The sequence below is a fragment of the Sphingobacterium sp. G1-14 genome, from assembly GCF_002196555.1.
GTDB lineage: Bacteria > Bacteroidota > Bacteroidia > Sphingobacteriales > Sphingobacteriaceae > Sphingobacterium > Sphingobacterium siyangense.
Genome location: NZ_CP021381.1, coordinates 2,191,515 through 3,114,260, shown reverse-complemented (window position 1 = coordinate 3,114,260; position 922,746 = coordinate 2,191,515). Strand labels below are relative to the sequence as shown.

General features: G+C 40.4%; 786 protein-coding genes, 7 tRNA genes, 11 pseudogenes and 1 riboswitch (2 of these 805 running past the window's edge). Of the genes and pseudogenes, 357 read left to right on the top strand and 447 right to left on the bottom strand.

Annotated elements, in window-relative coordinates; translation table 11 throughout:
• From CBM24_RS13105 to CBM24_RS13085, 5 genes are all read right to left on the bottom strand, one after another.
• Positions 1-15: the start of a TatD family hydrolase gene (locus tag CBM24_RS13105; RefSeq protein WP_157698453.1), read on the bottom strand. The gene continues 651 nt to the left of window position 1, outside the view; only the first 15 of its 666 coding nucleotides appear in the window; the start codon lies at positions 13-15; its stop codon lies beyond the left edge, outside the window.
• A 61-nt stretch (positions 16-76) separates the two neighbouring features.
• Positions 77-1,363 carry an anthranilate synthase component I family protein gene (locus tag CBM24_RS13100; protein ID WP_088161562.1) on the bottom strand — a complete coding sequence of 429 codons (1,287 nt, stop codon included), beginning with the start codon at positions 1,361-1,363 and terminating at the stop codon, positions 77-79.
• A 3-nt stretch (positions 1,364-1,366) separates the two neighbouring features.
• Positions 1,367-2,644: an adenylosuccinate synthase gene (locus CBM24_RS13095; RefSeq protein WP_070564133.1), complete on the bottom strand. Its 1,278-nt coding sequence runs from the start codon at positions 2,642-2,644 to the stop codon at positions 1,367-1,369.
• Between the two features lie 128 nt (positions 2,645-2,772).
• On the bottom strand, positions 2,773-3,264 hold the full coding sequence (locus tag CBM24_RS13090; RefSeq protein WP_075992626.1) for a Fur family transcriptional regulator: 492 nt from the start codon (positions 3,262-3,264) through the stop codon (positions 2,773-2,775).
• A gap of 110 nt (positions 3,265-3,374) precedes the next feature.
• Entirely contained in the window at positions 3,375-5,594 is a 2,220-nt protein-coding gene (locus tag CBM24_RS13085; RefSeq protein ID WP_070564136.1) for a RelA/SpoT family protein, read from the bottom strand.
• A gap of 151 nt (positions 5,595-5,745) precedes the next feature.
• Here CBM24_RS13085 and CBM24_RS13080 point away from each other — a divergent pair, with 151 nt between their 5' ends.
• The 3 genes from CBM24_RS13080 to bshB1 all read left to right on the top strand — a co-directional run bounded on the left by CBM24_RS13080 (position 5,746) and on the right by bshB1 (position 7,795).
• Positions 5,746-6,378 carry a DUF4294 domain-containing protein gene (locus tag CBM24_RS13080; protein ID WP_088161561.1) on the top strand — a complete coding sequence of 211 codons (633 nt, stop codon included), beginning with the start codon at positions 5,746-5,748 and terminating at the stop codon, positions 6,376-6,378.
• 19 nt (positions 6,379-6,397) lie between these two features.
• A complete protein-coding gene (locus CBM24_RS13075) occupies positions 6,398-6,889 on the top strand; it encodes a glutathione peroxidase (protein ID WP_075992623.1) in 492 nt (163 codons plus the stop codon).
• A gap of 174 nt (positions 6,890-7,063) precedes the next feature.
• Entirely contained in the window at positions 7,064-7,795 is a 732-nt protein-coding gene (bshB1, locus tag CBM24_RS13070; RefSeq protein WP_088161560.1) for a bacillithiol biosynthesis deacetylase BshB1, read from the top strand.
• Between the two features lie 305 nt (positions 7,796-8,100).
• Here the strand turns inward: bshB1 and CBM24_RS13065 are convergent, their stop codons facing one another.
• From CBM24_RS13065 to CBM24_RS13050, 4 genes are read right to left on the bottom strand one after another with little or no spacing between them, the layout of a single operon-like run.
• On the bottom strand, positions 8,101-8,910 hold the full coding sequence (locus CBM24_RS13065; protein ID WP_075992621.1) for a phosphate ABC transporter ATP-binding protein: 810 nt from the start codon (positions 8,908-8,910) through the stop codon (positions 8,101-8,103).
• A complete protein-coding gene (locus CBM24_RS13060) occupies positions 8,868-9,719 on the bottom strand; it encodes a PstA family ABC transporter permease (RefSeq protein WP_075992620.1) in 852 nt (283 codons plus the stop codon). The genes CBM24_RS13065 and CBM24_RS13060 overlap by 43 nt, the downstream gene beginning before the upstream one ends.
• On the bottom strand, positions 9,712-10,608 hold the full coding sequence (gene pstC, locus CBM24_RS13055) for a phosphate ABC transporter permease subunit PstC (RefSeq protein ID WP_075992619.1): 897 nt from the start codon (positions 10,606-10,608) through the stop codon (positions 9,712-9,714). Before pstC ends, CBM24_RS13060 begins: the two co-directional genes overlap by 8 nt.
• Position 10,609: 1 nt before the next feature.
• Entirely contained in the window at positions 10,610-11,527 is a 918-nt protein-coding gene (locus CBM24_RS13050) for a PstS family phosphate ABC transporter substrate-binding protein (RefSeq protein ID WP_232475782.1), read from the bottom strand.
• A 199-nt stretch (positions 11,528-11,726) separates the two neighbouring features.
• Between CBM24_RS13050 and CBM24_RS13045 the strand changes: the two genes are divergently transcribed.
• From CBM24_RS13045 to CBM24_RS13005, 9 genes are all read left to right on the top strand, one after another.
• Positions 11,727-13,832 (top strand): HEPN domain-containing protein, encoded by a 2,106-nt coding sequence (locus CBM24_RS13045; protein WP_088161558.1) that lies wholly within the window; start codon positions 11,727-11,729, stop codon positions 13,830-13,832.
• A gap of 12 nt (positions 13,833-13,844) precedes the next feature.
• Positions 13,845-14,603 carry a uroporphyrinogen-III C-methyltransferase gene (gene cobA, locus CBM24_RS13040; RefSeq protein WP_088161557.1) on the top strand — a complete coding sequence of 253 codons (759 nt, stop codon included), beginning with the start codon at positions 13,845-13,847 and terminating at the stop codon, positions 14,601-14,603.
• 2 nt (positions 14,604-14,605) lie between these two features.
• Positions 14,606-15,184, top strand: coding sequence for a bifunctional precorrin-2 dehydrogenase/sirohydrochlorin ferrochelatase (locus CBM24_RS13035; protein ID WP_088161556.1), 579 nt, complete (start codon positions 14,606-14,608; stop codon positions 15,182-15,184).
• Entirely contained in the window at positions 15,174-15,875 is a 702-nt protein-coding gene (locus CBM24_RS13030) for a phosphoadenylyl-sulfate reductase (RefSeq protein WP_088161555.1), read from the top strand. Before CBM24_RS13035 ends, CBM24_RS13030 begins: the two co-directional genes overlap by 11 nt.
• A gap of 53 nt (positions 15,876-15,928) precedes the next feature.
• Positions 15,929-16,819, top strand: a complete 891-nt coding sequence (cysD, locus tag CBM24_RS13025; protein ID WP_088161554.1) for a sulfate adenylyltransferase subunit CysD — start codon at positions 15,929-15,931, stop codon at positions 16,817-16,819.
• 29 nt (positions 16,820-16,848) lie between these two features.
• The gene (locus CBM24_RS13020) at positions 16,849-18,093 is read left to right on the top strand and encodes a sulfate adenylyltransferase subunit 1 (RefSeq protein WP_088161553.1); all 1,245 of its coding nucleotides are present in this window, start codon (positions 16,849-16,851) and stop codon (positions 18,091-18,093) included.
• 580 nt (positions 18,094-18,673) lie between these two features.
• On the top strand, positions 18,674-20,005 hold the full coding sequence (gene gdhA, locus CBM24_RS13015) for an NADP-specific glutamate dehydrogenase (RefSeq protein ID WP_075992613.1): 1,332 nt from the start codon (positions 18,674-18,676) through the stop codon (positions 20,003-20,005).
• 102 nt (positions 20,006-20,107) lie between these two features.
• A complete protein-coding gene (locus CBM24_RS13010) occupies positions 20,108-20,353 on the top strand; it encodes a hypothetical protein (protein ID WP_075992612.1) in 246 nt (81 codons plus the stop codon).
• On the top strand, positions 20,331-20,696 hold the full coding sequence (locus CBM24_RS13005; protein ID WP_232475781.1) for a hypothetical protein: 366 nt from the start codon (positions 20,331-20,333) through the stop codon (positions 20,694-20,696). Before CBM24_RS13010 ends, CBM24_RS13005 begins: the two co-directional genes overlap by 23 nt.
• A 28-nt stretch (positions 20,697-20,724) precedes the next feature.
• Here the strand turns inward: CBM24_RS13005 and CBM24_RS13000 are convergent, their stop codons facing one another.
• The 3 genes from CBM24_RS13000 to CBM24_RS12990 all read right to left on the bottom strand — a co-directional run bounded on the left by CBM24_RS13000 (position 20,725) and on the right by CBM24_RS12990 (position 24,606).
• Positions 20,725-21,381 (bottom strand): MgtC/SapB family protein, encoded by a 657-nt coding sequence (locus tag CBM24_RS13000; RefSeq protein ID WP_075994794.1) that lies wholly within the window; start codon positions 21,379-21,381, stop codon positions 20,725-20,727.
• A gap of 63 nt (positions 21,382-21,444) precedes the next feature.
• Positions 21,445-23,814, bottom strand: coding sequence for an endonuclease MutS2 (locus CBM24_RS12995; RefSeq protein WP_088161552.1), 2,370 nt, complete (start codon positions 23,812-23,814; stop codon positions 21,445-21,447).
• 21 nt (positions 23,815-23,835) lie between these two features.
• Positions 23,836-24,606 (bottom strand): DUF4296 domain-containing protein, encoded by a 771-nt coding sequence (locus tag CBM24_RS12990; protein ID WP_088161551.1) that lies wholly within the window; start codon positions 24,604-24,606, stop codon positions 23,836-23,838.
• 73 nt (positions 24,607-24,679) lie between these two features.
• Between CBM24_RS12990 and CBM24_RS12985 the strand changes: the two genes are divergently transcribed.
• The 10 genes from CBM24_RS12985 (at position 24,680) to CBM24_RS12940 (ending at position 32,620) form a co-directional block, all read left to right on the top strand.
• Positions 24,680-25,372: a YggS family pyridoxal phosphate-dependent enzyme gene (locus tag CBM24_RS12985; RefSeq protein ID WP_088161550.1), complete on the top strand. Its 693-nt coding sequence runs from the start codon at positions 24,680-24,682 to the stop codon at positions 25,370-25,372.
• Positions 25,365-25,817, top strand: coding sequence for a GNAT family N-acetyltransferase (locus CBM24_RS12980; protein WP_088161549.1), 453 nt, complete (start codon positions 25,365-25,367; stop codon positions 25,815-25,817). Before CBM24_RS12985 ends, CBM24_RS12980 begins: the two co-directional genes overlap by 8 nt.
• Positions 25,818-25,880: 63 nt before the next feature.
• Positions 25,881-26,630: a DUF3298 and DUF4163 domain-containing protein gene (locus CBM24_RS12975; RefSeq protein WP_183044003.1), complete on the top strand. Its 750-nt coding sequence runs from the start codon at positions 25,881-25,883 to the stop codon at positions 26,628-26,630.
• A 23-nt stretch (positions 26,631-26,653) separates the two neighbouring features.
• Positions 26,654-27,916 (top strand): aspartate kinase, encoded by a 1,263-nt coding sequence (locus CBM24_RS12970; protein WP_088161547.1) that lies wholly within the window; start codon positions 26,654-26,656, stop codon positions 27,914-27,916.
• Positions 27,917-29,104 (top strand): THUMP-like domain-containing protein, encoded by a 1,188-nt coding sequence (locus tag CBM24_RS12965; protein WP_088161546.1) that lies wholly within the window; start codon positions 27,917-27,919, stop codon positions 29,102-29,104.
• A 46-nt stretch (positions 29,105-29,150) separates the two neighbouring features.
• Entirely contained in the window at positions 29,151-30,140 is a 990-nt protein-coding gene (locus tag CBM24_RS12960) for an LLM class flavin-dependent oxidoreductase (RefSeq protein WP_088161545.1), read from the top strand.
• A gap of 58 nt (positions 30,141-30,198) precedes the next feature.
• The gene (locus tag CBM24_RS12955) at positions 30,199-31,011 is read left to right on the top strand and encodes a hypothetical protein (protein ID WP_088161544.1); all 813 of its coding nucleotides are present in this window, start codon (positions 30,199-30,201) and stop codon (positions 31,009-31,011) included.
• 11 nt (positions 31,012-31,022) lie between these two features.
• A complete protein-coding gene (locus CBM24_RS12950; RefSeq protein ID WP_088161543.1) occupies positions 31,023-31,679 on the top strand; it encodes a DUF1345 domain-containing protein in 657 nt (218 codons plus the stop codon).
• A gap of 43 nt (positions 31,680-31,722) precedes the next feature.
• Positions 31,723-32,109: a hypothetical protein gene (locus CBM24_RS12945; RefSeq protein ID WP_088161542.1), complete on the top strand. Its 387-nt coding sequence runs from the start codon at positions 31,723-31,725 to the stop codon at positions 32,107-32,109.
• Between the two features lie 91 nt (positions 32,110-32,200).
• Positions 32,201-32,620, top strand: coding sequence for a c-type cytochrome (locus CBM24_RS12940; RefSeq protein ID WP_088161541.1), 420 nt, complete (start codon positions 32,201-32,203; stop codon positions 32,618-32,620).
• Positions 32,621-32,827: 207 nt separating this feature from the next.
• On the opposite strand, the gene CBM24_RS12935 is transcribed toward CBM24_RS12940, so the two are convergent.
• Positions 32,828-32,907, bottom strand: a tRNA-Leu gene (locus CBM24_RS12935).
• Between the two features lie 182 nt (positions 32,908-33,089).
• On the opposite strand from CBM24_RS12935, the gene CBM24_RS12930 reads away from it, so the two are divergent.
• Positions 33,090-34,043, top strand: a complete 954-nt coding sequence (locus tag CBM24_RS12930; RefSeq protein WP_088163548.1) for an aldo/keto reductase — start codon at positions 33,090-33,092, stop codon at positions 34,041-34,043.
• A gap of 244 nt (positions 34,044-34,287) precedes the next feature.
• Here the strand turns inward: CBM24_RS12930 and coaD are convergent, their stop codons facing one another.
• Genes coaD through CBM24_RS12915 form a run of 3 tightly spaced genes read right to left on the bottom strand, consistent with a single transcriptional unit; the run spans position 34,288 to position 36,093 of the window.
• Positions 34,288-34,764, bottom strand: a complete 477-nt coding sequence (gene coaD, locus CBM24_RS12925) for a pantetheine-phosphate adenylyltransferase (RefSeq protein WP_075992599.1) — start codon at positions 34,762-34,764, stop codon at positions 34,288-34,290.
• 1 nt (position 34,765) lies between these two features.
• Positions 34,766-35,305, bottom strand: a complete 540-nt coding sequence (rsmD, locus tag CBM24_RS12920; RefSeq protein WP_088161540.1) for a 16S rRNA (guanine(966)-N(2))-methyltransferase RsmD — start codon at positions 35,303-35,305, stop codon at positions 34,766-34,768.
• A complete protein-coding gene (locus CBM24_RS12915) occupies positions 35,296-36,093 on the bottom strand; it encodes a DUF3822 family protein (RefSeq protein ID WP_088161539.1) in 798 nt (265 codons plus the stop codon). The genes rsmD and CBM24_RS12915 overlap by 10 nt, the downstream gene beginning before the upstream one ends.
• Before the next feature lie 85 nt (positions 36,094-36,178).
• Here CBM24_RS12915 and CBM24_RS12910 point away from each other — a divergent pair, with 85 nt between their 5' ends.
• The 3 genes from CBM24_RS12910 to CBM24_RS12900 all read left to right on the top strand — a co-directional run bounded on the left by CBM24_RS12910 (position 36,179) and on the right by CBM24_RS12900 (position 40,727).
• The gene (locus CBM24_RS12910) at positions 36,179-37,603 is read left to right on the top strand and encodes an ATP-dependent RecD-like DNA helicase (RefSeq protein WP_088161538.1); all 1,425 of its coding nucleotides are present in this window, start codon (positions 36,179-36,181) and stop codon (positions 37,601-37,603) included.
• Positions 37,604-37,690: 87 nt separating this feature from the next.
• Positions 37,691-40,177, top strand: a complete 2,487-nt coding sequence (locus tag CBM24_RS12905; RefSeq protein ID WP_088161537.1) for a S9 family peptidase — start codon at positions 37,691-37,693, stop codon at positions 40,175-40,177.
• A gap of 7 nt (positions 40,178-40,184) precedes the next feature.
• Complete coding sequence (locus CBM24_RS12900; RefSeq protein ID WP_088161536.1) at positions 40,185-40,727, top strand: hypothetical protein; 543 nt, start codon at positions 40,185-40,187, stop codon at positions 40,725-40,727.
• Between the two features lie 20 nt (positions 40,728-40,747).
• Here the strand turns inward: CBM24_RS12900 and ruvB are convergent, their stop codons facing one another.
• The 5 genes from ruvB to pdxH all read right to left on the bottom strand — a co-directional run bounded on the left by ruvB (position 40,748) and on the right by pdxH (position 45,231).
• Positions 40,748-41,770: a Holliday junction branch migration DNA helicase RuvB gene (gene ruvB / locus CBM24_RS12895; RefSeq protein WP_088161535.1), complete on the bottom strand. Its 1,023-nt coding sequence runs from the start codon at positions 41,768-41,770 to the stop codon at positions 40,748-40,750.
• 11 nt (positions 41,771-41,781) lie between these two features.
• Entirely contained in the window at positions 41,782-42,519 is a 738-nt protein-coding gene (locus CBM24_RS12890) for a polyprenol monophosphomannose synthase (RefSeq protein WP_088163547.1), read from the bottom strand.
• 365 nt (positions 42,520-42,884) lie between these two features.
• Positions 42,885-44,081, bottom strand: a complete 1,197-nt coding sequence (locus tag CBM24_RS12885) for an NADH-quinone oxidoreductase subunit D (protein ID WP_088161534.1) — start codon at positions 44,079-44,081, stop codon at positions 42,885-42,887.
• A 5-nt stretch (positions 44,082-44,086) separates the two neighbouring features.
• Entirely contained in the window at positions 44,087-44,575 is a 489-nt protein-coding gene (locus CBM24_RS12880; protein WP_088161533.1) for an NADH-quinone oxidoreductase subunit C, read from the bottom strand.
• Positions 44,576-44,577: 2 nt separating this feature from the next.
• Positions 44,578-45,231: a pyridoxamine 5'-phosphate oxidase gene (gene pdxH / locus CBM24_RS12875; RefSeq protein WP_088161532.1), complete on the bottom strand. Its 654-nt coding sequence runs from the start codon at positions 45,229-45,231 to the stop codon at positions 44,578-44,580.
• 152 nt (positions 45,232-45,383) lie between these two features.
• On the opposite strand from pdxH, the gene CBM24_RS12870 reads away from it, so the two are divergent.
• The 3 genes from CBM24_RS12870 to CBM24_RS12860 all read left to right on the top strand — a co-directional run bounded on the left by CBM24_RS12870 (position 45,384) and on the right by CBM24_RS12860 (position 48,329).
• On the top strand, positions 45,384-45,947 hold the full coding sequence (locus CBM24_RS12870; RefSeq protein WP_088161531.1) for a YqgE/AlgH family protein: 564 nt from the start codon (positions 45,384-45,386) through the stop codon (positions 45,945-45,947).
• Between the two features lie 171 nt (positions 45,948-46,118).
• Positions 46,119-48,008 carry a molecular chaperone HtpG gene (gene htpG / locus CBM24_RS12865; protein WP_088161530.1) on the top strand — a complete coding sequence of 630 codons (1,890 nt, stop codon included), beginning with the start codon at positions 46,119-46,121 and terminating at the stop codon, positions 48,006-48,008.
• A gap of 247 nt (positions 48,009-48,255) precedes the next feature.
• Positions 48,256-48,329, top strand: a tRNA-His gene (locus CBM24_RS12860).
• A gap of 147 nt (positions 48,330-48,476) precedes the next feature.
• Here CBM24_RS12860 and CBM24_RS12855 read toward each other — a convergent pair.
• Together CBM24_RS12855 and CBM24_RS27750 are read right to left on the bottom strand one after the other, a co-directional pair.
• Entirely contained in the window at positions 48,477-49,277 is an 801-nt protein-coding gene (locus tag CBM24_RS12855; protein WP_232475800.1) for a glycoside hydrolase family 130 protein, read from the bottom strand.
• A 106-nt stretch (positions 49,278-49,383) separates the two neighbouring features.
• Positions 49,384-49,629, bottom strand: a complete 246-nt coding sequence (locus tag CBM24_RS27750) for a hypothetical protein (protein WP_232475780.1) — start codon at positions 49,627-49,629, stop codon at positions 49,384-49,386.
• Positions 49,630-49,922: 293 nt separating this feature from the next.
• Between CBM24_RS27750 and CBM24_RS12850 the strand changes: the two genes are divergently transcribed.
• From CBM24_RS12850 to CBM24_RS12840, 3 genes are all read left to right on the top strand, one after another.
• Entirely contained in the window at positions 49,923-50,675 is a 753-nt protein-coding gene (locus CBM24_RS12850; protein WP_088161529.1) for a DeoR/GlpR family DNA-binding transcription regulator, read from the top strand.
• Positions 50,676-50,686: 11 nt separating this feature from the next.
• Complete coding sequence (rpiA, locus tag CBM24_RS12845) at positions 50,687-51,418, top strand: ribose 5-phosphate isomerase A (protein WP_088161528.1); 732 nt, start codon at positions 50,687-50,689, stop codon at positions 51,416-51,418.
• A 62-nt stretch (positions 51,419-51,480) separates the two neighbouring features.
• Positions 51,481-52,509 (top strand): Gfo/Idh/MocA family oxidoreductase, encoded by a 1,029-nt coding sequence (locus tag CBM24_RS12840; RefSeq protein WP_088161527.1) that lies wholly within the window; start codon positions 51,481-51,483, stop codon positions 52,507-52,509.
• Positions 52,510-52,565: 56 nt separating this feature from the next.
• Here the strand turns inward: CBM24_RS12840 and CBM24_RS12835 are convergent, their stop codons facing one another.
• Entirely contained in the window at positions 52,566-53,459 is an 894-nt protein-coding gene (locus CBM24_RS12835; RefSeq protein WP_075992585.1) for a cation diffusion facilitator family transporter, read from the bottom strand.
• Between the two features lie 94 nt (positions 53,460-53,553).
• Positions 53,554-54,114 carry a TlpA family protein disulfide reductase gene (locus CBM24_RS12830; protein ID WP_088163546.1) on the bottom strand — a complete coding sequence of 187 codons (561 nt, stop codon included), beginning with the start codon at positions 54,112-54,114 and terminating at the stop codon, positions 53,554-53,556.
• A gap of 402 nt (positions 54,115-54,516) precedes the next feature.
• On the opposite strand from CBM24_RS12830, the gene CBM24_RS12825 reads away from it, so the two are divergent.
• Complete coding sequence (locus CBM24_RS12825; RefSeq protein ID WP_157698452.1) at positions 54,517-55,713, top strand: retropepsin-like aspartic protease; 1,197 nt, start codon at positions 54,517-54,519, stop codon at positions 55,711-55,713.
• A 155-nt stretch (positions 55,714-55,868) separates the two neighbouring features.
• On the opposite strand, the gene CBM24_RS12820 is transcribed toward CBM24_RS12825, so the two are convergent.
• The 3 genes from CBM24_RS12820 to CBM24_RS12810 all read right to left on the bottom strand — a co-directional run bounded on the left by CBM24_RS12820 (position 55,869) and on the right by CBM24_RS12810 (position 59,037).
• Complete coding sequence (locus CBM24_RS12820; protein ID WP_075992582.1) at positions 55,869-56,090, bottom strand: heavy-metal-associated domain-containing protein; 222 nt, start codon at positions 56,088-56,090, stop codon at positions 55,869-55,871.
• A gap of 142 nt (positions 56,091-56,232) precedes the next feature.
• A complete protein-coding gene (locus tag CBM24_RS12815; RefSeq protein WP_088161525.1) occupies positions 56,233-58,650 on the bottom strand; it encodes a heavy metal translocating P-type ATPase in 2,418 nt (805 codons plus the stop codon).
• 126 nt (positions 58,651-58,776) lie between these two features.
• Positions 58,777-59,037, bottom strand: a complete 261-nt coding sequence (locus tag CBM24_RS12810; protein ID WP_157626086.1) for a hypothetical protein — start codon at positions 59,035-59,037, stop codon at positions 58,777-58,779.
• Between the two features lie 167 nt (positions 59,038-59,204).
• Between CBM24_RS12810 and CBM24_RS27290 the strand changes: the two genes are divergently transcribed.
• From CBM24_RS27290 to CBM24_RS27740, 5 genes and pseudogenes are all read left to right on the top strand, one after another.
• The gene (locus CBM24_RS27290; RefSeq protein ID WP_157698451.1) at positions 59,205-59,345 is read left to right on the top strand and encodes a hypothetical protein; all 141 of its coding nucleotides are present in this window, start codon (positions 59,205-59,207) and stop codon (positions 59,343-59,345) included.
• Between the two features lie 145 nt (positions 59,346-59,490).
• Positions 59,491-59,634 carry a hypothetical protein gene (locus CBM24_RS27285; protein ID WP_153848663.1) on the top strand — a complete coding sequence of 48 codons (144 nt, stop codon included), beginning with the start codon at positions 59,491-59,493 and terminating at the stop codon, positions 59,632-59,634.
• An 87-nt stretch (positions 59,635-59,721) separates the two neighbouring features.
• Positions 59,722-60,090 carry a hypothetical protein gene (locus CBM24_RS12805; RefSeq protein WP_075992579.1) on the top strand — a complete coding sequence of 123 codons (369 nt, stop codon included), beginning with the start codon at positions 59,722-59,724 and terminating at the stop codon, positions 60,088-60,090.
• Between the two features lie 12 nt (positions 60,091-60,102).
• Positions 60,103-62,148 (top strand): annotated as a pseudogene (locus CBM24_RS27745) (lantibiotic dehydratase family protein); the annotation flags it as partial.
• A gap of 24 nt (positions 62,149-62,172) precedes the next feature.
• On the top strand, positions 62,173-63,213 hold the full coding sequence (locus CBM24_RS27740; RefSeq protein ID WP_232475799.1) for a thiopeptide-type bacteriocin biosynthesis protein: 1,041 nt from the start codon (positions 62,173-62,175) through the stop codon (positions 63,211-63,213).
• Here the strand turns inward: CBM24_RS27740 and CBM24_RS12790 are convergent.
• Positions 63,183-63,887, bottom strand: coding sequence for a LytR/AlgR family response regulator transcription factor (locus CBM24_RS12790; RefSeq protein WP_088161522.1), 705 nt, complete (start codon positions 63,885-63,887; stop codon positions 63,183-63,185). The two genes, CBM24_RS27740 and CBM24_RS12790, sit on opposite strands and share 31 nt — an antisense overlap.
• A gap of 28 nt (positions 63,888-63,915) precedes the next feature.
• Positions 63,916-65,025 (bottom strand): sensor histidine kinase, encoded by a 1,110-nt coding sequence (locus tag CBM24_RS12785; protein ID WP_157698450.1) that lies wholly within the window; start codon positions 65,023-65,025, stop codon positions 63,916-63,918.
• 491 nt (positions 65,026-65,516) lie between these two features.
• Here CBM24_RS12785 and CBM24_RS12780 point away from each other — a divergent pair, with 491 nt between their 5' ends.
• The 3 genes from CBM24_RS12780 (at position 65,517) to CBM24_RS12770 (ending at position 68,095) form a co-directional block, all read left to right on the top strand.
• Complete coding sequence (locus CBM24_RS12780) at positions 65,517-65,969, top strand: DinB family protein (RefSeq protein WP_088161520.1); 453 nt, start codon at positions 65,517-65,519, stop codon at positions 65,967-65,969.
• Positions 65,970-66,253: 284 nt separating this feature from the next.
• Positions 66,254-66,724, top strand: coding sequence for an OsmC family protein (locus tag CBM24_RS12775; RefSeq protein ID WP_088161519.1), 471 nt, complete (start codon positions 66,254-66,256; stop codon positions 66,722-66,724).
• Between the two features lie 135 nt (positions 66,725-66,859).
• Positions 66,860-68,095, top strand: coding sequence for a TCR/Tet family MFS transporter (locus CBM24_RS12770; protein WP_333888926.1), 1,236 nt, complete (start codon positions 66,860-66,862; stop codon positions 68,093-68,095).
• Positions 68,096-68,186: 91 nt separating this feature from the next.
• On the opposite strand, the gene CBM24_RS12765 is transcribed toward CBM24_RS12770, so the two are convergent.
• From CBM24_RS12765 to ribB, 3 genes are all read right to left on the bottom strand, one after another.
• Entirely contained in the window at positions 68,187-68,756 is a 570-nt protein-coding gene (locus CBM24_RS12765; protein WP_088161518.1) for a Crp/Fnr family transcriptional regulator, read from the bottom strand.
• 70 nt (positions 68,757-68,826) lie between these two features.
• Positions 68,827-69,585, bottom strand: coding sequence for a siderophore-interacting protein (locus CBM24_RS12760; RefSeq protein ID WP_088161517.1), 759 nt, complete (start codon positions 69,583-69,585; stop codon positions 68,827-68,829).
• Positions 69,566-70,240: a 3,4-dihydroxy-2-butanone-4-phosphate synthase gene (gene ribB, locus CBM24_RS12755; protein WP_088161516.1), complete on the bottom strand. Its 675-nt coding sequence runs from the start codon at positions 70,238-70,240 to the stop codon at positions 69,566-69,568. Before ribB ends, CBM24_RS12760 begins: the two co-directional genes overlap by 20 nt.
• Positions 70,241-70,498: 258 nt before the next feature.
• Between ribB and CBM24_RS12750 the strand changes: the two genes are divergently transcribed.
• Positions 70,499-71,734 carry an MFS transporter gene (locus CBM24_RS12750; protein WP_088161515.1) on the top strand — a complete coding sequence of 412 codons (1,236 nt, stop codon included), beginning with the start codon at positions 70,499-70,501 and terminating at the stop codon, positions 71,732-71,734.
• Positions 71,735-71,849: 115 nt separating this feature from the next.
• Here CBM24_RS12750 and CBM24_RS12745 read toward each other — a convergent pair whose 3' ends face one another.
• Positions 71,850-72,719: a pirin family protein gene (locus CBM24_RS12745; RefSeq protein ID WP_088163545.1), complete on the bottom strand. Its 870-nt coding sequence runs from the start codon at positions 72,717-72,719 to the stop codon at positions 71,850-71,852.
• Positions 72,720-72,965: 246 nt separating this feature from the next.
• Here CBM24_RS12745 and CBM24_RS12740 point away from each other — a divergent pair, with 246 nt between their 5' ends.
• Positions 72,966-73,835, top strand: a complete 870-nt coding sequence (locus CBM24_RS12740; RefSeq protein WP_088161514.1) for an alpha/beta hydrolase — start codon at positions 72,966-72,968, stop codon at positions 73,833-73,835.
• Positions 73,836-73,877: 42 nt separating this feature from the next.
• Here CBM24_RS12740 and CBM24_RS12735 read toward each other — a convergent pair whose 3' ends face one another.
• Entirely contained in the window at positions 73,878-74,804 is a 927-nt protein-coding gene (locus tag CBM24_RS12735; protein ID WP_232475779.1) for an SRPBCC family protein, read from the bottom strand.
• A 40-nt stretch (positions 74,805-74,844) separates the two neighbouring features.
• Positions 74,845-75,159, bottom strand: coding sequence for an EthD family reductase (locus CBM24_RS12730; RefSeq protein WP_088161512.1), 315 nt, complete (start codon positions 75,157-75,159; stop codon positions 74,845-74,847).
• 167 nt (positions 75,160-75,326) lie between these two features.
• Between CBM24_RS12730 and CBM24_RS12725 the strand changes: the two genes are divergently transcribed.
• Both CBM24_RS12725 and CBM24_RS12720 read left to right on the top strand, forming a co-directional pair.
• Entirely contained in the window at positions 75,327-76,316 is a 990-nt protein-coding gene (locus CBM24_RS12725; protein WP_088161511.1) for a GlxA family transcriptional regulator, read from the top strand.
• Positions 76,317-76,323: 7 nt separating this feature from the next.
• Positions 76,324-77,124: a GNAT family N-acetyltransferase gene (locus tag CBM24_RS12720; protein ID WP_088161510.1), complete on the top strand. Its 801-nt coding sequence runs from the start codon at positions 76,324-76,326 to the stop codon at positions 77,122-77,124.
• Between the two features lie 62 nt (positions 77,125-77,186).
• On the opposite strand, the gene CBM24_RS12715 is transcribed toward CBM24_RS12720, so the two are convergent.
• On the bottom strand, positions 77,187-78,389 hold the full coding sequence (locus CBM24_RS12715) for an MFS transporter (protein WP_088161509.1): 1,203 nt from the start codon (positions 78,387-78,389) through the stop codon (positions 77,187-77,189).
• Between the two features lie 170 nt (positions 78,390-78,559).
• Between CBM24_RS12715 and CBM24_RS12710 the strand changes: the two genes are divergently transcribed.
• A complete protein-coding gene (locus tag CBM24_RS12710) occupies positions 78,560-80,158 on the top strand; it encodes a sulfatase (protein ID WP_088161508.1) in 1,599 nt (532 codons plus the stop codon).
• Between the two features lie 42 nt (positions 80,159-80,200).
• On the opposite strand, the gene CBM24_RS12705 is transcribed toward CBM24_RS12710, so the two are convergent.
• The 5 genes from CBM24_RS12705 to CBM24_RS12685 all read right to left on the bottom strand — a co-directional run bounded on the left by CBM24_RS12705 (position 80,201) and on the right by CBM24_RS12685 (position 89,362).
• Complete coding sequence (locus CBM24_RS12705) at positions 80,201-80,998, bottom strand: GIY-YIG nuclease family protein (protein ID WP_088161507.1); 798 nt, start codon at positions 80,996-80,998, stop codon at positions 80,201-80,203.
• Between the two features lie 183 nt (positions 80,999-81,181).
• Positions 81,182-83,215 (bottom strand): heavy metal translocating P-type ATPase, encoded by a 2,034-nt coding sequence (locus CBM24_RS12700; protein ID WP_088161506.1) that lies wholly within the window; start codon positions 83,213-83,215, stop codon positions 81,182-81,184.
• Positions 83,216-83,239: 24 nt separating this feature from the next.
• Positions 83,240-84,550 (bottom strand): efflux RND transporter periplasmic adaptor subunit, encoded by a 1,311-nt coding sequence (locus tag CBM24_RS12695; RefSeq protein ID WP_088161505.1) that lies wholly within the window; start codon positions 84,548-84,550, stop codon positions 83,240-83,242.
• A 7-nt stretch (positions 84,551-84,557) separates the two neighbouring features.
• The gene (locus tag CBM24_RS12690) at positions 84,558-88,880 is read right to left on the bottom strand and encodes a CusA/CzcA family heavy metal efflux RND transporter (RefSeq protein ID WP_088161504.1); all 4,323 of its coding nucleotides are present in this window, start codon (positions 88,878-88,880) and stop codon (positions 84,558-84,560) included.
• Between the two features lie 152 nt (positions 88,881-89,032).
• Positions 89,033-89,362, bottom strand: a complete 330-nt coding sequence (locus tag CBM24_RS12685) for a DUF6660 family protein (protein WP_145330541.1) — start codon at positions 89,360-89,362, stop codon at positions 89,033-89,035.
• 512 nt (positions 89,363-89,874) lie between these two features.
• On the opposite strand from CBM24_RS12685, the gene CBM24_RS12680 reads away from it, so the two are divergent.
• Positions 89,875-91,479 (top strand): fimbrillin family protein, encoded by a 1,605-nt coding sequence (locus CBM24_RS12680; protein WP_088161503.1) that lies wholly within the window; start codon positions 89,875-89,877, stop codon positions 91,477-91,479.
• An 80-nt stretch (positions 91,480-91,559) separates the two neighbouring features.
• Positions 91,560-91,730: a hypothetical protein gene (locus CBM24_RS27560; protein ID WP_167512273.1), complete on the top strand. Its 171-nt coding sequence runs from the start codon at positions 91,560-91,562 to the stop codon at positions 91,728-91,730.
• A 103-nt stretch (positions 91,731-91,833) separates the two neighbouring features.
• Here CBM24_RS27560 and CBM24_RS12675 read toward each other — a convergent pair whose 3' ends face one another.
• From CBM24_RS12675 to CBM24_RS12645, 7 genes are all read right to left on the bottom strand, one after another.
• Positions 91,834-92,493, bottom strand: a complete 660-nt coding sequence (locus tag CBM24_RS12675; protein ID WP_088161502.1) for a DUF6266 family protein — start codon at positions 92,491-92,493, stop codon at positions 91,834-91,836.
• Positions 92,494-92,865: 372 nt separating this feature from the next.
• On the bottom strand, positions 92,866-94,032 hold the full coding sequence (locus CBM24_RS12670) for an alpha-hydroxy acid oxidase (RefSeq protein WP_075992560.1): 1,167 nt from the start codon (positions 94,030-94,032) through the stop codon (positions 92,866-92,868).
• A gap of 99 nt (positions 94,033-94,131) precedes the next feature.
• Positions 94,132-94,902 carry an SDR family NAD(P)-dependent oxidoreductase gene (locus tag CBM24_RS12665; RefSeq protein ID WP_075994786.1) on the bottom strand — a complete coding sequence of 257 codons (771 nt, stop codon included), beginning with the start codon at positions 94,900-94,902 and terminating at the stop codon, positions 94,132-94,134.
• Positions 94,903-94,959: 57 nt separating this feature from the next.
• Positions 94,960-96,603, bottom strand: coding sequence for a sodium:solute symporter (locus CBM24_RS12660; RefSeq protein ID WP_088161501.1), 1,644 nt, complete (start codon positions 96,601-96,603; stop codon positions 94,960-94,962).
• 9 nt (positions 96,604-96,612) lie between these two features.
• Positions 96,613-97,833 (bottom strand): enolase C-terminal domain-like protein, encoded by a 1,221-nt coding sequence (locus tag CBM24_RS12655; RefSeq protein WP_088161500.1) that lies wholly within the window; start codon positions 97,831-97,833, stop codon positions 96,613-96,615.
• Between the two features lie 48 nt (positions 97,834-97,881).
• Complete coding sequence (locus CBM24_RS12650) at positions 97,882-98,928, bottom strand: alpha-L-fucosidase (RefSeq protein WP_088161499.1); 1,047 nt, start codon at positions 98,926-98,928, stop codon at positions 97,882-97,884.
• A 45-nt stretch (positions 98,929-98,973) separates the two neighbouring features.
• Complete coding sequence (locus tag CBM24_RS12645) at positions 98,974-99,402, bottom strand: L-rhamnose mutarotase (protein WP_232475778.1); 429 nt, start codon at positions 99,400-99,402, stop codon at positions 98,974-98,976.
• A gap of 162 nt (positions 99,403-99,564) precedes the next feature.
• Between CBM24_RS12645 and CBM24_RS12640 the strand changes: the two genes are divergently transcribed.
• A complete protein-coding gene (locus CBM24_RS12640; protein WP_088161498.1) occupies positions 99,565-100,446 on the top strand; it encodes an AraC family transcriptional regulator in 882 nt (293 codons plus the stop codon).
• 236 nt (positions 100,447-100,682) lie between these two features.
• A complete protein-coding gene (locus tag CBM24_RS12635) occupies positions 100,683-101,066 on the top strand; it encodes a low affinity iron permease family protein (protein WP_232475777.1) in 384 nt (127 codons plus the stop codon).
• A gap of 221 nt (positions 101,067-101,287) precedes the next feature.
• On the opposite strand, the gene CBM24_RS12630 is transcribed toward CBM24_RS12635, so the two are convergent.
• A complete protein-coding gene (locus CBM24_RS12630) occupies positions 101,288-101,878 on the bottom strand; it encodes a ferritin-like domain-containing protein (RefSeq protein WP_075992554.1) in 591 nt (196 codons plus the stop codon).
• Between the two features lie 261 nt (positions 101,879-102,139).
• Between CBM24_RS12630 and CBM24_RS12625 the strand changes: the two genes are divergently transcribed.
• From CBM24_RS12625 to CBM24_RS12615, 3 genes are all read left to right on the top strand, one after another.
• Positions 102,140-102,391 (top strand): hypothetical protein, encoded by a 252-nt coding sequence (locus CBM24_RS12625; RefSeq protein ID WP_157626078.1) that lies wholly within the window; start codon positions 102,140-102,142, stop codon positions 102,389-102,391.
• Between the two features lie 324 nt (positions 102,392-102,715).
• On the top strand, positions 102,716-103,237 hold the full coding sequence (locus tag CBM24_RS12620; RefSeq protein ID WP_088161497.1) for a DUF4142 domain-containing protein: 522 nt from the start codon (positions 102,716-102,718) through the stop codon (positions 103,235-103,237).
• 165 nt (positions 103,238-103,402) lie between these two features.
• The gene (locus CBM24_RS12615; protein WP_075994784.1) at positions 103,403-103,903 is read left to right on the top strand and encodes a hypothetical protein; all 501 of its coding nucleotides are present in this window, start codon (positions 103,403-103,405) and stop codon (positions 103,901-103,903) included.
• Between the two features lie 33 nt (positions 103,904-103,936).
• On the opposite strand, the gene CBM24_RS12610 is transcribed toward CBM24_RS12615, so the two are convergent.
• Together CBM24_RS12610 and CBM24_RS12605 are read right to left on the bottom strand one after the other, a co-directional pair.
• Entirely contained in the window at positions 103,937-104,164 is a 228-nt protein-coding gene (locus tag CBM24_RS12610; RefSeq protein ID WP_157698448.1) for a hypothetical protein, read from the bottom strand.
• A 132-nt stretch (positions 104,165-104,296) separates the two neighbouring features.
• Positions 104,297-104,827 (bottom strand): DUF421 domain-containing protein, encoded by a 531-nt coding sequence (locus tag CBM24_RS12605; protein ID WP_088161495.1) that lies wholly within the window; start codon positions 104,825-104,827, stop codon positions 104,297-104,299.
• Between the two features lie 183 nt (positions 104,828-105,010).
• Between CBM24_RS12605 and CBM24_RS12600 the strand changes: the two genes are divergently transcribed.
• The 4 genes from CBM24_RS12600 to CBM24_RS12585 all read left to right on the top strand — a co-directional run bounded on the left by CBM24_RS12600 (position 105,011) and on the right by CBM24_RS12585 (position 107,518).
• A complete protein-coding gene (locus tag CBM24_RS12600; RefSeq protein WP_088161494.1) occupies positions 105,011-105,754 on the top strand; it encodes a nucleotidyltransferase in 744 nt (247 codons plus the stop codon).
• 1 nt (position 105,755) lies between these two features.
• On the top strand, positions 105,756-106,490 hold the full coding sequence (locus CBM24_RS12595) for a metallophosphoesterase (protein ID WP_088161493.1): 735 nt from the start codon (positions 105,756-105,758) through the stop codon (positions 106,488-106,490).
• A 135-nt stretch (positions 106,491-106,625) separates the two neighbouring features.
• On the top strand, positions 106,626-107,192 hold the full coding sequence (locus CBM24_RS12590) for a type 1 glutamine amidotransferase domain-containing protein (protein ID WP_088161492.1): 567 nt from the start codon (positions 106,626-106,628) through the stop codon (positions 107,190-107,192).
• 74 nt (positions 107,193-107,266) lie between these two features.
• Complete coding sequence (locus CBM24_RS12585) at positions 107,267-107,518, top strand: Rho termination factor N-terminal domain-containing protein (protein ID WP_088161491.1); 252 nt, start codon at positions 107,267-107,269, stop codon at positions 107,516-107,518.
• A gap of 63 nt (positions 107,519-107,581) precedes the next feature.
• Here CBM24_RS12585 and CBM24_RS12580 read toward each other — a convergent pair whose 3' ends face one another.
• Positions 107,582-107,785: a hypothetical protein gene (locus CBM24_RS12580; RefSeq protein WP_157698447.1), complete on the bottom strand. Its 204-nt coding sequence runs from the start codon at positions 107,783-107,785 to the stop codon at positions 107,582-107,584.
• 281 nt (positions 107,786-108,066) lie between these two features.
• Here CBM24_RS12580 and CBM24_RS12575 point away from each other — a divergent pair, with 281 nt between their 5' ends.
• Positions 108,067-108,282, top strand: coding sequence for a hypothetical protein (locus CBM24_RS12575; protein WP_088161489.1), 216 nt, complete (start codon positions 108,067-108,069; stop codon positions 108,280-108,282).
• A 134-nt stretch (positions 108,283-108,416) separates the two neighbouring features.
• Here the strand turns inward: CBM24_RS12575 and CBM24_RS12570 are convergent, their stop codons facing one another.
• Positions 108,417-108,977 (bottom strand): DUF4230 domain-containing protein, encoded by a 561-nt coding sequence (locus CBM24_RS12570; RefSeq protein WP_075992545.1) that lies wholly within the window; start codon positions 108,975-108,977, stop codon positions 108,417-108,419.
• A gap of 202 nt (positions 108,978-109,179) precedes the next feature.
• Between CBM24_RS12570 and CBM24_RS12565 the strand changes: the two genes are divergently transcribed.
• Positions 109,180-109,253: transfer RNA gene (locus CBM24_RS12565), tRNA-His, on the top strand.
• Positions 109,254-109,349: 96 nt separating this feature from the next.
• Here the strand turns inward: CBM24_RS12565 and CBM24_RS28080 are convergent.
• On the bottom strand, positions 109,350-109,511 hold the full coding sequence (locus CBM24_RS28080; RefSeq protein ID WP_312460305.1) for a transposase: 162 nt from the start codon (positions 109,509-109,511) through the stop codon (positions 109,350-109,352).
• 40 nt (positions 109,512-109,551) lie between these two features.
• Positions 109,552-110,229 carry a class I SAM-dependent methyltransferase gene (locus CBM24_RS12555; RefSeq protein WP_198386110.1) on the bottom strand — a complete coding sequence of 226 codons (678 nt, stop codon included), beginning with the start codon at positions 110,227-110,229 and terminating at the stop codon, positions 109,552-109,554.
• A 174-nt stretch (positions 110,230-110,403) separates the two neighbouring features.
• Between CBM24_RS12555 and CBM24_RS12550 the strand changes: the two genes are divergently transcribed.
• The 9 genes from CBM24_RS12550 to CBM24_RS12510 all read left to right on the top strand — a co-directional run bounded on the left by CBM24_RS12550 (position 110,404) and on the right by CBM24_RS12510 (position 117,416).
• Positions 110,404-111,360: a helix-turn-helix domain-containing GNAT family N-acetyltransferase gene (locus CBM24_RS12550; protein WP_088161488.1), complete on the top strand. Its 957-nt coding sequence runs from the start codon at positions 110,404-110,406 to the stop codon at positions 111,358-111,360.
• A 153-nt stretch (positions 111,361-111,513) separates the two neighbouring features.
• Positions 111,514-112,047 (top strand): RNA polymerase sigma factor, encoded by a 534-nt coding sequence (locus CBM24_RS12545; RefSeq protein ID WP_088163544.1) that lies wholly within the window; start codon positions 111,514-111,516, stop codon positions 112,045-112,047.
• Positions 112,028-112,300, top strand: coding sequence for a hypothetical protein (locus CBM24_RS12540; protein WP_145329060.1), 273 nt, complete (start codon positions 112,028-112,030; stop codon positions 112,298-112,300). The genes CBM24_RS12545 and CBM24_RS12540 overlap by 20 nt, the downstream gene beginning before the upstream one ends.
• Before the next feature lie 12 nt (positions 112,301-112,312).
• The gene (locus tag CBM24_RS12535) at positions 112,313-112,996 is read left to right on the top strand and encodes an ATP-dependent Clp protease proteolytic subunit (RefSeq protein WP_088161486.1); all 684 of its coding nucleotides are present in this window, start codon (positions 112,313-112,315) and stop codon (positions 112,994-112,996) included.
• A 96-nt stretch (positions 112,997-113,092) separates the two neighbouring features.
• A complete protein-coding gene (locus tag CBM24_RS12530) occupies positions 113,093-113,503 on the top strand; it encodes a VOC family protein (RefSeq protein WP_088161485.1) in 411 nt (136 codons plus the stop codon).
• Positions 113,504-113,587: 84 nt separating this feature from the next.
• Complete coding sequence (locus tag CBM24_RS12525) at positions 113,588-114,688, top strand: DNA alkylation repair protein (protein ID WP_088161484.1); 1,101 nt, start codon at positions 113,588-113,590, stop codon at positions 114,686-114,688.
• 118 nt (positions 114,689-114,806) lie between these two features.
• Positions 114,807-116,348 (top strand): M20/M25/M40 family metallo-hydrolase, encoded by a 1,542-nt coding sequence (locus CBM24_RS12520; protein ID WP_088163543.1) that lies wholly within the window; start codon positions 114,807-114,809, stop codon positions 116,346-116,348.
• 2 nt (positions 116,349-116,350) lie between these two features.
• The gene (locus tag CBM24_RS12515; RefSeq protein ID WP_088161483.1) at positions 116,351-116,923 is read left to right on the top strand and encodes a Crp/Fnr family transcriptional regulator; all 573 of its coding nucleotides are present in this window, start codon (positions 116,351-116,353) and stop codon (positions 116,921-116,923) included.
• Between the two features lie 76 nt (positions 116,924-116,999).
• On the top strand, positions 117,000-117,416 hold the full coding sequence (locus tag CBM24_RS12510) for a DUF4440 domain-containing protein (protein WP_088161482.1): 417 nt from the start codon (positions 117,000-117,002) through the stop codon (positions 117,414-117,416).
• A gap of 121 nt (positions 117,417-117,537) precedes the next feature.
• On the opposite strand, the gene CBM24_RS12505 is transcribed toward CBM24_RS12510, so the two are convergent.
• The gene (locus tag CBM24_RS12505) at positions 117,538-118,266 is read right to left on the bottom strand and encodes a CPBP family intramembrane glutamic endopeptidase (RefSeq protein WP_198386109.1); all 729 of its coding nucleotides are present in this window, start codon (positions 118,264-118,266) and stop codon (positions 117,538-117,540) included.
• A gap of 131 nt (positions 118,267-118,397) precedes the next feature.
• Positions 118,398-119,162, bottom strand: a complete 765-nt coding sequence (locus CBM24_RS12500) for a hypothetical protein (RefSeq protein WP_088161481.1) — start codon at positions 119,160-119,162, stop codon at positions 118,398-118,400.
• 412 nt (positions 119,163-119,574) lie between these two features.
• On the opposite strand from CBM24_RS12500, the gene CBM24_RS12495 reads away from it, so the two are divergent.
• The 3 genes from CBM24_RS12495 to CBM24_RS12485 all read left to right on the top strand — a co-directional run bounded on the left by CBM24_RS12495 (position 119,575) and on the right by CBM24_RS12485 (position 124,131).
• Entirely contained in the window at positions 119,575-120,927 is a 1,353-nt protein-coding gene (locus tag CBM24_RS12495) for a DUF3472 domain-containing protein (RefSeq protein WP_088161480.1), read from the top strand.
• Between the two features lie 251 nt (positions 120,928-121,178).
• Positions 121,179-122,327, top strand: coding sequence for a serine hydrolase domain-containing protein (locus tag CBM24_RS12490; protein ID WP_157698446.1), 1,149 nt, complete (start codon positions 121,179-121,181; stop codon positions 122,325-122,327).
• Between the two features lie 283 nt (positions 122,328-122,610).
• The gene (locus CBM24_RS12485) at positions 122,611-124,131 is read left to right on the top strand and encodes a glycoside hydrolase (RefSeq protein WP_088161478.1); all 1,521 of its coding nucleotides are present in this window, start codon (positions 122,611-122,613) and stop codon (positions 124,129-124,131) included.
• Positions 124,132-124,239: 108 nt separating this feature from the next.
• Here CBM24_RS12485 and CBM24_RS12480 read toward each other — a convergent pair whose 3' ends face one another.
• On the bottom strand, positions 124,240-124,647 hold the full coding sequence (locus CBM24_RS12480) for a putative quinol monooxygenase (RefSeq protein ID WP_088163541.1): 408 nt from the start codon (positions 124,645-124,647) through the stop codon (positions 124,240-124,242).
• A gap of 733 nt (positions 124,648-125,380) precedes the next feature.
• Positions 125,381-126,007: a response regulator transcription factor gene (locus tag CBM24_RS12475; protein ID WP_158638910.1), complete on the bottom strand. Its 627-nt coding sequence runs from the start codon at positions 126,005-126,007 to the stop codon at positions 125,381-125,383.
• Positions 126,008-126,313: 306 nt separating this feature from the next.
• Here CBM24_RS12475 and CBM24_RS12470 point away from each other — a divergent pair, with 306 nt between their 5' ends.
• The 3 genes from CBM24_RS12470 (at position 126,314) to CBM24_RS12460 (ending at position 128,544) form a co-directional block, all read left to right on the top strand.
• Positions 126,314-126,502, top strand: a complete 189-nt coding sequence (locus CBM24_RS12470; protein ID WP_075992531.1) for a hypothetical protein — start codon at positions 126,314-126,316, stop codon at positions 126,500-126,502.
• 38 nt (positions 126,503-126,540) lie between these two features.
• The gene (locus CBM24_RS12465; RefSeq protein WP_088161476.1) at positions 126,541-128,025 is read left to right on the top strand and encodes a hypothetical protein; all 1,485 of its coding nucleotides are present in this window, start codon (positions 126,541-126,543) and stop codon (positions 128,023-128,025) included.
• Between the two features lie 282 nt (positions 128,026-128,307).
• A complete protein-coding gene (locus tag CBM24_RS12460; protein WP_075992529.1) occupies positions 128,308-128,544 on the top strand; it encodes a hypothetical protein in 237 nt (78 codons plus the stop codon).
• A 503-nt stretch (positions 128,545-129,047) separates the two neighbouring features.
• On the opposite strand, the gene CBM24_RS12455 is transcribed toward CBM24_RS12460, so the two are convergent.
• Complete coding sequence (locus CBM24_RS12455; RefSeq protein ID WP_088161475.1) at positions 129,048-130,133, bottom strand: hypothetical protein; 1,086 nt, start codon at positions 130,131-130,133, stop codon at positions 129,048-129,050.
• Positions 130,134-130,285: 152 nt separating this feature from the next.
• Between CBM24_RS12455 and dapB the strand changes: the two genes are divergently transcribed.
• A complete protein-coding gene (gene dapB, locus CBM24_RS12450) occupies positions 130,286-131,089 on the top strand; it encodes a 4-hydroxy-tetrahydrodipicolinate reductase (protein ID WP_088161474.1) in 804 nt (267 codons plus the stop codon).
• Between the two features lie 16 nt (positions 131,090-131,105).
• On the opposite strand, the gene CBM24_RS12445 is transcribed toward dapB, so the two are convergent.
• A complete protein-coding gene (locus tag CBM24_RS12445; RefSeq protein ID WP_088161473.1) occupies positions 131,106-133,280 on the bottom strand; it encodes an ATP-binding protein in 2,175 nt (724 codons plus the stop codon).
• Positions 133,281-133,901: 621 nt separating this feature from the next.
• Between CBM24_RS12445 and CBM24_RS12440 the strand changes: the two genes are divergently transcribed.
• A complete protein-coding gene (locus tag CBM24_RS12440) occupies positions 133,902-134,372 on the top strand; it encodes a hypothetical protein (RefSeq protein ID WP_088161472.1) in 471 nt (156 codons plus the stop codon).
• Between the two features lie 124 nt (positions 134,373-134,496).
• Entirely contained in the window at positions 134,497-134,907 is a 411-nt protein-coding gene (locus CBM24_RS12435) for a DUF6157 family protein (protein WP_088161471.1), read from the top strand.
• A gap of 34 nt (positions 134,908-134,941) precedes the next feature.
• Here CBM24_RS12435 and CBM24_RS12430 read toward each other — a convergent pair whose 3' ends face one another.
• Complete coding sequence (locus CBM24_RS12430; protein ID WP_088161470.1) at positions 134,942-135,409, bottom strand: NUDIX domain-containing protein; 468 nt, start codon at positions 135,407-135,409, stop codon at positions 134,942-134,944.
• Positions 135,402-136,187, bottom strand: a complete 786-nt coding sequence (gene xth / locus CBM24_RS12425) for an exodeoxyribonuclease III (RefSeq protein WP_088161469.1) — start codon at positions 136,185-136,187, stop codon at positions 135,402-135,404. Before xth ends, CBM24_RS12430 begins: the two co-directional genes overlap by 8 nt.
• Before the next feature lie 232 nt (positions 136,188-136,419).
• On the opposite strand from xth, the gene CBM24_RS12420 reads away from it, so the two are divergent.
• From CBM24_RS12420 to CBM24_RS12405, 4 genes are all read left to right on the top strand, one after another.
• Positions 136,420-136,896, top strand: a complete 477-nt coding sequence (locus CBM24_RS12420; RefSeq protein ID WP_088161468.1) for a hypothetical protein — start codon at positions 136,420-136,422, stop codon at positions 136,894-136,896.
• A 298-nt stretch (positions 136,897-137,194) separates the two neighbouring features.
• A complete protein-coding gene (locus tag CBM24_RS12415; RefSeq protein WP_088161467.1) occupies positions 137,195-138,376 on the top strand; it encodes a glycosyltransferase in 1,182 nt (393 codons plus the stop codon).
• A gap of 94 nt (positions 138,377-138,470) precedes the next feature.
• Entirely contained in the window at positions 138,471-138,785 is a 315-nt protein-coding gene (locus CBM24_RS12410) for a hypothetical protein (protein ID WP_088161466.1), read from the top strand.
• A 21-nt stretch (positions 138,786-138,806) separates the two neighbouring features.
• Positions 138,807-139,661 carry a hypothetical protein gene (locus CBM24_RS12405; RefSeq protein ID WP_088161465.1) on the top strand — a complete coding sequence of 285 codons (855 nt, stop codon included), beginning with the start codon at positions 138,807-138,809 and terminating at the stop codon, positions 139,659-139,661.
• A gap of 78 nt (positions 139,662-139,739) precedes the next feature.
• On the opposite strand, the pseudogene CBM24_RS12400 reads toward CBM24_RS12405, so the two are convergent.
• Positions 139,740-140,092 (bottom strand): annotated as a pseudogene (locus tag CBM24_RS12400) (winged helix-turn-helix transcriptional regulator).
• A gap of 499 nt (positions 140,093-140,591) precedes the next feature.
• Here CBM24_RS12400 and CBM24_RS12395 point away from each other — a divergent pair.
• Positions 140,592-141,626 carry a metallophosphoesterase gene (locus CBM24_RS12395; RefSeq protein WP_157698445.1) on the top strand — a complete coding sequence of 345 codons (1,035 nt, stop codon included), beginning with the start codon at positions 140,592-140,594 and terminating at the stop codon, positions 141,624-141,626.
• Positions 141,627-141,702: 76 nt separating this feature from the next.
• Here the strand turns inward: CBM24_RS12395 and CBM24_RS12390 are convergent, their stop codons facing one another.
• On the bottom strand, positions 141,703-142,095 hold the full coding sequence (locus tag CBM24_RS12390; RefSeq protein ID WP_232475776.1) for a DoxX family protein: 393 nt from the start codon (positions 142,093-142,095) through the stop codon (positions 141,703-141,705).
• Between the two features lie 283 nt (positions 142,096-142,378).
• Here CBM24_RS12390 and CBM24_RS12385 point away from each other — a divergent pair, with 283 nt between their 5' ends.
• A complete protein-coding gene (locus CBM24_RS12385; RefSeq protein ID WP_088161462.1) occupies positions 142,379-142,912 on the top strand; it encodes an O-acetyl-ADP-ribose deacetylase in 534 nt (177 codons plus the stop codon).
• A 12-nt stretch (positions 142,913-142,924) separates the two neighbouring features.
• Here CBM24_RS12385 and CBM24_RS12380 read toward each other — a convergent pair whose 3' ends face one another.
• From CBM24_RS12380 to CBM24_RS12360, 5 genes are all read right to left on the bottom strand, one after another.
• Entirely contained in the window at positions 142,925-143,398 is a 474-nt protein-coding gene (locus tag CBM24_RS12380) for a hypothetical protein (RefSeq protein WP_088161461.1), read from the bottom strand.
• Between the two features lie 376 nt (positions 143,399-143,774).
• The gene (locus CBM24_RS12375) at positions 143,775-144,905 is read right to left on the bottom strand and encodes a cytochrome-c peroxidase (RefSeq protein ID WP_088161460.1); all 1,131 of its coding nucleotides are present in this window, start codon (positions 144,903-144,905) and stop codon (positions 143,775-143,777) included.
• Positions 144,906-144,959: 54 nt separating this feature from the next.
• Complete coding sequence (locus CBM24_RS12370) at positions 144,960-146,513, bottom strand: DUF6850 family outer membrane beta-barrel protein (protein ID WP_157698444.1); 1,554 nt, start codon at positions 146,511-146,513, stop codon at positions 144,960-144,962.
• A 65-nt stretch (positions 146,514-146,578) separates the two neighbouring features.
• On the bottom strand, positions 146,579-147,895 hold the full coding sequence (locus tag CBM24_RS12365; RefSeq protein WP_088161458.1) for a DUF4876 domain-containing protein: 1,317 nt from the start codon (positions 147,893-147,895) through the stop codon (positions 146,579-146,581).
• Positions 147,896-147,912: 17 nt separating this feature from the next.
• Positions 147,913-150,678: a TonB-dependent receptor domain-containing protein gene (locus CBM24_RS12360; RefSeq protein WP_088161457.1), complete on the bottom strand. Its 2,766-nt coding sequence runs from the start codon at positions 150,676-150,678 to the stop codon at positions 147,913-147,915.
• A 221-nt stretch (positions 150,679-150,899) separates the two neighbouring features.
• On the opposite strand from CBM24_RS12360, the gene CBM24_RS12355 reads away from it, so the two are divergent.
• Positions 150,900-151,394, top strand: a complete 495-nt coding sequence (locus CBM24_RS12355; protein WP_088161456.1) for an efflux RND transporter periplasmic adaptor subunit — start codon at positions 150,900-150,902, stop codon at positions 151,392-151,394.
• A 215-nt stretch (positions 151,395-151,609) separates the two neighbouring features.
• On the opposite strand, the gene CBM24_RS12350 is transcribed toward CBM24_RS12355, so the two are convergent.
• Together CBM24_RS12350 and CBM24_RS12345 are read right to left on the bottom strand one after the other, a co-directional pair.
• Positions 151,610-152,413 (bottom strand): DNA alkylation repair protein, encoded by an 804-nt coding sequence (locus tag CBM24_RS12350; RefSeq protein ID WP_088161455.1) that lies wholly within the window; start codon positions 152,411-152,413, stop codon positions 151,610-151,612.
• Positions 152,410-153,045, bottom strand: coding sequence for a peroxiredoxin-like family protein (locus CBM24_RS12345; protein ID WP_088161454.1), 636 nt, complete (start codon positions 153,043-153,045; stop codon positions 152,410-152,412). The genes CBM24_RS12350 and CBM24_RS12345 overlap by 4 nt, the downstream gene beginning before the upstream one ends.
• Before the next feature lie 93 nt (positions 153,046-153,138).
• Here CBM24_RS12345 and CBM24_RS12340 point away from each other — a divergent pair, with 93 nt between their 5' ends.
• Entirely contained in the window at positions 153,139-153,480 is a 342-nt protein-coding gene (locus CBM24_RS12340; protein WP_075992508.1) for a winged helix-turn-helix transcriptional regulator, read from the top strand.
• Between the two features lie 62 nt (positions 153,481-153,542).
• Here CBM24_RS12340 and CBM24_RS12335 read toward each other — a convergent pair whose 3' ends face one another.
• The 8 genes from CBM24_RS12335 to CBM24_RS12300 all read right to left on the bottom strand — a co-directional run bounded on the left by CBM24_RS12335 (position 153,543) and on the right by CBM24_RS12300 (position 162,070).
• Positions 153,543-154,169: a class I SAM-dependent methyltransferase gene (locus tag CBM24_RS12335; RefSeq protein ID WP_088161453.1), complete on the bottom strand. Its 627-nt coding sequence runs from the start codon at positions 154,167-154,169 to the stop codon at positions 153,543-153,545.
• A 51-nt stretch (positions 154,170-154,220) separates the two neighbouring features.
• On the bottom strand, positions 154,221-155,078 hold the full coding sequence (locus tag CBM24_RS12330) for a penicillin-binding transpeptidase domain-containing protein (protein ID WP_088161452.1): 858 nt from the start codon (positions 155,076-155,078) through the stop codon (positions 154,221-154,223).
• A gap of 268 nt (positions 155,079-155,346) precedes the next feature.
• The gene (locus CBM24_RS12325; RefSeq protein WP_075992506.1) at positions 155,347-155,997 is read right to left on the bottom strand and encodes an HD domain-containing protein; all 651 of its coding nucleotides are present in this window, start codon (positions 155,995-155,997) and stop codon (positions 155,347-155,349) included.
• Positions 155,998-156,093: 96 nt separating this feature from the next.
• Positions 156,094-156,948, bottom strand: coding sequence for a helix-turn-helix domain-containing protein (locus tag CBM24_RS12320; RefSeq protein ID WP_088161451.1), 855 nt, complete (start codon positions 156,946-156,948; stop codon positions 156,094-156,096).
• A gap of 39 nt (positions 156,949-156,987) precedes the next feature.
• Positions 156,988-158,508, bottom strand: coding sequence for a phosphoethanolamine--lipid A transferase EptA (gene eptA / locus CBM24_RS12315; RefSeq protein ID WP_088161450.1), 1,521 nt, complete (start codon positions 158,506-158,508; stop codon positions 156,988-156,990).
• Complete coding sequence (locus CBM24_RS12310; RefSeq protein WP_088161449.1) at positions 158,495-159,328, bottom strand: phosphatase PAP2 family protein; 834 nt, start codon at positions 159,326-159,328, stop codon at positions 158,495-158,497. The genes eptA and CBM24_RS12310 overlap by 14 nt, the downstream gene beginning before the upstream one ends.
• Before the next feature lie 331 nt (positions 159,329-159,659).
• Positions 159,660-160,586: an NAD-dependent epimerase/dehydratase family protein gene (locus CBM24_RS12305; protein ID WP_088161448.1), complete on the bottom strand. Its 927-nt coding sequence runs from the start codon at positions 160,584-160,586 to the stop codon at positions 159,660-159,662.
• Between the two features lie 131 nt (positions 160,587-160,717).
• The gene (locus tag CBM24_RS12300) at positions 160,718-162,070 is read right to left on the bottom strand and encodes a Gfo/Idh/MocA family protein (RefSeq protein ID WP_088161447.1); all 1,353 of its coding nucleotides are present in this window, start codon (positions 162,068-162,070) and stop codon (positions 160,718-160,720) included.
• 194 nt (positions 162,071-162,264) lie between these two features.
• On the opposite strand from CBM24_RS12300, the gene CBM24_RS12295 reads away from it, so the two are divergent.
• Positions 162,265-163,065 carry a CPBP family intramembrane glutamic endopeptidase gene (locus CBM24_RS12295; RefSeq protein ID WP_088161446.1) on the top strand — a complete coding sequence of 267 codons (801 nt, stop codon included), beginning with the start codon at positions 162,265-162,267 and terminating at the stop codon, positions 163,063-163,065.
• Between the two features lie 621 nt (positions 163,066-163,686).
• Here CBM24_RS12295 and CBM24_RS12290 read toward each other — a convergent pair.
• From CBM24_RS12290 to CBM24_RS12275, 5 genes are all read right to left on the bottom strand, one after another.
• Complete coding sequence (locus CBM24_RS12290) at positions 163,687-164,133, bottom strand: VOC family protein (protein ID WP_088161445.1); 447 nt, start codon at positions 164,131-164,133, stop codon at positions 163,687-163,689.
• Between the two features lie 78 nt (positions 164,134-164,211).
• On the bottom strand, positions 164,212-165,450 hold the full coding sequence (locus tag CBM24_RS27550) for a TonB-dependent receptor (RefSeq protein WP_410528387.1): 1,239 nt from the start codon (positions 165,448-165,450) through the stop codon (positions 164,212-164,214).
• A gap of 63 nt (positions 165,451-165,513) precedes the next feature.
• Positions 165,514-166,545, bottom strand: a complete 1,032-nt coding sequence (locus CBM24_RS27545; RefSeq protein ID WP_232475775.1) for a TonB-dependent receptor plug domain-containing protein — start codon at positions 166,543-166,545, stop codon at positions 165,514-165,516.
• Positions 166,478-167,188: a hypothetical protein gene (locus tag CBM24_RS12280; RefSeq protein WP_088161444.1), complete on the bottom strand. Its 711-nt coding sequence runs from the start codon at positions 167,186-167,188 to the stop codon at positions 166,478-166,480. The genes CBM24_RS27545 and CBM24_RS12280 overlap by 68 nt, the downstream gene beginning before the upstream one ends.
• Before the next feature lie 121 nt (positions 167,189-167,309).
• Positions 167,310-168,332 carry an IS5 family transposase gene (locus CBM24_RS12275; protein WP_157698597.1) on the bottom strand — a complete coding sequence of 341 codons (1,023 nt, stop codon included), beginning with the start codon at positions 168,330-168,332 and terminating at the stop codon, positions 167,310-167,312.
• Between the two features lie 1,056 nt (positions 168,333-169,388).
• On the opposite strand from CBM24_RS12275, the gene CBM24_RS12265 reads away from it, so the two are divergent.
• Entirely contained in the window at positions 169,389-169,667 is a 279-nt protein-coding gene (locus CBM24_RS12265) for a winged helix-turn-helix transcriptional regulator (protein ID WP_088161442.1), read from the top strand.
• Here CBM24_RS12265 and CBM24_RS12260 read toward each other — a convergent pair.
• From CBM24_RS12260 to CBM24_RS12245, 4 genes are all read right to left on the bottom strand, one after another.
• Complete coding sequence (locus CBM24_RS12260; protein WP_088161441.1) at positions 169,656-170,753, bottom strand: DUF2891 domain-containing protein; 1,098 nt, start codon at positions 170,751-170,753, stop codon at positions 169,656-169,658. The two genes, CBM24_RS12265 and CBM24_RS12260, sit on opposite strands and share 12 nt — an antisense overlap.
• Positions 170,754-170,785: 32 nt before the next feature.
• The gene (locus CBM24_RS12255; RefSeq protein WP_088161440.1) at positions 170,786-171,475 is read right to left on the bottom strand and encodes an SIR2 family NAD-dependent protein deacylase; all 690 of its coding nucleotides are present in this window, start codon (positions 171,473-171,475) and stop codon (positions 170,786-170,788) included.
• A gap of 77 nt (positions 171,476-171,552) precedes the next feature.
• On the bottom strand, positions 171,553-172,008 hold the full coding sequence (locus tag CBM24_RS12250; RefSeq protein ID WP_088161439.1) for a hypothetical protein: 456 nt from the start codon (positions 172,006-172,008) through the stop codon (positions 171,553-171,555).
• Positions 172,009-172,168: 160 nt separating this feature from the next.
• Positions 172,169-174,007 carry an alpha-L-fucosidase gene (locus CBM24_RS12245; RefSeq protein ID WP_088161438.1) on the bottom strand — a complete coding sequence of 613 codons (1,839 nt, stop codon included), beginning with the start codon at positions 174,005-174,007 and terminating at the stop codon, positions 172,169-172,171.
• A 428-nt stretch (positions 174,008-174,435) separates the two neighbouring features.
• Between CBM24_RS12245 and rnhA the strand changes: the two genes are divergently transcribed.
• On the top strand, positions 174,436-174,930 hold the full coding sequence (gene rnhA, locus CBM24_RS12240; protein ID WP_075992491.1) for a ribonuclease HI: 495 nt from the start codon (positions 174,436-174,438) through the stop codon (positions 174,928-174,930).
• A 45-nt stretch (positions 174,931-174,975) separates the two neighbouring features.
• On the opposite strand, the gene trxB is transcribed toward rnhA, so the two are convergent.
• The 7 genes from trxB to CBM24_RS12205 all read right to left on the bottom strand — a co-directional run bounded on the left by trxB (position 174,976) and on the right by CBM24_RS12205 (position 181,923).
• A complete protein-coding gene (trxB, locus tag CBM24_RS12235; protein ID WP_075992486.1) occupies positions 174,976-175,932 on the bottom strand; it encodes a thioredoxin-disulfide reductase in 957 nt (318 codons plus the stop codon).
• Between the two features lie 28 nt (positions 175,933-175,960).
• On the bottom strand, positions 175,961-176,914 hold the full coding sequence (locus CBM24_RS12230) for a 3'-5' exonuclease (protein ID WP_088161437.1): 954 nt from the start codon (positions 176,912-176,914) through the stop codon (positions 175,961-175,963).
• Positions 176,915-176,985: 71 nt separating this feature from the next.
• A complete protein-coding gene (locus CBM24_RS12225) occupies positions 176,986-178,308 on the bottom strand; it encodes a M16 family metallopeptidase (protein ID WP_088161436.1) in 1,323 nt (440 codons plus the stop codon).
• Positions 178,298-179,557, bottom strand: coding sequence for a M16 family metallopeptidase (locus tag CBM24_RS12220; protein ID WP_088161435.1), 1,260 nt, complete (start codon positions 179,555-179,557; stop codon positions 178,298-178,300). The genes CBM24_RS12225 and CBM24_RS12220 overlap by 11 nt, the downstream gene beginning before the upstream one ends.
• 21 nt (positions 179,558-179,578) lie before the next feature.
• Positions 179,579-180,475, bottom strand: a complete 897-nt coding sequence (gene hemF, locus CBM24_RS12215) for an oxygen-dependent coproporphyrinogen oxidase (protein ID WP_075992482.1) — start codon at positions 180,473-180,475, stop codon at positions 179,579-179,581.
• 19 nt (positions 180,476-180,494) lie between these two features.
• Positions 180,495-181,499: an NAD(P)H-dependent glycerol-3-phosphate dehydrogenase gene (locus CBM24_RS12210; RefSeq protein WP_070560849.1), complete on the bottom strand. Its 1,005-nt coding sequence runs from the start codon at positions 181,497-181,499 to the stop codon at positions 180,495-180,497.
• A gap of 88 nt (positions 181,500-181,587) precedes the next feature.
• A complete protein-coding gene (locus CBM24_RS12205; protein ID WP_075992481.1) occupies positions 181,588-181,923 on the bottom strand; it encodes a Rieske (2Fe-2S) protein in 336 nt (111 codons plus the stop codon).
• Positions 181,924-181,991: 68 nt separating this feature from the next.
• Here CBM24_RS12205 and ychF point away from each other — a divergent pair, with 68 nt between their 5' ends.
• Positions 181,992-183,092: a redox-regulated ATPase YchF gene (gene ychF / locus CBM24_RS12200; RefSeq protein ID WP_075992480.1), complete on the top strand. Its 1,101-nt coding sequence runs from the start codon at positions 181,992-181,994 to the stop codon at positions 183,090-183,092.
• Positions 183,093-183,417: 325 nt separating this feature from the next.
• Here ychF and CBM24_RS12195 read toward each other — a convergent pair whose 3' ends face one another.
• Positions 183,418-183,714, bottom strand: a complete 297-nt coding sequence (locus tag CBM24_RS12195) for a DUF2892 domain-containing protein (protein WP_046676248.1) — start codon at positions 183,712-183,714, stop codon at positions 183,418-183,420.
• A 134-nt stretch (positions 183,715-183,848) separates the two neighbouring features.
• Between CBM24_RS12195 and CBM24_RS12190 the strand changes: the two genes are divergently transcribed.
• The gene (locus CBM24_RS12190) at positions 183,849-184,694 is read left to right on the top strand and encodes an ATP cone domain-containing protein (RefSeq protein WP_075992479.1); all 846 of its coding nucleotides are present in this window, start codon (positions 183,849-183,851) and stop codon (positions 184,692-184,694) included.
• Positions 184,695-184,771: 77 nt separating this feature from the next.
• Here CBM24_RS12190 and ispE read toward each other — a convergent pair whose 3' ends face one another.
• The 5 genes from ispE to CBM24_RS12165 all read right to left on the bottom strand — a co-directional run bounded on the left by ispE (position 184,772) and on the right by CBM24_RS12165 (position 189,908).
• On the bottom strand, positions 184,772-185,587 hold the full coding sequence (gene ispE / locus CBM24_RS12185) for a 4-(cytidine 5'-diphospho)-2-C-methyl-D-erythritol kinase (protein WP_075992478.1): 816 nt from the start codon (positions 185,585-185,587) through the stop codon (positions 184,772-184,774).
• Positions 185,588-185,617: 30 nt separating this feature from the next.
• A complete protein-coding gene (locus CBM24_RS12180; protein ID WP_046676245.1) occupies positions 185,618-186,145 on the bottom strand; it encodes an adenine phosphoribosyltransferase in 528 nt (175 codons plus the stop codon).
• Entirely contained in the window at positions 186,132-187,094 is a 963-nt protein-coding gene (locus CBM24_RS12175; protein ID WP_075992477.1) for a helix-hairpin-helix domain-containing protein, read from the bottom strand. The genes CBM24_RS12180 and CBM24_RS12175 overlap by 14 nt, the downstream gene beginning before the upstream one ends.
• A gap of 107 nt (positions 187,095-187,201) precedes the next feature.
• On the bottom strand, positions 187,202-188,506 hold the full coding sequence (locus CBM24_RS12170; RefSeq protein ID WP_075992476.1) for an efflux RND transporter periplasmic adaptor subunit: 1,305 nt from the start codon (positions 188,504-188,506) through the stop codon (positions 187,202-187,204).
• A gap of 22 nt (positions 188,507-188,528) precedes the next feature.
• Positions 188,529-189,908, bottom strand: a complete 1,380-nt coding sequence (locus CBM24_RS12165) for a TolC family protein (protein ID WP_172840684.1) — start codon at positions 189,906-189,908, stop codon at positions 188,529-188,531.
• 114 nt (positions 189,909-190,022) lie between these two features.
• Here CBM24_RS12165 and CBM24_RS12160 point away from each other — a divergent pair, with 114 nt between their 5' ends.
• The gene (locus tag CBM24_RS12160; RefSeq protein ID WP_410528385.1) at positions 190,023-190,574 is read left to right on the top strand and encodes a polysaccharide deacetylase family protein; all 552 of its coding nucleotides are present in this window, start codon (positions 190,023-190,025) and stop codon (positions 190,572-190,574) included.
• On the opposite strand, the gene CBM24_RS12155 is transcribed toward CBM24_RS12160, so the two are convergent.
• The 4 genes from CBM24_RS12155 to CBM24_RS12140 form a co-directional block, all read right to left on the bottom strand.
• Complete coding sequence (locus CBM24_RS12155) at positions 190,571-191,368, bottom strand: DUF4249 family protein (RefSeq protein WP_075992473.1); 798 nt, start codon at positions 191,366-191,368, stop codon at positions 190,571-190,573. The genes CBM24_RS12160 and CBM24_RS12155 overlap by 4 nt on opposite strands.
• 6 nt (positions 191,369-191,374) lie before the next feature.
• Positions 191,375-193,699, bottom strand: coding sequence for a TonB-dependent receptor domain-containing protein (locus tag CBM24_RS12150; protein ID WP_075992472.1), 2,325 nt, complete (start codon positions 193,697-193,699; stop codon positions 191,375-191,377).
• 137 nt (positions 193,700-193,836) lie between these two features.
• A complete protein-coding gene (locus CBM24_RS12145; RefSeq protein WP_083663817.1) occupies positions 193,837-194,763 on the bottom strand; it encodes an alpha/beta hydrolase in 927 nt (308 codons plus the stop codon).
• 4 nt (positions 194,764-194,767) lie between these two features.
• On the bottom strand, positions 194,768-195,649 hold the full coding sequence (locus CBM24_RS12140; RefSeq protein WP_075992470.1) for a hypothetical protein: 882 nt from the start codon (positions 195,647-195,649) through the stop codon (positions 194,768-194,770).
• A gap of 39 nt (positions 195,650-195,688) precedes the next feature.
• Between CBM24_RS12140 and CBM24_RS12135 the strand changes: the two genes are divergently transcribed.
• Both CBM24_RS12135 and CBM24_RS12130 read left to right on the top strand, forming a co-directional pair.
• Positions 195,689-196,582 (top strand): DUF4377 domain-containing protein, encoded by an 894-nt coding sequence (locus CBM24_RS12135; RefSeq protein ID WP_075992469.1) that lies wholly within the window; start codon positions 195,689-195,691, stop codon positions 196,580-196,582.
• Positions 196,583-196,835: 253 nt separating this feature from the next.
• Positions 196,836-197,789, top strand: a complete 954-nt coding sequence (locus CBM24_RS12130; protein WP_088161433.1) for a glycoside hydrolase family 43 protein — start codon at positions 196,836-196,838, stop codon at positions 197,787-197,789.
• 80 nt (positions 197,790-197,869) lie between these two features.
• Here CBM24_RS12130 and CBM24_RS12125 read toward each other — a convergent pair whose 3' ends face one another.
• Positions 197,870-200,089 (bottom strand): NADP-dependent isocitrate dehydrogenase, encoded by a 2,220-nt coding sequence (locus CBM24_RS12125; protein WP_075992467.1) that lies wholly within the window; start codon positions 200,087-200,089, stop codon positions 197,870-197,872.
• 273 nt (positions 200,090-200,362) lie between these two features.
• On the opposite strand from CBM24_RS12125, the gene CBM24_RS12120 reads away from it, so the two are divergent.
• The 4 genes from CBM24_RS12120 to CBM24_RS12105 all read left to right on the top strand — a co-directional run bounded on the left by CBM24_RS12120 (position 200,363) and on the right by CBM24_RS12105 (position 204,390).
• A complete protein-coding gene (locus CBM24_RS12120) occupies positions 200,363-201,202 on the top strand; it encodes an aldo/keto reductase (RefSeq protein ID WP_075992466.1) in 840 nt (279 codons plus the stop codon).
• Positions 201,203-201,381: 179 nt separating this feature from the next.
• Positions 201,382-202,230 (top strand): helix-turn-helix domain-containing protein, encoded by an 849-nt coding sequence (locus CBM24_RS12115; RefSeq protein ID WP_075992465.1) that lies wholly within the window; start codon positions 201,382-201,384, stop codon positions 202,228-202,230.
• A gap of 84 nt (positions 202,231-202,314) precedes the next feature.
• Positions 202,315-203,655, top strand: a complete 1,341-nt coding sequence (locus CBM24_RS12110; protein ID WP_088161432.1) for a TolC family protein — start codon at positions 202,315-202,317, stop codon at positions 203,653-203,655.
• A gap of 99 nt (positions 203,656-203,754) precedes the next feature.
• On the top strand, positions 203,755-204,390 hold the full coding sequence (locus CBM24_RS12105) for an HdeD family acid-resistance protein (protein WP_075992464.1): 636 nt from the start codon (positions 203,755-203,757) through the stop codon (positions 204,388-204,390).
• Positions 204,391-204,442: 52 nt separating this feature from the next.
• On the opposite strand, the gene CBM24_RS12100 is transcribed toward CBM24_RS12105, so the two are convergent.
• Positions 204,443-205,084, bottom strand: coding sequence for a peptidylprolyl isomerase (locus tag CBM24_RS12100; RefSeq protein WP_088161431.1), 642 nt, complete (start codon positions 205,082-205,084; stop codon positions 204,443-204,445).
• A gap of 219 nt (positions 205,085-205,303) precedes the next feature.
• Here CBM24_RS12100 and mgrA point away from each other — a divergent pair, with 219 nt between their 5' ends.
• Complete coding sequence (gene mgrA / locus CBM24_RS12095) at positions 205,304-206,335, top strand: L-glyceraldehyde 3-phosphate reductase (RefSeq protein ID WP_088161430.1); 1,032 nt, start codon at positions 205,304-205,306, stop codon at positions 206,333-206,335.
• A 101-nt stretch (positions 206,336-206,436) separates the two neighbouring features.
• Here mgrA and CBM24_RS12090 read toward each other — a convergent pair whose 3' ends face one another.
• The 3 genes from CBM24_RS12090 to CBM24_RS12080 all read right to left on the bottom strand — a co-directional run bounded on the left by CBM24_RS12090 (position 206,437) and on the right by CBM24_RS12080 (position 207,902).
• Positions 206,437-206,964 (bottom strand): DUF1697 domain-containing protein, encoded by a 528-nt coding sequence (locus CBM24_RS12090; protein WP_088161429.1) that lies wholly within the window; start codon positions 206,962-206,964, stop codon positions 206,437-206,439.
• Between the two features lie 9 nt (positions 206,965-206,973).
• Entirely contained in the window at positions 206,974-207,276 is a 303-nt protein-coding gene (locus CBM24_RS12085; RefSeq protein ID WP_088161428.1) for an MGMT family protein, read from the bottom strand.
• Positions 207,277-207,407: 131 nt separating this feature from the next.
• Positions 207,408-207,902, bottom strand: a complete 495-nt coding sequence (locus CBM24_RS12080; RefSeq protein ID WP_088161427.1) for a hypothetical protein — start codon at positions 207,900-207,902, stop codon at positions 207,408-207,410.
• Positions 207,903-208,644: 742 nt separating this feature from the next.
• On the opposite strand from CBM24_RS12080, the gene CBM24_RS12075 reads away from it, so the two are divergent.
• Together CBM24_RS12075 and CBM24_RS12070 are read left to right on the top strand one after the other, a co-directional pair.
• Positions 208,645-209,223: a TetR/AcrR family transcriptional regulator gene (locus CBM24_RS12075; protein WP_088161426.1), complete on the top strand. Its 579-nt coding sequence runs from the start codon at positions 208,645-208,647 to the stop codon at positions 209,221-209,223.
• A gap of 25 nt (positions 209,224-209,248) precedes the next feature.
• A complete protein-coding gene (locus tag CBM24_RS12070; protein ID WP_088161425.1) occupies positions 209,249-209,632 on the top strand; it encodes a hypothetical protein in 384 nt (127 codons plus the stop codon).
• 84 nt (positions 209,633-209,716) lie between these two features.
• Here CBM24_RS12070 and CBM24_RS12065 read toward each other — a convergent pair whose 3' ends face one another.
• On the bottom strand, positions 209,717-210,478 hold the full coding sequence (locus CBM24_RS12065; RefSeq protein ID WP_088161424.1) for an NADPH-dependent F420 reductase: 762 nt from the start codon (positions 210,476-210,478) through the stop codon (positions 209,717-209,719).
• Between the two features lie 279 nt (positions 210,479-210,757).
• On the opposite strand from CBM24_RS12065, the gene CBM24_RS12060 reads away from it, so the two are divergent.
• The 6 genes from CBM24_RS12060 to CBM24_RS12035 all read left to right on the top strand — a co-directional run bounded on the left by CBM24_RS12060 (position 210,758) and on the right by CBM24_RS12035 (position 218,193).
• Complete coding sequence (locus CBM24_RS12060) at positions 210,758-211,105, top strand: winged helix-turn-helix transcriptional regulator (protein ID WP_088161423.1); 348 nt, start codon at positions 210,758-210,760, stop codon at positions 211,103-211,105.
• A 139-nt stretch (positions 211,106-211,244) separates the two neighbouring features.
• Positions 211,245-212,009, top strand: coding sequence for an SDR family NAD(P)-dependent oxidoreductase (locus CBM24_RS12055; RefSeq protein ID WP_088161422.1), 765 nt, complete (start codon positions 211,245-211,247; stop codon positions 212,007-212,009).
• 44 nt (positions 212,010-212,053) lie between these two features.
• On the top strand, positions 212,054-212,662 hold the full coding sequence (locus CBM24_RS12050; RefSeq protein ID WP_088161421.1) for a TetR/AcrR family transcriptional regulator: 609 nt from the start codon (positions 212,054-212,056) through the stop codon (positions 212,660-212,662).
• Between the two features lie 45 nt (positions 212,663-212,707).
• Positions 212,708-214,069 carry a TolC family protein gene (locus tag CBM24_RS12045; RefSeq protein ID WP_088161420.1) on the top strand — a complete coding sequence of 454 codons (1,362 nt, stop codon included), beginning with the start codon at positions 212,708-212,710 and terminating at the stop codon, positions 214,067-214,069.
• Between the two features lie 6 nt (positions 214,070-214,075).
• Positions 214,076-215,122: an efflux RND transporter periplasmic adaptor subunit gene (locus CBM24_RS12040; RefSeq protein ID WP_088161419.1), complete on the top strand. Its 1,047-nt coding sequence runs from the start codon at positions 214,076-214,078 to the stop codon at positions 215,120-215,122.
• An 11-nt stretch (positions 215,123-215,133) separates the two neighbouring features.
• Positions 215,134-218,193, top strand: a complete 3,060-nt coding sequence (locus CBM24_RS12035; RefSeq protein ID WP_088161418.1) for an efflux RND transporter permease subunit — start codon at positions 215,134-215,136, stop codon at positions 218,191-218,193.
• Positions 218,194-218,265: 72 nt separating this feature from the next.
• Here CBM24_RS12035 and CBM24_RS12030 read toward each other — a convergent pair whose 3' ends face one another.
• The 3 genes from CBM24_RS12030 to CBM24_RS12020 form a co-directional block, all read right to left on the bottom strand.
• Positions 218,266-219,645: a site-specific integrase gene (locus CBM24_RS12030; RefSeq protein ID WP_088161417.1), complete on the bottom strand. Its 1,380-nt coding sequence runs from the start codon at positions 219,643-219,645 to the stop codon at positions 218,266-218,268.
• A gap of 232 nt (positions 219,646-219,877) precedes the next feature.
• Positions 219,878-219,965 (bottom strand) — tRNA-Ser (locus tag CBM24_RS12025).
• Between the two features lie 55 nt (positions 219,966-220,020).
• Entirely contained in the window at positions 220,021-220,539 is a 519-nt protein-coding gene (locus CBM24_RS12020; protein ID WP_088161416.1) for a YceI family protein, read from the bottom strand.
• Between the two features lie 185 nt (positions 220,540-220,724).
• Here CBM24_RS12020 and CBM24_RS12015 point away from each other — a divergent pair.
• Positions 220,725-220,798, top strand: a tRNA-Arg gene (locus CBM24_RS12015).
• Between the two features lie 369 nt (positions 220,799-221,167).
• On the opposite strand, the gene CBM24_RS27735 is transcribed toward CBM24_RS12015, so the two are convergent.
• Both CBM24_RS27735 and CBM24_RS27730 read right to left on the bottom strand, forming a co-directional pair.
• The gene (locus tag CBM24_RS27735; RefSeq protein ID WP_232475797.1) at positions 221,168-221,980 is read right to left on the bottom strand and encodes a glycoside hydrolase family 3 C-terminal domain-containing protein; all 813 of its coding nucleotides are present in this window, start codon (positions 221,978-221,980) and stop codon (positions 221,168-221,170) included.
• Between the two features lie 147 nt (positions 221,981-222,127).
• Positions 222,128-223,128 (bottom strand): annotated as a pseudogene (locus CBM24_RS27730) (glycoside hydrolase family 3 N-terminal domain-containing protein); the annotation flags it as partial.
• Positions 223,129-223,764: 636 nt separating this feature from the next.
• Here CBM24_RS27730 and CBM24_RS12005 point away from each other — a divergent pair.
• Positions 223,765-224,514, top strand: coding sequence for an NUDIX hydrolase (locus tag CBM24_RS12005; protein WP_075992442.1), 750 nt, complete (start codon positions 223,765-223,767; stop codon positions 224,512-224,514).
• Between the two features lie 142 nt (positions 224,515-224,656).
• Here the strand turns inward: CBM24_RS12005 and CBM24_RS12000 are convergent, their stop codons facing one another.
• The 5 genes from CBM24_RS12000 to CBM24_RS11980 form a co-directional block, all read right to left on the bottom strand.
• Positions 224,657-225,022, bottom strand: coding sequence for a response regulator (locus tag CBM24_RS12000; protein WP_075992441.1), 366 nt, complete (start codon positions 225,020-225,022; stop codon positions 224,657-224,659).
• A 73-nt stretch (positions 225,023-225,095) separates the two neighbouring features.
• Positions 225,096-225,926 (bottom strand): CheR family methyltransferase, encoded by an 831-nt coding sequence (locus tag CBM24_RS11995; protein ID WP_075992440.1) that lies wholly within the window; start codon positions 225,924-225,926, stop codon positions 225,096-225,098.
• A complete protein-coding gene (locus CBM24_RS11990) occupies positions 225,927-226,298 on the bottom strand; it encodes a response regulator (RefSeq protein WP_088161415.1) in 372 nt (123 codons plus the stop codon).
• A gap of 13 nt (positions 226,299-226,311) precedes the next feature.
• Complete coding sequence (locus tag CBM24_RS11985) at positions 226,312-229,914, bottom strand: response regulator (RefSeq protein ID WP_088161414.1); 3,603 nt, start codon at positions 229,912-229,914, stop codon at positions 226,312-226,314.
• Positions 229,904-231,388, bottom strand: a complete 1,485-nt coding sequence (locus tag CBM24_RS11980; protein ID WP_088161413.1) for an ATP-binding protein — start codon at positions 231,386-231,388, stop codon at positions 229,904-229,906. The genes CBM24_RS11985 and CBM24_RS11980 overlap by 11 nt, the downstream gene beginning before the upstream one ends.
• Positions 231,389-231,530: 142 nt before the next feature.
• Here CBM24_RS11980 and CBM24_RS11975 point away from each other — a divergent pair, with 142 nt between their 5' ends.
• From CBM24_RS11975 to pdeM, 4 genes are read left to right on the top strand one after another with little or no spacing between them, the layout of a single operon-like run.
• Entirely contained in the window at positions 231,531-232,529 is a 999-nt protein-coding gene (locus tag CBM24_RS11975; protein WP_088161412.1) for a ligase-associated DNA damage response exonuclease, read from the top strand.
• 8 nt (positions 232,530-232,537) lie between these two features.
• On the top strand, positions 232,538-234,118 hold the full coding sequence (locus CBM24_RS11970) for an ATP-dependent DNA ligase (protein ID WP_088161411.1): 1,581 nt from the start codon (positions 232,538-232,540) through the stop codon (positions 234,116-234,118).
• 22 nt (positions 234,119-234,140) lie between these two features.
• Complete coding sequence (locus CBM24_RS11965; RefSeq protein ID WP_198386102.1) at positions 234,141-236,603, top strand: ligase-associated DNA damage response DEXH box helicase; 2,463 nt, start codon at positions 234,141-234,143, stop codon at positions 236,601-236,603.
• Positions 236,600-237,268: a ligase-associated DNA damage response endonuclease PdeM gene (pdeM, locus tag CBM24_RS11960; protein WP_075992434.1), complete on the top strand. Its 669-nt coding sequence runs from the start codon at positions 236,600-236,602 to the stop codon at positions 237,266-237,268. The genes CBM24_RS11965 and pdeM overlap by 4 nt, the downstream gene beginning before the upstream one ends.
• 29 nt (positions 237,269-237,297) lie before the next feature.
• On the opposite strand, the gene CBM24_RS11955 is transcribed toward pdeM, so the two are convergent.
• The 4 genes from CBM24_RS11955 to CBM24_RS11940 form a co-directional block, all read right to left on the bottom strand.
• A complete protein-coding gene (locus CBM24_RS11955) occupies positions 237,298-238,260 on the bottom strand; it encodes a helix-turn-helix transcriptional regulator (RefSeq protein WP_075992433.1) in 963 nt (320 codons plus the stop codon).
• 91 nt (positions 238,261-238,351) lie between these two features.
• On the bottom strand, positions 238,352-239,143 hold the full coding sequence (locus tag CBM24_RS11950; protein ID WP_088161410.1) for a heme ABC transporter ATP-binding protein: 792 nt from the start codon (positions 239,141-239,143) through the stop codon (positions 238,352-238,354).
• A gap of 33 nt (positions 239,144-239,176) precedes the next feature.
• Positions 239,177-240,208 (bottom strand): FecCD family ABC transporter permease, encoded by a 1,032-nt coding sequence (locus tag CBM24_RS11945; protein ID WP_232475773.1) that lies wholly within the window; start codon positions 240,206-240,208, stop codon positions 239,177-239,179.
• A gap of 5 nt (positions 240,209-240,213) precedes the next feature.
• Positions 240,214-241,071 carry a hemin ABC transporter substrate-binding protein gene (locus tag CBM24_RS11940; RefSeq protein ID WP_075992430.1) on the bottom strand — a complete coding sequence of 286 codons (858 nt, stop codon included), beginning with the start codon at positions 241,069-241,071 and terminating at the stop codon, positions 240,214-240,216.
• A gap of 312 nt (positions 241,072-241,383) precedes the next feature.
• Here CBM24_RS11940 and CBM24_RS11935 point away from each other — a divergent pair, with 312 nt between their 5' ends.
• The 10 genes from CBM24_RS11935 (at position 241,384) to CBM24_RS11890 (ending at position 252,273) form a co-directional block, all read left to right on the top strand.
• Positions 241,384-243,762, top strand: a complete 2,379-nt coding sequence (locus CBM24_RS11935) for a TonB-dependent receptor (protein ID WP_232475772.1) — start codon at positions 241,384-241,386, stop codon at positions 243,760-243,762.
• A 47-nt stretch (positions 243,763-243,809) separates the two neighbouring features.
• Positions 243,810-244,565: an HmuY family protein gene (locus CBM24_RS11930; protein ID WP_083663609.1), complete on the top strand. Its 756-nt coding sequence runs from the start codon at positions 243,810-243,812 to the stop codon at positions 244,563-244,565.
• 29 nt (positions 244,566-244,594) lie between these two features.
• The gene (locus CBM24_RS11925) at positions 244,595-245,218 is read left to right on the top strand and encodes a hypothetical protein (protein ID WP_075992429.1); all 624 of its coding nucleotides are present in this window, start codon (positions 244,595-244,597) and stop codon (positions 245,216-245,218) included.
• Between the two features lie 273 nt (positions 245,219-245,491).
• Positions 245,492-246,232 carry an HmuY family protein gene (locus tag CBM24_RS11920; protein WP_088161409.1) on the top strand — a complete coding sequence of 247 codons (741 nt, stop codon included), beginning with the start codon at positions 245,492-245,494 and terminating at the stop codon, positions 246,230-246,232.
• Positions 246,233-246,271: 39 nt separating this feature from the next.
• A complete protein-coding gene (locus CBM24_RS11915) occupies positions 246,272-247,258 on the top strand; it encodes a hypothetical protein (RefSeq protein WP_088161408.1) in 987 nt (328 codons plus the stop codon).
• Positions 247,259-247,325: 67 nt separating this feature from the next.
• Positions 247,326-247,895, top strand: a complete 570-nt coding sequence (locus CBM24_RS11910) for a hypothetical protein (RefSeq protein ID WP_075992426.1) — start codon at positions 247,326-247,328, stop codon at positions 247,893-247,895.
• Positions 247,896-248,057: 162 nt separating this feature from the next.
• Positions 248,058-248,972: a hypothetical protein gene (locus tag CBM24_RS11905; protein ID WP_157698443.1), complete on the top strand. Its 915-nt coding sequence runs from the start codon at positions 248,058-248,060 to the stop codon at positions 248,970-248,972.
• Between the two features lie 8 nt (positions 248,973-248,980).
• Positions 248,981-250,123, top strand: coding sequence for a cytochrome-c peroxidase (locus tag CBM24_RS11900; RefSeq protein ID WP_232475771.1), 1,143 nt, complete (start codon positions 248,981-248,983; stop codon positions 250,121-250,123).
• Between the two features lie 197 nt (positions 250,124-250,320).
• The gene (locus CBM24_RS11895) at positions 250,321-251,568 is read left to right on the top strand and encodes a S41 family peptidase (RefSeq protein WP_088161406.1); all 1,248 of its coding nucleotides are present in this window, start codon (positions 250,321-250,323) and stop codon (positions 251,566-251,568) included.
• Between the two features lie 141 nt (positions 251,569-251,709).
• Entirely contained in the window at positions 251,710-252,273 is a 564-nt protein-coding gene (locus tag CBM24_RS11890; RefSeq protein ID WP_088161405.1) for a biliverdin-producing heme oxygenase, read from the top strand.
• 571 nt (positions 252,274-252,844) lie between these two features.
• Here CBM24_RS11890 and CBM24_RS11885 read toward each other — a convergent pair.
• The 7 genes from CBM24_RS11885 to CBM24_RS11855 all read right to left on the bottom strand — a co-directional run bounded on the left by CBM24_RS11885 (position 252,845) and on the right by CBM24_RS11855 (position 261,723).
• Entirely contained in the window at positions 252,845-253,825 is a 981-nt protein-coding gene (locus CBM24_RS11885) for an IS3 family transposase (protein WP_157698357.1), read from the bottom strand.
• On the bottom strand, positions 253,822-254,199 hold the full coding sequence (locus CBM24_RS11880; protein WP_075993755.1) for a hypothetical protein: 378 nt from the start codon (positions 254,197-254,199) through the stop codon (positions 253,822-253,824). Before CBM24_RS11880 ends, CBM24_RS11885 begins: the two co-directional genes overlap by 4 nt.
• A gap of 10 nt (positions 254,200-254,209) precedes the next feature.
• Positions 254,210-255,259, bottom strand: coding sequence for a metallophosphoesterase (locus tag CBM24_RS11875; protein WP_088161404.1), 1,050 nt, complete (start codon positions 255,257-255,259; stop codon positions 254,210-254,212).
• 9 nt (positions 255,260-255,268) lie between these two features.
• Entirely contained in the window at positions 255,269-256,918 is a 1,650-nt protein-coding gene (locus CBM24_RS11870) for a RagB/SusD family nutrient uptake outer membrane protein (RefSeq protein ID WP_088161403.1), read from the bottom strand.
• Between the two features lie 94 nt (positions 256,919-257,012).
• A complete protein-coding gene (locus tag CBM24_RS11865; protein ID WP_088161402.1) occupies positions 257,013-260,051 on the bottom strand; it encodes a SusC/RagA family TonB-linked outer membrane protein in 3,039 nt (1,012 codons plus the stop codon).
• Positions 260,052-260,056: 5 nt separating this feature from the next.
• A complete protein-coding gene (locus CBM24_RS11860; protein ID WP_232475770.1) occupies positions 260,057-261,160 on the bottom strand; it encodes a FecR family protein in 1,104 nt (367 codons plus the stop codon).
• Between the two features lie 38 nt (positions 261,161-261,198).
• The gene (locus CBM24_RS11855) at positions 261,199-261,723 is read right to left on the bottom strand and encodes an RNA polymerase sigma factor (protein WP_088161400.1); all 525 of its coding nucleotides are present in this window, start codon (positions 261,721-261,723) and stop codon (positions 261,199-261,201) included.
• Between the two features lie 271 nt (positions 261,724-261,994).
• Between CBM24_RS11855 and CBM24_RS11850 the strand changes: the two genes are divergently transcribed.
• The 3 genes from CBM24_RS11850 to CBM24_RS11840 all read left to right on the top strand — a co-directional run bounded on the left by CBM24_RS11850 (position 261,995) and on the right by CBM24_RS11840 (position 264,885).
• Entirely contained in the window at positions 261,995-263,137 is a 1,143-nt protein-coding gene (locus CBM24_RS11850; RefSeq protein WP_088161399.1) for a DUF4932 domain-containing protein, read from the top strand.
• A 147-nt stretch (positions 263,138-263,284) separates the two neighbouring features.
• The gene (locus tag CBM24_RS11845; protein WP_088161398.1) at positions 263,285-264,340 is read left to right on the top strand and encodes a 3-oxoacyl-ACP synthase III family protein; all 1,056 of its coding nucleotides are present in this window, start codon (positions 263,285-263,287) and stop codon (positions 264,338-264,340) included.
• A gap of 353 nt (positions 264,341-264,693) precedes the next feature.
• Positions 264,694-264,885, top strand: a complete 192-nt coding sequence (locus tag CBM24_RS11840) for a cold-shock protein (RefSeq protein ID WP_070566486.1) — start codon at positions 264,694-264,696, stop codon at positions 264,883-264,885.
• Positions 264,886-265,025: 140 nt separating this feature from the next.
• On the opposite strand, the gene CBM24_RS11835 is transcribed toward CBM24_RS11840, so the two are convergent.
• The 10 genes from CBM24_RS11835 to CBM24_RS11800 all read right to left on the bottom strand — a co-directional run bounded on the left by CBM24_RS11835 (position 265,026) and on the right by CBM24_RS11800 (position 278,189).
• Positions 265,026-265,619: a TlpA family protein disulfide reductase gene (locus CBM24_RS11835; protein WP_088161397.1), complete on the bottom strand. Its 594-nt coding sequence runs from the start codon at positions 265,617-265,619 to the stop codon at positions 265,026-265,028.
• A gap of 603 nt (positions 265,620-266,222) precedes the next feature.
• Positions 266,223-266,381, bottom strand: coding sequence for a hypothetical protein (locus CBM24_RS27280; protein ID WP_157698442.1), 159 nt, complete (start codon positions 266,379-266,381; stop codon positions 266,223-266,225).
• A gap of 500 nt (positions 266,382-266,881) precedes the next feature.
• On the bottom strand, positions 266,882-268,309 hold the full coding sequence (locus CBM24_RS11830; protein WP_088161396.1) for a phytoene desaturase family protein: 1,428 nt from the start codon (positions 268,307-268,309) through the stop codon (positions 266,882-266,884).
• Positions 268,310-268,329: 20 nt separating this feature from the next.
• A complete protein-coding gene (locus CBM24_RS27275) occupies positions 268,330-268,491 on the bottom strand; it encodes a hypothetical protein (RefSeq protein ID WP_153847574.1) in 162 nt (53 codons plus the stop codon).
• 193 nt (positions 268,492-268,684) lie between these two features.
• Positions 268,685-269,356 (bottom strand): hypothetical protein, encoded by a 672-nt coding sequence (locus CBM24_RS11825; protein ID WP_088161395.1) that lies wholly within the window; start codon positions 269,354-269,356, stop codon positions 268,685-268,687.
• 32 nt (positions 269,357-269,388) lie between these two features.
• Positions 269,389-270,840 (bottom strand): MBL fold metallo-hydrolase, encoded by a 1,452-nt coding sequence (locus CBM24_RS11820; RefSeq protein WP_088161394.1) that lies wholly within the window; start codon positions 270,838-270,840, stop codon positions 269,389-269,391.
• 21 nt (positions 270,841-270,861) lie between these two features.
• Positions 270,862-272,331: a hypothetical protein gene (locus tag CBM24_RS11815; protein ID WP_088161393.1), complete on the bottom strand. Its 1,470-nt coding sequence runs from the start codon at positions 272,329-272,331 to the stop codon at positions 270,862-270,864.
• A gap of 23 nt (positions 272,332-272,354) precedes the next feature.
• Complete coding sequence (locus CBM24_RS11810) at positions 272,355-273,704, bottom strand: beta-carotene 15,15'-monooxygenase (RefSeq protein ID WP_088161392.1); 1,350 nt, start codon at positions 273,702-273,704, stop codon at positions 272,355-272,357.
• A 38-nt stretch (positions 273,705-273,742) separates the two neighbouring features.
• Entirely contained in the window at positions 273,743-275,110 is a 1,368-nt protein-coding gene (locus tag CBM24_RS11805; protein ID WP_088161391.1) for a RagB/SusD family nutrient uptake outer membrane protein, read from the bottom strand.
• Between the two features lie 25 nt (positions 275,111-275,135).
• A complete protein-coding gene (locus CBM24_RS11800) occupies positions 275,136-278,189 on the bottom strand; it encodes a SusC/RagA family TonB-linked outer membrane protein (protein WP_088161390.1) in 3,054 nt (1,017 codons plus the stop codon).
• Between the two features lie 407 nt (positions 278,190-278,596).
• On the opposite strand from CBM24_RS11800, the gene CBM24_RS11795 reads away from it, so the two are divergent.
• From CBM24_RS11795 to CBM24_RS11765, 7 genes are all read left to right on the top strand, one after another.
• The gene (locus CBM24_RS11795; protein ID WP_232475769.1) at positions 278,597-279,460 is read left to right on the top strand and encodes a helix-turn-helix transcriptional regulator; all 864 of its coding nucleotides are present in this window, start codon (positions 278,597-278,599) and stop codon (positions 279,458-279,460) included.
• A gap of 41 nt (positions 279,461-279,501) precedes the next feature.
• The gene (locus tag CBM24_RS27725) at positions 279,502-280,152 is read left to right on the top strand and encodes a hypothetical protein (protein WP_088161388.1); all 651 of its coding nucleotides are present in this window, start codon (positions 279,502-279,504) and stop codon (positions 280,150-280,152) included.
• Positions 280,153-280,246: 94 nt separating this feature from the next.
• Positions 280,247-280,609 (top strand): serine hydrolase domain-containing protein, encoded by a 363-nt coding sequence (locus CBM24_RS27915; protein WP_088161387.1) that lies wholly within the window; start codon positions 280,247-280,249, stop codon positions 280,607-280,609.
• On the top strand, positions 280,597-281,637 hold the full coding sequence (locus tag CBM24_RS11780; protein WP_088161386.1) for a serine hydrolase domain-containing protein: 1,041 nt from the start codon (positions 280,597-280,599) through the stop codon (positions 281,635-281,637). Before CBM24_RS27915 ends, CBM24_RS11780 begins: the two co-directional genes overlap by 13 nt.
• Positions 281,638-281,769: 132 nt before the next feature.
• The gene (locus CBM24_RS11775) at positions 281,770-281,991 is read left to right on the top strand and encodes a hypothetical protein (protein ID WP_088161385.1); all 222 of its coding nucleotides are present in this window, start codon (positions 281,770-281,772) and stop codon (positions 281,989-281,991) included.
• Positions 281,992-282,033: 42 nt separating this feature from the next.
• Positions 282,034-282,687: a DUF4998 domain-containing protein gene (locus tag CBM24_RS11770; protein ID WP_262507997.1), complete on the top strand. Its 654-nt coding sequence runs from the start codon at positions 282,034-282,036 to the stop codon at positions 282,685-282,687.
• A gap of 220 nt (positions 282,688-282,907) precedes the next feature.
• A complete protein-coding gene (locus CBM24_RS11765; RefSeq protein WP_088161383.1) occupies positions 282,908-284,638 on the top strand; it encodes a tetratricopeptide repeat protein in 1,731 nt (576 codons plus the stop codon).
• Positions 284,639-284,713: 75 nt separating this feature from the next.
• Here the strand turns inward: CBM24_RS11765 and CBM24_RS11760 are convergent, their stop codons facing one another.
• The 3 genes from CBM24_RS11760 to CBM24_RS11750 form a co-directional block, all read right to left on the bottom strand.
• Positions 284,714-285,622, bottom strand: coding sequence for a fimbrillin family protein (locus CBM24_RS11760; RefSeq protein ID WP_088161382.1), 909 nt, complete (start codon positions 285,620-285,622; stop codon positions 284,714-284,716).
• A gap of 80 nt (positions 285,623-285,702) precedes the next feature.
• Positions 285,703-287,409, bottom strand: coding sequence for an SUMF1/EgtB/PvdO family nonheme iron enzyme (locus tag CBM24_RS11755; protein WP_198386101.1), 1,707 nt, complete (start codon positions 287,407-287,409; stop codon positions 285,703-285,705).
• A 62-nt stretch (positions 287,410-287,471) separates the two neighbouring features.
• On the bottom strand, positions 287,472-289,115 hold the full coding sequence (locus CBM24_RS11750) for a fimbrillin family protein (protein ID WP_198386100.1): 1,644 nt from the start codon (positions 289,113-289,115) through the stop codon (positions 287,472-287,474).
• Between the two features lie 739 nt (positions 289,116-289,854).
• On the opposite strand from CBM24_RS11750, the gene CBM24_RS11745 reads away from it, so the two are divergent.
• Positions 289,855-291,417 (top strand): TlpA family protein disulfide reductase, encoded by a 1,563-nt coding sequence (locus CBM24_RS11745; protein ID WP_088161379.1) that lies wholly within the window; start codon positions 289,855-289,857, stop codon positions 291,415-291,417.
• Between the two features lie 31 nt (positions 291,418-291,448).
• Here the strand turns inward: CBM24_RS11745 and CBM24_RS11740 are convergent, their stop codons facing one another.
• Positions 291,449-292,456 carry a S41 family peptidase gene (locus tag CBM24_RS11740; protein WP_088161378.1) on the bottom strand — a complete coding sequence of 336 codons (1,008 nt, stop codon included), beginning with the start codon at positions 292,454-292,456 and terminating at the stop codon, positions 291,449-291,451.
• Positions 292,453-292,926 carry a DinB family protein gene (locus CBM24_RS11735; RefSeq protein WP_070566524.1) on the bottom strand — a complete coding sequence of 158 codons (474 nt, stop codon included), beginning with the start codon at positions 292,924-292,926 and terminating at the stop codon, positions 292,453-292,455. Before CBM24_RS11735 ends, CBM24_RS11740 begins: the two co-directional genes overlap by 4 nt.
• Positions 292,927-293,125: 199 nt before the next feature.
• Between CBM24_RS11735 and CBM24_RS11730 the strand changes: the two genes are divergently transcribed.
• The 4 genes from CBM24_RS11730 (at position 293,126) to CBM24_RS11715 (ending at position 295,639) form a co-directional block, all read left to right on the top strand.
• Positions 293,126-293,422 (top strand): hypothetical protein, encoded by a 297-nt coding sequence (locus tag CBM24_RS11730; protein WP_139145001.1) that lies wholly within the window; start codon positions 293,126-293,128, stop codon positions 293,420-293,422.
• A gap of 295 nt (positions 293,423-293,717) precedes the next feature.
• A complete protein-coding gene (locus CBM24_RS11725) occupies positions 293,718-294,059 on the top strand; it encodes a PAS domain-containing protein (protein ID WP_088161377.1) in 342 nt (113 codons plus the stop codon).
• A complete protein-coding gene (locus CBM24_RS11720; RefSeq protein WP_088161376.1) occupies positions 294,037-295,269 on the top strand; it encodes a sensor histidine kinase in 1,233 nt (410 codons plus the stop codon). The genes CBM24_RS11725 and CBM24_RS11720 overlap by 23 nt, the downstream gene beginning before the upstream one ends.
• Positions 295,270-295,273: 4 nt before the next feature.
• Positions 295,274-295,639, top strand: a complete 366-nt coding sequence (locus tag CBM24_RS11715; RefSeq protein ID WP_088161375.1) for a response regulator — start codon at positions 295,274-295,276, stop codon at positions 295,637-295,639.
• Between the two features lie 93 nt (positions 295,640-295,732).
• On the opposite strand, the gene CBM24_RS11710 is transcribed toward CBM24_RS11715, so the two are convergent.
• From CBM24_RS11710 to CBM24_RS11695, 4 genes are all read right to left on the bottom strand, one after another.
• A complete protein-coding gene (locus tag CBM24_RS11710; RefSeq protein WP_088161374.1) occupies positions 295,733-296,095 on the bottom strand; it encodes a PleD family two-component system response regulator in 363 nt (120 codons plus the stop codon).
• Between the two features lie 171 nt (positions 296,096-296,266).
• Positions 296,267-298,468 (bottom strand): ATP-binding protein, encoded by a 2,202-nt coding sequence (locus CBM24_RS11705; protein WP_088161373.1) that lies wholly within the window; start codon positions 298,466-298,468, stop codon positions 296,267-296,269.
• 301 nt (positions 298,469-298,769) lie between these two features.
• Entirely contained in the window at positions 298,770-300,776 is a 2,007-nt protein-coding gene (locus CBM24_RS11700; RefSeq protein WP_232475768.1) for a BCCT family transporter, read from the bottom strand.
• Positions 300,777-300,833: 57 nt separating this feature from the next.
• Complete coding sequence (locus CBM24_RS11695) at positions 300,834-301,682, bottom strand: mechanosensitive ion channel family protein (RefSeq protein ID WP_088161371.1); 849 nt, start codon at positions 301,680-301,682, stop codon at positions 300,834-300,836.
• Between the two features lie 259 nt (positions 301,683-301,941).
• Here CBM24_RS11695 and CBM24_RS11690 point away from each other — a divergent pair, with 259 nt between their 5' ends.
• Positions 301,942-303,234: a TIGR00341 family protein gene (locus CBM24_RS11690; RefSeq protein ID WP_070566540.1), complete on the top strand. Its 1,293-nt coding sequence runs from the start codon at positions 301,942-301,944 to the stop codon at positions 303,232-303,234.
• 2 nt (positions 303,235-303,236) lie between these two features.
• On the opposite strand, the gene CBM24_RS11685 is transcribed toward CBM24_RS11690, so the two are convergent.
• Complete coding sequence (locus tag CBM24_RS11685; protein WP_070566542.1) at positions 303,237-303,914, bottom strand: potassium channel family protein; 678 nt, start codon at positions 303,912-303,914, stop codon at positions 303,237-303,239.
• 72 nt (positions 303,915-303,986) lie between these two features.
• Positions 303,987-305,369 carry a TrkH family potassium uptake protein gene (locus tag CBM24_RS11680; RefSeq protein WP_198386099.1) on the bottom strand — a complete coding sequence of 461 codons (1,383 nt, stop codon included), beginning with the start codon at positions 305,367-305,369 and terminating at the stop codon, positions 303,987-303,989.
• Between the two features lie 231 nt (positions 305,370-305,600).
• On the opposite strand from CBM24_RS11680, the gene CBM24_RS11675 reads away from it, so the two are divergent.
• The 8 genes and pseudogenes from CBM24_RS11675 to CBM24_RS11650 form a co-directional block, all read left to right on the top strand.
• Positions 305,601-307,058, top strand: a complete 1,458-nt coding sequence (locus CBM24_RS11675; protein ID WP_088161369.1) for an alanine/glycine:cation symporter family protein — start codon at positions 305,601-305,603, stop codon at positions 307,056-307,058.
• Complete coding sequence (nhaA, locus tag CBM24_RS11670) at positions 307,042-308,217, top strand: Na+/H+ antiporter NhaA (RefSeq protein WP_088161368.1); 1,176 nt, start codon at positions 307,042-307,044, stop codon at positions 308,215-308,217. Before CBM24_RS11675 ends, nhaA begins: the two co-directional genes overlap by 17 nt.
• Before the next feature lie 132 nt (positions 308,218-308,349).
• On the top strand, positions 308,350-310,149 hold the full coding sequence (locus tag CBM24_RS11665) for a chloride channel protein (protein ID WP_088161367.1): 1,800 nt from the start codon (positions 308,350-308,352) through the stop codon (positions 310,147-310,149).
• 273 nt (positions 310,150-310,422) lie between these two features.
• A pseudogene (gene msrA / locus CBM24_RS28075) lies at positions 310,423-310,998 on the top strand (peptide-methionine (S)-S-oxide reductase MsrA); the annotation flags it as partial.
• Positions 310,999-311,031: 33 nt separating this feature from the next.
• Positions 311,032-311,529: a peptide-methionine (R)-S-oxide reductase MsrB gene (msrB, locus tag CBM24_RS28070; RefSeq protein WP_198386142.1), complete on the top strand. Its 498-nt coding sequence runs from the start codon at positions 311,032-311,034 to the stop codon at positions 311,527-311,529.
• Between the two features lie 244 nt (positions 311,530-311,773).
• Complete coding sequence (locus CBM24_RS11655; RefSeq protein WP_088161365.1) at positions 311,774-312,499, top strand: ferritin-like domain-containing protein; 726 nt, start codon at positions 311,774-311,776, stop codon at positions 312,497-312,499.
• A 20-nt stretch (positions 312,500-312,519) separates the two neighbouring features.
• Positions 312,520-312,684, top strand: coding sequence for a hypothetical protein (locus CBM24_RS27715; RefSeq protein ID WP_232475767.1), 165 nt, complete (start codon positions 312,520-312,522; stop codon positions 312,682-312,684).
• Between the two features lie 23 nt (positions 312,685-312,707).
• Positions 312,708-313,076 (top strand): annotated as a pseudogene (locus CBM24_RS11650) (ferritin-like domain-containing protein); the annotation flags it as partial.
• Between the two features lie 108 nt (positions 313,077-313,184).
• On the opposite strand, the gene CBM24_RS11645 reads toward CBM24_RS11650, so the two are convergent.
• The 4 genes from CBM24_RS11645 to CBM24_RS11630 all read right to left on the bottom strand — a co-directional run bounded on the left by CBM24_RS11645 (position 313,185) and on the right by CBM24_RS11630 (position 317,315).
• Entirely contained in the window at positions 313,185-314,036 is an 852-nt protein-coding gene (locus tag CBM24_RS11645; protein WP_088161364.1) for an anti-sigma factor domain-containing protein, read from the bottom strand.
• A gap of 2 nt (positions 314,037-314,038) precedes the next feature.
• Positions 314,039-314,605: an RNA polymerase sigma factor gene (locus tag CBM24_RS11640; protein WP_088161363.1), complete on the bottom strand. Its 567-nt coding sequence runs from the start codon at positions 314,603-314,605 to the stop codon at positions 314,039-314,041.
• Positions 314,606-314,731: 126 nt separating this feature from the next.
• Positions 314,732-315,925, bottom strand: a complete 1,194-nt coding sequence (locus CBM24_RS11635) for a DUF1501 domain-containing protein (protein ID WP_088161362.1) — start codon at positions 315,923-315,925, stop codon at positions 314,732-314,734.
• A gap of 16 nt (positions 315,926-315,941) precedes the next feature.
• On the bottom strand, positions 315,942-317,315 hold the full coding sequence (locus CBM24_RS11630) for a DUF1800 family protein (protein ID WP_088161361.1): 1,374 nt from the start codon (positions 317,313-317,315) through the stop codon (positions 315,942-315,944).
• A 483-nt stretch (positions 317,316-317,798) separates the two neighbouring features.
• Between CBM24_RS11630 and CBM24_RS11625 the strand changes: the two genes are divergently transcribed.
• Positions 317,799-318,839, top strand: coding sequence for a linear amide C-N hydrolase (locus CBM24_RS11625; protein ID WP_088161360.1), 1,041 nt, complete (start codon positions 317,799-317,801; stop codon positions 318,837-318,839).
• A 241-nt stretch (positions 318,840-319,080) separates the two neighbouring features.
• Here CBM24_RS11625 and CBM24_RS27910 read toward each other — a convergent pair whose 3' ends face one another.
• Entirely contained in the window at positions 319,081-319,203 is a 123-nt protein-coding gene (locus tag CBM24_RS27910) for a hypothetical protein (RefSeq protein WP_262507995.1), read from the bottom strand.
• Between the two features lie 134 nt (positions 319,204-319,337).
• On the opposite strand from CBM24_RS27910, the gene CBM24_RS11620 reads away from it, so the two are divergent.
• The 5 genes from CBM24_RS11620 (at position 319,338) to CBM24_RS11600 (ending at position 324,681) form a co-directional block, all read left to right on the top strand.
• Entirely contained in the window at positions 319,338-320,438 is a 1,101-nt protein-coding gene (locus tag CBM24_RS11620) for a S41 family peptidase (protein ID WP_088161359.1), read from the top strand.
• A 201-nt stretch (positions 320,439-320,639) separates the two neighbouring features.
• Positions 320,640-320,888: a hypothetical protein gene (locus tag CBM24_RS11615; protein WP_088161358.1), complete on the top strand. Its 249-nt coding sequence runs from the start codon at positions 320,640-320,642 to the stop codon at positions 320,886-320,888.
• A 670-nt stretch (positions 320,889-321,558) separates the two neighbouring features.
• Positions 321,559-321,750, top strand: coding sequence for a cold-shock protein (locus CBM24_RS11610; RefSeq protein ID WP_070566563.1), 192 nt, complete (start codon positions 321,559-321,561; stop codon positions 321,748-321,750).
• A gap of 243 nt (positions 321,751-321,993) precedes the next feature.
• Positions 321,994-322,353, top strand: coding sequence for a two-component system response regulator (locus tag CBM24_RS11605; protein ID WP_070566565.1), 360 nt, complete (start codon positions 321,994-321,996; stop codon positions 322,351-322,353).
• A 168-nt stretch (positions 322,354-322,521) separates the two neighbouring features.
• On the top strand, positions 322,522-324,681 hold the full coding sequence (locus CBM24_RS11600; RefSeq protein ID WP_232475766.1) for an ATP-binding cassette domain-containing protein: 2,160 nt from the start codon (positions 322,522-322,524) through the stop codon (positions 324,679-324,681).
• 381 nt (positions 324,682-325,062) lie between these two features.
• Here CBM24_RS11600 and CBM24_RS11595 read toward each other — a convergent pair whose 3' ends face one another.
• The 17 genes from CBM24_RS11595 to CBM24_RS11515 form a co-directional block, all read right to left on the bottom strand.
• The gene (locus tag CBM24_RS11595) at positions 325,063-328,107 is read right to left on the bottom strand and encodes a SusC/RagA family TonB-linked outer membrane protein (protein ID WP_088161356.1); all 3,045 of its coding nucleotides are present in this window, start codon (positions 328,105-328,107) and stop codon (positions 325,063-325,065) included.
• Positions 328,108-328,177: 70 nt separating this feature from the next.
• Complete coding sequence (locus CBM24_RS11590) at positions 328,178-329,992, bottom strand: RagB/SusD family nutrient uptake outer membrane protein (RefSeq protein WP_232475765.1); 1,815 nt, start codon at positions 329,990-329,992, stop codon at positions 328,178-328,180.
• 16 nt (positions 329,993-330,008) lie between these two features.
• The gene (locus CBM24_RS11585; protein WP_088161355.1) at positions 330,009-333,116 is read right to left on the bottom strand and encodes a SusC/RagA family TonB-linked outer membrane protein; all 3,108 of its coding nucleotides are present in this window, start codon (positions 333,114-333,116) and stop codon (positions 330,009-330,011) included.
• A 25-nt stretch (positions 333,117-333,141) separates the two neighbouring features.
• Positions 333,142-334,131: a DUF4961 domain-containing protein gene (locus CBM24_RS11580; RefSeq protein ID WP_088161354.1), complete on the bottom strand. Its 990-nt coding sequence runs from the start codon at positions 334,129-334,131 to the stop codon at positions 333,142-333,144.
• An 82-nt stretch (positions 334,132-334,213) separates the two neighbouring features.
• Complete coding sequence (locus tag CBM24_RS11575; RefSeq protein WP_232475764.1) at positions 334,214-334,666, bottom strand: DUF5004 domain-containing protein; 453 nt, start codon at positions 334,664-334,666, stop codon at positions 334,214-334,216.
• Positions 334,667-334,679: 13 nt separating this feature from the next.
• The gene (locus CBM24_RS11570) at positions 334,680-336,407 is read right to left on the bottom strand and encodes a RagB/SusD family nutrient uptake outer membrane protein (protein ID WP_088161353.1); all 1,728 of its coding nucleotides are present in this window, start codon (positions 336,405-336,407) and stop codon (positions 334,680-334,682) included.
• Between the two features lie 86 nt (positions 336,408-336,493).
• Entirely contained in the window at positions 336,494-338,770 is a 2,277-nt protein-coding gene (locus CBM24_RS11565; protein ID WP_088161352.1) for a GH92 family glycosyl hydrolase, read from the bottom strand.
• A 29-nt stretch (positions 338,771-338,799) separates the two neighbouring features.
• Entirely contained in the window at positions 338,800-341,493 is a 2,694-nt protein-coding gene (locus CBM24_RS11560; protein ID WP_088161351.1) for a glycosyl hydrolase 2 galactose-binding domain-containing protein, read from the bottom strand.
• A complete protein-coding gene (locus CBM24_RS11555) occupies positions 341,490-343,829 on the bottom strand; it encodes a GH92 family glycosyl hydrolase (protein ID WP_088161350.1) in 2,340 nt (779 codons plus the stop codon). Before CBM24_RS11555 ends, CBM24_RS11560 begins: the two co-directional genes overlap by 4 nt.
• Before the next feature lie 23 nt (positions 343,830-343,852).
• Positions 343,853-346,426 (bottom strand): glycoside hydrolase family 38 C-terminal domain-containing protein, encoded by a 2,574-nt coding sequence (locus CBM24_RS11550; protein WP_088161349.1) that lies wholly within the window; start codon positions 346,424-346,426, stop codon positions 343,853-343,855.
• Positions 346,427-346,430: 4 nt separating this feature from the next.
• Complete coding sequence (locus tag CBM24_RS11545; RefSeq protein WP_088161348.1) at positions 346,431-347,840, bottom strand: SGNH/GDSL hydrolase family protein; 1,410 nt, start codon at positions 347,838-347,840, stop codon at positions 346,431-346,433.
• Between the two features lie 225 nt (positions 347,841-348,065).
• Positions 348,066-349,706 (bottom strand): DUF6377 domain-containing protein, encoded by a 1,641-nt coding sequence (locus CBM24_RS11540; protein ID WP_198386098.1) that lies wholly within the window; start codon positions 349,704-349,706, stop codon positions 348,066-348,068.
• Positions 349,707-350,092: 386 nt separating this feature from the next.
• Positions 350,093-350,377 (bottom strand): hypothetical protein, encoded by a 285-nt coding sequence (locus tag CBM24_RS11535; protein WP_088161347.1) that lies wholly within the window; start codon positions 350,375-350,377, stop codon positions 350,093-350,095.
• 156 nt (positions 350,378-350,533) lie between these two features.
• Entirely contained in the window at positions 350,534-350,938 is a 405-nt protein-coding gene (locus CBM24_RS11530) for a DUF5675 family protein (RefSeq protein ID WP_088161346.1), read from the bottom strand.
• A gap of 2 nt (positions 350,939-350,940) precedes the next feature.
• Positions 350,941-351,585: a DUF6266 family protein gene (locus CBM24_RS11525; RefSeq protein WP_088161345.1), complete on the bottom strand. Its 645-nt coding sequence runs from the start codon at positions 351,583-351,585 to the stop codon at positions 350,941-350,943.
• A gap of 490 nt (positions 351,586-352,075) precedes the next feature.
• On the bottom strand, positions 352,076-352,483 hold the full coding sequence (locus CBM24_RS11520; protein WP_157698441.1) for a helix-turn-helix transcriptional regulator: 408 nt from the start codon (positions 352,481-352,483) through the stop codon (positions 352,076-352,078).
• 1 nt (position 352,484) lies between these two features.
• A complete protein-coding gene (locus CBM24_RS11515; RefSeq protein WP_232475763.1) occupies positions 352,485-353,549 on the bottom strand; it encodes a hypothetical protein in 1,065 nt (354 codons plus the stop codon).
• Positions 353,550-353,866: 317 nt separating this feature from the next.
• Here CBM24_RS11515 and CBM24_RS11510 point away from each other — a divergent pair, with 317 nt between their 5' ends.
• The 3 genes from CBM24_RS11510 (at position 353,867) to CBM24_RS11500 (ending at position 356,048) form a co-directional block, all read left to right on the top strand.
• Complete coding sequence (locus tag CBM24_RS11510) at positions 353,867-354,268, top strand: hypothetical protein (RefSeq protein ID WP_088161342.1); 402 nt, start codon at positions 353,867-353,869, stop codon at positions 354,266-354,268.
• Between the two features lie 51 nt (positions 354,269-354,319).
• Positions 354,320-355,330 (top strand): helix-turn-helix domain-containing protein, encoded by a 1,011-nt coding sequence (locus CBM24_RS11505; protein ID WP_088161341.1) that lies wholly within the window; start codon positions 354,320-354,322, stop codon positions 355,328-355,330.
• Positions 355,331-355,826: 496 nt separating this feature from the next.
• Complete coding sequence (locus CBM24_RS11500) at positions 355,827-356,048, top strand: hypothetical protein (protein ID WP_088161340.1); 222 nt, start codon at positions 355,827-355,829, stop codon at positions 356,046-356,048.
• A 59-nt stretch (positions 356,049-356,107) separates the two neighbouring features.
• Here the strand turns inward: CBM24_RS11500 and CBM24_RS11495 are convergent, their stop codons facing one another.
• Genes CBM24_RS11495 through CBM24_RS11480 form a run of 4 tightly spaced genes read right to left on the bottom strand, consistent with a single transcriptional unit; the run spans position 356,108 to position 362,572 of the window.
• The gene (locus CBM24_RS11495) at positions 356,108-357,310 is read right to left on the bottom strand and encodes a TlpA family protein disulfide reductase (RefSeq protein ID WP_088161339.1); all 1,203 of its coding nucleotides are present in this window, start codon (positions 357,308-357,310) and stop codon (positions 356,108-356,110) included.
• 1 nt (position 357,311) lies between these two features.
• Positions 357,312-358,673 carry a RagB/SusD family nutrient uptake outer membrane protein gene (locus CBM24_RS11490; RefSeq protein WP_088161338.1) on the bottom strand — a complete coding sequence of 454 codons (1,362 nt, stop codon included), beginning with the start codon at positions 358,671-358,673 and terminating at the stop codon, positions 357,312-357,314.
• A 19-nt stretch (positions 358,674-358,692) separates the two neighbouring features.
• On the bottom strand, positions 358,693-362,169 hold the full coding sequence (locus CBM24_RS11485) for a SusC/RagA family TonB-linked outer membrane protein (RefSeq protein ID WP_088161337.1): 3,477 nt from the start codon (positions 362,167-362,169) through the stop codon (positions 358,693-358,695).
• A 16-nt stretch (positions 362,170-362,185) separates the two neighbouring features.
• Complete coding sequence (locus tag CBM24_RS11480) at positions 362,186-362,572, bottom strand: hypothetical protein (RefSeq protein WP_198386097.1); 387 nt, start codon at positions 362,570-362,572, stop codon at positions 362,186-362,188.
• 938 nt (positions 362,573-363,510) lie between these two features.
• Between CBM24_RS11480 and CBM24_RS11475 the strand changes: the two genes are divergently transcribed.
• The 7 genes from CBM24_RS11475 to CBM24_RS11445 all read left to right on the top strand — a co-directional run bounded on the left by CBM24_RS11475 (position 363,511) and on the right by CBM24_RS11445 (position 373,305).
• The gene (locus CBM24_RS11475; protein ID WP_088161335.1) at positions 363,511-364,185 is read left to right on the top strand and encodes a hypothetical protein; all 675 of its coding nucleotides are present in this window, start codon (positions 363,511-363,513) and stop codon (positions 364,183-364,185) included.
• Between the two features lie 577 nt (positions 364,186-364,762).
• Entirely contained in the window at positions 364,763-365,806 is a 1,044-nt protein-coding gene (locus CBM24_RS11470) for a hypothetical protein (protein WP_088161334.1), read from the top strand.
• Positions 365,807-365,837: 31 nt separating this feature from the next.
• Positions 365,838-368,123 carry a DUF262 domain-containing protein gene (locus CBM24_RS11465; protein ID WP_088161333.1) on the top strand — a complete coding sequence of 762 codons (2,286 nt, stop codon included), beginning with the start codon at positions 365,838-365,840 and terminating at the stop codon, positions 368,121-368,123.
• A gap of 18 nt (positions 368,124-368,141) precedes the next feature.
• Complete coding sequence (locus CBM24_RS11460; RefSeq protein WP_088161332.1) at positions 368,142-370,376, top strand: DEAD/DEAH box helicase family protein; 2,235 nt, start codon at positions 368,142-368,144, stop codon at positions 370,374-370,376.
• A complete protein-coding gene (locus CBM24_RS11455) occupies positions 370,369-370,602 on the top strand; it encodes a hypothetical protein (RefSeq protein WP_088161331.1) in 234 nt (77 codons plus the stop codon). Before CBM24_RS11460 ends, CBM24_RS11455 begins: the two co-directional genes overlap by 8 nt.
• Complete coding sequence (locus tag CBM24_RS11450; protein WP_088161330.1) at positions 370,599-372,737, top strand: AAA family ATPase; 2,139 nt, start codon at positions 370,599-370,601, stop codon at positions 372,735-372,737. The genes CBM24_RS11455 and CBM24_RS11450 overlap by 4 nt, the downstream gene beginning before the upstream one ends.
• Position 372,738: 1 nt before the next feature.
• The gene (locus tag CBM24_RS11445) at positions 372,739-373,305 is read left to right on the top strand and encodes a glycoside hydrolase family 15 (RefSeq protein ID WP_088161329.1); all 567 of its coding nucleotides are present in this window, start codon (positions 372,739-372,741) and stop codon (positions 373,303-373,305) included.
• Positions 373,306-373,327: 22 nt separating this feature from the next.
• Here the strand turns inward: CBM24_RS11445 and CBM24_RS11440 are convergent, their stop codons facing one another.
• From CBM24_RS11440 to CBM24_RS11405, 8 genes are all read right to left on the bottom strand, one after another.
• Positions 373,328-373,723: a nucleoside 2-deoxyribosyltransferase domain-containing protein gene (locus CBM24_RS11440; RefSeq protein WP_088161328.1), complete on the bottom strand. Its 396-nt coding sequence runs from the start codon at positions 373,721-373,723 to the stop codon at positions 373,328-373,330.
• Between the two features lie 125 nt (positions 373,724-373,848).
• Complete coding sequence (gene istB / locus CBM24_RS11435) at positions 373,849-374,568, bottom strand: IS21-like element helper ATPase IstB (RefSeq protein ID WP_088160576.1); 720 nt, start codon at positions 374,566-374,568, stop codon at positions 373,849-373,851.
• Between the two features lie 27 nt (positions 374,569-374,595).
• The gene (gene istA, locus CBM24_RS11430) at positions 374,596-376,143 is read right to left on the bottom strand and encodes an IS21 family transposase (protein ID WP_088160577.1); all 1,548 of its coding nucleotides are present in this window, start codon (positions 376,141-376,143) and stop codon (positions 374,596-374,598) included.
• 335 nt (positions 376,144-376,478) lie between these two features.
• On the bottom strand, positions 376,479-377,132 hold the full coding sequence (locus tag CBM24_RS11425; RefSeq protein WP_088161327.1) for a hypothetical protein: 654 nt from the start codon (positions 377,130-377,132) through the stop codon (positions 376,479-376,481).
• Between the two features lie 9 nt (positions 377,133-377,141).
• Positions 377,142-378,251 (bottom strand): phosphoadenosine phosphosulfate reductase family protein, encoded by a 1,110-nt coding sequence (locus CBM24_RS11420; RefSeq protein WP_088161326.1) that lies wholly within the window; start codon positions 378,249-378,251, stop codon positions 377,142-377,144.
• Between the two features lie 14 nt (positions 378,252-378,265).
• The gene (locus CBM24_RS11415) at positions 378,266-381,502 is read right to left on the bottom strand and encodes a hypothetical protein (RefSeq protein WP_088161325.1); all 3,237 of its coding nucleotides are present in this window, start codon (positions 381,500-381,502) and stop codon (positions 378,266-378,268) included.
• Positions 381,489-382,361, bottom strand: coding sequence for a DUF4007 family protein (locus CBM24_RS11410; RefSeq protein ID WP_088161324.1), 873 nt, complete (start codon positions 382,359-382,361; stop codon positions 381,489-381,491). Before CBM24_RS11410 ends, CBM24_RS11415 begins: the two co-directional genes overlap by 14 nt.
• 21 nt (positions 382,362-382,382) lie before the next feature.
• Complete coding sequence (locus CBM24_RS11405) at positions 382,383-383,522, bottom strand: cysteine desulfurase family protein (protein ID WP_088161323.1); 1,140 nt, start codon at positions 383,520-383,522, stop codon at positions 382,383-382,385.
• 275 nt (positions 383,523-383,797) lie between these two features.
• Here CBM24_RS11405 and CBM24_RS11400 point away from each other — a divergent pair, with 275 nt between their 5' ends.
• From CBM24_RS11400 to CBM24_RS28065, 5 genes and pseudogenes are all read left to right on the top strand, one after another.
• Entirely contained in the window at positions 383,798-384,664 is an 867-nt protein-coding gene (locus tag CBM24_RS11400) for a hypothetical protein (protein WP_157698439.1), read from the top strand.
• 220 nt (positions 384,665-384,884) lie between these two features.
• Positions 384,885-386,045 carry a hypothetical protein gene (locus CBM24_RS11395; RefSeq protein ID WP_088161321.1) on the top strand — a complete coding sequence of 387 codons (1,161 nt, stop codon included), beginning with the start codon at positions 384,885-384,887 and terminating at the stop codon, positions 386,043-386,045.
• A 424-nt stretch (positions 386,046-386,469) separates the two neighbouring features.
• Positions 386,470-386,673, top strand: coding sequence for a helix-turn-helix domain-containing protein (locus tag CBM24_RS27525; protein ID WP_198386096.1), 204 nt, complete (start codon positions 386,470-386,472; stop codon positions 386,671-386,673).
• A 127-nt stretch (positions 386,674-386,800) separates the two neighbouring features.
• Positions 386,801-387,025 (top strand): annotated as a pseudogene (locus CBM24_RS11385) (IS66 family transposase); the annotation flags it as partial.
• Positions 386,971-387,462, top strand: coding sequence for an HNH endonuclease signature motif containing protein (locus tag CBM24_RS28065; protein WP_088163533.1), 492 nt, complete (start codon positions 386,971-386,973; stop codon positions 387,460-387,462). The pseudogene CBM24_RS11385 and the gene CBM24_RS28065, both read left to right, overlap by 55 nt.
• 433 nt (positions 387,463-387,895) lie before the next feature.
• Here CBM24_RS28065 and CBM24_RS11375 read toward each other — a convergent pair whose 3' ends face one another.
• Both CBM24_RS11375 and CBM24_RS11370 read right to left on the bottom strand, forming a co-directional pair.
• A complete protein-coding gene (locus tag CBM24_RS11375) occupies positions 387,896-389,851 on the bottom strand; it encodes an ATP-binding protein (protein WP_157698438.1) in 1,956 nt (651 codons plus the stop codon).
• Between the two features lies 1 nt (position 389,852).
• On the bottom strand, positions 389,853-390,914 hold the full coding sequence (locus tag CBM24_RS11370) for a DNA cytosine methyltransferase (protein ID WP_088161318.1): 1,062 nt from the start codon (positions 390,912-390,914) through the stop codon (positions 389,853-389,855).
• A gap of 235 nt (positions 390,915-391,149) precedes the next feature.
• Between CBM24_RS11370 and CBM24_RS11365 the strand changes: the two genes are divergently transcribed.
• On the top strand, positions 391,150-391,632 hold the full coding sequence (locus CBM24_RS11365) for a very short patch repair endonuclease (protein ID WP_088161317.1): 483 nt from the start codon (positions 391,150-391,152) through the stop codon (positions 391,630-391,632).
• A gap of 5 nt (positions 391,633-391,637) precedes the next feature.
• On the opposite strand, the gene CBM24_RS11360 is transcribed toward CBM24_RS11365, so the two are convergent.
• The 3 genes from CBM24_RS11360 to CBM24_RS11350 form a co-directional block, all read right to left on the bottom strand.
• The gene (locus CBM24_RS11360) at positions 391,638-392,597 is read right to left on the bottom strand and encodes an HNH endonuclease (protein ID WP_088161316.1); all 960 of its coding nucleotides are present in this window, start codon (positions 392,595-392,597) and stop codon (positions 391,638-391,640) included.
• A 38-nt stretch (positions 392,598-392,635) separates the two neighbouring features.
• Positions 392,636-392,842, bottom strand: a complete 207-nt coding sequence (locus tag CBM24_RS11355; RefSeq protein ID WP_088161315.1) for a hypothetical protein — start codon at positions 392,840-392,842, stop codon at positions 392,636-392,638.
• A 280-nt stretch (positions 392,843-393,122) separates the two neighbouring features.
• Complete coding sequence (locus CBM24_RS11350) at positions 393,123-394,283, bottom strand: PD-(D/E)XK nuclease family protein (protein ID WP_088161314.1); 1,161 nt, start codon at positions 394,281-394,283, stop codon at positions 393,123-393,125.
• Between the two features lie 365 nt (positions 394,284-394,648).
• Between CBM24_RS11350 and CBM24_RS11345 the strand changes: the two genes are divergently transcribed.
• Entirely contained in the window at positions 394,649-395,044 is a 396-nt protein-coding gene (locus tag CBM24_RS11345) for a (deoxy)nucleoside triphosphate pyrophosphohydrolase (RefSeq protein ID WP_088161313.1), read from the top strand.
• 423 nt (positions 395,045-395,467) lie between these two features.
• On the opposite strand, the gene CBM24_RS11340 is transcribed toward CBM24_RS11345, so the two are convergent.
• From CBM24_RS11340 to CBM24_RS11320, 4 genes are all read right to left on the bottom strand, one after another.
• Entirely contained in the window at positions 395,468-395,719 is a 252-nt protein-coding gene (locus CBM24_RS11340) for a hypothetical protein (protein WP_088161312.1), read from the bottom strand.
• Between the two features lie 380 nt (positions 395,720-396,099).
• Entirely contained in the window at positions 396,100-397,515 is a 1,416-nt protein-coding gene (locus CBM24_RS11330; RefSeq protein ID WP_157698436.1) for a hypothetical protein, read from the bottom strand.
• A 70-nt stretch (positions 397,516-397,585) separates the two neighbouring features.
• A complete protein-coding gene (locus tag CBM24_RS11325; RefSeq protein ID WP_088161309.1) occupies positions 397,586-398,182 on the bottom strand; it encodes a hypothetical protein in 597 nt (198 codons plus the stop codon).
• A gap of 205 nt (positions 398,183-398,387) precedes the next feature.
• A complete protein-coding gene (locus CBM24_RS11320; RefSeq protein WP_088161308.1) occupies positions 398,388-399,719 on the bottom strand; it encodes a C1 family peptidase in 1,332 nt (443 codons plus the stop codon).
• 265 nt (positions 399,720-399,984) lie between these two features.
• On the opposite strand from CBM24_RS11320, the gene CBM24_RS11315 reads away from it, so the two are divergent.
• The 5 genes from CBM24_RS11315 (at position 399,985) to CBM24_RS11295 (ending at position 401,997) form a co-directional block, all read left to right on the top strand.
• Positions 399,985-400,257 (top strand): hypothetical protein, encoded by a 273-nt coding sequence (locus CBM24_RS11315; protein ID WP_088161307.1) that lies wholly within the window; start codon positions 399,985-399,987, stop codon positions 400,255-400,257.
• Positions 400,250-400,627 carry a hypothetical protein gene (locus tag CBM24_RS11310; protein WP_088161306.1) on the top strand — a complete coding sequence of 126 codons (378 nt, stop codon included), beginning with the start codon at positions 400,250-400,252 and terminating at the stop codon, positions 400,625-400,627. Before CBM24_RS11315 ends, CBM24_RS11310 begins: the two co-directional genes overlap by 8 nt.
• A gap of 7 nt (positions 400,628-400,634) precedes the next feature.
• Positions 400,635-401,147, top strand: coding sequence for a hypothetical protein (locus CBM24_RS11305; protein WP_157698435.1), 513 nt, complete (start codon positions 400,635-400,637; stop codon positions 401,145-401,147).
• A gap of 55 nt (positions 401,148-401,202) precedes the next feature.
• Positions 401,203-401,622 carry a GtrA family protein gene (locus tag CBM24_RS11300; protein WP_088161304.1) on the top strand — a complete coding sequence of 140 codons (420 nt, stop codon included), beginning with the start codon at positions 401,203-401,205 and terminating at the stop codon, positions 401,620-401,622.
• A gap of 105 nt (positions 401,623-401,727) precedes the next feature.
• The gene (locus CBM24_RS11295; RefSeq protein WP_088161303.1) at positions 401,728-401,997 is read left to right on the top strand and encodes a hypothetical protein; all 270 of its coding nucleotides are present in this window, start codon (positions 401,728-401,730) and stop codon (positions 401,995-401,997) included.
• Between the two features lie 25 nt (positions 401,998-402,022).
• On the opposite strand, the gene CBM24_RS11290 is transcribed toward CBM24_RS11295, so the two are convergent.
• The 5 genes from CBM24_RS11290 to dinB all read right to left on the bottom strand — a co-directional run bounded on the left by CBM24_RS11290 (position 402,023) and on the right by dinB (position 409,011).
• Positions 402,023-402,820 (bottom strand): SOS response-associated peptidase, encoded by a 798-nt coding sequence (locus tag CBM24_RS11290; protein ID WP_088161302.1) that lies wholly within the window; start codon positions 402,818-402,820, stop codon positions 402,023-402,025.
• A 111-nt stretch (positions 402,821-402,931) separates the two neighbouring features.
• Complete coding sequence (locus tag CBM24_RS11285) at positions 402,932-403,405, bottom strand: hypothetical protein (protein ID WP_157698434.1); 474 nt, start codon at positions 403,403-403,405, stop codon at positions 402,932-402,934.
• A 460-nt stretch (positions 403,406-403,865) separates the two neighbouring features.
• Positions 403,866-404,780: an Rpn family recombination-promoting nuclease/putative transposase gene (locus CBM24_RS11275; protein ID WP_088161299.1), complete on the bottom strand. Its 915-nt coding sequence runs from the start codon at positions 404,778-404,780 to the stop codon at positions 403,866-403,868.
• A 132-nt stretch (positions 404,781-404,912) separates the two neighbouring features.
• Positions 404,913-407,849 carry a DNA polymerase III subunit alpha gene (locus CBM24_RS11270; RefSeq protein WP_088161298.1) on the bottom strand — a complete coding sequence of 979 codons (2,937 nt, stop codon included), beginning with the start codon at positions 407,847-407,849 and terminating at the stop codon, positions 404,913-404,915.
• Positions 407,830-409,011, bottom strand: coding sequence for a DNA polymerase IV (gene dinB / locus CBM24_RS11265; RefSeq protein WP_088161297.1), 1,182 nt, complete (start codon positions 409,009-409,011; stop codon positions 407,830-407,832). The genes CBM24_RS11270 and dinB overlap by 20 nt, the downstream gene beginning before the upstream one ends.
• A gap of 211 nt (positions 409,012-409,222) precedes the next feature.
• Between dinB and CBM24_RS11260 the strand changes: the two genes are divergently transcribed.
• Both CBM24_RS11260 and CBM24_RS11255 read left to right on the top strand, forming a co-directional pair.
• A complete protein-coding gene (locus CBM24_RS11260) occupies positions 409,223-409,378 on the top strand; it encodes a hypothetical protein (RefSeq protein WP_157698433.1) in 156 nt (51 codons plus the stop codon).
• 497 nt (positions 409,379-409,875) lie between these two features.
• The gene (locus CBM24_RS11255; RefSeq protein ID WP_088161295.1) at positions 409,876-411,033 is read left to right on the top strand and encodes a zinc-dependent alcohol dehydrogenase; all 1,158 of its coding nucleotides are present in this window, start codon (positions 409,876-409,878) and stop codon (positions 411,031-411,033) included.
• 138 nt (positions 411,034-411,171) lie between these two features.
• On the opposite strand, the gene CBM24_RS27905 is transcribed toward CBM24_RS11255, so the two are convergent.
• A complete protein-coding gene (locus CBM24_RS27905) occupies positions 411,172-411,297 on the bottom strand; it encodes a hypothetical protein (protein ID WP_262507993.1) in 126 nt (41 codons plus the stop codon).
• Positions 411,298-411,628: 331 nt separating this feature from the next.
• Between CBM24_RS27905 and CBM24_RS11250 the strand changes: the two genes are divergently transcribed.
• From CBM24_RS11250 to CBM24_RS11215, 7 genes are all read left to right on the top strand, one after another.
• Positions 411,629-413,098 carry an ATP-binding protein gene (locus CBM24_RS11250; RefSeq protein WP_088161294.1) on the top strand — a complete coding sequence of 490 codons (1,470 nt, stop codon included), beginning with the start codon at positions 411,629-411,631 and terminating at the stop codon, positions 413,096-413,098.
• An 8-nt stretch (positions 413,099-413,106) separates the two neighbouring features.
• Entirely contained in the window at positions 413,107-416,691 is a 3,585-nt protein-coding gene (locus tag CBM24_RS11245; protein ID WP_088161293.1) for a response regulator, read from the top strand.
• 7 nt (positions 416,692-416,698) lie between these two features.
• The gene (locus CBM24_RS11240) at positions 416,699-417,070 is read left to right on the top strand and encodes a response regulator (protein WP_088161292.1); all 372 of its coding nucleotides are present in this window, start codon (positions 416,699-416,701) and stop codon (positions 417,068-417,070) included.
• Between the two features lie 2 nt (positions 417,071-417,072).
• A complete protein-coding gene (locus CBM24_RS11235) occupies positions 417,073-417,444 on the top strand; it encodes a PleD family two-component system response regulator (RefSeq protein WP_070568401.1) in 372 nt (123 codons plus the stop codon).
• A gap of 210 nt (positions 417,445-417,654) precedes the next feature.
• Positions 417,655-417,984 (top strand): hypothetical protein, encoded by a 330-nt coding sequence (locus tag CBM24_RS11230; protein ID WP_088161291.1) that lies wholly within the window; start codon positions 417,655-417,657, stop codon positions 417,982-417,984.
• 433 nt (positions 417,985-418,417) lie between these two features.
• Positions 418,418-419,299 carry a DJ-1/PfpI family protein gene (locus tag CBM24_RS11220; RefSeq protein WP_088161289.1) on the top strand — a complete coding sequence of 294 codons (882 nt, stop codon included), beginning with the start codon at positions 418,418-418,420 and terminating at the stop codon, positions 419,297-419,299.
• A 91-nt stretch (positions 419,300-419,390) separates the two neighbouring features.
• Positions 419,391-419,648, top strand: coding sequence for a hypothetical protein (locus CBM24_RS11215; RefSeq protein ID WP_088161288.1), 258 nt, complete (start codon positions 419,391-419,393; stop codon positions 419,646-419,648).
• Positions 419,649-419,855: 207 nt separating this feature from the next.
• Here CBM24_RS11215 and CBM24_RS11210 read toward each other — a convergent pair whose 3' ends face one another.
• Positions 419,856-420,668, bottom strand: a complete 813-nt coding sequence (locus CBM24_RS11210) for a PD-(D/E)XK nuclease family transposase (protein WP_088161287.1) — start codon at positions 420,666-420,668, stop codon at positions 419,856-419,858.
• Here CBM24_RS11210 and CBM24_RS27260 point away from each other — a divergent pair.
• Both CBM24_RS27260 and CBM24_RS11200 read left to right on the top strand, forming a co-directional pair.
• The gene (locus CBM24_RS27260) at positions 420,613-421,083 is read left to right on the top strand and encodes a hypothetical protein (protein WP_145330432.1); all 471 of its coding nucleotides are present in this window, start codon (positions 420,613-420,615) and stop codon (positions 421,081-421,083) included. The two genes, CBM24_RS11210 and CBM24_RS27260, sit on opposite strands and share 56 nt — an antisense overlap.
• A 219-nt stretch (positions 421,084-421,302) precedes the next feature.
• The gene (locus tag CBM24_RS11200) at positions 421,303-421,830 is read left to right on the top strand and encodes a DUF4468 domain-containing protein (protein ID WP_088161285.1); all 528 of its coding nucleotides are present in this window, start codon (positions 421,303-421,305) and stop codon (positions 421,828-421,830) included.
• Between the two features lie 81 nt (positions 421,831-421,911).
• Here CBM24_RS11200 and CBM24_RS11195 read toward each other — a convergent pair whose 3' ends face one another.
• Complete coding sequence (locus CBM24_RS11195) at positions 421,912-422,658, bottom strand: hypothetical protein (RefSeq protein WP_088161284.1); 747 nt, start codon at positions 422,656-422,658, stop codon at positions 421,912-421,914.
• A 261-nt stretch (positions 422,659-422,919) separates the two neighbouring features.
• Here CBM24_RS11195 and CBM24_RS11190 point away from each other — a divergent pair, with 261 nt between their 5' ends.
• Positions 422,920-427,428 (top strand): AAA domain-containing protein, encoded by a 4,509-nt coding sequence (locus tag CBM24_RS11190; RefSeq protein ID WP_088161283.1) that lies wholly within the window; start codon positions 422,920-422,922, stop codon positions 427,426-427,428.
• 284 nt (positions 427,429-427,712) lie between these two features.
• Here the strand turns inward: CBM24_RS11190 and CBM24_RS11185 are convergent, their stop codons facing one another.
• On the bottom strand, positions 427,713-428,108 hold the full coding sequence (locus CBM24_RS11185) for a hypothetical protein (RefSeq protein ID WP_088161282.1): 396 nt from the start codon (positions 428,106-428,108) through the stop codon (positions 427,713-427,715).
• A gap of 3 nt (positions 428,109-428,111) precedes the next feature.
• On the bottom strand, positions 428,112-429,284 hold the full coding sequence (locus CBM24_RS11180) for an FAD-dependent monooxygenase (RefSeq protein WP_157698431.1): 1,173 nt from the start codon (positions 429,282-429,284) through the stop codon (positions 428,112-428,114).
• Positions 429,285-429,367: 83 nt separating this feature from the next.
• On the opposite strand from CBM24_RS11180, the gene CBM24_RS11175 reads away from it, so the two are divergent.
• The gene (locus tag CBM24_RS11175; protein ID WP_075992241.1) at positions 429,368-430,321 is read left to right on the top strand and encodes a helix-turn-helix domain-containing protein; all 954 of its coding nucleotides are present in this window, start codon (positions 429,368-429,370) and stop codon (positions 430,319-430,321) included.
• Between the two features lie 95 nt (positions 430,322-430,416).
• Here CBM24_RS11175 and CBM24_RS11170 read toward each other — a convergent pair whose 3' ends face one another.
• The 3 genes from CBM24_RS11170 to CBM24_RS11160 form a co-directional block, all read right to left on the bottom strand.
• Positions 430,417-431,649, bottom strand: a complete 1,233-nt coding sequence (locus CBM24_RS11170; RefSeq protein WP_088161093.1) for an IS256 family transposase — start codon at positions 431,647-431,649, stop codon at positions 430,417-430,419.
• 61 nt (positions 431,650-431,710) lie between these two features.
• A complete protein-coding gene (locus CBM24_RS11165; protein ID WP_157698430.1) occupies positions 431,711-431,938 on the bottom strand; it encodes a hypothetical protein in 228 nt (75 codons plus the stop codon).
• 147 nt (positions 431,939-432,085) lie between these two features.
• Positions 432,086-432,322, bottom strand: coding sequence for a hypothetical protein (locus CBM24_RS11160; RefSeq protein WP_075992239.1), 237 nt, complete (start codon positions 432,320-432,322; stop codon positions 432,086-432,088).
• Between the two features lie 343 nt (positions 432,323-432,665).
• Here CBM24_RS11160 and CBM24_RS11155 point away from each other — a divergent pair, with 343 nt between their 5' ends.
• Positions 432,666-433,133: a hypothetical protein gene (locus CBM24_RS11155; RefSeq protein ID WP_088161279.1), complete on the top strand. Its 468-nt coding sequence runs from the start codon at positions 432,666-432,668 to the stop codon at positions 433,131-433,133.
• A gap of 26 nt (positions 433,134-433,159) precedes the next feature.
• Here the strand turns inward: CBM24_RS11155 and CBM24_RS11150 are convergent, their stop codons facing one another.
• The 3 genes and pseudogenes from CBM24_RS11150 to CBM24_RS28060 form a co-directional block, all read right to left on the bottom strand.
• Positions 433,160-433,606: a hypothetical protein gene (locus tag CBM24_RS11150; RefSeq protein WP_075992237.1), complete on the bottom strand. Its 447-nt coding sequence runs from the start codon at positions 433,604-433,606 to the stop codon at positions 433,160-433,162.
• 119 nt (positions 433,607-433,725) lie between these two features.
• On the bottom strand, positions 433,726-433,983 hold the full coding sequence (locus CBM24_RS11145) for a hypothetical protein (protein WP_088161278.1): 258 nt from the start codon (positions 433,981-433,983) through the stop codon (positions 433,726-433,728).
• A 4-nt stretch (positions 433,984-433,987) separates the two neighbouring features.
• Positions 433,988-434,095, bottom strand: a pseudogene (locus CBM24_RS28060) (DUF3606 domain-containing protein); the annotation flags it as partial.
• 167 nt (positions 434,096-434,262) lie between these two features.
• Between CBM24_RS28060 and CBM24_RS11135 the strand changes: the two are divergent.
• The 3 genes from CBM24_RS11135 (at position 434,263) to CBM24_RS11125 (ending at position 435,940) form a co-directional block, all read left to right on the top strand.
• A complete protein-coding gene (locus tag CBM24_RS11135) occupies positions 434,263-434,463 on the top strand; it encodes a hypothetical protein (protein ID WP_088161276.1) in 201 nt (66 codons plus the stop codon).
• A 10-nt stretch (positions 434,464-434,473) separates the two neighbouring features.
• A complete protein-coding gene (locus CBM24_RS11130; protein WP_088161275.1) occupies positions 434,474-435,247 on the top strand; it encodes an Fpg/Nei family DNA glycosylase in 774 nt (257 codons plus the stop codon).
• 198 nt (positions 435,248-435,445) lie between these two features.
• Positions 435,446-435,940, top strand: a complete 495-nt coding sequence (locus tag CBM24_RS11125; RefSeq protein ID WP_232475760.1) for a hypothetical protein — start codon at positions 435,446-435,448, stop codon at positions 435,938-435,940.
• A gap of 67 nt (positions 435,941-436,007) precedes the next feature.
• On the opposite strand, the gene CBM24_RS11120 is transcribed toward CBM24_RS11125, so the two are convergent.
• The 9 genes from CBM24_RS11120 to CBM24_RS11075 form a co-directional block, all read right to left on the bottom strand.
• Positions 436,008-436,280, bottom strand: coding sequence for a hypothetical protein (locus tag CBM24_RS11120; protein ID WP_088161273.1), 273 nt, complete (start codon positions 436,278-436,280; stop codon positions 436,008-436,010).
• Between the two features lie 283 nt (positions 436,281-436,563).
• Positions 436,564-438,129: an ABC transporter permease/substrate-binding protein gene (locus CBM24_RS11115; protein ID WP_088161272.1), complete on the bottom strand. Its 1,566-nt coding sequence runs from the start codon at positions 438,127-438,129 to the stop codon at positions 436,564-436,566.
• The gene (locus tag CBM24_RS11110; protein ID WP_088161271.1) at positions 438,126-439,046 is read right to left on the bottom strand and encodes an ABC transporter ATP-binding protein; all 921 of its coding nucleotides are present in this window, start codon (positions 439,044-439,046) and stop codon (positions 438,126-438,128) included. Before CBM24_RS11110 ends, CBM24_RS11115 begins: the two co-directional genes overlap by 4 nt.
• 1 nt (position 439,047) lies before the next feature.
• Complete coding sequence (egtB, locus tag CBM24_RS11105; RefSeq protein ID WP_232475759.1) at positions 439,048-440,241, bottom strand: ergothioneine biosynthesis protein EgtB; 1,194 nt, start codon at positions 440,239-440,241, stop codon at positions 439,048-439,050.
• Positions 440,242-440,253: 12 nt separating this feature from the next.
• The gene (locus tag CBM24_RS11100; protein WP_088161270.1) at positions 440,254-441,255 is read right to left on the bottom strand and encodes an L-histidine N(alpha)-methyltransferase; all 1,002 of its coding nucleotides are present in this window, start codon (positions 441,253-441,255) and stop codon (positions 440,254-440,256) included.
• Between the two features lie 551 nt (positions 441,256-441,806).
• Complete coding sequence (locus CBM24_RS11090) at positions 441,807-442,280, bottom strand: hypothetical protein (protein WP_088161268.1); 474 nt, start codon at positions 442,278-442,280, stop codon at positions 441,807-441,809.
• Between the two features lie 16 nt (positions 442,281-442,296).
• The gene (locus CBM24_RS11085; RefSeq protein WP_088161267.1) at positions 442,297-442,899 is read right to left on the bottom strand and encodes a DUF4375 domain-containing protein; all 603 of its coding nucleotides are present in this window, start codon (positions 442,897-442,899) and stop codon (positions 442,297-442,299) included.
• Between the two features lie 439 nt (positions 442,900-443,338).
• On the bottom strand, positions 443,339-443,824 hold the full coding sequence (locus CBM24_RS11080; RefSeq protein ID WP_088161266.1) for a CinA family protein: 486 nt from the start codon (positions 443,822-443,824) through the stop codon (positions 443,339-443,341).
• 79 nt (positions 443,825-443,903) lie between these two features.
• Positions 443,904-444,560 (bottom strand): response regulator transcription factor, encoded by a 657-nt coding sequence (locus tag CBM24_RS11075; protein ID WP_088161265.1) that lies wholly within the window; start codon positions 444,558-444,560, stop codon positions 443,904-443,906.
• Positions 444,561-444,944: 384 nt separating this feature from the next.
• Between CBM24_RS11075 and CBM24_RS11070 the strand changes: the two genes are divergently transcribed.
• The gene (locus tag CBM24_RS11070; RefSeq protein WP_088161264.1) at positions 444,945-445,256 is read left to right on the top strand and encodes a hypothetical protein; all 312 of its coding nucleotides are present in this window, start codon (positions 444,945-444,947) and stop codon (positions 445,254-445,256) included.
• A gap of 113 nt (positions 445,257-445,369) precedes the next feature.
• Positions 445,370-446,251, top strand: coding sequence for a DJ-1/PfpI family protein (locus CBM24_RS11065; protein WP_088161263.1), 882 nt, complete (start codon positions 445,370-445,372; stop codon positions 446,249-446,251).
• A gap of 216 nt (positions 446,252-446,467) precedes the next feature.
• Here the strand turns inward: CBM24_RS11065 and CBM24_RS11055 are convergent, their stop codons facing one another.
• Both CBM24_RS11055 and CBM24_RS11050 read right to left on the bottom strand, forming a co-directional pair.
• Complete coding sequence (locus CBM24_RS11055; RefSeq protein WP_088161261.1) at positions 446,468-448,009, bottom strand: DHA2 family efflux MFS transporter permease subunit; 1,542 nt, start codon at positions 448,007-448,009, stop codon at positions 446,468-446,470.
• A gap of 229 nt (positions 448,010-448,238) precedes the next feature.
• Positions 448,239-448,499, bottom strand: coding sequence for a hypothetical protein (locus CBM24_RS11050; RefSeq protein ID WP_088161260.1), 261 nt, complete (start codon positions 448,497-448,499; stop codon positions 448,239-448,241).
• Between the two features lie 207 nt (positions 448,500-448,706).
• Between CBM24_RS11050 and CBM24_RS11045 the strand changes: the two genes are divergently transcribed.
• From CBM24_RS11045 to CBM24_RS11010, 9 genes are all read left to right on the top strand, one after another.
• Positions 448,707-449,303, top strand: coding sequence for a TetR/AcrR family transcriptional regulator (locus CBM24_RS11045; RefSeq protein ID WP_088161259.1), 597 nt, complete (start codon positions 448,707-448,709; stop codon positions 449,301-449,303).
• A gap of 100 nt (positions 449,304-449,403) precedes the next feature.
• Positions 449,404-449,838 (top strand): GNAT family N-acetyltransferase, encoded by a 435-nt coding sequence (locus CBM24_RS11040; protein ID WP_075992211.1) that lies wholly within the window; start codon positions 449,404-449,406, stop codon positions 449,836-449,838.
• A gap of 52 nt (positions 449,839-449,890) precedes the next feature.
• The gene (locus CBM24_RS11035; RefSeq protein ID WP_088161258.1) at positions 449,891-450,343 is read left to right on the top strand and encodes a VOC family protein; all 453 of its coding nucleotides are present in this window, start codon (positions 449,891-449,893) and stop codon (positions 450,341-450,343) included.
• A 15-nt stretch (positions 450,344-450,358) separates the two neighbouring features.
• The gene (locus CBM24_RS27900; protein WP_262507991.1) at positions 450,359-450,487 is read left to right on the top strand and encodes a hypothetical protein; all 129 of its coding nucleotides are present in this window, start codon (positions 450,359-450,361) and stop codon (positions 450,485-450,487) included.
• Positions 450,488-450,627: 140 nt separating this feature from the next.
• Positions 450,628-451,167 carry an alpha/beta hydrolase gene (locus CBM24_RS11030; protein WP_157698429.1) on the top strand — a complete coding sequence of 180 codons (540 nt, stop codon included), beginning with the start codon at positions 450,628-450,630 and terminating at the stop codon, positions 451,165-451,167.
• A gap of 10 nt (positions 451,168-451,177) precedes the next feature.
• Complete coding sequence (locus tag CBM24_RS11025; RefSeq protein ID WP_075992208.1) at positions 451,178-451,708, top strand: DinB family protein; 531 nt, start codon at positions 451,178-451,180, stop codon at positions 451,706-451,708.
• A gap of 67 nt (positions 451,709-451,775) precedes the next feature.
• Complete coding sequence (locus CBM24_RS11020) at positions 451,776-452,249, top strand: PaaI family thioesterase (RefSeq protein WP_075992207.1); 474 nt, start codon at positions 451,776-451,778, stop codon at positions 452,247-452,249.
• Positions 452,250-452,291: 42 nt separating this feature from the next.
• Positions 452,292-453,140, top strand: coding sequence for an alpha/beta fold hydrolase (locus CBM24_RS11015; RefSeq protein ID WP_088161256.1), 849 nt, complete (start codon positions 452,292-452,294; stop codon positions 453,138-453,140).
• A 350-nt stretch (positions 453,141-453,490) separates the two neighbouring features.
• Complete coding sequence (locus CBM24_RS11010; protein ID WP_088161255.1) at positions 453,491-454,633, top strand: TlpA family protein disulfide reductase; 1,143 nt, start codon at positions 453,491-453,493, stop codon at positions 454,631-454,633.
• Positions 454,634-454,982: 349 nt separating this feature from the next.
• Here CBM24_RS11010 and CBM24_RS11005 read toward each other — a convergent pair whose 3' ends face one another.
• Positions 454,983-456,035 (bottom strand): DUF5694 domain-containing protein, encoded by a 1,053-nt coding sequence (locus CBM24_RS11005; RefSeq protein WP_088161254.1) that lies wholly within the window; start codon positions 456,033-456,035, stop codon positions 454,983-454,985.
• 851 nt (positions 456,036-456,886) lie between these two features.
• Between CBM24_RS11005 and CBM24_RS11000 the strand changes: the two genes are divergently transcribed.
• The 7 genes from CBM24_RS11000 (at position 456,887) to CBM24_RS10970 (ending at position 465,788) form a co-directional block, all read left to right on the top strand.
• Positions 456,887-457,282, top strand: coding sequence for a hypothetical protein (locus tag CBM24_RS11000; protein ID WP_088161253.1), 396 nt, complete (start codon positions 456,887-456,889; stop codon positions 457,280-457,282).
• A 170-nt stretch (positions 457,283-457,452) separates the two neighbouring features.
• Positions 457,453-461,796, top strand: a complete 4,344-nt coding sequence (locus tag CBM24_RS10995; RefSeq protein ID WP_088161252.1) for a CusA/CzcA family heavy metal efflux RND transporter — start codon at positions 457,453-457,455, stop codon at positions 461,794-461,796.
• A gap of 2 nt (positions 461,797-461,798) precedes the next feature.
• Complete coding sequence (locus tag CBM24_RS10990; RefSeq protein WP_088161251.1) at positions 461,799-462,947, top strand: efflux RND transporter periplasmic adaptor subunit; 1,149 nt, start codon at positions 461,799-461,801, stop codon at positions 462,945-462,947.
• Positions 462,948-462,958: 11 nt separating this feature from the next.
• Entirely contained in the window at positions 462,959-463,408 is a 450-nt protein-coding gene (locus tag CBM24_RS10985) for a thioredoxin family protein (RefSeq protein WP_088161250.1), read from the top strand.
• Complete coding sequence (locus CBM24_RS10980) at positions 463,405-464,331, top strand: FAD:protein FMN transferase (protein WP_088161249.1); 927 nt, start codon at positions 463,405-463,407, stop codon at positions 464,329-464,331. The genes CBM24_RS10985 and CBM24_RS10980 overlap by 4 nt, the downstream gene beginning before the upstream one ends.
• Positions 464,328-464,558 carry a DUF4266 domain-containing protein gene (locus CBM24_RS10975; RefSeq protein ID WP_198386094.1) on the top strand — a complete coding sequence of 77 codons (231 nt, stop codon included), beginning with the start codon at positions 464,328-464,330 and terminating at the stop codon, positions 464,556-464,558. Before CBM24_RS10980 ends, CBM24_RS10975 begins: the two co-directional genes overlap by 4 nt.
• A 30-nt stretch (positions 464,559-464,588) precedes the next feature.
• Entirely contained in the window at positions 464,589-465,788 is a 1,200-nt protein-coding gene (locus tag CBM24_RS10970; protein ID WP_088161248.1) for a DUF3570 domain-containing protein, read from the top strand.
• Positions 465,789-465,889: 101 nt separating this feature from the next.
• Here the strand turns inward: CBM24_RS10970 and CBM24_RS10965 are convergent, their stop codons facing one another.
• The 12 genes from CBM24_RS10965 to CBM24_RS10910 all read right to left on the bottom strand — a co-directional run bounded on the left by CBM24_RS10965 (position 465,890) and on the right by CBM24_RS10910 (position 479,733).
• Complete coding sequence (locus CBM24_RS10965; protein WP_088163530.1) at positions 465,890-466,627, bottom strand: sulfite exporter TauE/SafE family protein; 738 nt, start codon at positions 466,625-466,627, stop codon at positions 465,890-465,892.
• 57 nt (positions 466,628-466,684) lie between these two features.
• Entirely contained in the window at positions 466,685-468,055 is a 1,371-nt protein-coding gene (locus CBM24_RS10960; RefSeq protein ID WP_088161247.1) for an MBL fold metallo-hydrolase RNA specificity domain-containing protein, read from the bottom strand.
• 22 nt (positions 468,056-468,077) lie between these two features.
• A complete protein-coding gene (locus CBM24_RS10955) occupies positions 468,078-468,485 on the bottom strand; it encodes an Hsp20/alpha crystallin family protein (RefSeq protein WP_232475758.1) in 408 nt (135 codons plus the stop codon).
• Between the two features lie 159 nt (positions 468,486-468,644).
• Entirely contained in the window at positions 468,645-469,796 is a 1,152-nt protein-coding gene (locus CBM24_RS10950) for an FAD-dependent oxidoreductase (protein WP_088161245.1), read from the bottom strand.
• 34 nt (positions 469,797-469,830) lie between these two features.
• Positions 469,831-470,586 (bottom strand): helix-turn-helix domain-containing protein, encoded by a 756-nt coding sequence (locus tag CBM24_RS10945; protein ID WP_088163529.1) that lies wholly within the window; start codon positions 470,584-470,586, stop codon positions 469,831-469,833.
• Positions 470,587-470,718: 132 nt separating this feature from the next.
• Complete coding sequence (locus CBM24_RS10940) at positions 470,719-471,087, bottom strand: nuclear transport factor 2 family protein (protein ID WP_088161244.1); 369 nt, start codon at positions 471,085-471,087, stop codon at positions 470,719-470,721.
• Between the two features lie 179 nt (positions 471,088-471,266).
• Complete coding sequence (locus CBM24_RS10935; RefSeq protein WP_088161243.1) at positions 471,267-472,460, bottom strand: MFS transporter; 1,194 nt, start codon at positions 472,458-472,460, stop codon at positions 471,267-471,269.
• Positions 472,461-472,550: 90 nt separating this feature from the next.
• Positions 472,551-473,510 (bottom strand): helix-turn-helix domain-containing protein, encoded by a 960-nt coding sequence (locus CBM24_RS10930; protein WP_088161242.1) that lies wholly within the window; start codon positions 473,508-473,510, stop codon positions 472,551-472,553.
• 138 nt (positions 473,511-473,648) lie between these two features.
• Positions 473,649-476,492, bottom strand: coding sequence for a PAS domain-containing hybrid sensor histidine kinase/response regulator (locus tag CBM24_RS10925; RefSeq protein WP_198386093.1), 2,844 nt, complete (start codon positions 476,490-476,492; stop codon positions 473,649-473,651).
• Positions 476,493-477,503: 1,011 nt separating this feature from the next.
• Positions 477,504-478,454 (bottom strand): Rpn family recombination-promoting nuclease/putative transposase, encoded by a 951-nt coding sequence (locus CBM24_RS10920; protein WP_088161240.1) that lies wholly within the window; start codon positions 478,452-478,454, stop codon positions 477,504-477,506.
• Between the two features lie 222 nt (positions 478,455-478,676).
• Positions 478,677-479,126, bottom strand: a complete 450-nt coding sequence (locus CBM24_RS10915) for a hypothetical protein (RefSeq protein ID WP_157698428.1) — start codon at positions 479,124-479,126, stop codon at positions 478,677-478,679.
• 73 nt (positions 479,127-479,199) lie between these two features.
• Positions 479,200-479,733, bottom strand: coding sequence for a hypothetical protein (locus tag CBM24_RS10910; protein ID WP_157698427.1), 534 nt, complete (start codon positions 479,731-479,733; stop codon positions 479,200-479,202).
• Positions 479,734-480,022: 289 nt separating this feature from the next.
• Between CBM24_RS10910 and CBM24_RS10905 the strand changes: the two genes are divergently transcribed.
• Positions 480,023-481,090: an outer membrane beta-barrel protein gene (locus tag CBM24_RS10905; RefSeq protein ID WP_088161237.1), complete on the top strand. Its 1,068-nt coding sequence runs from the start codon at positions 480,023-480,025 to the stop codon at positions 481,088-481,090.
• Between the two features lie 194 nt (positions 481,091-481,284).
• On the opposite strand, the gene CBM24_RS10900 is transcribed toward CBM24_RS10905, so the two are convergent.
• From CBM24_RS10900 to CBM24_RS10800, 21 genes are all read right to left on the bottom strand, one after another.
• A complete protein-coding gene (locus tag CBM24_RS10900) occupies positions 481,285-482,526 on the bottom strand; it encodes a glycosyl hydrolase family 28-related protein (protein ID WP_088161236.1) in 1,242 nt (413 codons plus the stop codon).
• A 60-nt stretch (positions 482,527-482,586) separates the two neighbouring features.
• Positions 482,587-483,996 carry an alpha-L-fucosidase gene (locus tag CBM24_RS10895; protein WP_198386092.1) on the bottom strand — a complete coding sequence of 470 codons (1,410 nt, stop codon included), beginning with the start codon at positions 483,994-483,996 and terminating at the stop codon, positions 482,587-482,589.
• Position 483,997: 1 nt separating this feature from the next.
• On the bottom strand, positions 483,998-485,266 hold the full coding sequence (locus tag CBM24_RS10890) for a glycoside hydrolase family 88 protein (protein WP_232475757.1): 1,269 nt from the start codon (positions 485,264-485,266) through the stop codon (positions 483,998-484,000).
• 83 nt (positions 485,267-485,349) lie between these two features.
• Positions 485,350-486,276: a DUF5017 domain-containing protein gene (locus CBM24_RS10885; protein WP_088163527.1), complete on the bottom strand. Its 927-nt coding sequence runs from the start codon at positions 486,274-486,276 to the stop codon at positions 485,350-485,352.
• A 23-nt stretch (positions 486,277-486,299) separates the two neighbouring features.
• Positions 486,300-487,877, bottom strand: a complete 1,578-nt coding sequence (locus tag CBM24_RS10880; protein WP_088161234.1) for a RagB/SusD family nutrient uptake outer membrane protein — start codon at positions 487,875-487,877, stop codon at positions 486,300-486,302.
• Between the two features lie 4 nt (positions 487,878-487,881).
• On the bottom strand, positions 487,882-491,010 hold the full coding sequence (locus CBM24_RS10875; protein WP_088161233.1) for a SusC/RagA family TonB-linked outer membrane protein: 3,129 nt from the start codon (positions 491,008-491,010) through the stop codon (positions 487,882-487,884).
• Between the two features lie 169 nt (positions 491,011-491,179).
• Positions 491,180-495,166, bottom strand: a complete 3,987-nt coding sequence (locus CBM24_RS10870) for a two-component regulator propeller domain-containing protein (RefSeq protein WP_088161232.1) — start codon at positions 495,164-495,166, stop codon at positions 491,180-491,182.
• A gap of 244 nt (positions 495,167-495,410) precedes the next feature.
• Positions 495,411-497,249 carry a carbon starvation protein A gene (locus tag CBM24_RS10865; RefSeq protein ID WP_198386091.1) on the bottom strand — a complete coding sequence of 613 codons (1,839 nt, stop codon included), beginning with the start codon at positions 497,247-497,249 and terminating at the stop codon, positions 495,411-495,413.
• Positions 497,250-497,280: 31 nt separating this feature from the next.
• On the bottom strand, positions 497,281-498,930 hold the full coding sequence (locus CBM24_RS10860; RefSeq protein WP_088161231.1) for an FAD-dependent oxidoreductase: 1,650 nt from the start codon (positions 498,928-498,930) through the stop codon (positions 497,281-497,283).
• Between the two features lie 6 nt (positions 498,931-498,936).
• Entirely contained in the window at positions 498,937-500,940 is a 2,004-nt protein-coding gene (locus CBM24_RS10855) for an FAD-dependent oxidoreductase (protein WP_232475756.1), read from the bottom strand.
• Positions 500,941-500,948: 8 nt separating this feature from the next.
• Positions 500,949-502,640, bottom strand: coding sequence for a RagB/SusD family nutrient uptake outer membrane protein (locus tag CBM24_RS10850; protein WP_088161229.1), 1,692 nt, complete (start codon positions 502,638-502,640; stop codon positions 500,949-500,951).
• A gap of 11 nt (positions 502,641-502,651) precedes the next feature.
• Positions 502,652-505,693, bottom strand: coding sequence for a SusC/RagA family TonB-linked outer membrane protein (locus tag CBM24_RS10845; protein ID WP_088161228.1), 3,042 nt, complete (start codon positions 505,691-505,693; stop codon positions 502,652-502,654).
• A 67-nt stretch (positions 505,694-505,760) separates the two neighbouring features.
• The gene (locus CBM24_RS10840; RefSeq protein ID WP_088161227.1) at positions 505,761-506,843 is read right to left on the bottom strand and encodes a FecR family protein; all 1,083 of its coding nucleotides are present in this window, start codon (positions 506,841-506,843) and stop codon (positions 505,761-505,763) included.
• Positions 506,844-506,932: 89 nt separating this feature from the next.
• Complete coding sequence (locus tag CBM24_RS10835) at positions 506,933-507,526, bottom strand: RNA polymerase sigma factor (protein ID WP_088161226.1); 594 nt, start codon at positions 507,524-507,526, stop codon at positions 506,933-506,935.
• Positions 507,527-507,716: 190 nt separating this feature from the next.
• Complete coding sequence (locus CBM24_RS10830) at positions 507,717-508,508, bottom strand: hypothetical protein (protein ID WP_088161225.1); 792 nt, start codon at positions 508,506-508,508, stop codon at positions 507,717-507,719.
• A 31-nt stretch (positions 508,509-508,539) separates the two neighbouring features.
• A complete protein-coding gene (locus tag CBM24_RS10825; RefSeq protein WP_088161224.1) occupies positions 508,540-508,740 on the bottom strand; it encodes a hypothetical protein in 201 nt (66 codons plus the stop codon).
• A gap of 245 nt (positions 508,741-508,985) precedes the next feature.
• Positions 508,986-510,104, bottom strand: coding sequence for a TlpA family protein disulfide reductase (locus CBM24_RS10820; protein WP_088161223.1), 1,119 nt, complete (start codon positions 510,102-510,104; stop codon positions 508,986-508,988).
• 132 nt (positions 510,105-510,236) lie between these two features.
• Positions 510,237-510,947 carry a 6-phosphogluconolactonase gene (gene pgl, locus CBM24_RS10815; RefSeq protein ID WP_088161222.1) on the bottom strand — a complete coding sequence of 237 codons (711 nt, stop codon included), beginning with the start codon at positions 510,945-510,947 and terminating at the stop codon, positions 510,237-510,239.
• 17 nt (positions 510,948-510,964) lie between these two features.
• Positions 510,965-512,446, bottom strand: coding sequence for a glucose-6-phosphate dehydrogenase (gene zwf, locus CBM24_RS10810; protein ID WP_088161221.1), 1,482 nt, complete (start codon positions 512,444-512,446; stop codon positions 510,965-510,967).
• An 8-nt stretch (positions 512,447-512,454) separates the two neighbouring features.
• Complete coding sequence (gndA, locus tag CBM24_RS10805; RefSeq protein ID WP_088161220.1) at positions 512,455-513,873, bottom strand: NADP-dependent phosphogluconate dehydrogenase; 1,419 nt, start codon at positions 513,871-513,873, stop codon at positions 512,455-512,457.
• 586 nt (positions 513,874-514,459) lie between these two features.
• A complete protein-coding gene (locus CBM24_RS10800; RefSeq protein WP_075992175.1) occupies positions 514,460-514,777 on the bottom strand; it encodes a hypothetical protein in 318 nt (105 codons plus the stop codon).
• Between the two features lie 192 nt (positions 514,778-514,969).
• On the opposite strand from CBM24_RS10800, the gene CBM24_RS10795 reads away from it, so the two are divergent.
• Positions 514,970-515,326, top strand: coding sequence for a hypothetical protein (locus CBM24_RS10795; protein ID WP_157698426.1), 357 nt, complete (start codon positions 514,970-514,972; stop codon positions 515,324-515,326).
• A gap of 16 nt (positions 515,327-515,342) precedes the next feature.
• Complete coding sequence (locus CBM24_RS10790) at positions 515,343-515,894, top strand: hypothetical protein (RefSeq protein ID WP_088161218.1); 552 nt, start codon at positions 515,343-515,345, stop codon at positions 515,892-515,894.
• A gap of 406 nt (positions 515,895-516,300) precedes the next feature.
• Here CBM24_RS10790 and CBM24_RS10785 read toward each other — a convergent pair whose 3' ends face one another.
• Together CBM24_RS10785 and CBM24_RS10780 are read right to left on the bottom strand one after the other, a co-directional pair.
• Complete coding sequence (locus CBM24_RS10785; RefSeq protein WP_088161217.1) at positions 516,301-516,540, bottom strand: hypothetical protein; 240 nt, start codon at positions 516,538-516,540, stop codon at positions 516,301-516,303.
• A gap of 482 nt (positions 516,541-517,022) precedes the next feature.
• Positions 517,023-517,355: pseudogene (locus CBM24_RS10780) on the bottom strand (PD-(D/E)XK nuclease family transposase); the annotation flags it as partial.
• Positions 517,356-517,553: 198 nt separating this feature from the next.
• Between CBM24_RS10780 and CBM24_RS10775 the strand changes: the two are divergent.
• From CBM24_RS10775 to CBM24_RS10760, 3 genes are all read left to right on the top strand, one after another.
• Entirely contained in the window at positions 517,554-518,012 is a 459-nt protein-coding gene (locus CBM24_RS10775; protein WP_088161215.1) for a tetratricopeptide repeat protein, read from the top strand.
• Between the two features lie 728 nt (positions 518,013-518,740).
• Positions 518,741-519,298, top strand: a complete 558-nt coding sequence (locus CBM24_RS10765) for a TetR/AcrR family transcriptional regulator (protein ID WP_088161213.1) — start codon at positions 518,741-518,743, stop codon at positions 519,296-519,298.
• Positions 519,299-519,312: 14 nt separating this feature from the next.
• Positions 519,313-520,158 (top strand): sialate O-acetylesterase, encoded by an 846-nt coding sequence (locus CBM24_RS10760; RefSeq protein WP_088161212.1) that lies wholly within the window; start codon positions 519,313-519,315, stop codon positions 520,156-520,158.
• A 194-nt stretch (positions 520,159-520,352) separates the two neighbouring features.
• Here the strand turns inward: CBM24_RS10760 and CBM24_RS10755 are convergent, their stop codons facing one another.
• Both CBM24_RS10755 and CBM24_RS10750 read right to left on the bottom strand, forming a co-directional pair.
• On the bottom strand, positions 520,353-521,069 hold the full coding sequence (locus CBM24_RS10755) for an FAD-binding oxidoreductase (protein WP_088161211.1): 717 nt from the start codon (positions 521,067-521,069) through the stop codon (positions 520,353-520,355).
• A 76-nt stretch (positions 521,070-521,145) separates the two neighbouring features.
• A complete protein-coding gene (locus CBM24_RS10750) occupies positions 521,146-522,003 on the bottom strand; it encodes a helix-turn-helix transcriptional regulator (RefSeq protein ID WP_088161210.1) in 858 nt (285 codons plus the stop codon).
• A 315-nt stretch (positions 522,004-522,318) separates the two neighbouring features.
• On the opposite strand from CBM24_RS10750, the gene CBM24_RS10745 reads away from it, so the two are divergent.
• On the top strand, positions 522,319-522,540 hold the full coding sequence (locus CBM24_RS10745) for a hypothetical protein (protein WP_088161209.1): 222 nt from the start codon (positions 522,319-522,321) through the stop codon (positions 522,538-522,540).
• Between the two features lie 416 nt (positions 522,541-522,956).
• Here CBM24_RS10745 and CBM24_RS10740 read toward each other — a convergent pair whose 3' ends face one another.
• Positions 522,957-523,904: an alpha/beta fold hydrolase gene (locus CBM24_RS10740; RefSeq protein WP_088161208.1), complete on the bottom strand. Its 948-nt coding sequence runs from the start codon at positions 523,902-523,904 to the stop codon at positions 522,957-522,959.
• 378 nt (positions 523,905-524,282) lie between these two features.
• Between CBM24_RS10740 and CBM24_RS10735 the strand changes: the two genes are divergently transcribed.
• The 9 genes from CBM24_RS10735 (at position 524,283) to CBM24_RS10695 (ending at position 531,924) form a co-directional block, all read left to right on the top strand.
• Positions 524,283-525,581, top strand: coding sequence for an epoxide hydrolase family protein (locus CBM24_RS10735; RefSeq protein WP_088161207.1), 1,299 nt, complete (start codon positions 524,283-524,285; stop codon positions 525,579-525,581).
• A 136-nt stretch (positions 525,582-525,717) separates the two neighbouring features.
• Positions 525,718-526,176 (top strand): protein-disulfide reductase DsbD N-terminal domain-containing protein, encoded by a 459-nt coding sequence (locus tag CBM24_RS10730; protein WP_088161206.1) that lies wholly within the window; start codon positions 525,718-525,720, stop codon positions 526,174-526,176.
• 33 nt (positions 526,177-526,209) lie between these two features.
• Positions 526,210-526,983, top strand: a complete 774-nt coding sequence (locus CBM24_RS10725; protein WP_088161205.1) for a DUF1223 domain-containing protein — start codon at positions 526,210-526,212, stop codon at positions 526,981-526,983.
• A 127-nt stretch (positions 526,984-527,110) separates the two neighbouring features.
• A complete protein-coding gene (locus CBM24_RS10720) occupies positions 527,111-528,091 on the top strand; it encodes a heme-binding domain-containing protein (protein WP_088161204.1) in 981 nt (326 codons plus the stop codon).
• Positions 528,088-528,528 (top strand): hypothetical protein, encoded by a 441-nt coding sequence (locus tag CBM24_RS10715; protein ID WP_088161203.1) that lies wholly within the window; start codon positions 528,088-528,090, stop codon positions 528,526-528,528. Before CBM24_RS10720 ends, CBM24_RS10715 begins: the two co-directional genes overlap by 4 nt.
• Positions 528,529-528,571: 43 nt before the next feature.
• Complete coding sequence (locus CBM24_RS10710) at positions 528,572-529,615, top strand: alpha/beta fold hydrolase (protein WP_088161202.1); 1,044 nt, start codon at positions 528,572-528,574, stop codon at positions 529,613-529,615.
• Positions 529,616-529,641: 26 nt separating this feature from the next.
• Complete coding sequence (locus CBM24_RS10705) at positions 529,642-530,040, top strand: DoxX family protein (RefSeq protein ID WP_088161201.1); 399 nt, start codon at positions 529,642-529,644, stop codon at positions 530,038-530,040.
• Positions 530,041-530,216: 176 nt separating this feature from the next.
• Positions 530,217-531,179, top strand: coding sequence for a sensor histidine kinase (locus CBM24_RS10700; RefSeq protein WP_198386089.1), 963 nt, complete (start codon positions 530,217-530,219; stop codon positions 531,177-531,179).
• Positions 531,160-531,924, top strand: a complete 765-nt coding sequence (locus CBM24_RS10695) for a LytR/AlgR family response regulator transcription factor (protein ID WP_075992157.1) — start codon at positions 531,160-531,162, stop codon at positions 531,922-531,924. The genes CBM24_RS10700 and CBM24_RS10695 overlap by 20 nt, the downstream gene beginning before the upstream one ends.
• Positions 531,925-532,046: 122 nt before the next feature.
• On the opposite strand, the gene CBM24_RS10690 is transcribed toward CBM24_RS10695, so the two are convergent.
• Both CBM24_RS10690 and CBM24_RS10685 read right to left on the bottom strand, forming a co-directional pair.
• A complete protein-coding gene (locus tag CBM24_RS10690) occupies positions 532,047-533,114 on the bottom strand; it encodes a DNA polymerase beta superfamily protein (protein ID WP_088161199.1) in 1,068 nt (355 codons plus the stop codon).
• A complete protein-coding gene (locus CBM24_RS10685; protein ID WP_075992155.1) occupies positions 533,111-533,857 on the bottom strand; it encodes a DNA polymerase beta superfamily protein in 747 nt (248 codons plus the stop codon). The genes CBM24_RS10690 and CBM24_RS10685 overlap by 4 nt, the downstream gene beginning before the upstream one ends.
• A gap of 274 nt (positions 533,858-534,131) precedes the next feature.
• Between CBM24_RS10685 and CBM24_RS10680 the strand changes: the two genes are divergently transcribed.
• Positions 534,132-534,611 carry a hypothetical protein gene (locus CBM24_RS10680; protein WP_075992154.1) on the top strand — a complete coding sequence of 160 codons (480 nt, stop codon included), beginning with the start codon at positions 534,132-534,134 and terminating at the stop codon, positions 534,609-534,611.
• Positions 534,612-534,620: 9 nt separating this feature from the next.
• Complete coding sequence (locus tag CBM24_RS10675; RefSeq protein ID WP_088161198.1) at positions 534,621-535,562, top strand: hypothetical protein; 942 nt, start codon at positions 534,621-534,623, stop codon at positions 535,560-535,562.
• 187 nt (positions 535,563-535,749) lie between these two features.
• On the opposite strand, the gene CBM24_RS10670 is transcribed toward CBM24_RS10675, so the two are convergent.
• Positions 535,750-537,390, bottom strand: a complete 1,641-nt coding sequence (locus CBM24_RS10670) for a hypothetical protein (protein ID WP_157698425.1) — start codon at positions 537,388-537,390, stop codon at positions 535,750-535,752.
• A gap of 124 nt (positions 537,391-537,514) precedes the next feature.
• On the opposite strand from CBM24_RS10670, the gene CBM24_RS10665 reads away from it, so the two are divergent.
• Positions 537,515-537,985: a DinB family protein gene (locus tag CBM24_RS10665; protein WP_088161196.1), complete on the top strand. Its 471-nt coding sequence runs from the start codon at positions 537,515-537,517 to the stop codon at positions 537,983-537,985.
• A 90-nt stretch (positions 537,986-538,075) separates the two neighbouring features.
• Here CBM24_RS10665 and CBM24_RS10660 read toward each other — a convergent pair whose 3' ends face one another.
• From CBM24_RS10660 to CBM24_RS10635, 6 genes are all read right to left on the bottom strand, one after another.
• A complete protein-coding gene (locus tag CBM24_RS10660; RefSeq protein ID WP_088161195.1) occupies positions 538,076-538,783 on the bottom strand; it encodes an MBL fold metallo-hydrolase in 708 nt (235 codons plus the stop codon).
• 54 nt (positions 538,784-538,837) lie between these two features.
• The gene (locus CBM24_RS10655) at positions 538,838-539,425 is read right to left on the bottom strand and encodes a Crp/Fnr family transcriptional regulator (protein ID WP_088161194.1); all 588 of its coding nucleotides are present in this window, start codon (positions 539,423-539,425) and stop codon (positions 538,838-538,840) included.
• Positions 539,426-539,699: 274 nt separating this feature from the next.
• Positions 539,700-541,289 carry an MFS transporter gene (locus tag CBM24_RS10650; protein WP_088161193.1) on the bottom strand — a complete coding sequence of 530 codons (1,590 nt, stop codon included), beginning with the start codon at positions 541,287-541,289 and terminating at the stop codon, positions 539,700-539,702.
• 2 nt (positions 541,290-541,291) lie between these two features.
• On the bottom strand, positions 541,292-542,338 hold the full coding sequence (locus CBM24_RS10645) for an HlyD family secretion protein (RefSeq protein WP_075992146.1): 1,047 nt from the start codon (positions 542,336-542,338) through the stop codon (positions 541,292-541,294).
• A gap of 10 nt (positions 542,339-542,348) precedes the next feature.
• Entirely contained in the window at positions 542,349-543,683 is a 1,335-nt protein-coding gene (locus CBM24_RS10640) for a TolC family protein (protein WP_088161192.1), read from the bottom strand.
• On the bottom strand, positions 543,670-543,921 hold the full coding sequence (locus CBM24_RS10635; protein ID WP_075992144.1) for a hypothetical protein: 252 nt from the start codon (positions 543,919-543,921) through the stop codon (positions 543,670-543,672). Before CBM24_RS10635 ends, CBM24_RS10640 begins: the two co-directional genes overlap by 14 nt.
• 92 nt (positions 543,922-544,013) lie before the next feature.
• On the opposite strand from CBM24_RS10635, the gene CBM24_RS10630 reads away from it, so the two are divergent.
• Positions 544,014-544,793 carry an AraC family transcriptional regulator gene (locus CBM24_RS10630; RefSeq protein WP_075992143.1) on the top strand — a complete coding sequence of 260 codons (780 nt, stop codon included), beginning with the start codon at positions 544,014-544,016 and terminating at the stop codon, positions 544,791-544,793.
• A gap of 12 nt (positions 544,794-544,805) precedes the next feature.
• The gene (locus tag CBM24_RS10625) at positions 544,806-545,219 is read left to right on the top strand and encodes a hypothetical protein (RefSeq protein ID WP_088161191.1); all 414 of its coding nucleotides are present in this window, start codon (positions 544,806-544,808) and stop codon (positions 545,217-545,219) included.
• Between the two features lie 153 nt (positions 545,220-545,372).
• On the opposite strand, the gene CBM24_RS10620 is transcribed toward CBM24_RS10625, so the two are convergent.
• Positions 545,373-546,524: an iron-containing alcohol dehydrogenase gene (locus CBM24_RS10620; protein WP_088161190.1), complete on the bottom strand. Its 1,152-nt coding sequence runs from the start codon at positions 546,522-546,524 to the stop codon at positions 545,373-545,375.
• Positions 546,525-546,656: 132 nt separating this feature from the next.
• Entirely contained in the window at positions 546,657-547,541 is an 885-nt protein-coding gene (locus CBM24_RS10615; RefSeq protein WP_157698424.1) for an AraC family transcriptional regulator, read from the bottom strand.
• Between the two features lie 461 nt (positions 547,542-548,002).
• Between CBM24_RS10615 and CBM24_RS10610 the strand changes: the two genes are divergently transcribed.
• The 5 genes and pseudogenes from CBM24_RS10610 to CBM24_RS28055 form a co-directional block, all read left to right on the top strand.
• Positions 548,003-548,881, top strand: a complete 879-nt coding sequence (locus CBM24_RS10610; RefSeq protein WP_088161188.1) for a helix-turn-helix domain-containing protein — start codon at positions 548,003-548,005, stop codon at positions 548,879-548,881.
• An 88-nt stretch (positions 548,882-548,969) separates the two neighbouring features.
• On the top strand, positions 548,970-550,025 hold the full coding sequence (locus CBM24_RS10605; RefSeq protein WP_088161187.1) for an alpha/beta hydrolase: 1,056 nt from the start codon (positions 548,970-548,972) through the stop codon (positions 550,023-550,025).
• A 46-nt stretch (positions 550,026-550,071) separates the two neighbouring features.
• Positions 550,072-550,650 (top strand): sugar O-acetyltransferase, encoded by a 579-nt coding sequence (locus tag CBM24_RS10600; protein ID WP_075992137.1) that lies wholly within the window; start codon positions 550,072-550,074, stop codon positions 550,648-550,650.
• Between the two features lie 132 nt (positions 550,651-550,782).
• On the top strand, positions 550,783-551,184 hold the full coding sequence (locus tag CBM24_RS10595; RefSeq protein ID WP_083663811.1) for a cupin domain-containing protein: 402 nt from the start codon (positions 550,783-550,785) through the stop codon (positions 551,182-551,184).
• 36 nt (positions 551,185-551,220) lie between these two features.
• Positions 551,221-551,367 (top strand): annotated as a pseudogene (locus CBM24_RS28055) (helix-turn-helix domain-containing protein); the annotation flags it as partial.
• 9 nt (positions 551,368-551,376) lie between these two features.
• On the opposite strand, the gene CBM24_RS10585 reads toward CBM24_RS28055, so the two are convergent.
• From CBM24_RS10585 to CBM24_RS10535, 11 genes are all read right to left on the bottom strand, one after another.
• Positions 551,377-552,903 carry an ArnT family glycosyltransferase gene (locus CBM24_RS10585; protein ID WP_088161186.1) on the bottom strand — a complete coding sequence of 509 codons (1,527 nt, stop codon included), beginning with the start codon at positions 552,901-552,903 and terminating at the stop codon, positions 551,377-551,379.
• A gap of 99 nt (positions 552,904-553,002) precedes the next feature.
• Positions 553,003-553,755 carry a LytR/AlgR family response regulator transcription factor gene (locus tag CBM24_RS10580; RefSeq protein ID WP_232475755.1) on the bottom strand — a complete coding sequence of 251 codons (753 nt, stop codon included), beginning with the start codon at positions 553,753-553,755 and terminating at the stop codon, positions 553,003-553,005.
• A complete protein-coding gene (locus tag CBM24_RS10575) occupies positions 553,752-555,356 on the bottom strand; it encodes a sensor histidine kinase (protein WP_088161185.1) in 1,605 nt (534 codons plus the stop codon). Before CBM24_RS10575 ends, CBM24_RS10580 begins: the two co-directional genes overlap by 4 nt.
• A 254-nt stretch (positions 555,357-555,610) precedes the next feature.
• Positions 555,611-556,372, bottom strand: coding sequence for a DUF6882 domain-containing protein (locus CBM24_RS10570; RefSeq protein WP_088161184.1), 762 nt, complete (start codon positions 556,370-556,372; stop codon positions 555,611-555,613).
• A gap of 124 nt (positions 556,373-556,496) precedes the next feature.
• Positions 556,497-557,330, bottom strand: a complete 834-nt coding sequence (locus tag CBM24_RS10565) for an endonuclease/exonuclease/phosphatase family protein (RefSeq protein WP_157698423.1) — start codon at positions 557,328-557,330, stop codon at positions 556,497-556,499.
• A 185-nt stretch (positions 557,331-557,515) separates the two neighbouring features.
• Positions 557,516-559,969, bottom strand: a complete 2,454-nt coding sequence (locus tag CBM24_RS10560) for a TonB-dependent receptor (RefSeq protein ID WP_232475754.1) — start codon at positions 559,967-559,969, stop codon at positions 557,516-557,518.
• A 120-nt stretch (positions 559,970-560,089) separates the two neighbouring features.
• Entirely contained in the window at positions 560,090-561,643 is a 1,554-nt protein-coding gene (locus tag CBM24_RS10555; RefSeq protein ID WP_088161181.1) for a serine hydrolase, read from the bottom strand.
• A 458-nt stretch (positions 561,644-562,101) separates the two neighbouring features.
• Positions 562,102-562,824, bottom strand: a complete 723-nt coding sequence (locus CBM24_RS10550; protein WP_088161180.1) for a DUF2625 domain-containing protein — start codon at positions 562,822-562,824, stop codon at positions 562,102-562,104.
• Positions 562,825-562,858: 34 nt separating this feature from the next.
• Entirely contained in the window at positions 562,859-563,458 is a 600-nt protein-coding gene (locus CBM24_RS10545) for a hypothetical protein (RefSeq protein ID WP_157698422.1), read from the bottom strand.
• Between the two features lie 86 nt (positions 563,459-563,544).
• Positions 563,545-564,204, bottom strand: a complete 660-nt coding sequence (locus CBM24_RS10540; RefSeq protein WP_198386088.1) for a vancomycin high temperature exclusion protein — start codon at positions 564,202-564,204, stop codon at positions 563,545-563,547.
• 154 nt (positions 564,205-564,358) lie between these two features.
• Positions 564,359-565,399 carry an endonuclease/exonuclease/phosphatase family protein gene (locus tag CBM24_RS10535; RefSeq protein WP_088161178.1) on the bottom strand — a complete coding sequence of 347 codons (1,041 nt, stop codon included), beginning with the start codon at positions 565,397-565,399 and terminating at the stop codon, positions 564,359-564,361.
• 583 nt (positions 565,400-565,982) lie between these two features.
• Here CBM24_RS10535 and CBM24_RS10525 point away from each other — a divergent pair.
• From CBM24_RS10525 to CBM24_RS10515, 3 genes are all read left to right on the top strand, one after another.
• Positions 565,983-566,909, top strand: coding sequence for a hypothetical protein (locus tag CBM24_RS10525; RefSeq protein WP_088161176.1), 927 nt, complete (start codon positions 565,983-565,985; stop codon positions 566,907-566,909).
• A gap of 15 nt (positions 566,910-566,924) precedes the next feature.
• Positions 566,925-567,299, top strand: a complete 375-nt coding sequence (locus tag CBM24_RS10520) for a luciferase family protein (RefSeq protein WP_157698421.1) — start codon at positions 566,925-566,927, stop codon at positions 567,297-567,299.
• A gap of 203 nt (positions 567,300-567,502) precedes the next feature.
• Positions 567,503-569,044, top strand: a complete 1,542-nt coding sequence (locus CBM24_RS10515) for a protein adenylyltransferase SelO (protein WP_088161174.1) — start codon at positions 567,503-567,505, stop codon at positions 569,042-569,044.
• A gap of 578 nt (positions 569,045-569,622) precedes the next feature.
• Here the strand turns inward: CBM24_RS10515 and CBM24_RS10505 are convergent.
• The gene (locus tag CBM24_RS10505; protein ID WP_088161172.1) at positions 569,623-569,991 is read right to left on the bottom strand and encodes a MerR family transcriptional regulator; all 369 of its coding nucleotides are present in this window, start codon (positions 569,989-569,991) and stop codon (positions 569,623-569,625) included.
• A gap of 123 nt (positions 569,992-570,114) precedes the next feature.
• Between CBM24_RS10505 and CBM24_RS10500 the strand changes: the two genes are divergently transcribed.
• The gene (locus tag CBM24_RS10500; protein ID WP_088161171.1) at positions 570,115-571,002 is read left to right on the top strand and encodes an alpha/beta fold hydrolase; all 888 of its coding nucleotides are present in this window, start codon (positions 570,115-570,117) and stop codon (positions 571,000-571,002) included.
• Between the two features lie 105 nt (positions 571,003-571,107).
• On the opposite strand, the gene CBM24_RS10495 is transcribed toward CBM24_RS10500, so the two are convergent.
• The 4 genes from CBM24_RS10495 to CBM24_RS10475 form a co-directional block, all read right to left on the bottom strand.
• Positions 571,108-573,798: a hypothetical protein gene (locus CBM24_RS10495; protein WP_157698420.1), complete on the bottom strand. Its 2,691-nt coding sequence runs from the start codon at positions 573,796-573,798 to the stop codon at positions 571,108-571,110.
• Positions 573,779-574,555, bottom strand: a complete 777-nt coding sequence (locus CBM24_RS10490) for a GLPGLI family protein (protein WP_088161169.1) — start codon at positions 574,553-574,555, stop codon at positions 573,779-573,781. Before CBM24_RS10490 ends, CBM24_RS10495 begins: the two co-directional genes overlap by 20 nt.
• 67 nt (positions 574,556-574,622) lie before the next feature.
• Entirely contained in the window at positions 574,623-574,937 is a 315-nt protein-coding gene (locus tag CBM24_RS10485) for a hypothetical protein (RefSeq protein WP_145327383.1), read from the bottom strand.
• A gap of 1,088 nt (positions 574,938-576,025) precedes the next feature.
• A complete protein-coding gene (locus tag CBM24_RS10475; RefSeq protein ID WP_075992121.1) occupies positions 576,026-576,958 on the bottom strand; it encodes an SPFH domain-containing protein in 933 nt (310 codons plus the stop codon).
• Positions 576,959-577,516: 558 nt separating this feature from the next.
• On the opposite strand from CBM24_RS10475, the gene CBM24_RS10470 reads away from it, so the two are divergent.
• Entirely contained in the window at positions 577,517-579,295 is a 1,779-nt protein-coding gene (locus CBM24_RS10470; RefSeq protein ID WP_088161167.1) for an NPCBM/NEW2 domain-containing protein, read from the top strand.
• Positions 579,296-579,344: 49 nt separating this feature from the next.
• Here the strand turns inward: CBM24_RS10470 and CBM24_RS10465 are convergent, their stop codons facing one another.
• Complete coding sequence (locus tag CBM24_RS10465; protein WP_088161166.1) at positions 579,345-579,671, bottom strand: hypothetical protein; 327 nt, start codon at positions 579,669-579,671, stop codon at positions 579,345-579,347.
• A gap of 470 nt (positions 579,672-580,141) precedes the next feature.
• Here CBM24_RS10465 and CBM24_RS10460 point away from each other — a divergent pair, with 470 nt between their 5' ends.
• The 3 genes from CBM24_RS10460 (at position 580,142) to CBM24_RS10450 (ending at position 581,987) form a co-directional block, all read left to right on the top strand.
• The gene (locus tag CBM24_RS10460) at positions 580,142-580,738 is read left to right on the top strand and encodes a DNA-3-methyladenine glycosylase (RefSeq protein ID WP_088161165.1); all 597 of its coding nucleotides are present in this window, start codon (positions 580,142-580,144) and stop codon (positions 580,736-580,738) included.
• 118 nt (positions 580,739-580,856) lie between these two features.
• Positions 580,857-581,255, top strand: coding sequence for an STAS/SEC14 domain-containing protein (locus CBM24_RS10455; RefSeq protein WP_088161164.1), 399 nt, complete (start codon positions 580,857-580,859; stop codon positions 581,253-581,255).
• A 144-nt stretch (positions 581,256-581,399) separates the two neighbouring features.
• Positions 581,400-581,987: a hypothetical protein gene (locus CBM24_RS10450; RefSeq protein WP_088161163.1), complete on the top strand. Its 588-nt coding sequence runs from the start codon at positions 581,400-581,402 to the stop codon at positions 581,985-581,987.
• Between the two features lie 42 nt (positions 581,988-582,029).
• Here the strand turns inward: CBM24_RS10450 and CBM24_RS10445 are convergent, their stop codons facing one another.
• Positions 582,030-582,488, bottom strand: a complete 459-nt coding sequence (locus CBM24_RS10445) for a hypothetical protein (protein ID WP_088161162.1) — start codon at positions 582,486-582,488, stop codon at positions 582,030-582,032.
• Positions 582,489-583,037: 549 nt separating this feature from the next.
• On the opposite strand from CBM24_RS10445, the gene CBM24_RS10440 reads away from it, so the two are divergent.
• Entirely contained in the window at positions 583,038-585,710 is a 2,673-nt protein-coding gene (locus tag CBM24_RS10440) for a DEAD/DEAH box helicase family protein (protein ID WP_088161161.1), read from the top strand.
• Positions 585,711-585,784: 74 nt separating this feature from the next.
• The gene (locus tag CBM24_RS10435) at positions 585,785-586,327 is read left to right on the top strand and encodes an SMI1/KNR4 family protein (protein WP_088161160.1); all 543 of its coding nucleotides are present in this window, start codon (positions 585,785-585,787) and stop codon (positions 586,325-586,327) included.
• A gap of 11 nt (positions 586,328-586,338) precedes the next feature.
• Here CBM24_RS10435 and CBM24_RS10430 read toward each other — a convergent pair whose 3' ends face one another.
• The gene (locus CBM24_RS10430) at positions 586,339-586,911 is read right to left on the bottom strand and encodes a glutathione peroxidase (RefSeq protein WP_088163522.1); all 573 of its coding nucleotides are present in this window, start codon (positions 586,909-586,911) and stop codon (positions 586,339-586,341) included.
• 341 nt (positions 586,912-587,252) lie between these two features.
• Positions 587,253-588,542 carry a glycoside hydrolase family 71/99-like protein gene (locus CBM24_RS10425; protein WP_088161159.1) on the bottom strand — a complete coding sequence of 430 codons (1,290 nt, stop codon included), beginning with the start codon at positions 588,540-588,542 and terminating at the stop codon, positions 587,253-587,255.
• Between the two features lie 487 nt (positions 588,543-589,029).
• Between CBM24_RS10425 and CBM24_RS10420 the strand changes: the two genes are divergently transcribed.
• From CBM24_RS10420 to CBM24_RS10400, 5 genes are all read left to right on the top strand, one after another.
• Positions 589,030-589,851 (top strand): ATP/GTP-binding protein, encoded by an 822-nt coding sequence (locus tag CBM24_RS10420; RefSeq protein ID WP_157698419.1) that lies wholly within the window; start codon positions 589,030-589,032, stop codon positions 589,849-589,851.
• 24 nt (positions 589,852-589,875) lie between these two features.
• Positions 589,876-591,618: an ABC transporter ATP-binding protein gene (locus CBM24_RS10415; RefSeq protein WP_088161157.1), complete on the top strand. Its 1,743-nt coding sequence runs from the start codon at positions 589,876-589,878 to the stop codon at positions 591,616-591,618.
• On the top strand, positions 591,618-593,423 hold the full coding sequence (locus CBM24_RS10410; protein ID WP_088161156.1) for an ABC transporter ATP-binding protein: 1,806 nt from the start codon (positions 591,618-591,620) through the stop codon (positions 593,421-593,423). Before CBM24_RS10415 ends, CBM24_RS10410 begins: the two co-directional genes overlap by 1 nt.
• 176 nt (positions 593,424-593,599) lie before the next feature.
• The gene (locus CBM24_RS10405) at positions 593,600-594,496 is read left to right on the top strand and encodes an SDR family oxidoreductase (protein WP_088161155.1); all 897 of its coding nucleotides are present in this window, start codon (positions 593,600-593,602) and stop codon (positions 594,494-594,496) included.
• 9 nt (positions 594,497-594,505) lie between these two features.
• Entirely contained in the window at positions 594,506-595,444 is a 939-nt protein-coding gene (locus CBM24_RS10400; protein WP_088161154.1) for a helix-turn-helix domain-containing protein, read from the top strand.
• Between the two features lie 138 nt (positions 595,445-595,582).
• Here CBM24_RS10400 and CBM24_RS10395 read toward each other — a convergent pair whose 3' ends face one another.
• From CBM24_RS10395 to CBM24_RS10355, 8 genes are all read right to left on the bottom strand, one after another.
• Positions 595,583-595,936 (bottom strand): YtxH domain-containing protein, encoded by a 354-nt coding sequence (locus tag CBM24_RS10395; protein ID WP_088163521.1) that lies wholly within the window; start codon positions 595,934-595,936, stop codon positions 595,583-595,585.
• Positions 595,937-596,135: 199 nt separating this feature from the next.
• A complete protein-coding gene (locus CBM24_RS10390; protein ID WP_088161153.1) occupies positions 596,136-596,651 on the bottom strand; it encodes a hypothetical protein in 516 nt (171 codons plus the stop codon).
• A 259-nt stretch (positions 596,652-596,910) separates the two neighbouring features.
• Positions 596,911-597,777: an AraC family transcriptional regulator gene (locus CBM24_RS10380; protein WP_232475753.1), complete on the bottom strand. Its 867-nt coding sequence runs from the start codon at positions 597,775-597,777 to the stop codon at positions 596,911-596,913.
• A gap of 132 nt (positions 597,778-597,909) precedes the next feature.
• Positions 597,910-599,790, bottom strand: a complete 1,881-nt coding sequence (locus CBM24_RS10375; RefSeq protein ID WP_088161152.1) for an MGH1-like glycoside hydrolase domain-containing protein — start codon at positions 599,788-599,790, stop codon at positions 597,910-597,912.
• Between the two features lie 763 nt (positions 599,791-600,553).
• Positions 600,554-602,494 carry a family 43 glycosylhydrolase gene (locus tag CBM24_RS10370; protein ID WP_088161151.1) on the bottom strand — a complete coding sequence of 647 codons (1,941 nt, stop codon included), beginning with the start codon at positions 602,492-602,494 and terminating at the stop codon, positions 600,554-600,556.
• Positions 602,495-602,749: 255 nt separating this feature from the next.
• Complete coding sequence (locus tag CBM24_RS10365) at positions 602,750-603,175, bottom strand: DUF1330 domain-containing protein (RefSeq protein ID WP_088161150.1); 426 nt, start codon at positions 603,173-603,175, stop codon at positions 602,750-602,752.
• 1 nt (position 603,176) lies between these two features.
• The gene (locus CBM24_RS10360) at positions 603,177-603,521 is read right to left on the bottom strand and encodes a GIY-YIG nuclease family protein (protein ID WP_088161149.1); all 345 of its coding nucleotides are present in this window, start codon (positions 603,519-603,521) and stop codon (positions 603,177-603,179) included.
• A 17-nt stretch (positions 603,522-603,538) separates the two neighbouring features.
• Positions 603,539-603,955 carry a MarR family winged helix-turn-helix transcriptional regulator gene (locus CBM24_RS10355; protein ID WP_088161148.1) on the bottom strand — a complete coding sequence of 139 codons (417 nt, stop codon included), beginning with the start codon at positions 603,953-603,955 and terminating at the stop codon, positions 603,539-603,541.
• 311 nt (positions 603,956-604,266) lie between these two features.
• Between CBM24_RS10355 and CBM24_RS10350 the strand changes: the two genes are divergently transcribed.
• Positions 604,267-604,989: a DUF3667 domain-containing protein gene (locus tag CBM24_RS10350; RefSeq protein ID WP_088161147.1), complete on the top strand. Its 723-nt coding sequence runs from the start codon at positions 604,267-604,269 to the stop codon at positions 604,987-604,989.
• Positions 604,990-605,079: 90 nt separating this feature from the next.
• Here CBM24_RS10350 and CBM24_RS10345 read toward each other — a convergent pair whose 3' ends face one another.
• From CBM24_RS10345 to CBM24_RS10335, 3 genes are all read right to left on the bottom strand, one after another.
• Complete coding sequence (locus CBM24_RS10345) at positions 605,080-606,546, bottom strand: sigma 54-interacting transcriptional regulator (RefSeq protein WP_088161146.1); 1,467 nt, start codon at positions 606,544-606,546, stop codon at positions 605,080-605,082.
• Between the two features lie 6 nt (positions 606,547-606,552).
• Complete coding sequence (locus CBM24_RS10340; protein ID WP_088161145.1) at positions 606,553-607,674, bottom strand: vWA domain-containing protein; 1,122 nt, start codon at positions 607,672-607,674, stop codon at positions 606,553-606,555.
• A gap of 274 nt (positions 607,675-607,948) precedes the next feature.
• A complete protein-coding gene (locus CBM24_RS10335; protein WP_157698418.1) occupies positions 607,949-610,039 on the bottom strand; it encodes a DNRLRE domain-containing protein in 2,091 nt (696 codons plus the stop codon).
• A 257-nt stretch (positions 610,040-610,296) separates the two neighbouring features.
• Between CBM24_RS10335 and CBM24_RS10330 the strand changes: the two genes are divergently transcribed.
• A complete protein-coding gene (locus CBM24_RS10330; RefSeq protein WP_088161143.1) occupies positions 610,297-610,713 on the top strand; it encodes a DUF1801 domain-containing protein in 417 nt (138 codons plus the stop codon).
• A gap of 27 nt (positions 610,714-610,740) precedes the next feature.
• Here the strand turns inward: CBM24_RS10330 and CBM24_RS10325 are convergent, their stop codons facing one another.
• Entirely contained in the window at positions 610,741-611,553 is an 813-nt protein-coding gene (locus CBM24_RS10325; protein ID WP_232475752.1) for a class I SAM-dependent methyltransferase, read from the bottom strand.
• 216 nt (positions 611,554-611,769) lie between these two features.
• Here CBM24_RS10325 and CBM24_RS10320 point away from each other — a divergent pair, with 216 nt between their 5' ends.
• The 4 genes from CBM24_RS10320 (at position 611,770) to CBM24_RS10305 (ending at position 616,645) form a co-directional block, all read left to right on the top strand.
• Complete coding sequence (locus CBM24_RS10320; RefSeq protein ID WP_088161142.1) at positions 611,770-612,594, top strand: helix-turn-helix domain-containing protein; 825 nt, start codon at positions 611,770-611,772, stop codon at positions 612,592-612,594.
• 155 nt (positions 612,595-612,749) lie between these two features.
• Entirely contained in the window at positions 612,750-613,976 is a 1,227-nt protein-coding gene (locus CBM24_RS10315; protein ID WP_088161141.1) for a serine hydrolase domain-containing protein, read from the top strand.
• A 204-nt stretch (positions 613,977-614,180) separates the two neighbouring features.
• The gene (locus CBM24_RS10310) at positions 614,181-615,404 is read left to right on the top strand and encodes a hypothetical protein (RefSeq protein ID WP_088161140.1); all 1,224 of its coding nucleotides are present in this window, start codon (positions 614,181-614,183) and stop codon (positions 615,402-615,404) included.
• A 182-nt stretch (positions 615,405-615,586) separates the two neighbouring features.
• Complete coding sequence (locus CBM24_RS10305; protein ID WP_088161139.1) at positions 615,587-616,645, top strand: alpha/beta hydrolase; 1,059 nt, start codon at positions 615,587-615,589, stop codon at positions 616,643-616,645.
• 266 nt (positions 616,646-616,911) lie between these two features.
• On the opposite strand, the gene CBM24_RS10300 is transcribed toward CBM24_RS10305, so the two are convergent.
• From CBM24_RS10300 to CBM24_RS10260, 9 genes are all read right to left on the bottom strand, one after another.
• Entirely contained in the window at positions 616,912-617,412 is a 501-nt protein-coding gene (locus CBM24_RS10300; protein WP_088161138.1) for a 4'-phosphopantetheinyl transferase superfamily protein, read from the bottom strand.
• Positions 617,409-617,663 carry an acyl carrier protein gene (locus CBM24_RS10295; RefSeq protein ID WP_075992081.1) on the bottom strand — a complete coding sequence of 85 codons (255 nt, stop codon included), beginning with the start codon at positions 617,661-617,663 and terminating at the stop codon, positions 617,409-617,411. Before CBM24_RS10295 ends, CBM24_RS10300 begins: the two co-directional genes overlap by 4 nt.
• 4 nt (positions 617,664-617,667) lie before the next feature.
• A complete protein-coding gene (locus tag CBM24_RS10290; protein ID WP_088161137.1) occupies positions 617,668-618,939 on the bottom strand; it encodes a beta-ketoacyl-[acyl-carrier-protein] synthase family protein in 1,272 nt (423 codons plus the stop codon).
• Positions 618,936-619,376 (bottom strand): 3-hydroxyacyl-ACP dehydratase FabZ family protein, encoded by a 441-nt coding sequence (locus CBM24_RS10285; protein ID WP_232475751.1) that lies wholly within the window; start codon positions 619,374-619,376, stop codon positions 618,936-618,938. Before CBM24_RS10285 ends, CBM24_RS10290 begins: the two co-directional genes overlap by 4 nt.
• Before the next feature lie 14 nt (positions 619,377-619,390).
• The gene (locus CBM24_RS10280) at positions 619,391-620,443 is read right to left on the bottom strand and encodes a type III polyketide synthase (protein ID WP_075992078.1); all 1,053 of its coding nucleotides are present in this window, start codon (positions 620,441-620,443) and stop codon (positions 619,391-619,393) included.
• Positions 620,440-621,153: a methyltransferase domain-containing protein gene (locus tag CBM24_RS10275; RefSeq protein WP_075992077.1), complete on the bottom strand. Its 714-nt coding sequence runs from the start codon at positions 621,151-621,153 to the stop codon at positions 620,440-620,442. The genes CBM24_RS10280 and CBM24_RS10275 overlap by 4 nt, the downstream gene beginning before the upstream one ends.
• Complete coding sequence (locus CBM24_RS10270) at positions 621,144-622,277, bottom strand: NAD(P)/FAD-dependent oxidoreductase (RefSeq protein WP_088161135.1); 1,134 nt, start codon at positions 622,275-622,277, stop codon at positions 621,144-621,146. Before CBM24_RS10270 ends, CBM24_RS10275 begins: the two co-directional genes overlap by 10 nt.
• A gap of 297 nt (positions 622,278-622,574) precedes the next feature.
• Complete coding sequence (locus CBM24_RS10265) at positions 622,575-624,221, bottom strand: carboxylesterase/lipase family protein (RefSeq protein ID WP_088163520.1); 1,647 nt, start codon at positions 624,219-624,221, stop codon at positions 622,575-622,577.
• A 184-nt stretch (positions 624,222-624,405) separates the two neighbouring features.
• On the bottom strand, positions 624,406-625,038 hold the full coding sequence (locus tag CBM24_RS10260; RefSeq protein WP_088161134.1) for a hypothetical protein: 633 nt from the start codon (positions 625,036-625,038) through the stop codon (positions 624,406-624,408).
• A 213-nt stretch (positions 625,039-625,251) separates the two neighbouring features.
• On the opposite strand from CBM24_RS10260, the gene CBM24_RS10255 reads away from it, so the two are divergent.
• The 5 genes from CBM24_RS10255 (at position 625,252) to CBM24_RS10235 (ending at position 629,820) form a co-directional block, all read left to right on the top strand.
• Positions 625,252-625,572, top strand: a complete 321-nt coding sequence (locus CBM24_RS10255) for an ArsR/SmtB family transcription factor (protein WP_088161133.1) — start codon at positions 625,252-625,254, stop codon at positions 625,570-625,572.
• A 1-nt stretch (position 625,573) separates the two neighbouring features.
• The gene (locus tag CBM24_RS10250) at positions 625,574-626,038 is read left to right on the top strand and encodes an SRPBCC domain-containing protein (RefSeq protein WP_088161132.1); all 465 of its coding nucleotides are present in this window, start codon (positions 625,574-625,576) and stop codon (positions 626,036-626,038) included.
• Between the two features lie 8 nt (positions 626,039-626,046).
• Positions 626,047-626,631, top strand: a complete 585-nt coding sequence (locus CBM24_RS10245; RefSeq protein WP_232475750.1) for a YdeI/OmpD-associated family protein — start codon at positions 626,047-626,049, stop codon at positions 626,629-626,631.
• A gap of 152 nt (positions 626,632-626,783) precedes the next feature.
• Positions 626,784-628,343 carry a sulfatase gene (locus CBM24_RS10240; RefSeq protein WP_088161131.1) on the top strand — a complete coding sequence of 520 codons (1,560 nt, stop codon included), beginning with the start codon at positions 626,784-626,786 and terminating at the stop codon, positions 628,341-628,343.
• A gap of 13 nt (positions 628,344-628,356) precedes the next feature.
• Positions 628,357-629,820, top strand: a complete 1,464-nt coding sequence (locus CBM24_RS10235; protein ID WP_088161130.1) for a sulfatase — start codon at positions 628,357-628,359, stop codon at positions 629,818-629,820.
• A 58-nt stretch (positions 629,821-629,878) separates the two neighbouring features.
• Here CBM24_RS10235 and CBM24_RS10230 read toward each other — a convergent pair whose 3' ends face one another.
• The 4 genes from CBM24_RS10230 to CBM24_RS10215 all read right to left on the bottom strand — a co-directional run bounded on the left by CBM24_RS10230 (position 629,879) and on the right by CBM24_RS10215 (position 632,357).
• The gene (locus CBM24_RS10230) at positions 629,879-630,628 is read right to left on the bottom strand and encodes an SDR family NAD(P)-dependent oxidoreductase (protein WP_088161129.1); all 750 of its coding nucleotides are present in this window, start codon (positions 630,626-630,628) and stop codon (positions 629,879-629,881) included.
• A gap of 109 nt (positions 630,629-630,737) precedes the next feature.
• Positions 630,738-631,421 carry a hypothetical protein gene (locus CBM24_RS10225; protein ID WP_088161128.1) on the bottom strand — a complete coding sequence of 228 codons (684 nt, stop codon included), beginning with the start codon at positions 631,419-631,421 and terminating at the stop codon, positions 630,738-630,740.
• A 107-nt stretch (positions 631,422-631,528) separates the two neighbouring features.
• Positions 631,529-632,053: a hypothetical protein gene (locus CBM24_RS10220; RefSeq protein WP_088161127.1), complete on the bottom strand. Its 525-nt coding sequence runs from the start codon at positions 632,051-632,053 to the stop codon at positions 631,529-631,531.
• Between the two features lie 4 nt (positions 632,054-632,057).
• Positions 632,058-632,357: a hypothetical protein gene (locus CBM24_RS10215; RefSeq protein ID WP_088161126.1), complete on the bottom strand. Its 300-nt coding sequence runs from the start codon at positions 632,355-632,357 to the stop codon at positions 632,058-632,060.
• 136 nt (positions 632,358-632,493) lie between these two features.
• On the opposite strand from CBM24_RS10215, the gene mazG reads away from it, so the two are divergent.
• The 4 genes from mazG to kdsB all read left to right on the top strand — a co-directional run bounded on the left by mazG (position 632,494) and on the right by kdsB (position 635,842).
• Positions 632,494-633,306: a nucleoside triphosphate pyrophosphohydrolase gene (gene mazG, locus CBM24_RS10210; protein WP_088161125.1), complete on the top strand. Its 813-nt coding sequence runs from the start codon at positions 632,494-632,496 to the stop codon at positions 633,304-633,306.
• 75 nt (positions 633,307-633,381) lie between these two features.
• Positions 633,382-634,380 carry a tryptophan--tRNA ligase gene (trpS, locus tag CBM24_RS10205; RefSeq protein WP_088161124.1) on the top strand — a complete coding sequence of 333 codons (999 nt, stop codon included), beginning with the start codon at positions 633,382-633,384 and terminating at the stop codon, positions 634,378-634,380.
• A 12-nt stretch (positions 634,381-634,392) separates the two neighbouring features.
• Positions 634,393-635,010: a deoxynucleoside kinase gene (locus CBM24_RS10200; RefSeq protein WP_075992064.1), complete on the top strand. Its 618-nt coding sequence runs from the start codon at positions 634,393-634,395 to the stop codon at positions 635,008-635,010.
• 88 nt (positions 635,011-635,098) lie between these two features.
• Positions 635,099-635,842, top strand: coding sequence for a 3-deoxy-manno-octulosonate cytidylyltransferase (kdsB, locus tag CBM24_RS10195; protein WP_075992063.1), 744 nt, complete (start codon positions 635,099-635,101; stop codon positions 635,840-635,842).
• Positions 635,843-635,848: 6 nt separating this feature from the next.
• Here kdsB and CBM24_RS10190 read toward each other — a convergent pair whose 3' ends face one another.
• Genes CBM24_RS10190 through CBM24_RS10180 form a run of 3 tightly spaced genes read right to left on the bottom strand, consistent with a single transcriptional unit; the run spans position 635,849 to position 638,465 of the window.
• Complete coding sequence (locus tag CBM24_RS10190) at positions 635,849-636,754, bottom strand: aldo/keto reductase (protein ID WP_088161123.1); 906 nt, start codon at positions 636,752-636,754, stop codon at positions 635,849-635,851.
• Positions 636,741-637,472, bottom strand: a complete 732-nt coding sequence (locus CBM24_RS10185; RefSeq protein ID WP_157698417.1) for an FKBP-type peptidyl-prolyl cis-trans isomerase — start codon at positions 637,470-637,472, stop codon at positions 636,741-636,743. The genes CBM24_RS10190 and CBM24_RS10185 overlap by 14 nt, the downstream gene beginning before the upstream one ends.
• Before the next feature lie 6 nt (positions 637,473-637,478).
• Positions 637,479-638,465, bottom strand: a complete 987-nt coding sequence (locus tag CBM24_RS10180) for a glycosyltransferase family protein (RefSeq protein WP_088161122.1) — start codon at positions 638,463-638,465, stop codon at positions 637,479-637,481.
• 218 nt (positions 638,466-638,683) lie between these two features.
• Here CBM24_RS10180 and CBM24_RS10175 point away from each other — a divergent pair, with 218 nt between their 5' ends.
• Together CBM24_RS10175 and CBM24_RS10170 are read left to right on the top strand one after the other, a co-directional pair.
• Positions 638,684-639,595 (top strand): zinc dependent phospholipase C family protein, encoded by a 912-nt coding sequence (locus CBM24_RS10175; protein WP_232475749.1) that lies wholly within the window; start codon positions 638,684-638,686, stop codon positions 639,593-639,595.
• A 101-nt stretch (positions 639,596-639,696) separates the two neighbouring features.
• Positions 639,697-641,583 (top strand): TonB-dependent receptor plug domain-containing protein, encoded by a 1,887-nt coding sequence (locus CBM24_RS10170; RefSeq protein ID WP_088161120.1) that lies wholly within the window; start codon positions 639,697-639,699, stop codon positions 641,581-641,583.
• Between the two features lie 154 nt (positions 641,584-641,737).
• Here CBM24_RS10170 and CBM24_RS10165 read toward each other — a convergent pair whose 3' ends face one another.
• The 3 genes from CBM24_RS10165 to CBM24_RS10155 form a co-directional block, all read right to left on the bottom strand.
• A complete protein-coding gene (locus CBM24_RS10165) occupies positions 641,738-642,454 on the bottom strand; it encodes a ThuA domain-containing protein (protein WP_088161119.1) in 717 nt (238 codons plus the stop codon).
• 121 nt (positions 642,455-642,575) lie between these two features.
• Positions 642,576-643,643 carry a 3-dehydroquinate synthase gene (gene aroB, locus CBM24_RS10160; RefSeq protein ID WP_088161118.1) on the bottom strand — a complete coding sequence of 356 codons (1,068 nt, stop codon included), beginning with the start codon at positions 643,641-643,643 and terminating at the stop codon, positions 642,576-642,578.
• Positions 643,644-643,693: 50 nt separating this feature from the next.
• The gene (locus CBM24_RS10155) at positions 643,694-643,900 is read right to left on the bottom strand and encodes an RNA-binding S4 domain-containing protein (protein WP_088161117.1); all 207 of its coding nucleotides are present in this window, start codon (positions 643,898-643,900) and stop codon (positions 643,694-643,696) included.
• 95 nt (positions 643,901-643,995) lie between these two features.
• Here CBM24_RS10155 and CBM24_RS10150 point away from each other — a divergent pair, with 95 nt between their 5' ends.
• From CBM24_RS10150 to xpt, 3 genes are all read left to right on the top strand, one after another.
• The gene (locus CBM24_RS10150; protein WP_075992054.1) at positions 643,996-645,189 is read left to right on the top strand and encodes a proline dehydrogenase family protein; all 1,194 of its coding nucleotides are present in this window, start codon (positions 643,996-643,998) and stop codon (positions 645,187-645,189) included.
• Positions 645,190-645,454: 265 nt separating this feature from the next.
• The gene (locus tag CBM24_RS10145; protein ID WP_088161116.1) at positions 645,455-647,233 is read left to right on the top strand and encodes an AMP-dependent synthetase/ligase; all 1,779 of its coding nucleotides are present in this window, start codon (positions 645,455-645,457) and stop codon (positions 647,231-647,233) included.
• A 53-nt stretch (positions 647,234-647,286) separates the two neighbouring features.
• The gene (gene xpt, locus CBM24_RS10140) at positions 647,287-647,862 is read left to right on the top strand and encodes a xanthine phosphoribosyltransferase (RefSeq protein ID WP_088161115.1); all 576 of its coding nucleotides are present in this window, start codon (positions 647,287-647,289) and stop codon (positions 647,860-647,862) included.
• Between the two features lie 67 nt (positions 647,863-647,929).
• Here xpt and CBM24_RS10135 read toward each other — a convergent pair whose 3' ends face one another.
• On the bottom strand, positions 647,930-648,415 hold the full coding sequence (locus CBM24_RS10135; RefSeq protein WP_120334634.1) for a hypothetical protein: 486 nt from the start codon (positions 648,413-648,415) through the stop codon (positions 647,930-647,932).
• 177 nt (positions 648,416-648,592) lie between these two features.
• On the opposite strand from CBM24_RS10135, the gene mnmE reads away from it, so the two are divergent.
• Both mnmE and CBM24_RS28050 read left to right on the top strand, forming a co-directional pair.
• Entirely contained in the window at positions 648,593-649,972 is a 1,380-nt protein-coding gene (mnmE, locus tag CBM24_RS10130; protein WP_088161114.1) for a tRNA uridine-5-carboxymethylaminomethyl(34) synthesis GTPase MnmE, read from the top strand.
• 267 nt (positions 649,973-650,239) lie between these two features.
• Complete coding sequence (locus CBM24_RS28050) at positions 650,240-650,701, top strand: type II CAAX prenyl endopeptidase Rce1 family protein (RefSeq protein ID WP_088161113.1); 462 nt, start codon at positions 650,240-650,242, stop codon at positions 650,699-650,701.
• On the opposite strand, the gene CBM24_RS10120 is transcribed toward CBM24_RS28050, so the two are convergent.
• From CBM24_RS10120 to CBM24_RS10085, 8 genes are all read right to left on the bottom strand, one after another.
• On the bottom strand, positions 650,658-651,413 hold the full coding sequence (locus tag CBM24_RS10120) for a copper resistance protein NlpE (RefSeq protein WP_145327425.1): 756 nt from the start codon (positions 651,411-651,413) through the stop codon (positions 650,658-650,660). The genes CBM24_RS28050 and CBM24_RS10120 overlap by 44 nt on opposite strands.
• A gap of 556 nt (positions 651,414-651,969) precedes the next feature.
• The gene (locus CBM24_RS10115; RefSeq protein ID WP_198386086.1) at positions 651,970-654,414 is read right to left on the bottom strand and encodes a glycoside hydrolase family 2 TIM barrel-domain containing protein; all 2,445 of its coding nucleotides are present in this window, start codon (positions 654,412-654,414) and stop codon (positions 651,970-651,972) included.
• A 4-nt stretch (positions 654,415-654,418) separates the two neighbouring features.
• Complete coding sequence (locus tag CBM24_RS10110; protein ID WP_088161111.1) at positions 654,419-655,354, bottom strand: hypothetical protein; 936 nt, start codon at positions 655,352-655,354, stop codon at positions 654,419-654,421.
• A gap of 49 nt (positions 655,355-655,403) precedes the next feature.
• Positions 655,404-657,032, bottom strand: coding sequence for a RagB/SusD family nutrient uptake outer membrane protein (locus CBM24_RS10105; RefSeq protein WP_088161110.1), 1,629 nt, complete (start codon positions 657,030-657,032; stop codon positions 655,404-655,406).
• A gap of 12 nt (positions 657,033-657,044) precedes the next feature.
• Complete coding sequence (locus CBM24_RS10100) at positions 657,045-660,182, bottom strand: SusC/RagA family TonB-linked outer membrane protein (RefSeq protein WP_198386085.1); 3,138 nt, start codon at positions 660,180-660,182, stop codon at positions 657,045-657,047.
• A gap of 27 nt (positions 660,183-660,209) precedes the next feature.
• Positions 660,210-663,074: a TIM-barrel domain-containing protein gene (locus tag CBM24_RS10095; RefSeq protein WP_232475748.1), complete on the bottom strand. Its 2,865-nt coding sequence runs from the start codon at positions 663,072-663,074 to the stop codon at positions 660,210-660,212.
• A gap of 182 nt (positions 663,075-663,256) precedes the next feature.
• Positions 663,257-667,267, bottom strand: a complete 4,011-nt coding sequence (locus CBM24_RS10090) for a two-component regulator propeller domain-containing protein (RefSeq protein ID WP_088161109.1) — start codon at positions 667,265-667,267, stop codon at positions 663,257-663,259.
• Positions 667,268-667,813: 546 nt separating this feature from the next.
• On the bottom strand, positions 667,814-668,404 hold the full coding sequence (locus tag CBM24_RS10085) for a YdeI/OmpD-associated family protein (protein ID WP_088161108.1): 591 nt from the start codon (positions 668,402-668,404) through the stop codon (positions 667,814-667,816).
• A 641-nt stretch (positions 668,405-669,045) separates the two neighbouring features.
• Here CBM24_RS10085 and CBM24_RS10075 point away from each other — a divergent pair.
• On the top strand, positions 669,046-669,975 hold the full coding sequence (locus tag CBM24_RS10075) for a metallophosphoesterase (protein ID WP_088161106.1): 930 nt from the start codon (positions 669,046-669,048) through the stop codon (positions 669,973-669,975).
• Positions 669,976-670,085: 110 nt separating this feature from the next.
• Here the strand turns inward: CBM24_RS10075 and CBM24_RS10070 are convergent, their stop codons facing one another.
• From CBM24_RS10070 to CBM24_RS10050, 5 genes are all read right to left on the bottom strand, one after another.
• The gene (locus CBM24_RS10070; protein WP_088161105.1) at positions 670,086-671,855 is read right to left on the bottom strand and encodes a RagB/SusD family nutrient uptake outer membrane protein; all 1,770 of its coding nucleotides are present in this window, start codon (positions 671,853-671,855) and stop codon (positions 670,086-670,088) included.
• A gap of 11 nt (positions 671,856-671,866) precedes the next feature.
• Positions 671,867-675,112, bottom strand: coding sequence for a SusC/RagA family TonB-linked outer membrane protein (locus CBM24_RS10065; protein ID WP_198386084.1), 3,246 nt, complete (start codon positions 675,110-675,112; stop codon positions 671,867-671,869).
• Positions 675,113-675,491: 379 nt separating this feature from the next.
• On the bottom strand, positions 675,492-676,298 hold the full coding sequence (locus tag CBM24_RS10060; RefSeq protein ID WP_157698416.1) for a phosphatase PAP2 family protein: 807 nt from the start codon (positions 676,296-676,298) through the stop codon (positions 675,492-675,494).
• A gap of 163 nt (positions 676,299-676,461) precedes the next feature.
• Positions 676,462-677,733: a glucose-1-phosphate adenylyltransferase gene (locus CBM24_RS10055; RefSeq protein WP_088161103.1), complete on the bottom strand. Its 1,272-nt coding sequence runs from the start codon at positions 677,731-677,733 to the stop codon at positions 676,462-676,464.
• Positions 677,734-677,984: 251 nt separating this feature from the next.
• Positions 677,985-678,443: a hypothetical protein gene (locus tag CBM24_RS10050; RefSeq protein WP_075992038.1), complete on the bottom strand. Its 459-nt coding sequence runs from the start codon at positions 678,441-678,443 to the stop codon at positions 677,985-677,987.
• A gap of 254 nt (positions 678,444-678,697) precedes the next feature.
• On the opposite strand from CBM24_RS10050, the gene CBM24_RS10045 reads away from it, so the two are divergent.
• Entirely contained in the window at positions 678,698-679,288 is a 591-nt protein-coding gene (locus CBM24_RS10045; protein ID WP_088161102.1) for a methyltransferase domain-containing protein, read from the top strand.
• A 1-nt stretch (position 679,289) separates the two neighbouring features.
• Here the strand turns inward: CBM24_RS10045 and CBM24_RS10040 are convergent, their stop codons facing one another.
• The gene (locus tag CBM24_RS10040; RefSeq protein ID WP_088161101.1) at positions 679,290-680,822 is read right to left on the bottom strand and encodes a SulP family inorganic anion transporter; all 1,533 of its coding nucleotides are present in this window, start codon (positions 680,820-680,822) and stop codon (positions 679,290-679,292) included.
• A 101-nt stretch (positions 680,823-680,923) separates the two neighbouring features.
• On the opposite strand from CBM24_RS10040, the gene CBM24_RS10035 reads away from it, so the two are divergent.
• Positions 680,924-682,456: a DUF3943 domain-containing protein gene (locus CBM24_RS10035; protein WP_088161100.1), complete on the top strand. Its 1,533-nt coding sequence runs from the start codon at positions 680,924-680,926 to the stop codon at positions 682,454-682,456.
• A 40-nt stretch (positions 682,457-682,496) separates the two neighbouring features.
• Here the strand turns inward: CBM24_RS10035 and CBM24_RS10030 are convergent, their stop codons facing one another.
• Both CBM24_RS10030 and fbp read right to left on the bottom strand, forming a co-directional pair.
• A complete protein-coding gene (locus CBM24_RS10030; RefSeq protein WP_088161099.1) occupies positions 682,497-683,945 on the bottom strand; it encodes a L,D-transpeptidase family protein in 1,449 nt (482 codons plus the stop codon).
• Positions 683,946-684,059: 114 nt separating this feature from the next.
• Positions 684,060-685,070: a class 1 fructose-bisphosphatase gene (gene fbp, locus CBM24_RS10025; protein WP_088161098.1), complete on the bottom strand. Its 1,011-nt coding sequence runs from the start codon at positions 685,068-685,070 to the stop codon at positions 684,060-684,062.
• A gap of 176 nt (positions 685,071-685,246) precedes the next feature.
• Between fbp and CBM24_RS10020 the strand changes: the two genes are divergently transcribed.
• From CBM24_RS10020 to CBM24_RS10005, 4 genes are all read left to right on the top strand, one after another.
• A complete protein-coding gene (locus tag CBM24_RS10020) occupies positions 685,247-685,573 on the top strand; it encodes a hypothetical protein (RefSeq protein ID WP_088161097.1) in 327 nt (108 codons plus the stop codon).
• Between the two features lie 257 nt (positions 685,574-685,830).
• Positions 685,831-688,581, top strand: a complete 2,751-nt coding sequence (locus tag CBM24_RS10015) for a heavy metal translocating P-type ATPase (protein WP_088161096.1) — start codon at positions 685,831-685,833, stop codon at positions 688,579-688,581.
• Between the two features lie 55 nt (positions 688,582-688,636).
• Positions 688,637-688,915 (top strand): lipopolysaccharide assembly protein LapA domain-containing protein, encoded by a 279-nt coding sequence (locus tag CBM24_RS10010; RefSeq protein WP_088161095.1) that lies wholly within the window; start codon positions 688,637-688,639, stop codon positions 688,913-688,915.
• 141 nt (positions 688,916-689,056) lie between these two features.
• Positions 689,057-689,129, top strand: a tRNA-Lys gene (locus tag CBM24_RS10005).
• A gap of 234 nt (positions 689,130-689,363) precedes the next feature.
• Here CBM24_RS10005 and CBM24_RS27895 read toward each other — a convergent pair.
• The 3 genes from CBM24_RS27895 to CBM24_RS09995 all read right to left on the bottom strand — a co-directional run bounded on the left by CBM24_RS27895 (position 689,364) and on the right by CBM24_RS09995 (position 690,531).
• Positions 689,364-689,495 (bottom strand): hypothetical protein, encoded by a 132-nt coding sequence (locus CBM24_RS27895; RefSeq protein ID WP_262507989.1) that lies wholly within the window; start codon positions 689,493-689,495, stop codon positions 689,364-689,366.
• Complete coding sequence (locus CBM24_RS10000; RefSeq protein WP_088161094.1) at positions 689,495-689,707, bottom strand: hypothetical protein; 213 nt, start codon at positions 689,705-689,707, stop codon at positions 689,495-689,497. The genes CBM24_RS27895 and CBM24_RS10000 overlap by 1 nt, the downstream gene beginning before the upstream one ends.
• A 134-nt stretch (positions 689,708-689,841) precedes the next feature.
• A complete protein-coding gene (locus CBM24_RS09995; protein ID WP_232475747.1) occupies positions 689,842-690,531 on the bottom strand; it encodes a class I SAM-dependent methyltransferase in 690 nt (229 codons plus the stop codon).
• Positions 690,532-691,511: 980 nt separating this feature from the next.
• On the opposite strand from CBM24_RS09995, the gene CBM24_RS09985 reads away from it, so the two are divergent.
• Entirely contained in the window at positions 691,512-692,744 is a 1,233-nt protein-coding gene (locus CBM24_RS09985) for an IS256 family transposase (protein ID WP_088161093.1), read from the top strand.
• Here CBM24_RS09985 and CBM24_RS09980 read toward each other — a convergent pair.
• The 4 genes and pseudogenes from CBM24_RS09980 to CBM24_RS09960 all read right to left on the bottom strand — a co-directional run bounded on the left by CBM24_RS09980 (position 692,741) and on the right by CBM24_RS09960 (position 698,018).
• Positions 692,741-693,409 carry a hypothetical protein gene (locus CBM24_RS09980; RefSeq protein WP_088161092.1) on the bottom strand — a complete coding sequence of 223 codons (669 nt, stop codon included), beginning with the start codon at positions 693,407-693,409 and terminating at the stop codon, positions 692,741-692,743. The genes CBM24_RS09985 and CBM24_RS09980 overlap by 4 nt on opposite strands.
• A 1-nt stretch (position 693,410) precedes the next feature.
• Positions 693,411-693,974, bottom strand: a pseudogene (locus CBM24_RS09975) (ATP-binding cassette domain-containing protein); the annotation flags it as partial.
• 214 nt (positions 693,975-694,188) lie between these two features.
• Positions 694,189-695,859: pseudogene (locus CBM24_RS27710) on the bottom strand (outer membrane beta-barrel family protein).
• Between the two features lie 1,409 nt (positions 695,860-697,268).
• On the bottom strand, positions 697,269-698,018 hold the full coding sequence (locus CBM24_RS09960; protein WP_088161088.1) for a hypothetical protein: 750 nt from the start codon (positions 698,016-698,018) through the stop codon (positions 697,269-697,271).
• 224 nt (positions 698,019-698,242) lie between these two features.
• On the opposite strand from CBM24_RS09960, the gene CBM24_RS09955 reads away from it, so the two are divergent.
• The 4 genes from CBM24_RS09955 to CBM24_RS09940 all read left to right on the top strand — a co-directional run bounded on the left by CBM24_RS09955 (position 698,243) and on the right by CBM24_RS09940 (position 701,459).
• Positions 698,243-699,019, top strand: coding sequence for a hypothetical protein (locus CBM24_RS09955; RefSeq protein WP_088161087.1), 777 nt, complete (start codon positions 698,243-698,245; stop codon positions 699,017-699,019).
• Positions 699,020-699,131: 112 nt separating this feature from the next.
• Positions 699,132-699,707: a Crp/Fnr family transcriptional regulator gene (locus CBM24_RS09950; protein ID WP_167512257.1), complete on the top strand. Its 576-nt coding sequence runs from the start codon at positions 699,132-699,134 to the stop codon at positions 699,705-699,707.
• Between the two features lie 74 nt (positions 699,708-699,781).
• A complete protein-coding gene (locus CBM24_RS09945) occupies positions 699,782-700,600 on the top strand; it encodes an alpha/beta hydrolase (RefSeq protein WP_088161086.1) in 819 nt (272 codons plus the stop codon).
• Entirely contained in the window at positions 700,587-701,459 is an 873-nt protein-coding gene (locus tag CBM24_RS09940; RefSeq protein ID WP_088161085.1) for an EamA family transporter, read from the top strand. The genes CBM24_RS09945 and CBM24_RS09940 overlap by 14 nt, the downstream gene beginning before the upstream one ends.
• On the opposite strand, the gene CBM24_RS09935 is transcribed toward CBM24_RS09940, so the two are convergent.
• Positions 701,440-701,865 carry a hypothetical protein gene (locus CBM24_RS09935; protein ID WP_088161084.1) on the bottom strand — a complete coding sequence of 142 codons (426 nt, stop codon included), beginning with the start codon at positions 701,863-701,865 and terminating at the stop codon, positions 701,440-701,442. The genes CBM24_RS09940 and CBM24_RS09935 overlap by 20 nt on opposite strands.
• Before the next feature lie 370 nt (positions 701,866-702,235).
• Between CBM24_RS09935 and CBM24_RS09930 the strand changes: the two genes are divergently transcribed.
• The 7 genes from CBM24_RS09930 (at position 702,236) to CBM24_RS09900 (ending at position 713,820) form a co-directional block, all read left to right on the top strand.
• Positions 702,236-703,411 (top strand): FecR family protein, encoded by a 1,176-nt coding sequence (locus CBM24_RS09930; protein WP_088161083.1) that lies wholly within the window; start codon positions 702,236-702,238, stop codon positions 703,409-703,411.
• 184 nt (positions 703,412-703,595) lie between these two features.
• Complete coding sequence (locus CBM24_RS09925; RefSeq protein ID WP_088161082.1) at positions 703,596-707,024, top strand: SusC/RagA family TonB-linked outer membrane protein; 3,429 nt, start codon at positions 703,596-703,598, stop codon at positions 707,022-707,024.
• A gap of 17 nt (positions 707,025-707,041) precedes the next feature.
• Entirely contained in the window at positions 707,042-708,697 is a 1,656-nt protein-coding gene (locus CBM24_RS09920; protein ID WP_088161081.1) for a RagB/SusD family nutrient uptake outer membrane protein, read from the top strand.
• A gap of 55 nt (positions 708,698-708,752) precedes the next feature.
• Positions 708,753-710,276, top strand: coding sequence for a sulfatase-like hydrolase/transferase (locus tag CBM24_RS09915; protein WP_088161080.1), 1,524 nt, complete (start codon positions 708,753-708,755; stop codon positions 710,274-710,276).
• Positions 710,273-711,763 (top strand): arylsulfatase, encoded by a 1,491-nt coding sequence (locus CBM24_RS09910; RefSeq protein WP_088161079.1) that lies wholly within the window; start codon positions 710,273-710,275, stop codon positions 711,761-711,763. Before CBM24_RS09915 ends, CBM24_RS09910 begins: the two co-directional genes overlap by 4 nt.
• A gap of 199 nt (positions 711,764-711,962) precedes the next feature.
• The gene (locus tag CBM24_RS09905) at positions 711,963-712,556 is read left to right on the top strand and encodes an RNA polymerase sigma factor (RefSeq protein WP_088161078.1); all 594 of its coding nucleotides are present in this window, start codon (positions 711,963-711,965) and stop codon (positions 712,554-712,556) included.
• A gap of 673 nt (positions 712,557-713,229) precedes the next feature.
• Positions 713,230-713,820, top strand: coding sequence for a riboflavin synthase (locus CBM24_RS09900; protein WP_088161077.1), 591 nt, complete (start codon positions 713,230-713,232; stop codon positions 713,818-713,820).
• A gap of 91 nt (positions 713,821-713,911) precedes the next feature.
• Here CBM24_RS09900 and CBM24_RS09895 read toward each other — a convergent pair whose 3' ends face one another.
• The gene (locus CBM24_RS09895; protein ID WP_075992018.1) at positions 713,912-715,711 is read right to left on the bottom strand and encodes a chloride channel protein; all 1,800 of its coding nucleotides are present in this window, start codon (positions 715,709-715,711) and stop codon (positions 713,912-713,914) included.
• Positions 715,712-715,717: 6 nt separating this feature from the next.
• Complete coding sequence (locus CBM24_RS09890) at positions 715,718-716,656, bottom strand: hydrogen peroxide-inducible genes activator (protein ID WP_088161076.1); 939 nt, start codon at positions 716,654-716,656, stop codon at positions 715,718-715,720.
• A gap of 226 nt (positions 716,657-716,882) precedes the next feature.
• Here CBM24_RS09890 and CBM24_RS09885 point away from each other — a divergent pair, with 226 nt between their 5' ends.
• On the top strand, positions 716,883-719,045 hold the full coding sequence (locus CBM24_RS09885; protein WP_088161075.1) for a S46 family peptidase: 2,163 nt from the start codon (positions 716,883-716,885) through the stop codon (positions 719,043-719,045).
• Between the two features lie 178 nt (positions 719,046-719,223).
• Here CBM24_RS09885 and CBM24_RS09880 read toward each other — a convergent pair whose 3' ends face one another.
• A complete protein-coding gene (locus CBM24_RS09880) occupies positions 719,224-720,402 on the bottom strand; it encodes a MalY/PatB family protein (protein ID WP_088161074.1) in 1,179 nt (392 codons plus the stop codon).
• A gap of 181 nt (positions 720,403-720,583) precedes the next feature.
• Here CBM24_RS09880 and CBM24_RS09875 point away from each other — a divergent pair, with 181 nt between their 5' ends.
• Positions 720,584-720,967 (top strand): diacylglycerol kinase, encoded by a 384-nt coding sequence (locus tag CBM24_RS09875; RefSeq protein ID WP_088161073.1) that lies wholly within the window; start codon positions 720,584-720,586, stop codon positions 720,965-720,967.
• On the opposite strand, the gene CBM24_RS09870 is transcribed toward CBM24_RS09875, so the two are convergent.
• Complete coding sequence (locus tag CBM24_RS09870; protein WP_088161072.1) at positions 720,950-721,438, bottom strand: hypothetical protein; 489 nt, start codon at positions 721,436-721,438, stop codon at positions 720,950-720,952. The genes CBM24_RS09875 and CBM24_RS09870 overlap by 18 nt on opposite strands.
• A 266-nt stretch (positions 721,439-721,704) precedes the next feature.
• On the opposite strand from CBM24_RS09870, the gene CBM24_RS09865 reads away from it, so the two are divergent.
• On the top strand, positions 721,705-721,893 hold the full coding sequence (locus tag CBM24_RS09865; protein ID WP_075992013.1) for a hypothetical protein: 189 nt from the start codon (positions 721,705-721,707) through the stop codon (positions 721,891-721,893).
• Between the two features lie 155 nt (positions 721,894-722,048).
• On the opposite strand, the gene CBM24_RS09860 is transcribed toward CBM24_RS09865, so the two are convergent.
• The 9 genes from CBM24_RS09860 to CBM24_RS09820 form a co-directional block, all read right to left on the bottom strand.
• Positions 722,049-723,782 carry a thiamine pyrophosphate-dependent enzyme gene (locus tag CBM24_RS09860; RefSeq protein WP_088161071.1) on the bottom strand — a complete coding sequence of 578 codons (1,734 nt, stop codon included), beginning with the start codon at positions 723,780-723,782 and terminating at the stop codon, positions 722,049-722,051.
• Between the two features lie 301 nt (positions 723,783-724,083).
• Positions 724,084-725,865, bottom strand: coding sequence for a DUF4091 domain-containing protein (locus CBM24_RS09855; protein ID WP_198386082.1), 1,782 nt, complete (start codon positions 725,863-725,865; stop codon positions 724,084-724,086).
• A 154-nt stretch (positions 725,866-726,019) separates the two neighbouring features.
• Positions 726,020-726,802 (bottom strand): zinc-dependent peptidase, encoded by a 783-nt coding sequence (locus CBM24_RS09850; RefSeq protein WP_088161070.1) that lies wholly within the window; start codon positions 726,800-726,802, stop codon positions 726,020-726,022.
• Between the two features lies 1 nt (position 726,803).
• Positions 726,804-727,565: a hypothetical protein gene (locus CBM24_RS09845; protein ID WP_088161069.1), complete on the bottom strand. Its 762-nt coding sequence runs from the start codon at positions 727,563-727,565 to the stop codon at positions 726,804-726,806.
• 166 nt (positions 727,566-727,731) lie between these two features.
• Positions 727,732-729,015: a glucose-1-phosphate adenylyltransferase gene (locus CBM24_RS09840; protein ID WP_075992008.1), complete on the bottom strand. Its 1,284-nt coding sequence runs from the start codon at positions 729,013-729,015 to the stop codon at positions 727,732-727,734.
• Between the two features lie 6 nt (positions 729,016-729,021).
• Positions 729,022-730,434 (bottom strand): glycogen synthase, encoded by a 1,413-nt coding sequence (locus CBM24_RS09835; RefSeq protein WP_088161068.1) that lies wholly within the window; start codon positions 730,432-730,434, stop codon positions 729,022-729,024.
• Between the two features lie 153 nt (positions 730,435-730,587).
• Positions 730,588-732,546: a 1,4-alpha-glucan branching protein GlgB gene (gene glgB / locus CBM24_RS09830; RefSeq protein WP_088161067.1), complete on the bottom strand. Its 1,959-nt coding sequence runs from the start codon at positions 732,544-732,546 to the stop codon at positions 730,588-730,590.
• Positions 732,547-732,548: 2 nt separating this feature from the next.
• Complete coding sequence (locus tag CBM24_RS09825) at positions 732,549-735,008, bottom strand: glycoside hydrolase family 31 protein (protein WP_088161066.1); 2,460 nt, start codon at positions 735,006-735,008, stop codon at positions 732,549-732,551.
• Between the two features lie 148 nt (positions 735,009-735,156).
• Positions 735,157-735,630, bottom strand: a complete 474-nt coding sequence (locus tag CBM24_RS09820) for a Dps family protein (RefSeq protein WP_088161065.1) — start codon at positions 735,628-735,630, stop codon at positions 735,157-735,159.
• Between the two features lie 339 nt (positions 735,631-735,969).
• Between CBM24_RS09820 and CBM24_RS09815 the strand changes: the two genes are divergently transcribed.
• The 3 genes from CBM24_RS09815 (at position 735,970) to CBM24_RS09805 (ending at position 740,964) form a co-directional block, all read left to right on the top strand.
• Positions 735,970-737,649 carry an RluA family pseudouridine synthase gene (locus CBM24_RS09815; RefSeq protein WP_088161064.1) on the top strand — a complete coding sequence of 560 codons (1,680 nt, stop codon included), beginning with the start codon at positions 735,970-735,972 and terminating at the stop codon, positions 737,647-737,649.
• 376 nt (positions 737,650-738,025) lie between these two features.
• Complete coding sequence (locus CBM24_RS09810; RefSeq protein WP_088161063.1) at positions 738,026-740,548, top strand: DUF5686 and carboxypeptidase-like regulatory domain-containing protein; 2,523 nt, start codon at positions 738,026-738,028, stop codon at positions 740,546-740,548.
• Positions 740,549-740,619: 71 nt separating this feature from the next.
• On the top strand, positions 740,620-740,964 hold the full coding sequence (locus CBM24_RS09805) for a hypothetical protein (protein WP_088161062.1): 345 nt from the start codon (positions 740,620-740,622) through the stop codon (positions 740,962-740,964).
• 86 nt (positions 740,965-741,050) lie between these two features.
• Here the strand turns inward: CBM24_RS09805 and CBM24_RS09800 are convergent, their stop codons facing one another.
• Both CBM24_RS09800 and CBM24_RS09795 read right to left on the bottom strand, forming a co-directional pair.
• Positions 741,051-742,736 carry a protein-disulfide reductase DsbD family protein gene (locus CBM24_RS09800; protein WP_088161061.1) on the bottom strand — a complete coding sequence of 562 codons (1,686 nt, stop codon included), beginning with the start codon at positions 742,734-742,736 and terminating at the stop codon, positions 741,051-741,053.
• Positions 742,737-742,835: 99 nt separating this feature from the next.
• A complete protein-coding gene (locus CBM24_RS09795) occupies positions 742,836-743,903 on the bottom strand; it encodes a PLP-dependent cysteine synthase family protein (RefSeq protein ID WP_088161060.1) in 1,068 nt (355 codons plus the stop codon).
• Between the two features lie 160 nt (positions 743,904-744,063).
• Here CBM24_RS09795 and CBM24_RS09790 point away from each other — a divergent pair, with 160 nt between their 5' ends.
• Complete coding sequence (locus CBM24_RS09790) at positions 744,064-744,522, top strand: Lrp/AsnC family transcriptional regulator (protein ID WP_046675839.1); 459 nt, start codon at positions 744,064-744,066, stop codon at positions 744,520-744,522.
• Between the two features lie 76 nt (positions 744,523-744,598).
• Here CBM24_RS09790 and CBM24_RS09785 read toward each other — a convergent pair whose 3' ends face one another.
• The 3 genes from CBM24_RS09785 to yihA all read right to left on the bottom strand — a co-directional run bounded on the left by CBM24_RS09785 (position 744,599) and on the right by yihA (position 747,857).
• Positions 744,599-746,275, bottom strand: coding sequence for a PNGase F N-terminal domain-containing protein (locus tag CBM24_RS09785; protein ID WP_088161059.1), 1,677 nt, complete (start codon positions 746,273-746,275; stop codon positions 744,599-744,601).
• Between the two features lie 80 nt (positions 746,276-746,355).
• Entirely contained in the window at positions 746,356-747,210 is an 855-nt protein-coding gene (locus CBM24_RS09780) for a UbiA-like polyprenyltransferase (protein WP_088161058.1), read from the bottom strand.
• Between the two features lie 17 nt (positions 747,211-747,227).
• Positions 747,228-747,857 (bottom strand): ribosome biogenesis GTP-binding protein YihA/YsxC, encoded by a 630-nt coding sequence (gene yihA, locus CBM24_RS09775; RefSeq protein WP_075991997.1) that lies wholly within the window; start codon positions 747,855-747,857, stop codon positions 747,228-747,230.
• Positions 747,858-748,162: 305 nt separating this feature from the next.
• Between yihA and CBM24_RS09770 the strand changes: the two genes are divergently transcribed.
• Positions 748,163-749,098 (top strand): ABC transporter ATP-binding protein, encoded by a 936-nt coding sequence (locus CBM24_RS09770; RefSeq protein WP_088161057.1) that lies wholly within the window; start codon positions 748,163-748,165, stop codon positions 749,096-749,098.
• Entirely contained in the window at positions 749,091-750,416 is a 1,326-nt protein-coding gene (locus CBM24_RS09765; protein ID WP_088161056.1) for an ABC transporter permease, read from the top strand. Before CBM24_RS09770 ends, CBM24_RS09765 begins: the two co-directional genes overlap by 8 nt.
• A gap of 143 nt (positions 750,417-750,559) precedes the next feature.
• On the opposite strand, the gene CBM24_RS09760 is transcribed toward CBM24_RS09765, so the two are convergent.
• Positions 750,560-751,087, bottom strand: coding sequence for an Mpo1-like protein (locus tag CBM24_RS09760; RefSeq protein WP_075991994.1), 528 nt, complete (start codon positions 751,085-751,087; stop codon positions 750,560-750,562).
• A 141-nt stretch (positions 751,088-751,228) separates the two neighbouring features.
• Here CBM24_RS09760 and CBM24_RS09755 point away from each other — a divergent pair, with 141 nt between their 5' ends.
• The gene (locus CBM24_RS09755; RefSeq protein WP_088161055.1) at positions 751,229-751,882 is read left to right on the top strand and encodes an HAD-IA family hydrolase; all 654 of its coding nucleotides are present in this window, start codon (positions 751,229-751,231) and stop codon (positions 751,880-751,882) included.
• A 119-nt stretch (positions 751,883-752,001) separates the two neighbouring features.
• On the opposite strand, the gene rny is transcribed toward CBM24_RS09755, so the two are convergent.
• The 4 genes from rny to pheT all read right to left on the bottom strand — a co-directional run bounded on the left by rny (position 752,002) and on the right by pheT (position 756,997).
• Entirely contained in the window at positions 752,002-753,555 is a 1,554-nt protein-coding gene (rny, locus tag CBM24_RS09750; protein WP_088161054.1) for a ribonuclease Y, read from the bottom strand.
• Between the two features lie 354 nt (positions 753,556-753,909).
• The gene (locus CBM24_RS09745; protein WP_046675831.1) at positions 753,910-754,200 is read right to left on the bottom strand and encodes a cell division protein ZapA; all 291 of its coding nucleotides are present in this window, start codon (positions 754,198-754,200) and stop codon (positions 753,910-753,912) included.
• 54 nt (positions 754,201-754,254) lie between these two features.
• Positions 754,255-754,560, bottom strand: a complete 306-nt coding sequence (locus CBM24_RS09740; protein ID WP_046675830.1) for a hypothetical protein — start codon at positions 754,558-754,560, stop codon at positions 754,255-754,257.
• A 40-nt stretch (positions 754,561-754,600) separates the two neighbouring features.
• Entirely contained in the window at positions 754,601-756,997 is a 2,397-nt protein-coding gene (gene pheT, locus CBM24_RS09735) for a phenylalanine--tRNA ligase subunit beta (protein WP_088163512.1), read from the bottom strand.
• A 509-nt stretch (positions 756,998-757,506) separates the two neighbouring features.
• On the opposite strand from pheT, the gene purL reads away from it, so the two are divergent.
• Positions 757,507-761,238: a phosphoribosylformylglycinamidine synthase gene (purL, locus tag CBM24_RS09730; RefSeq protein ID WP_088161053.1), complete on the top strand. Its 3,732-nt coding sequence runs from the start codon at positions 757,507-757,509 to the stop codon at positions 761,236-761,238.
• Between the two features lie 38 nt (positions 761,239-761,276).
• On the opposite strand, the gene CBM24_RS09725 is transcribed toward purL, so the two are convergent.
• On the bottom strand, positions 761,277-761,723 hold the full coding sequence (locus CBM24_RS09725) for a DoxX family protein (protein ID WP_075991990.1): 447 nt from the start codon (positions 761,721-761,723) through the stop codon (positions 761,277-761,279).
• Between the two features lie 278 nt (positions 761,724-762,001).
• Positions 762,002-762,916 carry an AEC family transporter gene (locus CBM24_RS09715; RefSeq protein ID WP_088161051.1) on the bottom strand — a complete coding sequence of 305 codons (915 nt, stop codon included), beginning with the start codon at positions 762,914-762,916 and terminating at the stop codon, positions 762,002-762,004.
• A gap of 107 nt (positions 762,917-763,023) precedes the next feature.
• Here CBM24_RS09715 and CBM24_RS09710 point away from each other — a divergent pair, with 107 nt between their 5' ends.
• Positions 763,024-763,854 carry an AraC family transcriptional regulator gene (locus CBM24_RS09710; protein WP_088161050.1) on the top strand — a complete coding sequence of 277 codons (831 nt, stop codon included), beginning with the start codon at positions 763,024-763,026 and terminating at the stop codon, positions 763,852-763,854.
• A 55-nt stretch (positions 763,855-763,909) separates the two neighbouring features.
• On the opposite strand, the gene CBM24_RS09705 is transcribed toward CBM24_RS09710, so the two are convergent.
• The 12 genes from CBM24_RS09705 to CBM24_RS09650 all read right to left on the bottom strand — a co-directional run bounded on the left by CBM24_RS09705 (position 763,910) and on the right by CBM24_RS09650 (position 778,933).
• Entirely contained in the window at positions 763,910-766,246 is a 2,337-nt protein-coding gene (locus CBM24_RS09705; protein WP_088161049.1) for a mechanosensitive ion channel family protein, read from the bottom strand.
• A gap of 115 nt (positions 766,247-766,361) precedes the next feature.
• The gene (locus CBM24_RS09700) at positions 766,362-767,765 is read right to left on the bottom strand and encodes a radical SAM protein (RefSeq protein WP_088161048.1); all 1,404 of its coding nucleotides are present in this window, start codon (positions 767,763-767,765) and stop codon (positions 766,362-766,364) included.
• Between the two features lie 11 nt (positions 767,766-767,776).
• Positions 767,777-768,016 carry a hypothetical protein gene (locus CBM24_RS09695; protein ID WP_046675824.1) on the bottom strand — a complete coding sequence of 80 codons (240 nt, stop codon included), beginning with the start codon at positions 768,014-768,016 and terminating at the stop codon, positions 767,777-767,779.
• Positions 768,017-768,021: 5 nt separating this feature from the next.
• Positions 768,022-768,774, bottom strand: coding sequence for a prolipoprotein diacylglyceryl transferase (locus CBM24_RS09690; protein ID WP_088163511.1), 753 nt, complete (start codon positions 768,772-768,774; stop codon positions 768,022-768,024).
• A gap of 137 nt (positions 768,775-768,911) precedes the next feature.
• The gene (gene lysA / locus CBM24_RS09685) at positions 768,912-770,072 is read right to left on the bottom strand and encodes a diaminopimelate decarboxylase (protein WP_075991987.1); all 1,161 of its coding nucleotides are present in this window, start codon (positions 770,070-770,072) and stop codon (positions 768,912-768,914) included.
• A gap of 15 nt (positions 770,073-770,087) precedes the next feature.
• Positions 770,088-771,401, bottom strand: coding sequence for an aspartate kinase (locus tag CBM24_RS09680; RefSeq protein ID WP_088161047.1), 1,314 nt, complete (start codon positions 771,399-771,401; stop codon positions 770,088-770,090).
• Between the two features lie 125 nt (positions 771,402-771,526).
• On the bottom strand, positions 771,527-772,474 hold the full coding sequence (locus CBM24_RS09675) for a D-2-hydroxyacid dehydrogenase (RefSeq protein ID WP_075991985.1): 948 nt from the start codon (positions 772,472-772,474) through the stop codon (positions 771,527-771,529).
• Between the two features lie 144 nt (positions 772,475-772,618).
• Entirely contained in the window at positions 772,619-773,689 is a 1,071-nt protein-coding gene (serC, locus tag CBM24_RS09670; RefSeq protein WP_088161046.1) for a 3-phosphoserine/phosphohydroxythreonine transaminase, read from the bottom strand.
• Positions 773,690-773,875: 186 nt separating this feature from the next.
• Positions 773,876-774,133, bottom strand: coding sequence for a hypothetical protein (locus CBM24_RS09665; RefSeq protein ID WP_088161045.1), 258 nt, complete (start codon positions 774,131-774,133; stop codon positions 773,876-773,878).
• Between the two features lie 55 nt (positions 774,134-774,188).
• A complete protein-coding gene (gene icd, locus CBM24_RS09660; RefSeq protein WP_088161044.1) occupies positions 774,189-775,451 on the bottom strand; it encodes an NADP-dependent isocitrate dehydrogenase in 1,263 nt (420 codons plus the stop codon).
• A gap of 25 nt (positions 775,452-775,476) precedes the next feature.
• On the bottom strand, positions 775,477-777,600 hold the full coding sequence (locus CBM24_RS09655) for a cation:proton antiporter (protein WP_075991981.1): 2,124 nt from the start codon (positions 777,598-777,600) through the stop codon (positions 775,477-775,479).
• A 115-nt stretch (positions 777,601-777,715) separates the two neighbouring features.
• Positions 777,716-778,933 (bottom strand): ABC transporter permease, encoded by a 1,218-nt coding sequence (locus tag CBM24_RS09650; protein WP_088161043.1) that lies wholly within the window; start codon positions 778,931-778,933, stop codon positions 777,716-777,718.
• A 150-nt stretch (positions 778,934-779,083) separates the two neighbouring features.
• Between CBM24_RS09650 and fmt the strand changes: the two genes are divergently transcribed.
• Positions 779,084-780,001, top strand: coding sequence for a methionyl-tRNA formyltransferase (gene fmt / locus CBM24_RS09645; RefSeq protein ID WP_075991979.1), 918 nt, complete (start codon positions 779,084-779,086; stop codon positions 779,999-780,001).
• On the opposite strand, the gene CBM24_RS09640 is transcribed toward fmt, so the two are convergent.
• Positions 779,998-780,219 (bottom strand): helix-turn-helix domain-containing protein, encoded by a 222-nt coding sequence (locus CBM24_RS09640; RefSeq protein WP_046675813.1) that lies wholly within the window; start codon positions 780,217-780,219, stop codon positions 779,998-780,000. The genes fmt and CBM24_RS09640 overlap by 4 nt on opposite strands.
• Positions 780,220-780,609: 390 nt before the next feature.
• On the opposite strand from CBM24_RS09640, the gene CBM24_RS09635 reads away from it, so the two are divergent.
• A complete protein-coding gene (locus CBM24_RS09635; RefSeq protein ID WP_028068906.1) occupies positions 780,610-781,470 on the top strand; it encodes an RNA polymerase sigma factor RpoD/SigA in 861 nt (286 codons plus the stop codon).
• 136 nt (positions 781,471-781,606) lie between these two features.
• On the opposite strand, the gene CBM24_RS09630 is transcribed toward CBM24_RS09635, so the two are convergent.
• Positions 781,607-784,462 (bottom strand): M16 family metallopeptidase, encoded by a 2,856-nt coding sequence (locus tag CBM24_RS09630; RefSeq protein ID WP_088161042.1) that lies wholly within the window; start codon positions 784,460-784,462, stop codon positions 781,607-781,609.
• A 249-nt stretch (positions 784,463-784,711) separates the two neighbouring features.
• Between CBM24_RS09630 and xerD the strand changes: the two genes are divergently transcribed.
• The gene (gene xerD, locus CBM24_RS09625; RefSeq protein WP_075991976.1) at positions 784,712-785,614 is read left to right on the top strand and encodes a site-specific tyrosine recombinase XerD; all 903 of its coding nucleotides are present in this window, start codon (positions 784,712-784,714) and stop codon (positions 785,612-785,614) included.
• On the opposite strand, the gene CBM24_RS09620 is transcribed toward xerD, so the two are convergent.
• Entirely contained in the window at positions 785,615-786,859 is a 1,245-nt protein-coding gene (locus CBM24_RS09620; RefSeq protein WP_088161041.1) for an NAD(P)/FAD-dependent oxidoreductase, read from the bottom strand. It lies immediately after the preceding gene.
• 127 nt (positions 786,860-786,986) lie between these two features.
• Here CBM24_RS09620 and hutH point away from each other — a divergent pair, with 127 nt between their 5' ends.
• The 23 genes from hutH (at position 786,987) to CBM24_RS09505 (ending at position 809,982) form a co-directional block, all read left to right on the top strand.
• Complete coding sequence (gene hutH, locus CBM24_RS09615) at positions 786,987-788,516, top strand: histidine ammonia-lyase (protein WP_088161040.1); 1,530 nt, start codon at positions 786,987-786,989, stop codon at positions 788,514-788,516.
• Positions 788,509-789,624 (top strand): WG repeat-containing protein, encoded by a 1,116-nt coding sequence (locus CBM24_RS09610; RefSeq protein ID WP_088161039.1) that lies wholly within the window; start codon positions 788,509-788,511, stop codon positions 789,622-789,624. Before hutH ends, CBM24_RS09610 begins: the two co-directional genes overlap by 8 nt.
• 15 nt (positions 789,625-789,639) lie before the next feature.
• Complete coding sequence (gene fabG, locus CBM24_RS09605) at positions 789,640-790,371, top strand: 3-oxoacyl-ACP reductase FabG (protein ID WP_088161038.1); 732 nt, start codon at positions 789,640-789,642, stop codon at positions 790,369-790,371.
• Positions 790,372-790,375: 4 nt separating this feature from the next.
• Positions 790,376-791,602, top strand: coding sequence for a beta-ketoacyl-[acyl-carrier-protein] synthase family protein (locus CBM24_RS09600; protein WP_075994721.1), 1,227 nt, complete (start codon positions 790,376-790,378; stop codon positions 791,600-791,602).
• 9 nt (positions 791,603-791,611) lie between these two features.
• On the top strand, positions 791,612-791,848 hold the full coding sequence (locus tag CBM24_RS09595) for an acyl carrier protein (protein WP_075991971.1): 237 nt from the start codon (positions 791,612-791,614) through the stop codon (positions 791,846-791,848).
• Positions 791,849-791,862: 14 nt separating this feature from the next.
• Complete coding sequence (locus CBM24_RS09590) at positions 791,863-792,744, top strand: lipid A biosynthesis acyltransferase (RefSeq protein WP_088161037.1); 882 nt, start codon at positions 791,863-791,865, stop codon at positions 792,742-792,744.
• Between the two features lie 135 nt (positions 792,745-792,879).
• Positions 792,880-793,338, top strand: a complete 459-nt coding sequence (locus tag CBM24_RS09585) for a hypothetical protein (protein ID WP_198386081.1) — start codon at positions 792,880-792,882, stop codon at positions 793,336-793,338.
• Positions 793,339-793,340: 2 nt separating this feature from the next.
• Positions 793,341-793,790, top strand: coding sequence for an acyl-CoA thioesterase (locus tag CBM24_RS09580; RefSeq protein ID WP_198386080.1), 450 nt, complete (start codon positions 793,341-793,343; stop codon positions 793,788-793,790).
• Entirely contained in the window at positions 793,787-794,941 is a 1,155-nt protein-coding gene (locus CBM24_RS09575; protein WP_088161034.1) for a beta-ketoacyl synthase N-terminal-like domain-containing protein, read from the top strand. The genes CBM24_RS09580 and CBM24_RS09575 overlap by 4 nt, the downstream gene beginning before the upstream one ends.
• Before the next feature lie 2 nt (positions 794,942-794,943).
• The gene (locus CBM24_RS09570; RefSeq protein WP_088161033.1) at positions 794,944-795,543 is read left to right on the top strand and encodes a 3-oxoacyl-ACP synthase; all 600 of its coding nucleotides are present in this window, start codon (positions 794,944-794,946) and stop codon (positions 795,541-795,543) included.
• Between the two features lie 3 nt (positions 795,544-795,546).
• Positions 795,547-795,804: a phosphopantetheine-binding protein gene (locus CBM24_RS09565; protein WP_075991965.1), complete on the top strand. Its 258-nt coding sequence runs from the start codon at positions 795,547-795,549 to the stop codon at positions 795,802-795,804.
• A 3-nt stretch (positions 795,805-795,807) separates the two neighbouring features.
• Entirely contained in the window at positions 795,808-796,989 is a 1,182-nt protein-coding gene (locus CBM24_RS09560; RefSeq protein ID WP_088161032.1) for a beta-ketoacyl-[acyl-carrier-protein] synthase family protein, read from the top strand.
• A complete protein-coding gene (locus CBM24_RS09555; protein ID WP_088161031.1) occupies positions 796,982-797,977 on the top strand; it encodes a beta-ketoacyl synthase chain length factor in 996 nt (331 codons plus the stop codon). The genes CBM24_RS09560 and CBM24_RS09555 overlap by 8 nt, the downstream gene beginning before the upstream one ends.
• Before the next feature lie 20 nt (positions 797,978-797,997).
• Positions 797,998-798,741, top strand: coding sequence for a polysaccharide deacetylase family protein (locus tag CBM24_RS09550; RefSeq protein WP_157698414.1), 744 nt, complete (start codon positions 797,998-798,000; stop codon positions 798,739-798,741).
• Positions 798,731-799,363, top strand: a complete 633-nt coding sequence (locus tag CBM24_RS09545) for a LolA family protein (RefSeq protein WP_088161029.1) — start codon at positions 798,731-798,733, stop codon at positions 799,361-799,363. Before CBM24_RS09550 ends, CBM24_RS09545 begins: the two co-directional genes overlap by 11 nt.
• A complete protein-coding gene (locus tag CBM24_RS09540) occupies positions 799,344-799,955 on the top strand; it encodes a hypothetical protein (RefSeq protein WP_088161028.1) in 612 nt (203 codons plus the stop codon). The genes CBM24_RS09545 and CBM24_RS09540 overlap by 20 nt, the downstream gene beginning before the upstream one ends.
• Before the next feature lie 132 nt (positions 799,956-800,087).
• Positions 800,088-800,465, top strand: a complete 378-nt coding sequence (locus CBM24_RS09535; RefSeq protein ID WP_088161027.1) for a 3-hydroxyacyl-ACP dehydratase — start codon at positions 800,088-800,090, stop codon at positions 800,463-800,465.
• A 2-nt stretch (positions 800,466-800,467) separates the two neighbouring features.
• Positions 800,468-801,640, top strand: a complete 1,173-nt coding sequence (locus CBM24_RS09530) for a DUF2062 domain-containing protein (RefSeq protein WP_088161026.1) — start codon at positions 800,468-800,470, stop codon at positions 801,638-801,640.
• Position 801,641: 1 nt separating this feature from the next.
• The gene (locus CBM24_RS09525; RefSeq protein ID WP_088161025.1) at positions 801,642-805,268 is read left to right on the top strand and encodes a 1-acyl-sn-glycerol-3-phosphate acyltransferase; all 3,627 of its coding nucleotides are present in this window, start codon (positions 801,642-801,644) and stop codon (positions 805,266-805,268) included.
• Positions 805,261-806,802 (top strand): phytoene desaturase family protein, encoded by a 1,542-nt coding sequence (locus CBM24_RS09520; protein WP_088161024.1) that lies wholly within the window; start codon positions 805,261-805,263, stop codon positions 806,800-806,802. The genes CBM24_RS09525 and CBM24_RS09520 overlap by 8 nt, the downstream gene beginning before the upstream one ends.
• Positions 806,738-808,423, top strand: coding sequence for a C45 family autoproteolytic acyltransferase/hydolase (locus CBM24_RS09515; protein WP_088161023.1), 1,686 nt, complete (start codon positions 806,738-806,740; stop codon positions 808,421-808,423). Before CBM24_RS09520 ends, CBM24_RS09515 begins: the two co-directional genes overlap by 65 nt.
• On the top strand, positions 808,420-809,712 hold the full coding sequence (locus CBM24_RS09510) for a phenylacetate--CoA ligase family protein (RefSeq protein WP_088161022.1): 1,293 nt from the start codon (positions 808,420-808,422) through the stop codon (positions 809,710-809,712). The genes CBM24_RS09515 and CBM24_RS09510 overlap by 4 nt, the downstream gene beginning before the upstream one ends.
• A 198-nt stretch (positions 809,713-809,910) precedes the next feature.
• A tRNA-Arg gene (locus CBM24_RS09505) sits at positions 809,911-809,982 on the top strand.
• Between the two features lie 153 nt (positions 809,983-810,135).
• On the opposite strand, the gene CBM24_RS09500 is transcribed toward CBM24_RS09505, so the two are convergent.
• The 16 genes from CBM24_RS09500 to CBM24_RS09430 form a co-directional block, all read right to left on the bottom strand.
• A complete protein-coding gene (locus CBM24_RS09500) occupies positions 810,136-811,152 on the bottom strand; it encodes an alpha/beta hydrolase (protein ID WP_088161021.1) in 1,017 nt (338 codons plus the stop codon).
• Entirely contained in the window at positions 811,136-812,173 is a 1,038-nt protein-coding gene (locus CBM24_RS09495) for a pectinesterase family protein (RefSeq protein ID WP_088161020.1), read from the bottom strand. The genes CBM24_RS09500 and CBM24_RS09495 overlap by 17 nt, the downstream gene beginning before the upstream one ends.
• 108 nt (positions 812,174-812,281) lie before the next feature.
• Positions 812,282-813,928, bottom strand: a complete 1,647-nt coding sequence (locus CBM24_RS09490) for a glycoside hydrolase 43 family protein (protein WP_232475746.1) — start codon at positions 813,926-813,928, stop codon at positions 812,282-812,284.
• Positions 813,929-813,945: 17 nt separating this feature from the next.
• Positions 813,946-816,408: a glycosyl hydrolase family 95 catalytic domain-containing protein gene (locus CBM24_RS09485; protein WP_088161019.1), complete on the bottom strand. Its 2,463-nt coding sequence runs from the start codon at positions 816,406-816,408 to the stop codon at positions 813,946-813,948.
• Between the two features lie 14 nt (positions 816,409-816,422).
• A complete protein-coding gene (locus CBM24_RS27520) occupies positions 816,423-816,995 on the bottom strand; it encodes an alpha/beta hydrolase (protein ID WP_198386078.1) in 573 nt (190 codons plus the stop codon).
• Complete coding sequence (locus CBM24_RS27515) at positions 816,992-817,327, bottom strand: hypothetical protein (RefSeq protein ID WP_198386077.1); 336 nt, start codon at positions 817,325-817,327, stop codon at positions 816,992-816,994. The genes CBM24_RS27520 and CBM24_RS27515 overlap by 4 nt, the downstream gene beginning before the upstream one ends.
• A gap of 78 nt (positions 817,328-817,405) precedes the next feature.
• A complete protein-coding gene (locus tag CBM24_RS09475; protein WP_088163509.1) occupies positions 817,406-819,034 on the bottom strand; it encodes a glycoside hydrolase family 28 protein in 1,629 nt (542 codons plus the stop codon).
• 76 nt (positions 819,035-819,110) lie between these two features.
• Positions 819,111-820,589, bottom strand: coding sequence for a polysaccharide lyase family 1 protein (locus tag CBM24_RS09470; RefSeq protein WP_088163508.1), 1,479 nt, complete (start codon positions 820,587-820,589; stop codon positions 819,111-819,113).
• A gap of 38 nt (positions 820,590-820,627) precedes the next feature.
• A complete protein-coding gene (locus CBM24_RS09465) occupies positions 820,628-822,247 on the bottom strand; it encodes a DUF5123 domain-containing protein (RefSeq protein ID WP_088161018.1) in 1,620 nt (539 codons plus the stop codon).
• Positions 822,248-822,265: 18 nt separating this feature from the next.
• Entirely contained in the window at positions 822,266-824,290 is a 2,025-nt protein-coding gene (locus CBM24_RS09460) for a RagB/SusD family nutrient uptake outer membrane protein (RefSeq protein WP_088163507.1), read from the bottom strand.
• Positions 824,291-824,300: 10 nt separating this feature from the next.
• Entirely contained in the window at positions 824,301-827,639 is a 3,339-nt protein-coding gene (locus CBM24_RS09455; RefSeq protein ID WP_198386076.1) for a SusC/RagA family TonB-linked outer membrane protein, read from the bottom strand.
• Positions 827,640-827,762: 123 nt separating this feature from the next.
• Positions 827,763-828,908 carry a pectinesterase family protein gene (locus tag CBM24_RS09450; RefSeq protein WP_088161016.1) on the bottom strand — a complete coding sequence of 382 codons (1,146 nt, stop codon included), beginning with the start codon at positions 828,906-828,908 and terminating at the stop codon, positions 827,763-827,765.
• A gap of 156 nt (positions 828,909-829,064) precedes the next feature.
• Complete coding sequence (locus CBM24_RS09445) at positions 829,065-833,405, bottom strand: hybrid sensor histidine kinase/response regulator transcription factor (protein ID WP_088161015.1); 4,341 nt, start codon at positions 833,403-833,405, stop codon at positions 829,065-829,067.
• A gap of 456 nt (positions 833,406-833,861) precedes the next feature.
• Entirely contained in the window at positions 833,862-834,941 is a 1,080-nt protein-coding gene (locus tag CBM24_RS09440; RefSeq protein ID WP_088161014.1) for an acyl-CoA dehydrogenase, read from the bottom strand.
• Entirely contained in the window at positions 834,928-835,545 is a 618-nt protein-coding gene (pnuC, locus tag CBM24_RS09435) for a nicotinamide riboside transporter PnuC (RefSeq protein ID WP_088161013.1), read from the bottom strand. The genes CBM24_RS09440 and pnuC overlap by 14 nt, the downstream gene beginning before the upstream one ends.
• A gap of 55 nt (positions 835,546-835,600) precedes the next feature.
• Positions 835,601-835,745, bottom strand: a riboswitch (TPP riboswitch).
• Positions 835,746-835,759: 14 nt separating this feature from the next.
• Complete coding sequence (locus CBM24_RS09430) at positions 835,760-837,259, bottom strand: malate:quinone oxidoreductase (protein ID WP_075991943.1); 1,500 nt, start codon at positions 837,257-837,259, stop codon at positions 835,760-835,762.
• A 513-nt stretch (positions 837,260-837,772) separates the two neighbouring features.
• Here CBM24_RS09430 and fabG (CBM24_RS09425) point away from each other — a divergent pair.
• On the top strand, positions 837,773-838,516 hold the full coding sequence (fabG, locus tag CBM24_RS09425; RefSeq protein WP_075991942.1) for a 3-oxoacyl-[acyl-carrier-protein] reductase: 744 nt from the start codon (positions 837,773-837,775) through the stop codon (positions 838,514-838,516).
• A gap of 166 nt (positions 838,517-838,682) precedes the next feature.
• Positions 838,683-839,663 carry an acyl transferase gene (locus CBM24_RS09420; protein WP_088161012.1) on the top strand — a complete coding sequence of 327 codons (981 nt, stop codon included), beginning with the start codon at positions 838,683-838,685 and terminating at the stop codon, positions 839,661-839,663.
• Positions 839,664-839,792: 129 nt separating this feature from the next.
• Here CBM24_RS09420 and CBM24_RS09415 read toward each other — a convergent pair whose 3' ends face one another.
• Positions 839,793-840,662, bottom strand: a complete 870-nt coding sequence (locus tag CBM24_RS09415; RefSeq protein ID WP_088161011.1) for a neutral zinc metallopeptidase — start codon at positions 840,660-840,662, stop codon at positions 839,793-839,795.
• A gap of 280 nt (positions 840,663-840,942) precedes the next feature.
• Here CBM24_RS09415 and CBM24_RS09410 point away from each other — a divergent pair, with 280 nt between their 5' ends.
• Positions 840,943-841,524 carry a PhnA domain-containing protein gene (locus CBM24_RS09410; protein WP_088161010.1) on the top strand — a complete coding sequence of 194 codons (582 nt, stop codon included), beginning with the start codon at positions 840,943-840,945 and terminating at the stop codon, positions 841,522-841,524.
• A gap of 84 nt (positions 841,525-841,608) precedes the next feature.
• Here CBM24_RS09410 and CBM24_RS09405 read toward each other — a convergent pair whose 3' ends face one another.
• Together CBM24_RS09405 and CBM24_RS09400 are read right to left on the bottom strand one after the other, a co-directional pair.
• On the bottom strand, positions 841,609-842,535 hold the full coding sequence (locus tag CBM24_RS09405) for a polysaccharide deacetylase family protein (protein ID WP_088161009.1): 927 nt from the start codon (positions 842,533-842,535) through the stop codon (positions 841,609-841,611).
• 269 nt (positions 842,536-842,804) lie between these two features.
• Positions 842,805-843,347, bottom strand: a complete 543-nt coding sequence (locus tag CBM24_RS09400) for a hypothetical protein (RefSeq protein ID WP_088161008.1) — start codon at positions 843,345-843,347, stop codon at positions 842,805-842,807.
• A 213-nt stretch (positions 843,348-843,560) separates the two neighbouring features.
• Between CBM24_RS09400 and CBM24_RS09395 the strand changes: the two genes are divergently transcribed.
• On the top strand, positions 843,561-844,136 hold the full coding sequence (locus CBM24_RS09395; RefSeq protein ID WP_088161007.1) for an NADPH-dependent FMN reductase: 576 nt from the start codon (positions 843,561-843,563) through the stop codon (positions 844,134-844,136).
• Between the two features lie 33 nt (positions 844,137-844,169).
• On the opposite strand, the gene CBM24_RS09390 is transcribed toward CBM24_RS09395, so the two are convergent.
• Together CBM24_RS09390 and CBM24_RS09385 are read right to left on the bottom strand one after the other, a co-directional pair.
• Positions 844,170-845,036 carry an aminotransferase class IV gene (locus CBM24_RS09390; protein WP_088161006.1) on the bottom strand — a complete coding sequence of 289 codons (867 nt, stop codon included), beginning with the start codon at positions 845,034-845,036 and terminating at the stop codon, positions 844,170-844,172.
• Between the two features lie 19 nt (positions 845,037-845,055).
• Entirely contained in the window at positions 845,056-846,102 is a 1,047-nt protein-coding gene (locus CBM24_RS09385) for an RluA family pseudouridine synthase (RefSeq protein ID WP_088161005.1), read from the bottom strand.
• 18 nt (positions 846,103-846,120) lie between these two features.
• On the opposite strand from CBM24_RS09385, the gene CBM24_RS09380 reads away from it, so the two are divergent.
• The 7 genes from CBM24_RS09380 (at position 846,121) to CBM24_RS09350 (ending at position 852,879) form a co-directional block, all read left to right on the top strand.
• Positions 846,121-847,068: a 1-aminocyclopropane-1-carboxylate deaminase/D-cysteine desulfhydrase gene (locus CBM24_RS09380; RefSeq protein WP_232475745.1), complete on the top strand. Its 948-nt coding sequence runs from the start codon at positions 846,121-846,123 to the stop codon at positions 847,066-847,068.
• Positions 847,069-847,256: 188 nt separating this feature from the next.
• On the top strand, positions 847,257-847,820 hold the full coding sequence (locus CBM24_RS09375) for an NADPH-dependent FMN reductase (RefSeq protein WP_075991933.1): 564 nt from the start codon (positions 847,257-847,259) through the stop codon (positions 847,818-847,820).
• 78 nt (positions 847,821-847,898) lie between these two features.
• Entirely contained in the window at positions 847,899-848,477 is a 579-nt protein-coding gene (locus CBM24_RS09370; protein WP_088161004.1) for a DJ-1/PfpI family protein, read from the top strand.
• Positions 848,478-848,486: 9 nt separating this feature from the next.
• Complete coding sequence (locus CBM24_RS09365; protein ID WP_088161003.1) at positions 848,487-848,864, top strand: hypothetical protein; 378 nt, start codon at positions 848,487-848,489, stop codon at positions 848,862-848,864.
• A gap of 247 nt (positions 848,865-849,111) precedes the next feature.
• A complete protein-coding gene (gene ppk1 / locus CBM24_RS09360; protein WP_088161002.1) occupies positions 849,112-851,181 on the top strand; it encodes a polyphosphate kinase 1 in 2,070 nt (689 codons plus the stop codon).
• Between the two features lie 124 nt (positions 851,182-851,305).
• Positions 851,306-851,986 carry a M15 family metallopeptidase gene (locus CBM24_RS09355; RefSeq protein WP_198386075.1) on the top strand — a complete coding sequence of 227 codons (681 nt, stop codon included), beginning with the start codon at positions 851,306-851,308 and terminating at the stop codon, positions 851,984-851,986.
• 2 nt (positions 851,987-851,988) lie between these two features.
• Positions 851,989-852,879 carry an AraC family transcriptional regulator gene (locus CBM24_RS09350; RefSeq protein ID WP_088161000.1) on the top strand — a complete coding sequence of 297 codons (891 nt, stop codon included), beginning with the start codon at positions 851,989-851,991 and terminating at the stop codon, positions 852,877-852,879.
• Here the strand turns inward: CBM24_RS09350 and CBM24_RS09345 are convergent.
• From CBM24_RS09345 to CBM24_RS09320, 6 genes are all read right to left on the bottom strand, one after another.
• Positions 852,862-853,569 (bottom strand): HAD family hydrolase, encoded by a 708-nt coding sequence (locus CBM24_RS09345; RefSeq protein ID WP_088160999.1) that lies wholly within the window; start codon positions 853,567-853,569, stop codon positions 852,862-852,864. The genes CBM24_RS09350 and CBM24_RS09345 overlap by 18 nt on opposite strands.
• Position 853,570: 1 nt before the next feature.
• Positions 853,571-854,560: a lysylphosphatidylglycerol synthase transmembrane domain-containing protein gene (locus CBM24_RS09340; RefSeq protein WP_088160998.1), complete on the bottom strand. Its 990-nt coding sequence runs from the start codon at positions 854,558-854,560 to the stop codon at positions 853,571-853,573.
• Positions 854,550-855,503 (bottom strand): CDP-alcohol phosphatidyltransferase family protein, encoded by a 954-nt coding sequence (locus CBM24_RS09335; RefSeq protein WP_088160997.1) that lies wholly within the window; start codon positions 855,501-855,503, stop codon positions 854,550-854,552. The genes CBM24_RS09340 and CBM24_RS09335 overlap by 11 nt, the downstream gene beginning before the upstream one ends.
• Entirely contained in the window at positions 855,484-856,368 is an 885-nt protein-coding gene (locus CBM24_RS09330) for a hypothetical protein (protein WP_232475744.1), read from the bottom strand. The genes CBM24_RS09335 and CBM24_RS09330 overlap by 20 nt, the downstream gene beginning before the upstream one ends.
• A 13-nt stretch (positions 856,369-856,381) precedes the next feature.
• A complete protein-coding gene (locus CBM24_RS09325; RefSeq protein ID WP_088160995.1) occupies positions 856,382-857,092 on the bottom strand; it encodes an NDP-sugar synthase in 711 nt (236 codons plus the stop codon).
• A gap of 182 nt (positions 857,093-857,274) precedes the next feature.
• Positions 857,275-858,603, bottom strand: coding sequence for an inositol-3-phosphate synthase (locus tag CBM24_RS09320; RefSeq protein WP_075991923.1), 1,329 nt, complete (start codon positions 858,601-858,603; stop codon positions 857,275-857,277).
• Positions 858,604-859,240: 637 nt separating this feature from the next.
• Between CBM24_RS09320 and CBM24_RS09315 the strand changes: the two genes are divergently transcribed.
• A complete protein-coding gene (locus CBM24_RS09315; protein ID WP_088160994.1) occupies positions 859,241-861,100 on the top strand; it encodes a CocE/NonD family hydrolase in 1,860 nt (619 codons plus the stop codon).
• Between the two features lie 84 nt (positions 861,101-861,184).
• On the opposite strand, the gene CBM24_RS09310 is transcribed toward CBM24_RS09315, so the two are convergent.
• The gene (locus tag CBM24_RS09310; RefSeq protein WP_088160993.1) at positions 861,185-862,393 is read right to left on the bottom strand and encodes a CynX/NimT family MFS transporter; all 1,209 of its coding nucleotides are present in this window, start codon (positions 862,391-862,393) and stop codon (positions 861,185-861,187) included.
• Positions 862,394-862,482: 89 nt separating this feature from the next.
• On the opposite strand from CBM24_RS09310, the gene CBM24_RS09305 reads away from it, so the two are divergent.
• From CBM24_RS09305 to CBM24_RS09300, 3 genes are all read left to right on the top strand, one after another.
• The gene (locus CBM24_RS09305) at positions 862,483-863,097 is read left to right on the top strand and encodes an AraC family ligand binding domain-containing protein (RefSeq protein ID WP_198386074.1); all 615 of its coding nucleotides are present in this window, start codon (positions 862,483-862,485) and stop codon (positions 863,095-863,097) included.
• Entirely contained in the window at positions 863,094-863,273 is a 180-nt protein-coding gene (locus CBM24_RS27510; protein ID WP_232475743.1) for a helix-turn-helix domain-containing protein, read from the top strand. Before CBM24_RS09305 ends, CBM24_RS27510 begins: the two co-directional genes overlap by 4 nt.
• 412 nt (positions 863,274-863,685) lie before the next feature.
• Positions 863,686-865,008 carry an NYN domain-containing protein gene (locus CBM24_RS09300; RefSeq protein WP_088160992.1) on the top strand — a complete coding sequence of 441 codons (1,323 nt, stop codon included), beginning with the start codon at positions 863,686-863,688 and terminating at the stop codon, positions 865,006-865,008.
• 112 nt (positions 865,009-865,120) lie between these two features.
• Here CBM24_RS09300 and CBM24_RS09295 read toward each other — a convergent pair whose 3' ends face one another.
• Positions 865,121-865,786 carry a DUF2625 domain-containing protein gene (locus CBM24_RS09295; RefSeq protein ID WP_088160991.1) on the bottom strand — a complete coding sequence of 222 codons (666 nt, stop codon included), beginning with the start codon at positions 865,784-865,786 and terminating at the stop codon, positions 865,121-865,123.
• Positions 865,787-865,989: 203 nt separating this feature from the next.
• On the opposite strand from CBM24_RS09295, the gene CBM24_RS09290 reads away from it, so the two are divergent.
• Positions 865,990-866,520 (top strand): YfiT family bacillithiol transferase, encoded by a 531-nt coding sequence (locus CBM24_RS09290; RefSeq protein WP_075991918.1) that lies wholly within the window; start codon positions 865,990-865,992, stop codon positions 866,518-866,520.
• A gap of 77 nt (positions 866,521-866,597) precedes the next feature.
• On the opposite strand, the gene CBM24_RS09285 is transcribed toward CBM24_RS09290, so the two are convergent.
• Genes CBM24_RS09285 through CBM24_RS09275 form a run of 3 tightly spaced genes read right to left on the bottom strand, consistent with a single transcriptional unit; the run spans position 866,598 to position 871,941 of the window.
• Positions 866,598-866,825, bottom strand: coding sequence for a hypothetical protein (locus CBM24_RS09285; RefSeq protein ID WP_075991917.1), 228 nt, complete (start codon positions 866,823-866,825; stop codon positions 866,598-866,600).
• 3 nt (positions 866,826-866,828) lie between these two features.
• Positions 866,829-869,378, bottom strand: coding sequence for an SEL1-like repeat protein (locus CBM24_RS09280; protein ID WP_088160990.1), 2,550 nt, complete (start codon positions 869,376-869,378; stop codon positions 866,829-866,831).
• Between the two features lie 25 nt (positions 869,379-869,403).
• On the bottom strand, positions 869,404-871,941 hold the full coding sequence (locus tag CBM24_RS09275) for an SEL1-like repeat protein (protein WP_083663560.1): 2,538 nt from the start codon (positions 871,939-871,941) through the stop codon (positions 869,404-869,406).
• 114 nt (positions 871,942-872,055) lie between these two features.
• On the opposite strand from CBM24_RS09275, the gene CBM24_RS09270 reads away from it, so the two are divergent.
• Positions 872,056-872,613 carry a hypothetical protein gene (locus tag CBM24_RS09270; RefSeq protein WP_088160989.1) on the top strand — a complete coding sequence of 186 codons (558 nt, stop codon included), beginning with the start codon at positions 872,056-872,058 and terminating at the stop codon, positions 872,611-872,613.
• Between the two features lie 49 nt (positions 872,614-872,662).
• Entirely contained in the window at positions 872,663-873,223 is a 561-nt protein-coding gene (locus CBM24_RS09265) for a hypothetical protein (RefSeq protein WP_088160988.1), read from the top strand.
• A gap of 121 nt (positions 873,224-873,344) precedes the next feature.
• On the opposite strand, the gene CBM24_RS09260 is transcribed toward CBM24_RS09265, so the two are convergent.
• From CBM24_RS09260 to CBM24_RS09240, 5 genes are all read right to left on the bottom strand, one after another.
• Positions 873,345-874,049 carry an NUDIX hydrolase gene (locus CBM24_RS09260; RefSeq protein ID WP_075991913.1) on the bottom strand — a complete coding sequence of 235 codons (705 nt, stop codon included), beginning with the start codon at positions 874,047-874,049 and terminating at the stop codon, positions 873,345-873,347.
• A gap of 3 nt (positions 874,050-874,052) precedes the next feature.
• Positions 874,053-874,964, bottom strand: a complete 912-nt coding sequence (locus tag CBM24_RS09255) for a hypothetical protein (RefSeq protein ID WP_075991912.1) — start codon at positions 874,962-874,964, stop codon at positions 874,053-874,055.
• Between the two features lie 186 nt (positions 874,965-875,150).
• Positions 875,151-875,933 carry an NAD(+) synthase gene (nadE, locus tag CBM24_RS09250; RefSeq protein WP_075991911.1) on the bottom strand — a complete coding sequence of 261 codons (783 nt, stop codon included), beginning with the start codon at positions 875,931-875,933 and terminating at the stop codon, positions 875,151-875,153.
• Positions 875,923-877,413 (bottom strand): nicotinate phosphoribosyltransferase, encoded by a 1,491-nt coding sequence (locus tag CBM24_RS09245; protein ID WP_198386073.1) that lies wholly within the window; start codon positions 877,411-877,413, stop codon positions 875,923-875,925. The genes nadE and CBM24_RS09245 overlap by 11 nt, the downstream gene beginning before the upstream one ends.
• A 10-nt stretch (positions 877,414-877,423) precedes the next feature.
• Positions 877,424-878,236 (bottom strand): phosphoribosyltransferase, encoded by an 813-nt coding sequence (locus CBM24_RS09240; RefSeq protein ID WP_088160986.1) that lies wholly within the window; start codon positions 878,234-878,236, stop codon positions 877,424-877,426.
• A 693-nt stretch (positions 878,237-878,929) separates the two neighbouring features.
• Between CBM24_RS09240 and CBM24_RS09235 the strand changes: the two genes are divergently transcribed.
• From CBM24_RS09235 to CBM24_RS09225, 3 genes are read left to right on the top strand one after another with little or no spacing between them, the layout of a single operon-like run.
• Entirely contained in the window at positions 878,930-879,421 is a 492-nt protein-coding gene (locus tag CBM24_RS09235) for a hypothetical protein (RefSeq protein ID WP_088160985.1), read from the top strand.
• A gap of 2 nt (positions 879,422-879,423) precedes the next feature.
• Positions 879,424-880,380: a hypothetical protein gene (locus CBM24_RS09230; protein WP_088160984.1), complete on the top strand. Its 957-nt coding sequence runs from the start codon at positions 879,424-879,426 to the stop codon at positions 880,378-880,380.
• A 15-nt stretch (positions 880,381-880,395) separates the two neighbouring features.
• Positions 880,396-881,073 (top strand): YiiX family permuted papain-like enzyme, encoded by a 678-nt coding sequence (locus CBM24_RS09225; protein WP_088160983.1) that lies wholly within the window; start codon positions 880,396-880,398, stop codon positions 881,071-881,073.
• A gap of 12 nt (positions 881,074-881,085) precedes the next feature.
• Here CBM24_RS09225 and CBM24_RS09220 read toward each other — a convergent pair whose 3' ends face one another.
• Genes CBM24_RS09220 through CBM24_RS09190 form a run of 7 tightly spaced genes read right to left on the bottom strand, consistent with a single transcriptional unit; the run spans position 881,086 to position 889,537 of the window.
• Positions 881,086-882,057, bottom strand: a complete 972-nt coding sequence (locus CBM24_RS09220; RefSeq protein ID WP_232475742.1) for a Gfo/Idh/MocA family oxidoreductase — start codon at positions 882,055-882,057, stop codon at positions 881,086-881,088.
• Positions 882,050-883,261 carry a M20 family metallopeptidase gene (locus CBM24_RS09215; RefSeq protein WP_088160981.1) on the bottom strand — a complete coding sequence of 404 codons (1,212 nt, stop codon included), beginning with the start codon at positions 883,259-883,261 and terminating at the stop codon, positions 882,050-882,052. The genes CBM24_RS09220 and CBM24_RS09215 overlap by 8 nt, the downstream gene beginning before the upstream one ends.
• A 40-nt stretch (positions 883,262-883,301) precedes the next feature.
• Positions 883,302-884,867, bottom strand: coding sequence for an SLC5 family protein (locus CBM24_RS09210; protein WP_088160980.1), 1,566 nt, complete (start codon positions 884,865-884,867; stop codon positions 883,302-883,304).
• Positions 884,848-886,239 carry a hypothetical protein gene (locus CBM24_RS09205; RefSeq protein WP_088160979.1) on the bottom strand — a complete coding sequence of 464 codons (1,392 nt, stop codon included), beginning with the start codon at positions 886,237-886,239 and terminating at the stop codon, positions 884,848-884,850. The genes CBM24_RS09210 and CBM24_RS09205 overlap by 20 nt, the downstream gene beginning before the upstream one ends.
• Positions 886,240-886,242: 3 nt before the next feature.
• Complete coding sequence (locus CBM24_RS09200) at positions 886,243-887,010, bottom strand: SDR family NAD(P)-dependent oxidoreductase (RefSeq protein WP_232475741.1); 768 nt, start codon at positions 887,008-887,010, stop codon at positions 886,243-886,245.
• Positions 887,011-887,026: 16 nt separating this feature from the next.
• On the bottom strand, positions 887,027-888,205 hold the full coding sequence (dgoD, locus tag CBM24_RS09195; RefSeq protein WP_088160977.1) for a galactonate dehydratase: 1,179 nt from the start codon (positions 888,203-888,205) through the stop codon (positions 887,027-887,029).
• 9 nt (positions 888,206-888,214) lie between these two features.
• On the bottom strand, positions 888,215-889,537 hold the full coding sequence (locus tag CBM24_RS09190) for an aspartate aminotransferase family protein (RefSeq protein WP_075991900.1): 1,323 nt from the start codon (positions 889,535-889,537) through the stop codon (positions 888,215-888,217).
• 160 nt (positions 889,538-889,697) lie between these two features.
• Between CBM24_RS09190 and CBM24_RS09185 the strand changes: the two genes are divergently transcribed.
• Entirely contained in the window at positions 889,698-890,495 is a 798-nt protein-coding gene (locus tag CBM24_RS09185) for an SMP-30/gluconolactonase/LRE family protein (RefSeq protein ID WP_088160976.1), read from the top strand.
• A 32-nt stretch (positions 890,496-890,527) separates the two neighbouring features.
• Here the strand turns inward: CBM24_RS09185 and CBM24_RS09180 are convergent, their stop codons facing one another.
• Genes CBM24_RS09180 through CBM24_RS09155 form a run of 6 tightly spaced genes read right to left on the bottom strand, consistent with a single transcriptional unit; the run spans position 890,528 to position 900,337 of the window.
• Entirely contained in the window at positions 890,528-891,187 is a 660-nt protein-coding gene (locus CBM24_RS09180; protein WP_232475740.1) for a GntR family transcriptional regulator, read from the bottom strand.
• Positions 891,188-891,232: 45 nt separating this feature from the next.
• Positions 891,233-893,881, bottom strand: coding sequence for a hypothetical protein (locus CBM24_RS09175; protein ID WP_145328608.1), 2,649 nt, complete (start codon positions 893,879-893,881; stop codon positions 891,233-891,235).
• Between the two features lie 4 nt (positions 893,882-893,885).
• Positions 893,886-894,878 carry a DUF4466 family protein gene (locus CBM24_RS09170; protein ID WP_088160974.1) on the bottom strand — a complete coding sequence of 331 codons (993 nt, stop codon included), beginning with the start codon at positions 894,876-894,878 and terminating at the stop codon, positions 893,886-893,888.
• 8 nt (positions 894,879-894,886) lie between these two features.
• Complete coding sequence (locus CBM24_RS09165; RefSeq protein WP_046676362.1) at positions 894,887-895,282, bottom strand: hypothetical protein; 396 nt, start codon at positions 895,280-895,282, stop codon at positions 894,887-894,889.
• A 25-nt stretch (positions 895,283-895,307) separates the two neighbouring features.
• Positions 895,308-897,140, bottom strand: a complete 1,833-nt coding sequence (locus tag CBM24_RS09160) for a RagB/SusD family nutrient uptake outer membrane protein (protein ID WP_075991895.1) — start codon at positions 897,138-897,140, stop codon at positions 895,308-895,310.
• 11 nt (positions 897,141-897,151) lie between these two features.
• Complete coding sequence (locus tag CBM24_RS09155) at positions 897,152-900,337, bottom strand: SusC/RagA family TonB-linked outer membrane protein (RefSeq protein WP_088160973.1); 3,186 nt, start codon at positions 900,335-900,337, stop codon at positions 897,152-897,154.
• A 376-nt stretch (positions 900,338-900,713) separates the two neighbouring features.
• Between CBM24_RS09155 and CBM24_RS09150 the strand changes: the two genes are divergently transcribed.
• The 6 genes from CBM24_RS09150 (at position 900,714) to CBM24_RS09125 (ending at position 907,983) form a co-directional block, all read left to right on the top strand.
• Positions 900,714-902,234 (top strand): PQQ-dependent sugar dehydrogenase, encoded by a 1,521-nt coding sequence (locus CBM24_RS09150; RefSeq protein WP_088160972.1) that lies wholly within the window; start codon positions 900,714-900,716, stop codon positions 902,232-902,234.
• A gap of 5 nt (positions 902,235-902,239) precedes the next feature.
• A complete protein-coding gene (locus CBM24_RS09145; protein WP_088160971.1) occupies positions 902,240-903,472 on the top strand; it encodes an Nramp family divalent metal transporter in 1,233 nt (410 codons plus the stop codon).
• 7 nt (positions 903,473-903,479) lie between these two features.
• On the top strand, positions 903,480-904,502 hold the full coding sequence (locus tag CBM24_RS09140) for an NAD-dependent epimerase/dehydratase family protein (RefSeq protein ID WP_088160970.1): 1,023 nt from the start codon (positions 903,480-903,482) through the stop codon (positions 904,500-904,502).
• Positions 904,502-905,563, top strand: coding sequence for a dihydrodipicolinate synthase family protein (locus CBM24_RS09135; protein WP_088160969.1), 1,062 nt, complete (start codon positions 904,502-904,504; stop codon positions 905,561-905,563). The genes CBM24_RS09140 and CBM24_RS09135 overlap by 1 nt, the downstream gene beginning before the upstream one ends.
• Before the next feature lie 172 nt (positions 905,564-905,735).
• Positions 905,736-906,644 (top strand): helix-turn-helix domain-containing protein, encoded by a 909-nt coding sequence (locus tag CBM24_RS09130; RefSeq protein WP_088160968.1) that lies wholly within the window; start codon positions 905,736-905,738, stop codon positions 906,642-906,644.
• 145 nt (positions 906,645-906,789) lie between these two features.
• Entirely contained in the window at positions 906,790-907,983 is a 1,194-nt protein-coding gene (locus tag CBM24_RS09125; RefSeq protein WP_075991888.1) for an MFS transporter, read from the top strand.
• Positions 907,984-908,245: 262 nt separating this feature from the next.
• Here the strand turns inward: CBM24_RS09125 and CBM24_RS09120 are convergent, their stop codons facing one another.
• From CBM24_RS09120 to CBM24_RS09095, 6 genes are all read right to left on the bottom strand, one after another.
• On the bottom strand, positions 908,246-912,421 hold the full coding sequence (locus CBM24_RS09120; RefSeq protein ID WP_088160967.1) for a two-component regulator propeller domain-containing protein: 4,176 nt from the start codon (positions 912,419-912,421) through the stop codon (positions 908,246-908,248).
• Positions 912,422-912,483: 62 nt separating this feature from the next.
• Positions 912,484-915,183 (bottom strand): glycoside hydrolase family 88 protein, encoded by a 2,700-nt coding sequence (locus CBM24_RS27985; RefSeq protein ID WP_088160966.1) that lies wholly within the window; start codon positions 915,181-915,183, stop codon positions 912,484-912,486.
• Positions 915,184-915,242: 59 nt separating this feature from the next.
• Positions 915,243-916,430 (bottom strand): alginate lyase family protein, encoded by a 1,188-nt coding sequence (locus tag CBM24_RS09110; RefSeq protein ID WP_232475739.1) that lies wholly within the window; start codon positions 916,428-916,430, stop codon positions 915,243-915,245.
• 17 nt (positions 916,431-916,447) lie between these two features.
• A complete protein-coding gene (locus tag CBM24_RS09105) occupies positions 916,448-919,018 on the bottom strand; it encodes a glycosyl hydrolase family 95 catalytic domain-containing protein (RefSeq protein WP_088160965.1) in 2,571 nt (856 codons plus the stop codon).
• Positions 919,019-919,024: 6 nt separating this feature from the next.
• A complete protein-coding gene (locus CBM24_RS09100) occupies positions 919,025-921,496 on the bottom strand; it encodes a glycoside hydrolase family 2 TIM barrel-domain containing protein (protein WP_088160964.1) in 2,472 nt (823 codons plus the stop codon).
• A 37-nt stretch (positions 921,497-921,533) separates the two neighbouring features.
• Positions 921,534-922,746 carry the 3' portion of an alpha-L-fucosidase gene (locus CBM24_RS09095; RefSeq protein WP_088160963.1) on the bottom strand. The gene runs 233 nt beyond the window's last position, so only the last 1,213 of its 1,446 coding nucleotides appear in the window; its start codon lies beyond the right edge, outside the window; it ends in the stop codon at positions 921,534-921,536.

Below are 922,746 nucleotides of genomic sequence, written 5' to 3'. Positions count from 1 at the left end.
AATCTGTGTAGCCAACGAGACAAAGGTCGAAAAAATACTTGAAGCAAAAAATATTCTCTACAAAATTAGTATAGTTTTATTCTCCCAAGCTAGCATCTAAAGCTTCAAGAATACCTGAAGCCTTCAAAAGACATTCTTGATACTCCTGATCGGCAGCTGCCTGATTGGTAACTGCTCCCCCTGTATGAAAGGAAAGGTACCTTTTTTGTTTATTGTAAAGCAATGAACGGATAACTACGTTAAAATCGAATTCATCGCGCATGGTGTCAAAGTAACCGATAGATCCTGCATAGATACCTCTCTTTCGAGCTTCAAGCTGATCGCAAATTTGCATAGCTGCAATTTTGGGAGCACCTGTCATCGAACCTGCAGGAAAAGTATTTCTAAATACATCCACATTGGCGACTTTTGGGTCTTGCATGCAGGTAATAGTTGAAATCATTTGATGTACTTGTTCGAAGGATTGAATCTCAAAAAGGCGAGTGGCCTCAACCGTTCCGGGAAGAGCACTTCGTGTCAAATCATTGCGAACCAAATCAACGATCATCACATTTTCGGCGATCTCTTTTTTTGACCTCAACATATCAGCTATAATCTGTTGGTCCTCTGTTGAATTTGCCCCCCTTTTGGCCGTCCCTTTAATCGGCTGAGAAATCAACTTTCCTTGTCTTTTCGCTAAAAATCGCTCCGGAGAAGCACTCACGATAAAATGATTTCCTACCTTGAAAAATGAACTAAAGGGCGTAGGTGATATGGTATTCAACCGATGATAAACTTCCATAGGAGCGATATCAGCATCATCAGCAAAAAATTCCTGACAAAGGTTCACTTCATAGATGTCTCCACGCTGAATATGTGCCTGTACATTTTCAAAAGCTTTGACATATTCACACTTTGTCCAACGCGACTTTACCTGTACAGAAATTGGGGTTATCGCAGGAATCTGAGTATCCGAAATGGCCTGATAGATTTTAACAGGATCCTCGGCTTCTATATGCACTTGATCTGCCGTCCATCGAAGCGTAATTGCTGGCACAAAGAAATAAGCTTCTGGAAATTCGAGCTGATCCTTTCCTGTTGTCTTTAATTCTTCTATCTCATTCTTAAGGTCGTAAGATAGAAATCCGGGGATAAACTGAGATTGATGTAATCTCAAAAAAGTGTCGAGCTGGTCAAATACATTTTCATTTGCACGGAAAGAGAATAATGCCTTGACAGCCAGTATCTGTTCAAATTTGCCCCATTGATCCGACATCCCATTACTATTAAAGAAAGAAATTTCATCAAATTGCCCCGACCAATGCAGGGCTTTCTGATGAAATTTATCTTTAGAATCGAGAAGATCAAAACTTTCGATCCGCATAGTTTATTTTGATAAAGCTAATGTTTGTTTACGATCAGGACCTACCGATAGGATCGTGATAGGTACTTCCAGAGCTTTCTCTAAATAAGAAATATAATTTTTTAATGCTTCAGGTATTTCTTGTTCAGACGTTATACCCGTCAAATCTTGTTTCCACCCATCAATTTCTTCTAAGATAGGTTCTGCTTGATGCGTGATGATTTCATAAGGCATATAATCAATCACTTCACCATTATATTTATAATGTGTACATGCGTAGATTTTGTCGAAGGTGTCCAAAACGTCAGCCTTCATCATAATCAAATCTGTCACGCCATTCAGCATAATAGCATATTTTAAAGCCGGAATATCGATCCATCCGGTACGACGAGCACGCCCTGTAGTCGCTCCAAATTCATGACCTAATTGACGTAATTTTTCGCCAGTTTCATCGTGAAGTTCAGTAGGGAAGGGACCGCCACCTACGCGAGTAGCATATGCTTTAAAGATACCATATACCTTACCTATTTTATTTGGTGCGATACCCAGGCCTGTACAAGCTCCGGCTGTTGTGGTATTAGATGAAGTAACAAATGGATAAGAACCAAAATCAACATCCAAAAGCGTACCTTGAGCCCCCTCAGCTAACACACGTTTGCCTTCTTTCAGATATTGATTCACCAAATGCTCTGAATCCACATGCGGGATAGATTTAATGAATTCGATTGCATCTAAAAATGCTTTCTCTTTTTCACTGAAATCAGGTATTTCACCATAGTGCGAAAGAATACTTAGATGTTTTTCTTTCAACTTTTGGTAACGCTCTTGAAAATCTGGAAGTGTTGTATCACCTACACGCAAACCATTTCTACCGGTTTTATCCATGTAAGTTGGACCAATACCTTTCAGAGTGGATCCAATTTTTCCTGCACCCATTTTTGATTCTGAGGCAGCATCCAATAATTGGTGTGTCGGCAGAATAAGGTGTGCTTTACGCGCTAAAACCAAATTGCCTTTACCCACCGGATCAAAACCAGCTGTCTTAAGGTTGTCTAACTCTCTTTTTAAGATAATCGGATCGATAACGACACCATTACCAATAAGATTTAGTGTACCTTCATTGAAGATACCAGATGGAATTGTGTTGAGTACGAATTTCTTGTTATCGAATTCCAACGTGTGTCCGGCGTTAGGGCCGCCTTGGAAACGAGCGATTAAATCGTATTTTGGACAAAATACGTCTACGATTTTACCTTTACCCTCGTCACCCCATTGTAAGCCCAAAAGCACATCAACTTGCATAGCTTTTAAAGTATAGTAATTAAAATGTTATTAATAAAAATAGACTCTATTTAAAAATAAAATGTTCAGGAATTTTTCCCCTGAACATTCCTGAACAAATGTACTATTATATTTAAGAAAATATAAGATTAATTTGAAATAGCTTCGTGAGCGACGGCCTCTTCTTTTTTGTTCTTAAGTTGACAGTCTTGACATACACCATACAAATTGAGTGAGTGGTGCTTAATGTCAAATTTTAAAAGATCTCCCATGAGACTCTGAATTTGGTTGATACGTGGATCACAGAATTCAACAACCTTATTACATTCAATACAGATCACGTGATCGTGTTGTTTGAACCCGTAAGACTTCTCAAATTGTGCCATGTTCCTTCCAAATTGGTGTTTTGTAACCAAATCACAAGAGACCAAAAGTTCTAGGGTATTATAAACTGTAGCACGACTGACCCGATATTTCTTGTTCTTCATATGAATATACAAAGACTCTACATCAAAGTGATCAGTACGTGAATAAATCTCTTCCAAAATCGCATAGCGCTCTGGTGTTTTTCTTAGATTTTTATTTTCTAAGTAGGCTTCAAAGATTTTTTTTACAGTTGCAAAATTTTCAGCTTGATTCATAGTAAAAATATTCTTGTACAAATTTACCAATTAAGATTGATATTTCCTCTATTAAAAATAGTGCTTAATAGTAGTCGCCTTAGCGAAATTTTCAATCCAACACTTGGTTATTAATTTTCCGATTCATATCGATTGACACCTGTTATCCCTCTGACTTGCTTTAAATTTCTCATCAAACTTTCAAGCTGAGCAGTATCATTCACATAGACCATAATATTACCATCAAAAATACCTTCGTTACTTGAAATTGACAAGGACCGAATATTAACAGCAAATTCTTGCGAAATAACAGTTGTAAGCTTATTTACTAATCCAACATCATCTATGCCAACGATATGTAAACCTGTCAAAAATGCAGAATCTTTTGTAGAAGCCCAACGTGCTTTTAAAATTCTATAGCCATAATTTGCCATCAGCTTGGAAGCATTTGGACAGCTCGTACGGTGAATTTTTATACCATCATTTACGGTCAAAAATCCAAAGACATCATCACCAGGGATAGGATTACAACAGGGCGCTAGGGTATAATCGACTTTCTGCATATCGTCCCCGATTAAGATCGTGTCGAATTCCTTCTTATTTATCTTTTCAACTAGTCCACCTATGTGGGTATTAAATTGATTTCCTGATGAAGAACTTACATTAATTTCAACTGCTTTTTCATGCGCGACATATTCTCTCAGTTGCCTGATATCAACAATTCCCTTAGCAACATTGTAGAAAAGATCCTGCGAACTGGGGTATTTTAAAAAATTGGCAATTTTGTTAATATTATCCGTATTATAGGTAACTTTTAGCGATTTCAACTTACGTTCCAAAATCTCTTTCCCATCCTCCGCAACTCTTCTCTTTTCCTCTTTTAGAGAAGATCTGATTTTGGATTTGGCTTTTGCAGTCACAACAAAATTCAACCAATCCTCCTTAGGTGACTGCTTGCTTGATGTAATAATCTCTACCTGATCCCCATTTTGCAAAATATGACTTAAAGGAACGAGTTTGTGATTTACTTTGGCGCCAATACAACTTGCCCCAATATCAGAGTGGATCTCAAAGGCAAAATCTAAAGCAGTGGCATTGTTGGGTAGTTGAATCAGTGTTCCTTTGGGAGTGAATATAAAAATCTCATCGGAGAAAAGATTCATCTTAAAATCATCCACAAAATCCATCGCATTCTGATCCGGACTACTTAAGACATCGCGCACCTTTTTGATCCATTGATCCAGGCCGGAATCGGAATTTGATTCTTTATACTTCCAATGTGCTGCGAACCCTTTTTCCGCAATTTCATTCATCCGTTTAGTTCGAATCTGAACTTCGACCCATTGCCCTTTAGGCCCCATTACCGTAGTATGTAAAGACTCATAACCATTCCCTTTTGGAGACGAAATCCAATCCCGAAGACGGTCGGGGTTAGGGCGATACAAATCTGTGACAATAGAATAGACTTTCCAACATTCGGTCTTTTCTTTCTCATCCACAGCATCTATTACAATACGTATAGCAAACAAATCATAAACCTCCTCAAAAGGAATCGATTTTTTTCGCATCTTATTCCAAATAGAGTGGATTGATTTAGGTCGTCCAAATACGGACGCCTTAATACCCTGTTCCTCCAATATCTCTTTGATGGGACCAATAAAATCGCCTATAAATTTTTCGCGCTCGGCTTTTTTCTCATTCAGTTTTCGAGCGATAAATTTATAGGTATCCGGATCGGTAAATTTCATCGAGAGATCTTCCAATTCAGATTTTATCGCATACAGCCCAAGACGATGCGCTAATGGTGCATAAAGGTAACTTGTCTCCGAAGCAATCTTCAACTGCTTATCCCTGGCCATAAATTCCATGGTGCGCATATTGTGCAACCGATCTGCCAATTTAATGAGAATTACACGAACATCGTCAGCCAGTGTGAGCAACATTTTCCTGAAATTCTCCGCTTGCATGGAACTATTTGGATCAAAAATCCCTGAAATCTTGGTAAGCCCATCGATAATTCGGCGAACTTTCTTACCAAACATTTCTTCAATTTCATCCAATGTAACATTGGTATCTTCAACTACATCATGGAGCAAGGCGCATACAATAGATGTTGTTCCTAAGCCAATCTCTTCAGCAGCAATCTGGGCAACAGCAATAGGGTGATAGATATAAGGCTCTCCTGATTTGCGTCGCATCTCTTTATGACTATCCAATGCTAAATCAAATGCCTTTCGGATCTCCTGCTTGTCTCCGCGTTGTAAAGTTGGCTTACAAGCGCGCAACAATGCACGGTAACGTTTCCTAATCTCTTTGTTTTCTGCTTCAATATCAATCACATAATCTTTCATAAACGTTGCAGGTAAATGATGTTTTTTGAGTAAATTTGTGTAATTTAGTTAATGTATTCTTGAATACTATTTTCAAGCTAACTTATTTTGTAATAAATCTACCAAAATATTATAGCATTGACAAATTAAAAAGCGTTATATAATTGCCCAAATGAAGACAATATTATTTTGTTTGCTTTTCCTCACAGGGACTTTGTCCGTATGGGCACAGTCTCAATCACTCACTCTTCCTTTATACGGAGAAGGTGCGCAGGAGACCGTAAACAGTTATATGACAACAACCTTGGCAAACGGAGAGGTGTTACCCTGGTTTCCGATTCCAGAGGTCACTGTCGTGGCCAAAAGAACCTGGTCAAGTGAAGAAGCACGAAGAGAATATCTCCGCTTTAGAAGAAATGTTCTAAAGGTTCTTCCTTATGCGATATATGCGCAAAAAAGATATGATCAGCTAGACAGAGATCTCGCGCTGACTTCGGATAAAAAGGAACATAAAGCATTGGTTGAAAAATGTGAAAGTGACGTAAAACAGATGTTTGACCGAGAAATCAAAAATATGACTATTTCACAAGGCAAAATACTCATTAAATTGATCGATCGTTATACGGGACATACTGGCTATGAAATGGTAAAGGAAATGAAAGGTGGGATTTCCGCTTTTTTCTATCAGGGAGTTGCGAAAATATTCGGTCACAACCTAAAGTCAACTTATGACCCAAAAGAAGACTTTGCCATTGAAAATATCATTAGGGAATTCGAAAAGTCGAGACCTCAACCTGTCATGTGACCAATCAAACCAAAACCAGATGAAAACAGTATACGACTTTGACGCACTTCAGTTTAACGGTAAAAAAAAATCCCTCGCTGACTTTGAAGGTAAAGTTTTACTCATCGTCAATACTGCCAGCCAATGTCTCTTTACCAGACAATTTAAATCGCTCGAAAAACTCTACCAAAAATATAAAGACCAAGGCTTCGAAATTCTGGCATTTCCAGCAAATAACTTTCGTAACCAGGAACCGTTAACCGGCGGTACGCTAGAGACATTCTGCCGGATCAATCAACAGGTGAGTTTCCCTGTTTTTAAGCGTAGCCATGTTATCGGCGAATATACAACACCTCTATACAGTTTTCTGTCGAGCAAAGATCAAAATGGACATATTAACAGTAAACCTTCCTGGAATTTCCACAAATATCTGGTAAACAAAAAAGGAGAGGTCATTGATTTCTATTATCCGACTACTTCGCCATTGTCAAGTAAAATTTGCCGCAATATCGAGCGTCTTTTACAAGAGTAAACTATAAACTGCTTACATTTGCGACAGCTTCCCCACAGCGCAGGCCAAGTCGCATATCGACTTAGGATCAATAACTACGCGGGATTAGTAAAGGCTTTCTGCCAAAACTATCCATCGGTCAATTGGAATGATTTATCATAAAAAGGGAAGCCAATTTAAAGAGAGAAATATTATATGTTAAAATTAGATTTGCTTATCATTGCTGTACATCCAGATGACGCCGAGCTAGGCGCCGGAGGTGTGATGGCAAAATATGTTGCTGAAGGAAAAAAGGTAGGAATTGTTGATTTAACCCAAGGTGAGCTCGGCACACGCGGCACAGCGGAGACCAGAGCACAGGAAGCTAAAGATGCTGCCGAAATATTAGGGCTGGCCGTTAGAGAAAATCTTGGCCTAAGAGATGGTTTCTTTGAAAATGCTGAAAAAGAAAAAATGGCTGTAATAAGGGCCATCCGCAAATACCAACCGGAAATTATCATTACAAATGCCATTACGGATCGTCACCCAGACCACGGAAGAGCCGGACAGATGATCAACGAAGCCTGCTTTCTTGCCGGCTTGAGAAAGGTAGAAACTTTTGATCAGGACAATATTTCTCAGGAGGCCTACCGCCCCCGATTGGTGCTGCAATTTGTACAGGACTATTATATCAAACCTGATGTTGTCATTGATATAACGGATTATTATCACATTAAAGAAAAATCTGTATTAGCTTACAAAACTCAATTTTATACCGGAGAAAATGTAAACCCGGATGAACCACAGACTTATATTTCTAATCCGGATTTCATGGAATCAACTGCTGCTAGAGCGCGAGAATTTGGACGGTACATCCAAGCGAAATATGCGGAAGGGTTTACTTCAAAGAAGATACTTGGCGTTGATGATTTATTTCATCTGAAGTAGAACTTATCTGGTACTATAGTAAAATAAAAGGCGGGATTATTCATGTTTTAACTAGAATCGTCCCGCATAATTCCTGAAACAAAATTTACAAACCGATTTTATGGAAACAATACCAGCGGCATGCTGATTTTACTGGTGTTTATCCCAACAAAACTATCGTCTAGACAATTATCGGGAACACAACCCTCAGAAGAAACTAGACCATTGTTTTTAGCTTCAAAATAAGTCTTCGGCCTTTTCTTTTTATCAGCCGATCTTCTTTGCTTTCTAATAAACTTGACCCGGCGTGGACGTTTCTTAACCTTTTAGGAAATAAATCCTTTTACATACTGTTTTGTGATTTCATTCTGCGGATTCAATAAAACTTGTTCCGTTGGTCCAAACTCAAGAATTTCTCCACCATAGACAAACAAAATATAGTCAGAAACGCGTCGCGCCTGTCGCAATATATGCGTCACCAATACAATGGTATAATCTTTCTTCAATTCAATTAATAATTCCTCAATTTTAGCAGTAGAAAGGGGATCTAATGCAGAGGTCGATTCATCCCCAAGGATAATCTCGGGCTCTACAGCCAAACCTCTTGCAAGACAAAGCCTTTGTTGCTGACCAATGGACAATCCGCTGGCCGAATGTCCAAGTCGATCCTTAACTTCGTCCCATAGAGCCACATTTCGCAATTGCGTCTCTACAATTCTATCCAATTCCTTTTTGCTTCGTGTACCATGTATACGGGGGCCATAAGCCACATTATCATAGATCGACATTGGTAACGGGTAGGGCTTTTGGGATAAGAGGCCCATTTTCTTACGAATATGTGTTACCTCAGCATTTCTACCATAAATATCCTCACCATTAACGAGAACAGAACCCGTTATTTCAACACCCTTGGTATCATCTACCAATCTATTAAGCGTCTTTAAAAGCGTAGTCTTTCCACAACCCGAAGGACCAATAATAGAAGTTACACTATTGTTAGGCAGGGCAAGATTAATGTTTTTGAGTATATGTCGGCCGTCAATATGGACATTAAGATCCTTGATTTCAATGTGTGGATCGCTCAAGGGGTCTGTTATCGACGATTTTTTTGTTTCGATTGAAGGATATGAGTGCATACTACAATAATTAAAATAATGATTGTTAAAACTAAAGCTGAAGCATAAGCGCGACCCTGAACTTCAGGAATAGGACTACTTAACTGAAAAAATATGGCCAATGGCAACGTTGCTGCCGGTTCATCAATATATTTTGGAAGATTATCACTAAAACCAGTTGTCAATAAAACGCCTGCAACATCACCAATAGCACGTCCAAAAGCCAGTAAAATCGCAGTAAGAAGCCCTGTTCGGATGCTCTTTAGCATAACCTTAGCCAATTCCCAGCGTGTCGTCCCTAGCGAAAGAGTGACATTCTTTAGGTCTTCAGGAATGGTTTTGATCAATTCATCCACGGTACGAACCACAATTGGAATGGTCAGCAGTGTCACTGTAATGATACCTCCCAATAGTGATGCTCGAATACCTAAATAAACCATAATCCCAAAACCAACAGCCCCATACACGATAGAAGGTACGCCATACAATACATCAAACAACAGTTTAGAAAGTTGTGTCACTTTTGATTTTGTTCCCAAATAAACATTAAGGTACAACGAAATCGGAATTCCTATAATTGCAGACAAGGCTGTTGCCACACCTGCTAAATAAAGAGAACCCAAAATCGCATTCAAAATCCCACCTTCTTTTCCAATATAAAACCCACCTTTTGGTAACTGACTAACCATCTCCCAACTGAGATAAGGAAGCCCCTTATACAAGATAGTTCCTACGATAAAAAATAGGGAAGCAGTCACAGTTATCCCAGAGAGATGCATAAAACCTTTGGCTACCTTTTCACTCAATAGCCGTCTTTTCGTATTATCCATGCTGAGCTCCTTCCAGTCGTCTCAATATAAGACGAGATATTAAGTTAAAAACAAATATGATTACAAACAGCAGCAACGCGGAGAACATTAATGCAGATTCATAGAGTGGAATTGACATCATTTCCCCAAAATTATTGGCTATTAATGCTGGAATTGGATATCCCGCATCAAATACCGAAGTCGGTACTTTTGCAACATTGCCACAGACCATCAATACCGCAATTGTTTCACCAAAGGCCCTAGATGTTGACAAAACAATTGCAGCCACAATCCCAGGTCTAGCTTTCTTCAGAATAACATGTTTGATGGTGTCCCATTTTGTCGCACCCAAGGATAGCGAAGCCGCTTTTAACTCATAGGGTATCGTTTGAAGCACCTCTACCATAATAGAAATCATAATGGGAAAAATCATCACCGCTAATACAATTCCACCGGCAAGCACAGAATAACCCGATGTAACAACCCCAAAGACGGGAGCTATATACAACTGAATTAAAGGCACAATAAATAACACACCCCAAACACCATAAAGAACCGGTGGTATTGCCGCTAAAATATTGACCAACGGAAACATCATATTCTTTAAGGCATCCGAAGCATATTCAGTCAAATAAACAGCAGTCAGTATACAAAGCGGAATCGCAATAGCAAGAGAAATCAAGGTAACAGCAAGCGTACCTGCAATAAAAGGCAAAAAGCCAAACGACCCTTTCATTGGTGACCAAACCTTGTCGGTTAACAGTTGAAAGATATTACTATATTCAAATAACGGAATCGATTTTATGGTTAAACCAACTGCAATAATCACCACAACTGAAAGTGAAATCAGTAAGAGGAGCAAAGTGGATCGCTTGACCAGTGTATCTTTAACGAGACGAGTATTTAGCATGCTATAACTTATTAAGTTCTTCTTTTATCAGTGTTTCATTTAGTGGGACATAACCATTTTCAAGGAGTTGCGATTGCGCCTGTTTCTGGAGCACAAAAGAAATAAACTCCTTCAACAGAAGGGATTCGGTTTTATTACGCGTTACAAAGGTTAATTCTCTTGAAGGTGGAGCAGGATATTTCCCCGTAGCAACGGCCTCAGTCAAATTAGATAGTGTACCATAAAACTGCTCATCATCTTCAACATGTCCATTTTTATTCAGATCCAAAGGAACAACAGCAATACGGTCAAAGACCTTGTTAGTTTTTAGATTATAAACGTAGTTAATGTTATTGAATCCAATCCCATTGATATCATCCTTAATAGCTTGGGCAATCCCGGGGTCACCAAAAATGCCAATACCTTGCAGATCTTCCTGCTTATGACCAAAAAATTTGGCCCATGTTTCAGCTGCTCCAGCGGCATCGGAACGCACATACACGTTGATAGGATCCGCTGTAAACTGAGAATCGATCTCTTTCCAGGTCTTAAACTTTCGATTCACAAAAATATTCAGCAATTCTTCGCGACTCAAACCACGCTTCAAAATAGCAGGATAATTAGGGTTCTCAGGATTAATTGTACAGATAACAGCATCTTTTGCAACAATAATCGGAACAGCTCCTTTTTTTATTTCTTGCTCATGCAGATCTCTCGACACCATCCCGATATCAACCATCCCTGTAAGAACATCTGCAATCCCTTTTCCAGCACCTCCAGCTGAAATATTGAAGCGAACATTCGGGTGTATTTTTTTAAAATCTTCACTCCAAACCACTGCCAAAGGATAAAGGGCAAATGCACCGGACAAAGAAATATTCCCTTCAAAACCATGTTCCTTGCTGTAACCATTTTTAACTTTCGGCGCACAGGAAGTCATTTTAAATACGATTACACAGCTTAAAATCAGAACTATAAAACACTTTCTCATCATTACACCTAAAAGTCTACAGGTTTTGTATATTAAATTTTATAGGGCAAATATATATTAATTTGGTAGATATTATAGAATATTAAAAAAATATTTTTACATTTGACCTCGAGAAAAGAATACTAAATCAATAGATTTTATTTGTTATATGCAAAGCTTCCGCACAGAATTAGAAAACCCAATCGTGGAAAAGGAAATTATCGAACTTGAAAAAAAGATTCGATTGTTCCATGAGGGCAAAATTGCCGACGAGAAATTTAGATCGTTGCGTTTGGCTAGGGGGGTATATGGACAAAGACAACCTGGAGTTCAAATGGTTCGTATAAAACTTCCATTTGGAAAGGTTACGTTTAAGCAATTGAACAAAATTGCAGCGATATCAGACGAATACGCAAGCCGCAACCTGCACCTGACCACACGTCAAGATATACAGATTCATTACGTTAGTCTTGACCGTACACCAGAACTTTGGTCCAAATTAGCTGAAGACGATATTACATTACGTGAAGCTTGTGGGAATACAGTCCGTAATGTCACCGCGTCTCCAAGTTCAGGAATCGATCCAAAGGAGCCTTTTGATGTTTCGCCATATGCTCAGGCAACTTTTGAATATTTTTTGCGCAATCCAGTATGTGCGGAAATGGGAAGAAAATTCAAAATGTCATTTTCTGCCAGTGATGAAGACACTGCATTTTCCTATATTCATGACCTTGGTTTTATTCCAAAACTAAAAGTTGTCAATGGTGTGGAAACGAGGGGTTTTAAAGTGCTATTGGGTGGGGGATTGGGATCTCAGCCTTTCTTAGCATCAGTAACAAGTGAGTTTCTACCAGAAGATGAACTGATCCCTTATATAGAAGCTACACTTCGTGTCTTTGATCGTTATGGTGAAAGAAATAACCGCAATAAAGCTCGATTCAAATACCTTATTCAGAAATTAGGGTTGGAAGAAGTGCTAAATTTAATTGAAGCCGAAAAAATTGCGACGAAGGTGAAAAGCTATCCGATCGACCGAACCAAAATCGAACAGCCATTGCCACCAGATGACAGCCGGCTATCTACTATTGATCTAGATAGCGATTTAAACTATCAGGTCTGGAAGGGCACCAATACATTCGCGCAAAAACAAGACGGATATTATGGTGTTTATGTGCGGGTATCCACGGGGGATATTGGTACAGATAAATCTCGCGCGTTGGTTGCTGGTCTGAACAATTTGGTCGCTGACGATATCCGTATCACGCAAAACCAAAGCTTACTGCTAAAATACGCAACAGAAAAGTCACTGCCACATATCTATCAATTACTTAAATCTTTGGATCTAGCTCAGGTCGGTTTTGATAGTACAGCAGATGTAACAACTTGCCCTGGTACGGACACCTGCAATCTAGGTATCTCAAACAGTACCGAAATGGCTCGGGTTATTGAATCTTATATCGCTGAATTTCACCAAGATTTTGTCTTTAATCGTGATTTAAAAATCAAAATTTCTGGTTGTATGAATTCTTGCGGGCAACATGGTCTGGCACATATTGGCTTTCATGGCAGTTCCGTCAAAGCGGAGGGCAAAGTGGTTCCTGCAGCACAAGTTATGCTTGGCGGTGGAACAATTGGCAATGGTGAAGGGCGTGTTGCAGAGCGTATTATCAAAGTACCAACAAAAAGAGTTCTACATGTTGTCGAATGGGTGCTAAATGATTATAAAAAAAATGCGGAAGCAAATGAAAATTTCCATGCTTACTACGACAGACAAAGTAAGAATTACTTTTATAATCTTTTAAAACCGCTATCGGATCTGACCAATCTTGCTGAAGACGAATTTGTCGACTGGGGGCATGAAGGAACGTTCCAAACGGCAATCGGGGTTGGCGAGTGTGCGGGTGTCGTTATTGACTTGGTTGCTACGTTGATCTATGAGGCGGAAGAAAAGTTACAATGGGCAAATGAAACATTTCAAGAATCTAAATTCTCTGATGCAATTTATCATGCCTATAATGCCTTTGTACAAGCAGCAAAAGCCCTATTATTGGATAAGGGAGTTAGCGCAAGTACACAAAATATCGTAATCAACGAATTCCAAACGCATTTTGTGGAAACAGGTGAATATAATTTTGACCAAACGTTTCCGGAATTAGTCTTACAGATGAGTAAAAATGAACCAACGGAGCATTTTGCAATTAACTATCTTCAGGAAGCAACGAAGTTTATCAATGAAGTCTATCAACGCAAAAATTTAAAACCAGTATTGGTATAGGAGGGAATAGGTATGTCAATAAAAGCAAAAGTAACATTGGTAGGAGCAGGTCCGGGTGACCCGGATCTGATCAGCCTAAAGGGCATCAAAGCAATAGAAAAAGCAGATGTCATTTTATACGATGCCTTGGTGAATGAAGAATTACTGGATTACGCACAGGCTGAATGCATCAAGATATATGTTGGAAAACGAGCAGAACAACTCTCTACTTCACAGGATGAAATTAATCGCCTTTTGGTTGATTATGCCTTAAACTATGGCCATGTGGTCCGTCTAAAAGGTGGTGATCCATTTGTTTTTGGTCGTGGTGGAGAAGAAATTGATTACGTACAACAATACGGTATTGAAACTGCAGTTGTACCGGGTATTTCCTCCGCAATTGGGCTTACCGGACTACAACAACTTCCATTAACTTACCGGGGAATCAGTGAGAGCTTTTGGGTCATCACAGGCTCCAAATCGGATGGCTCACTATCAACAGATCTTTATCTGGCGGCAGAATCCAAGGCCACCGTCGTTGTCTTGATGGGCTATGGAAAATTGGCAGAGATCGTGGAAATTTACCGTCAAAGAAATCTTCACAATTTACCAATAGCCTTGATTCAAAATGGTTCATTGCCTAATGAAAAGGTTGTACTGGGTACTATCGATAATATTCTTGATGAATCAACTGAGAAAAGGGTCGGTGTACCAGCGATTATTGTAATCGGCGAGGTCGTTGCCAAGCATCGTTCATTCCAGAACATTAAAGAAAAAGCTTTAGCTTTATAGATATGAACCAGCTATTTCCAATATTCGTCAAACTAAATCAAATTGACACCTTACTTGTTGGAGGCGGGAAAGTTGCATTGGAAAAATTTCAGGCTTTAATTTCCAATGATCAGAAATTAAGACTCACCATTGTGACTAGGGAAATCATCCCAGAATTTGAGGAACTATTGCAAAATTACGCACAAATTCAGCTCTACATTCGCCCATTTACACCAGATGACCTTACCGACAAACAACTTGTCATTGCAGCAACCAATAACATAGAGCTTAACGAGCAGTTGCGTAATCTAACAACGCAAAATAACATCCTATTTAATGCTGCGGACAAACCCGACTTATGCGACTTCTATCTGGGATCCATTGTAAAAAAAGGCGACCTGAAAATAGCCATTTCCACCAATGGTAAATCACCAACAATTGCCAAAAGGGTGAAAGAACTATTAAATGACCTGCTACCTGAGGAAATTGACGAAACACTGTCACTCATGAGTACTTATCGAGAGCAGCTTAGAGGAGATTTCGAATACAAAGTAAAGCAGTTGAACGAGCATACCAAAAATATATTACGTTATGAACGTTAAGAAAATTAAAGAAATTATTGGCGAAAAAAAAGGAGTGGAGCTCTTACAAACAATAGCATCACTATTTCCTAATGAGGTAGTTTTTTCGACCTCTTTCGGTATTGAGGATCAAGTAATCACGGAATGGATCGGTAAAAATAATATCAATATCGAAATATTCACGCTGGATACTGGACGACTGTTCAAAGAAACCTATTCCCTGTGGAGCCGTACCTTGGAGCGTTATCAATTGCACATCAAAACCTATACTGCTGATACAACATTGTTGGAAGATTTTATCAGCAGAAAAGGCCCAAATTCCTTCTATGAGTCGGTTGAGAATCGGAAGGAATGTTGTAGGATAAGGAAAATTGAACCTTTACAACGTGCGATTAAAGGAAAAAAAATTTGGGTAACGGGCATCCGATCAGATCAATCCATCAATCGCCACGATATGGACTTTATCGAATACGATGAAGCAAACCAAATCATCAAAATCCATCCTTTATTTGACTGGACTTTTGAGGAAGTAAAAAAGTATTGTAAAGAACAATATATCCCTTACAATGTGCTGCACGACAAGGGTTTCCCAAGTATCGGTTGTCAACCTTGTACAAGAGCGGTACAAGAAGGAGAGGACTTCCGCGCTGGTAGATGGTGGTGGGAAGATCAAAGTAAAAAAGAATGTGGTTTGCACGGTGTTAAATCATAAAATAGCGAAGCAGAAACCCAAATTCATTAAATCAAATTTTATTATTTCAGAGAATGGACTATTTAGATCATTTAGAAGCGGAAGCAATATATATTTTAAGAGAGGTAGCCGGACAATTTGAAAAACCAGCGCTATTATTCTCTGGTGGTAAGGACTCGATTACACTTGTTCACTTGGCAAAAAAAGCATTTAGACCGGGTAAATTTCCTTTCCCATTAGTTCACATTGACACTGGTCACAATTTTCCCGAAACAATCACTTTCAGGGATTCTCTGATTGAAGATATAGGAGAAAAACTTATTGTTGGTTATGTTCAAGACAGCATTGATCAGGGGAAAGTTGTTGAACAAAAGGGAAAAAATGCAAGTCGAAATGCCTTGCAGACGGTTACCTTACTCGATACAATCTCAAAACATGGTTTTGACGCTTGTATCGGTGGCGCACGTAGGGACGAAGAAAAAGCCCGTGCCAAGGAAAGAATCTTCTCAGTGCGTGACGAATTTGGACAATGGGATCCCAAACGCCAAAGACCCGAGCTGTGGAGCATCTTTAATGGCAAAATAAATAAAGGTGAAAATGTACGCGTGTTTCCCATTTCAAACTGGACCGAGCTCGATGTTTGGAATTATATTAAACGCGAACAGATCGCATTGCCATCTATCTATTTCAGCCATGAACGGGAGGTTATTACCCGAAATGGGCAATTGATGGCTGCAGCCTCATTCTTAAATATCGATGCAGAGGATAATATAGAACGTAAATCTGTACGTTTCAGAACTGTAGGCGACATGACTTGTACAGCAGCGGTAGATTCAACGGCAACAGAGCTAGATGATATTATCGCTGAGATTAAGGCCTCAACGGTAAGTGAACGTGGCGCCAGAATGGACGATAAGGTATCGGAAGCAGCTATGGAAGAACGCAAAAAACAAGGATACTTTTAATTCAAATCAAATACCTGATATTGACAACAATGAATATATTGAAATTTATAACGGCCGGTTCTGTAGATGATGGTAAAAGTACCTTGATTGGCCGATTACTATACGATACAAACTCCATTTTGGATGACCAATTGGAAGCTATACAACGTGCCAACCGTAAAAATGACGACGGAACAGTAGACTTGGCCATATTGACTGATGGACTTAAAGCTGAACGCGAACAAGGGATAACAATCGACGTAGCATATAAATATTTTCAGACCGAACACCGAAAATATATTATAGCCGATGCTCCAGGACATATCCAATACACCAGAAACATGGTAACTGGCGCGTCCAATTCGGATCTTATAATCATTTTGGTTGACGCACGTAAAGGTGTCATAGAGCAAACAAAACGCCATTCTTTCATTGCTAAATTATTGGCCATGAAACAAGTTTTGGTTTGCATAAACAAGATGGATATGGTCGATTATAGCGCTTCTGTTTTCGAACAGATCAAAACCGATTATCTAACTTTAGCGACCAATCTCGGACTTACGGATATTGATTTCATACCAGTTTCAGCCTTAAAAGGAGACAATATTGTCCATAAGTCCGAAAGAATGAGTTGGTATGCAGGCGAATCTTTATTGGATTACCTAGAAAATGTGGAAATTCACGAACAGGAAGCAGCCAGCTGGCGGTTTCCCGTCCAATGGGTTGTAAGACCGCAAACAGATGATTTGCACGATTATAGAGGTTATGCGGGCCGCGTACTAGGAGAGGGCTTAACAGTTGGCGACCAGGTTATTGTTTATCCAGCAGAAACATATAGTACAATTCAAGCGATTGAATTAAACGGACAACAACTTCAACGGGCTGAAAACGGACAATCTGTTATTGTACACCTCAGTGATGATGTTGATATTAGTCGTGGCGATACCATTGCGAGTGTAGAACATCCACCAAAGTTTGAGCGTAATATTCAAGCAAATTTATGTTGGTTCGACAATAAACCTTTGGATACAACACAAGTGTATCTTGTCCAAAGTCATAGTAAATTAACCAAAGTTAAGATCGTAGATGTGTTGTATAAATTTGATATCAATACACAGGAAAAAATATATCACGACCCGATCAAACTAAATGATATTGGTCGAATAGCCATTAAATCTGCTGAGAATCTAGTATTTGATTTACAGCAGGAAAATGCCGCAAATTCTCAAGCCATTGTTATTGATCCACGGACAAATTTAACAGTCGGCGCATTGATGATTCAAGCTGTCGACTAACAAAGACAATTAATCGTAAATATTCAACCTAAATATTTTTCAAGGAACCCAGACAATGTTTGGGTTCCTTTTAATTTGCTGTAGTACAAAAGCGGAGACAATTATTACAACCAACATCCCAGTATTCGGCTTATTATTAAAATCTGTTGGTTTACAAAAATACTATTGAATCGATATAAAAGGAGAGTATTCAAAACCTTTATTTAACATAATATAAATTATAAATAACTAATATACAAAAAGGATATAGGCCTCCGAGTTAAAACTAAGCTAAAATATTTGCCAAATAATCATAAAAAAGCGTTAGATGTTAGATATTTTATAATTATTAGCTCTATTTCAATCTATTTTATCAAAACAGAATCATTTTCGTTTTTCAATAATAAAAATCGAACAAAATACAGTCAATTTATCACTACACACACATTTCACCAATGAATCGTCTATTTTAAACGAAAAATATAAAATATGAAATTTCATTAAAACAGATTAATATTTGTAAATAATTAACAAATATTGGTTTTTCATTAAAAAATACATAAATTAGTGCCAGCCAAAGGGAAATTTTACTAATTAAAACATGTCAAAAAATTTTAACGAGTTCATCTCAATCGTTGAGAAACGCAATCCAAATGAACCAGAATTCTTACAAGCTGTAAAAGAAGTTACCGAGGATTTATTTCCTTATATTACCGAAAACCATCCTGAATTTTTCGACCAAAAGATTCTTGAAAGACTGACTGAACCAGAGCGGATTATATCCTTCCGTGTAACCTGGTTGGATGATAACCATCAGGTACAGGTAAATCGTGGTTATCGTGTTCAAATGAACAGTTCAATCGGTCCATATAAAGGCGGTCTCCGCTTCGCTCCTTCTGTTAATCAAAGTATTTTAAAATTCCTCGCTTTTGAGCAAGTATTTAAAAACAGCTTAACAGGACTGCCAATTGGTGGTGGTAAAGGAGGCTCTGATTTTGACCCTAAAGGTAAATCAGATAATGAAATTATGCGTTTTTGTCAAAGCTTTATGACTGAACTTTATCGTCATATTGGTGCAGATACAGATGTTCCTGCAGGAGATATTGGCGTTGGTGGACGTGAAATAGGTTTCCTATTTGGTCAATTTAAGCGACTTCAAAACAATTTTACAGGTGTTCTAACAGGTAAAGGTGAATTATGGGGTGGATCATATATTCGTCCTGAAGCTACTGGCTATGGGCTTCTATATTTTGTTGACTGTATATTTAAATATCAAGGAAAATCTTTACAAGGTCAAGTAGCGACAGTATCTGGTGCTGGCAACGTAGCCTTTTACGCTGTTGAAAAAGCCGTTCAACTTGGTGCCAAAGTGATTACAGTTTCAAATAGCTTGGGTACACTTTATGATCCTGATGGTTTTGATGCCGAAAAAATGGCATTTGGGGCTACCTTGGGAAGAAACCTCGATCAATACCCTGCACGTTATCCGAATGCCCAGTTCTTACCTGGTCAAAAGCCTTGGCAATTTAAATGTGATATCGCATTGCCATGTGCAACACAAAATGAATTAGAAGAATCGGATGCTAAAGCGCTTGTAGCAAATGGTTGTATCTGCGTAGCTGAGGGTGCCAATATGCCTTCTACTGCAGAAGCTATTAAAGTTTTTCTAGACGCAAAAATCAGTTTTGCACCCGGTAAAGCCGCGAATGCTGGAGGTGTTGCTGTCAGCGGTTTAGAAATGTCTCAAAACTCAATCCGGACACAATGGTGTACAGAAGAAGTTGACAATCGCTTAAAAATTATTATGGAAAGCATTCACGAAACTTGTTTGAAATATGGCCAAGACAGTGGATTCGTTAATTATTTGAAAGGTGCCAATATTGGTGGTTTCATAAAAGTCGCTAACGCGATGAAAGCACAAGGTATCGTATAACACGCCTTTTTCTAATCATATCATAATCCTGAGCGCTCAAATGCATTGCATTTGGGCGTTTTTTTATATTTTTATGCTAATTTTAAAAAACACGAAATTTACATGAGATTAATAGCTGAACTCCCCCATCCCGATTGCAAGATTTCAATTTTTGGTATGAATCAAAAATTCATTATTAAATTTGAGCAAGGAAACTTAGAACAATCCTATAAAATTGCAGAAATGGATATAATTGGCGGTGTAAATGGGGTATTTGATTTACTCGACGAAGAATTTCTAAAGAGTGTGATCAATCAATTCGCTTCGATGCGCCAATCTTTTAACAATGCTTATAGTAGATACGAATAAAAAATCTATGCTGAACTATATCTATTTTGTGGCATTTTGGGCCTGTCAAATTATTTCATCTATCCTATTTAAACTTGGCGGGGTACATCCGAAGTATAAATGGACAACTTTAATTATTGGAAACATTATTCTTTTATCAGCAAGTTGGTTTCTTGTACAGTTATTTAAAAATGTCTCTCAACCCATCGTAATTGCCTTATGTTCTGGCGGTACGTTTTTGACCGTCCAGTTGGCGATGGCGCTATATTTTAAAAGTTCATTGAGCTGGCAGCAAGTACTGGGTATGTTTGTCATTATTTCAGGCATGGTTTTGATTACTTTTGGAGGTAAAGAAACAACCTAAGCTATGCTGAAATTAGTTATAGATGTGTTTATTTGTTATAGTAAAACTCATCTATAACTAATGAACCTGCCAATTGTTGGTTAAAACGATCTAGATCGGTCATTTTGCCAGAAATATCATACATTACCTCCAACTTACCATTGATCTTTTCAATAACACGTCTAGTAGCTTTAATCTTAAAATCCAATGCCAATTGTTCAAACTCATGTAAGTGATAAAACTCATTGGAACTAAATTTCACGTGTAGAGAACGGATTAGGTAATAACGAGCCAGAAGAATTTCTATCCGCTGAAAAAGCGCGAGTATTACCACCATAAAGACAGCAAAGGAAATGGCATAAACCAGTTGCCCCAATCCGGCAAACATTCCAATACCAGCTGTCGCCCAAATAACGGCCGCCGTTGTGAGACCACTGACCGATAGCTTGCCTTTAAAGATCACACCAGCGCCAATAAAGCCTATACCAGTCACAATATTTGCAGCTACGCGATCCGTACTATTTCCAATAAACAAACAGGAGACAATAGTAAACATCGCCGAACCGAAACAAATAAGTACTACCGTTCGAAATCCAGCAGATTTATTCCTATACTCACGTTCAAAACCAATTAAACTGCCACACAGAATTGAAGTGATCGCGTTTAACAAAGGCTCACTAGTCAAAAAGTTAATAATATTCTCCATACTAAACTTTGCAGAAAGATGAAACATGGAACTCCAAACATTCGCAGCTCCATGCAATATAGGCTATAGATAAGCGTATGTTATACCATCGCCCCCACGATCTTGATGCTCGTCCTCAAAACGGCTTACATGGCTATATTTACGGAGGTAGTCGCGAATAAATTTGCGCAAAATACCATCACCTTTACCATGAATAATTTTTAACGATGGGTAACCTATCATGACGGCCCGATCCAGAACACGTTCTAATTCATTCAGTGCGTCTTCTGTGCGCATGCCTCTTAAATCAAGTTCTGGTTTAAAATCAGCAACACTACCAGAAGACAGTGATTTTGACAGGCTTTTTGCGGACTTCTTCCCTTCCCGACCTTCGAGTTTAACGACATTCTTTCGCTTTTGAACAGTACGCAATTCACCCATGGCAAGAATAAGGTTGTTCTTTGCAATTTCGACAATCTGCGCTTCAGCACCATTATCAATAATCTGCACCCAATCCCCAATATTTAATACAGTGGATTCAGGTGTTTTCTCTTTGACGATTTGCTTTGCTGGTTTTTGCTCTTTGGGGAGAACAGCTTGAAGTGCCTGATCCAAATTGCTGCGCAACTCACGTGTTTTCTCTTTATCCGCTTTTGCAGATTTGATCTGTGCTACGGTATTTTCGATTAACTTATTCGAACTTTTAATAATCTGCTGCGCTTCCTCTTTCGCCTTCTTCAAAATCACGCGCTTATTTTCTTCCAAATAACTTTGCAATTCCAAATACTCCGATTTAATCGACTCCAGTTCCTTCTCGCGCTTATTAATAGCAATTTTTGTATCAAACACCTCTTTCTTCTCTCGTTCAAGATCGATCAATAGTGTATCTACTTTCTTCTGCTGAACACCAATTTTACTTTTAGCAGATTCCAGAATATCCTTACCTAATCCTATTTTCTGCGCGATTTCGAAAGCATAAGAGCTTCCTGGCTTGCCAATTTGAAGGATATACATCGGTTTCATTTCGCGATTGTCAAATAACATTGAAGCATTTTCCAAACCCGTCGTGTTACTAGCAAAAACTTTAAGATTTGAATAGTGTGTTGTCACAACTCCCCTAATTTGCTTTTTGCTAAGTGATTCCAATACAGCCTCAGCAATAGGTCCTCCAAACAAAGGGTCAGTACCCGTTCCAAACTCATCGATCAGTACCAAAGTACGCCCGTTTGCAAATTCCGTGAAATATTTCATCTTGGACAGATGCGCGCTGTATGTACTTAAATCACTTTCAATGGATTGATCGTCGCCTATATCTGCAAATATTTGCTTAAAAACACCGACTTTACTTGTCGGTTCCGCTGGTATTAATAAGCCCGATTGCACCATGATTTGCAACAGGCCAACCGTTTTCATACATACAGATTTCCCTCCTGCATTCGGTCCTGAGACAACAATAATGCGTTGAATATTATCGATTTGAATATTCAACGGAACAACAGTATGATGCTGATTCAGCAATAGAAGCGGGTGTCGACCATTGACCAAATTAATCTCGGCCTCCTTCGATAACTCCGGCATCTCCGCCTCAATATCCAAAGCAAAAAGTGCTTTCGCACGCACAAAATCTACTTTGGTCAATAGGCTATGATAGGAAAGCAATAGCGGAATATGTGGTCGGACCTTGTCCGTTAGCTCCACTAAAATACGGATGACCTCACGTCTACGTTCAAACTCTAAATCCCTAATCTTATTATTTAACTGAAATACTTCTTCAGGTTCTATATAAGCTGTTTGTCCTGTAGCTGATTCATCATGAATCAAACCTTTGAGCTTTCTTTTATTTTCCGCAAGAATAGGAATACAGAGCCTTCCATCCCGTATCGTCAGATTCCCGTCCGCTGTCCAGCCACTGTCCTGTGCGCTCTTAAAGATACTATTGATACGTTTAAGTGCCTCCTGTTCCGCTCGTTGAATCTGTTGGGTTATTTCCAACAATAATCGAGAAGCATTATTTTTAAGCTTTCCACGTTCATCAATGATCATTTCAATATCGCGAATAATTCCCTTCTCGATCGGTAAATGTTCAAATAATACCTCTAGATTGGGATAGAGTCCCTCCCGTTCATTAAAATAACGAATAATCGCGTAGACAGTCTTGAGGGATAATAATACCCGAAAGAATTCATCCTCGAATAAAAATGTCCCCTCTACCCGAGCTTTCTCAATAATAGATCGAAGCGGAAAGAAATTTTCAACCGGAAATGCGCCATCATTCATTAGAAGATCCTTAAACTCGCTGGTTTGTCTTAGAAACCGGTCGATTTGGTCAAACCGAGTTTGAGGTTGAATTTTTTCAACCAACTCACGCCCCGACTCGCTTAGGCATTTTTGTTTTATTTTATCTTTTATCTCGGAAAACCCGAGTTTATCAATTGCATTTATTGGATATACCATAGAAATTATATTCTTTGATGGTTAAAGTTTCGTCGGCGGCTTGATATGCTGCGGCGGCGTAAGAATTGGTCTTTTTTCCAATTCATTTGTTGGTAATTGTGGCTCCACATGCTTTTGTGTCACAACAGTATCCTTGACTGAAGTACCAGGTGTTTTCAGTTGGGAAGCTGTATCTTTCTGTGGAGAAGGTGATTCAATTGGTAAATTTGAATTACCGACCGACAACTGGTTCATGAGATAGCCATTCAAGCTTATACCAGTCTTTGTTTGAACACTGGTATTAAACAAGGAAGAAGCTTCCCTAAAGTTGAATTTCGTCTTATTTGGCAGATAATGGATAAGTGCTGCAATTCGTTCCTGATAAGCCTGTTGTGCACGCATAACACGATTGGTACTATCTTGAAGACGCATATTCTGGATTGAATCACGCGTTCGAATTGAATCTTGTTTTTTCCGTTCTATATCTGCATAAATCTTATTTTCCTTCGTTAAATTATCCTCCACTTTTTTATAAATCGCAGACATTACTTCAGCATCCTTACCATAATAGTCTAAGTTCTTTCGAAAAGAAATCGAATCCAATCCATATTTATCAAAGGTCACTTGATACAAAGGCAACATCACTTTACGTGCACTATCAATGGGTAAAATATTAAGATAAGAGTCTGTCAGCTGAATTTCTGTCAAGGCATCCACAAACTTACTTTGAGAGATAATATCTTTCTCCCCAGTTCCGACACAAGAACCAAATAAAAAAATCACTGCAAGTAGATTCAGTATTAATCGTAGCATTTCGTAGTTTTGTACAAATTTACAAAAAGCACCGACATTTGGCACTTTTTACATCATCAAAACTATATCGGAAATGAGTATTGCTAGTAATTTAGAAACGTTAAGATTGGAAACCGAGGCTGTTGGGGTACAACTTGTAGCAGTTTCAAAAACAAAATCCAATTCGGACATTATGGAAGCCTATGAGGCAGGACAACGTATCTTTGGTGAGAATCATGTTCAAGAATTAGTAGAGAAAGCAGCGCTTTTACCTAAAGATATTCAGTGGCATATGATTGGCCACCTTCAAACAAATAAGGTTAAATATATTACACCATTCATCAGCTTAATTGCGTCAGTTGATTCATTAAAATTATTAAAAGAGATTAACAAACATGCTCAGAAAGCGAAGCGTACAATCGACTGTTTGTTGCAAGTATATATTGCAGAAGAAGAAACAAAATTTGGTTTCGACCATGCTGAGCTAGTGGAGCTTCTTCGCGACGACGAGTTTCTCGAATTAAAAAATATTCGAATTTGCGGCTTAATGGGCATAGCATCCAATACGGATAAAGAAAAAGTCATTAAAGCTGAATTCTATGAGTTAAAAATGTTATTCGATGGAATTAAGACAAGTTTTTACCGGAAGGAAGAGTATTTCAATATTCTCTCCATGGGGATGTCTTCAGACTATAAGCTGGCGATTGAAGAAGGTTCAACAATGGTACGCATCGGAAGCACAATATTTGGTAAAAGAGTAATTAAGCACTTCAAAAACAATGATTAAAGCAACCATACGAGAGGCTATCGACAATGATTGCCCACAAATGCTCGAGCTGATTAAAGAATTGGCTATTTTTGAAAAAGCACCAGACGAAGTCACAGTATCACTTGAAGAATTTAAAGATGCAGGCTTTGGAAAGAATCCCGTTTGGGGCGCATTCGTTGCTGAAGTGGATGGCGAAATTGTCGGAATTTCATTATATTATGTCCGATATTCAACGTGGAAAGGCAGAAGACTCTATTTGGAGGATCTGATTGTCACCGAAAGCATGCGAGGTTTAGGGATAGGAAAACTGCTTTTTGATAAAACTTTAGCTTACGGCAAACAATGTGGATTCCATGGCATGGTATGGCAAGTCCTCGATTGGAATGAACCCGCTATAAAGTTTTATGAAAAATATAAAGCAAACTTTGATGCCGAATGGATCAATGTGTCAATCACTTATTAAATAACGGAGATAATCTATTCAATGCGATTTTACTTTTCTTTAATAGTATTAGTTATCAGCTGTTTGCTATCTGCTTGCGATGACCACAAAAAGGCCGCTATAGCGGCACAGCTCACGGACACACTCTCCTATAGTCAAAAAAGCATAGATGAGCATAGCAATTATTTTCTTAAAGAAGATGATCGATTGGATACAACGTATTTTCGCGCAAAATATCCTGTTTTTCAAGAAGATAAAATTAATGAACTTATCACCAATATTGTTCATCTCGAAGGCGATACAAGTATGCAGGAGGCCGCCCATCGATTTATTAATTCTTACAATGAATATGTGGAGGATAATAACGGCAAATCCACTGCAACCTGGAACCGGGATCTACAGGTCGATGTGATCGCCAATACTCCTGTGTTTCTGGGACTAAGAACAAAGCAGGACGAATACACGGGCGGTGCACATGGTGATCACTTCACCCTTTATTCAAACTTCGATAGACAGTCAAACAAACAGATTATGATTGATGACATTATTCAAAAAGAGAATAAAGATAAATTTGTCAAAATCGCTGAGCAATATTTCCGCAAACAAGAAGGCTTAAGTACGGACGATTCTTTAAGTGGAAAGTATTTTTTTGAAGATGGTAGGTTTTCGCTCGCAGATAATTTTACGTTTGAAAAGGACGATATTCTATTTTATTATAACGTGTATGAGATCAAATCCTATGCAGAGGGAAATACAGAATTACGTATTCCCTACACGACATTCAAACATCTGATTTCTGACAAAGGATTACATTATATCAATAGTATCAATTAGCAATCAACTAAACTAATAAATAAATGCAGGTTTTTAAATTTGGGGGCGCATCAGTAAAGGATGCAGAAAGTGTCAGAAATTCAGCGCGGATTATTTCAAAATACAAGGGCGAAGCCTTGTTAGTTGTCATATCAGCGATGGGAAAGACAACAAACCTTCTAGAAAAATTGACCAAAGAATATTTTAACAATACTGGCAATCAATTTCAGACATTGGAAGAGGCCAAAGAATTTCACTTTCATATTCTTCGAGAATTATTTCCTGACGCTGAACACCCTATATTTGATGAGGTTTCTAACTGCTTTGTGGAGATCGAGTGGATTTTAGAGGAGGAACCTCAAGATTCATATGACTATCTTTTCGATCAAATTGTATCGATGGGTGAACTTATCTCGACGAAGATTGTGGCAGCTTATGTTTCTTTTATTGGTGAAAAGGTAAAGTGGCTCGATGCGCGTGATTATATATTCACAGACAATACGTATCGCGAAGCAGTTGTAGACTGGAATAAAACTGAAGAAAAAATTCGTACGGAGCTGCCTGCAATACTTGACGAATATATCGTGATTACGCAAGGTTTTTTGGGCTCTACCTCTGAAAATTTCACAACTACTTTGGGTCGTGAAGGCTCCGATTATTCGGCTGCAATCTTTGCTTCTTGTTTGAATGCTGAAAATGTAACGATTTGGAAGGATGTTCCTGGTGTACTTAATGCCGATCCAAAATGGTTTGAGAAAACCGAGCTAATTCCCGAGTTATCCTATACGGATGCCATCGAACTCACTTATTATGGTGCCACGGTCATTCACCCTAAAACCATCAAACCATTACAGAATAAGAAAATCGCATTGAACGTACGTTCCTTTGTCGACCCCGATTCTCCAGGTACTATGATAAAAAGTACGAATCAAACATTACCTGTCCCTTCTTTCATATTCAAGGTAAATCAAATTTTTATTTCAATCTCTCCAAGGGACTTTTCTTTTATCGTGGAAGATAATTTAAGAGATATCTTTAATCTATTCTACGAGCATCGTATCAAAATCAATATGATGCACAACACAGCTATCAATTTCACCGTTGCAGTAGATGACACAGGAAAAAATCTGGTGGACTTAATCAATGAGCTGGAGCAAAGGTTCAAAGTCAAATATGAATCCGGACTCGAACTTATTACAATTCGTTATTACAATCAAGAAACAATTGATCGCGTTTTGGTTGATAAGCAAGTTATTAGTGAATTAAAGGATACATATACCTGTCAGCTTCTCGTAAAGAAAATATAAATGAATACATTGATCCTTCAAGAGGAGATTCAACGGTTTTTAGACAGAAACGCACTTGAGTCACCTACTAAAATTGCATTAAAAAAATCTCCTTTTGAAGGAATATTGTCTTCCGAGCTTGCCGCACAACTTGACGGAAGACAACGGGCTAGCGCAAAAATTCCCTTATGGACCGAAACGCCAGGGATCTATTTTCCTGCCAAGCTTAACTTGGAGCAATGTTCTTCGGAAACAACGGCAGTATTCAAAAGTTCACTGATTAAAAAAGGTACACGCTTGATTGATGCAACCAGTGGCTTTGGGGTAGATAGCTTTTACTTCTCAAAACAGGCTGCACAGGTTACGTCTTGCGAACTAAATCCTGATTTGGCTGAGATCACAAAACATAATGCCGCTGTATTGAAAGCAGATAACCTTCAGATCATTGCCGCTAACGGTGTCGATTACATTCTCAATGATCCAATCAAACAATTTGATTACATCTATTTAGATCCTTCGAGAAGAGTTCAAAACAAAAAGGTCTTTTTATTGGATGAATGTGAACCTAACTTAGTGCAATTGCAGGATGACTTTTTTCGGCGCAGCAACACCATCATCAGCAAACTTGCACCATTATTGGATATCTCTTCTGCCATACAACAGCTGAGACATGTAAAAGATGTTTATGTTGTATCCTCACAGAATGACTGCAAAGAGCTTATTTTCGTTCAAGAAAAAGATTATGAAGGTGACGCCGTCGTTCATGCCGTCAGATTATATCACGGACAGCAACAAGTTATCTCCTTCACCTATGAAAGTGAGCGCGCGCTCGTAAATGAATATAGCGAACCACTATCCTATTTATATGAACCAGATGTTGCTCTCTCCAAAGCCGGGGCCTTTAAAACGGTTGGCCAATTATTTAACATCAAAAAACTTCACAAAAACACGCATCTCTACACTTCCGATCAAAAGATCGAAAACTTTCCTGGCAAAACATTTATCGTAAAACAGGTAGAATCCTTTTCTGATTTCAAGAAAAACAAGAAATCATTGCAATCTGGGATCATTGCCAAAAATTTCCCGCTCAAAACAGAAGAAATCAAAAAGAAATTTAAAATCAAGGACGTTGGGAACTCCTTTTCTTTTTTTACGACAACCCTAAATGATCAATTTAGTGTCATACATACACAGCGAATACTAGAATAGACATTTTCATTACAATTGTCGAAAATCTTCTCCGTAATTTTAATGTATGGATAAAATAGCATTATCAGCATTGGATTTGGCTCCGATCAAAAAAGGGGAGCATACAGGTAGCGCATTGGCTCGTACCGTTAAGATTGCCCGACATGTAGAAAAATTAGATTTTAAAAGAATATGGGTGGCCGAACATCATAATATGGAATATATTGCCAGTTCAGCAACTTCACTCCTAATACAGCATATCGCATCAAATACCAGTTCTATTCGCGTGGGTTCTGGTGGGATCATGTTGCCAAATCATGCTCCTTTAGTCATTGCAGAGCAATTTGGAACCTTAGAAACCTTATTTCCAGGGCGTATTGACCTCGGTTTAGGACGTGCACCAGGCACTGATCAATTGACCGCAATGGCTTTACGTAGAAACAACTTGAATACAGCCTTTCAATTTCCTCAAGAGGTAAAAGACTTACAGCGCTACTTCAGTGCAGACAACTACGACGCAAAAGTACGTGCATTTCCAGGAGAAGGACTGGATATCCCACTTTATATCCTCGGGTCAAGTACCGATAGTGCCTATTTAGCCGCTAGTCTAGGTCTTCCCTATGCTTTTGCAACGCATTTTGCTCCAGCTCAGTTTGCCTCAGCAAGCATGATCTATCATCAAAATTTTGTTCCTTCTAATGCCTTGGAAAAGCCATATTTCATTTCTTGTGTAAATGTTATTGCTGCCGATAGTACCGAAGAAGCCAATTTTTTGGCAACAAGCTTCTATAATCTATTCGCCGGTATTGTGACAAATACCAGAAGGCCACTTTCAGAACCTACTCAGGAAGTTATCTATAAAGGCATTCCGGCGATAGAACAGGCCGTGCAAAGTATGGCTTCCTGTGCATTTATTGGTGATGGTACTAAAATTCTTCCAGAAATAGAAAAATTCGTAAACGATCACAAAGTGGACGAGATCATGGCCACTTCCTATATCTTTGATGATGAAAAGTGTCTCCATTCCTTGTCATTGTTGAAAGAAATACTCGCTTAAGGATCCAAGCTACTTTATATACGGTGAATTTTATATATTTAAACAAAATTCACCGTATATGAATATTTCCATTAACATTAGCCTGATCCTGGGATTATTTTTCCTGCAGTCATGTACAAACTCCTCTACAAAACAGCACAGAAATTTACCTGATACAGCAAACACTTCGGATAGTTTAGCCCTATCAACTAGCGATAGCACTACATCGTTCGTTTCTCCTAAAAGTGATTCTTCACAAGGACAGATTTTTCTAGTGCGCAGCTATCGTATATGGGAAAAGAACGATCCTACAACAGTATTAAACAAAGAATGGTATGATCTCTATGAAGAGAATGGTCAATATTATTTAGGTAAAGCCGATTATGAGGTCAAGGACGGTTTTGACGATTGCGCACAAGTAGTGACTAAAAGCGTTGAATCACGAAGAAATTCATTGTTATTCTTGAAACTCAAGGGGCTTAAAGCTGGTCCTGTGGAACATGTTAAAATAAGTCACTCCGAAGTCTGGCCAAAAGAATCCGTTGCATATTCTTTCAATAACCAAAAGATCGAGCTTAAGGGCTCGGGAACTATCAAATCCACAGAAGTACAAACAGATGAAAAAGGGCACGAAAAGGTGTTTCATGAGGTTACCAATTACAAGCTGCTTTATATTCCAAGTAATCGAAATAAAGAGAAAATACTTTTTCAGGTTGACCAATATGACCACGTATTTATGTCGACTCTATTCGTTGGGGATATCGACCGAGATGGTGCATTAGATTTTATTTTTTCCAATCCAAAAAATTATGAGGAAGAAGCTATGCTACTGTTTCTGTCCAATAACGGCAACCCATTGGTGTTTGAAGCAGAAGAACAATTTGACTGTTAATTGAACCTGAAATGGAAAAAATGAGCTACTACCTGCATCGGATGCAATCCATTCATAGGGCACTGATTTCGGTCTTTTTCTTTCTGTTGATCTACCTGCTCTCGCCGATCAAAAGCCTTCCGCTGCTTAATTTAATGTTATGCTGGTTTGGATTTTGTGTATCCTATATTTCTATATCCTGGTACACATTCTACACAATGCCGATTGCTTCCATTGCCAGGAAAGCACAGCAAGAGGATGGTAGCCGTCTCTTCGTGTCGTTATTTATCATCCTAGTGACCATAGGCTGTTTTGTTTCGGTATTGATGATTATTATATCAAGTAAGGATAAACAGTTAAATGACGCGTATATTATCATTATTTGCATGTTAGCCATGCTGTCCTCCTGGGGATTGGTCCATACCATATATACCTTTCATTACGCCCGTTTATACTATGAAAATAAAGCTGCCGGAACTGGACTGGAATTTCCGGGAGACGACAAGCCCGATTATTTGGATTTTGCTTATTTTTCATTTGTGATGGGATGCACCTTTCAGGTTTCTGACGTTGGAATCTCTTCAAAAAAGATACGAAGAGTAGCGCTATTCCATGGCCTCCTCTCCTTTGCTTTAAATACATTTGTCGTTGCATTGACGATAAATATCATTTCTGGATTAATCAATTGAGTTTTCGATCAAAAAGTCTTATTTTAGAGCAAAAATTACACACATGAAATTGTTCATCCCTTTAGCTGCGCTCAGTTTATCTATTATTCTAATCACCTCATGTGCAAAAAAAGATAACACAGGGGACGGATCTGCAGGGGCTTCCGGCAGCTTTATAGGCCGTGTTCAATATCAGGATAATTCATTGGATGTGGATCGGGATAATCGTTTGATACGTGTTTTACAAGTGAGCGGAAACACCTATAAAATTGAATTTTATACAGGCATTCCGAATATTACAGACTTTGTATTAAATAAAACAAATGATAGCACCTGGGTCTCTTCCGACACCACCGGCTTAAAAAACGTGACGATTGAGGGGAAAATGCTGACAATTAACTACCAGTCCAATAGTCAAAGCTGGAACGTTACGGATGCAGTACGTAAATAATAATCAATCTAAATTGTCATATTAACTTCATTTTCTATTTGAAAATTATCGCTTTCTCCCTATATTTAGTTAAGCATAAAGGAAAAGAGAAATGAAACAAATAAATAAATTAGGTACGATTGCATCGGTGTTGGCTATTGCGCTTGCTTTGAGTGCATTCAGTTTCCAACAGGAAAAACCTAAGGAAGAACCAAAACCAACCAATCTAAAAGTTCTTCCCAGGAATATCTCCCACGATGAATTGATTTCCACGATGAAGGAATTTAACGTTGCATTGGGCGTAAAATGTGGTTTCTGTCACGCACCATCAAAAGAGGATCCTAAAAAAATGGATTTTGCAAGTGACGATAACCACAAAAAAGAAATTGGACGAGCGATGATTAAGATGACCCAAAAGATAAATAAAAAGTATTTTAATCGTAGTTGGGATAGCTCGCCTGCCAAAGCTATTTCCTGCAAAACCTGTCATGGCGGAAAAGAAGAACCAGAAATGGTCTTAGCAAAAAACTAATCAAACCACATATTCATGTAACACCATAATACGCTGTATTGTGGTGTTTTTTATTTCTAATACATTTTAATGGAGAAAGCTGAAAAGCAGAAGAATGAGGCCATTAGTTTTGGAATTGAATAAGGAACCACGCAAAACGACCTTAAGCTAAGCATAAAAAGCAGTAAGTAAGTAAATAAAAAAAGCTTCTCGATTGAGAAGCTTTTGTACCCGGAGCCGGAGTCGAACCGGCACGGTTTCCCACTGGTGTTTGAGACCAGCGCGTCTACCAATTCCGCCATCCGGGCATATCCGTTTGGGATGATGCAAAAGTAAGCAAAGTTTTTATTATTCCAAATCACCATAACGCGCATTTTTAAAACTCACTGAAAATGAATGAGAAAATTTTAAAAAAACTTTTCAATGCCCTATCAATTGATTGAAAATGGCCTTTTTTACGTAATTTTAATCAGTAAACAATCAAATGATCATGGAAAAAGTAAAACTCGGAAACAGTGAAATTGAATTCAAACCTCTTGTCTTTGGTGGAAATGTATTTGGCTGGACCGTCGATGAGAAACAGTCTTTCGCCCTGTTAGATGCTTTTATCGATATGGGATTCAGTCTTATTGATACATCCAACAACTATTCACATTGGGTCCCGGGTCACAGTGGGTCCGAATCAGAAACAATCATTGGCAAATGGATCAGCAAAAGAGATATTCGCGATAAAATTCAGATTGCAACAAAAGTCGGCGGACGTCGAATAGACAATAGTAAACCTAATCTTAAAAAAGAGTATATTATTAAATCTGTGGAAGATTCACTCCTGCGATTGAACGTAGACACAATCGATCTTTATCAATCTCATCACGATGATCTGACAACTGGAATCGATGAAACACTGGAGGCTTATCATCACCTGATCCAGAATGGAAAAATAAAATGGATCGGTGCTTCAAACCTAAGTCCAGAACGTATTTCAGAATCCCTCCAAATGGCCGAAGACCACAATTTACCATATTATATCGCTATCCAACCTGAATATAACCTTTACGACCGTATGAAATACGAAGAGCAGTATGAACAATTGGCCATTGATAATCATTTGGGCGTAATCAGTTACTATTCACTTGCCAGTGGCTTCCTGTCGGGCAAATACCGCTCTATTGAAGACATCAAAGAGACTAAGCGTTACGATGCATTAAAAGACAGATTTAACGCGCGTGGCCTGCGCATTTTAGATGTGTTGGCTGAGATAGCACATACACAACAAGCTAGTATGTCAGCTATTGCCTTAGCCTGGAGTTTACACAGGCCTTCAGTTACGGCGCCTATTGTAAGTGCAACCAGTATCCAACAACTCGAGGAACTCAGCAGAGCTGTAGAAATCAAGTTGACACCGGAAGAATGTTTTCTCTTGGACAAAGCAAGCTCTTACTAGACTAGCAGCAAGGAGAAAACAATTTAATTCGCTGAAAATAAGAGTTTTAAACGTATTTCAGTCGCATTACCAAATAATATTTGGTCACACAGCATAGAAGAAAGTGAAACGATTTTAATTTAAGAAAACATATTAGTTAGATAACGAATATAAATCCCTGTTTTTCAGTTATAAAAAATGGCTAACAAAATATTATTCTGTTAGCCATTTTCGTTAAATATCGCTTTTCCTATACTTAGGTAACTTATCTTATTTTTTCATTCAACAAAGATAGAATAGAAACAGGCACCATCGCACTGATATCTCCTCCATTAAACCACACGTCTCTAACAATGGATGAAGAAATATGAGCCTTTCCAGATCTACTCATTAAAAAATAGCTTTCAACATCATTATTGAGCAACAAATTATTTTGAGCAACAGCATTTTCAAATTCAAAATCATTGGTATTTCGGAGCCCACGCAATATAAAACGTGCTTTAACTTGCTTACAGAAATCTACTGTAAGACCTTTATATTTATGCACCTCAACCCTACTTACGTCGTTAAAAACACGGCTAATTGAATCTACCCGCTCGTCGTGATCTAACATTCCTTTTTTATTGGCGTTATAGCCCACTGCAATAATAATTTTATCAAATAGCGGCATTGCTCTCTCAACAAGATCTTGATGAGCTAAAGTAAAGGGATCAAAAGAGCCCGGAAAAACAGCAATTTTCATATTAGATAGTTTTAGCGTAAAAGGAAAATGATGAATACCCGTATTTTCTAGTTTCTATAAAATTTGGATGATCTTCCATCTGTCTTGTTGACGGATGCTCAACAACAAGGAGCCCATGTTCATGCAACAATTCCTTTTCAAAAATTAATTTTGGCAATTGTGGCAATTTAGGAATATCATAAGGTGGGTCTGCAAAAATAAAATCATAGGTATTCTTACAGCTGGCAATAAACTTAAATACATCGGCTTTCCTTGCTTTAATTTGCTCCAGTTTCATCCTCCCGGCTGTTTCATTGATATATTGCACGCATTTGAAATGAAGATCTATTGCATCTACTGATTCCACATCCCGCGATGCGAGCTCAAAACTAATATTCCCTGTTCCCGCAAAAAGATCCAGACACTTTAAACGATCAAAATCCAGTCGGTTCTGTAAAATATTAAACAGCGCTTCCTTAGCGATATCCGTGGTTGGCCTCACAGGTAAATTGGTCGGTGGATTCAGCCTTAAACCACCTAAACGACCTCCGATTATTCGCATAGTATAGAATCAAACAATACATTATATGGGGCCAAATTTGACTCGATCTCGCTATCCGCCAATACGACTTTTGTCTTCAAATCCAATATTTCGATATCACCCGCATAAGTAGAGATACGTTTATAATAGGATTCATTTGGAATTTCTCCTGAAAGGAGCACTTTATTGATGGAGTCCCCTAGATTGAATTGTGTTAAAATATTAAGCACATAGTAGCTGATATCATCTAGATTATGAATTTCAAAACTATTATAAAGCTGGAAAACACCATTTTTAAAAAGATAAAAATCAACTGTATTGTCAGCTACAAAATGAAGCCCCAATACACTCCCCCTAATGGATACACGCTCCTGCGCACGGTCAAGTACAACCGCAAATTCTGGAAGTATAACAGCATCAGGAAACAACCGCTTCCACCTATTCAATAAAAGACCATCAAACTGATATACAGCAACTAAATTAAGATTATCTAAAGAATAGCTAAATGTATTTTCAAGATCAGTTGTGCCTAAAAACTGCAGGTAATCACTGATGTTTTCACTCAGAAAAAATTCTTTTGGAATAAACGTAAAAGTTTGATGTGGTATCACAACGCGGACAAATCGAAACGGAAGGCTCATAATCCGTGTGGCATCCAAAATTGGCTCCTCAGACGGATACTCGATCAAAATCGGTGCGATCGACTTTTTATCAACCACCGCCAAAACATCCTTCTGAAAACCAGCCTTGACCAAAAGATTGTACTCCGGTAAATAATGAATATTAAATTGTTTTGAAATATAATTCATTCGCTGAATTGTAAAAATTAAAACTTCTTAGAGCAAAAATAGCTTTTTCTAGAGGATAAGACAAACCTTTTAAATAACTTTGAGGGTGTTCATCAAAAATCTGTTAATACAGCAATTCCCTTGGCAAGCCACCGAACAGCAGTTGGAGGCTTTCGAATTATTGCAAGAGTTTCTACTCGCTTTTGACAAGCAATCTTGCTTTGTGCTAAAAGGATATGCGGGTACGGGAAAAACAACGTTAATTTCTGCGCTGGTTAAAATGCTGCCTGCATTGCGGAAAAAGGCTGTTCTGCTGGCACCGACAGGCAGGGCTGCAAAAGTGATCACCTATTATTCGGGACGCAAAGCACTGACGATCCACAAGAAAATATACCGTAAAAAATCCGCTGTTTCATTTCAGCTCGATTTCACCTTGGCGGAGAACCTGCATGAAGACACTTTATTTATAATCGATGAAGCTTCAATGATATCCAATGCTTCCGTGAATGCGTTTTCGGCAAGCCTTTTGGAGGACTTGATCCGTTATGTACAATCTGGGAAGAACTGTACCCTATTATTTGTTGGAGATACGGCTCAATTACCTCCTGTAGGACTCCTGGATAGTCCTGCCTTAAATCCAAGCTATCTCGAAAGTGAATTTCATCTTTGCGTCTATCCTTTTGAGCTAACCACGGTTGTCCGCCAATCCAAAGACTCCGGTATATTGTACAATGCCACCAAAATACGCGAAGAGATAACCTCGGCAGAGGAAGATCAAGACGACTTCCCTTTTCCAAAATTCATAACAAAAGGATTTAAAGATCTTTACAGAATGACAGGTGAACGGTTAATCGAAGGTATAAACTATGCATATGACAAATATGGACTCGAAAACACAATGATTATCTGCCGTTCAAATCGATCTGCAAATTTATACAACCAGAATATAAGGAACAGGATTTTGTTCCGGGATGAGGAGCTCACCGGCGGAGATTATATTATGGTTGTAAAGAACAACTACTTCTGGCTACAGGAAAACAACATGGGCGATGGATTTATTGCAAATGGCGATATGGCCAAAGTGCGAAAAGTAAGTAACATCCATGATCAGCATGGATTTCGATTTGCAGATGTCACGCTTGAATTTGTAGACATTGACGAAATAGAACCCATCACCTGCCGCGTTATCCTAGACAGCCTTTATACAGACAGCCCCAATCTGCCCTATGAAACCCAAAAAGCACTCTACGAAGAGATTGCCTTGGATTATGCCGACATCATGGATAAGAGGGACAGGCTCGAAGCAATCAAAAAAGACCCCTATTATAATGCGCTTCAGATTAAATTTGCATTTGCAATTACCTGTCATAAAGCACAAGGCGGCCAATGGCCAATCGTGTTTGTCGACCAGGGGTATATAAACGATGATATGTTGGATCTTGAATTCTTAAGATGGCTGTACACTGGGGTTACCCGAGCAACAAAGGAACTTTTTCTGGTCAATTTCAATGAAAACTTCTATCCATCATAGGATTATTACACGAATCATTCGCAAAAGAACCTAATAATAGATATTTTTACGTTCGGAACCATTATTATACAATTATCTATATTATTAATGCATAAGTACTACTTAATCTTAGCGGCGAGCTTATTGCCCTATGTTAGCACTGCACAACAGGCGAAAGAAACGCCTATAAAGCCCAATTATCAGCTGGCTGCAAAATTCTCCCCTGAAAAGTTAAAGAAAATGATTTTTTCGACTAGCATCAAACCAAATTGGATCAATTTTTCCGATCGCTTTTGGTATGATTACGCAAGTCCACAGGGAAGAAACTGGTACATTGTAAACCCTGCGCTGAAAAAGAAAGAACTTCTTTTCAATAATGACAACTTAGCCGCTCAGATTACTAAAATCGTTAAAAATCCTGTAGATGCCCAGCATCTGGAATTACAGGGGCTTCGATTTACCAAAGATGAGAAAAAATTAAGGTTTCAGGTTCAGAGTACTAAAGACACCGTAAAATCCAAAGATGAAATACAAAAGCTCAAGAATAAGTCCGATACGACCAAAAAGAAACTATTTTATTTGGAATATGACTTAGCAGCACAGTCTGTCGTTGAAATCAGTGACTCAACAAAAGTAAAATCACCATTGGGCTGGGCGACATTCTCCCCTGACACCAATACGGTCTATTTTGCGAAAGATTACAACTTGTATTGGATGGATAAATCCAACTATCTTAAAGCGGTAAAGAATGAAAAAGACAGCACCATTGTAGAGCACAAGATAACAAAAGACGGTGTACAATATTATGCTTGGGGCGGTGATGAATACAGCACAACTACAGGTGAGGAAAAAGACAAAGACAATGACCCAAAACGTAAACGAGTATGGATCAGCTGGTCGCCGGATGGACGTTATTTCACCTTGACCAGAAAGGACAACCGTTCTCTAAAACCCTTATGGGTAATCAATAATGTTGGTTCAGCCAGGCCGACACTTGAAACCTATAAATACCAAATGCCGGGCGAAGTCGATTCGACGGAAACTGAACTTTATATCTTCGATGCAGCAGCAAAATCTCCACGCCGCATCAATATATCCGCGTTTAAAAATCAGACCATCTCTACCTGGACAAAAACTCCGGATAAAAATTCTTATAAAGAGGATTATTTTATCAACTACTGGTTAGGCAATAACGAAGAGTTTTACATTTCACGCTCTAGCCGTGACCTCAAACGGATTGATCTCCTAAAAGTCAATATAAATGGTACGGTAAACAATATTATCCAGGAGCGTTCCAATGTATATTTGGATGTTCAAAAACCATTCCTTATCGAAAACAAAAAGCAATTGGTCCATTGGTCAGAAAGAGATGGCTGGGGCCACTACTACCTTTACGACACGAATGGAAAATTGATTAATCAAATTACAAAAGGTGCCTTTCATACGGAGGAAATTACCGGTTTAGACCCTGCTTCAGGAACACTATACTTTACAGCATCGGGTCGTGAGAAAAACGAAGACCCTTATTATCTACATCAGTACAGTGTAAATACAAATGGCTCCGGAATTAAATTATTAAATCCGGGAAACTTTGATCACCAAGTGGAAATGAGCGAATCCTCCCGATATTTTATCAATAATTCCTCCAGAGTAAACACGACTCCCGAATCGATCTTATACAATAGCAATGGACAGAAAGTAATGACACTGGAAAAAACAGATCTATCCTTACTATTTGCTGCAGGGTACAAATTCCCGGAACCTTTTAAAGTAAAAGCCGGAGATGGTACCACGGATCTTTATGGAGTCATGTATAAACCATTTGACTTTGACAGTACCAGAACTTACCCCATTGTGGAATATGTATATCCAGGGCCCCAAACCGAGGCTGTCAATAAATCCTTTGGAAGAAGCATGGACAGAATCGACAGGCTAGCTCAGTTTGGATTTATCGTCATCACAGTCGGCAACCGTGGCGGACATCCTTCACGTTCACAATGGTATCATACCTATGGCTATGGCAATCTGCGTGACTATGGTTTGGAAGATAAAAAAGTCGCTGCGGAACAGCTTGCAGATCGTTATAAATACATCGACATTAACCGCGTTGGTATAACCGGCCACTCCGGAGGTGGATTTATGTCTACAGCCGCAATGCTTGTTTATCCTGATTTCTTTAAAGTTGCGGTATCTGGCGCAGGAAACCATGAAAATCAGATTTACAACCGCTGGTGGAGTGAGCGCCATCATGGGGTAACAGAAAAAGTATCCGCTAAAGGTGATACAACATTCTCCTACCAAATCAATAAAAATACAGAGCTCGCAAAAAACCTAAAAGGTAGACTACTTATCGCTACCGGAGATATTGACAATAATGTGCACCCGGCAAATTCAATTCGCATGGTAGACGCATTGATCAAGGCTAACAAAAGATTTGATTTCCTGCTATTACCTGGACAAAGACATGGCTTTGGCGATATGACTGAGTATTTCTTTTGGAAAATGGGCGATTACTTTAGCCAATATCTGTTGGGTGATTCCAAGATGAACGAAGTTGACATGACTGAAATGAATCGAGAAAAGCCACAAAAATAACGGTTACATGACCTACAATGAAAAATTAGCATTTTTATCCGTTACCTTGAGATCTTTCGAGGTAACGGATTTTTCTTTGAATATCCTTCAAGGGATAAGCCTGGCCGATTTGCTGAACATCTCCTTAGAGAAGGACAAAAAGATTGCCTTTCGCGCTGCCTGGGTATTTGAAACCATCGTTTTAAAGAATACAACATTGCTAAAATCTGTTCTCCCGCAGTTCTTGGACAATTTAAAAAAACAAAAAAACTGGAGCTGCCTTAGAAGCTACACTAAAATTCTGCTATTTTTGACGTCGAAAAAAAACAAAGAATATACGCTTCAAAATGAGATAGAAGAAGAAATTATCGAGCATTCCTTCCAATGGATGATCGAACCTTCATGTCCCGTTGCTGTATTAGTCAACTGCCTGGACATCTTAAATAACTTGCGAAAGAAGCACCCTTGGATATATGAGGAATTACTGGCCCAGATAAGCTATTTTCAACGGACAAAACCTAGTCCGGCCTTAATGAGCCGGACTAATAAAATTATTCAGCAGAAAAATTAAAATATACTTTTCACTCGCGCTTAAAACAGTGTATTTCCTTTCGAGAGGTTGACACGGCCCAAATGCTTATAAGCAGCCTCGGTGCACTCGCGTCCCCTCGACGTCCGCATAATGTATCCTTCTTGAATCAAAAAGGGTTCATAGACTTCCTCAATCGTACCTTCATCCTCCCCAACTGCTGTGGCCACGGTTTTTAATCCTACAGGACCACCTTTAAATTTGTCGATAATGGTCGTTAAGATTTTGTTGTCCATCTCGTCTAAACCATTTTCATCCACATTAAGCGCATGCAAAGCGTACTTCGCGATTTCTTTATCGATGCTCCCATTGCCCTTTATCTGTGCAAAATCCCTTGTACGACGCAGTAAAGCATTGGCTATCCGGGGCGTCCCTCTGCTCCTTCGCGCAATCTCATAGGCACCTTCATCAGAAATCGGTGTGTTTAAGATATGAGCCGAGCGCAGCACAATAGTTGTCAGCAGCTTTGCATCATAATATTGTAAGCGTGAATTAATTCCAAAACGAGCACGCAAGGGGGCTGTCAAAAGACCTGAACGCGTTGTGGCCCCTATCAAGGTAAACGGATTCAGGGATATCTGAACAGACCGCGCATTTGGTCCCGTTTCCAACATAATGTCAATTTTGAAATCTTCCATTGCCGAATAGAGATATTCTTCTACTAAAGGGCTTAAACGGTGGATCTCGTCGATAAACAAAACATCCCCTTCTTCGAGATTTGTCAATAATCCTGCTAAATCACCCGGTTTATCCAATACAGGTCCAGAAGTAATTTTGATACCAACCCCCATCTCATTAGCAATGATATGGGATAAGGTTGTCTTTCCTAAGCCCGGGGGGCCATGCAGCAAAACGTGATCCAGCGCCTCTCCTCTCAGCCTAGCTGCCTTCACAAAAATATTGAGGTTTTCTAATATTTTAGCCTGTCCCGTAAAATCTTCAAAAGCCTGAGGCCGCAATGCCCGTTCAATATCACGATCTGTATTGCTCAGACGTTCTGGGTTTGGATCTAAATTCTCGTTCATTGTGGCAATATTTAATTTCTCTTGTAGCGCTTTCCGATACTTCCTAATTTCAATTGGATCACTCCAAAAAAAGCTTCCTTAAAGATACTTGTGCTCATCTTTGATGTACCTTCGGTCCGGTCTGTGAATATAATGGGTACTTCAACGACATTAAAGCCATATTTTATGGCTGTGAATTTCATCTCAATCTGAAAAGCATAGCCTACAAATTTAATCTTTTCAAGTGGGATTGTCTCGAGGACTTCCCTGGAGAAACAAACAAACCCCGCAGTAGCATCCTGAATAGCTATTCCCGTTATAAAACGAACATATACCGAAGCGAAATAGGACATCAGCACACGGCTCATCGGCCAATTGACAACATTCACGCCCTTGATATAACGCGAACCTATGCTCATGTCTGCACCATCCACACAAGCCTGCCGTAAGCGAAGCAGATCCTCTGGATTGTGGCTGAAATCCGCATCCATTTCGAAAATATATTGGTAATGTTCGCGGGATAGTGCCCATTTAAATCCATGGATATATGCTGTTCCTAACCCCAGCTTCCCAGTTCGCTCTTCGATAAACAAACGGCCAGTAAATTCATTAGCCTGTAAATTCTTGATGATGGTAGCCGTCCCATCGGGAGAACCATCATCTACAATTAAAATATCAAATGCCTGTGATAAGGAAAAAACTTTGCGAATGATTTTTTCAATATTTTCCTTTTCATTATATGTTGGAATGATAACTAAACTATCCGTCACTTTTTTATATTTAAGACCAGTAAAGGTAATCATTTACGTTAAATTCTAGTACAGGAATTCGATGAAATCTACAGGATAATCAACAATACTCGGGAGAAAAGACAGTAAATCCTTCAAGCTCAAACCAACACATCGACATCATAAATAAGCGGCATCAATAAGTTACACCCTTATAAAAAAGAGAAGCCCGTTACTTTGGGAGTAACGAGCTTTCATTAACCAATTATAAACTTAAATTATGAGACTGCAAATATGATGAAAATTGCTTTCATTTACAAATTTATTTGCGTTTTCATGCAACATTTTCAATACAATCTCTATTTTATTTTGCTAAATCGTTTATAAAACACGCACACTACCGCAATCTAACGATCCACCTCCCCCAAAACGATATCAATCGACCCAAGGATCGCTATCAAATCAGCGATCAGCACCCCTTTTCCGAGTTCTGAAATCACCGAAAGGTTATTAAAACTTGGTCCCCTTGATTTTACACGTAATGGAATATCTGATTTATCTTTTGTGACAAAATAAAACCCTAATTCTCCTTTCGGATTTTCAGCACGGACATAGTAGTCCTGCGCTTTCAAATTCACTTTCTTCGGAACCAAAGCTCGCGGATCAAATTCGGCTGTACGTGTAAAGTCTTTCTGTAATCGTTCAAGACATTGTTCAACAATGCGAACAGATTCCTTGACCTCATCTACCCTAACTTTATAACGATCCCAGCAATCACCAAGTGTCCCCATTTCACCTTTTCCCACAGGTATCTCAAAATCAATTTCTGGGTAAACAGAATAGCCATCTATTCGTCTCAAATCCCATTTTATTCCCGAAGCACGCAGCATAGGCCCCGATACACCATAATTTATGGCAACATCAGCAGGAAGTACGCCTATTTTAGCTGTACGAGAGATAAATATTTGATTCTGTGTCAATATTTCATCAAGTTCGACCAATTTGGGTTTGAAATACGCAATAAATTCCGTACAGCGCTCTTCAAAGCCAACAGGCAAATCATAAAATAAACCTCCTACCCAGATATAGTTGTACAACATCCTGGAACCTGAGGCCCATTCCAACATATTCATGATATGTTCACGATCCCTAAAACACCACAGAAATGGCGTTGTTGCGCCGATATCAATACCATATGTACCAATAGCAATTAGATGGGATGCCATCCGGTTGAGTTCACAGACCAAAACCCGAATGTACTCAATTCTCTTAGGTATTTTACTGTCGAGTCCAAGCATACGTTCAACCCCCATTACGAAAGCATGGCTATTGTTCATCGAAGCTAGATAGTCCAGGCGATCAGTAAATGGAATTGTTTTTGCATAATTCAACGATTCAGCATGCTTATCAAAACAACGATGCAGATAACCCAAGTGTGGAACAACCTCTTTCACGATTTCTCCGTCTGTAATCAGTTGTAACCGAAGTACACCATGCGTCGAAGGATGCTGAGGTCCCATATTCAACACCATTTCCTGGCTTGAGATCTCTGTAAGGTGTTTTTCATAGCGTATTAATGCTTCATTATATTTTGGATTCGCCATTTTTATCAATTAATATGAATGCCATGATATTTTTCTGCTTCCTCATAATCCTTTCGTAAAGGATAACCTTCCCAATCGTCAGGCAGCAAAATCCGTCTAAGGTCCGGATGTCCCTCAAAATATATCCCCATAAGGTCAAATGCTTCACGTTCATGCCAGTCTGCCGTACGCCACACCGAAGTAAGCGAAGGAATCTCAGGTAGTTCATTCAGCGAACGATTACCCGGCAACTCAACTTTTAAGACCAAACCGTGTTGATAAGGCAAGGAATTTAGATGGTAAACAATAGCAAAATGCGTTTCATAATCCACTGCAGTTAGGTTGCTTAAAAAATCAAAGTACAAGCCTTCTGTATCCCTCAGAAATAAACAAACGGCAACAATATCTGCTTTATCAATAAAAAGTGCTGGCTGCAGCCCATTCCGATCTTCTTTAAGGATAATTTGACTTCCAAATTTGGAAACAAGCATCGATTTAATTTCGTCAAATGTCATATTTATGGAGCTATGCGCGTAATCTTCCAGGAATCCGACACTTTTTTATAGACCATACGATCATGTAGCCGACTTGCACGCCCTTGCCAAAACTCGAAATAAATCGGTTTCAATAGATAACCACCCCAATGTGATGGTCTCGGTACAGAATCGTTTCCATAATATTGATTCTCGAGTTCCTCCACCCTATTTTCCAAAAAATTACGGTTAGGGATTTCGTGACTCTGTGGGGATGCTAGCGCACCAATACGGCTTGCTTTTGGCCGCGATTGGAAATATTCATCCGAATCGGCCTCACTTACAAAATCAATAACACCTTCGATCCGGACCTGCCTTTGTAGTTCAGGCCAAAAAAACAACAATGCAACATGCGGATTAGCTTTCATGTCTTCCCCTTTACGACTTTCATAGTTTGTAAAAAAGACCAGTCCTTCTGCTGCGATGTCCTTCAATAAAACAACTCGCGAGGACGGCAATTGATGGGAAGAAACCGTTGAAAGTACCATAGCATTGGGCTCGATTACCTCACTGTGAATAGCCTCATCAAACCATTTTTTAAACTGGTGGACTGGATCACGATCCACATCCGATTCAGATAGGCTACCTAATACGTAATCCTGTCTGATTGCTGCAATATCTTTATGTTGAATGGACATAGAAACCTGTTTTTATATCCTACAAACTTACTAAAATCATTGCTTTTTCTCTATAAAGTTAGTAGAAATTGACAAAATCCTAATTTTGGCACAAATCTCGCATAGATTGAATAAAAAAGATTAAATTCAATAAATAATTAAATTCGCGCTATATGTTTACCGAACTAGACCCACAAAAAGGAAGTTTATTGATTTCCGAGCCTTTTATGCTAGACCCCAGATTCCTCAGGTCCGTGATATTGTTATGTGAATACAATACCGAAGGTTCACTCGGATTTGTTCTAAATAATCAAACCAATGTTCGTATAGGCCAATTATTGGAATCTATACCGGATTGCAATTTCCCGATCTACGTCGGTGGCCCGGTTGCTCAGGAAAGCCTTTTTTTTGTACATAGCCGTTTCGATTTACTGTTGAGTGGCGAAGAAGTGGCTCCTGGAATCTATTTTGGCGGCGATGAAGAGAAGCTTATCGAAGCCATACAAACCGGTAGCATAAAACCTGACGAATTAAAATTCTTTATCGGATATTCTGGATGGTCTGCAGGTCAATTAGACGGCGAAATCAAAGAAAATAGCTGGGCTGTACAAAACAAATACCATCATCAGCTCATTTTTGAAGGTAACGGTGAATTGTTGTGGAAGGATGCCATTATTGGACTTGGCCCCAAATATGCACATGTCGCCAATTTCCCTCAGAGCCCAGGCCTAAATTAATGTTAGGAAACTTGCTCTCGCTGGCAGTTTACTTATAGAGCCCTTAAATTCACCGAATGAGCCTATGACAAAATAGGCTGTTTCCTGCCATCATGTCCTATAAAGACGATTTGGAACACTGATTGTATGTTTTAAACAAATCATAAAATTAAAAATAGCGACATACAAATTATGAATCCAGAAAAAGGTAGTATTTCAATTCACACGGAGAACATATTTCCCGTAATCAAAAAGTTCTTATATTCTGATAATGAAATTTTCTTGCGTGAACTGGTATCTAATGCAGTTGATGCTTCTCAAAAAATCAAACGCCTGGCATCTTTGGGTCAATACCAAGGAGAAACAGGTGAATTGATTGTAGACGTAAAATTTGATGAAGCTGCCAAGACCATCACTATTTCCGACAATGGTATTGGTATGACAGCAGATGAAATAAAAAAATACATCAACCAGATCGCTTTCTCAGGAGCAACAGAGTTCATGGAAAAATTCAAAGAAGCAAATGATGCAAATGAAATCATTGGCCGCTTTGGTTTAGGCTTCTATTCCGCATTTATGGTAGCCGATACAGTAGAAATCCAATCCTTATCTTATCAGGATGGAGCAGAACCTGCTCATTGGACTTGCGATGGTAGTACATCTTACGAAATTTCTACAGGTACAAGAACCACCCGCGGAACAGATGTCATCTTGCATATTAACGAAGAATCAACTGAATTTTTAAGCCAGGCGCGCTTACAGGACATTTTAGATAAGTATGCTAAATTTCTTCCTATTTCAATCCGTTTTGGCACCAAAACAAATTCTGAACCGGATGGTGAAGACGAAGAAGGAAAACCAAAATACAAATCTGTAGAGGTAGACAATATCATTAACAATACCAATCCGGCCTGGACAAAATCGCCGTCTGAATTAAAAGACGAAGATTATCTAGCCTTCTACCGCGAGCTCTATCCCTACTCAATGGATGAACCATTGTTTTGGATTCACCTCAATGTAGACTACCCATTCAACCTGACAGGTATCCTCTACTTCCCTAAAGTTAAAAATGAGCTGGAGATCCAACGCAATAAAATCAAGCTCTATTCTAGACAAGTGTTCATCACCGACGAGGTGAAAGATATTGTTCCAGAATTCTTGATGTTACTTCATGGGGTAATTGATTCGCCGGATATTCCATTAAACGTATCCCGTTCATTTTTACAGGCAGACAGTAACGTTAAAAAAATCAACAGTTATATCACCAAAAAGGTGGCCGACAAATTGAACGAAATATTTAAGACTGATCGTAAGGGATTTGAAGAGAAATGGACGGATATCGGTTTATTTATCAAATACGGTATGCTAAGCGATGAAAAATTTGCTGAAAAAGCAAATGACTTCTGTTTAGTAAAAAACACAGGTAACCAAAGTTTCACCATTAAGGAGTATTACGAAAAGGTCAAAGATATCCAGGTAGATAAAGATGGAAACATTGTTTATTTATATACACATGATGCTGCTCAACAAGATGGTTTCATCCAAACTGCATTAAATAAGGGGTACGATGTTTTGATGCTCGATGGGCCACTGGATACGCACTTTGCAGCTTATTTGGAGCAAAAAGGCGGTGAAAAGGTACAGCTGAAGCGTGTAGATGCTGACGTTATCGATAAATTGATCCAAAAAGACGAAAAGGTCGAACTTGCCCTCTCGGAAGAAGAATCTAAAAAAGCACTAGCGGTTTTTGAAAAAGCAATCTCCCGTCAAGACATGAAAGTTGAGGTTGATGCATTAAATGAAGGCGATTTGCCTGTGTCAGTAACAATTGATGAATTTATGCGCCGAATGAAAGATATGGCCAAGACAGGTGGTGGTATGAATTTTTATGGTTCATTGCCCGATAATTATAAAGTAACTGTCAACGGGAACCATCCGCTGATCAAAAGAATTTTATCGTCATCGGACGAAGAAGGTTCAAAACTAGCAAAACAGGCTTTTGATTTAGCGCTCTTATCCAGAGGTTTATTGTCAGGAGCAGATCTAACGTCTTTCGTGAAGAGAAGTGTAGAAATGATCTAATCATATTTCTTTTAACAAAAAATGCGGTTTCTATGGTAGGAACCGCATTTTTTGTTAAATATCGGAAGCAAATGACAAATTTAGACAAGTGAAATGCATATCAACATCGAAACATAACCATATCGATGTTTTTTATTAAAATTTAATAAACTAATCTTCACCTAGTTGGCATTAAACGCTGTTTTTTTTCAATCAAATATTTGGAGGGAATAGGGTTTAATCGTACTTTTGTATCATCAAAATCACGGTAGGTATAGCTCAGTTGGTTAGAGCACTAGATTGTGGTTCTAGGGGTCGTCGGTTCGAGCCCGATTACTTACCCAAAAAGGCAGATCAAATGATCTGCCTTTTTTTAATTTTGCGAATTCAACCCATACAGCCCCCTTCAAAATTGCTCCATCAATCTTTAATTAATATAAAATTCAGACTCAATACTGTTTTCATGCTATACAAACAGATTTACACCGATTAGGGTAAGGGGTCCATGACGGAAGGATTTCCTGGGTCATAAATGCCCACAGCAACTCTGGAGTCAGCACAGCCATAATATAAAAACCATTTTTGTTTAAAAAAGACCAATCCTTCAATAAAAACCGTACCATCGATATATTGCCCACTTTTTTCGAAAGATTCCATGGGACGCAAAAACGGAACATCCATTCGAGCCAATACGCTTGTCGGATCTCGTGAATCAAATAAAACCTGCCCAGCGGAATAAGTATTTTTATTAAAGCGCTTATCTCCTTTTTCAGCATGATTCTTACCATTGTACAACAATACAATTCCTTTATCAGTCAAAACTGCCGGGGGACCACACTCCGTCAATGAACTATCAAAATAACCATCCCTTGGCGAAATAAAAGCGATCAATGCCCCCTTTTTATCTGTTACGGGCTCCCAGTCAATCAAATTATCAGATGTGGCGCCATACACACCATGTTCCCCCCTGTACAACCAATATTTCCCATTGATTTTAGCTATGACCTGTCTGTTACCTTTCATTACTGTCACAATAGAAGCTGATTTGTGCGGTTCATCAACAAGAGTGGGCCTGTTTTTCGATTTTTTAAAAATGGGACCATACTTAGTCCAGTGTTTCAGATCAGTGGATATTGCTAAACCTAAGCGTGGCACCTTTCGATTCCATTGGGTATAAAATAGCACAAAACGCCCGTCCTCCGTCTGTGCTAAGCGGGGATCTTCCGTCCCACCGGGCCACTCGTTATCCTGCTGCTCATCGGGAGCTGGATAGAATACCGGTGTTTTCAGTCGTTCAAAATGAATACCGTCAGCACTAGCTGCTAATCCCAGTCGGGAGGTCCGGTGGCCAATAGCCTTCCCTGTCCGATCTTCTGCACGATAAATGACATAAACACTATCTCCCCCTTACCACTGCAGCAGGATTAAAAGTGTCGTTGTCCTCCCATCGAATCTCCTTCTTCAGAATTGGATCATAAAATACCGAACTCGTATCAGGCTCAATAATTGGATTGATACCTTTGGGCCGCTCAAAGCCTCCTAATACCCATTGTTCTTTCTTAAGCTTTCCGCCAGGCTGTACGTTACAGCCACATAAAAAGACGAACACTATAGAACCTGCAATTTTAACGATAACATTCATGTTTTATTTGATCTCCCATACTTAAGATGCAAACCTGTAAAGGCGAAAATTAGAATTGGTTACAACAGAAAGGTGAGCGAATCTGCCCCCCCGATCATTCACAAATATAACGCTATTTGAAAGAAATAGATGGCACAAAAACAAGTTCATCAAAAATTGAATTGGAAGCCACCTAGAAAACTAATAAACAATTTATCGATAAACAACTCGTTATGTTGCAATATATTGCAACATAACAACAAATATAAGGTTAAATATTGCAACATATAGCATAAAAGCGCTATATTTATAGCATGATATCCAAAGAGGAACGCCACGATTTTATATTGGTTAAAATCAAAAAGGAAAGAAAATTAGCGATGGTAGACTTAGCAGCTGAACTTGGTGTCTCTGAACATACCGTCCGACGTGATCTTAAAGAGTTATCCGACGCCGGCTTGCTTCGCGCTATTCGGGGTGGCGCCACGCTACGTTCAAACATGCCATTCGATATATACGACCGAAACAACCTTGATGTTATGGAGAAACAATCCATAGCAGAAAAATCGATCACACTATTGAAAAATCATCAAGTTGTCTTTTTCGATGGCGGCACAACAACACAGACAATTGCAGGAAATATTCCCGATAGCCTAACCCTTACTGTTGTTACACATAGTCTCCCAATAGCTAATATACTTGCCAACTTCCCAAACATCACCTTGATTTTTGCTGGTGGCACTTTCTGCAAATCATCACTTACTATGCAAGGACAGCAAACGATCTCCACATTTGAAGACATATACGCGGATATCAGCTTCATAGGTGTATGTAGCCTGGATCTCCACCGCGGACTTACATCAAGAACACACGAAGAAGCAGCTATCAAAAAAGTACTGTGTAAAAATTCAATGAACATTGTTGCTGCCACAACAAGCAATAAGCTTGATACCTTGGCTTCTTTCCTGACATGCCCCATCTCTGATATCAGTTATTTAATTACAGAAAAGGATCCTTTTGACCGCATTTTACAGCCTTATGCCGCACAAGGTATTACAATCTTATAAGTTTACCGTTTATGAACAATCTCAAACAGGAAGCTGCCAAAGCTGCTCTTCAACTATTAAAACCCGATCAGCTCATTGGACTAGGTGTTGGATCAACAATAGCTTATTTCATTGAATTAATCGCCAGCAGTATCAGCTTTAAATCCAGCTTAAAATTTACATCACCTTCCTTGGAAACCAAAACGCTGCTCCAAGAGAATGGACTTATTTGTGTTGATAACAGTATCCTAACAACGCTGGACTATTATTTTGACAGCTGTGATCAGGTCGACATTCATTTAAATGCATTCAAAAGTGGCGGTGGCGTGCACACGGGTGAGAAGATTATGGCGAATATGGCGCAGCAGTTTATTCTCTTGGTCGATGGCTCAAAGATGGTCGAAAAACTTAGCACAAAGCATCCGTTATGTGTTGAAATTATACCAGAAGCTTGGCTATCGGTACGTGAAAATCTAAAATCAAGTTATTTTACAACGATATCCGACATTGTATTACGAAAATCTGAACAAAAATCGGGGCCTCTCCTTTCTGAGAGAGGTAATTTCCTGGCAGATATTTATTTTTCTAAACTGCCCGATATTTTTGATTTGAATAAGCAAATCAAACTCATTATAGGGGTTGTAGAACATTCACTTTTTTATCAGCTGTGTTCGGCATGTCTTTTGGCAACAGAAGACGGCGTAACACATTTATTTGCAAACAACCTTGGAGAATCAGACACGGATAAGATTGTCACGCAATAGCATTAAAGTTTATATTGAAGTCTAACAACCAACAAGACAACGGTAAAGTAATTTAAATTAACATGAAACACACTCAAATTAACACAGGAATACTGAGTTTTGGCATGTCAGGACGTGTTTTTCACGCACCATTTATACATACCAATCCTCATTTCAATCTCGGCGCTGTTGTAGAACGGTCGAAAAAAGCAGCACATGAATTTTATCCGGCAATAAAAAGCTATAATAGCATTGCTGAATTACTAGCGGATGAAAGCGTCGAACTGGTCGTTGTGAATACACCAAACTATACACATTTCCAATATGCCAAAGAGGCCCTAGAAGCAGGAAAACATGTATTGATAGAAAAACCTGCCGTTGATGACACTACACAATTCGACACTCTTCTTGCCATCAGCAAAAAACAAGGCAAACAATTATTTTTCTATCAAAACAGACGGTATGACGGTCACTTTTTAGACATTAAAAAAGTGATTGACAGTGGAGAATTAGGAAAGCTAATTGAAGTACATTTCAGATTTGATCGCTATAAAATGGAATTGGGACAAAAATACTTTAAGGAAGATACGCAGTATATTTCTAATGGTCTTACTTATGACCTAGGCCCTCACCTTATTGATCAGGCAATCTCACTTTTTGGAAAACCGGTTAAATTTACCAAGACAACATCCATTAACAGGCCGGATTCTAAAGTTGCAGATTATTTTCACTACCAGCTCTATTATCCAGCTGGACTGAACGTGTATTTAACGGGAAGTCTACTTGTTGCCTCTCCACAGCCCGCCTTTGTTTTACATGGCACAAAAGGGAGTTTTATCAAGAATATGACAGATGTGCAAGAACAGCAATTGCTAGATGGTATGTTACCTGACAATCCATCTTATGGCCTTGAGCCAGCCGGCCAAGAGGGGAAACTTGTTACGATAGACGCTTCAAATCAAAAACATGAGTCTTTAGTAACGCCACATAAAGGAGATTACAATCAGCTGTTTGAAGCCATTTATGAAAGCTTAAGAAATAATATCGATTACCCTATTAAAGCGGATCAGGTTAAATGGCAGATCGAATTGCTTGAAGCTGAAAATACCTAAGCTTCTAAACAATCAAATGGCGGCACGGTTCAAGAAAACTAACATGTGCTGCCATTTCAATTTGCTTTCCAAAGACATTCGTTCGGTTCAATATGGATCATCACATGACCGAGATCAGGAATATGCGCAACCAAATGGTCTTTGAGTTTATGTGCCAACTCATGCCCTTCCCTTACGGTAATTTCACTATCAACAATAGCGTGCAGATCGACATGATATTTAGCCCCCGATTTGCGGACAAAACATTTTTCTGTGGCTTTTATCCCCTCTACCTTTAATGCTTCTTCCCGGATATTATCAATGACCTCATCGTATACATTTTCATCCATTATCTCGCCAAGCGCCGGTCTGAAAATATGATAACAGTTATACAGTATAAATCCAGCAGCAAATAATGCCGCGTAGTCATCCGCATTTTCATATCCTTTTCCGAGTAACAATGCAATAGATATCCCAATGAAGGCTGCAACTGACGTTATCGCATCGCTTCGATGGTGCCAAGCGTCTGCACGAAGTGAAGAACTATTTGTTTCTTTACTTTTCTTCATAACGATCCTATACGAAATTTCTTTCCATACGATGATTCCGCCAAGAACAAATAGAGTCCAAGGCTTTGGCAAGTCATGTGGCGTTCCTATATTCTCAATACTTTCATAAGCGATTATGGTTGCAGAAACGATGAGAAAACCAACGACAATAAATGTAATGAGGGGTTCTACCCGACCATGACCATACGGGTGATTGTCGTCGGCAGGTCGTTGCGCATATTTTAAACCCAGAAGCACTAGAAATGAAGAGAAAATGTCCGCCGTTGACTCAATTGCATCCGCAATCAGGGCATAGGAGTTTCCAAAGAAACCAGCTAGCCATTTTAACAATGCTAGTAATGCATTGCCTACAATACTAAAATAAGTCGTTCTGACTGCAGTCTGCTCTTGAAGTTCGGACATCGCTATAAATTAACTTGACACCGCGAAAATACTGTTTTTTCTCATCAAATTCTATTCTCCATCTATAGAAAATAGCGATTACAATAATCGATCGTTAACTGCCGCTTGCGATATCCTGCAATGCTTTTTTTATCTCAGGAGTCCCATAGTCACGGCTTCCTTCCAGACGCTCGACGATCTTTCCAGTTTTATCCAAGATCACTGTTGTCGGGATGGACTGCCCTAAAAATTCTGCAGGAATTTCACCCTCTGCTATATAAAGGGGCAGATCAAACTTGTTTTCTGCCATGAATGCTGAAGACTTCTCCATGTCGCCATCAACATCCACCATGAGGAAAACGATATCCTTATTATCTTTAAGTGATTGCCTAAGCTGGTCAATGGAAGGTAGTTCATGAATACAAGGAGGACACCAAGTCGCCCAGAAATTGATAAATACGACCTTACCTTTTAAAGCACTTAATTGAAGAACCTTCCCCTCTTTATCCTTAAAAGATAGCTCCTGCGTTGTGGGTGCAGTCGCTTCAACAGGTTCCTCCACCTTTTCGGCCTTGGTCTCACTTTTAGTCCCTGTGTTTCCACAGCTAAAAAATAAACTGGTCGATAAAGCTGCGAGACCAAAAAAAATAACCCCTCTATTAAACCTAATATTCATCGTCTTTTGTTTCATTAAATTATTCTATTAAAATAAATCTCTGTTCACTAATCGTTCTCTTAAAGTAAGGGCTAAAAGATTAAATCCGAATTCGGAGATCTCGTCAATCCAATCCTCCTAGGAGAAATTTCTCAAAACATTAGCTAATTTAACCTTAATTATTCAAGACCACAAGTATTGCAAACAACTTCACAACATAAACAATTGATCAATAACAAAATAAGCAACAATAAAATTGAAAAAATAACAAGAACTTTTCCGACATTTAAAAGAGTGAACATATCACTGATCAAAAGACAATTTATTGACTACATCATGAATCTCCCCGCAAATCATTTCAAAAAATACTTGTTAATATATTTCCTGTTATTCCTCACCCCCCAGCTTAATTTCGGGCAAGCCATGTCAACTAAATTCAATAACCTATACCGGCTAATAGCATCAAAAGATTTCTTCACCGCCCGTGACCTTTTTAAGGTAAATAAAACTTTTTTAAACGCCCATGAGCAACTTTTTATTTTGGCAATACTCGATAATGCCTTTAATAGGCCCATCGCTTCAAACAAAAAAATTGCACTGCTGAACACAGCAACAGCAGAATTGCCTGACACACTGCGACTAAAAATACGACGTATTCAGGAAGATAATTTTGTCAAACTGAAAGATTACGATGAGGCAAAACAGACAACGCAAAAAATCCTACTCGAATTCGATTCCTTGCTGTCAACAGATACAAGAGCGGATCTCCGAAACAATCTAAAAATCTGGTCAGCACTTGATCATGTAAAGCCGCAGCTTATACAAATCAACGACGATACCCGTCTTAAAATGACGAAAGATAAAGCCGGCTTGAAGAATCTGAAAGTAGAGGTTAACGGCGATACAGCAAGTTTCATATTTGACACCGGAGCAAATCTATCTACAGTTTCGGAGTCCGTGGCCAAACGACTTCATATGGATATGATCCGTGCAGATATTGATGTAGACGCAATTACAGGTATTGCTATCAAAGCCGATTTAGCAGTCTGTAAACAATTAAAACTTGGTAACATCAGTATATCGAATGCTATATTTCTGGTTTTCCCAGACAGTGCACTTTATATCCCACAAATTGGCTATCAGATCAATGGCATAATAGGCTTCCCAGTCATAGAAGCACTGCAAGAAGTACAGCTTACACAAGATGATTTTTTTATCGTACCTAAGAGACCTACAGTTACAAAAAAGGCTTCAAATCTTGCAATAGATGGGTTATCACCTCTTATTGCCATTGATGGAAAGCACTATACCTTTGATACGGGAGCGGAAAATACAATCCTTTATGCGCCATTTTACGAAACCTACAAACAGCATATCGAAAAATATGGTATACCGACCAAAGTCGCCATGGGAGGCGCAGGTGGTAACGTTGAATATGATGGCTTTGTCATACAACATACATTCCATATCGGCGATAAACCGATCGCTCTTAAAAAAATAAACCTATTAAAATCGAAAATCAAGAATGAAACTGTATATGGAAATATAGGACAAGATATTATCCGCCAATTTTCTAAAATGACACTTAATTTTAAAGACATGTTTATCCATTTTAATTAACAGGAATCTAAAACTAAAATCGCTAAAAAGGAAACCCCAAATTTAAAACTAATAAAACTGAGTTCAGTTTCGTCTTATAATTATACTTCATAAAAACACCCTAAAAGTTTTGTCTAGCTTTTAGGGTGTGATGCTTCTATAGATTTATGAAACAATTATGCGGAGTAGGTCACTGCATTAAAACCCTTCTTTTTGATAATTTCAATTATTTCTTCTTCCGAAACGCCTTCAGATTTTACAGTCAGAATTTTGTCTGCATTTGTGGTGTCAACATTCCATTCACAGATACCGTCCACACTATCCAGATCTGCACTTACTTTGGATACACATCCCCCACAAGTGAGGTTTGTTTTGAATTGAAGTTCTTTGCTTTCCATGTTATTTAATTTTAATGTTATTAATCTATTTAATTATCTGTACAAATATCCCTTTAATTCAATTGGCTATACTTACAGTTTTTCTATTTTGTTTTACAATATTTACCGTTTAAAACACGGTCTACAGCTCAACCATCGTTAGCTATTTTTTCCAGCGAAGCCGCAAGCTATTACTGACGACACTTACACTGCTCAATGCCATTGCAGCTCCAGCTATCATCGGGTTTAAAAGGAAACCATTGAATGGATACAGAATGCCTGCAGCGAGGGGAATTCCAATTAAATTATAAATAAATGCCCAAAACAAGTTTTGCTTAATCGTTGCGACCGTTTGTTTCGAAAGTCGAATTGCCTCGGGTATCTTCGTCAAATCAGAAGAAATAATTGTCATTTTCGCTACATCCATAGCAATATCACTTCCTTTTCCCATTGCAATACTGACATCCGCTGTTGCTAAGGCTGTACTATCATTAATACCGTCCCCAACCATAGCAACTACCTGCCCCCTTTGCTGTAATTCCTTAACAAAATCGGCTTTGTGCTCTGGCAATACCTCGGCTTTGTAATGCTGAATCCCTGTTTCCGCAGCGATGGCCCTCGCTGTAGCCTCGTTGTCACCAGTCAGCATATATAGTTCAATTCCCATTGCTTGCATCTCCTTGATTGCACGTACAGAAGTTTCCTTAATCTGGTCCGCAATGGCAATTACAGCTAATGCAGTATGACTATTGGCAAACCAGATCACTGTTTTCGATTGATTTCCCCATTGAGTAGCATGTTCCGTCAATTCTGTCGAAATTGTAATCCTATTTTCATCCAACAACCTCCGATTCCCTACATAGTAAGTTTCGATTCCTTCACTGCCTTTTACACCCTTCCCTGTAATACTTTCGATAAAGGATATTGGAGTAACTTTCACATCATTAAAATACCCTACAACAGCTTCTGCCAATGGATGTTCTGACTGTTTCTCCAGGCTTAACAGGATACCTTTCAAATTATCTTCATTATTTTTCCAATACACGTCAGTAACAACAGGTTTTCCCTCCGTAATGGTACCGGTTTTATCCAAAACAACTGCACTTACCTTTTTGGCCAGCTCCAGACTTTCCGCATCCTTAATTAAAATGCCCTGTTCAGCTCCCTTACCCACGCCAACCATGATCGCTGTAGGAGTTGCTAAACCTAGTGCACAGGGACACGCAATAACTAAAACCGTTACTGTCGCCAACAAACCCTGTACCAAATGGTTTTCTCCACCTAAAGTAAACCACAGTAGAAAAGTTAGAATAGCAATACCAATGACAACAGGAACGAATACACCAGCAATTCGATCGACCAGTTTTTGCACAGGAGCCTTACTTCCCTGTGCATCCTGAACCATTTTAATGATCTGTGCAAGCATTGTCTCCCGGCCAACTTTTGTAGCTTTGAACTGAAAACTTCCCTTTTGATTGATCGTCCCTGCAAATACCTGTTCATTTCCCGTTTTTAAAACCGGGACCGGCTCTCCGCTTAACATACTTTCGTCAACATAGGAATTTCCACTGATAACAACACCATCGACAGCGATCTTCTCCCCTGGTTTTACCAGAATGATATCGCCAGTATGAACGGCCTCTATAGGGACCTGACGCTCTACCCCATCCGATTGAATGACCATAACCGTCTTAGGTTGCAACCCCATTAGCTTTTTAATGGCAGATGAGGTGTTACCTTTGGCCTTCTCCTCCAGTAATTTACCCAATAAAATAAAAGCAATGACAACAGAGGCGGCCTCAAAATACACATGTGCATGCAAGCCACGTTGATGCCAAAATTCAGCAAAGAGCATATTAAATACACTAAAGATGTAGGCTATTCCCGTGCTCAACGCAACAAGTGTATCCATATTGGCCGAACGGTGTTTCGCTTGTTTCCACGCATTGATAAAAAAGTCCTTGCCTAGCCAAAGAACTACGGGTGTAGAAAACAGCCACATAATAGGATTTGCATACGGCATATCCATAAAGAACATACCAATCACAACTACGGGAAGAGATAGCAATACTGCCCATCGTGTTTTGATTTTAAGCTGGCGAAATTTAGCTGCGTGAATAGCCTCCAATGTTTCCTGCTGTGTAGATTCATCTTCGATTAATAAATCATAGCCACCAGCCTGGACTGCTTTCTGAATTTTTAAATGATCCGTAATATTAGGCAAATATTCAACTGTAAGATTTCCAGTTGCAAAATTTACAGACGCATTGACAACCCCTTCTTCATATTTCGCCATACTTTCGGCGCTACTGGCACATGAGGCGCAAGTCATCCCAAGAACTGGAAATGTTTTGGTCAATGTAGAAACACCATAACCAAGATCTTTGATCGTCTTTACACTGCTAACGACCGCTTCACTATCTTTAGGTACGATGGCAGCTCTATGGTTATTCAATTCCACCCGATAGCTCGCCAAGCCTTTGACCTGAGCTAGTCCTTTTTCGACAATTGAAGCACAATGTTCGCTTTCAACATCTTCTAAAGGTAGATAAACCGTATCTTTATAAATATCTGTCGCCATAACTGATTGTTTTATTTTACACAACAAATTTGGCCACAAATAACATCGAAATCATTACACAATTAGGGAATTGATTTGTAATATTTATTCGATAATACGATACGACAGGTTAAACTCAATTCTTCTTTAGCTTTCCACTTCCTCAACAAAACCATAGATAATATAATCACCGCGCTCTTCGAGTTTAATCGTTTCCATTCCACTCCAGCCGGATGCATCGGTATTTTCATCGATAAAATTTTGAATTCTGTCAAATGCGACACCAATCTTTGTTTTCCCATCGGCATAGATCTGATATTTCGCAGAGGTCTGCCAGCTTACTTTTTTTCTAAATAACCGTAACCCTTCTCTTTTCAAAAAACTGTGCATTTCATTCGATAAATTCATATTCTCATTTGTTTTACGCGCTCACACTACTCACCTATTTATTTGGCAGATGCTTTTCTGGTCAAGGACTTACCTCAAGCCTTCTCATTAGTTTATCTATTTACGCAACACGGTTTTAATGGCTAAAGAAATGGTTTTTCGCTGCTAAAATAGATAGTCCTAAAATAATGAACCTGATAGAATCCTACAATAATGCCGTCACTATTTCATCGTACTCAAATGCTATTTTGTCGAATTTTCCAACAGCATACGATGGACCTTCTTTCAATGCTGATTATAATCTAGCAGACGATTTGAACAGCATCTAATACACGGCGAACAGAAATAGGAACAGGCGCTATTTTTTCGTCGAATAGATTCTTTAGTTCGTCCGATTCATTTTCAATTCTGTCGATATTTTTCGTTGTTCTTTTCCATAGCTAGCACATTTGTTTACAATTTAAACGTATAACTATGGAAAACATTGAAAATTTTTTAGCGGAGGATTTTGTATTGGATGTACAAACTGTCTGCGTGGTCGAACCGATCTCATTTTTTGATTTTGATGATATGGAACTGGTAACTATTAAGACAGTTACATCTTCAAAAGTAATATAAAAGAGGATAATGCTGTGAGGGCGTTCTGGTAGGCGCCTTTACAGCAATCGTCTTTATTGCCTACTAAATAAAAAAAGAACCGAGTATATGACTTCACCCAAGCTTAAATGTATTCTTATTGAGGATGAACCCTTGGCGACAAAAAAAATAGTTGAATACATTCACATGTTTCCAGATCTTCAATTGATAAAGATGGTTGAAGACATTGAAAATCCAGCATTATTTAGTCATGATCTAAAATCTGCAGACATCCTATTCCTCGATCTCATTGTTAGCGGCGGTAATATTAATACACTTGCCGAATTGATCGCCGATATTCCTATCCTGATCATAACGTCCGCTGTGTCACGCTGGCATTATCCGGAATTTATCAAAAACAGAAAGCATTTTGCACTACAAAAACCAATTTCGCCCGAAATGTTTCAGTCCTGTATAAAACAAGTCATGCAATACTAGTCCTACTAATTCATGTCATTATTCCACTTATCCGATTATTTTCTTCTGCGCACGCCGCTGCTTCCAGCTGCATTTGCCGTTGATCTTTTAACGATAAAAGAGAGACATGAAATAGAAGAAAAACTTCGTCATTTGTTTCAAAATGAGCAATTAAAAGAAGCCCTATTTCTGGCAAGCCCTGCCTTCTCAGTAGAAGTTCAAAAATGGCTTGAATACAAGAAAGAGAGCAGCTCAAAAATGATCGCTTCACTACTCAAATATGCGATTAGGATGAGCACTAGAAGTACGCCTTTCGGTTTATTCGCAGGGGTATCTTTTGGGAACATTGCCGTCTCCGAAAAAAAGGTATCGTTAATTAGGGCTAATGCGAATAAAGCTGTATTAAAACTGGATGCCACCATTTTGACAGGAATTATTGAACAGCTATCAAAAGATAAAAGAATTTACAGTCAACTCTATTATCGTATCAATCCGACCTTATACTTAGATGGTAAATATTACAAATATTATCAAAAAGTGTCAAATGGGAAGAAAGGACAGCATATCCTGAAACGCATAAGGCTTACCCCAGTTTTGGATCGAGTCATCCAACACTTTGAACGTAATAAGAGAACCAGCCACTATCAATCATTAATCGATCTGCTGAAAGGTCTTGGAGCATCAACAACGCATGCGCCCCTATTCGTCAATAACCTCATCAGCCTTGGAATCATATCTTCTGAATTACAGCCCAATGTAATTGGCTGAGGTTATCTGGATAGCCTGATAACGACGCTTGAAAGAGTGGATAAGGCGGAAAATTATTTAAATCCTTTATTAACGATAAAAAGATGGCTTCATAGTTCTCAATCTGTCATTGAGATCCGAACCGCCATCCTTAAATTATTGCAGCCTTTGGCTCCAGACCTCGATATGACCAATTCGTTACAGGGGGACCTACTCATAGGGATGGACGAAAACAATTTATCAGATACCGCATTAAATCACATAAGAGATCAATTTCAGGATTTACTGCCACTTTGCAGCCAGGCTAAGTTAACAGATTTTGACCAGTTTAGAGCTGCGTTCTCTGTTAAATATGAAGATAGAATGGTCCCGCTAACGACAGCTCTAGACCCCGATATTGGGATTGGTTACGGACGTCAAGAAGGTGTTTACAATATAACGGATGAAATACTCGGGGATGTTAAAAACATCACTCCGACGGGCGAAAAAAAATATGGGGACCACCATTATCAAGATCTGGTCATTGAAAAATTTGTAGAAAGTGTAAAAAATCAATTCACCGAAATTCGGCTGACCGGCAAAGATCTAGATCATATCGCTAAACAGCGTAAACAAACAGCCCATACTATCCCTTCTTCATTCTATGCCATCGGCAATCTCCTTCGAAGTTCATGTCAGGAAAATTTATTCTTCAATCTAAGTACTATTGGTGGTTCGTCATCAGGAAACTTAATTTCCAGATTTGCACATTTGGATGAAGAATTGCATAACAAATTAAAAGAATCGGCCAACAAAGAGCAACAGCAGTTTCCCAATGCAATACTTGCCGAGATTTGTCATTACCCAGACAATAATGCTGGTAATATAATTTATAGACCTGCGCTGCGAAAGGCATCAATTTGTCTAAGCCCAACAATCGACGAAGAACAAGAGCAAATTGATGTTAATGACTTATACCTGTTCCTTAAAGAACAGCGTCTAATCTTATGGTCCAAGAAATTCAATAAAATGGTTATCCCCCGTTTGACGACGGCCCACAATTTTGAACAAGGTATGAATATTTATAAGTTTCTCGCAGATTTTCAGTTCCAAAATAATAGGTTGGATCTTTCCTGGAATTGGGGAATTATGAAAGAGCAGCGGAGGCTCCCAAGAATAAGCTACAAAAATATTATCTTGTCTAGAGCCCAGTGGCGAATTCAAAAAATAGCGAAATACCCCAGCAACCCTCAGGCTTTCATAAAAAATATACAAGCGGAGTTAGCAATCCCTGCAATGGTCATCATCAGCAGCGGCGATAATGAACTGTTGATAAATTTAGACAATCCTTTTTGCATAGAAATCATATTGGATCATATGTGCAAAAGAGAGACCATATTAACCGAATATATCCTGAATGACTATTCATCAATAGCCAGGGATAAAGATGGACATATTTTTGCCAACGAAATCATTATTCCAATAGAATCACAGCAGGAGACTTTCACAAATGAATCAGCTCCGCAAGACAATAACCTAAAAAGATGCTTCCCTTTGGGCAGTGAATGGCTTTACGCCAAGATCTATTGTGGTTTACATTTTGCAGACACCTTGTTAAAGGAAGTTTTCCCCATTATCGTAGAGACAATTAGTCAACAAAATGTCCTAAAAAAATGGTTTTTTATACGGTACAACGATCCATCGCCCCACATTAGGTTTAGAGTTGAGCTTTCAGATCCAAGCCAGTATTATTTCGTTATATCCACGCTTAATACCCTATTGGAACAGTTTATTAAAGACGGCCAGATATCAACGCTATCCTTTGACACTTATACACGGGAGATTGAACGCTATACCCCATTTTGTATGGAACTTAGTGAGGAGCTATTCTATCAACAGAGCGAAACGGTACTGAAGGTTATTCAACAAAGTACTTCAATCAATGATCGATGGCGCCTGGCTTTCGAAAATATTGAGTCGCTATTAGAAGCTGCAAAATTTACACTGATCGAGAAAAGAGATTTCTGCCTACAGATGAATACCCTTTATCAGCAAGAATTTGATAATAATAAAAACCTTTGGATTCATCTCAACAATAAGTTTAAAGAGAAAAAAGACTGGTTCGACAAACCTTTAGACAACCTAGAAGAATCGAAAAAGAAACTAAATGCACTTCAATACAGCATATTTAACACCTTACAGAGCCATAACGAGCAAGATGAATTCAAGTCGGCTCGGACATCGTTACTATCAAGCTACGTTCATATGTTTATTAATCGATTGTTCATGTCTGATCAACGCTTACATGAACTTGCCGTTTACCACTTTATGGTTGGCTATTATAAAATGCAAATTGGGAAACAGAAAGAACGTATGAATCCGATAAATTATAGGAGTCCCATCTTCGCGAAAAGTTGATTACGATATTGTAAACCTATAGCGAGTTCTGTCCCATTTTTCAGAATGACTTTACTTGCCTCAACACCCTTGATCTGTTTGATATTGACAATATAGGACCGGTGCATACGAGCAAACATATCCCAAGGCAGTTCTGCTTCCATATCTTTCATGGTAGACAGCAACGTTTGCATACCTTCTAACGTATAAATTTGAATGTAATCCCCCCAGGCTTTAAGATAGAAAATATCCGCCGGATCTATAAAAATAGTTTTGTTCCGATCCTTTATCTTAATCGCCTTTCTTTCACCCTGTGGGCCCCTTCTAGAAAACAAAATTGCCTTTTGGACTTTTTCAATTGCCTTGATCAAGCGCTCTTCCGTCAGGAGTGGCTTTAAGATATAATCGATCACATCCAGCTCAAATCCATCGACCGCATACTCATAATGCCCAGTTATAAAAACAACAAATGGTGGATGAGCAAGTCCTTTGAGAAAGGTAATTCCGTCCATTTCAGGCATATCTATATCCGACAAAATGAGATCTACCTCGTGCTGCCTTAAAATGTCAATTGCTTGCAATGGGCTCTCGAATACACCCAATATTTCGATCAGGCCTAATTTGGAAACTAATTTCTCCAGGCGACCTCTCGCAATAGGCTCATCTTCAATAAGGATAGTTTTAATTCTATTCATAAGTACTTCGCAACCCGTTGCTTTGGTGCTACGGCTCTGTTTCCGAATGTAAAGTTACAACAAGATTAACACTAAATACACCCTCCTGCGACTTTATTTCCAAATTGTGATTATGAGGATAATGAAGTTCCAGTCGTTTTTTTACATTTTCTATCCCTAATCCGCCGATATAATTTTCTGGTTTTGAAAGTTCTCTATACGCATTAGCCACGTGCATATACACCTTGTCATCCGCAACCTTAATGTCTACGGATATCCATCCCGCCGAAGAACTTAACCGAGGTCCGTGTTTGAATGCATTTTCCACAAACGGAAAAAAGATCAAAGGAACAATCATGCTGTTTTCGTCCTCGGCCACCAAATTTAGATTGATCTGCACGGTCTCGCTATAGCGTAACTTTTCCAATTCAACATAATCCTTTAGCAATTGAAATTCGCGACTAATTTCGATCCTGGGTTGATTACTTTCATGCAGTAAATACACCATAATACTACTTAAACGCATCATACTTTCGCCGCCTCGTTCATCATGATCAGATACCAGCACATAGATGCTATAAAGTGTATTAAGTAAAAAATGTGGATTAATCTGGTATTTTAGAAAGGCAAGTTCCAATTGGACATTGTTCAATTCTAATGCTGAATTTTTCAATTCGAGTTTCATTTTTGAATTTCTGACAGACATAAATGCCTGTACAATTTTTACAGTCAATGGCAGCGCCACCAAAAAAATAAAATCCAACAAATAATCGCTAATGGAAGAAAGGCGAAAAGCACCAAAGATTCCTTGACTTAATATTATTTCAAGATAGCTTGACAGGCGAACATCTGGTGTTAGATATTTCAACGTTAATAGGGCAGCAAAGTAACTTAGAAACGACCACCAGGCGTAAATAAACAACAACCATAATATACATAATACAAACTTCCCTGGAATAAACCACCGCGGAATGATGATATATGCTGTCACATAAAATATTGTCAACAAAGAAAAGACGTCCTTTACAAACAAAATCCAGGAATTATCAATATCTATCCGCTGATAGGAAATGAATTGCATTCCCAAAACCAAAAACCAAAAACACAAATGAAGAATAATACGTTTCCCCGTATTGTAATTTTGGAAAAACCTGTTCATAGATAGCATACTTTTCAATAATATCAGTCTAATATAATGATATCCTTTAGTTTGTGGTAGTCTGACTTATCAAGTGATAACGCAAAAAGACATTTCTGCGACAAAAAACAACCACCTATAACGCTAACAATCTGAATATATCCAAATTAGGATCTGAGCAAATCAAAAAAATAGCATTACGCTCAAAACAATAAAATTGTAACAAATATATTGCTTTAAAATGAATACGATTTTTAGCGTGCACTCAACAGCTAGTTCATCCAGCAAATAAAGTAATTTGCTAATTTATCAATATAGAATAGCGTTATCTCTAATTTCAATTAAGTTGGTAATTTTCAAAACTTACCTACTAAGGTAAATATAATGCGTAGCGATCACTAAAATGTCTATTTACATAACATAAATTGTCCATAATTGAAGGCTCTGCAAAAAAAAGTTATTGCGATCTTCCGTATATTTAATTTTACAGAACCCACATAAACAACAATTAGATGTCAACTACTTTTATGCAGCTTTGGTTATATAATAACTGGGCCAATACAACACTACTGGATAAACTGAAAAGTGAAGGCGAAAATGTACCTCATTCTTGCATACGGCTCTTTAGCCATATTGTCAATGCTCAGATTATTTGGTTAAGTCGATTAACTGGTGAAAAACCACCTGTTGGTGTTTGGGATGAGCACAGTATCATCGATTGCCAAAGGTATCACGATTTAGCTTCAGAAGGATTTGGGCAGCAGATTCAGCGCAGAAATGATATAGAGGATGAAATTATCAATTATACAAACACACAGCATCAGGCTTTTCATAATAAGGCCAACGACATTCTGTTACACGTCTTTAATCATGGCACCTATCACAGGGCGCAAATAGCAAGCGAAATGCGGAAAAATGGTATTGAACCTATCAACACAGATTATATCACTTTTGTTCGCACATAACAGTACTGTAATCAGACGCCACTGTAGTCTGATTACAAACGAAGTAGTTTTATTGAAATGCCGATTTGCTCCAAACGATAAATATCATGCTGGATCAATCCTTCCGTAAGGTAATAAAAGGAATACCCTAGGACATACTCGTTTTCAACCAGATAATGGTCGCTTTGATTTTTAAGCAGTTCTATTAAAATTTTGATCTAGTCGATGCGACCTATCCTACACATCTTGCAATTGGCGGACTAGACCCTCTATAATATTGGAGAATACCTTAACTTTGAAACAAAATGAGTTACAAACATATCTTTAAAGCGACCTTAACATGGAACCATCCTGAACAGCCTAGTGCTGTGGGTTCAAAAATTTATACAAAGAGCCATCACATCGCGATCGAAGGCAAAGCTGACCTGCAAGTTTCCGCAGCAAAAGCATTCAAGGGTGACCCCGCATTGTACAATCCGGAAGATTTGCTGCTTAGCAGCCTGATTTCTTGCCACATGATGTCCTATTTATACGTCTGCTCGAAAAATGGCATCGAGATTTTATCCTATACGGACAATGCTATCGCTACCCTCGAAACGGATGGAGATGGAAGTGGTCGTTTTACGGAAGTTATATTACACCCCGAGGTTCTCATCACAGATGAATCCCAGATAGAACTTGCTTTATCCTTACATGCCCAAGCAAATAAACTGTGTTTTATTGCGAATTCATGTAATTTTACTGTGCTGCACCATCCCCAATGTCAAGCGATCTAATCATACCTAGACGTTCTATCGAAAGAAAAAAGCCTCTTGTTTTCGGTTTGTTAACACAACCGAAAATATAACACGCAGCAAAAATTCGTAATTAAATAACAAACAAGTTTTTAAGGATTTCATTACTTTTGAATCATGATGGAAAATTCCAAGAAAAAAGCAGCAATCGGATTCATATTTATTACACTACTAATCGATATTACGGGTTGGGGAATCATTATTCCAGTCGTCCCTAAACTTATCGAGGAATTGATTCATAGCGACATCAGTGAAGCGGCAAAATATGGCGGCTGGCTCGGCTTTGCCTACGCTTTCACCCAATTCATCTGTTCTCCCGTCGTTGGTAACCTCAGTGACAAATATGGCAGAAGGCCAATTATTTTGATCTCACTTTTTGGGTTTGCTGTAGACTACATCTTTCTTGCCCTCGCGCCAACTATAGGTTGGTTATTCTTAGGACGCGTTATCGCCGGATTGACAGGTGCTAGTTTTACAACGGCAAGTGCTTATATCGCCGATATATCTACGGATGAAGATCGGGCAAAGAACTTTGGCTTGATAGGCGCTGCATTTGGTCTTGGCTTTATCATCGGCCCAGTTATCGGCGGTCTACTTGGTCACTATGGTGCCAGGGTTCCCTTTTATGCGGCCGCAGGACTGTGTATGCTAAACTTCCTGTATGGCTATTTTATCTTACCTGAGAGCTTAGATAAAGAAAAACGTAGAGCTTTTGAGTGGAAACGCGCAAATCCAATTGGATCCTTTAAGTTTCTTGGAAAACATCCAGAAATATCCGGATTAATCGTTGCCTTAATTTTAATATATATCGCAGGCCATGCAGTTCAAAGTAACTGGAACTTCTTCACCATGTATAAATTCGACTGGACAGAAAGAATGGTGGGTATCTCATTAGGTGTTATTGGATTATTGATTGGATTGGTTCAGGGCGTTTTAATTCGATGGACAACGCCCAAACTTGGTGAACAAAAAAGCATTTTCTATGGATTGACCCTGTATGCTATTGGACTACTGTTATTCTCGTTTGCAAGCGAAGGATGGATGATGTTCGTCTTCCTTATCCCCTATTGCTTGGGTGGTATTTGTGGACCAGCTCTTCAGTCTGTTATTACAAAAAATGTTCCTTCAAACGAACAGGGTGAACTTCAAGGTGCACTAACAAGCTTAATGAGTGCAACATCGATTATTGGTCCACCGATGATGACAAACCTATTTTATTATTTCACCCATGACAAAGCACCATTTAAATTTTCTGGCGCGCCGTTTTTCTTAGCATTTATCCTGATGACGATTAGTGTGATCATTGTCTATAATGCTTCTCGCAAAAGGAGAAATCAGCAAATAAATCTTTAGACCTGATTGATCAGTCTGCACTATTTTCATCTATCTTCCTCTAAAACTCAACTGGCCTATGCAGTTCTTAAATGCATAGGCCAGTTGAGTTTTAGAGCTTTGACTTTAAACGGCTCAATGTCTCCTGTGAAATATTCAGATAGGAAGCAACTATTCTATTGGACAGCCTTCTGACAACCATTGGATTTTCATCCAACAATAAACGATATTTTTCAAGGGCATCTTGCATTAAAAATGACATCAGACGCTTTGTATTTGTTACATAGGCAATTTCCAAATAGAGACGGTAGAACTTCTCCCACTGTGGAATAAGGTCCAACAAATGATAAAAATCCTTATGACTTATATAGTAGATTTCAGTAGGTTCCAAAGCCTGAATAAATTCTTCAGACTCTTCTCCTGTAATAAAACTAACTAATGCGGTTGCAAACTGATTCTCAAAGGCAAAGTAGCGTGTTGCTTCTTGTCCAGACTCATTTATAAAAAAAATACGTAAACACCCCTTGGTCACGAAAAATGAGCGTTGGCTTATTTCACCATTGGCCAACAAAAACTCATTTTTCTTTAGCTTTAAAGGCTTAAAATAGGAGCCTATTAGATGTAATTCATCTTCTGTTACCGTAATTTTACTCGTGATATAGGATATCAATAGCTCATCCATTTTAATTGCTGTTCTAAATTAATTTCCAGCAAAACTAATAAAATTGGATTAACAGTAACTAATTCAAGAACTAGATCGGCTCATTTAAATTCGTAAGTTCACTTTCTGCATGCCCCGCTCTCCAATATGCACAGGTATATAGGTCTTGTGAAGTCCTCCCCTTTTCCTCCCGAAAGTAATGACGTAATTCTTTCACAATGGCATACTCCGCAGCAATAAAGATATAGCTCGTTTGATCATCCGCCCTAAAGTCGGCTTTCTTAACATATTCAGCGAGATTACTCCCTTGTTCTGGTGTCTGATTATAACACCATTGTATGCGTGCGCTGCAGGCTGAGGACAATACAAGCTCGTCTTCTTTTGCCAGAATCTCAATAATTACTTTTGCTCTAGCCGTCGCTGGAAGCTCTTCTAATATTGCAGCAATAACAGGTAAAGCTGTTGTGTCTCCAACCAGCAGGTAACAGTCTACCTGGGGAACCAATTTTCTTTTGCTCTCCTTCATGCCAATTTCCAATTGATCGCCCTTTTCCGCCATGATTGCCCAAGCAGATGCAGGACCGCTATCACCGTGAACAACAAAATCGACATGCAATTCTCTGTTATAAAGATCTATTTTACGATTGGTGTAAGTTCTGACGACTACTTCTTGCGCATTGTGCTGTAACGGAACGAAAAGCTTGTTATTTGAACCCGAACTGACTTCGGCCAATAACCCGAGCTGCTCATCGGTTAAATCAAATATTACCCGGATAAGATGTGGTGTAAGGTACTCTTTTCGGCCAACACGGAATACCGATCTTATTTTTTTAGTGTTTGTCTGATTCATATGCTGTCTTTCGAAAATTATTATTTAGCTTTCTATAGGTAATAATATCCTCAATAGATAATACGGTAAGATTATGTTTCAGTCCGAATGCTGAGACCTCATTCAAACGCGCCATTGTCCCATCCTCATTCATCAATTCACATAAGACAGCCATCGGTTCTAAACCCGCCATAAGCATCAAATCGATACTGCCTTCTGTATGACCATCGCGACCCAATACTCCGTTCGCGTGCCGGAAGGGAAAGATATGACCTGGGCGAACAAGGTCCCCCGGTTTAGCATCCTGCGCACAGGCCGCTCTTATTGTGGCAATTCGATCGGAAGCCGAGAGCCCCGTAGTTGCCCCTATCTTTGCATCGATAGATACTGTAAATGGCGTTTGGTAAGGACTTGAATTAGCTGACACCATATAAGGTAAGTCTAATTCATTCGCTTTCTCATGGGTGAGACAAAGACAGACAACACCACTACAATACCGGATCATTTGTACCATATCCGGTATGCTCATGTTTTGGGCAGAGAAAATAAGATCCCCCTCATTCTCTCGATCTTCATTATCGATAAGAAGAACTCCTTTACCGGCCTGTAAATCCATTAATGCTTTTTCTACCCTTGCTATGGGATCATCCCCAAACATTGTTAACAAATTTCTCATATCATTCTATATTATCCTGCCTCTTTACGAATAACAGAGGCTGGCTTATTTGATGACAAAGATCTATCCATGAAAAACAATAAACATTGACTTAAGTCAAAAAACAGAAAAACAAAAATGGAGCTCAACATTCAATTATTTCAAATCTAAAGCATCTTTAAACACCCAAAACTTCAATTCTTCAATTCATGGATCGAATTCTTCAATTCCTCCATTACTGATCGCTGTAAATTTGCAGCCAAGGAAATAAAATTCAAAATGATACATACAACAGACATAACAAATCAAAACATAGAGCTTCACGTAGACTCAAAGCGGGATACACCAATACTTACGAAGCCTCTTTTATGGCTTATTACCTTGACAACTGGAATAGTCGTCGGCAACAACTATTATAATCAACCGCTTTTGGGATTAATGGCAAAAGACTTTCACGTTAGTGAAGCTGCAATTAGTATGATTGCTATGCTCACCCAGATCGGTTTTGCAACAGGACTACTCTTTCTCGTTCCTTTGGGCGATATGATAAAAAGAAAGAAATTAATATTATCAATTTTTCTACTTATCATAGCCTCCTTATTGGCAATGGTCTTCGCTCCCAGCCTCGAGCTACTTTATATCGCAAGCTTTATGGTTGGATTTAGCTCAGTCGTTCCCCAAATGCTCGTCCCCCTTACGGCCGAACTTGCTACTCCCGAAAAACGCAATTCTTCAATCGGAATGGTCATGAGTGGCTTACTATTAGGTATTCTGCTCTCCCGCGTCGCAGCAGGATTTATTGGCGATATCTGGGGATGGCAAGCGATCTATTATATAGCGATAGCGTTAATGGTTCTATTCATGTTATTATTAGCTTTCGCACTCCCCGATGTGAATCCGACATTTCAAGGAAGTTATCTACAATTAATGCACTCATTGATCCATCTAACAAAAACTCAACCGGTATTACGGCTATCTGCACTCAGAGGTGCCCTAGGTTTTGCGGGATTCAGTGCTTTTTGGATTACATTAGTATTTCATTTACAGAAAGCTCCTTTGCACGCGGGTTCCGCTGTAGCTGGATCCTTCGGATTAATAGGGGCTGTTGGCGCTCTAGCAGCAGCATTGGTAGGCCGGATTTCAACGCGTGTTTCTACGTATACCGTTATTCTTGGTTCCATATGTATCCTGCTATTGAGCTGGATTGTATTCTACATCGGGGGGAATAGCTATACCGGATTAATAACTGGTGTAATCTTAATTGACCTGGGTTTACAATCAATGCATATCAGCAATCAATCTGCTTTCTTTGCCTTAAATCTAGGGGCAACCAACCGACTAAATACAGTCTATATGTTTAGTTACTTTGCGGGTGGATCATTGGGTAGTTACTTGGCCTCGCTCGCTTGGAAATACTTTCAATGGAATGGCGTGGTATTGACAGGCTTTTGTTGTACACTACTGGTTCTCATCATCCATATCTGCTACGACAGACGGCCAAAAAACTTTTCTTAGGCGTTGAACACCATAATCTAAAGAAAAGCTAGTTAACAGAAAATCTTCTATATGATGATATCCATTCATGGCCTACATGTTATAAATGTAGGCCATGAATGAAAACTTATTTCATTTATTCAAGTACGCCAAACTTGCCAGCCTGAAAATCTTCAAAGGCTTGGTAAATCTCTGCCTGTGTATTCATTACAAATGGGCCATAGCTCACGATAGGTTCATCAATGGGCTCACCGCTTAACACAAGTAAAACCGCATTTTTTTGGGCCTTTATCGAGATCTCTTCACCATCATGACCAAATAAAACAAAACTATGTTCCTTCGCAAGTTCGCCGTTGACCTCGACCTCCCCATTCACAACCAGCATCGCAGTATTATGATTTTGCGGAACTAAAAAGTCTGTTTCATATTGCGCCGCCAATTTGATATCAAATAGATTGACAGGCGTATAGGTGTTCGCTGGCCCTATCGTATCCTGAAATTTCCCCGCGATGACATTAACTACCCCTGCTGCGTCAGGCAATAGTACCTTCCCCATCTGATTGGCTGTAATCGCCTGGTAATGTGCCTCCGCTGATTTATCTTTCGCTGGTAAATTAACCCAGAGCTGAACCATTTCAAACAATCCACCTTTCTTTGAAAATTCCTCTTCATGGTATTCTTTATGTAATATACCCGCACCGGCAGTCATCCATTGTACATCATCCGGACGAATAACTCCACTGTTTCCCGAACTGTCGTGATGGGCTACACTGCCTTTGTAGGCGATAGTAACGGTTTCAAATCCCTTATGCGGATGTACATCCACGCCTCTGATATGATCCGAAGGTCCAAAATCAAATGCTGCGTTGAAATCTAGTAAAAGAAATGGACTCATCCTCCTTTGGGAAATCCCATTCCCTGGTATCATATTAAATACACGAAATCCATCCCCTACCATACCCGGTTGAGCTGGACGTTGGAAAATTCTTTCAATTGATTTTTTCATATTATGATCTCCTTTTTTATCGTTCTTGATGAATTTAAGTTGAAGCCCAAATTGATTCACTTCATTTTAAATTGCTATCTCAAAGGTACGACAAGAAGAAGCCTGCTTCCAACAACCTGGATTAAGGCATAAACTTAACCTAGATTAAGTTTATAAGAAAAGATACTGCTAAAACTAGTAATCCCACATTTTCTGGATGCCATAGAAATATGTAACTTCAATAAAAATCATAGACCAAGTATCCTTATGAGCTCAAACAATACCGTTACATTAATAAAATTTTACAGTCACCTTTGGTTACGCCCAATACTAGTACTCCTGCTATTCATCTTTTTATCCCCCGTAGTACATGCGCAATCCAACAATAAATCTAAAGTTAAAACAAACTGGAATGAAATACTTGAAGAACAACTGTTTCCAGGTAAAAAGCTCCAAGATTCCACGTTCAGCTTTCAGGGCAAATTTGAAGAACAATTTATCACAACAGCAGATCATGTTAAACTCCATGGAATCTTGTTTAAGGCAGACAAGAGCAAAGGACTAATTTTCTATTTGCATGGCAGTAATGGGGCTGTAGATACCTGGGGTAAAATTGCCAATATCTATACTGATAACGGATATGATCTTTTTATGTTGGACTACCGAGGTTACGGAAAAAGTGAGGGTAAAGTAACCAATGAAGAACTACTTTATCGTGATCTGCAAACGGTCTATGATAAGCTGACACAACAGTATCGGGAAGATCACATTATCATAATCGGTCAATCTATGGGCACGGCACTTGCTTCAACTATTGCTTCGCATAATTCTCCGAAAATGCTTATTCTTCAGGCACCTTACTATAGTTTTCAAGATTGGACACAACATATCGCTCCTGAACTCGATACAAGCGGGATCCCCTTTTATTTCGACAATGCTGCGGCATTGCAAAAAGTAAAATGTAGAACGATCATCTTCCACGGAGACCAGGATAATGCCGTCTATTTTGATTCTTCCATTAAACTGAGTAACTTCTTTAAAAAACAGGATAAATTGATACGTTTGGCAAAGGAAGGACATAATGATTTTTCTAAAAATAAAGACTATCTGCATGCGATTGCCGAGCTATTGCGATAGTCTAATTTTATACCAAAAATACACTATGCCCCTTCAGGAATTTTATACATTAAATTCGGGATAAGGAAAACCCTTTCCTTTTTCACAGAAAAATTTTAAACTCCTGAAAAATAGTGCCCAATCAAAACTACAGGAAGCGAATTCCGCACTATAATTTGTCCAGCCATCATGGTGAAACAGCAGCATACATCCCTTTTGCTGAGGTTCAAGTTCAAAGGTCAGTGTCGTTCCAATCCATTCCTCAAATGCTTTGACACAGCGCCACTCGACCCTGGAATAAGGCTTCAGCGAAATAACTTCCATATTTTTAAAATAGCTGGGACCAAATCCAAAGCGCAGGATCGCACCAATCTCTGGCTTTGCCTTCGTATCTGGTGTCCACCAGCCTGCTAGTCCTTCCGCCGTTGTAAGCGCCTTGTAAACAGTCTCTACAGGCGTTTCAATTAACAGCCTATGGTAGATACTTTTTGTCCCAGGATCATGTGGTATGCGATTCTCTTCCATAGCCCCCAGCGCTATTTTCTCCTTTGGAGTAGGCTGTCCCAGCCCCGTTAAAATCAATTGTCTTAGGCTGTCCGCTATATAATACGTCCAGGCATCATGACATACCTGATAACATTCCATCTGGGAATTAAGCCCACGATGGGTGAAATGTAATGTAGTTGTACCCTCATCTTCCACAATATCGAAGATAATGGAACTATTAGTCCATTCCCGTTCATCCTGGGTAAATTTAAAATAGTTTTCGAGGACCCGCCAGACTACTTTACGATCTGTTTCCATCGTTTCTATTCGTATTCGACAACGATGTACATCCTGATAATGATATATAAACTCATCATGCAAAGCAGCAGTTGGCCCTTCAATATTTTGAGACCACCATCCACGGACATTATTGATTGCTTCAAATACACGTTGAGCACCTGCTTCAACGGTAATGCTTATTTTAAAATCGTCCTTTTTCATCATTCATCGTATTTTATAACGTTAACTCATACTTCTTATATTCCTATACCTCAATCGAATCAAATATGTAAATCTGAACATCATGATCATGAGGTGCCAAGATTCTCCGGTCAACTGCACAAGCCTTTCCTTGTTCAGACGCAAATGCTATTTTAATTGCTGCTAAACTTTCAAAATATAAAGTTCCAATACAATACACATCGTCGTGTCCAGTCGTGGACATAATTCCACCTTTGGCCACTTCATAACGAATAAGTCCGGGAAGCGTTTTTGCCAAGGGAATATGTGTCTCAAAATAGTGTTTGTCAAAAAACTCCCTATTCGTAGGAGTCTTATATATTGCGATCACTCGTACCATCTTGTGGTATTAATTTAAATTTATAGATCAAATATAGCGGACTTCAAAACACAAAAAGGGGTGTAAAATAGACATTCTCAGCGGTTGATTTAGACAAGTCGTTTCGGTATATTTGAATAGTATCAAATAAGCGTATTATCGTTTATTCAATCTTATAAACTTTCAACATGAAACACCTAACAATCTTAGTTCCAGACAGTCAGACAGGCCCTAATACCATATCGTGCATTGTTGGAACATACCATGTATTCACAGAAGCGAACCGCTATTACGATCAACTGAACAGGGAACCTATATTTAATATAGAATTGGCAGGAGTTTCCAGGCAGAGTAACTTTGTCAATGGATTGTTAACGGTCATGACGCAGAAAGATATCGCTACGATTCAAAAGACCGACCTCATTATTGTACCCGCTGTCATTTCTAATTTTAGTGCGATAGAAGCTGGTAATAGCATGCTCTCAGCATGGATATTAGACCATTATACCAAGGGAGCAAATGTTGCAAGCATGTGTACCGGCGCATATCTGCTCGCATCCACAGGGCTTTTGGATAACAAAAACTGCTCTATCCACTGGAAATCAGCGGCAAATTTTCATAAGCTCTTTCCAAAGGTTAACTTAAAAACAGAACAAATTATTACTGATGAGCAAGGAATCTATACCAATGGTGGCGGTTATTCGTTCCTTAATCTCCTCCTTTACCTGGTCGAAAAGTTCTACGACAGACAGACGGCTATTTATTGCTCCAAAATATTTCAAATTGATATTGCCAGACAAACACAGTCCGATTTTATGATCTTTAATGGTCAAAAATCACATGGAGATGAAATGGTCATGCGTGCACAGGACTACCTCGAGAATAACTTTTCAGAAAAAATTTCCATGGAGAAGTTATCTGAAAAATTCACTGTCGGACGTCGGAATTTCGACCGTAGATTTATTAAAGCGACAGGCAATACGCCCGTGGAATATCTTCAACGGATAAAAGTAGAATCGGCAAAAAAAGAATTGGAAAGCTCGAGGAAAACGGTAAATGAAGTGATGTACGCTATTGGATATACAGACATAAAGGCTTTTCGCGAGATATTCCGTCGGTTTACAGGAGTCTCTCCCCTTGAATATAAAAACAAGTACAATAAAGCAGCAATAAAATAGATGTTAGATGAATTTTGAACCGATTCAGTTTACTGATCTCCTCGTCATCACAGCATTAAGTCCAGAAGGATGGGGTAATGTGCCGATCAAAATACAGCATTATATAGAAAGCCCTTTTTGTTTCCCCATAAAACTCCTGGTCGATCAGAAAATTGTGGCCATAGGTACGACCATTATCCATAGCAACGTTGCCTGGCTCGGACATATTATCGTCGCTCCCGATGAAAGAGGAAAAGGCTATGGGAAACAAACCACCCAAGAACTTATTCGTATGGCAAACAGCAAAAAATGCAACAGCATTCAACTCATTGCAACGGATATGGGCGCGCCTGTTTACACAAAGCTCGGCTTTAAGGAATCTTCTTCTTATCTTTTCTTTGATGATATACAAGCACCCCATCTTGAAGAAGCGGACAATAATATACAGCAATATCAATCCCGATACAAAGAGCAACTTCTGAGGCTCGACCTGACAACCGCAGCCGAAAATAGACAATGCGAAATAGAACCGCATTTCATTTCAGGTTTTCTATATGTGAAGAACCAAACGCTCCGCGGTTATTATCTTCCTTCTTTGGGAGAAGGCCTTATTGTTGCCAATGAACAAGCTGCAGGAATGGCATTGTTAAAAATGTATTTAATGCAAAATTCCAAAGTTGTGCTACCAAAAGAGAATACAGCTGCCGTTTCCTTTCTATTGAACCAAGGATATCCAATAAAACGCCAGGCCAAGCGCATGTACCTGGGGGAAAATATCGATGTTCAATTTCAGTCCATCTTCAATAGAATTGGTGGAAATCTAGGTTAACACCAATTCTATACGTTATTTTTTTTAAACCGATAGCAAATTTCAAGACAACATAATGGACGCTACGAAAGCTGACCTACGGCATCTTCAAGAACCTCTTTGGCAGCCACAGCCGGTTGCTTTTTGCTTCGTTGGATATAACATAGGGAAATTACGATTCCTAAAGCTGCCATAACCGCACCAACCAAGGCCGGAGAAGTATAACCGTAGCCTTGATTAATGGGTACACCACCGAGAAAGGCACCCAATGCATTCGCAATATTAAAACAAGCAGGTCCTAAAGAAGCAACCAACATTTCAGCATCACTTTTTACCGAGTTAAGCAATAATAAGGTTAACGAAGGTACGAGCGCAAAAGTTGTGACTCCGGTTAAAAAAGTCATCACCAAAGATACCCAAACGTTGTCGGACAGCCCGTAACTAACCAACATACATAAAATCTGAACCACCAGTACGGCTACAACCACCTTTGTTGAAGAAAAAGCGTCCGTCAACTTCCCTCCGATCAAATTCCCCACAAACATACCTAATCCAGCCAAAACCATAATATAAGGCAGGTATTTATCAGCAACACCAGACACTTCAGTCATCAGCGGAGCTATATAACTTATCCAGGCAAACAGCGCTCCTGGAGCTACAGAAAATAACAAAACCATAAACCAGACATTCACATTGCGAAAAATGCCAAAGTCCTTCCAAGGATTATTTTTAGGTGCTGCTTTCATCTTAGGCATCCACAACTTTAAGGCTAACATGGTCAAAATACCGACGATAACAATCAATAGGAAAGTATAACGCCATGAAAAATGATGTCCAATATAGGTACCCAATGGAACTCCAAATAAATTGGCAACTGTCAATCCGGAAAACATCGTCGCTACAGCCTGCGCTTCTTTACCAGGATCAGCCAATCGACTGGCAATGACAGACCCTACTCCGAAGAAAGCACCATGTGGCAATCCCGAAATAAAACGCGAGACCAACAAAAGACCATAGTCTGGAGCAACCACAGACAGTCCATTAAATAGGGTAAACAATCCCATGAGGATAATCAAAGTCTTAAGTGGCGAGAATCGATTCATCACAACCACCAACAGTGGGGCACCGATAACTACACCTAAGGCATAAGCTGTAATGAGATAACCAGCTTCCGGAATTGAAACTTGCAGACTTTGGGCAACGTCCGGTAGCATCCCCATCATACTAAATTCGGTAATTCCTATCCCCAATCCCCCCAGTGCAAGTGCTAATAAACTCTTCTTCATATATAAGTGAAATTATTAATAACACAAATTTCTATTAGAATAATTTAACAAACAAATCATTTAAATAGTACAACCTATCATTAAACTAATAGCACCGTCTTTGTCTCAATGAAAACACCTATATTAGCCTGAGGTAAAATCGTTCAGCATAACACATTCAAACCCTAACCATGAAACTGCATCATTATATACTTACTTTCACCTTGTACACACTTGTACCTTCGTGGGCATTGGCACAAAAAGGCCATGCAAAAAAGCATCCAAATATTGTATATATCATGAGTGATGACCATGGTTATCAAGCGATAAGCGCTTATGGTTACGGACTGAACGAAACGCCCAATATTGACAGATTAGCAAAAGAAGGTGCCATTTTCACACGTGCGACCGTGACAAATTCATTATGTGCGCCCAGTCGGGCTGTACTCCTAACTGGGAAGCACAGTTATATGAATGGGAAAATTGATAATGAGGCAAAATTCGATTGGAATCAGGACAACTTTGCCAAGATTCTCCAAAAAAACGGGTATCAAACAGCATTAATCGGTAAAATCCATATGGATGGCCTACCTCAGGGATTTAACCACTCAGCGGTCCTTATTGACCAAGGCGAATATTATAATCCAAACTTTATTATCAATGGTGTAAAACAACAAATACAAGGCTATGTATCGGATCTCACCACCGATATGACCCTAGATTGGATCGCTAAAAGAGATACCAGCAAACCTTTCTGTGTGCTCTATCATCAAAAAGCGCCACACCGAGAATGGCTACCTGCTTTGCGACATCTTCAACAATATACATCAAAAACCTACAAAGAACCGAATAATCTATTCGACACCTACGAAGGAAGAGGAACTGCTGCTAAAACCGCTGAAATGAATATCCTTAAACACATGAACTGGGCTGGTGACAACAAGATACCTCCTGCGCTAATGGATGAATTGGGACTAAAAGAATATCTATCCTGGGATAAAGCTGCCTTCAATGGAAACCTAGGAAGAATGACTGCAGCGCAGCGCGCAACATGGGATTCAATCTACAACCCAATCATGGCAGATTTTAAGATGAAATATCACAACATGTCCAAAGAGGACCTGATGCGCTGGCGATATCAACGTTATATGCAGGATTATCTGGGTACCGTTGCTGCAGTGGACGACGGTGTTGGACGTCTATTGGAATTTTTGAAAGACAATGGACTCGACGAAAATACAATTGTCATTTATACCTCAGACCAAGGGTTCTATCTGGGTGAACATGGTTGGTTTGACAAACGTTTTATGTATGAAGAATCGCTCCGAACCCCCTTATTGATCCGCTATCCAGCAGAAATTAAAGCTGGCCAATCCTCAAAAGCACTTGTTCAGAATCTTGATTTTGCCCCCACAATCCTAGATTATGCAGGACTTGCAATCCCGAAAGATATGCAGGGAAAATCTTTTCGTGGTCTACTCAATGGAAAAGAAAAACAATGGCGCGATGCAGTATATTACACCTACTATGAGTACCCTTCCATTCATATGGTAAAACGACATTATGGGATTCGTACCGAAAGGTACAAACTGATCCATTTCTATTATGACAAAGATGAGTGGGAATTATACGATCTAGAGAAAGATCCACAGGAAATGCAGAATGTATACAATGTACAAGCATACCAAAACGTACGTGAAGAAATGCATCATAAACTGGACGAAGCCCGAGCCTACTACAAAGATTCCGATGAGAACGACAAAAAGTTTTTACCGAAGGTAAAACAATAATTTACTGGCCTACTAAGCCAGTAAATTATTGTTGTTAAAAATCTAAACAGGGTTGAGTTTGAAATAACGTCTCAAAATACGTCTAACATCTCTATTATCGGCTTTGAAGATGATGGCTTCTCGCTTTTTCTTTTCGCTATATACACGCTTATTACAGTAGCCAAATCCTTTATACCGACCATCCAACAAGTAAACAAGTCCCTTTTCTTTGGGATTACGCCCTGAGAACTCCAAAAATATCTCGCCCATCGGAAGCTCCGAAGAGGCTACAAATTCCTGCACTCTTCGATTATAGTCATCTGGAAGCTCCTGCGCAATACATGCCCCTTTGCAGGTCTTCAACATATATTGAAAACAATGTTTCGTATACGTCTGTAATTTGTTTATTTTTTGGCAGAGCTGATAAGCTTCAACAATAGTGAATAATTGCTCGCGCCCCTCCTGGTAACTCGAAAAGGTCATTTGCTCTTCTCGCTCGGGATCAAGCGTTTCAACTTGAAGAACTTGATAGCCCAATGGATTCACCGCTAGATAAAGGCCAAATCCGTAGTGGGTTCGACGCTGCGCCCGATTATAATAGGGTTGATATTTTTTGATCAGGTCAGATTCATGCAATAGCGCTAGTAATTCATGGCCCGTCAGTTCAAATCCAACTCTGCAAGCTGCTCTTTGGATTTTGCGTTCCTTAAAATCTGTGCTTCTAAAATGCTGCAATAACCTATTTCTAATATCGATACTCTTGCCGACATAAATTAGTGCATCATACTTATCATAAATATAATATACGCCGACTGCAGCGGGAATTCCTTCAAGCAATCCCGCAATTTGCTCTTTCGTCATCACTTTAACAGCAGGTAATACCTTACAAAGGTAATTTAAAAAATAGTCGATTCACTTCGTGGATCTGCACGCTCAAACATACTAATATATTTAGTATTTATAAATGATAGCGAATAAAAATAGGAATACACCCGCCCTTCATTTCATCCAATGAAAAGGGCGGGTGTAAGTTAGCGCCAATTGTTAAAATTTCATTTTCTGAATTCTAATGGCATTCAATATCGCTATTAACGATACGCCAACATCGGCAAATACAGCCTCCCACATTGTTGCCAAACCTCCAGCTCCAAGAATCAACACGATCCCTTTGACTATAAAAGCAAGGCCTATATTCTGATAAACAACTTTTTTTGTCTGTTTCCCAATGCGAATGGCCATTGGAATCTTCGAAGGTTTGTCATCCTGTATCACGACATCTGCCGTCTCGATCGTCGCATCACTGCCCAGTCCACCCATCGCTATTCCAACATCACTCAGTGCTACGACCGGAGCATCGTTAACGCCATCACCAACAAAAGCAACAGATTCGTCCCCCCCCTTTATTTCCTTGACTTTATTCACTTTATCTTCTGGAAGCAGGTCACCATAGGCCTGATCTATTCCGAGTTCCTTGGCAACATAGGCGACTACCGTCGTCTTATCCCCGCTCAACATCGTTGCTTTTACACCGAGCTTATGCAGTAGCTGAATTGTAAGCGCGGCATCTGCTTTAATGCTATCAGCGATCGTCATGAATCCTACAAATTTACCGTCCAAAGCGATGGCAATGGTCGTATATACGATACTATTCGGATCGATATCATAGGCTACATTAAATTTGTCCAGCAATTTAAAGTTACCCACCAGCAACTCTTTGCCTTCAGTAATTCCTTTTAATCCATGTCCGGCGATTTCTTCTATATTATGGAGATTAATAGACTCGTCGATCGCACCTGCATATTCCCTAATCGCTGTTGCAACTGGATGGCTACTGTGGCTCTCTATTTTATTGACGAGCTTTAAAATTCTTGACTCGTCGTAACCAGCCTGTAGCTTAATTTCCTGCACCTTAAAAACGCCGGCAGTCATTGTTCCGGTTTTATCCATCACCACATGCCGGATATCTGCCATCGCATCCAAAAAATTACTGCCTTTAAAAAGTATACCATTTCTACTCGCAGCACCGATTCCACCAAAATACCCCAAAGGGATTGAGATGACGAGTGCACAGGGACAGGAGATCACTAAAAATACGAGTGCTCTATACAACCAGTCGCTAAATACATATTGATCGACAAACAAGTAAGGCAGGAGGCAAATTCCAATAGCCAAAAACACGACAATTGGGGTATATATCTTAGCAAATTTGCGGATAAACAGTTCAGTAGGCGCTTTTTGAGCTGTTGCGTTCTGTACAAGCTCTAGGATTTTACTCAGTTTGCTATCTTGATAAGCTGTTGTTACCCGAATTAGGCTCACCGTGTTCATATTAATCATTCCTGCCAGCACAACATCACCTTTCATTTTTGTATCTGGCTTGCTCTCGCCAGTTAGCGCTGCAGTATTAAATGCGCCTTGTTCAGAAAGCAACTCACCATCGAGCCCGAGCTTTTCGCCAGGTTTCAGCTGAACAATTGCTCCGATACCTGCGTCTGCGGCTTTGATTACTTTGCTCTTTCCATTCTCCAAAATAGTCACTTCATCCGGACGCTGATCCAGTAGTGCCTTAATATTACTTTTAGCTCTACTCACCGCCAAGGTCTGAAATACCTCGCCTACAGCATAAAATAACATCACCGCCACAGCTTCTGGGTATTCTTTGATCGCAAAAGCTCCTATCGTAGCGATACTCATTAAAAGAAACTCCGAAAAGATTTCCCCTTTAGCAATACTCTTTAGGGCATCTCTGACTACAGGAAACCCAACAGGCAGATAAGATACGATATACCAGCCCGAACGAACCCAATCCTTAAACCATGCTTGCGCAATCCAATTATCCATGGCTATTGCTGCAATGAGCAAAACAAAAGAAATTAGCGCCGGTAGAAATAACTGCATCTGGCTAGCCCCTGCCGTCGAGTGATCGTGACCGTCCTCATCATGGCTATGATCATGACCATGACTGGAAGCCGGAGCTTTCCCAATAAGCTCTTCAGCTCCCGCCTGACTATATATTTTTTCTGTCTGTGTACAACAAAGCTGTCTGCCTTGTGCATCATAACGATGTTGATGTTCCATAACTTGCTCTGATTATGTTAACAATTAATGTTCGTGCCCACCTGTATTGCTCATTTTAGCATTGATAAAAAAGGCACCCTTTACAACAATTTTCGTTCCAGCAGGAACTTCGGTAACCGGGGTAATCGCCGTATATCCCAAAGCAGACACGCCTTTTTGAATCTCTATTTTTTCAAAATTGATGTTTTTAGCCTGTTCTTCGCCATGTTGCCCAGCTTCTTGCTCATTTTTATGCGCATGTTTTGCTTCACCTTCATCGTGTGCATGCCCGTGATCGTCGTGCCCTTCTTCATGCTCCTCAGGTTTCTTGTCTGTCTCCACAAAAATATAATACTTGCCGTCAGCCTCCACGATTGCATCATTCGGAACAGCCGGAGTCCGTACATTATTGACACCGATCATACCCGTGATGTTCATCCCATCAATCAACCCCACTTTGCTGCCCACAACCGTACTGTGCACAGCGATGGTCTTGCTATCATTTTCAAAGGAAGATCCAATTGTAAAAACTTTGGCGGTATAGGTCTTATCCGGGTTGTTGGTCAGTTGAAAGTTGATGAGCTGTCCGACTTTAACCAAAGGTAGATCCTTTTCAAACACCTGCAGATCCAAATGCAACAGACTATTGTCAACAATCTCGATCACTGGCGAAGAGACATCTACATAACTCCCAATTTTCGCAAAAACATTGCTTACTGTTCCATTGATAGGGCTTGTTACGGCCAATGAGGTCCGCATATTAGAAAGATTCACGCTATTGGGATTAATGCCCATCAATTGGATCTGTTGTTGCAAGGAGGCCTTTCGAGCCCGTAAACTGTTGAAGTCTGCTGTTGCGGCCTGCAGATTTTTCCGTGCGCCCGCATTACCTTCATTGAGTTCCTGTTGCCTTGCCATTTCTTGTTCCGCCAAGGTAATCTTACTTGCAAGGGATACATATTCCTCCTGCAACTGTACAAACTGGGGGTTGGTGATCGTAGCGATCACCTGCCCCTTGCGTACGTGATCACCAAGCTGCACGTTTAATGTCTTTACAACACCACCATAAAGCGCCGTTGCATTCGCTTTATTGTTATTGGGTACACTTAAAAGTCCATTGGCCTTGATTGTAGCCGTTAGCTCCTTCTCTTCAATACCTCCAAAAACGATGCCCACAGCTTTTATTTGCGCAGCACTCAGTGCCGCTATGGTAACCGGACCTTCCTCATGCCCCGCTTCGGATTTAGGCGCTTCCTTCCCCTCCTGTTGACCTTTAGGCTCCGACTCATTAGAACCGCAACCGTAAAAAACAGTAACGGCTATACATACGATAAATATCTTTATGAAAACTTTCATTGCTGACTTATTTGTTATTGAAGTAATTATATTGAATTGCTGATTGATTATACTGATTGAGGACTTCTAAATAATTCTGGCGAATCCCAATGGCCTGACTTAAAAATTGACTTAATTCAGCAAAATTGATCTCCCCTGTCCTATAACCCAAACTAGCCGCTTTAATGATGGCATCAGCTTGTTTTAAACCCGAAGACTCATAAAATTGTAGTAACGCACTATTCTTGTCAATTTCAGCAAGTGCGTTTCCTTTATTTGTCTGGAATACCTGCGTCTCATATTCCAACTTACGCTGTTGAACTTCCATTTCAGCGTTGGCAGCCTTCACTTTACTTTTATACGCGCCTAGGCCAAATACCGGAAAAGATGCGGAGACCGAAAATCCAGATAATGGATCTTTGGCTCCCCAAACACGTTGGGAGAAAAATCGACCCGAGAACTCAGGCTTATTTGTATTTTTCTGAACACTGATATTTGATGAAGCGATATTTACGTTTTGCTGCTGTAAAACAAGTAAAGGATGTGCTGTTTCCTCAGATGGACTGGCGTTCACGACAATCTTCTCCAAGGACTGATCCAATGGGAGCATCCACTCGTTACGGTCCAACAAGAGCATAAGTTGCTGTTGCTGGATAACAATGTCCTTTTTGTTTTGAACAAGCTGTGCTTGCAGTTCCTTCAGTTTTGCTTCAGCTGCGATCTTATCCAGCGCAGCCACATCCCCTGTTCTAAAGCGAAGTTCAGTTGCTTTGAACATGGCTGTATAGATGCTATCCAGCTCCATATACAGCTTTTGGCGATCCTGGAGATACCAAAGTTGAAAATAGGCTGTTCTCACGTCTCTGGTAATCGCTGTTTTCAATACATCCGTATTTAAATTCGCATATTTTAGTTGCTGTTTAAAATACTCCTTGCGCGCCGCATAGAGCCCGGGCCAGGCAATACTTTGCGTTATACCAATTTTCAATAAGCCGACCTTATCCGTAGGACGGTAATCTTCATTTTCTGCAAAAATCCCGGTCTTGGGGATTTCGGTCGCCGTTTTGACATTGAAACCAGCGCCTACGATTTCAGCCTGGTTGATCTGAAACTGTCGATTGCTCTTCAGCGCAGTTTCCACAGCTTCTGTAACAGAAATGCGCTCTTGGCCAAACACCTGAGATACCAAGGCCATAAATAAGAAAGCAAGTACTGTAACAAAGGTCTTCGCACCCCTACTTCGTTTCATATTCAATTTAGAATTAAAGATTATATACAATAAGGGCAGCACAAACAACGTCAGGAAAGTTGCCGTTATCAATCCGCCAATAACAACCGTTGCCAAAGGCTTCTGAACTTCAGCGCCGGCACTTGTACTTATTGCCATCGGTAAAAAGCCCAGTGAGGCCACTGTCGCTGTCATCAGTACAGGACGTAAACGAGTCGAAGTACCTTCTTTAACGCGTTGAAAAATATCATCGACGCCCTCTTTTTTCAACTGATTGAATGTCCCAATTAAAACGATACCGTTGAGTACGGCCACACCAAACAAGGCGATAAAACCGATACCGGCACTAATACTGAAAGGCATACCGCGCAACATCAATGCAAAGACACCCCCGATAGCACTCATTGGTATTGCGGTAAAAATTAGCGTGGCCTGCTTAAAGGAATGGAATGTGAAATACAACAGCATAAAAATAAGCAATAAGGAAACTGGCACAGCAATCAGCAGGCGCGAGCTCGCTTTTTGCAAATTCTCGAACTGACCTCCGTAGGTGAAATAATAACCCGCGGGAAGTTTTACATTTGCAGCCAATTGTTGCTGGATATCCTTTACTACGGTTTGAACATCACGCCCTGCCACATTAAATCCAATCACAATTCTTCGTTTACCAGCTTCGCGACTGATTTGGGCCGGCCCCAATTTATAATCGATGGCAGCAACCTGAGAAAGAGGGATCTGCGTACCCGTATCTGTAGGAATCATCAGATTACGCACATCATCAATACTGTTTCGGTGCGTTGTATCTAATCTGACGACCAGATCAAAGCGACGTTCATTTTCATAGATCTGGCCCGTACTCCGACCGGCAAAGGCGGTACTCACCACATCATTAACGTCCTGAATTGTCAATCCATAATTCGCTATACGGGTGCGGTCATAAACGATATTAATTTGCGGGAGACCCGATACACGCTCCACCTGTGGAGGAGTTGCCCCTTGAACAGATTGAATCTGAGCGGCAACCACATTGGCGTAAGCGGCCAGTGAGTCGATGTTTTCACCGAAGATCTTTACAGCAACATCCTGACGGATACCCGTCATTAACTCATTGAAACGCATTTGAATAGGTTGATTTTTCTCAAAGAAGACACCCGGGATTACTTCTAGCTTCTCCAGAATAGCACTCCCCAGTTCTTCATAAGAACGGCCCGACTTCCACTCTTTTTGAGGCTTCAATACCACCATAATATCTGTCGCTTCAGGTGGCATAGGGTCTGTCGGCACCTCCGCAGCTCCTGTTTTACCGACAACCATTTTCACTTCATCGAACTCTTTGATAATCCGGGAAGCCTGCATAGAGGTTTCAATACTTTGCGAAAGCGAGCTTCCCTGAGGAAGTATGCAATGGAATGCATAATCGCCTTCCTGCAATTGTGGAATAAACTCGCCCCCCATATTCTTAAAAAAGAAGGCCGACAAAGCAAAAATGGCAACAGTTAAACTCACGATCAGGTATTTAAACCGAATGGCTTTCTGTAATAAAGGCGCATAAATACGTTGTAGTCCCGCAATCATCCGGTCACTCAACGTTTTCTTGTCGCTGTATTTTTTCGGCAGAAACAGAGCGCACATCATGGGGATATAGGTTAACGAGAGAATCAATGCCCCGAAAATGGCAAACCCAACTGTTTGCGCCATTGGACGAAACATTTTTCCTTCAACACCCACCAATGTTAAAATTGGAATATAGACAATAAGAATAATGATCTCACCAAAGGCTGCACTGGTACGAATCTTTGAAGCAGATTCAAATACCTCATGGTCCATTTCGGCCTGGGTCAATTTCTCGGTTGACTTTCGTAAGCCTAAGTGGTGTAGCGTAGCTTCCACCACAATGACTGCTCCGTCCACAATCAAACCGAAGTCTATCGCACCCAAACTCATTAAATTGGCACTTACGCCGAAGACGTTCATCAGTCCAAGTGCAAACAGCAGCGCCAGTGGAATCGCCGAAGCAACGATAAGACCTGCCCGCAAGTTCCCAAGAAATAATACCAGGACAAAAATTACGATCAAGGCTCCTTCAATCAGATTTTTTTCAACAGTACTGATCGCACGTCCAACGAGGTCTGTCCGGTCCAAATAGGGTTCTATGACCACATCATCAGGCAAAGATTTTTGAATAGTCGGTAGTTTTTCTTTCACACGATTGACCACCTCATTGCTGTTTTCACCCTTTAGCATCATGACGACACCACCCACAGCATCTACCTCACCATTGTATGTCAAGGCTCCATAGCGCACAGCATGACCAAACCGTACATCTGCAACATCTTTTACATAAATCGGTATAGACCCTGATTTTCGGATAGCGATATTTCTGACATCTTCCAAAGAGGTCGCCAGCCCAATCCCCCGGATAAAGTATGCATTCGGTTTTTTATCAATATAGGCACCACCTGTATTTTGATTGTTTTTCTCTAAAGCAGTAAATATCTCCGGGATCGTGATATTCATCGCTTTAAGTCTATTCGGATCAACAGCTACTTCATATTGTTTAAGCTCACCACCGAAACTATTGACCTCGGCAATTCCAGGAGTTCCATAAAGCTGACGGGCAACAATCCAATCTTGCATGGTTCGCAAATCTTTTGCGTTGTATTTCTTTTCGCTTCCCTTTTTGGGATGGATGATATATTGATATACTTCTCCCAATCCGGTACTTACTGGAGCCAACTCAGGTTTACCAATACCCTGTGGTATCTGATCCACCGCTTCTTTTAAACGCTCACCGATCAGCTGACGGGCAAAATAAATATCTACATCATCGTCAAAAACAACGGTAATGACAGAAAGCCCAAAGCGTGAAATACTCCTGATCTCCTCAATTTTGGGTACAGTTGCAATACTTTGTTCAATTGGAAAAGTCACCAATTGCTCTACTTCCTGTCCGGCAAGAGTTGGACAAGAGGTAAAGATCTGGACTTGATTATTGGTAATATCGGGAACGGCATCTATGGGTAGTTTCGTCGCACTCCATGCCCCCCAAATGATAAGCAACAAGGTCATTAAACCGATAACGATCTTGTTCTTAATGCTAAATTTTATAATATGATCTAACACAATATACGTGATTAATGCTTAAATAATAGCTCGTTAGAATATCTTCAGCGCTTGTCGTAATAAAATACAACAAACGGATTCCGAGCACAAAGCTGAATAAAGAACAGCATAGCGCGCTCTATCAGATTTGTTTTTAGAATTTTTACGAAAAATTAAGCATTAACTTTCGGCGGCTGCCAGATGCTTCCAAAATAACTGGAAACAATCGCTGTATTGTGTAAAGGATTACGATTATCAAAATAAATTGATACCGGGACACCATCTATTTGCGGGAATTGATAGGCATAAGCCGTTATATTTCCACTGCAACAATTGCAATAGCAGAAAATAGAACAGGCATCAGATGCATCATCACTATGGTTATGCGTTTGGTTTAATTGTATTTCCATAGCAGTCTGCTCACAGCGATTGCTAGAATCACTGCAGGGAACAAAAGAAAGTCCCATAATATATGCTATCAATATGAAAACAATTAACCTCATGAATACGCAAATTTAAAAAAATAAATCAAAATCTCCCCTTGACCCAAGAAATCTATTGGTTAGCGTCATCTCCATTGCCTCCTATAAAATAAGGAGACCGGCGCTTTCAACCGAGCATTTTTTTTACCCCTTAGGCCTCATAAAACCGCACAACCCTACACTGCACTATCACCTGATACATATATTAATTATAAGTAAATTATTATTCAAATAAAACGAATTATAATTAACAGAAAAACACATAAAACATGTTTAAACAGCATTTTAAATACAAAACAACACTATTGTAGATATTTCTCTACAAGAAATACAAGATAACACAAATACAGTATATTAAGTAAAATGCTATTTATATAATTGCATCGATAAAAAATAAAAGCAATAAAAAAAGCAATGGTATACCACATTTTAAATACAAATCGGCATACAACTGCAAGATTTTTTTTTGCAAAACAAATAAACAACGAAATCAAATAATCAAAAATCAATAACAAAACAAAATGTCAATTAACATGAATCTAATCCCCCATCGCCGACTGACAAACCTGTTCATGCTAGGCTGCAGCGCTTTCGCGCTTAGCCTCTACTCATGTAACAAAAGCGGAGAAAACACCGCGTTAACAGGAGAAACTGTCGTTAAAATCAATCTATCGGGCGTAGAAGCTTACAATGAAACAGACAACAATGCTGTTCAAAAGCAAGCATCTGCAAACGCATCGCATTCATCAAGCAATGCACCTGATGTACAGGAAATGACTGTACCGTTAGAAAACGGTGGTTCAGTTGACGTTGTCCTAACAAACAGTTCAGCGGTTACAAAAAGCCTCGTTGCTTCATCCAACCCCAAACTAGCGGCTGTCCAAACACAAGAGAAGCCATTGGACAAAAACGTCAAGTATAAAGTTGTTGTCTATGACAACCAAGGAGCTTACGTAACGGCAAAAGATTATAGCTATGGTGAGGAAGCTACTGCCGCAGGTATCGTTCTTGACGCCGGAAAATCATATACGTTCATTGCCTATTCGATCAATAGCACCACAGCATTACCGGATATTAACAATCAAAACACACTATCCACAGCCAGCTTAAACAATATAAGTGGCGACTTAATGTATTACACAGGCACATTAACGTTAAAAAATGGTGTAAACAATTTAAATGTTGTGTTAAAACACAGATTTAGCCAAATCACCACAACATTGACCATGGATACAAGTATGACCGGGGCCATCACTCAAATCGGGACTGCAGTACTAAAACCTAGTCACAGTAGTGCAAATTTGAAATTCTCAGATGAAACATTAACGTACAATGGCTTGAACAACGCTGGTGTGACCACGCAATTCCCGGCTTTAGGAAATGGCTTACGTACTATCATCAGTAACCCATCATTATTGATTCACCCCACCACCAGCAACGGGACATTGATGCTCGGCAGTCTAACTCTTGATGGTGAAACCAAAACAAACATCACCATTCCAAATGTTAAGATCAACCCTGGACAAAAATACGATCTGAAACTTAACTTCAGAACCTGTACACAAGATGTAACCAGCAATGGCTTGAACTGGAGCTATCCAGCAACAACATCGGGTGGTAAAACGGGTATTATGAAAGACGGTAAATTCTATGCCAATGGGACAACAATTGATAGAAACTTCACCGCTCCAGCGGCAGACTATGGTTTTGTTTTCGACATTACCGAACTAGACAATGCATTCAACATGGAAGTAAATGGTGTCAAATTAGCGAAACAGGAAATTCAATTTGAGGTAGGCGCTTCTTCTTCTCAAAATATCCAGTTTGTTGATGGAAGCAAATACGCTGGCAACAATATTGAAACCAACAAAAGAATCGATCAGGTTTACAACATGAAAGGTACCAGTACAAATCCTCTCGTTAAGGTTGTGATTAGCAGAACTGGCCAGGTGACCATGTTTGGTAGTAAAACATCCGGCGGTCCTTTATACGAATTTAAACTCGTGAATGGCAACAGCTTCAACACATTCCCTTGGAGTGCAACACAAAGCAACACCGTAAAAGTAACCCAACTTGTTGATGGACGTACTATTATCAAGGGTGTAGGTGCCGGAAAGAAGAAAATCCCTTGCCAATAATCAATCAATAGATCAATAATCGGAAAGACTAAATCTTGCTGCGTATAACAAAGAAAAACAGCACGTAAAAAATAGCTATTATGGAAAAGAAATTAGCGTACATCGCCCCAAAAATTAATACAACGACAATCGAACTTGAACAAGGTATTGCAGCTGGTTCGGCATATGCCAGACCAGAAGATGCCAACAGCGGTAAAGTAAACGAACAATGGGAAGTAGGATCAACAGATAATAGAAATATCGACTGGTAAACTATTTTCAACAGTAAACAAAAGGAAGGGGCAGTCAAAAATTGCAGTGCCCCTTTTTATGCAATTTTATAATAGACGATCGTGTCATCCATATTTTTTATTGTCAAACCTTTAGCGTACCCAAGTGCAGACTGTCTGTATTACCTCCACCATAACTTTCGATAAAAAAGATATACACCTCATAGGTCACTCCCTTTCTATTTTTTGGAATTTCAACATTTTGTTTGCCAGACATTAAGCTGCTTTTCAAATCGTTCATCACAAGTGGATACCCGCACCCATGATCCGCTGCATTATACAGGATTAAGAACGAATCGTAAGATCCCGTGTCAAACTTTTCCTCCAGATAAGCATCATATTCCCAGGTGACCTGAAGCACTTGGTTTTCTTGATCGAAATCCATTGTGTAGGAAGTAATGGGATTGGGGCTTCCTTTGGCAATCATAAATTTCGACCAATCAACGACAAAACCGTCTTCTTCCTGGATAAGTGCTTTATTCAGATTATAAGACATCGCTATATCGTATGCCCGTTTAGGATAGCTGTACACCTTATACCCCATATTGATGATCGGTTTTAATTGGCTAATATGTGACCTCACAATTTTGAAGCGTTTTCTACTCAGCAGTTGCTTAGGAGTGGGCTCCCGTTTTTTAACGCTAGGGAGAGATCGTACATAATTTCCTGTTTTAGTCGACACAAACACAACAGAACCTGCTTTCCCGGAAACAGTTCCATTTACACCATTTTTGATTATTGCCATAATTACTTGATTATGTTATAGATAATAAAGATAAACATTAATACGGAAAAATACGCATACCAAATTATAGCTAAAAACAGTTTTCAATCAATACTTAGACAGTAATTAGTCACTGTTTATTCAGTCTTCACTGAGCAAGCACTGAACAAGCACTGAACGAGCACTGTTTAAAAGTGGAATTTGATTACCATCTGTTGCATCTAAGAACTAAAGGAGAAAAGGTAAAAGCCGACGACCTTTCATGCGAACTATAACGTAAAAAAAATGTCTCCTACATTTGCTTAATACAAACATAAGAGACATCTTCTTCTTTTTATCGTAGGTCTTATTGCCAGCCCAAGGCTGGATCGGAAACTCGACCTACTGCTGCAGTTACAGGACAGCCTGCAGACGTTTTGGAAAATCTTCAATCTTTGAAAGACTCAATTGCTTCATAACCTGAAACAAATGCGTCTTAAACATATTGATTGTATGTTCCCCACCTTCATTGCCCAATGCGCCAACCCCATACATAAATGGTCTTCCCATAAAATTGAAATCCGATCCAACTGCATGTGCCCGCGCGAGGTCAACCCCTGATCGAATACCACCATCTAACATGATTTTTATCTTCTTTTTATAGTCTGGGTTGCTCGCCAAGTGGATCAATGAATTGATCGAAGATTCACTTGCATCGAGCTGTCGTCCACCATGATTTGACACAATGACTCCATCAACGCCCAATGCGATAGCAGCCTGCATATCTTCATCGGTGGCAATCCCTTTAAGCACCAGGGGCCCTTTCCAAAGATCCCGAATAGCTTTAATTTTCTCAACATCAACTTTACCCGTAAAGGTTCTGTTCATAAACTGTCCCAGCTGCGCTAAATCAAGTCCCTTTTCCATGTAAGGCTTCAATGTTGCAAAAGAAGGAATTCCATGCCTTAATGTTTCTATCCCCCAAGTTGGACAGGCAAAGGTTTGTAAAATATTGGCGATACTCATTTTAGGTGGCATAGACAATCCGCTTTTTATTTCACGATAACGAAGTCCAAAAGCAGGCACATCCACCAGAACTACCAATACCGGACATTCAACAGCCTCCAGACGTTTAATAATATCATCGCGCAACCTGTTTTCCGTAGGATGATAGAGCTGAAACCAGGCTTTCCCATCAGATACCTCGGCAATACGTTCAATACTACTTGTTGATACTGTACTCAAAATATAGGGAATATCATTTTTTGCTGCCGCTTTCGCAAGAATTTCAGGCGCATTCGGCCACATCAATCCCTGAAGTCCGATAGGTGAAACACCAAAAGGTGCACTGTAACGACGACCGAATAATTCTACAGATAGGTCTATTTCTTCGCTCGCAAGCAGATATTGCGGCTTCAACAGAATATTATCAAAATCATTCTCATTTCTGGCAAGGTTCAATTCTTCATTTGCACCTCCGGTCAGATAATCAAATGCAAATCGGGGAATCCTTTTCTTCGCTTTAATCTTTAGATCTTCAACAGAAGGATAACGTGTATTATATATAAATTTCTGGCTCATGATTGATATATTATTTATAAACAGTCTATGACTGCGCGCCAAACTTAGAAAAATTGCATTTCAAATGCAAGCTAATTGTAGCTAATATAAAAAAATCTGTCATACATTTCTGCGATACCCCAATTCAGCACCACCACTTACAGGTAGATTTACCCCTGTGATAAAGCGTGCTTGGTTTGACAGCAGAAACACACAGGCATCGGCAATAACATCACCCTCGGGACAGTATCCCAGCAAATGAATATCCTTCAAAAAGTCAAAAACCTGTGTTGGATGCGCTTGCTCCAGTGTCCATTTGTTGAGCATGGGTGTCATAACAGCTGCAGGCATAACCGAATTGACACGAATACCGACAGACGCATAGTCTATGGCCATAGATTTTGTCAACGCGTTGATAGCACCCTTTGTGGCGGCATATGCCGCATGGTTCTCCTGGCCAATATCCCCCACTAAACTGCTCGTATTTAGAATACAACCAGCAGATTCCTTTAAATGAGGATAGCCATACCGTGTAGTCAGAAGAACACTTTTCATGTTGGTTTCCAGCAACCTTGTCCATTCATCATCCGTAGTTTCATGCAAAGGCTTTGCTGGGCTTGCCAGACCAGCATTGTTATGGATTGCATCCAGCCGCCCAAAAACAGCAACAGTCTTTTGGATGGCCAGGTCAACTTCGCGGGCTTGCGTAACATCCGCACAGATACCGATATGTGGCGCACCGATCAGTTCAGCTGTAGCATCTACCGATCCTTGATCGAGACCAATAAAAGCAACCTTTGCCCCTGCTCTGACATAGGCTTTTACACATTCCAAACCGATTCCAGCAGTTCCTCCTGTAATCAATATTATTTTATCTTCTAAGGTTTTCACGTTTTTATTATTCTTGTATTTAGCATCAAGTTCCAAAGAATCGGAACAAATTAAAAATTAGTTGAAAATTACATATAAAATCACGACAATAGCTAACAGCAATGCAGACAAAATACGGTAATTCCCGATACCCGACCAGGCTTTTCCCCGAAGTGGATCCACGGGGTTCTTCCAGTACAAATCCCGACTTTGTGCAGTATGCTGCACGGGATACTTATACGATAACAAAACCTGAAGTAACATACAGATCAAAAACAGATAGAAAGCCATCATCATAAATGGTGTCTGCCCTACCCACGAGTCAGGTAGCAGCTTATTCAGCAAAAATACGGCAACCCCCAAAACAGAACCTATCCACAGGGTAAGTTTTGCAGCTGTTGCTGATGCTCCTTTCCAAAAAACACCTAAAAGAAACACGCAGGTTATTGGTGGTGCAATATGAGCAATCACATCATTTATGCCATAAAAAATACTCTCATAGCGATCCAATAGTGGTAAAAGAGCCAGGGAAAATCCCATGGCAATAACTGCGGCAATTTTCCCGATACGAATAAGCTGTCCATCGGAAGCAGCAGGACGTCGCTGTTTAAAGATATCGTAACTCACCATGGTCGATATCGAATTTAGTGCACCCGATATCTGACTCATTAAACCCGATAAGAGCGCCGCTACCAACACACCAATCAATCCCGAAGGCAAAAGTTGCGTAATCATGAGTGTATAGATACCTTTTGAATTGACCTGCCCTTGATGGTCTACGCCAAGACTGCTTAAATCCAATTGACCTGTTTTAAACAGCGTATACGCAAATAGCCCCGGAAGCACAAAAATAAATACAGGCAAAATTTTCAGAAAACCACAAAAAAGGGCACCCACACGTCCATGGTTTTCGTCCTTGGCTCCTAAAACGCGCTGAACAATGGTCTGATCGGCACACCAGTACCAGATGCCTAAAATCGGATAGCCAAACAATACGGCATACCAAGGCATTCCACTTCCATCGTTGCTACCACGGAGCATAGAAAGACGATCAAGGGCATTATCCTGCGCCAGAACAGCTTTCATCGGCATCCAACCGCCCATCTTGTCAAAAGCTGCAAAACTGATAATAAAAGCTCCTGCAAGCAACACAATTGTCTGGATAGATTCCGTCACCACAACAGCGCGCAGCCCACCCAATATCGTATATATTCCAGTTATCACACAGATTACCGTAATACTCAAATACATATTAAATCCAAAAAGTGTTCGTAGCACAATCCCTCCGGCCAACATCGAAAAAGCGATATGAATAACAATGGCCGATAGTATGGATATAAACGTGAGCCAATCTCTGCTGGAACGATCATAACGCCGTTCCAGAAAGTCAGGCAAAGTTGTAACACCCGATTTGAGGTAAAATGGCACAAAAAAAAGCGCCAGTAAGATTAAAGTAAAGGCAGCCATCCATTCAAAGTTGCCGTTAAGCAAGCCTGTATCAAATCCGCTCTGTGCCAAACTAACCAGATGTACCGTTGAAATATTAGTTGCAAAAAGCGCCAACCCAATGGCTGGCCACCGAAGTGTCTTTCCAGCCAAAAAATATCCTTCAGCGCTTATTTCCTTCACTTTCTTAAATCGCCCTGATCCAGCCAATATGCCGACAACCAAAATCAACACAATATAAAAGATGGCGATACCTAAATCTAAATTTCCTAACATAACGTCAACTTATAACAAATCACAACTGCTTCCCACATCCATTGGGGTACGGTACACGCCATTCGCTATAGACACAGGATGTACAAAATGAGACTTTAGGTGTGGAATATGCTCCAAAAACAAAGCCTCATGCCCAAGGCTTATATGGTTAAACAAAACAAGATGCTGATGAAGCTGCCCCATATCACCGACATGCGGTACAACAGGAATATTGTATTTTCGACAAAGTAGACTCACTGAAATAAACTCGCTCACGCCGCCGACCCGAACAGCATCCACCTGTACAAATCCCGCCGCACCCATTTGAAGGTAATTTTTAAACAAGATACGGTTCGGCACATGCTCACCCATGGCAACTTTTATCGGCGCAATGTGCTCGGCTAAGCGTTTATGTCCAACAATGTCGTCAGGATGTGTCGGCTCCTCTACCCAAAAAGGATTCATCTCCTTAAGCTCTTGACAGATGGATAGCGCCTGAGGTAGCGTCCATTGCTGATTCGCATCGAGCATTACTTTAGCTTCATCACCCGCAACCTCCCGTACAATATGCGCACGACGAATATCCCGTAATGTATCTTCACTACCTACTTTGAGTTTCATTGCGGAGAAACCGTTATCTAAAGCACGTTTACAATTCTCCCGTACTTTTTCATCAGAATAGTTAAACCAGCCTACTGATGTATCGTAGCCCGCATAGCCCTTTTCAATAATGTCCATTCTTTTATGACCAGTTGAGATAGTCGACTCCAACAGGCTGATGGCTTCACCCTTTGTAAACTCATCTTCCAAATAGGAAAGATCCAACGTATTGACAATCTCTTCAGCACTGAGGTCGGTTAACAGCTTCCAAAGTGGAACTCCTCTCGTTTTAGCCCAGAGGTCAAAACAGGCATTTGTTACCGAACCTAGGGCCAGATGAACGATACCTTTATGGGGACCCAACCAACGAAATTGCTGTTCGTTGCTCAACTTATTAAACAATTGACCAAAATTTGCCATAAGATCTTCAATTGGAATCCCTTTCAATCGTTCGGCATAGAAAGCTGCAGCACGACAGACCAGCTCATTTCCTGCTCCCAGTGTAAAAGCCAGACCTGTGCCTACGCGCCCCTTATCATCTGCCAATCGAGTCACAGCATAAGAATAGATCGGATCCTTGTGAATCGCATCACTGCCCGCACCTGTAGCCAAAGGAAATCTCCGATCCTGAATATCAAACGTCTTTATCATAAAATCTTAACGTACTTGTTTTTAGTGTTTAGGTTAATCTATTTTGAATTACAACTTTAACTTATCCTTTAATTTGCGCAAAATGTCAACATCCGAATCCTTTATGCGTCCCATCCGATTGGGACCAACGTTTAAGATCAGGATATTGTCTTGTGCGGTTGCGGTCTGATAAATCCCCGCAAGCTCTTCCAAAGACTTATACTTCTTGTCTGTAGTATTATAAAACCAGCGTTCTCCAAGTACCACTGTTGTCTCAAAAGGCATGTAGTAAGTATTCCCGTTGGCCATAAAAAGCTTAGGATCAGGATTGATCGGAAGATAGGGATCGCCTAGCCTAAAGTCACTTGGAAAGTAACGTATAGGATAATAATTCTGCTGATCTTTCGGCAAAACAATGTGTTTGTCTGTGTTCTCAGGTGATCCTATACTCCAGTTTATACCAATTTGACATCCGGGCATCTTTTTCTTGATCAAATTGTAAATCGCCTGCGTGGGCCATCGATAGCTCTCTTTTTCCCAGCCACCGTCCAGCCAAAGCTCAACGATATCTGTATACTTTTTGGTCATATCAACCAACTCACTAAGCTGGTTCAACATATATTGATTATATGCTGCATCTGCAGACATGTCTTTTACATTGGGGTTCTGCTTTCGGTCCCATAAAGAATAATACAAACCAAGGCGCATCCCCTGTTTGGCGCATTCTTTAGCCAGCTCCTGCACAACATTTGTCGCGTTTGAAGAACTCGCCACATCGTAGTCCGTATACTTACTATCCCATAAACAAAAACCTTCATGATGTTTCGTAACCAAAATCATGTACTTCATCCCAGCTTCCTTTGCCGTTGAAACCCACTGTTTAACCTCAATAGCCGATGGCGCATACGAGCTAGCAGGTTTAGATCCGTCTGTCCACTCCTGGTCATGAAATGTATTCATGCCAAAATGAACGAACATACCATATTTTCGGTCAATTTGCTCCCGCTGATAAGCATTGGGGTGTATCGATGGAACAGGTACAATAGTCTTTGTCTGCGCACAGAGATTTGTTCCCAATACAGCAAGTGTCAAACTAAATAATAATTTCTTTCTCATGGTTATATAATGTTGGTTATTACAGCATTCATTCTTTTTCTTTCTTTATTCCGTATGGAATACTTCCGCCATACCAGACCATATCTCCCCTTTCTCCTGTGCATCGGACAGGGGTTGCTGACAAGGATCTGTTTCTTTCCACCAACGCTGTGTCTCTGGATCGGACGCCATCTTCTGCATATCAAGCTTGAAATTTTGTCCTACATATTCGAAATAGCTAAAAAGAAAAAATTTACCGTCTATTTCCTTCAAAAAAATAGAATAATTGCGGATATGACATGCCTTGATCTTTCGAAGTACCGTGGGCCAAACCTTAGCATGAAGCTTCTTATAATAAGCTACTTTCTCTGCTTTTAATCCTGTTATAGATGCATAGCGAGCCATAGGGCGGCTTCTTTCTGTAGACCGAAAGGCTGTCGCACAGAGTACGACAAAGACGATCATCATGCTATAAGGATATAATTTAGGATTCATAAGCTCTACGCGTTATTTTATACGAAATTACGCGCTTAACAGTTCTGTGACTACTGCTAGATTGCTTAATTCTCCCACTATATTAACATTTTTACCTCTGCTTGCCTCTTTTTAGGGCAAAATAAGCTATATTACTTGCTCTTAATTAAAATAACCAAACGCATGAAACCTGTTTTTGCAAAAATTCTGGAAGGTGCAGCTATTACGGCTTTTGCGACCAAAGATGTGCAGCGACCATTCTTCTCCACCGAATTTCACTTTCATAGCGCCTGTCAGATGACCTATATTGTGGAAAGTGAGGGAAAACGGATCATTGGAGATAATGTGAGTAACTTTGTTTCTGATGAACTCACTTTTGTAGGGCCCGATCTGCCACATGTTTGGCACAATAACTATATAAATTGCCCGGGCTCTGCTATTGCGGAGACAAAGACATCCCGCTCTTTGGCCTTGTATATAGAACCTAAATTAATGATTAAAGTTTTAGGGCATTTCTTTCAGACACATAAAATCGAAGCATTCTTTTCGGCCTCAAAACGTGGTCTCCTATTCCGTGGCGCAACAAAGGAACAACTGAAGGTAAAGCTAAAAAAGATCGTACAGCTGGATTATGGCTTTGAGAAAACCATTTTGTTATTGGAGATTATCGAATTGATGTTATCCACAGATGAATTTGATTACCTCTCCAGCGCGGGATACACCCACAACTATAGTCCTATTGACAATAGTAAAATTGACAGCATCTTTAAATTCGTATTTAACAACTATACTAGAGAAATTCAATTGGATCAAGTTGCGCAGCTATCTAATATGTCGAAACATTCCTTTTGCCGTTACTTCAAATCCCGTACGCAGAAAACCTTCGTCCAGTTTGTCAATGAGGTGCGCATTAGTGAATCCTGTAGATTGATCGTTGAAAATAAACATCAAATCACGCACATTGCTTATGCCTGTGGTTTCAATAGCCTTTCAAACTTTAATAAAATTTTCAAGTCAATTAAAGGAGTCACACCTAGTCAGTACAAAGCTCAAATACGGCAGTAGCAACAAAGCAGGTAGGCTATTCTTAGCTATGGAGCAGAAAAACCTTTGAAGAACGGATCTTTTAAGATAAAGCTAATAAATGCAAACAAATTCAGTTTCAGTGGGGTCTCTATAGAAACTTAAAGTTTAGCAATGAAAAAGAGAAAAAACTTATTTGAACGGTTCTCAAACTGGGCGACACACGCAACTGGTAGTTCAGCGGCATTTATTATTGCAACATCTACAGTTATCGGGCAGTGAGTGGTCCCATATTTAACTACGCTGAAACCTGGCAACTGGTCATCAATACAGGTACGACCATTGTTACTTTTCTAATGGTATTTCTTATTCAAAAATCGCAGAATAAGGATTCAAAGGCAATCCACCTCAAGCTCAATGAATTGATTGCCTCTCACGAGGGCACTAGCAATAGAATGGTTAATTTGGAAGATCTCAGTGAAGAAGAACTTGATCAGCTTGCAAAATTTTATGCCCACGTCGCTAAATTGGCGCTTCAGGAAGGTGACCTTACCTGCACACATTCAATTGATGCCGCAAAGGAAAATCACGCTTTTAAAATGAAGGCTCGAAAAGAAAGACACGCCGCCACAGACGGTAACAGAACAGACAAGACGGATTAGCATTTCAAATTATTAATGATAAAAAAATAAATCCCCGTAATGGGGATTATTATAAATTGTAAAGCCGTGCTTCCCATATTAGAGTATTTCATAGCTCATTTTTTGGAAAAGTCCCAGCAAAATTGGATTGAGCCTTTTATACTTTCTTTACATAGGTGCTTTTAGCAACACACTTACTGATCATTTTCTTCGGTTTTCACAATCGTGTTATAGACAGCTACCTATTTAGCTTTCGAATTAAGATTTGTATCGGCCAGCGCACTTAGATCTTCGTCACATTTCTTTTCCTCATCCAGTGTTTCAAGTAGCAATTTCAAAGCATCCTTATGTTCCAGCACTTTTGCAAAAGCCGCCAGTGTGCCATAAGTAGCAATTTCATAATGTTCCACCTTTTGAGCCGCAGCAATAATAGCGGCATCCCGAACAGACCCGACTTCTGTTTCTTTCATAAGGCTTTCTGCTTCTTCAACCAAGCCCGCCATCGCTTCGCATTTTTCAGCTTTTGCTTTCACTCCTATAAACTCAAAACATTGTTCGAGGCGCCCCACATGCGTTTCTGTTTCCGCCAAATGTTTAGAAATAGCAGATTTCAATTGTTTTGAACTTGCATTTTTTTCCATCTTAGGAAGTGCCTTTGTCAGCGCTTTCTCAGCCCAGTAAATATCTTTTAGACCATCTTCAAATAATTCCGCTAAATCTTTTGCTGCACCTGCCTCGGCACGTAGCTTTCTTCCTTCCGAAGCAGATGCTGAAGTTGATGTGCTACCTGATTTTGTGCTTGTTTTGCTTTTGTCTGCTGATGTTGTTGCCATAATAATAAGTTTTATGCTCCGAAGAGCTGTTCGTCAAATAAACAGATCTCAAACTTTTTTCGTTCAGCAAATCACGCTGATACTTCCAAATCAAGCATTTACCACATATCTCCAGTAAAAACACGTTTTTCCGACACAAGGCCCCAAAAGAAGAACCACGCTACAATTAACGTACAAATCATGCTAAATTGCTTACTAACACAGTTAACGATCAAGCAACAGCGGTGGTTCACCAACAAATGATTATAAATTAAATGTAGTATGAATAAAAATTGCACAACTCAGGATGCCCATCGAGGTATGGCCATTCTCGGTTCAACGATCGTATCACAATCAGGTCCCGAAAATCTTCCGAACGATATTCCGGACGAGCATGAAGAAGATCTACCGGAAAACACACCGTATCAACAACCGGAAATTGATCAGGAAGATTCTAAAACGGATGAAGAAATAGACCTAGGCATTGCCGAGGAAGAACCGGAGATACCCAGCCAAAAAACAACTGTTTCATAGCTGCCTGTTTTTAGTTTAGCTGAGTAATTTATTTTTGATGTTCCGAAATTGACATAAAAGCTTTAATCATGGTATAATACGAATTTGTACGATGCATTTACGTAAACAACACCGTTTTCGATTTAAATACGTAAAATATAACAGTTCCAAACCCTAGCTTCTCGACCACTGTTCACTATTTAAAACACACACATAAAGGAGTCTATGTTTATATCATCGGTATCGTCTTATCCATTTTAGCATCTTCTACTATCATTAGTTATGGACAAACAAGGAAATGACAACCGAAATAGCATACATCGTTAACAATTAAACAATAGCATTATGAAAACCTTTTTAAAAACTTTGGGAACGCTGCTAGTGATTTTTGCTTGCATTTTAACTGTTCAGGCGCAAGACAGCAAACCCGCTCAGCCACAGCCTGGAGACTTGGACTTTGCCAGCAAAGCCACGGCCAGCAACAATTTCGAACTGCAGACAGCAAGCATTGCTCTCTCAAAATCACAAAACCCTAATATAAAACAATATGCACAGATGATTACAGACGACCATACTGCTGCAGGAAATGAACTGTCGACCATTGTAAAGAATAAAAATTGGCAGCTGAGTACGAGTGACGATCAGAATTATAAATCCATGATCGACCAACTCAATCATGCGGACACAGCAAGTTTTGACCGCATCTATACCGATCTGATGGTTAAGAGCCATCAGGATGCCATTTCACTTTTCAAAGATGCGAGCACAGGCACAGCAATTACAGATGCTGACCTTAAGAAATTCGCTACTGATAAAATTCCCGCATTTGAAAAACATCTTGATCAAATTAAAAATATGCAGCCTTAAGATCCTTCGATAAGTGATATGCACATTACACCAAATGCGCCATCGCCAGCTGTTAAGAACAAAGTGCTCAAACCGACATTAAAATAATAAGCATATTTATTTCATTTATTCACTCCGAAGGACAAAGCCATAAAGGCGATGTCCTTCGTTAATTCTTATCATACCATGGAACAGACATTCGACTACATACATGAACTTCTTAATAGACAAATGGCGCTACGTGCTAAAATAGAAGACAGCCCTATTGCGGGCGAAATTAAAATGAGCTATGGGCAGGATTTTTATCAGGAAGAAGTGAGGGCTATGGGGCTTGCAATGATTCGCGATGGCTGGGACATGGAGGGCGAACAACTGATCCTCGATTTCACACATGAACACTATCCGACGCGAGCGAAGGATGAACTTATGTGGATCAACAAAATGATGCGTTACCTAGAGGTTATTACCGATACCTTTATTGACAATCTACATGCCGAGGGCTACCGCTGGTTACAAGGGAATGTCGATATGCCCAATGAACACGCGATATTCTATCCCGTTCACGACATAGATGCATTTGGAAAATTGTCCCAAGAACTAGGGTTGAATACTCTTATAGATCTGAAAATACCAAACCCATTGGAGCAGTTACCAGGTTGGATCTATTATCGCTCTGTAAGTAAATAATTTTGCACCATCGTTCGCAAAGATACAACTGGGTCAATCCGTATTTTTACCGCGATCCAGATTGTCCAATGGCACCCCTTCTTTTGCGCTCCCGTCATTTTTTGTCGTATCTTTTCCGCGGCTTCGGTGAATATTGTCTAACGGTAGACCATTTTGGTTGACTGCGGTGTCTATCAAAGTTTCCTCGCTATTATTAGCCCTATTATCGCAAGACATTGCTATTGCCGCAAATGCGATGACCAAATAAAAATATTTTATCATAATCTTATCTTTTATTTATGTTTTTTACCCCTTCCCAGGTTAGCTATGTGAAGTGTCAATAGGCTTTGATTCAAGTGATCCCTTTCGACGTCACAATATGTTTTTACACAGGAAGAGTTATCTGTTAAATATTTATTTTCTTTCCTTGAGTGTAAAGCTTATTCGGCCATTCGGCTCCATCAAAGCCATATCTACTTCATCAAGGTGCTTACTGTTTGTTTCTAGCCGCAAGCTCGTCAGTAGATCTGTGCGACTTACACCCAGTCGATCCATCTGATCCCATTGGATTTTACCGTTCTTGTATAAAACAGCCGGCTTACCTTTTACCATATTACCCAAATAGGGAAGCCGGGCCGAAACCTGGGCCAGGATTTTATTGAAAATAATCATGACAAAGCCAGCGAACACCGTTGACAGGAACGGCGAGGCGCCAACTATCCCTCTAGCCAACACTGCACCTAGCATAATAATGATTACGAAATCCACACCCGACTTTCGGCCGAGAATTCGAATTCCTCCTAGTCGAACCAGAAAAAGCGCTATAATAAACATAATAAACGCGCGCGATCCCATCTGTAACATCGTGAGATCCTCACCAGAGCCAAAAAAACTGTCCATATCTATGCTGTTTAGATCGTTGTGATATGTCCATCCATACTTCATCAGGCAATGAGCCCTCTATTTTATTTCAGACCATTTTATTTCAGAACATCGATAAGAGCCCTCCGAGTTCCAAAAATTTTTAAATAGAGTACTTTTACTATTAATCTGGTGGATAATACGTTTTCATTGACTATCAACAAACTACTGCATTTATTTGACTGTCTTTAAGAAAAAGTAGACAATATGATTCATTTAGATAATCCACCTGAGGATTGCTTGGCTTTCTTTCAAGATACATTGAGACTGCTACAAGAGAACGGATGTCAATTTATGGTAGGTGGCGGTTTGGCTATGTTTCACTACACAGGGATCATACGGCCTACGAAAGACATGGATATTTTTTGCAAAAGCAGCGAATACCCAAAAATTCTCAAGCATTTTGCCGCCAGTGGTTATAAAACGGAATTGACGGATGTAAGATGGCTGGCCAAGATTTATAAGCCCCCCTATTTTATTGACATTATTTTTGATAGTGTCAATCACAATTGTACTGTGGAACAAGATTGGTTTGACAGGGGGCCTGAGGGAGTGTTGTTTGATAAAACCGTACGTTATATACCCGCAGAAGAACTCGTTTGGTGTAAACTGTATGTGCAAAACCGAGAGCGGCACGATAGCGCCGATATAAACCATATTTGGCTAAAATATGGGAAGAAACTGGACTGGGATCGTTTATTATCCCGGATGGATCAACATTGGCACCTCTTGTTGGCCCAAATGCTCATCTTTCAGTTTACCTATCCGCATGACTATCGCGATATTCTACCAAAGGAATTATTTAATCAGCTTATTAAGCGCGCAGCAGACCAGTATGAACTGCCTCCTTGCTTAGAGAAAGTTTGCCTTGGACCGCTCATCGACCAGACACAATATGAGATCGATATTAAAGAATGGGATTATAAATCATATACCATAAAAACTGTTTGAGATGAATAAAAAGACAACAATAGCCGCTTTGGGCGATATACATATGAATGCAAACCAGCATGGAAAATGGAAAACAAAATTTGAAGAAATTTCAGAAAAAGCAAAAGTCCTGCTATTATGTGGTGATTTAACCGACACGGGGGATGAAGAAGAAGCTGAATTACTCGTTGCCGAACTTCAATCCATCAAAGTTCCGGTCCTCGCCGTATTAGGAAATCACGATTATGAAAAAGGCCGGCAGAAACAGATTCGACAAATTTTGACCGACAGTAAAATTACGGTTTTGGACGGCGAAGCAATCGTAATCGAAAATATTGGTTTTGCCGGCGTAAAAGGATTTGGTGGTGGGTTTGACCGTTATATGTTGTCGATGTTCGGCGAAGATGCCATGAAAAGTTTTGTGCAGGAAGCTGTAAACGAATCATTGCTACTGGACCGTGCCTTGGCAAGGTTAGAGCAAGAGCATGCAGCTATAAAAAAAGTCGCTTTACTCCATTATGCACCTATAGCGGAAACAGTATTGGGTGAACCCGAACAGATTTATCCATTCTTAGGCTCAACACATTTAATGGAGCCGCTCCAGCGGCGTAAAGTTACTGCTGCCTTTCATGGGCATGCGCATGCGGGGAAATTCAAAGCCCTATCCCCCGCCGGAATACCGATTTATAATGTGGCAGTACCTGTACTGAAAGCTCATCATGGCGACGATACATGCTTTGCACTTATCGATATCTAAATTCAAAATCAACTTTAACTTCTCATTATGGTAATTGTCAAAACCCATCTCGAAAGTAATTTATATCAAACCTTCGTAGGTTTAGATCCGTTCTCTTTAAGAACAAAAAACATATAATACAAACAAACTTTAGCTATGGAAAATTTAAAAAATAAGCGGATTGCCATATTGGTAGCAGATGGATTTGAAGAAATCGAATTGACCAGTCCCAAAGAAGCGCTGGAAAATGCAGGCGCCAAAACAGACATTATATCACCGGCTAAAGGAAAAGTTCGCGCAAAAAATGGTGATGAGTGGTCAAATGATTATCCTGTCGATGTCGCTCTTCAGGAGGCAGAAGAGGATAAGTACGATGGATTGCTGCTGCCCGGCGGAGTCATAAGCCCCGATAAATTGAGAACCAATAAAACGGCTATTGCTTTGATCAATGCTTTTTGGGAACGTGATAAACCGATCGCGGCAATTTGCCACGGTCCACAATTACTTATTAATGCGGATTTGGTACGTGATAGAAAAATAACTTCTGTGGAAGCCATTCAAATGGATCTGATTAATGCAGGCGCATTATGGGAAGACAGCGAAGTCGTCGTTGACGATAAACTTATTACGAGCCGCACACCCGACGATTTACCCGCTTTCAATAAAGCCATTATCAAAGCATTTGGTATGGAAAAAATAACAAAGCGTAATAGTACCGTCTAATAACGTATTAAAACAACCAACCTTTTGTGCCTGTAACATGTTCAGCATATAAGTAACAAATAAAACAGAACATTATGAATACAACGAAAAGTTCAAGCCAAACGACTGCCAAAGGACAATCGCAGGGCAACAGCGCCAACAAAGAAAAAAAATCAGCTCCAGCAACTGCTAAAAGCGCTTCTGCGTCTAAGAGTTCACAAAATGGAACTTCCGAAAAAACCAAAGCTGAGCTCTTGGAAATGGCAAAGAAAATGGATATCACAGGACGTCATGATATGACAAAAGATGAACTTATTAAAGCCATCGACAAACAGGGCAAAAAATAGACCCGTTTTTAATGGATTGGTTCGGCCACTATAAAAAAGACCCGCAGCAAATGCGGGTCTTTTTTATTTCTTCTTTTCCTTGGGCCTATCAGCAGGGTCATTAGGCATGTCATTGAGCTGATCCACCTGCGGGTCTACACCAGCCTCGGCATCTCCTTGATCCTTATCGTCTACATCCCGAAGTGTCTCCCCGTTCACTCCTAGCTTGACCTTTTTCTCTTTTTCCATTTCGGTCCCGACAACGCGGTTTTCATTTTTTGTAGCCATATTCATCTATTTTTTGTTGTTTAATCAATGTATAAGCATATGGTGAAAACCAAATCGGACAAGGCCCACGGTGTTTTTTGTATTGGTTTTCTCGATCATAGGAACAGCACTCAATTGTAAAATGTTTTTTACAATTTAATTTATCTAAAAACTAAGAATATAAGATAGATTTTCTTTTTCTATCATAATAGCTAATTTGAAAATCCGAAACGATTTTGATGTGACCTTTGTTCTTCGGAAGAGAGTATGCAGTGGCATGCCATCATTAAACAATAAATAATATGAAAAACCCAACAAAATTAATTGCCGTCGGTCTAATATGTTTAGCAGCCTATGGATGTAATGGCGTTAAAACTGATGATCAAAAATCAAAGGAACTGATGCGGGACTCCGTTCCCAACGATACCACGACGATACAATATCGCGATACCACATCTGCAGAATCCCGTGGAGAAATCCCGCCAACACCCCAGCCCGATACATCAACAAAAAAGTAAAACAAATATAAATTGGCTATTGTTCTTGCGTGATAATAGCATAATTATGAAATCCTCCCGTCGTGAGATGGCTGGAGATTAGATTTATTGTAGAGAGCTAGACAATGTTAACATTGCCTAGCTTTTTTTTGAATTTATTCGAAAGTCAGATTGATTTTCGAAAACCCCAATCCCTGTAAGAGCGGTTTAAACACGGTGGTTGCATTGGCCTTGGTTTGCTGCAGAATATCTGATTTCTTAACATCATCAGCAACAGCTTTTTCCGCAGCTTTGTAAGCTTCATCCACAAGCTCTGCTTCGCGCAAGAAAGCCATTTTGGTATCATAGACTTTGGATGCTTCATGATCGATCTTAATGTAGCAGATTTCTGGAGCCGGCAATTTGATGGAAACCGAATCCCCTACAACCTTGATATCTTCCGGATTAAGTTTTGTAAGGTTCACACAGCCTACAGCATCTGCTTTGACGATTAACAATACACTTGCATCCGGCAAAAACGTATTCACGTTTTTATGCTCCACAACATCGCTGTAGCGGTATTTGACTAATTCCAGTTTTCCCATTGCTTCAATGCGATCCACCAACAACTGATGTTTGCTTTCCACTGCCGGTCCGCTGTTATATTTTTTATACACGAACCAAGCGCCCACTGCCAAAATGGCTACGATAATTAAAAATTTTAAAAATTTTCCCATAAACTATAGTATACAAATTAAAGACCAAGCTGCTTTTTTAGGCATTTAACCTGAAAATATTACCTAGATATTATTCTCCAAGGTCGCTAAACGGGCATGCTTGAAAATTATACCTTTTGATAGACAATTGTTTAGTCAAAAAGTTTAAAAAACATTTGGAACATATAAGCTATAATACTACTTTTGTGACATCAAAATCACGGTAGGTATAGCTCAGTTGGTTAGAGCACTAGATTGTGGTTCTAGGGGTCGTCGGTTCGAGCCCGATTACTTACCCAAAAGGCAGATCAAATGATCTGCCTTTTTTGTTTTCTTGTAAGTCCTTGTTAAGATCTATGGATCATACCGAAAGTTTGGGGGGAAGGGAAGTTTTTAAGCATACAATTTCATTACTCTATATAGGAAAAATGTGGTGTCCCTTACGCCGCGAAAGAGACTCCTGAACGCTTTGAGCTTTGCATTGAAAGATTCTGCTGAAGCATTGGTGCTTCTATTGTCGAAGTAGTGTAGAATATATTGATGATGCGCTGCAATGGATCTTGCTACGCTCTCAAATGAAGCGATGCCCGCATTTTCAACCTGATTGTGCCAGTCCTAGTTTGGTCAATGCTATCTTTTTGTCCTGGCATTTATTGAATATGTCACCAAGGGCAATTCCAAGGTCATAAACGAGCTTTAGCTTGGGAAATACCGAACGCGTAAATCCATTGACCTTCAATCCACGTTGCTCGGAATGGTAAGCATTGATGTAATCAATAAAATTTTTACTGTATTCAATAAAAGTACCGTTCCTTTTATGGCCACCACCATAAAATACCTGATAAGATGTATGTAAATCTTCACAAAGGTAAACACCATTATCTTTCACATGATCAAAAAGCTCCTCAAACGTCACAATTTGTTGTATCATCGTATGGCCACCATCATCGATCAATATATCGATCGGCGGAATGGATTCTTTTACCTGGCGCAGGAACTTCCGGTCCGACTGTGAACCAATAAATATCTCTACATTCTCTTCTTCGAGTTCCTTACAGTGCGGATTGATGTCGATACCGTAAATTTTCGCACGATCACCAAAATAGTTCTTCCACATCTGAAGACTTCCGCCCTGAAAAACCCCAACTTCCAACACCACGATCTCTTTGCCTTTGAAACGACTAAAATGTCTGTCGTATACATCGAAATAATGCATCCATTTATTGATTAGCTTCGCATCATTATTTCGGAAATAAGTTTCTAACTCGTTCATGTCCTTCGGTCTATTTTAAGGGGTTCTGGTTTTTTATGCTTTGAATTTATTGAAATATAACGAAAAAAACAACGATATATTTTTGTTTCCGCAGAATTTTAAAATTTAAATTTTACAACATTTAAATTATTTTCCTACATTTACATAACTGGTTATATAATTACTTATAATACAATGGAACTATTTGAAAAAACAGGAAAAATAGCATTAGGCAGCAGATTGCGCTATATGGCTTCAAATATCACAGAAGAGGCCGCCCGATTACATGAGCTTTATCAGATTGATTTTGCGCCCAAGTGGTTTCCCGTTTTCTTTATCTTGTCTGAGGGTGATTCAAAAACAATTACCGATATAGCAACAGAGATTGGCCACTCCCAGCCATCAGTCACTAAAATCGTTAAAGAAATGATCAATGTGGGTCTTTTAGAGGATAACCTTCGCTCTGTGGATAAACGGCGAAATATGGTTGGATTGACCGATAAAGGAAAAATGCTTTGGGAAAGAATGAAAATTCAATGCATCGATATCGATCGCGCCATAGATGGGATTATCCAGGAAGCCACGCACAATCTATGGGAAGCTTTAGCTGAATGGGAATTTCTACTTGAACAAAAATCCTTGCTGAAACGCGTTCAGGAACAAAAGAAAATGCGTGAAAGTAAGGATGTCAACATTGTTCCATATGATCCAACATACCGCCTGGCATTTAAGTCTTTAAATGAGGAATGGATTTCCACCTATTTTGAAATGGAAGAAACTGACCATAAAGCACTTGACAATCCCGAGGAATATATTTTGGCAAAAGGGGGTAAAATTATGGTTGCTCTTTATAACGATGAACCTGTAGGTGTATGCTCACTTATTAAAATGAATCATCCCGATTTTGACTATGAATTGGCAAAAATGGCGGTATCTCCAACAGTGCAAGGCAAAAGTATAGGCTATCTTTTGGGAAGAGCAATTATTGAAGAAGCAAAAACCTTAGGGGCATCAAAACTGTTTCTCGAGAGCAACACCATTTTGAAACCTGCAATCAATCTCTATTACAAGTTGGGGTTCCAAAAGATTAGCGGCTATCCAAGTCCTTATCAACGATGTAATATCCAGATGGAACTGGATTTAAAAAAATAACCTTGAGCAGTAGAAACATAAACTGGAATAAGCTAACTCTGATAAGCGAATGAATGCTTCCCCAAAAAAGGGAAGCATTTTTGTTTAACTAATTTTTCAAATAAAAGGTGATACTTTTCACTAAATTGGTACATGTCTATAAATGATATTGCTATGCAACAATTTATCAATTCAAATCGAACAATAGACCGACAGGTGCTCTTTATGAACTTGTATAAAAGTACATTTCCCATCGTGGCTAAGTATATCAGTCGTATGGGTGGTAATTTGGATGAAGCCAAAGATGTATTTCAGGACGCTTTGCTGGTGTATTATGAAAAGATTCTTTTAACAGCAGCACCACTAAACAACGATATTGGCTATTTGGTTGGAACAGCCAAAAATCTATGGTTAAAACGGTATGGTCAATCCAGTCCAAACCTTCCCCTAGATCAAGTGGATATTGCTTTGATAACCGAAGAGTCTCCTTCTAGCACAAGGCTGTTTCGTTTTTTGGAGACTGCTGGGCGTAAATGTTTAGAACTCTTGAAAAGCTTCTATTATGATCAAATGTCACTGCAGGAAATTGCAGATGAATATGGCTATTCGGGAGCAAGGAGCGCCACTGTACAGAAATTTAAATGCCTGGAGAAAGTTAGAGAATCCGTTAAACAAAAATCCCTGGTTTATGATGACTTCATGGAATGAAATCCAACAGATAGAAGCGTATATCTTTGGAATAGCGAAGCCGGAAGATGCACTGCTTTTTGAAGCGAAATTGGTGTTGGACGAAGAGTTGGCACACAAGGTTATTGCGCAACAAAAAGCTTATGCAGCTATTCGGCAATTCGGGCGCAAACAAGTGAAAATGGAAATTGAAGCCATAACGCAGGCATTATTTACACATCCTGAACATGTCTCTTTTAGAAAAAAAATAATAAAGCTATTTAGCAAATCCTAAATTCCTAACATCATGATGATTGACAAAAATGAATTCCGCAAATTTGCGGTAGGGCATTGTTATGTCCAAAAAGATCTGGTGGATCATTATATTTCAGGCATCGAGCAGTCACACATTCCGCTGGCCATGACGCCATATATCACCGAAGAACGCGAATTGCGCGTATCACAAATGGACGTATTTTCTAGATTGATGATTGACCGTATTATCTTTATGGGTGCTCCTGTAGAATCCAACATCGCCAATATCGTACAAGCCCAACTGTTATTCCTTCAATCTGTTGACCCAAAAAAAGATATACAACTGTATATCAACTCTCCCGGAGGCGAAGTGTATGCCGGATTAGGTATTTATGATACAATGCAATTGATCAGCCCAGATGTTGCAACGATCTGCACCGGTATGGCACTCTCCTTTGGTGCGATATTACTCTGCGGCGGTGCTGCCGGCAAACGTAGCGCGCTGGAACACGCACGGGTGATGCTTCATCAGCCACTTGGCGGTGTTCAAGGCCAGGCTTCGGACATCGAAATTACAGCCAATCAAGTGCTGAAAATCAAGAAAGAGCTGTATGATATTATTGCCAAACACAGTGGACAGAGCTATCAACGCGTACATGATGTCAGCGACCGGGATCACTGGATGGTTGCTGCAGAAGCAAAAGAATTTGGAATTATTGACGACGTACTAATCTAGCAAGGATAAGTAAATTTATGGACAGTTTCAATCGGGCTATTGACAGACTATTGTCAATGGCCCTTTTAACTTTGTCATCAATAAATTTATATCAGCATGAAACTAACATCCATTCGACTGATTGCAAATGACATTCAGCAGTCCGTCAGATTCTATGAAGAAATCCTGGGGCTCACCGCACAATGGTTTACACCAGATTTTGCCGAGCTTTCCACCAGTTCGATTACCCTAGCTATAGGAAGTACTCGCACGATGCAAATGTTTAGCGACAGCCCCATTATCTTTGGTAACATGGCCCCTATTATTATTGAATTTTTAGTGGGAAATGTAGATCATGAATATATTCGGATCAAAAATAGTGCTTCAAAAATCATTCAGGAACCGACAACAATGCCTTGGGGTAATCGCTCATTGCTTTTTTGTGATCCCGATGGTAACATGCTTAACTTTTTCACTCCGCTGAGCCCTGAGGCGATCAAAAAATTTGGCGTAGAAGCCACGAACTAATCCGCTCACATGACAAGATACTAATGTCCAAAAATTAGTATCTTGTCTTCCTTAATCGATATTTAACAGCTATTTCTTCAACTCATGGCCCTAATTAAAGATATATATACACCGGAATTTTATCAGTTTATTGCCGATCAGTTCCACCGCGTTGACAACAGTTTTAACAGAGAACAGTTTATCAAACGCGTTTTTTCAGGCAGTTTTCATGAAATGGAATGGAAACAGCGTACAAAACACAGCACAGTGGCCTTACATGAATTTATGCCGGCATCCTTTCCCGAAGCAGCGGCCTTACTAACACAAGTGGTGGAACATCTCTTAGAAACGAAGCATCGGGGAGGCCTTGAATATGTTATTTTTCCGGACTATATCGAAACTTACGGTATCGGAGATTTTGAAACAGCTGTGCAGTCATTTGAAATCGTCACGAGATTCATAACCTGCGAATTTGCCGTCCGTCCATTTATTATCAACTATGGATCTCGTATGATCGCGGAAATGGAAAGATGGTCCAAAAGCCCACATCCTCAAGTTCGACGCCTTGCAAGTGAAGGATCTAGGCCCCGACTCCCCTGGGCGATGGCAATTCCAGCGTTGAAAAACGACCCTTCCCCTATCCTGCCTATCCTCCAAAACCTCCATAATGACCCATCCGAGAGCGTAAGAAGAAGTGTGGCCAACAATCTCAACGATATTGCCAAAGATCATCCCCATCTCGTTCTGACCATTGCCCAGCAGTGGAATGGAATCAGTAAAAATACAGATGCCATCATCAAACATGGCTGCCGTACCTTACTCAAACAAGGACATCCAGCAATTCTAAGCTTTTATGGACTGGATAGTAGCGATTTTCATCTTAGGAATCTCAGTATCCATACACCGGCAGTTAAAATAGGTGAACACCTTATTTTTTCCTTTGAAATTGAGAATGGAAGTAGCGCCCCCCGATCACTACGTTTGGAGTATGGGTTATATTATCAAAAGTCAAATGGTCAGCTATCTCGAAAGGTATTTAAAATTAGTGAACGAATCTATCAGGGAACTGAAATAAACCGTATCGAGCGAAAGCAATCTTTCAAATTGATTACTACCCGGAAATTCTATGCAGGGAAACATAAAATTTCAATTATTGTCAATGGGCAAGAAACAGTCCAACAGGAATTTGAGCTATTGCACATTTAACGGGAAATAAGAAACAAACGAAGGGCTTTCGTGTTCTACTAGAAACAACAGGATATACGCTGGACAGGTTTTTCCCAGCGTATGTAAGGTAAGTTCTTATGTTAATATGAGGTCTGTTATGAAGAAAATTCTCTTAATCCTTTTTGTCTTACTTATCCTATTTATCATTGGGCTTTTAATTAGAACGCTGACTTACCCGTTTACGCGTGTCAAAAAATATACTGCAGCGCCTGTGCAGCCAGTGATCAATGATAGCATTGTTGCCCGATTTGCCGGCGGCATCAAAATAGCCACAATCTCTTTTGGCGACTCGACATTATTTAACCATGTTCCTTTTGAAGAACTTAATAGTTACATCAGGCACAATTTTCCACTGATCTATCGCTCCCTGGAAACCTATACGGTCAATGGCCACGCGCTGGTCATTCGACTTAAGGGAAGCGACAATAGCTTGCTTCCGCTACTCTTTCTTTCGCATATGGATGTTGTTCCTCCCGGTTCAGCTGCTATAAAAAATAACGATTCAACGCTATTTCAGCCTAGAGACCAGGCAATACCGCCGGTTAGTGAAATAGCCGAAGAATGGGACTATGCACCTTTTTCGGGGGCAGTAGCCAACGGCCGCATTTATGGCCGCGGAAGCTTAGATATGAAAGGCATGCTCTTCTCCTTACTTGAAGCTACGGAACAGTTGGTTCGAGAACAGGTACAGCCCAAGCGGGATATCTACCTCGCTTTTGGTTTTGATGAAGAAGTTGGTGGCGTACGCGGCGCAGCTAAAATAGCAGACTACTTCAAAGAAAAAGGTCTTAAATTCGAAGCCGTTTATGACGAGGGTGGACTCATTCTGGAAAAGGGCTCGGTCAAGGGAATCAGCTCCGATGTAGCATTGATCGGTTGCGCGGAGAAGGGATTTTTATCCCTGAAAATTAAGGTCAAAGGTCTTGGTGGGCACTCTTCGATGCCGCCAACAACGAGTGCAATTGGTAAAGCGGCAGTTATTATGCAGCGCTTAGAAAATCACCAGATGAAAGCACAGATCAGCCCTATGATCCAAAACTTCTTTCAACAGGTTGGTGGTAGTATGCCTTTTGCTTCCCGTTTTGCGATTGCTAATCGCTGGATTATGGAACCTTTACTTCTGGCTCAACTAACGAAAAACCATTCGACTAATGCCCTCGTGCGAACAACTACAGCACTGACAATGATGAAGGGCAGCGATGCCCCCAATGTACTTTCACCTGAAGTTGAATTTGTCGTCAATTTTAGGCTATTGCCTGAAAACACCCTACAGGAAGTTCGGGATCATGTCGAGCAGGCTACACGCGGGTTTGATGTTGAAATCGAACAGGTCGACAATGCCCGAGAAGCATCCAAAGTTTCACCAACAGACGTTAAAGCCTATACGATGATGGAAGCTTCTATCCGCAGGCTATACCCTGATCTTATTGTTACGCCTTACCTGACTGTTGGCGGAACCGACGCTATCAAATACCAAAATCTCAGTGATCATATTTATCGCTTTATGCCCATTAAAATTAATCACGCTGAACAGCAGAGTATGCATAGTACCAATGAATACATCAGCATTGAAAACTACCTGAAGATGATCGACTATTTTTATTACATTATGCGTCACTACGACGATGAAACCATTTAACTGTGGACAATCTTCGCAATTACATTCACGCACTGGTTGACTTTTCGACGGATAGCTGGCACTTGCTGCAGCCAGCATTGACATTGCGTAACTTCAAAAAAAATGATTTACTGCTGGAACAGGGTAAAGTTTGCAATTCGCTCTTTTTTATCGACAAAGGCTATTGTAGAAGTTATTATGTTATTGATGGAACTGTCAAAAACACAGGATTTTTCTTTGAAAACGATATCGCTACCAATATTCAAAGTTTTGGCAGTGGGCAAAAATCCGAATTTAACATCGTTGCCTGTGAGGACTTAAGGACCATTATTTTTGATAAGTCGACACTATTTGAACTTGCTGCACAGGTTATAGAAATAGAACGGTTGGGACGACATTGTATCAGGCAGTTTGTTTCACGCCAGGAAGAGTTTGCCAATCTATTTAAACTCTATTCGGCTGCCGTACGTCTGTCATATCTAGAAAACAAATATCCAGAAATTTTACAACGTGTACCACTTTCTCAATTGGCTTCTTTTTTGGGAGTAGCTCGAGAAACCTTAAGCCGGATTCGTCGGAGAAGATTAAACACCTGACATTATGTGACGATTGTCACAGGTTAGAATAATTTCATTTTGGGAACTTTGTATCAATTAAACAAAGATAAAAGATATGAAAACAGCCAATAATGCACTCTTGGATTTCGAAAAATTTATGGCTATCCGTTTAAAAGCCTCAACAGATTTTGTGGAGGGTCATTTTGATTCCCTAAAAGATATTTCTGTCTCAAATGAGCCTGCCACAATTTTTCCGCCCAATGGAATATATATTTCTGGGGTATTACAGGTCAATGATTTTAACCAAAAAGGAGCTTCCAATTTCCTTCCGGGTGCACAAAACAAATTTGAAGTGATCCATCAAGATGCAAGTGATACGCTAGCCTATTGGACGGGTATACAACGTTCGTCCGTCAACGTAAAAGGACAAGATACCGTGGTGATTTTCAATCTCAGAATCACCGAAATCTTCAGAAAAGAGCAAGGTGCCTGGAAGCTTATGCATCGACATGCCGATACCCTGTCCGAATAGTCTAAATAACCTAGGGAGCAGCAGCTTATTTATAGATCGCTATGGTTTGTGCCCGCTGTTCCTTATGGTCAGATACTCAAAATTGATCGGCTGTGTGCAGCAATGGTCCTCCAGCGATTTCCTACGATTTGAGTTCGGCATCGCTGGTTGATCCCTTGAATTTCTTATTCCAAAAGAGTAATAAAATAATAAACAGTATAAATAATAACAGGGTGACTAAATTTGTCTTCCCCAACAGTGCGTGTAAAGTCGCTGGAGCTATAATTGAATTGGTTCTTATGGTGGAGAAAGTCAATACAAATGAAAAGACAATACACAAAAGCACAAATCCGGCAAAACCACCAAATTGGCTAAAATTATCAAAAATTAAAAGATGCCAAATCGCCCAAAATATTCCCGTTATCACACTTTTAATGGGCCATTTTATTTCACCTAGACTATCATTCAAATAGCCCCGCCAAGTAAATTCCTCCATGATATCATACAGCAATGTAAACAGGCAGAACAACAGTGCCCAAACGTGCTCATCGACACCGTAATTATTATTAAATCCATAAATACCATATCCTGCGAATAAAAGGAATGGAAACAACAGTGACTTTGTTTTATTAGGGCCAAAAAGTGTAACGGTGGAAACGACTTTTGACAAAGCATAAAAAAATGCCGAGATAATCAGAATAATCAATCCGTGATTCATATTCCAAGGCAATGGAAAACTGAAAACATCTTTCATAGCCATCTGGAAAATATTAGGAAGCTTCCGTATAGCAAAAGTTCCCAACATCAGCAATCCGTAAAATAATGCGATACGCAACCAGTTCGTCTTTTTTATGCTTTCAATAATCTTCATACACTATTTATTAGTCTATTGTCCCTACAGCAACTGTTCTTTGTTAAATAACGACTACAAAATTGGAAGTCGCGAACTTACAAAAAAACGATAAAAGCAGGTTTGCCTTCAAAAGTAAAAATTAATCGGCATTAAAGCATTAGCCAAAAAGAAAGGCATGGAATCAACAATATACCAACTGCAAGTGTCCAAAACATCGCTGTTTTACTAATGAAATAGCATTCACGTATTTTTTTTGTGCACAAAATCCAGGTCAAAAAACCATAGAGCAAAATTGGTAAGATATACATCTCCAAAGGATATGGCTGTAGAATTGGATTGAACTCCACTAAAATTTTGGCCTCCCTTCTGCTTTGAAAGAGCATGTACATCAAGGTAGAAACAACCATGGATGAGGAACTTGCAAAAAAGAGTGTGAGCAGTATCCATCCAGTTCTTTTCAACAACCAAAACAAAAGGAAACCTACTATTAAAACCATTACATTGAAAAAGGACAATAATGTGTAGTTATCCGGTAGCTCTTTGAAATATTTGATCGGATATAACAGTGCAGGAAAAAGATTATAGCCTTTAAACACAATGAGGATACCTGTAAAAAATGAGATCCGCACGATACTTCTTTTGACCACTTGTACCCTGGGCGTATCAAATCTACCGGTAATAGTCCATTGGTCTTTGGCTTTTATCGTATCAATATTAGTCTCTTTTTCCGCTTCTCGCTGGTTAAGCACATATCTTGCTGCTGTCAACTCCTCGGTGGTCAACTGTCGACTTTTTAATTCAATCTCGGCAGCTTCAAGGGCCGAAGGCTCATAGTGATCGGGATTATCTACCACAGACAGCAACTGATCTGTGGGCCAAGTTTTATAAAGTTCAGCAAAATTATTTTCGGACATTGGCTTAATTTTTATAAATTTCAATATGTTATTACGGCAAGTTCATAACAATAATGATTGCTCTCGCTTAAGCGAAAAATAAATGGTTAATCTTCCATAATGAATTTATAAAAATATAATTTATAAATCAAGCATAGTTTGGCTTATGCTACTTTACTTCAACTCAACGACCTAATTATCCGTTTTCACGAATTCCTTTTACGGCCCATTTCTTTGAAACCAACCATTGGGGACGATTTAAACTATTGCGCATTGCAATGTTTACCTAACGACAATTCATTAAATGGATAATGACCATTACTTAAAGTATCTCTTTTGTTACAAAAGCAATTCACACAAACGATTGCATTGTATAGTTTTCGTTTAATTTAATTGTATTTATAAAATTAGGGTGAACAATTAAATTTAAATTATGAGATATTCCAAAATTACGCTACTGCTCTGTACAGTATTGGCAAGCTTTCTTTCTTGCCAAAAAAGCGAGGTACAAACAAATTTAGAAGAGAAATTATCGCTACGGGCCGCATCCCCTGGTGTAAGCGGATACGAAGTTCCCTTAGGTGGCAATGCTTTTGTTACTTCGGCACCTTCCGGTGCAGTAGAAGTCATCAATAGCAATGGATTGGCAAACTGGACCAATGCCAATAGCGTGATCAGTACCTATGCTAAGGTCCCCCAAGCGGGCGCTTTACGTGTTAAAATAAGGGCTAAAGTGCTACCTTCAGGCGATAGTAGTACGGTGAAGTTAACAATCAACGGTGTAAGCAAACAAATCAAACTTAAGGGTGGAACATTACAGGATTACACGGTTGGTACCTATTCGCTAAATACAGCGGGATACATAAAAATGGATCTTCAAGGTGTGACCAAGTCAGGTGGTTATTTTGCAGATGTATCGCACTTGATTTTAGATAGTTCGGCAACAAATGGCACTGTGATTTATAGTGACAATAATGTTGATAATACTTACTATTGGTCGCGACGGGGCCCATCCTGCCATTTGAGTTATACCATTCCAACAAATCAGCAAGTATCCTATTATTATAGCGAGGTGAAAGTGCCTGCCGGAGAAGATAAAATAGGTTCTTACTTTATGGCAAATGGGTTCGGCCAAGGATATTTCGGTATGCAGGTCAATTCAGCGACAGAGCGCAGAATACTATTTTCTGTTTGGAGTCCATATAGCACCGATAACCCGTCCCAAATACCAGCAGAGGATCGCATCACATTAAATAGAAAAGGGACAAATACGACAACAGGTGAGTTTGGTGGCGAAGGTTCTGGTGGACAAAGCTACCTCAAGTATAACTGGACTGCCGCCACTACCTATAAATTTTTATTAAAGGGAGAACCTGATAACAATGGAAGTACTGATTTTACGGCATGGTTTAATGATCCTTCGACCAATAATTGGATACTCATTGCAAGCTGGAAACGTCCCAAAACAAATACCTATTTAACGGGCTTTCATAGCTTCCTCGAAAATTTCAATGCCGACAATGGCTTCCTTGGCCGTTCTGCAGAATATAGTAATCAATGGGTTCGTACAGCTACTGGAACTTGGCTGAAAGTTGTGGAAAGTACCTTTACAGTCGATGCGACCTATTCAAACAACCAGCGTATAGACGCAATTGGCGGAATAGCCGGAAATAGCTTCTTCCTGAAAAATGGCGGTTTTTTCAATACCGTCGTAAATCCCGGAACGAAGTTCACACAACCAGGTTCTGGCACAGCGCCTTCAATAAATTTAACAACGCTACCATAACAAGCATATTTACAATAAATTATTCTGAATTTACATCCAATAAAAGGGACAATACCTCATTAAGAAGTGTCGTCCCTTTTAAACTCAACTTTGTCGTATTTAAATTAACAATTCGTAGCTTTCAGTAATACTTTATTATAATTGCTGATCCATTATAAATAGCTGATCCCCCGCCTCGGGTTTGTAGGTAACCTGAAGGCCTTTCCAACTAACGACAATAAATTCAAACTTCAAGAATGATAAACCTGTTTATGAATTTACTATCCAACCCCTTATCAATCCTTTTGAGCACCTTGTTGCTCATCAATAGCCTTCCATCAAAAGGACAGTATCTTGAACCCATCAAAAAGGACCATAAACTAAAAACTCAACTTGATACGATTGTAAACCGTTGTGTTGTCGATTATCTTTCCAACAACAACACGTTTAGCGTGTCTATTGGAATCTACAATAAAGGGTCCAAAACAACCTACTACTACAGTAAAGAAAAGTTACCAAACGCCAATAACTATTACAACATTGGATCGGTAGCGAAAACGTTTGTAGCCGCTTTACTTGCACAAGCGGTCATTGAGAAGAAAATCAACCTCGATGATGATATCCGTAAATACTTGCCCGGAAACTTTCCCAATTTGCAATACAACTGCCATGGAATCCTTGTTAAGCATCTTGCAAATCATACTTCAGCACTTCCAAAGACTTTCAGATTACTTTCTAAAAAAGTTGTCGATAGTTTAAAGGGGCTCGCTATTCCAGAACAGGTAGACTACCTTGGAAATTATAGTCGTGATAACCTATTTGACGACCTGAGGAAAGTCAAGCTGGACAGTATTCCAGGTACAAAATTCAGTTACAATAGCATGGCTGTAATGGTACTTATTGCGCTGTTGGAAAATAGCTATAGGAATTCCTATGAACATCTTATCAGCGCATATCTGAAGGGACATCTTGGTATGTACCATACAGTCCCCTACTTGAATGAGTTGCAAAAAAACGACATTGTGCGGGGCCATGATAATAAAGGACAGCCTGTTCCATTTGCCAATTTGAGGGGATTTTACTTTGGTCCTACAATGAATTCAACGATCAATGATATGTTGACCTACATCGAAGCCAATCTCAAATTAAACGATAAAGCCCTTCTTCTAACACATCAACTGACTTATGGAAAAGACGATGGATTTGGTATGGGGCTAGGTTGGATGATCAATCGTGATGAACGTGGTGCCCGCTATTTCTATCACGATGGGAATACTAAAATAGGCTACAATACCTTATGTATGCTGTATCCTACAGACGATTATGGCATCATCATTATTGTCAACGATACAGTTGATCAACACATGGTGGGTAAACTTGAAAATACCATCAGACATCAGTTTTTAATGCATAATCAATGACAAGCTTCATCTTCGGCTGAAAAGAAGGGGTAAAATTAAGTCATCATTAAAAAAATATGTATTAATTTTTAAATCAATAAAAAATAAAATTAAAATAATAGAAGTAATAATAAATTCTCCCAAAATATTATTAATTTTCGGAAACTAACCAATGTGGAAATCGGTGAATGTTTATTTTTTTAACCAAAGAAAGGAGGCAAACAAAACAACGACGATGAGAACCGCCTAGAAAACCAGGCACAATTAAATTAATGATTCATTCACAAATCTTAAAAACTAAGTTATGTTAAAATTAACCAGTCGCTGGAGCAGACTTTATACTGTTTTGGCCGTAGTTTCCACATTTTCTATTTTTAGTTGCCAAAAAAATTCATTGACTCTTGAGAGTCAAGAGGCACAACTTAACAAAAAAGCTGCAGTATCCGCGCAAGCAGGAGCTACAATTGCAACATTGAATTGGGATCAAACCTATCAAAAGATTGATGGATTTGGAGCATTCGGAGGTCGGATTGTTCCATTCTTTGAATCCGCAAAAAGAGATAGTATCCTGGATTATTTATGGGGAGGCAGTGGGTTGAAATTGAATATCCTTCGTGGTAAGGTACTTCATACCTACCCTTTTAACCAACAGACCAAGGTCGTCACCATTAAACCGACAGGAGTTTCGATTGACGTGGATCCCAATAGCGCAACATATCAGAATTTGACAGCAGACGAAAAAGAACAACTTGGGCAGGTCTGGATCATCAAGAAAGCGAAAGAACGCTATGAAGTTCCCTTCGTTATGGCAAGTACTTGGACTCCGCCATTATACATGAAGACCAATACGAGCAGTATTTCCGCGAAATGGTTTAATGGACTTAATTTTAATACTTCTTCAACAGCTTTTGCTCGCTATCTGACGGGATTTGTAAAATCGTTTCAGAACGAGGGGATTACAATCAATGCTATTTCTCCTTCAAATGAGCCTGAAAATGTCTTTTCAGACTGGGATGCTTCTTATTGGGACTCTTCACATCTGGGGCAGTTTATTACCAACAACCTCCGTCCCGAATTAAACAGTGCGGGTCTTCAATCCACCAAGATCATATCTTCTGAGAATGCGGCCTGGGGAACTGCCGATAATTTCCTTTCGGGCATGGACAGAAGCAAAGTCGACATCCTCGCCGGGCATGGCTATGTAGAGATAAGTGGCATCATCACTGGTCAACGTGGGTTTAACCAGAGTCCTTCCATGTGGAATTTTAGTATTGGAGGTAAACCAATGTGGGTGACAGAAGCTTCCGATGATGGCGGCAATTATGACAATGGTATTGAAGGAGGCTTGAAACTGGCGGTTAATATGCATAAGCTTCTTGCGGATTGTAACGCCAATGCTTATGTGTTTTGGCTAGGTATGCTGGCATTTCAAAATAATGAGGCGCTTATTTGTACAAAGAGTGATGGTTCATTGGAATTTCCAAAAACGTACGATGTGATGGGACATTATTCCAGATTCATCAAAGCAGGTTATATGCGAATCAATGTAGGGGTTCAAAATGGAAATGGCTTATTGATTTCGGCTTACAAAGATCCACAAACAGGTAAGTTTGTCTTAGTTGTCACCAACACGGGAACCGTAGCAGTTCCATTGGATATCAACCTTACAGGTTTTGCAAGCGGCGCATTGAATAATTACCAAACAACCGCAAGCAGTTCGGGCCATTGGGAGAACGTTGGCACCGTAAATCCGAATAGCTCAGGGGTCTATTCTTTAACAATACCTGCTAAAAGTATAAGCACTTTAGAAGGCAACAAACTTTAATTTATTAATTGTACTGAGGGAGTGCGCTCCCTCAGTACATAATTTAAAACCCGATATGCGCTAAATCCTACATGTTACTGATCGTCAAATCCCCATTTAGCTCCGCACCTATTCTTTCATTTTTGTAAACATAAGTTTTGCTGTATTTGGATCTAATACGTCCATATCAATGAGCTTCAATAATTTCACCATATGGAGCGTAGTAGACTTATACTTTAAAAAGTGTGCTGTTTTCAAATGGGCAAGGTAAGCTTGCTTGTCCCGATAGATTTCCAAGATACGTATCTGTGTCGGATTATCTTTTTTGAACATTGGAAAAATCGCAACAACACCTTCTTCGAGCGCGACAGATGCAGCAGCCTCTTCTTTTAAAATGGTCTTGTATTCTTCGAGGTATTCAACATAAACCTCAATTTCAGAAATACGTACCATAGACTCCTTATCTTGTCCACGAACAATATCCCCGCATAAGAAAAGTATGATTAGCGTTAAGGGCAAAGACAATAATGATTTCATGTGATTAAGTTTAAAAGTTTTGGGCCTGATCATTTTTTCCAATCAAAGCCCTTCACAAATTTCGTTATACGGGATGATAACACCAATATATATATTACTGAAATATCTACCAGTTTTACGGATTTAGGTCAAAATATCGATGTCTTAGATTTCTCTTAAATCATATAATCCAATGTCTTTGCTACCTGAATTTTGGAAAAACTGCAATGAAATTGCGCTACCTTGCGGTGCTTAAACTTGGGATATGTACGATCGCTGGATTAAAAGCGCAAGAAAAATCAAATCTTATCGAATTAAATCTTTGGTCTCTATGTCACACCCTTTTTCAAATACGTCAATTACAGTGTACACACAAAGATTACCGTCGACGAATCAAATTATCACAGCGAAGTACCCATATCGGGCGTCTTAAATGCTTTTAACGGAGGTGTGGCTGTTGCTAACCAATGGAAGCTTGGACAAAATATCTATTTAGACTGGCGCATTGTCGGTCCCAGTTATGGCTTCAACAATGGTAAGTTCGAGGGGAAAACCCATTAAATACGGACGAGCAACGCGAAGTAAAGAGACAACTAGAGGAATTTGACAGTAATCTCATGAAGATCAAAAAAGAAGTAATTGCAAAATCCTCCCCTCTTCGTATCATCCATTCCAACAAGCGCACGATATTAGTGCGCTTTTATCAATAGCAATCGCTAAGGATGCATTATGCTGTTTCCCCATCACTATAGTTTTAAATTAGATTATGCTCACGGGCATATTTAAGCATTTGTCCTATGGTTTGACACTCAGCTTTTGCCATCATTTTCCTACGATGTGTAACAACTGTATGTGGACTCAAAAAGGTTCTTGAAGCGGTTTCAGCGACGCTATAGCCCTCCGAAAAGTATTGTAATACTTCGATCTCTCTCGGTGTAAATGTTTTAATTTTTTTATCATATGTAGATAAAATACGCTCAAATTCACTACATATATATAGTTCTTTTTTCTTTATGGCCTCAAAGCAGGCAAATACTTCACTTAATTCACAAGATTTACTTAACACAGCTTCTGGACGGTATTGAAGAATACTCGATATCACGGCAGGAGCTGTTGCTCCCGTCAAAAAAATAACCTTTGCGTCTCCATTTATACGCCTGATCTCGGTCAACAACGAAAGTCCATTTTCATTTGGAAGATAGTAATCCAAAAAAATAAACAGTTCCTGCTTTCCAAAAGCACGTAAAAACTGAAGGAATTCAGATCCTTGGCTAAAAGATTGGACCAATTCAATTCCACATTCACGCTTCAACAAGAGTGCGAAGGAAAAAGCAACTATTTTCTGGTCATCTAAGATAACAGCATGGCTAGTGGTCTTCATAAATATGGCTGGTTTAATTAACCTAGTAAGACAAATATAATTATTTAAAACAATCATAATAATCTGTTTTACAAGTGTGTAGGTATTCAGCTACAAACCTCGCATATTCCTGTTATATCCAACTTGAAATATAGCATAAACATGCTATATACCGCTTAGAAGTTACCAAGTAAGGCAATAAAGCGCGTCTTTTACAACAGAATTTAAGCATGCCATATCATCTTAGACTAATTCACTAGCCCACGAAATAAGCCATTAGGCTAGCGAAAGAACTATAAAATATTTCAACTTATAAAATACATTGTTATGAACAAGAAACTTTTTAAATCTGCAACTGGCAAACTGCCCTACCAGGTACCTCAGATTCAAATGACTGTCGTTTTATTAGAAAATGGTATTGCGGCAGGTTCAAATGCGCACACTTCCGGAGATGTAAAGCAGACCTGGGACAACGAGGAATCACAGACTCAAAGCAAAAGTGACGGATGGTGGTAGTCTCCCCATTGACGATCAATTAACCAAAAAAAAGAAAAATGAAAAATCAATTTATTCAATTGCTCACCCTCCTCATTATATTTTCCACGTCATGTAGCAAAAATGAAAGCAACACGGCTGTCGAGACAGAAGGGAATGTGAGCGTAAAAATGAGTGGAACCTCCTTTGCTGATGAAGATACGGAGCCCCAATTAAAATTATCGAACAACAAAAGTTTAAATAACACACTCTCGAACACCCAGGAGGTCATTGTTCCATTTAATAGTGAACTTTCGGTACTGGCCACTTTGACACCGGAGCCCGCTACTTCATCCAACGTATTGCGTGCATCAACAGGGCTTAAAATGGCAACAGCCCCCGTCTCACTAGGTAGCGGAGCAAAATATGCTATTGCAGTTTACAATGCAACGGGAAATTATGTTAAAGATACAGGGGTATTAACTTATTCGACTAGCGGTACAAATTGGAATCTATCGCTTCCTGCAGGGTCTTACACGTTCGTTGCTATCGCCGTTGCAAATGGTCAAACTTTTCCTTCGATCAATTTTAATCAAGCGTTGGCGAACATTACATTTAACGTAACTGGCGCAGATACCGACATCTTATGGAAAAAGTTACCGGTTACTGTAATCGCTAACCAAACACTGGCCGTAGATCTTATCTTAAGTCACCTATTTACACAGGTACAGGCTACGCTAGAAAGTACTTCCGCCAATGTAGTTGGCACTATCACCGCCATGACTAGTAGTACAATCTCCCCTAATTATGGAACGGCTTCGGTTAAATTGGCTGACGGGCTTTTCACCCAAGGTGGTTCATCGACGGCACGTAATGTCACTTTTAGTGGTACAGGTCTCGCATGGACGAGCAATGCAGCGCTGATTATTACAGAAGGAACGACGGTTGGTAAAGTAAATTTTGGAACAGTATCCCTAAACTCCACACAAAATGGCGTCCGCTCAGGAACAATAGATTTATCGAATTTAAGCTTACAAAAAGGTGTAAAATATAGTTTAAAGCTTCGCTTGGTGCCCAAGGGGGCAATCGACGTACCAAACTCAAATTACTATTGGAGTTCGGCTAACTTGATGGGCACCGCACCCATCACAATTGCATCCGCTCAATATATAAAGGGAAGTGTTTATGGAGGAAATGGATCTGCAACATACTGTGAAGGCGCTTTAGGCACTGGGTGGCGAACAGCTACACAAACGGAATATCAGTCATTGATCAATATGGGTATCGCTAGAGGTAGTTATAATGGTCAAACAGGTTGGTTCCTCGGGACATCTACTGTACCAACCACAAATAAAGACAATTATATGTTCCTACCAGACAACGATTTTGTTCGTTCTTCTTCGGGAAATAACAACATTCCTACAGGTGCTTTAGGTGTTTATTGGGCAAGTTCAACAGTTCAAGGTAACGCTAAGCCAGCATTAATATTAACAGCGACTGGTGTTTCAATCGTAGACATACATCAAAATAATCAAGTCGGTATACGTTGTGTAAAAAGCAAATAAACGATCGTTTTTAATCATATAAAGAAAACGATGGAACAAGACGGGATCAATTGACCTCCTCTTGCTCCATCGTTTTCTTTATATCATCGGAACCTTATCAAATTATTCCATCCTAACTTCTGGTCGTCTCAACAATCAAATCATCTTAGCATTCAATCCGCTATATATAGAACGGCCTAAGGGAGCTGTCTTTTCAGATTTTAATAAAATGTCCCTAATTTCATCTTTCATATCATTTTCTCCAAATACTCTTGCTACCTTTGTTCTTCAAATTAAATTAACATGCCAAAAGAGACAAGAACAGGGCTTTATCAGGGAATCATCGAAAAAGATGATAATGGGAACTACTTTTGTGGTCCCTACCTACTGGATTATCAGACCGTAGAAACTTACTATAAATTGGGCGATCGCGTTAGTATCAAAACCATTATCAAAAATACAAGCCGTAAGAGTATGGAGGCTTATCCGCAAAAATCAGTTAAATTTTCATTTGCGACAGAGGATCATGGAAATGATTAAAACTCACCTAGATTGAACAATTTAAATAACAAGGCCTTTTCCACAGAATTGGCCTTATTATTTTAAAGATTACCGTTGACCTGAGACTAAAAACAAAGCCTCTGATTTTTGGAAAATCGAGAGGCTTTTGCACAATCAAATTGATCGATTACTTTATAAAATAGGTATATTTTTTTTCGGGATAAAGAATGTACTATCGGACCACTTATCTAAACGATGCATTTAAAATTCATTTTCCATAAAAATTAATCAAGGTTCACATGTTCTTCGAGCGCCTCATTCGATCGTCTCTGCTGCCATGTATTGTAAGTTTCATTACCGATTTACTCTTCAAATATAAATACTAGTTTATTAGTCTCCGAGCGGGAATGATTGTCTTGTCTTCTTTTTCGTCGAAATCGCGATTCAGTACGATGAAAATGAACGAGCGACGTAGTTCGATTGACAATTAACCCAGCAATGAATAATAACCATCTTAATTACCATTGTACACTTAATCTAGGCTAGTACCTAATCTTAAGGGCAATAGGTTGCAATTCCTCATTCGGTATCTGGGGAACGTATACGGTTTGTCCGCCCCTTTCATCGATCAATAGGGCCAATAGGCTGCTAATATCGTCGACCGTATCCAATCCGATAGGATTGTCTACGATAGCTATATCCTGATCTGAAAGAATCTTTACGGCTTGATGGAAGCTCTCTTGAACGACCAGGATATCCCCACGGCCATCTTGACATGCACGATAAATTTCTTGCAGATCAGTGATCACTAAACCTTTGCCCACAGCTTCTTCCAGCTCTTTGAAGTAGTCTTCATTTTTTCGTACCAGTTCCTGTTTCATAAAATTCCAGGCACGGCTCTCCAACTGATGTGTTTCAATGTTATTGTAATCTATAGGTAAGTATCCATAATAGATAGAAGGTCTATCCGCAACCTGTAAGAGCTTACTATAATTATTCTCCGTGCAAAACACGAGTGTTACACTCTTTGTGTCCCCAATATAACGCAGAAGCGCTTTGTCTACCCGATTAAGATATTCCCTTAAGAGGTCATCAAGATGTTTAGCATCGCTACTTTTATCGGGAAATGTATTGTAAAATTGATTTTCGGCAATTGGAAACTCTTCACTACTGATATCCTCAACAATACGACCGTTCAAAGCACGAAAAAGATGAACACCGCTTTGCGAGAGCAACATCACAAGATAACTGGTTTGACGGCCAATTTCCTTAACCAAAGGGCGTACAGCAAATGTATTGCTAATATGGACACCTTCTTGGTTTGTCTCCCATGATGACTTGAAAACTTCTGCGATTGTATCTGAAACAAAGATATGCAGACTTTCAAGATTATAATTAATATCAAGTTCATGCGCTATCTGTTCCAATTGTTTGATAAGGCCAGCAACGACCCTCTTATCATACTTATCCGTTAGTCTATCAATCGCTTCTCCGATAAAATTTTTAATCTTTATTCGGTCGCTTAAGTTATCAGGATGTGTGCGATGGGTATTGATGGAAATGGTAATGCATAACTCATCCTGAACTCGGATAAGCATTTGTAGAAGTTGTTTTTCGGTCATAATCATGGACAAATAGTTAAAAAATTGAACACACTTTACTCATAACAACAAATTAAAGATCCTTCTTGTTTGTGTAAAATAAAAGTAAGTATTACCTCATTTAGGTGATTATCGAAACAAAAACAGCTTATTTATAGTTATTAATAGTTAAAAAAACAATGATGAAAAAGGTGTTTATTGCAGGAGCAACAGGCTGGGTCGGTAAAGAATTGAGTAAAAATATAATCGACGATACAAACTATAAATTGGTTGGCGGGCTTTCACGCTCTTATGCAGGAGAAAATCTCGCTGAGATTCTAAAGATAAAAACGTCTCCGATTCCCCTATTTGATACAATAGAAAATGCAATGGGGGATATTGATTTTGATATTTTAATTGACTTTACCAGTCCACTTATTGCCAAGAAGAACATCCTGAATGCGATAGATAAAAGTAGGCATGTCCTTATTGGGACTTCAGGGCTCTCAAATCAGGATTATGAGGAAATTGAAGAGCATGCGAAAGAAAGCGCGGTATCCGTACTCGCCGCCGGTAATTTTTCGATCACCGCTGTTTTGTTGAAAAAATTTGCGGAGACTGCTGCTCAATATATTGATCAATTTGAAATTATAGATTATGCATCCCAAAGAAAGGTGGACTCACCAAGCGGCACAGTCGCAGAATTAGCCTATAGTCTTTCCAAAATTAAAACGCCGAAGGTTGAAGTACCCATAAAGGATACCCTCGGAAACAAAGAGACTCGTGGTGGTGATATCAATGGTATTCAAGTGCATGCGATAAGACTGCCGGGTTATGTATTAGGTGTAGAAACAATCTTTGGTATGGAAGATGAAAAATTAATCATCAAACATGAAGCTGGAACTGGTGTAGCACCCTATCTGAATGGCATTAAGATTGCCCTTACCAAAATGGGTACCTTTAAAGGATTAAAACGTGGTTTAGATACCATAATGGATTTGTAAATTACATCATTATCTATCAACCTCTAAATTTAACACAGAACGTTGTACCCACGCTGAGATTGCTTTCTACAGTAACCTTGGCATCAAGACGATCCGCTATACGTTTGACGATGGAAAGTCCAATCCCCGATCCTTCAAAGCCCTGCGAATTTGACAGCCGTTTAAAAATGTCAAATATATTACTGTCATCCTGAATATCCATTCCAATGCCATTGTCTTTAATATAATAGTAAACTGAATGGCCGTGTTTTTCACTATAAACTTCCACCCTTGGTTGATCTTTTTTACTGCTATATTTTACCGCGTTGCCGATCAGATTTAAAAACAGCTGATATAACAGTGTTCTTTCCCCGAGAATGGGCCAGGTCTCCCCTAAGACAAATTCCAAACTTGTACTGTCAAACTGCTGCTTGCAACTTTCGAGAATATTAAGAATTTTGTTTCGCGGATCGATCAGTTCTGTTTTGAATGCTACATAATTAGACTGTGTGAGTTGATAAACCTTATCCATCATTTCTGTTATCAGTCCTGTTGCATCGATGATATTCGTTGCCATTTTTCGCAACATCTCTTTCGGAAGATCATCTTTCATCAACATCATCTGTGCAGCAAGCTTTATGGAAGAAAGAGGGTTTTTAAGATCGTGAGTCAATGTATAGCCAAACGTATCTAAGGCATTGTTTGATCTTACGAGCTCCTTATTGAGCTGAGCAATCTCCCCGCCCCGTTGCGCAATAGCCTGTTGGGTTATTTGTGCAACTTTTTCAATGAAGGAAAGCTCCGTTTTTTTCCATTTAATAGACTTGCCTTTCATCGTTTCACGCCAGGCTTCAAATGATGTCCTGGGTGACGGAAACTCTATTTCCCTTTCGGGATCGTAATGATATATTTTTTCCGGTCTCCCTGCCCACACATCTTCATATACGTGCTCTTTCCGGAATAAATAGATGTACCATTTATTGCTGGGAAGAATATTTATCCGTAAAATACCAGGAAATATGAGCGATTGTGCTGAGTGGGCCCTATCAGGAACAAAATTTGATGTGAAAAATAAGTCACTCTCGCCCTGTTTTTCTATATACAGATCAATCTGTCGTTGCTCTAATTCCGTCGGTACTTCACCCCAAGTTTTGGAACCACGGTCATGTTTGATTACCAATCCGTCTGCCTCAACTATTTCCAAAATTTGCGGAGCGAAGCGTTCAAGCACCATTCCGATATCATTGTTCACCAATAATTCAGACTTCAGGTCACGTTCCATAACCCCCATAATAGTCTGCGCGACAAGACTTTCCCTTTGATATTCTGAAAGGTAATAATTTATAGCGTACTGCGTTAAGAAGGCGCATAAGTGACGTTGGGCAAGGTCCACATTCAAAGGTAGACTATTCTGGCAGGCCACAAGTCCCCAGAGTCTTCCCTCGATAACGATAGAAAAACTGGCACTGGCACGTGCACCCGCATTCTTAAGATACTGTAAATGCACGGGAGACAACGCTCTGAGGCTACAACGAGTCAGGTCTACTTCACTTGCCTCCAGGCCCTGTATAGCAATAGTTGGTGCCTCAATATCTGCTACATGGCGTGCAGGGAATTTAACATATAGCGCGCGTGCTTGTGCCGGAATATCAAATTCTGGATAACGGTACCCCATCAATGAGGTCATCCCGTCTGCAATGGACTCTGCAATTACCTGTCCGCTATTGTCCTCTTCAAAACGGTATACCATGACACGATCAAAACCAATAATCTGGCGGATCAGTACAGTCAATGATTGCCAAGCATTACCATGACGCTCTTCAAGGTATTTCGCATAATAGAATAAACGAGTCGCTTTTAATTGATTCTCACTACAAATCTCAATTTCAAGATATGTTTTCTCATCATACCGGTAAATGCTTAGATAATAATCTACATTTTTGATACGGATACGTTCTACAAAACGTGTAAATATCTCCCCTGTGATCTGTTTTTCTATTTCTTTGAGATTCAACTCCGGTTCGGACGATATCAAAGGCAATAGCTGCTCGATCGATCTCCCTAAGATTCCCCTCATAGGAATATCGAGCAATGCAGATAGGTTTTCACTTGCGGCAATACACCCACTCTCATCAAAAATACAAAGGAAACCGAAATATTGGATTTTACCGCATAGTTGGATTTCTTCTTCGTGGCACTCCAGTTGACGCATATTTTGCTAGTTTTTAATCTTTTAATTTACTAATAACAGGAAATTCTCGAAAGAGATAATTTGCCACGCATAATAAAATCTAGCACCCCTCTTCAAACATGTCATATCTAAGGCTAATATAGAAAAAAATAACTACTAAAAGCGGATCAAACGATTGTGCAATAATTATTCAGAATCTGAGTAATCTGGATGGCTGGTATTGAAGCCTATTAATTGGCTATTCGGTGAAAAATAAAAAAGCTAGGTTGGAAAGGTGCCTAGCTTTTAAAACTTTCTTCATGACCGGACAAGCAGTCTGTATTTAATTAACAATACTTTTTACGACTTTGTTTGGATTATCTTGGATATTACTCAATTAAAGTATAAATAACGTCATATAAAGAATTCGAAAGAATTTAAGCGATCGGCGAAATTTTTATACGGTTTTATATTATTGGCTAATAGATTAAGAAGTCCTGAAGCAAACCGCCACAAAACTCATAATGAACTAATTACAACAAAACAAGTATAAACCACATTTTCCGTAATATTTACGCAAAGATAGGATGTTAATCTTTAGTTAGTAAAACTATTCATCAGTAAATCTTGTCATTTAAACATTGTCACTAAATAAATAATATTATGATTTCAAACAAAACATTATTCGCTTCATTAGCGACTGCAGCAATTCTAGTTTCATGTAACAATCAAACACCACAAGAAAAAGCAACCGAGCACATGGAAAATGCGGAGGAAAAAGCAGCTGACGCTAATGAAGAGGCCATGAAAACCTCAGAAGATGCTGCAACAAAAGATGCGGAAGCAGTCGTTTATTCAGATAAAGCCGCGGCCAATGCAGCAATTGCTTCAGTGACTGCCCCAGTACTCTCCAATGCTAAAGCTAAAGAGCTTTATACAAAGCTAGGCAAAACCTGGGTAGACCGTATCAATGCAGAAACTGCAGAAAAAGCATTGGATAAAGAAAAATCGATATTGGATATAAAAAATGAGATTGAAAAAAATCTTGTTGAAGGAAAAATCTCTGCTTCGGATAAAGATAATATCATGAAATATCAGTCCGATTGCCTAGCCGCTATAAAAGCAGCGCTGTAATATAGAACAGCAACAATAATCGGTAATTCATAAGATATCTTGCGATCCACTATCAGATCGCAAGATATTCTATTATTTTTGTTTCTATCATTACATGCCTTTTGATTAAAGAAAAATAAAAATTATGAAAAACCATTCGACAAATTACTTCAATACTTTAATTGAAGCTGCTACAGATACCAAAGTAGTTAAGGGTACTATTCCACCATCAAAACGTCATAAAACCATAGCTGAAAGACAATATGAATTGATCGCCGCAGCGCCTTATCAGTATACATCTGACGATATTATTTTCCAAGTCTATGCGGAAAGAAGGAACCTAACGCCAGACGAATATCCCGAAGCAAGAACAGTTTTTTTCTCTAAAGGACAAGCATGCCTGCGCGCCTCCCCTCTTACAAAGACATATGGGTATGGGATTCATAGTAATAGTGAAGGCAAGGTCGCCTTATGCGGAATGGAAACAGCTATTTATCGGAAATTTGTAGCGGATGAAAATACAACAAAAGTTAAAGCAATGAAATCTGCTAGGTAGCGTTTGCAGAATAAACTTGTGTTGAAATAAGCATTCATTTCCCATGAGCAATAACTTGCTCCAGAAAAGAAATCTGTCGTTCGTTTATTTTCTTCCTGGCTTCCGTAAATGTAAACCAATCGCCACGGTCTATTTCAGGATAAGTTTGCATTTTCCCTGATTTCGGCGGCCATTCCATTTCAAAGGTATTGCTTACAAGTCTAGCAGGATCTATATCTCCTTCAATTGCCCAGCACTTAACTATTTTGCCTCCTTTTTGTTGAATAGCATTTAGCGCAATAAAATTTCCACGGGGAAGATAGCCTGTCTCTTCAATAAACTCTCTTTTGGCCGCATCAAGTTCATCTTCGTTCAAATCGATTTCCCCTTTAGGGATTGTCCACGAGCCTTCATCTTTTTTAGTAAAATAGGGTCCTCCAGGATGTACTAAGAAAAAATAAATTTCTAAGGCCTGAAATTTATACAATAACAATCCCGCACTGGTATTTATCTTCTTAGCCATTCATGCTGATATTTCGTAATCGAATCCATGTAGGCGCATGATCGCTACTCTTCTCCCATCCGCGAACATCGCGATCAATTCCGCCTTCAATTAAACGATCCTGAATTGAAGGGCTCAATAAGATATGGTCGATACGTAAACCAGCATTTCGACTGTAAGCCTGGCGAAAGTAATCCCAGAACGTATAAACCTGCTGATCTGGGAAAAGCTGACGAATAGAATCCTGCCAGCCCTCTTCAAGAAGCTGACTGAAAGCCTCCTTCACCTCCTTTCTAAACAATGCATCGTTGACATATTTTTCGGGTTTATACGTATCCATTTCTGTTGGAATAATATTAAAATCCCCAATGAGTATCGCTGGAACATCCATACTAAGCAGCGTTTTGGCCCGCTTTGCTAAGCGCTCGATCCACGTCAATTTATAGTCAAATTTGGGCCCCGGAAACGGGTTGCCATTGGGCAGATAAAGACAGCAAATCACGACTTGCTGGACCATAACCTCCAAATAACGACTTTGTACATCTTCGGGATCGCCAGGAAGTGCTCTAGCTACTTCTTCGATCTCATATTTGGAAAGTACCGCAACTCCGTTCCAACTTTTCTGACCATGCCAAACCGCATGATACCCGATATCATTAATTTCTTGCAATGGAAAACGTTCCTGCGGAGATTTCAACTCCTGCAGACATACGACATCAGGCGACTCTTCTGCTAACCAACGTAACAACACAGGAAGACGTGCGTTGATGCCATTAATATTATAGGTGGCTATTTTCATGAAATTGTCCTTCTAACTAAAATAGACAACCAAAGAAGCTTTTTAATTGTTTGAGAACTTCTCAGAAAAATTTAATAGTATAATTTAACAAGTCCAGTCTGGAAGGAATCCTTTATTCCTCCTGTCTTGCAGGTCAATGGCGCTATTCACGTTAAAATCTTTCATAAACAGGTTAAATAACATTAAATTAATATTATATTTATATAACCATATATATATAAAACATTCGATCATGGCAGAAACATCCCCTAAAAAAGTCTTTCGAAATGACATTGTCATTAACATAAAAGATTCACTACCGTACCTAAAAGATTATTTAAGTGACAAAAAACTCAACTCTCGCATAGAAAAAGCAGCTAAATTATTAAGTAAGGGTATCAAAAAGAAGAAAATTAAGAAATTAAACCATCGAGAACTTAAAAAGACCGATAGTAAGACTAAGGCTTCCCCCAAGAAAGATCTTGATCAGCCGGCCGTTGATCCTACGCTAAATGATACTGCAGAAAAAATCACAATACCCGCCAAAAGTGCAGCAAATAGAAATGCCGATACAACAAAAAAGCCAGTTACCAAACAAGCGGATACAGACCACAACGATATCGAAAGTAAGTCTCTTAAGGTAAAGGATGTTCAAAGTAAAAGTTCCGCCACTGCAGTTGACGTAAAACCACCTGTCCCTCGAAGGAAAAAAGAGAAAGTCGAAAAATAAATCAGATTCTGTAGCGCTATAAATACGTAATCGACCTGTTTTTTTCGGAACTATCTCACTTAAGCTACGTTATTTCCTTTCAAAAACTACGGTTAAAGCTTTTCAACCTGCTTTGGGTATAACTTTTGATCCAACAATAGTAAAAGAATTTAAACTCAAACAAGGTACTGAATATGGAAAATATCGATAAAAAAGCGGAAAAAATGGGTCTAGAGAAGGGCTACTATTTGTTGTTAATGGCGATTCTAGATCTTCCAGTTGAAGACGTACAAAATGATGTAAAGGAGGATTAAGTCATATGAAAAAAATAGCAATCATAAGCACTTGTCCCCCACAAGAATGTGGGCTAGCAACATTTACCAAAGATCTCAAACAGGGAATGGAGCTCGATCCGAATGTTCAAATCGATATTGTCGCTGTATCTAAACTCGGTTCGGAAGATTTTGACCCATCGACTCGATTTGTCATTTACAGGGATCGACTCGATAGTTATCATCAGGCAACTCGTATTATTAATGAGGAATATGATTATTGCATTATTCAACATGAATTTGGAATATTTGGAGGAGCCGATGGCATTTTCATAACACAAATTGCCAATAATCTAAAGATACCCCTGCTAACCGTGTTTCATACCATTCTTCAAACCCCATCATTGCAGCAGAAGGAAATCACCGAGCTGTTGTTGAAGAAATCTCAGGCAGTTGTTAGTTTATCGCCCAAAGGTATCGAATTATTAGAGGAGCAATTCGACTCCACCCTTACAGATAAGATTAAAGTGATACCACATGGCGTACCACATTTTGATCACAATCAGGGACTTGCCAAATACAGATTAAACCTTCAACACAATTTTGTAATGATGACTTTTGGTCTCATCGGAAGAAGTAAAGGATTGGAATATGCCATTCAATCCTTGTCGGAAGTTGAGCTCCCAGGATTCAAATACCTGATCATCGGAAAAACACATCCAAATGTTCTGGCCCATGAAGGGGAATCTTACCGTTTTGAACTCCAAAATTTAGTCGATCAGCTTGGTTTACAGGACAAGGTTGTTTTTATCGATAAATTCTTAACGGACGAGGAGCTTAAGGAGTATTTAACAGCCTGTGATATTTATCTGTCTCCTTATCCACACGAACAGCAAATCAGCAGTGGTACCTTATCCTTTGCTGTGGGTGCAGGTGCAGCTGTTATTTCGACACCATACTGGCATGCAAAAGATTTATTGAAAGACGAACGTGGTATCCTGAGTCCATTCAACGATATCGCCGCAATGCGTGCTAATATTAAAATGCTGTACCAATCACATCGATTACTAGCCTGGCATCGTTTCAAAGCGCGTAGTTATGGTGAACAAACAGTTTGGGCAAATGTGGCAAAAACGTATCTGGAGCTTCTACAAGGGTTAGCAACTCCAGTAAGATCTTTAATTGATTATGAACAATATATTGCAATGGATCTAAAAAGGGAAGCGTAAAATGATAGAAAAAGCATAAACATTTTATATGATATGCATGTTAAGTAAAAAGACGATCTTTGTACGCTAACATTAAGATAAAATCCATCAGCACATGATATATTCGAAAATAGCGCTGTCAACAGTTCTTTTATTATTGATGGCGCTCACTTGTACGGGCCAGATTTTTGATCGCGAACTGAGGAATCAAAAGGAAAGGACGCAAAAGGAATTTTTGAAATTTATTACTGAATTAGGAAGCAAAATAACAGATTCAACCTTAACGAAAGAACAACAAAATGCATTATTTAATCCAATCGTTGCGTATGCTCACAAAGAGCATGCTGACTTAACACGATTGCGCAAAAAATATTTAAAAAAAATACAGGCTCCGCCATCAGTACTTAATGCATTTATTTTTGATAGCTAGCCTCCTGCGGAGCTATCGAAAATGTTGGGAACCCCACAATTCACGACAGTAACCTTGCTGCAATGTTATCGGCCTATTGAAATAGGCCGACTTATCAGTGGAATTATTCAACCTGTGATTTATCAGCAATCGAATACAGGAACAAACGAAGCTACAATAGCTTATACCTTTGGAAATCAAGTATTCGCTAAACAGTTAAAAGAGGATATTTGGCAAATTTGGCTAGTAAATAGGCTTTATATGCTTAGGTTTAATCTGGATCTACAAACTATGGTTATCGATCATTCGGAATATACGCTGCCCAATAAAGCGGAATATTTACGACTTCAGTTCCCGTTCGTAATTCAGAAGCCAACCAATGAATTAGAGAAACTTTATCAAGAAATGGATGAAATACGCTGGAACAGCTATTCATCAACAGATATACAGCAAGTCAGTCCTCAAGAATGGCAAGATACTATTGATAAGCGATTATCGGCGTTTTACCTAAAAAATCAGCCCCGTTTTATAAAGGTTCAAAATGAAATACTCAAGGATATAGAAAAAGGAAACGGTTTGGATGCGAGCTGGCAGGAATTACATTTATCTTCCGATGAAAATATACAATTGACACAAACTTTAAAAAACAATATGCTACAACCCGATGAAGCTGCACAGCGGCTATTTTCATTTTCAAATAGCATTATCCCCTTTAATCAAGATATTGAAGAAATTGGAAAAAATGCAATGTCAGGGTTCATACACTATATAATTGACCATGAAAAAGACCAGGTGTGGAAAATTAGATCTTTAGGCTATTCCATTGCCTTCGAATATACCTGGGATCTAAAACAAGGTCGATTTTCTGAAATAAAAATCTTTAAGAAACAATCATAGTGTGAATTTCCAGTGCGCCCATAATCATCTTTTTTGATTTAGGTATTGATAAAAAAATTACAGAAAACAACGTTGTCGTTACGTTATCATTTTATGCTTGGCGCCCCATTTTTCCAACTGACACCAAATAGGGATAAGTTCTGCCGCAATCTCAGTCAATTGATATTCCACTCGGGGGGCACTTCTGCATAAGCAATCCTTTTAACAAGTCCTTGCTTTTCCAACTCTTTGAGCTGCAAGGTGAGCATGCGATCTGTAATCCCTGTAATCAATTGTTTAATTTCACCAAACCGCAACTTTCCATGCTGCAATTTAGCAAGTATCAGCAACTTCCATCGGCCGCCGATCTTGCATACAGCATATGCTAAATCACATTCAATAATATATTGTTCATTAATCCTATTTGTCGAATTTTCTTTTCGTTTTCCCATGTTATTTAAAATTTCTTTAATAGCGTACAATCCGTTGCAAATAGGGGACAAATTTAAAACTTCTACCCTACATCTGTGACATCACATTCGTCAATAATATGACACAAAGCAATAGGAGGTTATAGGCTCCAAAGCGTAATAGTCTTTATCTATGAAAATAATTTAACACTGAAATTATGATTACGAAAAAAAACACCTATTTTAGGTTTTGTAATCCAATTATTCATTCCAAATATGCCTGATCCAAATTAGTTAGACTTCGAATATGCTCCAACAGTTCTATGCTTATCTAAAAATTTTAATGCTATTCATTTTTTTAGATCTTTTAATCTTCTTAAGAATTCGGACATTGTCAATTTGGAAATCCAATCCAAAGCTACTAAACATAGTCTGGTGGTCTGTCAGTATACTTTCCTATCTATGCATATTTCTTAATTTATTTTTTAAATGGACTAGTTTTGAATCTGCCTGTTTCGTATTTTTTCCGCTTTCGTTGCTATTGGGTAAGATAATCTGTCTTTTCTTTATCGGTATTGATACTATTGTATATACTTTCAAAATAATCAAAAAAGGTTTTAAAAAAAATAAATCTTCGCCGAAACAGGCTGGAAATTTACCGCCTATAAAAAGATCAGATTTTATAGTCAAAAGCGGCCTTCTGCTAGCCAGTGTTCCCATCGTTGCACTTACACGTGGATTTGCCTTCAATTTGTATAAGTACCAGGTTAACCACCTCGATTTAATCTTACCTAATTTACCGAAATCATTTGAAGGAATTACGATAGCGCAAATTTCCGATATACATGCAGGTAGTCTATTTAATTCAACTGCTGTAAAAAAAGGGATTGACCTCTTGTTAGCACAGAAGCCTGACATCATCTTTTTTACAGGGGATCTAGTCAATGATTTTGCTGCCGAAATGGAGGACTATTTATCCATATTTGATAAAGTGAAGGCTCCATTAGGCACATTCTCTATACTTGGAAACCACGATTATGGAGAGTATCATTTTAACAGATATCATTTCTTTGATCAAATGAACTTGACCAAGGAACAAAATCTTTCAAATCTCAAATCCATTCATCAACAACTAGGCTGGCAACTACTTCTCAATGAATCGAAAGAACTGATACTGAATAACGAAAAGATTACCATTATAGGCGTCGAAAATTGGGGAGCAAATAATCCCAAAAATTATGGGAATATCGATCTGGCCATGTCTAAAGTAGATAAATCTTCGCCCATCAACTTTATGCTTTCACACGATCCCTCCCATTGGCGCGCGGAGATCATACCCAAATATCCCACAATCGACGTCACTTTCAGTGGACACACACATGGGGGACAATTCGGTTATAACAACCCGAATTATCAGTGGAGTCCAGTGAAATATGCTTACCGTGAATGGGCCGGCCTGTACCGTGAAAAGCATCAGGCACTGTACGTAAATGTTGGATTCGGTTATCTGGATTATCCAAGCCGAGTTGGGATACTACCAGAAATCACTATATTTCATCTGAAGAGTAAAGGTTAAAGCATTAAATACTGTTCCTGATGAGTCGGTAATCCAGTGCATATTTTCGGGTAACTCATTAAATTCACCACAGATTTCAACACGATTTCCAATCGAATTTCCTATCGGCTGGTCTGAAATACCAAGAAGTAGCAATTAGAATAATATATAATAGTGCCGGAGCCATTAAAGCGAAAGAATCTCCCAATGCAATATGTGAATACAAAGCACCAGTAGCGGTAAAGAAAATACCCGCATATGCCCATTCTTTCCAAAGAGGTCTTTTGGGCCAAAGCAAGGCAACCACGGCTAAAAGCTTCCAAATTCCAAGTAAAGGAAGTATATAACTCGGATATCCCAAATGAGTAACATTTTGTATCCCGCCTGCTCCTTCCGTTTGAATTTTAAAAATCTGTATGATAGCAGTTGACAATAATCCTACAGCCAACCATACGGTCGCTATCCAATAAATTATCCTATTCCTTTTCATAATGCTATGATTTACTTATTATATTGTTAATTACTTCACATTAATAGTCACCTCTCTTATCTTCAACACTTGGTCTTATTCTTATTTCCTAAAATATGCGGGGTCTTTTACCGACCGCTCCTTATTATGTAGTTATTTGACTACAAATATAAGTGTAGATATTTGACTACACAATATTTTATTTCACTTTTTATCTGAGACATTAACTTCAATAGCTATCCCCCTAATACACTGGTTAGACCTGCTATTTTATTTTTCATATCTTTGAATTAAGATTAATCTTATGTCACATAATACCGATAAAATAACCGTAGTAAAGGGCGATATAACAAAAATTACAGTCGATGTTATTGTAAATGCTGCCAACACGTCGTTACTTGGAGGTGGAGGTGTAGATGGCGCTATTCATCGCGCCGGTGGGCCGGAAATTCTGGAAGGGTGCCGTAACATTGTGGCTAAACAAGGAGGCTGCAAGGTCGGCGAAGCCGTCATTACAACTGCAGGCAAGCTAGCCGCTAAATATGTAATTCATACAGTTGGCCCTGTGTGGAATGGAGGGAAAAATCACGAAATTGAAAAATTAGAAAGCTGCTATTATAATGCACTCAGATTAGCTGTAGAAAATGGTTGCCGTTCGATAGCCTTTCCCAATATCAGTACAGGGATTTACAGATTCCCGAAAGAACTAGCGGCTCAAATATCCATCCGCGTCATTACGCAGTTTCTGATGGCGGATACAACACTTACGCAAGTCAAAATAGTCTGTTTTGACGATGAAAACTTCCGGCTGGTCGATCAGCTAGTGATGCAAGACTAGGGAAAAATTATCCTACTCCGTTTCAAATTCCCATATACATTCATAGGAAGGAACAGACTTTTCGATGTGTGGAAATTGCAGTTTTTTGAGTTCCTTAATATTCTCAAAATCTTTATTTAAGAGCAAATATATACCCGCATTCTTACTGATTTCTCCCAATATTTCCGGAGTGATCTCTCTTTCTCGACTGTTGGCAGATATGATCATTTTCACAATTTGCTTTCCTGATGAAGTTATATACTGGTTCAGTTTATAGGGCCCCGGAATACCATCATTTTCATGAGATTGTCCTGCCAATACGTCATTGATATAGATAGCATAGTCTACATTTCTTATTTCATGATAGAGAAAGTATGATTTTACGACCGAGACTATTCCATTTTGAGATACTTCAGCAACCTCATCATTTCCCCTATCTTCATCCCTATTGTTACACGACATAAACAAAACAACACAGTAGACAGCAACGATGATAATTTTTTTCATTTCGTATTTTCTCCTTATTTTTAAAACTGCAGCAATATTCTTTTGACAGCGATTTGAAGCTAATACAACCAACAAACTAATAACCCTATTTAAGGCCTTAAAACATGAGGTTGCGGATGGCTATACAGTTTATTAAGATACAAATTAGTCGGAACAAAAAAGAGGTAGACAAACAGATATGGCTATCTTTTTAAAATTTCTTTATAAGTCGTTAGCATTCACGATATTTAAAAAAAATAAACACCCTACCAGTATCTGTTTAAAACATTGGTTATCCAATATTTGGGTAACCTTTTTTTTGCAAGAAGCTGTCTCCCCCCAATTACGTCATATTGAACAATACCCAAACACAGCTTGAATATTGTTCGACGGTCATTTATCTTGGTAAACTTTCGGGACGGCGCATACGATAAGAAGTCGCTGTGATGGCGTGCAAAAAGGACTCAATATCTTTTATTTCATCTTTCGTCAGATTTAGGGGTTGCATCAATGGATCGGTTACAGGATACAGTGGATCTTTCGCTTTCTGTTCGGCAGTAGCGGAATTCATCTGCATACCACTATTGTACATATTCAATAGCCCGGTCATATTCCAAAACAGTCCGTTGTGCATCCACGGATCGGTATTCATCACGTCGCGCAGGGATGGTGTCCGAAAACGTCCCACATCGGCAGGATCCTTTGTAATCTCGTATCGCCCCAGGTCCTGATATTTCCGTTTGTAATAGGTAAGCCCAATATTGTGGTACAGATCATCGGTAAAAAATTGACCATTATGACAATTCATGCAACGCGCCTTCGTACGAAATAAATGAAGACCGCGAACTTCCTGATCAGACAATACTTTATAATTACCATCTAAAAACTCGTCAAAACGACTCCTTCTACTTGTTAGTGTCCGTTGAAAAGCACTCAAGGCTTCAAGCACCTCTGGCATTGAATAATCCGCATCCCCGAATGCATCCACAAACAATTTGTTGTATGCAGAAATGGCCTTTAACTTGGGAATCAGTTTTGTCAATTCCATATCCATTTCGTGGTGTGCTTCGATAGGACCCAATGCTTGCTCCTCCAGCGAACCAGCGCGGCCGTCCCAAAACAGTTCCTTTCGTGCATAAACATTGAGCAAAGATGGAGTATTGCGGGTGCCCTCCAGATGATCATTGCCAACTGGTACCGTAAGCTTGTCAGCCCAGGAAGTTTGCGGGTTATGACAGCTGCTACAGGATATTTGATTGCTCCCCGATAGAATAGGGTCAAAAAAAAGATATTTTCCCAACTTCACATCAGGCTTTTCCATTAAAGAAAAATAGCTGGTATCGATCTTGGGTAGAGACTTGAATTCACTCCAATGAGCCCCTACATCGATTGTTGGTTTTGGCCATTCGTCCACTGGTCGTCGATAATATAGCTGTATCTCATCATCAAAGGCTTGCTGTCGATCTTTCATAGAAAGCAAGCCTACAAAACCAACAATAGTGGCCAATACACAAAACTGCTTTTTCATTTTCTCTCTTAACTATTCTTATAAAGAAGTAGGATTACTAATCAATCTATTTTTTTAAAAAATATAGGAAACCCCTAATTTACCCAAAAACCAATCTTTACCTGGCACACTTGACAACGTGTAGTCTACCGGCACCAAATTACCCCTATACTGATAATTCATCTGGAGCTGTATACTCCAATTATTCTTCGCATGGCGCGTGCCCCATACCCATGACATATTAAAATTATCACTCGAGGCGGTATCGTAAAGATAATCTTGATAGAGTATTTGCTTCCCAAAATCACCCGTATTCAACTCAGATACAGACAAATTATGGGTTGGCGACCACTGTTTAAAATATCCAATCGTTCCTATTATTTCAGACTTTTCATTAACCTGAAATGTACGATTTAATCCGAGTCCCAATCTAATTTGATCAAAATCCATTTGGTTACTGCTAACACCATCTTTTTTTTCGGTCTTATACATACCAGCATGGCCTTCAAACAAATACTGGTGTACCCCTAGTTGAGTTTTTAACGAAATTTCATGGCGGCGATAGGTGTAGTTATTCGCTAGATAAGTATAATTAAAATCCTGGCCATTTTCAATTTTCCCCTGCAGTGCTACCCTAATCAATTGCTTATGATTCATCTGCCGGCTCCATAAAAAATCGATTGATCCGATATCCTTTTTATAATCATTTAAGGACAAATAGGTTTGTTTAGAATTATCATTTCGTCTGAATGATTGTTCTTCATTAAGGTAGCGGCCATTGAGATAAATCTTATTCCTATCATTGGGTTTCAGTAAGATATGGGCACCAACTCCTTTACGATGGATAATATCATAGTAATTAATTTCTTTTAGTCGGTCCTTCGCACTTCCAAAACCGTTCATCATCCAATTGACATACAATGGATCCTCTTTATTTGTTGTATACTTTTCATTTTTATAACCGACGTTGGCACGTTCAGAACCATACCCCCAAATACCAGCAATATGATAAGAAAGTATCGGAAGATTGTGACCAGCACTCAATTCAAACTGAAGGTTCATATCCTTGATATCGCCTCTGGGGTCATTGTTTGAATAATGTGAGCCCAATCGATAATCTATACCAAGGGAAATCGGGAGCTTAGCATCGAAGAAAGCTCTTTGGATTCCCGCATCGAGCTTATAGGTCTCCCGATTGTATTTATTTTTTCGCAACGAACCAAAATACAATGGCGCATCCGCATTCCATCGGGATTGGTGCCGCAAAGCTGTGCTGTCTTCTACGGAGTGATCATATGAAAATCTCCCCCAAAAGCTAGTCTTGCGCCAATCGGTCTTCCCTTCCGTATAAAATTGGGATTGACTGAGACCATCAGTTCCCTGAGCCGCCTTAAAGCCGCCTTGTCCCTTGCTGTGCTGAATACCTAATAGGGAAGATCTATTTTTGATCTCCTCAGGAATCCATACCCTATTTCGTATTGCCATATCATGCATTATCACAAATGATGGTTGATACCAATAGTTCAAAGCTGCTGTTGAATCTAAAGAATTGGACTTACTTTGCCCTATGACAGGGTGATAGGCTAAGAAAGCACCCCAAAACAACATGATGTATCTCACACTTTTCATTCAGGTATTTTTTATAAAATACCAGCTTTCGTTCGGAAAGCTGGTATTGGAATAACCGTTTGTCATTAATCACCAAATCCAAATGGATTAGCTTTTATCACCATAAAGTCCGCTGTAGAATTATTTGTGTCCCTTAATTTACGAACTCCATTAGTAGTTCTTTCGGTCTTGCGAATAACGGATTGTGACGAATAGCCGCCTAGTGGTGCGAAAGTATAACCGGCATCCTGTGATGCTGTCAATTTTTTAGGAATTCGAGCATCCTCGGTGTTTGGCTGCACCTCAACGGCATCCATAATCCAACGGACAGGTAACTGTCTATATTTTTTTGCGGTAGAGGTCGGAACGCTGATGGATGGCTCAGTATAGCTCTTCAGATTCTCCACATCCGAACGATTTGCGTGTTTAAAAATAACATAACCGTCGCGCCCTAAATTATCTAATATCCAGTCATTGCCTGTATAATCTAATATCTCAACATTGGGTACAGCAGCATTGTCAATATCTGTTGCAAAAGGAGTTTTCCCAGGGATATCTCCATAATAAACCTCAAAATTGGCTTTACTAAGATCTACTGTAAGATCCGGATTCTTGATGGCTACTTCCTTGCCATTATTGCCGACAAACGGCGCTTTATGGTTTAGTGCATTTTGGGCAATCACAATACTTTTACCAGGTTCCACTGGATAGGTCTTTCCGTTGCCAGGAATCATAAATAAATCTCTTAAGTAAACATAATCTGTATTCGCGGATTCAACGCTTACCATTCCTAACGATTTACTCCAATCCAATTGGCCATTTGGCTGGTAATAATCGGATTGACTGGTCGGAGACTGTCTTCCCCATAACCGGCCAAAGTAGAGGCTATCGGCATATAAAACACGGTCTGTATTATTGTAAACTTCAAAAAACTGATCTCTGAACAAAGCCCCTTCTTTATTATCAGAACCCGCATAGTAAATCTGCTTGATGACAAAATCGCCCAATAGACCTGCAATCAATTCCAAGTCCAAAGTCGTAGAACTGGTTAAACTGATTTTTTTCAGGGAAGCATTAAATGTAACGTCCTCTTTGCTTGATTCGCCTGTTAAACTATTGTATTGCTCCTTAGGTATTGTAATAGAAGCATCAATATCATACTCACCTGGCATAATGGAGGTCAAATTGACCACACCTTGTGACGCGGAATATGTACCACTGGTTTTTGTTGCTAGGTTGGTAATCGTAACAATAGCCTTGCTTAAGTCCAACTTGGTGTTAAAATTTTCAGAAGCGTATGTTAAGTTCAGCTTAATATCCAGTGGTTGTATATCAGGTGTATTATCTTTTTTACAGGAAATAAAAGGTAAAAAGAGAAAAGGAATTAAGTAATGAGTTTTCATCTTGTTTAGTTTTTATGTTAAAATTTATAAGTCAGTTGGGCGCCATAATTAGGAGAAGAATTCGGAGCTTGCACTGAGGTAGCCCCTTCCCTATAAAATCGCGGTTGGTAATCCAAAAAGTTATAGACATTAAATGACAGGTAAATATTCTTGCCTATTTCCTTAGCCATATTAAGACCGAAGTTCCAGTAGACGTAGTTGTTTTCAATATTTGCCCGGTCAGCTTCCTCTTTCCTTCCTGTATAGAGTTCGAGATGCTTCGGGTTGCTCATATCAAACTGCTCAATGGCATGATACGTATAATCGCGTGTATAATATCCTACAGGAATAATATCTCGGTAGTTAGATTTATTGTAGTTTAATAATTCACAGTCTGCACTCAGTTCAATAATCAAACGCAACGCCGGAAAATGAGTCGAACTTCGTAATTGCGCTCTACTTAAATAGTTCTTCGTGGATTTCGATGGAAAAAATCCAAGGACAACGTCATCTAAAGCTGTTTTTTCGGTATTAAAATTCAAACGGCTCAGCGTATTAGAACTAGAATTAGCCAAAGTAAATGCGGCTGTAGCGGAGAAAGTCGTCATAATCTGTTGAATTCTGGGTGTAGAATACATGACTTCTGCACCAAAATTGGACGATTTATTACTATTGGCAAAGTACAAATTAGACATTAAATACTTTCTCGTCCCCGTCTGTTCAACTGTTGGTTTGCCCCCGGGCACCGCAGTGGCCGTATATGTAGGCAAGTCCATTAATTGATCAGCCGTAACCGTGTTGATTCCGCGCGTATTTTTTTTATAAAAAAGATTGGTACGCAGCTGATGCCCATTCTTATGCCATGAAAGTGATGATTCGAGGGTTTGCCCTACACTACTCTTGAGATTGCTATTATCTTTTTCATAACGCCGCAAGTAAATCAATGCCATACTTTCGTTGACTTTACCATTATAGGAATTTAGCAATATAATTTCATCAAAGGTCGGCCCGGGATATAGTTGTGCTAATCCAGGAGATTTGAAGGATAGGCCATATGCCAGTCCAATCTGAGTTGATTTAGAAAGTGAATAATTGATGTTGGTTCTTGGAGAAATGGATGAGTGACCATTCATAAGATCCCAGCGAACTCCCGCCCGCATGCTAAGATCCCTTCCCCATACTTTGGTCCGCATTGCATCCTCGGCATACAAACCCAGGTTTTGCAAAGCGTTTGTTAATGAAAAATCATAATACCTATCCGATCTTGCTCCAAGATCCTTTTTTGGAATAGAAGGATCTGCAATTCGCCCCTTTCCACGGTTGATGTCATAACTATAGTTACTTCCGAAGTTTATCTTGTGGATAATATCGCCTGTAATGGCAACAGCATTTCCTTCCAATCGGGCATTTAAATTCAATGGCCTATTGTCCACATGATCCAGAGCAGTATACTGACCAGGGGCATATTGTCCTTCTACAATTCCAGTTTGCACAGAATCGGTATAGAGCACGACTGCACCATTATAGTAATACTCACGATAGGTTTTCTGCAGTGTTGAACTTAGTCCTGCATTGAAACTGATACTTTTGAGGAATTTATGATCCAAATTGTAATTGGTTCGACTAGAAGCATTCCAGCCCCAGCCACCAAAAGAAATGGCATTCGAGAGTGGGTCATCCGGATCCTTTCGGACCTGATCAATAACTTTATTGTAAGACCCTGAAAAAGTCTGTTTCAGACGCTTATCGGTGCCATAATAGTTTGTCCAGATCAAAGTTCCATTCACGCGGTCGTATTGTTTCAGCTTGTCTCTATTATCTGCGTAAGATTGCACATAACCTAAATCCAGGTTAATTGTCCCAAGCTTTTTTCCCAGTGACATTCCCTTGGACAGACTATATGAAGTTGCATTACTCCGAACTTGAAGCCTAAAAAAAGCCGGGGTCTTGCCTGCCTGTCTTTCGATGATAACGGCACCGTTTGACAAATCGCCATAACGTGCTGGTGCTACGCCTGAAATAACTTCCAAATGTTCGATATTTTCTATCGGAATCTGACGCAAATCCAGACCGCTGAACACATTTTCTCCGGAATAGAATTTTCCTGTTGTGGGGCGGCCTGTTAAACCATAATCTGATGGTCTAATTGCATTCGTTGAGGAAGACATGCCAAATATTCCTGCATTCCGTCCTTGCATATTTCCATTATTGCCCAAAACCATGTCATCCATTATAATAGCGACACCAAAGGAGTTATTCAATTCATTAACCTCGCGCGAGCGCCCTGTAGTCTCACTAAAAGCACCTCTCAGCGTTAGATTTTGCATCTCCTGTACAGAAGGAGCAGTATTCTTCCGGTTTGGCAATCGGTTCAAAAGATCATTTAAACTGAGTGCAGGATACCGTTCAATCATTTCCCGATCAAACACAAGTGAAGAGTTACTCAGCTCTCCCCGCTTCGCCTGTACTGCAACTTCATCAAGTGCAAGACTCATATCCTGCAACAAAAAATTTTCAATCTTCTTTATCGAATCCAACAAGACTGTTCTTTCAACCTTTTTCTTACCGATATAGGAAACCGACAAGGTAACAAATTTGCCAAGCTGCTCTTTGGGGATGGTTAGACGATATTCACCAGCACCATCTGTCATACTGGAGAGTCCCAGTTGATCCAAAATCACGGTGCTTCCCAATAGTACATTCTTATTACTATTAGTGATCTTTCCCTGGATGTATATTGACTGTCCATGTGCATTTGCAGCTGTGCAAATCAAGATGAAACTAGTCCAATAGAGCTTTTTCATAAGTAAGAATAAAAACGCATAAAAAAGCGTATTTATTTAAAACAATTCTAAACAGTTGCAAATGTAAGGTATTAAAACCTATTATTTAGAATTATTTTTAATTATTCTAAATAATATAACGCACAAACGATTACAACAAAGCCACAAAAACGCACAAAGCTGTAAAACGGCACCCTATGGTTCGCATAGCTTAATCATTGGGTGGCTGAAATGGGGTTGTGATGACAGATATCCTATTTGAGATTGTTAATCCATCAGACATGTATCTTTCCCTACAGCTGTTCGAAAAAGATCTAGCTAAAGTCAAGATAGGAAATACCGTTTCTGCGTATGCCAATACGGAAGTCGCTCGAAAAATTCCGGCCACAGTCTTTCTTGTCAACCGCACTTTTGATGAAAATAGAATGGCCGAAGTGCTATGCCGTTTTCAAAAATCCGATGCTATTTTAACCCCTGGAATGTTCATGAATGCCGATCTTCATATCAATAATACCAAGGCAATGGTTGTACCAGAAGAGGCAATCGTACGTTGGCAAAATAAATATTTTGTATTTGTGCAACATAGCGCTGGTTCATTTCAAATGAATGAGGTAAAATTAGGTATCCAAGAGAACGGAAAACAGCAGATTCAGGCCGATAACATTCAACCGAACACACAATTAGCACTAAAAAATGCTTTCGCGTTACTAATGAAAGCACAGAATAAGGAAGAGTAAAATCATACATATCGAATAAATCATTTCAAGTGATAGCCGCCATTTATCGTCCTTTTAAGAACAATGAATGGCGGCTTTTAATTTCGGATAAGCCGATCAGCCATCTAAACTGCTTTAGTTAAAATACGCAAACTCAGATTTATTGCCGTAAACTGAGGTCAAATGTCGCTCAAGCGGGCGATCATCATTTTTTGTTCGATAATTACCGGACATATTTATTTCAGGATAGTTCGAAGTGCTTTTCGAATGATGTATCGTGTTTCCTTGGTATCACTTTCTTGTTCCCAGCGATTACAAAGTGCCCTAACAAAACCGGGTTGGCTTTTACTTGCGTCATTCAGCCAATTTCCAACACTATCCTGAACATATTTTGAAGGGTCAGATTTTAGCGGTTCTAAAATAGACAAGGCTAGACTTGGCTCCTGCTTCAAGCGATCGATGTGCTTACACCATACGCCTCTCGGTCGGGTTGCCTCCGAAGCAAAACGTCTCAAATTTTCATCCTTCTCCACCGTCCATAGACTCAGACCGGCAATACTCTTTTCCAAGTCCAAAGCTATCCTATTACGTATCGCCATCCAGCTGATTTCTCGCACCCCAAAATGCCGATCTGCAGCAAAAGGACGCATTGACAACAGTAATTTCTCAATTTCAAGCTGCTTATCATCTCCGACCGTGTAGGTTGCCCAGCAACGCACGAGATCTGCAGTATGATTGGATAGTATTGTCAGGAAGGTATTATCACGATATTGTGTGATCAAATCGAGCAGCGCCCGCCCGATCGTTTCATTGATGGAATTTACCGTCGGTTTCTGTAACTGATCAAGCAGCGCTAAGATTGGTTTCAAGTAATGAATGCGTCCATTTTGCTGAAGGATATACTCGAGTAAAAACCGTTGGTCAACAGCGAGCCACTCCATAAGATTTGCAGTTTCAATTTCTCCGCGGTTCAGACTGGCCAGGCAATCTATCGAAATATCCGCTATCCGTCTTGCTCCTTTACGTTGTATTTTACTCATAGCTGTGCTATTAACTCTTCGATATTAACTCTATTCATATAGTTGACATCCATAAATCGATAAGATATTGTATAATCAGGATCGATCACAAAAACAGCAGGGACCGGCAGTCTGTTGCTGTCATTACCATTGTAGGCGGACAAATTGATTCCCAAGCGATTATAGCTTGAAATGGCATAATCCTGAAGTTCAAATGAGATGCCAACACTGATTGCCAAAGTATTATCTTCGTCAAACAACAATTCGAAATCCAAATTGTTGTCCGTCAGAAGTGCTTCGCTAAATTTAGGCACTTGTGGCGAAATTGCAAGAAGAGTGGCTTCAAAAGCATTAAAATGAGTCAAATTCTGTTGTAAAGCTCTTAACTCGAGATTACAGTAGGGACACCAGCTACCGCGGAAAAAGGCCACAATGACCTTTCCTTTCTTCAGAAGTTTTCCCAGCTCAATTTCTTCACGCTTCGAATTCACCAAACTAAAATCAGGGAACTTGTCCCCTATCTGCAGGCTCTTTTCGGTTAGATCCCCAGACTGTAGATCCTGAATCGATCTGCCAAATATTTCCTTTATTTCGAGAGGAAGAGTTGCTAAATTCGCATTTAATTTAGCAATTTCGTATTCTAAATTTTTCATGATGCTGTATGTTATTTCTGCAAAGTTTTAAAAGTAAATGCACAATCACAATACCGCATTTTATTATCCCTATGGGACAAAAAAGTCAATTTTATGCGTATAACAGAGAAAGCAATAAAACAAAAAATATGTCCATTGGAATTTGCCGTCAATGCGATTAGTGGGAAATGGAAAATTCCTATTGTATGGCGTATCAATGAAGGGGAAAAACGCCCAAGTGAAATGCTTCGTGGTATCGCAAAAGTTGATAGACGAGTGCTAAACCAACAATTGGGTGAAATGGTCAATGATGGCATTCTAATCAAACAATCTTTCCATGAGCTTCCTCCAAGAGTGGAGTATTCATTGACCCCCTTAGGGAAAAGTTTAGTGGAAGTACTCTGGAAATTGAATGCTTGGGGAGAACTTTTATTGGAAAATTCCAATAAAAGTTAGCACAAACGGGCAGATTCGATCGACATAGCGATGCTCTATTGCGAGAGAAGTATTCGACCCTGCTATAACAGCTCTTTGCGAAAACTGCAAAACACAAAACGCTGTTTGGTGTCGAAGGGTGTTATATGGTCAATATCTATACATTCAATTTTCCTAAAATATGTCTGGAACAAATCGCTTATCGATTGTGCTGAATATTGTTTAATTGTAATGCCACTGCATTTCGTTGGCCCCTGTTCAGAAAAGGTTCCAACAACCAAAATACCTCCCACTGCAATTGCTTGATCTGCGATTTCGATGTAGCGTTCAATCTCTTGGCGAGCAGTCAAAAAATGAAATGTGGCCCGGTCATGCCAAAAATCATATGGTGTATCGGGAACGAAGTCTAAGATATCTGAAACAATCCATTTGACTTTAGTCGCTTGATTCCCTAATCGCTTCTTCGCTCTTTCAATGGCAGTGCTGGAAATATCCAATACAGTAATATCTTCAAATCCTGCTTTTAATAAGAAATCAACCAGGAAACTGTCACCACCACCTATATCAATAATTTTAGCCTTTTTTGGGAGACTAGATTGATTTATAAAATGTAGTGATACTTCTGGGGTAGGCTGGTACCAGCTAACTGATTCCAGCGGCTTATTTTCGTATATCTCTTCCCAATGCTTTTTTCGATTAAAATTTTCCATCTGTCTATTGTCCTGATAAAATTTATTGACTGATAACGAACAGCCTTGGTTTTAGGGCAAAATCTTTAGATCCTTAAAAATTTTCCGTGTAATCGCCTTGCGGCAGCTCGAGAAATCAGGGCTGTTGAACTTCCGGTCCTGAATAAGTCGCGTTGCAAAGAAATAAACATTTTCCTTTTGTTCAACATAGCCTATCCACCATCCAGTGTTGATCTGATTAGCCATTGTCCAGCCCGTTTTAGACCGAACCGTATAGTCTGCGTTTTGTTCCGAAATCATAACACCTTTGACAATATCCATATTTCTTTTTGAAAATGGCAAATTTCCATCATAAAGCTTTTTCAAAAATTCAACCTGATTAATTGGTGAGATGCCCATTGGACCAAAATTCCAGAAGTCGGGACCTGATTCGGAAAGGTCCATATTCCCGTAGTTACAAGCTTTGAGATACTTCCGATAGACAGAACGATCAATTTTCTTTGCTAACTCGATAAATGCCCAACCTGCAGACACTGCGAATGCTTCTTTTACACTGATATTTTTATAAATATCCGGTCGGTAGCCATATTTTAAGGTATCTGTTGACCCGGGCCATGGAACGATGCTATTTTCATCTTTGATCGTCTTAGTTTCCAAGGCAATCAACATATTTATAATCTTAAAAGTTGACGCAGGTAATGTTGCAACTTGTGTGTCCGATGTATCGGACAAAATCCAAGCACCTTTATTATTGTCATAAAGTGCAACAGCGCCATTAACATGACACTCATCAAAATATTTTTGAAAGTCAGATCTGACGATCTTCTTATCAGGATTTCGAGCTTGGGCCAACAAGTCAAACGAAATCACCGTCATTGTTATAAACAAAATCGATTTGAAGATCATCTGATAAATACTATTTAAAACCATACGTTGATACCATTAATAAGCCATTGTACAAATTGAAACTTGAAAACTATACTAGAGCCTTTATAAAGTTAAGACATAAATTTAACGAATTTCAAATATCCAATACACGATATACATACAAGATGTGCTTTAGCTCGGTTAGAAGTCAGTCGTCGATTATTGGGATAGTATTGAATAGGAGAAAATAGCGCGGGACTATCGCTAAAGCAAGATAGTCCCGAAAGCTATGTGATCCGAACCTGTTATTCAAACCTCGGGATTAGACTTACTATTCAGACCAAGGCGAATGAAGAATACAATCGCAAAAGTTCTTTCGCTCAAAATTAGGGATCATAAAAGCGCACACATCTGCCTTTATATTGCCAAATGTGGTTTCTGTCTTATGCTCAAAACCTTCAAAAAAAGTCGGGATAATTTTCTTTTTAAAATTATCCCTTGGAAAGGCTTGAACAATCTCTTCTCTATTTTTGGCACTTAAATGCGCATAGCCCTCACCCATCACATCAAGCCCAACGCCCGAGTACATCAGGGCAACTTCATTTTCTTTGTGTTCAGCAATTCCTATGCTTGTATGGAGTGCTATGGTATCCCATACAAGCTGTAATTTCGTCGACTCTACACCATGGCTTTTTAGAAAGTCTCGGGCGGCGTTAGCGCCATCCACTTCAAAACGAAGATCTGCACTACTGTAATGCGATACTAAGCCCAAATCATGAAATACGGAAGCTACATACAACAATTCACTGTCGTAGACCAAATTTTTACGTTTTGCATTTAAAGATGAAAATAGGAAGACACGCAACGAATGGTTATAGATAAATTCAGTACCATGTTCCAATAGTAATGCTGTCGCTTGCGTTGCGATTTTACTGTCCGGAATAACAATGCCGGCCACTTTTTTTAGATGATTTACTGCCATAACTTTAAGATATTTAGGACAAAGTTATGACGGCAACAGCCCCATAGGAATAGCAATAAGTACGTTTGAAATGTCAAAATTTACCGTGTGCAATTTTCACTCTGCATCGACAAATTGATTACGGTAGTTCAGGGGAGAGAGTTTTGTATTCTTTTTAAAAAAATGACTAAATTGTTCTGCCGAATTAAAATTAAGTGCATAGGCGATTTCTTTCACTGTTATCGCACTAAACTGCAGCAACCGTTTCGCTTCTGCTATGAGCTGTCCATTAATGATCTCCTTCGCCTTAATCCCGCTACATCGTTTACAAAGTTCGCTTAATCTTCGTGCTGAAATATGAAGCATTTTGGCATACTCCGACACGGCATGATATTGATCAAACTGTGCACTGAGCATTTCCATAAATTTGCGATACAAGATGTAATCCTGACTATCGAAAGTTGCTTCCGCGGTCAGTTTAACGTTCGCAAGTTTAATCATAATAATTTTCAAAAACGCCGCAAGAGCATCCATCTGATTGATATACTGGGGACCACAATATTCTGACAACAGTGCATTGAATAGAAATAACAGCTCTACTACTTCGGTAGTATTAGGCTTCAGATATGGATTTGCACTGGTGTTATTGAACAATACAGCTTTACAGTTACTTGCGCTCGGAGGTGTCTTTTGCCAAAAACAATCCCCAAAGGAAATGGAAAAACCCATTACCGAAGTCTGATCTGAAAAAGCATAGATCTGTCCCTTGGATAAGAGAAAAATGCTATTGTCATGTAGCTCAAATACATTATTATCAATAGAAAGATAGCCGGCACCGGTTTCGACAAAAAAAATACGATGATAGATCAGTCTATTAAATGTTTCATGATCATTAAGGTGGTAATCTATCCGTTTTATAGAAAAAGAATCATCTATTACAGGTTCAATTATAATCTTCTTAGCTGATTTCATACTGTAAAATCAATAAACCTTGACAATCGCTATTGCTCGCTATTTGAAAATATCCATATTCTCGTCATAGATAGGGCTCTTTATATCCAAAAATTTCAGCACACTATGAAATACATGATTTTGGGTCAAGGTTTTATTTGGTTTCAACTGTTTTGAATGATCAGACACCCAGACGATAAAAGGAATCTCGTATTGCTCTTTTGGTGCAATGCTCATCGGCAATCCGTGCATATACAGATTATTTTCACCCAGTGATTCTCCATGATCCGAGACGAACAACATGGCACTGTTATATTCCTTCAATTGCTTTAGATCCTCAATCAGATTATGCAAAATATAATCTGTATAAACAACGGTGTTATCATAAGCATTTATCAATTCTTCTTTAGAACAGTTTCCTAACTCAACACTATTGCAGACCGGCTTAAACTGCTCGAATTGAGCGGGATATTTCTTGCTATATGTTGGTCCATGGCTTGTACTTGTGTGGAGCACAACAAAAATCTTGTCTTTTTTACTGGATGATATCCGCTCCTTTAGACCTGTTAAAAGTACCTCATCGTAAGCACATCCTTCACCTTTACAGTTTGTAGCAAGTTGATCATTCGTTTCATATTCTTTAATATGTACAGGTGGCTCTCCCCAATTACTTGTTCGCCAGATCACATCGACATCATTTCTATAGAGGTAATTTGGCAGGATTTCGTACAAATCATCCGTATTTTTATGTTCCAAAATACATTTTACTCCAGCTGTCGTATAGGTAGAGCAAGAAGTTGCGTCAAAATGATAAAGATTGGGTGTTTTGGAAAGCAGAGGGTTTGTATTCTTCTGATAGCCATACAACGAAAAATTATCTCTTCGAGCAGATTCACCTATAACAAGTACAACTACTGTCTTTTTGTGGTCCGTTATCGTCGCATCCGGCAATAAAATCTCTTTCTTATTTTTTTGGTGTTCATGAATATAAAAGCGCGAAATATTGACGGTATAAGACCAAGGCATGGCAAGTGCACCCAAAGTCTTCGAATTCTTATCGATCCACAACCAATTAGTCGCATTGGCAAATATTAAAATAACGATAAATAATAACGAAAGTGAGGAAGTGATAAAAAACTTCTTTGGTTTATCCTTTACTATTTTGGCTTTAATGATGAAGATACTGGGAATAATACCGAGAAACACGAGATAGACGATCAGTTTCAGGGAAAAGAAACCGCTGGACTCGGAATATCGGGTATTCAAGATATTACCGATCATTGTTTCATCCAAAATAACGCTATAGGTGTTAACAAAATAAACGGCGACTGAATTGATCAGAAAGAACAAAACAAGTATGGATTTCCCGAAACGACGTGACGCCGAAAAAAACAGATAAAGTACAAAAGCATTCATCACCAGCATCAGAACCATTAAGCTACCGATCAGAACAATACCCCCAAAGCTCCTGTAATCAACATTATTAAAAACAAAAGTATAAAATGGAAAATGGAAGAATATAAAATTCAACACACTCATGAAAAGTACAAAATGAACTAATTTTAAGCTATTTTTTAGCATAAACGGTAATGATTTTATAAAGTGTACTAATTAAGCAGATAAATGTAAAATAAAATATTAGCAAATTATCATTAATTATTCTATTGATCAATACAATACTGAAAACGAGGAACAATAATATGAAAATTGGATAATACCGTTTGTTGTTGATCCAGTTCCATATTTTAAATTCCCTGCTAAAAAAAATTCCGAACAGTCCCGAAAGATATCCTATAATACAGCCACTGAGCACGTCTAAAGGATAGTGTGCCCCCAATGCGACGCGGGATAAAGCAAGCATCAACCCAATAAATGTTAAACCTAAAAACCACATTATTTTATAACTCAATCGTTGCGGCATAAAAGCATACATGATAACGGTCAACGTTGTAAATATCGTGATGGAATGGCCAGAAGGCAAGCTATTGTTCCCCAGAAGTATCTTACCGGTAATCAAAAAACTAGTATGATTAAATACTGCTGCGGGTCGTGGCACAGCAAATAGTACCTTTAAAAGGATCGAAAAGAAAGCAGAAATTAGAGATGCTGATATTAATGCCTCCCATAATTTAGGACCATAGCGCAGAAAGACACTCAAAAGCGAGAGACTGATTAAACAGTCTCCAAACTGTGTAAAATTGGACTCAAGATTTGGATATTGCCCCAGATAAGCATTTATCGCGAAAAAGCTACTCTTCTGAATGACGGTATAGCCATATACATTCAATGCATGATTAAAATATAGAAATAGAATGAGCAGAGCTAACAGAATTATAGGTAGAAAGAACAACGATTTTCTAAGCCTAGCATAATTATGGATTATCGTCGAATTAGTATTCATCTTGCACGCGTCTTTTTAAACGCGTAAAGAACGGAACGAATTCTGTAGAAATTTAGAATTTACAAATGCAGCGTAGGCTTTCTTATTCCGTGCCCATTACTGATTCACTTGCCCCTCAAAAAAAGCTTTATCATAAAAGGAAACCGATATTCAACGTATTTTGCTTCATCTCAGAGCACAAGGCTGAAGATCGGTTTCCTTGTCTTACAGTTTTCCCAGCAGCTGTGAAAAAGCGCTGATGACCAAAGTTGGCTCCTCAAGCATAATATTATGACCAGATGCGGTTGTTGCCAGGTGAACAAAGTCGCTTGCGCTCTCATTTATGCATAAGTTAAAACTTGTCCTGTTTAATCTGATCGATTCCCTGCTCGTAAGAAGTAACCTCAAATTCAGGAAATCTATTTCTAAACTTTGAATCATCAAATAGATTATTGTGTTCGTATCGTGGAAGAAGTTCCAAAAGCTCCTTTAACCGCTTATTGAACAGAGCCCCTATTTTAAAGATAAATTTGGGAACTACAGTATATTTGAATTCCCTACCGTAAATATCTGCTGCCATTCTGATAAACTCCCGGTAAGTGGGATGCGCTTTATCCACGGGCAAATGCCAGGTCTGTCCATAGGCATCAGGTGTATTTCCGATAAGTGCAGTTGCTCGGCTTGCGTCGGGAGTCCAAATCAGACTTCGTTTTTTATCGACCCGTAAAGGCACTTTCAGTTTTTTATCCGCTTTGATGTTATCAAAAATTAGGGTATTGGTAATGCTTTGTGTTTTGCCAGGACCATAAAATTCAGGTGCTCGACAAATAACGGCTTCAAGCTGGCCCGATGCTATCTCAGCAAGTACCATTTCTGCAATGTTCCGCCGCACTTTCCCCTTTCTTCCGACAGGAGCAAAGGTACTTTCCTCCGTTAAAACACGATCGTCTTGGGGATACATATATGTATTATCAAAAAAGACAAGCTTAGTACCGTTGATCTTACAGGCATCAATCACATGACGAAGGATAGCTGGAAACTGTTCCTCCCATAGATCCGAACTTATAGGAAGCCCTAAAGTGAAATAGGCAATATTACTCCCCTTCACCGCCTCGATTGCCTGTTCACGGATCAATAGATCCGCAGAAAAAACTTCGTCAGTATCGTTTACTTTTTTTACGTTTCGACTGACAATGCGGATAGCAGAAGTAAAATTTCGCTTTAGCTCGCGCGCCAGTTCTTCTCCAATTTGTCCATTGGCACCCAATATCGTCTGCATAATATTCCTTTTTCTATGTTATGACCACCTGATACCAATATATTGATATTTGTTCAATTTACCGCACCGTTGCGGTTCAATACCGAATAGCACCCGAGCTCAACTTTTCTCAGCGCCCATGACCTATCTTATTAAGGATGTTGCCAGGGACTGCGATACGGTCTTTGCAGTAATTGAGTTGCTTCAGGATCATCGACACATATTTTTTGTATTGGATCATAAATCAAGGGGCGATTCAACTGCATCGACAAGTTTGCCAGAATGCAGCTTGCGGTGGATATATAGCCCTCTTCAATATCTGCTACAGGAAGATGATTATTTTCAATTGCCGATAAAAGGTCAAGCATATGTTGTCTGGTTGCAGGCGCTGTATGCAGCTCGATTCGGTGCTCCGTCAAATCTTTGGGGAACTTCTCTTTTTCTAAGATAACTTCCTGTCGAATGGGCTTGCCTTCTCCGATTGGAATAAATTCATATTTCATCACACTTCCCTTTAAGGTACCCTTGTCACCATATATCACAAATGCCCAGGGGTATTCAGGGTCTGCTGCTGCCCCCCATGTCCTATGCTGCCAGACACAATTAAGATCTTCGTATTCAAATAAGGCTGTCTGCGTATCTGCGATCGTCGATTTCCCTCCTTTTTGCACATAAATGCCCCCTTTCGCATGCACGCTTTTGGGCCATTTAAGTTGGAGAAGCCAACGCACAGTATCAAACATGTGCATTCCCATATCCCCTGTTATTCCATTCCCATAGGCCATAAAAGTTCGCCACCAGCCACCATGAGGCAAACCATCATAAGCCCGCAAAGGTGCTGGACCCGTCCAAAGTTCGTAATCCAGGAAATCTGGAACCGGCTCGATCGGTGGATTGCCGTTCTTTCGCATATGATAATAGCAGCACATTTCCACATGCGAAATCTTTCCAAGTAAGCCACTATCGATCACTCGCTTCTTGGCATCAATGAGATGGGCTGTACTTCTCCGTTGTGTTCCCACTTGAACTTTCCGGTTATATTTTCTTGCCGCACGCCATATAGCATCCCCCTCAAGCACATCAACACTGATCGGTTTCTGCAAATAGAGATGAGCACCCGAACGCATCGCATCAATAGCCTGTCTGGCGTGCCAGTGATCTGGTGTTCCAATGAGAATTAGATCGAATTTATGACTGGCGAGCATTTGCCTATAATCTTTATACAGTTTTGGAACTTTTTTTGAAATTTGACGCTCACTAATCAGCCGCCCAGCTTCCTGCAGCTGATTGTCGTCGACATCGCATATAGCAATGACATCGACATCCCGAACCTGAATTAAACGGAATAAATCACTTTTCCCATACCAACCTGCACCAATCAATCCGACCCGAAAATTTTTAATCGCATCACGAAATGAAAGCCCCTTAACTTCTAAGGCTGATAAAGTTAAAACTGCCCCCGCTCCTTGAATAAATTTTCTCCTATTTAGATTGACCATAGCCATAATTCATTGGTTTATTGCCTAATATAAGAAAAAACAAACGATAAATCAACCTGTTTTAAGCCGCAAAATACGTTACAGGCAAAAGAACCTACCTACAGGAACAAGACCTGCACTTTAAGATCAACAAGTAGCACAGCATTTTTTTCATTTAAGCCAAAATAGCGTAAATTCATATCGAGCTAAACAATTAAGACATGAAAAGAGAAATGGTATTTTTGAAAGTAATATTATTTTACTTTGCCTCCCTCGTGGTGTTTGCTTTCGCTGCAGGCATAACCAAACAAACAATGTTCTCCGATTTACTTTCACTCAGCCTCGCGACATTCCTCAGCTTGGGTTTAATTTACCTGTTTAAAGCTTGGGATAAAATTAGTTTTTCTCAAATTGGGTTAGGATTTAACAAAAAGAGTGTGCTCAATTTTAGCGCTGGCTTATGCTTAGGTATTGTTATGGTCGGCCTTATGGTTATAATACTAACAAATTTTGCCGAAGTATCTTTTAAGAAACAGGCATTTATTGACACTAAATTATTGGCAATACATATTCTTCTTTACTTTTTCGTCGCCTGTCGGGAAGAGTTGGTTTTTAGAACCTATTTCTTATGGCGCCTGAAAGATAAACTCGGCACTGTTGTAGCCTTTTCGATTATGGTACTTGTTTTTATTTTAGAACATTTATTTATCGGTTTTACACTAAAGGCGGCAGTACTGGGTTCAGGACTTGGAGCTGTACTTTTTGGTCTTGCTGTACTAAGAACCCGCAATATTGCACTATCTATTGGACTGCACTTCGGCTGGAACCTAACCCATTGGGCTTTGGGGTTTAAAAATAGCACAGGGTTATGGGTAGAAAGTGTTGCAAAGGGCAGTGAACATCAGTCTGAAAACATCGCGTTTATTGCCTATACGATCGTAATGCTTTTAGGTATTCTGATCGTCTATAAGCTGTCAAAAAAAACATCGTTTCAGGGGAACAATAGTAGCCCGATCGATTAATCCCAAAATCGATGCACAAGCCATCGGTAAAAGCTTTTGCCAACATATAATTCCCTTTATTATATCAGCTACCCTGTAGACACGAAGCTACAACAATCAGACTCACTGCAAGTTCTAAAAATAAAGGCACGGCTTTTGTAAACTACTAAGTAAAAAAAAGTATTATGAGAAGAACGCCTTACACCACATCTGTTATTATATTGCTCGTCCTATGTCTGATTGTACTAATGACCACATGTTCAAAAATTGCCTAAATTACATCCAGTTTGGGCAAAATTGTAAAACCAGTCATGAACGTAATGACGAGTTCATCATTGAAAATAGAGTCTAAAAAAATAGATTCTTAGGCCTTCCCCATGGCTTTCATCAAGCAGATAAATTTCACTTTATTGATCAGGCAAGAACACAATCCGAACAGATTGTGCTAAACTTCGTTATTCCCACAGGTATAATTACAAAAAAGCCCTAGAGCGGGGAACTCTAGGGTCTTAGCCATATATTAACCTATTTTATGAAAAGTATTTGTATCAATAACGTCTTAGTTTTCTATTTATTTTGTACAACATAGAAATTTCTTAAATTTTCTTTTTTTCGCACAAAGGTTCGATTCAATCATTTACCTTATAGAGGTTGGGCTAAACCAATCAATAATCCCTCTACTCCTCTTAGATAACAAAGGCGATAAGCATTTTCGTATTGTACCACCTCCCCTACGAGGACAGCGCCGTGATTGCCAATTAGCCTCCGCAGTACATCATCTAGATCTTCAACGGTAAACATTGCCCGCAAATAGCCCAAGGCATTGACCGGAGCATTTCTATGATCTGCAATTATCGCAGGATCAATAAATCTTGAAAGTTCCAATCGGCTATGTCCATCTGGTGTCACCATCATGGCGATCTCTACATGCTGCGCACCAAGACCAGTCACTCTACCTGCCCATTCACCTTCAATCTGCGCTCGCCCTTCCAGATATAAACCAAGTTCTGAAAAAAAGGAAATCGCGTTGTCCAATGACTCCACCACGATACCCATATTATCCATTCGAAGTAACTTACTCTTTTCCATAATACATTATTTATAAGGAGTTATAATCCCTATTAAAGATACAAAGGAAAATTTTAAAGCGATCATCGCTCCCAGTCTTTAGAATTTATAACTCAGGCCTCCTTTTACCATAAAAGGTGTTCCAGGTGTGAAATGCAATTCAGAAACGGGCTGCTGTTCATTTCTTAATCGAGTTTCGGTCTCAAACTGTGCTTCATTCCATTTGGTGTCAAATACGTTTTGGATCTGCACCAAAAAATTCCATTTTCCCAGGCCATAGTTTAGCAGGAGGTCATTGACAAAATAACCTTTAGCACGTACCGAATTATCTTCTATCGCTGGTTTTGTATTCATATAACGATAGCGCAAGTTGGCCGAAATGCCAAGTGGTAACTTCACAGATACCCCTCCTGTACTTGTTAAAGAAGGCACCAGCGGGATATAGTTTTCGCCTTTAGGTTCATCAATCGCCCGCGCGTAAGCATAATTTATGTCGCCGTCAAAATATAACCAAGGGGTAGCTTGATAGCGTAAACTCAAATCTGCCCCCAGACGTTTCGTTTTCCCCGAAGGCTCTACGACAGCTTCATCCCCCACATACACAAATTCCTGCTGAAGGTACAACCCCCATAAAGCAGGCTGAATAAAGAGGTTATCAGTTGGCTTCCAGATCAAGCCAAGATCTGCACCATAGGAAATGGGCATAATATCTTTTCCATGTTGTTCCATCACCACGCGGATATCGTTGGAATGAAATCCCATACCCGTTTTCAAATATAATTGTGCGCGATGATTGAACGTATATCCAAAGTTAAGCTTTGGACTGATCCTTGTCGCGGAAGCCTCTTGTCCGGCGGGGTCACTTTTCAGCTTATCATGCAAGTTGAAAATCAAATGATCGAGACGTATTGCAGGATTAATAGTCCATTTACCAATACGCCAATCCAGATTACTATAGGCATGCAGATTCATTTCTACGCCCGAAATATGCGAAAGCCGATCCAATAATTCGTCGCGCTGATAAACATGGTTCAGTTGAAGATCTTTGATATCATCCACTCGGAGCCCAAAACCCGATGTCCAAGAAAGCTGACTATGATCAAACTGAAATTGGCGATTGTATTTGTTTTCAATCCCGTACAGGTATCGATCATCAACCTGTTCTATCTCATCGCCATGAATGGGATCTTTCAGAAAAAAAGTGAAATCGGAAAACAGCTGAAATTTATAGCGCGACAAGTAAACATTGCTTTCCCAGCTTTCCTGATCACTGATCAGTGCACGGTATTGCATCGCTAAATTCATGCGGGATGTATTTCCGCCTTCAGTTGAATCGATCGACCCCCAACGGCTAATCAGTCCCTGCCGAACGGCCCGCTCCGGAATCTGACCCGATGCATTTCAGCCCGAACTGAATATGGACCCCTGGAAATTGATATAATGTTTCTCATCGATCCACTGATTATACTTCGCAAATAGATTGACACGACTAAAATTTTGCTTGATGTCAAAAGGACCATTCGAATAATTGAACTCACCTGCGGCATAGGCATACTTATTCTGCTCATGGTTATTCACCAGATTAAGCATGGCTACCGTACGCCAGGAGTCAAAAGAACCTCCTTCAACCTTAAAAAGATTATCATCCAAATGATCCAAGGTTGTAAAATTAACATAACCAGATGTATTCAAATCACCTTTGTCTGCATAATAGGCCCCCTTGCCAAAATCAATATCTTTAACCGTTTCTGGAATAATAAAATGGAGATCTGCATATCCCTGACCGTGCGCATGAGAGACCATATTGACTGGAATACCATCTGCAGTAATGGCAATATCTGTACCGTGGTCATTATCAAATCCACGCAAAAATATCTGCTCAGCCTTTCCACCGCCGGCATGCTGTGCTATAAAGAGCCCAGGAACTTTCCGCAATAGATCTTGTGCCGAATTAACAGGAATCTTACTTAAATCAACTTTGCTCAATGTTTTACTGCTATTGAATGCATCCACCTGAATTTGACTCAACTGCACTTCATTTTTTTGCATCTCGATTTCAATAGGAGACTTCGCTTCTTTTAGGATGTACATCTGATCGAGATAGCCTATCCGGCTCAATAACAAAGTATCCGGAAATGTTCCCGGCTGTACCGAAAAAGTTCCATTCGATGCCGTATGACTATGTTTTATTCCCCGTTGGTAACGTATATTTACTTCTTCTAATTGCTGTTTACTATCCTTATCTTTTACCGTTCCCTGAATTACGTGTTGCTGTGCGTAACTGTGGGTAGCAGCCAGTAAGCCTATAAAAAAGGTAATTTGACGTTTGTTCATATTTTGACGTTTGTTCATAATTTTAAAAAAATTACCATCCCAGAAATAACATCCCCGCACCGCAAATTGACAGGACTGCGCCACTAATGGCGTGTACATATCGATCAAGTTTTTCGGTATCGAGCAAGTTATAGCCATAAATTCCCAACAAGACCATTCCGACCATGGTTACCACTGTCGTAATGGTAAAAGTGCTAATCAGCGTAATCACCTCCGTCATTGAGCGGTGTGCACCTGAAAAAAATAAAAGAGGTATCAATGGTTCCGATGGTCCCATGACGAAAATTGCAAATAATACCAAAGGCGTTACCTTCGTTTTTTGATGATGGTGATGATGCCCTGATGCACTTTTCCCATGGGTATGTTCATGCACATAAACTTCATCACCCATCACATCAAAATGCTTATGGGAATGCTTCTTTGACATTTTCCAGATCCCGTAAATCAAATATCCAAGTCCAAAAATAAATAGTGCCCAACTTGAAACATTGCCACGCACGTCCTGTAACCAGCTGATTTTATTGAGTTGCCATCCAAGATAAACGCCAATAATCCCTAGTATGACCGAACTGAAAACATGTCCGAGTCCACATATAATTGTCCATAATATAGTTTTTCCCAACGACCATTTTTTCGATTTAGACAATACAATAAAGGGCAGATAATGGTCTGGCCCCGATGCAGTATGAAAAAAACTGATCGTAATAGCTGTAATAGCTAATGCATAAAAAGACCGTTGCAAAATAATGTTGATATTTTCTGATCGGTTATTTTTGCTTTTTTTTGCAGTTTTTTCCGATTTGGATTCGGAAATCTAGTTGCGTTTTCTTGAAAAATCCTCTTTTTGAGGCCTTTTCAACTGCTTAATTTGTGTTTTTTATTGCATTGGACACAAGTATCCCAGGTGATCTGTAAAGATTGTACGCCATGGCTTCCATTAGATTTTGTGTATGCATTTTGGCGATCCCCTTATACCTTGCACAGCTTGAGTTGAACCATCGCCGGATGCTCCCGAAGGTCCGTTCAACTTTGAACCTGATCTTGCCGATCAGTTTGTTTCTTAACTTCTCTCTTTCGGTTAACGCTGTTCCTTTCTTTGCCTTATGCAAGATCCTGCTTTTTAGCTTTCCTGATTTGATCAATTCCTCATTTTTAGAGGAACGATATCCCTTGTCAGCATAGATATGGATGCCCTTTGGAAGGTCAGCCGAAGATATTACCTGTTGAAGATTGGCAATTTCATTTACATTTGCTGGAGTGGTTACCACGCCCAGAACCAGGCCTTCTGTATCGGTGACATAATGCTTTTTATAGCCATAACGTGTTTTCCCAGCCTTCTTTATCCAACGAGCTTCATGGTCAACACCCGGGCTCTCTTGTTGGATCAATAACTGTTCACTATTCTCTTTATCCAGCTCAGAATCTTCGCGAGGATGTTCACTACGGTCACTTTCGATCTCGTAAATAACTTTGCCTTTTGGTTTTAGCGGAGAATCAACAATACTGGCATCAACGATAGCTCCACGTTTTACCAATATTTTATGTTTATTCAACTGCTTGTTCAGCTCCTTGAATAGATTCTCATAAACACCCTTTTCTGTCAGCGAGCTGCGAAAACGGCTAATAACACTGTGATCGGGAACCGAATCGTCCAAACTGATGCCAACAAAGCGACTAAAGGAGATACTGTCGTTTATACGGTCTTCTACTTCGTAGTCACTCAGACCATACCAGGTCTGTAGAAGTGTCATTTTGAAGAGGACAAGACCAGAATAACTAGGGCGTCCCATTTTGCTTTCCCCTTTGTGGTAATGCTTGTTGATAATATTTGAAATCGGATGCCAATTTACCAATGTATTGATCTGATCGAAGAATTCCTGCTTGATTTTCCGTCTTTGAACCATGTAATCAACAAAGCTAACTTTTTCTGTCTTTTCCATACCTTAAATATAACGAAAATCAACAAGAAACAAATTAAAAACTTGAATATCAATAAAATAAAAACCAAACACTTTTGCAACGGTCTTATAAAGTGTTGTGTTCATATAAATGATTTAATAGCAAAACAGATGATTAAACTGCTTTCTTCAAGCAATGATTTGTTACATAGGCTATATAGTCGTGTATTGACTCAACCCATGATATTCACCAAAAGAAAAAGGGGATTAACCGAAAATTTTAAAGGAATGGTATAGGATACACTTGTCTGGCAGTCTGTTAGACAAATATTTATTTTGCAGTTCATAAAAACTATGCCACGACTTCTTATCCGTAAATAGCAAGAAAATAGGCAGAATCAGTCCCAAGGCACAGAGCCGAACGGCATATGCTAAATGTTGATCATAACTCAATTCGAATGAGCATTCTTCGATCGATCCGAGATAAAAATCGAAATGGGATTGTGATGAAGCTATTGACGGTTTTGACGCGTTTTTATAGGCAGCATGTGAAAGGACATCCTTGTTTATTTTACCTGTAATAAACATACAGAAAAAAACAATGGGCAATAACATTAAAAGATGTCTTATATACCTATACATAGCATGTCACATCCTTATGGGATTGATGGATCAAATTTATTATAAGTTCGCCCTTTCAGAGTAGCACAAATCTTGAATTTTATAGCCTTTTTATAACCTAGTAAAAAAAATAGGCAGCTATATAAACAAGACAAAAACTTTATTTAAACCAAAAAAAATAGGCAATATAAGATAAAAAACAAGATTTACATGCATAAATCAACAGGCTAAAATTAGCACAAATCACGATTTTATTATCCTATCCTATTATTCATTTATTTTGCGGCTATCGGCCATAAATAAACAAGGATAATCCAAGTTATTTATAGTATAATTTTAAAGGTTTTGTCTGTGGCCAGCAGCAAAATACTGAGTATGCACATAAGCAATGAGTTGTAGAAATGATGGTACTCCTGATGTGCCATAGGCGGCAGATGGAAAATCAACATTCTTTCCTATCTGCTAAATGAAGGTAAACTCCGCTATAGTGAGTTGCGGAAAAAGCTCGTAGGCATATCAGAGCGTATGCTGATTGCTAAATTAAAGGAACTTGAGCAGGACAATCTGATCACTCGAATAGTATATCAGCAAGTCCCGCCAAAGGTAGAATATGAATTAACTGCGCTCGGCCGTTCGCTCGAGGAAATATTAACACTAATGGATAAATGGGGAGAAGATAATCTCCCCGAATCAATGCTTTGATAATGCATAGAGTGCAAATGTGCCTAACCAATGTGACCCCATATAATCATCCTTGGTGGTAATATTGGGCAAAGAGTATTTTAAATGTTTATTCGCCAACTTATGCAAGTAACTTAACTCAGGCAGCGCTTTTGCGATACCGTTTAAACAGTTTGCGCGACTAAAATTAAGTCCATCCAGATGGACCAAATGTCCGTCCGTTCGATCTTTCACGATACCTGGTTCTAAATTGAAATCGGGATTAAACAGATCTGGCATAAAATCCTTTAACCATTTACGGTAATCCTCCTGTTGCAGCACCAAACTCATACAGAGGGCTTCTTCAAGACAAGGAGAAAGAAAGTCGCTTCCACTTGGCTCAAAAGAAATGTTGCAGTTCTTATCCTGACTATATAAACGAGAAGCATTCGTCATTAATGATTTTTCAAACGTCACATTTCCCGTACTTCTTGCATAGTCCAGAGACAGAGAAAGGCCAAATGCCGAATTATCGTGATATCCTGTCCTAATCGGATAGACTAATTTGGGCAGATATTCTTGATAAGATTTTACAACGTGTTTCACCAAGGGTTCAAGATTCGAAGCCCAGCGTTTTGCATCTGTGTCGTCCCAAGTTAATAATTCCTTCTGCAGCTGCAACAACCAGGCCCAGCCATACGTGCGCTCAAAGTTCTTATTGTTCTTATCTTGAAAGAAATCTAATTCAACGGCCACATTTTCCGCCGTAATATTTCGGTTCAATTGGCGCCGAATTTCACCCGAACTGTCCAAATTTGGAAATTCCTTCAAAATATGTACAATTGACCAATACCCGTGTACAGATGAATGCCAGTCAAAACAACCGTAAAAAATTGGATGCAATGTGCGCGGTGCTTTTAGATCACTATCACTACCGAGTACCTGCCCCAACTTATTGGGATATTCCACTTCGATGCAATGCAATGGCAAACTGAGCAAATGCTTGGCTTGGATGCTATCCAAGGTCAAAGGCTGATCATTTGAACTCGTATTTACTTTGATTTCCGAATTATTTTGACATGCAGCAAAAGCAACGGATAGGCAAATAATCCCTAATATTTTTTTCATAAACCTCTATTTTATATATTACTATACAATACTTAATAAAGTAATTGTTCTACCAATTTAGGAACAGCTATTGTCGCCGACTCCTCAAAACACTGTATATTACGTAAAGCCCTGTCACTAGGTATTTTTTTGTCAATTAAAAACGTTTGACAGTGACTAGGCGCAAATTCTTTAAGTCCTGCAGCAGGATAGACCTGTAGGGAGGTTCCAATAATAATCAAAATATCGGCATTCGAAACCAAGCTTATAGCCTCCTCAATGGCTGGCACAGCTTCTCCAAACCAGACTATATTTGGCCTCAGCTGACTACCTTTCTCGCAAAGATCGCCCATCTTAATCTCATCACCGACAATGGGATACACCAAGCGATCATCGATAGACGACTTAGCCTGATCCAAGCGGCCATGCAAATGAACAATATGAGATGATCCCGCCTGTTCATGCAGCAGATCTACATTCTGCGTTACAATACTCACGCGGTACGCTGATTCTAATCTTGCCAGCGCATAATGAGCTGCATTTGCCTGTGCCACCAAAGCTGCTTTCCGTCTCAGATTATAAAACTCCTGGACTAAGGCTGGGTTTTTGTGCCAACCTTCAATTGAAGCAACTTCCATGACGTCATGTCCTTCCCACAATCCATTGGCATCCCTAAATGTAGGTATACCACTTTCAGCCGAAATACCGGCCCCCGTCAATACAACAATATTTTTCTTTTTCATCTTAAGTCTGTTTGTTACTCCATACTATAGTTAAGATTGACTTTTTATATGACTTTCATCATGTCTGTAGATCTGGATCATTCATTTATCAACAAGGATGCATAGTTATCCGGCAGCTCAAGTCGGATAGAATCTTTACTCAAGGCAGCCTTTCGGTTCATATCATCAAAAGAACGTTGGTAATACACAAAAGCGCTATTTGGAATATGCAGTTCACTGGCTTTCTGCACATTGAACTCATAACGATTATTTTTCAGTCTGACATGCTGATAAATTCGGTAAGTAACAACTTGAATCTGCACTTTATCAAATTTTGGAATGACTTTTAAATCTGCCGGTTCATGAAAGTATTTATCGTTGAAATACATAAATTCATTCGACTCAGCGAGTGTTGTTATCTTTAACTTTCCGTCAACAACTTCATTCACTAACGAATCTGCCCGCAACCGCTCGGATTTACTTCCGTCACCGGAAGAACAGCAAATACAAAGAAAAACAATAATTGGGATCAAAACAGTTTTGATTAGATTCATAGGCCTAAGTTATAATAAAAAATGCTTCCTTGCCACAATTCAGGAGAAAATGCATCGAATACCCCCGAAATTGATCAGAATGGTTTACATCACCCATAAAAAAGCCCAGGATATTTTGTTATCCTAGGCTTCTTTTCAATGCTAAGCGCAATCCAACCTCTTAAAGGTTATTTTCGATAGCACCCACTTTCTCGCGATATAGTTGTATTGGCCCATCCAACAACACAGCGATAACGGTCATATTTTTATCCAAGCGCTCCACTGGTGCCTGAATGTAAATAATACCCGGGATGCTACTCCAATAGAGCTTATTGAAAACCTCATGGTTTATCATGGAACCGTCACCGACCACCCGGATCCTAGCGACTCCATTTTTAACACCTTTTAATGCAATTGGGCCAGTAGGTTTTCCCTCAACAAATAGATACAAGGTCTGGCGATCTTTGGAAAGTGCACTTAATCCTTCATAATGTCCTTCCGGCAAGCCTTTTCCGGTCTCATAAAGTGCTTCGGCATGATCCTTAATCCACTTTAATACCGTCGGATTAGTCGCATTACTACTCGGCAATTTCGTATCTAAGCCATCCACAGTTAACCCGGAATTATCAAAAATATTTTTTCCTGCATGCAGTGTTGACGCGATCTGACCTAAAGCACGATCTGTCAACTTATTATCCAGCACAGATTTCAACGTAACTTCAGTCTCCTGAGGCGCAGTCCAACGAAGCGCTTCCGCAAAGTTCAGTGCAATAACGGTAACATCCTGATCAAAGTTTACTTTCGTCAAGTCTACTCGAACGGTTTCATTTTCAGATTTAACACTTACTTTCGCGGATGCATCACCGACAACTGAAATGCTTTTAATGGCCGAATGATTGACTAAACCTTTGAGTTGCAATTCGGGTTTCTTTTCATACACATACAGATAAAGTGTTTTTCCGTCTTTTGATAAAGCAGATTTCCCACCGTAGTTCGCAAAAGGAATACCGGCTCTTGTACCATAGATCGCAGCCGCATGCTTATTCGTCCATCGCCCCAGCTGTTTTAAAATATTTAATTGCTCCTCAGGGATCGTACCGTCTGCTTTTGGACCAATATCCAATAATAAGTTTCCACCCATAGAAATACAATCGACCAACGTTCGGATGATCATATTGGGTGATTTGTACTTTTTATCAAAGGGTTGATAGCCCCAAGAATCATTCATCGTGTAACAGAGTTCCCAAAATTTAGCATCAGGGCGCGTGACCGGAATCCCTTGCTCAGGTGTATCATAATCTCCATGATGATTCAATCGCGAGTTTATAATAATATTCGGATTATATTTCCGCAAAAGATTTAAGGTCTCTTTGGCTTTCCACTCCTCGGCACTATGCTCCCAATCCCCATCAAACCAAAGTAATTCCGGCTTATATTGTTCGGATAGCTCGGTCAATTGCTTTTGGTAATATTTCACATAATTATCCCAGCGCGCAGGCTCGCCTTTCAATTCATAACGCTTTCTATTGCGCGTAAAAACATCATAATATGGGTGGCTCCAATCGGGTAACGAATAATACAGTCCAGTGTGCAAGCCCTCTTCTTGTATTGCTTTCACAAACGGTGTAATTACATCCTGTTTTGCAGCCGCGTCTTGTAATGTAGTGATCGCTTTATCAGCCTTCGTATTCCACATCGAGATTCCGTCATGGTGTTTGGTCGTAATCACCGTGTATTTCGCACCAGCTTCTTTAATCAATTTGGCCCATTCCTTGGGTTTATAATCCTTGGCTGTAAACCCATTAAGCTGTTTGATATAATTGTCGTGGTTAATATAATTATTGAAGAATGACCAAGATTCTGAGATTCCATCTACAGAGTAAATACCCCAGTGAATAAAAATACCCAATTTGGCATCTTCAAACCAATCCATTTTTTGCGTTGATACATTGTTCTGAGCTGAAACGTTTAAGCACGCAGACGCCAAAAGAACAAAAAGAGAAATCTTTCGAAACTTCATAAGCTATTTTATCGATTACATAACGAGTTTAAGCCGGCAAAATACACATAAATCAGCAAATTCCAATTGTGTAAGGGATAAATTACGTTGGAGAGCGGTTGAAATCTAACATTATATTTTTCTCGAGCTCAAACTTAACACATGCAGGGAATATTCTTATAACTTAGACGGATCCAATAGGGACTTTATAGGGACCTCATTCGGACTTCATTCGAATAAAACCGTGTAAAGTCCCTTTTTAATACCTATTAAATCGGTTGTGAGTACCTATTAAATTTGATGCTTATAGCGCTATGCCCTATCGTTGAATTTATCGAGGGTGTAACGGTACAAAAATCTTCCATTTCGAGCATCAAAATATGAACTAGTCTCGATCATTTTTATCCATTTGTGTGTGCTTACAAAAACTTCATGTATATTTGGCAGGTATGATCGAATTATATACAGATGGGGCTTCAAGTGGAAATCCGGGCCCTGGGGGCTATGGAACAATCTTAAGAACCATTTATACAGGCGATAATGAGGCCTTTAAAGGCAAACTTATCGAAAAAGAGTTTTCGGGCGGTTACCGCAAAACAACTAACAACAGGATGGAATTGATGGCTGTGATCGTTGGTCTCGAGGCGCTGAAAAACCTGCAACAACAAGTTACCGTATATTCTGATTCCAAATATGTCATTGATGCCATCGATAAGAAATGGGTATATGGTTGGATACAAAAAGGTTTTGCGGGAAAGAAGAATAAAGATCTTTGGTTGCGTTTAATGAGTGCCTATAAGCTTCATAACGTACGCCTTGTGTGGGTAAAAGGTCACGCTGGGCATCCGTTAAATGAGCGTTGTGATCGCTTAGCTGTAGCGGCCTCCAAAGATAAGGCAAATTGGAAAATCGATAGTGTTTTTGAGATTGAAGAAGGCAAATAAAAACGGGGCATTGTACAATGCCCCGTTTTTATTATTCCAATGCGATTATTCGCCGCTTTCTTTAGCTGCCAAGTATCTTTCAGCTTCCAAGGCTGCCATACAACCTGTACCTGCAGCAGTGATTGCCTGACGGAAGATATTATCCTGAACATCACCACAAGCAAAAACACCCGGTATGTTTGTAGCAGTACTATCTGGTTTTGTGATTAAATAGCCTGTTTCATCCATATCCAGTACACCTGTGAAAAGCTCGGTATTAGGCTTATGCCCAATAGCAACGAAGAAACCTGTTACTTCTAGATCTTTTTCAGACTGGTCTTTATTGTTAATAACACGTATTCCGGTCACCACTTGACCATCTCCTAAAACCTCTTTTGCCTCAGAATTGTAATGAACTTCAATATTTGGCGTATTCATCACACGGTGCACCATTGCTTTTGAAGCACGGAACTCATCCCGACGAACCAACATATGTACCTTTGAGCATAATTTTGCGAGGTATGTAGCTTCCTCTGCCGCTGTATCCCCAGCGCCAACAATAGCAACTTCTTGGTTTTTAAAGAAAAACCCATCACATACAGCACATGCTGAAACACCAAAACCGTTGTATTTTTGTTCAGATTCCAAGCCTAACCATTTTGCTGTAGCTCCTGTTGCAATAATCACAGTATCTGCGGTTACTTGTACTGTTCCATCGATCTCAACACGGTGTACCTCACCAGTAAAATCTACTTTAGTCACATATCCAAAACGCACTGAAGTTCCGAAGCGTTCAGCTTGCTCACGTAAATCTTCCATCATCACCGGTCCAGTAATACCTTTTGGATAACCAGGAAAATTGTCCACCTCAGTAGTTTGTGTCAATTGTCCTCCTGGAACAATACCGGTATAAACCACTGGTTTCATATCCGCACGTGCAGCATAAATTGCTGCAGTATAACCTGCTGGCCCCGAACCAATAATCAAACACTGTACATGCTCCACTTCTTGTTTGAATTCCATAATCCTTTTTCTAAGCTATTAATTAACGTTATTTTTTAAATTTATCTTGCAATCCTTTCAACATATCTAAAGAAATGTTCTGCGGCGCTTCTTCTTTTTGCTGATTGAATTCCTTTTTCGCAAGTTTTTTATCTTCTACAGAATGTGTGGCTGCTGCTTTTGCTTTTTGCTCACTCTTTTCCTTTTTATACCGATTCCAGATATTCTCTAAGACCTTCTTGGTATACAATGGAAAATCACCATTCTGCATCCAAGCATAGTAACTAGGCTCCTGCTCAAATACTTCGATAATAGGTTTTCCTTTATGTTTACCAAAATTGATCGTTTCCAATCCTTCCGCATTATATACAAGACGTCCGGCAAAATCCACTGGCTTGCTTAGATTGGTAAATGCATGAAGAGCTTCGACATCGTTCACTACCGGATAAGAGACTACACCATGTTTATCTTCAAATGCTGCCCCCTCATATTTCGTCAACTGTGCTTTCAATACTTCATATGTTGCGCGAACATCAGCTTCAGCCGTATGTGCATTTTCAAGATTTTCATTGCAGTAAAACTTGTATGCCGCTTTCAAGGTTCGTTGTTCCATTTGATGGAAAATGTTTTGAACATCTACAAATGCCCTTCCCTCCAATGAAAAATCAACGCCCGCCCGCAAAAACTCTTCCATAAGCATAGGGACATCGAATTTATTGGAATTATATCCCGCCAGATCTCCATTCTCAATAAAAGCCGCAAGCTCCACTGCTATTGCTTTAAAATTAGGAGCATCCTTCACATCTTCATCATAAATACCATGAAAAAAAGAGGATTCTGCGGGAATAGGTATTTCTGGATTGATCTTCTTTGTATAGACTGTTTCTTCACCATTGGGCATCACTTTCAAAAATGATACTTCGACAATACGATCGGTCGCCACATTAACACCTGTAGTTTCCAAATCGAAAAATACCAATGGTCTTTTTAATTTTAATTCCATGCTGGATAATACGCTTTTTTATCAAAAACCAAAAATACAAAGTAGTATTCGATTTTTGTAGTCTAAGAAATTTAATTTACAACCGCTTGATGAACTGATTCAGCTTGACTGATTTTACCAACAACAACTTTCACCATTGCATCAAAGTCCAGGTATTTATTGGCAAGGTCCCGCACCTTCTCTGGCGACATGTTTCGGATCTGTTCCATATAATAGGAATAATACGCTAATGTCATCCCATTTAACAAAACACTTTTAAACTTGTCCGCATGCGAAAAGATACTTTCCAATGAACCCAACATAGAACCTTCCATATAGGTTTTAACGAGATTCACCTCTTCCTCGGAGGCCAATGTTGTTTTCAACAAATTGATCTCCTTTTCTATTTCTGTCAAGGTTGCATGCGTTACGTCTACCCCGACTTCAGTTACAATGGTCATAAAACCAGTATGCTTCAAGGTTGCGACAGCCGAACCAATACTATAGGTATACCCTTTTTCTTCACGAATATTTCGCATCAGACGGGAACCAAAAAAACCACCCAACAAAGTATTGACAAACTGTAGTGCAGGATAATCAGGATGTGTCCTTCCAATCGTCTGGCAACCTAAACGAATGGCTGACTGCAATGCATTTTCTTTTTCCTCGTAAACCAGATCATTAGATCCTTGCGCCAAAACAGGCCCATTCAAAGAAGAGTCAATAGCAGCTCCCTTCCAATCTACGCCAAAAATTTGTTCCAGTTCTTGCAATAGCTCATCCGAAACATTACCTGAAACAATTAAGGTACAGTTACTAGGAACAATTTCCTGTTGGTACAATTCGATCAACTGCGCACGTGTAATCGCATCATAATCTTCCAGTTTTGGTGTACGTCCGTAACGATTATTCTTACCAAAGATCAAGTTATAGAATTTACGTCGCGCCAGATAATCATTTTTCTGAATAGAAACTTGAAACTTTTGCTTGTTATTACGTAAATAAGTATCCAATTCCTGTTGTGGAATCGATGCTTCCGTCAGAATATCTTTTACAAGCGGCAAGAGCACTTGACTATGTCTATTCAATGTATAAAGCGACAAAGAAGTTACGTCAAAAGAGTATTCAGGAACGAGAAATGCACCATAGAAATCTACTTTATCTGCGATCTCTGCACTGGACATGGTATTTGTTCCCTCTTTAAGTAAGGCGCTTAAAGCACTATTTAACAACGGGTTTTCAATCTGCCCGTCAAGATAGGTATTCTCAAAGATCCATTCTATTCGCACAAGCTCTTGCTCGGGCGACTGGAAAACATAGACAGGCAATCCGTTTGCAAACTGCTTCTTAATTGGCTCTTTCAAACTTATATTTCCAATTTCACGGAACTCAGGTGCTTTGGTTCTATCCAACATGTACAGCCTCCTCTTCTTTTGATTTATACATTAATATAGAAGCATTCTCCGGTCTAAAAATAGCCTGAGCTTGCTGTTGAACTTCCTCAGCACTCACCGACAAATATTTTGAGACCTCCGTGTTAATGCCATCTGCATCACCCAATAACTCATGGAAAGCCAAGTTCATGGCTTTATCCAAAATAGATAGTTCCGCGAACACATTTGTCGATTCGATCTTATTCTTTACTTTTTCCAATTCAGCTGCAGGTACCAACTCGGATTTTATGACCTCCAATTCGGCCCAGACTGCACGTTCAGCTTCTTCTAACGAGATACCTTCCGATGGTTTTCCTTCAATGACAAAGAGGTTATTGTCGATACTTCCCATTACATAGGCGTTTATTTCACTAAATAACTGCCCCTCTTTTACCAATCGACGATACAAACGTGAGGAAGATCCTCTTGATAAAATATCCGATAAAAGATCCATTGCGAAATACCCTTCTTCCAATCTTGCGGGGCCATGAAATGCCATGTAAAGTGCATCTAAAGGCACTTCTGCCCAAGTAGTCTCACGCCTTATCTCCTCTTGCGCCGGCTCTTTAGGCAATTGACGATTGTATTTTTCGCCAGCCTCAATATCGCCAAACCACTTTTGGGTCAAAGCCTTTACTTCTTCAAAATGTACATCTCCCGAAACAACCATAATTGCACTCTGTGGATTATAATGTAATTTGAAGAAAGCTTTTACATCTTCCATGGTAGCCTCTTCAATATGGCTTAACTCTTTTCCGATAGTCGCCCAGCGATAAGGATGTACCTGATAAGCTAATGGCCGCAATTTTAACCATGCATCGCCATAAGGTTGATTCAAATAACGCTGTTTGAACTCTTCACTCACAACATTTCGTTGCACCTCAAGGCTCTGTGCTGAAAAAGCCAGACTTAACATCCGGTCGGACTCAAGCCATAATGCTGTTTCGAGATTTGAAGAAGGCAAGGTAATGTAGTAATTTGTGATGTCGTTGCTTGTGAATGCATTATTTTCACCACCTACTTTTTGCAATTCGGTATCGAAGTTCGGAATATTGATACTACCACCAAACATCAGGTGTTCAAATAAGTGTGCAAATCCGGTCTGTTCCGGAGACTCATCCCTTGCGCCCACATCATACAAGATATTGACACAAGCCATGGCCGTATTATGATCCTCGTGTACCAATACACGCAGGCCGTTTTCTAACGTAAATTTTTGATAAGAAACCATCTGATTTTTCTTCGATGTTTTTTAAATCCAGTTTATACCTTTTCGTAGTAAAGCTAAGGTTTTGGCTTCTTCTGAGCCTTCTTCAGGACGATAATCGTACACCCAATTGGCCTGGGCAGGTAGACTCATCAGGATCGACTCAATTCGACCATTCGTTTCAAGTCCAAATTTAGTCCCCGAGTCCCATACCAAGTTAAATTCGACGTAGCGTCCGCGGCGGATTAATTGCCAATTTTTTTGTTGATCAGTAAAGGCTTTATGTCGATTTTTCTCGACCAAAGCGGTGTAGGTTGGTGCAAACGTACGGCCAAGATCACACGAAAAAGCAAAAATATCTTCCATGCTCATCCCCGTTTTTTCAGTATTCAACTTATCGTAAAATACACCTCCTATTCCCCGTGTTTCCTGGCGGTGTCTGATATAAAAATAATCATCCGCCCAATTTTTAAATTTTTCATAGAAAGTAGTATCATGACGATCACATACATCTTTCAGCTGCTGATGAAAATAACGGGCATCCTCTTCATCGACATAATGCGGCGTTAAATCGATTCCACCACCAAACCAACGAATCTGATCGTTTAGTTCAAAATAGCGGATATTCATGTGTATAATAGGGACTAAGGGATTATTGGGATGAATGACGATGGATACTCCGGTCGCAAAAAAATCATCTTCTTCTACAGCAAATGATTTCTTGATTGCTTCGGGTAATTTGCCATAGACAGACGAAAAGTTAACACCTCCCTTTTCCAAAATTTGACCATTCTGAATGATCCTGGTACGACCTCCGCCACCACCTTCACGTTCCCACAATTCTTCTTCAAAGCGCGCCGATCCATCTAATTTCTCCAACGCCTGACATATTTCGTCCTGAATTTCTTTATAAGCTAAAGCAATCGCTTCTTTTGTTATCATCTACTCTATTGCTACTTTATTATGTTAATTTTTCGCTTAATGCTTGAATAATTTTAGATGCAGGAAGGTGTTCATACAAAATTTGGTGCACGGCATCGCATATTGGTAGTTCCACTGCATATTTTTTTGCATATTCCTGAATACATGCCGAAGCGTAATACCCTTCTGCCACCATATTCATTTCCAATTGGGCAGATTGTACGCTGTAGCCCTTTCCAATCATATTTCCAAAGGTTCTATTTCGGCTGAATTGAGAATAGGCTGTTACCAATAGATCCCCTAAATAAGCCGAAGTATTCACATCCCGGGAAGTATCACCGTCCACTTTACCGACGAAACGACGCATTTCGCGAATTGCATTGGATACTAACACCGCTTGAAAATTATCACCATAACCCAAGCCATGACAAATACCACCAGCTAACGCATATATATTTTTCAATACTGCACCAAACTCTATCCCTAGAACATCTTCCGACAGAATCGTCTTAATGACCCTCGAAGATAAAAAGGAAGCAACCAATGCAGCACTATCTAGGTTTTTACAGCCGAACGTTAAATAAGACAGTTTGCCTAAGGCAACTTCCTCCGCATGGCATGGACCACCAACCACACAAATCTGCTCAATATCTACCTCATAACGTTGCTCCAAAAACTCACCGATAATCAAATTATCTTTGGGAATAATCCCCTTAATGGCCGAAACGACAATTTTATTTCTAAAATCTTCCTTCGTCACATTTGCCAGTGCATCCTTCAAATAAGCCGCAGGCGTATTTAAAATGACAATGTCCGAATTCGTAATTACATTTTTTGCATCGGTATCAATCGTCGTAATACTAAGATCAACCGAAACACTGCTCAGGTAAGTCGGGTTGTGTTTGAATTTTTGAATATATTCTGCATCTTCTTCCTTTCTTACCCACCAAAAAATATGCTTGTCTTGGTCATTTTCGCATAGCATCTTGATCATAGCCGTAGCCCAACTTCCGCTACCAATTATACCAATCTTTTTCCCCTGCATGTCTTTAATTTGTTTTCGATAGCAAATATACTTATTTACTCCTTAGATATACGATTCACGCGGTGAGATATGATACTTTCGTTACTTTCTAAGTGAATAAGCGTTGCCAAAAGCCTATTTTCAAACCGACATAATATTCTTTATCTTCTAATTTCACGGGGTAAACAGTAATAAAATCATGCTGGTCAGGATTACCTCTACCTGAAATTAAATCAAATTCGTGGCGATGAAAAGGACAGATTACTTTTCCACGCTCACACCAGCCATTTTTCAGTGGTGCTCCAGCATGAGGGCATTTTCGGGAGAAAGCAAAGAGTTTGTCTTCAAACCACGTTATGCAAATAATTTTTCCACCGAATTCATGTTCGCTGATGCCCTGATTTTTCAGAAAATCGGCATGTTCAATTTTGTACCAATGAACCATTCGACAAGATAGCTAAAAATTACAGTGAATTTTCTATCTTTGTGCAATTTCAAAAATTTGCACTATATATGGCTTTACAATGCGGTATCGTAGGTTTACCAAACGTCGGTAAATCAACATTATTTAACTGTTTGTCGAACGCGAAAGCGCAAGCGGCTAACTTTCCATTTTGTACAATTGAACCAAATGTTGGGGTAATTACCGTACCGGATGCCCGTCTCAATAAATTAGCTGAATTAGTCAACCCACAACGTGTTGTTCCAAATACAATCGAGATCGTCGACATCGCAGGTCTTGTAAAAGGAGCTTCGAAAGGTGAAGGCTTAGGCAACCAATTCTTAGGAAATATTCGTACGACCAATGCTATTATTCACGTTTTAAGATGTTTTGACGACGGAAACGTGATCCACGTTGATGGTTCGGTAGACCCGATCAGAGATAAAGAAATCATTGACACCGAATTACAGCTTAAGGATTTGGACACTGTTGTTAAACGTATCCAAAAGGTTGAAAAAATGGCTAAAACAGGCGGCGACAAAGACGCAAAAAGAACATTTGACATCCTATCGATCGTTAAAGATCATCTTGAGGCAGGCAAATCTGCACGAACTGCAGCGATTGAAGCTGAAGATTTTGAGTTTATTCAGGATTTAGCATTATTGACCGCTAAACCTGTACTTTATGTATGTAATGTAGATGAAGGCTCCGTCAACACAGGAAACGCTTATGTCGAACGTGTTAAGGAAGCTGTAAAAGACGAAAAAGCAGAAGTATTGATTATCTCTGCGCAGATCGAATCCGAAATTGCACAACTGGAAAGCTACGAAGAACGCAAAATGTTCTTAGATGACCTTGGCCTTGAAGAATCTGGCGTACACAAGCTGATCCGCGCCGCATATTCGCTTTTAAATCTGGCAACTTATTTTACTGCTGGTGTACAAGAAGTCCGCGCTTGGACGATTGAGAACGGATTTACAGCACCTCAGGCTGCAGGTGTCATCCACACAGATTTCGAAAAAGGATTTATCCGCGCTGAAGTAATTAAGTATGACGATTTCGTCACACTTGGCTCCGAAAATGCAGTAAAAGAAGCTGGAAAATTATCAGTGGAAGGAAAAACATATATTGTCCAAGATGGCGATATCATGCACTTCCGTTTTAACGTATAACCATCCCGCCTGTTCAAACAAGTGAACATAAAAAAGAGGCGAACACTTTTGAAGTGCTCGCCTTTTTTAAGTTTTAATCTTCTCCCTTTTTATTGTCAAAACTATGCCCCACCTAGCGGACGGGCTATTATCAAATTCGCCCTGTAAGCACAGTGAGTCCACGTTGAGTCCACGTTGAGTCCACCTTTTTGTTGTACAGTCACCATGCTTTCACCGTAGTCGAACCCCGCTCGCAGGGCGAAGTAAACACCTCACTGTTGTCAAGCAGCTCCATAGAAGCCTCTACTAAAAACACTTTTACGTTAAGCAAGGGTTACACGACTTGCTATTTAACAAAATAGCGATGCTCAATCACCTCTACTTTTTTGATATCCTTATCTTCTAATACTTTCTTAACATCACAATGACCCGTTACGCCACGATAGATCAAAGCTCCACCAAGGGTTAGTCCAGACAATCCAGTAAGTGGGGATTTAAACAGTTTTTTAACACCCAAGCCCAATATGAATCCGCCGGCAATCACCGACAGAACACGCTCAGAGGTGCCAATATTTTCTTCGATACAATCGTCTTCGATCTTCGTTTTTATCTTATCAAATGCAAAGTTTAGTAGGTTACTCATAATTATCTCTATTTTTTTTTCGTCTATGTTATAAACAAATGGTGTCCTAAAAAAGTTTAGGAATAGAATAATAGTTTTTTATGTTGTTTCTCCGACGACATCTCTTATATTCGTATTTAACAAATTAGAAATACATGCAAATCAAAAAATATTCCGGTGAATTAGTTCCATTTAATGGTGACTCGCTGCGCCATTCGCTTTCTCGTTCGGGTGCCAATGCCGACCAGGTCAAACAGGTCTACGATAAGGTACTCAACGAAATATATGATGGCATTTCAACAAGAGAGCTCTATCAGCTGGCCTTTGACACGTTGAAAACAGTACGAAACTCCTTCGCAGCACGCTATAGCCTAAAAAAAGCCTTACGTGAATTAGGACCGGAAGGCTTCTACTTCGAAAAATACATTGCTCACCTATTGCGATCCATCGGCTATGAAAGTACCACGGGGCAGACCGTGCAGGGGCATGCTGTTTCGCATGAATTGGACGTTGTCGCCTATAAGGACGGCAAACTCATTACCGCGGAATGTAAATTTCGAAACGATATTGACGCTAAAATATCGGTAACAACGCCGATGTATTATCTTTCCAGATTCAACGATATCAGCAATATCAAGTATCAGTTTTTTGGGAAGCAGCTGCAGTTTCAAGAAGGCTGGCTGATTACCAATGCTTACTTCACTTCCGACTCGATTGATTTTGCCAAATATTATAAGATCAACCTGCTCTCTTGGGATTACCCCAAAGAAAATAGCATTAAAAAAAGAGTAGATAAAGCAGTTTTTTATCCGGTCACTTGTCTAACAACTCTTTCAGATCTTGAAGAACAACAACTGCTCAAAAATCAGCTTATTTTAGTGAAAGATATCGTCAGTAATCCCGAAAAATTGGATCTTCTAAACTTAACAAAAGAACGGAAAGAAAAGGTTTTAAATGAGGCTCGCGAACTCATAAACTATCAAGTGGAAGAAGAGTATTAATAACATACTAAAAAAAGCATTATGTCTATCTGTCCAAACAGGTATACATAATGCTTTTTTAGTAACCGATAGTACTCTTACAGCTTGGTTGGATGATAGATCTTGCCATATTTTGCAAGCTCGCTTAAATCTGTTTTTTCCCAAAATATACCATAAATAGCCGCTCCGGAACCCGACATAGAAGCATATATCGCTCCTTTTTGATATAAAGTTTCTTTGATTTCTTTCAACAATGGGTAACGCTCGAAAATACCATCCTCAAAATCATTACGAATATGAAACTTCCATTCTTGGATAGGTAAACGAATTGCTTCTTCCAAATTAACTTCGGGCACCTTAGGATCTACACCAGCATAAGCTTCAGCTGTAGAAATATGAATATTTGGCATAATGACTGCAATATGGTAGCCATCCAAATTTAGATTTAAGTCTTTAAAATCAGTCCCAATGCCTGTTGCAAAAACAGGATTATTTGCAATAAAAAATGGGCAATCGGCTCCTAACTTTGCGGCATACCCCGCTAGTTGCTCTTCTGTAAGATTCAATTGAAAGAGCGTATTGAGCCCTTTCAAAACAAAAGACGCGTCGGCAGAACCGCCCCCTAAGCCTGCTCCAATCGGAATTTGTTTGATCAAATCAATTGAAACGGGCGGAATGCCATAATCTTTTTCCAACAATTCAAAAGCTCTTATACAAAGGTTATTACGGAGATTTCCTGGGATATGTTCTCCTTGAATATTTAGTGTTGTCTCCGTAGCAGTCGTATCCAATAATTCGATAATATCGTAAATTGGAAGTGGATAAAAAACACTGTTCAGCTCATGATATCCATCCGTACGCTTGGCAATTACTTGCAGTCCAATGTTTAGTTTAGCGTTTGCAAAAAGTATCATGTGAAATGCTCTAAATCGTATATTTTTAAATTAATAACTTACCAATGAAAAGATATTATCACTGAATCTGGATAATCTTCCTTTCGCCTTTAGGAAGTCTAAAGAGATGATAAAACTATAAGCGACGATCTCGCCACCAAGTCTTTCAATAAGTTTACTGGCAGCAACGACGGTACCCCCTGTTGCTAAAAGGTCGTCGTGAACCAATATGCGGCTTCCTTTTTCAAAAGCATCTTCATGGATTTCAATCGTTGCTTGGCCGTATTCCAATGCATAAGATTCAGACACGGTCTTAAAAGGTAATTTACCTTGTTTTCGAATTGGAATAAAAGGCAAGCCCAGCCTATTGGCAAGTAAAAATCCAAATAGAAAACCCCGGCTCTCAATTCCAGCAATAGCATCTATCTCTATTCCTTGCAATTGATCAATAATCGCATCAACCATTTCGCTACACAATGCCGCATCTTTCAACAAAGGGGTAATATCTTTAAAGACAATACCAGGTTTAGGAAAATCCACAATATCCCGGATTTCCAGTTTCAATTTATCTTGAATCATTCTCAAAAATTAAATAAGGCGCAATCTTCGCAATCGCAAGATCTGAAAGTGTTCCTATTTTTGTCAAATCTTCTATATTGACATAACTTCCATGTTGATCCCGATAATTGACGATTAGTTTCGCATCTTTAGGGCTAAGATACGGATGTTTAGCCAATGAATTTGCATCAACTTTATTAATATTGATTTTTTTGATTCCATCTAAATTAGCTACAACAATATAGTCTTTAATTAGATCATACGTTTCAGCCGTAACTCCATAAACCTCCTTTAACTGTTCTATACGATAGAAACCACCAAGAACATCTTTATATTTCAAAATGCGTTTGGATAGAATTGAGCCTATCCCTTTAAGACTGATTAATGCCGTGGTATCACAGGTATTAATATCGATAAGTTCAGCTTTATTTCTTTCAAATTTATCATACAGCAAAGGCGCTCTGTCCTGTTGTTTCGTTCGTTCCGAATCGGGAATTGTTTTTATTTGGATGTAAGGCTCTAATCTCTTGTAAAGTCGGTCATTAATGGAGTAGATTTTCTTCAGATCGGTTTTTACCTTAAATCGCCCCCCCTTTTTTTCATAATTTTTCAGTACTGCAATCTGTTTATCAGAAAGTCCCAACTTATGCCAGTCAGCGTGAGGTAAATTATTTGGATCAAAATAAAATAGCTTTTCATCATCTAAATCTGTAGTCGGCGAGATGGATACAACACTTTCGTTTTTATTCACATAGGGGCTATTAAACTCCTGTTTGTTGGGTGTACTGGAAATCTCTATAGAATCGTGAAAGGACTGTTCAAAAAGTTTGGCCTGATTTGGAATAGGATCTCTCGTATTACGTTTAATCAGCGTATAAATCGTCGCAAACAAAACGATAATCACCAAAATAATGAAAAATCCATTTTGTTCTGTTTTACTAAATTTAAAATAAGCCAATAGCCTTTTCATAAGCCGCTAACAATTGGGTTGTTTAAATTTAATAAATTATAAGGAAAATAAAAAGGGAATTATTAAAAAACAATTCCCTTTTTATTAATTATTATCTACAAAGAGATTTATAACTTTGACTTATCAACTTTTTCAACTTGACTACCGTCTTTTAAGGTTTTGGAAATCGCATCAAATGGTCTAGAAACGACCTCGTCTCCTTTTTTAAGTCCTGAAGTAACAATGATATTTTTATCATCCTGAATACCTGTCTTAACCAAAACCTGCTTAACTATTTTATCTTTTAGGACAAATACATATTCATCAACTTTCTTATTTGTATTTGTAGAGTCTTTATCGTCAGAGCGCACGGTTACCGATTGAATCGGTACAACCAGTCCTTTATCGTGTTTTGTAAATATCTGAACTGTTGCAGACAAACCCGGTTTAAATGGCGATGCCACATTCTCTTTCATCAAGTCTTGATACGATTCTGCGCTGATGCGAACTTTTACATTAAAATTTGTCACCTGATCTGTCGATGATGTCGCCGTAGTTGTCGTTGCGATGTTTTTAGACGAGCTAGCGATTTCGGTCACAACACCTTTAAACTTTCTGTCCTTAAAAGCATCGACTTCAATCTCAGCTTGATTCCCTACTCTTACATTGTTAATATCATTTTCATTTACATCGACATTAACCTCCATCGAACTCATATTGGCGATACGCATAATTTCTGTACCTGCCATCTGCGCCGTTCCAACCACACGCTCTCCCTTTTCGATAGACAAGAGAGAAATGATGCCATCTGATGGCGCGTAAATTGTCGTCCGATTTAAATTATCTTGTGCTTCTTTTACTGAGGCTTGTGATTGATCAATACCATATTTTGTAGAACGTACAGTCTCTCTTTGTGCTTGGATAGAAGCCTGTGCTGCATGATATTCTGCCGAACTTTTATCCATTTCTGAGGCAGAAATAACACGTTTTTCAAAAAGTTCCTGATTCCGTTTATAGGTAGCAGCTACATTTTTGAAGTTTTCTTCCTGTTGTTTTAATTGCTGTTGCGCAGCGGCTAAATTGGCTCGCTGTGAATTCATTGCTGCAACAGATCGATCATAACCAGATTGCAAAATATCTGGTTTGATCCGACAGAGTACTTGTCCTTTTTTAACAAAATCACCCTCTTTAATATTAAGTTCTACAACCTCTCCAGATACCTCTGAACTCAGTTTAACCTCCACTTCAGGCTGAATCTTCCCACTTGCAGAAACTAATTCATCAACATCCATCTCTTTTACTACATCCACCGCGACTTTGGTAATCTCTCCTTTGCCAAACCAGCCTGCTTTAAAACCTATAAAACCAAGGACTACCAAGAGCACAACTATTATTAATATAATTTTTCCAATGCTACGTTTTTTCTTTGCCATTTCTTTTGTTAAATCAAATAGGTTAATTGTTATCGAATTGAATTGGATTTCCGAGGTAATAATCAATGATCTTTGATCTGAATATTACGTTATATTTTGCTTGAATAAGGTCAAATTCGGCCTTATTTCGTTCCGTTTGAGCAGTAAACAACTCCAGTGAATTCGCCATACCAATATCGTAACGTTCTTTTGTCGCCTTAAATGCTGTTTCAGCACTTTCAAATGCGACGGTAGCCGAGCTATAGCGTTGTTTGGCCGCATTCACATCCAATACAGCCTGATTAACGGCCTTGTTTAAGTTATTTTTTGCCAATTGCTCGGAGGCTTCAGCCTGTTTTAAACCGATCTTTGCCTTCGCCACATTTACTTTATTCTGATTTCTTGAAAAAATTGGAATAGCAAGAGATAAACCGGTAAAAAAAGACTTGTTATCCGATATCTGTTGGCCAAAAGGCACTCTAAAAAGGGTCGCAGGATCCAATGGATCTGTTTGCCTTGTTGTCGCAGATGAGTAATTCGTTCCATAACTCACGTTCAAATTGAGTGTCGGATAATAGCCCCCCTTTGCAATATCGATTTGTTTCAATGCGACCTCTTTATCCAATGCAGACTTATGAATATCCGGCTGCAATGTGAGCGCTTTCTGGTAGACATCCACCGCATTTTTATCCACTGCATGAACCAATATAGATTCCAAGCTTGGACGTTCCAAGGAAATAGGCGTTTCAGGAGGCATTTCCATCAGCTGCTTCAAGGTCAACAAAGACATTTCGTATGAATTTTTCAAATTAACTTTGTTCAATTCATTTGTAGCAACCTGATTTTTTGATTTGGCAAGATCGGCAATCGTTTTATTACCAACTGCAAACTGGATGGAGTCCAGTGAAAATTGCTGTTTCGACAAAGCGATCTGGTCTTCACTCGCAACCATCATCTCATGATTGGTAATAGCTTCCAAATAATTAACCAGCACATTGAGCACAAGGTCATTCTTGATCTTATCCACCTGAGTCGCCGTAGACTCCAGTTGCAACTTATTCGCTTTGATCTGATTGATCTGTTGAAAGCCCTGAAATAAATTGACACTTGATCCCACCGAGCCACTGGTTCCTTTTGTCCAGGTGTTATTGACGATTCGTCCGGAAGTTAAATCGAAACCAAAGCCATAACGAAAACTTTGATCCACGCTAGCACTCAGGTTCGGCAATAAATTACTTTTTGCCTGAAACAAGTCCTGCTCAGCAAGATCTTTGTTCAGCGCCGCTTGTTTTATCTGTACGTTCCGTTCCAATGTCATACGAATGGCTTCTGCCACTCCTACAACCTGTTGGGCTTGAACCAAATCGTTAGTTCCTAGAAATAACCCAGTAAATACTACTGCAGAATAATAAAATCTTTTCATGTCCATATGTAGAACCATACATTTTTTTTTAGATTTGAACTTCATTTATCGGTTATGTATTTTGTCAAATCTCCATTTTTCCTTAGATGGCTATATCCCAAATCAATATGGAATATGCCACGTCATGAAAAAAAAGTCTATCTTACTTTTGACGATGGTCCAATTCCTGAAATTACACCTTTTATACTCGATATCCTAAAAAAATATCAGGCAAAGGCAACATTTTTTTGTGTTGGTGAAAATATTAAAAAAAATCCACATTTGTTTCAACGAATTTTAGATGAAGGGCATCAGGTAGGCAACCATACCTACAACCACCTCAAAGGCTGGGAAACAAATGATGAGCAGTATTTGGCAAATGTTGCGAAATGCCAGGAACTGACCCAGACTGATCTTTTTCGTCCGCCTTATGCCCGAGCAACAAAATCCCAACTCCGCAAACTCTATAAAAAATACCGAGTGATCATGTGGGATATTATGTCGGGTGATTTTGATCCGAATTTAAGTCCCCAGAAATGCCTGGAAAACGTTCTGCCCAACATTAAAAATGGCTCTGTTATTATTTTTCATGATAATATCAAAGCCATTCCTCGTGTCGAATATGTTCTACCTAAAACAATAGAGTTTTTATTAAAAAATCACTATCAGCTTTCGAGAATAGATTAAGGTTTACTTCTAACAAACGTCACCTCAGATTCGTAATATTTACCTACACTGACACTGAAATACCCCAGTGCATTGTTGCTTAAATTTGAAATCGGATTAGCTGGCGAAGCCGAACCAGGATTAATCATTTGAAAACTATTCCAGTAATTGTAGGCGCCTACATCGATACATTGACGTAGGATACGCACACGATCACCAACTTTCAAATCTCTATCGCGGTCGACAATATCATGCTGCACTTCTAAGCCATTGTTATACTTATCGTCAAAGACATCAATAAAACGTAATTTACCTCCATTGACCGACATTTTATACTTATAATAGTTACCTTTTTCCGGTGGATCGATAAATACGAGGGTCGGATAGTAAATTGTATCAGTAAAAATAATTCGCTCTGAAAGCCCTATAGAATCCACATCCACATAGCTGGGAACCTTTGATACCCCTTGGATCTCCCTTCCATCAGCGGTCTTTACCTGCAACTGGTAAGTGACCTTTTCCTGTAACCGTAATGTTTTATTGGTATACAACCCATCAGCTCCCGCTTGAAACGTATAAGTGCGATTATTTTGCATATTCTTAACGCTCACCTCCGCATCTGTTATCGGAGAAAATAGAGAGTCTTTAATGCTTACAACCTTCTGTATACTAATCTCATGTTGCTGATCCGAAACCATCAAATCTGCGGTGATAACCAATTGACCTGTATTTTCGGGCAGTTCCAAATCTATTTTGTCTTCGCAGCTCCCTAAAGTAAATAATGCAACAGCTATAACTCCTAATATCTTCTTCATTCTTTGCTAAAATTTAAAATTCCAAGTAATCGATGGGATCGTCCCAAATAATGCTATCCGATAAATCTCGGTGACATTGGATTGCCCTTCTTTTTCTCTAAAGTCGATCAAATAAGCATTTTTTCGATTATAGGCATTATAGAGACCAAACGACAAGCTCGAGTAGCTATTCTTTGTCCGCTTAATATCATAAGTTGCTGCCAAATCCAGGCGGTGATAAGCAGGCATCCGCTGCCCATTTCTTTTATCGTAATAAAAGATCGTACGATCGTCAACAAAATATTTCCCCGCGGGCATCGTTACAGCATCTCCTGTATAGTATACGAAATTTGCACTTAAATTCCACTTCGGATTTAACTGATACTGCGCTACGATAGCTATATTATGCGTTTTGTCCTGACGTGCGTTAAACCATTGACCATCATTAATTTGTTCAAATTGCCGCTCACTTTTGGACAAAGTATAACTCAGCCAGCCGCTAAATCGCCCCAGTCTCTTTTTCAGAAACCATTCAATTCCGTACGCTCTGCCTTTTCCAAACAGCAATTCCCCTTCCAGCAGTTCATTTGCCTGTAGATCGGCGCCATTCCTATAGTCAATCTGGTTCTTTAAATCCCGGTAATAACCTTCGACAGAGAATTCATATCTGTTGGATGCAAAATTCCGAAAGTAACCCAGCGAATACTGATTGGATAGCTGGGGCTTAATCGTATTATTGCTCAACACATATTGATCGGTAGGGAGGCTGCTGGTTGTATTGCTCAATTGATGCAGATACTGAGCATTTGTATTGAAAGATGCCTTTACCGTCGTTAAATCATTGATAGCGTAGTTTAATGAAACGCGAGGTTCCAGATAGAAGTACTTTTTACCCAACTTGCCATTTCCCACATAGGTAGAATCTACGGCCTCACCTGCAGGATCGAAAGTATAAAATGTCCCTGGCCCCAATGTTGCATAAGCAGATGCCCTCAATCCATAGTTTAATTTTAAACGATCGGTAATAGACCAGTCATCGGTTAAATAAGCAGCAACATCAGCACCCTTGCGATGTTGAATTTGCAATGAATTCACCTTCGAATCTTCTCCCGCTTCGATACTTGCCGGTCGGATTTCCTGCAAGGCTGCCTGTAATCCAAATTTTAGATTGTGACGATCCGAAAGATTGTATTGAAAATCTTGTTTAAAATTATAATTAAAGATGTCTGAACGGATTTTAAAGTTGTTATCATCCTCAATCTTAACCTGATAATTGAATTTGCTAAAAATAAGCGTAGTATTGCTAAACAACCTATTGCTCCACACATGGTTCCAGCGCATGGTTCCAGTCGCATTTCCCCAATTGAAATCAAACAAATCATGATAAGCCATCGCATCCTTGCCGAAATATCCAGACAAGTAAAGTGTATTCTTATCATTGATGCGATAATTTAATTTTGCATTGAGGTCATAAAAAAAGAGCGCACTCTTCTTAATATTCTCATCACTTGAAAGCTTTAAGAAAAGATCGGCATAGGTACGTCTACCGGAGATCATAAATGAGCTCTTGCCTTTTTGAATCGGCCCTTCCAATTTAAGACGCGAAGCAATAAGACCCAAGCCACCTTCTACATTGAAATGCTGGTTGTTTCCATCCAAGGTGGTAATTTCCATGACCGATGATATTTTGCCTCCATATTGGGCTGGAACACCTCCCTTGTAGAAATTCACGTCTTTGATCGCATCGGAATTAAAGGTCGAGAAAAAACCAAACAAATGGGAACTGTTATAGACAGGAGCCTCATCCAGCAAAATCAGATTTTGGTCGCCACCGCCGCCGCGCACATAAAAATTGCTGCTTCCTTCCCCCCCACTGGTTACTCCCGGAAATAGCTGAATAGTCTTGAGAATATCCTTTTCTCCAAATAATACAGGAACTTTTTCGATTTCCTTAGGGCTAAATTGTGTCAACCCAGGGGTTAGATCCTTTATTGATTTGCGCCTATTTCCGGTTACGGTAACCTCAGCGAGCTGATTTTCCTCAGGCACCAACTGAATAATATAAGTGGAGTCCTTGTCAAGGTGGACAGAAAATGCTTTCGTTCGATAGCCTACAGATGATACTTCCATCCCTTTGCTGGCATCACGTACAGACAAACTAAAAAAACCATATTTATTTGAAGCGGTGGATTTTTTCTCTGTATCGTTTCTTATGACGGCGCCAATGATATTCTCACCGCTGATACTGTCCCTAACAAACCCAGAAATAGATTTAGACTGTTGACTATACGCTTGCTGCGCGCAGAACAAAATGGAAGAAAAACAAAATACAACCTTTATAGGTTTAAACATAATCAATTGAAGTCAAAAATTTTGCTGAAAATAATAAAAAAGCCTTACAATTTGTAAGGCTTAATAATAAGTTTATAATTTGTTAGTTAAGGTCTCTGTTTAACAAAAATAGCATTTTATTCATTTATGCCAAATATTTATCCATTTTTCTTTTCATTTTTCTTCGCTTGATCAAAATATCCCTTAAAAAAAGCCATTTGATAAACAATTGACCGAGACCAGTACTCCCAATTGTGTCCACCTTCACTTGTAACAAAGGTATGATTTATATTATGGTACATCAATTTATCGTGCAGTGCAACATTCACGGTATAGAAAAAATCTTCCTTACCGCAATCGATGATTAGGCGAAGTTTATTATTGATTAATTTGGGCACCATATTAATAACAACCCGATTATCCCATTCTTGCGGTACATCAGCGTAATTCCCAATGCGATCTTTAATTTCCCAGTTTAAGGGAAAAGGTCTAAAATCTACCCCACCAGCTGTACTTCCTGCAGCGCCATAGCTATCCTGATGTTTTATGGCTAGCGACAGCGCACCATGCCCACCCATACTTAATCCTGTAATTGCCCTTCCGCTCCGATCTTTGATCGTCGAATAATGCTGATCCATATAATCAATCAGCTCTTTGGACACAAAGGTTTCATATTGGTAGTTTTTATCATTCGCGACATCCCAGTACCAGCTTCCAAAACCACCATCGGGGCAAACGACCATATAACCATACTGATCCGCCAATGCGCTCACACTTGAATTTTTAACCCAATTGCTATAATTACCGGAATAACCATGCAACAGGTAAAGGACCGGATAACTGATTTTGTTCGAGTAATTTTGAGGAAGAATTACGACAGTCTTAATTGCTTTACCCATGGATGGGCTCTGAATGGACAGGGTGTCCACTTTAGCAGCAAAGGTGTTCGTGGGGGTACATAAAAATAAAACGAAGGCAATTAACATCAGTCTAATACCTCTTGAACAAAATTGGCAGTTTTCGATAGGCTCGGTTTGATGAAAATTATGCAGCGAATAACTGAAAATAGGTCTAGTGTTTATCATAAATTTATTGATTTCTTTCAAAAAAATAAAGATAGGATTTTAAACCAAATGGACGCTCGCTAATTGTATAAAATCCATTTCCCTTGCTATCGAAAGCTATCGCTTCCCCTTGTGGCTCCACCTGATAAGGCAGAATAGCTGGCTTTTGTTGGAGTACCTGTTTCCAGGATTTACTCCGGTTCCTCTGCCAATAGAAAATATGGGTAATATTCTTTACAAGCAACTGTGTACCGGTCGGATCTATAGCGGCAGCAGTAGCAAAAGTAAATGGGAGCTCCGCTACGCTATTTAAGGTAAAATACTGCTGTTTAGAATTTGTAAATACCGCTGCGGAATAAACAGTCGATCGAAATTCACGTTTAGATATTACATACAACATTTTGTCTATTGGATCAATCATAATCGATTCGGCATCTAAACGTTTCTGGCCCGGAAATTTAAGAAAGATAGCCCGAATTGACTTTTTCGGAATAAGCCCAGGATCATCAGCCTGAGGCTCAGGAAATACATAAAGGCATGTCCAGGTCCTTTTCCCGGTATTGTTTCCGATGTCCGCAAGGACGAGAAAATAGGTGTCCCCAAATTTCACCCGATCGATATCCTCACAGTCGACGACAGATACCCCTTCGAGTGAAAATTTCTTCAGTAGTTTGGCCTGACGATCGATTAAATAGATAGTTGCACCATCACCACTATCATTATGCACCCAAAAATTGCCCTCCCGATAAGCCGGTGTGATACCCGACACCTCTTTCAGTTGTGGATCAGTCAATTCCCCAAGGGCAATTTGCGTTTTAAAATAATCCTTCCTATTTTGGCTGTAAACCTGCAGACTTAACAGAGAAAATACAAGTAGCAGGCACAGATTCACCCGTGCAATATTCATGTTTAAAGATACGTTTTTATTGATATTTACATGCTAATTATGAAGAAGCCTTCCACATACAGTTCATTACTCCTTTTTTTAACACTCTTACTCCCCTGTCAAAGCTTACTTGCCCAGAGCTCTTCATTTCGCGTAAAAGTAAAATCTGGTCTTCAGCAAACACCGCCGTATCTTGTGAAATACTACAACAGCAAAGATTGGGAGAAATTCTATGCCGAAATCTTGCAATTTGATTATGACCCAAAATTTGAATATGACATCAGGATCCTCAAACGTCAAAACGGTTCACATTCGACATATACCTTAGCCAAAACGATTACAAAATCACTATCGGAAAATACAGCGGTGGCCACATGGGAAGTTGGAGAAAACTACGTGAATGCCCAGAGCCTTGGCAAACTGAAATGTCTGCAGGTAAAATCTGACAAAAGGAATAAATGGGAGTACCTCACGTCAACAATTCAAGGATTCGATTACCAGGAGGGCTACCGTTACCGCATTCGCGTAAAACAAACGAAACAAAAAGATACAGACTCCGTCAGTTATAGTTTAATTGAAGTCCTGTCGAGAGAACGTGCAAACGAACTGCCCAGTGTGGCTGCATTTCTTGCCCGTTTTAAGTGGAATCTGCTTCAGTTAAATGGAAAGGATGTTAGCTCTAGCAAAGCAAGTATCGGGTTCGATGCCAAAAATAGTACGATTGCCGGCACAACGGGATGCAACAATTTTTGGGGAAATTTTGCCATTAAAGACGATAAAATCAGCTTTCTGCACCTAGCAAGCACCATGCGCGCCTGCAATGGCGTAAATATCGAAAATGACTTTTTTCAAATTTTTGAACAAAAACAAATTCAGTTTGACATAGCCGAACAAACCTTGAATTTATATAACGACAGAAAACTAGTAATGATTTTTGGCTTGGAGCGAGAATAAAAAAACACCCAAAGTCTGGGAGACTTTGGGTATCTTAGCCATATTATTAACCTATTTTATGAAAAGTATTTATGCCATTTGGAAATGACATAAACAAATATGTGAAATAAATCGGAAACAATCGAAAGCATAATAAGATTTTAACAAAATTTTAACATTTCAAAAAACAATGAGACAAATGGTCATATAAATGATTCATTTAGTCATATCCAAATAAAATCTATCCCGTACCTTACAAGTTTAAACCGACATAATGATTAAAACATTTTTAACATCAACAACCTTACTTTTAACCGCGACACTTTTTGCCCAGAAGAATCCTGTTATCACGGGAAACTATGCTGATCCTGAAGGTATTATCTACGGCAATAAATACTGGATATTCCCAACCTATTCGGCGCCTTATGAAGAGCAGATATTCTTTGACGCGTTTTCATCTTCCGATTTGGCCACCTGGACAAAACATAGCCGTATCTTGGAGAACAGCAACGTTAAATGGGCGAAAAAAGCGATGTGGGCACCTGCAGTATTGGAAAATAAGGGCAAATATTATCTGTTTTTCGGAGCCAATGATGTGCATCAGGGAGAGATCGGAGGCATTGGGGTCGCTGTGGCCGACAAGCCAGAAGGCCCTTATACGGACCTATTGGGCAAACCCTTAATCAACGATATTATCAATGGCGCTCAGCCGATAGATCAGTTTGTTTTCAAAGATAAAGACGGCACTTTCTACATGTATTACGGTGGTTGGAAGCACTGCAATATGGTCAAACTCAAACCAGATTTCACAGGCTTGCTCCCTTTTGATGATGGCACCTTTTACAAGGAAATCACCCCTAAGGATTACGTCGAAGGACCATTTATGTTTATAAAAGATGGAAAATATTATTTCATGTGGTCGGAAGGTGGCTGGACAGGCCCCGACTACAAAGTCGCTTATGCCATCGCCGACTCGCCCTTTGGCCCTTTTGAGCGCATCGGAACAATATTGGAACGGGATCCTGAAGTCGCTGTTGGCGCCGGACATCATTCAGTCATCAAGGTACCCAACGAGGACAAATATTTTATTGTCTATCACCGTAGACCGCTTGGCAAAGATGGAGCCAATGAGCGGGTAACCTGCATCGAAGAAATGAAATTTGACAAAAATGGACATATCATACCTGTTAAGATGACCTTTACAGGTGTCAAACATCCATTAAAATAGCAGAATTACTTCTTTTTGCAAACAACAAAGAAGCCCAGATCAATCGAACTGGGCTTCTTTGTTATGAAAGCAATTACCGCTTAAATGCTGGAAATTGCATTATTCAATGTTTCAGATGGGCGCATTGCCTTAGCTGCCAATTCATCATTCGGGAAATAATAACCACCGATGTTTTGTGCATGGCCCTGAGCCGCGATCAATTCTGCATTGATTTTCGCTTCATTTTCTGTTAACACATTTGCAACGGTCGCAAATTTCTCAGCTAATTCAGCATCTTTTGTTTGCGCTGCCAAAGCCTGCGCCCAGTATAATGTCAAGTAGAAATGCGACCCACGGTTATCGATCTGACCAACTCTACGTGCCGGAGATTTGTCATTAGCCAAGAATTTCTCCGTTGCCTCATCCAATGTCTCCGCCAATACCAGCGCTTTTGGATTATTTTGTGTTTGAGACAAGTGTTCCAAAGAAGCACCAAGTGCCAAGAATTCACCTAATGAATCCCAACGCAAGTAACCTTCTTGAAGGAATTGTTCTACGTGTTTCGGAGCTGAACCACCAGCACCTGTTTCAAATAAACCACCGCCATTCATCAATGGAACAATCGACAACATCTTAGCTGATGTACCCACTTCTAAGATCGGGAATAAATCCGTCAAATAATCACGTAATACGTTACCAGTCACGGAAATAGTATCTTCGCCTTTACGAATACGCTCCAAAGAGAATTTCGTTGCATCAATCGGAGATAAAATACGAATATCCAGACCAGTTGTATCAAAGTTTGGCAAGTATTTTTCTACTTTTTTGATGATTTCTCTATCATGTGCACGGTTTTTATCCAACCAGAATACAGCAGGTGTCTCAGATAAACGGGCACGATTTACAGCCAATTTCACCCAGTCTTGAATCGGTGCATCTTTCGTTTGACACATACGGAAAATATCTCCTGTCTCTACTTTTTGCTCCATGAAAACATTTCCTTCCGCATCAACAACGCGAATAACTCCGTTTCCTGCAGCTTGAAAAGTTTTATCATGGGATCCGTATTCCTCAGCTTTTTGCGCCATCAAACCTACGTTTGGCACAGAGCCCATTGTTTTTGGATCTAGAGCACCGTGTTCTTTACAGTCTTCAATTGTCGCTTCGTAAACGCCAGCGTAACAACGATCAGGAACCATAGCAATCGTATCTTCTTCTTGACCGTCTTTATTCCACATCTTACCACCGATACGGATCATTGCTGGCATAGAAGCGTCAATAATTACATCAGAAGGCACGTGGAAATTTGTAATGCCTTTATCCGAATTTACCATCGCTAAAGCAGGACCATTTGCGATAGCAGCGTCGATAGCAGCTTTCACTTCAGCCTCTTTTCCATGACCTGCGATTTTAGCATAAACCTCGCCTAAACCGTTATTTTTATTGATACCCAGCTCTTTGAACAAATCGCCATATTGCGCAAAAACATCTGCAAAATAAGTTTCAACAACAGCACCAAATATAATCGGATCAGAAACTTTCATCATTGTTGCCTTTAAATGTGCAGACAACAATACTCCTGCGGCTTTCGCTTCAGCGATAGCATCAGCTACAAAAGCTTTCAATGCAGTTAAGCTCAACGTTGAAGAATCAATAACTTCACCCGCTTTCAATGCAGAAAGTCCTTTTAATTCTGTTACTGCACCTTGCTCATCAACAAACTCAATTTTGAATTGGCCTTCATTTTCAACGGTTACAGACTGTTCTGAACCGTAGAAATCACCTGAAGTCATGGATGACACCTTTGTTTTGGAATCTTTCGCCCAAGCACCCATTTTATGTGGATTTGCTTTTGCATAATTCTTAACCGCTTTAGGTGCACGACGATCTGAGTTTCCTTCACGTAATACAGGATTTACAGCAGAACCCAATACCTTTGCATACTTAGCTTTGGCTGACTTTTCTTCATCTGTAGTCGCTTCATCAGGATAGTTCGGAACAGCGTATCCTGCTTGCTGTAATTCAGCGATAGCACCTTTTAACTGCGGAATTGATGCGGAGATATTCGGTAATTTAATGATGTTTGCTTCAGGAGTTGTTGCCAACTGACCTAACTCAGCCAATGCATCAGCAATTTTTTGATCTTCTTTTAAAAATTCTGGAAAGCTAGCAAGAATACGGCCTGCTAAAGAGATATCTCTCAATTCAACATCGATACCAGCTGTAGCTGTAATCGCTTGAACGATAGGCAAAAACGAATAAGTCGCTAATAAAGGAGCTTCATCTGTTTTTGTCCAAACAATTTTTGATTTGTTTGACATAGTAATCTATTAGAAATATGTTTAATTTTTAATGCTATGTGAAATCATTGAAAAATCTGAATTTCTCAAAAATTCGCCTAAAGATAAGAATTAATGCCATAATTAACGAGGAATTGCACCCCTTTTGACAATAAAATTGTGAAAATAAATATATTTTGGCAATACAGAATAAGTCGCTTCACCTCCACCCAAAAGTATTCCTCTTGACATTTCAGTGACGGGATACTACAGGCGAAATCCTATTTTAGCTCAAATTAAAAAACACAACTGACAATGAAAACATTCAAATTGAACAATGGAGTTGAAATTCCGGCAATTGGATTTGGAACTTGGCAAATTCCCGAGGGCGAAGAAGCTTATCAGGCAGTTAAAGAAGCTCTTGCCGCTGGATACACACATATTGACACCGCAGCTATATATGGAAACGAAAAGAGTGTCGGAAAGGCTATAAAAGACAGTGGTATAGATCGTAATTCACTGTTTATTACAACAAAACTCTGGAACACCGAACGTGGATACGATAAGACAATTGCTGCATTTGAACAATCGCTCAGCGATCTACAATTGGACTATCTCGATCTTTACCTGATTCACTGGCCAGCCAACGAAACACAGTTTGCAAACTGGTCTGACATCAACGCGGACACCTGGCGAGCTTTTGAGCATCTGTATCAACAGGGGAAAATAAGAGCTATCGGTGTGAGTAATTTTCCAAAAGACTATCTCGCCAAATTATTGGAGTCAGCGACAATCGTACCTGCTGTGAACCAAATTGAATTTCATCCGGGTTATCTTCAGAAAGATACCGTGGCGCTCTGCAAATCCAATGACATCCTTGTTCAGGCTTGGTCACCCCTGGGTTCGGGCAGAATATTGCAGGATGAAACACTCATTGCACTGGCCAAGGAAAAGAATACAAGTGTTGGACAACTCTGTATCAAATTTGCCTTATCTCAGGGCATCTTGCCGTTGCCAAAATCAACCAATCCCGATAATATAAAACGAAATTTAGCTATCGACGATTTTGAGCTGACAGCAAGCAATATCAAAACTATCCTCGAACTCCCTCAAATGGGTTTTTCCGGATCAGACCCTAAAAAAGTCGCTTTTTAAGGGCGGTAATACAAAATTTATGGAGTCGCTCTAAGGCTGCTCCATAAATCAATCCTATATTGCAGAGCTTCTAGCACAAAAGAAACTGATTGCCCCTTTTTGCTAAACAGTATATAACAATTTTTTGCTATTATAGCAGTAAAGTTGACTACGCTATTCTTTACTTTTTTATTGAAAAAATGAATGAAATAGAACTTATAGATCAATCAGAACTTCCTGCACAGGGAGAAGACTACTACTATCACCCCTTATGGACGACTTGTATCCTGCTTTGTAGAGGCTCTATTCAGGTCAATAGTAATGGTACGCCTACCGATCTCCAAGCTGGCAATATCCTCTTTATCGGATACAATAAGTACTACAGCTTTACAGCAATTAGTAACGATGCTGTTTTTAAAATACTCCATTATGACCGGAATTTTTCCAACCGAATACGATTGTCGATCAGTCGATACGATGCGTATCGGTTAATCAATGCCAATCGCTCAACACCCTTTACTCCTGCCTCCAACGATTTTGAAGCGATCTGGACATTGTTATGCACTTTACATAACAACCGTAAAAAACCGATCGATCCGAAGAAGGATTTTCTCCAAAAAGCCAATATCAATATTTTTATGGCGATTATTTACCTTTTGGCCGATGTGATCTATACTGCCGGCGAAAGCTCCGGAAAGACACACAACAAAAGAAAGGAAGAAATTACCGTGCATTTTTTACAGCTTATAGCCGATCACTACAAAGAACAGCGCGATCTAGCATTCTACGCCGACCGCCTCAATATTTCCATCAAGTACCTGTCGATCAGCGTCAAGGAGATTACAAAAGAATCGCCCTCTGAAATTATTAGCAACTGGCTAGTCACAGAAGCTAGAGCGCAGCTCACCATTTCTACCAAAACAATCAATCAGATCTCACAAGAATTTAATTTTTCAGATCAATATGCTTTTAGCAAGTTTTTCAAAAAACATGTCGGCATAACACCCAAGCTATTTCGTGAACAGCAAGCCAATCTTGTTACCAATTGAACATCATAAAGCAGGAATCAAACATTTCTTGTCCCCCCAAGGCATCGTAACTTTGTATCACATATATAAACAAAGTTAAATACCATGAATACGAAGTCAAGAGCCCGAAAAATAGGTTTTTACTTGACGTTATGCTTCTTTACATTCTTTTGCAATCAAACATACGGTCAAGACAGCATAAACAGCCGGAAAATAACAATTGAAAAACTGTTCGAACTTGCTATCCATAACCACCCAAATCTTATCGTTTCGGCATCAGCTGTTAGTATCGCCCAACAAAAAACTGAAGTTGCAAAATTAAGAAGGCTTCCCGAAATCAGCGCTTCGGCATCTGCCTTTTACCTCGGCAATGCTGAGTTGATCGACAAAGACCTCTCGGGGTCGGAAAAGGTACCTCTACCTCATTTCGGCAATAATTATGCTTTGGAGGCGAAAGAACTTATCTGGAAAGGAGGTGTGGTAAAAAATAGCATCAAAGCCTCTACCTTGGGTGAGGAGCTGGCTGAATTAGATCATAAGAATGAAGAACAGAACATTAAAATTTTGGTTTTAGGCTATTACCTTGATCTATTCAAACTGAAAAATCAAGAAGCTGTCTATAATCAAAATATTGAGCTTGCCCACAAAAGGCTAGACCTGACGGAAAAATTATATAAACAGGGCATGATCACCAAAAATGATGTCATCCGAAACCAATTGCAAATATCTGAATTGGAACTAGCGAAAGAGGTCATTCAAAACAATCGGAAAATCCTGAATGACGAGCTTATCGTCGCTTTAGGACTACAGGAGGGCACAGTAATTGAGCCGGATGATAAACTATTAGATAGCAGGTTTCAGCTGGCAGACCTCGCGAGCTTGAAACAAGATGCTTATGTGTCCAGCCCGGGCCTTCAACTTGCGGCCAAAGAGACCGAGCTTCTACAGACAGAAAAGGCGATTACAAAATCAGAACGATCCCCTGCCCTTAGCGTATTCGCGGGAAACAGTCTTGTGAAACCCATCACCAATGTGATGCCGGTGATCGACAAATACATGAATACCTGGAATACGGGTATCTCGTTAAGCTATACGATTTCATCAGTCTACACCACTGGAAAAAAGCTTAAGCTAAATGATCTACAAATTGAAAAAAACGAGAAATACGCAAGCGCTCTGAAACAAAAAACCAGTGTAGCTGTTAATACTGCATACATTAAATACAATGAGGCCTACTCACAACGCAAGACTTTGGAGTACAATAAAGCGCTTGCAGATGAGAACTATCGTATTATTGAGAAAAAGTATTTGAACCAATTGGCGTTGATCGTCGATATCATGGATGCATCAAACTCAAAACTTGAAGCGGAATTGAAATACACAAATGCTGAAATCAATATCGTGTATGCATATTACAAACTTTTAAAAGAGACTGGAAAGATCTAGTACATTTTCCTTTTGCCTAATTTAATCAGTTTTATATATGTAAGGCCTCGTTAAGAAATTAATGGGGCTTTTTTATCTGCAATATTTTAACTCATTATTATGGCAAATTCATTTTTTAAAACGATCCGGACATCCATCAAGCACTGGTATATCCCATTGATTATTGGTATTCTATTAATTCTTTTGGGTTTCTATACCATTTCCACACCTGTTGCTGCATTTCTCACATTAGCAATTCTATTTTCATGGTCATTTATTATTTCCGGTATTTTGGAAATCATTTTTGCCGTGCAGAATAAAGATGAAGTGGATGGTTGGGGCTGGTACCTCACCGGGGGCATCCTCTATACCCTATTCGGCATATTGCTGATTGCCAATCCGCTGTTATCAGCGAGCACCTTGGCATTTATCGTGGGTTTTTATGCACTTTTTAAATCCTTCCAGCTGCTGTCCTTTTCCTTTGATCTCAAAAATTACGGTAGTAAATCTTGGGGTTGGAATTTGTTATTTGCCATTTTAGGCATTATTTTCAGCTTTATCTTGCTTTGGAATCCACTATTTGCCGGTTTCTCCCTAGTGATCTGGACAGGAATGGCTATTAGTACGGTTGGTTTTGCAGCCTGTGTATTTGCATTTCAGCTGAAAAGTCTCAAAGATATCCCGAAAAAGCTACCAGACGAGTGGAAAGAGCGTTATCAGAAGCTTAAAGAAGAATTTGATCAACATCGTAAATAGAAAAAGGGCAATTAAGCCCTTTTTTTTATCAATATTAATTCGGTGGTCAAGGTTATTTACTTATTTCAACAATCTTAAAAGGCACTTTATGAAGTGGATAATCTTGCTTATCTGTTTTTACACGACTTATTTTCATGATCACATCAAAGCCTTCATAAATTTCACCAAAAACGGTAAAATCATGATCGAGTCTTGGCTGTCCTCCGCGAGCTAAGTACTCCTTACGTTGTGCTGCAGTATATTTTATGCCTTTCTTTAATTCCAGACTATCAAGCTCTGCTGCCGTGATTTTCTTTCCAACCACGAAATAGATCTGATTCAAAAAAGATGCCTTCGCGGGATTTCCATCCCGTCCTGCCCCCAGAGCACCCATTTTATGAAAAGCCCGGTCATCGAACTCTGCTGCCAATCGTGGTTTTTTATGAAGGGGATCTGCTGCCTCACGTTTTTCAATATCAATATCATGCTCTCCGCCCTGCACAACAAAATTTTCAATAATGCGATTAAACAATGCTCCCTGATACACAGTATCCCGAATAGATCGCAACATCAAATCGCGATGATTGGGCGTATAGTCATAAAGTACAACTTTAAAATCGCCAAAATCAGTCTTGAAAAGCAAATGTTTTGATTGTGCATAACAATTCCCCAATACAATAAAAATAACGCATAGGATGGTCAGAATTTTCCTCATAGTACGAATTAATCAGTTTCTTAGATTTCATATAAAAATACATTAAATTTCGATTTATAAAAGACATTCCCCTGCAGTTTTCCAAATACGCTTGAAGGACATCTGCATAAGATCCTTTCGAAAGTTGCCCTTCACTAAAAAATTACATATAAAGTGTCTAGTTAAAACTTGCAAATAAGCATAAATTTATCTTAGTTTGGATTAAAACTATTCAAGACTATGCAGTATACAGCAAATCCAGACCGATATCAAGATATGATCTATAATCGTTGTGGTCAATCCGGTCTTCTATTGCCTGCCATCTCATTGGGAATGTGGCATAATTTCGGTGACGACACGCCCCATCAAACCAAAGTTGATATTTGCACAACCGCGTTTGACTTGGGAATTACCCATTTTGACCTCGCAAACAATTACGGTCCACCTGCTGGGAGCGCCGAAAAGGCCTTCGGACAAATATTAAAAGAACAATTTTACGGCCTCCGCGATGAAATGATTATTTCATCAAAAGCAGGATATCACATGTGGAATGGGCCTTATGGAGAATGGGGAAGCCGTAAATACCTGATATCAAGCTGCGAGCAATCACTCAAGCGTCTGGGTATCGAATACGTCGATATTTTCTATTCACATCGTTTCGACCCCAATACCCCCTTGGAGGAGACCATGTTGGCACTGGATCAGCTAGTCCGCAGCGGAAAAGCACTTTATGTCGGTATTTCATCCTATAACTCGCAACGCACAAAAGAGGCCTATGCGATCCTAAAATCATTGGGTACACCTTTTATTATTCACCAGCCCAGCTATTCCATGTTAAACAGATGGGTAGAAACCGATGGCTTGCTTGACACCTTGGATGAGATAGGCATTGGTTCTATCGTATTCTCTCCCCTGGCACAGGGCATGCTCACCGATAAATATTTACAGCATATCCCAGAGAATAGTCGCGCTTCGCAATCCAAATCACTTCAGACGAAATTCCTAAACGAAGAAAATCAAAAGAACATCCAGGCTTTACATGCAATTGCACAGCGTAGAGGACAGTCGCTCGCACAGATGGCGATTGCCTGGGTATTACGTAAGAAGCAAGTTACATCGGCACTAATTGGTGCGTCAAGACCACAACAGGTTGTTGATTGCGTTGGTGCACTGAAAAATCTGTCGTTTAGTCCGGAGGAAATTCACGAAATTGATCTTTATGCAAAAGATGGCCATATTAATATCTGGGCTAAATCGGCTGAGATCGATTAAGATTAATGCCATAGAAGTTTTCATCCGGGGAACCGCTTTGCGCCCGGTTGAATTCTATAAAACAAAAAAGAGCCCGGCACTATCCGGGCTCTTTCCGTTGATTAACCCATTTTTTTCAATATCTTTTCAAAGGTGTTGATATTCCGGCTTGTCATCTTATCTTTAAGATTCTTTTTTCCTAATACCTTTCCAAAACTGGAATCTAAAGTATTTCCCTTGGGCACACGCCAATAAAAGACCGCATTGACAATTTCAGCCTTCTCCCCTGTCACCTGCGTCGAATTGCTGAATTCATCCATCAGTATGGTTTCGACACCTTCTGTCCCTACAAAAGCATATACATGGAAGTCCGTATGCATTTCAAACGGAATGTTTGCCTGCAGCAATTCCACCTCTTCCTGCGACCGGATGAATAAAAAAGCTTCATAAGAAAAATATGCCGACATGGACTCCTCCAATAGCCGCTTGAGCGGGTCGGCCGCTTTGTCCGACGAAAAAACAATATTTCCAGAAGCCAGTACTGAAGTAACGTCAGTTACACCGCCGTCCTTAAAAACCTGACAGACATCCGCCATCTTCATGTTGGTTCCCTTCACATTGACGCCGCGTAGAAAAGCACAGTATTTCATGTTATTAAATTAATCGATTAATTCGTCCATCGGATTCCAAAACAACTTCCTAAAATCCTTGATCCGTAAATTATTCACAACAAGCCCCTCAGCTTCAAGCCGTTCTTGAAATCCAGGCACCGCAAGTGTACCGCTACTTGATATAACACGATGGGCAGGAACATCTTTCGGACATCCTCCCATCGCTTTCCCAACGTGCCTTGAGTGGTTAGGAAAACCTAAAGCTTTTGCTATGGCTCCATAAGTCGTTACTCGACCTTTGGGAATCAGCTTTGCAACCTCATATACTTGTTGTTTGAATTGCTCATCCATTTCGGTTCACATTTTAATAGCTCGATATATTTACATCAAAGAGTGCCATTCCTTTGCTATTCTAATAGCAAAAAGAGAAGAGCAACCTAAGTTACAAAAGCTACTATAAGTTATTACTGTCTTTAATTGATTCACTTGTCTAATTTTTTGTTTCCATATGATTGAGGGGGAAAAGATTCTTCCAATTGTCTATATACACGACTCCAGCTAGGGTTATCATCAGCATTCAGTTTTACATATTGCCCCTTTTTTGTTGCAATGCTTATTTTTATATCTATTCCATCGTATGGCTGACGCGATTCCTCCTCTTTAGCGGCAATAAATTTTTCCAAATCAATTTTATCCAATAGCGAGTTCCATTTGTCTTCCGTATTGCCGTATGATTTTATCGTACTCTGTGCTGTATCAATTGCAGAAAACAGACAATAAACACTATCTCGTGTTATCTTCATCGTATAACCTTTTGAAGGTGTTACTGTAAATCCGCCAACCGTATAAATTGACACTGCAGTAATCTCATTTTTATTATTTTCTGCTGTCACCCGATGTGAGTTATGCGTACAGCTTTGCCATAAGAATAGCTGTACGACCAAAAGCGAGAGCTGTAAAATCAATTTTCCGCCCATATTTTATGCCTTTAAACGCTAATAAGTAAATAATTAAACAAAAAAAAGCGTTTTGTGTTGTTAACAGACAACGCTCTTTGCTGCTTGCCTAATTTACATAAGTTATTGGGATTTCGTGCTCCCAATCTCTGTATTCGTTACATATCAAACCGATCAGTTGCCTTGGATCAGCTCGAAGGCTGTTCCTCGTAATACCATACTCACTCGTGACTGGAAATTTTATTCCCTAACAAAAAGTTGTTCATTCCGTTTCCTATCAAAACACATTGATACAGGGCAAAAAAACAAGTGTTTTTCTATAACTATAGGTTAATATTCACTTTTCTTTTAGTGCCTTTTCGAGGAAAAAAACGGAAGCTTCACAACCCCAGTAGGGATAAAGAACATGCTAAGCACAGATAAAGCACTGTTCATGTATAAAGCAAAATGCGCTTTAAAGGTACTATAAGCATGCGTGAAGGCCGCACAAAGCGACCAAAAATGAGGGAAAATAGAGCTAGATTTAGTTAATTAATAATTAACAACTATTTAAATTCATTCGATGAATATACGTAAATGCTCGTTGTTTTATCATTTAATCACTTGAAAATAAAATAGAAATAGCTGTTAATATAAATAATAGGAGTCCACGATTTTGTTTATAATGGTTGTTTTTCATGAATAGATTAAATAAAAAAAGAGTTGATTTTTACTATTATTAATTGTAAAAATCGTACATTCATCTACCTACTAGTAGATAGATATGAATACAAAAGAAAGAATAATAGATACTGCTGCCAATATGCTATCAAATAATGGTTTTAATGCCTTTAGTTTTCATGACATTGCAAAGGATATCGGTATTAAAACCTCCTCCATCCATTACTATTTTCCTACGAAACCAGATCTTATTGTTGAAATTATTCGCTACTCGCAAAGTACGCAGACAGCATTATTTGAATCAATTTCTAAAAAGCTACCCATAGAAAAGCTCTCTATACTGATCGATTTTTATATAGACTTAGCCAATAAAGGCAAAATGTGTCCAATTGTTTCTATTTCGTCCGACATGAATGATATTGATCATAATGTCAAAGTCGAGGTAAGAAAGTTTTATGACTTTCTATCTGCATGGCTTGCTTCTGTTTTAGAAGAAGGAATGAAAGAAAATCAGTTTCTGAGTGAACAAAACCCCAAGAATAAATCGATTGAAATATTGAACATTTTGGCCATGATGCCAATTTTATCACGGCTCGGTAAAGGTCCTGAAAGCTTTGAGAGAATTAAGCAATCAATTATAGAGAATCTTTTAAATAAAGGGTATGATACAAAAGATAAATAGTTTGGGCTAATCATTGATAATAGTTATGAAAAACTTCGAAACCAAGACAAAGCTTCCACATATTGGAAAAATTATTAAAACTCTTATCCTCGAAAAAATAATAAATAAGGATAAAATATTAGAATCTTTAAACATTAATGAATCAATGCTGGAAGATATCTATGAAAGTTCGTCTTTGGACTTTGAGACGCTCATTAATTTTTCAAAGCTACTTCAGACTAATCTCTTCCTTTATTATCGTGAACATAGTATCATCAAAGAAATCTTTGATGAAAGCATGATCGAACAAGCAGGTGTGATCGAACAAAAAAAAGAAACTATTACGCACTTGACAGCTATCATTGCAGCTCAGGAAAAAGTCATTGCCATTCATGAAGCAAATGAAACTATACAAAAGTGGATAAAATAAACTAATCTTATGTTTCATGCTTTTTAGAAACAAAAAATGGTCGTATCTTCAATTGAAAATACGACCATTATGAACCTTTTATATTTAAACAGCAGTTCTGGAATTCTTTGGAAATTGTGATCGGTTAAAGTCTACTACTCCCTGATGTGAAGTTGGCGCACCATCAGCCCCCATAAATTGACTGATCACAAAGTCTCTGATTTCAGCAGCCTTCTCTTTGTCTGCATCTAAAAGAGCCACTTTCAAATCTTTTGCATCAAGCTCAGTACAATAAGCAGGCGTACCCGGCTGGTGTCTCCAGGATTCTGATAAAGCTCCGGTATCTACTGTATCATATCCTGCTTGGCCAGCTAAAGAAGCTATAATTTTTTTATGCTCTACATTATCCCCAGCTATTGCCATTGCAATCCTATTATTTGCTCCTTCTTCCTTTCCACCATTGTTCAATGTTTCCGCCAATAAATTATTGAAAGCCTTAATGACAGGGCGCCCGATTTGTTCTGATACCCAAACGCTTTCCACTTTTCCATCTTTTAGCTCGTCTATTTCTCCATCACGGAACGGATAATAATTTGAAGTATCAACAATGATCACTTCATCTGAAACATTGGAAAAAAGATCTTTGGGCAAACTTAGAATTGCTACAGTGGGTACAGATAAAATGACAAGATCAACATCTTTTACCACATCCTCAATACGTGACGGTTTTGTACCAAGATCTATTGCTCGTGCCTTCAATTTATCGGCATCTTCTGTATTGGTTACTTTAACATCATGTCCGGCCGTTACCATTTTTTTTGCAATGGTACCACCTATTGCGCCGGTACCTATTATTCCTATTTTCATATAAATATACTTTTTAAATTTTTTGAAATCATTTCATTTAAGGATGGCCAATTTCAAAGTAGCAGCTTTCAGAAGTACGTATTAATCTGCAACTTCAAATGATTTGTTTCAGCCATTATTTAATTGAATAACATGCTTAATATTCTTGGACAAAGATAAATCTTAATTACTTTCTAAAAGATAGCACTTTCCCAAAGGATAGTAATATTTCATATCTTTGTATTGAGAATACCTTAAAAACTCAATCAAATAAATTAAGTTTAGTATTACAATAAAGCTATGGCACATAAAAAAATGCATTGTGATTGTCTGGATACAGTAAAACCAGTTCGTGATACCCTTGATGTTATTAACGGAAAATGGAAACTTCCAATTATCATTTCAATTGGTGTGGGAAATGACCGTTTTACCGATATTCAGGAGAGTATACCCGGCATTACACCTAAAGTTCTGGCAAAGGAACTTAAGGATCTTGAGCAGCATAAGCTGATTAAACGGATTATTATTGAAGATTATCCCATTAAGATCTCTTACCAACTTGAACCCTACGCGGATACTTTAACACCTATCATATATGCCCTCCGGGATTGGGGCGTAAAACACAAAAAGAAAGTTACCGAGCGCTAAACCAGCTTTTACTCTTCTCTAGGGCCTCTCCTTCTAACAGGCATTTTAATCAGGTAAAAAATATTTTAAAAGAAACTTCTTGCTTTATTGAACAGTGTTCAATAACTTTGCGATGTCATTAATTTAAAACTTTTATAAAATGAAAAAAGCATTAATTACTGGTGCTAGTGGTGGCATTGGTCTTGAGGTAGCCAGGAAACTGGCCGCTCAGGGTTATAACCTGACCTTGGTAGCACGTAATAAGGAGAAACTTATTTCTCTGCAAGAATCTTTAGGTAAAGACCGTCATCAGGTGATTTCTTTAGATTTGACGAAAAAAGCGGATATATTACAACTCAGTAACCATATAACTAATAATCGGTACGATGTCCTGATCAATAATGCAGGTACCGGAACTTATGGTCAATTTGTTGAAATACCACTGGAAGACCAGTTAAGTACGATGACACTGAACATGGAAGCTGTGGTAACACTTTCATATGCTTATTTGAAGAATGCAAGATCTGGTGATGCGCTGATCAACATAGGTTCACTCCTCGCCCATTCTTCATTGCCCGGAGGTGCTGTATATGCCGCAACAAAAAGTTTTGTAGCCAACTTTTCGGAATCACTCTGGTTCGAATTTAAAAATAAGGGTATATTTGTGGCAGGCTTCCATCCAGGGGCTGCGGACTCGGATTTTCATCACAATGCTGGAAAGGAAACCAGTGCATTTCCTAAATTTGTGGTCTCTTCGGTAGCACAAGTGGCTGAGGAACTAACAAATGCACTAAATAATCGAAGCAAACCAAGAATTGTTCAGGGACTTAAAAACAGAATGATGCTTTTTGGTTTCAGATTACTCAGCAGGAAAGCCGCAGTTAATATTATGGGTAAAATAAGTCCCGGAATTCCCCATTCATAGAAGGATTCCGAACAATAATTTTTAACGATTCATATTGATCAAACATGGGTATAGCTGAAAGAAAACAGGAAGAGAAACAGGAAATGCGCAAGCGTATTTTGGATGCAGCACGCATGATATTTCTTGAAAAAGGATATGAAAATACCAGTATGAGAAATATTGCAAGTGAGATCAATTATAGTCCGGGCACAATTTATTTTCATTTTAAGGATAAAAGTGAGATTTTTCATGAACTTCATAAGGAAGGCTTCAGGCTTTTGCTTTCACAGTTAAAGGTACTAGATCATGTTAAAGATCCATTTGAGCGCCTAAAAGCTGTTGGAAGAGCATTTATCCAATTTGCTCAGGATAATAAGGATTACTATAATCTGATGTTTATTGCAGATGAACCCGAAAAAAAATCCCATGAAGGAGGTTTCCAGATTGCACAAGAAGCAATCAATCACCTTTTATCATTGGTAAAAGAATGTCAGACACAGGGCAGATTTAAATCAATGGATGTGGAATACTTTTCATTTATGATCCTTTCATCGATGCATGGTATCTGTGCACTCTTCTGTAAAGACCGTACCACGAGTTTTCAAAATAAAACCAATGAAGAACTCATGAAGTATGGATATGAATGCTTTGTGGCATTATTAGAAAAAGGATAGTCCTTTTTTTTACCTATAAATTGAACACTGTTTAAATTCATTACAATGGTCAAAAAATATATTAAAATTCTATTTTGGTGTTATTTTCCTTACACCATCTTAACTACACAAGTAGTGAATGCGCAAAGTCGGCTGGAAGACTACATCCGACAGGGCATCGAATCGAATCAGAGCATTCACCAGCAAAATTTCTTGCTGGAGAAGAATATTTATGCACTTGGAGAAGCAAAGAGCATGTTCTTACCAAACGTTAGCTTTTTAACAACCTATACCAAAGCAGATGGTGGTCGTACCATAGATATTCCAGTCGGCGATATGCTAAACAATGTCTACTCCACCCTTAATCAGCTTACTGGAACCGGTGCGTTCCCCCAGCTTCAAAACCGTAGTGAACAGCTCAATCCCGATAATTTCTATGACGCCAAGTTTCGGGTCACCCAGCCTATTCTGAATGCAGAATTAAATTATAACAGAAAGATCAAATTGAAACAGGTCGATCTACAAAAAACGGAAGTTCAGCTCTACAAGCGTGAATTGGTAAAAGAGATCAAAACAGCTTATTATAATTATTTAAAGGCTGTAAATGCTGAAAAGATCTATCAGTCCTATCGGAGTTTAGTTCTCGAAGGTGAGCGTGTCAATAAAAAGCTTTTAGAAAATGGGAAGATCAACCGGACAGCAGTAATCCGCAGTAAAAATGAAGTTTCTAAAATTGATGCCTCGATAGTTTCTGCAAAAAAGACAAAAGAATCGGCGCAGTTTTATTTTAATTTCCTGCTAAACCGTCCATTATCGGATAGCATTGAAGTTGACGAAATAACAACTTTACCTGAGAGAGACCTTTCATTGATGGAAAATGTTGACAGCCGTGAGGAACTCTCCAAACTTAAAATTGCCAAAGGCATTAATGAGGACCTTAATGGTCTTGCAAAATCCTATTTAATACCGAAGATCGGAGCCAGTTTGGACATGGGTTCGCAGGCCTTTGACTGGAAGTTCAACAAGCAGAGCCGTTATTATTTATTGGGGGTATCTCTGGAATGGAACCTGTTTTCCTTTGGAAGAAATAGCAACCGCATCAAGCAGACAGTCGCAGAACAGCATGCCATCGAGTCACAAACAGGATATGTCGAACAGCAATTACTTACCGAACTCAAGGTACGTCAGACCAATATGCAGAGTGCTGTAGCACAGTACGAATCTGCCCGTAGCCAGCTGAATACAAGCCAGACCTATTACAACGACCTATCCAAACTTTACAGGGAAGGAATGGCAATCTACATTGAACTTCTTGATGCGCAGAACCAATGGGTCGATTCACAGTTACAGGCCAATATTGCCCTCTTCGATACATGGATTGCCTTCACAGCGATCGAACGTGCCAACGCCAGTTTTACTATTAAATAAATAAACATGAAAAAAATAAATATCGTAGCAATAGCTTCCACATTTCTGATCTATTCCTGTGGAGATCATCCAAAACAAAAAAATCCATTGGGCGAACCTGACGTGATTGCGGTAAAGACAGCCCCCCTATCCTCTTATACAGTTCCGGGCACCATACACGCCAGCGGTCTGGTCAGTACCGAAAATGAAGCCAATTATGCCTTCAAGATCGGCGGGGTGATCAGCCGTGTGTTTGTGGAAGAAGGACAGTTCTTTCGTAAAGGACAGGTACTTGCTACGCTCAATGTGACAGAAATAGCAGCAGGTCTTGCCCAGTCCGACCTTGGTGTTGCCAAGGCGCAACGGGACTATGACAGGGCAATAAATCTTTATAGAGATAGCGTTTTTACCCTTGAACAATTACAGAACACAAGAACTGCACTTGATCTTGCACGTAAATCAAAGGAAGCAGTGGCATTCAATGAGCGATATGCCAAAATATATGCCGCCTCTGACGGCTTTGTAACCAAAAAAATAGCCAGCGAAGGTGAAGTGGTTGCCGGCGGGATGCCTGTACTGCTTACCAATTCCACAGTCGCCAACGGTAGTTACATCCTAAAGGTCGGTGTCACGGATCTTGAATGGTCGGCCATCAATGTGGGACAGTCCGCAAAGGTCAGCCTTGACGGCTATATCGGTCAGCAGTTTGATGCCACCGTGAGTAAAAAGCTCCGTTCAGCCGACAGGGAAATCGGCTCCTTCCAGGTTGAGCTCAGGTTAAAGCTAGATAAGGTAACCCCGCCCGTTGGTATGTTCGGCAAAGCCGAGATCGCGACTGACAGTGATGGAAACGCTGTTATTATCCCCTACAGTTCGCTGGTCGAAGCAGACGGGGACAAAGGCTTCATCTATACAACGGTTGGCAGTGATAAGGTCAAAAAGATTCCTGTACATATCCTGAGATTTGAAAATAAGCGGGTTTACCTTCGTGATAGGCTTGAAGGGATCGTTCAGATCGTGGTTTCCAACAGTGCCTTCCTCAATGAACAATCCATTATTAAAATAATCAAGTAAACGGCACTACAATGAAGATAACAAATTTTGCAGTTAAGAACTACCAGTTTACACTGATCATATTTGTCCTGGTCGCAGTGGTAGGCCTGCTGACTCTGTTTACCATGCCACGGTCGGAGGACCCGACCACCAACCCGCCACAGTATCTGGTAACGGTGATCTATCCGGGCACCAGCCCCAAGGATATGGAAGAACAAGTGGTCAAACCCATCGAAAATAAGATCTATGGACTGGAGAACATCGACAAAATACTGACCACGATCGAAGACGGGGTGGCGGCCATACAGATCAAGTTTAAATACGGGGTGGATGTGGACAACAAATACCAAGAGGTATCCACGGAGATCAATGCCCTGAAGAACGGTGAACTCCCCAAGGATATCTACCAGATCAAGACCGAAAAGATCTCTTCGGGTGATGTAAAGATCATACAGGCAGCACTGATATCGAATACGGCATCCGCCAAGCAATTGCGTGACCAGGCCGACATTTTGAAATCTAAACTGGAAAAGATCACCGACCTGCGTGAAGTGAAATACTCCGGTATGCCCGAACAGGAGATCAGGATCGATATGCAGCTGGATAAACTTGCCCAGTTAAAGATCCCGTTGAACCTTGTAATGGGCAGCCTGCAAAGCGAGGCTGCAGATATACCGGGGGGAAGTATCAATCTGGATGATAAGGTCTTCAATGTAAAGACCAGCGGAAAGTTCAAAAATGTAGATGATGTAGCCAACACAGTGATCTATAACGCCAATGGGAAGATCGTTTACCTAAAGGATGTTGCCGAAGTAAGCTATAAGGACGGGACTGTCAACCATATCACGAGAATCAACGGGCATCGTTGCATCCTCATCAACGCTGCAATGAAGGATGACGTTGATATCAGTAAGGTTAAAAAGGAATACACGCCCGTACTTGACGAGTTCAGTGAAACGTTGCCGGAAAATATCAAAATGGTCAAGAATTTTGATCAGGCAGATATGGTGGCGAAACGATTAGGCCACCTGGGCTTTGACTTTGGACTGGCCATTCTTTTGGTGGTCATTACGCTGCTTCCACTTGGTTTCAGAGCTTCGGTGATCGTTATGATATCAATCCCCCTTTCCCTTGCGCTGGGACTGATCGCCATGAACATGATGGGATTTTCGCTGAACCAGTTGAGCATTGTCGGTCTGGTGGTGGCTTTGGGGCTACTGGTGGATGATAGTATAGTGGTGGTGGAAAATATTGAAAGATGGCTCAGGGAAGGACATTCCATAAAAGACGCCGTACTAAAGGGAACCAAACAGATCGGTATTGCCGTGGTTGGCTGTACAGCAACATTGATTATCGCCTTTCTTCCATTGGCATTTTTACCGGATATGGCGGGAGAATTCATCCGCAGTCTGCCAGTAGCTATCATAACCAGTGTGCTTGCCTCCATGATCGTGGCCCTGACACTTGTTCCCTTTATCGGAAGCAAGATATTGAAAACACATGACCATGGCGAAGGAAATTACTTCCTAAGAAAGCTACAGCAGTTCCTGACCTTTTCCTACAAAGGAATTATGAAGAAAGCTCTTCAGTGGCCTAAAGTGACGGTGGCCATATCCATCGTACTTAGCGGACTGGCATTTGCACTGTTCCCGCTTGCCGGGTTCAAACTGTTCCCGACTTCGGAGAAGCCCATGTTCCTTGTCAATATAAAGATGCCCCTGCAGGCCGATATTCCGGAAAGTGACCGTGTTGCGAGATTAGTAGAAAAAGAACTGAAATCCCATGAAGAGATCCTGTATTATACCTCCAACGTAGGAAAAGGCAATCCACAGATCTACTATAATGTACACCAGCAGGATATTAAGCCGGATTTCGCCCAGATATTTGTCCAAATGCAGGAAGAGGCAAGCCCAATTGAAAAGACGGCACTGATCAAGAAATTACGCAGTAAGTTTAAGGATTTTCCGTATGCCAAAATTGAAGTTAAGGATTTTGAGCAGGGAACTCCAATTGAGGCTAACATTGTGGTCAGGGTCTTCGGTGAGGATCAGGACACCCTGCGCGCACTATCGTTCAAGGTAGAGGAACTTTTGCGCAAGCATCCGGGCACATTTTTTATCAACAACGAGCTTAACGCCTATAAATCTGATGTAAAGATCACTATAGACAAGCAAAAGGCTCGAACGCTCGGTGTGATGACCAGTGACGTGGACAAGGTGATCAGGCTTGCCGTAGCAGGGCTTAACGTTGGCGACTATATTGATGACCGTGGAGATTCAAGAAATGTGGTGATTACCGTTCCAAGGGACAAGTTCTCCAATCTTGATGCACTGAAAAATTTATATGTGAACAACCTGCACGGAGCACCGATACAGGTCAGCCAGATTGCCAGCATTGGATTTGAATCTTCCCCGACCGCAATAAACCACTTTAACAAATCACGCTTTGCCAAGGTAACATCGCTTACTAAAGACCATGTGCTGGCCAATGACATTCTCAAGGATATAGTTCCGCAGCTGGAGAAGCTAAAGTTCCCAAAAGGATACTATTACAAGCTTTCGGGGGAGGCTGAATCCGAAGGCGATGCCCTGGGCGGAAATTTTCTTTCGGTGATCATACTGAGTGGATTCCTTTTTGTGGCGGTGTTGCTGTTACAATTTAAGACCTTCAAGGGTATTATAATCGTTCTATCTATTATCCCGCTGGGTGTTCTGGGTGGAGTGATATTCCTATTGCTTACAGGCAATCCGATGTCATTGGTTTCTATTATCGGTTTTATTGGCCTTTCTGGTATACAGGTCAAGAATTCGTTACTGTTAGTTGATTTTACCAACCAGCTGAGAGCCAAGGGCCATAGTCTGGATATCGCTATACATATCGCAGGTGAAACACGTTTCCTTCCTGTAGTATTGACCTCCATCACTGCTATCTGCGGACTGATCCCAATCGCCATGAATCCCAACCCCCAGATTGCACCACTAGCAATCGTGCTCATTGGAGGACTTATTAGTTCAACCATTCTTTCCAGAATTGTTACTCCGGTGATGTATAAATTGATTCCGCCTGAGATAGAAATAGAAGAAAAACTATAGGATATTGAAATATTTAAGATTTATCAACAAAGAGGCTATCAAAAAAAAATAGCCTCTTTTCTTTTTAAAGAATTACACTTTAGAAGTCAGCTGTTTTATATCATTATCCAACTGGTCAAACCTCTTAAATATAGCTTCATTACTTATCTCAAGTTTCGAATTCTTAAGTGCTTCAAGTTCCTTTTGAAGTTCAAATAACATGAATTCCAGGTCCATTTTAGGAGCACTTTCTTTAGTCTTCAATCTTGTTTGTAATTCTTTCATTTCACGGCCAATAGCTTCTTGTTCCGTAATTGCATATTCTTCAGTCTGTTGAACGGAATAATGACCAAGCATTTCCTTTACAATGTGGATTGAAACGCCATTATTTAGAGTGATAGTACTTGCAAATGTTCTTCGCGCTTTGTGTGTATTTAGTGTTTCGGAGATTCCACACAAGTCAGCTATTTCTTTTAAATATTCGTTCATTTTTTGATTTGAACGACCAGGAAGAACTGAATCTCTTTTTATACAGCCCGGATCATTGTTATACTTTGCAATTATCTCAAGAGCTTTTGGCAATAATGGGATATCAGTCCCAGATTTTGATTTTTGTCTACTGGACATAATCCACATACTGCCATCATCACCTTCTTTGATGTCATTCCATTTTAATTGAAAAGCATCAATATATGATAAACCTGTATAGCATTGAAAAACGAAAATATCTCTAACAACACTCAATCTATTAGATAAGAATACTTTATCTTCAATGCGCTGTAACTCAGCTTTAGTCAAAGGTTTCTTTTTCACCTTAGTTTTCCTACTTGTAAATAGCTTAAATGGATCTTTAGGGATAATTTCTTTTGCAACTGCCCGGAGTACTATCTTTTTGAAATTACTGATATATTTCAATGAAGTATTGTTCGAACACTTTCTGATAGTTTTTAAGTATAATTCATAATTTTTCACAAATTCATAGTTCAATGCAGAGAAAGAAAGATCTTCCCGCCCGTATTTATATTGGATAAATTCTGCAACATGAGAACGGGCAGTAACATATCTTTCACGTGTTCCATCAGAATACTCTCCAGTTTTAACTAAAGCAGCTATCTCATCATTATGTTCCAGAAATTCTTCTAATACGGAGTTATGACGTTTGTACTTACCATTCACAAAATCGATAAGATCAACAGCCGTAATAAGCTTATCATTATTCAGCAGTTCTGTCCGATAGCTGTTAATCTTGGTCCTAAATGAATCTAAAAAGAAATTGAGCTCTTTAGCATCCTCCTTGGTACCTATAGCTTTTTCTTCCTTTTGGTTCCATCTTGTAACATCCCACTGTCGTTTTGTGGAACATTCTTTTGTAATTCCATCCACCGTAATTCGAACATAGACAAGGCGGATAGCTCGGCTTTTTTCTCTTGGGCTCTTTAGAAAGAAGGTTAGCCCATAACTTTGTTCTAACATAATTAAACTTTTTAAGGGTTATAAATGTCGAACCAAAGATTTTTTCAGTTGTCAATGTGGCATTTTGTGGCACATTTTTGCAGAAACTCAATGTGCCACGAATGTGCCACAAAAATTATGAGTATTTTTGAAAATTTCAGCAATTCCCATAAACAAAAAAATCCTGCAAATCATTGATTTTGCAGGATTTATCTATTTTTTAGTGCTTTTTAAAAATTTTAAAATTTGCACCTGGCGGAGAGTGAGGGATTCGAACCCCCGAACCTGTGACAGTTAACGGTTTTCAAGACCGCCGCATTCGACCACTCTGCCAACTCTCCGCGACAAAAGTACGAATTTCCACTCTCCTACCAAATTTTATTTTATATATTGTGCTTATTGAGCTTTTATAAACTGAATATCAGCACTAAATTTTACATCGTCGCTCACCATTACCCCTCCTGTTTCCAATGCTGCATTCCAATTAAGGCCAAATTCTGAACGTTTGATTTTGCCCTCTACTATAAAACCAGCTTTGGTATTTCCCCACGGATCTTTTTGGATACCTGCAAATTCTAAATCAAAAACGACCGGTCTAGTGACATCACGAATAGTCAAATTTCCCTTAATTTGTTCATTTTCTAAACTCGTTGCCTCAAAAGTAATGGTGGGATATTTTTCCACATCAAAAAAGTCTGGACTTTTTAGATGTCCATCCCGTTGTTCATTACGCGTATTGATAGATGCCGTATTGATAACCACTTTGGCAAGCGCATTTTTAAAATCTTCGCCATCGGCGTCAACATCTATTTTAAAACTGTCAAAGTTTCCTTTAACGTTCGTAATCATCATGTGTTTTACTTTGAATTCTATCTCGCTATGTGCAGCGTCTAGTTCCCATTTTCCTTGTGCCATAATTTTATGTTTTTTCTATTTGTTTAATAACACAAAGGTAACAGCAGTTTTATTCATTTTGTTTGACCTAGATCAATAAAATAATCTTGTTGAAAAGCAATCAGTTATTGAAAAACCACAAAAAAAAGTTGGCGATATTTTGGAAATATAACACAAATGTCTACTTTTGCATTACCGAAAGCGACGCGCCAATAGCTCAGCTGGATAGAGCATCGGTTTTCTAAACCGACGGTCTCAGGTTCGAATCCTGATTGGCGTACTTAAAAGCCCCTTTGTTCAACACAAAGGGGCTTTTCTTTTTATACACTATATGGTTTCAAAAGTTAAGATTCATTAAAATCTCATCGATATGGCAGTCGAGCTTGAAGATGAAAATAAGCTAAGGTTTCTCACTTTTAAATTGACTATATAGAAGAAAAGCAACGAAGGCAAGTATGACAATTAAAATAACATTCATATGGTTATTATTTAGGTTAATAATAACCTAAATAATAAAAATAGATAAGGCCGAGCAAATGCTTCGACCTTATCAAAAGTAATTTCTGATTATCTGGCGCTGATTGACCCCGGGACCATCTAAATGAACTGAAACTATGATGGTGACTTACATGGTATTTATGGATTAAACCTATTTCTTAACAAACTCGCGTACGCGCTCATCTTTAATTGCACCCGACCAGTTCAAACCATAACCAAAATCGTAAGCATGTCCGGCTTGATCAACATATACCTCCATATCAAAGGGCACATCCTCTGCTTGCTTCTCTACTGTAGCCATATTCGCTGGCATTTGAACCGGTAAAAGACCAGATGGTTCATACTTTCCAAACATAACATCCAATACAGCCTGTGTCGATACACCAAAATTCAAGACAATACCAGAGACTTCCTTTTCAAACTCGGCAAATACCATCGGCTTGTTGGCAGTTACAGCAACCAGAATTGGTTTATCTTTCATCATATCCTTCGTATCCAATATCGTCTGAAGATCCATCACATTAGCAGCAGTCACCATTTTATTCTTATAAGATCTATTCTTAATCGACGGATCGATTACTGGATCACCCGCAGCAATGCTCTCCGCTCTTGCGTTTGAGGCTGTATAAGTGCCATATTGCAAGGAAATGGGAACATATCCATTTCCACCATTCTTGCGATCCCTTTCACTATACCCACCTTCGACACTGATCGGGCTCTGTACAAACACGACTGCAAGATCAGCTTCATTGGGGTTATCGGTTACATCAGCATATTTCCGCAAGAGATCGATGTTAACGGGGTATTCCAATCGCGCCTGTGTATAGTTTCCCCACCAATCTTTCATTGCTGCCTTATACATCTTCGGAACATAAACTTTCTTCCGTCCACGAATAGGCAATTGCTGATTACTATTCTTTAGTAAAACAACGGACTTTACCTGTGCGTCGTAGCCCTCCTTCATATAGAGCGGATTTCCGACAGTGACACGACTTTCCTCGACATCCAAATATGGATTTTCAAAGAGTCCTACCCGGAAAATATTTAACAGAAGCCTTCTAGCGGAAGCCTCAAACCGTTGTCTCATAAATTTCTGTCCGTGCTCTTTGACACCCAGTTCATAGGCCGACAAAACAGGAGCCTTATCGTTATTGCCTCCAAATTGATCTACACCTGCCATTAATGCTTTATAATGACGCTCTGCCACCGACAGCTGTTCTACCCCCCAGGGTTTACCTGCAAATCCATCTGGCTTAGGCGCTTCATCTCCCGTAATCAGCCAGTCCGAACAGATCACACCATCATAACCGTAGCTGCCGCGCAACAAGTCGGTAAGCAAATATTTGCTATAACCATTTCCCACATTTTCACCATTCTTCTTGTCCTGACCAAAAGAAATCGTATAATAGGGCATAACTGCGGCAGCTTTGCTCGTCTTTCCAGTCAACTGGAAAGCTCCATTGACAAATGGAATAATATGTTGCTTCAGATTATCACCTGGATATACCGCAAACTTTCCAATAGCCCAATGGCCGTCCCGACCACCTTCCTCAGGCCCTCCACTGGGCCAATGTTTCACCATGGCATTGACACTCTTATACCCCCAGCCTAAGGCAATTTCGTCGTTTCCACTCGATGTCTGAAAGCCATCAATATAAGCTCTGGCCATGGCTGTGGTCAACTGCGGTACCAACGCGGCTCGGTACCCAAATCTATCTGTGGCGATAATGCCGTCGTGATGCCCAATGATCGATATTCCGAAGCCGCCACTTGCCCAAAACGTTTAACGATAGCTGGATCGAATGTCGCCGCCATCGCAAGTCCATCCGGCCACATCGAAATTTGCCCCCCTGCCCCTGCATTGAACTCCGCACTGACAACAGCATTATGACGTGGATCGGAGCTATTATTCGCCGGGATACCCCATCCCAACCCTTCCACAAAACCCTGCAACTCATTATTCCAGCGGGCAGCGGTTTCCGGATCTTTTACTGCCGTTAACAGGATATGCCTAAGCCCATCCTTCTCCAGAAATTCGCGCTGCTGATCGGTCAGGGCCCAAGGTGAAACAAGACCTTCCTGGTAATTTTTTCCTTGATAGGTGCCAGCCATAAATCCAAGGGCCGGTACTGGTAAAGCTTGATGTCTGCTGTATAACATAAGCCCAGCAATCTGATCAATAGATAATTTTGAGGCGAGATCTTTGGCACGTTCCTCTGGTGTCAAACGCCAGTCTTCATAAAGATCTAATTTCCCATTTCGATTAAGATCCTTAAATTTATTTCCAGCAATGCTTAGGATCTTCACTCCCGAAGTTGTCGAATAACCCAATACAGGACCATATTTATTCTCAATCTTTTGATAAACCTGGCCTTGTGCCGAAAACGTTAAAAATAGACTGAAAGATGAAGCGAATAGTAGTTTCCTTGCGTTCATATAATCTGTTATTTTAATAAATGAGTTCGTAGTCAAAACGTTCGCCTTATCGGCAATAAAAACATTTGGCTTGATACGTTATAATCAGTTACTTGTATTGCTTCTTTATGAAGCAATACAATTGTACAACCTTTTTGTTCAAATACAAAATAAAATCAACGAAATAACACAAAAAGCTAACTATCAATCTATTGATTTAACAAAAAAGCCCCTAATGTAATTTTTGACACAAGGAATTGTTCGACTTTTATCGGCCAACTTGCCTCCCATTGCGATATTTTTTTGTAATATTAACCCAAAGACAGAAAGTACATGGATTTCAGAACACAGATTATTAACGCATCGGCAGAGAGTTATGAAAAATTTCTACCTCACATTTCTGTAGACACCGTCGTCTTTGGCTTCGATCAAGGTTCTTTGAGAATCCTTTTACTAAAAATGAACTACAATAAAGAGTGGTTTCTTCCTGGAGGTTATGTGGGGAAAGAGGAGGATACTGACGAAGCGGTCAAACGTGTACTTTATGAACGCTCGGGTGTAAAGGATATCTTCTTGGAAGAATTTGCTGTATTTGGAAACCCACAGCGCAGCCAGCAATCCTTTGCGGATTACCCCGACACACTGTGGAACAAACAGCGTTTTATTTCAATTGGTTACTACGCGCTGGTAAATTACAAACATGTTGTTCCTCAACCTGATTCCTTAAGTGAGACCTGCCAGTGGATCGACTTTAAGGACATCACTGAACTTAATATCACCATGGACCACCGCAAAATCATCAGCAAGGCTCTTCGGACTCTTCGCGAACGGCTTTCTTACAAACCAATAGGATACAATTTACTACCAGACAAGTTTACACTGTCCGACTTGCAAGGGCTCTATGAAACAGTACTTGGTAAAAAACTTAACCGAGGCAATTTTTATCGTAAAATGAAAAATATGGGTATCCTTCAAAAACTTGACGAACAACGGAAAGGTGGAGCCCATAAAGCTCCCGACCTCTATAAGTTCAATGTGGCAACCTATAATAATATCTTACAGGAAGGCTTAAATACCTGGTAGTACAATCACCAATACTTTGACACCAAATTTATAATAGACTACAGCCTAGTCAACGCTGACATAGGCCAACATTCTACCATCGGCTAAACTAACCCGCAAGAAACTGAATGCGCAGTACAGAAGTCCAACCTTTACAATTGATCTATACAATATATTTATTGACAATATTTTCCAAATCTTCCAAATCAAAAGGTTTAGATAAAAAATCATCCGCTCCGGCACGATCTGCTAGGGATTGAATATCGTTGTTTGCCGATACGTATATTACGGGAATATGGCTAAAACGCTTATCTGATTTAAGCAATCTAGTCGCTTCAACACCACCTATGTTTGGAATCCAGTTATCCATTAAGATAAGGTCAGGCTCTGCAGATTCCACCTTTTGGATAATATCATGTGAAGTTTCGGAAACTTCAACATGGAACCCTAAATCTGTCAAAACAACCGTTATAACCTCCAAAATAATGGTATCGTCCTCAAATATCAATACCGTTTTTGCTTTACTCATATAAAATAGTTTATGTATACCCTCATTGTTTTACATCAGACACAAAATGATTCACGTCTGCCTGCCCCCCCCCCTATAAGGTATAAAGTTTTTTCCAAATTTTTTGATCCCCTACAGGTGTAAAGTTATGTTGAATACCTGAAAATCGTATGGTTTCTTTACTACCTAATGCCAAATATCCTAAATTTTCTAGACTCGCATCAAATAATTTAAAGACACGCTCTTGCAAGTCCTTATTAAAATAGATCAAAACATTGCGACAAAGGATTAATTGAAAGCTATTAAATGAGGTATCAGATACCAGATTATGGGTAGATAAAATCATTTTTTGCTTTAGATCGGCATTGAATTTCGCCCATTCATAATTTGCTGTATAATATTTCGAAAAATCCTGTTTTCCTCCAGATTCTATGTAATTCTCAGAGAAAGATTTTATCTGGCTCAATGGATATACACCATTCCGGGCAATATCAAGTACCCGTGGATTAATATCCGTTGCATATATCAATGACTTGTGATACAAATTGGCCTCTTTTAGCAAAATGGACATCGAGTAAGCTTCCTCTCCTGTGGAGCAACCAGCAATCCACACACGGATCAACGGGTATGTACCCAATTGTGGTAGAATTTCCTCCCGTAGCTGACGAAAGAATAAAGGATCCCGAAACATTTCGGTTAAGTTAACGGTAATCTCTTCTACAAAGTGCTGCAAAAATGCAGGATTGTCCTTTAATACAAAGCGAAGTTCAGCAAAGCTTGCCAAACGGTCATTCGTCATAAGCCGATTAATCCGCCTCTTCATCGAGGCACGGCTATACTGCAAAAAATCATACCCGTAGTCTCGATAGATATCTTCAAGCAAAATATCTATTTCATGGTCTTTTATGATACTATAGCCCAACATTTAAATTAACCGTTCAATTTCACCCATCAATTTATCGACATCAATCGGCTTCGAGACATAAGACTGGGCTCCAGCTTCCAAGCATTTCTCCCGATCTCCACTCATCGCTTGCGCTGTTACGGCAATAACCGGAATTTTGCCTATAAAACTCGAATTGCGAATTAGCTGAATCGCCTCATAGCCATCAATTTCAGGCATCATCATATCCATCAATATCAACGCCACACCTTTATTCGCCTCCAAGATCTCAATAGCCTCGCTCGCACTTGTGCTGCTCAACACCTGATATCCCTTAGCTTTCAACGTCAAACGCAATGCAAAAATATTGCGTTGATCGTCGTCCACAATTAATATTACCTTATGCTGATCCATATATCAGTTGTCCTCAATTTTCATATAACCACACACGCAATAAAGACAAGAGTTGGTCGATATCCACCGGCTTCGAGATATAATCCGAAGCTCCTGCCTGAATACACTTTTCACGATCCCCGATCATCGACTTCGCCGTAACAGCGATAATTGGTAATCTAGCATAGTCCGCATGTTGTCTGATATTCTTAATCGTTTCATAACCATCCATCTCAGGCATCATCATATCCATCAGTACAATATCAATGGGTTCTCCGGACATCAATACTTCCAACGCTTCTTTACCATCCATCGCGGGAATTACCTTCACTTGAAATTTCTCCAATGCTTTGGTCATCGAGAAGATATTCCTAACGTCATCATCAGCGACAAGAACCTTCTTGCCCTTCAATACGTCAGTCAGAGCTCCAAGCCCATTGTTCTTCCTCCTAGCGTCGTCTGAATTATTAACCTCAATCAAATGAAGAAACAGGCCTACCTCATCCAGAATCCGTTGATAGGAATGAGCCGTCTTTACAACAACTGAGTCTGCATATTTTTTAATCTTCAACTCTTCAGCCTTGGACAGATTCTTGCCTGTAAAGATAATGATCGGCAAGTTCTCCAGTCCTTCATGTTGTTTGATTGCTTCCAACGTATGGTAGCCCATTTCATCAGGTACTCCCATGTCCAAAATCACACAGTCCACATCCGCTGTACGTAAAGCTGTAATGCTATCCTCTACATTATCTTTTACTTCAAGTGATATATTAAAACTACTTAAGAAATAAGATAATGCACTTGCATGCTTTGGGTTTTCTTCAACAATAAGCACCTTCTTAGGCGAACGGCTTAACGCCGATTCAATTCTTTGGAATACCGAAGTCATTTGTTCTAACGCAACAGGCTTACTAATGAAATCGATCGCTCCTTTTAATAAACTTTCTTTCTTCACCTCAAGCGAAGACATAATATGAACCGGAATATGCCGCGTAGCCTTATTGCCCTTCAATTGATCCATGACAGCCCATCCATCCATAATTGGCAATTGAATATCGAGCAAAACAGCAACTGGGTGATATTTCTGGGCTGCTGGAAGTGCATGGTCACCACGAACAACAACTACACCTTTATAGTTTTGCGTATGGGTATATTTCAAGAGTGCCTTGGCAAAATTAATATCATCCTCCACAATCAAAATCACCTTATCCCCTTCTACAACCGTATCCCGATCATCTGGAATCTCCTCCGGGATCCTAATCGTGACCGGATTATAGCTATCTTCTTTAACAATCTCAATGACCTCTTCTACTTCCGAAGATATCTCCTCAACCAATTGCTGCTCCTTGGTCAATATCTCTTTGACTTCAACTTTCGACTTCGGAATAATAAACAAAAACGTACTGCCTTTGCCTACTTCGCTTTCCAACCGGATTTCTCCACCGAGTAAGCGCGCGATTTCGCGGCTAATGGAAAGCCCCAATCCAGTACCACCAAACTTCCTTCTGGTTGAGCCATCAGCTTGTTGAAAGGCTTCAAAAATAATTTTCTGCTTTTCAAGTGGTATACCAATACCCGAATCGACTACAGCGAACACCAATCGATCACTATCGCCTGGGTCTTCATAGATTTCAAGACGTACTTCGCCTTCTTTGGTAAATTTAATGGCATTAGAAATTAGATTCCGTAGTACTTGATCTATCCGCAAACGATCACCTTGAAAGCTTAGATTGACCGAATCACTGATACTCGTTTTTAAAATCAAACCCTTTTCCTGTACAACAGGCGAAAACAGACTATTCAAATCCGCCAAAATATCATTCAGGTTCAAAGACGCATAATCCAAAGTCATCTTACCCGATTCAATTTTGGAAAGATCCAGAATCTCATCAATCAAGGTGAGCAAACTTGTCCCCGAACTTTGTATAACTTTGGCTGACTCAATCTGATCTGAATTCAGATTTTCCTCCACATTCTCGGACAATAAGCGCGACAATAATAAGATCGAGTTGAGTGGCGTACGAAGTTCATGGGACATATTAGCCAAAAATTCCGACTTATATTTGGTACTTAGCGCCAGCTCCTCAGCTTTTTGTTGGATCTCCTGATTCCGTTCCGCAATCATCAGATTCTTATCCTCAAGCAAACGCGAGCGTTCCTCCAGCTCTTGATTGGACTGCATCAGTTCCTCATGCTGCACTTTAAGTTCCTCCTCCGAAGATTGCAAACGCAATGTTTGCGCCTCCAATTCAGTATTTAAGCTTTCAAGCTCGGCATGTTGGGTTAATAGCTCTTCAGACTGCACCTGTGTTTCCTCCAATAAGGTCTGGATTTTCGCCCTTCCTTTTGCTGAAACTAGTGCAATCCCAATCTGTCGGGAACATTCACTCAAAAATGTCTTTTCCACTGCAGTAAAACTCTCCATTTGACCAACCTCCAATACACCCAGCACCTGATCATCAACCAGCATTGGTAAAAGCTGAATATGAGGTACATTGATTTTTCCGTTGGCAAAACTCACGAGATAGTCTGCCGTATTTAAATTATTCAAGGTCTTTGGTTCACGATCCGTAAATACCTGACCGATATATCCTTCGCCAGGTAAAAAATATTTTTGTACCTGTTTATCCAGTCCATACGTTCCTGCCAGCTCCAACCTTTCATTATTAAAGATATAGATTGCACCACTAACAGCCCCCATATATCCGATCAGGGTTTTGATAGAATCGACCGCAATCGTTTCTTCACTCTTATTCCCCACCAACCCAGTATAGAGTTTTGCATAACCGGCATGCAACCAGTCGTTATCTTTAAGTTGGTCAAAAGATTTCTTCAACGATTTGGACATTCGGTTGACCGATTTGGCTATTGCTCCCAAATCATCATCCTCTACCTCTTCTGCTTTGACGTCATATTCCCCCAATGCGATGCGATTGGTTATTTTTTGAACGAGATTTAATCGTCTTGAAATCGCTTCATCCTTGTCACGAAGTGATTTTTCTAGCAAAGCGCGCTTTTTGAAATCTGCCCGTAACCTGAAATAAAAATAGCTGGTAATAATGAGAGAAAGCAATGCACTGATAACGATAAAAAGTGTCGTGATAAACGACGAATTGTCCAGATTGGTAGATTTCTGATTGATTGTATCGTCTTCATTTTGGATAATGTCATTAATAATCGTGCGACATTTATCCATAGCCGATTTACTAACATCCAACTGAGCCAAGCTAACCACACCACCGTTTCTTTTAGTAGCGACGGCCTCCTTTAAGACTTCTATTCGCCATTGCGCAGCAGTTAACAGACTATCAACACGAACTTTTTGCACCGGATCCATCCTGGTCAGCGTCTCTATAGCCTTTAATTCTGTGGGCAAGCTTTCTAATGCTTTATTAAAAGGTTCTAAATAGCTTTCCTTTCCGGTCAGAAGAAAACCCCGGTTTCCTGTCTCAGCTCCTTGTAATGCATTGAGTAAATTATTGGATGTACTGATAATCTTCCTTGTCACACCAAGCTCCTCACGGTATTTATTTTGTTCCTGAATACCAACATAAGATGCAGTAGAACTTATCAGCAATATGACTAAGGAAAAACCTATTCCGACCGTTAGATTATTGAGTGTCTTACTATTTGGCATCTAGAGGTAAATTTAAAGGTAAGGTAAAATAAAATGTCGCGCCTTGTCCACCCGAACTTTCCACAGCAATGGTTCCATGATGGGCGCGAATAATTTCAGCACAGATATAAAGTCCTATCCCAAGCCCCTGAAAATCGAACGACGTTTCTTCCACACGATAAAATTTCTCAAACACATCACCTTGCTTCTCTTCTGGAATGCCGATCCCAAAATCTATTACACTTATTTTCACGTTGCTGTCTTCAATAGAGCAGTCAACAATTACTTTTTCAGTTCCAGCAGCATATTTATATGCATTCGTCAAAAAATTAACCAACACCTGCTCTAGACGGATCTCATCACCATAAATCTGTACGTCCGTAATATCCCCTTGCCGGAGAAGCTTCATACTGCTTTGGTCATGCGTTTGAACAATGGAGTCCACGGCACTCTTGACCATATGCTCGAGAGAAAATACCTTTTTATTGATCAGCAGCTTCCCATTATCGATCTTTGACAGATCCAAAAGATCAGAAATAAGACTGTTGAGTTTGTCAACTTGGCCCTGAACCCGGGTTACATACTTTGCCTCAGCACTTTCCTCCTCCAGCTTAAGTTTACGGTCGAGCAATTGCATATAGGCTTTAATACTTGTTAAAGGTGTTTTCAACTCGTGACTCGCGATACTCAGGAACTCATCTTTTTCCTTTTCCGCTTTTTTTTGTGCATCGATATCTGTAAAAGTCCCGACCCACTTACTCGCTCCATTCTCCAAAATTGGCCACACACGCAAAAGCTGATATAGGTATTCCCCACATGGCCTCCTTTGGATACGTACTTCCATTTCCAAGGGTTCTCCAGAACGAAGACTCGCTTGAAGCTCTTTTTCGATTGATTGATCGCCAGGATAGATCTGTGGGAATTTTGAGGCATCATCAGAAAACTGAAACCAGCGACCATTCACAAAATCAATATTTCCTGCACTGTCACAGGTAAAAGCAATTTGAGGCAAAGACTCCAAAAGCGTATGCAAATAGTCCACCTTAGACCGCAGTTCCTGCTGTGCCTGCTTGCGCCGTTCTACCTCAAGTTCTAAAGTTTGTTGAATATCTTTAAGCGCTTGGGTCTGTTCATACAGCCGATAAAATGTCTTAACTTTCAACATCAGGATGTCGGGATCCACAGGCTTGGTCACATAATCCAATCCACCCGAATCATAACCCTTGGTGATAAAGCGTTTATCCGTATTTACAGCAGACAAAAATATGATCGGAGTTTCCTTTGTTTTGCTAAATCCCGCTATATTTTCAGCGACTTCAAAGCCATCCATATCTGGCATCTGAACATCCAATATGATTAATGCATATTTATATTTTAAGATCTTTTTTAAAGCTTCTTCCCCTGATTGAGCGGTATCAACTTTAAAATTTTTGGATTCCAGTAATTTTTGCAAAGAGTAAATATTATCCGGATTATCATCAACAATTAATATCATAGTGTATTAAAACTTAGCATCAAGGTTAACAAATCTAAAAAAATTAACTGAATACCACCAATCGAATTACGGAAAACCGCTGGCAAAAAAAAGCGCATGAAATAAGTAAAACTTTAGTCTGTCAAAGCCTGTTTTAACAAATATGATACGTTTTACATCAAAAGGCATATACTGCATTCCCGGTAAGTTTTATCTCGACCCATGGAAGCCTGTTGATTTGGCTGTTATTTCTCATGGCCATGCAGATCATGCCCACTGGGGAATGAAGAAGTACCTCTGTCATCATTTCACAGTCAATATACTTCGGAGCCGGATCGGTCCAGATATTCAAATCCAGGGAATCGCTTACAATGAACCTGTCCACATCAATGGTGTCAGAGTTTCCCTGCACCCCGCCGGACATATCATTGGTTCTGCCCAGATTCGCCTGGAGTATAAAGGTAAAGTCGTCGTATTTACTGGCGATTACAAAATTCAGGAGGATGGCTTATGTACACCATTTGAACCGATGAAATGCCATGAGCTCATTACAGAAAGTACTTTCGGTCTTCCGATTTATCGATGGGAGTCTGTAGCGGTACAAAATGAACGACTGCAATCTTGGATTAAGAACAACCAAAGCAATCATAAGACATCCGTATTTATAGGGTATTCGCTTGGAAAATCGCAGCGTATTCTAAATGCTGTACATGAAATGGGTCCAGTATATGTACATTACAGTATTGCTAAATTAAATGAGGCCTACAGCCAGGCAGGTGTAAAACTACCACCCTATCAGATTGCGGAAGTAAAATCAGCTCCAAAAGAACTAGACAAGCAGATTGTATTGCTTCCGCCAGCACTGCTGGACAGCCAGCTCCTTCAAAAAATACCCAATGTTGCCTATGCCATCTGTTCGGGCTGGATGCAAATCCGTGGGGCGCGACGATGGCGCAGCGCAGATGCTGGTTTTGCGATCAGTGACCACGCCGACTGGTCAGGTTTATTGCAGGCAGTACGTAGCAGTTCGGCCGAAAAAGTATATGTGACCCATGGGCAAACAGCTACCTTTGCCAAATATCTCAATGAAATCGGCATTGAAGCGGAAGAGGTCACCACACAGTATGGTGATGAAGAAGATCCCCAAGTCCAAACGACTTAAGATAGCTTATGAAAGAATTTGCAACATTGATACATGCTCTCGACAGCAGCAACAAGACCAATTTGAAAAAAGAGGCTGTTTTGCATTTTTTCAGGGAAGCCTCTGACAAAGATAAACTTTGGTTCCTCGCTTTGATGACGGGGAAAAGACCGAAACGGAGTATAGCGGTTAAAGACCTCAAAACCTGGACTTTAGAAATAACAGAAATTCCCGAATGGTTATTTATTGAATCCTATGCTGCCGTAGGTGATCTATCCGAAACCTTGGCTCTACTTTTGCCATCGGCATCGCAACTGATAGAAAAAAGCCTTAGCGACTGGATGGATGAAATCATTGCCTTACAAAATGCATCCATTGCAGAGAAAAAAGCTTTCGTTCTTCGATCCTGGAACGGGCTAAGCACCGTCGAGCGCTTTATTTTTAACAAACTTCTGGGCGGAAGCTTCCGTTTGGGCATTTCAGCAAAAGGCTTAATCAATGCCCTTGCTCAATATACAGGTACTGAGGCGAGTGCGGTAGCGCACAGCATCATGGGCGATTGGAATCCACATGAAGTCGAATTTGAAAAACTTATTCATGGAACGTATAGTGATACCAATCTTTCCAAACCTTATCCTTTCTGCCTCGCCTATCCTATTGAAAAAGAACCGGAAGAACTAGGGTCAATTAAAACATGGCAAGTCGAATATAAATGGGATGGAATACGCGGCCAGCTTATCAAGCGCAGCGGAGACATACACATCTGGTCACGCGGGGAAGAACTTGTTACAGCCCAGTTTCCCGAAATTACTGCAGCCCTCAGTCAATGGAGCGGAAGCTTTGTGCTCGATGGAGAGATTCTTGCTGTTAAAGACGGCCGTGTACTTAACTTTTCCGAACTACAAAAACGGATCAATCGCAAAACAATCCCAAAAGCTTTGCGTGAGGAAGTACCTATTGCAATCTACCTTTATGATCTCTTGGAACTGAATGGAATAGATCTCCGCCAGGAGCCACTTGCATACAGGCGTGTACAGCTGGAAGAACTTTATGCAGCCAATCCGGGTACCGTATTAAAACTATCACCGTTGATACATGCCGAGGACTGGACAGCCCTTCAACAAATCCAAACTGCAGCACGCGAGCTTAACAGTGAGGGCATCATGCTCAAGAAAATGGATTCACCTTATTACGCCGGTCGCAAAAAAGGAGGCTGGTGGAAGTGGAAAGTCAATCCGATGAGTATAGATGCTGTACTCATCTACGCACAAAAAGGTAGCGGTCGCCGGAGTGCACATTACACAGATTATACCTTTGCCGTAAAAGATGGAGATCAGTTGGTCACGATCGCTAAAGCCTATTCGGGACTTACAGACAAAGAAATCCTTGAAGTAAGCCGGTTTGTCAAACAAAATTCACTGGAGAAATTTGGCCCCGTCCGCACGGTTAGACCCGAACTTGTCTTTGAGATTGCCTTTGAAGGGATAGGATACAGCAAAAGACACAAATCTGGCGTAGCATTACGCTTCCCAAGGATTTTACGCTGGCGAAAGGACAAAACAGCGGCAGAGATCGACACCCTTGACGATATAAAACAATTGATTCAATAAAAATTTGAGACGATAAAACAGCGTGAACGAGAAGATAGCACATAGTGAAGGATTTCGAATTGTCAACAATTATTTCGAATCCCAGGGAAATGTTCCCTTTAGCTTTCAGACCAAGGCCTGGGAGAAATACGCGCAGGGATATAGCGGACTAGTTATTGCACCAACAGGATTTGGAAAAACCTTTTCGTTATTTATGGCGGTACTGATAGACTTTCTTAATAACCCGGATCAGCACCAAAAGGGTTTGAAGCTACTTTGGGTAACACCCTTACGCTCATTGGCTAAAGATCTTGCACGAGCAATGCAAAAGGCCATAGACGATATTGGGCTGGACTGGGTCGTTCAGGTTCGCAATGGCGACACCAATCCGAAAGTAAAAGCGCAACAGACGCGATCGATGCCCGATATTCTGCTCGTCACTCCCGAAAGTCTTCATTTGCTGCTCGCACAAAAACAACGGGATAAGTATTTCAAAAATCTCCGGTGTATCACGGTGGACGAATGGCATGAACTGATGGGCAACAAACGTGGTGTTATGGTCGAACTGGCGCTCGCCTTCCTCAAATCGCACTATAAAAAGATGCGCGTTTGGGGGATCACTGCCACCATAGGCAATCTCGAGGAAGCTATGGAGGTTCTGTTGCCAACAGAAAAAAAACGTATCCAAATTGCCGCTAAAGAGAAAAAGAAGATAGCGATCAAACCAATTTACCCCAGCAAAGTGGAACTATTGCCCTGGGCAGGACACCTCGGTGGCAACCTAGCGGACCAGGTCGTCCCCATTATACTCCAGAGCAAAAGCACAATCCTATTTACCAACACACGCAGCCAAAGCGAAATGTGGTATCAGCTCCTTTTACAGGCACATCCAGATTTTGCCGGACAAATCGCCTTACACCACAGCTCTATTGATGCCAATATCCGCGAATGGATCGAAGATAATCTCAGCAGCGGCAAACTTAAAGCAGTCGTGTCGACCTCTTCCTTGGACTTAGGGGTAGATTTCAAACCCGTTGATACAGTCATCCAGATTGGCTCGAGTAAAGGTGTAGCCCGGTTTATGCAACGCGCTGGAAGAAGCGGCCATAGCCCTTTCGAAACCTCTACGATTTATTTCGTCCCTACGCACTCCCTGGAGCTCATCGAGGTCGCCGCACTGAAGGAGGCTGTAAAAACGCAGACGATCGAAAACCGGGACCCTATGGTTCAAACTTTCGATGTGCTTGTTCAATTCATGGTAACCATCGCCCTGGGTGGGGGATTTCGTTCGGAAGAACTGCATGCGATCGTCGCCAATACCCATGCCTTTCGCTATATGGATCAGGAAGAATGGCAATGGTGCATGTATTTTATTACCGCAGGGGGAAAAATTGGCAAACGCTACGAAGAATTTCACAAGGTTATCCAAGATGAAGAAGGTAAATGGATCATCAAAAATCGTCGCCTGGCACTTCTGCATCGACTCAATATAGGCGCTATTGTAGGGGACGCCATGATGCGCGTGAAGTTCCTCTCCGGTGGTTATATCGGCATGATCGAAGAATATTTTATCAGTAAACTCAAAAAAGGCGAGCGATTTATTCTTGCGGGACGCGTCCTGGAACTTGTGATGGTCAAGGAAATGACCGTATTCGTAAGAAACTCGTCGGGTAAAGCCATTACTCCAAGCTGGCTCGGGGGTAGACTTCCCTTATCGTCCAATTTAAGCCATTTCCTTCGTAAAAAATTGGCTGCAGCAACAGGAGCTCCTTCCAGTGAAAAAGAGCTTCATTTCCTGGCACCATTGATCGAAAAACAGACCGAACTTTCGGCCGTGCCTAGCGAAGCGGAATTTCTTGTCGAACATATCAAAACAAGAGAAGGACATCATCTCTTTTTCTACCCTTTGGAGGGTAGACTGATCCATGAGGTCATGGCAGCGCTCGTCGCCTATCGCATCAGCAAATTGTACCCCATCAGTTTCTCTATGGCGATGAATGATTATGGTTTTGAACTCTATTCCGACAAGGACATCCAACTGAGCCAATCACAGCTCGAAGAGGTCTTGAGCCGTAAAAATCTGATGGAAGATGTTATCAGCAGCATCAACTCCGCAGAAATGGCCAGCCGTAAATTTAGAGATATTGCTGTCATTTCGGGATTGGTGGTTCAAAATTATCCGGGTACACAGCAAAACAATAAATCCCTACAGGCTTCATCCGGAATTATTTTCAAGGTATTAATGGAGCACGACCCGAGCAACCTACTCCTCAAACAAGCTTTTAGCGAAGTGTTCAACCAACAATTGGAAGAATATCGTTTAATAAAAGCATTCGACAGGATAAACAATAGTAAAATACGTTATACCTTTGTCGAAGAGTACACGCCACTGAGCTTTCCGATCAAGGTCGATAGCCTGCGGCAGTCGCTGTCGAGTGAAGCACTGATCGAGCGTATCCAACGGATGGAAAAGGCCAACATGCAAAAAAAGAAACGTAGAAAATGAAGATCAAAGAGCAAACAATTACCTTTAATAAGCAGCAATTAATCCTTAACAATCAACGCTCTATATTTTGGAAATCAGAAAAAACATTGATTCTGTCCGATCTGCATCTTGGCAAAGCAGCACATTTCAGAAAGCACGGTATTGCAATCCCCATGGATACCACAATAGCCGATCTCAATCGACTCGAGCGCCTAGTGGATTATTATCAGCCCGTTCAGGTTATTGTTGTTGGAGATTTGGTTCATGCAGGTATCAATCAAGAAGTGCTACTATTGGAACAATTCAAAACGAGATATCCAACGCTTCTCCTCCACTTGGTCAAAGGAAACCATGATCGCCTGTCGAAACAAATGACCGATCGATTTAACATTCACCAACATGACGAAATCTTTGAACTGCAGCAGATACAATTTAAACACCACCCCATCGATGCGGAAGATCAATCTTCCTTCAGGATTAGCGGCCATCTGCATCCAGGAGTCAGTATTGTCATACCACCGAGACGGCAGTTACGCTTACCCTGTTTTATGGTTTCTGATCATCAAATTATCCTGCCTGCATTTAGTAAGTTTACAGGGCTAGACAGTAAGGAATTATCTACAGCGTATCAATGTTATGCAATCACAGATGACCTGATCTTTCCCATCCAAAAAAACAGATTATAAAAACGTTTTATGACATTTTGAATTCACCATTACATTTTGAGTTCACCTGGCGAGATCCCATAATATTTTTTAAATGCACTGCTAAAATTATTCTGATGACCATAGCCCGTCAACAGGGCCACCTCATAAACCGTCATTTTATCTTCGAGTAGATAACTTTTGGCTTTTTCCATACGCACCCGTGTGAGGTAGTCGTGAATGGTCACTGAAAAATATTCCTTAAAGTCCTTACGTAGTTTACTTTCACTCGTCAGCACCTCTGCTGCCAGTTCTTTTTGCGTTGGTGGATTGGCAATACGCTGTTCAAGAATCTGTCGCGCCATCTCCAGTCGCTGCACATCCTCCTCATGAAAGAGCGAATCACTGCTTTCCGTTTTCTCATTGTATTGCTCAAACTGATACATCAGCAGCTCAACAACACGTGACTCCGTATGTAATCGACGGATCTCCCCTTTCTTTTTAGATTCAATCAGCTCAGTTATGGTATGCTGCATCTCGTAGGTTGCCATCAGATCCTCCTCCGAAAATGACACATACTCTCCCTTTTCGATCTCATGCACAAATTGCTGATGCAATAACGAATCGCGTTTGATCAGATTGAGGTAATACTCTTTGGAAATAACGGCTATAAAATATGTGTATTCAATACCAGGTTCCACTTCATGAATGGATTTGACCGAAGGAATGTAGCGTATATTATGCCGGCTCATGCCGTAAGGCAATTTGCTATCTGTCGGCTTAAAAAAGATAAACTGGCTGGTTATGGTCTCGCCCTCGATCTCCGTAAGCACCTGCACTGGCCGATCAAACTGCATTTTCGAATGCAAGATAAACAATCCTGAAGTCGATAGCTGAAAATTCTCCATATGGACAGGATCTTTGGATATGGATATCCTATTTTCGACCAAAGGTTTGTCGGGAACATAGCCATCCGGAATTTCTTCTTCAAAAAGCCAATCTGCCAACTCTACTATTTTACTTTTCACCAACATGATTACAAATCCTAAATAAGCCTGAAGCAGTTAAAATTAACGAAATAAGATGGTATTCTAAAATTATTTATAACCTTTCTAAATAACACAGTTAATCCAAGTCAATATCCATTTCCTCCAACTGAACATAGGGTTTCAATGTTCTTGGATTCATAATGACATTGGACTCGACCGAAAAGATGGTATAGATCTCCTTTTGGGCCAATACCTCCACCGGGGTACCATGAAAGAGCTTTCGGCCATTTTTGAGCATCAGAATACGATCGGCATACATGGCGGCAAAATTGACGTCGTGCACAATCAGCACCACCATAAATCCTTTTCGGGCAAGTGCCCGTGCAATGGCCAGTACTTTCTGCTGATAGTGCAGATCCAATGCTGAAATCGGTTCATCCAATAACAACAACGCATCCGGATTATCCCATACCTGCGCTAGGATCCGTGCAAGATGAACACGCTGCTGTTCACCACCAGAAAGACTCAAAAAATCCCGTTCAGCAAAAGCAGATACCCCACAAAGTTCCATGGTTTCGGCCACGATCTTATAGTCCTGTTGCTTCGGACTATTCTTATAATGCGGATACCGTCCCATCAGCACAATCTCTTCTACACTAAAACTCAATGTCATCTGCTGCTGTTGACTCAGTAAAGCCCTGCATTTGGCCAAAGCCGCAGGCTCGTATGCCGACAGTGCCTTGCCATTGAGATGAACAGCTCCAGAATCCGGCTTTTTTTCACCACAAAGCACTCCCATCAGCGTCGATTTACCCGCGCCATTGGCTCCTAGGATTGCCAGGATTTCCCCTTTGCGCACCTGAAAGGTAATATCCTTCAGGAGCTTTCGTCCGTTCACTTCGTAGTTGATCTTCTCTACACGTAGCATAATGCGATTATTTTTTAAGCCTCTGCCAAAAGACTATTTATCTTTGATTAAAATATACAAGAATACCGGTGTACCCAGTAAAGCCGTAATCACGCCAATGGGCAATTCGATGGGTGCCACGGCGACCCGGGCAATCACGTCTGCCAATGTCAACACCAGTGCCCCTAATAGTAATGAACCAGGAAGCACAAATCGGTGATCCGCCCCACCCATCAGGCGAACTGTATGTGGAACAATCAATCCCACAAAACCAATAATGCCCGACACCGCAACGGATGCTCCCACAGAAAGCGTGGATAAGACAACCACCCAGCGTTTGACGCGATCGGTACGCATACCCAAAAGATCTGCCTGCAACTCCCCGAGTGAAAAAGCGTTCAATGACTTTCCAAAAAAAGGCAAGATCAGCACCGGGATCAAAATAAAGGGAGCCAACGCCCTTAGGTTATCCCAAGTAGCCCCGCCAAGACTGCCCAGCATCCAAAAAGTGATGGTACGTAACTGTTGCTCCGTCGACATATAAGTCATCAAACCCGTCAGCGCACCAGCAAAGGCATTGATGGCAATACCCGCCAACAACATCGTCGTCACATTTGGACGACCATTTTTACTGGCGATACGGTAAACCAAAAAAGCGGTTAAACCAGCGCCCACAAAAGCACCAAAAGCCAATATATAATATCCAATCCAGGCCGCTAAAGAGGTGAAAAGAAAAGTCTCAAAGGCAATAATCAGTACCGCAAAAAGGGACGCTCCAGAAGAAATCCCGATCAACCCTGGCTCTGCCAATGGGTTGCGGAATATACCCTGGATCGCAGCACCCGATATACCAAGTGCTGCACCCACCAAAAGTCCGAGCAAAAGACGCGGCATACGAATCTCAAAAAGAACATCTCCTTGCATATTGTGCACAGCTTCGGCACTCCCAAAGTGCAATTTTTGCATCAACATCGTTAAGATATCAGCGGACGGAATATGGTAGGCCCCCATCCCCAAGGCAACAATACTTACAACACCCAATACCAGGCCCAAAGCCAATAGGATAAATTTCTGTTTCTTTTGCACCGGCTTTATTTTGAATCCATCACTTTTCCAAATCCACGGTGCAATTCTAAGATTGCGTCTGGCAGCCGGTTACTGAAATTTACCAGTAGTGAGGCATTCATCACCAAGATACGGCCGTTTTTACCCGCATTCGTAATACGCATGCCCGGCAATTTGAGGATAGCATCCTCACCGCCAAGACTACTCGCGCCAAAATCAAATAGCAACACAATATCTGGATTGGCCTGCACCAGCGCTTCCGTCGTATAGGGTTTGAAATCCGAAAATTCCTGGACCGCATTTTTACCACCAGCCAGATTAATCATCGCATCCAAGCTACTGCCCTTACCTGCCACACTCATGGTACCTGTACCACGGGCATATAAAAACAATACTTTGGGTGCTGCTTTACCCTGATTTTCCTTCTTTACTAATTCCATAGTATGATCCAAGCTTACTTTCGTGCGGGAAACCAGATTTTTACCGGCAGCAGATTCACCGACGGCATCTGCGACCTCCTGGATGTAACGAAGTGCACCCGGAACAGAATAGTTTGGTTTAATGGAGACAAACTTCACACCAGCCGCACGAATCTGCTGAATGACCGATTTGGATACGTCGCCTTCATTCGCAATAACAATGCTTGGTTTAAAAGATAACAGACCTTCGGCCGATACCGACCGATTCTTGCTTACCCTCGGCAAGGCTGCAGCCGCTTTGGGCGATATACTTGTCACATCGGTAGCGACCATGCGCTCGCCCACTCCCAGTCCGTATATCGTTTCGGTCAACGAACTGTTTAACGTAATGATTCTCTGCTGTGCCGTCGCCCATCCACCGATTTGCATCACAAAACACAGTATAACAACATAAAATCTACTCATCGTAATTCTTTATCTCCATGATGGCGATAGCGGATTTCCAAGAATGGTTTTCGCATCTCGCCATTCAACTTGAGTACAAAACAAATCAATAATCAGTCTAAATACAAATTATATCGAATCTTTTAGAATAGTACTCCACAACGTAAAAAGAACTATAAAACACTACTAAACAGCAATATACCCCTTAAAACAAACTACTTTTCAGTCCACAAAAAACGGATTAAATAGAATTTATGACATTTTGCATAGAGAAAAATTCAGACGGATTACCGTTTTTTGTAACATTATTTAGAATTAGTAAAAATAAAAATAGTGTTTAGAAGCATCTCATCTATTCGAACAAGCACCCTGATCGCCTTATGTGCCTGCCAGGTTTATACCCTGCAAGCACAGGAAAAATGGAAAATCTCCGGTGTATTGAAAAACGAATCCAATAAAGGCGTAGCCAATGCGACCGTATATCTTTATCCGGACAAATATGCTTTTAAAACAGATACTGCAGGGAGATTTCAATTTAGTCAGCTCTATGCTGGGCGCTACGAATTACAGGTACAGGCCATGGGTTATCAGCAGTACCGTCAAGTTATCGATTTGGAAGACAAAAATCAGCAGTTGAACATTGTGTTAAAAGCTGAAGAACGGCAGATGGATGTAGTTGATGTGCAGGGTAAAGTGCAGGCTGTAGACAATCTCGTTAAGGCCGAAAATGCCGCCATGCCCGTTAAAGTCATCACCAAACGTGAAATTGAGCTTATGGGCAGCCGCCGTCTGGATGAAGTTTTAAAAGAACAGACGGGTATTGCCATCGTCAACGATATTGCCGGGGGCTCCAGAGCTGTTGGTGTACAGATCCAGGGTTTCAGCAGCAACTACGTGATGGTCCTTGTAGACGGACAACCCATGCTGGGGCGCAATAGTGGCAACTTTGACCTATCCCGTATCTCGGTGACCAACATCGAACGTATCGAAATTATCAAAGGCGCATCCTCCTGCTTATACGGCAGTGACGCATTGGGTGGTGCGATCAATATCATTACTCGCCATGGTGCAATCACACCACAGGCACAGGCATCGCTTCTTTATGGCAGTCTCAATACCGTTGATGCAACGCTGGAAGCAGAAACACCTTTTGCTAATCAACGCGGGAGCGCCGTCTTTTCGGGCAATTACTACCGCACGGATGGTTTTAATACCGACAAGCAGTATCTGGACTCCAAGAGTACCACTTTTCCGCCCTATACCAACTATAGTTTCCAGGGGCGACTACGTTATCGTACAAGCAAAAATGGCACTTTGGGCGTTACAGGGCGTTATGCAGCCCGAGAATCTGAAATGATCAATGCATGGTCCGAATCGGCCACACTACAGGATAAACAAAAAGATCAGGACATCAATCTTTCGGCGAGTTACGACCATAATTTCGAGTCGGGACTGCGCAGTATGACGCGTTACTATTTCTCGCGTTTCCACTCCCAGATTGCCGCACAATGGTTGCAACAAGGTATTGTTGCCAGTGCCGAGCAATTCGCTCAGAATGTACACCGCATTGAACAGCAATTTGCGTATAGCCCCGCACAACAGGTCAAACTTACCGGTGGTATAGGCGGCAGTCTTGAACTGATGGACAACCAGGATCTGGATGCCAAACGCTCATTGAACAGCGCATTCGCCTATTTGCAGACCGAATGGAAACCTGTAGACCGCTTATTGACGACGCTGGGTCTACGCTACGATCAGACCAATGTCTACAACGGCCATCTGAGTCCAAGTTTAGGCCTGCAGTATCATCTCAGCCCTAAGCTTTTGATCAAAGGTGGTATCGGAGCAGGATTTAAGGCACCCGACTATAAGATGCGCTATCAGGTCTTTTTCAATCCAGCAGCCAACTATTTGGTCGTGGGCTCAGAGCGCGTAGCCGATGTGATTGCAGCCATGGATCAAGCCGGAGAACTGAGTTATAAAAACAGCTATATGCTCAATTTGGTGGCGGGTAACCTCAAAGCCGAAACCAGCATTTCAAACAATATTGGACTTACCTGGAGTCCGTCCAATAGATTTCAGGCCGATTTCTCGGTCTTCTACCATCGGATCAACAATCAGATCAACACAGTCAGTGTGGGTAACGGGACCAAAGTAGCACAGATCTATAGCTACCGCAACCTGCCCAAAGCCATGAATAAAGGTTTTGAAGTTTCATTGACCTATCAGGCGACCAAAGATCTGCAATTGTCGATGGGCTATCAATACCTGATTGCCAAAGACCTGAGTGTTTTGGATAGTATTGCCAAGGGAAGTTATCCCTATAACCAGATCAACGATCCCGCTACAGGCGAATATCGCCAGAGCAAAAAATCGGATTATTGGGGTATTGAAGACCGTTCGAGACACATGTTCAACGCAAAAGCCCAATACGAATATAAACCCTGGGGCGTCAATGTCAATGCGCGTGTCAATTTCAGAAGTGCCACACCTTTTCAGGAATACAATGGCAACCAGTTTATCGACAAATATGACATCTTTATCCCCTATCATACACTGGTGAATATGACGGTAGAAAAGAGTCTGATGAACCGCAGATTGACACTGCGTCTGATCGGTGACAATCTATTCAATTTTACAAGCCGTTATTTACTTGGGCAACCTGGACGCGTTATTATGGGCGGCGTGAGCTACCGTTGGATAAAAGAATAATAAGGACTAATGAACAAGAATTTAGCACACAAAGTACAAGATAAAAGATGAGAACGATTCGCATGATTATTGGAGAATGTAGCATCTGGCTTTCCTTTCACAAGATTGGCCGTTGTATTTTTTCAGCACTATTGCTATTGACAGTGGTATCCTGTGGGAAAGACAAAGACTATACGATCGGATTAGAAGATGGCAAAAGTACCTTGATCAAAGATCTTGCTGGCGATACCGATGCAGCCATGGGTGAAGGTACTGAAGGAAAAGAGCAAAGACCATTTTTTATATTTCTTTTTCGTTTTAAAGACCAAAAGCAAATATGGGTTAAAACCAAAGCCGATTCTGCGCAGTGGCTTAAAACAAAAGATTGGGATATTGCCTTTACAGGTCCTTACAATTCGGAGATCTATGTGAATAATTCCCAGCATGAATACAATCCGGGATATGGCGGCCAGGCAAATAATACCGCTGTGGTTTTACTGCGACAAGCCTATCAGAGTGTCACTGTAGCCCCTTCGGATGAAGAGTTTAATAAAAGTGAAGTAAACAAAATTGGCTGGGCAGCAACAGATGGTTCGGATGGCTGGTTTCGTTATAGTTTGAGCACCCATATTATGCAGGCGCTCCCCAATCGTACCTATGCGATTCGCTTACCTGATGGCAAATATGCCAAATTACAGCTGATCAATGCCTATAAGGGAAACCCAGCGGCGGTAACCAACCTCAATTGGCCTGCCCCATACTATACATTTAGATATTATGTACAGCAGGATGGCAGCAAAGATTTAAATACAAACACATTATAATAAGGAAAAATTACACAATTAAATTAAAGATGAATAGATTATTTACAACAGCAGCACTACTATGTGCATTGAGTTTAGGTTTTACTTCTTGTAGCAAGGACGAGGCAGTGGTAGAGGAGCCAACGGAGCAACCAGAAGAAAAGCCTGAGGACCCAAAACTTAGTGATGAGACAGCTGTTTCATCAACTGCAACAATCGCAGTTCCTTCTGGCGTAAAGACTTTTTATGATTTTAAAACAAATACTGTTCAGGAAGAAACTAAGAGTATGATCAATCTTTCGGGGATGTATGGTTCAACTTTACAAAACACTTCATCAGATAATTATAAAATGGGCTATTTTGATCAGGCAAACACGAGTATTGAAAAGCTGACACTAACATCGGTATTAGCAGCCAACATCACGTTGACTGACAAACTCGGCATTGATGCGTCAAGTGCCGGAGCACCAGTGACAGGCCCAACATGGATTATCTATGATTTTGCAAACAATCATGCTGTCTACCCTACTGCCAATCGGTACATCGTAATGTACAAAGGTGAGAAATTGAATAACGAAGCAGATGAGCTTTATGTAATTCAAGCAGGCGGCATTACTGCAGCTAATGGAAATGCAACCTATAACATCAATTTTAAAAAGTTTGTTAAACAGTAGTAAACTGAAATATAAGTTTGAGAAGGTCTATTGAGAAGGCCTAAAGAAACATACTAGCAAATCAGCTGGTTAAAATTCCAGCTGCTTTTGTTAACCAAAAATCAAAAACCGAAAAAAATATATTAAATACCAATTTTCATACACACTTTATCAGCAAAAGATTTTATCTTTACTATTATTTAGAATCAATTTAAATAAAAATAACATACTAACAACCCTACTACATGTATAGAAAAGGGACAAAGTATCGACTAACACAAAAAACTAGTAACAATGAAAATAAAGAAACGCAGCAACCTATTAAAATTCATACCGGTATTGGCATTTTTAATTGTGTTGGGGGCCTGTAGCAAAAGCGAGCCCACAGTAGTAGAGCCTGAACCAGATCCTGTTGCACCAGAAGCTATGTTTAACCGCTTGATTACGGTTAAGAACTTTGGCGAAGACTTACCTGCTGGGAGTGCACCAACCACGGCGCAATCACCAATATATTACAGCCTGGAACAGAACAAAGCTGTGACACCGGATTATAAACTAACCGCACGATGGGACATCTCTTGCTCAGAAATATACCGCAGTTTTATCAATTGCAACAATACAGCAAATGGATTTGGTAAAGGTGGCCCAGGGAAAGGCGGTATACTCATTGTGAAGAAAAAATTTGAAGATGTAATCGATATCCCTTCAGACGCCGAGTTTCGCAAAGGTGAAAAAGCATATGGTACAGATGATTCAGGAGCATTTGGTGAAGGTCTAGGTTGGTATTTATATGATTTTGATGGCGTAATCAAAGGTGGTGGAGCCGAAAACAAAAAACACGTTTGCTATCCTATCGAAAACAATACATTGATCGTCCGTACAGCCCAGGGGAATTATGCCAAGATCAAGATACAAAGTATCTATAAAGACCTCTTGGATCCAAAAGATTGGTTTAAAGATTCACCAACACCCTACTTTTCTTTCCAATATGTACTTGCCAAAGCTGGCAGTACCAAATTTACAATCACTAACTAAAAAAATAAGCATAGCTTACTTATTAGACACTAAACTAACATGAAAAGAATATACAGCATTTTAAGCTTCCTTTTTGTAGGATTGCTGCTAACCCGCTGCACCAAAACGGAAGAACTAGCCTTACTTCCAGCAGATAAAATACTGGAATACAAAGTCACCAATCTTCCAAATGACGAAGTTATTTATGGAGCCATCGACAATGAGGCCAATACCATTACGGTTTATGTCCCCTACTACTACGGTCTATTGGTGATAGATCCGAACATTAAACTCTCCAATGGAGCCAGTATAGCCGAAGAAATTTTGCCTGTTAAAACAGATGAAAAGAACCAGACGTATACTGTAAAGTCCGCTACAGGTACCACAAGAACCTATAGCTTAAAGATTGAATTACAAAGTACACCATCTTTTGAAGCGACTTTTGCATCGACATCTTCTATTTCGCTTACAAAAGGCCCTGGAGGTGCTTTTCCAGCCATTAATGGAACCTTTATGCATACCAATCCTTCATTGGTGAGTATTGCATTGATTAATCAAGAAACCAAGGAGCGATTTAAGATGGCTACGCCCAATAGCTTGAAAGTTTCGGTGATTGGATACCAATTAAGCTATACGGGTACCGAACGGGAAAACCGCATTCCATCCGATATTAAAGCAGGCACTTATGATGTAGAGGTGACCAACATCAACCATACCATTACATTAGCCAATCCGCTCAAAATTACATATCGTCAACCGGATGTAATTGTTAGCTTATCGGGTCTAAATTTGGCAAAAAATAAGGACTGGACCATTAAAGCCAACTTAGATAAAGTGATTTTAGATCCGACAGCTGTTATTATGACGCTCAATGGAAAGGATTATCCATTGACCATTAAATCATATAACCGTACCGAAATGACGGTTTCCTTACCAACAAGTCTTCCAATTGGAACCTTTGATAACTTACAGATCAAATTCCAATTTAAAGACTGGGCCGATGTTGTAAAGACACAGTTGTCTCCAAGTACAATAACGGAATCATAAGCAAGCATCCACAGTATGCCAAGGTGGCATCAAAATTAAATAAATTAAAACAAGAGGAGATCTCAACATGAACTCAAACATCAAAACTATCTTAAAATCTGCTATGGCCGTGACTGTGCTATCGGCAGCAGTATGGGCAGCAGCCCCAACAACAGAATCAGCAACAGCTCCTTTAGCGCTGAACCAAGCTAAGGCAAATAGTAACTACACTGTTGTAGGTCAATGGTGGAGCCCAGCAGCTGCAGCAACTTGGCCTGCAGTATATGTCGACCTTGCTACAGGTGCACAAAGCTTAAGTAGCTCTGGCCAAGTTGCATTCTTTAGCCATGTAAATGGTTCGATCAAGGCTAATGGATCTTATTCGATCAGAACGGTAGCAAAAGACATCGCTTCCGTTACAGCATCAGATTGGGCAACAGCGACTCCAGTATCATCACAGGGTAGTGGCGAATGGTATGAATATGATTTAGATAGCCATGCAAACCAAGCAATCCAACCTTTGACAGTGTTGGTCGGAAATTCTTCCGGAGCTTCGTATGCTGTTAAGTTAATTAATTTTACAAATGTTGGCCAACAAGTAGTGGCAGGTCAATTACAAGTAAAAGCTGATACCAATATCGAAGTTAAGGCATTATAGTCCTTCCTATTTAATGAATGAAAGATTCCGCAACCTGGTGGATGGGTTGCGGATCTTTATAACCTAATCATCATCCGCATAACGATTTTTTAACCAAAAAAAATTATGCAACACTCATTTTTGAAAAAACAAATACATATCATTCAATTCCTAGCTATTTTTATGCTAGCATTAACATGCTGGTCCTGTAAAACCGAATACCCCAGCCTACCCTACAACGACATCGAATCCTTTAGCATTCAGGATGCTGATGGCAAAACCTTGTCAGCCAGTATTGTGAATGACCAGATTATCTTATATTGGCCACCCTTGGTGGAGCAGCCCGAAAGCATTACGCCCACTATTAAAATTTCGGAATTAGCGACAATTACTCCTGCATCTGGGACAGCAATACAGTTACAATTCGACAAACCAATTACCTATACTGTGCGGGCACAAGATGGTTCCAGCAAAAATTATACATTGGTATTCCAGTACAACCAGCCGCTGGTACAGGCAGAAATGAATCTGCTTGAAGGCAAATATTACCTTAGTTACCCAAAAAATGAGGATTTGGTAGTACGAGGAGAAAATATTTTGCCAGACGAGGCGCAAACCAAGGGCTATCTGGTCGATAAGGATGGAAAAGAGACCTTACTTTCTTTTTCTCAACCTCCAACATCTTTTATTGCACAATTTAATACTCCAGAAGATCTCAAACCAGGCAAATACCACATCAAACTGATCTCCGGACGTTACACGAAACTCACCGATGCTTTTGAGGTATTCTTACCAACATTATACAATGTCATAAAATGGCAGGATTATACTGGCAAAAAGGGCGGCGACCTGGTGCTGAACATAAACAGTAAAGAGACTTATGAACTTTATTTCAAGGCAGATTTTGACCATTTTATAGCGATTGATAACCTCAATAACGAATATACTATCAACAATGTAGTCTTTGATGTTGCAACGATGACGATAAAGCTATCCATTCCCGTATCTGTACAGGGAAACGCAATTAAATCCTTGAAGATGATGGATAAAAACGGGAACTTATTATCAGAAGGTGATTTTAACATCTCTTTAAATTAATTAACACCTTGCCTAAGATATTTTTGACCGCATATTTTCGCTATCGTACAAAACCTTTAATCACAGCATGTTTCGCGGCACTAGCAGTATGCAGTTGCAGCAAGAGCGCTTCTGTCCCAGGAGAGCCTACAGCTCCTACTTTGCCTGAAGAAACCTTACGTCAACAATATAGTAAATCGGTAACGCAATGGCCGGCTGCCACTTGGTACAACAATATCAAGGTACGTGAACTGGCCGCTTTACCTGAAAACCCATCGAAAGATAAGGCCGAGCTTGTAGCACTTGGAAAAGCCTTATTTTTCGACCCCCGCACCGGTAATGGCATGAAGACTTGCGCTTCATGTCATAATCCGGACACCTACTGGATCGACCAAAAAACAACGGCAGATGGTATCGCACTGCATCACCGCAATACACCTTCCATGGAAAATGTCTGGTACCTGGAAGGCAAACTCTTCCACGACGGCCGCGCAATGACTTATCGAGAGCAGATTGCCGAAGCCATCAACTCCCCCATCGAAATGGGCGGAAATACGACTGCTTTACCCGCTAAGCTGCAAACTATACCAGGCTATCTTCGTTTATATGAGGCGGCTTACTCGAGCCAGACGATGAGCGTCGAAGGATTGCTGGATGCCATAGCAGCGTATTCAAGATCAATTAGCAGTGGTGAAACCACCTTTGACCGTTTTATCCAAGGAGATTACCAGGCATTAAACGATGCACAGCTCGAAGGCCTCCATCTGTTTCGCACAAAAGGGAAATGCATCAACTGCCATAATGGTGCCTTCTTTACCGATCTCGATTTTCATAACCTGGGCTATGCTGTTACCAGCAAAGGTGCCTTGGACAATGGTCGCTTTGAGGCAACAGGACTGGAAACAGACAAAGGTAAATTTCGCACGCCGGGTCTGCGCAATGTGATCCATACTGCACCCTACCTGCACAATGGTAGTATTTCGAGCTTAGGTGAACTGATCAACCTGCTGAGTCAGGGCATGCCCCAAAAGACAGGACAACAGATCAATGGCACCTTATCGCCGCATATTCAAAATGTCCGATTAAGCAGTAAAGAACAGGAAAATATCTTGGCCTTTTTGGAGAGTTTATCCAGTGTACCAAGCAAAACAGAGCGACCTGTATTGCCCTAAAATAAAAAATCCCAAAGGGAATACCTTTGGGACATTTTGAGTACTCCACAGTAGCGGAGGCATCAAAAATTAAATAAATTGGCACAAAATTAGGCTTTTATATTAAATAAAAAAGTAAAAAAGTATTAAATTTCAGATAATTATCCATTTTGTAGCGAATCAACTACAAGGAAAAGGAACAAAATGCACATTATATAATGAGTCGAATCAGCCAAACAGTTGGTCTATTAGTTATAATAACTGCTATAACAGCTTGTCAGAACGGCAGTAAAACAACAACTTTGCCCGATGAATTTATTAGTCCAAAAACAGGAACAAAAAAAGAATTGACTCTCGACTCAATCTACCTGTATGCCAAACAGCTATACCGCTGGCAGGAATCTCTCCCTTCATATACCACTTTTGATCCGCGGACGAAATATGCACAGATAGACCCCGAGCAAACGGCTTATGAGCGGGCACTTTTTGCCCTCAGCCAATACGCTTTGCACAAGAAAGATAGACCTTACGAATTGTCTACCATCCCGAATAAACCCAAATATTCATATTTGGAGCGTCGTCGTAACGACAAGAAAAGTAGTGGTCACATGGCCAGCATAGAAACACCCTACAGGTATGCTACACACCTGTCCTACTGGTCTGCGGGAAAAAAACGGATTGCTTATGTTTACATTCCCTCCTTTCCCCAGCTCCAGACAGTAAAGGCCGAACTGGATCAGCTTGCAGCCGAACTGGCTCAAAAGCAAGTTACTCATCTCATCCTCGATCTACGTCATAACGGTGGCGGTTATGTGGAGACCGCAGAATATTTAGCCAACCTCATTAGCCCAGCCAAACTGGATAAAAAAGTTATGTTCAGCGAGCAATTTCATCCGAATGTACAGCAAGGCAAAGCAAAACTACTCCTTAAACAACCCTATCTGGATGCAAATGGCAAAGTGGTCCAATACAAAGGACGCCCTGCCACCCTCGCCGATGTAGATTATAGTGAAAAAGCCAATACGCATTACTTTATCAAAAAGGGACATTTCAATTCACTACAGCAGCTTTCATGCATTGTATCTGAACGCACGGCTTCGGCAAGCGAACTCCTGATCAGCAGTTTCAAACCTTATATTCCGATACGCCTGATTGGTCAGCAGACTTTTGGCAAACCCGTAGGTTTTTTTTCAGTCCACATTGGAGATTTCGATGTATACCTGGCCTCGTTTCTCATCCGGAATGCCAATGGCTGGTGTGATTATTTTGATGGAATACCCGTCGACCTGGCCTTAGCTCCGGTAGAAACCTCCCGCCATCCCGGGGATCCAAAGGAAGCCTGGCTTGCAACAGCGCTAAAGGACATTACAAAAGATGAAAATCTCACAGCAATTTCATCCACGACTTATTTTCCGGTCACAACGTTAGAAGACCGCTTGCTTAAAACAAACTTTAGGTTAAAGTAAGAAACTTATTGCAGCCGGACTTTGTCATACTTATGTTTAAATTAAAACCATTTTTCATAGATGATAAAGCAGAAAACAGCATAAATTTGTGGAAATAAATACGAATCTTTGTATAGAATCGTTATAAATAAAAATAAGAACATGTTAAGTCAACATATCAAAGAGCAAACGCACGCAGCTCACCAAAACGTAGAAGGAACGATCGTGCGCCAATTGAAAAATATTCGTTCAGAAGCAGATTACGCAGAAGTATTGAAAGGCTTTTATGCTTATTTCCGCGCCGTAGAAGATAGTATCGCTCCTTTTGTTACCGCAGAAGTATTGCCAGATTTGGCCGAACGCCGCAACTCATCTTACATCAAAAGCGACATCGAAGCTTTGGGTGGAAACGTAGATAACCTGCCAGAAGCAAATGCACCAGCTGTAGCAAATGTACAGGAAGCACTTGCATCATTATATGTCCTAGAAGGTTCAATCATGGGTGGTCCGTATATCGTGCAGATGCTCAACAAATATGGCGTTACCAAAGGAACTTCTTTCTTCGAAGGTTATGGCGAAAATAGTCGTGACATGTGGGCTGGATTTACAGCGGTATTAAACAAATATTCAGAAGATCCGGCCACTTATGATCGCGCAGTAGAGATTGCTAACCAAACTTTTTATAACTTTGGCGAAGTATTCACTCCTATTGCCAGTGCGAACTAAAATTGGAGTGTTCGTGTTTAATCCCATAAATGGAGCAAAAAGACAACAAATCTAAATGGCTTAAGCGTGCCGGAATTGGAGCATTTCTCTTCTTTCTGGCCAAAGGACTCATATGGCTCGCTGTATTCTTTTTCGCAGCGAAGTCCTGCAGCATATCTATTTAACACAACGTATGAAGCATTCATCTAACGCTCAAAAAAGTATGTTAGATGAATGCTTCTATTCAATGAGACCTTTTTCAATCCAATCCGCTTTTTTAGCCCAGAGTAGTCTGTTTTTTTACCTCGAGCGCCAATGTATTCGGGTTGTGTTCGTATTGTGTTCGGACCACCTTCGGAGCTCCACAATCTGCTGATCATTATTGACCAAATTCTGACCAGGTAATTCCTGTTCAGGGTCTGTACAATAGCTGTTCAGCAGCTGTAAAATATCTGTATCGCATCCGAATAAGGTACGAAGCAGGTACGAATCTGCTCCACACCTCCTGCCCTCTGACCTTATACTGTCTTATACTGAAATAGGTTTACATTTACCGAACAGATTACTATATAGATTTTACATCCTATTTTTTCTACTGGATTTGGTTGTCATTGTCCGTTTTCTGACTGTTATCGGTTGTCCTTTCCCTAACCACAGTTTCCCTAGTTTTGCTGCGGAACTTTTTTGACTCAGCGTTACGTCTTTGAAACATTTTGGGAACTTTTTGGTTCTGCAATTGCTGATGTGCCTGCTGGGGAGACATCATATTGCAGGACATATGTGGCCTAAAATGATTGTATATATTGACTGCCTTGACCAGCTGTGCAAGTGCCGTTTTGTAGTCTGGAAAGGTCTCAGCCATGCGATATTCGCTTTTTAGGATGCCATTTAGCCTTTCTGCCACGGCATTGTCGTACGGGCTTCCGGATTGTGTCATGCTTATTGTAATCCTATTTTCCTGCAATATAGTGACATAATTTGTACTGCAATACTGGATGCCGCGATCGGAGTGGTGGGTCAGATCGCTCTGTGGATACATTCTATGTGATATTGCCATCCTGAGCGCTGATATACAGGCCTGTGCTGTTGGCCTGTGCGTAAGTTTGTAGCCCACGATCTTTCGGGAATAGGCATCTGTGACCAGGCACAGGTAGATCCATTTGTCCCGGATGCGGATGTAGGTGATGTCACTTACCCATATCTGCTCGGGACGCAGGGCCTGCCTGCGCTGCACAAGGTCGGGCCACTTTTTGAAACGGTGGTCGGACTGGGTGGTGATGGCATACCTGCGTTTGCATTTGACCAAAAGGTCATTTTCGCGCAACAGTCTGAAGAAAGCGTCCCTTCCCAGTCCAACCATCGCACTACCCATTTCTTTGACCAATATGCTGCGGAGTTTAAGGGTACCCATGCGATGGGAGTCCTTCCGAATTTCACGTACCCGCGCCAGCACAAGCCCGCTGCGAACGGAGTATTCCTGTTCTCTGCCCATATATTTATAGTAGGATTGCCTTGTTCTGCCAAATAGTCCACAAAGTCTGGAGACCGAAACATTCTGGTAACACGACTTCATTTCTTGGACGATTTGGCCCCAGACTTTTTTACAAAATCAGCCCCATGGAGCTCCTCCGCTTTTTTGATCAACATCTCCAGGGCAGTAATTTTGAGGTTCGCCTGGAAGAGTTCATCCCTGAGATCCTGCTCATTTTTCACCCCAGTGTCTTCTGGCTCAACAGTCTGGGAAACTTCCAGCTCCAGATTGTTTTCCCACTGCTGGTACCATTTCATAAAATACCGCGGAGTGGCTTCCCCCGGAAGATTGTACTTCTGGGCAAGTTGCGAATAACTCAGCTTGCCGGCAAGGTATTCTCTGGAAACGAGGATCTTGAAGCTATCACTGTAAACTTGCTGTCCCCCTGATTTACGTTTTGTCATACGCTTTTTCATAATATTAAATTTAAGATTTTAATATTCGGTTTTTGTAAACCTTTTTCAGGAATGGACATACTTTTGTAAGCACTGTCCGATACAGCTCTATACCCTCATGACTGATAACCTGACAAGCTATTTCTTCGCTACTGATCGAGAAAGAGAAAAACCCGTATTGATCTTTCGCAAAACGACTATACGGCAGATCGGTTTTTACAGGCGTTACCTCTGATCCTGCCCCGGAGATAAACTGATGAAACTTCTTGCCTTCCACTTTTAAGTGCTGCAGCGAATGTTCATGTCCTGAAAGGTAGATATCTACTCCCCGCTTTTCAAAGATAGACTCCAAGACTTTTCGAACCGCCAGGGTATCGTAATTCGTCGTCCGCGGCCCCGCCGTATACAGGGGATGATGACCGACGACAATTTTCCAATGGGCATCCGAATTTTCCAGTAGCTGATCTAGCCAGGCCAGCTGTTTCTCAGGTTGCTGTCCCGCAACATGTGGCCCATACTCGCTGTTACTGTAAAATTCAGGAATCATCGGATTAGTATCGATAAAAGCCATCAGTACTTTTTTTCCATCCTTAAGTGCAAATGTCTTGCTGTAATAACGCGCAGGCATCTTCCAACGTCTGCTGATCGTACTATAACGTACCTGTGCATCGGGATCTGATTTATAATCGTGGTTTCCCAAAATGGGATACCAGTCCCATTGCAGCGAAAATGCGGTATAGATATTTTCAAACGAATAATGCCACAGGGGATCATGTTCACTGACCACTCCGGAAGGGTAAAAATTATCACCGGTAGAAATGATAAAGTCATTGGGATGCTGATCGGCCCATTGGCCCATCTGCCCCGCTACAGCCAACTGATGGTCGGCACCATTGCGTCCCCAGTCGCCTACAGCCATAAAATGAAGATCATAGGCATCTTTGGGTTTCAAAAGCTGTTGTATGTCTTCGCTTTCAAGTTGCGTAGGTTTTGTCAGACCGAAACTACTGAGCGTAATTCCGCCCAGGCCGGCTGTAATCGCCGTGCCCAGGGAATTTTTCATAAAAGTTCTGCGTTTCATCAATAGATTTTAATAACCAGGATTCTGTTGCCAGTGGGTGTTTACGTTTAATACAGTTGTTGGTACAGGGAAAATACGACGGAACTTCTCGCTCATGCCGGCAGGATACAGCGATCGGAATCCCCAGTTATCTTCAAATTTTCCGTAACGGATCAGGTCATTTCTACGCCAGGACTCATCAGCAAACTCACGTGCCCGCTCATCCAACAGATCCTGTAGACTTGGGGCAGCCGTGAGTACAGGTGCATTGACATAGGCTCGGATCTGATTAACCAAAGATTGTGCGGTCTGACCATTGGTCGCGGTAGCCCCACGGAGTATAGCCTCCGCTTTCATCAACAGGATATCGGCATAGCGAAATACAGGTACATCATTGCTCTGATTACGCTGATTGGCTGATGTAACGGCTACGTCCATATAAAACTTAATGGATCTGTACCCCATCGAGCGTCCCTTTTGGTCATTACCTACATTCAGCGTGGCCGCACCATCCGAACGCAAAGTAATTTCTTTAGTGGTCTCCAGTTGCCAATCAAACTGCGCATCTGCATCCGCAGCATTATAATCCTGATCTATGCCGCGTTTGGAAGTTCTGATCAGAAAAGGACGAGTCTTATCTTCTGTATAATTTGACCAATAATATTGCTTACCGCCGATGTATGAGGCATTTCTTTCGTCGCCTTCCAGATTAAATTTCTCCAAATAGCTTGGTAATACACGGAAAGTCCCCCCAACACTTTGAGGCAATGTTGCAAACTGATTTTGGGCGCTTCGATGTATCCAGAAGCGCGAATAAGTCATACCCTGCTGTTTTTCACGATCATAGGGTATGGCAAATATAAAATCCTTTACCTGATAACCATTATCGGGGCGGAATTTGGCAATAAACTTGTGGCTTGTCAGGTTAAACTGTCCTGAGGAAATAATCTGGTCGCACATCGCAACCACATCATTTAATTTTTCATTTTGTATACTTGGATTGTAATTGGCTACGTCCGTAGCCGTATAAACAGCCCAGTTGAGGTACAACTTAGCCAGCAATGCTTCGGCCATATATTTCGTTGCTTTTCCATAGGTTGCTACAGAAACTGTGGTCGGTAACAAATCCTTCACCGCAAGCAATTCGGCCTCAATAAAACGGCAAATTTCAGCACGGCTTGAACGTGCGGGGACAGCATCAACAGGCCCTGTGATCAACGGTGCGGCGCCAAAATTATCCATCAGTATAAAATAATAATAAGCACGGATTGCGCGGGCAGGTGCCGTCAGCTTTTCTTTATCTTCCCCGAATAATGCAATGGCATTATTGGCTAAGGTGATTCCAGTGGAAGCATCGTTCCAGATACTTGGTAAGAGGCCGTTGTCTGCGTTCCAATTGTGCAAATGGAATTCGCGGTATCGACCGCCATCAAACCAGTCTGTCCCCATGGAAACACTCACTGCTTCATCTGCCGAGAGTGTTTGGACCATCCAATGATCGCGCCCCATTGCGCCTCGATAAGCGGCATATACATCGGCAAGAATTGCCTCGGCCGCACGTTCCGAATCCGGAAATTCCGTCAGTTGTGATTTTATATCAACATCCAGATCGGTACAAGATCCCAGCGAAAAACTCAATGCTGATAAGGTTAATAAACGAATTAATAGTGTTGGTTTCATATAAATTAGTTCTTGTTCTATAGGCCATGTGGCATGCTCCATTTATGTCAACAGGATTGTTTCGATAAGAATTTTTCCATCCCACAGGTCTGTCTTATAAATTAAAGTTAAGGCCAAACATAAACGTTCGCGTCCGTGGGTAGGTCTGGCGGTTATCAATTCCCGGAGTTAGGCCTCCCAAGCCCACCTCGGGATCAATACCTTTATATTTCGTCAGTACAAATACGTTGTTCATCGTTGCATATACTCTTAGGTTTTTAATCGGTATATTTTTCATCGGTATCGTATAGGCCAACGTAACATAAGCCAAGCGCAGATAGCTTCCATTCTCCAGGTAACGATCCGATAGGTAATGTGCATTGATATCCGTCATGCGCTCGGTTTCTACAACGCTCGCAAGCACGTTTTTCTGCCCAGCATTACCAACAACGTTTGAATGGCGCGCTCGGGTAGCGTTCATAATTTTCTGTCCAAAAGCACCTTGGAACATTCCGGTTAAAGAAAAATTCTTATACGACAAGCTATTGTTCCAACCCAGTGTCAACTTGGGCTGTGGACTTCCCGTTACAGCCTGATCTTTCTTCTGTGGTGTTGTGGTTGTTTCGCCTGTACGCTCGCCCGTTTTCTCATCTCGGGTATAGAATACCGACACCCCTTCATCGTTGTAGCCTGCCCATTCCCAGGTATAAAACTGACCTATAGGTGCTCCCGGTGTCAGCCTCTGCTGAAAAACATTGGTCTGCCCAGCACCACCCAGATCCGACAATTCGATATAATCCTGCGTAAACTGCTCGTTGGCAATGCTCACCACCTTATTGGTATTGTGGGACAGCACCAATCCGGTATTCCATTTGAAATCCTCTTTATCAATGGCATTTGCATTCAGACTCAGTTCAATCCCCTTATTCTCTATTTCACCAACATTGGCAGTCAGCGTTGGATAAATATATTTCGATTTGCTTACCTGATAATCATAAATCAAGTCACTCGTTTTCTTTTTATAGACCTCCAAAGACCCTGTCAGGCGATTTTTTAGAAATCCGAAATCCAGGCCTAGATTAATCATACTGGTTGTTTCCCATTTGAGGTTCGGATTGCTATTGCGCAGCACCATCAAAGTACGTAATGGGCTTACCTGACCATCGGCACTTACATAATCGAAAAACTTGGATGAGGCACCACGTACAGACTGCGCTGTAAATGCGTCAAAGCCCAATGAGTTGCCACTCACCCCGAAACCCGCACGCAGCTTTAAGTCATCAAAAATTCCGGTTTCACGGATGAATGATTCCTCCGAAAGGCGCCACGCTGCAGACACCGAAGGAAATGTCGCCCAACGATTGTTGGTTCCGAAAGCCGAGGAACCGTCGCGTCTTACCGTCGCCTGTAGGAGATACTTGTTGTTATAGGCATAATTCACACGACCATAAACAGATATCATACGCAAGGTGGAAAGATAATAGTTCCCAAAGCCCAACAAATCAACTACATTGGCCATACCCGGATTATAATAACTCAAATCGTCACTGTAATAATCGGAAGTCGTCAATTGAAAGCCATCGTTATTGTTGTTCTCCTCCCATGAATAACCTGCCAGTGCAGCTACCTTATGTTTTCCGGCGAATGTCTTTTCATAACTCAGGTTCATTTCCATCACTTTCCGTTCATCTTCTACCGCGGCACGGATAGATTTGCCATTCTGACCACGTGCTGCCATCGAAAACATCGAGTAGTACTGAGCATTGTTAAACTGCCTATTTTGCAGCGAAAGGTCAATATTATAGGTCAACCCGGGCAAGATCTCATAGCCCAGTTTTGCATGCGCCTGGAGCACCTTAGTTTTAGAAAAATTTGTATTCTCTTCAATTAAGGAAAGTGGATTGGCATATTGCGAACGGTCGGCTTTTTCAAACCAGGAACCATCGGTATTTCGTAATGGCGATACAGGTAGGTAATAATACATCGCATCATAAACGCTGAGTCCCTGATCCAAAGCAAGCACATCATTCTGCTTGGTGATACTTGCGTTGATATTGAAAGAAGCCGTCAGCCGATCATTCAGCGCCTTGGTCTGCAAAAACGCTCGAGCAATCTGCCGCCCCATATCAGTCCCTTTGATAACGCCATTGTTTTTGATGGTATTGAGACTGATGCTATACTGTGTTTTTTCTGCTCCTCCAAGAATGGATATATTATGGTTGTTCGATATCCCTGTTCGCTCAACAGCTCTTTGCCAATCGGTATCTGCCCCCAAGTCGTCCGTTGGTTCCATCGAAAATCCATTATCATTGACATAAGACCGGTATTGCGCCGCATTCATCATCTCATAATGCTTAGCCACTTTATCGATCGCCAGATAGCCGTTGTAATTGATATTGGTCTGCCCTGATTTTCCACGCTTCGTTGTAACGATAATAACGCCATTGGCCGCTTTTGAACCATAAATTGCGGTCGCTGAGGCATCGCGAAGCACGTCAATAGAGGCTATATCATCGGGCGCTACCAAAGCCAGCGAAGCGCCCGGGACCCCATCGATCACATAGTAGGGTTCCATCGCTTCACCACTACGTAACGTTGAAGCTCCCCGGAGACTAACGGAAGGCGTCGCATTGGGATTACTGTTATTGCTCGAAATCGTCAGGCCGGCAACTTTCCCCTGCAGCATCTGTGCTGGCGAAGTAAATACGCCGACGTTCGCATCTTCCGCTTTGATGGTGCTGATGGAACTCGTCAGATCCTTTCTGGATACACGGCCGTAACCAATGACGACCTCATCCAGTTTAACCGCATTATGCTGAAGCTTCACACTCAACGACAAAGGCTTTCTTGCTTCAATAACATAACCCGATAACGTATCGGACTGAAATCCTACCGCCGAAAACACAAATCGATAGCCTGCATGTTCTACTAAATTCTGAAAATGGAATAGCCCCTGGCTATTCGTACTGGTGGTCACACTGGGACCTCCATTGACCTGAATAGCCTTAACACTGACTCCAGGGAGAAACTCGCCCTTTTCATTTTGTACAGCCCCTTTTACTTGTTGCTGCTGCGCATGTACATGGGTAAGTCCAGCGGAAAGCAACGCAAAAATAAGCAGGTTCTTTTTTTGTGGATTTTTCTTATTGAGCATATCTGTTAGTTATTTAGATGTTCAGTAATTGTATTTTCCTGTTTGTATAGTGTATAACTTCCATCCGCATTGGCGACAAAGCGCAATTCATTGATCAGGCAGATTGTTGTCAAGATATCCTTCAATGAATCGTGATGTACATCAATCTCACCGGTATAATGGATAGCGGCAATACCCTTGTCACCCAAATGGATCTGTTTTTTAAATGCTGTTTCTAACGCCTTTAGCACAGCAGGCATCGGTGTATTTTTCAGATTTAATAAATCCGGGGCAGCCAGACCTGGCGTGTTCAATGGCTGTTTTTTATTGACGGCTTCAATTCTTGTTGCACCCCGTGAATCAACCGTCAGCTTTTGGCCCGGGTCAGCTAAAAAAATCTGTTTGAAACCGTTTGTAAGCGAGGATACAAGCACCTTACCTGTATGTAATGCCACAGTCACAGCCTGACGCTTCAATTTGGTATTAATGGTAAAGGATGTACCAAGCGCCGTTGTTTTAGTCCCGCTGGCAAACACCGAAAATGGGCGTTTCGGATCCGATGCTACATCAAAGTGGGCTTTACCGTTAAGTTCAATATCACGGGCATTGGCAACAAAATTTTTCACATAGCGAATATGGCTTTGTGCGAACAACCGCACATGGGATCCATCGGGTAGATCCAGCGTTATACTATAGGGATTTTTATTTTCTATTGAAGTCCAGACTGTATCTTGATGCGCTATAACTGGTTTAGCAGCGGACCGCTGAGCATCTGGCTGTACAACTGAATCTTTTGTCCACCAGGTAACAAAATGGAAGGAAAAGAAAAAGAGAACTGCAGCTGCGGCACTGTATCGCAGTAGCTTTACCAACCGATACCGATGTAATGCCTTTTGATCCTGCGCTTTTTCCTGATTTTGAATGGCAGTCTGTATAAGCGTTTTCATCGTTTCAGTAGGCACAGGCTCCTCCATTGCTGTGCTATCAAATTTCTCCCAATCTTCGTCCTTGAAAAGTTCGTTCACGAAGAAGGGCATTTTCCAGATCTTCTTTTTGATCTGATGCTGCTTTTTATCATGCTTCATACTCCTATTACGCAGGCCAGCACGAGATCCATTAGTTCTTAACAATTATTTAATAAATGGAGCCAATACTTAACATAAAGGACTTATAGCATGATGGAATAGAGATGTTGTTTGAGTTGAAGAAGTGCTTTACTGATATGCTGTTCTACGGTTTTTGTGGAAATTGAAAACTGAGCGGCAATCTCTTTATGGGAAAGACCTTCTTTACGGCTCAGTTCAAAGACCTTCCGACGCATCGTCGGCATATTCTGGATATCTTTTTCCATCATACGCAAAAGGTCTTTATTTTCAATTGCCCGGATCAGACTATCGGTAAAAGGTGTCACTGCTGTCTGCCCTTCATATTTGAAACGTGTAGCCTCCTTGCGCAGCAGATCGATCATGACTTGCCGCGCCATACCGAAAAGCTGCAACAGAATACTGAGCTGCTCGTCGAGCTTCTCCCTTTGGTTCCAGAGTTTGATAAAGGTCAGCTGCGTTACCTCCTCAGCAATATAATCCGATTGCGTACGCTTGAGTACAAAACCGTAAATCTGTCGATGGTACTTTTCGTATACGAGATTGAAGCTTTGCTGACTGGAAGATTTGATAGGCTGAATGTGTTCCATTGCGCTGTCAAAAATAAAAGCACAAGGTTTCCTCAGTATTAAGTTAAGATCAATATTAAATTAAACAAATTGAATATATAACCTCTTCAAATAGCAGAATTCATTTCTGATTGTACAAATTTTATTATAAAACAAGCAGAAAACTCCCTATAATTGCAGTCGGGAATATTTCATTTCATAGTGAAATCCCCAATCAGACATGACCATAACCGGTAAAACGTTACGCTATCAGCAACATGTCTTATCAATAATTATATGAAATAACGATACGATGAAAAGGAATATCTTTTTTATTTTAATATGCTTTGTATTACTAGCTAACCTGGCCATCTGCCAAGAAAAAGACGTCGATTTTAGCAAAGCCTATATTGCCCAAAACGACGGCAAGACAACTGTTGAAATCAATGAGGCACAGGAACTCATCTATATTATCTTTGCGATAACTGACTTTGGTAAGGAAAATCCAAACATGACCAAGCAGAATACGGCGTATTTTGAAGAGGTCAAAGCGCATTTTACCCCATTTTCCAATCTGCCTATCGTAAAGAAATTTGACCAGCAACTGCGAGCGAATCTAACGAACTATTTCCTCTTAGCGGCCAATGTATATGGCTTTAAGTTCAAAAACGACCAATTAGTACCTACAAACATCTATATTTTTCCAGCGAGAGGAGTTGGAAATTATCAAGTGAAATCAAATCCTATACCTACTTATAAAAACGACCTGGAAGAATTCGCTAGAAAGAGCGGATACCGGACATTCTACAAAGAGCATCAAGGCTATTACGACAGCCTTCGTACAGCATATCAGGAGTATGCTTCCATTGCCGAGCAAAAAGAATGGTTAGAAAAGAAATTCGATTATACAATCAATAGCTATCGTGTATTGACTTCCCCCCTGATTGCCGGAATGAATGCGACCCACACCTTCAAGTACAAAGGTTTCAAAGAAATTTTGCTTTTTTTACCCACCCTCCGCGAAGACGAATCCTGGAGCCCCAAATTCAAAAAAGCATTCAATACACGCATTATTTTCACGGAGATAGACCACAACTACGTAGGTCCATTGAGCGAAAAAAACAAAAAACAGATCGATACAATATTCAACAATAGGGACTTATGGGTCGATATAGAAAACAAAAGTACAGTTCATTATCCAAGTCCGGTAAAAGTATTTGATGAGTATTTAACCTGGGGACTTTTCATCTTATATTGTTACGACAAGTTTGGAGATGATCATGATCTTTTTGGCCAGATTGTTGAAAACGTCAACGATATGATGGTCAATAAAAAAGGATTTCCCAAAGCGGATGAATTTAACGCCGAATTGTTCCGCCTGTATAAAGACAATAACCCGAAAGATATTCAGAGCTTATACAAGCCACTGTTGGACTGGTGTGAGAAAGAAAATTAGTGCCATCCCGATAATATTTAGTAAATTAAAGCTGAGAAGGAAATAAGCCGCTAGAAATGTGAATGTATACGACCATAAGGAATTAGCATAGCACAAGGGGATGATCGTCGAAATATATTTAAACACAATACGTACGGAGAAAGAATTATGAACATTAGATTTATCGGTTCTGGCAGTTATATTCCATCCCATAAAATAACCAACGCAGACTTCGCCGACCATCTTTTTTTGGATGAAAATAGGCTGCCGTTCAAGGAGCCTGCTTCTGTCATTGAAAAATTTAAGGCAATCACTGGCATTGAGGAACGTCGCTATGCCGATCCTGACCAAGTGGCTTCAGACCTTGCTTTCCTAGCTGGTCAACGTGCCATTGAAGACGCCGGTATAGCTGCGGAAACATTGGACTATATTATTGTTGCACATAATTATGGCGATGTGCAATCTGGCAAAATCCAGTCGGATACTGTACCCAGTTTAGCAAGCAGGGTGAAGAAAAAGCTCGGGATCAGCAATCCAAAATGTGTGGCTTATGATCTACTATTTGGCTGTCCTGGTTGGAACGAAGGCGTATTGCATGCCAACGCTTTCATAAAATCAGGTATGGCAAAGCGCTGTATGGTCATTGGCGCAGAGACGCTTTCCCGTGTTATAGATCCTTTTGACAGAGATTCGATGATCTATGCGGATGGCGCTGGCGCTGTAATCATCGAAGCCACCACGACAGAGCAAGGGCTCCTATCGCATGAAAGCGCAACTTATGCGCTTGAGGAAGCGAACTATATCAATTTCGGAAGCTCTTATCAACAAGAGCAGGACCCTGATATACGGTATATTAAAATGAAAGGACGCAAAATCTATGAGTTTGCACTCAGCAAAGTTCCTTTAGCCATGCAGGCTTGCCTGCAAAAAGCGGATATCGATATCGCGTCAATCAAAAAAATACTGATCCACCAGGCCAACGAGAAGATGGACGAAGCCATTCTGATGAGGTTTTATGCACTATACGGTACAGTACCCCCGCCCGATATTATGCCAATGACCATCCATACATTTGGAAATAGCAGTGTGGCAACCATTCCTACGCTCTATGATCTCATTGCCCGTGGTCAGTTAGACAATCAATCCCTGCAAGAAGGCGATATCATCCTATTTGCGTCTGTTGGCGCCGGTATGAATATCAATGCTTTTACTTATCGGGTTTAATGTAATTTTGCGACTACATCGTGTAGCTATTATGCTAACACAGAGCCTGCATAGGATTTATTTCATAAAAAATAACAAAACACTGTATATATCAATATTTTATACTTAAATTTGTATTATAATCGGCTCCGCCTTTGCTTATCTGAAATCGTCAAGTTATACTTAACACTCAGTTTTCGCATTTTCAGAAGCTTTTTTGTTAGCAAAACGGAGGTAAAGACCTTTTTGGACTTGAGTCAATCCAAGATCATTAAAATCAGATCCTATTTCTTGCAAAAAATCGATTAACTATTGTTCATATTCATTTATAACAATAGTGCAGTACAGATTACTTTAATATAATTTATAAAACAATGCAAGAAGGAACTATTAAATTCTTCAACCAAACAAAAGGTTTTGGTTTTATTACGCCTGCTGGTGGTGGAGACGACATTTTCGTACACGTATCTGGTTTAATCAACGAAGTACGCGAAAATGACAGTGTAACATTTGATGTAGAAAACGGTAAAAAAGGCGTTAATGCTGTTAACGTACGTATCGCATAATTAAGTAAACACACAAGAAGATAATTTATTTATCTTCTTGCGAAGTGTAACGGGCAACCGTTACACTTTTTTTTATCTATTCCATACCCAAGTACGGCAAAAAATCGGACGATTGATCGGTCTGGCATATGGAGGACTTTTTACAATCCAGCCAACATCACTTCTTCCTGTCGCAGAAAGTATGGACTGCTATCTTTGAATCTCCCGCGCTTCCTGGAATACTTTCTGATGATATCAGCAACAACATCATCGGTGAGCTCATGCCCCTCTAACGTCGGAAAACCCTCCCATCGTACAATGCCATCCGGATCTACTAAAATACAGTGGGGGATTCCCTGTACTTCGAGCTGTTTCTTCAACTTCGCTTTCGTATCGATCGCTGAGAAATAATCTATTTTAATCTCCTTCGCCTTTTTAATGACCTCTGCTTTTTCATCCGAAAGGCCAATGATCACGAGTTTATCACCATACTTCTTATGCCATTCATTGAGTTCGGGAATTACTTTCCGGCAGGGTCCACACCAAGTAGCCCAAAAATCAATAAGGATAAACTTACCCTTTGTATCAGGCACATCTGTGAGCCACTGCTCCACCTCAAGTTTTGGCGCCTTTTGATTCAAAATTGATTTTGCCCACAATTTCTTATTGTTGTTGCTTTCCTGCGTATGACCGATTACATGGATCAGGCAAAGCGCAAATAATAAGAAAGCTTTTAGGATAAATTTTACATTCATAAAACAGCTTGTTTAGTTCCCCTAATTTATGGATTTTTTTCCACAATCATTTCATCCTTTCATCCCACACATCGTCTTTTCAAAGACACTTTAGCGGCCTTTATGAGGTAAAACAAAACCTATACTTTTAATTGATATAAAACACACAATACACTGTATATAAATAATTAGCATATTTATTAAAAACACAACAACTCTAATTTATTTGCTCTACGGCTCATGATTTTCCGAATGGAGCCAGTCCGACATCCCTATAAAATAACAGCGCACCATCGACATTTCCATGGCAAAAACCAGAGTCTAATCCATCCTCACAAAAGCTAAATTGAGGCGTTCAGCACACAAAAACAACGAAGTGAGCCGGCCCTTGACCCCATTCGTCAAGATAATGCACAAGTTGACCGCATTCTCCTGTAGCAAAGTCTAGGATAGCCCTATTTACAAACACTGCTTTCGGAAATCAAGACACTTCTTTAAAGCCTATTGAGTACCTATGTATACGGCTGACAAACTGGCACAATATCAAAAATAAAAAATAATAAATCTATATTAATAAGACATTTGACCTAGTTAATATAAATAGATAGTTACACATTGTTCTCTTTATAACACATCAACTTTACCCATCGGATACCATCCATCTACAGTACGCCCTGCGATGGCAAGATGAACTTTTGCCTGACCTGTGTTAAAGTTTTCTTTTTCGGCATCATAGCTTGGTAGGCATTTTATTGCGTCAGGAGCCCAGCTTACCCCGGCCAAAGTGTCTTTCCTAAGTTTATACTTGCCGTACGCACCGATTTATTTCTTCTTATCGATTTATTTCTTTTTATTTAGTATTTAGCGATAGAAAAAGCAACATCGAAACCGATATTGCCATCATAAGTATTAACCTGGGATATTATCTACATACGAAAGGGGGAATTACATACAAAAGGCCAAGAAATTATCTTGGCCTAATGCAACATATTATTTGGGGTGTTTTCGTAGCCCTATGTTGCAAAAATACTGCCGAAATTAGAAACTCACAGCCATTAGCTTATTTTTTCTAAAGACTTTATGCTGCGGAAAAATAAAAAAACGGCTAAAATCACTTATTCCGTGGCAACTGGGCAAGTACAGCTTGCAATTCAGCAGAATTTGTAGCTACCTGGAATAACAGACTGTCCTTTGTCCTAAAATCCAAGTAGGTATTCTCTTCCAACCTGTAGCCACAAGGACCACAAACAGAGGCAGATAAGGAAATGCTTATTCGGCGTGGTTTACAACAGCAAACCGAAGTGTTCCTTGAGCGCTGTACGCGCAGCATGATAGCCACACATGCCATGCACCCCACCACCCGGAGGTGTTGATGATGAACAGAGATAAATCGTGTCGACCGAGGTTCGGTACGGATTTAGAGCCAAAATGGGCCTGCTGTACAGCTGCGAAATATCCATAATACCGCCATTGATATCACCACCGATGTAATTTGGGTTATACTCTTCGAGCTCCATAGGAGAAAAGGTATGCTTGGCCAGAATGGTTTCTTTAAAACCCGGTGCAAAGCGCTCAACCTGATTTTCGATCGCTTCGGTATAATCTACCTTACTACCATTAGGAACATGGCAGTACGCCCATCCTGTATGCTTGCCTTCGGGAGCACGGCTGGAATCAAACGCACTCTGTTGCGCAAACAGCACAAAAGGCTTATCCACTTGCTTCCCAAGATGGCTCCGCTGCTCGCTTTCGGCAATTTCGGCGTAGGTATTTCCCAAATGCACCGTAGCCGCCCGCTGACAGCGCAGATCTTTAAAAGGCGTCTTTTCTGATAATGCCCAATCGACTTTAAATACCCCCATACCCTGCCTATAGCCTTCGAGGCGCCTACGGTATCCGCTAGCAAGACCTATCCCTTTGAGCTGCAACAACTGCTTGGGCGTGATATCACAGAGTAGGACTTTATGGGATGGTAGATCGCGAACATCCTCTACCCAAAAGCCCGTTTGGATCTCCCCACCCAACGATTGATAATAGCCTAGCAGCGCATTGGCAATGGATTGCGAGCCGCCAATCGGTATCTGCCAGCCATATTTGTTGCCTACCGCCGCAAGCACAATGGCAATTGCAGAAGTTGTCCAGTTGTCTAGGGGCTGAATTCCATGAGCCGCCATCCCTGCCCATAAAGCCTGTGCCTGCACGGAAGTAAAGCGCTTTGCTGTCCAGCTTGCCGGCTGAAGTGCATCCAGCCCAAACGAGGCTAAAGACAAAGGATGCTTCGGAAAGGATAATGGTCCCATAATATCGGCCGCAAGGCGCTCCCAATCTGTCACGACCTTTTCCACCAGCTTACGATACCTTTCACCATCCGTCCCCAAACCCTTTACCGTTTCGGCAAGACTATGGTAAAGAATCCCCGTTTCCTCTTCGTCCAATGGGTGTGCTGCCGCATACTCAGGCTTAACAAAAGATAGCCCAAATGCTTCCAAAGGTAAACTCCTGAAAAATGGCGATGCCATAGCCATGGGATGAATTGCCGAACAGACATCATGTTTGAAACCCGGAATTGTAAGTTCCTTGGTTCGCATTCCCCCACCGATTGTATCGCCACCCTCAATCAGCAACGTGCTCAGCCCCTGCTGCTGAAAGGTAATCGCTGCAGCAAGTCCATTTGGTCCCGAACCAATAATGATTGCATCAAATTTTCGCATAAGCTAGTTTTTAATCACTCCTAGTCGCAGCCTGTATTGGGTTGTTCCTTTTTTGAGCGCTTTGACGAAGTAGAATCGGACAACGATTTGCTATTATCCTTTTTTTTACCTGCAGATCCGCAGGAGACTGTAAATGTCGTTAAAACAAACGCTAAAAGTCCAAGATTGATTATTTTTTTCATATGTTATCCATTTAATTTACGATAATGTTTACACCATGTATCCTTATGGCGTTTTCAGCTACTGATTCCCTTACTACAACTTATGCCCTTGGATACAAACTTTTACCTGCATTGAAAGGATTTATTTTCCGGGCCGCACCCATCTTTAGAACTCATATACAATCCTATCAAACAACTTTATAAGAAATATCATTTATATAATATGTTCATCCAAAAAATAGGCGCGATACCGTTGTTTTAGCTCCTGTCGCTGTGTACTATCGAGCTTGATTTTCGGATCGGTCTGCGACACGACCGTAGAAACAACCTTATGTACGCCTTTACCTTTTTCAATAAATAATACCGTCGGCGAAGAAATCCGTTTAATGGAATCAATCCCCACAGCTGTATAAGGATTTAGGACATCGTGAAATTTTGCCAAAATAGCTTCATAACCCGGGCTCCCGGCCTTGGTCGTGATCACTTTACCTTCCTTATCTTTCTCCTTAAGATCCCGGATATCGTGAATATTGAGGTAATAAATAGCCGCCTTCTCCTCCTGGGCAAATTCCAGCAGCGGCGTTATGGCATTCCGAAACCATGGACAACTGGGCCATCCAAAAAGGACAATACCATTTTCCAGCTCCAACACATCCTGTTCGGTTGCATAGACGATCCGTGGATTGTCTGGAATTTGTACAGGCACTTTGTTCGTTTTATTCAAGCTTTCAAGTTCCTGCTTAAAGCGAACTCCTTCTTGCTTTTTAAACGAAACCTGACTATTTTTTACGGCTTCCTTCGTATCCTGCCTGGATTGGCAGTTGGTCACATTGAGCAACACCACCACTGCTAATAACATGCTAGCCAATAATTTTAAATCTTTCATATCATGTATGCATTTAAGTGTAATTCCTCTCGTTAATTCACCGATTGCTTATAGCTTTTAATATGTTCACCGATATCCCAGACCTGCGCTTTTGGCACCCATTCATTGATGAGGCTGCTTGCAATGGCCGAGCGATAACCCGAAGCGCAATGCACCACGATAGGTTTATCCACGGGTAGCTCGGCAATATGTGCCTTCAATTCGGCCAGCGGAATGTTATGTGCCCCTTTGAATACTGGTCCAGTCTTAGCTTCCTCGGCCGTACGTACATCCACTATAAAATATTGATCTTGTGCCCTGTTAAAAGCGCTCTGATCAAAAGCGGTCGAAGGTTGCCCCGCGAAATCCCCATACAACACAATACCTTTAACAAACTGCTCATAGCCAATTTTGGCCAGCTTTTCGAGCTGCACCTGACCTTGTTCTTTCGTATCGACAACAAGATAAAAGCCGTCTTTCGGTTCAATAAAAGTCCCTACCCAAGATTCTGACTTGCTACGTTCGGGAATATTAATGGCCTCCGGAAAATGTGACGCCTTAAATTCTGAAGCGGGGCGGGTATCGAGGACAGTGCTCAATGCATGGGGCACCACTGCTGCCGAAACCACTGAAATACCCGACAACGAAGCCAATAATGGCTTTGCTCCCCGACGATTCAATTCTACATTATAAGGGAAGTAGATCGGTACAGGCGGACGGTCTGCCAGAATCTGCTGGACAAACGCTTCTTCCGATTTTTGCTGAAAAGCCAAATTATGGGTTCTTTCAGCACCAATGGTACTTTGCTTAGCACCCTTTATCGCATTTCCGCAAAGTGATCCAGCGCCATGAGCTGGATACAAAAGCACCTGATCGCCTAACCTTGCATAGATATCATGGACGGTGTGGTAGAGCTGCCGCGCCAGTTTTTCACGCTGCGTAGCCTGTTCTCCCGAGTACTGACGCAGATCGGGCCTTCCAACTCCACCAATCAATACCGCATCCCCCGAAAAGATCGCCACATCGCGACCATTTTCTTTTAACAAAACAGATATGCTATCTGGTGAATGTCCGGCTGTATTGATGGCATGCAACGCGATTTGGTCCGAAATCTTTAAAGTATCGCCATCGTCAAAAGTATGGTGGGGATAGGTCGCACGGACAAGCTTGCTGACATAAACCGGAACTTTCAGATCCTGATGGATCTCCAGATGGGAACTCACAAAATCAGCATGTGGATGTGTTTCCACAACCGCGATAATTTTCGCTCCCTGCTCCTTTGCATAAGCGTAATAGGGCCTTGGATCACGGGCCGGGTCCACAAGCACAATTTTCTTATCGGCCAAGATCGCATAGGAAAACTGTGCCAAGCCTTCATCTTCAAACTGCCTGATGCTGTAGCCATTCGCAAAATTATTGGTATTTCCAAAACAGGATACCCCCTGACCTGCCGAAGCAAGGGTAAAAAGGACAGCTGAACGATGGATAAATGATCTTCTATTCATAACATTCTTTTTTTTAGACAATTAGTAGGTAAATAGTGTATTTTTCATATACCATTCTTTACCGGTGAGATAGGATTCTTTGACGCGATTGAGGGTAATTTCGAGGTTATTACCACTAGCATCCAGCCCTTTGAGTTTGATCTCTTCTGCTGTTGGTCGTTCGTACACCCATTTCAGCACATGCAGACTATCACCCTGCGCTTTTCCATACAGCGCTTTCAGTCCCACATCTAGTTTTTTATCTAGTTTTTTACGTTGTTCCTTGCTGAATTTCTGATTCTTATCGATCAGATAAAGTGCGTGTTCTGTCGAGTCTATTTCATAGTAGAGGTAGTTCTTCCCTCCGGCCCGGCCTGTAAACTCGTAAGTTTTGAGCACATCATTTAAAGCTGGGGTACCATTGCCAAGATCGATCGAATTGGCTTTATTGACCTTGTAGACCAAGGTTGAGTATCGTTCGAAAAAGGCCTCATGCCAGCGTACCGAATCGGCAGGTGAATAAGCCTGAGACTTTCCATTCAGCAGAAAACTCGAAACCTCATAATGTCCCGCAGCTTTTGCCAGTCCAGGAAGCACAGGCTCCTTTAGACGCCCTTCATCATAGAATCGCTCATAGCGATAAAAGCCGTAAACGAAAATAAAGAGGACCACAATGGTTGCCTTTAGGCCAAAATAAAATGGCTTATTCCACTTCCTGACAAACTTGGGCACATAGTAATAGGTGCTTACTGGTTCGCGCAGGATAAAAAGCTTCCAGATTGCAGGCAGATACTGCAGCAATAGAAAAAGGGAAAGCAATACAAAATATGAACTGTATACATGAACTGCGCCATCGTAGGCAATATTGGCGTGGGCAATGTTAAAGAGCACCCCAGCATTGATAATGGCTCCTATTACGACCGTGGGCCGAAAGAAGAGCAGGCTTCCCGCCGCTATCTCCAAAAAGCCTAAAAAGATCTCATATTTATAGGATACACCGACGATTTGCCAATACAACTTAAAGGGGGCATATTCACCGATATCGGTATTCAGATTGGCAAGGGATGGAAATGGCATCTGCATGGGAAAGAACTTGATAAATCCGAAGGCGATCAGCCCCAGTGCAATGCGGTAGCGTACCAATACCCGCAACCAATAGTACAGCGCATCATAGCGCTGCACCTTACTATTTCGGGCCAATATCGTCCAGATGGAAGCACCCAGCACCGCTATCAGGCCATTGAGCCACCAAGACGTATACGATGCGAAACCCCATTTGCCACTTTCGCTGTCTATTTCTATCCAACCCGTGCGCGACCCACCGGCGATCGTTGCCATCCAATCATATAATGATTCTGGTTTAAAAACTTTTTCGTACCATTCCCAATCCAGGGGTACCACCATCAGGATAAAGAAAATAAACGTAAATCTAAATCCTACTTTCTCCCAGTACTTCCAACCCCGCTCCTGCTGGCTGGTCGGAATGCTTTCCAAATATTGAATCGTTGCCATAAACTTAGTCTAAATTTGAATCGTTAATAAATACGGATTGGTTTTCTGCGGCCTTCATGCAACAGATATTTCTTGTTCACTTTCTCCAGCCGTACATGCAATGAGTCGCCCAACTGGTTGACTCCATCAAGTAAAATTGTCCGTTTGTCGGGTCTTTCGACAATAAAGGCAAACGTGTGGCCTTTACTCACTTTTCCGGTAAGTTTGATCGTGGTTGTGCGCTTATCAGTTCCCTGCTTGCTCGTATAGCCAAAGAATTCACGCCCACCATTGCCCAGGTATTCGTAGTTACGCTCGCGATTGAAGGCGATACGCGGTTTGAGGCTATCGACCTTTACAGAACGGTTTCCACGAATACTGAGCGTATTCCATTTTTCAAAAACCACATCTTTCCATCGCAATGTATCGCTCAACGAATACGGAATAGTATCGCCTTTCCAGACGAAGTCTTTTACATCGTATACGCCTGCTGCTCCTTCCAATCCCTTTTCATCGGGGAATGGGTAATCGGAATTCTTCTGGCTCAGGTAAGCCTGCACGCTAAATACAGCGATTAGCAGCAGGAACAAGGCCTGCAAATAAGGGCGAATCCCCGCAACGCTGCGGCCATAGACAGGCCAAAACCCATCGGGAATAGTTGCTGCCTTTTTAATCAAAAGCTGATAAAAACGGGGCCAGTCGTACGAGAAGATAACGACCGCAAGCAATAGTAAAAACGAACTATAGACCTGTTCACCGATCTCGTATACATAATTAACGATCACGACATTAAGCAATACGGCGATAAGTAATCCTGAACCGATGATTGCTGTACGGCGGTTCAGTAAAAAGAGTCCACCCACAATCTCTAGCGCACCAATTACCGGTAAATATCCCGCGGTTGCAATGCCGTTGGTCAGGTAATAGAGCTTCCAGAGCAAGAAATCACCGTATTCGGTATGCAGCTCGCTAATGGTCGGCTCGGGAAGTTGTATAGGGATGATTTTGACAAGACCTATAAAAGTAATGGCCAATGCTAAACGATAACGCAACAGCACGCGGAGCCAGTAAAACACACGATCGTCATCGGCCTGAAAAGTCTGCCTGATTTTACGGCCAAAGGCCCAAAATAGCAATAGCGCGAGAGCCAGAGCAATTGCCCAGTTGTAGTATCCGCGCACATCGCTACCTACGAAAGGGCTTTCGGCGATAAAAGAAGTGCGGTAAGTAGCCAATCCAAACCAGTTCTCCAATGAAAACAAGTCAGCAAATGAACTCCCCGTAAAAAGATTGGGGTCATACGGGATGCTGAGTATCAAAAAGAAGATCAGGCCGATGTATAAAATAGCTGAGCGATAGCGCTTAAAAAAATGAGAGTCTGCAAATGTTGTCATTTCAATCCGATTAAATAAAAAACAAATGATTCATCCGATCAATCCAAACCTGGATTTTGTTGTAGATTCGGGTCTATCGAAACCTGAGCGTACGGTATCGGCAGCAGTAGTCTATTCACGGAGGAAATATTGAGCACCTGTTGCGCGCGTCCTGTCCGCAGCAGATCATACCAGCGATGGTTTTCCAGGGCAAATTCAACGCGATTTTCATCTTCTACGGCCTGCAGGAGCGCTGCCGCTTCGAGACTTTGCAAGGGTTTGATGTTGGCGCGTGAGCGTATGGCATTTAAGTCGGCCAATGCAGCTGTCAGGTCGCCCGAGCCATTACGTTGCGCCAATGCTTCGGCGCGGATGAGGTAAAGCTCGGCCGTACGGATCAAAAAGACGGGGTCTGTTCGGTCTGTTCGGTAATACAGATTGCCGATCAGGATAATCGGATCTGTGGATGAAGAGGTCTTGGATACCAATGCCGTCCGATCCCCACCAACAGCTGGATCTACCAGCAGGTCGTAGATGGCCTGAGAAGGTCTGATCCAGGCAGTCCCCCCATTATTTCCCGACAACCATTGACTGGCCTGACCACTGGTATTGTTGATATCAAAGACCAATTCGAAGACCGATTCTTTGGTATTGGAGGTATTGTTGGCATAAAATGAGCGGTATGGGCTCACCAAACCATAATTGGTATTATCATCAATAATATACGAGGCATATTTTATGGCTTCAGACCAGTTTTTTTGATACAGGTAGAATCTTGCCAGCAGCGCTCGCGCAGTCTTCTTGGTCGCACGGATACGGTTGGTTTCATTGGGAAGCAGCTGTTCGGCCTTTTGTAGATCCTGCAATACCTGTGCATAGGTGTTAGTCAAAGAGCTCCTTTGGACTTGTGGCAGACTGCTCGCCGAAGTCGTTGGCTGCAGCACGATCTGTACCCCCCCCCAGGTTCTGGCCAGATCAAAATAGGCCAATGCACGCACGAAATAAGCCTCCCCAACAAGCTGGTTTCGATAGGCCTCAGTAAAAGTGGTCGTCAGCGCCAGGTTAGGTACTTTGGTGATCACATGGTTGGCCCTGTTGATAGTGGCATAAATCTGATTCCATGCCGTAGCAAGCACAGCGAGCTCAGATTTTACCGTATGATTGGTCAAGGTCTGATGGACAGTTTGACTACCGCGATAGACGATGTTGTCTGCCGAAAAGAATCCCAGCAGCTGAAAGCTATAGCCGTAGTAATCGTTGGACCGAAGTGCCGAGTAAATACCCCGCACGGCTGTTGCGGCAGAGCTCCCGTCAACGATGGTTACTTCATCAGACACTGAATTCTTGGGCTCGACCTCTAAAAACGAGCTGCAGCTACTGAGCTGAAAGACAAGAAGCGGATAAAGGAAATATATAATTTTTTTCATGAGCTTTACGGATTAAGGTTAACGTTTAAAGGGTTACATTGAGCCCAAGCTGAAACGTACGGGGCTGCGGTGGCGTTCCAAATGTGCCTATCCCTTGCGCATTTGGGTTGCTGGTGACATTCGATTCGGGATCGCCTGTATATTTGCTCCAGACAAAGAGGTTCGAGCCAACAAAATAGATCCGCGCAGCAGTCAATTTTGCCCGCTCGACCAGCTCTTTTGGTAATTTATAACCAAAAGACAGCTGTCTGAGCTTTAAAAACGAGGCATCTTCCAGATAGCGGCTATTGGCATCGATGGTATAGTTGAGCCCCTCCGAAGTCAGTCGTGGCACATCGGTGATATCACCAGGCTGTTGCCATCTGTTTAGCACATTTTGAAATACGCCACCGCTGCTCGGGTTACGCTCCCTGAAGTAGCGGTTGAGGTTAACGGCATAATTGCCATATTGGAAACTAAAGTCTACACCCAGATCAAAGTTTTTATAGGTAAAGGTATTGCCTATACCTCCATAAAATTTGGGATAAGCATTCCGAAATACCTTACGTGCGGAAGTAGGCAAAGAACCATCGCTCAGCTGTCCTTCAAACACGGCTTTTCCGGTCTGTGGATCGACCGAAAGTTGTTCATAAAGCCAGAATGAGTTGAGCGAATAACCTTCTTTCAAGATAACCCAATCGCGGGTATACTGGGTAATCTGCGTGGGCAGTTTCTCTATTTTATTCGTATTTCCCGAAATGTTGAAGCTTGTATTCCAGGCAAAGTCTTTTGTTTTCACGTTGAGTGAATTGATCAACACTTCATAGCCTTTATTGCTGATCTCGCCCACATTGGCCCAGTATTTTGAAAAACCTGAACTGCCGACAATAGGTCGTTCGAGGAGTAGATCGGAGGTATATTTATGATAAAGATCTACTGTAATGGACAGGCGGTTTTTGAATAGCGCCACATCCAGCCCAAGATCTGCCTGCGCTGTTTTCTCCCAGCGCAAATTTTCGTTCCCCAACTGGAAAGGACCTGTACTTGGCAACACCTTGCCATAGCTGTCGGCATATTTTTCATTGCCCGACCAAAGACCTCTGGCGGCGAAATTGCTGATTCCGGCCTGATTGCCGGTCAATCCATAGGAAGCCCTAATTTTCAGGTCGTTTAACCAGGTTTGATCTGCCAGAAAGGCTTCTTGGCTAATCCGCCAGCCCGCCGAAAAAGCTGGGAAATAGCCCCATCGGTTGTTGGCACCGAACTTGGACGAGCCATCTGCCCGCAGCGTTGCCTCCGCAAAATAACGGTCTGCATAGCTATAGCCTACTCTTCCAAAAAAGGATGCAATCGTATATTTAGTCCAATTGTCGGATGCAATGATATTGGCTGCCGATGAGATCTGTTTAAAGGAATCATTCGCGAAACCATTCCCCTCCAGGTATTTGTAATCAAGTATGTTGCTCTGCAAGGTATTTCCCAAAATAGCATTCAGGCTATGCTTGCCGAAGGTATTTTGGTACGTCAGGGTTTGTTCGTTGATCCAGGTAGCATTTCTCGATATTCCCGAGGTCGCCTGATTGTTATTCGCAATGCCTATACTGGTTTTACTGTTCCAGTATTGTGATTCATCGTATAGGTTATAGTCGGCACTAAAACTGGATTTGAATTTCAGTCCTTTCACTAGATCGATTTCCGCAAAGGCACTTCCAACATAACGCAGACTTGTGGTGTTGACATCGTAGTTGTCCACCAGTGTATAGGTATTATCGGTACCATTGAGTGATCCATCGGTATTGAATATAGGGACATTCGTTGCCGAAGAAACGGCGGAATTGAAAAGACTTACCTGAGGGCCATCACCTGTACGCGCCTGATTGCGGTAGGTTCTGGAAAAATTATTTGTCAGGCCGATTCTGACACGGCTACTGATCTGATGGTCGAAATTAAACTTGAGATTGGTACGCGAGAAATCAATGACCTTTATAAAAGCTTCCTGCCCTGTGTAGCCAGCGCCGATATAAAATCTCGATTTGTCGCCGCCCCCCTGTATACCGATGTTATAATCCTGCAGCTTCCCATGACGCAACAGGAAACCAAGACGATCATAGGTAGGCTGATCTTCGGGATTTCCTTTCCCACCTTCCGAAACTGGACGATAAAGCCTGTTGGCGAAAGTCTGTTTCAATGCCGGATTGTCCAATCCGGAGTTTATCCACCACTCGTTGGCGAGGGTCGCCGTTTCGGGACCTGTAGCCAATTTTGGCAACAAGGATTTATTGGCTTCGGCCCAGCCCCCCTGCAGGTTGAGGTCAATTTTGGTACGGCTACCGTAACTTCCTTTTTTTGTGGTAATGATGATCACACCATTGGCACCCCGGGAACCATAGATCGCGGTTGCTGAAGCATCCTTCAGCACTTCAATCGACTCGATATCTGCTGGGTTGATATCCGTGAGCGGTGAACTGGTCCGTCCACCAAGCCCGATATTTTGGAGCGAAGTATTATTTAAGAATACGCCATCAATAATATATAAGGGATCGCTACTGGAGTTGATGGATGTCGTTCCGCGAACCCGCAGGAAAATACTTTCGCCGGGGACACCCGAGTTGGTAGAAACCTGCACACCGGAAAGCTTGCCCTGCAACTGGGCATCAAAACTTGCTACCGGAATTTTGTTGACTTCGGCAGCGTCAATCTTGGCAACTGCTCCCGTCAGATTTCTTCGCTTTTGTACACCGTAGCCTACGACGACCACTTCATCCAGATCAGAAACGCTAGGTTGAAGCAAGATCTGAATCTGCGCCTCCCGTGCAGTAATCTTTCGACCTTTGTATCCCAAAAATGAAGTTGAGAATGTCAACGGAAGTCGTTGCCCGGTGACAAACTGAAATCTTCCCGACGCATCGGTCTTTACTTGATGAGTAACACCTTCGAGCTTTATGGTAACGCCTTCAATAGGTCGATTGGTAATCGAATCCAATACAACACCTTTTAAAGTTGCGTTAATAAGTGGCTCAGATTGCTGCGAAAATGCAGGCAATAGTAAACCATGTGACAAAAAAATCGTCACGGCGTACTTCCATACGCTATTTTTCATAGGTAAAATTTTAACAGTGAATATTTACAAGTGCCAACGCCAATTGATTACTTGTCAGAAAAGCTGCTTTTATGGAAAGAGATCCTTTCCACTAGACTTAGCTACACATTCGCCTATTGAAATCAGAACAAAAGGATTTACAGTTGCGCAGACTTGCGCTCGATTGGGAAGGGTTAAGATAAAATGTGCAGTTCATAAATAATGAATTAAGTTAAACATTGTAATCATTACGTGCGGAAGATATGGCTTGTAAGAAAGGCAAGCTTATCTCCTAGGTTGATAAAACAAATATAGTAAACATAAAATAAAATCTACAATATTAGTAGACTTTATTTTCAACTATCTTTTCTCCCAGCAAAAATTGAGTAAATTGGTAAAGAAAAGCTAACGGAAATATGTACATTTGAGTGCAGTCAATTACCGATCAGATCATGCAGCTATTTCCTCCAGAAATTTTATCGCCCTACATCAAGCACTATCTTTTTTTGGAAAGTGATGGTGATCAGCATAAAAAACTGCGGTTATTTTCCGATGGCAACACTGGAATGGTATTTCTTCTCAATGAGGGACAGCTGTCCATCAACGAAAGTCAGCAGCTCCCCGCTTCATTTTTGTATGGTCAGATCAGTCATTTCCAAGATCTCGCCCTGCTGACACAGACTTCATTTGTTATTATTGTCTTCCAACCCGATGGGCTCTATAAGTTACTCGGTATCCCTGCCCACGTACTAAAAGATCAAATTATTGTTACGCAAGATGTATTTGCACAGTCCGTTATCAGGCTATATGACAGCCTGATGCGTGCGAAGTCCTCAACTGAAAAACTACATGCATTAAATACCTTCTTTTATGCATATGCCGTCCGGCAGAAGTATCCAAATCAGGGACCACTCCCTCCAGTTCTGCAACATATCACAGCGCAAAGGGGATTGATTACCGTAGGACAAATTGTGCAATACAGCGGTTACACCGAACGGCATATGGAAAGAATATTTGCGGAACAGGTTGGAATGAGCCAAAAAAAATTTGGCAATATTGTCCAATTCCACTCCTTTTTGAAATTGCTACGCAGCAAATCAGCTGAAACGAGCTTAACAACGATCAGCCACGAAAGTGGATATTTTGATCAGTCCCACCTCATCAGGGCATTTAAAAAATATACCGGCATCACACCTTCGGAATATTTAAATAGTACAAATCGGCTCGCAATCAACTTTATGGAATTTAAAAACGCATCTACTGAGATGTCGGGTTTATACAATTTCAGCTAAGGCCCAGCGTGTAGCGTTGTCTATAGATCAATTAAAGAAATATGGACAACTTAAAAATTGCTACGGCACAATTTGAGCACAAGAGTGCGAACAAGGCTTATAACCTAGCCATTATCGAACGACTTGCGCAAGAGGCCGCCGCACAGGGTGCTGAGGTACTTGCATTTCACGAATGCTCCGTAAAAAAATTGTGTGCAACACTTGAGGCTGACCCGCAGACGATTTGTTTTGAACCGGGAGCTCCAGATGAAAAGGAAGCCGATCAGCTTCAGAAAGTACCAGCTACGGAATCAACCGACAACGCCAGCATCAGGCGTGACGCTAGCAGGGCAATTAAATATATTAATTTCAGTTCGCTCACGGTATTATTGCTTCCTTTTTCCAACCTGATATCAACAGCTGTTTTTTTCTTCATCTTCAAAAAGAAACTAAATCATGCAATCAATCGGGTGACAGCTTTAAAAATTCTTAGCTTTCAGATCATATGGTCAATAGCAACCATCCTACTCATGATCGCGGTACCGCTTTTTATCTTTTTGTTTCCGACTATACCCGCCTCCATGCTCGACATCCCCACTTTTATATGGGTATATTGGTTTATGCTTTCTTTTCAGCTTATCACCACCTTGGTCATCTCATTTCATCTCAATAAAACGGACAATCCGATCCAATTTATACCCAATATACTTTAATATTACCGCTGACGTAAAAATGGCGTAAGAATGGCACCGCTACCGACACAAAGCAACAGACTGAACCATAGTATATTTACTGAAAAATATAACGATGAGAAAATTACTTTTTAATCTAGTTCTCCTGAGTATTGCCGTTTACCAGCCCAGCTATGCGCAAACGGGCATAAGCGATTCCATCCGCCAGCAATTGGAGATCGGCATCACGGGATTTAAAGAGCGGTACCATGCGCCTAGTGTTGTTCTGGCAGTCGTACACCGAGACTCCATTATTTTTTCGGGTTCAGACGGTTTTACAGATCTGGATCAGAAAATCCCGGCAACCATTGATTCCAAATATCAGATCCAGTCGGTAAGTAAAATGTTTACAGCAACTATGCTTATGCAACTCCGAGAAAAAGGCATGTTGCAGCTGGACGATGATGTCCGAAAATATGTCCTTGAATTGCGGGACTGACCTTTGATGGCCCTACCGAGGCTGCTTCCTTACTGGAGTTCGCTACCCATACTTCGGGGCTTCCGCGCAACTCACCTTCAGAATTTAACCTGTTCCGCAACGCCGAGAAACTACTGGTTGAGCAGAAAGAAGTGGCCACCCTAAATTCATCGGATAAGGCTTCTTTTCTAAACGCACTCGGAAAAATCAAAAAAGAGTATCCAGCGTTTGACTACCTCCCTACAGATCAGCGTCATTACTCCAATCTGGGCTATAGTTTATTGGGGCTAGCGCTGGAAAAAGCGGCAAAAACGAGCTACGAGAATTATATAAAATCTGCGATTTGCGAACCCTTAGGGCTTTCCAATACCGGTGTTGCAACCCTGAGCAGCAAAGAGAATACGATTGCCATAGGTTACCGGTACGCTGCTACACAACAGGCTTTTATTCGAACGCCCGAGTTCCATGCCAATGCCATGGCCCCAGCATCGGGTATGTACGCTACGGCCAGAGATCTCGCAAAATTTATCAGTGCGCATTTGACGTACAATAATTCCCTGCTCCCCGCCAGATCCATTCGAATGATGCAATCGTTCGGAATCGGGTGGCAACGGGATTATCCCTATCTACGGCATGAGGGAGCCATGTTGGGGTTCCGCTGTGAAATCGTCATTCATCCCAAGCTTGAGATCGGATGGGTGATTCTGACAAACACAAGCGATTTTGAATTCAACAGGTTTGACGCCTATATTGCTAAGCTTGTGCTACCGGCATTTACCGAAGCCCCAATAACCGATCTGGCCCAATATATCGGAAATTATTCCCTGGTGGGCGGTGCGGCGTCTTTTCGGATATATCAGGAAGATGGAAAATTATATACGACTTATCTCGCCGACCGCTTTCCCCATACCGCCCTCCAATTTTCAGGCAGCAACACGATGGTCCTCACCGATCAAACGGGCAGATCCGTCCGTTTCGAATTTATTCCCGATAAAAAAAGAAAGACTTTACTGTTAAACCTCAATCAATTGTTATGGAAAAAAGACTGAGTTGCTTCCCTTAGAGGTTATCATATGTAGTATATCGCCTGCAATAACACCTGACGATTTCACACAAATTTAACCGTATAAAAATACAGTATAAATAAACTTTGTTTAGTATTATAAAACTTATGTATATTTATGACCGACAATGGTGGCATCAAAAAGGGGCACGGTGGCACGAGCATGAACGAAATGCAGATCCCATTTGGCATTATGGGCAAAAAAATCAAAAACCTAGGCAGCACCAACGCTTTCTTCAATAGCAATAGAAATACCTCGTGGATCTTGGCCCGCCTATTTGGATTAAAGAATCTACCAAAATCCTGGTCGGGAACTGCTCCTACCGAGATCTTCAAGTAAATTTGAAAATCCGGTCAAAAACACTCAGCCAGCTTACTACTATTGCTGTTCTCGCTAGCAGCTTGTAATAAAGAAGGCTATAACTATGACCGCTATTATATGGGAAAGGAGATTGTCTATACAGGTCCTGTATCTAATTTTATTTCAAATCCGGGTAATCAACGCGTACAGCTCACTTGGAGACCTAGTCCTGGCCGCAGTATTGTAAAATACATAATCCATTACAATAGCAGGCGAGATTCACTTGTAATCCCTGCAAATAATGAAATGGCCAAAGATACCGTCAAGGTAATCTTGTCCAATCTTGGTGAATATATCCAGGATTTCACATTGTACACGATGGATGGAGCCGGAAATAAATCGATAGGCCAGACATTGACAGCAGTAAAAGTATATGGTCCCCTATATGTGAGCTCACTGCGGAATAGAAGATTTACGACAAGTAGTTTAAATTTGACAAATTTAACCCTCAACTTTGCCGCAAACACCGATACAATCAATGTAGATACCAAACTTAGTGATACAAATAACCTCGGTGTAAGAGTAAATCTGTCTTTGCATCCTGATTCGCTGAAGATCGTATTACCAAATTGGAAAACAGGTGAGAAAGTACTTTTGAAGTCTTCATTTATACCTGTCAAGAATGCAATTGATGTATTTACAGCGTCTTATACAGACACACTTCTTATCAACTAAGTTCTCTTTTTTAACTTAAAAATCCGCATGGTAAGTCTAGGCGGATTTTTAAAACCGATCGCCATGCGATTAATTTAACAGATGAAGCACATATTAGGCTCAGATAAAAGGAAGCATCTATTAAGCTTAAATATTTTTATTATCTTTACACGAAAATTGCCTTATTAAGGCAGTTAAGGTGGTTTTATTCATATTAACCGTTAAATTCACGCTATTGAGGATGAAAGTCTATTGGTATTACATTTCACTTATACTCATTATATTTTTTAAAAGCACTGACTTACTAAATGCACAGTCTATCACCCAAATACAAGCCATAAAAAATCCATTGCAGCAGATAGAAGCCGTGTTAAACCTTCCAAGCCACTTTAATCGCGACACCACTTTATTGAAAAAGGAATTAGAGCCCATAAAAACATTAGCCAAACAGCACAACAGTATTCCCCTAGAATGGGCATATTATATGCTCATGGCAGATGGTTATTCCGTTGCTTTCGACCATACAAATGCTCTTTCTGACCAATATTACAAATACGCCAGAAACTTAATCGAAGCGCATCCAAACCCAGAACTGGAGATGATCGGGAATATACGACAGGGCTATTATAATTTCGTATACCGCAAGGTCATCGATGCTTTCCCTTATTTCTTACGAGCCAATGATCTAAATGCCAGAATAGATAGAAAAAAAATACCATTGCCCGTAAAACACTATCAATTTATGGCGAGCTTTTTTAATCATATCGGCGACCAGAAAAAAGCTGTAAACTATCTTCATGAAGCTTTGCCTTTTGCAAGACCTGCTTCAAGAGCACGGATTGATCTACTCAATTCAATAGCTGTCTACCTATCGGTAGACAATCCTGTTCCTGAAGCGCTTAAATACCTAAAACAGGCCATGGCCGAAGCTCAACAAGCAAAAGATTCTGTGTGGATTGGAATTATATCCGGCAACATGGCGGATTATAGTTGGGAAGCAGGAGATAAAAAAAAAGCAATCGAACTGGTCAAACAAAATATTGACCTCTCATTACGGTATCACGAGCCCAATGATGCCATGCGGGCAAATCTAATTTTAGCAAGCTGGTATATTGACCAGCAGGAATGGCAACTTGCAAAAAAACATATAGAGGCGAGTGAACATCTTATGGAAGACAAACCCTACTTTCTGAAATATAAGATGGATGCAGCCAAATCATTAGCTGCGATTTCGCATGGATTAGGACAGCAGAGCAAACAACTTCACTATTTAAACCGCTATATATTGTTGAGAGATTCATTGGAGAAAAGAACAAATATCAAAGAGTTGCAGAAAATCATCTGGGAGAGTGAACAGGAAAAATATAACCGCGCCTTGCTGTCCGAAGCAGAGAAAAGACAAAAAGTAAAAAGTACTTATCAATTTATGAGTCTTCTACTTGTCTTAATTTTTGCTATCGTTATTCTATTAATCAATAGGTCGAGGGCAAACATCAAAATACGTAACGCAAATCTTGAAAGGGAACAACTCCAACTTAACCACAAGAAGCAGCTTGTCGATCAAGAACTCCTCATATTAAAAAACTCGCTCAGCGAATTTACGGATACTGTCAGGCAAAATGACATCACGATTCAACAGCTGCGTGAGGAATTAAAAAAGGAAGAGAATCAAAATCCAACCTATATTGCCGAAGTAAAAGCGAACCTCAATGCCTTAATGGAAACACATATTATGACAGACGACCGATGGGCAAGGTTTAGGCATACGTTTGACCAGGTATACCCTGACTATTTACAACAGATGAAAGATGAACATGCAAAAATTACCGAAAACGACCTCCGTATATTAGCCTTACAGAAGCTTGAGCTGAGTAATGCGAGTATGAGTGAGCTTCTTTGCATCTCTATAGAGGGTATAAAAAAAGCGAAACAGCGCCTTAAAAAAAAATTGGGGGCCACTTATTCTTCCTGATAAAAAAGAAAATGGGCCGATTATCCTATTAATCAGCCCAAATGGAAAAATACAATTTAAAGAGTAGGTCCAAGTTTAATCTGCCGTACCTGTACGGCTAACGGTATCCCAATCTTTAATGGTTACATTGCCCAATACGACGCCTGTTTTATGCACTGTAATCGTATAAGTATATTCTTTGCCAGGCTCGAATTGTTCGTTCGCCTGACTTGCCCAAGCATAGGTATCGTTACCTATCTCAAAGGTGAAGCGCACAGCTCCGGCCGTTGCGTAGGTAGCCGGAAGCACAATAGCTTCATAGGCTGATCCGCTAGCTTTTACAAAGGGGCTTATATCTGCAGGGCCACTTGCTGCTCCCAGTGTCCCTGTGCTCAGGTCAATGCTCGACATGGTTTGCATACCCTTTATCTTAACTCCCATCGCGGACCAATCAGCGTTGGAAGCATCCAGACCAGTTCCTGCAGTAGGTTTGATAACCACTTTACTGAGCTTATGGTCAAAAACGAGTGGAACCTGAGTTCCGGAGCTTTTATTGAATCCATTCACGCCATTTGTTGCTTTGCTCCAAAGAAAATCAATTTTGCTCAGGTCATTTTGCGAGGAAACATCGATTGGCTGCACTGTCGACAAAGAAGCTGTGGGTACAAAAGGATAATACGCTACAAAATCCACTTTGCTGTCCGAAACAGGGTAATAAATCCCCTGTCCCGTTGCTGGAGCAAATAGAGTCCCATTAAAGTTGTACTGGCGATTGCTGCTATTTTCGCTTATGGTCGTGGTCCCATGATTAACCATAAAAATACCGATCTGATCGCCCGAAGCCCATACTGTACTCGCCCCCGAAGGGTTACTTGTTGCTTTAAGCTGACTAATTTGTCCACTGAAATTGATCACCTCATGTTCCACATCAGGTGTATCATTTTTGGCGCAGGCCCCGAGTAACAGGACTGCTGCCGAAAAGGCTGTTAACAATTGTGTTTTCATATTTAATTTTCACTTTTTAATTTATTAGTTATGACAGTGTGATTTACGGCAATACGCTATGGTCTTAAGACAAGCTTATTTTATCTATACTTTATTATACGAAATCCGATAAGGTAGGTCGAAGAAGAAACCAACGATTGTATTTTAGCCGCTGAGCGCGCATAAATCAAACCATTATTAAAGTTCCCCCCGCGCGCAAAGCGGTTAGTTGATGTAGCATCCGGAATGGATGGATCTACAACAGCTGTTTCCATTGTCGTTGCAGTAGACGGATAGGGACCATTGCTGAGACACCATTCCGCTACATTGCCATAGGTATCATACAATCCCCATCTATTGGGTTTCAAGGTACCAACAGCGGCACTTTTTAGCCCCGTCCCTTGCAGGTTAGTCCAAGCATAACTGTTAATTTGGGCAGGGTCATCGCCAAAAAACCAGCGATCTTCCGTACCCGCACGGCAGGCGTACTCCCATTGCGCTTCCGTAGGCAACGCACCTCCTGCCCAGGCTGCATAAGCTTTGGCTCCCTCAAAAAATACAACCGCCATAGGCACATTTTCACTACCTGGTAATGCTTTCCATTTTCCATCTATGTAATGAGGCTGACTTACTAGATTTTGAAATACGGAAAAAGCGAGTACCATATTTCCATCGAGCGGGACATGTACAGAAAGTCCCCCTCCAACGATATTCATCGCATTTAGAAAATCAGCATACTCGGCAACGGTAACCTCATACCTGCTCATATAGAAACCTTTGGTCAATTTTACCCAATGCCGTGGCTTTTCATTCGCATCTGCATAGGGGTCAGTAGCTGGGCTACCCATTTGAAAAGTACCTGCAGGAATCCATACCGCTCGCCAGAGATTTTTGAGTTGAGGCACGTCTATCCGATGTGAGGTGCCCCCTAAAAGCTGTAAAGAGCTCTTCTGCTGCTGGATATAGGATTGACCCGATTGACTCAGAAATAAGCTCCGCTTCCCAGCCTCAAGCATCTGAGCTGGCAAAAGTGCACGATAGGTAAACTTCGTTTCATAATCGGTATCATCGGGCTGCTCCACGCGATACATACGTACACTACTCTGCTGCCCGGATAGCGGGGTGAAAGTGCCGCTCGCTAGCGCCAAATGCCCATCACAAATAATATTCGTCAGGTTAACGACCATATCAACATCCGGACTAGAGGCTTTCGACGTTCCTGCTTCAAGCTCTACCTGTACCAAACTCAACAGATGTTTAAAATCAAGCTGCACCGTAGCGCCCAAGTTGATGGCTTCGGCTTTTGCAAACATCAGGTCACTCTGTTGAAAATCCGACCATATAGTTTGATCTTTCTTGACCGAGAAACTGATTGAAGCAGGATTTGTCAGCCCCGCACGATAAGGGTAATAAGCGTAAAAATCAAAACTGGTACCTGCTGGCCAATTGACGGCACCCATCCATTTAGTACCGTTAAAAGACAATTTGGCATTAGCGATCAGGCTATTTCCAGCAGTTAATGGTTGACCCGCTGGCACAACAAAGATGCCTATCGTATCGCCAGCGCTAAAACTTGCGGTAAAATCGCTCGCAGACACTGGGGGAGTTAATGCCATATTACCGTTCGATTTACTGGACTGCAAAGTGGCTTTTGTCACATTTTTTTGATTATCATCAACTTTCGTGTTATTGATGATTCCAATCTGAAACGCCATATTCCCACGCCCCGAATTAGGATCTATGACAGCCAAATCTAATTTCTCCTGACAGGACATCAGCATAAAACAACACAGAAAAAATTGAAACAAATATTTTCTACTTAAAACTGTTATGAGGTTACTATACATAATTCGGTGCTATGTTGTATAAATTAAGGGTTAATAACAATGCGAAAACCTAGCATGTTACTGAAATAAGAAGCTTCTCTCAATGAACGGTAGGCAGCTCTCGTCTGAGTTGCTGTAAAACTCGCCATGTCATAACTTCCTCCTCGAAACGCATGATTCGCTTCTGCCTCGTTGGCCGGTCCCGGTCCAAGGAGTGCATCCGTTTGATTTTGTGCGCCAGGCGGGTAATCACCCGCAGAAAAACAATATTCTGCCACCAAACCATGCATATCATATAGCCCCCAAGGATTAGGCAACTTACTTCCAACGTCAAACTGTGAACTACCTTGATTATACCAAGCATAATTGGCCAACTGATTCTCATCATCACCAAAAGACCATCGCGTTGCTGTCCCCGAACGACAGGCATACTCCCATTGTGCCTCAGTAGGCAAGGTACCTCCAGCCCATTTCGCATAAGCCAAAGCCCCGTCAAACGTAAGTAACATCATAGGATAATGTTCAAAACCAGTCGGGGGAACCCATTTCGTCCCATTGTAGCGAGGTACATTATACTGATTATTAGCGACAAATCCCCTGACCCAATTCCCATTGAGCGGCACATTAGCAATATATCCGCTGGAAGGCATGGTTACATTGCTCGCATTAATAAAATCACAGTAATCTTGAATTGTAACCAGATATTTGCTCATGTAAAATCCTTTTTCAAAACGCACCCAGTGTTGTGGCTTTTCATTGGCACTGGCATCTGTATCGGTATTGGGGCTTCCCATCAGAAAACTACCTTCGGGTATCCACACCAGGTCAGCAGCAACCGGCTCGGTCTCCGTAACCTGACCTATTGTTTGCCAATCGGTAATAGCTGCACGTTGCACTTCTATCTCTTTATTCTTAACGGTAATGGTATAATTATATTCCTTTCCTTGCTCAAATGCATCAGTTACCGGAAAAGTATAATGCATCTGTTGCGTTCCAAGTTGAATGGTTAACACCCGACCACCCGTTCCGGTATGAGGTAGCAGGATAGCCGAACGATTAGTTCCCACATGAATTGTGCCCGAGGCATTCGCATTGTGCAGGACTGCAGTCGCCAAATTGAAGGTAGCGTCGGAAGAAAAGCCTGCGAGAGAAATCTGCGCTGATGAGAGTACGACAGGAGAAACCCCCAAACCAGCAGTCAAGTTAAAGTTGATCTTGGAAAGTATATGCTTAAAATTGAGATCCACCTCCTCCTTGCTCTTCACAATTCCAATACTACTATTGCTATAAAGTAGATCTAGGCTCCTTAAATCATGTTGATCCAAAAGATCTATGGAAAGTGTATTACCAGTTACTTGGCGATAGGGCGCATAAGCCACAATATCAACCTGCCCTGTAGTTGGATAATAAATCGGTTGGCCCGATAAAAAGAAAGCGGCTCCACCAGCACTATAGGTATATTTACGATTGTATTCCATGCCCAAGGACAGATTGCTTTGTCCACTCGCCATCATAAATAATCCCATCTCGTCACCATCGGCCCATACACTTGAATTACTCAGACCAGCATGGGCAGCTCGAACCCCTATTTTAAGTGAAATATCACTCATCTCCAGCGGTAAATTATCCGACTGCTTACAACTTAATAAGCTAAATACAGCAAGCAAAAAATATACTATTTTATACATCCTTTTCATATTTCAACATCATTTTCCAGCAAGGTACCCCCTAATTTCCATCGCCCTGACATGCAGCACACATCGCATTCCCCAAGTGTTGCGAACAATTTAATCTTAAGGCATAAGATCCAAAATGGCATTTAACTACAAGTCCAAAATTAGCTTAAAACCATCCTAACATCACAATTATAGGGGTGGACAGAAGGTAGACAATCCCTATACAGTGTCAATACAGTCTATCTCAGATAGTGAAAACCAAGTACATTATAATTGATTCACAACCTTTTCAAACAAACAAGGTCTTCCTGCTTAGGAAGACCTTGTTTGTTTGAAAAAAATGTGAGTCCGCTAATTATTTACAGGGATTCTGTAAACACCCCTTATCGCCGCCTTACCATCGGTGGTTAAGCCAGCCGAGGCCACAGCCGTTGCGCCATCAATTTTATAAACGGTAGACTTACCAGCACTACCCTCGGTATAATATACTTAACATAGTGCTCATTTGGTACAGATTAGCGATCCGGATTTAGTTGTTTTAGCTATAAAAGAATTACTTCCAGCAACAATTAAGTAAATTTCTTAATCAATATGTACCTGTTACTATTTACCAACTCGCAACCTGTTGCATAAACACAAAATATCTCCCCCCAAACCTTATCGCGAGATAAAAAATACAGGTATAAGAAAACAGGAAGAGCATCATGCTAAAGATCCGATTTTTTTTTATCTTTAATTAAATAACCTAAGCATGCTTACCACAATCCCAAAACCTAAAAAACCTTTAAAAGAGCAAAAAATACATCTTTTTTCCAGATTTCTACTCATCCTATTATGTATAGTCTGTTCGATCAGTAGTGCACAAGAAAGGGCCGAAAAAGCAATTGTACAAGGAAAGATTATACATTATGATCCTTTGATCCCCTTGAATATAACCCTGAATCGGCTGGGACTTTCTGCGATCACCATTTACCCCAAGGTCAACGATAAAGGTGATTTTTACGCGGAGGTGGATTTATATATACCTACGCAGGTTTGGCTAGGCTATCGGACGAATTTTAGCATTGTACTTCATCCCCAAGACAGTCTTTGGGTCTCTTTTGATGGTAATTCTGACCAAAGAAGTTCCCTTTTGCGCACAGTCAAATTTGCCGGGACTTCCGCCGTCACCAATACCCAGATCGCACAATTCCAAAATCTTTATTTTGCTAGTGAACTCTACGACCAAAATAAGAATTTTTATGCCGTAAAAAATTACGATCCCGTACAGTATATGCGATTCAACGACACCGTACGCCAAAAAAGCAAAGCGTTGTATGACGAGTTTGTCCATACCTATAGCCCAAATGCTGAAAGTAAAAATTGGGCTCTTTTTGAGACAGAAACTCCTTATTACGATAACATCCAGTTTTATTCCATAGATCACAAAAGAGCCAATAATCTAGTCCCCATGGATACCACCTTTGTTATCCCCATAGGATTTTACGACAAGTTGGCAAAGCGTCTTCCACTCGAAAAAAACCATTTAATGAACACAAATGCGGTATCTACATTTTCCTCATTTTATGATTATTATATTAACGAAAGACGGAGATTTGAGGAAACGAGCGACGCAAATTGGGGAATTACACCAAGTGGGGAACGGTTTGCGTCCACTACTATTGCTGACTCACTACAATTGCACGGGATAGTTAATTATGTGAGCGATCCGCTCTTACGCGAAATCATGCTGAGCCATCACTTTTCAAAAAGTTTTCGAAAACAGGATTTCAAAACCTACGAAAAATTTATTACAATTGTCACCCGACATATTACTTCCCCCTTTCTGCGGGATCCACTGCAGCAGGAATACCTTGCTACAAAAGCCCGAGTCGAGCATCCTGAACTCAATAGCCGTGCTATTCTAAAGGATATGCAATCCTCTCCGATCCAAGAGATCATGGAAGATATCTTACAAAGCAACAAAGGTAAAGTAATCTACGTCGATTTTTGGGCGACCTGGTGTGCCCCCTGCTTGAGTGAATTTCCCAACTCCAAACGAATAGAAGCCGATTTTCAGAACAAAAACGTTTCGTTTGTATACCTCTGTCTTGATTCAGATCAGGACAAGTACAAGGCAACGGTTAGTAGCTATGATCTGGGCGGACAGCATTATTTCCTATCAGCCAAACAGAGCGGCTCCATTCGAGACCTATTCAAGGTCAGCGGCATACCATTTTACCTTTTGATAGACCGAGACGGCACAATTCTAGAAACGGGAAACCACCTGCGACCACTAACCGCAAAAGATAAAATCAATACGTTGTTCCAATAGCGGCAGATTCCGAGAACAAATAATACGCCTGCTATTGGCCCAAAAGTTCCAGGGCCTTGATTATTTTACGATCCTTTTCCAGCACTGTGAGGTTGTCGTCTCCCACGACTTCAAAATCAGGCGAAATATAGGATTTATAAACTTTTAAATTCCTGTCCACCACATAATCTGTTGACAAGTTAATGCCCGCATGATCATTTATTTTAAACCCCTGCACCGCGGTTGTATAATTTGCGGTCTTTTCCCCTACAATAAACGTATTTTTTCGTCCAATAAAGGATATGGCAGTCATTTCACCCGCGCTTGCCGTATAGCAGCTGGTCAAAATAACCAATGGAACATCATTTGCAATCGGATAGATCAACGCTGATTTTCTGTCCAGCATATTTCCATCTATCAGCAACTTTCCCGCCTTAATTTCCCAGTCGCCTGTAGATTGATTACCAGCGTCCCTAAAACCTCCAAAGTGTACATTGTTTCCGATAAACTCTTTCAGTCCGAGTAATATCGGATACATATTTCCTCCGGTATTTAATCTCAGGTCTATAATCCAGCCTTTAATTTCTGCTGAATTGATCCCATTGATATGGGTCACAATATCATCAGCGATACTATCAACTTTTTTAAACGCAAAATCACTGTTTCCAACTATTCGGAGATATCCTATTTTATGATCAATCACCTCACTAAACGTACTCTTCTCCGTGTTAAGCCTATTTTTCAGATAAACATTGGTCATCACATTAGGATTATTCCATCCGTAGGTTTTTCCTTTGTATTTAAGACCGCCATGATAATCGTTGAGCTGCCTAAATACGGCTTCATATAATGTTGCGGCTTCATCAATCGCGTTTAAATTTTGGGCTTTATTGTATAGTTCACGTTTAATAACCTCAAGATTTTCTTTATGAATTGAATTGGCCGATATAAGTTCAATCGATTTATCAACAAATGATTTTACACTGTCATTTTTAAACGTTTGCGAAAACGCATATCTCGAAGAAAATAAAAGTATTAACAATAAAAACAATCTGGTCATCTTGGAATTTTTGTAGCAATAAACTTCCTTATACTCATCATATAACCCAAATGCAGGCCTTCATGAAAGTTGTTCCATTCGAAGGCATCCGTTATTGAAGTGAGATGGAAGCCCGTACCCGTAGTGCGTTGCTGATAGGTCACAAACTTTTTGTTGTTAAAATCACGGATGGTCGGTTCAATCTGTTCGAGGAGCAATCTTTTCAGCAGATCAGCTTCCTGCTGCGATACCGCTGCTGAAGGCTTTGTTCCGGATTGGTAGCTGTTGAAGATTTTCTCAGGGATATGTCCTTCTACCTCAGATCCGATATAGATTAATTTATGCTGTGTGGCAATGATGTGCCCGATATTCCAGATCAGGTTGTTGCTGAAGCCATCAGGAATGCGATTGAGCTGTTCCAAAGAATAGTTTTCAAAGAATTTGAGGTAAGCCATTCGGCTCGTTTTCCATGCGCGAAAAAGTGATTCCATGTCCTGTTAACTGTCTGTGTTTTGTACGCAAAAATAAGCTGAATCTTTAAAACTGTCAAAGCTTATTTACGGCAATCGGATGCTATACATCAATTTCTTCCAATGGCACCTGCAGACGCTGATTCTTTTTTTATTGAACTTTTTGATTTGAGTATTGTTCAATTTGAAAGGAAATGGTTCAATTCTTAAAAAAGAAAGTATGAAAGCACAAATCGGACTCGTTATCACGGCAGTTGCCGGAGCAGCACTGCTCATTTACAGACGCTGGAAACAGCGTTCTGTACACGAATCAACAGAACAAACAGATCGCAAAGAGACGGGCAATCTAACGAACCCACCTTCTTGGTACCGCCCCCTTAACATGCCCGAAATCGACAGCATGGATATTGTATCGTTGCAATATGCCCCCGTCAGGGTATCGCCCGACAGAAATAATGCGGTGCAAGGGATCAACAAACACATTTCGTATTACCATAAAGGCAATAGACATCAATAAGGCAGTGATACGGAAATATTTGCAGTATAAGCGATTTCTACAGCTAAAAAAGTGCCCAAGCTCAGTATACAGCGCTTAACCGCGACAATAAATGCCCGCAGTTCCGCGTTCCAGTTACATCGGTTCAGTCAGATCAAAAATAGGTGTCCTGCTATCTTTTGCACTGATTTATATTTTCTTATATTTTCAGCAGGGATTTATACGGGTTTTGAATTTAGACATGCCAAAATCCGCTTCAATTTCAAAATTATCGACTAAATTGGGACACCTTAATTAATATGGGAGTTTAAAATATATGAAAAAAAATGCTTCCTGCATCAACAATTCAACGCAACGTACTGAAAACAAGAACAATGATTTAGATCTTTATCTAAAAGCATTGAATTCTGCCTATTCGGGTATTATAATTACAGACAATCTGCAATATGATAATCCCATCATTTATTGCAATAAAGCTTTTGAAACCATCAGTGGTTATGCCCACGATGAAATTATTGGCCACAATTGCCGATTTTTACAGGCTCAGGACCGTTCGCAAGCCGAACGTAAGATTATCAAAGAAGCAATTGAACGCGGCGAAGAATGTAAAATTGAAATTCGAAATTATCGTAAGGATGGAACTTTTTTTTTGGAATGAACTTTTTATTTCACCCGTGAAGAATGAAGAAGGTCAGGTAACTCATTTTATTGGTGTTCAAAATGATATCAGTGATCGAAAAAAAGCGGAGCATGATCTTCGTGAAGAGAAGTCCCATGTGGAGCTCAAAATACAGCAAAGAACCAAGGAGCTACAAGATAAAGAAAGCTTTCTGTCCAGTATTATTGAAACAGTACGAGAAAGTCTCTTGGTACTCGATGCCAAATATATCGTCCTGAGCGCCAATAGGCATTTTTTAAACTCATTTAAAGTCACCACAGAAGAAACGGTAGGAAATTTATTATTTGACCTCGGCAATCAGCAATGGGATATTTCTTCTTTAAAAGAGATGCTCACTCGGATATTGCCCACCAATAACCCGGTTATCGATTATGAGGTAGATCATATCTTTCCTCATATCGGTCGAAAAGTGATGCTGCTAAATGCTTATCGTATTGAATTCGAGGGCCAGTACAAAGACCGGATCCTGATTGCCATCGAAGATATTACAGAAAAGAAGGAGCAGGATCGGCGTAAAGATGATTTCCTGTCGATTGCGAGCCACGAACTTAAGACTCCGCTCACAACAATTAAGGGTCTCTTCCAGATCTTACAGCGATTGAGTGCCGAAAACACCGATCCGAAGTATGTCTCAACTTTAGATAAAATCACGGTTTATATCGATCGCTTGAACTTGCTAATAGCAAAACTCTTAGATACGTCTAAAATTCAATCTGGAAATCTTGAGCTGCACATGGAGCCTTTTGAGATCGATAAGACCATCCAAGACGCCGTCGAAAGCATGCGATTGGCGGCACCTGATTCTGACATCCACCTTATAGGAAATACAGGTAGTATCGTCGAGGGCGACGAGCTCCAGATTATCCAAGTGCTGAACAATCTGCTCTCCAATGCTATTAAATATTCACCCGAATCGAAAAAAGTTGAGGTTAGTATCCACAAAGTAGCCAACTTTGTTAAAATCTCTGTACGTGATTATGGCATGGGCATAAGCTACCAGGATAGACTAAAAATTTTCGAGCGATTTTTCCGTGTCAGCCATATACAGAAAAAGTTTCCGGGTTTAGGCATTGGGCTCTATGTTTCGCATGAGATTATCTTACACCACAAAGGAACACTGTGGGTCGAAAGCGAGCCAGGAGAAGGATCCACATTTAATTTCACATTACCCACTGTAAACAACAAATAAAAATATGCAGCCTAAAAAGATAATGATCTGTGATGACGACCGAGGAATACTCGAGATGCTGGAGCTTTTTTTAGAACTAGAAGGATATCATGTCATATGCGAAATAAATAGCACGCACTTGACAAAGCAATTAATTTTGCATAAACCAGACCTCTTGCTGCTAGACCTCTGGATGCCCATAATTTCTGGTGACCAGCTGATCAGAATTATCCGCAGTACGCCTGAAATCAAAGAAACTCCTATAATTGTGCTATCGGCAAGCGTCGATGGACCTGAAATAGCAGGGAACTTAGGCGCAAATGGCTTTATTGCTAAACCTTTTGATTTAACCGATATTACGGATAAAATTAATAGCATACTGAAAAACTAAGTCTGCGAGTACACGCTGGCCAAGCACAAATAAAAGCACTTTTTAATGGAAAGTGCTTTTATGCAGCTGATGTGATCATCTCAAGACAATCGCTTACGCTTGGCCCAATTTGTCCACGAGAAGTAATAGATCGTCCAGTTCAAATGGTTTGGCCAAAAAAGCGTCGGCTCCACATGCAGAAGCAAGCTGCTTCCCACGCGAACTCGCAGACATCATGATCACCGGAATATTTTGATGTTTTTCTGAACTCCGGAGTTCACGAAGGATATCGCCACCTGACAACCATGGCATTTCAATATCCAATAGTATAATATCAGGGTCAATTTCTTCGACAGAAGCAATAAGTTCTCTGCTTTTTGACACTAAATAAACCTCTCTAAATTCATTCTTTAGAGCCAGCTCCAAAACGTGAAGGATGGTGGCATCATCATCACAAACAACAATTTTCTTTTTCATTTTTTGATTGTTTAAAAACACCGCAATGATTGAAAAATATGGTCTTGTGGGGGAGATTTAAAATATAGACCTAAGCTGGGCAGATTGTTGGTTACCAAACCGTTTATATAATCTTTCTTTGAGATTTTACAAGATAGACAATTTATTGGATAAAAGTCTACGCTCCTTTGTTTAAGATACTAAATGCATACGATCTGCTTCAGGTATATCTTTGAAGACGACCGAAAATGTAGTACCGACGTCTAATTCGCTTTCCACGTGAATAGCTGCGTTGAGCTTATTCGCAATTTGTTTAACAATGGAAAGGCCCACCCCCGAACCTTCAAAACCTTCTGAGTTGGCCATTCGGGCAAAGATTTCAAAAATTTTGTCGCCCTCCTTCAAATCAATTCCGATTCCATTATCCTTGATATCATACCGGACCGTATTTCCCTGCCGCATGCTCTCAACGGATACTTGCGGGTTTTGCCTCTTACTGCTGTATTTTATGGCATTGCCAACAAGGTTCAGAAATAATTGATAGATCAATGTTCTCTCCCCCAATACAGGCAGTGTTTCACCCATTATAAATTCTAAATGCGGGACTTGGTATTGCTGTTTGCAATTTTCAACGATATTGACAATCTTGGACTTTGGATTAATTGGTTCGAACACAAAGTCGACATGATTTACCTTTGACATTTGGTAGACTCTATCCATCATATCCCGCATCAATTGCGTCCCCTCCAAGATATTTTTCATTGACTTTGCAAGCAATTCCTCAGAGATGTCTTTTTTATGGAGCAACATTTGTGCAGTGAGCTGTATTGTCGTTAGGGGGTTTTTAAGATCATGGGTCAGTGTGTAGCCAAAAGTATCAAGCGCATTATTAGAGCGCACCAGTTTCTTGTTCAATTCATCAATCTCTCCCCCCCGCTGTGCTACCGCTTGCTGAATAATTTGTGTAATATCCTCAATAAAAGCGAGTTCAGAAGATTGCCATTTTTCGGCTTTTCCTTTTGTAATTTTTTTCCATGCCTCGAAAGAAGAACGTGGCGAAGGAAAGGTAATCTTTCTATCTTCGTCAACCTGCATCACCTTTTCTGGCTTCCCTGCCCAGGTCTCTTCTATCAGGCGTTCTTTTCTAAAAACATATAAATACCAGTTATTTGCGGGCAGAATACTGATGCGTAGTACACCGGGAAACATTTCAACATCTTCGGAAGGACCATCGCACTTAAATCTATCAGTCACAAAAAACTCCGCGTTGGCTATTTTTTCATCAATTTCTCGGAGCATTTTTTTATCAGGCACCTCACCCACCACCTTGATCGCGCGATCACGTTTAATGATTAGCCCCTGCCCATTCATTACCTCCATAATACGCAGGGCATACTTTTCCAACACGTCATACAAGTCGCGCTTGACCAACAAATCACTTTTTAGATCATGCTTCAGCTGCGATAGATTTTTCTGAACTTTCACCTGTTTCTTCTGAAAATCTGCCAGATAATTGTTTACAGCGTATTGTGTAAGAAAAGTACATAGATGGCGCTGTGAAAGATCGACATGCATTGGCTCCCGATTCTGACAGGCTACAAGCCCCCAAAGCTCATCGCCCACGATAATGCTAAAACTTGCACTCGCCTTTACGCCGGCATTTTTAAGGTATTGTAAATGCATGGGTGAAAGCGCCCGAAGGCTGCAGCGTGTAAGATCCAGATCATCGGCACTCCGCCCCATCAGCGGAATCGCTTCCTCATCGACATCTGCCGTATGGCGGGCATGAAAAATACGGTAAAGCTCGCGCGCCTGTGCAGGAATATCGAATTCCGGATAACGGTAATTCATCAACGATTCCAGATCAGCATTTTTGCTCTCTGCAATAACTTGTCCACTATTATCTTCCAAAAAGCGATACACCATCACCCGATCATAGTGAATAATGTCCTTAATCAATTCAGTCAATGCTTGCCAGCAAGAGTTGCCGCTGCTTCGGTCATCTAAATGCTTTGCATAATAATATAATTTGGTCGTTTTGACAGCAAGAGGGTTGCAGGCTTCTATTTCAAGAAAAATTTTGCCATCATACCGATAGAGACTTAAAAAATAATCGTTTTGATGAATAGTCACCCGATCGGAATACCTGGCAAACATACTGTCGGAAACAGCTTGTTCAATATTCTCTCCACGAAGTTCAAATGAAGGAGTTATCCGATGAAGAACATCGTCTACTGTCATGCCCAGCATTGCGGAGTATTCATCACCTGCAATAGCGGCACAGTTTTCGCTTACCGCAATACACTTATCGTCTTCAAAGATAAATAAATGCCCAAAAGACTGTATATTTCCACACAGGTGAATTTTTTCCTCATGACAATTGATTTCCCGCATAAAGCTACTGATCTATTAAATAAAAATATGGTAAAATCAACAGTCCTGTCCTCCGTTAACGCTATCATATGGTTACTAATTTACCAAAAAAATCTGACCTATCGAAACTTGCATCTTTCACTTTAAACCTGAAGAAAAACGAACTAAATATCTACTGCCGGCCCGACTTTTCGAGCTCTTTCATAAAATTCCTCCCCCAGTAATGGATAGCTTAATGCGGAATAAAAATGGTATTAAGCAGCTTCGATTTGGTTAGGCACAAGCTATCTCACATATTAAGCAATGCGTCGTAGCCGGCTGATCATCTCAGATTTTTGTTGGCATTGCTACTAATAAACATTTCATTTTTTTCTTCTGAAATTATTTCTAAAAAGCGCTCATAATGCTTCAAAACATCACTTATCAGCTCATTTTTTGTAAAGTACTGAATATCATAACCCTCACGAGCATCTCCAAAATAAGATTTCGGAAAATAAGTTTTCTTATCGGCTATATCAGGGAGATTTTCTTCTTCGACGACATAATCCGACACCACTTTAAACTGGTTCTTTACCCCGTATATAAAATTGTTGATTAGGTCGTGACGAATTTCAATCGCTATCCGATTTGGTTTATCCAACTCATGAATCTTTGATTCAATACCATTCTCCTTAAACTCAGCCTGCATATCTTCGAACGCTGCCTTCACTGTACTCCTCATAAATTCATCAACCGACTCACGGCTTTTAAAAGAAACAATCTGTTGCAGGCGATCTTTCCAAAATTCGCCCGACCAAGGCACAGTACTCACCGAAAAATCACGCTCATAATAACTTCGGTCAATCGTCAATGCTTTTACCAAACTGACGCAAAAAAGCAACATGATAATTGAAAATGGCAATGCTGTTATAAGTGTCATAGTTTGTAATGCCTGCAGTCCACCCGTGTTCAATAACATGAGCGCTAAGATGGCCAACAAAGCGCCCCAAAAAACCATTTGCCATTTTGGGGACTTTGGAGCATTCTTGGTAGCAATACTATTCATTACAAATATGCCCGAATCGGCCGAGGTCACAAAAAAGATAATAATAATAAGGATAACCAGATAACTGACAATTTCCGATAAAGGCAAGTAGTCTAAAAATCGAAACATCAAGGCATCTGGATTATCTGCTAAAGAACTCAAAGCGCCTTTAGCGATATTAATATCAAACCACATGGCACTATTTCCAAAAACAGACATCCAGATAAAATTAAATATGGTCGGAATAATAAGTACCGCAGCAATAAATTCACGAATGGTCCGCCCTTTGGAGATTTTAGCAATAAACAACCCCACATAGGGAGACCATGATATCCACCAGGCCCAGTATAGAATCGTCCAGTTATAAAACCAGGGTAATGTTGCCTCGTCATAAACATGTGTATCAAAAGTCAAACTAAAGAAATTGTTTACATAATTGCCTATTCCCTCTGTAAAACTTCCAATAAGGTAAACTGTAGGTCCAAGGAAAAGAACAAATAGCAACAGGACCACTACCGTTATTATGTTGATATTACTTAACAGCTTGACCCCTTTATCCACGCCCGAAGTAGCCGATAAGATAGCTAACAGCGTCAATACCCCCACAATAATGATCTGGTAAGTGAAACTATTCTCTGGCACCAATCCCAAGGTTTGCAAGCCTGCATTTACCTGCACCACACCAAAACCCAGTGTTGTGGTTATCCCGAAGAAGGTACTACAAAGCGCAAATACGTCAATTGCATTGCCCCACTTTCCATTGATCTTATTTTTCAACAAGGGATAGAAGCAACTTCTAAGCGAAAGCGGAAGCCGATAGCGGTAAGCAAAATACGAGAGCGCCAGTCCGACAACACCATATATTGCCCAAGCATGGATACCCCAGTGGAAAAAGGTATATAACTGCGCATTTTTCGCTCGATTGATATAATGATTACCCGCAAAAGCTTCTGTCGAAAAATGCTGCATCGGCTCAGCGACACTGAAATACATCAGACCAATTCCCATTCCCGCGGCAAACAACATGGAGATCCACGAAAAGAAAGAATACTCGGGCTTACTGTCGTTACTTCCAAGCTTGATATTACCAAATTTACTAAACATGAGGTAAACGAGGAATATGACAAAAAGTGTAACAGCCCAGACGTACACCCAATTGAGATTGATAAATATAAATTGTTTGACAACACCTAAAATACTGACAGCCAAAGTCGGAAAAAATACCGACAACAGGCAAACCCCTATGATAAAGAGCAGGCTGGGAATAACGATTCCCTTATTAAATGTCGATTTTGACAAGATCACTTTACTAATTTTTGTTTACAATACGGTCTTCATCTCAAGACCAGTTTTTATCTAATATTATGAATTGCTGCGAATATGTATATCGCGTTGTGGAAATGGAATTTCAATACCGGCTTGATCTAGCGCCCCTTTACAATCGATTATCAATTGCTCCTGCATGGTCCAGAAGTTTTCGTTTGAAGTCGTTGCACGCACCGACAAATTGATCGCACTATCGCCCAGTTCAGTAACAACCACCTGCGGTGCTGGTTCCTTAAAGGCATATTCATTGTTGCGCACGACATTCAGAAGGATTTCTTTGGCCTGTTTTAAGTCAGCGTTGTAGGCGACACCGATATCAAACCAAGTACGGCGGGTGCCCAACTGGGTATAATTTGTAATGCTGCTATTAGACAATACCCCATTGGGAACTACCACTTGCTGATTTTGCGGCGTATTTAATTTGGTATTGAAAATATCAATTTCGGTGACCGTACCCGAAACATTTGAACTGGACGTGATATAATCCCCTACCCGAAAAGGTTTCAATAACAAGATCAGTATTCCACCGGCAAAATTGGATAAGGATCCCTGCAAGGCTAAACCTATGGCTAAACCTGCAGCTCCAATAATGGCAACAAATGCTGAGGTTTGAACGCCCAACTGTGTGACTACAACGATAAATAATAATATATTTAAAATCCAGCTGATCAGATTACTTAAAAAACGCTGCAAGGAGACATCCATCTGCCGGCGTTCGAAAGCCTTATCAATCATGCGCTTGACCAGTCGAATGATCCATGATCCAATTAAATATATCAGTAAAGCTGAAATTACGGCAGTAATAATTCGTGGCGCCCAGGCAATGGCTGAGGAAATAAAATTATTCCAATGTTCCTGGACGTCGTTCAATGCTAAATTGTTCATAGTTATATTTTATTAAAAATGTAAGGCGTAGGGCTTAATATATTTATTTATTGTTATAATCACAAATTAATATACCAATGATTATAATTTCAACAATTAGTTTGCCTAATTGTTTGTTAAAAACCCAAAAACGAAATTTATCTTTTTCAGGTTTGAAAACCTGTAGCTATTATACCACGCTTTTCCAAATAATTTGGTCGTATGCTCTATAAGATAAAGGATGTTTACTATATTCGTTTAAATCTAAGGTGAAAAGTGTATGAATAAAATTTTGAGCTTTTTTGATCTGCATCAAGGTGAAGAAAAAAAGGAGACGGTATTAGAAAACGTCGTTGCAAACATTTCCTTTCGGGGTTCCAATGCTTGGATCTTGGCCTGTGCTATTGTCATAGCTTCTGTGGGCTTAAATGTCAACTCAACAGCAGTAATTATTGGAGCTATGTTGATTTCTCCACTTATGGGCCCTATCGTCGGAGCAGGATTCGCATTAGGAACATTTGATTTTCCTTTGCTTAAAAAATCCATTAAAAATCTACTGATTGCGACAGTCATCAGTCTTGTTGTATCTTTTATCTATTTCCTGCTTAGTCCATTCAAAGAAGCCCAATCCGAATTGCTCGCGCGCACATCTCCAAATATTTATGATGTAATGATTGCCATATTTGGTGGCCTCGTGGGCGTTATAGCCATTACTCGGGTTGACAAAGGCAATCCAATCCCTGGGGTAGCCATTGCAACAGCCCTTATGCCTCCCCTATGTACAGCGGGCTATGGTCTTGCAATTGGCAATTTTGCCTATTTTGCAGGGGCATTGTTTTTGTATATTATCAACTGTGTATTTATCTGTATAGCGACTTTTATTATTGTTAAATATTTGCGTTATCCAAAAACTCATTATGTAGATCAGCAACGAGAAAAAAGGATTACGCAAAGCATAACAATTATCACGCTAACGCTCGTCATACCAAGTATATATTTTGCTTACAATCTGCTGCAGGAAAAAAAATACACCAATAAAGTGAAGCAATTTGTACAGCAGGAACTAAGCAACAAAGGGTATACTGTCATTTATGAAAAAATGCAGCTCAACAGTAAACCGAAAAAACTAGAATTAGCCTTTTTGGCAAAAAAGTTCAGTAGTCAAGAGATAAAATCATTGGAACAAACAATGCATACATTCGGAATTGAAAACACCAAACTTATTATTCACCAAGATAGCCTGGATTTAAAGTCTAGTATTCTTAGCGAAATAGACAAACGTACCGCAGCTGTCAGTGAGAAAGATCTAACGATTCGCGCGTTAAACAACGAACTTACAAAATACCAGGTCGTAAGTCCGGAGCTCGATCGGGATATTAAGGTTCTGTTCCCTGAATTAAATTCATATAGCATGGGAATGCAACAGCATTACGCAAAAACCGATAGCGTGGCAAATCTCATTGCATTTATTTATACTTCCCCCGCCGCGTTAACACAAATCCAACAAGATAAATTGCAAAAATGGCTAAAAAACCACTTTCCAAAAGACAGTGTCGAAATCATTAAAAGATAGCATTAGAGGAACGCTTTGATATGATCGTTGTAGCCATAAATCACCAAAATATCTCCTTCCCGCAATCGCGTATCCGGACGGGGAATACCATGGAGTACTGTTGTTACGACACTTTTTCCAAATGAAGTCTTTTTTTCCGTATTTTTTAATATCGTAAGCACTAATAGTTCATACTTTTCTCGGAAACCGATCTCCTGAATCGTTTGTCCTACATATTTTTTAGGGACGATGGCTTCTACAATCGAATAATTACTATTAAGTTCAAAAGAATCTACAAACCCGGTCATACACAAGCGCTTGGACCACCGTTCTGCAGACTCTTCTTCCGGATGAGCTATCTCTGACACCCCTAGCGCACCTAGTACTTTTTCATGCAGTCTGTTTACGGCCCTACTGATCAGGCGTTTCACGTTAGCCTCTTTACACAAAGCACTGACCATAATATTGGCACCTTCATCCTCACCGATCGCGACGACCACAACATCTGTATTTTTTAACGGTAAAGAGTGAAAAGCCGTTTCGTCGGTTGCGTCCAAACAAATCGTATGTGTAATCTTTTCCTTCAATGCCGTCACTTTAGCGATCTGACGATCAACACCTATTACTTCATTGCCTTGTGCAGTGAGCTTTTCTGCCAGAGAAGCTCCAAAGTTCCCCAATCCTAAAATGATAAATTTCATTCTTGTATGTTCTTTACAAATTATACGTACATCCCTTCCCATAGTTATTAAAACTAATACGGGAACCTTTACCTAATATATTGTCAATTCTTCTTCAGCATATCGATAGTGCGTATAGCGCGCCTTTTTGATAAAAGCGATTAATACCGATAGCATGGTTACTCGTCCAACAAACATCAAAAGAATTAATATGACTTTGCTTCCTTCCGCCAGATCACCTGTAACTCCCAAAGAAAGGCCAACGGTACTGTATGCCGAAAAACATTCAAATGCGATCTCTAACAAAGGCCGATTGCGCTCAAAAAATGAAATTGCGTATACCCCCATCCCTATAATTAAAAGAGAAAGAAACATCGTAGCAAAAGCACGCTGAATTGAGATCCCTGCTATTTCGCGTCTAAATATTTCCGTTCGGTCTTTCCCTTTTGCCAAGCTGATCGCATTCAGTATGGCGAGCGCAAAAGTACTCGTTTTTATCCCCCCACCTGTGGAGTTTGGCGATGCTCCTATCCACATTAATAGCATAATAAACAAAATGCTTGAAAAATGCAGCTGTGCAAAATCAATACTGTTGAAGCCTGCCGTTCGCGGTGTTGTCGCCGTTGCGAAAGCTACTACCCATTTTCCTATACCGCTATGATCAGCAAAAACATGATTATATTCGGAGATAAAGAGCACCAAAGTCGCAAACGCAGTGATACAAGACGTCGTAATCAGGTTGAGCTTGCTGTTAATGGTCATTACCCAAGGACGGTAATAATTTTCCTTCGTTGTCCATTTATGGAACAACCTATTTATCAAGTGTTTGATATATTTAAGTACATTTATAACAATTGGAAATCCTAAACCGCCAAATATATATATACTGGCTACCGCCAGTTGGAACCCATAATTATAATAAACCTGTTCATGCATCAGGCCATTTGACAACGTCGAAAAACCAGCGTTGCAGAACGAAGACACCGAATGAAATACAGCAATAAAAATGCGTTCGGCCGTACCGGCCCCGTTAAAACCATCCATAGTCCAAAAGATGACGGCAGCACCGACAGCTTCTATTCCGAATGTAATTGCGATCGTGCGTTTGAGTAAAGTAAATACTTCACCCAGTCGTTGCGTGTTCGAGAAATCCCGTATGGCAAGCTGATTTTCATAACTGCTTCCCCCTTTTAAAAAATAGGTGAAAAGACCAGCAAAAGATAGTATGCCTATTCCACCAGCTTGAATCAGCAATAAAATAAAGACTTGGCCCCAGCCAGTGAAATGGGTAGCTGTGTCAACAACAACAAGCCCTGTAACACAAACTGCACTCGTTGCAGTGAAAAGCGAATCAGTCCAGGAGATTGGTTTATTAAGGGCAATGGGAAGTTTCAACAACATAGTACCTATAACAATCAATGCCAAGAAACTAAAGATGAACAATTGCGCCGGATTATAGAATCGTTTTTTGATCAAAATATTTTAAGGTATACCGGTAAAATTAAAAAAAATAAATTATCCGGTGCAAGCCCGCAACGATATAAAAATTTTCAATAGCAAAAATACTCCTTGTAGATGCGGCAAAGGACACATATAAATTATACGTATTAGATATTTAAAATACATAAACAAAATCTATTCAATATTTAAAGCAGCCTTGGCTGGTTTTCCCTACTTTTAGGCGGCCTATGAATTCAATGATACAACATGGACGTAATAATCAATAAAATTTATGATATCATCTGGAGCGACGCTCTGGTGTACCTTTGCCTGCTAACGGGGATATATTTTACCGTACGCTTCCGCTGCCCTCAGCTGATGCAAATACGGGAAATGATCCGTCTGCTTTTTAATGGCGACAGTTCCGACAAAGGCATTTCCTCCTTTCAGGCCTTTTCGCTTGCTATTTCAGGCCGCGTAGGTACCGGTAATATTGCTGGTGTTGCCACAGCAATCGCCATGGGCGGGCCGGGCGCTATTTTTTGGATGTGGGTAATTGCGTTTTTAGGCAGCGCCTCGGCTATTGTCGAAGCTACCCTTGGTCAGATGTATAAAGAGGTCAACGATGGCGAATACCGCGGCGGACCTGCATTCTATATCCTAAAAGGATTGCGATCCAAGACTTTTGCCTGGACCTTTGCGATTGTGACGATCATCAGCACCGGATTTTTATTGCCCGGAGTGCAGAGCAACAGTATCAGCGCAGCAGTCGAGTCCGCTTTCCATGTGTCGCCGAGTATCACCGGATTGGCTATTGCCGGACTATTGGCGATTATTATCATCGGTGGAGTAAAGCGGATCAGCACCGTTGCCGAATATGTTGTACCGTTTATGGCGGGCGCCTATATTCTTATGGCTCTAGTTATTATTGCCCTCAATTTTACGGAGATCCCCGGCGTTATCGCCCTGATAGTAAAATCTGCCTTGAACATGGAAGCTACTTTCGGCGCAATTGCCGGCATGGCAATTTCATGGGGTGTTAAACGGGGTATCTATAGCAACGAGGCCGGACAGGGCACAGCACCACATGCGGCGGCAGCAGCCGAGGTATCCCATCCGATCAAGCAAGGCCTGGTACAGGGGTTTTCTGTTTACGTCGACACCATGTTTGTGTGCACCGCAACAGCTTTGATGATTCTCTTTACAGGGCAATATAATGTTGAAAATCCAGCCGGAGGATTTCTCGTCCAACATCTTCCGGCGACGGAAATGGGACCCGCCTTTACCCAACAGGCCGTTTCACATCATTTCCCCAGCATTGGAAATGCTTTCGTCGCGTTGTCGCTGGCCTTTTTTGCGTTCACGACCATTATGGCTTATTACTATATCGCCGAAACCAACATCAGCTTTGTTAGCCGAAAAAAACAACATAAAACCGTGCTTATCTGGATTCTGCGACTGCTCATATTAGTATCTACCTATGTCGGATGTATCAGTACAGCCAAATCTGCCTGGACACTGGGCGACATTGGTGTCGGGCTTATGGCTTGGCTCAACCTGATTGCAATACTCCTGCTTCACAAAAAAGTTGTCGCTATTTATGCAGACTATCGCGAGCAGCAGAAGTCCAAGAAAGACCCTGTATTCGACAATTCCAAATTTCAGTTTCCGAACATGGACCTATGGTCCAAAAAGAACACGCAACACCATGAGCCAATTGATTAATCTTACCGTATTTAAAAATTTTTTCAAGTCAAGTAACGCTGGCGGCATTTTATTATTTATCTGCGTCATTTTATCCCTCATCGTAGCCAATACCGCAGCTGGTCCTGGGCTGCAATCATTTTTGGATACACCCTTTGGTTTCGATTCTGACACCGTACATTTAAAATATAGCACACTGCTTTGGATCAATGATGGATTAATGGCTATCTTTTTTCTGCTCGTGGGACTGGAGATCAAGCGTGAGATCGTGGAAGGCGAACTCTCCTCGCCTAAACAAGCATCGCTCCCGATCCTTTGCGCTATTGGTGGCGCCATTGTACCGGCGCTCATCTTTTTAAGCTTCAATTCAGGGCAGGCGACAGCAGGTGGCTGGGGTATACCCATGGCGACAGATATCGCCTTTGCATTGGCCGTAATCGGTATGCTAGGTAACCGGATTCCAGCAAGTTTAAAGGTATTTTTGGCCGCTTTGGCTATCGTGGACGATCTGATCGCCATTTTGGTGATTGCTTTTTTCTATTCTTCAGGTATTGAAACCACCTACTTACTGTATGCCGGGATCGGTATGGTTATTCTGTTTGTCATGAACCGCATGAATATACAAAACCCCTATCTGTATCTGATACCAGGTGTATTTATCTGGTATTTTATTCATCATTCGGGTATACATGCTACTATTGCTGGTGTGATGGTGGCGATGACTATCCCGACCAATGATACAGATGTTGAGTCGCCCTTAGAACGTCTGGAGCATGCGCTTGTCAAGCCTGTTAATTTTTTTATTATACCCTTATTTGCATTTGCCAATACCAATATCAGCATTGAAAGTGAAATGCTTACAGGATTGGTGGCGCCGATGGGGCTAGGTATTAGCCTTGGCTTATTACTGGGCAAGCCGTTGGGCATTTTAATCATGACTTTTGTCTGCTCTAAACTTGGGATTAGTAGTCTACCGGAAGGAAGCTCATTCAAACATATCCTGGGTGTGGGTTTATTGGCTGGAATTGGCTTTACGATGTCTATATTTATTTCCATCCTGTCCTTCAGCGATGCGCTGCATATCAAAGAAGCGAAGTTATCGATTCTGCTGACCTCACTGCTGGCGGGAATTTTAGGTTATTTGGTATTGTCGGTGTTCGGCAAAAAAAGTCGTGTATAAGCCTATTTATGTAACAATACGTTAGTATTAATACCTACTATAAGACGATACAAATTATTTGCTTGCAATAATGACTATATTGGCGCACGCTACTTCATCTGTGCGTAAGTTAGTGTGCTGAATATTTCAAAAATGGCAAATTTTAAAAAGACTTTCTATAAAAAAATAGACCATATCAACCAATGGCGTATGAGAAAAGTTTCGAATCGGAACTTTATCATCATCTTGGCCTTTTTGGTCGGTATTGTTGGTGGACTCATGGCATCCGTTTTAAAAAGACTGACTCATTTTATTGCGACCAGTATTCAGAACGATATTGACTGGAAATTAAAGTATTCTTTGTATCTGGTTTTTCCGTTGATCGGTATTCTGCTGAGTGTATTATTTGTCCGAAAATTTATCAAAGGCAAAAAGATAGAACATGGCATAACACCCATTATCTACGCTATCAGCCGAAAAGGAAGCCGACTGGATCCCAGTAATATTTATTCACAGGTGGTGACTTCAGCGATCACTGTCGGATTTGGAGGTTCCTGTGGTTTGGAGGCTCCCGTTGCCTTGGGCGGATCTTCTATTGGTTCAAACATTGCGCGTTTTTTTGGATTACAATATAAAGAAGTGACCATGCTACTGGCCTGCGGCGCAGCTGCAGGTATTGCTGGCGCATTTAATAGTCCTTTGGCAGGAATGATCTTTGCCATTGAAATTCTGCTACCCGAATTTTCCATCCCTGTGTTTATTCCACTGCTAATTTCCTCTGCAATGGCATCGGTGGTTTCGCGGCTGCTCTACAGTGAACCCCTATTTACGAACTTTAATTCCTACTGGCAGGTATCCGCCTTATTCTTCTACCTGCTAATGGCTGTACTGATAGGCTTATACACCGTATATTTTGCGCGCGTATCTGTTGTTGTCAACCAATGGTTTCGGAAAATCAAAAACCCTTATAACAAGGTATGGGTGAGCGGTGTTGCGCTGGGTCTTATGATCCTGGTATTTCCTGCGCTATACGGCGAGGGCTATCTGACCATACAGCAAATTTTGAATGGGCAGTTCAACGCAATTGTCAAGAATAGTTTATTCTCCGAATACCACAATATGGGTTTCGTAGTATTCGGTTATACCCTATTGACGCTCTTCGGAAAATCATTTGCCGCACTTTTTACCCTGAATGGTGGTGGCAATGGTGGCGTATTCGGCCCAAGTCTGGTTATGGGTGGACTAATGGGCTTTGCATTTTCTTATGGAATCAATCTGACAGGGTTTGCAGAGCTGAACGTTCCTAATTTTGTCGTAGCTGGCATGGCCGGTGCCCTGAGCGGCATCATGCATGCACCTTTAACCGGCATGTTCCTTATTGCAGAGGTGACCGGAGGCTATACATTGATGGTTCCTTTGATGCTTGTCTGTTCGATATCTTACCTTATCAATAGAACAGTGCTCAAACATTCGATCTATACCAAAGTGCTCGCAGAATCGGGAGACCTAATATCTTATGAAGATAAAGACCGTTCCGTATTGAGCATGATGCGCATCAAATACGTTCTGGAAACCAACTTTGTGATTTTACGTCCCGATGAAACCCCTAAATCTAGGCAGCACGATATTATTCATAGCAAACGAAATATATTTCCTATTGTGAGCCATGATGGCAAATTCATCGGGCTGGTCAACAGCGAATATCTATTCTCGATTCTACTTGGCGAATTGGAAGGACTGGAAAGTACCTTTGAAAAACTCGCCCAGAAACCCAATGATATTGTGCTGATAAATGAAAATATGGAATCCGTGATGAACAAAATGAATAAAGAAGATACCTGGATCCTACCTGTGCTCGGACTTGAGAATAAGTATATGGGTTTTGTGTCAAAATCAAGTGTGTTTAATAAATATCGGGCATTGCTAATCCGCCAGGGGCATTATCTCGAATAGGAAACAATAAACATCCATTTAAGTTTAAAAATGGGAAGCACTATCCGTCAACTTTTAGCAACTCAACTATAGATTTCTATCGGTAACTGTATCGTATTGTCTGCTTCAGGTAAAAAAAGTACCATCATCCTAAAACGCTCTATCGATCTTTATGGAATTTCATAACCAGCTATATCTTACCAATAACGAAGCAAAGAATCCCAATTTTTAAATTGATTAAAACCGATCTGGATCTTTACATCGTATATTAAAAAACAAGAATGGAGAAACGCTATGAAACAGGTATTTTTATTATTATTACTAGGATTAGGCTTATTTATGCTCAGCAAATTTGGTTTTTCGCAGAAAACTGATGATTCCAAAATAATTAAAAAACAAGCTATGAGCCCTCCTGGTGAGAAAGATCAGGTTATTTATTTTGCAGGGGGATGTTTTTGGGGTACGGAGCATTTTCTTAAGCAGGTCCGCGGGGTGACCGCTACCGAAGTTGGTTATGCCAATGGCAATCTAAAAAACCCAAGCTATGAGCAGGTTTCCACAGGAAAAACAGGCTTTGCGGAGACTGTCAAAGTCACTTACGATCCACAAGTCGTTGACTTAAAGCTGCTCGTAGATTTATTCCTAAAGACTATCGACCCGACCTCGCTCAATAAGCAAGGAAACGATATCGGAACACAATATCGTACCGGTATTTACTATACAAATGATTCAGCAATTCCGGTTATCAAGGAAAGCCTTGCCGAACTGGCCAAAAAATATCCGGCAAAAATAGTTGTTGAACTGGAACCCTTACAAAACTACTACAACGCTGAGACATACCATCAAAAATATCTCGACAAAAATCCAGGGGGCTACTGCCATATTGATCCGGAATTATTCGAGATGGCTCGCAAAGCCAATCCTTCTCCCACCAAAGATACAGTTGTGTCACCAACCTACAAAAGAAGGGACAAGAGCACACTTAAAAAAGAACTTACAGCACTACAATATGATGTAACACAAAATCAGGCAACCGAGCGTGCCTTTGATAACGCATATAATGATGAGTTCAGAGATGGCATTTATGTAGATATTACTACCGGTGAACCGCTATTTGTCTCGACCGACAAGTTTGAATCAGGCTGCGGATGGCCCAGCTTTTCCAAACCGATCAATGCAGACTTAGTCGAAGAATTAGCTGATAATTCCCATGGCATGCGCCGCACGGAAGTACGTAGCAAAACTGGCGACGCTCACCTAGGACATGTCTTTGATGACGGCCCTGCCAACAAAGGGGGGCTACGCTATTGCATCAATAGTGCTTCTCTCCAATTTGTGCCTAAAGAAGAAATGAAAGCCAAGGGTTATGAAAAATATTTGCCCTTGCTAGCCAAGAAGTAAATGGTATAGCTTAAAAGGCTCTTAGCAAAAACTGATGCAAGCCTGCATCAGTTTTTTTGTGCGCTGCTACCCCGAACAGTACCGTAATAAGCGATCCGCTTACATGTAAAACGATCGTTATTTACAACAGCTAAAACCTACATCAAAAAAAAATTAAAAAAAATAGAATTATTAAATCCAAGCTATCCAAAAAGTCGTAAATGGTTATAAGTACAGAAAATTATAAAACTTAAAGACTTTTGTTATGGAAAAGACAACAAAGCCCCACAATGATTCGCTATTTCATTCCAATAGCGAAATTGAAAAAAGGGATCTTCGCAGAAGGGATTTCCTAAAATTTGCAGGCGCTAGTGCTGCATCATTAGCCATCCTGGGTATGTCCAGTTGTAAAAAAGATCATGATGACGGTATGGATAATGGTGGTAAGGGTCTATATTTTGGTAGTGGCGATATTGCTATTCTCAACTACGCATACGCGCTCGAACAGCTTGAAGCCGCCTTTTACATTCAATTGGTCAATAACCCCTACACGGGAATGACCGATATGGAAAAGGCATTCTTTACAGATATCCGTGATCATGAGATTGCCCATCGCGAATTTTTTAAAGTTGCACTGGGTGCCAAAGCAATCTCCAGCCTTGATTTAAATCTTTCGGGTATTAATTTCAGTAGTCGGGAAAATGTCCTGGCAACGGCCAAAACATTTGAGGATCTGGGCGTTTCAGCATATAACGGTGCAGGATGGCTTATTAAAGATCCTAATTACCTGTTATTGGCAGGCAAGATCGTTTCGGTTGAAGCGCGGCATGCTGCTTGGGTACGTGACATGATAGACAATGGCAGTTTTGCCAATATGGAAGTTGTGGATTCCAATGGTCTTGATGTTGCAAAAAGCCCTAGTGTCGTACTGAGTGCTGCAGCACCGTTTATCAAATCGAAAATCGATGTATCGGATCTACCCACTTATTAATCACCCAAAACTCAATTATCATGAATCTTTTAAACGTTTTTGAACAAATAAATGCTGTAGATCCTGAGTTTAGCGATCGCATCAGCCCACGTCGCGAAGCAATTAAAAATCTAGCTTCCATGAGTAAAAAAGTAACGCTGGCGGCACATTTGGAAATGTCTTTAGCGATTATGATACATTTTTAGCGGTTGCTCAGGCATTTGAAGATACGGGAGTGAGAGCATATAAGGGACAGGCAGGCATCTTGCTTGGCAACCGCATTGTTCTTACTGCTGCATTACAGATCCACTCTGTTGAAGCGAGGCATGCCTCCCATATCCGGCAGATGCGCCGCGCACGCGGCGGTGGTGCCGCAAATCAAAAGCCTTGGATTACGGGAGCCAACGATACGGGTATCGGTGCCGCCGTAGATCCTATTTATGCAGGTGAAGATAATGTAAAGCAAGCAGGCGTTGACATAACTTCGCTGTCTGGCTCGATGGGGAAAATCTCAACTAGTGCAGCAACACAATCTTTTGATGAGCCATTAACCGCAGAAGCTGTACTTAATATTGCAGGTTTATTTATCAAAGCTTAACAAAAGTCTTAATCTACCTGTGAAAACGGCCCCGGTTTGGTTTACAAATTGGGGCTTTTTCGTGCTATTAAATCCTGACCGACAGTAAAAAATTTAAGAGAATAAGGGCTAAATATTTCCCATCACGCAGAGCTCTGTTAGCGTAGGACTAGGTTTTCCACCTTCATCCTCCAACGTAATGGCGAAGGCCTGTGCTTTGGCAACATCAAGCATTTTACTGGCCATCTGATTGCTGGCAGCCACCGGAAATACACCAGCACTGACCGGCTGTCCGTCTACCATGGCCCAGAGCTGATACTGTTTACCCTTGGGAGGAACGGGCATATGCTCAAGACTCAAGTAAACTGCTTTAGAATGCTGGTCCCAGTAAACTAGTGCGTGCAAATCTGGTTTGGTCTCAACCCCTTTTAAAGAAATCGTTTTAATGGCCGGGTTCTGAATGAGTGCCCATTTGTCCTGCAATACAGCTAAGGTAGTTTGCTTCGAATTTAGTTGTGTATTCGTTTGAGCAAGCATCTGTCTATCCTGTTGTTGCTGCTGATAAAAGAATAGATTTGCACCAGCACTAAGCGCAAGCAAAACACTTGCTGCGATTGCCCACCCATAAGATCTTAGCGATACGATCTGAGCCGTCTGCTCTTCAGTGCTGGAATTTTTTAGTGACTTATCATATTCATCCGATGAAGTAATCAGCGTGGGAGGAAGATCTGCTGAATCATTCTTCGCAACGAGGTTTTCATCTTCAAGCCTAGCCCAGATCTTTACCTTCAGGGAAATAGGCATTGCCACCGCTTGGATCTCAGCCAAGTTCTCGAGCATTTTTTCAGCTTCGATTACTGCTTCATCCACTGCGGAATTATTTTTACGAATACAGTTCAGGATACTGACTTCCTCTTCGGAAGCGAGTCCTAACACATACGATTCAATAATCCCAGATGATATGTAAGCTTCGATATCCAAAATTAACGATATTCTTTTAATAAATTTTTTAAATGTAAAAACGCAGCTTTAGTCCGTGTTTTTATGGTCCCCAAAGGAATATCGAGCTGTTGTGCGATTTCCTGTTGGGTATATCCTTCATAGTAGGCCATTTCAATCATAATACGGCATTCGGGCTTTAAGTTATCTAAAACATTTTTAAATCCAATAAAATCTGCCCGTGCATTCCGTTCATTCTGACTTCGATCTAGCTCCTCTTCTCTATTTACGATATTGGAGAGCGGTTGGTTTTTCAATTCATTCTTTGCACGCTTAGATTTCTGGTAGTCCAGAGCGGCGTTACGCGCAATATTGATCATCCATGTATATAACCTTCCCTTTTCTGCATCGAAATGATCAACATGTTTCCAGATCTTAACAAAAACATCCTGAATAACTTCCTCTGCGTGCTCAACAGAAGTTACAATCCGGCAAACTACGCCATACAAGGCGTCCGCATAGTTATCGTAGAGATAGCTAAAGGCCTGCTGGTTCTTTTTCTTAAGCAAAAGAATCAATGTTTCTTCCGAAAGGTTGTGTAATGGACTCAAATTTTAAGTTTATAGCACTAATATCTCTAATAAATCCTGTAAATCAAAGCCCATCACACAATTCAGGCATAAAACTATTTATCGAAAAAAAAAGCGTATAAATACCTACTCATAAGAAGGTGTTTTTTAAATAAAATCATAAATCCCATTTTTCCAACCCAATATTTTGGCTGAATCTGCATCGAGCCATTTTTTCAATAGTGTAGCATATACTTTTCGAAAATCTTCCGTATACTGGAGATCCCCCTCATTGAGCTGGGTCAGGTCGGGCAGCGCGTTGAGCAGGCCCTGTTTTTTCAATCCTCCAGATAGAAAAAAAAGTTGGTTGGCCGTGCCATGGTCCGTGCCATTGCTGGCATTCTGGGCCACCCTGCGACCAAACTCCGAAAAGGTCATCAGCATGACATGCTGAAAAAGGCCATTTTTCTTGAGGTCGTCCACAAACGCCTCCACGGCATCGTTGATGATGTGGAATAGACTCTCCTGCCGCTGCTGCTGATTGATATGCGTATCAAAACTACCGATCTGCAGATAGTATACCTGTGTATTGATATCTGATTTAATCAACGAGGATATCGTCTTCAGATCCTTTCCAAGCACCGAATCGGGGTACGCTGCTGCGGTCTTCCTGGCTTTACTCTGTTCAAAAATATAGTCGGCATTATTGATCGTATCGCCCAGTGTCTGATACAGATAGGCGACTGTCTCCTCTTCATGTTGATGCTGATGTTCCTGATAGAGTGCATTAAAGTACTCTTCACGGCTGGTCTGATAAAGCTTCTTGGGGTCTTTAAACGCAAACGCTTTTTTCTGTTTTCCCTTGAGGGCAAGGCTCAGCATATCATTCACTTCGAGCGCCTGCGTCGGATGAACGCAGTCGTAACAGGCCTGGTCGAGGTAGCGACCTATCCAGCCGCTCTCCAGATACTCGTCGCTTCGGCTCGCACTATGCCATATATCCATGCTGCGGAAATGCGATTTATTGGGATCAGGATAGCCGACATTGTTGAGTACGGCCAGTTCGCCACGATCATAAAGTGTCTTGAAAAAAGGTAAAGCCGGATGAATGCCCGCTTCATCTGTGAGCGTTAGTGCATTATCGACCGCAATCGTCTGCCTTTCCCGAAAATAGATATCATTGCGCATCGGAACAATGGTATTCAGCCCATCATTGCCGCCACTAAGCTGCAAGATGACCAACACCTTTTGCCCCCTTTCCAGCGCTTCGGGCAAAGACATGGCTTTTAAGAAATTGGGCAGCAGCAGTGATGCTGTTGCAAGTGAACCTGCTTTGAGAAATTGGCGTCTTTTGATGATCATGGCTTTCTTATTACGATTAACAGAGTTGATATTCGGGGATACTCATTACTTCAATAATAGTCCTACGGCGGCTTCCGCCAGCGTAGCTATCGCGCAGTGCCTTACCAAAGGAAGGTTGCTGCTGCAGCAGGAGCTCAAAGGGATCCCGATCGGCAAATACAGCCTCGACCCCAGCCCAGTCAATGGAAATTTTTGGGTTTTTATAGGCTTTAGCCATGGCCCGCGACTGCTTCATCCCCATATCAAGGTCGTCGTCATTCTGCGCGTCAAGATCCAGCGGCCGCAGGCCGGTCCATATCTGCGGTAGTTGCATCCGGAGCAATAAGGTAGAGCTGTCGATCCAGGCTTTTCCCGATGGCCATCCCGCTACATTCGGCGGATACAGGAGCATCTGTCCCAACAGCTTTTGATAAACAATCAGGTTTTCAGGAATCGCGATGTCCATGGGCAGCATACGCATAATACCAGCCATGAGTTCCACCGGTGACTTTATTTTGTTGCCCACATTTTTGGAGTCGTAAAACCAGGCTGCCGTAAATACACGGTCTAGCAATCGCCTGATATCATATCCTGAATCGAAGAAATCTTTACTCAACGTGTCGACGATATCCTGATCCACTTGTTCGTTGACCAGAAAACGGTAAAGCTTTTCGGTGATAAAACGGGCCGTAGCGGGCTGCTCCAAGATAATTTCCAGGATAGCATTACCGTCGAAATTTCCGGTTTTTCCCAAAAATGTTTTGCTGCCGGAGTCATGAAACTTTTTACGCACCAAGAACTGGCCATCCTTATCGTATGACCAGCCCGTAAATGCACGCGCAGCTTCCTTCACATCCGATTCCGTATAGTTGCCACGCCCCATCGTAAAGAGCTCCATCACTTCCCGGGCAAAGTTTTCATTGGGATGGTCTTTTTTATTCTGCTGGTTGTTGAGGAAATTGAGCATAGCCGGAGTTTTGGAAACGGCGAACAGCAGATCCCGAAAACTTCCAAGCGCATTTTTTCTGATTTCGTTGAGGATATGGGCGCTAAAATTGGCGTTGATAACCCGGCTAGCAAAATGTCCATGCCAAAAAAAGGCCATCTTCTCCCTGAGCTGATCTTCGCTATGCACCATTTCATTCAGGAAATTAAGGTTGATCTCAATATTACGCTTTCGATTGAGCTGTTGTACCTGCTTTTTGTCTGCTGCATTCAACTTGGAAAGCGCCGTGTAGTCGACGTTGGTCTGCTCCGTATTGAAACTGATGGGATGAAATTCATGTTCCTGAGCATATTGCTTCCAGAGGACTGCGGTAGACTGCTGTTCAAAAACGGTAATCTGCTGTAGGCTCATCCCAAATCCGGCGCGATTTGCCAAGTGCATATTTTTTTTAAAATCGGACATCATCGTGTTTCCTTTTATACCTAAATAACGAATTATTTATAAATGTTTGCTTACAGGAAGATTCGATTTAACAAAAATTAAGCTAAATTAACAAAGTGACTACCAAGACAATACTTTTCAAACTTGTTTTCTATTCCATTGAGTGCTTCCACATTCAGGACCAGCCACATGACATTAAATATACTTAAGCTGTAGCGGGCGAATAAAGGATTATATTTTCTTCGGCATGCCCTATTATCGTCGCGAATGGCAGCCAAGAGTACAATTACGAAGATTATTATTCTCCAGTGTTAATTTAATATTAAGCTACCCAAAATTTGACGGTTAGGACAAACAAAAAGAGGGGAAAATTAGTTATTATGGCAATGATAATTATCCCAATTAACAGAAATAGACTTAAATAAGTTAAATGTAGCAGCAGGCGAATTGAGCTACGGGATTATAGACCAACATAGGAATACATTTTAATCATATAAATTTAAGAAAATGAAAAGAATCTTAATTGTTTTAGTGCTGGTTTTTTGTTTTGTCTATCGCAAAACCGATGCATGCACACGCGTTGTATATAAAGGGCCCAATCAAACTGTCCTTACCGCCCGAAGTATGGACTGGCGGGATGAAATACCCGTTAATCTGTGGGTGTTTCCAAAAGGGATGAAACGAAATGGAGAAGTGGGTCCCCTTTCCGTCAAATGGACTTCAAAATATGGCAGTGTCATTGCGAGTGCCTGGGACATGGCCACTACAGATGGCTTGAATGAGACTGGCCTTGTAGCCAATGTCCTTTGGCTAGCCGAATCCCAATATCCCAAATTCGATCCAAAAGGACAGAAGCCCGGATTGACCATTGCCGCTTGGGCACAGTATATATTAGATAACTATGCTTCGGTAGCAGAGGCCGTAGATGCTCTTAAAAGCGAACCTTTCGTCTTAGTCAGCGACTATATCCCGGCTACACAACGGTTTACGACACTCCATTTATCATTATCCGATAAATCTGGCGACAACGCCATATTTGAATACATCAACGGAAAGCTTGTGATACACCACGACCCGAAATACGTCGTGATGACAAACTCGCCGATCTTTGAAGAGCAGCTGGCACTCAATAATTATTGGCGGGGAATTCCAGGTACTATCATGTTGCCTTGTACCAACCGTGCGGCAGACCGATTTGTGCGTGCTTCCTTTTATATTGATGCAATTCCACAGACCGATGACGTGAGGAAATCCGTTGCAAGTGTGTTTAGCGTAATTCGCAACTGTTCTGTTCCTTATGGAATTTCCTCCAAGGAAGAACCCAATATCTCGACGACACGTTGGCGTTCTGTAGCAGATCATAAAGATTTGGTTTACTATTTTGAAACAGTAACCACTCCGGGTACCTTTTGGATCAATCTAAAAGATCTGGATCTGAGCGAAAAAGGTCAGGTTCTTAAACTTGATGTGGAACAAAACAAAAACTATACTGGATTGAGCAATGAACACCTAAAAAAAGTACAACCTTTTAAATTTATGGGGTTGTGATCGATATGATATAAGCAATTGCTGTTTCATTGATGTTGTCGTATTACTATCTCAATGAAACAGCACATTTGCGAACAGCTACATGGAATCCAACAAATTAGTGCTCCAGTTCTTTCAGGTATTCGATCATGGCATCGAGGCTCTGCAGTAGCTTCTCACCTTCAAATCCCACCCTTTCGAAAACGGATGTTCCCCTTTTTGTCCAGGATCAATGTTGTCGTTTTCCAAGCTCTGTTAACTTTCAATCTGTACATGACCCTACCATCCCATGTAAATAATGGATGGATTCGGGTGCACTTAGTACTCCTGTATAACTGTGGTGTTCATTAAATGGTGTCTGCCCCGAGTAATTCAGTTTATCCATTAGGATCAGATTTTAAGTAAATGTAGCTAAAAAATGGGGCCTTGACATCCTGAATAATCTTTTGTTCGGTTACGAGGGTATTTTCCATTTTTAGTCTATATTTGTGCAATCGACAATTATTAACAATTTTGATTATGCACCTGAACACACGCGTCCTATTTTTATGGCTATTGCTAAGTTTACCTATCCTAAATTTCGCTCAAAACTGCAATTGTGAATCCAATTTTTTGTGGGTAAAAAAAACGTTTGAAGAGAATGATGCCGGTTTTCAATACATCATCAGCAAAAAGGGCCGGGATGCCTATGAGTTGCACAATAAGATGTATCTCGAAAAAATAAAACAATTGCCCAATAATCAGGAATGTGCTACATTACTCAATCAATGGATCCGTTTCTTTCGTAATGGACATATCGGCATAAATTATATTGGAAAAACAAAAAAAGACGAAAAAGTTACCGAACAAAATAAGCAGCCTATTGAAAAGGACCTAAATCCATTGAACGCCACAAAGCCATTTTTCGAAAAATTAAATGAAAACACGGTTTACCTCCGTATTCCTGATTTTGAAATATCCGAAAAGAAGGCGATTGACAGCATTATATTGGCCAACCGAGCGACCATCTTATCGACCGAAAATTTTATTATTGACGTCAGAAATAATCCAGGCGGAAGTGATGCGAGTTATGGTAGCCTTATCCCCTTCTTATACACGCAGCCGATTAGAACCGTAGGTGCATTATTTTATTCGACAGATTTAAATAATCAACGCATGTTAGAGCTGAGTCAAAACCCCGATTTTGACGAGGAGTCTAAAAAGACGTTCAAAAACTACTACGAAAAATTGCAGGCCAATAAAGGTGAGTATGTCGATTTATTCAATAAAAAAGTAAACATAACCAAATTGGATACCATTCAGCCTTATCCCAAAAACATAGGGATCGTTATCAATGAAAATAACGGGAGCACGACAGAGCAATTTCTATTGACCGCCATGCAAAGTAAAAAGGTGAAATTATACGGTAGAACAACCAAAGGGATGCTTGATATCTCGAATGTAAATATCGTGACATCACCCTGTGGCGATATTGAACTGTACTATGGATTATCTAAAAGTTATCGTATTCCAGACTTCCCTGTAGATGACATTGGATTACAGCCTGACGTCTTTATTGATAAAACCATTGACCCTAAGAATTGGCTAAATTTTGTGCGCGACCACCTCAATGGGAAATAAGATTAAGATAAAAAGTTTAGTTACATTTATTTTTTTTTGCAATCTTCATCACAGCGGATATTCCCGGCTCTAAACTTTTAAATTTTAGCGCAGGATCCATAAAAGAAGCTACATTTCTATTAAAATTGTCCGCAAGTCGACCAGGTTATCATTTAAACTTAGTACATCCTCTTTCGTATTTTTTTCGTATATTATCTCACTATGAAAATAGTAGACATCACAAAAGATATTTTAATCAGTGCTCAGAAAGAAGGATTTACCGTATTAATCACCAAATTTAATTCAGATCCGTTAAACCCAACATGGATTGTCGACAAGGTTGAAAACGACAAAATAGAGGCGAGCAAAAAAGCACTGAGCGAAAACTACCAGCTATGCTATTCCCTTAAAGAAGCTATTCTGACAATTGATAATCGCCCCTTTATCGGAAAATTACAATTAAGCCATTAATAGCGTTTGATCAAGGTATAATCCCATGCGCAATCAATAGCATGTATTGTTTCAAAATGGCGTTGAGCTAACGTATAACAAAGCAGGATAACTATAAAAACATGCGTAAGAATTATTAATGCATGATATTTTTTTAACCTAGCGGACCAAACTATCCTTAAGTTTGGTCCGCTTCCTATTTCTGCTTTTCCAACTCATTCAATCGCCTAGTGGCCTGATTCAACCTTAAAATCTAAAACTACGCTTACATAACTTTCTCTACTAAGTCATGGCGATCATCAAGTTCAAATGGCTCTGCAAGAAAAGCATCAGCTCCGCATCGGCGGCAACTCTTTCTCCTCTAGCGCTTGCTGACATTAGCAGAAGAAAATAAAAAACTTTGTTTTCCAATAATTTATAACTACATTTGAATAATAATCAGGCTTCTGCCATTACTTCTTCTGACACTTTTGAGTTTACTCTTTCTGCTCAGTCTTCGTTTTTCCAGCTGCTATTTTGTTATCAACATATAAAGTCAATTGCCTTTTTCAGATTGATAGTGTCAATACGAAAAATTGCAAACTTCATTTTTTGTTGACAGATCGATTTATCCTTTACTAACGCGTATGGTTAAAGGAAAGGTATGCTGCAAAAGCGTTCTAATAAATACATAATTTAATACATATATACAATGCAACAAGGAACAGTAAAATTCTTTAATGACACCAAAGGTTTTGGTTTTATTACACCAACAGATGGCGGTCAAGATGTTTTCGTACACTCGTCAGGTTTAATCAATCATGTACGTGAAAACGATACTGTAACATTCGATCTAGAAAACGGTAAAAAGGGCATTAACGCAGTTAATGTGCGAATAGCATAATTAATTAAGTAGGAAGTTTAAAAACTTCTTTAAGTTAAGTTCAGCAGATAACATTCATGTTATCTGTTTTTTTTTGTTAAAAAATTAGCCAAAAACGACGACCTAAACCCCCTAATAGCCTACATTGCTATCAGCTCACTGATAGCCTTACTTTTGTTCTGTTTCTCCGAACTGAAAATTGCGCGTTCCCCTGTTTTTTGTATCCGCTTTTTTCCTATATTTACGCGATAAATTTCAATAGAAATGACGAAAAAGAAGGCTATAGTTATTCAAGATAATGAAGATATCTTGAATATCATGGATGAGGTCTTAGTTGATGAGGGTTTTGATGTGATTCCATCGCTTACGACTGAACCAATTGAAGAGCTTGCAGATATTGATCCCGACATTCTTATTGTGGATGACCATATTAAAGGAAGTAAAAAAGGATCCGAGGTGATCAAGGAACTCAAAGCTGATCCAGATACCGAAGAGCTTCCATCTGTCCTGACATCGACAGCCAACGATATTGCGAAGGTTGCAGCGGACTGTAAGGCCGATGACTTTATTGAAAAGCCTTTTGATTTAGATCATATGGTCGATGTGGTTAAAAGAAATAGTTAAAACAGCATAAAATATACCTGACCTACGGAGCGCTATAAAAGGGACTATACTTGAAACGCAAGTCACATTATACATGCCCGACAAAATAATCTCAAGAATATTTCTCTCCAGATCGCCAAGAAAAAGATCAGTGTTTTTACAGGAGTCTCCGGATCGGGCAAGTCGTCTTTGGTCTTTGAAACCATAGGTGCTGAAGCCCAAAGGCAGTTCAGCGAAACACAGGGCAGTTTTATCCGAAACCGGCTGCAGCACATCGGCGTTCCGGATGTGGGCAAAATCGACAACCTGAATGTCCCTATTATTATCAATCAAAAAAGATTGGGCGGTAACGCACGCTCGACCGTAGGAACGGCTACCGACATATATGCTTCCCTGCGCTTGCTTTTCTCGCGCATGGGGACACCCTTTGTAGGCTATTCAAGCGCTTTTTCATTCAATAATCCAATGGGTATGTGCAAGGCCTGTGAAGGGCTGGGTATTGTGCAGACCATTGATGTAGATCGCCTTATCGACAAACAAAAATCGTTAAACGAAGGGGCTATCCGATTTCCGACCTTTCAACCGGGTGGCTGGCGCCTGACACGCTATACCCAATCAGGCTATTTTGACAACGACAAAAAACTGAACGACTACACGCCGCAGGAATGGGAGCTCCTTTTGCATGCTGCCGAACACAAACCCAAACATCCTGATCCCGAATGGGGAAAAACGGTCCAATATGAAGGTATTATCCCCCGCATTGAAAAAGCATTCCTCAAAAAGCAGTCTAAGGAAATCGTGAGCCGAAAAGAGGCTTTAAATACCATTATCGTTACCAAAACTTGTCCTGTATGCCAGGGAAAACGGTTGAATGATACGATTCTGTCCTGTAAAATAGCGGGCAAAAACATTGCCGACTGTACGGCTCTTTCGATCGATGAGCTGTTGGCATTTGTTGCTTCTTTACCATCCAACGCTTTTGATGTTATTCTTACCGAACTGAAAAAGAAACTGCAACATATCGTCAACATCGGTTTGCAGTATCTGACCTTGGATAGACGTACAGACACCCTATCAGGCGGGGAAAGCCAACGCATCAAAATGGTGCGAAACCTGGGGAGCAGCCTGACGGATTTACTCTATATTTTTGACGAGCCGAGCATCGGACTACATCCGATGGATTTACAAAATATCGCCGCAATAATTAAACAGCTGCGAGATAAAGGCAATACCGTTTTACTCGTTGAGCACGACCCCGATTTGATCCGCATAGCCGACCATGTAATCGATATGGGGCCAGAATCGGGAAAAAACGGTGGCGAGATTGTCTATAACGGTACGGTTGCGGGACTGAAAACATCAACAGGAAAAACAGGGCTGTACTTTGCTAAAGTGCCCGAAATTAATCATAAACCACGATCAGCAAAGGGCTACCTCGAAATCGAGCATGCTAATCTGCATAATCTGAAAGACATCGATGTAAGCATTCCCCAAAAGGTGATGACCGTTGTTACTGGCGTGGCGGGTTCGGGCAAGAGTACACTGATCAACAAAGTGCTGCCCCAATTTTATCCCGAAGCCACCATCATCGACCAGTCGTTATTTTCAACAGGTGCACGCTCCAATCTGTTGACCTATCTGGGTTTATCGGATGCGATACGTACCCTGTTTTCAAAAGCCAATCAGGTATCCGATAAACTTTTTAGCCGAAATAGCCTCGGTGCCTGTGAAAACTGCAAAGGTATCGGTATCGAAAAAATTGATCTGGCCTTTATGGATGATATTGAACAGACCTGCGAGGTCTGCGGTGGCTCTGGCTTTAAGCCTGCGGTCTTAACATATCATTACCATGATAAAAATATTGTTGCGGTGATGGATATGACTGTAGCAGAAGCCTATGATTTTTTCCCGGACAAACTCTACCGTCAGTCTTTTGATATGTTACTCCAACTGGGACTGGGCTATCTTACTTTGGGGCAACGGTCAGACAGTTTTTCGGGTGGGGAAAGACAACGGCTCAAACTGACCAAAGAACTTAAGAATTCCAACAAGATTATCGTGCTTGATGAACCCAGCACCGGCTTACATCCAAACGATACCGAAAAGCTATTAAACTTTATCGATAACCTGGTGGACAACAACAATACGTTAATCGTTATCGAGCATAACCTTGATGTTATCGCCCAAGCGGACTGGATTATCGATATTGGGCCCGGAGCGGGCAAGTATGGCGGAAATGTGGTGTTTACAGGTACCGTTGCCGATTTGCTCAAAGATACTGTCTCGCTAACGGCCGCCTGTTTACGGCAACATATCCATTCTGCAGCCTCAATCGGCCGAAAGAAGTAACCCTCACATTGAAACTTAGGATAAGCGATTTAACGACGCTTGTTCTTGGGTTTTGAATCGTTGAAATCCACTATAAATTCAAACTGGATTCCCCTGATGTTCTAACTACGCTTTGTAACGTAAAAGTCCGCTATCCGCCATGCTCCAAGTTGGCATTTGCAATCAGTGCCAATTCAAGTTCGCCAATTTCCTGAATACTAACTCCAACGATGCGTTGTCGCCGTACAATCAATTACCACCGATAATCTAACTGCTCAAAAAACTGAGCGAGTGATACGGTTCGTCCAAATTTCTTCAAAATAATAAGCAGGATCAAAATTATTTGGCCCTGCTTATTATTTAAACTTGTAATTGTACTATTTAAAACTGATCATTGGCTGATTAAAGTCCGATCTGTATTCCTAGATTTACGACACGTTGATTCTGATACGCATCGCCCGCACTGTTAGACGTCACCTCAGGATCCTGCTGATACAAGGAATAATTCGTCCAGGTCAGCAGATTATACCCGCTCAGATATAAACGTGCATTGTTAATCCTAAATGGCAGCCATTTATTGGGTAATTGATACCCCAGTTCAATTGTCTTCAAACGTAAATAGGTCGCATCAATAAGCCAGAAATCAGACATATAGGTTGACGGGCTATTAATCGTTGTCGGATTAGTGGTTAAGCGTGGAAATTTAGCTGTAGAGGCCGTTTCCGCAGTCCATCGCTCTTGATGGATCGGTTGAAACTGGCTCTGGAAGGGCTCAATACCGCTTCCCTGAACGCTAAAACTGTACCCGGTAGTCCCCTGTAGCAACACATTGAAACTAAATCCTTTGTAACTTCCCCCCAAGGTAAGTCCAAAGCTGGTATTCGGTATATTGGGTTTACCGATCACAGTCCGATCATAGTCATCAATCACACCGTCGTTATTGAGGTCCTTATACCGCAGATCGCCGGGCTGCACCTCATACCCTCCCGATGGTTTTGGGCTTGCAGCGATATTTTCTTCCGTATAAAAACCATCGTACAGATAACCCAATGGTTGATTGATCTGCTGCCCTGTCAGCCGCAACCAAGGATAAGCTGGTGCCGGTTCATCCTGAAACAAAATCTTATTTTTGAAATACGTCAATACACCTTTAATATTATAATTAAATGCACCGATATTGTTGTTAACATTCAGTTCCAACTCCACACCCCTGTTCCGTACCTTCGCAATATTTGATGGTGAAACCCCTACACCGATGTGCTGGAAAAGTGACTGTGAAGTGACAAGCTGATCGTACCGCAGGTTATTAAAATAGTCAAAGGTCATGGAAAATTTGTTTTTCCATAGATTGACATCAAGCCCTACATCAAATGACTTTTGTTTTTCCCAAGTGACATTGTTATTTCCCAGATTTCCTTCCGTGATGATGAGTGAAGGCTGATGGGTTTCACCAAAAGAATAGCTTCCACCCTCGTTGTATACCTGCTGGTAAAGATAACGGTCACCGGCGACCTTGTCAGAACCCACGATTCCATAGGAAGCCCGCAATTTGAATAACTCTACAAAGTTAAATGCTTCTTTGAAAAACGATTCCTTTGCTAGATTGTATCCTGCCGACACCGCCGGAAAAAGGCCATAACGCTGTGCCGCCTGAAAACGATCTGAGCCATTGTATGCTGCTGTTGCATCCAATAAGAACTTCTCTTTAAAGTTGTACCCTGCTCGAAAGGTATAGCCCTCAAAATTCTGTGGAATCCAGTTGGTTTTCTTATCCCCCTTTGTTTTATAGGATTCCCGATTATACAGCAGGAGTGCTGTCACCCCATGATCCCCAAAAGTTCGTGCATAATTGAAATTGGCCTGTACATTCACCCGACTGTTGTAATCCCCCTGGTAGGCCCGCAAGGTATAATTGCCCAGCACATAAGGTGCCCCACCTTTCAGCTGGTAACCGTTCGAACTCGGGTCATAACGATACACAGGTATCTCATCGCGGGCCTGCTCTCGACCATTCGACTCCACGCTGGCATAGGCTACACGGGTAGAAAATGAAAGCCCCTTCAACCAAGCATTCAGTTCCTGAGTCCCGCCAAATAAAATATTGATATCGTTACGTCGATCCAAGCTATATCCAGACGCTGCCAGGCGTGCATTGATCGTCGGTAGCAACTCCTGCGTATCACTGGCATAGGCGAACGAACCATCTGGGTTTATAAAAGGTGCCGACCATGGTCTTATCTTATTAAAATTGAACACCTCACCAACGACATTTCCCGCCCGCGGTGAATTGATACGATTGAAGTTCGCCCGGAAATCCAATCGTAATTTGAGCGTCTTCGTTGCTTGTACATCTAGATTTGATCGCAAGTTGAAACGACGATAATAATAGTTATTGTTGACCTTGTCACCTTCATTCTCAAAATTGTAAAGATTTCCATTTTGGGAGAAAGCCCCACCTGATACAAAATATTTAATACTTTCGCCGCCACCAGTGATATCAATATTTGTATTGTACTGTTGGCTCGACGGTTTAAAGATCCGGTCATACCAATTGATATCCGGATGGCCATAAGGATCATCCCCGGAACGAAAATGTGCTAAATCTGCTTCACTAAAAGGTTGGTTGGAATTGTCGCCCAGCGTATTTGCTATCGCTTCATTCCATAAGAGCGCACTTTCATAGGCATTCAAAAACTTCAATTTTGTGACTGGGCTCTGCATACCTGACTCGATACGCGCATTGATCTTTGGCCGCCCCGATTCACCCCGCCGCGTTTTGACAACTAATACACCATTTGCCCCCTTGATACCGAAAACAGCCGTCGTCGATGCATCCTTTAAGATCGAAATACTTTCGATTTCATTGACGTTGATCTGCGAAAGTTGTTCATATGTATATTCAATATCATCAACAATAATCAGGGGCTGGTTTCCTTCTGGATTCAATGAACTGACACCGCGGATATAAAAATCCGAAGCATCTTTGCCGGGTTGTCCGGAGCGTTGTACCGAAACAAATCCCGGTAATCTTCCAGCCAATGCATTCTGTACGCTCGACGTTGGCACCTGACGGATATCCGCCCCTTTTATTGAACTGACTGCACCTGTACTTGTAAGTTTTTTGGTCGTACCAAACCCCACCACCACCACTTCATCAATATCCTGGCTACTTGATTGCATAATCACTTCGATATTTTCCCCCTGCTTTACATCACGTTGCTGGGTATTATATCCTATACTTGTAAATACCAAAACCTTAGTACCACGTAAGGCCAATTTAAATCGTCCATTTTGATCTGTTTGTGTGGCTCCACCGCCTTTCTCCTGCACTGATACCCCCAACAAGGGACCCGAACTATTTTTGACAATACCATTCACCATGGATTGCGCCAATAGTATAAATGGCGTCAAAACCATTATTGTTAACAGATATATGCTATTTTTCATCCGTTTATATTTATTTATTCATGATTAAAGCCATTCACACTGCCCGCTTCGGTTTGCGTTAATAGACTAATTACCAGCCTGGATTTTGTACCATTTTTGGGTTTTTGATCACTTCCGAGAATGGAATTGGAGCCAGATACATTTTTGCTTCAAATGTCATTTTCAGAATAGGAACTGATTGCCTGATCACCCCGGTTCCCGTTTGATAAATGACGGTGGCATGAAGCTCCTTGTTAAATTCCTCTTCCGCTATTTTCCATCGTCGAACATCATAAAAGCGATGCTCTTCAAAAGCCAGTTCTTTTCTCCGTTCGAGGTGGATCAGTTTCCGCATTTCTGCTTTGGACAATGCTTCAGGAAGCTGATATGGATTTAGTCCTGCTCGTTGTCGTATTTGTTCAACAGCACGATAAACATTGACATCAGGTCTGTCCAGACGTTCATTTCGTGCCTCAGCATAATTCAACAATATTTCAGCATAACGGAATAGAATAAAGTCATGGTTTACATTACTATAATTTGCCAGGGATTCAAAATTCCCCATAAATTTACGGAGGTAATAGCCCGTTTTTGTTTGCTGTTTGGATCCGCCCGGTTTATCGGATCCACCCTCAAAGGTTTGTACAGCCCGGTTTAACCAAGGTGCCCCATTATAAAAAACAGTTGCGTAGAAGCGGCTGTCCCGTCCAGCATAAGGATCATTTGGATCATAGCCAGAATTTTCGTCCGTAATTTTCAGTCCGTTGCTCATTCCAAAGGCGTCTGCAAGTTCCTGGGTGGGACTAGTTCGGCCATTGTTCACCCCGTTGGCATAGCCCACGGGACCATTGTTATTTTCAAAGCTGGTGTTATTGCCACCTTGCTTCGCAAAGATCCGTTCATTGTTGCGTGTGATAAAGACATCTTTAAACAGTGGTTCAAGCTTAAAGAGATTGAGGTCCATCAGATCTTTGGCCGCATTCTCCGCCAACTGCCACCGCACAGCTGAAAATGCGGTATACCCAGAGAGATCATTCTGCCCATTGCTATTTCCACCGTTGAACAATGGACTGGCAGCATACAGGAGCACCCGGGATTTTAATGCCATGGCAGCCGCCTTGGTCGGCCTTCCATAAAATGCAAGATTAAATGGATCGATGCGTAGGCTATCTTTTATTGCATCACATTCTCCTACGATATAGTTGACACATTCTTCGAAACTTGCCCGCGGCAACTCAATATCATCGTTCAGCTGGTATACCTTATCACCCATCAGCGGCACTCCGCCATAACGTTTGACCAATTCAAAATAAAATAAGGCACGCATAAATTTTGCTTCTGCTTTCCATACCCGCGGCATAGGCGTACCATTTTCGAGTTGTCCCTTTACCGGTACACGATCGATATTCTGGATAAAAATGCTTGTCTTTCGAATCCCCTGATACCAAGATGCCCAAAGGTTGTCCTGATAATTATCCGAAGTATAAGAACCTGTTGCCAACTGCTGTACCGATGTGTTGGTCGGATTGGAGGAAACAGCATCATCCGTGGCTGCGTCCAGGAAATCTCCACCGACCCGGTTCCCTAGGCTGGGCAGATAACGGTAGCAATCGGTCAGAAACCGGTTTGCATTTACACCGGCCGAATCCCGTCTGTCAAACACTTGGTCCAGTGTCTGCAGCTCGATAGGCTCTTGCTCTAGGTCGCTTTTACAGGAGAAGATCCCGATCGAAACTCCGACTACAAGCAACCATTTTAACTGATCATATTTCATACGAATGATTGATAATTTAAAGGCCATGCGGAAGCCCAGGTCCATTTTAGATATAGGTTTTATTTCAGACGATCTGCATGATACTTCGCGCTCCTCAGCATGTATGTGGTTTGAATAGGAATATTTCATCATTGTCGATTTCTAAGGTTTATAATTTCACGTTTACACCAAAGCTTATGATCCGCTGTGCTGGATAGGCTGTACCTGATGAGATTTCTGGATCCAAGCGGCCATAGGGGGTAAAAGTGAACAGGTTTTGTGCGTTTGCAAAGACGCGTACCGAAGATAGCTTTGCGCGCTTTGTCCAATTGAAGGGCAATGTATAGCCGACATCCAGATTCCTTACCCGAAGATATTCGCCGGAACGGGTCCAGTAGCTCGAAATATTTTGTGTATTGGTCGGATCGGGTCCCAGCGTCAGCCTTGGATAAGTTGCAGCAGTACCGGTCTCCGGTGTCCAACGTCCCAGCATATAATCAAATCCCTGTCCGTCGCCAGTATTCCCAAAGGAATAATCCGTTTGTTGGTAACTACGGTTTAATACCCCCTGAAGCAATACACTAAAATCAAAGCCTGCGACATTGAATCCTAAGGTAGTGCCAAAATATACGAGTGGTTTTGTATTGCCAAGGGCCGTTTGATCGTACTGGTTGATAATACCGTCTCCATTCAGGTCCACCAGTTTTACATCACCAGGATACACCTTATTTCCCGATAACAAAGGTGCATTATCGGCTTCTTCCTGCGTTTGGATTAGCCCATCCGCACGGTAACCAAATGTCTGGCCTATGGGCATCCCCGTGCGCCTGTTCCAATTATATTGCTGAAAGACCTCGTTCATATACAGCACTTGGGTCTTCATCCGTGAGGCATTGGCGGTAATGAAATAGTTAAACTCACCGAAATTATTTTGATAGGTCAAAGTGATTTCCTGCCCCTCATAACGGTTTTTACCAATATTTTCATTCGGATACCCAATACCGATCAAGTCAATGGTCGATCCGCGCTGTTGCAATAAGTCAAAATAAGTATCTCTAAAATAGTCGGCTGTCAATTTCAGTCTTGAATGCCAAAAGGCAGCATCCAAACCGATGTTAAATTTATTTCCCTTTTCCCAGGTTCCTTCAATGTTGGCAAGCCCTTTTTCGATCAGGCTATTGGTGTAAGCATATTCTGAGCCGAAATCATAGCCGTTCGCTCCGTCTTGTCCATAAGAAGCTCGCCAGCTGTAATAACCTAGGGCGGCTTCGTTGGTATTTCCCGTCCGCCCAAATGTAGCGCGCCATTTCAGTTGAGAAAGCCAATCCGCTTTTTCCTTTAGAAAGTCTTCCTGCAGCATATCCCAGCCCAACCCAAAAGCATAAAACAGGCCATATTGGTTTCCCGGCATAAAACGATTGAATCCTGAATAATTTAAGGCTACTTCAGCAAAGTACTTATCCTGATAGACATAGTTTGCTGTCGCCGCAAAGTTGGTGTAGATCGCAGGTAAGTCAAACTGATAATTGGCCGTTTGCCTGTCCATAAACAGTTTGGCGCCGACACGATGTTTCCCACTCAGTTGTCTATCATACCCCAGTGCCCCCTGGAAATAGAAAAAATTTGCTGTCGACGTGGTCGCAAATGAATTAGGCTGGTCGGCTATCGTTCCATACCGTACATACACGAGCTCTTTTTGCTCGTTATAGCTTAAGTCATACACCGGCTGTTGGCGATTGCGGTCAATGAGGCTCGACGAGGTTGATGAAACATTTAGCTTACCCTTTGCGTACAGTCCGGGAACAAATTTGTCAAGCTTGTAATTAAAATCCAGATTAGCCAGCAGGTCCCTCGTATTGTCCAACAGATAACCTGATCCCGTCGCAAGCTGGTACAAATTGCTCCGGTACACGGAGGAACCACCATAAGATTGGTCGGGATTAAAAATTGGATACGCGTTGTTCGGTGTATTGTACAAAGTCGATAGGATCGTTCCTGTTTTTGCCCCCGGCTGTCTGCCATCCTGTATCTTTCCAAAAAACTGTAGTCCAATTGTTAAGTCATCAGTTACATCCACATCAATGGCACTATTGATGAGATAACGTTTATGCTGTACATTGGTCTCATAGTCAAATTTATCATCCGATTTAAATAGACCAGATTGGTTCAGGTAGCTTAGCGAAAGCGCATAACGTGCATTTTTGATTCCGCCCTTCACACCCAGGTTATATTTGGTGATCGGGTTATTGTCCCGCACGACAGCATCATACCAATTGACATCAGGGAAAAACAAGGAATTGGTTCCATCTCTAAAGGCCTTAAAATCGTCCGAACTATACACAGGTTGGCGCCCTGCATTGAGCAATGCTTCGTTATAGAGATACGCATACTGATAGGCGTTCAATGGCTGTGGCATTTTAAGCGATTGCTGAATTCCTGTTTGTGCTGTAAAGCTGATTCTTGGTGGTCCTGCCTGTCCTTTTTTCGTCGTTACCTGCAATATCCCTCTGGAACTCCGTTGTCCCAATAAAATGCTGGAAAGTGCATCTTTGACCACGGTCACCGATTCGATATTTTCGGGATCAATGGAATAGATATCCCGCTGTACACCGTCGATCATAGTCACCGGACTTTGTCCCCTTAAGTTGAAGCCGATTTCAGTATTATCACCGATGCTGGAACGGTATTTCACGGCATCCGAGGGAAGAGATCCCGCCAGATCATTAGCGGTAATTGCGGTCATGCTCGGTGACCGAAATCCGCTGACTTCCTGCGTAAACAGCCCCGGCAACCGGCCTGTAAGCGCTTTTAAATACAAGGATGTCGGTACATCTTTGATCTGACTGTTATAGACTACCGAAACGGATCCAAGGAGCTCCGAACTTTTCTTTTTTTCATAGCCTATACGCAAGGAGTCTGCACTTTGAAGTACGGCCGGCACCAAAGACACCAGTTTTTCGGCACCTCCCTTTATCCTCTTTCTATAATATCCCGGATATTCCACCCATAAGACTTCATGCGTAAGATGGCCTGACGGGGAAAAATCTCCATTTTCATCAGTCTCACCGACAAGCTGCCGCCCGGCGTCATAGACCTTAGCACCTGAAATCGGCTTACCATATTCATCCACAATTTTCGGAAATTTCCCTATCGCCCGCTTCTCATTCCCTGAGGCTGTCTCGGGGAGCCGTGGATACCAGCTGGCCTGCGCGGTCTGTTTATCGGCAATCACCAACAATACACCGACAACACTTAATTTTATATAATGGTTAAACATTTGTCATTCGTTTATTAGTTAGCAATCACTCACAGCGGAAGGTATATTTAAAAGGCTCATCCGTATTGCCATAACCGACACTTTTGGTTCCCGTAATGTCCGTATAGAAATATTCCAGCCGGGCGATATGTATATCTTTATCGACCTTAAAAAATCCACGTGGCCAGATATCAATAAGGTACTTTTTACCACCGACGTCCGTCAGTTTGGTATCTGCTGTCTGTTTCCTGATTTCAGCAATTAGCTTTCCTGACTCATCCATTGCCTTGACATGTAGATAGATGGCAGGCTCATGATCCAGCACCGTATTGGTAACCCCACCATCAAAAGTCAATGTAATGATATCGTTGTCCAGACTTTTGACCGGTTGTACCGTACCCAACTGTGGGTTGATAAAATCGATCAGATCGCCCTCACCATCGGTTACCTCGAAAGCATTTGAGAATGTAAACTTTTTATAATCTGTATCCTCCGGACGCAGATTTTCGATGGAAGAACCGATATAGAATCCCAAAGACAGCAACATATTTTCGGCTCCCACGTTACATTCGGCCTTCACCGTAAAATCGATATCTTCGTTATTGACAAAGGAATAGGCCTGTGTACTTCTAAAAACAATCCATTCCATATCATCCACCAGATTGGGGCCTATACCGAACATTTTCTTGGCGGCCTGATGCCAGCTCAGTCCCGATACAGGTTCGAGTTCGCTGTCCGGAATAATACGCATGGTGCCATCTCCCTTTGGACTGGTAAAGGACATGGTCAGGTTTTTACGCGCATTCCATCCCTTGGGTACCATTATACCCGCGACTAGCTGGGTGCTATAATTACCTCCCCCCTGGATACGGGGCTCGGCCCCGCACTTCATCGTGAACGTCACCCTTTCATTTGCTTTTGCAGATGTAGGCACAGCTACTGAGATGGCTTTAAGACCGCATTGAGCTAAGAATATGGCCAAAAATAGCCCCATTGCCCAGTAGATATATGTCGAATAATGTGTGTTCTTTTTCATATATAAATAATTTGTTCTTTAAAGGCCACATGGAATATCCATATTAATTCGTCGGTGCTTGTGTTTTCCAACCCTGGATATCTCATATTTCTCCGTTTAAACGTTCACAATCATATTGATAGGTGTTGCTGCTGCAACCCAGGCTCATCACTAAGCTGAGCTGGCGTTTGCCCTTGACTACAGGGAATTGAAATTTGAGGACCACCTCCTCTTTACCCTCGGTTGGACTAAGCACAACATTAAAGGGATACTGTGGATCATCCAGACGGTACTTTCCTGAGCCGCTGACCACAAAAGGTAGATTATCAGCTATGGTATAGGTTCCATCGGCATTGAAATCGATCTTAAAATTGTCCAATGCTAAACGCTTACTCAGGTCTTCACCGTTTCGGGTCAGCTGTATTACTTTCCAGTTTCCAGTAATATCTTTTTCGGCCTCCTCCTTGCGGATATTGCCGAGCTCATCTTTACAGGAGTTTATTCCCATACATAGGACCAGCATCAAGGACCATGAGCGTATCTTGTATATTTTCATCCGTTTAGTTTTTTTAATATCCTGGATTTTGAATCAAGTCTAAGGACTTCGCTACTTCAGATTGCGGGATGGGCCAGAGGTACATGCGTTTGTCAAAGACACGTTTTCGTACGTTGATGGTATTGTAGATTGTTCCCGCTGTTGTACGAACGGGTTCAGTCCCGTGCAGCTGTGTATTTTCCAATGATTCAGCCAACTTCCAACGGCGTACGTCAAAAAAACGATGTCCTTCAAAGGCCAGTTCTTTTTGTCGCTCATTCTGGATTATCTCACGCATGGCGACCTTATTTAGGCCAGTCGGCAATACAAAAGGATCCAACCCTGCCCTTTCTCGGATAGCCTCCACGGCTGCATAGACCTTCAGATCCGGGATCCCGAGCGATTCGTTGCGTGCTTCAGCATAGTTCAACAAAATTTCCGCATATCGGATAATTGGCAGACAGCGCGGCGTGTAGGTATTGAACCAATCCGCGGCTACATCCCGATTGACCATTTTATAGGTATAATACCCCGTAGGCGTGCCACGGTAAATGGCATCCTGCCCCGAAGTCACATTGTTTGGATTGGTCTTATCGATATAGATATTGACTGGTCTTCGGGCCAATCCATCCCGGTGGAAGACCATCGACTGATCCCTGGTTACGGTATTCGCTAAGCGGGGATCCCGGTTTTTATAGGGGTTTTTCGGATCGTATCCAGCATTGGGATCGTTAATAGGCAAACCATTACGCATCCCAAAAGCATCCACCGTTTCCAGATACGGATAAGCGCCGGGGTTGCTTACGCCAAAAGTTGGCGGATTCCAGATACCTTCAAGATCCCGGTTGGAATCTTGCATTCTAGCGAGGATATATTCTGAGTTTTTGCGCAATTGAAACAGCTGATAGAAGCCAAATCCAGGTTCGGGATCGTTATTGACATACAAACTGTAATGTCCCGATTCAATGACCTGCTCTGCTGCCGCTTCGGCCCGCTGCCAGCGTGTTTCATCCACAACGGGATAGGCAACGACATCCTTCAACGTCCCCTCTGTTGTCACTGGGCTGCCATTGAATAGCGGGCTCGCAGCATAAAGCAGTAAGCGAGATTTCAACCCATAACAGGCTGCTTTACTGATACGTCCATAGTCTTCGCCAGCATGTTCCCATGGAAGATCTTGCGCGGCAGCATCGCATTCAGCTGCAATATAGCTCACACATTCATCGAAAGTATTACGCTTAGCTGGGATGACATCACTTGCTGCGTAAACACTGTCTCCCATCAGTGGCACACCACCATAATGTTCCAATAAAATAAAGTAATAATAAGCTCTTAAAAACCGGGTCTCGGCTTTTACCCGCACCTTAATATTCGTACCAAAGCGTGCCCTATGCAGGTTTTTAAGCATAATATTTGCCCTACGAATATTAGTATAGGGTTTTGCCCAGGCATCATTGGTGATAATATTGGAGTTGACAGTACCCGTGGCAAACTGGATGAAGGTATTGATACTGCCGAGTCCAGCGCCTTCCGCTTCATCTGTACTGGCATCAAGCCCACCACCACCAAAGCGCTTAGGCCAAGTCGCAAACCCAATATCACCATATATTCCCGACAGGAAGTTAATGGTATACGTACTATCTGAAAAAACGACCTCTTCATTCAGATCTGAAGATTGTGTCTGATCTAAAAATCCCTGTTTACTACAAGCCGTACAGGCGAGGAAGGCCAGAGCACAAAATGTCAATTGGCTTTTGTTCATAATTTTTTGTAAAACAGTTAAATAATTGGTTATGCTATCATGATGTCAGCGAGCCTAGCCCGCTGGCATTAGTTTTTTCAAAAGATCTAATCGATCGAACTCAGGGAAAATGGCCTCGAAGCCGTAGAAATCCCCCTTTCATAATTGGGTTTATCGCCCATGACAAAATGAAGCTCGCCCCCTTTCAGCAGATCTTCATAACGAATAAAATTTTTGTCGTAGGCTGCTCCATTGAGTGTAGCTGATTGAATATAGACATGTTCCAGACTATTGTTATCCGCCTTGATGGTAAATGTTTTCCCATTATCGAGACTGATGGTCACTTTTTTGAATACTGGACTCCCAAACACATATTCATCGGTTCCGGGACAGACACTATAGATCCCCATAGCACTCAGTACATACCAGGAAGACATCTGCCCTTGGTCCTCATCACCCGGATACCCTTTTTCCGTCGCATTATAAAGGCGCGATGTCACCATACGAGCATATTTTTGTGCTTTCCAGGGTTGACCGCTGAAATTATACAGATACGGGACGTGCTGCGTCGGCTGGTTGCCATGCGCATACTGCCCCATTTTTGACAACAACATTTCACGCATTTCATGGATTTCCTGCTTATAGCTACCGTAGTTGACACGTTGCTCCATGGTGAAGAACGTATCCAGTTTTGCATTAAACTTATCCACCCCACCGATCAGGTTGATCAAGCCATTCACATCGTGCATCACCGACCAGGTATATTGCCAGGCATTTGCTTCGGTAAAAGGTCCACCCCATTCTACAGGATCAAAGGGTTCACGCCATTGCCCATTGTCCAGTCGGCCGCGCATAAAGTTTACCTGAGGATCAAATACATTCCTATAGTTGTACATCTGCCGGGCAAAGATATTTTCATAGAATTTGTTGCCCGTCGCCTTTGCCAGCTGATAAGCACAAAAGTCATCGTAGGCATATTCCAATGTCTTTGCCGTACTTTCGTGAATATCGCCATAAGGAACATACCCCTTGGTAAAATACGCCTTCCACCCTTCGCGCCCATTTGATCCACCCCACAATCCTTTATTGGTCGCTTCATGGTAATAGGCAGCCAGAGCACTGTCGGCATCGAAGGTTCGGATCCCCTTCACCCAGGCATCCGTCAATAACGAAATGGCATGATTGCCGATCATCACGCCGGACATCCCAGGATTGGACCAGGTCGGAAAAAATCCGGCCTGCTTTTGTGCATCTAACAAGGACTGCATATAACGCCCCTGCATCGCTGGATGCAAAAGGTTGCTCAGGGGGAATTGCCCACGAAAAGTATCCCAAAAGCCATTATCCGTAAACATGTACCCTTTATGAATCTTCCCATCATAAGGACTGAAATAGTAAGGGTTTCCCTCCTTATCCATTTCATAAAACTTACGTGAAAATAAGTTGGCCCTGAACATGCAGGAATAAAATGTTGCCATCTCCGCTTCCGTTCCCCCTTCTACGCGCACCCTGTTCAGCAATGCATTCCAGGTATCAAAAGCTTTCTTTTTACTTACCTCAAAAGTATTGTGCCCTTCCAGTTCGCGTTGAAAATTAAGATCTGCCTGCTGCGGACTGATATAGGATGAAGCAATCTTCACTTCCACTTTTACTCCGGGGCGGAATTCCAGATACCCACCTTTACCTTTCCCGGCATCATAGCGCTGCCCGGCCTGGATTGTGCCCTTGACATTTTCCCAGGTGCCGTAAGCTTTAAAATCCTGATCGAAGGTCAGCACAAAATAATTTTTCATATGCCCGGGCACAAAACGCCCATTATGCACATACCCCACAATCTTGCGTTCTTCGGGTATAATCTTGATCTCGCTATCGCCCAAAAAGCCATCCAATAGCAAGAACGCTTTTTCCTTTTTCGGGAAGCTAAAGCGCATATGCGCCCCTCTTTCCACTGGACTCAGTTCCGCCTTGATGCCGTTGTCAAAATTAACGGCATAATAATGCGGTTTGGCGATTTCATTTTCATGCTTAAAGGATAGCCCCCGGCGCTCCTCATTGACCTCCAGCTTTCCAATGCCCGGCATCAACGAAAAGACCATATAATCCCCCATCCAGGGACTACATTGGTGAACCTGTTGAAATCCACGTATGCGATTTGCTTTGTATTGATATTTCCAGCCATCTCCATTTTTCCCCGTTTGTGCTGAAAAGAAATGCACCGCAAAAGGCAATCCCACTGTTGGGTAGGTGTTTCCATAGGACAGGCTCCATTCAGAATCCGTTCCCTGGAGCGTACTCACGTACTTTACCAGGTCCACCTGCTGCGCGCGCGCCTGACTTAGCATCGCAAAAATCACTATCAGATAAATACATAATCTTCGTTTCATAATTACCGCTATTTAAATTTGTATCATCTTTAAAAGATGTTCGTTATTTTCAATGTTTCCTTTTCGGCATGACCATATTGCTTCCATAGCAGCTTCGCATTTTTCAATTGCTTTGCATAAGATTCCGTAAGCCGAACAAACTTTTCCTCGCCCGGCATCAGCGTAAAATAATTATCCGAAATCATGAGCGGCAAAATGCGTTCATTTGTTCCCGCATCGACAAGGCGCAAACGATTACCAAATGCGACTGTTGTTCCACGATTAAAAACCCGGAGCACAATACCTTCGGTACCCGCTTCTTTTTTATAGTCAAATTCAAGCTTGGCTTTCGGCAAACTCGCCAGGCTGGTATAATCCAGCTCTTTGCGGCCATTTCGCCAATAGAAATTTTCAGATAGCAAAACGCCCTTTCTATCCTTTAGGGTAAGTTTGATGAAGTGTACATCGGACAAGGCTGTAGCTCCTAGTTCGCCATCAAAATTTAGCCGAAAAACTTCCATCGCCACATTTGACTGTACAGTAGCGCTGGTTTGCAGACCATATTTTTTGATCTCCTGGCCATCCATGTCAAAGATCTGCGCCGAAACCCTTACTGAATCCAGGCTCTTTAAGCTTGTATTGATGACCTTGACACTATTGTTGGATGCATTCCATTGTATATGTACCGGTTCGCAGGCTTTTTTCGCCCCCCAGTAAGCGCCCGTTGCATCGTAATAGTAATCATAGGTCTGCCATACAAATGAAGGGTAGGCCGATTGGCTCATCCAGATCAGCATGCCTGCTGCGTCGTCCCAGAGCTTGTCGTTCCAGGCCTCATACATGCCCTTCATGACTTCGAGGTTAAGGTATTGCGCCTTTTCAGCAAATGCAGATAGGTCCATCGATTCGCCATACTGTTTATTGACCGCATCTTTATACTGGATAGGACTGGCGTTAGCAGCTTCCTTACCAAAAAAATGCCTATTCCAAACATTGTCATCTTCCGATTTGAGCTGTTCGTCCGTAGGTAGTGGCCAGAGCTTGTCCTTTGGGATAAACTTCACGATACTTTCATAATTGGGAAAAGTAGCCGTTCCGATTTCCGTACGTAGGCCATAACCGTAGTCGCTGCTATAAGGGTAAGGCGGATCGTTCCAGGCTAGGTTGCTTCCCGAAGTTTCAAAATGGTGCCGCGGTGGCTGGTTGCCCCACCATCCGCTTCCCGAAAGACCATCCTGATTGGAACTGGACTTATACAGCCGATCATTGTGGTCTTCCGACGCCACAATAGCACGCAGGTAATTATCCAATTCAGGTTTTGGACGCGTTTCATTGGCGCCGCACCAGATCGCGATGCTGGCATGATTTCGCAACCGTTTTACTTTATCGAGCGCATTTGCTTTAAAATCATCATCATTGGCTACATCGTTATACGCCACATAAAGCCAAAAATCGTCCCATACCATCATCCCGTAACGATCGCAATAATCATAGAAAGCATCGTCCGTGATCGAGCCCGTCCACAAACGGATCATATTATAGTTCATATCCTTATGTAACTTGATCTTGAGACCGTACTCTTCCCCTTGGCAGCGGAGCAAGTATTCGCTCATTCCCCAATTCCCACCTTTGAGATAGATCTTTTTTCCGTTGATATAGAAATTCAGCACTGGCCATCCCGCTTTATTGCGCACATAATGGTACTCATATTTACGGATTCCAAACTGAAACTCCTTCTGATCCGAGATCTCATCAGCAATTTTGACGGTAAGTGCACAACGATATAAATTCGGCTCCCCATAACCATTTGGCCACCATAGTAGCGGTTGTTTGATGAGAAATTCCTTTACCTCATTGCGGGTGATATATACCTTTTGGGTGCTGTTTGCAGCAACCTTCACTTTTTTAGAAAATCGGATATCCCCAGGCATAACGATTCCTTCGAGCGTTATTTCTTTGGCCTGATCGCCTGCATTTTTTAGATCGGTCGAAAAGTCCAGGTAGGCAAACTCGTTGCTTTCTAAGTCGGACCGCATCCAAGGATCTTCCATACTGACGTCGCCAGCAAAGTGCAGCGATACATTGCCAGTAATCCCAGCCAAACGTCCCGGCACATAAGGCATCCAGTCCCAGCCAGCCGCAGCCAAGTACGTGGGGCTTGACGTTACGCCAAAAGGTTCTTTTGCCGTACGTGTTTTCTTCTGGTCGGCATCGGTAATCAACACCGCGATTGCATTTTCCTGCCCCACACGCACGAGATCTGTGATATCAAATTTGCTGCGCAACATATGGCCACTGACATCTTTGGTAGAACCAGCTGTACCCGATAATTTCACGCCATTGCAGAAAAAATCGGCATAACGGTTGGTATTGTCAAAATGAATCCACACACGTTGCCCTTTTTTATAGTCTGCAGGCAGGCGAAAGCAAGTACGGTACCAGAACGGACGGTTGAATAACTGTTCATCCACGCGGTAGATGTTGTCTGAAAAATTGGGATCTGGTACCAGTCCTTGGTCCACATAAGCTGTGAAGACGACCCCCGGAACAATACCGCGCACAGGGTCTTTCATCCGAAAATTGGGTTGTGCTATTTCCTGCCCTGAATAAGGCAGATCCGACTGGGGCTTTATTTCCCAACGAATCGTAGGATTATCACTATTGAGCGAAATCTCGCGTACTTGACCATAGCCAACAAGAGCAAGCTGTAGGAATAGCAGTATATATACTAGTCTTTTTTTCATTTGATCCCCCAGTCTTTGTTTGGATTAGGCCCCATATAGAGTTCCAAAGTTGCCCCAGCCACCATATCTTTAAAGTCAATATAATTTCTAGCATAAGGCTTTCCGTTTAGGACTGCCCGCTGGATATATATATTATCCGCCGAATTATCGTGAGCGACAATGCGAAACCTTTTACCCGAGAAATAATTAGGATCCAGCTGAAAAGACAATTCCTGGAATATGGGACTTGTTATTTCAAAGCGTGTTGACCCCGGACAAGAGGGATGTATCCCCGAGGCGGCCAGCACATACCAGGCCGACATCTGTCCTACATCCTCATTTCCCACAATTCCCTCTACGGTATTACTATACGCTTTATCGCAGATGTAACGGGTCCATTTTTGGGTAAGGTAAGGCGCATCCAGATGATTGAACAAAAACGGAACTAAATGCACGGGCTCATTGGCGTGATTATAATAATCGTTCCAGCGCATATTTTCAGGTGTCTTCTCGAAAAAATCCGTTAGATCAGCTAAGGTCTTTTCTTTACCGCCCATCAACTGAATCATGCCTGGAATATCATGTGGCACAAACCAACCCTGCTGGTATGGGTTACTTTCAATCGTACCATACCATTCTTTGGTTCGCGCATTTTCGGGCCACTCTTCCCATGATCCATCATTTTTCCTTGGTCTGAACCAGCCTTTTTCCGGATCGAATATCTTCCGATAAGCTTGACTTTTGGCCAAATAAACGTGTTCTGTTTCCGTCTTGTTCAATCCTTTTGCCAGTTGTGCTATGCACCAGTCGGTGTATGCATATTCCAGCGTATTTGAGATGCTTAATGCTCCGGGGCTGTAACCTAAAGAATCATTGCCAAATCTTTTGGAGGTATTGATTGCAAAAGTTAATGCTTTTTGTGCGTCGTAATTGCGTATTCCTTTCGCATGGGCATCTGCCAGTACCGATAGCGCAGGATTACCGATCATGCAGCCTGAATACGCATTTAATAATTCCCAGCGTTCAAAATAACCCTTTCCAGATTCATCAGCCAGACTGATCAATGAATTGAGCTCATCATTTACTAAGCTGGGGTTAATCAATGTTTGCAACGGAAATTGTGACCGAAAAACATCCCATCCACTAAAAATCGTCCGTTTGGTAAATCCCTCATTACGGTGTATTCTGTTGTCACCACCCGTATAACGTCCGTCTACGTCCGTAAAGATGCGCGGATCAATCATGGTATGGTACAATGAGGTATAAAAGATCGTTTTCTGGTCTTCGGTACCGCCTTTAAGCGCAATTTTGGACAGCTGAGTATTCCACATTGCTCTGGCTTCATGACGGACTTGATCGAAATTCTTGCCTGCGATTTCCTTTTTAAAATTATTTTCGGCGCCCTGCATATCGACGAAAGAAATGCCGACCTGTAGATTGACCTGCTCGCCCTGTCGGGTTTCAAATTCGGAGAAAACGCCAAGGTGTTTGCCTTCCATTTCGTTTTTTCCGGGCCATACCTTCGCTTCGGCTATCTGATTTTGGTAGTGTATGGATTGTACATCCTCACGCTTACGCGTCCAGTTGTCGGGGATCTCTGCCGACCAAATACCATATTTTTTTAAGGGTTTATCAAAGCGTGCATAAAAGTAAACGGTATAATCTGCCTTACCGTCGCCATCGCCCCAGCCACCGCCCTCCGGCGTACAGTGCATCCATCCCTGAATACTATAGTCATCGACTTTCCGGACATATTGCTGTATTGCAGTGCCGCCAACGCGACGTGCCAGGTCGATCTGGATACGTGATTCCTTATTTTGCGGAAAGGTAAAACGAAGCATACCGCTATGTGGGGCAGCGGTAGCCTCCACCCGTATGTTATACCGTTCAAGATCAACAGCGTAGTATCCAGCTTGAGCAACCTCACTGGATTTGTCGTAGGATGAGCGGTAACCAGTCAACGTACCATCCTCCTTTCCGGCGATGGTATTCAACCTACCCGTGGTAGGCATCACCAGAAAATTTCCGAGATCGCCATACCAACCCACTCCACTCATCTGCGTGAAAGCAAAACCTTCCATACTGCGATGCTCGTAACTATATCCTGGGCTGTTATCACCGCCTGTAATCGTGTTAGGGCTCACCTGTACCATGCCATAGGGTGTCGTCGCCCCCGGAAAAGTCTTTCCCAAACCATGATACGTGCCTGCGGCGCCCACACTTGTACTCGCACCAATAAATGGATTGACATAGTCTGCTAAACTGGGAACAGGATGATATCGGCGACTAGCACACGATGTCGAAGACAGGATTAGCGCGATAACAAAACAAGATAGCAGTCCATATAATTTGTTCATATTGATTTATCGTTTCTTAGGTTCTATTTATTAATCTGAAAGGTTCTGATTCCGAATTTTGGCAGCTGCACCACAAAAGCCTTCCTCTTGTCATCTATCCTACTCAGGGGAATATTCCCCTTTTGCTCACCATTTAGCAGAACTTCCTGCAGCGAAGCCGCAGGAGAGTTTATGGCGACAGATGATGTGGCCTGTTTATTGCCCGTATTAAAGAGGCGTAAGCTAAGTTGTCCATGGTCCAGCTGCAAGGCCGAGATTTCCAGGTTATTATCAGAGATTGTGATCAGCTGACGATCGCTGAGTTTCAAATGGGGATGATAGCATGCCAGCAAGGGTTCGTTCCAGGCATTGCTTCGGTCTGCGATACGCGCTGTATTCCAGTTATTTTCATGTGGTATCAATGCATAGCGCATGTGTAATGGTTCAGTGATCTTATAATCCATCCCCCACAATCCCAAACCCGAGTATTGTGCAGTCAGACTCAATGGATACGCTTTACCATGGATGTATGACCCCGTATGGTCGGTCAGTATGGCGAGTCCATATTGGCTATTTTCATCATAGAGATCTACCCAGTTCAACACAACGTTATTCTTAATCTGATCCCACTGGCCAAAAAAAGTATCCTCTAAGCTACTTTCGGTGACGTCAAAAGGTGCATTTTTGGCTATTTTCCCCTGTTTCAAAGTTGAAGGAAACATGACTTTCAACTTATAGCGATCGTCCGTAAAAGCACGTCTGTTATCAGTCCATTTCTTTTGTTGCTTATATTCACCGATTCCCACATTGCCTTTCCAATCGATGGTCAGGTCCATATCGATGCTTTGCTGCCCTGCCACTAGAGACAGCAACTGAACAAAAGTATGCCCATTGATATTCCCTTTTACCTCCACCGTTGTTTTCAGCCCATCATCCTGTACGATAGTAAACACTACAGGGCTTTCCTTGGAAGAATAAAATTTCTCCTGCTCATAAAAATGCCCTGCGATTTCTCCCATCCGATATCCTCCATCTTGTGCAGCGAATTCCTTATGATTTGCATATTTGGCAATCAGACTCTTGATTGTTCCACCCTGCTTTTTGTCCAGCACAATCTTGTACAATTCATTTTCGAGAATACAATTGCCTTCGGTATCAAAGCGGACGATTTTTCGCCGTTCACGCGATTTAGATTGTCCCGGCTTAATGGGTTGAGCGGGCTTAAGCTGATAGGTAGCATAGCCGAAGCCATTCACCTCTGCTTCAAATTCCACGACCTTACCCTGATCCGTTTGACGGCACTGCACAGGCAATACCTGCTGTTTTCCTGTCCACACGGTGACATCATCCACATCTGCAGGTAAGCGCACCTGTACCCATTCCTTTCGGTGCCGGGCTAGCGTATTATAAACCCGGATATAGCCCAATTCCGAAATGGTACTCCGCGTGGAAGTGGCATAAGAAGCATTTGCCTGCTGGATCAATTGGTCCGCAATGTTCAGGGTATTGTTTGTCCACTTCTCGATCGCCTGCGCCCAAGTCTGGTCCTGATGCAACTTATTGTAAGGCACAATCCACGAGTCGTGGTGCTGGGCCATCATCAAGGTTCGCCAAGCTTCGTCAAGGCGTTTATGATCTGGTACAAACCCATGATCCATAAAAGCCATGGCACCGATTTTTTCAGCTTGCAGTATGCTGTTTTCCGCTTTGCGCACCTGTTGTGCAATACGTTGCAGCACTTGGCTCCCCCACATTAAGTTAACCAAAATATCCTCCTGCCCCATTTTCCAGCTGGGCACAGCTCGTCCGGCGGGGACCGACCGAAAATATTCCGTCCAGGTGGTGTAAAGCACCTGATTTTTCACCTGTTCGCCCGTTCCCATCCACGGACCATTTTTCCAACCTGCATCCTGGTAGCACATACCGACAGGATTCATAATTGCAGCATCATAACAACTCTTCCAATAGTCCGCAGTATTGGCCCAAGCCGTAGTCTGCCAGGTGGAGTTTTTTTCAAAAGCCTCATTTGCATAACGGGGTACTGTAAGGATTGCCGTACCATCGGGCCCTTCCCAATTCAGAAATTGACCACCATGTGCCCTGATGTAGCCTCCCCAGCAGGTATTTGGCGTTTTAAGTACCGCATATTGAAATCCGAATTGCCGAAGGATCTGGGGTAGACTGCTTGTAAAACAAGGTTCTTCCGCAGCATAAGTTGTAAAGTTGATTTCTGGAAAATGCGCGTGATATTTAGCCATGCCATAAGCAAATTGACGGATGATACTTTCACCAGAGATATTATACAGATAAGGTTGCGCATAGGTCGGATTTGTGAAATCCAGACGTGGATCCTTCGCCCATTCCTTCATGCGTGCATAGCCAGCAGGATCCTTAACCTTGACCGAATCCCAGGTCTCTGGCTCGATCTCAAGTCCAATTCGCCAGCTTGGTGATGCTTCCAGATGGTCGAGCATAAATGTCGTTACCCAAAATGGGTAGTGTCCGTAAACCCCGCCGTGATAACCATCGACAAAATAAGCTTGCTGTTGTCCCTTTAGTCCAGCTGCTGACGACAACACAATGAGCAAAATAACTGCTATTTTTTTCAACCCGGTCATGCCATTATTTTTTCAGCTGCACAAGACGCACAGAACGCTTAACAGGTTGATTTACTTCATTCATGCGCTGCTGTAGATCATCAATTTGGCTTTGCCAGGCCGCGCGTACTTCAGGATACATCGCTTTGGCATAGAGATCTCTTTTTGCACGCAACCAACCGTCTGTGGCCACATGTTGGTCCATGACCTCGATTGCCTTGCGATTGTCAGCATTCAACAATCCTTTTGGGAGAAAAAAATTATACTGCACCCAGGCCAGATCACGGAAGCGGCGTTCAATCTCCCAGCGTTCTTCATTGAGGAACATCACTTTCAAGGCCTGCTGATATTGTGGTGTCCGTGTCTGATTGGCCAGATTGATCCCTTTGTCGAGATCCGCAGCAGACCATACACCGATTTCCTGATCGTCAATCCATAAGGTGTAGTTTCCTTTAAGTCCCTTTACCTGCAAGACTTCCTGATTCATTTCATCCATAAAAGGGACGATCTTAACGGCATCGTGCTGACTATATTTAGCCCCCCAGCCTCTAGCGACTGTATCCATAGGATAAGGCAATGCCGCCGCTAGATAATCGAAACTGAGGTTATTTCCAGCTTTTTTGACATTTTCAACCGTACAGTTCTTTGCTTCTGTCACACGTTGCTTCGATGCGTCAATGCCCACTGTAGCTACCCCTTGACCAGCAAATCCCTGTGCTTTTAAGAATAAATAAGCCATGACCATATGCCCATTATTATCGGGGTGCACGCGGTCGCTTCCCGATATAGTGAAGGTTGGATCCTTTTGCTGAAAATTCGCATTGATTGCGCTGATGGACTGATTAAAATCATAGAATTCCCAGCCATTGCTTTTGGCCGATTCGCGCTGAAAATCTACAATGCGTTTCATAGCCTTATTTTTATTTTTAAAGGGCTTATTATCCTTGATCACCACATTTTCATCATAAGGCGTGCTTCCAAGCAATACCAGACGGGTATCGACCAACCCTTTGTATCTTTTTTCCATTTCCTTGTACCCATCATACGACTCTTTTACCTTGGTATCAGCGAAAATCTCCGGCTGATCACCGTTATATTCAAAATAGCCTGAATCGTTCATACCGAAAGTCGTGATCAATACCGTAGGCTGCTTGCTGAAAACGTCGCCATCCAATCTTCTGAGCATATCCACCACGCGATCGCCCCCGATTCCGGCGTTGAACACCTTCAATTTCATTTCTGGAAAACGTGTGAGGTAATACAGCCAGATATAGGCGTGGTAGTGCCCACCATCTGTAATACTATTTCCCAAAAAGACCACGCGATCGCCATCCTTAAAAGGCGAAATTTGTTGTGCAACAGTCCGGAGAGCTGTTCCCAAAGAGACGAGAACGATGAATCCTGCCAAAAAGATTTTTCTAGAATAATTTCCCATAAGATTAAAATTGTATCAGGTTGACGATAGGTAAAACGTAAATATAGATTTATCAAATTGGTATTGGTTCTATCGGCAGTCCCTTGGAAACAAATGTATAACGCAAGAGCCCTACTTGCAGCTGCAAGTAGGGCTCTTAGTAAACGATTAAAACACAGAAATCAAACTAAAACACTGAAAAACAAAAATTTACAAATAAGCAAGCAAAGTATTTTGGTAAATGATTTAGAATTGATTTGGGGATACTGCACCCAGTTTTCGTACTTTTTCTTCGAAATGTTCAGCATCATTGATCGCCTTACTCTTTACTTTGCTTTTATAGTTATAGATGGTTTGCATCGAATAACGTAGAAATATAGCGATCTGGTTCACATCAGATATTCCCAATCGAATCAGCGCAAAAATGCGGAGCTCGGTATTGAGTTTATCCTTTTTCAGCTGGTACTGTTCATCTGGCCGGAGCAGGCTATTAAATTCATCGACAAAATTGGGATATACCTCTAGAAACGTACGGTCAAAATCAGTATAAAGATCTTGCGCATATTTTTCAAGTGATGCATTGGAGGAGGTAAGTTGCTGCAGGTCCTCGAGCTGACGGCTTTTGACTTTACGGTACACATTTTTCCTGAAATCATCTAATTTGTCTAGGTACACCGCACACTGATTGAGGTAATAGCCGATATAACGTTCACGCACGAGGTTGGCCTCGTCCAGTTTATGGTTGACGAGCGTCAGTTGCTCATTGGTCATATTGAGTTTCTTTCGAGCACGGGATACGATCCTCATCTGTTTAAATAAGAAATAGAGTGTGAGGATCAAAATAATCGCAAATATGCTGATTACGATCGCGTACAAACGTAGGTTTTTCCGTTGTTGGTCGATTTTGGCCAGATAGGTCGCTTCGATAATAGGCTGCGTACGTGCAATCACGGTATTGCGGAAGCGCGAATTGTAGTAATTGGCATCGTCCAGGGCAGCCTGAATATAGGTAAAAGCTCTGTTTACATCCCCTTTTTTGTTCAAGTAAATCGCCAAAGTCAATAAGGACTCGTTTTCCTTAATCGCCAGGCGTACATCTGTTATTGCAGCCATGATCAGATATTCTTCTACCAGCTGCATTTCGCCGAGTTCTCTAGCAATCATAGCAAGACCCATGGCAGCCATTCCATAACCGTGTGTATCACTTTTTTCCTTTTTAAATAAATGCAACTGAATATCCCTAGACTCTTTAAACATACCGGCTGCTTTGAGTTTAAATGCTTTCTCCTTGAGGTACATATCCGATTTTGGATCAAGCAGTCCCATGAGGCTATTCCTAGATTTGGCGATTTCGCTTTCGTACTGCCTATTGTAATTATCGTGGTCAGTATATTTGATCAAGTTTTCATAATAACGGATACAGCTCCAGTGGTAGATGACCTTGAGGTGCTGAGGCAGCCCATCATAATCGATTTGCTTCAGTACCTCCCATGCCTGGGTAAACAATCCAGAGATGGAAAGAACAAAAGCCAATTTGACTTGGCTTTCGGTCATGAGCTTCTGATCGTTCAATTGTTTGGCTATTGCGATATTGCGACCGATATAGGCGAGCGAAGAATCACAGTTTAAGGTTTGATATTCAAAAATTAGCTGATTTTGGATCTCATAGCGATCTTTGGCTGCTGAGTGATTTCTCAACCGATCTTTGATTGAATCAATCTGACGAATCTTGGTATCTAAATAAACTGTACGATTATTTATAGCTTTATCCAAGACTTGCAGTAAGGAATCTATTTTGCTTGCCTGTAATGGTGTACAGTAAGCTATCGCAAAAATGCATAGAAGAATAAGTTGTTTCGCTTTCACTAGGTTATTATAATTGATCACCGTCACTCAAATATAAACAAAAATTTATTGGTAAAAACCCAAGCTTATATCGTTAACTTTATTTCTTTTACTCATAAACTGCTGAATTTTGCCGCCGACCTGCCAGTAATAATGCAAAAAAATTCTTTTCTATCTGATCACGAACGAATACCAAAATTGATAACAGTACAATATGTCGAAGCCTTACAAAAGTTAGGCGCACCCGTAGATACGCCTAAATTACATTCGTTCACCGCTTTCGTTTGCCTAACTTCGCCAATAATCTACTTGTAGCAAAACTGATCAAGGTGCCTAAAGCGGCTGTCATAGCAGTCTGCAGCACATCGCCCAGCGAGATACTGGCCCAGATGGAGCATATCGTGCCCCCGAAGGCTGATATACGAATATCATTCCATCGCATCAGCTTCGCTCCTTTCTTTGGGCAACTTTTGCACCTTGGAATTTTCGATCGGAGAATCCGAAAATGCGGAAGATTCGTCGCTTGATTTTTGCCCAATGGCATCATCAGTAGAACTTTCAGGGGGCGACTTCTCCTCTTCCATAACTGTTTCCAATATCCCCAGACCCACAGCGATATATTTCAAGATGCTACCCGCCTTTCCGGGCCATTTAACGGGAGCCGCAAGAACCACTTGCAGCACCTTTCCTATTTTTTTTAAGATTTTTTTCATGATATTTACTTATATAGGATGCTTCAGATCGTCCATCCTATCACCAAAAACAGTTTCGATAAATATGAAGGGCCGAGAATAGAAAATATAGCTTTCTGACTGTCAAGCTTTGGTGGAATGACACAAAAAAAGCAATGATCTACTCCGGCCCTTCATTTAGCGAATATTCAAATACACTTCTGCATCCTGATCCCAAAGACTGTACACCAGTGCTTTAAGTTTTGCCAAGGCCTTGCCGCTGTAATCTCCTCTCCCTTCACCCGTTAGTACCGTTACCGGGGCAATGCAGCCCTGCAGCTCTTTCAAAGCATTGTTGGCGGCATGGATCAGAATTGCTTCACGGCCGAGCACCATCGGGATGCCGATCTGTTCGCCATGCTTGGGGTAACGCCGTTTCTCCAGCTTGTACCGACCTAATGGAATACAGCTTATCCGCGGAATGTTATTTCTGTCGGGCAGCTCGATGGTATGACAGATTTCTTCACCCTGATACGTAATGGTACCGTTGGTTCCCTGTGCTCCATATTTGCGTTGGAGCAGCAGAGTGTGTTGAATAGCCATATTTAGCTAATGGATAGTTTGCCCAGATAGAAACTCGGAGAGGTCTTGACACCATCCTCATGACCGGTAAATACCCAACCTTCCAGCGTGTCACCCGAGTAGCTGGCAGGTAGCTTGAAACTCAGGCTTGCTTCTTCGCGAGTCGCAGACTCTAGGATACTGAAGAAATTCTTGTTGCTGTTGTACATCAACAGAATAACCGAATCACCAGCGAAAGCGTTAAACTTATTGAGCTCCGCCTCCCATGTCAACGTGATCTCCTGCGGAAAAGCTTCTGACCATTCGGCACCCATCAGATTTGCTAATGAGCCCTTGGAAATAAGCACCTTCCCATAATCTATTTCCCATGCTGGGTAAGTGCCTTTGATGCCCCCATAGTTCATGAGATATTGCAGCGCCTTGTTGTATCCTGTAGCTTTGCCCTGCAATTTGTCCGAATAGCCCAGGTTGAGTAAATCCTTGATCGGAGAAAGAAAAGCTACTGCCGTTGCGAATTTTGTACGCTGTGCGACCTGTCCTTCACTCGCTTTTTTGTTTGTAATCTTGGAGAGCGAGCGGACATAATCCACACCTCTCCAACTGCTTCCTATTACACTTCCCACTTTCCCAGAGTAGGCCCCGTGTATACCTTTTAAGAATCTTGCCATGTTTATACATGTTTGATTAATAAATAATTACGACTGTCATGAGCAGTCTTTGTTTTGCTAGCGAGAGCTAAATTAAGGCGACTTTTTTTTGTAGGCGAACAAGTACAGGGAATGATATTATACGGCAGGCAGTGCTGTCATTGCCTGTCAACTTTAACAAATAGGCAGATGCTCGGCTGTCCTTTGGGTAGTTATGGGATTGCCTTCGGGAGGTATTCGGCACAGATTGCAGACAGCTTCGACACAGCCTCGGCTGCTGTTCGGGTATTGTTCGGGTGCTGCTCGGCTGGGAGTCGAAGCCAAGTCGAAGAGTTGCCGAAGCTCGCCCGAAGGAGCGTCGAACATGTCCCCTAGCTGTGTCGGAGCAGAGCCGAAGGAAAGCCACAAAGTTCCCGAACCTCTGCCGAACCATACCGACGTGAAAGACCTTGTGTTTGCCGGCTCTCTGAAAATTAAAAAGGAGCCGAAAAGGCCCCTCTTTGACAACTCGCTATATCCGCCCCTTCCGCCTGCTTTCTTCCAGTTGCTGGTGTAAATCCGACAGGTAATAATAGTGCCGCTTGCCCAGCTTCCTCGGCCTGAGCTTTCCTTCACGGACCAGCCGGTAATACTTCGATTCTGAAATACCCAATTTATCGAGTACATGAGCGATATCGAGCATATGATCCAGTCCGTCGGCTGTATCCAATGTTTCAGCCGGAATCTTATTCATTTCTTCCGTTATATGCTTCAATATCGCTTTCAGTAAGGAGGTTATGACCTCCAAAAGGTCACATATGCGATTCAGTAAATTTAACATAACCATGCAATTAGACATGCTGGTCGCCGAAACAAGCCGCTTTGCACAATGGGCATTGTGCAGGGGCTCCATCACCACAGCGTTAAACAATACATCCATTTTAAGCCAGATTAAATTCCTCTTCCAATTTGTTTTCATCTAGCGTATCTATTATTCCCCAAAAATTATTGATGTTGTTGCGTAGTTCACGCGAAGGCGTAACCAGAATTTTGAGTTTTTCCTCCGGCAACAATCTATGTAGTTTCTGTTTTATTTCAGCGTTGAGCTCCAACATGGTGGGCCGATTTACGGGCACGCGAAAAAAGAGCATATTAACATACACTTTTGCCCGTATTTTGACCAACCAGGGATTTTCACGCAGCACTTTGGTCGTTACGTCTATCCGACAAAACTTGCCATCATGCAGATAGACATCTGCCGTACGTTGTTCTTTATAGATGATCACCGCGTTTAGGCATTTTATCGTTTTACCTCCTATCGGTTCTTCACCCTCCCATTTGCGCAAGAGATATACCATCAGTGCCAGCCGATCCCGATTGCGTTGCCATAGGCTGAGCAGCACAGCCTGTGATTCTGCTTTTGTCAAAGACGAGAGATCCATCGTTGCTGTCTGGGCGTTATTCCAGGAGAGTTGCCGTGAACTCCTTTCCAGCTGGTCAGTCGTATTTTCACGGACAGCTAGATTTTCACGCATTCCGGATCCGATGTCTAACAGAAGTGGTGATGGACGTCTATCGAGACGAGTTTTAGACTCGGGTAAATGAACCGTCAGCAGACCAAGGGATTGCCAATCCAGCAATACCCATTTCGGAAAACGGTACACAAAAAGTATATATGCGATCACTATCGGAAAGAAAAACAAAAAATCGGTTGTCAGATACCATCTCGAAAGCACGATTAATCCCGGCCTATCCGGTAGCAATACTTCGAGTACAACTCCATGAAGAGCCAGTACAACGCAAATTGAGCACAGCAGATAAATCATAAAATTAAGCTTACCGTTCCTACCAAACCGTTTCCGAAGGACCAGAACTGTATGCATATAGCTGATCAGCAAGGCGTAGACCAGCAGCAGCAAAACCGTACCTATCCATACAGCCATAAAGCGTTTGTTATGGACACGTTCAACCACTTTACTACCAGCAGAACCCAGATTTATGATCAAAGCAATGATAAAGCAAAAGAAAATGTAAAGCGGATAATAGAATATTCGGATCCATCGGACGCTCACAATTTTTAATAAATACGAAAACAACCTTTTATTTTTATTTAATTTACCCGACGGCATACTGGTTACAAATTAGTTAGGCGATTGGCTTAAAAAAATACTTATCTCAAATTTACAAAATTTCTTTTAAATAACACTTATTTTCCCCCTGAAACATTCCGTCAAAATTTACGGAAAGCTGTCATATCTGTTCCAAACACTTGCTTTCCGTGGTTTTAGCCGATTTATTTGTGGTTTTACGAAATAGCAAAAATATGAAAAGAACATTTGACCAAGCGGGTGTTAACGACCTGCAACAGTTTGTATTGGCCACACTCCATGCCGATCGTCTTGCGATGATCAACTTTGTCATGAGTGACCTCGCTGGCTTTATGCTGACCTATTTTGATCTGCGCCCCAGCCAGATCCAATATCTGAACAATATGTCTACGGCACTCAAAACCGAGCTTAGCATTGGGATTGCCGACAGCTGGAACAACGGACTGGCCGTTGACTTCCAAAAGAACAGCAGTTCGGTCGATGAAGAAGAAGACACACCAAAGGATATCATCCTTTCACGATACAATTCATCCAGTGATTTACCTGTTGCGAACAGCTTGTTGCCGACAGGTTATTTTTCTATCCGCATTGTTTATCGGAATGCAGCACGTAGCTGATCCACGTTTCCCCGAAACAGACGTGGCATATTCCCCAAAATTAACAGCTATATGCAGACCGAATCATTCAGGTTGATAGAAGCAGAAATGGATTTTGTGAGCAAGAGTACGCTCACAAAATCCTTTCATCAGCGGCTACCCGATAGCCGAACCAGACTGCTTTGCAATCAACAAATTAGCATCTTTGAGGAGTATCTAGAGACAGGAAATCTGGAGAGCTATTGCTATCAGCTCGAGGTGAGCAGTGCAACAACAATTCGCTTTGACATACGCAGCCCGCAGACACACCTGCTCTACCATCTCGCTGGGCGTACGCCGATCCAATACAGCCAGCCGCAAGTCAATGCCGAATTTATTTTTCGTCCCAAACATGGCGCATTTTTTTATGCTCCGGAGACAATAATTGCGCTAAAATTCGAACCTGGAAAGTATCATATTCAAGGATTTACCCTCCCCCTAGATCTGCTGCACATCGGTGGTGTGCCTGGCTTTGAGTATCTAGCCAGCCTTATCGCTGCACACAAAGGCAAACTCGCACAGTACCGTGTCAGTCTTGATTTTGCGGCGATGGAGCAAACACGACGGACATTCTCCGAACTTACGGAAGAGCTCAATAAAAAGCCCCTGATCCCTAAAAGCATCATCCTCCATACGATTCAGGATCTGCTCCTTTTGAGCAAAAATAAGCTATTGAAAGCCGCAGGGCTGCTGAGCCACCAGGATCTTTTGGTCGAACAGGCGCGGGAACTGATCAGTAAGCGCATTGCTGAAACCGAGGAAATGACATGGATAAAAGATATCGCTGACAGCCTGCATATACAAGAAGATCAGCTCAATAGATACCATATGCAACGCTATGGAGAAACCCTACTGCACCACCGTAATCGAGAATTGCTAAAAAAGGCAAAACACTTGCTGTGTCAGGATTTACGCGTACATCTTGTGTCAGACTTATGTGGCTTTGGCCAAATTTCAAGTTTCAGCCGGTTTTTCAAAAGTGAGAGCGGGCTGTCTCCAAAAAAGTTCCAATATCAAATGCGCCCCCCAAAAGACGGTAGTTAGCAAGTAGATTCGCGGGTTTTGTCAAATCATCCAACGGACTGTGTCAAATTTTGCAATCCAGCTGTATCTATTTTTGAATCAGTGAACCAAATACCCCTAGGACTGGGTGAATTTATAAACAGAAAAGTATGATCAAGCAAGAGCATATAAAGCGTACAGGACGAGTCAGGATGCATTCTTTAAACGAGCAACCATTTGCCGCGGATTTGAGAACCCCGCATCGGCAATGGCCTTCACAATTGGTGCAGCGAAAGTACTCCGGCTTGGCAAAGATAAACCTCCTGCGGTCAACGACCTGCTGCTGTGCCGGCCCTGTACGTGACCGGCATGGACGCAGGTTTACCACATTCCCGTGTGTCGGTACGATATAGCATTTATTCAAAAAGGACTGGCCCAGTACGGCGTTTCGGTCAGCCCGGCAGAATCTGTGAAACCAGATACATCTTGGGTGTAGCTGATTAATTAACAAGAATTGATTAATTTAAAATTTTGCAACATGGCTTTATTTGAAATTATCGATGCGTCTCATCCTGCTGATCCAGCAAGTTATTCACCTGTTGGCTCCACTCCGCCTTCGTGTTTGGGAAATAACCAAATCTGTACGATTGAAGCGGCAAATTCAGGAGGACAACCAGTTATCAACCAAGCTTTATTAAGCGAAATGGTAACTGCATTGAATACACGCACAAGCTCAACAAATGTTAAATTAAAGCCTTAACTCAAGGCCATAATTTAACAAAATCAAGGCCGAAGAAAAATCTTCGGCCTTTTGATATTTTAGTGAGAACGAATCACGAGAGACAGTATTTCCCTCTCTGTCTTCTTTATATCCAGCCCATTACCTTTCAACACCTTTTTGAGACTTTCAAAGTCGTTCACCGCATCTGTAGAAATTACTTGATCGGAAAGCCCCTTGTCTATTTCAATCGGAGGAAACGAAGTATTAAAAATTTCCAGCATAGTGATCCAAGTTTTCAAGTCAGTCGGAGATTTCCCATTTTGCAATTTATCATTTCCTGACTTTCCACTCTTCACCAGCCAAATAGCTGATTTTTGTGGAGTCAAATCAACATTCAGATCCAACCTATTGCTTAAATCCTTAATAACAGCCTGTATACGATCTTGATGATCCATTAATAATGGCCATGTCGATTCATAAGTAAATGCATTTTTTTGCATCCAAATGGACTCTGGAATAGAATCCAGGTTCTCAAATTCATATAAATTATTTACATCCAGCTTTATACGTTCCTTTTTCATCAATGGAAGCTGTTGTATCTGGCTATAGAGGTATAAAAAAGCAGATACTGCGGTTGCATTGGTCATCCTATACCTCACCTGATTGCCAATTGTATCAACTTGATAATTTAAAGGAGCACCGTTGACGTATGGAAGCAAGCGGCTATATAGGCCAGATGAAAAGTTAAGAGAATCCCTTTCATGATCATCATAAAAATCATCCTTCATTGGCCAACGATGTATATCGTTTCCACCAAGCAAATCTTTTATATTTTTATCAGTCATCATATCACCAGCAGTGATGGCCGCCACCCTACCCTTATATATCCATACAACATGAGGGACTCCCTGATGTGGAAAGATCTTGGTCAAGACCTTGTCTTCCACCACCAAAGGTAATTTGAGATCCTTCATATACCTATTCTCCGCTAACAATTTCTCTATCCGCTCTTTCGACTCTATCCCTACAGGTATAATCTGTAGTCTCTCGGCAAACATCTGTTGCAGTTTATTATTTTTTGGCATCGCCTCTATGCAACTCGTACAGGAGGTTGTAAAGAAATCAAGAATGATCAGGTCTTTGTTTACATTATCCAAACGCAATGTACTGTCCCTCCAATTGATAACAGCCAAGGGCTCTTTAAAATCAACTGTATCACCAATTTTCAACGGTCTTACCTGACCTAAAACTATATATGGAATACATATCCATAAAAAAGCAATTGCTCTTAAAAAATTCATCTTATCTTTTGTTTTGGTTAATAGTGGGTGCCATTCCGATAACTCCCGATGGAATGAGAAAGGCATATCTTAAGTCATTAGGAGCCAGTTGGTATGTATTTTCACCAATCTTTCTTGAGAGCGACTTTGCATGAGCATCTTTCAGGTTGAGCCTCTTAAGATCCATCCACCTTAGATTGCGCATGATCAATGATTTTCTACGTTCTGCAAGAATAATCGCCAATGCTTGCGTTTTATTTGTCGCGGTAAAAGGCACAAATTCACCTGTTTTGAAACGGGTAAGCATCAGCTGGTTTAAATATTTCATTGCCTGGTCGATATTATCACGTTCACTATATCCTTCTGCCAAGTTCAGGTACACCTCATCAAGAACAATCCCAGCAAAAGATGTATAATTATTCTCGCCATCATATTTGGCCTTGAAAGTGACTTCGGAGCCCGTATCTTTAAAGTAAAGCGATTTTCTGAGGTCAGCAGAACCATACATATCGTAAAGCGAACTGTCAACAAACGAAGTATAAGGATCAAGGCATGACGAGGTCAATGTAATCGCATAGAATAATGTTTCACTGTTGAAACGCTGGAAAGGTCTAGCCGCGTTTGTATTTAACGTGTTATAATCTATCAGGACAGGTTTCTGTTCCAATACTTTTTCGGCTGCTGCAATCACCATATCATAATTTTGGATGACGAGCCCCAATCTGGAAAGTGCGGCATACGAAGCTACACTTGTGGGCCGAGTCTTATAATTAGAATGCGCAGGAAGCAATTTTGCACTCTCTGTTAAGTCATCAGCAATTTTCTGATAGGTCTCCGCCAACGATGCCCGTCTGGAGATTTCATCTACGGTTGCCGTCTCCCGAAGGACAATCCCAAGATCAGTACTAGACGAACTCTTGCTATAGGGCAATGTAAATACATCTGCCAATTGCATATAAGCATACGCCCTAAAAAACAGCGCCTCACCTTTGATCCGGTCATAATTTATTGGATCTACTGCCCTGTCAATGTTTTCTAATACATCCAACACCTGATTTGCATTAAAAATCACCTTATAACCAGCGGTCCAGTTTTCGACAGGAATATCGGCATCCGCCTGCCACAAATACATATCTCTTTCGCTATTGAGACTAATTGCCTCAAAAGCCTGCGTAGTCAGATAATAGTTGTCAGCCCCCACCTCTCCGGCAACTGGATAACTGTTGTTCATCGTAAAATAGTCGTCCAATAGCGCATCGCAATCTTTGAGGGTACTTGGCACCGCCATTTTCTGATTGGGCTTATCATCCAAAAAAGAATTGCAAGCGCTTAATAGCGTAACGCTATAAAAGATTATAAGTAAAAAATAATATCTCGTTATCATAATTCAATCATGTTAAATTCTACAAGCCCATATTTACTCCAAAGGATACCGAAAGTGGAAAGGGTATGGCATCCCTATATTCCGGATCTATCCCTACCTTATTTTCACGCCACAAAATGACATTCATGTTTTTGACAAAGCCATAGATGGATAGGTCTTTGATATGCTTAAAGCTTCCCAATCGGTATGAAATCAAAATATCCTGCATACGAATATTCCCACCATTGACTATCCAATCCGTAGATCCACTACTGAATCTGCCGCGAAAGATATCTATCGGATATTTGAGCGACGGGACATTGGTATGTAATTCGTCACCGGGTTGCTGCCAACGGTCTTTATAATCCTTGTAACCAGCCCTATTTTCAGCAGCGGTCTGTTGATTAAATGATTGCCTAAAAAACTTAAATCCCCACCGCGCCTGAAGATTTATTGTCAGCGAGAATTTTCCGATGGTAAAATCATTACTGAGCGATCCATAATACAGTGGGACGCCTGATCCCACATCTACAATATTTTCCATACCACCATACAGTATACCCCTGTAGTTTTTGCTTATTTCACCATCCAGATAACCTCTCGGATCTCCAGTTTCAGGATCAAGACCAGCAGAACGATAAGCAAACACAGTTCCCACATCATACCCCTCACGGTACTGTGTATTTGTCGATCCCGATGGCATCACATAGTTGTATGGGTAAGCAAATTTGTAATCATACTTTTTGACTTTTGTCCTGTTCCTATTGAGCAACAACCTAGAACGCCATTGAAATACCCGGCCCGTTATGTTTGCGCTGTTGATCTCAAGTTCTATCCCTTTACCTACCAGTTCACCCCCATTCTTAATGCTCGCTTCAAATCCTACTGTCGGATCTATCAGTACGCTGCTGATCAGATCTCTTGAATTGCGCTGATACCATTCGATGGAACCCGACAGCCTGTTTTTCAATAATCCATAGTCGATGCCCACATTGATTGTACGGATCTTTTCCCATGACAAGGAAGGGTTGGCCGGTGACGTGATGCTCGCATATGGCAGATTCGTCAGTGGCGCTGTACCATTATAATAAATAATGGGCTGGGCAGAATAGTCCGCATTCGCATGCCCAGAATAACCATAAGATGCTCTCAATTTCAGCAGGTCAATAAATGCCGCATGCATAAAAGACTCTTTATTTATTTCCCATGCTGTACCGATAGACCATAGCGGCTGCCACTTTTGATTAGACTTTACGCCAAAGAGATTTGAAGCATCTTTGCGTATACTGGCCGACAAATTATACCGGTCTAAAAACGAGTAATTTGCATTGGCGAGCAAAGAAACATATCTATTCGTGGTCTTTTGCAACGCATCCGCTATAGGGATATTGCCGCCGCCAAACTTTTGATTTAAAAAGGGGAATACCGTTGTGGGATCCACTGGGATAATATTAAGATTGGACGGATCGTAGCCGTAAAGTGTCTTGACATCCCTTTCAAACCGTCTTTCCCTAATCTCAGCTGCGCCCAAGACATCTATTTTATGCATTCCATCCTTAAACTGTGGAGCATAGTTCACCTGAAATCTACCAGTCTGATTTATATTATTCGTATGTGCATTAATCAGTCTATCACCCACCGGGATAGGCGTTTTAAGGAGAGCAACATCATTCCATTGGGATAAATAGTTGATCAGATTTCTCATTTTAAACGATTTCAGACCTAGCCAATCCTTTACCTCGACAGGGTTATACTGGTAGTTATACAGCAGTTGCAGCCTCAGGTCCGATCTCAGCTTATAATTAAAGCCAATGGTGGCCATCAGATTCTTTGAGCTTAATTTCTGCCAATTTTGGTCGACTTCATTTAGCAGATTAAAAGACCAATCCTGTAGTTTTCCGTTACCGGCGGTATCCCGATAAGCCCTGCTGATAGGGACAGCATCATTTGCAATCGGATTACCATTAGCATCTACCAATTTAAGATAAGGCCAAGCCCCACTTCCAGAGCCAGCATCCAAAGCGCCATAGGCAATGTTTTGATCTACGCTCGCGTCATGAGCAGAGACGTTTGCAAAATTTATATCTGTGGTTATTTCCAAAGCAGCGATTGGTTTTACCTTAACCGATGACCGCAAGGTTGTACGATCATTATTGGAGTTTATCTTATTATTGGCATTCCTGTCATATCCAGCCGTAAAATTATAAGCAACCTTATCCGTGCCACCCGAAAGATTAACTGCATACTGTTGGTTTACTGCATTTCTGTATATGTATTTGGAGTAATCATCACGTATATCATACGTTTTATACTTATCGATCTGCACCTGTGCATCTACTGCCGATACATTACCTTTCCTAACCTCATCGAGTAGCTTTACGACCGGGCTCACTGTCACATAACTATACGTATCATTCAACCTTGAATTGAAATAGCCTTTATCAAAGAGAAATGTTTCGTAGTCAATAAAATCAGTGCTATTCATAAAAGGCAAGGCATAGATATCCGGTCTTTTCTGAACGGTAAGGTTACTGTTAAAAGACAGTTTTGTCGGACTGTTTAAAGCCCCCTTTTTTGTTGTTAAGACCAGTACGCCGCCGCCGCCATAGATACCCCACAGAGATGTAGCCACCGCATCTTTGAGTATGGATACAGATTCAATATCATTGGGATTAATATCACGCAGATCACCTTCATAAACGACATTATCCAATATAATTGTCCGAGAAGGAGCACCAAGAAGCGCAGACTTGCCACGCATATCAAAGTTGTAGTTAGGAACCGTCTCATATTGGGATCGATCCAACCATCTGTACTCCTTATCTATGCGCACACTATTGCTCATGTTTTCGAGGCGATCGATAATTGTAGAACCAACACGCTTGTTAAGCATCTTGCTATCCACAAATTCAAAGCTCCCCGTCGCCCGTTCCTTTGGAATCTTTTGGTAGCCTGTACTCACCACCTCCACCTCTTCCAATTGATTCTCCAGTGGTATCAATTTAAGATGCATTGATACCCCAGCTGTATACGACATGACTAAGTGCTTGAATCCCAAATGGGAGAACGAAACTGTACCTTTGGGATTGACGACTGGCAATGAAAAGGAGCCGTCCTTATTAGACGAGGTCTTACCCTTTTCACCTTCGACACGGATGGAAACACCTTGGATCGGCTTACCGTCAGTAGATGATACGACAGTACCGCTAATAGCTAAGAGCCCTTCCGCCCCGCTGTCCTTGCGGGGCGTCTGAGCCGATAAACTAAACATAGAAACCATAAGGGACATGATTAGAATTGCCCTTATAAGAAACATTCCCTTTACGCTCCTCGGCGTCGGCACAGGGGTACATGCCGACATGATCCACCTCAAGCTATATACTATACAATCGAAGGGGCACTTTTTATCCCATTCGAATTGAACTTTTTTTAATTTATTTTTTCCAGCGCCATTTATAGGCACCAGATGTGCTACCTTATCCAATAAGGCAGACATCAGATTTGATCTGTTTGTCATCTGCTTATTGGTAAGGTTAGTCTATTATTCGTCCAAAAAATTCGTGGATCCGCTTGGTGATCTCCAGCTCATCCAGGCTAAAACCTGTTGTCTCAGCGTCTGAAAAATCTAATTTGCTCATGTCCACATAGTCTTTATGCACGTGGAAATAAGCAAGCAGTACAGCTAATAGATCGAAACCGAAAACCTGCTTTTGGCAGAGCTCTATTAGATTTTCATTAGGCCAGCGGTCTGCTGACTTCTTAAGTAGTAAAGAAATGGTATTCTGGATGGTACGGATATCATACTTTTTCCAAAAATCAACAATCTTATCCGTGGGATCATAATCTTGATCGTGTACTTGGTATATGGCTAGTTCTAAGGCAAGCACATTTGAATATTTTTGATTCATTTTAAGGTTCATAAAGATGACTTATGCTATGACCTTTCCTTTTAATTAGGCATAGCTTCCCCTATTGCAAAATTTTTGCATTCCAAAGAGGTGTCATTGCAGGGAATTCACAGTCCTTGCAGGTTTCACAAATTAAGAATTAACAAAATCCCGCAAAGCGCCCAGAGGCAGTTACAAAGCATTGATTAGGGGGACATTATGGCGCTTCCTGTCGGGAAAGATAAAAAACCGATCTGTAAGCAATAGAAAACTATGCTTAAATTCCTTTGATTTGTTTGGAACAATAAATTTTAAATGCTAATTTTAAGTTGTTCACGCTTAAATAGAGCAATTAAATCTATTATTAACCTGATCTAAAGGGAATGTTGTAAAACAGACAGATCGGAAAACCTTTTATAAGGGAGTACTTATTTGTATCCTATCGGCATGTTACAAACCTGCGATAGCAGCCCTCTCCTGTTTTGGTTTTTAATGATTTAATAATCTATCCTGGCGCGCGGATAGAGTTCTTTATGGGAATAGTGTGTGCAAACCGAGGACTTCGATCCTGGATCGTGTCTGGGTGGTTTTGCTTGGTGGTTTTAACTCGTTTTGTCATAATCATAATGTTTATAAAACGATGTGACACCCGAGAGGCTTGAATATACTAAATTGGCTAAAACCAATAGAGCGAACTTCAAAGCTTTGAGCGTGGCGCCGCCAAGCAACCTACTTAAGTCGAAACTTAAGCTCCACAAAGTCTTACAAGAAGTTCGCTCTACTGAATTATGTACGAATATACAAAAACTCAATAGAATACGAACTCCGTGTCAACTCATGTGGAATTTTTGGCGGCTTTCGCTCACGAGTGACAATCGTTAGGCTGAGGGCGAACCTCTCCTACCTGTCGTAATAGTATAAACAAAGATATAAAATAAATATATAAAATTCAAATTTTTCGATTAATTAAAATGAACGGAAATAAAAAGCCAAATAGTTGTCTTGCAGAGTTTGTCCTTATCCTTTTAAGGTATATGGAAAAGTTTGGATTGGAAGCTATAGACATAGCATTTCTTGCTTTTACTAATAGGATTAACATCGAAAATCTAATAACTCTAAAAGGTAGTTTAGAATTGGAACGTATGCAAGCAATTGCTCAGGCATTCAATATGCAGCATTATCAATTTTCAAATCCCAAACAAAAAATGCCAGAATTCGATGAATTGCCAGAACGAACTCAACGAAGAATAGCTTTTAGAAAAGAAAAAGGAACTTATACCCCGGAATCAAAGAATTCGACCACTATAAATGATAAAATTGCAGTTGCACTCTCCTTCTTAAAAGTTAACGAGAAATTTTTGACAGAAAAAATTGCTATGCAGATTAACGCAGTTGATTCTGATACAATTTTTACAACAACTTTAGTAGGCGACCGACTTGCAAAATCGTTTTCTAAGTATGTAGAAAAGACAACGGAAAAAATTGAAGAGAAAGATGGAAAGAAAAAAAAGGCTGGAGCTAAACCATTTTTTTACAAAATGAAAGCGAGTATTCCAACCACAGAACTAAAAGAATCAATTAAGGTTCTCGGAAATTATTGGTTTGAAAGTTTTAAAGAATTCGAAGAGAGGTCAAATAAAGAATAAAGACCAATTATATAGATAAAACCTTAATTAAATTATGTTTTCAATAGAAATTATATTCATGTATATGATCTGGGGTAGCTTCTTAGCGATAGTATTATATGGACTTTATAGAGTTCTATTGGCTCTATTAGAAAATATTTGTCAGCTAAAAATGACCATAATGCCGCTATTCGCGAACAAAATCAGGCCTTAAAAAAAATAGCTTCCACTATCAGAGAATCAAATGATAAAAACGGAATACCGCTAGAGATAATTTAATATGAAGAAACTAGCCATAGCCCTATTTTTTCTCTCACTGATTACAGTAGCATATGGAAAGGGAGTGACTAATACCACCACACAGATCATTACGCAATCCTCTTAGTGCTCACCTCTTAGAATCTTAACGAAGAGATAATGTAGAGGCAGTATTACATGAGATATTTAGATGACTCTATATGATATACTTTGCATTTACGAAGTAGCAGTGGATAAACAGAATAAAGATAGACATCAGTCGCATCTCTTTAAAATTGATGATGAGTAGTACAAGAATAATAACAGATAATATGAGTGATATTTTACGCAAAACAGAATAATGAATATAAGAGGTAATAATTACGAAATAAGAATATTGCTAGATAGTGTTTCCGAAATTAAGGTCAATAAAACAATTCCTTATATAGGAAGCAAATCTTATACAGATAGCTTTCAAATAAAAAATAATGAAATCATATTAATTTGTAAAAGATCTTCAAAAATCAAATTACAAGATATTTTTTACAATAATAATAGCAGTTTGAATAATCAAATTATTAAATCGCTATTGTATTATTATGGAATAACGAGCTCACTATGTAAAATACTTACAATAACCGTATCTAGATCTGCCTCAAAGGGCATCTTAGAAAATTACGAATTAGAAAAAGACGATATTCTACAGGTTTTCAGTGATAATAGGACTTTATTATATAAAATCGATGCAAATCAATTAGATTTTATCCTTGAAGAGACGCCAAAATCATACTCTTTAAGGAATAGTCTATCTCACTATTTTATTGGTTATGTAAAAGATAAATCCTATGTGAAATTTGAGAAGTATTGGAAGTCGTTTAATGCTTTATATAAGAGCATCACTGGAAAACAACAAGATAAAGAGGCTCTCCGGGATCTTAGAGCATTTTCAATGACTCATGTAAACAAGATGGTCTTTTCAGATAAAACCACAAACGATATATCTAAAGGTGAGATAAAAAGACTATCTATAAGATCATTTATATTGAAAGATTTCCCTACAAATAGCAAGACTGCCGAATTTATTGGATTCATTAATAGATATACAGATAATCGTATTCTAGACTCTATAAAAGATAGAAACTATGGTATACAAAAAGATTTTTTGTCGATTGCAGAAATAACATCCTTAGATAATCATATTTCTAATAATACTACGACCAAAAACAATATAGAGTTAACCTTTTTTTTAACCGGAAGGTTCGGCTATGCCATTAGAAACCAGATTTTCCACGCTGAAAAAATTGACAATGAATTTAGGATCTCAAGAACAAAAAGCATTGACGATATTGATTTAGTGAACAAAGTTTTCGGTGCCTATATAATAGATTTATTTAACCTCGCGTAAAGCTGAAAGAAAAATCTTAATAGTCAGAAAAATGATCAACATAGATAAAGCATTTAATACAGAAAACAGGAGTATTTACGAATACTTTGTACAGCCGGGGGTTGGTTTTTACATACCGCTTTACCAACGTGAATACAGCTGGGACTCTTCAAATATTGAACAGTTATTAGAAGATATATCCAAAGGCATAGAAGACTTATCTGATGATAGTACAGAAAATCAAATCCGCTTCTTGGGTACTATTATTACTGTTACTGAATCCGATAAAAATAATATTCAACCACAGGATACCAAGGCTCTGCCCCCTGCTATTGAAAAAGTTATTGATGGACAGCAACGACTTTCGACTATTTCTCTTATAGCGACACTACTTTATAAACAAATCACTGTTATAGAAGAACGTCTTGAAAAAGCTGCAAAGAAACTGGAAAACCCATACGAGAAAGACGAGATTGTATCCGAAATCAAAGAGGCTTGTAAAGATTGGAAAAAGAAGCTACAGAACGTATTTGGTGTCGACCTAAACAGAGGTAATCCATCAATAAAGCCGAAAATAATTCGTGGCAACCTTGACAAATGGGTAATGCGTGAAAATCAGAATGAGAGTTATCTATCCCAAATTGCTAGCTATCTATCTGCTTTTATTGAGCATTTCTTTAACAATGGAGATATGCCTTCATTTGACAAACAGTCCAATGCCGGGAGAAATCTTAAAGATATTTATGCTTGGTTAACTAAGCGGGTTGCATTAGCACACTTGGATAACTCTGAATTTTGTGATGCTAAATCTATCTTTGAAAAAATAGATGAAGATAATCTTTGGCAATATGAACGTCCTGTATTAAGAGAGATATTGGAGATTGGAGATATCACGGATAAGAATACTTTTTCTTATCATCTATCTTCTTTGATACAAACGTTTTCTGTATGTCACTATTTGCTAGACCGTTGCTGTTTTACTATCATAAAACCAGCTAATGATGATTGGGCATTCGATATGTTTCAATCTTTGAATGCGACAGGTACCCCATTGACGGCAATTGAAACATTCAAGCCTGTAGTCGTACAGGCGATTACAGATTTTAAAGACTCGCCTGAAAATGAATACTTCACGAAAATCGAAAGAGCATTTGAAAATTTATCAAGTGCGGCTCAAAAAAGCAAACTAACAAACGAGCTACTAACTTCTTTTGCTCTGCCTGTTGAAGGCAGAAGGCTAGCTACCCACTTTAGTGCTCAGCGCAAATGGCTTGCAGCTATCTATGGGCAACTCCATGCTATTGCGGATAAAACAGAGTTTATTAAATATTTTGGTAACTATACTGAGTTCTACGACGACGTATGGAATAAATATAAAGGTAAAGACAACACACCGTTAGCCATACTTGGGAATAGCACTGATGGAGATTTGGCATCCCTATTACTTTTGTTTCTTAAAGAAAGTAATCATAAAATGGCTATCACCTTTTTGGGCACTTTCTATAACAAGCTAGTTGAAGGAGAACCGAATTCAGCTTCAAATTTTATAGCGGTAATAAAAGCAGTTTCGGCTTTTTACATAATCTGGAGAGCAAATCAATCTAATTCTGGACTTGATGACGCATATCGTACCTATTTCCGAGGTTCTTTAAAACTAGAGATTGAAAGTCATACTTGGTTAGATAAAGATTCTTTCGATGTATCTAAAATAAAGCAGTACTTCAGAAATATTTTACCTAAAGACAAAGAGGATTGGTTAGCAAAAGCAAGCTTATACTGCGGTTATAATACGTCTTATAGTGTTTCGAAATTTGCTTTATTCAACGCGGCCCACGATACCATTCCTGATAGTGATAATCCGGGATTATTCAAAAAATCAACAGAAGGTACAATTAACTACTTAAGACTTGAAAAATGGATCAGTGAAGAGCTTGACTCGATTGAACATATTGCACCTAAAACAAATAAGGGAGATTGGAGTGCTAGCCTTTACGAAGAAGATGAACTCTACAATAATCTTGGTAATCTGACTTTATTACCAAGAGGCGTCAATACTAGCGCTAGTAATAAGGGATGGAAAGAAAAGTTAATTTACTATAAACACCTCGGAGAAACGGATCCAGATCGTTTGATCGAGCTAACGAACAAAGCAAAGGCCGATGGTATTCCTTTAAAAGAAGGAAGTCTTGAAATACTTCAGAAAGCAAAACATGCAGCTCATATAAGGCCGTTATTAATTTTCCCTCCTGAACAAGAATGGGATGCGGCTATCGTTAAAGCTAGATCTAGAAAAACATTAGATGCACTTTGGGATAGAGTAATTGGTTGGTTAGAGTAACATTAAAATCTAGATATTATGCTCAAAAATTGTGATTGGTCAGCTGATAGAGATTACAAAACTGGATCGGAAGATGATCCGAGGCAATTTTATTTTGAAGGGTTATTTAATAGCTCAGAATTCCATTTGTTATTAGGCTACTTCAGTTCTAGTGCTATCCATTTATTAGCTCCTGGCTTTGCAGCTTTCATAAGTAAGGGTGGGAAAATGCGTATGGTTATTAACCATTTACTTTCAGCAAATGACAAAGAAGCATTCGAGAAAGGACAACAGAACACTGTATCTAATGGTCTATTTGACTTAGATGATATAGTCGGACTTGCTGATACTTTGGACGAGTACAACAAACATTTCTTTGATTGTCTTGCATATTTGATTTCTACCAAACGCATAGAATTTACCATAATAAAGCCTAAAGAAGGTAGAGGAATCGCCCACTATAAGTCAGGAGTTTTTTCTGATGGCAGCGACTATGTGGGCTACAAAGCCTCATGCAACTTTACTTGGAATGGCCTTTCGGAGAATTTGGAAGAATTACAGGCTTTCTTGAGCTGGGAAGAAGAGCGATCTATAAAACTGATTAATAAACAGCTTCAGGTTATCGACTCCTACTTTTCCCAATCCAATGAAGATGTGGAGTATCTTTCTGCTGATAAAATCGAAGTTGCTATTGTTGATAATTTTGGTTCGAAAGATATTAATGAGCTACTTATACAAGAGAAGGAGCTTTTAACAAAAAAAGAAAGTCTCTGGCTAAGTCCCAAAACACAAAAAACCATCGAAAACTTCTACAACGAGATAGATCAAGTAAAATCCGCACCTAAATTCCCTTATAAAGAAGGACCTAGAGAATATCAGAAGAATGCATTCGAAAATTGGAAAAACAATGAGCAAAAGGGACTTTTCGCAATGGCTACTGGTACAGGAAAAACCATTACTTCTCTCAACTGTCTTCTAGAGATTTATAAAAAAACGGGGTATTATAAAGCTTTAATCTTAGTCCCGACAATTACTCTTGTAAACCAATGGGAGAATGAATGTAAGAAATTTAACTTTTCCTCGATAATAAAGGTCTATTCAAAAGCGAATTGGAAAAACGATGTTGCAGCTATCTTAACTCGTGAGAAGTTATCAGAACCAAAGGACATATCTTACATTTTGATTTCAACATATGCGTCTTTTGTCAAAGAGAATACCTTTCAAGAGCTTAACAAACTACCTTACCAAACCTTGTTGATTGCAGACGAGTGTCATAATATGGGGTCTGGCCGTCTATTAAAAAGACTGGACGAGATTGTTTTTAAAAGACGTATTGGTCTTTCAGCAACGCCAGAGAGACAATACGACGAAGATGGGAATACTAAGCTTTTTTCTTTCTTTAACAGTGAAAAAGGGTATACTTATGAATATTCTATGAGAGAGGCTATTGAGAATAAGATACTCTGTCGATATTATTATTATCCGCACCTCGTCCGTCTTACAGATTCCGAAATGAAAGATTATATGGATTTGTCTATCAAGATCTCCAAATATTACAATAACAATTCTGAGACATTTTCAAATAATCCTATCTTGACAGCGCTATTATTGGCTCGAAAACGAATCATACATAAAGCTTATAATAAAATAACCACATTTAAGCGTATTATAAATCAAGAGTATTCAAAAAAAGGGACGCTAAAATACACGCTTGTCTATGTCCCAGAAGGAAATGATCCGAACGACTATTTTGAAACCGATCTATTTTTAGAAAATGAAGAAATGGGCACTGATGGTGATGCTGTTCATCTAATCGATGTGTTCACTGGCGCGGTCAAAGATACTGGGGAACGAGTAACTACAAAACAATTTATTTCCGGAACCAAGGATAAGGAACTAGTATTAGAGCAATTTGCTAATGGCGAGATAGATGTCTTAACTTCTATGAAGTGTTTGGATGAAGGAGTAGACGTACCACGAGCCGAACTCGCAATTTTCTGTGCTAGCACAGGTAATCCAAGACAATTTGTGCAACGTAGAGGGAGAATACTACGGACACATAAAGACAAAGAGTTCTCATATATACACGACTTGGTTGTTATACCCCAACTAAATGAAAATAGTGAAAGCTATAATATGGAACGAAACATGCTAAAAAGTGAATTAGCTCGTGTTAAAGACTTCTCTTTGCTTTCTGAAAACAGCTCTTATACACTAGACGTACTTTTAGATATTATGAACCATTATAATTTAAATCTTTACAATAATGAATAACCAGGATAAAATGTTACAGCTCGTTCTTTCGGATGATAAGCTCTATAAACTTTATGAGTACAATTTAGAGGATTACACATCAATAGATGACGCTTTAGATTCTGATAATCCAATAGTTGCTGTTGTAGCGAAGATTATAAAAGGAATATCGGGAAACCCAGATAAAGGAATACATAAAGAAGTATACAACGAAGTAATCAACTATCTAAATCAGAATATACTATGATTATCAAAGAAATAACTATAGAGAATTTTAGAAGTTATTATGAGACAAATACAATAAAGTTCAATGACGGTTTGTCTATACTCATTGGTGATAATGGCGATGGAAAAACGACCTTCTTTGAGGCTTTAGAGTGGTTATTTGATACATCAAAGCAAAATCTTGATTCACGGTTAATCTCCGAGAAGAAAATTTCGGAAATGACAGAGGATGAAAGCTCATTACTTCGTGTAGCAATGATATTCGATCACGACGGAGAAAAAATTGTAGAGAAGTCCTTCATATTTACTAAAGACTCTGAGGGGAAAATTAAAATAAGTGATTTTCAATTTAAAGGATTTGAATCCAATGGATCTGAACGAGTACCGGTACAAGGTGGAGTATTACTAGACCGATGCTTTGAAGCTGCAATAAGAAAGTATTGCCTATTTAAAGGAGAAGAAAATCTTAATGTATTTAATGATGTTGAAGCATTGAAATATCTCATAGACACTTTCTCAAATATTAAACAATTTGACCCCTATTACACAGAAGATGAGAACAATCAAGGCTTTACGGAATATGCAGAACAACTATCTCGAAAAGCATTTGAAAAAGCGATGAAATCTGACAAGCAGAATTCTCAACAAGAAAGAGAGCTCAGCACTCAAATGGAAAATTTTCGGAGAGACCTTAGCAATGTAAGACAAAGATTGCGAAGTAATCAAGAGAATGTAACGACGTATTCAGGTAAACTAGATGAGCTAGAAAATAGTAAAGAAGCGAGTGAGCTTCTTAGAAGTATCAATTCGCGATTGACCTCATTAAAGGAAAAAAAGGGGCAAATAGAACGTGTAATAAACGAAGATTACTCTATTAAATTATTAGATAATCTTTGGATTCTATCAGACTTTCAGTCCGTTTTTGCAGAATTTCAGGATAAAGTTTCAAAATTCAGCAAAGAAAAAAGAAAATTAGAGAGAGAAGAAGAAAGATTAAAGGGGAAAGAAGAGTTAGCAAAAGAAATCTCTCAAGGTTTTATTCCTCTTTCTGCAAATGTCCCTGATAAAATTTCGATGCAAGAAATGGTTAGTGAGTTTGTTTGTAAAGTTTGCGGACGTCAAGCTCCTGAAGGCTCTGAAGCGCACGATTTTATGGTTAATAAACTTAAAACTTTAATTGAAAGTCAGCAAGCTAACGAAAAAGAAGTTTCAAAACCACTATTCCCAAATAATTTTGTTAAAGAGCTTGAACAGAAAAGCAATGCCTTAGAGTATAATGCTAGCGATATTAATAATCTGCTCAACATTATAAAGGACAATATTGAATTTAATGATGCTCGGAAAGCTGAAGCTAACAAAATTCAAGAAAGTATAGTAGTAGAAGAAGAAAATAAGAAAAAGCTATTGGCACAAAATGATGGTTTGACAGAAGATCAACTTCAAAATGCATATATAAATATCAGCACTTGGTACGAGAACAAAAATAAATCTGAAGTCCAAATCAGTATTCTCCAAAGAGAGGAAGAAGATCTTGAAAGAAATTTAGCTAAAATTCAAAATCAGTATGAAAACTTAGCTAAAGATTCACATGCGGAGATATTCAGAAAAATTCATAGTGCCTTGGATAAAATAAAAATAGCTTTCAAAAATGCCAAGCAAACTAATACTCAAGAGTTCTTAATGCAACTAGAAGAGCGAGCAAATAAATATCTTGAAGAGTTAAATATGGATGGCTTCTATGGAATTATTAGAATTATTAGAACTCATGACGGCCGAGCGAATATTGCTTTGCAAGATAAAAATGGGACTTTAATTTCTAACCCAAATCAAGCTTTAAAAACGACCATGTTCATGTCTGTACTATTTGCAGTATCTGACCTTACATCGTTAAGAAGAGAAAATGATTACCCGCTGATTTTTGATGCGCCAACGAGTTCGTTTTCTTATCAAAAGGAAGGAGATTTCTTTAAGGTTATATCAAAAATAAACAAGCAATGTATAATTTTCACCAAAAGCTTTTTAACGGAAAACGGCACACTAGATAACGATAAAATCGCAGCTCAAAATTGTACCATATATAGAGTAGAAAAACAACGTCCTTTCGATGACAAAGACCTATCAACAATTCATACAAAACTAACTTTAATAAAGGGATAAAATGGCTAAAGAAAACTTATACGATACATGGGCAAGGAGAAATCCATTGTTTGAAGTGCACTTTGAGGAAATCCTTTTAAGACAGTTTACAGAGTATGGTGGAGGTAATGTTGAGTCTATGACAAACAAAGGCAAAATATTTGGTGCAGGTTATGAATTATATATTTATGCCTTCTTTGTTGGATTATATTCAAATGAAAGTAAAGAGTTGAAAGGAGATACAAAAAGTCTAGGACAACCAATCCAATTTTGGGGCAATTTGGAGTCGAAAAAATTCAGAAGAGCATACCCAAAGATTAGAGAATATATCTTTGCCGCATTAATAGCGAGAACAGATGAGTTGGACCTGCTAGCACTTGAAAAAGGCGAAATAACTGTTCGAAAAGCCGTTGACTTTCTAATTGACACAATGGAGAAATATGCGAACTACGGTTTTCATCAAATTCAAGAGAAGTTAAAAGAAAATCCAAACTATTTCTATAAAAGTACGGGGTTCCTTGATGTTGTATTAGATTTGGTAAATACAACTGTAGAGAAAGATCAGGAAGGGAAGCTTGAAGAATTATAGTGGATATATATCCACTATAATTCTACATTCTAAATGTTTTTAAATATTCTATGGCTTCATCCAAAGTATCACAGATGACATCGGCCGATTCATGACATATGGCAAAATATCGGAAAAATGATTCGTCTACCTTAGATCGATCATCAATTAGAATTATGAGCTTATTTTTTGCTTTAGCATATCCAATTTCTAATGCTAAGCCATAACCGGATGGATTATTTTCAGACATATAGCCAAGTAGTATATCACACTTATCAATATGGAAAAGATCCCAATAAGTGTACTTACTCGGCTCTTCAAGATCATGTGTCTGCGGGTTATAGATGGAAAAATCATTCATTAGTTTACCAATTACTAAATCATGCCACCCTCCTTTAAATCCCCCAGCTAAATAGATCGATCTTTTACTCTTTATCATTTTTATTTTTTTCTCTTGCTACGAACAAATTAAATGGCATTGCATATTCCGATGATATGCACCCAGGGATTCCGGCGATATGCACCCAGTTTTAGTTCCTGTGCTTTTTGTTCAGCATGACAAAGTTACCTTTTTTTACGTAAGCTTTCACCTTTTATAGTAAAGCGGTGTGCCGTATGCACAATCCTATCGAGTATGGCATCGGCTATTGTCTGCTCGGGGAAGATGTCGAACCATGCTGCCACGGGCAGCTGGCTGACGATGATGGTCGATTTTCTTGCATGCCTGTCCTCGATTATTTCCATGATATCATTCTGCTGCTGGCCGTCCAGCGCGGTCAGTCCGAAGTCATCGAGGATGAGCAGATCCGCTTTTGCCAGCTTTTCCAGCCTTTTGATCAGTGCTCCCTCCAGTCTGGCGACTTTTAGAGCAGGCAGTAACTTTTGGGTATTGTAGTACATCACCGAGTAGCCCTGCCTACAGGCCTGATGGCCCAGAGCCGTTGCCAGCATGGATTTACCAACGCCCGTAGCGCCGGTTATCAGGATGGATTCTCCGTTTTTGATGTAGTTTCCCACGGCAAGTGTGCTGAGCATACCCGGGTCGATCCCCCGATGCCCTCCTGTATCGATCTGCTCCAGAGATGACGTGTAGCGGAAGTTTGCATTCTTGAGCAGCCTGCTGTAGCGGTTGTTCCAGCGGACATCGCTTTCGGCCTGTATCAGCATCTGCAGGCCATCGATCAGCGAGAGTTCATGTATTTTCCGGGTCTCATAAAGGGTCTGTAGGCATCCGGCCATACCCGATAGCCGTAATGCCTGTAGCTTTGATTTTTGTTCTTCCATTTTTTGATGTTTTATCTGATTATGTAATTAACTGTAGTAGCCCTTGCCCCGGATATTTTCGTGCCGGGGCAGTAAAACGGTCTGTTCCGAGGTCTGCTGTGCCCTGGAAAGGGCACACTGCCGTATGATCCCGCTCAGGCGTTTATAGCCCAGCAGATCATTGTCGTAGGCTATACTGCAGGCCTCTTCAAAGATATCCGGCGGGGTCTTGCGCTGCAGCTGGAGCAGCCCGTCACAGGTCCTGAATGCCAGTTCGGGGATATTCTCCGTATCAAAGATGCGCCGGATCAGGCGGGCCAGCCCGGCAGAGCGCTGCGCTGCCAGACCGATGTAGTAGTCCGGGCTACGGCGCATCTGGTGTCCGCTGTTGGAGGCAAAGTGCTCCTGACGGGTCGTGTATCCCGCGCCCATCTCCCGTGGATGCACGGCGATCTTTTTCCCCTCGCAGTAGATACTGACCAGTGTGCGGGTATAGATGACCTGCGTCTTCTTTCCGATATAGGCAAAGGGCACCGAATAATGTCGGCTGTCACGCCCAAGAAGGACGCAGTTGTTGGTGTTTACCGTCAGCTCCGCATAATACCGTTTTTCAAAGTGTTTTTCGGGAAGGGGCCTGAGCAGGTGCCTTTCATCAGCAAGGAACCGCTCCTGCCGGCTTACGGGTTCACGCTGCATACGGGTCTGGTTATGCTCGCGTACTTTTTCCATGATCGCCGCATTGAGCTCCGAGAGGGAGAAAAAGACCCTGTTGCGAAGCTTGGCGAACACACGGCGGTAGATCAGCCGTACGCTGTTCTCGGCATGGGGCTTGTCCCGGGGTTTACGGGGTCTTGCCGGAATGACCACCAGCCCATAGTGTTCGGCAAAGTCCTCCATCACTTTGTTCAGTACCGGTTCGTATTTATCGGCCCGGATAACGGCCGCTTTCAGATTGTCCGGGACGAGTACCTGAGGTACGCCTCCAAGATGTTCCAGACATTTTCCCAGCGCATATAGAAAGTCGTCGGTGTGCTGGGTGGGAACGGCCATGGCGAAGGTATAATTGGAGTATGGGAGGACGGCAACCAGCACCTGTACCTTGATGATCTCCCCACTGTCGCGGTCAATATAACCCGGCGTATCGCCCACAAAGTCAACCTGTAATCGGTGTGCCGGGTCGTGCTGGAAGACCGCGCTGCCCCTGCGGGCTACCGATAATTGGTTCAGATGGTGACAGAACTGCGAATAACCGTAGCCATCAGGGTGCTCCGCACGGTACTCTTCCCAGAGCAGTTTGCGGGTAACGTGTTTGCGGCCGAGTTCTTTTTCCAGATATGGTATAAGAGGCTTGAAGTCTTCGAAACGGTCCTGTAGGTAGGCGGGGGATCCTGCCGTAAAAAGCCTCTCCAGAACAGGTTCTTCCATATCCAGCAGTTCTCCGACAGGGCGGCTGATGACCTGTAACTTCTGGACATAACGGTTCACCGTACCCTTATAAAGACCGATCTGCTCGGCAATCTTACGGTTGGACAGCCCCTGGAGATGTAAACGGAGTAATTGTTTTATCGTGCTCATTCTTTTTGTTTTTCCTGCCATATGCCTTTTCTTGATGGAATTGGCAATTAAACAAAAAGCACAGAAAATAATAGGGTCCAACTGGGTGCATATCCTCCGGAATCGCTGTTTATGTAGATCAAAACAACGGTTATCGTGCCTTTTCTGGGTGCACATGCTCCGGAATCGTCCCGGATCTATACCCCGATCCACCTGCTGGGTGCATATCCTCCGGAATCACGACGGAGCAGCTCCGAATTTCTCCCTAAACAGCTCCCTTTACGCTGTTTTTGGGTGCATAAATGCCGGAATGGCAGAGATATCAGCTCCTTTTCAGCCTGGATTAACAGCCGGATATTGGGTGCATATCCTCCGGATTATGCATGCATTGTCATAGCAATCCTATAAAACTTATCTCTCGGTTCTCTCAATAAGAAATATGCCCCTACAAGAAGCAAATAAAACAGGATATAAGTAGTCCCCGTTTTAAACAAATCAATTTGTGACCATTTACAGTTAATCAATGTAAATATAATGCCTAGACAACCAATTATTAATGAAACCAAACCGGTGTGTCTTGATAGCTCTGATCTAAATGTAAAAGTATATATTTTCTGATCTGCCTCAGGGACGTAACTCATTACTATATTTCTCAAACCTCGTACATCAATAGTTTCCAAGTCCTTATTAAAAGACTCTTGTTTAGGGTCCTTTTCACCCATTAATCTCTTTGATTCTTTGAAAACTATAGAAGAGGAAATTGGGCTTAAGATCCGTTTGTTATACGAATTATTTCCTCTAATTTTTTCTTTAAGATCACCTAAACCATAGATGATATATCCTAGTACATAGGAAATAACTATCAATATTACAATTTCATTTCCATGGAAAAATGCGGGAATAGCAATATTATAAGATTCATTCGTGAAAAACAAAACCAAAATAACTAAATACAATCCTGGAATTAAATATCCAATAATATCCCAAATGAATTCCTTAAAAGAGTCAAAAAACGATCTAAATCCGTCCATAATTGGTCTCTATACAAAACACGCGATACATCCATCACCTTCGTCGGTAAGGATATCCATTAATAAATTAGAGTTGGCGTCTTTAGCTTTGGCAGCACGCTCCTGCCGTTTGATATAATCTCGCTTAATCTGAGCTACGCGCTCCGGTTGAGCGAGATCTTCTAACCGCTCATCCATCCAAGTATATCCTTGTTTCTCGTATTCGATCGCTTTTGCAAAGCGATTAGGGTGCTGCTCCAAAAGCCATACCCACTCTATCTTTTGCTGGAAAAAGCAAAAGAAACAGCCCGAACGTGAACGTGCATAGGTTCCCTTCTTGCCATCTACTTCGAACTCTATAGGCTCGTAATATGCAGGTACACCAACCCCGCTCTCACGTAACAGGTTAAAAATATCTTCTTTAATAAGGATATCGGTATTGTCTAATAATGGGAAATAATCTTCTGAAGCCATAGGCCGATCCGTCATCTTCAGAAAACCGTATATTACCTTATTAAATAAAGCGGTATCGAGATCCAATAACAACTGCACCTTATTGTCCAATAAAAAAGACCTACTTAGCTCCCTTTGTATTACTTCGTAGATTCGAACAGGAATACTTTGATTGCTATGTTCCAGATATAGTCTTTCTACTAAATCTATATTGACATTGTCAAAGACCTGTTTCATTACATCGACAGACCAGATATTCTGCCGAAAAGGAAATATAGACTGTATATTGCTCTTGGTGGAGATATAGCCCTCACGATTCTCATCGCCACGGATACCTACATAGGATATTACCAGATCATCCCCCACGTATTGCTCGAAGGGTTCCAACTTTAGCTTATTGGTACACCAACGAGATTGTGAGGAAGGCAAATAACCTCCAAAGATTTCATAAAAGTGATCAAAGGGATTCTCGTGACTTTCATTAGCGGCCTCAAGCAGATGAATCTTCTTACCTAGGTATATCTCTAAGTTGTCTATGAGTTGGTAGGTCTCGTCTAGTTCCTTGCCCGTATCGGTGGTATAATACTCAATATCGAGGTCGGGATAGTTTATCTTCATATAAATAGCCAAGGCGGCAGAATCCTTGCCCCCTGATATCCCCATAACATGTCTTACCCGTTTACCCATCGCAAAACTATTTTTTATTTTTTTAGCTCTTCTTCTAATAAGCGAGCTAAAATAAAGATATTTAAATTTTTGTCGTCGGTCAATTCTTTCGTCAACTTTTCTTGACGTTTGCTGACGTCTTTTAGCTTTTGTTGATTTATTTTGACAATACGGCTCTGTGAACCTGAGTGAATGTTGGTAAGCTGTACCTTGAATGTCTCTAATAGATCATCATCGGAAGAGTTTTTGATGATATCGGTATAATTGTCCAACTCCTCTACCGCTTCTTTCAACTTACGGTACAAGGTATCTTCTTCGAAGTCTTGGATATTATCCAACGACTTGGAATTGATAGCCTGTGCAATGGAGTTGAGCCATGCATTCTTATCGTCTAAAGGTGAATTAAGACGCATCAAAAATGTCTTCAATTGCGGAGGCAGCAAATCTTTCTTTGCCTTCGCAAAGCGATTCTGCAACTGAGCGCGCCATTCCTCAAATGTAACAGCATCTCTTAAACCTATTATATCTTTGCGTATATAGTTCTCAAAGCGCTCCAATAATGCTTCATAAGAAGTCTGTATCTCCTTAATACTACGACGTAACTCCTCGAAGTAAACTTCTAGCTTGTCGGCTGAATCATTAAGCTCTACTAAGCTATACCCTAGTGCCTGTGGAAAGTCTTCAAAGAAGGACTTTTCAGGATCAGTTGCTTTTGTGATGGCATCGCGTAACCGCTGTGAGTCCTTGGTAATACTCTTGGTCTGCTTGGCATAGGCTGGCAGATCTTTATAAAAGGTTAAGAAAGGAACGATAGTATCAATAAACCCTTTCTTAGAAAGCTCGGTAGTCGCGGCTTGGCTCAATAGGTCGCGGTAATAGTTAAATACCTCGAGGCGAACTCCCTCTACATGGAACGCTTTGACACTGTATTGCTCTGGCTTACGGATAATGAGTTCTAAAGTATCTCCTGTCAACTGTGGGATAAAGCGTGTCCCTTCGTAATATAAGGCGTAGCTGTCACGCTTGGTTAACAAGAATAGAGGCAATAAGAAGTCTAATAAACCCTTCTTAATCTTGAAAGGACGTACGGAAACCTCATTGACAAAGTCTTGAAGGTTTCGCTTGGCCTGCTTGCTAGAGTTTAAGAAATTTAAAAACGCTTGCCAAATAGCCTGGAAAGATGTCGATGTAGGATCGGTCAATTGCCACTCGCCACCTATCTGTTGATGAAAACCATTCTGTCTAAGCAGGGATAAATATATCGTCTTGTCTGGTGGAAACAAGTGCTTCTCGTAGCCAACATCTTCTATACATTCTTGATCTATGATATTCCCTAATAAAGTACGTCGAGCTGCTGAAATCTGAGAGGACAATTTATTCTTATTGACCATCTCATTCTTATAGACTGGGCTATGAGGATATATCTCTTTAGCAACCTGGCTTAAGAAGGTGTTAAATTCTTTCCAATTGGAAAGTTGATCATTGATCTTTACTCCCTTGAAATATACCGCTATGGTCTCGCTATTCATACTCTGCAAATTATCCATTACGGACTGTTGCAGCTGGTGAGAACCATAGGCGAACGAAGCATTGAACTCTTTGACCGCTATACGGTCGCCTTCGTATTTCTTACGGGCTGCTTCTACACTACGTAGATAATTAATCTGATCGACTATATCTGCGGTGTTTTTATAATATATGTACAGAACAGCTTCAACTTGCTGAGAAGAAACCAACTGTATACTCTCTTCGGAAGATATACTCGGGAATACCAGATTGATGATGCCATCAATATCGCCTTTGGGTATATCAGAAATCGGCTCTTCAGTTAGTCTAAACTGAAAGTACCGCGGTGTACCTGTTTCTAAAAAGTGCTTCTTTGCTAGTAATGTCGGAAATGTAAAGAACTTATTTAACGATCGGATATTATGCTCCACTGACAACTCTGATCGAGCCTCTTCGATCGCTTCTTCTATATCGACATCGGTACCTTCAAATAGTATATATCTATTTTCCTTGATACGGAAACGCACAATGCCGAAGTTTTGCAGTTTGTGTAGGGCTGTCTTTACGTTACAGCCTTGGGTCAGGGTTAAATAGCGTGTAACGAAGCTTTCGTCGATCTCCATCGACTTCCGTGAAAATAATTGAAGTAAACCTATTACTTTGACACAAGCGATAGCGTGTATAAGTTCATCGTCTTGAAATAGTCCCTCTGCCCGCTGAATGGAATCCTGCATCAGCTTCCATAGACGAAAGTCTGGATTGCGCTGCGCAGTGATAATACTATAATAATGATACAATAGGTAATCAAATACCTCGACCAAATTATAAAATGGAGCTTTGGCATCGCTACCTATAAACTGCTTGATCCCCTTGTAATCCTCAGAATCTAAAAATGTAAAAAGAGAGCGGTCATTCTGCCCATAGCGCTGTAGCGCTAAAGTCATGACACTACCTGCTAATAGCTCCAAAGGATATAGCTTTTTAGCGACCTTGTCATCAAAATAATCGGTAAGTGGAAATGCTTTGGCCTCGCGTACAATATCCAACAGAGAGGAGACGTCTTTAGTTGGTACTTTGCCTTTTTTTAGAAGATCTAAGCGATCTGCTGCAATAAGTAACAACTGCTCGGCAGGAACGTTAAAGCCTATCTCTTTGAAGCGTCCTTTGACTTTGATCCATTCATTACGTTGGGATTCGGACAACGAAAGTGCATAGCCAGAAAAATCTTGATGCTGTGTCGTGATCAGGATGACATTACCTTTGTCATTATTGATGTATTCGGTAAGCTGCTGTAAGAAGTAAAAATCCTTTTCCGGATTGTTCTTGGCTGCATACTCTAAGAATTTACCAAACTCATCAATCCGTATGATTAACCCTACCTGTTTATCTTTCAGTTTAGAGGCTCGCTTTTGTAAAGCGTCGAAAACTTGACCAACTTCGCATTTGAGTTCTTTTGAAAAAGCCTCCTCTAAAGAGATAAACTCTCCAACTAGATCTAAAGTCTCGTATTGAGAATATCCTTTGATAAAATAATCGAAATGATCGAAATACGCTCCACCATGTAGAACAGCGCGCTCTAATGCCCAAAGGAAGGTGGATTTACCAGTACCATAAGCTCCAATAATGGAAAATGAACGCATTGAGGACTGTGAAGATTGCACAATCTGCTCGAATGTAAGCTGCCCATTGATCGTGCGAACGTAGCTGATCTCACGGTCCTTGTCACGGATAATGTTTACGGAGGGAGAAAAACTAGTTGTCTGCATGTTCTGGGGTATAATAGTTGCGTAAAATTTTGTACTTATCTAAATCTACTTTTAACTGTAAAACCTGATTACCAGCTGTCTCGGAGAACGTAGAATAGGTAGACGGAAGAGTCTTCAAGATATCTACTAGTGTAGATTCTGTCAGTAGGAATACATTACCTAAGGCATTCGGATTGTTTGCCAAATGACCTAGGTTGATACTCGTACCTAAATCGCTATCAAGGATGACAAATAGAATAGCTTGTATCGGAATCCGCTTGGCTAATAATTGAAACCGGAAAACATCAACGAGATTGTCGTCTTCGTCTAACTGCTTGGAACTAGATAGTAATCCGAGTTCTTGTAATACATTGCTGGAAGCTTCTTCGATGTCTGATCCCTCCTGACTCAAGTAGTTGCTCAAGAATACTTTTATGTCTGAATCGATAGTCTTAGGACTGAAATTCTGTTCGTTCTCTGCACATACGCGTAGTATGAAACGCTTGAGATGTGCTCGATTGAATTCGGATCGCTCTCTACGGAATGTATTAAATACTAAACTGTATATAGAGGCTTTCTCATTTTTTAGCACTTGATAATGCAGCAGCCATAATGTCAAAGGATCTTCCAAATACGGATCGACTCCATTGTCGCCAAATATAAAATCAGCAAATTCTGTTGTATGATCCGTTTCATCTATAATACCAAAAGCTTTTAGCCAAAAGCGGATTGAAGTAACCATGTTTTTTCCGACACCGAGATCCACCACAGCATCGTCATCCGTAAAGCTTTTTCCAGCACGCACAAAGTCATATCCTTTCTTTAGCCAATATATTTTACACGAAAAGGTTTCGTGTCCTGAAAATGATAATTTTGCCATTAATAATTCTTACACCTCTATTTAGAAAGCCATTGCTCTCAATCGAGTTATGATTTGTTTAACCGCCTCTACGGTTTGTTTAATTTCTTCTTCTGTATTGAATCTTCCTAAGCTAAACCGGATGGAGTTATTAGCTTCGTCCTTAGTTAAGCCCATCGCTTGCAACACATGAGAAGGTTCCATCACAAAAGAGTGACATGCTGAACCATTGGACACACAAATATCTTTTAACCCAAGTAAAACAGCTTCATTGTTAACACCATCGAAACGAATATTGCTTGTAGTATAGATTCGTTGTTCTTGGGATCCATTCAGCTTTGCTCCTTCAATTGTTAATAACTGTTGTTCTAATGTATCACGTAATTTCCCTATACGCTCTTTATCTTGGCTCATTTGTAAAGCTGCAAGTTCCGCTGCTTTTCCCATACCGACAATTCCGGGAACATTAAGTGTACCACTTCTGGCACCACCTTCATGTCCTCCACCATAAATCAATGGTTTCATAATTAGTCGAGGGTTAAAATAAACACCGCCAATCCCTTTCGGCCCATAAAACTTGTGGGCGGAAAAAGTAAGAATATCGATAAATGAACTTGCTTCAACGGCAAGCTTACCGACGGACTGTGTACCATCACTCATAAAAAGAGCTCCATATCCATGAGCGATTTCTGCAATACGTTCAATATCTTGGATTACACCAGTCTCATTGTTCACATGCATGACACTCACTAAAGCAGTATTACTTTTAAAAGCTGCCCTTAATTTGTCAAAATTTATTAGTCCATCTCCATCGACGGGAAGATAGGTAACTTCAACACCTGTAGATTCAAGATATCCACAGGTATCCAAAACAGCCGGATGCTCTGTTTGAACAGTTATAATATGCATTGTTCGACCGGCTATCCTTGGAAAACCCTGTAATGCCATGTTTATAGCCTCAGTAGCTCCAGCAGTAAAGAAAATATCTTCTTCATTGGCGTCGATAAGATCAGCCATTTGTCTCCTACCCTTTTCTACAATGGCATTCAACTGTTTACCCATTCTATGGCTACTCGATGCATTACCAAACATATCCGTCAAATACGGCATCATCTCCTCGAGAACCCTTGGATCCAATGGAGTTGTCGCATTATTATCAAGATAAATAAAGTTGTTTTGCATGAAAAATCACATTAATACGCGTACAAATATAACCTTTAATCATAAGCTTACTGATATAATGGGGCACTTAATTTAGATATGAAATATAAGAATAATTTGAAAGTTTTGAAACACAGGCTAATGTAAATCTAAGTCTTGATTTTATTACTTTTATTTCTTAAACTCGAATATTATTAACCGCGCCATTTAAATCGCTAAATGTTTACAAACATACTAAAAAATCATAAATACTAACAATTTTAGCTAAATAACAAACTACGATAAATCCCTATTTTATGGACTTCAACATGGACGACAAGATCTTAATCGCATTAATTTCGGCAGGAACTTCAATCGCAACAACTATACTTTTCAAACCTTTTGTTGAAAAGGGTTTATTACTTCACAAGATCAAACATGAACACCGTGCAAGTCAAGCAAAATTGGTAAAAGAACATATTGCCAAACATAAAAGTGTTCTTCTGTCCTCCGCAGAATCCCTGAGAAACCGCTTAGTTAATTTATTTCAGAATAATCTCGAGGGATGGCACAATGTCAATGGTAATTATCTTAATCATTCGCATTATATTGACTCTACGGTATACCGCTTTATATCATTTTTCCATTCGTTAAAAATGATCGAAAACAATCTTATTTATCTAGATCCAACAAATTCTACGAAATCAGATTTAAGAATTCTGAAATATATTCGGTTAGCGAAGGACGTTATGTGTGATACCGCGCTCTTTGACGGATCTGACTACGACAAATCTTATGCAAGCGATCACTTCTTTTCAACACCATTTGATGAAACAATAGCACTTTTTACAGAAAATAGTTCGATATCATACGAAGAATTTATCTCGAAGAAACAAGACAAACCGGAGAAATTTAAATCAATCTTTCAATTTTTTGATAACATCAATTTAGTAGAAGATCGATTACGAATGGAACGGATCAAAATCTTACATCTCTTATTAATCGGACTATTGAATGAATATGGATATGATTTTCATAAAACAAAAGGGAACAAAATCAAAGAACTAAAAAATAATATTGGCGGATTTAAACTTCTCAAGACCTATATTAAACTGAGAGAAAGATATAAATTAAATAAACGCTATTGGCTTTTTCCGCAGATGGAAATTCATGCGGCTAAGTAATTCAGTCTAGCTTCCTATTCGCTAAGCAGAATTTAAATCTATTTGATTAAGCTTAAGGCCTTCGTGAATTTCTCAGGTTAATTGAATGATAAAATAAAAAGTAATTCACAATTATAAGTAATTTTTGACGGAATATTATTAATATGCAAAAAAGTTTGTATTATAACACTTCAATGCAGCAAATAACCTTTAAAACTAATCGATTAAAATAAATAAAAAGATGGATTGTAAATTTAACTTTCAACCAGTTGGACAAGGCGGATTCACATCTTGTATATTTCAAGAAAATTCTGATACAATTTTCAGTTTTGTTTACGATTGTGGTTCAATTACATCTGGAAACTATCTTTATCAACAAATTAAAAGCGCTAAAAACGAACTAAAATTATCTAACTCAAAAAGGGTTATCGATCTTTTGGTGATTTCTCACTTTGATGAGGACCATATTAACGGGATCCAAGAATTATTGCTGGACGTCCGTTGTAAAGTACTAGTAATTCCTTTTCTTACAATTGCAGAGCGATTAACAATATTTGCAAGAAAATCACAAAAAGCTGACTGGCATACTAAATTTCTTCAAAATCCAAAATTATTTTTTCGAAGTGGAGAATATGAAATAGATAAGATCATTTTCGTGGACACGGATGATCCTTTCATTGAAAAAGAGTATTCATCAATAGACATCGATTCCAATAACCTGATTTCTAATGTAGACAATATTGCGCCCAGAATAAATAAAGGAGGAATACAATTTGACACAAGATTTATCTATATGCAGATTCCTTTCGCGATGAAGGCAACCTCTATTGATTACGAATTTAAATTCTATATTCAACCTTTTTCCGATAAAGCTATTAAAGAATTTGAAGATTTGATCAAACTCGAATTCCCAAATACTAATATCACTCTTTTATTTGATAATAAGCATCGATCGATTCTTAAATTTTTTTATAAAAATGCATTTAAAAATATCAACAAGACATCTCTCTGCGTAAGTATAAACGACAAAAAAAATCGCTTACCGTATTATTATGACGAGCCCAAAAATTTATTATTTGGATACGAGTCTAGGAAGTCAGGACTTATCTTCACAGGTGATGCATTTTTGAAATCTAAAAACGCACGAAAAGATTTTTGCAGTTATTATAAAGAAGAGATAAGTAAAACAATTCTTTTTCAAATCCCACATCACGGTTCTAAAGCCAATAGCGAACTCTATAATTCCAATCAATTATGGGAATTCCCTTTTTATGTTGTACAATATGGTAATGGTAGAACAAAGCACCCTTCTCAGGAGACGAACAACTTTATCACCAAGAATAACTTTAAAGTCGAAAGAGTAACAGAGCTCAGCGGATGTATTTTTGGATATCAAATTTAAATCTAATTCTCTACGGCCTAAGATTGGATTTAAATTTCACTACACATAAACACTTCTATTCAACACCTTAAAGCAATAACAGTAGTACTTAGCATTTTATGTTATTTTTCAATCAAAAGCTCCCCTTATTAACCGTTAAGGGAGGCAATTTTAGCTAGATGTCCGCTTTGGCTAAATGTTAACCGGCTTTGGACTTCGATCTAAATTGGATATACTTGAACAAGCTGACCCCTCAAAATTGAATTAGAATTAGGGATGCGTAGTGCGTTTAAAGCTGTTATTCAACTGCCATACTGGCTGATGTTGACCCCCTAATTTATTTTTTCAGTTCATTGCGCTGGAGCATGCTGACCCCTTAGCAAGTAGTTTTTGTTACTTAGTGATCAAACAATTCGGATCACTGATGGCTGGAAAACCAAAACGAATGAGTCAGATAAAGCAATTAATCAGATTGTACCAGAGCGGTAGCGGGATAAAAACAATCGCCCGCATCCTTGGTATGAGCAAGAATACCGTGAAGTCCTATCTCAAAAAGATGGCCGACGGCGGTTTCAATACGGAAGAACTTCTTAAACAGGAGGACCCCCTGTTGGAAAAGTCGTTCTACGCAGGGTGCATATTCCGATGATGTTGACCCCATTCCGGGCATACTGACCCCCCTGATTTTGGTTCAAGGGTTATCATTACCAATGACCTGACAATATTACCTTTTTTTTCTTAGACTTTCTCCCAGGTTATGTAAAACTTTACATAACCTGGGGCGAAAAAATTGGTTGTTCGCAGGAAGTCATGAGGCAGCACAGCGTTCAGCAATGATATATTCATTCTTCGCCATCTGCAAAAAACATGAAGTAAACCCTTTTCAGTGGTTAAAGCACACCCTGCAGAATATAGCTTCCATAAATCATAAAAATATAACGGATCTATATCCTCAAAACTTCAAGAAAATAGTAGAAAAGAAAAGCGCCTGTACTTCATAGGACGGATACGCTTCAACGAGATCGTTGACATTGTCAACAGTAATAAAGAAGGTGGTGAAAAAGAAGCGCTAATTTTAGCCCGTCTTGGCCAGGGCAGATTTAAAAATAGCTTAATTAAAAAAGGTGAAGGTTGCGCAATTTCGGGCTATCTCAACAAAGATCTTCTGATTGCTTCCCATATCAAACCATGGAGCAAATGTGACAATTTTGAAAAAGTTGACCCAAACAACGGCCTTCTCCTTTTACCTAACTTCGACAAGCTCTTTGACAAAGGGCTAATCTCTTTTGATGATCATGGACATGTACTGATCTCTGATTTATTTACCGATGCAGAGATCTTTGTTATAAAAAAATCTTTAAAAATTAGATTTAGGGATGGTAGCAAAAAATATATGGAATATCATCGGTTAACAGTATTCAAAAAAGATCATAAATAATAGGGATGAGATCTTTTCTTTAATGGGCTGTATCGTTTGAATAATTGAATATGAATATTATTAGTAATGAATTATCCCATTATCATAGATAACGTATAGTCCCAATCATAGTGTAAAATCCGCCTACAGATCATCTTTTAGCAGCCCTCTTCCATGAGAAATATCTAATATCTGTATCACTGCGGCCAGTGCCCAGAACAATATATACTACACGCGATACAATGCGGAGATCTTCTTTCATCTTATGGGTGCCATCACATCCATCCAGATAATCAGATACAGAGGCTCTAAACTTTATGACTACCACTCCATGATCTCAACGTATTTTTATTTACACAATTGATTGGCCGACTCTAAATTCCTTATAGTTGAGCAGAATACTTCATTTTTTTTTACATTTTTTTTATATTCAAAAAAAATGTAAACCGAATAACTACAATTTGTCAATTAGCTCCCTCAGTTTTCCAACTTTACGATTATTTTCGAGATAAGTAGAGTAACTTGTAAAGGCGTTTTCAATTAATGAATCATATGTTACGGCAATACCATTCTGTACCTTTAGATGCTTGTTAGTTTCCTCAATATCATCTAAAGCGTCAGGCCCCACAACACATATTGCTTCTATGTGTGGATTATGTTTGCCAGTGCTTTCAAGACACTTTTTAAGAGCGGTTATATACTTATTAATTTGTGCACCTAAAGAAAAGGTATCTATAGAATACCCCGCCTTATACCTTTTAAGCTCAATTATCACGTGTTTATCGGATGACGTTCTATATTTAATATCAAATCTTGCCTTTTTTTCTTCTTCAGTTAATTTATCTGTAATAGATTCAAATGCTCTGTGAATATTTTGCTCCATAAGTTCAGATCCAGCCGTCGCCCTTTCCCAAGAACTATTCAAAAGCCATAAATTGTCAAACAAGTGCTCTTGGAGAACCTTCTCTCTCGCATTTGTATCCGTAGATTCTTTTAGTTTTCTGATAATTTCGACCCGTTCACTTGCAATATCGTAATACATAGCTGCTTCTATATCCTGCAAATCTGAAAATATTTCTTTAAATTTCAATAAATCTTGTAGAGAAATATCCTCTAATTCACTCAGTTTGTTTCTAGCTCTTAATTTTTCGAAAGACAAAATTCCATATTTATATAGTTCCTTTCGTTTCTCATCCTCATTATTGTCAAAATGTAATGATTCCACAGTAGTAAATAACTTCTTTGCCTGCTTTTTTTCATCAGCTTTTAAAGAAGAATACCAACTATTCAGAGCTTGATTATTTTGAGTTGCCTGAGCCGTGGCATTCTCTGACCTTAAATTTGTCCATTGGCCTTGTATTATCTTTAACAGTTGATATACGTGGGCTCTCAAGCTCTGGAATCTTTCATCGTCTTCTATAAAATTTTGCCTACTCGATGTTGCTATATCAATTTTATCATCTTCGTCAAGAAAGTCAGCGTGTATTTCGCCTATTAAATAACTGGCATAAATACCTCCCTCATTAAAAAATTTCAGGATATCTTCTTGAGCTAGTTTACCACGACAAATAATACTGATCTTGTTATTAGTATCATCCGTGTCAGTTACCAAATCACTTGGCTTATTAACACTTCCGATCCACCCAGAAACAATAACATCGTTATTTACAATTTTCCCATCAAGATTTGGCTGTAAATTGCCTTTAAAAATTCCAGGCATTTTATAATCTCCTATTGGCCAAGCAATATCAATTTTTTCAATATATCCTCTGTCATTTATACCAACTTCTACATCATTTATAAATATTGTAAATCCTCCTTTTGGATTCATTAGAGAGAATCTTCGAGAAAGCCTTCGTTTTAAATATTCCTCGGTTCGTGAAATATTTTTCTTGAGATTAGAGATTATTATTTTCGTACCATTTTTCCTAAGATAATCCTTATTCACTGATATAATTTCAGGTGAATAGCCTTTTTCTCCAGTTAAAAGCTGTTTTTCATCATTAGAAGTGATCTCTATACTTCGTTGAATATCCTGCAAGTTCATACGAAAAGCATTTTCATTATTATCTTTTATTGTATGAATTTCAATCGTTTCTGCAATAGAAAATAATGATAATTTTCCAATACCCTTTCTTCCCATTACATCCCTTGAAAATTTAGGAGACTTGCTTTCTCCAGATTTACGCTTTTGATATCCTACTCTGAGAAATTTATTATTAATATCATTAACATCCATACCGTTACCATTGTCAACAATGGTAATTTTGTCCGTATCGTCATCTGTATAAATCCTTACTTCTGTCGCGTCCGCATCGTAGCTATTTGCAACGATTTCTGAAAGCACAGACGGTGTATTGCTATATAAACTAAGACCTAAATGATTTAAAACATTTAAATCAATTTCCATTCTAAACTTTACCATAGAATTCTAAATGTACTTTTATACTCTTTGCTATAACATCACCAAGTTTTGGAGGAACAGCATTTCCTATGTATCGCGATGCCCTGGCTAAAGAAATAGTATCTTCATTTTCAAAAAAAGAATAATTATTAGGAAACGATTGTAAAATTGCAGCTTCCCTAAGCGAAATAGCTCGATCTTGTTCAGGATGACCAAAACGACCGTTACCCAGCCCAATGCACAATGTTGTCATTGTAGGTGATGGTTCATCCCACTTCATACGGCCATATACACTTCCAAAACTTTTACCAGAATCTCGTTTATGACATTCGAGCAAAAGTGCTTCTGGCCAATCTTTCCAACTTCCCCCTTCCGGTGTTGCTTTGATCCGTTTAAGATTTATTTCATTTAAATTTCTGCTTCTGTGGAATTTATCATTTCGATCTACTTCACCTGCTTCAATCCTGGGCAAATTTCCTATTGCTTGACGAACAGTAATATAATTATCTTTAGAATGTGTTTTTGGGATAATTTCTATTTCCCCGAAGCGAGAAGCTAGAAGTACAATCCTAGTCCTTCTTTGCGGAATACCATAATCAGGACAAAACACTTTATTTATAGACACGTGATACCCTAAATCGATTAGTGTATTCTTAAAATCTTCTAAAACGGGTTTTTGTTTAAATGACAAAATCTGAACGACATTTTCCATTGTTATGATGTCAGGCTTTGACTCTTTAACCAATCGGCCAAATTCATATAATAAATCATATTTATTTTGATCTTTCTCTTTTATTTTAAAAGAGTATGAAGAAAATGGTTGACAAGGGGCACAGCCAGCAAGAACTTTTATCTGATCTTTTTTGTAAGCAGACGAAATATCTGTCCCGTTAACCTCTTTTATATTTCTAGCATAAAATTTCGACTTATTATTCTTTTCAAATGCATACTCACAAGTGCTATCTATGTCATATCCTGAAAGGATGTCAAAGCCATTAAGAAACATGCCATGACTTAGTCCCCCAATACCGCAAAAGAGGTCTACAACTCCTATTTTCTTACTTTCCATTAAAAACAGATTACCGCAAATTAAATGCTTAAAAATAGATATTTAGATTCAATATAAAAAGAATGTGTATAATATTATTTTCTCTAAAAAGCTAAACATCTGATATAAAAAAATTTAAATACAGTCACAATTAACTAACAAAAAACTAAAAATATTTATTTTTTAGGATTCAAAATGAATTGGCTTCATATAATAAATATATATTTTCTTCCTACATTATCTCTAAATTTGAGCAATGGCAATCTACGATGACGAAAACGATAGTATTCATTTTCCGCGCTTTGAAGAAGCGTCAGGATTCTATACTAACGCAAAACAGAGCTACAAAATGTCCAAAATCAGAAGTCGTAATTCCAAACCAGAACTTATCCTTCGAAAAGCGCTGTGGTCAAAAAATATTCGTTTTCGCCTTCATGACAAATCCTTGCCGGGCACTCCCGACATCGTCATAAAAAAATATAAACTGGCGATATTTGTTGACGGAGAATTCTGGCACGGGTTCGACTGGAAAAACAAGCGAGAAACAATTAAATCAAATCGCCTATTCTGGATCCCTAAGATCGAACGTAACATGCAAAAGGATATCCGTGTCAATAAGGCCCTGCGGGATATGGACTATGTCGTATTCAGGTTCTGGACACAGGACATTCTTAAAAACCTTCCTAAAGTTATAAATCAGATAGAGTTATTCTTAGAAACCAGAAAACTTTGGAAATAACTGTACTATCCTTTGAAAACATTCTCCCGATGCCAGGCTAAGTTTTCCTGCGATGGATAATAGCGTTGTAGTTCAGGAACTAAAATTGGCTTTCCTTTTAGTTTTGACAGGCTATAAGGATGGTCTACTAATTCGTCGATATGCCCTGAAACTATAATGGTGTAATTTTCATCTATACTAACCAGTCCCCTATCGAATGCGCGGTGCAAATTTGGACAGAGCGCTATGCCATTCGTCACCTTGTCATCATGCGTCACAGCAAAAGGAACGATATGGCACGCATCAATAAAGTTGTACTTAAAAGTAGACCGCATCCGCATGCCCGTCATCGCGCAAGTGTCCTGATAGAGCTGCGGGATATAGCGTTTAAACAACCCCGATCTGACAAACACATCTTCCTCTGTCTGAATAGAGATATGTTTGTACTGTGCCTCGGGCTCGTTGAGTACCAAAGATTGCACTTCTTGGTAAAAGCCGTCATTCAGTTCCTTTTGACGGTAATATGCTTGCCGCTCAGCTGGAAAATAAGTTGAAAGTAGCTGATCTCGAACTGTCTCGCGGTTCAACGGATCACTAAGCAACATGGCAAACTTATCGTCGAACGATCCATATTCTACCACTTCGGAAAGTGTCTTGACACTTTTGATATGCGCATTGATCTGAAACCCGGGATTGGCGTATAGATGCCAGAAATTTCCGTTTGCTGCCTTATCGGACTGTAGATAATAGCAAGGTTGGGTAAAGTCTGGTTGATGCGCAGAGCGCACCAGCAAGCGCCAGTTTTCCTGAAATAGTCCAACAAGATCAACATTAACTTCAATGCGATTATTGATCACGATACCCTTTTCAATAAGCTCAACCAAAATCGAGAGCAAGATCGGCTTATGTGGTGCCAGTCCATATCTGGTATTGGCTCTCTTAACATGGGTAAAGGCTCTGAGGTAAGGAATTAGTTCAGCATTCATAAACACAAAATAGGCAATCTTTTTAAAATAGCGCCAAATTAAGAGCGATGAAATCGAATCTCTAGGTTTGGATAAAGGCGTTTCATCGATCGAACCGCAAATTCCCTATGCTCAAACTTTCCCTCGTCCCATTTCCAATAAACTGGATACAACTTTTCCTTGGGATCAATCAGTACCCGCCAGGCTTCAAACCGCGTACCGTAGGACTCTTTAAAAATTTCGATATGTTCTTTCAATTCGGTCATACTGCTATTTTTTTCAAACAAAAAGCCTCCCTTGTTAACCGTCAAGGGAGGAAATGTTAGCTAGATGTCCGCTTTGGCTAAATGTTAACCGGCTTTGGGCTTCGATCAAAATCAAAGTTCGTAAGATTAGTTGGAAATAGTGTTGTCCATAAAAGTGAAAACTTATTCAACTATATTCTTCTTCATATCAACTAGATTACTATTAAACCATCCAATTTAAAACAGTAAATTAATACCTATTTGAAAATTTTCGTAAAATAAGTAAGTCTACCAATTAAGTTTATAGATCCTTTGTCAAATCTAAAGGAAGTGACAAAACATCTTGAAGAAAATGCTTTACAGTACTTTTTAGTTTTCCACTCCGAATATCCAACCACATAGTGTCATTAATTTCAATCTTCTCATAAAGAAATTTCCATAGTGGCCACCAATGCGAGGTATTAAATTGAATTTTCAGATGACGTGCAATTTCAGGAATATATTTCTTATCGGGATGTTCGGCATTAAATTCAGGAGTTTTTACTAAGCCATAAATCAGTCCACCACTTTCGAAATTAAACTTGGCATACAATTTACTAAAGTTTGGCAATACGAAATGATTATGCTCTTCGACAAATAAAACATTTAACTCTGCAGCTATCTCATGCATCTGCTTATAAAAGTCTGCACGTAATAATTCTTTTACCGCAACTAGATCACGTGCCACAGTAAAAGCTGTACGGATATTTTCTTCGCTTTCTTTTATGTATTTAACAACATCATTTTGTTCCATCATATTTATTCCAATAAAATTTTCTCTTAATTTCAATTCAAAATCCCTGATAAATGAGCGTACACGATCATTATCGGTATGCATCGCAAATCGATGTACGAGGTCTATGATATGCTCCTCATAATTGATCTGCTTTAATTTGCCATCAGTAAGCATTTCTTCATAATCTTCACCAGCGCTATCCTTACTAAGTATTTTACCTTGAGGAGCGAGATAGATTAAATGGTAATCATCAGTTTTGCAATAGGTTTTTAAATGCTTGATGTAATCGGCTACTTGAAAATCTTGATCCCTTGTCCAGGGATATATTTTATTCTCTATACCAATAACGCGTTTGAAGTTGTCATAAGAAATAACAATATCAACACGACGACTTTCATCGGTATTCTCTTCTAGCGTCACACGAACCTTTGAAATATCCGTATAACGAAATGATAATTCAAAATACTCGACGAACATACGGAGATAAAGATCTCCCTGTTCATGAGAAGCCTGCGGATCTAATAGAAATGCAATTATTTCAGACACTTTATTCTCGTTCCACTTCACAAAATTCAGTGGATTAAAATCTAACGTTAAGGTCTTTCTGTAAGCTTCATTCAGTTTGGACTGAAGCTCATTTTTGTTTCTCACTTCCCGAAAGAAGTTTTCAATATTGGCATCGATCATTTATATTATTTTATATATGTAGTTCCTATGAATAGACAGGCTTTCAAACCAACAGACAAAAGCATTTACTGTAACTAATTATTAGCAAATAACTGTAATATCTATTTGCCCAAATAAAATCGATTCAATTGTTCTTAATCAAAAGTATCTTTGGTTAATCCTGGCTTTTTTCTTTTCTATTGAGGTCGGCTAAAACCTCTCGCTAATATACATTATTTATTTTGAATTAATAAATTTATGCAAATCTCTATTATGATAATTTTAAGAGATGAAGTTAGTTTATAACAAACGATTAATTTTACGGGAACCCATACCTAGTAAATTTCAATTGGGCTATACTGGAAAATGATTATCTTTAAATCACTATGCTACAAGTAACCTGTGCAATTATAGAACATGCCGATAAAATATTGATTTGTCAACGTTCCAATTCGATGAAATTACCTTTAAAATGGGAATTCCCAGGTGGAAAAATCGAACAAGGCGAATCAAAAGAGGACTGTCTTCGCAGAGAAATAAAAGAAGAACTCGATATTGAGATAGAGATTAATAACACACTTTCAACTGTTGAATATCATTATTCTGATTTTTCTATACAACTGTACCCCTTCCTATGCAGTTTGTTAAATGGTGAAGTCAAATCATTGGAACATGCGCAAGCCATATGGGTAGATGCGAATCAATTAAGAGACTACGACTGGGCAGAGGCTGATTTTCCTATTGTGGATGAATATTTAACACAACGGTATCTCAGGAAGTGAAATCACTTCAATGCGATTATTGATCACGATACCCTTTTCAACAAACTCAACAAAAGTCGAGAGCAAGATCGGCTTATGTGGTGCCAATCCATATTTGGTATTCTTTCTCTTAACATGGCTAAAGGCACTGAGTTAAAGAACTAGTTCAGCATTCATAAACGCGAAATAGGCAATCTTTTTAAAATAGCGCCAAATTAAGAGCGATGAAATTGAATCTTTAGGTTTGGATACAGCTTTTCCTTCGGATCAATCAGTACTCGCCAGGCTTAAAACCGGATGCCGTAAATTTCTATGCGGGGGAGTATGTCTTCCCTTTCCAAGAAGAGCTTTACAAGCATCACATAAATTTAGATGATTTACTTCCATAGTTTATTGATTCTTAAAGTTTAGAATCGGCAGTTCTGCTGCCTAATCTTTTTTAGATTAGGCATTAATAAAATAAGATGAAATATTACTCACTTTCCTAAGCTGTTCATTTATATGATTGACTGAACAGCCCTCTATTATAAGGTACTCTATATGCAAATCTAAATATTCATTGAATCCCACAAAATTTTTATTAGCCTCTAAAATTGCTCCTTGTGCAGCTTCAATATTAGAATAGTTAATTGCAAATTTGTGATCTCCGTTATATGAATTAGAGATTAATCTTCTTAAATCAGGGTGCTTTTTCATTTTTATTTAGTTTCGTATATTTTAAATTCCAATCAAATAGATAATATAAATGTGAAATTCGTTGTCTTACAATTTGACACTTCTCTCGCTCAACAAGAGTAGTACTATACGTACCTCATTTCTCCGACAGCTAAGATTGGACTTTTCTAATTTACATTTGTAATTGTTAATCCAATTGATTAAGATCGTCGAATTGGGTAGTCCATACTTTCTTGCTGCTTGTTCTGTTGACACATTTTTATAAAGCACCAGCTCTACTAATTTCTCTTAAAATTCTTCTTCGAATTCAAATCTTGATAAGGCTTATTCATTCATGTTTCCTTTACGTTTTTAACCAAAGCTGTAAAGCTATAGACGTATAAGACCAAGAATTAATGGCGTCAATTTACAACAAAAGTTCCCGTATATGCCCGATAAGTTTGCAGTGGAGAGGTATCAACTATTTCGAATCCATATCGTCCTTGTGGTAGATTGATCGGAAGCTGGTTATTGTAATCGTTTATGGTATATATAGTTTGGAAATCATCATAAACTCTAAGTCTCCATTTTCCATTCCTCAAATTATCAAATGCGAGTTTCTCATTACTCCCCTTTTGAAATACCAATTTTTCTACGCCAATATCTTCATAATCAGTTTCAACCCAAAGGCTATTGCCGGTAGCACCAAGTTGCTTTAATACTGGATCCGATAGAATTAAAGTTGCACCAGAATTTACCTCAATTTCAGAAAGTCCACCAATTACATAAGTACGAACAAGTGCACCATTTACAACGTTACGAACATATATTATTGAACCAATTGGCGCGTTAATATGTTTTGTTGTAAGCATGTTTTTCATACCATAATCTTCCCAATTCTTGTTATCTAAATACTTTATGGCATATTCTATGGAAGGCAAAGGGGTAAAGTTGTCTGGGTTTCCACTAAATCCACATGGTATATTTTCTGGAAGTTCCGCTAGTTTCGTTCCAGGATTAGAGAAATCAAACATCACATCCTGTATTGCACCCCGGACCGGAATGTCATTTAATTTTTCTCGAATTTCGCTAGGCAATTTATCGAAATCCACAATGTTTCCCCATTGATTATAGATAGTATTATTCCTAAAATAATAATCACCTCCCTGATTATCCGATAATTTTATATCAGAACTTGTGAATTGATCCTTTTTTACTACAGGTTCACTCAGTTTCCTTTGATCCTGACTATTAGTCTCTGCAATTTTAGTAATTATTCCACCATCAGTTCCCAAGTAAGTAAATAGCATTGCGGGGTAAATGGTAAGTTGATTTCCAATATTATCACTTATTGCCCAACTCACAACAAACTTATCGTGAAATAGCCCCATTGCATTCATACCTGGGACTTTTGCAACAGTCCTCATTAAAGTTGACTGGTCAGATGCAGAGTACCATTTAATTCCTTTTTCCAAAATTATAGGTTTTCCATTTCTATCAAATGTTGTTCCCATTCCTACATGACTTGCATTACGGTCTAGCTTAGACGCATCAAATACCTGATTTCCATCTGAATCCGTGTAATAAGCGTTTCTAAGTGTATTACAGGTCGGGTCATTTAAAGAAATACAATAGGGATCTTTAGTAGCGGGTGAGGCTTCTAAAGGATGCCCCACATAATTCTGATATAAATCCTGAACTAATACCATACCTCCACCAAGAATAAAGCCTCTTTTAATATCTTCTTCCGAGCCACCACTTGCTGCAATAGCCAATCCACCGACGGTTCCCGCCAATACAGATTTCTGAACCATATCTTTTATTTCTATACCGTTCATTTCCCCGACGCCTTTAAGAGCCGAACTTGTTAATCCGGTTATAATCCCAGCTCTAAATGCCAGTTCCGCATTACCCCCAGAAACTTTGTAAGTTTGCCAAGCAGCATAGGCAGCAGCCCCCCCCGGGACCTCCATAAACGCTGGCCGCGGTAGCGGCGGCTGTATTTAAATATTTACTTTGCTGTGTCGCCATAAAAGCAGCCTCTTCTTTAACCGTTAGAGGATCCAAAGCAGCATGAAATACAGCATCAAGAAACTTTCCTTCTCGGATCCTCTGTTCTGTTGATTTTGCTATTTCTAAAGTTCCATTAATATTTGTTGTCGTATATTTTTCAATCGCTTTGAATATATCTACTGTATTCGATCCAACCCGGCCTGTTTCTTCAACAATATTTTTACCTGCTCTACCTGATTCTCTCGAAGCATCCTGAAGCCCCTTTTCAATAGTTCTTCTTGCATCATCAGCGGCTTTTCCGGTTGCTTTACCTAAATCGTGGATTGCAATTCCTGATGTTTTATTAATGTCCTGAACACCTTTTTCCACACTTCTGCTAACATTTCTAACTGCTTTTTCACCCGATTTAAGTATTTTCCTTAGTGAAAATTGTGCTTGAGCAGTAATTGTTAAACATATTAGAAGTATGCATAATTGGACAATTTTTTTCATAAATATTTGTTTTTAAACGCGGCTGTCGGGTTTGCGTTCGTCGGTCTTAATTTTTTCTTTTTGAGTAGTAGTTAAAATACTCTTAAGGCATATTTCATTTCTTTTTCTTAAATACCCCTCCACCGTCATCGAATGTGTCTGCAATATGCCCCTCGATTCCCATTGAATTTAAAATTTCAGTACTGCGATATTATATGGACAGGAATTAATACCGAACTATCATATTTGTCATTGGGGAACGCGCTTTTTCAAAATTGTTGATGTATAAAGTTGCAACAGCGAATAAAGAATATGACTGAACCCCATTAGTTGGAATTAAATTTAAAGCATAATAAGGAATTACAAATGTTTTAGTACCAGTTTGTGCAGGATCATTAAGAACCGGCAAAACAGGGCTTCCAACAGCAACGGAACCATGAATGTCACGAAACGTAGGCTCATAAATGTTTGCCTGAAGCGGTTTGCCATCTGGCATGAGGAACCTAATAACAATTTGTGCGGAGGAACCTCTGGCATTAATAATTGAGCCCGGCACTGAAATAGCCATTCCTGGATATTGAGCACCATTAATATTAACAGGGACATTGTGCGTTACATTCAATATATTTAGCGAGGCACTGATATTGGCTGAGGGAACTGGAGCTGGAATATCAATAACTGGATTGATAGAAGGATTTGGAGTAACAGGTGATACCGGATTTATTGTGGTAGGGTCATTAACTACAATGTCCTGAGCAGAATATGCTTCTCTTACCCGGTTTTTAAATGCTGTATAAGATATCCAACCAAACCCTCCATCTCCCCATTGGGTACCCCAGGAATTTATTACTTTAAATGCACCTTTATGATCATCATATCCTACCACCACCATCGCATGTCCTCCTTTTTCATTCCCAGAAGAGTAATGGTAAATATTTCCCCCTCTCAGTGCTTGAAAACCTTCATCAATCATCATTCCAATTACAACTGGAAATCCACTTGCAATATGGCTTTTTACATCTACTTGATTTTCTAAAGGGACAGTCCTCCATTCTGCAATCGCATAAGGTTTTGCATTATTTTTTTCGGAACTGGAAGGCATCCTTAAACAATTGAATTCGTCGTAGGGAAACTGATTATATGGAACAACACCTTCTTGCTTTATTAAATCAAGAGCTCGATCAATATACGAACCACTACCACAGCCACTTAACTTAATTTGATTATAAATGTAGGATGGTGAAAATATTTGAGAATAATCTGTAGGTTTGCGCCTTTTCTCTACTGCCTCTTGATAAGATTTCAAAGCATAACAAACCGCCCAAGCAACACAAGAAGATTGTGCGCCTTGATCTCCAGGTTGCGGAAACCACTCAGATAGATCTTTACTTTCGGGGAGATTTCCCATCATGGCAGTTGAAGCCAAAGGAATTTTTTTATATTCACTTTCGGACAAGAAAACTAGCCCCTGCCCTACACTTTCGCCCCTGTACAAAAGTAATGCAACCAAAAAGATAAATGTTATCGAGAATATTCTACTTCTTTGATTTTTTTTCATAATGAATAAAATGGTTAATGATCAATTGGGCTTGAACTACGTAAAAGTAATTAACAAAACTCTAAAATCATAATCCATTTATTGAATACTTTAATAAATGGATTATAACTATTAATTTTCGCTTACAATCATTCTAAATAAAACACTATAGAAATTCTTTACCTTTAATTTTGTACAAATTATTTTGGTACATTTTAAAATCGCAATATGATTAACCTATATAGAGTCTTTACACTATGTAGGAAGTTGTTTAGAAACAATTACATTGTACTACATTTCTCATACGTGCCCTTCTAAAGGAGGATCCGGAAGTGGAAGTGGAAGTGGGTCTGGAAATAACTCAGGGGGTCCCCCCTACGGCGGGGGTGGCGGGGGTGGTGATAATGGTAGTGGACAATCTAGTTCTCAGGATGAATCGCCGAACACTTACTTATGGAGAATTCGTCTTGCGGATGGAAATTATGCACAATGGCTTAGTCCATTACAACCATGGGATATTATCGTAAATGGTGTTGAAGTTGCTAATCCTGATGCATAACTGCCATTACTACACTTTTGGCCCGGAGTATGCTACAGGAACGGCAGCAGATATGGGGCGACCTAAATGGGTTTATAGTATAGGATTACCAACTTCGGAATGGATGAAGGTCACTGGAGATGTTCAGGCAGGTGATGTAGTCATGTATAATGGTGTCACTCCAGATGGAACAAGTCACGGTTTATTGCATTCAGGAAAAGTAATTGAAGCAATAAATGGAAAAGCGTCTTTAATCAGTAGTAAAATGGGTGAATATGAAATAATAAGCCATCATCCAAGGGATGTTCCTCCTGAATATGGATCAACGAACCCGACTTACACATTTGGAGGTGAAACATATCAATCAAGAGTTTATTATAGAAAAAAATAAATATAATATGAAATCAGTTATAACATTCGCATTTTTGATACTATTTCAAATGGCGTTTTCCCAAATTAAAGGTAATAATAAGTTTGAATTAGAAATTAGTAAATTGATTACGGCGAAGCATCAATATGAAAAGATAAAAGGATATGCGGCAAAACGTCCCGAAATTTATAATAGACAAAAAGATTCTTGCTACAATTCTTATATTGGATATATAAAGAAGCTCAAGTCTAATTCAAATGCATACAAACAGTATATCGATAATGCGATTAAAAGCGCTGAGTTGGAGAAGGAATTGCTTTTTTATACATATGTAAATAAGAATGTGCCCTTTGATCCCAATAAATATACGATTTCCAAACTCGATTTATATCGAGTGATTAACCATTATTTATTTGTTCTTAACGAAAATGTCCTACCTGAGAATTTGGAAGACATCCAGATTTCGATAAAAAAGAACCGAAAAAAAGGCTTCAAACTTCAGACCGAAAAGGATATTGTTACAGAAATTCGAAGAAAATAATATTAGGAACAAAATTTTTGGGATTTAATATTTCATAAAAAATAATCATATCGAAATGAAAAGAGCTGAAAGTACTAAAATTTTGAAATTTTCTATCGTAGGATTATCTGGTGCTATGATAGATATTTCAGCTACATATTTTTTTAAAGAATTTCTAGAATTTAATATTTACATTTCACACATAGTGGGATTTTGTATTGCAGTGACAAATAACTTTTACTGGAACAAAGCTTGGACTTTTGATAACAAGGATAATTTTACTAAGCAATTTATCGCTTTTTTCCTAACTTCATTAGTAGGATTATCATTAAGTACTGTAGCGATCTATGCTTTCAGCGATTTATTATATCTAAATTTCTACTTTTCTAAGATTTTAGCGATTGCAACATCTGCTATTTGGAATTACGTAATAAACCGCTTTTGGGTTTTTAACAATAAGGATTTAAGGGCTGCGAATAATAAAATACTTGTATAAACAATACTTGATCTTTACAATTATTTGGCGATGATGAAATGGTAGGCTTACCCTACTAATAATTTTCCGGAACAGCATTTTTAGCATTCGCTCCAAATGACAGTTATGAAAAATTTGAACGAAAAGTTTACACACTTCAGGTATAAGGAAGATCCTGGAGATTTATTCCGTGGTACTGTGATTGTACCACTACCCTATCCTTATAAAGACCAAGAGAATTTTTGGATTTGGTTTCACCCTTGTTTTCAAACAAGTCAGGATGTAGCAGACTTAAATGATCTTTACAAGTATCTGGATGGATATATATGGGCTAACTTACAATTAAGATCGGACTGCCCGGGGATACGAAAAGCAAAAAGCACCTTAGTAAACTAAGGTGCTAGTTATATGTGGCCTTCGATTAAAATAACGAAGTCTGCGCCGTATCACTCCCCAATGGTGGTAATCCCTCCCAATCAAATTGCTCATAACGGTGTTTACCATCGGGTCGGTTTGGATATCCTCTCAAGGTATACACTGGATAATGTTTCAACTTTTCATTGGGCATCTCAAATCGAAAAATCGGTGGCATATTCTCTTCGTTAATATCCTCGATCCACTGACGCTCGAGATCCTCAGGCAAAAACAAAGGCATACGATGTTTATTGGGACCGTCATTATGGATATTGGCCATCACTTCATTGGCGGCGCGCGTAAGCATACCAAAAGATCCTACACGTTCAACCACACCATCCTCATCCACCGTCTCATGCCACTGGTACAGACCTGGTAAATAGAATAGCTCTCTTCCCGCTTCACCGATGAAATAAGGGACTTTCTTTTTCCAGCCCTTTACAGCTCTATGCTCAAAGGTACCACTCACAGGGATAAGGCAACGTTGCTTGCGCAAACGGTACCAATAGGACTTTTTATCTTCCAGGATACGTTCGCTACGCACATTAATCATATTGCGCCTGCGATCGGCCTGCAGTTTGGGATCGTCAATATAGGTAGGCAATACCCCCCACTCCATCTCGGTCAAGGCCAGCTGGCTTGAGTCCTTGTCCTTATACAGGATCGGATATTTGGGAAAGGTAATGGCCTGCACGTTTTCCAGATAGTCATAATTGTAATCCAATTGACGGCGCTCGTCCCGCAATTGCGGAAAGGTCTTTTTGATAATCTCAATATCGGTATGGAGGCTAATATCCCAGCACATAATGGTATCCTTTTTTGTTTGGCTTTGATACGAATATACGCAATTTGTGCTGTAAATACGGATTGCCCTAGGACAAGAAAATGGCTGCTTTCTGGTTCGGACCGGATCTGATTACCGAAGGATCTCGATAGCAAATACTTTCTTTTTGGTCTGTCCATCGCTAATGGTAGCTACTACCCGACCATATGCTAAGGAGAATAGGATATCGATTGGATTTTTGCGCTCAAACCTGGTCTTGGTACGCAGGTAATTGACAATATTTTTTTCATACAGCTTGAGCATACGCTTATCCCAATTCTCCTCCTTGATGCGATTGAGAAAAATACGATAGCCTGATCCTGTTTCCAACAAGCTTTCGATCTTATCGGCATCCTGCGGCAGCTGCAAAGCCCTTCCCTCCTTTGCCCCCAGTTGATGGGCATGCTGATCGGCGGCTTCTTTATCATCATACGACGTGAGCAGAAAGCCTGTCTTTTCCTTGACATCGGGCCACTCAAAACGCTGCAGCACAAAGTCGGCGTAGCCCGACTCGACGAGCTCGCAAAACGAACTTTTGGTGATTTGTTCAAAGGGATTGTACAGCATAGGACTAAGATAGGATTTATATCCTAAAAAAGGCCGGAATAAACCAGCCCTGATATATATAGTTATGATCCCAATAATGGGATAGTCGGTTTCAAAAAAATGCTGGCCTAACAAGTGCAAATCAAGCCAGCAAAAGCAATCTTCTCATTTTTCGACTAAAGGACAACAGAAATATAAAATTCGTTTGAAAAAATAAAAAAAACCTTGAGGAGGGGGATCTCAAGGTTTTTACTACCTGTTATTAACTAATTTATGAAAGTATGGATATAACAATGGTTGATTTGCTTTCGTTTGATCTTTTATAAAAAGGTTGAGTTCGTATTCCCTGCTTCACAATTATTTTATTTAAATGAGAGCTTATTCAAAATGGTATTGTCTAAGACCAACTTAACCTATAAAAAAGAAAAAGGCCACTTAGACAGTATCCAAGTGACCTTAAAATCTTATATTGTAATCTGTTTTATTTTCCTTTAGCCTTCTCTGCCTCGATCTGCTTTACAAACTCTACAGTGACGTTCGTTAATTCGGCTATCTCCGATATCGAAAATTTATTCGAAGACAAAAGATTTTTTATTACTTCCGCCTTTCCTTCGGCTTTTCCCTCAGCCATTGCTTTTTCGCTCGCTCGTTTCAATTGCTCCTCCTGACTACTTCGGATACTCTCGGCATCCCATTTATTCCTTAAACTTACGTTGTACATCTCTCGTTCCTCCGGTTTTAGTTTGCTATACTCTGCTAACTGAAATAACTTCTCAAAAATAGGCTTACGCAAATAAGTGGAAAGTCCATTTAGCGAAGACATATTTTTGAGTACATAAAGCCAACGATCTAAATCATTAACTAACTCTGCCTCAGCTTTAACAAAGTTAACCAATTCCACATATATAAAGCCTAGATCGTCATAAAATATTTTACCATGATCTCGATAACATAAACAAATATCGTGCAGAAAATACTTCTCATCCCCCGCATCAGGCATTGCAAATCCATCCATCAGTACAATGATATAAACTTCACTAATTGCATAATTCCAAGCCCTTCGGTTGCCTTTGGGTGCCTGATCCGCTATCAATTTACTGCTGTAATAAAGCATGCGCTTTTTCAAATTATCCTGCGCCGTGCGCTGCACTTCAATAATAAAACGTTCGCCATTGTCTGCCGTACAGGTCAGATCAAAAATAACGGTACCGATATCCTCTGTATCCCCGACATGCTCATTTTTGTTATAATACAGGTCAGCAATAATCTTGCGTCCTCTAAACAGTTCGTTTAAGAAAGCGATCAGAAGATCTTTATTGGTATCTGATCCGAAAACTTTTTTAAATCCATAATCTGTTGTAATATCGATATATTTCGACTGTTTCAACTCACTCATAATACATTGTTTTTAAATTGGTTAACAATGCAAATATAAGTAAAAAAACATTTTAATACTAATATTTTTAGCATAAAAATATTAGTATGTATATGAATTAAAACAAGTTCCCCGATGAAGATCATTTCCGTCCTATTCACTCCTCGGATCGGGTTTTAGCGGCATCTTGCCACAGCGGATCACCTCAACGGAAGGGCAACCGTATTCCAGAACAACTTTGCCTTCAACCAAATAGATTCCTGCCCCACGGAGCGGATATTTGGCTAGGCTCTGCGGGAAATGGACGGTATCAAAAAATCGCCCCTCGGCATCGAGGAAAGTACCAAATTTCATCAGGTCGCCACGCTTGGTCTTCACGAATTTCTCACAAACAAAATCTCCCACCACACGTACTATCTTTCCTTCATGCAAATGGAGTTCCCGAGCGGCCATATCGCCCCGATGATCGCTTTTGGTAAGATCAAATAGCGTACCCGTTACGCAAAAGCCAATCAGCTCCATCTCGTCGTAATAATCCTCCAGGATATCTTCTTCCAAAGGCGGAAGAATAGGCTTGCGACTTTCGGTCTCAAAGAGCGCTATACCCGCTGTCACAGGCTTATGCCTGCTCATCATCAGATGAGCCGCCCACAGCAATTGCTTTTTCCCCGTCCCTGTAAAACGCAAGGCACCCACACGAATCAAAATAACGATCTGCTCAATACCCGTCTGTGTCCGTTTGACAAAGTTTTCTAGACTGGTGTACTTGCCATTGGCTTCGCGTTCCTCAATAATGCGATGAGCCAGTTTACCTTCCAAATTGAGCAGGCAGTCAAAACCCAGGTAAATGTCCTTACCCTGAATGGAGGTATTAAAGACCGACTGATTGACACAGGGCAGGCAGATATTGCCACCTGAAATTCGTGCTTCATTGACATAGACCTTACGATTGTAAAACCCGCCATAATTGTTGAGCACCGCAACCATAAACTCCAAAGGATAGTAGGTCTTGAGGAAAAGACTCTGATAACTCTCTACGGCAAAGGATGCTGAATGCGCCTTGTTAAAGGAATAACCGGCAAAACTCTCCATCTGCCGCCATATCTCGCGGCTAGTCTTCTCGTCATAGCCTTTGGCCTTACAGTTGGAAAAGAACTTATCCTCAATTTCGATCAGGTGGTCTTTGCTGCGATATTTGCCCGACATCATGCGCCGCAGCACATCGGCATCGGCCATATCGAGCCCGCCATAGGCATTGGCGATCTTCATCACATCTTCCTGATAAACCATCACGCCGTAGGTCTCTTCAAGCTGCTCCTTAAATACGGGATGTGGATAGACGACCGTCGTGGGGTCGTGATGCCGGCGGATATATTCGCCCATCATGCCCGAACTGGCCACACCGGGCCGAATAATGGATGAGGCAGCCACTAAAGTCAGGTAATCATCGCAACGCAACTTGGTGAGCAGCTGCCGCATCGCCGGACTCTCGATATAGAAGCAACCGATGGTATTGGCCGATTTGAGCTGGGCGGCAATATGGACATCCTGAAAGAAACGCTTGGGGTTATCGGTATCAATGACTACCCCCAAGTTTTCCCGCACAATGGTACGGCAATCTTTAATATGGCCGATGCCACGTTGCGAAAGGATATCGAACTTTTCAAAACCGATATCTTCGGCCACGTACATATCAAACTGCATGGTCGGCAATCCCTTGGGCGGATTGTCCATTGCTGAATAACAGGTCAATGGTTCCTCCGAGATCAGCACGCCACTGGCGTGTATGGTGCGTTGATTGGGGAAATCGGCCATGCGGTTGTACACGCTTAATATGGTGTTGGTTACTTCATTCTTGTTGAGCATATGCTCGGGTTCATGCACGAGTCGGTCGATCTCGGCCTTGGGCAGTCCGTACACCTTACCCAGCTCGCGCAGGATGCTGCGGGAACGAAAGGTGCTCATAGCGCCCATCAAGGCTGTATGACCGGTCTGATAACGGTTGAAGATATAATCGTACATTTCGTCACGCTCATTCCAGCTAAAGTCCACATCGAAATCAGGCGGACTCTTGCGCTTGGGATTGAGAAAACGCTCAAAGGGAAGCTTGAGCGCAATCGGGTCAACATCGGTGATCCCTAAGCAATAAGCAACAGCAGAATTGGCTCCTGAGCCACGGCCTACATAGTGAAAATTGCGGCCCCGTGCATAGCGACAGATATCGTCTGTAATCAGGAAATAACTGGAAAAACGCAGGTTTTCGATAATCTCAAGCTCCCGCTGGATACGTTCGGTCACGACCCGGTCATTGCGGCCATAGCGCCTGGTAAAGCCATCCATGCAGTACTTGTGCAAAAGCTGCTTATCGTTGTAGCGGTTACCGGTAAAGGTTGCTTTATTTTTGACGCTGGTAAAATCAAAGCTGAAAGAACACTGGCCTAGTATACGGTTGGTGTTGGCCAGCAATTGGGGCAAGTCGGAAAATAAGCGCATCAGCTTGACCCGAGGGATAAACACCTCGTCCTCGGCAGCTATCTGCTCATCGCCGAGCTGCGAGATCAGCAAGTTGTTATCAATCGCCCTCAACTGCCGATGTAAGGTATAATCGGCTTTTCGGAAACTGACTGGTGCGAGTATTACACAACGATCAAGAACCTTGCGGTCCATCAGTTGGGCCCGTGTGCGCTCGCTGGGCCGGATGCCGATGTATTCGAAATCCCGCAATGGAAAACCATTAAGCTTGCTAAAGGGATAGATGACAAAGACCTGCTCAAATTCGGGCGCACGCTCTGGTGTAGCGCGGTTTTCCAGATTGAGTTTGGTGCGGTATTCATTGATCTCACGAAAGCCCTGTTCGTTTTTGGCAATGGCGACAAAACAAAGCTGATCGCCGTTGCGGAATTCCATTCCCGCCAGTAAATTCAGTCCGGCAGCACGGCCCAGTTTGATAAAATCCAGCGATCCCGAGCTGTTATTAATATCGGTAAGCACGGCAGTGTCATAACCGCCGGCCAGCATGCCCGAAATAAGATCCTGCAGGCTGAGCGTGCCAAAACGCAGGCTATAATAGCTATGTAGATTTAAGAGCATGCTCCCCTCCTTTCTCCGGCAGCGGTGCACAGATGGCCTTCATCAGAAATTCAGCCCCATAGCGTTTTCGGATCTTGTCCATGGCCTGCATAAGGTTGACCTCCTCGGCACTGTCGTCAAAGAGATCGGTCTGATAGGAACCATAGATCAGACCGGAGAATTTGATCCCGATAAGCCTTATCAGCATCCTGCGGCTATAGAGTTTCTTGAAGAGTGCAAGTACCACATCGGTAAGCTTTCGATCCGAATTGGTATAACCGATTTGCAGCTGTTGGGTATGGGTATCGAAGTTGCTATAACGAATCTTGAGGGTAACGCAGCTCGTCAGCTTCTGCTCTTTGCGCAGATCGAAAGCGAGCATATCGACCATACTGATCAGCGTTCGGCGAAGGACATCCATATCGATGGTATCCTGCTGAAAGGTATTTTCTTTGGACATGGACTTTTGCTCCCGAAAAGGCAACACCAGGGAATCATCGAGCCCATTGGCTTTACGCCAGATGTTGATCCCGTTTTCCCCGAGGACCTTTTGCATGGTGAACACTTCCATCTGCTGTAAGGTTCCGATTTTGGAAATTCCCATATTTCGGAGCAAGGTAAAGGACTTCTCGCCTACCATGGGAATTTTACGGATGGATAGTGGTGCGAGGAAACCTTTTTCGGCACCGTTTTGTACCTGCTTTTCACCACAGGGTTTGGCGGTACCGGTGGCAATCTTGGAGACGGTCTTGTTGACCGACAGGCCAAAGCTAATGGGCAATCCAGTCTCTCGGATAATACGCTGGCGGAGTTCCTGTGTCCATTTCCAACAGCCAAAAAAGCGGTCCATACCGGAGACATCAAGGTAATGTTCGTCTATACTGGCTTTTTCGACGATGGGCGTTTCTTCTTCAATAATTTGTGTAACTATACCCGAATAATGACTGTACCGATCGTGATCGCCCCGTACGACCACCGCCTCTGGACACATGCGCAGCGCCAGCCGCATTGGCATAGCGGAATGCACGCCAAACTTGCGGGCCTCATAGGAACAAGATGCAACTACCCCGCGGTCACTACTTCCTCCTATGAGCACGGGTACTCCGATGAGCTTGCTGTTCTGCAAGCGCTCGACAGATACAAAAAATGTATCGAGATCACAATGTACTATACTCCTCTCCATGTTTTTTCAATTGTATCAAAGGCCCTGTATTGTCGCCTTTGATTTTTGGTAATTGCTGCATTCAAAATTACTAATATTATTAGCAAACAATCAACAGCGAGAAATGATTTAATTTTTATCACATTCATTGTCAGCGATATAATTTATAGTAAAGGATTGGCTTAAACTTCACTTACTTATGGCGGAAATGCGGTGCGCATGCCGTAAACCCATGAAAGGAAATCTGGAGCAACTGCTCGCTCAAACCAGCACAACTCCACTTTGGGAGGACGATTTATTGTCAATAGACGATGCGCGATTATTGGTGGTTACAGAAAGCGTACAAGATGATTGGATCGTGCTGGTAAAGCAGAAAAGGGAAAAATAAAAAGCCTCCCTTGTTAATCGTTAAGGGAGGTAATGCTTATTAGATGCCCGCCTTGGTTACATGTTAAGGGGCTTCGGCGGCTTTGAGCTAAAGCAAAAGACCTTACCTAATTACCTTATCATTGCTGTTATTGATTAGCCTTAGTATTGTTGCGAGCGGAAAGAACTCAAAAAAACAATAGAGCAATTCGAAGACTCTTCGACAGAGATTGATTCTAGTGAATTTAAAAATAATATCATTCCACCATACAACCTATTCTATTTAATCTTCATCACCTTCATTTAATGAATTATTCTTTCACCGTGAACATCACCGAACACCTAATGGTTTGACACATATTGATGTTGCATATACGTTATCTTTTGAGAAAAATACCCTTCATTGAGATGTGAATAGTTGTGTGCTATTATTTTTTGAACCAAAGTTGTTTTGGATGTGTTCCTTTAAAACACAGATTAATAATTGGTTAAATGTACACACATTCTAAAATATAAATTATGAAAGCAGCAGTATTCCATAAGCCCGGCGATATCAGGGTCGATAATGTACCTGACCCAGCTATACTTGACCCAAGAGACGTCATTCTAAAAGTAACCGCGACCGCAATATGTGGCTCCGATCTACATATTCTAAGCGGTGCAGTCCCGCAGAAGGAAAACCTGATCATGGGACACGAATTTATGGGCATCGTAGAGGAAGTGGGCTCAGAAATCACCAATCTAAAAAAAGGCGACCGTGTAGTAGTCCCCTTTCCGATCGCTTGCGGAAAATGTTTTTTCTGTACGCATGAAGCATCTCCTGCCTGCGAGAATTCAAACTTTAAACACTATGGTCCCAACGGGGATTTGATGGATCAAAAAGGTGGTGCACTCTTTGGCTATACTGATCTTTACGGAGGATATTCTGGCGGTCAGGCTGAATATGTACGCGTTCCTTATGCCGATATCAGTCCTCGGATTATTCCCGAACACCTGACTGATGAACAGGCTTTGTTTTTAACAGACATTTTTCCTACCGGATGGTCTGCGATTGATTGGGCAAATCTGAAAGGCGGTGAAACTGTTGCAATCTTTGGTTCGGGTCCTGTCGGCCTGATGGCTCAAAAAGCAGCATGGCTTAATGGTGCTGGTCGAGTTATCGCTATAGACCCACTGGACTATCGATTGGAGAAAGCGAAAGCAGTCAATAACGTTGAAATCCTAAACCCACATAAAGTAGATGTTATTCAGGCAATTCGTGAAATGACTGACGGAAGAGGAGCCGACGTGTGCGTAGATGCAGTAGGCTTTGAGCCCGAACGAAATTTTATGGATAAAGTAAAAGCAACGATAAATTTTGAAAAAGGGTCGATAAAAGTATTGGAAATGTGCTTTGAAGCGGTCAGACGAATGGGAACAGTATCGATCATGGGCGTATATGGTTCACCATACGATAATTTCCCACTATTCAGGATTTTTGATAAAGGTATCACCATTAAGCAGGGTCAAGCCCCTGTTCTTAACTATATTGACAAGCTTGTCAACCTCGTCAGCGAAAATAAAGTAGTTCTCGATGATATTATCACCCACACCATTCCGCTTACTGAAGCGGAGCATGGCTATAAAATCTTCAATGAGAAAGAAGACGATTGCGTTAAAGTAGTTTTGAAACCCTAAGATAAATTTGCGAGGAAAAATCACGAAAAACGAGCAGGCTTGCTGTAAACATTAAATGATTTTTCCTCGCGGTTTATCGTTCGGTTAATGCGGATAGGCCTTTTCGCAAATCGCTAAAATAGCTTCGCAAGTATTCCTTCAAAAGTTACCAAAATATTTTCTCCATATTTTTGCTGTGCTTTGGTCTACTTTCTCTTCAAGCGTGTAAGCTGTAATCCCCCCTTTAAAATTAGCTGCAGCACTTTCGATCTGGGACCACCCCATCTGCAAATATTTTTTGTAAATCAATCATACGCTTTAAGACGATACTAAATACTATATCAGATAATTAGAGTTTATTTCTATGCATTATTGAAGCTACAATAGTTCATTTATTTTTAAGTAATACCGCAAAGCTAGTTTTGGTAGACTTGTATCGATTTTCTATATTACCCCAATTTATAAACGGCTAAATCTATATTTGCTGTCGGCTTTTATAATTTATCAAAAATTTTCCCTTTAAGACAGAGTTGAATTCGTTGATACAAATAAACTGTGTATATTTAACATTTACTTATACAATCTCAAACTACCGTTAAACATAAATGCAGAAACCATGATTTTAATTGTAGATGACCAAGAAGAAAACATATTTTCATTAAAGAAGCTCTTAGAATCAAAAAATTTTTTAGTGGATACTGCCCTCTCTGGTGAGGAAGCGCTAAAAAAATCCCTGAAAACCGACTACGTACTCATTATTCTGGATGTCCAGATGCCGGATATGGATGGATTTGAAGTTGCAGCAACCCTACGTGGCCTCAATAAAACAAAAAATATCCCGATAATATTCCTATCGGCAGTCAGCAAGGACAAAAAATTCATTACGCAGGGATATGCTTCCGGTGGTCATGATTACGTCACTAAACCTGTCGATCCGGATATCCTGAATCTGAAAGTCAAAACTTTCTATGATCTCCATGAAAAGACAGTCGCTCTCAATAAAATGCAGGAACAGCTTCTATCTGAAATCGAAGAACGCAAAAAAGCCCAGCGTGCCCTTGAAAAACAGGTTGACCAGCTCCACCTGACACTCGAATCCTTACCGCAGCTGGCTTTCACTGCAAATTTTGATGGGGGCATAAAATTTGTCAATTCCCAATGGTACCGATTTGCTCGGTCCGCTGAATCTTTTCCGCCCACACATCCCGATGACGAGGAGATCAAAATGCTATGGACTGACGCTGTGTCACACAGAACGGTTTATGAAAAAGAAGTCCGCATCAAAGAGCTTAGCGCAGAAAATTACAAATATTTTCTTCTTCGCATAGCACCGATACGCGAGCAGGAATCGGGCCCAATTTGGGTGGGAACCCTGACGGACATTGACCACAGAAAACAATTGGAAAAAAAGAAAGACGAATTCTTGAGCATTGCCAGCCACGAACTAAAGACACCTCTGACCAGTATTAAGGGTTATGTGCAATTTATGATGCGTCTGATCGGCTTAAACGACATTTCTTCTATCCAAAAACATCTCCTTACCCTAGATGGACATGTAGATAAATTACAGGAGCTGATAAAAGACCTGCTCGATATTTCTAAAATTGATAGCGGCCAGCTAAATTTAAGAAAAGAGGATTTTGTAATTGAAAACCTGATTGAAGAGACTATATCCTCAATGAGACAGATGAATGCCGATGTTGATTTTTATTTTCATTACGATCCCAATCTTATCAACCACATGATAAAAGGTGATAAGAGGCGTATAGAGCAAGTCTTGATCAATTTTCTCAGTAATGCGATAAAATATTCAGTCAATAGGCCCTGTATAACAATAGACATACAATATGAATCTGACTCAGTTAGTGTATTTGTCACCGATTGCGGTATAGGTATCCCGGAAAACAGGCAAAAACACGTGTTTGATAAGTTTTACCGTGTGGAAGAATCGTCCGTAAACTTTCAGGGTCTGGGGATTGGTCTTTATATCTGCGCTGAAATAATTAAGCAGCACAATGGAACTATCGGTGTACGCAGTGCCCCCACAGGAGGATCTACTTTTTATTTTTCTTTACCTTTAAATTGAACCAGGCAATGCCAAAACGTTTTTTAAGAGATCTGCAGATCGGCTTTGGATTTTCACTGGCCCTGTTATTGACCAGTTCGACAGCATCATATCTAAGTATCCGTAATCAGATCCATAATAGTCAAATGGTTGATCACAGTAGACGTGTCATTGCACGCTCGAACAGAATTTTGATCGACCTGCAAAATGCCGAGACTGGACAGCGGGGGTTTCTGCTCACCGGAAGAGAACATTTTCTGGAACCCTATTATAGCAGTTCCCGCTCCCTCCCTCAGTCAATTGCCACCGCCCGTGACCTGGTATCGGACAATCTCCCGCAGCAAAAAATAATAGATAGCATCGGCCAGCTGGTCGAGTCCCGATTGAATAAACTGGCCGGACTGGTTAACATAAAAAAGGCCCGGGGTACGGTGACCTTAGCGGACATGGAGGAGGGCAAGAAATATATGGACAGATGCCGTGCGCTTCTCGCCAGACTTGTGGACAATGAGGAGAAATTGCTCGACAGTAGGTCCGGAAGGCTCAATACGGCATCAACATTGACTTCACTTTTTGTGATCATCGCTGCGATTTTTTCGCTGTTCATTACCATATTTTCTTATATAAGGCTTAGAAGGGACCTGGCGAAACGGGTACAGCTCGAACAAGACCTTAAGAAAAAAGATAGGGAGATCACCCAAAGACTCGTCGCAACACAACGTATTGCGGGACAGATTGCTGCCGGAAACTATTCGGTTAAAATCAATGACCAGGAGCATGATGAACTAGGAAGTTTAGCCGGTTCACTTAACAATATGGCAGATTCGTTAAAACAATCTTTCGATGAACTTAGCGACAATGAATGGCGCCAGACCGGGCTCGCCTTGCTAAACGAAGTTTTAGTCGGCAACAAAGTGAAAGAAGATCTAGTTTCCGATGCATTGCAAATCTTAGTCACTTATGGGGAATGTGCCAACGGCTCCCTTTATATCCTTGAGCATACGCAGCTAGCACTGATAGGAGCCTACGGCCATGAAGATTCGATGCGGCAATTTATCGCACCCGGAGAAGGCGCTGTCGGTCAGGCGTTTGTGGACGGCAAAGTACGGATCATAGAAAATCCATATCCTTCGAAAAATGTGGTCAGTTTTACTGCAGGATATTTACCCCTGCATTCGATCTTATTACTTCCAATTTTTGATGGTCACACCTGCATTGGTGTTATTGAACTTGGTTCTTTCAGGAAATTCAAGGAACCCCAGATGCCCTTTTATAGAGAAGCGGGCCGTCATATTGGTGCAGCGATTGTTGCAGCTCAGGCGCGGCTGAAAGTACAGCAGCTGCTTGAAGAAACGCAATCGCAGACAGAGGAACTTCAGGCACAGCATGCCGAGCTGGAAAATCTCAATGCAAATCTTGAAATCCATACCCAAAAACTCCAGACGTCCGAAGAAGAACTACGCGTACAACAGGAAGAACTGCTGCAAGCCAATAAAGAACTGGAGCAACGCTCTGCAATGCTAGAAGAAAAAAATATACTGATAGCAGACCGAAATCAGGAAATTCAGAAAAAAGCGGAAGAACTGGCGCGGAGCACGAAATATAAGTCAGAATTTTTGGCAAATATGTCACATGAGCTGCGTACACCGCTCAATTCAATTTTGCTTCTATCACGCCTAATGTCGGATAATCCCGAAAAGAACCTGACAACCGAACAGATTGAATCGGCCGAGGTGATCCAATTATCGGGAAAAAACCTATTGACCCTTATCGACGAAATTCTCGATCTTTCAAAAATTGAGTCCGGTAAAATGGAACTCGATTATCAGCAGGTTGCAATTTCGGATCTGACAAAAGACCTGGACAATCTATTTTCTCCGATTATAAGGGAAAAAGCACTCTCATTTACAATAAAATTGGCAGACAACCTGCCAAAGACAATACGTACTGACCGCCAGCGACTGGACCAGATCCTACGGAATCTATTATCGAATGCCATCAAGTTTACGAAAGAGGGACAAGTCATACTTTCCGTCTTCCCAAGCGAGGCACAAGATGGACAGATTGCTTTTGCCGTAACTGACACCGGTATAGGAATTGCACCGGACAAACAGGACGTCATTTTTGAAGCTTTTCAGCAGGCTGACGGATCCACACGGCGTAAATTTGGCGGGACAGGTCTTGGGCTTTCGATCAGCCGTGAACTCTCGCGTCTGTTGGGCGGAGAGATCCGTTTAAGTAGCCAGGAAAAAAAAGGAAGTACCTTTACCCTTTTAATTCCCGAAAATCAGGAAGAAAATACTGTTCCGACAACGGAAGAGCTTATACAGTCCATTGCGGAAAACATCGAAGAAACACAGGACATCATAATGTCCAGTAATCCACATACCGTTGACATTATCCCGCCGGATGTTGATGATGACCGGAATGATATAAAAGAGGACGATAAAGTGATATTGATCGTGGAAGATGATGTTAATTTTGCTAAAGCGCTGCTTAGGTATACCCGGCAGCAAAAGTATAAAGGGGTAGTCATCGTGCGTGGAGACCAGGCAGCTGATGCAGCGATAAGGTATAAGCCTACGGCGATTTTATTGGATATTCAATTACCTGTAAAAGATGGGTGGCAGGTTATGGCAGAGATTAAAAACAATCCAATTACACGTCCGATTCCAGTCCATGTTATGTCATCTTTTGAAGTTAAACGGGAAAGTCTGCTCCAAGGGGCTATCGATTTTATGGATAAACCTATTGCGCTGGAACAAATGGCGCAGATGTTTATAAAAATTGAGGAAGCACTTGCCCGGAATCCGAAAAAGGTGCTTATTGTAGAGGAAAATTCAAAACATGCAGCAGCACTTGCTAACTTTTTGGAAAGCTATGATATCATTTCTGAAATAAAGACTACCGTTACAGAAAGCGTCGACAGTCTCTATTCTGATAAAGCAGATTGCGTTATACTGGACATGGGCGTTCCGGGCAATATGGGATATGACACATTAGACTCGATACGACAAAAACCCGGTTTAGAAAATATACCTATCATTGTATTCACAGGGAAGAATCTTTCGAAATCTGAAGAGCTAAAATTGAAGCAATATGCCGATTCGATTGTCATCAAAACGGCAAATTCCTACCAGCGAATACTGGACGAAGTTGGACTGTTTTTGCATTTAGTAGGAAACCATCCTGGTGAAGAATGGTCAAAAAAATCGTCTTTAGGAACCATCAGAGAAGTACTGCAAAATAAAAAAGTTCTTATCGTCGATGACGATATACGCACTATTTATTATCTCTCTCAAGCGCTTGAAAGGTATCAGATTAATGTTGTTTCTGCAATGGACGGAAAGGAAGGTCTAGACAAAATTGAAGAACACGATGATATTTCTGTTATTCTTATGGATATGGTGATGCCCGAAATGGATGGGTATGAAACGATTAAAATGATTCGTCAAAATCCCCATTATAGTGAAATACCGATAATTGCCATAACAGCAAAAAACATGATCGGTGACAGGGAAAGGTGTATCATAGCCGGGGCCTCTGATTATATTTCAAAGCCCGTGGATACCGATCAATTGCTTTCATTATTACGTGTATGGTTATACAACTGATTAAAATATGGACAATAAAAGATTGATTCTGATCATCGATGATGAACCTTATAATATTTTTGCCCTAAAATTGGTTCTTAAGTCAAAAGGTTATGCTGTACTAAGCAGTGCTTCCTTAGCAGAAGGGCTTGAAATACTCCATCAGCATAAAAATATCAATATCGTGCTGATGGATATGATGATGCCTGAAATAGATGGATATGAAGGCATTGCCAGGATCAGGGGATCCAGCGAAATATTTAACGACGTTACCATAATTGCGGTTACTGCTCAGGCCATGTCCGGTGACCGGGAAAAATGCCTAAGTGCTGGCGCAGATGGTTATATTTCTAAACCTATAGATATCGACGAACTTATTCCGCTGATCGAAAAATTTTAAGAATGGAAAAGAAGAAAATATTATTGTTTGACGATGACAAACAATTGCTGGAGATGATTTCTATGATATTGGAGAGCTTCGGATATTCAGTAGCTGTGTCCTCTACCTCCCACGACGTGATAGAAAAGGTTACTGAGACAAAGCCTGACTTAATTTTAATGGATAACTGGATACCCTCCATTGGAGGAATTGAAGCGACTCAGTTACTCAAAAACCATCAGGAATTCAAGAGAATACCGGTAATTTATCTTTCCGCGAACAAAGATATAGAAAGCTTGGCTAAACTGGCAGGAGCTGATGACTACCTGGAAAAACCATTCGACATCGTCGATCTGGAGAAGGTGATCAATAAAATGCTAAATTTAAATTATTAAGATCTTTTACTCCCCAAAAGTTTATCAATCTTGGGCACCAATTTTATTATTTTAGGGATTAACGACATACTTGATATTTGCACTAATGCTTTACCTGGTATAGACACTATGCTACCACAGCGATTTCAAGTATTAAACGATCTATATTGCGTAGTTTATCAGTTAACGAAACCGATCCCAAGAAGGTTCACTTTATATATTTATTAAAAGATGAAAAAAAACCAAATTACGCAGGATCGGTATCAAGGTATACTTATCGTTGCATTCGCAATTGTTGCACAACAGGGGCCCGAGGATCTTCCGAACGATGTGCCGGACAATCCTGAAGAGGAATTATTAGAAAATGAACCCGATGAAACTCCAGACATGCCCGATCAGGATGATTTAGGCATCGACGAAGAACTGGGAAACGAAGAAGAAAATGAATTTCCTGAAATTGACGAACAGGAAGACGACGAAAGAGAGATTGATGAACGAGAGATTGATGACCGTGAGGAAGCCAACGACGGAGAGTTAGCTAACGATGGAAGAACCATTTAAGATCAAACTGTCTTTTCATTTTATGAAATAACCAACGCGTTAAAGCTATATTTGACCGTTGGTTATTAAATGGATACAACATAGGTATCTGCCATCCCCTCTCTTATACGCATCAAAGCAACCTTTCAAATTGAACTCAGAGGCTCGAACTGCATCAAAATGTGCTCCAGTACTGGAACTTTTATTTTGGACATCTGCTCCATGATAATTTTTGAGATCTGCTGACAACTCATTTTACCCTGCGAGACTACCTTTTTTTCTTCAGCCATGACCGTTTGACGACTTTGTTTGGGTGCTGTTTTTTTACAAATATTTTTTAGGCGAAACAGCACGGGTTTGGATATTGTTATCTCTTAAAGATTTATAAAATGTGGAAAGTTTGACATTCGAAGCTTTTCAATAGCACGAATTACAAACAATAAAAAATAGTACTATGTCATTATTTTCAAACGATTTGAGCAAAGAGCCTGTATTTGACGGCATTGGTTACGAACCTTCTTTTTTTTCAAGAAAGACGATGGTTACGACCAAGACAAATTACAGTAAAAAAAAGTACAGTGATATCAACAAGGACACCCGAAAAAAGATTCTTGTGCTCTGCACAGAAGAACGGTATATGACCATGAAAAATGGAAAGAAGTTTTCAACGGGCAATCATCCGGTCGAAACACTGGTTCCCATTCTTCATTTTGAACAGGCTGGATTTGAGGTTGACTTCTACACACCAACAGGTGCTCCTGTAAAATTTGAGATGTGGACTATGCCGTATGAAGATGAAAACATCGGTAAAATCCTCGACAAGTATAATACGCAATTTTCAAACCCGCACAACCTGAGAGATTTTATAGCTGACACGAATAAAGGATATGTTGATTACGTTGCCGTTTTTATCCCGGGCGGGCATGGCGCAATGCTCGGACTACCTGAAAATAATGATGTCAAAGAACTTATCAAATGGGTAATAGCGGAAGATAAATATCTCTTGGCAATCTGCCATGGCCCCGCAGCGCTCTTAAGCGTAGCAGATTGCGGAGACGCTGAGTTTCCTTTTAAGGGATATAAGATTAATTCGTTTCCTGATGAAATGGATAAGGCTTTGCCAGAAAGTGGATACCAGCCCGGCGAGATGCCCTGGTTTTATGGCGAAAAACTCAAACAGCTTGGGATCGAAATTTTGAATAAAAAAATTGCCGGCGATTGTCACGTTGACAGAAAATTAATTACCGCAGATAGTCCGTTAGCGGCTGATAAATTCGGGAAAATCTGCGCAGATGAACTTCTCGCCTGTGAAAAATCAGAACTGGAGCATGAATAGGCATCGGAAGCCATATGGATCATTGCAAAGTCTTTGCCAACGTTTTCAAAATTTGAGCTATTATTTTAAGAACTAATGAATATTTCAGTCTATGACAAAAACTAAAATATATAAAGATATACCGGTTATTTTAACAACGGAAACAGAACAGTTATTTGATTTTGAGTTAGGTGAAAGTGGTCAGGTAGGCCAATATGCCAAAATATCGTCTGAAGGATACGAACTAATTATAGCAGAGGATTTAAGTTACCTGGACGGAGATATGCCCGAGAAATGGAGGCAACCCGCTGTTCAGAAACTACTTGCTTTAGTAAGGGATGATAACAAAACAATCGGTGATTTAAATTAATTTTTTTCAAATACAAGGCTCCCTTATTAACCGACAAGGGAGCCTTTCTAAAAAAGTTGAGTTCGTCGCTTCGGCCTTACAATTACTTTTATTTAAATGAGAGCTTATTCAAAATGGTATTGTCTAAGACCAGCTTAACTTATAAAAAAGAAAAAGGCCACTTAAACAGTATCCAAGTGGCCTTAAAATCTTATATTATAATCTGTTTTATTTTGCTTTAGCCTTCTCTGCCTCGATCTGCTTTACAAACTCTACAGTGACGTTCGCTAATTCGGCTATCTCCGATATCGAACACTTATTCGAAGACAAAAGATTTTTTATTATTTCCGCCTTTCCTTCGGCTTTTCCGATAACTTCTCCTTCAGCTTTTCCCTCTGCTCTTCCTTCTGCTTTTCCCTCAGCCATTGCTTTTTCGCGCGCTCGTTTCAATCGCTCCTCCTGACTACTTCGGATACTCTCGGCATCCCATTTATTCCTTAAACTTACGTTGTACATCTCTCGTTCCTCCGGTTTTAGTTTGCTATACTCTGCTAACTGAAATAACTTCTCAAAAATAGGCTTACGCAAATAAGTGGAAAGTCCATTTAGCGAAGACATATTTTTGAGTACATAAAGCCAACGATCTAAATCATTAACTAACTCTGCCTCAGCTTTAACAAAGTTAACCAATTCCACATATATAAAGCCTAGATCGTCATAAAATATTTTACCATGATCTCGATAACATAAACAAATATCGTGTAGAAAATACTTCTCATCCCCCGCATCAGGCATTGCAAATCCATCCATTAGTACAATGATATAAACTTCACTAATTCCATAATTCCAAGCCCTTCGGTTGCCTTTGGGTGCCTGATCCGCTATCAATTTACTACTGTAGTAAAGCATGCGCTTTTTCAAATTATCCTGCGCCGTGCGCTGCACTTCAATAATAAAACGTCCGCCATACGGCAAAAGATGCTGAATGCGCCTTGTTAATCGAATAACCGGCGAAGCTTTCCATCTGCCGCCAGATCTCACGGCTAATCTTTTCGGGGTAGCCCTTCGCCTTACAGTTGGAAAAGAACTTATCCTCAATTTCGATCAGGTGGTCTTTGCTGCGATATTTGCCCGACATCATCCGCCGGAGCACATGCATCAGCCATATCGAGTCCTCCATAAGCATGCGCATGCCTATAAACCCATGAAAGGAAATCTGGAGCAACTGCTCGCTCGAACCTGTACAACTCCACTTTGGGAGGACGATTTATTGTCAATAGACGATGCGCTATTATTGGTGGGTACAGAAAGCGTACAAGATGATTGGATCGTGCTGGTCAAGCAGAAAAGGGGAAATAAAAAGTATCTCTTGTTAATCGTTAAGGGAGGCAGTTTTGGCTTTTCTCAAATATTTTTTAGGCAAAACAGTATGGCTTTTGATATTGTTATCTATTAAAATTTTATAAAATGTAGTGAAATATGATTGCATCTATATTATAGTTTTCCGATCGACTTATCTTATTGAAAACTCAACGCATTTGATATACAAATTTCAATTCTCTAACCCGCTCGCTTTGGATTTTCCTTCACAAAGAAGTACATTGCAAAAAATTAATGCGACTAACGACTTATTTTGTAAAGTTGGTTGAGTTACTTTCCTTCAAAACAATTTAATATGAAAAATTACATAATTACTGGAATATTTTTGCTTCTGTTCATAAATTTAGCATTTTCACAATATTTCACCCTAGCTCCAACAGGTTTCGTTTCTAAAGAGAATCTAGATTATACCGTAGTGGAAGTTCCTGGCGCTAAACAGCAAGAACTTTACGATAATGTATTAAAATCGATCAATAGCTTATATTCCAACCCCAAAGAAGGCCTGACTTTGGTTCCCGGGCAGGCGATCGCTTTAGCAGCTTACCAACAAAGAGGACTTAAAACATCCGCTATTGCTTACTATGATGTCGATTACACCTTGTCTTTTTTATTTAAAGATGGAAAAATAAGAATCAATAGTCCAACTTTCAGTGCTCAAATTATGAATTACAACGGTACTTGGAATAAAATGAACGTGAAAAAATTTTATTTCAAAGGCAACGGTAGCCCCAAAAATGAGAAAAAACATCAATTCGTAAACGCGTACTTTAATGAGCTGATCAAATCTATTCTTGAAAAATCAACCAATATTGATAATTGGTAATATCGATGTATTTGTTCTCTTCCTGACAATAAACTTGCGAGCTTTCATCCCATTTTTCCGGTTTTAATTCTAGAAATAATATCATTCAACGCCTTTAAAAGACATAATAACGCCAGAATATTTATCGTGATCTGCACCAATATAAGATAAATCAATACCGGATAAATTTTTATTGTTCACAGCTTCTTTAAATAGCGTATAATTCATTTTTTCGACCCTATTATTCCAGTCTTCATCCGATGTTGGCTTAATTGATTCCAAATCTTTCATTTCAAACATCGCACGATCCGATATTTTTTTAGACCGTTGGACAAAAATTGTATCTCCTTCTATCTTTAGAATCTTAACCCAACCTGCTGGTAAACCTTGGATGTTATTTCCTTCAGCATCGGTAAAGAAACTTGCACCATATAGTTGTCCTGCCTGTAGTTGTTGAGCCGATTGAGCAAGACTTTCTTTTTCATTCCGATATTTCTTACCATCTATGTTCAGTTTAATACCATAAATAATAGAGCCGATAATTGCTATCGATGCTATAATCAAATACCCTTTCCAAAGTTTGAAATACGGAATTTCTAGTGTCTTCTTAAATTTCTTTACCTCTTCTTTTATTTCAGGCGAATAATTTCTTGCGTGGATGACCTGCCCGTATTGATTGACTAAACGAGACATTTTTACCAGACCTCCTCCAACTGGAAACCCTAAAAATTTGGTCGCAGGTGTAATGATACTAAGATTGAAATTCTGCGCTATGGTCTCATTTTTTAATGTTGCAATGATATTTTTACTTCCTAAAACGTACTCGTAACGTGTATAAATGAACAGCATAAATGGAATGAATTATAACTATAACGGTTCGAAATTAAGAAAAAATTCCTCCTGTAACAATCCTGTGTCAATTAACTAATTAGTACAGAAACAGATAAATTTATTTGATATCCTACGCGTACCTGAACCATCTCGTGTAGGATCTTTGCGATGAAGCTGGCTGTCTAATTAAAATGCTGACAGGCTTTGATAAGGTAATTTGATTCGATTGCTGATTATACCGAATATTTGTATATTAGGATAAATACAAATATTACAATTATGTCATCCAAGATTTTCCTGCAATCTTTACAAAGTAAATTAAAAGGCGGTAACGCCCGCTCTATTCATTTAAATGCATTGCCAGGAAGGTTGGCCACACGGTTAGACCTGCAGCAGCTCGACCTCATTGAGGATGGTCTAGCCAAATCATTTTTAGATACCTTGTTGACCAAAGCAAACTTTGAATTTAAGATTTCATTTGATACGATAGATCTCAATGAAAAAGATACGGAGACTCAAAAGAAACTAACCTTAATTTCTAAACGACTGAACTCCATCATCATAGAAAATGAAGATTATTTTAAAGAACATGGGATGAAGACCCTCGGATTTGGCTATCCTATTCTTATAAAAAGATCCTCAAAAGATCCTTCTAAGATCATAAAAGCCCCATTATTCATTTGGCAACTAGAGGCCGTTAAATCTAAAAACAAAGTCAATGAATGGTCGTTTTTGCGAAATAAAGCGATTCATGCAAATGGAAAAATAGTGGATTCAGATATTCACCCGATTAGTATCAACGAGGTCCTCCTTTCTTTTATCAAAAGTGAAGATGACATTACATTACCCAATCTGACCAATGAAGCCTTAGATGACGCGCTGATTGACAACAACGAGTTAGTGAACGCTTGTGCTGAAGTACTGGAAGCACTCAATTCAAATAGTAAAGAGCAGATACTTGAGGTGCTAGGCAAAAACTTTGAAACAGCTATCAATGTATTACCCGAAGCATCCCAGATAGATGCTATCGCCAATAACAAAGCTTACATTCATTTTGGTGGTGTTTTTGGTTTGTTCAGAGCGCAAAAAGAAAGTATTATCACCGACATTTCCCGCTTATTGGATCGCTTCGATGCCTTTGAATTTGATGAGCTTAAAGTGGAAAATCTATCGACAACACCTTTCAGCGCCGTAGATACAGACCCAAGCCAACAGGCCATAATAAGTGCTCTTGGAAATGAACCGAACCAAATAATACAAGGCCCTCCAGGTACGGGAAAGAGCCAATCGTTAACTGCACTGATCACAAATGCACTTGCCAATGGTCTGAAATGTCTTGTCGTCTGCGAAAAGAAAACAGCGCTTGATGTGATTAAAGCAAATATCGAACGTACGAATCCTCAGATCGGCGCGCTAGTCGGTGTAATTGATGATGTGAACGATGCGCGTGAAGCGATCGTAGATTCCGTCAGAGATCGTCAGATCGGAGTTCCGTTTCACATCTCAGGAAGGCAAGCCCAAAACCAATATGATGCGATAAAATCAAAACTCAAGGAATCAGCTGAACTTATCAATGCACAGCATGCTGCCTTAGCTCAAACGGTCTACGGCGATAAGAGTTGGCCGCAGATCGTCGGACGGTATTTGGCTTTATTAAAAAACTTTAGTCAAGTACCGCTCAAGAATATTATACCGAAAGAGGATTTTAATTTTGCTCAGGATCATACAGAACTGGAAAGGACACTTGTTATTCTAAAGCAAAGCCATAATTTATTTAAGCAATCGCGTCAGGTTCATGCCATATTTAGACCATTGGCAGACGATCTATTTATAGATCAACAGGTTGGGCCATCGCGTGTAAGAATTGAGGATTTTGTTGCATACGCGCATAAACAGCTACCAACTATTGAACAGGTTATTGCTGAACTTCAAGTGAGTGGAAAGCAGTGGGCTGATGATTTTTTGAGCGGCATCCCCACAATAATGCAGCAGGATTTTAAGTCCTATTTAGCATTTTGTATTGGAGATTCAGTGAAAGAAGAGGTATTACCATCCACTTTTCCTCAGGAACAGCGCATCAATGAAATTGTCTTAGGACTACAAACAGTAGGGATAAAAGCGCAACAATTTTTCAAGCAATATGAAGATGCTCTGCAACAACATTATAGCAGCTATCATTCATCGCTAAGCAATGCAATATCAACTTATCTTGCCTACGCTGAAACAAGCATTGCTCAATATGGCAATAACTTATTAAATAATAGTAGTGGTGCAAAATTTAAAACAAGTTTATTAAGTATATTCTCGGGAAAGCATAAACAGATAAAACAAACGAGAATCGAATTAAAGAATCGTATCGCGCAGGTAAGATCAGCCCATGTTCAGAAAAATTATATTGAACATCAATATAACGATCATTTGGAAACAACTGACTTATCTATATATCTAAACAATATAGAGGAACTCAGACAAAAGGCAGCCGCTTGGAAAGAGCAATACCCACCTGCGATCAGTAACTATCTGTTCAATATTAATGATCATCATTTTCATGTTGAACTGAGTGAACTAAAAGCGCAAATAGCTCCCCTACTTCAAAAATTGGATAGCATAGAGCAAATGCTAATCGCCGATTACAATATTGTTCCAACGACTCCAGTTACTGATATCAATGGGGTGATAAAGGCAGTACCCTACCTAACTGAAAGAGTAACTTTTCAATTAAGGTATTTTAATAATTTTCGTGACTATTACGCTGCACGCGCTGAAGCCTATCGAAGTCTACAAAACTCGTTTGACGATATCGAAGGTAACCGGTTAACGGGAAATATAACGAATGGGGTATTTCTGCCGTATACAGGTCTTCAGGCTGCACAGGACTTATGTCATACGATTAAGCATACTATTGCAACGTTCATTGACCATATGGGTGATTTCCGTAGCTATCATGAGTGGAAATCATTTTTCCTTTCAGTGGACGAAGTGCAACAAAAGCTTATTAACCGAATCAGCATACATCTTAAAGACCGTTGGGCTGATGCTTTTGAATGCTGGTATCTGTATTGGATACTCACGACAAATGAACCCCAGGAATTGCCAAAAAGCGATTACCAACTACAACAATATCGGCAGCAGAAACAAGAGTTTAATAATGCGCAGCTGAATAGCATTATTGCTTTGTGGACGGAAAAACAGGCTGACGCCGTCGGACATTTTAAAGCCAGAGGACAAAACATAAATAGTTTGTTTAACAAAAAGGGAGCTAAGGGAATGCGTCGCAATTCACTCCGCACTATTGTGAACAGAGAATTTGAACTATTTACTGATTTTTTTCCAGTATTGTTGGTCAATCCTTCGGTCTGCAGTTCCATCTTGCCGCTACAGGAAGGAATTTTTGATGTGGTCATATTCGATGAGGCCAGTCAGCTGCGTCTCGAAGATACTTACGCGGCCCTGATCCGTGGAAAAGCTAAAATTGTTTCCGGTGACAAGCATCAGATGGCTCCCTCCTCTTACTTCGAAGGAAGTGGAGCGCTACTTGACCCGATTGATGATGAAACAGAAGATTACGAAGATGAATTTTCAGATCGGACTGCGCTACAGGCTGCTCAGCTTAACCTCGCAGATAGTGAATCCTTACTAGCTTATGCTGTAGACAAAGGGTTCGTTGAATCTTATTTAAAAGTCCATTACCGCTCGAAACACCCTTATCTTATCGACTTCTCCAATCATGCATTCTACGGGAATAGGTTAATGCCTGTTCCGGCGAAGGAGCACTACACGCCTATCGAATATTTACAGATTGATGGTTTATATGAAGGGCAAGTAAATAAACAAGAGGCATTGCAAGTGGTCGAATTGTTACAACAGATCATGAAGGAAGCTAAAGACAGTATTCCAAGCGTGGGTGTTGCTACTTTCAATATTTACCAACGCAACTTGATCCTTGAGGAACTGAGTGCAGTTCGCCAGAATGACCCTGCATTCGACAGTTTAATGGCGCAGGCGGGAGATTCATTCTTTGTTAAAAATCTCGAAAACATTCAGGGCGACGAACGGGATATTATCATTCTATCCACAACATTTGGGCGAAAAGCCGACGGTTCGTTTAGTCAAAACTTTGGTCCGATTATACAAGGTAAAGGACATCGTATGTTGAATGTAATCATCACTCGAGCGCGGTCAAAGGTATATGTATGTACTTCTTTCCCGCAGGAGTATGTTGGTCAGTACCCAAATCTTATCCAACAGAAGGGCAATAAAGGCCGTGGTATTATGTACGCTTACTTTACCTATGCGAAAGCGGTAAGTGAGGGTAATGACGAATTGCGAAAGGGCATTCTCCAGCTATTGAGTCAGTATTGTACAGATAAACTGTATGAGCCAGCAGAATTTAGCTTGGGGTCTGAGTCTCCATTTGAAGATGAAGTATTCGAACAACTTGCACAGCATATCGGTGCCGATCGTTTAGAACAGCAGCATTCCGTAGGCGGTTTCCGGATTGATATCGTTGTCAAATCAAAAACAAGCCACAAACCACTCATCGCAATAGAGTGTGATGGCGCGAAATATCATAACAGTCCGGAAGCTTATGCTTGGGACAGTTTCCGACAGGAGCAACTTGAAAGATATGGTTTTGTATTTCATAGGATATGGTCAATTAAATGGTGGGATGATGCCGATGGAGAGCTGAAGCGACTACTTGATTTTATTCGTCAACAGGATGAAGAAGAGGCAAATTTGAACAACCACGTGCATGTGGCAACGAAAATCAATATAAATGATAATTAGCGAATCGCCATTGATAGAACCGATAATTCGCAGGTAACCAGCACAAATAATGTTATCTCATTGGTTTCCGACTCCTATTAAAGGTTATCGAGGCAACAATCGTAACCACAATAACCTTTAAAAGGGAGCTATTCACACCAAATGACGAAGTCTGATCTCACGTTCAGGCTTGATAACTTAAAAGATGCATATTAATTATCACTTTTGATGACATTACTCCTACAGCACTAAATCTAGTTTCGCCAGAAAATCAGGTGGTCAATTTGCAACTAAGAATCGCATGGTCATTTGATACGAAATTTACATATAATAGAAGTTACTCGATATCCTAAAAATACACAGGGTAAAATACCTAAAATCAGCAATACCCAAAACCATATAGGATTTTCAGCCGACAACCATAGCCAACCCACGACCAGTATTATTAAACCACCAACTATAAGATTTTCTCTTGGCTTGCCCCCTATCCTCGTAGTAGCCATTCCACCCAACACACAACTAACCCAAACACAAAAAAGTTTGATGATAAATTGGGAAAAATTGGTGGCAGCGATTTCCTTACTGGTAAATATTTCTAAAGATGACGTGAACAGCAAGCCTTGCATTTTTGCAAAAACAGAACTCATTAATCCTATCGTTCCGAATCCAACTATGACGGAAAATATCTTTCTAAAATTCATTATCTAATTGATTTTAAAATTTAACTGGTCTTTCGTTAATACAATTGGATCAATCATTATTTTTTGCACATCAGCCTCAGAGGCGGCTCTGAATGAATGGACAAACCAGTTTAATTTTTCTTTACTATCAGGGATAAATGATGCTGAATTATTTTTTGCATTAGCCTGAAATTTCTGAATTATTGGCTGCATCATGGTATCATAATTGCAACAAGCCGTTTTTAAATCATTCGGATTTTGATGAATAAAATGAGCTAGCGCCTTTGCTCCATAAATTGATAATGATGCTCCCATTCCCGATAGCGCAGTGGGACAATACCCCGCATCTCCCAATAAAACCACATTACGATTTACTAAAGTGGATGAATTTACCATCCCCATTTTATCAATAAACATTAGACCGTTATCCGCGAAGCGACCTAACAAATGCTGTATATCTTCATTATACCCAGCAAAAGATGTTTTGAGTATTTCATTAGCTTTATTTTGAACAGATGGTAAATCTCCTGTATTATGTAAATAGCACTGAATGGCTATTTCATCGGAAGCAATGGGATAAATAGACAGCATCTTATTCACATCAATATAGATATTGAATTTGCCAACCTCATAAGAATGATGCTCTTTCAATCGTCCACCCATATAAACAAATTTAAAATCCTCTAGCGTACTTTCCGGAAAATAATTTTGTCTTGTCGTAGAGCGTAACCCTTCTGAAACGATAAGGAGATCGGCCTCCAACACAGTTCCGTTGTTGAGTAATATTTGGACTTTGTCTTCATCATGCATTACGTTTTCAACAGAAGATGAAAAATGAATACTCACTTCATTTTTTACTTCGTTGTATAAAACGTGATGCAATCCGCCTCGCGTTATCAGAACGGAACGTTCAATATTCTCGTTCATTTTCTCATAGCTAAGACTTTGTATAATTGAATCGTCTGACTCCCTGAAATTTACAAATTCAGAGGGTGACGATGCTTGTTGTAATTGTTCTGCTAATCCTAATTCTTCAATAATACGAACGCCAAAACTCTTAAGCGAAATAAGAAATCCGGACTTACTGAATGATGCCGCTCTTTCCAAAACAGTCACCTTATGCCCTTGTTTGCTCAACAGTTTTGCAACAGTCAATCCAGCGATGCCACCTCCTGAAATAATAATATTTTTTTTCATTTTTTTCATTTTTATACAGCAAATATCTTTCTATATTTACAGATAAAATAGCCCAAATTAAACTAATAATAGTCCAAAAAATTATGTTTGATGAAAAGCGTAAAATGAGAAAACTTGCTGAAAAACTTGGCATCTCCTTATCTTCCATTGAAAATGAGATAAAATTTTTGAATTTCAACGAATTGAACATTGTGGACTTGATGCCCGAGATGTTAATAATGGTTCGCTCTTTAATTGCCAGCAAGACTTTTGCTTATAAAAGAAAACCAATCAGGACAATAGAAAAAGGACTACTCATTTCGTTTCAAAATATTCTTATTAACAAAAAATCGGCAAATGCCATTAGTAAAAGATCTTTGAACAATCAGCCTCATGTTCGTATTATACCTTCACATTTGGAAAGTGAAGTGTTATTTCCTAAAGATGTCCACGTACAGCAAATCAGCATTTTAGTTGAGCTGGAATACCTGAAACATTTTGTAGGAAATGATGCAGATAAATTGTCTTATCTTTTTGATATAGAAAAAACCTTTTGGATAGAAGAATTTTTGTCACCTGAAATGACTGATTTAATTGCTCAATTAGCTGACCTTTCAATAGAAAACATTTTACCGCAAGCTTTTTATCGGTTAAAAGCACTTGAACTTATTTATCTGCTTTTCAGCAATTTATTAAAAAGAAAAAAAACAGATTATTTCCATCTTAACAACGCTGAAATTGATGCGGTTTATTTGGTTCGGAATACGATAGCATCAAATCTGGAAAAATCCCTATCTAAAGATGAACTGGTAAAAATAGGTGGAATGAATGAGCTAAAACTAAGAAGGATTTTTACACAAGTTTTTGGAAAAGGAATGTACGAATATTACAATCATCTTCGTATGCAAAAAGCAGCAAGACTATTACAGCAGGAAAATCTTTCAGTTTCAGAAGTTGGCTATCAAGTAGGATTTAGCAATCTGAGTTATTTCGGAAGGTTGTTTGAAAAACACTTTGGATTAAAACCAAAGAAGTGGCAGGATAAAAATAGAATGTAAATACCTTATCCCTTTGCAAATTCTACTTTACCGGAGAAATCAGAGGTTGAGAGCTCCAGGGAGTGTAACGTCAACTGTGTCATTGGATTAAAATCTTAAAAACCTCTTTCTAGTTTGAGTCTATCCCCAAATCTAATATAAAGTTGGGATATGGTCAAGCCCCAGTTATGCATTGGCATCGTCCATTTTTTTGCAATATCTTTAATAATTAAATACATCAATTTCATGAGCGCCTGTTCAGAGCTGAAAGCTCCTTTAGACTTAATAATTTTTCGTATCTGACGGTGCATTCCCTCGATCGGATTTGTGGTGTATATAATCTTGCGAACCTGATCCTCGTACTCAAAGAAAGTAGAAAGATTGGTCCAATTATCCATCCAGGATTTGGCAGCAAGTGGATATTTCTTGCCCCATTTTTCTTCGAAAGACAAGAGGTTCTCATAACCTATTTCTTCGTTCACGGCTTTATAGATCGGTTTTAGATCCTCCATTACAAGCTTTTTATCTTTCTCAGTTACATAACGCATGCTTGTTCTGATCTGATGAACAATACACAGCTGAATCTTTGTTTTTGGAAAAATAGTTTCTATGGCCTCGGGAAATCCTTTTAGACCATCAATACAAGCAATAAGGATGTCTTCAACGCCACGCTGCTTCAGATCTGTAAGCACAGAAAGCCAGAACTTAGCCCCTTCATTTTCTGAGCTATAAAGACCGATCAGATCTTTTCTTCCATCCATACCGACTCCTAGTATGTTATAAATAGCTCTTGATTCAACCGTTCCATTCTGGCGAACTTTAATGTGCATGCAGTCCAGGAATACAAAGGGATAAACAGCTTCCAAGGGCCTACTACGCCACTCATTTACAGCTGGAAGCACACTTTCAGTTATACGGGATATTTCTGTGGCAGAGATCTCCATAGCATACATTTCGCGGATAAACTCACTTATAGCCCGTGTGCTCATTCCTTTGGCATACATGCTTAGCACGTGTCCCTCAAGTTGTTCAGTGATGATTAATTGTCTTTTAGGCACTACTTTCGGCTCAAACGTGCCGGATCTATCACGGCCTGTTTCTAGCTCAAATGTTCCGGTATTGAGACCTCGGACAGTCTTTTTTGTCTTGCCATTTCGCCGGTTGCTATTACCTGACGCTTTTTCTTCGTTCAGATGATTCTCTAGCTCACCATCCATCATTGATTCCAATAGATGCTTCATTAACGGTGCTAGAACACCATCATTGGGAGACAAACTTTTACCTTCGTAAAGACCTTGTATGGCTTCTGCCTTGAAGCGTTCAAAGTCGAATGGGTCTTTTTCTTTCATGACCGTGTCGTTTGAATAATTGAATATAAATAATCTTATTGAATTATTCCTCTGACACAGTTCAGGTTACAGTCTCGAGCTCCATTTTAAATATGCCATCTGAGTCGGTAACGGTACTTCCAATTAGTTCCCCTTTTTCAGATTTAAAATTCACAGATGTATTGCTTGCTTTTTCATTAGTGTCACCCAATCTAATTACCCCCGATACAATTAGGTTTTCATACATGTTACTTTCATTCACATCTGTGTAAGCTTGCACTTCAAATCCACCGCTGTTATATCGTTGCACTCTCCTAATCGGATCTTCATTATACATTCTCCGAGAACAACCAATAGTTATAAAAATTATAGATAATAAAACTGTAAAAAATCTGTTCATTAAAATCGACTCGATAAAAAAATTACTTTTATAAACAATAAAGATAAGATTACATTTTTAACATCCCGCAGGTTGACCGTGTTGAACTGTATCATTGTTTTCTACTTTATACTGTTCAGCTTTAATACGATCTATTATACGTTTTCTTTTCGTGTCCGAGAGCTTCATAAAAGCTTTAGGACCTGTTAATCCCTTCCAAGCCATATCATTGTAAAAGTCAGAATCGAATCCATTGTCCGCATAAAATATCTTAGCGACTATTTCTTCGCCAAAATCCGGCAAGAACAAAGGCATACTGATGTATATCGGAATTTGTGGGCTAAAAGGAGGGTTACAACTTTTATTTTGATCTTCGTGTGTATACGCTAGCCGGTTAAAATTGCTGGCTCACCACTATTTACCAATTGATAAACCTATATGCCACAGCTCTTGTTCTTTCTTAAATATTTAGAACCATGATATATACGGTTTATGCACAACAGCAGTATCAAGGCAGGAAAATCTCTCTGTTAGCAGTATTTATAATTGTAAAAAAAGATCACAAAAATAAAGTACAAAGGAGTGTAGTGACACTGAAAGATACAATTACCACAATTTGATCATTTATTTTTACTAAATTAATTAGTATTTTTGATCCATGAAACCTCTTGAAGTCTTTTGCCGTAATCGCGTTATGTATGTCCAAATGACTGTGCATGATAAAAGCATGGGCATGAAAGACTATCATCTTTACAACAAAAATGGGCTTGCTTTTTATGTTTTCAGAAAGTCTCAGGGAGTTTGGGAACTTGCGTTTGGAGAACTTGCAGATGATATAAAGGAAGCATGTATCGATGCACTGATCTTGCGATTCGATACCGATGTACCGGAGCTATTTTACCACCATGGCGTGCGCCAGGTAGTCGAGGTACGCGCGAAAAAATACAGTCTTTGGCACATTTATCTGAACAATGCTTATGTAGGCAGCATCCAGCACGACAAGTATACTAAGAATTTCGATTATCATATTGAGGACAACAGCCTACTGACCGACGACCAGGTACAAAAATACATCGGAATGATTCAACACGGGGAGCTAAAATGGAGAAAAGATGATAATAGATAATTTCGAGATTATTTGCGTGTTTAACGCTACTTTTTTAAACGTTTTGTCGGTTTCTTTTTTTGTGGCTTTGCTGGTGTCTTAATTTTTTTCTGTACGGCCTCCATGCGCTTTCTCCAGCTGATGATCTGAGATTCTTCATATACGGGAAGGCCTTTATCGTTGAGAAGCCCCATAGATTTAGCTAAACTAAGACTGAGACGTGCAGACTTACTGTTTGCTTTCTTCCAGGTCTGTTGATCGTCTTTAAAATCCTTCTCATAGGCAGCAATAGCCTGCTTAATAATGGCTAGCTCCTTCTTATATTCTTTGAGCTTTCGATAAAGAATCATTAATCTGTTATATGCCCCTGCTTGTAATGGTGCTTTCCTTATAACCAGGATATAGCTTTTGATGGCATCTTCAGTTTTACCTTCAAGCTCCTGCAATCGTGCATCTTTTAACAGCTCATTTTTGGATTTCTTAATACCAGTCATATTTATTTTTATCTTTCAATACGATCCTGAATACCCGGCCAAATCCCCGCTAATATATTGTAGAGTCCTTTTAACCTGAATATCATAATTAAACTTGAGAAAAGTAATGAACAAATTAACTAGCTCAAAGTTCCATCTCGGTTTCGGTCTACTTCCAGTAAAAGAAGAAGTTTGGCAATAGCGGGTTCCCTCCATTCTTCCGCAAGATCGCCCTCTATAACACCAAAATCTTCATCTAAGATCATCTGGCAGCCATCCATCGTAATTCGGGCATATGGTCCATTTTGCCCCTCCTGTCCTACTTCAAAATCACAGTATTTTTCTACTCCTATGTTATTTGTCACCGGAATTCCAGTGAATGTTGCTATAGCTCCCATATTCTCATTTTTTATTTTTCAAATAATTAATAACATCCTCACGACCATTGCCAACGCTTTTGATGGCCTCTTCGACTTGCTGCCGGGTTACGCCAAGTTCTTTTGCCAAATAATCTACCTCATAAGATCACCGCCAGCTACCTGATTGCGGTCCCTTGCATCTTTTTTATTTTTATTGTCTGTCATAATAAATGTTTTTGGAATAGAACAACCGCCAGCCAATAGAGTTTGAAAACTATCACTATTCTGATGTTGTTCTAAATACAAAAAGGAGGAATTATGCCTTGGTATAATGGAGATTATCCACCATCATATAAAAATCAACCGGTCAACATCCGGGAGAAAGCAACTGAAATCGCAAACGCTTTGCTTGAGGAAGGCGCCGAAGAAGGAATTGCCATAGCAACCGGCCTAAAAAAAGCGAGGGAGCATTTTAAAAAGGTAAAAGAAGAGAGTAGAAAGAAGTACACAAATTATTAAATCGACAACTATGCCAGAATTACCAGACCTACAGGCCTTCAGCAAAAATCTCACAAAAATGCTTAAAGGTAAAGTGCTTGAAAAAGCTGCCATTCACAACAAACAAAAAACCAAAGTCAGCCTGAATGAGCTGCAAACTCTAGAGGGCAAAAAACTCGTCAAAGTTTATCGGGAAGGTAAAAGGCTTTTTTTTGATTTTGGCAAAGATGCTACCTTGTCGGTTCATCTCATGTTGCATGGGAAACTGATATATTCTGAAGACGAAAACCCAAAGTATGCATTAGTTTCCATGAAGTTTAAGGATGGTGGCACGCTATCCATTACCGACTTTCAGAGGATGGCATATATAGAATTGAATCCTGAACATGCAAACGTGATGGATGCACTTTCTGAAAAGCTAAATCCAAAATTACTTTTCGGATTGCTGCAATCAAGCAAGGCCAAAATTAAAACTCTCCTGATGGACCAAAACGTCATTGGCGGTATTGGAAATGCCTACGCCGACGAAATCCTGTATGAAGCAGGGATATCACCACTTTCAATTTCAAACAAAATCCCCGAAGAGAAGGTTCAACATCTTGCCAAAGCAATTAAGGAGGTACTGGAAAATGCCGAACAGCAGATTCTAAAAGAGCATCCTGAAATCATTAACGGTGAGATAAGGGATTTCATGAAAGTTCATAACAAAAATGCGAAGGTTGATGGTAAGGGTCATGAAATATTGCAAACCAAAATTAGCGGCAGAACTACTTATTACACAGAGCAACAAAAAGTTTTCGAATAGCACAGGATACGACTAGAGAATTACTTATCTCAGTGAAGTTTTTTGGCACAGATCTGGTACGGAAATAATAGCAACTAATTGCATATGAATAATCTATATATTATCTTCTTTTTTTTAGTTCTCCAGGGCTGTACAATGCGTAAAAGTACAATGACACCGGTACAAAATAATAAGTCCAAAATATACAATGACAGCTCAATGCAACAAGACTATGTTTCCATTTTAGAAACAATTTTGTCTGACGATTCAGCTGGTATCAAACTGCAACGTGAAGGAGAACGAAGGGCGTTCATTCATAACAAGTTTATGAGAGATTCTATCTCATCATTGCATGACAGGAATTATGTTTTTTACAACGTCGATCCACAGAAGCTGATGAAAATACTGGATAACCAGCTCACAGATTCGCTGGATATGCTGAATCAGATGAACGAAAGGAAGGCAATCATCCCGATTCCAGCCGCTATCAAAGCAGCGTACACTGTTGATGACGCCGATAAATACAGGATGGACCGCAACCAAAGCATTTATTACTTTCATCTTCCCATTATAGGGTATAATCGCAAAAAAGCATACGTGCCGGTTGACTATATATGTGGCCCTTTATGTGGAAACGGTGATGCATTTCTGCTTGAAAAAGTGAATGGTAAATGGGTAATCATACAACGATTCTTTAACCTCTGGATCTCTTAAAAAAATGTAGTCACAATAATCTTTAAACAGAAGATATTCACGCCAAATAACCAAGCGGACTTATAGACTAATGGACCTTATCACTTTCTATAAATACACTTCCCGACAAATAGCACTCGGGAACATTGGCTAATACATAATCAATGTCCAGAATATTAGGACGAGCCGTACTTCCATGCCCACAATACAAACTCCTGATCCAGGTATCTACGTCATCCACCCATATCGCCTTCCAGGTAATATTTTGTGGATCCTGGACATTGACAGGTGAAATTAGGACATTATACCCCATCGCTCGCAGCGCGGTTAATACGACTCGATTTACTTTGACAAATTTCATCTTCGAAAGCTATATACGGTTGTCTTTACTTTGGAACAGAAATACAACCCATATGGTTCAAAAGTCATTAACTTTTTGTGCTTAGCGGCAGATCCTAATAGTACTAAATCTGACTGATCGCTTGCATCGGATCCATTCCCGAATCAAGAGACTCGTGGTGGTTACTCCTTTTTATATATAACTATTAAAACTGTCCTGTATGAGTTTTATGAGGTGTAATCATACAGGAGAAATGCTTCGGAACATCATTTTTTGACTTTCTGATTTAGTTTTTATACCACTTTTAGTAATATTTTTTCAAATCACTAATTCTTTCAATATGAAGTTCTCTGGCCTGAGACCGCCGCATCATTAGCGCATAAGCATTATTAAATCCCAAAGGTTTTAACCACTTGATGCCGTACAGCCTCTGAAACTCATTGTTCACATAATTATAGGTATCGGAAGGACTTTTGGATACGCTTCCTAATACCTGCTGATTTGGTTTTAACAACACCAAAAGGCCTGTTCCGGTGTACTCTACATAGCAATCAATCGCATCGCTCACCAAAGCATCAAAACATATTTTGGTCCCACCCAACCCCGTCTTTGTATCTACTTTATAATCGGTATGGCCTTCGATCAGAATTTTGTATATCGCAGCCAAAATATATTGTTCTGCAAAAATTTTTGAACCTACCTTTATCGTACCGGCGCTCCCAGAACCAGTTGGCTTATAAAGATTGTTGTGCAGCAGAAAGTCCTTTGCAATATGTTCTGGCGTCTGCTTCAAAAAGTCTGCTCTATAATTGAGCTCCGTCATGACCGAATCATTGAACTTATCTGCCAGCAGGTTCATTGTCTCTTCCAGCTTGGGGAATTTCTGAAGGGTTGCCTCTTTGATGATCGGTGAAGCAAAATAAGGTGGGAAAATCTTCTTGTCATCTGCCAGCACAAACAGGTCGTATGCCTTGATCCGCCCATCGGTGGAGTATCCGCTAATGAGATCAAGATCTTTTTCATAAGCGGCTTTATACATAATTGCATCGCTGACAACAAGTGGGTTGACATGAAGACCATAGATACTGCGAAGTCCCAGGTCACCGTCCTGACGTCCCATAAACTCTGGTGTGAAACCTGCCTTGATGCGACTGTCATTGGACCTCATAACCATATAAAGCATACTTAAAATGCACACAGCGGTGAATATGCCCAATATAATATAGGTCTGTCGACTTTTGATATTTACCTGGGAATATTGGATTAGTGCAATGCCTTTGTCCAAGAGGATTGCTAGTAATGCTGCAGGAATAGCACCGGCCAAGATCATGTTTGAATTGTTGAGGGATATACCGCCAAAAATAAATTCACCCAAGCCTCCGGCGGCAACAAATGATGCCAAGGTAGCTACACCAACATTGATCACTGCCGCTGTACGTACGCCTGCGATAATCACTGGCATGGCAAGTGGGAGTTCTACTCTGAGAAGCAGTTGCCAATCGGTCATACCCATCGCTTTGGCTGCCTCCACGATACTGGAACCAACTCCTGTAATGCCGGTAAAGGTATTCCGGATAATGGGTAAGAGTGCGTAGATAAATAGTGCAACAATGGCGGGAATGGCTCCGATACCCAGAACCGGAATAAGAAAACCCAACAATGCAATACTCGGTACAGTTTGCAAAACACCTGCAAAACCTAAAATAATAGCAGCAAATTTTCTCTTTCTCGAGATCAGTACCCCTAGAGGCACTCCGATAAGAATGGCAAATACCAAAGATAAAAATGTAAGCCCGAGATGTTGGCCAATCTGGGTCAATAGCTTGTCCTGTTGTTCGAGCATAAATTGCCAAAAACTTTGCGCCGTCATACCACTTGTTGTTTTCGATAGTTGTTAAATGCGCCCACTAGCGTTTCATAGGCTTGCGCCGTATCTGTATGCATACTCAGAACCTGGGTGGCATGCCATAAATCTGTGCTCAATGTAAATCCATAACGCGAGATAAAAGGATCTATCGCCGTAATCCCTTGTAGTTCTTGTAAGGTAGTCACTTTATACTCCAATAGTAGGCGATTTTCGGCGAAGAAATTGGCTACAAATTCATTTGCAGGTCTATATAACAGTTCTTTTGGCGTTCCGATCTGCACGATTTTCCCCTTGTCCATTAAGCAGATCCGCTGTCCAAGTTCGAAAGCCTCAGACACATCGTGCGTAACGAGGATGATCGTCTTACTGCGTATCTCCTCCAAGGATCTGAATTCTGCGTGGATATCTGCTTTGGTTATATTATCCAGTGCTCCGAATGGCTCGTCCATTAATAGAATAGGTGAATCGGCGATCAGTGCCCTAGCAATGCCTACGCGCTGTTGTTGCCCTCCACTCAGTTCATGGGGATAACGTTGGAGGATCTCCTCGCCCAAGTTTAATTTGTGAAGTAGCTCCGCAGTACGCATGCTTATTTTCTTTTTTTCCCATTTCAACAATTCTGGAACTACAGCAATATTGCGTGCAACGGTATAGTGCGGAAAAAGGCCGGCATGCTGCATGACAAAACCAATTTGCCTACGTAAATCATGGATGCCTCTTTCTCTGATATCTTTGCCAGCAATAAAGATCTGGCCTTTATCGGGTTCGATAAGCCTATTGATCATTTTTAGGGTTGTCGTCTTTCCACAACCGCTGGTCCCTAGCAAAACAAGAACTTCCCCTTGCTTGGCCTGAAGGGAAATCTGATCAACTGCGGCCTTTCCATTAAAGAATTTTGAAATGGAGACGATATCTATCATATTATCTCGCGAGTCTAATACCTGTAAATTGCCACTGCAGTGCCGTCTGAAAAAAGTTTCGGTACGTTTTGCGGCTATGATCTTTAGGTGTTGCAATGGAGGCTCCACGCAAGACCATCTGGTTGACCATAAATTTTCCGTTATATTCACCCACGGCGCCAGCTTCCTTTTTAAATCCGGGATAAGGAAGATATGCAGAATTGGTCCACTCCCACCGCTGTCCCCAATTGAGATGATCTGCCGCAACTTCCCACTCTGCCTCTGTCGGAAGCCGCATTCCCCTCCAGGCTGCAAATGCGGAAGCTTCATAAAAGTTGACATGGCAAACTGCATCGTCCAGGTTTATTTCCATCAACCCTGCTAAGGTATAATTCATCCATTGTCCATTCATCAAATGCCAATATAAGGGAGCCTGAGCCTGATGCTGTTTTACCCAGTCCCAACCTTCGGCATGCCAATACCGGAAATCATCGTACCCACCATCTTCCATGAAAGCAATGTATTCCTTATTTGTCACCAAATCACTCGCGATTTCAAAGTCATTCAGATAGACCTTATGTCTTCCTTTCTCATTGTCAAAACAGAAACCTGAACCTTCATATCCGATTTCATAAATCCCAGCATCAAATTGGACATACGTTGATTCGGCAGCCGCATAACTGAAAGGAGCTTTTGTACTGCCATAAGCAGGAAAAAGGGGATTGTGCCCCAGTATATATTTGATATCCGTAAGCAGCAATTCTTGATGTTGCTGTTCATGATTTAATCCTAGCACAAAGATGTCAAGGAGATCATTTGTCAAAAACCCACCATCCAAAAACTCAATCATATACTTGTCCACACATTTGCGGTATCTATAGATGTCTGCAACGGAAGGTCTGCTCAGATTTCCTCGATCTGTACGAATCACCCGAGCTCCTATTGTTTCATAGTAACTATTGAACACAAAATTGTATTCAGCGTCGAATGGCTGATAGTTTGGCAGATGCGGAAGTAAAATAAATGTTTCGAAAAACCAGGTGGTATGTCCAAGATGCCATTTCGGAGGACTAACCTCTCCTATGGGCTGAACAACATAATCCTCAGTTTCCAACGGTTGGCAAATTTCTTCGGAATAAGCCCGTATAGCAAGATAGCTATCGATCCATTTTTGCTTTTCGGACATTTCGATAAGCGCATTTTGTATATTTTCCATAAATAAAACTTATTAGGACACCCTCCATACCGAATCAACAAACCATCCTTTGCTGTCTTCAACATTTGCGATCAGCTGAAATCCTGCTAGAGAAGCCATTCGCTGTATTTCCTCAGGAGTATATTTCTGAGAAATTTCCATGTCAATTAACTCATTTTCCTTAAAAAATATAGACTCGCCTTTGATATGGACATGTTGATTGGTTAGACTGACCAAGAAACTGCGGCAGGCTCCGGAGATTGGATCGTAGGATTGATAATGCTGAAAACATTGGGTATCGAAATCAGCTTCAAGTTCCCGGTTGATGCGATTCAGTAAATTGATGTTGAAGGCCGAGGTGATTCCGGTTTTATCGTTATAGGCAGAAAGAACGGTGTGTGGATTTTTTTTGAGATCAAAACCGATTATAATAATATCACCGGGGCTTAGTTTACGGCGGATTTCGGAACAAAAAAGTTGGGCTTCGTCCATATCCATATTGCCGATATTACCACCTAAAAATAAAACTACTTTTCGCCGTTTTGAAATTTTCATCGCCTGGTCAAGCATTTCAAAGTACTCTCCCTCTAGCGGTACGATATCTAAAGTTGGAATGTCACGATGTAATTTTTCGCCTAATACCGCAAGAATATTGCCCGATATATCGATAGGCATGTAGGAGTACGTGTTATGATGTGCACTGAGATGGGTTAACAGATGACTTGATTTAAGGGCATCACCTGCCCCCAGTTCTATCAGGTCGAAATCGGATTCATCAGTTGTGATGAAATCTGCTAACTCAGCAGTTTTTGTGCGGAATATTTCAAGCTCGCAGTTGGTCAGATAATATTCGGGCATATGCATGATATCCTGAAAAAGTCGATCGCCGATGGGATCATAAAAATACTTTGAAGATAATTTCTTCGGATAAATACTTAAACCTTCTACCACTTCCTTGTGAAAAACCCCTTCATACTTTTCGATCTCAGGTGAAGCACTAATTACTGGTAGAACATTATTTAATTGTAAACTCATAACTCTATGGTATTTGCGGTCTTTGTTACAGAAATATAACAGGAAAAATGAGCGAATAGTTTCGGAATAATCCAATCTGTGAAAATAGTCGATCTCTAACTACAAGAGAAGAACATGAGAAGAGTAGAACTTCACGACTACACAGCACAGTCATTGGCTGAAAGAATTCCGTTCTTTAAAAAAATTTTAACAAAGTAACTTTCTGAACCACACTAAAGATTATCTCTCCGACATTTTTAGTTAAAACAACGAAGTCTGCGCCGCATCACTTCCCAATGGTAGCAATCCTTATACAGGATCGGATATTTGGGAAAGGTAATGGCCTGCACGTTTTCCAGATAGTCATAATTGTAATCCAATTGACGGCGCTCGTCCCGCAATTGCGGAAAGGTATTTTTGATAATCTCAATATCGGTATGGAGGCTAATATCCCAGCACCTAATGGTATCCTTTTTTGTTTGGCTTTGATACGAATATACGCAATTTGTACTTTAAATACCGATTGCCCTACGGCAAGAAAATGACTGCTTTTTAGTTCGGACCGGATCTGATTACCGAAGGATCTCGATAGCAAATACTTTCTTTTGGTTCTGCCCATCGGTAATGGTAGCCACTACCCGACCATATGCTAGGGAGAATAGGATATCGATCGGATTTTTGCGCTGAAACCTGGTCTTGGTACGCAGGTAATTGACAATATTTTTTTCATACAGCTTGAGCATACGCTTATCCCAGTTCTCCTCCTTGATAAGATTGAGAAAGATCTGATAGCCTGATCCTGTTTCCAACAAGCTTTCGATCTTATGGGCATCCTGCGGCAACTGCAAGGCTCTTCCCTCCTTTGCCCCCAATTGATGGGCATGCTGATCGGCGGCTTCCTTATCATCATAAGGCGTGAGCAGGAAGCCTGTCTTTTCCTTAACATCGGGCCACTCAAAGCGCTGCAGCACAAAGTCGGCATAGCCCGACTCGACGAGCTCGCGAAACGAACTTTTGGTGACTTGTTCAAAGGGATTGTACAGCATAGGACTAAGATAGGATTTAATCAGTAAACTCTTTCTTGTTCTTTCGGATGTAGTCAACCTGAATTTTCTGCAAGTTTTCAACGTCATTAAGTTTGTAAAATTCCTCGTCAAATTTGTTTAACGGATTATTCTCATAAGATTTACTAAAACCTTCTACCGTACCATCCTGTGCTTCGGTTATTTTCGATTTCTCCTTTTCAAAAGTGCTGTTTGCTCGCTCGGTCAGATCAGCAAATTTAGTAGCGCCAACTAATTTCAACGCTTCTGGCAGCGCAGTAGCAAATTGACCGCTTGAATTAAAATAAAACTGGTTATAACCACCATTATTTACTTCTGCTTCTAATCGGCTGATCATATAAATTGCTTGTCTAGATTTGTTCCAAGACAAGACGATTTCATATTCTTTATCATATGCCGGCGATAACTTACGAAAGAGGTTATCATAGACGACTTCCAATAACATGTCATCCGATGTCGTATCAATAATTTGCTCGGTTAATGGCGTCTGAATTGATGGCTTATTATTATTTTGCTTCGTACGTTCAGAACAGCCAAACAAATTTAAAATCATTATTATAATTCCAATGGTAATAATCGGTGTTCGCATTGATTTTATCATCTTTAAATCTTTTTATTACTCAAATATAATCATTGATTAACCATACTTTTGTGTTTTATGTATCTCGCAAAAGGATGGCTGCTGCTGCGGCTCGGTCTTTTTTCATTTTTATCAAACCAAGGTCTCAAAAGAATTGTCCATCTATTGTCGATCGTTACGTATCAGTTCAGATTGATTGATTTAATTGTATGGTCAGGTTTTTAGGCCTGGCCATTTTAAACGTATTTTCCGGTCCTAAATGGATCTGTCTATAATTTAGTTAAGGGGCTAATCGAAAGATTAGTCCTTTTTTTGAAAAATAATGAACTATTCTATCAGAATTATGTTCTTCACCAGGTTAAGTTAGTTTGTTTTAGTAGTTATAAAGGTCGGGGATTCATGTCACCGGCCTTTTTTATTTTTTGTAAACCACCTACGATAAATTTGAGAGGAAAAATCACTAAAATAGCTTTGCAAGTATATTTTCAAAGGTGACCAAAATATTTTCGCCATATTTCTGCTGTGCTTTTGTACCTAAGAAGTTCTTTTTCAATGCTGTTTTTTCGGAAACGATTATCTGCATTTTATAGGATATTGCAAAATATGCATACAACTTAAAATGTGACTCTTCCACCGGAGTTGCGTAACCGGTAACACCTATACCAAAATCAGCATTGAACAAGTGTGATGCCTGCAGTGCCATATCTTCTGCGATCTGAGACGACACACAATCACTTGCTCTGGCCTCATCCTCATCGATTCCCAATAAATTTACTTTCTCTTCAAGCGTGTAAGCTGTAATCCCACCTTTAAAATTAACTGCAGCATTTTCGATCTGGGACAGCATAAACTGAAGCTGTCCAGCTGTTACACTTTCAGCCGTTGCAACAGTCTTACAATCAAGTAGCCTGCCAATACGTTGAATTACTTCCTTATCAGGTTCCATCTTATACTTATTAATTTAAAAACTATAGCCTTAGCAGACCTTTTATCTACACGGAATCTTAAATCCGTTATTGACCCATTTATTGTAGCAGTTTATTTTCAAAGGCAAACCGCACTAGATCAGCTGTATTTTTTGTTTTTGTTTTATCAATCAGCTGCTGCCGGTGCCCCTCAACTGTTCGTTTGCTCAGAAATATCTGATCTGCTATTTCAGCATTTGTAAAACCACGTGAAATCAGTTCCAAAACCGTTAATTCCCTTTCAGAAATATCGTAGCGATGGAAAATAGCCTCTTTATCGATATAAATAGGACTATTTAGCTGAAAATGATCGAGGAGGGATAGACCTATTTCCATTGAAATATATCTTTTACCCTGTAATATGTTGAATATACCTTGAACAAGTTCGTCATAGTCCGAATTTTTCGATAAAAAGCCAACTGCCCCCGCCCTAAATGCTTCAGCCACGGTATTATTATCCTCGATCATTGATAAAACAGCAACGTCAATTTCAGGATATTTGACCTTCACTTTATGGATTAATGTAATGCCGCTCATCTCTTTCATTTTGAGATCCGTAATTATAAGATCAGGTGTCTCGCTTTTATCTAAGAGTTCTAGCGCCTCTACTCCATCTCCCGCCTCCCCAACAATGGAGAGTTGCTCATGTGACTCCAATATTAGCCTAAAGCCGTTCCTTACCAATGTGTGATCGTCAACAAGTAATATTTTATACATCGTAGTAGAGAAAATCGTGTGTTATAGGTAATTCAGAACAATTAGCCTGCCATTTTTACATTACTAGAAAATTTTCAATTTATATTTTAAAATTTGTAATAATTACTTATTAACCCCAGTATTATTACCTTCCATGAAATACATAACGCCATTCCATCGTATAAACATCCCCCTATAATTTTTATAAAAAGTATCCCTCTCACTTAAAATTGGATTATGAACTTCCAATACATTAAGATCCTTAACGCTGAAACTTAATATCCGCAGTTAAAGTACTTCATCAGACTATTATAATGATTTCAAGTAGTAAATGACTTATATTGCGTAGTTTATCATTTAACGAAACCGATCCCAAGAAGGTTCACTTTATATATTTATTAAAAGATGAAAAAAAACCAAATTACGCAGGATCGGTATCAAGGTATACTTATCGTTGCATTCGCAATTGTCGCACAACAGGGCCCCGAGAATCTTCCGAACGATGTGCCAGATAATCCTGAAGAGGAATTATCAGAGAATGAATCCGATGAAACTCCAGAAATGCCCGATCAGGATGATTTAGGCATCGATGAAGAACTAGGAAACGAAGAAGAAAATGAATTTCCTGAAATTGACGAACAGGAAAAAGACGAAAGAGAGTTCCATGACCGTTTGACGACTTTGTTTCGGGGCTGTTTTCTTACAAATATTTTTTAGGCGAAACCGCACGGGTTTGGATATTGTTATCTCTTAAAGATTTATAAAGTGTGGAAAGTTTGACATTCGAAGCTTTTCAATAGCACGAATTACAAACAATAAAAAATATTACTATGTCATTATTTTCAAACGATTTGAGCAAAGAGCCTGTATTTGAAGGCATTGGTTACGAACCTTCTTTTTTTTCAAGAAAGACGATGGTTACGACCAAGACAAATTACAGTAAAAAAAAGTACAGTGATAGCAATAAGGACACCCGAAAAAAGATTCTGGTGCTCTGCACAGAAGAACGGTATATGACCATGAAAAATGGAAAGAAGTTTTCAACAGGCAATCATCCGGTCGAAACACTGGTTCCCATTCTTCATTTCGAACAGGCTGGATTTGATGTTGACTTCTACACACCAACAGGTGCTCCTGTAAAATTTGAGATGTGGGCTATGCCGTATGAAGATGAAAACATCGGTAAAATCCTCGACAAGTATAATACGCAATTTTCAAACCCGCACAATCTGAGAGATTTTATAGCTGACACGAATAAAGGATACGTTGATTACGTTGCCGTTTTTATCCCAGGTGGGCATGGCGCAATGCTCGGACTACCTGAAAATAATGATGTCAAAGAACTTATCAAATGGGTAGTAGCGGAAGATAAATATCTATTGGCAATCTGCCATGGCCCCGCAGCGCTCTTAAGCGTAGCAGATTGCGGAGACGCTGAGTTTCCTTTTAAGGGATATAAGATTAATTCGTTTCCTGATGAAATGGATAAGACTTTGCCAGAAAGTGGATACCAGCCCGGCGAAATGCCCTGGTTTTATGGCGAAAAACTCAAACAGCTTGGGGTCGAAATTTTGAATAAAAAAATTGCCGGCGATTGTCACGTTGACAGAAAATTAATTACTGCAGATAGTCCGTTAGCGGCTGATAAATTCGGGAAACTCTGCGCAGATGAACTTCTCGCCGATGAAAAATCAAAAATGGAAAATGGATAGCCGATTTTTTTCAAATAAAAGGTCTATATTCTGTTTTGAAAGCACATGTGTCAAATATGCAAAATACTCCCTTGAGCTTTTGCTTCTTGATAATCACTTTATTTCCATATGCTACAGATGGCTTGGGAAGCTCCAAACCTATTCCGGCTGTACTGCCAGAAATAATAACTGAGTTGTTTTTTGTGTTCATATTCTTATTTTTTGAGATTAATTTTACTAATGATCAGCTGCTGCGACCACAATTTTTTTATTACTTTTCCGCATGGAGAAAAATAACAGCAGAGGTAGAGATAGTGCAAATGCCGCCCCGATGAAAAGATAAGCGTCGATATAACTTAACATGAAAACCTGTTTTTGCACAATCATATCCATTAGGCCGATGGCCCGATGCTGCGCATCATCATGCCCAAAACCTTTAGTTTGAAAGAGAGCTGTATACTTATTCAGTCTTTCTACCACTGAATTATTTGTGTAGGTGATGTTTGAAACTAAATCCGACCTGTGCTGGGCCATTCTTCTGACAATAAACGTATTGATGATAGAAATACCAAAAGACCCACCCAGCTGTCTCATCATATTATTTATGGCTGTTCCCTGCGGTATATCTTCGGATCTTAATGACGAAATTGCAAGTGTAGAAAGGGGAACCGTCAGCAAAGCCATTCCCAGTGCCCTGAAAATCAAATTAACTGATATTGTCGTGAACGGGACTTCTAAAGTTACCCTGGACATCGACCAATTGAAATAGATGAAACAACAGAAGCCGATAAATACAACTAATGCAGGTGGTACACCTTTCTGTAGCGCACGCCCTGTAATTATCAGCGCAAACACGGCTATAATAGATCCAGGAAGGAGCATTAAACCAGCCATTGATGGGGTAAACTGTAAAAGCCGCTGAGCAAATACAGGGGTCAGATAAATGGAAGTAAACATCCCCATACCAGTAATAAAAGTGAGCAACGCAGAAATACTTAATGAAGGAGATCTTAAAATAGATAATTTCACCACAGGCTGTGCTGTGGTAAGTTCCCTGTAAACAAAAAGAAGAAGTGAAAGAAATGCAATAACTGCAAGTATGGTGATATACCGGGTTTCAAACCAATCTTCTGTTTCCCCACGTTCAAGAATGGTCTGTAAAGAACCAATTCCTGCAATCAATAATAAGATTCCTGCCCAGTCTATTTCTTTGACCTTTTTTCTGGTTGGCGACTCCGGAAGAATCCGATAACAGATAATAGCCGTAATGATGCCGATAGGAATATTAATATAAAAAATCCATTCCCAGGAAAAGTTATCAATTATGTGTCCACCAAGTGTTGGCCCGATCGTCGGTCCGATAAAAACACCGATACCAAACAGGGCACTCGCAATATTTTGTTTTTCTTTTGGAAAGCATTCGTAGACCACCGTCGCAGAGACAGAGAGTAATGCCCCTCCGCCGATACCCTGAAAAAAGCGGAAAGCCACCAGCTCCCATATACCTGAGGCGTTGCCACACATAAAAGAACATAATGTAAACAGTACAAGGGATCCGATATAGTAGTTTCTTCGCCCCAGATTATTCACAAGAAAACCCGTCATCGGAATAATGATAACGTTTGCGATGCCGTAAGAAGTCACCACCCAAGAAGTATCTTCCAATGTTGCCCCCAAGCTTCCGCTCATATGATTGATTGCCACATTGACAATAGACGTATCAATCAATTCCATGATAGCCGCTGATATAACGGTGATGATCAAAAGTATTCGATTCATTTTTTTATTTATAATTATTTAAACATTTATATACCAAATGGTATATAAATGTTTAAATAAAATCATTAAGATAGTTAAGGTTGTTTCTGTATTGTTGCCCCGGCTGTTGTTTCCGAATCCAAGTTAGCCCATCAACTTGTAGATGGGCAGATATATTAGTAAACATATTCCAACTTTACATTCCTCCATGTGCCTCGATCGTTAATTTTAAGAGATTGTTCATAAATTATTATCGTATTATTTTGTGGCCATACAAAGTTGAAGCATCATTTATGCATTTATTGATTCGGTTGAACACAATCGAGATGTTACCCTGAAATACTGCAACTGCCGATTCATTCCGCTCGGAAAAATTACCGTATATCGGTCCTTTAGTCAGTTTAGTCACTTTCTGAATATCAGTTAATGCCGTATTTTCATATCCTTTAATATGGAATACCTGTGCTGATCTCTGAATGATAATTTCTCTTGTTTTTTCTGCTTTTGGCATCTTGACAATTACTATTGACAAAAACTTTAATCGTGTACAAATATATAAAAATATAATACCGTTCGGTATATTATTTCTTATTTTTATTGATTTGTTACATATTAAAGACTCCACATTTGAGGCATTATCCAAATAATCTTTTTTAAAAAAAAAGACCGGTCGTTCTATTTTTTTAATTAACTTTGTTCTGGGCAAGAATTATCACTGATGAAAACTCAAAAATCCGAAAATACTAAACAGCTGATCATAGAGAAAACTTCGACCGTTTTTAATGTGAAAGGCTATGCGGGTACATCCATAAAAGATGTAATGAGCGCCACTGGTCTTTCGAAAGGTTGCGTTTATGGTAATTTTGAGAATAAGGATGAGATTGCATTAAGCGTATTTGACTATAATTTTGCTAAGGTAACGCAGCATATGAAAGAACGTATTTTAGCAACTAAAGATTCACTTGAAAGGTTGTTGGTTTATCCTCATACCTATAAAAACTATTTCAGGTATCCGTATTTACAGGCAGGATGCCCTATTTTAAATACTGCCACGGAGGCTGATGATACACATCCGGCACTGCAGAAACGCGTACAAAAAGCCCTGGCATTTTGGAAAACATCTATCGAAAATCAAATCAAACGCGGCATAGATAGAAGTGAAATAAAAGCAGATACCGATCCTACCGAAATTGCTGTAGTGATGATCTCGATGATCGAAGGTGCTTTTATGCAGGCAAAGGTCAACAAGCATATGACAGAGCTTAATATAGCAATGTCCTATTTAGAGAGAATGATCAGGAATCTGAAAGCATAATTTTTTTTTGCTTATGAAAAGACCGATCGGTTTATTTCAATAAATATTATACTAAAAAACGAATAGAATATCATTAAAACTAAATTACCATCTTAAAGTTATGCCAACACAAATCAGGCTCGCAACAACCGGAGATTATCCAGGAATCATGGAAATCTGGGAATCCGCTGTAAGAGCAACTCACGACTTTTTGCTTGAGGAAGATCTTTCCTTCTTTAAACGAGCTATTCCAAAGGATTATCTCCCTAACCTCGAAGTATTTATCCTTATTGAAAATGGGAAATCTATCGGATTTTCATCGGTATCAGAAGGAAACCTCGAAATGCTTTTTATTCACAATGACTACCGTAGCAAAGGATATGGAAAGCATCTATTTCAATTTATGGATGAAACGCAAGGCATTACAAAGGTTGATGTTAATGAGCAAAATTATCAGGCTAGAGGATTTTATGAAAAATTAGGGTTCAGAGAAGCAGGGAGATCCGAAAAAGATGGCTCTGGTAAAGATTATCCGATTATTCATATGCTAAGATGAAATGGTCATAATTATGGCAACACTATAATTATTAATAATAAAATATATAAAAATGATTGAAGGATTATATGAGACACACATTCAAGTAAGCAACTTGGAAAACGCAGTTCAGTTCTATACTCAAATATTGGGACTTGAGTTCGCGCACTATGATGAAACCAGACCGATTGCGTTTCCTTGGATCGGAGAAAATAAAAAGGCCATGCTCGGACTTTGGGAACAACAAGGAGATCTCCATAAAAGACATTTTGCATTCAGCTGTTCCAAAGATTTTATTTTAAATAACGCAAATACTTTTTTAGATAAAAACGGATTAAAAGCCTATAATTTTCTCAAAAATGGAAGCAATGAACCAATGGTTTTTGCCTGGATGCCCGCACTTGCTCTTTATTTTGACGATCCGGACGGAAATCAACTCGAATTTATCCATATTCTAAAAGGTAAATGTCAGCCAGAACTTGGCGTACTTAGCTACAAAGAATGGCAAAAAATCAATTCACTTTAATAGATTAGATACCATATGAATGCAGAAGACGATTATTTGGAAATAAACAGGGAATCTTGGAATACCAGCACAGAAGCTGGCATCCATTCTGATTTTTATGACCTGGATGTCTCAAAAAAGAATCTTGTACATACGGAGCAATAAAATTTTATATTGTCCTTAAATTAAAATAAGCTATTTCTTCAAATTATATGTTTTTCAGGTTAATAATTCTTTATCTGTCATTTCTTCCATTTGCTGTTCATGCTCAAAATAGGTATGTATTTTTTTTGCATAATAAATTTTTGGAAGAAAATCCGTTAAATGCACATCATCCTAAATACGGACCAGCGGCATATACAGCTATTTTAGAAAAACTTCAATCTAAAAATTCTGTCATACTATCTGAAAAAAGAAAGGTCGGCACTAATCCCAAGAAATATGCAAAAAAAATGATTCTTAAAATTGACAGCTTACACAGCGATGGAGTTCCTTATGACCATATTTCAATTGTTGGAACGTCTCAGGGAGGTTATATAGCTCAATATATCTCCTATTATGCCAAAAATCCAGCGTTGAAATTTGTTTTTATTGGCTCAAGCTTTAAAAATGATTCGATGAATAAAGATCAAAAGCTCAGGCTCTACGGGAAGATTTTATCGATTAATGAAAAAACCGATGTTGACGCTGAGTTATTATCAAGGCAACTTAGATTTAAAAATTCTGATTTAAAATCTTTTAAAGAAATTACTCTCAACACAGGTATGGAACACGGTTTTCTATTCAGGGCATTAGACGAGTGGATAATACCTGCCAAAGAATTGATAAGCAGTAATAACCTATAAATTTATAGTAATGAAAGAAGTAAAGCCACAATCATTTGTCAGATGGTTCGATCGACAATTTGATTCAAACACAGGCTCGGAATATTTTGACGAATTTCTAAAACTCCTTGAAGATTTTCCGGCTGTTTTAAATCAAGTGCTGAAAAGTTGTCCTACAGAAGTTTCAACCCGCAAAATGGGAGATAAATGGTCTGTCAATGAGAATATAGGACATTTAATCCTTTTAGAAGATCTATGGCGAATCCGTTTTAGAGATATAATGAAAGGAAAACCGGATATGTCCACTGCCGATTTAAGCAATACAGCAACTGATCAATCTTCTTTCAACAAAATGGTGGTTGAAGAGCTTATTAACGATCTAGTCAGCGAAAGAGAAAAAACAATTGTAATGCTTCAGAAATTGAGTGAAGAAGATTTATTGAAGACAAGTATGCATCCGAGGTTACAACAACCCATGAATATCATTGACCTGATGCATTTTGTTGCAGAGCATGATTTGCACCATTTGCACACCATCAAGTCAATAATAGGAACCATGTAAAACAATATAATTTTTTATTAAAAAAAAGACTGACTGGTTTATTTATATAAATACAATAATTCCGTATATGGCAAAACTATCAATACTAGATTACCTAAATAAATTGATAAAAAGTGAAATTACCGGCGATATGCATACGCATATGCATTACCCGACACCAATATCAAAAACATTGGGCATAAACATTATAGAGGCTGGTTTAGGTACAGCGACCGTTCAGATCAATACTACAAAAGAACTGCACAGTAACCAACAGGGAACCATTCACGGAGGACTGCTTTGCGAATTGGCTGACGCAGCCATCGGAACCGCACATTCGACTCTTATTCAGGAAGGCGAAACTTTTACATCCGTAGAATTGAAAATCAATTTTTACCGGCCCGTTTTCGAGGATATACTTACTGCCAAAGCATCGCCTTTGCATAATGGAAAAAACTTAAATCATTACCGATGCGATATTTTTCGCAGTGATGGCAAAACAGCAGCTATGGTAACGAGTACAGTCATGACTTTAAGAGGTGATAAAGCGAAAGGACGGTAATGCAGTTCTTATTATACAACAACATTATATACAGAAATATTCATGAATAAAACGGTCTTTAAAAGCCCTGAAGCAAAAAACAAAATTATCCGGGCTTACGACGATGCAATAACAAATTCGTCATTGAATTTGAAAGCCAATGTCTTGAAAACAACTTTTGGTGACACCCATTTTTTGGAGGCAGGAAGTCAACACCAAGAAATCGTCATCTTACTGCATGGCGCGTCTTCTAATGCAACGTCATGGTTATCCGACATAGCCGAATATTCAAAACAATATAAAGTCATAGCAATAGACATTATCGGAGAGGCAGGAAAGAGTGCAGAAACCAGACCTTCTTATGAAACAATAGATTTCGCAGAATGGCTAAAAGAGATTTTCGACAGCCTCAATATCAACAAGGCAAATATAGTCGGATTATCGCAAGGAGGATGGTTGTCATTGCGATTTGCAACAAGTTATCCTGAATTAGTTGACCGGCTGATTTTGCTGACGCCTGCAGGAATAATTCCTACCAAAACAACATTTATCATAAAAGCCATCCTCTATTCCCTTTTGGGAACAACTGGACGTATCAGGATCAATAGACTGGTCTTGGGAAGCCAGCGTGTAGATAATAAGATTATTTCATTTATGGATTTAATACAAACCAATTTTAATGCGAGAATAGAAAAAGAATACATTTTTTCAGATGACGAACTCAGTCGTTTGACTATGCCAGTGTTATTCATCGGCGGAGAGCAGGATGTAATACGCTCTACCCAGAAAATTGCCAGGAGATTGCAAAATATTGTGACAGACTTTACCATAATAGTCATCCCGGAAATGGGACATGTCTTGACTGGATTGGTACCACGAATATTCCCTTTTTTAAACAAAACAAAACACTAATTAATTGCACTACTCTGATGAATACGCAAATAAACTAAAGTCATCTCAAGATTCCATTTGATAACCTGGAAATCTATATCCTTTCCGATGGATTTCGCTATCCATCGAATGGGCGGAAACTGTTGATAAAATCAACGATTGGATCGTTGAGCCATCTGTTGTTCTTTCATTTCCATTATTCCTCAGAGGAAAAATACCTTAAAGAATTGGATACAAATCAACAAGGTATACTTAATGCTTTCCTTACGATTGCAAATTCTTTAGAAGAATCTGGATAGATACATTAAAAAGAGCACTTATTATCACTATTTTTCATATTTTGTCTTTAACTTCAATTTAAACAAGAAATTATGACCAAGTTCCTATTCGTTCTCATTTTCACCTTTTTGGCAATCAGCAATAATTATGGCCAAAACATTCGTTTAAAATTTAAAGTCTATGCGGATACCTTACCAGCATATAGTTACGTATTAATTAATAATGATGTCTTTAAAACGGAAGTTAAAAGTGGAACTTGCGAGTTTGTAATAAACAGGATTCTTGATAAAGGTCATTTCAATTTTGCGCAACTAGCCCTATCAGACAGTGTATTCACAAACCGAGAGGATTTCTCCAGTTTTTTCCGTAGACACCAGATTTTCCCACCAAACTTCTTGTATTCTTTTATTATTGATTCCAATGATCTAACGATGGATATAAATATAAACACACATCAATTAAAAGTATATGGAAGCGATTTGAACAAACAATTTACTGAATTTGAAACCACAGCAAAAACGCTCGATTTAACCAATATTCCAGTTTTAGAGGAACAGATTAAGGGTGATAACAATAGAATGACCGAATTCCTGAAAATTTTTACAAAATATTCGGCAAATAAGCTCAGCGAAGAGCATCTCACATTTCTATTGGAATACCCTAGCTTATCTTTTTACAATTCTAGTACTGTATTCCAACATAAAGATTCGATTTATCAGCTCATTCAGCTGCTGAAGAAAGAAAACTCTCCATATTTTGACAGTGAACGGGTTTTAAAAAAATATCAGGATATGGTTACATTATATAAACCAAAAGAAAATGTACCTGTCCCCAATTTTACCATAATAAACTCGCGTGGAGAAAAAAAATATATCAGGGAACTTTACGATAGTACTGAATACCTAGTTATTGATTTTTGGGGTACATGGTGCGGCCCCTGTATAGCTCAGCACCCTGAGCTACAGCGCATCGTGAATGAATATAAGGATAATGGAAAATTTAAATTTTTAGGCATAGCTGTTAATGACAAATTTACAACATGGAAGCAGTATTTGGAAAAACATCCTTATACCTATGAAAACTACATTTTTGAGAACAGAGATTACCCCAACCTTCAAAAGGAATTGGGTATATATTCATTTCCGCGCTATGTCATCGTTAATACAAAGGAAAACAGGGTTGTCCGATCCAATTTTAAAATTGATCAACTTCGTGACATATTAAATACGTTGTAACTATACTATGGTATCCACCTGACGAACTATAGGTCAGTTGGTTTCTTGAAGTTGTGCACGTGAAGGTCTTTTATATTTTTAAGGTCTCTTGATGATATTTGCTTTTATATCTTCATGCTTTTCTAAGTTTTCATTAACACAAATATCGATTGTAGTACTAAGATCTATTCCCTACAACTGATAAAATAAGACATTCTCTTTTTCCGCCCCCTCGCTGCGCGATGCTCGAAGGTTCTGCTCAAGTGATTTCTTGCGGATTAAAGAGAATACAAATTAAAATGGTGCTGCTTAAATATGGTTCTGCTCTCGTCGATTTCCTTTTCGCTATATCAGCCTACTCTTTTCTCTACTAGTCAACTTCATTGATGTTGCTCACTTTTACAGCAGGCATCGTCTTGAAAATGTCCTGCATGTACTTTCGATGATTGGCCCCAGCTAGGACTACAACTCTTTTCGCCCCTACCACCTTAGCTCTGTTGACAACATTATGGCACATGCCCTCATTTCTCATAATCCACCAATGTATTTTTGACAGCATTTCTTCTTTGGGAAATCCATTCATATTATATAGAACAGGCAAGTAAAAATCTCCCGAGGCGGAAATCTCCGCGGCCTCATCCGTATTCAACCATTCCGTTACCCTATTTGAAGACTCTTCGACATGAGCATATTTCTCAAAACCCTTGTTAATAGCTATCAAGGCTGATTTTAACTGATTTTTAGAGGAATCGGCCATATCTTTCCTGAACAAGACAAATTTCGCGTCAAATGCTCCCCACGATGCTTGCCAATTCAGATCATAGTCCTGGCAATCCATAGCCATCAGTTCCTCGATGCCTAGCTCCTGCATCATCGGGAAGGCGATATAGGCATACTCAGAAGTTTTTAGCCTTCTCATACTTCGTCCAGTGGTATCTGCCCCAGGGCTAAGCAATTTTTCGATATCATGTTCTATTTCAGCATTAGGTTGATGCCGCAGGAAATTATAAACTTGCCAAAATTGATAATGCCCATTTGCCACATCTTGATCAAGATAATAAGCATGCGCTAAATCGACTTTTACACGATAATCATTGGGTTGCTGATTGGATCGTTTCTTCAAGCTGTCAATAGTATGCTGCAGTAATACCTCTTTTATAGGTCGATTGCTCTTAAGTTTGTTTAGCCGGTTTATATTCGGTTGTTTGCACCAATAATCCATCAGCAACCGCTCGTCTTCGCTACTCAGGAACTCGCCAAAAAAGGCGTCAGGCTTAAATTTTCTAATTTTATGATGGATGCTGGAAAAATCCTGGGTAGGATATTTACTATAATCATGGGAAACACCGATTAATAAAACCTCAATATCCTGTGCTTTTGCGTTGATCGAGATTAAGAAAAATAAATAAAAGATATACTTCATATTTTTTGCCTTCTTGTTTCGTTATTGGATGTTTCCTTATTCAGCTACACACTTGGCATTACGGTTTACAAATTAGCTTACAAGCACTTATGCCATCTACAGAATTAAAAATACAAATAAATACGTATAGTTTAACCGCATCGGCCTATAATCCTTTTTTACCCGCTAACCAGTAGCCGTGTAAAAAAACATGCCATTGGTTTTTTGTTTAATGACTTTTCTAAGCAGCTGAGCCGATTTGGCGTTACCCGTCAACACGAAGTTAGCTTCTTGCCAATCCGGGGTATCGACCATTAGGAACTTGCTGATCCATTCCTCCATGCTGAACGAAAAGTTTTTTTTGGGGTAAATATCAGGCAATTTTCCAAGCCCAATAATTTTGGAACATTTTTGTTCTCTTCATCCAATTCATAAAGGAAAATAAACTGACATAAAACCTGTTTTCTCCTCTCGGTTTATACGAGTCGGCCTACCGACACTTTTATAGACTTTATATCCAGTTCTCCCATTTCTGCAGGAACGATTTTATTCGGATCTGAAATTAATTGTCCATCTTTCTTAAATTCTTCGAGTTGCCCTGAGTAACCTGCCCTTGGTATAAAAATGTCATGTTAAACGTATTTGATCGATGAAATTACGCTTTAATCCTGAAAATCCGCCATCTTCTGCGCCAAAGGGCTGACATAGCACAAAATGGAATGATCGCCAAGATAATTGAACATCAACGAAAAGACGAGAGTCGTGAAAAACAGAGAATATCAACTGTTTTTTGAAATGGAGACCAAAAAAAAATCCGCCAAAAAAAATATTTGACTATACAACGCTCATTTTTTTTAATAACTTTGTTTAGGATGAAAAAATGGTTTGCTATATGCTTTTTGACGATCTATATCGCCTCGGCTACTGAAGTTGTTCAGTTGCTGCGATTTCCGTTGTTGATAGAGCATTATTTTGAGCATAAAACAAAAAATCCGCAGTTATCTGTCATCGAATTTCTAAAGATTCACTATAATGGAGATCACCTGGAAAACCATCCACATGATGACGACTATGACGAGGATCAGAAACTCCCATTCATGATGCATACGGCTTCATACTATGCTATTTTTGTCTGCCCGCCAACTGTAGAAGTAGAAATTCACAACAGCTCCATACCAAGGAAAATTAATACTACCCCCATACGGAACGATCAGTTTATAGACGATACTTTCCTTAATTCCATCTGGCAGCCGCCAAAATTCTGTTAATACATTCCTCCTTTTATTTTTAGGATAAAGACGTCCGCAGTGAAGCAGCTTTCTTGACAGAAAGTGCCTACAATTTCTGTATAGGAATACGGAAGCATTTTTCAATGTCAATATATTATTGGTCACTCGTGTCTTTGTCAAAACTTACGATTTAACAGAATCAAATTGATATGCTTACGAAAATTATTGAGTTCTCTGTAAAGAACAAACTCATTGTCGTGCTGTTGATGTTGGCTTTGATCGGTGTAGGTGCTTATCAGGTGACGAAATTGCCTATTGATGCCGTACCCGATATTACCAATAATCAAGTGCAGGTCATTACAATAGCTCCATCCTTTGGAGCAACAGATATTGAAAGGCTCGTGACCTTTCCGATCGAACAGGCTAACAGTAATATCGCTGGATTACAGGAAATCCGTAGCTTTTCGCGATTTGGACTATCCTTGGTAACCATTGTTTTTGATGACAATATCGATATCTATTGGGCCCGGCAACAGGTAGCTGAGCGTCTGCAACAGGTACAACAGGAAATCCCGACAGGTATAGGTTCTCCACAATTAGGTCCTATTTCTACAGGTCTTGGCGAAATATATCAATATGTCGTTCGCCCGCAACAAGGATACGAGGGTACATATAATGTCACTGAGCTCCGTACTATTCAGGACTGGATTGTCAGAAGGCAGCTGCTGGGTGTTAAGGGGGTGGCTGAGGTCAGCAGTTTTGGCGGAAAACTCAAACAATATGAGATAGCTGTAAACCCCGACAGGCTAAATGCTTATGGGATTACCATTAACGACGTCTTTGATGCCCTCAATACCAACAATCAGAATACGGGTGGCGCTTACATCGAAAAAGGCCCCACAGTCCTCTACATCCGAAGTGAAGGATTGGTTGGCACGATTGAAGACATTCAGAATATAGCAATTACAGGAAAGCAAAATGACTTACCGATTTTCATTCGGGATGTAGCCGATGTACGTCCGGGTTTTGCAACGCGATATGGTGCCATGACCTACAATGACAATGGAGAGGTGGCTGGAGCCGTCGTCATGATGCTTAAAGGAGCCAACAGTAGCCAAGTGATTGCGGACGTCAAAGCCAAGGTAGAGGAAATCAGAAAAACCCTGCCCAAAGGAGTCATCATCGAGCCCTTTCTAGACCGTACCAAAATGGTCAATAATGCGATCAGCACAGTGCAGACAAATCTTTTGGAAGGCGCACTCATTGTGGTATTTGTACTAGTTCTCTTTTTGGGGAATGTACGGGCCGGATTGCTCGTGGCCTCAGTCATTCCTCTGGCCATGCTTTTTGCGATCTGTATGATGAACCTTTTTGGGGTGAGTGGTAATCTGATGAGTCTTGGTGCACTCGATTTTGGATTAATCATTGATGGTGCAGTCATTATTGTTGAATCCGTCATGCATCAGCTTATGCAACAGCAACGATTCAAAGCCCTACTCAAAGTACCTGCTTCTGAAATGGACGATTTGGTAACTGCATCAGCCGGTCGCATGATGAACAGCGCTGTCTTTGGACAGATCATTATTCTGATCGTTTACCTTCCAATCTTAACGCTACAAGGAATCGAGGGCAAAATGTTCAAACCTATGGCAGAAACTGTTGCTTTTGCGCTATTGGGTGCATTCCTTCTATCGCTCACCTATATACCGATGATGAGTTCATTTGTACTTCGTTCAAAAAGTAACAAACCCTCGCCTTCGGATAAGCTGATGAAAAGACTGGAAAAGTTTTACCTGCACACACTGCTCAAAGTACTGCGGATTCCAAAGACAATTTTTACACTGGTTATTTTACTTTTTATAGGAGCTGTACTGATACTCAGCCAGCTAGGTGGTGAATTTATTCCTTCACTGGAGGAAGGCGATTTTGCAGTAGATACCCGTGTCCTCCCAGGAAGTAACCTGACTACGACCATTGAAAGCACACAGAAAGCTGCCCATATCTTAAAGAGCAGATTTCCGGAGGTAGAAAAAGTAGTCACCAAAATTGGTAGTGGCGAGGTGCCGACCGATCCTATGCCGATGGAGGCCTCGGATATGATGGTTATTTTAAAAGATAAAAAGCAATGGACTTCGGCGCATACCTTTCCTGAACTTGCTACAAAAATGAGCGCAGCATTAGCCGATGTCCCCGGCATTACGGCCGGTTTTCAGTACCCTGTACAAATGCGGTTCAACGAGCTGATGACAGGAGCACGTCAAGACGTTGTCCTCAAAATATTTGGAGATAACCTGGATTCCCTGACCTTACATGCTCAAAAAATAGGTAAAATAATCGAACAGGTCCAGGGAACCCAAAATCTCTACATCGAACCGATTGCCGGGCTTCCGCAAGTTGTCATATCTTATAATCGCCCTAGCATTGCACAGCATCATCTCTCGATTGATGAAATAAACAGAACCATCAATGCGGCTTTTGCCGGGCAGCGAACAGGCTTGGTATTCGAGGGTGAGAAACGCTTCGACATGGTTGTACGGCTTGCTGCCAGAGACCGAAATAATATTGCTGACATCCGTAACCTTTTGATTCCTACTTCCATGGGAAACCAAATTCCACTGTCCCAATTGGCCCGTGTAGAAATTGTACAAGGACCTAATCAGATCCAACGGGAAAATGCGCAACGGCGGATTGTCGTCGGATTTAATATCAACGGTCGGGATGTAGAAAGTATCGTTCACGACCTACAAGCTAGGATTGATAAGGAAATCAAACTTCCAACAGGATACTCCATTAAATATGGTGGTTCTTTTGAAAACCTCAACAACGCCAAGCAGCGCCTGTTGATTGCAGTGCCTATTGCGTTAGCGCTAATTTTCATACTCTTATTCCTTGCATTTAAATCCGTTAGGGAAAGTTTATTGATCTATACGGCCATACCATTATCGATTATCGGTGGAGTGTTCTTATTGGCGCTGCGTGGAATGCCTTTTAGTATTAGTGCCGGGGTTGGATTTATAGCGCTATTTGGTGTCGCTGTGCTCAATGGTATCGTATTGATTTCTGAATTTAACCGGCTTCAAAAAAGTGGCATTCGTAATATTGTGCGTATTGTTGTCGATGGTGGTGAAAATCGGTTGCGCCCCGTTTTGATGACCGCATCGGTAGCCTCACTGGGATTTATCCCAATGGCGCTGAGCAATGGAGCTGGGGCTGAAGTACAGCGCCCTTTAGCAACTGTGGTCATCGGTGGTCTGCTTATCGCGACGCTATTGACCTTATTTGTGCTTCCGCTCCTTTACGTAACCATGGACCGCGGATTTAAACCTCATAAATTAAAAGGAAAGCATATTGTGCCTCTTTTGATTGCTCTTGCTGTTTTTGCAACAAAAAATTCGACAGCACAGACCAAGATCACTTTGGATCAATCCATTGAACTCGCGCTCCAAAACAACCGAAACATAAAAATTGAAAAACTGCGTGTGGCTTATGCCAAGGCTCTAATAGGGACATCCACTGCTGATATTCCGCAGACGGATATCGGCCTAGATTACGGGCAGATTAATAGCGCTTATCAGGATACTAAGGTTAGTATCAGTCAACGTTTTGGTTTTCCTACTGTCTACAGAAGACAACGTCTGCGCTATACCGAAGAGTGGAAAAAAAGCAAGCTGAATGTCACGCTTAAAGAGTTTGAGCTGAAAAAGGCCGTCAGCCTTACCTACTATAACATACTATATTGGCAGCAAAAGGAAAAACTTTTGAGCGAGGCATTATCCCTTTATAGCAGCTTCCTTGACAAGACCATCCTCCGTAAAAAGGCAGGAGAAAGCAATGCGTTGGAAAGCTCAACTGCGGCAAATCAAAAGGCCGCAATCACAATCCAATTGAGACAGGTAGCTGATGAAATAAATGTCCTTCAACTGCAATTCCAATGGTTGCTAAATACATCAGAAGCCTACATCCCTACCATTGTGGAAAAGGCTATTTTCGTTCAGTCATCGATGGCCGATCACCCTTTACTCAAAGTGCTTCAACAAGAAAAGATAGTCGCAGCGCACACAACTGCAATGGAAAAATCCCGACTACTTCCCCAATTGCTGCTAGGCTACAATCTGAATAGTTTTAAAGGCGCGGGGCCTGATAACAGAATCTACGACGCGAGTCCAAGATTTCATTCGGTGCAGTTAGGGCTCTCCATACCGTTATTTTCCAGCGGACAGCGTGCTCGGATCGAAACTGCACGTCTGGCAGAAACCATTGCAAGCGATGAGCTTCAAAATGCACAATCTGCGCTTGAAAGACGGGCCCAAGAATTCGCGCAACGCTATCAGACCAGTCTTGCTATTGTCGATCAATATGAATCCGAGGGACTCAAAAATGCAGCAATAGTTTTTGAAACAGCGCAGAAGCAATTTTCCAATGGAGCCATTGACTATCTCGAATTTGTCACTTTAATAAACCAGGCTATCGCGTTGAAAAGTAGCTATACAGATGCATTGTGGCAGCTCAATGAAAATGCCATTCAGCTTCATTACATCATGATAAATCAATAGAAATGAAAACGAAAAATATGATAGTCCAATATATCGTTCTTATGTTGGCAACAACTGGCATCTCTTGCCAGGACAATAAAGGCGAAGCTTCACTGTCATCTGCAAAGCCGAAAGACGAAACTCTTGTTTCCTTAACGGAAGCACAACTGCAAAATGCCCAAATAGAGACAGTAACGCTTTCGGACCAGCCGATAGCCAGCATATTAAAACTGAATGGAAAAATTGATGTACCGCCTCAGAATATGGTGTCTGTAAGTATTCCTTTGGGGGGATACCTAAAGAGTACCAGCCTGCTGCCAGGCATGAAAGTATCAAAAGGTGATATTATTGCCATCGTCGAAAATCCACAGTTTATCCAACTGCAGCAAGACTATCTTGCCGCCCAGTCGAAACTACAATTTGCCCAGCTCGACTACAGACGTCAAAAAGAACTCAACCAGAGTCAGGCAAGCAGTGATAAAGTAATGCAGCAAGCACAGGCTGAAATGAACAGTCAGCAGATAACAATGAATGCAATTGCCAGACAGTTAGAACTTATTCGTATTCAACCTAGTACTGTTACCCCAGGAAATATCCGTAAAAGCGCGCCCGTATACAGCACGATCGATGGCTATGTAAGTAAAGTCAATGTCAATATCGGAAAATATGTAAATCCTTCTGATGTCCTCTTTGAATTGATCAACCCAACGGACATCCATCTAAATTTGAAAGTCTATGAAAAAGACCTTGAACAGCTGCATCCAGGACAAACGCTATTAGCTTACTCCAATGCTAATCCCAATAAAAAGTACTCGGGTAAAATCCATTTGATCGGCAAGGATGTCGATCCCACAGGTATGACAGATGTCCATTGCCATTTGGATAAATATGATCCGAATCTGGTACCTGGGGTATATATGAATGCTGAAATCCAAACGACAACGAGCTTGGGACAGGCTCTGCCGGAAGAATGTATCGTAGACTTTGAAGGAAAAAGTTATGTATTCGTCTCGGAAGGAAACAGAAATTATCGTCTGACAGCAATATCCGTTGAGGAGCCCCAAAAAGGCCTAGCAAAGGTTTTGAATGTCCGAGATTTCGCAGGTAAAAAAATAGTTAGTAAAAATGCCTATACCCTATTAATGCAATTAAAAAACAGCGGGGAAGATTAAATAAAATCGTTATGAAAACATTATTAAACACGTTGGTATTAACACTCTTGTGTTATACCATTCATGCGCAGAATCGACTGAATGTCGCAAAGCAGCAGGCGATAACGCAACATAAACTTATACTGCTCAATTTTTCCGGTTCGGACTGGTGCATTCCCTGTATAAAGTTGCATAAAAACATCATTGATAGTGAGCAATTCAAACAGCTCATAAACGATCAGATCATTGTTTTTCTTAATGCCGACTTTCCAAGAAGCAAAAAAAATCAACTGCCGGTAGAACAAAAAAAAGAGAATGCGAATCTTGCAGATCAGTATAATTCTACGGGCATATTTCCTTATACGTTGTTACTGGATGCCAATGGGAAAATTTTAAAGAGTTGGGCCGGCTTACCTCCTGAAGACCCCGCCAATTTTTGTGATGAGATCAGAACAGTTTACAACCAAATAACACGGCCATGAAAAAAGAATATCGACGTAGACTCAAACTCATGGGCAATCATTTTGAGCTAACGGTGGTTGATGACAATGAGGTGAAAGCCAATGCCCATATCGATGCGGCTATCGCGGAAATACAACGGATAGAGCGATTACTGACCACTTTCAATGAAGACAGTCAAACCAACCTGATCAACCGTCATGCGGGCATCCGTCCTGTCAAAGTTGACCGGGAAATCTACGAAATTATCGAAAGGAGCTTACGAATTAGCCGCCTGACCGATGGTTATTTTGATATTTCCTACGGGAGCATTGATAAGGGCCTTTGGAATTTTGATCGCAGTATGCTATGTCTTCCTGACGCAGAAACTGTTGAACGCAATCTGAATTTAGTGAACTACAACAATATAGTACTCGATGATGAGGCAGGTACTGTATTTTTAACAAAGCAAGGCATGCGTATCGGTTTTGGCGGTATCGGGAAAGGATATGCGGCAGAAATGGGGAAAAGATTATTGCAGCAGCGGGGCGTAGATTCGGGTGTGGTAAATGCCTCTGGCGACCTTACCGTCTGGGGAAATCAGGCTAATGGAAAACCATGGACCATCGGAATTGCCAATCCGGAACGGGCAGTCCTTCCCTTTTCCTATATGAACATCACGGATACTGCTATAGCAACATCGGGCAACTATGAAAAATTCGTCATGATCGATGGTAAAAAGTACTCTCATACCATCAACCCAAAAACAGGAATGCCCATAAGTGGAATAAAGAGCGTTACGATCATCTGCCCGAATGCTGAGATAGCAGATGCTCTTGCGACACCGGTCAGCATCATGGGCGTCCAAAATGGCATTGAGCTCATCAATCAGATTCAACAGGTTGAATGTATCATCATTGATGATGAAAACCATATTTATTCATCCCATAAAATCAACTTCAAATGAAAAACAAAAGCAATAAAATATACTGGAGCCTCGCTATGATCTTACTATTGGTAATAGCCTCGTCCTGCAGTACGGTAAAGGAATACGAAAAAAATAAACTCAACGATGCTGAAATGAGATTGGGCAACCGCCATGTCGAAAAGACTGAACTCAGCTTTCAGTCTTACAGAGAAGGTTCTTCTGGCGCAAACGCCGGAAAGGTTGGCGGCGGCTGTGGTTGCAATTAAAATGACACCTGTTTTTTAATACGTTATTACATGAAAAAAGTATTTCTTAGTGTTGCGGCCCTTTTGGGCCTGCTGCACGCAAAAGCACAGGAAAGCAAACCCACGGAAAAATCGAGGAAGCTTACTTTCGAAGAGGCAAATCTTGTCTCAAGTTATTATCATCAGGACGGTAACAATTCGGCAGTAACAGGCGGTATCGGTTCAGAAAGACTAACAGATATCTCCAATAATATCGAGGTGGTTCTCTTAAAATATGACAAGAAAGACCGGAAAAATAAATTCACTTTCAATATCGGACTGGACCATTACACTTCGGCATCATCTGATATGATCGATCTCAAAGCCAATTCCTCTGCTTCACATGCCGACAATCGAATCTACCCTTCAATTTCCTGGTCTCGGGAAAATGAAAAAAAAGGATCGACACTGATGGGCGGAATATCCCTTTCCTCTGAATTCGACTATCAATCCTATGGTGCCAATATTGGTTTTGCGCAGAAAACCAAAAACAGAATGGGCGAATTTACAGCACGATTCCAAACCTACCTCGACCAAGTAAAGCTGGTCACCCCTATCGAGTTACGATCCAACACCAACCTTGGTTCAGGTGGAAGCGAACATGAGAACTATGGCTCAAGCGGCAGAAATACCTATGCGCTTTCACTGAGCTATTCACAGATTATCAACAGCAATTTTCAGGTGGAATTTTTGGCTGATGCCGTCCAGCAATCAGGTTTTTTGAGTTTGCCCTTCCATAGGGTCTACTTTATTGATGGTACAGTGCATCAGGAAGCCCTACCCGATAAACGATTTAAAATACCATTAGGTATGCGGGCAAATTATTTCTTCGGCGACCAGTTCATCATGCGTGCCTATTATCGTTATTACAGAGATGACTGGGGAATAAAGTCCAACACGGCAAGTATAGAAATGCCGATAAAGCTTTCGCCATTTGTTTCGCTAAGTCCTTTTTATCGGTATTACCGCCAGACTGCTGCCAAATATTTTGCGGCATATCAGCAACACAGCGGATTGGACGATTACTACACCAGTAACTATGATCTATCTCAATTCAGCAGCAATTTCTATGGTGCCGGCGTCCGTTTGAATCTCCCCAATGGACTTTTCGGTATCCGTAAATTGGATATGCTGGAACTGCGGTACGGACATTACAGCAAGTCAGTGGGGATGAAGTCGGATATTATTTCGCTAAATCTTAGATTTAAATAACCGTTAGGCTAACATCTTAATTCCAAAATGAGGGTGTCTTAATGGACGCCCTTTTTTAATGTTACCATTCAGAAAAGTAAAGTCAGCAATGGCTTTTCTTTTTATGATTTACCACTATAGATGTATTTATAAAGCTGAAATGCGGCAGTTATCAATATGACGATCAATATAATATACCGAAATGTTCTTTCTGATGTTTTTTGTAATATCAGTTTCCCAAGATAACTTCCTAAAATGCTTATGCCAATCAAAAATGGAATGTAAACTAGGTGTTTGCTGGTAAAATATCCATTGTTTATATATACAACTGCTCGGCTTAGATCAACACCTAGATCAATCAAGGCGGAAGTAGCGATAAAAACATCTTTTGGCAATTGAAAAGCTGCTAAGGTAATTCCCCGAATCGCTCTGCCTGTACCCGCGATCCCGGCTATGAATCCAGAAGTGACGCCACCGAGGTAGAGGTTCGAATTTGATGGTTTTAACGGCCTGTCTGACTTAAATATTAAAAATAAAGCTAGGAAGATTAAAATGATATTCATCCCCAACTCGATCTGTTGAACGGGTAAATACTTGGTGATGATAGCTCCCAATATGACAAATATAACGGCAGGAATGCCCAGCTTGATGGCAATATCCAAACGGATTCCCTTTCTGAATAATGCAATTTTTGACAAGTTGCTAAAAACATGAAATACAGCGGTAATACCCAATACTGTTTTAAAATTAAAGAACAGTGAGGCGATAGGAACAAATAAGATGGATGAACCAAAGCCGGAGACCGTCCCCAATATTTCTGCCACTAAAGCTAAACCGAAAAAAATCAGATACCTTTCCATAAAACTTGATCCTATCAATACCTTGGGATACATCAACCGATGTAAAGGAAATCTGTACTATATAATTTCAACCCGCTCATCTTTGATTAATATTTTAACTGGGAGGTTCAAATCTGTCTGGATCTTTACCCGTAGTGCCTCCAAGGCTGGAGGTTCGCCATGTACGAGCATGATTTGCTTTGGCGGTATTTTATATTTCCCAATCCATTCCATTAGCTCGGACTGATCAGCGTGTGCTGATAATCCCGTTAATTCTACAATATTAGCCCTTACAGGATAATACGAGCCGTGGATTTTCAACTCGTGCGAATGATTTAACAGTGCCCTTCCACGCGTGCCCTCTGCCTGAAAGCCTACAATAAGTATCGTATTCCGGCTGTTTCCTAGATCGTGTTTCAAATATTCAAGAACGCGACCGCCAGTCACCATTCCACTACCTGCAATAATGATTTTACTTCTTTGATCACGAATAATTTCCTGCGTATTTATATAATCTCTGTTAATTTCAACATCAGAGACAATCGAAGCCCATTCAATTTTGTCCACAGCAGTATATTCAGCATAATCGACCATGATGGTTGTCGCAGAAGCAGCCATTGGGCTATCCAATATAACTGGTAGATCGTGGGGGATTTTTTTCTGTTTCTTTAGGTGATAAATCATATAAAGAAGCTCCTGTGCTCTGCCCACGGCGAAACTTGGAATGATAATATTCCCGTGATTTTCAACTGTAAGGTTTATCCAATGCTGAAGGCTATCATTCACATTTGTATTATCATGCAATCGGTCTCCATAAGTTGACTCCATAATTAGATAATCGGCTTTGTTAAAAAAATCGTTAATAGGTAAAACCTCACTTTTGTTCCTTCCGATATCTCCCGAAAAGATAATTGTTTTATCAAAGCATGTGATGGCTACTGAACAGGCACCGATGATATGGCCGCAGGGTTTAAACTCACATTGAATGTGATCGCTCAAGTTGATCGCGGTGTTTTCCTGGACAGTATAAAAATGCTGAAAAGATCGTTCGGAATCGTCTCGCGTGTAAAGTGGCTTTGCGGGATGATGTTTGGAATAAAAGTGGTAATTCGCTTTTCTTGCGTCCTCTTCCTGTAATTTGGCACTATCGAGCAGGATCAATTTTGTGAGTTCAGCTGTAGGCTCCGTCATATAAATCTTACCTTTAAACCCATTTTTTATGAGCAGAGGTATATAACCGCAATGATCCAGATGAGCATGCGTAAGAAGCACTACATCAATGTCTTCTACAGGTACATCTAAAGGTCCCCAATTTTGCTCACGCAATATTTTAATACCCTGAAACAAACCACAATCAACCAATATCGTGAGTTCGGGAGTTTGAAGTAGATGTTTGGAGCCTGTGACTGTTCCGGCGCCGCCTAGAGATTTTAAATAAATGGTTTCCATCTTTTTAGGTTTAAAGGTACCTTCACTTCTTATTTTTGTAATGCGTTTTTTTGATAGCAATATGAAGTAGCCCGTCTTTATAATTGGCCTTTATCTGATTCAAAGCAATATTGTCCGGTAGGTTAAAGCTGCGTGTAAAAGAGCTTGTAGAAAATTCTTTTCTCAGATAATTTTCATTCTCTTCTTTTTTTTCTATACGATGTTCTGCAGTAATAACTAAATCGCCTGCCTGTACTGTTATGTTAAAATCCTTTTTTCTAAATCCTGGTGCCAGTACCTTAATTTTGTAAACACTTTTTTTTTCAATAATATTGACTGTAGGTAACAGTGTGTCCTGATGCTCGGACGATTTATCATTAGACCAAAAGCCATCTCCTGTAGGTACGAGTGGAGGTTGCTTGGCTTGGCCTTTAGGTTTTGTAATTTTCATCATAAATATATTTAATGGTTTTACTCCTAAAGTTAGGCTTATGCAAATTATTAGATCATGATTTCAGCAATATTAAAAAATGATGCTGGTCACTTTCCATATAGCTATTAAATCATATAATTTAGTGTTAATCGGATTCAATCACGTAAAAAGCGATATTTACCTCCGCTCGGTAAACATCGCTAGCAAATTATCAAGTCCGTCTTCAGCGTGCAATATTTCAGTGTTTTGCAACGTATCTTTTGTTACTGCTGCCGCCCTTGCCTGCATTTGTTTTTCGTAATTTGAAATTGCAGTCTGAATATCCGGAAAATGGTCGCATGTCAGATTCTCGGCCAATTCAAAAGCATCCTGCATCGCCTGGTTTACACCCTCACCGGCATATGGCGGCATACGATGAGCTGCGTCACCAAGCATGGTCAAGTTTGATAATGTTGTCCACGTCTGGTCTAACGGAAAGTGGTATTGTGGTCGCGGCATAAACCAAATTTCATTACTTGCAAAAAGTTCATGCCATTTTTCGCCCCAGTAGGAGAACGCGACTTTAAACCAATCAAAAACCTGTTGCTTGTTATTAAAGTCAATGCCGCTTTCCTGCACCCAATTTTCGGGAACTTTACAACCGGTATAAAACGATAAACTGCCCTCTCCTTTTGCACTTAAAATAATGGATTGTTCGTTTCCAAGCGCAAATACTTTTCCGCCTTTTGTTATTTCCCAAAGTTTCGGTGTGTTTTTTTCGGCCTCGTAGATATTTCCTTCAACAATTGTAACGCCAGAATAAATCGGCTTAATATCGGTTAGGTAAGGGCGAATTTTTGAGTTTGCACCGTCGGCTGCAATGACAAGGTCAGCATAAAAAGATTTTCCGTTTTTGAAATGCAGAAGCCAGCCATGATCCTGTTTTACCATTGAAATAAACTGACTGTCCCAAACAATGATGTCTTCATGCAATGCGCTTATTAAAATATCACGCAAAGGGGCACGATCAATTTCAGGGCGATCTTCTTGATCCTTATCTTGAAGCTCGTGCTCGTCCATTTTGATAATGGCCTGCTCGTCCAACACCCTTAAACGTCCCGCGTCGGGTCGAAAGCTAGCTTTAAATTCGTTCATCAAATTTGCTCTTCGAAGAGCTTCCAAACCACTTTCTTCGTGCAGATCCAGTGTGGCTCCCTGCTGGCGAACTTCTTTATTGCTATCACGTTCATATACGGTTACATTTACTCCTTTTGATTGTAAGAGTTTGGCTAATGTGAGTCCGCCAGGACCACCGCCAACAACTGCAACTTTCTTGTCTTGTAATTTCATATCCAGTAAAATTTATTTTTTTGACTGAACAAAATTACGTTGGCCTGAGCGTTGAAAATTGTATAAAACGCTCATTTTGGTTCTTCAACAGTTCTTTTGGTGAAACACCAGCAAGTTTCTTAACTTCTTTAATAAAATGGGATTGATCGGCAAAGTTTTGCTGTGGAAACAATTTGCCTTTTTTGATATGCTGAAAGGAAGCACGGAAGCGGATAATATTGCAATATGCTTTTGCCGTAAGTCCGAACTGCTGATCGAAATAACGGTTGATTTGTTGCCGACTCCAAAACGATTGCGCGGCAAGTTCTTTAATTGTAATCGCCCCGTTTGATGCATAAATGAGGTCGAACAGTGTCCGTTTCCTGTTGTCAACTTCAAGCGGCAAAAGCGACTGTATTTTATTTGTCGCTTTCGCACAGAACGAATCAAAGTTATTCAGGTCGTCGGCACTAAAGTTCCAAAAATTGGGAGGCAAGAGAGTTGCCCTATCCACCAAGTTGACGATGTTGGTCTGAAAAACAGACTGGACTGCAAGCGGGTTAAAACTGATGGCGTAAGTCTGTCGCAAAGGCGCAATGATAGCCTTCCCCGGCTGAGTTTGGATACCCAAAAGCGTCACGTGGAAAGACTCTGTTGCAGATTGCGTGAAAAATAGATCAACTCTTCCGTCTGGCAATACTACAACCTCTCTATTACAATCCGATTGGTTTTGTAAAAGCCAAAAGCTTTCAACAAAATCCGCTAACGACTTGTCAGGTTTTATTGCCTGGTATTTTAATTCATTTTCCATTGTTTTAGTCCGTTTATAAGCCATGCCCCCCCCTCAAAATTTATTACGGCACATCCGGTTAAAAGTCCCATACCTCCAATCAAAATTAAGGATTATTATATAATCAAATATGAAATAGATCAAACACTAAGCCTATTCGGATGAGGGTAGCGGCAATCCTTGTTTTTCAATGACAAATGCTTTAAGCTCTGCCATTTTTCCATCTTCGAATCGCCAAATGTCGCAATAATCGAAATAATCATATTTTCCGTCCTTATTTCTCAACCGAATTTCTCCGGTCACCATAACAAAATCACCTTCCTCAATAGATTTTTCCACATCAAAAACCGGCGGTTCCTGATAGAACTCTTTCAAATAAGCGCGAACTTCTTCTTTCCCATGGAGAATACGCTCACCTATAAAAACCCATTTCGTCTCTGCAGTACAATAAGCTAAGAAGCTTTCATAATCTCCTTTGGCAATAAATTCATTGGCTGTGTGTAAAATCGTTATATTTTTCATTTTCAGCTAGTTGTTTTGAATCATCAATTTTTGTCGGTCCACACGTTTTAAATGTTATAGTGGATCAGTATGATACGCCGCTACGTTCATAAAACCACTCAGGTGAACAAGTTGTTTTAAATGATGGAATAAGATATATTCAATGCTATGACGAACTACAGAGATCAGCATTTAAGTAACTACTTCTCTTTCCTAAAAACAAATATCGCGCAAATCGCTGCCAGTAAAAGGCACCCGCCGAACACCTGGAATGCGCTTTCCAGACCGATATTGATAATCAGGCTCAGTAAAAGGCTCCCAAGGCCATAACCCGAGAAAAGAAAGAATGCAAAAAGTCCTGTCGCCGCTCCTTTTTGCGCACTGAATGTGGTGACAATAGCAGCAAACAAAGGATGCGAGAGGTCAAATCCGAGTGAAAGTAAAGCCACTAAAACACAGGCTGCTGCAAGATTTAGATTTTGGCTGAGCAGCAATACGGTAAGTGCTCCCAAAAATAAACCTAAAGGTATTATTCTCTGTCTTCCATAGTGGTCCGCAAGCTTTCCGAGTAGTGGACCTAATAATAGGCCCGGAATACCATACCCCAACAAGGCTAGCCCAATCTGTAATTCGTCGAGGCCATAGTTTCTATAGAAAAAATAAGCCAGCCAGGCAAAAATACCACCATGGAACATCCCGTTAAACAAAACATAGAAATAGGTATGCCTAGCTCTTCCGCTCGACAGGATATTGCAGAAGACGAGGAAAATGTTCTCCTTAACTCCACGGACCGTCTCATTTGCTTTAAATATGTCCTTTTGATACATGACAATCAGCAGCAAAATAAGCAGCGCGATGCTCGCGACGCCAATAAAAAGCCATTGCCAACCGACCAGCGATGTGATCAAAGCGCCTGCGCTGGATCCGAAAGCTGTGCCTCCTGCCATGTTACCAAAGAATATCCCAAGCGCGTGCCCCCGTTTTTCGTACGGGTACCGATCGCTGATCCAGCTAATGGTTGTGGGGGCAATACCGGCGGCACCGATGCCGGTCAGCAAACGAAGGAAAATCATCTGGTTAATTCCATGGGCGTAAGCTGTCAGTAATGTCAATACGGAAAAGATGACTAGGCACAGCGTAATTATCCGGAACCTGCCAAAGCGATCACTTAGAGGCGCATATACCAATGTAAACAATCCATAGCCGAGCAGGTAAGATGGTTCAATAAAACTCACATGCCGGGTAGTCGTACCAAACTGTTCGGATAGCAGTGGAAGCAATGGCGCGACCATGAATCCCTGAAAAAAAACAATGAAAGTTGCCAAAGAAAGAATATAAACCGGAAACATAGATACGTCTGTGGCCGTTCTGTCATTTGTAATTAATTTGTACATTTCTATTATTTGTTAAATGATACAAATTTCAAGAATGTTCGCCGCAGAAGACTTATACGGATTGAGGCGATAATTGGACTTTTTATCGATTTAAATAGTAAGTGGACTTTTCATAAGTTGCAAAGCGTCTTGACGGTATGCTGTAGGAGTTAGACCCGTCATCTTTTTAAAAAACCGGTTAAAATAATTTGCTTCATTAAATTGTAATAGATCAGCTATTTCTGACACCTGCAGATCGGTGTGTGTTAAAAGACTTTTCGCTTCCAGCACTAGCTTTTCATTAATATGAAACAACGCCGTGTGCCCGGTATATTTTTTTACTAAAAAATTCAAATGGCTAGCTGTGAGATTCAGTTCATCTGCGATTTTTCGAACCGTTGGCCTTCCTTCTTTTCGTATATCGGGGGCGTCAATAGCATAAGCATCGAGCACTTTTCTAAACTTGACCATCAGGGAGGCCTGTTTTAACTGAAAAGGAGTTTTTACCTCCTTATCTTTATAATACAGACGACGGATTTGGATAAGCAATACCTTTAATAAAGTTTGCATCATTTCAAAATTATCCTCCTGTCCCGATTTCATTTCAAGGAGCAGCGTTTCGGCTGTATGCGATACCTTGTCCATATCTTGCTGCGAAAGCCTCAGAAGTGAATTGGCTCCACGCATAAAAAATGGGTAATCTTTTTCAAATTTGGGTTTTAGAGGGTCTATTCCAGCAAATTCGGACGTAAAACAAATGAGATAGCCATAAATCGTCTCCTCACGCTGCCAGCTTTCCGTTTTACCGGGATATGCAAAGTAAATACTGTTAGCTGACGTATAGATGGTTTCGTCAGGAAGCAGGAATCTGGGCCCCTGTGTCTTGCAGATTAAAATACGAAAAAAATTACCTCGGAAAAGCGGCATGAAAAGCAATTTGCCTTTTGCCTGGTCTTCAATCCGCATGACGTTAAATAAATCATTCACAGCTGTACCAATCCTAAAAGTATCGAAAAATTGACTAATGGTATCGAGCCATGGAATTAAAGCCTGTGTCTTTTTGTTTTTCATGCATTAAAGAAATCTATCAAATTTAGCCAATAGCGCGCTATAAAATAAAGAAATTATCAACTTTGACTTAGCGACAAGTTTAAATCTCGTTAACCCGAATAGCCATTATTAACTAAATCATATACAAGTCTTTCATACCTAGTTATCGCTGTCATTTATCAACCATTTTCTCAAAAACTCCAGCAATGTTTCTTTAACAAAAGGCTTCACAGCAAAATCATCCATTCCACACGAAATGCACCTTTCCTTTTCGTCCTTAATATTACTGGCTGTCAATGCTATAATTGGCGTATGTATCCTCCCCTCTTCATTTCTTCTAATCAATCCAGTTAACTCATAACCATTCATTTCAGGCATCTGTATATCCATGAAGACCAAATCAGGCCTATTCTCCTTGAACAATTCAAATCCCATTACCCCATCGACCGCCTCTATGATTTCCACATTGGGAAGAACATTCTGTACAATGGTTCTAGTAAGCAACATATTAAATTTGTTGTCTTCAATAATTAAAATCTTGTATTTTCTTTCCAAAAAGGCCGTTTCTTTTTCGGCATATTTGATCGTTTCTTCATCCTGCTGTAATGCAGCAACTAATGTTGAATACAGTTGATCTACTTTAACTGGTTTATTAATACAATGAATAATATGGCTGCTTTCAGCAATACGGGCTGGGTTGGTCTCAAGGACGGATAACATTAAAACTACGGGCTGTCCAACTCCTTTGTAGAGTGACTTTTCCCTAATTTTTTTTATCGTATCGATACCGTTCATTATAGGTAGATCATTATCAATAATAATCGCATCATACCGCTCACCTTTGGCCAACATTTGAAGAACTTCAAATCCGTTATCGGCCAACGAGACATTAACTTTCTTCAAATGCAACATCAATGCAATATTAGCTCGATCGGCATCTTGTCGGGCAACTATCATAATCTTTAAGGATTCTAAAAGTTTCCATTCATACACATCCCCCTTTTGCGACCTTAATGTTATTTCAAAATAAAATTGGCTCCCTTTCCCATATTCGCTTTCCAATTTTAGTTTACTATCCATCATTTTTAGCAATTGATTTGAAATACTAAGTCCAAGTCCTGTTCCGCCAAATCTCTTGCTTATTGTAGCATCTTCTTGAGAAAATGCTTCAAATATTTTTTGCTGTTTTTCTGGTTTAATACCTATTCCGCTGTCCGTTACACTGAAGCGCAGCGTGGTGGAGTTTTCGTCCGAGGATAGTACATCGACATGTAGTTCAACACTTCCCTTGTCCGTAAACTTTATTGCATTACTTAGAAGATTCATGAGCACCTGTTTGAGTCGAAGTGAGTCAACCCAAACATAATGCGGTAGCGATTCTGATAAATTTACCCGAAAATCCAATTTCTTGGCCTTCCACTGAAAGTCAATCAGACTTGTAACCTGAGCAAACATCTCATACAAATCATTTTTTTCAATCGAAAGCTCCAATTTGCCGGCTTCAATTTTAGAAAAATCAAGTATATCGTTTATGATGCTCAAAAGAAGATTAGCAGACTGATCGACAATAGAAACATATTCTTTTTGTGTATCGTCTAGTTTTGTACGACTCATCAAATCCGTAAAACCTATAATTCCGTTAAGAGGTGTACGAATTTCATGACTCATATTAGCGAGAAACTCTGACTTTGCCACGCTACCCTGATCAGCAAGCTTTTTAGCTTTCTCTAATTCTTCTCTTTGAAGAACAATCTTCGTGATGTCTGTGGCAATGCCAAGATAACCTATAATCTGACCAGAAATATCGCGCATTGCAGTGACTGCTAAAGATACGTAAAGTCGCGTAAAATCTTTTTTTATATAAGTCCATTCTCTTTGCTCGGATCCGTAGCGCTCTGCCATCTCGACAAACACCCTAAATTCACTAATCGGATACCCAAATTTACTTTCAAGTTCCTTCGCTCGATCTTTAACTTCCCTACTGCTATGAAATAATGTCGGCGTAATTTTACCGATCACTTCATTACCTTTATACCCTAATAAATTTTCTGCGCCCCGGTTGAAAAGTGTTATCAACCCTTCTGCGTCAGTTGCTATGATAGCGACTGCAGTAGTGGCATTCAACACATCTTCGAGCAATTTCTTAGAACGAATCGATTCCGCCTCAGAACGTTTACGTTTATCAATATCCTGAAAAGTGCCATATAGTCGAACGCACTTCCCTTTTTCAAAAGTTGCTTTCCCTAGTGCTCTAACCCACAAGCTTGTACCCTGATAGGTATCAATTTCTAATTCAAGATCCCATGAAGCTCCTGTAGCGATTGCACTATTGATAGCCTGAACAATTTTAATCCTATGTTGAGGATTTTTATAAAACTCAATTGCTGTTTTAATAGTTGGACGATAATCCTTTGGAACCCCATGAATAATCTTTGTCATTTCAGACCAATCGATATAATCATCAACTAAATCATACTCCCAGCTCCCCACTCTGGCCACCTGACTGGTCATGTCTAGTGTAGATTTCGCATATTCCAATTTACTAGTTAACTGGAGGTGCTGGTTTTTCTCTTGAAGTAAGCCAAGAACTTCTGTGCACAATAATGAAAAAAGAGTCTGTTGATTATCAGAAAGCTTGTTTGAGCTACTATCCATAACGCTTAAAAAACCAACTATTTTTCCTTCGTGATTGATGAGTGGTGCTTCATAATAATACAGTATTCCAAAATTCTGGAAAATCACTGAATTGCGCTGCGAAGGAAGTTCATTGCTAAGGTCTGGAAACTCTAGCGTGCCGTTGTCATCAAATACATAGTCCAAAAATACTTTATCGATACTTATATTTCCATCGACATCATGAAAATAGGTCCGCACAAAATTTTTACTGTTGTCGAATAAAGTCAACACCGCCATTTCCGTATTACAAATCAATTTCGCTTTAAGGAGCACTCCAAAAAGATCTTTCTTAATCATGTCAGCGACTAACTTATAATCATTATCCATGATGAGGTGGTCACTGTTATCGTTTTTAGGGTACCTTTGATTCTGCATAAGGTTGTAATATGCTATAGAAATTTAAAGTTTATAACAAAACAACAATTTTATTTGAATAGTTTTTTAATAAAAAAAGAATTAATTCAAATTAAAATATTTTGGAGAACTAGGCATACGCGGAATCATGCGTCATCTGTTCCCTTATATTCCATTACATCAAAGACTTTGATCTGCTCCGCATACATATCAACCGTTGGCTAAAGCCGGGCGGCAGTTTTGTGTTTTCTGTTGAGTATCCGATATTCACTACTAGACCCGACCAAGACTGAATCTACGATGCAGCCGCAAACAAGTTGTACTGGCCCGTAGACCATTACTTTGGAGAAGCAAGGCGGGAAACACACTTTTTACAAAACAATGTAATAAAATAACATAGGACACTTACCACATACCTTACAACCCTGCTGGCCCATAACTTTGCGATCAACTTAGTTACTGGACCACAGCCTAACATGGAGATGGTTAACCATGTTGCCTGAATGGCAGACGAACTCAAAAGCCCTATGATACTGATTGTGTCGGCACAAAAAAGGCCGGAATAAACCAGCCCTGATATATATAGTTATGATCCCAATAATGGGTAGTCGGTTTCAAAAAAATGCTGGCCTAACAAGTGCAAATCAAGCCAGCAAAAGCAATCTTCTCATTTTTCGTATAAGAAACAATTGTAATGTCTTACTCGTTTGAAAAAAATAAAAAAACCTTGAGGAGGGGATCTCAAGGTTTTTACTACCTGTTATTAACCTAATTTATGAAAGTACTCTTATAACAATGGTTAGTTCGCCTTCGTTTGATCTTTTTATAAAAAAGTTGAGTTCGTATTCCCTGCTTCACAATTATTTTATTTAAATGAGAGCTTATTCAAAATGGTATTGTCTAAGACCAACTTAACCTATAAAAAAGAAAAAGGCCACTTAGACAGTATCCAAGTGACCTTAAAATCTTATATTGTAATCTGTTTTATTTTCCTTTAGCCTTCTCTGCCTCGATCTGCTTTACAAACTCTACAGTGACGTCCGCTAATTCGGCTATCTCCGATATCGAAAACTTATTCGAAGACAAAAGATTTTTTATTACTTCCGCCTTCCCTTCGGCTTTTCCTTCGGCTTTTCCTTCAGCTTTTCCTTCAGCTTTTCCCTCAGCCATTGCTTTTTCGCGCGCTCGTTTCAATTGATCCTCCTGACTACTTCGGATACTCTCGGCATCCCATTTATTCCTTAAACTTACGTTGTACATCTCTCGTTCCTCCGGTTTTAGTTTGCTATACTCTGCTAACTGAAATAACTTCTCAAAAATAGGCTTACGCAAATAAGTGGAAAGTCCATTTAGCGAAGACATATTTTTGAGTACATAAAGCCAACGATCTAAATCATTAACTAACTCTGCCTCAGCTTTAACAAAGTTAACCAATTCCACATATATAAAGCCTAGATCGTCATAAAATATTTTACCATGATCTCGATAACATAAACAAATATCGTGCAGAAAACACTTCTCATCCCCCGCATCAGGCATTGCAAATCCATCCATCAGTACAATGATATAAACTTCACTAATTGCATAATTCCAAGCCCTTCGGTTGCCTTTGGGTGCCTGATCCGCTATCAATTTACTGCTGTAATAAAGCATGCGCTTTTTCAAATTATCCTGCGCCGTGCGCTGCACTTCAATAATAAAACGTTCGCCATTGTCTGCCGTACAGGTCAGATCAAAAATAACGGTACCGATATCCTCTGTATCCCCGACATGCTCATTTTTGTTATAATACAGGTCGGCAATAATCTTGCGTCCTCTAAACAGTTCGTTTAAGAAAGCGATCAGAAGATCTTTATTGGTATCTGATCCGAAAACTTTTTTAAATCCATAATCTGTTGTAATATCGATATATTTCGACTGTTTCAACTCACTCATAATACATTGTTTTTAAATTGGTTAACAATACAAATATAAGTAAAAAAACATTTTAATACTAATATTTTTAGTATTAAAACATTAGTATGTATATGAATTAAAACAAGTTCCCCGATGAAGATCATTTTCGTCCTATTCACTCCTCGGATCGGGTTTTAGCGGCATCTTGCCACAGCGGATCACCTCAACGGAAGGGCAACCGTATTCCAGAACAACTTTGCCTTAAACCAAATAGACTCCTGCTCCACGGAGTGGATATTTGGCTAGGCTCTGCGGGAAATGGACGGTATCAAAAAAGCGTCCCTCGGCATCAAGGAAGGTTCCGAATTTCATCAGGTCGCCACGCTTGGTCTTCACAAATTTCTCACAGACAAAATCCCCCACAACGCGGATTATTTTCCCTTCGTGCAGATGAAGTTCCCTGGCAGGCATATCGCCCCGATAATCGCTTTTGGTAAGTTCGAATAGCGTACCCGTTACGCAAAAGCCAATCAGCTCCATCTCGTCGTAATAATCCTCCAAGATATCTTCTTCCAAAGGGGGAAGAATAGGCTTGCGACTTTCGGTCTCAAAGAGCGCCATACCTGCTGCCACAGGCTTATGCTTGCTCATCATCAGGTGAGCTGCCCACAGCAATTGCTTTTTCCCCCGTCCCTGTAAAACGCAAGGCACCCACACGAATCAAAATAACGACCTGCTCAATACCCGTCTGTGTCCGTTTGACAAAGTTTCCTAGACTCGTGTACTAGCCATTGGCTTCACGCTCCTCAATAATACGATGAGCCAGTTTACCTTCCAAATTGAGCAGGCAGTCAAAACCCAGGTAAATATCCTTATCCTGAATGGAGGTATTAAAGACCGACTGATTGACACAGGGCAGGCAGATATTGCCCCCTGAAATTCGTGCTTCATTGACATAGACCTTACGATTGTAAAACCCGCCATAATTGTTGAGCACCGCAACCATAAACTCCAAAGGATAGTAGGTCTTGAGGAAAAGACTCTGATAACTCTCTACGGCAAAAGATGCTGAATGTGCCTTGTTAAACGAATAGCCAGCAAAACTCTCCATCTGCCGCCATATCTCGCGGCTAGTCTTCTCGTCATAGCCTTTGGCCTTACAGTTGGAAAAGAACTTATCCTCAATTTCGATCAGGTGGTCCTTGCTACGATATTTGCCCGACATCATCCGCCGGAGTACATCGGCATCGGCCATATCGAGCCCGCCGTAGGCATTGGCGATCTTCATTAGCAACATATTCTTTTCTTCAATTGACACATTATCAAATTTTTTTGCCAATCGTCGTATACCATATTTTATAAAAGAAACCAATCAAAGGTTGGCTGGCAAATGGGGGAATTTTTGGAATCTATTGGCTACTCCTGGTTTTGATAAGTACTTGTTTCTAACCAGTGATTTGAACATCATTAATCGAAAAGTAGGAAATACAGTTTTTGATATTGATTCAATTGGGCATGAATCAAAAAGCAACGATCTATCTTATGATCGTAACTAACGGATAATCAACTGGATAGCCGGCTTAAGTTTTGAAAAGACATACTTAAAAATGTTGAGCGACAGATACCAGAAAACGGCAAAGATCGTAGCTGCAGCCAAATACAATATTTATGATGTGAGAAATAGATCAGATCGTAATTTTCAAAACTTTGACCGTTACTTTACACTGTTCAGTCCGGAGATATCCTTTAATTATAGAAATCTACAGTTTGGCGAATTTGAAAATGTACTTGATTTGAAGTATAACCGAAGCTTCGATTTCCCTACTACAGATCAATTATTCCCCGTCGTCGATACTATCCAGATATATTCACTTTATTTGGGTAATCCAGAACTTAAACCTTCACGAAAAAATGAGATTCTACTGGATTTTAAACAGAAGAGACTCAATAAAAACCCGTTCTATTATGGATTATCTACTGGCATGAGTATGACCAAAAACTACATTTCATATAGCATGCTGTTTGATTCAAGCGGACGCACTATTATCAGACCGACAAATGTAGATCGCAATAGATCAATTATATTTAGGGGTAATTTGGCAAGGGCAATAAAATTTAAGAAGGATCAACTCCAGTTCAAAATGGAAGGGTACTGGAGTGCCTCAGAGGTTCCTTTTTATATATTATATATCGCAGGGCAGCAGAGCTTTGAAAAAAGTTTAAATTCTTCGATGGGAATAGAATTTAATACTCTATTTAGTCATTTGGATATCTTTTATCTAGGGCTGAATTATAGTTACAAGAACCTCTCCAGCAGACAGAATAATGATTCAGAAAAGATAAAAAGTGAATGGCATAAGATCGAGGGTAATACTCTTATAAATGTAAGCAGGCGGCTCTCCTTTATTTCCAACTTCGCTTATTACGATAATAAGTTTTATGGTGATAATCAACATTATTCAATTTTCAATATTAAAGTAAGTTATAGAATGCTAAAAAAGAACAATCTTGAGGCTTCCCTTTCTGGTAATGATATTCTCAACCAAAATAGACTTTTTACTGTTAAGAACATCGCAAATACTTTATCACAGCAGCGCACAAATGCTATGGGAAGATTTTTCATGCTATCATTAGCTTACTATCCACGTATGTTTGGAAAAAATAGTAATAAGTAGAAGATAAGTAAACTCTCTCATTTTCACACTAAAATATTATTTCAGTTTTGGTAATATTAACCATAAGCCAGGCGATCCCTGCTAAAACGTACTGGATTTATACTAAAAAAATGGAACAAGACTACGAGGTCAAAGAATATCCTAAGGAGGCGATTCCCGTAAATTACGATGGTACAAAGATGTCGCTATTGGCGTTAGTAATTACCCGATTGACTTACACCTGCCGCAAGCGAAAGAAAAGGCAGGTGTAGATCATTGTTGAACACCCCACCGCCCGATAGATTAAACTGCGCGCTACTAAAGCCATTGGATCCCGAAATACTAATTGCTCCATTTGGCATCTCGTTGCCGGATATCAGAATTGACTCTTCCTGCCCGGTAACGCCGCTCTGCCGCCAATAGCCGATTCCACCATACATGCCTCCGATCAATGAATCTAGGTAAATCTTGTTGTTCGTGACCTGTACATTTTTAAGATACTGGTACGAGGAAGGTTCAATATAGATATACAGTAAAATCCCCGAAGTATGGAATTCATTGTTGAGGATAGCCAAGTTCTGCCCGTTCCGAGCTTTAATAGCACCACCGCTTCCATTCGCCGGCCAGCCTTTGATCACATTGTTCTGTATCGTCAGACCGTTAAAACTATGCGCATAAATACCATGATCGGTATTGGCATCTTCATTATTGAAAGATACATTGCGTAAAATGGTATTGCCACTGATCAGGCTATTGCTTTGAGAATTATCATTGATCGCCGTGATAAAGTAGCCCGTTGTGCCGGCATTGCCAAAGGTATTGTCAATGACCTTTGAATTTGTACTGCCCGACCCGTTCCACACCCCTCTTCCACTGTTTCCCTGCCTCCTGGAGAATACACAGTTTGAAACGGTCGCTTTATCCGTGCCGATCAGGCGAATGTAAGCATCATGCAGATCATTCGATTTGTTGCTACCTGCTTTTTTAATACCATAGTCAAAAATACACCATTTAAAAGTAACGTCAGACGCATTATTGATGTAGAAGGTCAGATTCCAAAATGTAATGCCCGAGAATGTACAGCCAGCAACATTGGCCGCACTGTAGGTCTGCCGAAGCAGCTGACTGTCCGATGCCCGCGCATCAAATATGGGGTTTGTATTTCCGCTTTTCATAAGCGTAATACCGGGCTTCATCAACAGGGCACCATCAATAAGATAAGTACCGGCTTCCACCCACACGGTATCGCCGGCACTTGCCTGTTCGATTACAGCATTGATTTCTGCCAGTGTCATCCCGGCAGAAACCAGGCCAGAGCCGGACATACTGCTGTTTGCTACAGAACTACCGTATAAGGAGACATTGGTCACTGTTGTGGAATCGAGTCCGTCCAATGGGCTGGAACAAGAATTTAGCAGCAGACCGAGTACCGCAAAACTGAAAATGATCTTTTTCATCTGGTTATAATTTGGTTGTGAATATCCTTTCTTTCCGTTGATTGATAACGCTGTATAGCCTTATGACTGGCCAACAAGTGTTACCTTGAAAACATAAACAGGTATCTCTCCGCCTGTAGCCGAAGGAACAGGAAGATGTAATGCTGTAGCGTCCTGTTTCCATTTGATTTTCTGCTTGCTTCCCAATAGCGTAATTTTCGCTATTCGCGCCTGACCTGCTGCCAGACTTTTTACCGCTGCAAAGTCGGTTTTTGGACTTCGTACAAACACATAGACAAAGCCATCCTTTGTCGTAAAACGGATGTCGGACACAATTTCTTTTGAGGTTGCATCATTTTCGGCATCTTTGATCGTTTGTTGCCCCGCAATCTCCGTTTCCTCCTCATGTAATTGGTTTCCTTCGCTTTGTATTTTCCATTCGCCTGACCCGTATATTGCCTCTGCATTAAGGTTCATCCAATCTCCGATACTCCGTAATCGGGCCATACTTTCCACAGGAAAGGTACCATCCCCTTTCGGGCCGATATTCAGCAGCAGATTTCCACCTTTACTAACAACTTCCACAAGATTTCTAACCAATATTTCGGGACTTTTCCAGACTGTATCATGCTTATTAAAACCCCAATTGCGACTCATTGTGATGCAGGCCTCCCATTTGCCCTTTGCTTTATTCATTAGGGTTTGCTCAACGACTTCGTAGTCGCCCAGCTGATTGCCGATACGACTATTGATGATGCAATTGGGCTGTAAATCATGAATGAACTGTTGGATTTCTGTGCTTTGTTCTTTAGTAAAGAGTTCGGGCGTATCAAACCATATTATACCAATGGGGCCATACTGTGTCAATAATTCGTGTAATTGTGGTTTTACTTTTCGCTCGATATATTTTGATAAATCTTTGGCGTCTTCATTCGGATAATCCCAGAAGTTGCTTCGCCCGGCCTTACTAGGCCAATTTGTAGGGACATCCGGATCTGCCCAGTCCCGCCCCAAAGAATAGTAAAAGCAAAGTTTTAAATCATAACGTTTGCAGGCATCAGCCAGGTCCCGCATTGGGTCCCGCTGCCAGGGAGTCTGTTGGACAATATTATAATCGCTACTGGGGGAATTAAACATGGCAAACCCATCGTGATGTTTTGCTGTAACGACAATGTATTTCATGCCGGCCCCCTTGGCGGCCTTTGCCCAGGTATCGGCATCAAAAGCAGTAGGGTTAAAATCCTTGGCGATCTGCGCATACTGTTGCAGTGGGATCCTTTCATATAACATAAAATGTTCGCCGCCCCGCGTTGGCCTGCCATTCCAGTCACCGGCAGTCTGAGAATATAGGCCCCAGTGAATAAACAGTCCAAATCTGGATGCTGACCACCAGGCCATCTTATCGGAGCTGCCCATAGGCTGTTGCTGGGCGAACGACCATAGCGAACAGCCCAACAAAAAGTACGACAATAGTATCGTTTTAATCTTCATACTAGGCCCCATTTAGTTTTCTGTAACGTAGCAACGCTTCTAAAAAGTAGTAATCTGCATAGATAAGCGGAACATCAATTTCACTTTTATGTGGCATGCTTCCTGTCGAGTGCTTAAGAATGAAGCCGCCATTGGTCCCCTTTTCAGCCAGGTATTCGCTGGAGGAGAGCGATTTCAACGTGCTTTCGGCAAAGTCATAATAGCGTTTGGCATCTGTTCCGGTCGTATAGGTAGACAATTCCAGCAAGGCTGCGCTGACCAGTGCCGCTGCCGACGCATCCCGTGGTATATCGTTCAGCTTTCGGTTTGCATAATCCACATCCGGTCGGTACCCTTCCTGACCAGCATTAAAATCCCAGTAGGGAACATTATCCTTTGGCAGATTGGGATGATCCATATAAAAATCTGCCGCTTTCCTGGCTGCATCCAGATATTTACTGTCCTTGGTCTCGCGGTAGAGCAGCGTATAGCCATAGATTGCCCAACCCTGCCCTCTAGACCAGGTTGAATTGTCGGCATAGCCCTGATTGGTCTGCTGATGCAGGACTGCTCCCGTATTGGGATCATAGTCCACCACATGGTAGGTGCTGTAATCGGGTCTGAAATGATTCTTCAGGGTACGGTCGGCATGACTGATGGCGGCATTTTTGTATTTGGGGTCTCCAGTTAATGTTGATGCAAAAAACAACAGCTCCAGATTCATCATATTATCGATGATCACCGGATATTTCCATACCGTTTTTCCGTCCCAGGAAGCTTTTTCATTCCAGGATTTGATCAGTCCAACTTTCGGATCAAAGCGCTTCAGGGCAGACTCTGCTGAATGTACGAGGAGCTGTTGGTATTTTTTGATCTTTGTAGAATCGTCCTCCAGCCGTAAAGCGTTGCCATACGAACAGTATATCACAAAACCAATGTCATGATGTTGAGTCAGATCCTTCGCCTTTTCCAGTTTTTCGGTCCATGCTGTGGCCTGAGCTTTGACCTGGGGGTCTTTTGTATACTCGTATATATACCAAAGCCCGCCCGGGAAAAAGCCGCCTGTCCAATCCCATTCATCGGTTCCCACCACATGACCTGTTGTATTCAACGTCCGAGGAAAGTTGCTGTTATCAAGGAGCAGGTCATATTGCGCTCTGGCTCGCGTAAAGTCGGCAGCCACAAAATCGGAACTGTTCTGCTTGGTGCGCTGCTGCGCACAGGAAAAGAGGGTTGTCAAAAGAAATAAGAATATCATTTTAAGTCCAAAAGGATAATGTGTCTGCTTCATAAGATTTTATTTACTGCGCTGTTGATTCTTGTATATTATATTTTTGGGGCAATGTCGGATTATTTTTTCCGCATGCGTCGGTTTCATTCCGTCACTTCCAGTTCGACTGTTTTGACTACAGGGTATTCTCCGTACACATTGCTATTACTGCCAACGAAAGTAATTTCATAAGTCCCGGGAGCTGTGAAAGTGTAAGCATAGGAATCCATCCGGGTACTCATATTTTTGAGCGCTACCCCTTTATCCGGTGTCACACTGGTCAGGTCCAGCGGTTTTGAGATAGCCCACACCTGATTGGAGCCTATTGTTGCTCCGCCGCCTTGAAAGCGTAGCCCCGCACTGCTTAATAACCAGGAGACAGAAGAATTTTCCAGACCGATTGAGGTCCAGGCTGCACCTTGCAGATCCGCTATCGGCAAGGTGATGCCTTCTGTTGTTTCGGTATTTAGGCTGAACTGATTGATCCACCAGCGGGGCTGTGTCGATCCGGTAGTCCCGGTGTATTTAAAAGCAAAATAAACCATGGTATTCGCATTCAGATTAAAACCCGACGCACTTAATTTCGACAGATCAACTTGTCCCGAGGATATGTAGGTAGCGTCATTGGACTGGATGCCAGATAACGTAAATGCGGCGGTAATATCTATCCAGTCGCTCTCCTTGATCGCATCAGGCTGGTAAACTCCTGCAAATTGCTGCGATACCAGTAGGCGGAGAGAATTCGGCTGTTGCGCATCCGTACCATAACGGCGGTTGCTCGAAAACTCCAGTGTCACAGCCTGTGGAATAGCTTTTGTACGCTCACGGTAAACGTACTTATGGCCTTCTTCACCCGAGAAGAACGTCAGCTGGTCGGGATTGCCACTGATATGGAACAACACTTGCTCACCAACTTTATAGCTATTTTTATCCGTATGGACTTCTAAGTTCAAAGGGATGGCCTCTTTTTTCTCGCATGATTGTAGGATCGGCAGTACGAGAAGCGATGCTATATAAATATATCTTTTCATAATTTTCACATTATTATCTGGTGTTACCATGCGGGATTTTGCGTCATCAGGTTATTCAGCGATAGCTCGTTGATCGGAATAGGGAAATACGTATCCCGATCACTGACATTATTGAAAGCCAATGCCATGTACCGATAATCGGCCGGTGCCAACTGGTTATACTGTTGGGCAACGAGTTTCATTTCGGCAATGAAAGTACCATAACGTACGAGATCAAATTTCCGCAACCCTTCGTAGCATAATTCCCGAAAGCGTTCCTCCCGTATAGCTATTCGCATTTCGCTTTCATTGGTTAGCTCATCATTCCGGTTTGAAGCATGTGCACGGCCACGTACTTCCTGAAGTGCATTTTTGGCACGGGCCGTGGGGCCATTCACTTCATTTTCGGCTTCAGCAAACATCAACAGGACATCAGCATAACGTAATAGCGGAAAATTAATTGGCGTATAATTCCTGTTTTTAGGCTTTAAGATCTCGTAATCTCTTCTAAATTTGGCGACATGCCGACGTTCAATTTCCGCTGCCGTATAGAATACGGAGTCTGTGATCAAGTTGTTGGCATGGTTGTACCGATAACTGGCGATATTCCAGTCCCGGCGTTTATCTGTGGGTTCGTAAGATTCAAAGAGCTTGCGCGTGGCAGCCAACAGACCATAACTAAAGCCCTTGCCCTCATCGCTGGTCTGTATGCCACTTTGATTGCCAATGCGCCCAGCTTCAAAATCACCACTGCGATTGCCATAGAATTCTACCTCCCAGATGGATTCGCTGATATTATACCGGTCTGCCGCCATATCTGTAAAGATCTTTTTGTAATCCGCGACAAGGCTATGTTTATAATCTTCCCCTTGTGGAAAGACCAGTTTGCTTGACCATTCCAATGCTTTTTGATACTTGGATGCGTCATTGAGCGGAGCTCCGGCCATTTTTAGGTATACCCGGGCCAAGATGCCCCGGACGGCAGATTTTGAAACGCGGCCAGCATGACCATACGCCTGAATGTCCTTGACCATGGAATCCGCTGCTTCCATCTCCTGCACAATAAAGTTATAAACTTCCGTCTGTGGCGTACGTGCGATATTGACATTACTGACCGAACTTGTAGGCGCTGTTTTCAAAGGAACATCCCCCCAGTTGCTGACCAAAATAAAATAGTAATAGGCCCGCAAAAACCTGACTTCACCTATCACAGCCTGTTTATCAGAGGCAGCCATCTGTACGGACTCAATTTTGCTCAGAAAAAAATTGGCCCGCTCAATGCCCTCATACAGAAATCGCCAGATATCATTGATTTTTGGATTAGAAGCATCGTAACTATAGATTTCTGGTCCAGCGAGATAAGACGAGCGAAAATAGGCCCCCTCATCACCCAGGGTCAGATAGCTCGAATAGGTGGATCCGTAAAAGTCTTCCCTGCCGAGAATATCGTATACGCCAACAAGTCCGGTCATCACCTCCTTTTCATTCCGATAATAATTTTCCTTGACCACATCAAAGGGCTGCTTGTCCAAAAATTTTGAACATCCTGAAAAAATTGAAGTCGATGCCACTAAACACAAGAAGCTTAAATGTTTATATTTTTTTGTTAATGCTAGTTTCATAAGATTACAGATTAAGGTTGATACCAAATACAAAGGTTTTGGGTCTTGGGTAGGACGAATAGTCAAAGCCGGGCGTCAACGCCGAGTAGTACACAGCAACCTCGGGATCATATCCTGAGTAATTGGTAAGTGTCCATATATTCTGTACGGAGGCATAGATACGTAGGCTTTTGATTTTCCACTTGTCTAACAGCCCCTTATCAAAAGTATAACCTATAGATCCTGTTTTCAGACGCAGGTATGAGCCGTCTTCGATAATGCGGGTCGAATAGACATTAGGCCCCTGGCCACCCACACGGGGCATGGTAGAGGAGGTGTTTTCCGGTGTCCAGAGGTCCGCATAGCTCGCAAATTGATTGAGATGTGCTTTACTGCCATTTTCAAACAACAGCCTATTGGCATTGACAATATCGTTTCCATAAGACCATTGAAAAAATAAGTGGAGATCAAAATTCTTGTATTTAAAGGTATTCGCAAATCCCCCCTGGTGAATGGGATATCCACGTCCGATCACTGTTCTGTCAAGATTATCCACTACCAGATCCCCATTGAGATCCTTATACTTCACGTCGCCGGGGCGAATCGAGCTACGTGTGTTACCATTGGTCGCCACCGTCTGTTTTAAGAGGTAACTGCCATCGGGCTGTTGGTCAAAGTCTTCATATTGATAGACACCATCCCAGAGGTATCCATACATCTGTCCGAGTGGCTGATTGATTTTGGCAATATATAACGGAGTAGTTCTGTAATCCTGATCCCAGGCCAGTGCCGTGGTCAGGCTTTCCTGATTTTCGGTAAGTTCAACTACTTTATTTCGGTTAAAGGAAATGTTGAAGGAACTATTCCAGCTAAAATTGGCTTTTTGGATGATATCTCCCGATAAGGTTAATTCAATCCCCTTGTTGCTCGTTTCACCTATATTTTTAAAGGCATTGCTATAGCCCGTGGTGGAGGGTAATGCTGCATAGAGCAGGAGATCATAGGTGCGTTTGTGGTAATAATCCGCCGTCAGCATCAACCTGTTTTTAAAAAGCCCCAGATCGATGCCGGCATTGCGCTGTGCCGTACTTTCCCAGCGCAGATCCGGTGTTCCGATACCAAGGTACATCCCTTGTAAAAGCTCATTTCCCCAGGAATAGTAACCGTTGGTGCTGACACTGGTATTTTCAAAGTACACAGGCGAAAAAGAAGCATATTCACCCACCCTGTTATTTCCTGTAATTCCATAACCCAGTCTCAGTTTGGCATCCGAGAAAAGTTGCTGATTTTTCATAAAGGGTTCATTGATCAGTCGCCAGGCGAATGCAGCAGAGGGAAAGTACCCATATCTGTTATTGCCAACAAACTTGGATGAGCCATCTGCCCGAAACGATGCGGTCAGGAGGTAGCGGCTTTTGTAATTATAGTTTACACGGCCCAGATACGAGAGCATGGACCATTCCGATTGCAGAGAGGTGACAGGTTGGGGCACCCCTTCACTCAGGCCTGCCAGCCCCTTGATCTCGTTGGGCAGATGAATGGCGGAAAAGCCATACCTATGGTACTTGTTGCCCTGAAAAGTGATCCCAACAACCGCATTCAGGGTATGGTCTTTAAATTTTTTGTTGTAGGTCAACAGGTTTTCGTTGAGCCAAGTGTTGCTCTGCGTGTATAGAATCGAACCGTTTACGCCATTTGTGCTTCCGGCAAAACCATATCGGGTGCGTGAATTGTTGTATGTGTCCAACCGTGTATCAGAATTGTTAATACCGCCATTAATCCGCAGTTTTAGTGTCGGCGAGAACGCATATTCTGCATAACCGTTCACGATAAGCCGGTTATTGTAGTTTTTGCGGAGCTCATTCTGAGCAGAAAGTATGGGGTTGAACCGATAGTCGTTGGTGGGATTGGCGAGATCGTCTGTTGGATCATTCAAAAGATCTTCATCGGCAAAAGCAATGGGCCGGTAGCCCCATACGCTGTACATCAGGTAGTTCATGGCGGAGAATGCCGATTCAGGAGCCGCGGGATTGCTACCATCAGTAAGTGTGCCGGTATACATGGCATTGATACCGACTTTTAGTTTCTGAAAACTCTGATCGAGCGTGATCTTGCCTTGTTTACGGTCAAATCCCGAATTAATGATAATACCTTGCTGACCAAAGATATTACCTGAAACGGAATATTTTGTGTTGCTGTTGCCGCCCATCACCGAAAGGCTGTGGTTGTGCATCACCCCATCCCTAAAAATATGCTCCTGCCAGTCGTTGCTCGGTACAGACCTATAGTCTTCTAATGTCTTGCCATCGTTAAAATAAGTGAGCTGCGCGCCTACAGGATCGCGTTCCGCCTGCAAACGGACAAATTCATAGCCATTCATCAGATCCATGCTATTGATGATCTGCTGCGATCCTATATAGCCATTATAACTGATCTGTGGAGCTCCTGCTTCGCCCTTTTTTGTCGTGATCAAAATAACACCATTGGCACCACGTGCACCGTATATCGCAGTGGCAGATGCATCTTTCAGCACTTCGATCGAAGCGATTTCATCCGGATTAAGGACATTGCTGTTCGCATTTTCTATTGGAAAACCATCGATGACATACAGGGGTGAATTATCTTGTGTCAGGGAATTGGCCCCGCGGATCACAATGTTCATTTCACTGCCCGGTTTACCACTTTCTGAGGTGACCTGTACGCCGGCTACACGACCGGCCAATGCTTCCAATGCAGAACCAACGGGAGCCTTCTTGATATCCTGCATATTGACTGATCCCACAGAACCTGTAAGGTCTTTTCGTTGCACTTCACCGTACCCAATTACCACAACTTCATCTAAGGATTTATTGGTCTGTACGAGTTTTATCTGCAGCACTTTAGCTTCTTTTACAGCAACTTCTTGTTCATCATAACCGATAAATCTAAAGATAAGTACAGCTGAAGTGTCCGAGACCTGAAAAGAGAAGCGGCCATTAAGGTCCGTGGTTCCTTTTGTACCGGAGCCCTTTTGCAAAATACTTACACCGGGCAATGGCTTTCCGGTAACTATATCGGTTACTATTCCGCTGATCTGCTGCTTTTGTGCATAGAGCTGCGGAACTTGGAACAGGCAGGTCGCTCCCAATACGATTGTTTTTAGATGCGGTATCATATTTTACATTTAATAAATTGATTACACTTTATGATTGGTTTTCGGGCAATCCGACATGAGGTAGTATTTGCCCATCGCTTTTTTCTGTCGTAGAAAGAAGCTTGACAAATATTTGGATCTTTATGGAAAATAAGGGGGTAAAAAATCGGAAATATAGGGGTAAAATCTCTTAGCGTAAGCTATTTTCCCTATATTGAGTGGGATTTACACCAAATTTCTTTTTAAATTCTTTACTGAAATACTTTCGATCGTTGAATCCTACGGAATAGGCAACAGATGCGACCTGATCAGACTGTATCAGGAGATTGGCAGCGACACTCAGACGGATATCTTTAATCAATTCGGCAACACTGAGGCCTGTCAGGCTTTTGACCTTCTTCAACAGCGCACTTTGGCTCTGTCCCATATTTTCCGCTAAAGTCGCAACTGAAAACTCAGCTTCGGCGATATGTGCTTCGACCATCGTTCTTAACTTATCCAAATAAGCCGCAGCAGCATTGCTTATGTTTTCATCACGTTTAGATAACAGCAAATAGCGTCGGTTACGTTCTTTAACCAATTCTAATGCTGATATGGTGTTGAAAATCTGAAGATCTAAAACCTGTAAGTTGAATGGTTTAGTTACATAATTGATGATGCCACTTTGATAACCAATGATACTATCCTGCTCCTCTCCTTTGGCTGTCAGCATAATTACGGGAATGTGGGCTGTATCCGGATCGGCTTTGATGGATTTCACCAGCGTGTAGCCATCCATCTGGGGCATCGCGATATCTGTTATAATCATATCGGGCATGCTATCGGCAATTGCCGCAAGCGCCTCCTTTCCATTGGCAGCAGCACTTACGTTGTAGCATGTCTGCAGATGGTTGAGCAGAAAAGAACGGAGTTCGTCATTATCTTCCACGATCAGCAGCTGATAATCCCGGGTCGAGTCCGGAATGCAGGCCGCGGTACTTTCAGCCGTACTTGTCTCCGAAATAATTTCCGTCGGTATCCCTTGCTGGCGCCGGATACATGCCGGCAACAATATGCTGAATACGGTGCCCTCCTGTTGGCCCAGCTGCAGTGGATTGTCAAGATAGAGATTTCCTTGATGCAGTTCTACGAGCTCTTTGGCGAAAGACAATCCGATCCCCCAGCCTTCCTTCCCTTTTCCCGCATCAGCTTGGTAAAAGGTATCGAATATGCGCTCCCGGTCTTCCATTTTGATACCTTGACCATTATCCATCACATGGATAAACAGATTTTCGTTCCGCTGACGGATGACAAGTTGAACCTTGGGAGCATGCTCGCTCCTAAATTTAAAGGCATTGGAAAGCAGGTTGAGCAATACTTTTTCCAGCTGTTGGGGATCAGCCATAAAAGAACCTTCAAATTGGTTATCCAAGACATAGCCTATACCCGATTCTTCGGCTATCACAACAAAGGATTGATGTATATTCTCAAAATAACTTGTTGCGTCTATAACAACTTTATTCAAAGTCAATTTTTGGGCATCCATTTTATTGAAAGACAATAGTTCTTGCGTCAAATGTAGCAGCCGCTTAATATTACGTCTCACCTGTTGTAACTGCACATCCACTTGACTATCGAGCCTTTTATCCAGCAATATTTTCTCTATCGGGGCATGGATTAAGGTCAGCGGCGTGCGGATTTCATGGCTGATCTTGGTGAAGAAATCAAGCTTTGACTGCATCAGTGCTGCTTGATCCTGATGCAGTTTTTCTTCATAATATAACTTTGTTTTAAGCTGCTTTTTGTCCAGTTTATAGCGGTAGAAAAAATAGACAATGCCCATCAGTAGCACTGTATACCCAGTATAGGCCCAGATAGATTTATAAAAAGGCGGAGCAATGTTGAATACCACAGATTTGCTCACGTTACTCCATAGTCCGTCATTATTTGCCGTCTTTAACCGAAGCGTATATCGTCCGGGGCTCAGATTGGTATAAGTTATGGAGGGCTGATCGGTCAGATTCCATTCTTTTTCGAGTTCTTCAATTTTATAGGCATAGCTGTTTTTCTGCGGATTGATAAGGTTGTCTGAACTAAAGTCGATCGTAAACGTATTTTGGTCATGTTTCAGTGCAATTTCTTCCGCCCGGTCCGGATTTAGATAGCCCAACACTTTGTCGACTCTCGTCCTGCTCAGACCATTGATAGAGAAGCCCGAGATCAACAATTTGGGCACCCCCGCATTTGACTGGTGATGGGACACATCGAGCCTGATTAAGCCTTTGTGCGAACCGACGAGCAACTGCCCATCCCGGCAAAAAATGGCATTTGGTAAGAATTCATTTGTGGGGAAACCATCCTGAATATCCATATAGCGTTTTGCTCCAGTCAGCTTATTGCAAAACACGAGTCCATTATTTGTGGAGATAATAATTTCGTTGACATTGTTTTCGGCAATCCCTAACACATGGTAATAGCTACGCGTTGGAAATAACTCCACCCTGTTTACCACTCCTGTTTTCGGATTATAGTTATAAAGCCCCTTTTCCTGCGTCCCAATCCATATCTGCGAAGTCCTATCTTCAAAAAGCGTGTTGATATAATGATCTTTCATAAGATCCTCAGAACGATAGATTCCTTGTTGTTCAGCGGTATTTCGGAGTTGACCAAGCCCCTGGGCCGTTCCAATAAATAGACTACCGTTTCGGCTGGCTAAAATGTGCTTGATATAATTGTTGGCGGTATTTTTTGTAAAAGTGCTGGTGGGTTGAATAGCAGTCGTAAATTGACTATTGATCATTTGTAAGCCTTTGTTGCCGGTCCCGATCCAAATGTTCCCGAGGCGATCCCGGTTAATGCTGCTGATGTAATTTTGGAGCAGCGTAATGCCATTTTCACCGGTAATATTGTAATAGCGAATATCTGCGGTATTTTGACGGCTGATGCGAGCCAGCCCTGCGCCGAACGTACCCACGTAAATATATTTATCATCTGTGAGCAGGCATTTGACAGTATTGGACCGGAGCTCTATTTTCCGATAGACATCGCTATCCTTTTTGCGCACGTTCAGCCCGTCCCGTTCTGTTCCAACCCAAGTATTTTCATCATCGTCAATGGCAATGGCGCTGACCAGATTTCCGCTCAGATGTTTGAAATTGCCGTCTGCCAGATCTACCTTAAAGGGATACACCGACGGATGATGATAGTTTATTCCGCCAAAATTTGTCCCCATCCAAACAATACCCTGCCGATCAATATAAATCGTCTTGATGGAATTATCATTGATACTGAAGGGATTGTTGGCACTCGATTTTATCTGCTGTATCTGACTACCGTCGGGCTGTAGCAAATTGGCTCCTTCCATTGTCCCTACCCAGATATTTTTGGCTTTATCTATCGCTATCGCTCGCACATAATCACTTGATAGTCCCGTTTTACCTGTATAATGCGCAATCTGCTGAAATAAGATGTCCAATTCAAAAAGACCATGTCCATCCGTAGCAATCCAGATTTTATCTGTAGCCACTCGCTTGATATCCTTCACGGATATCGCTAAGCTATTTGTATGACTTAGTTTAATTGGTTCAATTGTTTTTTGATCCCGCCAAAGATATAATCCCCTGTTGGTCCCGATCAAGATATTTCTTCCCAGCTGTAATAAGGAGTAGATTTCCAGTCCGGGGAGAATATTCACGTTTTCTATCTTGGGATGATCGGCATTTTTAATGCACATCAGACCATTATTTGTACCGAGTAAGACGCTAGATTCAATAAAATAAATTGCTAAAACGGCAAAATGGTTGCTATTTTTAGGTTTGACATGCTCAAAGTTAATTCGCTGAAAACGGTCTTGTTTAGGCTGATAAATATTTAGGCCCTGCTGTGTTCCGATCCACAGGGTCTTTTGGCGCGGATGTTCAACAATGGTGTAAATATAGTTGTTCGTGGAAATGGTGTTAACATCGCTATTATCCGAACGGTACTGTTTAATGCGGTTACCATCGTATCTATTAAGTCCGTCCCTGGTACCGATCCAGAGAAAGCCTGCATTGTCACGGCATATACTCAATACGGTGCTATTCGAGAGCCCTTTATCATAAGTTAGACTACCGAAATGATACTGGGCCAGGGCATGTTGTGCAAATAAACAGCAGATTAGCGTTAAATAAATAATGCATTGGACATATCTTTTTGTCATTTAGATCCTTCAACTGGTAGTAGAGACAAGTATACGATTTTCTCTGCAATGAATGAAAAATTACCTGCCATTAGTTGGTCCACAAATAAAAGATGTATCGCGTATATTTTGGGGTTTGCGTACCAGTATCGCTTGTTGATGAAGCGGCTAAAAATTTAGCCTTCTGAAGCAATGCAGGTAATATCCTCCGGGCTGATCCTCCGGTCTGTGTCGATGTAGTCTTCGCGATGGAAGATTTTTCCGCTTAACGATCAACCAATTCCTTTACAGATTCTCCATTTTGGTCGATAAATTTAGCTTCAATTTTAAACAGCTGATACCATTTTCGGAACGTGCCTATAAAGACAAGCAGCATCAGGAGCATGGCCAAGATCGCTAAGAACGCTAATAGCAGCTGCCCTTTGGGCAAATAAATATCCGTGACCTGTAGATAGCCAGCCCAAAAGGTGATACCGGCCATAAATACGCCCGGAATTGCCGTAATTAAGGCATATTTCTCCCGATTCATCCGAATAAGCATCGTGGTACAGACAATAAGCCCACAGGCAGCTAACAGCTGGTTGCTGATTCCAAATAGTGGCCAAATACTGCTTACATTTCCCGTAAAAACAAGATAGCCCCATGAAAAAGTGAAAATAGCGCTACATAACCAGACGCCCGGTTTCCAATCCTTGTCTTTAAAAGCCGGAAAAACACCACCCAGCATTTCCTGCAAAAAGAATCGTCCGACCCGTGTACCGGCATCGATAGCTGTAAGGATAAACACGGCTTCAAACATTATGGCAAAATTATACCAATAAGCCATCACATTGTCCATAAAAGGCACCTTATCAAAAATATGGGCCATCCCGACGGCCAAGGACACGGCGCCCCCCGTACGACCATGGAGGTCTACTCCTATCCGATCTGAAAAATGCTGTAGATCCACGGCTTTTAATTCGGGATGCCGTGCCAGAAAATTTGCATAGTCGCTGACTGGTGTGTTGATCGCAAAATAGTCGCCCGGCAGTAAGGTACAGGCAGCAATCAATGCCATTAAAGCAACAAATCCCTCCACCAGCATTGCACCATACCCTACAAAAAGAATCTCCCTTTCCGTTCCCAGCATCTTAGGCGTCGTTCCGGTCGCAATAATCGCATGGAAACCCGAAATTGCACCGCAAGCGATCACGATAAAGATAAATGGCAGCACAGGTCCGCCGATCACTGGGCCACCTCCATGGATAAAATCGGTCAGCGCTGGCATCTGTATGGTCGGATGTACAAAGACAATGCCTATGGCCAGCATCAGGATCGTACCGATCTTGAGATAGGTGGAAAGGTAATCACGTGGCACCAGAAGCAGCCAGATGGGTAAGACTGATGCTAAAAATCCGTAAACAGCAATCGCGATTGAAATGGTCTTGACATCCCAATCGAACAGGTTATGTACGCCCGGAATCTCCATCAAACGATGCCCTGCAATGATGCCAACGATCAGTAGAATGCCTCCCATTACACTTGCCAACGTTACAGATCCTGTTTTATACCGCATCAAGAGTCCCATAAATATGGCAATCGGCATGGTCAGAATAATCGTAAACAGGGACCATGGGGCTTCGTGCATGGCGCTGATGCAGGCCAGTGACAGTCCGGCCAAGGTCAGGATTAGAATAAACAGAACGGCTATACCGGCTATCCCGCCGACAACGGTGCCAATCTCCTTGGACGCAATGGTAGCAAGACTTTGCCCTTTGTGCCGTACAGAAGCAAACAGGACAACCATATCATGAACACCACCGCCCAAGACACAGCCGATCAAAATCCAGAGTGCCCCCGGAAGATAACCAAACTGTGCCGCCAGCACAGGACCTACCAATGGTCCGGCCGCTGCTATTGCGGCAAAATGATGCCCAAACAAGACCTTACGATCCGTCTTAACGTAATCATGGCCATCAGCAAACTCGACCGCTGGAGTCGCTACCGCATCATTCAGACGTAGCACTTTCTGCGCCATAAAAATTCCGTAAAAGCGGTATGCGAGCGCAAATATCAAAATCGACGCAAAAACCAGTGTAAGGGCATTCATATGATCTAAATCCATCCGATATCCAGTATAATTCTATTTCAATATATTATTTTTTTTCCAATACTTGGCCCGACTCCAGCAGTTGCTTTTTTAATAGCCCGTAGTCGACATGCTGCACAACATGATCATTATCAATCGCTAGGACTGCAGCGGCACCAGCACTCTGCCCCAACACCATAAATACGGGTTCCATGCGAATGGAACCAAAGGCAATATGTGAGCTGGATACGCAGACAGGGACAAGCAAATTGGTGCATTCATCGCTCTTTGGGATAATCGATCTATAAGAAATAGCATAAGGCTTAGGTACGTGAACACCAATATCACCTTCATTTTGAACATATCCTTCTTTGGTCACATAACGTTGTACATTGTGGGAATCCAACGTATAGGACCCCATGCCGATCGGATCTTCTACCCTGCTCTTCCCTAGAATATTATGCTCGGTCGTCACATAGTGTCCAAGCATCCGCCTGGCTTCGCGAATGTACAGCTGAAAAGGCCAGTTATCGTTATCCTTAAATTCGTCTTTTGCCAACCCCCATTCGGCCATTCTTGTCCTTATTGCGATGGGAACAGTGGGATCATTTGCCATAAAGTAATATAGACCCTGTTGATACCGACGATGGGCCTCGATAATGGATTTTCGCTCTGCGTAACTCGCTTCGGGATAGTTATAGTTCATCCCGATAAAATCGGTGCTGAACGGACCATGGTTATTGGCATCGGTTTTATGGTTGGGTACGAGATCAAATTTTTGAAAGGCTTCGTCCCAACCGGAACGAAATAAACGTTGTAGTAAAACGTAATGTTGTGGATCGTAATCGAGAGGTTTGACGAAGGGCTTCCGATTGCGGGCATCATTGGTCAGACACATCCGAAAGCAATAGGCCTGCAGCTTCTGGTCTGCTGCGCCATATTGCCCGGGATCTTGCGCTGAAACACCGAATACCAGTCCACTGTCGGGATCTCCCTCGCGTTTATAGGGGCTGATCTGCGCGGTAAAATGATGCCGGTGCTGAAAGACTCCGGTCTGCACACCGTTCCACCGCTCCCCATAGGTGTGATTGGCCTCCCGCCCGATCGTGTAACTGACTTTGGCCAGCGCCATCAGATCACCTTCATAAGTGGCATCAATAAATATCTTCGCTTCATAGATCTTTCCGTCTACCGTTTTAATGGTCTTGATGGTTGTGCCTTCTTTAACGATAGCACTTTCCTGCCGATCTAAATATGCCCCACGAACAACATCAATCTGATGATCCCGCACCCAAGAATCAAAAATGTCCTCGGCTACATGGGGTTCAAAAATCCACATCGTCCGATGCGCACTATCCATCGCGACGGTGCCCTGTCCACGATTGCCAAAGGAGGCCCGGGATTGCCAATTCCAGCTCGATTCCCTGGAGTAATGGTTATATACATCCTGGTAGAATTTTTTGGCCAGACCACCAATAACTGCTTTATTGCCAGTATCGGTATAACCCAGTCCGCCTGAACTCAGACCCCCCAAATGCTGATCTGGTGATAAGAGTAGCACAGATTTGCCGGCCTGTTTTACTTGCAATGCAGCCGTGATGGCTGCCGGTGTACCGCCGTAAACGACCACGTCTACCTTCGTGGTCGAATGCTGGGCCTCAACCTGCAGAAAAGCCAAGACAAACATTAATTTTAACCCTATTTTTATCTTTTGCATATGTACTTAATTTTGGTCTGAGACGGGAACCCACAAGATGGCATTTGCAGCCAATATGCCTTTTGCGTCCGAGGTAATCTCAACATAGGGCTTACTTCTTCCCTTTTCAAAAACATATTCGCCGAGCGCTACCCAAGTACTTGTGGTCTGTCCGAGGATATTGACTTCCTTAAAATTTATTGTTTTTTCGATCCTTGTCTTCCCTGTATGGATAATGAATGTCCCGCTCTCGGTGCTTTCGGCGGTTCTAGGAAAATAACTGTACAGCATATATTTTCCACCGGAAAAATCTTTACCGGGAGTAAAACGGGCCATGGCCCCGGGGTTGCTGTCGGCTTCCTGGTAACTCATGCCATAACCTTTTTTTGCGGATTTACGCCAATTTCCTTTCAACATAACCTGATCTTTATCGTCTACATGAATGATATAATCGGCCCTACGGCCATCTGCCTTTGGGTTGTCACGCAATATTTTTTGCACGCGTCTTATATCAACATCCTGAACGGCAGTTTTGTTGTCAATTGCCTCGCAGGCTGCCACAGCAGCGGACTGCCCCAGCACCATAAATACTGGCTCCATGCGAATGGAACCAAAGGCGATATGACTTGCCGACAAGCACACCGGGACCAAAAGATTATTGATCTCTTCTTTTTTGGGGACGATCGCTCTGTAGGAAATCGGGAAAGGAGAAAATCCGCCAACCTCAACGTTACCTTCATTTTTGACCATGCCATTGACGATCACTCGGTCACAATTGTGCGAATCCATGGTGTATGCGGCATAGCCTACCCCATCGGACACGACTTTTCGGCCCTGACAGTGGTCTTGGGTCATGACGACATCACCAATCATCCTTCTGGCTTCGCGGATATATAATTGCGGTGACCAATGTCCATTGTCAGGATATTCGTCTTTGGGGTAGCCCCATTTTTTGAATTCGCTTCGGATCGGCTCCGGCACCGAACGATCGTTTGCGACAAAATATAAAAGACCTTTGGTGTAATCTTCATGGGCCTGAATAATCTCTTTCCGTTCGAAAAAATCGGCTTCAGGGTAACGCCAGTTCATGCCAATCATATCTGTTGAAAATCCATTTCTATTATTGATATCAGTCTTTCCATTGGGCATAAGACTCCAGATAAATACGTCTTGGATACTCTTCCAGGGCTGTATCTCCTTTTGCCGCTTTAAGAGTTCATATTTGGTTGCGTCGTAATTGTGGGGTTTGGTGATTGCTATTCTGTTTTCAGGGACATTGGTCAATGTAATCCGATAATTATAGGCTTGAACCTTGGCGTCTCCCGTTCCATTTTCTTTTAAGGGCCCCGTATTGATCCCCCATAAAACACCGCTCTGAGGATCACCTTTTTTCTTATAGGGGTCTACACCCTCGGGAAACTGGTGGCCATCAAGCAATTGAACACCATTAATCGTCTCTCCATAGGTACTATTTGACTCTCGCCCAACGTGGTAGGACACACCGGCTTTGGCCATGAGGTCACCCTCGTAGCTGCAGTCCATAAACATTTTAGCACTGACAGTTATTTTGTTATCAGTCCTACTTTCGCTCGGAAGCAGTGAAATGGTTTTAATCGATCGATTGTCAGTCTTTACGGCTACCAAACGATGTCCCATTAACATTGCTGTATTAGTATGTGCCAGATAGTCCTTAAAAATAGATTCGGCTACCTTGGGTTCAAAAATCCATTGTTCAAAACTGCCATAGTGCTTGCCCATTTTGCGGTAAAAATCAAGGGCGAGCCCTGTGACGACATATTTGTTTCCGATATCCGTTTGCCCTAATCCACCGGAGCTGAGCCCTCCTACCCGTGTGCCTGGATCGATCAGTAAGACTGATTTCCCGGCCTGTGAAGCGGTGTAGGCGGCTATTACACCGGCTGAGGTTGCACCATAAATACATAGATCTACCTGTCTGTCTGTTTGCCCTTTGACTAAATGCCAAAACATCGTCAAAAGTACAATGATCATTACGAGTGTCTTTTTCATCATCTTAGGATTTAATAGCCTGGATTTTGTTCCAGGTTTTTATTCGTTACAATTTCAATATTCGGGATCGGCCAAAGATAATTCTTGCTGGGATCGAACTTTCGGAGCTCGATAACCCGCATGTCTTTCTGATTAGCGACATTTTTATAATTCACGTAATTATCCGCATCGATCGTCGGCGCATTGGCCAGCAAACCTTTTGGTATGCGGCCATAGAGCGTCGAATTCATAAATTTATCGGCCAGTTTCCACCGTCTCAAATCGACTAAGCGAAAGCCTTCATTGGCTAATTCGTAAAGTCTTTCTTTCCGTATGATCTCGCGCAGCTCAGCTTGCGTTTTATTACTCGCGATTGCCGGCATATCGACGGTAGGGCGCTGCCTGATGCTGTTGATTGCGTCATAGACGGTTTTGTCGATGGTATTGTTTTCGACCATCGCCTCGGCGTAGATCAACAACACTTCGGCATAGCGGCTCTGAATAATATTTAACTCCGATTCCATCGTAAAATCCTTGTCTTTTATATCGACATATTTTTTCCAGCAATAACCAGAAAAGGTCGCATAAGCATTGATCGCATCCTGATTTTGGATGCGTACTGCCGTGGATGTATTGTATGAATAGTTCCAGCAGGTTATACTATCCTTATGGGTCTCAAACTGAAAACCAAAAAACGTACTACCGGGAAGTGCAATGGTATATCCCAGACGCGGATCTCGATTGGAGAATGGTTTTTTAGGATCAAATCTGGAAGATTTGTCAATGGCAAATCCATCGGTGCAGAGATAACTATCAACAATGGATTGCGATGGGATTTTGTTGGAAGTCCCTTGTGCGTTGCGCGACAGAAATCCGCGCGTAGCACTGTGGGTCTTTGTTTTCTGTAATCGCAGATATTGAAAAGCAAAAATAATCTCCTTGGAAGCCTGCCCATCATACGTAAATAATTGGCCGAAATCAGGGTGTAAGGCATATACGTTTAAGTCCATGACTTCTTTGGCCGAACGTGCTGCTTCTTCCCAAAGCCCGTTATTAAGTGCTGCCCGAGCGCGTATGGCCAATGCTGCCCCTTTGGTCGCACGCCCAATATCGGTCGAGCCATAGCTAACCGGTAAAATAGCAGCAGCTTCATCAAGTTCTTTGAGGATAAAGCTCGCAATTTCAGCCTTAGATGTTTTCGGGACATTGGCATCAGCAAGGCTTAGACCGCTCGTGACCAAAGGCACTCCACCGAAATAATCAATCAAATATTGGTAGACATAGGCCCGGATAAACTGTGTCTCGGCTTTATAACGCTTTTGAAGATTGGCATCCATCTTTCCATCCAACTTCTGGATATTGTCCAGAATGAAATTACATTTGCCAATGACCTTATAGGAATTGGTCCAGATATTCCGGATGTAGCCATTATTGCTGTCGTGATCTCCCCTTCCCACAGCTTGTAAATCAGAAGTATTACGATCCCACCCAATATCGGTGGCATCATCAAGGGTAAGGTTAATGGGCATGTCGTCCGTGGGATGAAATGCTAGGGCACTGTACAAACCATTGACAACCAATATCAGCTCATCCTGATTTTTGAAATAATTTTCGTCCGAAGGACCATCCAAGGGAGATCTGTCCAGGTATTTTTCGCATGCCCCCACCAGAAGGAGAACTGCAATCGACAGCATATATAATGCGAGTTTATTTAGAGTTTTCATACAAACCAAGTTTATAATGTAATATCCAATCCAAAAGAATACACCTTTACCTGCGGGTAAAAGTTACCATAGCCTACTGGTGCTTCGACGTCATAACCGTCCCAAAATTTATCTACGCTGAATAAGTTTGAACCATTAACAAATACCCGAAGTTTATTCAGCCCGATGGACTTTAGTAGCTCAGCCTGAAAGGTATAGCCGAGCTGCAAATTTTTCAGGCGAAGATAGGCGGCATTTTTCATCCAAAATTGGGAAGACTGCTGGTTGTTATTCTGTCCGAAAGCCAATCGTGGATATTTCGCTGTAGTATTATCGGGTGTCCATCTATCTTTATTATCCTCACGAATCGTTCCACCGATTGCCCCGGTAGTCGTAAAGGGCTGAATACCGGCCCCATATAGGTATCCATCGGCTTTGCCTACACCTTGTAAAAGAAAACTGAAGTCGAACCCCTTGAAACTAAAATTGGAGTTGAGCGAATAGGTATATCGTGGAATGGTACTACCAATGATAACCTTATCGGACTCATTAATCACTCCGTCGTCATTCTGATCACGGTATTTGAGATCACCTGGTGCTAAGGTACCAAACTGTGTGGCATGAGCTTTTACCTCCTCCACTGTTTGGAAGTAGCCATCGGAAACATAACCAAAGATGGAATTAATGGGATAGCCTTCCCGATTGACCGTTAGACCAGTCTGATTGATTCCGCGCATATCCAACACCTTGTTTTTGACATCAGAGAGGTTGAGTGTAAAATTATATTTAAAGTCTTTGGCCGGATCGCTTCGATAGCCCATGGAAAGCTCCCAACCTTTATTCTCGACGATGCCTGCATTTTGATAAGGCTTATTTAAACCAATAATGAGCGGGATATCCAGCTGTAATAATATATCACTGGTTTTTCTATTGTAAAAATCTGCCGTAATAGTCCATCGCTTAAATAAGGTAAGATCGATACCAATATTTTTCTCCTCGGTAGACTCCCATGTAATATCGGGATTAGACATATCATTTAGCGCTGCCGTATTGACGATGCCATTACCCAAAGTGTACGAACCTAGGTTCAAAGATGCCACGGCTGGATAGGTCCCAATATTCTGATTTCCCAACTTACCCCATGAAGCCCTGATTTTTCCCTCTGTAAGCCACCCCTTGGATGCGGTTAGGAACTGCTCCTCGGAAAAACGCCATCCGGCGGATGCCGACGGAAAAAAACCATAGCGATTACCTTTGGCAAACCTGGACGAACCATCGTAGCGTGCATTGAGTTCTAAAAGATAACGATCTTTGAAAACGTAATTGATCCTTGAAAATAAAGATTGTAATGCCCACTCGGAAGCACTTCCTGTCGCTGACTGATTTAGTGCCGAACCCGCATTGAGCACTTCATAGTCAGGGAGAACGTAGGTGTCCCTAAAACCCTGGGAGTAATCAATCTTGTAGTCTTCCCGCGAACCACCAATCAATGCTTTCAACTGATGTGGACCAAAATCTTTGTTTAGCGTAAGGGTCGCCCGCATATTATTAAAAAGTTCTTGGCTATTGTACTGGGTAAGTGCTGTACGTACTGGAACAGCGAAGCTCGGCGTACCATCTGGAAAATAGGACTGTACTGCTTTCCGGAAATTCTTATTTACCTGCGTCGCATATTTAGGTGCATAATTGACCTCGGCAGTCAACCATTCTTTGGGTCTGTAGATCAATGATGCATTGATACTACCAAATGGACTTTTGTTGGTAGCAACACCGCCATCAGCAGCCGCCGATACGGGATTATTACCATTCCAACCCAGTCCCCAGGTACCATTGGAATTTCTGAAGGATTGATTGGCAGGAATACTGCTCATCCACTGAAAAAGTTCTTCGATGCTCGCGGCTGGTGAGGTTACGATCGGATTGACATATTGAAAGTCAAATTTAACGGCGAGCTGATCTGAGAATTTAACATCCACATTGTTGCGGATGGTATAACGCTTAAACGAACTATTCAGTGTCAAGCCCTTCTGGTCGAAATAACCGACCGAAGTCAGCATTTTTACTTTGTTTGTGCCTGCATTGACCGTCACAAAATGGCTTTGCTGAAATCCATTCCCCTGCAAGGATTCCTTTTGCCAATCGGTATTGGGATACTCGTCCGAACTACCATTGCCCTGACTACGATAGGCGGCAATGATATCCTCCGGATATAATGGACTCGCACCAACATTGGTATACGCTTCATTTGTCAGCAGCATATGGTCCAGGGCATTGACGATTTTGGGCATATTGGTCGCCGACTGCCAACCGAAATAATTATTGTAGGCAATAGCGACTTTATCAGAACTTCCCCTTTTGGTCGTGACCAAGATGACACCATTGGCAGCTCTCGAACCGTAGATCGATGCGGAGGCGGCATCTTTTAATATGGAAATATTCTCTATTAAATTGGGGTCGATATTATTGATAGAGCCTTCGATTCCATCTATCAGCACTAAAGGTGCTGCGTTGCCAAGTGTACCGATACCACGGATACGGATATCCGCACCGTCCGCTCCCGGCTTGCCAGAACGCTGTGTGACGGTTACTCCCGAGGCCATGCCTTGAAGGGCCGAAGAGGTTTGCCCTGCGGGCCTATTGTTCAGATCTTCTCCCGATACGGCGGAAACAGCGCCCGTCAAATTCACCTTTTTCTGAACACCATAGCCGACGACAACAACTTCGTCTATCATTCCGGTATTTGGTTTCAGACGGATAAGCACGGTGTTTTTGCTGGTAGCGGTTGCCACAAAATGCTTAACAGAATCGGTATCGTAGCCGAGATGGTGGGCATAGATCGTATAATTTTCGCCAGCAACAAGTGGAGTTAAAACAAACAATCCGTTGTTATCGGCCACAAAGTGGAGTTTTTTACTGCTCTTCTCGTGGACAAGATCAATAGTTGCGCCGGGCAATGTATTCCCTTCGTTGTCAACTATTTTACCATTTACTTTCAGGTTTGATTGCGCAAATCCTACAGAAAAGTATGGAAATAGCAATCCCACGAGCATTAATTTGATTAGAATATGCTTCATAATTGTTTACAGTTGGTTATTCTGGTTTATATATTGGTTTATTTTTCCGCGTTGGGTTGATTCTCTCCTACTGTACGTCCTCCTTTCTTCTCGAATTACTGATGTTGACAATACCATTGTTCACTTGGAATGTACAACCGTTCAATTGACAGAAACTGGTCAAGAAATTAGCTAGCGATTCTTTGCTATTTAAACTTCCTGTAAATGAACTGTTGAGCAAATCAGGATTATCACATATAATCGAAACATCGTAAAGGCTTTCGATTACTCTTAAGAGTTGAATGTTTTTGGTTTGGTTAAATTTGACAGACTGATTGGTCCATTCTACATTGGCGGTTAGATGTGGAATGAGTTTTCTTAACTCCTTATCCACACGGGCAGGCTGAGATTTTGTCAATTCGGGCTCCGAAAACTTAATCATCTGCTGCAGTTTTAAGTTAACCAATACTTCTTCTTTTGGTTGGAGGTATATTAAATTTCGGCTATCTGCCGTAACTGATCCGACAGATATTTTGCCCTCCATTAGTTTTATTAGTACATGATCGGTATCCTTGGGATCTACGCTAAATATTGTGCCTAAGGCAGTGGTCAGATATCCTCTGTAATTGACTTGAAAAGGTGCATTTTTGTTTTTGTGCACCTTGTAAATAACCCGACCTTGCACCTGACGTACATCGCGGTGGCCTGTGCCAGTATATTCGAATCCGATTTTTGCATGTGGATAAAGGATAACGGTCGTGCTATCAGGAAGCTGAGCATTGATTGTATAAGCATTTTTATTTTCATACCAGGTAACCTGTTCTTTTGTTGAGGTCGAGAAATTTTTCAAAAAGAGAACCGATAGTACGCAAATTAGCACGGCGGCACAGGAAGCCCAGGCCCACGGGCTTATGCTACGAATGAGCATAGGTTTTGGCGGATCTACAGCATAAATATGATCGAGCACTTTCCGATGAACCACACTTAAATCTGGTAACGGAATTTGTTGTAATGCTTGTCCTTCATCCTGATCCAGTATCTCAGTGATCCATAACTCTAGAATTGCAGTATCCATCTCAGCCATTTCGTCAAAAAATGACTCATAATACTGCGCATCCAAGCGGTTGTGGATATACGCCAACAATTGATCTTTAAAGGATTGCTCTTTCAAAATTTACTATAATTAGTTCAATACATTGCTGTATTTGTTACTCTATACGTTTGACAAAGAGAATCACACTATTACTTTTTTTATTTTTTTTATAGTTTGAATAAAAAGGCCGCAAAAAGACTGATTATATACTCATCTCGGTAGTTTTCTTGAATATATTTTTTGATATCTTTTAGTGCACTCACCAATTGATTACTCACAGTAGATACTGAGATGCCCAATAAATCGGCTATTTCTTTATAACTTTTGTCTTCAAATTTATTGAGGGTCAGAATCTCCTTTCGTTTGGGGCTCAGGGAGTCGATTGCATTGTTCAGCATCTGTTGTTTATCTTTGAAAAATAGTTTTTCTTCGGTATGATAGTACAGTTCTATCGCTGAAGCCCATATTTCCAATTGAAGAACCTTGTCTCTTTGCACTTTTCGAAAAAAGTCCATAGCCAAATTATCGGCAATATGATTGAGAAATGAGACAAATCCCTTATTAGGGTCAATCTTTTCACGTTGGAGCCATATTTTGGTAAATACTTCTTGTAAGATTTCTTCTGCAATAGTTTGATTTTTCACCAATTTGATCAATCTCACATAGATCTTTGGCGAATAATGGTAATAAATTTCATTAAACGAATTTAGGTCTCCATTTTTAAGTTTTTCCAGTGTAGCAGCTTCTTTAGGAGATTTCATTTGGCAAATTCTGATAATTGGTACGAACGACGAACTTAATATAGTGATAAATTTACTAAATCAAAATCATTGGTACCCCAAATAAAATTTTATATTTCATACAAATTGACCTCCCCACCGCAAAACATGACATTTTAAAAGGAAAGAATTCGGGCCATATCTTCCCTAGTTTCCTTAATTAAAAATTGGCTTATTCTTTCGTTAATAAAAGGGCAATATCCTGTTTTGCCAGCACATGGCCTTTATAGACAATATTACTCTTGAGATAAAGAAAACATTGATCGATACGATCGAGTTTGCCTATTAACACTTTTATAGACTTTATATCCAGTTCTCCCATTTCTGCAGGAGCGACTTTATTCGGATCTGAAATTAATTGTCCGTCTTTTTTAAATTCTTCGAGTTGCCAGGAGTAACCTGCCCAAGGCCCTGCGACCAATGTTGTCTGTTTGGCATCCATACTGATCTGTCCTTTATATTCCAAGCCCAGACTATCAACCCTAACCCTCTGGTCTTTCAAATCAATGACTAGATATTTCAAATAATCGCCGAAGTCTTTAGGCTCGAAATGGATACTATTGTCCTTGCGAATGATCTTGAGCTCCATCGCCCCTATTTTGTCTATTTTGGTAGATTGGGAGAACTCCATAAAAGCAGCATACTCCTCTTCGCTAATACCTAGATTTTTGTGATATGGTATAGGCTCTCCGGGTTTTAACTCCTTCATGGTTTTGAAAAACCAATCTTCATTGGCTTTCATGGCTTGTTTCATTTTCCCAACAATTGCAAGCTGTGCTGCATTCGGCCTGGGAATTCCCAACACCGCTGCGGTATAGTTGCCTTCAGGAAGTTGTCCATCAACGAACTGAATTGCCAATGCATCGCTGTCCACCCCGGATTGCTTTTGTGCAGAAACATTGAAGGAAAATATGAAGGCCGCTAACACCCCATAAAAACGAAGATATTGGTATAGAAATGTCATTTTCAGTGTATTTGAAAGATAAAATTACGATTTAATGCTGAAAATCCGCCATCTTCTTCGCCAACGGTCCGTCTTTCGTTACAAGACTAGACCAACCCGGACGTGCCCCTACGGTAAGTTTCGCGATCAATCTTTCGGATAAAAATATCTTAGCTAGTATTTCTTCCGCAAAAATCCCAAGTGACTTCAACAGGCCTCCAAGCGTCGAATGGGTCGAGATTCTCTCTAACAAATTCCGCAGAATTTAAAAAGGGGTGATTTTCTTCGATCTGCAATTCTGGCTCACTCGGAGTTGGTGTTACATTGTATAGCCACACATGGGCAATAATATTTTCGCCTTCTTTCCAAAGGTAAGCATAGCAGACCTTATCGTCATCTTCGATGAAAAATCCCTTTTCTATCTCTTTTTATTATGATAAAATAGAGTTTTTGAGTTGTTGGGCTCAATTCAAAAGGATATGCTAAATATTGAGTGATTTAGTATTTGAAAATTCGTTCTAATTCTTTGCTCAAGTCATCACCCCTAAGTCCTTTAGCAAGAATTACTCCATTTGGATCAATTAGAAAATTATCAGGGACAGCTTGAATAGAGAGCTGTTGAGCGACTGAATTTTTAAAAGATTTTAGATCTGATAACTGCGTCCATGTTAATCCGTCATTGCGAATAGCTTTTAGCCATTCTTCTTTATTTTCATCTAATGATATTCCTATAATCTCAAATCCTTTACCTCTGTATTTTTGATAGGCTTTAACCAAATTAGGATTTTCTCTTCGACAAGGCGCACACCAGGATGCCCAAAAGTCAACCAACACATATTTACCTCTAAATTGCGATAATTTAACGACTTTCGATATCGTATCTGTTTGTTCTAACTCAGGCATCATTTCACCAATTTCAAATATTTTACTAATTTTTATTTTTTGGAGAATTGATTCTCCAAGATATGTTTTCTGTAAATCATTCGAAATCTTTTTGAACATGTTATTTCTATCATTTAGTTGTTTATTTGTATTATCTGGGAAATTACTTATCAAATAAAGTCCATAATAATTATTCGGATGATTAGATATAAATGAATCGGAAAGTTCGCGAATTACTTCAATCAACTCATTGTTTGCCAGGTTACGGCCGAGTTGTTCTTTTTTTGCTTTAATTGCTGTTAACTTATTTTTGTTGAATAATCTCCCAATACTGTCTAAAGAGGAATTTTTAATATCAAATTTATTAGACATAGGAATTAAACCCTTCGCGCCATTAATCAGCCAGCCTTTATAGCCATTAAATTCAATCGTTTTTTCTGGTTCTATCCAGAATGAATAAATTACAAAATCACCGATATAATTTTTATTATAAATATTTTTAATAGATATGTTGAAAATTGTCGGCTCTGAGATTATAGCTGTATATTTAAAATTGCTTTTATCATCTAATGCTACCGTATCAGAGATCGTATTTCCTTGATTTTTATATTTAACAAAATAGATTGCGTGAGGAATAGTATCTATCACTCCCTTAATAACTGATTTATTGTTTGATTGACCTTTTGCAGAGCATAAGATTGAAAAGAAAATCGAAATTAAAATCAAAAATCTCATTGTAAATTTATTAGCAATAATGTTCCAATATTTCCCCAAGGGGTTATAACTGTATTGACAAGAGTACTTAAGCACCCTTGTCAATCGTTAAGGGAGCCTTTTTGGCTAGACGTCCCCTCTGGTTAAATGAAATTAAACTCCAGCTTCCTTATCGGTAAAAATCTGGACTCCTGCTTTCTTTTCAATTAATTGTAGTGGATATAGTTCAGGATTATATACCCCATGAAGAACTTCATTCAAAGCGTTTCTCTTGGATTTACCAAATGTAACAATCAGAATATTTTCAGCTTTATTGATGATAGGTTCAGTCAAAGTAATTCTGAACATTGCCTGTGGCTTTAGATAGTAGGCATCAACCCATTTTTCTTTTTCTTGTAAGATCTTTTCACCTGGAAACAGAGAGGCTGTGTGGCCATCATCACCCATTCCCAACAGGATGAAATCAAAAATACCGTCAGCTCCCAAAACATTTCTGATTTGAGCTTCGTATGCTTTAGCATAATTTTCAGGTTCAATTCCCTCTTTATACATGGGGAAAATCTGATTTTTATTGACCGGAACCTTATTCAAAAGTACTTCCAAAGTCATCTTAAAATTACTTTTCTCATCTTCAAGAGAAACCCATCTTTCATCTACCCAGAAAAAATGGATTTTGTTCCAAATTATTTTATCTGCATATTCGGGAGTAGCTAATAAACTAAAAATAGCTTTCGGTGAAGAGCCTCCACTCAACGCGACCACAAATTTATCATGCTTCTGGATCGCTTTTTTCGAAAGCTCAACAAATGTATCTGCTGCTTCTTTATATAAAGCATCTAGATTATTAAATATCGTAATATTCATTCTCTTTTCATTAGATTTTAAACCCACTGATGTCCCTGCCGCTCGACCAGTGCATCACTGTCATCAGGTCCCCAGTTTCCTGAAGCATAATTTGGGAACGATGGGTCTTTGGTTTTTTCCCAGGTTTCCTGAATCGTTTTTATCACATCCCAAGCTTCTTCTACCTGATCAGAGCGCATAAACAGTGTAAGGTCTCCCACAAGTGCTTCCAATAAAAGAGTTTCATAAGCTTCGGGCGTATCGGTCTGACAGGCAAAATTATCGAAAATCATTTCCACTGGTTTAAGCGCTAAAGACAAGCCTGGCTTTTTAGACATAAACTGCAATCTGATGTCCATTTGTGGCTGGATATTAATAACCAATCGGTTTGCCGACAGAAGCGAGCTGCTTTCTGAAAACGTAGAATTTGGAAGTGGCTTAAACTGAATCGTTATATAAGAATGCTTTTCTTTCATCTTCTTACCGGTACGAACATAAAAAGGAACATCCTCCCATCTTTCATTATCCAGATAAAACTTGATAGCGACAAATGTTTCCGTATTGGAATCATGAGCAATTCCCTCTTCCTGACGATAGCCATTTACTTTTACCCCATTTACTTTGCCTCGTCCGTACTGTCCTCTTACCGCATAATGATCTACTTTTTCGGGAGAAATCCTACGGATGGATTTTAAAACATCAACTTTACGATCCCTGATCTCACCCGATTCAAGTGAAGCCGGCGGTTCCATAGCAACCATACAAAGAATTTGCAAAAGATGGTTCTGAATCATATCGCGCAAAGCTCCTGTCTGCTCATAAAAACTGGCTCTTGTTTCCACACCTACTTCTTCGGCAACCGTAATCTGTACCGATTCTATATGTCTGTGATTCCAAAGAGGTTCAAAAATTGAATTTCCGAACCTGAAAGCCAAAATATTCTGGACGGTTTCTTTACCTAAATAATGATCGATACGATAAATCTGTTCTTCCTGGAAAGTTTGTGAAAGAAGATTATTTAGCTCAATGGCAGATTCTTTATTGTGACCAAAAGGTTTTTCGATAATAATTCGATCTGTTGCAGGATCAGATGCTATTGACGTATTTTTAAGATGATTTGAAATTACAGATACAAAGTTTGGTGCAATGGACAAATAGAAAAGTCTGTTGCCTCTCATTGCGTACACCTTATCAAAATTTTCCAGTTTCTGATATAAATCCTGATAAGAGCTTTCTTCATCAAGCTGATGCTGAAAATAGCTGATGTGAGCCTGAAAACCAGCCCAGTCTTCCTTGATTACAGCCTTCCGGGAAAAACTCTCCAGATTTTCTTTAATATAAGCCCTGAATTTTTCATCCGTATTTTCGGCTCTTCCTAAAGCTAAAATATTAAACCCCTTTGGCATTCTGCCATCGATATATAAATTATAGAAGGCAGGAAAAAGCTTTCTTTTTGCCAAATCCCCTGTTGCACCAAAAATAACGATCGTTGTTGGATGCAGGATTGTATTGTCACTCATTGTTAGATTCAGTTATTTGGGTTTTGCCATGAGGTATGAAAGACTCCTTCTCTGTCAGTTCTTTGGTAAGTGTGTGCACCAAAATAATCACGCTGCGCCTGAAGCAGGTTTACAGGTAAAGATGCTGTGGTATAAGCTTCGAAATACCCTAGAGCCGACTGAATTCCTAAGCTTGGAATTCCGTTGGATACAGCAAAAGCAGCTGTTTTTCTTAATGAAGAAATTTTATCTTTTACAATTTCTGAAATTTCCTGATCCAATAAAATATTAGATAAGTTCTCGTATTTTGAATAAGCCAGATAAAATTTCTCCAATAAAACCGAACGGATGATACATCCACCCCTCCAGATTTTAACAACATCTTTTAACGGAATTTCAAACTGATATTCTTCAGAAGCTTTTACCAATAATGCCAAACCTTGCGCATAACTGATTAAAGTAGACAAATACAAAGCTTCCCCCACCTCTTTGATGAACAATTCTGTATTTTCAGGAGTTTTTACTTCTCCTTTGGCATATAATTGAGAAGCTTTCACGCGCTCATCTTTGTAAGCGGATAAAATTCTTGATGTTACTGCAATATCGATGGTTGGAATAGACACCCCGACTTCCATAGCCTCCTGGGAGGTCCATTTTCCGGTTCCTTTTGCTCCTGCTTTATCCAAAATCTTGTCGACAAGAAAATCGTCTGTTACATCATCTTTTTGCTGAAAAATATCTCTTGTTATTTCAATAAGGAAAGAATTCATCTCGCCTTCATTCCATCTTTTGAAAACTTCATACAATTGGTTATTGTTAAGATTAGCTCCTTTTCTCAGTAAATCGTATGCTTCACTGATTAATTGCATGATGGCATATTCAATACCGTTGTGAACCATTTTAACGTAATTCCCTGCAGCTCCTTTTCCCATATAAGCGGTGCAGGGCTCCCCTTTTACTTTTGCTGAAATAACTTCCAGCATAGGCTTCACCAAATTGAAAACTTCCAAATCTCCACCCGGCATAATACTCGGCCCTCTTCTTGCCCCCTGCTCTCCTCCAGAAACTCCCATTCCCATAAAATGAAGGTTTTTAGAAGCTAAATCAGCTATACGTCTCTCGGTATCTTTGAAATAAGAATTTCCCGCATCAACGACAATATCTTTTGGACTCAGAAGCGGTGTTATGCTTTCAAGAACAGCATCAACCGGTTTACCTGCAGGAACCATCAAAATAACTTTTCGCGGACTGTCTAAACTCAACACAAATTCATCTAGAGAAACAGTTCCAACAACCTTTGTACCTGAAGCCACTCCTTTACGAAGTTCGATTACCTTTTCTTCATCTAAATCGAATCCTACGACAGAAAAACCATTATCGGCAATATTGTAAAGCAGATTTCTTCCCATTACACCCAGACCAATGACCCCGTAATTATACTTTTCCATTCTTACTTAAAGTTTAGTTTATGCATCAAATTTACTGAAATGCATGCCAGCAAAAAAATTATCTAAAATTTTCTTTCAATTCTGACTTAGTTATCATCAACTGGAAAATATCATTAGTTATTTGGTTACGAGCTTCCAATATAAAAGAAGAGTGCCTTAAACAAGGCTAGTCAATACAAGACTTAACATATCCGAATTCAAAATTATTTTAGTACCAGCATACGCTAACTTAACCAAACAGTTATCCATATCCTTCTTCTGCAAGATTCGGCAAAATATAAAAACCCGCGCATCTTCGACAAGCTAATTAAAACAGCCGCCCTTATTGACCGTCAAGGGAGGCTATGTTAGCTAGATGTCGCTTTGGCTAAGTGTAATAATGCTTAGCGAATACGGATTTCATTTAGTTTTTTAAGATTCTTATCCGTCCGCGACACTAATGTCACCATAAATAAATCTTCTAAGTCACCAATAAACTTAATGGGAGAAATAGAAATTAACATAATATTGCTTTCATCGACAAGAACTTCATTTGGATCGTGCTGTACAAAGTGATCTTCAATCCGGAATATGACATGTTCAGATTTTAGATTTGTATATTTTTTTTAATATCCGACAAGCTCATTAAAATAGGATGGTATCCAGGCTTTAATTCAATGATCATTACCTGCCTTGTCTTGTCAACATCTATTGATTGAACCTCTTCAGGTTTTAATGATCGCATAGCATCGCCCAAGTAGGTTCTACCTTGCATCTCTATCTTAGGCAAAGGTCTTTCATCAAGATCTTTGTAAACAACCTTAGGCAAAGTATCCGTTTTACTATATAAAGGCTTCAATTGCTGTCCATGGGTTAAACTTAAGCCGAAAAATGACAAAAGAGCGCATAAAAGTATTTTTTTCATTTTTACCAGTATAATTTCTTTTAATATATCGTTGGTTATGAGGTTATTTATTAAACAGCATCGCATCGTTCATTTATAGCTATTCTGTTTCCTCGTATATTTGATTGAATCTATTTTTCTCTTTAATAAAAAACATCGGCCTCAATATTTCTCCAAACGTAAATTAACAAATATATTTAGTATATTAGATTGTTGAACCAATTAATTTATAGTATGCGCTATTACCTTATTTTAATTTCCGCCCTATTGCTAACAGGTTGTAAGAAAGAGATCGATCCTACCCAAGGTAAGGAGGTATTGAAAGCGGGGTTTGTATATGTAAATCCAGAAGGCAAACAGCTAAAAGACCCTACTATTATTGTTCCTCCCAAGCTCTCTGCTATGCCTGCCAACATAGCTTATATCCCTTATGAAGGAGCAGCTTTCAAAAGTGATATAAAAGTAGTAAGAAATAAAATAGAACAGGATTACTCGGGAACTCCTGTTGTAAAATGGGTATTATATGATTTGGATAATAAGAGGGTTGTAAGAATCGGAGTCGGATATTAAGCTCGATATTGCAAGTGTGGGTAAATACCGACTAACGCAATATATTTTCAAAAATGAAATAGAAAGTGAAACACTGAATATGGCATTGGATTCGGCGTCCAAGATCGTGGAGATTTCAACCATAAAATCCATTGACTCAATTGTGATTGATAAGCTCTCATCGCATAGTCCATATCTGACTTCTTCTTTTAAAGAAGACGAAGTCTTTGATGCCGTTGTATCGTTATACAACTCTTTGGAAGACGCTGAGAATAGCAAAAAACCAATCGCAGAAACAGAGGTAAATAAAGCGTTGAAATTGGGCGCATCTCAAATAGCATTCGCCATTACCGATCCTATTTTTATCCCAACATTTGATTTTCCAGAAAAGGATGATTTTTACCTACAATTAACCTACATGCAGCATGGAAAAAAATTCAGGATACTCGATAATCGCTTTGGCTCAATTTTCAAGTATTATAAAACAGGCTATCTGACAGCGGATAAATCCGCCCTTCAGGAAGAAAGAAAATTAAAATTTGGGGATATGACACTTACAATTAGCTCTTCATTTACTTTTCAACGATAACTAGGCGTTAAAACGATCACTGAGTGTTAATTAGTGCAAATTAATTATCCACTCCTTTTTTATTAGCCTTGCGCCCCGGCATTTAACAACACATTGACGTAAGGGATAACCTCAAAAGAAGGGATCACCTATAGCCATTAAATTATTGAACTCTTTCTGTTCAAGCTTTATTTGGGCTTTTGTAAAAATCACTGCTGCCAAAAGGATAAGACTTGAAAAGTATTTCATCATTATTCGTCCAATTCGTTTCACGAAAATGTTACATCTTCTGCGCCAAAGGCCCATCTTTAGTGACCAGACTAGACCAACCGGGAAAAGACCCTACGGTTAGCTTTGCGATCAATCTGGACGCTAGAAATATATTGGCCACCGTTTCTTTCCCAAAATCCCAGGTCACCACAACAGGTTAAATCGCATCAAATGGTTGAAGGTTTTCTTTGACAAACTCCGCAGGATTTAAAAACGGTAGATTCTCCTTTTTATGCCATTCAGATTCTCTCGGAGTAGGAACGCTATTGTATAACCAAATATCTCCAACTATTCTTTCCTCATTCAATAAGTATGCATAACAAACCTTATCGTCATCTTCGATAAGTACGGCGAATTCTGGACGATCGTTTGATACATATTTTGTTAAACTTCCCATAAAATAGCTAATTTAAAACAACGAAGTCTGTGCCGTATCACTCCGCAATGATGGCAATCCTTCCCTATCGAAAGCTTCATAACCGTGACTTGTTCAAAGAGATTGTTCAGCATAGCGCTAAGATAACGTTTATATCAGAAAAAAGGCTGGATGGATCCAGCCCTAATATATAGTTATGATCCCAATAATGGGATAGTCAGTTTTTAAAAAAATAAAAAACCTTGAGGAGGGGGATCTCAAGGTTTTTACTACCTGTTATTAACCTAATTTATGAAAGTATTGGTATAACAATGGTTGATTCGATTTCGTTTGATCTTTTTATAAAAAAGTTGAGTTCGTCTCTTCGGCCTTACAAATATTTTCATTTAAATGAGAGCCTATTCAAAATGGTATTGATTAAGAAACCAACTTAACCTATAAAAAGAAAAAAGGCCGCTTAGACAGTATCCAAGTGGCCGTAAAACCATATATGGTTATATTCTCTATTTTCCTTTAGACTTCTCTGCCTCGATCTGCTTTACAAACTCTACAGTGACGTTCGCTAATTCGGCTATCTCCGATATCGAAAACTTATTCGAAGACAAAAGGTTTTTTATTGCTTTTTCGCGCCCTCGTTTCAGGAGCTCCTCCTGACTACTTCGGATGCTCTCCGCATCCCATTTATTCCTTAAACTTGCGTTGTACATCTCTCGTTCCTCCAATTTTAGTTTGCTATACTCTGCTAACTGAAATAAATTCTCAAAAATAGGCTTACGCAAATAAATGGAAAGTCCATTTAGCGAAGACATATTTTTGAGTACATACAGCCAACGATGTAAATCATTAACTAACTCTGCCTAAGCTTTAACAAAGTTAACCAATTTATCATTAATTTATTTCTCTATTTAGGAACGATAGAGCCCTTCGGGATTCTATATAGATAAAGCATAGATCGTCGTAAAAAGTATCATCTAAAATCAATGGCACATTTTTTAAGGATAAATTATTATTTTCGTTAATGCATATTTGACCAAATGATGAAAAGCCTAGCGAAAAAGCTTCCATTACTAACCGTAAGCCTTGTTGAATTGAGAAAATGTTATCAGGTACTCATTATTAACCTATTCATTTTGTTAGCCGTATTGCTTTCCAATAATGCCTCTGCTCAAGTTGATTTAAACAATCTCAGAAATAATTGGATACAGATTGATGTGACGAGATTAGATGGTAGTAAAATACTAGCTGTACCGCATTTAAAGGATGTATTCCAAAGTCTAAAGATAGAAAAGTGCTTTGACCTTTCAAAAATAAATGTTGACGCATTATACAACATGGTAGCCATTTATAACGAAACGGGGCAGACCGAAAAAGCCATCGAGATCTTAAATCAATTAATTGAATTGGGGCAAGTCCGAGCACAGGAGTTTTTGAGAGAAAACATAGCTAATTCATCTTTAGAAAGTCATTCAGTCGAACAGAGGCCTATAAAATAGCTTTAACAGGATATTTAGATAATTTTAGAATGAACTTTACCAGTTTTAATAACTACCACAAACTTAACGTGGTTTTTGAGTTTTCGATCTTATGACACCGATTATGTTACACAGTCTAAGATGGTCTTATATTTTTAAGCATTGGATAGGTACCTTATTATTGGGTACTACACTTGTGACTATATCCCCAGGATTTAACCCATTAAATTTTTCCGGTATTGGTCAAACGATCCTCTTTTCGCTACTTTGGCTTTGCTATAGCACAATATATTCTATTCCTACGTTGATATGTTGTACACTGGCATTCTATTGGTTCAAGAGCAATACACTCAATGTCAATTGGATCAAAATGACTTTAATACTGATTACATTGGCTGGAATTGCAATGACAATGGCACTAACAATGGGATCAATGGAGTGGGCCATATATTATTCGATCGCTGCAATAATTACTGGGATCTTATTTAAGATTGAGAAGGTATGATTAATTCGCTTACTACAATGTTAACCGGCTTTGGACTTCGATCTAACCCAAAGGTAGTAAGATCAGTTGGAATTACATCTGTTCATTTCCTTTGAAATATTGTTCAAAAGTTGACAAAGGGTTGTTAAAAAGTGATAATTCCCTTTGGAATTTTAACGATACTTAATGACAATTGGGTCAATAAATTATAATTTCACCTATAAACTAACACATATATAAGACATTTGTCATACATTTGTGTCAAATGAATAGAGAAAAGCTAATTTATAGTGCTGTAAAAGTTTTAAATGAGGACTTTCACGCTCCTTTAGAGCGAGTAGCCGAGGTTGCACAAATCAGTAAGCGAACTTTGTATCGATATTTTAAGGATAGAGATTCACTTATAACTGCCTGCTATGTCGATATGCTTGAAACCTGGTATATCGCCATGGTTACTGCATTTAAAAGCGATACTGATCCGGTCAAACAACTGGAAGCAATGCTATACGCAGCTATCGACAGCGGTGTAAAATATATTTTCCTACACGCCCTTGAGGAGAGGCAGGTTGATGTGGCAGCTATGGACAAAGAAAAAGTTATTGCCTATGAACAAGCTAAAGAAAAGTGGTTTGCTATAGTTCCCCAGCTGCAGGCGAAACATATTATAGACAATCGCTTGTCCTCAGCCTGGATCAGACATCTCTTTGCCAGTGTGGCAAGAGCAAGTGTGAAGGCTTTAAATTCTGGTGACGTCGCTCCGAATGATCTTAAAAAATTTGCCTGGCTATCATTTAGCCGCAGTATAGGAATTGTGGAGTCTTAAATATATAATCAACTATGATACAATCTTTTTTGCTAATAGGGCAATCAAATATGGCCGGCCGCGGAATTCCGGATTCAGTGCCGCCTATCATCAACGAATCAATAAAGATGCTTCGCAATGGACGCTGGCAGATAATGGCCGAACCGATACACAATGACAGGCCTATGGCTGGTGTGGGGCTCGCATCATCATTTGCGGCCTCTTGGCATGCGGATCACTTTGGCGAGGAGATCGGCCTTATCCCCTGTGCTGATGGCGGTACCAGCTTAAATGACTGGCAGGTTGGTGGCGCACTCTTTGACCACGCTATTTTTCAGGCTAAACTTGCTCAACGTAGCAGCCAGTTGACAGGAATATTGTGGCATCAGGGGGAAAATGATTCTTCCGCCGAACTGGCCGCAAAATACGGTGAAAAGTTTGAGAGTATAGTCAATGAGCTACGGAAGCAATTAGGGGCTCCTGAAGTTCCCCTGATTATCGGCGCGATAGGCGATTTTTTGCCTTATGGTTTATTTGGAGCGTATTTCAATGATTACCATTTGGTCAATAGCGCCTTACAAAAATATGCAGCATCGCACAACAATTGTAACTTCGTTTCGGCAAAAGGGTTAACTGCAAACGAAGACCAAATTCATTTCAACGCGCCGTCGCTTAGAAAATTCGGACTACGATACTATCAGGCATTTTTAAATGCAGCAGATGTGACCGAAGCTTTACCTAATGAAGATGAACTACTAGGGAAAATTTATGGACGTGAACTGTCCTCCAACGAAAAGAAGTTTATTTTAGATGTCAACTTTGCATCCGGGAAAATCTCGTTAAGTGAATTCCAGCATCAACTGAAATTGATCGATAAATAATTCAAGATTCATGTTAATCCAAATGGCATAGAAAATAAAGTAAGAATATAAAAACCTTAACAATCAGTTATGGGTGGTATCAACCTTATTCAGCTACGCACTTGGCATTACGGATTACAAACTATCGTTCAATCACCTGTGTCATCTACAGGACTAAAAATACAAATAAATACGCACAGTTTAATCGCATTGACCTATAATCCTTTTTTACCCGCTAACCAATAGCCATGTAAAAAAACATTGCCATTGGTTTTTGCTTTAATGATTTTTCTAAACTGCTGAGCCGATTTTACGTTACCCGTCAACACGAAGTTGGCCTCTTCCCAGTCCGGCGTATTGATCATTGGTAGCTTGCCTGCCCAGTCCTCCATACTGACCAAAAAGTTTTTGGAGAATATCAGGCAATTTTCCAAGCCTAATAATTCTGGAACGTTTTTATTCTCTTCATCCAATTCAAAAAGGAACACAAATTGATGCTTATTCTTCTTTAACATAGGAAGGAAAGAACAAGCTAGTGCTAATGAAGTCTCATCGCCAAAGATGACAAATCTTTGCACCGTTTTATCATAATATCTGCTTAACCCTCTTGGCTTATACATCACGATGTTGTCGCCCACTTTTAAATCTGCCATATAACGACTTCCGCAACCTTTACCATTCAAATAAACAATAAATTCAAACAAGCCCTTTTCAGTATCTGCATAAGAAACGGTATATCTCCGCGCTTCTGTAGCATTAATTCTAAAGTCGATGAACGAACCTACAGCGAATTGTACATTTTTTAAATCCCCATTAAAGCAAATCTTCTTGACAGATTTTGATAAAGAGACCGTTTCGACAACTTCTGTCAACGGTAGCTTGGGCGTTAAGAATTCTAAGGTATCAAATAACCATTTTGGTGCACTTGGCATAATATTATATTTTGTTCGAAGCAAAGTACAATAGAATCAATCTTATAATATAGAACGGAAAAGAGTAGATATTGGATTAATCGTGGTTTTTGCTACGAAATGTCAAAGCGGTAATTCCTGCAACTTTCACAAACAGTCGCGAAAAATAGGGATAGTCATCGTAACCTAATTCAGCTGCAATCTCTTTTACAGATTTATCGGAATGATATAGCAGGCGCTTTGCCTCTAAAATAATACGTTGTTGTATATGATGTGAAACAGAAAAACCCGTTACGTTCTTTACGCATTCATTTAGATAAGCAACGGAGATGTTTAATACTTCGGCATAGTCCGCGGGGCGTTTCATATGCACAAAATTTTGCTCGAGCAATTCTGAAAATGCCTTCTGAATTATTTCAAAACGCGACAATTTATCTGCTGGTTTTGACTGCTTGAGGAACTGCGACATAAATAGGGCAACCAATGTATTGCAACTGTCTTTCAGCTGCAAATGATATAACTTGTCTTCTTTTCTGTCATACAGGTTTCTACATAAAAGAAAACACGCTTGGATAATCGCTAAATCTGTGCGTGAGCATAACGATAATGGCTCGATGGGTGTATTGCGCTGCAATAATTTTAGGTAATCCGCATTTAAGTTTTCATTGGATATTGTTAGAATATCTCCACTTATATTTTCGACTTTCAAAGCTCTGTGAACTTGATTTGGCGATTGATATAGTATAGTTGGCTTATCTATCAAATATTTTTTAAAGTCTATTTCGGTATGCGAGATACCACTTTCCTGCAATACGAAAAGGTGATAATCGTGTCGATGTGCATGATTAAACTCCTTACTCCCAGTAATTTCTGATGCTATACTAACTACAGCTATTCCATTACCAAAATCGCTGTCCCAACTTCTGACAGGAATAGATGCCTTGTGTTTTTGCATAGATTTTAAACTATGGTTAAATACAAATGTAAAAAATAAATGCCCTATAAACGGTTCAACCGATCTATTTATTCACAAAAAAAGCTTTGCAGTAGGGACACAAAGTTAGTATTTTCCTAGTCTTTAAGCCACCAAGTTCGGTCAGAACACTTTGCGTATTTCAAGCTAAATTATTTTTTTTCTGTTCACTTTCAGCAAATTATCTACACAAAATCGTATATTTAGCCTTAATGCATCGAATTTTGAAGATTGATGAATTGCGAATGTATATCTAATGCTAACATTCGATAATAGCATTTTTAAATTTAAAGTAAAATGAAAGACTTAAAAATTGGAAAAATAATTATTAAGGTTAAGGCCATTATTATTATCGCTTTTTGTCTATTTTTAAACGGATCGGTAATCGGAGCTGTGGCAGCACACACACAAGTGACAGAAAAAGGGATAAATTCGCTGTTAATTTATATTCTCATCTTTTTGCCTTATATTATTATGTTCAAGAGTATCAAAAATAATATAACAGAATTAGAAGCTTAATTGGCAGGAGTTCCCATCCAAGATATCATCTTTCACTGTGGTTGCGGAGGAATATATGCTATTGCCAAAATAAAATTTTGATCTGTATATACAGGAGAACATCGATGTTCTTTTCATTTGAACGTTACTTATCAGAATCTCTTTCAAAATCACTATTTTAAAAAGTTCCGCACTTGGCGGGGAAAGAGGAAGTTCGGTCGAACTACTTCTCTCCTTATTATCCTTCTTTGAAAATATTAAAAACGAAAGCGCTATATAATACTAAAAGTAAAGCAGCCTAAGAAAAGGGGCTTCACTTTTAGTATTTTTATCATAATTTAAAACCATTAATAAATAACGTGCTTTTGCAGTTTACTGTTTAATAATCGTTTCAAACGAAAAACCTGTTAGCTATTTATCATTTTTTTTCAGATAACCTATTGAGCAAGAAATGCAATAGCCTTCGTTAAAAAAGTCTCATAATTTTGGTAAAATGCGGCGTGCCCCGAATCTGAAAATTCTAAAAGCATAGCGTTTTCTAAATTTTGTTTCATATTGTAGGCATTTTGAATGGAAATTGGAAGGTCCCGATCACCATGTACGATTAAAACAGGTTTTTTGATAGCCTTAATTTCATCCAGTGCTCCAGGGTCTGGCTGTGCCCAGGTTAGTACAGCTGTAAACTGAGCAGACGAACTGGCATCGCTAAGCACTGGATCTCTATCAATTATCCGTTGATGAACTCTAGCATAAGATGATTTTCCAGACGAAATACTTGACTGTGAATCGGTAAATCCGAATTTTAAATAGGAATCTTCGGGGCTAAGTCCTGCACTTCCAGCAATTATATTTGGAAGATTGGAAAGACCAATAGCTCCCTTGGGCCCACTATCAGCTAAAATTATTTTATTAATTAGTTCGGGATCCGTCAAAACAATTCTTTGAGCCACGAATCCGCCCATTGAAAATCCCATAATATTGACCTTCCCTAAATTCATTGCTCTGATAAAATCAATGGCATCGTTAGCCATTGCCTGGATAGTATTGGGGGTAGCTCCTTTGGAAGATGCCACTCCTTTATTATCAAATATGATCAATTTGTATTCTTTCGCGAGACCGTCGGTCACGGCAGGATCCCAATCATCCATAGAACCACCTGTTCCAGGTAGTAATACTAGCGGAATTCCTCCATCTTTACCCCAACTTCGGTAAGCGAAATCTGTTCCTTTCACATTGATAAAGCTGGTCTTCGCATTTTTGTGATTTACAATGGTTGTCTCCTGCCCTGTTGGTAAATCATTATCGTTGCTACACGAAATCGATACTGCGGAAAAAAGGCTTAAACATAGTGCGCCTGCGCTAGTAAATTTTCTGATTGTCTTCATTTTATTATTGTTTTAATGATTATGAAGCAAACTTAAAACGATCCTCAAAGCAGTACATACCCAAAACAGTTGAACCGGACAATTTTGTAAGTGAATTAGTCAATTCCGCGGCTCATATAGTTTCATAGAAAAGTACCTCTACGTTGATTACAGGACAATGCTTTCTATCAAAATCCTTCATAGCCGGTTCTTTTATCTGCCGATATCTTACTTTCAATCCGATCTATAAAAATGGAACTTCCTGTTCGAGCTTTAAAACTCCCAGCTCACCTGTGAATATGTCCACTTGAACCTATTCTCCGTTTAACACCCACGCCGACCAACATACATTTGTTGCAACAAAAGAAATCAGATCGTAAAATCTAAAACAAAAAAGAAATGAAGACAAAAATAACAACAATCCTTATGGTAGCGACATGCGCACTATGTATTCCTACAATTACAAATGCACAGCGCACCATAGCAAAAACGGAGAGCGTAAACTCAGAAACTGGTATCAGACCCTACAAGATCAATATTCCACAGGCTAAACTTGATGAACTGAAAAGACGTATTTCGGAGACCCGGTTTCCAGATAGCGAAACGGTAAACGATGAATCACAGGGCATACAACTAGCCCAGTTAAAAGAACTGATCAATTATTGGGGAAATGGCTATGACTGGCGTAAGCTTGAAAACAAACTGAACGCGCTGCCACAGTTTGTCACCAAGATTGATGGACTTGACATACAGTTTATCCACGTGCGTTCAAAGGAAAAAGGTGCCTTACCCCTTATCCTTACACATGGATGGCCAGGATCACCCTTGGAATTTATTGATGCTATAGGCCCACTGACAGATCCCGTCAAATACGGTGGTAAAGCTGAAGATGCCTTTGATGTTATCATTCCCGCAATTCCAGGATATGGATTTTCCGAAATCCCTAAAGAACTTGGCTGGAACCCTGACCGTGTTGCCAAAGCCTGGGATATTTTGGTAAAACGTCTGGGCTACACAAAATATGTTTCTCAAGGTGGAGACCATGGGTCTGTAATCTCCGACGCGCTTGCCAGACAGGCTCCTTCGGGGCTATTGGGTATCCACCTGACCATGCCGGCCACAATCCCTGCAGACCTGGTAAAACCAATCAACGCCGGTGATCCCGCTCCGACAAGTCTTTCTCCAGAAGAAATAAAGGCTTATAATTCAATGCGCACTTTCTTTGGCAGAAACGCAGCGTATGGCGGAATGATGGTGACTAGGCCACAAACTACAGGCTATTTGCTTTCTGATTCTCCAACTGCACTAGCAGCGTTTTTATACGAAAAGATCGCTGAGTGGTCAGAAAGTAACCTCCAGCCAGAAAAGGTGATTAGCCGCGATGCGATCCTTGACGATATAACATTGTATTGGCTAACTAATACCGGAGCATCCTCGTCCCGCTTTTACTGGGAAAATAATAACAACAATTTCAGTTCCGAACATCAGCAAACAAAGCGCATAAAAATTCCTGTAGCTATTTCAGTATTTCCGCATGAAATCTATCAAGCACCAGAAAGCTGGTCGAAAGCGGCTTATCCTTCTTTATACTATTATCATATCGCACCAAAAGGTGGGCACTTTGCGGCATGGGAACAGCCAGAGCTCTTCACCCAGGAAATGAGGAACGCTTTTAAAACGTTACGGGATCAACTGTGATGATTTTCCTTTATGATCCAAACTGTCCATTTCAGAGCTTAAAACGTCTATTTCAAGCAGTTTACAGTGGCAGCGAGGGCATAATTCCGGTCTATTTGTACAAAGAATTTAAGGTTTAACAAATAAAAATATAGAAATGAACAGATTAGCAATTTTAGTAGTGACAGTTCTAATGATGTTCTGCTCACATTCGAAAGGACAGACCTTATCCGGTCAGGTGACATGGGAATGCACGCTTAAAAGGAAATCCCCCGAAGAAGGAGAAATCCGGATGAAGGCCAGGATCGCCCCCGGATGGCATATGTATGCACTGGGCAACAGTACCCAGAGCCCGATCAAGATGAATTTTAAATTCGAGCCTGACAGATCTTACCAATTGGTGGGAAATGTGAGCCAGCCCAGCCCACTGTTGAAGTTTGATAAACTTCTAGGCATGCCAGTTACCTATTTTGAAAATGAGGTCGAGTTCGGTCAGAAGATCAGATTAAAGGGCAAAAATGGAACAATCCGGGGAACCATTCAGTTTATGCAGTGCAGCGATCAGGTATGTGTTCCGCCACAGGATTTCGGCTTCTCCTTAAAAATCTTCAACTAACAACAAACTATAAACAGCTTAAAAATTTAGATCATGAAATCAATAAAAGAAATACTATACGTTTTGAGCCTGCCTTTGATCATTGCCCTGATCATGGCCTCCAAGGGTATCAATGATGATAAAAACCTGCAAAAGATCAAAAGCAGCAACTCCGACAAAAGCTTCGCCGTGGTCGAGCTCTTTACTTCAGAAGGTTGCTGGAGTTGCCCTCCCGCAGATGAGCTTATTGCAAAACTTGAGAAGGATAACCTGAATAAAAAACTATATATCATGGCCTTTCATGTCGATTACTGGGATCATCAGGGATGGAAAGATCGCTTCAGCAAAAGCAGTTTTACCGAAAGACAGAAACAGTACGCCACATGGATGAATCTAAGTACCTTATATACCCCCCAAATGGTCATCAATGGCAAACAGGAAATGGTCGGATCGGAAACAGGCAAAGTCATCAGCGGCATCCAGTCCGCGATGCTGGAACAACATACTGAAACCCTTGCTTTAAAAGTATTGAAAGCCGAAGGCAAAAATATCCAGGTCGCTTATGTATCATCCTCTAGCTCCAAAAATTCGGACATCCTGGTCGCTCTTGTCCAGAAACACGCTTCCTCTCAGGTATCTGCGGGAGAGAACGCCGGCAAAGCCCTCTCCCATGTGCAGGTTGTACGCGAGCTGAAGAGCATGGGCACTAAAGCCCAGGACAGTTTTTCTTTTAAACTTCCGGAAACCGGTCATGCATGGGGAATCATCGCTTTCGAGCAGGACAAGAAATCCGGAGAAATACTAGCTGCCACAAGCATAAACCTTTAGGAAATAGATTGTCCACTTCGGGGGTCCAAAAGAAGAATTCAACCTGCAATATGTCCGGTCCAACTGTTTTGAGCTTCCCTAGGGTAGTACTTTACCTTAATTTTAACATAACAAAAGAGCAAAGATCATGAAACTCCTAAAGCGAATCAAACTGATACCCGCCATATTCATCTGCATTGTGGTCGGTCTTATCGCCCTTCAATTTTTCAATAGAACCATTGAACAAAAAGCCGTAACCGGACATATCAGAAATGTGCCTAAACAGGTCCAGCTTATCCTAGAACGTTCCTGTTTCAACTGCCATTCCAATGAGCAGCGGCTATCGTTCTTTGATAAAATTGCCCCGGTATCGTGGATCGTAAACAGGGATATTAACCGTGCACGGGAAGTGATGAATTTTTCCGAGTGGGATAAGCTATCCGATGCGGAACAGAAAGGTAAATTTTATGCCATTTACAATATGGTAAACGCGGGTAAGATGCCCCTGCCTTCCTATGCGCTCACACATCCGGACTCAAAACTATCTGCTGTTGAAGTAGCGACCATAAAACAGTATACCCTTTCGCTATCCGCAAAAGATGGTTTGCCACCTGCACATCAGGGTATTGCGAACGTACTAGAAACAACAGCTGACCTTGCCCCGGTATCACCGAACGGAATCTCGTACAATGCCGATTTTAAGAACTGGAAAGTGATCGGGATGAGCACGCTTATCGACAATACAATACGCGTAATTTACGGAAATGACATCGCAGTCCGCGCTATCGAAGAGGAAAACTTCCACCCCTGGCCCGATGGCAGTGCAGTGGCCAAGGCGGTTTTTAAACAGACCCGAAAATCCAATGGAGATATCGTGCCCGGAGATTTCGTAAACATGCAGTACATGGTAAAAGACGGAAAAACATATAAGGAAACCGAAGGCTGGGGTTTTGCGAAATTCAATGGTCAAGATTTAAAACCTACCGGAAAGACCGCACTGTTTGCCCAACAGTCCTGTATCAGCTGTCATAGGCAGCTCGCAGAATCGACGGGTTACCTGTTCAATGTTCCGCCGAAAGTGAGCTCCAAAAGAATGATCCAGCAATATTTAAAAACTGTCCAAAAATGAAAAAGATCTTATCCGTACTATTTCTATGTAGTTTAATCTTCGGCTCATGCAGCAAGAACATATCAGATAAAGAGAATGGAAAAATACGGTTCATGTTTGAACCCGGCGAACTGAAATTTATCTCATCATCTTTTAATACGGACAGGCAGACGATGTCGGCATTATACGGGAATAAGGAAGCCCTGTCCCTCCTGGAAGGAGCCCGACATAGTCACGACCGCGTTTCCCTCAAGCTTGTTACCTATAAAATGATGGAAGATCCGCAATATTTTGGGAGTAAAGTAAACGGTGAACTCTTGCGTGTAGAAACGGTAAAAGCCGGCGGCGATGGCAAACTGGACTATACCACAGAATATGGTGAAATACCCTCCGGGGAATCTAGAGAGCAGCGTATTGCCGACATAATGGATACTGATCCCGTAAATTTTCCACAATGATAGCTTCAACTCAATAATTTAAAATCGACAAAAAACAGATCCAATGAATACAATAGCAAATTTTGGCAAAAAGGTGATTTTCACCCTCTCATTATCCCTGATTGCCACAGCAGGTGTATCATTAGTCCACGCCCAACAGCTTTCTCAGGATAAACATGTACAGGCTGACAACACCGTAAACTCCGCATTCCAGCATACAAAAAAAATAAAGGCAGGACTGCTTGATATAGGCTACGCAGAGGTCGGTCCAAAAACTGGAAAGCCCGTTATACTGCTCCATGGATGGCCATACGATATCCATAGTTTTGAAAAATCCGCTGAATTACTTGCAGCAAAAGGATACTGGGTACTTGTGCCCTATCTCCGGGGTTACGGAACAACAACCTTTATTTCGCCAAAGGCTGTACGTAACGGACAGCAGTCCGCTGTGGCGCTCGATATCATCGCCTTCATGGATGCCCTGAAAATAGATAAAGCTGTTGTTGGGGGCTTTGACTGGGGCGCCAGGACTGCCGATATCATGGCTGCCCTCTGGCCGGAACGTGTTTCTGCACTCGTAGCCGTAAGCGGGTATCTGATCGGGAGCCCCAAAACAAATGAGATCCCACTTCCACCGGCTGCTGAATTCTTGTGGTGGTACCAGTACTATTTCTCAACGGAGCGGGGTTACAAAGGTTACAAAGCACATACAGCGGCTTTTAACAAACTAATTTGGAAAACAGCCTCCCCGAAATGGTCTTTTGATGAGGAAACCTATCAGCGCTCTGCCAAATCGTTTGAAAATCCTGACCATGTTGCTATCGTGATCCATAATTATCGCTGGCGGTTGGGGCTGGCTCCCGGAGAGAAACAATACGACGAACTTGAAGCAAAGCTCGCCAAATCACCGGATATCACCGTACCGACCGTGACCCTGGAAGGTGATGCCAACGGTGCGGCGTTTCCACTCCCTGAAAACTATGCTTCCAAATATAAAGGAAAGTACAAACACCATAACCTGACGGGTGGGATCGGACACAACCTGCCACAGGAAGCTCCCATAGAATTTGCGTATGCCATTATCGAGGCCGACTCGCTTTCTAAATAATAAAGAAATTAATCACAAAAAATATTATGAAAAATTCAACATACAAAAAGATTTATTTTACAGGAAGTATCCTGATATCAATATGGTTTGGGCTCAGCGGCTTTTTTGAACTGACACATAACCTTGCAGTATGGGACATCACACAAAAATTAGGCTATCCAGTGCATTTTATATACATTCTCGGCGTATTCAAAATTTTAGGTGTTATCATATTACTGATCCCGAATAGATTTAAAAGGCTTAAGGAATGGGTTTTCGCAGGTATGTATTTTGATATTATTTTTGCGTTCTTCTCAAAAATTGCTGTTCTTGAACCTTCTTCCGTAATCGATACATGCGTTGCCATTACTATACTTTCAGTTACCTATTTTTCATTTAATAGGATAAATCATGTCATTTATACAGCAAAAGATCTAAATACTTAAATTACAAGTATCAGGTATTTAGATATAAAACATTTTTCGCTAATTTGCTGGCATTTCAAACAGCCCGAAATACCAGCAAATTATATAAAACATTATCAGCTTAACAACGGTGAGCAAAGTATGAAGACACCTTTTTTTGTATATCCCATAAACTAATCTGGATCAGTTCAATATCATTGGGTATACTAACATCTATCCCAAAGATTGTGGACCATAATTTTATTCTTTCTGAGGGTATTGCCGACTTTGGTGTAACCACGGGTTTTGCCCTTTTGATCTGGTATTACAATATCTATTCGATACCAGCCTATACAAAGAAAACGGGCAGCAAAAATGTGATATCACCTCAACTTTTCAGAGGTTTAGGAGTTGGTTTGGTATTGATGTTCGTACTTTCCTCAATACAGTATTACATCCTTTCACATCTCAATTTTGGACCTAAAATGCTGATGTATGAGGTCAGAGGTGTACTCATCAACCTGACTTTCTATATGTTTATACATCTCCTATACCAGACTTATCTCAACCAGCAGGTGGTACGGGAACTTGAGCGTTCGATGTCCGCGAACCTCGCAGCACAGTATGAGCTTTTAAAACAGCAGGTAAATCCGCATTTTCTGTTCAACAGTCTCAACACGTTAAAATACATGGTGGAAAGCAATGACACTCAGTCAGCGGAATTTATCATCAAGCTTGCTGATTTTTACAGGTTTACTTTGGGCAGCCTCAAACTGAACCTACTTCCACTCGGAGAGGAGCTACAGATCATGGACTCCTATATTTACCTATTAAAAGCACGTTTTGAGGAAGGTTTAGTTGTTTCAATGAATCTAGGACGTGAAATTTATGGAAGTTTTATTCCTCCTTTTACATTGCAGCTCTTGGTAGAGAACTGCATTAAACATAATATAGTTTCACTTGAGAAACCCCTACATATATCCATTGGGCAGGAAGGTGATTACCTTATTGTCAGCAATAATATACAGCCCAGGAAAATACCGGAACCTTCTACCGGTTTAGGACTTGAAAATATCAACCAGCGTTATCTTCATCTATCCGAAAAGGAGATCAGTATCCTAATGGATACTGAAACATTTACTATAAAACTTCCCATTATATATGAACATACTAATAATTGAGGACGAGATTAAAGCTGCCCGTTCCCTCGAGAACCTGATATCGAAACTTCGTCCAGAGTCTAAGATCATGGCAAAGATCCAGAGCGTTGAAGGAGCTATAGATTACCTCTCTGACAGTGCCACGCCGGATCTTATCTTTATGGATATACAACTTTCTGACGGGATCAGTTTTGATATATTCAAGTCGGTAAAGGTTGTATGTCCTGTCATCTTTTGCACAGCATTTGGTGAATACGCAATGGAGGCTATAAAAGAGAACGGAATTGATTATCTACTTAAACCCTTTTCAGAAACAGACTTAAAAAACGCTTTTGAAAAGGTAGATAATTTCAAGAATTTCTTTCAGAAAACCACCGAAAATAATCTTGTTGAACTGATCCAGAAGATCAGTGGCGAAGACAATAAAAAGAAGAGCTTTCTCGTGTTCAAAAACAATAAGTACATGACGGTGAAGACAGAAGATATTGCTTTTATCTATATTAACTACACCTCTCCGACCATGGTGACTTTTAAGGGTGAGCATTTTGATCTCAGTCAATCCCTGGATCAGCTGGCCACCCAATTATCTGGCAAAGATTTTTTTCGGCTGAACAGACAGTATTTAATCAGTTTTTCGGCCGTTAAAGAGGTTGAACATTATTTCGCCAGGAAACTATATGTCAAATTGACTGTCCACACAGACCATAAGCTGCTTATAGGCAAAGAAAAGACCGCCCAGTTCCTCAGTTGGCTGGAAGATCGTTAAGATACAAATGTCCGCTTTATGCTTGAATATGTCCACTTAAAAGTTAACATGTTTTGGTCTTCGATCTAATTTAAAGTTCGTAAGATCATTTGGAATAACAGATTAGATCCTTGCATTAGGAATTATAGCTTGATCTGATAAAGCTGCTTACGCATGTCAACCAATTGCTGCATTAGCTTATCCTGATCTGGCACTGCCGGAAGTAAACTGTGCAAGCAGAGTTCCTGCACTTCCTGAAAGAGCTCTTGCGACCAGACAAAAAGTTCATCATAGCTATAAGCACCATTTTTGATGCGCAGGAGCTCTTCCCTATTGAAACGTTGTACCTGTAGTTCACTTTTAGACAAAATCTCTTTTGCCTGTTGCAATAGACGTATGGTATGCATCATATTTTTGGCATCATAGCCCTGCCCGTGATTCATTGTCCCTCGAAAGCGCGCTTCATTGCGTTCTGAAACCCAACTAAAATATTCATTATAGGACTTACAATACGAAGAGTAAGCTTCGTGATTAACAAAGAGGTACGCACAAAGTGTTTCTTCCTTACGGATAGAACTGCAGGAAACCTCAGTGCTCTCTGATGTAGCAACGATGCCTTTGTAACCCAAAGTCTGAGTCTCATCATAATACAGGGCATACATCCCCTTTGCATGTTCGATCTTCGCTAAACCACAGTTTTCCTGTTTCCACAACTGCTTGCTTAACCAGGCTCTTAACGATAAACTACCATTACCAGCTATGATAAAGCAGAAATCCAGTAAACTTTTACGTTCTCGATCCATCGGATTGTTGATTTTCTTGTTCAATCCTTTTGCCTTCCGCACCTGTACCATGGCGTATTGCGCAAAGGTCATTGCGGCCTCTCGGGTGATAAAATCCTGCATTTTAAATTGATCAAACAGAGGATCTTTGTATAGTATGCAATCGGTAGGACTAGCCAAAAGCTCCAATACAGTAGGATTACTCTTTGAAAGAAGCTCCACAAAGCGCCCAAGCTCATAGTAAACTTCATCATTGCTTGCGTTTGCAACCTGCGCAATATATTGACCGCCCAAGTAATATTCCAGGGGCAGATAAAACACCCCCCTTATATCGGTATCGGAAGATGCTGTGGCCAATCCATATGCCCGGCTACCGACAACGGCCTTAAACAGGATCAGCCCGCTATCTCGAAGTTCGTCTATAGTCATCTTAATACGGTTTTAAAGTAATTCTCCAGTCCTTCCTTATCCGATACAGATACGGGAACCTGTTTTACTTGATGCTCTAAATCTATTAACCTTGTTTCAATATAATTGCTTATGGTCGCCGAACAGTTGTATATAAACCCCTCATCTACTTGACTCTTCAACAGCTGCAATTCCAACACTTCCATTTTTACAACATCAGGCAATAATACGGATAGTTCTGCCAATGTCATAGGCGCATAACTGCGATAGGTGATATTCCAGTCTGCTGCAAGTAAAGATCTTAGGATATAAAATAAGCTCTTGAGCTTATTCGTTTCTCGTTGGAGATCTTCAATTTTGCTACGGACAATCCCTAAATAATGATGGGCGTGCCTACGTGCGTCAAAATAATTTCCGATCATTGTCCTAAAACTTGTTTTGAATCCGTTAAACTCGTAATAGACGACTGGCGACTGTATCCATTCAAATGGACTCACATTACTCTTATACAATAATGTGAGTACTTTAAAGAGGTCCCAACCTACCATATCGAGGTCATCGATTATTGGAAATCGCATTTCGGTCGCCAGCGGAAACAAGCGGGTGTAGTCCTCCGCTTTTCGCACATAAAAAAAACGTACGTCGTAATCACTGTCGATTGATGGGAAACCCCAGCCCCGACTTCCTGATTCACAGGCGAAAAGTATACGTATTCCTTCGCTCGCTTCTATTTCCATGAGCTTTTTGATGATATGTGCTTTCATTTCTTCGTGTTTTTTAATTTTTCATTAACACAAAGATCAATTGCGATACTGAAGCCTTTTTGCGCATTAAAAAAAGAGCATAAAAACAACAGGAGATCACTCAATATCAGGCATATAATTTTCCATGAAAAATCGAACCTTACATAGGAATATAAAAGTACGCAGATAGATTGCGTAACATAAGGTAGCAACTCTTTCATTCGTCAAACCTAAAACACCGACTTGCATTAATACTCAATAATATATAGATTTGAGTTTCCCAATAAAACCATATATGAAATTTTTATTTCCAGTCATCTTTATAGTCTCTTTTTTTACCGGATGTAAAAAAAACGAAGAAAAAGAAAACGGCATAGGTACAATTACAGTAAACAAAGCTATTTATGCCTTTGATAAGGGATCTAAACAAACATCGATCGGAAATCTAATTGTTGATGGTAAGCTAGTAGACGGAATAAATCATCTGTACACTTTTAGCTCTGCGACTAGTAAAAATAGCATAAAATTACTGTTCTTTACCCGTAACAATCAACTTTCTTCTGGCAGCTATTTTATCAATTCTGTCTCAACGATTGTGAAAAATAATGCTATAGATGTATCCTATAAATTAGAGGAAGATTACGGACAAACCGACAGAATCAACGTTACCAAGGGAACATTGGTAACCAAAAAATATGGGAATAGAGAAATTTTAAAATTCGAGACCAATGCAGGGAACAGAATCACTTTAAAATGGGATGGTGAATTCAAATAACAGTCAAAAATGAACATTGTTAAGCTTAGAACAAAGTGCAATAAAATTTGGTTGATCGTTATCTACCTATTATTCTATACTGAAGGATTTAGTCAGACCAAATATTTCCTTTTTGAAGAAGATACCAAAGAGTTTGTAACGTCATCCTTTAGGTTAAACACCTATCCGCTATATAAGATCAAGCGTGAAGTGCATCTTTTTAATGTAATGAGTAGGGTACAGACGTTTATTGGTAACAAGGGTATATATAATGGACAACATGATTATAATATCATGCTATTTTCCATTCTACCTCATTTAGATGGTTCAGAAGATTGGTATGAAATCAACCCCGATACTGTTCGTTCTTCAATGATTAACTTTAAAGATCTGGAAGAGCTTCATAAAAAAAATACGTTATCGTACTTCAACAACACGGTGAAGCAAACAACAAAGTATTATAATGCGTATAAGCTAATTATAAAAAAAGGAGATACTTACTATGCACCAAAGTATTGTTTGTTACAGTTTTATGCAGTCCGCAATCGTCCGCAAGCTTTTACGAATGTCTATGGGACTATCAATACCCAAGATTCGACCTATAGTGTACTTCAATTCGAAAAAATTTTTAAAGGCGCTTATCCTAGTTTACAATTCCCTTTATATCTGATAGGTGAAGACCCGCTCTCCTTTTTAGATTGGTCCCGGGACAGAAGAGAATACCTATCCAAAAAAATCACCTTAGCACAGCATGGAACGGGATATCAGTTTTGGACCTATGTCGATTGGACACAACATGAGTATAATTATGATTTTGAGCGAGGAATTGATCGATTTGTATATGCTCCGGATAAGGGAATCATCGGGGGCTCATTTGACTTCTATTTTTATTACCACAGAAAAAAGCTACCCATAAAATACACGGATTTTCTAAATAATATCAGGGAGGAAAAGGTGATGATCGCTGAGTAATTTAATTTTAATGCCTAAATTTAAAAGCGGACTCCTAAGTTTAACTATTGGTTATCTATTCGAATTACCCTTCAAGATTGATATGATTTAAATGAAGAAGTATTTCAAGAAAAAATTTACAGTGCTCCCAAAATACACCGATAAGTTGCGGCTTCCAGTTCTTCTGACCAAAACTCATATCAGTTTATCATTCCACTTCAATAATTTCTTGATGAATTATAGCCCCATAGTAATCTCTCTTGAGATATCTATATATTCCCTTTGGAAGCTCTATCTGTAATGAATCCTCTTGAGAAAGTGACAAGTAAACTGGGATCGCTGTTTTATCCAATTGATATTCCTTTTCATGATAGATGTAAATGGCAGATTTGCCTGATTTGGTCGAATCAGTACTTAATAGAAGATATCTTCGATTTAAATCATTGGATCCAATCACTATTTTATCGCTATTCAGATTATTTGATAAATACAAGTCATTACCATTCAACACCTTGTTATCCATAACGTATATTGAATCGTTAATTTCTTGCATAGCTAAAAATTTAACTTGATTAATCGTATAGGGATCAATTTTAGTCAGTTTCTTAAAATACTGAGCCATACTTTTATTTTCTCCGGTATCCCCCTCTTCAATATGTCCTCCTCCGGCTAATACAATAACTTTAACTTGATTTTTTGTAGCGATTTCACTTTTTTGAATAAGATTCTTAGCTTGTTGAAGATCTCTTTGACTTGCATTGCCAAAATCTTCATATCCAATCACTTTTAAGCCATAAATTCTTGCCGTTCTAATGAGATTCGCCATATTAGGGTCCCTAGTGTAAAATCCACTCTCAACATTTGGGAATCCCAATCTATTAATCCGGTCTTCATCTTCGGATAGACTTTCTAAAGCCAGGACATTAAAACCTTCTTTGGAAAGTTTTGGTAGCAAAAGATTGATTAACAAACGGCAGCGTGGTTGTAAATGATTCTCATTAAACATAAGCACTCGATGTGCCTTAATTTTTTCGACTATCTCGTCGATTGTAACAGCCGTTTTTTCGACTGCTTGTTGTTCTTGTTTAGTCGCGCTATCATATTGAACACTTTCACCAAGAAACGAACTATATGATTTAAATAATTCGTTCGCAAATTGGCTGTTTTCGTTTTCCAGAACAAGCTTTTCTAAGGTATCTCTTGGATATACATAGTTAACATATCCCCTATCTTTAAAAGCTGATTCAGCTATACTAAAATAATCGGGTTCTTCATCTGGTTTTTGCTCGACAAATTTTGCTCCGTAAGCCAAAAAATTGTATGAAGTTTTTATGCTGTTTAAAACATCCTTAGCACTTTCTTGCATATCGGTGATTTCCGTCCTAACCTCGCTAATCAAAAGAAATGAATCTTTTTTATATGGGATCGCTACACTACTTATTATATTATCTCTATTTTTCTGAATACTTCGATAATAAATACAATGATACATAGAAGTATCTGCAGTGAACTTTGAGACATTTAAAAAAGTTTCCAAACTACCCACAAAATACATCGGGTTTCTTGTCACATCATATGTACCCCACAAAACAATATTCTTTGATGGAAACTTTATTTTTCTCTTTCGAAAAACAGACCTGACATCTTTTAAATCTATATACTTAGATCCGAGGTTTGCGTTCCCATAGAAATCAATCTTTAGTCCTAATGAATCATTTGTCAATTGATTCATTCCCCCTTGAGTAAACTTATTTAATTTAGCTATTGGTCTATTTACAGGTGTACAGCTAGAAAGAAAAAAAATAAATACCAAAATCTTACAGTGTATATTTAGTTTGAGATGAATCACAATTATAAGATTTTGGTTTAGAACATTTATTAACAGGACTTTGAATATTTACTCGTTAATATATGCATATCAGACGAAATTCACAATGATTTTATTAAATTAATTTAAAATATTAACCAATACTATGATGAATGAATTATTTGAATTTGAAATTTTAAAAGCTAGCAGAACCAGGTTATTACAATTAATAGAAACAGTTGATAATAACATATTATTTAAGATTCCAGAAAGCTTTAACAATAATATCGTTTGGCAAATTGGTCACTGTATCACTTCCCAACAGCGACATATGTATATGCGTAGTGGACTTCCAATGCATATATCACAGGATTTTATGGAAACGTTCAAAATTGGAACTGCACCGCGTACTTGGAAAAATACGCCAGACCTTGATGAAATAAAACATCTATTGCTTTATACAGTAAACCAACTTAGTAAAGATTTAGCATCGGGTATATTTGTTGAATACCAACCATTCAGCTTACCAATTGGCTTCTCCATCAATAATCACATCCAGGCGCTTCAAGCGGCTAACTTTCACGAAGCCGAGCACAGCGGAATAATATTAACTTACTTAAAACTTCTAAGGCAATGAGATGTTTCCAGTTTTCATAAAAGTTCTGAATTTGAAAAATTCACTAGAGCATCTCAAGAAATAAGGAACTTCTTATTTTGTTTTTTACTTTCATACAGGGGCCGTGGTTCGCGAATTGAACAACGATACGCATTCCGCTACAAATTGCTCAAACTTTCGGTCCGTATTTCGCATCACCGGGCCATGACCGAAACATATGATGGAGGGATTCAGTCCTGCCAACTTCTGAAGCGATCTAATATTGTGCTGTTGATCCGACGTGAATATTTTTGGAGGGAGCCCTAGGCCAGTCACTGTTGTGAGCAGGTTCATATTTGTAGCGGCATCCCCGATTATCAATACACCATCTCGCTCACGAAATAAAGAAATATGACCGCTTGAATGACCTGGAGTTTCTATGACCCGAAAGTTTCCGATGCTATCATTTTCAACGAGTGTACTGTCGACTTTGTGACCCTGTCCTGCCCAGTATTTTTGTTGAAGTTTTGCGATCCAATGTTTGGGATTTGGGTAGTCATTGGTTACCATACCTGTTTCTGTCCTAGCCACTTCATTTCCATGGCAAAGTAAAGGTATTCCAAACTCATCACAGAGCTGATCACTACAACCCTGATGGTCTGCATGCGCATGCGTAAGTACATGTTGGTGGACAGGTATTTTCTGAAGGGCATCCTTCAGCACATTGTATGAACTTCGTATCCCACAATCAACCAATACACCCTCTACAATATAGCAGTTGATACTGTTTCGTGGCATCAATGGAACATGGAACACTTCTTGGGCAATTTGATGTAACATAGCTTTTTTGTGCAAATCTATATCACTGAACAGAAATACATAAGGACATTTGTCCTATAATACTTTGGGGCTGTGTATTTGTCCCTTCGCCCGTGTAAGAGATCTCTGTGTAATGCCCAAATAGGATGCCAGGTCCTGTGTCGCTATGCGCTGAACAAGCTTGGGTTCATTCGAAAGAATATAGTGATATTTATCCAGAGCTGACTTATTATTGTAATTCAGGAGATATTGTTCCTTTTGGCTATATTCCCGTTCCATCACAGCTTGTATAACCTTGTGCCAAGAATTCACTTGACCAAGCAGGTATTGATAATCAGTATAGCTTATCCTATGGATTATACTATCTTCCACAGCCCTGATGCTCCTTCTGGATTTTTCCTGAGCGACAAACTCAGGGAATGAGGTTACAAATTCATTTTCAAATTTAAAGCAGGTTATATTTTCTTTACCTTCCTTGTCAATAGCATATGCTTTTACCGCACCACAGGATATGAATCCAATATGACGACAGGGTTCGTCCATATGAATAAAAAAATCACCCTTCTTCAAACCAAGTGATTTGAAGAACTGAACAGAAAAATTTATTTCGTCAGCAGACAACATCTCTATCGAGAATAGATATTTTTCAAGCACATCCGTCATATCATCTTATTTTGTCCTCTATTGCTGATCTTAAAAAATTTGGAGCCTATACCAAATCCGGCATACAAAATTAAGAATAATTGCATTAACACATTTGACTGCTAAAAAAGGCGTCATTACGACAAATTATTTATAAAATTTGGGATCAGAAAATTTCCTTCAAACGAAATCGGTTGCGTAATCTTGTAGCCTATAGGCTCATGCGCCAAGTGTTCGATCCCGGCCTTGGAATTACATAATACTTTGCTTTGATAATTTCTGAAATAACAATACCTTAATAAGGAACATTTCCTTTTCTTAATCTCAAAACAACATGTTGAATTTGAGGCAAAAGCAGCAGAATAATGATGACAAAAATCAAACCTGTCAACATCAGATCATAATAGTCCCTGATAGCGCGAGCCAATATTTGCTGACCGATCATTTGATTAAAATAGCCGGAAGATACTGTTTTTGACGTATACATATCACTGCCTGCATTTATGTACTGGTTTTGAATATGCAGTAAGGTAACAGGCAATTGAGGGCTGGTTTCGGTGAGCGATTCCCGCACCTTTTCCCTTACGGATGATTTTGCAAATAATTGAAGCTCATTATTAAGTGCCAGACTAGCTGTAAAGCCTATGAACCTTGAAAATATACCAATCAGAGAGGCATGGACGGCGATTTTGGAAGGCGCCGACGATGCCGCAAATGAAACAATCGGAACAAACAATACACCTGTTGCCACACCATAAATAAACATGGGCAGAAGGAAATCGGCTGTTTCGCCCTGTACAGAAACAAATAGTATCATATAGGCATAATATACTGCCATCAACCCAAAACCAACAATAATCATCCGGATCAGGTTATAGCCCATCAAGACAAATCGGGAAATGATAAACATACTCAAAACAGTTCCAACAATTACGGCAATCCATATCGGAATGGTACTCAGTGGATGGTTTCCTAAAATCGCTTCAAGATAACCATAGGCAAGCCCAGTACTTCCTTTAAAGATATAAAAGGTAAAAAGAAGCAAAAGCCCAATAACGAAATTCTTTGTTCTAAAGATCTGTAAATTGATTAATGGTCGCTTAAGTTTCAATTCTCTGCTAATAAAAAGAGAAAGAATAATTAAAATAACTAAACAAAGTGTACTGATTAATGAACTATCAAACCATCCCAATTGTCGTCCGTACACAAGGATGTATCCAACTATCAAGATAAAAGACACATAAAATAAATAGCCTATCCAGTCCACCTGATACAGAGGTATTTTTCTAGTAAACCGGGCCTTACTGTTCATGGTAAGTAAAACAACACCTGTCAGCATAATGACTACAATAATAAATCCGTAGAATATCCAGTTGAAATCAAAGAAATGAATGATGACACTGATATAGATGGAGTAAAATGGTACAGCGATTTGTATACTGCCATAAAGGAGACTATAAGCAATCACACGGGCACGTACAGACTGTAACCGTGGAAAAATAAGCTGTAACACAATTCCCGACATCAATGCACAGGTAATACCCTGCAAAAACTGACAGAAAACAAATAATGCCCAATCTCTGAAATAAAAACAGACCACAGCACATAGTGCATTTACCGCAAGTGCCAGCAGTAGATATTCCCTTGGTGCGAAATATTTTACGATTCTAAAATCCAGAGCCAGAAAGGCTACGGTAGAACCATAAATAACGACCATACCATATTGTACATCGGTAGCTTGTATTCCGTAAAAGCCCATCGCAGCAACCGGACTTCCGTAAAAGGCAAAACTAAACAGACTGCTCATGAGAATAGCAAATATGACGGACCTTGCCATCCATTCTGATACCCAGGATTTAAAAATTGGTATTTTATGTGCTTGCATCGTTAGTTTTTTAAAACGTAAACATTCGCATTCATTCCGGCAGAAAGCTTAGTTAATTTTTCGGACATATCGGTCAGTTTAATCCGAACAGGAATACGTTGGATGATTTTAACAAAATTACCGGTAGCATTATCTGGCGGAAGCAACGAATAACGGGAGCCTGTGGTTGGCGAAAGGGATTCGATTGTACCTGTGAATTTTTCATTTGGAAAAGCATCGACTTCAACAGATACCGCTTGACCGATTTTGAATTTCCCAATCTGTGTTTCCTTAAAATTTGCCATTACCCACTTTTCCTCGGCTCTGTTCACCAAGAATGCCAAAGTCTGTCCGGGCTGTATCAGTTGTCCTGCCTGAATGGTCTTCTTCCCAATTTGTCCATCAAAAGGTGCTGTGATAACGGTATATCTAATGTCCAATTCTTGTCTTTCGAGAAGTGCTTCTTTTATCTTTATCTCTGCCTCTATGGCATTGCGCTGTACCCTGAAATCGTTTAGTTTAGATTCGGCGACCTGTAAAGAAGCTTTTGTCTGGTCATAATCTGATTGGGTGATGGATAAAGTAGCACTGATGTTGTCGAATTTTTGTTGTGTGGTCGATTCGTCCGCCAGTAGATTTTTATACCGGTCAAATTCTTTTTGCTGCTGATTCAATCGCGCTCTAGCACCTCCCAATTGGGCTTTGATGACTGCAATACTTTTAACCTGCGTTCCTTCGCTTGCCGCCAAGATCGGTAATTTTGCCTGTGAGCTCATGAGTTCTGCGGACGCAGCATCTCTTTTCAGCCCGTACTCATCCAATTCAATCACCACAAGTGTATCGCCCTTTTTAATCTGCTGATTGTCCTTATAATATATTTTACGGATATAGCCCCCTACTTTTGCGTTTATCGGGGAAAGATAGGCATCAATCTGAGCGTCGTTGGTCTGTTCATAGCGATATCCCTCAAAAAAATAAGCTACTGCCCAAATAATGATTCCTACGAATAATGTGATACCAAACCATTTGGTTAAGCTTACAACAATTTTATCTGTTTTATTTTTGTTCATGATATTTGTATTAAAGAATTCCGATAATTGCCAATAGCCTGATATGCGTAAGTTTGACGTTTGTTTGTGCCGTTGTCAGATTAAACTTAGCTTCCAGTAAAGCATTTTCGGCTTCTAGAAGATCGGTAAGAAGTGATTCCTGGTTTATGTAGCTACTTCTGATAACACGAACAGTTTCGGCGGTTTTAATGATATTTTGCTCCGCTGTTTCCATACTCTCCAAAGCCTGTTGCCGCTGCAAATAAGCTTCTTTTACCTGAAGATAGATTTCATCTTTTTTAATGTTCGCTTTTTCTCTTGCCTCATTACTGACCACTTGGGCATGAGCGATGGAATGCTTGCTTTTGTATAGATTATCGATAGAAAACTGGACTTTAACCCCTGTCTGACCAAATCCCCATAAATCATTAGAATACGGATAGAATGAAATCTGCGGATAGGTGTAATTGTAAGTTGAATACAAGGAGACTTTAGGTAACAGCATCGCTTTTACCTGCTTGATGTTCATTTCGCTCAATTTGACAGTGCTATAGGCGATCTTGTATGCCGGCGATTTGTTAAAAGCGATGTCTACATAATCCTCATAGTCACCTTCAGTGATAGCGCTTAACTCGATTGTATCTTGGTATTTTATTGCCAGCTCAGCATCATTTTCACGCCCCATCAGGATATTGACCTGTTGTTTAGCGATTTCAATCTTCTTCGTAACATCAGAAAGGCTGAGCTCCAGTTGAGCTAATTTTACGGAGGTTCTCAATACATCGCTCTTTAGCACAGTGCCGTTTTTATGCAGGCTTTCTACGAGTGCCAGTTGTTTTTTTTCTGCGCCGATTTCTGCATCAAGAAAATCATGGAAATGCAGAAACTTGTATAGATCAAAGTAAGCCGCTGCAACATTATATTTTACACTGTGCTTTTGCAGATCAACTTCATATTGTATGCGTACCGCTTCTTCCTTTTTCATGACAATGTTTCTTTTGTCTTTACCACCATTGTAAAGATTGACGTTCAGGTTGTAACCCACGCCATAACCATAACCTTTTACAGGCACATCCTGTGGAGAAGAAAATAATCCATTGTCATAGATCAGGAATTTGGAATTGAGTTTTGCATCTCCACCAACCGAAAGTTCCGGCAACAAACGGTCTTTCGCTTCCAATATTTCTAAATTGCTCTGCTGGAGATGTAGGTCGGATAGTTTCAGTTGACGGTTATTTGTTTCGGCTACTTTCCAAATTTCTTCCAAACTTAATACCCGCGCATTTTCTATATGCTGGGCATAGAGTGATTGTACAAATAGGGCTAACAATATGCCCAAAATAGGGACTGTTCTATATTGTTTCATCGGTTTTCTTTATATATTTCTTTCCTTTTACTAGCCATGGTTTTACGATCTTTTTCAATTCATCAAAGGCAAAAGTTAAATCTACCATTGGCATAAAAGCATAGTTATACCCATAAGCAAACCAGAAGATATATGCACTGTCAATTTCTTCATCTGAATGATGTGATTTATTATCAGATTTTTGAGCTTGTGTTTCAAGTTTAAAATCTTTGTGAGATGTTATAATTTTATATTTCATAATGACTTTACTATTATTTACACGGCAAAATTATCCAGCATGGCGAAGTATGGTTTCATATAATTAGCCTAATATTTATTAAATTTGGCCACATGGAAATTCTTAGTCAAATAATACATATTGTTGATCAAAACCCTGATTCAATCCTCGTGATGCGACAGCAAACGGAGCAGCGTTTGCCTGCTCACCAGCACAATAAAGCTCAGTTGTTATTAGTTTATGGCGGGATTGCTTACTTGCAGACTGACGAAAAGGACTTCTATATTCCCTCAAATCATTATATTTGGATACCAAAAAATTATCGGCACAACCTGATGTTCAATACGCAGGACCTGTTTATTATCAATATCTATTTTCCGGAAGAAAGTGCTGGTAATTTTTATGAGGAATTGGGCATTTATCCAGTGAGTAAGCTCCTGGCAGAAATGCTCTCATTTAGTGAGAAGTGGCAAGGTGATTATTACAAAGGTTCGTGGGAGTATGAATTTTTAAATACGCTGAAAGGCGTATTATCAAAAGAAAATCTCAAAAAATTCTCCATACAACTTCCTACAACAGACGATCAAAGGCTCAATACCATAATCGACAGTTTTAGAAATCGGTTAAATGAAAATCTAAGTTTAGCGATGATTGCTCAGCAATCAGGAATGAGTGTTCGCAGTCTCACCAGATTATTCCAGCATAAATTGCACATTACATTTGTTCAGTACTTAAAAATGCTACGAATTATTAAGGCAATGGAATTAATCAACGATACAGATTTCAATATGACTGAGATTGCCTACGAGATTGGCTATTCAAATATAGCGGCTTTTAGCAATAACTTTTATCTGCTCACCAATATGAGACCTACGGAATTTAAAACGAAATAGCCTCTTTCCATTATGCAAAGCAACAATTGGTTCAACAAGTTTAAAAACATTCAGCGAAAAAGAACATTTTTGTTAATTACATTATTTACTATTTTTCACCATATAAGCTCTGCTCAAAAAGATCCGCAGTTTAGGGAAGCACTTTCAACCATGACAAAAGCGTCTATTTCCGGAGATATCGAAGGTATTCTAAGTCAAACATCGCCCCGTATAATTGAATGCATGGGCGGCATTGAGCAAGCAACAAAGGTGACCAATGAACTTTATTCTTCTCTTATAAAATACGGGGTTAAAATTGATTCCATGATTAACTATGTCGATATGGATATCTCGAAGATTGATGGAATAGCGTATTGCTTTATTCCCCAAGTACTGGTCATGTCCATGCCCGAAGAAGACAAAATGGCGATCATCCTCAATCGATAGCATCTTTATCGATACAGCATCTTTTATTTTAAACGATTGAAACTTAGTTTCGTTTATAAGATATTGGTTGCGGTTTCAGCTGGAGCAGTGCTTTTTATTCAGAAGAAAGCGATTGCGCACTTTCGCTACAACCGCTTTCTGTGGTCTGTTCGATTAATTCTCGTAAATCACACCTTCGTAGCAAGCGCTATAAAGGTCTTTTAGGTCCTGTAGGCTAGGCTTACGCGGGTTAAAGCCAGTACATGGATCTTGCAAAGCATTTTGGGCCATATAATCCAGATTTTTTTCCCAGTCTTCCTTGGAAATGCCAAATGCCTTAAGGGAGCCAATATTGTTGACCGCAGCTCTTAGTTTTTCAATTTCCTGTGCCAATCCTTCGGCCGAATCTCTACCGACAAGTTTAGCCAAATCAGGATATCTTGTTGTAGCTGTCTGATTAAAACGGATCACATTAGGCAAGAATATCGCATTGGAAGCTCCGTGAGGGACGCCGTAGAGTGCACCTGCCTGATGCGAGAGAGAGTGGACAATACCCAACCAGGCATTGTTGAAAGCCAGTCCGCCCATAAAAGATGCATCGTGCATATTTTGGCGTGCTTTAATGTTTGTCGGGTTATTGACCGCCTCTTCCAGATTTTCGAAAACAATTTCCAGTCCCCCTTTAGCCAAGGCATCGGCATAGTTATTTTCGATGTTGGACACATAGGCTTCCACACAGTGTGTAAGAGCATCTAAACCAGTATTGGAGGTAATATGTGCAGGCATCGTGGCACAAATCTCTCCATCGACAATAGCGATATCCGGCGTCAATTCATACGATACGATTGGATACTTCACTCCTTTTTCCCGATCAGTGATCACAGCCAATCCTGTGGTTTCCGTACCTGTACCGCTTGTTGATGGAATGGCAATGAATTTAGCCTTTTGACGCAATGTTGGAACGTTAAAAGGTTGGGTCATCGCTTCAAAATTTGCATCGGGATATTCATAAAACACCCACATCATCTTTGCCGCATCAATTGCCGAGCAACCTCCTAGACCGATGACCCAATCAGGCTGAAAATCAGTCATCACTGCAGCACCTCGAAGGCTTGTCGCTGATGATGGATCTTCTTCGACACCGTCAAAAACAGCAGTTTCCAATCCTGCTTCGGTCAAATAACTTATGGCACGGTCCAAAGTTCCGCTTTTTTTCATGGATTGACCACCAGTTACGATGATGGCTTTTTTTCCAGTTAGATTTTTCAATTCCGACAATGTACCAGTCCCGTGGAATACTTCGCTGGCAACAAATAACTTGCTCATATATTTTACATTAAATTTCTGATGCAAAGTTACTATGCCCAAGAAGCCAAATGTTATACTTTACTTACGATATGATATACATTTGATCCAATACAACAGCAGGATAAAACCATATCAAATCACATAATAGACTTAAGTCTTATACATTTGCGCCAATTGCTGCTGCAGATTGGTTGGCGTTTCATCCAGTTTGGCGCGCACAAACTTGTTCAGTGCCGCAGGTGAATTGAATCCGAGTTCAAAGGCAATCTCTTTATGCGAATAGTTGGATAACAGCAGCAGTTGTTTGATTTCATTCATAATCCGCGCATGAATGGTTTCTATGGAGGTCAGTCCTGCAATCTTGCGGGTAATTTCATTTAACTTTTTTGGAGACAGCTGTAATTTTTCTGCATACCAGCTCACGGTACGCTCCGTTTTATAATGCCTTTCCAACAATTCCAGAAATTTACCATAGATCTTTGCGTTTTCATTGCTGAGCTGGCTGTTTCCCCATTTAGTATGGACAAATTCCACCAATTTGAGTAAGATGATTTTGATGTAGAAACGCGCTTGCTCCTTCTTGATCGATGTTAAATCCTGATATGATTTTTCGACCTGCTCCAGCAACATCTCTATTTCTGAGGTTTCTGCCTCGGGCAATTCAATATGATTGAGCTTTACGGAGATATTGTAGTTGTAAATACTCAATTCGTTTTTCAGGATATCCGAACAGAATAGTACTTCGTCAAACAGGATCAATTTGCCTTCAAAGTCGTCGCTTAGCAACTCTTTGGCGGAGAGCTGACCGGGAAAGATGACACATATATGAGGTGCATTGACGGTATAACGGCGGTCTTCCACCTGCAGATCGAGCCGACCTTTTTTGACAAACAAAAGGCAAAAATGGTCTTTTGTATGAGGTTCTCTATAAGCGGCGAGGGCTTCCCTGTCCAGATCAAAAATATGAAAAGGGGTGATTGCCCTTTCAGCTTTATATTGTATATCTTTTAGATGATAAACTATCATAGAGGCCATGATAAGCATTTATTCTGAATTCGTCAAATTTACTTTTTCGTCAAGCGAGCGTGAATAGAAAGCCTATTTTCTCCTTCACATCAGAACATCCGAAGCTCTTCAATGAACGTTATCCAGTGAGAATCGTTCCTTAATTTTAAAAAAAAAGGACTAATCTTTCGACTAGCCCCTTAACTAAATTATAAACGAATCCTTTATGGATCGGAGTATACTTTCTAAAAGCCCAATCCCTAAACCTAAGCTTAAAAATGGCCAGGCCTTAAACCTGACCATACAATTAAATCAACCGAAACTAAACTTCCTAAATTGAATCGATCGTCAATAAATAGACAAATGCTTGAAGTGATTGGTTTGATAAAAATAAAAAAAGGTCGAGTTTAGCACTGAGATAATACAGCCGTTTATTTAGGTTGTTTTTGCACTAAATACAACGTTATATTTGAATTTCTTAACTTTGTTCTATGGGAACAAAAATAGTCCGAAGTGTCTCTGAATTCAATAGTGAACTGAGATTGCAGGGTTTTAAAGCATTTCAGATTGAGGATGACAGTAATGCTACACGTGTTTATAGTCGTAAAGATTTCTTTAAAATATGCCTTACAACTGGTAAAAGTAAGATTCATTACGCAGATAAAAGCTTTGAACAAGAAGGCACGATACTATTTTTTGGGAACCCGCATATCCCCTATTCCTGGGAAACCATTTCTACGACCTATGCAGGTTATACATGCTTGTTTTCGGAAGACTTTTTAAGACAGGCCGACCGCGCGGAAAGCTTGCAGCAATCGCCGTTCTTTAAAATCGGAGGTACGCCGGTCTTAAAAATCACGGAGGATCAACGCTTGTTCCTTAACACACTTTTCGAGAAGATGATCGAAGAGCAAGAAAGTGACTATACGTTTAAAGACGAACTCATACGCAATTACATCAACTTGATCATTCACGAAGCCCTTAAACTTCAACCGTCAGAAGTGTATACCCCTACCAAGAATGGTACAGCACGTATCGCATCGGTGTTTTTGGAACTATTAGAACGTCAATTTCCAATCGAAACACCTGCAAGTCCGCTCAAAATGAGAACAGCGCAAGATTATGCACAAAACCTCAACATCCATGTCAACTATCTGAATCGTGCTGTAAAAGAAATTACGGGCAAATCTACAACGACGCTGATTTCAGAAAGAATCCTAACAGAAGCTAAAGCCCTGCTGTTGCACACAGACTGGAATATTTCAGAAATAGCCAGCGCACTGGGATTTGAATATCCTACTTATTTCAATAACTTCTTTAAAAAACTGACGGGAACAAACCCGAAATCGCTCCGGGAATCTGAGATTTGAAATTCTTAAGTTTTAGTTTGATAATCGTTAACACCTCCCCTTTATACTGATCTACCTTTGTATCTGTAATAATTAATGTAATACAGATATGAAAATAGCATTAACATTATTGGTCTTGTCTTTCCTGTTTTCTGATAGGACTTCCGCGCAGCATGTACAATCAAACCAAAATTTAAAACCGATGAATAGTTCGTCAGATCATTATACTTTTCAATTAAGCGATAAGGTAACCCGCAAAAAAGTAAGTTTTAAAAACCGTTATGGCATCACACTTTCTGGCGATTTATACATCCCTAAAAACACAGACAACAAAGTGTTATCTGCACTTGCCATCAGTGGCCCTTTTGGTGCAGTGAAAGAGCAATCTTCTGGATTGTATGCCAACCAAATGGCGGAAAGAGGATTTATTGCCTTGGCGTTCGACCCTTCCTACACTGGTGAAAGCAGCGGTTCACCTCGTAACGTAGCATCGCCAGATATCAACACCGAAGATTTCAGCGCAGCTGTAGACTTTCTAGGGTTGCAGAAAAATATTGACAGGAGCAAAATCGGAATCATTGGCATCTGTGGATTTGCTGGCTTTGCATTAAATGCAACGGCAGTAGACAAACGTATAAAAGCAGTAGCAACGACCAGTATGTACGATATGACGCGCGTCATGTCAAAAGGCTATAACGATGTGATAACTGCTGCGCAACGTACACAAACATTGGAACAATTAGGCCTGCAGCGCTGGAAAGATGCCGAAAGCGGATCTTACGCATCTTCAACAAACAATTTACCGGAAAAATTGACTGGCAGTGAGCCTCAGTTTGTCAGGGAATATTTTGATTATTATAAAACAGCTCGTGGATTTCATCCTCGTTCTATCAATTCAAATGCTTCATGGACGGGAACTTCCCCCCTGTCGTTTATGAATATGCCGATTCTCTCTTATATCAAGGAAATTGCACCTCGCCCCATGCTAATCATTGCAGGTGAAAATGCTCATTCAAGATATTTCAGTGAAGACGCTTATAAAGCTGCTACCGAACCAAAGGAGCTAATGATTATCCCCAATGCAGTTCATGTTGACTTATATGATCAATTCGACAAAATTCCATTCGATAAACTGACAGCATTCTTTATCGCTAATTTAAAATAACGTACTTATTTCATTAAATTACATATAAAATTTAACTAGCTATTCCATGAAAACATCAGATAATACTTATCAGAAAGATATTTTTGAACGATTGAAAAAGAATAAAAATATTTCTTCCGATGATCCCCAAGAATACCGTTTGAAGCAAGCTTCTTTTGCTACAAAAGCATTATTGGTGCCTATGAATAATTCGGCTGATCCCAATGAGATAAGAAATCTATTAAGTCAGATTACCGGTTCAGCTATAGATGAAAGTACAACTGTATTTACACCATTATATATCAACTATGGCAAGAATACAACGATAGGAAAAAATGTCTTCATCAACTTTGACTGTGTTTTTTTGGATTTAGGTGGTATAATTATAGAAGATGATGTGTTAATCGCTCCCAAAGTGAGTTTATTAACAGAAGGCCATCCAATTGAGGCTGAAAACAGACAATCGTTAAATGTGGCTACGATCCATATCAAAAAGAATGCCTGGATCGGGGCAAATGCAACAATCCTGCCCGGTGTTACAATCGGAGAAAATGCTGTGGTAGCAGCTGGCTCCGTTGTCAGCAAGGACGTACCGGATAATACAGTTGTCGGTGGAATTCCGGCAAAAATCATTAAAAACATATAATAAAGAATTCAGATCATCTTTATATCGGATGGTCTTTATGAAGACCAAATTGCAAACTATATGAACGGGTTATTCGTTATCCCAATTATGGCGATAAGTTTATTCGCCTGCAACACTAAAACAGATCATACAATGAACACAGCAGAAATATTTCCCAAAGGGGAACCATTGCCTAAGGAATGGTTTACTGGAAATGCATTTTTAACCCCTTTGGTAGCAAAGGATAAAAACAATGATTTCTCGGCAGGTAGCGTAACTTTTGCACCTGGTGCGAGAACAAACTGGCATACACATCCTAAAGGCCAGGTTTTACTGGTAATCGAAGGAAATGGACTCTATCAGGAGAAAGGGAAACCGGCACAAGCAATCAAAAAAGGTGATGTTGTCAATATTCCTGAGAATATAGAACACTGGCACGGCGCAACTGCTACTACGAAAATGGTACATGTTGCCATCACTAATTTTAAAGAAAATGTTCAGGTTACTTGGCTAAATCCCGTAACAGAAGAAGAATTCAGTTTGGCCAATAAATAATGAAGCTTTCCCACTATTTAATTTTACCATCAATCGGTTCTGACGAAAGCCTTTGAAGAACTGCAACAAAATGATGTCGATTCGATCAGCAATATTGCGTTAAAATACGGATATGGTAGTACGCAAGCTTTTTCAACGGCTTTTCAAAAACAATTTGGAATGCGCCCCAGTCAAATAAAGTAAGTAGTATGTTTATTCAAATATTCTGCTTTTAAACAAATCTTTCATTTTGTTAAAGTCCTGTTTAGGCTTTTTACAGATATAAATCGTCTGCAGCACCCAACCTTCGCTACTTGCATAGGGGCTATACAACTTTCGTACAGGAACAACTTCTTCAAAAAAAGGATAAAAGAAGTCATCACTGGTATCGTTATAACAAATGGCAATCACCGTTTGGGGCATTTGCCCCAATGGTGACCAGCTATAGAAACTACCATGATAACAAAAAGCATTCGGGAGCCCAAATGTACTCTTCATCAGTTCAACCGCACCGGCCTGCGAGTAATGTTTGCCCCAAATAAGACAACTTGTTTTTTCATTAAGGGGTAAACTGTCGTATACTGAGTGTAGTTCATGCATGCTCGTTTCCCATTTTTGCTTGGTAATATACTCTTGCATAGGAAGAATCTCCTTACCATTTTTTACATTTTTAGGAAAATATTTATGAATCCGATCCATATAATGTGCATAAGAATATATAGGTAGACCAAATGGTATCAAAACAGTTCCAAGTAATAAAATGACACTCAGTGGAATTAACAACCATTTTCTCTTTGGCAGAATGATATGTTCAAACAAAATACCACAAAAGGGCAATAACGTAAGAACAATCGGGAAAAAGTAATAAGCTTTACCCTTTGAATAGGCCAAAAATACAATAGACAGTAGAATTGAACTCGCTATAGGCCTATAATAGTGCTTTGTTTTTTGACCACCCCAGATAAAAATCAATGTAGGGATAAGCATAATGGCTGTAATAGGATTGACATCTAAAAAAAGTCCAAAAACAATTTTGCTGAAAGTTAGTTCATCCAATTGCGTCTCATAAAGCCTAGCAAACATCTGCAACGCTGGAAAATTGTTCGCATATTGCCATGCAATATTTGGCAATAAAATAAGAAGAGCAACGACCATACATTGCCAGTACCTGGCAGCTACTAAAGCCTTTTGAATTCTCCGAAAGAACAGTAGCGCGGCAATGCCCACCAAAAAAAACAGTGCATCATATTTCGTAAGAAAAGCAAGGGAAATAAAGACCGTTAAATACCAGAGGTATTTTCTGTCTTCATATTTTACAAACCTCACCAACTGATAAAATGAGATCAGCCAAAAACATTGGCTAAATACAACCGGCTGAAACGACTGCTGTGACCCTCCGAAGCCCGGCGATATCAATAGGCAGGATAATGCGATAGCGGTGGCTATACTCCCCCCTCCAAGTTCAAATACGGTCTTACCAAGGTAGATGACGATGAGTATTGTCGCGATATGTGGAAAAAGATGATGAATGAAGACCGATTGAGCGTGAAACAAATTTTGGATAAATGCCAAAACTCCTATGACAGGCGGAAATTCCATATAGCCAAAGGCCAGATGGTTTCCAGTTTCTATATGTAGCAGTTCGTCGCCCTGAAAACCTGAATGGAAATCGGCTATAATGTGAAGTGTCAGTTTAACGAGACAGAAAATGATAATAATAATCCGGGTGCTTTTAGTCATCAATTGGTATGAGGTATTTTAAATATTGTCTTGAGTCATTCCTAATTTATAGATTTTAAATTTAGAAGATTCATCAATGTATTGCAGAGCCAAGTGTTTTCACAACTGAGCCAAAGTATTCTTTACACGCTCACGGTTTGGTTTAGATACTGGTATTTTCTCACGGTTTGTCAATAGTAAAGTCCCGCCATCTTCCTTAAGCCAACTTTGAATATACCTGGGATTGATAAGGTGACTTTGGTGTGTCCGAATAAAGCTATGCGGGATTAATATATCGCTGTATTCTCTTAGTGATTTTGAAGAAGTTATTGTCTCTTCATTTAGTAAGTGGAAAACGGTATAGGTATCGTCTGCTTCACAACGTACAATATCGCTAATGAGTAAGTATCGAGTTTCGTTTTGAAAAGCAAGTGCTATCTTCTTAGGCAACCTTTGTTTTGATGTCAGCTGTTGAACCAAAAATTCTACCTGTAAATTTTGTGCTATTGTACTTACTTTTTTGCGAGCCTTTTCAACGGCCAATTTGAGTTCGTCGATATCAATAGGCTTTAGAAGATAATCCAATGCTGCATGTTTTATGGCCTGTATACCATAGTGATTATATGCTGTAACAAAAATCACCTGAAAGTCTATCGTTTCAAAATTCTTAAGCAGGTCAAAACTTGTTTGACGTCCCATTTCTATATCAAGAAATACCAAATTGGGTCTATTATTTTTAATTGAGCTCGCTGCTTCATTAATCGTATTTGCGATTGCCACAACTTCAACATCGGGGCAATACTTAGCCAATAATGCCTTTAAATTTTTGGTGTTTGAAATTTCATCATCCACTAAAATAGCACGTATCATCATAACCAATTTTTAAAAATTAAAGATACGCATGTTCCAGTATTCTTAGATTCTGTATTTATGAAAATATTTGTCTCCGGATGCAATTCATTCCAAAGCTGTATACGCTCATTCGTCAACTTGATTCCTAATCCGAATGATGCATGTGCGACATCATAGCCCCGACCATTATCTATTATAGCTATCATCATATCACTCTCCCTCCTCTCAAAATATAAGCCGATCTTTCCTCCTCCCTTCAATTCTGATATTCCATGTTTTATGGCATTTTCAACCAGCGGCTGTAGGAGCATTGTCGGTATTTCGATATTATTGGGATCAAGATCGTTAACATTTATCCCATATTCGAAGCCAAATCGTAGCTGTTCCATCTGAAGATAATCAGTTAAGAGATCTCGCTCGTCCGCGAGTATATTCACCAATTCACTGTCCAGCACATTTCGGGTGAGACGGGCAAATTTGCTTAAATACCTATTTGCATTGTCCACATCATTGTTATTTATAAAACTCTGAATACTAGCAAGTGAATTAAAAAGAAAATGAGGATTGAGTTGCGCCTGAATCGAGATCAGTTTTGTTTCCGATATTTTTTTATTTAAACTCTGTTCTCGGATTTTTTTTCTATTTCTTCTACGCTGTACATAAATTAGAAGAAAGCTTATAATGCTAAAGATAATAATTAATGAAAGAGACCACATGATCATATCTTTCATAGAGAAAATTCTATCAATTTGTATTTTGACATTTTGTCTGAAACTAGACGATTCCATCTCTTTCTCCGTCATCTTCTCTAATTCTGGTCGAATAATGATTTCATACTCTCCCGAATTTTTGAAATTCTCCCGGCCTATTGAAATATTCGGTTGCTCTATTCCATCTACAGTGTAAAAACTGTAATTCCAGGAGTTACTCTTAAATACAACCTTACCAGTTTTCTTTTCTTTTACCAATAATGAGTAAATGGAACTGTAATCATTTTTTTTAACAGCAACCATCAAACCCTTAACATCCTTGTCGAAGATAATTTTCGACGCATCTGTTTTCATTTCGACCGCTGATCTATTTGATCTATCAATTACCTCTCTTCCAAGAAAGATAATTTCAGTTTTTGGGATCAACGTGTTATAGATAATAGCGGTTCCCTGTTGTGAAGGATTTTTTTCGTTATATAAGGTTACAGAAATGTTCTTATTTCGAATCTCCGTTATTGGCAATTCTGCTATATATCCAAATATGCCATGCTTTTTGAAGGTCAGATCTTCTAAGCGTCCGGATAACAACGTATTTTTTAAATCATCGACAATAGCAAAACGATAGTTCTTTATGCCTGTAAGTAGTTTAGTTCGAATTTTAAATTGTACCCTATTTCCATTGTTGACATAAGTCAGCGCTTTGTTACTGATATTGGGAAAACTGTTTGCATAGCTCCTAATTTTACTCCAGGTATCGAAGGAGGCTCCGACGCTTATTCCTCCAATATCGATACTTCCTAAATAATATTCTACCTTTTTATCTATAGGATACTGCTCGTCCTTGCTGCTGACCTGAGCAAAAATTGGTATCCAAAAGAATATAGCGATTAGTAAAAACGTGTTTTTTTTCATGATTTTTAGTTTACACTTACAAAACTCCCTAATTATTAAATTAAAAAAAATGCAAAAACAGTATTGCGCTCCGCTCACTTGGTAAACTATACTCCAGGGTCAGGATTCAATCTTTTTTAGTCGATATTTTAAACGTTTTGTTGGTTTGTCCCTAATGGGGTATGGAAAGTTGCAAATCTGTTATCTTCCAAGTTGAGGCAGCTTCCTCCCCTGGATCGGTAACTACATATGCAATTCAAAGACGGATAATATAATTACTCGGCCTTATTAAAGTCTTTCAGCTCAAAGTAACAATCTTCACAAACAAGTTTGATCTTCGCAAATTCTTCTGAGTCTTCGTTCCAACCATTATATTTCATTCTGACCCTTTCACATTCATCGCACCAAGCTGCAAAATCATCTTCTTCATCAAGTTCCATCCCTTTATAGGTGTCGAAACTTTCTTCAAAACCTTTAGGATTTTTCAGATCAAGATGCTGGCATATAAATGCTGGTCTCGACAAGCCATGGATTTTACATGTTACTTTTGCCTGGTTGAAATGGACAACTTCCCGAGAATTTTCATCCAGAACAGCAGTGATCAGGAAATAACTTTGGAGCTTTTCTGTGCTTACCCTATAAAGCCCCATGCCATCCAACATATCCAAAGAAATCGCCGCAAACTCCCAACAATCGAATTCATCTGCCGGGAAAGTTCCTTCTGTCAATTTGGTATAATTGTTTTTGATTCCAAAATCTTTAACAGCAAGTATATTCCCTTTATTGGGTTCGACACTATGCTCATTGAACCAGCTCCACATCCATGTATCTGATGTAAACGAAAAAGTACCTATCGGAATATATTTTAGATAAATCTGATCTTCATCGTTATTGTATAACCTTAGAAGCGCAAGTTCAGCGTCATAATACCATTGCTGATAGTTGCCTAGCTCAAACTGCGCTCTAAATCTTTCCTGGATCTGTATAAGTTCCTGACATTTTTTACCAGCAAACTGTTCATAATCTGTTTTTTTCAACCTTTTACATTTTAAATTTATAGCAGTTAAGAAAATATTTCTATCACATTATTTAGGAATCGATATAAAAATGATAAAAATAGATAAGCGCAGCAATACTTGTATGATATATTTAAGATCGTTTTTACCTTATCTTAAATGTTGTCACTACAAAACCATGATCAGAAGGGTATAAAATTTCTTTACCGTTCAGTTTGATTGGCTCATTAAAGAACACCTTATAAGACTCAGATTTTAACACTTTTAACTTTGGGCTTTTGTAAAATATATAATCTATCCGATGGTCATCATTTTCCCCTTTCGTATGCCATGTAATACCTGGATGTGTGATGGGATTGGGGTTCAAGGTTCTATAAGTATCCACCAGTCCAATATCGGCCAATACTTTTGTTGAATACCAGGGAACCACCAGATTATTATGTATTTTCTTAGTATCCTTGCCCCAATCCAAATGAGACGGCGTATTGAGGTCTCCACCAAGAATCATAGGAATTGAATCCGCTTGTGCAGCATATTTTTTTAGATAGGGCAATACCTTTTGTATCATTTCATATTTAGCTCCCGATCTTTCCCAAATAAGAAGTTCGGCAGCTGTTTTACCCAAATTTTCGGGCTCGTTTTCCCATGGTAAATAATGAAACCAATTCGAGAATAATCTAATTTTCTGCTTGTGGATGATAACTTCTCTTCCACCTAGATAAAATGGAAATTCAGTGTCAATCCGTTCACCAAAAGGGTACTTAGATATGATGGACAAATTAACACTCTTATCATTTAAAGCTGTTCCTTCGGGAGCAATTAAATGAAAATTGTACCCTAAGGAATCGGCTATTTCTTTACCGGAACCGTAAGTTTCCACCATCAATATGATGTCCGGATTTATTTCTCTTATAATCTGTACCGCATGGGCTTTGCCATCCTCACTATCATTTGCTCCGTGCAATATATTCCATGACATCACCTTGAAGATTTCAGCTTGCTTTCGGGCTTCGCAGTTAAAGCAAAGAAATGTTAATGTTAAAAAGAAAATAGTAAACTTCATGTCGTGTCTTTATTAATTTATAGATTTCAAATTTAGAAGATTCATCAATTTATTGCAGGGCCAATATTAAAAAATAAATATGTACAAACGGTGCCGATATCTTATTGTATCCGGCCGCTTTCGCTTTCGAGAGCCGATTTACGATTACGTTGATCCTTAGTCGCTCCACTGCTGAACCTATAGTTGAAACTCAGACGTACCTGTCTTGATTCGTAGTAGCCATAACTTGATGAAAGCAGTCCTGGTAAATTTTGCGTGTATTTAACTTGGTTACCTTTATAGATGTCGGTGATAGCCAGTCGTATTGTTGCTTTGTCTTTTAATACAGATTTTTGGAACGCGATGTCCGCTTGACTAACCGGTCTACTGATGGTATTGGCCCCACCGAGTCGTTTTGAATTGTAGACCACCGAAACTTCTGCCCTCATCTGAAAGGGGAGTTTGAAGGTCTGAAGGAGACCGGCTCGTCCCGCAGTCTGCCTCAAGTTGAGATTTTGGTACTGGTCAAAGGAAACGTCATTATAGATATAATACAACAGGCCATTGAAAGTCATGTCCCACCAGGGCCTAGGCGAATAAGTCTGCGTCATGGACAGGGACCAATGTTGCTGTGTCCCCACATTTTTACTGATCATCATGATTTTATCCTGTTCCAGTGTATCGGTTACTTTTGCATTCAATTGGTCTGTATAGGCATAGTTTATGCCTATTATTGTCGAATTTTTCACGGAATAAAGTAACGAAAACCTTTGGGTCAATGAAGGTACCAGGAAGGGGTTCCCTTTCCAGAATGAAAGCTCGTCAAGCATATATACAAAAGGATTAAGATCCTGATATGCTGGCCTTTCTATACGTTTGGCATAAGACAAAGACAGCATCTGTTTAGCAGTCAATTGTGTGGCAATGGAAAAAAAGGGGAAAAAGTTAGTAAACTTTCTATTGATATGCTCGTTGAGACCTGTCCCATACTCCTGATAAAGTAGAGTACCATTGGAGCTAGCATATTCTAGTCGCAGCCCGCCCTGTAGAGACCAGGCACCAATGGACCGTTTGTAGTCAACATACACACTGCTGATATGCTCATCGAAGTGGAAATCATTTGAACGTCTATTGTCTAGGCTATCTTCCGATTGTCTGACATGGTAAAAGTTTGCATTATTTTTCGAGCCTACTGCGGAGTATTTGGCACCTGTTTCCAACTTCCCACCCCACAACCGTGTTGCATAGTCCATCTTTAATCCTTTTAGATCAATATCGATATCATTAAGAGTACGGTAAAGATTTTCGTCAGTAACGACATACTGATTGTCACGGTAAATATTTGACTGCAGGTTTTTGTTCCATTTACCGAAGAGACCGTAATCGGCATCAATATTTAGACTATGCCCTATTGTATCTTCGTATTTGTAGTTCAGGTTAAAATTGTAGCGTTTCGTATTCTGCCCGTAATAATCGTTAATGGCATCCAGCGTTTCCTCAACCGTGCTGGAAGGCGGTGTTGTAATGGCTGTAGCGGTATTGGTGAGACCTCCTCCAAAGATAAAATTGCCATTTGCCAAAAAACCGACCGTATTCTTTTCGTCAATAAAATAGTCGACCCCGACTTGAGCCGCCATTTTCTGACGTTTGTCCACGTCGATCGTATGGCTGTCATACGACTTTCCATTTTGCTGGCGATCCGTACCATAGAGGTAATTGTAATACCCCAATGTATGATTGTAAGTTCCATAGACATTAATCCTATTAACCCGATAGTTAAATGCAAGGTTTTCCAATTGTTTGGGACTGACACCATAGGCAAAGGCCGTGGAAATGTTTCCATTTAATCCTTTTGTCTGATTTTTTTTGGTTTTGATATTGATTATACCTGCAGCTCCAGTGGCATCATATCTGGCACTTGGATTATTGATAATTTCGATGGATTTTAGGTTATTGGATGACATCGATTTCAATATATCACTAAGTTCTTTTCCTGAAAGAAAAGTTTGTTTTCCGTCCAGAAGGATCTGTACCCCACTTTTCCCATTGAGTGTAATGTCTGTATCGTTTTCTATCTGCACACCAGGGGATCTCTTCAAAGCATCGAAAGCTGATATATCCTGTGAGCCTATGCTATTCTCTACATGATAGACGACTGTACCTCCATCTACAGAAAACAACTTCTTTTTACCTTCGACTTCTGCCGCTTCCAGTGTATTCTCCTGTCGGAGAAGATGTAGTGTCCCAACGTTGCCATTGGACGGATTAAACGAACTGCTCCTCAACTCTTTATAACCAAGGTGCTTAATCAACAAATAATAGTTACCCGTTAGTCTATGCGCAATCCGAAAACAGCCCGTGCTATCTGTCATTGAACTAGCTATCAGTTTGCTATCAATACTATATAAGCTTATTGTAGCCAGGAAAACAGGTACGTGATCAGGATTGACGACCTTACCCTGCACGATATTTTCCGTAGCCTGCCCATAAAGGGCTCCGCTCCATAAGAAGAATATCCCAATTAATAAGAATTTTGGTAAAGAAGTCATTCGAAAGTTGCCAATTCTAAAATCCATCCAATCTTCTGCTTTCGTATATTCAATTACAGTTTGACACCTCATCCTTTCTGTGGCAACTGGCTTAAGCGTGTCATCGGCACCTTCCTTTTCATCTTATTGGTCCATACGATTGTTCTGTTACCGCGATGTAGCAGCAGAATTGGGTTTACGATCAAACATAACTGGTTTTTCACTCCCGTCCAATAGAATTCCTATACCTTGAATCTGACCGTCCACATCGCTAAAGAAGTTAAAGAGAAGATTACTTGGTTCAGTATCCGCTACCCCATTTTTATCGACAGACCGTGGGTCAAAAACATCATAATGTCGGTGGATAAGAACAACCCTCTCATAACCGAGTTCACTGTATAACTTGTTATCCTTAAGCCTTACCTCAATAATTCCATATGCAGGATTTTCAAAAGAACCAGTATACTGTTTTAAGGAATGGGAAGGTTTCGTCGCTGTAACGGGCAACTTTTCTTCGTCTTCTTTTTTAATATGACGCAGTGAGTCGATTTCAGCCTTTTTTTCACCATTCCAGTCGATTGGATTCAAACCAAGAAGTATATCCGCTATAGAATTTCTGACCACCGTAGGAACTTTAGATACGTTTTGATTGGTTAATACGACAATTCCGAGTGTATCTGTTGGAAAAAATGCCACATTCGCAGAAAATCCGTTAATATTTCCACCATGTTCTACTTGATAATGTCCTCTATAGGAGCCAATCATCCAGCCTAAACCATAATTGGAAAGGAAGACATCTTTATGTTTGTCTGGTAAAGCTGCATCCATCACCATTTGGGAGCTCGCGGCCTCATTTATATAATTTGCAGGAAGTATTTCTTTCCCATTGAAATAACCTCGGTTGAGCCAAACCTTGACCCAATTAGACATGTCATTAGCACTGCTATTTATACTTCCTGCTGGGCCCATACCACTAATATTATAATAATCAATCAGTTTTATCGTGTTATTTTTGGAAAGTGTATAGGGCAAAGAAGCATCGCTGTCTCGTTGAAATGCTAAGAGATCGGTATTAGAACGGGTCATTTGTAGGGGGGCAAAAAACTTTTCTTGTATATTTTGTTCCCATGTCTTACCACTCAATCGCTCCACAATCATTCCTTGAGCAAGGTACATGAAGTTATTATAGAACCATTTCATTCGCAGGCCTGAGCTGGGTTTCATAAATCTGACCCGCGAAATCAGACTATCTCTATTTTTGCTATTGAACAGAAACCAAGATAAATCATAGCGGGACAAGCCTGTCCTATGCGCCATTAGGTCTTTAACAACGATTTGATTATCCATCTCATCATTGTAAAACCGCAACGTTGGCAGTAAAGATACCGCTCGGTCCTCAAATGTTAGTTTGCCATCTGCTCTCAACAAACCTAACAATGAAGCAGTAAAAGCTTTGGAGCTTGAACCAATTGCAAAAAGCGTATTGGGTGTGACGGGTTTTTTATTCGCGAAATCACGATAACCAAATCCCTTATTATAAATTATTTTATCGCCTTTCACAACCGCAACGGCAAAACCCGCCACATGATGATCTTTTAAAACTTGGCCGAGAACAGAATCAATTACTTCAAATTGATCTTTCTGCCTGCCTACTTTCCCAACCTGAGAAAATAGTGAAAAAGAAAAGCAGGAGCAAAAAATAAAGGTTAAAAGGAATTTCATATCAAGTTGGAATTTGTACGAAAATACTTATTCAACTTGATTCCGGCAAACTCCTGAAGACATTAGCTTTAGCTATTTTATCCCCGAATGCTCCTAGTAAAAGAAAGAAGAATACTGGCGCTACAGAAGATTAAACTTCGTTTATTCTAGCGCTCACTCTTATCCCGCGATCTTACCAGTCAAACAATTCAGAAGTTTTAAAATGATTTTAGGCTTCTGAATGACGATTTTTGCTTATTGAAGGAATTATAAATGGTTAAGGTACCAAAGAGTAACTCTTCGGTTGATGATAAGATGGGGTAATCAACTATTCCGTCGTATAAGTTATTTTAAAAGAGCTTTAACTCGATTACTGCTCACTTATTAAATATGCAGTGGTTTATATGAAAAAGGTGACTCATTTCTGCTCGAAAAAGTAGTTTGGATATCTTAAGCAGAGGATACAATCTTTGTGGTATTTATAGTTGCTGTGTTCTCAATGTATAGATTTCTTCCATACTTGCTTTATTTTTTTCCACTTTATTGATGTCCCTTCCTTCTTTAGTCCATAAATAGGGATAAAAGATAAAAGCTTCATTGGCACTTAGTTTCTTGAAGTCATCTTCCCAATTTTTCCAACGTAAATCCCTATAAAATGCATCAATATTTCCACTAAAGCAGAAATTAATAAATTCTGTATAAGTTAGATCGAGCTCTTCATATTCATTATTATCAGGAGACAGATAGTATATTTTGCCTAAATCATTTCCTAAATCACCTCCATTTAATAAGAAAAATCCACCTACAGCATCATCTGCAATAATTAAATAACCGGGTTTGTCTCCAAAATTCTGAAAAGTTTTCCCTTTATTCCAATTTGGTAGATTTCGATTTAATTTCTCGCTTCCAGAACCGTAAATCCTGATCCATCCATTATCAATCAAAATACCACCCGTATGAAAAACTATTGTACCCATTGGTGAACGTGTTGATATTTGGGTATTAAATAATGCTTCATTGGACCTTAATGAGTCATTCGCTAAAATTTGAATCTTATTTTTTGCAGCATTTTTCCAAGCCATGATTAACTTTATGGCGTCTTCATCCTTATTAATAAGTTCTTTTAATTCTCTCATTTTGGCTTGCCCAAAAGCAAAATGAGAAAGCATGACAAATAGTAAGATTTTAATAGTCAATTTCATACGGCCTGTTCTTTTTAGCGATTAAGCTTTCTACCTATTCTAAATTATAAAAGCATTGACTTCCAATCGCGCCACCACCATATTCCAGCACAAGCCTGTCATTTACCATAATGTAAGTACAACCGTCATTATAAGCCGTTTTTAAGCTATCGGCAATTGGTTTATCAAACAAATTAAAGGAATACATTCCCATTCCGCTTCGTTGAAAGCTAATATTACAAGGTTCTCCGCTTGTGATACCGATACAATTTGCATTATCTAACTTTTCTTTAAGTGTTTTTAAAGTCCCTGTTGTCCAACCAAGTTTTTGCAATAAAGAGTCTGCTTTATTCGAATTAATTTTCACATCCCAGTTACTTTCAAACTTGCCGCCCACTTTCAAATGAAAAATACCTAAAGTATTGTTTTTGCTAAATTCTATTTCAACAGATTTATCTGGTGGAATTATTTTGTTTATATAATTTTTGACTTCATAAATCTCGGCTCTTTTTTTCTCAAAGTTTTCTTTAAGTTCCGTTACGGAATAATCTTTGTCAAAACCACCAAAAGCGGCCTGAATCATAACGATAAAACCCACGAAAATTGCGATCCCTATCCCACATATAACTAGGAGTATTTTTAGAATAACTTTCATTTGTCTGTTATCTAATATTAAATTAATACCTGGTTTCTCAAACAATTTTACGATAATAAATAGTCTATCGGTCTATAAAATCTAACCTATTCTTTCGTATAATTCGACTTTCCGTTTACATCCACCTGTTTACCTAAATACTTTGGTTTTCTATTTCTCATTATATCCAAAACAGCTTTCGTAACTGATAGTTTTTCTCTAAATGCATAATATTTATACCCCGGGTAAGCGCCCCGATCTGCACTATAGCCGAATGATTTTATGCCCAATTTATCGCCCAGATAAACACATCTATTTAGATGATATTTCTGAGATACCAAGATTGCCGTATCAACATTAAATATATATTTTGCCCGGTACATGGTCGAGTAGCTATCGAACCCAGCATAGTCAATATAAATTTTTGCGGTATCGATGCCATTTTTCTGACAGTACAACTTCATTACGCTAAGCTCATCGTACTCGTCTCTTCCGTTGTCTCCCGACAACAATATTTTATCCACTTTGTGGTTTTTGTACAACGAAATCCCGGCATCGAGTCTATCTTTCAAATACCTACTTGGCTGATCACCATTAATACCAGCGCCAAAAATTATGGCGACCTTGGTTCTTGGCACATCTTTAAGTTCCGTGAAAATCGCCGAATCTGTTTTAGCCCTTACATTGTTATTGGTTATCACCACAACAACCAGGGCTACTACACAGAGAACGACAACCACTAAAAAGAACCTTTTAATCTTTTTCATTAGCTTAATTTGTTCATCATAAACTTATCATTTTAAACACAAATTTAACAGTACAACCTATTAAAAATCGAACCAATTATAATTCGCTGAAGATAAATTATCATTCGTAGGCACTTACGGGCTTTTCGGTATATTTCATATGGCTATTAATGCACTAGAATTTAAACATAACCAACATCGCTTTATGATCGGTTGGCCACACGCCTTCGGGCAGCAGGAAGTTATCTTCACTATCTTTTTCCTGCTTCTGCCCATACTTTACGGTTTCCACAGGACCGACAATGTTAGCTTTTACTGGCTTCAACGGCTTTTTGCTGCGGTAATAAACGTAATCGATCCGATCCCGATCATCCGCTGTGGGTGCCCATGCCAATTTCTCAATGGGAACATCCTTGTTAAAAGCAGGGTAAGTAAAACCAGGATGACTGACCGGATTGGGATATAATTGACGGAAGCTATCTATAAATCCGGCTTTTTCTAATAAAACCGAACAGTCCCAGGGAACCACTGCCCCACGATGGTCAAAAAGATCTTTTGTTGCCAATGTCCAATCCAAATGCGAAGGCTCATTAAAATCACCTGCAATAATAAACGATTGTGATTGATCCTCTTTTTCTACATCGCTCAGGATATCCTGGATAGCTTCATCACGTTTGCTTTTCCGATTAGCCTCAATAATGGTACCTACGTCTGAAACAGGGCGATCTAACTTCTTCCAGGTCACACCATCATAACCACGTGGCAAATAGCAGGCATAATTCGTGTAGTCCAAGTGTAAAGAATAACATACAAAAGAACGCTTTCCAATCTTGATCTTACTTTTTAAAACCCCGCCCATAGTACTGTCTTTTTCATAAAGCGCATGCTGTGATTCAATCGGATATTTGGAAATAAAACCGACATCCAGTTTTGCGTCACTGGACTGGCCAAAATATATAGCCCCCTTAGCTTTGAGTTCCGTTAGTATACGCTGAATAAAGTCTGTTCCCTTGTAATTGCGGACTTCACTAAAGAGAACCACATCTGCATGCTTGGCAATAATTTCGTCTGCAATCGCAGGAAACCCATTCGGCACGACAGTCCCCTCCTGCCAGATATTGATTTGCAGTACCTTTACCTCATTTTTTGCCTGAGCGAAGAGCGTATGCCCTAAAAGGGTTATCACCAAAAGCAATATAATTTTCCTTAATTTCATTGGAGTTGTCTATTTCTATGAACAAGCATTACCACAACGTTCTTATCGAAATACGGTTTCTACCATTATCTTATAAGCGAGTTTCTTACTTATTTCTGTAATAACCAAATAATTTTATCCACATTAGCAACTCCACCACATTGTCGTAGACTTGCTTCATCAACTTTTTCGCGATTTGTATCGAATTCAGAAGTAGGATACATCCAACGCAAAGGCATTTCCGTATTTGTAACATTTTGATCAGCTTCAATTGAATAGCATTATATTTAGCAACATTCCAAAATTTATTAAATAGCGAATTATTTAATATCTTAGCCATACAAAGTTTTAGCATAACGGATGGCAAGCCAAAAGTGGGTGGCATATTCATAAATTGTCATCCGGATGATGAATGGAACTATTATGCTGGTCCCTGGGTAAAGGCACAAAATACCGAAATAAATATTCAGACACCACTGGTCATTAACAATTAAAAAAGCATTAGCTTCGATATCGCCCTTTCACTTAAACGCCTTTAAGCAGTGTGTGAATATGAGGCTAACATCAGATCAGCCTGAGTCGGGAAGCCTAACAATCAAATACGATGAGTTTGAAACAAACGTTTTATAAAGTACGAAGTTCTAAAATAGTTCAGGGCATTCTAATAGCCAACATTTTTGCATTTCTAATTATTGGTATGCAATCTTCATTGCTGCCCAAGGATGTGGGTGTACTTGTCTTTTCCGAGTTTGTGATTATTCCACTGTTGATGGGTATTATTATGGCTTGGTGTTGGAAAGATACCAACATGAGAGGAACACAAATAACGGCATGCTCTATCTTGGGTAGTCTCATGGCTATCTTACTGAGCTTTATATTCTTAGGTGAAGGCATTATTTGCCTCTTAATTGTTTCCCCTCTTATTTTTGGTTTTGTTATCGCAGGCGCCTTTATTGGAAGGTCAATGTTTAAAAAGAGCAATCAAAAATTGAATATAAGCATTGTTAGCCTGTTACTTGGAATTTTTATTGTTGACTCCCTGAGTGATCATCATCACGAAAATATGGTCTCCGATGAGATCTTGATTCATGCGAGTCCAGCACAAGTATGGCAGCACGTGGTCGCCTTCGATCCGATATCTCAGAAGGAAAGCTATTGGCTCTTTAATATAGGAATGCCGAGCCCAATGGCCACAACGGTAAGTGAGCATAAACTGGGCGCAAACCGAAAATGCATTTTCAGCAACGGATATATTTTCGATGAGAAGATTGTAAAATTTGACGTCAATGAAAACTTAGTTTTTGATATCATTGATCAACCCAAAGACCCTGAAATTATGGGGCATATAGATATCAAAAGAGGTCAATTTATGTTGAAAGACAATGGAAATGGTACCACTACCCTTATCGGGAACAGTTGGTATAATCTCCATGTCTTCCCTACTTGGTATTATGACCTTTGGGCAGAAAGTATCACTAGGAATGTGCATTTCCGAGTAATGGAGCATATTAAACTATTAAGCGAGCGATAACCTATGTTTTCTTTTGTGGTAAGAAAACTTGGCTTTTTAAAGGATATCCCTTTATTAGCCATCCTATTTGATAGTCTTATGAGACTTTGGATGTTCATTGTGAAGCCCGAACTACTACATTGGATCGATGACCTGGAAGAAAATGTCGAACGTATGCCCGGGACGACGGTTGGGATACATAAATATGGCGGGACTGCGTTCAATTATTCGGGAAAGGAATTCGCACATGTACATAGCAATGGTTTAGTGGATATTTTATTAAATAAAGAGCTAAAAAAATCATTAATGATGGACGGAAAAATCAAGGACCATCATCTATTAAAAATTCAGGATGGATCAGTTTTTACCTTCACAATAAGCAAGATGTTGCCTATGCCTGTTACCTCTTGAAAAAGGCTTACGACCGTGCTAGAGAAAAACAGAATTCTGTTAGACAGGCTTTGATCGTTCAGTCACTGCAATAATTAGCGAGCCTAGTCCGACAGCAACTGATTTTTCTCTCAACATGGTCATTCTGAAAACGCTTTGACCATATGCAGGACCTTTCCATAATTTGGAAAGTCTATATCTTTTATAATTAATATCTTTGCCGTATGAATATTGAACAGATCAAACAACCTTTCCTCAAAAAATTCCCTGGAGATTTTTCCAATAATCCTACACAGCGAGGCACGCCAAAAGTGTTATTTGCTACGATCGAACCTACGGGGTTTGAACAGCCTCAACTGATTGCTTTCAATGAGGCTCTTTCTGAGGAAATAGGGCTGGGTAAATTTGAAGAAAAGGACCTTAACTTTTTGGTAGGATCTCACCTACCCGACAATATTCAGACCTACGCTACAGCGTATGCGGGACATCAATTTGGTAACTGGGCCGGACAACTGGGCGATGGTAGGGCTATTCTTGCAGGAGAAATTACCAATGCCGCAGGTAAGAAGACCGAAATTCAATGGAAAGGAGCTGGTGCAACGCCCTATTCAAGACGTGCAGACGGAAGAGCCGTATTGCGGTCTTCTGTACGTGAATACCTGATGAGTGAAGCCATGTATCACTTGGGCATACCTACTACCAGAGCCTTAAGCCTGGCCTTTACGGGAGAAGATGTTCTTCGGGATATCATGTACAACGGCAACCCACAATACGAAAAAGGAGCCGTGGTAATCAGAACCGCCGAAAGCTTCATTCGCTTTGGACATTTTGAACTGATGTTTGCTCAGGGCGAGCATAGCTTATTACAGGATCTGCTTGATTTTACGATTGAAAATTACTTCCCTGAAATTGTTTCATCCGATCAGCAGAAATATAAAGATTTTTTTGAAAATGTATGTAACCGCACGGCAGACTTAATGGCAGAGTGGTTTAGAGTAGGTTTTGTGCATGGGGTAATGAACACAGACAATATGTCGATCTTAGGCCTAACGATCGATTATGGTCCCTATTCAATGGTGGATGAATATAATTTAAATTTCACGCCCAATACGACGGATCTACCAGGAAGAAGATATGCATTTGGAAAGCAGGCACAGATTGCAAACTGGAATTTATGGAAACTTGCGAATGCCCTCCAACCTATCATCAACGATGAAAAATTCCTTGAAAACACCCTAAATAATTTTGGCGTTTATTTTTGGGAAGCTCATGACAAAATGCTTTGCAAAAAATTCGGATTTGATGGGCTAAAAAAGGAAGATGAGGTGTTTTTTAACAACTGGCAGGGTTTAATGCAAGAACTCACATTGGATCATACCCTATTCTTCAATCAATTGGAAAAAATAACTCCAGAAACTGATTTACATGAACATTTTAGCCCAGTAGCTTACGCTGTGTTAAATGAAGAAAAGCTTAGCCGACTTAAAGACTTCATGGAACATTATCAATCCCGCTTGCATTCAAATTCAATTTCAAAAGCTGAGTCTCTGGATTTAATGAAAAAAACAAACCCCAAATTTATACTGCGGAACTATCTGCTTTACCAATGCATTGAAGAAATTAATGCTGGAAAAACAGCAATGTTAATGAAACTAACGCAAGCATTAGAAAATCCATACCAAGAATTATTTCCGGAATTTTCCGTCAAACGTCCTTCTAGCTATGACAACACCGCAGGATGTTCTACACTCTCATGCAGTTCATAGTACGAGCCCCCCCTCTCGTTAAGCATTCAGGGGGGGAAATTAAAGTTTAGGATTTGTAGATTTTCTAAAAATAATAATACTTAGTAGCCAGCCAACAAGTAAGCCTACTAAGAGATAAGACTCTAGATGCATATCTTGAAACCGAACGCTGGGTATATCACCATCCGAAGTAAACTCGGCCCTTCTTAACAGGTCTCGTATCTGAGCAACTTTAAATTTTAAATAAACCAAGCGCACCCAACACAATATAAGTCCCGAAGTACTGATAATTAGAAGGGAAAGCCGTTGATTTCTTAACGAAGATACTTTACAATAATTTTTGACTGACAGATACAGAAAAGGGAGAATTCCAAAAGAGAAAATAAAAATCAGTGTTGGTAAAACCTGGCCAGGTAGACGCCAGCTATTCTTAAACAAGGGGCTTTCACCTATAATTTCGGTTGTAAAAAACATTAAAAACCGATCTCTAATAAAAAAGGCAATTAGACACAATACGGTTGACAATCCAATAGCAATTTTGTATTCTTTCATCTTTTTCATTTCAATGAGCTAGGAGTAGGTAAAGCCGGAAACATAGGTTATCGACTTAAACCATTTTGGATATTGCTTTTACATTGTTCGATTTGCTTTTTCATTACTTTAAGTTCCCTTATCTTAGCATCTATCTGTTCCAATTTAAGATCGAGCACTTCCATTTTACTTGTCTGAGTTAGCTCTTTTTGATACCATGCATCAATAACCTGCTTAATTTCAGCTAACGTAAAACCTACAGCTTTTGCCATCTTTATGAACCTCAGTTTTTCGATTACTTCATCATCGTAATAAACGTAGTTATTGGAAGTTATATCCTTTTTTGTCTTGCCAGAAATGAGTCCACTCTTTTCATAAAAACGTATAGTTCCAATAGGAATGTTCGCTTCCCTCGCTAGCTGACTAATTAATTTCACTTGATAATCAATAGTTTAAAAAAATATCACAAGTATAAAGTATACTTCATACTTGTTGGTTGTAAAAATACAGTTTAAATTTGTCTATAGAAAATCAATGGTCGCTATAAATATCTTTTTATCATGAAAACAGCATATTCCGACAAAGAACTTATTAAACTTGTACCTGGCTTCACAAGCAATTTTATCGTAATAAATGACATTTCAATCCATTATGTTCACGGAGGCAAAGGAGACCCCATAATTCTTATTCCGGGTTATCCAGAAACATGGTGGGCGTATCATCATGTAATGCCTATATTAGCAGAAAGCAACCAAGTATTTGTAGTTGAAATTAGAGGAATGGGTAGCTCGGATAAACCGGAAAATGGTTATGACAAAAAGAACATCGCCAAGGATATCTACAAATTAGTAAAGCATTTAGGCTTGGACAGCGTTTTTATTGCAGGTCACGATATCGGTGCACATGTTGCTTTTAGTTTTGCTTGTAATTATCCTCAAGCAACTAGTAAATTGATACTGCTGGATACACCACATCCAGACCCAAGCATGTATCAGCTTCCTATGTTACCTGTTTTGGGGGGAACTTATCTATATCCATGGTGGCTAGCTTTTAACCAAGTAAAAGAATTACCGGAAAGGTTACTTGAGGGACGCATGTCAATCGTCATCTCTTGGTTATTTGACAACCTGCTGATTAATAAAGATAGCATAAGCCAATTTGATAAATCTGTTTATAGTGAAGCTTATGACAATAAAGATGCTATTCGTTGTTCCAATGCATGGTATCAAGCCTTTCCACAGGATATTAAAGATTACGCGAGCTACAGTAAATTAGAAATGCCAGTCCTGGCGATTGGTGCAAGTGGCTATAACCTACTGCTTCATTCTTTACCGGAAATCACCCGTAATCTAACACTTAAAAAAATTGAAAACTGTGGCCATTTTATTCTTGCGGAAAAACCTATTGAAACCGCCGAATTGATCAAAGCGTTTTTATTGACAATCTAATTTCGGATGAAATCAACTTGTAATAAAAAACAACGGTTGCAGGCCTATCCTGAAAGAATTTTTCATCTTCGAGGATATGTTCTGTCCTGGTTTCAAGATAAAAACTTAAAAGCTATAATCTACCCCAAAACTGATATAACCCGGCAAAAGTTTATATTCGGTGCTGGTATTATAAAGGTCTGTCAATTCAGCATTTCTGAAAAAGCGAGTATTAAAAATATTTTTTGCTGTCATGGTAAATCTTGTCCTATGTTGCCGCAATTCATAAGATAGGGAGAAATCCGAAAAATAATAGGTCTTGGAATCCTGCCCAAGGAAACTGCCAAAGCGATAGGATTCATTCTTTAGATTACACTGTATATTTTTTCCCATATTCAAAAATACATTCAGAAATCCGCGGCTATTATTGAGTGTAGTTTTGCTATCTGAGCGATAAGTAACCGACTGCAGGGCATAACCTGTGTAAATATTCAACCTGGATTTCCATGCACTTCTAAACGATAGTCCATAATCATATGTCTCTGTATGAATTTGACGATTGCCCACGCCCACCACCAATGTTTCGTAATCTGCCGTGTTTGCACCTAAGTCCAGACGGAAATTTCCACCTACAACTTTCAGGTAATAATTGAGATCTGCCTTGTAATTGCTGCTCTTTTTGTTTTTAAGCAATACTTGTTGCACAAGGCTAAAATTGGGGTCCAAACTGCTTTCCGTACCCACATAATCAAACAAAATCTGATGTCCGGCCGAAAGGTTCGCAAAAAAACGATCTGTCATACTGCCATAGGTGTACATCAGCGTGCCACCGGAACTACTTAAGGTCGCTAGATTATCCGTTCCTCGAATAAAGTTTCGAACCCCTGTCGTATAATAATGGGGAATTAGCTCGGTGAGTGAGGTATTCTGTTGTTGAAAATAGAGATCTGTTTCCAGTCGCCCTTTTGGGTGGATAACCCATTTCCCCGATAGTCCTGGAAAAAGCAACAGGTTATTTTTATGTTTGGGTTTCCCAAAATCTGTCAACCTGTTCTGTACAAGACCTGCCTGCAAGCGAGGTGTCAATTCCCATTTATTTCGTTTAAAGGTATACTTGGAAATAAGGTTCGTCTGAAACACGTTTAAGTCCATCGCATTGGAAAATTCCGAAGGAGATACTGCTGTCCCACCCAACTCGTCTGGATTTGATAACAACTTCAATTCGGTGTTGAGCTGTTGCTGCTGGTAGGCCATATTGAAGGCCAACTCAAAAAAATCACCATTTTTCTTTCGGCTTACATAGTGTGTAGTGGCGCCCAGGTACTGCAGATTATTTTCGATATGTTGTTTTACCGCATGGATATCTTTACCTCCAAATAAGTCTTCATAATAGTATTGATTGATACTGTAGTCCAATGGTGACTGCTGCTTTATCCAACGTAGTGAGCTGACCAGTACATCCCGCTCCGAAAATTTGTAGCTATAACTCAGACTATGGTTGGTCAAATATCCTTTACTTTTGGTCAGTTCCTCACTTTGAACACCATTAAACAGTAATGCACCCAAATCATTTTTTCTCAGAGAACCTAGTGTACCTGAATAGCTCAACAGTGTACGCTTATTGGGCTCCAACTGCAGTTCCAGTTTCGTGAAGTAGTTATCGATGTTTCTGGTAAACTGATAATCTTCGGTATTGGTAAATTGAATATCCTCCAAATGATAGTTCTGCACGGTATTTCGATAAAATGATTTTTTAGTAGGATTTGCAAAACCCAGCCATTTGATCTTTAACTGTGGAGTCGGATTTAAAATGGTATTCAAGGACAACAGCTTATCGTTATTGAAATTCGTTCTTCTATAATCAAAACTGGGCAAATTTGGCGTATTATCTATCAAAGTAGGTGTTGTTATTCCGACACCAATCTGACCTGGTTCATCAGGAGAACCAGACTGGATCAGGTGGTTAATACTGCTTACGGCATCGACTCCATTATTGTTAGCAGCACCTAATAGGTAATATTTGTTCTTTTTTCCAAAATTCATCAAGTTCGCATTGGCCTGATAATATTTTGGACCTATGGGAACCACCTGCGCATCCACCGAGCCAAGCCACTGTGCCCTGCTTTCCTCCTTAAGTTGCAGATTTAGTGCAATTTTGTCCGAATTTTCGATACCTTTCAGCTGTTTATTATTAGAATACCGCTGCAATATCTGAATTTTTTCCAAGGGACGAACGGACATACTTTGTGTCAGCAGGCGATAGCCCTTTTCAAAAAAATCGTCCCCTTCCACCATCACTTTTTCTACTTCTTTATTGCCTATTTTGATACTCCCATCGGTCCCCACCTGAATGCCGGGAATCTTTCGAAGAAGATCCTCTACCGTACGCTCGTCACCCTGCAAAAAGGATTTCACAGCAAGCTCAATGGTATCTCTGCCCCGGCGGTAGGGGCCTTTGGAATGGACAATCACTTCCTGCAATTGCTCCACCCCTCCAGCTGACAACTGTACATCAATTAGCGTGTCGGCCTGCGTAGGTGTAATCGAAAGGGAAACTGGCTTAAAGCTAAGCGCCTTGAATAGCAACGTAAATGGTCCACTTTGGGCCGTTTGCACATGATATTTGCCTTGGCCGTCGCTAAACGTATAAGCCAACATTTTGTTATCGCTATCACGCCGTAAATCAATACGTACCCCTCCTAACGCTTTTCCCTCAGTACTAACGCTTCCATGGATAGCAACCTGTCCATGTACGACCATAAACAACAGACAAAAGCTGAATAAGGCCGCTATCCGCTTATTGATGTTCCCATTCATACACTTGCTCTACACTGCCTCTAACTTTTTGCTTATCAACGCTTACACCTTCCATCATTGGCATTTTGCTGTACATAATACGCATTTGTTCTTCATTGATTTGGTCGTCTTTCTTGACAAATTCTTCCAGGCTCAATTTGGGTAAAGACTGGATATATTTATCATTTACGGGAATATTTCCCGCATAGGGATAATTTACCTCCTTCAGGTACCAATAGTTCGGATTGGCGCTTTCGTTATACAGCATCACAATAAGGCCCGGCAAGCCACCAAATTTCGATGGTCCCACAGGTACGGGAATATCATTGGTATAATAAGCGACCAAAGTAGTTCCACGATAAGAGGCCGTTGCTTTGTGGCATACATGTTTGCCTAACGTATCCACATCGGTGTAATCGGTATTCCAGACCAATGCCGGAAATTTGTCCGTCACCAAATAGTTAACACCTTGAATGGAACGGGTTTCTAGCTGTTGGTCAGCCTTATTTTGATGGATCACGACCCTGTTATACCTCTTGCCAGATCCGATTGTTATCGAAAATGAGGAAGCTACTTCATCATCGCCATCTTTGTTGAGCTCCTGCTTGCGTATTGGCATCGAATCACGAACTGCAATCTTCACTGTTCCATCATAATAAACATCTTCTTTAAAAGTAGCCATGGCTGATGGGATGTATTCATATATCGCATGAAGCCGCTGTGCAAAAGATAATCTAGAAAGGAATAGAAATAAAAAGAATATATAATATTTACGCATGATAATTTAGTTTAGAAAGACGGGGTCAAAGCCCCGCTTTTGTTTTTGTGTAAGAATGAATAAAAGTTTAGTTGTTTGCAACCCAGTCATGCATTGCTGCAAAGAAATTAGCACAGCCGCCAGCTGAAGAAGCATAATCTGTGTAGACAGCGCTGCCTAATAAAACACCATCACAGCTATAAATACTTACTTTAAAATTACAGCGTACGAATGCCGCATTCGTTTCCGTATTTGCCTCGGTAACCCTAACCGTATTGTTGGCCAGGCGCTGGGAAGTTGTTTTCACAGATGCATTTCCGTTGACTGTTGTTGCGGCTGTCTTGGCCGAAGCAACAGATGATAGCATCACCATTGCTACCAAACTCATCATTAATCTTTTCATTGTCTTTAAATTTACTTGTTAAACCATGGTATGTTTTGAAGACATACCCTTGTATATGGCAGTAAAAATAAAGACACATTTAATTATTTAAATGATGATTAAATATCTGTAAATGGTCACTTAGAATTCGTAGCTTATTAGTTACTATTCGCAATGGGCTTATCACTGAATAACTCGAATTATGGAGCAAATCGTTTTGAGGTAACGAAGTAAAAAGCTCTCCTAAATACCTGTTGAGGGAAGCTAAATAAAATTTTCTCGATAATAACCAATGCTTGGAGCATCTGTCGTTATAATATTCTCATTTTGGTCAAAAGCATATAGCGAGGAATTCCTGTCACTAAAATACTTGCCTTAAGGCAAGTATTTTAGGCCTTTTATGCTTTAGTTTTATAAGATATATGCTTTTTAATCATGCAGAATCTATTTATAGCTATTACAATAAGTTGTTTTGTATTATTTTGGTTCGCTGTACGCCACAAACTTTCTATGCGAGTTTATATCATTTGGTCACTCTTCATATCATTTGCCGCTGTTGCAGGGTTCTTTATACAATTTCCCCCATCTTTCGCCTTAACGCTATTGGGTACAGTTATAACAATCGTCTGTTGTTCGATACTATTGGTTAATACAAAAATAAATATGTATTTGCTTTTGGCGATCCATATCTCGCGTATTCCTGTAGAATTTATTCTCTATGCTTTATTCAAAGCTAAAATGCTGCCGCGAGAAATGACTTTTATTGGCTGCAATTATGATATAGTTTTCGGAATTACTGCCTTAATATTTTTGATAACGGGCATATTCTTTCGTAAAATTTTCAATTTCCAGATTTTCAGATTATGGAACATATTCGGTATTTGCTCAGTTCTCATTGTTGTTCTTCTAGGAATACTGTCATCCCCAATTCCTATACAATTGATCGCTTACGATCAGCCAAATATTGCTATGTTACAATTTCCATATGCTTTATTGCCCAACCTGGTGGTACCCTTGGTAATCTTATCCCATATCCTGCTTTTGAGGAATTCAGTTACATCAACATTTAGATAATACGTCTATGGAAGAGCTTCTTTGGATTTCTATCCCTAAAGACCGCCATCTTTAGGAAGATCAGGCAATTGCGCACTATTATGTCCATCAATCTTCTGTGCCGCTGCAATTGAAACAACCAAATCATTCAGCATAGAGCTTGCTGCTGTCGGCGAGTTAGGAAGCAAAACCAAATTACTTCTGCTATTGGCGCCGATAGCATTCAGCGTATCATAATGTTGCGTAACCACGATTAACGCAGAGGCTTCCTGTGCATTGATATTGGCAGCATTCAGCATTTTTACAGATTCTTCCAGTCCCTTCGCAATCTCTCTTCGCTGATCTGCGATACCCTGTCCCTGTAGTTTTTTAGATTCTGCCTCAGCTTTTGCTACAGCAACAATTCGTATTCTTTGAGCCTCAGACTCATATTCTGCGGCTGTTTTTTCGCGTTCAGCAGCGTTGATTCTGTTCATGGCATGTTTGACCTGTTCATCAGGATCAATATCTGTCACTAATGCTTTAATAATATCGTAACCGTAGCTTTGCATCGCATCCTGCAATTCACTTTTTACGGCAATGGCAATATCATCTTTTCTTACGAAAACGTCATCTAATTTTGTTTTTGGAACTTCAGCACGCACAACATCAAAAACATACGATGTGATCTGATTTTCGGGATTCTCCAAACGATAATAAGCATCTTTTACGTTGTCTCTGATTACCTGATACTGGACAGAAACTTTCATCTTGATGAAAACATTATCCAGTGTTTTGGTATCAATTATGACATCCAATTGCTTTATTCTAAGATTCAGACGTTTAGATATTTGATCCAAAAACGGAATTTTTAAATGCAAACCAGCATGACTTACTTTTAAAAATTTACCCAGCCTTTCTATCACAGCAGCAGATTCTTGTTTTACCGTATAAAATGAAGCAAATAATGTAATAAGTCCAAAAAAGACTAGAATTCCTAAATATAGCATAACCTTAAATTTAATATTGGTGATATACAAACTTACATCTTTACATTGTCATTCTTATATCAATTCTCTTATTTTTCGGTAAATATCAATCGCTAAGTTATCATCCCCAAATATCACCATGGTTCATCTGATCGTACTAGGCATAATCAACGCTTTACCTCTGCAATCCTGGCATAAAGCTACCTCCGCTGATACTCCCATTTATAAAACGAAAGCAACTGCTATAACAAATACGTGAGAGTATTAAGACGATATAACTCCACAAAGGATCTTTCATCAATTCGGGCTCCGCATATGCATAACACCTTGATAGATGGACAGCACTCCACCCAAATAAAATATGAAAATAGAAACCACAAAAGACCAAAAACGGAGGAGTTATTATTTGGGCCAATCAAGCTGGACTTGATCTCTTGGGTTATCGTAAGGAAGAATAAATTGATTTCCCCTTCACCAGCGTTTCAAGCCAAATAGGATATAAAACTATATAGAAGAAGAACTTATGCATATTATTAATGAAAATCATGCTGATTTTATTTAACTTAGTGTCTAGATAATATGAAACCTAGATTAAACCTAATTGAAATCAATAGCGATTGTATATTACCATGGATGAAACGTCAGCCAAACTTCCTCTGGATAATGCTGTCTATTTTACTATTAACACTCAACCAATTCGCTCAAGGAGCAATTTCAAAAAATAAAAATAAACTGCTTCATACTGTTAAGGTTGTTTATTTTTATCCTGCTGACAAAAAGCTATCTTCCGATTGGAAAAATCGTCTCGACCGAACACTGAAAGATATCTCCTCCTATTACAAAACTGAGCTTGGAAATTCGGGATTTAAGAGTGATGGTATCTCTTTTGAGACAGACGATTCGGGTTATCGGTACCACTTGGTTCAAGGGGCGAAATCCTCAAATGATTATACAATAAATTCAGGGCGTGAAATAGAAAATGAAATCTTCGAAAAACTGGCACCTGCTATCAATCCAAACACCGAACATATCCTTGTTATTAATGCTTTAAGCCATAAAGATGAAAATGGTACCTACATCTTTCATTCGCCATACTATGGCAAGGGCTCTGCTTCCTCGGGCTTGTGCATGGTTGCAGACTGCGACCTCCTAGATCCGGCACTACTCACGGATGCAAGCACCAAAATAACTTTTACTGAGATGTTTGCCACAAATAAAGCATGTACTGTAGGAGAGTTCAACAGTTGGTACCTTGGTGGGATCGCACATGAAATGGGCCACCTTTTTGGATTACCACACGATCATGGTTTTCCAAATGAGTTCAATTCAAAAACGATCTCCTTAATGGGAGAATATGGCAGCAGGCACTACAAAGACGAAAAATGGGGTGGTTTAAAATCAGCTAAATTTTCCAAAGCCTCAGTATTTCAACTAAGTAGTCATCCCATATTTACACAGCGACCAAAACCTATCCAACAAAAAAACGAATTCCTATTACAATCATTTAAGCTATTTCAAGCTGAAAATACGACAAAATTAAAGCTCCAGTACCGTGCAGGTACAGTACCATATGGCGTTGTAGCGTTGATCCACCCTTATAATACCTCCGAGTATTTGAGCAACAGCTTTACCGCTGTAGTCAACCAGAGCAATTCTGTAGAAATTGATATTGCTCCTTTTGAAGGCAATATACCCTATGAAATTAGAATGCTGTTTTTATTTCACAACGGATCAGTTAAAGAATACCGAAAAATGGTTAGCCATAGTAACGAAGGAGATTTCCTAACCATTAATAATTTTGGTCAGGCTACCGTCAATGACCTGATTAGAGTAGTAGAAAATGACAGCCTGGATAATCAAAAACAGGCCAAGTTGAGTGTCTTAAATCAATTGTTGCAGGACGACCAACCCATCAACCTTAAAACCATAAAAAAGGATAGTATCTTTCTTTCTGACGCAGCATGGGAAGAAGCTTACGTAGGTTGGGAAAACCCAGCGAGAAATTATTACACAGCAGAATCTAATGCTTTATTTTTTCTAGAAAACAGCGCTAAGGTATATCGCAAAGGATTATATGCCCATGCACCATCCCTATATAAGTACAAGCTTGCAAAAAAGTGGCGGCAATTAAAAATCATCGCAGCTTTACGTGACGGCGCTCAAAAACCAGAGGGCATTCAATTTATCATCCGTGGTAATGGGAAAATCCTTTCTTCCCATAATGTCAAGCCCAATGAACAGCATCTTTTTGATCTAGATATAACAGGTGTCGATGATCTTGAACTCCTTACGCAAGATCAAAGCGGCAACAACTTTAATGCCTGGTCAATGTGGTGCAACCCATATCTTATAAAATAAAAAAACGACGCCCCCTATTCATCCAGTTCGTAAAGGTATTTCCAGAAGCTTACATATTCCAGAGCTGGCCTGGCAATTTGATCTCACTTCTATTTTCTTTGCGGTTCAGCAGCTCATCAAAATTTTTTGACATCACAAAAAACCGAACCTTGGCTCGGTCAATCAGGGCAAGGTAATGTGTAAATACCTTTTGTATTTCTGCTTCCGTCAGCTCAGTGCTCAACGCCACACTGTTGTCCACCTCCCGATCAAAAAGGACATCTGGCATCCCCTTGCTGACCAGTGTAACGACCTTATTTGCTGCGTGCCACGTTAAAGCAATATTGGTATGGATACCTGAAAAATTGCCGTCATCATATTTTTTTTTGCAGACCATACGTATACATTGCTAACTATTTGTCAGCCTGATGAGCCAAACAAGTATCATTTTAGGTTTCCTGAATGGATTTTTAAAATAAAGTCAGCTACTTAGGCCTCACGAAAATTAACATAAGTAGACTTTTTATCGGCCCTATCAGGTGAGTTTGAAAATCATTTGCTTAACTACTCTTCGTTAGCGATAAAATGGTGATTTTCCCTATATTTAATCAACGTTAGACGACGGACATAATCGTTGACAATTTGATTCATAGATGATGATGGGTAAGGTTATTGATGTTGCCAGTTATGGCATGGTATTGCTTTCAGATTTGGATTGGCTAATCTTGGAGAACACATACGATGTAACCTAGGAGAAAAAGAACTGGGAAATAGGGATAAACAAAACTGTGCTTAGAGAAGGATTGAATACCTCTACTGATACGAGTACCATACGAATGATAAATAAGTCAATTTTTTGTATAAAGGATGAGTAAACTGCCTAAATCTTATTATAACAATACCGATACTTTATTCCTGGCAGAAGATCTGTTAGGAAAGGTACTCTATACGCAAAAAGACGGCCTGCTAACAGGGGGTAGAATTGTCGAAACTGAAGCTTACTTTGGCGTTATGGATAAAGCATCTCATGCATTTAACGGAAAGAGAACCTCCAGGACTGAGCCGATGTATCGTGAAGGTGGTGTGGCCTATGTATATCTATGTTATGGGATTCACCATCTGTTGAATATTGTTACCTCTGGTGCAGCGGATCCTCAATGCGTTTTAATCAGGAGTATTGAACCGCTCGTTGGCATTGACGTGATGGCTTTACGGAGACACGTGTTACCAGAAAAACCCTCATTTTCCAACGGACCGGGTTCTGCGGCCAAAGCTTTGGGAATTGACGCGTCATTTAATGATGCGCTATTGACCGACGACCGCATTTGGATTGAAGATCAGGGATTAAAATACAATCCCGCACAAATCGGAAAAGCAGCACGAATCGGTATCGCTTATGCTAAGGAACACGCGGCTCTACCCCTACGTTTTTTTGTAAAGGAAAGTAAATATGCCAGAAAGTGACCATTCATTCGTCAGCCCCCGCAATTGGGTTTCAATTCATGTTCGTAACTCAATTTCAATTACGTTCCATATTTTTTAACTTTACTATACAGATGAAATACAAAATAATAAAACAAATATGATCAATCAAATAAAAAAATTTAAAGGCAATGCACTTGCGCTGGAATTAATAGGAACATTTACAGAAACTGATGCGCTTTTGATAGAACAGCTTTTCGAAGAAAAATTGAATGAAGGTTATGCGCATGTCAACATATTGATTAAGGTTAAAGACATGTCTGTGATGAAAGACATGAAATTAAAAGCATTTTTTGAAGGGGAATTATGGGGAATTAAACATTTCGGAAAAATCGGACGCTGTGCGGTTGTATCCCATTCTGATTTCATGAAGTCAATAGTCAATATTGAAAACAAGATGCTCCATTTATTTAACTCGGCTTTAGAAGAGCGATATTTTGATGAAAATCAGTTAGAGGAAGCATTAGAATTCATCGAGAACAGCAATAAAAAAATTTGATCTGCTAATTATGCATAAATCAAATGGCTTATCCTGAAAAAATTAATATAAATTAATGATAAAAAATAGTTTTTTATTCTTTTACTTTTCGCATATTAGTCCCTGTTAAATTAACCAATTTTGAACGAGTAACAAATTATCACCATGGAAAGACCTTATGATGGTATTGCAAATATTGACCAAACGTCAAATGGATACCAAATTACCATCCCAGCAAAAAAACATATGCCTGTCATAGCATTCCTTAGTTTGTGGCTGATCGCTTGGTTTATTGGATTAAATTTTGTTGGAGGCTCGTTCGTAATGGACTTTTTTAATAACGGAAATAGCGGATTAGAATTTGATCGGTTGTTTCAAGTAATCTGGTTGATTGGCTGGACTCTGGGGGGCTTATTTGTGATTAAAACATTATCGTGGTACTTAATTGGAAAAGAAATCATCGTGATAGATCGTGAGCAGATCAGCATCGCCAGAAAAAATGATATATTCTTCAGAAATAAGATATTTGATCTACGGGAAGCAAAGAATTTTCATATCGAAGAGGAGCCCTTTGAATTCGTTTTTTGGGGCCGCAGGAATGATTTGTCGTTGTTTAAAAATAGAGGGACCATTCGATTTGAATATGGTTTTAAAACAATAAAATTTGCGAATGATATGGATCAAGCTGAAGCGAATTACATCTTAGAAACATTAAGATCATCGGGATATCTGAACTCAGCCAATTTTGATTAATTTGATTAAAGAAATAGTCAGACAGACGACAATGATGCAGTTTTATTGCTTAACTTTCGGAGTAGCATGCTGTTTTTCAATCATTTTTCTGAACAGGACAAATTCTAAGACAGTGCTGGCTAGATAAACAACAGAAAACAGGAGCAGCATTTTTAACGGGTCAAGAACCATATTATATTTATAAACTCCAACCAAAATATAAATAATCAGTAAGACCAGACAAACAGCAGGTATTCCCGAAAATGTCAGAAACGATAATACTTTATTTCGGCGAATTTTTTCGATGTGATTTAGAAAAAATAATAAAGAACATAAAATCACTACGAAAAGATAAATTGTTGAAAAACCTAAATTGACAACAATGTCCAGTATAACTATAATCGTCTCCAGAAATCCTGTAGCAACCGTATTCGTCTCTGCAATAACAAGTCGGTATAGGATAAATAGCGCGATACTTATCAGTACATTAACCAACCAAAATCTGAATATAATTTTTCCCATATTACCCGTATTTTTATAATTACTGTTGTCTATTCATCAATAACACTTTCAAGTACGCTTACAAAGATATCAAGTTATTTTCCGGGAGTGATGTACGAATATAAATTCTGTCTCCGCGAATAATAATTGTTCCGCTGTCCAATAAGCCTAACGGAGGATGAAACGATGCCAAATCCCGCTCGCCCAGAATTAATCAAAAATTAACCAACTGCTAAAATTAATCGCTTGAAACTAGCCCGTTTTTGGAGGGTGTACGGATCAAGCACAGATCAAGCACGGATATAACACTGATCAGGCACAAGGGACTAGTGCTTTGAAAATGCTTTAAACGTACTTAGGAGGCACCTCCATGTTAGATAAAACGGCTATTTTTTTCCCTTCGGTAAGCATATACAATATTTAACTTAAAAGAAATATAATTTTAATATACCACTTATATTCGAGGTCAATAGAAGGAATTACACAAGTCTTCTACGGCAAATCGTATTTGCAACCAAAATTGGTATATTGCACTACAATATAGTGTAAATTTTAAATTATCCGGATCTATTGACTGAATACCCTAAAGCAATTAAATTCAAATATTCATGGCGCAAGTACCAACTTCGGGTACTTGAAGAATTACAAGAGCATCTTAAAGATGGTCATTTACATGTGGTGGCACCACCTGGTTCAGGTAAGACAGTTTTGGGGCTTGAAGTCGCTATACGCATCAATAAACCAACACTAATTCTCGCACCGACACGTGCAATCCGTAACCAATGGATACAACGGTTCTGTGAACTTTTTCTTCAAACGGACACCGTGCCGGACTGGATCTCCAGGGATATCCGGAATCCGAAATTTTTCACCGTAGTAACCTATCAGGGGCTGCATGCTGCCTGCAATGATCAGGATGCACCGGAGCTCGGGTCAAACCTTGAGCTTATCCTAAAGGGATTGAAATCGCAAAAAATCGGTACGATTGTCGTCGACGAAGCACACCATCTTAAAAATGAATGGTGGCATACATTAACCCATATAAAGAAAAAGCTGAAGCCGACGGTTGTTGGTCTAACAGCAACTCCACCTTACGATGTCACTCCAACAGAATGGCAGCGCTACATGGACCTCAATGGCCCCATAGATGCAGAAATTTCCGTCCCCGAACTTGTCATTGAGGGTGATCTATGTCCACATCAGGATTATATCTATTTCACCAATCCTAGCCAAAAGGAAAGACAGTTTATTGCCGATTATAGGGATGGCATGCTTAAACTGTTTAAGGAGGTAAGCAGCGACAAAATCGTACTTCAGGCGGTCCAAAATCATCCGATATGGTTAAACCCGATGGATGATCTCGACTGGGTCTATAATAACCTGAAATATTACTCAGCATGCTTAATTTTTCTCCATGCCAACCAAATTCCAATTCCCGAGCTCCATATGGAGATCATCGGTGGCAAAGATTTTAAAATACCTCGCCTGGATTATGAATGGCTCGAAATTCTACTTGAATTTTATCTGTACCAGGAAAAGGTACATTTCAATGCGTTTGAAGAACACCGCAACATGCTAGAAAATAGATTACAAAGGCATGGTGCCACGGAAAGAAAACGGGTTAACTTTTCCCAAAATAGCCGTGTCCGACAATATTTGACATCCAGTATCAGTAAAATGGACGCTATTACAGCGATTGTGGATTTTGAATATGAAAGATTGGGTAGAAACCTACGGCTGGTAGTCCTTTCGGATTTTATCCGAAAAGAATTCTATGTAAGCACCGACCATAATACGCTTGAATTGAACAAAATAGGTGTTATCCCTATTTTCGAAAAATTGAGACGGGAAAATAAGAATAATAAGAAAATCGCTGTACTTACAGGATCCATGATCATTATTCCGGCTAGCACTTACGCTGCATTTCAAACCACTGCTGCTAAGTATGATATTTATGACAACGCTGCGAGCCCTGTTCCTTTTGATACAAATTACCTTTTAATAAACCAGACAGAGGGACTTAAACACGATATCGTTCACATCGTCACACAGCTATTCCAGACTGGAGAAATTGAAGTCCTACTGGGGACCAAGTCATTGTTAGGTGAAGGCTGGGACGCTCCGGCAATCAATGCCCTGATTTTAGCGAGCTTTGTCGGCTCATTTGTACTTTCCAATCAGATGCGGGGTCGGGCTATCAGAGCGCAACAGGGCAATAAGGACAAAACGGCAAATATCTGGCATTTGGTATGTGCCGACTCCACTTCCGCAACGGGCGGTGATGACCTTAAATTATTAAAGCGACGGTTCAAAAGTTTTGTCGGCGTCTCGCTGCGACAAGAACCTGAAATTGAAAATGGTATAGGCCGTTTTGATCTACCCGAAAACATAAACAACGTTGGGGAAATTTCACGGAAAAATGCGGAAATGTTGTTATTTGCTGCCGACCGAGAGAACCTCAGACAGCGGTGGAATGATGCGCTTAGCAAAGGAGTGAATCTCGTCGAGGAGATCAAGATACCTTTTGCGGAAGAACAAGATTATCAACGTGTAAAATCGTTGTATCTCAACAAAACAATTAGAAACTTACTCGCGACAGTGGGCGCTGCCTGGCTTAGTTTTGGACTTGACAATGTACAGGGATTTTTTAGAGCATTAAAAAATATGCAAAGCCTAAAAGATTTTTATATTTACATGGCCAGCTTGAGTGCAGTCGGAATGCTACTTTTCGGTAGAAATACAGTCAGGTCACTCAGACTATATTTGAAATATCGAGATATTTCCAAAGATCTCAACCAAGTGAGTTATGCACTCTTAAATGGCTTGCTAAAAGCTCATATCATACGGACTGATCGAAACGAAGTACGCGTAGAAACGCAAGTTGATCGCTCGGGTTCCGTTTACTGCCATTTAGAAGGGGGCACAACATACGACAAATCAATATTCATCAATGCATTACAGGAGCTTATTGCGCCGATCAATAATCCGCGTTATGTGATTGTCAGGAAAAACAAATTTGCTTTTTTTGTCAAGCAGGAAGATTATCATGCTGTTCCGGAACTGCTGGCACGCAAAAAAGAGTTCGCCGAATACTTTAGCAATCAGTGGGAAGCACACGTAGGGAATTGTGATTTAATCTTCACCAGAACAATTCCTGGTAGAAAATTGATCTTAAAAGCACGTGCGAAATCATTGGCGGCACAACTGGATGAAAACGTACTGCAAGTAAGTAAGTGGCGGTAAAGAAATAAATCAAAAAAAATCAACAATAGGCAGGAAATTTTGAATCGTAATATGCGAATTTTTATAAAAACGTTATGCTAAATAATACCTTTGATCTGCAAATAGAAGGTACACCTTCTGAATTTGGGGATCAGTCAATTCTCGAGAATTTTAGATTCCCAAATGGAAAAGCTTTTCCTAAATCATACAAATCCTTTGTAAAAAACTATGGATACGGGTTAGCATTAGGTGAATTTCATATTTATATTCCGATGGGCAACTATGGAGATTCATTAACTGTTAGATCCGATGAAATTAGAAGTACCTATATTGATGATGTTAAAAATGATGATATCTGGTTTGAAATAGGTCCTGACTGCTCGCTGCCACTCGTAAAGCGATTGTTTCCCTTCGCTTCCAGCGACAATGGCTACTATCTCTTTTGGGACTATGAAATTGATGCAGCAGGCGAACTGGATATTTATGTAACAGATTTTAAGGGTACAGGATTTAGAAAAGCTGGCAAATCAATCGATGAACTCATTAGTAATTTGACTGGCGGTTCTATTAAAGAATTTCTCCCATTCTGCAGCCATCCACTACCGCGGATTTTCAAATGTTTAAAGAAAGTTGAATGAGCGCTATCTAACTACTCGAGCAACGCTACAATTGCAGGATCCTCGGGATCTATTTTTGGAGGAAAATGCTTCATAAGCCTGCCATTTTCATCGATTAGATATTTCTGAAAATTCCACAATACAGCAGAACTTTCTACGCCGTTCAAGCTTTTGTTGGTCAACCACTGATAAATAGGCGCCTGCCGTTTTCCTTTAACATCAATCTTTGCTGCCATCGGAAAAGTTACGCCGTAATTCCGTTGACAAAAAGCAGCTATTTCGGCATCCTTACCAGGTTCTTGGTCTAAAAAATCATTTGAAGGAAAACCTATAATAACCAACTTATCACTGAATCTTTTATATAAGCGTTCAAGTCCCTCGTACTGAGGTGTAAACCCACATTTAGAAGCGGTGTTTACAACGAGTATCTTTTTACCTTTAAATTGCGCGAAATCGATGGACGAGCCGTCCAGCCCCTTAACTTTAAATCCATATAGCGTAGCTGATTTCAATGCCATATCTACTTTAACGTTACCATTGGTGAATAAATAATAGGCCACACCTGCGGCGACTACCGCCACAATGAATAAAATTATAAAGAGCATTTTTTTTATTTTTTTTTGAAACATGACAATCGATATAAGCACGAAACCATCCCAGAATCGTCTTTACTTAGGTCGATGAACACCCTTGGACTTGCGACCAAGGACGATACATAAGCCCCTTGCCGATCAACGTTGTACAAGGCAAAACGTATTCTGCAAAGTCTTGTAAACGATGAGTTCAGCGTTTACAATGGATTAAAGTTACTAAAGAAAGTCTGAATTGGAAATGAAAAATGCTTTTCTGATCGGATAATAAAACAATATAAAAAACCGAATCTTCATGACAAAGATTCGGCTACACTATTAAACTATATAAACCAATTGTGTACGTTAAAGTTGACTTATTGAGGGGATGTCGGTCTATTTGGGCTTAGCCCTATCTGTCCCTTTAGCATCTTTCCACCATCCATTGTAATCCGGAGATAATAATCTGAAGAACAAACAGTCCCATCTTCATCCATAGATTTAATCCCTAGCCCAACAGGAACATCCTGTTGAGTTGCAGCTGTCTTCGCTATCTGATTGGATTCGTTGTACTCATCAAACATGGACACATAAATACTCTTGACACCAAGCGCGGTCAAATTATAGAATTGTCGCCACATAAAATCACCATGTTTTCGTTGCCCCTCCTGCAGTGCCCCCGGCAATACACAGGGCTGATAGTCTATGTTATTTAAATTGCAAAACTGTAGATCAGCATTTTGGATATGCTGCGCATAATGATCCACGTCTGCAATGGTTCCGATGCGGCCTACCATCCAAGGTGACAACATATCAAATGATTTGTAGACATCCATATAGCCTTGTCTCGAATCTCCTCCTGTTTGTGCCAACCTCCAGTGTGTTGGCGTACCGCCCATGACATAGCAGCCTTGATCGCGAAACCACTGAATAACCTCCAGACAAACGGCTGCTGACCAGGGATGGTTGTTGTCATTAAAACCGAATCCCCAAATACCGACCACAGGCTTGCCGTTCTGTTTGGCATAGGCAGTAGACTGGGTATATTGTTTCATCAGATTTAGCCAATCATTTTTTATCTCAGCCTGCATATTAACCCAGGCCGACACATCATACATGATATAGAATTTGATACCATGTTGCTCGGCGGCAGTTTTAACTTTAGCCGTAATCGCATTACGAATAGGACCTTCTATCCCTGTGGGATTAAATCGCTGCAATGCCGCCGTATGGATACCGTAATCCTTCATCCATTTAAATTGGACATTGACTGTCTGATCGTCAAATGAAGAAAACAGAGATGCAGGTGAACCATTGCCCAATGCAGGTAAATTGGTATTGTATTTTTTTTGGTATTCGCTGTTGTCAGGCCAAGAAGGAATATGGAAATTACCTTGGGTCGGGGTCTGCTGCCAAGCCTCAGTCCAGTGCCACCAATGTGTTCCCATGGGTGAATTGTCACCCGCACAGGAAAACCAGCCCTGGTATCCCACGGTAATCTGCCCAACGACATCGCCTGTCGCGGAAAGCCCATTGTTGCCATTCGCTTTTTTGGCCTCCTCTTTCGGGATAGATTCTTCAATCTTCTTTTCGCTCTTTGAACAGGACATCATCAAAGCGATCAACAAGAAGATTATACATACTTTTTTCTGCTGTTTAATACTCATAATTAAGTGATTTTTTTATAAATGGTTGAAGACTGGTTTATACATATTGGTTTATTTCAATGCTAGTTCCCATACTGCCTCGCTGTTCCGGAAGGCTAAATTTTTACTGGGGTTATTCTTGAAATCAAAGTTATTATGTACCATTAATGAACTATTAACAAGAAATTAATAGCTTCCATAAATCTGTATAAAATGAAAAATTATTTATAAATACGTTTAATGTGCGTACAGTAATTTTGCTGTGTATTGAAAACAAATGCTGCACCAGTTTATTTATAAAGAAGTAATTGATCTGAGCGATCCGACGAGGTTTTCTTTCGAAAAAAGAAAACAATACGTTCTAAATTCTGTATATTAAATGAACTCAATGGTCGATTTTTTTCTTGACTACAACTATTTCTTCTTTAGCGGAAGACCAAAGTTCCCTTGGGTAATCGTTATTTAATTCGAATAAATTAAACTAATATAAATCTCAATCCGATTTTCTATGAAAATTACGTTAACATTAACCCTTATCATGTTTGTACAAGTCCTATTTGGACAGAAGTCTTTAACGCCCCAATGGCAATCGGACACCACCCTAAGATCTCCAGAGTCCGTTTGGGTAGATGCCAAAAACAAAGTACTCTATGTTTCAAATACGATCGCCTTCGAACCTAATACTACAGCATTCATCAGTAAACTGGATATGGACGGAAAATTTATCAAAAGAGATTGGGTTACAGGACTCAATGCTGTTTTGGGTATAGGAATCCACAAAAACCGGCTCTACGCGGCTGAAGCATTCTCTAAATCCATTGCCGTCATCGATATAGATAAAGTAAGCATCGTCAAAAGAATTACCATTGATGGTGCTGAGCTGCTCAATGACATTACTGTTGACTCAAAGGGTATCGTTTATGTAAGTGATACGCGACTTGGAAAAATCTATCGCATTGAAAACGACTCTCCTATGCTGTATGCTGAAAACCTAAAAGGTGCAAATGGGTTGCTGGCTGTCGGCAAAGACTTGTATGTGCTATCGGATGGCGCGCTTGTTAAAATAGATCAGGATAAAAAAACTACCGTAATATCGAAAGGTATGGAAGGCGGATTGGACGGTGTCGTACAAATTAAACCCAACGAATTTGTAGTTTCTGGCTGGCAAGGACTGATCTACCATGTCAAACCTGACGGCTCCAATGCTGTATTACTTGACACACGTGACAAAAAGATAAACGCTGCCGATATCGGATACGACAAATCTTCAGGTATGCTGTATGTGCCTACCGTTAGGAGTAACAGCGTTCAGGCTTACAAACTGGACTAGATGATTTAATGGATATACTGGCAGATGAAGCTTTCCACGTTTACCCCTTATACCAAGTCATTTAGAAAGGCTTTTTTGATTATTCCTTTTTTCGTTGTGATCGATGTATTTTGCGAGATTGTACAACCCCGTCTGATGTCTATCATTGTCGACGACGGAATTTTGCATAAAGATATCAACTATATTTTGAAAATTGGATTGGCCATGATCGGATTAGCGATCGTTGCTATCGTTGCCAATTTATGCAACATCTATTACTCTGCACACGCGTCGGTGGGTTTTGCGACGAATCTCCGGACGGCCTTGTTTCGAAAAATACAATCCTTTGCTTTTGCGGATACCGATTATTTCAGTTCGGCCTCGCTTACAACACGGCTCACCAACGACACCAATATGATGCAGCAAGTCATGATGATGTGCTTGCGTATGCTTCTAAGAGCACCCCTTATGATGGTTTTTGCCATTATCTTTGCAGTTTCTATTAATAAGGATCTTTCCATCGTGATGGCCATTGCATTGCCTATATTGGCCTTAAGTATTTTTATTTTATTACGCAAAGGACTCCCCTTTTTTATCAAGATGCAGCGGGCAGTTGACCGTGTCAATAGTGTTGTGCAGGAAAATCTACTCAATGTGCGGGTAGTAAAAGCTTTTGTACGACAGGATTTTGAGAAAAAGAAATTCGACAAAGTGAATTTCGATCTGATGGATGTTGCCACCAAAGCTTCGAGCATCGTTGTCCTTATCATGCCTGTCATGCAATTGGTGATGGGTTTGTCGCTTGTTGCCGTGACTTGGTTTGGCGGACAGAAAGTAATGACCGGAACGCTTGCACTGGGTGGATTGATGTCATTTCTAAGTTATATCACGCAAATCCTTATTTCTTTGATGCTGCTTTCATTGACTTTCATGATGATTTCAAGGGCAATCGCTTCTGGCGATAGAATTGAAGAAGTTTTAGAGAAACAACCCTCCTTAACGGATACTGCGGAAGGCCTCCAAAATAGATACGCCATCACAGCGGGACGGATCGCATTTAAGCAAGTCACTTTCCGTTATAACTTACAAAGTGAAAAACCCAACCTTGACAATATTAGCTTCGAAGTAAAGCCTGCGACTACCCTAGCAATCATAGGTGGCACAGGTTCGGGAAAGAGCACTTTGGTACAATTAATTCCCCGACTATATGATGTGTCTGAAGGTGCCGTTTTAGTAGATGCCATCGATGTCAGAAATTACCAACTACAGGAACTGCGCAGCCAGATTGCGATTGTGTTGCAGCAGAACCAACTTTTTTCAGGAACGATTTTAGAAAATCTCAAATGGGGAAATGAGCAGGCAACAGAAGAGGATATTTACGCCGCTGCTAGGATTGCTTGTGCAGACGATTTTATACGCTCCTTTCCCAGCGGCTATCAGACACTACTGGGACAAGGAGGCGTCAATGTTTCAGGAGGACAAAAACAACGCATATGTATTGCCAGGGCTTTATTGAAGAAACCTAAAATCTTGATTATGGACGACAGTACAAGTGCTGTGGACATCGATACCGATCGAAAAATACGTGAAGGTTTAAAAAATTATCTGCAGAACACCACACTATTGATTATCGCGCAGCGTATTTCGAGCGTCATGCATGCCGACCAAATATTGGTCATGGAAGAAGGCCGCATTGTCGGTTCTGGATCACACGATGTACTTCTGCAAACAAATACCAGCTATCAGGAAATTTATCAGTCACAACACCTGCAAAAAGAAGAAGCCTAATGAGTACCTCAAACAAATCCATTCCCGTGAGTTTACCTGGCCCCGGTAGTTCAAGACGCATTAAAAATGAAAAGCCTCAACAGGGATTTAAAGCTTTATGGCGATTGATGCGCTACCTTTCTTCGCAACGGCTGATGCTCCTGCTGATTTTAATTTCACTTTTGCTGGGAACTGCAGGGACACTGGCAGGCAACTACCTTTTACGGCCTGCGATCAACAATTATGTCCTCAAAAAAGATATTGTTGGTCTAGGACATATTGCCCTGGTCATGATCGGAATTTATATCGCTACAGGAATTTTCAACATGTTGCAATACCGACTGACCATAAAAGTGGCACAGAAAACGATTTCTAACCTCCGAAATGATCTGTTCGACCGCATGCAGTACCTCCCTTTGCAATTTTACGATACCCATCAGCATGGTGATCTGATGAGTCGCTTCACCAATGACATGGATACAGTAAGCGATGCCCTAAATAATAGTATCACACAGCTTTTAATCAGCTCAATTACTTTGTTGGGGACACTCGCCCTCATGCTGTATATCAGCCCTATCCTATCGATTATTGCATTGATCATGATTCCGCTGATGTTATATCTGGCGAAACTGATCATCAACAAGAGCAAGAGTTTTTTTGCCGCCAACCAAGCTGCGCTCGGCAATGCCAATGGCTATGTAGAGGAAATGATCAGCGGACAAAAGGTAGTGAAGGTTTTTGGCCACGAAAACGCTGCCATCGAACAATTTGAGCAGCTTAATCAGGTACTGCGGGAAAAAGCAACAAAGGCCCAGTTTTATTCTGGAATGATGATGCCTTTGATGGCGAATATGAGCACCATTAATTACGCGCTGACTACCATCGCAGGTGGTATTCTAGTGATCACACGTGGATTTGATTTAGGGGGGTTAACTGCATTTTTACAGTATGCACGGCAATTTGGACGGCCTGTAAACGAGATTTCCAGCCAATACAACAGCTTACAGGCAGCTCTTGCGGGCGCAGAACGTATTTTTGCCGTTATTGACACTGCTCCTGAAAGTGAAACGATAGATCCATTGCCAATGCCGGCCCCGATTCAGGGCCAAGTGACACTATCGCATGTAAATTTTGGCTATGTACCCGAAAAACAGGTTTTATTTGATATTGACATCGACGTAAAACCTGGACAAAAGATCGCTTTCGTGGGTGAGACCGGCGCCGGCAAGTCGACAATTATCAATTTGCTACCTCGCTTCTACCCTTTGCTATCCGGGGATATTCTTTTAGACAAGACATCTATTTTTAAGTTGGATCGCAATGAACTGCGTAAAAAACTGTCTATCGTATTTCAGGACACCCATTTGTTTACCGATACGGTCATGGAAAACATCCGTTATGGCAGGCTCACCGCAACGGATGATGAAGTGATAGCGGCAGCAAAGCTTGCTGCCGCAGATAGCTTTATCATGCAACTGCCACAAGGGTATAAAACCGAATTGACCAATGACGGGGCCAATCTGAGTCAGGGACAGCGGCAGTTAATTAACATCGCCCGGGCAACTGTGGCCAATACGCCAATCTTAATATTGGATGAGGCGACCAGCTCAATCGATACACGCACTGAAATTGCTATTCAGGAAGGTATTGACCGGTTAATGCAAGACAAAACAAGCTTCGTCATTGCCCATAGACTCTCGACCATAAGGAATGCCGACGTAATCTGTCTGATCGAAAAAGGGAGAATCGCCGAGTTCGGTTCGCATGTAGAACTCTTAAAGCAAAAAGGTAAATATTATCGTTTGTATATGGGACAGTTTGACTGATCATTTCGAGGTTTTAATACGATACTCCTTTCATGACAGAAGCCTTGTTTTGAAAAATACTGCAGCTTACGAAATACAAGTTCATCGATTTTCTGAAAGATGGCTACAACATTCTGACATTTGGATACATCTGCGGGCAACTTTACACAGAACTTTGTCTCAAGAAAAAAAAGATTATGAAAGTATTTATAACTGGAGCTTCGGGCTTTATAGGTTCAGCAGTCGTTCAAGAAATGATCGATGCGGGACATCAAGTAACTGGTTTAGCACGCTCAGAAAAATCAGCAGAGATAATCGCCAATTTGGGTGCTAAGGTAATCCGTGGCGATCTTCAGCACTTGGATATATTAAAACAAGCCGCTTCAAACGCTGACGCCGTCATCCATACGGGGTTTTCCCACGATCTGATGTTTGCAAATGAATATGCAAAAGCTGCCGAAATTGATATCAATGCGATCAATGCCATGGGCGAAGTGCTGCTCGGTACACAAAAACCGCTTGTCGTTACAGCTGGAACCTTGGGTCTACCACTTATCAACGGGTTCGTCACAGAGGAAAGTACACTCCTAAATTCACCGAGAGGTTCAGAACCTGCGGCAATGGCCCTGGCAGCAAAAGGTGTCCATGCTTCAGTGGTTCGCTTACCACCCTCTGTTCACGGCAGCAGTGATCTTGGCTTTATGGCAGGCTTCACATCAAGTCTGATCCAATTTGCACGCGATCATGGTGTTTCGACCTATCCCTTAAATGGGGACAATCGTTGGCCAGCAGTTCATCGTTTAGACGCTGCAAAAGTTTTCTGCAAGGCGGCCGAGAAAGCCGAAATTGGGGCATTGTACAACGCTATTGGTGAAATTGGCATTAAAATCAGTGAAATTGCTGAACTGATCGGCACGAAATTACATTTGCCTGTTACTTCATTACGGGGTGAAGATATTGTCAAACATTTCCAATGGCTGAGCCATTTCATCACCTTCGATAGCCCGGCGACAAGTTTTGAGACACAGCAGCAATTAGATTGGTCGCCTACGCATATCGGTTTATTGGAAGATGTTCATCAGAATTATTTATAAATTTGTTATATGCCACAAAGTCGAACACAGCGTATAAAAACGATCAGTGAATTTCATCAATTAAGAGGTTTACCACAGCCTGAGCATCCATTGCTCAGTGTTGTGGACTATTCAAAGATGAAACGTTCTCCTTTGGATGATGCTTCGGCCTTATTGTTTGATTTTTATGTCATTTCCAATAAAAGAGGCATCACAGGCAAAATGCGCTATGGGCAGCAGCTCTTTGATTTTGACAACGGTGTACTCGGCTTTATGTCGCCCAATCAATTGCTGAAACTGGAAGAAAATGACGCTGTTACCAACGTAAACCGAAGCGGGTGGATGTTGCTTATTCATCCAGACTTTTTATGGAATACCACATTGGCGAAAACCATTAAAGAGCATGAATTCTTCGATTATTCGGCAAATGAAGCTTTATTTCTTTCAGAAAGTGAAGAGAAAACACTAAACGATATTATTGGAAATATCCAACGGGAATATCGAGCAAATATGGACAAATTCAGCAAGAACATTATTGTATCAAACCTCGAAACATTACTGAATTATTCGGAGCGTTTTTACAACCGACAATTCCTGACGCGAGAGAAAGCCAATCATCAGGTTTTAAATCGCCTGGAAGAACTGCTGAATGCTTATTTTTCTACAGATGGTTTGATCTCAAAGGGTCTTCCATCCGTTCAATATATCGCAGATAGCTTAAATATTTCCTCTAAGTATCTCAGCAGTTTGCTTAAAGTACTAACGGGGCAAAGTACCCAACAGCATATTCACGAAAAACTGATTGAAAAAGCAAAGGAGAAATTGTCAACAACGACACTTTCTGTTAGTCAAATCGCCTATGAATTAGGCTTTGAACATGCACAGTCATTCAGCAAATTGTTTAAAACAAAAACCAAACTTTCGCCCCTGGAATTTAGAGCCGGATTTCACTACGCTACTGAAAGCTAACGAAAACCATCGAATAACCATTGGATATGGGAGAAATGACCCATCTGGGCATGGACATTATAATTTAAGAGGTGAAGATCAAAAAAAAACAGCAGACCGCACAATGTCTATTGCCAGTTCTGCTGTTTGAATCAAAAGTTATTTTTCTTTTTGATCTTTAACTGCATCCTTAATCGCTTTTGTCTCTTCGGCAGTCTTAGCACTTATTTGATCTTTATACCTATCAAATTCATCAGAGACCTTATCAGCCACATGGCCTGCTGTCTCGCTAATTGAGGATGACACATGATCATACTCTTCTTTCACTTTATCGGCTACTTCTTCATATTTATGTTTTGCCTGCTCTTTGAGATCCCTTGTTTTTGCCTTGATTTTCTTTCGCGTTTTTCTTCCACTATTCGGTGCCACCAATACACCTACCAATGTACCAAGTGCCGCTCCCGCCACCATTGCCAGAAGTAATCCCGTTGAATTATTTTTTCCGCCGCACATCTTTAATTTCTTTAAACAATCGTAATTAAGCATATATTTCAAAATGATTATGTTGTTAAAACTCTTACAAATTCTAACAATAAAAGCAAAAGATTAGTTTGTCATATTTTAAATAATGTACAACAAACTAGATTACAGCATCACATGAATCGAAAGGCGCTAAAGATGAGCGTGCGAGAACGGCTTGGATCAAATAGATCTACTGGATTCGACTTTTTGGTTCTGCCCCCAATTCAGTGTTGATTTTCTTTTGTTTGAAGTATTGAAAAATGACTGCAATAATAAAAAGCACAAAAAGGAAAAGAAGGGTCTGTCCAATAATTGGATCATTTATATCCGTTGCCAAGGGACGTCCGACTGGAACTCTGGTAAAGGTCTCATTAACAGCAGGCACCAGCGACAAGAAAAAACTGAATGACCATAGAAAATTCTCAAAATACCGGGCCTTCGTACTACTTTTCTTTGTTGCGTGCAGCCAATAGGCCACCGTGACAAGAACCAAGATGAAGAGTGAAAAAACATGCCCGGCATTGAAGCCACCCTGTTTCGAAATTCCTAATGCCGTAAGAGAAGTGATGGCTGTCGCATAAAAATATAACTTCCCCGATAATACTTTAAGATTGATCTTGCCATAGCTGATAAAACCTAATACAGCGCCTAAAAGTGCTGTAAGACCAATAATTGTGTGGAAAACTCCTAAACCTGATAAATTCATTTTTTCTATTTTTAATGTTGATAATTTCAAAAAAATGTTCCTGTAATGTAAGGTCGTTGTCAGGCTTTCACGGCACAATCCATGGAATAACAACCCTTTAATGGAACACTACAAAGTTGCAATAGAATAAGAAAAATGGTTTTTTGATTTCGTTCAAAGATTTGATATTTTAGTTCAAATAACAGGACTACAATCTTATTGGAGAAAACTTGGTCCCCTCGATAAAAATGGAATACCATATACAAATGACCATTGGTTTTTAGTTGCTTTTAAGCTGTCGACGATAATTTGTTGGCGATATGTGGTATTTGTCACTAAAACTCTTTGTAAATGTTGCGAGGTCGTTAAATCCACAGTTAAAGGCAATTTCGGAAACACGCTGATTGGAAACCAAAAGGAGCTCTGCCGCCTTTTCGAGCTTCTTATTTTTGATGTAGCTGGCAGGTGTATCATGATATAATTTGGCAAACTCTCTTTTAAATGAAGAAACACTCAGATTATTCTGTTCCGCAAGCTGCTCAATGGTCAATTGAGAAAAGAGATTGGCTTCAATGATCTGTTTAAACGAATAGGTACTTGAAGAAAAAAGCTGTGATAATATCACCCGTATGACCGACGCGTTTCTCGTTTGGGACAGGAGCAATATAATTTCTTTTAATTTGAGCACCAGTATATCTTCATTGATCAATGAAGGATTTTCAAAATAGAACAGCAAGCCTTCCACATATTTCTGGATCAGGAAATCATTGTCAATTTTTTCTTTTGATTGGTTTGAAATGATATTTTCGGGTTCAAGCAGCAACGAGGGTAACTCTCTATCGTAAACTTTCTTCAAGGTATCTGGATAAAAAGTGACGATTAACAGCTGACAATCTTGCGTTGGATTCACATCTTGGATTCGCTTTCCAGAATTAATACAATTCAGCAATAAGGAATAATGCTTCACAATAGTTAGCTCTTCGTCATTTGCTTGGTATTGCATCTCCCCTTCCAGCACATAGAGGAAGCAAGCCTGTTCCGCTACTGGAAATTCAAATGTAAATGGTGCCTTCAAAGCAATTTTTTGCATCATCGGTCTTCCAAATAGCTCATACTTTTTGTAATCATTTACCATTGTGCCGCTCAATTTCTCAAATTTAACGATTGAGTTCCGTATAATTAAAATGATGGTTGTGCAATAGAGTCTTATTTTCTAAATTTCCGTTAAAATAGATTCATCCAATCGATGCATTTTAAATTGGTTAAACACCTGTTGATATTAGTCTAAATTTACGTCTATTTTGACACCAAGATTCTTGCAGCTTGCCTTTAAAACATGATCTACCCAAATGCATAACATAGGCTGTTTTCCTGGTTTGTTTTGATCCCAGTCTTCTTTCCAGACAATGTCGATAGTTTTCCCGTGATAGTCTAAGTTTCCGAGGTAAAAATAATCCATTTTGCCCGCAGGTATCAGTGGCTGAAGCTGAAAGCTGTTGTGATGGGTAGCCTTAAAGCCAATGAGATCTGCTATGATCATGTCAGGATAGGTTGAATGAAAATAATCATTCTGTCCACCAAATTGCTCGCCATCACTTGGTATATACCATTCACCGATATTTGGGTGGGTATAACCGTGAAGTCGGGTAAGCTTCATAATTTGTTCGTAAAGGGTCTCTTTGTCCTGCGCAGTGATTTGATTCTTATAATTTCTTAAATAGTTGCTGTATGCTTTATAGACGACCGAGTTTTGAAAAGGCCATCCTCTGCCGTTCCAGGCATAAGCCTGCTCATTGTAATAGGGGTGTTGCCTTTCGGCCGTGGTCATTCCTTTGTGGTTATTGAAACCTTTTTCAGAAGTAAACATCGCCCAAGCTACTTCATACTTTTTATTGTCCTCAGGCAGTATCATATTGAAATACCAGGGGGTATAACCAACGGATTCCCGCACCCGCGCTTCGTAATCCCGTACACCATAGGCGTTGTCACCAGCTGTTAAGGTATTAAAAAAACCATCATCTGAATTCCAAAGTGTCCGAAGAAATTTCTGCTGTATTTCCTGGCTTCTGACCTTATAGTAATCTGCTTTCGCCTTATTCTTAATCGAAGGATGTTGTTGCTGTTCCAGTCTATAGAGATTGTACAATGCGTTGTTATTTCCAAAGGAATAACTTGCAACGGATGGGCGCACCAAATAAAAATCGGGATAACCTTTGGTAAAGGCTAATGGAAAGTCCCTCGCTGCAGTCGTATTTGCCGCCTTGTCTGTCGTCCCCCAACCTAAATATAGATCTCTCCATGTACTATCGGTATAAATAGCATAAGGTCCTTTACTTTCAATTAAGCCAAGTACCGCCGAAAGGCTGAATTCCATACCATCGTACAGATCCAGAATTTTGTACATGCCGTCGGTCTTCGCATTTGGATTTTTTACAGTGAATAGGCTATCCAAAAGGTGCTGATGGGTCTCCATTGCGGGTAGCATCTTTTGCGTCCAGGCCTGATCGGGATGAATTTTTAAAAATGATTCAATACCATCGACCATCCAGCTGGAAAAATGAACACTTTCGGGCCTGCTCAAATGGGTCAAAAAATTACCGTTTTCCCGTTGATTTATTTTGGAAGCTGATCCAAGCATAAAATATTCGGCATAAGATCGAAGGTATTTTGGATCACGAAGCCAACGTACATCGTAAAACTGATGCGCTGTTGGGCAGGTAATCGCTCCACTCAAGGATCCCCAGGCGGGATACCCGAAAAATTCTGTTATAACCCAATATTTCTTTGAATCATGTGGATCGTAATAATCCCGAAGATGCTTGCTGATCATCCACCAACGATAATTATACACGCGACTTAGGGTATCGTTGGAACTCTCAAAATACGGAATGTTATTGACCAAGAATTCTTTGTTGTTGGATTCGTCAAAAGCACCGTCCGATTTTGGCCGGTGCTCGTAAGCATTGAACTCCTTTATATTGTCTGTTAGGTTATTTTTTGCCACTTCCTTTAAACGATCAAGTTCATGGCGATATATCGATTCCTGCTTACCCGAAAATCCTCGATTACTCGAACAGGAAAAAAGAACACCTAGAACCAAAAAGGCTGTGCTGCTTAAAACAATAGATTTTAGAAAAACGGAGCGATGTTGTCTTTTCATGTGGCTATATGGAATAGAACGAATTTATAGTTGATCTGCTATAACTTAAAAATTAGTATTAACGTCCATCCGAAGGAATCAACAGGAGATTGATCGGCTTTCATCGCAGTAATTTTCTACAGGGCAATTCTTGATGAAGTTAAACACAAGATCTAATCCAAAGCAATAACAAACAAAGGACTAATCAACAGAATTTTTATGACAATTCAGCATGGTGGAACAAATCGGCGTAAAATTGATACAATGTATCATATTGTACCAATTTGAGCTCATACTTTATCGTTCAAAATAGATAACAATACGCTTTATCGCGATCTGAAGTTCATTGTTTTTGGCCATACTCAGATCTATTAATTCGACAATGGTAAATTTTTTCCTGGATAAATTTTTCGATATTCCGGGCTTGAGCCTAAAATATTATGAAAGAGGGCGGTATTTTCTTTGCAAAAAACCAAATATTCCCATTTTCACATAAAAAAGTATCTTTTTCATATTCTTTCTACTGCTATTCTAAGTTACATTTGCCTCATAAGTAAACTTGACTCAAAAGAAGTAATTGCTGAAATGAATGGAGATGCCTATCTCATCATTTTAAATTTCTGAATTGATTCGATAAGAATACTGTAAAAAGAATCCTACAATACTACACTGAAAAACATTTTGTGGAACGATGCTGTCGTTCCACATTTTTAATCTATTAAATCGGTCTCCACCCAACCTTCTACGGCAGCAACTTTAGCTTGCTCGCCGTCTTTTTCATACTTTAGTCCCCGGTAGTTCCTTCCGTTGTCATTTCAATTTTATGGATTGTACCGTCTGCACGGTAATTTAGGGTATCTATGCAAATCGAACGGCTAAAACTGCCTCCATCCGGGTTAATCCCCCCATTATGATAAATGAAATACCATTGGTTTTTAAAAGGGACAATTGCTTGATGGTTCGTATTGCTATTGCCTGCTATTTCATTCAGAATCCCTTTATACACATAGGGACCTTCGATCTTATCGGCCATGGCATAAGCGATCTTCTCCGGAAATTCCGTGGCATAACTCAAATAATATTTTCCATTGTGCTTGTGAACCCACGGTGCTTCCGTAAAAGCCAGTCCTTCAAAATTCAATTGCTTTACTTCGCCATCAATCTCAACCATATTTTCCTTGAGCTTTGCGTAGTAGCACTCACGGTTACCCCAGAAAATCCAGGCTTGGCCATCGTCATCAATAAAAACAGCCGGGTCGATACAGGCCCAAGAATGGGAAGAAGCAAAACAGTCTTTATTGGTCAATAACGGTTTCCCCAACGCATCTCTAAAGGGACCTTCGGGTCTATCTGCGACAGCAACACCTATTCCGGACCAATTAGAGCTTATGTACCAGTAATATTTTCCATTACGTTCGGTAACGTGTCCCGCAAATGCATCACCGCTTTTTGCCCAGGTAAAATCACTTATTCTCAAAGACACCGGATATTCCGTCCAATTTTTTAAATCCGTTGTAGAATAAACAATCCAGTCTTTCATCTTATAGCCTTGCTGACCACCTGCAAAATCATGGCCTGCATACAACCAAAGTGTATCTCCCTTAACCATTGCTGCTGGATCAGCCGTAAAATGATGCTTAATAATCGGATTTCCCTTTGCGGTAAAACGATACCTGTCATCCACATCCTCTGGAGATAGTAATTCACCGGGTACACCACCCCATTTACTATTCAGAAGACGAGACTCTTCCTTGCTAATTGAAATCACACTTCCATGTCGCGGGTTAAAATTTTTACGCAAAGCCTCAGGTTTCGAGGAGAAATTAAAGAGATCATCTGTGCGCTGAAATTCATATCTTCCATTCGCATACAGATCATACATCAAGATATAATCGTCTGTTCCGTTCAACTTAAAAAGACTCGATCCTTCGACAACAACAGAAGTGTCTGCATAGGCATCGAGATACCGGAAGTCTTCTTTCCATGGTCCTTTTAGGGATTTACTTGTCGCCTGCTGAATCCCATTTTTCACTTCTTTGCCCGCACCATCTTTTGTATTGCCCTTAAAGAAAAAATGGTATAACCCATCTTTATAGACGATGTCGCCATCAATACCGCCAAATTTTGGACTGAACAATAAGGTAGGTTCCCTTTCAAATCCGCTAAAATCTTTATTCGCATAGGCTGCATAAAAATCAAGCTTATCGTTCTCATATGATTTCACCGTAAAATACACAAGGTATTTTTTCGCAACTGGATCATAGATCGTCTGTGGTGCCCATACCCATTTTACGTTTTTAAATTTTTTAGGGTATAATTTTGCCAGATCAATAGTATTATGTTTCCAATCCGTCAGGTTATCAGATCGCATCAGAATAATACCAGGATTACTTCCCCAACCATTCTTGGCGGTAAACATATCAGTTGCGACCATATAAAATGACTTTTTGTCCTCTCCCCTAAGGATGTGCGGATCACGAATCCCTCCCGTTTGGGATATATCTGCGGATGACAAAATAGGTTTATTGTTATTTAATGCAACCCAGTTTTGCGCATCCTGACTGACTGCAAATCGCAATTGCTCTTGTGTATTTTTATCCCCCGAACCCTCAAAATAAGCAAAAAGATAACCCGCCGCCTTATCTGCATTGTGTATTTTTTGCGCTATAGCATTGGTAAAACTCATTAATGCAATACTCAATACCCCCATTTGTTTTAGTTTCATGTCTGATCAATTTTTAGGTTTTTCTAAATGTTAATTTGTCAAGCAAACCTTCTTTATTAAAACTTAACGATGGATTGTTTAATGCACAAATTCCAAATTATCTTGATCTCGAAAGGATATTCAACACGAATTTAAATTTGCTCAAAAACACTTTTCCACGAAGCTGTAGAAGAATACGATACGAGGCTCACTTTTATTAATGTTAAATATACATTTATTATTCAAATAGGCGGTATTTTTTATGATAAGTATCGTTTAAAACGGGACATTTTCCAAGGGTAAAAGTCTTGAATCCGAGATAGCTGCAATCCGATGCCCTATAATCTTCATATACGCTGGATTTTGTTCAAATGAAAAAAAATCGGACACGCTTTTCTGTTTAATCAGCATACAGATATCCCACTGTTCCTGATCGGGTCCTATCAGAAACCGGTCACCATGCCCAACAAAAAGTAGCTCACCGCCGCTTTCTTCCACAAAAGGTTTGGCTAGCTTTATATAATTCATGAAAGCATCGTATCCCGAAATTTCTTTGATTGGTGCAATCTCCGGAAAATTAGTATAGTCCGCGATTTTCCTCAACTGAATTAAATTGAGGTTTACAATAGGGCCTTGGATATTTTTCAATGCCAAATTCCTTCCGGCTTCATAACCGGGATACAAATACGTCTTTCTTGTCATATCAATAGATACTTGTTGTTTCACTCACTTTACTCTTCAATTCAGCTGCCGCGTGAAGTACGACTTTTTTATAATCAATGATTTTGTCGTTTTCAAATGGAATAATAACTGCATTTTCAAACAGGAAATTTCCCTCACCTAATCGGTTCCAATCCGCCTGCAAGTTTTTGTTGTCAAATTGCCCCATGTTTAACATAAATCTGATTCTGTTAGAAAGAGCCGTTAAATTCATGCTATCAGCGATATGTATTTTATTTTCGGTCCTGTTGTAAATTGTTAAAACTCCCATCAATGGTTTACTTTCCAAGAATTCGGCTTTCAATTGTTTTTTATCTATTTTGTTCATGTGCTTTTAAATTAAAATTATAAATCACCACCCAATGATTTCAATTGCGCAGCAAAAATAAGGAGATCTGTTACGGCCATTCCGTCCAATAGCTTATTGGCGATGTGCTCAGCTGTAACAGTAGCCTCTTTAAAAATTCGATCACCAGCCGCCGTAAGCTTCACATAACTGACCCGGGCATCTCTATCATTGTGCTCTTTTACAACTAGCCCCATCTTTTCCATAGGTGAAATAATCCGTGTAATCCCTGAGGCCGTTAAACCGGTACTTTCAGCCAGATCAATTCGCCGTAACCGGTTCCCGGAAGCCTGACTTAAAATATGTAGGATCATAAAGTCTGTCAGACTTAGTCCATGCAAGCTCAACCCATCAAACTTTTTGGTGATGACAGATTGAACTTTTATAATGTTCAAAATCGTATTAATTGCGGTCATATTATTATTTGCAAAATACTTGATTAGTCAAGTATTTTGCAAATATAATAGTTTTATTTAAATGGTTGAACAAAATAAACAAAAGATTCTGCGAACGGGGTGGTTACACTAAAGCTCATTAATTCTCTTTTCTTCGCAGGAGAAGGAGGTTTGTATAAAACTACACTTAGGTGTAGCATTGATTGACATAATCTATAATATTTTTGGACAAATTCTAATCGATAAGAAGCAAGAGCCAACGATCTACATAACATGATAAGGATAGAATCCTCGAATATTAACAAATTTATTACCTGTAGCATAGTATAAACATGACAAATTGCAAAAACTGTGGGACTGATATAACACTGAATTTCTGTCCGAAATGTGGGCAGCCAGCGGTCCTTAAAAGAATTGATGCGCATTATATCGTCCACGAAATTGAACATGTCCTTCATTTCGAGCGCGGAATCTTATATACGATTCGTGAACTTATTACCACGCCGGGAAAAAATGTAAAAAAATATATTGCCGAGAACCGAAGCCGCCTGGTAAAACCCATTATTTTTATCATCATCACCTCACTGATATACTCTATAGTAAGCCATTTTTTTCATGTAAACGACAAATATGTGAGTTATTACGAATCCCAGCATTCTACCACGGGTTCGATATACCTCTGGATTCAGGGCCACTATGGTTACGCCAATATCATGATAGGATTGTTTATCGCTTTCTGGGCTAAACTATTTTTTAAAAAATACGGTTTTAATCTTTTTGAAATTGTCATTCTGCTGTGTTTTATTTTAGGAATGACGATGTTGATCTATACTATTTTTGCATTAGTTGAAGGTCTAACACATACAAGCGTTATGGTCCAAGCTAGCATCGTCGCTATGTTATATAGCGTCTGGGCTATTGGACAATTTTTCGATCCCTACAAAATACCCAGTTATTTAAAAGCGCTCGCAGTCTATATTTTAGGGTATCTGTCATTTACTGTCGTCGTCGTTATTATTGGCCTATCGATTGACTTAATTTTAATGAAAAGATAGTTATCCACCCTTTTTCCTTGTGAGACCTAATTAAAAACCAGATGGGTAAGCTTGCGCTGTAAACTTACCCACCATGTTACTAGTTGCCTGTTACAGATTATTTCTCAGGTATCCCTGGAAGTTATCTTGAAACTGAAGGCCAGTCCCCAACCTATATTTACTTAATTTATTGTTGAGCGTAAGTCCCCATAATACAAATTCGGTCAGAAAATGGAGATCTTCGGGCTTCGTCTCCGGCTGGTATTGCTGAATTAAAGCATGTATAGGTTTCACTTGGTCCAAAACCTGCTCATACGTTGAATCGTTGAGTTCATCAGATAATTCGATCCCCTCTGATTCTGAAAACCAACGAACAATATCATCGTAGGGATAACGTTCGTTTTCTCTTTCCAGTTTCTCAATTTTTGGAAATAAAATCGGAAAAAGGTTTTTAATCGCGTTTTCTATCAGCTGCAATGCGACGATACCCGCTCCTTCCTGTTCGCCTTCATAAACGAGCTCAACTTTACCCGTTATCGCAGGCACAATACCCATAAAATCACTCAGCCGTACTGCAGTTGCTTGCGCCCCACTTCTGAGCATGCGCAATTCAGCGGTGCTTAATAAGTTCTGAAATGCTGTAATGCTCATACGCGCACTTACGCCACTCTTTTCATCAACATATTCACTATTTCGTGCTTCAAAGCTTATCTGCTCAATCAGTTCCCTAGCCAGCTCAGGAACGTATATCTGCTCCTTCTGGGCCGCTTCCAAGTTCGCCTCCTGCGCTGTAATTGCCTTTGCTATCTCAACCGATGCAGGGTAATGTGTGAGTATCTGCGATCCTATGCGATCTTTCAGTGGCGTCACAATACTTCCTCTATTGGTATAATCCTCCGGATTTGCAGTAAATATAAATTGTACATCTAACGGTAAGCGTAACTTAAAACCACGGATCTGAATATCTCCCTCCTGCAATATATTGAAGAGAGCTACCTGGATTCTAGCTTGAAGATCAGGCAGCTCATTAATGACAAATATAGAACGGTTTGCCCGAGGAATCATACCAAAGTGAATCACGCGATCGTCTGCATAGCTCAGTTTTAAGTTTGCGGCTTTAATGGGATCTACATCACCAATCAAATCAGCGACCGTCACATCTGGCGTAGCCAGTTTCTCCGCAAAACGATCACCTCTACCAAGCCAGCTTATCGGTGTATCATCGCCTTTCTCCTGCAGAAGTTCTAGCGCATAACGCGATATGGGGTTAAACGGATCATCATTAATCTCTGAACCTTGAACCACAGGCACATATTCATCCAATAAGTTGACCATGAGCCTAGCTAGACGTGTTTTCGCCTGACCGCGAAGGCCCAGGAAATTAATGTTGTGTTTGGAAAGAATTGCTCTCTCAAGTTCTGGAATAACGGTATCTTCATAACCATATACTCCATTAAACACGGTTTCACCCGCCTTTATTTTTGTAATCAGATTTTGACGCAATTCTTCTTTTATTGTTTTAGGTTTATAACCCGAAGTTTTTAATGCACCAAATGTTGTAATCTTCGTGTAATCCATATATTCTTATCGTATTCTTTTTTTTCGATTTTCTTCGTAATCCTCAAAAATCATTTCACCTAGATCCCCAAGTCCAGTGTAATAAGCCTTCCCTTGATTTGAAGCTGTAAACTCGTCGACAAATTGCTGTAGATAAGGATCTGAAGCAATCATAAAGGTTGTAATTGGTATTCCCAGCTTTCGGGCTTGCGCAGCCATACTATAGCACTTGCTAGTGATAAAAGGATCCAAACCCATAGGATTTTTATAATAGGTACCGTCTGGCATATTTAAACAGCTCGGTTTTCCATCGGTTATCATAAATATTTGCTTATTCGCATGCCGTTTTCGCCTTAGCAAGTCCATCGCTAGCTTTAAGCCTGCGACCGTATTGGTATGAAATGGTCCAACTTGCAAATAAGGCAAGTCTTTTATCGCGATAGTCCATGCATCGTTTCCGAAAACAATGACGTCAAGTGAATCTTTCGGATATCGGGTCAAAATAAGTTCTGATAAAGCCATCGCTACTTTTTTTGCAGGAGTGATTCGATCCTCGCCGTATAAAATCATACTGTGGCTGATATCGATCATCAACACTGTACTCATCTGCGACTTAAACTGTGTATCTTCTACGACGAGATCATTTTCTGATAAGGCAAACTCGCCTATCCCATGATTGATCTGTGCGTTTTTCAAGCTCTCTGTCAAAACTATTTTCTCCAAGCCATCTCCGTACTGATAGTTTCTGAAATCGCCCATATTTTCGTCACTCCGTCCCTGGTGATTGGTTTTATGATTGCCTGATTTCCCTTTCCTCATTTTCCCAAAAATCTGGTCCAAGGCATGCTGACGTAAGGCTTTCTCCAGCTTTGAGGTAATATCTACGCCGCCTTCACCACCAAACTCCACTTTTTCTCTGATATAACCTTTATCTTTCAGATCCGCAATGAAATCGTCTATCGTATAGGCTGGAGTCGTCAGTTTAAACTCTTTATCCAATTGCCTAAGCCAGTCAATGGCTTCATCAAAATCACCAGAGGTATGGGTAATCAGTTCTTTGAAAATGTCAAATAATTTATCAAAAGGCGTTTGAAACGGCTCTTCATATTGTTTGAAGAGAAAACCTTTACTTCGTTTCGTGCTTTTCATGCATTCCTTTTATTAGTATGAGGAAGCTATCCAAATAGTGTATCGGATACTTCATAGTATGAATTTACGAAATAATAATTTTTGTGAGCATCGTATGTCCATTTAACTTTAAAAACTGGCTATAGTATGACGCACGAGCGACAACTTTCTATTAGGAATTAGTTTCAGACTTTTACGCTCTCCCAGTCAAAAGCCGCAAAGAATTGGTATTCCTTGCGGCTTTTTAATCCAGTTATTCTAAATACAAAAGAATTACCCCTGAAATAAGTACCCGTTAATAAAGCAGTTCCAACGTTGGCTTATTGGCGGTTGCTTCCCTGCTACTAAAAGACATATCATTTGTAGAAGAAGCCGCAGCTGTATTTAAAAATAGAAAGGATACTTTACGATCAGTACCGGTAAGCAATCTATTAATGGCCGAGGTGACGTCGACGGTCTGTAAACCTATCCCTGACACAGAAATCTTACCGACAAGTACAGTATCCATTGGTGCATTGTTCCAATTAATGCTATTTTCCAACCAAGATGTCGTGGAGGTTGTATAAATATTAATAGTCCTTTGTGGTGCTGTATTCACTCCTGCAACATACATTTTTAATTTTGCCGAACTCACTTTAGGTGTAGTAATCATCGCAATATCAAATTTAGCGTATGCTTTACGCGCGTAAGATGTAGCGTCGGATTTGATGACAAGATCAGCTGTAGTTCCATAATTTGTACTCGCATAGGTACCGTTACGGACATAGGCATCGGCAAGAGAACTTCCGGCATTGGCTACAACAGCATGCTGAAACGCTCCAACGTCTGGATTACCCAATGGCAACGCATTTCCAGCGAAATCCACGCCCCCATTGTTACTTATAAATATACCAGCATTAAGGGCAGCCGAACCGGAACCGACATCATAACCTTTTGCAGCGTCAAGGCCGTTTCCACCAATTGGATTGACAAATACCGGATCTTCATAGAAATTGTTATTCCGCACGGTAGTTCCCCAGTTCAATGACGTAAATGTACTTGACGGAAATAAACAATTATTGTTAAACTTCAGTCCGTTATCGGCCTGAGTAGACAGACTACTAATGGTCGAGGTTGTGTAAAAAATATTATTTGAAAATGTTGCATAAGGCTTTCCTGAACTCACGCCATTCATGACGTTAAACAGGCTGGCGGTTGGATTTTTGATGTAGAATACATTATTATAAATCTCACGGGAATCGTATGTTGTTTTTTCGATCAAAAAGAGCTTCTTTAACCTTGTTGTACCGATATCGTTGACAGAAACGTTGTAGCGGACTTTAATATTCTTAGACTGGTTCATAAAAAGCATAAATCCGCCGTTATTATCATGCGAATAATTGTATTCGAAGATATCTCCATCGGTTACTGAATTGGTATCATAGCCATCGGCATCGAACGCGACTCCGTCATTGGCCCCTCCGCCTGTCATACCGTAAACCTCATTATAAGCCACCAGCGTATTCAAACTGCCAATTGTCCAAATACCCGCATAATTTTCAGAGCCTGTGTTCATACATGCCTTATAGACCGTATTGTGTGTAATTTTACTTCCTCCCGTCACGCCAGACATAACGATACCGTCGCCGTAGATATATTCAATCAAATTGTTATCGATAATAATATCTTTTGATCTTGCTGCCATAGCCCTATCGCCAGTGGTCCTTATCCCTTCAACGGAACAGTTGGCGACATGACAACTTTGTACCAAAGCCCCGTATATTTTACCGTCTAAGATAATCCCGCCAGAGCTTTTGTTATAATTGGTCTGTCCATCGATAGCACCATTGACGTCATGGACATAACAATTTCTAATGGAGACATTGCTGATTGCTGTTCCTGCAGAACTGCCTCCAATCACGCGGATCCCCGTGGCAGCATAACTTGTCCCGCTTGGGATTGTATTCGTCAGTTCGAGGTTATTTACTTCAAAATAAGATACTTTATTAAGGTATAGCGCATTTGATCCATTTCTCTTTCCACCGCCGTTGATAATCGGACGAACATCACCGCCATATTTATCTATGATAATGGGAGCTTCAGCCGTTCCCGAATTTTTCATATGCAAAGTGTCATTCCATACGCCACCGCTCTTGAATAAGATACGGTCGCCGGGGCCAAAAACCGAGGCATTAATTTTGGCCAATGTTCTCCATGCTGTAGTTGTGCTCATTCCTGTACTATCATCGTTTCCGCTGGGATCTATGTAGTAAGTATTGCCCACACTTGCCAGATTCGCCTTCGCTTTTGTTTTTAGCGATGTCGGAGAATCTATTTGAACAGACTTTTGGCAGCTCAGTAGCCCAATGACTCCAATAGAAATCACCATCATTAATTTTCTCATCATGTTGTTTTTAGTTTTATAATTTGTTATAATTTTTACAGACGTATTCTAATTCCGACGAATACGAATTTTATAATTTGATTAATAACATTAAATTATAAATAACTTATCAACCACAAGGGGTAAAATCACAAATAAAGAGGGGTAAAATTTTAAAGACAGGTCAAAATATATCGAAGATAAATTATCGAATCTTTTTCTGCTGGCCTACATCGATATAAAAGAAAATTTAATATTTTTAGCGAACAACTACAGCCTTTATGGACAATAAAAAATTAATGGAAATAGATCAATATATTGATACACTTTCAGACACTGAGCAACAAATAATTCGTCAATTTCGGAAAGCAATATCAGAAAATGACAATACCGTTTCGGAAAGCTTTGGAAAATTCATGTCAAACCCTAATGCAATCAGCTTTAATGAACAAGGTGTATTTAAATACGGGTTAACAGTCGCGAAGCATTATATTTCATTCCATTCCTTGGTCATCTATACTAACCCCGAATTAATGGAAGAACTAAAATTAAAAATACCGAAAGCCAAGTTTCAAAAAGGCTGTATTAATTTCAAAACTTTGGATGAATTTCCCGCCTCAGTATTGGCAGAACATATTCAGGTTTCATCCAAAATAGATTTTAGCCCCATGATAAATCGTTATTTGAAAAAGAAATAAGTACCAGGTCGATTCCCAGAATTTTATTTATTCACTTTTACGCGCAACAATAGCATAGACCATCGGAATCTTATTTCCCAAATGGGCTATTCTGAATTTTTTAGGATCTAGCTCTGTCATGTTTTTAAAAATGGGATAAGGTGAATAGTCAAATTCGTTCAGGTCTTGAATGTTCAGCCCATTATGAAGTAAAGCACCAACGACCTCACTCATACTATGATTCCAGGTGACATAGGACTGCGAAATAGCGGCATCTTTATCGGCATAGGTTCCCTGCTCTGTTTCAACAATTGGAGCAATATTAAAATAGTTATAGCCAATTTTATCAAAATTGTCGTCGAACATCCAAACAACTGGATGAAACTCGACAAAAATAAACTTCCCTTTCGGTTTCAAGAAACGTGAAATTATTTTCGCCCATTTATCTAAATCAGGTAACCAAGTAATCGTTCCGTAACTTGTAAAGACTAGATCAAATTGTTCATCAAGATGATTTTCAAGCTCATACAGATCACAACAGATAAACTGCACATCAGCATGCATATCTTTCGCAATTTCGCGGGCGCTTTCTATAGCCTTGTCAGATAGGTCAACACCAGTAACTTTTGCGCCAAGTCTACTCAAAGAAATTGTATCCTGTCCGAAATGACATTGTAGGTGTAATATTTTTTTCCCACTGATATCACCCAATAATGCTAATTCAATTGAATTTAATGAAGTCTCCCCTTTTAAAAATCCTGTTAGATTGTAAAAATCTGATTTTAAATGCGTATCCGTTCTGTTATTCCACGAGTGTTTGTTTATTGCGATGTAATTCTCTTCCGGGTTCAAATCGTTCATTTTGTTTTTTAATTAAATGGTTAATTAGCTACTAAATTACAATAAAAATTAATCTCTATCGGATTCATCGTTTCCTCAATCTAAAAATAAATGTTTTAAGAAATAAAGCTTGGTGAAAATTATCATAAAGGTTCTCTATATTTAAATCGATTATCAAATACTTCCAAGTTTAAAAGGATGAGGCAAGAACAACGCCTATTTACATGAAGAAAAGAGATGACGATAAAAATATATAGACCAGAGAGCTTACTCCTAAAAAAATATATTGAATGCTTCTATATACTTGAGAAAACTGACGAAGAAAAAGCGACGGCATATTTTACGTTTCCGAGTATTTACACCATTGTGACGATAAGTGAGCAGACCCAAACGATGGTAAGCCCAAATAAGGTGATTACGAAGCATTTTCCATCCAATTCGATAGAAACAAACCTTGTATGCAATTTTAATGAACCTGTTTTAGTGTGTTACGAGGGGAAAATAAATGAAATTACCACTTACTTCAAACCTCTTGGGATAAATGCTTTTATACCCAATGATTTAAGCGATTATAACAGCGGAACATTTCCCGATTTTAACCCACACCTGGATTATAAAGATGCTATGAGATCCATCCTGTCCATAGATGACCAGGACGGGCGAATCAAGGCATTAGAACACTATTGGATATCAAAATTTTGGCCATTTAAAAATGCGTTGCTCGAAAACATAATTACCGAAATGTTAGATACAAGCAACGTCAATCAATCGATGTCAGAATTTTCGCTAAAAACAAGAAGATCGAGAACAACCATAAATAAGCAATTTGATCAACATATCTGTAAAACCCCCTCCCAATTCAAAAAAATCATCAGATTTCGAGCTGCAATTCAAAGCCACCTCGAAGATAGAAACAAAATAGGTCTGTCTTATAACCTGGATTATTTCGATCAGTCCCACATGATTAGAGATTTTAAAAAATTAACAGGATTTACGCCAAAAGTTTTCTTTTCCAAAATAGGTAATCTCGAACGGAGCCAGATAAAATGGATTTTTATTTAGCAGGTTTACAAAAATACAATCACACTATTTTATTGAACAGTAACATTGCTCCATAATTATTTATGCAATACGTTATGAAGCTTTTAATCCTACTTATGCTTTGTCCAGTTTTTCTTGTGGCCCAAGAAAAAACATCAGCCAAACTTGCAGCCTAAATGCAGGCACAAGCTGATGTAAATAATTTTAGTGGAACAGTTCTTGTCATGAAAAATGGCACTATTTTATTAAAAAAAGCCTACGGTTTGGCAGATTATGAATGGAATATAAAAAACACGTTAGACACTAAATTCCAGTTGGCATCGGTCACAAAACAATTTACCGCAGCCGCTATTTTACAGCTCGTCGACAGTGGGCGGTTATCCCTAAATGATAAACTCAGTAAATTTTTCCCCGATTATCCAAAAGCCGATAGTATCAGCATCCACATGTTACTGTCACACAGCTCCGGACTTGCTATGGGCTTCAAAGAAATCGCGTTAAGCAGCATAAGTCGCGATTCTGCTTATGCCGCCATCAAGAAAATTCCTTTCGAATTCTCACCGGGAACAAATAGCGCCTATAGTAATATCGGTTATTATTTGTTAGCAAAGATTATTGAAAAAGTCTCCGGTGAGCATTACGCTACTTTTTTAAAGAAAAATATATTTGATAAAGCTGGGATGAATAACACCGGAGTTAGTAACAATGAATCCATCGTGCCGAAAAAAGCAAAAGTATATTATCATAATGACGAAGGTTTTATCCATAACCCCTATATCAACTGGGAGATCAACCTAGGTCACGACGGTATTTATTCAACCGTGGAAGATCTAGCCATTTGGGACCAAGCACTTTATGGAACAACGATTCTATCAGCCGCAATGAAGAAAAAAATGTTTACACCATATAACTCCGAAAATTGGGGCTATGGATTCATCATCAATCCATTTTATAATCACGGACATTATTTGATTGCACATGACGGCGGATTCTTTGGGACAATGACTTCTTTTAATCGATTTACTGACGACAAACTCTTTGTCACTGTCCTTTCTAATAACGGCTCAGCCTCCCATATCATAGGTTACGGACTTTCAGCAATTGCCTTTGGTAAAGAAGTAGAAATGCCCTACAAACATCGTCGCGCCAAAATAGATACGACCATATACAATAACTATGTGGGTGAGTATGGAAAAATACGGATATTAAAAATTGATGGCAAACTCTATTATAATGATGCGGATATTGAACTCATTCCCGAGTCTAAAACAAAATTTTTCAGAGCAGACGACAACGACAGAACGATCGAGTTTGTTGAAGACAAAACAGATGGCTATAATTCCATTATTTTAACAAAAGGTGGAGTTAAGGAAGTTTTCCCAAGGTCCAATAGAAATGAATGAAACGCTATGGATGCTGTTAGAATAACGATTTTAATCTATTATTTGAAACCTTAAAGAAAAAAGTTAAATTACACCTATATCGGTCCAGCGTTAGATCGGATATAGCGTATACTAAATTATAAGATATTGCAACAGATAGATCAGGAACCGAAGAAAGCCAAAAAGAAACTGTTATTGAAGTCTTTTATATTATGCCTAATCTTTATGACGGCATATCTCATCAGTTTTTTCGTTTTTGATCTAAGCAGCAGTGAAAAGTTGAGTTATATTATTTTTTCACCTCTTGTTTGCTTACTGAGCTGGATATTTTTCCATTTCTTTTTGCTGGTAAAGGATACACGCAATTTGAAGTACTACTTACTGGGATGTGCCCTGATCGCATGCACTATTATTTATACAAATGGTATTTTTGATATCGATATTAGGCTTCAAAACTTTTTCCACTCCTCAAAACTGCCAAATGAATACAGCAAATATGATGACATTAACAAGCTAAAAAACCAGTTTGGGAAACATGAAATCATACTCTTCAAGGCAAGTGACCACCCTATAGATCAGTTTTTGACCAAAAACAATGAATTAATCATTCATTGTTTAACCGGTGCAATCGACACTGATAGTCCATCAACAGTTATTCATACATGCTATAGACTGGATAAAGATGGTAAGCAGATTGATGAATACTCCTTTAAACAGGACAAGGATGAGGATTCAGAAGTTTTATTTGAAGGGTATTTGATCAACGTTTCCAAACATTACTTTCGCAGCTGGCCATTGAATGGAGATACTACAAAAAAAACAATTGAAGTATTCAAAGCAAATCTAAATTGGTCCACAGATAAACAAGACCAAAAACTAAATGATATTAAAAGTAAAGCCACCTATCTGCTGTCAGAGAAAATCTATCATTTCGATCAAAGCAATTCGAAAAGCTATACAAAGCGAACTTATTTTATGGACGATAAATGGTATGTATTCAACGAAAACATATCGGATGATAATAATTTAGACCCACAGAGCTCATCTAAGGGCCGTACCGTAAATGATCTTTTCGGTCACTGGGATAAGAATGAATGGGTAACGAATACTACTCCCCCTAACATTAGATCAGTTTATTACCAGAAAATCAAACGTGTTCGCAATAGACATGACGTCAAAACGGGGAAATATGAAAAAGGAGATCTTTGGCAAGGCTGCCTATTCTCACAGCTTATTGTCGAAAATGACACCTTAAGATTTAAAGACAGCTTATATTTGGACGAAAAATGGCATTGGTCTCAAGTCGATATCAACAATAAAAACATCGGCACACTAACCTTTGAGAATACCGACCAATTTAATGCCTATGGTTTTTATACGAATCCAGCTTTAAATTATCAACTTTTCACCAACCAACGCAACAAACTTTATTTAATCACAAAGAAATGATTTGTAGCTTGGTACCGCTAAATTTCAGCAAACATTAACGGTTCAAAATACAAGCCTACTTTTCGCTATCCAAAATAATGACTATATTACAACAAATCGCTTTTTTGTGAAAATATATCCAATTTAGTAGCCATTGGATCCTAGTTAAAAATTAAATTCAGGAATAGTAGAAAATAAATCATATGAACAAAAGGTATTTTTTCTATATTATCATCGTTATCAGCTTGTTCACTTCGTGTGGCCTTATCCATAATCTTCCCGATTCGGCTACCCCCAATACCGGTGTAGATCCTAACCTATGGTATTCATTTGTGGATCAAAATGGTAATTTCTACCCCGACAATTGGAAGAAAAATTATGGCATTCCTTCCAATAAAGCTGCTCGAGATCCTTATTCGCTTATGAAAATTGCCACCGACAGAGGGGATCGCGAACAATTACTCGCTTTTGAACGCGGTAACATGCTGCGTTTGTCTAAACGTATTGCCCCAAAAAAACGTGTGTTTATTTTAGTCCATGGCTTCAATGCTGATGAAGAATCTGTTGTAAAACAATATAAATATATTTCCGATCATATCGTTACAAACCCTAAAACCGATGAAATCATTCGATTTTATTGGGATGGTCTACGATCTACCTCCCCTTTTCGTTCCGCCAAAAACTGGTTTTCAGCGGCCTCTTTTAGCCAGATGGCCGGTGAATTTGGATTAAGACGTATACTGAACAATATGGCCGATAAGGATGTCTTCATCATATCACATAGTCGTGGAGCATCTGTGGTTATGAGCGCTATTTCAAATCCTGAATACAATAGCTCATTTTCTGCTCAAGCAAAAGACGTTCACAATGTTGATATCGAGCGGGCAAAGCCATTGTTAGAAAACAAAAATAGAATTACCTGCATTATGCTGGCTCCAGCGATAGGACTTTCCGAGTTTCAATATACGGATACGGCGAGTAACACAAAAAAATTTGTGAATCTCAGCTCACAAGTCAAGAAAATACACATCACGATCAACGGAACGGACAAGAGGTTGAAGAAGTTTTTTGGATTCTTATCGAACAAACTTAATCCAACTGATCTTGGATACAAAGAGGAAAGTTATAACGCCCTTAAGAAAAATTACAGCATCTTTTCTATGACTGATTTCACAGGAATGTCAAGCCATGATTTTAGTCGTTATATACGAGATCCCAAATTCAAACAGATGCTTCGGGAAGAATCAATCCAAGTGCAATAAGGTGTTTGCTCGTCTGACTAAGTTGATAAGCTATACGTGGTTCTTGGAATTTTTCTTTCAGATCTACCCTAGCTAGCTATCTTATGAATTGAAAAGTAGCTGCTGTCATCAGGCTCTCCTAGTTATGCAATGCAACTAGGAGGCTGCAGGAAAAAACTCAATCGTATAATGCCGCTATTAAAAAAAACATTAAACATATAAATTGGAATAGTACAACTAATGACATATAGTTACATAAAACATAAAGGTTAATGACACTAACTTTTTCATGTAATCGCAACTATTCTCTCAAAACGGCCATGGTTACTTACAGAAACGGGTAAGTGTGTGCCGCTATCTTTCAGAATGATGCTTGGTATCCCCTGAGCATCTTTAACAATTTCACCTTTTTCGATTTCTACAATATTGCCTAAATGAACCAATTCGCCAACTGCGATGGTATGTATAAAATCAGGGCAAACAATGGTCTTAGTGTAATACCTCTTCCCTTCACAGATGACTTCTCCCGTTGCGTTGCTAGAAGACCGTTCAATAACTGAACATAGCAACCCTTTAGGTATATATTTCCGAATTCCTGTCTGTCTATTCCATATTTTATAGGCAGCCTCTTTCATGCTCCATAAGAGCCAAACAACAATTTCTGGATCTGGACTGTTCACAATCAACAGTTGTTCATGCTCATTAAATAGCTTTGAAACAAAGCCCCTACGTCTCCAATTACTATCTTTTCTAGACTGAACCAGGTCGATAACGTCATTACCAATCATTTTTCTTGTAACTTGCTTTCGATTATTTCGACTGCAGCTCCGACATTAAGCATACGTTCCATATCGGAATTTTCAATAACGATCCCAAATTGATCTTCGATATCCAGGACAATATCAACCAAATTTGCTGAATTGATTTGTAGATCACGCATAAAATCAGTCTTTTCAGTAAGCTTTCCAAATGCTTCTTCGTTTGTTGTGTAAGGTGCTATAATTGGCTTTAAAGCACCGATCAATTCTTCTCTGTTCATAGGTTTAGTTATCAAATTTTTTAAATATTAAACAGGCATTTACATCCCCAAATCCGAAACTCGCTTTGGCTATAATATGAGGTTTGACATCAACTTGATGTAATGGTACTCTTGATGAATCAATCATTGCTGCAATCTCAGGATGTAAATCAGTACAATTACTGTTTCCAAATACAAATCCATGATATAACTGCAAAACTGTGGCCACGCATTCTATGCTACCTGCCGCACTGAGACAATGCCCAGTCATTCCTTTTAGCGAGTTTATCAATGGAAAATCTTTCCCTGTACGTCCAAGGGCCTCAGTCCAGTTTTCTATTTCAAAAGCATCTTTGGCCGTTGCCGTTAAATGACCGTTTATGGCATCGACATCCCATCCGGAGACACCCGAATTTTTTAGGGCTTCCGCAATGCATCGGCGTACAGCATCAGCATTTGGAGCTGTCATACTGCCCGTTCCCCGTTGCCCTCCAGAATTTACTTGACCGCCCAATAATTCGCCATATATCATGGCCTTGCGTTCTAAGGCACTTTCCAAATCCTCCAATAGCAGGGCTCCAGCTCCACTACCCGGGACGAATCCTGTGGCTGTTGCACTCATTGGGCGAGAACCTTCCGAAGGGCGGTCATTATGTTGCGAACTACAGACACGCAGTGCATCAAAACCACCCCAAATATAAGGTCCACTATCTCCAGTACTACCTGCTAGCATGCGCTTTGCTCTTCCGGACCTAATCCGGTCATATGCCATTAGAATTGCTTCGGTTCCGGTAGCACAGGCAGAGGAATTGGTGGTTACCTGATTTCCGAGCCCTAATTTCCCACCTAAATATGCACTGACACCGCTGTTCATCGTTTGGGCAACGACTGTACTGCCTAGCCTACGTGTTTGCAGCTCATCAATTTTATAAATACTCTCCCGAAACTTATCGATACCTGAGGTGCCTGAACCAAATACTGTTCCGCTATCCCAATCGGGGACCGAATTTAAGGCAATAGGAAAACCTGCATTTGTCCAAGCCTCCATTCCTGCTATGACACCATATAATATGCCTGTACTGTTAAAACCCCTGAGCTCAAGTTCCGTGAAATATTGTCTTTTGAGATCATCCGATACTTGTGGCATTCCAGCAATCTGACAGGAAAATTGCAATTTTTCCAACTGCACATCATGTCTAACACCGGAGACACCCTCTTTTAGCGCCTGTGTAAAGGCCGGTACTCCCACTCCATTGGGTGCAACGACCCCTAATCCAGTAATAACAACTCTCTTCATAGCTCCTCAGTAATCATACCTGCCAATATTCCCTTACAAACCTCCTGGCCAGCTTCATTTTTCATTGTAACTGTACACTTTAACTTTCCAAACCTAAAATATATTTTTTTTGAAATTACCGTAACTTTTTCCTTCGGATACACGGGTTTTAAAAATTGTATTTCAGTAGAAGTCAACGCAATAGAAGAACCCTTTTTCAAGTCTTTATTGAGCAGAAAAATTCCCAAACAAGCTAAACCTATTTGGGCCATCGTTTCAATCAGAATAACTCCTGGAGTGATCGCTTTTTCATTAAAATGTCCTCTATAAAAATCCAAATTTTCATCAAAGGTATAGGTACCTGCAACACCTTCCTCATCGACATGGGTCAACGCATCGACAAATAAAAACGGGGCACTGTAAGGCAATTTCGCTAGTATAGAATTCAGATCCATCATTCAAATTTTGTAGGTTACCACTGTAATAAAACGCGCTGCGCCGAAAATCCAGGACCGAAACTCAGCATCAGCCCTAATTCACCGACCTGAGGACTACGTTTCATAATACGTTCGAGGACATATAACACCGTAGCGCTCGACATATTACCATACTGTGCCAGCACAGCCTTAGTATCCTCAATATCTTTATCAAATTCAGCAAAAATATCTTCGATTGTAGCTATAATCTTTTTTCCACCTGGATGAAAAATCATGTAATCAATATCTTTAATTTTAAGCTGGTTCTTCTTCAAAAATGGATGTATAACAGCGTCAAAATGAGACGCGATCACATTCGGCACTTCAACATCCAGTATCATCTGCATACCGCTGTTTGTCAGCTTAAATCCCATAATATCTTCCGCATCGTAAAAATGGTACATCTCCTGATCGAGAATCATCGGACCATTGTCTGACTCGTCGGAGGAAAGCAGACAGCAAGCTGCACCATCACCAAATATTGCGGCACTGACCATATTTGACATGGAGAAATCTTCCAGCTGAAAAGTTGCTGTTGGCGCTTCGACGGCTATGACCGCAGCACGTTTGCCTGGATTAGCCTGAAGAAAATTTTTAGCATAAATAATGCCTGAAACACCGGCAACACAGCCCATTTCGGTAACTGGTAACCGCACAATATCCTGTCGGAGTTTCATCTTATTGATGAGATACGCGTCTAGGGAGGGGATCATAATTCCAGTACAACTCACTGTAATGATATAATCCAGAGACTGCGGATCCCATCCCGTCTGTTCAAGGGCCTTACGAAGTGCTTGCTCCCCTAAGACCGTTGCCTCCCGGCAGTACACATTATTTTTTTCTTCAAAAGACGTCGCAGTGAAGACCTCTCTCGGATCCATAATTGCATATCGTCTTTCCACAGCGGAGCCTTCGAAAAGTTTCTTGATCTTCTTAATAAAGCGAGGCTCTTGTCCATGGAGCCAAATATCCAATAGCGGAAGGATATCAACGGTAGCACAAGAGTATCTAGGGAGTTGCTTCGCAACAGTTATTATTTTAACATTCATATATTGGAAATTATCCACTGGTAACGAAAGGCCCATTTCCATTGGATGCTATAATTTTCTAATTTCAGTTTATTGGAGAATTGAGTAAGTTCCTCTTTTTTAAACCCACGCAGTATAGAAACAAGCCCGTCCACTTTTGTCATTCTATTTAACCTAAAAAGAACAGCAATGGTTTGAAAAAGCCGGTAAGCCATTTTACTCCTTTGTAAATCATTAATGACGACCCCCAATTTTGATACGTTGACCAGACTGCCTAGCAAACGAAGGATCTCTTCATCGTCAAAATGATGTATGGTAAGCGTACACAGAACAATGTCATACTTGACATCTTCAAAATTTTCTTCAAAGATATCCGCACACAAATAGGATATATTGGTATAATCTTTCGACAAATCCCCCGCATAATTTATTGTATAGGGGTTGGCATCTATACCGAGCATTGAAAGCTTAATATGATGTCTATTGCCATAATCGCTCAACATGCGAAGCATGTCCCCATTGCCACAACCAATATCCACAATCGTTATTGTTTCATTCTTGCAGCTGGTTGAAAGTAATTTTTTTACACCGTTCAGCGTAATGTTATTTCCGCCTAAAAAACGATTAATCTTTGCTATCCTGTCTAATGTGGTCCGAAGTTCTTCTCCTTCGAGCAGAAAATCGTCCATGATCTCATTCTCCGATGTTCTCTGTTTTGTGTTTATTCCCATTTTATTGACCTTGCATTTCCATGAGTTTGTTTAATAATCCAGCTGAGCATTTTCGGAAAAAATGAGGTAGTCTTCATCAAAACTGCGGTCCCTATTTTATAGCTTAACAGCCGCGACAGAAGTCGACCGAATAAGAGGCGTCTTTTAAACGTTCGATTCCATTGCTTGACATAAGCCTTTTCCAATTGCTTTCGTGAATGAATATGGCCCCGATAATATTCCAGGACAAGCTCAGAAGCTATTTTTGCACTGTGTATCGCCATCGCCATCCCATTTCCGCAGAATGGATGAATAAGACCGGCTGTGTCACCAATCATAAGAATATGGTTTTCTACCGTTGATTTCTTATCAAATGAAAATTGACTGATCGTGAGCGGTTTTTCAAAAAGTAGCCTATTGTGCTCAAAAAAATACTTAAGATGTCTGTTTTTAGACAAAACATACTTCTGATAATCATCGATGTTTTTGTATCTCTTGAACGTTTTTACATCGGCCAGATAACATAAATTTATCCGATCATCTTCGACCTTGGAAATCCCACAATAGCCTCCTTCAAAATGATGCAAGGCAATTAGGTCATTCGGAAAATCGCCCGAATAGTGTGCCTTAACAGCCATCCAAGGAGAGGTTTTCGTTATAAAATCTCGGGATAAGAGCTGATCCATATTACTGCGTTTTCCATACGCGCCCAGTACAATTTTTGATCTTAATACCTGATCTTGAAACGAAACAGTAAATGTATCAGCGCTAAAGGATATACCCGTTACAGTCGCAATAACAATTGTACAGCCATTACTTTTTGCTTGCTGATATAACAGATCATCCAACGCGTAACGACTGATACCAATCCCACCCAAGGGTAACCTGACCCTATTCATCTGTCCATCTTCTGTCGTGAACTCAAGCTCCTGAATATGTGTTGGGCATAGCGATTCAACATCCACTTTCAGCCAATGAAGGTAAGCCAAAATTTCGTTCGAAACATATTCGCCGCAAACCTTATGACGAGGAAAAACATGTTTTTCGATTAACGTTACGTTGAATCCTTGTTTAGACAGATGCAATGCACCTGTAAGTCCAGCCAAACCACCGCCTATAATAATCACATCAGGATTTATTGTCATATATCCAAGTTTGCTCTATATGAGTATCATCTACAAAAAATCAACGCCATAAATCGTACTTCAGTTTCCTAAATTGGTTGCCCCCCACTATTCAATAAACGATTCTTGCTAAATCTATCCACTGTCTAAAATCCCCCTATACAGGACAATATCGCCCATACGCTTTCATAAAAAGTCTATCTGATAACAGCCCTTGGCAATAAATAGTTTTTATTTGGCCTTAAAATAAAAAAGCACTTTAATTTACCTGATAGATAAACGACTTAACCACTGCTATAAGTTGAATAAATAAGGCTTTTATCTGGATTTATATTCACGGTCGACAAACAATTTATCCAGAAAAAGATATCTGTTCCGAAATTCTTCGGCAGCTACTTTTACTTTGATATTCAAATTCAGAATATTCATGCGCTTATCTTGTGCTGTTGTTTTCGGCCATGTTGACAGCCCTTTTCCATTTGGATCGCCCGTCTTGATAAAATTAACAAAGTACCGCTGACCAAGTTTTGATACCTTGTAATCATCTTCAGTCCAGGCAAAAACATCATTACTCTGCAGATTTCCCAATAAATATTCAATATCACTTGCATGGAAAGCACCCGGCAGGGGCTCTGGGCTTTTTTCCTTGGCTTCCTGTGCAGATTTCTTGCTAATTCCTCCAGCAAGCCCGGTTTGTGCATCGCGATATGCCGGTTGCATGGGTGGTCGCGGTTTACCGAATATATAAACGAAGACTGGCTGACCGCTATTTCTTCGTTGCAGATCAAGCCATTTCCAGGTACTATAAACGATAAAATTATCGCTACCTAAGGCAGTTGCTGACCGAATGACTTCCGCCTCTGTCTTTCCAGGATAAAGCGTGAGCACTTCGTCAGCCTGAACGCCATATTGTGCTCTTACCAACTTTTCATAATTCTCCGGAGATGGATACAATTTACCCATGTAGGCGGTATATGGGGCTTCCGTAGACGTCCAGCCTGCAAGTAGCGGGACTTTAGACTGTTCCCCTGCCTCAAAAATAGCCAAAGGAGATTTAGGCAGAAAATAGCCGTCAACAATCAAACGGGTCGCAAAGGCCCCTGGCTCGCTGGCTTTATCAAGGAGTTCGGCCGCAGGAATTTTACGCAGTTGATCAAGCCCTTCGGCATTTATGCGCGTTGCAAACGCAGTCCCCTGTTGCTCTTGCTCCGTAATAGAGGCAGTGCCATACCGCAAGTTAAAAACACTTCCGCTCTGACCGATAGCACGTTTAAATAGTCCTTTGGACAACGGACTCGTCATCTGGGCAGAAACCGACATACTCCCTGCCGACTCACCACCGATGGTGACGGCATCGGGATCCCCACCAAATGCAGCAATATTTTTCTTGACCCAAACCAAAGCTGCATGTTGATCCAGCAGTCCATAATTTCCGGAAGCATGTTTCGGAGATTCCTCGGTTAATGCTGGATGCGCAAAAAAGCCAAAGATACCAAGGCGATAGTTGACAGTAACGACAATAAGACCTTCTTTGGCAAAACTTTCACCATCATAGCGGTTTTCCGATCCATCACCAGCATTGAAACCTCCTCCATAAAAATAAACTAAAACAGGAAGTTTGCCTGAACCAAGATTCTTTGGACGCCATACATTCAGGTAGAGACAGTCTTCACTGATGCCTGGTGACCGAAATCGCATGTCCCCATAGATCGGTTTCTGCATCGGAGAATAACCAAAATGATCTGCTTTACGGATGCCAGACCAATGTTCAGCAGCTTGCGGTTCTTTCCACCTCAGGTCACCTACTGGCGGTTTTGCAAAAGGAATCCCTCGAAAGGACTCTACCCCGCTTGACAAAGTAATTCCTTCTAATATACCCTCTTCAACCTTTACCTGGGGCATTTGTGCGAAAACAAATGATGCAACCAAAAGCTGAACAACAGTAAAAAAAATATTTTTTATCATAACATCCATTTAAAACTTTATGGTTTTTATTCTTACAGTTAAAATACAAAATAAAACTTATACCGTCGTGATATTCTGTTATTTCAGCACTTGCTTGCTTGCTTGCTTGCTTGCTTGCTTGCTTGCTTGCTTGCTTGCTTGCTTGCTTGCTTGCTTGCTTGCTTGCCTGCAGTGATCAACACATTTAGTTGGCTAGCCACACAAAAAGTAGAATAAGCCATTGCGCAAGAATACATAGCCAAAATGGTTTGCTACTTGGTTCTGTTAAGATTTCGAGTACATGGATAAATTTCGATCGTACGATCGAATAAAAGCTATCGTTCTTGTCTAAATCGAGGGCATCAAATCTCACTTTATTCAGACCAAAAATGACAATGCGTCGCACCCAAGGGCTCTCGATTTTATTATTTTTCACGTCATTGATCAATTTAAGTTTTGCAAAAGAATAATCAGCGACATTTTGTATTACATCGGGCTGATTCGATTGAAAAATTAATAATACTTTGTCAAATGCCGGAAGAATGAGATCATCCTGCCTTTCTTCTACAACAAGACTTGCAATCTTTGAAAACGCATATTTGTTGCTAAAAATAAAAAGTAGTACAGGTAGCAGGATCAGTCCAATCAGCCAAATGAATTTAGCTGCGGCTTGCGCAGGACTGACCGTCGAAAAGAAAGCTTCATGACTAGCCTTAAACTGAAAACTGCCAACCACCAAATACAGTAAAGTCGAAACAATAGCCAGCAAATAATATTTGACTAAGGTTTTCGTCCCCAATACGCTTAATTTTTTTAAATACGATAACTGTGTTTTCATCCTGCTATAATTAATTACGCTAATTTAACATTATTCACCAAACATTGATCCATAGGTTTAATTCCCGATCGCTTTCATTTTAAATTCGCCAGGAAAAAATTTTTATTCGTTGATCCACGTTAGCTCCACCCCCAGCTATTCCGTTACAAATAATTTATAAAAAATTTGCGTAGCCAAATAACTACACTTATATTAGTAGTCAAATAAATCAATATGAACTTAAGACGAGATGTTTTCCAAGCTATAGCAGACCCAACCAGAAGAGCGATCTTACTTCTTCTAGCCTCACAAGCCATGACTGCTGGTGCAATTGCAGCCAATTTCAATACGGCAAGACCGACCGTTTCAAAACATTTGCAAATATTGACGGAATGTGAATTATTAAAGTTTCAACAAAATGGACGCGAGATATATTATCAACTCAACCCATCGAAGATGAAAGAAATTGCGGATTTTATTGAACCTTTCCGTCAAATGTGGGATGACAGATTCAATAAATTGGAAGCTATTATGCAAAACTACAAAGACAAATAATATGGAGCCAAAAACTAACGTCCAGGCGGAGGATAATAAACAGGAGATTGTCATTACAAGGGAATTCGATTTACCTGTTGAACTGCTATTCAAAGCATATGAGGATCCCGAAATTTTCGAGCAGTGGATGGGAACCAAAGTCCTGAAATTGGAAAATAAAAAGCATGGCTCCTATGCCTTTGAAACTTCGCACAACGGCCAGGTCATGTTCAAAGCAAATGGAGCGATACACGAATTCCTCCCCAATCAACGCATCACACGGACTTTTGAAATGGAAAACAGCACATTTCCCGTACAGTTGGAATATTTAACATTTGAAAAAATAAGTGCAGAACGCAGCAGGCTTCACATCCATATAATATTTCAGTCGGTCGCATTTCGGAACCAGCTGTTACAGATGCCTTTTGCGCAAGGAATCAATATGGCGCACAACAGATTACAAGAAATTCTTGCTAAACTTACCTAAAGCACTACATGATGAATCTAAAAATTGAACATTTTTTTGAAAATGCGACAAGATGGAATGAGGAATTCAATCTGTTGAGAGAAATTGTCCGTGGCAATAAAACACTGCAAGAGGATTATAAATGGATGCATCCTTGTTATACATTTGAAGGTAAAAATGTCGTATTGATACACGGGTTTAAAGAATACTGTGCGCTGCTATTCCATAAAGGTGCATTATTAAAAGATCCCAAAAATATACTGATCCAGCAAACCGAAAATGTTCAGTCAGCCAGACAGCTTAGATTCACCACTATTGAGCAGATAGAATCATTGCGGGAAGTGATATCGGCATATATTCAGGAGGCCATCGAAATTGAAAAATCAGGCAAGAAAGTTGACATGCGAAAAGCTGCCGATTACCCTGTACCGGAAGAATTTAAGCGTGCCTTACTTGAAGACCCTTTACTTCAAAAAGCTTTTCAATCACTTACACCAGGTCGACAAAAAGGGTATCTATTTTACTTTAACCAGGCAAAACAAGAGAAAACACGTGCGGCGAGAATCGAAAAATATTACCAGCATATTCTAGATGGAAAAGGTATCGATGACTAACATATTTATTACAGTTTATCCGTTATATATTTGTCTATAAAGAGTAGATTTGTCTACAATCAAATAGACAGAACCAGACCAAGACGAACGATTATAACTATTATTGCAATCCGATATAGTCAATTAGTCGACTAATATATAGCTGAATTCACATGAATAAAAAATTTGTATTGCTCATCTGCGGCCTATTGCCCATTTTTTCACAAGCACAGAAAAAGAACAACGCAACACAACGCCCCAATATCGTCTTTATCCTAACGGACGATTTCACAGCCCAAGCATGGGGCGTATATGGCGGTATTTTAAAAGATTTTGTCAAAAATCCGAATATTGAAAAATTAGCCAGTCAGGGGGCGGTACTCAATAATACATTCTGTACCAATTCAATTTGCACCCCTAGCCGTGCAAGCATACTGACAGGACAGTACAGTAATAAAAACCAAGTCTACACACTGGACGATGCGTTGGATCCCGATAAGGAAAATATCGCCAAGGATCTGCACAATGCGGGCTACCAAACTGCTGTGTTTGGGAAATGGCATCTGAAAAAAAGGCCAAGCGGATTTGACGATTTTAAAGTTCTTCCTGGACACGGTGTTTATCATAACCCGACTTACCTCTCTAAAGACAACTGGAATGATAAGGAAGAGGCTGGCACACCTTACGAAGGCTATGTAGATGATATCACCACAACGATGAGTCTGGACTGGTTAAAATCACGCAACCCCGATAAACCCTTCTTCTTAATGTGTCATTACAAAGCGACGCATGAACCCTTTGATTTTGCAGAGCGATTCAAAGATTACTACAAAGATGTGGAGTTTCCTTATCCTCCGACATTTTTGGATTCAGGAGCAATCACAACTGGACGCTCTTTCGAAGGGCAGCCCTTGGAAGAGCTTGGCCGGCGTTATGAGCAAGCTTCGGTAGGCCCCTTTTGGACATCTTATCCTGAGCTGCCATTTTCAACAAAAGGAATGGACCCTTTGGAAGCCCGCAAAAAGATCTACCAAAAGTTCCTCAAAGATTATCTGCGTTGCGTCGCTGGGATCGATGATAATCTAGGGAAAATTATGCGCTATCTTACAACGGCAAATTTGGACGAAAATACCGTTGTGATCCTGGCTTCCGACCAGGGATACTTCTTAGGAGAACACAATTTTATGGATAAACGATTGATGTACGAAGAATCACTGCGCATGCCTTTTGTGATCAGCTACCCCAAAGAAATCAAAGCTGGTAGTCGATTAGACGACATGATTCTAAATATCGATTTCGCTGCACTATTTGCAGACTATGCCGGCATCAAAAAACCCGCCTACATCCAAGGCGAAAGCTTCCGGAATAACCTCAAAGGAAATACATCCAAAGCATGGCGATCTGCCATGTATTACCGTTACTGGCAACATGCACCAATACGCCCGGCGCATCTTGGAGTCCGTGATGAACGCTACAAACTGATCTACTTCTATGGACAGCCATTAGAAATGACAGGCAGCGACTCTAAAACAACAGCTCCTGCTTGGGAATTCTATGATTTGCAGCAAGATCCCATGGAAACACACAATGCCATTCTAGACAAAAAATATGTCAAAGAAATTGCCCGGTTGAAGAAAAAGTTGGCTAAACTTAAAGCTGAAGCGGGCGATGATGATGCAACAAGACCAGCTTTTCAGCAGGTTCTCAAACAAGAAAACTTAATCGTTAAATAATTAAATGCGAACGATGGATTTGAAGTATATATTTTCTTTTATACCATTCTTATTTACCCTTGGAGCTTCAGCAGCTTCTATTACGGATGAGAATAAACCAGCTCTGCCCCCAAACATCATTATAATTTTAATGGATGATATGGGCTATGCCGACCCAGTCTGCTATGGTGGTGGCCCCTACCAAACGCCAAATATCGATAAACTCGCAGCACAAGGTCTTCGTTTCACCGATTTTTATGCCGCGCAGCCAATCTGTACAGCTTCCCGAAGTGCCCTATTAACTGGCTGCTACCCTACGCGAATTGGCATTAGCGGCGCGATTGACCATAATGCCAAATTTGCACTTAACCCCGATGAACAAACGATCGCCGAACTATTGAAAAGCAAAGGATATAAAACCGGTATGGTCGGAAAATGGCATCTTGGACATAAAGAGCCTTACCTTCCCCTTCAAAATGGCTTTGACGAGTTCTATGGACTTCCCTACTCCAATGATATGTGGGCCTACGATTATGAAGGAAAAAAATGGCAAGATTCAACTTTTTGGCGGGCCCAATACCCCCCACTTCCTTTAGTAGAAGGCAACAAAACAGTTAAAATTATCGATTCTTTTGATGGTCAAGATCAATTGACCACCGATTATACAAACCGAGCGGTCTCTTTTATCAAACGTAATAAAAACAACCCCTTCTTTCTCTATTTAGCCCATGCCATGGTACATGTCCCACTTGGCGTTTCCGAAAAATTTAAAGGCAAAAGCGGTGCCGGTATGTTTGGGGACGTTATGGAAGAAGTAGACTGGTCCGTAGGCGAAGTGATGAAGACGTTGGAACAAAATCATCTGCTCGAAAACACTATTGTTATTTTCACGAGTGACAATGGTCCATGGCTCACGTTTGGAAACCACGCCGGTTCGACAGGAGGGCTCAGAGAGGGTAAAGCAACTATATTTGATGGTGGATTAAAAGTACCTTGCATTATAAGCTGGCCCGGTCATGTTAAACCCGCAACTGTAAGTAACCAGCTTTTGACCAATATGGACTTACTACCAACTATTGTCAATATTACCCAGGCAGTCAAGCCAACAAAGAAAATCGATGGGATTGATTTTACAGAGCTTCTATTGGGTAATACCCAAAGTACTCCACGAGATGAACTCGCTTATTATCATAATAAAAACAATTTGAAAGCAATCCGAAAAGGAAAATGGAAGCTTGTTTTTCCTGCTGAAACCGAAACATACGAAGCACCTGCAACCATAGGCGGCGATCGGTATCCAGGAAAATATGCTACAGTAAAAGTCCCCTTGGCATTATATAATCTTGCAATTGATCCCGGTGAAGATAGAGACCTAAAAGATCAATATCCCGAAATTGTCAAACAACTCCAACAGGTAGCAGATAAATATCGTCGCACGTTGGGTGACGGATTAAATAACATGGAAGGGACTGAAATACGTCCGGCAGCACAATTATAGTGCAAAAAAAGGGATCCAACACGACACATTTGGATCCCTTTTTTCTTAAACTGATCTGTTAAACAGCAGTATAACCACCATCCACTAGGTAATACCCACCGGTCATAAAAGACGATTTATCCGAACTTAGAAAAAGAACCAGCTCAGCGACTTCCTCTGCCTTTCCCAAACGTCCAATGGGGTGTTTACTGATTAACGCATTGATATGCTCTTTATCCAACTTAGCCAATAACGGTGTATCAATATAACCAGGTCCAACCGCATTACAACGAATATTTTTTTGACCATATTCTGCGCCGATGTTCTTTGTCAGTCCCACTACAGCATGTTTGGCTGAAGTATAAGCACTTGACATAGGCGCAGCCACAGTACCATGAATGGAAGCCATATTGACAATAACACCGCCTCCATTCCTCTCCATGGCTTCTATTTGATATTTACATCCATAAAATACGCCATTGAAATTAATATCAATTACTTTTTTCCATCCATCGAGACTGTAATCTCCCGTTAGTGCAGCCTCCCCGCCAATACCAGCATTATTGCATGCAATATCAAGCCGGCCAAATGTCTTGACGGCGTAACCAACCAAGGCTTCATTGTCAGCGGGAGATGAGCTATCTGCTTTGAAAAACACAGCTTCTCCTCCTAGAGATTCAATTTGTTTTACGGTTTCATTCCCCGCTTGCTCGTTGATATCCGAGATAACGACCTTTGCACCTTCTTTACCATAAGCCAATGCAACTGCCAGTCCGATCCCCGAACCCGCACCTGTTACTAAAGCTACTTTATCCGCTAAAATTTTCATATGATATAAATTTTATGATACAGACAATTTACTAAAAGCAATGCGAAATTAAGTCGAAAAGGCCATTTACTTCAGTTAAAACGAAACTAAAATGACATTTCTCGGCGGCTTAGTTCTGTAGCTGCGGATATTTTTTATATAATCTATCCAAAAACAAACGCCCCATCAATTGAAGCCTCGCCTGTGTTTCAAACATACCTGAACCTGGAGAAATAATACCATGCGGCATACGCTGAACAGTGCCGTAATAAATAATATCGAGCCCATTTCCATTGACGTCAAGATGCATTTTCTTAGGTTTCAAGCCCATGACAGAGCCCATGCGTGTTACTTTTTCAGAATTAGTAATCTGCGCAGTTCGCGCATCGAGCAAGGTTTCATGATCAAAAACCAAATGGTCTCTCACCTCCCCCTCATCAAAAAATATGTAATGCAACTCGTTGTTGCTAAGCACCAGATAAGAAGCGTTATCCCGTTCATTATAACGAGCCTTTACACCTACAGCCGCCCAAGCAACAGTCTTGGCCGCTGTAGCTGCAGCTGAAGCAACTTTGTCGCCAACTGTTGCAATATACGCGCATTGCGTAAAGGCGTCGATCGGAGCGCCGTTCAACTGTTTTCTTAATTCACTAAATTCATCACTTAACAATTCATCCTTTACGCCTGGAGCTAGGGCAATCCCAGATTCACCTTCATACTTTTTGGCCGTCTCCTTTTGCTTTTTCATCATCATAAGAGAAATGAATACGCAAGCCACAACGATAACGGCAAAAATACCAATGTACAACATCATAAAATAAAATTTAGAATGGGTTTATAATTCAATAAAAAGTCCAAAAAGTGAACAACCTATTCAGGTTTCCTCTTTCTGGTACGATCGACTACAAAAATTTTGCCAGACTAAAGAATTTTATCCGGGTAGTGAATATTACTTAAAGCTGTCTGGTGCATATCAACCCAAATATCATTGTTTGACTGCTGTATAAGCCAATTTGGAGAGCTTCGCATGTCGGCATCCGCATCATTATTGTAAATGGATGGAAAATCAGACTCTTTGGCCCTAAGCAAAACAACGATCGTACCAGCCATGAGCAAAGGGATATCACCCAAAACGAGATTATAAAAACCATCTTCAAGCAATCCTGGACTAAAACGCTGTAAACTGTCATAACTACGTTCTAATTTGCCAATCAATTTTTCCAGTTCATGCGGATAATGAACTTCAACATAAGACTCAAACAAAGCCGAGCCTTTATTGTAGAATCCCGCTTTCATGAGGTTTAATGCTTCATTTCTATAAACCTGCAACCATCGATCCGAAGCAAGATCATGATATTGCGCATCCGCCTCTTTACCATCACGTTTCAAAGCCCAAAGCTTAAGCTGCTCAAGCCGCTCCGTTGTTTCCATTCCATTTTTTTCCATAAGGCTATCGCTCCCGCTCTTTAAGTTCCATTTGTAATAGAATATCCCGCTTCTTACCTTCAATTAAAGACAAATTGCCTGCAACAAAAACACCTTTCTGTCCCGAATTTTTGCTAATACCATACACCGACGATTCATCATCAGGATCCGATGCACCTTCATAGCGAAATAAGTAGTCAATTCTGTACTGATCTGCATGAGCCAACAAATCGTCAAATTCAATATTATAATCTATCGTGTAACCTAATTTGTTTAACTTTTCCAAGGCAACACTTGCAGAGGAGTATCCATGCATTCTTTCCATAGTTGATTGTTCTAAATCCGATCTAAATTCTAATTTTTATTATAAAACGATTGACAAAAGAGTTTTGTTTTCCGCAATTTGAAATAGTTTATTCGAAATCATATTTCTACTTTTGTGCTACCAAACACGATGAAATATGGCAAATCTAGCAGCACCAGCGTATCAGCATACACCTCAACTAGCTTTTCAACGATTACTCGATGTCTTATATACCTTACGGATTGAATGTCCCTGGGATAAAAAACAGACCATGGAATCCCTTCGACATTTGACTATGGAGGAAATGTATGAATTAACCGACGCCATTTTAGAAAAAGATTATCCAGAAATCAAAAAAGAACTTGGTGACGTCTTGATGCATCTTGTATTCTATGCCCGCATTGCCGAAGAAGAAGGACATTTCAACATCGTAGACGTACTCAATGCAATCTGCGATAAATTGATTACGCGCCATCCCCATATCTACGGCGACAGCAGTGCTGATACAGAAGATCAAGTCAAATCCAATTGGGAAACAATCAAGCTGAAAGAAGGCAATACATCTGTTCTTTCTGGCGTCCCGAAAGGCCTACCCGCTTTGGTAAAGGCCTATCGTATCCAAGATAAAGTTCGCGGTGTCGGCTTTGACTGGGAAGATAAGAAACAAGTATGGGAAAAAGTAGAGGAAGAGCTTGCCGAATTTAAAGCAGAATTTAATCTGGAGACAGCACTTCCTATGGATCAGGAAAAAGCAGAAGGGGAATTTGGCGACCTGTTATTCTCCTTAATAAATTATGCACGGCATATTGGTATCAATCCTGAAAATGCTCTAGAACGCACCAACAAAAAATTCATTGAACGGTTTACCTATTTAGAACAAAAAGCCGCTGAAAATAAGCAACAGCTGCAGGAAATGAGTTTAGAAGAAATGGACGTTTATTGGAATGAAGCTAAAAAATTAAAAAAATAACGCAATTCCTAAAAAGGGAGTCACCGACCGAATTTAATTCGACTTTGTCAAATTTATGCGTAAATTCGCAGGAATATGGAAACAGTTGTTAGCGGTATCAGAAGTACCGGAAAATTACATTTAGGAAATTACTACGGCGCATTGAGCAATTTTGTGAAAATGCAAAACGAATATAATTGCTTTTTTTTCATTGCGGATTTACATTCACTAACGACCCACCCCACTCCTCATGGACTTCAGGGAACGGTTCGCCAAGTTATTGTTGAATATCTAGCTGCAGGAATAGACCCCGAAAAATCGACTATTTACGTTCAATCAGATGTTCCAGAAGTTGCGGAACTCTATCTATACATGAATATGAACGCCTATCTCGGCGAGCTTGAACGTGCTACAGCATTTAAGGATAAAGTTAGAAGCAATCCCGACAATGTTAACGCAGGTTTATTGACCTATCCGGTCTTGATGGCCTGTGATATATTGATTCACCATGGCACAAAAGTTCCAGTAGGAAAAGATCAGGAACAACATTTGGAGATGACGCGGACTTTTGGCAATCGCTTCAATCGCTTATACAACGTAGATTATTTTAAAGAAGCATTTGCATTCTCCTATTCCGACAAATTGGTGAAAGTTCCCGGGCTTGCAGGCCAGGGAAAAATGGGTAAATCCAATGGTGAGGCAGATTGTATTTATCTGTCGGATAGTGAAACCGTAATTCGTAAAAAGGTGATGCGTGCTGTATCCGATTCTGGTCCAACTGAGATGAACCAGCCTAAGCCTGAAGCTATCCAAAATCTTTTTGATTTAATGAAGGTCGTATCTACTGCAGATACGTTACAGCATTTTGATGAACTCTATAACAAATGTGAAATTCGTTATGGTGATTTCAAAAAACAATTGGCAGAAGATATGGTACTTGCAACCAACGATGTACGCTCCCGTATTGAGGATATATCAAACGATGATGCATACATTGCTAAAGTTGCAAAAATGGGCGCTGAAAAAGCAAGCGAATCTGCGCACAAGACACTGAAAGAGGTTCGTGAGATTATTGGTATTAAAAGATTTTATTAAGCTAGAAATAATATGCACATAGCTATCGTTGGAAATATAGGTGCCGGCAAAACAACGTTGACTGAAATGTTGGCCAGTCACTTTAAATTTGAACCTCAGTTTGAAGCTGTAGACAACAATCCTTATCTAGAAGATTTTTATTCGGACATGAAACGCTGGGCATTCAATCTTCAGATTTTTTTCCTCAACAGTCGCTTTAGACATATTGTAAAATTGCAGGAAACTGGCATTGATATGATTCAGGATCGTACCATTTATGAAGATGCTTATATCTTTGCCGAAAACTTGTATGATATGGGTTTAATGAGCGCACGTGATTTTGAAAACTATAGTAATATTTTTCAAAGCATTATCCACTATATCAAACCTCCAGATTTATTGATTTACCTCAAAGCCTCTGTCCCTACCCTAGTGAATAATATCCAAAAAAGGGGCCGTGACTATGAATCCGCAATTCGCTTGGATTATCTGTCGAAGCTGAACGATAAATACGATAAATGGATCAATAATTACAAAGAAGGTAAGGTAATGATTCTGGACAAGGACAATCTGGACTTCACCAAAAACCCAGAAGACCTCGGCGATATCATTCAAAAGATCGAAGCCGAATTATTCGGATTGTTCGAATAATCAACGAATCAAAAAGCCTGTAAAATAACGTTATTTTACAGGCTTTTTGATAAATTCCAATTGCCCATCCATTGATAAAAAATAAAAGATGAAATTTTTAGGTATTATCCCTGCTCGATATGCATCGAGCAGATTCCCTGGAAAACCCCTGATCGACATCGAAGGAAAAACGATGATCCAACGTGTCTACGAACAGGTCAAAAAATCAACAAAATTAAACGAAGTGGTTGTCGCAACCGACGATCAACGCATAGCACAAACTGTACTTTCCTTTGGTGGCAAAGTCGTCATGACAGCAGAGCACCACCAATCGGGCACAGATCGTTGCGCCGAAGTTATAACGGATATAGAAGGTTATGATGTTGCCATCAATATACAGGGTGACGAACCCTTTATTGACCCCGCGCAAATTGATCTTTTAGCACATTGTTTTGAAGACACCACTACGCAGATAGCGACCCTAGTCAAAGAAATTACAGCGGAGGAGGAACTATTCAATGTAAACATCCCTAAAGTTGTCCGAAACAGCAAAGGAGAAGCAATCTACTTTAGTAGGCAGACCATTCCTTTTTTAAGAGGTGTGGAAAAAGACCAATGGTTACAAAAGCAAACATTCTATAAACATATCGGAATATATGCTTACCAGGTAGATACATTAAAAGCACTGACACAACTTCCCATTTCTATGCTAGAAGAAGCAGAGGCATTGGAACAGCTGCGCTGGTTAGAAAACGGTTACGCCATTCAAACGGCAATTACAACGCATGAAACGGTCGCCGTGGATACAAAAGAAGATCTCGCTAAAATATTAAAACTATTTTTTAATAAATAGTAAAGCTTACCGGTGTTCGGTATAGCATAACGACCGGACACCTTCCAATAGTACCTGCTTATCCGAATCACTTAATTTGATCATCTGCGCTTTTGCTCTGATCAATTCATCCAATTGCAATTTGGTACTCACACCAACGAGTGCTGTACCAACAGCTGCGTTAGAAAGCACATAAGATAGTGCAACAATCATATTGTCTTTTCCGATACGTTTGGAAAGATTTGCCAAGTTTCTCACGATATGGGCCACCTCTCCCGAACTATACTGAAGAAAAGGTTCAATAGGTTTGTTGATGAGAACACCTTTGGCTAATACACCGCGTACGACGATACTTACACCCCGTTCTTCCAACAAGCCACTGATTTCTTCTTCTGGTCTTCTATCCAATAGACTGTATTGCATCATTACTGAGGCAATGTCAGATTTGGACAAAAATGCCTTGATAACGTTTGGGCGAATTGATGAAAGGCCATAAGCACGGATTTTCCCTTGTTTCTTCAACAACTCAAACGCTTCAACAATCTCCTCTATCGGATCTTCTATTGTACCACCATGTAACTGATAGAGGTCGATGTAATCCGTTTTTAAACGTGACAACGAACCTTCCACAGCCTTGATAATATAGTCCTTCGAAGCCTTCCAATCCCAACCGGATCCATCTGCACGCCAAAGGTTACCAACTTTCGACGCCAAAACAATATGCTTGCGAAAGCTTTGCACACTCTCCCCGACGATCATCTCGTTTAGGCCTTTATCGTAGAGATCAGCGGTATCAAAGAAAGTGATCCCGTTCTCGTAAGCTTTTTGGATAATATCTTTGGATTGTTTGGACTGATTGCCTTTTAGCGACATACAGCCCAAACCTATTTCCGAAACGATTAAGCTTGTATTTCCTAATTTACGTTGTTCCATCTGCACCAATATCAAGCAATTCTACCTCAAACACCAATGTGCTGTTTGCAGGAATTTCACCTGTCGCCCGTTCGCCATACGCTAATCTACTAGGTATAAAAAATTTATACTTTGCCCCTTTGGACATTAACGGGATTCCAATCTGCCAACCCTTGATCACCTGACCCAAGGATAGTTTCAATGGCTCCTTACGGTCGTATGAGCTATCAAATTGCTTTCCATTGAGTAAGGTACCTTTATAATGCACTGTTACCTCATCGTCACTTTTTGGTTTTGGACCTTCCGCCTCATTTAGAACAAGATATTGAATTCCTTCAGCTGTAGATTTCATCCCAACAACCTTTGCATTTTCGGCAAAAAATTTATCTTCTTCAGCACGGCTAGCAGCCTCTTTTTTAGCACGAACGTCCATGATCGCCTGCTGGATAACAGCTCTTCCTTGGCCATCTTCCAATAGCGATTTCTCCCCTTTCAAGACATCCGAAATTGCTTTTGCAATAACATCTGACTTCAAGTAATCGATCTCAATAGATTTTAGTGAATTTCCGATATCGGCACCAAACGCATATGACACAGAATCGGCCTTCGTTTTCAGTTGATTTGTTGTACTTGATTTAGTTGCGACGACCTTCTTCTTCGCCGTCATGTTCGTTTTTTTTTGTTGGGCAAATCCTGTGACTGTTGTCAAGGATAATAGGGCTAATGCAATATACTTCATGTTTGTTTAACGGTGCTTCTGCACGATTTCATTTATAATTTCCTGCGTGATATTAGGGTAATCAACTTCAACCCTAGATTTACTGTTGAGCCAGGCTTCTATCGCCAGCATGTTTTTCTGTTTTAAGCTCGAAATTACAGGCACCCCCATCTCTTCCAATGACGCTGCATTCAAATGCTGCTCATATTGGTTTTTCATCGGGATAACTAACAGTTTCTTTTTCAAATATAACGCTTCTGCCGGTGTTTCAAAACCTGCCCCACATAAAACTCCAGAAGAAGATGCCATACTATCAATAAAAGATTGGTTATTGATCGGTCTTATCGTTACATTTTTCATGTCAAATGCCTTCGAATTATGTTTGCTAAAAACATCCCACTTCACATCCGGAAACTTCATCAAATGCTTTAAAAGATGCGCATCGTCATATGCTGGGAGGTAAACCGTATAATGTCCCTGATCTGTCACGTTCAATTCACGAACAGCATTACGGATAACCGGTTGGTAAATATTCTTGGCGTACCGCTTGAAATGGAAACCATAGGAATGGGTAGACGGAGCATAATTTTTCATAATAAATTTGCCCAGCATATCACTATCTTCTGGCTTAGGACTCGATGGATCTAAGGCAGCGATCTGATGGCTCAACCCAATGCAGTCCAAATCTTTTGAATGACAAGCCCAAGCAGAAATCGGTTCAAAATCATTGATCACCAAATCATAGTTTTCTATAGGCAAGCTCTTAATTTCATTCGTAAATTTACGGATCGTCGAACTCATAAATGTTTTCCACAGATCTACTCCGCCGGATTTACCAAAGATAAAACTCAACCCGTGAAAACGGTATTTCACTTCGAAAGGTAATGATAGATCTGCTTGAATTCCACTAACCAAAACATCGACTTCCCCTAACTCTCTCAAACAGGGGACAATATCCATTGCCCGGCTCAGATGTCCATTTCCTGTCCCTTGTACGGCATACAATATCTTCATAACGACTGTATTTTGTGTCGGCAAATTAATCAATTTTAACGAGTATCAATATTATTTTATTGTTTAGTTATGTTAAGAAAATATAAATTAACATCAATAAAAAAATCGTTATTCCTTTTTTAATTTTCCTTTACGTATATTTAATATCAACAATTAATTAATAGCCAGTTTGATACCCCATGAAGTCTCTATTTTATCGAATGCTTTGCATAGTCGCCATGCTAATTTTAACATCGTGGGGATTTTTTGCTCATAAAAAAATTAACCATTATGCCGTCTTTGCGCTCCCCGCTCAGTTGGCTAAGTTCTATAAATCCAATATTGACCTTATTACCGAAAAAGCTGTTGATCCAGATAAACGCTGCTTCACAGACAGCGCTGAAGGCCCAAGACATTTTATAGATTTAGAGGACTACCGCAAGGAAAGTACAGTTGACTCCATGCCGATACATTGGTCACAGGCCAAAGAGAAATTTCAAGAAAGGCAATTGTTAAAAAATGGTATTGTGCCCTGGCAAATCAATCTTACCTATCAAAAGCTTGTTAAGGCCTTTCAAGCAAAAGATTATAAACGGATCATCAAACACTCAGCAGAACTCGGCCATTATATTGCTGATGCCCATGTTCCATTGCACACGACTAAAAATTATAATGGACAGCTGACGAATCAACTCGGTATACACGCATTCTGGGAGAGCCGCTTACCGGAAATGTTTTCAGAAAAATACAACCTTCGCGTTGGAAAAGCCAACTATATCAAAGATCCCTTAGCGGAAGCCTGGGGTATCGTCCGTGAAAGCAATCGCCTTGTGGATTCTGTATTGAGCATTGAAGCCCGGCTTAATCGTCAATTTAAGGCATCTCAAAAAAAATCTTTTATTGAGCGAAACAATCAATTGGTATGGACCTATTCCGACAGTTATGCTAGAGCTTATCATGAAGCCATGAACGGTATGGTTGAAAGGAGAATGCAAAAAACCATTTTACGCGTTGCTTCCTATTGGTATTCAGCCTGGCTCGAATCCGGCCAACCCGACTTGACTAACATCGAAAAAATAAAAAGCAGCGACAAGCAAGATCACATCGATATAACGGGGAAAAAGCGTATCGGCCGAGAAGAATGGATGTAAGAAGGTTACAAAATATCATCCGGACTACCAGTATTATTCACGCCGGACTATTTATTTTTTAGTCAGCTAAGCTACTTTTGCAGCGTAAAATCTAGGAAAGCATGTTGAATAAGAATATTACGTTAACAAACCTTGCATTAGTGCTGAGTATTGGAGCTGCGACTGCTCAGATTAAAGACACAACCACTTTGGGCGAAGTCATCATTAATCAAAATCGCTTACAGATCCCTTTTTCAAAACAAAGCAAAAATATCCAAATATTGACGCAGGAAGATATACAGAGACTACCAAATCGATCAATCAACGAGTTGCTTAGCAATATCCCAGGCGTTGATATTCGCCAACGTGGACCATTTGGTTCGCAGGCAGATATAAGTATCGACGGTGGGTCTTTTGAACAGACGGCGATCCTACTCAATGGTGTTAAAATCACCGATCCACAGAGTGCCCATCACAATATGAACCTTCCGGTTCCTCTAGAGGCCATCGAGCGTATCGAAATAATTCGGGGGCCGGCTTCACGGATTTTCGGTATTAATGCACTAACCGGTGCCATTAACATCGTAACAAAGAAAATTGAATCAAATCAAATTAGCGCCCAGGTATATAGTGGTTCTTCATTCAAAGATAATGAGCAGACAAGTGCAGGCAAGTATTATGGTAAAGGTGTTCAGCTTGGCTCACAGTTCTTAACCAAGCAAACAAGCCACGGTTTATATTTTGGCCACGAAGATTCGAATGGACAACGCTATAATACAGCCTCCAACAATAATAAACTCTATTATGACGGTACATATCAACCGAATACAGCCAATATGATAAAAGCCAATGTTGGCTATATCAACAATCAATTTGGAGCCAATGGTTACTATGCTGCACCGAGTGACAAGGAAGCTTATGAACAGGTTAAGACAGCTTTCGCTTCCCTGCAGTCCAAGCATCAATTAACACAGGCATTTTCCATCAGTCCACGTCTCAGTAATCGCTACAACGAAGATGAATATTGGTATTTAGGCAGAGAAACAACCAAAGGTAGATCCAAACATTACAGCAACGTCTTCGGAGCAGAAATCAATGCTACATTGGAGCAAAGTTATGGTACATTTGGCTTAGGATTAGAAAGTCGATTTGAACGCATCAATAGCACCAGTATTGGCGACCATAACCGGGAGAATTACGGCGGATACCTTGAATTCAAAACAGAGGCGATCAAAAAACTGATGATCAACTCTGGTGCCTACATCAATTACAACTCAAAATTTGGCTGGCAGGTATTCCCGGGTCTAGATTTGGGATATGATATTACCGAACATTGGAAGATTGTAGTCAACGCAGGTTCTAGCCAGCGGATCCCTTCCTTTACGGATCTTTACACCAATCAGACAGCCAACGTCGGAAACCCCACACTGAGCTCTGAAAATGCCTATCAGATCGAAGGTGGTATAAAATACTTATCCAATCGGATTATCGCTCAAGCGGGCTATTTCCATCGAAGGATAAGCGATTTCATAGACTGGCAAAAAGAGGATGCCACTACAGGAAGCGGAACGGTCATTCCGTGGAAACCAATAAATATTGGAAAAAATAAAATTGATGGATTCAATACTTCATTCCGATATAATATCAATGATCCCAGCGCAACGACACGATACTTTACAACGCTAAGTTATAATTATCTCAACCCAAGCATAACATTAGCAGACGGGATACTATCCAAATATGCTATTGAAAGCTTAAGGCATCAAGTTATTGCCAACTTTACCATAAGCCACAAGAACTGGATGTTAACTTCTGCAAACCGCTTTAATGAGCGTATCAGTTACAAATCTTATTTCATCGCTGACGTAAGAGGATCGTACCAACTCCACGACTTAAACATCTTTGTGGATGTTCAGAATATATTTGACAAGAGTTATATAGAAGCTGCCGCGGTTCCAATGCCCGGTCGTTGGTTTAGTATCGGCGCAAAATATAAACTGAACTATTAAACCCGATCAAATGGCAAAATCGGTTCTCTTCCCTTTTCCCATCAATTATAAAAAAGTCCCAAATGGAATGACCATTTGGGACTTTTCATTGTGCTATTGACACATAGAAGCATGTACCATGCCCTAGTTAAGAAAACGCCAACTATAAAATAAGTTACTTTTTCTTGGGAAGAACAGATAAAATTCCTCCAATTAAATGTTTTTGGAACTCGGGTTCGTCATAGGACTCATCGGTATGTCCAAGCCCGGTATAGAAGACTTTCCCTCCGTCGTAGGTCTGGGTCCAGGAGATTGGATGTTGATCCCCCATTTTTCCACCTTGGTAGCTTTTTTCATCCAAATTCATCAACACATGCAATCCGTCCTTCACGTCCTTGAAATTATAGCATTCATCTTTGTGCCACCAGATCGGATCGAGGTGCTTGGTGGCCGCATGTTTTCTGTCCAGCACATCAATTTTGGCTTTTTGTACGGCAGGATGAGATGCAAAATATGCCCCTACAAGGCCGTTATACCATGGCCAATCAAACTCCGTATCCGTCGCTGCATGAATACCCACAAACCCTTTTCCTGATTGGATATACCGCACAAAAGCTTCCTGTTGCGCATTATCGAGAATATCGCCAGTTGTGCTCAGAAAGATAACAGCGTCATATTTTTTCAATCCCTGATCTGTAAACAGAGCAGCATCCTCCGAATGATCAGATTTTATCTTTTCTTTATCTAGCAACTGTTTAAGTACCTGCGCACCCTTTTCGATGCTTCCGTGTCTAAACCCTTTTGTCTTGCTAAAGATCAATACTTGCCTTTGTGCCTGAACAGCAGCTGATATCCCCAACAGGAGAAACAGAAAAATGAAGATTCTATTCATGATATAAATGGTTATTATGATGATTTAAGTTTAGGTTTACTATTTTCCGCAACGAAATCGCGATAAAAATAGCTGTACAGAAATGCCGCGCATTCTCCCGATACACGGCTTTTCTGTTTTATTATTGTGTGATTAGCTCACGGTAAAAATCAAGACTTTCTATAATATCATCCTCAGAAACGTAGATATCATATTGACAACTGCCAATTTGGTCAAGCAATGCGAAACCGATCTGATTGGACAGGTTTTTCTTATCATTTCGCATCAGATCCAACAAGGCTGTATCAATGGATGAATCAAATGTGTAATCGTTGAAATATTTTCTAAAAGTTTGGATCAAATCGTTTAATTCATCCAAAGGCAAGCCATTCAATTTATGCGATAGATACCCCTCACAAATCATTCCTACTGCAATAGCTTCTCCATGTAATAAAGGTGAAGCATCGTTCAACAAAGAGTATCCCTCAATAGCATGACCAATTGTATGGCCAAAGTTTAAAATTTTACGCAGTCCTTTTTCTTTCGGATCCTCAAGGATAACACGGTTTTTGATCGAAACAGAATGTTTGACCAAAGAATTATCGATTTGATCGATCTCCAATGTTTTCACTCGCTCATAATAAGCCCGATCGAAGATCAGGCCATGTTTGATTACTTCAGCAAAACCTGAGATTAACTGACGTTGATCTAAAGTTTTCAAAAACTGGCTTGAAATAAAAACAGCCTGGGGTTGTGCAAAAGTTCCAATAATATTTTTCACACTTCCCATATCAATACCGGTTTTACCCCCTACTGATGCATCTACCTGGGAAAGTAAAGTCGTCGGAATTTGAATAAAATCCATTCCTCTTTTGAATGTTGATGCTGCAAATCCACCCATATCGGTCACCACACCACCACCAAGATTAATCATCAATGAATGTCTATCAGCTCCGAAATCGAGCATATTATGCCATACACCAATACAGAAATCAATATTTTTATTTTCTTCGCCCGGATCTACTTCTATCACATCATAATTCGCTAAATTGGGTAAAGCTTGCTGAAACAGCGGCAAACAATTATCCAAAGTATTGGTATCCACCAATACGATGATCTTTGAGTAATTGCGCTCAGCTAAAAACGCCTCTAAAGAGGCCAACGTATCATCAAAATATACCTGATAGCCCAAACTTTCTATGACTTCCATTCTATGATTCTTTAAGGTTTAAGTTTTCTATTTACCAATATTGTTTAATATTACACCAATTTTATTTCCATCCCATCAAATTCAACAACATCTCCTGGTCTTAATTTGAGTCTTTTCCGGTAATCAACCTGCCCATTATACTTCACATACCCTTCCGCCACAACCCATTGAGCCATAGCACCATGCTCCACCCAATTTAAAGCTTTAAGTAACTGTATAAGCTGGATATATTCGCCCTCGATTTTAAATTCTTGCATTTCACAAAAATAGTGGTTTCACTGAGGAATACAAGAATTATCATCGTTTTAATGCTTACTAAATTGCTACATTTGCCTTATTGCAAATAAAGATTATGATTGAGAATTCTGAGCCCAAGACATTATCCTTTGATAATACAGAGATTGCTTTTAAAAGTAAAAGCGATAAGGATTTGGAAAGAGCGTATTGGTTATTCAAAATAATAGCGAATAACTTCTTGACAAAAGTAGGTCCTTCAATGACCAACTTTGCCCTGAACATAGGACTGCCTATCCAAGGCATCATCCGTAAAACAATCTTCAAACATTTTTGTGGTGGAGAGACCATCGCGGGTTGCGAAGCAGCAATCAACGAATTGGGAGAGAATGGTGTAGGGACAATCTTGGATTATTCTGTTGAAGGAGAGGAAACGGAAAGTGCATTTGACGCCTGCTGCGAAGAGGTATTACGTACCGTAGTTGCGGCAAGTAAAAACAAGTACATTCCATTTTCGGTATTTAAACCAACTGGATTAGGACGTTTTGAGTTATTTGAAAAGGTCAACGCCAAAGAAACTTTAACAGAGGCAGAACAAGGAGAATACCAACGCATGTTGGATCGTACTGACCGTATCTGTAAAGCATGTCATGCCGCAGGTGTAAAAGTTTTAGTGGATGCTGAACATTCATGGATTCAAGATGCGATCGATGATATTGCACGTGAAATGATGGAAAAATACAATATGGAGAAACCAATTGTATATAATACTTATCAATTGTATCGTAGTGATAAGTTGGCATCTTTGAAAGCCGACTTTGAATACGCAAAAGTTAGAGGCTTTCATATGGGTGCTAAAATCGTTCGTGGTGCCTATATGGAGATCGAACGTGCTCGTGCTGCACAAAAAGGTTATTCCGATCCCATCCAGCCAAATAAAGAAGCTTCCGATAGAGATTATAATGAAGCTATTGAATTTATCTTGGACCACCTGGACAACTTTGGGCTAATGGCGGGTACACACAATGAGGACAGTAGCATGTTATTGGCGAAGGAAATTGACAGACGTGGTATCGATAGATCCACCGATCGCATCTTCTTTGCGCAATTATTGGGTATGTCTGACAACCTGAGCTTTAACTTAGCGGCACATGGCTATAATGTTGCTAAATACATGCCTTATGGACCGGTTAAAGCGGTGATGCCATACCTTTTCCGTAGAGCACAAGAAAATACTTCCGTCGCAGGAGCGACAGGTCGGGAGCTCGGGCTTTTGATCAAAGAAAAACAAAGAAGAAAAGCTAGTCGATAACGACTAGCTTTTTTTATAATTGGCGGGCATCAAGTCCATCTACTCAAGGAACTATGCTCAAATGGTTTCCAGGAAACACCCTACTTTTGAAAAGCACAAAAGCACTTTACCTATCACTCGCCTCCCCTTCGTCCTTTTGAAACAAGCTAATTACAAAATCATTCCATATTCTTGAAACTATTATTTATGTTTGCAAACTTTTCCCTTAAAACAAAGTTCATACTGGAAGGGTGCTCCCCCGGAGCTTAAAAGAATACGATTTGAAATGGAAGAAAAACTTAGATTATTTGATCTTGCACGTCAACAGATGGGCAAATACCCCGATCTTGATATGTTTGCACACAAAGTGGACGGCAAGTGGAATTATATCAAAACAGCAGATTTTCTTGAACAAGTAGACAGACTCTCCAAAGGGCTGATTGAACTTGGCGTAAAACCCAACGAGAAAGTTGGTCTCATTGCCGGCAGCAGTATGGAATGGCATTTGATTGACTTTGCAATCCAGCAAATTGGTGCAGTAGTGGTGGCCATCTATCCAAATATTACGGATACAGACTATCAATATATCTTTAATGATGCCGAAATCAGGGTTTGCATCGTCAGTAACAAGAGCTTGTACGATCGCCTGATGAATCTAACCGACTCAATCTATACATTGAAGTATATTTTTTGTATCGCAGATCAGGAAGGAACACGTAGCTGGAAAGAACTGAATGATATAGGCTCCAATTGCTCCTTAGAAAAACTAGCAGCACTACGTGACCAGGTTAAACCTGAAGATCTCGCTACCCTGATTTACACTTCCGGTACAACGGGCAAACCAAAAGGCGTAATGTTGTCACACAATAATATCTTTTCCAATGTATTGGGCGCAGCAGAAATTACCCCTTGTAAAGCTTATGACCGCGGACTGACCTTTCTCCCTCCTTGTCACGCCTACGAGCGTATGGTTTTATATACCTATATGTATCTTGGCTTTACGATCTATATCGCAGAATCTTTCGACAAGATTGGTGATAATCTGAAGGAAGTAAAACCTCATATCATGACCGTTGTCCCACGTATTCTTGAAAAAGTCTATGAGAAAATTATGAAAACAGGTCATGATCTCAGTGGTTTCAAACGAAAAGTATTTGATTGGGCTGTTTCTGTTGCAGAAGAATATGATCCAAATCCTGAGAAAAGAAGTCTATCCTATAATCTCAAACTAAAGCTTGCCAAGAAACTTGTCCTTAACAAATGGTATGAAGCATTAGGTGGCGAATTACTTACCGTTGCCTCTGGATCAGCCTCTCTTCATAGTAAACTAACACGTGCCTTCTTAGCTGCAGGAATTCCATTATATGAAGGTTACGGCATGACCGAAGCCTCCCCACTCATTTCAGTCAATCACTATATCAAAGGAATACGCATAGGTACTGTTGGCCTTCCTGTCCGTTTTGTTGAAATAAAACTTGCTGAAGACGGAGAAATATTAGTAAAAGGCCCTAATGTCATGATTGGATATTATAAGAACAAGGCCGAAACAGATAAAACGATCATTGATGGATGGTTGCATACCGGAGATATAGGAAAGTGGGACGATGAAAAATTCTTGAAAATCATTGACCGAAAAAAAGAGATGTTCAAAATTTCGGGCGGGAAGTACGTCATACCACAACCTATCGAAACCAAGCTCGTTGAATCTAAATTTATTGAACAGGCAATGGTTATCGGTGACGGGATGAAGTTTGCTTCTGCCTTTATTGTACCAAACTATGCCCATTTGTTGGATTGGGCCAGAACAGATGCTCCTGAACTTGCAACCATGACAAAGGATGATTTTCTGACTGACCCTGCCATTGTCAAAAAAGTCAATCAGGAGGTACGTCGTGCAAACCAGCACTTTGGTAACTGGGAGCAGATTAAGAAACCAATTATTTTAACAGATGAATTTACTATTGAAAATGGAGAGTTAACACCAACCTTGAAAATGAAACGAAAGATAATTCTCGAACATCATCAAGAAGAGTTCAATAACCTCTATCAGATGGAGATGGATTAAGGATTAACAAATCAAAATTTTGACATAGCGCGCTATATTTATACGAGTAAAACATGAAATTATTAAAGGATAGAATCCTTCATGACGGTAAAAGTCTTGCAGGAGGCATACTTAAAGTAGACAACTTCATCAATCACCAGATGGACCCCGTATTGATGAAATCTATTGCGGTAGAATTTGTCCGTCGTTTTGCAGACCTCCCGATCAATAAAATCATTACAATTGAAGCAAGCGGAATAGCCCCAGCGATCATGCTTGGCTACCTTTTGGAATTACCGGTTGTATTTGTAAAAAAAGCAAAACCGACCACCATGGCCGATATGTATGTAAGCCAAGTGCATTCATTTACCAAGAACCGAACTTATGACATCTGTGTCAGCAAAGAGTTTCTTACGCCGAGCGACAATGTTCTTTTTATAGACGATTTTTTGGCCAATGGGAATGCCGCTTTTGGTATGCTCGATCTCGTTAAACAATCGGGGGCTTCAGTATTGGGCATGGGATTTATTATCGAAAAATCCTTCCAGGAAGGTGGCAAAAGATTAAGAGAATTGCCCGATTTAAGAATTGAATCGTTAGCGCGGATAAAGTCGCTTGAAGTGAATAAAGTCAGTTTCGAAGAAGAATAGCAAAAAGAAAAGCCTCATCTTCCTAAAGATTGAGGCTTTTTTATTCAAACAACAAGATAAATTCTTTCTAATCCCAACGGTAGTCGTTGTAAAAATCTTCAGGATGTCTGCTAATTGCAACATCTTTTACAATCCGGATATTGGCTGCTCCCAAGTTGACATTCAACATAAAAGAAGGTACGTTTGCTGAAAAATTCCAACGACCATTGCGCATATACACGTAACCTCCTCTGTAAGGATCGTAGAATGTTTTGTAATCTCTAAAGTATACATGGTGTCTACTATCGTAACGATGTGCACTTGCCCAGGCCGGTGCTCCATGACGGTATCCTTTTCGGTATGACTTAGCTACTTCTTTATGATACTTACGGTCTTCTTTTTCGCGTTTTTCTAAATATTTTCGATATTCCTTATCCCTTTTCTCTTCATATTTTCTACGCTCTTTGTCCTGTTTCCATTCACGTTCATGTCCACGATGTTGAGCCGAAGATTGTTGAGGAGCGATTAAAACCAGCCCTCCAATTGCCAACGCGAAGTATATCATCTTTCTCATAACAGTATAATTTAAATTTAAAAATCAATTCCACTCTGCCTGTGTTCCATTCTTTTTTACAAGCGTTTCTATGGGTATGACTTCAATGTTTGAACAAAGGTTTAATCGATCAAGATGAATTTAATTTGTGCTGCAATATATAGAATCCATTACTTCAATTTAACGTATCTTTGTACCATGTCAAATACGGGATATATCACTGAAGATACCATTGTTGCATTAGCGACATCTTCCGGAACAAATGGCGCTATTGCTGTCATACGCGTTTCGGGCCAAAATGCCATAAAAATTACGAACGAAATATTTAAAGGAAAGAACCTACTTCAACAAGCATCACATACCATCCATTTTGGAACCATACGCGATGGCGAAGAGATCATTGACGAAGTATTGGTCTCCTTATTTGTAGCTCCGAACTCCTATACGAGAGAAAATTCGGTGGAAATATCAACGCATAACTCCAAATATATTATCGAGCGCGTTGTAAATTTACTCATCAAAAAAGGAGCACGTGCCGCCCGTCCGGGAGAATTTACCCTACGTGCATTTCTCAATGGCGGAATGGATTTATCCCAAGCAGAAGCAGTTGCCGATTTAATTGCATCTAATTCTGCAGCCTCACATCAAGTGGCGATGCAGCAGATGCGTGGCGGCTTTTCCAATCAGCTTAAATCCCTTCGTGAAGATCTCATTCACTTTGCTTCACTGATTGAATTAGAGCTTGATTTTTCGGAAGAAGATGTGGAATTTGCCAACAGAGATCAGCTAAAAAATCTAATCAATAAAATACAGGTTATTGTTCAAAAATTAGTGCAGTCTTTTGAACAGGGTAACGTCCTAAAAAATGGTGTTCCTGTTGTTATTGCCGGGAAACCTAATGTAGGAAAATCAACCCTATTGAACGCTTTTTTAAACGAAGAACGTGCCATTGTTTCAGATATTGCAGGAACAACGCGCGATACCATTGAAGATGAAATTAATATTCATGGCGTCACGTTCCGATTTATTGACACAGCAGGTATACGTGAGACGGCAGATGTTATTGAAGCAAAAGGTGTTGAGCGTAGCCGTGAAAAGATGAAACAGGCGAGATTGATCATTTACCTATTTGACCCTACACAGGACAAAGTCGAGGAAGTACAAGCGCAATTACCTGAAATCGAGCGCCTACAAATTCCATTTGTCACCATTATCAATAAATCAGATTTGCTTTCTGAGGCGCAAAAAGAGGTTTACAATGTCCTTAATCCGCTTTACATTTCAGCGAAAGAACAAATCGGTGTCGAGGAACTGAAAGACGAATTGATCAATCGTGTACATTTAGGAAATTTAAATACCGACGATGTCATGGTCACCAACATCCGTCACGTAGAAGCGCTACAAAAAACAGCAGATTCACTGGAACGCGTAATATATGGGATTGACAATCCTGTCACTTCTGATTTCCTAGCGATGGATATACGCCAAGCCTTATATCATCTTGGTGAAATCACCGGAAGTGTTTCTACAGACGATTTATTGGATAATATCTTTTCCAAGTTTTGCATCGGAAAGTAAATCTTAATTAACGATAATAAACAATAACCATCATTGATTATAAATCACTTAAAATAAACATTTTAAGTGATTTTTTTTATTATTAATGTTTATCTTTAAAATGTATTACCGCTCAAATAAAACTGAATAGTCCTGGTTTTCTTCAAAATTAAACCCACCTACTTTCCAGCTATACTGTCCATTAGAATTTCTCACAGCTACATGGACTGGACTTGCCGTAGTGCTATGATTATAAAAAACAACTATTGAAGATTCACTTTTTTCGATATTAATTTTTATTACGGTATCGCATACTCTAAAAATCAGGATGCATTAAATAAATTTTGGACATATAATCAACGTAGAATATTCATTTTGTCTGCGATAATCTTTGCAATACTTCACTATAAGCGCTACAATATGACTTTTGAAAACCTATTATTAATCCCATTTTTATTGGCTTTCTATTTTTCAAGGGGTTGGATCCTAGAATATGCTAGAGCTCCATATGGATTTATTTACAGTTGCTTACTGCATATACTATATAACTTCCTTTTATCGGTCAAATATACTTTAAATAACTTCTCTAGTTATAGATTCAATTACAATAATGCATTTAGTGGTTTTTATGTACCTAAAATGGATAAATTAAAGCACGGGAGTGATTTTGACAACCTTACTGGTTACTTACATTTATTCTTACAGACTAATTTAAACGCTCCAAAGGAGACAAAGAGAAAATTCCACTAGAGATCTTTCCATTCCATTCATAGTAGTAGGCTTGCCTCCTTTTGATAATAACCTTCTTGCTCCTAGGCATCCGCTCTTTGTCCACGGGTTGTATAACAGTGATCTCGTAATGGTTGGCCTGGGTATTATTGACTTTAATTTCGATAGCTTTTTCAAAGCCGTACGAATATACACCTAACTTGTAAACGTCCTGTCTCGGAAAATTAAATGTTTTCGTTGAATCAATAACGATTTGTTTTCTTAGTCTGGAAGAAAACATGCAATGTCTATATTGCGGAACATGGACAATATTTCGATAATTTTTCTTTTTGTTAATATATATGGAAAGTAATTCGAAGTAAAACGGAGTTCTACTGCTCATCTCGTTTTTCTCATAAGTTTCCAAATAATAGTTGATCGTTACTGAAATAGAATCGTTATCTTTTTGGACTGACTTTTCCCGTACCGATACCCTGGGTAATCTTTTTTCCAGGTGTGGATTTAAAATTACTGTATCTCCCTTTACTTCCCAATCTCCTCTATTCGTATAGGATTCAAATGTATAAGGGAAAATAGGATCTGCTTCAATAAGCTCAAATGTGCTGTCTAGATTTAGAGTCAGACGGGTCGAATATTCCCCATACGTACCGAAGATCGGTTTAGAAGCTTTTTGAGCAAATACGGAGAATACTAGTGAAAAATAAAGAAGTGCTGACAACAATACTTTGATCATAATCCATTTTTCCTTTGCTTTGTTAGGGATAGAATACAAATATATCACAAAATGTTCACCTAATTTACTCTTTGTTCTTCTTAAACAGGAAAAGTTATTTTTTCACAATACTATAAACCACAACCGGAAGGCACAATACGGTTAATATTACAGAGAACCTTTTGAAGATCAGCAAATCTTTCCGTTTTTTTAATAATTCTTGGTCCGATAGTTCGCTTAATTCTTTTTCTTTCATGCTATTTTTAATTAAGATCCTATGATAAAATACTTAATAATACCTTGTAAGTTTTCTTGTTGTGTCAGCGATACAGGTATCATTTGCTAATAATGGCTTCTGATCAAATATAAATATCTTCACGAACATTTATCAAATTATTTCCTTTTTAGGATATATTGTACTTACCACAGTCTTTTATCGGTAATAATGGAGAAACAACATCTTTAACAAATTGCCGATAGCACGATACAACAAAAAGACAAGGTCCTACCATGGTAAAACCTTGCTCTTATTAGTGAACAAAAAACATACAGATCCGGCGCAGAACGGGGGCAATAGCTAGTTGGCTTCAAGCTGAATAACCCCCGAAATTAGTCCTTCACCTTTTGCCCTTACCCGTATTTCACCTTTGTTTTTGCTCGTGACAATCGCCAAGGCTTTACCATGAAAAGCATTGCGAGAAGCTGATTGGAAGCTTGTCAGATCCGTCGTATTGCCATTGTCTGTCGCCACAATTTTTGCACCGCCTCCCTTCACCTCAAATTCGATTTTATCGTCTGCATCAGGAACGATCGTACCAAATTCGTCCACGATATAGGCATGCACAAAGGAAAGTTCTTTGTTTGCCGAATTGAAAGTCAGGTTTTCTGAAGACAATTGTATACGATGCGCTTTTGCTGCCGTACGGATCGTTTTACTTAGCAGTTTCTTGCCACCTTGAAACGATATTACTTCAATCTCCCCTGGTTCAAATTCAACGGCCTTAAATACAAGGTCGTACCGGTCTGGGTCTCTGGACTGCTCCCCTATCTTTTTACCGTTCAGATAAAGCTCCACCCGGTCAGCCTGATTAAAATACACGACGATATCTACCCGGTCACCTTGCTTCCAATTCCAATGAGGCAATACATGTAAGATCGGCTTTTCTGTCCATACGCTTTGATACAGATAGTAGACATCTTTCGGAAACCCGGCTAGATCCACAATACCAAAGTACGAACTTCGTGCCGGCCAGGCGTACGGTGTGGGTTCGCCGAGATAATCAAATCCCGTCCATACATACATCCCAGCAATATGGTCATACCTTTCCATCAACCTCAAGCTTGTCTGATGATTTGAACCCCATGGTGTGAATACATTGTCGTAAGCCGATATGTTCCTGTCTTCATTCCCGCCAGAAAAAGGAATATCCCATCGTTCAGGCCACATGCGGCTAGAATCATAAGGAACCAAATCATACGTTCCGCGGCTTTCCAACGCCGAAGTGCTTTCCGTTACGATAAACTTCTTTCCGGGGTGATCCTGTGGGAAGCTTGCCCATTTCTTATGGTTATAGTTGTAGCCAATCAGATCTACCGCCGAACTCATCAGCACCGGATTTGCTTTGGAAAGCTCATTATTAGCAATGGTGGTCGGACGTGTGCCATCTAGACTATCGACGATTGCTGCCAGCGCGATCGGAATCGCTGTACCATCAGCTTTGGAATGCCATTGCTCCTGCGCTTCATTGCCCAGGCACCAAATAAACAGCGACGGATGATTCCGATCCCTTTTGACATGGTCAACAAAGTCCCGCTTGTACCATTCGTCCCAGTATAAATGATAGTCATAAGGGTTTTTATGCCCTTTCCAGACATCGAAAGTTTCACTCATCACGACAAAACCCAAGCTGTCGCAAAGGTCCAAAAACGCTGGAGCCGCAGGGTTGTGTGAGGTGCGTATCCCATTGACCCCCATTGCTTTCATGATGCGGAGCTGACGTAATGCTGCCGACGTATTGAATGCCATGCCCAAAGCGCCGAGATCACTATGTAAACAGACACCCCGGATTTTAAGCTGCCTCCCATTCAGTATAAAGCCCCGTTGCTGATCGAAGCTAAAATTACGTAAGCCAAATTTCGTAAGCTGTTCATCTAAAACCCGACCATCAACAATAAGTTTAATTTTTGCAGTATATTGATAGGGATTTTCAATACCCCATAAGACGGGATTTTCGAGGACTATCTGCTGAGCGGTGGAGTGCAGACCTGCTTTGACAGCGCTCAAGGTGGTACGTTTGCTTGCGACAACAGCACCTTGAGCCGAAAGAACCTCTGTCAGAAGCGTAATCTTTTTTGATTCCTCAAGGTTATGCTCAATTTCCAGAGAGAGATCCACGACAGCACGTTTCTCACTGAGCTGCCCAGCTCTTATGAAGGTACTGTTCGTTCCTATGCTGACTGGATTCCGGCTGATTAATTTGACATCCCGATAGATCCCCGACCCCGAATAGAAACGCGAGTTGGGCTGATTCTTATTGTTTACTTTTACTGAAAGCAGGTTGTCTCTACCATCCCAGTATAAATAAGGGGAAAGCTCATATTCAAATCCGATATAACCATTGGGTCTTTTTCCTAAAAAATGCCCATTGATCCAGACTTCACTGTTTTCGTACACACCTTCGAATGCAATAAATATCCGTTGCCCTTGCTCAGCCTGAGCCAGCTTAAACGTTTTTTGATACCATCCTACGCCACCATCGAGGTAAGCAGCCCCGCTACCTGCGGGGCTGTTTTCTCTAAATGGCATTTCGATACTCCAGTCATGGGGTAGATCGAGCTTTCGCCAGCCCTCTCCTTTTCGTCCATGGCTATATTGCTGGCTGCTATCCAGTTTAAACCACCAGCCCCCATTAAAATCAATAACCCTTCTGGACTGTCCCCTTAAGGAGACCGTCGCCCCCAATAACAGGAAGAGCAGGATCATCATTCGGCTATATCCTGTGTGAAATAGTCGCTTCAACATAGGCTTATTTAGTCTTATTGGTATCCGAGGCATTTTCGGTCAAACTCTCCTTGTAGGCCTTGCTGATAAAATTAAAGGTCAGCATAGCTGCTCCGTCGTTCGAAAGCACAGGATCCCGCAATACCGCCAGTTGCATCGTATTCTCGGTCAGCGACATAATACGGACATCGCCCCAGTCGACAACGATCCCATCTTGTGGCTTTCCATGTAAAGGCGAAGCGCCGGTCATACGGATGGTTTTCTTTTCGGTATCGATATTAAAAGTCCCCTTCTGGACTTTCCCCAGCATAGCATGATTCACATTGATGTTTGCACCGCCTTTCAGATCAAAAGTCATACTTCCATAATCACCGGCAGGCATAAGCCAGCTATTGCCTTTCCAATCGGGTTCCCAGCTCCAGCTATCGCTATTTAAAGGCGCGGCTGTTTTATTGATGCTTCCCCACCAGTCACCGGTGCCGTAAAAATACATTGGACCTTTAAAGTAGCGGGAAATACCCTCAGCATCCAGATCGAGGTACCAGATTTTCTCTTCCCCTGCCCCGCCCGTCAATAAGCTCCAGGTCTCGTCACTGATAAACTCTGCATACATCTGATCGATTTTAAATGTCACAGGCTCGCCATAGACAATACCACCACGCGTCTCGACACCAAATTTAACGGTGTACTCACCGGGAAAAGGCATTTTCAGGGTTACCTTTTTCTCCTGACTCCGTCCTTGTGGATGTTCCCACAATGGGGTGTATTTTGAATCCATCAAGCTGGTTAAATACACAATATTGGGATTGCTGGCATCATGTTCAACGGTAAAGGCCTTTCCCTTCTCCAACTGCGCCGAAGTGACATCGATGTCTCCCAGTGTATAATTCTCGGGAGAACAGGCTCCAAAGAGTACCATCGCCGCAAAAAAGCAGATGGCATATGTGAATATCTTTTTCATGTTTGTCTAGTTATAATTCAACCAATAGTAAGTCCTAGTATACCTGTGTTTAGTTCCATCCAGCATTTTGTTTCAGTACACCATTGGATAAGGTAATCTGCTTGTTAGGTATTTGCATAAATCCTTTCGTGGTCAAAAAACGCTCTTTAGTCACAGTGACCTTCTCCGGCACAGATCCACTGAGCACATCTTCGGTTGTTTCCAGTGTAGCGGCGGCATTATTCAGCCCCTGCCGCAATACATCCCAATAGCGGATACCTTCAAATGCAAATTCAAATTTTCTTTCCTTCAGAATATTGTTTTTTGAAACTGCTAGCGACACAAAATTGGCCTTGTAAGCTCTTTTCCTTACCTCGTCAAAGTATTTCTGTGCGTTTGCGGAACCGAGTTCTGCCGCCATAAGCAAGACATCAGCATAGCGGATGACAAAGTAATCCTGGTCTTGGGACAGTTGCATATCCTTATCCCCTCCGGTATTAGTGGTGCCGTCCGGCAATGCCGTGGGGGCGTATTTTTTTATGGTGTAACCTGTATACTCACGCTGGTCTTTCAGGTCAAATCCCGTGATATTCTCGCCATCGATATCAATAATTGAGGCAGTTTTGCGTGTATCCATGTTGTCAAACTCATTGAAGAACTTTTTGCTTACCGTACATGCCCCCCATCCTTGGCCATAAGGCGACCAATTTTTACCGCGCAAGCCCAGAAAGACGACCCAGCGGTTGCCATCAACATAACCGTTGTAGTTCGATGTATTGTTGAATTTCTGTGCAAATACAACCTCAGGATTTCCCTTACCGGCATATTTGGAAATATCTAGCGTATTATTGCTTGCATTGGGGATATAACTCGCTGCCGGCCACAGATTTTTGAAATCTGCCACCAGCGCAAACTGGCCACTGCTGATAACTTCTTCGAGTCCCGTCAGGGCTTCGGCCTTGGAGACACCGATATCTTCGCCGCCATAATAGCCTGCATAAAATAGATAAACACGGGCCAGTAGCGCTTTAGCAGCAAATGGAGTTGCCCGACCATCATTGGTTGCCGCAGCTGACTTGGGGTAAGCTGTTGCGGGGATATTGGCAGCCGCAAATTTAAGGTCTGAAACAATCAGTTGATAAATCGCTTTGGGGTCCGACTGTGGAATATTCTCATTGGTCGGGCTCGTTAGCAAAGGGATGTTTTCGAATAGACGGACGAGATCAAAGTACATGGTGGCCCGCAGGAATTTCGTTTCCCCTTCGATACGTGCCCGCGCTGTTGTGTTGCCTGAAAAATCAGTACCGTCCAATTTTTCCAAAAGGGTATTGCAGCGAAAAATTCCCGCGTAGTAATCAGACCAGGTACCATCAAAGATATTATTGTCCGATTGGGACTGCGCAATATCAAAACGGTCTATTGCCTGAAATGAGCGACCGTCTGTTGTACCTGTTCCGCCAAAACAATTGTCGGCAGCCACCTCTGCTGTCAGATAGAAAGACTGGCTCCCATTGGAGGTCGTCCGTTGATAACCATCATAGCAGCCGACCAGAGCCATGTCGGCATCGGCTACCGTTTTATAAAAATTGCTTTCCAAAACGCTTGTCATCGGTTCGACATCCAAAAAACTGGATGAACATGATCCTAAGATTAAGGATCCAAATAACATGGAATGATAGATATAGCTCGTTTTTTTCATGATTTCTTGTGTTTAGAATTTAACATTTAGGCCAAATAATACAGTCCTTGGTCTTGGATAGTAACCGAGGTCGATACCCGATACCCAACCATCTGTTCCATAGCCGATCTCGGGATCCATCCCATCATATTTGGTGAACGTAAACAGGTTTTGACCTTGTACGTAGAAGCGGATCTGATTAGCATACTTCCATTTGATCAGCTTCGACAGATCATAACCTAAGGTCACATTGCTGATCCGAAGAAAGTCTCCATCCTGAATATAAAGGTCTGAAAACTGCCAATTGACATTAGTTTCCGTAACACGGGGAATCGTACTGGAAGTACCTTCCCCGGTCCATCGGTCTAATATTCGTGTGGTATAGTTTGCTTGTTTATTGGCATGATTGCGGTAAGACTGTACAATTTTGTTTCCAAGGGAACCATAGGCATTCACCGAGAAATCAAATCCTTTATAATCCAGTCCAATATTAAATCCATAGGTAAAATTAGGCATGCCCACGCCCAAATTTGTCTTATCCGAGGCATTGATAATACCATCGTTATTCTGATCTACATATTTCACATCGCCCGGTTTTACATCCGCTTGAAGGATACCTTTTCCGGCTGTTTTCCAGGCGTCGATCTCGGCTTGGTTCTGGAATAGACCGTCTGTTTTATACCCCCAGAAGTAGCCAATGGGCAGGCCGTTTGCGGCGCGGTAAAATTCTTCCGAGTTATCGTATAACATGGCTGTCTGTCCGTGGATAATACCATCTTCTGTTGGTATCTGTCCCACCTTATTTTTGTTATAGGCACCATTTACCCCAATGCGATACTTGACTTCATTGATCTTATCCGCCCAATTTAGTCCCAGTTCCACCCCTGTATTCTTCACGTCACCGCCATTGATAAAAGGGGGCAACGTTCCGGTTGTCGCCAAAACAGGCGCTGTAACCAGCCAGTTTTTCGTCTTTTTGACATAAAAGTCGGCAACAACATCCAGACGGCTGTTCGCAAATTTGGCATCAAATCCGATATTGGTCTGTTCGGAAGTTTCCCAGGTCAGATTCGGATTGGATAAGCGGCTCGGATAAGCCCCGGCAATATTATTGTTGCTCGTTCCAAAGACATAATGTGCGCCGGGGTTGGACGATGTAATGCCTGTTGAGGTACTGATGGGTGCCGCATATTGAAAATCAGCGATATCCTGATTACCCACTTGCCCCCATGAAGCGCGGAGTTTAAAGAAGTTTACAGCCGCTAAATGTTCTTTAAAAAACTCTTCCGAAGAAATTACCCAGCCTGCCGATACCGAAGGGAAATATCCCCAGCGGTTACTGCGCGAAAATTTAGAGGATCCATCTGCACGCAATGTAGCATTCAACAGGTACTTTTCCTTATAATTGTAGCCCAGCCGTCCAAAGTACGAGACCCTACGGGTGATGTTCTCAGGTTTTCCAGACACCGTACGCGTTTCGACGACGTTTCCTTTTTCATCCAGGTGTGCCTGGCCTGTGGTATTGTCGAGGTAAGCATGTGCAAAATCATTGAACTGCGAAAGCAGATTCCAGTTGGACCCCGAAAGGTAAGTTCCCTGGTAACGTAGCGATTCCATACCGACCATGGCCGAAAAGCGATGATCCGTATTGATATCAAAGTCATAAGATGCTGTATTTGTCCAGGTCAGCGTATGACCCTTGCTCATATTCTGCGAGGTTGTTGTATGATCTTGGTTGTAGGTGTAGATGGAAAAGCGGTATAAGGGCGTAAAACTTCTGTATTCTGAAGCATAATAGTTGAATCCCAGCAATGAGCGGACCTTCAAGCCTTTGATCGGTTCGATTTCCGCAAAGATATCGGCCAATAGTTTTTGGCCATCATTGGCGTTGTTCGAATTGGTCATCATCACCCCATATGGATTGCTGTCCCCATTGTACCAAGGTGAATTGGAAGTATCATTGAAAGGACTTCCGTACAAGCCATTGTCCGAATACACCGGTGACAAGGGCGAAGTGGCAAACGCACCGCGCAGCGTATTGCTGTACTGATTGCCTACACTGATGCCTCGATTTTTGATGTAGTTAAAGTTGAGGTGCTGACCTATTTTCACAAAGTTATCGAAGAGTTTATGTTCCGAATTCGTCCGGAAACCATAACGCTGATAGTTGGAAACGTCTTTACCACCGACAATCCCCTCCTGACCAATATAATTCATCGATAAGGCGTAGGTGGATTTTTCATTGCCGCCAGTCAGGGCAACATTGTAATTGTCCATTTTTGCATTATCCTTGAACATATAATCCATCCAATTGGTATTGGCCAGACCGTCCATGCCGTTAAAATCAATCACCGCGGCCCCCGAATTCAGCGATTGCTCATTCATGATCAGCTTGTACTGATCTGCATCCAGCAATTTTGCTTTACGCGAAACGTTCTGAATGCCCGTATAGCCATCAAACGACAGCATATTTTTTCCCGCAGCGCCCATTTTAGTCGTGACCAGGATAACCCCATTGGCAGCCTGCGAACCATAGATGGCGGCCGAAGCTGCGTCTTTCAGTACGTCGATAGATTGGATATCGGCCGCATTCAAGACCGAAATATCCCCTCCCGGAACGCCGTCGATGACGTACAAGGGGCCCGAATTACCGATTGTTCCCAACCCCCGGACGACGACCTTCATATCTGCTCCCGGCTGACCGGAAGTTGATGTAATGGATACACCCGGTGCTTGTCCCTGAAGCGACTGCAGCGGGTTCAATTGATTGCGTTTCTGCAGTTCTTCACCCTCCACCTTCAAATTGGCTCCTGTATTCAGTTTTTTCTTTTGTACACCGTAGCCAATGACTACCACCTCTTCGAGATCGGAAGCTTGCGGCTGTAGGCGGATCACCATATTGGGACCAGTAATTTTAACTTCCTCCGTTTTGTACCCTACGTAAGTAATGGTCAATACAGTCCCTGTGCTGGCTGCAATAGAAAACTTGCCCGATTCATCGCTGCTCGTTGAAATCTTCTGATTCTTTACGCTGATACTCGCACCCCCGATCGGCAATCCTGAATCAGCCGAAACAACCGATCCGGTGAAGGATTGTGCCCAGACCAAAGAGGTCACGCTGGTCATGACAACGACGGCCATGCCCCTGCTCAACAATTGTTTGCTTATCATATGTCTTGATTTATAAATTGGTTTTTATTATTTTAATTTGACCTGCAAGGCTTTACCTGCATAGGTTACCACTGTAGATTTTGCTGATGAAACATCCAGTCCGACGGCATTCCTGTCGCTGACAAAAATGATATTGAACTTTCTTTTGGTCAGCATGCCGTCGAAATCTCCCTGACGGCTGGCCAAAGACAGTATCTGTTCAGAATTATCGTAGCTGAAATCAATGCGGCTATATTTCCCTTTTTCATAATTATAATTGCTCCCTTCGTCTTCATAGAGTGAAAACTGACCGTCTGCTCCGGCATAGATATAAATATCCAGCACATCCGGCTTTTTCTCGGCCGTATACTGCATGACAGGTCCAATGGGCACTATTGCTCCGGCTCTGACATAAACAGGGATACGTTCGTATGGTGCTGCAATAAGCAGATCCTGCCCGCCTGCTACCATCTTGCCACTGTATAGATCATACCAGCTGGCTCCTTTTGGAAAGTGTATCTTGCGTGAGGTCGCTCCTTTTTCAGTGACTGGATTGATGAGCAAGGATGGTCCCCAAAGGTATTGGTCGTTGCTGTCGAATCCATCTTTGTCCTGCGGGAAATCCATGGCAAGTCCACGTATCATCGAATAGTCCTCAAAAAAAGTCTTTGCGGCAAGACTGTAATTATAGGCCAGTAATTTATACCGTAGATTGATCGCATAGGTCATGCTTTTATAGGCCGGATGATCCACAGGAGCGATATTATACGGCTCACGGTAGGGATATTGTCCATGCGCCCTGAACAAAGGCAAGAATGCCCCGTATTGGTACCAGCGGCTATTCAGCTCGCGCCACTCCTCCAAGTCTGCCGCATTAGGTTTGTGAAACCTATTTTCAACCAAAAAGCCACCCGCATCCATGGTCCAGTAAGGTGTCCCGGACATCGAGAAATTGATGCCCCCGGCAATCTGATCTTTCATGTCATGCCATCTCGAAGCAATATCGCCGCTCCAGGCCGCCGCAGCATAGCGCTGCTGCCCTGCAAAAAAAGATCGCGTCAGAATAAATACCCGTTTGTTAGGATCTGTTTCACGCTGGCCCTCATAGATACCCTTGGCATTTTGCAAAGGGAACGCATTATAATAGCGAACAGATGACCCTATACTCGGCTGAAAAACCGATTTACGCTCATCCAGATCAATATTGGAGTGAATATCTGGTTCGCTGGCATCCATCCACCAAGCATCGATCCCAATTTTGAACAGGTTGCTGTCCAACAATTTCCAGAACCCATCGCGTGCCGCTTTGTTGAAAGGATCATAAAATGTCGAGGTATAGCCCTTTCCGATCCAGTCTTTTCTGCCATCATAAATATTTCGTGGATAGATCCATTTGTTGGCTTTAAATTCTTGGTATACGGAAGACTCTTCATTGATTTTGGGCCAGGCCGAAATCATGATCTTAAAGTGCTGATCATGCAGCTTCTTCACCATGGCCTGAGGATCTGGGAAACGCTTTACATCAAATTTCTGGCTCCCCCAGTCATTTTCAGCCCAGTAAGACCAATCCTGCACAATATTGTCGATTGGAATCTTACGTTTGCGAAATTCAGCTGCGACCGCTTCAATTTCCGCTTGCGTCTTGTAGCGTTCTCTGCTCTGCCAAAATCCGAAGCTCCAAAGCGGCATAATCGGTGCCTTGCCGGACAAGTGGCGATAACCTGCAATGACCTCATCCATTGATGCGCCCTGAACAAAGTAATAATCTATGGCATCGCCAGCTTCCGAATTAAAGGAAAATACGTTTTTACGCACTTCCGGGATAGGACTCTGCCAGTTTAAGGTAAAATAAGACTCCCCTCCATCTGGTATCCATTCCATGCGGATCTGGTGGGTCTTATCTTTCTGGAGGTCTCTCTCAATCTCAAAGGTACCTGCATTCCAGGATTGCCGCCAGCGGTCGGCGACCAGCTCCCCATCAATCCAGACTTTCATATAACCCGAATATTTAAAATGCAGCACATGTTTGCCTGTGTAGGGCGAAGAGAAACTTCCGGCATAGATGACTTTGCTTTCGGCCAGATTTACGCCTTTTGGAAACTTGTGCTGATCTGTTAGGTAGCCATAGTCAATGATCGATTCCGGTCGGGATAGATAAACCTCTTCGCCCTTGTTCCGATTTACATAGGTTGCTGTGAGCCAGCCCGGTTCACCTTCTTTTGACTGTAGTTTAAAAGCATTTAAGGGCAATAACGGTCTCACGTCGCCCGCTTTTGTGATGGAGTAATTGTGCCATAAAATACCATAGTTATTGGTGGACAGTAAAAAGGGGATTCCGATTTCTGTATTATATTGCAGCAGCGAAACCTGTTTTCCACGGTTATAGTTCATCACCGCATTCTGATGTTGGCCGAGTCCGTAGATCCCTTCTTCAGCATTGACAATAAAGTCTTGGTTAATGTGATAAAATGCATCACCTTGATAACTATTGGCTAAGAAAGAACTTGAATTCCGCTTTGCTTCTTTAAGGATGGATTGCCCCTTAAGATCAAAAAATTCCACGTTACCATTCATCAAGGAAACAACTGCCTGCATATTGGCCGTTTGTACATTTACCGTCGAGTCTGTCGAGCTTACCGCGAGTGATTTTACTTGCCGGCGCAGTGAATCGACGATCACTAAGCTTGTTTGTCCCGGTAAGACTGCACCAGCCGGAACAGCTGTGACACGCACAATCTTGTCGGTTACGACATCCAAATAAATATCCTGATCAATGGAGGTCTCCGAATTTTTGAAGCTGACCTTAATACCGGAAGGCATTTTTTCATAATGAGCTTTATTGGCTTGGCTAAATCCCTGCTGCACGATTGCGAAGAGCATCAAACCACTTAAAGCGTACGTTAAGTTGCGCATTTAAATAAGATTTATTGGTTATTATATTCCCTTGGTTATTACACGTCCTTTCCTATTGAAAGAACAGATCAAATATAGAATGCAACCGGTTGTATAAGGGGTATGTTTTGTTAACTTTTAGGGGTTATTTTGTTAACTTATGCGGGAATACTCGCGGGCAACACTATCGATAATTCACTTATTTACAAGCTTTTTCGATAAAAAGACGGCAGGTTACCGAATGCAGATTTAAAATATTTGCTGAATTGTTTCGGATTTCCGAATCCTACTTCATAAGCAATTTCAGCCATCGATAATTTCGAGTTCTGAACCAGATGCATGGCACGCTTGAGCCGAATATGTCGGATGTATTCCATCGGTGAATAGCCTGTGATGGCAAGCACCTTTTTATAAAGCCCTACGCGGGTGAGGTTCATTCTTTTGGCTAGCAGTTCGACAGAAAGCGAAGAGTCACTGAGATCCTGCTCAATTTCCTTTACAAGCACACGGATAAACTGTTCATCAGCAGATTCGATATCGGGCTGCGCCAGATTAACGTTGATCTGTTTTTTATACCGTTTTACTAACGTCTGCTGCTGATGGAGTATCTGCGCCAATTTTGAACGCAGCAGACTGATATTAAAAGGTTTGTTGATATAATCTGTTGCACCGGCCTGTAAGGCCTCCAGTTCGATCTTCTGATTTACTACCGCAGTTACAATCAGCACAGGGATATGGACCAGCTTAGCCTGGGCTTTTATAAAGCGGCAAAAATCCAGTCCGCTCTCTCCAGGCAGGCTGAGATCGGTGATGACAAGATCGACCTGCTGCTTGCTTAGGGTCAATTTTGCATCATTAATACTTTGTACAGCGTAAATTAGGTAGACCGAACTCAGGGTCCGCTCCAAGTAATGAAGGAAGTCAATATCATCTTCCACCAATAAAATAGCGGGTTTATCCTGCTTACTGCTTTCGACGGGATCGGCGCTCGCTATGGCCTTATTTATGGGCAACTGAACATTAAATGTCGTCCAGTGCGCATTGCTGCTCAGCCTGATATTTCCACTCAAGAATTCGACATAGTCTTTGACAATAGAAAGCCCGATGCCTGTACCCTGATTCAGTTTTCCATTTGGCACATCCAGTTGTATGTAACGTTCAAAAACGCGGGCTTGTAAATTTTCGGGAATCGCTATACCCTGATTTTGAACTTCAATACACAGTATCTTTTCTGTTTCTTGTTCAGTGATTTCGGCATTGAATGTCACAATACAGGATACTGGGCTAAATTTGACCGCATTTGACATCAGATTGAAAATAATGCTTTCCAATTTGTTTTTGTCAAACCAGGACAGATATGTGTCTGGAGCGATATTGACCTGCAGCGAGATCTGATTGCTTTGAGCTATCCCGGCAAAGGCATCAAGCTGTTCGCGGATAAATCCCATGAGGTCCCCATATTCTTCGTTCAGTTCAAGTTCACTTTTCTCCAATTTTCTAAAGTCCAGCAGCTGGTTGACCAATTTAAGCAGACGGTCTGCATTCTTCTTGATCAAGTTTAGGTCGGCTTTTTTTTCCGGATGCTGCTCTTCATCCAGCAGCTGCTGTGCTGGAGTTAGAATCAAACTGATCGGAGTCCTGAATTCATGGCTTATATTGGTAAAGAAACGTGTTTTCAACGCATCCAATTCCTTTGCCTGTGCAGCTTGCTCTTGTGCGAGATAGAGTTGATTACGCGTCCTGACACGCAGTTTTGTCAAATAAAAATAAGCCCATAGGACGACTAATATCAAACAGGCATAAAAAAGAAAGGCCATTGTTGAACGCCAAAACGGTGGCTGTATATCGATTGTCAAAAGTAGTACACCATCTGACCAGCTACTTGAATCGATAGCATGCCGAATATACAAGCTGTAGCTGCGCGTGTCCAGATTGGTAAAACTGGCCCGCATGGTTCCCGGTTCAAAATCAAACCATTCATCACTTAGACCAGCAAGCTGATATTGATAGAGTCCATTATGTTGCTGTAGGTAGTCAAAGGTCGAGAACTCCAGCGAAATGGCATTGAGGTTGTACGGAAGCCTCAGTTCCTTAAGATTATTCAGGGCTTGATCGTAAATGACCCGGCCCGAAAATTCTTCACCTACGGCGACCCGCTTATTGAATAAATAGAGATTGGACAAAAGCGGCAAGATCAGTTCACTTTCGCGGCTAATTTTCGCAGGATCAATAAAATTGAACCCCTTTGGCCCACCAAAAACAAGTCTTCCGTCCCGCATTTTTAAAGCAGCGTTTTCATTGAATACATTACCCTGAAGGCCCAATTCCTGCGTAAAATTGCGGATGATAAACTTCTCTGCCTGCCCTGTACCGACAATCGTCGACAGGCCTTTGTTTGTGGAAGCCCAAATATCACCTTGATCATCTATCAAGAGCGCCAGGATTGCATCGTCGCTAAGCCCATCTTGCTGTGTAAGATAGCTTATTTTCGCACCATCGATTACATGCAGTCCCTCTTGTGTCGCTACCCAAATACGACCAGTTTTATCCTCTTTGATATCATAAATTAGATCATTCATGAGTTTCATAGGTGAACTGGATGTATTGATATAAGTAATCTTCTCGTCGGGTGTCAACAATGCCAATCCTGTAGCTGTGCCGATCCAGAGACGTTTTTTTGAATCCTCAAATAAGACAGAGATATAATTGCTGTTGATGGTTTGGCCCTGCCGTGTATATGTTTTCGAAAACTGTTCTGTTTTTTTATCAAACAGGTACAGGCCGGTACTTAGCGTTCCTATCCAAAACCGATGTTGACTATCTTCATAGATCTCCCATACACTATCGTCATTCAATTTCCCGGGGGCCGATTCACGGTGGAAAACCTTAAAACTTTTGCCGTCAAATCGACACATACCACCTCGATAAGTTCCTATCCACAGCCTGTCTTCCGCATCCAGCAATAAGGAAACAATCACGTTGCTGCTCAAACTATTGGGATCCTGAGGATCATGCAGGTATTGCGTAAAGGTTTTCTGACTGATATCATAATAGAGCAATCCCCCGCCATTTGTCCCAATCCAGAGATTACCCTTTCGATCCTGTACAAACTTATTGACGTCGTCAAAGGGAAGTGATTTGGGAAGTCCAGGATAGTTCTTGACTAAGGAGAATAATAACAAGTTGGGATGATAATAACTGATGCCGCCTTTGTATGTTCCCGTCCAGATAATACCTGACTTATCCCGATATAAAGCCGTTATGCTATTGTAAGGTAGGCTCCGTAAATCATATTTATCATTACCGATGATTTGTACACTTTTTGTTTTTTTATCATAAACATTGATCCCACCATGGTCAGTTCCTAGCCAGAGATGCCCTTTATCATCTTGCACGATATTGCCTACAAAAGGATTGGATAGTTCTTTTTGGAGATGTTGAATTGATCCATCTTTCGGATCAAGCCAGTATACACCGATTGGAATATCTTTTGAGAAGATCCATATAGCCCCATCCTGATCGGCAAAAAGATTATAATTTACCAGCTTATTGCTGATCGGCAATAAGCTAGTTTTGGTACTTCGCAGTGATTTCGTATCAATGTGACCCAGCAGGCCATTTTCGTAGATTACCCAGATCGTCTGCCCTTGCCCAGCAATCACATCGGCGATTCGGTTGTTTTTGGTCAACTGCGGTACAGTACGATAGGTTTTCTTTAGGCTATCGTACAAGATCAGTGAACGATCGCTATACAATAGTGCAAAGGTCTGCCCTTCCAGCGGTCTTATCGTATGTACGTCTTTGACGGGCAACTTTAAGCGGGTCAGTATGGAATCAAGCTGCTGGACGATAATGCCTGAATGCTGATCATACACATTCATCCGGTTGCTGGTACGGATCCATACATTACCTTCTGGTCCCTCAAAGATTGCGGAAATCGAATTTCCACTCAGCCCGGTACGTTTATTGGCGGAATAGCGAAAATTTGTGAATTGCGCTCCATCAAATCGGCTAAGGCCAGATTCGGTACCAAACCAGAGGTAATTGTACTTATCCCTGAGTGCGCAATTGACATGATTATGCACCAGGCCCTGGTCAGAAGTTAAGGTTTTAAACGCATACGTATTGACCTGGCTCCAAACTGAAGATTGCCCTAAGAAAAGGAAAAGAAAAAGTTGGAGATACGCGTATAAAAAAGACTTAAGCTGCTGCATTGGTTATCATCTCCCCAATGATACAAAAATTGAGCAAATACAGCAAATCAAGTTGCTATTAATATAAGCTTTAACATGGTCTTTTGATCGTTTCATCATTATACAACACGCACTATCACCTCTTATTATATTCCCAATATAAAAAATGGCATTATTGAGACAGCTATTCTTTATCCCCCTAACCATATTAACACATTGCGATCACGTTCGTAAATTAAACCGGAATAATACCATTTTTACAGGGGTATAACAGGGGTTTAGCAAGGGTTTACCCCTGTTAACCCCCTGTTATACCCCTGTTATCCCCCTGTTAAACCCCTACTAATAGTAGAACTCGTATAAATTAATTAATACGTTTTGTAGGAAAAAATGAAAATCAGTTTTACAATGAAGCGCTTCCAAAAGATTGCTATTAAATAAATAGCCATGAAAATAGCACTATTTAAACAGCCCTATTAGGTAATAGAATTTCTAAAACCAGATGTTTAGATCTGACTAAAAATCCTTTATTTACCACTCGAAACAGCAGTTCAAAATACTGGAAACTTACTGAAATTGCTTAGGCCTGTCTTTTTCTGCTGCTCTTGCGGCAATCTCATCAATGCGTTTTTTGCGGGTATCTGGTCTTTTGGCGAGAACAATCCATTGCAACATCATTTTTTTGACGGATTTACTCAATCCAAGAAAATAATCTTTTGAACCAGCGTAATGTTGAAATGCTTCATCCAAATCCTCGGGAATAATTAATTCTTCCACACTGTCCAAAATTGACCAAGAGCCATTTTCTTGCGCTATTTTTATAACCTCATGCCCCGCTGGAGTCATCAGATTCGCATCGATTAGTTTTTTAACTTTTTCTTTGTTAATTTTAGACCAGGTACTATTGGGTTTTCTTCGGCTAAATAACTGCATGAATGAATAGGCATCAATCGGCCTCCGTGTGCTATCAATCCAGCCAAAACACAAAGCTTCATCCACAAGTTCAGTCCAGTTGACCACCGGTAAATTTGATTTTTTAGTATTACAGATCACCCAAATTGATTGTGCTATGTGATGATTGTTTTCAAGCCAAAATCGCCATTCTTCTTTTGTATTCAGGTAAATAGTAGCTCTCTCCGCCGAATTCTGTTTGATCATTTATTTAGTTTTTTAGTCCTTACTGGTATGGATAAAATTTGTCTATTGTGAAAATACGTTTTTTTTGAATACTAGTCATCCATGTTTTGCAGAACAACGACCAGCTTGTCCTATTGACAATATCAGCCCGCTGCTCTATTTTCCATTTTCCCTCACTTGCCAAATGATTATTTTTCGTAGGCGCCAAGTCGATAGCGTCGAATAGCGTAAAAAAAAACAGCAACAGCCAATAATGGTAATTAAAGTCAAGCTAATCAGTATTTTCTTTATCATACGTATTTATTTTTGCTCTTCGTTTCAAATAATAAGTCCTTAAAAAATTACAATCAACACAGAAGTTAAAACCTTTTATTCGTTAAACACCACAATCGCCAATCTACTGTATTACAATAGCTAAAAAATCGATAGTTTATATGTGTTGGCAATTATTTATAATTCGTTAGCGATCCATCAATTTACACAAACGTTTGTGTATTCAATTTACTTGAATCTCTAATTTATTCTCAGTATACTCGTGATAACATTATAATCAATTACCTAGAACAGTGGTTCAAAAAATAGACTAAACAGACAGCAAAGCAACATTACCGGAATACGGACTAATATATTCTTATAGCAACATATTTTAAAACGCTAAAAAAATGAAACAGATTGGCTTAAAAATCAAACAGGAATGGAAGTTTCTTTCCATATTCGTCATCTGCTCTTTACCCGGCTTATTCAGCATGGCACAATCCAACACACCGGTCCTCCGTATCGGTATCATGGCCGATATGCAATACGCAGACAAAACAGACCACGGTAGCCGTTTCTACCACAATTCATTAATGAAGGTCGATACGGCTGTAGACTTCTTCAATCGCAATAAGGTCGATTTTTCATTGATTCTTGGCGATCTTGTCGACGAAGGTCCAAAAGATCTTCCAGTACTGTTAGAACATCTCTCCCCCTTAAAAAAAACGACTTATTGTCTACTTGGAAACCACGACTATGTTAACGTATCCAAACCGGATCTTTTGCACACTGCTTTTGGGATGCCAGCTAAATACTATGCATTTACAAAAGGAAAATGGCGGTTTGTTTTCTTAAATACGAATGCGCTCAGTGAATATGCCACAACGCCCAATTCAGCAGACCAACGTGAATGGAAAACCCTGGTGGATAGCCTACAGACAAGCGGAAGGAAAAATACGCAACCCTGGAATGGCGGAGTTGACCGTAAACAACTCGAATGGTTACAAAACGAACTTGCCCAAGCGCGGAAAAACAAAGAGCATGTGATCGTATTGACACATCATCCTTTATTGCCAGAAAACGGCTATGAAACACTCAATAACCGGGAGGTTCTTGATATACTATACAAATTCCCCGAAGTTAAGTTGGTACTTTCCGGTCATAATCATAAAGGCAATTATGTAATGGCAAATAATATTCCTTTTGTAACCATGGAGGGTATGATCGAAACAGCTACCAGCAACGCCTATGGACTTTTGGAACTCTATCCGAAAGAAATCAAAATCAAAGGCCAGGGTAGACTCAGTTCAAGAGTTTTTAAATTATCATCCAAATAAGGCTCAATCGGGTGATTAATAAACTCACCATAAATGAGATTTAAATAAAACACCCGCAACGGCTTTAGCTGTTGCGGGTGTTTTTTATTGAATAGGTTTAGACAAAAATACTATTCCATGGTTGGATTAAATGTTCCGCCCCAATCTTTATTCTGCTTGATATTTGGGTTCTTGTCAATTACCGACTGCGCGACTGGAAAGAAATAATAGGTATCGGGTACCAAATTCACTTTGTTTCCTGTACTTGGCACCTGCAAGACGCTATATTTGAACTGATTTTCTTTCAATGTGTATGTTTTGGCCAATGCATTGGCATCATCCAGATTCATCTCCGTTCCATTTGAATTTATTGCTATCGCTTCAACTCCATGTTTGGTTGTATTGTTCAGTATATTGAGCTTACGTAACCTTCTTAAATCCCAAAAACGATGTCCCTCAAAACAGAACTCAATATTACGCTCTGCCAAAATGGCCTCGCGCATTTGTTCCTTCGTGGTTGCTGTTATGCCATATTTATTGTCTGCGCCCGGCTCGATTCCCGCTCTTTTCCTAATTTGCGTAACCAGGTCTAAGGCTGTCGCAAAATCTCCTGTTTCATTTGCCGTTTCAGCATAATTCAATAGGACCTCGGCATAGCGCATCAACACAAAGTCGACATCATACTGAGTTTCCACTTCGGTTTGCTTTAATGACAGTTTGGAATTTTTTAAGATAAAAAACCCGCTATATCGATCCAAATTGGACGATGGAGTTTTTGCCTTCGGGTTAATGCCAAAGTCATCTAAAGCCGGAGCAATACCGACAGAAGTGTATTGTCTTTTGCCAGTCTTGCCGGAAACTTCATAGATTTTGGCATTCCACACAATAGACTTGTCAAAACGCGGATCGCGGTTTTCCCAATAGGATTGTAAAAATTGATCTTCTGTCTTATGGTATTTACCCGCTTGATCGGAATATAACTTTCCATCTTTCATTGGAAAAGCTTTTACAAATTCCCAGGATGGAACGGAACTTGCCGGCCCCCTACTTTCAGATCCCGGACGTACACCATTATCCCAATTGGCAACTTTATTTGGATAGGTATTAATCACAGCAAAAACAACCTCCGGCCCCTTTTCTACCAGCGCAATGTTGGAATAATCTGAAGTCAAACTATAGCCATCCGCCTTAAGCTGATCATAAGCTAATTTATTTGCGGTATTGGCCTCCTGCCAATAGGCATTTCCATAAGGATTGGAAGGGTTAAACTGTGGAGAAGCCTTATATAACAATACCTTTGCTTTAAAAGCGGCTGCAAAATCACCATCAATTTCCCCATAATCTGCTGTTCCTTTTGCAATTGTTTTTGGCAATTGTGAAATTGCCTGATCCAGATCTTTAACGATCAGATCAAAACATTCTTTTGTCGAATGGCGGGGCACATTAAGATCATCATTTTTTAGGTCTTGCGGTACAGTAATATAAGGAACACCGCCGTGGATCCTGACCATGTTAAAATACATAAAGGCACGCATAAACAACGCTTGGCCAATCACCGTTTTTTTAAAATCGTCTTTTAATGAAGTACTTTCATTGACTTTCTGTATGGCCGTATTGATTTTCCGGATGGTTGTATAATCCCATGATTTGTAAGAACCATTGTTGACGGTAACCGCATCCAATGGAAAAGCGATGCCGATTAGTTGTTCCGAATTTCCGTCCGCACCAGAATTCCAGTTACCAAATAGTGGATATAAATTGGCAAGATAGCCGTTCACTAGATTTGGATCAGCCCATACCTTGGCTTCATCCAGCGAATTGAGGTCCTCAATGTCCAATACATTTTTACAGGAGGAAATGCACAAAGCCAATGCAATTAAAGGATAATATATTTTTTTCATCTTTTTTTCATTTAAAATTTAACATCAAGTCCAAACGTAAAGGTTTTCATGACTGGATAAGAATCATACAGCTTTTGTTCGGGATCATGAAACTCTTTCATTGGCGAAAAAACAAACAAATTGGTCCCATTAAAAAACAGATTGACATCTTTCACACGCAGTTTCTCCGTCATGCTCTTCGGCAATCGATAAGAAACATTAATGTCACGTAAGCGCAAATAGGCTCCATTTCTTATCCAGAATGACGAAGGGGCTGCACCGGATTCGGCCCATCCAGAGTATCCTGTTGGCCGCGGATATTTGGCGTCGGTATTATCCGGTGTCCAGACATCGGAAGCCCAAATTGGATAATATGGACGGAAGGTATCACCGTGCTGACGCATTCCACCGCCTTCTTGATTACTGATCATGCGATCATAAGCAAGAACTCCCTGAAATAAGGCCGAGACATAAAAGCCCTTCCAGCTCGCATTGAATCCAAACCCATAATTGATGCGCGGAGAATTATTGTCCGACAATAACTGCAAATCGTTATCATCAATTTTCCCATCCGGACCACCTGAGTAATTCGCCCCCTGAATATCTTTATATAAGATCATCCCAGGAAAAGGATCCCTTCCGTAGGTCTTAAATCCTTTTGCTTTCAACGCATCAGCTTCAGCCTGTGTCCTAACCAAACCAAGGGATTCTAAGCCGATAATTCTATTCTCAGGTCGTCCAATTCTGGAGCGAAAATTCTGCGGCTGGCCCGATGCATAAGATGGTTCTTCGTCAATGATGTCCCAACGGTCTTTGGCATACCCCAGATTGGCATTGAGACCATAAGCCACTTCACCAACCTTGTCATTCCAGTTAAAAGAAATCTCGCCGCCTTTATAACTTCTCGCCGCATAGTTTTCAGGAGCAAGTGCACGACCGTAATTGTCAGGGACCTTCAGCGATCTTGGACCAAGAATATTGGTTTCCTTGCGTGAAAACAGATCAAGGCTACCGGTCAGCTTATTATTAACAAATCCAAAATCTAAACCCAAGTTGACACTCTTAGAAGTTGTCCAGGTTAGATTTTGTGTTGGGGTTGCACCATACGCAATACCATTATAATAGCGGTCACCAAACATATAACCGCCCGAGGTGGTATATTTTTCTAAATAACCAAATTGCCCGATTCGATTGGCATTGACATCCAAATCATTACCCGTTGTACCATAAGAAGCTCTGAACTTCAAATCCGATATTGTATTTTTTATATCCGTAAAGAAGTTTTCGTCCGATACACGCCAGGCTGCCGATACTGAAGGAAAAAATCCCCACCGCTTATCCGTCGGAAATAATGGTGAACCATCGTAACGGAAAGAAAACTCCGCAATATATTTATCCGCATAATTGTAGTTGGCACGCCCTATAATACCACGTCTCGAATCGATCGTTTCATTGGCAGTTGTCGACCTAAAGTTGCGATCTGTAGGATAAATAAACATTTGATCCAGGGCTGTAATTGGATTTTCTGCCCGTGAAGTGACATAAGTCCCTCCTTTTTTGGACTGTTCATAAACCAATGTTCCGTCTACCGAATGTTTACCAAACTTGCGGTTATAGTTTAAAAACCAGTTTACCTGATATTCCCACAATCGTTGTGGGCTGTAATCCATGAAAGGCTGGCTCTGACTAAAAGTAAAAATATTAATATTAGCTTCTGACGGCGGAGCTGGTATAAAGCGGTTGTCATTCGGGTTTAAAGAGGTAAAAGTATAGTTCTTTTGAAAACTCATATAACGCTTGCGCATATAGTCTTGAGCAATGTAACTTCCGACAACTTTTGTCGAAAGGCCCTGTACCAATTTATCCAGCTTCAAGTTTAGGGTCATAATAGGATTGACCTGCCGCACTTTACGGTCTATATAGCGATCTCCGATGACCTGATCGATCACATTCCACGCCTGCCAGCTTCCCATAGGTGTCTGTACAGGATAAGCCGTTGGTGTATTGCTCGGAGTTCCGTCTGCATTCAGGTAAAACGGATACATCTTTGGCCAGTTGAATGTGACACGGTAGAAATCGGATACGTCAAAATCATCATCATTCGAAGATGTGCTGAATGGCCAAAAAAAGCGCTTCGAATTGGTCTGGTTGGCAGAAATATTAAAATCCATGCTAAAATCTTCGGTAATCTGCGCGGAAATATTGCTCCTTAAATTAAATTTCTCATGATCCAAAGATTTATAAGATCCATTTTCTTTACGGTAGCTCAGCAAGCTATAATAAGTAATTTTGTCGCCACCCCCATTAACCGATATCGATTGTCGATGTGTAAACGGGTTGCGCCAGATAACGTCATTGGCATTGTAATTTTTGTCCTTGAAATAATCAAACTCTTTTTGTCCATTTGGGATGGAAAGACCACGAAATTCGGCTACCCGATTTTGATAGGTAAGTTCATCTTGCGCGGTCGTTAAATTAGCAAGGAGCTCCTGCGTTGGCGTATTGAAAGTATAATTACTTTGTACATTAAAAACAGGAGCTTGCGCCGTTCCTTTTTTTGTCGTTACCACCACTACACCATTACCGGCCCGGGTGCCATACACTGCGGCAGTTGCAGCATCTTTTAAGAAGGTCATTTGGTCAACCTCGTTCGCTTCAAGCACATCGAATGCAGCTTTATCGCGAACCACGCCATCAATTACATAGAGTGGCTCGGCAAAACTCCCCCGTATACGCAAGCTCGACCATGCTCCGGCCATCCCCGAAGTATTAGTGACATTGACACCCGCGGCTCTACCGGCGAGTGAATTGGAAAGATTTGAACTGGGGATGTTTTTTAACTGTTCTGCATTGACGGTAGCGACCGAACCGGTAATATTCCCTTTCCGCTGCTTACCATAGCCAATGATCACGACCTCTTCAAGTGCTTGATCACTCGAAACCATGACCACATTGACGTTGCCTGTGGAAACGGCCACCTCCTGTTTAGTAAACCCTTGGTAGTTCACGACCAAAACATCACCACGCTTAGCGCGAATAGAAAAAATACCTTGTTGATTGGAGGACGTTTGAACGGATGTTCCTTTGACGGTGATGGTAGCACCGGCTAATGCCTGACCTTTCTCATCTTTGATGATCCCTGTAACCTGATCTTGATCGACAATAGCATTGATCGGATCCAGATTCAGCGCGTAAGAATCGGGCTGACTAAACAGCAGGCAGAGCCCCAAAAGGCTAATGGGTCTCGCCTTTCCATGAAGAAAAAAATTTCTCATCATAATTACAAATTGGTTTAAAATAATAAAGAACCATGGGGCTCAACTTTGGTTTATTGACTTTGCATGCCTTTCTTTTTATAAAAAACAGCAAAAGTGGATTAGATTGTCTATTAAATTTAAAAAACAAAATCTTATTAACGAAACTAATATGATTTTTTAATCCAAAATTCACAGAAACGTTACATGCTTAAAACAGGGAATGGAAATGCCGGACACAGTAGTCCCAATCTTCAGGTAGGACACCTAAAAACGGTAGTGAACACAGGGTTTTAAAGTGGATTTATATCCCTGTATGAATAATATCTAGGAAATTTTATTTTCAGGCGAGCCGAGTACGATCAATGTAGAGGCTCCGAATGGGACTTAGAAAAATAAGAGCCTAAAACTGTAAGCTGGCATTTAGACAAAATTGCCGCCCATTATAGGTTGGTAATACCACATAACTCTTTTTTGAATTCTGCAATCGACTGTCTACCAAAGGTAGCAACCAATAAGCGATTTTAGTACTTAAGATACCGACCCCAGCTCCCATAGCGATGTCTGAGAACCAGTGCTTATCATTGTGCATCCGTAGATAACCGGTACCCGCGGCAACAGCATAACCCGCTATTCCGTACCAAATTGACTCCTGTCTGTATTCCTGCCAAAGTAATTCCGCACCAACAAATGCAGTGGCAGCATGCCCTGAAGGAAAGGAATTGTTCGCTGAACTATCGGGTCGCCAAACAGGTATAGTAGATTTCATAATTCTCACGGTTGAAGTCATGATAATATTGGAAACCGCAGTTGTGAACAGGCGTTGTTTAAGGTTATGTTTCGCAGGTACCCCGACCGCATCCAGCACAAAAACTCCGGCAGTTCCAGCAAAACGTGTGAAATCGTCCAACTTAATTTTTTGATTGTTCCTTCTCGAAACGCCGGCTCTAATGTCTTCATCTATCCCTTTTAAAAAGGGATTCCCTTTGGCAACGATACCATAGGTGATCAATCCTACAGGAACAGCCAGTTCTTTGTAAGGAATTTTCTTAAAAAAATGAGATCTGCTGCTCGAATCCGAAGGTTGTTCCGACAAGATCTGCGCAAATGAGGTAACCGGCATTACAAAAAGTAAAACCAGTAGCCAATAAAAAACAATCTGTTTCCAGTAATCGATCATTTTAGCCTTAAAAAATTTTATAATGCGCAAAGATAATATTTATAAACTACCTCTTTGACAGTATTAATCCATACAGCACGGCAATATTGGGCATCAATCTCCATTTTATCATTAAACAAAGGAAAAGTAACGAAAGTCCGCTGTTTTAGCTTTTAAATAGACGGCGGACTTTCGCTTCAACATATATAAATGATCAAAATCCTATCGTAACACCATTGGCAATGATAGCATCTTTTTTCACAACAACGATGCCGTCACAGATCATATGCGTATCAAAATCGCCATCATTCAAGCCCGGTCCACCAATGATACGAACGTCATCTCCAATACGGCAGTTCTTATCCAAAATAGCATTTTCAATATAACAACGTTTACCCACGCCTACCGGTGGTGGCTTTTGTGTATTTCCCAATTCCAATACTTCTTCCAATTGCTCATAGTAATCTGTTCCCATCATGTAGGTCGATTTAATAACCGTCCCTTCACCAATACGGGAACGTATCCCAATAACAGACCTCTCCAGTTTATCTCCATTTAAAATACATCCATCGGCAATTACCGTATTATTCAAGGTTGTCCCCGAAATTTTCGAAGGTGGAAGCATCCGCGCACGTGTATACACGGTTTCATTAAACAGGTTGAAATCCGGAATGTCATCCGTTAATCCGATATTGGCATCAAAAAAGGATTTGATGGTTCCGATATCGGTCCAATAGCCATCAAATTGATAACTTAACACGCGAAGTGCTTCAATGGCATCCGGTATAATTTCCTTGCCAAAATCCATCCCCGGGTTGGCAATTAAAAGGTTACGCAAGATGTTTTTTGAGAAAACATAAATCCCCATGGATGCCAGATAATGCCTTCCCTGCTTATGCAAAACCTCGGAGACCTCTGAGGTCCAATTTAATACTTCATCCTTATCGGGCTTTTCGACAAAAGCAGTAATCTCATTAGTTTCATTCGCTTTTAAAATACCAAATCCCGTAGCATCCTTACCATTGACTGGTATAGTCGCAATGGTAACATCCCCCCCATTTTCAACATGGAAGTCAATCAGCTTCGAATAATCCATTTGGTATAACTGATCACCAGACAAGACAAGAATGTAGTCGTAATCTACATTCAGGAGATGTTTCTGCGTTCGCCTAACGGCATCAGCCGTACCCTCAAACCAACGATCGCCCTCATTGGTCTGTTCGGCAGCCAAGATGTCAACAAAGCCCTTACTGAAAATGCTGAAATTGTAAGAATTTTTGATGTGTGTGTTCAAAGAGGCTGAATTGAACTGCGTCAGTACGAAGATCTTATTATAGCCAGAATTCAAACAGTTCGAAATCGGAATATCGACCAAACGATATTTTCCAGCTATTGGAACCGCTGGTTTCGACCGTTGTTGTGTCAATGGGAAAAGGCGCGACCCTCGACCTCCTCCCAATACAAGGGAAACTACTTTGTGTATCATACCTCAATCCATTAATTGGTTATAAAATTGTTATCTTCAAGAACAAGGACCTGATCAGGTTTAGTCTCGAGATTCTTTAAATTCAGGTTTAAGAATCCTTATTAAATTAGCAATTTTCCGGATAAGAAGCAAACAACAATTTTAATCAATGATTCTTTTCACAAAAAAGTAATTCTAGAAAAACGAGCAGAAACATGCTTAATTTTAACCGATTAAAAGGCGATGATGACAAGTCCGTGTCTCCCATAGGTTTAATATCCAAATAGACCACTGAATAAAAAAAGGCAGTAGATATAGCCAACAAGTAATAGGTTAACACCTATTTGCGGATATTTCTTTTGGGTAAATAACCATAGGATCTCAATAAAGGCATAAATGGACAACGGTGCTGCAAGACTGACGGTCATAAAATAGAGTAAATATCCAGCCCCCAAAGCATCATTTTGTTGTTTAAGAATCAAATATGGGACAAGAAGTAGCAGAAAGGCGATACAGACTACAGAAAATCGAATAAAAAAATGTCGTTTTAGTTTTCGATCCCCTTTAAGAGGTTTATACATAAACAGTGTTGAGCCCGATATATAGAGTGATAACAACAAATAACCGATATAGTGATGCGCGCTCTCCAAACCATTCCAATCTTGATTAGCGTAGGCAAGACCAACAATTAGAAATAAAACAATAAATAAAACTACTTTAATATAATTCATCTAAAAACATCAGGGGATTATCCCTACTAGAGTAATTGAACGCTATAAATTTTAATATCGTATGGAACATACGTGAATTTCAAGATTTCTTTCCAATACGACATCTTGCCAATCGAACTTTGACCACGATAGTCCAAATCAACTAAATAAAATCAACTTGCGAGCGGGTAGCTAAAAGCAATTTTCAGCAAAGAGAAGCACCCTATTGACCTAATATTTATGTAAATTGCTAAAGCATATAGAACAAAACAGCTATGAATTCTTCATTATTGGATGAAAATTATTGGGATGAACGTTATAAGAACAAAGCAACAGGCTGGGATATTGGCTATGCCTCTCCTGCTATTATCAATTATGCAGCGGAGTCTATTGCCAAAGATGCATCTATTCTAATTCCCGGTTGTGGAAATGCCTATGAAGCAAAGACTCTACTTGACATGGGGTTCCATCAAATTACCTTACTTGACATCGCTCCGACCCTCGTTGCAAAGGTAAGAAAGGAGTTCGCCAATAGCCCTCAGATCCAAATTGTATGTCAAGATTTTTTCCAGCACCAGGGCCAGTACGACTATATAATTGAGCAAACATTTTTTTGTGCACTGGATCCTTCATTACGCCCCAGCTACGTACAACAAATGCATACTTTGCTCAAGCAGCAGGGTATTCTGATGGGTTTATTGTTCAAACGGGAATTTGCACAACAGGGACCACCTTTCGGTGGAGATCAAACGGAATATCAACAATTATTCGCTTCGCAATTTGACATTTTACAGCTGACAGATTCAACCAATAGTATTCCCCAAAGACAGGGAAATGAACTCTTTTTTGAGCTGCGCAAAAAATAGTCTACTTGCCCGGCATGACCCGATAGGTTGGATCTTCCATGATATTGACCTTCACAATGCCCGCAGCATTTTTTAACAAAGAGCGACAATCTTCACTGAGGTGCCACAATTCGATTTTTTTCCCTTGTGCAGCGTAGCGTTCGGTAATTTTGTTGAGTGCATCCACGGCGGACATATCCACCACACGACTTTCCTTAAAATCTAAAATCACACGCTCAGGATCTTCTAAAACATCAAATTTATCCAAAAAATTAGCTGTCGAACCAAAGAAAAGAGGTCCATAGATTTCATAATGCTTGATGCCCTCGGCATCCAAATATTTTCTTGCACGAATGCGCTTCGCATTATCCCAAGCAAATACAAGTGCCGATACCACTACACCAATAAGCACCGCAAGTGCCAAATTATGTAAAACCACGGTAATTCCGGCAACAATAATCCCAACGAAAATATCTGATTTGGGAAATTTATTGACAATCCGTAAGCTCACCCATTGGAAGGTTCCAATGGCCACCATCATCATCACACCGACCAGCGCGGCCATGGGTATCTGCTCAATAAAAGGAGCACCTACCAAAATAATCACTAAGATGGTCATCGCTCCAATAAAAGAAGAAAGTCGCGTGCGTGCACCAGCATTTAAATTGACCAATGTTTGAGCAACCATGGCACAGCCACCCATTCCCCCAAAAAATCCATTGATTGTATTGGCTATCCCCTGCGCCATGGATTCGCGGTTTGCATTTCCTTTACTCGCCGTTATTTCGTCCACCATGTTCAGTGTCAGGAGCGATTCCACCAACCCTACTCCAGCCATCACCAAAGAATACGGAAAAATCAGTTGCAATGTTTCCCAGCTCAGGGGTACATTAGGTAAATGTAGATGGGGTAATGTCCCACTAACAGAGGCAATATCTACTACTTTTTTGGTATCAATACCTAAAAGAGAAACCAGACCAAATACAACCAGAATCGCGATTAAAGAGGCTGGAACAGCCTTCGTTATCCGAGGAAATCCAATCACAATCAACATCGTCAGCAGAGTCAGTCCCCCCATAATGTATAAGGTACTTCCCGACATCCACTCCGCTCCCTGTCCGGTATTCACCTTAAATTGGACTACTTGAGCCATAAAAATGATAATGGCCAGTCCGTTCAAAAAACCGTACATAACGGGCTGCGGAATTAAGCGTACAAATTTCCCCCATTTAAAAAGCCCGACTAAAAATTGCAGGAGCCCCGCCAAGACGACAGCAGCAAACAGGTAATCAATCCCGTGACTTGCCGCCAGGGCCATCAATACAACCACTGTTGCGCCAGCACCTCCGGATACCATCCCTGGTCTACCGCCCAAAATGGAGGTCACCAAACCCATTAAAAATGCTGCATAAAGTCCCGTCAACGGTGGTAGCCCAGCTAAAATTGCAAATGAGAGTGATTCCGGAATCATTGTCATTGCGACCGTTAATCCTGCAAACAACTCATTCTTAAGATTAGTCGATTTTATATTGAATATTTCAAAGGTATTGTTCATTTTTAATTTACTTGAACGGGATAATTGCCGCAAAGGTACTAATCACACAAACACTTTTCCCTAATATTTGTTATTCTTTACAAATTTTATCGCAAAACAGTATGTTCATTTCGATCAAACAACGCATTAACCAACGTTATTATAGTCTCTTAATATGTATCATTTTGTTGCTTGTCCAGCTCGTGAGTATAGGGCCTAGTAAGGCTGCATTCCTACCAGCTAGAGATTCCTTAATCACTTCAGATAGCCTATTTCGAGCGAAACCTGTCGAAAAATATCCCATGTACCGCGATAAGCAACCACGACTTTGGAACAATCATCTTATCAACGTAAAACAAACAGACAGTCTATTCGAGTACCAAAAGAAGAACTTCTTAAGGGCGGGAATTGAGTGGTTTTCCATCCAAGCTATTCCTGCCTCGGTTAATTACTTCATTCGAAAAGATCCTGTTTCCCATATTTCCTTTAAAAACTTCTTTAGCCATTTAAAACTGTCTGCCTGGACCTGGGACGACAATCTTTTTGCAACAAATCAAATAGCGCATCCTTATCACGGTCAGTTTTATTTTAATTCGTTCCGATCCAACAACTACAGTTTTCTACAATCGACAGCCGCAACCGTAGCTGGTAGCTATATCTGGGAAACTGCAGGTGAAACAGAACCACCATCCATCAATGATATCATCAACACAAGTTTTGGCGGTACTATTTTAGGTGAAATGACCCATAGACTATCGCATCATATTCTTTCGCGCCCAAGCCTGACCAAAGGACAACGCAATAAAAAAGAACTATTGGCCATGTTGATCAATCCGATAAATGGGCTCAACCGTCTGCTCGACGGGCGCTGGGGAGATCAGGTAAAAGGTGCGGTGGTCGACAGTTCTTTAGTACACACTGAAGTTGAATTGGGGCTAAGACGGTTTGATGCCAAAGAACATGACATCTTGAATAAAGGAAAGAATGACATCTATGCCCGTATCAAACTGATTTACACCAACGATGATCTAGACAAAAAGAAACCCTTTGATGACTTCTTCCTCAATTTGGAACTTGGATCAGATGATAGTTCCATCGTCAATGCGGTCAATGTGTATGCCTCGTTATACGGTAACCGTATTTTATCCAATTTAACAGGACGTCATCGTGGTATCGTGTCTGCGCATTTCGACTTTCTACGCAATGAAGCTTTTTATTACGGATCACAGAGCATCAATTACAATGTTTTTTCAAACTTCAATATTGGTAGCCGTACCAAGCTGACAACCATCCTTGGTGGTGGTCCAGTGGTATTGGCTGCTGTACCTGATCCTTATCTCCATTTTGGTGAAAGCCGCACTTACGATTATGGCCCCGGGGCCGATGTTAGGGCTTCAGCCACATTGAGCACATTAAACCGCTTTAAATTTGGTGTAGATTATCGTGGCGGATATTTTGTCACAATCAGTGGCAACAAATCCCACCATTTTCTACACGCGGTATCCACGAGTGCTTCAATGCGTATCTGGAAAAATTTCGGTGTCAACCTTTACTCCGGTTACTTTAGATTGGAAGGTCATTATCAAGACCATAACAATGTCAACAAAGACTATCCTTTTGTACGGATAGCACTAGCCTACAACTCTGAATACTAGCTAAAAAAAAGGCTTAACTAAATGAGTTAAGCCTTTTTGATTAATTTGTCCAATATTTCTTTAACGCTTCCTTCAAACGCGGATCATAACCATATATATCCGGATACGTAACGATTTTCCCTTCGTCATCCAACCAGGTTGTATAGTAGGTGATATAAACTGGCATCTGCCGTTTAAGTGTTACCCAACGTGATTTTGAGATCGAATCTGTGGTAATTTCTTTTGCAATTTTTTCGGCCTGTTTTTCATTATTGACAAGGTAAGACGCCAAATCAACGGGTTTTTCAACACGCACACAACCATGGCTCACGGCGCGATTACTCTGCCCAAACATTTGTTTTGCAGGCGTATCGTGCAGATAAATGGAATAGGGGTTCTCAAACAAAAACTTCACATTCCCCAATGAATTATCCGAACCAGGATTTTGTTTAAAACGAAAATTCTCCACAGAATCCGAATTCCAGTTGACCGTTGCAGGGTCCACTTGTTTACCTTTGTAGTAGGCTACCATATTACGCGAAGCCAGATAGTTTGGATTATTTCGAACGCTTGACAATAACTCTTTCTTGACAATACTGCTTGGAATATTCCATACAGGATTTACTTGCATGGCATCCAACACCCCTTGCATGACAGGTGTCTCGTGGTTCTCACCTTTTCGCGTATAAGCCGGATTATCAGTTTCACCTACACACACATTCATCAGTTGACTTGTCTTCCCTTCTTCCATAATATGTAACCGTTGTTCAGGTATGTTCACAAATACATATTTCTCCGGAAAAGCATCTCCCATCCAGCGCAATTTTTCCAATACCATTAACACCTGGCTACGTTGTGCACTGTTTAGGTTGCCATTTTCCAATAAATCCTGAAACCTGGTGTAATACTGATTTTTAGGTTGGATATCGGTCAACACAGTTCCAATTTTTACACTATCCAGCATTTGTACAACTTTACCATAGCTCATACGCTTTTGAGGAACGAAATATCTTCCATAAAGGCGTTTGGGGTTGACCACACCATATTTTATGCTGCTGATATAAGCCACGAGCCCATCAGTACTCAATAAGTCAAGTTTGGCCAATAATGGATAAACTTCAGCAACATCTTTGCTTTTCAGTTTTCGAAGCGAAGATAATGTTTCCTTAATCGCAGTTGTATGGAAATAACTAGCTCGAATACCATGTGCATCACTCCGCTCAAAGTAAGTTAACATGGTGTCGATACTACCATCAAAAAGGTGTTCGGCAATTAAAGTCATCCCTTCAGTAGAATCCGATAATTCCTTCATCCAGCTTGGATTAACCAATTGAGATTTTTCCTTGCCATATACTTCATGGAAGACTTTTACATACGCTGCTGTGTCAAAATCCTTATAGGACTTATTTTCAAGCTCTTTCGCCAATACATCGCCATAAGTCGGAGGATTATCCTTACAAGAAAAAAATACTACTGAAACAAATGAAATAAAAACTAAAAATCGTAACATATTACAAATCGTGAAAAAGAAATGGCTTCGCAATAATGAAGCCATTTTCTGAGGACAAAGATAAATAATTCTTATTGTCTAAAGAATCTTACCTGTCATTGAATCACTACAGAATCAATCACTGTATTTTTTCAGGAAATCTTCCAGCAATTCCACCATATCGGTATTGCCCAAAAAAGCTGCTGATCGCTGGTGCAAAGTTTTTGGCTCAATATCGAGTATGCGCTGAGATCCATTCGAAGCTTTACCCCCTGCCTGCTCAATGATGAAGGCAATTGGATTGCACTCATACATCAATCTTAGCTTACCATTAGGGTGCGCAGAAGTCGTTGGATAAAGAAAGATACCCCCTTTGAGGAGATTACGGTGAATATCGGCCACCATTGAGCCGATATACCGTGACGCATAGGGGCGTTGCGTTGCACTTTCCTCCATTTGGCAATATTTGATATATTGCTTAACGCCGTTTGGAAATTTGGAATAATTTCCTTCGTTAATCGAATAAATTTGACCCGAAGCCGGAATTTTCATATCAGGATGGGATAAACAAAACTCGCCGATCGAAGGATCCAATGTGAATCCGTTTACGCCCTTTCCCGTTGTGTACACCAACATGGTTGAACTACCATAGATTACATAACCTGCAGCGACCTGTTTCGTTCCATGCTGTAAAATATCATTGCTATTACAAGAAACACCCGTATCAGAAATTCGTCGATAAATGGAAAAAATCGTCCCCACAGATACGTTAACATCGATATTGCTTGAGCCATCCAGCGGGTCAATACACACAATATATTTCGCATTTTTGGAAACCCCTGATTGGATATACACTGGATTTTCATGTTCCTCTGAGGCAACTACACAGCATTCTCCCCCACTTTGAAGCGCTTTGATAAACTGCTCATCGGCATAAACATCCAGTTTCTTTTGTCCCTCGCCCTGCACATTGACCTGGCCTGCATCGCCTAAAATATCAACCAATCCCGCTTTATTAACCTCTCTATTTACAATTTTTGCTGCGATTCCAATATCGCGCAGTAGTCTAGAAAGCTCCCCTTTAGCATACGGAAAATCGGCCTGTTTTTCAATGATAAATTGACCTAGTGTAGTTATACCACTCATAATGTTGTTTTATTGGATATTTGTTGCACAAAGCTAAAAAAGTTAAACAAACTTTAGCAAATACATCCTTCTCATATTTAGCATTTTAGCAGACTAAATACGCAATCGATTGCGCTATGTTTTGAAAACTCTTCTTTGCTAAAACGATTATTAGCTATTAAAAAAATAATAAAAGGTTGAAAGCAGTGGATAAATTTCAAATAGCAACGATTAGAAAAAAAACAATAAATGCTAAGTATTTGGTAATTTTGGCTAAATATTCTGATACAATGCAACAACTAATACAACTCATCGAAAAGGAAAAATTAGGCAATCAGCCGGCAACACAGCACACGTTGATCATCGACGATAAGCAAGTGATTCACGGTGCTCTTTTCCTAGTAAAAACCGCCCGAAAAACATTTAAATTGATGATCCCGGCGCCTTTTCACGAAGCAGTTCTGAAAGAACAAGTAACCATCAATACATTGATAAAACATCCCCAAGTAATGCTACTGGCTTAATCAAAGGGAAATTCCCCTATCCCATACCTATCCCCAGAGCAAACAAAACATAGTTCGGTTGTGTTTACCATAGCGTAGTTTCGCTGTTTTTTTTACACCATATTTCGTTTCCGGAAGACTATAACGCTGGTTCGACCTAGAAAATGAGAGCAAACCGGAAGCACATATTATCAACGGGAAATTTTACAAGAAAACCCGGTAAAAGTGTAAAAATCACCTCGATATAACGTTTAACTTTAGGCAACAAAGACAACGCTATGCAACACCACTATACACTTTCGGGAATGTCCTGTGATGGATGTAGAACCACAATCGAACATGCATTGAATGAGCTTCCTGGGGTTCATGCCGAGGTAACTTTAAACCCGCCAAGCATGACAGTAACATCCCAGAAACATATTCCGTTACAGCAATTACAGGAAATAATATCAAAATTAGGTCCTTATCAACTCAGCGAAATACATAAGCATCAGGGTGATGTACAGTCCGATCAACACATTGTAGCACAAGCTTCGGAGAGATATGGCTGCCCCATGCATTGCGAAGGTGAAAAAACGTACAGCCAGCCAGGAAATTGTCCGATTTGTGGTATGCATTTGGTGAAGCTCGATGCAGAAACAGCAATTAAAAATAAGCTGCATACTGAGCATGCAGCGACCTTGCATATCCAACACGAACAGCAACACAATCATTCCGCTCAGTCAAATGCCACGGTACATCAATCACAGACAATATCTACACCTGACAAAGCACATGGTCATACGTCTGCTGATCAATACTATTGTCCGATGCATTGTGAGGGCGACAAACGCTATAATGAACCCGGAAACTGTCCGGTATGCGGCATGAATCTGGAAAAGGTACCCATGTTAAAGACAGATCTTCAATATACCTGTCCTATGCATCCTGAGATTGTACAAGATCATCCTGGAAATTGCCCTATATGCGGTATGGACCTTGTGCCTATTGCCAATGGGAATGATGAGGCCGACGATCACACATATCGTGATCTACGCATGAAATTATGGGTCTCTATCCTATTTACGGTCCCGATCTTTATACTTTCCATGGGCGAAATGCTTCCCGGTAATCCAATAGGTAAAATCATTTCGCCGAGTTGGTCTGGCTGGGTTCAGCTGGCTTTATCCCTGCCGGTTGTTTTTTATACCTGTTGGTCTTTTTTTCAACGGGGCTGGGTATCTTTCAAAACCTGGCGCCTTAATATGTTTAGCCTGATTGCACTTGGTGCTGGAGCTGCGTTTGTCTATAGTTTGGTTGGCCTATTTTTTCCGCAGGTCTTCCCTGCTGAATTAAAAAATCACCATGGCTACATTGCACTTTACTTCGAATCCGTTACCGTCATATTGACTTTGGTATTATTAGGCCAGGTGATGGAGGCCAAAGCACATTCCAAAACCAATTCGGCAATCAAAGAGCTGATCAAGCTGAGCCCTTCCGAAGCTACGCGCGTAGAAAATGGAATAGATAAAAAGATCGGCATAGATCAAATTCAACTCGGAGATATACTCAAAGTAAAACCCGGGGACAAAATCCCCGTTGACGGGCAGATTACGGATGGCAACAGTAACATTGATGAATCCATGCTGACGGGTGAACCTATTCCGGTAGAAAAACAGGAAGGAGATCATGTTAGTTCGGGAACAATCAATGGCGACCGCAGTTTCCTCATGAAAGCAGAACGTATCGGTTCGGACACCCTACTGGCTCAGATCATTCAACTCGTCAATGATGCGAGCAGAAGCAAGGCTCCCATTCAACGATTAACGGATAAAGTATCCGAGATATTTGTTCCGATTGTCATAATCATTGCAATTTTGACATTTCTTACCTGGTGGCTTTGGGTTCCTTCCGCTTCCTTAGCATTCGGCTTTGCCAATGCACTTGCCGTACTTATTGTCGCCTGCCCCTGTGCCTTGGGACTCGCTACACCGATGTCTGTCATGGTGGGTGTCGGCAAAGGGGCCAAACATGGGATCCTGATCAAAGATGCAAGTGCGCTGGAAAAAATGAACCATGTAGATGTGGTTCTAACAGACAAAACAGGTACCATCACCGAAGGAAAACCCACCGTTGATGATATTCAGCCAAACTCTTCCAGCAGCAAAGACGAGATATTATCTTTGGCTGCCGCTTTAAACGCCAATAGCACACATCCATTAGGTCATGCTATTATTGAAAGGGCAAAAAAGGAAAATAGTAAAACGGACCTTGCAGTTTCCGATTTTGAAAATGTTGCCGGGCAAGGAATCACGGGAAATATAGCTGGACATAGCATAGCACTGGGCAATCAATTGTTGATGGAGTCTATCGGCATAACAATTCCTCATGATATGAAGCAGATGGCCGAAACTGCTCAATCCCATGGAAAGACGGTATCCTTCCTTGCAAAAGACAGTAGCTTATTGGGGTATTTTAGTATTTCAGATCAAATAAAAGCCTCTTCGAAGCGTGCAATCCAATATCTTATACAGCATAAAGTCGATGTCGTTATGCTGACGGGAGATAATATACATACGGCAAGGGCTGTGGCGGATCAAGTTGGCATCAAGCATTTCAAAGCCAATGCCTTGCCCAAAGATAAATTGCAGGAAATTCATGCGTTACAGCAAAAAGGACATGTGGTGGCTATGGCTGGTGATGGTATCAATGATGCCCCTGCCCTTGCTCAAGCCGATATCGGCATTGCCATGGGCACAGGGACCGATGTTGCCATACAAAGCGCTTCACTCACTTTGCTGAAAGGAGACCTTATCGGAATAGCCAAAGCAAAGGTACTGAGTCAAAAACTACTCCGTAATATTAAGGAGAACCTGGGTTTTGCTTTCGTCTATAATATACTCGGAATTCCATTGGCTGCCGGACTTCTATATCCTACTTTCGGAATTCTCCTGTCCCCGATGATTGCTGCCGCTGCGATGAGTTTCAGTTCCGTTTCGGTTATCTTGAATTCTTTACGCTTAAATCGGGCAAAGATCGATATCGATTAAAAACAGATATTCCCTATATTCGCTGTTAGAATAACGACATATAGTTTACAGTAACATGCGTAATATTTTTTTAATCTTGATAACGGTTATCATCACAGTTGTGTGTGTCAAAAATCCGCAATCGGTGCAGCTCAATTTTCTTGGGGAATCACAAGTGGCACTATGGAAGCTATTATTGGCCTTTTTTATTACCGGAATTGTATTCGTATCCCTATTGAAAATCGGAAAAAAGAAACAGCGGGCGTATGAAGAGGAAGAAATAGACGAATCGGAAGAAGAAAACAGCGACAGAAAGTCCCAATTATCGGATGAAGACCGGGAATTTCTATCCTAAACAAAAAAATAAATCACTAAAAATGAAGCCCTAAACAGCCGTAGCGCATTTTTATCGCACAAATACTTGCGTGGAATAGGGATTAACCCTATCTTTGCATCACTTCAAACAAGGAACGGTAGTTCAGAAACAAAGAAGTAAGATTCCGTAGCTCAGCTGGTAGAGCAATACACTTTTAATGTATGGGTCCTGGGTTCGAATCCCAGCGGGATCACAAAAGAAAAGCTAATCGAAAGATTAGCTTTTCTTGTTTTAAGACTATTAGGATTCGAAAGAAGGGTCGGCCGGATTCGATCCAATGGAGGCTCAGGGATGTGTTTGGGAAATGAGGGGCTGAGCCAATCCCAGCGGGATCACAAAAGAAAAGCTAATCGAGAGATTAGCTTTTCTTGTTTTAAGACTATTAGGATTCGAAAGAAGGGCCGGCCGGGTTCGATCCAATGGAGGCTCAGGGCTGTGCTTCAAGGATAAAGTGTATAACAGCCTCCATCCGTTGTACGGAACAATCAGTTTCAATTTCCAATTCATTGATTGCCGTTTCCAGTTTAGACAATGTTTCGTTGTAAAATTTAGCTATCATTACCTGCTGTTATTTTTCTTTCTTACCCCTTTCATTAGACTGTAATTACACGCTCTATTTTCTGCATATTCAATTTTATGTTCAGATAGAAGCTGTACAATTATTTCGTTTGTTTCATCTTCATTAAGTCCTATTTTTTCCCCGAGGTCAATTTCATTGAGTTGACCGTCATTTTCTATTAATGCTCTGTAATATTTTTCTTTATTTTCCATAACTATATTTTTTTCGCACAGCTATCATCATGTGTGGACTAAAGGGTAAAAGATAGCTGTCATTTTCAGTAACTTGAATAAGTTCCATTAATGTTCTTCGTTTTTTGTTATTCAGCATATTGGCAAAGTATTCTTTATCCAACCATACCCTCAACCGCATAAGTATTTAGATAGATTAAGCCTTGATTTATAAATTCATCTTTTAGCTGTTGTGGCTTATGATAAAATGCTTCTGCTAAAAGCCAAGGAAAATCATCGGGCGGATTGTGCATCCCCCTTATTAATTCTTCTTTGCACATGTCAAAAAATGGCTTTTTGTGAATTAAGCCGTTTAAAAGACCAACCAGCGTTGATGCCGTATAATTGATGGCAAAACCCAAAATAATCCCATCACTCTTTAAAATACGTTTAGCTTCGCAAATGGCTAAATCTCTATCCTCCTTTTTTTGAAGATGATAAAGAGGGCCGTGCAGTATTATTAGGTCTGCATAATTATCTGGAAATTCCAATTTTCGAGCTTCTCCTAAATGTACAGAAAAACTGTTCTTTAATCTATTCGCTCTGTTTTGGGCTATTTGTATATGTTTTGCAACTGGCTCTACTAAATGAACTTGATGTCCTTTTTTAGCAAGCCATTCCGAATACTTTCCCGTACCACCACCAATGTCTATTATTTTTGAAGATGAAGTTGGTATATATTTTTCTACGAGTGATTTAATTCTTTCAAATTCAAATACGCCCATTCCTTTGTCAAGTCGAGTTTCTTCGGATGCTCTATTGTAAAATAGCTCGATATCTCTACTTATTAACTGTTTACTATTCATTTTTAGTCATCGTTTCACCACATTTTGAAATGTTGAATACACCGCAAAAGTGATAATGCAATCGATTTGATAATCGTTTGTTTTGTTTAAGATTAAGAAATAAGTCGATAGGATTATCTGTACATTAAAAACCAAAAAATTTCAATGCATTAATTACTCTGTTTTAGAGTTGTCTTTCGAGTAAGACCAGATAATATGTTAGATATAGTATAACAGACCACAAAGATAGAAAATTTGGATTAATTTTTAACGGTGAATTGGCACTAATTCACTCCTGCTGTATTAAATGCTGTAAATCGGGGTCATTATTAATCCGTTCCATCTCGCTTTCTACAATATGCACAGCGCCATGACTTGCCTGTAATTGACTTCAACGACCGGCTTCATATTGTCGTTGCCGTTTTCATCGGCAAAGGATAATATGTGCAATATCTCCTTATAGGTTTTGGTTTCTTTATATCCAACTTGTGCTCATATAGACAGTCTTTTAAATTGGTTCAATGATCATAAATATTCCAAAAAAAATCGAGTTTCGTACCTATTGGTTCACTGAAAAAAGCTAATCGAAAGATTAGCTTTTCTTGTTTTAAGGCTATTAGGATTCGAAAGAAGGGTCGGCCGGGTTCAATCCAATGGAGGCTCAGGGCCGTGTTTGGGAAAATGAGGGACTGAGCTAATATCAGTGGGATTGCTTAAAGTATACTAATACGTGTATAACAAATCAGCTTTATTACTTAAAATAGCATAACAGTAGATACCATAGTCGCGGAAATGGCACTATATCATCTGTTATAGGGTGAATGTTAACACAGCGTAGTAAATATTAAAGCTTCACCTCTGTATTTAAGGGCTCTTAAAAGTAGTAATATTAATTACGGACTTTTTCTCAGCGTCAGGAGTCATGGAGACTGTAACCTGAACTGTGTCAGAGGAATAATTCAATAAGATTATTTATATTCAATTATTCAAACGACACGGTCATGAAAGAAAAAGACCCATTCGACTTTGAACGCTTCAAGGCAGAAGCCATACAAGGTCTTTACGAAGGTAAAAGTTTGTCTCCCAATGATGGTGTTCTAGCACCGTTAATGAAGCATCTATTGGAATCAATGATGGATGGTGAGCTAGAGAATCATCTGAACGAAGAAAAAGCGTCAGGTAATAGCAACCGGCGAAATGGCAAGACAAAAAAGACTGTCCGAGGTCTCAATACCGGAACATTTGAGCTAGAAACAGGCCGTGATAGATCCGGCACGTTTGAGCCGAAAGTAGTGCCTAAAAGACAATTAATCATCACTGAACAACTTGAGGGACACGTGCTAAGCATGTATGCCAAAGGAATGAGCACACGGGCTATAAGTGAGTTTATCCGCGAAATGTATGCTATGGAGATCTCTGCCACAGAAATATCCCGTATAACTGAAAGTGTGCTTCCAGCTGTAAATGAGTGGCGTAGTAGGCCCTTGGAAGCTGTTTATCCCTTTGTATTCCTGGACTGCATGCACATTAAAGTTCGCCAGAATGGAACGGTTGAATCAAGAGCTATTTATAACATACTAGGAGTCGGTATGGATGGAAGAAAAGATCTGATCGGTCTTTATAGCTCAGAAAATGAAGGGGCTAAGTTCTGGCTTTCTGTGCTTACAGATCTGAAGCAGCGTGGCGTTGAAGACATCCTTATTGCTTGTATTGATGGTCTAAAAGGATTTCCCGAGGCCATAGAAACTATTTTTCCAAAAACAAAGATTCAGCTGTGTATTGTTCATCAGATCAGAACAAGCATGCGTTATGTAACTGAGAAAGATAAAAAGCTTGTAATGGAGGATCTAAAACCGATCTATAAAGCCGTGAACGAAGAAATAGGTTATGAGAACCTCTTGTCTTTCGAAGAAAAATGGGGCAAGAAATATCCACTTGCTGCCAAATCCTGGATGGATAATTGGACCAATCTTTCTACTTTCTTTGAGTACGAGGATCAGGTTCGCAAGATTATATACACCACAAATCCGATCGAGGGAATGCACCGTCAGATACGAAAAATTATTAAGTCTAAAGGAGCTTTCAGCTCTGAACAGGCGCTCATGAAATTGATGTATTTAATTATTAAAGATATTGCAAAAAAATGGACGATGCCAATGCATAACTGGGGCTTGACCATATCCCAACTTTATATTAGATTTGGGGATAGACTCAAACTAGAAAGAGGTTTTTAAGATTTTAATCCAATGACACAGTTGACGTTACACTCCCGAGTCATGCCTTTGATCTGATCTCTCTGGATCATATGATTTATATCCCTTGCTTTGCCTTTTTCCCGTCCATCAATGACAACTATATCATCAAGTGATTCAAGTTTTATCCAGCTACTTTCACTGAGGAGATATGGCTGACCTTTATATTCAAAAAGCACTTTACCTTTTTCCATCCTCAATGCATTTAAATCCTTATTAAAAAGGTCTTTCTTCATCACCTCAGGAAGCCTATCCTTCGTTTTAGCATAAGACAAAGCACCCATTCTTGTATCACTAAAGGGGTTCGCGTCACTAGAACCACACAGACCAATAATAAAATTAAATCCTTTCTTCAAAAGGGAAGGATGGACTCTTTCTGATTGTTTAAAATCCTTAAAACCACTTTTTTTAAAAACAATCACTACAGGTTTATCGTTTGAGGAAGCTATAACTTCGTCGCTAAAATAACCTTTATCATCTGTTATCCCTATCTTTTTATCCTCAATAAATATATCTACACCTTTCAGGGGTTTATGATCCTGTGCGCTCACAACAAGGCCACTTACCTGAAATTTTTCCATATCAAGAGTTTGTGAATAAATGTTATTAAATAACATTGTAAATCCTATTAAAAGTATATTTTTCATATTAATTACTTAATTCCAATTGATTTTTTACTAATGAATAGTACTGTCCTTTCGAATGGACCGAATCATTATGATTGCCGTTTTCGATAATTTTCCCTGATTCCAGTACAATTATCTGATCTGCGTTTTTTACCGTACTTAACCTGTGTGCTATAACTACTACCGTCCTGTTCTTGAAAAATTCGTTGAGATTGTAGAGTATTGCTTTCTCTGTATTAGCATCCAGAGAACTTGTTGCCTCATCAAAGAACAGATATTGGGGATCTTTATAAATTGCACGCGCTATCAGTATACGTTGTTTTTGCCCTCGACTGATCTGCAAGCCCACGTTCCCGATTTTTGTATTTAAGCCCATTGGAAGATCATCAACAAATTCCTCGAAACAAGCTATCCTTATTGATTCCTGCAACTTCGCTAGGTTAATATCCTTTTCATCAAGAAGGGTAATATTAAACTTAATGGTACCTGAAAATATATGGCCGTCCTGAAGGACTCCACCGCATTGCTGTCTCCAGCTATCCGGGCTAAGTTCTGTCAAGTTTTTTTTTCCCACAAGTATTCTCCCGTCATTTGCAGAATAGTATTATAACAGGCGCTTTATAATGCTGGCTTTATCGCTCGTACCGACGATAGCCGTGGTTTTATTTCATGTGACAGTGAAATTGATATCTTTCAGAATTGTCCTATTAGAACTTCCACACTATTTAAAAATACATTATTTATATGTTTTTTACTGACAAAACTAATATACAGAGAAAATAAATATATTAAAATATTTTTTAATTAATTCTACCTCTCATTTCCTCATTTGCGCTAGACTTATTTAACACCTGCTTTGTTTTTGTATTCCCAAACTGATATTTGAGGCTCAGAGAAGCCGATCTAGTATAATAATTAAACCTATATCTATTATAAGACAAGGTATTTAAGTAAGAGGTTGTTTGAACATTACTTGTATTTAAAAAATCGCTCAGGTAAATAGATACCGATAAATTCCCAAACGACTTTCTAGCTCCAAGATCAAAAAGGGTAAGATTTCTGAAATTTTCTTGCGAAATAGTTTTTGAATTGCTGACAAACTTCAGTGTAGAATAAACAAACATGTACTTTCAGCAATCATAATTCAGATTCAGGATGGAGTTGAAATTAAAATTGCGTATATCATTATTGTTACCCGCCACCTTTGCCTCATAATCGTAAAGGTTAAAGGTAGCAGAGAGTACGATATCGAGTTTCTTTTTAAAGGCACTGTTTCTGGTAGAGGCCGTAGCATACCACCTTTCATAGGAACCATAATTGATATAGGTGCTTCTCTGGAGGATTTTATCTTCCTCCGGTATCTGCACTATAAATTTGGCAAAAGCATCAGTAGCTTTGTTATACCCCAGGGAAAAAATATGTCTTGCTTTATTCGAGTACATCAGTTCAACATTATTACGCAGGGAAGGAAGCAGGAACGGATCATTTTCGGTGTAATAGTTTTCATTCTGATAGATCCTTCCGGGAAACAGCATTTCCATAGAGGGCCTTTGTATCTTCCTTGAAGCTGCACCAGAAAGCACATTATTTTTATTTATGGTATAAACCGCCGAAACAGATGGGAAGAGCTTTAAATAAGTTGTTTCCAGCGTCTCGAAACTCAATTTTTCCCGTGTACGGTACTGGGTATTCTCAGCTCTAATGCCTAGATTCATATTGAACCGCTTTCCAATATTTGTATTCAACGTACCATAAGCGGCGAGATAAGTTTCTTTGTAATCGTATGCTAAATTCACAGAACCTTGTCCGCTCCCGTATATCTCATAAAAGGGATTGCTGTTAAGCTTGGAATAGCTGTGCATGCCTCCCAGAGAAAGGCGGCTTTGCTTGCCGAGCTTATGGATATAATCCAACTTCTCCGAAATATTAAAGAAGTCCTGGGGTATACGGTTATTCGATACTTGTGGCTCCATGCCAACGCCTACAGTACTGATGCGGTCCTTGTTCTTTTTCTCAAATTGATTATAGTCGATATTGAATACTAAAATCCGATTCCCCGAATTGTCGAACTTGTGCTGAATAAAGACATTCCCAAAATTATAAAAGTATTTGTCATCAGATCTGATCTCGTTTTCCGTATTCCTATCCGAAGAGGAAAAGATCGTCCTGGAATTACTGTTCGCATCCCCGTTAACAGTTGAAACGAATCCATTAAAGCTTAGAAGCGTTCGTTTTGAAAGATCATAATCTGTGCCGATGCCGCCGCCTATGACCATATATTTCCGGTGATATTCGATTGTACTGGTTGATTGATCAGGAGCATTGCCAATCTCATATTCAGTATCCCTCCTATTATAACTTCGATTGAGAAAAGGCGAAATTCGCAGCGCGAAATTCCGTCTGCGATAGTTTAATGCTCCATTAAAAACAGTTGTATTGTCAGGTCCTTGCTCGGTACTTAGATTGGCCATACCGAAAAGCCCTTCGAAAGACATGCGCTTCAGATTGATATTAATGATTCCGCCTAATGTATTGGCACTATACTCACTTCCAGGATTGGTAATGATCTCGATACTCTCCAAATTTTCTGCCGGGTTGGATCTGAGTTCAGCGAGGATCATTTCTTTTGGCAGGTCTGTTTTCCTGTTATTAATATAAATTGTGGTTCCTTCTTTTCCTATAATGCTAAAGGATTCGTCCTTTTGGTTAAAATCTATTAAGGGGGCATTTTTGACCGCATCGAGCGCAGAGCTTCCTTTAATAAATCGTCTACTAGGGGTAAATACAAATCTATCAGCCAGGTGCTCAACTCTATGCTGATCTTTGTCAATATTGACAGTATCGATCGAGGTATAGTTATCAACTTTTAAAATATGCAGGCCCTTATCCTGCACAGTGAGTGTATCGGAGACATTGCCCATGTAAGAAGCCGCTATAAATTTATAGGAAGGCAACATGCCAAACGCAAAGCTGCCAGTAGAGTCTGAGTTTATGATTTTCAGCTTCTCTTTTGAAACAGAAAAGATAGTAACGGTCGAATAAGGCAGCCTGTTGTTCGCATGATCGACAGTCTGTCCTTTGATTACCTGACTGAAAGCTTGATTGTTACTAAAAAAAAATAGTGATGGTATTGATACTAAAATTATGGCACTGAAATTCATTTGCTCTTTCGCTATATCTCTCTAAATGGTTAGTGATGCTATTAATTAAAACAAAAAAGTAAGCACCCTCTAAGTAAGGAATAATCCTTATGATTATCAAGTAAAATTAAAAATTACTTTAATAGAAAGTAATCCTAAAGATCTATTCAAGAGATACCTAAACTGATTAATAGCCCATATTCTGTTTGGAAGTACTTGGTTCAGCCATCATACTTAATTTTCGGGAAAGAGTTGGGTACAGCATAAACACCGGATATCAGCGCATAAACCCATGATACCCCCATCTTGCAGCCTTATAGTAGGGTTCATCGTTCAGTATGGCATTACTCCTGACAATATAACGGGTATAATGTTCATGGAAGCCTGATGGGATAATCGACAATAGTAAATTCAAAATAAGCAAGGAGCTACTCTATTGTACTTTTCAAGACATCCCAGTCTGAATAATTTTTTTCTTTATACGGAAACACGAAAACATTATATCAACCTGAAAATCACACAATTGTCTTAAACCTCTATTTACCACAGTCAAATCCCTAACATTTAAAATGCCTAATACCCATAAATGCTTACCGGTACAAAATTACAGGTCCCATTCGGTGACCAACCTGATGAAGGTGGCGAAAATAAGCCATGATGGCGCTTATAGGAAATTAATCCTGATCCCAGCGGGATCACAAAGAAAAGCTATTAGGATTCGAAAGAAAGGTTGGCCGGGTTTACTCTAAATTTGGAAATGGTAATCGGTAATCAATCGCCATCATTTTTCCATTGATTTCCACTGCTTGCTTTTCCTCCATTGATAGATAGTATCTTTTGAACTCCTCGAAATCTTTTTTGTCAATATAAACGCTATACATTGTATTTTCATCGTCACCTCGTTTAACTGTTGTAGTAGAATTTAAATCAGGAAACCCGGAAAGCCAAGGTCGCTTATTAGGCGCATATGCATAATCCCAAAATATTACTTCAATTTTGTTTGGCAACCATTCTTTTGCAGACTTACTCTTATATTTTTTGATGTTGTCGTAAACAGCCAAGAATTGTTTAGGTGTCGCTTTTCTGTCTTCGCCTTTTGTTCCAATATTGCCATATACACGAATCATTTTAATTGAGTCAATGTTCAAAATTAACTCATTTGATGGCTGATCCGTCCAAGAGCTCACTTCAATGTATTCGGGTAATTTGTACATGCTGTCTGCAATGTTTAATGACTTAATTACATATTCTAATTCGGATTTTCCCAATGTTACTTCATAGATTTTCAACTGCTTATTTTCAATTTTCTTATAAATGATTTGTCCATTTTCATAAAGTGCAAATGAAGGAATGTCAGAACCCATAACCATTGCCCAAGGGTTTGTCTCTGTGAGCACAATCAATGGCTTCCCATAGGTACTGTCAAATTGTTGTCCCTGAACAACAATTGAAAAAAAGATGAGTATTAAAAAAAGTGTGCTTTGTTTCATTCTTTTTGCAATTAACGTTAAATTAGCATTGTCTTAAGGATTATCTCCTAATTGTTTTTGTCCTTATCAATTTATGAATAGTTTCGGGGGAAATAACCGGTAATACCCGAATATAAGTAATTCAATTTCTAAATCTATTCCCCCGATTAAAAATCACTATTTTCATTGATTTTTTAACAGATCTAATTTGATAGTTTTGTTATGCACATTAAATAGCACAACGGATGAAAAATTTTGTTTTACTACTTTTAACCTTCTTAAGTATACCTACTCATGCCCAAGATAAATTAGCTTCAACGGATTTGGTGTATCCTGATTTAATTCCGACACTCATGCAGAACAGCTTATTTGGCTACTGTGACAAATCACTAAACGTTAAAATAAAGGCACTTTTTGAAAAAGCAGAACTATTCGAAGCTGATTACAATTTCCAACTTTTCCATGTAAATAATCCCGAGATCATTAAATATGGAACAGAAGACTATGCTTGGGTACTATTCAATGGCGAACGCTACCGTATCGATAAAAAGGGAACACGAGTATATAAATACAATGCCGCCGATTTTAAAACAGGTGAAACAACAATTTATCTGTACAAAAATTCAACTGTTTATTATAGCGACAGCATAGATCAAAACACACTCTTTCAACATATCAAAGACAACCAGAGCGGAAAACAAATATTTCCGGAAGAGCAATCCATTCAGGAATTTCGCATAAAAAATAAGGCGTTGATTGAGGAAGGAGTTAAATTGATTTTCCGCCCCAAAAGAAAAGAAATACCTTACGTAGATTTTACCAGTGAGCACACTTTGTTGAAGGGAATAAAAAATAGTGAGACCAATCAAATCATTGTAAAAGCAAAGTATGCAAATATTGAGGAGCTTTATAATAATCCATTACGTGAACAGCAGTATCCGCTGTTTATTGGCTATCGCGGTGACCTCGACAAGGAAATATATGTCGGTCTGAATGGAACCGAGTACTCCATCAAAGACTAGTGTAAAAATCTTTAGTTTCCAAGTTACAATCTGGTAAAGTACAATTGAAGCGATCATTTCACTAACTTTGTTAAATAGATAGATCGGTCATTTACAAAACAGTTACCTATTGATGATAGAAAAACTCCTCTTCGAAATGAATACTTATGCTGCGCTTAGCCCAGCTACGACAGAAATTTTGAAAACTATCTTTCAGGTGAAGCAGTTCAAAAAAAATGAACATATTCTACGTGCTGGAGAATATGCTAAGTACTATTATTTTATATGCAAAGGATTATTAGGTTATTATAAATCAAACGCTGATGGCAATATTATCTACAAAATGTTTTTTGAAGAAAATAGCTTTTGTGCTTCCACCGCCGCCATCATTGAAGAAACACCGAGCACCTTCAACATCATTGCGCTCGAAGATGTGGAGTTAATTCAATATTCAGCCAAGGCTTTCCGTGAGCTTGTCCGCACAAAGCATGATTTGGCGCTCTTTCAGATAGCCTACCTGGAAAAGAATTGGGTGGTCAAAAAAGAACCACTTGAAATCGAGCTCAAGTGGGAATCTGCAAAGGAACGTTATCTTGAACTTCATAAGAATCAGGTGCTTTTCAAACGCCTCAAGCAGCGTCATATCGCCTCCTATCTTGGTGTAACTCCCACGCAATTAAGTCGCATCCGTAAGGAATTAAAAGAATAATTCCATCAACATGTGTATACGTTTTTAAAGATTATACTGTTGAATTTTGCCTTATAGAGACAAAATTTTAAGCTATGAAAACAGTATGCACACTCCTATTTTCTGCCCTTAGCCTACCACTGGCTGCACAAAAAGTCGTTAAGACAAAAATCCATAGTGCCAAAATGGACAAAAACATTGAAACCATTATAATTACGCCCGACATGCAAGACGGGATCAATTATAAAACAGTTTATATTCTCCATGGTTATAGCGGCACCCCCACCCGTACCGTACAAGAAGACATTCCGGACTTAATCCAAAAAGCAAAAACATTTCAGACGATCTATGTACTACCAGATGGAAATTTCAATTCTTGGTACGTAGATAGTCCTATCGATCCACATGCACAATACACCACTTTTATAGGAAATGAACTAGTAAGTTACATCGATCATCACTACCCGACGCAACAAAACCGAAATGCGCGCGGAATACTGGGCTGGAGCATGGGTGGCTACGGAGCATTGCACATCGGCATAGCCTATCCACAAACATTTTCGATCGTCGGAAGTTCATGCGGTGCTCTTGATTTCGACCGCTTCGGACAAGCTTACCTGCAATATCAGGTAGACAAGGTATTGGGCGACTATAAAAATCTGAACGATGTAGACCGCATCTACAGCAACGAAGATAAAATGAAGCACAATAAACAACGCTATATCCTCGATTGTGGAACTGAAGACCTGCAAATGCTGGAAATGAACCGTACATTCCACAAGCATCTGACCGACAAAAATATCGAGCATCTTTACATCGAATCAAAAGGAGGACACGATACTGCTTATTGGAGCAAATCACTATCACAACAGTTGGCTTTATTTCAAAACTACTTTCAACATGAAGGACTATAAATCGACACTCTATGTTGCTGCAGGCGCATGTAGTTATGGACTGCTCGCAACAATTGTGAAATATGCAAACCATTTAGGGATACACACAAGTTTGTTGACCTTTCTGCAGTTTATGTTTGGTTTTCTCTTTTTGTTGTCCTTTAATCTGTTGTCAAAGCGTAATGCAGACGAACATAACACCATCAAATTTTCATCAAAAATTAAACTGATGGTCTGGGGCATTTCCCTTGGTCTAACAACAACACTTTACTATCTTTCCATCCAATATATCCCCGTATCCGCTGGAATTATTTTACTGATGCAATCCATTTGGATAAGTTTGGTTGCAGAAGCAGTCCTGTTGAAAAAGTTTCCGTCAAAAGGCAAGATAACAGGAGTTACTATTGTTTTGCTCGGAACGACCTTAGCAACCAATCTCTTCCAAAACAATAATAATCTTGATTACAAAGGAATAATACTGGGTTTCGGAGCGGGAATAAGTTATGCGTTGGCAATTTATGCTTCAAGCACAGTGGAAAAAGACTTACCGAGTCCAGTACGTAGCCAATTCTTGGTCTTAGGCGGACTGCTGCTCATCGTAGCATTTTGGAACATTGATATTATTCGGTATATGCAACCTAATGCATTGCCCTGGGGATTATTGATTGCCATTTTTGGAACTATTCTTCCCCCCTTACTATTTACAAAAGGAATCCCAAAAACCGGAATAGCGATGGGAAATATTATTTCAAGTCTGGAGATCCCTGTTTCAACCTTATCTGCCATGTTGGTTCTACAGGAAGTTGTTTCAGGGTTCCAATGGTTTGGCATACTCCTGATTTTAATGGCTGTCATTATAATTAATGTTGGTAAGCCGTAGTAGTCAACCAATGATTAAATCTATTATATTGCCATAAGATCAGTCCCCATACTGGAACTATAGTTGCAGCCATGTGGAGCATTTCAAATATATTGGATGCTCCGCCTGCTTGGATCAGAAAGAACGAAAACAATAGGCTAATAGCGGCGGGCAATAAAACAAAGGATAGTGCCCGTGCAAGCCTACTGGTTCTGAATTGCTTATTTAGATTTAGAAAAATAGATATCGTACCAATCGCAATACAGAGTGCCACGAATGAAAGCAACAATTCTGTAAAAAAGGGCATGTAGCAACGTGCTCTTTTTGCAGCCTCATTATTTGCCTGAAGTATGGCTGTAAGGACAAAGGTCGTCAATACACTAAACCCTATAATTCGCAGGAAAATAAAACTTAGCTTCCTTTTCATCAGCACACTATTTTAAAATAAATAAAACCGCGAATAGGCCTGAACTTCTCGCTCCCTCCTATTTTCCTTTAATACATTTCGACCAGTTCCTGCGGAGAGCAGCAATCCCAAAACTGATTTCAACGCCGACCTTTTACAAGTTACAGCTGATAAATCCCTTTAACCATCAAGCTTTAAGTAAAAACAATAATCTTCTTTAAAGATGCGAATTAATCCGTTAAGATAAATGCCAAAGCAATATTGGACGTGGTATTGACGATATTGGTCGGTTGGAGCTTAATATTTGTCGACGTGCTGCACCTAATTATTTTTTTACTTTTTTTACTAAGGTTTATCCTCCCTGTTACGTATCTATCTAAAATTATATACCATGAGATTGACTGATGATATCAAACAACTAATCATAAAGTATATCGGCGACAACTTAACGTCCGATGAAAAGACCGATTTAAAGTTATGGTTGGATGAATCAGCAGAACATCGTGTTTTTTTTGAAGACCTCCTGGATAACCATGATTTGATAAACGACTTGAATCAATGGAGCGAGCTTCAGGCTTCAGATACAATGGATTGGAACGAAAGGTTAAAAGCAAAGACCCTAGAAACTATTCGGACCTCTGCCGTTAAACCATCTCCTATCAGAAATATAAAACACCTGCTTCCCTACGCAGCAGCTTTAATAAGCATAATCTTAGGAGGTTTGATGTATTTCATGGTTAGAAAACAAGTTGCACCGGTCAGTAATCGAATCGTCTTAAATGACGTAGAAGCACAGAGCAACCAGGCAGAAATACGGCTTTCGAACGGCAAAGTGCTCCAGGTATCGAGTCAGAAAGGAGCCTTGGTTTCAGGAGAAAATTTAACCTACGAAGACGGTACTATCCTTCAAAACGCCTCTTTAAAAGGAGATCTGATGGCCACGGTCAACACCCCTGCTGGCACGATGCTGCAACTCCAACTGGAAGATGGATCGGAGATTACGCTCAATGCAAAAACAACACTTAAATACCCGCTTCGTTTTGCAAAAAACAAACGTGTTGTTGAAGTGGACGGTGAAGCCTATTTTAAAATTGCAAAAAATAAAAAGGTACCCTTCCATGTTCTTTCCAACGGGCAACAAATTGAAGTCACGGGCACTGAATTCAACGTAAATACCTATTCAAAATCCCAAAGTAGTACAACGCTTATAGAGGGGAGTATCAATCTATCGGCGCAAGGGCAAACGTTACAGCTCAAGCCCAATCAGCAAGCGCTCTTAGCTTCGGGTCAACTATCTAAAAAAGTGGTCGATCCCGCTAATTACATCGCATGGCTCGACAATAAATTCTATTTTAATGAAACGGACCTCCATACTGCTCTACAACTGATCGGCCAATGGTATGACCTGCAAATCATCTACACGCAACCGATAAAAGAAACACTTTTATATGGCGAAATTAAACGCACGAAAAGTCTCGCGGCAGTCCTAAAGATCCTGGAGCGTAGCCATATTAAATTTGACTTGATCCAAGAAAATGGAGTTCGTAAACTCTTTGTTTCAAACTAACCAATTATCCATGAAATAACCCAAAAACAACAATTATGAGAAAACCAACCTAACGAGACCAAACGAGATACTAAAAAAGCCGACCAATGCTACGAACATTAATCGGCCATAATAGCGATCTCCATTTTTGACCGATTTACCCAATCAGTTTAATAATAGATTATATCCCTAATTCAACAAATTTATGAATTTTAATTTTCTTGTTCATAGAAATCGAATTGCTGTGAACATACCCAAGCAATGGAAGACCAAAATGAAGCTTAGTGCCTTTTTTACCCTTGCATGTGTTGTTAAGCTGTCTGCAGCTAGCTACGCACAATCAATTACTATTAACGCCAAAAAAATGTCTTTGGTGCAGGTATTACGTACCATCCAAAAACAGAGTGGCGTCCCCTTTCTGTTGAATGGTAAAGAACTTGCCGACATTAAAATTGAGGCGCAGGTTCGTAATATGCCTTTAGAAAAAGCCATACAGCTTCTCTTAAAAGACCAACCTGTCGATTGGAGTTTTCAGGACAATATGCTTTTCGTAACGAAGTTAAAAACAAATTATCCGACTTATGAGCTTCCAAATAACTACACGTTAGTACAACAAACCCGCACATTCAAAGGAAATGTTCACGATAGCAAAGGAACAATGCTTCAGGGCGCGACGATTATAATAAAAGGTTCGACAAGGGCAACCACGACAGATGAAAGTGGTAACTTTCAGATCGAAGCAAATAATAATGCCGTACTCGTGATTAAAATGATCGGCTACCAAACCAAAGAAATCCCATTATCCAACCAGCTTTACCTGAATATTGAACTTAGCCAACAGGTCGATGCTTTGGAAGAAGTCGTCGTCGTAGGCTACGGTACGACAAAAAAGAAAGAATTAATCGGTTCGGTTTCCCAAGTTGATGGGAAACAACTAGCCAAACGCTCCGTTCCCCAGCTTGCGCAAGCCCTCACAGGTCAAATGCCCGGTGTGACCGTCATACAGCGATCTGGTCAGCCTGGTGCAGCAAACAATACCATACAGATCCGTGGTGTGGGTTCGTTCGGTGCAAGTACCGACGCGCTTATTTTAGTCGACGGTATACCCACCAATTCCTTCAATGATATCGATCCAAATGATGTTGCATCTATCTCGGTACTGAAAGACGCTTCCTCCGCTGCGATATATGGAGCTAGAGCCGCCAACGGTGTTATTCTGGTTACAACAAAAACCGGGGCAACAGGTGGAAAATTAACGGTCAATTACAATGGCTATTACGGTATCCAGAAACCAACAGCGTTCCCCGAATTTGTAAACTCTTGGGAGTACGCTTCCTTGCTCAATGAAACCACAAGTGGCGGCGGAGGCTACACCGCAGAGGAGATCCAAAAATTTAAAGATGGCTCGGATCCCGATAACTACCCAAATAGGAATTACTTGACCAGTTCATTCAAGTCCCAAGCGGCGCAAACAGGCCACAACTTAAATATATCCAATACCACAGATAAAATACAATACACCTTATCTGCGGGCTTTCTCAATCAAAAAGGTATTGTCATCAAAAACAATTTTGACAAATACAATGTCCGCCTCAATCTCATATCAAACCTCAATGACAAGCTCAAATTAACGACGCGGGTAGCAGCAATTCAGACCGAAACAGACGAACCCGCAGCACCGGCAACGCTTGACTTCTCCAGCATGACGGATATCATTTCTCAGGTGATTCGCTATCCCGCCATATACCCGATCCGCCTGAGCAACGGCGACTGGGGCGCAGGGAATAACCTGAAGGGGACACCTGTATCTTTCCTGGAGAGCGAATCTTTCTACAAAGAAAAAGTATCCAATATCTCCGGAAACGCAAGACTCGACTGGAAACCGATTTCAGATCTGACCTTGTCCGCTATTGGGGGCTATACGCAGACGAATGGCCGCACAAAACTTTTTAGAGCATCACAACGGATCAACAATTCCATTACGCTCGGACCTTCTAGCCTCAATCAAACTGCTCCTTATGAAACGTATAAAACGTTTCAGGCCTTAGCAGACTATAATAAAACGATCGGGGAACATTCCCTGAAAATATTGGGCGGTTATTCTTTCGAGAAAGGCTACAGCGAAGGTTTAAGCGCTTACCGCCAGAATTTTCCCAGCAATGATCTTACCGAGTTAAATGTAGGTTCACCAGATGGACAACAAAATACTGGTACAGCTACTGAGTGGGCATTGGAATCGTTATTTGCACGCATACAATATAACTATGCCAAGAAATACCTGGTCGAAGGTGTTGTTCGATACGATGGATCTTCCCGTTTTCCAACCGATAAAAAGTATGCCACTTTTCCTTCAATTGCAGTAGGTTGGCTACTGAGTGAAGAATCGTTTATAAAGGACCACTATAGCTGGATAGACGAATTGAAAATCAAAGGATCTTATGGAGTTCTCGGTAACCAAAATATTGTCAATAATGTCCAACAGCGCGTTGTCTCTAACTACCCATACCAGGATGTTTTAAATCCTGGTTACAATTACCCCTTTGGAAACACTATTTCTCCAGGGGTCGCCCGAACAACAATTGTTGACCCTATGCTACGCTGGGAATCGACCCGAACGGCAGATGCGGGCGTAGAAGTGGCTTTATTTAAAAATTTACTGACCTTCAGCAGTACCTATTATAACCGATATACTTACGATATTTTGGTGAGCCCAGGTTCTAGTGTTTCCAAAATTTTGGGTTTTGAAGTAGGTGTACAAAATTCTGGAAAACTTCGAAATACAGGATGGGAATTTACACTAGGGCATCAAAAAAAATTAAATGATTTTTCTTACAACGTAAATCTGAACTTCTCTACGGTCAAAAATAGGGTCGTCGATTTGGGTGTCGGCAATATCAATCAACCGAATGGCTTAGTGGGAAATGGTTCAACCCTATTTATCGGTTACCCGATTCAAGCCTACTACGGCTACCAGGCCGATGGCTTGTTTATTGATGCAGCCGATATTGCAAGCTATACCAATCAAACCAGCATCAACCCCAAACCGCAACCAGGCGATATCCGCTACAAGGACATCAGTGGCCCCGACGGTGTACCTGATGGAAAAGTAGACGCTACGTACGACCGAACTGTAATTGGATCACGCATCCCCAAATACACCTACGGGATGAATATCGGAATGAACTACAAAGGGTTTGACTTAGGAATACTTCTTCAAGGTGTAAGCGGTGTCAAAGGCTTATTGGACAATTATGCTGGATTTGCGTTGACACAAAACGGCAATATCCAACGCTGGCAAGCTGATGGCAGATGGACTGCAGCCAATCCCGATCGAAATGCCATATACCCAAGAATTGAACAATTGCCGAATACTGGCACACCAAATACCCTGCTATCGGACTACTGGTTACTGGACGCAAGCTATCTGCGGCTCAAGAACATCCAATTGGGTTATACCATTCCTAAGCACATCCTTAACAAATGGAAATTGTCGGGTCTAAGGGTTTACGCAAATGCCGAAAACCTATTCACGAAAAGCAACTATAGAAAAGGATGGGATCCCGAAATCAATTCAAGCGGAGCCTACTACCCTATTATGCGCAATTTTACATTTGGGGTTAACCTTAGTTTTTAACCAATCGATAAAAAACCATGATACACATCTCATATAAACCTATAAAATTGGCCTTATGCATTCTTTTTGCATCAAGCCTGAGTACCAGTTGTAAAAAGCAACTGGAAACCAATCCACTGGATAAATTTGCCAACGAAACCTTTTGGACAAACGAAACGAATGCTCGAGCAGCGCTGACAGGATTATACAAAGCAGAAATACAAATGAACTCCCTCGCCGAATTCAGCCCTACAGATTGGTGGTCCTATAACGGTCTGCTTTACCTGGAGTTTGCTTCGGACAACGCCTACGATAGACGTGGTGATAATTCGGTTTTCAACAAACTATCCGATGGTACATTAACGAGCAATAATAGCAACTTAGACAATTATTGGATGTATACCTACAAGAAAATCGCCCGTGTAAATTATTTTCTTGAAAATATAGATAAAACTCCTATTTCAGCAGATCTACTCGCACGATTTAAAGCAGAAGCCCGGTTTATTCGTGCTTGCCAATATTTCTACCTGTCCCAATACTGGGGTGATGCCCCTTTAGTTACCAAAACTTTAACGCCCAGTGAAGCGAATCAGGTTTCCAAAGCGAAAAAACAGGAATTGGTTACATTTGTCGCGCGTGAATTGCAGGAAGCGGCAAACGACTTACCTAGTTATGGCAAATTGACTACCGCAGAAAGGGGCCGCGCAAGCAAACAGGCAGCCCTCGCTTTCCTTGGACGCATCCAACTGGCAGAAAAATCTTACGCCGACGCTATCAAAAGCTATGAGCAGATCATCAATGCCAATGAAAATAACATAGATCCTAACTATTCAGGATTATTTAATGGAACCAACGAAACGAGCAAAGAGATTATTTTTGCCACGCAGTACTTGGTTGATCTTGCCGGAAACGGTATGTTTCAGCACAATTTTCCGGCAATCGCAGGCGGCTGGCATCTTCACTGTCCGCTCGGTAGTCTTGTAGAAAGCTATGGTTTCACCGATGGAACGGCATTTTCGTACGATGATGCGCGCTATAATGCGCAAGACATCAGCAAAAACCGGGATCCGCGTTTAGCCTTCACCGTGATAACGAATGGTGATCGTTTCAAAAACCTTAAATATACTTCTCACCCCGATTCCACCCTATCTATCGACCAATTGACAACAACAAAACAGGCCACTCGTACGGGCTACGGATTACGCAAGTTCAACGACGAAGGGTTTAGTGGAAACTTACAAAACTCTGGAGCCGACGTTCCTATTGTACGCTACGCCGAAGTTCTCCTGAGTTACCTTGAAGCCAAACTCGAAAATGGAGATCCTATTACCAGCGACTTACTCGACAAAACCATCAACGCTGTCAGAAAAAGAAGCAGCGTTAATATGCCAGCCATTAACGTCCAAAGTAGTACCTCCTTGCGCACGACGTTACGCAACGAAAGACGTGTGGAACTCGCATTGGAAGGACTTCGTTATTGGGATTTACTACGTTGGGGTATCGCAAAGGATGTACTGAAAGGTGACTTTTATGGCGCCCCATTTCCAAATGCGAAAAATCTTCGAATAAAATCCGGTGGAAGTAAAGACCCTTATAGCCGATGGTATGTGACCAGCAAATCCTTCCGGGTTGGCCAAGATGAACATTGGCCGATTCCGCAAAATGAAGTTAATATCAATCCAAATTTAAAATAGTATCTTGGGTATCGTCAATTGTCAAACGATACCCTTTAAACAAAACTTAACGTATATGAAGAAGCCACTATCCCTAACGTTATTACTCTCCTCGAGCCTTTTCGCAGCGCTCCCCACAGTTAGTTTTGCCCAAAAGGCAAGTAAACCAAATGTGATCTATATTTATGCAGACGACCTTGGTTTTGGTGATTTAAGCAGCTATGGTGCCAAACAAATCGAAACCCCCAACCTGGATAAGCTCGCCCAAAGCGGCGTACGATTTACCAATGCTCATAGTACTTCGGCAACTTGTACCCCTTCCCGTTTTGCATTGATGACCGGAACGTATCCCTGGCGTCAGGAAGGTACAGGCATTCTGCCCGGAGATGCCAAACTAATCGTTCCAACAGATAAAATCACCTTACCCAAAGTATTTAAACATGCGGGCTACGCTACCGCCATTGTTGGCAAATGGCATATGGGACTCGGAAATCAGGTCCAAAAAGACTGGAACGCACCCATCAAACCCGGGCCTAATGATGTAGGTTTTGACTATTCATTCATTTTTCCTGCAACAGCAGATCGCGTCCCAACGGTGTTCCTTGAAAATGATCAGGTCGTCGCTGCAGAGGCCAATGATCCAATCCTGGTCGACTATGAAAAGAAAATAGGTAACGACCCCACAGGAAAAGAGCATCCCGAACTGCTCAAAATGCATTCTTCACCTGGCCAGGGACATAATCAAACTATTGTCAACGGTATCGGAAGAATCGGTTACATGAGCGGTGGAACACGTGCAAGATGGGTAGACGAAGAAGTTTCTACAACATTTCTTCACAAGGCCCAGGACTTTATTTCGCAACATCAAAACAAACCCTTCTTTCTCTACTTCTGCTTGACAGAACCACACGTCCCTCGCATGCCAGCAACACAATTTAAAGGTAAAAGCAAACTCGGCTACCGCGGCGATGCAATCCTTCAATTGGATTGGACCGTCGGACAAATTCAACAGCAATTGCAACTTTTGGGACTTGACAAAAACACGATTATAATTTTCAGCAGCGACAACGGCCCCGTTCTCGACGACGGGTATATGGATGGCGCTGTGGCCCAGCAAAATGGCCATTTACCCGCAGGTCCACTACGCGGTGGCAAATATAGCATCTTCGAAGGCGGAACTCGCGTGCCCTTTATCGTAAGCGGCAAGGGCGTTGCACAGGGAAAAGTTTCCAATGCATTGATCAGCCAAATAGACCTCTTGGCAACAAGTGCCCAATTATTGGATGTTCCACTAAAAGCAGATGAAGCAAAAGACAGCGCGCCGCTCTTGAAAACCTTAACCGGTCAAGATAATAAGGGACGTAGCAGTATGGTTCAGCATGCACAGACACTTGCCATCGTAAAGGACGAATGGAAATATATTGCGCCAAGCAAAGGTTCCCCCTACATGAAATTAACCGATACAGAAACAGGAAGTCTTCCGGAAGATCAGTTATACGATCTTAAAAATGATATCGGCGAAAAGAATAATGTGGCTTCAAAATATCCAGAAAAGGTCGCTGAACTCAAGCAATTATTGGAAGGAGAACGTAAAAAATGAAACTAAAAGTTGGACTTTCCCTCATCCTCCTCGGATGGGGGACTCTTTTTGCACAACAAAAGAAAAAGCAGCATAAATTGCCCAATATTATATTTTTTTATGCAGACGATTTAGGTTATGCCGAAACTGAGCCCTATGGACAACGATTGATCAAAACACCAAATATCCAGCAACTGGCACATGAAGGTTTACGCTTTATAAACCACTATACAAGTACTCCAGTATGCGCCCCAGCCCGTTGCATGTTATTAACGGGCAAGCATGGTGGCCAATCTTATATTCGCGGAAATTATGAATTGGGCGGTTTCGCAGATAGTCTCGAGGGTGGCCAGATGCCACTACCTGAAGGAACGTATACCATGGCTCACCTATTTAAAAAAGCCGGTTATCAGACCGCTGCCATTGGAAAGTGGGGACTTGGAATGAATAATTCCACCGGAAGCCCCAATAAACAGGGATTTGACTATTTCTTCGGTTACCTGGACCAAAAACAGGCACACAATTATTACCCAACACATCTTTGGGAAAATGAAACAAAATATCCCCTTCAAAACAAGGAAAAATTTGTCCATTCTCCTTTAGATTCCAGTAAGGCCACGGCGGAGGACTTCAAACAGTTTGACGGTAAGGAATATGCACCTGAACTAATGACTGAGAAAGCACTGGCTTTTATCGACAAAAACCAACGCAAACCTTTTTTCTTATACCTTCCTTATACATTGCCGCACTTATCACTACAAGTTCCACAGGAATATGTAGATAAATATAAGGACCTCTTCCATGACAAACCTTATTACGGACAGGACGGCTATACGGCTACCCCCTATCCAAGAGCAACCTATGCCGGTATGATCACCTATCTGGATGACCAGGTCGGCACGATTATGAAGCATATCAAAGCATTGGGAATAGATGACAATACCATTATTCTATTCTCCAGTGACAACGGAACTGGCTTTAATGGGGGCATAGATTATCGTTTTTTCCGCAGTGTCGATTCACTTCGGGGATTGAAAATGGATGTTTTTGAAGGCGGTATCAAAGTTCCGTTAATTGTCAGGTGGCCCAACCATATCAAAGCGAATTCCGAAACAGACTTGATTTCGGCCCAATACGATCTCATGGCTACCTTCGCTCAGCTGGTTCAACAAAGCCCCGGCCACAGCAATGGGCTCTCCCTCCTTCCAACCTGGCTGGGTCAAAAGAACCAACAAAAACATCAATATCTCTATTTCGAATATCCAGAAAAGGGCGGCCAGATCGCCATACGCGAAGGACGCTGGAAGGCAGTCAAGCTCGATCTGAAGAAAAACCCTAAATCAAAATGGCAATTATATGATTTAACAACAGACCCTTGGGAAGAAAAAGATATCGCGGTACAGCACCCACAAATGCTGCTGCATTTCGATGAAATTATCCATAATGAACACCAGCCTGCTCATATACAGGAATGGGAGATTGTAGCGAATAAGATGATTAAAAAATAAATCGATTTCTTTCTTAATTTTTTAATCTTAAAAAACTTGGGTTGTCCGGATTGAATCATGACAACCCAAGTTTTTTATGTAATTTAGTCAAGCAATCCATAGCGGGGCTCGAATGTGAATTTACCTATTGAATGACGTATTGACCACACAGGTGTATAACATATTCCGAAGGCCAACGTAAAACGATCAATAACCAAGTATGCGGCAAATAGAATCATACATCAATACACTTAAAGAAGGTGATGAAATGGCTTTATGCTTTTTTATGGATCATTTTGGTCATTCCTTACGCTATTTTGCCTTTTCTTACCTCCGCAACAAAACCGATGCCGAGGAAATTGTCTCCGATGTTTTTGTTAAACTCTGGAATAATAGACAAAAGGTAGAGCATTATGAAAGCCTTAAAGCCTTTCTTTTTATCGCTACTAAAAATGCCTGTATCGATATGCAAAGAACTACGCAATTCAAAATACGGAAAGAGGAACTCGATATTCTGCAGCATATGTCGGTTCCAGATGAAGATGTACTCAAGAAGATATTCCGAACAGAACTCACCGAGTTGTTACTTGCTGAAATCAATTTGCTTCCCAAACAACAAGCTCAGATCTGCAAGCTCAGTTTTTTGGAAGGCTTGAATACAGATGAAATTTGCGAAACATTGAACACAACCGCATCAACCATCTATTATGCGAGATCCAAAGCATTGCATGCGTTAAAAGAACGTTTCAAATCGAAAAAATTTGAATATCTCACCATCCTAATGCTGACAGCATGGTATACCTTCAAAAGTTAACTGCTACCACACAGCCCGCATCCTCCTCCCAGAAATTTATAAAAGAAATTAAACAACTCGCTATTAAGCGTTTAGGGAAATAACAATCAAAAAAAAATGATCACAAAAAAAAGCTTAGCATTCGGTCGGGCGACCTGCTAAGCTTTTATAAATACCTCTTTGTAAGAGGCAATCAACCTAAACCTAGGACAAAGATAGTGGTTCAAATGATATAAACAAAAATTTTGTTATATTTTTTTTCAACTCCCATAAATTTGTTTTAGCACAGCAATCACAAAAGGAATAGTAAGTGTACAATGTACACTACAATCTTTTTGCATTTTTCAACAGGTTATTTTTTTGGTTGCTTCGCTCAGCTAGTCCCAACCACAGTATTTAACCCTTGCATTATTTATCTTTACAACAGAATAACCGATCATCTCCTGCCTTCGTTTTATCTGTCACTTTTATCTTTACGTACTCAATTGCATCCGTAAATATAGCCTAAAGGTCAATACAGACCACAATTGTTGATTGTCCCTTAACTTTCAAGTCTGCCATTTAACTTAATTTGGTGGTGAAGTCTGATTTCAGATGTAATCACCATGAGCTCTTATCTACCACATTTGTGCGATCTAAACATCGATATTTCATTTAATTATTTAGTAACTTTGGAATCAATCAAAAAAATATCATGTTTACTGGAATCATAGAAACCCTAGGAAAAATAGAAAATATCGAACAGGAAAAAAGCAATATCCATTTTTACGTCAGTTCTGCTATTTCCAATGAACTTAAAATAGACCAGAGTGTAAGTCATAATGGCGTTTGCCTTACTGTTGTTGGATTGAACAATGATCAGCATAAAGTGACGGCAATTGATGAAACCTTGCAAAAGACAAATCTCGCTCAATTAAAGGTGGGCGACCTGATCAATCTGGAACGTTGTACTTTGGCCGGCGGAAGATTTGATGGACATATCGTCCAGGGACATGTGGATCAAACTGCGCGTTGTATCCAAAAGAAAGATGAAAATGGTAGTTTTATTTTTACCTTTCAATATGATGTTTCCAAACAAAATATCACCGTAGAAAAAGGATCCATTACCGTAAATGGTATCAGCTTGACCGTAGTAGACTCTAAAGACGATCAGTTTTCAGTTGCTATCATTCCGTATACACTAGAGCATACCAACTTGCAACAAGTTGAAGTGGGTAGCACAGTCAACTTGGAGTTTGATATTATCGGAAAATATGTCACAAAGATAATGGCTTTACGCGCTTAAAAAATTTGCTATGCTTCCTCGGGTTTAAAGCCGACCCAAGGGAGCATATCCGAACACGCTTCGTTTCGGGTTCTAACAATGTATACTCAGTTTACTCCAAATAGTGTCCCTGACGTATCAATAACGCGCGATATTTGTTGAATACACTCGATTTGGAAACAAAGCCCATATACTTATTTTCATCCCCCAAAACTGGAAGTATCCACGTGTCGTCCTTATTCATTTTAGCCATCACGATTTCCATGTTTTCATTGATACCTACCGTATCATTTGGCTTCTGAGCTAACTTTTCGAAAGTCGTATCCCCCCCATCCACTTCACCCAATAATACGGAGAATAGAAACTCGCTATAAAGAAGCCCCATAAATTTGCCTTCGTAATCAACCACTGGAAAGATATTGCGTTTACTATGGATAATGTCTGTTTGTCGACCTTTTGGTGTTTCGTCGGGGCGTAAGATCACAAAATTAGTTTCCAATACATATTTTATCCGCATCATACTTAACACGGATCGATCCTTGTCTTCATAAGAAATCAGATCGCCAGACTCCGCCAATACTTTGGTGTAAATGGAATGCTTTAAAACCGACCGATTAATCAAATAGGAAATGGAACAAACCAGCATCAATGGAACCATCAAAGTATAACCTCCGGTCACTTCTGCAATCAAAAATATGCCCGTCAACGGCGCATGCATAATGCCGCTCAACGCACCGGCCATCCCCGCTACCACAAAATTTGGAACATTTAGCTCGGCAATTCCAGTCAAGTTTACACCATAAGAAAATGCAAAGCCCAACAGACCTCCCATCACTAAACTTGGCCCAAATACCCCGCCATTTCCACCGCCATTTAATGTAAATAATGCAGCAAGGGATTTTCCAAATAAAGTCAATATCGTATAGCCCAAAACTACTAATCCCATATCCTTGTAGTCTGAGAACAAGCTGTTCTTAACAATCGAGTTAAACTGACCATTGAGAATCTGCTGAATGGTAATATAGCCCTCACCATACAGCGCTGGGAATACAAAAATCATCAGACCCAAGGCGATACCACTGACCCAAACTTTATTATAGGGATTCTTAATCTTAGAAAACCATTTCCCCACACTCCTGGAAACACGTGCAAAGTAAATCGTATAAAGCCCAATCAGCACAGCTAATAGCAAATAAAACAACAATGCCGAAACTTGCCAATCGGAATTGAACGTACTGAATAAGGGTTCATTATAAAGCACCCGAGAGACAACAGAAGCCAATGCCGATGAGATCAGCAAAGGAATGAACACTGGAATGGAAAATTCGGGAAGCAAGATCTCGATAGCAAAAATCATTCCTGCCAAAGGACTGTTGAAGGCGCCTGAAATTCCTGCTGCTGCACCACAAGCCAATAACATGGTAACTTCCTTATACTGCAATCCAAAGAAACGGGCGATATTAGAACCGATAGAAGAACCACCCAAAGCAACAGGAGCTTCCAAACCACAGGACCCGCCAAAGCCAACGGTAATAGCCGATGTCACCACCTGAGAATAAATATTGCTGGGATCCAATCGGCTGCCTTTCCGACTGATGGCATAAATAATCGGGGTAATCCCGTGCTCCATCTTCTTCCCTTTCAAAAATTTGCGAACAAAAAACACGCTGAGCAAAATCCCTATCAATGGAAAAATCAAGTAAACCGAGTATTTTACTTTCCAATCGATATCATCCTGTATAGTCGTTGCAATAAAATGGGTTAATCTTTTTAGCACAGATGCCATAATACCACCAACAATTCCAACCAAAAATGCGAGTATAATGATAAAGTTCCGGTTAGAAACTTTCTTCATCCGCCACTGATTGATCTGGTCTATTTTTTTAAAAAAACGTCTTTTGAGGTTTCTCATATCGTCCTATTGAAAGCTCAACACTTCCTTCTTCTTTTTTGTTTTGAATTTATCGGGTACTACGGCCAATATTTCTTTTTCTAAGGCCTGAATTGCATGTCTCTTTACAAAATTTTGCGTCGTCACCAATGATATCTCCCGTACTGGTTCCGGTGATTTGAAATAACGGATCCTATCCAATTGTTCATCGGAATAATCCCAAATCGACAACTCAGGCAATATCGTGATTCCGTCGTTGATATCTACCATACGTTTTAAAGTCTCTACGCTACCCGTATTATACTCAAATCGCCCTGTAAGATCTTGATTATGTTTATGATGACAAATATTAAGCACCTGACCGCGCATACAATGTCCCTCATTGAGCAACCAAAGTTTATCATCGGCAATATCATCACCACTCAGTATTTTTTTGGGAAACAGTGGGCTATTGGCTGAAATATAAGCGACAAAATTTTCGTAAAATAAGGGTGATTCCAAAATCCCCGGGTCATTTAAGGGAGTAGATAGCACACCACAGTCCAGAAGTCCGACCTTCAATTCATGCACAATCCGTTCTGTCGTATATTCCCAAATCTGCAATTGTAGCTTCGGATATTTCTCCATAAATGTGGTCAGCACATTCGGCAGTAAATAAGGTGCGATTGTCGGGATAACACCGACCCGTAGTGTACCCTCAATTTCCCCTTTTTTATCCTGTACAATCTCATTGATCTTTCGGCTTTCCGTCAATACCAATCGAGCTTGAAGAATAATTTTCTCGCCGATTTCTGTAGGAACAACAGGCTGTCGGCTCCGGTCGAAGATTTTTGCCCCTAAAGACTCTTCAAGTTTTTGTATTTGCATGCTCAACGTAGGTTGCGTGACAAAACATTTTTCTGCAGCTGCAACAAAACTTCGGTAGGTATCAACAGCTATAATATATTCCAGTTGGATTAAGGTCATCTTACTATCTTTAAAGCACAAAATTACGAATCCTGTCGTAAACCAATGTCAAATCCTTTATAATTAAAGTCAACAGGAGTATTTGGCCTGCCGATTATACAATAAATACCTTGCCAAAAAGGTCCAGTATATCCACTATTGTTACATTAGTTCACATAAAAAATCGATTTCATCAAAATGCTTTTCTTAAATTTGGAGATTTACAACAGTTGATAGTTAAAATCCTATGAAGTTTATAAATCGCACGACAATTGCACTAGCTCTATTCTTAACCATGGCAAACAGTCCTTATAGCAAGGCAAATCCCGATGAGGGAATGTTTCCATTGAGCGAATTAAATAGAGCTGGATTGAAGAAAGCTGGGTTAAAGATCAGTGAGAAAGATATCTACAATCCCGGTCAGGTCGGACTGGTAGATGCCCTGGTTCAAGTCAGTGGATGTACAGGGTCGTTTGTCTCAAACCGTGGTTTGATCATTACCAATCACCACTGCGCTTTTTCTGCCGTTCAACTTGCCAGTACTGCAATCAACAATTACTTAAAAAACGGTTTTGTCGCACAAAATCAAGAACAGGAAATTGAGGCAAAAGGATTAAAAATAAGAATTACCGATTCTTATGAGGATGTTTCCGCTAAAATATTAAATGCTGTCGCCAACATCAGTGACCCGGTAGAGCGTATCAATACGATTAAACGTAAACAACAAGAACTGGTTAAACAAGCGGAAAAAGAAGATCCCACGATTAAAGCTGAAGTATCGGAAATGTTTATCGGTAAAAGTTATGTCCTATTCCGTTATAGAACAATCGAAGACGTTCGTTTAGTTTATATTCCACGTCAAAACATCGGTGAATTTGGTGGAGAGACAGATAACTGGGTATGGCCACGCCACACCGGAGATTATTCTTTTCTGAGAGCTTATGTCGGCAAAAACGGAAAATCTGCACCTTATTCTAAAGACAACGTTCCTTACCAGCCCAAAAAACACCTTAAAGTCAATCCAAATGGTGTACGGGAAAATGATTTCACCTTTATCCTTGGTTATCCCGGAAAAACATTCCGACACAGACCAGCACAATATATTCAATATCAACAGGAATATCTTTTGCCTTACGTATCCAACCTGTATGATTTCCAAAATAAACAGATGGAGGAAGCAGGAAAAGACAATACCGATATCGCCTTGTCCTTGGCAACACGCATAAAACGTAATGCGAATGTATTGAAAAACTATCGTGGTAAACTCAAGGGCTTACGAGGAATCGACTTGCTATCGACAAAAAAACAAGAAGACGAAGCACTGGCGGCTTTTATCTTAAGTAAAGCCGAACTGAAAAACAAATATGGAAGTCTACTCACTGATATTGACGCCTATTATCAGCTGAGTGATCAAGATGCCCTGAAAGAGCTTTGGATCAATAATATTTACAATAGTACGAGCTTATTGAAAGTAGCCCGCGACCTAAACGTTCTGAAAACCAACTTAGCAAAGGAAAAATCTTCCCAAGCTGCCAAGCAGCTTTTCGATCTGAATATCGAAAAATTAAAAATCGCTGTTAAAGAAACCTACGAAAGCTGCAATAAGCAGGCTGATCAGCGTATTTTCTCCAGAATGTTGGAAGATGCCATCGCATTCCAAGGTAAAAATCAATTGGCTTCCATTCAGAAATTGCAATTTAATACGGGTACCGCACAAGAATTTGCAACAGAGATTATTCAGAACAGTAAACTTGGCGATCAAAATTACATACTAAATACTGTCTTGGCCAATGCCGATGCACTTCAGAAATTTGACGACAAATTATTGGATTTCCAGGGCAAATTGAACAATGATATTGTCCAGTTCGCTGCTGAACAAAAAAGACGTGAAGGGGTACTGAACAAATTAATGGGCGATTATGTCGCCGTCAAGGAAATTTTTCAGGCCAAAAACTTTATTCCTGATGCAAACTCAACCTTACGTCTGACCTATGGGCACATCAAAGGCTACTCTCCTGCTGATGCAACTTATATGAAGCCATTCACGACAATCGAAGGAATCATTCAAAAAGGAAATCTTGGATTAGCAGAATTTGACTATCCACAAGAAATCAAGACAGCTTACCTCAATAAGAATTTTGGTCCTTATCTTCAAAAAGATCTGGGATCTGTGCCGGTCAATATCTTATATGATATGGATACTACAGGCGGAAATTCAGGATCTCCAATAATGAATGCCAATGGTGAATTAATTGGTGTAAATTTTGACCGTGCTTATGACGCAACAATTAATGATTTCGCTTGGAACGAGAGTTACAGCAGATCCATCGGAGTCGACATTCGTTATGTCCTCTGGGTTGCCGATAAAATTGACAACGCGCATTTCATTCTGAAAGAAATGGGTATTTAATAGGGTCTAAACAAACTTCAAAAAATCCGCTACATCGAGAGATACAGCGGATTTTTTTGTTCATTAGGCTATTTTCTTTTCGCTAAGCGGGAAGATACTATGATCCACGATACTATGAGCCGAAAACTAGCCGTATATCAGAACCTATTCAACTCCTCACGTAGAATTTATCCGTATACTATTTTGCTCCTTGCAGTAAAGAGGAGAAAACAGTCTTCAAACGCAACAAGCCTGTTGTCAAGACTTCCCTTGAACAAGCAATGTTAAGGCGAATAAAGGCGTCACTCCCCTTGCCATACATCGCACCGACATTGACCTGTACATGTGTCTCGTCCAATAAGAGCTGCCCCAATTTTCGACTTGAAATCCCCAAAGCGGCGCAATCTACCCATACCAGATAAGTACCCTCCAAAGGAAGGACATGCAAAGCAGGCAGGTATTCAGCCATAAAGCCTTTCAAATAAACATAATTCGCATGAATGTAGCTTAAAGCTTGATCCAACCATTCCCCACCCGACTCATACGCTGCGATCAGGCCTGTAATTGCAAAGGGACTTATGCTACTTATCTCGTTGGCTAAGAAAGCCTGCTGCACTTTCCTTCTGAGTTCAGGATCGGCTACGAAGACCGTAGCGACCTGGAGTCCTGCCAAATTAAAGGTTTTACTCGGTGCTACACAGGTAATCGAATTCGCCAAAAAGGCTGCACTGATGCTCCCAAAAGGAATATGTGTATGGCCCTCAAATACCAGATCGCAATGAATTTCATCCGAAATGACTAAAACCCGGTGCCGCAAACAGATTTCACCGAGACGTTCAAGCTCAGCTCTAGTCCAAACACGGCCAGCGGGGTTATGTGGGCTACATAAAATAAATAACTTGACTTTCGGATCACTTGCTTTATATTCAAAATCTTCAAAATCAATGGCATACTCACCATTGCGGTAAATCAAGTCATTGGAAACCACCTCAGCTTGATTGCGTTCTATTGAGGAAAAAAAACAATGATATACAGGCTCTTGAACCAAAACCTTGTCACCGGGTGAGGTAAATGCGCTAACCAAAGCCGAAAGCGCCGGTACGACACCGATCACAGGAAGGATCCATTCTGGCTGAAGTACAAATTTATGCCGCTGCGAAGACCAGCTCATAACCGCACTGTAAAAAGCAGCTGGAATAGTGGCATACCCATATACAGCATGTTGAACCCGCTGCGCAAGCGCATCCACAACAGGTTGTGCAGCTGGAAAGTCCATATCCGCAACCCAGAGTGGAATCAAATCGTCATAATCATGTTGATTCCATTTGACCGAATCGGTACCACGACGAACAATCGTTTTATCAAAATTATAGATCATACAGCAATTTACTCAAAATTAGGCTGCATTTGTAATAAAAGCCCAATAAAGTAAAAAGGATGAACAAGAAAGCGGATCAGATGGATATGGCACAGGAATAGCTCGGACTAAATACAATAAAAAATCCAGTATGCCTAGATAAGCAGAAAGCGTTATCTTTACAGAAAATAGTAGGACAACTATGGCCAAAAATAACTTTTCATTTCGTGCTAGATTAAAGAGTTTTCACTATGCCTTCAGTGGGCTAAAAACAGCCTGGCAGGAAGAACATAATTTCAGGGTGCATTGTATAGCGGCCATTATTGCCATAACCCTGTCATTTGTGCTTCACATAAGTACCCACGAATGGATTGCTGTACTCTTTTCCATTGGTTTTGTATTTGTCTGTGAATTGTTAAATACCGCATTGGAAAATATAGCCGACTTTATCTGTCCTGAAGATAATCCAAACATAAAAAAAATTAAAGATATTGCCGCAGCGGCAGTGATGATCAGCAGCATCACTGCGCTATTGATCGGCCTCTTAATTTTTATTCCCAAGCTGATCTCATTGGCCCTTCGCTAAATTTTCTAAGGCGAATTTCTCATCAAAAGCTATCTTTTTAGGATCGGCAAAAGTCATTTTTCCAGCCTTCTCCTCCATCGTACCATAACCTTCCAGTGCACGCTCCTTGGATAGTTTAAATATTACCTGGCGGACGGATTCCTGTCCCTCAGAAGAAAAAGTATAATCGGCAGTTAAAATATCCCCCTTCAATACACCATCAATATGTCCCTTATTACGATCTTTTTCCTTCCAGGCATAGCTTAGATCACCCTGTACCTTTTCTCCATCAACAGTGATTGATAATGAAATGGTATCGCCATTTTTAAGGTATTGATACGTACTCTTTCCAGTAAGAAACCTCCCGGTATCCAAAGGTTGAGTACTCTGAACAGTGTCATTGAGTTTCGTGGAAGCATCCTGTTTTTTTTGTTCCTGATGGCAAGCAGCACAACACAGCAACACTATAAATCCAAAATTTATTATTCTCATCGTGTTTTTTTTGTTTGATAGTATAGATAGCAATTCAAAAGAAATTTTGTTTTAAATAACTAACATTTAAAAATTTAAAATTCAGAAAACAAAAAGCAAGCAAATATTGTTTATAAGTTAGATAGCACTCGGCTATTTTAGCACGATATAAGCTATTAAAAATAAACAATTTAGTAACAATAAAATTATTGCTAGCTTATTGTAAAGCTAATTTTTATTAGTAAATTGTACTCTATAAAATTCAGGAATTCTTAACCAATATTAGTATGAAAGATGTAAGCTTTAAGAAATTTGATAGTGGATGTACATCACTCACAAAATTGTCCATTGAAACAGACTTGGCTATTATTGTTAAAGAGCAAGTTACCATTTCTTCCGAATCCAAAGTTGAAAAACTCAGACGCTGTAAAGAAGAATTACTTAAAAGTCTTTGGTTTGTTCAACGTCAATGTTGAGATAACATTTTCCTCCAAATTTCGACTATCCGCTGATCAGCATATTATGGTCTGACAGCCACACATTCAAGTCACTTTTAACACAAAACAAGCCCCTCCGCTGTTATGCTTCGAGGGGCTTTTAACATGTTTAACAATTCGAATATCACAAGTGATTAAAGCGATTTCAAATGTTTATAGTTCGACTTAATGGTATCCCATACTTCTTCGAAATTACCCGACAACATTAATTTTGCCATACTTTCTGTCATCCCTTTCATTTGACTGAAGGATATCTTGGGCGGCATAGCCAATGCATTGGGATTGGTAAATATATCGATCAGGACAGGCTCATCCGTCATACCAAGAGCTTCAGTGATAACAGCATCCACTTCTTGGGGCTGAGTGACCGTAAATGCGCGTATTCCCATCGCTTGAGCGATCATCGCAAAATCTGGATTGACCATATTGGTTTCCTGATCTTTCAGACCTGATACCTGCATTTCCAATTTAACCATACCAAGTGCACGGTTGTTAAAGACGATGATTTTAATCGGTAAGTTATATTGTTTTATTGTTGCGAGATCCCCCAACAACATGGATAGTCCCCCATCACCACAAAAAGCAATAACCTGACGTTCAGGATGTGTCAATGCCGCTCCAATAGCCATTGGCATGGCATTAGCCATAGACCCATGGTTAAAAGACCCCAGCATGATACGATCCTTTCGCTGATTAATATAACGTGCTCCCCACACACAGCACATCCCGGTATCAAGCAGAAAAATCGCATCATCACTCGCTTTTTGATCAATGGTATGCGCAACAAATTCAGGCTGTATCGCGCATTCACTGCCCGAATCGTCCACATAAGTCATGAGATCTTCCTTGACCTTTGCATAAGAAGCAAGCTGCTTCTCCAGAAATTTTGTATCCGAACGCGCTTCCACAAAGGGTAATACTGCTTTTAAGGTATGCTCGATATCCCCCACAAGCCCATAGTCTACGATGGACCTGCGCCCAAGCTTTTCACCTTCAATATCAATCTGGACAATGGTTTTGTTGGTCGGTATAAAATCTTTATAAGGGAAATCAGTCCCCAAAAGTAAAATAAGATCCGAATGGTGCATGCTTTGAAATGCGGACGCCATGCCCAAAAGTCCGGTCATGCCGATTTCATTGGGATTGTCGCGTTGAATATCCAACTTTGCTTTAAATGAATAACCCACCGGCGCATGGATCTTTTGTGATAACGCTACAATTTGCTCCTGTGCTTTCTTGGCTCCCATACCACAGAACAAGGTTATCTTTTCTGCTTGATTGATATATTGGGCTAAACGCCCAATTTCCATCTCCGAAGGTTTAATTTGCGGCTCGGTAAAAAACACCTTGGTTGAGGTATTCATTTGAACCGCTTCCATTTCTGAGACATCACCAGGCAAACCGATAACCGCCACATCCCGTTTAGAGATAGCCTGTTGTAATGCATTTTGCACCATACGTTGCACCTGCTCGGGCCGGGTAATCATTTGATTATAGCAAGAACAATCGTCAAACAACTTGATTGGATTGGTTTCTTGAAAATAATCGGTTCCAAATTCGTATGTAGCACAGGTTGATGCGATCACAAGCATGGGTACCCGAGTTTTGTGTGCTTCATAAACGCCATTAATCAGATGCACATGTCCTGGTCCACTGCTTCCCGCACAACAGGCGATCCCGTGCAAATCAGCCTCTGCCGTTGCGGCAAATGCTCCCACTTCCTCATGTCTTACATGGATCCATTGCATCGTTCCATCTGCATGAACAGCTTCGTTGAAAAAATTTAAACTATCGCCCGTTACGGCATAAATACGCTGAATTCCCGCTTCCTTTAAAAGACCCACAATCTGGTGTGCTACATTTTTCATACCTATACTATAATTTAAGATTTTGTGACAGCGACCTTATACAAATTATGTTATCGCCACTTAATAACAACAATAATTTAGCGTAATGGTTTGGGATATTACCTGAACAATACAGTATTAGCCAAGCGTATAAAATGATCGCATGTGCAAGGGTAGCCTCGACGGGAAGCAAGGATATACTGCGCCGAAAATTTCAGCCAACAATCCGCTGCACTTAAAATAGAAAAAGATTGTAATCAACAAAAAAGCTGTTTCAAATTGATTGAAACAGCTTTTTTAAAATTATAGACTTAATAAATCCTTAGTTGATTTGTCGCGACAATTCATCGACAAAACGCTTCGCATCATTGAGATCTTTGTTCCAGTCCGCATAGCGTTTAGCGGTATTCAATTTTGCAATTTTTGCATTTAGCTTCGCTAGGTTAGCTTGATCTTTTGACTTCTCCAACTTTGCTTTAAGAATGCCGACTTTGGTATAATCTTGAATACCTTCCAACATACGCTCATAACGGATAGAGCTTCTTCCTTGTGGATAAACAATATAGGTGTCTCCTGCTGGCCAGGTACGGAACCTTGAATCATGCAGCGGATCTTTGACCCAGGAGTTAAACGCCCAACGCAATGCTCCATCGAAGCCTGCCGCTAGCGCATACCAAGCCATATAGGTGGATTCTGCTGGATCCGAGAACGTAAATTGATTTGGAAATTCGTCCGAACAACACACATAAAATGTCGTAATATATCCTTTTTTGCGTCGTTCAATCAAATCATTCTGGTCAAATGGATCTCCGGCGGCAACGCTGATATCGGTACTTTTATGATAACGTTGGTAGCTTTTGTGATTATCTGCAAAAGCAACCCCAAACTCAGGCGCTACTTTTTCCAACAATGCTATGGCTGGATCCATTTCTTCACGACCTCTTTCATCCATGGCGATATTGGTAATCTTCAACCAGCCCTTTGCGTTGACATGCTTGCTAAAATCCTTTAGGAAAGGCGTCCATAGTTCCTCGAATATAGCTGTACCGGGCTTCGCAATAACATTGACCAGTTCATTTTTGCTCTCATCAAAATAATGTACCTCGTTATTCCATGGTAAAAGCGAATAGCAGTTGATCTGTTTGTTGACCCCTAGATCCATCATAAAGTTTACCCACCGATCAAAAACAGTATAATCATAGGTCCAGGAACCGTCTTTTGCCTTCTTCCAGGTGATCATATCCGCATAGGGATCATAGGTCTGTACGTTCCAGGCATCCTTATTCAAGGTTGCTGTAATGACCTTCTGCCCTGCAGCTGCAAGTTGTTTCATGGTAGGCTTCAACGCTTCAAAATGCTCATCGCTCCACATCTTCACATTATTGACGCGGGCAACTGCCGAAGGGTGTTGCCATTGATCCAAATGATAAGTCCACTGGGATGCAGGTGGCAGCACATGATTTTGCACATTGACCGTAAGTTGTAACTGTTCCTTTACCTGACCATTTTGCTTAACCGAAATCGTCGTTTTATATTGTCCAGCAGCAGCTTCCTTGGGAACCTTTACTGTAATCCATACAGGACGGACTTTCTTAGCTTCAAGGTCATAGCTTTTCAGATCATCCAACATATCTGCCGAGAGAGAAGCTTTAAAATCTTCTGGTTTACGATGGCCACAACCACTTGCAAATTCGTCAGTCATAACATAACGAACAAAACGTGCTTGTACCGCATCGCTACCGATCACCTTGCCTGTTGTAGACTTTAATTCACTTGCCGATACAGCAACATCTGCTGCGGCAGCACTGGTCCATAACAATACTTGCGCCGATACCTGCTCACCTTTCCAGGCATCCACAGTCGCCGTACGTTGTGTTGTCAGATTTGGATTAACAGATTTGGGATAACGTTTGTCTATCGATACAAACGAAGCATGTAGACCGGCTTTAACATTCGACCAGTTGGATAAAGTATCCTTTGTGGGATCGGCCATTTCAGTAAATGTTGTCCCTGTAGCAAAACGCTGCTGGGAAAATCCCGGATTACTGCCACAAAATAGCATACAAGCCAGGGCAATAGAAGAATAAATTGTAGTTTTAGGCATAACAGTTATAATTAACAAAACTTTAGCGAAGCTGCCAGCAGCGATGGATTCACAATCGCATCGTTCTTTTTTCCGCCTAGGAGCGGGTGCTCAAAGAAAAAAGGCAAACAACTTCTGTTTGCCTTAAAAATACTAAAATTTTATTTATCGATAACTAACTTTGTTCAAAAATTTCAGAAAGTGCTGTATAGAGCTCGGGATGATTCTGCTTAAATTTTTCTGGATTCTCAAAAAAATACTCCGAGGCAACTGCAAAGAACTCTGCCGGATTGGTCATGCCATATACATCGATATCAGATTTATTTTCTTTTATCTTGGTAATTTCTTCCCGTATCAGATTCATAAAAGGAATGACTGAAGCTTTATCCATCAAATGTGTGGGAATGCCATCCACTGTGCCATCGGTTTTATCAATCAGATGCACAAATTCGTGTATCGCTGTATTCTGTCCATCCTTTGGATTCCTAAACCCATACTCCAATGCCGATTTAGACAATATCATTTGTCCGTTCATGGCTCCCTCACCCACCATACCCATAATATTACGGTCAGCATGGCCTTCAAATTCATAGGCTGTATTAAATTGGGAAGGATAAACCATAATATTGGTCAAATTGGGATAAGTCCATTTCTTAAAGGCAAATATTGGTATAATTGCACTGGCAGCAATCATCATATAATCTTTCAGCTCAACCACTACCCCCACACCTTCAATCTTGACCGTATCCAAAAATTTTAAACAGCGGGTTTCAAATTCCACTTTGTCCGCAGTGGACAGATTGCGGTAATAGGCAACTTCTTTTTCTAGAATTTCTTTGCCTTCGTCGCTCAATACACGTTTAATGGCTTTGCTATTTTTGGCCGTGCGATTTAACAGGTAATAAACAACATAAATGGTTACTGGTATAAGCAGTACAATGAATAGTTTTCCTAGCATATTATTTGATCTGTATCCATTTGGGATCCCGAGCTTGCAAATTACGCAAAAAGCCTTTAAAATGTGAGGTTCCAAATAAGATTAAAATCTTTTGCTGTGGAGCGTCAGCAACTAACGAAGCTAGGTTCTCTTCCCTTTTTTTCATGACAAATTCTTTATCAAATTTGTTTTTTAATGCTGCTTTTATAGGTTTGCAGGAATAAGGTTCCTGGAGCGGTGTTTTGTAATCACAATCATCCAGGTTGATCGCACCATACAGGTATTCAAACTCGTCAAGCAATTTGTTTTTGGGAATATCCGCATTCACCGCCGTTTCATAATTCACCAGAAAAAAGGAATAATCGGGCTGACTAATGATTCGCTGCCCCAGTTTACGGTACATGGGCGCCCGAAGAACCCGGGAGGTATCACCCGGTATTTCAATACATTGCTGCAACCCTAGCCGATTACCAGTAAGCTTTCTAAATTTGCGGTCATACAGATCACGTTGTGCCGCACTATCCACCTGATAAGCGATGCTTTCATAAAAAACAACATAGCCCGAATGTTGAAGAGAATCTACAGCACGCTGGATTTGATCATAGTACACACGCGTACCCAGATGCCGCATTGGAATGTAAACGACTGTTCGATTGCCGTTACGAAGTTCAAATCTACGCGAGGCATCACGCAAGACACCACTACCTTGAACCATCAATGAGGTATCACAACCTACAAAGACAAACAGTATAAAAAAAAGGGAGATAACCTGTCTCAATTGCATACGATTTCACTATATTAAAATGCTCTTTGCTAGCAAAGATAGTACCATGAAACAATTATTGCTCTCTGCCCATAAATTGAGCCTGTAGATTAGCCGTATTTCGCGATACTTCCATTAGAATAACTTGCATTGATAACAATATATTATCTCCCTTGTTCTATAAATTTTATAGGCTTGTCAATCCTATTGTTGTTCCGTTTGGAATAACTGCATTTTTTTTGATAACAACAATGCCGTCACAAATGGTATAAGTGGGATGATTGGCATTCAGCAAATGAGGTCCGCCATTGATCCGTACATCGTTACCGATACGACAATTTTTATCCAAAATAGCATTCTCAATATAACAGCGTTCTCCAACGCCCACCACAGGTATATTTTTCCGCTTTGCATCCTCCATATCGACGAGATCCTCATAATAGTCAGACCCCATCATATATGTACCGCGCACCACAGATCCTGTACCAATCCGCGAACGAACACCCACGACGGAACGGTCTATTTTATCTGCTTGGATAATACAGCCATCCGAAATGACAGAATTGATTAATGTTGTACCCGAAATTTTAGAAGGCGGCAACATCCTTGGACGGGTGAAAACCGTATTTTTATCAAACAGATTAAAGGCCGGAATATTATCAGTCAAACCAATGTTGGCCTCATAGAAAGAACCTATGGTACCGATGTCTGTCCAATAGCCCTCAAATTGATAGCTAAGCACCCTATTCGTATCAATTGCATCGGGAATAATTTCTTTTCCAAAATCCATTCCGCGATTCTCTTCCAGCATACGTTTCAGGACGCCTTTTGAAAAAACATAAATACCCATTGAAGCCAGGTATTCCCTACCCTCACCCTTTAAATGATCGCTCACTTCTGAACTCCAGTCCACCAGCTGCTCACTATTCGGCTTCTCAATAAAAGAGGTAATGTGATTCTTTTCATCCGATTTCAGTATTCCAAAACCAGTGGCATCTTTGGCGTTTACTGGAATAGTCGCAATGGTCAGGTCGCCTTCGTTTTCGACATGAAAGTCAACCAGGGCATCAAAATCCATTTGATACAGCTGATCACCCGATAAAATCAGTACATAGTCATAATCAATACTAGCCAGCTTCCGAAACGATCGCCGCACGGCATCTGCCGTACCCTCGAACCATTTATCGCCATCATTGGTCTGTTCAGCAGCCAGGATATCAACAAAGCCCTTACTAAAAATACTAAAGTTGTAGGTATTCTTAATGTGGGAGTTGAGTGACGAAGAATTGAATTGTGTCAACACAAAAATCTTGTTAAAACCCGAATTAAGACAATTCGAGATGGGAATGTCCACCAAGCGATATTTCCCGGCAATGGGAACCGCTGGCTTAGACCGTTGATCGGTCAATGGATACAGACGTGAGCCCCTTCCTCCGCCCAAGACGATAGCTACTACATTATGACGTGACATATCAAATTACATTATTTGGTTATATAGACTTATATACTTCGCTGCAGATTTATCCCAAGAAAAATCCAACTGCATCATTTTACGTTGATTCTCCTCAAACTGCTTTTTACTGTCGTAAAAATTTATAGCTCGAACAATCGCTGCACTAATTTCAGTGATTGTCAAACTATCAAAACCTACACCGTAACCATCATTTTTCAGATCGATTACCGTATCTTTTAATCCCCCCACCTGATGCACGATCGGCAATGTACCGTACTTCATCGCATAGAGCTGATTAAGCCCACAGGGCTCAACACGGGAAGGCATTAAAAGAAAATCCGCACTGGCATAAAGCCAATGGGCAAGGTTTTCATCATAACCAAAGAACACATCAAAATTATCAATTCCATCATCGACGAGTGATTTCACACGCGACTGGATCGCTGGGTCTCCGGCACCCAGTATAAATATACTTAATCTATCGCGATATTTCTCCGTCAAATCCAAAATTATCTCCGGTAGTAAATCCGCTCCTTTTTCTGTTGCAAATCGGCCGATAAAAACAAGCAGTGGTCGATCTGGATTGATTTTATACTGCTTCGCCAAAGCCTCCTTATTTTTCAATTTGCCGGAAAAAGCTTGTACAACATCATAGTTTTCGAACAAGGTATAATCAATTTTGGGATCCCAGATTTCCCAGTCAATTCCATTGACAATACCGACAGATTTATTTCGCTCATCATAAAATAGATGCTGTAAGCCATTTGCTTCCACATAGAGCTCTTCCAGGTAACCTTCAGATACCGTTGTGTAAGCATCGCAACATTTAATTAGGGCCGCAAGTGGGTTAATTAAACCATCCCAGTCCAATAATCCCCATTTCCAGCTATCGAAAGCAGGCAACAGAATGGCTTTGCTCCAATGTGTCCAGCCCTGATATTGCCCATTGTGCACGGTGGCTACCGTTTTAACATCGGCAAGAAAATTATAGTCATTGCTATACTTCATCAAAAAAGGCATCAAACCGACATGATGGTCGTGGCAATGCACAATATCAGGTACTATAGCTTTATCCTTAAACCAAGCCAATACAGCATGTTGAAAGGCGATAAACTGTTCGCCTTCATCCGGATAACAATACACCTCCTGCCGATCGAGTTTTCCTGGAATCTTGACTAAATAAAGCTCAAATCCCAGTATATTGTCTGCTTCCTTATAAACAATATAGTTCAACAATTCAGATCCTTGATAAAAAGTACCCTCGTGAACGACAGTAAAAGTATGATCCCGAACAAATGGTCGGTCATACCAGGGCATGACAACCGCCGCTTCCCAACCGAGTTTGGTCTGATATTTGGGCAATGCCCCAACGACATCCGAAAGGCCACCAACTTTGGCGACCGGATAACATTCAACACTCAAGTGAAATACTTTCATTCGAATAAGTTCTATATTTTATCTCTTTCAAAGGCAAAAAGCGACCTTCCTACTATTTATTACAACAAATTTACCGAACCTGAAAATTGAGGCCAGATCCGTATTTTATAACTCAACTTATTCTTGTGCATCATCAAATTTTCGAGAAACATATTATACAGGTGTACGTTCTCCCTGCTTCACCGGATTTACATCCTTTAGTTCCTTCTTCCTTTTGAGGATATAGCCTCCTAGAGGAGGCAAATGAAGTTGTGCAGACTGTACTTGGTTCATCCAATGCAGGTGCTCACTATGGACAACGGGATGATGTATACCTGAACCGAAATAGGTCAAATCATCCGAATTCAGCAGCACTTCCCATTCACCGGCGTAAGGTAAACCAATACGGAAATGTTCCCGAACAACAGGCGTTAAGTTAAGTACAACAACCGTATCATCCCAGGAGTCAAATCCCTTTCGCCAATAGACCACAATCGAATTTTCACGATCACCGGCATCTATCCATTCGAAACCTGCAGCATCGAAAGCCTTTTGGTAAAGACTTGGTTGAGCTTTATAAACCGCGTTCAGATCGGCTACAAATCTTTTCATACCCTGATGGGGCGCAAACTCCAAAAGATGCCAATCAAGCGATTGGTTTACATTCCACTCCGAAGTCTGCCCAAATTCACCGCCCATAAACAGCAATTTTGTTCCCGAAAAAGTATACATAAAGAGATACAAAGCTCTCAAGTTGGCAAACTTTTGCCATTCATCGCCTGGCATCTTATAAATTAGGGACTGCTTTCCGTAAACGACCTCATCATGTGACAACGGCAGCATAAAATTTTCATGGAAAGCATATACTGTCGCAAAGGTGAGTCGATCATGATGATAACTGCGATTAACTGGATCCTCTTTAAAGTAATCCAACGTATCATGCATCCAGCCCATCATCCATTTCATTCCGAACCCCAATCCACCAGCATACGTTGGCCGACTGACACTCGGCCAAGAAGTAGATTCTTCGGCGATTGTCTGCACATGTGGAAAATGTCCGTAAACGGCTTCGTTCAGCTCTTTTAAAAATTGTACCGCTTCGAGATTCTCATTTCCTCCAAATTCATTGGGAATCCACTCGCCTGCATTTCGACTATAATCCAAATACAACATAGAAGCTACCGCATCGACCCGAAGTCCATCGATATGAAAACGATCCAACCAATAAAATGCATTACTGATCAAAAAAGAACGTACTTCATTTCGCCCATAGTTAAAAATGTAGGATTGCCAATCGGGATGAAACCCTTTCCTAGGATCTTCATGCTCGTATAAGCCCGTGCCATCAAAACGATAAAGACCATGTGCATCACCAGGAAAATGCGAAGGAACCCAATCCAACAATACGCCTATCCCGGCGGCATGCAGCTCCTCAATCAGATACATGAGATCTTGTGCCGAACCATAACGCGAACTCGCCGCAAAATAACCTGTTATCTGATATCCCCAAGAAGGATAATAGGGATGCTCCATTAAAGGCATAAACTCCACATGCGTGAAATTCATTTCCTTCACATAAGATACAAGTGCCACGGCTATTTCCCGATAATTGAGCAACGTATCCGGACTTTCGGGATCCCGCGACCAGGACCCTAAATGGACCTCATAAACGGACCAGGGTTGATCCAGCCTATTTTTAACGACACGCTCCTGCATCCATTGCTTATCCTGCCACTCGTACCAGGTCGAATGAACAACGGAAGCAGTCTTTGGGGCAACTTCCCACCGAAAGGCAAAAGGATCACCTTTCTCGAGTTGCTCACCAGTATAGGTCTGGATAACATATTTATATGTCTCTCCATTGCCAAGCCCCGGAATAAACCCTTCCCAGATTCCGCTACCATCCCAGCGCACAAAGAGCGCGTGATGCTCCTTATCCCAAAAATTGAAGTTGCCGGTTACGGAGACGGATTTTGCATTTGGAGCCCAAACCGCAAAATAAACGCCTTTTTCACCGTTGACTTCCAGTTCGTGCGAACCGAACTTTTCGTATAATTTGAAGTGCTTACCCGACTGGAATAAGGCGACATCAAATTCAGAAAAGAGACTATGCGGAATTACTTCATTGGCCATGTTTAACCTTCTATCAATATGTTATCAAATTCTCGTGCGACATTAATCCAATACCGCCCCTTTTCATCTACTTGTACTTTTGTATCAATACCATCGGTCTTCACCTTCTTCACTTGAAAAGGCAGGCCGATCAACTGTAGTTTATATTCTTCGTATCGCTCTGTAAAAAGCCCATCTCTGGTTTGTTTGATCGACAAGGATTCTTTGAGCCCTGAAACCGTAAAACATTTTTCAAGATAAATATCTTGTTCATACGCAAAGGTGTCGCCATGATCTGAATACACATACGAACGGGTTACACCTTCAGCGAAGTAAACATTGAGCTGTAGCTCCTCTATTTTCTTTTCACCAGTATATTGCATCACCGGGTATTCAGGTATAACAGATCCTCCGCGAATGAAAATCGGCATTTCATCAATCGGAGTAGCGATGGTATGTTCCTTACCGCCCACGTAGATTTCATTATTGAAATAATAGAACCAAGTGCCCTCGGGTAGATAGACAATCTTGCTTTTTTGTCCTGGCTGCAATACCGGGGACACCAATATTTTATCCCCAAAACAGAATTCCTCCTCGCGTTGCCAGTTAGTCGGTATATGCTGCTCGACCATGGAAATTGGACGTAATATTGGAAAACCATACTTGGTCTGCTCCCAAAAACAGGTATAGATATACGGCAACAACTTATACCGGAGTTCGATAAATTTCCGGTTGATCTTTTCCCAATCCTCCCCAAAACTCCAGGGCTCACGATCGCGGGTATCGCCGGCAGAATGCACACGCATAAATGGCGAGAAAACGCCAAATTGCATCCATCGCGTAAATAACTCACCGTCCGGTTCGCCCGTAAATCCACCGATATCCGTTCCGCAGAAGGACATACCCGAAGTGGATAGACGCTGTAATTGCAAGGTCCCCAACTTGAGGTGTTCCCAACTCGCCAGATTGTCGCCGGTCCAAACCGAAGAATAGCGTTGTGTACCCGCATAAGCCGCTCGGGTAATGGTGAATGGGCGCTTGTTTTTATACAATTTCTTTAAGCCATCATACGTTGCCCGAACCATCTGCATGCCATAAACATTGTGTGCCTTGCGATGTGAACCCCGATGGCCATCGTACTGGTGACGTACATCGTCGGGGAATGTTCCGCGGCCAAATACCGCCGGCTCATTCATATCGTTCCAGAAGCCTGCAACACCATCTTCCACAAGCCCCTGGTATAATGTACCCCACCATTGGCGAACCTCCGGATTGGTAAAATCAGGAAATTGACAACGTCCGGGCCACACAAATCCTTCCATAAAATAATCGTCCCCTCGACGACAAAAATACCTGTTTTCTTTCCCTTCCCTGAACACCCAGTAGTTCTCATCAACCTTAATACCCGGATCGATCATCACCACGGTTTTAAAACCATCATTGGCCAAATCGCTGATCATATTTTTAGGATTTGGGAAATACTGCTTATTCCAGGTAAAACAGCGGTATCCTTCCATATAATCGATATCAAGATAAATAGCATCACATGGAATCTGTCGCTTCCGAAACTCCTCTGCCACCTTCCGGACATTCGCTTCGGGATAGTAACTCCAACGACACTGGTGGTAACCAATTGCCCACAAGGGTGGCAGGTAATGCGTACCTGTCAACGTATGATAACGACGGATAACATCGATAATATGCGGCCCGTGTATATAGTAGTACTGCAGTTCACCGCCTTCGGACCAAAAGCTTGTTTTTCCCGGATCTTCCGCCGCGAAATCAAAATACGTTTTAAAAGTATTGTCAAAGAATATGCCGTACGCTTCACCATCTTTTAAACCAATATAAAACGGAATAGTTTTATAAAGTGGATCCTGATCATAAGCAAAAGCATAAGTATCTGAATTCCAGTTTTTAAGTCTTTTACCTCTCAGATTCAATTTAGTGGCCTTGTCCCCTAGTCCATAAAAAGCTTCATTTTCAAAGGCCACTTTCGTGCTATATACATAGTAACCTCCAAAATCGGGATTTTCCTCCCAGTGCATCGGTGCCAAATCAGCGTTAAACAGCTTACCTGAACGATCAGCAAAAGAAATCAAAAAGTCACTCTTATTGATCTTACAAGAAATTGTATTCGTATGAACCAGATAATGGTCAGTCTCTTCCTTACATTGATGTATACTAACACGGTGATCTTTCTTGGCCAAGGCATAGGAGAAATCCTCCAAAAAAGTCCCTTGTGGAGCCAGCCGCACCCTGACAATCTCGTCCGTGACGATCTTGATTTCTACCTTGGCTTTGCCGTCAGAAAAATAATAGGACTTATCGTTTTGATTGTGGGCTACTATGGTTTCAAGGTATTTCTTTTCAATTTTAGGTAAATCCAATACCGGATTATTCACATGATGCATACTCTCCAAAGTACCATCATTTTCCTCCTCATTTAGTGTGGTTTGATTTAGGTTGTCGTCTTCAAGCATAGTTGTAATATGTTAAAAAGTTTCTGAAGGCTTAATTCCTCTTTAAGATAGAAAATTAATCCTGCGCTGACAACAAAACACAAAAAAAAATCCCGCCTATTGGGATAGACGGAATTTTTTTCAATACCTGTGGATAAACTTCTACAGCTTACTTAATGAAATGCGCACGAAGCATCCAAGCCATCTTCTCATGCTTTTCTAATAATCCGACCAAAAAGTCCTCCGTTCCATTATCTGCCGTTCCTTCAACTACGGAAAGATCGGCACGAATTGACATCGCTATAGATTCATGGTCAGCCAACAATTCCTTATAATAGGACTGACTGTCGGTTTTTTCTGAAGTAGACTCCGTTAAACGAGTCAATTTCAAATATTTATCAAAGGCACCTACCGCATAATGCCCTAAAGTACGTACACGTTCTGCGACTTCATCGATCACTTCAGCTAGTTCATCGTATTGTGATTCCAAAAATAAGTGAGCAGCATGAAAATCCGCACCTTCCACATTCCAATGCGCGTTGCGCGTTTTCATGTAGATAATGTGTTCATCTGCCAACAGCACATTTAGCAACTTTGCAACTTTTTTCAAGTCCGCATCTTTAATTCCAATTGAAGTTTTCATATGTATATTCTTTTGTTAACTATATGTTTTAAATGCTTAGTTAAATTTACCCAAAAATGCGGTAAAAACCAAATAAAAAGCCACTCAAATTCACAATAATTACCTCAACCCATTATACCAAAACCGACTTGCATTTCGTATAGCTGCGAAAGGTTTGCTATACCGAAAAAATGAAAATACCGAAGCTGCACCGACCTTGATCTTTGTCGACAGCAATAAAACCTAAACAGTACCTTATATACGAAACATTTTAAACAAAAATCGATCAATCTATTATTTAAAGCACATAATGTTGTATTTTTGCGGACATCTTTATTTTGAGGGAGCGCTGCGGACAAAATGGACAACAATACATATTTTCATCAATTCAAACAGGATATTTCAGCTATTGAACTTCCGAAACGATTTACTTTTCCATTTTGCTATGAACCGCACCCCCTTGCCGTCACCGCCGCACAAGAACTCCAACACTACATCGAAACCCAAAGTGATTGGACCCACAATTTTGGCCTAGACGCCGCCGTTGAGGGACTCGCTATTGGAAAAATGTTCGGTGTTCTGGTTGTCAAAAACCAACACAATGAGCTGGGCTACCTTGCCGCTGTTTCGGGAAAACTGGCCGGGAGCAACAAACACCGGCATTTTGTACCCCCCATCTTCGATATGTTGGAAGAAAACAGTTTTTTCCTAAACGAAGAGGTGCATCTCAATACGCTGAACCGAAAAATAGAAAATCTTGAAACAAGTGAAGAGCTAGCAAATGCTCAACGTAATCTTGGTCTATTAAAAAACGGATGGGATAAATCACTCGATGAGCTAAAATCGAAATTGAGAATTCAAAAGAAGGAACGCAAAGAAACCCGGACAAAATTAAAGGTCAGTTTATCGGATGCGGAGTATGAATTATTGATGGAAGACATGCGAAGCCAGAGTTTAAAAGACAAACAACAGCTTCAACGCTTTCAATATGAAATGCATTTGGCCCTGGAAACAGAAAGTAACCATTTAAACCAGTTGCTATCGACGATTACTGCGCTAAAAGAGGAACGCAAAATGCGCTCGGGAAATCTTCAAAAACAGCTTTTCGAACAATATAATTTTCGCAATGCGAAAGGGCAACACAAAAATGTAGTGGGCATATTCGATGAATTTGACCGCACAACACCGCCTGCCGGATCGGGGGAATGCGCAGCGCCAAAATTGCTGCAATATGCTTATGAAAACCAGTTAACACCCCTTGCTTTGGCCGAATTTTGGTGGGGCTGCTCACCTGCATCTGAAATACGCAGGCACAAAAACTACTACCCTGCCTGCCGCAAAAAATGTGAACCGATTTTAGGGTATATGCTCGAAGGCTTGGTCGTAGATCCCAATCCCATGCAACAGGAAACGACTTTGGATATAGCACTTCCTCAAATTTACGAAGATGAGGATATCATCATCATCAACAAACCGGCCGAATTTCTGTCTGTCCCGGGAATATATGTAAAGGATTCGGTCTACAACCGTATTCTTCAACGCTACCCAAATGCGGGACCGATTATTATCCACCGCCTGGACATGTCTACATCCGGCTTGTTGGTTGTTGCCAAAAACAAAGAGGCCCATAAATTTATTCAAGATCAATTTATACAACATACCATCAAAAAAACATACATTGCTTTACTGGATGGTATTATCGAAGCCGCATCGGGCTTGATCGACCTCCCACTTCGCGTAGATCTGGATGATAGACCCCGGCAAATGGTCTGCTACACGTATGGCAAGCCAGCGCAGACAAAATGGGAAAAAATTGCGATAGCGAATAATCAAACGAGGGTCAGGTTTTACCCCTTGACTGGCCGCACCCACCAGCTTCGCATGCATGCCGTACATCCAAATGGCCTAAATACACCTATCGTTGGTGACGATCTCTATGGCAGAAAAGCCAATAGATTACACCTCCACGCGGCTTCAATTACCTTTATTCATCCTCGTTCCAAGCAAGAAATGACCTTCGAAATCGAGCCAGATTTTTGATAGCGCTGACTATATCGTTACAAAAGTCAGCAAATAAAGCAGCGGAAAATCATCGCCAAGTCAAAATGTAATGTAAAATTTATTGACCCAAATCAACAATTTAACATAAATAATTAAAAAACAGCTGTTTACACGTAGATGTAATTCAATTACTTTCCTTTATTACATTACAATAAAATTTTAATTATTCTTAATTTTTTGTTTCCTTTGTTCACTGATTTTTTGATTTTAATACCTATAAAGTCAAAAATAAAGTAGAAACAGGAAAACAATTTTGAATTTTCAAGATTATAGCAATATAATGAGAGCTAAAATAAACGCAACAACCTTCATAACTAAACTCTTTTTTTCGATAACGCTCGTGCTAACGGTGTCTATGGCTTTTGCCCAAAACAAAACCGTAACCGGCACCGTTAGAGATGCAAAGACCAAGAATCCTATACCCTATGCTACCGTAGCCGTTGTTGGCGCACCGGCTTCTGCTGGAACCACAACATCGACCAATGCAAATGGTGAATACAAACTTGTCTTTCCAACATCTTATGTAAAAATCAGAGCAAGTTACATTGGTTATGACAGCAAAGACGCTTTTGTTACGAATGATGCCACGCAAACAAAAGAAATTCTGATGGATCAACAGGACAACATGCTGGAAGAAGTTGTCGTCAAGGCCAAAAAGAAAAAATACAGCAACAAAGATAATCCTGCTGTCGCATTGATCCGAAAAGTCATCGAGAATAAGGAAAAAAACAGACTTTCAGGGCAACAATATGCTGAATTTGACCAATACGAGAAGATGTCTTTAGGATTAAGCAATCTATCGGAGAAATTTGTCAATAAAAAAATATTCAAAAACTATCAATTTCTTTTTGAAACGGACGACTCGGCTAAAACTGCCAACAAATATGTTTTGCCTGCTTTCATTGAAGAAAAAATGTCCAAGGTATATTACCGTAAAGATCCAAGCAAAACCAAACAGTATATTCTTGGTGACCAACGGGCACAATTTGACCCAAGATTTATTGACAACGATGGTCTGACAGCCTACTTCAATAAACTGTACGAACAAGTTGATATTTATGACAACAACATTTCATTGGTTACCAATCAGTTTTTAAGTCCGATTGCAAACTCCGCACCTACTTTTTATAAGTTTTTTATTACGGATACGATTAAAACTGTACAACCTTGGTTGGTCGAATTGAGCTTCTTTCCACGCAACAAGGCGGACATGTTATTCAAAGGTCAACTGTACGTTACTTTAGACGGCAATTATGCCGTGCAGGGCGCCAATATGACTGTTGCTGATGACATTAATCTAAACTTTGTCCGTGACCTTCAGATACAGCTTAAATTTGAGAAAGACAGCAAAAGTCGCTTCTACCTAAAAACAAGCACCCTGGGTATTGATTTTTCTTTAACGGAAAAAGGCATGGGAATACGTGGAAGCCGAACAGTGGATTACAACAATTACAAAGTCGGCATTCAGCAACCTGATAGTACCTATGATGGTCCGTCTACGGTTATTGCCTATAACGTCGAAAATAAGAAAGCGACAAAATCCTTATTTGAAACACAACGACCGCTTGCCCTTGCGCAAAACGAACTGAACATCTATCATAATATTGATACATTACAAAAGATCCCTTCATTCCGTTCGTTCATGGATATCGCCGCGTTATTGCTGTCAGGATACAAACAGGCTGGCCCAGTTGAAATCGGCCCAGTCAATACATTCTATAGCTTTAACCCCGTAGAAGGTTTCCGTTTACGTGTCGGCGGACGTACGACAGAATCGTTAAGCAAGCGTTTCTATGCTGAAACTTATGCGGCCTATGGTTTTAAAGATCAGAAATGGAAATACTTTTTCAGTGGAACTTATGCGTTCAACAATAAATCAGTATACTCCTTCCCGATGCACTACATCAGGGCCTCTTATAAAAAGGATACGAAGATTCCTGGACAAAAACTGGAATTTATTCAAGAAGACAACTTCTTGCTATCTTTCAAACGCGGAGATAACGACCGTTACATCTATGAGACAAATTATGGCTTAGAGTATAAAAAAGAATTTTTAAATCACCTGGCTATTGGCGCTGCTTTCAATATCAACAGACAAACACCTGCTGGAAGTCTGACTTACCAAATGGTCGATGCCAACAATGAAAGTAGACTGTTCAATGAACTGAACTCGACCGAAGTGTCTGTAAATTTCAGATACGCTCCGCATGAAGAGTTTTATCAAGGAAAGATTTACCGGACACCTATATTCAATCAATATCCGATCTTCACGTTCAATTATACCGCTGGTATCAAAGGATTAGCGAAGGGTGAATACAATTACCACAACTTTAATCTTGGTGCATTCAAGCGCTTTTATTTGAGTCAATTTGGCTATGCCGACGTGACCGCAGAAGGAAATTATATTGCCGGTAAAGAGATCCCTTTCCCTTTCTTGACGATCCACCGTGCCAATCAGACCTATGCTTATCAATTAAATTCATACAACTTAATGAACTTCCTTGAGTTTGTCAGTGATCATAATGCCTCATTGAACGTGCAGTATTATATGAACGGTTTCCTTTTGAACAAGATTCCGTTGATCAAAAAACTTAAATTACGTGAGGTATTTAGCTTCAAAGGAGTATACGGTGGACTGCGTAAAGAAAACAATCCCGACGACCCTAACTATGGTTCAAAGGTATTCACTTGGCAGCACAATGCGGATGGCACACAAAGCTCCTATACGTTCGGTTCAGAACCTTATATGGAAGCTAGTATCGGTCTATCCAACATCTTTAAAATATTACGTGTAGACTACGTAAAACGTCTAAATTACCTTGATCACGTCGATGCACCAGCCTGGGGTATTCGTGCTCGGGTCAAATTTGACTTCTAATAGTTTCCATAAATTTATAGTATAATTTGAAGCTCTGTTCATACAAATGACAGGGCTTCTTTTTTTGCCTTATGCTTCCGCAACATCAGCTCCACCACCACCATCGCCACCTGGAGGATAAGTTGGAAAATAAAATGGTAGTGACGGATATGAAGGCTGCGACGGCGAAAAGCCTGGATTATTTGGTGGGGGGCGGCACATTCACCTCAGGTAGGGTTCGGGGAAAGATTCGTACCTGCTTCGTACCTGCTTCGGACAAGCAACAGATATTGAACAGGTGCTGTACAGTTGTTGAACAGACCCCGAACAGGAAATATCTGGTCAGGGTTTGGTCAATATATGTTGCAAGATTGTCCCCGTCCGAAGCTGGTACGAACACAATACGAAGACAATACGAAGACAGCCCCACTGCATAAGCCCTGGAGACACAAAAAGCGATATTTTATCAAAAAAAATCCCCCTTGCACATAACAAGGAGGATAAAATTAGAATATGACGATGGTTAGTTTTTATGTTTAAATGCATCCACACCACTTTGCAGGAATGCCTTGTACTCTTCTACATTGTAGTTGGCACCGCTCTGAGGCACCAGTTTTTTGCCCGTCGGATCGACAATTACATACAGTGGCTGTGAATTGCTATCGAATGTGGCAGCTTGAAAATCGCTATTTTTCTTACCGATTGTATTGATCTTTTTGCCGCTATATTTGGAAACAAATTGTTCATTGGCAGCCAGCTCGGTCTTATCATCCACAAAAAGCTCGGCCATAACAAACTCTTCTTTTAATAATTTGGCCACCGCTTGGTCTGTCCAAACATTCGCTTCCATTTTACGACAATTGACACAATTCCAACCCGTAAAATCGATTAAAACGGGCTTGTTTAATTCTTTAGCCGTAGCTAATGCCTGGTCGTAATCATAATAAGGATCAAATCCTTTTGGCGTGCCTCTTTCATGAAAAATTTCAGCATATTTTTTCACCTTCCCGTCTGAATGTGCAGCAGCACCAGAGCTTACACCCGAAGAAAGATAAAAGTCTTGTGTTGCCGATGGTGGTAAAAAAGCAGAAATCGATTTTAAAGGTGCTCCCCATAAACCGGGCACCATATAGACCACAAAAGAAAAAACAACAATTGCCAAGATCGTTCTGGGAACAGATAGGAATTTCAGCTCACTGTCATGGGAGAACTTTATCTTGCCAATCAAGTATAGACCCATCAAAGCAAAAATAGCAATCCATAGCGACAGGAACACCTCTCTATCCAACCAATTCCAGTGGTAAGCTAAGTCGACATTGGATAAAAATTTCAATGCTAAAGCGAGTTCCAAAAATCCCAATACTACTTTTACACTATTCAGCCAACCACCGGATTTCGGCAAGGATTTAAGCATGGAAGGAAACATGGCGAACAAACCAAAAGGAATGGCCAGAGCAATGGAGAATCCCAACATCCCAATTGCTGGACCTAATCTTTCCCCTTTCGAAGCTGCCTCAACCAACAACGTCCCAATAATCGGTCCTGTACAAGAAAATGAAACCAATGACAAGCTGAAGGCCATAAAGAACAAGCCGACCAAACCACCTTTATCTGATTTGGCATCCATTTTATTGACAAAGGAGCTTGGTAAAGTAATTTCAAATGCACCAAAAAAAGATGCCGCAAATCCAACCAACAACAAAAAGAAAATGAAGTTGAATATACCGTTAGTCGAAAGCGCATTGAGTGCATCAGATCCGAATGCGATCGTGATAATCATCCCCAAAGCAACATAAATCACAATAATAAATAATCCATACAACAGGGCTTTACTGATACCACTGGCACGACTTCCCGACTGTTTCGTAAAATAACTCACCGTCAGGGGTAGCATCGGAAAAATACAAGGCATCAATAATGCTGCAAAACCGCCTATAAGGCCTGCAATAAAGATACTCCACAATGATTTCTTTTCTGCCCCAGCAGCTTTTTCACCTGTTGCTACTGCCGCTACTGTGGTCTTGTTCGAGTCGGCCTTTACGGTAACGGTATCCGGAGATTCCTCAAAAGATAGTGAATCGGGACTGATCGTACCATCCGTAAACTCAAGCCCCTCCAACTTGTTTGTTGTTGTATCCGCTTGGGCAAACATGACCACAGGCGCTATCAGCAACATGAGAAGGATAAATAATTTGAAATTGACTTTCATTTTGTGTTATTCTTAGGTATATATTGGTTTTTGAATAAATGAAACCCGAGGAGCTAGAGACTCCCCGAGTTAACTATAAACATATGAAACTAAATCTTTTTAAGCTCCAAATACCGGATTTGGCAGTCTACAGATCGGTTGAAAACCCGAAAAATCAACGTCTGTAGAAAGATATCCTTCTTTTACTGGTTCGTCTTTCACCAAATCAGTACTTAGGTATTTTTTGTTATCATCACAAAGTAGCGTCACCACGACAGCCTCATCACCCAGCTCCTGTTGTAATTTAATCGCTCCGATTACATTTGCTCCGGAAGAGATACCAACAGCCAATCCCAACTGGCGCGATAGTTTCTGCGCCATAATAATGGAATCACCATCATTCGCACAAACGACAGTATCGAGTTCATCTAAATCCACAATAGCAGGAATAAATTCATCAGATATTCCCTGAATACGGTGTGAACCTACTTTATGTCCTGTAGTCAAAGTTGGACTTTCTGCCGGCTCCAGCGGATGTACACGAACATTTGGGTTTACTTTTCTTAAGCTTCTACCCACACCCATTACCGTACCACCAGTTCCCACACCAGCAACAAAAGCATCGGCAACTAAGCCCTGTTCTTCCAGTTGCTTTACAATTTCGTACCCTGTAGTTTTCTCATGCGCTTCGGCATTATATTGATTCTCAAATTGCCGTGGAAGAAAAACACCGCCTTTTGCAGCAAGCTCTTCACTTAAACGAATACTTCCTAAAAAACCACCTTCTTCCTTGCTTATCAACTGAATATCCGCCCCCATACTTCGAATAATATCGGTACGCTCCTTACTCAGCCAGTTGGGCATAATAATCTTTACTTGATGACCAAGCGCTTTGCCGATTGCTGAAAAAGCAATCCCTGTATTTCCACTCGTAGCTTCAATAACGACATCAGTCGGGCGAATCTGACAATTCATATACGCTTTGTATAGAATATAAAGAGCCATCCTATCCTTAATGCTACCGGTCAGATTGTAGTTCTCACATTTCACGAAAATTCGCCCCGGTTTACCTTTGTAAGTATACTGTAGTTCCAACATCGGCGTATTTCCAACTAATCGCCACAGATGTTTGAATCTCTTGTCCAATGCAGGTGACAAACACGCACTTAATAATTCTTGTTCAGCCATTTCTTATAAATGATTATTCTGTTGCAAAATTGACCATTGACAAGATAATATTCAATACATCATTATAATTTCAATAAAAATTAAATTAAAACAGATAAAAACCAATAAATAATTCAGAACAATAGTGTATTTTTACAGCCGTACCGAAAATATTCAGATTATGGAATTGGATGAAATCGATGTAAAATTATTGCGCCTCCTACAGCAAGATGCCTCAATGAGTAACAAAGCGCTATCCTTTGAACTCAACAAATCTATTGCAGCTGTTCATGAACGTGTTAGAAAGCTAAAGCGGTTGGGTTACATCAAAAAAACGGTGGCAATTTTGGATCGTCACAAGATAGGCATTGGGTTAATCTCATTTTCCCAGGTTTTTCTCAAGGCGCACACGTTTGAAGTGTTGAATGAATTCGAAAAAGAGGTGGCTAAATTCCCGGAGGTGATGGAATGTTACCAAATGGCAGGCTCTTACGACTTTATGTTACGTATAGCAACCAAAGATATGGATGCTTATCATATTTTTCTGCGGCATCGACTGGCCGTATTACCTCAAGTAAACACCGTACAGACCTACTTTGTATTATCGGAGACAAAAAGCGAGACAGCTTACCCCCTTTAATCTTTGTCTTAAAAACGAAGGAATATTGCTGTCATGTGCAATAACATTATTGCACATGACAGCAATGAAAAACTAATTAATCGAATAACAAGGTACCCGTCACATTCCAGCTGCTGAAACTTGTTCCTTCAGGTGCTCCCTGTGGGATCTGTACCTGCATCGTATGGTCTCCAGCTTTTAAATCCCCCAGATCAATGTAGATCGGCGGTGTTACTGTACCTGGACACCAATTGGAGCGACTCAGATCGGATGAAGACAACCCTGTAGCAAAATTACCTGAAGCTGGGTTTGACAAACGATACGAACCGCAATCATTGCGCCAAGGGGTGTATTTAAAGAGCAATGAATCGTTTAGGAAAATGCGGTTTTCTTTAGGCACAAACTCATCACCATTGCCCCAGCCTCCATGCCCTGTGGTAATGTAGCGTAATTGCACGTTTTTAGCATCCTGGTCCAAATGAAATGAAACAGTAAGACCTTTCTCCTTGTCAAACATAGATCCGTACTCCTGACCGCCCATTTCCATGACATTGGTCGTCGTAAATAAAGACATCGTCTTTTTCAGACTGCCTTTTGACTCGGCATCGAATCCCGGATGTATCGTCAGCTCCACACTCACCTCATGTCCATTTTTATCATAGTTACCAATGAAGGCACCCACATAGACCTCCTGCTCGCTCAACATACCGGCCAATTCGGTTACGTCCTGACGGTACAGCACCGAGTCTTGCCAAACCTTATCCTTTAACTGAAGATAGTTAAACTGCTTAACACCAAAAGGTGTAAAGAAACGCATCAATTCAACAATAGGCTCAAAGGATGCTGTTTTTACAACCCCTTGATAGGCTTTACCATTGCCATTTTCATACTTAGGAAGGGTACCCATACCATTTTTCATGCCGTCCAAAAAGCTCTGTGCCTTGTTGGTGGGAATGATAAAAACTGATCCAGTACGATCATAGGCATCACCTTTCGATTGTTCGACCAACTGCACAAATACATTGTCGCTTGTCTTTATTTTTGGGATTTTCACCTTTTTTACCAAAACTGTCCCATTAGCAAAACGCAAAATAGAATCCGACTTTACACCATCCGAAAAACGTATACTCTCCTTCCGAAAAACAGGTATTTGGATAAAACGGTTCTTCCAGATAAGATCTTTATAGGAAAGTTCATCGTAAGGTTTTTCAGTTCCCTTTAGCCTCAGTTGATCCGGTATAGTCTTTACCTTTTCTACTTTGGTGGCAAAGGTACGTGTATTCCCATTGCGGATTACCTCGAGTACCAGACCAAGGTCCTGACCAAGTTCCGTGGGTGCACCTTTGACCCCTAATTTATCGGTATACCAAACTTCTATTTTATTGGAATTGATGCTCGTCTCCACTTTTTTACAGGGATAGCCCAAGATTGTTTTAGTCTCGTTTGTGGCGTTAAATTTTTGTTTCGAAAGCGCGAGCGAATCTTTGGTTAGAATGATTGATCCGTCTTTGAGTTTAGCAATTTTAAGTAAGGCATTGCCTCCAGAACGCTCTACCACAACCCGTTCGTATGGCGGCGCCAACTGTCCGTTCATTTCTTTTGCCGAACTAACAAAAGTCTCCTTTTCATTGGCATAGACTAGAATGGCATTTTGATTGGCAGCTGTATTCCCATTGAAACTTTGATTATATTGAATGACATAATTCGACAGCTTTTGCGCCTGCGAAGACAATGACAAACATAAAATAGACGTAAAAAGAATACTTTTCTTCATAGCATGTGTATTGGTTTAGATGCAAAAATAAGAAAGGCTTTAGGAATTCCTAAAGCCTTTCTTATTTTATGCTAAAACGTTTATTTGATCAACCAGATATCCAAGAGGTAAAATACAGCAAAAATCACCGAGGCATAACCATTTGTTGTCATAAAGTCGCGATTGACCCGACTTAAATTAGTCGATGAAAACAGGGTATGCTGGTAAATCAGCAATGCCCCATAAAAGGCCACACCTAAATAATAAATCCAGCCTACCGGCATCAAAAATGCTGGTATCAAAATAAATATAAAAGAAAACACATGCAGACATTCCGAAACGCGCATAGCTCCCTTCGTTCCTAACCACACGGGTATAGAATTAAGATGATTTACCCGATCAAAGGCTTCGTCCTGCAAAGCGTAAATAATATCGAAGCCACTCACCCAGGTCAACACAGCGAAACCATAAAGTACCGGAACGGTCGCAAATTGTCCTGTAATAACCATATATGCGCCTATTGGAGCCAATCCCAGCCCTGCTCCCAATACAAGATGGCATAAGGGTGTTATGCGCTTTGTATAGGAGTAAAAAAGCACGACAAAAAGTGCAATGGGCGACAACATAAAGCAAAGAGAATTGATAAAATACGTCGCTGCAATAAAAATCAGGCAATTTACCAGCGTAAAAACCAATGCATTTTTAGCGGAAATTTTTCCTGCAGGAATATCACGCATGGCCGTTCTTGGATTAATGGCATCAATATCTCTATCCAGATAACGATTGAATGCCATGGCAGCATTACGGGCCGTCACCATACAAACGAGCATCAAAACCAATAATTTCCACGAAAAGGCATAGTCTGTTGTGTGTAATGCCAAAAAGAAGCCAATAAAGGCAAATGGCAATGCAAATACACTATGGGCAAATAAAACTAAGGACAAGTATTTTTTCATCTGAACTTAAAATCTAGCTAAAACTGTTCGTTTCCGTCGAGTTCAGGGCGAACAAATCGGCCATTAACTTCATCGATAGCTTCTAAAATAGGCTCATGCCCCATTTTCTTCTCCGCTGACGTCAGGAAAATCGGCGGCACCTCCTCAAACCATTGGAGCAATGATTTTTTAAATTTCGCAATATTCGCATCGGATTTAACAGTCGATTGCTTATCGGCTTTGGTGAAAACCAACATAAATGGTAAACCGCATTCGCCCAACCAATAGCAAAAATCAAGATCAATCTTTTGTGGTTCATGACGGCTATCCACCAATACAAAAACACATTGCAAATTGTCCCGATGGGTAAGATACCGACGGATGAACTTTTCCCATTCATTACGACTTGTTTTAGAGGCCTTAGCAAAACCATAACCTGGCAAATCCACCAAATACCATGTATCGTCGATGATAAAATGATTGATCAACTGCGTCTTACCAGGTTTTTGGGAGGTCTTGGCAAGTCCTTTCTTGTTGGTCATTGCATTGATCAACGATGATTTACCGACATTTGAACGTCCGATAAACGCATATTCCGGCAAATTAGGTGCAGGTAATTTGTCAACTCTCGTGTTACTGCACACGAATTCGGCTTTTTTCACTTCCATGGAACAAAGGTACGTTAAATGAATCCCTTTGACAAGATTTGTACGGCTTCTATTCCATAAAAAAGCTCGACTTCCGATTTTATGGGCAGGATAATAAAATGTCCCTAATTATTTTTAACTTTCACTACAAACGATTAGTCAAACGAATAAGCGTATTCCGAAGCGAAAATATGCATAAAATTTTTCAGGGATGCTGTAACAATTCAGCCGTACAAGATACTAACTACATAAATAAACGTCAGTCTTTGGAAAAAAAGCAAGGTTCTTAAAAACCCAAAGAACGAATAAATTAAACCTTAAAATAGATGTTACTCGAAATCAATCATGTCACCAAAGATTACGCCAATCACCGTGCATTGGACGATGTATCCATTCAAATCCCAAAGGGTAAGATTTTTGGGCTATTGGGGCCAAACGGGGCGGGAAAAACATCCCTGATCCGTATTATTAACCAAATTACCGCCCCCGATTCCGGCGAAATTCTGTTTAATGGCGAACCCTTGGGTCCACAGCACATTGCTCAAATCGGCTATTTACCCGAAGAACGGGGTTTGTACAAAAAAATGAAAATCGGTGATCAAATGTTGTATTTGGCGCAGCTTAAGGGGCTTTCCAAGCGAGAAGCTTTAGCACGCATCCGAGATTGGTGCCAACGCCTGGACATCACATCCTGGTTAGACAAAAAAATAGAAGATCTCAGTAAAGGTATGCAGCAAAAAGTACAATTTGTCGCTACAGTCATCCACCAACCACAATTGATTATCTTAGATGAGCCCTTTTCGGGATTTGATCCCGTAAATGCCAATATCATAAAAGAACAGATTCTCCGCTTAAATCAAGAAGGTGCGACCATTATATTTTCCACACATCGCATGGAGACTGTGGAAGAGCTTTGCGATAATATTGCCCTCATCAACCGATCAAAAAAAATACTGGATGGTTCTGTACAAGCGATTAAAAAAGAATACCGAAATCAAACCTATCGATTGGAATATACAGCAAGCGAAGATAATTTTCTTCTGTCCGACGACACCCTATTTGAGGTCATCACGTCAACAAAGAATGAAAAAACATACATCACTACAATTCAGCTAAATAACAACAGCCATATCAATGATGTATTAATGCGTTTCATACCCCAAATACAGCTCAATCAACTCATTGAAATCGTTCCCTCCATGGCGGATATTTTCATCCAAAAAGTCACACAAGTCTCACCTACAGCTAACGATCATGCATAAAATATTACTTATCATCCAACGGGAATACCTATCACGTGTCAAGAAAAAATCTTTTATTGTCATGACTTTTGCCGTGCCCCTGTTCTTTTTCGCACTGTATGCAGGCATGTTTTATCTGACAAAAAAGAGCTTCAAAGATTCGCACACCGAAGTCTTTATTTTAGATGAGCAAGGCGACTTTGCCAGCAAACTCCAAAGCAATAAAAATGTAAGTTATACCGTATCCAAATTGGACCTCCAGGCTCAAAAAGCGCAGCTTACACAAAGCGAAGGAAAACAGTCGATCCTTTATATTCCAAAAGATATTTTAACAAGCGAAAGAGCCGAGCTGATTACCGGCGGCAAGACAAGTTTTGTCACACAGGAGATCATTAGCGGCCAGTTGGAAGAAATCATCCGTGAGAAGGAATATAAAGCCAAGGGTATCGACCTGCAGATTATCGAGTCCATTAAGCCCAAAGTCACCATCGATGCAAAAGAAATAACAGCAGACGGTGAAGAAAAGAACAGCAATACAGCCATTGCAATGGGTCTTGGTGTCGCTTTGGCTATCTTAGTATACCTATCGCTGTTTCTCTATGGTGCCCAGGTAATGCGTGGTATTATCGAAGAAAAGAGCAACCGTATCATCGAAGTCATTATTTCCTCGGTCAAACCCTTTCAGCTCATGATGGGTAAAATTGTTGGGATCGGTATGGTTGGACTGACGCAATTTGTCATGTGGCTAGTGCTTACAGGAGGCTTATTTATCACAGCAACGCTCCTATTTGTCAATCCTCAGGATATGCAGGAGGTTGCGGCAAGCCAACCTGGAGCGGGTAATATGAGTACCGTATCAAAAGCAATGGCCCAGAATGATTCTGCTTCTATCCTTACTTCGATCCAAAGCTTTAACTTCACGGAAGTCATCATTTTCTTCTTTCTATTTTTTATTGCCGGATATCTGCTGTATAGTGCTATTTTCGCTGCTGCTGGTTCAGCTGTCGACAATGAAACAGAAGCCAATCAGTTTTCAATGCCCATTACCATGCCTTTGCTATTGACCTATATTCTTTCTTTTGGCGTCATTATCAATGATCCCAATGGACCGATTGCAACATGGTTAAGCTTTATTCCATTCACCTCTCCCATCGCTATGCTCGTTCGCATACCTTTTGGTGTACCCCTATGGCAGATTCTGACCTCATTGACCTTGCTCATACTGACCTTCTTATTTGTGACCTGGGTTGCTGCCCGCATCTATCGTGTCGGTATTTTGATCTATGGTAAAAAAGCAAGTCTCAAAGAAATCATCAAATGGTTCAATTACAAAAGCTAGCTGTATTCTGAACCAGCTGTGCATAACTACAGCAACATAAAAAGGGCCAAATTGCAAGCAATTTGGCCCTTTTCTTTTATATACAAGCATCCCGATTAGGCTACGATCATAAATAGTACAATCAGCACCTAAAAACAGCTCAGTTAATATCTTAAATTCAATTTTTTAAAGACAAAATGCCACAACCATATCGGTCCGACAAGTAAAAACTGTAGAAACTGCTGTCCTGTGATTTTCTTCTTTTCCTTTCCCTTACCGATAAACAGCGCGACAATAGCTAGCAATGCGATTCCCAAACACACCCAGATGACAGCCGGGCCACCATTCTTTTGTGCGTATTCCAATTGCACAATAAAGAAACTCATGCCCCCGATAGAGAATAATATCGCATAGGACAACGTTGCAGACAGCTTTAAATAATAGTAAATGACAATAGCGATGAAGAAAGATCCCCAATTCAAAAAAGTATGCCAATTGAGTTTGACCAAGAACTCGAACTGTGGAAATGGGATCATCCAGATGCAGCCCATGATACCAAAAAACAATAATGGTAAAAAGATGGCTTGAATCAGACGGTTGGTCGGATCCTGAAAATTAGCATCCAGCTCCGCAAAATACTTATCTACGGGACGTAAAGGTTCGACTTCTTGAACTTTCTTCTTTTGTTTCATTCGGCAAATTTAACAAATATTGGGCATGCCTTAGGCCTTAAAGATGATAATATTCCTTATTTTTTGGTCTGCTGCAGGTCATTATATGCTTTCAGAGCATACAAACTCGCTTACTCCTATTCTATTCCGTAATATTGCAGCATGAAGTCTTACAAACATATCTTATTTGATCTGGACGGAACCCTGACCGACCCCGCAGAAGGAATTACGAAATGTATTGCCTATGCCTTAGAATCCAAAGGCATCCATACAGCAGATCTGAATAGCCTCAAACCCTTGATCGGCCCGCCCCTTAAAGATTCTTTCATACATACCTTTGGATTTGAGGAAAGCGAAGCTATTGCCTGTGTAGAAAAATATCGGGAACGCTTTTCAACCATAGGGCTGTATGAGAATATCCTGTTTGATCGCATACCTGAGCTTTTAGCATTGCTGAAAACAAAGGGGTACAACATCTACCTTGCGACCTCCAAACCCGAAATTTTCGCCCACAAGATATTACAGCACTTTGCAATAAATACCTATTTTGATTTTGCGGGCGGAAGCGCTTTGGACGATTCCAGACCGACCAAAACCAGTGTCATCCAATATGTCATGGAACAGGCCAAGCTAACACGTCCACAAGACTGCCTCATGATCGGAGATCGCAAACATGATCTGATTGGTGCCCGAGAAACAGGTATGGATGCTGTTGGTGTATTGTATGGCTATGGTAGCCAAGCCGAACTCGAACAGGAAGATCCGACCTATCTATTGGCTACAGTGACAGATCTGATGGAATTTTTCCGATATTAAATCTCCTTTGGAGAATGGAATGGCTGAAATGATCAAGTTGAAGGAAAAACGTGTAGAATTGCATAAAAAAAGCTCCAAACAAAATGTTTGGAGCTTTTTTTATAATAGATCCTTAGGATCTATTTTGCGTAAGACACTGATCTTGTCTCACGAATCACAGTTACTTTAATTTGCCCTGGATAAGTCATTTCCGTTTGAATACGGTTAGAGATATCAGCAGCTAGTATTTCCGACTGTGCATCAGACACCTTCTCACTCTCAACGATGACACGTAGCTCACGGCCAGCTTGTATCGCGAAGGTTTTCTCAACCCCAGGATACGATAAAGCCAAATCTTCCAACTCTTTTAGGCGCTTGATATAACTTTCCACAACCTCACGACGTGCGCCCGGGCGTGCACCAGAGATCGCGTCACAAGCCTGAACAACCGGAGATATTAAGGCAGTCATTTCGATCTCATCATGGTGAGCACCAATTGCATTACATACATCAGGGTGTTCCTTGTATTTCTCTGCAAGTTGCATCCCTAAAATAGCGTGTGGCAACTCCGGATTATCATCAGGCACTTTACCTATATCGTGTAGTAATCCAGCACGTTTCGCATGTTTAACATTCAGACCTAGTTCTGCCGCCATTGTTGCTGCAAAATTAGCTACCTCACGCGAGTGTTGTAGAAGATTCTGTCCGTAAGACGAACGGTAACGCATACGCCCTACCATACGAATCAATTCGGGGTGCAAACCATGGATTCCCAAATCGATCGCGGTACGTTCACCAATTTCAACGATTTCATCCTCTATTTGCGTCCGCGTCTTAGCAACAACCTCTTCAATACGTGCCGGGTGGATACGACCATCTGTTACCAAACGGTGTAAAGCCAAACGCGCTATTTCGCGACGTACGGGATCGAAACCAGATAGGATAATTGCTTCAGGTGTATCGTCTACAATGATTTCTACGCCTGTTGCAGCTTCCAATGCACGAATATTACGACCTTCACGACCAATAATACGACCTTTGATTTCATCATTTTCGATATTGAAAATTGAAACCGTATTTTCGATTGCAGATTCTGTAGCAGTGCGTTGGATGGTCTGAATAACAACCTTTTTCGCCTCTTTAGTCGCCGTCAATTTGGCCTCATCCACAATATCTTTGATTTGAATCATCGCTTGTGAGCGGGCTTCTTCGCGCAACGAGTCCACCAATTGATTTTTTGCTTCGTCAGCAGTGACGCCAGCGATACTTTCCAATTGCTTAATCTGTTGTAATTTGAGTGTTTCTACTTCTTCAGATTTCTTTTCATTCAGTTCAACCAATTTATCCAATTGCTTTTTCTTGGTATCTACATCTTGCTTATCGCGATTGATGTTTTCAAGTTTTTGGTTAATTGACTGTTCTTTTTGTCTTAACGTATTTTCCTTTTGGTTGATGGTATTGTTACGTTGATTGACTTCCTTTTCGTGTTCAGATTTTAATTGAAGGAACTTTTCTTTGGCCTCTAATAGGCGTTTCTTTTTAATGTGTTCCCCTTCCTGCTCTGCATCTTTCAGTATGCTATTTACCTTATCCTTGGCTTCCTGCTCTTGTTTTTTAAATAACAGAACCAATAGATAACGACCTATAACAACACCAACAATCAGAGAAATTATGCTATAAATTGCGATGTCCATGTATGTATAATTGTATTATTTATGTTTGTTTTTATTAATTATATTCAAATTCCAGTAAAATCATCAATCAGCCTGTCCCCTTACCTTTGATATGCGCCAACTCAGTAGCGATCCGGATAAGTGCATCAGGACTTCATGACAAAAAAAAACCGCAATTAAATTTAAACAGGTCTCATGTATTATTAAACTTCGTGATTACATAATTAGGCTTAGATTATGACCCAGATGGCTTTCGCAAAATGGCCTATATCTTTTTGCGCCTGTAATATTGAAGCGTTAAGTTTAAAATAGTGACAACCCGAATTTAATTGCGGCAAATTCGTCGTTTAAGCTCTAAATATAAAGAACGTAAATTTATTTTTTAAAGAAATCCGTCAACAACTGATCAAGTTCCTGTACTGAATTTTCCAAACCCACTTCGTGGTTTTGAGACTGCCGCTCTGCATTAAGCATACGCGTCGCAAATTGCAATACACACATGGATAACAAATCCTGCTTATCTCTCACAGTATAGTTTTCCTGCAATTCCTTTACTTTTTCATTTATCAATTTCGCAGCGTGTCGAATTACTTCTTCTTCCGCGCTCTCCACCCGAAGGGGATAAACACGATCTGCGATATTTATTTTTATGGAAATCTCTCCCATTTCTTTGAGCTTTTTAACGTTGTATTAGTTTGAATCCGATAACACTTCTCCCAACTATTTCAACAAACTAATACACTTGTCTATTTCCCGCACAAAATCGTTAATTTTTTGTTTTGTGTCAAGTATTTTTTCATTAATTGCTTCCTTATCCGTTTCAGAATCTAACGTACGGGCAACTGCCAACGCTTTGACCTTCTCTTCCAATTGCTTGCTCTTATCGTTGCTCGCATCGAAAGCCACTTTTAAGGATTGTACCTCTAATTTAAGCAAATCATTTTCTTCTTGCAAGACTTCGCACAATTGAATTAAATTTTTCGTTTTCTCAACGATCAGATTCATTTGTGAAGACAATGTTGCCATAATATAAATTGAATATTACCAATTAATGTTGTATCTCTAATTAACCACGCACTTCCGCGCCTAGTTCCTTCTCAAAATTAACAATTAATTTTTGAACTATCGCATCAATTTGCTTATCAGTAAGTGTTTTTTCTTCATCCTGCAAGATAAAGCTCAGAGCATAAGACTTTTTCCCTTCCGGAATTTTATCACCTTTATACACGTCAAACACATTTACCTCCTTTAAAAGCTTGCGTTCGGTCTTCTGAGCGACAAATTGTAGCTTATCGAAGCTTACATTTTCGTCGATCAAGAGCGATAAATCTCTGCGTACAGCCGGGAATTTGGAAACTTCTTTATATTGAATGCTATTCTTACGAATAATTTTCATCAAAACATCCCAGTCAAAATCAGCAAAGAAAACCTGACCTTCAACATCTGCTTTTTTCAAATCTGCGTTTGCAATTGCACCAAATGAAACCAAACATTTCTGCCCTTTCATATAGTTCAAACCATAGGCAAAATGTGAATTTGCAGCATCTTGTATCTGAATCCCTTCAATTTTCAGCCTTTTGATAACAGTATCTACGGCTGCTTTTAGGTTATAGAAATTAACCGCATCTTTTTTGCTATTCCATTGCTCAGCTTCATTTTTACCCGCCATGGCAAAAACCAGGTGTTGTGTTTCTTTATAGCCTTCACCATCCAGTGCATAAGTCTTACCGAATTCAAAGAATTTCAGATCGAAGTTTCTTCGTTTTTGGTTATATTCAATCGCACTCAAAACAGAAAACACCATATTTTGACGCATCGTATCTAAATCCGAACTCAATGGATTATACAATTTAACCGCCGTTTCGCTATCATCCGCATAGTCCAGCTTTGTTAGGGAGTTGGACAGAATCTCACGAAATCCATTTGCAATGAGCAGATCAGCCAATTGATTTAAGACAACTTCCTTATCTGGCTTTTCAACCGTATTTAAAGAGGCCTTAATCTGTGACTTCAACTCAATATTGTTATAACCATAAATACGCAACACTTCCTCCACAACGTCTACCTCACGTGTGACATCGACACGATATGCCGGCACCAACACATCAAGGCCCGTTTCAGTTTCTGAAGTGACTTCAATGCCAAGAGCGACAATAATGGATTTAATTTCTTCATTTGGAATCGCCTGACCGATCAAACGAACCACATTCGCATAGTTCACGTGAAATGAAAACGGTTTAATCACAACAGGATACGCATCCTTTAGGGTAGATGAAATGGTTCCACCTGCAATTTCTTGGATCAATAAAGCAGCGCGCTTCAATGCTTCAACCGTAATATTTGGATCGGTACCCCGTTCGAAACGGAAAGAAGCATCTGTTTTTAAACCATGTCTTTTGGAGGTCTTCCGTACAGAAACAGCATTAAAATAAGCCGACTCCAAAAATACATTGGTCGTTTCGGCTGACACACCAGAATGTGCTCCACCAAAAACCCCCGCAATACACATCGGTTTTTCAGCATCGGCAATCACCAAGTCCTCTGCAGACAAGGTACGCTCCACACCATCCAAGGTAACAAATTTCTCGCCCTCAGTTGCAAGACGAACAATGACTTTATTTCCCGCAATTTTATCAGCATCAAAAGCATGCAATGGCTGACCTAAATCGTGTAATATATAATTTGTGACGTCGACAATATTATTGATCGGACGAACACCGATAACATTTAATTTCTCTTTCAACCAATCTGGAGATTCGCCAACGCGAACACCAGTAATATTGATACCACTATAACGTGGGCTCGCCTGTGCGTCCGCAACGACCACTGTCGTTCCCTCAGCCTCAGCAGCCTTGAATGCAGAAACATCTGCTTTTAACAATTGTGTACGAAAATGTGCCGCAATATCTCTTGCAACGCCTAAATGCGAAGCTGCATCTGCACGATTTGGTGTTAAACCAATTTCATAACGGTAATCATCCTGGATATTGAAATGATCTTTCACTAAGGTCCCCACAGCAACATCAGCTGGTAATTCAACGATACCGGCATGGGATGTACCTAAACCGATTTCATCTTCTCCACACAACATACCTTCGGAAACTTCACCACGAATTTTAGATTTGGTAATTTTAAAAGGCTCTCCTGTAAGCGGATGGCATGTCGTACCCACTGTAGCAACAATGACTTTCAATCCTGTACGACAGTTCGGTGCGCCACATACAATGTGTAATAACTCCGGTCCACCGACATCAACGGTGGTTACTCTTAATTTATCGGCATTAGGATGCTGTTCACAAGTTTTCACTTCACCAACAACCAAACCATCCAATCCACCTGGGATACTCTGCACGACGTCCAAAGCTTCTACTTCCAATCCTGTATTTGTCAAGATAAGCGATAGTTCCTCCGGTGTCGAATCTATATTAACGTGTTGTTTTAACCAATTATATGAAATATTCATCTCGAATTTGATTTGATGCACAAACTTAGATAAATTTGAGTTTATATCCAACGTCAATTTACCCTTCATCAACAGTTGGTCTGAATTTAATGCGGTAGGTAGGCTCCTCAAAAGACTTCATTAGGCTAGGCAGCAAGCGATTTTATCTTTTTTGAAAGTTGATACGATAGAACCAAGGTAGCTATTTGGACCTTAGATTCATACCGAAGGAAGAGATCGTATGAAGGAGTTCATAAACCCCTTCCCAAGGATAATCATATTTATTCATAGGTGATGAATGCTGCGAATGTAGGGGCTTTCCCCGAACGAAACGAATGCAATTATTAATTATAACTTTTATTTACATGAATTAACACAACTTTACACTTATTTACACAAAACAGCAATTTTGGCCTTTTCCAGTAAACGCAACCTGAGCCTATTTTTTAATGAAAATTCAAGCATTTCCATCAAAATAAATATGTAACTTTGTGCTTTAATTTGAAGAACGTTCAAAACAAACATTTATAATGATTCATTTCTTTGAGAACCCATCGAACACTGTATATGGTGTTCAAAGCGTAAACTCTTTATCACAAGAAGACATTACTAAACTCAACTGGCTATTCGGCAACGCCAAAAAACTAGACGACCAAAACCTTAACCATTACTTTGTAGGACCCCGCGCTGCGATGGTTACTCCCTGGAGTACCAATGCCGTAGAAATCACACAAAATATGGGCATTGCAGGAATTGTTCGTATAGAAGAATTTCAACCGGTACCAGCAGATTTCAATGACTTCGATCCAATGATTTCACAAAAGTTCAGTATGTTGACACAGGACATGTATACCGTCAACATCACACCTGAACCGATATTGGAAATTGAAGACATCGAGGCCTACAACAAATCTGAGGGCCTTGCGCTAAATCCAGAAGAAGTAGACTACCTCAATAATCTTTCGACCAAGTTGGGTCGTCTGCTTACAGACTCGGAAGTATTCGCTTTTTCACAAGCAAATTCTGAACACTGTAGACACAAGATTTTCAATGGTACCTTTATCATTGATGGCGAAGAGCAGCCCACTTCCCTATTTAAATTAATCAAAAAGACTTCTGAAACGAATCCGAACGAGATTGTTTCTGCTTATAAAGATAACGTTGCCTTTGTTAAAGGACCACGTGTCACACAATTTGCGCCTAAATCTGCCGACAAACCTGATTTTTACGAAGAGAAAGCATTTGATTCGGTTTTATCAGTAAAAGCGGAAACACACAATTTCCCTACTACTGTAGAACCATTTTCGGGAGCTGCTACTGGGTCAGGTGGTGAAATCCGCGACCGTATGGCCGGTGGCCAAGGAGCGATTCCATTGGCGGGTACAGCCGTATATATGACTGCTTATTCGCGATTGGAACAAAATAAATTGGACCTTCAGGCAGGAGCAGTAACTGAGCCGGCAAAGGAACTCAACAAAACTCGCCCATGGGAAAATGCGATGCAAGAGCGTCAATGGTTATACCAAACCCCAGTTGACATCCTGATCAAAGCTTCCAACGGTGCTTCTGACTTCGGTAATAAGTTTGGTCAGCCCCTCATTACAGGTTCTGTATTGACCTTTGAGCATGAAGAGGATGGCCGTAAACTTGGTTACGACAAAGTCATTATGCAAGCTGGTGGTGTTGGCTATGGAAAACTAGATCAAGCGAAAAAACATACGCCGAAAACTGGTGATAAAGTCGTTATCCTAGGTGGTGAAAATTACCGCATCGGAATGGGTGGAGCCGCTGTATCTTCTGCAGATACAGGAGCATTTGGTTCTGGAATTGAGCTTAATGCGATTCAACGTTCCAATCCCGAAATGCAAAAACGTGCAGCGAATGCTGTTCGTGGCTTAGTAGAGTCCGATCATAACCCAATTGTCTCGATCCATGATCATGGTGCAGGTGGCCACTTAAACTGTTTATCTGAACTTGTTGAAGAGACCGGAGGTTTAATTGACCTGGATGCACTTCCTGTAGGAGATCCTACACTATCGGCAAAAGAAATTATCGGTAATGAATCGCAAGAACGTATGGGACTTGTGATCGCTGAAGATGATATTGACACGTTAAAACGTGTTGCAGATCGCGAACGCGCACCAATGTACACTGTAGGTGATGTCACTGGCGACCACCGCTTTACTTTCGAATCGAAAAGTACAGGTGAAAAACCAATGGATTACGCCCTTGAAGATTTCTTTGGTTCATCGCCAAAAACTTTCATGCGCGATAAAACCGTCGTTCGCAATTATGCGGATCTTGCTTATGATGCAGCCGACATTCCAAACTACTTAAACCAAGTATTACAATTGGAAGCTGTTGCTTCGAAAGATTGGTTAACCAATAAAGTAGACCGTTGTGTTGGTGGCCGTGTTGCCAAACAACAATGTGCAGGTCCATTGCAATTGGCGTTGAACAACGTCGGTGTTATGGCACTTGACTATAAAGGTAAAGAAGGTATTGCGACAACAATAGGTCACTCCCCTGTTGCTGCCTTGGTGGATCCGGCGGCGGCAAGTAGAACGGCTATTGCCGAATCGCTTTCCAACATCGTATTTGCGCCAATCAAAAATGGCCTCGCAGGAATCTCCCTATCGGCCAACTGGATGTGGGCAGCCAATAATGAGGGTGAGGATGCACGCTTATACCAAGCTGTTAAAGCCTGCTCGGATTTTGCCATTGCATTGGGAATCAATATCCCAACGGGAAAAGATTCTTTGTCGATGAAGCAAAAATATCCAAACGGCGAAAACGTCATTGCCCCAGGCACATTGATCATTTCTGCCGCAGGAAATTGTACTGATATCACAAAAGTGGTAGAACCTGTGCTGAACAAAAAGGCCGGATCGATCTATTACATCAACTTATCAAAAGATCAGTTCAAATTAGGCGGTTCGTCATTTGCGCAGATCATCAATAAATTAGGTACTGAAGTACCGACCATTCAAGATGCTGCTTATTTCAAAACAGCATTCAATACCGTACAGCAATTAATTAACGAAGGACAGATCGAAGCTGGTCACGATGTCGGATCGGGGGGCTTGATTACCACCTTATTGGAAATGACCTTTGCCGATGTTAATCTCGGCGCCAACTATGACCTTTCAGCATTAAATGAATCTGATAGCGTAAAAGCCTTCTTTAATGAGAATATTGCACTTGTGCTTCAGGCGAAAGACGACGCTGCTTTTGAGGCGATTGTCACGGAAGCTGCTGTGGACGCGGTTAAAATTGGTCAGGTGATCGAAGGTAATACGGTAACGATTAAAAATCAAGAAGCGGTATTCAGCTTTGATGTCGCAGCAACACGTGATGTATGGTCTACAACATCATTCCTTTTGGATTCAAAGCAATCTAAAAATGGAACAGCACAACAACGTTTCGATAATTATAAAAATCAACCCCTAGCCTTTACTTTCCCAAGTCAATTTGATGGTAAGAAACCTAACATTGACGGAACTAAGGCACGTCCGAAAGCTGCGATCCTTCGTGAGAAAGGTTCCAACTCCGAACGCGAAATGGCTAACGCCATGTTCTTGGCAGGTTTTGATGTAAAAGATGTTCACATGACCGATTTGATAACTGGTCGCGAAACATTGGAAGACATCCAATTTATCGGTGCTGTAGGTGGTTTCTCGAACTCAGATGTATTGGGTTCGGCAAAAGGTTGGGCTGGAGCTTTCCTTTACAATGAAAAAGCGAAAAAAGCCCTAACCGATTTCTTTGCTCGTCCGGATACACTTTCGGTTGGTATCTGTAATGGCTGTCAGCTATTTATGGAACTTGAGATGATCAATCCTGAGCATGAAATCCACGGAAAAATGCTACACAATACTTCCGGAAAACATGAGTCAAACTTTGTATCTGTAAAAGTTCAGGAAAACAATTCCGTCATGTTATCGACACTAGCGGGAAGTACATTGGGTGTTTGGATCTCACATGGGGAGGGAAAATTCAACCTTCCGTATGCTGAAGAGCAATACAATATCGTTGCAAAATATGCGTATGAGCAATATCCGCATAACCCAAATGGTTCGGACTATAATACAGCAATGGTTTGCGATAAGACTGGACGTCACTTGGCTACTATGCCACATATTGAGCGTTCGGTGTTCCAATGGCATTGGGCAAATTATCCAAAAGGTCGTCAGGACGAAGTTTCTCCTTGGATTGAAGCATTCGTTAATGCGCGCCAATGGATTGACGAGCAAGGCAAATAAAAAAAGAAAAACTCCTTCATGCATGAAGGAGCTTTTTTTTAGATATCCCTTTTGTATCCTGGTTTGTTCATCATTTGATCTAGGGAGTATTTTCCAGAGCCCATGACCATAAAAAAGATCAGCAAAAAGAATACGACTATAGAAAGCCACAATTCGGAATTCAAATAACTAAACCCGTGGGTGATATTAACAAAAAATACAGCTCCTACCAGTACCGGAAATAGCAGTAGTGAGGCCAAACGGGTTTGAAAACCTAAAATTAGGAACAACCCTCCCACCAAATGGGTAAAAACCACATAGTGAACAGCACCCCATGATGATAAGTGGAAACTACTTTGCTCAATCATATGTTGAACAACATCCCTATCATTTACGAAACTTACACCTTTGGCAAAAATAACGACCCCTAAGGCTATTCTTAGGTAATCAATCCATTGTGGGTGATGAGCATCGCCCCAATGTTCAATTTTGTGTATCAGGTTCATAACATACCTCCTTTTTATAGATGGTTATAGCCTAATAACAGTTGAACAGCAAAAAAGTTGTTCGCATGAGATGATTCACTATCAAAATGTTACGAAGTGAATACATCCCCCCGCCTACATAATACTTCAGATAAGACAAATTGCTGCCAAATCAGGCTTACGCTGTTTTCAAAATCAATCAATCAATCAATCAATCAATCAATCAATCAATCAATCAATCAATCAATCAATCAATCAATCAATCAATCAATCAATCAATCAATCAACGCAACTGTAGGTTAGGAGAAAAAAAGTCGAATAACAAAGTCCCAAAATGCAGTTGTTAGTAGCCCCACAACAATACTAAAACCGATAACCAGATTGACCAGCTTGGTATTCAGATGGTATTGCTCGGCAATGATCCCCGAAGTGACCAAGGTTGGCATAGCTGCTTCGAATATACTGATCCGTGCAACAGCTCCCTTCACACCAAGTAGTAATGCAAATAGTAATACCAATGCTGGGGCAAGAATCAATTTATAACTCATCGCTGTACTGATCTGCGAAATCTGTTGTCGCCAACCATCAAACTTCAACTGTAAACCAATAGAAAATAAGGCCAAGGGCCCAACGGTGGCCACCAATTTATCGAAAAAAGGCTCGGCAACTGAAAGGTCAACAAATTGAGACAGCATTAAGGCTGTTATACAACCGATCAGGGGTGGAAAGCTGACTAACTTTCGAAGCATAAATTTGACATCGATCGTTTCGCCATCCTGGACATTCGCTTTTAGTGCATTGATGATTCCGGCAGTAGAAAGTAGAATAAATGTAGTTTGGTCGCAAATAATTGCAATCGGCAACTGGACTTCCCCAAAATAAGCTATGATCAATGGAAAGCCTATAAAGGACGTATTGCTATAACCTGCTGCCAATTCCAAGCTACTGCGGGAGCGTTGCTTATAATTTTTACGCCGACAGTATACTTCCATAAATAACCAACTGCCTGCCCAAACGAGGATTGCCGAAAACACGGGAAACAGTAATTCTGATGACCATACGATCTTCGGAATATATTTGAAAGACACCGCCGGCAGGGCAAAATAAAGAATCCAGGTATTGATCCCTTTATGTGCCTCGGAATGAATTAAATTTGTTCGCCTTAACAACATCCCCGCTGCGATGCAAAATGCAATCATTATAAAATTAATCATGTTTTCTTATCATTTTATACGACACAAAGATGCGATAGTAGAGCAGGCAATAACATGTACAAATACATTATTTTTATGTACATTTAAAGACATATATCAGGAGAGCAATGCGCAAAAAACAGTTTGAACCTTTACGGATCAGTGAATTTATTGAGGATAGTTTTCATTTGCCTCCACACGAGCAAAATTATTATGAGCTTGTTTATATTCGTTCGGGCAAAGGAACCCATGTGATCAACAAATTTGAACTGAATTATGAACCTGGCGATGTGTTCTTAATTAGTCCGGCAGACAAGCATTATTTTAACATTGAAGAAAAGACCCATTTTTTGTTTATTTTATTTACAGACACCTACTTCCTGCAGAATAAACGTAATCTAAAGCGCAATGCCTGGATTATGGAGCTAATGAATGATAAAGGATTAAAGGAACGCAAACTGTATATGGACGAGCACCATCGCCTGATTTATTCACATATCCTGGAAGCTGTCCGACTGTATAGTAATGCCACTGTCAACGAGCGTTCTGATTGGCTATTTGACCAACTCGTTGCGATCTTTGGGCTCTACAAAGAAATATCAGAAACACAACGCTTACCCCAGCAACATGAACTATATGTAGACCGATCGATTTCGGCTTATATTCATCGCTATATTTTTTCGCCCGAAAAACTTCAGGTCAGCCTGCTGGCTCAGAAATTTAATATTGCTCCATCCTATTTTGGAATCTACTTTAAGAAGAACTTCGGCACCAGTTTAAGAGCCTATATCAACAGCTACCGGATCGAACTCATCGAGAACAGACTTAAATCCAAAGATTATACCTTGAAACAAATTGCTGCAGAACTCGGATTTACCGACGAGAGCCATCTTTCCCATTTCTACAAACGCGCCAAGGGATTCAGCCCGTTATATTTCCGAACCCATCTGACTAAATAATAAGCGCTCCCGATCATCCATTATGTATACTCGTCAGAAAAAGTCAATTGATAAACTAATTTTTGGGTGGAATGACACTATAAAATTTCAGCCCCTCCGCTTCAAACTTTTTGTATAACACAAGCAGCACATCGTTTTTAAGCGACGAGGCATTGGCTGCGGCGTTTACCCAGCAGTAAACACTCAGGTAGATCATCTCGGCACTGATATCCTGTATGCTGATCCCGCTATCTCTATCCTGTATATAATGTGGGCTGGACATCATCGCATCTTTAATCCATTCTTTCGCTTTGTCCAGATCGGCCTGTCGATCGATATGGAGTACAAAGCTTGTTTTGCTGTATTCCTGTGATAAAGTCCAATTGACGACTCTTCCAGAGAGTAAATCGCCATTTGGAATGATAACATCGGCACCATCTGCAGTTTTGAGGACACTGGCGCGTATACCGATTTCTTTGACCCGCCCTTTTTTGTCGGCAAGTTCAATTTGGTCGCCCACTCGAAATGGCTTGTCAAAAACCAGAATAATGCCCGATACAAAATTATTGATGATATTCTGCATGCCCAGACCGATACCAACACTCAGTGCTCCGATGACAACGGTAAGTTTATCCAAACTCATTCCCAGGGCAGAGATTGCCATAAAAAAACCAATCAGAATAATCGCCAACCGAAAGAGCGGAAATAGGGTCATCTTTTGATTATAGACCTGGCTAAGCTGACCGTCTTCACCGCCGAGAACAATCAAACTGATATTTTTTTGAAACCAGTTGGCCACCAGAAGCAGTAAAACAGCCACAACAAGGTTGCCGAGTGTAAAAGATATGCTTCCAATGCTGCGCACTTTGCCAAAAAAGACTTCGCTCGCGGCCAATAATGTTTCTATAAACTGTAAGTTGTTTGCCAACACAATAATGGCCAAAAGCACACAGACGATCCGAAGAATTTCGGTGATGATAGCCAATGTACGCTGTTCGTTAAAACGCATCCAGAATCCTGCAGTCAGTCGATCTTTTTTAAACTGATTACGTACATCTGCCTTAATCATGTCTGCAAAATACTGCAACGTAAAGGATTGGACTAAACCAACGGCACAGGCAATACTAAAGCTCCGCGAGTGCTCAACATGGCCAATCACATTCAAAGTAATTGCCGTGATATTGAGGATAGCGAAAACGACATAAATAAAATTGCTGATATACCCCGGACTATCTGCATTTTTGATTCGTCGCTTTGTGTAGCTAACAAGTCCCAGTGCAATCAGATTAAAGGCGATACAAACGATCCTTAAAAAGAGGTCATCGCTTACGATCATATTGACAAATACATCCAGGAGATAGAATACAATGAGGATAATGGCAATTTTACGCTGTAACCCGCTCATGCGATGCCTTAGCAAAAACATGAAGATTAACATAATGACCAATTGAGAAGCCTGCAGAATGAAACTTGGTGTAAAGAAGTCTACAAAAGGCAACAGTGTCAAGAGAAAAATAATTGTTTTCCCAACGATAGCATCAATCGCAAGTTTATGTTCAGGATCATTCTGTCGAAGGATATAGGACACCCGCACAATCCAGTAGCAATAGCCCAATCCCAATACAATCAACAGGATACGGCTCGCCCAATCGGTCCGATTAACATATTTGTCTATCGCTGTATTGTTACTATAATTACTCCGTATATTGTTTAAAATTACATCCTTTGAAATCGCCGCCGTATTCGCTTTCCAGATCGAACTTTTGCTCGATGTAGAATCGACCTTTTTACTTACATTTTTCACTTCATGCACAGCATCCAGACGCAGCAAATGGCGTTGGTTCTTGGCGATGAGTTCATCTATCGTCCGGTTAATGGCCTCCAGAGAATCCATTTTTGCCGACAGCTTGAGCTGAGCATTATCAAGGTATTGGTACGCTCGACTATGATTACTGGTACTAATATCATACCGGTTGACCAAATTCCTGATCTGATCCTGGGTAATATTAAGACTGTTTGAATAATTACTGATACTGCCCTTAATAGACTTCAGCTGCCTAATTTCTTCGTGAATACTATTTTTAATTGCAGCAATACTGTCTTTGGCCGACCCTGTATTGGTCGCAGTATACGTATTGGATTTCTCATTCAGTTGTGCAACGAAATCCGCCATTGAACCTGTTCGAATATTAGCAAGAAAAGTCAAATTGACCTTCTTCAGGTCATTGCGCAAGGAGTCATTGCCAACACGTGTGGAATCCACAGCTGACTTTTTATTGAAGCCAACATGTGCCGCGGTTCGATCGTTACTCTGATTTCTTCTAACCTGAACTGAATCCTGTGCAAACACATGCAACTGAAAAGCCAAGAGACTTAAGACAAAAATAAAACGCTTAACAATGCCCAATTTCATACTTCAAATTTTGTTGATTTCCTTACCTGACAATATGTAACCAAATGCAATGAACACTACATCTTGCAAAGAAAGGACCAAAGGTATTTCTTCGACAAAAATAACTTATCTCCCGTTAAAATCGAATAGCATCCGATAGTTTTAGTTCTTCCAGTCGTTTTACTTTATCATCACGATAAAATAAATTCATCGTCTCAAAAGGAATTAATTTCAAGTCTTTGTTGACGATATGGACACATGATTTTTTGACTGCGCGAACGTCAAAATCGTAGGCATCCATAAAATTCATAATGATAATTCGGAAAAGATTGTCGTAATCAAGATCAGGTGCGCAGACTTCGGGTAAACAGCAAAGCAACTGGTTTACTTTTGGCTTTACCTTATCCACAGAAATTCCCGTGCTAAATATATCCAGCAATTGCATCTGAACACCTTTGTCCTGTTCATATACAATGGTGTTGCGTGATTGGCTATTTAACAAAATAGCAGGATCAATATGTCGGGTCAAAGGTATACGCTCCGCTCCAATTTTCAGTATATAGCCCATCGCCAAAGCATCAGGATTACAAGGAACAGGAATAATATCATGAGGGTCCAATAGTGGATATTGATTCAGGATTTCCTGACGTACCTCCGTTAATGTCATTTTATGTTGCTGTGCATCGGCTGCATTTCGACCGGCAATTTCCACCGGTTGAAAGGTTACCCCCCGTACACATCGCTGTTGTAAGGCGTAATCCAATATTTCCCCTATTTCATCATCGTTGGTTCCTTTTTCCAGGACGACGACCAAGGTTGTACTTAGATTGAGTGTATTTAATTTGTCTATGGCCTTTTTTCGGATATCCGTAAGATCTTTGCCCCGGAATTTCTCAAGCACCGATGGGCGAAAGGAATCGAACTGGAGATAGATTTCAAATTCAGGCGCATAAGTCGCGAGTTGCTCAGCAAAACCAGGATCATTTGCAATTCTGATCCCATTCGTATTGAGCATGAGATGCTTAATAGGCTTTGTCTTCGCGATGTCTAAAATCTTAAAAAAATCAGGATGTATGGTTGGCTCTCCACCGCTGATCTGAACCACATCCGGTTCACCTTCACTTTCGACGATTTTGTCAAACATCCGTTCAATTTCTTCCAGCGAGCGATGTCGTCCATAATGGGGCGAGGACATGGCATAACAGGTTGGACAGGTCAAATTACAGCGGTCGGTCACTTCGATGATAGAAAGGCAACTGTGCTGTTCATGATCGACGCATAAGCCACAATCATAGGGACAGCCATAATGTACTTCATTATCAAATTTCAAAGGTGTTTCTGAGGCTTTATTATAATTCCGAATGTTCTTATAATAGTCAACATCAGTTGCAATCAGTGTTTTAAAAAAGCCATGATCAGGACAGTTTTTTGTCATAAATACCTGTTCATCCTCGATAATAATCTTGGCACCAACACGCGAAAGGCATGTTGGACATAGGCTGATGGTGTAATCGTAGTATGTATAGTTTCTAACTGGCATAAAGCTGATCTCTAGTTCATAAAGGTAAGTCCACAGGCAAGTCCCCCTGCCAACATTGCTCCAATTCCGCCCAACAATACTTTAAGCCAGGGATTGACATTGAATTTTGATTCTTTATTTCCAGCTTTAATAATCGAGCCGATAATAATAACCAAAAGTGCAATACCGATCACAATAGCACCTATAGTAAGTAGAAAAAGTCCCAACATCGCGGTACTTTCCGATCCAAATGACCCCTCAAGCAAATACATAATTTCTATTTTTTGATTAAACGTTCATTTTTTAATAAATAAATATAATAAATTATCACCACGATGCAGGTAATTTGTATGGTACTTAGCCCCAAAAGTATAATTGCCCGTGGCTTAATAAAGTCCAACAGGAAACGAAAACTAAAATAACTAAGCATAAAAAGCTGAAACAATACGCCATTTCGATAATTGTATCGTCGTTTAAAAAGTTGGAGTCCCACAAATAACAGCAGTAAAAATGCGATTTCATACAGCGCTACCGGATGCCGTTTATAGGCATCCCCCAGATACATCCCCAATGGAGACGTTGTGGGTAAACCATAGGTCTGCTCGAATACACCCGTATAAAAACAACCTACCCTACCAATGGAAATTGCACTAATCAAGGGAAAGACCATCCGATCACCGGTACTTTCTTTTTTACCCATGATCTTTTTCATCCCTTCCACGGCAACCAAACCTCCCGCTAAACCACCGATTATCGTATTATTCACCCAAATGTAAGCCCATTTGTGTGTCGCATTGAGCAATTCAGCCGGGCGCTCGAGGGAACCGATGACATGTGAGCCGATTAAAGCCCCTAGACCGGCAGCAATAACAATAAGAAGGGAATTGGTATGCCCTAAACTTTCCTGATCCTTCCATTTGAGCAACTGATAATAACGCATACCAATAAACATCCCCAATCCTTCCATAAAAGGATGTAAGAGAAATGTTTTCCCAAACAAATCTATCGTAACCGGAAATTCAATCGCCATAAGCATAAACAAGTATACGAAAGACGATCAAGAAAATGACAAACAAAAGTTTCTGCACATAGGACAAAACTGTTAAAACCAAAAAGCCAGTCTGAAGAACAGACTGGCTTTTAAATAAATATTTTAAAAACGGGAGCTTATAGCTGATTGCTATATACAAAGCGTATTTCCTCACGTAGATTATAACGCGAGGCCATCACTTCGCCATAAGCGCCTGCGGAACGAATGGCAATTAAGTCGCCACGTTTTGAAACGGGAAGTGGTACTTCCTTACCAAAACAGTCGGACGATTCACAGATTGGCCCAACCACATCGTAGTTAATGGATTCGGCGCTGTCTGTCGCGCTGATATTTTCAATTTTATGATAGGCCTGATACAAGGCCGGGCGCATTAATTCAGTCATTCCAGCATCCAATACCAAGAAGTTTTTCTTGACACCATTTTTGACATACAACACGCGGCTAACAAGGCTTCCGCATTGTGCGACCAAAGCCCGCCCCAATTCAAAGTGCACTTCCTGCTGTGCTGTACGCTCCAGGAAGCGGTCGAAAATATCAAAATAAGCTTCAAAATCAGGAATTGTATTTCCATCAGGATTTTTATAATCAATCCCCAATCCGCCACCGACATTCAATACACGGATTTGTGTACCGCGTTCCTCAAACCAGTTTTTCCATTCATTGACCTTCACGCACAGGCTTTTGAATACGGTCATATCCGTAATCTGTGAACCTACGTGAAAATGAAGACCAACCAATTCAATAGATTCACATTTTTTAAGCACGGCTGCACATTTTTCCAAATCGGCATTGGGCACACCAAATTTGTTTTCATCAAGCCCTGTTGTAATATAATGATGGGTGTGTGCATCCACATTTGGGTTGATCCGTAAAGCCACATTTGCTTTTACACCTTTCTTTGAGGCAAGCTCATTGATGACCTCAAGCTCCTGAATGGATTCCACATTAAAAGCAAAAATATTTTGATCGAGCGCATAATTGATTTCCTTATCAGATTTACCAACTCCTGCAAAAGTGACTTTCTTGGAATCAAAGCCACATTCAATGGCTTTCTTTACCTCATTGCCACTCACACAATCCGCACCAAAGCCGATCTCTTGAATCGCCTTCAATAACTCGTCATTAAAATTGGCCTTTAATGCATAGTGAACATGAAATCCCCGTTTGTGGGACGCAGCATGCGCAGCCTCCAGGGTTTTGTTTAACACATTCAGATCATAATAATAAAACGGCGTTTCTTTCTCTGCAAACTTCGCCGCGATACCTGTATTTATCATATAAAAACCTACTTCTTAAAATAAACGATTGTGCAATGAACGTAATGCTTCTGTTTTATGATCTGAATTCAATAGAATCGACACGTTAAAGTCTGAACCACCGTAAGAAATCATACGAACTGGAAGGTGTTTTACAGCGTCAAGTACACGAGCAGCATAACCGTGGCTATTCAAACCGAAATCGCCTACAACGCATACGATGGTCTGATCACCATCTACAGTTACAGAACCAAAATCCTCCACTTCTTTGATAATATCTGCCAAATTGGTTGTATCATCAATGGTCAACGATACCGCCACTTCCGAAGTTGTGATCATATCGATTGGTGTTTTATAACGCTCGAATATTTCAAAAACACGACGTAGGAAACCATAGGCAAGTAGCATACGGGATGAATGGATGTGGATTGCCGTGATACCGTCTTTCGCGGCAATGGCGCGAATACAACCTTTCTGAGCACCGTCCTTACTGATCAAAGTCCCTTTTGCATTAGGCTCCATTGTGTTCAATAACCGAACTGGAACATTATATTTTTGCGCTGGGAATACCGATTGTGGATGTAAAATTTTAGCACCAAAATAAGCCAGCTCCGCAGCTTCATCAAAGCTTAGATGTGCAATCGGTGTTGTTCCTTTGACAACACGAGGATCATTATTGTGCATCCCATCGATGTCCGTCCAGATCTGAACTTCCTCCGCACGGATTGCTGCGCCGATCAATGAAGCCGTATAATCTGAACCGCCACGGCGCAAATTATCGATTTCACCAAATGAATTTCGGCAAATAAAACCTTGTGTGATAAATAACGTATTTTCTGGGCTCTGTGCCAAAATATGACTTAGTTTTTCGCCAATGTATTCCACCATAGGCTCATTATCCTCATCAATTTTCATAAAATCCAGGGCTGGTAACAACACGGATTTTATACCGATTTCGTTCAAATAGAAATGCCATAAAGCAGTAGACATCAATTCACCTTGCGCCAGAATAACTTTTTCTTCAATAGGTGTAAATAATTCATTGGCTAAAGTAGAAATCAGATTAAAATGGTAATCGATCAATTCTTTACCATTTTTATAACCTTGTTCAGTGCTGAAAAGTTCTTTAATAAGGTCTTCGTACTTATCCTTATGCTTCTTGACCAAATCTTTAGCTTCGTCCTTCTTACCTGCTGTGTAAGCTTGACCTATTTCAACCAAAGCATTTGTCGTTCCAGCAACTGCGGACAATACGACGATCTGACGTTCAGCAGGGTTTACAATATCCAACAACCCTTTGATACGTGCTGCACTCCCCACGGAAGTACCACCAAATTTTAAAACTTTCATACTGAAGTTACAATTATTAAATTTCTGTGTGCCAATATAGGCAATTCATGAATTTATATTAAAAAAAATGCGGCACAAAATCATGAAAGTTTTGTGCCGCATATCTTATATGTTATGCGGAAGAATTACTTCTTCAAGTTTTCGATCAGTAGACCGGCCAATTCTTCGCCGATTCTTTCTTGAGCTTCATTGGTTGCCGCCCCAATATGTGGCGTCAACGAAATTTTTGGATGTTTTAAGATCTCTTCGCGTGGAGTAGGTTCATTATCGAATACATCTAAACCGGCGAATGCAACTTTGCCTGAATCCAATGCTTTCACTAATTCCAATTCATCAATAACGCCGCCTCTCGAGGCATTAACTAAGCCAACACCATCTTTCAATAATGGGAACTCTGCAGCTCCGATAGCTGGTTTATCCAAAAATGGAACATGTAAAGAGATAAAATCTGAAACTTTAAATAAGTTGTCCATCTCCACTTGTTGAATAGGTACCTCAACTTGGATACCACCTGAAAGTGTTATGGTCAATGTTTTTGGTCCTTCGAACAAATCCGTGTAAACCACATCCATCCCCAGACCAATGGCGATTTTGGCAACTTCGCGACCGATACGACCAAATCCAACGATACCGATCGTCTTACCACGAAGCTCAGTACCAGCACCATAAGCTTTTTTAAGGGCACCAAATTTTGTATTGCCCTCAACAGGCATTTTTCTATTAGAATCGTATAAGAAACGTACACCATTCAATAGGTGAGCAAAAACCAGCTCAGCAACTGATAAAGAAGATGCTGCAGGGGTATTGACAACAGCAATCCCTTTTGAACGGGCGTAGTCTACATCAATATTATCCATGCCTACTCCACCACGGCCGATAACTTTCAAGTTAGGGCAGCCATCAATCAGGGCCTGACGTACTTTAGTTGCACTACGTACCGTGATTGCATCATAAGCAAGGAGCTTTTCTGGAAGCTCTTCTTGCGGAATATGAGTTGTATCTACACTATGACCTGCATCTTCCAACATTTTCTTTCCTAGTGGATCGATACCGTCATTCGCTAATATTTTCATCTTTATAATTCGTTTTTAAAGGTATCAGTGCCGTTCAACTCATCGGAAGATCCAACCAGGTGAATACGATACGACCTCTATAATTCTTAATCTAACTAATTATCTGTTTGTCAACTGCTAAATTTCAGCAACATGCACACTGCCTTATGCCGTATGCGTGTCCTCAAATTCTTTCATTGCATCAATCAACGCATTTACGCTGCTTAATGGTAAAGCATTGTAAATCGAAGCTCTAAATCCACCTACAGAACGGTGACCTTTGATTCCGATCAAATTACGCTCTTTTGCCAAAGCCAAAAATTCAGCTTCCAACTCTGGTGTATCCATTACAAAAGTAACATTCATGCGTGAACGATCTTCAACAGCTGCAGTACCTTTGAACAATGGGTTACGGTCGATTTCATCGTATAAAGCACGTGCTTTGATGATATTCTCTTGCTCCAATACAGAAACACCGCCCTTTGCTTTTAACCAACGAAGGTTTAACATCGAAACAAAGATCGAATATACCGGTGGAGTATTGTACATTGAACCACCATTGATATGCAATTGATAATCCAACATCGACGGAAGAACACGTCCTGATTTACCTAAGATGTCATCTTTAACAATCACGAGTGTAACACCTGCAGGGCCCATATTTTTTTGAGCACCAGCATAGATCAAATCATAGTCAGCAACATTGATCTCACGTGAGAAAATATCAGAAGACATATCAACAACCACTGGCAATGCCGTTTCAGGTTTATCAAAAACCTCAGTACCGTAAATGGTATTGTTAGCTGTATAATGAAAATATGCAGCATCTGTTGGGATGGCATATCCCTTAGGGATGTAGGAATAATTTTTATCAATCGACGAAGCTACAACATCTACTGTACCGAATTTTTTAGCTTCTTTTAATGCTTTTGTAGCCCAGACACCAGTATCCAAATAAGCAGCTTTACCTCCTTCCGGTAAAAGATTCAACGGCGCCATTGCAAATTGCAAACTAGCCCCTCCTTGAAGGAAAAGAATCGAATATCCCTGAGGTACTGCCAATAACTCGCGTACTAATTGTGTGGCTTCGTCTATCACTGCTTCAAACTCTTTGGAACGGTGAGAGATCTCTAAAATTGATAAACCGGTGTTGTTAAAATCAATTACAGCTTCTGAGGCTTGTTGAAATACTTCCTTTGGCAGAATACATGGACCTGCTCCAAAATTATGTTTCATTGATGTTATAGTTTGTTTGATTGCTATTCTTTAACCCTAGCTAAGCAATCCGTTGTTTAAAAACCAAAGGTAAAATAAAATTATATATTTTTCAACTAATCTGTTTTTTTATTGAAAATTTATAAAATTCTAAATGATTTCAATAAAAAGATCGCACAACAAACACCTAGTTCAATGCAAAAAATATCAAATAAGCAGCACTTTCCACGCCATATCTACCTGATTATCTTGCAAATACTCCTTAGCTTTAAGTTGAAGATGGGTATTACGGGCGGATTGATCGCCAATAAAGGCATTAAGCAATTCGTAAATTTCAGGGAGACTAGTTATATCATCTACCTCATGTGGAGTGGGTAAACGTTCGATCTGAGCCAACTTAATTTTCTCGTTTTCCGTAAAAATATTCGATTCCCTTATAAAAGGAGGAAGCTGATTGTAATCCATAAAAAAGCAGAAATTTTATTCAAATTTCTGCTTAATATCTCAGAAAATAAAATTCTTATATTTTTTCGATAATTCGATCGGCAAATTCACTTGTTTTGACTAATGTAGCATCATCCATTAAATTGTAAAAATCTACGGTCACGGTCTTGGCAATTATGGTTTCGCCCAAGGCCTTAACAATTGCCGCCGCTGCTTCTGTCCATCCAAGGTATTCGAGTAGCATAACACCGCTTAAAATAACCGACGAAGGATTCATGGTATTGGTATTTGCAAAACGAGGTGCTGTGCCGTGAGTAGCTTCAAAAACAGCATGCCCTGTTTTAAAATTGATATTAGCTCCCGGTGCGATCCCTATACCGCCAACCATTGCGGCCAGCGCATCAGAAATATAATCACCGTTCAGATTTAAAGTTGCCACAACGGAAAAATCCCGTGGATTAAGTAAGATCTGCTGTAAAAAATTGTCGGCAATAATATCTTTAATCAAAATTTTACCTGAATCCAAGGCGGCTTTTTGTTCCTGATTAGCAACCTCCGCACCTTTTTCTGCTTTCGTTCGCTCCCATTGTCCCCAGGTATACGTTTTGTCGGCAAATTCCGTTTCAGCAACCTCATACCCCCAAATCTTAAAAGCACCCTCCGTAAATTTCATGATATTTCCTTTGTGAACAATCGTCACTGAAGGTAAATTGTGATGAATAGCATGTTCTATTGCCGCACGGACCAGTCTTTTCGACCCTTCCTCAGAAACCAGTTTGACACCGACTCCTGTTGTGGCCGAGAAATTGTAATCAATATCAAGCTCGTCATGCAAGAAATCCTGAAACCTGTTGGCTTCAGCTGTTCCCGCCTGAAACTCTATTCCAGCATAAATATCCTCCGTATTTTCACGAAAAATCACCATATCCACATATTCCGGATGTTTGACTGGTGAAGGTACGCCCACAAACCATTTTGTCGGCCTTTGACATACGTAGAGATCCAAATCCTTACGCAAAGCAACATTCAAAGAACGGATTCCGCCACCTACTGGCGTGGTTAGTGGCCCTTTAATTCCAACGAGGTATTCTTTTAGTACATTTAGGGTATCTTTTGGTAGCCATTCGCCTGTTTCGTTAAAAGCTTTTTCACCTGCCAGCACCTCCTTCCATGTTATTTTCCGTTTTCCATCATACGCTTTCTCCACCGCTTGATCAAAAACACGCACTGCCGCATGCCAAAGATCAGGACCAATACCGTCGCCGATAATAAAAGGAATTGTTGGAAAATCTGGAACCTGTAAAGTTCCTTCACTTGACATTGTAATCTTATTTGACATAACCTTCAATTTTAACGGACAATTACTATCCCTTATTAAACATATTTCCGATCTCTTTGCTAATTTTTCTAAAGATTGGAGCTGCTTCAACATCTTCATACTCGTCGATGTGTGCATTTTCCACTCTACTAGGAAACACTAAAACAAGATTTTCGTTTGCATAAATACGATCTAATTTCTTTGCTACCCCATCTAGAGAATCACGATAGGAAACTTCTCCATTTCTGGCCGAAACAAAAATAAACATCGCATCTTCTTCCTTAAACGCTTTAAGGCCCTGCAAATTGTCCCAGGCATCGTAATACTCAAAGGTGACAGGAACAGAATTTTTCAGCTCAACAAGATGTTCTTTAATGGCGGCAGCAGAGCGTTCATCAACAACAAATGTTACCGGAACGGATAGCTCCTGCGCCAGTTTAACAACCTTCTCCAGCCAATACTCGAACCCAAATTCTGCCTCGCACATGGGTGGTGCAAAAACGACAATGGATTTATTAGAAATAAAAGGTTTTTTAAAATGACATAACATCACATTAGCCGAGGTTCTGTTTAAGATACTTTCCGTTTTTTCTCCAACAAACTTATCCATAAAATTGGCCGCACTCGGCCAGCCCAAAACAATACAATTGGCAGAAACTTCTTTTGCCGACCGTGCAACCCCGCTAGCAATGTTTAAATCTATTGTGGCACTGATATTAACGTTTGTTTCACTACCCGAAGCATACCTGACCATGTTATCCAGGTTCTTCCGTGCTTTGGACATATTTAATTGAGCCTGCTCATTATCCTTCACAACGGACACGATATTGACTGGATAGGAACATTTCTTACTTTTAATATAGGTTGAAAAATCCAAAATAGGCTCCATATTATCCATGTTAGCGATAGATATCAAGATGTTTTCATCTTTTTCCTTCACCACATCTGTATGTTCTTCGTCCTGTTCACCATCCATAACCACTTTACGCGAGGCATTCCCTGTAACCACTGTAGCGACAATACAGGTAACCAAAATCAACAGAATCGTACCATTAAGCACATTCTCATCGATAATACCGTTCTTATGTCCAACCATGATTACAGCTAGTGTTGCAGCAGCATGAGCACTACTTAAACCAAATATCAGATTGCGCTGACCACGGCTATATTTAAAAACGAGCTGCGTCAACCATGCGGCCACATATTTACCGACGATAGCCACAACGGTCAGTGTTCCAGCAATAATAAGTGCCTGCGGCCCCTTCAAAATCACGCTGACATCGACAATCATCCCCACAGATATCAAGAAGAAAGGAATAAAAATCGCATTGCCGATAAACTCAATTCGGTTCATCAAAGCGGAAGAGTGTGGTATCAGTTTGTTGAGAGCCAGACCGGCAACGAAAGCCCCAATAATAGGCTCAAGGCCGGCAATTTCCGCTAAAAATGCAGCAAAAAACACGACAGAGAGCACGAAGATATAATTAGATGTCTTCTCACTCCCCAAGCGTTCAAAAAACCATTTTGCAATCCTTGGAATAACACCAAACATGATAAACAGGAAAATAGCAAAGGAAATCGTCAGGGTAATCCAAAATTCATTGCCAATATTTCCCTGAGAAACGCCGGTAATCACCGCAAGAATAATCAGCACGGCCGTATCCGTCAGGATTGTTCCACCTATCGTGATCGCAACAGCCTCCATTTTAGAAATACCATAGCTATTTACGATGGGATAAGAAACCAGCGTATGGGTAGCAAACATGCTTGATATCAACAAACTCGGTAAAACACCGTAGCCCAGTAAAAAATGACAAACAGGATAGCCAATACTGATCGGAACAATAAATGTTAAAAAGCCAAAAAGTAAACTCTTATTCTTGGTCTTTTTAAACTCATTCATATCCAACTCCAAACCAGCAATAAACATGATATAGAGCAGGCCTATTGTTGAAAACAGTGTGATAGCCGAGTTTTTTTCCAACCAGTTGAGCCCATGTGGTCCAATAATAACACCAGATATAATCAATCCAATAATACCCGGAACCTTAATCGGTCGCAGTACGATCGGTGATAACAGGATAATAAAAAGTACCAGCGAAAATATAAGTACAGGATTTTGTAAAGGCGCTTCGAAAGCGTGGGAAATATGCTCAAAAGTTTTATTCATAAGTGCTTGTATACTAGCCGTAATATGTATATACTTATTTTTCTATACAGCTCGAAAAATAGTTAACAGCACTAAAAATACGATTTTTTCAAGAAAGCGAAGCCTAAAAGTAGTGTTACTTAAAAGAAATGGCTTTGATCGGACTAATCTTGGTAATTAGCATTGACGGAATAAATAATGAGATCATTCCGATAAACACGACAGCCAAATTGACCAAAATCACATCAGACCATTGAAGTTGAACGGCCACATAGGAGATATAGTAGGTCTTCTCATCCAATTTAAAGAAATGGGTAAAATCCTGAAAAAAGTAAAAACCTAAGCCAATAAGATTACCGATTAATAATCCCAGACCGATGAGGTACAAGGCACTGTACATGAAGACGCGGCGAATTCCGGCATTGTGATACCCCAATGCCTTTAAGATACCGATCATTGAAGTCCGCTCAAGAATGGTGATCAGCAAGGCGGAGATCATATTGATAATAGCAACAACCGTCATCAGTATAAAAATGATTTTGGTGTTCATGTCAAGCAATTCCAGCCACTGAAAAATATCAGGGACCTGATCCTTGATATTGATTGCCTGCATATCGATAGGCAACAGATCTTCAACCTTGTTCGTTGTCTGTTCGAGCTGACTAAAATCTTTAACCCGAATCTCATAGCCCCCTACTTCATGATCATCGAGGTTGCTTAGTTTACGAATGACATTGAGAGACCCGATCACATAAACCTTATCTAATTCTTCGGAGCCTGTATTAAAAATGCCCTTAATGACAAATTTACGTTTACGTATAGGATCCTGCACGAAATACATAATAAAATCGTCACCGACTTTTAGGAGCAGTCGATCTGCGAGATACTTGGACACCAAAATCTGATTATCCGCATTATCCGATTTAAAGTCTATCATGCTCCCTTCCACCAGCATACGCTGAAAGGGCTGCTGATTATACAAGGAATCGATACCTTTGAGAACCACTCCTTCAACTTCATCGTTGACATTAATGATGCCGGCCTTGGTCGCAAAGGAACTGATTGAGTTGACTTGGGGAATCGCTAATATGGACTTACGGACCTCCGGTGTAAGTGTTATGGGTGAATTCTCGTAAGACTTATTCAGGTCGTAACGTAAAACCAATACATCGGCAAAAAAACTCCGTTGCTTACTGATAATCTCTCCCTTAAATCCGCGCAATACCGCAATAGATATGATAATCGCTGCAATAGCAAGAGCAATTGCACCAATAGTCACCCGAACGATCAATTTTGAGAACGTTCTTTTTCCAGAAAATGCGATCCGATTTGCTAAAAAATAAGGAAAATTCAAGCTTTCAATATATTTATGTAACTTCGCAAAGTTATAAAAATTTGTTATTTACAAAACTGAAATGACAAATAATTAGGCGTTTTTCAGTAGGCTATTCAACAAGGAGGCCCCTATACTGGTTTAAAGAGTTTTATAAAAATTACAAGTATTATGCGTATTATTTTCATGGGTACTCCCGATTTTGCTGTAGCTTCACTTGAAGCACTGATTCAGTCTGGCGAACAAGTTGTCGCTGTGGTTACGGTACCGGACAAACCTGCAGGACGTGGACAAAAAATACATGAATCTGCTGTGAAAATATTTGCTACGCAACATAATATCCCAGTTCTTCAACCAGTGAAACTCCGTGATGAGGCATTTTTAGATGAACTGAAAAGTTTTCAGGCGGACCTACAGGTTGTGGTAGCATTCCGCATGCTTCCTGAGATCGTCTGGAATATGCCTAAATTTGGAACAATCAATGTCCACGCCTCACTCCTTCCACAATACCGGGGGGCAGCACCGATAAATCATGCAATCATCAATGGAGAGAAAGAATCGGGAGTAACGACATTTTTACTGCAGCACGAAATCGACACGGGAAACATCTTATTGTCTAAAAAAGTTGCCATCAAAGAAACAGACAATGCGGGTGATCTTCACGATAACCTCATGGTTGCCGGAGCAGAAACTCTCCTGCAAACCATTCAGCAATTAAAGGCTGGAGCCTTGCAGCCCAAACCTCAAGACGTCCTTCTCACAACGGAGCCGCTCAAACATGCGCCAAAAATTTTCAAAGAAGACTGTAAAATAAACTGGGATCAGCCCACTGCACAAGTGTATAACTTCATTCGCGGTTTAAGCCCCTATCCAGCGGCATTTACCCTCTTAAATGATAAGGTCCTAAAAATCTATAGCACAGAAAAAGAACTTGTCAATACAGCTACAATACCGGGAACCATAGAAACTGACAAGAAAAGTTTCTTAAAAATTGCGGCGCAAGACGGCTATATTGTCATTTCTGACCTTCAACTCGAAGGGAAGAAAAGAATGAATGTAGTCGATTTTTTAAAAGGCTATCGATTTTAGCCTTTTTCATCACCACCATCATAATATTGCAGCAGATCACCAGGCTGACAGTCTAGCGCCTTGCATATCGCTTCAAGGGTATCTAATCGCAATGCCTTCGCCTTTTGATTCTTGATGATTGAAAGATTGGAAAGGGTAATTCCGACATTGTCACTCAATTGGTTAAGCGACATTTTTTTCTCTTTCATTATTTTATCCAAGTGAATTAAGATTGGCATAATATAATTTTTATTCTTTTAAATTTATTTAATGTCACTAATAAAACAAAAGATCCATCTTTTTGTTTTATCATAAAATTATCATTTTAAAATAAATTTGAGGAATGCATATTGCATAATAAATCAGCTACCGTCGAGTTAAATTGTCTAGAATAAGAAAAAAAAATTAAACCCTTTAGCACTTTAAATATCAAACAGTTGAATATTACAGCAACAGATAAGAAGAAAAAAAATATTAAAATGGAATAGTTTTTGATGATTAAAAATTGAAACTCAAAAAAACCTAACTCATTAAATATGAGTGGCTAGATAATCAATTTTCCATTAATAATTCAAAAATTTTTCGTATTTTCGCAAACATTTCTTAGAGAGGAGAATTAATAAAAATTAATGAGACAGCTCAAAATTACACAATCTATCACCAATCGTGAGTCACAGTCTTTGGACAAATACTTACACGAAATTGGTAAAGTAGACTTAATTACAGCAGAAGAAGAAGTAGAATTAGCACAGCGTATCCGCGAAGGCGATCAAGTTGCCTTGGAAAAATTGACTAAAACCAACCTTCGTTTCGTAGTATCAGTAGCAAAACAATATCAAAATCAAGGTTTAACCTTAGGTGATTTAATCAATGAAGGTAACCTGGGCTTAATTAAAGCAGCTAAACGTTTTGACGAGACAAAGGGGTTTAAATTCATTTCTTATGCCGTTTGGTGGATTCGCCAATCTATTCTTCAAGCAATTGCTGAACAATCGCGTATCGTACGTCTGCCATTGAACCAAGTCGGTTCATTGAGCAAAATCAGTAAGGCTTTCTCAAAACTAGAACAAGAATACGAACGGGAACCATCTCCAGAAGAATTGGCGGATATCCTTGAAACCACAGTAGACAAGGTTTCGGATACCCTAAGTAACTCTGGCCGTCACGTATCTATGGACGCTCCCTTTGTTCAAGGTGAAGAAAACACACTTTTGGACGTTTTGGAGAACCATGATCCAGACACAGACAGTTCTTTGATTGATGAGTCTCTATCAGAAGAAATCAAACGATCATTGGCAACATTGACAGAAAGAGAACGTGAAATTATCGTACTTTTCTTCGGCTTAGGTTCCAATCACCAATTGTCGTTAGAGGAAATCGGAGAGAAATTCAATTTGACACGTGAACGTGTTCGTCAGATCAAAGATAAAGCTCTTCAGCGTTTGAGACACACTTCAAGAAGCAAAATCTTAAAATCCTATTTGGGTTAACAAGAGATACTTATTAGACATTTTGGCAATCCCAATCAGAAATGGTTGGGATTTTTTTTGTCCATAATTTTTTGTCCAATAGAAAAAGGGTTGCCTACTGAGCAGCCAACCCTTTTTCTATTTTCCAAGATTCCTGTTATTTAGAATCCGGCATCAAGATAAATTCAAAAAGTCGATCTCTTTTCAAATATTTCCCGGCAACGTCCTGCACTGACTTTGAAGTTACCTTCTTCAAATTGTCTATTCTTCGTGTATATCGCGTAAGATCAAGATCATTCTGATATGAACTTGATATGTAATTCAGCCAATAGCCATTTTCACGAAGATTTAACTCATTTTGTCGCTGTTGTTCTGCTAGGAACTTCTCAATATCTCCATTTTCGGGGCCCTGTTCCTGAATCTTTTTCACCTCATCCAATGCCGAAGCAATTAAAGCATCAGCCTTATCTACTGCGGAACCGAAACCAATGGAGAAAGCATAACGCGCTTTTGGCAGCTTACTAAAACTAGCCCGAGCACCCACTCCATAAACACCACCTTCTTTTTCCCGGAGTCTTTCAAGCAATTTGATCGTCAAAACACTCTCCAAGGCTTCCATATTAACATTTTCAGTTTCATTATAGGTATAGTCCCCATAGTAGGCCAATTGCGTACTTGCCTTTTCTTCTTTTCCCTTATGAACAACCACGCGCTCTCCCTTGCTCGGCTCCAGAATATTTAAATCCTTATAGCTCTCCCCTCTTTTAAGGGCCGGCAACGAGGCAAGATAGGTTTCTAAATAAGGCTTGATCTGATTCTCGTCAAATGACCCCACAATTGTAAACACAAAATCCGAAGCATCCGCAAATCGTTCTTTGTAGATTGCCAAAGCACGCTCCCGATCAATTTTATTGATCGTTTCTACGGTTGGGTTTTGCCGACGGACATTGTTGCCATAAAGCACTTCTTTCACTTTATCCGAGAATACATTATTTGGATTGCTCAATCTATTTTCCAAAGATCCTTTTGCCCGGGTCATGGTACTCTGGAAAATATCCTCGTCCAAGCGAGGTTCGGTAAAATAACCATAAATCAATTCAAAAGCATTCTTCAATCCTTCTTTATCTGTGCTACCTGAGATACCTTCGTAGCGTTCAGAAATGTACGGAGAGATGGAAACATCTTTTCCCGAAAGATACTTCGTAAGCTCAACGTTGTTCATTTGTCCAACGCCGCTTGCATCAATTAAAGAGGATGCGTTAGAGGCCGAAAAGTAATCTGCATCGTTATAGCCAGATGTTCCACCTGGACTATACGCCATAATCTGTATCTCATCATTTTTAAAGTCCGTAGGCTTTAAGATCACTTTAACACCATTGCTTAAGGTCAATTCTTTCGCTTGAACGGCGTCAATATTTCTTGACGATACAACAGCGCCTTTCACCGGTTCTTTTGAAAGCAAGGGAAGATTGGACACTTTATCTTCATAAGCTGTCACAGGAGTCTCTTCAACTGCTTTTACCCAGCTCATTACGGTAGACTCAGCCGGTAAGTTGGCCTTATCCTTCTCTGGCCCCATAACCAAAACATCGCGGTTCAGATCGGTATAATATTTTTTCACCAAGCCATTTACTTCTGACAGCTTCAACGTTGGTAACAGCTGTTTAGTCAAACGATAGGCGTTTTCATTACTTAAAGCGGGTTCATCATCAATAAAATAATTTAGATAACGGTTGACGTAACTATCCGATTTCTTTTTGTCACGCTCGATAAAAGACATCTCGTTACCTTTTTTCATATCTGCGATGGCACGATCCAACTCCGTCTGTGTAAAACCGTATTTTTGAATACGCTCAAATTCTGTTAGCATCGCCTTAAATCCGGATTCCAACTCGCCCGGTTTTGGGACCACCAGCAATGAAAAAGTATTAAGGTTAGCAACAAAATCGCTGATACTTCCACCTGCCTGCATAAAAGGAGGGTTCGGTTGCTGCATCAATTCAGAAAAACGACCTGCGATCATCTGATTGAAAACACTCTTCAACAGCTCGTTTCTATAATCTCCTACAGTGGAAACTTTTTCTTTTTCACTTTTAATCAAAATCTGCGCGACGGTATAAGGCAGTTCCGGATCTGAAATTGCCAAGAACTGGTTCTTGTTTAACAAATCAACACGATATTTTTTACGCTCCAATGCTTTTTTTGGCATTTTCATATCGGAAAACAAAACTTTCACCCTTTCTTCCATTTCCTTAGGATCAATATCGCCAACAATGATTAGAGCCTGTAAATCTGGGCGATACCAGTCTTGGTGGAATTTGCGTATTTCTGTATAAGGAAATGTTTTCAGGATCTGTTCAGTTCCGATAGGTAAACGTTTGGAGTAAAGGGATCCATTGAGCAACATCGGAAAGTATTGATCCTGTAAACGCTGCTGCACTCCTCTTCCACCACGTTTTTCTTCGAGGATAACGCCCCGCTCTTTATCAATTTCTTCGCCATCCAACAAAGCATCCTGAGCCCAGTCGCGCATCACCTGTAAACCATTTTTTAAAAGTTCAGGATCATCAGAAGGAATTGGTAGCTGATAAACTGTCTGATCAAAGCTCGTATAGGCATTCAGATCCGAGCCAAATCGAACTCCTGCCTTTTGCAAGTAGTTAACCAATTCATTCTTTGGAAAATGCTTCAGGCCATTGAAGTTCATATGCTCTAAAAAATGTGCCAAACCAAGCTGTTTTTCATTTTCCAGAATGGAGCCGGCCTTCATGCCCAAATACATGGTGACACGCCCCTTAGGCTCGCTATTTTTACGAATGAAGTATGTAAATCCATTTTTCAGCTTCCCCGTGATGACTTCGTTGTCGAAGGGTAATTTTTGATTCAGGGCCAAACTATCTTGGGATAGAATCGCCCGTGCTTCCGCGGTTAACGTAGTTGGCTTTTTTGCTTCTGCTATATAGAATGTAGCCGGTAACAGAAAAGCTAATGCAAGTGGTTTAATGAATTTCATACAAAAAAATGTCTTTTTTTTAGTCAGTTATTTTTGCTAATTGTTTTATATTAGGGTAAACGGAACTGGAGATCAATTGTCCCGATAAATAGTAAAATACAGATCAATACTTTTTTCATTATCCAAGGAGGAATCGGGTCCCTCCATTAGGGAACGTCTCTTTGTGTTATTTATAATCTGTAAAAATTCCATCTAAAAATACAGAATAACTTTCGAAAAGAACAACAGTTAATTGTAATTTTGTTGCAAATGGATTTTGAAAACTGGAGTGATATAAAAAAGGAATTCGAACAATTCTTAAAGTTCGAAAGAGGCTTGAGCATTAATTCAATTGATGCTTACTTAAATGATGTATCCAAATTTCAGATCTACTGTGAAGACAATCATTTGGTTTTAAATACCGTAACGAGAAAGAATATACAGGAGTTTTTGGCTTGGTTGCAGGAATTTAATATTTCGCCCTTCACACAATCCAGGTTGATATCTGGCCTTAAGACATTCTTTAGCTTTTTGATGATCGAGCATGAATTCGTCAACAATCCGACCGATCTCCTTCAGGCGCCACGCTTGGCACGCAAGCTGCCCAGCGTTTTGAGCATACAGGAGATCGATCAATTAATCTCGGCAATCGATCTTTCTTCACCCGAAGGTGAACGTAATAAAACGATCATCGAAATCTTATACGGATGTGGTCTCCGTGTTTCCGAACTTGTCACCCTCAAAATATCAAACCTTTTTTTAGATGTAGAATTTATCAAAGTTGAGGGCAAGGGAAGCAAAGAACGCCTAATTCCAATTGGCCAACACGCCATTAAACACCTTCGCATCTACTTAGAAACGGTTAGACCTCATATCAAGATTAAGGCCGGAAACGAAGATATTGTATTCCTCAACAGAAGAGGCGCCGCATTATCGCGGGTTATGATCTTCTTGATCATTAAGGAACTTGCCGCAAAAATCGGGTTACAAAAAACCATCAGCCCACATACCTTTAGACATAGCTTTGCATCACACCTTGTGGAAGGCGGTGCCGACTTAAGAGCTGTACAAGATATGCTCGGTCATGAAAGTATTACCACGACCGAAATATACACACACATCGATAGGGACTACCTTCATTCCATTATTACGCAATATCACCCCAGATCTTAACTATATCGATTCCTCCTGCTTGGACATTCGAATAAGATGTGCCAAATTTTTCACCACACGATCGTGTTTCAAAACGAATGGATTGTTTTTATCCCACACGTATCCCGCTAATATTGCACAAATGCTACGTTTCACCTCCGGGTTTTCGGGTTGATGATAAAATAACTCCTGCAGATTGCCTGTATACCATTCCTGTATATATGTTGTAAAAACTGCAATCCCATCTTTCATATAGTCTTCAAATTCTGACTGCCAATCCACTGTTTCACCCTGGATCTGCCTTAAAGCTAACTTCGCCGCCAAAATACCAGATTCTGTAGCGAAACACACACCGGAAGAAAAAACAGGATCCAGGAATTCGGAACTATTGCCGGTCAAGGCATACCCTGGCCCATACATTTTACTCACCGCGGTAGAATAATTACTCAACTTACGGGGTTCAAAAACAAAAGGGACATCACCAAACCGCTTAACATAGTAATCGGACAGTTGAATAGCCCTATTTAGTGCTGTAGTGGTATCTTCGCCCAGACTTTCGATGAACGAAGTTGGCCCCACAATTCCAACAGAAGTATTGCCATTGGAAAATGGAATTACCCACAACCAAACCTGCGTTTCCAATATATCAAAAGAAATCAGACTACCTTCTTGCCCTAGCGGTCGATTAACCTCATTGACATGGCTGAATATCGCCGAATGAGGGCTTAAACGTGAGGGTTGGTCCAAATTTAGCATGCGAGGCAAAACGCGACCATAACCCGAACAATCGATCAGAAAGTTTGCCTCTATTTTTGTTTCAACACCTTGGCTATCGCATACCGTAGTGATCGATTTTGCACCATCAAATTGTACGTCAGTTACTTCTGTACCGAAGGAAAGATCTACCCCTTTACGCATAAGCTCATTCGCCATTTCCTGATCAAAATCAGCTCTCGGTATCTGCCAGGTCCAATCCCAACCTTCGGAAAATTTATCTGAAAAATCGAAAATACAGACTTCCTTCCCGCGTATAAACCGCGCTCCAAATTTCTTTTCGAAACCTTGTGCATCCAACGCATCAAACAGCCCAGCTTCATCAAAATGATCCATCACGCGCGGTATTAGACTCTCTCCTACCACGATTCTCGGAAACTGGCTTTTTTCGACAACCTTTACCCTTGCCCCTTGTTTTTGTAAATATCCAGCAGCAACCGAACCGGAAGGTCCCGCCCCGATGATCAAAATGTCAACCTGTTCAACGTTCATTATACGCTTTGATTAAAAGAAAAAAATATTAATTTCGTGCCTGATTAATAATTGCCAAATCTATTCACAAAAAATAAAATAAAAAAAACAATTTCGAGAGTTTTTCAAAATTGCTATCCCATAAATCATGAGCTTACTCACCAACCATTTAGATTTAAAACAGTTTATCCAAATAACCTACGGAAACGAAAAATTGGATATCGATGACGATATTTGGGAAAAAGTAGATGCTAGCCACAATTTTCTTCAGAAATTTGCTGAAAACAAAGTAATTTATGGTGTCAATACCGGTTTTGGCCCCATGGCTCAATATCGGATTAAAGACGAAGACCGCACTAAACTTCAATACAATCTAATTCGCAGCCATGCCTCAGGAACAGGACGACTTCTTGATCCGCTTCAGGTAAAAAGCACGATTTTAGCACGCTTAAATACATTAACCCTCGGTTATTCAGGAGTCCATAAGTCCACCATTGCTTTGATGAGAGAATTGATCAACCGCAATATTTATCCAGTTATTTTTGCACACGGTGGTGTCGGTGCCAGTGGTGATCTCGTACAGCTCGCACATTTGGCCCTCGTATTAATTGGTGAGGGTGAGGTAATGTATAAAAACGAACGAATTCCAACTCAACAAGCTTTTGATGCTGAAGGTCTTGCCCCTATTCAGATTGTTCTACGTGAAGGCTTGGCACTGATCAATGGGACTTCGGTCATGACAGGGATTGGCATACTAAACTGGAACCATGCGCAAAAAGCCTTATCTTGGTCCATCAAAGCAGCCTGTGCAATCAACGAAATCGTTCAAGCTTATGACGATCATTTTTCGGAAGCGTTAAATCAAAGCAAAAAGCATCCTGGACAACAAGCTATTGCCAAAAAGATGCGCGGTCACCTTGCAAGCAGTAAGTTGATTCGAAAACGCGAAGAGCACCTATATACCGGTGAAAATCAAGAAGATATTTTCAAAGACAAAGTACAGGAATACTATTCCGTCCGTTGTGTTCCGCAAATATTGGGTCCGGTTTCGGATACCATTAACAATGTGGGTACAGTGCTTGAGCATGAACTAAATTCAGCCAACGACAATCCCATCGTTGATCTAAACGATCAACATGTGTACCATGGCGGCAATTTTCATGGCGACTATATTTCACTGGAAATGGATAAACTTAAATTGGTTATGACCAAGATGACAATGCTTGCGGAAAGACAATTGAATTATCTACTCAACAGCAAGATCAATGAGATTTTCCCGCCTTTCGTAAATTTAGGCACATTAGGACTAAATTTTGGCATGCAGGGTGTCCAATTTACGGCAACATCCACAACAGCGGAATCCCAAGCGCTAAGCACTTCGCTCTACATCCATAGCATTCCCAACAATAATGACAACCAAGATATTGTCAGCATGGGTACGAATGCAGCAATGTCATGCAGTCAGGTCATCGAAAATTCCTTTGAAGTGCTGGCGATAGAATTTATTACTTTAGCACAGGCAATTGACCATTTAGGTTGTCAGGAAAAATTAGCAAAAGAAACACTATCTTGGTATATGGACCTGCGTAATTTGTTTCCGGCCTTTGCCGAGGATCAAGTGATGTATCCGATTATTAAAAAAGTAAAAGAATACTTAATCAATAAAAATCATGATTAAAAGGCTCACATTCGGCGGATTATTTATACTATCATGCACCTTCGCATCTGCGCAACAATTGGCGCGGGTACAAGAAAAGGGACTTGTCGGATTTATCAATAAAGATGGATCATTTCAGATTACACCTCAATTCAAAAATGCTCAAGATCAATCCGAAGGAAAGATTGCTGTTTATGATGGCAGCAGGTGGGGATTTGTAGATAAAGATGCAAATTATATTATTCAACCTCAATACGTCAATGCCAAATCCTTCAGTCAGGGAATGGCGATGGTGAAATCTGCAAGCGGCTGGCTTTACATTGATTCTCTCGGGCAGGAACTGAAGTCGATCTCTAGCAAGCGGGTTTATGAATTCAATGATGGTGTTGCTTTTTATCGTGATGCGACCAATTTAGTAGGTCTCATCAACAACAAACAAGAGGTTGTGCTTCCACCAACTTATGATGTCATCCGTCCATTTAAGGATGGCTACGCTAAAGTCGCCAAAAATAAAAAATGGGGTGTCATTGACAATCAGGGAAAAGAGGTCGTCGCTCCAAATTATGATGATATCGGCGATTTTAATGTTGGATTGGTGTGGGCAAAAAAACAGAACAACTGGTTTCTCGTATCTGGTCAAAAAGAAGTTGCCCTCCCCGGTATTTCAAAAATTGAAAATATTGAAAACCCCGACTTTGTCCTTGTTCAGCAAGGAAATAAAATCGGTTTTATGGCATCGGATGGCAAATGGGTGATACCTGCAACTTATGATGATGCGCGAAATTTTCAGGAAGGTCTAGCGCCAGTGAAATTAAATGGGAAATGGGGATATATTGATACTACAGGTAAATTGGTCATCCCTACTGCCTATCAGGATGCCCTTTCATTTTCTCCGGAGGGCCTCGCTGCAGTTAAAGACAGTAAATGGGGATTCATCGATAAAAATGCCAAAGTTATCATCCCCTTTCAATATGAGATTACTGCGGCGCTAACGTTTAAGAAACAGGAGAAGGGATTTATCGATGGTTTAGCGCGAGTTAAACTCAATGGCAAATGGGGATTTATTGACACCAAAGGAAACCTTTTAGGAAACAAATGGTTTGATAATGCAGAATTATTTCAAAATTAATATACATATTGTAGGATGAAATGCGCTTTAGTTACAGGTGGATCAAGGGGAATTGGCAGGGCAATTTGTCTTAAACTGGCTCAAGAATTGGGCTATCATGTGTTGATCAACTTTCAGCAGAATGAAACTGCAGCATTAGAAACACTTGCTGCTATAGAAGCAAAGGGCGGTAGTGGTTCGCTTCTAAAATTCGACGTCGCAGATAAATCCGCAGTCGACAAGGCCTTATCTACCTGGGAATCGAGCCATCCCGAAGCTAAGCTTGAAGTTATCGTTAATAACGCCGGGATAGCCAAAGATGGCTTATTCATGTGGATGCCAGCAGAAGATTGGTCCTCGGTAATCAACACAACTGTCAATGGTTTCTATCATGTTACCAAATTTTTTATACAGAAACTGTTACGCCAGCGTTATGGTCGTATCATCAATATGATTTCCGTATCCGGTGTAAAAGGTACAGCTGGTCAAACCAACTATTCGGCGGCCAAAGCGGCTTTGCTAGGTGCAACTAAAGCGCTGGCTCAGGAGGTTGCCAAACGGAATATCACCGTCAATGCTGTGGCACCTGGATTTATTCACAGTGACATGACTGCCGATATGGATGAAAAGGAACTAAAAAAATTGATTCCGGCCAATAGATTTGGGGAACCTGAGGAAGTCGCAGACCTCGTCACCTTTTTAGCTTCTTCAAAAGCAGGCTATATTACGGGGGAAGTAATTAATATAAATGGAGGAATTTATTCGTAAATCTATGGAGCAAAGAGTAGTGATCACGGGGATGGGAATATATTCCTGCTTGGGGACATCATTGGAAGAAGTAAAAGATTCTCTGCAACAAGGGAAATCAGGGATTATCTTCGATGAAGAACGAAAAACTTTTGGATTTCGTTCCGCATTAACCGGTGCCGTTCCACAACCAAATTTAAAACATGAATTGAACCGCCGTCAGCGAATATCCATTGGCGAAGAAACAGAATATGCGTATTTGGCTACGATGGAAGCCTTAAAAAATGCAGCCATTGACGATGCTTTTCTCGATGAACATGAAATTGGGATTCTCTATGGAAATGATTCGGTCTCCAAAGCCATTATTGAAGCTGTTGATATTGTACGGGAGAAAAAGGATACCAGCCTGATAGGCTCTGGAGCGATTTTTAAATCAATGAACTCCACGGTAACCATGAATCTCTCCACGATATTCCGTTTAAAAGGCATTAACATGACGATATCCGCCGCCTGTGCCTCCGGATCCCATTCTCTAGGGCTTGGATTCAACCTGATTAAAAGTGGCATGCAAGATATGATTATCTGTGGTGGGGCGCAAGAGATCAATAAATATGCCATGGCCAGTTTTGATGGTTTAGGTGTTTTTGGAGATGATACCCTGCCGGCTACAACAGTATCACGTCCCTTTGACAAAGATCGGTCCGGATTGGTACCTTCTGGCGGCGCCGCTACAATAATTATAGAAAGTTATGAATCCGCGGTACGTAGAGGAGCCCCTATCCTAGCGGAAATTGTAGGTTATGGATTTTCATCCAACGGAGGGCATATTTCTACACCAAATGTCGAAGGACCGGCCTTGGCCATGGAACGCGCAATTAAACAAGCTGGCGTTAAACCCTCCGATATTGCCTACATCAACGCACATGCCACATCCACCCCTGTAGGCGATGCCAATGAAGCACAGGCTATCTTGCAGGTATTCGGTGAAAGCCAACCTTTTGTCAGCTCCACAAAATCTATGACAGGCCATGAATGTTGGATGGCAGGCGCCAGTGAGATCATCTATTCCAACATCATGATGTTAAATGGTTTTATGGCTCCAAACATTAATTTTGAAAATCCGGATGAACATTCAGCCAAATTAAATATCGTTAAACAAACCGTATTTAAAGAATTTGACCTATATTTGTCCAATTCTTTTGGCTTTGGGGGAACAAACTCTGCATTAGTCATTAAAAAAATAAACGATTAACTTATAAAAATGATTTCTGAAAAGATTAACGAAATACTTGTTGATGAGTTTGAAGTGGATGTTGATTTAATCCAACCGAATCTAAATTTAAAAGATACATTAAATTTAGACAGTTTGGATTATGTCGATCTTGTCGTTATCATTGAGTCCAATTTTGGTGTCAAATTGGTTGAAGCCGATTTCACAAATATCCAAACCTTCCAAGACTTTTATGACCTCATCAAACGTAAGACAGCTCATAACTAAGTCAATGTTTACCAATGAGTCAGTGGAAAGGACAATCGAAGGGTAGTGTCTTAGGATATCGAATCTTTGTATTCTGTATTCAAAAGCTAGGAATCCGTACAGCTTATCTGCTGCTGGTATTTGTAGCTTTTTATTATTTCCTGACTTCTTGGAGTAGCAACCGTTCTATCTATTATTACCTAAGATATCGACTAAAATATTCACTTCCTTCAACGCTCATTGGATTTTACCGGAGTTACTTTACTTTCGGTCAAATCCTGATCGATAAAACAGCCATAGCTGCGGGTATGCGCAACAGATTCAGCTATGAATTTGACGGTATTGCGATTTTAAAATCTGCCTTGGAGAAAAAAAATGGTGGTATCCTGTTATCAGCACATATCGGTAACTTTGAAATCGCCTCTTATTTCCTGGAGGACATCAATATCGAAAATCAGATTAATCTGGTTATTTCGGACCGCGAACATCAAGCCATCAAATCATACTTGGCAAAAGTATCGCGTAAATCGACCGTAAAATTCATCGTTATCCAAGAAGACCTCTCCCACGTATTTGCCATCAATGAAGCACTTACAAACAATGAACTAATTGTCTTTACAGGTGATCGCTATCTAGATGGCACAAAAACTCTTTCAGCAGATTTACTGGGCAAAAACACACAATTTCCAGCTGGTCCATTTTTAATCGCTTCCAGGCTCAAGGTTCCTGTTATTTTTGTCTATGTCATGAAAGAACCTAAGCTCCACTATCATCTCTATGCACGCGAAGTGGAAGTGAAACACCGTGACGCTCAAGGCTTGCTACAAACCTATTGTCAGTCGCTAACCTATATGATCAAAAAATATCCAATGCAGTGGTTTAACTTCTACGATTTCTGGAAGGACTATTCCCAATAAACATCCACAGTTCTGTTTACATTATTTATCTGAATAAACAAAAAAAACACAGCAGAGGTGCTGTACTAAAACCGATCAAAAGCAATTTTGCGCTACTTGAAACCTATGATTTTATCTTTTAATTAGTACCTTTGGGTGAACTTTTTTAGACAAATGACAGCTGCCCCATTTCCAATAGTCGATAACATATTTTTACAGAATTTATTACCTCATCGTGCTCCGATGGTTATGATTGACTGCCTGTACGATTTCACCGAAAAGACAGTGGCAGCAGGTTTAACTATTCAAGAAGATAATATTTTTGTGGAAGATGGTGTATTATTGGAAGCAGGTATTATTGAGCACATGGCGCAATCCATTGCTTTACATACTGGCTATAGCTTTTATATTAAACAACAAACTGCACCTATAGGTTATCTCGGTACAATAAAAAGTATTTCAATAGATTCCTTCCCTCAGGTCGGAGAAAAATTGCTGACCAAAGCAACGATTCTACAAGAGTTTATGGGGGTTACACTCGTTTCCGTAGAAAGCTTTGTAGGAGATCGACAGATCGCTCAAGCTGAAATAAAAAGTGTAATAGCTTCTTCATGATTATGGCAAAAAATAAACGAACTGAACAAGTTAATCAGATTACTTGGACAAGCCCCTTAAGTATACGTTTCAATGAAGTCGATTCGTTGGGGATAGTTTGGCATGGCCATTACATCAGTTATTTTGAAGATGGCCGAGAATCTTTCGGCATGGAACATGGACTGACCTATCTAGATATTCATGGCCATGGTTATACAACACCGATCGTGAAGAGTACCTGCGAACATAAACTCCCATTAAAATATGGTGACAATGCACGTATTGAAACATCCCTATTGGATACCAAAGCAGCAAAGATTATTTATCGTTACCGCATCCTAAATGACAACAATCAGGTTGTCTGCCTAGGTGAAACGATCCAGGTATTTTTAGATTCTTCAGGAAACTTACAATTGTATACTCCGGACTTTTTTCAGCAATGGAAAAATCGGCTTGATTTTGTCAGCAAATGAAAAAGGTGTATTTAGGCCCATACAATTGTGTATCCCCCATAGGTAATAATCTGACAGACACCTGGAATGCCCTTGTTCGCGGCAAATCAGGAATCAAGTTGACCGACTTTGCTGAATTACATGGAGACGTTTACGCCGCTATTGTTGAAGAAGAACAATTGGATCAGCATTTAAACAAATTGCTGCAGGACACACAGCTCCCCTTCGATGCGGCATTCTCAAAACTAGAAAAGCTCATGATAGCCGCATTAGTACCTCTTGTCAAAGCAGTTGTTATTACACAAGAGACTGAATTAATCGTATCAACAACCAAGGGCAATATCGCGCAATGCACAGGCGGAGCAAACGATATTGTTGCAGCAAGCCTTCCCGTACTGGCTCAAAGAATAGCCGATTTTTTTGGTTTTAAACGGCCTCCGATAATCATTAGCAATGCCTGTGTATCGGGTCTGCAGGCCATCTCGACCGCTAAACGACTTATTCAGATGGATTATTGTAAAGATGCCATTATCGTTGCTGGAGACCTGGTCAGTGAATTTGTCGTTTCAGGATTTAAGTCTTTTCAGGCCCTAAGTAACTCGGTATGTAAACCCTATGACGAGTTTAGACAGGGCTTAAATCTCGGCGAAGCAGCGGCAGCAATTCATGTCACCGGCCAAAAATTAACAGATCAAGAATTCTTTATCGCCGGCGAAGCCTCAATCAACGACGCAAATCACATTTCAGGACCATCACGTACAGGCGAAGGACTGAGACTTAGCATCGCATCTGCATTGGCCGAAGCCAAATTAGAACCAAAATCTGTTGATTTTATTTGTGCACATGGAACAGCAACAATTTACAACGATGAAATGGAAGCTGTGGCCATACATCATTCCGGATTAGCCACTAAACCGATCAATAGCTTAAAAGGGTACTTCGGTCATACCTTGGGAACCGCTGGACTCATCGAGAGTATTATTTCTTTGGAATGCTTACGAAATAATTTACTACTCCCCAGTTTAGGCTATCAAAAACAAGGCACTTCATTACCTCTAGCGGTTGTCACTGAGCTATTGGAACAACCCCAACCTCTTATTCGCTGCTTAAAAACAGCATCAGGATTTGCTGGCACAAATACAGCCATATTATTTGAAAGGGAGTTACGATAAGCATGGAACAACACTATCAAATCAGCAGGCATTGCCGCATCGATACACAGGGCGTATATGTTAATGGTGAACAGATTTCAGCAGCAATATCCACAGATTTTGCTACTTTTTCAAAAGCATTTTACTATTCACTAGAAACGACTTACCCGAAGTTTTTCAAGATGGATAACCTCAGCAAATTAGCTTGGCTAGGAGCTGAATTACTATTAAAAGAGGAAAAAATAAAGAATATCGGCATTGTCTTGTCGAATAGGCACAGTAGCCTTGATACCGACTTAAAGCACCTTAATACCATCGCAGACAAGGAGCAGTACTATCCCAGTCCTGCTATATTTGTATATACCCTGCCCAATGTCTGTATGGGTGAAATTGCGATTAGGCATAACCTGCAAACGGAAAATATCTTTTTTGTTTCAGCGCAGTTCGACAGTCAACTTGCAGTAAATTACTGCAATTACCTCTTAAATTCCAGTAGAGTGGAAAAGGTACTATGCGGTTGGGTCGATTATATGGAAGGAAACTATAAATTGGTTTTGTATCTTGTGGAAAAAACAGGCATTGTAGCACATAATTTAAATGTCGTAAGACAACTAACACAATAAAGAATGGAAGAGTTGAAATCGGAATTAAAAACGAAAATCATTGAAGCCTTAAATTTAGAAGAAGTCACTGTAGATGAAATTGAAGATCAGGCACCATTATTTGGAGATGGTCTAGGACTAGACTCTATTGATGCATTGGAGCTGACTGTTTTATTGGATAAGGATTATGGTATTAAAGTTACTGACCCAAAAATCGGAAAGACTATTTTTCAATCCATTGAAACATTGGCAACCTATATTTCAGAAAATAGAACGAAATAAAACATGAAAAATACTATTGCGGTTACTGGAATGGGTATGATTACCGCCATTGGAAATGATGTCGCGCAAAACTATCATTCTTTGCTCCAGAAACAGCATGGTATCAAACCGCTTCAACATATCTCGGGAAAACATCAACATCACACGCTTGTTGGTGAAGTGTCGTTAACGAACGAAGCATTAATTGAAAAATTAGGTACTGAGGTACCCGGCTATTGTTCCCGAACCAGCCTACTTGCCGCAATTGCTGCAAAAGAAGCCATGTCTCAGGCTGGTATTATAGCAGCAGCTGATATGCCAATTGTTCTGGGAACTTCGGTTGCGGGAATGGATATTTTTGAACAACATTTCCCACATTTACAACAGAACGACACACTCATACAACGCCGGGATGTTGGGGATTCAAGTGCCATATTGGCCAAAATATTGGGCAGCAATGGTTATGTGACGGCTATTAGTACAGCATGTTCCTCGGCGGCTAATGCCATTGGCTTTGGGGCTCGACTTTTGCGCTCGGGACGCGCAGATCGGGTTTTAGTGGGCGGATCGGATGCCCTGTCAAAATTTACAATCAATGGCTTTGACAGTTTAATGCTCCTGTCCGACCAACTTAATCGCCCCTTTGACAGTAATAGAAAGGGGTTAAACTTAGGTGAAGGTGCAGGTTTTTTAGTACTTGAATCTACAAGATCCTTAAAAAACACAAAGAAACCCATATTAGGTTACCTGAACGCGTTCAGCAACGCCAATGATGCCTTTCATCAAACCTCAACTTCAGATAACGGTGAAGGTGCCTATCTGGCTATGCAAGAGGCTCTAAAAATGGCAGAGTTGATACCGAGCGAAATTGATTATATCAATGCACACGGAACGGCGACCGAAAATAATGATCGAACAGAAGCAACGGCGATACAGCGATTATTTAACGATGCGATACCGCCCTTTAGTTCAACCAAATCATATACTGGACATACATTGGGAGCTTCAGCCGGTATTGAGGCAATATATGCACTACTCGCCATTCAGCATCAACTGGCCTTTGCTAATTTAAGATTTGAAAATACCATGGAACAGCCTGCCTTGCCGCCGCTCGCTGAACACCAACGTATAGACATCCGGCATGTACTCAGCAATTCCTTTGGATTTGGCGGCAATTGTTCAAGCTTAATTTTTTCGCATGCATAAAGTATATATTAATGCCGCAAGCATATGCGTTAACAACCTTAGCCTACCAAATAGTCGAGAAAATTGGATCAAGGTTGATCTGCCTAAAATAGACAGTAAGATCCTATCGCCCAACAGTGCAAGGCGAATGTCCAAAGCTGTAAAAATGGGAATTATATGTGCTATGGAAGCACTGCAACAGATTGATCGCAGTGAGCTGGACGGTATCCTCGTTGGAAGTGGAAAAGGCTGTCTAATAGACTCCGATAGATTCTTACAGTCCATTGCTGTTCAACAAGAAGAGTTTTTATCACCGACTGCATTTATCCAGTCGACGCACAATACCGTTGCCGGTCAAATTGCCCTTTTAATCAAAAATACAGGTTATAATATGACCTATTCACAGGGTCGCGTATCATTTGAATCGACCGTATTTGATGCCTATCTACAACTTGTGCTGAACGAACGGAAAACTTTATTGGTCGGTGCCGTTGACGAGCTTTCAGATATCAGTATCGACATCAGCGAGAGCATAGCCAATACAACAGATCAACCGATAACAACAGGAATCCCGCGGACAGAAGGTGCCGGTTTCTTTATTTTCTCCAATCAAAAGAATCAACATACCCTCGGAGAATTGGTTGACATGGTAATTTATCATCCAACAGAAGAGCTACGACCAGAAAGCCAACTAGCTGCATTTCTTAAAAAAAACAAGCTATCTGCCGAGCAGCTTGACTTGGTTATTTATGGTTCGGCAAAGCCGGAACCCCCATCAGAAATGGAGGCTGAGGCATTCAACGACTTAGCTAAAATAAACTATCAATCGCAGATAGGATACTTTGACACAGATGTTGTGTTTGCATTCGATTTCGCTTTAAAGCAATTGAATAATCAAACCTTTCGATCGATAGAGAGTCCAATTGGAAATAAGATCGGTGCTTTTCAACATGTACTGATTTGTAATTTTGGAGACCAAAACAGTCTAATGCTGTTATCGAGATGCTAAATTTTAAAAACACAACATACGTGAGTCTTGCCCTTTTTCTGATGACTGTATTCATCTGGAAAAACGATCAACTGTATTCTCCTTTGATTATTGTGCTGATTATGTATGTTGGAATAGTTTCCTGGGGAGCATTTGATCTCCGTCTAAATTTCTTTATGCAATCGACAACAAGCGTAAGAAAAAATGTGCGGCAAGTTGCGATCACTTTTGATGACGGCCCTACACCTTTTACCTTGGAAATACTAGACTTACTGGATCAATATCAAGCAAAAGCTAGTTTTTTTTGTATTGGCACACAGGTCGTCAAGTATCCCATGATAGCGAAGCAAATTATTGAAAGGGGCCATGTAATTGCCAATCATAGCATGAATCATCCCAATAAGATGGGGTTTCTGCCAAGCAGACAAGTTGTTGAAGAGATAAATGAAGCTAATCATGCCATTGAAACGGCAACAGGAAAAAAAGTATTGCTTTACAGGCCTCCATTTGGTGTCAGCAATCCACATATTGCAAAAGCATTGCACGATTGCAAGTTGAAATCCATTGGTTGGAACATCCGCTCCTTGGATACTTTAAATCTAACTGAAGATCAGATTTTTGCACGCATTGCAAAAAAACTAAGTCCCGGCAGTATCATTCTTTTACATGATACATCCGAGAAAACAGTACATATCGTTAAAAGTTTATTAATGGCATTAAAGGTTAACAAATTAGAAGCCGTAAATTTGGAAGATTTCTTAAATCAAAAAGTATATGAAAACTAAGCTCATTCTACTCCTTGTTTCTGTATTTCACATTGCGCTGACCAAAGCACAAGAAACAGCTATGTCAAGCGCTGAAATAACTAGTTTTAAACAAACCGTCGTAGCGGAAGCACAAAAAATAAAAACCTTAAAAACAGATTTTGTCCAATATAAGCACTTGGATTTTCTTTCTAAAGAGATTACGTCCAGTGGATCCATGTTATTGAAAAACCCAAACAAGCTGCTTTGGAAATACAATACACCGATCCAATATGGTATTCTTTTTAAAGACAATAAAGTATTGGTAAATGATCAAGGTAAAAAAAATAAGGTCGACCTTGGCAACAATAAAAAGTTCGAGAAAATCAATAAAATGATTATTGGCAGCATCAGTGGAGATCTCTTTGCTGCCGATGACTTTACGATCACCTTTCACAAAAATCGAAATCAACGCATAGCGAAGCTTTCACCTAAAACAAAAGAGCTATCGGCTTATATTCAAACGATCGTATTGTATTTTAATGATCAACAATCTACAGTTTCGGAAGTCCAGTTGATAGAACCGTCTAAAGATTATACAAAAATAGTTTTCAAAAACAAGCAGATCAACCAACCAATCGGCGATGCGTTATTCAGTTTTTAGTCTGTTACTTTTAGTTCTTCTGACAGGATGTAAGGTTTACTACCCAAATGGTAAACAAAACTATGGTGCAATCGACACTCTCGTTCAAAACCCCTATTTTGCCAGGTTAAATGAAGAGCGCTTATATCGGGCCACAATTCGCTTTTATGGAAAAGAGATGACAGGAATGTTTGTCGCCAAAAGAATCAGTCAGGACGATCATCGGATTGTACTTACCTCTGATCTGGGGAATACCTTATTTGATATAACGATTTCCAAAGACCAACATCTGGTCAATTATGTCATGCAAGATCTCGACAGAAAGATAATCCTCCACACCTTAGTGAGGGATTTCAGAGCTTTAACACAAACAACTTATAGAGCTGACTATCAAAATTTAATAGCCAATCAATTTTTAAGTATCTATAACGGCAAACGATATTTTCTTAAGATAGATGACCAAGGAACCTTAACCAAAATCGAAATGGCATCCAAGTACAAAAGATCTTTTGAAATTCAATTCAAACCAGATTCTTTGGGGAAACTTGACAGCTTTATTATAAAACATCGTGGTATCAAGCTAAAAATGGATTTTGTAAATATTCCATTTTAAGCGACATGATACATAAGGCTAGATATAAAAAATAAACAAAGCCGTATTTCCGCTATAGTAAGTTCTTCAATTACTTTTATTATGCTCCGCTATTATATTGCATATAAAAGGTAATTTATCTAAGTTTGAAACATGGTTTTAGCAGACTTTTATACGATACACAATAGTCAGGTGCGTGAAGATGGAAAATATTTGATGGAGATAGGTATTCATCCCGATCATCCGATTTTTAACGGGCATTTTCCAGGGCGACCAGTAACACCAGGTGTATGTATGTTACAGATCATAAAAAATATAACCGAAGATTTACTGCAGACAAAACTCCATATGCGGTCTGCCAAAAACATTCGTTTTTATGCCATTATAGATCCTTCCGTTCATTCCATGCTGACATTGGAATTGGCGGTTCAAGAGACCGAAACCATACAGATCAAGGCCAATTGTTCTTTCGATGATACCCTTGCACTTAAAATGGAACTCAATTTTTGCCGCACTTATCCTGTTGTATAGCCATGATCAATTCGCCAAGCTTCAGCCAATCTATTATTCCTACAGCTGTATGTGTACTCATACCTACCTACAACAATGCTAAAACGCTAAAAAGAGTTTTAGATGGGGTTTTGGCCTATACCACACAGGTTATTGTAGTCAATGATGGTTCGACGGATGCAACAGCAGAGATTTTAGCAAATTACCCTTCCATTACAGTGCTGCACCTGGAAAAGAATTCAGGTAAGGGCAAAGCTTTACGAATAGGGTTTGATACGGCAAGAAAACAGGGATTTCAGTATGCAATCACCATCGATTCGGATGGGCAACATTTTCCCGATGACATTCCAACTTTTATAGACGCACTCAACCAAAGTGACGGAAATATTTTATTGATTGGTGAGCGCCAAATGGGCCAAGCCGGCATACCCAAAAAGAGCAGTTTCGGTAATAAGTTTTCCAATTTTTGGTTTTGGTTTGAAACAGGGATAAAACTTGCTGACACGCAATCAGGATACAGACTCTACCCTCTTGATCGCATACCTAAAAAACTATATACCAACAAATTCGAACTAGAAATTGAAGTAATTGTACGCTCAGCATGGAAAGACATTGTCGTGAAGAATGTACCGATTAAGATACTTTACGATCCGACAGAGCGAGTTTCGCATTTTAGACCATTTAAGGACTTCACACGAATTAGCATCCTTAACACCTTCTTAGTTTTGATTAGTCTACTCTACATATTTCCAAGAAACGCTTTTCGAAGTTTCAAAAAAAAAAGCTTTAAGGATTTTCTAAAAGAAGATATTCTGGGAACGCACGATTCGAATTTTATTAAATCCATTTCGATTGCATTGGGTGTGTTTATTGGGATTGCCCCTTTATGGGGATTTCAGTCTTTTTTATCAATTTTTCTCGCCTCTGTCTTTAGGCTTAATAAAGGTCTTTGTTTTGCCTTTTCAAATGTCAGTATCCCCCCTATGATCCCATTGATTATTTGGGGATCGATACAAACAGGAAAGTTATTTATATCCAGTGCCAAACCTTTGTTGGATTATAGCCAAATAGATTTTCAAGCTATATCCGAACATTTTTTACAATATGTACTGGGTAGTCTCGCTTTGGCTTTAGTGACCGCAGTCCTATTTGGACTTTCCTCCTTTACGCTATTGCGGTTTAATCAACGACGTTAATATGCAGCATTATTTTTATCAGCTTTATCTATTTTTCAAGAAGAAACCTTATATCGCCTGGTTAGTTGCCCTGCTCTTTTTGGTCGCAACGGGATATTTCGCACTAAAACTAAAATTTGAAGAAGATATTACGCGGATCATACCTCAAAATGAACGGACAAATGAGGTTGCCAAAATATTGACCCAACTTAAGTTTTCGGATAAAATAAGCGTCATTATTGAACGGGAAAAAGATGCTTCAATTGACGATATGGTTGAAATGGCTAATTCCTTTTCCGATAGCATCGTATCGCTTGCTCCCTACTATCATAGTATACAAGGGCAAATTAGCGACGCGGAAATGGAAAGTACCATGCAGTTTGTATACCAGCATTTGCCGACATTATTGGACGAGAACGATTACAAAACCATAGCAAGCCACCTGCCAAGTGATAGCATAGCGCAGGTAGTGGAAGCCAATTATGCTGCATTAATTTCGCCTACGAGTATCGTTGCAAAATCTTTTATACAACGAGATCCCCTAGGGATTGGCTTTATGGCGCTTAAAAAATTCCAAAAGCTCAGTATTGCCGGCGATTTTCAACTTTACAATGGCTATATTATTACAAAAGATTCAAGCAAGCTGTTATTGTTTATTAATCCCAAATATTCAGGCTCGGAAACAGAACATAATGCGATTTTTGTCGACAGGCTTGACAACATGAAAAGTGCGTTAAACAAGGTCTACCTAAAAAAAACCAAACTAAGCTACTTCGGATCATCTTTGGTTGCTGTCGCCAATGCAAAGCAAATCAAAACAGATATCCAAACGACCATCCTTATTTCGATGAGTTTATTGATGCTTATTTTGATTCTCTTTTACAAGAAAGTGCAAATTCCGGTCATCATCTTTATTCCCTCGCTTTTTGGGGCTTTACTAGCACTCGCATTTCTTTACTTTCTGCGGGGTACAATATCTGCTATTTCAATCTCCATTGCTGCAGTATTAATTGGCATTACCATAGACTATGCGCTGCATATCATGACGCATTTCAAGCAAACTCAGGATATCAAACACCTCTATAAAGAAATCACTAAGCCAATCTTGATGAGTGCGGGCACTACAGCCGTTTCTTTTCTTTGCCTGCTCTTCGTCAATTCGGAGGCCTTAAAAGATTTGGGAATATTTGCGTTCATTGCCATCCTGTTCTCGGGAATATTCTCTTTGATTCTTATCCCGCATATCTATAAACCGAATATAAAAACCTCGGATGATAAAAACCATCTCATCGATCGGATTTCCGCATTCAGTTTTGAACGGAATAAACCCTTACAAATATTTAGCTACCTATTGTTAGTAGTGAGCTTGTTTACTTTTTGGAAAGTCGGGTTCAATAAAGATTTATCTGCACTAAATTTCTTCCCAAAAGAACTGCAAGAAGCCGAATACAAACTTGAAAATTCAGCACAACAACAAAATAAGTCGCTATTTCTGATAAACTATGGTAACAATATCGACCAGGTTCTTTCGGCTAATTCTTTATTGTATAGTAGATTACAACAAGATACAGGTATGATCGCTATCAATTCCATTGGTGAAATTGTTCTATCGAAAAAGGATCAGGAGGCGAAAATTGCCCAGTGGAATTCCTTTTGGACAGATGTCCGTAAAACGGAAATCCGCGAGAATCTTATCCGTTCTAGCGCTGCTTTTGGTTTCAAACCAACTGCTTATCAAGCTTTCTTCTCCCTTTTGGATCAAAAATTTTCGACCGTCACATGGGATGATTATCAGAAACTCAACAATGGAATATTGAGCGAGTATATCAGTTCCAAAGATGGCTTTTTCACCGCAAATACCATTGTAAAAACGGCAGAAGGAAACCGGGAAAAATTGATAAAGCAGTTCAATAATGGCAGTACCGTTGTCATTGATCGCAAAGAAATGAATGAAACCTTTTTGGGACAGCTGGTCAATGACTTCAACACCTTGGTCAATTATAGCTTTGTAGCCATATTTGTTATTCTTTGGTTGTCATTTCGCCGCATCGAGCTGACATTGATCAGCATGGTACCTATTGTGTTAACAGGCTTGGTTACAGGGGGCCTCATGGGCCTGTTTCACCTCGAATTTAATATTTTCAGTACCATTGTCTGTACACTTGTATTCAGTCACGGTGTAGACTTTGCCATATTTATGACCGCAGCCCTGCAAAAAGAATACAGTACCGGCAAAGATGAAATGCCTATGTACCGTACGTCTATTCTACTTGCCGTATTAACGACAATTTTAGCCATCGGTGCTTTAATTTTCGCTAAACACCCGGCATTAAAATCCATTTCAGCAGTTTCCCTACTCGGTGTTACAGCAGCGGTTTTAAACACTTTTGTTCTTTATCCGCTCGTTTTTAGGTTTGTATTTCGCCGCAGGCCTTCCCAAGGCTTATCTCCGCTTAGTTTGCGTCTGCGCTTGATTTCAGCGTTTTCGTTCAGCTACTATATCATCGGAAGTATGCTTTCAGGCCTTCTCTTTAGTTTGATCTCTAATAGAGCTTGGATGACACGCGTAATGTCTCGTTTTGGAGACTCTGTATTGAAGTCCAACCCTTTTGTCAAGAAACAGCAATTCAACGCGCATGACGAAGACTTCAAAAAACCCGCGATTATTATAGCCAATCACAATTCGCTATTAGATACACTTCTTATTGGGCGTTTATTGCCAAAGTGCGTATTTGTTACGAACGAATGGGTCTACAAATCACCAGTCTTTGGCCGTGTGGTTAGGCGTGCAGGTTTTTTAATGCTCGACGACGATTTAGAAAAATCGAAAAACATCTTAAAGCAACGTATCGATGCAGGGTATTCGATTGCGATTTTTCCAGAAGGAACGCGATCGGCAACAAATGATGTACAACGGTTCCACAAAGGCGCATTCTATATTGCCGAACAGCTGCAGCTGGATATACTCCCTATTTATATACACGGTGCTGCCGACGTTTGTCCAAAAGGAGATTTTGTCATTTATGATGGAACACTCAGTACAGTCATAGGCGAAAGAATTCGACCTACCGACCAACAGTTTGGGGATAATTATTCTGCACGCTGTAAAACGATCAGTCGCTTATTCAAACAACAGTTCGCTGAAATCAGAAAGCAATTTGAGGGTCCGACTTACTTTAGAGAAAAAATAAGCTTAAACTATCGGTATAAAGAAACGGAAATCGAAAAATTAAGCCTAAATGATTTTGACCTTCATCAGGAGTCTTATGCAACCTGGAATAATTTCATTGCAGCAAATGCAAAAATTTTGCATATTGGAAACGATTTTGGTCATATTGATTTTTTGTTGACCATGCAACAGGCACAGCGACATATAGAAAGCTATATCCGTGATCCTGAAAAACGTGCTATTGCGGGCAATACGTATCTAAAGCATAAACGTAAATTGACTTATCTAAATCAGCCGACCGAAACCACATTACGTTTCGATGTACTGATCTGGGGCAGCAACGATGAAAAGGTTGAAATCAGCGATTCGACACATACTATTGTATGTTATGATTTCCTAGAAAAGCCACATTACATTGGTTTTGAAGAAGTATTTAAAGATCAATACAGTTGCGTATTAAAAAGAAGAACAAATGGATAAAGTCTACGATAGCGTCATCATTGGTTCAGGGCTAGGAGGCCTTGTTACCGCAGTTCTCCTTGCTAAATTTGGACGCGAAGTATGTGTCATTGAAAAAAACAATCAATATGGTGGCAATCTGCAGACTTTTGTGCGAGACAAAGAAATCTTAGACACAGGGGTACATTACATTGGCGGTTTGGGTGAAGGTGAAAACCTGTATAAATATTTTGAGTATCTGGGGATTATGAAGGATCTATCGATCCAACGCATGGGAATCGATGAATATGATCGAATTTCATTTGATGGAAATCCGATCAATTATCCACATGCACAAGGATATGAAAATTTTGTACAACAATTGCTTCATTACTTTCCTGAAGAAAAGCAGGCCTTAACCGTATATTGTGAGAAGATACAGGACATCTGTAATTCATTTCCTATGTATAATCTCCGCAAAAGTTTTGGGTTCAATGAGGCTGTACTCGGTATTTCATTGAAGTCTTTTTTAGACGATTTGACCGATAACGAACTCCTTAAGGCTGTACTCGTCGGTTCGAACTTCCTTTATGTTGCAAAAGCAGAAAGTACCCCACTCTATGTACATGCGCTTACCATAAACTCCTATATTCAGTCCGCTTGGCGTTGTGTAAACGGCGGTAGCCAAATTGCCAAGTTATTGATCCGCCAATTGCGTAAATATGGTGGTGACATCATCAAAAATAAAGAAGTCATTGCTGTAGAAATGGACGATCAGCTGATCAAAGCAGTACGCACCGATGACCAGCAGCTGATTTATGCAAAGGAGTTTGTTTCGAATATCAATCTCCGGCATACCTTTGCCATGCTGCCTGAAAGATTTCAAAAGCAAGCTTATGTCAAGCGTATACAAGGCTTACCGTTGAGCCCTTCGGTTTTTTCCGTTTACATCGTTTGTAAAGAAGGTTATATCCCCTATCAAAATTATAATATTTACCATTATAAAAACATCGCTTCCGTTTGGTATAATCAGGAGCAATCTCCCTTAGTCGTTTCCATGAGCTGTAACAGCGAAAATCAACGCTATTGTAGCACCATGACCGTGATGTGTTATATGACTGCGGACGAAGTGCAACAGTGGAATGAGACTTTCAATCGGTCCATTATCCAGCAGTTAAGTAGCCGTGGTGAAGAGTATGAAGCCTTTAAAGCTGCCAAGGCTGCAGAAATTATCGAAGAACTCCAACACTTGTTTCCGAATATTAAAGCTGCCGCTCAATCTGTTCACACGTCCAGTCCATTAAGCTACCGTGATTTTATCGGGGCCGAGGAAGGTAATATGTATGGCTATTTAAAAGAATACAAGCATCCGTTGAATAGCTTAATTTCCACGAAGACGAAAGTCAAGAACTTGTTTCTGACAGGCCAAAATGTCAAGATGCACGGTGTGTTGGGGGTTACAATTACAGCCTTCTCCTGTTGCTTAATGATGCTTGGAAAAGAATTTGAAGATGATCTATTTAAAGAGAATGATGAAAAAGTATTGGTTGGCGATTTGGATAGCATCACTATTTAGCTCTTGTGCGCTAAATGGTGCCCTGAAAGAAAAAGCTAAATTCGAACAGCAGGCGATTCCGACATTAAGGTTGGCCGACTCTACGGACAATTATCTCAGCATAGACAGTAACTTCCTATTTCATAACGCACAAGGTTTATGGGAACTCTACGTCAGCGGTAACCCGATGGAACTTGGATTAAAAACGGGTATACTGACACAATCGCTTTATGCCTACCAAGAAAAGGCTTTCTTTTCTAAAATTCAAGAGTTTATCCCTTCTCAGCGCAAGCAGAAATGGATGATGAAATTGACTAAAGTCTATAATCGAAACATCCATAAATATATCCCGATAGCGTATAGAAAAGAGATTTTTGGATTGTCACGGTATGCTTCTCCTCGCTACGACTCCCTTATGGATCCCTATCAGCGGAATCTTTTTCTTCATGGGGCCCATGACTTGGGTCATGCTTTTCAGGACCTCGCTTTGGTTGGCTGTTCTTCCTTAGCGGCATGGGGACCAAAGTCTGCAGATGGCGAGCTCATTATCGGGCGAAATTTTGACTTTTATGCGGGCGACGATTTTAGTCACAACAAATTAATCACTATTGTGAAACCCGATTCTGGTTATTCATTTCTCTCCGTGGGCTGGGCAGGCATGATTGGTGTCGTCTCCGGCATGAACAGTGCTGGCCTGACAGTTACACTCAATGCAGGAAAATCGTCTATTCCTTGGGCTGCAAAAACGCCTATATCTATTGTTGCCCGAGAAATACTCCAATATGCTCGAAATTTTAAGGAAGCCATCGCCATTGCAAAAAAACATCCTATTTTTATTTCAGAATCACTTATGATCGGGTCTGCAGATGAAGGCCGTGCCATCTTAATTGAGATGTCGCCACATAAATTTGCTGTTTTTGAATCAGACAATGCAAATTACCTGCTATGCACAAATCATTTTCAGAGCAGTACCTATCAATCCGATAAGCGCAATCAAAAACAGATTGAAGAAAGCCACAGTGTTTATCGACACCAACTGCTGACAGAGCAGTTGCAACAGCAGGATAAGCTTACAGCCCCTAAAGTTGCGGCTATACTAAGAGATCGCAATGGATTAAAAAATAAAGAAATAGGCTATGGCAATGAAAAGGCCTTAAATCAGCTCTTGGCTCATCATGGCGTCATTTTCCAACCAAAAAAACGCCTTGTATGGATCTCAGCCAACCCCTATCAGCTTGGGGAATTTGTCTGTTATGACTTAAATAAAATCTTCGACAACAAGGCACATCAGCCAGCGTCTACATTGGCCAATACAGCATTGAATATTCCCCAAGATACATTTTTGAATAGTAAAGCCTACCGCGATTATGAGGATTACCGTAAACGAGATCGAATAATAGACCACAAACTGAAGTCTGACCAAGAAATTACTGAATCGGAATGGCAGGAATATCAAAAGCTCAATCCCCTGTTTTGGGCAGTCTATTACAAGAGAGGAACGTATTATTTTGAGCAAAAGCGCTATGAAGAAGCACTAAAGCAATTGCAACAGGCCGACTCCTGCGAAGTGACCACTTTGGTTGACCGCAAAAACATTGCTTCATATATTCATAAAATTGAGAAGAAAGGAGATAATCGATGATCCCAACGATAGAACAAGCCAGTCTTGAAGAAATAACCCATTATCAAGATGAAAAGCTAAGATATGTTTTAAACTATTTGAATACACATTCAACTTACTACAAACGTCTTTTTCAACGTGAAGGAGTTGACTTACAACGCATCCGCGGTGTTCAGGATCTCCCCCTTTTGCCGACGACTTCCAAAGAACAGCTGCAGCAGTTTAACTGGGATTTTCTGTGCGTCCCCGAAGAGGAGATTGTCGACTTCTCCACAACTTCCGGTACACTGGGGACACCTGTTGTATTTGGATTAACAGACGCGGACCTAGAGCGTCTCGCTTATAATGAGATGATTTCCTTCCAACGGGTAGGTATTAAAAAAGGCGACCGGGTACAAATTATGACGACCCTAGATCGTCGTTTTATGGCGGGATTAGCTTACTTTCTTGGACTCCGTAAAATTGGAGCCGGAATACTTCGTATTGGGGCTGGCATACCTCAAATGCAATGGGATTCAATCCAGCAGTTTAAACCCAAATTTCTTGTTGTCGTCCCCTCCTTCCTACTCAAAATGATTGCTTATGCCGAAGAACATAACATCGACTACAACAGCAGCTCTGTAAAGGTCGCCATTTGTATCGGTGAAAATCTTAGAACTGCGGACCTGCAGGACAACCAACTGGCAAAACGAATTCAGGAAAAATGGAATATTGCCCTCTACTCCACTTATGCTTCCACCGAAATGAGCTCAGCATTCACAGAATGTGAAGCTTTTGCCGGTGGTCACCAACATCCAGCATTAATCATTACCGAAATATTGGACGATAATGACCATCCTGTATCCGATGGTCAACTGGGAGAATTAGTTGTCACCACCTTAGGAATAGAGGCTATGCCCGTTTTGCGCTATAAAACTGGCGATATGGTCAGACGACATGCTGGCCCTTGCACATGTGGTCGGAACTCCTATAGAATAGGCCCTGTTGAAGGCCGAAAACAGCAGATGATTAAGTATAAGGGTACGACGCTGTTTCCCCCGGCTATGTTTGATGTATTGGCCAGCTACACCGCAATTGAACATTATCAGATCGAGATCTCCAGCACTGCAGTCGGTACAGACGACATTCGGATTTTAATATCCTCCAAACAACAAAACAGCGCATTATTAAAAGAAATCAAAGATAGTTTTCAGGCGAAACTGCGCGTAATTCCCAATGTGGAGTTCGAACGCGAAGAAATTTTGATCAGCCGGATTTATAATCCGCTCAGCAGAAAACCCATTTATCTGGTGGATGAAAGGAAATTGTAAGTAGCCCACAGTACTATCACCCAGATGCTAAGCATTCATATACAAATCATTAGCCCACGTATAAAAAAATAGGGAATTAGCGAATGTTAAACATAAAAATGCTGTCGACAAAAGGCATTAAAAATAGTCTGCTAAAAGATTGAATTTTATCGCAAAGATTATTTGTAAGATCTAGAAAATAGTATATCTTTGCGACAGGTCCCCGTAGTTCAATGGATAGAATTTCAGATTCCGGTTCTGACGATATGAGTTCGAATCTCGTCGGGGACACATTTAAAAATAAACCCCACTTTAAATTAATTTAAAGTGGGGTTTATTTTTAAATTTCACTTCACAACGCCTAAAATGCCAACTAACCTATATAGCTTGCCCAGAAAAATTACAATATGAGCAGACTCAATTCTTTGATCAAAAACTTTCAAACTAAAAGCGCTCTGGATTTATTAAATTATTCTTTAAAAATTCGTCAATAACATCGACGCACTTATTCACCCAAGGATGGAAAAGCCAGAAAGGGTGAACCTGTACATCAAATGTATACACTTGATGTGCCGTCCCCCAACGCTTTAGCATACCGACCAATTCATCTTGTCCGGCATGGAATCTAGGAAGACCGCTATTTATGAATAACATCGGAATTTTCTGTTCCTCTCTGGCCCAAAATATAGGCGAAGCCTCCTTCCATATTAACGGTTTTTCGGCAAAGGTTCCTCCAAGCCAGAAGGCATCAGGAGAATCGGGCTTTCGTTCTAAATTGAGTGAAAGCGGAGCCATGAAATCCACCACTCCATCCAAATTAATAATAGCCTGAATCTGCGTACTGTGTTTAGACTCAAGAAATGATTCAAATTCGGGCACATTACCTGTCAATCCAACCAGACTCGCTAGGTGACCTCCTGCGGAACTTCCCGCCACCACGATACGGCTACTGTCGATATCGTACTGATCGGCATGATTTTTAAGCCACAAAATTGCCGATTTGATATTGAGTAAGGCATTGGGATATTTTGCCTCCAAAGATAATTGATACTCCACTGGAATGCAGACATACCCTTTTCTCGCCAGCAACTGTGCCATGGGTACATCCATTTCCTTCTGCCCAGAACGCCATCCACCACCATGGATCCATATCACTGCCGCATGCTTTCGCTGGTCATTTGGCCGGATAACATCGAGATGTAGATCCCGAGGGCCAAAATCGGTTCGAGCTAGATGTGCATATACCAGATTACGTACGACCTTTAGATCTCCTCCTAGGCTGTCCATAGCCGGTCGTGCATGGGGATAGCTTTTCTTGATCTGCCGCCATACACGCATCGTATTATAAGTCGTATCTTTCGGAATGTCTCGATTCTGGGCCCACACCGAATCGCAAAACATAAACAATAATAATGTACTCCAGAAAAGAGCCTGTGAGCGATATTTATTTTTCCATTTCATCGAGCATTTCTTTAACTTTCCAATCCTCCATTACTTTTTCGAGTTTATAAACATCCCGTTTATCTTCCGGTAACTGATGTGACCAAGTCACTCGCTTTGAGAGTTCCGATGCCCCTGCTCCCTTAGATCCCAACTCGGCGTAAAATACGGTCTTATCCTTATCTGGAAATAATACATCTCCCTTCCATTCATTCCAGCCTTCAGGAATAATATGAGCTCCTAGGTTACAATCTACCAGAACCGTATTTGCATAAGGACGCCATGGCCTGCCAAGAAATACTTTATCGACAGACTCATCTGCAGCTACAAAATCACATTGGTCGAAAACGTAACCATAAAATTGCCCCTGCGGCGTAGAAGCTGCTGTGACATACGAATTCCGCAAAGAAATCAGTCGGCAACTCTTAAAGAATGCAATGCCTGGCCCGAAGATAAAATCCGTCGTGCCGCTGATACTGCAATCAGAAAAATAGCTTCTTGCACCGCTTTTACCCAGATACAAGGTGTCCTGAAATCCCAAAAGACGGCAATTAACCAGTGCTATCTGATCCCCTTCTAGATGAAGTGCTACGGCCTGCCCTACTGGTCCGGCTGCATTTTCGATAGTTATATCCTTGATAAGCACCCTATTTGCACGTACCAATAGCGTATAACTACTAAAAGTCCCAAGCTTCGGCTGCCCTGTCTCATCCGGACAATCAACCAACTTACCTGCATAATCATCAAAAATAATCTTGGTATTGGCAGCATCCTCACCAACAAGCTGGACATTTTCGACATAAGTTGGGATAACTATTTTCTCGTGATAAATTCCCTTCCTGATCCAAATCCGAACCGCATGTTCTGCACGAAAAGCACGAACGGAATTCACCGCTGCCTGTATACTTGTGAAATCACCCTTTCCGTGTTGGTCTACAGTGATCACTTCAAGGCTGGCCGCCCGCAATCCCGATCCCAACAATGACAGGCTAACAACTAGATAAACTGCCACCAAGATCTTAATTAATTTTATCCGTCTCATAAATCAGAAAATAATTGCATTATCAAACTAATATATTTATATATAAACTTTATTCATAACTTTAAAATATTCCAATAATTTCATAGTTATTAAAGGGTCAAAACTATGTTATTGATCTATTCGAAACCAATCCACTTCTGCATAGCCACTATCATTGATATGCTTTTCGCGGCTGGCATAGAGTCCTAATGTGGCTCCTATCCATTTGCCAGGTTTCGCTTGGAAGCCATTTTCCACGACTGTATATTTTTTACCATCCAAGCTATACGTCCAGCTGCAGGTCTTTCCATTTTTAACTTGTACACGAAGGTAGACAAAGTCTTCTGGCAAAGTAGCGATGCGCCTGACCTGCTCTTCAGCTCCCGAATAGGCATTGACACAACTACCATAATAAAGTTGAAAGTGGCCCTTTTCCTTACGGATAAAAAACTGACTATAATCTTCGCCGACCACCACCAATCCTGCTTTTTCACCAAGTTCCTTCTCGCTAGGACGCAGTCGTATTTTTGCTGTCGCACTGAAATTTTCGGCAGGGAATTTTTGCGTCAGTATATTTGGCGCTGCCATCAGATTTTTACTTCCTTCAGGAAGCTGCTGGCTATAAAGCCGAAGTTTGCCTTCGTGTGATGGCATAAGCCAGTTTCCATCCGGATTTGCCTGCCATTGCCACTGCAGTCCTAAATGAGGAGAATCAAACTCATCCGATTCCTGAGGATTCATCAGAGCAATAACCTGGTTTCCTACATTAGGTTTTTTATAGCTCATCACGGGTGTCCCTACTCCATTTCCATCGATGTCCTCGCCTATAATGGGCCAATCGGCTTTCCAAACCATAGGCTGCAGATGGACCACACGCCCCATGGCTTCTTTATCCTGAAAGTGGAAGAACCAGTTTTCTCCTGAGGGTGTGTCTACCCATGCTCCCTGATGTGGACCATTAACTGTCGACTTGTTCTGGGCCATAGCCACCTTGCGTTCATAAGGTCCATAAATACTTTTCGAACGCAAAATCAATTGCCAGCCCGTTGATACGCCACCTGCTGGTGCAAACAAATAATAATATCCATTCCGCTTATATACTTTGGGGCCTTCAATTGTAGGATCCAATTCATGTCCATCATAAACGATCGTACCTCTGTCCAATACAGAAGTTCCATCGGTACTCATCTTGGCGATAGCGAGCACGCTTTTCAAGCCTGCTCTGCTCCCCGCATAGGCATAAGCTAAATAAGCCTGACCATCTTCATCCCAAAAAGGACAAGGATCGATCAATCCTTTCCCTTGGAAAACCAACGTAGGAGCAGACCATGGCCCCCGAATATTCTTGGTCTTTATCTGATAAATCCCAAAATCCGGATCGGGATAATAAATATAAAACTCTCCATCGTGATACCGTATGGAAGGCGCCCATACACCACCTCCGTGTTGCACTTTATTGAACACCTCTTCCGGTAACTGCCTTTGCAAAGCATGCCCTATAATCGTCCAGTTGATCATATCTTTAGAATGTAGAATGGGCAGACCTGGACTATGATTAAAGCTAGAGGCAATCATATAATAATCTTCACCTACACGGATCGCATCGGGATCGGAATAATCCGCATTGATGATAGGGTTTTTGAATTTTCCATTTCCAAGATCCGGGCTCCAGACCTTAGAATTATAATGTTGTCCGAATGTTAATGATGAACTACAGAAGCTCATAATAGTCATCAGGCAAACATATTTCCATTTTTTTTTATCGGTATTTAGCATAATTCGAATATTAAGTTTTATTTCACAACAAATTCATAAACTTTACCTTTCGTAGTCGAAAGATCATAAAGCGTTGTTTCAGGGGTTTCAAATAAACTATTTTGCATTTTTATCAATGGTTTTTTGATTTCATCTAGGTCAAAAAAGGAGTTCGTATTTTTTCCATTCGCTTTTTTCAACGGCTTCCCTTCTAAATAGAGTGTACTACCAGAGTTAATACGAATACGGCAATTGCCACCCAAGGTAGATCGGACTCTTAATCCCGTTAATTTTCGATGTTTCCAGCTCATATCTATAATAAATCCACCTCTAGTGACTAAGCCTTTCACTTCACCATTCGGTAACTCATCTGGCCAAGCAGGTAATAAAAATATGCTCCCATCATAGGATTGCACCAACATCTCAGCGATTCCAGATGTACAGCCAAAATTACCATCAATCTGAAAAGGTGGATGGGCGTCCAGTAAATTAGGATAGGTACCACCATGTTGTCCTTTCTGTTCCTCTGGGGCTGGGCTCAATTGATCTTTGATCAATTTATACGATTGATTACCGTCCAGCAAACGTGCCCACCAATTTACTTTCCAGCCCATAGACCAACCAGTCGACTTATCTCCGCGGTAGATCAATGAGTTTTTTGCTGCCTGAGCAAGTTCTGGGTTGCGAAAAGGTGAAATCTGACCGGATGGAAACAATCCGTATAGATGCGATATATGACGGTGACGATCATTTTTTCTATCCAAATCTTTAAGCCACTCCTGAAGCTGACCATGTTGACCAACTTGCATTGGTGGCAACTGTGCCAGACTTTGTTTGACAGAATCCCGCAATACGACATCAGCATCCACAATGTAGGATGCACGGATAAAATTATTAAAGACATCAAACACAAGTTGATTATCCATTGTCGTGCCTGCTGAAACCCCAACACTACCTGCTTCATAGCTATTTTCAGGACTGATGGAAGGACTTACGACCAGCCATTTCCCAGATGGATCCTTCGTCAAAACATCCAGGTAAAATAAAGCCGCTCCTTTCAATACATGATAATAATCCTTCAAAAATTGCATGTCTCCTTTATACAGATAATGTTGCCAAATGTATTGGCTCAACCAAGCTCCGCCCATTGGCCACATACCGTAAAAACCGCCATCTACAACCCCCGTAATGCGCCATAAATCAGTGTTATGATGAGCATTCCACCCTCTGGCATGGTACATTTTCTGTGCACTCTCTTGACCTGTAACAGCAAGATCATTTAACATACTAAACAATGGTTCGTGCATTTCACTTAAATTCCCTACCTCAGCCGGCCAATAGTTCATTTCAGTATTGATGTTTATCGTATACTTACTATCCCAAGGAGGAGAAAGTTTGGCATTCCAAATCCCCTGTAAATTGGCAGGCTGGCCTCCAGGTTGTGAAGAAGAAATCAACAAATAACGACCAAATTGAAAATAAAGAGCAACTAATTGTGGATCAAAATTTGTCGCAAATTCCCGAATCCGCACATCCGTTGTTTTTTTTGCCTGCGCATTGTTACCAAGGTCCAATTTCACCCGACTGAAGAACTGCTGGTATTTTCTCACATGCTGCTCCAATGCTTTCGCGTAAGAAATTCCTTTTGATTTTTCAAAAATTCGTATGGCCTTTCGTTCAGGATCGATGGAGAGATCCTTGTAATTTTTGAAGTTTGTTCCAATGGATACATAAAGAATTACTTCATCTGCATTTTTAATTGTAATCTGCTCACCATGATGATTAATTTGACCACCTTTAACCTGCGGATAAACAAATCCATAGAATGCCACCTGCCCTTCTTTAGAATCCACCGTACCTCCTTTTCCCCGCAGAAATAATGCTCCATTATTTATGCCTAGGCCAATATTTTGATGTGGACTTTTCCAGTTTAGATCCATTGAAATACTTTTCGCTTTATCAGCAGTGATGCGGATCAACAGCAAACTGTCGACCAGTGACGTAAACATTTCCCTTCGATAATGGACGCCATCGACTTGATAAGAAACAGTACTTATCGCTTTATTTAAATCCAACTCCCGTCGATATTGAACAGGGTGACGGTGAGTCGGAAATCCAAGCAATAGACTACCGAAAGTTTGGTAAGGCATGCCATAGTCCAATCCTGCTGGTGCAGCTCTTGGAAAAGCGAGATTCGACAGTTCCTGCGCTTCTTTATTCCTGCCCTCAACTAAAAACTGACGAATCTTTACAATATCCGTGTATTTGCCTTCAGGCACATTGTTTCCAGGGCGTCCGGCCCAGATCGTTTCTTCATTCAGTTGAATCTCTTCTTGGGAAACTCCACCGTATACCATGGCACCGATACGCCCATTCCCCAAAGGCAATGCTTCGTTCCAGTTACTAGCCGCTTTATCATAGTGTAACTTCAATTCTTGCGATGAACTAAACTTCCAAAACAGCAATAGAACACTAGAAAATATAAGATATTTGATATTCATATCAAGATATAGATTTATGGTTTAATCATTTTAATTTCATGAAGCCAAGCTGCCAATATGCTTGGCCAAGTTGCTGTCGACCCTGGATTGTTGACCAGTGCGATGGCATGTCCTCCCTGTGGAAAAATATGCAAAGAGGCTGTAATCTTATGTTCTAGTAAAGCTTGATAATATAAAAGGCTATTTTGTACAGAAACAGTCTTATCGTTTTGAGCATGCACCAAAAATGTGGGCGGCGTACGCTCTGTCACCTGAGCCTGCAAACTAAACAGCTCTTTTTGAGAATCATCAGCGACCTTACCCAATAGATTATCCACGCTTCCCTGATGGGCATGATCACCCTTCATTGTAATTACGGGTGACACCAAAACGCTGAAATTGGGTTTACTGCTTAATTGATCTATCGCATCACCCAGAACTTTGATCGGCCGTTCTATGCTCGATAAGGAAGCAGCAAGATGTCCTCCGGCCGAACAGCCCATCACACCAATACGACCGGGATCGATATGCCATTCAGCCGTCTTAGACCGAATAACACGGATTGCCCGCTGTGCATCCTGCAGGGGGGCCAGCGGTCGATCGATCACGTCAGGCGAGTTTGGCAAGCGATGAAGCAACACGAACGCATTGATACCAATTGTATTAAACCATTTGGCCAACTGTGTGCCACTACATAAGCCAAACGGGCGTAACCTCCTCCAGGAATAATCAATACTGCAGTTCCTGAATTTTCTTGTTTTGAAACAAAAAAAGGAATAATCCGAGGCTCAGCAACTTGATACACGCGTTCGTTAGCAATACTATCTAAAAGCTTCAACCCTTTACTATTTGGCATTGTTGTATCGTATAACAGAATTGATTCTTGACCCTGGGTCAGTAGATATGCAAAAGATAAGAGAATTGTCAATAACTTTTTCATTTACACGGAGATTTAAGTCAAAAAATTAATGTTAGGTCTGTACATCCAGTACTTCAAATCTCTACACAATCTCATAGACTAATTAATTTTGACAGCATTAGTTTTTGCGCCATGTTTAAAACTTAATTTCTTTTTATCTATGTTCGAATTATTAAATACAATATTCGTTGAGTTGAGTCCATTTACTTCTAATTCTGGAGAGATGTTCTTGTCAAATCTCAAACCTTCAAACCGTAAGTTAGAAGCATTTTCAATATAAATAGTTGGTATCTTAGCATCTTTCGAGTGCAAGAATGCATTTTTCACAACAATACCCATTGCATCTTTAAGCTCAATCACTTTGTTGGCAACAATGTTTAGATTGGTCATGCTAACCTGCTGCACGGGCATCTCTGGCAATCCCCGAACAAAGATGCCAACTTGAGCCCCCCTACATGTAATTGCATCGATTGATATATTACGGAATCGTGGGGTTTCAATACTTACAGGCGGGACCTCTTGAACTTCGTTGGCCTGTGGAGGCTTCGTCCAATAGTACATATCAAAATATATAGCCTCCTGCACAATATTATTCATATTGATATTGCGGATGTGGATATTTTCCACTATCCCGCCTCGACCACGTGTGGTCTTAAAACGCAAGCCTTTGTCAGTCCCCATAAAAGTGCAGTCTTCTACAAAAATATCTCGTGCGCCACCGGACATCTCACTACCCACCACAAAGCCACCGTGTCCTTTATAGACTTTATTATGGCGAATAATAACGCGTTCGGTCGCAATCCCACGTTTGCGTCCTTCTTCATCTTTACCTGATTTAATACAAATCGCATCGTCACCCACATCCAGGACGCAATGCTCTATTAGCACATTTGAACATGATTCGATGTCAATACCGTCTCCATTCTGGGCATAATCCGGGTTTGTGATTTTCACATCTCTTATGGTCAGATGCTGCGTCATAAGGGGATGTAAATTCCAGGCAGGTGAATTTTGGAAGGTCACACCTTCAAGTAATACGTTCTTACATTTGGTCAAAACTAACAAGTTAGGCCTTAAATAATCTTTGATATCCTCGAAGTCAGTCAATTTTTTGCCCTCAGCTAACAAGAAAGAACGTCTTTCTTCATGCGCAAGCTTCGATTTGACACTGGGGTACCATGTTTTGCCGTCTGCACTGATTAAACCACCGGACGCAACTTTAGTTTTCCATTCGCTTTCTGTCAATGCTCCTTTACCAACCATCCTCCAAGCATCTCCATTGCCATCGATAATACCTTTGCCTGTTATAGCAATATTCTCAAGTTCTGTACCGCTGATGGGTGATTCGTTTCGTGCCGAAACTTTTCCTTCATAATTTCCTGCTACAATTTTGTACTGGTTGAAGTCATCTGTAAACTGCAAAAAAGCGTTTTCTTCCAAATGAAGGTTCACATTGCTCTGTAATATTATTGGCCCTGAAAGCCAATAGCCGGCCGGCACCAAGACAACACCGCCACCGCTTTTGCTACTAGAACGAATAGCCTCATTTATACTACTTGTGTTTAAGGTATAGCCGTCTCCCTTCGCTCCAAACCTCTCGATACTAATCGTATCATTTCGAAATTGAGGTCGTTCCACCTCAGGAAGATTATTCCAATGATATGGACTATCTACCGACTGAGCGCTAATATGCTGGCATACTCCGATTGCTAAACAAAAGCACGCCATCTTTAGCCCTTTTTTCTTATTTTTTTTAAACATCTATTTTAGTTTTACTCATCTGTTATACAAAATCTATAAAATATCAGATCTGCCCCTCTGTTATGGAAGCTACCAATTTATTGAGATACACCTCTAGGTATGTATAGCCTGATTCGGTTAGATCGGTTGCTTGTTTTTCGGGGTAATTCTTTTTAAGCCAGCCATCTGGTATTCCATCCCGGTCACGATCTTGAATGGCTGTGCCAGCCTCCAACGATGGCCAGGCCCCATATCGATTACCCACAGGATCTGGATTAATATCCTGCTGTGAATCGATCAAACCTTTACGGGGATACTGTAGGCTTTTCCATTTTCCCCCTTCGCCATTGTGAGGGCTCTTTCCTTGAAAAGTAGCACTCCCACTACGTGTTTCGTTAATGATGCGCTGATCGACAGCATCACGTACATAGGAGTTACCTGCATATGTCAGTACTTTTTCGTAAGCTGTTTGTGCGTCGTGGGTATGGATCGTTCCTTGTAGAGGTATCTCCTTATCTAATCTGATTCCCGACTGAATCTGTTCGCCGACGATCCGCACACCCTGCCAATTATCTGCGGAAATGCTGGAATTGTGGGTCAGTAAATTACCGCTCACAAAATATTTACCCCATACATCTTTGATCTTTGGAAAAGGGTGCTCTTCTGTTTTGGCATTAATGGCTATAATTCTATCCTTAATGTTACTATTCGTAGCAGGCCCAGGTTTATACAAGTTATTAACGATGTTAACATACATGGCTTCACCGCCATATACTCCATTGCCATTCCAATTGTAAATTACATTATTACGAATATCTGTCGTATCGCTTCCTGCGTAAAGGGCTCCTGGGCCCAATCGAGGGCTTCTACTATCATGATGAGCAAGGAGGTTGTGGTGAAAGGTTGCATGAACTCCCCCCCAAATAGCACCATAACCATGTGGACCTTTGGAATGTCCAGAAAGACGCAGACTCTCAGAAATAATGCACCATTGCATCGTGAAATTTTTATTGTCATAGAATGAAGCACATTCATCCGTACTCCAGCTAATGGAGCAATGGTCGATGATGATATGCTGCCTTTGGCGTCCTCCAAGAGCATCCGCTCCGTCAGCATCGCGGCCAGCGAGCTGCAGATCCCCCATACGGAAACGCAGAAATCGGATAACTATATTATCCGCATCTACTGAAACAGGATTTCCCGCTAACGTAATTCCTTCACCGGGAGCAGATTGCCCAGCTATCGTCAAATCACCCTTGTTTATTGACAATCGTTGTTGGAGCCATATTGTCCCCCCTACTTTAAACAAAATTGTTTTTGCCCCATCTTGTCGTAGGCACCAGCGTAACGAGCCTTCTTTTAGTTGTGCATCACCCTGGTCGTCATCACGCAATGTATTCACATAATAGACTGTACCAGCCCGACCTCCTTTTGTAAACATTCCGCCGCCTTCAGCTCCCGGAAAAGCTGCAATATGCTGAGCAGAAACTCGTGTGTTATAAAATATCAAACACAACATTCCGCACCATATCAATTTGTTCATACTTACCTTTCCTGATTTAACATTATGCATATTTCAATCTATTCAAACCAACGTGGATCTCCAGCAGTACCACGTCCACCAAATCCATTACCAGCTTTAATACGAAAGTCTTTATTCATCGGATTTACAAATAAATCTTCCGCGGTTCCGCTGAAAATAGTGATCTCCGAAAAATCCCGGGAAGTACGCTCTATCTGCAATTCATTTGTACGATAGCTCCCAGCAAACGATACGTTAAGCGCAAAACCAGCATGATCGTAGCTCGTTGCGTTTATACGCCCACCACTGTTCGTTCCGGCAATAATATTGTTGCTTCCAACAAAGGAAAAAGGCAATCGAGCGGTATCAAAGCGGAGCAATTGAGTCATTGCTGCATTTTGATTATAAAAAGTACAATTGCCAACAACTATCTTTCCGACAGCGACGCGAACGTCCATCAACTGCGTTGTCAGATCGGTGAAGGTACTGTTGGTTATTGAGATCGAATCCACACTTGCGGTGCTACCACCGATATTTACCACACCATATCCTCCGATTTTATCGACTCTACAATGATCAAAGTTTATCCCTTTCACGGTCACAGCATTGTTAAGGCGTACCACCCCACTACCTAGTCTTTCTATATAACAATTTTTAAAAGTGTAGGCAGCTACACTTGCACCATTTTTATCCTGAGAGATCAAAAAAGAGCTACCGTTTGCATAAATTTCGAGATTTTCAAACACGACCTCACCCAAGACAAGATCGGTCAATTGCAGCCCCAAAAGATTTAACTTAGGATAATTGCCGCCGGCATCTGAGGTGCCGGTCAGATTTAGGTTACTGATTCCTGCAGGTATCAGTAAATTGGCCAAATCGTAAGTCTTACCACCTGTAAATACCAGCACGATATTGGTTTTTCCTTGGGCAACAGCTGAGCTTATCAGCGTAGGGATATCGTCTCCAGGGTTTACTGTTATCATCTCTCCTCCAGCTATACCTAAGGTTTTAACTGTCTTTGCTCCTCGCTCGTTTTCCTCGTTAAAAATTGCGACACGATAGCTTGTTCCTGGCCGTAAACCTTCAATCTTGAGATGACCATCGGCTTTATTAGTAGGGGACAAAGTTATCTTCTGCAGTTCAGTATTCTTTACTGGTTCAAAAACACTAACATGAGTTACACGATCTGTTACAGGCCAATAGAGCTCAATATGATCCACACCAATATTCAGTTTACTAAATAACTGCTCTGCAGCTGTCTTAAAATATAATTGCGAATAATTTGATTCTTCACCTGTTTCTGTATTTACTCCTTTCATCCTGACAGAATACTCCGTAAGGCCATCCAGATTATCAAATAAAGTCCGATATTCAACCCTTGCAGGAATGGCGGAGGGTGCGAAGGGAGTCAACGTATCAGCTAATATTTCCACTGTCTTAACAATTTCGGCAAACTGCAAACTATCCTTACTAAATTCAAAAATATATTTCTGCGCAGCTACTGTTTTTGTATAGTTAATTTCCACTGAAGTTGCACCGACTACACCAGTAGTAAACTTTAGTGATTTAAAAAGCCGCTGATGTGAAGCATCCACCTCCCAATCGTTAGCTTTCTTACAACTAAGCAGGTTTAAAACCAGAGCCAGCAACATTATGCTATTTAAAAGTATCTTTTTCATAAAACTATTTGCTTGATATTAATAACCGTAGGTATTACTCAGGTAGCCCCTTGCTTCCCGAATATCGTCGATATATATCGGATAAACGTACCGATAATTACAGACGCCATTGCCCATTTTATACTGGTTAAGCTGCGCTTGAATTTCCGCGCCATAGGTCAACGTGGATAAAAATTCCGAATAATTGTACGTAGCCATCAATCCTGTTCCAGCCAATAATGTTCTGATCGGCCAAATTGTATAATTGTATACTTTTCCGGATTCTACTTTTTCTGGCTTGGCAGCATCTTGAGGAAACCATCTGACAGAAATGTAGTCCCCACCTGGAGCCGCAGGCAAATCACCGTAATAATTTAAGGAAGCCTTATCAATATATTCGTTATCTTTATAACGGAAATAAACTGTCGAAGGAAATTGTGCTGGCTGATAGGTTTTATCAAATATTTTCACGGGTTTGCTATGATCATACATAATACATAGCGCCATTTTCATATCCTCAATTTTTTTATAAAGCAATCCCCAACGAATCAGATCTTGTTTACGGACAGACTCACCGCCAAACTCCCAAGCACGTTCATTAATTACTGCATCCAAAAAGTTAGCATCATACGCTTGTATTTTGGAAGACCCGACGCCAAATGCTCTTTCACGAACTTTTTCCAAAGCCTGTCTCGGTGATATTTTGGCCATTTCATGTACTGCATCAGGATTTTCAATCTGACTTTGAGCTTCGGCATACATGAGATAAATATCGGAGTATCGCATTAGTATCCAATTGACTCCAGTAGCGATACGCCCTGTCGCGGTCTTGTGCATAGCAAGATAGGAATTAGACATCCAGTAAATCCTCCATTTACCAAATTTTACATCATTCGGATTATTACTCACCTTCTCTTTATTGTCAGCTCCATAGCCAATCCAGCTAAGCGTCACGTCACGCCTTTTATCTTCTCTGTCGAAGGAATAAAAATAATATGCGGTTGAGGTTACATAACTACCACCGAATCCACGGGAGCCATACTTTGAATTTCCATCCACAGCATAGCCCATCAAGGAGCCAATATCTCCATTGTTACCCATGCCAAATGCTACTTCAAACAAATTTTCATTTGAAGCATTTGGACGATTACCACATACGGAAGACCATATATTCTCAAAATCTGGATCCAAACGATGCGGGTTATCTGCTGATCCGATCAATTCTGCGGCCTGTTCTGCTGCGATACGGTAATATTCTTTCCAGTTTTGAGGGCGACCTACATAATAGCCATTGTTGGAAGGTATTGTCGGATGCTTCTCAGCAGTTGAATTAGGAAATGCTTTACTGTCTCTGAGAGACCAGCCGCCAGCAAATAATGCGACACGTGCCAACAGACCTTTTGCGAAACCTTTGGTTACACGTTCTACTGTACCATACTCACTATTTCCGCCTTTGTATGGAAGATAGGACTGTGCTTCTTCCAAGTCCTTTACCAAATAATGATACACCGTATCCTTATCGGATTTTGGCAAGTACACATTAGACAGGTCGGACTTGGAAGCTTCTTTTTTATACGGAATATCACCCCAATACCGCGCAAGCTCAAAAAATGCGAGCGATTTAAGTGTGAGCGCTTCTCCCAGAAGAGGTTTCATGCTATTTGCTTCACTCGCGAGAATCGGTGAATTGCGGATTCCATCGACGACTGCGGTTGCCATTTCTGCAAACTCGAACAAACGTTGCCACCTTGTCGTAGAATTGTTGGCGTGTCCGAAATAATTTCCGGCGCCAAAATCGTCTGTCTGAGAGATATATCCGGTTTCGCTAAATGAACCATTGGATTCCGTATCCGATACTCCTTGCCAGTTGACCGATAATTTCTGCCCATAGATATAGGTATCGGTCATTTTCCCATACAGTCCCATAACCGCAGCTTTAGTCATAGAACTTGTCTTAAATACAGTCTCTCCACTTAGGGAAGAAGGAGAACTGGTTTCAAGATATTTTTTGCATGAACTCATACAGGCCAGTATGACAACAGCAATGATGATTATATTTTTCATGTTCTTGTGTTTAAAATGTAACATTTAATCCAAACAACACCTTTCTCGCTTTCGGATAGGCAGAGTATCCTACCCCGGGAGTCAATGGATTACGTTGTGTGTCAACCTCTGGATCCTGTCCACTATATTTTGTCCAGACATGCAGGTTATAGCCAGCGACATAAATGCGTAAATTCTGCATAAGAAGCCGCTTAGCAATATGTGTCGGCAAGGTGTAGCCTAGTGTCACATTGCTCAGTCTGAGAAAGGAGCCGTCTTCGATGGCCCAATCGGTTAAAATACGACCATTTGCTGCCATGGGATTCCACATCGTCTTTCCTTCATTGAGCGCACGGAAAAGCTCGGGATTGGCATCATTTCCAAACATGATATTGGCACCAGTGGCAGGGTTTATCGTGGTAAAACGTTGTGAAAGCCTCATATCATTACTGATATTCTGATACCCTTTAGAACCTTCATAAGCCATGAAATCTATTTTATCTGCATTATATATGTCGTTGCCGTAAGACCAGTTAAACATACCCGCCAGATCAAAGCTTTTGTACTGCACATTCAACATCAAACCACCTGTGTGTTTTGGTTGTGCTTGGCCAATCACCGCTCTGTCATCCTCCAATGTAATTACCTGACCTTCTCCGCCCAACTTCTCAAGTTTAATATGACCTGGGCCAAAATAATTCCCCCCTCTGGACATTACTTTCGAAGCATCCACCACTCCTTCATTTAATAGCCATCTATTTTGCGTACCATCAAAAGTAAAATCATCAAAAGAATAGAAACCATCTTGTTTAAAACCATACATCAATCCCAGTGGCTGTCCAACAATGGCCCTAAAATCATCGCGTCCAAAATCCAGCCATGGAGAGGCTGGCGTTGTCATTTCATTCAGACCATCAATCAGCTTACGAATCTTATTGCGATTAAAAGCAATGTTAAAGTCTGCTGATAAACGAAAATCTTTTTTTTCCACCAATACTGCAGATGCCGAAAACTCAATTCCCCTATTGGAAGTACTACCTATATTCTGATACTGGTTGGCATATCCCGAGCTCGACGGCAACGGTACCTGAAGGATTAAATCGTTTGTAATATTATTATAAGCATCAACAGTAAGGTTCAACCGGTTTTTAAACAAGGAAAGATCCAAACCTATATTACTGGACACTGTGCTTTCCCATGTTAGATTTTCATTCTTCAGCGTGGTCTTCGTACGTAACGCACTCTGTGGGGTTTCTCCAATATAATACAATTGATTTGCCGCATTAATAAAATCATAGTCCTGCCGCCAATAAGATCCCACGCGCGCGTTACCGACAGAGCCGTGGCTCAAGCGCAATTTGGCGTCAGAAAGCCAAGCTTTGGTACCTGACATGAAAGACTCATCCGAAAATCTCCAGGCAAAAGCCGCACCTGGAAAAAATCCCCATTGATTGCCGGGTGCAAATACATTTTTACCATCTGCCCTACCCGTTAATGTCAGAATATAGCGATCGCTAAAAGTATAGTTAACCCTCGAGAAGATGGAGGTCGTCCGTGATGGTTCGCGAATGGTGGTGTAGGTAGGCGATGGAATACCATAATTCCACATCGCTAACACGTCATCGGTTGAGAAATCTTTGGGATAAAATTTAGACTCCAACAGCATATCGTTTTGCTCGCTATTTGTCATCTCCTGCCCCCCAACGATTGTAAAACGATGTTTATTTTCTTGCAGTTTGAAATCGTAAGTCAGCACATTTTGGAATGACCACAGCGCCCCTTTTTGATCTTCTCGCCGCGCTACGGGCTGACCACCGTTAGCGCTGGACTGCCCCGTACCATTTATCCAGATATTATCCGTAAAATTTTTATTGAAACCATAAGAACCTTTGGCATTGAAACTCAATCCTCTGGCGATTTTCCAATTCAGCCCGGCATTAAAAATTAAATTAAAGCGATTTTGATCTTTATACTCATTCACAACATTTACAACGGGGTCGTTGAGTGAGCTCAGCGCTTCAGCTGAAGTAATATCTTCCGCTCCACCAAGGGCTCCTTCGGTCAGCGATGCAAGACTGCGAACGGGCGCATATTTTACAGCTTCCCGCAACTTGCGCCCGTCAGAGATACTGGGACCCGTGATTTTTGTGTTTGACATCCGCGAGTTAAACTCAAAGGAAAGCTTAGGACTAATCTTTTTATTGAGCTTTGCGCTCACATAATCCCGCTGGTAAGCCGAGTTTAACATAATATAATCCTCATTGTCGTGTGTATAGTTTAAGTTATAGGTCAGACTTCCATCTTTGTCACCTCCCGTCATTCCCAAGCTATAGTTTTGCTGCAGCCCCGTATTACCATATAATTTATCCTGCCAATTAAGTCCATCTTTGGACTTATAGATATCCACATCTTCCCAGAGTCCATACATGGAATTAAAACTGTTATTCGCAGCCATAGAAGGATCGAGCTCACGCTGCCAGTATACATACTCATAGGGCGACAGTACCTCTGTAAGGTTGTACACTTTACTTGCAGCCAGATAGGAGTTGAAAGTAATTTTTGGATTTCCGCCTTTCCCAGATTTAGTCGTAATCAAGATAACCCCATTGGCTCCTTCAGAACCGTATATTGCAGTTGAGGCCGCATCTTTCAGTACATCTATATTTTCAATATCTGCCATCGGAATATCGTTGATATTGGCTACACGAAATCCATCGACAATATATAAGGGCGAATTGTCCTGGGTAATGGAACTTCCACCACGGACACGGACTTTTATCTGGGCATCAGGCGAACCTTCCGTTATGGTGACATTGACCCCCGGTAAACGACCGGATATGGCTTGAAGGACAGATACTGTGGGTAGATCTTTCAATTGTTCGGCGTTAATAGAGGCTACTGAACCTGTCAGATCTTTCCGTTTTGTAGTACCATAGCCGATGGCTACAACTTCATCCATCATTAACGTATTATCTGCAAGAACAACATCTATTTTCATACGTCCATTGACCTGAACTTCTTGGCTTTTTTTTCCAACAAAAACAAATACAAGAACAGCATTTTCGGGAACATCCTTAAATGCATAACTTCCCGACTGATCAGTTGATGTCACCATACTGCTTGATTTTATTCGCACAGTTACCCCTGTTATCGGAACTCCTTTTTCATCCAACACCTTGCCTACGATAGCAATAGACCTTTGAGATATCCATCGAACCTGCTTACGGGGGCTATCCAAAAGCACTGTCATGGTCGCATAACTATCGTTTGCCTGAATGGTAGTTGAAATGAACACCAGCAAGAAGCCAATATTCACCCGGCTCCGCCAATTGTAATAAGGTACATCCCTAACACCGTCTGAATGCAACAAATTTTTACGCAGCTGCGTAGAACGAAACAAAGAAAACTTTATTCCGTCAAATGGTTTCAATTTGTTATTTCACATAAGATTTGATTCATAATTGCTTGGCTATATCGCTCGATTTCTGCGAAATCACTTCCATACTTGGGGTTTAGTGCAGATAAATTTGCGAGGATTCCATTGATCATTCCCCACAATAACCGTATCATAAGTATAACTAGCAGCTTCCGCATCAGTTAGTATTGCTTTTGACACACCCATCTCATTATTGCTGTTTTTAAATCGTGTCTTACGATTGTCGGTGCCTATCGCATTTCCTGACACATCTATACTTTTGTAATCGGCAAATATTTTGGGAATCCCCCCCATATCTGTCCATCCTTCTTTGGCCACCGGGATATTCATTCGTGTGTAAAGAAAAACAGCTTTAGGCTGATCGTGCCATGGACGTCCTAATTTTACTTTTCCATCTGCGGCAGCGGTATTTCCATCGATTGTACAATATTTAAACACGTAACCCCATTTAGTTTCCTCCTTATGGCTCGGAGCCACAATCACCGATCCGCTGCGAACATTATACAAGGTGCAATGCTCAACATATGCATTACCGCCCCCATAAAAATAATCCACAGCCCCTTCTATCCAGCAATTGTATACATATAGCCGATCATTGGGCTTGCGTGTACTAGTCATCCAGGTATCTTGAAAAGATCGGAATATGCAACCACTAAATGCTACCCTATCCGCTTGGATACGTATTGCCAAAGCCTGTGGGCCGCTTTGCCGTTCAAGTCCCCAATCATTTATAAAACTGATATTTTCGGCATAAAAATCATCCCCATAGATTGACACCACTGCCCCGGGATAGCGATAAACCGCTGCTTTGGGATTGTGAACGGAAAATTCCCAAGCTGCAGTGTCTGTTTGATACCATTTAGAATCCGGCTTAGGTAAAGACTGTACGTTTAACATAAAATGAACACGTGTTTGCTGCTTATCTTGACCAATTAAATGGATGAATCTTTTTTCTATGGGTACCGTGATTACTTCATTATAGTCTCCATTTTTCACATAAATACGGTAAGGTTCACCGCAATGTTTTGGCGCACTATCAATTGCCTTTTGTATAGTTTTATAATCGCCGGTACCATCGGCTGACACGACCACATTGTGACCTCCATCTAGTGCTATCGTTTTAATTATGCTGGCACAGCAAAAAAAGGGACTACAAAATTGAACATAGGTCAATAGAATAGATACAAGAATTTGTCTAATCATTAGAAGTCTATAATTGGTTCGTTTAACATTAAGTTTGCAAGACTGTCGTCAGCAATAATCAAAGCTAATGGAGCACAACAAATTAAAGGTTCAATAATTGACAAAAAAGGTTTAATTTTTATAAAAAATTAATTATCAGTGATTTATATTTAAAAATTATGATAAAAATGATTTATTTTTATTTCGCATAGTATATTCTTTTGGAGAGATCCCGAACATTTCCTTGAAACTAGTACTGAAATATTTGGGATTATTAAATCCTACGCGATAAGCTACATCGGATACGTTTTCCAGCCCCGCATCAAAATATAATTTAGCCTTTTTCAGGCGCAACTCCCGAACGAATTCAACTGGAGCTATATTTGTCAGGCTCTTAAATTTTTTGTAAAAGGTATTGCGGGCCAAATTCAGCTGTTCGGCAATCAAATCAATATTAAAGTCAGATTGGTTCATATGCTGTTCCACCACCTCAACTACCGTATCCAAGAATTTCTTATCCTTGTCGTCAATTTGAACTTCTGATACCTGAATTACAGGAGCATTCCGCTCAGTAACCTGTTTAAAATAGGATCTTCTTTTTTGAAGTAAATTATGAATAGCTGTTAATAGAAAAGCAGGTTCGAATGGCTTTGTGATATAATAATCAGCGCCATAATGCAATCCTTCAATTTGCGTTTCAACAGCGTGTTTAGCACTCAACAACACAAAAGGAATATGGCAAACCCGCGCATCCCGCCGAACTTCTTTCAACATTTCAATACCATCCATTACTGGCATCATCAGATCGCTTAATATAAAATCAGGCATCATGGAGTGAATCTTTTCCAACCCTTCTTTACCGTTTGTAGCTATTTCAACGTGATAATGAGCGTCTAATTGCCCCTTTAAAAATATTCGTAAATCCGCATTGTCTTCAACTAACAATAAAGTTTCATTTTTGTCTGTATCGAAAGATACCATGCTATGCTTATTGGGATCGGAATACGGAGGAAGGTCAAAAGAATTAAAATTACGGAATTCTTGAACATTTTGCGGTACATTTGCATTATTGTGAATTGGAATTTCAACGCTAACATGGAGTCCTTGGGTTTCCCTGTTTTTTGCATAAATGTTTCCGTCGTGTAATAATGTAAATTCTTTTGAAAGCGCTAAACCTACTCCCGTACCTTTTCTTTTATGCACTTTAGGGTTATTTTCTGTGTAAAATAATTCAAAAATATAAGGCATTGTTGCACTTGGAACTCCAGGTCCCTCATCAATGATATGGATATACATTTTCTCTTGCTCCAGGTTTAACTGGATTTCCACGCTACTTCCTTCGGGTGCATAATTGAGTGCATTTGACAACAAGTTGAAAAGGATTATCTCAATTTTCGTCTGATCTAGTTGAACAATCAGTTCTTTAAAAGCGGTAACAAATTTAAGATTCACCTGTTTTGCTTCGGCAGATGCAATAAACGCGAACAATACGTCAGAGATCAATACCACGATGTCGAATTGCGTAAGATGCAATTGATGCTTACTTTCCTGTACCTTTCGCAAGTCTAACAATTGATTGACAAAAAGCTCCATTCGCGCAGCATTCCGATGAATAATATCCATATATACCTGTTTTTTTGAATCGGTCTCTTCACGTATCAATTTCTTGACCGGGCTTATAATAAGTGTCAATGGTGTCCGCAATTCATGAGAAATATTAGTCAAAAACTCCATTTTAAGTGCACCAAGATGCTGTTCGAGAAGTACTTTCTGTTTTAAATGTATCATTTGCAGACATATTTTAAAAACTGCATAGGAAATCCCGAGAATCAAAAAACCGTAGACTATATATGCCATATGTGTCTTCCACCATGGTGGATTAATCATAAATTCAACCTTTCTATAAGGGATTCCTTCATAAAGATCATCTTCCCCCCTTATCTCAAGGGTGTAATCGCCGGGATTTAAATTGGTGTAGGTAATGCGTGTAATCTGGTTATTAAGATGCCAGCTAGTATCAATCTGTCTTATACGATATTGAAAATTAGGGTGCATATAACGCGGATCCGAAACTGTTACATCAAAAGATAGGTTATTTTGATTATGGTTTAATATAAGCCGATCAGTATATTGTACTCCGACTTGTTGTCCTTTTTTTTGGGTATTAATTACAAATTCCTTATTATTAATCAAGAGTCCAGTCAATAGAAGCTTCGGTTTGCTATATTTCTGTTGAAAGGCTTTGGTGTCGAGACAAAGTACTCCTTTTGTTGTACCAAAAAAAATCACTCCTTGCTTCCTCTGTACTACCGTCTTTTCTGAAAATCGCATATTACCAAAACCGTCACTTGCATTAAAATTTACGAACCTCTTTTTTTGACGATCAAACTTCGACAATCCACCTTCTGTTGCTAACCAAAGGTTATGTTCTTCATCTGAGATACAACTTAAAACATAATCATTAAAAAGTCCTTCGTTGGCGGTATAATGTTCAAATCGAAGAGCATTAAAAGGATCGCCACTGCATTTTGTCAATCCCCCCCCTGACGTACATATCCACATGGTTCCATAATGATCTTTGTACAGATATTGCACATCATTATCGCCAATATGATCTCCATCATAATACACAAAATAAAAATTATCCTTTTTATTGATTGGATTAACAACTAGAACACCATGGGTTGTCGCTACCCAAACCATTCCCTTATCATCGAGAGTTAATTGCCGAACTCTGTTAAATACATCCTTCCGCAAACCAGATTTATGCAATGCTATTTGTTCAAATTTCGTTACTCCATTAATTTCAGTAGCTCGAAGTAAACCCGCTCCATAAGTTCCTATCCAAATAGCCCCCTGTTTATCCTGCAATAACGAATAAACTTGGTTGCTAATTAATTTTTTGTTTATCGTATTAAATTGTTCAAGTCTATATGAAGTTCGCTCCTTATTTTGTGGTACAGCCTTTAACAGCCCATGCTTCTTAGTACCCATCCACATTGTTCCTTTACGATCCTCCAATAGACTATAGACGGACGAAAGTGCTTCTGAATCCACGCCACTAAAAGAAATTGGCAAAATTTTCCCCTGATCAAAAACTGATATGCGTCCCAATTTTTTGCCAACCCAAAACCTTCCCAACTGATCAAATAGAAGGCTACGAACTTCAGGGTCCGTTGCTTTCACCTCTTCGTTACCAAAAGGTTGGAATGACACCCCTTTATTGTAAAAGACTATCCGTGCCATTCCCTCCCCCTCTACGGCAAACCAAATTACACCAGCAGGGTCATATAGAATATCATGGACAAAGCGTGGAAAGTCTATCTGTTGACCATTGATTGATTTGAAAGAAAAGCTGAGCTGGGCATTCTGTTCATCAAAAAAACCGAATCCGCCCCCTCGCATACTGATCCAGACTCTTTGCGATGCATCCTCAAAACATTTAAAACTCACGGTTGAACTCTTTTTAAAGAAAGGAGAACTAAAATAGTTGCTTTTAAGATCGTTCAAATTCAGCAGGACCACGCCATTTCCCTCTGGTTCAAGCCACAATCGTCGCTTACTATCTTCATAAATTCCAGTAAGGCTAGTTCGAAATTGATATAGTTTCTGTATTGTATGCCTTACAACATCAAATGCAATAAGTTCACCCAAGGAGGTCGACAGGAAAAGCTGCTTTTGATCGCGTGACATACGCATTTCATTGATTCGTCCTTTTGTTACCGATAACTTCTGCAATTTTCGTCCTTGTTTATTATACACCAAAAGGTTGTTTTTTTCGGTAGAAAAAAACATGAAATCAGAAGATTCAGCAATCTTAAAGATACCATTTGAAGCCAATTCAAAAGATTGAATAACATGTGGCTTATTCCCTTTTTTTGAAGATAATTGAAGCAAATGAAGACCATCTTTTGTCCCAATCCATACCTGTCCTTCGACATTCCTATGGAAGAAAGTCAATTGATTTGACGATAGATGATTATCTACAGCTTTATTGTCTGAGCTAAAGATTGAATAGTCAGAATTTCCACTTTTCGTATCTATACAAAATAAACCATCGTCTGTGCTGCCTACCCATATAGATTGTGCATCAATTGCTAAAATTTTGTTAAACTGTACTGATTTTTTTTGTGTAGCTTCCACCTTTTCCGATATCGAGCAAAACTCTTCGGTAGCCTTGTCAAAACGATAAAGTTTCATATCATAAGTAAGAAACCAGATGTCGTTTTTATTACCATCGATCATCTGAATAACTCGACGACTTGCGACATCATACTTCTTGGATTCTGTAGAATTATAGGTTTTGAAATGCTGACCATCGTACCGGTTAATTCCGTTCCATGTGCTAATCCAGATAAAACCATCCTTATCCTTCAATAGTCCTGTCAGATTACCATGAGAAAGACCTTTATCTCCGCCAAAATGATCCAATCTAAAACTTTCCTGACCTAGAACGGTGGGTATATAAGCGAATACTACCGCTAATAAAAATATCCACGAACTACTAAATTTTATCATAATGAAGATTAGATTTATCCCTCTCTTTTTGAAAATTTGGTTACTACCTAAAAGTAGCTTTTTATTCACGTATTACTTTATATTTTCTACGCAAACGATCTCAAAAATATGATATGCAGATATTGCCCAATCTAAGTATATATGGCAACCTAATAGTAATAAGATCCATATTGGACCGATTTATCTTATTCTTATGGATTGAATTATTTTTAAGCTCCTGAAAAATTGATTTTAAAAGTGTAAGCCGTTGCTGTGCCATTAGCACCTGACAAAAAAAATTAAACAATAATATTACAAATAAACTTTTAATCAAACACAAACTTCTCTTATGCTTACAATTGGTTATTTCAAGCAACAAGATAAGAAATTATTTACGGTAGCAAAACTTCTAACCAAGTCTGGCGATCTACACGTTCTTTTATAACAAAAAAGACTATCCTAGGATAGTCTTTTTTGTTATAAACTCTTCTGTAGTAACTTATGCTGCGAAGCCGTAAAAATATTCCGGAAGATTATATTGATTTCATGATCAATGGCGGCCCCCGAGATTCCGGTATGCGGATAGAGTCTTATTGTATTTGTCAAGATACATTCCACAAAATCTCGACTTTGTATCCCTATCTGTTCATAAATTGCTGCATTATCATTGCCATCATGAAGATTTACCCAAGAAAGAACGGCCAAATTCATTATTGCTTCCCTCCGATTAACATAATCTTGCTGAAAGTCATCGAGTACCCTAAACGCTTCTTTACTTTCAGTCTTCTCCCATTTGGATTGATTGCTTTTTAACACAAATAGTTTTTCGATTAAATCCAAAAAGCGCTTATACATTCCCGTAAAGTTGGCCAGTAAAGTCAATTCCGCAAAAGGCATAAAGGGATATTGATACAACAGCTCGCTACGTGTACTTTTTGCCGCATCAATATCAAAAGACTGCCTACCATCAACGAGTATGTCTTCCAGCGAAAAGGAATGCGAAGCCGTAGCCTCCAATCCAAATGTATCCCAGTCGTAATGCACCAGTACATGATCACGATCCACAAAAAATGATTTTATCAGTGGTTCACCTTTTTCGTCCAACACGGGTTTTCCTGCCTCCTGAATTGCAGCATTTAAGGTAAAATGGGTTAAATGAGGAGCTCCGGTTGCATATCTCCAAAAACCGCGGAGCCGATAATGTTCACCTTCACGTGTAGCTGTACCTGATACCTGCCCACTGCCGCCAAAACAAACCCGATCCGTTTTGAAAATCTGATCTCCTAAAACCGGATCAATAAAACCGACAAAGAGATTTGCTCCTGAGCATAACGTTACTGTCCAAGCTAATCCCCCATCCCAATAAGCCAGGTCAGCCAATAAATTGAGCCCTTCAGGTAGACTTAACCCCAATCCACCCAATGCAGGTGGAACCCAAATCTTAAACCATTTCCGACGAAAAATCAGTTCGAGCTGTCCATCCGACAATGTTTTCTGATGGATTCCCTTAGCCTGATTATCTTTCAGAATAGCAATATCTTCGCTATTGAGTTGCATATCTTTCTTCACTTATTATTCTCCTCCAATTAAAATATCCACTAAATGCCATAACAAATAAAAACAAGGTCAAGCCCGAATAAAGAAATAACCCTTTATGGATCAGTAAAGGAATTGCCATCAGATTACTGATATTCAACAATATCCAATTTTCTATCTTCCGTTTTGCCAATAACCACATCCCTGCCCAAGCTGTGCAGGAAACTGCAGAGTCCCAAAGCGGTACATCAGAATCCGTTAAATGGACCAATCCGAAATAAAACAACAGAAAACCGAGAGCGCAGATTCCCCCTACTATCCACCATTCTTTCGGCTCACAATGCGTTATGGGAGCAGCAACATCGCTACTATATTTCCAATAGATCCAGCCATAGATGCTCATGATCAAATAATAGAGATGTAGTAATATTTCTGCATATAGTTTCGCATGGAATAATACGTAAACAGAAATTAAGATACCAATAATCCCAAAAATGTAATTGATCGATTTATTTTGCCGGGAAAACCAAACCTGTAAAACACCAAAGGATACCCCTAGCCATTCCGCGATGGTGGCCTGTTGAATCTGTTTTATAAAAGCTTCGAAAATTGTTTCAGAAGTCATCGCCTTGTTTATTATTTCGTGTAGTTCATAATAAACCTATGGGAGAAAAACGGACGTTTTTATTGAAATTAAATCCCTACGCCAGCATTACCTGGATCAGGTATATAAAAGCGATTGTACAAGGAGGTACAATCGCTTTTATTGGGTATAATCTCAGCCGAGAATGACCATGGTCATTCCAAGCACCCCATAAGTATATTTTCTGTCGAATTGATTATTCTATATCAATCAATTTCAACGCTTTGTGCGTACGCGTACGCGTTTCTTTACATAGTTGCGCATCATCGTTCAATGATTTCCCGTGTGAAGGAATCATTTCACGTAGTTTTTTACGGTATTCATCTGATTTCGCACGTTCAGGGAAACATCTCTTCAACAGGCTGATCATGATAGCAACTGACGTCGAAGCTCCAGGAGAAGCTCCTAATAGCGCAGCAATAGAACCATCTGCACTAGAAACGACCTCTGTACCAAATTCTAAAATTCCACCTTTCTTCTCATCTTTCTTGATGACCTGAACACGTTGTCCTGCTTTCTCGATAACCCAATCCTCCAATTTAGCTGTAGGCATAAATTGTTTTAAAGACTCTAGTTTATCTTTTGGTGACTTCATGACTTCAGTAATAAGATACTTCGTCAAAGGTAAGTTGTCAAGTCCGGCTGATAACATCGGGCGGATATTGGACAATTTGATAGAAGCAGGTAAATCGAAGTAAGACCCTTGTTTTAAGAATTTAGTTGAGAAACCTGCATATGGTCCAAACAATAACGCTTGTTTGCCATCAATATAACGTGTATCTAAGTGCGGTACAGACATTGGAGGAGCTCCAACAGAAGCTTTTCCATACACTTTCGCATGATGTGTATTAATGATCTCTTCATTTACACAACGTAGCCATTGGCCCCCTACAGGAAATCCGCCATAGCCTTTTGCTTCGGGTATTCCAGATTTTTCCAACAACAACAACGAGTGGCCACCGGCCCCAATAAATACAAACTTTGCTTTTATTTCTCTCTTTGTTCCTGTCTTTAAATCTTTGACCTCCACTTCCCAACGGCCATCGTCTTCACGTTCGATGTCGATTACTTCATGGTTTAAGGAGATCGAAATATTTTCTTTATTTTCAAGATTAGCGATCAAATCACGTGTCAACGACCCAAAATTAACATCAGTGCCCAGATCCATTTTTGTCGCAGCGATTTTTTCATCGGCCTCGCGTCCTTCCATCATCAATGGAATCCACGATTTCAACAATGCCGTATCTTCGGTATACTCCATCCCTTTGAACAAGTTTTGGGTCGTCAATGTTTCCCATCTTGTCTTTAGGAATTTAGCATCTTTTTCACCAAAAACCGCACTCATGTGTGGAATACTACGGATAAAATTTTCAGGTTGGGCAATAATGCCTTTATCAACGAGGTAGGACCAAAATTGCTTAGACACTTCAAATTGCTCTGCAATTTTAACTGCTTTATCAATCTTTACAGAACCATCTTTCTGTTCGGGGGTATAATTTAACTCGCATAAGGCAGAGTGACCCGTGCCAGCATTATTCCAAGCGTCAGAACTTTCAGCAGCCACAACATCCAAACGCTCAAGAATTTCAATATTAACGTCTGGGCTTAATTCATTGATTAGAGTACCCAAAGTAGCACTCATAATACCGGCGCCGATCAGAACAACGTCAACTTCTTTATTTGATTTTTTGCTCATGTTTTTGTGATTGATGCAAATTTAATATAGTTTTTGGTAAACGTCCAAGTCTTTTGTCAAAAAACTGTACTTTTTAGAACCACTTATTCAAAAATACCATTGATTTATTAAAATAATCCTAAGTGAGCGATCGCTTACCGTAAAATTCTAAAATTGTTTCCTGAAAACACGCTTCCACTCCAACATAAACACAAGGTCAGCACACAATGTTTTTCTATTTTAAACCGTTATTTATCGAAAGATTTTGTGTTATAATATAGTTTTAACATTTTTGCAGAACATCAAAAGGCAATAGTGTACACAATAGCTAAAAAAACAAGATCATTTATTCGCTAATACGACGGCATCGAAAAAACACAAGCACTGGGGCATAACCAAGATAAACCAAATGGAAACGAGTTCATGTTTCGTATTGAATTCCAGTAACAGACGGGCTGTGAGAGAAAGACAGCGCGTGGAAAATGGACATAAATGCCTAAGTGTGAATAATTGAAGAACAAATAACTTATACAGATGAAAATACTCGAAGGAAAAATTGCTTTAGTAACAGGAGCATCAAAAGGAATCGGAAGAAAAATTGCAGAAGTGTTTGCACAACATGGTGCTAACGTCGCTTTTACATATCTTTCTTCTGTCGAAAAAGGACAGGCGCTAGAACAGGAGCTTCAGGCTTTCGGCACCAAAGTGATTGGTTATCGCTCTGACGCTTCAAAATTCGAAGAAGCAGAACAATTAATCAACGCGATCGTTGCCGATTTTGGAGGATTAGATATCGTTGTAAATAATGCTGGTATCACAAAAGACGGCTTGTTAATGCGTATGACCGAAGAGAATTGGGATGATGTATTAAATGTCAACTTAAAATCTGTCTTTAACGTTACAAAAGCTGCTTCGAAAATTATGATGAAAAACCGTAAAGGTTCATTTATCAATATGTCTTCAGTTGTTGGAGTTCAAGGAAATGCCGGTCAGGCAAATTATGCCGCATCAAAAGCTGGTATTATCGGGTTCACAAAATCTATCGCTAAAGAATTAGGCTCTCGTAATATCCGTGCAAACGTAGTTGCTCCAGGTTTTATACGTACCGAAATGACTGATGTACTGGATCCTAAAGTTGTGGCTGGATGGGAAGCGGGAATTCCATTGAAACGCGCTGGTGAACCAGAAGACGTTGCCAATGCATGTCTTTATTTAGCATCTGATTTATCAGCATACGTAACCGGACAGGTTCTTCCTGTTGATGGTGGTATGTTATAAAATAAACAGGCTTAGGTTGAGTTAAGAAAACTTGACCTAAGCCTGTTCTCTAGTTATATTTCACGGCCTATCCTGATCTATTTCTACTAAACACCTATGCACGCCACAATTAACGGTTTTCTTTTCCAAATTTTAGTTAATTTTGTCCATCAAATTTTTAAATGCTATGACGAACTGGAAGGATTTTTTTGACATTAAAACCGAGGATGATTTTAATCAGCATTGTTTAGATACCTACCAATTCCAAAGCCAGCATTGCAAAATTTATCGTGACTATATCAGGCTCCTTGGGCGAGAAAAAGACCTGATTCAGCACTATACCGATATTCCTTTCATGCCCATCGAATTTTTTAAGACCCAACAGGTTATTGCTGAAGGGATGGAGGCTGAAATCGTATTCTCGAGTTCGGGTACAACAGGTATGGTCACCTCAAAACATCTGGTCGCTGACCGGAGCATATATGAGCGAACTTTTCGGAAGATTTTCGAAAGTTTTTATGGTCCGCTCGGCAACATCGCCGTCCTTGCATTGCTCCCATCCTACCTAGAGCGAAGTGGTTCGTCGCTGATCTATATGATTGATGATCTCATGAAGCAAAGTGAGCAACCGGAAAGCAATTATTTCCTCTATAACCACCAAGAGCTTTTCGATACACTTATTAAACTCAAAAATAAAGGCACAAAGACCATCCTCTTTGGCGTAACGTATGCCCTACTCGACTTCATTGAACAATATGCCTTTGAATTTCCTGACCTGATCATTATGGAAACCGGCGGAATGAAAGGTAAGCGTAAGGAAATGGTGAAACAGGAAATCCATAAACTCCTGGAAGAAGCCTTTTCTGTGCATGGTATCCATTCTGAATATGGCATGACAGAATTACTCTCACAAGGCTACTCTTCAGGTCAGGGAATATTCTATCTTCCCAAATGGATGAAAATCTTGATCCGAGATACCAATGATCCTTTAAGCCTGATTCCGTTGAATAAAACTGGCGGCATCAATGTAATCGACCTCGCCAATCGCTACTCCTGTTCATTTATAGCCACACAAGATTTAGGTAAAGTATATCAGGATGGCTCTTTTGAAATATTGGGACGTTTTGACCAAAGTGATATTCGTGGTTGTAATCTGTTGGTTCAGTAATGATCTGATATGACCAGCGCGGCATTTGCCAAACGGCTTGGTTCCCTCAAAGCAAATTGCCTATACCATAATAAAAAAACACCTGGTCATGATGCACGGCCAGGTGTTTTTTTATTCGAAATACGATTCCTATTTCAGACTCGGATCTTCAAAGGTATTGCCCGATCGCATATCCCCCGAATCATATCCTTTTTTAAACCATTCCATACGTTGCGCAGATGTACCATGCGTAAATGATTCAGGAACAGCATAGCCCTGTGCTTCAGTCTGTAATTTATCGTCACCAACAGCAGCTGCCGCTTTCATCCCGTCCATTATATCATTATAATCAATTTTTATATCGGTTAAATCATTGATGTAATGCGCCCAAACACCTGCATAAAAATCCGCTTGCAGCTCGGTCATAACGGAGATCCTGTTATTTTCACGCTCGCTCAGTTTCCCACGGGCTTGATTGGTCTTCGGCAATAATCCCACCAATTGTTGGATATGATGTCCGACTTCATGCGCAATTACATACGCCATGGCGAACTCTCCCTTTGCACCGAATTTATCCGAAAGTTCTCTACTAAAGCTCAGATCCAGGTAAATCTTTTGATCACCCGGACAATAAAAAGGTCCGTAAGAAGCCTGCCCCATACCACAACCATCCGTTTGTGTTCCCCCATCGTAAAATACGAGTGTTGTAGGGGTATAATTTTTCTGCATCTGCTCTTTAAACAGCTTTGCCCAAACATCCTCGGTACTCTGAAGTACAGTTAATGAAAATTCAGTTAGTCTTTTTTCCTCCGGATTTAACTCACGCGGCTGTCCTGACTGTTCAGTTTGTGCCCCCATATTTTGGGCTTGCTGTAAGAGTTGCATCGGATCTCCACCCATCAAAAATCCGATGACCAAAACAATAATTCCACCAATTCCTCCTAAAGCAATTTTTCCTCCCCCCGACATTCCACGACGGTCCTCAAAATTACCACTTTGCTTGCCTCCTTGCCATTTCATAGTATTCCTATATTACAGTTAATAATCTTTTCTAATGTTGGTTAAACACAAATTCGGTACCAATGTTCTACATGAAGTAAATTTATTTGAAGAAAAAATTTACTTCACTTTACCTCGTAGTCCGCATCATATAAATAAATTTACCAGCAAACAAATGATAGTCATAAGCAAAAACAATGCTTTATAAGAGTAAAAACAGGAATTATTTCCCCAAGCCGTGATATTCGTCATTGCACATCAAAGCAAATTTGGCTAAGTTTGGGCTTTCAAAAAAACTGACATGAAATTAGAAGAACAATTACAAGCGAGAGCTGGCGGAAAATGTGAGCTGACAGGCGAAGATGCCACTTTAATTGCCTACACATTACCTCCGGAAATAACATCAAATTTGGATAATACTTTACTGATTTCAGAAACATTGGTCAATCAGCTCAACAAAACAGAACAATTAAATCCAGACGACTGGAAATTCCTTCCAAATGCAATGTGGGCCGAAAACCCATCGGTGCAAATTGTATGCTGGCGTATGTTAAACCGATTAAAAAATGAAGGCTGGGCGTCGGAAGCACTGGATATCCTCTATCTCGACGATGAAACACTATTGGAAGCTAAGAAAACTGGAGATCATGAAAATGATGGCTATGTTTCTTTTCATGAAGATAGCATCGGGCAACGACTGTTGGAGGGCGATACTGTTGTTCTGACAAAAACGCTTGACGTGAAAGGTTCCTCCTTAAAAGCGACTTTAGGCACCGTGGTTAAGAATATTCGACTAGTAGCAGACAATATCGAACAAATTGAAGGAAAGATTGAAGGTCAAACAATCGTTATATTGACCAAATATCTCCGTAAACAAAATTAAAATAGACTTTTCGACTAAATAATTAAGGCTTAAACTGGGGTTCATTCCTGTTTAAGCCTTAATTATTTAGAGAGATAGCAGTCACTATTGCGGATAATTCCGCACAAATTCAAAACGATAGTTTGAATGTTGTTTGAGACTATCGATCAAATCCGATAACAACCGCTGTCCTTTTTTCGTTTGATACATATTGTCATGTGTCAATAGCACAACATTGTTTTTCGTATAAGAGGTACCTTTACGGAGTAAATTCTTCATTTGGGTATACAACTGATTCACCGATAGGTCCGGTTTCCCTGTAACACCATTTATTTTCCACTCACAGTCCCAACCAATTACTTTGTAACCATTCTGGTGTAGTAACTCGGCAGTCGAAGCCCCACTTTTCAAATCAACCTTTTTGCGGTCTCCGATATACCAGATATTTCGTCCCGGCAACCGAACTATTTTATGTGTTAATCCCAGCGATTGCTCAGCAAGTTCAAAATCTTCAAAAGCCGTCTGCGGATTCGAATAGAAAGTACTGTATTTATTGTGCGCATGCCAGTAACTGTGGTTGTAACAATCCACTAAAGGATTATTCTTATAACGTTCTGTAAAGCTGTGTAATTTTTTACTCATTTTATCATGATTGCCAATCAGAAAAGCATTAATTTTGATGCCTTTCGCTGTCGCAATGGAATCAAGGTGCTGGCTTCCATTCAGTGGACCATCGTCAAAAGTGAGATAAATATAACGTGGAGAAACAGTATCAGTCAACAATACGGTCGTATCTTTAGTCCCTTTGTAGTCCACATTTTCTTCCATTTTTGTAATGGTGTCTTTGCGCAGCGAATCCACTTTACTTATCGAATCTTGCACAGCAAGCAAACTATCCTTTTTTGGCGGCATAGAGTCAACAGCTCCCACATTTTGCACCTTATTTGTCCCACTTTGATTGCAGGAGTAAAATCCAAAAATAGATATACTTAACCCTACCCATACAACACCCGAATTAACCAGTTTTCTCATTACAAAAATTAACTTACACATTACAATTATTTCCCATAAACTCAAAATCACCTAAAATAAGCGGATCTCAGTCCCGTGTAGCGCAAAATTAATATATTTTTCATTAATCAAGCTGTTATGTTATTTAATTTATTGTGCATGTACACTAAAAGCTTCATGATTCCGAAAAACCCGGAGCTACGAATGCAAACAGCCTGTTATTTCTGGCCAAAAAAAAGGAACCTATATGTATATAGATTCCTTTTTTATCATGTTATTCAATTACTCGATTAATCTCTATGTCTTCCTCCGTGACCGTTACCACGCCCATGTCCGTTTCCATGCCCATGGCTATTGCCTCGTCCATGCCCATTTCGGCTATCGTATCGACGGCTTTCTCCCCATGAATGTTCGCGCCTTACACTACGTTCGCTGGCAAATGAATACCCACTACCACCGTGGTGGTTGTCACGGATAGATACTTGTCTTCCACGGTAACCGCCATAACGGCTTCTATACCGATCGTGGTGATGCCATGGTGTGCGATCGTTAATAACGACTTTATGAGCCCGATAAAAATCGTAATGTCTGTATCTCCTCGGTAAACTTGCTCTTCTTATCCAGCCGCCATTATCATAATAAACGTAACATCTCGCGGGTACATCGTAATACATATTGTATTCTGGAATATAATAATAGCGGGCATAATCATAACCTGCTGGCCCCCAGCTTGGCTGACTCCCAATATTGACACTGATACTGACTTGCGCTTGTGCAGCTCCCGCTGTAAAAAGGCCTGCAATAATCGCCGCCGCGTAAAACAATTTTTTCATAAGTAGCTCCTCCCTCTAGTTTGTAATTTCTTCTTTACAATACGACAACAAACAGTGTGCAAAAGATTAATGTTCAAATGTTAATTTTTGTTAACGACGCAATAAGAATCTCATTTTAAACAGGTTAAATATGACTGTAGTTAGCAATAAAACCGCAAACTTTTTAGTAGGATCAGTTGTTCAGATCATACAGACTTTAATGAACTAATCACAATGAGTATATATAATGTAGGAATATTGGTTGGTAGCTTACGAAAGGAATCTTACAACAAAAAAATTGCGCAGTTTATTCTTGAGCAAGAGGAATCTAAATTTGGCTATCGCATAATCGATATCAGCGAGCTTCCCCTATATAATCAGGATTTTGACGATGTGGGAAATCCGCCTCCGAGCTATGTGCGATTTCGGAAAGAGGTCGCTTCTCTGGATGCTGTACTTTTTATTACTGCAGAGTATAATCGTTCCATTCCTGCAGTTTTAAAAAATGCGATTGACGTGGGTTCAAGACCCTATGGAAAAAATAAATGGGATGGTAAACCTGGCGCAATAATTTCTTCATCAACGGGAGTTTACGGTGGCTTTGGCGCCAACCACCATTTACGTCAATCACTGGTCTTCGTCAATGTCTTAACGATGCAGCAACCCGAAGCTTATTTGGGTAGTATAACAACATGTATTGGACCCAACGGGACTATTGAATCACAAAAAACCAAAGATTTTCTACACAGCTTTAAAAATGCCTTTGAGCAATGGGCTGAGCGAATTATACATACAAAAGGGCAGGATTAAATCCTGCCCTTTTGTATGTATAATGAAATTATTCTAGTCCTGTTCATCACTGACGTCATAGTTCCAATGTTGTAATTTTTCCTGCAAGATCCGCGATATCTTATTGAAATAGCGCTTTTGCTTATAGCCCATTACCCATTGTACGCCCTGTACAGCATTGGTACAGAAAATCTCATCTGCCCGTTTCATGATTTCGGGGCTTATCTGTGCCTCAACCACCTCTATACCTTCATCCTGTGCCATGTCCATGACTACCCGGCGCATTACTCCTTCAATACATCCTTCGGATAACGCTGGTGTATAAAGTACCTTTTCATAGTAGACAAAGATATTTGAAATCAAGGATTCGCATAGATAACCTTCCTGATTTAGAATCAATACATCATCAAAAGCCATTTTCTTTTTATAGATGCCAGCCAACACATAAATCTGCGCATTTAAAGATTTAATCTTTGAAAGATCGCTATACGGTTTTTTGAATTCATTGTAAAGTCCTACAATCAAACCGACCTTCTTATCGCGAAGATTGGGTTCTATGCGCTGCACCTGCAAAACAAAACCAGGTTTATTACTTGTTGGACTATACAATCCACCTCCAGATCTAAACACGATCAATCGGATACGAACCTGCTGCCCCAACATATTGTTTTTACGGATTAATTCTTCGGATCTCGAACGAATAAAAAATTCATCGAATAGATTTGCATCATCCAAATGAATCAACTCCATTCCTTTCTGTAAACGCTCGACATGAAAATTTAGAAAGCGGATATCACCATCCTTATACAGCATCGTTTCGAATAATCCATCCCCATAACGGAAACCTCTATTCTCAATGCTAAATATTTCCTGATCTTCCGGCACTACACTGCCATTGAAATTGATATAGTTTGTTGGCATCTTAATTTTGTTCTAAATTTTAATCATTTTCTATAGCCATTGAATTTGCCGCATATCCGCGCCACTTTTCTAAAGCTAAACGAAAATCTTCCGGAAATGGTACCTCAAAATACATATTTTCTTTTGTAGAAGGATGGATAAATCCTAATACTTGTGCATGAAGGGCTTGTCGCGGCAGTAATGAAAAACAGTTATCCACAAACTGCTTGTACTTTGAAAACACGGTACCTTTTAAAATCTTATCCCCACCATACATTGCATCATTAAATAACGGATGACCAATAGATTGCATATGCGTACGAATTTGGTGTGTACGCCCTGTTTCTAACTGACATTCAATTAAAGTAACATAGCCTAGTCGCTCCAAAACGCTGTAATGTGTCACTGACCAACGCCCTTTGTCTTCGCTATCATACATGGCCATGATGCGTCTGTCTTTTAGATGACGCCCAATATAACCTGTAATTGTTCCGTCCTCTTTTAAATCACCCCAAACTAATGCAATATATTTACGGGTAATGCTGTGATCGAAAAACTGTTTTGCCAAAAAGGCCATTGATTTTTCATTTTTAGCAATAACCAATAGTCCGGATGTGTCTTTATCGATCCGATGCACCAACCCCGGGCGATCGGAGTTTCCTGGGAGCTGTGGCAATTGCTGTATATGATACGTTAATGCATTTACCAAGGTTCCCGTATAATTATTATATCCTGGATGCACAACCATTCCCGCCTCTTTATTCACAATCAGCACGTCGTCATCCTCGTATTTGATATCCAATGGAATGTTTTCTGGATAAACTTCGTTATCCCGTGGTGGATCAGGTAGCACCAATGTAATCACATCATCAGGTCTAACCTTATAGCTCGCCTTGATCTCCTTACCGTTAACCATGACAGAACCTGCTTCAATAGCATGCTGAATTTTGCTCCGCGTCGCATTTTCAACCCTGTTCATCAGGTATTTGTCAATGCGGAGTAATGCTTGTCCCTTATCCACCTCAATACGTAGATGCTCAAATAATTCTTGTTCTTCCTGATCTTGCGATCCTATTTGTTCTGTCATGCTACAAAAATAAACCAAATGAAACAATTTTCGTTAAATTTGTTTTCATTTAATGTTATGTTGCCCTTCAAAATCCATAGCCCCGAAACTGAATTGTGCCTCCCAGCCTGGGAAAAGAAGCATATTAAAGTAACACTTAAGCGCGATGACCTCATACATCCGTTTATTTCAGGCAATAAATGGCGAAAATTAAAATATAATCTGGAAGAAGCCCTGCAGCTTCAGAAAAATCATCTTGTCACATTTGGTGGAGCATGGAGCAACCATCTTTTAGCTACCGCTTGCGCCGGAGCTACCTTCAAGTTTAAAACAACCGCTTTTGTTCGAGGTGAAGAAGGGGTTAACAACCCTGTTTTAGCGATGTGCCGCCTTTTCGGGATGCAGCTCATTTACGTCGACCGCGAATCTTACCGGCATAAAGAAAATTTATACAACACCTATTTTGGTCAGGATCCAACGACATTCTATATACACGAGGGGGGGTACGGCATACTAGGAGCAAAAGGTTGCTCTGAACTCGTTGATGAACTCCAACATGAATACCAGCATATTTTTACCGCCTGCGGCACAGGAACAACATTAGCTGGAATAGCCAATGCGATAGAAAAACGAGATCTATTTACCCGCGTACACGGCATACCTGTTTTAAAAAATGGGGGCTTTATTCAGGAGGAAGTCGATCAACTTTACCCCAACATCACCCCTCCTATTTTACATCTTGATTATCATTTTGGTGGTTATGCAAAATCAAATACCGACTTGCTCGCCTTTGTGCAGCATTTTATAGCGGCTACAGGAATCATGATCGAACCCACCTATACCGGCAAATTACTTTATGCCGTAGATGATCTGATCAAAAAGGACTACTTTACCCCCACAGATCAGGTACTCGTTATTCATACTGGCGGACTTACAGGCCTGCTTGGTATGTACGAACGTTTTAATTTTATTGATCTACATCAATAAATACGCTAGAACGCCGTACAGAGACATTTGATTGACATTTATTCAGCAATTATATCGTAAGTTTGACCAGATTTTAAAATAAAACATAGCGAAAACATGCGAAAATCATGATTTTCTAAAGGTAAAAACGAGGTCAGTATGGGGTAGTTTTGCCCCTATTCAACACCTCATAAATTAATGATATAAAGATGAAAATATTAGCATTTGCAGGAACAAGCAACAAAAATTCAATCAACAAAACATTCGTCACAAGTACTTCCAAATACTATAAAGAAGCAGACGATATCATCGAATTGCTAGACTTAAACCATTTTGAAATGCCGATCTATTCTTACGACAAAGAAGTCGAGTTGGGCATTCCACAGTTGGCGCATGACTTTGCTGCTAAAATGGATGCAGCAGATTTCCTTTTGATTTCCTTGGCCGAACACAATGGGTCATATACTACAGCTTACAAAAATATTGTTGACTGGGTTTCACGTATTCCTAACCGCAAATTATTCAATGGCAAGCCTGTTTTCTTATTGGCTACTGCCCCTGGTCCAATGGGAGGTGCCACGGTATTGAACACCGCAGTAAACCGAATCACTTGGGATGGCGCCGATATATTAGACTCCTTTTCCCTTCCTGAATTCCACAAAAACTTTGAAGAAGGCAAAGGTATTATCGATCCCACTTTAAGAAGTCAATTAGAAGCTAAAGTACGTAAAACAAAACGTGCACTTGCCGAAAAATTATCCGTACAAGGTTAACAAAAGATTAACAAATAATCGTTGTGAATACCTCTTTTAATATGTAAATTGAAAACCTATTAAAAGAGGTTTTTTGATATGGCAAAAAAAATATTACTACTTGTAGGAGACTTTGTAGAAGATTACGAAGCAATGGTTCCATTTCAAGCAATGGGTTCAATAGGATTAACGGTAGATACAATTGCTCCGGACCGCAAAAGCGGAGATGTAGTCCCCACAGCAGTGCATGATTTCACTGGTGACCAGACTTATAAAGAACTGCGCGGGCACAATTTCGCAATCAATAAAGATTTCGACCAGGTCAATGTCGAAGATTATGACGGTTTATATATTGCGGGAGGACGATCGGCAGAATATATTCGACTCAACAAACGTGTTTTGGAGATTACAAGACACTTCTTTGAGCACAATAAACCTGTGGCAGCAATATGTCATGGCATCCAAGTGTTGACAGCCGCAAAAGTACTCGCAGGTCGCACATTGACAGCTTATGTTGCTGTGGGTCCCGACATTGAACTAGCGGGTGGCACATGGAAAAATATCCCTGCGGATCAAGCGGTGGTAGACGGCAATTTGGTCACCTCTCCTGCTTGGCCAGGACACCAGGCAATTTTAAAAGAGTTTTACAAATTATTAGATATAACAATTACAATTTAAGTATTTTTAATGAAGAAGAATAAAAGGCTATGGCTTTTGGTCATACCGATTTTAGTGCTGTTGGGTTTTATTTTAAAAGATAGTTTCAATCAGAAAAGTATTGAAGATCTACCGGGAGGTTTTAAGGAAGTCGCTTTCGTCAGAAATGAACAAAATAAAGGTGGTATCATACGCATTTATGCCGTTACTGTAGGCGACCTGTTGAATGCGGATTATTCTGCCTGTCTTGATTTAATGCCTGTTAATGATTACGGAAGTACAACAACCGTGTATTTCTTCGATCGAAGTGCTCCTTATCCGACAAGCTTGTCAATTAACACGCCACATTTTGACACAACGAAATACAAAGCGATTCAAATTTCCAAAAAGTACGGAAAGAAGCAATAGACGAAACCAAACATAATGACATATCCCCCAAAGTCTGAATAGACCTTTGGGGGATTTTTTTTACCATGCAGTGCAGCACCTTGTAGCGGTTATTTCCAGGAAAGAAGAGCAGTGTCAAAAATGCACCTTTAAAACTACGGTCTACACACATGAACTAAAAATAACTTAATAATTCTTTAACACAAAAAAGTTCGATTATCCCCTGTAGAGCTATAGTTTTGCTTTTTAAATTTACGTATATTTAGCTATGGCGAAAAAATTTATTCCTAGAGACGTTAGTTGGTTGAGCTTTAATGGCAGAGTACTTCAGGAAGCTGCGGACGAGACTGTCCCTTTACCCTTAAGAATCAAATTTTTAGGTATATTTTCCAATAACCTCGATGAATTTTTCCGTGTACGTGTTGCAGGTCTAAAACGGGCTATAGACCTAAAAGACAAAAGTGCCAACCAATCCTTCTACGAAGACCCACAGCTCATATTGGAAGAGCTCAATATCCGGGTAATCAAGCAGCAAAAGAAATTTGACAGTACGTGGAATCGTATCCAAAAAGATATGGCCAAACAGAATGTCTATATTAAGACCAGTGAGGAACTGAATCCCGAACAACAAAAGTTTGTGAGCGACTATTATCAGGATGAGGTGGAATCGAACGTCATTCCTTTGATATTGGACGATATACGACCTATGCCCTATATTCGGGATAAGAGCCTTTACTTGGGTATAGCGATGGGAAAACAGGAATGGCAGTATGAAACCAAATTTGCACTCATCGAAATCCCGACCAGTCAAAATGGACGCTTCGTACAATTACCTTCGCCAAAAGATGAAAAGCATATTATACTTTTGGAGGATGTTATCAAGTTTAATCTTCCATTAATATTTTCCTATTTCGGTTTTGATGTATTCAATGCACATGTCTTTAAAGTAACAAAAGATGCCGAATTTGACATTGACAATGATATCAACACGACGCTGGTTGAGAAGATAAGCAAAGGGGTAAAAAACAGAAGAAAAGGTAAACCGACCCGGTTTATTTTTGATCAAGAGATGGACCATAAATTGGTCGAATTCCTGATCAAGAAACTTAACCTTTCAAAAAAAGACAGCATCATTCCAGGACAAAAAATACACAACTTCAAACACTTCATGGATTTTCCCAATGTGTTTAAATCCTACAATCAGCCCTTAGAACGAACGTCCTTTCCACATCCTTATTTCAAAAACTACGAACGTGTAACGGATACTATATTAAAAAAAGATGTGCTGCTCTCCTTTCCATATCATGAGTTTAGACCGATCATCGATTTACTTCGGGAAGCAGCAATGGATCCCGATGTAAAAACGATCCAGATTACAGCATATCGCTTAGCTTCCAATTCCAAAATTGCAAATGCCTTGATTAATGCAGCCCGCAATGGAAAGGAAGTCACCGTGATGCTTGAACTTCGTGCAAGATTTGATGAAGAAAACAATTTGGACTGGAAAGAGAAACTTGAACTCGAAGGCATTAAAGTACTTACCGGTATCCCAAATAAAAAGGTCCATGCAAAACTATGTGTGATAAAAAAACGTATTGGAATGAAAACGATCCAATATGGTTTTGTCAGCACAGGAAATATCAACGAAAAAACGGCGAAATTATACGGAGACTATTGCCTCTTAACGAGTAATAGGGACGTTATTGCCGATATAAATAAGGTTTTCAATTACCTAAGACGTCCCAAATCAAATCCGGCTGAAATTATCAAAAATTGCAAAAGTCTTTTGATATGCCCAACCGATATGCGTAGAGAACTTCTACACTACATCGACCAGGAAATTACCGAAGCAAAGGCTGGCCGAAAAGCATACATCATTGTCAAGGTAAATTCACTCAGCGATAAAGAGATGATTAAAAAGCTCTATGACGCAGCAACAGCTGGTGTCAAAATAGATCTTATTATCCGGGGAATCTACTGTGCAACAAATCAAAAAACGTTTAAATTGCAAATGAACGCCATTTCAATCGTAGATGAATATTTGGAGCATGCACGTGTGATGTATTTTTATAATGCTGGTCGAGAGCAGCTATTTATTTCCTCAGCGGACTGGATGACAAGAAACTTGGATCATCGTATTGAAGCCGCAGTAAAAATAACAAGCAAAAAAATCAAGGAGGATTTAAAAGAAATGCTTCAAATCCAGCTCAAAGATAATGTCAAAGCGCGGATACTCAATAATTCCCTGAGCAATCATTACGTCGAGAATAAAGAGGCACCATGTCGTTCACAGATAGAAATATACAATTACCTGAAAAAAAAATTAGCTGATCATTAGCGGCCTGTTTATCAATAGGCGCCCAAATTGATCCATAAACCCAACTGGGTTTTATACCTATTGATACAGACGAGAATCTCCGTTTTTATTATATTAATTAAGACACAAGTTGTATCTTCATTCCATGAAATTCAACTTGTGTCTTACATTTGGCTTAAGCCTTTTCACACTTTGCCTCCGTGGGCAGGAAAAGATCATGCCTTCAGATTTTGTATACGTCAAGGACATTATCCCTACAATAAGCTTAGAAATGCGTTATTTTGGCAGTCACAACTTCACCGGAAGGCCGATTAAAGGTTATGAAAAACCAGTCGCTATTTTAACTAAACGCGCAGCGCTAACACTACAGCAAGTCGAGAACCATTTAAATAAAAAAGGTCTTGGCTTGAAAATATTCGACGCCTACCGCCCGCAACGTGCTGTTGACAACTTTAAAACATGGTCCTTAAACACCAATGATACCATCGCAAAAAAGGAGTTCTACCCGCTTATCAATAAGAAGAATTTGTTTAATCTAGGCTTTATTGCCTCCAAATCGGGCCACAGCCGGGGCAGTACAGTAGATCTAACGCTCATTAGCTTAAAAGATCAGAAAGAGATTGACATGGGTGGACCTTTTGATTTTTTCGGCGCAGTCTCACATCATCAATACGCGAATCTGACAGCCCAACAGAAAGAGAACCGAAAGATCTTAAAAGAAGCGATGGCTAAATTTGGCTTTAAAGCTTATGATAAGGAATGGTGGCATTACACCTTGCAAGATGAACCCTATCGTAAAACCTATTTTGATTTTATCGTAAAATAAACATGTCTGTAAAGGAAACTCCCATCGAAAACAAGGGTTTTTATGTCTTTCATTTTAAAGGCAACAAATCAAAACCCGTCTTTAGTTCCGAGCAGCAGCACATTTTATCAAAAGGTGAGCTCTATTCGCTCTGTTTAATAAAAAAAGGTGAAACTTCCTTCATCATTAATAATGAACGGGTACAAGTTGCTCAAAATCACCTATTGTTGACCAATCCTTCTTCGCGAGTTAATGGCTCTTCGGTCGTCAAGTCTTGGGATTGTGAGGTTTATTTGATTTTCTTTACGCTGGATTTTAGCTTCAAACTAGATTTCCAGGAGGATTTCTTCGAGGTCACCAAAAAGTCTCTTGCCTTAAATGACAGCTACATCTGGTCGCTATCAAACCAAGATTCAACTAACTTATCCAACTTATTTAAACAGTTTATTCATTACGATCGACAAGGGGCTAGCTATCTTTTCAAAAATCAGATTATAAAGTCATTAACGGAAATATTATTTTGCGAAATAGCCCGTCTAGGAAGCCAAAATATGCGAAATACACCAGCTATTCCCTCTCGAAAAAGAGAGATACTTGCCAATTTCCATTTGCTCCTCAAAAAGTCGTTTCATAAAGAACACATGGTGCAATTTTATGCGATGGAACTTGGTATCACAGCGAAACACCTATCCGTAATTACGAAGGAACTAACCGGAAAATCAGCGATAGAACTTATTCAGAATGTCTTAGTGGAGGAAGCAAAATCGTTACTTTGCCAGGGGCGTTCCATCGGAGAAATTGCGGTGAAATTGCATTTCTCGGATCAATCCTTTTTTGGTAAATTCTTTAAGCGAAATGTTGGAATCTCGCCTAAAGAATTTCGTCAGAATCTTTATTTAAACAAAGTCGATTAAATCAAAGATACTTGTAAATTGCTGGTCTGCAGCTGAAGTATCTTGCAATTTATCCTCGCCCCAAGTCTGCCCTTTCAACCATAGGGTCTGGCAGCCAACGGCTTTGGCAGGTACCATATCTTTACTATAGGAATCACCTACAACCAATACCTCTTGCGCAGGAAGACCTATTTCAGTCACACCTAAAGCATAAATTGCAGGATCAGGTTTGCGTACACCAACGACAGCAGACTCCACAACAGACTGAAAATAAGGCAGGATACCAAAATCGTCAAGTACTGATTTTAAATTACCATAAAAATTGGACACCATGACAATTGGATATTTTGCATGAAGTGAATTTAACAGTGGTTTTACCTGCTCAACCGTATTCTTTGCCAGCGAATAACCGTCAAAGGCTATTTTATGAGCTAATGACCGATCTAGGTCGTACCCTGCAGCAATAAGATAATCAAATTGTACATTGAGCTTTGCTTCAAGTACTTCTAAAAAATTAAACTGCGGCTTAATGATAGGCTGTAAAGCCATCTGACGTTCCGCGTAGGTATAGGCCTCCTGAAAAGCGTTCAAATTTACAGGAACCTGATATTTTTCATAACCCGACCAGATAACAGCTCCCCAGTGGCCTCCGTTAGTGTCTAAGGTTCCACCATAATCAAAAATAATCCCTTTAATATTAAACTTATTCATGTTATTTCTTTTTTACTAAACTCATCCACCCCAAACCGATCATAATCCAGACAATTTCCCTAATTCGTGTCACAACACCCATAAAAATACCGACTTTCGCAGGCAATCCTATACTCATCACAGCCATTGCTAATCCACCTTCCCGCGTTCCCAATTGCATTGGAAAGAAAAAAACAAGATTGGCAAATAAAGAAGATCCCGAGCTAATGATCATAGCATCAATAAAATCAATATTGATATCTAAGGCTAAACCAATAAAATAAATCTCAAAACAGCCCACAACACGTGCGACAAATTCCCAAAAAAGGGCCGTATAGAAGCGATCGCGACGATTTTGAAAGAGGTTTTTCACCTGCTGATCGACGTCATTCAACGTTTCATACTTCGTCTCCAGTAAATGACCAACTTTTTTGCCTACCAAAGGTAGTTTAGACAAAGCCTTCAATAGTGAAACTGTAATTCCCTTCTTATAAAATTTCGTAAATAGCCAAGTACAAATGATAGCCATCACAAAAATCACAGCACAGGCCACATCAACCATTGTACTTGCCGGTACGAACCAAAGAATTAGAAAAACAGAAGCGACCCAAAATAAAATATGCGACAAAATGTGCATGACACCGTATAACAGCACGGAAGAACCTGCCTTCGAACCACCGACATAGTTTTTAAGCTCCATAATACGATAAGGCTCACCACCTAATGCAACAAATGGCGTTATATAATTAATGGCGTACCCCGATATTGTCAATTGTAAGACCTTCCAAAAGGGTACATCTGTCTGCGGCAATTCGGGTTCCTGAATAATTGCCTTAAATGCCATTGCGTTCATCCAGTAGAGTACTGCCCAGCTACCGAGGACGGGCAAAAACCACCAGCCAATTTTTTCGAGGTTGTTCCAAATCTCATCAATTCCCATTGCTTGAATCATATAGGCCAGTGTACCTATACCGATGAGCATAAAGAGTACTTTATAGATCTTACTCCCCATAAGTTGGATCATTTGTTAATTTATCAACAAAATAACCGCTTACTTTTTCTTGTCGGTTACACATGTATATCAATATCGGATTAAGGACAAACATGTCAAAGAAAAAGTAAATCCAAGGCTGACCGATAAACAACCAAACAAATAGGAAAATCACCCTTGTATTGAACTGTACAATATTTGTATACTTCATCAATGGTTTATTTTGAGTTCTAAAGTCGACCATCAATTGTTTTGGCAATTCATCTTTATAACGACTCTTCACAATATGCAGCAGCTTTTGCAGTTTTGGAGAAAGCTTTTCCTGGTTACGTGTATAGCCCATGTAGCCATTCAGCACAAATTTGCTGAAAAAATTCTTGCGCCAAGACAAGGCATCATAGTCAACTTTCAAATCACGTGTATTGTCCAGCTCACTTCCAGCTTTACCTTTTATAAAATACAAATGTACATTACGATAATAGTCAGCCATTGCCGACTGAAGCATATGCGATACACCTGCAAGTACACAGAATACCCATAGCCATTGTGGCCATCCTTCATTAATACTGCGTAAACAGATCGCAATATGAATAGAAGCAAACCAAAAATCTCCGGCAAAACCATCCAAGATACGACCAAAGCGACTTTTATTGTCTGTCATTCTTGCCAGCTGTCCATCGGCACTATCTAAAGAATTGGCAAAAACCAATAAAAGCATGCCAATCACATTAATCCATAATGCAGGGTAATAGAATAAAATACCCGCCGCAACGCCAAAGAAAATACTAATAATTGTCACAGCGTTGGGTGTAATACCAATTTTGGCACAGACTTGCGCGATACGATAACCTATAGGTCGATAAAACCAAATATCAATTCGCTCTTCTGTATCATTAGATTTTAAAGATTGTTCGAATGCACTCAAATTATCTTCTTCGATTACATTAACTTGTTCTTTCTGCATTGTGGTTCTTTTCAGTAAATTTATGGTAAACCATTTGAGCAATGGCCTCAGCGGCCTCTGCCCGACATGGCGCAAAACTTGGCCAGTCGTTTAAGTCAATAATATGGAAGTCTCCATTTGCATCAATAATCACATCGCCGCCATAGATATGTACATCCAGGACTTCCGCAGCACGATTGGCAACTTCTTTTAGATTGTCGAGATCAAAAGGAAAATGCACTACCTCGTCATTAATTTGTTCATACAAATCATATTTGTGATGATTGTGTTCATATGGGTAGAAATAAAAGAAAAAATCCGTTCCCCGCACTGCATAAAACTTGAGTAAGTCTCCGGCAAGATGTTCAGAAATCACAGCCTCTTTAATCCCACGAAGTGCATATTCATTCAAGATATGTTGCGCTTCTTTCAGACTTGCAGCAAAGGTAACATCTTCCTTATGAATCGCATGAAAATCGCCACGTTTGATCCATACACCCTTTCCTTTCAGTTTTTCAAAAATAGATTGGATATCTGCAACGGTAGAGATCACGATACTCTTCGGATAAGGAACTCCACCTTCTAAAAGCTTAAGGGTCATGTTTTTCCGAAAGCAATTTTCAATTCCAAATCCTGAATTCAAGACATTGATCCCATTATTTTGAAGAGATTGCAACTTTTTCACTAAAGTCTTTGTTCTCCCCATAGTCAGAATATTATCCTGCTTCAGGGATGATGAAGACAAAAATTCATCTTCATTACACACCTCCACCGAAGCACCTTTTTCAGTCAGTTTTAAAACTACTTCATTAAATATAGCGGCATCATTCCCCACATGGTTGGGTGAAAAGCGATTTTTTCGAGTTACGCCTAAAATAGAAATCATATCGCTCATTTTACTAACTAACCTCCTCACTCAAAAATTGTTCCGCGACGACACGATCTTTTAAATGATCAATATCGACCACCTTGTCAAATACAAATGCTTCTACTTGTAAATCGTTTTTCAATAAAGCACGCTGAAAATTACGCATTCTGGAATTACCGGCTTCAACGGAGCTTAATGCACAATCCATAGCTGCTTTTCGGAAGCAATAAATTCCGCCAGAAACATACTTCGTTTCTGCGGTCGCTGTATCCAGAAAAGCTTCCACCCGAAGCTGTGAATTTGTGTTCACATAGAGCGGACTCTCATCGTCGACAAAAGGAGTGACTGCCATAAAAGCATCGGCATGTTGATGTTGCTGGAATGCCTCCAAATAGGCATGAAATTCATGTGGTCTAAAAACCGTATCTGTTGTTGTCAGACAACAGGACGACCAATCGGGGTTATTTTTGACAAGCAAGGCAAAACTATGCAATGAACTTGCAGTATCTTCCTCTATAAGTACAATAGGTAATTCAAACGTTGTTTTTTCCAAAAACAATTTCAGTTCCGGAGATTGTTTATTGATGATAACATGAACTCTTTGCGCCCCTTCTTTAACAAACACGCGAATCAATCGCTCAATTAATGGAACTCCATGTAATGGTAGCAAGGGTTTCGGTAAATTAAATCCCTCTTTTCGCAATCGAGAACCTTCTCCCGCCGCTATAATTGCAAATTCCATTTCTTTTAATTGCAAAATAAAATCATTTATAAAAAAGCAAAACCCCCGTCACTATCTCAGCGTTCGTAAGCGCAAAAGTCTACAGAGGGTTATATCACAAATCTTCAATATCGTAAGGATTTTGAAGAAAAAGGGGAAAAATTGTTTTTAAACAATTGTTTCCCCTCTCTTATTAAGGTAATTTATTGAATACTATCTACTAGCTCCTGGTAATAATCCAATCCCAAATGTGTGATTAAATCTTCACCCATAATGTGGCGCAATGTATTTTGCAATTTCATCAATTGTTTGAAGATATCGTGTTCAGGAGGTAATCCCGGAGCGGTTTGAGGAGATTTCAAGTAAAATGATAACCACTCTTGAATACCAGACATACCCGCACGTTGAGCCAAATCAATAAACAAAGCCAAATCCAACGCAACCGGAGCAGCTAAAATTGAATCGCGACACAAGAAATTGATCTTAATCTGCATTTTGTAACCCAACCAACCGAAGATATCGATGTTATCCCAAGATTCTTTATTATCGCCGTGTGGAGGATAATAGTTGATACGTACTTTATGATAAAGATCACCGTATAACTCAGGGTTCTTTTTCGCATCCAGAATTTCTTCCAATACCGATAATTTAGAGACCTCTTTTGTTTTGAAATTTTCAGGATCATCTAATACTAATCCATCCCGGTTACCTAAGATATTCGTCGAAAACCAACCTTCAACACCCAAAGCTCTCGCTTGAAGACCAGGTGCCACAATTGTTTTCATCAATGTTTGGCCTGTTTTAAAATCTTTACCTGCAATTGCCACACCGTTTTCATGCGCCAACTCAACAATAGCAGGAACGTCACATGTTAAATTTGGTGCACCATTTACATAAGGAGCTCCCTCTTTCAATGCCGCATAACAATAGATCATACTTGGTGGAATACGTTGATCATCATTGTCTAATGCTTCCTCTAATTTAGCTAAAGTTGAAAAAGCTTCGTTTGTTTCAATATAACGCTCAGTAGATCCACACCATACCAATACAACACGGTCTAATCCGTTTTTCTCTTTAAATTCACGAATATCACGTTGTACGGCATCTGCCAATTCACGGCGAGTTTTTTCAGATTTGATGTGCGTTCCGTCCAAATTTTTCACAAAATTACGGTCAAACACAGCCTTCATCGGTTGGATTGCCTCCAATTCAGCCTTAACAGCATCCAATTGGCCTTGCTCCAATACCTGTGCATTTGATGCAGCCTCGTATACGTTATCCTCATATACGTCCCATCCACCAAAAACAACATCTTCCAATTTTGCTAAAGGGACGAAATCTTTAATTAATGGATTTCTGTTCTCAGTGCGTTTACCCAGACGGATTCTGCTCAATTGAGAAACAGATCCGATTGGTTTTGAAAAACCTTTGTTTATAGATGCCACACCAGCGATTAATGTTGTAGCCACAGCACCTAATCCCGGAATAAGAATACCCAATTTTCCATTGGCATCTTTCACTTGTTGTCCCATATTAATTCTATATACTTAAATTGTTATTTAATTGATGTATTATGATAAAATAATTCTTAAAATTAGCTTAAAAAAACATATTTCATACCACTGCCCACTTAATTTATAAAATCGTGACAAATACCAATACAAACCCCATTCGAAACCTAAAAAAATAATCTGAAAATGAATTATTATTTAGTGTTCTGCTAATCCATCTGATTGAAATTTAACGTTTTTAGCGAAAGCTGTTAACCCAAAAAATAATTCTCCTTAATTTTACTCAATATATTAAGATTCGAAAACTAATCCAAATTCAATCCAAAAAAAGTTTTTCTTTCTCAAAAATTGGTCAATTTTTCTTTTTCTATTCGCTATAAATATGACAATAAAATTGGAAAATGGTTTTAGTAGCACTAACTTTAGCCTAAAATCTAAATACACGCAATGAATCTATCGTTCAATTTATAAACCATCAGCTGTTGATCCGCTCATTGTAGCTGGAGAAATGGTCTGCCAAACGATAACGCGATGACAAATTTAACTGTATCGCATAGCGCCCAAGGTGCATAAGAGTATCCATAGCATTGCAAAAAATGAACCCAAGTGTAAAATTATAATTTACACCAAAGAATGTACTGAACAAATAATTATCTGAATGAAAAATACAATTTCGTGCCTAACTTTAGCGCTTTTAAGCGCAAGCCAGTTACATGCTCAAACAGCTGCCGACTCGGCTTATGTTAGAGATCATTATGAAAAGACCGAAGTAGCAATCCCCATGCGAGATGGGAAGAAATTATTTACTGCGATCTACAGTCCAAAAGACAAATCCAAGAAATATCCAGTTTTACTCAATAGAACACCCTACACGGTTTCTCCTTATGGGCAGAACGAATACAAAAAAAGCTTGGGAAACTTTCCCCAAATGATGCGTGAAGGTTATATTTTCGTTTATCAGGATGTCCGTGGCAAGTGGATGAGCGAAGGTGATTTTGAAGATATTCGTCCGACCACCTACAGCAAAGATAAAAAAGCAATCGATGAAAGTACGGATACCTATGATGCGCTTGAATGGTTACAGAAAAATCTCAAAAACTATAATGGCAAAGCCGGGCTCTATGGGATTTCCTATCCAGGCTTCTATTCTACCGTCGGATTGGTCAAAACACACCCGAGCTTGAAGGCAGTCTCCCCACAGGCTCCCGTAACAGACTGGTTTATAGGCGACGACTTCCACCATAATGGCGTATTGTTTCTTCAGGATGCATTTACATTCATGTCAACCTTTGGTGTCCCACGTCCAAAACCCATCACACCAGATCAATTTAAGGGCAAAATTCAAATCAAAGAAGCCGATAAATATAACTTTTTTGCAGAAGCAGGAACAGCGCGGGAACTCAAAGAAAAGTATTTTGGTGACTCCGTACAATTTTGGAATGACCTGTTTAAACATCCCGACTATGATGATTTTTGGAAATCGCGTGTGATCACCAATTCTTTACAGGAGGTAAAACCAGCTGTGATGGTGGTTGGTGGTTTCTTTGACGCGGAAGATGCTTATGGAACATTTAAGACTTACCAATCGATTGAGGATAAAAGCAAAAAAAACAACTCGATTTTAGTCGCGGGACCTTGGTATCATGGCGGCTGGGTTCGTGCAGAAGGAAACTATTTAGGTGATATCCAATTTGAGAAAAAAACCAGTATTACTTATCAGGAGCAATTTGAACAACCGTTTTTCAAATATTACCTAAAAGATGAAGGAAACTTCGCACCTTCCGAAGCTAACATTTTTTTCTCAGGCAGCAACGAATGGAAACATTTCGAACAATGGCCGCCAAAAAATGTAGAGACAAAAAAACTATACTTCCAACCTCAGGGGAAACTTGGATTTGACAAAGTTCAACGTACAGATTCCTGGGATGAATATGTAACAGACCCTAATAAACCTGTTCCGCATCAAGGTGGGTTAATTCAAAACCGAACACGGGAGTATATGGTAGATGATCAGCGTTTCGCAGCTAGTCGCCCTGATGTCATGGTTTATCAAACGGAACCGTTGACGGAGGATCTGACGATAGTAGGCCCAATCAAAAACTTCCTCAAAGTCTCCTCAACAGGAACCGACGCGGACTATGTTGTCAAACTGATTGATGTATACCCGAACGATGCTGCAAGTTATCAAGGAAAAACAATGGCTGGATATCAAATGATGGTACGTGGTGAGATCATGGCGGGGAAATACCGAAATGGTTTTGATAAAGCACAGGCCTTGACTCCAGGTATGGTCGAAAAGGTTAATTTTGAAATGCCAGACGTTGCGCATACCTTCAAAAAAGGACATCGCATTATGGTTCAGGTACAAAACTCATGGTTTCCGTTAGCAGAACGAAATCCACAGGTATTTTTACCGTCTTATACAGCCACCAAAGCTGACTTCCGTAAAGCTACCCAACGTATTTTTCACGATGTGAACAATGCCACATACATCGAATTTTCTGTCCTCAAAGATTAACAGGTCAATTCGAAAGCCAGCGCTTAAGAGCTAATTGAATAAGGCTACATCAGCTAAACACCTATGCCTGATGTAGCCTTATCTTTAATCTTCCGCTACATACGTATCTTCTCCGGCCTTCCATCCCGCAAATAATAAAAGTACGATACTCCCCGCCAAAAAGTAGAACGAGTAATTCCAGGTAGCATCTATTTCGTGCAGCCTACCAAAGACCGGCGGACCAAAAGCCGCAATAAAATAGCCAACAGACTGCGCCATGCCCGATATTTTGATTGCATTTGCCGTTGATCTAGCCCGCAGGGTAAAGAAGAGAATAGACAAACTGAAAGACAGTCCATTGGAAAGTCCCAACAATATGGCGGCAACATAAATTCCCTGAAGCTTGTAATGCCAGAATATAAAGATACTTCCAAGCATGCCTATCGCAACAGCAGTTGCCATTAAACGTTGATCCTTCATCCGATGAGCCAAAATAGGTCCAATGAACATAATGGGAATCATGGCAATTTGGATCAAAAACAGCAACCAGCCCGTATCCTCCTTTGGCATCCCATAATCGACCAATACGTTGGGCAACCAAGAAATCAAGCTGTAGTAAATCAGGGACTGAATACCCATAAATAGGCTGATATACCAGGCCAATCTTGACCTAAAGATATGCCCGATTCCACTTGTCGCTTGTCTATTTTCAGTAATACCTTGAGCTTTCTTTCGGCCTAAACCATCAAAAAAAACAACTATAAGTGATAACAAGGCTAAAATCACCCAAACACCCAGTGAGCCTTGCCACCCAAGACCGGTCCATTCACCCAATCGTAAACTAAAACCCGAAGCAAAAGCCGCAGTCAGGTTCATTGCTACCGCAAAAATCCCTGTCATCAGCCCAATCTGCTTTGGAAAACTGGTTTTTATATAGCCAGGTGTAACGACATTGCCCACACAGATCCCAAGTCCAATTAAAAAAGATCCCACAAACAGCGTTGGCATATTGCCCCAGACCCGAAGCACAATCCCTACACTCAACAGCATTAAACCAAACAATAAAAAACGATGCATGCCCAGTTTATGCGAATATCGACTTACTGCGACAGAACAGCTCGCAAACATAAAAAGGGGAATTGCCGTCAATAGGCTGCTTTGAAAACTATTTAATTGTAAATCTTCACTGATTTGCCCCAGTACCGGGCCAACGGCTGTAATTGGCGACCGCAGATTGGTTGAGACCATAACAACAACCAATATGGATAACCAGGTCCAAGAAACAGCTGTGGATACTTTTATATTTTCTTTCATAATAAAATCGCGCTATACATGTAATGATCGCCTGCAAAGATATACCTGAAATTTTAATTAAATTTGCCATTAATTTAATTTAAAACGACATGGATCAAACAAATCATACATTGACAATTGAACGCATCCAGAAATCAACCTTTGTCTGGTTTGAAGAAAACTGGATACACGACAACGAGTTGCACAGTCATCGCAAAGGCCAGCTGATTTATGTCGAACAGGGTTTCCAATACCTTACCGTCGCAGGAAAAATGTATTTACTCCCCCAAAATCACGTTGCCTGGATTCCCTCCGGTGCAGTACATAAGACCAACTCCCACTCTGAACGCATCAAGCTTATGGTACTTTTTTTTGATACTCCACAATTTGACGGCGCACAAGACCAGTTGTTTTTCAGTCAGGTACAGCTATTTTCTGCGCCTAAAGTATTACGGGAAATGATTTTGTATTGTGAAAAATGGTCGAAATTGATTGAAGAAGATAAACATGAAAAAGTTTTCTTGGGTGCTTTACTCCATGAACTCCCCTATTTTGCGGCACAATTGCTCCAACTTGGGATCACCCTTCCTCAGGAGAATAGACTTCAAGCCGTCTTAAATCACCTACATGACCATTACACAGAAGCCTTCACATTAGACGAGATTGCCCGTCCAATCTTTCGCTCCGAACTATTGAGCGCCTTTTTAAAAAGGAAACCGGAATGACACTTGCAAAATATCAGCAGTTACTCCGCATTATCAAGAGTTTGGAACTTCTTAGCACAAAACAATTCACCATCTCCCAAATCGCGTATAAAGTCGGTTATAAAAGCGTACAAGCGTTCACCAATAGCTTTTATGCTGTGATGAAATATAGACCTTCGAGTTTCATGATGGACTAGTTTTCGCACAGCTACAGGCTGTTTGTAGCTAAGCGACTACAAAATATAAGACATTTTAAAAAAATAGTAACGAATAGTTGCACAGGTGTAATATTTACACTATCTTTGTATCATCATAATTTAGGTTTATAATTGGTTATTTAAGGTTTTCATTCTCCCCGTTTGAAAACCTTTTTTTATTTATTTTCACCGTCCCTCAAATCATTTCACTGCTCCGCAAACACAATAATTTCCCCCTTAGGCCCAAACAAAAGCAACTAATCGCATGTTCCCAAAAAATAGCGTTCAAATTAATTCTTAAAAAATTCAAGAAATTCTTTAACAATACTGTATTTTTAACGAATATATTCGGATGAGAAAGGTCAGGCGAATAGAAAAGAGTTCAAATATTGAAAAAATAATCTAAACATATATGGCAGAACATGGGGATTTGCAAATCGCAATACTAATCGATGCGGATAATGTATCTTATCGAAAGATCGAAGAGATTTTGAATGAAGTCAAAAGATACGGGATTCCAACCATCAAACGCATCTACGGAGACTGGACCAACCCTTATGTTGAAAAATGGAAGGACAAACTTCTTACTCACGCGATTACCCCCATACAACAATACAGTTATACCCAAGGCAAAAATTCTACTGATTCCGCATTAATTATTGACGCCATGGATATTCTGCATTCGGACAGAGTGGACGGATTTTGTATTGTATCGAGCGACAGCGACTTCACCCGCTTGGCCACCCGCCTCCGGGAATCAGGCAAGCTCGTAATCGGTATAGGTGAGAAAAAGACACCTAAGCCTTTTATCGCCTCCTGTGACAAGTTTATCTATGTGGAAATTTTCGAGAAAAATCAAAAGAAAGAAACAGTCACAAAGAAAAAACAGCAAAATCAACCCAAACCCGCCCCGGTTGACAACCCGGCAAGTATAGCGGTACTGGATGAAGAAACCCTGGAACTTTTAAAAGACACTGTCGATGATACAGCTGATGAAAATGGCTGGGCTTTCCTAGGGGAAATCGGAAGTCTTTTCAATAAAAGGAAACCTGATTTTGATGCGCGAAATTACGGATACGACAAGATGTCCCACCTTTTTAAAGCCTACAAGGAAGATTTTGAAATTGAAGAGCGAAACACCGACAAATCGCGCATAAAACACTACTACATCCGTAATATCATTAAACGGCCTTTAGCAATGGCCAGCCCCGCTACAGCAGTGGAAACTGAGCACAAAACTCCTTCTACTCCTATTCCTTCCGTACCGCCTACAGAAACTGCGGGAAAAACTGCCAATCAAAACAATAGAAAGAAAGGGCGCCAAGAGAAGAAACGTCAGGATAAAACAAGTTCTGAACCGATACAAAATGAGGCTCCAAAAGTTCAGGAAATTCAGGAGCAAAAAGCCGAGTCCCAAGCCTCCACAGTACAGACACCACCGACAAACATGCTTTTTCCTTCAGAGGGCAACAAGATTACTGCAGATGATGTTAAGAAATCGCAAATAAGAATTACAAAAGAATTCAAACCTTTATTTCCCACTAAATCCCAAAAATTAAGGATTATGATCAATGCCGGAGAATATGAATGCAATTTTACCTACCGAGGCAGAGGATTTCATGTACTTAAACTGGGAAAAGAAGCCGCTACGCAGCTTGGTCTTGCAGAAGGAATACAAATACAACTGATCAAACTGAATGAAGTTAGCTTTAGCCTTCAAAATAAATCCGTTTAAATCTTATTCAGGGTTATTTTTCTCGCTTTAATAGGGTGATAGGACAATATACATATTGTCCTATCACCCTATTAAAGTATTAAGCTGAAGGTTTGTCGTATTAAAATAACGATTAGCGTCTGCCGGCAAATTCCATCGTAAAGTGGTAGTTCTCATCGATTGCCATTGGCTTGCGATCTACTTTACGAAAATCCCGTGCTTCTTCAGTCCATAGAAAAGGATAAAACGAAAAAACTTGATTACCATTCAACGATTTGACGTCTTCACTCCAGTCTTTCCATTTAAATGTTTCATAAAACTGTCTGATATCCCCTTTCAAAGCCCAAAAAACAAAGTCCGAATAGCCACATTCCAAACTTTCCCATTGCAAGGTATCTTGAGCAAAATAATAGACCTGTCCAATAGCATCTCCCAGAGCGCTGGCATTGATGGCAAAATAACCACCCAAAACATCGTCAGCTATAAGAAGAAATCCTCCTTTTTCGCCTTCCTTGTCAAAACTTTTGCCCTTATTCCACTCCATAATTCCGCGGTTCAGCTTTGGCGAACCGGAGCCTAAAATTCGCAACCAGCCACCATCGATCAGTATACCACCGCTTTGATGAATAATGGCCCCCATCGGAGATTTCGTCGTAATTTGTGCCCTTAAAAGTTCCTCATCAGCCCGCTTAGGGTTTTGAGGAAGCACTTCATATGAATTTGTCGCTTCCTTCAACCAGCCCTCAACCAGCTTCCATCCCGAATTACCTGTATCAATCAGTTCTTTTAGACTTTTCATTTCTTGTGCTTTTATATGCTAATATCAATGATCCTCCACACAAACGGGAGGATCATTGATATTAGCATTTTTGCCGAAATTAACACAATTCTTTATCGCATCCAAATTACAGCTTGCACAAGAACGTATCGAAAAAAAATATTCATCGAAAACATGAACATAAAGATTAGGAACCTTGCATCTATTTTAAGTAATTTTAGGTTATGCAACATGAATTAGAAAAACTCAGATACCCCATAGGTCGTTTCGCGATACCCGATGTAATTGACAGCTCCCTGTTGAATGACTGGATCAAGACAATTGCAGATTTTCCGGCTCGGTTAAAATCCGAAGTCGGCGACCTTACGGACAGTGCGCTAGAGAAGCGTTACCGTCCTGACGGATGGACTATACGTCAGGTCGTTCACCATTGTGCCGACAGCCATATGAATAGCTTTGTCCGGTTCAAATTGGCCCTAACGGAAGAAGATCCAACCATCAAATTATATGAAGAAAAATTGTGGGCCGAACTTCCCGACGCCAAAATAATTCCCATAGAAAGTTCGGTAAAATTGCTTGAAGGTCTACATGAACGTTGGGTCATACTGCTGAAAAGCCTTTCAGCCGAACAACTTGAAAGGGGTTTTATTCACCCCGTTACCAAAAGACTAATTTCTTTAAAGGTCAATATAGGCCTGTATGCATGGCATTGTAACCACCACCTCATGCATATTGTCAACGCCAAAAACCATTGATGGAATTACATAGCACAATGATCTTTTGACTGCCAGTCAAAAGATCATTGTGCTAAATTCACTTTATTGCCTTCACTTTACGACAATGACATCGCCCAAAAAAAGGCTAGCAATCCTGCAATCAGGAGTCCAATAAAACCCGACAGAAAAAACGACAGAAAATAATACCCCGCGGTTCGTGTTTTTTTCTTTACGATATGAACAATACCTACCGTTAACGTATAAATCGTTCCAAATCCAAAAAAAACAATCATGATCAAGTCGATCAGAATGCCACTAAAATCTATATTTGCTGATGATAACATGATTTACTTTTTCTTTTTAAATAGTTTACTAAAAAAGGAAGAACTTGCATTTGAATCATCGGACTGATTATCCCATTGCAATAAATCCTGTTCGATATCCAGTTCATTGATTTTTGCAAAACCTAACCAATGGACAAATTTTTCCTGATTTCTAAATGTAGGATCATTCTTGTAATAATCCAATAAGCGCGCTGTGGCACTTTCGTAAACGCCGTAGTCATTGGCACGCTCAAAATAGTGGATCGCTTTTTTACTGTCCTTTTTAAATTTCAGTCCCTGATCATAGAGCAATCCATAATAAATATTGGAATAACTATTTTCCTTATCTCTTTTCAAGTAAACCAATAGACGATCGTAATCTTCCAAACTGTAATAGATAGAGGCCATATTGCTGTTGTTTTCAACTAATTTTAATTCCGCTTTCTGATAATAAGTGAGGGCTTTTTCCAGATCTTCTTCAACATAGATCCCACTTGAATAAAAGTAACCTAAATTGGACAAAGCATAGCCATTCCCCAACTCGGCTCCTTTCATGTAAGCATCAAATGACTTTTTCAAGTCTTTGTTATAGCCGATTCCATACTGAAAGAGGTAGCCAATTGCATTCCAGGCAGGGGCATATTCTTTTTGGGCGGCCTGTTCATAATATTGAATTCCCCTGTCCAAATCTAAAAAACGATTGTCTTCGCTATCGGTATCCGTAAAGATATTCCCAAGTTCATGCATGCTGCTTTCATTTCCCTGGTCGGCAGAAAAGGTAAAATAGCGCATCGCCTTTTCAACATCGCCCTGCCGGTAGCAGTCTAAGGCCATATGATACAAGGTATAACTATCATAGCTGGATTCAAAATTATCGCCCTTTGCAGTCTTCCATCGTTCAAAAAAACGACTACATACATCAAAATCTTCTCCTGACAATTGATCCAGCTTCTTCAGAAATTGGCCATATTGTTCTTCCTGAATTACTTCCACACCATCGTAGCCTTTTTTATACAAGCGGTCACCTTGCAATAACATCAGATCCTGATAGTGATTAACGCTTGCACAGACATAATCATAGGCGGAGCTGACGGCCCTTTGCACTGCGTCAAAATAGTAATATCTTCCCGCATGGTCTTTCAGAATAAAATAATCCATCACCGCAGCATAAACAATCTTCACATAGTGCGTTGAGATCGGGATCAGCCAGGCCTTTTCAGCGGCCTGATAGATCCCACTTCCGGCAGCTGTTTCGATGATATAGCAATCCCAGGCACCATTACCGAAATCAGTCCCCCCTTGAATGGATTGCATTACCAAGTCTTGCAGTACATAGGCCCGGGCTTCCAGATCAAACAAACGAATGCTACCGGAATTGGCAAAGAACAATGCAGCTCGACCGTTTCCAGCATTGAGTATATCAACATCTTTGACCAAGAAAGTTCCATCGGGAGACAAAACAGATTTTTTCTTTTTGCTATTCAAATTGACCGCATAAAAATCAAACAGCAGTTCGCTCAGTGTACCACTGGCAAAAGCACCAAGTAAAATGCCTCTGCTGGAATAATAATGACGCAGTTTATTTTCGGGAATATCTTGATAGATAAATCCATCATAATCTATGTCAAACGGCTTGTCTGTACCAAAAACATTGAAGAACTGACCTTGGGCGTCGATAATGTAGTATTGCTGATCTTTCTTTCCCTGGTAATAACCGAAAGCAAAATCTTCGAGTTCATCATATTCAAGTGGTATGATTATTTCTCCGTTCCCGACGTTGATCAATCCGTATTTTTTAGCTAAGCTCACCTTACCAACGGTTGATCCAACTCCATATTGGGCTGGTGCTGCCGATGAATAAATACAGGGAATAGTTTCTTCTCCGCCCCTATTCAAATAACCGAACAGGTCATTTTTCTTTATGACAGCGATCCCTTCATAGTCAAAATCACCAATTTCCTGATAGCTTGCTTCGACCTTCACCTCCCCTTTTGCATTGCGTATCCCCCAAAGCCCCTGGTCTTCAAAAAATTGATTATCCAGACTATCAATCGCTTCGCTATTCCACCAGCCCAAGCCATAGTTGCCCCATTCCAGCTCGAGCATCGCTAAAAAAGAAGTATAACCAGCGGGAAGCAAAATAGATTCGAGCTCAGCTATGGACTGTTTTTCGATTGCTTTTTCATAGGGCAAATTCTTCTCATAGACTTCAAATGCAAAATCTTTTGCCTGTTGACTATGTTTAACATCGCTCATGTTAAATACATCACTCGCGTTCAGCTGGAAGTAATCAAAGGGCAAACCGTCCAAAAAATCGAACAGTTTCCCGATAGCTGCCATGGCCAACGCATCTGAATTTAACCTATATTCACGAATGAGCAAATCATAAAAAGCGCGAAGCTTACGGATTCCAGGCTCCTTTTCGGAATAAACTAAGGTACCTTTTGCCTTCGGATTAGCAGCAAATAAGGGTAAAAAAAGCGGCGGAATCACATAGTTCCATTCCCCTAAATAATGCGGAAAGTAATCTTGATCCTTCTTATCTGTATTGTAAATATATATGCGATGAGCCATTTTCTATGCGATAATAATTCACTTACTATTGATCAATTTCAACAGCATTTTCTTTAGCAAAATTTAACCAAAACTCGTATTTATCCACGTTTGCTGCAGCTCCATGCGCAGCATACAGCTGCAGCAAACGATTGACAGCATAGGCATACACGTTTTCTTCATTGGCTTGCTCATAGTAACGGATCGCTTTTGGCAAACTTTGTTTAACGCCCAGTCCTTCCTCATACAAAATCCCATAATAAATAGCGGCAAATTGATTTGTGGTATCCCTTTTTAAATAACGCAATAAGTTCGCGTAATCTTGTTTTTGATAATAGATTTCTGCCATTTGCGCATCGTTGGGGATACCCGCTTTTTCAGCTTGTTTAAAGTAATCTAAGGCTAAGGCATAGTCCTGTTCCACATAGGCTCCTTCGTAATACCAATTCCCTAAGTTGGTCATGGCTTGCGCCTCTCCAAGCGCAACAGCTTGCTGATACCCTTTTAAGGCCTTCGAAATATCCAATTCAACACCATGCGCTGTCGCATATAGAAAGGCCCAGTTATTCCATGCCTGAGCATGGTTCTGCGCCATTGCCTGTTCATAGAAGAACTTTCCCTTTGCGATATCCATTCCATCGTAGCCTGCATCTGTATATATATTTCCAAGGAAATATTGGCAGTCTGCACTGCCCCGATCGGCCGCGATTTTGAGCAGCCGAATGGCTTCGGAGACCTTCCCTTCAGCATCGAGCTTCTTCCCCCTTTCAAGCAGTGTGTCATTATCGAAATACTGTTCATATCCATCACCCTTGCGTTTCGTCCAGGCTTGATAAAACTGCACAAAATAGCTTTGATCACGCCCCTGTAGCTGATAACGTTCTGTATATAAATGCCCGAATGCTGTTTCGGGTATCTCTATCACATTCCGGTTTAGGTCGAGATGAAAGATCTTCTCTCCCTTAAAAAGCAACAGGAGTTCGCCTGAGATTGCCTCAGGTGCTGGATAATGAAAAGGCGAACAAATATAATCGTAAAGCTCACTGCAAAAGTTAAGCTTCGTATCGAAATAGCGCATTCCCACAGGACAGTGTATGCGCATAAAATCCAAAAAGCAATGTTCGATTTTCTGATGGGTAATAGCAGGTTCAAGTAACCATTCCCCCCGATGAGCATCATAAATCCCCTGTCCTTGAACACAGCTTACGACAAAAATATCTTTGCGGTATTGCTGTATGCTATCTACAGCTACTTTATCTATCAGGCTATCCATCAGTCGAAATACCCCCTGTTCAAGCGAGTAAATCTGCCATCTTTTATTTTTGAGATAGGCAATACTTTGATAGCCATCCAAGACTATAATCCGATCAATTCCTTCATCCAAAATATTACCATCGGGTTGAATGACGGCAATTTTGGGCTGTAGCTTATTGGGTTTAATCCAAAAATATCGATTGGCTAGCGGCTCCAGACTACCTTCCAGAAAAGTCCCTAAATACTGACCGTCCATTCGGTAATATTTCCTTTTTATCGTTCCTTTTTGCCGGTTATAGAACAGCTTGTTATAGTCATACATAAACGGCTCGGGTGCAGGATCTGAAATAATCAATCGTCCTTCAGCCGAAAGGAGAATGTGGCTATCCCCTTGTCTTGCGTTTATAAATCCATAGGCAATCCAGTCAAGTTCATCATAGATTGCAGGTATGCTCAGCTGTTTGGCATCTATATGCAGTACCCCACGTTTTCCTGCCACTTCTACTTCAGCGTAATTGTTACCATTGATATGCCGCGCATCGAAAGCGTCGCTATATTGACAGGACAGCAGCTCAGCGCCGCTAGCATTGATATAACCATATTGTCCATTTGATTGAACTACCGCAATCCCCTGATCGTTGAATTCAAATATCTCATCATAAATCGCGTCAAGCAAAATATCACCTTTAGCATTTTTTAATCCTTGCTTTCCCTCTACTTCAAAAACTTCCGTTCCTGGTCCTTTCAACACCTCTTCTGCCCATAAGCCCAAGCCATAATCAATCCAATCGGTTTGAAGAGCATCTAAAAATGAAGTATAACCAGACTCTTTCACAAGCGGGTCCAGCGGATCTAAGGACTGTTCTTCGACCGCTTGTTCATACAAAGCGGCCTTCATTCTTATTTCCGCCACCCAATCTTTGGCCTGCTCCGCGCCATTTTCTTCATTCATGGTAAAAACATCGCGTCCATCGATTTGAAAAGTATCGAAAGGCAAAGCCTCCAAAAATTCAAACATCCTATTGACAGGCTCAAAATATATTTTTTTATAATGCAATTGATACCTATCAGCCAACAACGCATAAAAATAGCGCAGTCGTGCGATCCCATCTTCCTTGTTTGCATAAAGCTGGCTGCCTTTGGACCGGATATTGGCGGAAAATAAAGGTAGCATCAGGAAAGGAATTTCATAATTCCATTCGGCCAGATAAGAAGGATATGTTTCTTTGGTCTTGAGATTTACATTATAGATATAAATACGATGTGCCATGCGCGAATTTTTCTGTTTGTCGTTATATCGCAGTAATCCATTCCATATGACAAGAATCATGCGAATGCTGTAAAAATACCGTATTTATCATTTTTTTTATTTAGCGGAAAACAGGGATTTTTTTCTCAGCCTATTTTAGGCAACTTTGGTTTGGATTTTGTAACGGAAAGAACAATGAATCATGTCAAATACAGTTATTATATCGGCGCATTGATACTTCTTTCATTGCAAATTGCCTGTCAGGAAAAATCAAAGCCACAGGAAGCACACCTAGCACCCGCAAAAACGACGGAAAGACCAGTCAAAGATACCGTCTTAAAAGACACCGCATTGCCAAAACACGCCAAACTGGATAGCATTGACCATGCCAATGCGCAAAGTGTACTGGAATCTGATGAAGTCACCACAGCTTATGTAAACCTAGCTTCTCAAGACAGCATCATACGCCTACATTCGAATATACGTTTAGACCATCGCTTCTTTGGCTATGAGCAGGCAGATATAGGCTCAAAAAAACTACTTTTATTTTCCATCTTTACCAACGATGTGGAACACAATCCATTTCAACTCAAACTGGGCGCATATTACGATACCTCTGGCTTAGACAGTAAAGGCTCAAAACTAAAATATGTGGACACAAAGGGTGATTTTGTGCAAGCTAAATTCATCGATTCGACCGATATACCGGTATGCACGATCTATTTCGAAAAAAAATGGGTCGAGATCGAATAAAAAACATGTATAACCAATTTCAAAAAAGTACAACTAACCTAAAACAACCATGAAGTTCACTATAAAAACTATTTTTCTACCCTGTATAGCATTGCTTTTTAGCTGCCAACAAAAGAATGAGGCTCAAAAAACAGCCATTGCAGTTAGTACCCCAGCCAGTATAGACACTTTACAGAAAAAGGAGGCGATGAAATCCACACCCAATGATGACCTGGCTCTTTTTAATCAGCTCTATCCGATTGATATTCTTCAGCCGGAGAGCAAAAATAGTTTCAAGAAATATGGTATCGAATTTTCAGGAATATGTTATGCCTGTGATCTTGCAGAAATCAAAATAAATAAAAAACAGCTGCTTTTGGTCAATGTCTGTGATTCCAATGAAATCTATCAGATTAAAGAATTTACCGCTATCAGCAACGACACAGGCCTAATCATAAAGACCCAGCACAATGAATTTATCTTCAAGCGAGTAGAGAAAGAGCCTATTTTCGAATTACAAATCAAGGGGGATTCGCTGTTGCTAAAGAATAAACGTATCGCAAAATACTACACCCAGAAATCTTTGATCGATCAATTTGAAGTACATGATTGTGGTGATTTTCAGGGTTAGCACCGGCTTGATTTCGTTGGTATTCACGAATAGCAACAGATCAGGAGAATAAAACAATCCCGATTATTAATAAATGACCTTATACGAATTATTTCATTTCTGCCTGCTCCCCCTGTTCTACTTATACTTCAAAATAAAACCCCGATTCAGTAAGTTCTTTATATTTTACCCTATCAAAACTATAAATCTTCGCAGCCCTGGCACGCCGATCTTTCTGCTTATCGCTGTGGTCGATCAATAAACCCATGCTGAGGATTTTTTTTCGAAAATTCCCACGGTCAATTGACCGTTGCAAAACAGTTTCATACAAATTGTGCAAATCGGGCAAGGTAAACTGTTCGGGCAGCAGCTCAAAACCGATCGGCTGATAACGTATTTTCCCTTTGAGCCTTTCGATGGCGGTATTCAAGATCTGTTTATGGTCAAAAGCGAGGTCTTTATTTTCAGCAATGCCAAACCATTTTACAGCTTCAATATCCGCACCCGCTTCCAAAATATACGTTTCAGGCTTGACAAGCGCATAATAAGCAATGCTGATCACTCTTCCGCGCGGATCACGCGCTAAGTCTGAAAATGTATAAAGCTGTTCAAGGAAAATATCCTTGAGACCGGCCTCCTCCTGCAGTTTACGAAGCGCACAGTCGTCGGCGGTTTCTTCTTCCTGAATAAAACCACCTGGAAAAGCCCATTTTCCCAAGAAAGGTTCTATTGCACGTTTGGTCAATAATACCTTAAGCTGGTTTTTATCAAAACCGAAGATCACACAGTCAACCGTTACTGCAGGCCTCGGATATTCATATACATATTTTTTTGCTGAGCTTGCCATGTACTACAAATTTACTTCGGTTGACAATTTGATCTGTATCCCATATTTTTCTTTTAAAGCATCAAACTGCAGGAAGGTTTGCTCTTCAAATCCGGCAATCGGCGACATGCAGTCTATCAATAAGGTAATACGGGAGGTGATGGACCGATCATGTTCAAAATACTCCAAAATCTGCACCGCCGAAGCCAATACGCAATGGCTTGATGCCTCTCCCGCGATATAAATGGCATCGTGTGCCCGTATTGCTTCAAGTACAGCATGGTTTACGAATTTATGACCATCATATTCGGCTTTAATAATACCATACATTTCCGTATTCGGATCCTGTCCTTTGTAAACCAAGACTGGTTTTACCTGACGCACAGCACTATGAAAATAGAGCATATTCGTAAATTGACTCTCAAGCTGTGCGCCAGAGGTCCCCTCCAAACAGTGATATGGCCAGATACACAATTGTTTTTTTCCCTCAGCTTCCAAATGCTGAAGATAATCCAGCGCTAAGGCTGTATGGCCATTCACAGCACGCCAGATACCATCGCGGACATCAGCATAGCGAATGATGGTAAATGGCTCCGGATGATTTCCTTCCGTATCGAGCCACCAATCGGCATGGAAAATCTGCATCATCGAATGACAATCAAGACTGCACATCACTTGTGTCAGCGAGCCCAAATTACGGTACATCCATTGTGTTAGACGCTGAACATCTGCTTTGGAACCATTGACCGCAAGACTCCCAATAGATTCCATAAAATCGTTCTGAACATCTATTGCCAAAAGCAGCGTCCGTTTCAGGTCCGAAGCTGCAGGCCTGACCTGCTCCTTTTCTGCCAATGCCAGCATTGCCGGTATATTATCACTTTTGCCGCTGGCAATATGCTGCACATCGACAATCTGATCAAATGGTGTTATCATGCTATTCATTTTCTTTCATCAATATTTATTTCAACGCCGCATTTATTACGCAAAACGATGAGGCCATTAAACTTTTCCTCCAATTAAAAATCATCTTCATTAAAGCATAGTTTTTGTCTCTTGTTAGCTGCTATGAAGTGCTTGCGTCGATTGCCATAACTAGCCGATTGCCTTAACTAGTTAAAATTAACCCTTGAACGTAGGCACTGCTGCAAACTTGTGCGCAGATTGTTGTATACGTTTACGAATAAGTTCATCTATAACCGGGTTGCCCGATGTACCTTTCAAAATAAACCCATCGATTTGCGCATAAGTCATTCCCAGTTCATCTTCATCTGTCTGTCCTTCCCAAAGGCCGGCAGACGGACTTTTATACTGAATAGATTCGGGTACGCCCAGGTATTTTGCCAAGGTATATACTTCCTGTTTGGTAACCATTGCCAACGGATTCAGATCGTAGGCGCCGTCGCCCCATTTCGTAAAATAACCTACCGTAGCTTCGGCCATATTCCCCGTACCAATAACAAATCTGCTGCCCAGTTGCGCAAACTGATACAAATATGTCATGCGAACACGTGGGCGAATATTTGCAAGGCTCAAGGCGCGGTTAGCGGCTGTGGCTTCCGCGACAAATTGTTCTTGATGAATTGCCAACGCATCCACAGCAGACTGAATGTCAAACACATGAAACGGAAAATCAAACTTCTGAATAAGCTCCATCGCATGCTGATGACTTTTACTATTATTCATATCGCTGCCATAGGGCATCATGACCAAGTGAACATCTACTTGTGCCAGACGGCATAAGCAGGCCACAACACTGCAGTCGATACCACCGCTCATTCCCAATACAAGTCCCTGACGGCCTGCAGATTTCACTTGCTGAGCAATCCAGGATGCCATCAATTGTGCATACTGTGCAACGTTTTCATCCTGGATGAAAAACGGTTTGTTTACGCTATTTTCCATATACTCGAATTGTTTCAGTTTTCAATCTATTCCTTATTTCTTCAAAACGCGTTGTGTGTGTAAATTCACCATCCAAATAACAGGTTTGGAGTAGGTTTCTACTTTCCAGTTCAGCTATAGTTTTTGGATTCAGGTTATCTATTAAACGAAATTCATCATTTTCGAATACCACAGCCACCATACCCTTTTGTGACTTCTTAAAGTTTCCGGTATCTGTAGCCGGACGTTTCTGAATTGCTTTAAATTCTCCATTGACAATTTCGGCAGTTCCTTTTAACGCAAAACCAAAAGTATCGCGTGTAACATATTGATAGGTATAAGAGCCTATTCCCAATATGGTATTGGTGGAAGCAAAGCCCTTATCGAGCAAACCTTGACATATTTTATCGGCTCTATCCACTGTAATGGAATCACCATAAACCACTCCGATATGTGGATCCAGCTCCTTAAATCCCTTGCTGTTGGTTGTACCGCCAAAAAGTTCAAATAAACGTTCGACGATACCTTTCCGAACGGTACTGCGATCAGATGCCACATCACCACAGATAATTTTTACAGGATCGCCACTATCGGGGCGAATAACAACTTTTCCTTCCCTAGCCATAATAAGATCTTTCAGTTTCGGCAATACGTTGTCAACTACATTCCAGAGGTCATATGTATCCGACACAATGGAAATATTTCCACTTGGGTATACCTTGGTGATCAGATGCCGAAATGCTTCCACTTCATCCTCACCATAAGAACACATCACACTGTGCTCCGTAGACGGGGTATACATCATTACATCACTTTTTGCATGATAGTAGGATTTCAGATACTCCCTAACGGAAAGCGTAGCTGAGACACCGAAGCTCAACAGATGCCCCCCAGCTGTACGATAAGCCGTTTCAGGAGAGCCCATGCCACGCATGGAAAAATCACCGGCTTGGGTAAAGACTTTATTGACGTCGCCCGTTTTCTCGGCAAAACCCGTCAATAATCTTTTATAGCGATCTGCAATTGTCGCTGCTGTCATCGGTGACCAGATATAGGCCGATAATTGTGTTTCCAGATAACCCGGAAGCCAGAAAAAATTGGGATGTGTATTTTCAATGGTAAACATTGGCACGCCAATAGGCACCAGGCTGCCTTCCGGCAAAGCATTTACTTTGATTGGAAGGTACCCCAGTCGATGTAGATCGCGAATATGTTTCGATTCATGCATCGATGCGAACTTCGTGTTTGTATTTTCAAAAACAGCTGCTATTGCCTCTTCGTAAGCCGCCACGACCTCCTCTTCCGGTTGAGCAAAAAAGTTTGCATCAAATGAATTCGTGATTTCGGCCAAGGCCCCCTGCAATCCAAAAAATACAACATGACTAATGCCTTCTATGCGGGACATGCGCGGCGTCCAAGTCTCATAAACCCATTGCGTATGTGCAGGGTATTGATCCTTATGGCACAATTTATAACCATCTGTCCAAAGTATTGGATTCATGCTCATTGATTTAAACATAGCTTTCAGTCGTTAAGTTGATATAATTTATTTTGGGGTGCTTGGTATCCATCATAGAATTGGTGGTAAAGACATTGGTTATCGGTGAATCATCATTCAGCAGGTTCCCTTTAAAAATTCGGGGTTCGCAATGCGTGACCAAAAGATAGACTGCACTGGCTCCCATTTCTTTCAATATTTTCCCTGCCCAAAGAAATGTTCCCCCTGCCGAACACAGGTCATCGACAATAATACATTTTGCGCCGAGCGGAATATCTCCGGCCTTAAGTTCCATCCCTTCGATCCGGCCTGTTTGTGGATTCCGCTTTTTCTCAAAAATACAGCTATTTTCATAGCCGCTGTTGATGTAACGTGCGGCAGCTCCTTTATCCGGAAAAACAATCCGATCTGATTCCGAAAACTCAAGTTTTTCCATTAATTGTGGCAACCAGTCCAATGCCGGATAAATCCCTACACTGTTCGCTAGTAGCTCCAATGTCACATTGGAATGCGGTTCGACAACAGATACCGCATCAAATTGCAAACTATTGATAAACTCCGACACATATTTCAATGTAAACAAATCACCTTCAATTTTGCGATCCATACGGCTATAGGGCATATAACGGATCAGTAATCTGCAAGATTCGGTAGGTATTTCATCCAATCGCTTTTTGACAAAAAGCAAGCGGATTAAATCTCCATCCTCCTGATAAGTAAATTCAATGAGATTGTTCTTTAAGATCAACTGATCAAAATCTTTCACTTTTGTCTCCCCATTTGGAAATTGCTCTGTGACTATCTGATGCTTATTTAATACAATCATAGCTTTTAATTTTGCTTTCTACTATTGAGTACTTTTTACTCAACAAATATGAAGATTAAATTTAAGCTTGCAAAATATATTGAGTACTTTTTACTCATAAAATCAAACAACAATACATATAATACTGTATATCAGTAAAATAATTTAGATAAAACAGCGTAGCAAAAAATTCATCCCCCATTTCTAAATAGTAAACATGAAACTGATTTCCTGATTAGCGTATAGCTGATCAAGATAAGTATTAAATCGAAACATATGGATATCAAGTCATATCTAACAACAATTTTTAATCAGTATTTAGACAGTCATTAGTCACTGATTATACAGTCTACACTGAGTCATCACTGAACAAGCACTGAACGATCACTGAACAAACAATGTTAAAATATCGAATTTGATATCGCTCTGATCCCTGTTTGCTACTACGGTTTCCCGCTCTTCGTTCGATTAACGGATAGAAAGAAAACACGTCCTACAAGACAAAAAAATGTGATGGAAATATTGACTGCACAAGCCTATAGGAGCTGTTCAGGTGATAAAAAACCACCGAGAGACAGTTCCAATAAAAATTAGCTGATTATAGGGATTGAAATTTTGCGATAAAACATGATCTTTGTCTATACCAAAGTCACAAAATTCTTTGTCAGCCCACAAATGTGCTAGCAAAGAATTTGAATTACTTAAGCATAAAGCATGGAATTAGCCAATCTTATCAAACAGGATATTGAGTCAATTTTACAGATTGAATCTCAAGACATCAAACAATTGGTCGAGGACTATCGCGAAGACTTAATGGATGCGGATACCTATGACGCCATTGATGCGTACAATATGCTCTATTCGAATATTTATGAAATGTCCGAGGAAGAATACCTCGATGCTTTTCGTACGCTGGGAGAAGCCTATCCAAACTTCGGCAAGGCCGATGAAAATGACATCCAAAAATCAATCGCTGAATTAGAACGATTAAAACATGCTTTTAATGAACTACAACTCCATACAACAGAAGGTAAACAGCTTCTAGCATTACAATTAGCGGTTTTGGAACTGGACATTCAGGTCTACCAAAAACAAACTTTATCGCCGACTACACTTGAGATACAAGCTGAGATCAATTTATTGGAAACCGAATCGTTTGGATTAACCAATCAGATCAATCTGTTTTTAGAACAATACCACGATTAGTTATGCAATCATTTTATCCGATGAATCGCCTGTGGTTAAAAACAGGTCTTTGCATGCTTTGCTTACTGACCGGTCTCGCAACATCGTTGTTTGCAGATCAAAACAAGATCGTTTTTCAGTCACAGCAGCAGCCAGGAAACAGATTACCCTTTTACATTACGGACCAAGGGACGCTTTGTTATAATTTGCCGGTGGACACCATGGGCGTATATGCCATACAGATCGATCTCAACAGGCTTTTCCCGACCGCAACGGCAGAGCATCTTCGTTCAAAATATTATGAACTATCAGACAGCACAATAACAATAATCAACTATGCCGAACCGGCTACCGCCATCAACTATAGGGTTACTGATAACAACTTTGTCATATCCAAGTCCTCCAATTGGCTCGCGGACTACCAACCTGAATTTCAATTCATCGCTTTGGACAGCCTCAAACACATGGAGAACTTATTCGACACGAACGATTTGGGCGGCCTAATGCAGTTGGAGGCAACCAAGCTCCCTTTTGAAAATATACTTTTATTTTTTAGTCAGCTGCATGGATTTTCCACAGTAGAGGAATTTAGCAGCAATGCCATTCATCGGATTTTAGAAAAGGATCAGTATGCTATTGCCAAACAATTTCATCACTTATTTCTGACGAGAAACAGACAAGTCGATGATTTCGAAGTACTGAAGGCGGCAATAGAAAAAAACGATATGGATTTTATCCGTAAAACCTCTTTAAATAGTCTGAACCGTCTGGGTATAGATGAAGTTAAAGCGGATTATAGCTTCACACAATGTACATTACTTGGAAAAGCGATCTTAATGAAAAACAACATTGCCATAGATTATCTTTTGCAGAAAGGTGCCACCACGGAGAAAGTATATCAATATGAATCCGACGTATTATCTGCTTTTCAACTCGCCGAAAAGACCAAGTCAAAGAAAATCATTAAACTATTTCAGTAAATCATACATAAAACAATGAAAAAGACACTTATTTACCTCATATCTCTTGTTAGTTATCTTCTGATCATCGCAGTGCTGACATTACCAGTTCATGCGCAAAAAAAGCCAATGGTTCCCAAGCAATCGAAGGCTAATTCAAAACTACCCCAGTTCAACGATGGCGATATGATCTTTCAGTCTTCTATTTCACCGCAATGCAAGGCGATCCAATTAGCAACGCGTTCTCCGTATTCCCATTGTGGAATTATTTTTTATGAGAACGGTAAACCTTATGTACTGGAAGCTGTACAGCCCGTAACTGTAACTAAGTTAGAACACTGGATTGTGCGTGGCGAAAAGCAGCATTACGCGGTTAAACGCCTCAAAAATGCAGACCAGGTACTGACCAATTCGACACTGGCCAAAATGAAAGCAATCGGCAAAGATTTTATCGGCAAAAATTACGACGCGACATTCGAATGGTCAGACGATAAGATCTATTGCTCGGAATTGATCTGGAAAATATACCAGCGTGGAGCGAACATCGAAGTTGGGAAGCTTGAGAAACTAAAAGATTTTGATTTAAGCAGCCCCGAAGTGAAAACTAAGCTGAAAGAACGTTATGGTAACAATGTTCCGCTGAATGAAACGGTCATATCACCCGCCTCAATTTTTAATAGTCCATTGTTGATTACGGTGAAGAGTAATTATTAAGCAGGCTTGCCCCTATTTTTGAAGCTGAACAACATTTCCGCCATTTAATTTACTTTCTTCGGCTGCATCTATAAATGCGCATATTGCCAGAGTTTCCTTTTCGTCAACCGGACTTACACCCGTTTCGAAAAACGGAAGGATCTTATCCAACAATGGGCCGTATCCCATAAATTGTCCCAAATGGACAATCTGATCTTTCAAAAAAACCGTTCCACCAAAATCATCCTTTCCCTCGCGAATACCCCGAAGTGAGGCAACTCTTCCATCCGCCCACTCCCCAACATAAAACGAAGTACCCTGTTCCTGAATAGTCTTTACCGAGCGGCATCCCGGTCCCATCAATGCAAATAACATTTCGACCCCATGGATGCCATACCAATACAGATCCTTATGCGAAGGTTCCGTTACTGCCGGACAATAGACATCTGCGCCTATTACCTTAGTCCTATCCAACTCCTGAAGTCCGGTAATATAACGCAAGGAGCTTGATGAAAAAACAGGGCAATCGTAGTTTTTTGCTGATTGAAAAATTTGGAAAGCGTCTTTATAGGAATTCGCTATTGGTTTATCAATAAATAAAGGTTTTTTAGCTTTGATTACTTGAAGTGCCTGCTCCAGATGAAGATTTCCATCATTAGTCTCCAAAAACACATAGTCCACTTTTTTCAATAGCTCGGCAATACTTGATACAATCGAAACACCGAGCTGTTGCACTTCCGCTGTAATTTTCGGAATACGCTCAATACTTAAGGGAATTGTTTTGCTTCCGTAGGGATAAGCCGCAACAACCCTGTATTTTCCGTAGGGATGATTGCTAGCAGCCGTATTAATCGCTCTTGTAAAAGCAACAGCGTGTGTAATGTCTAGCCCAATGATCCCTATCTTTTTTACGTTACCATGCTCCGAGAACACCTTATTATTCGCATTAACGGCATAGGATAATCCAAATGCAAAGGAGGCCATCAAGAATTTTTTTCTATTCATTTGATTCATTCAAAAGGGAAATAGCTGCATTGACTAAAACAGCGATTGATGTTTCGAAAGCCTTTTCATCCAGATTGAACTGTGGATTATGAAGACCATATTGTGTGGCAGAATCGTCATTATTTGTGCCTATCAACATAAACAAGGCGGGATAACGATAAGAATAATAAGCAAAATCCTCGGCCGCCATCCAGATTTCGAGATCTTGTGGCACACTATTCCCCATCGTCTCCGCGATAATAGTTTTGACTTTTTGCGTTAACGCGGGATCATTATAAAGCGCGGGATAACCATGCCGGACTTCAACTTCTACCTTTGCACCAAGCGATACGGGAAGCGTCGCCGCTATTTCAGCAACCATTTCCAGCGCCTCCTTGCGCCATACCTCATCCATTGTACGAAATGTTCCGGCTAATTTGACTTCCTCGGGAATAACATTGGCCGCGCCATCTCCAATAAAACGACCAAAGGTCAATACAGATGGTACATCAGGGTTGGCTTTCCGACTGACAACTTGCTGTAAGGTGGTGAGTAACTGCGCGCCGATCATAATGGGATCAACAGCCCGATGTGGCTCCGCAGCATGGCCACCGCGTCCCTTAATGGTAAAATAGAACTCGTCGCTCGAGGCCATAAATCGCCCGGAACGTAAACCGACTTTTCCTACAGAAACACGGGGACTTACATGTAAACCCAGCACAGCTTTAATCGTTCCACCGAAAGATTCCAGAATCCCGGATTCCAAAACCTGAATCGCTCCGCCAGGAATCTTTTCCTCAGCAGGCTGAAATAGCAAAACAATTTTACCGGAAAACTCCGTTTTATAATCATTTAATATAGATGCGGCCCCCAATAGATTAGCCGTATGAAAATCATGACCACAAGCATGCATGACACCACTATTCTTCGATTTATATCCCACATCATTTTGCTCGTCTATCGGTAAAGCATCAATATCTGCCCGTAATACCACAATATCATCACTTGCCGATTTTTGACCGGTCAGCACAGCCACAACACCTGTTTGAGCGACAATCTCAAATGGTATCCCCAAATCCCCGAGTTGTTGCTGAATATAGGCACTTGTCTCGTATTCTTGGAAAGACAATTCAGGATGCTGATGAATATGTCGACGTATTGCAACGATTTTCGGAAAAATGTTCTCTATCTTGGTATTTAATTCTTTCAGTATTGGCTTGATCATCTGGATAAGTTTTAAAAGTTTAACACTTCAACAAGTTAAGCTAAAAATAACGTACATAAAAATAGAGCACCAACACCGTTATAATTATCCACCATAAGGTCGGATTTCGAAATCCACGGTAAGCGGCTTTATCTTGATCCGGCACCTGAAAAGAATCGCCCGTCAACACAAGATTTTTTAACCTTGCTTCTGAGACCGCAGGTGTCAACAAACTGACCACGGCGCAAGCAATCATACAAGTCCAGAATACAATACCTGTTCTATTAAAAAATGGCATTTCAGGTAAGGCATATTCCAAAAGTAAAGAAAGGGGAATTGTCAGTAAACCTGCTGTCAAAGCACCCTGCGATGTGGTTCTTTTCCAAAAAACCCCCATTAAAAACATCGTTGCAATGCCTGGTGTAAAAAGACCGTATAGATTCATCAAATAAAGGAAAACTGGTTTATCCGAATAACTGATCAGTACAACCGCACTCATGATTCCGAGCACGATAATAGCGACTCCGGCGCGCTTACCAAAACGGACTGCTTCGTAGTCACTTGCATTTTTATTAATATACTGGCTATAGATATCGACGGTCAGAATCGTTGTACAGGAATTGATCGCTCCTGAAATATGGGACATGATAGCCGAAATTAACCCTGCCATCACCAAACCAACCAGACCTTTGGGCAATAAGGTTTCCACGAGTGTCGCAAACAGCAAATCAGGCTGATCGAGATGCGGCAGGAATTTTGGAGCCACCAACGCCGGAATAGTAATAATCAAGGGAACCAAAAATTTAAGATAGTCACCAAAGATGACACCCATGCGCCCATGCCATTCATTTTTTGCCGCCAATACGCGCTGCACAATAAATTGGTTCGTAGCACAATAAAACACGCTGATACACAACAGTCCGCCTAAATACATGGTCCAGGGAAAGTCAGGATCAGATGCGGGATAAAACATTTTCCAATCCTTGGAGGATTCTACCACAGACTGAAAACCTCCTGCCGCATCAATGGTGGCAAAAGTTAATACTATTCCGCCCAGCACCAAAATGACAAGCTGTACCATCTCCGTCCATATCACCGCTTTTAGACCGCCTAAAACGGTATATAAACCGGTCAAAATTGCCATTCCAAAAATACTGTATAAAATAGGAATGCCGAATAAAGCGTGCAACGACAGACCGCCCAAATAAAGAACGGCCCCAATCTCCACAAAAACATAGGTAAACAGGATCAAAATAGCGTACAACACGCGGGTAGCGTTGCCATATCTTTTTTCGAGGTATTCAGGAATCGTATAGAAACCATTGCGGATATAAAAAGGGAGAAATATCCATAATAATGCATTAAAACCGATTAGAATCGCTCCCCATTCCAGGGTAATCGCGACAAAACCGCGACTATAAGCAGCCCCCATAGCGCCAACGAGATGATGGCTACTGATATTTGCGGCGATGATACTTCCGCCAATCATCCACCAAGGCAACTTATCACCCGCAAGAAAATAATCCCGCTTAGAGGCGGAGTTTTTTTTCGAAGCGTATAAGCCCAATACCACTATACCAATAATATATACGGCAAAAATAACGACATCAATCCAATCGAGTTTCATCGGTCAATAATGTTTGAATTCCTAATTTAGTTTGTTCAATAAGTATTTCAAGACCGCCGCTGGCATAGGGGCTCTGCCACACGGCATAAATATCCTTATCATAAAGCTCCTTCGGTGCGAGATACCCCACATAGCCATTCGCGATATTGATAAAAACGATCGTATGATCTGGAAATTGGGCTCTCACTTCAATTTGATAACAGGAATAGGCTTCGTTGGCCTGCGCCACCAACACGGCATCTCCCATTTTCCAGATCCACACCGGAATAATAGCTTCTTGTTGATCTCCAATGGATTTACGGGTATTATATTTCCGCCAAAGGCGATCTTTCATAACACGATCCGTACAGCGTTCGTATTCACTCAAAATTGCTTCGGGACTAGGCAGCTTTTTGTAAGGCACTTTGATGGATAATACCCTTTGCTTAAGATCAATTGAAGCAGTCTGTTCCCGAAATCCCCAACAGGCCAGTGGAGCCCCCGAAATCAAGGATTCCTTAAAAACCCAGTTTTTATGACTATGCTGTTCCTGGGCCAGCGTCGCGAGAACAGCATAACCCAACTGCTTTCCGTTGGCTTCGACCAATGCTGGATCCTTTACATACTGTCTCCGTGGAGCTAAATCACCTGACGCGCCCTGTAAAAAAAGACAAGGCACGGATAAGGAGCGTTCTACTGTATTTCGCATTTCGCCCACAAAATCGGGCGAGAGCAGATCATTCTCGTGAGCAAAGCTGGTTGGGTGGCAGGCATAATTACAAATAACCGCTTTTAAGCTTTCAGTTTCATCATACAGCCGTCCGACCAACAAGGTTGTATCTGCTTCTTTCAATGGATTGTAACCAATCAGATAATGAGAATCCACTTCCAGATCGCGGTTGCTTGCCAAATCACATACACCATAGTTCCAGGTTAGACTCCCCTTAAATAAACCACTTTGTGCCATTTCAACACAAGATATCGCCTGTTGTTTGAGGAATTCAAGGTACGGCAAAATCAGTTCACCTCCAGGTTGCGCTGCATCTGTCGAACAGATGCTAGGCCCCGCATGGGTATGCGATAGCGCAAAAATCAGCTGCGATTCAGCCAGATTAAAATGACTGAGCAATGCTAATCGTAAATTTTGTTCATCAGCTGCATTTTTCCACCAGCCTAAATCAGCGGTTAGCAGGATTGCTGGCAAGCCATCGCAGGATTGCATATATAGACAATGCATCATCAAAGGTTGATGAACAGCCGTTGCCTGGTCAAATGCAGCCGCCCCCCAATTACGGGAATAGATGCCGATCGGTGGAGTAATATCACATTGGCTAAGTCCAAATCGTCCGTACAAACTACCCGTCGTTTCTTTCAAGAGGTCTTTCTGTTTCATACGTTAAGGTCTAATCAAAGACAGTCCACCATCCATCACAATTGCGGTACCAGTCATATGTTTACAATTGTCCGAACAGATCCATAGCACCTGTTTAGCAACCTCTTCGGCTTCTATAATCTGGCCAAGTGGCACCACAGCCTTTGCTTTCATTTGAAGTTCGGCGTTTGATGACCAGACCACTTTGCTCAACCCGGCATTGACATAGCCTGGTGCAATTTCGTTGACACGAATTCCATATGTTGCGTATTCAAGAGCCATGGCCTGGCAAAGCATACGTAGCCCAGCCTTAGAGACACTATAGGCCGGTAAATTTTGATGCACGGCATGTGCAGCCCAGCTACCCATAAAAACGATCGAACCCGCAAGCCCAGTCTCCACAAATGACTTCGCACAGGCATTCGCCAGGAAGAATGAACCGTCGAGATTAACGGCCATTTCATTCTTCCATTCCTCGTTGCTTAACGTGCTGAAGTCTTTAATAGTGACACATGCGGCATTCGCGATACAGATGGATATTGCACCCAACTCCTGCCTTATGCGTTGTACCCAGGCGTCAACCTGCCTGGCGTCTGCAACATCGACCTGATCATAAAACAAACGTGCTCCAGCACCATCCAACAAGGGCCACCGCGCTCTCGCCACCTGCGGCTCAAACCGATCCGAGATGCATACAATTGCCTGCTGGGTCAAAAATGCTTCGGCCATAGCCCTTCCGATATCACCAAGTCCCCCACTGATCAATACGACTTTATTCTTATATTCCTCCATTATCGCTCTTTTTAGACTACCAATCCCCTACACTACCGTCTTTATAGAAGGTTCGCTGCAAAATTTCCTGTTGAAAAGGATGCTTCTTTACCTCTTCTTCATTGATTTCAATACCCAAACCGGCGCGCTTATTTGGCAGAACAATCCGCCCTTTCTCTTGAACTGTAAACCCTTCGGTAACCACGTCCTGGCGCCATTCAACGTCCTTATGCACACTTTCGCAAATAATATAAGATGGTGTTGCAAATCCCAGCTCAATGGAGGCGGCCGTACTCACAGGTCCCTGAGGGTTATGTGGCGCCATAGATACACGGTAAGCATCAGCCAAAGCTGCGATCTTACGCGCTTCAGAGAGACCGCCACAATGGGTAATATCAGGTTGAATCACACTCACTGCCCGCTTCTCGAGCATATCCCGAAATGCATGCACTCCGATCAAACGTTCGCCTGAAGCTATAGGTGTCGTCACCGCCCGTTGAATCAAGGCAATATCTTCCATGGACTCTGGCCAACATGGCTCTTCAAAGAAATACAGGCCATAAGGCTCCAATGCTTTCGCAAATTGCATCCCCATACGTGGGCTTGGCCGTGCATGGCAATCCACCATAATATCAATATCGTCGCCGACAGCGTCACGCATCGCCTTCACGCAAGCTTCAGCATATTTAATTGGACGAAGACCTTCCAAAGACATTGTCTCTGGGACAGCCATCGATTTAAAAGCGGTAAAACCCTCATCAACAGCTTTTAGCGCAAGATCACCAAATCGTTTGGCATCATCCGGAGCAGTCTCATAAAAATCCTCCATGCGACCTCCACCTAAATGACAATACAAACGGATATAATCACGCACACGGCCTCCCCACAACTCGTGACAAGGGACATTGTGAATTTTACCTAGAATATCCCATAAGGCGATGTCGATACCACTGATGGCCGTACCACGAACGATCCCGTTTCCATGCCAGAAGTGTTGTCTATACATCATCTGCCACAGGTATTCAATACGACGCGGATCTTCACCGATCAACAATTGAGAAATATCTTTGATTGCTCCGACCACACTTTGCGTATGCCATTCCAAGGTGGCTTCGCCCCAGCCCCAAAGTCCGGGCTGATCGGTAATAATTTTGACAAAAATCCAATTTCGCATGCGCGCATGGCACACAAAGGTTTCAATAGCGGTTATTTTCATAGTTAGGGTTTACAAACTTTTTATTACGCGTTCAGTTGCCTCCAACGTTCTGTCTATATCATCCTCCGTATGCGCAAAGGAGATACTTCCTTGTTTAATTGGTGCCGGGAAATTGAAAATCCCTTCTTTAATAAGCTTTTTACGATATTGGGTATCCAGTTCAAAGTTGTGGTTATCCAAAATATCATGAAAATTGACTGGCGCATGGTCCATAAAATATGTACAGAAGGCAGATCCTTGACGTGCGACATAAAATGGTACGCCTAATTTAGGAAATATTTCGTTATATCCCTGCTCCAAACGCGCACCAAGTGCTTCTACGTGCTCATAAACTCGATGCTCAGAGCTGCCTAATTTTTTCAATGTTGCTATCGCCGCCGCAGTCGTTAATGGAAAGGCATTAAAAGTACCGGCAATCATCACCCGCTTCGACTTATCAGGATCCACAAAGTAATCCATATATTTTTTCTTGCCTGCAATAACACCCAATGGGTAGCCGTTTGCAACCGCCTTTCCGAAAGTTGAAAGATCCGGCTGAATACCACAGATCGACTGATAGCCCCCCAGCGCATGCCTAAATCCAGTTTTCACTTCATCAAAGATCAACAGAAATCCATGCTCGTCCGCCATCTTGCGTAAGCCTTCCAGGTAACCTTCCTTTGGCTTTACAATACCGATATTCTGAAGAATAGGCTCCAACAAAATACAGGCAACATCGTATTTTTGAACCACATACAGCACACTTTCCAAATCGTTGTAGTTGACAATGTGTACTAAATCGCTGTGATTTTTGGGAACACCAGCACTTAATGAATCGAATGGATATTCCCCCGGGCTTTGATATGAGCCAACATCTGCACGCTGACTGATCACATTGCAGGCCACATCGTTATGCCAGCCATTGTACCCCCCCTGCATAACAATCACATGATCACGCCCTGTTACCGCACGGGCAATACGGATCGCATGGTAAGTCGCTTCCGACCCTGTCGTTGTAATCTGAACGCTCTCCACCGAAGGAACAGACTGACAAAAAAGCTCCGCAAACTCACCTTCCAGTAACGTTGGCCCAGCCCCCATCAATACCTGCTGCTCCTGCAATGTCTGTAACACTGCGGCGTTCACATCAGGATCATTATGCCCCAGAAAGGATGCTGCAAATCCAGCCTGATAATCTATGTAGCTGTTCCCGTCAATATCTTCGACCAAACTACCATTCCCTTTGACGAAGCAGATATTCGGATCTGACTTCCGATTTAACGATACCACTCCACCGGGTATCCATCTTGCATTCTCCCGCAGTATCGCGGCTGATTTTTCATTTTCTTGCATGCCTATTAAAAGTTTTGCTATTTGTTATTGTTATAATTGGACGATCACCGCCACACATGTTGCAGTCATCAATAATTTGTATTTAAATACACCTTATTTTATGTATACCAAATTACAATATTTTTGTATACATTTAAAATAAATTTTAAAATTTTTAAAAATGAACATTCTCATTGAAGGACTTCTTTTTCCAGAAGGCCCCGCTTTCGACCGGGAGAGTGGAATATGGCTTGTGGAGAAAGAAGCAGGAAACTTGGTCTATTACAAAGACAATCAGTATAGCAGAATAGCTGTGAACGGACATCCCAACGGAATTGCAATCGACAAAAACGGCATAATATGGTTTTGCGACTCACAACAAAACAGCATCCGTTGCTATGATCCCTTCGACAAAACCACGACGACAATAGTCACGGAAATCGCAGGGAAGCCATTAAAAATGCCCAACGACTTATGTTTTGATACTGAAGGGAACCTACTATTCTCCTGCCCGGGAAGTGACCTGGAAGATGGCACAGGCTACATCTGCTGCCTACATAAACATGGTGCGCTTACGAAGATCCACACAGGCCTTTTTTACCCAAACGGATTGGCCTTTGCAGCAGACAACTGCACACTTTTTGTCGCTGAAACAGGCACAAAATGGATCTGGAAAATGCACTGGAACAGCTTGACACAACAGGTAGAAAACATCGAAAAATTCATAGAAACAGGCGGTAGTATCGGCCCGGACGGCATAGCTCTCACGAACGACAATTATCTTTTTGCAGCGATTTATGGATCGCAACATATCCTATCCATTGACACCAAAAACAAGACGATCGAGAAAATACCTACGCCGGGGAAGAATCCAACAAATTGTGCTTTAGACCCAAAAGGCATTCAGGGACTTATGATTACAGAAGCTGAAAAAGGGCAATTGTTGCAGTGGGACAACACAAAAAAGGGTCTATTGTAAACAATAGACCCTTTATAAAAATCAAAAAAACATTAAACCAGTTCCAAGGCTTCTTGCTCGCCCCGATCCAAATGATGAACCAAGGTGGTATAAGCTTTATTCCAGTCATCCGCTTTCAGCGCATCAACAATAGCGCGATGCTCCTTCTCCGTATCCAGGTAATCTTCCATCTGCCCCATAATAGCCCCAAGCTTCATATGGAATAAGGGGATGTTACTATTCTTGTAAATAGAAATCAACCTTGAATTGCAAGTTCCCTCAATAATCCGCTCATGAAAACGAACATCCGCCTCGCAAGCACCACCATAATAGCCTTTACTGACCATGTCGGAAAAATCGTTGCAGATCAGTTCCAAATCTTCGATAAGCTCTTTACTTTTCTTTGAAAACAGAATCTTTAATGCACCTATCTCCAACAGCTCACGCAGCTCACGAATATCCTTCACATCTTCGACCGTCATTTTCTTCACAAAGCAGCCACCTTTTTCACCAAACTCAACCAGACTCTCCCCTGCTAAACGCATAAAAGCCTCACGAACAGCCACTCTACTCACCGCCATCTTATCCGCCCAAGCACTCTCCACCAATCTTGCCCCGCCAGCCAGCTGACTAGACAAAATTTTCTTACGTACTTCTAAATAAACTTTATAGGCAAGCGAATCCTCTTTCATATTGTATACAATTTTATGCAAAAATAAGAATACAAAATCATTAAAAAAATTTAAACAATGTATTCTTTAATTAATCTTTCCCTCTTGGGCTCCATACTGTCTTCCCGGCGACAAATAAATAGTTTCGGCTTTAGATTTCCAACTGGTTGTATGATTCCCTTTCAGGACATTTATATTAAAGCTACTATTTTTTAATGAACTTTTCATATTCCAGAAACCATCTTTCAAACCGACCACAACAACTTCATACTGTTGATCTCCCGGTACCACAAATTCAATGGACTCATCAAGATATTGATTTGGTTTGGCCACCACCAGTAAACGATCAGCCACTCTTATGAGGTAATAATTCGCCTTTTCCTCCGAATACACCGGTAATTTTGAAGAGCCACTCTCCGTCATCTGAAAAACCGAAGCGTAACTGGCCTGATCACTTTCCTGCTTGGGTGAAACCATAATCCGTGTCCCCCTAGCTTCTGGCCATGGAGACTTGACCTGATAAAGATCACCAAAAACAAAAGCAGTCGAATCACCCGAATACAATTTCACTGCACACTCTTTTAACTGAGGCTTCAGCAAATCAACATAAGTAGAACCGGCTGCGTTTTTAAATTTACTGGTCAACACAAAACCTGTTTCACTTCGTACAGGCTTTTCAAGCGTATTGATCTGCCAATAAGGTTCGAATTTCTTATCATTGGTCTTAAGCTCATCCAATAAGACAATGACAGCAGGCACATCCTTTCTTTTCAAATTCAAAAACAGGAAACTTTTTGCATAGGATTTTACTTTAGCAGTATATGCCGCTGCTAGATCCATATTGAAATAGCTATAGCTCGGCTCAATGGGATCGCTACCAAATGCGGATGCCCTGATCTCTCCGGTATGGTACCAGGAATCATTTAACACCTCGTCAACCGTGCGCGGAAAACGCTGGCTAAACCGAGTCCCACCATCGTTTGTTTTGGTCCTGAATAAAAGCGGTTCCGCAGGATCACGCACCAACAGCATACTGTGTGCAACCGAACGCTTATTAAAGTTAAAATCATAAGGGGAACCATACGATAGATACAGCCCAAGATCACCAACCTGAATACCATGATGATAAATCTGCAGTGCACCTGCATCGGCATGCTGATGATTGCCGAAATGATAACCGCCCCCCTTGATTTCTGCAACCACATCGGAACTTCCGTTCTCTTCGCTCCAGCCTGTCCGGGCAACCATAGACCCTAAAATAGGTCCAAAATCTTTCGTCAACGGCATTTTCTCGCGATCAAAATCAGGCTTCAATTTCGGATCATCCAAGAGGAGAAACAAGATTGGATTGTCGGGCAAACCGCCCTGCTTGACAAACTCAGCCTTAATTACCGGATTGCCTGAATAGGCATAACAAAGCAGCATGGTCTGTGGATTTTTCCAATAAAAATCAGCACTGCTGTTGTACTTTACATTGAACATATCGCCGTCGCGTAACATTTTTCCGTCAGGCGTGCGCATATACAGCCAATAATAGGGCATATTCTTGATATTATCGTCAAAAACCGGATAACCGAGCATGCGATAATACAACCAGGCTCCATGCATTTCCCACCCAAAGCGATAGCCACCGTAATCAACACCTTGATTATGGCGCGGAGACTGATACTCAAACTTGCGCATGGGCACCAACTCTTCCAAAATAGAATACGAAGTATACTTGTAAGGTACCGGATCCTCGTCATATAAAGCAATACTCATTGCCAGCAGATCGCGCGACACCTGCGCCTCATTGCCATGCCCATTGATAATACTTTCGATACCAAAAAAGGGAGGCCAGCCAATTTCCATATCTTGCGCCAGACGCATCATATTTTTATGTAAACTGGTCTTAACGTGCACATCCAATAATGCGTAGCACCAGTCATACACCAGTGCACCCGTATAAATTGCACGTCCCAACTCGCGTGTAATATCACCATAGGAAACATTCCCGAACTCCAACATTGTCAAGTATTGATCGGCCAGCCTGACCGCTTCCCTGCCTATTTTTTCGTCACCGGACATGAGGTAATAAAACGCTTTTGATTCAATAGCACGCTCGAGCTTTTCATCGTAAAACATTTCCTTATTCGGATCAAAAATAAATTGAACAGGTTGTTGCGCAAGTGTTTTCACTTTCCCCCAAGCTTCGAGATGCTCCGCTTCTTCCAACCGCCCCTTAACGACCGGCAATGATTCTTTGTTAACCCATAGCCTCGGGTGACCTGCAGGAGGAACAATCTTTGGTTTATAATTTTCTGCTGCAGCTGGCGCAACCGGAGGTACAAATACATTGATTGAAACAGCTTTAATCTTAAAATAAGCCGGCAATTGCATGCCGACCATCTGCTTCCCTTTCTCAAAATAAAATTTACCAAGATCTTGCTTCGCACCTTTAAAGCTGTCAAATACGATCCGTTTGGTCGATCGTGCAGCGCGAACATCAATCGTCGCATACAGCGTCATCATACCTGTTTTATCTGCCGCCTTAATTTTATCCAAATCGGTAACCTCACCTTCAGAAACCAAGGTATAGACACCAGCCGTCGGAACATCCACCTGCACCTGCAGGCGCTGTCCATTTCCCTTTATCGAAGTAACCTTTGCCTGCTGCCCATAGGACGTTCCAAGGATCGCCATAAAAGCGATCCCTAGAAAAGTACCTTTAACTTTTAGCCATATCCTTTCACCCATATCTTTATTTTACTTGCAACCTTTTTACACTGATCTTCATTTCTTTTGTCGTATTATTTACGCTATTGACAAATACATAAGCATTGTATTTACCATCAGCCGTTTGCAGCCATATTCCTGATTCAGCTTTTAAATTAATCGCAAAATCTGGCGCATCTACGAACGATTTATCTTTCAAATCCACATCGTCCACAAATACACTGTATTGCAATCGTGCCAATTGTTGATCGCGCACCGTCCAAGCCTTCACGATCTTCGTTTTATTTGTCAGACCCACAGGTAAGGTGAAGCTCGGCAAATAACTGGCATCCGTCGTGGGAGCAACCAAAGAATGTGCGTAAGTCACCGTTGGCAACGCCCGGTACAAATAGATCAAATCGATCTTATCCGGGTTTGCTGCCGCTTCGGTAGCAGTATACCATTTTAAGTCAGCCACAGAAAAAAAGCAGGCCGCGCCGTCTTTCCCGATCAGGTCCAAGGCCATATCCATATTACGAATCGCATAAGCTTCGGTCTTCAAGGCAATTTCCTGCCCATTACTGGACCTCGCCCTAAACGTAAAAGTGACCGATTTACCTTTTGCTGCTGCCGGTATTTTGTAGCTATAACGCAACGTTGAAGCGGAGGTATCTTTTGTAAATTTCACCTCCATGTTATTCCCATTTACTGTAGCAGGGTCGCCAACAACAACACCTATATCTACCCCCGTACTACTGGTGTAGTACGATTTGTTTTCAAGTACAGTACCCTCATCACCCGCAATACTGGCTTCTACAGAAATTGATGTAAGTTTCCCCTGATCTGGCAAAATCGCCGCAGCATAAGCAAAATCTATGGTAGCCCCAACCACATTTGGCCCTAAAGAGCGCTTAATAATATCGTTTTGCAAACCATCTTTTGCTGTTGGAATTTCATAAGCTTCTTCTTTACAAGAACCGAACAACAAGAGCCCAAATCCGATGGACAACAGCCCTATTTTTAAATAATTTGTTTTCATCAGCTTACTTATTTTTGTACTGTCAAATAAACTTTATACGTCTTACGAACCTTTCTATTTCCAGACACGACAGTCCATTCACGTGGCGTATCCAAATTGGAAAAATCTTGTTTTCCTAAAATCTTAGGATCTAACACCGCATCGGTGACCAATGAAAACTGTGGGTATAGATTTTTCAAATCCGTACCAAAGAGCACCTCCACTTTTATGGTTTGCTCAACGGTATCCACCAACGCAGCTTTTGTCCGTACCGTCTGAAAATCGGCGCCCAACAGTTCAAAACTACTGACATAACATTCCGACCTGGTCGTGATCAACAAACCATCTTCATCCATTGGATAATCATCCTTACAACCGGACAAGCTAACGAACAGCATACCGATTAAAAATAATGTATATTTCATTTTATTACAGTCAAGTGTTACCATATTATTTCCAAGGTATATTTTGTGTTAAATTCGGATTCCGCGAACGTTCTGTTTCCGGAATTTGATAGATATAACACTTTTGATAAGTCAATTCAGACTCATTGAAGAAAAAGCGTTCCCAATTATTTCCAAAACTATCCTGGAACCATTTTCCATCACCATAAGGTTTGCCAAACACTGTTTCCAGTTTACGCCATCTCCTCAAGTCAAACGCACGCTGTCCTTCGCCAAACAACTCAACAATTCTTTCCTGCTCTATGGCATCAAAAAATGCATCACGAGACGAGGTTTTAGCTCCAGCAAGCGCAGGTAGGTTACCACGACGCCTGACCTTATTAACCAAATCAATTGCATCCGCCTGTGGACCACCAATCTCATTGGTTGCTTCAGCATACATCAGGTATACGTCAGCAATGCGCATCAAAGGCCAATTGTAATTTCCATCACTACGCGCCACACCACCATAATTGCGCACAAATTTACGCGATTGTAATCCCGAGAGATTTGTGGTATTATCGGTAAAGGAAGTTTTGTAGGAGACACCGTTAACTGTCACCGCAGCTCCCCAAGTTTTGTAGACAAAGGGAATATAACCTGTGGTCTCCGTAGGGCTCATACTCATAATCAATTCGTAATCCCACAACAAAGTCGCTTTCATGCGATAATCGCGATTTCGGTACGATTCAGGGTTCACCGCTGAATTTGCCGTAGTACGTGCTGCAGGATTTTTCACTGGATCTAGCTGAACCATCTTTGGCAAGAAATCTCCCGTAATGGTAGATTGATAACGGTCAGCCAATTCATAGCGCGGAATCGCTTGATTCTGCCCTAAAGACACCAATGGCCCCGTCCATACCCGCTGGTATTCCTCACTTTGTTTTGTTCCCACACCACCATGCGTCAGTACCATGACCATTTCCTCATCTTGGCTCAAGTTGCCCGTAGAAGGTATAAACATATAGTAATAATTTGGGAGCACATCAGCCTTCCCCAATTCACCCCATTGACCTGGATCACCATTTCTAAACATTTTGATTCCAAAATCATTGATCACACGTTTAAAATCCGCAGCGGCCGCAGTATATGCCGTTTTAGCCTCTGCAGCAGATTGTACAAATCCATCCAATTCAGGCCATCCATTTTTCTTCCACGAACCCCAATACAATTGAAACTTACCACGAAACGCCAATGCAGCAGGCTTACCGGCACGGCCAATTGCAGACCCCTTGTTGGGCAATTTGTCCACCGCATAGTTCAAATCAGCCATAATAGAATCCTTCAGCTGTGCAATAGGCATTCTCCGCACCGTATCAGCCTCTATGGGAGCTGGCGCCGATTTATAAAAATAAGGCACATCACCCCATAGGGAAATCAATCTAAAGTATGCAATGGCGCGCAACAACTTTGCCTCCGCCACGATAGTTTCCAGGGTTTGTTTTACAGCATCAGTTTTTGCTACGGGCAACAAACGCGCATTGGTATTTTCGATCACAAAGTTAGAACTGAATATAGATCCATACAATGCTCTATACATTGCCGATGCACCGGAGCCATAATTCATCGGACTATTGACCGTTAATGAAATAGGCGCCGCTCCAGTATTGTACATTTTAAGGAAATCTCCATGCCCATCAAAATGATAGTCGCGATCAAAACAAGGTCTAAATATGGAATAGTTCGCCATTAACGCAGCAAGTGCGTCATTTTCGTCCACCCAGAACGTTTCGGAGCTTGGCGTTGTTGTTGGATTCTGATTCAACAAATCTTTGCGGCACGCGGACAAACCAAGAAGCAGCAAAGAAGAAATAAACAATATGTTATATATCGATTTCATAAGTTCAAATATTATAAGTCTACATTCAGTCCAACCACAAAACTCTTCGTCATCGGATAAGCATCATTGGTATAGGTACTTTTCTCCGGATCTAAGCCTTTAAAGCTCGTCAATACCGCTAAATTATCTACCGAACCAAATACACGCAACTTCTGAATACCCAGCTTCATCAGTAATTCTTTCTTAAAAGTATAGCCAAGCTGCAGATTTTTCACCCTTAAATAAGACATGTTTTGCAGCCAAAATGTGCTCAAATACGCATTTGGACTCGTTGATCCTAATGTACTTGGAAGCAGCTTAGGATAATCAGCATCGCGATTGTCCAGGCTCCACATATTATTCCACTGGTCCTCAGTAATAGCCTGATTTGCCGTTCCTAAAAAGTTCGAATTCGCTTTGTTCATCCAAAATTCCTTTCTTCCTGTGGCAGCCTGCAACAGGAAAGAAAAATCAAAACCTTTGTAGTCTACCGAACCTCTAAATCCGTAATTCACCTTTGGCCTACCCAGTTGATAAGCTGGATATGCCACACGGTCATTCGCATCCAATTTGCCATCACCATTGACATCTTTCAACAAAATATCTCCTGGAGAAGCGCCCTGAGGAACAGCATTATAGACATCCTCCCAAGACTGAGCAATGCCCAACGATTCGAAAGCATAGATAAAATTATAAGGCATATCAATAAATACCGAACCTCTTTGCAACTGCTCATTCCAAGACAGCAGCTTGTTCTTGTTATACCCAACATTAAAGTTCAACATGTAACCCACATCTCCCTTTCGGTCATTCCAGGTAACATTTGCTTCCAGCCCTTTATTCATCATATCACCAATATTACGTCGGGGGGCAGTGAATAAACCCGTCAGATGCATAGATACATCCGAAGGCCTGTTCATACCGATCGTCTTTCTTTCGTAATAATCCAGCTCCGCAGTCAGTTTATTTTTAAAGAATCCAAGATCCAAACCCAAATTAAACACGCGTGTCTTTTCCCAAGTAAGGTCATAGTTGATCAGTTTCTTATTGATCAACCCTTTGACAACAGACCCTGTTCCTGTACTATTGTCAATCAAATAATAAGGACTAGAGACCAAAGATTGCTTCTGCTCATACAATCCGACACCACTATTATTTCCCAAAGAACCATAAGAAGCTCTAAATTTGGCCGAACTCATCCTGATCTTTTCCTTAAATGCCGACATAAATACCTCGTCTGAGATCCGCCAGCCCACTGCCGCAGACGGAAAAAAACCATATTGATCACCCGGCAAGAAACGTGAAGAACCATCTACCCGGAAGTTCCCTTCAAACATATACTTTCCGAAGGCCGTATAATTTAATCGTCCAATATAAGAACGCAAACCTTCTGCCGATGATGATCCCGACACATTTTGCACGTCTTCAGAAGCGCCATCAATTTCATGTAGACTAGGGTGCAAACGATCTAAGCGACTACCTGCTAAAACACGATTATTCCAATATTCTTCTGAATACACGGCCAAAGCAGAGAAATCATGGTTAGCGCCAAACTTATGATCGTAACTCAATTTAAAATTCAGCTGGGTTTTGTAATTGTTCCGGTCTGTATTATATATCCCATCATTTGTCGGTACAAGATCCCGGATAGACAATCCCGTCCGGATGTTATATAATTTTGTCGGCATATCTGCCTTCCATTGAAAACGCGTATCATAATTTAGGGCATAATCCACTTTAGCCTCAAATCCTTTAAATGGCTTCCAGTTTAAATAACCATTCACCAAAGCCTGCTTTTGATTCATGTGGTTTTGGTTGCGCGTCATGTAATCTGCATAAATATTATTGGCCTGCGGACTTTCATTGTAAGACATTGCACCGCCATAAAAACCGGTAATAGGATCATAAGGCAATATACCTGCTGGTGAGGTAAACAGATCCATCCCACTTGTCGAGTTGGCAGTCATACCGTCTTCGTAGTTATAACGGTAATCGGACCAGTTTCCGGAGAACCGCACCCCAGCACCGATGGTATTGGTTACTTTTGTTTCGAAGTTAAATGCAGCGTTATAACGTTTAAAATCATTATTGATCTGTATCCCCTTCTCATCCAGCATACCGACAGACAAATAGTAATTATTATTTTCAGTTCCTCCATTAATGGAAACATTATAATTCCCACTTTGACCATTGCGGAGAATAACATCCCACCAATCGGTACTTGGATATAATCTTGGGTCGATCATACTTAAAGCCAACCATTCGTCGATGGTTCCATTCTTAAAATTGAATGCAGATGCGGCCGTATTATAGGCTTGTGCCCTTTGAGTAGCCGTCATTGCTTTCGCATAATTATTGACAAAATCAAAAGAGCGGGTAGGTTTCACCAGCGATTTGTTGGCACTAAAGGAAATAGCCGTCCTACTGTTTCTTTTACCAGACTTTGTCGTGATCAATACAACCCCATTGGCCGCTCTGGAACCGTATACTGCAGCGGAAGAAGCATCTTTTAGTACGGTCACACTTTCAATATCATTCACATTTACACGGTTCATATTGACATCGGGCATTCCATCGACCACGATCAGCGGTCCAGCACTGTTGACCGTCCCCAATCCCCGGATCAAAAGATCCGCTGCATTATTTCCGGCCATTCCGGAGTTTTGACTTACGGCCAAACCAGGAATAACACCTTGCAATGCATGCGAGGCATTGGAAAGACCCCGACTCGAGGTCGATTGATCAAAATTAACACTGGCCACAGCACCGGTCAAGTTGCCTTTTTTCTGCTTACCATACCCCACCACAACAACCTCATCCAGTGCATTTTCGCTCGCATCAAGCACCAAAGCCTGCACATCTTTCCCCGACACCACTTTTGTATTAAAACCGATTAACCGAAATTGAATCTGATCTGAAACGGACCCCGTTAATTTAAAACGACCTTCTTGATCCGTAACGGTAACAGTTGCATTTTTAAGGTTACGCACTTCTACACCGGACAGTGGCTGCCCTTTGGCGTCCAGCACCTGCCCGACAAGCTGCTGCTGAAATTTAGCTAAACCCGACGAAGGGTTTAAAACATCCGAGATCGGAATCTTTCCATTGTTAAGGGAAGAAGGTACATTTGCCAATGCAGCCATCGAAATAAAAGGTAGCCCCACCAAAAGGCAACTCCTGTTTATTACATCCCGGATTTTAATCTGCTTTAGTATCATGAATACTCAGGTTAAAGTGGTTAAATAAATGATTTATAAGCTCTTTAGTTTATTGGTATTTTTTCAGGAAACATAACACTCGACCCTAATATGGTCTAAATTGCATTTCCTTAATTATCATAGTGAATACAATAATATATATTTTTTGTATACAATTCAATATTTTTTTTACTTTTTTACAAAAATAGGGTGGCTAACACATTCGTGACAATTCCAAAACACCGCTCTTTTAGCTGTGTAATTATAAACTAAATCGTATTTACTTTAGGCTGATAAAATATTTTTGTATACAATTTTACTTATTTTTTGTATATTTATTTTTATTCAACTACATTTGACTAACCAAATAAATCAAAGGAATAACCGTAGATCCTATATGAAAAAACAAACCTATATTTGGCTTGTATCGCTGGTCCCGCTACTATCCTCCTGTTCTTCCGAGACGGAAAGAGAAAGTAAGCCAATAAATAACATCCAACTGGAGCACAGCATACTATCGCTATCAAAAGAAGCTACAAAACTCCATGTGCCATGGGATTTACAATATGACCGGATCAACGATGCCATTCTGTTTTCTGAAATCGGAGGAAGTATACGAAGACTGGATACAAAAACAAAAGCTGTTACTTTGGTGGACAGCCTCACCGACGTTTACCACCAGCGCACGTTGGGACTATTGGGAATGGCGCTGTATCAACCCGAACAGCAACAGGCCTATCTTTACCTTTCTTACACCAGCAAAAAGGACAGTCTCATTTTCTCTAATTTATATCGTTACGATTATAATACGACAGGCACGTTGTCAAACCCAAAATTGCTTTTACAGATTCCTGGAAACACGGGACACAACGGTTCCAGGGTTATTGTTTCGACAGACAAAAAAGTGTATTGGGCTACAGGAGATGCCGCAAGTGATACCTTTGCACAAGACAGCACCTCATTAAATGGCAAAATCTTACGCCTCAATCTCGACGGGAGCATCCCAAAAGACAATCCAATTGCAAATAGCTATGTCTATGCATGGGGATTTCGGAACATGCAGGGACTTACCCATGATCCAAAAGGCTTAATTTACACCTCCGAACATGGCGATGCCATCGAGGACGAAATCAACCTGATCCAACCTCTAAAAAATTATGGCTGGCCGCAGATTGAAGGAATGATTGACACGGAAAAGGAAAAAGCTATTGCCAAAAACTCCCCAAGACAGGAGCCCATTAAATCGTGGACCCCAGTCGTTGCACCATCCGGAATGGCGTATTACGGTTCTAATGTTATCCCTGAATGGCAACATAGTCTATTGCTTTCGACTTTAAAAAATCAGTCTTTACGTATCCTAAAATTATCCGCCGATGGTCAACAGATCGTCGATGAGAAAATCCTATTCAAAGATCAACTTGGCCGGCTAAGGTCCGTATTGGCCTTACCCAATGGAGACATTTATTTCTGTTCAAGCAACCGTGACTGGAATCCGCAAAAGGGGTTTCCAAAACCCGATGACGATGTGATCTACCGCCTCCGTATTACCGATAAAGCCTCTGCACCAATGATTAAACCCCTTGCAGCCAACACGGCCAACTCCCCTGCCAAAAGTGGTCAGGCATTATACGAAGCCTATTGCGCATCCTGCCATAAAGCAGATGGAAAAGGACTTACAAATACCTTTCCTCCATTAGCCAATTCATCTCTTGTCAAAGGCGACCCAGCACCGCTATTGCAGGTTATCCTCCATGGACTGAAAGACAAAACAATAAACAACGTCAAATACGAAAGTGCAATGCCATCTTTTTCATTCTTGAAAAATGAAGAGGTCATTGAAATCACCAATTATATTCGCACACACTTTGGAAATTCTGCCCCTAAAATCAATCAACAGCATTTAACCTCATTACGATAAATCTCATGGAAAATAACCTCGAGCCAAAACCCTCTTTATTGAAAAGTTGGCTATCCATCTTGGGTCCCGGCATCATTACCGCCGCCCTGGTTTTCGGGCCCAGCAAAATGACCATCACATCAAAAATGGGTGCAGACTATGGCTTCTCTCTATTATGGGTTGTCGTCGTCGCCATCTTTTTTATGATGGTTTTCACCAATATGGCGGCACGTATCGGTATCGCGAGAGACGAATCTTTACTTGTTTTAATTCGCCAGAAATTTGGTAAAACAACGTCCATCATCATTGGCCTCGGAATCTTCCTCGTTGCAACCTGTTTTCAATCGGGGAATGCGACAGGTGTCTCTATTTCCGTTTCGGAAGCCACGGGGACAAACCCCAAAATATGGATCATCGTTTTTAATGTAATCGGTATCCTACTGTTGTTCTTCAAGTCTTTCTACGCGCTATTGGAAAAGCTTATGCTTGGACTTATCATCCTGATGTTATTTGCCTTTCTTTCCACCGCGATTATGATAAAGACACCCGCACAGGACTTTTTCTCAGGTTTTATTCCCAGCATCCCTCCTTCATCAGTAGGCTTAATAATTGCTTTTACGGCTTCTTGCTTTTCGATTGTGGGTGCATTTTATCAAAGTTATCTTGTTCAATCAAGAAGAAAATTATCGACCAACAAACAGCGTACTGAACGACAGATAATCGGTAGCCGAATAGGTATTATTATTCTTGGCATCATGAGTGCAGCCGTCATGGTCTGTGCGGCAAATACGCTTCATCCCCAAGGGATCAAGTTAAATTCTGCCGCTGAGATGGGCCGTGCACTGGAACCGCTTTTGGGAACCTATGCTTCACACCTCTTTTTTATCGGTCTCTTCGGTGCCTCCTTTTCCTCCTTGATCGGCAATGCCGTATTAGGCGGATCCTTACTGGGCGACACCTTTGGCTTCGGCAACGATCTCAATCACCCTAAAGTGAAACTCTTTATTTCTTTGGTCATGATTTTTGGATCTGCCATCGCGCTTATCTTCGGAAATCTTCCCTTGGAGCTTATTGTTTTTGCGCAAAGCATCACCATTTTTTTAGTCCCCTTTATCGGTATTATCCTCTTTCTGATCGCAAACGACAAAGAAATTATGGGCGCGCTCAGAAACAGCCCCTTAACGCGGTTATGGGCTATACTCGGACTTATATTACTCGTTTTTCTTGCATTTAGTAATCTCTATAATTTAATCAAATAATTCAGACATGGACCATAACAATTTAGCGGAATTGGAACAGCAGCTGCTTGCACCATCATTAGATCTAATTGAAGATATAAAAAAGATACAAGGTGATATCCTTTTCCTAGGTATTGGCGGAAAAATGGGGCCAAGCATGGCAAAGCTAGCCATGCGGGCCATTCAAGCTGCAGGAATAGACAAAAAGGTCATTGGTGTTTCGCGTTTTTCAACCAAAGAACTTCAGCAGGAACTGGAGGATCTAGGCATAAAGACAATCGCCTGCGACCTACTGAATGAGGAAGAACTCAAAAAGATCCCGCAGGTCCCGAATGTCATTTACCTCGCAGGACATAAATTCGGCACCACGGGAAATGAAGATTTTACCTGGGCGATGAATACCTATCTTCCCGGAATGGTGGCTTCTCATTTTCAAGATTCCAACATTGTTGCTTTTTCTTCGGGTAACGTACTTCCATTTGTACCGATAAGCAATGCCGGCGTTTCTGAGGAAAGAACTCCGGAGCCTGTCGGCGAATACGCGCAATCCTGTTTGGGGAGAGAGCGTATATTCGAGTATTTTTCGAAGAAAAACGGTACACCTACCCTGATCTACCGATTGAATTATGCGGTGGATTTTCGCTACGGTGTGCTCGTAGAAATTGCCAAATCGGTCAAAGGGCAGCTCCCGATAGATTTGACAACCGAAAACGTCAACGTCATCTGGCAGGGAGATGCCAACGAAATTGCCTTAAGATCATTACTGCACTGTCAGTCTCCAGCCAAAATACTGAATGTCACGGGACCTGAAATCCTTTCTACACGATGGATCGCAGAGCGGTTTGCCGAGCATTTCAACACCAGGCCGATATTTGTAAATGAACCCGCCGGAACCGCTTTACTAAACAATGCCTCCGAATGCCATCGTTTGTTTGGCTATCCGAAAACAACCATACGCGAAGCGATAGACATTACAGCCAAATGGTTGACCCAAGGCGGCGAACTATGGAATAAGGACACGCATTTTCAAGAACGAAAAGGAAAATTCTAATGAAAACTTTAGACAACAAATTACAACAGTTGCTTTGGGAAGGGACGGTAATTCCGGCACACCCCCTTGCCTTAAATAAGGACCGCAGCATTGACGAGGCACATCAACGGCTCCTGACTCAATATTACATAGCCAGTGGAGCCGGTGGAATCGCCGTAGCTGTACATTCAACCCAATTCGAAATCCGTGACCCCGAGATCAACCTTTTTGAAACTGTATTGAGATGGGCTAGCGAAGAAGTCGAGAAAGCGGAACTCCAACGACCATTTATCAAAATTGCAGGCATCTGCGGTGCCACAGATCAAGCTGAACAGGAGGCAACGACTGCACTTAAATACGGTTATGATATCGGGCTTTTGAGTATGGGCGGCCTGCAGAGCTGGACGGAAAATGCCATATTAGATCGAGTCAGAGCAATAGCAGCCATTATTCCTGTCTTTGGATTCTATCTTCAACCCGCCGTTGGTGGCCGTATTTTCTCCTATTCCTTTTGGCAGCAGTTTGCCGAAATCGACAACGTCGTCGCTATCAAATGTGCGTCGTTCAACCGCTACCAGACATTAGACGTTATGCGTGCTATAGCCAACTCCAGCCGGCGAGATCAAATTGCCATGTACACGGGCAATGATGACAATATTGTCAACGATCTGATGAGCGTGTATAATTTCCCCGTAGCTGGGGAAAACGTCGCCATAGAATTTAAAGGCGGACTATTAGGCCACTGGGCTGTTTGGACGGCAAAAGCTGTTGAACTCCTTCAGGAAATAAAAACATATAAACAGGACCCCAATAACCTCCATGCGAGTCATCTCCTAAGCAAAGCGATTGCTGTAACAGACAGTAATGCAGCTTTTTTTGACCCAGCAAATGCATTCCATGGCTGTATACCAGGCTTACATGAGGTGCTCCGCAGACAAGGCCTGATGAAGGGTATCTGGTGTCTAAACCCCGACGAAAATCTATCCATCGGACAGCAAGAAGAAATTGATCGTGTATATAAAGACTACCCATACTTAAACGACGATGAATTTGTCAAGGAATTTTTAAAATCGAGATCCTAATAATCGCTTCCTTATAGTCGCTTCCTTTTATAAGGTCTCATCACCTGGGCTAGTCATGGCTGACGAGGTGATGGGACCTTTCTTTTTGTTCCAATTCATATTTTACGAATCAATGACCGACTAAGAGAAATAGTATCCAACATGAAATGTTTGATTTTTATAACTTTGCATCATGACAACTTCCGAAAATATTATTGATTTCTATCAACGGGTATTTCGAGAATCCAATTACCCAATTGGCTCCTCGTCCGAACAAATTTCTCATTTTAACGTATTTTCACGTGAGCATTGTCCTTTAAAATCACCTTACAACAGAAAAGATTACTTCAAAATATCCCTCATGATCGGCCAGGGTCAATTGCACTATGGCGATCAATGGATCCCTATTGACCGTCCCGCACTTGTATTTTCAAGTCCGCTCGTTCCCTACTCTTGGGAAACAGACAATCCGGATCAAAAGGGATGGTTCTGTCTTTTTACACAAAAATTCATTCAGGAAGACAAACATTATAACCATAACATTCTCGAAAGTCATTTTTTCAACCCAAGTGGTAGCCCGGTCTATTTCTTAACGAACGAGCAGGTCGATCTTTTCGATCACATTTTTCAGCGTATGAATACGGAACTACGATCTGATTTTCCGTTCAAATATGAAATTATCCGAAATCAGTTACAATTACTCGTTTTAGAAACGTTAAAACTAGCGCCAAATGAGGGTATATCACCTTACCAAAACGCAAATCAGCGTATTTCCCATCTTTTCCTAGAACTATTGGAACGTCAATTTCCGATTGACACAGAAAATTTACTTCGTTTTAAAAATGCAACGGATTACGCGCAACAGCTCAACATCCATGTCAATTCGCTAAACAGGGCTTTGAAACAAAATACAGGAAAAACTACGCAAGAACTCATCGCACTGCGCATCACACAGGAAGCAAAAGCACTGCTTCAACATAGCAGCTGGAACATCAATGAAATCGCTTATGCCTTAGGTTTTGAAGAACCGGCGAACTTCAGTAATTATTTCAAAAAACATGCTGGTGTACCACCTTTAGCCTTCCGCAATAAGTCTGTTTGATTTTCACAATAATTTGTTTGAATTCTATATCTTTCGAAACAGGCAATGAAGCTACTTTTGTCGACATCATATTTACAGGGCCAAGGAGAAAAAGTGGCTGGCAACGTAAACGTCCATAGAGACGGGTAATTTAAAAAATTAAAGGATGGAAAAAAACACTAAACCACAGCAATCTTTTATCCCGACGATACTAGCATTTGCACTTGTTCCGATTACGGGACTTGCCACCGACATTTATCTTCCGTCAATGCCACAAATGGCACAGGAGCTTGGCTTGAACGAAAGCAAAATCCAGTTAACACTTTCGCTTTTTCTAATCAGCTATGGTGTTGCTCAATTCTTTACAGGAGCATTAGTTGACGCTTGGGGAAGATATCGCATCAACCTGATATCTCTTTTCCTTTTCATTGTCAGTTTCTGGATCACAGCAAGCACGCAAGATATTTGGGTTATTTACCTGATGCGCATCCTTCAGGGAATCTTATCGGCATTTGTGGTCATATCAAAACGAGCCTATTTTGTGGATGTCTATGAAGGCGAGCAGCGCAAACACTACCTCAGCATTATGACCATCGTCTGGTCGATCGGGCCGATTGTCGCTCCTTTTATTGGCGGCTACCTCCAAACACAATTTGGTTGGCGTTCTAACTTTATGGTTCTGGCCGTTTACAGTGCCGTACTTTTCATCCTTGAACTGATCTTTTCCGGCGAAACAATCAAACAGAAAAAACCACTCCATATCAACTACCTGATCGGCGAATTTAAAATGATGCTTAAAAGCAACGATTTTACGTTCGGTATACTCATGTGCGGCATATCCTACGGTCTCGTCATGTTCTACAATCTCAGTGGTCCTTTTTTTATTGAACATCAACTGGGATATAGTGCGATTACAACCGGCTATACCTCACTTATTATGGGCTTAGCTTGGATGTGTGGTGGTTTTATTGGTAAAGCCCTTATTAAAAGAGCCTTGGTTCCAAAGTTGAGAATCGCCAATTTTATTCAGATCAGTCTGATTGTCTGTATGCTGATCGTTTCACCTTACCTGTCAAACCTATATACATTAACATTTTTCGCATTTGCTGTACATTGCACTGCAGGATTTATCTTTAACAATTATTTCAGCTACTGTTTAGGTAGGTTTCCATTGTCGGCAGGTATTGCCGGTGGATTGGTTGGCGGAATTACCTACCTCCTTACTTCTTCACTCAGTTACATCACCGTAAGCTTGGTAAACCCTTCTTCGCAGTTTCAAATTGGATTAGGTTATGGCATATTTGCGCTGTTGGGATTGACCATTTTATACGTTATTCATAAGCTGGTCAAAAGCGTATAAGCTATGCGCTGGTTCTTCCAGCGACAGCGCAACAACATCCTGTAGCTGACCAGCCACAAAACAGTTTTTAAAAGGTGAATTATTTTTAAAATAGTATTAAAAACAACTATATTTGTAGCATCATAATTTAGGTTTATAATTGGTTATTGAAGGTTTTCATTCTCCCCGTTTGAAAACCTTTTTTTTTTGCCTGCAAAAAAAACTTCGGTCTGCTTTTAGGGCTGCTTATGCTTACCAAATTAGGAAGACCTTTGCTTATTTTTTAATTGCTGCTTTCCTTGATACCGAATTTTTCAACATAGGTACGTGGACTCTCCTTATAGAATTTCTTAAATGTTTTGCTAAAATACTTTGGATCATTGAACCCGACCTGATAAGCCACTTCACTGATACTCAAACCAGTATCGTTCACTAAAATATAGGCTGCTTTCTTAAGACGTACCATATTAATAAATTCAACCAAATTCAGTCCTGTTTGCTGCTTAATCTTGCGGTACAAAACAGAGCGGCTCACGCCGATGGCTTTTGTAAGATCCTGCACTCCAAAATCTTCACAGCCCAGATTTTCTTCGACAACCTTCAATACCTGATCCAAGAAACGAGTTCTTTCAGGCAGATCTGTTCCCTGTGCTCCAAGAAGATAATTCTGCACAAATTTTTCCTCCAATCGTTTCCGCGTCTGTATGATGTTTGAAATTTTCTGAATGAGATGCGGCATGCTGAAGGGCTTGGTAATGTAATCATCTGTACCGATTTCAAACGCCTCTGTGATATAAGGATCAGCTGTACGGGCTGTCAAAAGAATCACAGGAATATGATTTGAACTACTATCGTTTTTAATCTGCTGCAAAAGTGTGATTCCATCACAGTTGGGCATCGTTACATCTGAAATGATAATATCGGGCTGTCTTGCTTGCACCAATTCCAGCGCCTCAATACCATCATTAGCTTCTAAAACAATATATTTTTTTCGTAAGTTTTCACATAGAAAACAACGAAGCTCCACATTGTCCTCGGCAACAAGTATGATTGGCTTATCTTCATCCGATACAGAAGGCTCTATTTCTGTTTTTATAGCATCCACATGTGGCATATCGGCATCTGTAGGGTCTGAGCATACCGTCGCTACAGTACCGTCTAAAACCATGAGTTCTTCGATGCGGACATTCCCTTGTGGCAGGCTGATCCGAAATACTGTATTGAAGTCTGCCGGCTCCTGTGCCATATTACTTTCAACAGTGAGTTTTCCGCCGTGCAGATGTATGATCGAACGACAAAGTGCCAAACCTATTCCGCCATTGGTAGCCGACAGGCCTTTTGCATTGGCCTGATAAAATTGTTCAAATACAAAAGGTATATCTTTGGCTGGGATTCCACGCCCAGAATCCCAAACGGAAACAAGCAATTTCTCCAACTCGCCTTCCCCTTCTAGCTCAACCTGTATCTTTATTTTACCCCCCTTGTCCGTAAATTTAAACGCATTATAAATCAAATTGACAAGGACTTTTTCAAATTGCTCCGGATCAAAACCTCCAACATAATCAGGGCTTACCTTATTATCCAGGAAAAACTGAATATTATTTTTCTCGGCAATAAAGTAAAAATTCTGGCGAATGTTTTCCAAATACGTAGCAACATGAACCTTTTGGCAAAACAATTTCATCTTTCCGCCTTCATGTTTTCTGAAATCAAGCAGCTGATTAACCAGATTCATCAAGCGATCCGCATTTCTTGTTGCATAACCGAGGTGCTCCTGTGCATATGCTGAAAGCGAGCGATCGTCTTTTAATTGATTTAACGGTCCAATAATTAATGACAATGGCGTACGGAATTCATGGGAGATATTGGTAAAGAAATTCAGTTTTGCTTCATGAAGCTCCTCCTGTTTTTCCGAATCTATTTTCCGAATCAAAAGGTCTTGTTTCAATTTGTTTCTACCGTGGAAAAATCGGATAACCAAAAAACTGGCCGCAGCAAAAAGAAGAAAATAGCCGCTATAAGCCCACCATGTCCTCCATGGCGCTGGCAGCACTTTAATCTTCAAGACCGTTGCTTTTTCGTTCCATACCCCGTCGTTGTTGGCCCCTTTTACCCAAAGCTCGTAAGTACCGGGGTCTAAATTGGTATAAGTAGCCACGGGATTGCTCACATAATTCCAGTCTTGGTCAAAGCCTTTTAGATAATAAGCATATTGATTTTTCTCCGGATGAACATAATTCAATACACTGAATTCCAAACTAAAAACATTTTGATTGTGATCAAGAATTAATTCATCCATCATGGATATATCTTTAGGGATAACACCATCGAGGCCCGGAAGAACTGTTTTATTGAATAATTTCAATTCCGTAAACTGAATGGGGGGAATGTAATTATTGACACTTAAACTATCCGGATTAAATAGGGTGAAGCCCGAGAAGCTTCCAAAGGCAAGTTTTCCATCCCGCAACATTGCTGCTGCATTTTGAATATACTCGTTACCCGGAAGACCATCGATCTTCGTATAGGTTCGTACATGACCAGATAGGGGATCGAAACAAGAAATCCCTGTATTTGTGCTCAACCACAATTTGTTTTTCAGATCACTTAGAATAGCAAAAACATTGTTGATCGGCAATCCGTTTCGCTCATTAAACCTTTTGAATGCTTTCTTCTCTGGAAGATAAAGATTCAGCCCGCCCATATACGTACCGATCCAAATATGTCCTTTCCGATCTTCATGGATACTCACAATATCATTTCCGCTAATTGAAAGGGAATCCTTCTTGTCATTTAGAAAAGAAACAAATTTATCGGTCCCTGCTAATTTTAGATTTAAACCATTTGAAGTACCAATCCATAGATTACCTTTTGAATCCTCTAGTAAAGCGCGCACCATATTGGAACTCAACTGCTTTCTTGCAACGTTAAATGTCTGGAAAGTTCCTACTTTCTGGTTTTTACGAAGTACCTGTAGTCCTCCGCCGAAAGTACCAATCCAAATATCGCCATTACGATCCTCTAAGATCGCATACACATTATTATTTGCCAGGCCATTACTTACATTGGGATCGAAACGAAAATGTTCATAGCCTTGCTGCCCCTTTCGTCTTAAATTCAACCCACCATCATAAGTACCTACCCATAAATTCCCTTCCTTATCCAAACAGATAGACTTCACATTATTATGACTTAGGCCATTCAGGTTATTTTTATCGTGACGTTCACTAAAAAAAGAATTCGTACGCCGATTAAAATAATTCAATCCTCCACCCTCAGTTCCAATCACCAGTTCTCCCATAGCATTTTCAACAAATGCACTCACCACATTGTAACTTAAGCTATTGCGTTTAGATTGATGGGTGAAATTCTGAAAATTAGGAATATCCTTGTCATAAATATTAATCCCTCCAAAGTAGGTTCCAATCCAAATAGATCCCCGCTTATCTTGAAATATAGGGCGAATGGAATTATTGCTTAAGCTATTTGGATTTCCGTCGTCTGCCTGGATAAAAAGTAATTTTCCGTTTTGATAAACATATAGGCCATTGAATGTTCCAATCCAAATCTTTCCATCATCTGTTTTTTTTAAGGACCGCACATCTTGATTGGCCAAACCTGTATGATTGCCCTCTTCGGTTAACGAGGATATTTCGTCTGTATTCTCATTGATAATCCGAATACCATTATATTTTGTACCTACCCAAAATATACCTGGACTAACCTCCAAAACCGCCTGAAACCGTTGATTAACCTTATTATCTACCGATTTCTCTTTGAAGTAAGTCCGTAGCACCTTTAAGCTATTTCCATCTTTCGATGCGGCTTGCATGAGTACAATGGCATCATCGGTACAAAACCATAATCGCTTGCGGCGATCCTCATACATGGTTCGAAAATTACGATAGTATTCTTTTCCCTGGCTTCTTTCAACGGTAATCTCATTGAAGACCAATTCCGCTTCAGGATGCCGGCCCTCTTTAATCTTGTACAAGCCTATATTTGTTGCAATCCAAATCTTTCCATTGGAATCCTGAAAAATCTGGTGAACGTTGACATCCATTTTTCCACTGCTACTCTCTACCGTAGGTAATGGTATACGGATAAAATTGTCTGATTCTCGATTGTATAAATTCAGACCTGTCATTGTCCCTATCCAAAGCCGCCTTTTGTTATCTTCCGTAATCGCTTGAATAAAGTTGTGCTCTAAGGAAAGGCTATCTTGCGGATTACTGCGATAAATCGTAAACTTTCGGGCGTCGTATTTATTTAAGCCATCACGGGTACCGATCCACATAAAACCCAAATGATCTTGGGCTATCGCGAAAACGCTGCCTTGAGACAAACCTTCGTTGACATCCAAGTGTAAAAAACGATAGTTTTTTTCCTGCGCATGCAAAACAGAAATTAAAGCTAACGCACAGCAAAAACAGCGCATAAAAACACGTAATGGCATCATAAGGTATATAATTGAAATGGATGATAAAAATAATCATTCCATTGAATAAATACGAACAAGAATCACTTTAATCGATCTTTTAATTGTTGCTCATAAAGTGAGCCTATCGACATTATGCTGTTTTGATTTTCCCAGTAACCAGCATTTCTATTTTTCAATCTTCCAGCTACTTTTTCTCCCTTTACTCCTATGGCAAAATTTTGTCCGGAAGCCCAGGGTCGTTGTACTGCGGCACTTTTGACCGTACAATTCCATAAGACTTGTGTCACCCCGGCCCAGCCATGTCCACTTCCCCAGTTACCCCGGTCTTGAACATTAATTTCACCATCCGTTACGATTTGATCGTATAAGGTTCCAACAGCCCATCGATGATGTGGACCGATATCCGCATGTGTTCGCTCCGCGCTAGAAAGGCTAAAAACGTTTGGACCGAGGGTCCTAGCCCCTGTTACGTAATCATGGCGTCCTTCCGTGGTATAAAGTTCTTTAAATAAATTAAGCTGACCGTCATTATTGAATGAATACCTTCGGCCACCTGTAATTTGAGATTTTCCATCCAGACACCGCGACTTCATTACTGTAATCTGTTTGGCAAAGGCGCCAAGGCTCACCGCTGCATAGCCAAAATAACGCGCGGTGATATTGCGCACCCAACCATTCGCTATTTTATCCATATCAATTGCAATCCAGCCGTGGTTTTCGTCTTCATCACTTACAAAATCGGATTCGAAACGTATATTTTCGATTCCAACTTCACTTATACGTCCGTCAAAGGTGTAAGGAATGACAGCCACTTTTCCATACCTCGGATCAATCGCCATTACCAAGGGATTATCAAAAAATACAGAGTCACCTTTAATGGCCAAAATAGTACGTTCAAAATTTAGCTTATATTCCCGCGCGGTCCATTGTTTCGTCCCTTCTCTTTTTTCAATTTGGTTCATTCGAAGCGCTTCGATCCAGGCGTCGTTCATCTCATACGAGAGCAGTACCTGCTCGCCCACTTTCCTTTCCTTCGCATGATCGATTAGGACATATTTAGCCCCTACAGGTCCATACCCATTCTTAACAAACTGTTTTCTAGCCTGGTCCACTGAATAACTACCTGTACCTGAAATCTTCAATAAGCTCCGTTGGTGCTGGCCTGTGGCTTTAAGCAGGGTTTGCCCTATAGCATCGCCCTCCCCCCTCAACACGACACCGCTGGCATGAATTTCCAGGCTTCCAGGTATATTGTACAGGCCTTTTTTCAGCAAAATAGCACCTCTATAACCGTTTTTATCAAGTGGTTTTGCAGATACAGCATCGATAGCCTGCTGTATAATTTCTTGATCATCGCCATTTACGCTGGGTTTTACTGTAATCACAACAGGAACATTGGGCAGCTTTTGATCACCTTGGTGATAGCCCACATGACTAAAGTCGGGGATTACATTTCCCTGTGCATCTGGAAAATAGATCAATTGTCCCGTTGGATTTTTCCGAACCAGATCCGATTGAACTTTTCCGGACTGTAGATCTTCTTGCCGATGCAGTGCTTCCAAAAAGTAATAATCGGCATAACTCAATGGTTTATCCACTTCTGTATTGGAAGGTTTCGATCCTGTACTGTGTAATAATATAAAACCTCTGCTTTTATTTGGTGGCGACATGTAATTGTCTATCAGGTTAGCCAATATGGTCTGCGCTTTTGCACGATAATCTTTTCCTTGGTTGCTATACGTGCTTAATTCCAACAGCCCCGACGCTATGACTGCCGCTGCCGACACATCCCGTGGTTCATTTGGAATATTAGGCGCATCGAAATCCCAGTAAGGGATCAAGTCTTTCGGCATATTGGGATGTGCAAACAGCCACTGCGCAACTTTTTCGGCTTGCTGCAGATATTTCGGATCTCCTGTTTCTCTGTAACACATCGTATAGCCATACAGTGCCCAGGCTTCACCTCGCGACCATGTCGATTCATCACTTAAGCCCTGATGGGTGTTTTTATGCTGTACAGCTCCTGTTTTCGGATTGTAGTCTATTACATGATAGGTGCTGTAATCTGGCCTAAAATGATTTTTTAGCGTTGTATTGGCGTGGCTCACCGCAATATGATAATAAGTAGAATCTCCAGTGAGTTTGGTTGCTTCAAACAGCAATTCTAGATTGAGCATATTATCGATGATGACCGGAAAATCCCAGCGATGGCTATTGTGATCCCACGAACGTATACAGCCGACTGTCGGATTGAAGCGGGTTGCCAGCGTTTTGGCTGCCTGAACAAGCACCTCCCGGTACTGTGGATTTGCGGTTAACCGATAACCGTTTCCTACACTACAGTAGACCTTAAAGCCCATGTCATGGGTCTTTCCATTAAATTGCTCCGCTTCGATCGACCTTGTCGTTTCTGAAGCAAGATCCCTCCATTTTTGTTTTCCCGATTTTTCGTAGAGATACCACAGGACACCAGGGAAAAAACCACTGGTCCAGTCCCCCCTTTTCACGGCAACAAGCTCGTTATCTGAGGAAAGCGTACGTGGCGACACCAAGGATGAATCACTTTTTTTCAAGAGCTGCAATTCTTTATAAAGTAGCTGAGCTTGTTGATCTGCGAGCCCCCAAGCTTTTTGCAGCTGCTTTGTGCCCTGTGCCTCAACATGTTGAAAAGCACACAAAATTCCAGTCAAAAAGAGTGCTTTGGCAATAGATGACCTTTTTAAATTTCGAAAGCGCAAAAAGAGGGTATATCTTCGCAAAGACGTCGCATTAACATTCATGTTATCTGTAGGTTTTTAAGGTGAAATGGTTAAGTTATTTTATAAGGGGGCTAGGAAAATCAAAGCCATATAATTGGGTTGCGAATGGGTAAATTTCGAATAACCTCTTCTTGTTCGGGTGCATGATCAAGCTTTTCCCAAAGCTGCAGATAGTCTTTATTCTGGAAAGCCACTGCCGAAAAGACAAGTGCCGGATGTGCAATTGGCCATTGATCCCAATACATGACATCTTGCTGATAAGGCCATTTTTCTTTAGCGGCAATATAGGGGACCATAAAATCAATCCCCGTTTTTATGGTCCGCCCATCAGACAATGTATACTGCCAAAGGGAGGTATTGGTCTTGGACAAAATCTGGCAGATCATGGTCATCGCATCCAGATTAAACAACGCGTATCCATAAGGTTTTGTCCGCTGCAATTCTCTCGGGAAGCTTCCATTAGCTTCCATTTGATTCGGCAGCAGCACATGCGCATAACGATCTGCACATGTATTGAGTAATACAGTATCTTGCACTAAACTCGAAAATGCGGCTACCTGCATCACCCAACATGTACCATGGTTGTTGGCGGCATTCATTTCATCGATTCCATATTGATGCGTTGTAAGCCAGCGTAAATAAGCCGCAAACCAACGATGTATGGCATCCTTAGCTGCCTGTGGAAAATTGGGGTCATTTTCAAATATCTTTACGCCCTGTGCAACTTCCATCAGATGAATGGTATCAATAATACCTATTCCGCGCCCTGTAAAATGCCCTTGTATAGCCTGTGCATAAAGAAGATTCGGATTCATCATCGTTTCTGCATCAACGAACCAAGCCTTTAAATGACGAAGTGCCTGCTGTACATATTTTTTATCCGGATTCAAACGATAGGCTGAGGCCAGTGCACCCACGATTCGGCTGAAGCGGATCATTGCTTTACGATGTTCAACGAAATTGGCCGGATTAGTCATCCCATCCCGTTGGATATAGGGCGCAGCTGGATCTTTGGGATCGGGCCACCAATAATCGCCTTCAGAATAAAAATCATGAATACCCCCGGCACTCCGGACCGCGCTATATGCTGTCACCGTCAATGGTTTCTGCTTCATCGCCCATTTGGACTGCTTTAGGATAACAGGACGCAGCGTCTGGATGATCTCCTGCTCAAAAACACCTTTCTTAATTTTTGCCTTCAAAAATAAGGGGGAAATTGCGATCCCAAGAAGACAGCCCATGATGCGAACAATTGATTTTGATTTCATTTTTCCTGGATTTTGATTTATAGCGGAACAATACGATACCGTTTACCTTTTATCGTCTCAAATTGAACTTCGAACGTTTTCGTAGCTGCTAACGATGGCAATTTGGACGGATCAGCGATCGTATACGGTAGTTGTTCCGGTTTATATAATAGCGTGTTGTCTGTGACAGCTGCCTGATTTGATTCGATGCCGACAACTTTAACGGGTAAAGGTGTACGCAAACGACAAACACCTCCAATATTGGATACGATCATTGCTTCGGTCAATACGTTATTTTTCCAGGCAATGTCTACGGTAAAGTTTCCCCTGGCCTTAATTCCTTTAATCGTCCCAGCAGACCATTCATCAGGTAGAGCCGGCAATAAATGAACAGCACCATCGTGACTTTGCAGCAACATTTCAGTCATTCCGGCCGTAGCACCAAAATTACCGTCAATTTGAAAAGGTGGGTGTGCATCAAATAAATTCGGATAAGCTCCACCACCGCTCATCTGAGCACGATCCAATTTAGGATCGATAAAATTTAAGGCATCCTTGAGGATTTTATAGGCATGATTTCCATCCTGAAGCCTCGCCCACCAATTTGTCTTCCAGGCCATCGACCAGCCGGTACTGACATCGCCCCTCAAAAGCAATGAACGCTTGGCGGCCGCAGCCAAAGCCTTGTTTTCCGCAAGGCTGATCTGATTGCCCGGGTATAAACCAAATAAGTGGGAAATATGCCGATGCTGATCTTTTGGATCATCCCAATCTTTAAACCACTCTTGTAATTGTCCATATTGGCCCACCTGATAGGGATAAAGCTTTTCCTTCGCTTCTTCTAGAGCCGATTTAAATTCAGGATCAATACCCAATATCGTACATGAACGAATAACAGCTGTAAAAAGCTCACGAATGATCGCCATATCCATGGTAGAGGCCATAGTCAATTGATATTCTTTACCTGCTATTTTAATTGTATTTTCAGGTGAAGTGGAAGGATTGGTCACGAGATATTTATTTCCAGGATCAGCAATCAGCCATTGCAGCATAAATTGGGCCGCCCCTTTCATCAATGGGTAGGCCTTCTCCTTCAAGAAAGTTTTGTCACCCGTAAAACGATAGTGTTCCCATAGATGTGTGCTTAACCAGGCACCTGCCATAGGCCATGCCGACCAGCGTGGCATTCCTTTGGGGTCCCAATCATATCCGCCCGGAGGGGAAGTTTTGGCCCATAGATCGGAATTATGATGCACAACCCAGCCCTTATCGATATGATAATTTACCGATGCTGTTTTAGCCCCGTTGATCGCCAGCTCATCCATAAAATCAAACAAAGGCTGATGACATTCTGCAAGATTGGTATTTTCCGCAAGCCAATAATTCATTTCTGTATTGATATTGTTCGTATAATTACTTCCCCACGGTGGCTGCACATGATCATTCCAGATCCCCTGTAAATTTGCAGGCCTTCCTCCTTGTCTGGAACTGGCAATCAATAAGTAGCGTCCAAAATGATAATACAGCGTCAGAAGTCCCAAATCGGCCGGTCCTTTGGAAAACTGCATGACACGCTGGTCTGTAGGTAATTTATCATGTGCAGAAGTACCGGTCAGCGCAAAGGCTACACGATTGAATAGCCTTTGATAATCCCTTTGATGGTTTGCAAGTAAGGTATGAAAATTCTTTTTGGAGACCGTATTCATGCGTTTTTTTGCGAGCAGCGTGGCATCTTTACCTTCCTGACTCGGAGACTTATCAAAACCGTTAAAGCTTGTCGCTTCTGTCAAAAATAAAATCACCTCATCAGCGCCTATAATTTTAAGCTTATCCTGCTCTTTTTTCACTACACCACCGGTAGTTTTTACACTGACCTGCATCGCAAAGGTCATCCCTTTTCCGCCAACACTATCGTACAGCACCTGTTGGGGTTCATAATCCCTATTGGCGACAAAACTCGGCGCCTTACCCTGAAGGGTCAGTTGATTATCCCCTTGGGTCGAAACGCTATATCGGAGCTTACTGGTCAAAGAAAGATCCAAGGTAATTGATTTTTTCTTGTCCGCTTTCAATCGAACCACCAATGCTTTATCCGGAAAGCTGACAAAACTTTCCCTTTGGTATCGAACACCTTGATACGAATAGCTCACCTGATTGATCGCTCGTTCAAGATCCAGCTCCCGTTTATAATCTTTGACCTTTTTTTCGTCCTGATGAAAATCCAACCATAAATCGCCCATAGGTAGATACCGAGCAGAATAAGGTCCTTGCATTTTCTTCCAAAGAACTGCTGCGTCCTCATATTTTCCAGCAAAGATGGCTTGTCGCACCTGGGGTAAAACCTGCGGGCCGTTTGGATTATTGCCCGCATCGGGTTCACCCGACCACAGCGTATTATCGTTAATTTGAAACCTATCTCTACTTAGCCCTCCAAAGACCATCGCTCCTGTTGTGCCATTTCCAAGTGGCAGTGCTTCTTCCCACAGTGAGGCCGGCTGATTATACCAAAGCTTCAGCTGCGGCGAATTGCTTTGTGCACGGCATGGAGCAATCGTCCCCAGGAGGCCAAGCAGTAAAAAGAAGTTCAAATGATTCGTTGCTTTTAACATCTTGTACTATTTTTCTATTGTTAACAAGGTACTCTTTGATCCTTCCATCCTGCCTGATACCACGGCTGTTCCCGAAGGCAGTCGAAGTTTAATCAATGCACGACCATTGTAGGCCTGTACTTTTTTCGACCCCGTAGAAGTGCCTTGATCGACGATCAACTGACCATCGCCGGTTGAACCAAAATAGATCCAGTCCTTTGCATCGAGACAGGGGGTATTGGTATCGTCCACAATTTGGGCTTGCACAGTGATTACTTCGCCTTCCGCAGCAATCTGTTCGACAAGTAATTTGGCAGGTTTACCCCATTTTTTTGTCTGATACTGCTGTTCAATTTCATCCACTAGAATTTCCCGTCCGTTTTTCGCGACAGCTTTAATCTGATTGTTTCCTTCGTTCAGTTTCACCATCCAGCGCAAACCTGCCGCTGGAAAATCTTGGCTATTCCTTTTCTTTAATCCTTGACTTTCTCCATTGACAAAAAGCTCAACCTCACTGGCATTGGAATATACCTTTATCATTTTCGACTCCTCTTTTTCACCCCAACGGATCGGCCAAGTATGGCCATAAATATGCAGCATTGGTTTCGCTGTCCAATACGACTGGAATACGTAGTACGATTCTTTTTTGGTAAAATCCCGTTCAACAACACCCTTCTGATTGACATAAGGCACAGGATTGTCTGGTCGGACCGGAGTTGAAAAATCTTTAAATGGCCAATAGGCTGTTCCCGTGAGCCAAGGCATTGTTTCTTGTTCCTTTAAGTGCCAATCGATGAGATTACAGATGTAGCTTTCACTCCAATCGCCATCTTTAGAAACCCGTGCTGCACCACCAATGAGCGACGCATCGCCTGCCCGTTCATCTGTTGTGCCATCACCTTTGATTTTAGCTAAAGCGCGATCAGGGTCTTCTGCATGTCGTCTTGCATGACTATCCCCGCCCCACTCCACATGAAGGAAATGTTTTACCTTTTTCATTTCTTCTTCGGACGCTGTTTTATAGTCGGTATAAACACCTCTATACCAACCCGCCCAAATGGAGGGCGAATAAACATCAACAATATCTTTACAGAAATCACAACGTCGTATTGCTGTTTTCCGACTCGGGTCCAATTGATGAGCTAAATCATTGAGTTCACTCATATAAGCCCTTATCTTTGCCTGATCAAACTCCGTAAAATCACCGGGCCAATCATTTTCATTACCAAGCCCCCAGATAATGACCGATGGATGATTATAATGCTGTTCAATCATATGGGTTAACATCCGTTTTCCCTGAAGTTGATAGACCTCACCACCTAATCCACCTCTGCACCATGGAATCTCTTCCCAAACCAAAATGCCCAGACTATCACAGGCCTCAAGCACTTTACGACTCTGCTGATAATGTCCCAAGCGTATAAAGTTTACGCCCATCTCTTTCATCAGTGTCATCTCTTGTAGAATCTGATCGTCAGTCATTGCTGCAGCAACGCCGGCATGGTCTTCATGACGATGGGTACCACGAAGCAAAAGCCTTTTCCCGTTCAGCAGAAAAGGACCTTTTTCTTTAAACGCTACATGTCTAAAGCCAAAGACACTCTCTTCTTTAAATACTTGTCCATTGCTTTTGATTGTCGTAACTAAACGGTATAAAGCCGGTTGATCAGGACTCCAAAGCTGTGGCTTCTTGACCAGGAATTGTCCAAATTCAAGATTCAACGTCCCCCTATTTACCTGTGGTTGCTGGGTTTGCACGATTTTTCCAGCAGGGTCATAGAGCTGCGTTTCGACTTCAAAATTTGTCTGAGCCGAAAATGGCATCAACCGTCCGCGGACGTTGACCACTCCCTGCTTACCATCGGCCCCTACTGACGCCTCAACAAACACACGCTCCAAAGCTGTCTGCGGAACATATTTCAGGTTTAGATGTCTGTAAATACCTCCATAGACGTTAAAATCAGACAGATCAGAAGGGATCATTTCGAGATCACGTGAATTATCCACACGAATTGAAAGCGGTATTTTGCCCTTAAACTGTTTTTTAAAAGCGGCTGTTTTTTTAAACTTTTCAACGGCATCTGTAATGTCCACAGTCCATTCGTCGTATCCGCCAACGTGCTCCCCAACTTTATTTGTATGGATATAAACAGCTGTCTTTTGTCCGGCTCCTTCAAAATGAAGAAGGGTGTGACCATTTAAATAGGGGTTATCGATCTCCAGCGATTTTCTGTACCAGCTTGGCCCCTGATAATAATTTATAGCTGGATCAACAGCGTCCAGCGCATTATAACAGTGCGGCAGATTTATCTGCTCCCAAAGTGGAACAGACTCGGGATTACCGGCTCCCACCGGTCTTACAGCTTCCCAGATTCCCCCCAGATCGCTCTTTAAGAAATCCCAGCCTTGATCAATCCGCTTAACTTCCTGAGCGTGGAGCTGAGCAACTCCAAAAGTCAACAACAACGCAATTATTTTATTCAATCTACTTTTCTTCATTATGCTATTTTAGTATCTGCTTTTCATCTTATCGGCCTTACTCGTCCAAAGCCCCAGTTTTCATGTTTTTTGCTCCGGCCCCTTTTTCGCGCTTAAATTTGCCAGCCACTTCAATCTTAATCACTGTAGCAACAGCATCAATGGTCTGCTCAGGCACGGCAATCTGAATACCATTGGCATTCGATTTTACCTTTAACACTTGATTATTGGCTAAAAGACTAGCTTTTAAAACTTTATTTTCAATCGGAAGTTCAACTATGCCATTTTTTGGCCAGTCAAATACGGAGACATACAAATAAGTCCGCTTTCCATCTTCCTTCATGGTACATCTCCCCCATTCAAATGGCTGTAAAGGACTACTCTTGGTCGCGTAGACTGCTTCACTATTGGCTTTCATCCATTTGCCAATTACAGCCAAACGTTCTATACTCTCCTGTGGAAAGGATCCATCGGGTTTTGGACCAACGTTCAACAAGTAATTTCCACCTTTGGAAGCAATATCAACGAGATTGCGGATCAAGGTTTCGGCAGACTTCCATTTATGATCTGATGTACGGTAGCCCCAAGTGCCATTCATGGTCATACAAGTTTCCCAATGTTTGCCTTCGAGTTCACTCCAATCTGGAATTTTTTGCTCCGGCGTTTTGGTATCGCCGGGGAAATTAGGCCGTTTCAATCGATCATTTGTGATAATATTGGGTTGTAATGCCAATTGGTCCTGAAGCATATTTGCGGCTTCGTCGGTCATATTGGTTGGTGTATCCCACCATAGCACAGCAATATCCCCATAGTTACTCAACAATTCTTTGACCTGAGGCACAGATACGTTTTTGATATAGTCATTAAAACTCGCTGTTTCTTGTTTGGGATCCCAATGGCCATGATGTGCTAGTGTGTAATCATCTATGCGGGTTGAATCTGGATTAGGCCAGCCTTCTCGCATTAATTTACGAGCAGCCGATCCACCAGGGTTATTCCAATCCTGTGCCTGTGAGTAATAAAAGCCAAGTTTCAGGCCATATTTTCGGCAGGCTTCGGCCAAAGGTTTCAAAACATCTTTACCGTAGGGCGTCGCATCCACCATATTCCACTTACTCGCTGTTGTTTCAAAGAGCGCAAAACCATCGTGGTGTTTGGCCGTGATAATCAAATATTTCATCCCGGCATCTTTCGCCATGCGTACCCATTCGTCTGCATTATACTGTGTGGGATTAAATTGTTTTGCCATCGCCTGATATTCATCAACCGGA

What these genes read in the sequence shown, in the direction of transcription:
- CBM24_RS12380 (WP_088161461.1), bottom strand. Translation starts at nt 143,398, where the DNA reads ATGAAAAAAATTATCATCGTTGCTGTCTACTGTGTTGTTTTGTTTATG.
- CBM24_RS10300 (WP_088161138.1), bottom strand. Translation starts at nt 617,412, where the DNA reads ATGATTGGTAATGACGTTATCGACCTGGTTCAGTCTAGAAAAGATAGT.
- CBM24_RS09825 (WP_088161066.1), bottom strand. Translation starts at nt 735,008, where the DNA reads ATGCTTGAAGACGACAACCTAAATCAAACCACACTAAATGAGGAGGAA.
- CBM24_RS13030 (WP_088161555.1), top strand. Translation starts at nt 15,174, where the DNA reads ATGAACGTTAAGAAAATTAAAGAAATTATTGGCGAAAAAAAAGGAGTG.
- CBM24_RS09500 (WP_088161021.1), bottom strand. Translation starts at nt 811,152, where the DNA reads ATGAAATGGAAAAATAAATATCGCTCACAGGCTCTTTTCTGGAGTACA.
- CBM24_RS12160 (WP_410528385.1), top strand. Translation starts at nt 190,023, where the DNA reads ATGCCACGTCATGAAAAAAAAGTCTATCTTACTTTTGACGATGGTCCA.
- rpiA (WP_088161528.1), top strand. Translation starts at nt 50,687, where the DNA reads ATGAACAATCTCAAACAGGAAGCTGCCAAAGCTGCTCTTCAACTATTA.
- CBM24_RS11830 (WP_088161396.1), bottom strand. Translation starts at nt 268,309, where the DNA reads ATGCGAAAATTTGATGCAATCATTATTGGTTCGGGACCAAATGGACTT.
- CBM24_RS12410 (WP_088161466.1), top strand. Translation starts at nt 138,471, where the DNA reads ATGATATATTCGAAAATAGCGCTGTCAACAGTTCTTTTATTATTGATG.
- CBM24_RS10370 (WP_088161151.1), bottom strand. Translation starts at nt 602,494, where the DNA reads ATGAAACTAAAACAAATGGGGGTATTGAGTATTGCATTAATGAGTTTT.
- rny (WP_088161054.1), bottom strand. Translation starts at nt 753,555, where the DNA reads ATGGACATCGCAATTTATAGCATAATTTCTCTGATTGTTGGTGTTGTT.
- CBM24_RS12745 (WP_088163545.1), bottom strand. Translation starts at nt 72,719, where the DNA reads ATGAAAAAATCAATTGAAAGAATTTTCCAACGTCCAGCTCAACCGGGT.
- CBM24_RS10275 (WP_075992077.1), bottom strand. Translation starts at nt 621,153, where the DNA reads ATGGGAATAAACACAAAACAGAGAACATCGGAGAATGAGATCATGGAC.
- CBM24_RS10045 (WP_088161102.1), top strand. Translation starts at nt 678,698, where the DNA reads ATGAATTCTTCATTATTGGATGAAAATTATTGGGATGAACGTTATAAG.
- CBM24_RS11405 (WP_088161323.1), bottom strand. Translation starts at nt 383,522, where the DNA reads ATGCAAAACAACTTTATTTATCTTGATAATAATGCGACAACTCCATTG.
- CBM24_RS09610 (WP_088161039.1), top strand. Translation starts at nt 788,509, where the DNA reads ATGATTAAAAGGCTCACATTCGGCGGATTATTTATACTATCATGCACC.
- CBM24_RS09820 (WP_088161065.1), bottom strand. Translation starts at nt 735,630, where the DNA reads ATGAAAACTTCAATTGGAATTAAAGATGCGGACTTGAAAAAAGTTGCA.
- CBM24_RS12230 (WP_088161437.1), bottom strand. Translation starts at nt 176,914, where the DNA reads ATGGAATTAAAATTAAAAAGACCATTGGTATTTTTCGATTTGGAAACT.
- CBM24_RS10880 (WP_088161234.1), bottom strand. Translation starts at nt 487,877, where the DNA reads ATGAAACTAGCATTAACAAAAAAATATAAACATTTAAGCTTCTTGTGT.
- CBM24_RS11575 (WP_232475764.1), bottom strand. Translation starts at nt 334,666, where the DNA reads ATGAAAATATACAAGATACGCTCATGGTCCTTGATGCTGGTCCTATGT.
- CBM24_RS11590 (WP_232475765.1), bottom strand. Translation starts at nt 329,992, where the DNA reads ATGATGAAATATTCCTATTCAAACCACATACATGCTGAGGAGCGCGAA.
- ppk1 (WP_088161002.1), top strand. Translation starts at nt 849,112, where the DNA reads ATGGCGAAAAAATTTATTCCTAGAGACGTTAGTTGGTTGAGCTTTAAT.
- CBM24_RS13100 (WP_088161562.1), bottom strand. Translation starts at nt 1,363, where the DNA reads ATGCGGATCGAAAGTTTTGATCTTCTCGATTCTAAAGATAAATTTCAT.
- CBM24_RS09300 (WP_088160992.1), top strand. Translation starts at nt 863,686, where the DNA reads ATGGCAGAACATGGGGATTTGCAAATCGCAATACTAATCGATGCGGAT.
- CBM24_RS27900 (WP_262507991.1), top strand. Translation starts at nt 450,359, where the DNA reads ATGAATGCAGAAGACGATTATTTGGAAATAAACAGGGAATCTTGGAAT.
- CBM24_RS12405 (WP_088161465.1), top strand. Translation starts at nt 138,807, where the DNA reads ATGTTGGGAACCCCACAATTCACGACAGTAACCTTGCTGCAATGTTAT.
- CBM24_RS12885 (WP_088161534.1), bottom strand. Translation starts at nt 44,081, where the DNA reads ATGGCGAATCCAAAATATAATGAAGCATTAATACGCTATGAAAAACAC.
- CBM24_RS11940 (WP_075992430.1), bottom strand. Translation starts at nt 241,071, where the DNA reads ATGAGTAGATTTTATGTTGTTATACTGTGTTTTGTGATGCAAATCGGT.
- pstC (WP_075992619.1), bottom strand. Translation starts at nt 10,608, where the DNA reads ATGCTAAATACTCGTCTCGTTAAAGATACACTGGTCAAGCGATCCACT.
- CBM24_RS11580 (WP_088161354.1), bottom strand. Translation starts at nt 334,131, where the DNA reads ATGAAAAAGAACACACATTATTCGACATATATCTACTGGGCAATGGGG.
- CBM24_RS09260 (WP_075991913.1), bottom strand. Translation starts at nt 874,049, where the DNA reads ATGGCAAGCTCAGCAAAAAAATATGTATATGAATATCCGAGGCCTGCA.
- CBM24_RS11460 (WP_088161332.1), top strand. Translation starts at nt 368,142, where the DNA reads ATGCTCAAAAATTGTGATTGGTCAGCTGATAGAGATTACAAAACTGGA.
- CBM24_RS10430 (WP_088163522.1), bottom strand. Translation starts at nt 586,911, where the DNA reads ATGCTCTTTATAATTTTATTCATTGTGGCGGTAGTCGCCGCAGGTGTG.
- CBM24_RS09785 (WP_088161059.1), bottom strand. Translation starts at nt 746,275, where the DNA reads ATGAAGAAAAGTATTCTTTTTACGTCTATTTTATGTTTGTCATTGTCT.
- CBM24_RS12825 (WP_157698452.1), top strand. Translation starts at nt 54,517, where the DNA reads ATGTCAACTAAATTCAATAACCTATACCGGCTAATAGCATCAAAAGAT.
- CBM24_RS09385 (WP_088161005.1), bottom strand. Translation starts at nt 846,102, where the DNA reads ATGACAGAACAAATAGGATCGCAAGATCAGGAAGAACAAGAATTATTT.
- CBM24_RS10030 (WP_088161099.1), bottom strand. Translation starts at nt 683,945, where the DNA reads ATGTTACGATTTTTAGTTTTTATTTCATTTGTTTCAGTAGTATTTTTT.
- CBM24_RS09805 (WP_088161062.1), top strand. Translation starts at nt 740,620, where the DNA reads ATGCTTCCGCAACATCAGCTCCACCACCACCATCGCCACCTGGAGGAT.
- CBM24_RS12090 (WP_088161429.1), bottom strand. Translation starts at nt 206,964, where the DNA reads ATGAAATACTGTGCTTTTCTACGCGGCGTCAATGTGAAGGGAACCAAC.
- CBM24_RS10015 (WP_088161096.1), top strand. Translation starts at nt 685,831, where the DNA reads ATGCAACACCACTATACACTTTCGGGAATGTCCTGTGATGGATGTAGA.
- CBM24_RS09560 (WP_088161032.1), top strand. Translation starts at nt 795,808, where the DNA reads ATGAAAAATACTATTGCGGTTACTGGAATGGGTATGATTACCGCCATT.
- CBM24_RS09535 (WP_088161027.1), top strand. Translation starts at nt 800,088, where the DNA reads ATGGTTTTAGCAGACTTTTATACGATACACAATAGTCAGGTGCGTGAA.
- CBM24_RS11740 (WP_088161378.1), bottom strand. Translation starts at nt 292,456, where the DNA reads ATGACCAGATTGTTTTTATTGTTAATACTTTTATTTTCTTCGAGATAT.
- CBM24_RS10820 (WP_088161223.1), bottom strand. Translation starts at nt 510,104, where the DNA reads ATGAGATTTTTGATTTTAATTTCGATTTTCTTTTCAATCTTATGCTCT.
- CBM24_RS12985 (WP_088161550.1), top strand. Translation starts at nt 24,680, where the DNA reads ATGAGTATTGCTAGTAATTTAGAAACGTTAAGATTGGAAACCGAGGCT.
- CBM24_RS10540 (WP_198386088.1), bottom strand. Translation starts at nt 564,204, where the DNA reads ATGAAAAAGATTAAAAGGTTCTTTTTAGTGGTTGTCGTTCTCTGTGTA.
- CBM24_RS11955 (WP_075992433.1), bottom strand. Translation starts at nt 238,260, where the DNA reads ATGTTGGTGAAAAGTAAAATAGTAGAGTTGGCAGATTGGCTTTTTGAA.
- CBM24_RS10560 (WP_232475754.1), bottom strand. Translation starts at nt 559,969, where the DNA reads ATGGATTTTAGAATTGGCAACTTTCGAATGACTTCTTTACCAAAATTC.
- CBM24_RS12385 (WP_088161462.1), top strand. Translation starts at nt 142,379, where the DNA reads ATGTCACATAATACCGATAAAATAACCGTAGTAAAGGGCGATATAACA.
- CBM24_RS12475 (WP_158638910.1), bottom strand. Translation starts at nt 126,007, where the DNA reads ATGAAGACCACTAGCCATGCTGTTATCTTAGATGACCAGAAAATAGTT.
- CBM24_RS12370 (WP_157698444.1), bottom strand. Translation starts at nt 146,513, where the DNA reads ATGAAAAGTGTGAGATACATCATGTTGTTTTGGGGTGCTTTCTTAGCC.
- CBM24_RS11890 (WP_088161405.1), top strand. Translation starts at nt 251,710, where the DNA reads ATGTTAAGTCAACATATCAAAGAGCAAACGCACGCAGCTCACCAAAAC.
- CBM24_RS12420 (WP_088161468.1), top strand. Translation starts at nt 136,420, where the DNA reads ATGGCAGAAACATCCCCTAAAAAAGTCTTTCGAAATGACATTGTCATT.
- CBM24_RS10285 (WP_232475751.1), bottom strand. Translation starts at nt 619,376, where the DNA reads ATGATGGATCTGAATTCTATACTAGCGAAATTGCCTTACAGTGCCCCG.
- CBM24_RS12520 (WP_088163543.1), top strand. Translation starts at nt 114,807, where the DNA reads ATGAAGAAAATTCTCTTAATCCTTTTTGTCTTACTTATCCTATTTATC.
- CBM24_RS11665 (WP_088161367.1), top strand. Translation starts at nt 308,350, where the DNA reads ATGGCAAATTTTAAAAAGACTTTCTATAAAAAAATAGACCATATCAAC.
- CBM24_RS12765 (WP_088161518.1), bottom strand. Translation starts at nt 68,756, where the DNA reads ATGGATGAGCTATTGATATCCTATATCACGAGTAAAATTACGGTAACA.
- CBM24_RS12300 (WP_088161447.1), bottom strand. Translation starts at nt 162,070, where the DNA reads ATGGCTATGGTCAATCTAAATAGGAGAAAATTTATTCAAGGAGCGGGG.
- CBM24_RS09530 (WP_088161026.1), top strand. Translation starts at nt 800,468, where the DNA reads ATGATCAATTCGCCAAGCTTCAGCCAATCTATTATTCCTACAGCTGTA.
- CBM24_RS10515 (WP_088161174.1), top strand. Translation starts at nt 567,503, where the DNA reads ATGAATATTGAACAGATCAAACAACCTTTCCTCAAAAAATTCCCTGGA.
- CBM24_RS10725 (WP_088161205.1), top strand. Translation starts at nt 526,210, where the DNA reads ATGAAATCAATAAAAGAAATACTATACGTTTTGAGCCTGCCTTTGATC.
- CBM24_RS09860 (WP_088161071.1), bottom strand. Translation starts at nt 723,782, where the DNA reads ATGAAAAATGTAGCACACCAGATTGTGGGTCTTTTAAAGGAAGCGGGA.
- CBM24_RS12760 (WP_088161517.1), bottom strand. Translation starts at nt 69,585, where the DNA reads ATGAATCAGACAAACACTAAAAAAATAAGATCGGTATTCCGTGTTGGC.
- CBM24_RS10400 (WP_088161154.1), top strand. Translation starts at nt 594,506, where the DNA reads ATGCCACAAAGTCGAACACAGCGTATAAAAACGATCAGTGAATTTCAT.
- xth (WP_088161469.1), bottom strand. Translation starts at nt 136,187, where the DNA reads ATGAAAATAGCCACCTATAATATTAATGGCATCAACGCACGTCTTCCT.
- CBM24_RS12595 (WP_088161493.1), top strand. Translation starts at nt 105,756, where the DNA reads ATGAATAAAAAGACAACAATAGCCGCTTTGGGCGATATACATATGAAT.
- CBM24_RS10435 (WP_088161160.1), top strand. Translation starts at nt 585,785, where the DNA reads ATGCTAAATAATACCTTTGATCTGCAAATAGAAGGTACACCTTCTGAA.
- CBM24_RS11100 (WP_088161270.1), bottom strand. Translation starts at nt 441,255, where the DNA reads ATGAGTTTACAATTAAATAATGTTCTACCAGTAATTAGTGCTTCACCT.
- CBM24_RS09665 (WP_088161045.1), bottom strand. Translation starts at nt 774,133, where the DNA reads ATGGATTACAATCAGCTTCCTCCTTTTATAAGGGAATCGAATATTTTT.
- CBM24_RS09365 (WP_088161003.1), top strand. Translation starts at nt 848,487, where the DNA reads ATGAAGAAGAATAAAAGGCTATGGCTTTTGGTCATACCGATTTTAGTG.
- CBM24_RS12980 (WP_088161549.1), top strand. Translation starts at nt 25,365, where the DNA reads ATGATTAAAGCAACCATACGAGAGGCTATCGACAATGATTGCCCACAA.
- CBM24_RS12915 (WP_088161539.1), bottom strand. Translation starts at nt 36,093, where the DNA reads ATGAATTATATTTCAAAACAATTTAATATTCATTATTTACCGGAGTAC.
- CBM24_RS11040 (WP_075992211.1), top strand. Translation starts at nt 449,404, where the DNA reads ATGCCAACACAAATCAGGCTCGCAACAACCGGAGATTATCCAGGAATC.
- CBM24_RS10425 (WP_088161159.1), bottom strand. Translation starts at nt 588,542, where the DNA reads ATGAGTATTAAACAGCAGAAAAAAGTATGTATAATCTTCTTGTTGATC.
- CBM24_RS09295 (WP_088160991.1), bottom strand. Translation starts at nt 865,786, where the DNA reads ATGAAAAGTCTAAAAGAACTGATTGATACAGGTAATTCGGGATGGAAG.
- CBM24_RS10645 (WP_075992146.1), bottom strand. Translation starts at nt 542,338, where the DNA reads ATGAACAAAAATAAAACAGATAAAATTGTTGTAAGCTTAACCAAATGG.
- CBM24_RS12365 (WP_088161458.1), bottom strand. Translation starts at nt 147,895, where the DNA reads ATGAAAACTCATTACTTAATTCCTTTTCTCTTTTTACCTTTTATTTCC.
- CBM24_RS09345 (WP_088160999.1), bottom strand. Translation starts at nt 853,569, where the DNA reads ATGAATAAGTTTAATATTAAAGGGATTATTTTTGATTATGGTGGAACC.
- CBM24_RS12805 (WP_075992579.1), top strand. Translation starts at nt 59,722, where the DNA reads ATGACTTCACCCAAGCTTAAATGTATTCTTATTGAGGATGAACCCTTG.
- mgrA (WP_088161430.1), top strand. Translation starts at nt 205,304, where the DNA reads ATGCAGTATACAGCAAATCCAGACCGATATCAAGATATGATCTATAAT.
- CBM24_RS11160 (WP_075992239.1), bottom strand. Translation starts at nt 432,322, where the DNA reads ATGCCTTTGTTCTTGCCGGATTTTGGCGAAGAAATAGTCGCTAAGATA.
- CBM24_RS10115 (WP_198386086.1), bottom strand. Translation starts at nt 654,414, where the DNA reads ATGTTGAAGCGACTATTTCACACAGGATATAGCCGAATGATGATCCTG.
- CBM24_RS12005 (WP_075992442.1), top strand. Translation starts at nt 223,765, where the DNA reads ATGGATTTCAGAACACAGATTATTAACGCATCGGCAGAGAGTTATGAA.
- CBM24_RS13085 (WP_070564136.1), bottom strand. Translation starts at nt 5,594, where the DNA reads ATGAAAGATTATGTGATTGATATTGAAGCAGAAAACAAAGAGATTAGG.
- CBM24_RS09915 (WP_088161080.1), top strand. Translation starts at nt 708,753, where the DNA reads ATGAAGAAGCCACTATCCCTAACGTTATTACTCTCCTCGAGCCTTTTC.
- CBM24_RS27545 (WP_232475775.1), bottom strand. Translation starts at nt 166,545, where the DNA reads ATGTACACGCCATTAGTGGCGCAGTCCTGTCAATTTGCGGTGCGGGGA.
- CBM24_RS11905 (WP_157698443.1), top strand. Translation starts at nt 248,058, where the DNA reads ATGCTAGCATTAACATGCTGGTCCTGTAAAACCGAATACCCCAGCCTA.
- CBM24_RS10615 (WP_157698424.1), bottom strand. Translation starts at nt 547,541, where the DNA reads ATGGCCTCTATGATAGTTTATCATCTAAAAGATATACAATATAAAGCT.
- xpt (WP_088161115.1), top strand. Translation starts at nt 647,287, where the DNA reads ATGAAATTATTAAAGGATAGAATCCTTCATGACGGTAAAAGTCTTGCA.
- CBM24_RS12415 (WP_088161467.1), top strand. Translation starts at nt 137,195, where the DNA reads ATGAAAAAAATAGCAATCATAAGCACTTGTCCCCCACAAGAATGTGGG.
- CBM24_RS09920 (WP_088161081.1), top strand. Translation starts at nt 707,042, where the DNA reads ATGATACACATCTCATATAAACCTATAAAATTGGCCTTATGCATTCTT.
- CBM24_RS13080 (WP_088161561.1), top strand. Translation starts at nt 5,746, where the DNA reads ATGAAGACAATATTATTTTGTTTGCTTTTCCTCACAGGGACTTTGTCC.
- CBM24_RS09580 (WP_198386080.1), top strand. Translation starts at nt 793,341, where the DNA reads ATGGCAAAAAATAAACGAACTGAACAAGTTAATCAGATTACTTGGACA.
- CBM24_RS09340 (WP_088160998.1), bottom strand. Translation starts at nt 854,560, where the DNA reads ATGGGGAGTAAGATCTATAAAGTACTCTTTATGCTCATCGGTATAGGT.
- CBM24_RS12815 (WP_088161525.1), bottom strand. Translation starts at nt 58,650, where the DNA reads ATGGCGACAGATATTTATAAAGATACGGTTTATCTACCTTTAGAAGAT.
- CBM24_RS12295 (WP_088161446.1), top strand. Translation starts at nt 162,265, where the DNA reads ATGAAAAGAGAAATGGTATTTTTGAAAGTAATATTATTTTACTTTGCC.
- CBM24_RS10105 (WP_088161110.1), bottom strand. Translation starts at nt 657,032, where the DNA reads ATGAAAAAAACGAGCTATATCTATCATTCCATGTTATTTGGATCCTTA.
- CBM24_RS11855 (WP_088161400.1), bottom strand. Translation starts at nt 261,723, where the DNA reads ATGGAACACATTCAGCCTATCAAATCTTCCAGTCAGCAAAGCTTCAAT.
- CBM24_RS12495 (WP_088161480.1), top strand. Translation starts at nt 119,575, where the DNA reads ATGAGATATTCCAAAATTACGCTACTGCTCTGTACAGTATTGGCAAGC.
- CBM24_RS11320 (WP_088161308.1), bottom strand. Translation starts at nt 399,719, where the DNA reads ATGAAAAAAAATCAAAGAAGTAGAATATTCTCGATAACATTTATCTTT.
- CBM24_RS13060 (WP_075992620.1), bottom strand. Translation starts at nt 9,719, where the DNA reads ATGGATAATACGAAAAGACGGCTATTGAGTGAAAAGGTAGCCAAAGGT.
- CBM24_RS09515 (WP_088161023.1), top strand. Translation starts at nt 806,738, where the DNA reads ATGATCTATTTAAAGAGAATGATGAAAAAGTATTGGTTGGCGATTTGG.
- CBM24_RS10465 (WP_088161166.1), bottom strand. Translation starts at nt 579,671, where the DNA reads ATGGTCTGCAAAAAAAAATATGATGACGGCAATTTTTCAGGTATCCAT.
- CBM24_RS10535 (WP_088161178.1), bottom strand. Translation starts at nt 565,399, where the DNA reads ATGAAATTAAGGAAAATTATATTGCTTTTGGTGATAACCCTTTTAGGG.
- CBM24_RS09170 (WP_088160974.1), bottom strand. Translation starts at nt 894,878, where the DNA reads ATGAAAACAAATTATTTAAAAATAGGGCTGTTGTCCATCGGATTTGGG.
- CBM24_RS09140 (WP_088160970.1), top strand. Translation starts at nt 903,480, where the DNA reads ATGGACCATAACAATTTAGCGGAATTGGAACAGCAGCTGCTTGCACCA.
- CBM24_RS27515 (WP_198386077.1), bottom strand. Translation starts at nt 817,327, where the DNA reads ATGAAAAAGTTATTGACAATTCTCTTATCTTTTGCATATCTACTGACC.
- CBM24_RS09285 (WP_075991917.1), bottom strand. Translation starts at nt 866,825, where the DNA reads ATGTTATCATCAGCAAATATAGATTTTAGTGGCATTCTGATCGACTTG.
- CBM24_RS13005 (WP_232475781.1), top strand. Translation starts at nt 20,331, where the DNA reads ATGCTTATAGTAGATACGAATAAAAAATCTATGCTGAACTATATCTAT.
- CBM24_RS12625 (WP_157626078.1), top strand. Translation starts at nt 102,140, where the DNA reads ATGAATAAAAATTGCACAACTCAGGATGCCCATCGAGGTATGGCCATT.
- CBM24_RS09175 (WP_145328608.1), bottom strand. Translation starts at nt 893,881, where the DNA reads ATGGGTGAAAGGATATGGCTAAAAGTTAAAGGTACTTTTCTAGGGATC.
- CBM24_RS10830 (WP_088161225.1), bottom strand. Translation starts at nt 508,508, where the DNA reads ATGACATTTCTATACCAATATCTTCGTTTTTATGGGGTGTTAGCGGCC.
- CBM24_RS10100 (WP_198386085.1), bottom strand. Translation starts at nt 660,182, where the DNA reads ATGATAAGCAAACAATTGTTGAGCAGGGGCATGGCCGTCGTTGTCATG.
- CBM24_RS11375 (WP_157698438.1), bottom strand. Translation starts at nt 389,851, where the DNA reads ATGGAAATTGATTTAAATGTTTTAAATCATTTAGGTCTTAGTTTATAT.
- CBM24_RS12255 (WP_088161440.1), bottom strand. Translation starts at nt 171,475, where the DNA reads ATGAAAAAGAAAAATATTGTTGTATTGACGGGGGCCGGTATTTCGGCT.
- CBM24_RS10920 (WP_088161240.1), bottom strand. Translation starts at nt 478,454, where the DNA reads ATGAGTGAGTTGAAACAGTCGAAATATATCGATATTACAACAGATTAT.
- CBM24_RS09100 (WP_088160964.1), bottom strand. Translation starts at nt 921,496, where the DNA reads ATGAAGAAAAGTAGATTGAATAAAATAATTGCGTTGTTGTTGACTTTT.
- CBM24_RS11080 (WP_088161266.1), bottom strand. Translation starts at nt 443,824, where the DNA reads ATGGAACCTGATAAGGAAGTAATTCAACGTATTGGCAGGCTACTTGAT.
- pdeM (WP_075992434.1), top strand. Translation starts at nt 236,600, where the DNA reads ATGAAGATCAAAGAGCAAACAATTACCTTTAATAAGCAGCAATTAATC.
- CBM24_RS11355 (WP_088161315.1), bottom strand. Translation starts at nt 392,842, where the DNA reads ATGACCGAATTGAAAGAACATATCGAAATTTTTAAAGAGTCCTACGGT.
- CBM24_RS09940 (WP_088161085.1), top strand. Translation starts at nt 700,587, where the DNA reads ATGAAGGACTATAAATCGACACTCTATGTTGCTGCAGGCGCATGTAGT.
- CBM24_RS11310 (WP_088161306.1), top strand. Translation starts at nt 400,250, where the DNA reads ATGCATAACTGCCATTACTACACTTTTGGCCCGGAGTATGCTACAGGA.
- CBM24_RS12325 (WP_075992506.1), bottom strand. Translation starts at nt 155,997, where the DNA reads ATGGCAGTAAATCATCTAAAAAAAGTGGCCGGCATTGTTATTCCGGAC.
- CBM24_RS11360 (WP_088161316.1), bottom strand. Translation starts at nt 392,597, where the DNA reads ATGAATGCTGAACTAATTCCTTACCTCAGAGCCTTTACCCATGTTAAG.
- CBM24_RS12065 (WP_088161424.1), bottom strand. Translation starts at nt 210,478, where the DNA reads ATGAAAATAGGAATAATAGGTACCGGCGCAATAGGTGGTACCATTGCA.
- gdhA (WP_075992613.1), top strand. Translation starts at nt 18,674, where the DNA reads ATGTCAAAAAATTTTAACGAGTTCATCTCAATCGTTGAGAAACGCAAT.
- CBM24_RS11485 (WP_088161337.1), bottom strand. Translation starts at nt 362,169, where the DNA reads ATGACAAACAGATCAAATCTGATGTCTGCCTTATTGGATAAGGTAGCA.
- CBM24_RS11200 (WP_088161285.1), top strand. Translation starts at nt 421,303, where the DNA reads ATGAAAAATTACATAATTACTGGAATATTTTTGCTTCTGTTCATAAAT.
- CBM24_RS10415 (WP_088161157.1), top strand. Translation starts at nt 589,876, where the DNA reads ATGAAGCTTTCCACGTTTACCCCTTATACCAAGTCATTTAGAAAGGCT.
- CBM24_RS10990 (WP_088161251.1), top strand. Translation starts at nt 461,799, where the DNA reads ATGAAAACGAAAAATATGATAGTCCAATATATCGTTCTTATGTTGGCA.
- CBM24_RS10760 (WP_088161212.1), top strand. Translation starts at nt 519,313, where the DNA reads ATGATACAATCTTTTTTGCTAATAGGGCAATCAAATATGGCCGGCCGC.
- CBM24_RS09675 (WP_075991985.1), bottom strand. Translation starts at nt 772,474, where the DNA reads ATGAAAATATTAGCGAATGACGGTATCGATCCACTAGGAAAGAAAATG.
- CBM24_RS11275 (WP_088161299.1), bottom strand. Translation starts at nt 404,780, where the DNA reads ATGAGTGAGTTGAAACAGTCGAAATATATCGATATTACAACAGATTAT.
- CBM24_RS10320 (WP_088161142.1), top strand. Translation starts at nt 611,770, where the DNA reads ATGACGATAAAAATATATAGACCAGAGAGCTTACTCCTAAAAAAATAT.
- CBM24_RS11150 (WP_075992237.1), bottom strand. Translation starts at nt 433,606, where the DNA reads ATGACTGGTATTAAGAAATCCAAAAATGAGCTGTTAAAAGATGCACGA.
- CBM24_RS10365 (WP_088161150.1), bottom strand. Translation starts at nt 603,175, where the DNA reads ATGACAAGAAAGACGTATTTGTATCCCGGTTATGAAGCCGGAAGGAAT.
- CBM24_RS12130 (WP_088161433.1), top strand. Translation starts at nt 196,836, where the DNA reads ATGATTAAAACATTTTTAACATCAACAACCTTACTTTTAACCGCGACA.
- CBM24_RS11655 (WP_088161365.1), top strand. Translation starts at nt 311,774, where the DNA reads ATGGAAAAGACAACAAAGCCCCACAATGATTCGCTATTTCATTCCAAT.
- CBM24_RS12355 (WP_088161456.1), top strand. Translation starts at nt 150,900, where the DNA reads ATGACAGATATCCTATTTGAGATTGTTAATCCATCAGACATGTATCTT.
- CBM24_RS12585 (WP_088161491.1), top strand. Translation starts at nt 107,267, where the DNA reads ATGAATACAACGAAAAGTTCAAGCCAAACGACTGCCAAAGGACAATCG.
- CBM24_RS10335 (WP_157698418.1), bottom strand. Translation starts at nt 610,039, where the DNA reads ATGATGAGAAAATTAATGATGGTGATTTCTATTGGAGTCATTGGGCTA.
- CBM24_RS12940 (WP_088161541.1), top strand. Translation starts at nt 32,201, where the DNA reads ATGAAACAAATAAATAAATTAGGTACGATTGCATCGGTGTTGGCTATT.
- CBM24_RS11025 (WP_075992208.1), top strand. Translation starts at nt 451,178, where the DNA reads ATGAAAGAAGTAAAGCCACAATCATTTGTCAGATGGTTCGATCGACAA.
- CBM24_RS09725 (WP_075991990.1), bottom strand. Translation starts at nt 761,723, where the DNA reads ATGAACCTGATACACAAAATTGAACATTGGGGCGATGCTCATCACCCA.
- CBM24_RS10495 (WP_157698420.1), bottom strand. Translation starts at nt 573,798, where the DNA reads ATGAATGGGAACATCAATAAGCGGATAGCGGCCTTATTCAGCTTTTGT.
- CBM24_RS09400 (WP_088161008.1), bottom strand. Translation starts at nt 843,347, where the DNA reads ATGAAAAAATTGTTTTACGCGGCGGCGATTATTGCAGGCCTTTTTACA.
- purL (WP_088161053.1), top strand. Translation starts at nt 757,507, where the DNA reads ATGATTCATTTCTTTGAGAACCCATCGAACACTGTATATGGTGTTCAA.
- CBM24_RS12145 (WP_083663817.1), bottom strand. Translation starts at nt 194,763, where the DNA reads ATGATAAACACTAGACCTATTTTCAGTTATTCGCTGCATAATTTTCAT.
- CBM24_RS12700 (WP_088161506.1), bottom strand. Translation starts at nt 83,215, where the DNA reads ATGGAACATCAACATCGTTATGATGCACAAGGCAGACAGCTTTGTTGT.
- CBM24_RS09410 (WP_088161010.1), top strand. Translation starts at nt 840,943, where the DNA reads ATGAAATTAGAAGAACAATTACAAGCGAGAGCTGGCGGAAAATGTGAG.
- CBM24_RS12850 (WP_088161529.1), top strand. Translation starts at nt 49,923, where the DNA reads ATGATATCCAAAGAGGAACGCCACGATTTTATATTGGTTAAAATCAAA.
- CBM24_RS11985 (WP_088161414.1), bottom strand. Translation starts at nt 229,914, where the DNA reads ATGCCAAATAGTAAGACACTCAATAATCTAACGGTCGGAATAGGTTTT.
- CBM24_RS09995 (WP_232475747.1), bottom strand. Translation starts at nt 690,531, where the DNA reads ATGAATAGTAAACAGTTAATAAGTAGAGATATCGAGCTATTTTACAAT.
- CBM24_RS09690 (WP_088163511.1), bottom strand. Translation starts at nt 768,774, where the DNA reads ATGGCGATTGAATTTCCGGTTACGATAGATTTGTTTGGGAAAACATTT.
- CBM24_RS27260 (WP_145330432.1), top strand. Translation starts at nt 420,613, where the DNA reads ATGCGCCTTGTTAATCGAATAACCGGCGAAGCTTTCCATCTGCCGCCA.
- CBM24_RS12820 (WP_075992582.1), bottom strand. Translation starts at nt 56,090, where the DNA reads ATGGAAAGCAAAGAACTTCAATTCAAAACAAACCTCACTTGTGGGGGA.
- CBM24_RS12305 (WP_088161448.1), bottom strand. Translation starts at nt 160,586, where the DNA reads ATGCAGACGATATTGGGTGCCAATGGACAAATTGGAGAAGAACTGGCG.
- CBM24_RS09705 (WP_088161049.1), bottom strand. Translation starts at nt 766,246, where the DNA reads ATGAAATTGGGCATTGTTAAGCGTTTTATTTTTGTCTTAAGTCTCTTG.
- CBM24_RS10525 (WP_088161176.1), top strand. Translation starts at nt 565,983, where the DNA reads ATGAGTTTGAAACAAACGTTTTATAAAGTACGAAGTTCTAAAATAGTT.
- CBM24_RS11195 (WP_088161284.1), bottom strand. Translation starts at nt 422,658, where the DNA reads ATGCTGTTCATTTATACACGTTACGAGTACGTTTTAGGAAGTAAAAAT.
- CBM24_RS10925 (WP_198386093.1), bottom strand. Translation starts at nt 476,492, where the DNA reads ATGGATAATGATTATAAGTTAGTCGCTGACATGATTAAGAAAGATCTT.
- bshB1 (WP_088161560.1), top strand. Translation starts at nt 7,064, where the DNA reads ATGTTAAAATTAGATTTGCTTATCATTGCTGTACATCCAGATGACGCC.
- CBM24_RS11615 (WP_088161358.1), top strand. Translation starts at nt 320,640, where the DNA reads ATGAAAATAGTAGACATCACAAAAGATATTTTAATCAGTGCTCAGAAA.
- CBM24_RS11565 (WP_088161352.1), bottom strand. Translation starts at nt 338,770, where the DNA reads ATGAAACGAAGATTATGTATTTATCTGATAGTGATTTTTGCGATGCTA.
- CBM24_RS11915 (WP_088161408.1), top strand. Translation starts at nt 246,272, where the DNA reads ATGAAAAGAATATACAGCATTTTAAGCTTCCTTTTTGTAGGATTGCTG.
- CBM24_RS11110 (WP_088161271.1), bottom strand. Translation starts at nt 439,046, where the DNA reads ATGATAGATATCGTCTCCATTTCAAAATTCTTTAATGGAAAGGCCGCA.
- CBM24_RS11585 (WP_088161355.1), bottom strand. Translation starts at nt 333,116, where the DNA reads ATGTTTAACCATTATATAAAATTAAGTGTTGTCGGTGTATTGTTGGTG.
- CBM24_RS11480 (WP_198386097.1), bottom strand. Translation starts at nt 362,572, where the DNA reads ATGAACCTTAAAATGAATCAAAAATATTCAAATGTGCTTGCCTTAGAA.
- CBM24_RS11090 (WP_088161268.1), bottom strand. Translation starts at nt 442,280, where the DNA reads ATGCTGTACAATCCCTTTGAACAAGTCACCAAAAGTTCGTTTCGCGAG.
- CBM24_RS12155 (WP_075992473.1), bottom strand. Translation starts at nt 191,368, where the DNA reads ATGAAGAAGATATTAGGAGTTATAGCTGTTGCATTATTTACTTTAGGG.
- CBM24_RS10345 (WP_088161146.1), bottom strand. Translation starts at nt 606,546, where the DNA reads ATGGATTACACGAAGATTACAACATTTGGTGCATTAAAAACTTCGGGT.
- CBM24_RS10710 (WP_088161202.1), top strand. Translation starts at nt 528,572, where the DNA reads ATGAATACAATAGCAAATTTTGGCAAAAAGGTGATTTTCACCCTCTCA.
- CBM24_RS13045 (WP_088161558.1), top strand. Translation starts at nt 11,727, where the DNA reads ATGCAAAGCTTCCGCACAGAATTAGAAAACCCAATCGTGGAAAAGGAA.
- CBM24_RS09335 (WP_088160997.1), bottom strand. Translation starts at nt 855,503, where the DNA reads ATGCAGAAAGAACAAGTTAATGTAATCGAAGAAGATAATTTGAGTGCA.
- CBM24_RS10405 (WP_088161155.1), top strand. Translation starts at nt 593,600, where the DNA reads ATGAAAGTATTTATAACTGGAGCTTCGGGCTTTATAGGTTCAGCAGTC.
- CBM24_RS09375 (WP_075991933.1), top strand. Translation starts at nt 847,257, where the DNA reads ATGAAAATATTAGCATTTGCAGGAACAAGCAACAAAAATTCAATCAAC.
- CBM24_RS10905 (WP_088161237.1), top strand. Translation starts at nt 480,023, where the DNA reads ATGTTGAGCGACAGATACCAGAAAACGGCAAAGATCGTAGCTGCAGCC.
- CBM24_RS10065 (WP_198386084.1), bottom strand. Translation starts at nt 675,112, where the DNA reads ATGATGAGAAATTTTTTTCTTCATGGAAAGGCGAGACCCATTAGCCTT.
- CBM24_RS12140 (WP_075992470.1), bottom strand. Translation starts at nt 195,649, where the DNA reads ATGAATATTGCACGGGTGAATCTGTGCCTGCTACTTGTATTTTCTCTG.
- CBM24_RS09395 (WP_088161007.1), top strand. Translation starts at nt 843,561, where the DNA reads ATGAGTATATATAATGTAGGAATATTGGTTGGTAGCTTACGAAAGGAA.
- CBM24_RS12685 (WP_145330541.1), bottom strand. Translation starts at nt 89,362, where the DNA reads ATGAGGTTAATTGTTTTCATATTGATAGCATATATTATGGGACTTTCT.
- CBM24_RS11035 (WP_088161258.1), top strand. Translation starts at nt 449,891, where the DNA reads ATGATTGAAGGATTATATGAGACACACATTCAAGTAAGCAACTTGGAA.
- CBM24_RS11735 (WP_070566524.1), bottom strand. Translation starts at nt 292,926, where the DNA reads ATGGAATCACTTTTTCGCGCATGGAAAACGAGCCGAATGGCTTACCTC.
- CBM24_RS09215 (WP_088160981.1), bottom strand. Translation starts at nt 883,261, where the DNA reads ATGATCAAGCCAATACTGAAAGAATTAAATACCAAGATAGAGAACATT.
- CBM24_RS10235 (WP_088161130.1), top strand. Translation starts at nt 628,357, where the DNA reads ATGGATTTGAAGTATATATTTTCTTTTATACCATTCTTATTTACCCTT.
- CBM24_RS12500 (WP_088161481.1), bottom strand. Translation starts at nt 119,162, where the DNA reads ATGTCCGAAAATAATTTTGCTGAACTTTATAAAACTTGGCCCACAGAT.
- CBM24_RS10190 (WP_088161123.1), bottom strand. Translation starts at nt 636,754, where the DNA reads ATGGAACAACGTAAATTAGGAAATACAAGCTTAATCGTTTCGGAAATA.
- CBM24_RS12970 (WP_088161547.1), top strand. Translation starts at nt 26,654, where the DNA reads ATGCAGGTTTTTAAATTTGGGGGCGCATCAGTAAAGGATGCAGAAAGT.
- CBM24_RS11930 (WP_083663609.1), top strand. Translation starts at nt 243,810, where the DNA reads ATGAGAACGATTCGCATGATTATTGGAGAATGTAGCATCTGGCTTTCC.
- CBM24_RS12225 (WP_088161436.1), bottom strand. Translation starts at nt 178,308, where the DNA reads ATGTTGGATAGAACCAAAGCACCTGAGTTCCGTGAAATTGGAAATATA.
- CBM24_RS11910 (WP_075992426.1), top strand. Translation starts at nt 247,326, where the DNA reads ATGAACTCAAACATCAAAACTATCTTAAAATCTGCTATGGCCGTGACT.
- CBM24_RS13095 (WP_070564133.1), bottom strand. Translation starts at nt 2,644, where the DNA reads ATGCAAGTTGATGTGCTTTTGGGCTTACAATGGGGTGACGAGGGTAAA.
- CBM24_RS09595 (WP_075991971.1), top strand. Translation starts at nt 791,612, where the DNA reads ATGATTTCTGAAAAGATTAACGAAATACTTGTTGATGAGTTTGAAGTG.
- CBM24_RS11675 (WP_088161369.1), top strand. Translation starts at nt 305,601, where the DNA reads ATGGACGTAATAATCAATAAAATTTATGATATCATCTGGAGCGACGCT.
- CBM24_RS12750 (WP_088161515.1), top strand. Translation starts at nt 70,499, where the DNA reads ATGATACATACAACAGACATAACAAATCAAAACATAGAGCTTCACGTA.
- CBM24_RS11605 (WP_070566565.1), top strand. Translation starts at nt 321,994, where the DNA reads ATGACGAAAAAGAAGGCTATAGTTATTCAAGATAATGAAGATATCTTG.
- CBM24_RS10940 (WP_088161244.1), bottom strand. Translation starts at nt 471,087, where the DNA reads ATGAAAAATATAACGATTTTACACACAGCCAATGAATTTATTGCCAAA.
- CBM24_RS09565 (WP_075991965.1), top strand. Translation starts at nt 795,547, where the DNA reads ATGGAAGAGTTGAAATCGGAATTAAAAACGAAAATCATTGAAGCCTTA.
- CBM24_RS09430 (WP_075991943.1), bottom strand. Translation starts at nt 837,259, where the DNA reads ATGAGCAAAAAATCAAATAAAGAAGTTGACGTTGTTCTGATCGGCGCC.
- CBM24_RS09870 (WP_088161072.1), bottom strand. Translation starts at nt 721,438, where the DNA reads ATGAGAATAATAAATTTTGGATTTATAGTGTTGCTGTGTTGTGCTGCT.
- CBM24_RS11595 (WP_088161356.1), bottom strand. Translation starts at nt 328,107, where the DNA reads ATGAAAAATAGCATATATCTGTTAACAATAATGGTTTTGACGCCATTT.
- CBM24_RS12510 (WP_088161482.1), top strand. Translation starts at nt 117,000, where the DNA reads ATGAAAACAGCCAATAATGCACTCTTGGATTTCGAAAAATTTATGGCT.
- CBM24_RS12900 (WP_088161536.1), top strand. Translation starts at nt 40,185, where the DNA reads ATGACCTACAATGAAAAATTAGCATTTTTATCCGTTACCTTGAGATCT.
- CBM24_RS11825 (WP_088161395.1), bottom strand. Translation starts at nt 269,356, where the DNA reads ATGAAAGATTTAAAATTATTGGCTAGCATGTTATTAGCAGTGGTGGTG.
- CBM24_RS11245 (WP_088161293.1), top strand. Translation starts at nt 413,107, where the DNA reads ATGCCAAAACGTTTTTTAAGAGATCTGCAGATCGGCTTTGGATTTTCA.
- CBM24_RS10740 (WP_088161208.1), bottom strand. Translation starts at nt 523,904, where the DNA reads ATGAAGACAATCAGAAAATTTACTAGCGCAGGCGCACTATGTTTAAGC.
- CBM24_RS12670 (WP_075992560.1), bottom strand. Translation starts at nt 94,032, where the DNA reads ATGAGCCAGAAATTTATATATAATACACGTTATCCTTCTGTTGAAGAT.
- CBM24_RS09945 (WP_088161086.1), top strand. Translation starts at nt 699,782, where the DNA reads ATGAAAACAGTATGCACACTCCTATTTTCTGCCCTTAGCCTACCACTG.
- CBM24_RS09325 (WP_088160995.1), bottom strand. Translation starts at nt 857,092, where the DNA reads ATGGAATTTGCAATTATAGCGGCGGGAGAAGGTTCTCGATTGCGAAAA.
- CBM24_RS09935 (WP_088161084.1), bottom strand. Translation starts at nt 701,865, where the DNA reads ATGAAAAGGAAGCTAAGTTTTATTTTCCTGCGAATTATAGGGTTTAGT.
- CBM24_RS11370 (WP_088161318.1), bottom strand. Translation starts at nt 390,914, where the DNA reads ATGGAAAGTAAGAAAATAGGAGTTGTAGACCTCTTTTGCGGTATTGGG.
- xerD (WP_075991976.1), top strand. Translation starts at nt 784,712, where the DNA reads ATGGATTTTGAAAACTGGAGTGATATAAAAAAGGAATTCGAACAATTC.
- CBM24_RS12830 (WP_088163546.1), bottom strand. Translation starts at nt 54,114, where the DNA reads ATGAATATTAGGTTTAATAGAGGGGTTATTTTTTTTGGTCTCGCAGCT.
- CBM24_RS10255 (WP_088161133.1), top strand. Translation starts at nt 625,252, where the DNA reads ATGAACTTAAGACGAGATGTTTTCCAAGCTATAGCAGACCCAACCAGA.
- CBM24_RS27985 (WP_088160966.1), bottom strand. Translation starts at nt 915,183, where the DNA reads ATGAATGTTAATGCGACGTCTTTGCGAAGATATACCCTCTTTTTGCGC.
- CBM24_RS12165 (WP_172840684.1), bottom strand. Translation starts at nt 189,908, where the DNA reads ATGAAAAGATTTTATTATTCTGCAGTAGTATTTACTGGGTTATTTCTA.
- fabG (WP_075991942.1), top strand. Translation starts at nt 837,773, where the DNA reads ATGAAAATACTCGAAGGAAAAATTGCTTTAGTAACAGGAGCATCAAAA.
- CBM24_RS10230 (WP_088161129.1), bottom strand. Translation starts at nt 630,628, where the DNA reads ATGAAAATTTTAGCGGATAAAGTAGCTTTAGTAACAGGTGCGGGTTCG.
- CBM24_RS10420 (WP_157698419.1), top strand. Translation starts at nt 589,030, where the DNA reads ATGAAAATTACGTTAACATTAACCCTTATCATGTTTGTACAAGTCCTA.
- CBM24_RS10475 (WP_075992121.1), bottom strand. Translation starts at nt 576,958, where the DNA reads ATGCTATATTTAGGAATTCTAGTCTTTTTTGGACTTATTACATTATTT.
- CBM24_RS12470 (WP_075992531.1), top strand. Translation starts at nt 126,314, where the DNA reads ATGAACAAGAAACTTTTTAAATCTGCAACTGGCAAACTGCCCTACCAG.
- CBM24_RS09795 (WP_088161060.1), bottom strand. Translation starts at nt 743,903, where the DNA reads ATGGCTGAACAAGAATTATTAAGTGCGTGTTTGTCACCTGCATTGGAC.
- CBM24_RS12960 (WP_088161545.1), top strand. Translation starts at nt 29,151, where the DNA reads ATGGATAAAATAGCATTATCAGCATTGGATTTGGCTCCGATCAAAAAA.
- CBM24_RS11490 (WP_088161338.1), bottom strand. Translation starts at nt 358,673, where the DNA reads ATGATAACGAGATATTATTTTTTACTTATAATCTTTTATAGCGTTACG.
- CBM24_RS11885 (WP_157698357.1), bottom strand. Translation starts at nt 253,825, where the DNA reads ATGAAGTCGTGTTACCAGAATGTTTCGGTCTCCAGACTTTGTGGACTA.
- CBM24_RS13090 (WP_075992626.1), bottom strand. Translation starts at nt 3,264, where the DNA reads ATGAATCAAGCTGAAAATTTTGCAACTGTAAAAAAAATCTTTGAAGCC.
- CBM24_RS11255 (WP_088161295.1), top strand. Translation starts at nt 409,876, where the DNA reads ATGAAAGCAGCAGTATTCCATAAGCCCGGCGATATCAGGGTCGATAAT.
- CBM24_RS11845 (WP_088161398.1), top strand. Translation starts at nt 263,285, where the DNA reads ATGAACATTAGATTTATCGGTTCTGGCAGTTATATTCCATCCCATAAA.
- CBM24_RS12245 (WP_088161438.1), bottom strand. Translation starts at nt 174,007, where the DNA reads ATGAAGTTTCGAAAGATTTCTCTTTTTGTTCTTTTGGCGTCTGCGTGC.
- CBM24_RS12545 (WP_088163544.1), top strand. Translation starts at nt 111,514, where the DNA reads ATGCAACAATTTATCAATTCAAATCGAACAATAGACCGACAGGTGCTC.
- CBM24_RS09150 (WP_088160972.1), top strand. Translation starts at nt 900,714, where the DNA reads ATGAAAAAACAAACCTATATTTGGCTTGTATCGCTGGTCCCGCTACTA.
- CBM24_RS11535 (WP_088161347.1), bottom strand. Translation starts at nt 350,377, where the DNA reads ATGAAAAAAATCTTAAAAAAAATAGGAAAGGTGCTGCAAGTGGTTCTT.
- CBM24_RS09310 (WP_088160993.1), bottom strand. Translation starts at nt 862,393, where the DNA reads ATGAAAGAAAATATAAAAGTATCCACAGCTGTTTCTTGGACCTGGTTA.
- CBM24_RS11505 (WP_088161341.1), top strand. Translation starts at nt 354,320, where the DNA reads ATGCAGACCGAATCATTCAGGTTGATAGAAGCAGAAATGGATTTTGTG.
- CBM24_RS12695 (WP_088161505.1), bottom strand. Translation starts at nt 84,550, where the DNA reads ATGAAAGTTTTCATAAAGATATTTATCGTATGTATAGCCGTTACTGTT.
- CBM24_RS09570 (WP_088161033.1), top strand. Translation starts at nt 794,944, where the DNA reads ATGGAACAACACTATCAAATCAGCAGGCATTGCCGCATCGATACACAG.
- CBM24_RS12725 (WP_088161511.1), top strand. Translation starts at nt 75,327, where the DNA reads ATGAAACACCTAACAATCTTAGTTCCAGACAGTCAGACAGGCCCTAAT.
- CBM24_RS12250 (WP_088161439.1), bottom strand. Translation starts at nt 172,008, where the DNA reads ATGAATCTAATCAAAACTGTTTTGATCCCAATTATTGTTTTTCTTTGT.
- CBM24_RS12735 (WP_232475779.1), bottom strand. Translation starts at nt 74,804, where the DNA reads ATGATGAAAAAGGACGATTTTAAAATAAGCATTACCGTTGAAGCAGGT.
- CBM24_RS27740 (WP_232475799.1), top strand. Translation starts at nt 62,173, where the DNA reads ATGTGCAAAAGAGAGACCATATTAACCGAATATATCCTGAATGACTAT.
- CBM24_RS12945 (WP_088161542.1), top strand. Translation starts at nt 31,723, where the DNA reads ATGAAATTGTTCATCCCTTTAGCTGCGCTCAGTTTATCTATTATTCTA.
- CBM24_RS09330 (WP_232475744.1), bottom strand. Translation starts at nt 856,368, where the DNA reads ATGATTTCTATTTTAGGCGTAACTCGAAAAAATCGCTTTTCACCCAAC.
- CBM24_RS12340 (WP_075992508.1), top strand. Translation starts at nt 153,139, where the DNA reads ATGCGTATAACAGAGAAAGCAATAAAACAAAAAATATGTCCATTGGAA.
- CBM24_RS10720 (WP_088161204.1), top strand. Translation starts at nt 527,111, where the DNA reads ATGAAACTCCTAAAGCGAATCAAACTGATACCCGCCATATTCATCTGC.
- CBM24_RS11980 (WP_088161413.1), bottom strand. Translation starts at nt 231,388, where the DNA reads ATGATATTAATTGTTGATGATAATCCGGATAATATTTACTCTTTGCAA.
- CBM24_RS10035 (WP_088161100.1), top strand. Translation starts at nt 680,924, where the DNA reads ATGTTCATTTCGATCAAACAACGCATTAACCAACGTTATTATAGTCTC.
- CBM24_RS11330 (WP_157698436.1), bottom strand. Translation starts at nt 397,515, where the DNA reads ATGAACGGTATAGAAATAAAAGATATGGTTCAGAAATCTGTATTGGCG.
- CBM24_RS10695 (WP_075992157.1), top strand. Translation starts at nt 531,160, where the DNA reads ATGAACATACTAATAATTGAGGACGAGATTAAAGCTGCCCGTTCCCTC.
- CBM24_RS09230 (WP_088160984.1), top strand. Translation starts at nt 879,424, where the DNA reads ATGCAATCATTTTATCCGATGAATCGCCTGTGGTTAAAAACAGGTCTT.
- CBM24_RS12590 (WP_088161492.1), top strand. Translation starts at nt 106,626, where the DNA reads ATGGAAAATTTAAAAAATAAGCGGATTGCCATATTGGTAGCAGATGGA.
- CBM24_RS12680 (WP_088161503.1), top strand. Translation starts at nt 89,875, where the DNA reads ATGAATCTAATCCCCCATCGCCGACTGACAAACCTGTTCATGCTAGGC.
- CBM24_RS11550 (WP_088161349.1), bottom strand. Translation starts at nt 346,426, where the DNA reads ATGACCGGGTTGAAAAAAATAGCAGTTATTTTGCTCATTGTGTTGTCG.
- CBM24_RS11015 (WP_088161256.1), top strand. Translation starts at nt 452,292, where the DNA reads ATGAATAAAACGGTCTTTAAAAGCCCTGAAGCAAAAAACAAAATTATC.
- CBM24_RS11745 (WP_088161379.1), top strand. Translation starts at nt 289,855, where the DNA reads ATGCTTACCACAATCCCAAAACCTAAAAAACCTTTAAAAGAGCAAAAA.
- CBM24_RS10295 (WP_075992081.1), bottom strand. Translation starts at nt 617,663, where the DNA reads ATGAACAGAGAAGAATTGATCGGTGCTTTAAAGCCAATTATAGCACCT.
- CBM24_RS12710 (WP_088161508.1), top strand. Translation starts at nt 78,560, where the DNA reads ATGAAACTGCATCATTATATACTTACTTTCACCTTGTACACACTTGTA.
- CBM24_RS12220 (WP_088161435.1), bottom strand. Translation starts at nt 179,557, where the DNA reads ATGGTTTCTTATCAAAAATTTACGTTAGAAAACGGCCTGCGTGTATTG.
- CBM24_RS12775 (WP_088161519.1), top strand. Translation starts at nt 66,254, where the DNA reads ATGAGTTACAAACATATCTTTAAAGCGACCTTAACATGGAACCATCCT.
- CBM24_RS27905 (WP_262507993.1), bottom strand. Translation starts at nt 411,297, where the DNA reads ATGGGGTGGTCCCAGATCGAAAGTGCTGCAGCTAATTTTAAAGGGGGG.
- CBM24_RS12610 (WP_157698448.1), bottom strand. Translation starts at nt 104,164, where the DNA reads ATGATAAAATATTTTTATTTGGTCATCGCATTTGCGGCAATAGCAATG.
- CBM24_RS11625 (WP_088161360.1), top strand. Translation starts at nt 317,799, where the DNA reads ATGAAAAGAATCTTAATTGTTTTAGTGCTGGTTTTTTGTTTTGTCTAT.
- CBM24_RS09405 (WP_088161009.1), bottom strand. Translation starts at nt 842,535, where the DNA reads ATGAGAAAACTGGTTAATTCGGGTGTTGTATGGGTAGGGTTAAGTATA.
- CBM24_RS09955 (WP_088161087.1), top strand. Translation starts at nt 698,243, where the DNA reads ATGAAAAATTTTGTTTTACTACTTTTAACCTTCTTAAGTATACCTACT.
- CBM24_RS10775 (WP_088161215.1), top strand. Translation starts at nt 517,554, where the DNA reads ATGATGAAAAGCCTAGCGAAAAAGCTTCCATTACTAACCGTAAGCCTT.
- CBM24_RS12060 (WP_088161423.1), top strand. Translation starts at nt 210,758, where the DNA reads ATGGCACATAAAAAAATGCATTGTGATTGTCTGGATACAGTAAAACCA.
- fbp (WP_088161098.1), bottom strand. Translation starts at nt 685,070, where the DNA reads ATGAGTGGTATAACTACACTAGGTCAATTTATCATTGAAAAACAGGCC.
- CBM24_RS12770 (WP_333888926.1), top strand. Translation starts at nt 66,860, where the DNA reads ATGATGGAAAATTCCAAGAAAAAAGCAGCAATCGGATTCATATTTATT.
- CBM24_RS11570 (WP_088161353.1), bottom strand. Translation starts at nt 336,407, where the DNA reads ATGAACAAAAGCCAATTGACATTTTGTGCTCTGGCCTTCCTCGCCTGT.
- CBM24_RS10960 (WP_088161247.1), bottom strand. Translation starts at nt 468,055, where the DNA reads ATGGAAACCATTTATTTAAAATCTCTAGGCGGCGCCGGAACAGTCACA.
- CBM24_RS12720 (WP_088161510.1), top strand. Translation starts at nt 76,324, where the DNA reads ATGAATTTTGAACCGATTCAGTTTACTGATCTCCTCGTCATCACAGCA.
- CBM24_RS11020 (WP_075992207.1), top strand. Translation starts at nt 451,776, where the DNA reads ATGGCAAAACTATCAATACTAGATTACCTAAATAAATTGATAAAAAGT.
- CBM24_RS27510 (WP_232475743.1), top strand. Translation starts at nt 863,094, where the DNA reads ATGACACTTGCAAAATATCAGCAGTTACTCCGCATTATCAAGAGTTTG.
- CBM24_RS27725 (WP_088161388.1), top strand. Translation starts at nt 279,502, where the DNA reads ATGGACAACTTAAAAATTGCTACGGCACAATTTGAGCACAAGAGTGCG.
- CBM24_RS12125 (WP_075992467.1), bottom strand. Translation starts at nt 200,089, where the DNA reads ATGTCAAACAAATCAAAAATTGTTTGGACAAAAACAGATGAAGCTCCT.
- CBM24_RS10260 (WP_088161134.1), bottom strand. Translation starts at nt 625,038, where the DNA reads ATGAAAACACAGTTATCGTATTTAAAAAAATTAAGCGTATTGGGGACG.
- CBM24_RS09880 (WP_088161074.1), bottom strand. Translation starts at nt 720,402, where the DNA reads ATGATCTATAATTTTGATAAAACGATTGTTCGTCGTGGTACCGATTCG.
- CBM24_RS11170 (WP_088161093.1), bottom strand. Translation starts at nt 431,649, where the DNA reads ATGAAAGAAAAAGACCCATTCGACTTTGAACGCTTCAAGGCAGAAGCC.
- CBM24_RS12195 (WP_046676248.1), bottom strand. Translation starts at nt 183,714, where the DNA reads ATGAGTAACCTACTAAACTTTGCATTTGATAAGATAAAAACGAAGATC.
- gndA (WP_088161220.1), bottom strand. Translation starts at nt 513,873, where the DNA reads ATGGAAAAGTATAATTACGGGGTCATTGGTCTGGGTGTAATGGGAAGA.
- CBM24_RS27750 (WP_232475780.1), bottom strand. Translation starts at nt 49,629, where the DNA reads ATGAATGTTATCGTTAAAATTGCAGGTTCTATAGTGTTCGTCTTTTTA.
- CBM24_RS11190 (WP_088161283.1), top strand. Translation starts at nt 422,920, where the DNA reads ATGTCATCCAAGATTTTCCTGCAATCTTTACAAAGTAAATTAAAAGGC.
- CBM24_RS12490 (WP_157698446.1), top strand. Translation starts at nt 121,179, where the DNA reads ATGAATTTACTATCCAACCCCTTATCAATCCTTTTGAGCACCTTGTTG.
- CBM24_RS12580 (WP_157698447.1), bottom strand. Translation starts at nt 107,785, where the DNA reads ATGGCTACAAAAAATGAAAACCGCGTTGTCGGGACCGAAATGGAAAAA.
- CBM24_RS11765 (WP_088161383.1), top strand. Translation starts at nt 282,908, where the DNA reads ATGAAAGTCTATTGGTATTACATTTCACTTATACTCATTATATTTTTT.
- CBM24_RS12350 (WP_088161455.1), bottom strand. Translation starts at nt 152,413, where the DNA reads ATGAGTAAAATACAACGTAAAGGAGCAAGACGGATAGCGGATATTTCG.
- yihA (WP_075991997.1), bottom strand. Translation starts at nt 747,857, where the DNA reads ATGGAAGTGAAAAAAGCCGAATTCGTGTGCAGTAACACGAGAGTTGAC.
- CBM24_RS09635 (WP_028068906.1), top strand. Translation starts at nt 780,610, where the DNA reads ATGAGACAGCTCAAAATTACACAATCTATCACCAATCGTGAGTCACAG.
- CBM24_RS11410 (WP_088161324.1), bottom strand. Translation starts at nt 382,361, where the DNA reads ATGGCAAAATTATCATTTTCAGGACACGAAACCTTTTCGTGTAAAATA.
- CBM24_RS10250 (WP_088161132.1), top strand. Translation starts at nt 625,574, where the DNA reads ATGGAGCCAAAAACTAACGTCCAGGCGGAGGATAATAAACAGGAGATT.
- CBM24_RS09640 (WP_046675813.1), bottom strand. Translation starts at nt 780,219, where the DNA reads ATGCCAATCTTAATTCACTTGGATAAAATAATGAAAGAGAAAAAAATG.
- CBM24_RS13000 (WP_075994794.1), bottom strand. Translation starts at nt 21,381, where the DNA reads ATGGAGAATATTATTAACTTTTTGACTAGTGAGCCTTTGTTAAACGCG.
- CBM24_RS10730 (WP_088161206.1), top strand. Translation starts at nt 525,718, where the DNA reads ATGAACAGATTAGCAATTTTAGTAGTGACAGTTCTAATGATGTTCTGC.
- CBM24_RS27290 (WP_157698451.1), top strand. Translation starts at nt 59,205, where the DNA reads ATGAACCTGATAGAATCCTACAATAATGCCGTCACTATTTCATCGTAC.
- lysA (WP_075991987.1), bottom strand. Translation starts at nt 770,072, where the DNA reads ATGATAAATACAGGTATCGCGGCGAAGTTTGCAGAGAAAGAAACGCCG.
- CBM24_RS10575 (WP_088161185.1), bottom strand. Translation starts at nt 555,356, where the DNA reads ATGAAAAAAAACACGTTTTTACTAATCGCTATATTCTTTTGGATACCA.
- CBM24_RS13075 (WP_075992623.1), top strand. Translation starts at nt 6,398, where the DNA reads ATGAAAACAGTATACGACTTTGACGCACTTCAGTTTAACGGTAAAAAA.
- CBM24_RS09370 (WP_088161004.1), top strand. Translation starts at nt 847,899, where the DNA reads ATGGCAAAAAAAATATTACTACTTGTAGGAGACTTTGTAGAAGATTAC.
- CBM24_RS11690 (WP_070566540.1), top strand. Translation starts at nt 301,942, where the DNA reads ATGAATAAAATTTTGAGCTTTTTTGATCTGCATCAAGGTGAAGAAAAA.
- CBM24_RS12335 (WP_088161453.1), bottom strand. Translation starts at nt 154,169, where the DNA reads ATGGAAAATTTTAATCGAAAAAAGCATTGGGAAGAGATATACGAAAAT.
- CBM24_RS11995 (WP_075992440.1), bottom strand. Translation starts at nt 225,926, where the DNA reads ATGTTGGGCTATAGTATCATAAAAGACCATGAAATAGATATTTTGCTT.
- fmt (WP_075991979.1), top strand. Translation starts at nt 779,084, where the DNA reads ATGCGTATTATTTTCATGGGTACTCCCGATTTTGCTGTAGCTTCACTT.
- CBM24_RS12045 (WP_088161420.1), top strand. Translation starts at nt 212,708, where the DNA reads ATGGTCAAAAAATATATTAAAATTCTATTTTGGTGTTATTTTCCTTAC.
- CBM24_RS10330 (WP_088161143.1), top strand. Translation starts at nt 610,297, where the DNA reads ATGGACAATAAAAAATTAATGGAAATAGATCAATATATTGATACACTT.
- CBM24_RS11415 (WP_088161325.1), bottom strand. Translation starts at nt 381,502, where the DNA reads ATGCAGACAACTAGTTTTTCTCCCTCCGTAAACATTATCCGTGACAAG.
- CBM24_RS09790 (WP_046675839.1), top strand. Translation starts at nt 744,064, where the DNA reads ATGGAATTGGATGAAATCGATGTAAAATTATTGCGCCTCCTACAGCAA.
- rsmD (WP_088161540.1), bottom strand. Translation starts at nt 35,305, where the DNA reads ATGCGAATAATCGGAGGTCGTTTAGGTGGTTTAAGGCTGAATCCACCG.
- CBM24_RS11180 (WP_157698431.1), bottom strand. Translation starts at nt 429,284, where the DNA reads ATGAAAAAAAATATTATTATTTCAGGAGGTGGCATCGCTGGATTGACT.
- CBM24_RS11705 (WP_088161373.1), bottom strand. Translation starts at nt 298,468, where the DNA reads ATGCGGGAAATCAATTGTCATGAGGAAAAAATTCACCTGTGTGGAAAT.
- CBM24_RS10885 (WP_088163527.1), bottom strand. Translation starts at nt 486,276, where the DNA reads ATGAAAAGATATATTTATATAGCATCGCTTCTCGTACTGCCGATCCTA.
- CBM24_RS11695 (WP_088161371.1), bottom strand. Translation starts at nt 301,682, where the DNA reads ATGAACAATTTAGCATTGAACGACGTCCAGGAACATTGGAATAATTTT.
- CBM24_RS10185 (WP_157698417.1), bottom strand. Translation starts at nt 637,472, where the DNA reads ATGAAGTATATTGCATTAGCCCTATTATCCTTGACAACAGTCACAGGA.
- CBM24_RS12965 (WP_088161546.1), top strand. Translation starts at nt 27,917, where the DNA reads ATGAATACATTGATCCTTCAAGAGGAGATTCAACGGTTTTTAGACAGA.
- CBM24_RS27895 (WP_262507989.1), bottom strand. Translation starts at nt 689,495, where the DNA reads ATGATAGCTAAATTTTACAACGAAACATTGTCTAAACTGGAAACGGCA.
- CBM24_RS11145 (WP_088161278.1), bottom strand. Translation starts at nt 433,983, where the DNA reads ATGGGAGCTATAGCAACATTCACTGGAATTCCGGTGACAAATAACATA.
- CBM24_RS10585 (WP_088161186.1), bottom strand. Translation starts at nt 552,903, where the DNA reads ATGACTAAAAGCACCCGGATTATTATTATCATTTTCTGTCTCGTTAAA.
- CBM24_RS12535 (WP_088161486.1), top strand. Translation starts at nt 112,313, where the DNA reads ATGATGATTGACAAAAATGAATTCCGCAAATTTGCGGTAGGGCATTGT.
- CBM24_RS11920 (WP_088161409.1), top strand. Translation starts at nt 245,492, where the DNA reads ATGAAAATAAAGAAACGCAGCAACCTATTAAAATTCATACCGGTATTG.
- CBM24_RS09305 (WP_198386074.1), top strand. Translation starts at nt 862,483, where the DNA reads ATGGATCAAACAAATCATACATTGACAATTGAACGCATCCAGAAATCA.
- pgl (WP_088161222.1), bottom strand. Translation starts at nt 510,947, where the DNA reads ATGAATATTACGATATTTAATAATCTAGATGCTTTATATAAAGAAGCA.
- CBM24_RS11240 (WP_088161292.1), top strand. Translation starts at nt 416,699, where the DNA reads ATGGACAATAAAAGATTGATTCTGATCATCGATGATGAACCTTATAAT.
- CBM24_RS10545 (WP_157698422.1), bottom strand. Translation starts at nt 563,458, where the DNA reads ATGAAAGTTATTCTAAAAATACTCCTAGTTATATGTGGGATAGGGATC.
- CBM24_RS11290 (WP_088161302.1), bottom strand. Translation starts at nt 402,820, where the DNA reads ATGTGCTGGGATATTAGCCTCCATACCGATATTGAGATTATCAAAAAG.
- CBM24_RS12870 (WP_088161531.1), top strand. Translation starts at nt 45,384, where the DNA reads ATGTTTACCGAACTAGACCCACAAAAAGGAAGTTTATTGATTTCCGAG.
- CBM24_RS12290 (WP_088161445.1), bottom strand. Translation starts at nt 164,133, where the DNA reads ATGGAAAAGAGTAAGTTACTTCGAATGGATAATATGGGTATCGTGGTG.
- CBM24_RS09695 (WP_046675824.1), bottom strand. Translation starts at nt 768,016, where the DNA reads ATGTATTTGCTTGAGGGGTCATTTGGATCGGAAAGTACCGCGATGTTG.
- CBM24_RS27525 (WP_198386096.1), top strand. Translation starts at nt 386,470, where the DNA reads ATGAGTCAGATAAAGCAATTAATCAGATTGTACCAGAGCGGTAGCGGG.
- CBM24_RS10175 (WP_232475749.1), top strand. Translation starts at nt 638,684, where the DNA reads ATGCTAATTTTAACATCGTGGGGATTTTTTGCTCATAAAAAAATTAAC.
- CBM24_RS09590 (WP_088161037.1), top strand. Translation starts at nt 791,863, where the DNA reads ATGAGTCAGTGGAAAGGACAATCGAAGGGTAGTGTCTTAGGATATCGA.
- CBM24_RS10225 (WP_088161128.1), bottom strand. Translation starts at nt 631,421, where the DNA reads ATGATGTTGTACATTGGTATTTTTGCCGTTATCGTTGTGGCTTGCGTA.
- CBM24_RS12440 (WP_088161472.1), top strand. Translation starts at nt 133,902, where the DNA reads ATGATTTCAAACAAAACATTATTCGCTTCATTAGCGACTGCAGCAATT.
- CBM24_RS10070 (WP_088161105.1), bottom strand. Translation starts at nt 671,855, where the DNA reads ATGAAAAAAATATATTATCCTTTAATTGCATTGGCTTTGTGCATTTCC.
- CBM24_RS10750 (WP_088161210.1), bottom strand. Translation starts at nt 522,003, where the DNA reads ATGCAAAAACACAAGGCATCTATTCCTGTCAGAAGTTGGGACAGCGAT.
- CBM24_RS10010 (WP_088161095.1), top strand. Translation starts at nt 688,637, where the DNA reads ATGCGTAATATTTTTTTAATCTTGATAACGGTTATCATCACAGTTGTG.
- CBM24_RS11305 (WP_157698435.1), top strand. Translation starts at nt 400,635, where the DNA reads ATGAAATCAGTTATAACATTCGCATTTTTGATACTATTTCAAATGGCG.
- CBM24_RS11970 (WP_088161411.1), top strand. Translation starts at nt 232,538, where the DNA reads ATGAAAGAATTTGCAACATTGATACATGCTCTCGACAGCAGCAACAAG.
- CBM24_RS09265 (WP_088160988.1), top strand. Translation starts at nt 872,663, where the DNA reads ATGAAGTTCACTATAAAAACTATTTTTCTACCCTGTATAGCATTGCTT.
- CBM24_RS10040 (WP_088161101.1), bottom strand. Translation starts at nt 680,822, where the DNA reads ATGAACAATACCTTTGAAATATTCAATATAAAATCGACTAATCTTAAG.
- CBM24_RS10265 (WP_088163520.1), bottom strand. Translation starts at nt 624,221, where the DNA reads ATGATAAAAAATATTTTTTTTACTGTTGTTCAGCTTTTGGTTGCATCA.
- CBM24_RS12540 (WP_145329060.1), top strand. Translation starts at nt 112,028, where the DNA reads ATGATGACTTCATGGAATGAAATCCAACAGATAGAAGCGTATATCTTT.
- CBM24_RS10240 (WP_088161131.1), top strand. Translation starts at nt 626,784, where the DNA reads ATGAATAAAAAATTTGTATTGCTCATCTGCGGCCTATTGCCCATTTTT.
- CBM24_RS10635 (WP_075992144.1), bottom strand. Translation starts at nt 543,921, where the DNA reads ATGAAATATAAAATTATAACATCTCACAAAGATTTTAAACTTGAAACA.
- CBM24_RS12810 (WP_157626086.1), bottom strand. Translation starts at nt 59,037, where the DNA reads ATGAATTTATCGAATGAAATGCACAGTTTTTTGAAAAGAGAAGGGTTA.
- icd (WP_088161044.1), bottom strand. Translation starts at nt 775,451, where the DNA reads ATGTCAAATAAGATTACAATGTCAAGTGAAGGAACTTTACAGGTTCCA.
- CBM24_RS11610 (WP_070566563.1), top strand. Translation starts at nt 321,559, where the DNA reads ATGCAACAAGGAACAGTAAAATTCTTTAATGACACCAAAGGTTTTGGT.
- CBM24_RS12630 (WP_075992554.1), bottom strand. Translation starts at nt 101,878, where the DNA reads ATGGCAACAACATCAGCAGACAAAAGCAAAACAAGCACAAAATCAGGT.
- CBM24_RS10900 (WP_088161236.1), bottom strand. Translation starts at nt 482,526, where the DNA reads ATGAAAAAGATCATTTTCAGTTTTGCGGTACTCGGTCTGCTGCTAAAT.
- CBM24_RS11120 (WP_088161273.1), bottom strand. Translation starts at nt 436,280, where the DNA reads ATGAAATTTGTCAAAGTAAATCGAGTCGTATTAACCGCGCTGCGAGCG.
- ychF (WP_075992480.1), top strand. Translation starts at nt 181,992, where the DNA reads ATGGCTTTACAATGCGGTATCGTAGGTTTACCAAACGTCGGTAAATCA.
- CBM24_RS12485 (WP_088161478.1), top strand. Translation starts at nt 122,611, where the DNA reads ATGTTAAAATTAACCAGTCGCTGGAGCAGACTTTATACTGTTTTGGCC.
- CBM24_RS12575 (WP_088161489.1), top strand. Translation starts at nt 108,067, where the DNA reads ATGAAAAACCCAACAAAATTAATTGCCGTCGGTCTAATATGTTTAGCA.
- CBM24_RS11285 (WP_157698434.1), bottom strand. Translation starts at nt 403,405, where the DNA reads ATGCTGTACAATCCCTTTGAACAAATCACCAAAAGTTCGTTTTGCGAG.
- cysD (WP_088161554.1), top strand. Translation starts at nt 15,929, where the DNA reads ATGGACTATTTAGATCATTTAGAAGCGGAAGCAATATATATTTTAAGA.
- CBM24_RS09145 (WP_088160971.1), top strand. Translation starts at nt 902,240, where the DNA reads ATGGAAAATAACCTCGAGCCAAAACCCTCTTTATTGAAAAGTTGGCTA.
- CBM24_RS10945 (WP_088163529.1), bottom strand. Translation starts at nt 470,586, where the DNA reads ATGGAAAATGAATTAAAATACCAGGCAATAAAACCTGACAAGTCGTTA.
- CBM24_RS11925 (WP_075992429.1), top strand. Translation starts at nt 244,595, where the DNA reads ATGAATAGATTATTTACAACAGCAGCACTACTATGTGCATTGAGTTTA.
- CBM24_RS09950 (WP_167512257.1), top strand. Translation starts at nt 699,132, where the DNA reads ATGATAGAAAAACTCCTCTTCGAAATGAATACTTATGCTGCGCTTAGC.
- CBM24_RS09885 (WP_088161075.1), top strand. Translation starts at nt 716,883, where the DNA reads ATGAAGTTTATAAATCGCACGACAATTGCACTAGCTCTATTCTTAACC.
- CBM24_RS11715 (WP_088161375.1), top strand. Translation starts at nt 295,274, where the DNA reads ATGCAGCCTAAAAAGATAATGATCTGTGATGACGACCGAGGAATACTC.
- CBM24_RS09875 (WP_088161073.1), top strand. Translation starts at nt 720,584, where the DNA reads ATGGCCAAAAATAACTTTTCATTTCGTGCTAGATTAAAGAGTTTTCAC.
- zwf (WP_088161221.1), bottom strand. Translation starts at nt 512,446, where the DNA reads ATGAGTGACAATACAATCCTGCATCCAACAACGATCGTTATTTTTGGT.
- CBM24_RS12390 (WP_232475776.1), bottom strand. Translation starts at nt 142,095, where the DNA reads ATGAAAAGGAATAGGATAATTTATTGGATAGCGACCGTATGGTTGGCT.
- CBM24_RS09815 (WP_088161064.1), top strand. Translation starts at nt 735,970, where the DNA reads ATGGACAACAATACATATTTTCATCAATTCAAACAGGATATTTCAGCT.
- CBM24_RS10875 (WP_088161233.1), bottom strand. Translation starts at nt 491,010, where the DNA reads ATGATACCGCATCTAAAAACAATCGTATTGGGAGCGACCTGCCTGTTC.
- glgB (WP_088161067.1), bottom strand. Translation starts at nt 732,546, where the DNA reads ATGGCCAATGAAGTAATTCCGCATAGTCTCTTTTCTGAATTTGATGTC.
- CBM24_RS09545 (WP_088161029.1), top strand. Translation starts at nt 798,731, where the DNA reads ATGAAAACTAAGCTCATTCTACTCCTTGTTTCTGTATTTCACATTGCG.
- CBM24_RS09200 (WP_232475741.1), bottom strand. Translation starts at nt 887,010, where the DNA reads ATGGAGGAATATAAGAATAAAGTCGTATTGATCAGTGGGGGACTTGGT.
- CBM24_RS11950 (WP_088161410.1), bottom strand. Translation starts at nt 239,143, where the DNA reads ATGCTACGTGTAGAGAAGATCAACTACGAAGTGAACGGACGAAAGCTC.
- CBM24_RS09655 (WP_075991981.1), bottom strand. Translation starts at nt 777,600, where the DNA reads ATGAATAAAACTTTTGAGCATATTTCCCACGCTTTCGAAGCGCCTTTA.
- CBM24_RS11800 (WP_088161390.1), bottom strand. Translation starts at nt 278,189, where the DNA reads ATGAAAAATAGCGTATGGAAGTACGCCGTGACGATTTTTTTGTCACAT.
- CBM24_RS10315 (WP_088161141.1), top strand. Translation starts at nt 612,750, where the DNA reads ATGCAGGCACAAGCTGATGTAAATAATTTTAGTGGAACAGTTCTTGTC.
- CBM24_RS11875 (WP_088161404.1), bottom strand. Translation starts at nt 255,259, where the DNA reads ATGAAACGCAGAACTTTTATGAAAAATTCCCTGGGCACGGCGATTACA.
- CBM24_RS10595 (WP_083663811.1), top strand. Translation starts at nt 550,783, where the DNA reads ATGAACACAGCAGAAATATTTCCCAAAGGGGAACCATTGCCTAAGGAA.
- CBM24_RS09155 (WP_088160973.1), bottom strand. Translation starts at nt 900,337, where the DNA reads ATGATACTAAAGCAGATTAAAATCCGGGATGTAATAAACAGGAGTTGC.
- CBM24_RS12115 (WP_075992465.1), top strand. Translation starts at nt 201,382, where the DNA reads ATGAATGAAATAGAACTTATAGATCAATCAGAACTTCCTGCACAGGGA.
- ribB (WP_088161516.1), bottom strand. Translation starts at nt 70,240, where the DNA reads ATGAGAAATTTGTTAACAATGTTTGGGGATGATCCCATAGCAAGGGTA.
- CBM24_RS09235 (WP_088160985.1), top strand. Translation starts at nt 878,930, where the DNA reads ATGGAATTAGCCAATCTTATCAAACAGGATATTGAGTCAATTTTACAG.
- CBM24_RS10135 (WP_120334634.1), bottom strand. Translation starts at nt 648,415, where the DNA reads ATGAGAAAGATGATATACTTCGCGTTGGCAATTGGAGGGCTGGTTTTA.
- CBM24_RS09495 (WP_088161020.1), bottom strand. Translation starts at nt 812,173, where the DNA reads ATGAGACGGATAAAATTAATTAAGATCTTGGTGGCAGTTTATCTAGTT.
- CBM24_RS10895 (WP_198386092.1), bottom strand. Translation starts at nt 483,996, where the DNA reads ATGAAGATTAAAACGATACTATTGTCGTACTTTTTGTTGGGCTGTTCG.
- CBM24_RS12505 (WP_198386109.1), bottom strand. Translation starts at nt 118,266, where the DNA reads ATGAAGATTATTGAAAGCATAAAAAAGACGAACTGGTTGCGTATCGCA.
- CBM24_RS09700 (WP_088161048.1), bottom strand. Translation starts at nt 767,765, where the DNA reads ATGCCAGTTAGAAACTATACATACTACGATTACACCATCAGCCTATGT.
- ispE (WP_075992478.1), bottom strand. Translation starts at nt 185,587, where the DNA reads ATGATACTTTTTGCAAACGCTAAACTAAACATTGGACTGCAAGTAATT.
- CBM24_RS11810 (WP_088161392.1), bottom strand. Translation starts at nt 273,704, where the DNA reads ATGACAACATTTGCAGACTCTCATTTTTTTAAGCGCTATCGCTCAGCT.
- CBM24_RS12430 (WP_088161470.1), bottom strand. Translation starts at nt 135,409, where the DNA reads ATGGCTAAGAAGATAAATACCAGTGCGGGATTGTTATTGTATAAATTT.
- mnmE (WP_088161114.1), top strand. Translation starts at nt 648,593, where the DNA reads ATGTCAAATACGGGATATATCACTGAAGATACCATTGTTGCATTAGCG.
- CBM24_RS11350 (WP_088161314.1), bottom strand. Translation starts at nt 394,283, where the DNA reads ATGATCGATGCCAATATTGAAAACTTCTTTCGGGAAGTGAGAAACAAA.
- CBM24_RS09105 (WP_088160965.1), bottom strand. Translation starts at nt 919,018, where the DNA reads ATGTTAAAAGCAACGAATCATTTGAACTTCTTTTTACTGCTTGGCCTC.
- CBM24_RS12190 (WP_075992479.1), top strand. Translation starts at nt 183,849, where the DNA reads ATGCAAATCAAAAAATATTCCGGTGAATTAGTTCCATTTAATGGTGAC.
- CBM24_RS12030 (WP_088161417.1), bottom strand. Translation starts at nt 219,645, where the DNA reads ATGTTAGAACAAAGTTATGGGCTAACCTTCTTTCTAAAGAGCCCAAGA.
- CBM24_RS11545 (WP_088161348.1), bottom strand. Translation starts at nt 347,840, where the DNA reads ATGGGAAATTATTCTAGAAAAATCTTTTTGGCAGGATTCATCGTTCTC.
- CBM24_RS10755 (WP_088161211.1), bottom strand. Translation starts at nt 521,069, where the DNA reads ATGCCAAGTGCACCAAAATGGTTATTTGATACCTTAGAATTCTTAACG.
- CBM24_RS12525 (WP_088161484.1), top strand. Translation starts at nt 113,588, where the DNA reads ATGGCCCTAATTAAAGATATATATACACCGGAATTTTATCAGTTTATT.
- CBM24_RS09275 (WP_083663560.1), bottom strand. Translation starts at nt 871,941, where the DNA reads ATGATTCTTGTCATATGGAATGGATTACTGCGATATAACGACAAACAG.
- CBM24_RS09290 (WP_075991918.1), top strand. Translation starts at nt 865,990, where the DNA reads ATGCAACATGAATTAGAAAAACTCAGATACCCCATAGGTCGTTTCGCG.
- CBM24_RS10445 (WP_088161162.1), bottom strand. Translation starts at nt 582,488, where the DNA reads ATGGGAAAAATTATATTCAGATTTTGGTTGGTTAATGTACTGATAAGT.
- CBM24_RS09525 (WP_088161025.1), top strand. Translation starts at nt 801,642, where the DNA reads ATGCAGCATTATTTTTATCAGCTTTATCTATTTTTCAAGAAGAAACCT.
- CBM24_RS09320 (WP_075991923.1), bottom strand. Translation starts at nt 858,603, where the DNA reads ATGGGACAACAAGTGAAAGATGCCAATGGAAAATTGGGTATTCTTATT.
- CBM24_RS11395 (WP_088161321.1), top strand. Translation starts at nt 384,885, where the DNA reads ATGGATTGTAAATTTAACTTTCAACCAGTTGGACAAGGCGGATTCACA.
- CBM24_RS10215 (WP_088161126.1), bottom strand. Translation starts at nt 632,357, where the DNA reads ATGGAAAGAATGCATGGATACTCCTCTGCAAGTGTTGCCTTGGAAAAG.
- CBM24_RS11520 (WP_157698441.1), bottom strand. Translation starts at nt 352,483, where the DNA reads ATGGATGTATTGTTTAACGCTGTGGTGATGGAGCCCCTGCACAATGCC.
- CBM24_RS09810 (WP_088161063.1), top strand. Translation starts at nt 738,026, where the DNA reads ATGGCTTTTGCCCAAAACAAAACCGTAACCGGCACCGTTAGAGATGCA.
- CBM24_RS09190 (WP_075991900.1), bottom strand. Translation starts at nt 889,537, where the DNA reads ATGCAAGAAAATGAAAAATCAGCCGCGATACTGCGGGAGAATGCAAGA.
- CBM24_RS10690 (WP_088161199.1), bottom strand. Translation starts at nt 533,114, where the DNA reads ATGACTATAGACGAACTTCGAGATAGCGGGCTGATCCTGTTTAAGGCC.
- CBM24_RS27735 (WP_232475797.1), bottom strand. Translation starts at nt 221,980, where the DNA reads ATGAAGGAGGGCTACGACGCACAGGTAAAGTCCGTTGTTTTACTAAAG.
- CBM24_RS09110 (WP_232475739.1), bottom strand. Translation starts at nt 916,430, where the DNA reads ATGAAATCAAAATCAATTGTTCGCATCATGGGCTGTCTTCTTGGGATC.
- trxB (WP_075992486.1), bottom strand. Translation starts at nt 175,932, where the DNA reads ATGGAATTCAAACAAGAAGTGGAGCATGTACAGTGTTTGATTATTGGT.
- CBM24_RS11850 (WP_088161399.1), top strand. Translation starts at nt 261,995, where the DNA reads ATGAAAAGGAATATCTTTTTTATTTTAATATGCTTTGTATTACTAGCT.
- CBM24_RS12080 (WP_088161427.1), bottom strand. Translation starts at nt 207,902, where the DNA reads ATGGGCGGAAAATTGATTTTACAGCTCTCGCTTTTGGTCGTACAGCTA.
- CBM24_RS11155 (WP_088161279.1), top strand. Translation starts at nt 432,666, where the DNA reads ATGAAACCTCTTGAAGTCTTTTGCCGTAATCGCGTTATGTATGTCCAA.
- CBM24_RS12445 (WP_088161473.1), bottom strand. Translation starts at nt 133,280, where the DNA reads ATGCGTCAACTGGAGTGCCACGAAGAAGAAATCCAACTATGCGGTAAA.
- CBM24_RS09520 (WP_088161024.1), top strand. Translation starts at nt 805,261, where the DNA reads ATGGATAAAGTCTACGATAGCGTCATCATTGGTTCAGGGCTAGGAGGC.
- CBM24_RS10310 (WP_088161140.1), top strand. Translation starts at nt 614,181, where the DNA reads ATGACGGCATATCTCATCAGTTTTTTCGTTTTTGATCTAAGCAGCAGT.
- CBM24_RS10050 (WP_075992038.1), bottom strand. Translation starts at nt 678,443, where the DNA reads ATGAATTATATTAAAGTAGTTTTATTTATTGTTTTATTTCTAATTGTT.
- CBM24_RS12550 (WP_088161488.1), top strand. Translation starts at nt 110,404, where the DNA reads ATGGAACTATTTGAAAAAACAGGAAAAATAGCATTAGGCAGCAGATTG.
- CBM24_RS09900 (WP_088161077.1), top strand. Translation starts at nt 713,230, where the DNA reads ATGTTTACTGGAATCATAGAAACCCTAGGAAAAATAGAAAATATCGAA.
- CBM24_RS09845 (WP_088161069.1), bottom strand. Translation starts at nt 727,565, where the DNA reads ATGCAATTGAGACAGGTTATCTCCCTTTTTTTTATACTGTTTGTCTTT.
- CBM24_RS09255 (WP_075991912.1), bottom strand. Translation starts at nt 874,964, where the DNA reads ATGATAACACCATTTGATCAGATTGTCGATGTGCAGCATATTGCCAGC.
- CBM24_RS09715 (WP_088161051.1), bottom strand. Translation starts at nt 762,916, where the DNA reads ATGATTAATTTTATAATGATTGCATTTTGCATCGCAGCGGGGATGTTG.
- CBM24_RS09850 (WP_088161070.1), bottom strand. Translation starts at nt 726,802, where the DNA reads ATGCTAGGAAAACTATTCATTGTACTGCTTATACCAGTAACCATTTAT.
- htpG (WP_088161530.1), top strand. Translation starts at nt 46,119, where the DNA reads ATGAATCCAGAAAAAGGTAGTATTTCAATTCACACGGAGAACATATTT.
- CBM24_RS11725 (WP_088161377.1), top strand. Translation starts at nt 293,718, where the DNA reads ATGAAAAAAAATGCTTCCTGCATCAACAATTCAACGCAACGTACTGAA.
- CBM24_RS10245 (WP_232475750.1), top strand. Translation starts at nt 626,047, where the DNA reads ATGATGAATCTAAAAATTGAACATTTTTTTGAAAATGCGACAAGATGG.
- CBM24_RS10860 (WP_088161231.1), bottom strand. Translation starts at nt 498,930, where the DNA reads ATGCAAAAGATAAAAATAGGGTTAAAATTAATGTTTGTCTTGGCTTTT.
- CBM24_RS11130 (WP_088161275.1), top strand. Translation starts at nt 434,474, where the DNA reads ATGCCAGAATTACCAGACCTACAGGCCTTCAGCAAAAATCTCACAAAA.
- CBM24_RS11465 (WP_088161333.1), top strand. Translation starts at nt 365,838, where the DNA reads ATGATCAACATAGATAAAGCATTTAATACAGAAAACAGGAGTATTTAC.
- CBM24_RS09895 (WP_075992018.1), bottom strand. Translation starts at nt 715,711, where the DNA reads ATGAGAAACCTCAAAAGACGTTTTTTTAAAAAAATAGACCAGATCAAT.
- CBM24_RS10500 (WP_088161171.1), top strand. Translation starts at nt 570,115, where the DNA reads ATGAAAACAGCATATTCCGACAAAGAACTTATTAAACTTGTACCTGGC.
- CBM24_RS09450 (WP_088161016.1), bottom strand. Translation starts at nt 828,908, where the DNA reads ATGATTAGACAAATTCTTGTATCTATTCTATTGACCTATGTTCAATTT.
- CBM24_RS11805 (WP_088161391.1), bottom strand. Translation starts at nt 275,110, where the DNA reads ATGAAAAAAATTATATATTTCCTTTATCCGCTTCTTGTCTTTCAGCTC.
- CBM24_RS12435 (WP_088161471.1), top strand. Translation starts at nt 134,497, where the DNA reads ATGAAAAACCATTCGACAAATTACTTCAATACTTTAATTGAAGCTGCT.
- CBM24_RS10640 (WP_088161192.1), bottom strand. Translation starts at nt 543,683, where the DNA reads ATGAAACAATATAGAACAGTCCCTATTTTGGGCATATTGTTAGCCCTA.
- CBM24_RS12790 (WP_088161522.1), bottom strand. Translation starts at nt 63,887, where the DNA reads ATGAATAGAATTAAAACTATCCTTATTGAAGATGAGCCTATTGCGAGA.
- CBM24_RS10350 (WP_088161147.1), top strand. Translation starts at nt 604,267, where the DNA reads ATGACAAATTGCAAAAACTGTGGGACTGATATAACACTGAATTTCTGT.
- CBM24_RS10090 (WP_088161109.1), bottom strand. Translation starts at nt 667,267, where the DNA reads ATGCAGCAGCTTAAGTCTTTTTTATACGCGTATCTCCAACTTTTTCTT.
- CBM24_RS27715 (WP_232475767.1), top strand. Translation starts at nt 312,520, where the DNA reads ATGAATCTTTTAAACGTTTTTGAACAAATAAATGCTGTAGATCCTGAG.
- CBM24_RS12320 (WP_088161451.1), bottom strand. Translation starts at nt 156,948, where the DNA reads ATGAAATCAGCTAAGAAGATTATAATTGAACCTGTAATAGATGATTCT.
- CBM24_RS10890 (WP_232475757.1), bottom strand. Translation starts at nt 485,266, where the DNA reads ATGAAGCAGACACATTATCCTTTTGGACTTAAAATGATATTCTTATTT.
- CBM24_RS10620 (WP_088161190.1), bottom strand. Translation starts at nt 546,524, where the DNA reads ATGAGCAAGTTATTTGTTGCCAGCGAAGTATTCCACGGGACTGGTACA.
- CBM24_RS27560 (WP_167512273.1), top strand. Translation starts at nt 91,560, where the DNA reads ATGGAAAAGAAATTAGCGTACATCGCCCCAAAAATTAATACAACGACA.
- CBM24_RS10950 (WP_088161245.1), bottom strand. Translation starts at nt 469,796, where the DNA reads ATGAAATTACAAGACAAGAAAGTTGCAGTTGTTGGCGGTGGTCCTGGC.
- CBM24_RS10685 (WP_075992155.1), bottom strand. Translation starts at nt 533,857, where the DNA reads ATGAAAGCACATATCATCAAAAAGCTCATGGAAATAGAAGCGAGCGAA.
- CBM24_RS10490 (WP_088161169.1), bottom strand. Translation starts at nt 574,555, where the DNA reads ATGCGTAAATATTATATATTCTTTTTATTTCTATTCCTTTCTAGATTA.
- CBM24_RS27915 (WP_088161387.1), top strand. Translation starts at nt 280,247, where the DNA reads ATGAGAAAATTACTTTTTAATCTAGTTCTCCTGAGTATTGCCGTTTAC.
- CBM24_RS12655 (WP_088161500.1), bottom strand. Translation starts at nt 97,833, where the DNA reads ATGATAAAGACGTTTGATATTCAGGATCGGAGATTTCCTTTGGCTACA.
- CBM24_RS09185 (WP_088160976.1), top strand. Translation starts at nt 889,698, where the DNA reads ATGAACATTCTCATTGAAGGACTTCTTTTTCCAGAAGGCCCCGCTTTC.
- CBM24_RS10220 (WP_088161127.1), bottom strand. Translation starts at nt 632,053, where the DNA reads ATGGAAAAAAATGGAATGGAAACAACGGAGCGGCTTGAGCAGCTTAAG.
- CBM24_RS12135 (WP_075992469.1), top strand. Translation starts at nt 195,689, where the DNA reads ATGAAGAAGCCTTCCACATACAGTTCATTACTCCTTTTTTTAACACTC.
- CBM24_RS12035 (WP_088161418.1), top strand. Translation starts at nt 215,134, where the DNA reads ATGAAGATAACAAATTTTGCAGTTAAGAACTACCAGTTTACACTGATC.
- CBM24_RS10680 (WP_075992154.1), top strand. Translation starts at nt 534,132, where the DNA reads ATGAAATTTTTATTTCCAGTCATCTTTATAGTCTCTTTTTTTACCGGA.
- CBM24_RS10085 (WP_088161108.1), bottom strand. Translation starts at nt 668,404, where the DNA reads ATGATCAAACAGAATTCGGCGGAGAGAGCTACTATTTACCTGAATACA.
- CBM24_RS12620 (WP_088161497.1), top strand. Translation starts at nt 102,716, where the DNA reads ATGAAAACCTTTTTAAAAACTTTGGGAACGCTGCTAGTGATTTTTGCT.
- CBM24_RS11635 (WP_088161362.1), bottom strand. Translation starts at nt 315,925, where the DNA reads ATGATCATCAAAAGACGCCAATTTCTCAAAGCAGGTTCACTTGCAACA.
- CBM24_RS09465 (WP_088161018.1), bottom strand. Translation starts at nt 822,247, where the DNA reads ATGAAAAAGATACTTTTAAATAGCATAATGTTGCTGGCTCTGGTTTTA.
- CBM24_RS12905 (WP_088161537.1), top strand. Translation starts at nt 37,691, where the DNA reads ATGCATAAGTACTACTTAATCTTAGCGGCGAGCTTATTGCCCTATGTT.
- CBM24_RS10850 (WP_088161229.1), bottom strand. Translation starts at nt 502,640, where the DNA reads ATGAAAACTCTAAATAAACTCGCATTATATATGCTGTCGATTGCAGTT.
- CBM24_RS11685 (WP_070566542.1), bottom strand. Translation starts at nt 303,914, where the DNA reads ATGAAATTTATCATTTTAGGATTGGGGAACTTTGGAGCTTCTCTGGCA.
- CBM24_RS11125 (WP_232475760.1), top strand. Translation starts at nt 435,446, where the DNA reads ATGCAACAAGACTATGTTTCCATTTTAGAAACAATTTTGTCTGACGAT.
- CBM24_RS12835 (WP_075992585.1), bottom strand. Translation starts at nt 53,459, where the DNA reads ATGTCCGAACTTCAAGAGCAGACTGCAGTCAGAACGACTTATTTTAGT.
- CBM24_RS11880 (WP_075993755.1), bottom strand. Translation starts at nt 254,199, where the DNA reads ATGAAAAAGCGTATGACAAAACGTAAATCAGGGGGACAGCAAGTTTAC.
- CBM24_RS10970 (WP_088161248.1), top strand. Translation starts at nt 464,589, where the DNA reads ATGAAAAAAGTATTTCTTAGTGTTGCGGCCCTTTTGGGCCTGCTGCAC.
- CBM24_RS10165 (WP_088161119.1), bottom strand. Translation starts at nt 642,454, where the DNA reads ATGAATAGAATCTTCATTTTTCTGTTTCTCCTGTTGGGGATATCAGCT.
- CBM24_RS11500 (WP_088161340.1), top strand. Translation starts at nt 355,827, where the DNA reads ATGGCTTTATTTGAAATTATCGATGCGTCTCATCCTGCTGATCCAGCA.
- CBM24_RS10630 (WP_075992143.1), top strand. Translation starts at nt 544,014, where the DNA reads ATGGAAATTCTTAGTCAAATAATACATATTGTTGATCAAAACCCTGAT.
- CBM24_RS10980 (WP_088161249.1), top strand. Translation starts at nt 463,405, where the DNA reads ATGAAAAAAGAATATCGACGTAGACTCAAACTCATGGGCAATCATTTT.
- CBM24_RS12040 (WP_088161419.1), top strand. Translation starts at nt 214,076, where the DNA reads ATGAAAAAAATAAATATCGTAGCAATAGCTTCCACATTTCTGATCTAT.
- CBM24_RS11340 (WP_088161312.1), bottom strand. Translation starts at nt 395,719, where the DNA reads ATGAAAAAGCACCCTGATTTAAGAAGATTAATCTCTAATTCATATAAC.
- CBM24_RS12460 (WP_075992529.1), top strand. Translation starts at nt 128,308, where the DNA reads ATGCCAAAAGAGACAAGAACAGGGCTTTATCAGGGAATCATCGAAAAA.
- CBM24_RS09485 (WP_088161019.1), bottom strand. Translation starts at nt 816,408, where the DNA reads ATGAATATCAAATATCTTATATTTTCTAGTGTTCTATTGCTGTTTTGG.
- CBM24_RS10765 (WP_088161213.1), top strand. Translation starts at nt 518,741, where the DNA reads ATGAATAGAGAAAAGCTAATTTATAGTGCTGTAAAAGTTTTAAATGAG.
- CBM24_RS09125 (WP_075991888.1), top strand. Translation starts at nt 906,790, where the DNA reads ATGGAAAAAAACACTAAACCACAGCAATCTTTTATCCCGACGATACTA.
- CBM24_RS11835 (WP_088161397.1), bottom strand. Translation starts at nt 265,619, where the DNA reads ATGAATGTAAAATTTATCCTAAAAGCTTTCTTATTATTTGCGCTTTGC.
- CBM24_RS10340 (WP_088161145.1), bottom strand. Translation starts at nt 607,674, where the DNA reads ATGAAAAGCACGAAACGAAGTAAAGGTTTTCTCTTCAAACAATATGAA.
- CBM24_RS11115 (WP_088161272.1), bottom strand. Translation starts at nt 438,129, where the DNA reads ATGACGGCGCAAAGTTTTTGGCAATTTATGCTCGAACAACAGGACAAG.
- CBM24_RS10455 (WP_088161164.1), top strand. Translation starts at nt 580,857, where the DNA reads ATGATCAATCAAATAAAAAAATTTAAAGGCAATGCACTTGCGCTGGAA.
- CBM24_RS12995 (WP_088161552.1), bottom strand. Translation starts at nt 23,814, where the DNA reads ATGGTATATCCAATAAATGCAATTGATAAACTCGGGTTTTCCGAGATA.
- CBM24_RS12000 (WP_075992441.1), bottom strand. Translation starts at nt 225,022, where the DNA reads ATGAGTAAAGCAAAAACGGTATTGATATTTGAGGACGATACCATTATT.
- CBM24_RS10870 (WP_088161232.1), bottom strand. Translation starts at nt 495,166, where the DNA reads ATGACAAAAAGATATGTCCAATGCATTATTTATTTAACGCTAATCTGC.
- CBM24_RS09890 (WP_088161076.1), bottom strand. Translation starts at nt 716,656, where the DNA reads ATGACCTTAATCCAACTGGAATATATTATAGCTGTTGATACCTACCGA.
- CBM24_RS10395 (WP_088163521.1), bottom strand. Translation starts at nt 595,936, where the DNA reads ATGTGCGGCGGAAAAAATAATTCAACGGGATTACTTCTGGCAATGGTG.
- CBM24_RS11895 (WP_088161406.1), top strand. Translation starts at nt 250,321, where the DNA reads ATGAGTCGAATCAGCCAAACAGTTGGTCTATTAGTTATAATAACTGCT.
- CBM24_RS10580 (WP_232475755.1), bottom strand. Translation starts at nt 553,755, where the DNA reads ATGATGATACGTGCTATTTTAGTGGATGATGAAATTTCAAACACCAAA.
- CBM24_RS09540 (WP_088161028.1), top strand. Translation starts at nt 799,344, where the DNA reads ATGCGTTATTCAGTTTTTAGTCTGTTACTTTTAGTTCTTCTGACAGGA.
- CBM24_RS12955 (WP_088161544.1), top strand. Translation starts at nt 30,199, where the DNA reads ATGAATATTTCCATTAACATTAGCCTGATCCTGGGATTATTTTTCCTG.
- dapB (WP_088161474.1), top strand. Translation starts at nt 130,286, where the DNA reads ATGATGAAAAAGGTGTTTATTGCAGGAGCAACAGGCTGGGTCGGTAAA.
- fabG (WP_088161038.1), top strand. Translation starts at nt 789,640, where the DNA reads ATGAAATGCGCTTTAGTTACAGGTGGATCAAGGGGAATTGGCAGGGCA.
- CBM24_RS11620 (WP_088161359.1), top strand. Translation starts at nt 319,338, where the DNA reads ATGCACCTGAACACACGCGTCCTATTTTTATGGCTATTGCTAAGTTTA.
- CBM24_RS12105 (WP_075992464.1), top strand. Translation starts at nt 203,755, where the DNA reads ATGGCAAATTCATTTTTTAAAACGATCCGGACATCCATCAAGCACTGG.
- CBM24_RS09910 (WP_088161079.1), top strand. Translation starts at nt 710,273, where the DNA reads ATGAAACTAAAAGTTGGACTTTCCCTCATCCTCCTCGGATGGGGGACT.
- CBM24_RS11440 (WP_088161328.1), bottom strand. Translation starts at nt 373,723, where the DNA reads ATGATAAAGAGTAAAAGATCGATCTATTTAGCTGGGGGATTTAAAGGA.
- CBM24_RS12085 (WP_088161428.1), bottom strand. Translation starts at nt 207,276, where the DNA reads ATGGATGAGCAATTCAAACAACAAGTATATGAGGTTGCAAAGCTGATT.
- CBM24_RS10715 (WP_088161203.1), top strand. Translation starts at nt 528,088, where the DNA reads ATGAAAAAGATCTTATCCGTACTATTTCTATGTAGTTTAATCTTCGGC.
- dinB (WP_088161297.1), bottom strand. Translation starts at nt 409,011, where the DNA reads ATGGAGAGGAGTATAGTACATTGTGATCTCGATACATTTTTTGTATCT.
- CBM24_RS09780 (WP_088161058.1), bottom strand. Translation starts at nt 747,210, where the DNA reads ATGAAAAAATACTTGTCCTTAGTTTTATTTGCCCATAGTGTATTTGCA.
- CBM24_RS10955 (WP_232475758.1), bottom strand. Translation starts at nt 468,485, where the DNA reads ATGAAAATTACAAAACCTAAAGGCCAAGCCAAGCAACCTCCACTCGTA.
- CBM24_RS11235 (WP_070568401.1), top strand. Translation starts at nt 417,073, where the DNA reads ATGGAAAAGAAGAAAATATTATTGTTTGACGATGACAAACAATTGCTG.
- CBM24_RS10985 (WP_088161250.1), top strand. Translation starts at nt 462,959, where the DNA reads ATGAAAACATTATTAAACACGTTGGTATTAACACTCTTGTGTTATACC.
- CBM24_RS11220 (WP_088161289.1), top strand. Translation starts at nt 418,418, where the DNA reads ATGTCATTATTTTCAAACGATTTGAGCAAAGAGCCTGTATTTGACGGC.
- kdsB (WP_075992063.1), top strand. Translation starts at nt 635,099, where the DNA reads ATGAAATTTTTAGGTATTATCCCTGCTCGATATGCATCGAGCAGATTC.
- eptA (WP_088161450.1), bottom strand. Translation starts at nt 158,508, where the DNA reads ATGCTAAAAAATAGCTTAAAATTAGTTCATTTTGTACTTTTCATGAGT.
- CBM24_RS09220 (WP_232475742.1), bottom strand. Translation starts at nt 882,057, where the DNA reads ATGAATAGAAAAAAATTCTTGATGGCCTCCTTTGCATTTGGATTATCC.
- CBM24_RS10355 (WP_088161148.1), bottom strand. Translation starts at nt 603,955, where the DNA reads ATGACCGCAATTAATACGATTTTGAACATTATAAAAGTTCAATCTGTC.
- CBM24_RS10665 (WP_088161196.1), top strand. Translation starts at nt 537,515, where the DNA reads ATGATGAATGAATTATTTGAATTTGAAATTTTAAAAGCTAGCAGAACC.
- CBM24_RS12740 (WP_088161514.1), top strand. Translation starts at nt 72,966, where the DNA reads ATGAGCTCAAACAATACCGTTACATTAATAAAATTTTACAGTCACCTT.
- CBM24_RS12785 (WP_157698450.1), bottom strand. Translation starts at nt 65,025, where the DNA reads ATGAACAGGTTTTTCCAAAATTACAATACGGGGAAACGTATTATTCTT.
- CBM24_RS12055 (WP_088161422.1), top strand. Translation starts at nt 211,245, where the DNA reads ATGAAAAAAGCATTAATTACTGGTGCTAGTGGTGGCATTGGTCTTGAG.
- CBM24_RS12605 (WP_088161495.1), bottom strand. Translation starts at nt 104,827, where the DNA reads ATGAAGTATGGATGGACATATCACAACGATCTAAACAGCATAGATATG.
- CBM24_RS10930 (WP_088161242.1), bottom strand. Translation starts at nt 473,510, where the DNA reads ATGAAAAACAAAAAGACACAGGCTTTAATTCCATGGCTCGATACCATT.
- CBM24_RS09240 (WP_088160986.1), bottom strand. Translation starts at nt 878,236, where the DNA reads ATGATTGTATTAAATAAGCATCAGATAGTCACAGAGCAATTTCCAAAT.
- CBM24_RS10675 (WP_088161198.1), top strand. Translation starts at nt 534,621, where the DNA reads ATGAACATTGTTAAGCTTAGAACAAAGTGCAATAAAATTTGGTTGATC.
- CBM24_RS10460 (WP_088161165.1), top strand. Translation starts at nt 580,142, where the DNA reads ATGAGTAAACTGCCTAAATCTTATTATAACAATACCGATACTTTATTC.
- CBM24_RS11270 (WP_088161298.1), bottom strand. Translation starts at nt 407,849, where the DNA reads ATGCTCTTAAATCTACATAGCTATTATAGCCTGCGTTTTGGCACGCTC.
- CBM24_RS11775 (WP_088161385.1), top strand. Translation starts at nt 281,770, where the DNA reads ATGACCGACAATGGTGGCATCAAAAAGGGGCACGGTGGCACGAGCATG.
- CBM24_RS13035 (WP_088161556.1), top strand. Translation starts at nt 14,606, where the DNA reads ATGAACCAGCTATTTCCAATATTCGTCAAACTAAATCAAATTGACACC.
- CBM24_RS11345 (WP_088161313.1), top strand. Translation starts at nt 394,649, where the DNA reads ATGCTACAAGTAACCTGTGCAATTATAGAACATGCCGATAAAATATTG.
- CBM24_RS12075 (WP_088161426.1), top strand. Translation starts at nt 208,645, where the DNA reads ATGAATACAAAAGAAAGAATAATAGATACTGCTGCCAATATGCTATCA.
- CBM24_RS09415 (WP_088161011.1), bottom strand. Translation starts at nt 840,662, where the DNA reads ATGAAATGGCAAGGAGGCAAGCAAAGTGGTAATTTTGAGGACCGTCGT.
- CBM24_RS12555 (WP_198386110.1), bottom strand. Translation starts at nt 110,229, where the DNA reads ATGAACGAGTTAGAAACTTATTTCCGAAATAATGATGCGAAGCTAATC.
- CBM24_RS11450 (WP_088161330.1), top strand. Translation starts at nt 370,599, where the DNA reads ATGATTATCAAAGAAATAACTATAGAGAATTTTAGAAGTTATTATGAG.
- CBM24_RS10705 (WP_088161201.1), top strand. Translation starts at nt 529,642, where the DNA reads ATGAAAAATTCAACATACAAAAAGATTTATTTTACAGGAAGTATCCTG.
- CBM24_RS10965 (WP_088163530.1), bottom strand. Translation starts at nt 466,627, where the DNA reads ATGGAAAGGTATCTGATTTTTTTCGGTTTAGCTTTAGTGGCAGAAATA.
- CBM24_RS27285 (WP_153848663.1), top strand. Translation starts at nt 59,491, where the DNA reads ATGGAAAACATTGAAAATTTTTTAGCGGAGGATTTTGTATTGGATGTA.
- CBM24_RS11510 (WP_088161342.1), top strand. Translation starts at nt 353,867, where the DNA reads ATGAAAAGAACATTTGACCAAGCGGGTGTTAACGACCTGCAACAGTTT.
- CBM24_RS13020 (WP_088161553.1), top strand. Translation starts at nt 16,849, where the DNA reads ATGAATATATTGAAATTTATAACGGCCGGTTCTGTAGATGATGGTAAA.
- CBM24_RS10200 (WP_075992064.1), top strand. Translation starts at nt 634,393, where the DNA reads ATGCACATAGCTATCGTTGGAAATATAGGTGCCGGCAAAACAACGTTG.
- CBM24_RS10855 (WP_232475756.1), bottom strand. Translation starts at nt 500,940, where the DNA reads ATGATGAAAAAGACACTCGTAATGATCATTGTACTTTTGACGATGTTT.
- CBM24_RS09800 (WP_088161061.1), bottom strand. Translation starts at nt 742,736, where the DNA reads ATGAAAGTCAATTTCAAATTATTTATCCTTCTCATGTTGCTGATAGCG.
- CBM24_RS09355 (WP_198386075.1), top strand. Translation starts at nt 851,306, where the DNA reads ATGAAATTCAACTTGTGTCTTACATTTGGCTTAAGCCTTTTCACACTT.
- CBM24_RS09510 (WP_088161022.1), top strand. Translation starts at nt 808,420, where the DNA reads ATGATCCCAACGATAGAACAAGCCAGTCTTGAAGAAATAACCCATTAT.
- CBM24_RS10390 (WP_088161153.1), bottom strand. Translation starts at nt 596,651, where the DNA reads ATGAATTTATCAGGTTTAGGAGTTTTCCACACAATTATTGGTCTTACA.
- CBM24_RS10450 (WP_088161163.1), top strand. Translation starts at nt 581,400, where the DNA reads ATGGAAAGACCTTATGATGGTATTGCAAATATTGACCAAACGTCAAAT.
- CBM24_RS11420 (WP_088161326.1), bottom strand. Translation starts at nt 378,251, where the DNA reads ATGGGTAAACGGGTAAGACATGTTATGGGGATATCAGGGGGCAAGGAT.
- CBM24_RS10055 (WP_088161103.1), bottom strand. Translation starts at nt 677,733, where the DNA reads ATGATACACAAAGTAGTTTCCCTTGTATTGGGAGGAGGTCGAGGGTCG.
- CBM24_RS12880 (WP_088161533.1), bottom strand. Translation starts at nt 44,575, where the DNA reads ATGACATTTGACGAAATTAAATCGATGCTTGTTTCCAAATTTGGAAGT.
- CBM24_RS12180 (WP_046676245.1), bottom strand. Translation starts at nt 186,145, where the DNA reads ATGATTCAAGATAAATTGAAACTGGAAATCCGGGATATTGTGGATTTT.
- CBM24_RS11820 (WP_088161394.1), bottom strand. Translation starts at nt 270,840, where the DNA reads ATGAATAGAAGATCATTTATCCATCGTTCAGCTGTCCTTTTTACCCTT.
- CBM24_RS10410 (WP_088161156.1), top strand. Translation starts at nt 591,618, where the DNA reads ATGAGTACCTCAAACAAATCCATTCCCGTGAGTTTACCTGGCCCCGGT.
- CBM24_RS10800 (WP_075992175.1), bottom strand. Translation starts at nt 514,777, where the DNA reads ATGAAAAAAATACTTTTATGCGCTCTTTTGTCATTTTTCGGCTTAAGT.
- CBM24_RS11445 (WP_088161329.1), top strand. Translation starts at nt 372,739, where the DNA reads ATGGCTAAAGAAAACTTATACGATACATGGGCAAGGAGAAATCCATTG.
- CBM24_RS12360 (WP_088161457.1), bottom strand. Translation starts at nt 150,678, where the DNA reads ATGAAAAAGCTCTATTGGACTAGTTTCATCTTGATTTGCACAGCTGCA.
- CBM24_RS11475 (WP_088161335.1), top strand. Translation starts at nt 363,511, where the DNA reads ATGAACGGAAATAAAAAGCCAAATAGTTGTCTTGCAGAGTTTGTCCTT.
- CBM24_RS09225 (WP_088160983.1), top strand. Translation starts at nt 880,396, where the DNA reads ATGAAAAAGACACTTATTTACCTCATATCTCTTGTTAGTTATCTTCTG.
- CBM24_RS11495 (WP_088161339.1), bottom strand. Translation starts at nt 357,310, where the DNA reads ATGAATTTTTTAAGAGCAATTGCTTTTTTATGGATATGTATTCCATAT.
- CBM24_RS12150 (WP_075992472.1), bottom strand. Translation starts at nt 193,699, where the DNA reads ATGTTTAAACCTATAAAGGTTGTATTTTGTTTTTCTTCCATTTTGTTC.
- CBM24_RS11400 (WP_157698439.1), top strand. Translation starts at nt 383,798, where the DNA reads ATGGACTTCAACATGGACGACAAGATCTTAATCGCATTAATTTCGGCA.
- CBM24_RS10150 (WP_075992054.1), top strand. Translation starts at nt 643,996, where the DNA reads ATGATTGAGAATTCTGAGCCCAAGACATTATCCTTTGATAATACAGAG.
- CBM24_RS10155 (WP_088161117.1), bottom strand. Translation starts at nt 643,900, where the DNA reads ATGCAAGAATTTAAAATCGAGGGCGAATATATCCAGCTTATACAGTTA.
- CBM24_RS10075 (WP_088161106.1), top strand. Translation starts at nt 669,046, where the DNA reads ATGAAACAGATTGGCTTAAAAATCAAACAGGAATGGAAGTTTCTTTCC.
- CBM24_RS10610 (WP_088161188.1), top strand. Translation starts at nt 548,003, where the DNA reads ATGGGAACAAAAATAGTCCGAAGTGTCTCTGAATTCAATAGTGAACTG.
- CBM24_RS10120 (WP_145327425.1), bottom strand. Translation starts at nt 651,413, where the DNA reads ATGATCAAAGTATTGTTGTCAGCACTTCTTTATTTTTCACTAGTATTC.
- CBM24_RS12480 (WP_088163541.1), bottom strand. Translation starts at nt 124,647, where the DNA reads ATGAAATCATTATTGTCTTTGCCCTTAACGCTAATCATACTTTTCTTA.
- CBM24_RS11085 (WP_088161267.1), bottom strand. Translation starts at nt 442,899, where the DNA reads ATGATAAAATCAATGCGAACACCGATTATTACCATTGGAATTATAATA.
- CBM24_RS12455 (WP_088161475.1), bottom strand. Translation starts at nt 130,133, where the DNA reads ATGATTATGACCGAAAAACAACTTCTACAAATGCTTATCCGAGTTCAG.
- CBM24_RS10280 (WP_075992078.1), bottom strand. Translation starts at nt 620,443, where the DNA reads ATGAATGTTAAAATAATAACTGTTGCGAAGCAACTCCCTAGATACTCT.
- CBM24_RS10975 (WP_198386094.1), top strand. Translation starts at nt 464,328, where the DNA reads ATGAAAAACAAAAGCAATAAAATATACTGGAGCCTCGCTATGATCTTA.
- CBM24_RS09270 (WP_088160989.1), top strand. Translation starts at nt 872,056, where the DNA reads ATGAATCATGTCAAATACAGTTATTATATCGGCGCATTGATACTTCTT.
- CBM24_RS10375 (WP_088161152.1), bottom strand. Translation starts at nt 599,790, where the DNA reads ATGAAAAGACAACATCGCTCCGTTTTTCTAAAATCTATTGTTTTAAGC.
- CBM24_RS11300 (WP_088161304.1), top strand. Translation starts at nt 401,203, where the DNA reads ATGAAAAGAGCTGAAAGTACTAAAATTTTGAAATTTTCTATCGTAGGA.
- mazG (WP_088161125.1), top strand. Translation starts at nt 632,494, where the DNA reads ATGGCAAATCTAGCAGCACCAGCGTATCAGCATACACCTCAACTAGCT.
- CBM24_RS11325 (WP_088161309.1), bottom strand. Translation starts at nt 398,182, where the DNA reads ATGAAAAAAATTGTCCAATTATGCATACTTCTAATATGTTTAACAATT.
- CBM24_RS11720 (WP_088161376.1), top strand. Translation starts at nt 294,037, where the DNA reads ATGGAACTTTTTTTTTGGAATGAACTTTTTATTTCACCCGTGAAGAAT.
- CBM24_RS09835 (WP_088161068.1), bottom strand. Translation starts at nt 730,434, where the DNA reads ATGAAAGTATTTCACTTGAGTGTTGAATGTTATCCGGTCGCCAAAGTT.
- CBM24_RS09620 (WP_088161041.1), bottom strand. Translation starts at nt 786,859, where the DNA reads ATGAACGTTGAACAGGTTGACATTTTGATCATCGGGGCGGGACCTTCC.
- istA (WP_088160577.1), bottom strand. Translation starts at nt 376,143, where the DNA reads ATGGCAGGAAAAACAAAAAGAATGAGCACGATAAAACAATTACTCCGT.
- CBM24_RS11990 (WP_088161415.1), bottom strand. Translation starts at nt 226,298, where the DNA reads ATGGATCAGCATAAGGTAATATTAATTGTGGACGACGATCAACGCAAT.
- CBM24_RS11525 (WP_088161345.1), bottom strand. Translation starts at nt 351,585, where the DNA reads ATGGCAAGATTCTTAAAAGGTATACACGGGGCCTACTCTGGGAAAGTG.
- CBM24_RS12530 (WP_088161485.1), top strand. Translation starts at nt 113,093, where the DNA reads ATGAAACTAACATCCATTCGACTGATTGCAAATGACATTCAGCAGTCC.
- CBM24_RS11630 (WP_088161361.1), bottom strand. Translation starts at nt 317,315, where the DNA reads ATGATGTCCGATTTTAAAAAAAATATGCACTTGGCAAATCGCGCCGGA.
- CBM24_RS11230 (WP_088161291.1), top strand. Translation starts at nt 417,655, where the DNA reads ATGAAAAAAAACCAAATTACGCAGGATCGGTATCAAGGTATACTTATC.
- CBM24_RS09755 (WP_088161055.1), top strand. Translation starts at nt 751,229, where the DNA reads ATGAAGTCTTACAAACATATCTTATTTGATCTGGACGGAACCCTGACC.
- CBM24_RS11175 (WP_075992241.1), top strand. Translation starts at nt 429,368, where the DNA reads ATGTTTGATGAAAAGCGTAAAATGAGAAAACTTGCTGAAAAACTTGGC.
- CBM24_RS11760 (WP_088161382.1), bottom strand. Translation starts at nt 285,622, where the DNA reads ATGAAAACACAATTGTTAACAGCCTTTTCGGCAGCAGTCCTGTTACTC.
- CBM24_RS13065 (WP_075992621.1), bottom strand. Translation starts at nt 8,910, where the DNA reads ATGCACTCATATCCTTCAATCGAAACAAAAAAATCGTCGATAACAGAC.
- CBM24_RS09770 (WP_088161057.1), top strand. Translation starts at nt 748,163, where the DNA reads ATGTTACTCGAAATCAATCATGTCACCAAAGATTACGCCAATCACCGT.
- pnuC (WP_088161013.1), bottom strand. Translation starts at nt 835,545, where the DNA reads ATGACTTCTGAAACAATTTTCGAAGCTTTTATAAAACAGATTCAACAG.
- CBM24_RS10650 (WP_088161193.1), bottom strand. Translation starts at nt 541,289, where the DNA reads ATGCAAGCACATAAAATACCAATTTTTAAATCCTGGGTATCAGAATGG.
- CBM24_RS09120 (WP_088160967.1), bottom strand. Translation starts at nt 912,421, where the DNA reads ATGATGCCATTACGTGTTTTTATGCGCTGTTTTTGCTGTGCGTTAGCT.
- CBM24_RS11295 (WP_088161303.1), top strand. Translation starts at nt 401,728, where the DNA reads ATGAAAAATTTGAACGAAAAGTTTACACACTTCAGGTATAAGGAAGAT.
- CBM24_RS11425 (WP_088161327.1), bottom strand. Translation starts at nt 377,132, where the DNA reads ATGGACGGATTTAGATCGTTTTTTGACTCTTTTAAGGAATTCATTTGG.
- CBM24_RS09350 (WP_088161000.1), top strand. Translation starts at nt 851,989, where the DNA reads ATGTCTGTAAAGGAAACTCCCATCGAAAACAAGGGTTTTTATGTCTTT.
- CBM24_RS09205 (WP_088160979.1), bottom strand. Translation starts at nt 886,239, where the DNA reads ATGAAACAGAAAGACCTCTTGAAAGAAACGACGGGTAGTTTGTACGGA.
- CBM24_RS10605 (WP_088161187.1), top strand. Translation starts at nt 548,970, where the DNA reads ATGAAAATAGCATTAACATTATTGGTCTTGTCTTTCCTGTTTTCTGAT.
- CBM24_RS12120 (WP_075992466.1), top strand. Translation starts at nt 200,363, where the DNA reads ATGAAAACATTCAAATTGAACAATGGAGTTGAAATTCCGGCAATTGGA.
- CBM24_RS09445 (WP_088161015.1), bottom strand. Translation starts at nt 833,405, where the DNA reads ATGATAAAATTTAGTAGTTCGTGGATATTTTTATTAGCGGTAGTATTC.
- CBM24_RS09930 (WP_088161083.1), top strand. Translation starts at nt 702,236, where the DNA reads ATGAGATTGACTGATGATATCAAACAACTAATCATAAAGTATATCGGC.
- CBM24_RS10745 (WP_088161209.1), top strand. Translation starts at nt 522,319, where the DNA reads ATGAAAGACTTAAAAATTGGAAAAATAATTATTAAGGTTAAGGCCATT.
- CBM24_RS09600 (WP_075994721.1), top strand. Translation starts at nt 790,376, where the DNA reads ATGGAGCAAAGAGTAGTGATCACGGGGATGGGAATATATTCCTGCTTG.
- CBM24_RS11045 (WP_088161259.1), top strand. Translation starts at nt 448,707, where the DNA reads ATGAAAACTCAAAAATCCGAAAATACTAAACAGCTGATCATAGAGAAA.
- CBM24_RS13010 (WP_075992612.1), top strand. Translation starts at nt 20,108, where the DNA reads ATGAGATTAATAGCTGAACTCCCCCATCCCGATTGCAAGATTTCAATT.
- dgoD (WP_088160977.1), bottom strand. Translation starts at nt 888,205, where the DNA reads ATGAAAATAACCGCTATTGAAACCTTTGTGTGCCATGCGCGCATGCGA.
- CBM24_RS09765 (WP_088161056.1), top strand. Translation starts at nt 749,091, where the DNA reads ATGCATAAAATATTACTTATCATCCAACGGGAATACCTATCACGTGTC.
- CBM24_RS10095 (WP_232475748.1), bottom strand. Translation starts at nt 663,074, where the DNA reads ATGCGCAACTTAACGTACGCTTTAAGTGGTTTGATGCTCTTCGCAATC.
- CBM24_RS09630 (WP_088161042.1), bottom strand. Translation starts at nt 784,462, where the DNA reads ATGAAATTCATTAAACCACTTGCATTAGCTTTTCTGTTACCGGCTACA.
- CBM24_RS12310 (WP_088161449.1), bottom strand. Translation starts at nt 159,328, where the DNA reads ATGAATACTAATTCGACGATAATCCATAATTATGCTAGGCTTAGAAAA.
- CBM24_RS12990 (WP_088161551.1), bottom strand. Translation starts at nt 24,606, where the DNA reads ATGCTACGATTAATACTGAATCTACTTGCAGTGATTTTTTTATTTGGT.
- CBM24_RS10655 (WP_088161194.1), bottom strand. Translation starts at nt 539,425, where the DNA reads ATGACGGATGTGCTTGAAAAATATCTATTCTCGATAGAGATGTTGTCT.
- CBM24_RS12730 (WP_088161512.1), bottom strand. Translation starts at nt 75,159, where the DNA reads ATGGTACGAGTGATCGCAATATATAAGACTCCTACGAATAGGGAGTTT.
- CBM24_RS09130 (WP_088160968.1), top strand. Translation starts at nt 905,736, where the DNA reads ATGACAACTTCCGAAAATATTATTGATTTCTATCAACGGGTATTTCGA.
- CBM24_RS11870 (WP_088161403.1), bottom strand. Translation starts at nt 256,918, where the DNA reads ATGAAACCAACACTATTAATTCGTTTATTAACCTTATCAGCATTGAGT.
- CBM24_RS10270 (WP_088161135.1), bottom strand. Translation starts at nt 622,277, where the DNA reads ATGACAATAAATCCTGATGTGATTATTATAGGCGGTGGTTTGGCTGGA.
- CBM24_RS12330 (WP_088161452.1), bottom strand. Translation starts at nt 155,078, where the DNA reads ATGGTTTTAAATAGTATTTATCAGATGATCTTCAAATCGATTTTGTTT.
- CBM24_RS12205 (WP_075992481.1), bottom strand. Translation starts at nt 181,923, where the DNA reads ATGGTTCATTGGTACAAAATTGAACATGCCGATTTTCTGAAAAATCAG.
- CBM24_RS10865 (WP_198386091.1), bottom strand. Translation starts at nt 497,249, where the DNA reads ATGGATTTAGATCATATGAATGCCCTTACACTGGTTTTTGCGTCGATT.
- CBM24_RS10735 (WP_088161207.1), top strand. Translation starts at nt 524,283, where the DNA reads ATGAAGACAAAAATAACAACAATCCTTATGGTAGCGACATGCGCACTA.
- aroB (WP_088161118.1), bottom strand. Translation starts at nt 643,643, where the DNA reads ATGGAAGTCATAGAAAGTTTGGGCTATCAGGTATATTTTGATGATACG.
- CBM24_RS09440 (WP_088161014.1), bottom strand. Translation starts at nt 834,941, where the DNA reads ATGCAACTCAATAGCGAAGATATTGCTATTCTGAAAGATAATCAGGCT.
- coaD (WP_075992599.1), bottom strand. Translation starts at nt 34,764, where the DNA reads ATGAAAATTGCTGTTTTTCCGGGCTCTTTTGATCCCTTTACTTTAGCT.
- rnhA (WP_075992491.1), top strand. Translation starts at nt 174,436, where the DNA reads ATGATCGAATTATATACAGATGGGGCTTCAAGTGGAAATCCGGGCCCT.
- CBM24_RS11010 (WP_088161255.1), top strand. Translation starts at nt 453,491, where the DNA reads ATGACCAAGTTCCTATTCGTTCTCATTTTCACCTTTTTGGCAATCAGC.
- CBM24_RS11455 (WP_088161331.1), top strand. Translation starts at nt 370,369, where the DNA reads ATGAATAACCAGGATAAAATGTTACAGCTCGTTCTTTCGGATGATAAG.
- CBM24_RS09905 (WP_088161078.1), top strand. Translation starts at nt 711,963, where the DNA reads ATGCGGCAAATAGAATCATACATCAATACACTTAAAGAAGGTGATGAA.
- CBM24_RS09710 (WP_088161050.1), top strand. Translation starts at nt 763,024, where the DNA reads ATGCGCAAAAAACAGTTTGAACCTTTACGGATCAGTGAATTTATTGAG.
- nhaA (WP_088161368.1), top strand. Translation starts at nt 307,042, where the DNA reads ATGAGCCAATTGATTAATCTTACCGTATTTAAAAATTTTTTCAAGTCA.
- CBM24_RS12175 (WP_075992477.1), bottom strand. Translation starts at nt 187,094, where the DNA reads ATGAAAAGGCTATTGGCTTATTTTAAATTTAGTAAAACAGAACAAAAT.
- pheT (WP_088163512.1), bottom strand. Translation starts at nt 756,997, where the DNA reads ATGAATATTTCATATAATTGGTTAAAACAACACGTTAATATAGATTCG.
- CBM24_RS10485 (WP_145327383.1), bottom strand. Translation starts at nt 574,937, where the DNA reads ATGAAAAGATTAATGATGAGTTTGGTAGCAATGGTGATGCTATCATCT.
- CBM24_RS09245 (WP_198386073.1), bottom strand. Translation starts at nt 877,413, where the DNA reads ATGAATCCAATACTTTGGACAGATGGTTATAAATTGTGCCATAAGGAT.
- egtB (WP_232475759.1), bottom strand. Translation starts at nt 440,241, where the DNA reads ATGGAAAATATACAAAATGCGCTTATCGAAATGTCCGAAAAGCAAAAA.
- CBM24_RS12660 (WP_088161501.1), bottom strand. Translation starts at nt 96,603, where the DNA reads ATGTTAGGAAATTTAGATTTAGGTATCGCCATCTTTTATATTGTGTTG.
- CBM24_RS10180 (WP_088161122.1), bottom strand. Translation starts at nt 638,465, where the DNA reads ATGAAGATATTGTATGCCGTACAAGGGACAGGAAATGGACATCTGAGC.
- CBM24_RS11000 (WP_088161253.1), top strand. Translation starts at nt 456,887, where the DNA reads ATGAAAAAATGGTTTGCTATATGCTTTTTGACGATCTATATCGCCTCG.
- CBM24_RS12650 (WP_088161499.1), bottom strand. Translation starts at nt 98,928, where the DNA reads ATGAGAAAGAAATTATTATTTAGTTTGACACTTGCTGTATTGGGAACA.
- trpS (WP_088161124.1), top strand. Translation starts at nt 633,382, where the DNA reads ATGGAAACAGTTGTTAGCGGTATCAGAAGTACCGGAAAATTACATTTA.
- CBM24_RS11055 (WP_088161261.1), bottom strand. Translation starts at nt 448,009, where the DNA reads ATGAATCGAATACTTTTGATCATCACCGTTATATCAGCGGCTATCATG.
- CBM24_RS11185 (WP_088161282.1), bottom strand. Translation starts at nt 428,108, where the DNA reads ATGAATTTTAGAAAGATATTTTCCGTCATAGTTGGATTCGGAACGATA.
- nadE (WP_075991911.1), bottom strand. Translation starts at nt 875,933, where the DNA reads ATGGAAAATAGCGTAAACAAACCGTTTTTCATCCAGGATGAAAACGTT.
- CBM24_RS10290 (WP_088161137.1), bottom strand. Translation starts at nt 618,939, where the DNA reads ATGAAGAGAGTTGTTATTACTGGATTAGGGGTCGTTGCACCCAATGGA.
- CBM24_RS10360 (WP_088161149.1), bottom strand. Translation starts at nt 603,521, where the DNA reads ATGAACAAAATAGATAAAAAACAATTGAAAGCCGAATTCTTGGAAAGT.
- CBM24_RS12020 (WP_088161416.1), bottom strand. Translation starts at nt 220,539, where the DNA reads ATGGCACAAGGAAAATGGGAACTAGACGCTGCACATAGCGAGATAGAA.
- serC (WP_088161046.1), bottom strand. Translation starts at nt 773,689, where the DNA reads ATGAAACATAATTTTGGAGCAGGTCCATGTATTCTGCCAAAGGAAGTA.
- CBM24_RS12570 (WP_075992545.1), bottom strand. Translation starts at nt 108,977, where the DNA reads ATGGGAAAATTTTTAAAATTTTTAATTATCGTAGCCATTTTGGCAGTG.
- CBM24_RS09420 (WP_088161012.1), top strand. Translation starts at nt 838,683, where the DNA reads ATGACGAACTGGAAGGATTTTTTTGACATTAAAACCGAGGATGATTTT.
- CBM24_RS11750 (WP_198386100.1), bottom strand. Translation starts at nt 289,115, where the DNA reads ATGTATAAAATAGTATATTTTTTGCTTGCTGTATTTAGCTTATTAAGT.
- CBM24_RS09475 (WP_088163509.1), bottom strand. Translation starts at nt 819,034, where the DNA reads ATGGCGTGCTTTTGTTTAGCAATCGGAGTATGCCAGCATATTAGCGCT.
- CBM24_RS09865 (WP_075992013.1), top strand. Translation starts at nt 721,705, where the DNA reads ATGAAAGATGTAAGCTTTAAGAAATTTGATAGTGGATGTACATCACTC.
- msrB (WP_198386142.1), top strand. Translation starts at nt 311,032, where the DNA reads ATGGCTCGCAAAGCCAATCCTTCTCCCACCAAAGATACAGTTGTGTCA.
- CBM24_RS10835 (WP_088161226.1), bottom strand. Translation starts at nt 507,526, where the DNA reads ATGAAATCTCCTAAAGAAGCTGCTACACTGGAAAAACTTAAAAATGGA.
- CBM24_RS09985 (WP_088161093.1), top strand. Translation starts at nt 691,512, where the DNA reads ATGAAAGAAAAAGACCCATTCGACTTTGAACGCTTCAAGGCAGAAGCC.
- CBM24_RS12950 (WP_088161543.1), top strand. Translation starts at nt 31,023, where the DNA reads ATGGAAAAAATGAGCTACTACCTGCATCGGATGCAATCCATTCATAGG.
- CBM24_RS09315 (WP_088160994.1), top strand. Translation starts at nt 859,241, where the DNA reads ATGAAAAATACAATTTCGTGCCTAACTTTAGCGCTTTTAAGCGCAAGC.
- CBM24_RS11065 (WP_088161263.1), top strand. Translation starts at nt 445,370, where the DNA reads ATGTCATTATTTTCAAACGATTTGAGCAAAGAGCCTGTATTTGAAGGC.
- CBM24_RS11865 (WP_088161402.1), bottom strand. Translation starts at nt 260,051, where the DNA reads ATGCTCAATAAGAAAAATCCACAAAAAAAGAACCTGCTTATTTTTGCG.
- CBM24_RS12930 (WP_088163548.1), top strand. Translation starts at nt 33,090, where the DNA reads ATGGAAAAAGTAAAACTCGGAAACAGTGAAATTGAATTCAAACCTCTT.
- CBM24_RS10625 (WP_088161191.1), top strand. Translation starts at nt 544,806, where the DNA reads ATGCAAAGCAACAATTGGTTCAACAAGTTTAAAAACATTCAGCGAAAA.
- CBM24_RS12070 (WP_088161425.1), top strand. Translation starts at nt 209,249, where the DNA reads ATGAAAAACTTCGAAACCAAGACAAAGCTTCCACATATTGGAAAAATT.
- CBM24_RS10550 (WP_088161180.1), bottom strand. Translation starts at nt 562,824, where the DNA reads ATGAAATTGACTATTAAAATCTTACTATTTGTCATGCTTTCTCATTTT.
- CBM24_RS09680 (WP_088161047.1), bottom strand. Translation starts at nt 771,401, where the DNA reads ATGAAAGTTTTAAAATTTGGTGGTACTTCCGTGGGGAGTGCAGCACGT.
- CBM24_RS10785 (WP_088161217.1), bottom strand. Translation starts at nt 516,540, where the DNA reads ATGGGAAGTTTAACAAAATATGTATCAAACGATCGTCCAGAATTCGCC.
- CBM24_RS12170 (WP_075992476.1), bottom strand. Translation starts at nt 188,506, where the DNA reads ATGGCAAAGAAAAAACGTAGCATTGGAAAAATTATATTAATAATAGTT.
- CBM24_RS11815 (WP_088161393.1), bottom strand. Translation starts at nt 272,331, where the DNA reads ATGGCAACGATTCAATATTTGGAAAGCATTCCGACCAGCCAGCAGGAG.
- hutH (WP_088161040.1), top strand. Translation starts at nt 786,987, where the DNA reads ATGAGCTTACTCACCAACCATTTAGATTTAAAACAGTTTATCCAAATA.
- CBM24_RS10145 (WP_088161116.1), top strand. Translation starts at nt 645,455, where the DNA reads ATGGAAGAAAAACTTAGATTATTTGATCTTGCACGTCAACAGATGGGC.
- CBM24_RS10935 (WP_088161243.1), bottom strand. Translation starts at nt 472,460, where the DNA reads ATGTACAAATTAATTACAAATGACAGAACGGCCACAGACGTATCTATG.
- CBM24_RS11250 (WP_088161294.1), top strand. Translation starts at nt 411,629, where the DNA reads ATGATTTTAATTGTAGATGACCAAGAAGAAAACATATTTTCATTAAAG.
- CBM24_RS11260 (WP_157698433.1), top strand. Translation starts at nt 409,223, where the DNA reads ATGAAAGGAAATCTGGAGCAACTGCTCGCTCAAACCAGCACAACTCCA.
- hemF (WP_075992482.1), bottom strand. Translation starts at nt 180,475, where the DNA reads ATGATAACAAAAGAAGCGATTGCTTTAGCTTATAAAGAAATTCAGGAC.
- CBM24_RS12675 (WP_088161502.1), bottom strand. Translation starts at nt 92,493, where the DNA reads ATGGCAATAATCAAAAATGGTGTAAATGGAACTGTTTCCGGGAAAGCA.
- CBM24_RS10470 (WP_088161167.1), top strand. Translation starts at nt 577,517, where the DNA reads ATGAAACCTAGATTAAACCTAATTGAAATCAATAGCGATTGTATATTA.
- CBM24_RS09745 (WP_046675831.1), bottom strand. Translation starts at nt 754,200, where the DNA reads ATGGGAGAGATTTCCATAAAAATAAATATCGCAGATCGTGTTTATCCC.
- ruvB (WP_088161535.1), bottom strand. Translation starts at nt 41,770, where the DNA reads ATGAACGAGAATTTAGATCCAAACCCAGAACGTCTGAGCAATACAGAT.
- CBM24_RS10170 (WP_088161120.1), top strand. Translation starts at nt 639,697, where the DNA reads ATGTTGAATAAGAATATTACGTTAACAAACCTTGCATTAGTGCTGAGT.
- CBM24_RS12715 (WP_088161509.1), bottom strand. Translation starts at nt 78,389, where the DNA reads ATGAAGAAGAGTTTATTAGCACTTGCACTGGGGGGATTGGGGATAGGA.
- CBM24_RS12260 (WP_088161441.1), bottom strand. Translation starts at nt 170,753, where the DNA reads ATGAAAAAAATATTAGGGATTATTTGCCTATCCGTTGCTTTTGCTGCA.
- CBM24_RS11555 (WP_088161350.1), bottom strand. Translation starts at nt 343,829, where the DNA reads ATGAACAAATTATATGGACTGCTATCTTGTTTTGTTATCGCGCTAATC.
- CBM24_RS09460 (WP_088163507.1), bottom strand. Translation starts at nt 824,290, where the DNA reads ATGAAAAATATAATCATCATTGCTGTTGTCATACTGGCCTGTATGAGT.
- istB (WP_088160576.1), bottom strand. Translation starts at nt 374,568, where the DNA reads ATGGAAGAACAAAAATCAAAGCTACAGGCATTACGGCTATCGGGTATG.
- CBM24_RS09840 (WP_075992008.1), bottom strand. Translation starts at nt 729,015, where the DNA reads ATGTCACGTCATAATGTAGTAGCTATCGTCTTGGGCGGAGGAAGGGGC.
- CBM24_RS09555 (WP_088161031.1), top strand. Translation starts at nt 796,982, where the DNA reads ATGCATAAAGTATATATTAATGCCGCAAGCATATGCGTTAACAACCTT.
- CBM24_RS12780 (WP_088161520.1), top strand. Translation starts at nt 65,517, where the DNA reads ATGTCAACTACTTTTATGCAGCTTTGGTTATATAATAACTGGGCCAAT.
- CBM24_RS12705 (WP_088161507.1), bottom strand. Translation starts at nt 80,998, where the DNA reads ATGACGAAAGAGCAAATTGCGGGATTGCTTGAAGGAATTCCCGCTGCA.
- CBM24_RS12615 (WP_075994784.1), top strand. Translation starts at nt 103,403, where the DNA reads ATGGAACAGACATTCGACTACATACATGAACTTCTTAATAGACAAATG.
- CBM24_RS11530 (WP_088161346.1), bottom strand. Translation starts at nt 350,938, where the DNA reads ATGGCTATTCAACACACTCTGCTGCTCCAACGCAAATATGGAGCACAG.
- CBM24_RS11840 (WP_070566486.1), top strand. Translation starts at nt 264,694, where the DNA reads ATGCAAGAAGGAACTATTAAATTCTTCAACCAAACAAAAGGTTTTGGT.
- CBM24_RS10325 (WP_232475752.1), bottom strand. Translation starts at nt 611,553, where the DNA reads ATGAACGATTTGAACCCGGAAGAGAATTACATCGCAATAAACAAACAC.
- CBM24_RS09740 (WP_046675830.1), bottom strand. Translation starts at nt 754,560, where the DNA reads ATGGCAACATTGTCTTCACAAATGAATCTGATCGTTGAGAAAACGAAA.
- CBM24_RS10600 (WP_075992137.1), top strand. Translation starts at nt 550,072, where the DNA reads ATGAAAACATCAGATAATACTTATCAGAAAGATATTTTTGAACGATTG.
- CBM24_RS09380 (WP_232475745.1), top strand. Translation starts at nt 846,121, where the DNA reads ATGAAACAATTTTCGTTAAATTTGTTTTCATTTAATGTTATGTTGCCC.
- CBM24_RS27275 (WP_153847574.1), bottom strand. Translation starts at nt 268,491, where the DNA reads ATGAAAAAAATAATCAATCTTGGACTTTTAGCGTTTGTTTTAACGACA.
- CBM24_RS09575 (WP_088161034.1), top strand. Translation starts at nt 793,787, where the DNA reads ATGAAAAAGGTGTATTTAGGCCCATACAATTGTGTATCCCCCATAGGT.
- CBM24_RS12465 (WP_088161476.1), top strand. Translation starts at nt 126,541, where the DNA reads ATGAAAAATCAATTTATTCAATTGCTCACCCTCCTCATTATATTTTCC.
- CBM24_RS12600 (WP_088161494.1), top strand. Translation starts at nt 105,011, where the DNA reads ATGATTCATTTAGATAATCCACCTGAGGATTGCTTGGCTTTCTTTCAA.
- CBM24_RS11730 (WP_139145001.1), top strand. Translation starts at nt 293,126, where the DNA reads ATGAAAGCACAAATCGGACTCGTTATCACGGCAGTTGCCGGAGCAGCA.
- CBM24_RS09470 (WP_088163508.1), bottom strand. Translation starts at nt 820,589, where the DNA reads ATGAACAAATTGATATGGTGCGGAATGTTGTGTTTGATATTTTATAAC.
- CBM24_RS10555 (WP_088161181.1), bottom strand. Translation starts at nt 561,643, where the DNA reads ATGAAATTCCTTTTAACCTTTATTTTTTGCTCCTGCTTTTCTTTTTCA.
- CBM24_RS11005 (WP_088161254.1), bottom strand. Translation starts at nt 456,035, where the DNA reads ATGAAGTATATCTTTTATTTATTTTTCTTAATCTCGATCAACGCAAAA.
- CBM24_RS10565 (WP_157698423.1), bottom strand. Translation starts at nt 557,330, where the DNA reads ATGTCATGGAATATATTGCACGGAGCAAATGATAGTGAGGATGGCAAA.
- pdxH (WP_088161532.1), bottom strand. Translation starts at nt 45,231, where the DNA reads ATGTCCATTCAACATAAAGATATTGCAGCAATCAGACAGGATTACGTA.
- CBM24_RS09925 (WP_088161082.1), top strand. Translation starts at nt 703,596, where the DNA reads ATGAATTTTAATTTTCTTGTTCATAGAAATCGAATTGCTGTGAACATA.
- CBM24_RS12345 (WP_088161454.1), bottom strand. Translation starts at nt 153,045, where the DNA reads ATGAAAAATTTAGAATACGAAATTGCTAAATTAAATGCGAATTTAGCA.
- CBM24_RS12110 (WP_088161432.1), top strand. Translation starts at nt 202,315, where the DNA reads ATGAATACGAAGTCAAGAGCCCGAAAAATAGGTTTTTACTTGACGTTA.
- CBM24_RS09855 (WP_198386082.1), bottom strand. Translation starts at nt 725,865, where the DNA reads ATGCCTAAAACTACAATTTATTCTTCTATTGCCCTGGCTTGTATGCTA.
- CBM24_RS10660 (WP_088161195.1), bottom strand. Translation starts at nt 538,783, where the DNA reads ATGTTACATCAAATTGCCCAAGAAGTGTTCCATGTTCCATTGATGCCA.
- CBM24_RS10305 (WP_088161139.1), top strand. Translation starts at nt 615,587, where the DNA reads ATGAACAAAAGGTATTTTTTCTATATTATCATCGTTATCAGCTTGTTC.
- CBM24_RS27910 (WP_262507995.1), bottom strand. Translation starts at nt 319,203, where the DNA reads ATGGATAAACTGAATTACTCGGGGCAGACACCATTTAATGAACACCAC.
- CBM24_RS12640 (WP_088161498.1), top strand. Translation starts at nt 99,565, where the DNA reads ATGAAACCTGTTTTTGCAAAAATTCTGGAAGGTGCAGCTATTACGGCT.
- CBM24_RS09135 (WP_088160969.1), top strand. Translation starts at nt 904,502, where the DNA reads ATGAAAACTTTAGACAACAAATTACAACAGTTGCTTTGGGAAGGGACG.
- CBM24_RS12210 (WP_070560849.1), bottom strand. Translation starts at nt 181,499, where the DNA reads ATGCAGGGGAAAAAGATTGGTATAATTGGTAGCGGAAGTTGGGCTACG.
- CBM24_RS11470 (WP_088161334.1), top strand. Translation starts at nt 364,763, where the DNA reads ATGAATATAAGAGGTAATAATTACGAAATAAGAATATTGCTAGATAGT.
- CBM24_RS11215 (WP_088161288.1), top strand. Translation starts at nt 419,391, where the DNA reads ATGACAAAAACTAAAATATATAAAGATATACCGGTTATTTTAACAACG.
- CBM24_RS12050 (WP_088161421.1), top strand. Translation starts at nt 212,054, where the DNA reads ATGGGTATAGCTGAAAGAAAACAGGAAGAGAAACAGGAAATGCGCAAG.
- CBM24_RS11070 (WP_088161264.1), top strand. Translation starts at nt 444,945, where the DNA reads ATGAAAAAAAACCAAATTACGCAGGATCGGTATCAAGGTATACTTATC.
- CBM24_RS12375 (WP_088161460.1), bottom strand. Translation starts at nt 144,905, where the DNA reads ATGAAAAAGCAGTTTTGTGTATTGGCCACTATTGTTGGTTTTGTAGGC.
- CBM24_RS10000 (WP_088161094.1), bottom strand. Translation starts at nt 689,707, where the DNA reads ATGGAAAATAAAGAAAAATATTACAGAGCATTAATAGAAAATGACGGT.
- CBM24_RS10845 (WP_088161228.1), bottom strand. Translation starts at nt 505,693, where the DNA reads ATGAAGCATATTCTAATCAAATTAATGCTCGTGGGATTGCTATTTCCA.
- CBM24_RS09490 (WP_232475746.1), bottom strand. Translation starts at nt 813,928, where the DNA reads ATGCTAAATACCGATAAAAAAAAATGGAAATATGTTTGCCTGATGACT.
- CBM24_RS09760 (WP_075991994.1), bottom strand. Translation starts at nt 751,087, where the DNA reads ATGAAACAAAAGAAGAAAGTTCAAGAAGTCGAACCTTTACGTCCCGTA.
- CBM24_RS11365 (WP_088161317.1), top strand. Translation starts at nt 391,150, where the DNA reads ATGGCAATCTACGATGACGAAAACGATAGTATTCATTTTCCGCGCTTT.
- CBM24_RS11135 (WP_088161276.1), top strand. Translation starts at nt 434,263, where the DNA reads ATGCCTTGGTATAATGGAGATTATCCACCATCATATAAAAATCAACCG.
- cobA (WP_088161557.1), top strand. Translation starts at nt 13,845, where the DNA reads ATGTCAATAAAAGCAAAAGTAACATTGGTAGGAGCAGGTCCGGGTGAC.
- CBM24_RS11975 (WP_088161412.1), top strand. Translation starts at nt 231,531, where the DNA reads ATGATACGTTTTACATCAAAAGGCATATACTGCATTCCCGGTAAGTTT.
- CBM24_RS13050 (WP_232475782.1), bottom strand. Translation starts at nt 11,527, where the DNA reads ATGACTTCCTGTGCGCCGAAAGTTAAAAATGGTTACAGCAAGGAACAT.
- CBM24_RS12840 (WP_088161527.1), top strand. Translation starts at nt 51,481, where the DNA reads ATGAAACACACTCAAATTAACACAGGAATACTGAGTTTTGGCATGTCA.
- CBM24_RS11710 (WP_088161374.1), bottom strand. Translation starts at nt 296,095, where the DNA reads ATGAAAAAGAAAATTGTTGTTTGTGATGATGATGCCACCATCCTTCAC.
- CBM24_RS12645 (WP_232475778.1), bottom strand. Translation starts at nt 99,402, where the DNA reads ATGAATCCTAAATTATATCCTTATAGCATGATGATCGTCTTTGTCGTA.
- CBM24_RS10110 (WP_088161111.1), bottom strand. Translation starts at nt 655,354, where the DNA reads ATGAAAAAGATATTCACATATGCCATCTGCTTTTTTGCGGCGATGGTA.
- CBM24_RS10995 (WP_088161252.1), top strand. Translation starts at nt 457,453, where the DNA reads ATGCTTACGAAAATTATTGAGTTCTCTGTAAAGAACAAACTCATTGTC.
- CBM24_RS11560 (WP_088161351.1), bottom strand. Translation starts at nt 341,493, where the DNA reads ATGAAAAAAAGACTAGTATATATACTGCTATTCCTACAGCTTGCTCTT.
- CBM24_RS12100 (WP_088161431.1), bottom strand. Translation starts at nt 205,084, where the DNA reads ATGAGGAAAATTCTGACCATCCTATGCGTTATTTTTATTGTATTGGGG.
- CBM24_RS09160 (WP_075991895.1), bottom strand. Translation starts at nt 897,140, where the DNA reads ATGAAATCGATATATAACATATTGTTTATTTCTTCTTTGCTGCTTCTT.
- CBM24_RS09960 (WP_088161088.1), bottom strand. Translation starts at nt 698,018, where the DNA reads ATGAAACAAAGCACACTTTTTTTAATACTCATCTTTTTTTCAATTGTT.
- CBM24_RS09165 (WP_046676362.1), bottom strand. Translation starts at nt 895,282, where the DNA reads ATGAAATATACATTATTTTTAATCGGTATGCTGTTCGTTAGCTTGTCC.
- CBM24_RS09980 (WP_088161092.1), bottom strand. Translation starts at nt 693,409, where the DNA reads ATGAAAAATATACTTTTAATAGGATTTACAATGTTATTTAATAACATT.
- CBM24_RS09210 (WP_088160980.1), bottom strand. Translation starts at nt 884,867, where the DNA reads ATGAAACTCGATTGGATTGATGTCGTTATTTTTGCCGTATATATTATT.
- CBM24_RS11075 (WP_088161265.1), bottom strand. Translation starts at nt 444,560, where the DNA reads ATGTATAAAATATTACTTGTTGACGATCACACATTGGTAAGGAACGGC.
- CBM24_RS09390 (WP_088161006.1), bottom strand. Translation starts at nt 845,036, where the DNA reads ATGCCAACAAACTATATCAATTTCAATGGCAGTGTAGTGCCGGAAGAT.
- CBM24_RS09280 (WP_088160990.1), bottom strand. Translation starts at nt 869,378, where the DNA reads ATGGCTCATCGCATATATATTTACAATACAGATAAGAAGGATCAAGAT.
- CBM24_RS11050 (WP_088161260.1), bottom strand. Translation starts at nt 448,499, where the DNA reads ATGCCAAAAGCAGAAAAAACAAGAGAAATTATCATTCAGAGATCAGCA.